Annotated in this window: 621 protein-coding genes, 4 tRNA genes, 7 pseudogenes, 1 riboswitch and 1 other annotated feature (2 of these 634 only partly in view); of the genes and pseudogenes, 331 read left to right on the top strand and 301 right to left on the bottom strand. The window is 62.5% G+C overall.

Annotation, left to right across the window (positions count from 1 at the left end; translation table 11 throughout):
* A protein-coding gene (locus AC0VX3_RS04090; protein WP_475523656.1) for a M23 family metallopeptidase crosses the window boundary here: on the top strand, positions 1-581 show its 3' end. It extends 1399 nt beyond the left edge of the window; the window shows 581 of its 1980 coding nt (coding positions 1400-1980); its start codon lies beyond the left edge, outside the window; the stop codon is at positions 579-581.
* A gap of 67 nt (positions 582-648) precedes the next feature.
* On the opposite strand, the gene clpB is transcribed toward AC0VX3_RS04090, so the two are convergent.
* The 6 genes from clpB to AC0VX3_RS04060 all read right to left on the bottom strand — a co-directional run bounded on the left by clpB (position 649) and on the right by AC0VX3_RS04060 (position 10401).
* A complete protein-coding gene (gene clpB, locus AC0VX3_RS04085) occupies positions 649-3246 on the bottom strand; it encodes an ATP-dependent chaperone ClpB (RefSeq protein ID WP_475523655.1) in 2598 nt (865 codons plus the stop codon).
* A gap of 503 nt (positions 3247-3749) precedes the next feature.
* Positions 3750-4466 carry a DUF4167 domain-containing protein gene (locus AC0VX3_RS04080; RefSeq protein ID WP_475523654.1) on the bottom strand — a complete coding sequence of 239 codons (717 nt, stop codon included), beginning with the start codon at positions 4464-4466 and terminating at the stop codon, positions 3750-3752.
* A 361-nt stretch (positions 4467-4827) separates the two neighbouring features.
* The gene (gene prmC / locus AC0VX3_RS04075) at positions 4828-5694 is read right to left on the bottom strand and encodes a peptide chain release factor N(5)-glutamine methyltransferase (RefSeq protein WP_475523653.1); all 867 of its coding nucleotides are present in this window, start codon (positions 5692-5694) and stop codon (positions 4828-4830) included.
* 2 nt (positions 5695-5696) lie between these two features.
* On the bottom strand, positions 5697-6770 hold the full coding sequence (prfA, locus tag AC0VX3_RS04070; protein WP_475523652.1) for a peptide chain release factor 1: 1074 nt from the start codon (positions 6768-6770) through the stop codon (positions 5697-5699).
* 40 nt (positions 6771-6810) lie between these two features.
* Positions 6811-9078, bottom strand: a complete 2268-nt coding sequence (ptsP, locus tag AC0VX3_RS04065) for a phosphoenolpyruvate--protein phosphotransferase (protein ID WP_342893801.1) — start codon at positions 9076-9078, stop codon at positions 6811-6813.
* Between the two features lie 72 nt (positions 9079-9150).
* Positions 9151-10401, bottom strand: coding sequence for an aspartate kinase (locus AC0VX3_RS04060; RefSeq protein ID WP_342893800.1), 1251 nt, complete (start codon positions 10399-10401; stop codon positions 9151-9153).
* 226 nt (positions 10402-10627) lie between these two features.
* Here AC0VX3_RS04060 and ubiG point away from each other — a divergent pair, with 226 nt between their 5' ends.
* The 3 genes from ubiG to AC0VX3_RS04045 all read left to right on the top strand — a co-directional run bounded on the left by ubiG (position 10628) and on the right by AC0VX3_RS04045 (position 12809).
* On the top strand, positions 10628-11389 hold the full coding sequence (gene ubiG, locus AC0VX3_RS04055) for a bifunctional 2-polyprenyl-6-hydroxyphenol methylase/3-demethylubiquinol 3-O-methyltransferase UbiG (protein ID WP_475523651.1): 762 nt from the start codon (positions 10628-10630) through the stop codon (positions 11387-11389).
* Positions 11389-12084 (top strand): alpha/beta fold hydrolase, encoded by a 696-nt coding sequence (locus AC0VX3_RS04050; RefSeq protein ID WP_475523650.1) that lies wholly within the window; start codon positions 11389-11391, stop codon positions 12082-12084. Before ubiG ends, AC0VX3_RS04050 begins: the two co-directional genes overlap by 1 nt.
* A gap of 227 nt (positions 12085-12311) precedes the next feature.
* Positions 12312-12809 carry a phasin family protein gene (locus AC0VX3_RS04045; RefSeq protein ID WP_475523649.1) on the top strand — a complete coding sequence of 166 codons (498 nt, stop codon included), beginning with the start codon at positions 12312-12314 and terminating at the stop codon, positions 12807-12809.
* Positions 12810-12887: 78 nt separating this feature from the next.
* Here AC0VX3_RS04045 and AC0VX3_RS04040 read toward each other — a convergent pair whose 3' ends face one another.
* The 6 genes from AC0VX3_RS04040 to AC0VX3_RS04015 all read right to left on the bottom strand — a co-directional run bounded on the left by AC0VX3_RS04040 (position 12888) and on the right by AC0VX3_RS04015 (position 18814).
* The gene (locus tag AC0VX3_RS04040) at positions 12888-15434 is read right to left on the bottom strand and encodes an HWE histidine kinase domain-containing protein (RefSeq protein ID WP_475523648.1); all 2547 of its coding nucleotides are present in this window, start codon (positions 15432-15434) and stop codon (positions 12888-12890) included.
* On the bottom strand, positions 15421-15882 hold the full coding sequence (locus tag AC0VX3_RS04035; RefSeq protein WP_475523647.1) for a biliverdin-producing heme oxygenase: 462 nt from the start codon (positions 15880-15882) through the stop codon (positions 15421-15423). The genes AC0VX3_RS04040 and AC0VX3_RS04035 overlap by 14 nt, the downstream gene beginning before the upstream one ends.
* A gap of 390 nt (positions 15883-16272) precedes the next feature.
* On the bottom strand, positions 16273-16794 hold the full coding sequence (locus AC0VX3_RS04030; RefSeq protein ID WP_475523646.1) for a DUF1178 family protein: 522 nt from the start codon (positions 16792-16794) through the stop codon (positions 16273-16275).
* Positions 16791-17645 carry a carbon-nitrogen hydrolase family protein gene (locus tag AC0VX3_RS04025; protein ID WP_475523645.1) on the bottom strand — a complete coding sequence of 285 codons (855 nt, stop codon included), beginning with the start codon at positions 17643-17645 and terminating at the stop codon, positions 16791-16793. Before AC0VX3_RS04025 ends, AC0VX3_RS04030 begins: the two co-directional genes overlap by 4 nt.
* A 42-nt stretch (positions 17646-17687) precedes the next feature.
* Positions 17688-17945 carry a glutaredoxin 3 gene (grxC, locus tag AC0VX3_RS04020; protein ID WP_475523644.1) on the bottom strand — a complete coding sequence of 86 codons (258 nt, stop codon included), beginning with the start codon at positions 17943-17945 and terminating at the stop codon, positions 17688-17690.
* A gap of 113 nt (positions 17946-18058) precedes the next feature.
* On the bottom strand, positions 18059-18814 hold the full coding sequence (locus tag AC0VX3_RS04015) for a ComF family protein (protein WP_475523643.1): 756 nt from the start codon (positions 18812-18814) through the stop codon (positions 18059-18061).
* A 192-nt stretch (positions 18815-19006) separates the two neighbouring features.
* On the opposite strand from AC0VX3_RS04015, the gene AC0VX3_RS04010 reads away from it, so the two are divergent.
* Positions 19007-19900 carry a class I SAM-dependent methyltransferase gene (locus tag AC0VX3_RS04010; protein ID WP_475523642.1) on the top strand — a complete coding sequence of 298 codons (894 nt, stop codon included), beginning with the start codon at positions 19007-19009 and terminating at the stop codon, positions 19898-19900.
* 112 nt (positions 19901-20012) lie between these two features.
* Here AC0VX3_RS04010 and AC0VX3_RS04005 read toward each other — a convergent pair whose 3' ends face one another.
* The 4 genes from AC0VX3_RS04005 to AC0VX3_RS03990 form a co-directional block, all read right to left on the bottom strand.
* Entirely contained in the window at positions 20013-20237 is a 225-nt protein-coding gene (locus AC0VX3_RS04005; protein ID WP_475523641.1) for a Flp family type IVb pilin, read from the bottom strand.
* Between the two features lie 24 nt (positions 20238-20261).
* Positions 20262-20663 carry an 8-oxo-dGTP diphosphatase MutT gene (gene mutT / locus AC0VX3_RS04000; protein WP_475523640.1) on the bottom strand — a complete coding sequence of 134 codons (402 nt, stop codon included), beginning with the start codon at positions 20661-20663 and terminating at the stop codon, positions 20262-20264.
* A gap of 83 nt (positions 20664-20746) precedes the next feature.
* Positions 20747-21988, bottom strand: coding sequence for a bifunctional glutamate N-acetyltransferase/amino-acid acetyltransferase ArgJ (gene argJ / locus AC0VX3_RS03995; protein ID WP_475523639.1), 1242 nt, complete (start codon positions 21986-21988; stop codon positions 20747-20749).
* Positions 21989-22142: 154 nt separating this feature from the next.
* Entirely contained in the window at positions 22143-23018 is an 876-nt protein-coding gene (locus AC0VX3_RS03990) for a peptidylprolyl isomerase (RefSeq protein ID WP_475523638.1), read from the bottom strand.
* A gap of 268 nt (positions 23019-23286) precedes the next feature.
* On the opposite strand from AC0VX3_RS03990, the gene secA reads away from it, so the two are divergent.
* From secA to AC0VX3_RS03960, 6 genes are all read left to right on the top strand, one after another.
* Positions 23287-26055: a preprotein translocase subunit SecA gene (gene secA, locus AC0VX3_RS03985; protein WP_475523637.1), complete on the top strand. Its 2769-nt coding sequence runs from the start codon at positions 23287-23289 to the stop codon at positions 26053-26055.
* Positions 26056-26158: 103 nt separating this feature from the next.
* On the top strand, positions 26159-27208 hold the full coding sequence (locus tag AC0VX3_RS03980) for a glycosyltransferase family 2 protein (protein WP_475523636.1): 1050 nt from the start codon (positions 26159-26161) through the stop codon (positions 27206-27208).
* Positions 27198-27629, top strand: a complete 432-nt coding sequence (locus tag AC0VX3_RS03975; RefSeq protein WP_475523635.1) for a GtrA family protein — start codon at positions 27198-27200, stop codon at positions 27627-27629. The genes AC0VX3_RS03980 and AC0VX3_RS03975 overlap by 11 nt, the downstream gene beginning before the upstream one ends.
* Positions 27630-27646: 17 nt before the next feature.
* Positions 27647-29152 (top strand): glycosyltransferase family 39 protein, encoded by a 1506-nt coding sequence (locus AC0VX3_RS03970; protein WP_475523634.1) that lies wholly within the window; start codon positions 27647-27649, stop codon positions 29150-29152.
* A 55-nt stretch (positions 29153-29207) separates the two neighbouring features.
* Positions 29208-30422, top strand: coding sequence for an adenylate/guanylate cyclase domain-containing protein (locus AC0VX3_RS03965; RefSeq protein WP_475523633.1), 1215 nt, complete (start codon positions 29208-29210; stop codon positions 30420-30422).
* A gap of 37 nt (positions 30423-30459) precedes the next feature.
* The gene (locus AC0VX3_RS03960; RefSeq protein WP_475523632.1) at positions 30460-31257 is read left to right on the top strand and encodes an alpha/beta fold hydrolase; all 798 of its coding nucleotides are present in this window, start codon (positions 30460-30462) and stop codon (positions 31255-31257) included.
* Positions 31258-31298: 41 nt separating this feature from the next.
* On the opposite strand, the gene AC0VX3_RS03955 is transcribed toward AC0VX3_RS03960, so the two are convergent.
* Both AC0VX3_RS03955 and AC0VX3_RS03950 read right to left on the bottom strand, forming a co-directional pair.
* Positions 31299-32483: an NAD(P)/FAD-dependent oxidoreductase gene (locus AC0VX3_RS03955; RefSeq protein ID WP_475523631.1), complete on the bottom strand. Its 1185-nt coding sequence runs from the start codon at positions 32481-32483 to the stop codon at positions 31299-31301.
* Between the two features lie 146 nt (positions 32484-32629).
* Positions 32630-34636 carry a methyl-accepting chemotaxis protein gene (locus AC0VX3_RS03950; protein ID WP_475523630.1) on the bottom strand — a complete coding sequence of 669 codons (2007 nt, stop codon included), beginning with the start codon at positions 34634-34636 and terminating at the stop codon, positions 32630-32632.
* Positions 34637-34772: 136 nt separating this feature from the next.
* Between AC0VX3_RS03950 and AC0VX3_RS03945 the strand changes: the two genes are divergently transcribed.
* Positions 34773-35639, top strand: a complete 867-nt coding sequence (locus AC0VX3_RS03945; RefSeq protein ID WP_475523629.1) for a DMT family transporter — start codon at positions 34773-34775, stop codon at positions 35637-35639.
* A gap of 35 nt (positions 35640-35674) precedes the next feature.
* On the opposite strand, the gene AC0VX3_RS03940 is transcribed toward AC0VX3_RS03945, so the two are convergent.
* Positions 35675-36565 carry a YihY/virulence factor BrkB family protein gene (locus AC0VX3_RS03940; RefSeq protein WP_475525131.1) on the bottom strand — a complete coding sequence of 297 codons (891 nt, stop codon included), beginning with the start codon at positions 36563-36565 and terminating at the stop codon, positions 35675-35677.
* Positions 36566-36727: 162 nt separating this feature from the next.
* Here AC0VX3_RS03940 and AC0VX3_RS03935 point away from each other — a divergent pair, with 162 nt between their 5' ends.
* Positions 36728-38428 carry an acyl-CoA dehydrogenase family protein gene (locus tag AC0VX3_RS03935; protein ID WP_475523628.1) on the top strand — a complete coding sequence of 567 codons (1701 nt, stop codon included), beginning with the start codon at positions 36728-36730 and terminating at the stop codon, positions 38426-38428.
* Between the two features lie 30 nt (positions 38429-38458).
* Here the strand turns inward: AC0VX3_RS03935 and AC0VX3_RS03930 are convergent, their stop codons facing one another.
* Positions 38459-38971 (bottom strand): MgtC/SapB family protein, encoded by a 513-nt coding sequence (locus tag AC0VX3_RS03930; RefSeq protein WP_342893774.1) that lies wholly within the window; start codon positions 38969-38971, stop codon positions 38459-38461.
* Positions 38972-39113: 142 nt separating this feature from the next.
* Here AC0VX3_RS03930 and AC0VX3_RS03925 point away from each other — a divergent pair, with 142 nt between their 5' ends.
* The 5 genes from AC0VX3_RS03925 (at position 39114) to AC0VX3_RS03905 (ending at position 41344) form a co-directional block, all read left to right on the top strand.
* Positions 39114-39569: a host attachment family protein gene (locus AC0VX3_RS03925; protein ID WP_342893773.1), complete on the top strand. Its 456-nt coding sequence runs from the start codon at positions 39114-39116 to the stop codon at positions 39567-39569.
* A 37-nt stretch (positions 39570-39606) separates the two neighbouring features.
* On the top strand, positions 39607-40203 hold the full coding sequence (locus tag AC0VX3_RS03920; RefSeq protein WP_475523627.1) for an exopolysaccharide biosynthesis protein: 597 nt from the start codon (positions 39607-39609) through the stop codon (positions 40201-40203).
* 134 nt (positions 40204-40337) lie between these two features.
* On the top strand, positions 40338-40505 hold the full coding sequence (locus tag AC0VX3_RS03915) for a hypothetical protein (protein WP_475523626.1): 168 nt from the start codon (positions 40338-40340) through the stop codon (positions 40503-40505).
* A gap of 71 nt (positions 40506-40576) precedes the next feature.
* Entirely contained in the window at positions 40577-40825 is a 249-nt protein-coding gene (locus AC0VX3_RS03910; RefSeq protein ID WP_475523625.1) for a hypothetical protein, read from the top strand.
* 144 nt (positions 40826-40969) lie between these two features.
* A complete protein-coding gene (locus AC0VX3_RS03905; RefSeq protein ID WP_342893769.1) occupies positions 40970-41344 on the top strand; it encodes a YkvA family protein in 375 nt (124 codons plus the stop codon).
* A 550-nt stretch (positions 41345-41894) separates the two neighbouring features.
* Here AC0VX3_RS03905 and AC0VX3_RS03900 read toward each other — a convergent pair.
* Positions 41895-42386, bottom strand: coding sequence for a translation initiation factor IF-3 (locus AC0VX3_RS03900; protein WP_475523624.1), 492 nt, complete (start codon positions 42384-42386; stop codon positions 41895-41897).
* 370 nt (positions 42387-42756) lie between these two features.
* Here AC0VX3_RS03900 and infC point away from each other — a divergent pair, with 370 nt between their 5' ends.
* On the top strand, positions 42757-43296 hold the full coding sequence (gene infC, locus AC0VX3_RS03895; RefSeq protein ID WP_342893823.1) for a translation initiation factor IF-3: 540 nt from the start codon (positions 42757-42759) through the stop codon (positions 43294-43296).
* 202 nt (positions 43297-43498) lie between these two features.
* Complete coding sequence (locus AC0VX3_RS03890) at positions 43499-43867, top strand: response regulator (RefSeq protein ID WP_475523623.1); 369 nt, start codon at positions 43499-43501, stop codon at positions 43865-43867.
* Here AC0VX3_RS03890 and AC0VX3_RS03885 read toward each other — a convergent pair.
* From AC0VX3_RS03885 to AC0VX3_RS03870, 4 genes are all read right to left on the bottom strand, one after another.
* Positions 43845-46604, bottom strand: a complete 2760-nt coding sequence (locus AC0VX3_RS03885; protein ID WP_475523622.1) for an ATP-binding protein — start codon at positions 46602-46604, stop codon at positions 43845-43847. The two genes, AC0VX3_RS03890 and AC0VX3_RS03885, sit on opposite strands and share 23 nt — an antisense overlap.
* A gap of 28 nt (positions 46605-46632) precedes the next feature.
* Complete coding sequence (locus AC0VX3_RS03880; protein WP_475523621.1) at positions 46633-47856, bottom strand: GGDEF domain-containing protein; 1224 nt, start codon at positions 47854-47856, stop codon at positions 46633-46635.
* A 92-nt stretch (positions 47857-47948) separates the two neighbouring features.
* Positions 47949-48293, bottom strand: a complete 345-nt coding sequence (locus tag AC0VX3_RS03875; protein ID WP_475523620.1) for an Hpt domain-containing protein — start codon at positions 48291-48293, stop codon at positions 47949-47951.
* Between the two features lie 361 nt (positions 48294-48654).
* Positions 48655-49560 carry an AraC family transcriptional regulator gene (locus AC0VX3_RS03870; protein ID WP_475523619.1) on the bottom strand — a complete coding sequence of 302 codons (906 nt, stop codon included), beginning with the start codon at positions 49558-49560 and terminating at the stop codon, positions 48655-48657.
* 95 nt (positions 49561-49655) lie between these two features.
* On the opposite strand from AC0VX3_RS03870, the gene AC0VX3_RS03865 reads away from it, so the two are divergent.
* Positions 49656-50405 (top strand): SDR family oxidoreductase, encoded by a 750-nt coding sequence (locus AC0VX3_RS03865; RefSeq protein WP_475523618.1) that lies wholly within the window; start codon positions 49656-49658, stop codon positions 50403-50405.
* A 33-nt stretch (positions 50406-50438) separates the two neighbouring features.
* Here AC0VX3_RS03865 and AC0VX3_RS03860 read toward each other — a convergent pair whose 3' ends face one another.
* Together AC0VX3_RS03860 and ppk2 are read right to left on the bottom strand one after the other, a co-directional pair.
* Positions 50439-51446 (bottom strand): Gfo/Idh/MocA family protein, encoded by a 1008-nt coding sequence (locus AC0VX3_RS03860; RefSeq protein ID WP_475523617.1) that lies wholly within the window; start codon positions 51444-51446, stop codon positions 50439-50441.
* A 398-nt stretch (positions 51447-51844) separates the two neighbouring features.
* On the bottom strand, positions 51845-52753 hold the full coding sequence (gene ppk2, locus AC0VX3_RS03855) for a polyphosphate kinase 2 (RefSeq protein WP_342893762.1): 909 nt from the start codon (positions 52751-52753) through the stop codon (positions 51845-51847).
* A gap of 334 nt (positions 52754-53087) precedes the next feature.
* On the opposite strand from ppk2, the gene AC0VX3_RS03850 reads away from it, so the two are divergent.
* From AC0VX3_RS03850 to AC0VX3_RS03820, 7 genes are all read left to right on the top strand, one after another.
* Complete coding sequence (locus AC0VX3_RS03850) at positions 53088-53759, top strand: TetR/AcrR family transcriptional regulator (protein WP_475523616.1); 672 nt, start codon at positions 53088-53090, stop codon at positions 53757-53759.
* A 1-nt stretch (position 53760) separates the two neighbouring features.
* The gene (locus tag AC0VX3_RS03845; RefSeq protein ID WP_475523615.1) at positions 53761-55368 is read left to right on the top strand and encodes a carboxyl transferase domain-containing protein; all 1608 of its coding nucleotides are present in this window, start codon (positions 53761-53763) and stop codon (positions 55366-55368) included.
* A gap of 6 nt (positions 55369-55374) precedes the next feature.
* Positions 55375-56211: an alpha/beta fold hydrolase gene (locus tag AC0VX3_RS03840; RefSeq protein ID WP_475523614.1), complete on the top strand. Its 837-nt coding sequence runs from the start codon at positions 55375-55377 to the stop codon at positions 56209-56211.
* Positions 56212-56269: 58 nt separating this feature from the next.
* The gene (locus AC0VX3_RS03835) at positions 56270-58264 is read left to right on the top strand and encodes an ATP-binding protein (RefSeq protein ID WP_475523613.1); all 1995 of its coding nucleotides are present in this window, start codon (positions 56270-56272) and stop codon (positions 58262-58264) included.
* On the top strand, positions 58251-59879 hold the full coding sequence (locus AC0VX3_RS03830; RefSeq protein ID WP_475523612.1) for an acyl-CoA synthetase: 1629 nt from the start codon (positions 58251-58253) through the stop codon (positions 59877-59879). Before AC0VX3_RS03835 ends, AC0VX3_RS03830 begins: the two co-directional genes overlap by 14 nt.
* 105 nt (positions 59880-59984) lie before the next feature.
* Positions 59985-60845 (top strand): hydroxymethylglutaryl-CoA lyase, encoded by an 861-nt coding sequence (locus tag AC0VX3_RS03825; RefSeq protein ID WP_475523611.1) that lies wholly within the window; start codon positions 59985-59987, stop codon positions 60843-60845.
* The gene (locus AC0VX3_RS03820; RefSeq protein WP_475523610.1) at positions 60842-61645 is read left to right on the top strand and encodes a crotonase/enoyl-CoA hydratase family protein; all 804 of its coding nucleotides are present in this window, start codon (positions 60842-60844) and stop codon (positions 61643-61645) included. The genes AC0VX3_RS03825 and AC0VX3_RS03820 overlap by 4 nt, the downstream gene beginning before the upstream one ends.
* A 297-nt stretch (positions 61646-61942) precedes the next feature.
* Here the strand turns inward: AC0VX3_RS03820 and AC0VX3_RS03815 are convergent, their stop codons facing one another.
* The 6 genes from AC0VX3_RS03815 to AC0VX3_RS03790 all read right to left on the bottom strand — a co-directional run bounded on the left by AC0VX3_RS03815 (position 61943) and on the right by AC0VX3_RS03790 (position 69641).
* Positions 61943-62767, bottom strand: a complete 825-nt coding sequence (locus AC0VX3_RS03815) for a hypothetical protein (RefSeq protein WP_475523609.1) — start codon at positions 62765-62767, stop codon at positions 61943-61945.
* Positions 62768-63134: 367 nt separating this feature from the next.
* A complete protein-coding gene (locus tag AC0VX3_RS03810; protein WP_348143848.1) occupies positions 63135-63953 on the bottom strand; it encodes a response regulator transcription factor in 819 nt (272 codons plus the stop codon).
* 36 nt (positions 63954-63989) lie between these two features.
* Positions 63990-65567: a sensor histidine kinase gene (locus tag AC0VX3_RS03805; RefSeq protein WP_475523608.1), complete on the bottom strand. Its 1578-nt coding sequence runs from the start codon at positions 65565-65567 to the stop codon at positions 63990-63992.
* A gap of 361 nt (positions 65568-65928) precedes the next feature.
* Positions 65929-66004 (bottom strand) — tRNA-Thr (locus AC0VX3_RS03800).
* A gap of 172 nt (positions 66005-66176) precedes the next feature.
* Positions 66177-68198 carry a heme biosynthesis HemY N-terminal domain-containing protein gene (locus AC0VX3_RS03795; RefSeq protein ID WP_475523607.1) on the bottom strand — a complete coding sequence of 674 codons (2022 nt, stop codon included), beginning with the start codon at positions 68196-68198 and terminating at the stop codon, positions 66177-66179.
* 78 nt (positions 68199-68276) lie between these two features.
* The gene (locus AC0VX3_RS03790) at positions 68277-69641 is read right to left on the bottom strand and encodes a COG4223 family protein (protein WP_475523606.1); all 1365 of its coding nucleotides are present in this window, start codon (positions 69639-69641) and stop codon (positions 68277-68279) included.
* Between the two features lie 67 nt (positions 69642-69708).
* Between AC0VX3_RS03790 and AC0VX3_RS03785 the strand changes: the two genes are divergently transcribed.
* Entirely contained in the window at positions 69709-69978 is a 270-nt protein-coding gene (locus tag AC0VX3_RS03785) for a hypothetical protein (protein ID WP_475523605.1), read from the top strand.
* 413 nt (positions 69979-70391) lie between these two features.
* Here AC0VX3_RS03785 and AC0VX3_RS03780 read toward each other — a convergent pair whose 3' ends face one another.
* Positions 70392-71108 carry a uroporphyrinogen-III synthase gene (locus AC0VX3_RS03780; protein ID WP_475523604.1) on the bottom strand — a complete coding sequence of 239 codons (717 nt, stop codon included), beginning with the start codon at positions 71106-71108 and terminating at the stop codon, positions 70392-70394.
* A 2-nt stretch (positions 71109-71110) separates the two neighbouring features.
* Entirely contained in the window at positions 71111-72037 is a 927-nt protein-coding gene (hemC, locus tag AC0VX3_RS03775) for a hydroxymethylbilane synthase (RefSeq protein WP_475523603.1), read from the bottom strand.
* Between the two features lie 95 nt (positions 72038-72132).
* Here hemC and tsaD point away from each other — a divergent pair, with 95 nt between their 5' ends.
* The 14 genes from tsaD to AC0VX3_RS03705 all read left to right on the top strand — a co-directional run bounded on the left by tsaD (position 72133) and on the right by AC0VX3_RS03705 (position 83402).
* Positions 72133-73239, top strand: coding sequence for a tRNA (adenosine(37)-N6)-threonylcarbamoyltransferase complex transferase subunit TsaD (gene tsaD, locus AC0VX3_RS03770; RefSeq protein WP_475523602.1), 1107 nt, complete (start codon positions 72133-72135; stop codon positions 73237-73239).
* A gap of 104 nt (positions 73240-73343) precedes the next feature.
* Complete coding sequence (locus AC0VX3_RS03765; protein WP_475523601.1) at positions 73344-73847, top strand: NUDIX hydrolase; 504 nt, start codon at positions 73344-73346, stop codon at positions 73845-73847.
* Between the two features lie 75 nt (positions 73848-73922).
* On the top strand, positions 73923-74351 hold the full coding sequence (locus AC0VX3_RS03760; protein WP_475523600.1) for an NUDIX domain-containing protein: 429 nt from the start codon (positions 73923-73925) through the stop codon (positions 74349-74351).
* On the top strand, positions 74338-75345 hold the full coding sequence (locus AC0VX3_RS03755) for an NAD(P)H-dependent glycerol-3-phosphate dehydrogenase (protein WP_475523599.1): 1008 nt from the start codon (positions 74338-74340) through the stop codon (positions 75343-75345). Before AC0VX3_RS03760 ends, AC0VX3_RS03755 begins: the two co-directional genes overlap by 14 nt.
* A 231-nt stretch (positions 75346-75576) precedes the next feature.
* Entirely contained in the window at positions 75577-75867 is a 291-nt protein-coding gene (locus tag AC0VX3_RS03750) for a YciI family protein (protein ID WP_342893742.1), read from the top strand.
* Positions 75868-76293, top strand: coding sequence for an EVE domain-containing protein (locus tag AC0VX3_RS03745; protein ID WP_475523598.1), 426 nt, complete (start codon positions 75868-75870; stop codon positions 76291-76293).
* Positions 76294-76353: 60 nt separating this feature from the next.
* Positions 76354-77019 (top strand): class I SAM-dependent methyltransferase, encoded by a 666-nt coding sequence (locus AC0VX3_RS03740; RefSeq protein WP_475523597.1) that lies wholly within the window; start codon positions 76354-76356, stop codon positions 77017-77019.
* Positions 77020-77165: 146 nt separating this feature from the next.
* Positions 77166-78338, top strand: coding sequence for a M20 aminoacylase family protein (locus tag AC0VX3_RS03735; RefSeq protein ID WP_475523596.1), 1173 nt, complete (start codon positions 77166-77168; stop codon positions 78336-78338).
* Positions 78339-78637: 299 nt separating this feature from the next.
* Complete coding sequence (locus AC0VX3_RS03730) at positions 78638-79432, top strand: AlbA family DNA-binding domain-containing protein (protein ID WP_475523595.1); 795 nt, start codon at positions 78638-78640, stop codon at positions 79430-79432.
* 1 nt (position 79433) lies between these two features.
* A complete protein-coding gene (locus AC0VX3_RS03725; RefSeq protein WP_475523594.1) occupies positions 79434-80207 on the top strand; it encodes a sulfite exporter TauE/SafE family protein in 774 nt (257 codons plus the stop codon).
* Between the two features lie 82 nt (positions 80208-80289).
* On the top strand, positions 80290-81222 hold the full coding sequence (locus tag AC0VX3_RS03720; protein ID WP_475523593.1) for an IS481 family transposase: 933 nt from the start codon (positions 80290-80292) through the stop codon (positions 81220-81222).
* Positions 81223-81392: 170 nt separating this feature from the next.
* Entirely contained in the window at positions 81393-82505 is a 1113-nt protein-coding gene (gene leuB, locus AC0VX3_RS03715; protein WP_475523592.1) for a 3-isopropylmalate dehydrogenase, read from the top strand.
* 80 nt (positions 82506-82585) lie between these two features.
* Positions 82586-83005, top strand: a complete 420-nt coding sequence (locus tag AC0VX3_RS03710; protein WP_475523591.1) for a hypothetical protein — start codon at positions 82586-82588, stop codon at positions 83003-83005.
* Between the two features lie 7 nt (positions 83006-83012).
* Complete coding sequence (locus AC0VX3_RS03705) at positions 83013-83402, top strand: VOC family protein (protein WP_475523590.1); 390 nt, start codon at positions 83013-83015, stop codon at positions 83400-83402.
* A 144-nt stretch (positions 83403-83546) separates the two neighbouring features.
* Here AC0VX3_RS03705 and ampH read toward each other — a convergent pair whose 3' ends face one another.
* From ampH to AC0VX3_RS03665, 8 genes are all read right to left on the bottom strand, one after another.
* Positions 83547-84653, bottom strand: a complete 1107-nt coding sequence (gene ampH / locus AC0VX3_RS03700; protein ID WP_475523589.1) for a D-alanyl-D-alanine-carboxypeptidase/endopeptidase AmpH — start codon at positions 84651-84653, stop codon at positions 83547-83549.
* Between the two features lie 250 nt (positions 84654-84903).
* Positions 84904-86232 carry a chromate efflux transporter gene (chrA, locus tag AC0VX3_RS03695; protein ID WP_475523588.1) on the bottom strand — a complete coding sequence of 443 codons (1329 nt, stop codon included), beginning with the start codon at positions 86230-86232 and terminating at the stop codon, positions 84904-84906.
* Positions 86232-87095: a chromate resistance protein ChrB domain-containing protein gene (locus tag AC0VX3_RS03690; protein ID WP_475523587.1), complete on the bottom strand. Its 864-nt coding sequence runs from the start codon at positions 87093-87095 to the stop codon at positions 86232-86234. Before AC0VX3_RS03690 ends, chrA begins: the two co-directional genes overlap by 1 nt.
* A 569-nt stretch (positions 87096-87664) precedes the next feature.
* Positions 87665-89470, bottom strand: coding sequence for a DUF4365 domain-containing protein (locus AC0VX3_RS03685; RefSeq protein ID WP_475523586.1), 1806 nt, complete (start codon positions 89468-89470; stop codon positions 87665-87667).
* 700 nt (positions 89471-90170) lie between these two features.
* The gene (locus AC0VX3_RS03680) at positions 90171-90974 is read right to left on the bottom strand and encodes an inositol monophosphatase family protein (RefSeq protein ID WP_475523585.1); all 804 of its coding nucleotides are present in this window, start codon (positions 90972-90974) and stop codon (positions 90171-90173) included.
* Positions 90974-92047 (bottom strand): ABC transporter ATP-binding protein, encoded by a 1074-nt coding sequence (locus AC0VX3_RS03675; protein ID WP_475523584.1) that lies wholly within the window; start codon positions 92045-92047, stop codon positions 90974-90976. The genes AC0VX3_RS03680 and AC0VX3_RS03675 overlap by 1 nt, the downstream gene beginning before the upstream one ends.
* Positions 92044-94254, bottom strand: a complete 2211-nt coding sequence (locus AC0VX3_RS03670; protein ID WP_475523583.1) for an ABC transporter permease — start codon at positions 94252-94254, stop codon at positions 92044-92046. Before AC0VX3_RS03670 ends, AC0VX3_RS03675 begins: the two co-directional genes overlap by 4 nt.
* Before the next feature lie 68 nt (positions 94255-94322).
* Complete coding sequence (locus AC0VX3_RS03665; RefSeq protein WP_475523582.1) at positions 94323-95345, bottom strand: ABC transporter substrate-binding protein; 1023 nt, start codon at positions 95343-95345, stop codon at positions 94323-94325.
* 153 nt (positions 95346-95498) lie between these two features.
* Between AC0VX3_RS03665 and AC0VX3_RS03660 the strand changes: the two genes are divergently transcribed.
* Positions 95499-96494, top strand: a complete 996-nt coding sequence (locus tag AC0VX3_RS03660; protein ID WP_475523581.1) for a LacI family DNA-binding transcriptional regulator — start codon at positions 95499-95501, stop codon at positions 96492-96494.
* Between the two features lie 27 nt (positions 96495-96521).
* On the opposite strand, the gene AC0VX3_RS03655 is transcribed toward AC0VX3_RS03660, so the two are convergent.
* The 3 genes from AC0VX3_RS03655 to AC0VX3_RS03645 all read right to left on the bottom strand — a co-directional run bounded on the left by AC0VX3_RS03655 (position 96522) and on the right by AC0VX3_RS03645 (position 99428).
* Positions 96522-97241, bottom strand: coding sequence for a spermine/spermidine synthase domain-containing protein (locus AC0VX3_RS03655; RefSeq protein ID WP_475523580.1), 720 nt, complete (start codon positions 97239-97241; stop codon positions 96522-96524).
* A 153-nt stretch (positions 97242-97394) separates the two neighbouring features.
* Positions 97395-97826: a YqaA family protein gene (locus AC0VX3_RS03650; protein ID WP_475523579.1), complete on the bottom strand. Its 432-nt coding sequence runs from the start codon at positions 97824-97826 to the stop codon at positions 97395-97397.
* Between the two features lie 564 nt (positions 97827-98390).
* On the bottom strand, positions 98391-99428 hold the full coding sequence (locus tag AC0VX3_RS03645; RefSeq protein WP_475523578.1) for an aldo/keto reductase: 1038 nt from the start codon (positions 99426-99428) through the stop codon (positions 98391-98393).
* A gap of 100 nt (positions 99429-99528) precedes the next feature.
* Between AC0VX3_RS03645 and AC0VX3_RS03640 the strand changes: the two genes are divergently transcribed.
* Positions 99529-100434: a LysR family transcriptional regulator gene (locus tag AC0VX3_RS03640; RefSeq protein WP_475523577.1), complete on the top strand. Its 906-nt coding sequence runs from the start codon at positions 99529-99531 to the stop codon at positions 100432-100434.
* Between the two features lie 129 nt (positions 100435-100563).
* Here AC0VX3_RS03640 and AC0VX3_RS03635 read toward each other — a convergent pair whose 3' ends face one another.
* A complete protein-coding gene (locus AC0VX3_RS03635; protein ID WP_475523576.1) occupies positions 100564-102777 on the bottom strand; it encodes an esterase-like activity of phytase family protein in 2214 nt (737 codons plus the stop codon).
* A 314-nt stretch (positions 102778-103091) separates the two neighbouring features.
* Here AC0VX3_RS03635 and AC0VX3_RS03630 point away from each other — a divergent pair, with 314 nt between their 5' ends.
* Positions 103092-104291 carry a multidrug effflux MFS transporter gene (locus AC0VX3_RS03630; RefSeq protein WP_475523575.1) on the top strand — a complete coding sequence of 400 codons (1200 nt, stop codon included), beginning with the start codon at positions 103092-103094 and terminating at the stop codon, positions 104289-104291.
* A 101-nt stretch (positions 104292-104392) separates the two neighbouring features.
* Here AC0VX3_RS03630 and AC0VX3_RS03625 read toward each other — a convergent pair whose 3' ends face one another.
* Positions 104393-104902: an arsenate reductase ArsC gene (locus AC0VX3_RS03625; protein ID WP_475523574.1), complete on the bottom strand. Its 510-nt coding sequence runs from the start codon at positions 104900-104902 to the stop codon at positions 104393-104395.
* 19 nt (positions 104903-104921) lie between these two features.
* Positions 104922-105257 carry an ArsR/SmtB family transcription factor gene (locus AC0VX3_RS03620; protein ID WP_342893707.1) on the bottom strand — a complete coding sequence of 112 codons (336 nt, stop codon included), beginning with the start codon at positions 105255-105257 and terminating at the stop codon, positions 104922-104924.
* A 156-nt stretch (positions 105258-105413) separates the two neighbouring features.
* On the opposite strand from AC0VX3_RS03620, the gene AC0VX3_RS03615 reads away from it, so the two are divergent.
* From AC0VX3_RS03615 to AC0VX3_RS03555, 13 genes are all read left to right on the top strand, one after another.
* Positions 105414-106496 (top strand): pyridoxal-phosphate dependent enzyme, encoded by a 1083-nt coding sequence (locus AC0VX3_RS03615; RefSeq protein WP_475523573.1) that lies wholly within the window; start codon positions 105414-105416, stop codon positions 106494-106496.
* A complete protein-coding gene (locus AC0VX3_RS03610; RefSeq protein WP_475523572.1) occupies positions 106489-107631 on the top strand; it encodes a M24 family metallopeptidase in 1143 nt (380 codons plus the stop codon). Before AC0VX3_RS03615 ends, AC0VX3_RS03610 begins: the two co-directional genes overlap by 8 nt.
* Positions 107632-107663: 32 nt before the next feature.
* Positions 107664-108407 (top strand): maleate cis-trans isomerase family protein, encoded by a 744-nt coding sequence (locus AC0VX3_RS03605; protein WP_475523571.1) that lies wholly within the window; start codon positions 107664-107666, stop codon positions 108405-108407.
* Positions 108408-108571: 164 nt separating this feature from the next.
* Complete coding sequence (locus AC0VX3_RS03600) at positions 108572-108709, top strand: hypothetical protein (protein ID WP_342893703.1); 138 nt, start codon at positions 108572-108574, stop codon at positions 108707-108709.
* 107 nt (positions 108710-108816) lie between these two features.
* A complete protein-coding gene (locus AC0VX3_RS03595; RefSeq protein WP_475523570.1) occupies positions 108817-109851 on the top strand; it encodes an aspartate-semialdehyde dehydrogenase in 1035 nt (344 codons plus the stop codon).
* A 327-nt stretch (positions 109852-110178) separates the two neighbouring features.
* On the top strand, positions 110179-110280 hold the full coding sequence (pqqA, locus tag AC0VX3_RS03590) for a pyrroloquinoline quinone precursor peptide PqqA (RefSeq protein ID WP_103223263.1): 102 nt from the start codon (positions 110179-110181) through the stop codon (positions 110278-110280).
* Positions 110281-110308: 28 nt separating this feature from the next.
* Positions 110309-111256, top strand: a complete 948-nt coding sequence (gene pqqB / locus AC0VX3_RS03585; protein ID WP_475523569.1) for a pyrroloquinoline quinone biosynthesis protein PqqB — start codon at positions 110309-110311, stop codon at positions 111254-111256.
* On the top strand, positions 111253-112104 hold the full coding sequence (gene pqqC, locus AC0VX3_RS03580) for a pyrroloquinoline-quinone synthase PqqC (protein WP_475523568.1): 852 nt from the start codon (positions 111253-111255) through the stop codon (positions 112102-112104). Before pqqB ends, pqqC begins: the two co-directional genes overlap by 4 nt.
* Positions 112105-112108: 4 nt before the next feature.
* The gene (gene pqqD / locus AC0VX3_RS03575; protein ID WP_475523567.1) at positions 112109-112447 is read left to right on the top strand and encodes a pyrroloquinoline quinone biosynthesis peptide chaperone PqqD; all 339 of its coding nucleotides are present in this window, start codon (positions 112109-112111) and stop codon (positions 112445-112447) included.
* Positions 112444-113559, top strand: coding sequence for a pyrroloquinoline quinone biosynthesis protein PqqE (pqqE, locus tag AC0VX3_RS03570; protein WP_475523566.1), 1116 nt, complete (start codon positions 112444-112446; stop codon positions 113557-113559). The genes pqqD and pqqE overlap by 4 nt, the downstream gene beginning before the upstream one ends.
* 286 nt (positions 113560-113845) lie before the next feature.
* Positions 113846-115561 (top strand): methyl-accepting chemotaxis protein, encoded by a 1716-nt coding sequence (locus AC0VX3_RS03565; RefSeq protein WP_475523565.1) that lies wholly within the window; start codon positions 113846-113848, stop codon positions 115559-115561.
* Positions 115562-115796: 235 nt separating this feature from the next.
* Positions 115797-116690 carry a DMT family transporter gene (locus tag AC0VX3_RS03560; RefSeq protein ID WP_475523564.1) on the top strand — a complete coding sequence of 298 codons (894 nt, stop codon included), beginning with the start codon at positions 115797-115799 and terminating at the stop codon, positions 116688-116690.
* 233 nt (positions 116691-116923) lie between these two features.
* The gene (locus tag AC0VX3_RS03555) at positions 116924-118006 is read left to right on the top strand and encodes an HD-GYP domain-containing protein (protein WP_475523563.1); all 1083 of its coding nucleotides are present in this window, start codon (positions 116924-116926) and stop codon (positions 118004-118006) included.
* A 27-nt stretch (positions 118007-118033) separates the two neighbouring features.
* On the opposite strand, the gene AC0VX3_RS03550 is transcribed toward AC0VX3_RS03555, so the two are convergent.
* The 6 genes from AC0VX3_RS03550 to AC0VX3_RS03525 all read right to left on the bottom strand — a co-directional run bounded on the left by AC0VX3_RS03550 (position 118034) and on the right by AC0VX3_RS03525 (position 123422).
* The gene (locus AC0VX3_RS03550) at positions 118034-118576 is read right to left on the bottom strand and encodes a DinB family protein (RefSeq protein WP_475523562.1); all 543 of its coding nucleotides are present in this window, start codon (positions 118574-118576) and stop codon (positions 118034-118036) included.
* A complete protein-coding gene (locus tag AC0VX3_RS03545) occupies positions 118573-119211 on the bottom strand; it encodes a carbonic anhydrase (RefSeq protein ID WP_475525130.1) in 639 nt (212 codons plus the stop codon). The genes AC0VX3_RS03550 and AC0VX3_RS03545 overlap by 4 nt, the downstream gene beginning before the upstream one ends.
* A gap of 185 nt (positions 119212-119396) precedes the next feature.
* On the bottom strand, positions 119397-119708 hold the full coding sequence (locus AC0VX3_RS03540) for a P-II family nitrogen regulator (RefSeq protein ID WP_475523561.1): 312 nt from the start codon (positions 119706-119708) through the stop codon (positions 119397-119399).
* Between the two features lie 4 nt (positions 119709-119712).
* Positions 119713-120702 carry a sodium-dependent bicarbonate transport family permease gene (locus tag AC0VX3_RS03535; RefSeq protein WP_475523560.1) on the bottom strand — a complete coding sequence of 330 codons (990 nt, stop codon included), beginning with the start codon at positions 120700-120702 and terminating at the stop codon, positions 119713-119715.
* Between the two features lie 156 nt (positions 120703-120858).
* Positions 120859-121236 carry a hypothetical protein gene (locus AC0VX3_RS03530; protein WP_342893691.1) on the bottom strand — a complete coding sequence of 126 codons (378 nt, stop codon included), beginning with the start codon at positions 121234-121236 and terminating at the stop codon, positions 120859-120861.
* Between the two features lie 179 nt (positions 121237-121415).
* Complete coding sequence (locus AC0VX3_RS03525; protein ID WP_475523559.1) at positions 121416-123422, bottom strand: methylmalonyl-CoA mutase family protein; 2007 nt, start codon at positions 123420-123422, stop codon at positions 121416-121418.
* 274 nt (positions 123423-123696) lie between these two features.
* Here AC0VX3_RS03525 and ccrA point away from each other — a divergent pair, with 274 nt between their 5' ends.
* Positions 123697-124992, top strand: coding sequence for a crotonyl-CoA carboxylase/reductase (gene ccrA / locus AC0VX3_RS03520; protein WP_342893689.1), 1296 nt, complete (start codon positions 123697-123699; stop codon positions 124990-124992).
* 187 nt (positions 124993-125179) lie between these two features.
* Here ccrA and AC0VX3_RS03515 read toward each other — a convergent pair whose 3' ends face one another.
* Positions 125180-125854, bottom strand: a complete 675-nt coding sequence (locus tag AC0VX3_RS03515; RefSeq protein WP_475523558.1) for a class I SAM-dependent methyltransferase — start codon at positions 125852-125854, stop codon at positions 125180-125182.
* Between the two features lie 257 nt (positions 125855-126111).
* Between AC0VX3_RS03515 and AC0VX3_RS03510 the strand changes: the two genes are divergently transcribed.
* Complete coding sequence (locus AC0VX3_RS03510; protein ID WP_475523557.1) at positions 126112-126678, top strand: CAP domain-containing protein; 567 nt, start codon at positions 126112-126114, stop codon at positions 126676-126678.
* Positions 126679-126697: 19 nt separating this feature from the next.
* On the opposite strand, the gene AC0VX3_RS03505 is transcribed toward AC0VX3_RS03510, so the two are convergent.
* Entirely contained in the window at positions 126698-127216 is a 519-nt protein-coding gene (locus tag AC0VX3_RS03505) for an SH3 domain-containing protein (protein ID WP_342893686.1), read from the bottom strand.
* Positions 127217-127423: 207 nt separating this feature from the next.
* Between AC0VX3_RS03505 and AC0VX3_RS03500 the strand changes: the two genes are divergently transcribed.
* Positions 127424-127915 (top strand): hypothetical protein, encoded by a 492-nt coding sequence (locus AC0VX3_RS03500; protein WP_342893685.1) that lies wholly within the window; start codon positions 127424-127426, stop codon positions 127913-127915.
* Between the two features lie 75 nt (positions 127916-127990).
* Here AC0VX3_RS03500 and AC0VX3_RS03495 read toward each other — a convergent pair whose 3' ends face one another.
* Positions 127991-128527 (bottom strand): winged helix-turn-helix transcriptional regulator, encoded by a 537-nt coding sequence (locus AC0VX3_RS03495; RefSeq protein WP_475523556.1) that lies wholly within the window; start codon positions 128525-128527, stop codon positions 127991-127993.
* Between the two features lie 40 nt (positions 128528-128567).
* Here AC0VX3_RS03495 and AC0VX3_RS03490 point away from each other — a divergent pair, with 40 nt between their 5' ends.
* On the top strand, positions 128568-128942 hold the full coding sequence (locus AC0VX3_RS03490; RefSeq protein WP_475523555.1) for a VOC family protein: 375 nt from the start codon (positions 128568-128570) through the stop codon (positions 128940-128942).
* 131 nt (positions 128943-129073) lie between these two features.
* On the opposite strand, the gene AC0VX3_RS03485 is transcribed toward AC0VX3_RS03490, so the two are convergent.
* The gene (locus tag AC0VX3_RS03485; RefSeq protein WP_475525129.1) at positions 129074-129796 is read right to left on the bottom strand and encodes a glycoside hydrolase family 25 protein; all 723 of its coding nucleotides are present in this window, start codon (positions 129794-129796) and stop codon (positions 129074-129076) included.
* Positions 129797-129981: 185 nt separating this feature from the next.
* Between AC0VX3_RS03485 and AC0VX3_RS03480 the strand changes: the two genes are divergently transcribed.
* From AC0VX3_RS03480 to xth, 3 genes are all read left to right on the top strand, one after another.
* A complete protein-coding gene (locus tag AC0VX3_RS03480; RefSeq protein WP_475523554.1) occupies positions 129982-131178 on the top strand; it encodes a cation:proton antiporter in 1197 nt (398 codons plus the stop codon).
* Positions 131179-131405: 227 nt separating this feature from the next.
* Complete coding sequence (locus AC0VX3_RS03475; RefSeq protein WP_475523553.1) at positions 131406-132302, top strand: papain-like cysteine protease family protein; 897 nt, start codon at positions 131406-131408, stop codon at positions 132300-132302.
* A 105-nt stretch (positions 132303-132407) separates the two neighbouring features.
* Positions 132408-133217 carry an exodeoxyribonuclease III gene (xth, locus tag AC0VX3_RS03470; RefSeq protein ID WP_475523552.1) on the top strand — a complete coding sequence of 270 codons (810 nt, stop codon included), beginning with the start codon at positions 132408-132410 and terminating at the stop codon, positions 133215-133217.
* A 194-nt stretch (positions 133218-133411) separates the two neighbouring features.
* Here xth and AC0VX3_RS03465 read toward each other — a convergent pair whose 3' ends face one another.
* Entirely contained in the window at positions 133412-134386 is a 975-nt protein-coding gene (locus tag AC0VX3_RS03465) for an NADPH:quinone oxidoreductase family protein (RefSeq protein WP_475523551.1), read from the bottom strand.
* A gap of 174 nt (positions 134387-134560) precedes the next feature.
* Here AC0VX3_RS03465 and AC0VX3_RS03460 point away from each other — a divergent pair, with 174 nt between their 5' ends.
* A complete protein-coding gene (locus AC0VX3_RS03460; protein WP_475523550.1) occupies positions 134561-135106 on the top strand; it encodes an RNA methyltransferase in 546 nt (181 codons plus the stop codon).
* 30 nt (positions 135107-135136) lie between these two features.
* Here AC0VX3_RS03460 and AC0VX3_RS03455 read toward each other — a convergent pair whose 3' ends face one another.
* Positions 135137-135703 carry a sigma-70 family RNA polymerase sigma factor gene (locus AC0VX3_RS03455; RefSeq protein ID WP_475523549.1) on the bottom strand — a complete coding sequence of 189 codons (567 nt, stop codon included), beginning with the start codon at positions 135701-135703 and terminating at the stop codon, positions 135137-135139.
* Positions 135704-136227: 524 nt separating this feature from the next.
* Here AC0VX3_RS03455 and AC0VX3_RS03450 point away from each other — a divergent pair.
* A complete protein-coding gene (locus AC0VX3_RS03450) occupies positions 136228-136737 on the top strand; it encodes an invasion associated locus B family protein (RefSeq protein WP_342893674.1) in 510 nt (169 codons plus the stop codon).
* Positions 136738-136994: 257 nt separating this feature from the next.
* Positions 136995-138218 carry a dual-specificity RNA methyltransferase RlmN gene (rlmN, locus tag AC0VX3_RS03445; RefSeq protein ID WP_475523548.1) on the top strand — a complete coding sequence of 408 codons (1224 nt, stop codon included), beginning with the start codon at positions 136995-136997 and terminating at the stop codon, positions 138216-138218.
* 33 nt (positions 138219-138251) lie between these two features.
* Here rlmN and AC0VX3_RS03440 read toward each other — a convergent pair whose 3' ends face one another.
* Together AC0VX3_RS03440 and AC0VX3_RS03435 are read right to left on the bottom strand one after the other, a co-directional pair.
* Positions 138252-139304 carry an aldo/keto reductase gene (locus AC0VX3_RS03440; RefSeq protein WP_475523547.1) on the bottom strand — a complete coding sequence of 351 codons (1053 nt, stop codon included), beginning with the start codon at positions 139302-139304 and terminating at the stop codon, positions 138252-138254.
* On the bottom strand, positions 139301-139549 hold the full coding sequence (locus AC0VX3_RS03435; protein WP_475523546.1) for a hypothetical protein: 249 nt from the start codon (positions 139547-139549) through the stop codon (positions 139301-139303). The genes AC0VX3_RS03440 and AC0VX3_RS03435 overlap by 4 nt, the downstream gene beginning before the upstream one ends.
* A gap of 152 nt (positions 139550-139701) precedes the next feature.
* Here AC0VX3_RS03435 and AC0VX3_RS03430 point away from each other — a divergent pair, with 152 nt between their 5' ends.
* Entirely contained in the window at positions 139702-140535 is an 834-nt protein-coding gene (locus AC0VX3_RS03430; RefSeq protein ID WP_475523545.1) for a LysR family transcriptional regulator, read from the top strand.
* Positions 140536-140589: 54 nt separating this feature from the next.
* Here the strand turns inward: AC0VX3_RS03430 and AC0VX3_RS03425 are convergent, their stop codons facing one another.
* From AC0VX3_RS03425 to AC0VX3_RS03390, 8 genes are all read right to left on the bottom strand, one after another.
* Positions 140590-141666: an endonuclease/exonuclease/phosphatase family protein gene (locus tag AC0VX3_RS03425; RefSeq protein ID WP_475523544.1), complete on the bottom strand. Its 1077-nt coding sequence runs from the start codon at positions 141664-141666 to the stop codon at positions 140590-140592.
* A gap of 102 nt (positions 141667-141768) precedes the next feature.
* Complete coding sequence (locus AC0VX3_RS03420; RefSeq protein WP_475523543.1) at positions 141769-142803, bottom strand: NAD-dependent epimerase/dehydratase family protein; 1035 nt, start codon at positions 142801-142803, stop codon at positions 141769-141771.
* 61 nt (positions 142804-142864) lie between these two features.
* Complete coding sequence (locus AC0VX3_RS03415) at positions 142865-144034, bottom strand: glycosyltransferase family 4 protein (RefSeq protein ID WP_475523542.1); 1170 nt, start codon at positions 144032-144034, stop codon at positions 142865-142867.
* Positions 144035-144050: 16 nt separating this feature from the next.
* Entirely contained in the window at positions 144051-144944 is an 894-nt protein-coding gene (locus AC0VX3_RS03410; protein WP_475523541.1) for a hypothetical protein, read from the bottom strand.
* A gap of 43 nt (positions 144945-144987) precedes the next feature.
* The gene (locus AC0VX3_RS03405) at positions 144988-145962 is read right to left on the bottom strand and encodes a UbiA prenyltransferase family protein (protein ID WP_475523540.1); all 975 of its coding nucleotides are present in this window, start codon (positions 145960-145962) and stop codon (positions 144988-144990) included.
* Between the two features lie 153 nt (positions 145963-146115).
* Positions 146116-146895: a MerR family transcriptional regulator gene (locus tag AC0VX3_RS03400; RefSeq protein WP_475523539.1), complete on the bottom strand. Its 780-nt coding sequence runs from the start codon at positions 146893-146895 to the stop codon at positions 146116-146118.
* 268 nt (positions 146896-147163) lie between these two features.
* Positions 147164-149350: a xanthine dehydrogenase family protein molybdopterin-binding subunit gene (locus tag AC0VX3_RS03395; protein WP_475523538.1), complete on the bottom strand. Its 2187-nt coding sequence runs from the start codon at positions 149348-149350 to the stop codon at positions 147164-147166.
* Positions 149351-149353: 3 nt separating this feature from the next.
* A complete protein-coding gene (locus AC0VX3_RS03390) occupies positions 149354-149815 on the bottom strand; it encodes a (2Fe-2S)-binding protein (protein WP_475523537.1) in 462 nt (153 codons plus the stop codon).
* Between the two features lie 180 nt (positions 149816-149995).
* Here AC0VX3_RS03390 and AC0VX3_RS03385 point away from each other — a divergent pair, with 180 nt between their 5' ends.
* Positions 149996-150607, top strand: coding sequence for a TetR/AcrR family transcriptional regulator (locus tag AC0VX3_RS03385; RefSeq protein ID WP_475523536.1), 612 nt, complete (start codon positions 149996-149998; stop codon positions 150605-150607).
* Positions 150608-150784: 177 nt separating this feature from the next.
* On the opposite strand, the gene AC0VX3_RS03380 is transcribed toward AC0VX3_RS03385, so the two are convergent.
* The 3 genes from AC0VX3_RS03380 to AC0VX3_RS03370 all read right to left on the bottom strand — a co-directional run bounded on the left by AC0VX3_RS03380 (position 150785) and on the right by AC0VX3_RS03370 (position 153919).
* Positions 150785-152293, bottom strand: coding sequence for an efflux transporter outer membrane subunit (locus AC0VX3_RS03380; RefSeq protein WP_475523535.1), 1509 nt, complete (start codon positions 152291-152293; stop codon positions 150785-150787).
* 76 nt (positions 152294-152369) lie between these two features.
* On the bottom strand, positions 152370-153521 hold the full coding sequence (locus AC0VX3_RS03375) for an HlyD family secretion protein (RefSeq protein ID WP_475523534.1): 1152 nt from the start codon (positions 153519-153521) through the stop codon (positions 152370-152372).
* The gene (locus tag AC0VX3_RS03370; protein ID WP_475523533.1) at positions 153518-153919 is read right to left on the bottom strand and encodes a DUF3302 domain-containing protein; all 402 of its coding nucleotides are present in this window, start codon (positions 153917-153919) and stop codon (positions 153518-153520) included. Before AC0VX3_RS03370 ends, AC0VX3_RS03375 begins: the two co-directional genes overlap by 4 nt.
* Positions 153920-154161: 242 nt before the next feature.
* On the opposite strand from AC0VX3_RS03370, the gene AC0VX3_RS03365 reads away from it, so the two are divergent.
* Positions 154162-155382 (top strand): argininosuccinate synthase, encoded by a 1221-nt coding sequence (locus AC0VX3_RS03365; RefSeq protein ID WP_342893658.1) that lies wholly within the window; start codon positions 154162-154164, stop codon positions 155380-155382.
* Positions 155383-155392: 10 nt separating this feature from the next.
* Positions 155393-156076 carry a hypothetical protein gene (locus tag AC0VX3_RS03360; RefSeq protein ID WP_475523532.1) on the top strand — a complete coding sequence of 228 codons (684 nt, stop codon included), beginning with the start codon at positions 155393-155395 and terminating at the stop codon, positions 156074-156076.
* A 51-nt stretch (positions 156077-156127) separates the two neighbouring features.
* Here the strand turns inward: AC0VX3_RS03360 and AC0VX3_RS03355 are convergent, their stop codons facing one another.
* The 5 genes from AC0VX3_RS03355 to AC0VX3_RS03335 form a co-directional block, all read right to left on the bottom strand.
* Positions 156128-157387: a glycosyltransferase family 87 protein gene (locus AC0VX3_RS03355; RefSeq protein WP_475523531.1), complete on the bottom strand. Its 1260-nt coding sequence runs from the start codon at positions 157385-157387 to the stop codon at positions 156128-156130.
* Positions 157388-157531: 144 nt separating this feature from the next.
* Entirely contained in the window at positions 157532-158047 is a 516-nt protein-coding gene (folK, locus tag AC0VX3_RS03350; protein WP_475523530.1) for a 2-amino-4-hydroxy-6-hydroxymethyldihydropteridine diphosphokinase, read from the bottom strand.
* Positions 158048-158866 carry a dihydropteroate synthase gene (gene folP / locus AC0VX3_RS03345; RefSeq protein ID WP_475523529.1) on the bottom strand — a complete coding sequence of 273 codons (819 nt, stop codon included), beginning with the start codon at positions 158864-158866 and terminating at the stop codon, positions 158048-158050.
* Between the two features lie 110 nt (positions 158867-158976).
* A complete protein-coding gene (locus AC0VX3_RS03340) occupies positions 158977-160188 on the bottom strand; it encodes a multidrug effflux MFS transporter (protein ID WP_475523528.1) in 1212 nt (403 codons plus the stop codon).
* Positions 160185-160646 carry a MarR family winged helix-turn-helix transcriptional regulator gene (locus AC0VX3_RS03335; protein ID WP_475523527.1) on the bottom strand — a complete coding sequence of 154 codons (462 nt, stop codon included), beginning with the start codon at positions 160644-160646 and terminating at the stop codon, positions 160185-160187. The genes AC0VX3_RS03340 and AC0VX3_RS03335 overlap by 4 nt, the downstream gene beginning before the upstream one ends.
* A gap of 204 nt (positions 160647-160850) precedes the next feature.
* Between AC0VX3_RS03335 and typA the strand changes: the two genes are divergently transcribed.
* Positions 160851-162674, top strand: a complete 1824-nt coding sequence (typA, locus tag AC0VX3_RS03330; protein WP_475523526.1) for a translational GTPase TypA — start codon at positions 160851-160853, stop codon at positions 162672-162674.
* A gap of 185 nt (positions 162675-162859) precedes the next feature.
* Here the strand turns inward: typA and AC0VX3_RS03325 are convergent, their stop codons facing one another.
* Entirely contained in the window at positions 162860-163585 is a 726-nt protein-coding gene (locus AC0VX3_RS03325; RefSeq protein WP_475523525.1) for a hypothetical protein, read from the bottom strand.
* 167 nt (positions 163586-163752) lie between these two features.
* Between AC0VX3_RS03325 and AC0VX3_RS03320 the strand changes: the two genes are divergently transcribed.
* From AC0VX3_RS03320 to AC0VX3_RS03295, 6 genes are all read left to right on the top strand, one after another.
* The gene (locus tag AC0VX3_RS03320; protein WP_475523524.1) at positions 163753-164628 is read left to right on the top strand and encodes a LysR family transcriptional regulator; all 876 of its coding nucleotides are present in this window, start codon (positions 163753-163755) and stop codon (positions 164626-164628) included.
* 253 nt (positions 164629-164881) lie between these two features.
* The gene (locus tag AC0VX3_RS03315) at positions 164882-165814 is read left to right on the top strand and encodes a sulfurtransferase (protein ID WP_475523523.1); all 933 of its coding nucleotides are present in this window, start codon (positions 164882-164884) and stop codon (positions 165812-165814) included.
* Between the two features lies 1 nt (position 165815).
* Complete coding sequence (locus tag AC0VX3_RS03310; RefSeq protein WP_475523522.1) at positions 165816-166958, top strand: YeeE/YedE family protein; 1143 nt, start codon at positions 165816-165818, stop codon at positions 166956-166958.
* The gene (locus AC0VX3_RS03305; protein ID WP_348144015.1) at positions 166955-167134 is read left to right on the top strand and encodes a hypothetical protein; all 180 of its coding nucleotides are present in this window, start codon (positions 166955-166957) and stop codon (positions 167132-167134) included. Before AC0VX3_RS03310 ends, AC0VX3_RS03305 begins: the two co-directional genes overlap by 4 nt.
* Positions 167135-167222: 88 nt before the next feature.
* Positions 167223-168275, top strand: a complete 1053-nt coding sequence (locus AC0VX3_RS03300) for a MaoC family dehydratase (RefSeq protein ID WP_475523521.1) — start codon at positions 167223-167225, stop codon at positions 168273-168275.
* Between the two features lie 164 nt (positions 168276-168439).
* Positions 168440-169054, top strand: coding sequence for an HD domain-containing protein (locus tag AC0VX3_RS03295; protein WP_475523520.1), 615 nt, complete (start codon positions 168440-168442; stop codon positions 169052-169054).
* Between the two features lie 12 nt (positions 169055-169066).
* Here the strand turns inward: AC0VX3_RS03295 and AC0VX3_RS03290 are convergent, their stop codons facing one another.
* From AC0VX3_RS03290 to AC0VX3_RS03280, 3 genes are all read right to left on the bottom strand, one after another.
* Complete coding sequence (locus AC0VX3_RS03290; protein WP_475523519.1) at positions 169067-170335, bottom strand: L,D-transpeptidase family protein; 1269 nt, start codon at positions 170333-170335, stop codon at positions 169067-169069.
* A 325-nt stretch (positions 170336-170660) separates the two neighbouring features.
* Positions 170661-171620 carry an acetyl-CoA carboxylase carboxyltransferase subunit alpha gene (locus AC0VX3_RS03285; protein WP_342893642.1) on the bottom strand — a complete coding sequence of 320 codons (960 nt, stop codon included), beginning with the start codon at positions 171618-171620 and terminating at the stop codon, positions 170661-170663.
* A gap of 211 nt (positions 171621-171831) precedes the next feature.
* Positions 171832-172665 (bottom strand): DUF3108 domain-containing protein, encoded by an 834-nt coding sequence (locus AC0VX3_RS03280; RefSeq protein WP_342893641.1) that lies wholly within the window; start codon positions 172663-172665, stop codon positions 171832-171834.
* Positions 172666-173007: 342 nt separating this feature from the next.
* Between AC0VX3_RS03280 and rpmB the strand changes: the two genes are divergently transcribed.
* From rpmB to AC0VX3_RS03265, 3 genes are all read left to right on the top strand, one after another.
* Complete coding sequence (gene rpmB, locus AC0VX3_RS03275; RefSeq protein WP_348144022.1) at positions 173008-173307, top strand: 50S ribosomal protein L28; 300 nt, start codon at positions 173008-173010, stop codon at positions 173305-173307.
* 17 nt (positions 173308-173324) lie between these two features.
* On the top strand, positions 173325-174011 hold the full coding sequence (locus AC0VX3_RS03270; RefSeq protein WP_342893639.1) for a queuosine precursor transporter: 687 nt from the start codon (positions 173325-173327) through the stop codon (positions 174009-174011).
* Between the two features lie 383 nt (positions 174012-174394).
* On the top strand, positions 174395-174817 hold the full coding sequence (locus tag AC0VX3_RS03265; RefSeq protein WP_475523518.1) for a CVNH domain-containing protein: 423 nt from the start codon (positions 174395-174397) through the stop codon (positions 174815-174817).
* A gap of 140 nt (positions 174818-174957) precedes the next feature.
* Here AC0VX3_RS03265 and AC0VX3_RS03260 read toward each other — a convergent pair whose 3' ends face one another.
* The 4 genes from AC0VX3_RS03260 to AC0VX3_RS03245 form a co-directional block, all read right to left on the bottom strand.
* On the bottom strand, positions 174958-176016 hold the full coding sequence (locus AC0VX3_RS03260; RefSeq protein ID WP_475523517.1) for an esterase-like activity of phytase family protein: 1059 nt from the start codon (positions 176014-176016) through the stop codon (positions 174958-174960).
* A 9-nt stretch (positions 176017-176025) separates the two neighbouring features.
* Entirely contained in the window at positions 176026-177933 is a 1908-nt protein-coding gene (gene cobT / locus AC0VX3_RS03255) for a cobaltochelatase subunit CobT (protein ID WP_348144028.1), read from the bottom strand.
* A 7-nt stretch (positions 177934-177940) separates the two neighbouring features.
* Complete coding sequence (cobS, locus tag AC0VX3_RS03250; RefSeq protein ID WP_475523516.1) at positions 177941-178927, bottom strand: cobaltochelatase subunit CobS; 987 nt, start codon at positions 178925-178927, stop codon at positions 177941-177943.
* Positions 178928-178993: 66 nt separating this feature from the next.
* Positions 178994-179584: a J domain-containing protein gene (locus AC0VX3_RS03245; protein WP_348144031.1), complete on the bottom strand. Its 591-nt coding sequence runs from the start codon at positions 179582-179584 to the stop codon at positions 178994-178996.
* A 234-nt stretch (positions 179585-179818) separates the two neighbouring features.
* On the opposite strand from AC0VX3_RS03245, the pseudogene AC0VX3_RS03240 reads away from it, so the two are divergent.
* A pseudogene (locus AC0VX3_RS03240) lies at positions 179819-179968 on the top strand (BolA family protein); the annotation flags it as partial.
* 143 nt (positions 179969-180111) lie between these two features.
* On the opposite strand, the gene AC0VX3_RS03235 reads toward AC0VX3_RS03240, so the two are convergent.
* The 3 genes from AC0VX3_RS03235 to AC0VX3_RS03225 are packed head-to-tail and all read right to left on the bottom strand — an operon-like array spanning position 180112 to position 183276.
* A complete protein-coding gene (locus AC0VX3_RS03235; RefSeq protein WP_475523515.1) occupies positions 180112-181464 on the bottom strand; it encodes an HlyC/CorC family transporter in 1353 nt (450 codons plus the stop codon).
* Positions 181461-182609 (bottom strand): 3-dehydroquinate synthase, encoded by a 1149-nt coding sequence (aroB, locus tag AC0VX3_RS03230; protein WP_475523514.1) that lies wholly within the window; start codon positions 182607-182609, stop codon positions 181461-181463. Before aroB ends, AC0VX3_RS03235 begins: the two co-directional genes overlap by 4 nt.
* A 19-nt stretch (positions 182610-182628) precedes the next feature.
* Positions 182629-183276, bottom strand: coding sequence for a shikimate kinase (locus AC0VX3_RS03225; RefSeq protein WP_475523513.1), 648 nt, complete (start codon positions 183274-183276; stop codon positions 182629-182631).
* A 145-nt stretch (positions 183277-183421) separates the two neighbouring features.
* Here AC0VX3_RS03225 and AC0VX3_RS03220 point away from each other — a divergent pair, with 145 nt between their 5' ends.
* The 3 genes from AC0VX3_RS03220 to AC0VX3_RS03210 all read left to right on the top strand — a co-directional run bounded on the left by AC0VX3_RS03220 (position 183422) and on the right by AC0VX3_RS03210 (position 186241).
* Entirely contained in the window at positions 183422-183565 is a 144-nt protein-coding gene (locus AC0VX3_RS03220) for a hypothetical protein (RefSeq protein ID WP_342893629.1), read from the top strand.
* A 46-nt stretch (positions 183566-183611) separates the two neighbouring features.
* Positions 183612-184535, top strand: coding sequence for a site-specific tyrosine recombinase XerD (gene xerD / locus AC0VX3_RS03215; protein WP_475523512.1), 924 nt, complete (start codon positions 183612-183614; stop codon positions 184533-184535).
* A gap of 77 nt (positions 184536-184612) precedes the next feature.
* Positions 184613-186241, top strand: a complete 1629-nt coding sequence (locus AC0VX3_RS03210) for an AMP-binding protein (protein ID WP_475523511.1) — start codon at positions 184613-184615, stop codon at positions 186239-186241.
* A gap of 6 nt (positions 186242-186247) precedes the next feature.
* Here the strand turns inward: AC0VX3_RS03210 and AC0VX3_RS03205 are convergent, their stop codons facing one another.
* From AC0VX3_RS03205 to AC0VX3_RS03195, 3 genes are all read right to left on the bottom strand, one after another.
* Positions 186248-187378 carry a GNAT family N-acetyltransferase gene (locus tag AC0VX3_RS03205; protein ID WP_475523510.1) on the bottom strand — a complete coding sequence of 377 codons (1131 nt, stop codon included), beginning with the start codon at positions 187376-187378 and terminating at the stop codon, positions 186248-186250.
* Positions 187368-188792 carry a lipopolysaccharide biosynthesis protein gene (locus AC0VX3_RS03200; protein ID WP_475523509.1) on the bottom strand — a complete coding sequence of 475 codons (1425 nt, stop codon included), beginning with the start codon at positions 188790-188792 and terminating at the stop codon, positions 187368-187370. The genes AC0VX3_RS03205 and AC0VX3_RS03200 overlap by 11 nt, the downstream gene beginning before the upstream one ends.
* Positions 188793-189275: 483 nt before the next feature.
* Positions 189276-189677, bottom strand: coding sequence for a YchJ family protein (locus tag AC0VX3_RS03195; RefSeq protein WP_475523508.1), 402 nt, complete (start codon positions 189675-189677; stop codon positions 189276-189278).
* 139 nt (positions 189678-189816) lie between these two features.
* Between AC0VX3_RS03195 and AC0VX3_RS03190 the strand changes: the two genes are divergently transcribed.
* The gene (locus tag AC0VX3_RS03190; RefSeq protein ID WP_475523507.1) at positions 189817-190788 is read left to right on the top strand and encodes an endonuclease/exonuclease/phosphatase family protein; all 972 of its coding nucleotides are present in this window, start codon (positions 189817-189819) and stop codon (positions 190786-190788) included.
* A 6-nt stretch (positions 190789-190794) separates the two neighbouring features.
* On the opposite strand, the gene AC0VX3_RS03185 is transcribed toward AC0VX3_RS03190, so the two are convergent.
* On the bottom strand, positions 190795-191154 hold the full coding sequence (locus AC0VX3_RS03185; protein ID WP_475523505.1) for a c-type cytochrome: 360 nt from the start codon (positions 191152-191154) through the stop codon (positions 190795-190797).
* A 213-nt stretch (positions 191155-191367) separates the two neighbouring features.
* On the opposite strand from AC0VX3_RS03185, the gene ggt (AC0VX3_RS03180) reads away from it, so the two are divergent.
* Complete coding sequence (gene ggt, locus AC0VX3_RS03180; protein WP_475523504.1) at positions 191368-193113, top strand: gamma-glutamyltransferase; 1746 nt, start codon at positions 191368-191370, stop codon at positions 193111-193113.
* Positions 193114-193171: 58 nt separating this feature from the next.
* On the opposite strand, the gene AC0VX3_RS03175 is transcribed toward ggt (AC0VX3_RS03180), so the two are convergent.
* The 4 genes from AC0VX3_RS03175 to gntA form a co-directional block, all read right to left on the bottom strand.
* Positions 193172-195280 (bottom strand): catalase, encoded by a 2109-nt coding sequence (locus AC0VX3_RS03175; protein ID WP_475523503.1) that lies wholly within the window; start codon positions 195278-195280, stop codon positions 193172-193174.
* Positions 195281-195504: 224 nt separating this feature from the next.
* On the bottom strand, positions 195505-197289 hold the full coding sequence (locus tag AC0VX3_RS03170) for a mechanosensitive ion channel family protein (protein WP_475523502.1): 1785 nt from the start codon (positions 197287-197289) through the stop codon (positions 195505-195507).
* 27 nt (positions 197290-197316) lie between these two features.
* Complete coding sequence (locus AC0VX3_RS03165; RefSeq protein WP_475523501.1) at positions 197317-197901, bottom strand: DUF1989 domain-containing protein; 585 nt, start codon at positions 197899-197901, stop codon at positions 197317-197319.
* A gap of 1 nt (position 197902) precedes the next feature.
* Positions 197903-198568 (bottom strand): guanitoxin biosynthesis heme-dependent pre-guanitoxin N-hydroxylase GntA, encoded by a 666-nt coding sequence (gene gntA, locus AC0VX3_RS03160; RefSeq protein WP_475523500.1) that lies wholly within the window; start codon positions 198566-198568, stop codon positions 197903-197905.
* Positions 198569-198826: 258 nt separating this feature from the next.
* Here gntA and AC0VX3_RS03155 point away from each other — a divergent pair, with 258 nt between their 5' ends.
* Positions 198827-199612 carry a ThuA domain-containing protein gene (locus AC0VX3_RS03155; protein ID WP_475523499.1) on the top strand — a complete coding sequence of 262 codons (786 nt, stop codon included), beginning with the start codon at positions 198827-198829 and terminating at the stop codon, positions 199610-199612.
* 80 nt (positions 199613-199692) lie between these two features.
* Entirely contained in the window at positions 199693-200709 is a 1017-nt protein-coding gene (locus AC0VX3_RS03150; protein WP_475525128.1) for a Gfo/Idh/MocA family protein, read from the top strand.
* 243 nt (positions 200710-200952) lie between these two features.
* On the opposite strand, the gene AC0VX3_RS03145 is transcribed toward AC0VX3_RS03150, so the two are convergent.
* Positions 200953-201690 (bottom strand): SDR family oxidoreductase, encoded by a 738-nt coding sequence (locus AC0VX3_RS03145; RefSeq protein ID WP_475523498.1) that lies wholly within the window; start codon positions 201688-201690, stop codon positions 200953-200955.
* A 98-nt stretch (positions 201691-201788) separates the two neighbouring features.
* Between AC0VX3_RS03145 and AC0VX3_RS03140 the strand changes: the two genes are divergently transcribed.
* Positions 201789-202682 carry a LysR family transcriptional regulator gene (locus AC0VX3_RS03140; protein WP_475525127.1) on the top strand — a complete coding sequence of 298 codons (894 nt, stop codon included), beginning with the start codon at positions 201789-201791 and terminating at the stop codon, positions 202680-202682.
* Between the two features lie 89 nt (positions 202683-202771).
* On the opposite strand, the gene AC0VX3_RS03135 is transcribed toward AC0VX3_RS03140, so the two are convergent.
* Positions 202772-202846 (bottom strand) — tRNA-Gly (locus AC0VX3_RS03135).
* 241 nt (positions 202847-203087) lie between these two features.
* On the opposite strand from AC0VX3_RS03135, the gene AC0VX3_RS03130 reads away from it, so the two are divergent.
* The 4 genes from AC0VX3_RS03130 to AC0VX3_RS03115 all read left to right on the top strand — a co-directional run bounded on the left by AC0VX3_RS03130 (position 203088) and on the right by AC0VX3_RS03115 (position 205952).
* On the top strand, positions 203088-203621 hold the full coding sequence (locus AC0VX3_RS03130; RefSeq protein ID WP_475523497.1) for a prolyl-tRNA synthetase associated domain-containing protein: 534 nt from the start codon (positions 203088-203090) through the stop codon (positions 203619-203621).
* A 126-nt stretch (positions 203622-203747) separates the two neighbouring features.
* The gene (gene trxA, locus AC0VX3_RS03125) at positions 203748-204794 is read left to right on the top strand and encodes a thioredoxin (protein ID WP_475523496.1); all 1047 of its coding nucleotides are present in this window, start codon (positions 203748-203750) and stop codon (positions 204792-204794) included.
* Positions 204795-204992: 198 nt separating this feature from the next.
* On the top strand, positions 204993-205667 hold the full coding sequence (locus AC0VX3_RS03120; protein WP_475523495.1) for an LON peptidase substrate-binding domain-containing protein: 675 nt from the start codon (positions 204993-204995) through the stop codon (positions 205665-205667).
* A gap of 45 nt (positions 205668-205712) precedes the next feature.
* Positions 205713-205952, top strand: a complete 240-nt coding sequence (locus tag AC0VX3_RS03115; protein WP_475523494.1) for a Trm112 family protein — start codon at positions 205713-205715, stop codon at positions 205950-205952.
* A gap of 73 nt (positions 205953-206025) precedes the next feature.
* Here the strand turns inward: AC0VX3_RS03115 and AC0VX3_RS03110 are convergent, their stop codons facing one another.
* Positions 206026-206322 (bottom strand): YggT family protein, encoded by a 297-nt coding sequence (locus AC0VX3_RS03110; RefSeq protein WP_342893611.1) that lies wholly within the window; start codon positions 206320-206322, stop codon positions 206026-206028.
* 247 nt (positions 206323-206569) lie between these two features.
* On the opposite strand from AC0VX3_RS03110, the gene AC0VX3_RS03105 reads away from it, so the two are divergent.
* Positions 206570-207391, top strand: coding sequence for a MipA/OmpV family protein (locus AC0VX3_RS03105; protein ID WP_348144068.1), 822 nt, complete (start codon positions 206570-206572; stop codon positions 207389-207391).
* A 132-nt stretch (positions 207392-207523) separates the two neighbouring features.
* Here AC0VX3_RS03105 and AC0VX3_RS03100 read toward each other — a convergent pair whose 3' ends face one another.
* The 5 genes from AC0VX3_RS03100 to AC0VX3_RS03080 all read right to left on the bottom strand — a co-directional run bounded on the left by AC0VX3_RS03100 (position 207524) and on the right by AC0VX3_RS03080 (position 212662).
* Positions 207524-208354 carry a pentapeptide repeat-containing protein gene (locus AC0VX3_RS03100; RefSeq protein WP_475523493.1) on the bottom strand — a complete coding sequence of 277 codons (831 nt, stop codon included), beginning with the start codon at positions 208352-208354 and terminating at the stop codon, positions 207524-207526.
* 430 nt (positions 208355-208784) lie between these two features.
* Complete coding sequence (locus AC0VX3_RS03095) at positions 208785-209798, bottom strand: patatin-like phospholipase family protein (RefSeq protein ID WP_475523492.1); 1014 nt, start codon at positions 209796-209798, stop codon at positions 208785-208787.
* 58 nt (positions 209799-209856) lie between these two features.
* Positions 209857-210639 (bottom strand): 3-hydroxybutyrate dehydrogenase, encoded by a 783-nt coding sequence (locus tag AC0VX3_RS03090; protein WP_475523491.1) that lies wholly within the window; start codon positions 210637-210639, stop codon positions 209857-209859.
* Positions 210640-210797: 158 nt separating this feature from the next.
* Entirely contained in the window at positions 210798-211685 is an 888-nt protein-coding gene (locus AC0VX3_RS03085) for a 4-hydroxy-3-methylbut-2-en-1-yl diphosphate synthase (RefSeq protein WP_475523490.1), read from the bottom strand.
* A 191-nt stretch (positions 211686-211876) separates the two neighbouring features.
* Positions 211877-212662: a hypothetical protein gene (locus AC0VX3_RS03080; protein ID WP_475523489.1), complete on the bottom strand. Its 786-nt coding sequence runs from the start codon at positions 212660-212662 to the stop codon at positions 211877-211879.
* 233 nt (positions 212663-212895) lie between these two features.
* Here AC0VX3_RS03080 and ispG point away from each other — a divergent pair, with 233 nt between their 5' ends.
* From ispG to queF, 7 genes are all read left to right on the top strand, one after another.
* Positions 212896-214155 carry a flavodoxin-dependent (E)-4-hydroxy-3-methylbut-2-enyl-diphosphate synthase gene (ispG, locus tag AC0VX3_RS03075; RefSeq protein ID WP_475523488.1) on the top strand — a complete coding sequence of 420 codons (1260 nt, stop codon included), beginning with the start codon at positions 212896-212898 and terminating at the stop codon, positions 214153-214155.
* Between the two features lie 20 nt (positions 214156-214175).
* A complete protein-coding gene (gene pdxY, locus AC0VX3_RS03070; protein ID WP_475523487.1) occupies positions 214176-215075 on the top strand; it encodes a pyridoxal kinase in 900 nt (299 codons plus the stop codon).
* Between the two features lie 2 nt (positions 215076-215077).
* Positions 215078-215815 carry a DUF429 domain-containing protein gene (locus tag AC0VX3_RS03065; RefSeq protein ID WP_475523486.1) on the top strand — a complete coding sequence of 246 codons (738 nt, stop codon included), beginning with the start codon at positions 215078-215080 and terminating at the stop codon, positions 215813-215815.
* 147 nt (positions 215816-215962) lie between these two features.
* Positions 215963-216652, top strand: coding sequence for a 7-cyano-7-deazaguanine synthase QueC (gene queC / locus AC0VX3_RS03060; RefSeq protein ID WP_475523485.1), 690 nt, complete (start codon positions 215963-215965; stop codon positions 216650-216652).
* A complete protein-coding gene (gene queD / locus AC0VX3_RS03055; protein WP_475523484.1) occupies positions 216645-217028 on the top strand; it encodes a 6-carboxytetrahydropterin synthase QueD in 384 nt (127 codons plus the stop codon). The genes queC and queD overlap by 8 nt, the downstream gene beginning before the upstream one ends.
* On the top strand, positions 217025-217753 hold the full coding sequence (gene queE / locus AC0VX3_RS03050) for a 7-carboxy-7-deazaguanine synthase QueE (RefSeq protein ID WP_475523483.1): 729 nt from the start codon (positions 217025-217027) through the stop codon (positions 217751-217753). Before queD ends, queE begins: the two co-directional genes overlap by 4 nt.
* A gap of 149 nt (positions 217754-217902) precedes the next feature.
* Entirely contained in the window at positions 217903-218370 is a 468-nt protein-coding gene (gene queF, locus AC0VX3_RS03045; protein ID WP_475523482.1) for a preQ(1) synthase, read from the top strand.
* 277 nt (positions 218371-218647) lie between these two features.
* Here queF and AC0VX3_RS03040 read toward each other — a convergent pair whose 3' ends face one another.
* From AC0VX3_RS03040 to acnA, 3 genes are all read right to left on the bottom strand, one after another.
* A complete protein-coding gene (locus AC0VX3_RS03040) occupies positions 218648-219229 on the bottom strand; it encodes a hypothetical protein (protein WP_475523481.1) in 582 nt (193 codons plus the stop codon).
* Between the two features lie 471 nt (positions 219230-219700).
* On the bottom strand, positions 219701-223009 hold the full coding sequence (locus tag AC0VX3_RS03035; RefSeq protein ID WP_475523480.1) for an HD domain-containing protein: 3309 nt from the start codon (positions 223007-223009) through the stop codon (positions 219701-219703).
* 139 nt (positions 223010-223148) lie between these two features.
* Complete coding sequence (acnA, locus tag AC0VX3_RS03030) at positions 223149-225824, bottom strand: aconitate hydratase AcnA (protein WP_475523479.1); 2676 nt, start codon at positions 225822-225824, stop codon at positions 223149-223151.
* Between the two features lie 619 nt (positions 225825-226443).
* On the opposite strand from acnA, the gene AC0VX3_RS03025 reads away from it, so the two are divergent.
* The 17 genes from AC0VX3_RS03025 (at position 226444) to AC0VX3_RS02945 (ending at position 243471) form a co-directional block, all read left to right on the top strand.
* Positions 226444-229236 carry a bifunctional aconitate hydratase 2/2-methylisocitrate dehydratase gene (locus AC0VX3_RS03025; protein WP_475523478.1) on the top strand — a complete coding sequence of 931 codons (2793 nt, stop codon included), beginning with the start codon at positions 226444-226446 and terminating at the stop codon, positions 229234-229236.
* A 157-nt stretch (positions 229237-229393) separates the two neighbouring features.
* Positions 229394-230128, top strand: a complete 735-nt coding sequence (locus AC0VX3_RS03020) for a DUF4129 domain-containing protein (protein ID WP_475523477.1) — start codon at positions 229394-229396, stop codon at positions 230126-230128.
* Positions 230125-231510, top strand: coding sequence for a hypothetical protein (locus tag AC0VX3_RS03015; protein WP_475523476.1), 1386 nt, complete (start codon positions 230125-230127; stop codon positions 231508-231510). The genes AC0VX3_RS03020 and AC0VX3_RS03015 overlap by 4 nt, the downstream gene beginning before the upstream one ends.
* Entirely contained in the window at positions 231500-232456 is a 957-nt protein-coding gene (locus tag AC0VX3_RS03010; protein WP_475523475.1) for an AAA family ATPase, read from the top strand. The genes AC0VX3_RS03015 and AC0VX3_RS03010 overlap by 11 nt, the downstream gene beginning before the upstream one ends.
* Positions 232457-232521: 65 nt before the next feature.
* Positions 232522-233799, top strand: a complete 1278-nt coding sequence (locus tag AC0VX3_RS03005; protein ID WP_475523474.1) for a DUF58 domain-containing protein — start codon at positions 232522-232524, stop codon at positions 233797-233799.
* Complete coding sequence (locus AC0VX3_RS03000; protein WP_475523473.1) at positions 233799-234797, top strand: stage II sporulation protein M; 999 nt, start codon at positions 233799-233801, stop codon at positions 234795-234797. The genes AC0VX3_RS03005 and AC0VX3_RS03000 overlap by 1 nt, the downstream gene beginning before the upstream one ends.
* On the top strand, positions 234797-235735 hold the full coding sequence (locus AC0VX3_RS02995; protein ID WP_475523472.1) for an RDD family protein: 939 nt from the start codon (positions 234797-234799) through the stop codon (positions 235733-235735). Before AC0VX3_RS03000 ends, AC0VX3_RS02995 begins: the two co-directional genes overlap by 1 nt.
* Before the next feature lie 158 nt (positions 235736-235893).
* A complete protein-coding gene (locus AC0VX3_RS02990) occupies positions 235894-236676 on the top strand; it encodes a hypothetical protein (protein WP_475523471.1) in 783 nt (260 codons plus the stop codon).
* A gap of 216 nt (positions 236677-236892) precedes the next feature.
* A complete protein-coding gene (ccmA, locus tag AC0VX3_RS02985) occupies positions 236893-237507 on the top strand; it encodes a heme ABC exporter ATP-binding protein CcmA (RefSeq protein ID WP_475523470.1) in 615 nt (204 codons plus the stop codon).
* Positions 237504-238175: a heme exporter protein CcmB gene (gene ccmB, locus AC0VX3_RS02980; RefSeq protein WP_475523469.1), complete on the top strand. Its 672-nt coding sequence runs from the start codon at positions 237504-237506 to the stop codon at positions 238173-238175. The genes ccmA and ccmB overlap by 4 nt, the downstream gene beginning before the upstream one ends.
* Before the next feature lie 78 nt (positions 238176-238253).
* Positions 238254-239021, top strand: coding sequence for a heme ABC transporter permease (locus AC0VX3_RS02975; protein WP_342893586.1), 768 nt, complete (start codon positions 238254-238256; stop codon positions 239019-239021).
* A gap of 4 nt (positions 239022-239025) precedes the next feature.
* The gene (gene ccmD / locus AC0VX3_RS02970) at positions 239026-239208 is read left to right on the top strand and encodes a heme exporter protein CcmD (RefSeq protein ID WP_475523468.1); all 183 of its coding nucleotides are present in this window, start codon (positions 239026-239028) and stop codon (positions 239206-239208) included.
* Positions 239205-239828 carry a DsbE family thiol:disulfide interchange protein gene (locus AC0VX3_RS02965; protein WP_475523467.1) on the top strand — a complete coding sequence of 208 codons (624 nt, stop codon included), beginning with the start codon at positions 239205-239207 and terminating at the stop codon, positions 239826-239828. The genes ccmD and AC0VX3_RS02965 overlap by 4 nt, the downstream gene beginning before the upstream one ends.
* A gap of 144 nt (positions 239829-239972) precedes the next feature.
* Positions 239973-240746: a DUF1223 domain-containing protein gene (locus AC0VX3_RS02960; protein WP_475523466.1), complete on the top strand. Its 774-nt coding sequence runs from the start codon at positions 239973-239975 to the stop codon at positions 240744-240746.
* A gap of 250 nt (positions 240747-240996) precedes the next feature.
* A complete protein-coding gene (locus AC0VX3_RS02955; RefSeq protein WP_342893582.1) occupies positions 240997-241890 on the top strand; it encodes a cation diffusion facilitator family transporter in 894 nt (297 codons plus the stop codon).
* Positions 241891-241937: 47 nt separating this feature from the next.
* On the top strand, positions 241938-242765 hold the full coding sequence (locus AC0VX3_RS02950) for a carbohydrate ABC transporter permease (RefSeq protein ID WP_475523465.1): 828 nt from the start codon (positions 241938-241940) through the stop codon (positions 242763-242765).
* Between the two features lie 22 nt (positions 242766-242787).
* Positions 242788-243471 (top strand): HAD family hydrolase, encoded by a 684-nt coding sequence (locus tag AC0VX3_RS02945; RefSeq protein ID WP_475523464.1) that lies wholly within the window; start codon positions 242788-242790, stop codon positions 243469-243471.
* Positions 243472-243574: 103 nt separating this feature from the next.
* On the opposite strand, the gene AC0VX3_RS02940 is transcribed toward AC0VX3_RS02945, so the two are convergent.
* The 5 genes from AC0VX3_RS02940 to AC0VX3_RS02920 form a co-directional block, all read right to left on the bottom strand.
* Entirely contained in the window at positions 243575-244795 is a 1221-nt protein-coding gene (locus AC0VX3_RS02940; protein ID WP_475523463.1) for an ammonium transporter, read from the bottom strand.
* Positions 244796-245105: 310 nt separating this feature from the next.
* Complete coding sequence (locus AC0VX3_RS02935; RefSeq protein WP_342893578.1) at positions 245106-246443, bottom strand: ammonium transporter; 1338 nt, start codon at positions 246441-246443, stop codon at positions 245106-245108.
* Positions 246444-246463: 20 nt separating this feature from the next.
* Positions 246464-246802, bottom strand: coding sequence for a P-II family nitrogen regulator (locus AC0VX3_RS02930; protein ID WP_342893577.1), 339 nt, complete (start codon positions 246800-246802; stop codon positions 246464-246466).
* A gap of 439 nt (positions 246803-247241) precedes the next feature.
* Positions 247242-247793, bottom strand: coding sequence for a DUF924 family protein (locus AC0VX3_RS02925; protein WP_475523462.1), 552 nt, complete (start codon positions 247791-247793; stop codon positions 247242-247244).
* 51 nt (positions 247794-247844) lie between these two features.
* Entirely contained in the window at positions 247845-248657 is an 813-nt protein-coding gene (locus AC0VX3_RS02920; RefSeq protein ID WP_475523461.1) for a substrate-binding periplasmic protein, read from the bottom strand.
* A 266-nt stretch (positions 248658-248923) separates the two neighbouring features.
* Here AC0VX3_RS02920 and AC0VX3_RS02915 point away from each other — a divergent pair, with 266 nt between their 5' ends.
* Positions 248924-249154, top strand: coding sequence for a sulfurtransferase TusA family protein (locus tag AC0VX3_RS02915; protein ID WP_342893574.1), 231 nt, complete (start codon positions 248924-248926; stop codon positions 249152-249154).
* A gap of 7 nt (positions 249155-249161) precedes the next feature.
* Here AC0VX3_RS02915 and AC0VX3_RS02910 read toward each other — a convergent pair whose 3' ends face one another.
* Complete coding sequence (locus tag AC0VX3_RS02910) at positions 249162-249461, bottom strand: 4a-hydroxytetrahydrobiopterin dehydratase (RefSeq protein WP_475523460.1); 300 nt, start codon at positions 249459-249461, stop codon at positions 249162-249164.
* 162 nt (positions 249462-249623) lie between these two features.
* Between AC0VX3_RS02910 and AC0VX3_RS02905 the strand changes: the two genes are divergently transcribed.
* Entirely contained in the window at positions 249624-249884 is a 261-nt protein-coding gene (locus tag AC0VX3_RS02905; protein ID WP_348144124.1) for a hypothetical protein, read from the top strand.
* A gap of 12 nt (positions 249885-249896) precedes the next feature.
* On the opposite strand, the gene AC0VX3_RS02900 is transcribed toward AC0VX3_RS02905, so the two are convergent.
* Together AC0VX3_RS02900 and AC0VX3_RS02895 are read right to left on the bottom strand one after the other, a co-directional pair.
* Positions 249897-250754 (bottom strand): phosphatase PAP2 family protein, encoded by an 858-nt coding sequence (locus tag AC0VX3_RS02900; protein WP_475523459.1) that lies wholly within the window; start codon positions 250752-250754, stop codon positions 249897-249899.
* A gap of 74 nt (positions 250755-250828) precedes the next feature.
* A complete protein-coding gene (locus AC0VX3_RS02895; protein WP_475523458.1) occupies positions 250829-252034 on the bottom strand; it encodes a hybrid sensor histidine kinase/response regulator in 1206 nt (401 codons plus the stop codon).
* A 196-nt stretch (positions 252035-252230) separates the two neighbouring features.
* Between AC0VX3_RS02895 and AC0VX3_RS02890 the strand changes: the two genes are divergently transcribed.
* The gene (locus AC0VX3_RS02890) at positions 252231-253205 is read left to right on the top strand and encodes an AEC family transporter (RefSeq protein WP_475523457.1); all 975 of its coding nucleotides are present in this window, start codon (positions 252231-252233) and stop codon (positions 253203-253205) included.
* A gap of 12 nt (positions 253206-253217) precedes the next feature.
* Here the strand turns inward: AC0VX3_RS02890 and gluQRS are convergent, their stop codons facing one another.
* On the bottom strand, positions 253218-254102 hold the full coding sequence (gluQRS, locus tag AC0VX3_RS02885; protein WP_475523456.1) for a tRNA glutamyl-Q(34) synthetase GluQRS: 885 nt from the start codon (positions 254100-254102) through the stop codon (positions 253218-253220).
* 117 nt (positions 254103-254219) lie between these two features.
* On the opposite strand from gluQRS, the gene AC0VX3_RS02880 reads away from it, so the two are divergent.
* Positions 254220-254861 carry a DNA-3-methyladenine glycosylase family protein gene (locus AC0VX3_RS02880; RefSeq protein ID WP_475523455.1) on the top strand — a complete coding sequence of 214 codons (642 nt, stop codon included), beginning with the start codon at positions 254220-254222 and terminating at the stop codon, positions 254859-254861.
* Between the two features lie 40 nt (positions 254862-254901).
* Here the strand turns inward: AC0VX3_RS02880 and AC0VX3_RS02875 are convergent, their stop codons facing one another.
* Positions 254902-255675, bottom strand: coding sequence for an alpha/beta hydrolase (locus AC0VX3_RS02875; RefSeq protein WP_475523454.1), 774 nt, complete (start codon positions 255673-255675; stop codon positions 254902-254904).
* A gap of 85 nt (positions 255676-255760) precedes the next feature.
* Between AC0VX3_RS02875 and AC0VX3_RS02870 the strand changes: the two genes are divergently transcribed.
* Entirely contained in the window at positions 255761-256945 is a 1185-nt protein-coding gene (locus AC0VX3_RS02870; protein ID WP_475523453.1) for a glycosyltransferase, read from the top strand.
* 32 nt (positions 256946-256977) lie between these two features.
* Here AC0VX3_RS02870 and thpR read toward each other — a convergent pair whose 3' ends face one another.
* The 3 genes from thpR to AC0VX3_RS02855 all read right to left on the bottom strand — a co-directional run bounded on the left by thpR (position 256978) and on the right by AC0VX3_RS02855 (position 259419).
* Complete coding sequence (thpR, locus tag AC0VX3_RS02865) at positions 256978-257514, bottom strand: RNA 2',3'-cyclic phosphodiesterase (RefSeq protein WP_348144140.1); 537 nt, start codon at positions 257512-257514, stop codon at positions 256978-256980.
* A 174-nt stretch (positions 257515-257688) separates the two neighbouring features.
* Positions 257689-258741: an NADP(H)-dependent aldo-keto reductase gene (locus AC0VX3_RS02860; protein WP_475523452.1), complete on the bottom strand. Its 1053-nt coding sequence runs from the start codon at positions 258739-258741 to the stop codon at positions 257689-257691.
* Between the two features lie 42 nt (positions 258742-258783).
* Positions 258784-259419 (bottom strand): arylesterase, encoded by a 636-nt coding sequence (locus AC0VX3_RS02855; protein ID WP_475523451.1) that lies wholly within the window; start codon positions 259417-259419, stop codon positions 258784-258786.
* Between the two features lie 123 nt (positions 259420-259542).
* Here AC0VX3_RS02855 and AC0VX3_RS02850 point away from each other — a divergent pair, with 123 nt between their 5' ends.
* From AC0VX3_RS02850 to AC0VX3_RS02825, 6 genes are all read left to right on the top strand, one after another.
* Positions 259543-260253, top strand: coding sequence for an ABC transporter ATP-binding protein (locus tag AC0VX3_RS02850; protein WP_475523450.1), 711 nt, complete (start codon positions 259543-259545; stop codon positions 260251-260253).
* The gene (locus AC0VX3_RS02845) at positions 260250-262844 is read left to right on the top strand and encodes an ABC transporter permease (RefSeq protein ID WP_475523449.1); all 2595 of its coding nucleotides are present in this window, start codon (positions 260250-260252) and stop codon (positions 262842-262844) included. Before AC0VX3_RS02850 ends, AC0VX3_RS02845 begins: the two co-directional genes overlap by 4 nt.
* A gap of 157 nt (positions 262845-263001) precedes the next feature.
* Positions 263002-263775, top strand: a complete 774-nt coding sequence (locus AC0VX3_RS02840) for a hypothetical protein (RefSeq protein WP_348144150.1) — start codon at positions 263002-263004, stop codon at positions 263773-263775.
* Between the two features lie 169 nt (positions 263776-263944).
* Positions 263945-264727: a Bax inhibitor-1/YccA family protein gene (locus AC0VX3_RS02835; RefSeq protein WP_475523448.1), complete on the top strand. Its 783-nt coding sequence runs from the start codon at positions 263945-263947 to the stop codon at positions 264725-264727.
* 139 nt (positions 264728-264866) lie between these two features.
* Positions 264867-266903 (top strand): S8 family peptidase, encoded by a 2037-nt coding sequence (locus AC0VX3_RS02830; RefSeq protein ID WP_475523447.1) that lies wholly within the window; start codon positions 264867-264869, stop codon positions 266901-266903.
* A 108-nt stretch (positions 266904-267011) separates the two neighbouring features.
* Positions 267012-267665, top strand: coding sequence for a uridine kinase family protein (locus tag AC0VX3_RS02825; protein ID WP_475523446.1), 654 nt, complete (start codon positions 267012-267014; stop codon positions 267663-267665).
* A gap of 9 nt (positions 267666-267674) precedes the next feature.
* Here the strand turns inward: AC0VX3_RS02825 and AC0VX3_RS02820 are convergent, their stop codons facing one another.
* Together AC0VX3_RS02820 and AC0VX3_RS02815 are read right to left on the bottom strand one after the other, a co-directional pair.
* A complete protein-coding gene (locus AC0VX3_RS02820) occupies positions 267675-268064 on the bottom strand; it encodes a DUF2794 domain-containing protein (protein WP_475523445.1) in 390 nt (129 codons plus the stop codon).
* Positions 268065-268523: 459 nt separating this feature from the next.
* Positions 268524-269924, bottom strand: coding sequence for an aminotransferase-like domain-containing protein (locus tag AC0VX3_RS02815; RefSeq protein WP_475523444.1), 1401 nt, complete (start codon positions 269922-269924; stop codon positions 268524-268526).
* A gap of 134 nt (positions 269925-270058) precedes the next feature.
* Between AC0VX3_RS02815 and dctP the strand changes: the two genes are divergently transcribed.
* From dctP to AC0VX3_RS02790, 5 genes are all read left to right on the top strand, one after another.
* Entirely contained in the window at positions 270059-271087 is a 1029-nt protein-coding gene (gene dctP / locus AC0VX3_RS02810) for a TRAP transporter substrate-binding protein DctP (RefSeq protein WP_475523443.1), read from the top strand.
* A 92-nt stretch (positions 271088-271179) separates the two neighbouring features.
* On the top strand, positions 271180-271686 hold the full coding sequence (locus tag AC0VX3_RS02805) for a TRAP transporter small permease subunit (protein ID WP_475523442.1): 507 nt from the start codon (positions 271180-271182) through the stop codon (positions 271684-271686).
* Complete coding sequence (locus AC0VX3_RS02800; protein WP_475523441.1) at positions 271683-272996, top strand: TRAP transporter large permease; 1314 nt, start codon at positions 271683-271685, stop codon at positions 272994-272996. Before AC0VX3_RS02805 ends, AC0VX3_RS02800 begins: the two co-directional genes overlap by 4 nt.
* Before the next feature lie 15 nt (positions 272997-273011).
* On the top strand, positions 273012-274289 hold the full coding sequence (locus AC0VX3_RS02795; protein ID WP_475523440.1) for a hydroxymethylglutaryl-CoA reductase, degradative: 1278 nt from the start codon (positions 273012-273014) through the stop codon (positions 274287-274289).
* 96 nt (positions 274290-274385) lie between these two features.
* Entirely contained in the window at positions 274386-274922 is a 537-nt protein-coding gene (locus AC0VX3_RS02790) for an N-acetyltransferase family protein (protein ID WP_475523439.1), read from the top strand.
* Between the two features lie 31 nt (positions 274923-274953).
* On the opposite strand, the gene AC0VX3_RS02785 is transcribed toward AC0VX3_RS02790, so the two are convergent.
* Complete coding sequence (locus AC0VX3_RS02785; RefSeq protein ID WP_475523438.1) at positions 274954-275562, bottom strand: hypothetical protein; 609 nt, start codon at positions 275560-275562, stop codon at positions 274954-274956.
* 134 nt (positions 275563-275696) lie between these two features.
* Here AC0VX3_RS02785 and ppa point away from each other — a divergent pair, with 134 nt between their 5' ends.
* Positions 275697-276236, top strand: a complete 540-nt coding sequence (gene ppa, locus AC0VX3_RS02780) for an inorganic diphosphatase (protein ID WP_475523437.1) — start codon at positions 275697-275699, stop codon at positions 276234-276236.
* 75 nt (positions 276237-276311) lie between these two features.
* Here the strand turns inward: ppa and AC0VX3_RS02775 are convergent, their stop codons facing one another.
* The 4 genes from AC0VX3_RS02775 to AC0VX3_RS02760 form a co-directional block, all read right to left on the bottom strand.
* Positions 276312-276746: a metallopeptidase family protein gene (locus AC0VX3_RS02775; RefSeq protein WP_475523436.1), complete on the bottom strand. Its 435-nt coding sequence runs from the start codon at positions 276744-276746 to the stop codon at positions 276312-276314.
* Between the two features lie 64 nt (positions 276747-276810).
* A complete protein-coding gene (locus AC0VX3_RS02770; protein WP_475523435.1) occupies positions 276811-277065 on the bottom strand; it encodes a hypothetical protein in 255 nt (84 codons plus the stop codon).
* Positions 277062-277586, bottom strand: a complete 525-nt coding sequence (locus tag AC0VX3_RS02765; RefSeq protein WP_475523434.1) for a disulfide bond formation protein B — start codon at positions 277584-277586, stop codon at positions 277062-277064. The genes AC0VX3_RS02770 and AC0VX3_RS02765 overlap by 4 nt, the downstream gene beginning before the upstream one ends.
* 14 nt (positions 277587-277600) lie before the next feature.
* The gene (locus tag AC0VX3_RS02760) at positions 277601-278179 is read right to left on the bottom strand and encodes a YqaA family protein (protein ID WP_475523433.1); all 579 of its coding nucleotides are present in this window, start codon (positions 278177-278179) and stop codon (positions 277601-277603) included.
* 419 nt (positions 278180-278598) lie between these two features.
* Between AC0VX3_RS02760 and AC0VX3_RS02755 the strand changes: the two genes are divergently transcribed.
* Complete coding sequence (locus AC0VX3_RS02755; RefSeq protein ID WP_475523432.1) at positions 278599-279042, top strand: hypothetical protein; 444 nt, start codon at positions 278599-278601, stop codon at positions 279040-279042.
* 124 nt (positions 279043-279166) lie between these two features.
* On the opposite strand, the gene AC0VX3_RS02750 is transcribed toward AC0VX3_RS02755, so the two are convergent.
* Positions 279167-279472 (bottom strand): delta-class carbonic anhydrase, encoded by a 306-nt coding sequence (locus tag AC0VX3_RS02750; protein WP_475523431.1) that lies wholly within the window; start codon positions 279470-279472, stop codon positions 279167-279169.
* 594 nt (positions 279473-280066) lie between these two features.
* A tRNA-Leu gene (locus AC0VX3_RS02745) sits at positions 280067-280151 on the bottom strand.
* Between the two features lie 309 nt (positions 280152-280460).
* Between AC0VX3_RS02745 and AC0VX3_RS02740 the strand changes: the two genes are divergently transcribed.
* Positions 280461-281003 carry a cupin domain-containing protein gene (locus AC0VX3_RS02740; protein ID WP_475523430.1) on the top strand — a complete coding sequence of 181 codons (543 nt, stop codon included), beginning with the start codon at positions 280461-280463 and terminating at the stop codon, positions 281001-281003.
* Positions 281004-281204: 201 nt separating this feature from the next.
* Positions 281205-282770, top strand: coding sequence for a CYTH and CHAD domain-containing protein (locus tag AC0VX3_RS02735; RefSeq protein ID WP_475523429.1), 1566 nt, complete (start codon positions 281205-281207; stop codon positions 282768-282770).
* Positions 282771-282791: 21 nt separating this feature from the next.
* Here AC0VX3_RS02735 and AC0VX3_RS02730 read toward each other — a convergent pair whose 3' ends face one another.
* The 3 genes from AC0VX3_RS02730 to AC0VX3_RS02720 all read right to left on the bottom strand — a co-directional run bounded on the left by AC0VX3_RS02730 (position 282792) and on the right by AC0VX3_RS02720 (position 286219).
* Positions 282792-283004 (bottom strand): helix-turn-helix transcriptional regulator, encoded by a 213-nt coding sequence (locus tag AC0VX3_RS02730; RefSeq protein WP_475523428.1) that lies wholly within the window; start codon positions 283002-283004, stop codon positions 282792-282794.
* Complete coding sequence (locus tag AC0VX3_RS02725) at positions 283004-283405, bottom strand: hypothetical protein (protein ID WP_475523427.1); 402 nt, start codon at positions 283403-283405, stop codon at positions 283004-283006. Before AC0VX3_RS02725 ends, AC0VX3_RS02730 begins: the two co-directional genes overlap by 1 nt.
* A gap of 195 nt (positions 283406-283600) precedes the next feature.
* Complete coding sequence (locus AC0VX3_RS02720) at positions 283601-286219, bottom strand: autotransporter outer membrane beta-barrel domain-containing protein (protein WP_475523426.1); 2619 nt, start codon at positions 286217-286219, stop codon at positions 283601-283603.
* Positions 286220-286618: 399 nt separating this feature from the next.
* Between AC0VX3_RS02720 and AC0VX3_RS02715 the strand changes: the two genes are divergently transcribed.
* A complete protein-coding gene (locus AC0VX3_RS02715) occupies positions 286619-287065 on the top strand; it encodes a YybH family protein (RefSeq protein ID WP_475523425.1) in 447 nt (148 codons plus the stop codon).
* 45 nt (positions 287066-287110) lie between these two features.
* Here AC0VX3_RS02715 and AC0VX3_RS02710 read toward each other — a convergent pair whose 3' ends face one another.
* Positions 287111-287674 (bottom strand): carboxymuconolactone decarboxylase family protein, encoded by a 564-nt coding sequence (locus AC0VX3_RS02710; RefSeq protein ID WP_475523424.1) that lies wholly within the window; start codon positions 287672-287674, stop codon positions 287111-287113.
* Between the two features lie 194 nt (positions 287675-287868).
* On the opposite strand from AC0VX3_RS02710, the gene AC0VX3_RS02705 reads away from it, so the two are divergent.
* Complete coding sequence (locus AC0VX3_RS02705) at positions 287869-288483, top strand: TetR/AcrR family transcriptional regulator (protein ID WP_475523423.1); 615 nt, start codon at positions 287869-287871, stop codon at positions 288481-288483.
* Positions 288484-288586: 103 nt separating this feature from the next.
* Here the strand turns inward: AC0VX3_RS02705 and AC0VX3_RS02700 are convergent, their stop codons facing one another.
* Both AC0VX3_RS02700 and AC0VX3_RS02695 read right to left on the bottom strand, forming a co-directional pair.
* Positions 288587-289957 carry a sensor histidine kinase gene (locus AC0VX3_RS02700; RefSeq protein ID WP_475523422.1) on the bottom strand — a complete coding sequence of 457 codons (1371 nt, stop codon included), beginning with the start codon at positions 289955-289957 and terminating at the stop codon, positions 288587-288589.
* Entirely contained in the window at positions 289954-290622 is a 669-nt protein-coding gene (locus AC0VX3_RS02695) for a response regulator transcription factor (protein ID WP_475523421.1), read from the bottom strand. Before AC0VX3_RS02695 ends, AC0VX3_RS02700 begins: the two co-directional genes overlap by 4 nt.
* Positions 290623-290823: 201 nt before the next feature.
* Between AC0VX3_RS02695 and AC0VX3_RS02690 the strand changes: the two genes are divergently transcribed.
* The 5 genes from AC0VX3_RS02690 to AC0VX3_RS02670 all read left to right on the top strand — a co-directional run bounded on the left by AC0VX3_RS02690 (position 290824) and on the right by AC0VX3_RS02670 (position 296930).
* Positions 290824-291855, top strand: coding sequence for a tricarboxylate transporter (locus AC0VX3_RS02690; RefSeq protein ID WP_475523420.1), 1032 nt, complete (start codon positions 290824-290826; stop codon positions 291853-291855).
* 87 nt (positions 291856-291942) lie between these two features.
* Positions 291943-293973, top strand: a complete 2031-nt coding sequence (locus tag AC0VX3_RS02685; protein ID WP_475523419.1) for a tripartite tricarboxylate transporter permease — start codon at positions 291943-291945, stop codon at positions 293971-293973.
* A complete protein-coding gene (locus tag AC0VX3_RS02680) occupies positions 293970-295070 on the top strand; it encodes a 4-oxalomesaconate tautomerase (RefSeq protein ID WP_475523418.1) in 1101 nt (366 codons plus the stop codon). Before AC0VX3_RS02685 ends, AC0VX3_RS02680 begins: the two co-directional genes overlap by 4 nt.
* Positions 295067-295885 carry a universal stress protein gene (locus AC0VX3_RS02675; RefSeq protein ID WP_475523417.1) on the top strand — a complete coding sequence of 273 codons (819 nt, stop codon included), beginning with the start codon at positions 295067-295069 and terminating at the stop codon, positions 295883-295885. The genes AC0VX3_RS02680 and AC0VX3_RS02675 overlap by 4 nt, the downstream gene beginning before the upstream one ends.
* A 67-nt stretch (positions 295886-295952) precedes the next feature.
* Positions 295953-296930 (top strand): D-2-hydroxyacid dehydrogenase family protein, encoded by a 978-nt coding sequence (locus AC0VX3_RS02670; protein ID WP_475523416.1) that lies wholly within the window; start codon positions 295953-295955, stop codon positions 296928-296930.
* Between the two features lie 25 nt (positions 296931-296955).
* Here AC0VX3_RS02670 and AC0VX3_RS02665 read toward each other — a convergent pair whose 3' ends face one another.
* The gene (locus tag AC0VX3_RS02665; protein ID WP_475523415.1) at positions 296956-297858 is read right to left on the bottom strand and encodes a LysR family transcriptional regulator; all 903 of its coding nucleotides are present in this window, start codon (positions 297856-297858) and stop codon (positions 296956-296958) included.
* Between the two features lie 77 nt (positions 297859-297935).
* Here AC0VX3_RS02665 and tcuA point away from each other — a divergent pair, with 77 nt between their 5' ends.
* Both tcuA and tcuB read left to right on the top strand, forming a co-directional pair.
* Positions 297936-299321: an FAD-dependent tricarballylate dehydrogenase TcuA gene (gene tcuA, locus AC0VX3_RS02660; RefSeq protein ID WP_475523414.1), complete on the top strand. Its 1386-nt coding sequence runs from the start codon at positions 297936-297938 to the stop codon at positions 299319-299321.
* Positions 299311-300381: a tricarballylate utilization 4Fe-4S protein TcuB gene (gene tcuB / locus AC0VX3_RS02655; RefSeq protein WP_475523413.1), complete on the top strand. Its 1071-nt coding sequence runs from the start codon at positions 299311-299313 to the stop codon at positions 300379-300381. The genes tcuA and tcuB overlap by 11 nt, the downstream gene beginning before the upstream one ends.
* A gap of 188 nt (positions 300382-300569) precedes the next feature.
* On the opposite strand, the gene AC0VX3_RS02650 is transcribed toward tcuB, so the two are convergent.
* Positions 300570-301037: a MarR family winged helix-turn-helix transcriptional regulator gene (locus AC0VX3_RS02650; protein WP_475523412.1), complete on the bottom strand. Its 468-nt coding sequence runs from the start codon at positions 301035-301037 to the stop codon at positions 300570-300572.
* 77 nt (positions 301038-301114) lie between these two features.
* Here AC0VX3_RS02650 and AC0VX3_RS02645 point away from each other — a divergent pair, with 77 nt between their 5' ends.
* The 4 genes from AC0VX3_RS02645 (at position 301115) to AC0VX3_RS02630 (ending at position 303955) form a co-directional block, all read left to right on the top strand.
* Complete coding sequence (locus tag AC0VX3_RS02645) at positions 301115-302137, top strand: YHYH protein (protein WP_475523411.1); 1023 nt, start codon at positions 301115-301117, stop codon at positions 302135-302137.
* Between the two features lie 58 nt (positions 302138-302195).
* Positions 302196-302732: a cytochrome b gene (locus tag AC0VX3_RS02640; protein WP_475523410.1), complete on the top strand. Its 537-nt coding sequence runs from the start codon at positions 302196-302198 to the stop codon at positions 302730-302732.
* Positions 302733-302900: 168 nt separating this feature from the next.
* Positions 302901-303116 (top strand): 4Fe-4S dicluster domain-containing protein, encoded by a 216-nt coding sequence (locus AC0VX3_RS02635; protein ID WP_475523409.1) that lies wholly within the window; start codon positions 302901-302903, stop codon positions 303114-303116.
* A gap of 2 nt (positions 303117-303118) precedes the next feature.
* A complete protein-coding gene (locus tag AC0VX3_RS02630) occupies positions 303119-303955 on the top strand; it encodes a hypothetical protein (protein WP_475523408.1) in 837 nt (278 codons plus the stop codon).
* Between the two features lie 36 nt (positions 303956-303991).
* Here AC0VX3_RS02630 and phnF read toward each other — a convergent pair whose 3' ends face one another.
* A complete protein-coding gene (phnF, locus tag AC0VX3_RS02625) occupies positions 303992-304732 on the bottom strand; it encodes a phosphonate metabolism transcriptional regulator PhnF (protein ID WP_475523407.1) in 741 nt (246 codons plus the stop codon).
* A 251-nt stretch (positions 304733-304983) separates the two neighbouring features.
* On the opposite strand from phnF, the gene phnG reads away from it, so the two are divergent.
* The 9 genes from phnG (at position 304984) to phnN (ending at position 312195) form a co-directional block, all read left to right on the top strand.
* Entirely contained in the window at positions 304984-305397 is a 414-nt protein-coding gene (gene phnG, locus AC0VX3_RS02620; protein ID WP_475525126.1) for a phosphonate C-P lyase system protein PhnG, read from the top strand.
* Positions 305397-306023 (top strand): phosphonate C-P lyase system protein PhnH, encoded by a 627-nt coding sequence (gene phnH / locus AC0VX3_RS02615; protein WP_475523406.1) that lies wholly within the window; start codon positions 305397-305399, stop codon positions 306021-306023. The genes phnG and phnH overlap by 1 nt, the downstream gene beginning before the upstream one ends.
* Positions 306024-306027: 4 nt before the next feature.
* Positions 306028-307149: a carbon-phosphorus lyase complex subunit gene (locus AC0VX3_RS02610; RefSeq protein WP_342893525.1), complete on the top strand. Its 1122-nt coding sequence runs from the start codon at positions 306028-306030 to the stop codon at positions 307147-307149.
* Positions 307146-308075, top strand: a complete 930-nt coding sequence (locus AC0VX3_RS02605) for an alpha-D-ribose 1-methylphosphonate 5-phosphate C-P-lyase PhnJ (RefSeq protein WP_475523405.1) — start codon at positions 307146-307148, stop codon at positions 308073-308075. Before AC0VX3_RS02610 ends, AC0VX3_RS02605 begins: the two co-directional genes overlap by 4 nt.
* Positions 308072-308860, top strand: a complete 789-nt coding sequence (gene phnK, locus AC0VX3_RS02600; RefSeq protein WP_475523404.1) for a phosphonate C-P lyase system protein PhnK — start codon at positions 308072-308074, stop codon at positions 308858-308860. Before AC0VX3_RS02605 ends, phnK begins: the two co-directional genes overlap by 4 nt.
* A gap of 12 nt (positions 308861-308872) precedes the next feature.
* Positions 308873-309577 (top strand): phosphonate C-P lyase system protein PhnL, encoded by a 705-nt coding sequence (gene phnL / locus AC0VX3_RS02595; protein ID WP_475523403.1) that lies wholly within the window; start codon positions 308873-308875, stop codon positions 309575-309577.
* A 110-nt stretch (positions 309578-309687) separates the two neighbouring features.
* Positions 309688-310452, top strand: a complete 765-nt coding sequence (locus AC0VX3_RS02590; RefSeq protein ID WP_475523402.1) for a DUF1045 domain-containing protein — start codon at positions 309688-309690, stop codon at positions 310450-310452.
* Positions 310449-311594: an alpha-D-ribose 1-methylphosphonate 5-triphosphate diphosphatase gene (locus AC0VX3_RS02585; RefSeq protein ID WP_475523401.1), complete on the top strand. Its 1146-nt coding sequence runs from the start codon at positions 310449-310451 to the stop codon at positions 311592-311594. Before AC0VX3_RS02590 ends, AC0VX3_RS02585 begins: the two co-directional genes overlap by 4 nt.
* 55 nt (positions 311595-311649) lie before the next feature.
* Entirely contained in the window at positions 311650-312195 is a 546-nt protein-coding gene (gene phnN / locus AC0VX3_RS02580; protein WP_475523400.1) for a phosphonate metabolism protein/1,5-bisphosphokinase (PRPP-forming) PhnN, read from the top strand.
* Positions 312196-312447: 252 nt separating this feature from the next.
* On the opposite strand, the gene AC0VX3_RS02575 is transcribed toward phnN, so the two are convergent.
* The 7 genes and pseudogenes from AC0VX3_RS02575 to AC0VX3_RS02545 form a co-directional block, all read right to left on the bottom strand.
* Positions 312448-312531 carry a hypothetical protein gene (locus AC0VX3_RS02575; RefSeq protein ID WP_475525125.1) on the bottom strand — a complete coding sequence of 28 codons (84 nt, stop codon included), beginning with the start codon at positions 312529-312531 and terminating at the stop codon, positions 312448-312450.
* Between the two features lie 97 nt (positions 312532-312628).
* Positions 312629-312790 (bottom strand): annotated as a pseudogene (locus AC0VX3_RS02570) (endonuclease domain-containing protein); the annotation flags it as partial.
* Positions 312791-312825: 35 nt separating this feature from the next.
* Positions 312826-315726 carry an AsmA family protein gene (locus AC0VX3_RS02565; protein WP_475523399.1) on the bottom strand — a complete coding sequence of 967 codons (2901 nt, stop codon included), beginning with the start codon at positions 315724-315726 and terminating at the stop codon, positions 312826-312828.
* A 125-nt stretch (positions 315727-315851) separates the two neighbouring features.
* Positions 315852-317009 carry a DUF1513 domain-containing protein gene (locus tag AC0VX3_RS02560; RefSeq protein WP_475523398.1) on the bottom strand — a complete coding sequence of 386 codons (1158 nt, stop codon included), beginning with the start codon at positions 317007-317009 and terminating at the stop codon, positions 315852-315854.
* Positions 316990-318063 carry an imelysin family protein gene (locus AC0VX3_RS02555; RefSeq protein ID WP_475523397.1) on the bottom strand — a complete coding sequence of 358 codons (1074 nt, stop codon included), beginning with the start codon at positions 318061-318063 and terminating at the stop codon, positions 316990-316992. Before AC0VX3_RS02555 ends, AC0VX3_RS02560 begins: the two co-directional genes overlap by 20 nt.
* Positions 318063-319592 (bottom strand): di-heme oxidoreductase family protein, encoded by a 1530-nt coding sequence (locus AC0VX3_RS02550; RefSeq protein ID WP_475523396.1) that lies wholly within the window; start codon positions 319590-319592, stop codon positions 318063-318065. Before AC0VX3_RS02550 ends, AC0VX3_RS02555 begins: the two co-directional genes overlap by 1 nt.
* An 83-nt stretch (positions 319593-319675) precedes the next feature.
* On the bottom strand, positions 319676-320938 hold the full coding sequence (locus tag AC0VX3_RS02545; protein WP_475523395.1) for an imelysin family protein: 1263 nt from the start codon (positions 320936-320938) through the stop codon (positions 319676-319678).
* A 541-nt stretch (positions 320939-321479) separates the two neighbouring features.
* Between AC0VX3_RS02545 and AC0VX3_RS02540 the strand changes: the two genes are divergently transcribed.
* Together AC0VX3_RS02540 and AC0VX3_RS02535 are read left to right on the top strand one after the other, a co-directional pair.
* Positions 321480-321956, top strand: coding sequence for a tellurite resistance TerB family protein (locus AC0VX3_RS02540; protein ID WP_475523394.1), 477 nt, complete (start codon positions 321480-321482; stop codon positions 321954-321956).
* Positions 321957-322088: 132 nt separating this feature from the next.
* On the top strand, positions 322089-322844 hold the full coding sequence (locus tag AC0VX3_RS02535) for a glutamine amidotransferase (RefSeq protein WP_475523393.1): 756 nt from the start codon (positions 322089-322091) through the stop codon (positions 322842-322844).
* A 256-nt stretch (positions 322845-323100) separates the two neighbouring features.
* Here AC0VX3_RS02535 and pyc read toward each other — a convergent pair whose 3' ends face one another.
* Positions 323101-326544 carry a pyruvate carboxylase gene (pyc, locus tag AC0VX3_RS02530; RefSeq protein WP_475523392.1) on the bottom strand — a complete coding sequence of 1148 codons (3444 nt, stop codon included), beginning with the start codon at positions 326542-326544 and terminating at the stop codon, positions 323101-323103.
* An 881-nt stretch (positions 326545-327425) separates the two neighbouring features.
* On the opposite strand from pyc, the gene AC0VX3_RS02525 reads away from it, so the two are divergent.
* The 6 genes and pseudogenes from AC0VX3_RS02525 to AC0VX3_RS02500 all read left to right on the top strand — a co-directional run bounded on the left by AC0VX3_RS02525 (position 327426) and on the right by AC0VX3_RS02500 (position 333883).
* Positions 327426-330677: a helicase-related protein gene (locus AC0VX3_RS02525; RefSeq protein WP_475523391.1), complete on the top strand. Its 3252-nt coding sequence runs from the start codon at positions 327426-327428 to the stop codon at positions 330675-330677.
* Positions 330677-330796 (top strand): annotated as a pseudogene (locus AC0VX3_RS02520) (RNA-binding S4 domain-containing protein); the annotation flags it as partial. The gene AC0VX3_RS02525 and the pseudogene AC0VX3_RS02520, both read left to right, overlap by 1 nt.
* Positions 330797-330862: 66 nt before the next feature.
* Positions 330863-331078 (top strand): RNA-binding protein, encoded by a 216-nt coding sequence (locus AC0VX3_RS02515; RefSeq protein WP_475523390.1) that lies wholly within the window; start codon positions 330863-330865, stop codon positions 331076-331078.
* A 222-nt stretch (positions 331079-331300) separates the two neighbouring features.
* Complete coding sequence (gene fdxA / locus AC0VX3_RS02510; RefSeq protein WP_342893508.1) at positions 331301-331633, top strand: ferredoxin FdxA; 333 nt, start codon at positions 331301-331303, stop codon at positions 331631-331633.
* 460 nt (positions 331634-332093) lie between these two features.
* Positions 332094-332681 (top strand): CarD family transcriptional regulator, encoded by a 588-nt coding sequence (locus AC0VX3_RS02505; RefSeq protein ID WP_348144248.1) that lies wholly within the window; start codon positions 332094-332096, stop codon positions 332679-332681.
* Positions 332682-333019: 338 nt separating this feature from the next.
* On the top strand, positions 333020-333883 hold the full coding sequence (locus AC0VX3_RS02500) for an RNA polymerase factor sigma-32 (RefSeq protein WP_475523389.1): 864 nt from the start codon (positions 333020-333022) through the stop codon (positions 333881-333883).
* A gap of 293 nt (positions 333884-334176) precedes the next feature.
* Here AC0VX3_RS02500 and AC0VX3_RS02495 read toward each other — a convergent pair whose 3' ends face one another.
* Positions 334177-335739: a M48 family metalloprotease gene (locus AC0VX3_RS02495; RefSeq protein WP_475523388.1), complete on the bottom strand. Its 1563-nt coding sequence runs from the start codon at positions 335737-335739 to the stop codon at positions 334177-334179.
* Positions 335732-336529, bottom strand: a complete 798-nt coding sequence (locus AC0VX3_RS02490) for a hypothetical protein (protein ID WP_475523387.1) — start codon at positions 336527-336529, stop codon at positions 335732-335734. The genes AC0VX3_RS02495 and AC0VX3_RS02490 overlap by 8 nt, the downstream gene beginning before the upstream one ends.
* 366 nt (positions 336530-336895) lie before the next feature.
* Here AC0VX3_RS02490 and AC0VX3_RS02485 point away from each other — a divergent pair.
* From AC0VX3_RS02485 to AC0VX3_RS02445, 9 genes are all read left to right on the top strand, one after another.
* A tRNA-Arg gene (locus AC0VX3_RS02485) sits at positions 336896-336972 on the top strand.
* 171 nt (positions 336973-337143) lie between these two features.
* Positions 337144-337680, top strand: coding sequence for a GNAT family N-acetyltransferase (locus AC0VX3_RS02480; protein ID WP_475523386.1), 537 nt, complete (start codon positions 337144-337146; stop codon positions 337678-337680).
* 468 nt (positions 337681-338148) lie between these two features.
* On the top strand, positions 338149-339360 hold the full coding sequence (locus AC0VX3_RS02475) for a transporter substrate-binding domain-containing protein (protein ID WP_348144254.1): 1212 nt from the start codon (positions 338149-338151) through the stop codon (positions 339358-339360).
* Positions 339357-339959: an ANTAR domain-containing response regulator gene (locus AC0VX3_RS02470; RefSeq protein WP_348144256.1), complete on the top strand. Its 603-nt coding sequence runs from the start codon at positions 339357-339359 to the stop codon at positions 339957-339959. The genes AC0VX3_RS02475 and AC0VX3_RS02470 overlap by 4 nt, the downstream gene beginning before the upstream one ends.
* Positions 339937-340839: an ABC transporter permease gene (locus tag AC0VX3_RS02465; RefSeq protein ID WP_475523385.1), complete on the top strand. Its 903-nt coding sequence runs from the start codon at positions 339937-339939 to the stop codon at positions 340837-340839. The genes AC0VX3_RS02470 and AC0VX3_RS02465 overlap by 23 nt, the downstream gene beginning before the upstream one ends.
* 2 nt (positions 340840-340841) lie before the next feature.
* The gene (locus AC0VX3_RS02460; protein ID WP_342893501.1) at positions 340842-341762 is read left to right on the top strand and encodes an ABC transporter permease; all 921 of its coding nucleotides are present in this window, start codon (positions 340842-340844) and stop codon (positions 341760-341762) included.
* 74 nt (positions 341763-341836) lie between these two features.
* Positions 341837-343459, top strand: a complete 1623-nt coding sequence (locus AC0VX3_RS02455) for an ABC transporter substrate-binding protein (protein ID WP_475523384.1) — start codon at positions 341837-341839, stop codon at positions 343457-343459.
* Positions 343449-344402, top strand: a complete 954-nt coding sequence (locus tag AC0VX3_RS02450) for an acetamidase/formamidase family protein (protein ID WP_475523383.1) — start codon at positions 343449-343451, stop codon at positions 344400-344402. Before AC0VX3_RS02455 ends, AC0VX3_RS02450 begins: the two co-directional genes overlap by 11 nt.
* Before the next feature lie 158 nt (positions 344403-344560).
* On the top strand, positions 344561-346306 hold the full coding sequence (locus AC0VX3_RS02445; RefSeq protein WP_475525124.1) for an ABC transporter ATP-binding protein: 1746 nt from the start codon (positions 344561-344563) through the stop codon (positions 346304-346306).
* Between the two features lie 27 nt (positions 346307-346333).
* Here AC0VX3_RS02445 and AC0VX3_RS02440 read toward each other — a convergent pair whose 3' ends face one another.
* The 6 genes from AC0VX3_RS02440 to AC0VX3_RS02415 all read right to left on the bottom strand — a co-directional run bounded on the left by AC0VX3_RS02440 (position 346334) and on the right by AC0VX3_RS02415 (position 354519).
* A complete protein-coding gene (locus AC0VX3_RS02440; RefSeq protein WP_475523382.1) occupies positions 346334-348223 on the bottom strand; it encodes a PHA/PHB synthase family protein in 1890 nt (629 codons plus the stop codon).
* Between the two features lie 13 nt (positions 348224-348236).
* Positions 348237-349361 carry an ABC transporter permease gene (locus AC0VX3_RS02435; RefSeq protein WP_475523381.1) on the bottom strand — a complete coding sequence of 375 codons (1125 nt, stop codon included), beginning with the start codon at positions 349359-349361 and terminating at the stop codon, positions 348237-348239.
* Positions 349362-349364: 3 nt separating this feature from the next.
* Entirely contained in the window at positions 349365-352115 is a 2751-nt protein-coding gene (rbbA, locus tag AC0VX3_RS02430) for a ribosome-associated ATPase/putative transporter RbbA (protein WP_475523380.1), read from the bottom strand.
* A 38-nt stretch (positions 352116-352153) separates the two neighbouring features.
* On the bottom strand, positions 352154-353173 hold the full coding sequence (locus tag AC0VX3_RS02425; RefSeq protein WP_475523379.1) for an HlyD family secretion protein: 1020 nt from the start codon (positions 353171-353173) through the stop codon (positions 352154-352156).
* Between the two features lie 201 nt (positions 353174-353374).
* Positions 353375-353521: a hypothetical protein gene (locus AC0VX3_RS02420; RefSeq protein WP_475523378.1), complete on the bottom strand. Its 147-nt coding sequence runs from the start codon at positions 353519-353521 to the stop codon at positions 353375-353377.
* A 266-nt stretch (positions 353522-353787) separates the two neighbouring features.
* The gene (locus AC0VX3_RS02415; RefSeq protein WP_475523377.1) at positions 353788-354519 is read right to left on the bottom strand and encodes a FadR/GntR family transcriptional regulator; all 732 of its coding nucleotides are present in this window, start codon (positions 354517-354519) and stop codon (positions 353788-353790) included.
* A 232-nt stretch (positions 354520-354751) separates the two neighbouring features.
* Here AC0VX3_RS02415 and acuI point away from each other — a divergent pair, with 232 nt between their 5' ends.
* Positions 354752-355747: an acryloyl-CoA reductase gene (gene acuI, locus AC0VX3_RS02410; protein ID WP_475523376.1), complete on the top strand. Its 996-nt coding sequence runs from the start codon at positions 354752-354754 to the stop codon at positions 355745-355747.
* Positions 355748-355789: 42 nt separating this feature from the next.
* Here the strand turns inward: acuI and AC0VX3_RS02405 are convergent, their stop codons facing one another.
* Both AC0VX3_RS02405 and AC0VX3_RS02400 read right to left on the bottom strand, forming a co-directional pair.
* The gene (locus tag AC0VX3_RS02405; protein WP_475523375.1) at positions 355790-356326 is read right to left on the bottom strand and encodes a sulfotransferase family protein; all 537 of its coding nucleotides are present in this window, start codon (positions 356324-356326) and stop codon (positions 355790-355792) included.
* 323 nt (positions 356327-356649) lie between these two features.
* Positions 356650-357546, bottom strand: a complete 897-nt coding sequence (locus AC0VX3_RS02400; protein ID WP_475523374.1) for a LysR family transcriptional regulator — start codon at positions 357544-357546, stop codon at positions 356650-356652.
* Between the two features lie 98 nt (positions 357547-357644).
* On the opposite strand from AC0VX3_RS02400, the gene AC0VX3_RS02395 reads away from it, so the two are divergent.
* The 6 genes from AC0VX3_RS02395 to AC0VX3_RS02370 all read left to right on the top strand — a co-directional run bounded on the left by AC0VX3_RS02395 (position 357645) and on the right by AC0VX3_RS02370 (position 361105).
* Positions 357645-358262, top strand: a complete 618-nt coding sequence (locus AC0VX3_RS02395) for an FMN-dependent NADH-azoreductase (RefSeq protein WP_475523373.1) — start codon at positions 357645-357647, stop codon at positions 358260-358262.
* A gap of 281 nt (positions 358263-358543) precedes the next feature.
* Entirely contained in the window at positions 358544-358741 is a 198-nt protein-coding gene (rpmI, locus tag AC0VX3_RS02390) for a 50S ribosomal protein L35 (RefSeq protein WP_342893488.1), read from the top strand.
* A gap of 26 nt (positions 358742-358767) precedes the next feature.
* Positions 358768-359127, top strand: coding sequence for a 50S ribosomal protein L20 (gene rplT / locus AC0VX3_RS02385; protein WP_342893487.1), 360 nt, complete (start codon positions 358768-358770; stop codon positions 359125-359127).
* A gap of 116 nt (positions 359128-359243) precedes the next feature.
* Entirely contained in the window at positions 359244-359771 is a 528-nt protein-coding gene (locus AC0VX3_RS02380; protein ID WP_475523372.1) for an MAPEG family protein, read from the top strand.
* A 5-nt stretch (positions 359772-359776) separates the two neighbouring features.
* The gene (locus tag AC0VX3_RS02375) at positions 359777-360415 is read left to right on the top strand and encodes a 3'-5' exonuclease (RefSeq protein ID WP_475523371.1); all 639 of its coding nucleotides are present in this window, start codon (positions 359777-359779) and stop codon (positions 360413-360415) included.
* A gap of 360 nt (positions 360416-360775) precedes the next feature.
* Entirely contained in the window at positions 360776-361105 is a 330-nt protein-coding gene (locus tag AC0VX3_RS02370) for a hypothetical protein (RefSeq protein WP_475523370.1), read from the top strand.
* Between the two features lie 52 nt (positions 361106-361157).
* On the opposite strand, the gene AC0VX3_RS02365 is transcribed toward AC0VX3_RS02370, so the two are convergent.
* Together AC0VX3_RS02365 and ggt (AC0VX3_RS02360) are read right to left on the bottom strand one after the other, a co-directional pair.
* Positions 361158-362543 (bottom strand): multicopper oxidase family protein, encoded by a 1386-nt coding sequence (locus AC0VX3_RS02365; RefSeq protein ID WP_475523369.1) that lies wholly within the window; start codon positions 362541-362543, stop codon positions 361158-361160.
* 136 nt (positions 362544-362679) lie between these two features.
* Positions 362680-364275 carry a gamma-glutamyltransferase gene (ggt, locus tag AC0VX3_RS02360; RefSeq protein WP_475523368.1) on the bottom strand — a complete coding sequence of 532 codons (1596 nt, stop codon included), beginning with the start codon at positions 364273-364275 and terminating at the stop codon, positions 362680-362682.
* A 248-nt stretch (positions 364276-364523) separates the two neighbouring features.
* Here ggt (AC0VX3_RS02360) and AC0VX3_RS02355 point away from each other — a divergent pair, with 248 nt between their 5' ends.
* A complete protein-coding gene (locus tag AC0VX3_RS02355) occupies positions 364524-364958 on the top strand; it encodes a GlcG/HbpS family heme-binding protein (protein WP_348144290.1) in 435 nt (144 codons plus the stop codon).
* A 274-nt stretch (positions 364959-365232) separates the two neighbouring features.
* On the opposite strand, the gene phaR is transcribed toward AC0VX3_RS02355, so the two are convergent.
* On the bottom strand, positions 365233-365808 hold the full coding sequence (phaR, locus tag AC0VX3_RS02350) for a polyhydroxyalkanoate synthesis repressor PhaR (protein ID WP_342893480.1): 576 nt from the start codon (positions 365806-365808) through the stop codon (positions 365233-365235).
* A 557-nt stretch (positions 365809-366365) separates the two neighbouring features.
* Between phaR and AC0VX3_RS02345 the strand changes: the two genes are divergently transcribed.
* Complete coding sequence (locus AC0VX3_RS02345; protein ID WP_475523367.1) at positions 366366-367547, top strand: acetyl-CoA C-acetyltransferase; 1182 nt, start codon at positions 366366-366368, stop codon at positions 367545-367547.
* A gap of 129 nt (positions 367548-367676) precedes the next feature.
* The gene (gene phbB, locus AC0VX3_RS02340; protein ID WP_475523366.1) at positions 367677-368405 is read left to right on the top strand and encodes an acetoacetyl-CoA reductase; all 729 of its coding nucleotides are present in this window, start codon (positions 367677-367679) and stop codon (positions 368403-368405) included.
* 46 nt (positions 368406-368451) lie between these two features.
* On the opposite strand, the gene AC0VX3_RS02335 is transcribed toward phbB, so the two are convergent.
* Positions 368452-369195, bottom strand: a complete 744-nt coding sequence (locus AC0VX3_RS02335; RefSeq protein ID WP_475523365.1) for a DUF3299 domain-containing protein — start codon at positions 369193-369195, stop codon at positions 368452-368454.
* A gap of 139 nt (positions 369196-369334) precedes the next feature.
* Between AC0VX3_RS02335 and AC0VX3_RS02330 the strand changes: the two genes are divergently transcribed.
* Positions 369335-369973, top strand: a complete 639-nt coding sequence (locus tag AC0VX3_RS02330; RefSeq protein WP_475523364.1) for a septation protein A — start codon at positions 369335-369337, stop codon at positions 369971-369973.
* 309 nt (positions 369974-370282) lie between these two features.
* On the opposite strand, the gene AC0VX3_RS02325 is transcribed toward AC0VX3_RS02330, so the two are convergent.
* From AC0VX3_RS02325 to AC0VX3_RS02310, 4 genes are all read right to left on the bottom strand, one after another.
* On the bottom strand, positions 370283-370705 hold the full coding sequence (locus AC0VX3_RS02325) for a hypothetical protein (RefSeq protein ID WP_475523363.1): 423 nt from the start codon (positions 370703-370705) through the stop codon (positions 370283-370285).
* Positions 370706-370915: 210 nt separating this feature from the next.
* Positions 370916-371101 (bottom strand): 50S ribosomal protein L32, encoded by a 186-nt coding sequence (rpmF, locus tag AC0VX3_RS02320; protein ID WP_306142215.1) that lies wholly within the window; start codon positions 371099-371101, stop codon positions 370916-370918.
* Between the two features lie 183 nt (positions 371102-371284).
* On the bottom strand, positions 371285-371935 hold the full coding sequence (gene mtgA / locus AC0VX3_RS02315) for a monofunctional biosynthetic peptidoglycan transglycosylase (RefSeq protein WP_475525123.1): 651 nt from the start codon (positions 371933-371935) through the stop codon (positions 371285-371287).
* A gap of 79 nt (positions 371936-372014) precedes the next feature.
* Positions 372015-373235, bottom strand: a complete 1221-nt coding sequence (locus AC0VX3_RS02310) for a class I SAM-dependent methyltransferase (protein ID WP_475523362.1) — start codon at positions 373233-373235, stop codon at positions 372015-372017.
* A 146-nt stretch (positions 373236-373381) separates the two neighbouring features.
* On the opposite strand from AC0VX3_RS02310, the gene AC0VX3_RS02305 reads away from it, so the two are divergent.
* Positions 373382-374290, top strand: a complete 909-nt coding sequence (locus AC0VX3_RS02305) for a polyprenyl synthetase family protein (RefSeq protein ID WP_475523361.1) — start codon at positions 373382-373384, stop codon at positions 374288-374290.
* A gap of 66 nt (positions 374291-374356) precedes the next feature.
* Here AC0VX3_RS02305 and AC0VX3_RS02300 read toward each other — a convergent pair whose 3' ends face one another.
* Genes AC0VX3_RS02300 through AC0VX3_RS02290 form a run of 3 tightly spaced genes read right to left on the bottom strand, consistent with a single transcriptional unit; the run spans position 374357 to position 377330 of the window.
* A complete protein-coding gene (locus tag AC0VX3_RS02300; RefSeq protein ID WP_475523360.1) occupies positions 374357-375301 on the bottom strand; it encodes a prephenate/arogenate dehydrogenase family protein in 945 nt (314 codons plus the stop codon).
* 8 nt (positions 375302-375309) lie between these two features.
* A complete protein-coding gene (hisC, locus tag AC0VX3_RS02295; protein ID WP_475523359.1) occupies positions 375310-376458 on the bottom strand; it encodes a histidinol-phosphate transaminase in 1149 nt (382 codons plus the stop codon).
* Positions 376455-377330: a chorismate mutase gene (locus tag AC0VX3_RS02290; RefSeq protein WP_342893469.1), complete on the bottom strand. Its 876-nt coding sequence runs from the start codon at positions 377328-377330 to the stop codon at positions 376455-376457. The genes hisC and AC0VX3_RS02290 overlap by 4 nt, the downstream gene beginning before the upstream one ends.
* A 227-nt stretch (positions 377331-377557) precedes the next feature.
* On the opposite strand from AC0VX3_RS02290, the gene metX reads away from it, so the two are divergent.
* On the top strand, positions 377558-378760 hold the full coding sequence (metX, locus tag AC0VX3_RS02285) for a homoserine O-acetyltransferase MetX (protein ID WP_475523358.1): 1203 nt from the start codon (positions 377558-377560) through the stop codon (positions 378758-378760).
* Between the two features lie 4 nt (positions 378761-378764).
* The gene (gene metW / locus AC0VX3_RS02280; protein ID WP_475523357.1) at positions 378765-379397 is read left to right on the top strand and encodes a methionine biosynthesis protein MetW; all 633 of its coding nucleotides are present in this window, start codon (positions 378765-378767) and stop codon (positions 379395-379397) included.
* 15 nt (positions 379398-379412) lie between these two features.
* On the opposite strand, the gene AC0VX3_RS02275 is transcribed toward metW, so the two are convergent.
* Complete coding sequence (locus AC0VX3_RS02275; protein ID WP_475523356.1) at positions 379413-380195, bottom strand: class I SAM-dependent methyltransferase; 783 nt, start codon at positions 380193-380195, stop codon at positions 379413-379415.
* Positions 380196-380331: 136 nt separating this feature from the next.
* Here AC0VX3_RS02275 and gloB point away from each other — a divergent pair, with 136 nt between their 5' ends.
* The 4 genes from gloB (at position 380332) to AC0VX3_RS02255 (ending at position 383105) form a co-directional block, all read left to right on the top strand.
* Positions 380332-381114: a hydroxyacylglutathione hydrolase gene (gloB, locus tag AC0VX3_RS02270; RefSeq protein WP_475523355.1), complete on the top strand. Its 783-nt coding sequence runs from the start codon at positions 380332-380334 to the stop codon at positions 381112-381114.
* A gap of 120 nt (positions 381115-381234) precedes the next feature.
* Complete coding sequence (locus AC0VX3_RS02265; RefSeq protein WP_342893464.1) at positions 381235-381450, top strand: hypothetical protein; 216 nt, start codon at positions 381235-381237, stop codon at positions 381448-381450.
* Between the two features lie 43 nt (positions 381451-381493).
* Positions 381494-381937, top strand: a complete 444-nt coding sequence (locus AC0VX3_RS02260; protein WP_475523354.1) for a cupin domain-containing protein — start codon at positions 381494-381496, stop codon at positions 381935-381937.
* A gap of 364 nt (positions 381938-382301) precedes the next feature.
* Positions 382302-383105, top strand: coding sequence for a DUF1206 domain-containing protein (locus tag AC0VX3_RS02255; RefSeq protein ID WP_475523353.1), 804 nt, complete (start codon positions 382302-382304; stop codon positions 383103-383105).
* A gap of 25 nt (positions 383106-383130) precedes the next feature.
* Here AC0VX3_RS02255 and AC0VX3_RS02250 read toward each other — a convergent pair whose 3' ends face one another.
* From AC0VX3_RS02250 to ypfJ, 5 genes are all read right to left on the bottom strand, one after another.
* Complete coding sequence (locus tag AC0VX3_RS02250) at positions 383131-384510, bottom strand: mechanosensitive ion channel domain-containing protein (RefSeq protein WP_475523352.1); 1380 nt, start codon at positions 384508-384510, stop codon at positions 383131-383133.
* A 145-nt stretch (positions 384511-384655) separates the two neighbouring features.
* Positions 384656-385951: a signal recognition particle-docking protein FtsY gene (ftsY, locus tag AC0VX3_RS02245; RefSeq protein WP_475523351.1), complete on the bottom strand. Its 1296-nt coding sequence runs from the start codon at positions 385949-385951 to the stop codon at positions 384656-384658.
* A gap of 131 nt (positions 385952-386082) precedes the next feature.
* On the bottom strand, positions 386083-387351 hold the full coding sequence (gene mtaB / locus AC0VX3_RS02240; protein WP_342893459.1) for a tRNA (N(6)-L-threonylcarbamoyladenosine(37)-C(2))-methylthiotransferase MtaB: 1269 nt from the start codon (positions 387349-387351) through the stop codon (positions 386083-386085).
* Positions 387348-388259, bottom strand: coding sequence for a diaminopimelate epimerase (gene dapF, locus AC0VX3_RS02235; protein WP_475523350.1), 912 nt, complete (start codon positions 388257-388259; stop codon positions 387348-387350). Before dapF ends, mtaB begins: the two co-directional genes overlap by 4 nt.
* Positions 388260-388444: 185 nt before the next feature.
* Entirely contained in the window at positions 388445-389335 is an 891-nt protein-coding gene (gene ypfJ, locus AC0VX3_RS02230) for a KPN_02809 family neutral zinc metallopeptidase (RefSeq protein WP_475523349.1), read from the bottom strand.
* 216 nt (positions 389336-389551) lie between these two features.
* On the opposite strand from ypfJ, the gene AC0VX3_RS02225 reads away from it, so the two are divergent.
* The gene (locus tag AC0VX3_RS02225; RefSeq protein ID WP_342893456.1) at positions 389552-390043 is read left to right on the top strand and encodes a hypothetical protein; all 492 of its coding nucleotides are present in this window, start codon (positions 389552-389554) and stop codon (positions 390041-390043) included.
* A gap of 17 nt (positions 390044-390060) precedes the next feature.
* Here the strand turns inward: AC0VX3_RS02225 and AC0VX3_RS02220 are convergent, their stop codons facing one another.
* Positions 390061-390600, bottom strand: coding sequence for a L,D-transpeptidase family protein (locus AC0VX3_RS02220; protein ID WP_475523348.1), 540 nt, complete (start codon positions 390598-390600; stop codon positions 390061-390063).
* A 194-nt stretch (positions 390601-390794) separates the two neighbouring features.
* On the opposite strand from AC0VX3_RS02220, the gene AC0VX3_RS02215 reads away from it, so the two are divergent.
* Both AC0VX3_RS02215 and AC0VX3_RS02210 read left to right on the top strand, forming a co-directional pair.
* Positions 390795-391478, top strand: coding sequence for a response regulator transcription factor (locus tag AC0VX3_RS02215; RefSeq protein ID WP_342893454.1), 684 nt, complete (start codon positions 390795-390797; stop codon positions 391476-391478).
* Positions 391479-391503: 25 nt separating this feature from the next.
* The gene (locus AC0VX3_RS02210; protein ID WP_342893453.1) at positions 391504-392007 is read left to right on the top strand and encodes a Crp/Fnr family transcriptional regulator; all 504 of its coding nucleotides are present in this window, start codon (positions 391504-391506) and stop codon (positions 392005-392007) included.
* A gap of 92 nt (positions 392008-392099) precedes the next feature.
* Here the strand turns inward: AC0VX3_RS02210 and leuD are convergent, their stop codons facing one another.
* The 3 genes from leuD to AC0VX3_RS02195 form a co-directional block, all read right to left on the bottom strand.
* A complete protein-coding gene (gene leuD, locus AC0VX3_RS02205) occupies positions 392100-392705 on the bottom strand; it encodes a 3-isopropylmalate dehydratase small subunit (RefSeq protein ID WP_342893452.1) in 606 nt (201 codons plus the stop codon).
* 23 nt (positions 392706-392728) lie between these two features.
* The gene (gene argC, locus AC0VX3_RS02200) at positions 392729-393679 is read right to left on the bottom strand and encodes an N-acetyl-gamma-glutamyl-phosphate reductase (protein ID WP_475523347.1); all 951 of its coding nucleotides are present in this window, start codon (positions 393677-393679) and stop codon (positions 392729-392731) included.
* A gap of 82 nt (positions 393680-393761) precedes the next feature.
* Positions 393762-394328: a peroxidase-related enzyme gene (locus AC0VX3_RS02195; protein WP_475525122.1), complete on the bottom strand. Its 567-nt coding sequence runs from the start codon at positions 394326-394328 to the stop codon at positions 393762-393764.
* 107 nt (positions 394329-394435) lie between these two features.
* Between AC0VX3_RS02195 and AC0VX3_RS02190 the strand changes: the two genes are divergently transcribed.
* Both AC0VX3_RS02190 and AC0VX3_RS02185 read left to right on the top strand, forming a co-directional pair.
* Positions 394436-399247 carry an NAD-glutamate dehydrogenase gene (locus AC0VX3_RS02190; RefSeq protein WP_475523346.1) on the top strand — a complete coding sequence of 1604 codons (4812 nt, stop codon included), beginning with the start codon at positions 394436-394438 and terminating at the stop codon, positions 399245-399247.
* A gap of 181 nt (positions 399248-399428) precedes the next feature.
* The gene (locus AC0VX3_RS02185) at positions 399429-400805 is read left to right on the top strand and encodes an MFS transporter (protein ID WP_475523345.1); all 1377 of its coding nucleotides are present in this window, start codon (positions 399429-399431) and stop codon (positions 400803-400805) included.
* 89 nt (positions 400806-400894) lie between these two features.
* Here the strand turns inward: AC0VX3_RS02185 and purH are convergent, their stop codons facing one another.
* The 4 genes from purH to htpX all read right to left on the bottom strand — a co-directional run bounded on the left by purH (position 400895) and on the right by htpX (position 406989).
* A complete protein-coding gene (purH, locus tag AC0VX3_RS02180) occupies positions 400895-402511 on the bottom strand; it encodes a bifunctional phosphoribosylaminoimidazolecarboxamide formyltransferase/IMP cyclohydrolase (RefSeq protein ID WP_475523344.1) in 1617 nt (538 codons plus the stop codon).
* Positions 402512-402606: 95 nt separating this feature from the next.
* Positions 402607-404283: a heparinase II/III family protein gene (locus AC0VX3_RS02175; protein ID WP_475525121.1), complete on the bottom strand. Its 1677-nt coding sequence runs from the start codon at positions 404281-404283 to the stop codon at positions 402607-402609.
* 210 nt (positions 404284-404493) lie between these two features.
* Positions 404494-405870, bottom strand: a complete 1377-nt coding sequence (locus AC0VX3_RS02170; protein WP_475523343.1) for an RsmB/NOP family class I SAM-dependent RNA methyltransferase — start codon at positions 405868-405870, stop codon at positions 404494-404496.
* A gap of 159 nt (positions 405871-406029) precedes the next feature.
* Complete coding sequence (gene htpX / locus AC0VX3_RS02165; protein ID WP_342893444.1) at positions 406030-406989, bottom strand: zinc metalloprotease HtpX; 960 nt, start codon at positions 406987-406989, stop codon at positions 406030-406032.
* A 151-nt stretch (positions 406990-407140) separates the two neighbouring features.
* On the opposite strand from htpX, the gene AC0VX3_RS02160 reads away from it, so the two are divergent.
* The gene (locus AC0VX3_RS02160; RefSeq protein ID WP_475523342.1) at positions 407141-407404 is read left to right on the top strand and encodes a DUF1674 domain-containing protein; all 264 of its coding nucleotides are present in this window, start codon (positions 407141-407143) and stop codon (positions 407402-407404) included.
* Positions 407405-407459: 55 nt separating this feature from the next.
* Here the strand turns inward: AC0VX3_RS02160 and AC0VX3_RS02155 are convergent, their stop codons facing one another.
* Entirely contained in the window at positions 407460-408113 is a 654-nt protein-coding gene (locus AC0VX3_RS02155; protein WP_475523341.1) for an SGNH/GDSL hydrolase family protein, read from the bottom strand.
* Positions 408114-408221: 108 nt separating this feature from the next.
* Between AC0VX3_RS02155 and AC0VX3_RS02150 the strand changes: the two genes are divergently transcribed.
* The 7 genes from AC0VX3_RS02150 to AC0VX3_RS02120 all read left to right on the top strand — a co-directional run bounded on the left by AC0VX3_RS02150 (position 408222) and on the right by AC0VX3_RS02120 (position 417728).
* Positions 408222-409280 carry a peptidoglycan-binding domain-containing protein gene (locus tag AC0VX3_RS02150; protein ID WP_475523340.1) on the top strand — a complete coding sequence of 353 codons (1059 nt, stop codon included), beginning with the start codon at positions 408222-408224 and terminating at the stop codon, positions 409278-409280.
* A gap of 96 nt (positions 409281-409376) precedes the next feature.
* Entirely contained in the window at positions 409377-410600 is a 1224-nt protein-coding gene (locus AC0VX3_RS02145) for an aminotransferase class I/II-fold pyridoxal phosphate-dependent enzyme (RefSeq protein ID WP_475523339.1), read from the top strand.
* Positions 410597-413392: a DNA translocase FtsK gene (locus tag AC0VX3_RS02140; RefSeq protein ID WP_475523338.1), complete on the top strand. Its 2796-nt coding sequence runs from the start codon at positions 410597-410599 to the stop codon at positions 413390-413392. Before AC0VX3_RS02145 ends, AC0VX3_RS02140 begins: the two co-directional genes overlap by 4 nt.
* A gap of 115 nt (positions 413393-413507) precedes the next feature.
* The gene (locus AC0VX3_RS02135) at positions 413508-414155 is read left to right on the top strand and encodes an outer-membrane lipoprotein carrier protein LolA (protein ID WP_475523337.1); all 648 of its coding nucleotides are present in this window, start codon (positions 413508-413510) and stop codon (positions 414153-414155) included.
* A gap of 22 nt (positions 414156-414177) precedes the next feature.
* Positions 414178-415152: an ATP-dependent carboxylate-amine ligase gene (locus tag AC0VX3_RS02130; protein WP_475523336.1), complete on the top strand. Its 975-nt coding sequence runs from the start codon at positions 414178-414180 to the stop codon at positions 415150-415152.
* Positions 415153-415243: 91 nt separating this feature from the next.
* Positions 415244-415301, top strand: a sequence feature (sul1 is cis-regulatory element that is thought to sense ions involved in sulfur or methionine metabolism; They are found in Alphaproteobacteria).
* Positions 415302-415365: 64 nt separating this feature from the next.
* On the top strand, positions 415366-416856 hold the full coding sequence (locus tag AC0VX3_RS02125) for a SulP family inorganic anion transporter (protein ID WP_475523335.1): 1491 nt from the start codon (positions 415366-415368) through the stop codon (positions 416854-416856).
* A 17-nt stretch (positions 416857-416873) separates the two neighbouring features.
* A complete protein-coding gene (locus AC0VX3_RS02120) occupies positions 416874-417728 on the top strand; it encodes a universal stress protein (protein ID WP_475523334.1) in 855 nt (284 codons plus the stop codon).
* Between the two features lie 104 nt (positions 417729-417832).
* Here AC0VX3_RS02120 and AC0VX3_RS02115 read toward each other — a convergent pair whose 3' ends face one another.
* The 3 genes from AC0VX3_RS02115 to yddG form a co-directional block, all read right to left on the bottom strand.
* The gene (locus AC0VX3_RS02115) at positions 417833-418036 is read right to left on the bottom strand and encodes a DUF1737 domain-containing protein (protein WP_475523333.1); all 204 of its coding nucleotides are present in this window, start codon (positions 418034-418036) and stop codon (positions 417833-417835) included.
* Positions 418037-418074: 38 nt separating this feature from the next.
* Positions 418075-418959 (bottom strand): HpcH/HpaI aldolase/citrate lyase family protein, encoded by an 885-nt coding sequence (locus tag AC0VX3_RS02110; protein ID WP_475523332.1) that lies wholly within the window; start codon positions 418957-418959, stop codon positions 418075-418077.
* Positions 418960-419069: 110 nt separating this feature from the next.
* Positions 419070-419984 carry an aromatic amino acid exporter YddG gene (yddG, locus tag AC0VX3_RS02105; RefSeq protein WP_475523331.1) on the bottom strand — a complete coding sequence of 305 codons (915 nt, stop codon included), beginning with the start codon at positions 419982-419984 and terminating at the stop codon, positions 419070-419072.
* Between the two features lie 183 nt (positions 419985-420167).
* Between yddG and AC0VX3_RS02100 the strand changes: the two genes are divergently transcribed.
* Entirely contained in the window at positions 420168-420629 is a 462-nt protein-coding gene (locus tag AC0VX3_RS02100) for an N-acetyltransferase family protein (RefSeq protein ID WP_475523330.1), read from the top strand.
* Positions 420630-420662: 33 nt separating this feature from the next.
* On the opposite strand, the gene AC0VX3_RS02095 is transcribed toward AC0VX3_RS02100, so the two are convergent.
* A complete protein-coding gene (locus AC0VX3_RS02095; RefSeq protein WP_475523329.1) occupies positions 420663-421730 on the bottom strand; it encodes a DUF2125 domain-containing protein in 1068 nt (355 codons plus the stop codon).
* A gap of 211 nt (positions 421731-421941) precedes the next feature.
* Here AC0VX3_RS02095 and AC0VX3_RS02090 point away from each other — a divergent pair, with 211 nt between their 5' ends.
* From AC0VX3_RS02090 to AC0VX3_RS02050, 9 genes are all read left to right on the top strand, one after another.
* A complete protein-coding gene (locus AC0VX3_RS02090; RefSeq protein ID WP_475523328.1) occupies positions 421942-422460 on the top strand; it encodes a gamma-glutamylcyclotransferase in 519 nt (172 codons plus the stop codon).
* 145 nt (positions 422461-422605) lie between these two features.
* Positions 422606-423424, top strand: a complete 819-nt coding sequence (locus AC0VX3_RS02085; protein WP_475523327.1) for a 2OG-Fe(II) oxygenase family protein — start codon at positions 422606-422608, stop codon at positions 423422-423424.
* A 57-nt stretch (positions 423425-423481) separates the two neighbouring features.
* On the top strand, positions 423482-424543 hold the full coding sequence (locus AC0VX3_RS02080) for a hypothetical protein (protein WP_475523326.1): 1062 nt from the start codon (positions 423482-423484) through the stop codon (positions 424541-424543).
* A complete protein-coding gene (locus AC0VX3_RS02075) occupies positions 424540-425496 on the top strand; it encodes a phosphotransferase family protein (protein WP_475523325.1) in 957 nt (318 codons plus the stop codon). Before AC0VX3_RS02080 ends, AC0VX3_RS02075 begins: the two co-directional genes overlap by 4 nt.
* A complete protein-coding gene (locus AC0VX3_RS02070; RefSeq protein WP_475523324.1) occupies positions 425486-426373 on the top strand; it encodes a TIGR01459 family HAD-type hydrolase in 888 nt (295 codons plus the stop codon). The genes AC0VX3_RS02075 and AC0VX3_RS02070 overlap by 11 nt, the downstream gene beginning before the upstream one ends.
* Entirely contained in the window at positions 426370-427578 is a 1209-nt protein-coding gene (locus AC0VX3_RS02065; protein WP_475523323.1) for a hypothetical protein, read from the top strand. The genes AC0VX3_RS02070 and AC0VX3_RS02065 overlap by 4 nt, the downstream gene beginning before the upstream one ends.
* A 1-nt stretch (position 427579) precedes the next feature.
* A complete protein-coding gene (locus AC0VX3_RS02060) occupies positions 427580-428335 on the top strand; it encodes a type 1 glutamine amidotransferase (RefSeq protein ID WP_475523322.1) in 756 nt (251 codons plus the stop codon).
* Positions 428316-429512 (top strand): type III PLP-dependent enzyme domain-containing protein, encoded by a 1197-nt coding sequence (locus AC0VX3_RS02055; protein WP_475523321.1) that lies wholly within the window; start codon positions 428316-428318, stop codon positions 429510-429512. The genes AC0VX3_RS02060 and AC0VX3_RS02055 overlap by 20 nt, the downstream gene beginning before the upstream one ends.
* The gene (locus tag AC0VX3_RS02050; RefSeq protein WP_475523320.1) at positions 429502-431058 is read left to right on the top strand and encodes a GMC oxidoreductase; all 1557 of its coding nucleotides are present in this window, start codon (positions 429502-429504) and stop codon (positions 431056-431058) included. Before AC0VX3_RS02055 ends, AC0VX3_RS02050 begins: the two co-directional genes overlap by 11 nt.
* Positions 431059-431113: 55 nt before the next feature.
* On the opposite strand, the gene AC0VX3_RS02045 is transcribed toward AC0VX3_RS02050, so the two are convergent.
* The 4 genes from AC0VX3_RS02045 to ftsE form a co-directional block, all read right to left on the bottom strand.
* Entirely contained in the window at positions 431114-431896 is a 783-nt protein-coding gene (locus AC0VX3_RS02045; protein ID WP_475523319.1) for a lysophospholipid acyltransferase family protein, read from the bottom strand.
* A 56-nt stretch (positions 431897-431952) separates the two neighbouring features.
* Positions 431953-432642, bottom strand: a complete 690-nt coding sequence (locus tag AC0VX3_RS02040) for a YdcF family protein (RefSeq protein WP_475523318.1) — start codon at positions 432640-432642, stop codon at positions 431953-431955.
* 53 nt (positions 432643-432695) lie between these two features.
* Complete coding sequence (locus AC0VX3_RS02035) at positions 432696-433763, bottom strand: cell division protein FtsX (protein ID WP_475523317.1); 1068 nt, start codon at positions 433761-433763, stop codon at positions 432696-432698.
* A 184-nt stretch (positions 433764-433947) separates the two neighbouring features.
* The gene (gene ftsE, locus AC0VX3_RS02030) at positions 433948-434607 is read right to left on the bottom strand and encodes a cell division ATP-binding protein FtsE (RefSeq protein WP_342893418.1); all 660 of its coding nucleotides are present in this window, start codon (positions 434605-434607) and stop codon (positions 433948-433950) included.
* 355 nt (positions 434608-434962) lie between these two features.
* Here ftsE and AC0VX3_RS02025 point away from each other — a divergent pair, with 355 nt between their 5' ends.
* Genes AC0VX3_RS02025 through AC0VX3_RS02015 form a run of 3 tightly spaced genes read left to right on the top strand, consistent with a single transcriptional unit; the run spans position 434963 to position 436958 of the window.
* Entirely contained in the window at positions 434963-435991 is a 1029-nt protein-coding gene (locus AC0VX3_RS02025; RefSeq protein WP_475523316.1) for a zinc-ribbon domain-containing protein, read from the top strand.
* A 2-nt stretch (positions 435992-435993) separates the two neighbouring features.
* On the top strand, positions 435994-436557 hold the full coding sequence (gene hpt, locus AC0VX3_RS02020; protein ID WP_342893416.1) for a hypoxanthine phosphoribosyltransferase: 564 nt from the start codon (positions 435994-435996) through the stop codon (positions 436555-436557).
* A 2-nt stretch (positions 436558-436559) separates the two neighbouring features.
* Positions 436560-436958, top strand: coding sequence for a response regulator (locus AC0VX3_RS02015; RefSeq protein ID WP_348144381.1), 399 nt, complete (start codon positions 436560-436562; stop codon positions 436956-436958).
* A gap of 151 nt (positions 436959-437109) precedes the next feature.
* Here the strand turns inward: AC0VX3_RS02015 and AC0VX3_RS02010 are convergent, their stop codons facing one another.
* From AC0VX3_RS02010 to argH, 4 genes are all read right to left on the bottom strand, one after another.
* Entirely contained in the window at positions 437110-439689 is a 2580-nt protein-coding gene (locus AC0VX3_RS02010) for a TIGR02302 family protein (RefSeq protein WP_475523315.1), read from the bottom strand.
* A 314-nt stretch (positions 439690-440003) separates the two neighbouring features.
* Positions 440004-441278 (bottom strand): diaminopimelate decarboxylase, encoded by a 1275-nt coding sequence (gene lysA, locus AC0VX3_RS02005; protein WP_475523314.1) that lies wholly within the window; start codon positions 441276-441278, stop codon positions 440004-440006.
* A 172-nt stretch (positions 441279-441450) separates the two neighbouring features.
* On the bottom strand, positions 441451-441663 hold the full coding sequence (locus tag AC0VX3_RS02000) for a lipoprotein (RefSeq protein ID WP_342893412.1): 213 nt from the start codon (positions 441661-441663) through the stop codon (positions 441451-441453).
* A gap of 107 nt (positions 441664-441770) precedes the next feature.
* Positions 441771-443156, bottom strand: coding sequence for an argininosuccinate lyase (gene argH, locus AC0VX3_RS01995; protein ID WP_342893411.1), 1386 nt, complete (start codon positions 443154-443156; stop codon positions 441771-441773).
* Between the two features lie 40 nt (positions 443157-443196).
* Between argH and tlpA the strand changes: the two genes are divergently transcribed.
* The gene (gene tlpA, locus AC0VX3_RS01990) at positions 443197-443859 is read left to right on the top strand and encodes a thiol:disulfide interchange protein TlpA (RefSeq protein ID WP_475523313.1); all 663 of its coding nucleotides are present in this window, start codon (positions 443197-443199) and stop codon (positions 443857-443859) included.
* A 208-nt stretch (positions 443860-444067) separates the two neighbouring features.
* Here the strand turns inward: tlpA and AC0VX3_RS01985 are convergent, their stop codons facing one another.
* From AC0VX3_RS01985 to AC0VX3_RS01930, 12 genes are all read right to left on the bottom strand, one after another.
* Entirely contained in the window at positions 444068-444280 is a 213-nt protein-coding gene (locus AC0VX3_RS01985) for a hypothetical protein (RefSeq protein WP_342893409.1), read from the bottom strand.
* Positions 444281-444317: 37 nt separating this feature from the next.
* Positions 444318-444575, bottom strand: a complete 258-nt coding sequence (locus AC0VX3_RS01980; RefSeq protein WP_342893408.1) for a hypothetical protein — start codon at positions 444573-444575, stop codon at positions 444318-444320.
* A 311-nt stretch (positions 444576-444886) separates the two neighbouring features.
* The gene (locus AC0VX3_RS01975; RefSeq protein WP_342893407.1) at positions 444887-445090 is read right to left on the bottom strand and encodes a hypothetical protein; all 204 of its coding nucleotides are present in this window, start codon (positions 445088-445090) and stop codon (positions 444887-444889) included.
* Positions 445091-445159: 69 nt separating this feature from the next.
* On the bottom strand, positions 445160-446656 hold the full coding sequence (locus tag AC0VX3_RS01970) for a class I adenylate-forming enzyme family protein (RefSeq protein WP_475523312.1): 1497 nt from the start codon (positions 446654-446656) through the stop codon (positions 445160-445162).
* Positions 446657-446668: 12 nt separating this feature from the next.
* Positions 446669-447550 (bottom strand): 3-hydroxybutyryl-CoA dehydrogenase, encoded by an 882-nt coding sequence (locus AC0VX3_RS01965; protein WP_342893406.1) that lies wholly within the window; start codon positions 447548-447550, stop codon positions 446669-446671.
* Between the two features lie 235 nt (positions 447551-447785).
* Positions 447786-448718 (bottom strand): electron transfer flavoprotein subunit alpha/FixB family protein, encoded by a 933-nt coding sequence (locus AC0VX3_RS01960; protein ID WP_475523311.1) that lies wholly within the window; start codon positions 448716-448718, stop codon positions 447786-447788.
* Between the two features lie 24 nt (positions 448719-448742).
* Positions 448743-449492 carry an electron transfer flavoprotein subunit beta/FixA family protein gene (locus AC0VX3_RS01955; RefSeq protein WP_475523310.1) on the bottom strand — a complete coding sequence of 250 codons (750 nt, stop codon included), beginning with the start codon at positions 449490-449492 and terminating at the stop codon, positions 448743-448745.
* Between the two features lie 298 nt (positions 449493-449790).
* Positions 449791-450483 (bottom strand): rhomboid family intramembrane serine protease, encoded by a 693-nt coding sequence (locus tag AC0VX3_RS01950; RefSeq protein ID WP_475523309.1) that lies wholly within the window; start codon positions 450481-450483, stop codon positions 449791-449793.
* A gap of 7 nt (positions 450484-450490) precedes the next feature.
* Complete coding sequence (locus tag AC0VX3_RS01945; RefSeq protein ID WP_475523308.1) at positions 450491-451066, bottom strand: cob(I)yrinic acid a,c-diamide adenosyltransferase; 576 nt, start codon at positions 451064-451066, stop codon at positions 450491-450493.
* A gap of 82 nt (positions 451067-451148) precedes the next feature.
* Positions 451149-451346 carry a twin transmembrane helix small protein gene (locus AC0VX3_RS01940; RefSeq protein WP_342893401.1) on the bottom strand — a complete coding sequence of 66 codons (198 nt, stop codon included), beginning with the start codon at positions 451344-451346 and terminating at the stop codon, positions 451149-451151.
* A 57-nt stretch (positions 451347-451403) separates the two neighbouring features.
* A complete protein-coding gene (locus AC0VX3_RS01935) occupies positions 451404-452276 on the bottom strand; it encodes an SDR family oxidoreductase (RefSeq protein WP_475523307.1) in 873 nt (290 codons plus the stop codon).
* A gap of 57 nt (positions 452277-452333) precedes the next feature.
* Positions 452334-453572 carry a ubiquinone biosynthesis hydroxylase gene (locus AC0VX3_RS01930; RefSeq protein ID WP_475523306.1) on the bottom strand — a complete coding sequence of 413 codons (1239 nt, stop codon included), beginning with the start codon at positions 453570-453572 and terminating at the stop codon, positions 452334-452336.
* Between the two features lie 188 nt (positions 453573-453760).
* Here AC0VX3_RS01930 and tesB point away from each other — a divergent pair, with 188 nt between their 5' ends.
* Positions 453761-454627 (top strand): acyl-CoA thioesterase II, encoded by an 867-nt coding sequence (tesB, locus tag AC0VX3_RS01925; RefSeq protein WP_475523305.1) that lies wholly within the window; start codon positions 453761-453763, stop codon positions 454625-454627.
* A 185-nt stretch (positions 454628-454812) separates the two neighbouring features.
* Here tesB and AC0VX3_RS01920 read toward each other — a convergent pair whose 3' ends face one another.
* Positions 454813-456612, bottom strand: coding sequence for an NAD(P)-binding domain-containing protein (locus AC0VX3_RS01920; protein ID WP_475523304.1), 1800 nt, complete (start codon positions 456610-456612; stop codon positions 454813-454815).
* A gap of 158 nt (positions 456613-456770) precedes the next feature.
* Positions 456771-458516: a sigma-54-dependent Fis family transcriptional regulator gene (locus AC0VX3_RS01915; RefSeq protein ID WP_342893396.1), complete on the bottom strand. Its 1746-nt coding sequence runs from the start codon at positions 458514-458516 to the stop codon at positions 456771-456773.
* Positions 458517-458846: 330 nt separating this feature from the next.
* Here AC0VX3_RS01915 and AC0VX3_RS01910 point away from each other — a divergent pair.
* The 5 genes and pseudogenes from AC0VX3_RS01910 to AC0VX3_RS01890 form a co-directional block, all read left to right on the top strand.
* Positions 458847-459365, top strand: a pseudogene (locus AC0VX3_RS01910) (acyl-CoA thioesterase); the annotation flags it as partial.
* A gap of 424 nt (positions 459366-459789) precedes the next feature.
* Positions 459790-460437 carry a hypothetical protein gene (locus AC0VX3_RS01905; RefSeq protein ID WP_475523303.1) on the top strand — a complete coding sequence of 216 codons (648 nt, stop codon included), beginning with the start codon at positions 459790-459792 and terminating at the stop codon, positions 460435-460437.
* Entirely contained in the window at positions 460434-460997 is a 564-nt protein-coding gene (locus AC0VX3_RS01900) for an ImmA/IrrE family metallo-endopeptidase (protein ID WP_475523302.1), read from the top strand. Before AC0VX3_RS01905 ends, AC0VX3_RS01900 begins: the two co-directional genes overlap by 4 nt.
* A gap of 1 nt (position 460998) precedes the next feature.
* Entirely contained in the window at positions 460999-461451 is a 453-nt protein-coding gene (locus AC0VX3_RS01895; RefSeq protein WP_475523301.1) for a hypothetical protein, read from the top strand.
* A 174-nt stretch (positions 461452-461625) separates the two neighbouring features.
* A complete protein-coding gene (locus tag AC0VX3_RS01890) occupies positions 461626-462219 on the top strand; it encodes a beta family protein (protein ID WP_475523300.1) in 594 nt (197 codons plus the stop codon).
* Here AC0VX3_RS01890 and AC0VX3_RS01885 read toward each other — a convergent pair.
* The 4 genes from AC0VX3_RS01885 to AC0VX3_RS01870 all read right to left on the bottom strand — a co-directional run bounded on the left by AC0VX3_RS01885 (position 462216) and on the right by AC0VX3_RS01870 (position 466679).
* Positions 462216-462866 carry a sce7726 family protein gene (locus AC0VX3_RS01885; protein WP_475523299.1) on the bottom strand — a complete coding sequence of 217 codons (651 nt, stop codon included), beginning with the start codon at positions 462864-462866 and terminating at the stop codon, positions 462216-462218. The genes AC0VX3_RS01890 and AC0VX3_RS01885 overlap by 4 nt on opposite strands.
* Positions 462867-462998: 132 nt before the next feature.
* Positions 462999-464249: a CobW family GTP-binding protein gene (locus AC0VX3_RS01880; RefSeq protein WP_475523298.1), complete on the bottom strand. Its 1251-nt coding sequence runs from the start codon at positions 464247-464249 to the stop codon at positions 462999-463001.
* A 464-nt stretch (positions 464250-464713) separates the two neighbouring features.
* The gene (locus AC0VX3_RS01875) at positions 464714-465058 is read right to left on the bottom strand and encodes a hypothetical protein (protein ID WP_342893393.1); all 345 of its coding nucleotides are present in this window, start codon (positions 465056-465058) and stop codon (positions 464714-464716) included.
* A 184-nt stretch (positions 465059-465242) separates the two neighbouring features.
* Positions 465243-466679 carry a D-alanyl-D-alanine carboxypeptidase family protein gene (locus tag AC0VX3_RS01870; protein WP_475523297.1) on the bottom strand — a complete coding sequence of 479 codons (1437 nt, stop codon included), beginning with the start codon at positions 466677-466679 and terminating at the stop codon, positions 465243-465245.
* Between the two features lie 469 nt (positions 466680-467148).
* Here AC0VX3_RS01870 and AC0VX3_RS01865 point away from each other — a divergent pair, with 469 nt between their 5' ends.
* The 12 genes and pseudogenes from AC0VX3_RS01865 (at position 467149) to acs (ending at position 476660) form a co-directional block, all read left to right on the top strand.
* On the top strand, positions 467149-468003 hold the full coding sequence (locus tag AC0VX3_RS01865) for an urease accessory protein UreD (RefSeq protein ID WP_475523296.1): 855 nt from the start codon (positions 467149-467151) through the stop codon (positions 468001-468003).
* An 18-nt stretch (positions 468004-468021) separates the two neighbouring features.
* Positions 468022-468324: an urease subunit gamma gene (locus AC0VX3_RS01860; protein WP_475523295.1), complete on the top strand. Its 303-nt coding sequence runs from the start codon at positions 468022-468024 to the stop codon at positions 468322-468324.
* 33 nt (positions 468325-468357) lie between these two features.
* Positions 468358-468663, top strand: a complete 306-nt coding sequence (locus AC0VX3_RS01855) for an urease subunit beta (protein ID WP_342893390.1) — start codon at positions 468358-468360, stop codon at positions 468661-468663.
* Between the two features lie 17 nt (positions 468664-468680).
* Positions 468681-469118, top strand: coding sequence for a lysozyme inhibitor LprI family protein (locus AC0VX3_RS01850; protein WP_475523294.1), 438 nt, complete (start codon positions 468681-468683; stop codon positions 469116-469118).
* A gap of 36 nt (positions 469119-469154) precedes the next feature.
* On the top strand, positions 469155-470867 hold the full coding sequence (gene ureC, locus AC0VX3_RS01845) for an urease subunit alpha (RefSeq protein WP_475523293.1): 1713 nt from the start codon (positions 469155-469157) through the stop codon (positions 470865-470867).
* 32 nt (positions 470868-470899) lie between these two features.
* Complete coding sequence (locus tag AC0VX3_RS01840) at positions 470900-471502, top strand: glutathione S-transferase family protein (RefSeq protein ID WP_475523292.1); 603 nt, start codon at positions 470900-470902, stop codon at positions 471500-471502.
* Complete coding sequence (locus AC0VX3_RS01835) at positions 471502-472026, top strand: urease accessory protein UreE (RefSeq protein ID WP_475523291.1); 525 nt, start codon at positions 471502-471504, stop codon at positions 472024-472026. Before AC0VX3_RS01840 ends, AC0VX3_RS01835 begins: the two co-directional genes overlap by 1 nt.
* The gene (locus AC0VX3_RS01830) at positions 472019-472732 is read left to right on the top strand and encodes an urease accessory protein UreF (protein ID WP_475525120.1); all 714 of its coding nucleotides are present in this window, start codon (positions 472019-472021) and stop codon (positions 472730-472732) included. The genes AC0VX3_RS01835 and AC0VX3_RS01830 overlap by 8 nt, the downstream gene beginning before the upstream one ends.
* A complete protein-coding gene (gene ureG / locus AC0VX3_RS01825; protein WP_475523290.1) occupies positions 472729-473346 on the top strand; it encodes an urease accessory protein UreG in 618 nt (205 codons plus the stop codon). Before AC0VX3_RS01830 ends, ureG begins: the two co-directional genes overlap by 4 nt.
* Positions 473347-473378: 32 nt before the next feature.
* Complete coding sequence (locus tag AC0VX3_RS01820) at positions 473379-474089, top strand: hypothetical protein (RefSeq protein ID WP_475523289.1); 711 nt, start codon at positions 473379-473381, stop codon at positions 474087-474089.
* 52 nt (positions 474090-474141) lie between these two features.
* The gene (locus AC0VX3_RS01815) at positions 474142-474540 is read left to right on the top strand and encodes a DUF1761 domain-containing protein (RefSeq protein ID WP_342893382.1); all 399 of its coding nucleotides are present in this window, start codon (positions 474142-474144) and stop codon (positions 474538-474540) included.
* 181 nt (positions 474541-474721) lie between these two features.
* Positions 474722-476660, top strand: a pseudogene (gene acs, locus AC0VX3_RS01810) (acetate--CoA ligase).
* Between the two features lie 59 nt (positions 476661-476719).
* Here acs and AC0VX3_RS01805 read toward each other — a convergent pair.
* The 6 genes from AC0VX3_RS01805 to trmD all read right to left on the bottom strand — a co-directional run bounded on the left by AC0VX3_RS01805 (position 476720) and on the right by trmD (position 483849).
* Complete coding sequence (locus tag AC0VX3_RS01805) at positions 476720-478159, bottom strand: pilus assembly protein TadG-related protein (protein WP_475523288.1); 1440 nt, start codon at positions 478157-478159, stop codon at positions 476720-476722.
* A gap of 148 nt (positions 478160-478307) precedes the next feature.
* Positions 478308-479681, bottom strand: a complete 1374-nt coding sequence (locus AC0VX3_RS01800; protein WP_475523287.1) for a pilus assembly protein TadG-related protein — start codon at positions 479679-479681, stop codon at positions 478308-478310.
* A 250-nt stretch (positions 479682-479931) separates the two neighbouring features.
* Complete coding sequence (locus AC0VX3_RS01795) at positions 479932-480489, bottom strand: HNH endonuclease (protein ID WP_342893378.1); 558 nt, start codon at positions 480487-480489, stop codon at positions 479932-479934.
* Positions 480490-480778: 289 nt separating this feature from the next.
* Positions 480779-482191, bottom strand: coding sequence for a 3-isopropylmalate dehydratase large subunit (leuC, locus tag AC0VX3_RS01790; protein ID WP_475523286.1), 1413 nt, complete (start codon positions 482189-482191; stop codon positions 480779-480781).
* Positions 482192-482446: 255 nt separating this feature from the next.
* Entirely contained in the window at positions 482447-482917 is a 471-nt protein-coding gene (gene rplS / locus AC0VX3_RS01785; protein ID WP_342893376.1) for a 50S ribosomal protein L19, read from the bottom strand.
* Positions 482918-483138: 221 nt separating this feature from the next.
* Positions 483139-483849, bottom strand: coding sequence for a tRNA (guanosine(37)-N1)-methyltransferase TrmD (trmD, locus tag AC0VX3_RS01780; protein WP_475523285.1), 711 nt, complete (start codon positions 483847-483849; stop codon positions 483139-483141).
* 181 nt (positions 483850-484030) lie between these two features.
* Here trmD and AC0VX3_RS01775 point away from each other — a divergent pair, with 181 nt between their 5' ends.
* Positions 484031-484549: a VanZ family protein gene (locus AC0VX3_RS01775; protein WP_342893374.1), complete on the top strand. Its 519-nt coding sequence runs from the start codon at positions 484031-484033 to the stop codon at positions 484547-484549.
* On the opposite strand, the gene rimM is transcribed toward AC0VX3_RS01775, so the two are convergent.
* The 8 genes from rimM to AC0VX3_RS01735 all read right to left on the bottom strand — a co-directional run bounded on the left by rimM (position 484498) and on the right by AC0VX3_RS01735 (position 491458).
* Complete coding sequence (gene rimM / locus AC0VX3_RS01770) at positions 484498-485052, bottom strand: ribosome maturation factor RimM (RefSeq protein WP_475523284.1); 555 nt, start codon at positions 485050-485052, stop codon at positions 484498-484500. The genes AC0VX3_RS01775 and rimM overlap by 52 nt on opposite strands.
* 48 nt (positions 485053-485100) lie before the next feature.
* A complete protein-coding gene (gene rpsP, locus AC0VX3_RS01765) occupies positions 485101-485502 on the bottom strand; it encodes a 30S ribosomal protein S16 (protein ID WP_342893372.1) in 402 nt (133 codons plus the stop codon).
* Between the two features lie 18 nt (positions 485503-485520).
* Complete coding sequence (locus AC0VX3_RS01760; RefSeq protein WP_342893371.1) at positions 485521-485844, bottom strand: chorismate mutase; 324 nt, start codon at positions 485842-485844, stop codon at positions 485521-485523.
* A complete protein-coding gene (gene ffh / locus AC0VX3_RS01755; RefSeq protein WP_475523283.1) occupies positions 485841-487376 on the bottom strand; it encodes a signal recognition particle protein in 1536 nt (511 codons plus the stop codon). The genes AC0VX3_RS01760 and ffh overlap by 4 nt, the downstream gene beginning before the upstream one ends.
* Before the next feature lie 306 nt (positions 487377-487682).
* Positions 487683-488567: an isocitrate lyase/PEP mutase family protein gene (locus AC0VX3_RS01750; protein WP_475523282.1), complete on the bottom strand. Its 885-nt coding sequence runs from the start codon at positions 488565-488567 to the stop codon at positions 487683-487685.
* 6 nt (positions 488568-488573) lie between these two features.
* Positions 488574-489845: a TRAP transporter large permease gene (locus AC0VX3_RS01745; protein ID WP_475523281.1), complete on the bottom strand. Its 1272-nt coding sequence runs from the start codon at positions 489843-489845 to the stop codon at positions 488574-488576.
* Positions 489842-490351, bottom strand: a complete 510-nt coding sequence (locus AC0VX3_RS01740) for a TRAP transporter small permease (protein ID WP_475523280.1) — start codon at positions 490349-490351, stop codon at positions 489842-489844. Before AC0VX3_RS01740 ends, AC0VX3_RS01745 begins: the two co-directional genes overlap by 4 nt.
* Positions 490352-490465: 114 nt before the next feature.
* Positions 490466-491458 carry a TRAP transporter substrate-binding protein gene (locus tag AC0VX3_RS01735; protein ID WP_475523279.1) on the bottom strand — a complete coding sequence of 331 codons (993 nt, stop codon included), beginning with the start codon at positions 491456-491458 and terminating at the stop codon, positions 490466-490468.
* A 288-nt stretch (positions 491459-491746) separates the two neighbouring features.
* Between AC0VX3_RS01735 and AC0VX3_RS01730 the strand changes: the two genes are divergently transcribed.
* Entirely contained in the window at positions 491747-493126 is a 1380-nt protein-coding gene (locus tag AC0VX3_RS01730) for a TrkH family potassium uptake protein (protein WP_475523278.1), read from the top strand.
* 207 nt (positions 493127-493333) lie between these two features.
* Here AC0VX3_RS01730 and AC0VX3_RS01725 read toward each other — a convergent pair whose 3' ends face one another.
* Positions 493334-493564, bottom strand: a complete 231-nt coding sequence (locus AC0VX3_RS01725; RefSeq protein ID WP_342893364.1) for a PLC family EF-hand domain-containing protein — start codon at positions 493562-493564, stop codon at positions 493334-493336.
* Between the two features lie 656 nt (positions 493565-494220).
* Entirely contained in the window at positions 494221-494892 is a 672-nt protein-coding gene (locus AC0VX3_RS01720) for a YggS family pyridoxal phosphate-dependent enzyme (RefSeq protein WP_475523277.1), read from the bottom strand.
* A 215-nt stretch (positions 494893-495107) separates the two neighbouring features.
* Between AC0VX3_RS01720 and AC0VX3_RS01715 the strand changes: the two genes are divergently transcribed.
* From AC0VX3_RS01715 to holA, 4 genes are all read left to right on the top strand, one after another.
* Positions 495108-495848, top strand: coding sequence for a substrate-binding periplasmic protein (locus AC0VX3_RS01715; RefSeq protein ID WP_475523276.1), 741 nt, complete (start codon positions 495108-495110; stop codon positions 495846-495848).
* Between the two features lie 153 nt (positions 495849-496001).
* The gene (gene leuS, locus AC0VX3_RS01710; RefSeq protein ID WP_475523275.1) at positions 496002-498623 is read left to right on the top strand and encodes a leucine--tRNA ligase; all 2622 of its coding nucleotides are present in this window, start codon (positions 496002-496004) and stop codon (positions 498621-498623) included.
* On the top strand, positions 498610-499185 hold the full coding sequence (locus AC0VX3_RS01705; RefSeq protein ID WP_475523274.1) for an LPS assembly lipoprotein LptE: 576 nt from the start codon (positions 498610-498612) through the stop codon (positions 499183-499185). The genes leuS and AC0VX3_RS01705 overlap by 14 nt, the downstream gene beginning before the upstream one ends.
* Positions 499186-499208: 23 nt before the next feature.
* Entirely contained in the window at positions 499209-500249 is a 1041-nt protein-coding gene (gene holA, locus AC0VX3_RS01700) for a DNA polymerase III subunit delta (protein ID WP_342893359.1), read from the top strand.
* A 125-nt stretch (positions 500250-500374) separates the two neighbouring features.
* Here the strand turns inward: holA and AC0VX3_RS01695 are convergent, their stop codons facing one another.
* From AC0VX3_RS01695 to hemE, 9 genes are all read right to left on the bottom strand, one after another.
* Positions 500375-501280 carry a ParB/RepB/Spo0J family partition protein gene (locus tag AC0VX3_RS01695; RefSeq protein ID WP_342893358.1) on the bottom strand — a complete coding sequence of 302 codons (906 nt, stop codon included), beginning with the start codon at positions 501278-501280 and terminating at the stop codon, positions 500375-500377.
* A 110-nt stretch (positions 501281-501390) separates the two neighbouring features.
* Entirely contained in the window at positions 501391-502215 is an 825-nt protein-coding gene (locus AC0VX3_RS01690) for a ParA family protein (protein ID WP_342893357.1), read from the bottom strand.
* A 20-nt stretch (positions 502216-502235) separates the two neighbouring features.
* Complete coding sequence (rsmG, locus tag AC0VX3_RS01685) at positions 502236-502895, bottom strand: 16S rRNA (guanine(527)-N(7))-methyltransferase RsmG (protein WP_475523273.1); 660 nt, start codon at positions 502893-502895, stop codon at positions 502236-502238.
* Positions 502895-504784, bottom strand: a complete 1890-nt coding sequence (gene mnmG, locus AC0VX3_RS01680) for a tRNA uridine-5-carboxymethylaminomethyl(34) synthesis enzyme MnmG (protein WP_475523272.1) — start codon at positions 504782-504784, stop codon at positions 502895-502897. Before mnmG ends, rsmG begins: the two co-directional genes overlap by 1 nt.
* Before the next feature lie 315 nt (positions 504785-505099).
* Positions 505100-506449, bottom strand: coding sequence for a tRNA uridine-5-carboxymethylaminomethyl(34) synthesis GTPase MnmE (gene mnmE / locus AC0VX3_RS01675; protein WP_475523271.1), 1350 nt, complete (start codon positions 506447-506449; stop codon positions 505100-505102).
* A 327-nt stretch (positions 506450-506776) separates the two neighbouring features.
* Positions 506777-507331, bottom strand: a complete 555-nt coding sequence (locus AC0VX3_RS01670; RefSeq protein WP_475523270.1) for a GNAT family N-acetyltransferase — start codon at positions 507329-507331, stop codon at positions 506777-506779.
* A 146-nt stretch (positions 507332-507477) separates the two neighbouring features.
* Positions 507478-508743 carry a transcription termination factor Rho gene (gene rho, locus AC0VX3_RS01665; protein WP_342893352.1) on the bottom strand — a complete coding sequence of 422 codons (1266 nt, stop codon included), beginning with the start codon at positions 508741-508743 and terminating at the stop codon, positions 507478-507480.
* 305 nt (positions 508744-509048) lie between these two features.
* Positions 509049-509477: a protoporphyrinogen oxidase HemJ gene (gene hemJ / locus AC0VX3_RS01660; RefSeq protein ID WP_475523269.1), complete on the bottom strand. Its 429-nt coding sequence runs from the start codon at positions 509475-509477 to the stop codon at positions 509049-509051.
* Positions 509478-509480: 3 nt separating this feature from the next.
* Positions 509481-510509, bottom strand: coding sequence for a uroporphyrinogen decarboxylase (gene hemE, locus AC0VX3_RS01655; protein WP_475523268.1), 1029 nt, complete (start codon positions 510507-510509; stop codon positions 509481-509483).
* Positions 510510-510996: 487 nt separating this feature from the next.
* Between hemE and AC0VX3_RS01650 the strand changes: the two are divergent.
* From AC0VX3_RS01650 to dnaQ, 5 genes and pseudogenes are all read left to right on the top strand, one after another.
* A pseudogene (locus AC0VX3_RS01650) lies at positions 510997-511780 on the top strand (pyruvate, water dikinase regulatory protein).
* A 30-nt stretch (positions 511781-511810) separates the two neighbouring features.
* Positions 511811-512410: a Maf-like protein gene (locus tag AC0VX3_RS01645; protein WP_475525119.1), complete on the top strand. Its 600-nt coding sequence runs from the start codon at positions 511811-511813 to the stop codon at positions 512408-512410.
* Positions 512407-513255: a shikimate dehydrogenase gene (locus tag AC0VX3_RS01640; RefSeq protein WP_475523267.1), complete on the top strand. Its 849-nt coding sequence runs from the start codon at positions 512407-512409 to the stop codon at positions 513253-513255. The genes AC0VX3_RS01645 and AC0VX3_RS01640 overlap by 4 nt, the downstream gene beginning before the upstream one ends.
* A complete protein-coding gene (gene coaE / locus AC0VX3_RS01635) occupies positions 513252-513839 on the top strand; it encodes a dephospho-CoA kinase (protein ID WP_475523266.1) in 588 nt (195 codons plus the stop codon). The genes AC0VX3_RS01640 and coaE overlap by 4 nt, the downstream gene beginning before the upstream one ends.
* Before the next feature lie 127 nt (positions 513840-513966).
* A complete protein-coding gene (gene dnaQ / locus AC0VX3_RS01630) occupies positions 513967-514680 on the top strand; it encodes a DNA polymerase III subunit epsilon (RefSeq protein WP_475523265.1) in 714 nt (237 codons plus the stop codon).
* A gap of 49 nt (positions 514681-514729) precedes the next feature.
* Here the strand turns inward: dnaQ and AC0VX3_RS01625 are convergent, their stop codons facing one another.
* Together AC0VX3_RS01625 and AC0VX3_RS01620 are read right to left on the bottom strand one after the other, a co-directional pair.
* Positions 514730-515614: an aminoglycoside phosphotransferase family protein gene (locus AC0VX3_RS01625; RefSeq protein ID WP_475523264.1), complete on the bottom strand. Its 885-nt coding sequence runs from the start codon at positions 515612-515614 to the stop codon at positions 514730-514732.
* Positions 515615-515635: 21 nt separating this feature from the next.
* Positions 515636-516622: a 2-hydroxyacid dehydrogenase gene (locus tag AC0VX3_RS01620; RefSeq protein WP_475523263.1), complete on the bottom strand. Its 987-nt coding sequence runs from the start codon at positions 516620-516622 to the stop codon at positions 515636-515638.
* A gap of 315 nt (positions 516623-516937) precedes the next feature.
* Here AC0VX3_RS01620 and AC0VX3_RS01615 point away from each other — a divergent pair, with 315 nt between their 5' ends.
* Positions 516938-517408, top strand: coding sequence for an SH3 domain-containing protein (locus tag AC0VX3_RS01615; protein WP_475525118.1), 471 nt, complete (start codon positions 516938-516940; stop codon positions 517406-517408).
* A 120-nt stretch (positions 517409-517528) separates the two neighbouring features.
* On the opposite strand, the gene fabI is transcribed toward AC0VX3_RS01615, so the two are convergent.
* The 3 genes from fabI to fabA form a co-directional block, all read right to left on the bottom strand.
* Positions 517529-518341 carry an enoyl-ACP reductase FabI gene (gene fabI / locus AC0VX3_RS01610; protein ID WP_348144518.1) on the bottom strand — a complete coding sequence of 271 codons (813 nt, stop codon included), beginning with the start codon at positions 518339-518341 and terminating at the stop codon, positions 517529-517531.
* A 10-nt stretch (positions 518342-518351) separates the two neighbouring features.
* Positions 518352-519575, bottom strand: coding sequence for a beta-ketoacyl-ACP synthase I (gene fabB, locus AC0VX3_RS01605; protein WP_475523262.1), 1224 nt, complete (start codon positions 519573-519575; stop codon positions 518352-518354).
* A gap of 139 nt (positions 519576-519714) precedes the next feature.
* A complete protein-coding gene (gene fabA / locus AC0VX3_RS01600; RefSeq protein ID WP_348144524.1) occupies positions 519715-520221 on the bottom strand; it encodes a 3-hydroxyacyl-[acyl-carrier-protein] dehydratase FabA in 507 nt (168 codons plus the stop codon).
* 336 nt (positions 520222-520557) lie between these two features.
* Here fabA and irrA point away from each other — a divergent pair, with 336 nt between their 5' ends.
* Entirely contained in the window at positions 520558-520989 is a 432-nt protein-coding gene (gene irrA / locus AC0VX3_RS01595) for an iron response transcriptional regulator IrrA (RefSeq protein WP_475523261.1), read from the top strand.
* 6 nt (positions 520990-520995) lie between these two features.
* On the opposite strand, the gene AC0VX3_RS01590 is transcribed toward irrA, so the two are convergent.
* Together AC0VX3_RS01590 and nth are read right to left on the bottom strand one after the other, a co-directional pair.
* Positions 520996-521484 carry a GNAT family N-acetyltransferase gene (locus AC0VX3_RS01590; RefSeq protein ID WP_475523260.1) on the bottom strand — a complete coding sequence of 163 codons (489 nt, stop codon included), beginning with the start codon at positions 521482-521484 and terminating at the stop codon, positions 520996-520998.
* 56 nt (positions 521485-521540) lie between these two features.
* Positions 521541-522365 carry an endonuclease III gene (nth, locus tag AC0VX3_RS01585; RefSeq protein ID WP_475523259.1) on the bottom strand — a complete coding sequence of 275 codons (825 nt, stop codon included), beginning with the start codon at positions 522363-522365 and terminating at the stop codon, positions 521541-521543.
* 22 nt (positions 522366-522387) lie between these two features.
* Between nth and AC0VX3_RS01580 the strand changes: the two genes are divergently transcribed.
* On the top strand, positions 522388-522909 hold the full coding sequence (locus AC0VX3_RS01580; RefSeq protein WP_475523258.1) for a DUF2244 domain-containing protein: 522 nt from the start codon (positions 522388-522390) through the stop codon (positions 522907-522909).
* A 19-nt stretch (positions 522910-522928) separates the two neighbouring features.
* On the opposite strand, the gene AC0VX3_RS01575 is transcribed toward AC0VX3_RS01580, so the two are convergent.
* Positions 522929-524119, bottom strand: a complete 1191-nt coding sequence (locus tag AC0VX3_RS01575; protein ID WP_475523257.1) for an MFS transporter — start codon at positions 524117-524119, stop codon at positions 522929-522931.
* Positions 524120-524259: 140 nt separating this feature from the next.
* Positions 524260-526980 carry a DNA mismatch repair protein MutS gene (mutS, locus tag AC0VX3_RS01570; protein WP_475525117.1) on the bottom strand — a complete coding sequence of 907 codons (2721 nt, stop codon included), beginning with the start codon at positions 526978-526980 and terminating at the stop codon, positions 524260-524262.
* 215 nt (positions 526981-527195) lie between these two features.
* Between mutS and AC0VX3_RS01565 the strand changes: the two genes are divergently transcribed.
* Entirely contained in the window at positions 527196-529478 is a 2283-nt protein-coding gene (locus tag AC0VX3_RS01565; protein ID WP_475523256.1) for an NADP-dependent malic enzyme, read from the top strand.
* Between the two features lie 45 nt (positions 529479-529523).
* Here the strand turns inward: AC0VX3_RS01565 and AC0VX3_RS01560 are convergent, their stop codons facing one another.
* Positions 529524-530297 (bottom strand): alpha/beta fold hydrolase, encoded by a 774-nt coding sequence (locus tag AC0VX3_RS01560; RefSeq protein WP_475523255.1) that lies wholly within the window; start codon positions 530295-530297, stop codon positions 529524-529526.
* Between the two features lie 158 nt (positions 530298-530455).
* On the opposite strand from AC0VX3_RS01560, the gene AC0VX3_RS01555 reads away from it, so the two are divergent.
* Entirely contained in the window at positions 530456-531100 is a 645-nt protein-coding gene (locus AC0VX3_RS01555) for a phosphoribosylanthranilate isomerase (protein ID WP_475523254.1), read from the top strand.
* A 48-nt stretch (positions 531101-531148) separates the two neighbouring features.
* Positions 531149-532354, top strand: coding sequence for a tryptophan synthase subunit beta (trpB, locus tag AC0VX3_RS01550; protein ID WP_342893812.1), 1206 nt, complete (start codon positions 531149-531151; stop codon positions 532352-532354).
* A gap of 60 nt (positions 532355-532414) precedes the next feature.
* On the opposite strand, the gene AC0VX3_RS01545 is transcribed toward trpB, so the two are convergent.
* On the bottom strand, positions 532415-532630 hold the full coding sequence (locus AC0VX3_RS01545) for a hypothetical protein (RefSeq protein ID WP_475523253.1): 216 nt from the start codon (positions 532628-532630) through the stop codon (positions 532415-532417).
* A gap of 215 nt (positions 532631-532845) precedes the next feature.
* On the opposite strand from AC0VX3_RS01545, the gene AC0VX3_RS01540 reads away from it, so the two are divergent.
* The 6 genes from AC0VX3_RS01540 to AC0VX3_RS01515 all read left to right on the top strand — a co-directional run bounded on the left by AC0VX3_RS01540 (position 532846) and on the right by AC0VX3_RS01515 (position 538243).
* Positions 532846-533028, top strand: coding sequence for a hypothetical protein (locus tag AC0VX3_RS01540; RefSeq protein WP_342893330.1), 183 nt, complete (start codon positions 532846-532848; stop codon positions 533026-533028).
* Between the two features lie 135 nt (positions 533029-533163).
* Entirely contained in the window at positions 533164-533997 is an 834-nt protein-coding gene (gene trpA, locus AC0VX3_RS01535; protein WP_475523252.1) for a tryptophan synthase subunit alpha, read from the top strand.
* A 118-nt stretch (positions 533998-534115) separates the two neighbouring features.
* Positions 534116-535081, top strand: a complete 966-nt coding sequence (gene accD, locus AC0VX3_RS01530; RefSeq protein ID WP_475523251.1) for an acetyl-CoA carboxylase, carboxyltransferase subunit beta — start codon at positions 534116-534118, stop codon at positions 535079-535081.
* 131 nt (positions 535082-535212) lie between these two features.
* Positions 535213-536529, top strand: coding sequence for a bifunctional folylpolyglutamate synthase/dihydrofolate synthase (locus AC0VX3_RS01525; RefSeq protein WP_475525116.1), 1317 nt, complete (start codon positions 535213-535215; stop codon positions 536527-536529).
* A gap of 50 nt (positions 536530-536579) precedes the next feature.
* Positions 536580-537845: a hypothetical protein gene (locus AC0VX3_RS01520; RefSeq protein WP_475523250.1), complete on the top strand. Its 1266-nt coding sequence runs from the start codon at positions 536580-536582 to the stop codon at positions 537843-537845.
* A gap of 95 nt (positions 537846-537940) precedes the next feature.
* Entirely contained in the window at positions 537941-538243 is a 303-nt protein-coding gene (locus tag AC0VX3_RS01515; RefSeq protein WP_475523249.1) for an endonuclease domain-containing protein, read from the top strand.
* A 191-nt stretch (positions 538244-538434) separates the two neighbouring features.
* Here the strand turns inward: AC0VX3_RS01515 and AC0VX3_RS01510 are convergent, their stop codons facing one another.
* Together AC0VX3_RS01510 and AC0VX3_RS01505 are read right to left on the bottom strand one after the other, a co-directional pair.
* Positions 538435-539352 carry a methylated-DNA--[protein]-cysteine S-methyltransferase gene (locus tag AC0VX3_RS01510; RefSeq protein WP_475523248.1) on the bottom strand — a complete coding sequence of 306 codons (918 nt, stop codon included), beginning with the start codon at positions 539350-539352 and terminating at the stop codon, positions 538435-538437.
* An 85-nt stretch (positions 539353-539437) separates the two neighbouring features.
* On the bottom strand, positions 539438-539899 hold the full coding sequence (locus AC0VX3_RS01505; RefSeq protein WP_348144565.1) for an Lrp/AsnC family transcriptional regulator: 462 nt from the start codon (positions 539897-539899) through the stop codon (positions 539438-539440).
* Between the two features lie 108 nt (positions 539900-540007).
* Between AC0VX3_RS01505 and rocF the strand changes: the two genes are divergently transcribed.
* The 3 genes from rocF (at position 540008) to AC0VX3_RS01490 (ending at position 542762) form a co-directional block, all read left to right on the top strand.
* The gene (gene rocF / locus AC0VX3_RS01500; protein ID WP_475523247.1) at positions 540008-540967 is read left to right on the top strand and encodes an arginase; all 960 of its coding nucleotides are present in this window, start codon (positions 540008-540010) and stop codon (positions 540965-540967) included.
* A gap of 11 nt (positions 540968-540978) precedes the next feature.
* Positions 540979-542064, top strand: a complete 1086-nt coding sequence (locus AC0VX3_RS01495) for an ornithine cyclodeaminase (protein ID WP_475523246.1) — start codon at positions 540979-540981, stop codon at positions 542062-542064.
* Between the two features lie 146 nt (positions 542065-542210).
* Positions 542211-542762 (top strand): hypothetical protein, encoded by a 552-nt coding sequence (locus AC0VX3_RS01490; RefSeq protein WP_475523245.1) that lies wholly within the window; start codon positions 542211-542213, stop codon positions 542760-542762.
* Between the two features lie 28 nt (positions 542763-542790).
* On the opposite strand, the gene pyrF is transcribed toward AC0VX3_RS01490, so the two are convergent.
* Complete coding sequence (gene pyrF / locus AC0VX3_RS01485; RefSeq protein ID WP_475523244.1) at positions 542791-543531, bottom strand: orotidine-5'-phosphate decarboxylase; 741 nt, start codon at positions 543529-543531, stop codon at positions 542791-542793.
* Between the two features lie 112 nt (positions 543532-543643).
* Entirely contained in the window at positions 543644-544492 is an 849-nt protein-coding gene (locus tag AC0VX3_RS01480; protein ID WP_475523243.1) for an SDR family NAD(P)-dependent oxidoreductase, read from the bottom strand.
* A 167-nt stretch (positions 544493-544659) separates the two neighbouring features.
* On the opposite strand from AC0VX3_RS01480, the gene hisB reads away from it, so the two are divergent.
* From hisB to coaA, 8 genes are read left to right on the top strand one after another with little or no spacing between them, the layout of a single operon-like run.
* Positions 544660-545253 carry an imidazoleglycerol-phosphate dehydratase HisB gene (gene hisB / locus AC0VX3_RS01475; protein WP_475523242.1) on the top strand — a complete coding sequence of 198 codons (594 nt, stop codon included), beginning with the start codon at positions 544660-544662 and terminating at the stop codon, positions 545251-545253.
* A gap of 13 nt (positions 545254-545266) precedes the next feature.
* Complete coding sequence (locus AC0VX3_RS01470) at positions 545267-545767, top strand: DUF2628 domain-containing protein (RefSeq protein WP_475523241.1); 501 nt, start codon at positions 545267-545269, stop codon at positions 545765-545767.
* Positions 545764-546417, top strand: a complete 654-nt coding sequence (hisH, locus tag AC0VX3_RS01465; RefSeq protein ID WP_475523240.1) for an imidazole glycerol phosphate synthase subunit HisH — start codon at positions 545764-545766, stop codon at positions 546415-546417. The genes AC0VX3_RS01470 and hisH overlap by 4 nt, the downstream gene beginning before the upstream one ends.
* Positions 546418-546441: 24 nt before the next feature.
* Positions 546442-546729, top strand: coding sequence for a DUF1330 domain-containing protein (locus AC0VX3_RS01460; protein WP_342893316.1), 288 nt, complete (start codon positions 546442-546444; stop codon positions 546727-546729).
* A 6-nt stretch (positions 546730-546735) separates the two neighbouring features.
* A complete protein-coding gene (gene hisA, locus AC0VX3_RS01455) occupies positions 546736-547479 on the top strand; it encodes a 1-(5-phosphoribosyl)-5-[(5-phosphoribosylamino)methylideneamino]imidazole-4-carboxamide isomerase (protein ID WP_348144585.1) in 744 nt (247 codons plus the stop codon).
* Positions 547476-548255 (top strand): imidazole glycerol phosphate synthase subunit HisF, encoded by a 780-nt coding sequence (gene hisF / locus AC0VX3_RS01450; RefSeq protein WP_475523239.1) that lies wholly within the window; start codon positions 547476-547478, stop codon positions 548253-548255. Before hisA ends, hisF begins: the two co-directional genes overlap by 4 nt.
* Before the next feature lie 23 nt (positions 548256-548278).
* Complete coding sequence (locus AC0VX3_RS01445; protein ID WP_342893313.1) at positions 548279-548602, top strand: phosphoribosyl-ATP diphosphatase; 324 nt, start codon at positions 548279-548281, stop codon at positions 548600-548602.
* 42 nt (positions 548603-548644) lie between these two features.
* Positions 548645-549610, top strand: coding sequence for a type I pantothenate kinase (gene coaA / locus AC0VX3_RS01440; RefSeq protein ID WP_342893312.1), 966 nt, complete (start codon positions 548645-548647; stop codon positions 549608-549610).
* Positions 549611-549680: 70 nt separating this feature from the next.
* On the opposite strand, the gene AC0VX3_RS01435 is transcribed toward coaA, so the two are convergent.
* The 4 genes from AC0VX3_RS01435 to AC0VX3_RS01420 form a co-directional block, all read right to left on the bottom strand.
* Positions 549681-551369, bottom strand: a complete 1689-nt coding sequence (locus tag AC0VX3_RS01435; RefSeq protein ID WP_475523238.1) for a methyl-accepting chemotaxis protein — start codon at positions 551367-551369, stop codon at positions 549681-549683.
* 177 nt (positions 551370-551546) lie between these two features.
* Positions 551547-553358 (bottom strand): VHL beta domain-containing protein, encoded by a 1812-nt coding sequence (locus AC0VX3_RS01430; RefSeq protein ID WP_475523237.1) that lies wholly within the window; start codon positions 553356-553358, stop codon positions 551547-551549.
* Positions 553359-553456: 98 nt separating this feature from the next.
* Entirely contained in the window at positions 553457-554014 is a 558-nt protein-coding gene (locus tag AC0VX3_RS01425) for an ActR/PrrA/RegA family redox response regulator transcription factor (protein WP_475523236.1), read from the bottom strand.
* Between the two features lie 22 nt (positions 554015-554036).
* Positions 554037-555437, bottom strand: a complete 1401-nt coding sequence (locus AC0VX3_RS01420; RefSeq protein ID WP_475523235.1) for an ActS/PrrB/RegB family redox-sensitive histidine kinase — start codon at positions 555435-555437, stop codon at positions 554037-554039.
* Between the two features lie 300 nt (positions 555438-555737).
* On the opposite strand from AC0VX3_RS01420, the gene secB reads away from it, so the two are divergent.
* Positions 555738-556232 (top strand): protein-export chaperone SecB, encoded by a 495-nt coding sequence (secB, locus tag AC0VX3_RS01415; protein WP_342893307.1) that lies wholly within the window; start codon positions 555738-555740, stop codon positions 556230-556232.
* A gap of 81 nt (positions 556233-556313) precedes the next feature.
* On the opposite strand, the gene AC0VX3_RS01410 is transcribed toward secB, so the two are convergent.
* A complete protein-coding gene (locus AC0VX3_RS01410) occupies positions 556314-556733 on the bottom strand; it encodes a YraN family protein (RefSeq protein WP_342893306.1) in 420 nt (139 codons plus the stop codon).
* Positions 556733-557644, bottom strand: coding sequence for a 16S rRNA (cytidine(1402)-2'-O)-methyltransferase (rsmI, locus tag AC0VX3_RS01405; RefSeq protein ID WP_475523234.1), 912 nt, complete (start codon positions 557642-557644; stop codon positions 556733-556735). Before rsmI ends, AC0VX3_RS01410 begins: the two co-directional genes overlap by 1 nt.
* A gap of 311 nt (positions 557645-557955) precedes the next feature.
* Here rsmI and AC0VX3_RS01400 point away from each other — a divergent pair, with 311 nt between their 5' ends.
* A complete protein-coding gene (locus tag AC0VX3_RS01400; RefSeq protein WP_475523233.1) occupies positions 557956-559128 on the top strand; it encodes a penicillin-binding protein activator in 1173 nt (390 codons plus the stop codon).
* Between the two features lie 49 nt (positions 559129-559177).
* Positions 559178-560401, top strand: coding sequence for a bifunctional phosphopantothenoylcysteine decarboxylase/phosphopantothenate--cysteine ligase CoaBC (gene coaBC, locus AC0VX3_RS01395; protein WP_475523232.1), 1224 nt, complete (start codon positions 559178-559180; stop codon positions 560399-560401).
* A gap of 10 nt (positions 560402-560411) precedes the next feature.
* Here coaBC and AC0VX3_RS01390 read toward each other — a convergent pair whose 3' ends face one another.
* From AC0VX3_RS01390 to AC0VX3_RS01380, 3 genes are all read right to left on the bottom strand, one after another.
* Positions 560412-561200 carry a DODA-type extradiol aromatic ring-opening family dioxygenase gene (locus tag AC0VX3_RS01390; RefSeq protein ID WP_475523231.1) on the bottom strand — a complete coding sequence of 263 codons (789 nt, stop codon included), beginning with the start codon at positions 561198-561200 and terminating at the stop codon, positions 560412-560414.
* A gap of 135 nt (positions 561201-561335) precedes the next feature.
* The gene (locus AC0VX3_RS01385; RefSeq protein WP_342893301.1) at positions 561336-561917 is read right to left on the bottom strand and encodes an OmpA family protein; all 582 of its coding nucleotides are present in this window, start codon (positions 561915-561917) and stop codon (positions 561336-561338) included.
* A gap of 22 nt (positions 561918-561939) precedes the next feature.
* Positions 561940-562359: a hypothetical protein gene (locus tag AC0VX3_RS01380; RefSeq protein WP_475523230.1), complete on the bottom strand. Its 420-nt coding sequence runs from the start codon at positions 562357-562359 to the stop codon at positions 561940-561942.
* Positions 562360-562531: 172 nt separating this feature from the next.
* On the opposite strand from AC0VX3_RS01380, the gene dut reads away from it, so the two are divergent.
* The 3 genes from dut (at position 562532) to cysK (ending at position 564770) form a co-directional block, all read left to right on the top strand.
* Positions 562532-562981 carry a dUTP diphosphatase gene (gene dut, locus AC0VX3_RS01375; RefSeq protein ID WP_475523229.1) on the top strand — a complete coding sequence of 150 codons (450 nt, stop codon included), beginning with the start codon at positions 562532-562534 and terminating at the stop codon, positions 562979-562981.
* A 15-nt stretch (positions 562982-562996) separates the two neighbouring features.
* Positions 562997-563665 (top strand): HAD family hydrolase, encoded by a 669-nt coding sequence (locus AC0VX3_RS01370; protein WP_475523228.1) that lies wholly within the window; start codon positions 562997-562999, stop codon positions 563663-563665.
* 145 nt (positions 563666-563810) lie between these two features.
* The gene (cysK, locus tag AC0VX3_RS01365; protein ID WP_475523227.1) at positions 563811-564770 is read left to right on the top strand and encodes a cysteine synthase A; all 960 of its coding nucleotides are present in this window, start codon (positions 563811-563813) and stop codon (positions 564768-564770) included.
* A gap of 36 nt (positions 564771-564806) precedes the next feature.
* On the opposite strand, the gene AC0VX3_RS01360 is transcribed toward cysK, so the two are convergent.
* The 6 genes from AC0VX3_RS01360 to AC0VX3_RS01335 form a co-directional block, all read right to left on the bottom strand.
* Complete coding sequence (locus AC0VX3_RS01360) at positions 564807-565769, bottom strand: agmatinase (protein WP_475523226.1); 963 nt, start codon at positions 565767-565769, stop codon at positions 564807-564809.
* 77 nt (positions 565770-565846) lie between these two features.
* A complete protein-coding gene (locus tag AC0VX3_RS01355; protein WP_475523225.1) occupies positions 565847-566455 on the bottom strand; it encodes a GNAT family N-acetyltransferase in 609 nt (202 codons plus the stop codon).
* Positions 566456-566464: 9 nt separating this feature from the next.
* On the bottom strand, positions 566465-566782 hold the full coding sequence (locus AC0VX3_RS01350) for a heavy metal-binding domain-containing protein (RefSeq protein WP_342893294.1): 318 nt from the start codon (positions 566780-566782) through the stop codon (positions 566465-566467).
* A 107-nt stretch (positions 566783-566889) separates the two neighbouring features.
* Positions 566890-567066, bottom strand: coding sequence for a hypothetical protein (locus AC0VX3_RS01345; RefSeq protein WP_475523224.1), 177 nt, complete (start codon positions 567064-567066; stop codon positions 566890-566892).
* Between the two features lie 291 nt (positions 567067-567357).
* Positions 567358-567597 carry a BrnA antitoxin family protein gene (locus tag AC0VX3_RS01340; RefSeq protein ID WP_475523223.1) on the bottom strand — a complete coding sequence of 80 codons (240 nt, stop codon included), beginning with the start codon at positions 567595-567597 and terminating at the stop codon, positions 567358-567360.
* A 125-nt stretch (positions 567598-567722) separates the two neighbouring features.
* Positions 567723-569249 (bottom strand): YifB family Mg chelatase-like AAA ATPase, encoded by a 1527-nt coding sequence (locus AC0VX3_RS01335; protein ID WP_342893291.1) that lies wholly within the window; start codon positions 569247-569249, stop codon positions 567723-567725.
* Between the two features lie 322 nt (positions 569250-569571).
* Between AC0VX3_RS01335 and AC0VX3_RS01330 the strand changes: the two genes are divergently transcribed.
* The gene (locus AC0VX3_RS01330) at positions 569572-570057 is read left to right on the top strand and encodes a DUF305 domain-containing protein (RefSeq protein ID WP_475523222.1); all 486 of its coding nucleotides are present in this window, start codon (positions 569572-569574) and stop codon (positions 570055-570057) included.
* A gap of 38 nt (positions 570058-570095) precedes the next feature.
* On the opposite strand, the gene AC0VX3_RS01325 is transcribed toward AC0VX3_RS01330, so the two are convergent.
* From AC0VX3_RS01325 to AC0VX3_RS01315, 3 genes are all read right to left on the bottom strand, one after another.
* Positions 570096-570320 carry a hypothetical protein gene (locus AC0VX3_RS01325; RefSeq protein WP_475523221.1) on the bottom strand — a complete coding sequence of 75 codons (225 nt, stop codon included), beginning with the start codon at positions 570318-570320 and terminating at the stop codon, positions 570096-570098.
* A 112-nt stretch (positions 570321-570432) separates the two neighbouring features.
* Positions 570433-571587, bottom strand: a complete 1155-nt coding sequence (locus AC0VX3_RS01320) for an MFS transporter (protein WP_475523220.1) — start codon at positions 571585-571587, stop codon at positions 570433-570435.
* Between the two features lies 1 nt (position 571588).
* Positions 571589-572632, bottom strand: coding sequence for a hypothetical protein (locus tag AC0VX3_RS01315; protein ID WP_475523219.1), 1044 nt, complete (start codon positions 572630-572632; stop codon positions 571589-571591).
* Between the two features lie 160 nt (positions 572633-572792).
* Between AC0VX3_RS01315 and AC0VX3_RS01310 the strand changes: the two genes are divergently transcribed.
* Both AC0VX3_RS01310 and AC0VX3_RS01305 read left to right on the top strand, forming a co-directional pair.
* On the top strand, positions 572793-573701 hold the full coding sequence (locus tag AC0VX3_RS01310) for a LysR family transcriptional regulator (protein WP_475523218.1): 909 nt from the start codon (positions 572793-572795) through the stop codon (positions 573699-573701).
* A 266-nt stretch (positions 573702-573967) separates the two neighbouring features.
* Complete coding sequence (locus tag AC0VX3_RS01305; RefSeq protein ID WP_475523217.1) at positions 573968-575905, top strand: methyl-accepting chemotaxis protein; 1938 nt, start codon at positions 573968-573970, stop codon at positions 575903-575905.
* A 415-nt stretch (positions 575906-576320) separates the two neighbouring features.
* Here AC0VX3_RS01305 and polA read toward each other — a convergent pair whose 3' ends face one another.
* Positions 576321-579296, bottom strand: a complete 2976-nt coding sequence (polA, locus tag AC0VX3_RS01300; protein ID WP_475523216.1) for a DNA polymerase I — start codon at positions 579294-579296, stop codon at positions 576321-576323.
* 151 nt (positions 579297-579447) lie between these two features.
* Positions 579448-579672, top strand: a riboswitch (cobalamin riboswitch).
* Positions 579673-579707: 35 nt separating this feature from the next.
* On the opposite strand from polA, the gene AC0VX3_RS01295 reads away from it, so the two are divergent.
* The 3 genes from AC0VX3_RS01295 to AC0VX3_RS01285 all read left to right on the top strand — a co-directional run bounded on the left by AC0VX3_RS01295 (position 579708) and on the right by AC0VX3_RS01285 (position 581186).
* On the top strand, positions 579708-579878 hold the full coding sequence (locus AC0VX3_RS01295) for a CbtB domain-containing protein (RefSeq protein ID WP_342893284.1): 171 nt from the start codon (positions 579708-579710) through the stop codon (positions 579876-579878).
* A 1-nt stretch (position 579879) separates the two neighbouring features.
* Positions 579880-580578, top strand: coding sequence for a CbtA family protein (locus AC0VX3_RS01290; protein WP_475523215.1), 699 nt, complete (start codon positions 579880-579882; stop codon positions 580576-580578).
* Between the two features lie 80 nt (positions 580579-580658).
* Entirely contained in the window at positions 580659-581186 is a 528-nt protein-coding gene (locus AC0VX3_RS01285) for a hypothetical protein (RefSeq protein WP_475523214.1), read from the top strand.
* Here the strand turns inward: AC0VX3_RS01285 and AC0VX3_RS01280 are convergent.
* From AC0VX3_RS01280 to AC0VX3_RS01270, 3 genes are all read right to left on the bottom strand, one after another.
* Complete coding sequence (locus tag AC0VX3_RS01280) at positions 581183-581536, bottom strand: DUF1636 family protein (RefSeq protein WP_475523213.1); 354 nt, start codon at positions 581534-581536, stop codon at positions 581183-581185. The two genes, AC0VX3_RS01285 and AC0VX3_RS01280, sit on opposite strands and share 4 nt — an antisense overlap.
* On the bottom strand, positions 581533-582564 hold the full coding sequence (locus AC0VX3_RS01275; protein WP_475523212.1) for an acyltransferase family protein: 1032 nt from the start codon (positions 582562-582564) through the stop codon (positions 581533-581535). Before AC0VX3_RS01275 ends, AC0VX3_RS01280 begins: the two co-directional genes overlap by 4 nt.
* 127 nt (positions 582565-582691) lie before the next feature.
* A complete protein-coding gene (locus AC0VX3_RS01270) occupies positions 582692-583207 on the bottom strand; it encodes an FxsA family protein (protein WP_475523211.1) in 516 nt (171 codons plus the stop codon).
* Positions 583208-583441: 234 nt separating this feature from the next.
* Here AC0VX3_RS01270 and AC0VX3_RS01265 point away from each other — a divergent pair, with 234 nt between their 5' ends.
* The 11 genes from AC0VX3_RS01265 (at position 583442) to AC0VX3_RS01215 (ending at position 598905) form a co-directional block, all read left to right on the top strand.
* Positions 583442-584170, top strand: a complete 729-nt coding sequence (locus tag AC0VX3_RS01265) for a Tim44/TimA family putative adaptor protein (RefSeq protein WP_475523210.1) — start codon at positions 583442-583444, stop codon at positions 584168-584170.
* Positions 584171-584274: 104 nt separating this feature from the next.
* Entirely contained in the window at positions 584275-585414 is a 1140-nt protein-coding gene (gene mltA, locus AC0VX3_RS01260; RefSeq protein WP_475523209.1) for a murein transglycosylase A, read from the top strand.
* Positions 585415-585417: 3 nt separating this feature from the next.
* Positions 585418-585996 (top strand): Smr/MutS family protein, encoded by a 579-nt coding sequence (locus AC0VX3_RS01255; RefSeq protein ID WP_475523208.1) that lies wholly within the window; start codon positions 585418-585420, stop codon positions 585994-585996.
* A complete protein-coding gene (locus AC0VX3_RS01250) occupies positions 585993-586364 on the top strand; it encodes a helix-turn-helix domain-containing protein (RefSeq protein ID WP_342893275.1) in 372 nt (123 codons plus the stop codon). Before AC0VX3_RS01255 ends, AC0VX3_RS01250 begins: the two co-directional genes overlap by 4 nt.
* Before the next feature lie 155 nt (positions 586365-586519).
* Complete coding sequence (locus AC0VX3_RS01245) at positions 586520-589354, top strand: [protein-PII] uridylyltransferase (protein ID WP_475523207.1); 2835 nt, start codon at positions 586520-586522, stop codon at positions 589352-589354.
* 34 nt (positions 589355-589388) lie between these two features.
* Positions 589389-590951, top strand: coding sequence for a murein biosynthesis integral membrane protein MurJ (gene murJ, locus AC0VX3_RS01240; protein WP_475523206.1), 1563 nt, complete (start codon positions 589389-589391; stop codon positions 590949-590951).
* A gap of 121 nt (positions 590952-591072) precedes the next feature.
* Positions 591073-592152 carry a tryptophan--tRNA ligase gene (gene trpS, locus AC0VX3_RS01235; RefSeq protein ID WP_475523205.1) on the top strand — a complete coding sequence of 360 codons (1080 nt, stop codon included), beginning with the start codon at positions 591073-591075 and terminating at the stop codon, positions 592150-592152.
* 51 nt (positions 592153-592203) lie between these two features.
* Positions 592204-592683 carry a hypothetical protein gene (locus tag AC0VX3_RS01230; RefSeq protein ID WP_475523204.1) on the top strand — a complete coding sequence of 160 codons (480 nt, stop codon included), beginning with the start codon at positions 592204-592206 and terminating at the stop codon, positions 592681-592683.
* 96 nt (positions 592684-592779) lie between these two features.
* A complete protein-coding gene (locus AC0VX3_RS01225; RefSeq protein ID WP_475523203.1) occupies positions 592780-595188 on the top strand; it encodes a hybrid sensor histidine kinase/response regulator in 2409 nt (802 codons plus the stop codon).
* 356 nt (positions 595189-595544) lie between these two features.
* Entirely contained in the window at positions 595545-596411 is an 867-nt protein-coding gene (gene olsB / locus AC0VX3_RS01220; RefSeq protein WP_475523202.1) for a l-ornithine N(alpha)-acyltransferase, read from the top strand.
* Positions 596412-596637: 226 nt separating this feature from the next.
* Complete coding sequence (locus tag AC0VX3_RS01215) at positions 596638-598905, top strand: transglycosylase domain-containing protein (protein ID WP_475523201.1); 2268 nt, start codon at positions 596638-596640, stop codon at positions 598903-598905.
* A gap of 120 nt (positions 598906-599025) precedes the next feature.
* On the opposite strand, the gene AC0VX3_RS01210 is transcribed toward AC0VX3_RS01215, so the two are convergent.
* From AC0VX3_RS01210 to rph, 7 genes are all read right to left on the bottom strand, one after another.
* On the bottom strand, positions 599026-599460 hold the full coding sequence (locus AC0VX3_RS01210; RefSeq protein ID WP_475523200.1) for a hypothetical protein: 435 nt from the start codon (positions 599458-599460) through the stop codon (positions 599026-599028).
* Between the two features lie 90 nt (positions 599461-599550).
* Positions 599551-600288, bottom strand: coding sequence for a M48 family metallopeptidase (locus tag AC0VX3_RS01205; protein WP_475523199.1), 738 nt, complete (start codon positions 600286-600288; stop codon positions 599551-599553).
* Positions 600289-600472: 184 nt separating this feature from the next.
* Positions 600473-600877, bottom strand: coding sequence for a DUF2852 domain-containing protein (locus AC0VX3_RS01200; RefSeq protein WP_348144711.1), 405 nt, complete (start codon positions 600875-600877; stop codon positions 600473-600475).
* A gap of 318 nt (positions 600878-601195) precedes the next feature.
* Positions 601196-602776, bottom strand: coding sequence for a polyhydroxyalkanoate depolymerase (phaZ, locus tag AC0VX3_RS01195; RefSeq protein WP_475523198.1), 1581 nt, complete (start codon positions 602774-602776; stop codon positions 601196-601198).
* A gap of 283 nt (positions 602777-603059) precedes the next feature.
* Complete coding sequence (hemW, locus tag AC0VX3_RS01190; protein WP_475523197.1) at positions 603060-604223, bottom strand: radical SAM family heme chaperone HemW; 1164 nt, start codon at positions 604221-604223, stop codon at positions 603060-603062.
* Between the two features lie 2 nt (positions 604224-604225).
* On the bottom strand, positions 604226-604867 hold the full coding sequence (gene rdgB / locus AC0VX3_RS01185) for an RdgB/HAM1 family non-canonical purine NTP pyrophosphatase (protein ID WP_475523196.1): 642 nt from the start codon (positions 604865-604867) through the stop codon (positions 604226-604228).
* An 11-nt stretch (positions 604868-604878) separates the two neighbouring features.
* Positions 604879-605592 carry a ribonuclease PH gene (rph, locus tag AC0VX3_RS01180; protein WP_475523195.1) on the bottom strand — a complete coding sequence of 238 codons (714 nt, stop codon included), beginning with the start codon at positions 605590-605592 and terminating at the stop codon, positions 604879-604881.
* 179 nt (positions 605593-605771) lie between these two features.
* Between rph and hrcA the strand changes: the two genes are divergently transcribed.
* The 3 genes from hrcA (at position 605772) to gshB (ending at position 608798) form a co-directional block, all read left to right on the top strand.
* The gene (gene hrcA, locus AC0VX3_RS01175; protein WP_475525115.1) at positions 605772-606854 is read left to right on the top strand and encodes a heat-inducible transcriptional repressor HrcA; all 1083 of its coding nucleotides are present in this window, start codon (positions 605772-605774) and stop codon (positions 606852-606854) included.
* 43 nt (positions 606855-606897) lie between these two features.
* Positions 606898-607701, top strand: coding sequence for a HesA/MoeB/ThiF family protein (locus AC0VX3_RS01170; RefSeq protein WP_475523194.1), 804 nt, complete (start codon positions 606898-606900; stop codon positions 607699-607701).
* 152 nt (positions 607702-607853) lie between these two features.
* Positions 607854-608798: a glutathione synthase gene (gene gshB / locus AC0VX3_RS01165; RefSeq protein WP_475523193.1), complete on the top strand. Its 945-nt coding sequence runs from the start codon at positions 607854-607856 to the stop codon at positions 608796-608798.
* 241 nt (positions 608799-609039) lie between these two features.
* Here gshB and hppD read toward each other — a convergent pair whose 3' ends face one another.
* Positions 609040-610152, bottom strand: a complete 1113-nt coding sequence (hppD, locus tag AC0VX3_RS01160) for a 4-hydroxyphenylpyruvate dioxygenase (protein ID WP_475523192.1) — start codon at positions 610150-610152, stop codon at positions 609040-609042.
* Between the two features lie 127 nt (positions 610153-610279).
* Here hppD and AC0VX3_RS01155 point away from each other — a divergent pair, with 127 nt between their 5' ends.
* Positions 610280-610747 (top strand): Lrp/AsnC family transcriptional regulator, encoded by a 468-nt coding sequence (locus AC0VX3_RS01155; RefSeq protein WP_348144733.1) that lies wholly within the window; start codon positions 610280-610282, stop codon positions 610745-610747.
* A 138-nt stretch (positions 610748-610885) separates the two neighbouring features.
* Positions 610886-611638, top strand: a complete 753-nt coding sequence (locus tag AC0VX3_RS01150) for a tellurite resistance TerB family protein (RefSeq protein WP_475523191.1) — start codon at positions 610886-610888, stop codon at positions 611636-611638.
* A 57-nt stretch (positions 611639-611695) separates the two neighbouring features.
* Here AC0VX3_RS01150 and AC0VX3_RS01145 read toward each other — a convergent pair.
* Together AC0VX3_RS01145 and AC0VX3_RS01140 are read right to left on the bottom strand one after the other, a co-directional pair.
* Positions 611696-612628 (bottom strand): annotated as a pseudogene (locus AC0VX3_RS01145) (TRAP transporter substrate-binding protein).
* A gap of 186 nt (positions 612629-612814) precedes the next feature.
* Positions 612815-613990 carry a cytochrome P450 gene (locus tag AC0VX3_RS01140; RefSeq protein ID WP_475523190.1) on the bottom strand — a complete coding sequence of 392 codons (1176 nt, stop codon included), beginning with the start codon at positions 613988-613990 and terminating at the stop codon, positions 612815-612817.
* A 145-nt stretch (positions 613991-614135) separates the two neighbouring features.
* Here AC0VX3_RS01140 and AC0VX3_RS01135 point away from each other — a divergent pair, with 145 nt between their 5' ends.
* A complete protein-coding gene (locus tag AC0VX3_RS01135; RefSeq protein WP_475523189.1) occupies positions 614136-615071 on the top strand; it encodes a LysR family transcriptional regulator in 936 nt (311 codons plus the stop codon).
* 24 nt (positions 615072-615095) lie between these two features.
* On the opposite strand, the gene AC0VX3_RS01130 is transcribed toward AC0VX3_RS01135, so the two are convergent.
* Positions 615096-616199: a citrate synthase/methylcitrate synthase gene (locus tag AC0VX3_RS01130; protein ID WP_475523188.1), complete on the bottom strand. Its 1104-nt coding sequence runs from the start codon at positions 616197-616199 to the stop codon at positions 615096-615098.
* A gap of 76 nt (positions 616200-616275) precedes the next feature.
* Here AC0VX3_RS01130 and AC0VX3_RS01125 point away from each other — a divergent pair, with 76 nt between their 5' ends.
* Complete coding sequence (locus AC0VX3_RS01125) at positions 616276-617445, top strand: citrate synthase (RefSeq protein ID WP_475523187.1); 1170 nt, start codon at positions 616276-616278, stop codon at positions 617443-617445.
* A gap of 231 nt (positions 617446-617676) precedes the next feature.
* Complete coding sequence (gene rsgA / locus AC0VX3_RS01120) at positions 617677-618771, top strand: ribosome small subunit-dependent GTPase A (RefSeq protein WP_475523186.1); 1095 nt, start codon at positions 617677-617679, stop codon at positions 618769-618771.
* A 169-nt stretch (positions 618772-618940) separates the two neighbouring features.
* Here rsgA and AC0VX3_RS01115 read toward each other — a convergent pair whose 3' ends face one another.
* Together AC0VX3_RS01115 and AC0VX3_RS01110 are read right to left on the bottom strand one after the other, a co-directional pair.
* Entirely contained in the window at positions 618941-619774 is an 834-nt protein-coding gene (locus tag AC0VX3_RS01115) for an isocitrate lyase/PEP mutase family protein (protein ID WP_475523185.1), read from the bottom strand.
* A 161-nt stretch (positions 619775-619935) separates the two neighbouring features.
* A complete protein-coding gene (locus tag AC0VX3_RS01110) occupies positions 619936-620391 on the bottom strand; it encodes a DUF1203 domain-containing protein (protein ID WP_348152338.1) in 456 nt (151 codons plus the stop codon).
* A 146-nt stretch (positions 620392-620537) separates the two neighbouring features.
* Between AC0VX3_RS01110 and AC0VX3_RS01105 the strand changes: the two genes are divergently transcribed.
* From AC0VX3_RS01105 to AC0VX3_RS01050, 12 genes are all read left to right on the top strand, one after another.
* On the top strand, positions 620538-622145 hold the full coding sequence (locus tag AC0VX3_RS01105) for a GMC family oxidoreductase (RefSeq protein ID WP_475523184.1): 1608 nt from the start codon (positions 620538-620540) through the stop codon (positions 622143-622145).
* 7 nt (positions 622146-622152) lie between these two features.
* Positions 622153-622971, top strand: a complete 819-nt coding sequence (locus AC0VX3_RS01100) for a carbon-nitrogen hydrolase family protein (protein WP_475523183.1) — start codon at positions 622153-622155, stop codon at positions 622969-622971.
* Between the two features lie 49 nt (positions 622972-623020).
* Positions 623021-623836 carry a molybdate ABC transporter substrate-binding protein gene (gene modA / locus AC0VX3_RS01095; protein ID WP_475523182.1) on the top strand — a complete coding sequence of 272 codons (816 nt, stop codon included), beginning with the start codon at positions 623021-623023 and terminating at the stop codon, positions 623834-623836.
* A gap of 6 nt (positions 623837-623842) precedes the next feature.
* Positions 623843-624550 (top strand): molybdate ABC transporter permease subunit, encoded by a 708-nt coding sequence (gene modB / locus AC0VX3_RS01090; protein WP_342893241.1) that lies wholly within the window; start codon positions 623843-623845, stop codon positions 624548-624550.
* A complete protein-coding gene (gene modC / locus AC0VX3_RS01085) occupies positions 624537-625649 on the top strand; it encodes a molybdenum ABC transporter ATP-binding protein (RefSeq protein WP_475523181.1) in 1113 nt (370 codons plus the stop codon). The genes modB and modC overlap by 14 nt, the downstream gene beginning before the upstream one ends.
* 199 nt (positions 625650-625848) lie before the next feature.
* A complete protein-coding gene (locus AC0VX3_RS01080) occupies positions 625849-627633 on the top strand; it encodes a sensor histidine kinase (protein WP_475523180.1) in 1785 nt (594 codons plus the stop codon).
* A 14-nt stretch (positions 627634-627647) separates the two neighbouring features.
* A complete protein-coding gene (locus AC0VX3_RS01075) occupies positions 627648-628982 on the top strand; it encodes a sigma-54-dependent transcriptional regulator (RefSeq protein WP_475523179.1) in 1335 nt (444 codons plus the stop codon).
* A 124-nt stretch (positions 628983-629106) separates the two neighbouring features.
* Positions 629107-629538 carry a carboxymuconolactone decarboxylase family protein gene (locus AC0VX3_RS01070; RefSeq protein WP_475523178.1) on the top strand — a complete coding sequence of 144 codons (432 nt, stop codon included), beginning with the start codon at positions 629107-629109 and terminating at the stop codon, positions 629536-629538.
* Positions 629539-629552: 14 nt separating this feature from the next.
* On the top strand, positions 629553-630464 hold the full coding sequence (sigJ, locus tag AC0VX3_RS01065; protein WP_475523177.1) for an RNA polymerase sigma factor SigJ: 912 nt from the start codon (positions 629553-629555) through the stop codon (positions 630462-630464).
* A gap of 243 nt (positions 630465-630707) precedes the next feature.
* Positions 630708-631712, top strand: coding sequence for a DctP family TRAP transporter solute-binding subunit (locus tag AC0VX3_RS01060; RefSeq protein WP_475523176.1), 1005 nt, complete (start codon positions 630708-630710; stop codon positions 631710-631712).
* Positions 631713-631822: 110 nt separating this feature from the next.
* Positions 631823-632530: a TRAP transporter small permease gene (locus AC0VX3_RS01055; RefSeq protein ID WP_348152317.1), complete on the top strand. Its 708-nt coding sequence runs from the start codon at positions 631823-631825 to the stop codon at positions 632528-632530.
* A 5-nt stretch (positions 632531-632535) separates the two neighbouring features.
* Entirely contained in the window at positions 632536-634137 is a 1602-nt protein-coding gene (locus AC0VX3_RS01050) for a TRAP transporter large permease (RefSeq protein ID WP_342893233.1), read from the top strand.
* A gap of 212 nt (positions 634138-634349) precedes the next feature.
* Here AC0VX3_RS01050 and AC0VX3_RS01045 read toward each other — a convergent pair whose 3' ends face one another.
* From AC0VX3_RS01045 to AC0VX3_RS01005, 9 genes are all read right to left on the bottom strand, one after another.
* On the bottom strand, positions 634350-634631 hold the full coding sequence (locus tag AC0VX3_RS01045) for an SCP2 sterol-binding domain-containing protein (protein WP_342893232.1): 282 nt from the start codon (positions 634629-634631) through the stop codon (positions 634350-634352).
* Positions 634632-634754: 123 nt separating this feature from the next.
* A complete protein-coding gene (locus AC0VX3_RS01040; RefSeq protein WP_475523175.1) occupies positions 634755-636554 on the bottom strand; it encodes an IlvD/Edd family dehydratase in 1800 nt (599 codons plus the stop codon).
* Positions 636555-636833: 279 nt separating this feature from the next.
* Positions 636834-638417 carry an HAD family hydrolase gene (locus AC0VX3_RS01035; RefSeq protein ID WP_475523174.1) on the bottom strand — a complete coding sequence of 528 codons (1584 nt, stop codon included), beginning with the start codon at positions 638415-638417 and terminating at the stop codon, positions 636834-636836.
* 638 nt (positions 638418-639055) lie between these two features.
* Positions 639056-640777, bottom strand: coding sequence for a dipeptide ABC transporter ATP-binding protein (locus tag AC0VX3_RS01030; RefSeq protein WP_475523173.1), 1722 nt, complete (start codon positions 640775-640777; stop codon positions 639056-639058).
* A gap of 7 nt (positions 640778-640784) precedes the next feature.
* Positions 640785-641762 (bottom strand): ABC transporter permease, encoded by a 978-nt coding sequence (locus tag AC0VX3_RS01025; RefSeq protein ID WP_475523172.1) that lies wholly within the window; start codon positions 641760-641762, stop codon positions 640785-640787.
* A 14-nt stretch (positions 641763-641776) separates the two neighbouring features.
* A complete protein-coding gene (locus tag AC0VX3_RS01020; RefSeq protein WP_342893227.1) occupies positions 641777-642751 on the bottom strand; it encodes an ABC transporter permease in 975 nt (324 codons plus the stop codon).
* A 77-nt stretch (positions 642752-642828) separates the two neighbouring features.
* Positions 642829-644412 carry an ABC transporter substrate-binding protein gene (locus tag AC0VX3_RS01015; RefSeq protein WP_475523171.1) on the bottom strand — a complete coding sequence of 528 codons (1584 nt, stop codon included), beginning with the start codon at positions 644410-644412 and terminating at the stop codon, positions 642829-642831.
* 119 nt (positions 644413-644531) lie between these two features.
* The gene (gene argE / locus AC0VX3_RS01010) at positions 644532-645701 is read right to left on the bottom strand and encodes an acetylornithine deacetylase (RefSeq protein ID WP_475523170.1); all 1170 of its coding nucleotides are present in this window, start codon (positions 645699-645701) and stop codon (positions 644532-644534) included.
* A 67-nt stretch (positions 645702-645768) separates the two neighbouring features.
* Complete coding sequence (locus AC0VX3_RS01005; RefSeq protein ID WP_475523169.1) at positions 645769-647532, bottom strand: adenylate/guanylate cyclase domain-containing protein; 1764 nt, start codon at positions 647530-647532, stop codon at positions 645769-645771.
* A gap of 227 nt (positions 647533-647759) precedes the next feature.
* On the opposite strand from AC0VX3_RS01005, the gene AC0VX3_RS01000 reads away from it, so the two are divergent.
* Positions 647760-648119, top strand: a complete 360-nt coding sequence (locus AC0VX3_RS01000; protein WP_475523168.1) for an ArsC family reductase — start codon at positions 647760-647762, stop codon at positions 648117-648119.
* Between the two features lie 4 nt (positions 648120-648123).
* On the opposite strand, the gene AC0VX3_RS00995 is transcribed toward AC0VX3_RS01000, so the two are convergent.
* On the bottom strand, positions 648124-648540 hold the full coding sequence (locus AC0VX3_RS00995) for a YcbK family protein (RefSeq protein WP_475523167.1): 417 nt from the start codon (positions 648538-648540) through the stop codon (positions 648124-648126).
* 194 nt (positions 648541-648734) lie between these two features.
* Here AC0VX3_RS00995 and AC0VX3_RS00990 point away from each other — a divergent pair, with 194 nt between their 5' ends.
* The 3 genes from AC0VX3_RS00990 (at position 648735) to purU (ending at position 651799) form a co-directional block, all read left to right on the top strand.
* On the top strand, positions 648735-650051 hold the full coding sequence (locus tag AC0VX3_RS00990) for an aspartate aminotransferase family protein (RefSeq protein WP_475525114.1): 1317 nt from the start codon (positions 648735-648737) through the stop codon (positions 650049-650051).
* Between the two features lie 3 nt (positions 650052-650054).
* Positions 650055-650864, top strand: coding sequence for a 3-keto-5-aminohexanoate cleavage protein (locus tag AC0VX3_RS00985; protein ID WP_475523165.1), 810 nt, complete (start codon positions 650055-650057; stop codon positions 650862-650864).
* Positions 650865-650941: 77 nt separating this feature from the next.
* Positions 650942-651799 carry a formyltetrahydrofolate deformylase gene (gene purU, locus AC0VX3_RS00980; RefSeq protein ID WP_342893220.1) on the top strand — a complete coding sequence of 286 codons (858 nt, stop codon included), beginning with the start codon at positions 650942-650944 and terminating at the stop codon, positions 651797-651799.
* Positions 651800-651802: 3 nt separating this feature from the next.
* Here purU and AC0VX3_RS00975 read toward each other — a convergent pair whose 3' ends face one another.
* Positions 651803-652738 (bottom strand): LysR family transcriptional regulator, encoded by a 936-nt coding sequence (locus AC0VX3_RS00975; RefSeq protein WP_475523164.1) that lies wholly within the window; start codon positions 652736-652738, stop codon positions 651803-651805.
* Between the two features lie 96 nt (positions 652739-652834).
* On the opposite strand from AC0VX3_RS00975, the gene AC0VX3_RS00970 reads away from it, so the two are divergent.
* Positions 652835-653080, top strand: a complete 246-nt coding sequence (locus tag AC0VX3_RS00970; protein WP_475523163.1) for a hypothetical protein — start codon at positions 652835-652837, stop codon at positions 653078-653080.
* Between the two features lie 3 nt (positions 653081-653083).
* Here the strand turns inward: AC0VX3_RS00970 and AC0VX3_RS00965 are convergent, their stop codons facing one another.
* On the bottom strand, positions 653084-653680 hold the full coding sequence (locus tag AC0VX3_RS00965) for a LysE family translocator (protein WP_342893217.1): 597 nt from the start codon (positions 653678-653680) through the stop codon (positions 653084-653086).
* A gap of 104 nt (positions 653681-653784) precedes the next feature.
* On the opposite strand from AC0VX3_RS00965, the gene AC0VX3_RS00960 reads away from it, so the two are divergent.
* The 6 genes from AC0VX3_RS00960 to AC0VX3_RS00935 form a co-directional block, all read left to right on the top strand.
* A complete protein-coding gene (locus AC0VX3_RS00960) occupies positions 653785-655194 on the top strand; it encodes an aminotransferase-like domain-containing protein (RefSeq protein ID WP_475523162.1) in 1410 nt (469 codons plus the stop codon).
* A gap of 74 nt (positions 655195-655268) precedes the next feature.
* Positions 655269-656069, top strand: coding sequence for an energy-coupling factor ABC transporter ATP-binding protein (locus tag AC0VX3_RS00955; RefSeq protein ID WP_475523161.1), 801 nt, complete (start codon positions 655269-655271; stop codon positions 656067-656069).
* Positions 656066-656689 carry an energy-coupling factor transporter transmembrane component T family protein gene (locus AC0VX3_RS00950; protein WP_475523160.1) on the top strand — a complete coding sequence of 208 codons (624 nt, stop codon included), beginning with the start codon at positions 656066-656068 and terminating at the stop codon, positions 656687-656689. The genes AC0VX3_RS00955 and AC0VX3_RS00950 overlap by 4 nt, the downstream gene beginning before the upstream one ends.
* Positions 656690-656832: 143 nt before the next feature.
* Positions 656833-657387: a biotin transporter BioY gene (locus AC0VX3_RS00945; protein ID WP_475523159.1), complete on the top strand. Its 555-nt coding sequence runs from the start codon at positions 656833-656835 to the stop codon at positions 657385-657387.
* Between the two features lie 27 nt (positions 657388-657414).
* Positions 657415-658854 carry an AMP-binding protein gene (locus tag AC0VX3_RS00940; protein WP_475523158.1) on the top strand — a complete coding sequence of 480 codons (1440 nt, stop codon included), beginning with the start codon at positions 657415-657417 and terminating at the stop codon, positions 658852-658854.
* On the top strand, positions 658851-660000 hold the 5' portion of the coding sequence (locus AC0VX3_RS00935; RefSeq protein ID WP_475523157.1) for a thiolase family protein. Its footprint extends 26 nt past the window's final position; only the first 1150 of its 1176 coding nucleotides appear in the window; its start codon is at positions 658851-658853; its stop codon lies off the right edge, out of view. The genes AC0VX3_RS00940 and AC0VX3_RS00935 overlap by 4 nt, the downstream gene beginning before the upstream one ends.

The raw sequence follows: 660000 nt of genomic DNA, 5'->3' as shown, positions 1-660000 counted from the left end.
AATTCTACCGGTTTCGCACACCCGACGACCACATCACCGATTTTTACGACGCGTCCGGCCAGAGCGCCAAGAAGTTCCTGATCCGCAAACCGCTCAACGGCGGCAAGTTCCGCTCCGGCTTCGGCATGCGCCGGCACCCGATCCACAAGTACACCAAGATGCACCGCGGCGTGGACTGGTCCGCCCCGCGCGGCACGCCGATCATGGCGGCCGGCAACGGCATGATCGAGAAGGCGGGCTGGAGCTCGGGCTACGGCCGGCGTATCGAATTGCGCCACACCAACGGGTACACCACCACCTACAATCACATGACCGGCTTCGCCCAGGGCCTGCGCGAAGGCGTCCGCGTGAGCCAGGGCCAGATCATCGGCTATGTCGGCTCCACCGGCCTGTCGACCGGCCCGCACCTGCATTACGAGGTCCTGGTGAACGGCCGCTACATGGATCCGATGCGGATCAAGCTGCCCAAGGGCCGGACCCTCGACGGTGCGGTGCGCACCGCCTTCGAGGCGGAACGCTACCGTGTCGACACGCTGCTGGACCGGGTGCGCAAGCCCTCGCGCATCGCCGCCATCAACTGAAGCCCCGCACGAAAAAACCCGCGGAACGATCCGTTCCGCGGGTTTTCATTGCGTGGGCGGCCGCAACTCAGGCGGCGGCGCTTTCGGTCCCTTCTACCTGGAAGATCAACCGGTCCGACCCGGCTGACACGTCAACCGTCTGACCGTCCAGGATGTCCCCCGCCAGCAGTCTTTCGGCCAGCGGATCCTGCAGGTCCTTCTGGATTACCCGCTTCAGCGGTCGCGCGCCATAAGCCGGATCATAGCCCTTCTGGGCCAGCCAGCCGATCGCACTGTCCTCCAGCTTCAGCGTGATCTTGCGATCGCTCAGCAGATCGCGCAGATGCGCCAGCTGGATCTGGACGATATCGGCCATCTGGTCCCGCTGCAGGCGGTGAAACAGCACGATCTCGTCAAGGCGGTTCAGGAATTCCGGCCGGAAATGGGCCCTGACCGACGCCATCACTTCCTCTCTAACCGCTTCGCTGTCCTGGCCTTCCGGCTGGTTGACCAGATGCTCGGCTCCCAGGTTCGAGGTCATGATGATCAGCGTGTTGCGGAAGTCCACGGTCCGGCCCTGGCCATCGGTCAGGCGGCCGTCGTCGAGAACCTGCAGCAGCACGTTGAAGACATCGCCGTGCGCCTTTTCGATCTCGTCGAACAGGATCACCTGATAGGGCCGGCGCCGTACGGCTTCCGTCAGCGCACCGCCTTCCTCGTAGCCGACATAACCGGGAGGAGCGCCGATCAGCCGGGCAACGGAGTGCTTTTCCATGTATTCCGACATGTCGATGCGCACCATCGCGCTGTCGTCGTCGAAGAGGTAGCTGGCAAGCGCCTTGGTGAGCTCGGTCTTGCCGACGCCCGTCGGGCCGAGGAACATGAACGAGCCGATCGGCCGGCTCGGATCCTGAAGACCGGCGCGCGACCGGCGCACCGCCGTCGACACCGCATGGATCGCCTCGGCCTGCCCGATCACCCGGTTGGCCAGCAGGTCTTCCATTTTCAGGAGCTTGTCCCGCTCGCCTTCCAGCATCTTGTCGACCGGAATACCCGTCCACTTCGACACCACCTGGGCAATGTCGGAGGGCGTCACCGCCTCGTCCACCATGGCCTCGCCTTCGTCCGGAGCTTCGGCTTCGGCCAGTTTGCGCTCCAGCTCGGGCAAGACGCCATAGGCAAGCTCTCCGGCCTTGGCCAGATCGCCGCGCCGCTGCGCGATCTCCAGATCGATGCGGGCCTGTTCCAGCTGCTCCTTGATCTTCTGCTCCAGGTTCAGCTTTTCCTTTTCGCCCTGCCAGCGTGCGGTCAGTGCCTGCGACTGCTCTTCCAGGTTGGTCAGTTCCTTCTCGAGCTTGACCAGCCGGTCCCGGGCAGCTTCGTCATTCTCCGCCTTCAGGGCTTCCCGCTCGATCTTCAGCTGAATGATCCGGCGGTCCAGTTCGTCCAGCTCCTCCGGCTTGGAATCGACCTGCATCCTCAGCCGGCTCGCGGCCTCGTCCATCAGGTCGATGGCCTTGTCCGGCAGAAACCGGTCGGTGATATAACGGTTGGAAAGCGTCGCGGCCGAGACGATCGCGCTGTCGGTGATACGCACCCCATGGTGAAGCTCGTATTTCTCCTTGATCCCGCGCAGGATGGAAATCGTGTCCTCCACCGTCGGTTCGGAGACGAAGACAGGCTGGAAACGACGGGCCAACGCCGCGTCCTTTTCAACGTGCTTGCGATACTCGTCGAGCGTGGTCGCGCCGACACAATGCAGCTCGCCGCGGGCCAGCGCGGGTTTCAGCAGGTTGGACGCATCCATGGCGCCGTCGGCCTTGCCGGCGCCCACAAGCGTGTGCATCTCGTCGATGAACAGGATGATGTTGCCGGCGGCGGCCTCGACTTCCGAAAGCACGCCCTTGAGACGCTCCTCGAATTCACCGCGGTATTTCGCCCCGGCGATCAGCGCGCCCATGTCGAGGGCAAGCAACTGCTTGTCCTTGAGCGATTCCGGCACGTCGCCATTGACGATCCGCAGCGCAAGGCCTTCGGCGATCGCGGTCTTGCCGACACCCGGTTCGCCGATCAGCACCGGATTGTTCTTGGTCCGGCGCGACAGCACCTGAATGGTCCTGCGGATTTCCTCGTCGCGGCCGATCACGGGATCCAGCTTGCCGTCGCGGGCAACCTGGGTGAGGTCACGCGCGAATTTCTTCAGCGCCTCATACTGGTTTTCAGCGGTCGCGCTGTCGGCGGTGCGTCCCTGACGCAGCTGGTTGATGGCCTCGTTCAGCGCATTGGGCGTGACGCCGTGCCGCTTCAGGAGCTTGCCGGCCTCGCTGTCGCCATCCATGGCAAGGGCCAGCAGCAGACGTTCCACGGTGACGAAACTGTCTCCGGCCTTCTCGGCGATCTTCTCCGCCTGCTCGAACAGGCGCGCCGTCGCCTGGCCCATGTAGATCTGGCCCGAGCCGCCGGAAACCTTCGGCATCTTGTCCAGTTGGGCTTCAAGGTCGCCCTTGAGGGCCCTGGACTGGCCGCCGGCCCTGTCGATCAGGCCGCTGGCCATGCCTTCCGGGTCATCCAGAAGCACTTTCAGAATATGTTCAGGCGTAAACTGCTGATGACCGCGCCCCAGCGCAAAGGTCTGGGCGGACTGGACAAAGCCGCGTGCACGTTCAGTGTATTTTTCAAAGTTCATTAGATACCTCCTAGCCGCCCGCACCACCCGAAGCGTGGGGAACGATCTGGCATACAGACCCCTGAGACGGGCATCTGTGCAGCCTCCGAAAGCGCTGCCACCCTAATATAGTGTGGCATTTTGATCACAAAAGCCCCCCTGTGGCTTCCCGATCATCAAATGACCCGTCAAGTACGGGCGGACATTCGAAACCCGATCGACCCGCAGAAGGCCAGGCCATGGAAACTCCCGGCTCTCACACGCGGCTTCTCAATGCTCTGGCCATCGACCCGATTTCAGACGTTCAAACGATTTCGGCCGAACGCGCGTTGATCTGGCGCAAAACACGGATCACAACGCAAGACGGCGTCCCGAAGGACGCCGTCTTGATCAATGCGACTTGTGCGAGGCTGAACACGGCAACCACGCTGAACACGGCGCTCTGTTGCAAGCGACCGGCCCCAACCCGTCTGAACCGGTCAGGATCCGGCTGTTCGATCGAAACCGGCCGAACAGCCGTTGCTCTAGTCGCCGACCGGAACCGCTTCGGACGGTGCTTCCTCGGCGGCCTTGGGCCGGCGGGGACGCGCTGTCCGGCGACGCGGTTTGACCGGTTCTTCGCCATCGGTGTCCTTGCCGGCATCGGCCGGCGCAGCGGACACTTCTGCGGAACCCTCCGCGGATGCCGTGTCCGCGGTGCGGCGCGGCGCGCGGGTCCGGGTGGCCCGGGTCCGCCGGCGCGGTTTTTCTTCCGCCGGATCGTCCGTGCCTTCGGCTTTCTGGCCGGCACCGTTCACCTTGCCCTCCTGGTCGATGACAGGCATGTCATCGATAAAGGGCTGCGGACTGTCGGCATCCACCATATCGCCATCGCTCTCGGCGGCGGCTTCCTGAGGAGCCCGGTCGGCACCGTTCGCATGGCCGTTTCCATTCGCCGGAGCGGCATCGGCCCCTTCTTCGGCTTCGGAACGCACGGGTACCTGCGCCGGCTGCTGCTGCGGTTGGGCAGCGGCAACGATGCGCAGATAATGTTCTGCATGCTGGTTGTAGTTCTCGGACATCACCCGGTCCCCGGATGCCTGGGCATCACGGGCAAGCTGCTGATATTTTTCCGCAATATGCATCGCTGTGCCGCGGATTTTCACATCAGGACCGTTCGATTCGTAAGTCCGGGTTAACGGGCTGGGGCCTTTGCGGCCCCGTCCGCGCATACGCTTATTGCTCTGATTTCCTGGTCTCATCCTGCCGTTTTCTCTTGCGGAACGGCGGTCAGCTGTCGGCCGACCAAACATCGGAATTGTATAAACCCGATACGAAATAGCTACCGAAACCAACATTGCTGGTTAGCGGCTGTCCTTGAAACACACGCAGCGCGCCAAGGGCCCGAGGCCAACGCGATTGTCTTTTCTTCGACAGTCCGAATATACCGGATAGTCCGATATGCAGTGGAATACAGAACGATGAAACTGCGTCCTTGCCCCCGCTTCCGGATGCGCATTCCACGCTGAACGCTGATCACATCTCCGGTTTCGGCAAAGGGAACGTAACCGTTTCCGTCACGATTTCCAAGCGCTTTTTCGCCATCGGTTCAAAACGGTGGAATTATGCCTTCCGGGCCACCGCGACCCGGTCGTTTCCGGAAAGATCCCCAATGATTTCAATCTCTCCAAAGCCATGATGCCGCAACTGTTTTTTCACCTCTTCCGCCTGATCATAGCCGATTTCCAGACCGATTCGCCCCCTTGCGCGAAGCAGGCTGGCCGCCTCCGGCACAATGCGCAGATAGGCTGTCAGACCGTCTTCTCCGCCGTCGAGCGCCAGAACCGGATCGTGCTCCGTCACTTCCCGGGACAATCCCGCAAGAACCGCCGAGCGGATATAGGGCGGATTGCTGACGACCCAGTCGAAGCCGGTCCCCGGAACGGCCGGTGACGACGGTCTGAGCGCGGATGCATAATCGGCACGGACCGGCAGCATCCGGTCCGCAACCCGGTGCAGGTCGGCATTCCGGAGCGCGCAGTCCAGCGCGTCGGCGGACAGATCGACCGCGATCGCCCGGCAGTTTGGGCGTTCGGCCAGCAGCGACACCGCGATCGCCCCCGTCCCGGTCCCGATGTCGCAGACGATCATCGCGTCGTCCGGCGCGCTGCGCTCCAGGACCGCGTCGACCAGCGTCTCGGTGTCCGGCCGTGGTTCCAGGGTCGCCGCATTCAGGAAAAACCGGCGGCCGTAGAAGTCCCGCTCACCGAGAATACGCCCGACCGGCATGCCCGCGAGCCGCTGCCGTGCATGTGCCTGCGCCAGCGCAACGGCCTCCTCGCCGGCAAGGTCCCGCTCCTTCAGGATCAGATCGGAGACCGGCAGGGCAAGTGCCGCGCCGACAAGGCATTTGGCATCCAGGTCCGGCGTCGCCAGACCGGCTTCCCGGAACCGGTCGCGCACGGACCTGTACAGCCGACCGATTTCCATTCTCAGGTGTCTTCGGATGCGAGCAGACCGGCCTGATGGTCCATGATCAACGCGTCGATGACGTTGCCGAGCGCCTCGCCGGCAATGATCTGTTCAAGCTTGTAGAGGGTCAGGCCGATCCGGTGGTCGGTCACCCGGCCTTGCGGAAAATTATAGGTACGGATGCGTTCCGAACGGTCTCCGGAGCCGACCTGCAGGCGCCGCGCTTCGGTGCGCTCGCTCGCGGCGCGCTCGCGCTCCGCGTCATAGATGCGCGCCCGGAGCAGCTGCATGGCCCGTGCCTTGTTCTTGTGCTGCGAGCGTTCGTCCTGAACGGCGACGACGATGCCGGTCGGCACGTGGGTGATGCGCACGGCCGAATCCGTCGTGTTGACATGCTGCCCGCCGGCGCCGGACGCCCTGTAGGTGTCGATCCTCAGATCGCTTTCGGCCACGTCGATATCAACATTTTCCGCCTGCGGCAGCACCGCCACCGTCGCGGCGGACGTGTGAATGCGCCCGCCGGATTCCGTGGCCGGAACCCGCTGCACCCGGTGCACGCCGGACTCGAATTTCAGCCTGGCAAACACGTTGTCGCCCGAGACCGAGGCAATCACTTCCTTGAAGCCGCCGACTTCACCCTCGCTGGCCGACAGGACCTCCACCTTCCAGCCCTGCAATTCGGCGTAACGCTGGTACATGCGGAACAGGTCGCCGGCAAAGAGCGCGGCCTCGTCGCCCCCGGTGCCGGCGCGCACTTCCAGGATGGCATCATTGGCGTCGGCCTCGTCCTTCGGCAGCAGGCCGACACGCACGTCCTGAAGCAGTTTCTCGACCTGTTCGGACAGGTCGTCGCGCTCCAGCTCGGCCAGTTCCCGCATTTCCGCGTCGATCTGGGGATCCGCGATCAGGGCCTCGGCCCCCGCCAGATCGCCCTCGGCCTTGATCAGGCCGCGAATCCTCACCACCAGCGGTTCCAGCCCGGCATATTCGCGCGACAGTTTGACATAGACCGCCGGGTCCGGGCTCGAGGACATCAGGTGCTCGAGTTCAGCGAACCGGTCCAGCAGGGTATCGAGTTTATGACGCGCCAACATGCGTGGCTGAAACCTTTCATGCTCATTTGGAAAGTCGTGACTAGAGGGCCACATCCGTTTCGGCGGCAAAGCGCTGCAGCAGATCCCGGATGGTGCCATTGTCATGTCCGGGTTCCAGCCGCGGCAGAAGCCTGGCCGACAGCCGGCCGGCATCGAGCGTGCGCAGCATGGCCTTGACGGGTCCGAGCGACGACGGCGACATCGACAGGTCCCGGTAGCCGAGGCCCACCAGCGCCATCGCTTCCAGGGGACGGCCCGCCAGTTCGCCGCACAGGGTCACCGGCACATGCCCCTTATTTGCGGCGTCGACGATGGATTTCAAGGCCCGCAGAAAGCCCACCCCCAATGTGTCGAACCGTTCGGCGACACGGGTGTTGCCCCGGTCGACGGCACAGAAGAACTGAAACAGGTCGTTCGAGCCCACCGAAACAAAATCGACATGGCCCATCAGCTCCTCGAGCTGAAACAGCAGAGAGGGCACTTCGACCATCACACCGAGGCGGACGTTATCCGGTGTCCCGTGGCCGTGACGGCGCAGGTGCTGGATCTCCTTGTCGACCAGCGCCTTCGCCTGGAGAAATTCGTCGACGACCGTCACCATGGGGAACATCAGTTTCAGCTCCCGGCCCGCGGCGGCTCGCAGCAGGGCCCGGATCTGGGTTCGCAACAGGCCCGGCCTGTCGAGACCCAGGCGCAGGGCCCGCCAGCCCATGGCCGGGTTTTCCTCCTGGATCGAGCGCAGATAGGGCAGCACCTTGTCACCGCCGATGTCGAGCGAGCGGAAGGTCACCGGCCGGTCTCCGGCCGCGTCGAGCACCTGGGTGTATTGCGCCTGCTGCTCGCGCATGCGCGGGAACGAAGACGCCACCATGAACTGCAGCTCGGTGCGGAACAGTCCGACCCCGGCCGCTCCGGCTTCTTCCAGATGCGGCAGATCCACAAGCAGGCCGGCGTTCATCTGCAGCGAGAATTCGACGCCGTCCCGCGTGACCGAGGGTTTGCTGCGCAATCTTCGGTACTGGGCCTGCCGCCTTGCCCGGAACCGTACTTTTTCCACATAGGCGTCTTCCAGGTCGGCTGCCGGGCGCAAATGCACCTCGCCCGTGTCGCCGTCCACGATGATCGCGTCGCCGCCGTCGGCAAGGCTGACGATGTCTTCGACCAGTCCGACAGTCGGAATGCCGAGAGCGCGGGCGACGATCGTCACATGACTGGTCGGCCCGCCTTCTTCCAGAACAAGGCCGCGGATCCTGTCGCGGCCGTAGTCGAGCAGTTCCGCCGCGCCCATATTGCGGCCGACGACGATGGCGTCCTGCGGCAGATCCCCGACGTCCGGCCCGTGCTCCCGTCCCATCAATTCGCGGATCAGCCGGTGCGCAAGGTCGTCCAGGTCGTGCAGGCGTTCGCGAAGATAGGGATCGGTCTGGCGGAGCATGCGCGCACGGGTGTCGCTCTGCACCTTTTCCACAGCCGCCTCGGCGGTCAGGCCGTTCCGGATCGCTTCCTCGATCTTGCGGATCCAGCCCCGGTCATAGGCGAACATGCGATAGGCTTCGAGCACCTCGCGGTGTTCTCCGGTGGCCGCGATCTCGCCGCTGGCCAGAAGATCGTCGATCGACAGGCGCAGCCGGTTGATCGCGCCGTCCAGGCGGGCCTTTTCCTTGTCGCTGTCTTCCGCGATCAGGTTGGTGACAACCACGCGCGGCTCGTGCAGCACGACGTGCCCCAGGCCCACGCCTTCCGCCAGACCCGCTCCCGTGGCGGTGATCGGACGGGACATGTCGAGACCGGTGTTTTTCTGGGAAATCGCCTCCAGGTCGCCCGCGGCGACCATTTCGGCAATCACCATCGCGGTCGTCTGCAGCGCCTCGACTTCATCCTCGAGATAGGTCCTGTGAGACTGATTCTGAACGACCAGGACGCCGAGCGTACGGCCGGCTCTCAGGATCGGCACGCCCAGGAAGGAATTATAGGCTTCCTCGCCTGTCTCCGGCAGATAGGCAAAGCCGGGATGGGCGCTGGCATTGGGCAGGTTCAGCGGCCGCGCCTCGGCGGCGATCAGACCGACAAGGCCCTGGCCGACGCGCAGAGAGGCATTGTGGACCGCCTCGCTGTTCAGACCTTCGGTGGCATAGAGTTCGAGAACCCCGTCCGCGCGCAGGATATAAACCGAACAGACCTCGGCAACCACGTTCGACGCGATCAGAACAACGATCTTGTCGAGTCGCTCTTGCGCCATGATCGGCTCTGCCATGACTTCGCGAAGCCTGCGGAGCAGAAGGCGCGGTCCGGCCAGGTTGCTGCGCATAGCGCCCCCGATTGATCCCGCTTCAGTAAGGCCAAGGCTCCGGTGCGTGCCGGAGCGAGCCTGCCGGATAGACTATCCGTCCAACCCGTATAGCGAATGCAGAGTCCGCACCGCAAGTTCCGCATAGGCAGAATCGATCAGGACCGAAATTTTGATTTCCGATGTCGTGATCGCGCGGATGTTGATGCCCTTGGTGGCAAGTCCCCGGAAACACTGGGCCGCGATGCCCGCGTGCGAGCGCATGCCAATGCCGATCACCGAGACCTTCACAACATCCCGGGCACCTTCCAGATTCTGGAAGCCGATCGCCGGGCGGTTGTCGTGCAGCACCTTCTGGGCGCGCTCGAAATCGCTTTCCGGAACCGTGAAGGTAATGTCCGTGGTCTTGCCGTCCGGCGAGATATTCTGGACGATCATATCCACGTTGATGTTGGAATCGGCCAGCGGACCGAACACGCTCTCGGCAACGCCCGGCTTGTCGGCCACGTCACGGAGAGAAATCTGGGCTTCGTCCTTCGCATAGGCGATGCCGGTGACAACCTGCTGTTCCACGAGTTCGTCCTCGTCGCAAATAAGAGTACCAATCGGAAGGCCGTTGTGGCCGGCCTGCGGTGCATCCGGATCATCGAAGCTTGAGCGCACGAAAGTCCGGACACCATGGATCATGGCCATTTCGACCGAACGCACCTGAAGCACCTTGGCCCCGAGCGAGGCCATTTCAAGCATTTCCTCGAAGGAGACGCGTTCCAGGCGCTGCGCCTTGGGCACGATGCGCGGGTCGGTCGTATAGACGCCGTCGACATCGGTATAGATATCACAGCGGTCGGCCTTGATCGCCGCGGCAATCGCCACCGCGCTGGTATCGGAGCCGCCGCGGCCCAGGGTGGCGATCCGGTTGTCGGGCGCGACGCCCTGAAAACCGGCGACGACGGCAACCTGTCCCTGCTCCAGCCTTTCGGCGAGAAAACTGCCGTCAATCTCGCTGATGCGGGCGGCGCCGTGATTCTCGTCCGTCCTGATCGGGATCTGCCAACCCTGCCAGGAGCGGGCGTTGACGCCCATGTCCTGCAGCACGAGCGCCAGCAGACCGGAAGTCACCTGCTCGCCGGACGCGACCACCGCATCATATTCGCGGGCATCATGCAGGGGAGACGCCTCGCGGCAGAACTCCACCAGCTTGTTGGTCTGTCCGGCCATCGCCGAAACCACCACCGCAACCTGGTGCCCCGCATCCACTTCCCGTTTGACATGGCGGGCGACATTTCGGATGCGATCGAGATCGCCGACGGAAGTTCCGCCAAATTTTAAAACCAGTCGGGCCATACCACTCGTAAACTTTATAAATCTGTCGTGAAGCGCAAGCATCGGGTCAGGGACTCGGAGCCTTCAGCGCCGGTTGGATCGGCGCATGCATACAGGCTGCGTCCCTTTGCTGCAACCTGGCTTGTGAGGCTGTCACTTGACAAAAAGTCAAAGACACTGAACGACAGCTGTACAAAAACCATCCGGCTGGAGACGATCGTGTCTTCACCAAGGAAAGGACCGTCCGATGACTGGCAGGGCTGAGGCACCCACGGGAACGATCGACAGCGCGGAAGTCGCGCGCTTTTCCGCCATGGCGGACGAGTGGTGGGACCCGACAGGCAAGTTCAAGCCTCTTCACAAGTTCAATCCGGTGCGTCTTGCCTATATCAAGCAGGAGGTGTGCCGGCAGTTCGGCCGCGACCCGAAATCGTCCGACGCCTTCAAGGGGCTGCGGTTTCTGGATATCGGCTGCGGCGGCGGCCTGTTGAGCGAGCCGATGGCGCGGCTCGGAGCGGACGTCGTCGGCGCCGATCCGTCCGAAACCAATATCGAAATTGCACGATTGCACATGCAGAAGTCCGGTCTGGAAATCGACTATCGGTCGGAATCAGCCGAAGCATTGGCCGCGAGCGGCGAGACGTTCGATGTCGTCCTCAACATGGAAGTCGTTGAGCATGTGGCGGACGTGCCGCTGTTCATGGAAGCGACCGGCAGCATGGTTCGTCCCGGCGGCCTGATGTTCGTTGCGACCATCAACCGGACACTGAAGGCCTATGCGCTGGCCATCGTCGGCGCCGAATACGTCCTGCGCTGGCTTCCGAAGGGCACCCACTCCTACGAAAAACTGGTGCGCCCCGCAGAGATCGAAGCACCACTGCGGTCGACAGGCCTGAAGGTGATCGATCGCTCCGGCGTCAGCTTCAACCCGCTGACAGACAGTTGGGCCCGCTCCCGCGACATGGATGTGAACTACATGCTGCTGGCGGAAAGGGCGAAGAACAGCTGATGGGCGACCCGATCCTGTTCATTCCCGGGCTGCTGTGCACCGAACAGTTGTTCGCCCCGCAGATCGTCGCATTCGCGGACCGTCCGATCATGGTGGCCGATCACCGGCAGCATGACAGCATCACCGCCATCGCCTCAAGTATCCTGGAACAGGCGCCGGCGAGGTTTTCGCTGATCGCCCTGTCGATGGGCGGATATATCGCCATGGAAATCATGCGCAAAGCTCCGGAGCGGGTGGCCAAACTTGCCCTTCTGGACACCAATGCGCGTGCCGACAGGCCGGAGCAGGCCGACCGGCGCCGGTTCCTGATCGACCTGACCCGGAAGAAAGGCTTCGGCAAGGTTCCGCATCTGCTTTATCCGGGTTTTGTCCACGAGCGCCGCGAAGAGGACGAGGACCTGAAGGCGATTGTCGTCGACATGGCCGTGGAGACCGGTCCGGAGGCCTTCATCCGGCAGCAGACCGCCCTGATCGACCGGATCGACGCGCGTCCGCACCTGGGCGAGATCGCCTGCCCGACACTGGTTCTTGTCGGCGATGGCGACCGGCTGACACCGGTCGACGTGTCCAGGGAAATCCACGAGCATATCCCGGGCAGTGATCTGGTGGTGGTCGCGGGCAGCGGGCACCTGTCCCCGCTGGAGGAACCGGACGCGGTCACGGGGGTCCTGCGGGAATTTCTGAACCGGCGGTGACGGGACCGCGGGCAGGATCGATCGCGGACGAAAAAACAGAGCGTTTTGATCCGGATCAAGGCCGAACCTCGCGTTCGCATTAACATCAAGCTGCCTCTGGGCAAGCCCGGGGCCTGACCCGAACATTTTCCTGAACCGAACAGTTTCGCGGTCTGAAGAGCAGCCCCGGCGCATCATCCGATACCGGGCACCTGCGCCTTGTCATGCAAATGAGCGGAGGATTTTTCATGTCCACGAAGCCAAACACCGGTGCCTTCGATTTCAGCGCAATGATGGCCGACTGGCCGAAGCCCGCCTTCTCGAATTGGGCCTTTGCCGAACGCGAAGACAAGATCGAGGCCCGGACCGTCGCCGGTTTCCAGAAAATGGGTGAAACCATGTGGGCGCATGCGGAAAAGACGCTCGACGACCATATGGATTTCTTCAGTCACCGCCTGCACGAGGATTTCGAATGCGCGAAGTCTCTGAGCCGGTGCACCGCGCCTGAAGAGGCCATGGCGACGCTGCAGGCCTTCTACTCGAAGATGGCCACCGAATATCAGGCGCATATCGAAAAGCAGTCCGCGCTCATTCGCGACAGCTTCTCCGACAACGCGGCTGTTGTCGAGGAACTCAGCGAAACCGCTCTGGAAAACGTCAGCGAACTGACCAGGGCCGCTGAAGAGAACATCGACGAAATCAGACCGGCGTCGCGGCGGAAACGGGCAGCTCCCGCAAAGTCCTGATCAGAACAGCCGCCCGTTTCTGCCAGCATGGAGACGTCTTCAGGCTGGCAGGCGTGGCGCGGCTTGCCACATGGGCGTTTACCCGGCCGCGGGGCCGGTGAAGGCCTCGATGAGCACATCCTTGTCATAGGGCTTGCTGACAGTCCGTGCATCTGCGATTTCCTTGGGAATATCGGCATTTTCGCCATACCCCGAAGCAAAAACAAACGGCACGTTCTGTGCGCGCAGGCGAAGGGCGACGGGATAACTGGTTTCCGAACCAAGGTTGATATCCAGCAGCGCAAAGTCGAAGACAGCCGTTCGCCCGTCGATTTCAGCCAACGCGGATTTAACGTCCGAGACAACGCAGACCTCCTGGCTGCCCAGGGCCTCGAAGATGCCCTCCGCGTCCATGGCGATGATCAGGTTGTCCTCGACGACCAGCACCGAACGCGGCGCATCGAATTTGCGGGTGACCGAAGTGCCCCGCGCGTTCGGCACGACATAGTCGGCATGCCCCTGCTCGACGAAATTTTCCGGAATTCGAAACGACGCCTTCACCCCGCTCAGGGCATAGGTGACCTCGGCCACGCCTTTCAACTCGAACGGAATGGTTCGCTCGATGATGGTGGACCCGAACCCGCGCCGTTCGGGGGCCTGGACCGGAGGGCCGCCCATCTCGGACCAGGAAATCAGGAGACCGCCCCGGTCGTCGAGTGTCAGATCGATCTCGATCCTGCCCTGCTCGACGGAAATCGCGCCGTATTTGGCGGAATTGGTGATCATCTCGTGCATGACGAGCGCCATGGACGAAAAGGCTTGCGGGTTCAGCAGAACCTCCGGCCCCTTCACGGAAATCCGGTCCGTCCTGTCGGACAGATAGCTTTCCACCTCGGTTTCGACAAGGCTTGAAAAAGAGGCCGCGGACCAGTTGTTGCGGGTGATCTGGTCATGCGCACGGGCAAGCGACTGCACTCGGCTGTCGAGTTTTCTGACAAATTCCTCGGTCGTGCGCGCGCCGGCTTCGGTCTGGGAAATGAGACCGCGGACAAGACCGAGAATATTGCGCACCCGGTGGTTGAGCTCTGCGATCAGAAGCTCCTGCTTCTCGTTCGCGGCCTTTCTTTCCCGGCCGGCCTCATCGGCCATGCGCAACACGACTTCCAGCAGCATGATGCGCAGTTGAGAGGCGGCTCTCAAATCGGATGACGTCCATTCCGCGCTCTGGTCCCGGACCGTTTCCTGCCAGACTTCAAAGCTTTTGCGCGGTGTCAGCCGGGCCCCGAGAGGTCCGGGGATCACGGGTTTTTCCGGATCTCCCGCCCAGTTGACGGACTGCACGAGTTCCTCGCGGAAAAACAGGATGTAATCCCGGGGAGACCGGGAAATCGGGATCGACAGGACACCGGCAACGGTCCTGTTGCCGGTGTCCCAGCCGCTGATAAAGGACGAAATGTGGTGTGATACGAAGACCTCGTTTCCCGACTGCTCGATCAGGTAGTCGCAAAGATCCCGGATCTTTTCGTCATCTGGCGCAGTTCCCGTCTTCAGGATGGCCGCCTCCTGGACGACGGCGAACCCGTCGGCGTTCAGGATGTCGCAAAATGCCTGGGCCGAGGATGTCAGAAGCGACGGCGACTGCGTCTCCGATGTCAGGCTGCGGGAAATGTCTGCGGTCAGGCTGGCGATACGCTCGTCGTTGCCCCTGTCTTCGGCGATCAGGCGCGCCTGGAGGATGAGTGACAGCATCTGTCCGAACAGCAGCGCGCAGTTGCGTTGCCGCATGCTTGGCACCAGAGGCCCGTTGTGATGACAGGCGATCAGTCCCCACAGGCTGCCGTTGACAATGACGGAAATGGACATGGACGCCCCGACGCCCATGTTGCGCAGGTACTCCAGATGGATCGGCGACACGGATCTGAGACGGCTGCCGGAAAGATCGATCGGCGGCTGGCTGTCCGGTTCTGCCTGATGAAGGATCCCGTTTCCGTCATCCGACACGTCGGCAATCAGCCGGATCGGATTTTCAATGTAGAGTGCGCGCGCCTGCTTGGGGATATCCGTCGCGGGATAACGAAGGTTCAGAAACGGCGTCATGTCCGATTGCTTCGCTTCGGCGACGACCTCCCCGCAGCCATCGGGGGCGAACTTGTAGAACATTGTCCGGTCGAACCCGGTAATCGACTTGATGAACCTTACCGTATGCGACTGGATGGCATCGATGTCCGGAAGATCGGCCATCCGGTCGACAGCGATACGGACATTGACGGTGTCGTTCGCGGCCCCTTCCAGAGAGGCCGCCGGTTCGAACTCCATGATGACGTTGGTTTCGATGAAATGGACCGAAACGTCGAACCGGCGGTCCGTGGCCGCAAGTTTCAGGCCGTAGGCCACCTCCACGCCCTTGTGGGGCTGGAGAAACTGAAGCCGATTCCGGATTTCGTGAATACTGTCGGCGGGCACGAATTCGAGGACCGGCCGGCCGAGCACGGTTGCTGGTTCAACGGGCAGAAAATCGCTTATATTCTCGGAAACATGCGACACGATCCAGTCCGGGGTCACCGCGAGAAGAAACCCGAAGGACTGCACTTTCCCCAGAAGGTGTATCGGCTCGCGATCACAATTGGTCAGGTCAACCTTGTCCAACTAAATCTACCTCGTCGCTATTTTCCCGTTCCAGCACCTGAAGGTAGGTCCCGAACAATTGCTGCGCAGCCAGGCACGCCCGCTCGCAATTCTCGGTAGAATTGTCATGAGCTGCGAGCCAGGTCAAAAAAGATTTCCACAAGCCGCACCCCCTGCCATGGGCCAGAAACTCGGCGGGCAGGTCTGGAGCCGCGCGGTCCAGAAGCGCATGCATTTGCGCCGCCCCGAGCCGCGCCCCCTCAAGGACATAGCAAATTCCGGCCACCGAGCATCCCGCGTTCAGATAAGGCAGGTCCTGTTCGCCGGGAACAACGTGCCCCAATCCCTGCAGATCGCGCAGCAGCGCTCCGGTCCTCAAACGATTGCTGAAATCGGGGAGGGATCTGAAGTCATTGGTCCCCGCAAGCCACCTCTCCGCTCCGGGCAGCACCGCGGCCTGAAGGTTCAAGAACCGCTCGTACCCGGCCCGGGTCGTGACAGGGTGTTGCGAGATCGTGCGGTCCAGGCGGGTGTGCAGTTGAGCGGTCCCTTCCCTCAAGACACTCAGCAAGTGCATCTCCACAGTTCTCCGGTTTTCCTTGTCATTCCGCGAGAACTCCACGCAGGTTCACGAACGACCTTTCGCCGCAATGTGCATTCCTGATCCCGGCGCGAACAGGCAATACCGTGTTCTGATGAGAGTTCAACAGGAAATCCTGACCTTCAAGCTCCATTTTATCTGCCCGGTCACTCCGCTGTTGATCAGGGCGTTTCCGGTGTGCTCACGCGGAAGGGGAGAGACAGCCTGAAAGGGAACACAAGGCGGGTCCGTCCGGCAAGCGGCGCCAGACGGGACCCGTCAATTCTTGTCCTCCGGCAATTCAGGCAACGGAAACACGGCTATCCCTTCCTCGGCGAGCGCTTCCGCGTCCCTGGGAGAGGTTTCGCCGTAGATGCTGCGCTCTTGCGCCTCGCCGGAATGGATCTTGCGGGCCTCGGAAGCAAATCTGTCGCCGACATTCTCCGAATTCTCGACGATGCGCGCCCGGGCTATCCGCAGCGCTTCGAGGATTTCCTTCTGCTGGAAGTCCTTCGGCAGGAGGGCGGAAGAGCGCTTCCCTGCCGATGGCGCGGCAACCGCAGGCTCCGGTGTCGCCGGCGTCTCCGGTGCCTGCATTTCCTCCCGGACAGCGCCGACCAGGGCTTCCTTTTTCCTGGCCGTGGACACCGCGGGAGCCATCAGGCTCTTGCGCACATCGGTCGTGCCGCACACCGGGCAGGCGACCAGGTCGCGGCTGCGCTGAGCATCAAAATCTCCGGAATTCCGGAACCAACCCTCGAATGCATGCGCATCGTCACAAACAAGCGTGTATTTGATCACGCATGTAACTCCTCAAGGCCTTCGGCAACGTGGCAGTCAAAATCCCGCTCGTTCGCAATTGCGGGGATCCGGCCACGCGCCTTCACCGCATTTTCCGTGTCGATTTCGGCCAGCACATGGCCAGGAGCATCTCCGTCCAGTTCCGCGATCACCTGCCCCCATGGATCAACGATCAGGCTGTGCCCGTAAGTTTCCCGCCCGTCCTCATGAAGGCCGCCCTGCGCCGCCGAAACCACATAGGCACCGTTCTCGATGGCACGGGCACGCTGGAGCACATGCCAGTGGGCTTCGCCGGTCTGGCGGGTGAAGGCCGCCGGCGCGGTCAGGACCTGGGCACCCTGACGGGCCTGGGTCCGGAAAATCGCCGGAAAGCGAACGTCGTAGCACACGGCCATGCCGATCCTGGCGAACGGCAGGTCTGCGATCACGCTGCGGGTTCCCGGCTCGTAGGTCGCCGATTCCCGCCAGCTTTCACCATTGGGCAGATCGACATCAAACATGTGGATCTTGTCGTAGGTGGCCATAACCGACCCGTCCGGTCCGATGAGGAAGGCGCGGTTGGCGACCTTGCCGCCGCCGGCAAGAACCGCGAGAGATCCCAGATGCAGATAGACCTTCAGGTCGGAGGCAAGCCTGATGGCCATTTTCAGGAACGGGTCCGAGCCGGCGACCGAGATCCTCTCGAGCAGTTCGTCCCGGGTCCGGACCAGCACGTTCGACATTTCCGGCGTCTGGATGTATCGCGCACCGTCCTGCGCGGCCGAGCGGATCAGGCTCTCCGCCGCCTCGGCATTGTCTGAAAGTGTCTTGCCGCTGCGCAGTTGAACACATGCTGCCGTGAATAAGGCCATTCGACCGCCTTCTCCGCTGGGTCACGATATTGTGACAGTAAATCAGGACGCGAGCAGGGCGTCCAGCTTGCCAGCGCGCTCCAGCGCGTGCAACTCGTCGCAGCCGCCAACATGTGTGGCACCAACGAAGATCTGCGGAAAAGTTGACTGTCCACCGGCCTTCTGCACCATTTCCTTGCGCAGGCCCGGGTCGAAAGTGGCGTCGTGTTCCTTGTAGACGGCGCCCTTTTTGTCCAGCAGCCGCTTGGCCGCCGTGCAAAATCCGCAAAGCTGGCGTGTGTAGATAACAACTTCAGCCATCAGGTCCGGTCCTTTCACCGTGGCAGGCGGCGCTGTTTTACAAGAACAGCCGCGCCTTTCAAACCGGCCTTATATGCGTGCGTCCGGAGCAAACTCAAGAGTTTGCAGACACCTTACTGAAAATCAGACCCCGCGCCCGTGCGGCTGGCCGGGTCCACAAGCGCAAAGGTAAGCACGTCGACCGACACGGCGCCGGCGCCAAGCAGCGCTCTGGTGCAGGCCGCCACCGTGGAACCGGTGGTCAGCACATCGTCGATCAGGACCACGGGCCGCCCGGCGACCCCATCGGCCCGGTTGCTGTCGAGGGTGAAGGCCGACCGGACATTGCGGTGACGATCCTTCGCGGTCAGTCCGACCTGCTGGCGGGTGCGCTTGTGCCGCCTGAGCAACCGCGGTTCGAATCGGCCGCCGCTCTCGCGGGCAATCTCCCTTGCAAGGTCCGCAGCCTGATTGAAACGTCGCGACAGCAGCCGCGACCAATGCAGGGGAACCGGGACAAGCAGGCTGTTCCTGTCCAGAAGTTCCCCGCCGGACCGCACCATCCAGCGGGCCATGGGCCGGGCAAGTTCGCGCCGCCGGGAGAACTTCAGCGACAGCACCAGTTGCCGGGCCGGCCCGTCATAGAAGGCGACCGCTCGCAGCCGGTCGAACAGGGGCGGCGCGGCAATGGCCTGCGGGCTCCACGCGCCTTCGCCCACGTCATAGGCAAAGGGCTTGCCGAGCCTGTGGCACCAGGGCCGTTCCAGAAACGGCATCTCCCGCCAGCAGTCCGCACACAGCCCCTGTTCACAGGCGACCCGCGTATCGCAGCAAGGGCACCGCCGCGGCAGAATGAAGTCCAGCGCGGCGCCCGGCACGATTGCGCGCATTTCCAGAAGTCTCCGGCCGACGGACTGCAACACCACCTCCCGCGTTCAGACCGATCCTCACCGGGACCCTACCACACGCCCGTGAAATTCCGGGATCGCCCCTGCCGGACCGCCCGCGCGGCGACACCTCCTTTGACGGCGGAGGCCGGATACCATATGTGACCGCCATGGTATCGAACCGCCGGGTGACCCGTGAGCGCACAGCCTGACCTATTTGACCGTGACCTTCTCGTGAGCCGCCGCCTGCGCGCCCTCAGGGGAGCAAAAGCGGGAGCCGACTTTCTCCTCCAGGCCGTCGCCGAGGATCTTCAGGACCGTCTGCTCCTGGTCAACCGGCGCTTTCAGACCGCAGTGGATCTGGGCGGCCATACCGGCCGCATTGCGAGGGCGATCCGCGACACCGGCAAGGCCGAAACCGTCTTCAGGGCAGATCTCTTCGCGGCCGACCCCGGCCTCTCGCCGCCCGACCTGGTCTGCGATGACGCCCTGCTGCCGTTCCGCGACAGGTCGCTCGATCTGATCGTTTCAGCGCTCAACCTGCAATTTGTCAACGACTTGCCGGGCAGTCTGGTTCAGATCCGGCGCGCGCTGGTTCCCGACGGCCTGTTTCTGGCGACATTACCGGGCGCCGGTACGCTTTCGGAACTGCGCGACAGTCTGACCCGCGCCGAGCTGGACATCCGGGGCGGGGCCGCGGCCCGGGTCCTTCCATTCGCCGACACGCGCGATCTCGGCAGCCTGTTGCAGAGGGCCGGCTTTGCCCTGCCCGTGACGGATGTCGATACCTTCACGGTGCGCTACGATACGATGTTCGCACTGATGACCGATCTCAGGTCGATGGGCGCGACCAGCATCCTGAAGGACCGCAGCCGCACGCCACTGCCGCGCGCTGTCCTGATGCGCGCCGCCGAGCTTTACGCCGCCAACCACGCCGATCCGGATGGCCGTATCCGCGCCACCTTCTCGTTTGTGACCCTGTCGGGATGGGCGCCGCACGACAGCCAGCAAAAGCCCTTGCGCCCCGGATCCGCCAAGACCCGGCTGGCCGACGCACTCGGGGTCCGGGAAACAAAAATTCCGGACTAGGTTCCGGTTTCCCGGGCGAACATGAAATGATGTGAGGAGGCCTGCGCCATCAAGGCGCGCAATTTCGGGAAATACGCTGATTTTTCAGAGCTTGCACCACTGGGAGGCGGTGTCAGTCGCTTCCTGCGCCGGCGCTCAGGGCAGAGACAACGGCACCGAAAATATCGTCTCTCATGGTTTCGCCAATGATCCCCAGGCCGCCGATCACGACGATACTGATAAACCCGACGATCATGCCGTATTCCAGAGCCGTGGCCCCGCGTTCGTCGCGAAGGAAGCGGACGGCAAGGCGTCTGGCTGGTTCGAAATCGATCGACCCGTTTTTCAATTCAATCACTCCCTGCCCGGCATGCGCGCGCCGTCAAACCGCTTCCATCAGATGGGGAATGAGCGGTTCGTCGGCAGCCGGCATCGCATAGTCCCTCAGCCGGGCTGCCCGCACCCATTTCAGGGCCTGGTTCTCGCGGCCCTGTGGCATTCCAGTCCATCTTCGGCAGATGAACAATGGCATAAGCAGGTGAAAATCCTCGTAAGAGTGGCTGGCGAAGGTCAGCGGCGCCAGACACGCCTCGTTAACCTCGATGCCCAGTTCCTCGTCGAGTTCGCGGATCAAAGTCTCTTCGGGGCGCTCGCCCGCTTCGATCTTGCCACCCGGAAACTCCCACAAACCCGCCATGGATTTGCCTTCCGGCCTCTGGGCAAGCAGGATACGGCCGTCGGCATCGACAAGGGCGCAGGCGGCGACAAGCACAATCTTGGTCATGGGAAGTAGTCCGAATTTGAGGCGCCGGTGCAACGCGGCCTTAACCACGCTTCACGATACATCGTGAAATTCGCGAAGGCCTGTCAGCTTCTGTAGTCGCCGTTGATGGCCACGTATTCCTTGGTGAGGTCACAGGTCCACACCGACGCCTGGCCCGTTCCAAGACCCAGATCGATGCGGATGACGATGTCCTCTTCCTTCATGACCGCGGACGCGGCGTCCTCGCTGTAGGCGGCATCCCGCTCGCCCTCGACCGCCACCCGCACGTCGCCGAACCAGATCGCCAGCCGGTCCCGGTCCGCCGGTTCGCCAGCCTTGCCGACCGCCATCACCACACGGCCCCAGTTGGCATCCTCACCCGCGATCGCTGTCTTGACCAGCGGCGAATTGGCGACCGACAGGGCAATCTTCTTCGCGGACGGATCACTTTCGGCGCCCTCCACGCGGATTTCGACGAATTTGCGGGCGCCTTCGCCGTCCCGGACAATCTGGTGGGCCAGATCGACCATCACGTCGCCCAGCGCGGCGCGCAGCACGGCCACGCGCGGATCGTCCAGGGCGGTCACCGGTTCAATGCCGTCTGCAGCGGCAGCTCCCGTGGCAAACAGGAGAACCGTGTCGGATGTGGATGTGTCGCTATCGACGGTGACGGCGTTGAAACTGCCATCCACCTCGCCGCTCAGCAGCGCCTGCAGCACGTCCGCGGCGACCGGTGCATCGGTGAATATGAAGGACAGCATTGTGGCCATGTCCGGCGCGATCATGCCGGCGCCCTTGGCAATGCCGTTGATGGTCACGCCGACACCGTCGATCTCGGCGCTGGCGGTGGCGACTTTCGGATAGGTGTCCGTGGTCATGATCGCCCTGGCGGCATCCAGCCAGCCGGCGCTGCCCTGACCGGCTTTCAGATCATCGACCACACTGCGGAATTTTTCCGCGGCAAGCGGTTCGCCGATCACGCCGGTCGAGGCGAGAAAGATTTCCGCTTCGGAACAGCCCAGCGCCGTCGACACGATCTGCGCGGACAGCTCGACGGCGGCCTTGCCCTTCTTGCCGGTGAACGCATTGGCATTGCCGGAATTGACCAGCAGCGCCCGCGCCTTGCCGGCGCCTGTGCGGTCCTTGCACCAGTCCACCGGTGCGGAAGAACATTTCGAACGCGTGAAGACACCGGCAACCGCCGTTCCTTCCGCGACCGTTGCCAGAAGGACGTCGGTCCGGCCCTTGTATTTTATGCCCGCGGCAGCGGTGGCAAACTGCACACCCCTGATCTCAGGCATCTCGGGATAGGATTTGGGGGCAAGAGGCGAAACGGTGGTCGACATCGAAGCAATCCAGGTCAATAGGTCAGGTTAAGTCCCTAGCCACAAGCGCGGGACAAGCGCAAGCCTTTTCAGGCAGGCACCGTTCCTGGTCACCGCATGAAAAAACCCGGCAGCCAGGGGCTGCCGGGTCGCGATCGCACGTGTTTGCGCGCGTTTATTCGCTCTTCGCGTCGTCCGCCGGGGCTTCCTGCTGCGGCTGGTTGAGGTTTTCATCCAGGATCTCGATGGTGAACCGGTCCTTGAGTTCAGCCAGCTGGACATCGTAGCGTTCCCGCATCAGTTGCTGGCGCAGTCCGTCGGCAACGGCTTCCAGAGCCGGTTTTTCCTGGCGGCGCTTGTCTTCGAGCTTGATGACATGCCAGCCGAACTGGGTCTCCACGGGCGTGCTGGTGTAGCTGCCCGTATCCAGGGCCAACGCGGCTTCCTCGAAGGCCGGCACCATCTGGCCCTTGGCGAAGTAGCCGAGGCTGCCGCCGTTGGGGCCCGTCGGTCCCGTTGACTTTTCCCGGGCCAGCTCGGCGAAGTCGGCGCCGCCGTCAAGCGCCTTGATGATCTCTTCGGCCTCGGCCTTTTCCTTGACCAGGATGTGCCGGGCATTCAGCTCTTCCGGACCTTCGTAATCCGCGAACTGCTTGTCGTAAGCCGCTTTCAGGTCGTCATCGGACACATCGCCGTTGATTTTCTGGGCCAGATAGGCATTGCGCAGGCTGCGCAGCTCCAGGAAGTCCACCTGCTTCTGGAAGTCAGGATCCTTGTCGAGGCCCTCCGCACGCGCGGCCTGGGCCATCAATTCCATGTCGACCATGACGTCGAGAAGAATCTTGCGCCACTGGGCCGGCGGAAACCGCTGCAATTCCTGACCAAGATCCTTGGCGGCAAAAGCAATGTCTGCTTCCGTGATCTCCGCGTCGCCGACCTTTGCGACCACGTCGCCGGGTTCGGCGGCGGACAGCGAGACGGATCCGAGCGACAGGGCCAGAAAGGAAACGGCAAGCGCCCGGGCCGGCCCGCGCATCGAAATTCGGAACATGAGAAGTCCTTTACCTTTAGGAACAGTAATCTTTCTTCCCTCGATCAGGGAGGGCGTGGCTACATTGCGCATTCCTGCGGCGTTGACAAGCATACAGCCCCCTCTTATCTCTCGGGCGTTCTGGCTTGCGGGCCGGGATGGCATCTTTTCGGCCGCGTTTGCCGGCCAGCGCATTGCGTTCGGTGGCAACGTGGACAGCAATTGAGACGATTTCATGGGCAGGCGCCGGATTGCCGTTCGGCGCCGCCCCTTAGGGAAGGACCGCCACATGGCTGGCCTTGGCGCATTAGCACGTAAGATTTTCGGTTCGGCTAACGACCGGAAGGTAAAGGCATTTCGAGCGACGGTCGATCAGATCAACGAATTGGAGCCGGACCTTCAGGCTCTGTCGGATGATGCCCTCAGGGCCCGCACGGTGGAATTCCGCGAGCAACTGAAAAATGGCGCGAAACCGGATGACCTCCTCGTGCCGGCCTTTGCCACGGTGCGCGAGGCCGCCAGGCGCGCGCTCGGACAGCGCCACTACGATGTTCAGCTGATCGGCGGCATGGTGCTGAATTCGGGCCAGATCGCCGAAATGCGCACCGGTGAGGGCAAGACGCTTGTCGCCACGGCGCCGGTCTATCTCAATGCACTGACCGGCAAGGGCGTCCACGTGGTCACCGTGAACGACTATCTGGCCCAGCGCGACAGCGAATGGATGGGCCAGGTCTACAAGTTCCTCGGCCTTTCGGTCGGCTGCATCACCCACGGCCTGTCCGACGAGGAACGGCGCGCGGCCTATGCCGCCGACGTGACCTACGGCACCAACAACGAATTCGGCTTCGACTACCTGCGTGACAACATGAAGCATGACCGCGAATCGATGGTTCAGCGGGATCATGCCTACGCCATCGTGGATGAGGTCGACTCGATCCTGGTCGACGAGGCCCGGACCCCGCTGATCATTTCCGGTCCCCTCGAGGACCGGTCGGAATTCTACAACACGGTCGATGCCTTCATTCCGCATCTGACCGACGAGGATTTCGAACTCGACGAAAAGCAGCGCTCCGCCGCCTTCACCGAAGCCGGCAACGAGAAGCTCGAGAAGCTGCTCGGCGAGGCTGAGCTGCTGAAGGGCGAGTCGCTCTATGACGTCGAGAACGTCTCCATCGTGCATCACCTGCAGCAGGCCCTGAAGGCGCACAAGCTGTTCCAGCGCGACAAGGACTATATCGTCCGCAATGACGAAGTCGTCATCATCGACGAGTTCACCGGCCGCATGATGCCGGGCCGGCGCTTCTCGGAAGGCCTGCACCAGGCCCTCGAAGCCCGCGAGAAGGTCCGGATCCAGCCGGAAAACCAGACGCTCGCTTCGATCACGTTCCAGAACTACTTCCGCATGTACGGCAAGCTGGCCGGCATGACCGGCACGGCCTCGACAGAAGCCGACGAATTCGCCGACATCTACAAGCTCGAGGTCGTCGAGATCCCGACCAATGTCACCGTCAGCCGGATCGACGACGACGACGAGGTCTACCGGACCGTTCAGGAAAAGTTCAACGCCATCGCCTTGCTGATCGACGACTGCAAGCAGCGCGGCCAGCCGATCCTGGTCGGCACGACATCGATCGAAAAGTCCGAGATGCTGGCCGAGCTTCTCAAGACCCACGGCTACAAGCAGATCGACCTGTCCGATCCGGCCGCCTTTGCCGCGGCTCAAAAGAAAGAGGACGGCAAGTCCAAGGTCTTCGCGGTGCTGAATGCCCGTTATCACGAGCAGGAAGCGTTCATCGTGGCCCAGGCGGGTCTGCCTGGCGCGGTCACCATCGCAACCAACATGGCCGGTCGCGGTACCGACATCCAGCTTGGCGGCAATGCCGACATGCAGATCGAAATGGAGCTCGGCGACATGCCGGCGGGCCCCGATCGGGATGCCAGGGAAGCCGCGATCCGGGCCGAGGTCCAGAACCTCAAGCAGAAGGCGCTTGAGGCAGGCGGTCTCTACGTCATCGGCACCGAGCGTCACGAAAGCCGGCGGATCGACAACCAGTTGCGCGGCCGCTCCGGTCGTCAGGGCGATCCGGGCCACTCCAAGTTCTTCCTGTCGCTCCAGGACGACCTGATGCGCATCTTCGGCTCCGAACGCATGGACTCCATGCTGCAGAAGCTCGGTCTGGAGGAAGGTGAAGCGATCATCCACCCCTGGATCAACAAGGCACTGGAAAAGGCGCAGCAGAAGGTCGAGGCGCGCAATTTCGACATCCGCAAGAACCTTCTGAAGTTCGACGATGTCATGAACGACCAGCGCAAGGTGGTCTTCGATCAGCGCATCGAACTGATGGACAGCGACGCCATCCAGGACGCGGTTTCCGACATGCGCCACGATGTGATCGAAGGCCTTGTCAGCAGTCACATCCCCGAACGGGCCTATCCGGAGCAGTGGGACACGGAGGGCCTGCAGGAAGAGGTTCGCAAATACCTGAATCTCGACCTGCCCATCAAGGACTGGGCCGCGGAAGAAGGCATCGCCGACGAAGAGGTCAAGGAGCGCCTGCTCAAGACCGCGGACGAGGCGATGGCGCAAAAGGTCGCCAAATACTCGCCGGACATCATGCGTCAGGTGGAAAAGGCGGTCCTGCTGCAGACCCTCGACAACCTGTGGCGCGAGCATCTGGCCAACCTCGATCACCTGCGCTCGGTGGTCGGCTTCCGCGGTTATGCGCAACGCGACCCTCTGCAGGAATACAAGACGGAAGCCTTCACCCTGTTCGAATCCATGCTGGCGCAGCTCCGCCAGATGACCACCGCCCAGTTGCTGCGCGTCGAACTGGTCACCGAACAGCCCCCGCAGATGCCGGAAGAGCCGGAAATGCACGCCCATCACATCAACCCGCTCACCGGGGAAGACGAGATGGCACTTGCCGACAGCCACGTCGGCCGTTCCGGCCAGCGTGATCCGGAAAATCCTGCTACGTGGGGCAAGGTCGGCCGGAACGAAGCCTGCCCCTGCGGCTCGGGCAAGAAATACAAGCACTGCCACGGCGCTCTCGTCTGACCGCCGGACAGCATTGCGACATGAAAGGCCAGTCCTGTGATCGGGCTGGCCTTTTTCATCTTTTTACGGCAGGTTGCGCCCACTGTAATGAGCTGAGCCACACATGAACGCAACCGCCGCCTCGAGCGTCTACATCTCCCGCCGGGAAGCCGCGCGTCCCGCCGCGCCCCTGCTGAGCATCATCGTGCCGGTCTTCAACGAGGAGGAAGTCATCGACCATTTCCTCGCCGCGACCCGGCCAGTGCTGGAGCAGACCGGACTGGCCTACGAATACGTGTTCATCGACGACGGCAGCCGGGACCGGACAGCGGATATCCTGACCCGGGAACTGGCCGCGGGACTTCCGGGCCGCCTTCTGGGACTGTCGCGCAACTTCGGCAAGGAGGCCGCTCTTTCCGCCGGGCTGGAAGCGGTCAGGGGCGATATTGCCGTCATCATCGACGTCGACCTGCAGGACCCGCCGGACCTGATCCCGCAGATGCTGGACGGGTGGCGCGCGGGCTACGATGTGGTCTACGGACTTCGGGTGGCCCGCACCTCCGATACACTCATGAAGCGCTCGACCGCTGGCATGTTCTACCGGCTGTTCAACCGGCTCGCCCATATCGACATGCCCGCCAATGCCGGCGATTTCCGTCTGATCGACCGGGACGTCATCGACGCGTTGCTGCGCCTGCCGGAACGCAACCGGTTCATGAAAGGCCTGTTCGCCTGGGTCGGCTTTCCGGCCATGGCGCTGCCCTATGAACGTCCGCCGCGCAAGGCCGGCACGGGCAAGTTCAACTACTGGAAGCTCTGGAACTTCGCACTGGATGGCCTGACCGGTTTCACCACGTTGCCCCTGCGGGTCTGGTTCTACGGCGGCGCGCTGATTTCGCTCGGTGCCTTTGCCTATGCGCTCTACCTGATCCTGAGCGTCTTCCTTTCGGGCGTCGATGTGCCCGGCTATGCGTCGCTGATGGTGGCGCTGCTGTTTTTCTCCGGCGTCCAGCTTCTGTCGATCGGCATGATCGGCGAATACATCGCGCGCCTCTTCAACGAAGCCAAGCAGAGGCCGGTCTATATCCTGCAGGACGTGATCGAAAGCAGTCCATCCGCTGCAGCGGAGCCTGAAACAGGCGCCGGAACGGACCGGGCCCGCAATGCCAGGTAACGCCCGGCGCCAGACCCTGAAGACGGAAACGGCGGCCGTCGGCAAATTCGCGATTGTCGGCGCCCTGGCCACCCTGACCCATGCCCTTGTCGCGGCGGGGTTGCTGCAATCCGGGATCCTGACCGTCTTTCCGGCGAACATCTGCGGGTTTCTGACCGCCTTTGCCGTCTCGTTCAGCGGTCACTATTTCTGGAGCTTCTCACACCTGCGCCAGGACGGCACGGCCCTGAAAAGCATGACCCGCTTTCTGGTCATCGCCGTGTCGGGCTTCGCGCTCAATTCCTTCGTGCTGACCCTCTGGCTCGAACTGACACCCTGGCCGGACCTTGTGGGCCTTATGGTATCGATCGCGATCGTCCCGGCCCTTTCCTTCCTCGGTGCGCGGTTGTGGGCCTTTTCCCACCGGCCGGCCGAAACCTGACCCTGGCGAGACCCGAAATGACTCCGGCACGCGCGGCAATCTGGTATTGCGGACTGGTCTGCCTCCTCTTCGCACTTGTGCCCAGCCTGACCTTTCCGACACCGCCACTCGACGTTGTCGAGGGCTTCGCATGGGGCCGGGAACTCCAGCTCGGATACACCAAACACCCACCGATGCAGGCCTGGCTGCTGGAACTCACCTACCGCCTGACCGGCGGCGGCACGTTCGGCGGCTACTGGCTGAGCGCTTTTTGCGCCGCCGCCGGCTACCTCCTGGTCTGGCGGCTCGCCAGGCGCCTCGGGCTGTCGGACCGGCAGGCCTTCTGGGCGGTCGTGCTGACCAGTGTCACGTTCTACTTCACCCTGCCGATGCCCGAATTCAATCCCAACATCCTGCAGGTTCCGGTCTGGGCCGGCATGATGCTGCTCTTTCACAGGGCTCTGGAAAAGGGCCGCCTGAGCGACTGGATCCTGCTCGGCGCGCTCGCAGCCTTCGGGCTCTACACGAAGTATTTCGTCCTGCTGCTGATCGGCACCATCGGCCTTTACACGCTGGTATTCGCCGATGCGCGGCGCATTGTGTTCACCGCCGGACCCTGGGTCTGCGCGCTGGTCTGTGCCGGTCTGACGGTGCCGCATGTCCTGTGGCTGATCGAGACGGATTTCCTGACGCTGCACTATGCGGCCAGCCGCAGCAAGGCCGCGCAGTCGCTGTTCGACCACGCGGTCAATCCGGTGAATTTCCTGGGCGCGCAGATCGGCAACCATGCCGGCCTGTTTCTGGTCGTGCTCGCGGGGCTGGGCTGGACGACCCTGAGCCGTTTCCGCTCGTCCAGAAAACAGTCCGTCACCCGGCTTGCGCCGCTTCAGACCCGTTTCTTGCTCTGGTTCGCCTTCGTGCCGCTGGCGGTGGTCCTGCTCGCCTCCACGCTCACCGGCGGCGAGTTCGAACACATGTGGGGCACGCCGATGTTCGTGCTGTCGGGCATTGTGGCTGTCAGATATCTTGCCGTGCCGGCGATATGGGCTTTTCCCCGCAGGGCGATGGCGGCGGCTATCGCGATCCAGGCGATCTTTCTGGGCGTGCTTCTCGGTCAGGCACTGCTGGAGCCCCACTGGAAGCAGAAACAGACACGGCTCCACTATCCGGGCAGAGCCATCGCCGCGGATCTGGCCCGCATCTGGAAAACGGAAACCGGGACGGACCTTGCCTATGTCGCAGGCGATATGTGGTCCGCGGCCAACGTGACCCTGTTCGCCCCCGGGCGGCCGTCCATGTTCTACCGGCACAATCTGATGCTGAGCCCCTGGATCGACCCGCAAGACGTCCAGGACAAGGGCCTGATGATTGTCTGGCGGGGAGACCGGGAGACGCCGGAGAACGACATGAACGCACTTTATCCGGGCGCCACGCGCGACGGCTCCAGGTCGTTCCGCTACAGCACTCCGGCGGATCTGCCCGAGGTCGTCGTCAACTGGATCGTCGTTCCACCGGGCCAGGTCACCCTGCCGCATGTGAAATGACACCAACCTGCCGCCACGGGTGGAAACCGGGGTCAAAGATCTCTACCTTTGCGCCATGATCAGTATGGCGGAAATTGACGGCATCGAAGACTGGCTTATCGGCCAGGCCCTCGGCGCACCGGACATGGCGGCGATGTTCGGTGAAATGTGCGAGCGGTTGCGCCAGTGCAACGTACCGGTCGACAGGGCGATGCTCGCCTGGTCGACGCTGCACCCCCTGATCGAGGCCGAACTTGCGTTCTGGGAGAGCGGCAACGCCGTCCAGTACGAAAGGATCGCACATTCCGACGAGGAAACCGAGGACTGGCTGCAAAGCCCCGTGCGCGCTGTCCTGATCAGCGGGGAACCGATGCTGCGCCGGCGGCTGGCCGGCGCCAATGCTCCGCAGGAATTTCCGCTGCTCGAAAATCTCTCCGCCTCGGGCTACACGGATTATCTGGTCATACCGACCGCTTTCGAAATCCCGGCCATCCCGAGCGAGTTCACTTCCACCGGCATTGTCGTCAGCTGGTCGACACGCGACGACAACGGGTTTTCCGACGAGGCCCTGACGGCGATCCGGTACATTCAAAAACGGCTTGCCCTCGCCGCCCGCGCGACCATTGAAGGACAGATCAGCAAGACCATCGCCGAGACCTATCTGGGCACGATCGCCGGCAACAAGGTTCTCAGCGGTCAGATCCGGCACGGGGACGGAGAGACCATCGACGCGGTGATCTATTACAGCGACATGCGCAATTCGACGGCCATCGCCGAGTTTCTCGGACCCGACGCCTATCTGACATTTCTGAACACCTATTTCGAGGCAACCGCCGGCGCCATCCTGGACAAAGGCGGCGAAGTGCTCGACTTCATCGGCGATGCCGTCCTGGGCGTGTTCCCGATCGGCCGGCAGGGCCTTGACCAGGCCGTCAGTCAGGCCCTTTCGGCCGCGGATGAAACCCGCAGCCGGCTGCGGGCCCTCAACAGCAATCCGTCGCTGGCCCATCCCCTGAAAGCCGGCATCGCCCTCTCGGTCGGTTCGGTGATGTTCGGCAATATCGGCGTTGCCAGCAGGCTGACCTTTTCCGTGATCGGTCAGACGGTCCATGCCGCCGCCCGCATCGAAAGCCTCACCAAGTCCGTCGGAACCGATGTCCTCATGACGGAGGATGTCGCCCGGCTGGCGGCCGCCAGATCCAGACCGGTCGGCTCCTTCGAACTCAGCGGCTTCACGGACCCGCAGCCGCTTTTTTCCCTGGACGGGGCACCCCGTCCCGATAGATCCTGAAGCCCCTCATTTCAAACGCCTCAAAACAGCAGGAATCATGACAGACCAAAGCTCCGACGCTCCAATGCATCTGCCGGTCCGGGACCAGGCGTCGACAGACCCGGACTCAGGTGCCCCGATCGTGCTTCTGCACGGCTTTGGCGGTGACAAGCAGACCTGGATCAACATCCAGACGGGTCTTGCGTCCGCAAAGCGGTCGCTTGCTTTCGATCTGCCGGGTCACGGCGATGCGCTCGGCTGGCCGCGGATCGGCAACGCGGGCGTGTCGGCCAAGGCTGTGGCACGATCCCTGGAAGCCCTCGGCCTGACACGGGTACACCTGGTCGGCCATTCCATGGGCGGCGCGATCGCCGCACTGATCGCCCTGCGCGATCCGGAGCTGGTCGCCAGCATGACCTTGCTTGCTCCGGGAGGGTTCGGACCGGAAATCAACCACCGCCTGTTGCGCCGCTACGCGGCGGCCACCGATCCGGACACCATGGAAACGCTTCTGGAGCAGTTTTTCGGCTGGGAGTTCAAGCTGCCGAAATTTCTTGCAAGAACGGCCGCAGAAAGCCGGGCGCGGCCGGGTGCGGCTGCGACGCTCGAGACGATCGCCGGCGAAATCATCGACGGCTCGGTGCAAAAGACCCTGCCGCGCAACGAACTGGCGGCCCTGCCGATGCCGATCAAGGTGGTATGGGGCACCCAGGACCGCGTGCTGCCCACCCGCCAGGCGCACAAGCTGCCCGGCACCGTCGCCACCCACATCTTCGAGCGCGTCGGCCACATGGTCCATCTGGAAATCCCCCAGGAAACCATCCGGCTGATCCTGCAGAATGCGGCGGCCGACTAGGTCGAGGGTCGCACAAGAACAAGCGCCGGGGAAGCCCGCCCCTAGGCCGCCGGCAGCAGGTCGTCGCGCCAGATCTCGCCGATCACCCGGCGGGCCATCATGTGCGAGCGCGGCGAATTGATGCTGTCGACCGCGATCAGGCGCCCGGCCTGCAGATAGGCGACATAGAACTTGTGGTCGTCTGGCGAGCCGACGACCCTGGTGTCGTCATAGCCCTCCGACAGGCCGGCGATCTGCAGCTTGATGTCGTACTGGTCGGACCAGAACCAGGGCATCGGGTCGTAATCGACCTCCTGGCCGACAAGGGACTGCGCCACCGCCTTGGCCTGGTCGATCGCGTTTTGAACGCTTTCCATGCGCACCGACCGCTGGTAGCGGCCCGAATAGAACCGGGTACAATCGCCGGCGGCGTGGATATCCGGGTCGCTGGTCTGGCCGCAGCCGTCGACCAGAATGCCGTTGTCGACTTCAAGACCTGCCTCCGCGGCCAAGCGGTCATTGGGTTCGGCGCCGACCGCGACAAGCACCAGTTCCGCAGGCACGACCTCTCCGCCCGGCAGCTTCACGCCTGTGACCGCGTCTCCACCCTCCAGGGACTCGATCCCGGTGTTCAGGCGCAGATCGACGCCGTGGCTCTCGTGCAGCCGGATGAAGAAGTCGGAGACCGTCTGGCTGACGACACGCTTCATCGGCCGGTCCTGCGCTTCGAGAACCGTGACGTCCTTGCCGAGTGCCCTGGCGACGGCGGCAACTTCCAGGCCGATGTATCCGGCGCCGACGATCACGATCCGCCCGGTCGCCTGGAGCCGGTCCCGGATCAGGTCCACATCCGCAATGGATCTCAGCGTGACGACGCCGTCCTTGTCGGCCCCGTCAAGTTTGACAAGCCGGGCATGGGTGCCCGTTGCCAGAACGAGTTTGCCATAGGAAAGCGTGTCGCCGCTCTCCAGCTTCAGGCGCTTCGCGTCCCGGTCGATCGCGGCGACGCGCGTGTCTGGAATGAGGTCGATATTCTGGGTGGTGTAGAAGGCGGGCGGGCGCAGCCAGAGACCCTCCGCGCCGATCTCGCCGGCAAGGAACTTCTTGGACAGCGGCGGCCGCTGGTAGGGCGGATGAGGTTCGTCGCCGATGAGACGCAGAGGACCTTCGAACCCGCCCTGCCGCAGGGAGTGGGCAACCTGTGCGCCTGCCTGGCCCGCACCGATGATGACGATGTCTTCCTGCATTCCGTCCGCCTTCTTAACACTCGGCCGTTCGGCCTTTTTTCCCTCCCGCATGGCTAACACGAAGGACAGCCGTCCGCCAGAAGGGCGAAACGCCGCGTCGAAACCGGCGCAGCGTTTTCCGGACCCCAAAACCCCCGTCGGTGACCTCAGGCGTTGCGCACCCCTTGCAGGAATCCGGCGACCTCCTCGCGGATCAGCGTGCCTTGCCGCCCGAGCGAGCCCGCGAGCTGTTCCACTTCCGAGCCGTTCGAGCGCGCCAGTTCGGCGGCCGCTCCGACAGCTTCCATGCGAGCGACCCCGATCCCGGACCGCTCCGATGCGTTGGAGACATTGCGGGAAATCGCCTGAACCGCCTCGTCCTGCTGCTCCACCGCCTGGGCCACAGTCGATGCCAGCCCTTCCATGTCGGCAATGATCCGGTTGACATCCTCGATGGCCCGGACCGCCTGTCCGGACGATCCCTGGATCGCCTCGATCTGGGTGGCAATGTCTCCCGTTGCCCGCGAGGTCTGTTCGGCGAGTTGTTTCACTTCGGCGGCGACCACCGCGAAACCCTTGCCGGCTTCGCCGGCCCGGGCCGCCTCGATGGTCGCATTGAGCGCCAACAGGTTGGTCTGGTTGGCAATATCCCGGATCAGGCCCATGACCTCTCCGATCCGGTCTGCTGCCCTGGACAGGTCTTCCATGGTGGTCACCGTCGATGCCGCGCTCCTGACCGCCTGCTGGGCCACTTCGGTCGACTTGTTCGCCTGGCCCGCGATTTCGGCAATGGACGCCGCGAGCTCTTCCGCCGAGTGAGCGGCTGACGTGACGTTGTCGGCGGCGGCACGCACCGCGCCGATCGCTTCCCCCGACTGGGTGGCGACGTCGTCGGCGGACTGCTCCATGGAATGCGAGGTCTGGCACAGCTCGTCATTGGCCCGGTCCAGACTGTCGAGCGCTCCGGAAACCGTGCCCTCGAACGCGCCAATCAGCGCATCGAGACGTGCGACCCGGTCTGCGCGGTCCTGATTTTCGCGATCCTGCGCCAGGGCAAGCTCCGCACGCTCGACCGCGTTGTCGCGGAACACCTGTACCGCCCGGGCCATGGAGGCCAGTTCCGCGCTGCCGCCGGTCTCCGGCAGGTCCAGATCCGTGTGCCCGCCCGCCAGCGCCTCCATGGCCACCTGCAGACGGGCCAGGGGACGGGCGACCGACCGCCCGATGAGCAGGGCGATCGCGGGCAGGAGGATCAGCAGGACCAGAATAGTACCGCCGATCGCGACGGCGGCGATCGAGCGCGCCGCGGCCAGTTGCGCGGTCGCCTCCTGTTTCAGGGTGTCCGCTGCCGCATTCAGGGAAGCGATGCGGGGCGGCACCAGATCGAATAGCGCTTCAAGCGATTGCGCGGTCTGCGCCTTTTCGCCATTGGCCGCCGTATAGCCGTCAAACGCGGCCTTGTAGCTGGCCATATCGCCGGCAAGCTTCTCCTTGATGGCGTCGGAGATATAGACCTTTTTCAGGAGCTTCTCGAATGCGGCGAACTCGGCCTCGAACACCTCCAGCGCCTGCGTGCCGGCATTGCGCGTGAATTCCTTTTCGGCCAGCTGGACACTCAGGATGGCACGGGCGAGCTTTTCAAAGTCGGGACCGCCGCCGAATTTCATTTCCTCCGCGAGACGGTCCTTGACCGCCCCGGCAAATCCGTCGAGACCGGCCAGGTATCCTTGCGAGCCGTCATAGCCGATCTTCTGCTGAATGACGTCCAGCGCGCGGAAGGCCTCCATGGCCTCGGCAAGCACGGCACCGACGTCGGCCACCTCGGCTTCATGGTCGGCAGCGGCCGGATTTTCGGCTATCTCCACCAGGATCGCATTCGCCCGCGCCATCGCCTCGGAAAAGACAGCAAGGCTTGTTGCGGAAGGCGCGCTGATATAGTGCTTTTCCTGCGTCCTCAGTCCGACCGCCGCTTCCGAGAGCTTGCCGACCTGTTCCGTCAGCAGAGAACTGCCTCCCATGCGCGCGAAAGCGGTGTCCACTTCTTTCTGGCTCCAGAAGAAGACCGCGCCTATTGCCAGAAGTCCCACAATGGTGAAAAGACTGAGCGAGAGAATTCGCGCCCTGACCGGCAATCCGGACAGGAAGCGAAAAGAAGATTGAGTTCTGAAGGTCACCAGCGTATGCCCCATATCAGCCGTGTGTTGACCCTAAGACTTGGTCGAAATCACCAATTTCCTGTTAATATCAGGTAGTTATTCCGCTCGTAAAACGCCTAAATTTTCGGCGATTCTCCTCCTTTTGAGGCAACTTTTGAAACTCCTTGCCAAATTCGCTCCGGTGATCTTCGTCCTGCTATGGTCCACCGGATTTGTCGGGTCGAAACTCGGCGCGCCCTACATCGATCCGATGGTCTTTCTGACCGTACGGTTTGCCGCTGTCCTGCCCGTGCTGATGCTGCTGGCCCTGGTGCTGGCGAAGTCCTGGCCGACCACAATTCCCGCCATCCTGCACTGTGTCGTCACCGGCATACTGGTGCACGGCATTTATCTCGGCGGCGTGTTCTGGGCCATCAAGCAGGGCATGCCGGCAGGCGCGTCGTCGATCATCGTCGGGCTGCAGCCGGTCCTGACAGCGCTGATGGCGGTTGCCCTCCTGAGCGAGACCATCTCCTGGAAGCACTGGCTTTCAATGGCGATCGGCGCTCTCGGGCTCGCCCTTGTGCTCGGTCCGGGGTTCGATCTGGGCGGCAGCGGCATCACCGTGACCACCGTCGGCATGGTGCTGGTCGCCGTCATCGCCATCAGTGCGGGCACGGTCTACCAGAAACGCTTCGTGCAGCGCACGGACCTGCTGACCGCCACGGTCTGGCAATATGTCGGCGCCCTGGTCGTCACCGCGCCGCTCAGCCTGACCGAGAGCTGGCAGATCACCTGGTCCGGTGAATTGATCTTCGCGATGACCTGGCTGGTTCTCGTGCTGTCCGTGGGCGCTGTTCTGCTGCTGATGCTGCTGATCCGCGAAGGCGCCGTGTCGAAGGTTGCCAGCCTGTTCTACCTGGTTCCGGTGGCCACGGCCGTGGAAAGCTATTTCCTGTTCGGCGAAACCCTGACCGCCGTCCAGATCGCGGGCATGGTGCTGGTGATCAGTGCCGTACTGACCATCCGCAAGACCGGCTGAATGCGGCGCCTTGCGGCCCGACCCTGCAAACCAGGTCAGACGTCCGGTTCCGGCTTCACGGGCAGGCGGCTGACGCGGCGCTGCCAGTAGAGCCGCTGACGGGAAATCGCGGCGTTGAGTTCACCGCCGAGGATGAACACCAGCGCGCAGATGTAAAGGAAGATCATCGCGGTCATGATCCCGGCCAGCCCGCCATAGGTGGAGACATAATTGGCGAAGCTGGCCAGATAGGCGCCAAAGGTGCTGCCGGCGAAAATCCACATGACCAGGGTTGCCAGCACGCCCGGCCACAGGTCTCGGAAGGAACGGTCGCCGGACGGCAACAGCCAGTGCGTGATGAACAGTCCGATGATCAGCAGCGACCCGGCCAGCGAGAAACGGGCAACATTGATGGACAGCAGGAACGTTTCGACCTGGGGCACATACACCTTGAGCGTTTCGAGTGCCAACGGCGCCAGGACGACAAGGAACGTGTAGGCCAGCAAGATGCCGGCGCCCAGGAGGACCAGCCCCAGGGATTGCAGGCGCAGGAGAATGAACGAACGGGTTTCCTGCTGCCGGTACGCCCGGTTCAGGGCCGTGCGCAGCGCCTCGACGCCATTGGAGGAAAACCAGAGAGCCGCGACCGCACCGAAGGTCAGCAGGTCTCCGCGCCTCACGGTCAGAACGTTGTGGATCTCGCGGACCACCGGCGAGGCAACGCTTTGCGGCCAGGCCTCGAACAACAGACCGGAAACAGTGTCGGCTGCGCCGGTCATTCCCAGAAACGCGGCCAGGGACGCGATGAAGATCAACAGGGGAAAAACCGCCAGGAGGCCGGACAGGGCGACGTGACTGGCCATGGCAAAGCCGTCGTCGCGGGTGAAATGGCCGATTGCGTCCTTCAGGACCGCGTAAATGACCAGAACTGTCTGTCGGGCGCTCATGATCCTGATCTGGCCCGGAGCCAGGGGCTCCGTCAAGACCGGCTTCCAAAAAGCCTCTCAGCCAAAAGGTCTATAAATTCATCCTCGACAAATGCGGGTGTGCAACGCAACATAGCTTCAACAAAAAGCGCTGCTGCGCAACAAATGAAAACGGAGATCATCATGTCCACCGCAGCCCTGCCCGCAGCAGAATCACCTGCCCGTCCGCCTGTCGATCTTCAGGAACGCACGGCAGCCGCCGTTGTGGCGCTTGACCGGCTGCTTGATCTGGCGGCGCGGCGGGTGCGCGATCTGGTGATCAGGGACGGCCGCATCTCCGCCGCGCGGATGGAGGAAGAACAGCGGGCAACCCATGGTCTGGCCTGGCTGGCGACGTATGTCGAGGCGCTGCGCCAGCTGGATGCCTATGCCCGCCGCCTTGCGTCCGAAGGCCGCTATGGCCCTCTGGAGGACGGGATCGTTCAACTGGGCTTCGCCGAATATCTGGCGCAGATCTTCGGCGGCATTCCGATGAACCAGGGCGAATTCGTTCGCCTGGCGGACCTGGGCATCACCCGGGAGGAGGCAAACGCGAGCCTCACACCCGAAATCGCGTCCCTGATCGAAACCGGCAACACCCCGGGCATCCGCGACGGCATCACCGGCCTGATCCGCGACCAGGCCGGCCATTCGACGTTCGGTGACCCGGGCCTCGACGATACCATGGAGCAGATCCGCAACGAGATGCGGCGTTTCGCGGAAGACACCGTCGTGCCACACGCCCACGAATGGCATCTGAAAAATGACTATATCCCGATGGACGTGGTCACCCAGATGTCGGAGCTCGGCGTCTTCGGCCTCACCATTCCGGAAGAATTCGGCGGCCTCGGTCTCGGCAAGGAAGCCATGTGCGTGGTCTCCGAGGAACTGTCTCGCGCCTATATCGGCGTCGGCTCGCTTGGCACCCGCTCCGAAATCGCCGCCGAACTGATCCTGTGCGGCGGCACCGAGGAGCAGAAACAGCATTGGCTGCCGAAAATCGCTTCCGGCGAAATCCTGCCGACTGCCGTTTTCACCGAACCCAACACAGGTTCCGATCTCGCTTCGCTGAAAACCCGCGCGGTGAAGGACGGCGATGTCTGGAAGGTCTCGGGCAACAAGACCTGGATCACCCACCCGGTGCGCGCGGATATCATGACCCTTCTGGTCCGCACCAATCCGGAAGAGCCGGGCTACAAGGGCCTGTCCATGTTCATCGCGGAAAAGCCCCGCGGCACGGACGCGGATCCGTTCCCGGCCGAGGGCATGAGCGGTGGCGAGATCGAGGTGCTCGGCTACCGCGGCATGAAGGAATACGAGATTGCCTTCGACGGCTTTGAGGTCAAGGGCGGCAACCTGCTCGGCCAGGTCGAGGGCGAAGGTTTCAAGCAGCTGATGCAGACCTTTGAAGGTGCGCGCATCCAGACCGCAGCCCGCGCTCTCGGTGTCGCCCAGTCCGCGCTCGATCTCGGCCTCAGATATGCCGGGGAACGGGTCCAGTTCGGCAGGGAACTGGTCAACTTTCCGCGCGTCTCCGACAAGCTGGCCCTGATGACCGCCGAACTGATGATCGCCCGGCAGCTCACCTATTTTTCCTCGTGGCAGAAAGACAGCGGCAAGCGCTGCGACCTGGAAGCCGGCATGGCCAAGCTGCTCGGTGCCCGGGTCGCCTGGACCGCGGCCGACAACGCCCTCCAGATCCATGGCGGCAACGGCTTTGCCCTTGAATACGAGATCTCCCGCGTGTTGTGCGATGCCCGCATTCTGAACATCTTTGAAGGCGCGGCCGAAATCCAGGCGCAGGTCATCGCACGGCGGCTGCTGGAAACGCGCGGCAATTCCTGACGTCCTGCCGCCAGGCGTGCAGGCGGCCTGTCAGGCGCGGCCGCCGTCCCCCCGGGCCGCGCGGCGCCTCGTAATCCGGCGTTCGAGTGCGCCCACCAGAGCGAGGACGGTCACCACCAGTGCCGTGGCCACGCAGGCGATGCCGATCTGGCCGACGCCGCAGGCGGTCCCGATAGCCCCGGCCAGCCACATGGACGCCCCGGTGGTCACATTTCGCACCCGGTCTCCCTGAGAAAAGATCAGGCCGGCGGAAAGGAACGCGACCCCGGCGGTGACGGCTTCCACAAGCCGCAGCGGATCGACATTGACGTTGGATGCCCCCTCGAAGGGCAGCTCGGCCAGTTCCTGGCTGACCAGGAGAAACAGGCAGGACGCGAACGCGATCAGCATGTGCGTGCGCAGCCCCGCATCCTTGCCGCGCCCTTCCCGTTCGAACCCGATGACACCGCCAAGCAGGATCGCGGCGATCATGCGCAGTGCCATGATCTCCGCTGGAAAAGCTGCAAAGTCGAAATTGAACTCTGCGGCGATCCGCTCGGACATGATTTTCGCGCCTTCCGCTGTAAACTGACCTGACCCGAAAACGCACGGTACTGAAAAACGGTTCCGTTTCCGTCATTGCATCTTTTCGGAACGGATCGGATTTCAGGCCGTTTACCGCTGACAATTCCGACAGGAGGACCAGATGAGTTCATCAATCCGCTTGAAGCATGATGGCTGGATCGTTGTGGCCGACGGCGCAAAGGCACTTTTTCTGCGCAATGAAGGCGACGAAAAATTCCCCAACCTGGAGATCTTCAAGAAGAAGGAACAGGACAACCCGGCCACGCACGATCAGGGCACGGATCGTCCGGGTCGCCTCAGCGACGGCCCCGGCGCCCATCGAAGCGCGGTCGCCGAAACCGACTGGCATTCCCTGGCCGAGGATCGGTTCGCGTCGGAACTGTCGGACATTCTCTACAAGCGCGCCCACAAGGGGGATTTCAGCCAGCTCGTGCTGGTCGCCGCGCCATCGGTACTGGGGGAGATCCGCAAAAACCTGCACAAGGAGGTCGCCTCGAAGGTGATCGCAGAGATCGATAAGGATCTCACCAATCACGAGATCGGCGATATCGAGACGATCGTCTTCGAAAAAAGTTGATGCCCGTTTCGACAGCAGCCGGCCGAAGGTGCCTTCCATGACCCGTACCAGTCAGGAGAGCGTTGCGCTCACCGACCTGATCGACAGGACCGTCGACGTGGCGCGGCAGGACACCTTGCGGCTCGGCCGCGTCGTCGACACGTTCGAACAGACCGGTTTCGCCGCGCTGATCATGATCCCCGCGGCCGCGGTGGTAACACCGCTCAGCGGCATTCCCCTGTTTTCCAGCCTGTGCGGCCTGACAATTGCCCTGTTCTCGGTCCAGTGGCTGATCGGCAGGGACCAGGTCTGGCTGCCGCAGTGGCTCGGCCGACGCAGCCTGGCCGGGTCGAAGGTGCGCGAGGCAATGGCAAGGTTGCGTCCGGCAGCCGCCTGGCTCGACGGTCATTCGCACACCCGCGTGCGCTTCCTGTTCCACCGGCCGTTCCAGTTCCTGCTGCCTCTGTCCTGCGCGCTGTTCGGCGCCTTCATGCCACTGCTCGAACTGGTCCCGTTCTCCTCGTCGCTGCTCGGCGGAGCCGTCTGCCTGATCGCCTTCTCGCGGATGACCCGCGACGGTCTCTACGCGCTCATCGCGATCTTGCCCGTGGGCGCGGCTGTCTGGGCTTTGTACGCTCTGGTTCTCAGTGGCTGAACCGGGTTCCCGCGCGGGCACACGCTTGAGGCAGCCTCCCTTTCCGCGTTGGAACAAAGCCGCGCGCCGGGCGTTTACGAAGGTGCTCTGCGAAAGCGGCAGGCACCGTCAACACGCGACACCGCGAGGTTCAGATGATGACCCAGCAAGGATTTCACGAAGACGCTCACCGGCAGGACATCCGCCTGGAAGAGCGGATCCGAAGGCAGGAAGACCGCAACTGGAAGGGCCTTGCCATCGGCTTCGGCCTGAGCGGCGCGATCCTGGCACTGCTCGTGCTTACATTCATGCTCACCTACTAGATCGGCGGGCGTCGCGCCGGAAACCACATGATGCGGACGACAGACCGTTTCGACCAACAGGGAGACATCCGATGACCAGCCCGGTCAATGACCAGATCGCCAAAATTCTGAGTGACAGGAGCCGCAGCCGGGAAGACCGGGTCGCCGAACTTCTGAAGATGCGCGAGGACGCCCGCGCCCTGGAACGCGCCGCCACGGAAAGCCCGATGGGCAACGACCGGGCGGGCACGTCGGGGTTGCTGGAAGTCGACCGGGCCCTGGAACGGCTCGGGCACACTGAGCTGGCCGAAGCCGACGAGAACAGCCCGGCAACGCTTTGAAAAAGCGCTGACCGCAAGGGCTTCCTTCAGGTATCGGACGGACGCCCCGGGGGCGGCCGGGTCCTGCCTGGTCGCAGCGGGTTATTGAACAGGCCGGTTGCAGGACCTATTTTCCGGAAGCAGGAAAACGACAGGCGCAGGACCATGACCACGACCTTTGAAGACTTGGGCTTCGACCCCGAAATCCTCGGCCCGGAAGACGAGCAGAAAAAGTCCATACGGGAAAAGCTGCTTGCCACCGCCCGCAAGGCGGCCCGGCAGGTGCCGTTCATGGAGGACGTCGTCGCGGGCTACTACTGCGCGCTCGACCCGGCGACCCCGGTCAAGGTACGCGCGACACTGCTGGCGTCCCTTGCCTATTTCGTGATGCCGCTCGACACCATCCCGGATTTTATCCTCGGAGTGGGTTTCGGGGACGACGCCGCGGTGCTGATGGCCGCATTCGCGTTGATCCGCCGGCACATGCGCGACGATCACTACCACGCTGCACGCGAGGCGTTGAAGGACGGCGACCTCTGATACCATCCGCATTTGATAGGAACCCATTTGACCGCATTTGGAGGGTGTTCGGCAAGGAGCGCGTTGCAGGGCGATGTGGATATCGGCCAAGACGCGCGACGCGGCAGAACACCCTCCAAATGCGGCCTTCGGTGGCTTGTTCCGGCTTGCCGAACAGCGTTGCGCTGCTTGAACGGTCAACCAGACCGTCCTGCGCAGCGCGCCTCGTCGGCCAATTGGGACAATGCCATCAAATGGGTTCCTATCAAATGCGGATGGTATGAGACCTCCCCGGGTCCCGGCTTGCTGACAGGTTCTCAGTTGGTCCTTCCGGACAAGTGCAGCGACGCTGCGCGCTGATCCGGAACCCGGCATGTCAGCGCGAGCGAAGGCGAGCACCAGAGCAAACCAAGCATCTGAAATCATTATTAAAGACGCGCCTGAGGCGCGAAGTAACCGCGGGATCCCGGCTCTGGCCATGCAGTTGCGCTGCAGACCGGCCGGAATGACCCGGTGAGTTTGTCAGCAGTCTGAGACCTCCCCAGGTCCGGTTTCCCGGCGGACACGCAGCTCAGTCCCGCCGCGACGCGCCACCATCTTTAGCGGATCGGTCGTTCGTGGTCGGCAAGGATGTCCTCCCGGATCTGCCGTGCCATAGGCCGGAGGTACGCCCGGCAACGCCCCAATAGACGGCACCGGCGATGAAACCGGCCGCCAGGGCAATCGCACTGCCGGGACGGACGCTTCCCGGTTCCGCTTCGGCACCAAGGCTCCATACGGCAAACGCAAGCGCCCCGGCCGCCCCCACATGGAAGATCAGCCCGCGCAGTCGCACCGCCTCGGCAACCGCAATCAACAGGCCGGCCGGCACCAGCGCCGTTGCACCGACAACACTCGCCCCGACCAGGCCGGTGCCGATCATGGTTGCGAAAGCCACCGGATCGTCTTCCGGATGACCGGCTCGAAAGAACCCCCAGGCCAGGAACAGGCCGCTGGCCAGAACGGCGAGAATGAAGCCGGTCACCACCTTGAGAAGCTGATAGATGAATTTTCCACCGTCCAAATCCCGGATCCTTCTTGATCGGAGTGTTTCGGCTTCTTACTTGATCCTCCACTGGCCGGATTGCAACCCGGATGGCCGGTGCGCACTGGTCGGCCGTCCCGAACCGGCCGCAGGAGACAGGGACCCGAGATAAGCGCCCGAGACTGGAGCCCGAGACTGTCCCCCCGAGAAAGCCGACCTCGCAAAAACATTGCCCGGCAGACTCTGATGCACCGAATTCGGTTGACTTTTGGCCAGTTTCGCAGGAGCTTAGGGGATGGCGTCAGGCCACGCATGCTTAATCCCCTTGGTACAGATGTTCCGAGGCTTTTCGCGCATGATTAAAGCCAGTTCCTGACATCACGTTGAAACGATAGAGGAGATTGCGACCATTCGCCGTCCGTTCCGCGCCCCGCCTCCTACAAAGGAAGGCCCGCGCACAAACCAAGAAATTCGCGTACGCGAAGTCCAGTTGATCGATCACGAAGGCGCCAACCGCGGCGTCATACTGACAGAAGAGGCGATGGGCATCGCCATGGATGCAGGGCTTGATCTCGTCGAGATTCAGCCGAATGCCAATCCGCCCGTCTGCAAGATCCTGGACTATGGCCGCTACAAGTATCAGGCCCAGAAGAAAGCCGCAGAGACCCGCAAGAAGCAGAAGACCGTCGAGATCAAGGAGATCAAGATGCGTCCGAACATCGACACCCATGACTATGAGGTGAAGATGAAGAACATGCTGCGTTTCTTCAATGACGGCGACAAGGTGAAGGTCACACTCCGTTTCCGGGGACGCGAAATGGCGCACCAGGACCTGGGCATGAAGCTGCTCAACAAGGTCCGTGAGGAAACCAACGAGATCGCCAAGGTCGAATCCAATCCCAAGCTGGAAGGCCGCCAGATGGTGATGGTACTGGCACCCATCAAATAGGCTGCCGCATCCCGCTGCTGAATTTCAAGACCCCGCTCCGGCGGGGTTTTTTTGTTGCCGCTTGCCCTCAGAACCATCGAGGCGACGCGGCAGGTCGCAGTTTCACCATATGGTTTCAGTGATTGTAAACGGCTCCAGGGTATCGTAACGGCAGTTTCCGCGCACCGCCGCGGAACATCCTGTTTCCGGAGGTCCGCAGCCGATGATCAAAGCACTCTATGTCGATGACGACGAGGATATCGCCTCGATCGTGGAACTGTGTCTCGACCTTGACGATGCCTTCGAGGCAAGATGCCTCAATTCGGGCAAGGACGCGCTCGTGGAAGCCGTGGAGTGGAAGCCGGACGTGATCCTGCTCGACTACATGATGCCCGACATGGATGGTCCCACCACCTTCACTCACCTGAAGAAAACCGGCGCGACGCGGGATATCCCGGTCGTCTTCGTCACGGCAAAATCGATGCAGGAAGATGTGGACCTGCTGTTGGAGCTCGGTGCGATCGGCGTGATCTCGAAACCCTTCGATCCGATCAGCCTTGCCTCCGACATCAGGAACTTGCTGCAGGGCTGACCGGCACGCTCGGGCCGGACCGGGTTTGATCGGCCTGCCGGGCGGCCTTGATCTCGTCAACGATCTTCGCGAATCTCGACGCGAATTCACTGGGCCGGGTCTTCGACTTGATCAGCGTCTCATCCACATGGAGGTGCTGAACATTTTCATCGGTCGCAGTGACGACGACAATCTTTGTCTGGTCCGGATCGGGAATACTGCGGATCAGGTCCAGTCCCTCGCCATCCCGGATGATCCGGTCGATGATAACGATGTCAAACCGGTATTTGTCCAGCAGATCCCTTGCCTCGGCGAGCGTTCGGGCTTGAAGAAGTTCGAGTTCACCATCCATGCCGCTCTGCAGGATGATATGAAAATCGCGATCGTCTTCCAGATGCAGACCGAGCAAGCCGCCAGGATCTCGCACCTCTTCCGGCTCGGTCACGGCAACCGGCTGCATCTCGTACAATGGGAATTCGATCCAGAAGATTGTTCCGGCGCCTTCCTGACTTTTGAAGCCGATCTTGCCCCGCATGCCTTCCACCAGGCTCCTGGTGATATTCAGCCCGAGGCCCGAGCCGCCCTTGCGCCGGGAGGCGCTTCCGTCGGCTTGCGAGAACGGCTCGAAGATGCGGGTCCGGAAGGATTCCGGTATGCCGCTGCCCCTGTCCTCGACTTCAATGCGCACATGATCACCCGCGACCAGCGTCCGCAATGTCACCATGCCCTGTTTTTCAGAGTATTTTACCGCGTTCGAGATCAGGTTGCCGAGCACCTGCTGAAACTTGCCCGTATCCAGGGAAATCGTGATCGCATCTGGGCTCAGATCCATGCTGAGCGAGACGTTCGCATCGACGGCATACCCCTGGGTCAACTCCACGGCTTTCTCGACTTCTCCGTTCAGATCGATGGCTTCGAAAAAGAACTGTGTCTTCCTTGCATGCAGTTTTTCGAAGTCCAGGATATCGTTGACCAGGAGGATCAGGCGCTCGGTGTTGTTCCGGGCCATCGCCAGCAGATTGTGAACCTTTGGCGGCAGTCCCTCTGATGCCAGCGTATCGATCAGCGTCAACGACCCTCTGATCGAGGTCAGGGGCGTGCGCAGTTCATGACTGACTGTCGAGACGAACTCCTTGCGCAGGCGGTCGATCTCCTTGCGCTGGCTGATATCGCGGATCACGCCGCTGAACTTGGTTTCCCCGTCAACGGTGACGGCATTGATGGCAAGCTCGATCGGAAACACCCGGCCCGACCGGTCGACGGCCTCGAGTTCCCGGGTGATATCGAGCACCTTGCCGCCTTTGCCATTCCTGTATCGCTGCAGATAGCTCGCATGGTTCACGGCGACCTCGCGCCGCATCAGGATCGTGACGTTCTTGCCTATGATTTCAGACGCGGGATAGCCGAACATCCTTTCACAGCTCGGGTTGAACTGCTCGATCCGGCCATGCGCGTCGATCAGGATGAGGCCGTCGACGACGTTGTTGACGATGGCGGAGGCCCGGGCCTGGCTCTCGATAAGCTTGGTGTTCCGGTTCCGGATGACTATGGCCAGTTCACCGATCTCGTCTTTCCGCGTCACCGGCAGATAATCCAGCCTGTCGTCGGGACTTGAATAGCGCACCGCGTTGGAAAGATCGGACAGCGGCTGCATCATCGAGCGCGTGACGATGACAACAAAACCCGTGCTCACCAGTATCACCAGGAAACCGGCCAGCAGGAACTCATTTCGGGTCTGTGTGGCGGTTCCGTACCATTCGTGTATCGGAATCTCGACAACAACACCGAGATTGGCGGACGCCTGGGCGTGTTCATCCGCGTCGCGAACGAAATAGCCGACCTTGTCCTCGGTGAAGAACAGCCCCTCTCCATCCTTGAACGACTGGACCCGCCGCACGATATCCGGCAGGGGCCGCGTCAGGGCGTCATGGATTTCCAGCCGGTGTGCGAACTGGTCATCATCCGCATCATGTTGCATGTAGTCGCCGGCACCATTGATCACGAAGGTGTTCCGCTGAGGCTTGATTTCCAGGAAGGCGGATTGAAGCATGTCCTCGTAATTGATGTTGATCGCCAGAAAGCCGTATCGCTCCCCGTCCGGACCGTCGATGGGGAACATGCCGCGCAACGCCGGTATCCCGGCGCCGTCTTCGCGTCCGTATTCACGATTGTAGCTCACGTCGGAGAAAACCACGGCTCCGGACGGCGCCTCTCTCACCTGCTTGAAATATGGCTCCTGATACTTCTCCTGCAGGGCCTTCCCGATGAGGGTCTCAAGACCCGCAGATGTGCGATCAACTCGCACAAGTTCGCGGCCACGCGCCCCGACGCCGATGTACCGGAACTGGAAGTATTCCGGACGGCCTCTGAGAACCGCCTGAAAAATCGTAGCCATCCGGCTGCGCCAGAGCGCTTCCGACGAGCCGTCCAGCGGATCAATGCCGCCGTTTTGCAAGCTTCGGATCAACCCCTGGACCGGCGGTGTCTCGGCGACTGTCATCAGGTCGTTGGCGATCTGATGGTAGTCAAGGCTGAAGCGCTGCGACAGCAGGCGCGCTTCGGCGGCCAGTTTGACTTCGGCGAGCTGGAGAGTCTCCGACCGTATCCGTGAATAGGACAGCGCGCCGATCGCCAGTGTGGACAGGGCGACGCAAAAGGCCGTCAGGATCATGATCCTCTTCTTGAGGCTCCCCGTCAGATTCAGGTCACCGAATTTCGCGATGTATCTTCTGAAAGAGGTCGTCCCGTCCTGTGACATGATGCGTCCCTGTCGCTTGATCCCCGGTTTAGAATTCGCTCCGACAACCGGGCAGATATGTGCGTATGCAATTGCGGCCACCGGCCTTGGCCTCGTAGAGCGCTGTATCCGCCAGCGCCAGCAGCGCTTCACCGCCACGTTCGTCTTTCGACCCGGCCAGGCCGCAGCTGAAGGTCACGTGAAAGACCTGATCGCTCGCAAGGAACTCGATCCGTTCGAATTCCTGCCGGATGCGGTCCATCGTGGCCTCCGCCTGTTCCGTATTCGCATCCAGCAGAATGACCGCGAACTCCTCACCGCCATAGCGGCCGATGACATCGACGTTTCGCAGGGAACTCTTGAGCAGGGTTGCGAAGGTCTGGATGACCGTGTCCCCCACCTGGTGGCCGTAGGTATCGTTGATCGACTTGAAGTGATCGAGGTCCAGAAGGGCGACGGTGAATTCCGACTGCGCACGTGCGCTGCGGTTGAGTTCCGTGGTCAGGGCTTCCTTGAAGCTGACGTGATTGCTCAGACCGGTCAGCCCGTCCCGCGCCATGATCTGGCGCAGTTCGACCGCCCTCGCGGCCCGCATGCGCACCATCTTCACCAGGTAGCCGATATCGACGGGTTTCCTGATGAAATCGTCGCCCCCTATTTCCCGGGCTTCTTCCTGAACCTCCTTCCGGCTGACCGAGGACAGGAACAGGATCGGCAGCGACGTGAACTGCGGGTCGAGCCGGATGGCCCGGGCAACATCGAGCCCGCTGGCCTGCGGCATGTCGATATCCATGATCACCAGATCCGGCCGGAATTCCGCGATCGCCTTTTCCGCCAGCAGCGGGTTGGTAATCACGGCAACTCTCACGGAGCATTCCTCGAGCGCCATCGCATAGACTGATGCCGTCAGTTCGTCATCGTCCACGATCAGGACGCGGGCCTCCGGCATATCCGACTTGCGGGTCTCCTCAAGACTGGCAAAGACCTCGACCGCGTTGAGCGGCCTGGACAAAAGACCCTGCGCCCCCTGATGGACCGCCTGGATCTTGAACGAGAAATCCCGTTTGTTGGTGGTCAGGAGAACCTTGCAGATCTTGCTGAGTGACGCGCAGATCTCCAGCTCCGGATCGCAGTCCGGATTGATCAGGGCCACCCTGCAACCCTTTGCGCTGCTGGTGTCCAGGAGCGGCACGACATTGAACCCCAACCCGCCGAGCAGCAGGCTGGTCTGGTCAAACCCCTCCGGCTTGTCGAGAACGACAACCGACCTCATCGGGGTGACAGCCTGCTCGGGTTGCGGCCTCCTGCCAGGCCTTTGACAGATTGTTTCCCGGGCGCGCATATCGGCTCCTGTTCGGGGGCTCATCAGGACGGAAATCCATTCCAGTCGGGAGACCCCAGACCCTTTGAAAGGGTCAGCTCGATCCGCTCGGCCAGTTCGTTCACTGCCCGAACGATTGCGCTCACGTCTGCACCGGCGTCGACGAGTCCTTCGACCTTCCCGGCCGGTTCAGCCAGGTCCTCGCATCCGAACATCCGGGCACTCCCGACAATGCGATGGGCGATGAAGCGGACAGCGTCGAAATCCGGACCGCCAGCCCGGCCAGCTGCCGTGTCTCCATTCGCGATCAGCTCGGCCCTGTCATGATCGAGACGCTTTTCGAATGCTGTGAAAAGTTGTGCAGCTCTCGCCTGGACCGCTTCAGTCATGACATTCCTCACTCACTATTACATGTGTGATGTCACGATTAAGTTGTTAATATACTTTTATTGCAATAATTCATTGTAAAAAGTGCTTAATACGAGAAATTTCTGAGTTTAAACTAAGAAATTATGCCGATACTGCGCTCATAAAGTGCAAAATTCCTCTAGGCAATTTTTTGCAGCATATGGAAAAGTACGTATTTTTTTCCGCGAAATTTCTGAGTCAAATGCCTAAAAATTGCAGAAAAAAGTATGTTTCTCTACGTAATTTCGTCGATTAATCTCTCTGTTTGCTGGTTCAACGCCGAATCGCACCTGCTTCGGACTGTCAAACCCGGACACGGAACGCGCCGGCACCACGAGCACGCTATTCCGCGCGCACCGCCTTCGCATACCGCGCGGGCGCCTGGCCGACATGACGGGTGAAGGCTGTGCTGAACGCACTGGATGACCCGTAACCGATCCTGTCTGACACGTCCGCGATGCTGTGCCTGCCCGCGCGCAACAGGTGCTTTGCAAGTGACATTCGCCAGTTCATCAGATAGCCCATTGGCGGAATTCCGACGATCCGGGTGAATCGCGTGAAGAAGGCGGAGCGGGAAAGTCCCCCCAGGACGGCCAGTTCGGGCACCGTCCAGGCACGGTCCGGAGTTGCATGCATGGTTCGCAAGACGGGACCGACACGCGCGTCGGCCAGGCCGCGCAACAGCCCGGAGGGCGCATCCGTGTGTTCGGAACAGCGAAACGCCTCGATCAGGAGAACCTGCAGGAGGTGTTCCACCACAACCTCCCGCGCCGGGCGATCCGCGCGCGCTTCGTCACGAACCAGGGCGGCCAGCGTGGCGAGACGGCCTTCGCCGCGCACAACGACCAGATCGGGCAGCAGCGAAACCAGAAGCTCCGCGTCCGGGCTCGCGAAACTGCAATGTCCGACAAGTTGCTGGACCTCCGCCGGACCGTCCTGCCCTCCGATGCGGAAAATTCCATCCTCGCACGCAACAGGGTGGCTGACCAGCCCGGGCGGCGGGGGCGGATCAAGGCTGGAGACCGTGAACGCGGCCACCGCCGGTATCAGCACGAAATCACCGGCGCTCAATTCCATCGCCGGCTTGCCGTCGATCTCCAGGCAGATCCGGCCGGCAAGCAGCATGCAATAGAACAGTTCGTCCACATCCTCCCGGCGCACCCGGAAGGGTCCGGATGCCTCGGCCAGCTTAGAATAGGGCGCCTGCGGACGCAGAAGCGAGATCATCTCGGAAAGCGGATCGGACATTCAGGACTTTCAAAAACAAATAAGAGACTTTCCATTATAGATAGTTTGATCGATTTCGCCAAAATCACAAGCATCCATTCCAAGGAGATTGTGTCATGAAATCGGTGATGATTACCGGATGTTCCTCGGGTTTCGGTCTGGAGACCGCAAGCCGTTTCCTCGATCGCGGCTGGTCCGTGGTTGCAACGATGCGCAATCCGGATGAGGCGCTTCTGCCGGCCTCGGACCGTCTGCGGATGCTCCCTCTGGACGTGACCGACCGCGACAGCATCGCCCGGGCCGTCGAGGCGGCAGGCCCGATTGACGCGCTGGTCAACAATGCCGGCATCGGCTTTCTGTCCTGCTTCGAAGGCACGCCCCCGGAGGTGATCCGCACTCTGTTCGAGACCAACACCTTCGGATCCTTTGACTTGATCCGGGCGGTGCTGCCGCAAATGCGTTCGAGAAAGGCCGGCGTCATCGTCAACGTGTCTTCCAGCGTGACGCTGAAACCGCTGCCGCTGCTGCCGGTCTACACGGCCAGCAAGGCCGCCGTGAACGCCTTTACCGAGTGCCTGGCCCTGGAGCTGGCGCCCCTGGGCATCCGGGTACGGCTGGTGCTGCCGGGACGGGCACCGACAACAAGCTTCGGCCAGAATGCCAGGACACTGGGGGCAGATGCGAAGGATCCGCCGGCGGACTACAAACCCTTCATCGACAACGTCATGAGCAGCTTCATGGCGATTGCGGACCAGGAGCAGACCCTGCCGGCGGATGTGGTCGAAGCCGTCTGGAGAGCGGTGACCGATCCGGCCTGTCCCCTGCGCCTTCCGGCCGGCAGCGACGCCGTGGCTCTGGCCGCCTAGCCGAGCCGTGGCCGGGACGCGGGGGCTACAGGATCAGGTGACATCCACCCAGCCGCCCTTGTCCGCCGAGGCGAACAGCGCGTCCAGGATCTTCATGTTCTGGACGGCGTCCTCCGCGCCATGGGGCAGCGGCGTTTCCCCGGTGATCGCCCTGCCGAAGACGTCGACCAGCTCGCCATACTGGTCACAAGGTGCAATGGTCTGCGTTTCCATGGCGCGATCCCCGAGCATCGAGCCGTCGTCGAGGCGGATCTGGACAGCCTCCCCCTGGGGCGCATTCACCGGGATGACGATCTCCAAACGCTTTTTCGTGCCCACCAGATTGAACCGCTGATAGGGCGTCAACTGGGTGGAGACGACAAAATTCAGGTGCCGGTTCCGGCCGAAATCCAGCAGGGCGCTGGTCATCCGGTCCGTGCCGAATTCCGGATCCCGATCGACCAGCGACACCACCCGCTGCGGCTCCGCGTCGAAGAAATAGCGGCCGGCCAGCATGGTGTAACAGCCGATATCGTAGAGCGCACCACCGCCGATATCGGCCATGTTGCGGATATTGCCCGGGTCGTCGTTGAAATAGCTGAAGAAGCACTGGATGGCCTTGAGCTCGCCCAGGTCTCCGGAGCGCACGATCTCCCGCGCCCTGATCCACTGGGGATGGGCCCGCACCATGAAGTTCTCCGCGATCAGCCTGTCCTTCGGCAGCTCGAGCAGCCTGGCGGCTTCCGCCGCATCGAGCGCGATCGGCTTTTCGCACAGGACATGCTTGCCCGCCTCCACCGCCTGCACCGTCACCGGAACATGCAGGTGATTGGGCAGCGGATTGTAGATGGCATCGATGTCCGGATCGGCGAGCAGCTCCTCGTAGGAGCCATAGGCCTTCTCGATGCCGAGATCGGTCGCCGCGGCCTGTGCCTTGTCGAGCGTCCTGGAGGCAATGGCACACGCGGCTCCGGTCTGCGACCGCCGGATACCCGGAATGACTTTTTCCAGGCCGATTTTTGCGGTGGAGACGATCCCCCAGCGAATTTTCTTCCCATTCATCCCGGGCATCCTTCCCTTGTCTTTTTTCCAGTTTTTGAGGCACGCCCCTCAGTTGGCATGAATGACAAGGGTCTTGCAAGGGCGGTCACCGCGCAGGAAGGCTTGCGATGTGACTGGCATTTGTCCGGGATCGCGGGCTTCAGGAGGATGTGGCTGATCCTTCGAGACACGCGCGAGCGCGCTCCTCAGGATGAGGCTGTGGGTTTTGAGAGGTCCGGGAATGCCAGAGCGCGCCAAAGCCCCCACCCTCATCCTGAGGAGCCGCGAAGCGGCGTCTCGAAGGATCGGCCAGACACACGACAGACAACCTGCCACCTGTCAGGCCGGCCCGTGTACCGAAACAGAAACAGGCGCGCCGGTGCGAACGCGCCCGCGGTTTCAACCAGGATTGGCGTGCCTCAGAATTTCTGCGGCACGTAGAGGTGCTCCGGCAGGACCTTGCGTTCGTAGTCGGAGTTGTAGACGCGCTCCGGCAGGGTGATCGGGTCGTGCGGCACGTCCTCGTAGGGGATCATCGACAGAAGGTGGCTGATGCAGTTGAGCCGTGCCTGTTTCTTGTCGTTGCCCTCGACGATGAACCACGGCGCCTCGGGAATGTTGGTCCGCTCGAAGGTCTCTTCCTTGGCCTTGGTGTAATCTTCCCAGCGCACGCGCGATTCCAGGTCCATCGGCGACAGCTTCCACTGCTTCAGCGGATCGTGGATGCGCATCAGGAAGCGCAACTGCTGCTCCTCGTCGGTGATGGAGAACCAGTATTTGATCAGGCGGACACCCGAGCGCACGATCATCCGCTCGAATTCGGGAACGTCGTTGAAGAACTGCTCGACCTGGTTGTCGTCGGCAAAGCCCATGACCCGCTCGACACCGGAGCGGTTGTACCAGGACCGGTCGAACAGCACCATTTCACCGGCCGCCGGCAGATGCGGCACGTAGCGCTGGAAATACCATTGGGTCTTTTCGCGGTCGGTCGGCGCCGGAAGCGCGACCACGCGGGCGACCCGGGGGTTGAGACGCTGGGCGATGCGCTTGATGACGCCGCCCTTGCCGGCGGCATCGCGGCCTTCGAACACGATGACGATCTTCTCGCCCGTGTGCTGGACCCAGTCCTGCAGTTTCACCAGTTCCGACTGCAGGCGCAGCAGTTCGTGGAAATAGGTGTTCCGCTCGACCGGGGACTTGTGTTTCTTGTCCGAGATGAACGCAAGATCCTTGGCGACAAGAAGATCGTCGATCTCCATTTCCAGCTCTTCGTCCAGACTGTCCGCCCATTCGGTCTCAACCCAGGTCTTTGCGCTGTCTTCGGTCATCCGTCGGTCCCTTTGTACAATTGAGGCGAAACACTCAAGATCGGCGCGCAGTCACTCCAGCCGATTGCGCGCACGGATCAGTTTTCATGTGCTTGGTCATCCGCCCTTCTGGTGAACGCCGGATACCGTAGGACTGTGAACAGGTTATCCATGTAAGTTTTTTGACAGTCTTGCCGGTTTATTCCAAGTGCGTGATTTATGACCCGCCTTAGGAACCTGTTTTAACGCTCTTTGGCACTGCAGGCCATCGTGTGCGTCAGGCTGTGCCTCGCCCTCAAAATCTTCTTGTAAATGAATGGTCGTTCATTTACTTTCAGAGGCAGGGAGGAGCCTGATGAGCGACGCAGCCGTTCAAACGCAGATACGCGGCCCGGCCCGGGCGAAGGGCCAGGAAACCGCCGCGCGCGTCCGCGAGGCGGCGCTGAAGCGCTTTGCCGCCGCCGGTTACGCCGCCGTGTCGATGCGCGAGATCGCCGCCGATGTCGGCGTCAGGCCCGGCGCGCTCTACAATCATTTCCCGACTAAACAGGACATCCTGAAGGACCTGATGCTGTCGCATATGGCCGCGTTGCTCGCCGCCTGGGACAGCAGTGATTTCCCGCCGGAAACCGATCCGCTGGAAAGGTTCGTGCGCTTCCACATTCGCTACCACCTGGAGCGGGCGGACGAGGTGTTCATTTCCTACATGGAACTGAGAAATCTCGAGCCGGCGAACTTCGACCTCGTAGAGGCCGAGCGCCGCCGCTACGAGGCGGTCCTTGCCGGCATTCTCGAAGACGGCACCGCCGCCGGACGCTACGCCGTTCAGGACGCCATGGTCACGACCCGCGCGATCATCGCCATGCTGACCGGCATTCCGGCCTGGTTCCGAGACGGCGGACGCCTGTCCAGGCCGGACATCGAAGAGCTTTATCTGGATCTGGTGCGCAAGGCCGTCGCACCGGAGACCGGATCACCGGGAACCGGCACACGGCCCCGTGAACAATCCCCAAGGGAGATCGGATGACATGAGCATCCTGAAGTCGAGCCTTTCGCCCAGAAGCGAGCAATTCGCCGCCAACAGGGCCGCCCATGAGGCGGCCATGGACACGGTCCGGGCAGCCGCGCAAACCGCGCTCGACGGCGGCGGCGAGACTGCCCGTCAGCGCCATGTCTCACGCGGCAAGATCCTGCCGCGCGAACGAGTCTCGCGCCTGCTCGATCCCGGATCGCCCTTTCTGGAAGTCGGCATGCTGGCGGCCAACGGCCTGTATGACGGTGCGGCCCCCGCCGCCGGGATGATCGCCGGCATCGGTCGGGTGGAGGGCCAGGAGGTGATGATCCTTGCCAATGACGCCACGGTCAAGGGCGGCACCTACTATCCGATGTCGGTCAAGAAACACCTGCGCGCGCAGGAGATCGCCACCGAGAACAACCTGCCCTGCATCTACCTCGTCGACAGCGGCGGCGCCAACCTGCCCAACCAGGACGAGGTCTTCGCGGACCGGGACCATTTCGGCCGGATATTCTACAACCAGGCCAACATGTCGGCGAAGGGCATTGCCCAGATCGCCGTCGTCATGGGCTCTTGCACGGCGGGCGGAGCCTATGTGCCGGCCATGTCCGACGAGACCATCATCGTCAGGAACCAGGGCACGATCTTTCTGGCCGGCCCGCCGCTCGTCAAGGCGGCTACGGGTGAGGAAGTCACGGCGGAAGATCTCGGCGGCGGCGACGTGCACACGCGCCTGTCCGGTGTTGCCGATCACCTGGCGCGCGACGACGCCCACGCCCTGGCCCTGGCCCGGCGCGCGATCGCCAGCCTCAACCGCTCGAAGTCGCCGTCCGTTACCCTGCAAAGCCCGGAAGACCCGCTCTACGACCCGGAGGAAATCCTCGGCGTCGTGCCGGCGGACCTGAAGACGCCCTATGACATCCGCGAGGTGATCGCCCGCACGGTCGACGGTTCCCGGTTCGACGAATTCAAGGCGCGCTACGGCACCACGCTGGTCTGCGGCTTTGCCCATATCCACGGCATGCCCGTGGGCATCGTCGCCAACAACGGCGTGCTGTTCTCCGAAAGCGCGGTCAAGGGCGCCCATTTCGTCGAACTCTGCTCCCAACGCAAGGTGCCGCTGGTGTTCCTGCAGAACATCACCGGCTTCATGGTCGGCCGGAAGTACGAAAGCGGCGGCATCGCCAAGGACGGCGCCAAGCTGGTCACGGCAGTCGCCACCACCTCTGTCCCGAAGATCACCATGCTGGTCGGCGGTTCCTTCGGCGCCGGCAACTACGGCATGTGCGGCCGCGCCTACGGCCCGCGCTTCCTGTGGACCTGGCCGAATTCCCGCATTTCCGTGATGGGCGGCGAACAGGCCGCCGGCGTGCTGGCCACCGTCCGCCGTGACGGCATCGAGCGCAAGGGCGGTTCCTGGTCCGAGGACGAGGAACAGACCTTCAAGCAACCGATCGTCGACCAGTTCGAGGAACAGGGCCACCCGCTCTACGCCACCGCGCGCCTGTGGGACGACGGCATCATCGACCCGCGCAAGACCCGCGACATTCTCGGCCTGTCGCTTTCGGCCGCGCTCAATGCGCCCATTGAAGCCACGCGCTTCGGCCTGTTCAGGATGTGAAACCCAATGACCAACTGGCAGACACCTGAAACCTTCGATTTTCATGGCCACACGATTCGCTGGGGCAGCCTTGGCGACGGAGAACCCGTGGTGCTGATGCATGGAACCCCCTTCTGGTCGTGCGAGTGGCAGCGCGTGGCGCCTTTGCTCGCCAGCGAACGCAAGGTCTACTTTTTCGACATGCTCGGCTACGGCAACTCGGACCGGCCGGATGGCGATGTCTCGCTTGGCATTCAAAACCGGGTGTTCGCCGCCCTGATCGGGCACTGGAACCTGAACGCACCGGACATCGTCGCCCATGATTTCGGAGGCGCGACAGCTCTGCGCGCCCACCTGATCGACGGCGTGGACTATAGAAGCCTGACCCTGATCGATCCGGTCGCGCTCCGGCCATGGGGATCCCCGCTGGTGCAGCACGTGAAGCAGCACGAAGCCGCCTTTGCCGGCATGCCGGAATACATGCACGAGGCCATTCTGCCCGCCTATCTTCAATCTGCAATGAAGCGCAAGGCGACCCCGGAGACGCTCACCCCTTACGCGGATCAATGGCTCGGCGCGAAAAAACAGGCCGCATTCTACCGGCAGATCGCCCAAATGGACCAGCGTTACACGGACGAAGTTCAAGACCGCTACGGTGAGATCCGTTGCCCGGTGCGGATACTTTGGGGCCAGGACGACGACTGGATCCCGATCGAACGCGGGCGCGAATTGAATGCCATGATCCCTGGTTCCGAATTCATACCGGTTGCCGGTGCGGGCCACCTCATGCAGGAAGATGCACCCGAGGCGATCGCCTTCCATGTCCAGGCGTTTCTGAAAACAACCGGCAGGACGGGGAAATGACCCGTGGCAACGACATGACCAACTTCGAAGCCGACACGCTCGGGAGGGCGGATCACTGATGTTCAACAAGATCCTCATCGCCAACCGTGGCGAAATCGCCTGCCGGGTCATGGAAACGGCCGCAAAACTCGGCATCAGGACCGTTGCCGTCTATTCTGACGCCGATGCAGGCGCGAAACATGTGGCCATGGCCGACGAGGCCTATTCCATCGGTCCGGCCCCGGTGGGCGAAAGCTATCTGAAAATCGACGCGATCATCGAAGTCTGCCGCCAGAGCGGCGCCGAAGCCGTTCACCCGGGCTATGGCTTCCTCTCCGAGAACCCGGACTTCGTCGACGCGCTCGACAGGGCCGGCATCGCCTTCATAGGGCCGAGCGCCGCGTCCATCCGCGCCATGGGCCTGAAGGACGCCGCCAAGGCATTGATGGTCAAGTCGGGCGTCCCGGTGGTGCCCGGCTATCACGGCGACAACCAGGAGGCGGATTTCCTCAAGCTCCAGGCAGGCCGGATCGGCTATCCCGTCCTGATCAAGGCCCGCGCCGGCGGCGGCGGCAAGGGCATGCGCCGCGTCGATGGCCCGCAGGATTTCGCCGAGGCCCTCAGGGGCGCGAAACGCGAGGGCGAGGCGAGCTTCGGCGACGGCCGCGTCCTGATCGAGAAATACCTCACCATGCCGCGTCACATCGAGATCCAGGTCTTCGGCGACAGCCACGGCAATGCGGTGCATCTGTTCGAGCGCGACTGCTCGCTGCAGCGCCGCCACCAGAAGGTGATCGAGGAAGCCCCGGCTCCCGGCATGTCGGAAGAGATGCGCAGCGCCATGGGCAATGCCGCCGTCACGGCGGCCAGGGCAATCGATTACTGCGGCGCGGGCACCATCGAATTCATCGCCGATGTCTCCGAAGGCCTGCGGGCGGACCGCTTCTACTTCATGGAAATGAACACCCGCCTGCAGGTGGAACATCCGGTCACCGAAATGATCACAGGCGAGGATCTGGTGGAATGGCAGCTCCGCGTCGCCTCCGGCGAGACCTTGCCGAAATCCCAGGAAGAGCTGTCCTTCGAAGGCTGGGCGTTTGAAGCCCGGCTTTATGCCGAAGACGCTCCGAAAGGGTTTCTGCCGGCCATCGGCACGCTGGAACATCTTGCCCTGCCCGAGGCAAGCGCCCGGATCGACAGCGGCGTGCGCGCGGGCGACGACATCACGCCCTACTACGACCCGATGATCGCCAAGATCATCGCGCACGGACCGACGCGCGAGGCCGCCCTCGGCAAGCTGCTGGCCAGCCTGGAGGCCACGGAAGTCGCCGGCTGCGTCACCAATGCCGGCTTTCTCGCCGCGCTCTGCCGCCATGCGGGCTTTGCCCGAGGCGAGGTCGACACCGGCCTGATCGACCGTGACCTGGAAGAGCTGATCGCGGAGCCGGCCATGCCGGAAGACGCCATCGCTCTGGCGGCGCTGACCGCGCTCGGCCTGACCCGGCCGGCCCGTGGCGCCGATCCGTTCGAGACCCTGGCAGGCTGGCGGATCTGGAGCGCCTCGCGCCAGTTCGCGCTTCTGGAAATAGCCGGTGACCGGCGCGATGTGGAGGTTCATGCGCTTGGAAACCGGCGCTTTGCGGTCCATCTGGAAGACGGCGCGCGCGACTACGCGCTGATCGAGGTCGACGCCGGTGCGATCACCTACGAATGCGGCGGCCGCCGCGCCCGGGCGGTCGTTGCCAGCGGCCGCAAGGGCCTGACGGTCTTCATGGGCGGCCATGCCTATCCGGTCGGATTGCCCGATACGCTGAGCGCGGACGAGGAGGCCGGCGCCGCGGGTGATCAGTTGATCGCGCCGATGCCCGGGCTGGTGAAGGTGTTGACCGCGAAGACCGGCGATGCCGTTACCAAGGGCGAGCCCCTGCTGGTTCTGGAGGCGATGAAGATGGAGCACACGCTGCGGGCTCCCCGGGACGGCGCCATCGGCGAAGTGCTCGTCAGCGAAGGCGACCAGGTGACCGACGGCACCCTTCTTCTGGCCCTTGCGGAGGAAGCCGATGCTGCCGCCTGATGCCACCAGCTACGAGACCCTGGCCGGAACCTTCGCCTGGGACATTCCGGACAGGTTCAATATCGGCGTCGCCGTGTGCGACGCCTGGGCCGACAGGGAACCGGAGCGTGAAGCGCTGGTCTTTGTCGACGAGGACGGCGATATCGCCCGCTACAGCTATGCCGATCTCAGGCGCCTGTCGAACCAGTTGGCCAATCTGCTCAGGAGCCGTGGTGTGCAGCCCGGCGACCGGATCGGTGTCCTGCTGCCCCAGCGCCCGGAAACCGCCTATGCCCATATCGCCGCGCTGAAACTGGGCGCGATCACCATCCCCCTGTTCACGCTGTTCGGCGAGGAAGCGCTGGAATACCGGCTGCGCGACTCCGGCGCGAAGGTTGTGGTGACGGACCTCGGCGGGGCCGCCAGGCTTGCCCCCCTGCGGGACCAGCTGCCCGACCTCACCACGGTGTTCTGCGTCGACGGCGAGGACGGCAGCGCCCTCGACCTGGCCAGCCACATGGCCGGGCATGAAGACACGTTCCACGCTTTCGAAACGGCTGCCGACGACCCGGCCATCATCATCTACACATCCGGCACGACCGGGCAGCCCAAGGGCGCCCTGCACGGCCACCGGGTGCTGCTCGGTCATCTGCCCGGGGTCGAGATGAGCCACGATTTTCTCGGCCAGCCCGGCGACCGCATCTGGACCCCCGCCGACTGGGCCTGGATCGGCGGTCTGCTCGACGTGTTGCTGCCCGCGCTCTATCTGGGCGTGCCGGTGGTGGCCTGCCGGTTCCGGAAATTCACCGCGGAAGCCGCATTCCAGCTTCTCCAGGACCAGAAGATCCGCAACACCTTCCTGCCGCCGACCGCGCTCAAGATGATGCGCCAGGTGGCCGATCCGGACCAACGCTGGACGCTGGAGCTGCGCTCGGTCGCCTCCGGCGGTGAAACACTCGGTGCGGAGCTGATCGCGTGGGGCCGCAAGGCCTTCGGCCTGACCATCAACGAATTCTACGGCCAGACCGAGTGCAACATGGTTGTCTCCAGCTGCGCTGCACTGATGGAGGCCCGGCCGGGCGTCATGGGCCGTGCGGTGCCCGGCCACCAGGTCGGCGTCGTCGGCGCGGAGGGCCAGGAACTTCCGGCGGACACCCAGGGCAACATCGCCGTCAGGCGCCCGGACCCGGTGATGTTCCTGGGCTACTGGAACAATCCGGACGCAACGGAAAAGAAATTCGCCGGCGAGTGGCTGCTGACCGGTGACACCGGCATGAAGGATACCGACGGCTGGATCCGCTTCGTCGGCCGGGACGACGATGTCATCACCTCATCCGGCTACCGCATCGGCCCGGGCGAGATCGAGGACTGCCTGATCAGGCATCCGGCCGTCGCCATGGCCGGTGTTGTCGGCAAGCCGGACGACCGGCGCACGGAGATCGTGAAGGCCTATGTCGTGCTCAAGACCGGCTTTGAAGCCTCCGACGAATTGGCTGAGGAGATTGCCGGTTTCGTCAAGACCCGCCTGGCCGCCCACGAATACCCGCGCGAGGTCGCATTCGTGGATACCCTGCCACTGACCACCACCGGCAAGGTGATCCGCCGCGAACTGCGTGCTAGAGCTGAGGAAGAATGACCAGCCCCCTTTCACGTTGATCCGGACAAGTGCCGCGCCGGCCGCGCACCGATCCGCAATGACACGACCTGGCGCACGCCGCCTCTCAACCAGATGAGCTCAGAAATGTCCGACTTCGTTACCATCTTTGAAATGGGACCGCGCGACGGCTTGCAGAACGAAAAGCTGTTCGTGCCGACCGCACGGAAAATCGACCTGGTGGATCGCCTGTCGGCCTGCGGCTTCCGCAAGATCGAGGTGACCAGTTTCGTCAGTCCGAAGTGGGTGCCGCAGATGGCCGATGCGCAGGACGTGATGGAAGGCATCTACCGGCATCCGGCCGTCGACTATGCCGTGCTGACCCCCAACGTCAAGGGATACACCGCCGCCCGCCATGCTTCTGCCGACGAAGTCGCGATTTTCGGCTCGGCGTCCGAGGGTTTTTCCAGAAAGAACATCAATTGCTCGGTTGCCGAGAGTATCGAGCGTTTCAAGCCGCTGCTGGAAAAAGCCCGCCACGACGACCTTCCGGTCCGGGGCTACGTGTCCTGCGTCACCGACTGTCCCTATGACGGCGAGACGCCGCCGGAGAAGGTCGCCGAGGTCGCCGGAACCCTGTTCGAACTCGGCTGCTACGAGATTTCCCTGGGCGACACCATCGGCGCCGCCACCCCGGAAACCACCGCCCGGATGCTTGACGCCGTTCTGGAAGCGGTCCCCGCCGAGAAGCTCGCCGGCCACTTTCACGACACCAAGGGGCGGGCGCTGGACAATATCGACGTCGGTCTGAACAAGGGGCTGCGCACGTTCGACAGCGCGGTCGGCGGCCTGGGCGGTTGCCCCTACGCACCCGGTGCAAAGGGCAACGTCGCCACCGAGGCCGTTGTCGCCCTGATGGCCGGGAGAGGCTTCGAAACCGGCATCAATGGCGAACTCCTCTCCGACGTTGCCGCCTTTGCGCGAACCCTCAGGAGTGTCAATCCATGACATTCGAGACAATTTCCATCTCCACGGACGCGCGCGGCGTGGCCACTCTGACACTCGACCGGCCGGACAAGCACAATTCCCTGTCCGCGCGCATGATCGACGAACTGACGCAGGCGGCGGCCGAACTGGGCTCTGACGACGCGGTCCGCGTGGTTGTGCTGACCGGGGCCGGGGCCAGCTTCTGCGCCGGCGGCGATCTTGGCTGGATGCGCGAACAGATGACGGCCAGCCGCGAAACGCGCATCACGGAAGCCCGCAAGCTCGCCATGATGCTTCGGGCGCTCAACGAGATGCCGAAACCCCTGATCGGGCGCGTTCAGGGGCAGGCCTTCGGGGGCGGCATCGGCATGATGAGTGTCTGCGACACGGTCATTGCCGTGGAAAGCGCGAAATTCGGCCTGACGGAAACCCGGCTCGGCCTGATCCCGGCCACCATCAGCCCCTATGTGCTGGCCCGCATGGGCGAGGGCAAGGCACGGCGGGTGTTCATGTCGGCGCGCATTTTCAGTGCCGCGGAAGCCCGGGATCTGGACCTCGCCGCGAAAGTGGTTTCGGAAGACGCGCTCAATGATGCGATCGAGAAAGAGATCAAGCCCTATCTCGGCGCGGCTCCGGCCGCCGTTGCCGCCGCCAAGGCGCTGGCGCGCAGTCTCGGCCCTGCAATCACCGACACGGTCATCGACGACAGCATCCGCCGCCTTGCCGATACCTGGGAAACCCCGGAGGCCAGCGAAGGCATTGCCGCCTTCTTCGACAAGCGCAAACCGGACTGGGTGGGGACTGATACCAAGCGCAGTTGAAAGGAACCCGTTTGATTGCATTGTCCCGGTTCGCCGACGAGGCGCGTTGCGAAGGGCGGTCTGGTTGACCGTTCAAGCAGCGCAACGCTGCTCGGTGAGCCGGAACAAGCCACCGCAGGCCGCGTTTGGAGACTGTTCTGCCGTGTCGCGCGTCTTGACCGATGATCCACATCGCTCTGCGACGTGCTCCTTGCCGAACAATCTCCAAACGCGGTCGAACGGGTTCCTTTCAATTGCGATTGGTATGATACCCGTTCCGACGGTCGACACCACAGCCGGCAGGGCGGGAAACCATGCTCAATGCCCCGCGCTGCGCCTTGCATGTTCGATCAGGGCGGCGATGCGGGCGACTTCCTTCTGCGCGGACACCGGCGCTGGCTTTTCGGGGCCGCCATACAGGCGCTCGCGGCGCTCGCGGATCTTCCGGCGCTGATATTCGCTGATGCCTTCGGGAAGCTCCAGCCCGGCTCGGTCGATGTCGATCAGGATACGCTGGAGATCCGGCACCAGCTCCGACGAGATCGTGAAGGTGGCGTTGTCCTTGCGCTTGAACACCAGTGTCTTCGTGCTTTCCGCGCCGTTCAGAAGCACGGCCGCCCGCGGGCCGATGGAGCCGATGGTCGCCTGGAACCAGGCCACCCAGCCGGAGGCCTGCCAGAGGCGGACGTCAATCCTTTTCAGCTCCTCGTACATCACCCGCACCCTGAGGCCGAACTGCGTGAACTCGAAACCGTTGCTGAAGAACCGGACCCAGGACGTTTCCTGCCGGACTGCGACCGAGAACAGCACCAGCGACACCGATGCCGGTCCCAGGCAGAACAGTGCGGCCAGGGCTGCGGCGCCGCCCCAGTCGCCCATTCCGATGAAGGCGATGGAAAAGAACACGATGCCGAATGTGAAGCCGATCATGTCGAGCACGGCGACAGGCGGCACGCTCACCGGCCTGACGGCACCCGAAGGCGCTTTCGGCTTTGGCGGAGCGGCGTAGATACCGGCCGCGGCGATCAGACAAAGCAGACCGCTCAGCACCGACATGAAAAAATATCCGCCGACGATGCCGAGCACGCTCAGGCAGAGCGGCAGGATCCGCCGAATATATTCAAGCTTAGCTGTTTTGCCCACACCGTTCTCCGAGCATCCAGGCAGTGAAACCGATACGAACTGGAGGAGACTTACTGATTCTGCCATTGAATCAACTGAGCCGGTGCAAATCAAGAAGCCGTTCAAACTATCCAGAAACAATGTCACCGTGCGGCCAGGTCCGGCCTGAAATCCCCGGGATACGCCCCCCGGGCAAGCGGCAGGAAATCTCCTGAACCGCGATCATGAACGGTGATCCTTTCGCCAGCCTTGCCGATCCCCGGCACGACCGCAGGAACGGCCTTCGCAGAGGCACGGGCCTCAATGGCTCCGAAAAATGCGTACCCCGGTCGGCGGCGCCCCGGCTTCAGGCGCAGCAGACGGACTTCGCGCCGAACACAGGCCCCTGTCAGGCCTTCATTTTCCGCATCAGAAGCTTGAAAACCTCGATCGGCGGATACGGATATTCAATCATGTTGCTGATGCCGGCATCCCTGATGCTCTCGCGTTGTTCCTGCGAAAGCTTGGGGGGCGCCAGCAGTACGGAGAGACCCTTCCAGTCTTTGCTGATGTCCTCCGTCACATATTTCAAATAGTAATGCACAACCTTGCTGTACACGATAAACAGTATGTCGGAATCCCCGACAGAAAAGCTTTTCTTGACCAGCTGATTTTCCGTGATGATGGAAACGGCGCATCCCAGATCCTTGAGCGCGTTCAGGATCGGCTGCACGGAGGCCGGATTCTGGGCGACAAAGGAGATCTTGAGATCCTCGGTCGTCGCTCTCTGCTTCTGAATTGCGTTGTAGATGCGCCGGAACTTCATCTGGTTCTGTTTTTTCACCCGGGTCACCTGCCCCAGACTCGCTTCCACCGTCGCGAGAAGCAGGTCGTAGTCGACCGGCTTGGTGAGATAGTCGTCCACGCCGAGCCTCTTGCCCGCGACAAGGTCGTCACGGGTTGCTTTCGCGGTCAGAAAGATAAACGGCACGTCGTTGAGGCTCGGCCGGTTCTGACGCAGATGCGTCAGCAGACCGGGACCGTCCAGCTTCGGCATCATCATGTCGCTGATGATCAGGTCGGGTTTTTCCTCCTTGAGAATCGCAAGGGCCGCCTGTCCGTCTTTCGCGGTCAACACTTCGTAATTCTCGTCCTCAAGCTCTTCCTTCAGATCCTGAAGGAGCATGTCTTCATCTTCGACACACAGGATTCTGGCTTTCTCGGACATGTTCTGTTCACCCATGCTGTGAATGTTGGCTTCTGTTCAACCGGCGCGCGCAGCTCTACGGCAACCCTGCTGATCGATGACGGGCAGAGACATCGTTATTGTCGTGCCCTGGCCAACCTGACTTTCGACATGAATTTTTCCACCGTGTTTTTGCAAAATCATCTGCGTCATGTTGAGACCTATTCCGGTTCCGGCGATGCCGCTCGAGGTGGAGGCACGGAAATAACGCTTGAAGATGTTCGGAAGTTCCTCCGCAGGGATGCCCACACCTTCATCCCTGACGGACAGCAGCACCTGGCCGCCGGCTTCGGAACCCGTCACGTAAACCGTCGAGTTCTCATGGGAGTATTTGACCGCATTGGAAAGCAGGTTGGAGACGCTCTGTTCGATCAGTTTCTTGTCGAGATCGATGGTGTCAGGCAAGAACGTCACGTCGACCGCAATGCTGTGCGTTCTGGTGATCGCCTGATACCGGTCGCAGACGGACTGGACGAGCTTGCCGAGGTCAACCTGCTCCCGCTCGATTTCCATTCCGATCGACTGGGTTTGCGAAAAATTGAGGAAACGGTCGATCAGATACTGCATCCGCTCGACGGACTCGCGGATATTGCCGAGCCGCTCCTTCAGCGTCTCCGGCACCACCTTGTCGATCCGTCTCAGCAACCGCTGCGCGTTGCTGTCGATGATTGCAAGGGGTGTCCTGAACTCGTGAGATGCCATGGACACGAACTCACGCTGCATCTCGTTCAGTTCTTTTTCCTTCCTGAGGTGCCGGACAAGCTCGTCCGTGTGGCTCTGGAGAACGGAATGCTGCTCCTTGTAGGTCGTGATGTCCGTATAGACGGAAAGCATTCCGCCTTCGTCGGTCCTGGTTCTGGTGATCTTGTACCAGCAGCCGTTCGGGTACTTCCGTTCTCCCCACATGGCCGCATGCGACAGGTCGTCGAGCGTCCTGTCCGGTTCGTCCGGAAAGACAGAACGGATCACGTCGCTCAGATGAACCTTGCGCACCAGAAAGGCCGGCAACTGCGGATAGATCTCGAACATCTTGTTGTTGGCCAGAACCACTTTCCCGTCCGCGTCGGAAATTATCAGCCCGTCCTTGATCGCGTTGATTGAACTCAGAAGCATGTCCTGATGAACCACCAGTTCGCGGGTTCGCTCTCCCAGGGATGTCTCAAGCTGGTCCCGCATCTCCTTCAACGCGTTTTCCTGCTGATGCTCGGCGGTTATGTCGGTATAGAGCGTTATGAACCCGCCGTTTTTCATGGGCGTGCCCTGGACGCGAATGACGGTTCCGTCCGGCCGCGTGCGGACGAAATCATGCGGCACGAACATTTTCGCCAGATCGATCCGGACACGCACCAGTTTTTCGATGTCACCCGGCCCGTAGTCGCCGCGCTCCGCGTTGTACCGGAAGACACCTCTCAGGCTTCTGTCCTTTTGCAGCAGATCGATCGGAAGCTGCAAGAGCGCCATTGCGGTGTGGTTCATCATCACCAGATCGAGATTCCGGTCCATGACTGAAAATCCCTGGTGGATCGACGAGGACAGGGCATCGAGCAACACACCCGGATCGAAATCGCTGTAAATGAAATGCTTCGGTTTGCTCATGGCGCCACGTTCGTTTCCTCTTCCCGTCAGGAAATCTGTCTCCACGAAAATAACAAAGGGTAAAAACCTGTAACATACGGCATAAACTTGCAATAATTTCTACAAATATTCGCACTTCTTACAATAACAAAAACTTAAAACTAAATTCACGTGATGAAAAAATATACGCAGTAATTACAATTATACTTAAATTGCCAATTTTATACTTTTGCAAAAAGGGGCCGACCACCCACACGTGCGTGCCCGGCGGCGCCCTCGCGCTGCCGCCCCGCAAACCGGTGCCAACGTCTTCAATCGGGCCGATGGCCGGAACTGGACAATGCCGGAACAGGAGAATTTGGGACCTGAAAAAATCGGGAAGTGGTGCCGCTTGCAGGACTCGAACCTGCGACCCCATCATTACGAATGATGTGCTCTACCACCTGAGCTAAAGCGGCGATGTCTGACCAACGTCAGGCGACGCGCGATGTGGCGCGAAGATCCGGCAAAGGCCGAATGCGCCGCTAATTACCGGAGCTTGCGGTCAGATGCAAGCGCGGAGTGATGCTTCCCGGCGGAAGATCACAGCTTCTCCGGCGCCCCCCCGGAAAAATCCGGCCGTGCGCCGGATCAGTTGAAGAACCGCGGCCGGGTCGTTTTGGCCGCGCTGTCCGTCTCGTCGTCATCCGGCCCCGGATCGTCCGGCATGCGCGACAGCGGAAACTCGATCGGCCGGTTCAGATTGTCCTTGTCGCCGCCGGCCGGAGAAGCCGACGCCTGTTCGCCCGCGCCTGCCTTGACGGATCCTTCCGCCGCCTGCGCGTCGTCTTTCACGGCGACAGGCTGTGGTGCGCTCGCCTGCTTGTCTTTTGCGGCTCCAGTGCCCGCAGGGCCGGGCCCGGACGGTTTCGCATCCGTCTTGCCTGCCCCGTCGTCCGTTTTGCTGGCTGCGGCAGGAGCCTCACCGGCGGTCTGCGCAGCAGCGCCGGTCGCGGATTGCGACCCAGATTCAGGCCCAGCTTCAGGCCCGGCTTCAGGTGCCGTTTTCAGCCTGGCTGCGGTGTCCGCTTCCGACGCGGCGTCCGGCAGATCCTTCAGCGGCGGACTGAGCCGGACATCGTCCGTCGTGCCCTCATAGCCCTGCTTTCCGGGCTGCACCGCTGACGCGGACGGCTTTGAAGTCCCCGTGTCAATCGGCTCCGCTTCGAGGACAACCGTTTCCGCGTCGCCCTTGCCCGTGTCAGGTCCCGGCTCTTCCGGTCGGGTTTGCGCGGCAGAAGACTGACCGATGACGGGCAGTGCCGGAGCCTCGAACAGACTGTCTTCCAGAATGACACCATCGTCTTCCGGCAGGCTTTCCGGTGTGAGCCAACGGAACGCATCCAGTTTGCCGGTCACGGGCGAGACCGCCTGCCAATCGGCGGAGATGACACCGTCCACCATCCAGACCTTGTCCATCTGGGCCGAAACCGCGCGGGCCAGCCAGTCGCGCATCCTGCCCCGGTCGCCGTGCTCGGCTTCCTCAAGCTCGGCCATCAGCAGAAACGCCTTCCGGGTGGGCTCGGACTGCAGCACCTTTTTGAGCTGCGCGCGCGCTTCCTCGAATTCACGTGCTTCCAGCGCGGCCCTGGCGACCGCCAGGGCCCCTTCCGGCGTGTTCGCCCGCTGGGCGGACAGCGACTTGACGCGCTTCAGGCGGTCGACGGCGGAGTCTCCCGTGCGCACATGCGCATAGGTCTCGGCCAGATCCGGATGTGGAAACAGGCGCCAGGTGGCCTCCAGAACCTTGGAGGCCTTGCGGATATCGCCCCGGCGGGTCGCAAGCCGCGACGTCAGCACTGCGGCCGGAACCAGATCGAGCGCCAGCCCGTGCGCTTCCTTGGCCAGCGAATAGGCCCGTTCCGGCTCGCCGTCCTCCAGTTTGGCCGCAAGAGCCGTCAGGATGACAGCGCGCTGGCGCCGGTAGGTTTTCTTGTCGATCAGCTTGGCCGCGTAATTGCGTTCCAGCGACTTGAGCGCCTCGTCCCAGTGATGGGCAACGGCCTGATAGCCGAGCACGGCCTTGCCGGCCCATTCCAGCCCCGGTGCGGTCTTGGCGGCCTCTTCGGCATAATGACGGGCGGCCACAGGCTCCTTGTGCCGCTCCGCCTCGACAAACAGGCCATGAAGCCCCAGCGCCTTGGTCGCGGGATCCTCCAGCATGGCTTCGAACCGTTGGCGGGCCTCGTCGTCCTTGCCCGCAAGCTGGGCGGTCTGCGCAAGCAGCAACTTTGCCGCCGGCTCCTCTTCAAGCAGACGGTCCGCGTCCACGGCATGACGGCGCGCCAGTTTGGCATTGCCGGTTCCCAATGCGATCAGGCCCTGGGACAAAGCCGCATAGCCCTTGTCCTGACGGCGGCGGCGGAAAAACCGGCTGGCGATATGCGGCGACTTCAGGATGACCCGGATCACCCAGACCACCGCGAGGAAAATCGCCAGCAGTATGCCCACGACCACCGCGGCAACGCCCGGCGTCTGCTCCCAGGAGATCGGCACCGTGTTCGGATCGGGACTGGCCCACTCGACGGAAATCGTGCCCGGCAGGTCCGTGAGCCAGGCAAAACCAAGCGCGACGGCAAACAAAAGCGCGATAAAGAGAAGGACGCGGATCATGTAGCTCGCTCCCGAGAGTTACCGGTCAAGACCGGCTGAATGTCGCAATGCCGGGTCAGCCGGATATCCGGCCGCCGGTCAATTATCTTTGCCCGCCAGTGCATTGAGCACTTCCTGCGAGGCCTTGTCGGTCAGATCGTTGACTTCCACACGGGCCTGCGCGCGCGCGGCCCAGTCCGCCGCCACCGCCTGGCTGTCGCCCGGCAGCTCCTGATAGGCAGCCAGCGCGGCCTTCAGGTCTCCGGACGAGACGGCGGTCTCCATGCGGCGCAGCACGGCGTCCGGTCCGGTTCCCCCATCGTCGCCGAGCCCGCGCACGCTGACGATCGATCTGGCGCTCGACAGCAGGCTGTCCAGAACGTCGCCCGTGCGGTCCGGTTCGGAAAAGGTCTGGTAGATCTTGCGTCCGACCGGCGGGAACCCCGCGATCAGCACGGAGACAGGTTCCACGCCGGTTTTCGCATGGGCTTCCAGCGCGGACAGGTCGATATCTGCAGGCAGACCGGCCTTCACCGCCGCCAGTTCGGTCTCATAGGCCCGGCCGGAATCGACGGCGGATTTCAGTGCGGACACGGACAGCGCTCTGGCGGCGACTTCCCGCGCCGTGGCGTCACCCATGGTTGCCTCGACCGCGGCCAGACGCTTGGAGATCGCGTCGAGGTCGGAGCGGACGCTTTCCAGCGCGGCCGTATTTGCGGCCCCGACCGACTTGATGTCCGCGGCCAGGCTGGACAGCGTTTCCGTCGCCCGCGCCTGGCTGTCGGCAAGTGTCTTCAGCGAGACGTCCGAGGTCGAGACGGCAGCCTGGGCCGCCTTCGCAGTCGCCTCCGCGCTCGCGGCGCGGCTTTCGACGCCGGCAAGTGCCGTCTTGAAATCGGACAGTTGAGCCTCGAGGCCGGAGACGGACCCGGACAGCTTTTCAGCCGCCGCGGCGGAAGATCCCGTGTCTTTCTCGAGTGCCGAAAGCCGTTGTTCCAGCGGCGCAAGGTCAACCGGCGGCTGGCCCTGGTCTGGTGATTTCGCGGTATCTTCGAGCGCGGTCAGCCGATCCTGCAGCGGTTTCAGGTCGACCGGTACGCCGGCAGCGCCGCCGCTTGTACCCGCGGACATGTCCGCGCGCAGGCTTTCAAGATCCGTCTTGAGGGCCTCCACCGCGGGCGCGAGATCCGCCGATGCCGAGGACGTGGCCTCCGACAAAGAGCTTTCCAGCTCTGAAACCTTGCTTTCCAGCGCCGAGACAGCGCCGCTCGTGGACTGGCTGGACACGGCCGACGTCACGTCGCCGAGCTTTTCCTCAAGGTCCGCAATCTTGCGTTCCGCCGCGCCGAGGGCGCTTGTGAGTTGCTGGTCCGGTTCCTGCGGCAGGTCGACGAGGCCGGCCTTGTAGAGACCGTAGCCGCCGCCCAGCACCAGGAATCCGCCGATCACAGCGGCAACAAGCACACCGAACGCGCCGATCCCGCCGCTCTCTTCGGCTGCGGGCGGACTGGAGAAGGCCGTTGAAGCGGACGTGCGCGACGCGCCGGACGCTCCGCTCTCTGGTGCCGACGGCCGGCTGGTCGAGGCGGATGCCGTGCTGGTGGTCGCGGTTTTTGCAGAGGCTCCGGAAGAAGCCGATTTCGAATCGCTCGCCTTGCCGGCGGCGGACGTTGAAGAAGTGGAAGACGTCGGTGAGGATCCGCTCGCGGATCCGGCTGCTCCTGCTGGAGAGGATCCCGGAGTACGGGCTGAACCCTGGCTGGAGGAGGTCGGTCCGGAACCAGAACTTGCGCCCGAATGAGCGCCCGAACCAGCACTGGAGCTTGTGCCGGTACCGGAAGACGCCCCGGCGCCGCCCGTGCTCGCGGCTCCGCTCACGCCGCCCGGTCTGGACGTGCTGCCGGTGGAAGAAGGCGTTCCGGGTCTGGCACCGACCTTGTCGGCGGTCAGGTCGATGGTGACCGGACGTTTGGAGGACGCGGTGGATGACGACGCGGTGCTGCTGCCCGGCTTGTCCGACCCGCCGGACCCGGTCCCGTCCCGGCCTCCGGCCGTTGAGGATGCGCCGCCAGAGGGTTTCTTGTCCGTCGTCATTTCATCTCCTCCTGAACCAGAACCGGTTCCAAGACCTTCACTATACACACCTCTTTGCGAAGCGGTACCGCGACATCAAAGACTTTTGCGCGCTGCAATAGAACGACTCCCCGGTTCTGGTTAAGACTGTGTTAAAACCAGCTCCAACAAGGCGTCTTCATTCGGCGCAGCGGCCGTTTTCAAGGGCAATATGCCCGACAGGGGCGCCGCTGCCTGCGACGACAGGGCGTAGCCCTGCAATCCGGAAAAAATGTGTCCCAGACCATGGAAACGCACAAGGTCGTTCAATGTTTCCGCCGTTCGTTTCGAATAGATCAGCACGCCGTCGCATGCCCCCCTCAAAAGCAGGTCCAGAACATCCGGCGGCAAGGCGCCGGCCGGATCCATCCGGTATACGGAAACCGTGCGGCAGGACACATTGCCGGCGGCCAGTCTCCCCTCCAGATCGCCGGCCCGGTCCGCCGCCGCCGGATAAAGCACGACGCCGGCATCGTTCGACGCCTGCGACCGCAGAACCAGATCGGCGAGCGCCCCGACATCGCCTTGCGCGGAGAGGACGTCTGCAAAGCCCGCGTTCCGGCAGACCGCCGCTGTCGCATCACCGACCGTATAGACCGGCAGCGCCCGCAGTGCGCCGATCTGCGGATGGGTTTCCAGGACGGCAACCGTGCGCCGGCTTGAGACGGCCAGGGCGGTGACGCCCGAAAGGTCGAAGTGGTCGGGCAGGGTCTCCCGCGTGACCAGAAGCGGCGCCTCGTCGGCGACATGGCCGGCGGCGCGCAGCCTGTCCGCCGTGCGCCGGCAGTCCGGCTGTGGCCTTGTCACCAGAAAACGCATGGTCAATGACCCGCGAGAAATCCGGGGCCCATCAACGCCTTCAGGGTCTCCCCGGCGGAAATGCCGATCTCGATCGCGTTGGCCGGCGCGCCGCTGCCCGAGGTCACATGCGCCTGCGAGCCGTCCGGCTTCAGCACGATGCCCCTGAATTGCAGCAGTCCGTCCCGGAGCGTGGCAAGACCGCCGATAGGCGTCCGGCAGGACCCGTCGAGAACGGCGAGGAACGCCCGTTCCGCATCGAGCCTGACCTGGGTCTCGAGATCGTGGATCGCCGCGAGCATCGCACGCGTGGCGTCGTCGTCCGTGCGGCTTTCGATGCAGATCGCTCCCTGACCGACCGCCGGCAGAAATTCGTCGACCTCCAGCAGGCTGGTGATTTCATCTTCCAGGCCAAGCCGTCTCAGGCCCGCGGCCGCCAGAAGGGTCGCGTCCACCTCCCCCTCGGCCAGCTTGCGCAGCCGGGTCTGCAGATTGCCGCGATACATCACGACTTCGATGTCCGGCCTCAGCCGCTTGATCATCGCCTGCCTGCGCAGGGAACTGGATCCGACGACGGCGCCCTGCGGCAGATCCGTCAGCGTTTTTGCCCTGGGCGACAGGAACGCGTCGCGCACGTCCTCGCGCGGCAGAAACGCCGTCAGTTCCAGACCGGTCGGCAGAACCGTCGGCATGTCCTTGGACGAATGAACGGCAAGATCTATTCGCCCGTCGATCAGCGCTTCCTCGATCTCCTTGGTGAACAGGCCCTTGCCGCCCACTTCCGACAGAGGCCTGTCCTGGATCCGGTCGCCGGAGGTCTTGATGACCACGATCTCAAAGGCATCTTCGGGAAGCCGGTGGGCCGCCATCAGCCGGTCACGGGTTTCATTGGCCTGCGCCAATGCCAGGGCACTGCCGCGCGTTCCGATGCGCAAAGGATTTGATTGCAAGGCTTACCGTCCAGATGCTACGCCCGGCGGAAATACCCCGGGAAACTGATTTGCTTCGTTGAAGTGTCCTAGCACAGGCCAACACTGCAAGACCAATGACCTCAGTCAATTCGAAAGACAATGCGACCGATTTGACGGTCCTCGGCATCGAGACCAGCTGCGACGAGACCGCGGCGGCTGTCGTGCGGGGGCCGGCCCGGAAGAAAATCCTTTCAAACACCATCCGCTCCCAGATCGACGAGCATTCCGAATTCGGCGGCGTGGTCCCGGAAATCGCCGCCCGTGCCCATATTGAAATTCTCGACCGGATCGTTGCCGAGGCCATGCGCGAGGCCGATTGCTCCTGGGACGACATCGACGCGGTCGCCGCCACGGCCGGCCCCGGTCTGATCGGCGGCGTCATCGTCGGTTTCATGACCGCCAAGGCCATCGCCATGGCGGCGGGCAAGCCGATCGTCGGTGTAAACCACCTGGAAGGCCATGCGCTGACCGCCCGGCTCACCGACGACCTGAATTTCCCGTTCCTGCTGCTGCTCGTCTCCGGCGGCCACAGCCAGTTTCTGCTGGTACGTGGCGTCGGCGACTACGAACGGCTCGGCACGACCATCGACGACGCCATCGGCGAAGCCTTCGACAAGACCGCGAAGCTGCTAGGCCTGCCCTATCCCGGCGGTCCCCACGTGGAGAAGATGGCCGCCCGGGGAGACGTTACCCGGTTCAGGCTGCCGCGCCCGCTGCTCGACCGGCCCGGCCTCGACATGTCCTTTGCCGGTCTGAAAACCGCCCTCAGGACCCAGGCCAAGAAACTGGAACCGGTCGACGAGCAGACCGTCGCCGACCTGTGCGCCGCCTTCCAGCGGGCCGTGTCCGATGTTCTGGCAAGGCGGACCGCCTCCGCCCTCGACCTTTTCCGGCAGCGGCATCCGGGCGCGGACCCTGCGATCGTCGTCGCAGGCGGCGTTGCCGCCAATCAGGAGATCCGGCGGAGCCTGCAGTCTGCAGCCGACGAGGCCGGAGCCCGGTTCATTGCGCCGCCCATGAACCTGTGCACGGACAATGCGGCCATGATCGCCTGGGCCGGCATCGAACGGTTGCAACTGGGCCCGGTCGACGACATGGCCCTGTCGCCACGCCCGCGCTGGCCCCTCGACGCCACCAATGCCGGCGTTCTAGGCGCCGGCAAGAAGGGGGCCAAGGTTTGAAGTCATTTGCCGGGTTCAAGCGGTCCGGTCGCGGCTTTGCCCTTTTGCCCGGCCCCCGGGGCTGTTAGGAAGCCCTTGCGTTTTTCAACAGGGACATTTTGAAGATGCGGCTCTACTACAAGGCCTATGTCTACCTGACCTGCGGCACGGATCTTCTGGTCTTTGACGAGCCTGACACGCCTTATCTCGGCCCTCAGGTTCCCGGCGGCACGATCGATCCGGGCGAGAGTTTCCTGCATGGAGCCATGCGCGAGTTCGCCGAGGAGACCGGCCTGGTCATCGACGCGGCCTTCGACCATTTTTCAAGCCAGGACATCCCGTTCGGGGCCATGCCCCCGGTCGGCCAGTACCGCGCGCCGCCGAACCGGCCGCTGAAGGGCCGTCACATCCGGCGCAATTATCACGTCCGGCTGACCGAGCGGCCGCGGGACACCTGGGAGCATTACGAGATGTTTCCGAGCGCCGGCGGCGATCCGATTCGCTGCCGGTTCTTCTGGATTGACCTGTTCGGCGAAAAGGCCCGCGACGAGGAGACTTTCTTTGCCGCCTTCGGCGCGCCGCTGACCGACCTGCGCGGCCGTGTGGCCGGCTTCTCCAGAGCCGCCTGAGGACCTCGTCAGCCCAAGGATTTCAGCGTGAAAATCTATCACAAGGCCTATGTTTACCTGACCTGCGGACCGGAATTGCTGGTATTTGTCGAACCGGACCATCCCGATCCGGACATTCAGGTTCCCGGAGGCACGCTGGACCCGGGCGAAAGCTATCTTCAGGCCGCCCGGCGTGAATTTTTCGAAGAAACAGGACTTTCCTTGGATATCGTGCTCGAATCGTTCGCGGACCAGGATCACATCATCAAGGATGTGCCCGGGAGTCTCTCCGGCTTGCATCGTCGACGGCATTTTCACGGCCATATTCGTGAAAAGCCCGCTGTGGAATGGGAACATTTCGAAATGACGCCGAGTTCAGGCGGGCCGCCAATCCGGTTCCGCCTGTTCTGGGTCGATCTTTTCGCCAACGATGCGCCGCCCAAGACCTTGTTCTTTGAAGAGTTTGGAGCGCAACTTGATACATTACGGTCGCGGATGGAAAGGCAGAACGATGGGCGCCATTAAGACAATCGGCGTCATTGGCGGCGGCGCCTGGGGAACGGCGCTGGCCCTCACGGCCGCCCGTGCCGGGCGGGACGTGCGCCAATGGGCCCGCGATCCCGGGATCGTGTCCGATATCCGTGCCCGCAGGCAGAACCCGCGGTATCTTCCCGGCATCACCTTCGACGAGGATCTGAACGCAACCGGGTCCCTTGCGGAGGCCGCTGACGCGGATGCCGTCCTGCTGGTCACTCCGGCGCAGACCACCCGCTCCATTCTGGCCGCCCTCAAGAAGACGGGCGCGGTCCGCGGGCCGGTCCTGTTGTGCGCCAAGGGCATCGAGCAGTCCTCCGGCAAGCTGTTGTCGAAGGTCATGAGCGAGGAACTGCCCGGCGTGGAGCCTTGCGTGCTTTCCGGGCCGAGCTTTGCCGACGATGTGGCGCGCGGCCTTCCCACTGCCGTCACCATTGCCGCCAATTCCACCAAGACCGCCCTGAGCCTGTGCGAGGCGCTGCAGTCTCCCAGTTTCCGTCCCTATGCCTCGATCGACATCCTCGGCACGCAGATCGGCGGCGCATTGAAAAACGTGCTGGCGATAGCCTGCGGGGCCGTCGCCGGCCGGAAACTCGGCGCCAGTGCGCAGGCCGCCCTCACCGCGCGGGGCTTCGCGGAACTCTCCCGCCTCGGCACGGCCATGGGTGCGCAAAGCGAAACGCTGACAGGACTGTCCGGCCTCGGTGACCTTGTGCTGACTTGCTCTTCCAGTCACTCACGCAATTTTTCCTTCGGCCTCCGCCTCGGGGAAGGCTTCATGGCCTCCGAACTGATTTCCGCCGGCGGGAAACTCGCCGAAGGTGCCTATTCGGCCCGTGTTGCCGTCAAGCTTGCGGAAAAACACGACGTCGAGGTGCCGATCTGCGAAACCGTCGCAAGGATGATCGACGAGCACCAGACCATCGACGACGCGCTCAACACCCTCATGGCCCGGCCGCTCAAGGCGGAATCGGAAGGAATGTGAATTGTTTCCGCCTGCCTCCGCGCCGGCCTCGGGAAACACGCTGTGCTGCCCCGGAGACGGGGCGGGCGCCTCGGAAATTGCAGCGTCTTTTTCGGAACAGGGCCTCCGTCTTCCCGGCAGGAAGCGCTTCTTTTTGGACGCCCGACCGATCCGGCAGGTCCACCCCCATTGAGTTTGTCTCTCCCCGGCCCTAGGTTCGACCCGGAATCGACAATCTGAAGGCCTCATTTCATGCTCTATGCCCTGATCTGCACCGACAAGCACGGCGCCCTGCAAACTCGTCTCGACAACCGCACGGCGCATCTGGAGTTTCTCAACGGCCTGGGCGGCAGCCTCAAGGCAGCCGGTCCGTTTCTGGATGACGACGGCAACATGACCGGCTCGCTGGTGGTGATCGAGGCCAGCAATCGCGACGAGATCCTGGCAATTTCGCAGGAAGACCCTTACGCGCGCGCCGGTCTGTTCGAGAGCGTTGAAATCCGACCGTGGAACTGGGCCATCAAGAATCCGGAGACGAAATAAGTGCAATACTGGCTGATCAAATCAGAACCGGACAAATGGTCCTGGGAGCAGCAGAAAGCCAGAGGCGACCTCGGTGAACAGTGGGATGGCATCCGCAACTACCAGGCCCGCAACAACATGCGCGCCATGGAAATCGGCGACAAGGCCTTCTTCTACCATTCCAACATCGGCAAGGAAGTGGTCGGCATCGTCGAGGTCTGCAGCGAGATCCACCCGGACACCACCATTGACGACCTGCGCTGGGAATGCGTGGACTTCAAGGCGGTCCGCGACCTGCCGAAGCCGGTGACGCTGGCCGATGTCAAGGCCGAGCCGCGGCTCGAGAAGATGGCCCTGGTCACCTCCATGCGCCTGTCCGTGCAGCCGGTGACGGCGGAAGAATGGAAGATCGTCTGCGAAATGGGCGGCCTGGAAAGCCCGGCCTGAAGAAACACGCCTGAAAACCTCTTCCGGCGGCCCGTCCGGCCCGCTCAACCGGTGAAGCGCATGCCGCCCGTCAAGGACCCCTTCGACTTCATCCGCCGGGAGACCCGGATAAAGCCCGTTCCGCATGCGGAGGAAATCCGGCTGCATGTGGCCGATGAAGCCATGGCGCTGTGGCAAAAGACCGAGGAGGACCTGGGCGCGCTGGGCCTCGCGCCGCCTTTCTGGGCTTTTGCCTGGGCGGGCGGACAGGGGCTTGCGCGCTACCTTCTCGACACGCCGGACCTGGTGCGGGGCAAACGCGTTGTCGATTTTGCCTGCGGCTCGGGCCTGGTCGGCATCGCCGCCATGATGGCCGGGGCCGCCTCCTGTCATGCGGTCGATATCGACCCCTTCGCGGCAGCCGCCACGCGCATGAACGCAGCGTTGAACAACGTTGCGCTCAGCATTGAAACCGGAGACATAACGCGAGGCACGGTGCCGCAGGCGGATCTCGTCATTTGCGGCGATGTCTTCTACGACAAGCACATGGCCGACGGGGTGCTGGCGTTTCTGGATCGGCTGCTCGAGGACGGCATCGACGTGCTGGTCGGCGATCCGGGCCGGTCCTATCTGCCGCGCTCCCGCCTGACCGAGCTGGCGGTCTACAGCGTCCCGGTGGTCGGCGCCCTGGAAGACAGTGAGATCAAACGAACGTTTGTCTATCGGCTGGCCCCGAAAACAGCCTGAAACCGACGATCTCCCGGTTCCATTGCGCGCTCGAATGCCGCACCGCAAAGTTTTTCAACAACACCACTTTCTCTTTTTGCAGCTTGCGATAGGGTTACGCCTTGAGCGAGCGCCGCTCTAGATATCAGTGCTTCCAGGAGTCCTTCATGCCCATCGTCAACCGCCTTGCCGATCTTGCCGACGAGATCACGGCATGGCGCCATGATTTTCACGAGAACCCTGAAATTCTCTACGAAACCGTCCGGACAGCCGGCAAGGTGGCCGAACTTCTGGAGAGCTTCGGCCTGGACGAAGTCACCACGGGCATCGGCAGGACCGGCGTGGTCGGCGTGATCAAGGGCCGGAACGGCGGCGCCGGCAGGACCGTCGGCCTGCGCGCGGACATGGATGCTCTGCCGATCGAGGAAATCACGGGCAAACCCTACGCCTCCAAGGTGCCCGGCAAGATGCATGCCTGCGGCCATGACGGCCATACCGCCATGCTGCTCGGCGCGGCGAAATATCTTGCCGAAACCCGCAATTTCGACGGCACGGTCATTGTCATCTTCCAGCCTGCGGAAGAAGGCGGCGCCGGCGCGAAAGCCATGATCGACGATGGCCTGATGACCCGCTGGCCGATGGAGGAAGTCTACGGCATGCACAATTACCCGGGCCTGCCGGTCGGCGAATTCGCCATCCGCAAGGGCCCGATCATGGCCGCGACCGACGAGTTTCGCATCACGGTGACCGGCAGGGGTGGTCATGCCGCCAAGCCGCACGAGACCATTGATCCCATCGTCGTCGGCTCACAGATCGTCTCCGCGCTGCAGACCATCGCCAGCCGCAATGCCAACCCGCTCGATTCCGTCGTGGTTTCCGTCACCGTCTTCAATGGCGGCAATGCCTTCAACGTCATTCCCCAGGAGGTCACCCTGCGCGGCACCGTGCGGACCCTCAGCCCGGGCATGCGCGATCTGGCCCAGGCCCGCATGGAAACCATCGTCCGCTCCGTCGGTGAGGCTTTCGGCGCGAAGGCCGAGCTGGATTTCCGGCGCGGTTATCCGGTCACGACCAACCACGATGCGCAGACGGATTTCGCCGCCGAAATCGCCGAGGGCATTGCCGGCGCAGGCAAGGTCGACCGCGAGATCGAGCCGATGATGGGCGGCGAGGATTTTTCCTACATGCTTGAGGAACGGCCCGGCGCCTTCATCTTCGCGGGCAATGGCGACAGTGCCGGCCTGCATCATCCGGCATACGATTTCAACGACGACCTCATTCCGGTCGGCTGTTCCTACTGGGTGAAACTGGTCGAAACCGCCCTCCCCCCGGCAGCCTGACGGAAAGAACCACCTTTTCCTGCGTCACCAACTCTGGTTGTCTGCAGGGTCCGACAAGGCCGCGAAGGTCCTCGATCTGCTCCGTCAATGGAGGACTTGCTCCACGCGCAACCGGGGCAGCGGACATTTCGTCGGAATTTCGGCATGACCGCTCGGTGTCCTTCTCCCCCTTTGCGGGGGAGAGAGACGCAAGCGGCATGGGCCCCTCTTCGCACTACGCTCAAGCGGGATGACGACGGCGGGATTTTGTCCTAGAAAGAACGCCCGTCCCGACCGGCGTTTTCACTGGACATTCCTGCATGACGCTTTCCCCGTTCAAACTCTCCTTTCTGGCGACCTATGTTCTTGTGGGCGCCGTGGTCGGCGTCCTGGTAATCCATCCCCTGAACCTGATGGTGATCTGGTGGGAACTGGCGCGCGCGCCCGAGGCAACGCCGGGATTCTATCAGTTCCTGTCCGCCCGGTTGTGGCTGCTGATCGTGCCCCGGCATCTCAACGTCGCGGTCGCCTACACGGGTCTCGGCGCCATCGTCGGCCTTGCCTTCGGCATTTTCACCCGCAACTACATGCGAACAACCGAAGCCTATCGCTCCCTGCGCGAGGAGCAGACCGCCTTCGTGCCGGACCTGATGCAGCAGGGGGAAACCCACCGGGTCGAATTCAAATCCTCCCTGCGCTGGGACCTGAAGGAAAACTGCGTCAACCGGAACCTGGAGAAGGTCGTCGCCAAGACCCTGGCCGGGTTCTACAATGCCGAAGGCGGCCATCTTCTCATCGGCGTTGACGACGATGGCCGGCCGCTCGGCCTTGATCCCGATCTGGCGACCCTGAAGAGCCCCGATCTCGATTCCTTCGAGCGCACCATCAACGACATCGTCTCCAGGACCCTCGGCGGCGACCTGTGCCCCTACCTTCATACCGTCTTTGCCAGGGTGGAGGACAAGGATGTCGCCATGATCATCATCAGCCCCGCACCGCGGGCGGTTTACATGGAGGAAAACAAGGCCTCGGTGTTTTACCTGCGCAGCGGCAATTCCACCCGCAGGCTCGATGTGCGCGAGGCGGTCAATTACGCCAACACGAGATGGTCGTGACGTGAGCAGCATCCTGAGCCTCGCCTTTCCCGATCAGCTCGGCACGGCAGCGACAGTTTTCCTGATCCTGACGAGTTTCTTCACCTCCGCCCTGACGGCCGCCGTCGGGCTTGGCGGCGGCGTGGCGCTGATCGCGGTCATGGCGGCGGTCATGCCCGCCGGCGCGCTGGTGCCCGTTCATGGTGTTGTCCAGCTCGGCTCGAACGCCGGACGGGCGGTCGTGCAACTGAAACACGTCGACTGGCTGATCGCGCTCTGGTTTGCCGTGGGCGCCGCTTTCGGCGCGGCGATCGGCGGCGCGATCGCGATCGAACTGCCCGCCGCGATCCTGAAAGCCGGCATCGGCCTGTTCGTGCTGTGGGTGGTCTGGGGCAAGGCACCCAAATTCGGCAAGGCGCGCAAACGTGCCATGGCAGGCGCAGGCTTTGCCTCCACGTTTCTGTCGATGTTCTTCGGCGCCGCCGGCCCGATCGGCGGTGCGGTTCTTGCCACGCTGGGTCTGCCGCGTCACGGCTTCGTTGCCAATCAGGCGGTCACGGCGCTGATCATGCATGTCTTCAAGATCGTCGTCTTCGGCCTGCTCGGCTTCGCCTTCGCGCCCTGGGCAGGCCTGATCGTGCTCATGATCGCGAGCGGTTTCCTCGGCACGCTCGCGGGCAGCCGCCTGCTGGGCCGGATGGAGGAAAAGACCTTTAGGACCGGCTTCAGATGGGTGATGACCGCCCTGGCGGCGAACCTGCTCTGGCAGGCTGTCCGAAGCTGGCCAGGGGCCTAGTTGTGAGTTCTGAGAAGGTTGTTCATCCTGATTGAAAGCCTGAAGGTGTTTGCGACCAAACATTCACCGGAAGGTTTCAAGGATGAACAACCCGCATAAGAATGCCCGAACGACGCCGCTGGGTCGAGCGGAGATGATCCGCCGTATCATCGATGAGGGACGGCCTGTGAAGACGGTCGCCGCCGAGTTCGGCCTGAGCGAGCGGCGAACGCGGGAGTGGCTGAGGCGCTACCGGCAATTGGGGCCCGCAGGCCTGGATAACCGCTCCTCCCGTCCATGCTCCATCGCCAACAAGACGATGCCGCATCAGGTGCTCGGCATTGAGCGCTTGCGCCGGGAGTACCGGCTGACAGCGGCGGAGATCGCGGAAAAACTGGGGCTGGCCCGATCGACGGTCGCCGGATGGCTTTCCCGTCTGGGGCTCTGCCGCCTTGCAAGGCTCGATCCCAAGCCTCCTGTGCGACGTTACCAGCGCGAGACGCCGGGCGAACTGTTGCATCTGGACATAAAGAAACTCGGCCGCTTCGAGCGGGTCGGACACCGGATCACCGGTTCGCGCCGGGGCCGAAGCCAGGGCGCGGGCTGGGACTATCTGCATGTGGCCATCGATGATGCGACACGGCTGGCCTATGTCGAGGTGCTGCCCGACGAGACCCGTCGCTCCACCACCAGCTTCCTGATCCGCGCCTTGCGCTGGTTCAAGGCGCGTGGCGTCAGGGTTCAGCGAGTCATGACCGACAATGGCTCCGGCTATATCGCGAAACTATTCCGAAGGACCCTGGAAAGGCTCTCCATCCGCCATATCCGAACCCGACCCTACACGCCTAAGACAAACGGCAAGGCCGAGCGCTTCATCCAGACAATGCTGCGGGAATGGGCCTACGCCATACCCTTCAGATCCTCGCTGACACGGGAGGCCGACCTGCCGAGGTGGCTTGACTGGTACAACACAAAACGCACACACATGGGCATCAACGGCAAAACGCCAGTTCAGGTCCTCAACGGAACAACCTGATCAGAAACCACACCTAGTCCGAAGCGCGCGCGACGGCCAGGTTTCCTGCCGGATTGACCTTTCACCTCTCCACGCTTGAGTTCTTCGCAACTGGCCTGGCCTTGAAACACAAGGGCCGACGCGGTAACCCAGCGGGAACGAATTTCAAAACAATGCGGGATGGAACGTCCATGGCTTCTCAAAATCTTCTGCTTCTGCCCGGCGACGGCATCGGCCCGGAAATCATGCCGGAAGTGAAAAAGGTCATTGCCTGGTTCAATGACAAGGGCGGCATGTCCTTTGAAACCGATGAAGGCCTTGTCGGCGGCTCGGCCTATGACGCCCACGGCCAGTCGATCTCCGAGGAAGACATGGCCAAGGCCATGGCGGCGGATGCCGTGATTTTCGGCGCCGTCGGCGGCCCGAAATGGGATGACGTTGCCTATGAAGTACGCCCGGAAGCCGGTCTCCTGCGCCTGCGCAAGGACATGCAGCTCTTTGCCAACCTGCGCCCCGCCATCTGCTATCCGGCGCTGGCCGACGCCTCGTCCCTGAAAAAGGATATCATCGAGGGTCTCGATATCCTGATCGTGCGCGAACTGACCGGCGGCGTCTATTTCGGCGAACCGAAGGAAATCCGCGATCTCGGCAACGGCCAGAAGCGCGGCATCGACACCCAGGTCTACGACACCTACGAGATCGAACGCATCTCCGGTGTCGCTTTCGAACTGGCCCGCACGCGGAACAACAAGGTCACGTCCATGGAAAAACGGAACGTGATGAAATCCGGTGTTCTGTGGAACGAGGTCGTCACCCAGACCCACAAGAACGCCTACCAGGACGTTCAGCTCGAACACATGCTGGCCGATGCCGGCGGCATGCAGCTCGTCCGCTGGCCCAAGCAGTTCGACGTCATCGTCACCGACAACCTGTTCGGCGACATGCTGTCGGACGTTGCCGCGATGCTGACCGGCTCGCTCGGCATGCTGCCGTCGGCCTCCCTCGGCGCTCCGGATGCCGTCACCGGCAAGCGCAAGGCGCTGTACGAGCCGGTCCACGGCTCCGCACCGGACATTGCCGGCACCGGCGCCGCCAACCCGATCGCCATGATCGCCAGCTTCGCCATGGCCCTGCGCTACTCCTTCGAACAGGTCGCTGCGGCCGACAAGCTGGACCAGGCGATCGCCAATGCCCTCGGCAAGGGTCTGCGCACCAAGGACATCGCCGCGGCAGGCGAAGCCACCATCTCCACCTCCGCAATGGGTGATGCCATCGTGGCCGAGCTGGACGCGCTCGGCGCCTGACGGCCTCATCAGCGTTTGCACCACGAGCCGCCAGCGGGTATCCCGGTGGCGGCTTTTTCTTTCAAACCGCGGTTGCTCAGATGAACGAAGACAAACTCGCGCCTTTTCTCGGCACCTGGATCCTCGATTCGGAGGAAAGCGACTTCGAGCAGGGGGACCCGCCGAAGAGCGCCACCTTGAAGATCGATGACAATTTCGGCATGGCCGTGTTCACGATGAACCAGGTCGATGCCGACGGCGAGATCACCAACGACACGTTCGAGGCCATGCCCGACGGACCGGAGGTCAAGCTGGGCAAAAGCGGTCTGGTGGACGCCATGCGCCTCGTCTTTCAGGGCGACGATAAGCTTGTTTCCGAGGCGCGCCGGGGCGGACTGACCCTGATGAAGGCCGAACGCGAACTGTCCGACGACGGCCGCACCCTGACCGTGACCCAGACCGTGCATCTGGTCAACGTCGCCAGCTTCACCAACATCTCCGTCTACCGGAAAGCGCAGTAGGCCATCCATGAAACAGGTCATCGGCGCCGTGACGCTGGTCGTGCCGGACTATGACCGGGCGATCGCCTTCTACACGCAAAGCCTCGGTTTCGACCTGATTGAGGATACGCCTCTTCCGAATGGCAAGCGCTGGGTGCTGGTTGGTCCGAAAGGCAGCACGCAAACGCGTCTGCTTCTGGCACGCGCGGCCGGCGACGACCAGCAGGCAGCCATCGGCAACCAGGCGGGTGGACGGGTCTTCCTGTTCCTGAACACGGATGATTTCGACCGGGATTACCGAGCAATGCAGGACGCAGGCGTCACTTTTCTGGAGTCTCCCCGCACGGAGCCTTACGGCAAGGTCGCCGTGTTCCGCGATCCGTTCGGCAACAAATGGGACCTCATCGAGCACCGCTGACTGTGGACGGCGGCAAGGTCTCCATCTGACGCGGCACCGACCGGAGCGCAGTGCCGACGGGGGAAACAAGACGGGTAAAACAACACGGCCGGGCTTTTTTGAAAAAAGCCCGGCCGTATTTTCAGGACGTCGGTGACAGGGCCGTCAGCGCGGAGCCAGGACGGCGATCAGTTCGTTGGCGACGTTGGCCATTTCCATGCCGGCGGAAAAATTGAACTGGCTGATGGAGATGAAGACGCCGACGCCGCGGTTCGGCGCGAACGCGACGTAGCTCAGCAGCCCTTCGCTGCCGCCCGCCTTTTGGATGATCAGCGGGCTGTCGCCCTCCGGCATCATGATGACCCAGCCGAGACCCATGGCGTTCATGTGGCCGGACTCGTCCAGACCGTAGACCGGGTTCATGCCGTCACGCATCGCCCAGGCCGCGTGGCTGATCCCCCGGGCTTCCGCGCCCTCGCTGCCGAACCGGTCGAGGTTCCATTCAAGATACCGCAGCATGTCGTTGGCAGTGGTGTAGAGTTGCGAGGCTCCCGATCTGTTGGCGAACTGCGCGCCCGGAACCATCTCGTTGCCTTCCCAGTCATAGCCCGTCATGACCGTGTCGCCGGTGGGTCTTTCATACCCTGTCGCGGTCAGCCCGATCGGATCGAGAACCTTTTCCTTCAGCAGCGCGTCATACGGCTTGTCGGCCGCCCCCGACAGGGCCATCGCCAGCAGGTCGAAACCGACATTGGAATACAGCATCCCGGTGCCGGGCGTGAACAGCAAGCCCGCGTCCTTCAGGTTGGCCTGGAAAGAGGCGTCGCTGTATCGCTCGACATCCGGAACTTCCTGCAACTCGCGCTTCAGGCCACCGGCATGGGTGGCAAGGTCGACGAGGCGGATCTTGTGGCCGTCGCGCTCGGGCAGCGTGTCGACCAGGTCGATCAGCGGGCCGGCCGGGTCGGTCAGCGCAACGGTGCCCTCGGCGGCAAGGGTCGCCAGCGTCAGCCCCGTGAACGACTTGGTGATGGAGCCGACGTTGATCGCCGTGTCCGCGTCCGGCGTCTTGCCATTGCCCTTTTTGGTCTCGCCCAGCCCGTAAAAGGCAGTTTCGCCATCGCGTACTGCGGCAATCACCAGTCCCGGCACGCCGGTGTCGAGGTAGAAGATCTGACCAGTGAATTCAATGGCTTCCTGAAGAAGCGCGTCTTCGGCCGCAGCCGGTGCTGCCGCGACAAGAAAGGCAAGGGTAAAGGCTTTGAACTTCATGAACATATCCCAAAAATACGAATGCATCGGCATCCAGTGGTTGCGATCCGGAGACGGTAGCCCCGCACGGTGCACCATGCCAGAAAAAACTGAAACCCGCGGCCCCAGGGTCCCCGGGCGCAGGGTCCCCGGGCGCCGGGAACCACTGCCCGCCGGCAACTTCCTGACACATCCGCCTTGCCCGGAGCTTGCGGGAGACGTGCCTGGCACCTGTTGGCCGATGACAGGCAAGTGCCTGACCGCCCGCCTGTCAGACCTGCGCCAGAAGTAGCCCGAGAAGCGCGCAGACCGCCAGGGTGAGCGGTATGCCCTTGTGCAGGCGCAGCATGAGCAGGCCCGCGACCAGCGTCAGCACCGGCACCCGCCAGTCCAGTGTGGTCACATCCGGCACCAGCGGCCGCAGCGGCCCGAATTCCTGCCGGGCGACATCCGAAAACGTGACCTGCAGGGCGAACCAGATCGACAGGTTCAAGATCACGCCGACAACCGCCGCCGTGATTGCATCCAGCGCGCTCTTCAGCCTCGGCATGGCATGAAGCCGCTCGATATAGGGGGCGCCGGCAAAGACCCACAGGAAACACGGCACGAAGGTTGCCCACAGGGTCACGGCGGCTCCCGCCGCGCCCATGACAAGATCCGGTCCGCCTGCCCCGTCGCGCGCTGCCGCCAGAAAACCGACAAACTCTGTGACCAGGATCAGCGGCCCCGGCGTGGTCTCGGCCAGACCCAGCGCATCCGCCATTTCAGCGGCGCTCAGCCAGCCGAACCCGTTGACCGCCTCCTGCGCCATATAGGCCAGCACGGCGTAGGCGCCGCCGAATGTGACCGTCGCCAGAACGGAAAAGAACCGGCCGATCTCACCGAGCACATGCCCTGGAAAAAGAAGTTCCAGCAGCAACAGCGGGCACCACCACAGCGCCAGCCAGACCAGGACCGTGCGTGCGGTGGCCAGGGGACCGACCGTCCCCTGCCCGGACGGATCGTCCGGCTGCGCCGGCCCGAGGTCGGACACCCGACTTGCCAGCTGCCCCTCGATCAGGCCGATTGCGGCGGCAGCCGCAATGACCAGCGGATAGGGCGCATCAAGAACAAACAACGCCACGAAGGCCGCTGCCGCGATCCAGGTATGCAGCGGACGCGTCAACGCGCGCCGCGAAATCCGCAACAGCGCCTCGATCACGATCACCAGAACCGCCGCCTTGACGCCCAGAAACAGCGCCTGAACCAGCGGCAGCGCCCCGAAGGTCACATAGAACGCGGCCAGCAGCAGCATCAGCGCCGCCCCCGGCAGCACGAACAGCAGCCCCGCCACAAGCCCGCCGACCGTGCCGTGCATGCGCCAGCCCGCGTAGGTCGCCAGCTGCATGGCTTCCGGTCCGGGCAGCAGCATGCAGAACGACAGTGCGTTCAAAAAGGTCTGCTCGGAGAGCCAGCGGCGGTCCTCCACCACCTCCCGGTGCATCAGGGCGATCTGGGCCGCCGGCCCGCCGAACGACAGCACCCCGATCCGCGCCCACACCCGCGTCGCGGCGGCAAGGGACGGCGCGCCGTCCCCGTTCGCGGTTTCATTCGCCGTCATCAGGACCACGGCTCCGCTTTGGTGGCAGATGAGGAGGTCGGGGTGGAGGCTGAACCGGAAGAAGGTATCCAGTCGTGGCCTTCCTCGAACCCGTCCCGCGCCCAGCGATAGAGCGCGTCATAGACGGTCATGCCGGCGTCAAGCTGTTTGACATCGTCCGAATACTGCCGCGACAGGCCAACCGACACCGCCAGCAGGCCCGCCGCCTGGGGCGACAGATCGTGCCGGTTGGTGTCGGCCGCGCGAATGACATCCGCCAGACGCTGCAGAGCTTCGCTCTTGAGCTCGAAGGTCTCCAGCATCGTATCGAAGGTGCAGCACTCGCCGTGGTGCGAGAAATGAACGTTCTCGACGTCGAACGGCGTCGCGCCATAGCGGCTCGCCACGCCTTCCACCTCGACAGGAGACACGAACAGAAACCGGGCCTCGGGGTCGACAAACCGTCGGATCAGCCACGGACAGGCGATGCGGTCGATTTTCGGACGGTGCCGCGTGACCCACAGCGTCGCGCCATCGACCGGCTCCGGGATCGACCCGGCGGGGATGCGCAGGGTTCCGGGCGTATCCCGCCACGCATACATGCCGCCGGACAGATATTCCGCCGGGACCCCTTCCGTACGCAGCCAGGCGACAAGCCCCTGACTGAGCTTGATCCCGCGCTGGCAGGTGATGACGCAAGCCCGGCCGTCCAGCCGCGCGACAAGCCCGCGCTTGTCCGTATGCGGGTGCCGGAACGAACCGGGGATGAAATACGGGTCTTCGTCGAAGTCCGGATCGATGGAAATATCGACGATCACCGGACAGTCCGGCGTGCCGATCAGGCGCTGCAGATTGGAAATTGTGATTTCATTGGGGGCTGGCATTTTCGGCTCCTTGATCCTCAATCGAACACACTTGCCGCCGCCACCGGCGCCGAAACAAATGTCGCTCGCGAATCTTGAGCCTGAGCCTCACGGGGCGTTCGCAGGAACCCCATGGGGAAGGAGTAGCGGTGCGGTGCGGGGGTGTCAACTGAGGGGGGGGCCGTACGCGCGGATGTCTCGGTTACGGAGGTTGAGAAACGGAATGGGCAGAATGGACGGCGTTCTGCCATGCACCGTAATGCGAGCGAATTACCAGTGTGGGGCCGGGAGGGGACTGTCGGGTTTCATACGGTCGATAAGCAAAGCGGACGTTCATGCACCGCTTGCGCGGAGTCGTTTTCGGCCCAGAGCAGTCATTCGCCAATAGACTTGCAAACGGCTGGTTTTGATCCGAAACAGTCCTTTGATAACGAACAGCAAAATCATAGTTCGCGTGTTCGGGGGGAGAGCCTCTCCTCCACTACCAAATTCTCTATAAATTTCAGATTCTCAAGTCTCGCAGGCTGCGAGTGCGTCTGCGCGCGGATAAGCTTGGGTGCCATTCTGGGTGTCAGGCGCAGGCGGTTGAATTATTGAGGCCTTTTTTTCGTGAAAACTGCTTCTGGCCCATTTTCACCAATCAACCGAAACGTAACTGGCGCGGGGTCTCGTGACCGATCAATTCTACGGGCCTCAGCGAAAGAACTGTCAAGCTCTGCTATCTCGGCTGTAGCCTCCGCGATTTCGCCGGTTTCTAAGAGTCTTTGTCGACAAATGCTGTAAGCTTCTGCCCCACATTCTGCATGGGCAGTAACCATCGCATCCAACATCATCTTATGTTCTGATAAAAGGAAGCTGGTCTGGAGAAATGCTGCCCACGGCTCGGGAGCCTGTGGCATCAAAAGTGCGAGAGCCAAAAGAGCGAAGAGGGTGTCAATCAGATCGCCACTTTCTGTCGACTGAACCATCAAGGCATAAAGTTTCTCAGCCTGATACGGTTTCGCTTCAATGTTGCGATAGATAAACCACTCAGCAAGTTGTGCTTTCAATCTGACTTCTGATGACAGGCTATCATCTTTTGTCTTTTTAAGCTCCTCAAATGCAGCAGAGGCCTCTTCAAACAAGCCAGCATAAAGTTGGGCATCTGCCAAGCAGAACTGTAATTTTTCCGTTCTTCCATGCGATAAAGCTGCCGCGTACGCCTCCACTGAACATCTATATTTTCCTGAGAAAAACAACGCCCCCGCAAGCTCGCTTAGAAAATAGGATCTGGAAAGGTAGTTTGGTTCCAATTTCCGTGCACGGTTAAATGAGCTGATGGCGTCACGGTACAGACCCAAGGACGCCTGACTGTTGCCTAGAGAATAAAATATAGCTGATGGATTTCGGCCCTGCGCAATTGCGGCCTTGGCGGACTCTTTGTTTAAGTTTTCTAGAGCCTGCGAGAAGCGCTTGTCGTTTCTGCCATTTTCTAACAACCAGATCACAAACCTGAAGTAGAAATAGTCTTGTTCTAAATGCAGGTTATTCAAGATTGCTAGCTTTGTGGCCTCCAAGGGCTCGCTCACAAGCGCCTGACAAACTTCTGTTGCCAACTCCTTCAATCGAGTACTTAGATTTTCTCCTAGGCAAAACATCGCAGCAAGTTTGGCGTGGGCGTGAAGGCCCATCCGCAGGAAAACAGCAGGTAGCCCATACAGGAGTGCAGCCGTTAATTCTTCATGAGTGCAATCATTTATGTAAATATCCAAATTGGCTACATGGGGTAGCTCTATTCTTATGAATTCATTCCTGAGCTGTATGCTCAGCTTCAAATTTTCGAGCCCCCCCTTTCTAAGTGTGATGAATGGTAGTGCATTTGAGGTTTTGCGAAGCGCCCTTTCGCAATCAGAAAAGTACTGAAATGATCCGGTATGATTTTCGACTTCTATGAATACGGTCTCATTTTGGCCCGCGTTGTGCACTCTTCGAAGCGCAACGATATAATTCTCAATCTTGGAAGTGGTTTTTTGTTTCCAATCGTGTGGCAGCGTCAGGCTAACGGTTTGTGTGTCGAGCCTCACCTGCGCCAGTGCTTCTTGGTTCCAAATCCATTTCCAACCACCGGTTGGGTCGCAATATCTGGCTATTATTGCAGGCACGTTCAGTGATGCCAAATAGCGTAGCCGATCAGTCTTGATTGTTACTTTATCGAACTTTTCAGCGTCGTCTGTAGCTTTGAGTTGGACATTGAAAAAACATCCGGTCGCCTGGCCGTTGCCGTCAAAAATCTCTACCTCCAGGTCGACACCGTAGTCACGACTTTTCTCCCTGCAAACCCATTGTTCTGGTAGCAGCCTTTTGAACTCATTGATCGATTTATCTTCAAGCTGATGTGTTCTGGAGCGTTGGGGCACCTGGTCTTCCAATATAGGCAAAACATAAGACCTGTATTAATACAATGACTTGAAGCTGCGCCCTATCGCTGTTCATTGTTTTTCTCCCATTTTAATGTTCGCGGTTTGAATAGCCCCTATATCCGTAGACACCTTCTTCCCTAATTTTGAGGCAAGGACGCTGCGATTGTCAAAGTCCGCAGAGCAGCCGTTCGTTCTGCTCGCAACAAAAGCCCGCTTCCCGTCCTCAATAGACCTGCGGTCGCCTCGCCACGAATGGCAGCTTTGCAGATCGGGCCGAAAACCTGAGAACGGCCGACTAGGGGACGCCTTGCCGGCTGTCGGCCAAGTCCACGATCCGCACATCTGGAACGGGGCTGCATCGGCGGCGACCAAGGCCGCGTTTCCGAAAGAGCGTTGCCAGGAGGAATTTGAAGGACGTGATCGCGAGACGGTCCCGCTTCCCGAACCATCAACGCTGGTGAACGACCTGCGAGGCTAAGCATCGCCCTCACGGTTGTCATTCCGGACAAGTGCAGCACGCTGCACGCAGATCCGGAACCTAGCGCATCAGCGCGAGCGAGCACGAATTTTCTTCAGTCTTCACTTTGAAAATGGCCGCGCCTGCGGCGCGAATGATGCTCTGGAATCCGGGTCGTCGCGCAGCTTGCGCTGCACTTGCCCGGAATGACAGTAGAGAGGCTGGCGTTCCGTGCCCCCCCTACCAATCCGGCGTAGACCCAAAAGCACAAATATCCCGGAGTTCCTCATACGCACCCGACGAGGCCCCCAGGACCGGGGCGGGGAGCGTCAGGCCCGGGCCGTCCGGGAACGGCAGAACACGGCCGCCGGCCTCAAGGATGAGGACATAGCCCGCCATGCAGTCCCAGGCGTTCATGCGGGGCTCGGCATAGCCGACCAGTCGCCCGGCGGCGACCCAGGCCAGCATCAGCGCGCCAGAGCCGTAGCGCATCCAGCCGACGCCGGCGTCCATCAGCTCGGTCAGCATCCGGCCGACGCGATCGCTCGCCACCCGGTCGTTGGCACCGATCCCCAGCAGGCCCGCGCGCAGGTCGCCGCCGAGCGCCTTGATCGGCGTTCCGTTCAGCGTGGCCCCCTGGCCCCGGAATGCCACGAAGAGCTCGTCCAGCACCGGCGCATAGATCACGCCCAGCGCCGGGCCCTCGCTGTCGCAAGCGCCGATGGAAACACACCAGCCCGGCAGGCCGTTGAGGAACGGCGCGGTTCCGTCGATCGGATCGAGCACCCAGGTGAAGCCGGAGCTGCCTTCGCACAGTCCGTGTTCCTCTCCCAGGATCGCGTCCTCGGGAAACGTCTTTTCGAGCGCGTCGCGGATCAGGGTTTCGACTTCCCGGTCCGCCTCGGACACCAGATCGGTCACGTGACGCTTCGTCTCGACGACAAGCGCATCGCGCCGGCGGAAATAGTCCAGTGCCAGATCTCCGCCACGCCGGGCCAGATCGACGGCCAGCTTGAGTCGCTCCGCATTCATGTCGTTCGTCATCATGCACCTCCAGGGATGAGCGCAACACCGCGCGGGCGTACTTCCAGGGCAACAGCCGTGCCCGATGGCAAAGGCGTGTCGCTTTCATCGTCAACCACGAAGATCCGTCCCAGCGGACCGTCGATTTCATATTCGACGTGATCGCCGAGATAGGCGGAAGAGGCGATGGTGCCCCGCACGCCTGTTCCATCCCCTTTTCCGGCTACCGTCACTTTCAGCGCGTTCGAGCGCAGCGATATCTGCGCGGGCCCCGGCAACTGTCCCCTGGAGGGCAAGGACAGCGTCACACCGCCCAGTTCAACCTGCGCGGCATCGCCATCGACCGAGATCACGCGGCCCTCGACCACATTCGCCTCGCCGATGAAGTCGGCGATGAAGTCCGAGGCAGGAGATTCGTAAAGTTCCCGGGGCGTGCCGATCTGCGCGATCTTGCCCTCCTTCATCACCACGATGGTGTCGGAGACGGCGAGCGCTTCTTCCTGATCGTGGGTGACGTAGACGGCGGTGAGGCCGATCCGCTGCTGCAATTCGCGAATGTCCGTGCGCACCTTGCGGCGCAGCCGCGCATCGAGGTTCGACAGCGGCTCGTCCAGCAGCAGCACCTGCGGCTCCAGCACCAGCGCCCTTGCCACCGCAACCCGCTGCTGCTGACCGCCGGAAAGTTCCGCCGGCAACCGGCCCGCGAGGCCGGACAGACCGACCAGTTCCAGCGCCTCTTCCGCGCGCTTGCGCGCCTCGGCCGATTTCATGCCGCCCGCTTCCAGCCCGTAGGCAACGTTCTGGCCGACGCGCATATGCGGGAACAGCGCATAGCTCTGGAACACCATCGACACGTCCCGACGGTCGGCTGGCAGGCGGGTGACATCGTCGCCGCCGATCAGGATCTGCCCGTCCGTCGGGCTTTCCAGCCCCGCCAGCATCCGCAGCGTCGTTGTCTTGCCGCAGCCGGACGGCCCCAGCAGCGTGACCAGCTTGCCGGGTTCAATGTCCAGCGTCAGATCGGGAATGGCGGTGAAACTGCCGAAGGCCTTCCGTACGTTGCGGAACGCCACAGCGCCTTTTGTCTGCGTCATGCTCGTGCTTCCTTTGAAGAGAAACCGGAATTGGCGTCCTGTTCCTCGCCCCGCCGGATACGGCGCTCCCCGACCAGCAGCTGGAAGCCGCCGATGACGGTGATCATCACCAGGATCAGGACCGAGGAATAGGCGATGGCGATACCGTATTCGCCGTTCTCGACCAGCCCGACGATATAGGCCGTGGCCATGTTGTATTTCGCACTGACCAGAAAGATCACCGCCGAGATCGAGGTGATTGCCCGCACGAAACTGTAGACCAGCGCGGCGAGGATCGCCGGGCGCATGAGGGGCAGGATCACCTTGCGCATGGTCCGGCCGGAACTCGCCCCCAGCGTCAGGGATGCCTCGTCAAGCGAGCCGTCCAGCTGCGCCATGGCCGCCACCCCGCCGCGCACGCCCACGGGCATGTTGCGGAAGACGAAGCAGGCAATCAGGATCGCCGCCGTGCCTGTCATCTGAAGCGGCGGCAGGTTGAACGCCATGATGTAGCTGATGCCGATCACCGTGCCGGGAATGGCAAAGCTCATCATCAGCGCGAACTCGAACACCGAGCGCCCCGGGAACCTCTGGCGCACGATCAGCCATGCGGTCAGCAGCCCCACCGCCGCGGTCAGTGGCGCGGCGATCAGCGCGATTTCCATCGTCGTCCAGAAACTGTCCCAGGCGACGCCGGTCCAAAGGACCCCGTTGTCCCAGCCGATGCCGAAGGCCTTGGCGTAGTGATCGAGCGTCAGGGAATGGTCGAGACCCCAGATCTTCACGAAACCGCCGAACAGGATCATCGCATAGACCGTGATGGTGAAGGCGGCCCAGGCGACAGCCACGGTGATCACCGGCCAGCCGACCCGGCGCGGCAGGCTGATGTGCCGCCCGCCGTCGCCCTTGCCCGTCACCGTCGCATAATTGCGCCCGGACAGCCAAAGCCGCTGGGCCAGGAAGGCCGACAGGGTGAAGAACAGCAGCACCATCGCCAGCACCGCAGCGCGGGACGGATCGTTCTGCGCGCCGACAACGGCGAAAAAGATCTCGGTCGACAGCACGCCGCCGGAACCGCCCAGCACCAACGGGTTGCCGAAGTCGGCCATCGATTCGATAAAGCCGATCAGAAACGCGTTCGCCAGCCCCGGAGCCATCAGCGGCAGCGAGACCTTGCGGAAGGTCCGCCAGCGGTCGGACCGCAGCGTCTGGCTGGCCTCTTCCATCGACGGGCTGATGCCGTCCACGACGCCGATCAGGACGAGGAAGGAAATCGGGGTGAAACTCAGCATCTGCGCAATCCAGATGCCGGTGAGGCCATAAAGCCAGCGCCCCAGTTCCCAGCCCGTGGCGGCCTCGATCACCTGGGTCAGGGATCCGGACCGCCCCAGCAGCATGGTCAGCGCCAGGCCGACGACGAAGGGCGGCGTGATGATCGGCAGCACCGTCAAGAGGCGCAACGACTTCTTGAACCTGAAACCGGTCCGTGTTGCCACCAGCGCGAACACCAGGCCGAGCAGGGTTGTCCCGGTCGCGGTGCAGATCGCAAGGAAGAAGGTGCGCCACGCAACGCCGCAATTGCCGCCCCAGAAACACGCCAGCGACCAGATTTTCGGATCGATGATGTTCCGGCGCACGCCTTCGCTGGTGAAGGACCCGTCGAATTCCTGGAACGCGCCGGTGAACATCGACACCAGCGGATAGAAGACAAACACGGCAACCAGCAGCACCAGCAGGGTGATCGCACCCAGCACGAAGGCATCGCCCTTGAGGGCGCCCCGTTCGGCAGCGCCAAAAGAGATCATCAGGGCGAAGAGCGTCCCCAGCACAACGGCGCCGGCACCGAAGGCCGGCTGCCCGGCGACATCGCCGAAGATTGCCTCAAGCAGCCCCCAGTTCCAGCCGCGCAGGCCGATAGCCAGCCCCTCGGCCAGCATCCAGGCGAGACCCGCCGCGCCGACGGCAATCAGCGCACCGCCCCGCTTTCCGGGCGCCTGTGTGATGCGCAGGAAAATAGCAACGGCGAGCAATGCCAGAATGGGCCAGAGCTGCCAGCGCCCCGTCAGACCCTGCACCAGGCCTGGCCAGAGTTTTTCTGAAGAAATGAAATCTTCCAGCCATTCGAAGCTGAAGAAGCCCGAGCGAATGCGGTACCAGGGCAACGCGATCAACGCGAAGACCCCCGCCGCAAGGATCAGATCGAGCCTGCGGTTGTCTCTGGATGTCATGATTCGGTCCGATGGGTCTGGAAGGCCGGGCAGCGGGTGACCGGAAGGCCACCCGCCCTGTCAGGGATTTATTGAAGCGGCAACGAGCCGACCTCTTTATCCCAGCGCGCCAGAAGCGCCTTGCGCCGGTCCGCACTGCCGTATTCGGCGAAGTCGTAGTCGATCAGCTTGATCGTCGACAGATCCGGAGCTTCCTTCGGCGGCGTTGCACTGGCGTTGGAAGGGATCTGGAACGACCCCGCCTCCGGCATCATGTTCTGGACTTCCGCCGTCAGCACCCAATCGTAAAATGTCTTCGCGGCATCGGGGTTCTGAGCACCCTCGACCAGGGACATGGAACCGATCTCGTAACCGGTTCCCTCACAAGGGGCGACAACGCCGATCGGGAACCCGGACACAGCCTGAGAAACGGCATCATGCTGGAAGACGATCCCCAGACCGGTTTCACCGCGTGCGGCAGCCTTCACAGGCGCACTGCCCGACTTGGTGTATTGCGAGACATTGGCGTGCATCTTCTTGAGGAAGTCGAACGCCTCGTCTTCGCCAAGCAATTGCACCAGCGTCGCCAGCGTCGTGTAGGCGGTGCCAGACGAGTTCGGATCGGCGATCTGGATCTCGCCCTTCAGCGCCGGATCCAGCAGGTCAGCCCAGCACTTCGGCTCAGAGATGCCCTTTCCTTCAAGGATTTCGGTGTTGTAGCCCCAACCGAGCGCACCGGAATAAACCCCCACGGTGTGATAGTCGGAGACCTTGGCCTGGCCTTGCGCCCAGTCCTGAAGCTCACCCAGCATGGGCGATTCATACTTCGCGCTCAGCCCGTCCTGGCCGGCCTGAAGATGCGGATCGCCGGTGCCGCCCCACCACAGATCGGTTTGCGGGTTGCGGGCCTCTGCCCGGATCTTGGCATAGGCCTCGCCCGAAGACAGACGCACCATGTTCACGTCGATGTCCGAATGACCGGCCTCGAATTCGCTGACCAGCTTCTCGCAGATGACAACGTCAGCCGAACAGATCAGGTTCAGTTCGTCCGCCATTGCGCTGGCAGGCAACACGGCAAGACCGCCCAGAAGGGCATATTTCAATGACTTCATAATTTCCTCCCATTTTCCCAAAAATCTGGGAATAGATGCTATGCACACCTGTGCATTAAATTGCAATCAACCGCGACCTTTGTCAAGAAAGTGTCAAAAATTTGCTATAATTAGATCGAAAGAGCCAGATGCACAGCATTGCGAGAATGTGACATGATCAAGAACAAGGTGAGCGCGAAGGATGTCGCGGAACTGGCGGGCGTATCGCGCACGGCTGTCTCGCGAGCGTTTACACCCGGAGCATCCGTCTCTTCCGAAACCCGGGCCAAGGTGCACGCGGCAGCCGAAACACTCGGCTATCACGTCAACAACCTTGCGCGCGGGCTTTTGACCTCGAAGACTGGCATCGTTGCACTGATTGCCGCCGAGATCCAGACACCCTATCGATCCTTTCTGCTCGCCACCCTGTCTGAGAAATTGCAGGCCGCCGGCAAGGTCGGGTTGCTCATCAATACGGACCGCTCGGACGAAAGCGTTGCACAAGCCCTGCGGCAGGCCATTTCCTATCGCACTGACGCCGCCATCGTTCTGTCCGGCATGCCCGATGCTTCGCTGGCCGAAACCTGTCTGCGCAACGGCATGCGCCTGGTGCTGATCAATCGAAACGAGCAACTGCCGGGCACCTTGCGGGTCAGGGTGGACGATCTTGCCGCCGGGCGTCAGGCCTTCGCCTCGCTTGCTGCCGCCGGGTGCTCCCGCCCGGCGCTTGCCTCGTCCCTGGCAGGCACGCCCAGTCTGGAGGATCGTTGCCGGGGGTTTCGCGCAGCCGCCGCCGAAACGGGAACCGAGGTCGTTGAAGAAGCAAGCGGAACGACATCCTACCAGACAGGTCTTGACGTTGGCACACGGCTTCTGACCCGCCCGGAAAGACCCGACGGCATCTTTTGCGCGACGGATCTGGTCGCCTGCGGTGTGGTCGACGCCGCCCGCCGCCGCTTCAAGCTGCGGGTGCCGGAAGATGTCTCCGTGATCGGGTTCGACGACATCGAGCAGGCGTCCTGGGAAAGCTACAACCTGACGACGTTTCGTCAGCCGGTGGAGGATATCGCCGATGCCACCGTCGCCTATCTGTCCGAAGCGGCGGACGACACCCCGCGTACGGTCACGCTGCAGTCACGCCTGGTCTGGCGTGGCAGCATTCTCGACTAGGGAATGTCGCGTTGACTTGAAGTCAGCTCAGCCCTTGCGGCCAAGGTAGACTGCCTGCGTGACCTCGCGCCCGTCCTGCAGCGGGTTCGCGAAGACAACCGGCTCGGCCCAGGCCTCTTCGAAGGCCTCGCCGAGCAACCCCGTGATCGCCCCGTCCGGGGCCTCGTCGGACCACAGGCCGACAACCCCGCCGGGCTTCAAGAACCGCTTCAAAGCGCGCAGGCCTTCGGCGGTGTAGAACCCTTCAGACCCGCCATGCAGCAGGCGCTCCGGCGTATGGTCGATGTCGATCAGGATGGCGTCGTATTGACGGGCGGGCCTGTCCGGATCGAAGCCGGTGTCCGACGCCGCCAGGGAAAAGAAATCCCCTTGCACCAGCTTGCAGCGCGTGTCGTCGGCCAGTTCGGTCTTCATCGGCACCAGCCCTTCCCGGTGCCAGCGGATCACCGGCTCCAGAAGGTCGACAACCGTGAGCCGGGCAACGGTGTCATGCGCCAGCGCGGCCTTTGCGGTGTAGCCAAGGCCCAGCCCGCCCACCAGCACATCCAGATCCCCACCGTTCAACGCCGCGATCCCCAGATCGGCCAGCGCCACTTCCGAGGCGGTGAACAGGCTCGACATCAGGTGCTCTTCGCCGAGCAGTATCTCGAAGACATCGGTCTTCAGGGCAAGGATATGCCGTCGCCGCAGGGAAATCGCGCCGATGGGCGTGGGTGAATAGTCGAGTTCTTCAAACAATGCGCTCATCAGGGCACCATGGCGATGGATTGGCGCTTTGGGAAGAGCGGACCTTCGGCAGAGACACAAATCGCCATGGACATCATGGCCAAGCCAAGCCAAACGAGCGGCGTCTCCACTTGCTCCCGCCCCCCTCGAGCCGGAACCCCGATGGCCTGCCTCTCAGAACACCTGCAAGGTCACCAGCGCGACCATCAGATACCGCGCCGTCTTGGCGATCGCCACCAGGATGGCGAAACTCCAGAAGGGTTCCCTCAGCACGCCGGCCGCCAGGGTCAGCGGGTCGCCGATCACCGGTGCCCAGCTCATCAGCAGGGACCAGCGGCCGTAGCGGCGGTACCAGCCGGTGGCGCGTGCCAGCTTCTCGGGCTTGAGCGGAAACCAGGACGCGTCAGAGAACGCCGCGGCGCCGCGACCCAGCCCCCAGTTGACCATGGACCCGAGCGTGTTGCCGAGGCTGGCCGCGGCAACCAGCAGGACGACAGGCTCGGTTCCGGTGGCAATCAGCCCGGAGAGCCCGAGTTCGGACTGGGCCGGCAGAAGGGTCGCCGCGAGAAACGAAATCCCGAAGAGGCCGACGAGGCTGGCGCTCATGGGGCGGGACGGGCCGACATGTTCAGGAGGAAGATCATGGCCCTCCTATACGACAAAACGCGGAGCTTGCCATAGACTCTCGAGAGAAGCCGTCCGGCATCCACGCTCTCTGACGTCATGAACGCATTTCGAAAGAGATTGCCTGACCACATCCAGGGCGGCCTTCCCCGACTTGATCGGGGATCCAATGCCGCTTGCCGCTTGCCGCGGTGGCGGATCGAAGCTGCACGGCCGGACATCCTGTCGAACCGCTCTGGAAATGAGTGGATCCCCGATCAAGTCGGGGAAGGCACCGGGGAGGAGGCGACCATTTCGCAAGAACGGTGGACGTAGTCGCTCCCGGCCGGGCAAATCTCTTGAAAGGGGGCGGAGCGCCGGAAACCCGGTCACACCTGCACATCGGCCCCCGGCAGACCTAGGACCCCTGATCCATCATTTTCGCTGCGCTGCCTCCGCGATGACGATGCCAAGAAAAAAGACCCGGCAGCCGAAGGTGCCGGGTCTTTCGCGGCGAAACCGGTACGCGCCATCGCCCGTGCCGGGTGCCCCGGGCACCTCATGTGGCTAGCCGGCGAGTGGCGGATTCAACCGGGCGAAGCCTTCCTGCCTCCGGTAGGGGAAATGCGGATAAGGCGCTGTGACCGCACTGGCGGCGTCCAGCCTGCCGATCTGCTCACCCGAGAGCGACCAGCCGACCGCGCCGATGTTCTGGCGAAGCTGGTCTTCATTGCGCGCGCCTATGATGACGGAGGAGACCGTCGGACGCTGCACAAGCCAGTTGAGTGCGACCTGCGGCACGGTTTTCCCGGTCTCGCGGCTCACCTCGTCCAACACATCCACCACGTTGAAAAGATGGTCGTCTTCCACGGGCGGACCGAAATCGGCGGTCTCGTGCAGACGGCTTCCTTCGGGCAGCGGCACGCCCCGTCTGATCTTGCCGGTCAGCCGCCCCCAGCCGAGTGGGCTCCAGACGAGCGCCCCGATCCCCTGATCGGCACCGAGCGGCATCAGATCCCACTCGTAGTCGCGCCCGATCAGCGAATAATAGACCTGATTGGCGACATACCGCGGCCAGGCGTTTTTTTCGGCGGCCGCCAGCGACTTCATGATCTGCCAGCCGGAAAAGTTGGAGACGCCGGCATAGCGGATCTTGCCGTCCCGCACGAGCGTGTCCAGCGTGGCAAGCACCTCCTCCACCGGTGTGAAAGCGTCGAAGGCATGGAGCTGGAAAATGTCGATACGATCCGTACCGAGCCGCTTCAGCGCGTCTTCCACCGACCGGATCAACCGCAGCCGCGACGACCCTGCCTCATTCGGCCCGTCCCCCATGGGCAGGCCTGCCTTTGTCGAGATCAGCACCTTGTCCCGCCGCCCCTTGAGCGCCGCGCCGAGGACTTCTTCCGACGCGCCGCCGGAATAGACATCAGCAGTGTCGAAGAGATTGATCCCCGCTTCGAGACAGATGTCGACAAGGCGGCCGGCTTCCTTGACGCCGGTATTCCCCCAGGCGCCGAACAAGGGCCCCGATCCGCCAAAGGTGCCGGCGCCGAAACTCAGGACAGGGACTTTCAGACCGGACCGGCCGAGCGTGCGATATTCCATTGGATGTTCCTTTCGGTTGTCGCGCTGAGCGAAAGATAGACGCCGACCCCTTGTTGAATTAGAATGCTGTCAAGAATATCATTTGTGAATTGAAGGAAAGATGGAGCGCTCCCAGGTCAATCGGTCCGGAGAAATGGAAGTCTTCGTGCAAGTGGTGGAGCAAGGCGGCTTTTCAGCCGCCGCCCGCACCTGCCTGATGACCCCGTCCGCCGTCAGCAAGCTTGTCTCGCGCCTGGAGGCCCGGCTGGGCGTGCGGCTGGTCAACCGCTCGACGCGCGCCCTTCAGCTCACTCCCGAAGGCTGTGCGTTCTATGAACGATCCTCGAGCATCCTTGCGGATATGGAGGACGCGGAGCGCAGTGCGCGCGCCGGAGAAGAGCCTGTCGGCCGTATCCGCCTCAACACCAGCGCGTCCTACGCGGCCCATGTCCTGGCACCGGTCCTGCCGGTCTTCCTGGAGCTTCATCCCGGCATCACGCTTGATCTCGTCCAGACCGACAGGGTCGTCGACCTGCTGGCTGAGCGGACGGATGTGGCGGTGCGCGCCGGCCCGATGAAGAGTTCAAGCCTCGTCGCCCGCAAGCTCGGCGAGACCGCCATGGTCATCGTCGGTTCTCCCGCCTACCTTGAGCGATTTGGAACACCTGCAGGCGTTGAGGATCTTCAGAAGCATTCCCGGCTGGGGTTCGGCTATGCCAGAACGGTCGATGGCTGGCCGCTGAAGGACAAGGGCGGGACGATCGTTCTGCCGGTCGCCGGCCGCGTACAGGCAAGCGACGGCGAGGCCCTTCGCCGGCTCACCCTGAGCGGAAACGGGCTCGCCCGGCTGGCCGCCTTCACGGTCCGCGACGATATTGCCGCCGGCCGTCTCATTCCCGTGCTCGATCATCTCAATCCCGGTGACAGGGAAGCCTTTCATGCCCTCCATATCGGCCAGGGCGGTCCGTTACCCTCCCGTGTCCGGGCTCTGCTCGACTACCTGGCGGATCATGGCAGGGTTTCCTGAGGTCTCTGGACCCGGGCACCAGGCGTTCATGCGACCGTTTCAAACGAATGAAGGCCCGGCAGCCGAAGCCGCCGGGCCTTCCGTCAGGTCCTGGCCTGAAAACTCGGGGAAGACCTTGAACGATGTGCCTCAGTTCAGGCGGGACACCGGGCCGAGGTCGATGAGCTGGGTTTCACCCGGCGCATCGTCAACGCCGTCATTGTCGGTCACCAGGATCAGGCGGCCGTCGGCGGTGATGGTCAGGCCTTCCGGCTTGTCCAGAACCCAGCCCTTGCCCTTGGCCATGGCCGGCAGGATGTCCATCGCGAAGTGCTTGTCCAGAACCGGAAGCGTCTCGCCATGGGCCGCGGGCGTGACACCTTTCAGCGAAATCGTGGTGATCTGCTTGATGGCGGCATCCTCACCACCCTTGTTGTCGCGCTCCAGAATGGCGAAGTCACCGTCGCCCATGGAGACGATTTCAGACAGGCCGACCCAGCCGCCGGCGGCGCTTTTCGGCGCGTCGAGCGGATAGTGGACGAAGCCCCAGGACTTGTCCGCCGGGTTGTAGATGGCGATCTTGCTGTGACCCTTCGGATCGTCCTTCCACTCGCGCTGAACGGCGACGGCCACCAGGGTCTCGCCATTCATCTCGAACTCGGCAACACCCTCGAAGGAGAAACGCTGCGCCTGGTCGATCAGAGACTGCGGCAGGGTGATTTCCTCGCTCACCGCACCATCGGTACCGACTTTCAGCAACAGATGCCTGCGGTCGTTTTCCGGATGGCCTTCTGACGCCAGCCAGAAGCCGCCGTCTTTCGCGACCGAAATGCCTTCCAGGTCCAGCTTGGACTGGTTGAAACCGGTGACCGTCACATAGGAAGTAATCTTCGCCGGCTTGGAGGCGATGTCCAGCGTGTAGATGCGGGCATCGTCATAGAAGCTGTCGCTGACTGCGTAGAGCGTGTTGGCGTCCTGCGGGTCCGCAGCGAGGGCCGACAACGCGCCCCAGCCGATCGGCGCATGCTTTTCCGGGTCAAGCATGGAGACAATCGACGGATAGGCCGGAGCCTCGGCGCCGTACTGGTAGAGCGAGACATGCGAGCGCACACCGTCTTCGTCCACCTCGTTGGCAACCGCGAACAGATCGCGGTTCGGGATCGCCAGCAGGCCTTCCGGACCGACATGCGTCGGCAGGAGCTGGACGAATTCCGGCTCGGCGCCGGTGTCCCTGTAGACCGCGACGAAGTTGCCGCGCTCGGAGTTGACGAAGATCAGCGTTTCGCCGCCGAACGCGCCGATGGCGACGCCTTCCGGCTCGGTGCCCTTCTTGGCGGCGCGCTTGGCCGGGTAATGACCGTGCGACATGCCCAGATGTTCCATCTGGTTGCCGCTGTCGAACAGGACGTTGCCGTTTGCGTTCCAGATCGTGAAGCCGCGCGAGCCGCCTTCATAGTCGCCTTCGTTGGCGGTGACGAAGCGCTCATCGTCGATCCAGGCAACCGCATCCGGCTCCCGCCGGACATTTTCCGTGGAGCCCGAGGCATCGCTCATGCGTGCCTTGGAGACCGGAATATTTTCAGCGGATGCCGTGCCGGCGGAAAAATGCACGGTCACGTCGCCACTTGCCAGGTCGACAATCGCGATGTGGTTGTTTTCCTGCAGGGTGACGACAGCCTGGTTCTTCGAGTTGATGGAAACGAATTCCGGCTCCGGATCGGTCGGCGCCACCTCGGCCAGACCGGTCATGTCGACGATGCGGACCGCGTCGCAGTTGGTCGGCATGCCGTTGTCGTCGAGGTCGAAGATCGCAAGATGGCCGGCTGGCATCTGCGGGATTACGCCGTCATTGAGGTCTTCGTCGCGCTCGTTCTCGATGGCGATGGCAACGAACTTTCCGTCCGGCGAGATCGCAACGCTGTCCGGCTGGCCCTTGGCGTCGCATATCGCGGTGATGCCCATGCCGTCCAGCGCGATCACGGCCATGTGGCCGGTGGCGTTGATAAAGTCTTCGCTGGTGTTGACACCGGCGTAGGCGGCCCTGGCGCCGACAGCAACGGATGTCGGCTCACCGCCGAGCGCGACGCGCGCCAGCGGCTGGACATTCAGCGGATTGGCGGCATTGACGAACACGATCGCCTCGCCCGGGCTGTCGGTGAAGGCCAGCGTGCGGCCGTCCTTGGAAGCGTAGATGATTTCGGCAACCGTCTCCGTCGCCTTGTCGGCGCCATCCGGCAGGGTCTTGTAGACCGGGTAGGAATTGATGCGCTCGAAATAACCGGCCTGGGCAGCCGGAACGGCCCCGAGGCCGAACAATACGGCAAGACTGACACCTTTTAAAAAACGTCCGCGAAGGTTCGCCACTGCACTTGCTCCCACAAATGTCGAGTTAAAGATGGCGGCAAGCTAGAAGGGCTCCTTGCAAGATCGGTGACACTTGAATGAAGCTTTGATGACACACGGCGGTGGATGGAATCTTCAGGCGGCTTTTCCGGCATCCGGGAAAACACATCCGCAAGTTCAATGAGCTTGCCACGCAACCCGGATATGCGATTTTCGCAAGGCTTCAGACCAGAAAGGACTCGACTTCGATAGCCGGGTCTTCCACTCTGGTGGTTCCCCATGTTTCGCGCCTGTTGTGCTTTTGTGCCCAGGCGCCGGTTTTATCGGAACATTTCATGCAGATCGGATTTGTGCGCGCCGCAGTCGTGCTCGGGCTCTTGGCTGTAGTCGGCCCGTTCGCAATCGACCTCTACCTGCCGGCGATGCCAGAAATCGTGCGCGACCTGAACACCGACGACGCGGCGGTCCACATGACCTTCACGGTCTATTTCATCGCCTTCGGTCTGGCGCAGATGATCTACGGACCTCTGGCCGACCGGTTCGGCCGCAAGATGCCGGTATTCATCGGCCTCGTCGTGTTTATCGCCGGCTCCGCGCTGTGCGCGGCGGCGCCGGATGTCTCGACGCTGACGATCGGCCGCTTCGTCCAGGCGCTTGGCGCGGCCGCCCCGATGGTGATCGTGCGCGCCGTCGTGCGCGACCTGCACACGGGCAGCCGGGCGACCCGGCTGATGGCGCTCGTCATGCTGGTCATCAGCATCTCGCCGATGCTGGCACCGCTGACCGGCAGCGTGATCATACAATTCGGCAGCTGGCGGCTGATTTTTGGCGTTCTTGCAGTCTTGGCATTCGCCGCAATGGTGCAAATGGCCTTCCTGTTGCCTGAAACACTGCCGCCGGAGCGCCGCGCACGGATCGATGCGGTCGCCATGATCCGCAGCGCGGTCTATCTGCTCAGGGATGCCCGGTTCATGGGCCTGACCCTGATCAGCGGTTTTTCGCTGGCCAGTTTCTTCGTATTCATCGCCGCCGCGCCGCTGGTCTACATGAGCCATTACGGACTGACACCGACGGGCTTCAGCCTGGTGTTCGCGCTCAACGCCGTCGGTTTCTTTGCGTCGTCGCAATTCGCGGCAACATTCGGCGAACGTTTCGGCATGGGCCGTGTCGCCCTGCTGGCAGTCTGCGGCTTCGCCGCGGCAACGTCGCTGCTGTTCGTGCTGGTCTGGAGCGGCATCGACGACCTGCCGGTGCTCATGGCCCTGCTGTTTCTCGGCAACACCTGCCTCGGACAGGTCATCGCCCCGACCATGGTGATGTCCCTGGAAGAGCACGGCGAGCATGCCGGCATGGCTTCGTCCCTGGGCGGCACGTTCCAGATGGTGTCCGGCGGCGTGATGATCCTGATCTGCAGTCCGTTCTTCGACCGCACGCCGCTGCCGCTGGTCGGCGCGGTCGCGGCCTGTGCGCTGACGGCTCTGATCATCGCCCTGCTGACCCTGCGCCCGGAACGGCACCACAACGCGCCGGCCTGAAAACAGATCACCCTGCGCCCGGATGAGCACAGGGTGGGTCGAATGCTGAGGGCGTCAGAGACCGGATGGCGTCACGTCGGGCGGGTGCCCGACGCGGCACTTCAGGCCGGCTCGTGGGCGGACGTGCCGATCTGGTCCAGTTTCTTCTGCAGGGACAATTTGTCCAGGGACGTTATCGGCAGGTTCATGAAGATCGAAATGCGGTTGTTCAGCATGCGGAAGGCGTCGCTATACGCCAGCCGCCGCTCGGCTTCCGTACCATCAACCGCCGCAGGATCCGGCAGGCCCCAATGGGCCGACATCGGCTGGCCGGGCCAGACCGGGCAGACTTCGCTTGCGGCGTTGTCACACACGGTGAAGACGAAATCCATCACCGGGGCACCCTGTTCCGCGAACTCGCTCCAGTCCTTGGAGCGAAGCTCTTCGGTCTTGAAATTGAGTTTATTCAGCAGTTCCAGAGCTTCGGGCCGAACACTGCCGTTCGGGTGAGAGCCGGCGGAATAGGCCTTGAAACGGCCCTGTCCGTCCCTGTTCAGGATGGATTCGGCCAGAATGGACCGGGCGGAATTGCCGGTGCATAGAAAAAGCACGTTATAGACTTCGTCCGACATTGGGGTCTCCCAGCGTGGTTTACGATTTATGGCAGGCAATCGTTTCCATGACCTGCGCGCATAATTCCGGATGACCGCCGCAGCAGTCAGCCATCAGGAACGTCAACAGTTGCCTGGTGCCGTCCAGATCCGCGAAATAGCGGATGATCCGCCCCTCGCGTTCGTTGCGGACAAGACCCGCCTGCAGCAGCACCGACAGGTTGGCCGACATCGTGTTTTGGCGAACGCCCAGCGCCTCGCCGATGTCACCTGCGCTCATGCCGGCGGGACCCGCTTTGATCAGAAGCCGGAACACATCCAGCCGTGTTTTCTGGCTGAGCGCCCCGAAGGCACCCAAGGCGTCATTTATATCCATAAATCATGATATCTCGATTTATAGAAGTTTTTCAAGCCCCGGATTGCTGTCGCGAAAACACCGCGAGTTGGACGGAAACCGTCATTTGGCACCGCAGCACTTGAAATTGGCGGTGACTGCTGATGACCTGTGCCATCGACACGATCAAGGTGGCCCATGGACATACTGAAAAATCCCTGGCTTGGCGAAGGCCTGCCCAACCCCGAAGGCCTTGCGGAAGGCACGATCTCCGAAACCCCGGTGGCGGCGGAGACCTTTCTGGCAAGAAGCCCGGACGGAGGCCCGACCGTGCTCCTGGACCGCAAGGATATTGCGCAGGCCTTCGGCATCGGCGCGCTTTACCTCAAGGACGAGCGCAACCGGATGGGTCTTGGCAGCTTCAAGGCGCTGGGCGCGGCCTATGCGATCGCCAAACGGGCCGGGCAGAAAGTCCGGGACGGCAACGCGAATGACCTTGGAACGGCTCTCGAGGGCGTGACCTTCGCCTGCGCCAGCGCGGGCAACCACGGGCTGTCGCTCGCCACCGGCGCGCCGCTCTGCGGGGCGAAGGCGGCCGTTTTTGTTTCCGAAACGGTGCCGGAAGCCTTTGCGGTGCGGCTTCGGCAAACGGGGGCGACGGTTGTCAGGGCCGGCGCCACCTACGAGGACAGCATGGCGGAAGCCGAACGGCAGGCCGAGGCCAACGGATGGGTCCTTCTTCCCGACAGCACGTGGCCGGGCATGACCGGCGCCGGACGGGACGTCATGGAAGGCTACCTGATCATGGGCACCGAAATTTCGCGGCAGATACCCGAGCCGCCAACCCATGTGTTCTTGCAGGCCGGTGTCGGCGGTCTAGCGGCCGCTTGCGCGTTCAGCGCCCGGGCCACCTGGGGTCCGGACGTTACCATCGTGGTGGTGGAACCGGACTTCGCGCCCGCGCTCAAGGCCAGCATCCAGGCCGGCAAGGCGGTCGCCGCGCCCGGCCCCGTCTCGATCATGGGACGGCTCGACTGCAAGGAACCGTCGCACCTGGCATTGAAGTATCTGGCGCGGGAAGCGGACATCTTCGCGACGATTTCGGATGAAGAGGCAGCCGAAACGGTCGCTCTGCTCGCGGAGCACGCTCTGGCAACGACGGCATCGGGCGCCGCCGGCATCGCCGCCCTGCATCATGCCGGCGCCCACGCCCGCGCGCTGAACCTCGGACCGGAGACACGCGCGCTCTGCTATCTTTCGGAAGGCCCGGAGGATGGCTGAACCGGACTTTCCCGAAGCCGAGTTCGCGGCGCGCACCGAACGGGCGCAGCGCGCCATGCGCGTGGCCGGTCTCGACGCGCTGTTCTTCACCACGGAAGCGGAGGTCCGGTATTTTTCCGGATTCAGGACACCCTTCTGGCAAAGTCCGACCCGGCCGTGGTTCCTCGTGGTGCCGGCCGGCGGCAAGCCGGTTGCGGTGATCCCGCAGATCGGCGCCCACCTGATGGCCACCACCTGGCTGGACGACATCCGCACCTTCTCCGCGCCGCATCCCGTCGATGACGGCATCGGCACCCTGGCGGACGCCTTGAGGGAGTACAGCCGGATCGGCATGCCCATGGGCCGCGAAAGTTCGCTGCGCATGCCCCTGGCCGATTTCATGGCGCTGCAGGACCGCCTGACCGGCGCGGAATTCGTCAATGCCACCGATCTGGTCCAGGCCCTCCGAATGGTGAAATCGGAAGCTGAAATAGGGCGATTGCGCGACATCTGCCGGATCGGGTCGGCGGCCTTTGCCAATGCGCCCGGCCTGTTCCATGAGGGTCAGCCCCTGAGCGGCGTGTTCCGGGCGTTCCGGATCGAACTGCTGAACCAGGGCGCCGATGACGTTCCCTATCTTGTCGGCGGCGCCGGCCAGGGCGGCTATGGCGACGTGATCTCGCCGCCGAACGAACGGGAACTGAAGGCCGGCGACGTTCTGATGCTCGACACCGGCGCTACCAGAACCGGTTACTTCTGCGACTTCGACCGCAACTTCGCGATCGGAACGGCCTCCGAGGCCGTCAGGCGAGCCCATGAGACGCTTGTTGCGGCGGTGAAAGCTGCCGCGGCCATTGCCCGGCCCGGACGAACCTGCGCCGACCTGTACCGGGCCATGGCGGACACGATCGGCCAGGGCGAAGGCGATGTCGGCAGGTTCGGTCACGGTCTTGGCATGCAGTTGACCGAAGCCCCGTCCCTGACCGGTTTCGACGAGACGGTGCTTCGCGAGCGCATGGTGCTGACGCTCGAGCCGGGCATTGATCTGGGCGCCGGCAAAATGATGGTCCACGAGGAAAACATCGTCATTCGCGACGGGGATCCGGACTTCCTGAGTGTTCCCTCCGGACCGGACATTCCGGTCATCGGTGGCTGATTTTCGGAGACAGGGGCTTGAAAGGCAGGGGCATGAAACTGAGCTTTGAAACAGACACTGGCCCGGGAGAAAAGGCGGCGCTTGGACTGATCGTTCTGCGCGCGGACGAAACCATCGAAAGCGAATTTCGCAGCCTGTTCGATCTGGACGGCGTCGCCCTGTATCACACCCGGATCGAAAGCGCGCCGCAGGTCACGCCGGAAACCCTGATGCAGATGAAATCGGGCCTCGCCGGTGCCGCCGCGCTCCTGCCCTCGAACCGTCCGCTCGATGCCGTCGCCTATGCCTGCACATCCGGGGCGACGATGATCGGGCCGGACGCCGTCACCGACGCCATCCGCCGGGTTCACCCACAAGCGCAGGCAACCAATCCGGCCAGCGCGGTTGCTGCCGCGCTGAAGCACCTGAAGGTTACGCGGGTCGCCGTGGTCTCGCCTTATGTGGCCAGCGTTTCCGGCGCGGTTTGCGCCTTCCTGAAAGAAAACGGCCTGGACCCTGTCACCGTCGGCTCTTTCGACCAGGGCGAAGAAGCCGTCGTCGCGCGCATTGCCCTGGCGTCCGTGGAGGAAGCCATCTGCAGGGTCGGCAGCGACCCGGAGGTGGAGGCCGTGTTCGCGTCCTGCACGAACCTGCGCACCTTCAAGGTGATCGAGGCTTGCGAGCAGCGGCTGGGCAAACCGGTCATCAGTTCCAATCTGGCGCTGGCCTGGCACATGATGGTCCTTGCCGGCCTTCCCTGGAAGTCGGCCGGACCAGGCCGCCTTTTCCACGCATAGACAGACTGCGATACACTTTTCGGGCATCGTGAGTCCGGGCCCAACGCGCTTTCGCACCGGCCGCTGGCAAGGCGGATCGGGCCGGTCATGGCTTTACCTGTTGACTTTGGCGGGATTCCGGGCAAGAACTCCGCCGTCTCAAGTTTTGACGATTGCGAGTTCCGATGACCCGGCTGAAAGCCGACATTCTGGATATGATGTCCCAGGCCCTTGCCAGCGCGACCTTTATGCGCGGCGAGACCCTGACGGCTGCCGCAACCGCTCCTAAACGCACCACCAAGACCACCAAAACCACCGCTTGACGGTGCCGCTCATCCCGTCTCCCCGGGGATGGGAGGCGCCAGGAGCCGGCAGCGCCCCTCAACGGGCAGGCCGGCGGAGCGGGGAGACGGACAAGGATTAGTCAGACATGGGTTTCAAGATCGCAATCGCAGGCGCCACCGGCAATGTCGGCCGCGAGATGCTGGACATTCTGGCCGAACGCGGCTTCCCGGCGGATGAAGTCATCGCCCTCGCCTCAAGGCGCTCCCAGGGGACCGACGTCTCCTTCGGCGACAAGACGCTGAAGGTCCAGGCGATGGAGAACTACGATTTCTCCGACACCGACATCTGTCTCATGTCCGCTGGCGGCACCGTTTCCAAGGAATGGTCGCCGAAGATTGCTGCCAAGGGCTGTGTCGTCATCGACAACTCCTCTGCGTGGCGCTACGACGCGGACGTGCCCCTGATCGTGCCGGAAGTGAATGCCGACGCCATCACCGGCTTTACCAGGAAGAACATCATCGCCAACCCGAACTGCTCCACGGCGCAGCTCGTCGTGGCGCTGAAGCCGCTGCATGACCACGCGAAGATCAAGCGCATCGTCGTGTCGACCTACCAGTCGGTTTCCGGCGGCGGCAAGGAGGCGATGGAGGAACTGTTCAACCAGACCCGCGCCATCTTCGTCAACGATCCGATCGAACCGCAAAAGTTCACCAAGCGCATCGCCTTCAACGTGATCCCGCACATCGACGACTTCATGGAAGACGGCTACACCAAGGAAGAATGGAAGGTGCTGGCCGAAACCAAGAAGATGCTCGACCCGGCCATCAAGGTGACCTGCACCGCCGTGCGCGTTCCCGTGTTCATCGGTCATTCGGAAAGCATCAACATCGAGTTCGAGAACGAGATCTCCGCAGACGAGGCGCGCGGCATCCTGCGTGAAGCGCCAGGCTGTCTCGTCATCGACAAGCAGGAAGACGGCGGCTACATCACCCCCTATGAGAGCGCCGGCGAAGACGCGACCTACATTTCCCGCATCCGCGAGGATGCGACGGTCGAGAACGGTCTCAACCTGTGGGTCGTCTCCGACAACCTGCGCAAGGGCGCCGCGCTCAACACCGTCCAGATTGCCGAGGTCCTGATCAACCGCGGCCTGATCTCACCGAAAAAAGCGGCGGCCTGAGTTTTTTTAAAGCCGATCCGGACCGGTGCACTTCGACGCACCGGTCCGGACGATCGACAGGCGCCCGGCATCCCTCTGCAAGGGGTCTCGACCGGAACGTGCAATCCTCCGATTGCCACCATCGACTTTTTTTGCATCGCAACAGGCGCCTTGCCGCCATTTCTTGCGACCTTCCTGAAAACCTGCACGCGATCAAATACTTGATCGCAACAAGTGCGGCCGCACCTCTGCGCACGCCCGAATAAAAACACCGACTAAGGTGGCGCCTGCGAGCAGGGATGCCCAATGTTAAGCTTTCCCCTCATGTTAACCAGAGGAGGAGACGACATGAAAACCTGGAAAAAGCCCGCAATGACCGCCGTTGAAGCCGGTTTCGAAGTCACGCGCTACATGCCTGCTGAAATCGGCACCTGCGGCCGCAAGAAATAATTCGGCACCACGCAGGGGGAGGCACCCGGTGAAAATAAGGGTCCTCGGTTCCGCGGCCGGCGGCGGCTTTCCGCAATGGAATTGCAACGCCCCGCTCAGCCGCGCCGTGCGTGAAAAAAGGCCCGGCTTTCTGGCCCGGACGCAATCGAGCATCGCTGCGAGCGCGGACGGCCGAAGCTGGGCTGTTTTCAATGCCTCTCCGGATATCCGGGAGCAGATTGCCGCGAGCCCGGACCTGCAGCCCCGGGCGGACGGCCCGCTCCGGCATACGCCGATCGGAGCCGTTGTCCTGACCAACGCCGATGTGGACCACATTGCCGGGCTCCTCTCCCTGCGTGAGCGCGAACCTTTCATTCTTTATGCAACGGCCCGGGTCCTGAAGACCCTTGCCGAAAACAGCATCTTCCAGGTCCTGAACCCCGAGGTGGTGGAACGGCGAGAACTTCCCCTTGAAGGCACGACCGTCCTGGAAGGACCCGAAGGCCCTCTCGGCCTAACCGCCGAGACCTTTGCCGTCCCCGGCAAGGTGGCCCTGTTTCTCGAAAACGAGAACGACCGGAATTTCGGCACGGCTGCGGGCGACACCATCGGCATCGCCCTGCGCGTTTCCGATGCGCCATCCGCGCAAGAGTCCGACAAAACCCTTTTCTACATTCCCGGCTGCGCCGCCGTAACCGATGCCCTGCGCGAGCGGATCGACGGCGGCGCATGCCTCATGTTCGACGGCACGGTTTTTCACGACACGGAGATGGCGGATACGGGTGTCGGCAGCAAGACCGGTGCCCGCATGGGACATATGGCCATCGGCGGAGCGACCGGCACTTTGAAGGCGCTGAAGGATGTCGATCTCGGCCGCAGGATCTTCGTGCACATCAACAACACCAACCCCATCCTCGACCCCGGCTCGCAAGCCGCGAAAACGGTGACAGCGGCAGGCTGGGAGATCGGCTATGACGGGATGGAGTTGACGCTATGACGAAAACGGCGACGGCAAGGGCCGTTCAAGGCGCCGAGAAGTCCGGCGCTCGATCGGGCACCCAATCGGGCGTGACCCCATCAGCGGCTGACGAAATCCGCAAGGCCGGACGCCTGCTTTCGGCCTCGGAACTGGAACAGACGCTGCGGACCGCCGGTTTCGATCGCTATCACATTCATCATCCCTTTCACAAACTCATGAACGCGGGAGACCTCAGCAAGGCGCAGATGCAGGCCTGGGCCCTCAACCGCTATTGTTATCAGGCGGCAATCCCGAAGAAGGACGCCCTCATCCTGTCCCGTTCCGAGGACCCGGACTTCCGGCGCGAGTGGCGCAAGCGCATCGTCGATCATGATGGCGGTGACGGCGCGGAAAAGGACGGCGGCATCAAGCGCTGGCTGAAACTGGCCGACGGGCTCGGGCTCGACACGGACATGGTGCAGTCCCGCAAATACGCCTTGCCCGCGACCCGCTTTGCCGTTCAGGCCTATATCGACCTGGTCTCCCGGTCCTCCCTGCTGGTTGCGGTTGCCTCGTCCCTGACCGAATTGTTTTCACCGGTCGCCATCGGCGAACGTGTTCCCGCGATGCTCGCGCGCTACGATTACATCACCGAGGACACGCTCGCCTATTTCAAGCCGCGCCTGCATCAGGCGCCACGCGATGCAGAGCACGCGCTCGATCTCGTCACATTGTGGGCCGATACGCCGGACAGGCAGGCCGACGCCGTCGAGGCGCTCTTTGCCAAATGCGATATCCTGTGGTCGATGCTCGATGCCCTGCATTTTGCCTATGTGGAACCGGGCCTGATCGCGCCTGGCGCCTTCCGTCCGGCCGGCACGGAGTAGACCCGTGACAGCCCTGCGCCAACGCACGGAAGTAACCTCGGCGAGCCGGCCCGCACTGCCCTCTCACGTCCACCTGCGCTACGACGGCCTGAGAGCAAGATGGGTGGTGCTCGCTCCCGAGAAGGTGCTCTGGCCGGACGAGATCAGCGCGGACATCCTCAGCCGCTGCACCGGCGATGCCACCGTCTCGGAAATCGCCGAAAGCCTCGCCCAGGTCTACAACGCACCCGCCGCTGACATCGCTCCGGATGTCATCGCCTTCCTGCAGGAATGGTCCGACCGGCTGCTGGTCCGCTGCCGCCCGGAAGCGCACGGACGACAAGATCACGGATCCCGGCCATGACCGGTCAGGCCGAAAGTCCCGTTCCCGGACCACCGCTGGGCATGCTGGCCGAACTGACCCATCGCTGCCCGCTGCAATGCGGCTATTGTTCCAATCCTGTCGAACTGCTCAAGGCCAACCGGGAACTGGACACGCAAACCTGGCTCGATACCTTCGGCCAGGCGGCCCATCTCGGCATCCTTCAGGTGCACCTGTCCGGCGGAGAACCGACCCTGCGCAAGGACCTGGACGAGCTGATCGGATGTCTGAGCGCCCGGGGTGTCTATACCAATCTCATCACCGCCGCGGTTACCCTCACCCTGGAACGCCTCGAAACCTACGTCGACGCCGGCCTCGACCACGCCCAGGTCAGTTTCCAGGGCGCCCACGCGGACACGACGGAACTGATCGGCCACTACAAGAACGCACATCACAAGAAACGTCAGGCGGCTGCCTGGATACGGGAACTCGGCCTGCCTCTCACCGTCAATGCGCCGATTCACAAACTCAACATTCACGAAGTTCCGGACTTCGTTGCCCTTGCCCTGGAACTCGGCGCCGAACGGCTGGAAATCGCCAATGTCCAATACTACGGCTGGGCCTACCTGAACCGGGCTGCGCTTCTGCCCGACTACGATGAGGTCATGCGCCAGGTCGCGTTCGTCGAAACGGCACGCGAGGACCTGAAGGGCATCCTCAACATCGATTTCGTGACGCCGGACTATTATGCCGACTACCCGAAGCCCTGCATGGGCGGCTGGGCCTCGGACGCCTTCATGATCACGCCGGACGGCACCGTGCTGCCGTGTCACGCGGCACAGACGATCACGTCCATGGCGTTCCACACGGTCAAAGAGAGGTCGCTGCGGGAGATCTGGGAAAGCTCGGAAGCCTTCAACCGCTTTCGTGGCCACGACTGGATGCCCGAGCCTTGCCGCTCCTGCGACAGGAAGGAGATCGATTTCGGCGGCTGCCGCTGTCAGGCCTTCGCCATGACCGGCGACGCCGCCGCGACCGACCCGACCTGTATCAAGTCGCCCCATCATGCCGCCCTGCGTGACCTTCCGCCCGCGGAACCGATCCGCAGACGGGTCATCGGTGCGGGGTCGACGCGCGCGCCTGCGCAGGCCTGACACCCGAAGGCGGCGTACCGTCCATCGCGGACCGGTTGATTCGCGACACCCGGAATCACGTCACACTGACCTGCGTGACGATGACGGCAGCAGAAGAAGAAAAGCGTCCAAAAACGCCGGTTTTGTCCCCTTCAGCAGCCTGTCACTCCATAAAATCAAGTAATATTGCAAATACTTACCCGTCAATTGAGAAAAAAATGGCGCATTTCCGGGATATGTAACGCCCGTTACCTTTGGCTTAAGTATTTTGCCTGACCATACCGCCGGGAGAGAAGAGAGGGCTTCGATGAATAATATCTTCGCTCGGCTGAGCGTGACATCCACTTTGGCGGTCGTGTCCGCCGGTGTCCTGACCGTTTCCATGTTTGTGGTCGGCGTCATTCTTTATCAGGTTGCGCATGAACAGGCGCAGGACACTGCTCTGAAGAAACAGGACGTCAACCTGCGTGTTGCAGCAACAATACTGCAAGAACGAGTTGAAGGCGCACGGATAAGCTGGAATTCGGACGGCAATGTCTCGAAGATCGAACTTGCCGAAATTCCGAGCTTCGAAAACCACGACATGATCGACGTGATTGGCCGCATGACGGGCGAGACGGCAACGGTGTTCGCCTGGGATCCCGAAACGAGGGATTTCTGGCGCAAGTCCACCAACATCATCAAGGGTGACGGCAAACGCGCCGTCGGCACGCCGCTCGGCAAGAACGGCGCCGTCTATCCCATCGTGACGAAGGGAACCACCTTCAACGGCCAGGCGACCATTCTCGGCAAGGACTATTACACGGTCTACCAGCCGATCTTCTCCGGCACGGGTGAAACCATCGGCATCCTCTATGCCGGGGTTGAAAAAGCGGCCGTGCAGGCCAATGTGACCCAGTTGATGAGCCGATATGGTCTCTGGGCCCTGCCGGTTGTCCTGATCTCCGTGCTGTTGCTGATTTATGCGATCGGCCGTCAGATGCGCCCGATCACCCGGCTCGCCGAGATTACCGAGGACATCGCCCGGGACAACCTGGAAACAGAGGTTCCGTTCAAGGACCGTACCGACCAGATCGGCATCCTTGCCAATGCGGTCAACACGCTGAGGACCCGAGCCAAAGAGCGGTTTGAGCTTGCGGACCAGCAGCGGGAATCCGAAGAGGCGGCAGCCGGTCGGCAGAACACGGTTCAGGACCTGATCGGTACGTTCCGGAACAGCATTTCCAATGTTCTCGGGTCCGTCGACGAAACCGTTCACGGCCTTGAAGACACCGCTGGCAGGCTTTCCGACCTGTCGGGTCAGAGTGCCGCCAGCGCAACGGAAACGCTCAATTCCTCCGACGAGGCGACCTCCAGCGTCCAGACCGTGGCAAGTGCCGCCGAAGAGCTGTCCGCATCCATCGGTGAAATCTCGCGTCAGGTTTCCCAGACCACGGAAGTGGTCGGCCGCGCCACGGAAGGCACACGGGTCACCAACGAAAAGGTCGAGGGCCTCGCTGCCTCCGCCTCGAAGATCGGTGAAGTCGTCACGCTCATCCAGGCAATCGCCGAACAGACCAACCTGCTGGCCCTCAACGCCACGATCGAGGCCGCACGGGCCGGAGAAGCAGGCAAGGGCTTTGCCGTCGTTGCGGCGGAAGTGAAGGAGCTGGCCACCCAGACGTCCAAGGCGACCGAGGAAATCAGCGCCCAGATCACCGCGATCCAGGAAGCCACCAAGGAGTCGGTCAACGCCATCGCCGAGATCACGACCATCATGGAAGAGGTGAACTCCTACACCGGCACCATCGCCGCCGCGGTCGACGAACAGGGGTCTGCAACGGGCGAAATCTCCCAAAACGCCCAGAAGGCAGCGGAAGGCACGACCTTCGTCTCCTCGCGCATGTCGGATCTCTCCGGCACGGTGAACGAGACGTTGGAATCGTCCCAGGCGGTTCTGGACGCGTCGGGCCAGCTCGCATCGCGGACGGAAGAACTGAAACAGGAAGTCGAGAACTTCCTGCGCAATGTCGCCGCAGCCTGAACAGGCCGGTTCCTGACAACCGGATCCAGCGAAATCCGGCAAGACAATTCCGGAGCGCGGTGGCCAGCCACCGCGCTCTTTCCATGTCCGGCCCGCCAGGATCGGCGTTTGACCGGCAATGCTCTCTTCCGTGTTGCCAAGAACGTGAAAAAGAACGACAAGACCCGCACTTCCGCTCCATGGAGCTGAGCAAACCGGCTGACGTGCCCTTCCTGTCCAGAAAACCGTAATCTCAATGTTTCTCTACGAAGCCGCCGCCCTCGGGGCCGCCTCGCTCTGGGCCCTCACGGGCTTGCTCTCCGCCGGGCCCGCCCTGCATCTGGGAGCTATCGCGTTCAATTGCACGCGAATGGTGCTGGTGGCTGTGATGCTGGGCCTCTGGGTGGCTGCGACCACCGGCTGGGCGTCCATCGGCAACGACCATCTCGCACCATTGGTCCTGTCCGGTTTCATCGGCATCTTTCTGGGCGACACCGCCCTGTTCCTGACCCTCAACCGCATGGGGCCGCGCCGGACGGCCATGCTGTTTTCCCTCAACGCGCCGATGTCGGCGATCCTCGGCTGGCTGGTTCTGGACGAATATCTGTCTCCGGTACAAGTCGGCGGGCTCCTGCTGACTTTTCTCGGCGTCCTGCTGGCCATCCGTTTCGGTAAACGCAAGTCGCAACTGCACAAATGGGAGAACATAAAGGGCCCGCTCTGGGTCGGCGTCCTGGTCGGCCTCGCCGCCGCCCTGTCCCAGTCCGTCGGCTCCCTGATCGCCCGTCCGATCATGGAGGCGGGCGCGGATCCTGTTGCCGCCTCGAGCATCCGTGTCGCCGTTGCGGCCCTCGGGCTTGTGGTTCTGACCCGGCTGCCCGTGTCCTGGGTGAAACCGTCCGGCAGCCTGACCCTGCCCATCGTCGGCATCATCGCCGTCTCCGGCCTGCTCGGCATGGGTCTCGGCATGACCCTGATCCTGTATGCGCTTTCCGGCGGCGAAGTCGGCATCGTGGCCACCCTGTCAGCCACGACACCTGTGGTGATGTTGCCGATGATGTGGTGGCGCACAGGTGAAATGCCCGCTCTCGGCGCCTGGGCGGGCGCGGCACTCGTGGTGGCCGGCAGCGCCTTGCTGTTCGCGAGTTAGCAGACCTCGCCCCCCAGGCCTCACCCGCCGGCCGCTGCCCCGGTCGCTGCCCCGGCCGGCAACCCGGCTCAACCGGCAGGATAGTCCAACAAAAGTATATCGTTAAAAATGACAATATTCACGGACCGAAGTTATCCGAAAGACCCGATTCTTGTGTTTTTTTTAAGTCTTTCTTATGAATACCGAATTAGATTTCATGTGTTAAATCATTTATTCTGAGTATTCACACCACCATGCAGGTAATACTTTCCGCATCGGACCTGACAAAGATCTCGAAGCAATTCCTGGGCATCGCTTCGACCTACCCGGCCAGGCTGGTGAGGTTTCCCGATCTGGATCCGGATGTGCCCTCTGATGCGGTGATGATTGCGGACTTTCTCGCCGCCCCGCTGGACCACCTGCACCATCTGAAAGCCCTGCGGGACAGGTCCGGATTCCGGATGATCGGCCTTGTCGATTTCCAGAACCGCCAGCAAGTCATGCAGGTGCGCGAACTTGGCTGCCACGAGCTTGTCGACAGGAACGACTCCTTCAACACTCTCCTGGGCAAATTGCGCGGCAAACTCGGAGACTACGCGCAGCCTCAGCTCGACGGCTCTGTCTGCGAACAGGTCAGGGCCGCCGTAACGGACACATGCGCATCGCTCAACGAGATGACGGCGGCAGCGCTCAATGGCACGCCCTTGCCAGTTCGAAAACTCGTCGAAAGCGCGCAGGATATCGCCGCCACGATCGAGTCGGAGGGCATAGACGCATGGCTTTCCGCCGTCCAGCAGCATCACAGTCACACCTTTTGCCATACGATGATGGTGACGGGTCACACAATCAGATTTTCCAAGGCACTCGGACTTCCCGAATCGGGCCAGATTCGTCTCGGTCTTGGCGCCATGGTGCACGATCTCGGGAAAATCAAGATCCCGCTGTCGATTCTGGACAAGCCCGGCAGGCTTACGGACGCGGAACGCAAGCTTGTCAACCGGCATCCGGACCATAGCAGGCAGATCCTGGAAACCTGCGGGGGCGTGCCGGAAGACGCCTGCGAAATCGCCGTGTCCCATCATGAATTCATCGACGGAACCGGCTACCCGAAAGGTTTGCAGGGAAGCCAGATTTCACGATCCGTGCGGATCGTGACGATCTGCGACATCTATTCGGCGCTGACGGAGAAACGGGCCTACAAGGACAGCTACAGTCCCAGGCAGGCTTTTTCGATCCTGAACGAAATGGACGGCAAGCTCGACGCCAAACTGCTGCGCTCGTTTCGGGACACGGTCTTCAGCAACGATCTGGGGCAGTTGCGGCGCGCGGCCGTCTGATTTCGGACGGTGACGGTTCCGCCGCCGTCAGGCTGTATCACCTTCAGCCAGATCCGGCATGAACGGCAGGTCGGTCACGCCGATATCAATCCCCGCCTGGTTCAGAAGCGTCGACAATTGCCCGCGATGGTGGGTCTGGTGATTGAACATGTGGGTCACGAGCAGCCAGCGCGGCCGGCTGCGCGCGATGCCGTCCATCCCGCTCGTCCACTGCAGGTCACCGGCGAGCCAGTCCGGCGTCAACTCTTCGCAGAACGCCGAAATGTCGGCGCACATCGCCAGGTGGGCCGCCTTCAGGGCCTCGAAATCCTCGTATAGATCGACGCCCATGCCCTTGATCTCATAGCTGCGCCCGGTGAACCGGCCCATCCAGGCCCTGTCCGCGAAGAGAATGTGATTGAGCGTGGAGTGGACCGAGCGAAAGAAGGCGCCTTTGTCCGCTTTCCTGTCCGTGTCGCTCATCTGCCCCGCCGCCACATAGGCCCTCTCCGTCATCAAGGCGTTATAGGCCGCCATGCGCCGGTAGAGCACGGGAAAACCCATGTCCGGTTCGTTGGTGTCCCGGGTCATGGAGCACCTTCAGCAATGTCCGGCTCGGCCTTGTCGAAGCGCTGTGTTTCCGGGTCCATCACACGCAATTCGCCGGACCCGATGTCGAACCAGGCCCCGTGGATCTGCAGAACGCCCTGCTGAACGGCACGTTCGATGAACGGGAAGGTCATCAGGTTTTTCAGCGACTGCCGGATGCCGGCATATTCCATGGCGAGCTGCGGGTCGTCCGCCTTGTCGATCGGCATGCAGGCCATCGCGATTGCCGCAGGCTCCAGCAGCTTGATCCAGCGGCCGATGAACTGGCCGGTGGCCAGCGGCGCATTGGCGTTTTCACGGAAAGCCTTCACACCGCCGCACTGGCCGTGGCCCATGATGACGATATGCTTCACCTTGAGGCTGTCGACCGCGAATTCTATCGCCGCGCTGGTGCCGTGCTGGCCCTCGGTATCCTCGTAGGGCGGCACCAGGTTGGCCACGTTGCGCACCACGAACAATTCGCCTGGTCCGACATTGAAAATGCCTTCCGGGGTCACCCGGCTGTCGCAGCAGGAAATCACCATCACCTCGGGCGTCTGACCGTAAACCGCCAGGCGCTCATGCGTTTCCTTGTAGCGGACGAAACCCTTGTTGAGAAAGCGGCCATATCCGGTCATGAGGTGCGTTGGAAAATTCAAGGATGCGTCTCCAGCACTTTCGAGCCGAACCGGCTCGTATTTCACTTGGGTCATACCACCAGACAAGGGGAATGCAAATCAATCAATCCCGGCGCCTGAACCGCGGCAGTTCAAGGGAAATTTGAGCCGGGCGCCGCCTCCCAGCGGGTCGCCGCCCGCCCGCCTCAGAACCTTTCGGCCCGCAGCACGGCGCAATCGCTTACTGAAATGACGCCGATATGCCGCTCGACGACGGCAAAAGCGGCTTCCAGAAGCAGGTCCAGCCGATCCGGACGGGTGATGCAGACGATGGCCACCATGCCGCCCGCCCGGGACACCTGGCCCTCGCGGCTCCAGCGCCCGGACAGACCGCTGCCGCCCATGACCGGCAGGATCGTGTAGCCGGTGACACCGGCCCCGTCGAGCGCGTCGGTAAGCCGGGTTTCCATCGGCGCTTCGATGATGATCTCGACCCGCTTGGCGTCTTTCGTGTCCACGGCTTTATCCTCCGGTTGCCTGGGCGATGCTGAGGTAGAGGGGAATTCCGATCGTAAGGTTGAAAGGAAAGGTAATCCCCAGCGACATTGTCAGATAAATGGACGGGTTGGCCTCGGGCAGGGCGACCCGCATCGCCGCCGGAACGGCGATATAGGAGGCCGACGCGCTGAGGGTCATCAGCAGCACCGTCCCTCCCGTGGACAGGCCGACAAGACCGGCCGCGGCAAGGCCGGCGACAGACCCCAGTACCGGCATCAGGATGCCGAACCCGATCAAGCCCGGCCGCAATTGCCCGGCGCTGGCCCGGAGCCCCCGCCCGGCAACCAGACCCATGTCCAGAAGAAACAGGCACAGCACGCCCTTGAACGGCGCGACGATGAAACTTTCGATGTCGGCGAGCCCCTTCGGTCCGGACAGAAGCCCGATCACGAACGATCCGATGAGCAGAACAATCGACCCGTTCAGGAGGATTTCGCGCCAGAGACCGGACATTCCCCCGGACCGGCCCGATCCGTTCGCCGGGGCCCTCGCCGCCAGCCACAGCGCCGACAGGATCGCCGGCGCTTCCATCACGGCCGCGACGGCAACCAGGTACCCTTCGCTTGCCAGACCCTGGCTCTGCAGAACCGACGTCGCCGACACGAAGGTCACGATGGAAATGGATCCGTAATGCCCGGCAACTGCGGCGGCGTCTGTTGTGTTGAGGGAGGTCATCACCCGCAGCAGAGCGAATGCCGCGAACGGAATGGCGAAGGACAGCACCAGACCGGCCAGGAGCGAGAGGAGCAAACCGGCGTCGACACCGTGCCCACTGACACTGACCCCGCCCTTGAATCCGATCGCGAACAGCAGATAGATCGACAGGGTCTTTGCGGCAGCTTCAGGAACCGAAAGATCCGAGCGCACGAGCGCCGCACCGAGCCCGAGAGCGAAAAAGAGAATAATCGGCGACAGCAGGTTCTGCGCCGCAAGGTTTACGATGGTTTCGGTCAACGCCGTTGAGCCTCCATGCCCTGAACCGCCCCTGGCCATGCAACAAGCGGCGCGATATACGCATCAATACGTATGTAGCTGCAATTTGGGAAGTCTGCGAAGCCGATCAAGTGTTGATCGGTTCAGGGCTTTTTGGAGGCGCGATATCCGGTGCGCTCAGGTCGCCACATTGACGGCATGCGCAGGCTCGTCGTCGCCGCGGTCCTCATAGGCATGACGGATATTGTCCGCGGGAAGCCGGTTGACCGGCCCGGGCAGGGGATGGACCGGACCGTGATCGATACCCGGTTCCAGCGCCTGCAGCGCGGCCGCACGATACGCCGCGACGCCGTCGAGCGTGTGATTTTCAATGTGGTGTGCATCGACAAGGACGGCCGGGTTATCCTCGGGCCTGCCGGTGTCTGTGTCCTGGCGCTCTGCGGTGTCACGCTTTTTTCTGCGGTCATGGCCGGCATCGTCACCGTCCCGGTCCGCGGGATACTCTGTCGCATGCGCCACGACCTGGGCCGATACCGGCCGCTCAATCGTCGCCATTCCGGCCTCCTGGCCATTCAGAGAACTGCCGCCTTTCTGGCGGCACCCTTTGAATCTCTCAACAAAGAGTTAACAAAGCTTTACGTAGTGTTAACCCACTGTTTCACAGGGAACAAACCACCTGGCGAATCAGCGAAGTGGCACGAGGCCGTTGCTGCAACGACGGCTCCGCCTGAACGTCAGGCCGCCTTCGGCGCTCCGCTGCCGACGATCCGGACCACGTCGGCCATGATGTCGGTGAGCTGGAAATCCTTGGGCGTGTAGACGGCAGCAACGCCCATGGCCTTGAGCTCGGCGGCGTCCTCGTCCGGAATGATCCCGCCGACAACGACCGGTATGTCGTCCGCACCGGCCGCCCGCAGCCTGTCCACCACGTCTCGCACCAGCGCAAGATGAGATCCGGACAGGATGGAGAGGCCGATGACATGAACGTCTTCCTCGACAGCTGCATTGACGATCTGGTCGGGCGTCAGGCGAATGCCCTCATAGACGACTTCCATGCCGCAGTCCCTTGCGCGCACCGCGATCTGCTCCGCCCCGTTGGAATGCCCGTCGAGGCCGGGTTTGCCGACGAGGAACTTGAGCCGCCGGCCAAGTTTCCCGGAGACCGCTTCGACCTCGCCGCGCACCGCTTCCAGGTCGGTTCCGTCCTCGCGCATGCTCTGTCCCACACCTGTCGGCGCCCGGTATTCTCCGAACACCTCGCGCAGGGTGCGGCCCCATTCCCCGGTGGTCGCACCGACCCTGGCCGCGGCGATGGACGGCTCCATGATGTTGCGACCTTCCTGCGCCGCCGCCTTCAGGGCGCCGAGCGCGGCTTCCACCGCGGCTGTGTCGCGCTCCGCGCGCCAGGCCCTGATTTTCTCGATCGCTTCTTCCTCGACATGCTCGGGCACGGTCAGAATGCCGCCATCCTCGCCTGCCGCAAGCGGCGAGGGTTCGCTGTCGGTCCATCTGTTGACACCGACAACCACCTGGTCGCCTGCCTCGATGGCCGCCAGCCGCGCGGAGTTGGATTCCACAAGCTGGCGCTTCATGTAGCTGGAATCCACCGCCGCCACCGCGCCGCCCATGGCATCGATCCGCGCGAGTTCCGCGCGTGCCTCTTCCTTCAGCGCGTCCACCTTCCGGGTAATCTCGGCGGAACCGTCGAAGATGTCCGCATATTCGAGAAGATCGGTCTCATAGGCGACAATCTGCTGCATCCGGAGCGACCATTGCTGGTCGAAGGGGCGCGGCAGGCCGAGCGCCTCGTTCCAGGCCGGCAATTGCACCGCGCGGGCGCGGGCGTTCTTGGACAGGACCACCGCCAGCATCTCGATCAGAATGCGGTAGACGTTGTTTTCCGGCTGCGGTTCGGTCAGGCCAAGCGAATTCACCTGGACCCCGTAGCGGAACCGGCGGTAGCGCTCGTCCTCGACGCCGTAGCGGTCCCGGCAGATCTCGTCCCACAACTCGGTGAACGCGCGCATCTTGCACATCTCGGTGATGAACCGCATGCCCGCGTTGACGAAAAAGGAAATCCGGCCCACCGCCTTGGGAAAATCCGCCTCCGGGATCGCGCCGCCGGCTTTCATGGAGTCCAGAATGGCAACCGCCGTGGCCAGCGCGAAGGACAATTCCTGCACCGGTGTCGCCCCGGCTTCCTGCAGATGATAGGAACACACATTCATCGGGTTCCACTTGGGCATGTTGGAATAGGTCCAGGCAATCACGTCCGTGGTCAGTTTCAGGGACGGCGCCGGCGGAAACACATACGTGCCCCGGGACAGGTATTCCTTGATGATGTCGTTCTGTGTGGTGCCGGCAAGAAGCGTGCGGTCCGCCTCCTGCTCGTCAGCCGCCGCGACATAAAGCGCCAGCAACCAGGGTGCGGTCGCATTGATCGTCATCGACGTGTTCATGCGCTCCAGCGGGATGTCCCGGAACAGGGTGCGCATGTCGCCCAGATGCGCCACCGGCACGCCGACCTTGCCGACCTCGCCGCGCGCGAGCAGGTCGTCCGGGTCGTAGCCTGTCTGGGTCGGCAGATCGAACGCCACCGACAGTCCGGTTTGTCCCTTGGCAAGATTGCCACGGTACAGCTTGTTTGAATCCGCCGCCGTCGAATGCCCCGCATAGGTGCGGAAAATCCAGGGACGGTCCTTGTGCTGCCCCGTTTCGCCCGTCGCACTCATGCCGCTCATCCTCCTGAGGCGCTCACGCGCCTGTTTTTCTTCGGGTCTACGGCAGCACGTCCGCCTGCGTCTCCCGGTCGGACAGAGGTGTGCCGGAGTTTGCGCACCCGCGAAACTCTCTCTTGCAATGCAAAATACGCTTGGCACCAAAACGCAAGTTAAGCAATAGTCGTATAGATATGAGCCGGGTTTTTGAACGATAGTTGCGCAAAATCAGGTTTTTGCCCGAGCAACCGTTGTGCAATTGCGAGATTCTAAGGCCAACAAGCCCTGGGAGGGGAGAATGACAGCAGCCGCCGAAGCCAATGACAACCGAACGCGCGAGGACGCTCCGGTGAAAGACCTCTACGAAATCGGTGAGATTCCGCCGCTCGGTCACGTGCCGAAAAACATGTACGCCTGGGCCATCCGGCGCGACCGGCACGGGCCGCCCGAAGACGCCATGCAACTCGAGGTCGTACCGACCTGGGAGCTGGACAGCCACGAGGTTCTGGTTCTGGTGATGGCCGCGGGCGTCAACTACAACGGTATCTGGGCGGGTCTCGGCGAACCGATCAGCCCCTTCGACGGTCATGGTGCGCCCTATCATATCGCCGGATCGGATGCTTCCGGCATCGTCTGGGCCGTCGGCGACAAGGTCAAGCGCTGGAAGGTCGGCGACGAGGTCGTGGTGCACTGCAATCAGGACGATGGCGACGACGAGGAATGCAACGGCGGCGATCCGATGTTCTCCACGTCCCAGCGCATCTGGGGCTACGAGACCCCGGACGGTTCGTTCTCGCAGTTCACGCGTGTCCAGGCGCAGCAGCTGATGCCGCGCCCGAAGCACCTGACCTGGGAGGAAAGCGCCTGCTACACGCTGACGCTGGCCACCGCCTACCGCATGCTGTTCGGCCATCACCCCCATGAACTCAAGCCCGGTCAGAACGTTCTGGTCTGGGGCGCTTCCGGCGGCCTCGGTTCCTATGCCATCCAGTTGATCACGGCGGCAGGCGCCAACGCGATCGGCGTGATCTCGGACGAGGACAAGCGTCAGTTCGTTCTGGATCTCGGCGCCAAGGGCGTCGTCAACCGCAAGGACTTCAAGTGCTGGGGCCAGTTGCCGAAGGTCAATTCACCCGAATACGGTGAGTGGTTTCAGGAAGTCCGCAAGTTCGGCAAGGCCATCTGGGAGTTCACCGGCAAGGGCAACAATGTCGATATCGTCTTCGAGCACCCCGGCGAGGCGACCTTCCCGGTCTCCACCTTCGTGTGCAAGAAGGGCGGCATGGTCGTGATCTGCGCGGGCACCTCGGGCTTCAACTGCACCTTCGATGTCCGCTACATGTGGATGCACCAGAAGCGCCTGCAGGGCTCGCACTTCGCGCATCTGCAACAGGCCTCGGCGGCCAACAAGCTGATGATCGAGCGGCGCATCGACCCGTATATGTCAGAAGTGTTTCCCTGGGACCAGATCCCAAAGGCCCATACCAAGATGTGGAAGAACCAGCATGCTCCCGGCAACATGTCGGTTCTCGTCTGTGCACCGACGACCGGTCTGAGAACCTACGAGGACGTTGTTGACGCGTGCAAGCGCTGATGGCCTGAGCTCCCCGCACGCCCAAAGAGTGTCAGGGCATCGCGGTGTATCGGACAAGGCGCGACGCGGCGCGCCTTGCCGGCACGGGCCATCAGACGGGCCGTGATCAACACTTTCTGGCAGAATGCCGGAACCGCATGAAAACCGGCCGGCCCGTGTTCCGCGGGCCGGTTTTTTTTGCTGGTCGCTATGGCGCCCGGCCAACCCATCCCCGGAACGTGAATCCAGCGTAAAACAATTCAACATCCGCAAAACCCGCTTCACACAGAAGCTCCCGATCGCGTTCGGGCGAGAGAACCGGCAGCCGTTGTTTCATCGCCGCGATGCCCGCCCCGGCATCAGGGTCTGACCCGCCGGATGCGGACGAGAAAGCTGCGAACCGTCCAAACCACCTGTCCTTGCCGCCGGCCTCCACCGGGAAGCTGTGGTGGGCGGCAATGAAAGCCGCTCCGGGCGTCAGACGCCGGCGTATTTCGCGCAGCGTCCGCAATCGCTCCGCTTCTTCCAGAAAATGCAGGGTGAGAAGACAGGTTGCCCCATCGAAGGGGCCCGCCGGCGCGTCCTCGATGTAGCCCTCGTGAAAGGTCACGCGTCCACGGGAGCAGCCGAGTTCCGCCCGGGCCTGGTTCAGCATTTCGGTTGAAGGGTCCACACCGCAGAACCGCCACGTCGGATACATCCCGGCGAAGGCCTTCAGCTCCAGCCCGCCACCGGCGCCCAGAACCAGAACATGCGCGTCCTGCCGGGCCCGTTCCGCCAGCAGGATGCCGGCCATGCGGTGAAGGTCCCGGAGACCCGGCACCAGCCGCGCCGTCCTGTCGGCATATCCCGACACGGCGGCAGGGTCCGAGAATGAGGACATTGCATACTCCCTCGCAGGCGGCGCGGACGGATCAAGGCATCAAGCAGGACTGGCCGGCCCGGCGCCATTTATGTAACTTTATATGTTACAAGAAATATCAGAAATCAAGTGGCCCCGGCTGCCGGACAAACCAGATGCTGCCGGAGGCGTCTGCCCTGTTCGCTCGAACCGCGCCGCAATTCTGCTCAACTGTGGTCCCATCACCGTTGCAGCCTGGGCGAATCACGCCCCTTGCAAGAAAACGGGACCTCAAGACCTTGATCCTTCCTTCGAAGAACCGTCGCATCCTGATGGGCGCCGTTGCCGGCGCGGCCGCACTCACCCTCGCCGCCTGCATGGGCGACCGGACGCAGACCCCGCCGTTCTACCAGGACATGGCGCGGGTGGACGGTCAGGTCGACGCGGCAACCGCCGCGCAGATGATCTCCCAGTACCGGATCAACAACGGCCTGCTGCCGGTCAAACCGGATCCCCGGCTCACCACAATCGCAAAATCCCAGGCGGATGCCATGGCGGCGGCCGGAACCGTCAAGGCCTCGCTTGCGCCGAGCCAGCAACTCGCCGCCCGCATGGCCTCGATCGGGGAGCCCAAGACGGCGGCGGCAGAAAATGTCAGCGCCGGCTACCGGACCTTCGCCGAGGCATTTTCGGGATGGCGGGAATCACCCAAGCACGATCAGGTTCTGCTGACCGGCGACGCCACCCGTCTGGGCATTGCCACCACCTATGCCTCCAATGCCAAGCACAAGGTGTTCTGGTCGTTGGTCATGGCCGGACCGGCCCCGACAGCCGCCTCCGCACAGGCACTGACACCGGCTCGATAGACCGGCCACGCCGCAGGCTTCAGCACACCTGATGCTCGAAATAGCGGTCAGGGTAGCGCGGGCACGGCTCGTTGCGGGGAAGGGGCTGACCGTAGGGATAGCCCTGTGCGGGCGGCAAGACCCTGGGCTGTGCAGGCACCGGCTGCACGGCAACCGGAGGCCCGCCCTTGTAGACGGGGCCGCCACTTGGATAAATCCGGTAGTTGCCCCGGTAGCGCGGCACACCAAGATGGATACCTGCACTCGGCAGCGGCCGGCCGTAATAGATACCGTCTCCGCCATAGCTCAGGTATTTCCCGGAGACCCAGCCCTTCATGTTGACGAAGGCGGCATCACACCATCTGAAATCGGCGGTGCAGCCGAACACGGTCACGCCGCCGCCCCGCGGAACGGTGGCGATCACCGGGTAGTTTGTCCCCGGACCGGCACGCATGTTCAGGTTCGCGGTCGTATAGGCGATTGCCGGACGGGACTGCGCGGCGGCCGGCAAGGCCGTCAGGGCCACCGCGATCAACGCCAGCGACAAGCGGATCAACATGTTCAAAACTCCGAAAATCTGCGCCCCGGCACCCACAACCAGTGCGGAGACAACATGGCAAAAATATAGCGTCGCATGCTTTCCTCGACGTGTTCGTCGCCGCATCTTCGCCCTGGTGGCTTGCGTCCGGCTTGCGTTCGCGGCTTGATGGGTCCGGTTGCGGTCATTCATTCGCAGCAAACGGGCAAAGATTCGGGGCACAGCACCATGCAACAGACTCACTTTATCGCGGCCGGACTCGCAGCGTCGCTGCTCTGGCTTGCCGCCGTAACCGGCCCGGCGGCGGCCTTCGACGCCCATGCGGGTTATTATTACCCGGAGCCTCAAACGCGGGAGGTCTATGTTTCCGAACTCACACCCTCGCCCGATGCCGGCAAGACTTCGCGGGCGGCGTTCGTCATCGGGCTGGCGGGCCGGCACGAAGAGCGCGGCCGCGTGATCGGATACCATCTGTTTGCGAAGGGTGCCGACCTTGAGAAGCTGATCATCGTGGCGACCGGCGACGGTCAGTACAACACGCTGTACCGGTTGCGCGCGCTGCTGGCCTCGCTGACCTCGATGGCCCGTTCAACGGAGCTCTTCGCGCGCTCCAGCCAGCCGCAGGATCTGAATTTTCTCGATTTCTGCAAAATGATCGGCTTCACCCAGGTCACCGTCAGCAACGGCAGGGACGTGGCTCACCAGATCGCCGTTCGCTAGGATAGAGCCGCAAAGCCGGGCCGGCTTCTCTTGAGGCTGTGGACACTGAAGTTTCGCAGCCTCCAGGGAACGGCTTCAAAGGCTCAGTCCTATGGCCCGATTGATTGTCTGCCCCGCATTTACCGCCTGATAGGTCGGAAACGGCGTGCGTTGTGACACATCGATCTCACGCCGAAGCCACTCCCGTTCTTCGAGCATCCCCAGTGACTTGGAAAGTGCGCGATCTGTAATCGCCCCCAGACCGGACCTGATGGCGGAAAACCGGCTGGGAGCCTCCGTCAACGCCAGGATAGGCACGGGCCAGCTTCGTTTCAAAATACCAAAACCGTCCTCGCCTGGTGCTGCTTCCAGGATGCTGTGGGCCATGGCGGCCACCACCTTGCCTTGCTCCGTCAAACGGAATTCCGGCCGGAGCGGGTGGCCATGGCCCGGGTTTTTCTCAAGCAGGTCCAGCTGGATCAGGAGCTCCAGGCTGGCGGCAAAGGCACTGCGCGACGCCGTGGTTGCTGCGATCAACGGTGCCTGCCGGCCCGGAACGCCGGAATGCAGCAGCGCCAGTGTCTTCAGGGACCAGGCTTTCGATGTGAGCTTGACAAGCAGAGGCATATCCATGAATTATAGCTACTATATTTTTGCTACAGAGGAAAGTTTCATGCCTGTCGTTTCTTTGGAAAACACCATCACCCTCGCCCTGTCGGTGCGTGACCGCCATGCCAGTGCGGACTGGTATGAGAAGAACCTGGGCTTCGAGCTGCTGATGCATATCGATGAGGCCGGCTGGAGCGAAATGCAGACCAAAACGGAAGGCGTCACCCTTGGACTGGGCGAGCAGATGGAACCGTCTCCGGGCAACCTGGTGCCCGTGTTTGGTATTGCGGATATTGCGTCGGCCCGGGCAGCCCTTGAAAGGGAGAACGTGAAATTCGACGGCGAGACCGAAACCATAGAAGGCATGGTCAGCACCGCCACATTCTACGATCCGGACGGCAATGCGCTCATGCTGGCGCAAGATCTGACACAACAATAATTTTCGGCTGAACCCGAGCCGTCGGAAGAACCCGCCCGCTTGTGGCCGGCCGCCAAGCCCTCGATCGACGACACGACAAGCAAGTCAGGACGTGTGAGGATTTTCTCGCACGTCTTTTCCATTGCTCCAGCCTAGCGCTTCAAGTCGCCATTCAACCAGTCGCGGAACTGGGACTTGGTACCGAAGAACGCGTTGCGGTCGACATCGCCGCGGATGCCCGGAACCCGGCCTTCCGCCGTATACTGCCAGAACACCCAGTCGTCGCGCTGGTCGTAGATGTTGTTCGGGAAATTGGCGACGGACCGCAGCCAGAACTGCTCGTTCTTGAGTGCTCCGACCATCCGGTCCCGGTGGAAGTCGACCGACGAGTAGATCACCGGACGTTTGCCGTAGTGCTTTTCCATTTCGTCGAGGAAGATCTTCATGTCGCGCAGGATCTGCGCACGCGCCGGACGCTTCTGGCAGGTCTTGGAATGAGCGTTCCACTCCATGTCCAGAACCAGCGGAATGGCCTGCGGGTCCACGGGAACGATCTCTTTCACCCAGGTGATCTGTTCCTCGACCGGCCGGCAGAAATAGTAGAAATGATAGGCGCCGCGCGGCACACCGGCCTGGCGCGCGCCGACCCAGTTGTCGACGAACCGCGGATCGACATGATCACCGCCCTCCGTCGCCTTGATCCAGGCGAAGGCGACCCCCGACCGCTTGGCCGCCACCCAGTCGATGTCACCCTGCCAGCGCGAGATGTCGATGCCGTGCACCGCATAGTCTTCCGGTGTCGGATCGGGAAAGTCATATGCCGCGCAGGAGCCCAGGAACAGGACCCCGAAGACCGAACAAAATTGTTTCACCAGTTCCAGCACAGCGTCCTCGAGAAGGTTAAAAAAAGCTTTCCGCCCTGGTCCAAAATGCGTGGGATTTCCTAACGGAGTATGGACGGATTGACGATTTTTCAGCAAAAATACGTATCGGCCTTTGCCCTGCCCCCGGGTTTGCGGCGGATCAAGGACCTTTCGGACCGCACGGGTCATGAAGAGAGATGGAAATCGCCCACACACTGATGGCTATCGGCACCTTGCTGCTCATTGGCATGCTGGCCGACGAGATCGGTCACCGCACGCAATTGCCGCGTGTAACCCTGCTGATCCTGTGCGGACTTGCGGCCGGCCCGGCGATGCTGAACCTTCTGCCGGACAACCTGACCGCGCTCTACGACACGCTTTCGGTGCTGGCACTGTCCATGGTCGCGTTTCTGCTCGGCGGCAAACTCTCCAGGGTGCACCTCAGGAACAGCGGCAGCGCTGTTGCAATCATCTCTGTCAGCGCGGTCCTCGCCACCGCCGCCATCGTCTTTTCCGGATTGTGGCTCCTTGGCGTGCCGGCGGCCCTGGCGCTGGTGCTGGCGGCGCTCGCCACCGCGACGGACCCGGCCGCGACCAACGACGTCATCCGCCAGGACAAGGCCAGTGGACCGTTCACTTCGATCTTATCCGGCATCGTCGCCGTCGACGACATCTGGGGCATCCTGATGTTCGCCCTGTGCCTGATGGGCGCGCAGGCCCTCACCGGCGGCGACGGGTCGGGCGCCTTGCTGCACGCGGCATGGGAAACGGCCGGATCGATCCTGCTGGGTGTCTTCATCGGCCTGCCCGCCGGCTACCTGTCCGGCCGCATCAAGCCCGGCGATCCGACACTGGCCGAAGCTCTCGGCATTGTCTTTCTGACCGCAGGACTGGCTCTGTGGCTGGACCTGTCGTTCCTGCTGGCCGGCATTGCCTGCGGTGCGACAGTGGTCAATTCCGGACGTCATCACAGCCGCCCCTTTCATGAAATCGAACATGTCGAATGGCCCTTCATGATCTTTTTCTTCGTGCTGGCCGGCGCGTCCCTGGAACCGGCCCGGCTTTGGGACCTCGGCCTGCTGGGCGGCGGCTACATCGTCCTCCGGCTGGTGGGACGTTTCGTCGGCGGCTGGCTCGGTGGCAGGGTTTCCCCCGGCGCCGGCAGGAAGGACAGCTATCTGTTCGGCCTGTCGCTGCTGCCCCAGGCCGGCGTTGCCCTGGGCATGGCACTTGTGGCCGCCGAAACCCTGCCGCAATACCGGAACGAGATCCTGACCGTGATCATCGGCTCGACCGTCGTATTCGAGCTTGTGGGCCCGGCACTCACGCACCAGGCGCTGCGTTTGGCCGGCGAGACCGGCAAGGCCCCGTCCGAAGACGATACGGACCCGTAACATCCGGACCGCGACCACGCCCTGCCTCGGCGTCCCCGCAATATCTCCGATGATTTTCTTCTTCCGCGACTGCCCGAAATGACTTTGGTGGCCGCTTTCCTCCCCTGCCTCCGGAAATCAATCGGCAGATTGCGCGCACCTGTGACCGCCGTCACGGCATCAGCGGGCGCGCGGCCTATTGTTCAAGGACAAGGTCCGTTCAGGTCTATGAGACGAAAGGCATGGTCATGGCATCCCCTCCGCATCTTCCGCCTCTGGCGGCGGATTATGAAAAAAAGCCCGCGTCGGTTCACTATTTCTACAACGAATACGCCCCCGTAGACATGTCCCGATATGCGTTCTACCGGGTCGTCAACGGTGACACACTGGAGAACATCGCGGTCCGTGTCGGCACCTCCGCGAAAAATCTCCTCAAGGAATGCTTCGGAACCACCGATCCGAGGGAAGTGAACTGGTACCTGCGCAACAAGATCGGCTGCAAGGATCTCGGTCCGCAAGGAAAGAACTTCGCATTTTCCATAGCCGCGGACCCGGGCAAGATCTGTCTGCCGCTCAGATGGGCCGCAAGGCTTGAAAAGAAGATCCGCTACCCCGACCCCAGAATTTACCGGATCTTTCCGGAGCTGCCCAACTACAAGCAGGACAACGACAATGGTTGCTGGGCGGCCGCGCTCGCGAATGTCTACGACTGGGGCAAGTCGTCTCCCGGCCGGAAGGTCGAGGACGCTCTGGAGGAAATTGATCCGGAATTCGCGCAACGATATCGCGACGAAAAATTCATCACCGGCCCGGATGCCAAGACGCTCTTTGAAAAAGCCAGACTGACAAATCTGAATATCAACAAATACACGATCAACGAAGACACGGCGTTCGCCGTTGACGACTCGACGATTCTGGAATTCCTCGATTTCGTGGAAAGAAACGCGCCTTTCATCATGCTCCAGAGCGCCAAGGGCCTGTGGACCCACTGGATTGTCATAAACGGTTTCGAGTGGACCAGTGCCAATGAATTGTGGTTGCGCTATTTCGATCCGGGCGACAAGACCGTCTATTTCGCCCGCGCGGAAAAGATCCTGCGCAAGTGCTACAACGCCCCGACCCTGTTTCCGAAGGCCTACGGTTAGGTCACGACCGGGGCAGGAGCGGCTGGCGATCGCCAAAACCGTTGCACTCGCCGGTCAAATCCTTATGACTCGGGATACCTTCGAACCTCCCCCGGCAAGGATCTCATGACCGATCGTCTCAAGCTCGTCACCTGGAATATCAACTCCGTGCGCCTGCGCATGCCGATCGTCGAACAGCTGATCGAGGAAACCGCGCCGGACGTGATCTGCCTCCAGGAGACCAAGTGCCCGGACGCCAACTTTCCGGAAAACGCCTTCCGCAAGGCCGGCTACGAGCACATGGCCATCAACGGCCAGAAGGGCTATCACGGGGTCGCGACCCTGTCCCGCCTGCCATTGAGCAACATCGAGAAACGCGGCTTCTGCGACATGGGCGACAGCCGCCACGTGGCCGTCGATGTGCCGTTCAACGGATCCAGCCTGCGGCTGCATAATTTCTATGTGCCGGCTGGCGGCGACGAGCCCAATCGCGAGATCAACCCGAAATTCGGTCACAAGCTCGATTTCATGGCCGAGATGCAGGCCTGGCTTCAGGGTGCGGAAACAGCGAAGCCGGCCGTGCTTGTGGGCGATCTGAACGTGGCCCCGTATGAGCAGGACGTCTGGTCGCACAAGAAACTGTTGAAAGTCGTCTCGCACACGCCCGTGGAGACCGAGCTTTTTGAAAACTTGCGCGAGACCGGCGGCTGGCTGGATGCCATGCGTCAGTTCACGCCGATGGAGGAAAAGCTCTACACCTGGTGGAGTTACCGGGCCAAGGACTGGGCAGCCGCCGACAAGGGCCGCCGCCTCGACCATGTCTGGGTCTCGGCACCGCTGGCGCCCTACATCAAGGGCACAAGCGTGCTGCGGGACGCGCGTGGATGGGAAAAACCCTCCGATCATGCCCCCGTGATCGCCGAGTTTTCCGTCTGAGGACATAGAACTGCCGGAGTGCGGCCCATCCTTCGAGACGGACCTGACGGCCCTCCTCAGGATGAGGTCGGTTTTTGGGGTCCAATCGGGCTCATGTCAAAATCACCCTCATCCTGAGGAAGGCCAAAGGCCTGTCTCAAAGGATCAGCCACCTGTTGTTCCGGCTCTGCCGCCCGATTGTCCCGTGCAGATTCTCAAGGCGTCACGATGACCTTGCCGCGCACGCGGCGCGCGGCGATTTCCGCAAGGGCGGTGGAAATGTCCTCCAACGGATAGACGCCGTGAACATGCGGCTTCAGCCGGCCGTCCTCTATCCAGGAAAGGACCTGGCCCATGTTGGCCCGGTGGCCGTCCGGGTCCCGGTCGAGCGCGGCGCCCCAGAACACGCCGCGCATGTCACAGCCTTTCAGCAGCAACAGGTTGAGCGGGATTTTGGGGATCTCCCCGGCGGCAAATCCGACCACCAGGAACCGGCCTTCCCAGGCTGTGGCCCGCAGGGCCTGTTCCGACAGGTCGCCGCCGACCGGGTCATAGACGACATCGACCCCCCTGCCGCCCGTGAGGTCCTTCAGGGTTTCCTTGAGCGGCTGTGTTGAATAGTCGACGGTCAGTTCGGCGCCGAGTGTCCGTGCAAACGCCAGCTTGTCCTCCGACGAGGCGCAGGCAATCACCTTTGCCCCCATGATCGCGGCAATTTCCACTGCCGCCTGGCCGACCCCGCCCGAAGCGCCAAGGACGGCGACGGTCTCCCCGGCCTTCAGCCCGGCCCGGTCCCGGTAGGCATGCAGCGTGGTGCCATAGGTGACCGACAGACCGGCGGCGGTTTCAAAGGACACGTCGTCCGGCAGGGCCACCAGGGCGTTCTCGCCGACCACGACCTTTTCCCGCGCCGCGCCCCAGCGCATGTACCCCATGACCCGGTCGCCCGGCGACACCGACGTGACGCCCTCTCCGACCAAATCGACAACACCGGCAAATTCGGCGCTGGGTGAAAACGGCAGGTCCGGCTTGTACTGGTATTTGCCCCGGATGATCAGCGTGTCGAAGAAATTGAGCGCGCAGGCCCGGACCCGGACCAGAACCTCACCGGGGCCGGCCACCGGTTCCGCGATGTCTTCGATGACCAGGCTTTCGGGTGGACCGAAGGATTTGCAAAGGCAGGCTTTCACGGCAACCTCTTGTATCTTGAGCGCGGGAACGCACCGGTTCAAGGCAAGGGTAGCAAGTCATGCGTCCGGCAGGAATTGGCATTCCGGATTAGGAAGCGGTTGAGATACGCCGGAAAACTTTCTGCCCCGGCCGAATTCGGGTATGAGGCTGCAAACCGAGAAATGGACGGATGAATGCGCGGGTATTTTGCGATCGGGGCCGAAGGCCTCTCGAAACGGATGAACCTCGGCACGCTGATGCGCTCGGCGCACGCGTTCGGGGCGAACTTCTTCTTCACGGTGGACGCCGACAGGAAAATCCGCAACGCACCGCCGTCCGACACTTCCAAGAGCCCCGGCCACCTGCCCGTGTTCACCTGGGACAGCGTCGATGCCATGGATCTGCCAAGAGGCTGTCAGCTTGTTGGCATCGAACTGACGGACGATAGCATCGACCTGCCGAGTTTCGGCCACCCGCTTCAGGCGGCCTACGTACTCGGTCCCGAGCGCGGCTCGCTGTCGCCGGACATGCTGGCCAGATGCGACCACGTTGTGAAGATCCCGACCAGTTTCTGCATCAACGTGGCGATGGCCGGCGCGATCGTCATGTACGACCGCCACCGGGCGCTCGGACGCTTTGCGGACCGCCCGGTCACCGCCGGCGCACCCAAGACCGAACGTCCGAAACACGTCAGCGGCGGCCCGGTCATGCGCGGCGGACGGAAGGTGCCGGGGAACTAGCCTGCTGCCTCACATTTGCAAGGCCGTGACCTAATCCACATCGACGGCCTCGTCCGCCTCGATGATCTGGCGCAACCTGCCGAAGGCAAGGCGTATCCGCGATTTGACGGTGCCAAGCGGCAGGCCGGATGCTTCGGCGATTTCGCTGTGCGACTGGCCGATGAAAAAGGCGAGCCTGACGACTTCCCTCTGCTCTTCCGGCAATTGGGCCAGAGCCGACCGCACGCGCTCCTCCCGGAGCCGGGCATCCATTTCATCGGCGATATCAGGCAGGGGTGTCGGCTGAAGCGCGGGCTCTTCCGGATTGAGATCGGCAGCCTTGCGCCGCCGCAACCGGTCGATCCGGCGGTTGCGTGCAACCCGGTAGAGCCAGGTGCTGGCGGATGATTTGCTTGGATCGAACAGTTCGGCCTTGCGCCACAGCGTGACCATGACGTCCTGGGCGACTTCCTCGGCCGTGGCCTCGTCAGCGCCCTGTTTCATCAGATAACCCTTCAGGCGTGGCGCGAAGTGGTCGAACAATTCGACGAAGGCGGCCTTGTCCCGTTCGGCCGCAACCTTGACGATAAGACCCGATAAGTACTGTGCATGCGCCAACGACCGTAACACTCCCTGCCAATCCTCGGGCCCTCGACAATCTTTAGAGCGTTTCTCGCTTGTAGGAAACCATTTGATGGCGATTTACGATCCACCCGGCAAGGCCTGCGGCTTGGCGCGCGATGCGCTGCATGGTCAAGGTGGCGCCACGGTGCGGGTGGCCCGTTTGTCATCAGCCTAGAAGGATCCGGCTTCGCGGAAGTCGTTCGACCCGAAAGTGTCCGGGCAACGCGGGTGCCCGGCACCGGAACCAGACTGTCCCGGTCGCACAAGACCATTTTTGCGGGACCGGCTCCGGCAGGTTCGCGACGATTCGAAAGAAGGCCGCGGCCTTCGCCACACTGTTGCCGCCTTTTGCCGCAACAGCCTGTGGGACAATCAGGGACGCCGGGAAACAGACAAAAATCGATTGTCGGGCTTCAACCCTTTCGTAACCCGCTTTAAGTTATCATTAAAGCAAGGTTTATATGTCAAACGGCAATTGAATAGAATTTGACGGAAACTCAAAGCCAAACGGTGTGGAGATGATGAAAGCAAAATCGCTGGTTCTAGCCCTCGCAGGTCTGGCCGTTTCGAGTGCAGTGGCTTTCGCGCAAACCCCGACGCTCCTGAAGCAGCACAAGGATTGGGCGGCCTATGCGCTGACCGGCGGAAGCGGAAAGGTCTGTTATGCGCTGACCAAGCCAACCACAATGCTCCCGGGCGACCGCAATCACGGAGATGTCTTCTTCTTCGTGACATCGCGGCCCGCCGAGGGTGTCAGCTCCGAACCGAGCCTGCTGGTCGGCTACCCCTTCAAGGACAAGTCGTCCGTGACCGTCAATATCGACGGCAAGGACTTCTCCCTGTTCACCAACAATGACGGGGCCTGGGTGGAAAACGCGGCGACCGAAGCGCAGCTGGTGGCTGCCATGAAGGCCGGGCGCGAAATGTCGGTCAACGGCGAATCCAGCCGTGGGACCCGCACCACCTACAAGTTCTCGTTGTCCGGCGTCACCGCCGCGATCGACACCGCGGCCCAGGCCTGCCGGTAACGGCGTCTGTTGCCGCAGCAACACGGATGGAACCCGGATCGGCACGCCAGTGCCGGTCCGGGTTTTCGCATTCATTTTCGCATTCAACGGCCCCGCTCCTGCGCGCATGGCTCCCCTGCGCAGCGGAAACCTTGATTTTTCCGCCCGATTGTGGTTTTGGAGGCCCTTAGGTTCCTACCTGCTGGCCAGGTAACCCGGCGGCCGCGTTCGAAACTGAAACGCCCTGACATGCGCCGGACGAAACAACGGATCATGACATGGCGATTACGCTCGACATCGCGCGGGACAATCCGAACGCGCAAACCGTCCCAGGTGCAGCGGGCCCGCTCCTGCAGGCCGAGGACAAGCCGACACTGATCGGTCTTTCCCGCGACGAGCTTGGCGAGGCTCTCGGCACGATCGGCGTGCCTCAGAAACAGTGGCGGATGCGATCCTCCCAGCTGTGGCACTGGCTCTATGTACGCGGCGTGTCCGATTTCGCGCATATGACCAATATCGCCAAGGACCTGCGCCAGAAACTGGCCGACGCCTTCACGATTGCCCGTCCGGAAATCGTCACCGAGCAGATCTCGGTCGACGGCACCCGCAAGTGGCTGTTCCGCTTTCCGCCGCGCGGTGCCGGCCGTCCCGTCGAGGTCGAGACCGTCTATATTCCAGAAGAAGGCCGGGGAACCCTTTGCGTCTCCTCCCAGGTCGGCTGCACGCTCACCTGCACCTTCTGCCACACCGGCACCCAGAAACTTGTCCGCAACCTGACCGCGGAGGAAGTTCTCTCGCAGATCCTGCTGGCGCGCGACCGTCTCGGCGATTTTCCCGACGCCCACACGCCCCAGGGCGCCGTCGTTCCCTCCGAGGGCCGCCTGGTCACCAACATCGTCATGATGGGCATGGGCGAGCCGCTCTACAATTTCGACAACGTCAAGAAGGCGCTTCTGATCGCTTCCGACGGCGATGGCCTGTCGCTGTCCAAGCGCCGGATCACCCTGTCGACATCCGGCGTGGTGCCGGAAATCTTCCGCACCGGCGACGAGATCGGCTGCATGCTGGCAATTTCACTGCATGCGGTCCGCGACGACCTGCGTGATGTTCTGGTTCCGATCAACAAGAAGTGGAACCTCGAGGCGCTGCTGGAGGCCTGCCGCAACTATCCGGGCCTGTCCAACGCCAAGCGCATCACCTTCGAATATGTGATGCTGAAGGACATCAACGACAGCAACAAGGACGCGCTCGATCTGGTCCGCCTGCTGAAGGGCATTCCGGCCAAGATCAACCTGATCCCCTTCAACCCCTGGCCGGGCTCCGAGTACGAGTGCTCCGACTGGGAACGGATCGAGGAATTCGCCGACATCGTCAACCGCGCCGGCTACGCCTCCCCCATCCGCACCCCGCGCGGCCGCGACATCTTCGCCGCCTGCGGCCAGCTCAAGTCCGCTTCGGAACGCATGCGCAAGAAGGATCGGGACGCGCTGGCGGCTGTCTGACAAGGCCCGCCTGCATTCCAATCCTGAACTGATTTACGTTCCGAGCGTCTTCCAGACACCGAGTTGCGACCAGTCTTCCAGAAACCCGTAAGGATATGCGGGCAGGCCGGGTGAGGACACTTTCGTCAAGGCTTCCAGTTCAGGCGTTGCCAGAACCAGATCCCTGGCCGCAAGATTGTCGGCCAGTTGCTCCGCGGTGCGCGCGCCCAGCAGGATCGAGGCAACGCCGGGGCGGCTGCCAAGCCAGGCGAGCGCCACATGGGCAGGAGGCCGGCCGTGGTCGGATGCGATGGACCTGAGCGTCTCGAGAACGGCATGCGTCCGGCTGGTGTTGCGCAGGTCATAGGCCTCCACGCCCCGGTCAGGATCCTCTCCCAGCCGGGTCGCTCCGGCTGGCCGTGCGTCAGCGGTATATTTGCCGGTCAGCCAGCCACCGCCCAAAGGCGACCACGGCGTCAGTGACATTCCCTCCTCCAGGCAGCACGGCAGGACTTCGAGTTCGATCCCCCGGTCCAGTAGATTGTATTGAGGCTGGACGGCCACGGGAACGGGATACCGCTGTGCCCGGGCCGTCGAGACAATTTTCTGAATCTGCCACCCGCAGACATTCGACCACGCGATATTATGGATTTTGCCCGCGCTGACGAGGTCGTCCAGCGTGGCCAGGCTCTCGGCGACATCGGTGTGGCGATCCCAGCCGTGAATGAAATAAACATCGATGGCCTCGACCTGCAGCCGCTTGAGGCTGGCATCCACGGATCGCACGATAGCGCGCCGAGAGGCGCCGTGGCTTCCGGGCGGCGGCGCGAACCGTCCCTTGGTCGCAAGAACAAGCTCTCCCATGCCGCCGCGCCGGCGCCCCCATTTGCCGATGATTTCTTCCGAGACCCCGCCGCCATATACATCGGCGGTATCAAGGAAGGTTCCGCCCTGGTCGACGAAAAGATCGAGCTGCCGGAAAGACTCTTGCTCGTCCGTCTCCGCGCCGAAGGTCATGGTACCGAGCCCCATTCGGGAAACCAGCGGGCCTGCCTGTCCCAAGCCGGTTTTCGCCATGGAGGGACTGCTGTTCTTGGCTTGCGTCATACATGCTCCTGTTTTGACACTGCGGAAGGTTCCGGGCTTGCCTTTGGAAAAGCCCGCAGAAATTTGAGAAACCGCCGCCACAAGGGCTCACCGCCAGACGCGATCGCTTCGACAATTCGAAACAGCACGACGCAACCGGCACCGCCATGCGCTTCCAGAAAGGCGTCTTCATCGCGTCGTGCCTGCGTTTGCCGGGCGTGGGGAAACGGCACTTCGCCCGTTCCCAGGTTCGGGGGAAACTTCATATCCGTCTCCGTCACTTCTCGGGCCGGCGTGCTTCACTCCGTCCTTTTCTCCCGCAGAGGGCTTGCCGGACCACGGCTACGGCACTTGACCTGCTCTTAAAATAAAGTCTTTGTCTGAATGACGAAATGAAACTGTTTGAACGGATCTTTTCATGGTTGAAAAGGATTTGGACTGGAGCGATCTGCATCTCTTCCTCGCGGTGGCTCGGGATGGCGGCCTTTCGGCGGCTGCGAAATCGACCCGGCGCAGCCCCGCGACCCTGGGTCGCCGAATGCACGCGCTGGAACGGACGTTGAAGCGCGAATTGTTTATCCGGCACGACCGCGGCTACGAGTTGACTGCCGAGGGGCGCGACTTGATGGTGGCGCTCACCGAAATCGAGACCCGCATCCTCAGGCTGGCGGCGACGCCGGAACAGACAGAGCGGCCGCTGATCAAGATTTCCGCCGGAACGTGGACAACCCTGGCCCTGCTGGAGTGCCTCGATGACATCACGGGCAGGCCGCCGGATATCCGGCTGCGGTTCATTTCGGCGGAAAAAACCCTGAACATTCCGCACCGCGAAGTTGTGATCGGTTTCCGCAATCAACGCCCCTCTGGAGAAAACCTCGCGGGCCGAAAACTCATGCAAGTCGAGTTCGCACCTTACGCCCTGCCCGGCGCGCCAGAACGGTGGATCAAGGTGCTGGCGGACACACCTTCTGCGCGATGGCTGGACAGGACCGTCGGGAATGATGCTCTCTGCGAGGTCAATGCGCCGCGCAACAGTCTGGATCTGGCGTTGGCGGGCATGGGCATCGCCCTCCTGCCGACGTTTATCGGCGACAGCCAACAGGCCCTGCAGCGGACCGGGAACACGATACCGGAACTGTCCCACGACCAGTGGCTCGTCACACATCAGGACGATCGCCACCTTCCCGAAGTGAGACGCACCATCGACCGGCTCTGCAACGTGCTGAAAAGACCCGGCCCACCGCGTCCGTGACATCTTTCTGAACCCGCATTTTCGGCCGGGAAGTGACCTTTCCCTGGCTCGATGTCATTTTCCGGAAGCACCCTCCGGCTGATCCATGAGCGTCAAACCGACAAATTGCGCAAGGTGATCCGAATTTCCCTCCGGATCCAGTTGTTCAAACCGGTCAACCCGGATGTCATTGCGGATCAGGAACCAGTCGTTTCGCCACAGTTTCGGCAGTTGTCCTCCGACCCGCCAGGTGGCCGGATACACGATCGAGCTGAAGGCGGCGGCGTCCTGGCTCACGGCGAGAAGCTCCCGATTGTCGCCCATTGCCGGGCTGGTATTGAAATCTCCGGCGACGACGAGCGGCAATTGGTTCCGGGAGACGTCCGCCGTCAGAGCCGCGAACTCGTCCTTTCGGATGAAATGACGCCGCCTGATTTCGTTGTAGAAATCCCATGAGAACCAGTTTTTCTCGATGATGATCTGGATCGGCATGTGGATATTGTAGGTGGACAGGACCCGTTCACCGACACGCACATCGACTTTCAACGCGTAAGGCGGCGGCGGCAGCTGCAGGATGGGTGGGTTGCTGGAGCGCACAACGGCGTGTTCCGACACCGGCAGACGGCTCAGTGTCAGCAGGGTTCCCGCCGCGATCGCCTGATATTCGGGAAAGACTTTCGCGACATCCGACAGATCCGTCACCGGGGGCGCGGTATTGCCCACCCGCTGCATGTGTTCCTGTAACAGGTAGACATCGGCGTCCAGGGACCGCAGGTACGCCAGCATGGCGTCCTTGTTTCTCGGATCCGTGAGCGTTCCGTCGCGGAGTTGGCCCCAGTAGTCCGTGTTCATCTGAACCACCGAGACCGCGAGGCCGGGCTGTACGGCTTCCGCCCGGGGTGTCAGCACCGAGAAGTTAAGTCCGGTTGATGGCACGGAAACAACAAACGCGGCCAGGGCGACCAGAAAAACGGCACCCCTGTAGGGTCGGATGAACACAGTCAGGATCGCGAGAACAAGGGGAACCGCCGCGAACAGGATCGGCGGCGCCACTCCGGGAACAACCCAGAGCCAGAACCTTCCGGTCAGGATCTCATGCGTTATGGCGAATGCGAGCCACAGGATGGACAGGGCAAGGACCGTTTTCGACAAGACCCCGCCGCGGATACGCGTGCCCGGCTTCCTGTGCCATAAGTGTCTCACCCAAGATCCAGCGTTGCGTTCAAACATCCCGATCGCCTCGAATTTCTAATTTTAAAACATGCACTTGGCCAGACCGAGCGCGCCTTGCTTCCAGGGTTCCCGACTCGTGCGACCGGTCTGCCGGCTGGCCGCCTTCGACATGTTCTGCTGCCGCCACCACTGGAACGTCCTCAGGATGGCATGCCTGCTTGAATGTCTCGGACGGAACCCGAGTGTGGTTTCCGCATGACTGGTGCTGACATAGGCATCGCGGCTCAGCTTGTAGATAAGCCGCTTGTAAACCGGCGAGACCCCCGACATTTCCAGAAGGCGCAGCAATCCGATTGCCGGGCCGACCGGCAGCGGGATGACTTTCTTGCCCTTGCCCGCAGCGTCGAGCACAGCCTGGAAATCGTCATGAAGTGTCGTGAAGTCGGTTGCGGCGACATTGAAATTGTCGTTCACCTGAACGTCCGGCAGGGTCATCGCCGCCACGACCACGTCGACCAGATCGTCGACGTCAAGCAGCTGACTCCGGTAATGGCCGCCTCCGATAAGCGGAAAATTGCGTCCCTCCTCGGCCCACTCGAACAGCATCGAGAAGATGCCAAGCCGATGGGGCCCCAGAAAGGTCTTCGGCCGCAGAATGGGAATGCACATGCCCTTGGCCCGATACGCTTCGCAAATCAGCTCCGCGTCGATCTTGGCGCAATTGTACGGATCGACTCGCTCCCGCGGATAGTCTTCCGTTGTCGGCACCACATCTGGCAGTCCATAGACCGCCGAAGAGGATATCTGAAGAACCCGTTCGGTCCCGGCCGCATGGCAGGCATCCATGACGGTCTGGGTGCCGCCGACGGAGATGGACCGGATGTCCTGCGGGCGGTAGCTTGGCAATGCCGCAGCCGCATGGATCACAATGTCCGCGCCCGAAACCGCCTGCGCCACAGTCCCTTCATCCCGGATGTCGCCAATGATCTGCCTGCAGTTCTCGATTTCCGGCATGGGGGACAGATCCAGGCTGGTGACACGATGCCCCATCGCGACAAGCCGCCTTGTCAGGTTTCGGCCCAGGACACCCGAGCCGCCGGTTAGCGTGACTTCCATCTTCATCTCCTGATCATCGGCATTGGGTCAGAACTGCGCCACAGGGCCTCGCGTTGCGCCGTCATTCCTTGACGGCCATTGCAACAGCGGAACGGGTATCGACCGCCTGGGTTCTTGAAAGGCGGGAAAACAGCGCGGCATACCGCTCGATACAGCTTTGCGCGCTGTAGAGCGCCCGTGCCTTTTCAGCCAGGGATCGCTTTTGCGCGGCAGGAAAATCGCGCAGGTCGCTCAGTGCGGCGGCGATGCCGGAAACATCGCGCGGCCGGGTAAGGATGCCGAAGCCGGTCTCCACGACCGGCACGCGCCCACCCGGCAGATCGGAGCCCACGACCGGCAGCCCGCACATCATCGCTTCGGCCTGGACGATCCCGAACGACTCCGCGACCGAAGTCAGCGCGAAAGTGTCGATCGAGGCATAGAAATCCCGTGTCTCGTCCCGTTTGAGCGCCCCCAGGAAACGGATGCGCGGATCGCCGTCCACCAGTTCATGGAGCCGTGCGATATTGCTGCCGCCAGCGACGGTGTCGTACTCGCCCCCCAGGAGCAACCGGTCTTCAGGCCGCGCCGTGCGCAGGAATGCCTGGATGAGAAACTCGATGCCCTTGTCGGGCACGATCCGGCCGAGGAAGCCGACGTGGTGCCCGTCCCCGTCGCGGTAGACCGGATGACCGCCGCGCGGGTCCAGACAGGGCGCGGCAATGGACGACCACGGGACCGAATCGATCGACGGCCAAAGCAGCGAATGATGCGCCTGGTCGTCGCTGTTGACCACCACATGATCACTGCGGCGGAGCGCGATCCGTGCCGACAGATTGACCGCAGCGATCTGTAGCCGGCTGGTTAGCGAGGGCGCCAGCCAAAGGTCGATATGGTAGGTCGAGACAACCGGAATGCGCGGAGCGATGGCCGCGATTGCTCCTGCTTCCAGCATCGGCAGATGCAGATGCAGAGCCTTCGAGCGCGCCGCGATCCGCCGGGCCAGTGTCAGAAAACCCGGGCTGACCGGTCCCCGCCCGACCTTGAAGAGAACCGGTGCCCGGAAGACGTGGACACCGCCAATGATTTCTTCCTCGGGGAGCCCCGGCTCGTGCCGGGTCGCCACCACGGCCACTTTCCAGCCCCGCTCCGCCAGGCCCTCGGCCACGACACGGGCAGTCTCCGTCAGGCCCGAAACATAGGGCGCGTAATAGTTCAACAGGACCGCGACGTCGAAGTCTTGCTGCGGCATGGGAGGGTCCTTTCGTTCAGGTGTGAACATTGATCCGGCGTCCCAGCGCCAGGGCAGCGGCCCCGGTTCCGATGACGTCTCCGGCGATGATCAGGGCCCGGCTCAGCAAAGCCAGCATCAGGGCATCCGCCGGCGCCAACTGCAGGGAAAGGATCGCCAGCAACGCGCCGTCACGGATACCGACCGCCCCGGGCAGCACCGCGAAAACGATGCCGGCGATGGCAGAGAAGGCGTAGGCCGACACAAGGAACACGGCGCCCGCCCCGGTATGCAGACCCAGTGCGGCCAGATGCAGCCCGGTCAGGGTCCAGGCGCCCGCCATGATCGCCACCGTTGCCGCGAAAGGGCCCGGAGCGGGAACGCCTATGCGCTCCAGGCTCCTTGGCACCACAGGCCAACGCCGCATCCGGCAGGCAAGCCCCAGCCCAGCCACCGTGGCAAGGACTGCCGGCACACCAAGGACCCAGACATTGATACCGAACAGGGCGGACACCGCGGGCAACCCGATCAGAGCGGCCGCGAGACAGGCAGCCAGCGCCGTGCCCACGAAGACCCGCAGCAGGAGGATGCTTCCGGCATTCTCCGCGCGCAGAAGCCGATGCTGAATCGCGAAAGCCAGCACGCCCCCCGGCGTGTACTTCCCGATCCCTGAACGGAGATAGACCAGAACACCGCGCGCGGCAGGCACGCCGGGCAGCTCCCGGGCCAGGAGCCGTTGCCAGGCCAGTGCGCCCGGCAACAGGCCAACCAGGACCCAAAGCATTGCGCTGCCCAGCGCGCCCGGATCGATTTCGGTGAGGGCCAGGACCAGTTTCTCGCGATGCTGGTTGAAGAACGCCGCGATCCAGACAAGCGCGACGAGGGTGAGCGCGGACCGGACGACGGTCAGGGCAAGACGGGCATTCAACATGGCATCCTCCTGGGTCGGCGCCGCTGCAACTCTGTCGGAGCCCTCAGTGCGCGGCATGTGCGGTTTGCAGCGCAGAGATCCCGTCGAAAGTCCCGAAACTGTTCAGAAGCGCGGAAGAGCCCAGCACCAGGGCCCAGACCACAAAGGCCACGTGGATGGTCCGGTCGGAAAGGAGCAGGCGTGTGGGATTGCCTGTCCCGGTCCCGGCAAAGGCAAGCAGAAGATAGCGTTTGAAGAGATAGACCGCGAATGGCAGACTGATGAAGAACAGCACGCGCTGGTCCAGCGCATCGAAGAACTGGATCATGGTGGCCAGGCCCGTACCGAGACAGGCCACTGCCGCGACCAGAAGATACGCATCCAGAAGTGGCTCGGAATAGTGCCTCAGCACCGGCCGGTGATCCGCGGAAGTCTTGACGCGGCGCAGCTCGTCCCGCCGCTTGCCCACAGTCAGAAGCAGGCTCCCCGACAGCACAGTCGCGATCACCCAGGGGTCGGGAACAACACCGAAGGCCACATAGCCTGATACTGTCCGCAAGGCGAAGCCGGCGGGAACAATCAGCATCTCGACGATCGGTACGTGCTTCAGCCAGAAACTGTAGCTCAGATTGCACAGCAGGTAGAGGACAACGATCGCCGTCAGGAGGGCCGGGAGAACAATCGCCAGCAGGGTCAGAGCCGCCAGCAGCCCGGCCAGCATCCACAGGGCCGCCTGCGGCGTCACCACGCCCGAAGCGAGCGGCCGGTTGCGCTTGCTTGGATGCGCCCGGTCCCGTTCTATGTCCGAGAGATCGTTGACGACATACACTGCGGCCGAGGCAAGGCTGAACATCGTGATCGTCCCTGCCAGGACAAGCAGGCCAGGACCTGTTGCATCACCGATCATCAGCACGGGACCGATCGGGATCGCGATCAGCGACTTGCTCCAGTGCGAAGGGCGCAGGAGTGAAACATGCTGCCAGAGGCGCCGCACCTGTTGATCGGAGGAAGGGCGGGCAAGGCCAATCTCGTGTGTCATTTCAACAGGCTCCGGTTATTGGTGACGAAAGATGCAAAAGTCCGTTCACCGCGGCGATGCCGGCGATGGTGTATGAAGTCATCCTGACTTGAGCTTTCCGACCGGATGTCGGGTCTCGGCGTATCGCGTGCCGATTGCGCTTTTGTCCGTACCCTAGTTCAGCAACAGGGCCTCGAAGGTCTGCCCGCGGGCCTGGTCATACGGGTAGTTCAGGTAGATTTCGATGGGGCCCAGGCGGGGCGGCTTGGCCGTCTCCTCAAAGCGCGCTTCCTCAAGGAGGCTGTAGCAACCCTCAAAACAGCCGTAGATCCCGGTAACGCCCTGTGCCTTGACTGCATAGTAAAGATCTTCGGGAATGAAATACTGCTTGTAGTCGTCCAGAGTGGACGGCACCGCCTCCGGCGCCTCCTTGAAACAGGTTACCTTGACTACGCTATCTTGCTCATTTTCGTAACGCGCCGCGAATTTGCCCGTATCCAAACCGCATTCACGGATCTGCATTGCAAATTCGGTTACAAAATCGGCAACGCTTTTCTTGTCGACGACAGCTTCAGTTCCCAGTGCCCAGTAACCGCCATGACGCAGTTTCCGAACCTGCTTTTCCTGACATGCAAAATACGTTTCCAGCTTCTGTAGCGCGTCGTGAGTGCTTGCGACGGAGGCATGCAGCAGATCTCTTATCGCGTCCACTTCCTTCAGGGGCGCCGCCGGGCCCGGACGCAGAATCTCCTCGATTTGCGCGATCGGGACGCCGGCCTGACGCAGCGATTTGATCAGGATGGCTGACTCCACATCTTCCTGGCGGTAGACCGCTTGCCGTTTCGCATTCAGTCCCTGGACCAGCAGTCCTTTTTCCTCGTAGATGCGCAGGGCTTTTCGCGTAAGGCCTGCTTGCAACTGCAATTCCGATCTGGTCAGCATGTTCTTGCCCATCGTGAATTCGAAGACCTACTTCTAGTAAATGCTGCATAGCACAATTACTATTTCAAGTTGAACCGGCCCCAAGGGCCAATGCAAGTGACTCAATACAATTTTTTTGGCCAAAAAAACGCCATTTTTCTGCGGCCAAGCTACGAAATATTTGATTTAAAAGAAAAAAATCCGTCAGAAAGCCCGTCTTGAACCCTTCTCCAATTGCCCTTACAACGAAAAAAAAGGCCGCCCGGGGGCGGCCTTTTTCTTTTCGCACAGCACAATAAGCCTACACGACACCTGCCCTGGAGAACGGCAAACTCGTGATCCAGTCGCCCTTCGCAGCGGCGATCGCGTTGGCGACGGCCGGGCCGATTGGCGGTGTACCGGGCTCGCCGATGCCGGTCGGTGCTTCGTTCGAGGCGACGATATGCACCTCGACCTCCGGCATGTCGGACATCCTGAGCGGCTCGTAGGTGTCGAAGTTGGTTTCCTCGACCACGCCATCGACCAGGCTCACCTGGTTGCGCAGGATCGCCCCGAGACCGTAACCAATGCCGCCCTCGACCTGGGCCCGGATGTTGTCCGGGTTGATCGGTGTGCCGCAATCGACCGCCGCCACGACTTTCTCCACCTTGACGGTGTCGTCATCGCGCAGGGAGATTTCGGCCACTTCGGCGACATAGGATCCGAAGGACTTGTGCACGGCAACGCCCCGGAACCGGCCGTCCGGCACAGGCGTGTCCCAGCCGGCCTTTTCTGCCGCCAGTTTCAGCACGGCCACCTTGCGCGGATCGTCCCGGATCATTTCCAGGCGATAGGCGACCGGGTCCTTGCCGGCTTCCTTCGCCAGCCGGTCGATCATGGTTTCCATGACATAGGCCGTGTGCGTGTGCCCGACGGAGCGCCACCACAGAACCGGAACCTTGGTTTCCTGGTAGGCCAGATCCATGTTCATCAGCGGGAAGGCGTAGGACGTATCATGCGCGCCCTCGGTCATGCTGTGATCGACACCATCCTTCATGAGCGCAGCCTCGAACGCCGTGCCCTTGACGATCGATTTTGCCGCGATGTTGTACTTGAACGCGGTGACACCGCCCGCCGCATCGAGGCCGACCCGGATCCGGTGCGCCGACATCGGCCGGTAATACCCGCCCGCCATGTCGTCTTCGCGGGTCCAGACGATCTTCACCGGCGCGGGCGCCATTCCGGCCGCCTGCATCGCCTTGGCCAGCGTCGCGATTTCGGCAACGGGATGGGCATCGGCCTGGGCCCGCCTGCCGAACGATCCGCCTGCCCAGAGCGTGTTGATCCGGACCTTCCCGAACGGGATGCCGAGCACGGTTGCCGCCACGTTGTGGTCGATGGTCTGGATCTGGGATCCGAACCAGAACTCCGCATTCTCGCCGTCGAACATCAGCGCGATGTCGAGCGGCTCCATGGCGCCATGGGCCAGGAAGGGAAATTCGTAATCCGCCTCGATCACCCTGGCAGAGGCCTCCAGGGCCGCGTCGACGTTGCCATCCTGGCGGACCTTAACACCAGGTTTCCCGGTCATGTCCTTCAGTTCGGCGAGCATGGCATCGCTGGACCGGGTTTCGGCCTCGCTGTCATCCCATTCGATTTCGAGCAGGGACCGGCCCTTGATCGCCGGCCAGGTGCTCTCGGCGAGCACCGCGACCCCGTTCGGGATTTCCAGAACGTCGACCACACCGGAGACTTTCTTCGCCTCCGCCGCGTCGAATGATTTGACCTTGCCGCCAAAGCGGGGGGACCGAGCGACGGTTGCCACCAGGAGACCATCCCGCTGGAAATCCATGGTGTAGGTGTTCGGCGCACCGACCGACTTGTTCTTCACGTCGAGGCGCGGGAACGACTTGCCGATGTAGACCCACTGATCCGGAGTTTTCAGAACCGGTTCTGCCGGGACCTCTTCACCGGCAGCAAGGCCTGCCAGGTCGCCCAGCGTCGCCGACGCGCTGGAGCCATGCGAGACGACACCGCCGGAAACAGTGATTTCGGACGCCGGGACACCCCAGTCCCTTGCGGCGGCGGCCACGATCATGGCCTTGGCCGCAGCGCCTGCCTGACGGTACTGCATGAAGGAGTTGGCCATGGCAGTGGAGCCGCCCGTGCCCTGAACGCCGAACAGTGTGTTGGCGTAGACTTGCGGATTGGATGGGGCGAACTCGACCCTGACCTGGTCGTGTGCGGCGTCGAGTTCGTCGGCGACAAGTGTCGCCAGACCCGAGGCCGTGCCCTGGCCCTTGTCGAGATGTTTGGAGAGCACCACGACCGTGTTGTCCGGACGGATATGCACGAACGGCTGGATGAATTCACCCTCGGCGGCGGCCTTGGCGGAGCGCGGCAGGTTCAGTGCCAGGACGAGACCGCCAATGGTGCCCGCGGACACCTTGAGAAAGGTCCGCCGGCTCAGCTGGGCAGCCTCGAGAGGTTTTTGCAGGAGATGCAACATGGATCAGCCCTCCATCTTGTCGGCAGCAAGGTGGATCGCCTTGCGGATACGGGCATAGGTGGCACAGCGGCAGACATTGCCGTCCATGGCCGCGTCGATGTCTTCGTCCGTCGGCTTCGGCGTCTCCGCCAGAAGCGCGGTCGCGGCCATGATCTGGCCGGACTGGCAATAGCCGCACTGCGGCACTTCCAGCTCGGTCCATGCGGTCTGGACCGCGTCGGCCGCCTTGCTGCTGATCCCCTCGATGGTGGTGATCTCGGCACCTTCCAGGTCTCCGACCATCGTCTGGCAGGATCGGATCGGGTCGCCGTCCCAATACACGGTGCATGCACCGCAAGCGGCGATGCCGCAGCCGAATTTGGTTCCGGTCAAACCCAGTTCGTCACGCAGCGCCCACAGGAGCGGGCTTTCGGGATCGGCGTCGAGCGTCCGCGGTTCCCGGTTGATTTTAAGTGATACAGACATCAGGAGACGTCCCTTTTGGCTGGTCTGGTCTGGCTAAAGGAAGTAAACTACACTGTGCAGTGTAATCATTGACTGCGCGTCTGTAAACGCCCTGGTTTACATAGGGCGCGATTTTTGGGATGAAAGGGGCGGGGGCTCTGCCAATGGGCAGAAATGCAACGGGGTGTCTATGAGCTGAGAATGTCAGTATCCGATCAGAAAAAGAAACAGATCGTCCAGGCTGCAATCGCCGAATTTCAGGACAAGGGATTTGCCGGTGCGAGCATGGACCGCATTTCCGAGCGTGCCCAGGTCTCGAAACGAACGGTCTATAACCATTTCGAAAGCAAGGACGTCCTGTTCAAGGCCATCAGCCAGTGTCTGGCCGATCAGGTCAATTCCGCGCTGGAGCTGCAATACGATCCGGCTCTGCCGATCCGGGACGCTTTGGTCCGCCTGGGGTGGGCCGAGGGCGAACTGCTGACCAATCCGTGTTTCATGAGCCTTGCCCGCATGGTCATGGGTGAAACCATCCGGGACCCGGAGCTGGCGGCGGACATGAACAGCCGCATGACCAAGCTTGCCGTGTTCACACAATTCGTGGAACGGGCAACCCGGGAAGGCAAGCTGACCGCCGAGGACCCCGGAGTCGCCGCCTCCCAGTTTCTCGGCCTGATCAAATCGCGCGCCTTCTTTCCCAACATCCATGCCGGCCGTGTGCCCGAGCGTCAGGAAATCGGCAAGATCATCGAGGAAAGTGTCGACATGTTCCTGGCCAGATATGGTGTGGTCGACGCAGCAGCGGCCATATGAGTCACGCCTCTTGCCTGTCAATCCCGTGCTAGCCTGGATCTGCGCCGCGTCCGGGATGAACAACCTTCTCAGAACTCACATTTAGGTCACGAAAAGTGCATGCGCGAGGGGCAGGGCGTTCGCGTAGTCTCTTTCTGATATCGTCGGCCGCTGACGGCCAGAGTCTCAGTCAGCCTGTCAGCCGGCCTCCTCGACCGGCTTTGCCAGAAGTTCGCCCCAGCGGGTGCGCTCTGCCATCTGCTGGCGGGTCTTTTCGGAAATCAGGCCCTTGACGTTGTCCGGCATCCAGCCGCCGCCGAGTCCCTTGTAGACCGCGATCAGACTGGTCAGCACACTGGCCTGCGCCGCGATCAGGCGTTCCTCGGCCACGAGCAGGCTTTTCTGGGCATCGACCACGCGATTGTAGGACGCCGTACCGTCCTCATATTGCGCATCGACCTCTGAAACTGCAGCGTGCGCAGCACGCAGGCTGCGGCGCAGATAGACCGCCTGCTGCTTGGCGCGAAGGAACCCGGTCAGCGCGTTCTCGACTTCCGAATAGGCGGAAAGCACGGTGTTTTCGTAACTCAGCAAGGCTTCCTGGAACTTGGCGTCCTGCACCCGTACATTGTTGCGGATCCGGCCGTAATTCAGGAAATTCCACGAAAACCCCGGATTGATGAAACCGGCCGTGGTGCCGTTGTCGAACAGATTGGCAAAATCGTCCGCACGGACGCCGATGGCTCCGGAAATGGAAAAGGCCGGAAACAGGTCCGCCTTGGCCACACCTATCTGCGCCGACTGGGCGGCAGCCAAATATTCGGCGTAGCGGATGTCGGGCCTCCGGCGCAACATGTCTGCTGGCACGCCCACGGCGACCTCGGCCGGCACACCGGGAAACCGGGCCCTCCCGCCGAGGCGTGTCTTCATGCCGCCGGGAGCTTCGCTTACGAGAACACTGAGCGCATTATAGGCCTGTGCCAGCTCCGCCTCGTAGCCGGGAATGCTGGCCAGCGTGTTGTTGTAGAGAACGGTTGCCTCGTTGACGTTGAGGCGGGTCGCCACGCCGTTGTCCAGACGCAGTTTCGTCAGATCGAGCGATGTCTTCTGCAGGCCCGCGTTGCGGCGCGCGGCGGCGATCAGCTGCTGCAGTTCACGCACTGTGACATAAGTCGCGGCGATATCCCCGGTCAGCGTCACCAGTGCGTCGTCGTAAGAGGCAAGACTGGCCTTCAGATTGGCGTCCGCCGACTGAACGTCCCGGCGGATCTTGCCCCAGACATCGATTTCCCAGCCGGCATCGAAACCCGCATCGACCCTGGTGATGTGATCGTTGACCAGACCGACCCGCTCCAGATCGCGGATGAACGGATCCTTGGCACTGAACCGGATGCTCTTCGCTCCGCCCTTGATCTCCTGCACCTGGGGAAACAGCTCTCCCCTGGCAATGCCGAGCTGCGCCCGCGCCTGATAGACGCGCACGCCCGCGGCCTGCAACCCGACATTCTGCCGGTAGGCTTCGGCAATCAGGCTGTTGAGCGTCTCGTCCCCGAAGACATGCCACCAGGGCACTGAATGGGCGCTGCGGCTGGTGAAACCGGTGCGGCTGTCGACAGGCAGGTTGGCACCCTTGCCCCAGTTGTCGAGGATCGGCGCGTCGGGCCGCTCGAAGTCCGGCCCTACCATGCAGCCACCGACCAACAGCATGCCTGCCAATGCCGGCAAACACCCCAAATGCCGCAAACGCCCCCAATGCCGCAAACGCCCCATGCCCGCTGCTTTCCTACACATCAAACGGCACGATGAAATTGACCCATGCGTAGAGCCGCATGTTGACCCGTCTCAGCACGGCGACCCAGTCCCCGCCGCCGCCGGTATAGATCGCGGCCGCACCGTGGGCACCCGCCGGGTAGCGTTTCAGCGCCGGATCCTCATCCAGATCGATCTCGACTGCGAACCGGCCCTGCGGGCTCATGAAAAGGAACTCCGGCACACGTCCATGGGGCACGATCTGGCCTTGGCCCGTGCCTTCCCAGATTGACTTGACCTTGCCGGCGAAAATCTGGCCCGGATAGATATCCAGTGCCACTTCCACCGGTTGGCCGGGTTCGACGAATTTCAGGTGTTCCTGATAGAACGTTGCCAGGAAATAGGGATCTGCATCGGCGACGAAGGCCGCGATCGCGCCGATGCGGAAGCCGCCGACCACCAGGCCCGGCCGCGCCTGCTGGCTGATGATCACACCGTCCTCGGGCGCAAGAATGGTGGTCTGGTCGACGTAGTATCGCGCCTGGTCAACCTGCGCCTGAGCCGACGCGACCTCAGCATTGACGCCATCATACTGCGCATCGGCAGCCAGTTGCGCCTTTTTCAGGTCGGCCTCGGCCTCGGCGACCTGCGCATTGGCCGATGTCTGCTGGGAGGTCCATTTGTCAAGCGTTTCCTGCTTCGCCCCGCCACGCGGTACCAGATCCGTATACCGATTGACCTGGTCGGTCGCGTATTGCGCGTTGGCCTGCGCCTCCTGAAGCGCCTCCTGAGCCAGAACGATGTCCTGCTGAAGGATGAGCGCGTTCTGGCGGGCGCTCGCCAGATTGGCCTCGGCTTCCTTGAGCTGGGCCTCATAAAGCGTCTTGTCGAACTGATAGAGCTTGTCGCCTTTTTTCACCTTCTGGTTCTGGGCAACGAAAACCTCTTCCAGCACGGTCGGATGCGGCAGACGCGGCGCGATCTGGATCGTCTGGCGGATGACATGGCCGTCGATCGTGTAGGGCGTATAGAAGCGCATGAACACGACCAGCAGGAACAGGACGTGAAAGCCCACCCAGAAGGAGACCAAACCCCAGGCGATGTTGAACTTGAGCCAGCGGAATCTATAGAACACCAGCCACATGAAGATGGCATAGGCGCCGAGGATCAGAAGCGCGACGGTCATGCCGAAGCTCCGTCCCTGGGATCCGAAGGAAGTACATTGCCTGCCTCGACCTCCGACGGCATCGCTGGCGCCGAGCCCGCTTCCAGCGTCTCGCCGGTTTTCAATCGTTCGCTCGAACCGGCCTTTCCGGCACCGCCATCAGGCAACTCGCGGATATCTACAGTCATGGAGTCGTGATAGGCCCAGATCAACGCGTGGATCCAGGGAAACACGGTGAACAGGCCGATCCACCCGCCGAGCTTGACCGAGTCCGCATGCGGATGGTTGCGCTTTTCCGCCATCTTGCCCGGCAAGCCGCCGAGCGTGACGATCACATAAAAAAACCCGATCACGACGGCCAGGAAAATCACGAATGTAAGATAGTCGTATGTATCGAGTTCAAAATCAATCAGCCCCATGCCGCCTCCCGTGTCGCAAAGTCCTTCATAGTCTGTTCGTCAACACCCTCAATCGCTCCGCCGATAATTGCAAGGTGTCAAGTTGCTGTCTGGCTCCAACCGGGTGTTGCGGTCAGGCGACAGTCTCCCTGACCATTTCTCCCTTCCGGGGGCTTGCGCCGTGCCTAGAACCGGCTAAATTGCGGCAAATTTTCAACATCGCGGCACGCCGCGTACAACCAACAAACTGGACCTTCCCGACAATGGCGTATGGTGACATCAAGAAAGTCGTGCTGGCTTATTCCGGCGGCCTCGACACTTCGATCATTTTGAAATGGCTGCAGACCGAACTGGGCTGCGAGGTTGTGACCTTCACCGCGGATCTCGGTCAGGGCGAAGAGCTGGAACCGGCGCGCAAGAAGGCCGAGATGCTCGGCATCAAGCAGATCTATGTCGACGACCTGCGCGAGGAATTCATCCGCGACTTCGTCTTTCCGATGTTCCGCGCCAATGCCGTCTATGAAGGTGTCTACCTGCTTGGCACCTCCATCGCCCGGCCGCTCATTTCCAAGCGCCTGATCGAGATCGCCAAGGAAACCGGCGCCGACGCCATCGCGCATGGCGCCACCGGCAAGGGCAACGATCAGGTCCGCTTCGAACTGGCCGCCTACGCGCTCAACCCGGACATCAAGGTGATCGCACCCTGGCGGGACTGGAGTTTCAAGTCACGCACCGATCTGGTCGATTTTGCCGAAAAACACCAGATCCCGGTTCCCAAGGACAAGCTCGGCGAAGCGCCCTTCTCCGTTGACGCCAACATGCTGCACTCGTCGTCGGAAGGCAAAGTGCTGGAAGATCCGGCCGAGGAAGCCCCGGCCTATGTCTACCAGCGCACGGTCGATCCGACCGAGGCGCCCGACGTTGTCACCGAAATCGAGATCGGCTTCGAAAAGGGCGACGCGGTCTCGCTCAACGGCGAGAAGATGTCTCCGGCGACCCTCTTCGCCAAGCTCAACGATTATGGCCGCGACAACGGCATCGGTCGTCTCGACCTGGTCGAGAACCGCTTCGTCGGCATGAAGAGCCGCGGCATATACGAGACCCCGGGCGGCACGATCCTGCTGACCGCGCACCGGGGCATGGAATCCATCACGCTTGACCGCGGCGCGTCCCACCTCAAGGACGAGCTGATGCCGCGTTACGCGGAGCTGATCTACAACGGCTTCTGGTTCTCGCCCGAACGCGAGATGCTGCAGGCCCTGATCGACAAGAGCCAGGAGCACGTCACCGGGACGGTCACCTTGAAGCTCTACAAGGGCAACGTCATCCTGACCGGCCGCGCTTCGCCGTATTCGCTCTATTCGGAAGAACTGGTGACTTTCGAGGACGACCAGGGCGCCTATGACCAGAAGGACGCGGCCGGGTTCATCAAGTTGAACGCCCTGCGCCTGCGCACGCTGGCCAAGCGCGACCGGCTCGGCTGACGGTGCCGGCATGAGGGGAGCGGCTGCAGCGGTGTTCGAAATGGACCTCGCCGCCGCCGGCTTCCTGTGCCTTGGCGGTTTTGCCCCCGGTGTCGGCGACAGCGTTCCCGCTCTTGCCGGCGGCGACCGGCCGAACACGCTGCTGCTGGTCGGCAGCACCGGACCCTCGATCTGGCCTGTCCTCACAAAAAGCCCGGAATGGGCGGATGGTGCCGCCGACCCGCTCGACCGCTACACGGCTCGGGTTCTCGGCGATCTCGCGCAGTCACACGGGTTCGAGGCTCTCTTTCCGTTCGAGGGGCCACCCTACCATCCCTTCCAGCAATGGGCGGCGGCCTGCGGCGGTTTTTCCCCAAGCCCCATGGGTGTTCTCGCCCATCATGACTTCGGTCCCTGGACCGGCTTCCGGGCCGCGTTTCTGACAGCGGGAACCCTGGATACGCCGCGTGGCGCCGACGGGCCCGGACCCTGCGAGACCTGCGCGGACAAACCCTGCCTGGCCGCCTGCCCTGCAAACGCACTGTCGCTGACCGAAGGTTACGACGTTCCACGATGCCGGGACCATCTGTCGCAGAGCCGCGCGTTCGACTGCTGGTCGGGATGCCTGGCCCGCCGCGCCTGCCCGTATGGCACGCCCCATCGCCAGGACCCGGCCACCGCACGGTTTCACATGGAAAGCTTCATCGGGCTGTAGAGACACCGCGAACCGGGCACCGGCCTGCGCCGGCCCCTGTTCGACAGTGTCTCACACAGGCAATTCTCCGGGCCTTTCATGTGGCGTGCGAAACCGGCCGCACGCGCTTTCCTGCCGCGAAAACGTGGCGGCCGCATGGGCCAGGACGGCAACGGCGATCGCTGGAATGAGGCTCGAGAAATAGAAGGCCGCGCCGGCGTCATAGACGTTCAGGACATCATGCACCACGGGAGCGATCCACAGCAGCCCGGCAAGTGCCTGCAACGACAGCGGCCATGCCGGAGCCAGCTTGAGCATAAGGAGCAGCGCCATCGCATACATCAGCCAGTCGTAGAACAGGAAAGACGGCGCTGCCACGCTCATCGCGAGCAGGGAAAGCGGGGCTGCCGCCTCCCTTCGCCAATGACGGGCGAAAATCCAGACGACCACGCCGGACACCACGATACAGACGATCTGCGCGATAATCTTGAGGTCGGCACCGGCACCGATCTTGCCCATCGACTGGCCGACGGTGACCATCATGTTGTGCGAGATCTGGAACTGGATCGAATGCACTCCGCCGGTCATCGACGCGAAAAAGGCCTGCCAGACCGAAACGCCGTAAACACCGATGGACAGGGCGACCAGCACAAGGGTTCCGCAGGCCGCCACGCCGAAGGCCCGCCAGTCCCGCATCGCCAGCAGATAGACCGGGACCAGAAGTCCGTATTGCGGCTTGATTGTCAGAACACAGAGCGCAAGACCGCTGAGCACGGGTTTCTGCCGGCTGAAAAGCAGCGCGAACAACAACAGAAACGTTGTGATCGGAGACAGTTGCAGCAATTGCAGCGAATAGAGTGTGCCGGCCGAAAACGCCACGAACACATACGGCCAGAAGCCGGCCTGCAACCGGATCATCCGGACGGAAAGAAACAGGCAGAGGACGCTCAAGCCGAGGACAAGGCCTCGCGCGGCCGGATAGGGCGTCTTTGCGAGCAACTCGTAGAACAGCAGGGCATGGGGAGGGTTGAGGAACAACAGCGACTGATTGTCCCCGGAAAGGCCTTCGACGAACCGGCGGTAGTCGTAGACCTCGGCCGCCCTGCCCTCTGCCGCCATCTGGCCGCCGCGATAGAACGCGGCAAAGTCTTCATGCTGGGCAACGGCCGGGCTGTCGCCGAATTCCAGCAAACCGATGTCGGATCTGATCCAGGTTGCGGCCAGGAACAAGGAAGTGGCCACCAGCATGGCGACAAAAAGAGGCCCGCCGAACCGGCTGTTCAGCTCGTCGGACTGCAGCATCTTGAGATAGAATTGCCTGATCCCGTTCATGAAAACTCCCGCGAATCCTGGCCGAAGACTGACCTGAATCCGTTTCAATAACGTGAAGGCCGGGGCAATCCGGAGCCCCCTTCCGCGTCTGGCAAGGGCTTTGGCGCATCCTTTGACGTCCTGTCCCGGGCTCTGCCAGAAAGCCTAGCCGTCCAGCCTCACCACACCCTCCTGGTCCGGACAGGTTTCCAGCGCTTCGGCGGCGGTGCGTCCGTCGGCCAGCGGGGCGTCCGGCCAGATTTCGGCCAGCGGGATCAACACGAAGGCCCGGTCGCCCATGCGCGGATGCGGGATCTCCAGATCAGCTTCCGCGATCCGTTCCATGCCATAGATCAGGACATCGATATCGATCGTCCGCGGGCCCCAGCGCTCGTCGCGCACACGGCCGAGTTCGAGCTCGATGGCGAGGCAGCGCTTCAGGAGGTCGCGCGGGCTCAGCACCGTGTCGACCACAACGCAGATATTGCGGAAATCATCCTGCTTCACCGGCCCCCAAGGCGGTGTCCTGTAGTCCGACGAGCGGGCCACAAGCGTCACGCCTTCGGTCTGCTCCAGCCGGCGGACAGCCTCGTCCAGGTTGGACTTCGGATCGCCGAGATTGGAGCCCAGCCCGAGGGCAGAGCGGGTCGGCGCATTGCGTTTCGTTTCTGGTACGGTCATTCAGGTCGGGTTCCGCTCAAGCAGGGTTGCTTCCAGCATACGCACACAATCGGCATGCGGACCCACGTCATGAGCGCGCACGATCGACGCCCCCTTGAGCATCGCGGTCATGTGGACCGCCATGGATCCGTAAAGCCGGTCCGCCGTCTCCGCCTGAAGCACCGCACCGATCATGCGTTTGCGCGACGCGCCGGCAAGCAGCGGCAGACCGTGTTTCTTCAGTGTCTCGAACCGGTTCAGAACAATGAAGTTCTGGTCGATGGTCTTGCCGAAGCCGAAGCCGGGATCGAGAATCTGCTTGCCCTTCGCAATGCCCGCCCTTTCGGCAAGCTGCATCGAGGTCTCGAAAAACCGGTCGATGTCCGCCAGGATGTCGAGCCCGGCGTCGACTTGCGGGCGGTTGTGCATCATCACCACGTGGACACCGGCCTCGGCCACCGTGTCGGCCATGGCGGGATCCTTCTGCAGTCCCCAGACATCATTGACGATGACGGCGCCAGCCGCACACGCGCGCCGGGCAATCTCCGCCTTGTAGGTATCGATGGACACCGGTGTTCCAAGGGCAATCACTTCGTCCAGGATCGGGTCGAGCCGCGACCATTCCACATCGAGAGACACCGGGTCGGACCCCGGCCGGGTGCTTTCCCCGCCGACATCCAGAATGTCGGCCCCTTGCGCGATCATCGCTTTGGCATGAGCAATTGCGGTCTCCGCAACCGCATGACGCCCACCGTCGGAAAAGGAGTCCGGGGTGACGTTCAGGATGCCCATCACGTGAGGGCGGTCTGTCGGCAGACGGTAGGCAGCGGCTTTCGCCATGGCGCGGTTCCTTGATCACGGCAGCCCCTGATGCCCGCTCCCTTGGAACGGGTCAAGCACCGTCGGACCGGCGGCCTCCATTATCCCGGCTCGTCACCTCCGGCTCATCCCTAATGCGCGGCAGCCGATTGCGGGACCTGGCTTTTGAAAAACAGACTGCAGGCTATTCCGATAATCGGCATCGCCGGAAGAATCACGGCAAGTCCGAGGACGGGATCATGCAGGGCCGCGACAACCAGGCTTGCAACGATACCGCCGCCGAACTGCAGAAATCCGACCAGGGACGACGCCGCGCCGGCGATATCGGGAAACGGCGCCATGGAGTCGGTGAAACTGGCCGGCAGCACCAGTGCCAGGCCGAAGGCAAACAGGGCGACCGGCGCCATCACGGTGATGATGGTCGGTTGCTGGGTCAGGTTCAACCAGCACATCAGCACCGAGGCGGCAACCCAGATCGCCATGCCGTAAGGCACCAGCCTGTGCGCTTCCACGACCCTGAGCAGGCGGCCGGTCACGATGGTGCCCGAGATGAAGGCCACGGACTGGATGATCATGCTCATGCCGAATTCGGAGGGCGACAGCCCGACCTCATAGATCAGCACGAACGGCAGAACTGTCGCCAGCGCATAGAGTGTTCCCAGTCCGAACCCGATCAGGAGGCTCGGCCCCAGAAAACGGGGATCCTTGAGAAGCGTCAGGTAGTTGGTGGCAAGACGGCCGGGCTTGAGGTGGTGTTTGCCGGGATTTGGATTGGTCTCCACCTGGAAGACGACAACCGCCACCATCAGCAGGGCGCCGTAGATCACCATGCACCAGAAGACTTCCTGCCAGCCGAACAGCTCCAGCACGACACCGCCGATGGTCGGCGAGATCGCCGGTCCCAGCGCCAGCATCATGGCAATGGCGTTCATGATCCTTGACGAGGCCTGGCCGGTGAACTGGTCCCGGACAATCGCGCGGGAAACGGCGATACCGATGGCCGCGCCGACACCTTGAAGCGCGCGCGCGCCGATCATGAATTCCACCGTCGGCGCAAAAGTCGCCAGCACGCTGGAGATCAGGTAAAGCGTCAGAAAGGCCAGCGTGACCGGCTTGCGCCCGAACGCATCGGTGATCGGGCCGCAGATCAGCTGGGCCAGGGCAAAGCCGGCGAAATAGGCGGTCAGGGTCAGCTTGACCGCTGAATCGCTGGTGCCGAAGGCCTCGACAAGCGCGGGCATGGCCGGCGTGTAGAGCGCCATTGAAATGGGGCCGATCGCGACAAGACCGGCGCCGAGAAGCGACGTGCGCCGTGCGCTCATGATCGTGCTGTCGGAGGTCATTTCTGCTTTCCCTTTGAAACCTCGGGCAGCAGGCTGTCCTTCATCGTCTGCAGCAGGGTTTCCAGGACCTTGCGGTTGTTCTCCGGGATGTCTTCCAACGCCTGCGACCGCACTTCGCCCAGGGCGGTCCCGATCCTTTCAAGCACCGGATCGGCCAGCGGCGTCAAGGCGATCAGCTTGGCCCGCTTGTCGTTCGGATCGGGGCAACGCCGGATCAGTCCGGCTTTTTCCAGCGTGTCGAGATACCCGACCAGGGTCATCGGCTCGACATACATCAATTCAGCCAGAATGGCCTGTCTGTGGCCCGGATTGCGCCAGACATAGAACAGCGTGCGCGCTTCTCCGGCCGTCAGTCCCGTGTCGACCCTGGACAACTCCGCTTCGAAGCGCCGCCGTAGCAACCGCGCCAGATCGACAACCAGCATGGTGACAGCAACATTGGGATAGGCAACGCTCATCAGAGCTCCAATTTAGTAAGGTTTCCTTACGGATAAAACGCGGCGGGATGCGAAGTCAATGCGCAGTTATCGCATTGCATTGCACAAATGCCGCGCTCCAAGTATAAAGGCGCCAAATTCGGCGATTTGCCGTTCCATCGATCAAAAACGTCCAGACAAGGTGCGGGCCCGCGAAGGGCCCCGCTGTCTTTTGGAGCTTCCCTTATGAACCTTCGTAATATTGCCATTATCGCGCATGTTGACCATGGCAAAACGACCCTCATTGACGTTCTTTTGAAACAGTCAGGCGCCTTCCGGGACAATCAGCGCACCGAAGAGCGCATGATGGATTCCAATGACATCGAGCGCGAGCGCGGGATCACCATCCTCGCCAAGGTGACATCGCTCGTCTGGAAGGACACCCGCATCAACATCGTCGACACGCCCGGCCACGCCGATTTCGGCGGCGAAGTCGAGCGTATCCTGCACATGGTCGATGGCGTCATCCTGCTTGTCGACGCTGCCGAAGGCCCGATGCCGCAGACCAAGTTCGTGCTCGGCAAGGCGCTGAAGCTCGGCCTGAAGCCGATCGTCGCGATCAACAAGATCGACAAGCCCGAGCAGCGCGCCGAGGAAGTCCTCGACGAGGTGTTCGACCTGTTCGCAGCCCTCGATGCCAACGAGGACCAGCTCGATTTCCCGGTTCTGTACGGCTCCGCCAAACAGGAGTGGATGGCGCTTGAGCCGGACGGACCGCAGGACAACATGGACCCGCTGTTCGACATGGTTCTGGACCGGATCGCCGAGCCGGAAGCCGAGCCGGGTGAATTCCGCGTGCTGGCGACCACCATTCAGTCCGATCCGTTCCTCGGCCGCATCCTGACCGGCCGCATCGTTTCAGGCACCGCCGTGCCCAACATGCCCGTCAAGGCCCTGGCCCGCGACGGCAGCGTCGTCGAGACCGGCCGCATTTCCAAGGTCCTCGCCTTCCGCGGCCTGGAGCGCCAGCCGATCGAGCAGGGCGAGGCAGGGGACATCGTCTCCATCGCCGGCCTGACCAAGGCCACCGTCGCCGACACGCTCTGCGCACCCTCCATCAACGAACCGCTGCAGGCCCAGCCGATCGATCCGCCGACCCTGTCCATGACCTTCCGCGTCAACGACAGCCCGCTGGCCGGCACGGAAGGCGCCAAGGTGCAGTCGCGTGTCATCCGCGAGCGTCTGATGAAGGAAGCCGAAGGCAACGTTGCCCTGAAGGTGGAAGAAACAGACGAGCCGGACGCCTTCGTCGTCGCCGGTCGCGGCGAATTGCTGCTGGCGATCCTGATCGAGAACATGCGCCGCGAAGGCTTTGAACTCGGTGTCGGCCGCCCGCGCGTCGTCTTTCAGTATGACGATGCCGGCAACCGGCTGGAGCCGGTCGAGGAAGTCATCATCAACGTCGACGAGGAACATTCCGGCGCGGTCGTGCAGAAGTTGCAGGAACGCAAGGCCGATCTTCTGGAGATGAAACCCTCCGGCGGCGACCGCACCCGCCTCGTTTTCCATGCACCGACCCGGGGCCTCATCGGCTACCAGGCCGAGCTCATGTCCGACACCCGCGGCACTGCGATCTTCAACCGCCTGTTCCATGGCTACGAGCCCTACAAGGGTCCGATCCAGGGCCGTCACACCGGCGTGCTTCTGTCCAATGGCACCGGCGAAGCCGTCGCATACGCCCTGTTCAACCTGGAAGACCGCGGCCCGATGATGATCGACCCGGGCACCAAGGTCTATCCGGGCATGATCGTCGGCGAGCACACGCGCGGCAACGACCTGGAAGTCAACGTGCTGAAGGGCAAGCAGCTCACCAACATCCGCTCCGCGGGCAAGGACGATGCGGTCAAGCTGACCACACCGAAGAAGCTGACCCTGGAAGCAGCGCTTTCCTACATCTCCGATGATGAGCTGGTGGAAGTGACCCCGGTGTCCATCCGCCTGCGCAAGGCCATGCTCGACCCGCATGAGCGCAAGCGCGCCGAACGCACGGCCAACAAGGCCACCGCCTGACGGGAACTTCAGAGCCCCGGCACCGCTGCGCCCGGAAGAACGGCCGCGTTGAATGGTCCGTTTGATCTGAACCAGTTGACCGGTTTCTGCATTCGGAAATCCGGCGAGTTGCGTGAAGTGACCACAAGAATAGAAAAAAACGCCCGGCGCTGCATGCGCCGGGCGTTTTTTTGTTCCTGCCGGCGTTACCTGATGGCAAGGATATCGTAGTTGTGGACGTTTGCGACGACGCCCTCGTCCCAGCCGCCTTCAACGAGATCGACGGCCTTTTCCTTCAGCAAGCCCGCGACCTGACCGGAAAAATGGGCTTCGCGACCGGAATTGTCTGCGAAAATGTCGAAGATCGCGAAACGCGTTTCGTCGATCCGCAGAGCCACCCAGAACAGGGTTTTCTGCTCGGTTTCAGCGACGACCGGCCCGGCTGAGCGCAGCAGTTCCGCCAGGTGTTCAGCCTTGCCCGGCGCCGCCTCAAGCGCGATATAGGTCGCGGTTGCCGCGCTGTAGAGATCGACCGGCGCCTTTGCCGACAGCACAGCCGAAGTCTTGATATTGGCAACCACGCCGTCGTCCCAGCCGCCTTGTACCAGGGCCTCGGCACTGGTGTTCAGAGCACCGGCCACCGCGCCGGAGAAATGGGCGTCCCGCGCCGCCTTGTCGACAAAGACGTCAAAAATGGCAAGCGTGTCATCGGCACGCAGCGCGAACCAGAGTTCGGTGCCGGGCTCGGTCTCTTTCACCACAGGCGCCGCTCCGGTCAGGAATTCGGCCAGGGCCTCCGACTGGCCATCAGCGGCCTGCATTTCGATATAGCTTGCCGTGTAGTCGTTCATGACGGTCTCCTGTGCGGCACCCGGTGCCGCGGTGGCGAGAAAGGCGAAAGCGGACAGCATCGGAACAAATTGCATTCTCATGGGTCATCTCCGGATTTGGGTTGCATCGATTTCAAGTCCTGATGTCACCTTGTCCCACGGGGCAGCCTTCAGCCTCCAATCCTCATGTTCTATTCTTCGATAGGCATTGACTATGCATCCGGTTCTGCCGAAGCTGCCGGAACGACATCCGGGAACAGCCTATGGAAATGAACCAGATCCGCTATTTTCTGGCCGTATGCGCGCATCGCAATTTCACGCATGCGGCCAGTGCCTCCAACGTATCACAACCCTCCCTGACCGCTGCCATCAAGAAACTGGAAGATGAACTTGGTGGGGCGCTGTTCATAAGGGACCGTGCCGGTTGCCGGCTCACACCTCTTGGAAAGCTCGTATATCCGAGGCTGAACAGAGTGCAGATAGAGGCCGGGGAAGCAAAGGCGGAGGCGGTCCGGCACACCCGGCTCGAGCGGGTCCCGGTCAGTATAGGCATCGGCGAAACAATTGGTCTCAACACTATTTCGGCAGCGGTGGAACGGTTCAGGGGGCGCCTCCCCCAAGCAGAAATAGAATTGATTGTCGCCGGGCCGGACGACCTTTTGAATGGACTGCGGGAGGGAGACTTTGATGTTGTCGTCACTGCCGACGAAGTCAGTCCGGAGCTATATCGGATAGATCCTCTCTATCGAGAGGTCTATCATGTGGTTGTTTCGAAAGGACACCCACTGAGCCGTCTGGATGCCGTCACACTGGACGCGCTTGCCGCAACGGCCATGCTCGACAGACCGAATTGCGAGATGCGCGACACCCTTCACGGCACCTGCGCCGACCGTGGCCACGTGCTTTATGCTGCCTATCGGTCCAACCGCGTCGACTGGCTGCTCGGATTGGCCCGGCAAGGTTCGGGGGCCGTCATCCTGCCCGAGACGGCGATCCCGATGGATGCAGGCCTTGTTTCACGCCCGATCGAGGACATCGATATTGCGCGCGACGTGATGGCACTGCGCCATCGCCATCAGGCGTCGAGGCCCGAAACAAACGCGTTGATACGCGAGTTCTCCCGTGGTCAGCGCCCCGGCAACTGACGACGCACCCGCAATTGGCAACGAGAATGTGAACTTCGGCATCCCGGCGCGCTCCCCGGATGTGACAACGCCCCCGGAATCCGCAAATTCGTGCCAGAAACGGAGCGCTTTCTGGGTCAGGAATCCGGACGCTCGCTGAAATTTGAAACGCCATCCCTGTCTCCGGCAGGTGGACAGGCCTAGAGTCTGCGGCAACAGACCGAAAGCGGCCCGGTCCAGGACCATCAGGCCGCCCAGCAGGAAAGCTGATCCCATGAAACACTTCGCGCTCGCATTGGCGATGGCCGCCGGCCTCGCGACCTCCGCCCAGGCCGCCACCTACGGACCTCTGGTCGAAGCCTCTGACCTGTCCGCATCTCTGGAGACCACGCAGCCGGTTCTTCTCGACATCCGCAACGCGGGCTACGAAGACGGCCATGCGGACGGCGCCCTGTTCGCGCCCTACCGCATGTTCCGCGGTCCGGCGGAAAACCCGGGCGGTCTCGTAGATGTCGAAAAGCTCGAAGCCGAACTGGAAGAACTCGGCCTGGAGCAGGACGCCCCGATCGTGATCCTGTCCGAAGGCAAGACCGACACCGACTTCGGCGCCGCGGCACGGGTCTACTGGACCCTGAAATCCACCGGCTTCACCGACCTGTCGATCCTCAACGGCGGTCTGACCTCGTGGCGGGCCGCCGGCCTGCCGGTCAACAAGACAGTCGAATCCGCCATGCCGAGCGACCTTGAGCTGACCTTCGACGACACCTGGCTGGCAACGACCGCCGACGTCGCGGCCGTCGCCGTCGGCGAAAAGGACGCGCTTCTGGTCGACGCCCGTCCGGCGGCATTCTTTAACGGCGAGAAGGCCCATGCGGCAGCCGCCCGCCCCGGCACCCTGCCGACCGCGACCAACCATTCCTATACGACCTTCTTCGAGAAGGACTCACCGGCCATGTCGACGGCTATCGACCCGGCCGCCCTCAAGGCGACCCTGGGCGTCCGGGACGGCAAGGATACGGTGTCCTTCTGCAACACCGGTCACTGGGCCGCGACCCACTGGTTTGCCGTGTCCGAGCTGGCCGGTGTGGAAAACGCCAAGCTTTACCCGGGCTCGATGGTGGAATATTCAAATGCTGGCTATGAAATGGCCAACACACCGGGCCTGTTCGAAAACCTTCTGATCCAGATAAAGCAGATCATCAACTGACGTGACCACGCTGACCGACACTTCCGTCAAGACCACGGCGCCTTTCCTGCGCCCCCTCCTGCGCCGTGGTGTCCTCGTTCTGGCCGCCCTCGGCGCCGTCTTCGCGGCAGCGCTTCTGGTCGGCGGCCGCTTCGGGCTGATGCTTGCCATCGGGCTCGGCTTCGGCATCGTGCTGGAGGGCCTGCGCTTCGGTTTCGCCGGCCCCTGGCGCGCCATGATCCTGCGCAGGGACCCCGCCGGCATCTGGGCGCAGCTTCTGTCGATCGGCCTGGTGGCGCTGGTGGCGCTGCCGATGATTTCCGCCGGTTCCGGTGAACTGGCGGGCGCGCAGGCTCCCGTCGGCTTTGCCATGATTGCCGGGGCATTCATCTTCGGCGCCGCCATGCAGGTCGTGCTCGGCTGCGGTTCGGGAACCCTGGTCAACGCGGGCTCCGGCAACGCGGTCGCCCTCGTGGCCCTGCCGTTCTTTGCCATCGGCAGCTTCGCGGGCGCTTATCACCTGATCTGGTGGACGGACCTCGGCGCGCTGCCGATCATCAAGTTTTCCGGCTGGCAGGGCGTCGCCCTCACGCTGGTCGGTCTCGCGGCAGTCGCCGCCGTCCTGTGGAAGCTCGCACCGCCCGAACACCGCCGCCTGCCGCGCCGGCTGATCATTGCAGCCGTTCTGCTCGCGGCTTTCGCCATCCTCAACCTGATCGTCGCCGGACAGCCCTGGGGCGTCGTCTACGGGCTCGGCCTGTGGGCGGCAAAGGCCGCTTCCGCCGCCGGCGCCGACCTGTCCGGCTCCGCGTTCTGGAGCGCGCCGGGGTCGCTCGAGCGCCTGAAGGCCAGTATCCTGACGGACTACACCTCGCTGACCAATATCGGCATCATCCTGGGGGCCTTTCTGGTTGCGAGCTGGCGGACCGGCGGTCTGTCGCAAAAAGTGCCCGGCCTGCCGGCCCAGGCCTGGATCGCGGCCATCGTCGCCGGCTTTCTGCTGGGCTACTCGTCGCGAATCGCCTTCGGCTGCAATGTCGGCGCGTTCTTCTCCGGCATTGCCACGGGCAGCCTGCACGGCTGGGTCTGGTTCGCCGCCGCCTTCGCCGGATCGATCTACGGCGTCCGTTTGCGCCCGCTGTTCAAGCTGGAGCAGAGACCATGACCCGGCTGGTGACCGCCACGATCGCGGTGCTTGGCATCGCCGCGCTGATCGCCCTCGACGCCTCTGCCACGCCGCCCAACCCCTACAAGGCCCCGCCGCTCCTCGCCCTCGGCTCCGGCACCGCACCCAGCGGCGGCTTCTGCGGGGCGCTGCCGGACGGGGCGGGGACAAACTAAGCCACTCCCTCCGCAAAAGGTCCAGCTTGCCCGCGTGCGCCGCAACAGGCTTAATGCGCACCAGCGAGATCACAGTGAGGAGGCAGTGTTGAGCAAGACCGATCAAGGCAATTTTTTCGAGGATTTCGAGGTCGGTCAGGTGATCCGGCACGCCACCCCGCGCACCGTCACCAGCGGCGACCAGGCGCTTTATACGGCGCTTTACGGGTCCCGTTTCGCGGTGCAGTCCTCCGACGCCTTTGCCAGGTCGCTCGGCTATGCCCATGCGCCGGTGGATGATCTGCTGACCTTCCACATCGTCTTCGGCAAGACCGTTCCGGACATTTCCCTGAACGCCGTCGCCAATCTCGGCTATGCCGGAGGCCGGTTCCTGGCACCGGTCTTTCCCGGCGACACGATCTCGACCGTCTCGGAGGTGATCGGCAAGAAGGAAAATTCCAACGGCAAGACCGGCGTGGTCTATGTGCGCTCGACCGGCTACACCGCCAACGGCACCGAAGTGCTGGACTATGTCCGCTGGGTGATGATCAACAAGCGGGTCGCCGCCAATCCGGCGCCCGAACCGGTGGTGCCGGAACTGCCCGCCGCGCTCGACCCGCAATCGCTGGGCACCGCCGTGCCGCTGCTCGACACCGCCAACTGGGACAACGACCTGGCCGGATCGCCGTATCGCTTCGGCGACTACGAGATCGGCGAGAAGATCGATCACGTCGACGGCATGACGGTGGAGGAAGCCGAGCACCAGATGGCGACGCGCCTCTACCAGAACACCGCCAAGGTGCATTTCAACCACCATACCGAAGCGCACAACCGCTTCGGCCACCGCCTGATCTATGGCGGCCACGTGATTTCCATCGCCAGGGCGCTGTCCTTCAACGGACTTGCCAACGCCTTTCACATCGCCGGCATCAATGGCGGCCGCCATGTCGGACCGCTGGCCGCAGGCGATACCGTCTACGCCTGGTCCGAAGTGCTGGACAAGGCCGAAATCGACGGGCGCATGGATGTCGGCGCGTTGCGCCTGCGTCTCGTCGCCACAAAGAACCGCGCCTGCAACGACTTCCCCGGCCGCGACCACGAGGACAATTATCTTCCCGAAGTCGTGCTCGATTTCGACTATTGGGCCTTGATGCCGAAATAGGCAGGAAAGCAGGGAAGCTCCGGCCACGTTCGTCCAGCCTGCAGAGGACCCGAACAGTGCCGGACAGGCGCAGCGCGGGTGACGCTTCCGGCCCTGCGGGGCGCACGGGACTGGACAGGAGCGCCTTTCCCTGTTCCCCTTGCCGAACAATCGGAGAGCGCGCCATGAAAACCGTATCCTTCACCCGGATGAAAGACGGCACCAGGGAAGATTACGAGCTTCTGGAACAGGCCGAGAAGCCGTATCACGCTCTGACTGCGGACAGAATCCTGGCCGAACTACGCCGGCAGGACGAAGACACGCTGTCCGGCTACCGGATCACCCGGATGCAGCATGGCCTGCAGGCAGCCACAAGGGCCCGGCGTGAAGGCGCGGACACCGACTGGATCGCCGGCGCCCTGCTGCATGACATCGGCGACGGGCTGGCGCCGCAGAACCACGACCGGTTTTCCGCCGAAGTGATCCGGCCGTTCGTCCGCGACGAAGTCGCCTGGGTGGTCGAGCATCACGGCATTTTCCAGATGCTCTATTACGGCAGGCATTATGGCTGGGATGAAAACGCCAGGGACCGTTTCAAGGATCACATTCACTTCCGGGCCTGCGCCGACTTCTGCGAACGCTGGGATCAGAGTTCGTTCGACCCGGATTATCCGACAGATCCGCTGGAAAGCTTCGAGACGCTGGTCAGGGAGGTGTTCGCGCGCAAGGCCTACGACCCCGCCATCCTGCGCGCGGGCGTCTCCATCGGTTTGCCGCCGCTGCAGGTCAGCGGGCGTTAGCGCCTGTCGTGATCAGTCCGGTTTTTGGCCCGGCACGATGTCGGTGGTGATCGGCCCGACCCCCGCCTCGTCGGAGGCTTTCGGTCCGAACGGCACCCAGCGCTTGAAGAATTTTCCGACGGTACTGTTGCCCTTGGGCGGCGCCAGAGGGGCGAACGCGGTCTCGACTGCGGCGCCGGGGCGTTTCTGTGCCTCGGCGGCAGTCCCGGTGGCTGCCGTAACCGTCTCCACCGGCTGGTCCGGTGTGCCGGCCGTTGCGGCGTCCGTATCCGCCGCGGCCGTAACGGTGTCTTCCTCGCCGCCGCCGAGCGCTTCCGCCAGCCGGTTGGAGCGCTCTTCCCAGCGCTTCTGCCGCTCTTCGCGGGCATCGAGACGGGCTGCGATCTGCTGGTATTTCTCGTTGTCCCGCTTCTGCTTGGACGCAACAACCGAGGCGATCCGGGGGCTGACCCGGTAATCGGGGCATTTGGCGCTGGCGCGGAAGGGAACGCCCTCGACCAGGGGAACCGCGTCGAACACGTATTTCCGCTCGCAGACCGAAATCTCCGGCGGCGTCTTGGCGACCTCGAAATGATCGTAGCCGGTTTTCAGCATCTGCCAGAATTCCAGATGCGGACTGGTGCGGTGGCGCGCCATGTTTTCCGGTGTCATGCGGAACGGATAGGCCTGCACCTGAAAAGACCGCTGACCGCCCTTGAAGCTGTCCCGGGCCAGCGCGTAGATGTCCTGGACCTGCTCGTCGGTCATTGCGTAGCAGCCGCGCGACGAACAGGCACCATGCACCATCAGATGCGAGCCGGTGCGCCCGTGGGCACGGTCGTAATTGTTCGGATAGCCGAGATTGAAGGCAAGGTGATAGCTTGAATTCGGGTTCATCAGCGCCGGGGTGATTTCGTAGAAGCCTTCCGGGGCCTGCCGGTCGCCTTCCTTGAATTTCGGCCCGAGCTTGCCCGACCATTTGCAGATTTCGAATTCTTCAAGCAGCTTGTACTTGCCGTCGCGGGCCTGCTTCCAGACTTCAAGCTCGGAATCCTCCTTGAAGATCCGGATCAGGATCGGCGACTTCGAACTCATGTTGAGATCGTTCATCTTGCGTTTGAGCGACGCGCTGATCGGAAGTTTTGCCTTGTTGGGCCCGGCGCTGAATTCGTCGCCCTGGCAGCCGGCCAGAACGCCGGCGGCCACGATCGCGGCGCCGAGCCTCACGGCCATGCGGCCGCGCGGATGCTGACTTCTTTGCTTGAGGCCGGATGGCGTCGTAAAATAGCGCCCGAAGACCATGGTCAAATCCCAAACTGAACGAAACCCGAAACGGCCCGGAGTGTTCGAACCCTCCCAGGGAAGGTTTTCCGAACGGCCCGGCCGCGTTTCCTAACGTCTGCGCCCCCGCGCAAAGGCTAGGGGGTGATGGTTGACGATAAGTTACTGAACCCGGATTGTTCCCGCGACCCACATTCTGGTGATAGGAACAAAAAATTCGCGGCACGGTCCGTCCGACCGTCCCGACCCAGCCTGAATGACGGCAAATTCTGGCCACACAATGGCGGGCAGGTGCCGCAGCGTCGGGCCCGGAATGTCAGGACCGGCCGGGCCGGCGATCGATCTGTCAGCCCAGCGTCCGGCCGATGGAGATGAATTTCTCCCGCCGCTGTTTGCGCAGCTCTTCCGGCGACAGGCCCGCGAGTTCGTCCAGGGCTGCTTCGATCGCCTTGCCGGCATTGTCGATAACGATCTCCCGCGCGCGATGCGCACCGCCGACCGGCTCGGTGATGATGCTGTCGATCACGCCAAGTTGTTTCAGGTCCTGCGCGGTGATCTTAAGGGCCGTCGCGGCGTCCTGCGCCTTGGCGCTGTCGCGCCACAGGATCGAGGCCGCACCTTCCGGCGAGATCACCGAATAGATGGCATGCTCCATCATCAGCACCCTGCTTGCGGTCGCCAGCGCGATCGCGCCCCCCGATCCGCCTTCGCCGATCACCAGGGCAACGGAGGGTGTCCCCAGCCCGAGACCTGCGTCCGTCGACCGCGCGATGGCCTCCGACTGGCCGCGTTCTTCCGCACCGCGTCCGGGATAGGCACCTGAGGTGTCGACAAAACTGATAAGAGGCAGGCCGAACCGTTCGGCCATTTCCATGATCCGGACCGCCTTGCGGTATCCTTCCGGCCGGACCATGCCGAAATTATGCTTCAGGCGGGATCCGGTGTCGTGGCCCTTTTCCTGGCCAAGCACAGCCACCGACTGGCCGCGAAAGCGGCCGATCCCGGCGATCAGCGCGTGGTCCTCGGCGAATTTCCGGTCACCGGCCAGCGGTGTGAAATCCTCGATCAGACCGGCGATGTAGGAAACCGCATGCGGCCGGTCCGGATGGCGGGCCACCAGCGTTTTCTGCCAGGGGGACAGTTTGCCATAGAGGTCTTGCAGAGTTTGCGAGGACTTCGATTTCAGCCGCTCGATCTCGCTGTCCACATTGACGGCTTCGCCATCTTCCGCGGCCAAGGCCCGCAGTTCCTGGATCTTGCCTTCAATATCCGCAACGGGCTTCTCGAAGTCCAAATAGCTGTGCATGTACTCGGTTACCTGAAACAATCGGGCTTCGCCGGGGAGGACGGCGGAAGCTCGGGAAAATTGCCGCACAGGCACCGGAACGTGCCTGAATGCGTAACGTGGAGGGCTGTATCAAGAGACGCAAGAGGGCGCAAGCCTCGGCATGCGCGCCCGGTGCCCGGTCCCGGCGCTTTTTCCCGCCACAAAACCGGCCCTGACGGTTGACGAAGTGTCAGTTGGCCGCTGCGCTGTCGCTTCCCGCGCCCTGGATATTCAGCTTCGAGGCCTCGACAACCAGACGCCCGTTCTTGGTGTCCATCGAGATGCGGTAGGGAACCAGCACGTTGTCGCGGCCCATAGGCGCCATCCAGACTTCCATTTTGGCCTTGGCCATGTATTTGACCGAATCCTTGGACGGACGGTGTCCGGCAATCGGAACCCAGCGGGCCTTGCAGACAACCACCTGTCCGTCATAGCCGCGTCCGGAGACGTCCCTGGTGCCCTCGTAGCTCAGCTTGATGTCGAAGCGGGTCCAGCCGTCGAACACCGGCAGCTTGCGCGCGCAGGCCTTCGGGCCCAGGCTGTCCTTGGCGCGGCCGACCGGCATCAGCACGGCGCTCAGCGGATCGATCGCGTTGCGCGTATGCCGGTTGGTGACCTTGATCCGTTCCGCGTTGGGCTTGAACCGGGGCGCGACATCCATGGACCGGATGCTGCCCGATCCCTGGCTCAGGTTGACGCGGAAATCGAGATTGGCTGCGTGGGAAGCCATGCGGTACTTGGAGGGAACGACCCGTGACCCGACAAGCCAGCCCGCCGCCTCGGCTCCGCCCTTTCCGGTCGTGAACAAGGTGCCGATGCCGGCGGGTTCCAGATTGACCTTGGCCGAATAGGCGTTGCCCTGCATCACCAGCGACAGGGTTCCCCGGCCGACCTTGAACCCGGCGATGGAGATACTGTAAAGACCGCCGATGCTGCTTTTCCCGGCCTGCGCCGGCGTCGCCAGCAAAGCCGCGGCAAGCATTGGCAGGGCGACAAACCGCCCGAAAGACGTCAAACCAAACACTTAAAACCTCCGGACTGCCCAAAAGGCAACGAGTTGCGCCCCCGCGCCAACAGTGTTCCGTGACGGAAAGCCTAACATGAGTCCCGTGCTATGAACGATCACAATCATTCTAAATTATGGTAACTCAGTGGTTAACGCGGACGCGTGAGGCAAATAAAAGCGGTGAATCATGGCAAAGCACCGGAGATGTCTTGACGAGGGCGCGCGCTGCGATTATAGCGGAGCAACTTTTTCCGAGAAATGCCGGAGATGATGTCGCCGGGCCTCAGGTCCGCGCCGTTTCCGGTTTGGACTTGCCGGGTTCCATGTAGCGGCCCGGCCACGAAAACAAAAGGTGATATCATGGCACGCCGCTGCGAACTCTCCGGCAAAGATGTGATGACGGGCAACAACGTTTCTCACGCGAACAACAGGTCCCGTCGCCGGTTCCTGCCGAACCTGTGCAACGTGTCTCTGATCAGCGACACGCTCGGCGAAACCTTCAAGCTGAAGGTCAGCGCCCACGCCCTGCGCTCGGTCGAGCACCGCGGTGGTCTGGACGCCTACCTCATGAAAGCGTCCGACGCGCAACTGTCCGACGCCGCACGCAAGATCAAGGTCAGCGTCAAGCGCAAGCAGGCTGCATCCGCCGCTGCTGCCTGACCCATCAGGGTGACATCATGACAGAGACCCGGAGTTTCTCCGTGGGCCATCACGCCATCGCGATCCTCGCGATGGCGGTTGTCGTTGCGGCCTCCAATTACCTGGTCCAGTTTCCGGTCGAGCATTTCGTCGGAAGCGTGAACCTCGCCGACACGCTGACCTGGGGTGCCTTCACCTATCCGGTCGCATTCCTGGTCACGGACCTGACCAACCGCCGGTTCGGACCGGCGGCTGCCCGCAAGGTCGTCGTTTCCGGTTTCCTGTTGGCGATTGTCGTGCCGCTGCTGTTCTGGACATTCGACGAAACCTTCACAACACCGCGCATCCTGATCGCATCGGGCACCGCCTTTCTTGTGGCCCAGCTGCTCGACGTGACGATCTTCGACCGCTTGCGCCGGCTGACCTGGTGGAAGGCTCCGGTCGCCTCCTCCCTGATCGGCTCGATGGTCGACACGATCCTGTTCTTCGGCATCGCCTTTTCCGCGAGCTTCGCTTTTGTCGACGGCCTGTTCGGCATGGAAGATGGATCGCTGGCGTTTCCGGTGCCGTTTCTCGGCATCGGCGGGGAAACACAGGTCCAGCTCTGGACGTCTCTGGCCGCCGGTGACTTCCTGGTGAAGATGTTGGTCGCTGTCGCCCTGCTGGCGCCCTACCGCGTCTTGCTGAGCCTGTTTCAGCCGGCAACCAACGGCAAGGCCGCCTGAACAGGCGTCAGCGCCTGTCTTCCTGACCCGGTCAATCAGCCTGTGGATTCCCATCGTGCTTCGATTGCCGGGGCCGACCTGCTGCAGCACCTGCCGAGACCAGCCGCCGGCCCTGCCGGGCCCAGGCCGGATGCATCTCTCTCTCTTCCCTTCGCCCCACAAGTTCTGTCGCCCGCCACGTCTGTTTCCGGGCCTGTTTCCTGGCCTGTTTCCGGGTCTTGGCAATTTTCGCTCATGCGCGGCCGGTAACAACACGCCTATGGATGGGCACGCATGACCGTAGAAATACAACCTGATCAAAAATCAAAATACATCTATAGGTTTGACATATCACAAAACACAACCTAATAATTAGTGCATGCACTAAATCTTGGGAGGATGTTATGCGTAAGTTCAAAATTGCCATCTGTTCCGCGGCCCTGCTTGCAATGAGCGCTTCCGGGCAGGCCCTCGCCGACAATCACATCCCCGGCGGAAGCTATTCCGATTCCTGTACCCAGATTGCAATGGAAAACGGCACCCTTTCCGCCGTCTGCAAAACGCTCAACGGCCAGGAAATCGGCACCTATCTGGCAAAGGCGGCCGACTGCAAGGGCGACATTCCGAACTGGAACGGCCATTTGTCGTGCCAGGAACCGGGAGGCTCATGGAGTCAGACCTGCAGCAACCTTGCCGTGGACAACAACAGCGGTGTGATCACCGCCGAATGCCGCCGTGTTGACCAATCCGTCAACAATGCAAGCTCGCAAGCAGCGGGTTCCCTGACCAATTGCAACGGCAATCTCGTTCTGGCAGGCAGCTGCTGAAACCGTCCTGAAATCAATCGTCATGGAAGTATGTCTGCGATCAAAAGCACGGCATACTTTCATTGATAGAATCACATAATGAAAAATTTTGTCCCGAAAAGAACACAGGCCGCATATCTCTGACGGGCTTTCCCTGAATTCTATTCGTCAATTCGAAAACGAAGCAACAAGGTTCTCTGCAACAACGACCGGTTGTCGTCCGAGACCAGGGTCAGGATAGTGTCTCCGGCGCCCGTCCGGTGCACACCGAGAGCTTCCATATTGTCGATCTGGTAGCCGAAATCCGCCTCCAGCAGCACCGCACCCTCCAGCACAGCGCCTTTCCGGATGTCGGAACCGGCAAAGCGGCGCAGACGCAGACCGATCAGATCGCGCAGGCTGAACCGGCGCTCCATCAGCAGAAGATCGCCACCGGGCAGAAAGACCGCGTCGGTGGCGTCGAAGCGGTCGCTGCGGCGGATGGCGAAGCGCTCGGTACCGGCCGGACCGATGATGAATCCCGACAGGTCGTGCAGATCACTCCTTGCGGATTCCGCGATGGCGACCAGCTTGCCCGCCAGGGCGCTGTCCTCTGGCCCGGCCGCCAGCGCTTCCAGACCCGCGTTGCGGGGCAAGTCGCGAATTGCCTTCGGCAGGGCAACCTCGCCGATCATCCTTTCCGTTCCCTTGGCCAGCGGCCAGGGGTAGCGGTAGATTGCATTGCGGGTTTCGGCGGTCACATAGAGCCCGGACCCGGTCAGGGCGAGCGCCTCGGTGTCGTGACCCCAGCGGGCGACGAGCGTCCGGCCATCGGCGCCGAGCAACGGCGCGACCCGCACATCCGACAGTCCGAGCGGCTTGCCTGCGGTCGTCTGGTTGACGCGCGCCGTGACCCAATGACCGTTGTCGGTCACCGCCAGGAACCGGTTGCCGCCGTCCAGGCTGACCAGACCGGACAAGCCTCCGGTCTTGCGCCCCGAGGCGATCAGTTCCAGTCCGCCGAGAAAGGTCAATTGACCGAACCGGGTCTCTTCACTGCCGATCCTGAAGGTCTCGATCGGCCTGGTGCGCGTTGTCACAGATTGCCCGTCCGCGAGCAAGTCCTGTGCGGATATCGATTGCGGAGCGGACAACAGGCAGAGCACGGCGGCAAGGATCGCCCCGGCAATCCCCGGACGGCGATGCGGCCGGTTGCGCATTGCCGCCACGGCCCATCTCATCGGACCAGCCTACCGGCGGCCCGCACGGCGGCGGCCACGCGTTTGACCGCCGGTGTCGACATTGTCGTCGAAAAGATCGGCCAATTGATCCGTCATCGCCCCGGCCAGTTCTTCCGCGTCGACGATGGTGACCGCCCGCCGGTAGTAGCGCGTCACGTCGTGGCCAATGCCGATCGCGATCAGTTCGACAGGCGACCGGGTCTCGATGTCCTCGATGACATAGCGCAGGTGCCGTTCCAGATAGTTGCCCGGATTGACCGACAGCGTGGTGTCGTCGACCGGAGCCCCGTCGGAAATCATCATCAGGATGCGCCGCTGTTCGGGCCGCGCCAGCAGGCGGTCATGGGCCCAGAGCAGCGCCTCGCCGTCGATGTTTTCCTTGAGCAGCCCCTCGCGCATCATCAGGCCGAGATTGCGCCGGGCCCGGCGCCACGGCGCATCCGCGGACTTGTAGATGATATGGCGCAGGTCGTTCAGCCGGCCCGGGGTCGGCGGCTTGCCCGCACCGATCCAGCTTTCGCGCGACTGCCCGCCTTTCCAGGCCTTGGTCGTGAAGCCCAGGATTTCCACCTTGACACCGCAGCGTTCCAGCGTGCGTGCCAGAATGTCCGCGCAAGTGGCCGCAACCGTAATCGGGCGGCCGCGCATGGAACCGGAATTGTCGAGCAGCAGCGTCACCACCGTGTCGCGGAAATTGGTGTCCCGCTCCTGTTTGAAGGCCAGCGGTGCCATCGGATCGGTCACGGCCCGGGTCAGGCGCGCCGAGTCCAGCAGGCCTTCCTCAAGATCGAAATCCCAGGCGCGGTTCTGCTGCGCCATCAATTTGCGCTGCAGCCTGTTGGCCAGCCGCGCCACGGCGCCCTGCAGATGGGTCAGCTGCTTGTCGAGAAAGCCGCGAAGCCGGTCCAGTTCGGCGGCATCGCAAAGATCTTCGGCAGTGACGGTTTCGTCGAACTGATGGGTAAACACCCGGTAGTCGGTCTCGGGCCGGTTGGAGAAGGGTGATTCGCGCCGCTCGCTCTCGCCGGGTTCTTCAGAGTCCTCGGACATGTCCTGATCGGCGAAGTCGTCCATGTCGCCATCGGCCGCCTCGGTGTCGCCGCTGTCCTGTTCCTCGCCGGAAAGTTCCATTTCCTGCGGCGCAGCTTCCTGTTCGCCGCTGTCCTGGTCGCCCTCGTCGCCGCTTTCCGCGTCGTCGCTGTTGCCGTCGTCCTCGTTCTGATCGGGATCCATGTCGTCGTCGTGATCGCCGAGCTCGTCGGCCATGTCGAGCGACTTCAAGACATCGCGCAGGCGGGAGGCAAACGAGGTCTGGTCCTCGACCTCGGTCTCCAGCCGGTCCAGATCGGCCCCGGCCTTGTCCTCGATCCAGCCACGCCACATATCGACGAGCTTAGCCGCGCTCTCGGGCGGCTTGGAGCCGGTCAGCCGCTCGCGCACCATCAGCGACAACGCGTCCTGCAACGGCGCTTCCTCGCGGCTGGTAATCTCCGGCGCGCCCGATTTCCGGAAACGGTCGTCGAGCATGACCGACAGGTTTTCCGCGACACCCTGCATGCGCCGTGCGCCGACAGCCTCGCAGCGCGCTTGCTCCACAGCCTCGAAAATGGCACGTGCGTCCGACCCCTGCGGCAGGTTCTTCGCATGCACCGCCTTGTCGTGGCAGGCGATGCGCAGCGCCATGCTGTCGGACAGGCCCCGCGTGACCGCGATGTCACGCGCGGTCACCTTGCGCGGCGGTTCGGGCAGGCGCGCCGACAGGCCCGACAGGCCCGGGCGGTCGCCGGAAAAGACGACTTCCAGTTCTCCCTCGCCGGAAATTGCCCGCATGGCACCGGTCACCGACTGCTTGAACGGCTCGGTGGTCGGTGTGGGCTTGTTGCCCGGTAGAGAATTGCTGCCTGGCCGTGGTGCCATCTTACCCTCAGCTCATCACGACGTTGACGGATGATTCCGGCAGCTCTTCCCCGAAGCAGCGTTGGTAGAATTCAGCGACAAGGGACTGTTCCATGTCATCACACTTGTTGAGGAACGTCAGCCGGAAGGCAAAGCCGACATCGCCGAAAATCTCCGCATTCTCCGCCCAGGTTATCACCGTCCGCGGGCTCATGACCGTGGACAGGTCGCCATTGACGAAGGCGTTGCGGGTCATGTCGGCGAGCCGGACCATCTTGGAAACCGTGGTACGGCCTTCGTCCGTCTGGAAATGCTTGGCTTTCGACAGGACGATATCGACTTCATTGTCGTGCGGCAGATAGTTGAGCGTGGTGACGATCGACCACCGGTCCATCTGCGCCTGGTTGATCTGCTGGGTGCCGTGATAAAGCCCGGACGTGTCGCCGAGACCAACGGTGTTGGCTGTCGCGAACAGACGGAAGGCCGGGTGCGGACGGATGACCCGGCTCTGGTCGAGCAATGTCAGACGCCCGGAGGATTCCAGGATCCGCTGGATCACGAACATCACGTCGGGCCGGCCGGCATCGTACTCATCGAATACCAGCGCAACGTTATGCTGGTAGGCCCAGGGCAGGATTCCGTCCTTGAACTCGGTGACCTGCAGGCCATCCTTGATCACGATCGCGTCCTTGCCGACAAGATCGATGCGGGAAATGTGACTGTCCAGATTGACGCGGATACACGGCCAGTTCAGACGCGAGGCGACCTGCTCGATATGGGTCGACTTGCCCGTTCCGTGATAGCCGGTCACCATGACGCGCCGGTTATGGGCGAAGCCGGCGAGGATCGCCAGGGTGGTGGCCCGGTCGAACAGGTAATCTTCATCGCGCTCGGGCACATGTTCCGAAGGCTCGGAAAATGCCGGCACCTTGAGGTTGGACTTGAAGCCAAAAACCTCTTCTACAGAAACTTCCGTGTCCGGCATCGCGGTGGCCGCAGTCGTCGTCTCAGTCATCAGTCCTCCGCAGTCCCGACGGGTCGGAATGGGTCGATAGGGGAAAGCCGGCAGGATTCTGCAGGCTTAAAGAAAACCGGCTTTCTTCAGGACATTGTAGGCCTGAATGATTTCCCGCAGGCGGTCTTCGGAAGACCTGTCGCCGCCATTGGCATCCGGATGGTTCAGTTTTACGAGTTCCTTATAGCGCGCTTTGATATCCGCGCCACGGGCCGTGTAGGAAAGATTGAGCACATCCAGCGAACGTTTTTCAAGCGCTAGCAGCTTTCTTTGCCGCGGACGGCGCACCTGCTCCGTGCGTCTCTGGGCGTTTTCGCGCATTCCGGCACGACCGTCGTGACCATCCGGACCTTCCGCCGCCTGTTTGTTCACGCCCATTTTCCAGGTCGGACGGTGCCCCGTCAGGCTGTCCTTCTGGTAGGAGCGCACATCGTCGTCGGGCATGCCGTTGAAATAATTGTAGGACTTGTTGTATTCGCGGACATGGTCGACGCAGAAATTGAAATACTGCCCCTCCCGGTCGCGCCCCTTCGGCGCCCGGTTCGTACCTGGCCGCTTGCAGCCCGGATGGTCGCAGACCGGATGACGGCCTTCTTCGACCCGTCCCTTGCCCGATTTAACCCGGATGCCGTCAAAAATTTTCGAGTCCAGTTTCATATCGCAGAATATTGGAGTCCGCCGGCCCGTGGGCAAGCTGCAAGTGGATGGAATGTCCCGGTATCCAAAGCTAATTGCCTCAGCCTGTCTCCGGGAAGTCGAACAGCCAGCGAGTCTATCAGCCGCCATCAGCCGCGCATAGACTTGAACTTCAAAAACGGTGCCTTTAACTAAATCACATGAGCATCCAGCAAACGATAACCGACAAGCTCACGGCCGCATTCCAGCCGTCGTTTGTCGAACGTCATCGACGAATCCGAGAATCACCGGGGCCACGGCGGCTGGCGGGAAGGTGGCGAGACCCATTTTCGGGTCCGGATCGCCGCCGCTGCGTTCGAGGGCATGAACCGGGTCGCCCGTCACCGGGCGATCAATGACCTGCTGGCAGACGAACTGGCAGGCAAGGTCCACGCGCTGGCGCTGGAAATCCGCGCCGACAGTGAGCCCGATCCCCGTGCCGCGCGGGTCGACGACGTTCTGAATCCGATAGGTCGGTTGCCGTCCGGAGAGCCTGACCCGCGCACGCTTCATGCGCCGGTCCGCACTGGCGCGCCGTCCGCGGTCTCGCCCGGCGGCACTGCGGCCGAGACCGGTGGTTTCACACCCGGGATCTGGCCGAGCGGCATGATACGCAGCCGCGTGATCCGGTTTTTCTCGCGCCGGAGCACCGTGAAGCGGAACCCGTGGAAGGTGAAGATCTGGCGCTCTTCCGGGATCATCCGGGCCTCGTGAATGACCAGACCGGCGATCGTGGTCGCCTCGTCGTCCGGCAGGCTCCAGTCGGCCGCCCGGTTGAGGTCGCGGATCGGCACCGAGCCGTCAACAATCACCGACCCATCCGCCTGTGGCCGCAATCCCTCCAGTTCGACATCGTGCTCGTCGGCGATTTCTCCGACGATTTCTTCCAGGATATCCTCCAGGGTCACGAGGCCCATGACTTCGCCGTATTCGTCGACCACCAGCGCGAAATGCGACTTGTGCCGCAGGAAGGCGTTGAGCTGATCCTGCAGGCTCGTCGTATCCGGCACGAACCAGGCCGGGGCGGCAAGGTCGGGAATATCGATCCTGGAAGCGTCTCCGCCGGCCGCATGCAGGGCACGAAGAAGATCCTTGGCGTGCAGCACGCCGATGAAATTGTCGCTTTCGCCGCGCCACAGCGGCAGACGGGTGTAGGGGGACGCCAGCGCCGCATTGACCAGTTTCCCCGGATCCTCGTCCGCGTTCAGCGCGACCATGTTGGTGCGGTGAACCATCACGTCGGACACTTCCAGATCGGCAAGATCGAGCAGGCCGCCCAGACGGTCCCGCTCGCCTTTTTCAAGACCGCCCTCGATATGCTGCAGGTCGACCGCGCCTCTCAGCTCCTCATGCGCGGACAGCACCGACATGTCGGTGCCGACGGTGACACCGACCATCCTCAGGAGAAAGCGCACGATCCACTCGACACCGATGACCACCGGCCCAAACACCGCCACAACCACGCGCACGATCGGCGCGACCGTGACCGCGAAGCGCTCCGGGTTGGAAATCGCCCAGGTTTTTGGCAGAACTTCCGCGAAAATCAGCACCAGCGCGGTCATGACCAGGGTGGCAAGCGCGACACCGGCCTCGCCGAACAACGTCATGAACACACTTGTCGCCAGGGCCGACGCCAGGATGTTGACCAGGTTGTTGCCGAGCAGAAGGGCGCCGAGCAGGCGTTCGCGATTGGAGATAAGTCCGCTGGCCACCCGGGCGCGCCAATCCCCCTTCTTTTCAATCTGGTGTATCCGCGCCCGCGAGGCCGCCGTCAGCGCCGTTTCCGAACCGGAGAAGAATCCGGACAGGATCAGCAACACGAATATGGCGGCGATCGCCAGCCAGAGAGCCGTTTCCATCATGCCTCGAGTTTCTCCTGGAGGAAGTCCGAAACCAGATCGGGATCCACATCGTTTTCGACAAACGCGTCGCCGATCCCCCGGGTCAGGATAAAGGTGAGCGCGCCCCGGCTGACCTTCTTGTCCTGCGCGATGATGTCCAGAAAGGTTCCCGCCGTCGGCAATTGTCCGGGAATGTCCTGGACCGTCACCGGCAACCCGACCTCGCTCAGATGCGCCCGCACACGGGCAACGGGTTCAGTCCCGATCAGCCCCAGCCGTTCGGAAAATTCATGGGCAAGCATCATGCCGATCGAAACGCCCTCGCCATGCACGAGCCGTCCCGTTTCATAACTGACGGCGGATTCCAGCGCGTGGCCGAAGGTATGGCCCAGATTGAGCAATGCCCGGCGGCCGGTTTCCAGTTCGTCTGCGGCCACCACTTCAGCCTTGGCCCGGCAGGAGCGGGCGACGGCCTCGTCGCGTTCCGGACCGCCTGCGAAGACAGCCTTCCAGTTGGCCTCCAGCCAGGCGAAGAATTCGGCATCCCCGAGAAGACCGTATTTGGCCACTTCCGCGTAGCCGGCCCGGAAGTCCCGAAGCGGCAGCGTGTCGAGCACGGCGGTATCGGCCAAGACCAGAACAGGCTGGTGGAATGCCCCGATCAGGTTCTTGCCGTGGCGCGAGTTGATCCCGGTCTTGCCGCCGACGGAACTGTCCACCTGCGCCAGAAGACTGGTCGGCACCTGAACGAACGCCATGCCGCGCCGGACAGCGGCGGCGACAAACCCGGTCAGATCGCCGACGACACCGCCGCCAAGGGCGACAATCGCGTCACCGCGCTCCAGCCGTGCCGCCAGCACTTCATCGCACAGGCGCTCGAATTCCCGCATGCATTTGGTGCTCTCCCCGGGCGGCACCGTGATCGCCGTATGGCGCAGACCTGCCCGGTCAAGACTGTCCGCGAAAGCCTCCAGATGCAGGCTTGCAACCGTCTCGTCGGCAACCACCGCGAGCCGCGTCCCCGGCAGAACCGCCGCGATTTGAGCGCCGGCGGTCTCAAGAACGCCGCGCCCGATCCGAATGTCGTAGCCGCGTTGCCCCAGTTCCACACGCACCGTCTGTTCGTCCCCGCCCGTCAATGCGCGCGCCGTTGCCGTGTCTGTCATGCTGTTTAGCCATTCACCGTCAAGATTGAGAGGTCTGCGCGGCGTGCTGGTCCGCACTGCCGAAAAGATGATCCGCCAGGGTGACGACGATCTGGTCGACCACCGCTTCATGGGGAACGTCCTTGGAGATCACCGTCAGCGCCGCCTTGGCGTAAACCGGTTCGCGGTCCGCCATCAACTTGCGCATCGTGCCCTCCGGGTCCTGGTTCTGCAGCAGCGGCCGGGTCGACCGACGGCGCACGCGCGCCATCACCGTATCGAAATCCACCTGGAGCCAGATCGACAGGCCCCGTTCGGCGATCTCGGCGCGGGTCGCATCGCTCAGGAACGCCCCGCCGCCCGTGGCCAGCACCTGCGGCCCCTCACCAAGCAACCTGGCGATGACCCGCTCTTCGCCGCTGCGAAAATAGGGTTCGCCATGCTCGGCGAAAATCTCCGCGACCGTCATGTTCGCTGCCCGCTCGATTTCGGTATCGGCATCGATGAAATCAAGACCGAGCCGTTGCGCAAGCCGTTTGCCGACAGTCGACTTGCCGCACCCCATGATGCCGACCAGAACGATGGATCGACGGCCCAAGGCGCGCACCAGCCGGTCAAGGTCGACAGATTTCGCGGGACTGCCGACGATGTCTCCTTCCGGAGCCCGGGTGTTATCGAATTGTCTCATGGGCGCGTTTTAACATATTCGCCAAAAAAGACACGGGGGAAGTCTTGCTGGCGAAGCCTGCATCCGTCTTGCGTCCCCCCCACCCTTGTTGAGACAATCGGGCAAACGATTCGCCCTGAGGTGAGCTGAACGGAAGAGATCCACCGTGCCGACCCTGACCCGCCTGTTGTTCGTGCTTTTGCTGCTGGGGGCCCTCGGCTATGGCGCGATCTATGCCCTGGCGACATTTGTCGATCCGCGCGAGCGGCAAATCGAGGTTCGTGTGAAGAAAGACGGTTTCGGTCGCTAGGGTCATTTGCTGGTCGGCATTCCGTGAAGGCGTCTGGAAGAGAAGCATGGCAACCGGATTCGATCTGGAAAATTTCCTCGAGATGCTGGCCGCCGAACGCGGCGCGGCGGAAAACACGCTCGATGGATACCGCCGTGATCTTGAGGATTTCTCGGATTTTCTGGGACGCAAGACACTTGCCGGGGCGACTTCGGAGGACCTCACCGCCTACCTGGGCACCCTCAACCGGCGCGGTTTCGCGGAAACCTCGCAGGCAAGACGGCTCTCTGCGCTGAAACAGTTCTTCAAGTTTCTCTATGCGGAAGGCCTGCGGGAGGACGACCCGACCCGGACCCTGTCGGCCCCGAAAAAACGGAGCAGTCTGCCGAAGGTTCTGTCCGAGGAGGATGTCGACAAGCTGATCGGCACCGCCGCTTCACATGCGCAAGCCGCGCACAAGAGCGCTGCCGCCCGGCTTCGGGCGCAGCGCATGTACACGCTGATCGAAGTGCTCTACGCAACCGGCCTGCGGGTCTCCGAACTGGTTGCCCTGTCGGTCTCGGCGGCTCTACGGGATGCCCGCCTGATCGAGATCCGGGGCAAGGGTGGCAAGGAACGCCTCGTGCCGCTGTCCAAGCCGGCACAGGCCGCCATGAAGGACTATGTCGCGCTGCGGGCGGCCGAGGGGGCCTTTGAGAAAAGCCCCTGGCTGTTTCCCTCCCATGGCGGCAGTGGCCACCTGACCCGCCAGCATTTCGGGCGCGAACTGAAGGACCTGGCGATTGCCGCCGGCCTTGATGCGGGCAAGGTGTCGCCGCATGTCCTGCGTCACGCCTTCGCGTCTCATCTGCTTCAGAACGGCGCCGACCTCAGGGTTGTCCAGCAGCTGCTGGGCCACGCGGATATCTCGACCACGCAGATCTACACCCATGTTCTGGACGAACGCCTGCGCGAGTTGGTTGAGACGGCTCATCCGCTGGCCGGCACGTGAGCACTGGCGTCTATTGCACTGCAGCAATCTCCGCACTAAACTCCGCTGCCTAATTTTACAGCACCGGACGCCTTTCTATGCTGCAGCCTGCCAGCGACTATGACACGCTGAAAGCCCGTTTCCGATGGGCCCTTCCTGATACATACAACATGGCCGGGGCCATCAGCGATGGCTGGGCGATGACCGACCCGGATCGTCTGGCGATCCGCCACGTATTGGCCGACGGGTCCCGTCAGGACTGGTCTCACGCCGCTCTCAACCGCGCCGCCAACAGGTTCGCCAACGCGTTGCAGGGCTGTGGAATTGCCCCCGGCGACCGGGTCGCGCTGCTTCTCCCGCAGCTCCCCCAGACGGCCATCACCCACCTTGCGGCCTACAAGACCGGCGCCATCGCCGTGCCGCTGGCGTCGTTGTTCGGCCTGGAAGCACTGCGGTACCGGCTGGCTGATTCCGGCGCCCGCGCTCTGGTCACGGATGCGGCCGGTCTTCAGAAATTGGCCATGATCCGCGACGAACTGCCCGGCCTGAAGGTGGTCGTCTCGGTCGACGGACCGCAGGCCGGCGTCGCCGATTTCGACGCGCTCCTGTCCGCGGCGTCGGACCGCTTTGAAACCCTGGCCACCACACCGGACGATCCGGCCCTGATGATCTACACCTCCGGCACCACCGGACAGCCCAAGGGGGTGCTTCACGGGCACCGGGTGCTGCTCGGCCACATGCCGGGGATCGAGCTTTCCCAGAATTTCCTGGGGCGCGACGGCGACATGTTCTGGACACCGGCCGACTGGGCCTGGGCGGGCGGGCTCCTGAACGCGCTGTTTCCCGCGCTTGCGCTCGGCGTCCCGGTCGTCTGCCACGCGGCGCGGAAATTCGATCCCGAATTCGCATTCCGGTTTCTGGAAAGCCAGCGTATCCGCAATGCCTTCATTCCGCCGACCGCCCTGAAGATGCTGCGCTCGGTCGAAACTCCGGGCAGCCGTTTCAAGCTGGATTTGCGCAGCGTCGGTTCCGCGGGCGAAGCGCTCGGCACCGAGACCTATGACTGGTTCCTGGAGGAATTCGGCTTTCCGGTCAACGAGTTCTACGGGCAGACCGAATGCAATGCCGTGCTCGGATCCGCATCCGAACTGGGCGTGAGCCGCTCGGGCGCCATCGGCAAGGCGACGCCCGGGCACGACGTTGCGATCATCGACGGAGACGGCCGGCCGCTTCCACCCGAAAGCCTCGGCCAGATCGCGATCCGGCGCCCCGACCCGGTCATGTTCCTGGAATACTGGAACAAGCCGGAAGCCACCGCCGAAAAGTTCGTCGGCGACTGGATGATCACCGGCGACCAGGGGCTGATGGACGAGGACGGTTATGTTCATTTTGTCGGCCGCGACGACGATATCATAACCTCCGCGAGCTACCGCATCGGCCCGGGTGAAATCGAGGACTGCCTGCTCCGCCACCCGGCCATCGCCCTGGCGGCCGCCATCGGCAAGCCGGACCCGCTGCGCACCGAAATCGTCAAGGCCTATGTCGTCCTGAACCCGGGGCAGTCGGCCGGCGCGGATCTTGAGAACGACATCCGCGCCTTTGTGCGCGAGCGCCTGTCGGCGCATGAATATCCAAGGGAAATAGAATTCGTGGACACGCTTCCCATGACCACAACGGGCAAGATCATCCGCAGGAAGCTCAGGGAACAGGCCGGCACGGGCGGCTGACGCCGGTCAGCCGGTCAATCGCCGTTTCAGGGACCGTGCGGCACGCCGCGCGGCCTGCTTGAGCTTGAGGTCGGCAACACAAAGCGTTCTGAGCAACCCGCCGAAGGTACCTCGCGCATACAGCAGCGTCCCGGTTTCCATCCGGCCGCGCCACAGCGGCCCGATCATGGTGTGTCCCGGAACCGCAAGCGAGTCGGCCCCGGTGAAACCCGGACTTGCCAGGTTTGTCCGGAACGCCTGAAGCGCGATCTGCGCGCCCGGAGAATAACGCGCATACGCCTCGTCGAACGCGATCTTCCAGGAAAAGACCTTGCCGCGGTCCTGGAACAGCACCAGCGCGGCGACCAGCTCCTCCCCGACCCGGAGCTGGTCGATGCGCACGCCGTCTCGCCGGGACATGTTCGCAACCACGGCGCGCGCGAAGGCTGCTGTCTGCGGTGCATTCAGCAGGGCCGTGCCCGTTCGGCCCTTCCAGCCGCCGGCCTCAAGATGCAGAAAGGCTTCGAAGGCCGCGATCGCATCTGCGCCCTGATGGCTTGAGAACCGGGTCTTGCCGTGATCGCCGAGACGCCGCAGGAGACGCCGCATTTCCTTTCGCCTCTTGCCGCTGTCGGCAGCCGCGAGCTGGGCGGCGCCATTGCCACCAGACCCATGGCTCGCGCGTGCCGACCTTGCGACCACGCGCGTCCGGCCCGGCACGGCGGCGATCAGCCGCTGCGCGGATTTCGAATGAAGGGGCAGGTAGGACATGGCAAACACGCCTCCGTGCCCCGCGCAGGCCTCGAAGAAACACCGGAGCGCATCCTCGCCGGCATCGGGATGGATCAGGGGTGTCCCGAGCGGGGAATAGTCCGTCGACCAGGCGGCGCTGGTTGCCAGCGCAAGACCCAGCCTGCGCCGGCCGACCGGGGCCGCGACCAGCCAGCGCCCCGTGACGCGATCGCGCACGACAACCAGGCGGACGGATCCCCGGCCCATGTTCTCCAGCAACGGACAGAGGAAACCGGGGCTGAAAAACGGGTTCCGATCGATGGCCGCATCGCAGAGCGCCTGCCACCCGGCACTCGGCGCATCCGGGTCCAACGGGTCGAGGAACACGAGCTCGTGCTGGACGGCACCGGGCGTATCAAGGGGCATCCGGCCGGTCCCTGATGGTGGAAATCAGCGGCAGAAGGACAAAGGTCGTGATGTCGAGTTTGCGTTTTGCCGTCAGAGCGAGGGCCGTGGCCTCGAATAAAATGGCGCAACTCGTCGCGATCGCCGCTCCGGCGAGGCCCAAGAGGGGGATCAAGATCAGGTTGAGCACAATGTTGAGCAGGAATGTTGCCGAATAGATCGCCGCGCAGGATTTCTGGTGCCCGGTCATGGTCAAAAGCGCATCCGCCGGACCGATGGAAGCCCGCGCAAGCACCCCTATCATCAGCAGCGCAATCAGCGGATATCCACTTGCAAATTCACTGCCGAACATGCGCAGCAGCAACGGCGCGACCAGAAGCAGCCCAGCGCCGGCGGCGACAGACGGCCAGAAGGTCCATTGGGTCGCCTGGCGCATGTAGGTCGCAAGCCCTTCCCGGTCGTCGTTCTGGAGATAGCCTGAGAACCGGTGAGCGGACGCCGCCCGCACCGCGAAATAAACGAAATGGACAAGGGCGAGGGTCTTGGACGCGGCAAAATAGACTGCCACTTCATCCGGGTCATGAAAGAAGCTGACCATGATGACGTCGGCACTGGTGATCAGCTGCAGGGTGCCTTCCACCAGAACCATCGGCATGGAAACCGCCAGCCAGTATTTCAATTCGGTCCTGCGCGGTCCGGACGGAATCTTCTCCGCCAGCCGCGTGTGCAGATGAAAATGCTGATAAAGGGCGACAAGAAGTGTCGCCAGCACGACCGCGAGCGTTGCGGTCAGGGCATCTGTTTGCCAGCCCGCGAGTGCGGCGAGGACAATCAGCGACAAAATCACGAGAGGCCGCCAGATATAGGTCGGCGCCATCGCCAGCGACGGCCAGTCGAAGCTGCGTGCGATTCCGTCCTGAACCTGGCCGAAGGAGAAAAACGGCAGGGCGATCAGAACGACGATCAGCGGCTGGACATAACCGGAATCGATTTCGGTTCGCAGCAGGAAAACAAGAGCGATGCCCACGACCGCGGCCAGCGTCGCGAGGACAACGGCGACTTGCCGGCTGGCCCGCAGAAATCCGCGCAAGCCGTCCAGGTCATTCTTTTGAAGGTATTGGGGAATGAACCGGCTGACGGAACTGGAAAACCCGCCACACATCATGGCACCCAGGATGATCAGGAAGGTCCAGGCAACCGAGTAGATGCCGTAGTCATGCGCTCCCAGGAGACGGGCCAGAACGATCTGGGACAGGTAGGCAAGGCCCGCCCCGCCAACACGGATCGCGAATGTCGTGACGGCCATGCGTCCCGCGGCGCCCTTGTCCATTGCGCTGCCCCGCAGCAACCCGGACGCCGGCTCGGCAAGCCTGCGCAGGGCCGTAGGCCAGCCGCCGCGAAAATGCTTCGTCCAGGAGATGGCGGTAAAACGCAAGAACCCATCCTTTTCGGTATTACCGTATTTATTACATGAGGCTCTTAATAATCCATGTTGATCAACCGCTTCGGCACACAGCAGAGTCACAGATGTGTGATGACCGGCCTCCCGGCAGGGGATGGCCATCGGGCAAGATTGTGGGGAATAGCTACTGCAACCAGACCACAATCCCATCACGGCCCCACCGTTACCGTTGACTCATGATCTGTCGTCTGATTAATTGGAACAAATAGAGAACATTATTCTGATTCGGTCGCCCCGGACCGGACCCGGCTTTTCAGACAGCCGGCAATCAGGATGTTCCATTGCGGATGTCGAGGGTTGCCTCCCCTTCTGTCCGCAGTTTGGTCCGGTCCCTGCTCCGCCGCCAGTTGCAGGGACCGGACATTTTTTCACCCCGGACACCCTTCTGCTTCATGGCTTCGTGGCATCGTCGCTTCGTGCCCATTCAGCTGCGGCGGGCCGAACGCCTCACCCGTGTCATTCCGCCAGCGCTTCGACGTAATACCAGCGCCCGGACTTCTTGCGGAACCGGCTCTTCTCCCGGTGGGTGCCCAGACTGCCGCCCGAAAGAAAGCCCGCCTCGAACAGAACCGTTCCCTCGCGATCCTCCGGGCCACCCTTGGCGGTTTCCAGAACACGCAAGCCCGTCCAGTGGTTCTCCGCCGCCCACCGGGCGGTGCCCGCCGCGTCGAAACGTGCCTGGTGCTTCGGCCACAGGGTTTCTTTCAGATAGGGGATATTCTCCCGGACATAGGCCACGTAGCGCGAGCGCATCAGCGTTTCGGCCGTCTTCGGGATATCGGCTCCCGCAAGGAAAGGCCCGCAACAGGCGTCGAAACCCGCGCCACTGCCGCAGGGACATGAATCTGAGCCCGTCAAGTCCGCCTCCGGTCCGTTTGCCGCTGTTTAGCACCTCGTCCACCGCTTCGATAGACTCGTCTCCGGATCTTGCCCTGTTCCGGTCGCGGGTCCCATGATCTATGGTTTTGCTGCACAGCCCTTCCACCGGACCCGACACGTGAAAATTGCGACCTTCAACATGGAATCCTTCGGGGCCGACCGGCATGATCCGGCCGCGCTGCTGCCGCGTCTGGAGGCGCTCCGGCCGAAGATACTCGAGCTGGAGGCGGACATACTTTGCCTGCAGGAAGTCAACGCGCAAAAACCCGGGGGCGCCGCCTCCCGGCGCTTCCTGGCGCTCGACCTGTTGCTGGAGACCACTCCCTATCTCGGGTACCACCGCGCAACCAGCGCCCGCCCTTCGGGAAAAGGTCCGGGCGACCGGCACAATCTCGTCATCCTGTCCCGGCACCCGATCAGGCACTCGGAAAGCCTGTATCAGACGCACGCCCGGCCGCCCCTTTGGCAGCCCATATCCGCCGTTCCTCCTTATGAGGGGCCGCAATCAATTGAGTTCGACCGGCCGGTTCTCAGGACGGAAATCGACATCGGCGCCGACAGACCGCTCCATCTCTTCGCAGTTCACCTGCGCGCGCCCATCGCCGCCATGATCCCTGGCGGCAAACAGCCGGATCGCAGCTGGAAGTCGATTTCCGCCTGGGCGGAGGGCTATCAGCTGGCCGTGCTCAAGCAGACGGCGCAGGCGTTGGAGATTCGTCTGGCGATCGAGGCGCTTTTCGACGCGGACGAACAGGCACAGATCGTGCTGACGGGAGATTTCAATGCCACCGGCGAGACCGGCACGCTGCGGCTGTTGCGGGCGGATCCGGAAGACACCGGTTCACCCGCTCTGGAGCCCCGCCGGCTGTTCCAGCTCGACGCGGCCCTGCCAGCCGAACGGCGCAAGACCGTGATCCACAAGGGCCGGGGACAGACGCTCGACCACATTTTCGCCAGCGCCGCCATGACCGCCAGAACGGTGAATGTCAGGGTGTTCAACTGCGATCTGCCGGACGAGGCACTCGATTCGGGCAACGGCGACTATGCCGGCTCCTATCATGCGGCAATGCTGGCCGAATTCGCGTTCTGAATGGGATCAGGGTGCGAGCGATCCGATATAGGCCGACAGATTGGCGATTTCCGTGTTGCCGAGACTCATTCCCGGCATGCTGGGGTGCGGATCGGCGAGGAATGTCGCCAGTTTCTCCTCCGACCAGTCCGGGTTCCGTGCCATGTCATAAAAACTCGGCAGCGACGCGCTGGACGCCTTCGGCTGGTCGTCGGCGACCAGATGGCATGCTGCACACCACCTCAGTGCCAGTGTCTTGCCGGTGGCCGGGTCCCCGGCCTGTGCGGATCCGCCCGCAAAGAGAAAACAGGACAGCATGATGCCAGCCAGGGCGAGTTGTTGCCTCTGGCGGAAATGCCGGTTCAGGTCTGGAAATGCGAGGGTCATGGTATCTCCTTGCGACGATGGCTCCTGTGGGCGGCTCCGCCTTGCGACGAACAGATTGCAGCCTATCGGGCCACGAGACCTTGCGGTGGATCAAACACCGCCGCGCGGAATCAAAACCCGGGCGTGCAACTTCATTGCACTGCGCGCCGGGGACCGGCACACTCCAGGAACAGGCCATGATCTGGCCAGCACGTCAGTCAGCCGGAGGGCAACATGAACCCCTTTTCGAAATCCACCCTTGTCGCCGTTTCATTCGGCATCGCCCTCCTTGGCGGATCGGCCGGGCCGCTCGCCGCGCAGGACGCGCCGATCTACTCCCTGAAGGACCGGTTCCAGCCTGTCACCGCGCAAAACGGCATGGTGTCCAGTCAGGAAGCCGTTGCCACCGGCATCGGGGTCGACATCCTCAGGAAGGGCGGCAATGCGGTCGACGCCGCGATCGCGACAGGCTTCGCCCTTGCGGTCACTCTGCCCCGCGCCGGCAATCTGGGCGGCGGCGGCTTCATGATGATCCACATGGCCGACGGCGGTGGAACCAGGGCTCTCGACTACCGCGAAAAGGCGCCGGCTGCCGCCTACAGGGACATGTTCCTGGGCGAGGACGGCGAACCGGACAACGACAAGTCCCGCTTTTCCGGCCTGGCAGTCGGCGTTCCGGGCACCGTCGCAGGTTTCGCGGCGGCCTTCGAAGAGCACGGCAGCGGCCAACTGACCTGGGCAGAGCTGGTCGCACCGGCCATAGCGCTGGCCGAGACCGGCATCCAGGTGACACCGGACCTGTCCGCCTCGCTGACGGCGGCGGCACGGCGCCTGCTCAAGGATCCTGCGTCCCGAACTATCTTCTACAAGACCCCGGGCCTGCCTTATCTGCCGGGAGAGACGCTCAGACAGGAAGACCTGGCGGGAACGCTTCGCAAGATTTCCGAACAGGGCGCCGCCGGCTTTTACACCGGCGAGACCGCTCGCAAGATCGCCGAAAAGGTTCAGCAGGCCGGCGGCGGCATGACCGTGGAGGATCTTGCGGCCTACCGGCCCGTCTGGCGCAATCCGGTAACCGGCAGCTACCGGGGCCATGACATCGCCTCCATGCCGCCGCCCTCCTCGGGCGGTGTGCATATCGTCGAGATCCTCAACATCCTGGAGACGTTTCCCTTGCGCGAATTCGGCCCGAATTCCGCCGACGGCATTCATGTCATGGCCGAGGCCATGCGCCGTGCCTATGCGGACCGCGCGAAGTTTCTTGGCGACCCGGACTATGTCGAGGTGCCCGTTGCGGGACTGACCGCGCGCGACTACGCCATCGCCCTGGCCGACACCATCCGGATGGACACGGCAACACCGTCCGAAGAGGTCGGTCCGGGTACGCCGTTGCCGTACGAAAGCAACGAGACCACCCATTTCTCCGTTGTCGACAAGGACGGCAACGCCGTTTCCAACACCTACACGCTCAACTTTTCCTACGGCGTCGGCCTGACGGCGGATGGCACCGGCGTTCTGCTCAACAACGAACTGGATGATTTTTCGGCCAAGCCGGGTGTCCCCAACGCCTACGGCCTGATCGGCGGCACCGCCAACGCGGTCGAGGGCGGCAAACGGCCCCTCTCCTCGATGAGCCCCACGCTCGTTTTCAGGGACGGCGACCTGCTGCTGGCGACCGGTTCGCCCGGCGGCAGCCGGATCATCACAACCACCTTGCAGATCATCCTGAACGTCATCGACCACGGCATGAACATCGCCGAGGCGACCGCGGCTCCGCGCATTCACAACCAGTGGCTGCCCGACGAGATCCGGATCGAGGAAGGACTGTCTCCCGACACCATCAGGATGCTGGAAGAGCGCGGGCACAAGGTGGCGGTCAAGAACGCCATGGGGTCGACCCAGTCGATCATGTCGGTGAACGGCATTCTCGCCGGCGCGTCCGACCCGCGCAGACCGGGCGCACTGACGGCCGGTTATTGACGCAAAGCGGCCGCATCCGGATGGACGCGGCCGCGGTGTTGGTGCATGCCTCGACGGCTCAGCCGAGTTTGGCTTCCCGGTCCCAGAACCGCAGCGCGCGGCAGGTTTTGACGAAACTGTCGTCGGCAGAAGTCTTCGACAGGTCGATGCAGCCCGCGTCGCGGTCCGACCAGACACCGGCCTTCTCCAGAAGCGGCTTTGCCTCCGCGGTGTAGCCGATGAACTTGCAATGCGCGAAGGCGTCGGCGGCAAAATCGCGGGCCGGCGGCATCGTCGCGAGTTTCTCCGCGCCGTCGCCTGAGGTGAGGATCACCACCGCATCGTAGAGCACGGACGGGCCGCCATCGACCTTCTCGTCGGCTTCGATGAAGGTGCCGTCGCTGGCATCGATCCCGCCGACCATCGGCGCGATGAACTCGATCTGCGCGCCCTCTTTCTCCAGGGCCGTTTTCAGCGCCTTGATGAGCGCCGCATCGGCACCGTCGGTTACCAGTGCACCGACCTTGCGGCCCGCAAAGCTCTCCGGACCGTTGCCCACGATCGAAAGTTTCGGCGAGACCTTCAGGTCGTCGCGCGGTTTCATCGCGGGTTCCGCCGCGCTCGGCCTTGACTGGAGCCGCAGTCCCTCGATCACCTTGCCGGCGAGCGTCTCGTCCACATTCAGGAGATGCGACACCATCCGTTCGCGAATGGCCTGGGTCTCCACCTTGGACAGTTCGAACACGAAGGCATCGGCAATGTGCCCCTGCTCCACCTCGGTCTGGGACCGGTAGAACTGACGCGCCTGGCTGTAGTGATCGGCGAATGTCTCCGAGCGGTAGCGCCCCTTCGCCCCTTCGAGCTCTTCCGGATAGGACTGAAAGCCCTTGTCCGGGTTCTCGCGCGGACCGCCTTCGGAGCCCCAGCTGTTGGGCTCGTAATTCGCGCGCCCCTTCGGATTGTGGAAGGCCATGTGGCCGTCCTGCTGGAAGTGGTGGAACGGGCAACGCGGGGCGTTGATCGGCAGATGGGTGAAATTGGTCGATCCCAGCCGCGACAGTTGCGTGTCCAGATAGGAGAAGTTGCGGCCTTGGAGCAGCGGGTCGTTGGTGAAGTCGATCCCCGGGACCACGCTGCCCGTCTGAAAGGCGACCTGCTCGGTCTCGGCGAAGAAATTGTCGACGCAGCGATTCAGCACCATGCGCCCGACGATGCGCACCGGCACCTGTTCTTCCGGAATGATCTTGGTGGCATCGAGCACATCGAACTCGAATTCTTCCGCGAATTTTTCGTCGAACACCTGCAGCCCCAGCTCCCATTCCGGATAGTCACCGCGCTGGATCGCATTCCACATGTCGCGCCGGTGAAAGTCCGGATCGGCGCCGTTCAGCTTGAGCGCCTCGTTCCAGACCACGGATTGCAACCCGCCCTTGGGTTTCCAGTGGAATTTGACGAAACTGGATTTGCCGTCCGCGTTGACCAGCCGGAACGTATGGACCCCGAAACCCTCCATGAACCGCAGGGACCTGGGGATCGTCCGGTCGGACATGATCCAAAGGGCCATGTTGACGGCCTCGGGCGTCAGGGAAATGAAATCCCAGAAATTGTCATGCGCGGTCTGCGCCTGGGGAAAGCCTCTGTCGGGCTCCTGCTTGGCGGAATGAATGAGATCGGGAAACTTGATTGCGTCCTGGATGAAGAACACCGGAATATTGTTGCCGACGAGATCCCAGTTGCCTTCGCTGGTGTAGAACTTCACTGCGAAACCGCGCACGTCGCGCGCCAGATCGGCGGAGCCCTTGTTGCCCGCGACCGTCGAGAACCGGGCGAACACATCCGTCATTTCGCCTTTTCTGAACACCGCCGCGCAGGTCAGGTCCGAAATGTCGTCGGTCGCCTCGAAAAATCCGTGGGCGCCGAAACCGCGCGCGTGGACGACACGTTCGGGAATGCGTTCGTGATCAAAGTGGAAGATCTTCTCCCGGAAGTGCTGGTCCTCAAGGAGCGTCGGCCCGCGCTGTCCGGCCCGCAGCGAGTTCTGGTCATCGGCCACCGGCGTTCCAAGCGCCGTCGTCAGGGTCGGGATGTCACCGCCGGCGACCTGGTGAACCTCGCCGCCCTGTCCGCGATAGGCCGGCCGGCCGCCGATTTCTTCCGTTTTTGTTTTCCGATCCGTGTTCCTGGCCATGGTGTCCTCGCTCTCGTCCTGGAAACAGCCGGCAACCGACCGGCATCTAGGACAAAAACTCTGCGGTTCGGATTTGGTTCCCGGTTCGCGAAGAGAACACGGCGGCAAAACCGGGAATTCGGGGCGAAAAAAGCATCCTGGCGGTCACGCGCGGCGAGACCCGGGAACGCCCCTGCGCCGGGCAGTTCCGGACGCGGCTCTGATGAACACCCGGCACCATCGCTTCAGACGCCCGCCACAGGAGTCTCGGCGCCGTCCGGATCAGAACTGCCGGTGCCCCCGGGCATGGCGAGACGCAATCTCGGCCACCATTGCGGCCGGTTCCGCCGGATCCAGTCCCCCATCTTCTCGCACAGGCGCACATTCATCATCCAGGCTTCGGTCGGGCTGTCGGCGGTGGCGTAGAACATGATATTCTGCGTCGACTGGCCGTATTCCTCGACCGTGACGAGACGGAACTCGTCCGCCATGAGGTGCTTCTCCTCCTTCACGATGTCCTCGAAGACCTCGCGCAGGGTTTGCGGGTCCGCCGAAAGGTCCAGTTCCATCGTGAAGCTGCGCGTGGTCTTCGCGTCCGTCATCGTCCAGTTTTCGAACGGCTGCGAAATGAAATACTTGACCGGCACGACCAGACGCCGGCTGTCCCAGGCCCGCAGCGTGATGAAGGTGTAGTAGATCGCCTCGACGTAGCACCATTTGCCCTCGTATAGGACCGCGTCGCCGATCCGGATCGGCTTGGCAATGGCGATCTGCAGGCTGGCGAGCAGATTGCCGAGCACCGTCTGTCCCGCAATCCCGAGGATCACCGTGGCGACACCCGCCGAGGCCAGCAGCGACATGCCGAGGCTGTCGAACAGGTTGAGCTGCATCAGGAAGACGATCAGGGTAATCCCCACCGCCACCAGCAGAACGTAACGCCGGGCCGCATAGATGTTGGTATAAAGGTGGCGCCGGTCGGAATCGCCTTCGGTGTCCAGGTCGCCGACATACCGGTCCGTCACCAGGTCCAGACTGGTATCAATGGTCCGCAGGATCGCCAGGGTCAGGCAGAAGATCAGCGCCACCAGCAAGACCGGCGTCAGCACGGCGTTGACCGGGCCGGAAAAGCTCAGGAAGGCATCCAGCAGTTCCTGCAGCACGAAGGCTGCCAGGGCAATGGCCAGCGGCGTCCGGATCCGGTGCGAGGCCCGCCTGATGAAGTTGACCGGCAGACGGCTCGTGCTCCAGCCGATAATCATGCGCAGCGCCCATGCCAGCAGGGCGAACAGCACCGTGAGGACCGGCAACCCGATGAGTTCCCAAAGACGGACAGGTCCGGCCACTTCCACCATCAGGGGCTCTGGAATATGTTCCACAAGCCAGCCGGGACCGTAGAGCGCATTCAGCCTTGGAATATTGGCGACGGTTTGCGGCGAAAACAGCCAGGCGGCGTCCGCGTCCTCACCCTGATCCTCGCCAACGGGTTTGTACCGTGAAATGCTGATGGTCAGTGGACGCCCCGCCGCGCTGAGTTCCGCGATTTTCAGGGTCCGGCGCGGCTTGCCCGCGAAGGGATGGTTGGACGCCAGGTCCACATTCATGCCGTCCGGCCGGTCCGGCAGGCCGGCCCAGTCGATCACCACCCGTCGGTGCAGAATGCCTGCCAGCATGCGCGCCAGCCGCGCGCCTTGCAGGCCATCGCCGACGTCCTCCAGCTCACTGAGATTGAGACAGGTTGCGGCCTTGTCGAACCGGCGGGCCTCGCTCAGTCGCAGAAAGGTCGACATCAGACCGCGTGGCGTCCTGCGGTCCGCCGGCATGTCAACGCTGCAATCGCCCGCCTCCGGAATATCGGCCTCGTACCAGATGTCCGCGGTGTCGGCCTGGGCCCTGGCCTCCGGCGGACCGGTCATCAGGAAGACAGCGACAACGCCCAGCCAGACCAGGCAAGCGCATCGCACGGCCTGCGCCACCCCGCCAAACCCGGTCTTGCCGATGGCCCTGAAAGCTGTGACATGCCTGTCGGTCATGGATGCGGTCACCTCTGACGGGATCGCTCAGCCGCTGACGGCATAATCGATCGGCTTGTATCTGAAATTGTTCGACTGGCCGGCGGAGCAGGCGGTCATCCCGATGATCAGATCCATTTCCGCCCGGAAAACGATTTTCTGGCCCGCCCTGCTCTTCGGCGCGAGCACCTTGATCTCGCCTGTCTGCGCGTCGACGGATACATGCATGAACACGTTGAACGCGATCGGGATCGAGTCGGCCGGAATGCCATGAGGCGCCAGCACCTTTTCCAGGTTGCCCTGGCAGCCGTGGTGCGGGCTCTTGTCGCCATAGATGATCCGGAAGGTGTCGCGCGAACAGGGCGTCAGGGTAAAATCGTGGCGCCCGACCTCATCCTCCACGATCGTGAGCATCGGCGTCGACCGGTTGGAATAGAGCACGTCGCCCGTGGTCAGGAACAGACGGCTGGCGTAGTCGATCGAGCGCCCCGAGGAAATATGCTCCACCGTCTCGGCGGCATTGTAGGCAACCAGATCCGAGACCTGCTCTCCTTCCGGGTCAACAACCGTCAGCAACTGTCCCTTTTTGAGCCTGAACGCGGTTCCCTCGCGCGGTGGAATGCGATGATACATGTCAGGCGATTTCCTTCATCTCGAACGGGCATTTCCAGTCCTTTCCGACCTGGCGGCCGCTGTACTGGCGCGCTTCAGAGCCATCGCCATAATCCGAAAGCATCGGATTGACGGCACCGGCAAGCTCCGCGTCGCGCTCGCGAATGATGGTCTTCATCTTGTCGAAACGGCCATCTTCCCGCATCTTCTCGAACTGCGCGTGCGAGTTGAACACAAGGGCCGGCTTGGAAAACCGGCGCGCAGGCCGCGACGCGTTCGGATGGAGACCGATGACGAAAAACGGTTCGCCGCCGACGCTGAGGGAAAAATGCGGCGAGGCGGGATCCGGGTCGACATCCGAGCTCCAGGCGGCCCCTGCGACCACATCCAGGTTGTGGAGACACTGCAGTCGGTTCCAGAGCACCTTTTCGAAGCCTTCCTCGTCGAGGTCGCCCGGCCCGTCGAAGATCACCACGAACGATCTGACCACGGGACTGTCCATGTCCAGGCTTTCGCTGAACGCCCGCAAGGCTTGATGGATATCGACGTCCTTGACGGGGGTATCGATCTTGCCCGCCTTGAACACCGTAAGAGCGTCCCGCGCCAGTGCCGACTTCGCGCCCACACAGGGGAATTCCGCGCTCTTGATAAACTCCTGAAACGATCGGCAATCATCATCGTCCGACATGCTGTTCTCTCCTGCGCTCCTGTTGGCAGCTCAAGTGTTAAACGCCGCGTCCCGCCTTCCGGTTCCTGCGATGGTGGCGGAGGGGCGCCATCTGCGCTCCGAAACACGCGATGAGAGCGTGTCTCTCCACAGTGCCGGAGGATTGTTGGTTTGACAGGGTGAAACGCTGGTGCTAGCGCTAGCCAAAGCGCTTTGAAAAATCATCAGGCGCGCATCAAATCATCTTTGGCCGATGCCATGAGAACGGGAGAAACCGCAATGCCGGTCAAAGCAGTCGTCTGGGGCGAGAATGTCCACGAACACCAAAGTAGCATTGTTGCGGCGACCTATCCGGACGGCATGCACACCTGCATCGCCGACGCGTTGAACTCCGATCCGCGGATCAGTGCCACCACCGCGACCCTTCAGGAGCCCGAGCATGGCCTGACGGAAGCAAGGCTCGCCGACACGGACGTGCTGTTGTGGTGGGGCCACGCCGCTCATGGCGAGGTGTCCGACACCGTGGTTGAGCGGGTCTGCGACGCGGTCTGGTCCGGCATGGGCATGATCTTTCTGCATTCGGCCCATTTTTCCAAGCCGTTCAAGCGTCTGATGGGAAGCCCGTGCAATCTCACGTGGCGCGAGGCGGGCGAGCGCGAACGGCTGTGGGTGACCAGCCGCAACCACCCGATCACACAGGGTCTGCCAGACAGTTTCGAACTGGACATGGAAGAAATGTACGGCGAACCCTTCGGTGTGCCGGAGCCGCTGGAAACCGTCTTCATCAGCTGGTTTCAGGGCGGAGAGGTTTTCCGGTCCGGCCTGACCTACAAACGCGGCGCCGGCAGCATCTTCTATTTCCGGCCGGGGCACGAGACCTATGCGACCTACCACGACAGCCATGTGCGCACGGTGCTGAAGAACAGTGTCAGATGGGCCTTCAACCCGATGGCCCGGATTGCGGACCCCAATGCCGCTCCGAACGTTCCGACCGCGGACGCACCGGAAAAAATCGAGGACCGCGGACTGAAACTGCACGCGGACGGCGACGACGGCTTCCGCTGACACGCGCCGGCATTCAAAGGAATTGACCCGTGACCAATGCCCGAAAGCCGCTTCGGATCCTGATCCTGGGAACCGGCAACATGGCCCGCAGCCACGCGGCCGCGTTTCGCAAGATCCCCGGGGTCGAGTTGGTCGCCGGCGTCGACCGGCGCGCCGATGTGCTGGAGCGGTTCTGTGCCGGGCACGACATCCCGCACCGCTTCGAATCACTGGAAGAGGCGCTCGCATGGGGCAGCTTCGATGCCGCCTCGAATGTCACGCCCGATGCCGCGCACCATGCGACCACGCTGGCGCTTCTGGAGGCGGGCAAACACGTCCTTTGTGAAAAACCTCTGGCGACCAACGCGGCGGATGCCGGGGAAATGGCCGATCTTGCCGCCCGCAAGAGCCTCGTCGGCATGGTCAACCTGAGCTACCGCGATGTCGCCGTGCTCCAGAAAGCGGCCGAACTGGTCGCCGCTGGCGCCCTTGGCGCCCTGCGCCATTTCGAGGCTTCTTATCTGCAGAGCTGGCTGACCCAGCCGGCCTGGGGCGACTGGCGATCCGAAAGCCAGTGGCTCTGGCGCCTGTCCACGGCCCACGGGTCCAAGGGTGTGCTCGGCGATGTCGGCATTCACATCCTGGATTTCGTCACCTTCGCCGCAGGCAGCCCCGTGAGCGAACTCTCCTGCCGGCTGAAGACGTTCGACAAGTCCGAGGACGGCCGGATCGGCGACTACACCCTCGACGTCAATGACAGCGCCACCCTGGCCGCCGAACTGGACAACGGTGCGCTAGGCACCATCAGCGCCACGCGCTTTGCCTCCGGCCACCTGAACGACCTGCGCCTCAGGCTCTATGGCGACAAGGGCGGGCTGGAGGTCCTTTTCGAAAAGCAGGTGGGAACCTTGCGCATCTGCCGCGGGGCCGATCTAGAAAGCGCCACCTGGACAGATGTCCCCGTCGACCGGGTGCCGACCGTCTATGAAAGGTTCGTGGCAGCCGTGCGCGACGGCGCGCCCGCGGATCCCGACTTCGAGCACGGAGCAAGGCTGCAGGTCGCCCTTGACCTTGCCGAACGTTCGGATGCCGAAGACGGCCGGTTCCTGAAGGTCTGATTTTGCGGCGGATTTCGCAAGGAGCTGCAGCGGGACCGGAAGATCCCGCCGCAGAAGTTTAGGTACTTGAAGCGCTGCAGGGCACGGCCGGCCGCCATTTCAAAGACGCCCCTTCGCCCGCTGCAGCGCCACCATAGGACACAGCACCCTGCCACTTTGTTCAGGTTGCCGGGCACGTTTTCATCAATCTTTAGTCGAACTGCGCACACTCGCCCCGCTGGCCGGCGTCATTCCGCGGCCCGGTCAGACAACGCCGCCATTGGCGCGCAGGATCTGTCCGTTGATCCAGCGGCCGTCGGGACCGGTCAGGAACGCCACCGCCGCGGCGATGTCATCCGGCGTACCCAGGCGGTTGAACGGGTTCATCTGCCGGATTCTGTCGACCACCGCCTCGGGTTTTCCGGCCATGAACAGCCCGGTTTCGACAGGGCCGGGCGCGACACAATTGACGGTAATCCCGCGCGATCCCAGTTCCTTCGCCAGGACGTGGGTCAAAGCTTCAACGGCAGCCTTGGTGGCGGCGTAGACGCCGTAACCCGGCTGATAGAGCCCGACGACACTCGAGGACAGGCTGACGATCGCGCCATTGTCCGCCAAACGGGCGGAGGCCGCGCGCAGACCCCGGAACACCCCGCCGATATTCACGGCACACTGGGCCTCGAAATCCGCATCGGACACGGAGCCGACCGGCCCGTTGTCCATGATGCCGGCATTGTTGACCAGAACATGCACCGGACCGAAGGACACCTCGCCCGCATCAAACAGGTCCGTCAGGCAATGCGGATCCGCGACATCCCCCTTCACGGCGAGCGCTTTGCCGCCGGCGCATTCGATCGACGCGACTACCTCACCGGCGCTGGTGTCGTCGCGGGCATAATTCACCACGACCGCATGGCCATCCCGTGCGAGGCGACGCGCGATCGCCGCGCCGATACCCTTGCTGCCGCCGGTTACAATCGCTGTTCTGAATGTCTGTGCCACTCCGGATCTCCTTGTTGGTGCGCGCCACGCTACCCGAGCACCTCTTCCGAATAATCAGCCTGTAACCGGAAACATAATTCGGCTATCACGAACAGATGATCGATCGTCTGGAAACAATGCGCCTGTTCGTGCGGGTCGTGGAACGCGGCAGCTTCACAAGAGCCGCCGCCGATCTGAACCTGCCGAGATCCACGGCGACCGAAGCCGTCCAGCGCCTGGAGAAAAGCCTGGACACAAGATTGCTGGACCGGACCACGCGGCACGTCGCGCCCACTCCCGACGGGGACGGCTACTACCGGCGCTGCGTGGCCATTCTGGCCGATCTGGAGGAAGCGGAAGGCGCTCTGCGCGGGCATGAACCAACGGGCCTGCTCCGCGTCGACGCGCCGGGGAAGCTGACGCGCACCTTCCTGCTGCCGCATCTGTCCGCGTTCCTGGACCGGCACCCGGGGATCACGCTGCAGCTTGGCCAGACCGAACGGCTGGTGGATCTGGTCCGGGAAGGGGTCGATTGTGTCATCCGCGCCGGGGAGCCTGACGACAGCGGCATGATCATGCGCAGGCTGGCGCGCATTCCGGAAATCACCTGCGCCAGCCCGGACTATCTTGCGCGTCACGGAACCCCTGCGACGGTCGCGGATCTCGGCGGTCATCACATGGTCGGCTTCCTGTCATCGCGCACCGGCACCGCCCTGCCGCTGGAATTTCAGGTCGGCGACCGCCTGCAAGACGTGCTGCTGCCCGCGAAGGTGACGGCCAATGACGCCGACACCGTGCACCATCTGGCCCGGGACGGCTTCGGACTGGTTCAGGCCCCAAGATACCGCTTTCGGCAGGACCTGGCGGCCGGGCGTCTTGTGGAAGTTCTTCCCGAGACCCCGCCGCCGCCGTTGGCGCTTGCCGCGTTCTATCCCCAGAACCGTCAGCTTTCGCCGCGTGTCAGGGTGTTTCTGGAGTGGGCCTCCGGAATCTTCAAGGCTGCGGAGATGTGAAAACTCCGGCACCGGCACTTGAAGGAAAGTGATCAGATCGCACCGCAAAAAACAAAAGCCGCGGAAAACCGCGGCTTTTGTTTGAAATTTGGAGCGGGCGATGGGATTCGAACCCACGACCCCAACCTTGGCAAGGTTGTGCTCTACCCCTGAGCTACGCCCGCATAGCGACCTTGTCCGCGGCGGCTCCGCCCCGGCTTTGGTGGCGCAGTATATGAACCATGCCGAGACGGATTGCAACACCGAACTTGAAGAAATTTTTTTAGCTGTCTCTCTGTGGACCTCGCCCGCCGGATGCGGCGAAAAACCGCTTGTTTCCGCCGCTTTATCTCCGTGATTTGCCCTTGTCGCACGCCTGCAATTCGCGCTATTGAGCCCGGCAGAGGAAATTTTTCGGGAAAAACCATGCCGGCGGCACGCGACGACCTTTTGGCCTTTCTGAGCGAACACCGGATCAAGGTCACGACCGTCGACCACGACCCTGTGTTCACGGTCGCCGAATCCGGCGATCTCCATGACCGGATTCCGGGCGGGCACACCAAGAACCTGTTCCTGAAGGACAAGAAGGGGCGCCTGTTCCTGGTCGTCGCCCTGCATGACGCCGAGATCGACCTGAAGAAGATCCATCAGATCATCGGCGCGCAGGGGCGGGTGTCCTTCGGCAATGCGGATCTGCTGCTGGAGGTGCTCGGGGTCGAGCCCGGTTCGGTAACGCCGTTTTCGCTGATCAACGACCGGGAGGCTCACCGGGTCACGCCGGTCTTCGACGCGGCGATGATGGCGCATGCCAGGCTGAATTATCACCCCCTGAAAAACGACGCCACGACCACGATTTCAGCCGATGATCTGCTCACCTTCACCAGAGCCTGCGGCCACGAGGTTCAGGTTCTGGCCGTGAGTGAACAGGCAAAGGCATCCGCACCGTCGCAGCCGGGCTGAAGGCGGGCCGGACATTTGTAATTCCGGTGCGTTGGCGCCATGTTAGAAAACAACACGACCCGTTGAGGGTTTCAACTTTACAAGCCGCCGAGAGCATCAGCCGGCGGCAAAAATCGAGGCGGGCACATGAGCAACGGCAACTACAGCATCGGCGGCCAGGTCGGTGGCGGCTTCGGCACAAGCATGGGCGGAGGCTATGGCGGCCAGGGGACGGGCGGCCAGGGTGCAGGTGGTCAGGGGGCAGGCGGTCAGGGCGGCGGCGGCCAGGGTGGCGGCGGCCTGGGTGGCGGCAGCTCTCCGGACGCGGCACTGGTTTTTGACGTCACCACGCCAACCTTCATGAGCGATGTCATCGAGGCGTCCCGGCAGCAGACGGTTCTCGTGGATTTCTGGGCGCCCTGGTGCGGACCGTGTAAGCAGTTGACACCGATCATCGAGGCGGTCGTCAAGGCCGCGGGCGGCGCCGTGAAACTTGCCAAGATGAATATCGAGGATCATCCCGAAGTCGCCGGCCAGATGGGCATTCAATCCATCCCCGCCGTGGTCGCCTTCAAGGATGGTCAGCCGGTCGACGCTTTCATGGGCGCCCAGTCCGAGAGCGAGGTCCGGGCCTTCATCGAGAAAGTCGCCGGTCCGGCACCGGTCAGCCAGACGGACGCCCTGCTGGGGCAGGCCGAAGAACAGCTTTCGGCCGGGGACTTCGGCCAGGCCGCCCAGCTCTATGGCGCCGTCATGCAGATGGAGCCGGACAACGTGACGGCGATCGCCGGCCTTGCCCAGTGTTACCTGGGGGCCGATGAGCCGGAGCGCGCGCGCCAGGCACTGGACCTCGTTCCGGAGGAAAAACGCTCCGAAGAGGCCTATACAGCGGCGAACGCGGCCGTCGACCTGGCCGAGCAGGCTGCCGCGCTCGGCGATCTGGCGGAATTCCAGGACCGGATCGCCAAGGACCCTCTTGACCTGCAGGCCCGGTTCGATCTCGCCCTCGGCCTCAACGGCAAGGGCGACAAGACCGGCGCCGTCGACCAGCTCATCGAGATCGTCCGCCGCGACCGCGACTGGAACGAGGACGGTGCCCGCAAGCAGCTGCTTCAGTTCTTCGAGGCCTGGGGCTTCAAGGACCCGGCCAGCGCCTATGGCCGCCGCAAGCTTTCCGCCGTCCTGTTTTCTTGACGATCGGAAGCCGTGACACACATTAAGGGCGAGATGAACGCGGACCGGGTCAAGGGCTCCCGAACGAGCCGGTGACGTGATGCGGTCGATGGCGCGAGAGGCCATCGGCCGCGCTCCGCAGCCTTGCCCCATGCATCGCATCGCGCAGCATGACGCCGGCAGGCATGCCGCGATAACGACAACAATGAAGGCGCTGAAATGCAGGCCGGAAATGCCATTTACGAGACCATCGCGGATCTGCCGCCAATCCTGTCCGTGTTCCCGTTGCCGGGGGCCCTTCTTCTTCCCAGAACCCAGTTGCCGCTGAACATTTTCGAGCAGCGCTACATCGACATGGTGGACGCGGCACTTGCCGGCAACCGGCTCATCGGCATGGTTCAACCCCTTTCCGGCCAGGCCGGCGACGACGACACGCCGCAACTGGCCAGTGTCGGCTGCGTCGGCCGGCTGACCAGTTTTCAGGAAACCGGAGACGGCCGCTACCTGATCACGTTGCAGGGCATCACAAGGTTCGGCGTCGGCGCCGAAGTCCGGCGCTTCTCGAATTTTCGACAGGTCGAATGCGACTTCGCCGCCTTCGCCCACGATCTGAAATGCGGCGAGGGTGAACACGACGTCGACCGCAACGGCCTGTTGAAGACCCTGCGGGATTATCTCGACGCCAACGATCTGGAAGCAGACTGGCAGAGTGTGTCGGAAGCCGAGACAGAGGTCCTTGTCAACGCCCTGTGCATGATGTGCCCTTACGGACCTGAGGAAAAGCAGGCCCTTCTGGAGGCGCGCGACCTGAAGACACGGGCCGAAACGCTGATCGCGATTACCGAGATGGATCTCGCCAGATCCCAGAATGACGGCGGCACGACCCTGCAGTGACACCGCAATTTGGCCCTTGCCGCTTCAACCCGAAAGACCGAGCCGATGCCAGAAACGACGCCTGATCCGACAGCCGAATCGACACCCGAATCGACAATCGAGCCGGCCGAACGCCCGGTTGACAGGAAGCTCCTGGAACTTCTCGTCTGTCCCGTGACCAAGACGACGCTGGAATATGACGCAGACGCCAGGGAGCTGATTTCCCGTACCGCGAAGCTCGCCTACCCGATCCGCAACGGCATTCCGATCATGCTGCCGGACGAGGCAAGAGCGCTGGAAGACTAGGTCTTTTTCAGCCCGGGACAGACCGGACCCCAGGGTCCGGTCTGTCCCAAGACTTTCGCTCACATGAAGCGGCTCAAACGCCTTGGCTCAGGCGCGCGATGAAACTCTGCAGGAACCAGATGATCAGCAACAGGATCACCGGAGAGATGTCGACACCGCCCAGATCAGGCAGGAACCGGCGAATCGGACGCAGGGCCGGTTCGGTCAGGTTGTAGAGAACCCGCCCGATCGTGTTGATCACCTGATTGCTCGAATTGACGATGTTGAAAGCAAAGAGCCACGAGAAGATCGCGCTTGCGATGATCACGAGGGAATAGAGGTAGAGGGCCATGCCCACCACATCCAGAAACGAACCGACTAAAGCGTTCATGTGCCGTCCTACTACGTAGCTGCGAATTTCCCACTCATGTAGCTTCCCGGCAGCAACCCTGCAAGTCGGCAGCCGTTATAAGCCGAATTTCTTCGCCCACCGCCGTACCTGGGCCCTTCCCGGGCCGGCCCCGGGCCGGTCCAGATGCTAAAATACAACAGTCCCGGAAAAGCTTGATTTCGTAGGGATTAAGTAAACTGGCTCGTGCTATCTTGCCGCCAATGGATCTCCTTCTGGATGGGTTTGCATGTTGAAGTTAATGACGCGCGCTGCGCTCGCACTTGCCCTGGGCAGCTTGTCCGGCACGGCTCTGGCCCCCGGCTCGGCTCTGGCCCAAAGCGGGGACCTGTCCAGCAAGGACGCCAACCGCCAGTTTGTTGTCGATCTGGGCATCGGCGCCATGGTCAAGCCCCGCTACGAGGCCTCCGACAGCTACCTGGTCTATCCGTTTCCGATCATTTCAATCGGCCGCTTTTACCTGCCCGGCCTGGGTCAGGTCATTGACGGTCGCCGCAAGAGCGGCGTGTTCTTCTATCCTGCCTTCAACTTTGTCGGTGAGCGCAAAGCCAGCGACAGCGCGGACCTGTCCGGCACCAGGACGGTCGACTGGGCGTTGGAACTCGGCCTCGGCGGCGGCTTCCGCACCGAACATTTCCGCGCCTTTGCCGAATTGCGTCAGGGCATCAATGGCCACACCGGCCAGGTCGGCCAGCTTGGCATCGACGGCATCGTCTATCCGGCGGAAAAATGGGAAGTCAGCTTCGGTCCGCGCGCGGACTTCGCGAGCGGCGACTACATGGACACCTATTTCGGCGTGACGGCCTCGGAAGCCGCCAATAGCGGCGGCCGGTTGACCCGCTACAATGCGAGCGGCGGGTTCAAGAGCGTCGGCCTGTCCACCCGTGCCAGCTACGACTACAATGACGACGTCCGGCTGCACATTCAGGGCGGATACGACCGGCTCATCGGCGATGCCGCCGACAGCCCGATTGCGGAAAACGGCAGCAAGGACCAGTTCAGTGTCGGTCTCGGCGTTTCCTACCGGTTCGCGTTCGACCTGTTCAACTGACCGGGCACGTCCGCGGGGTCTTCAGGCGGACCCAGGCCCGGCGCCGGAAACGGAAAAGCACCCGCCAGTTTCAAAAGGAGGCCCACGGCCTCCTTTTTTGATGCCGAGGCCAGCGAACCAACCCTCTGGCTTTCAGTAGGTACACTCGATCAACTCGATGCCGCGCGGCAGCTTGGTGGTCTCGTCGCCGCAGGCGCCCAGGATCCGGCTGGGATCAAGATTGTAGGCGCCGGTCAGATCCGCGCCGACCAGGCGGGTCCGACGCAGCAGCGCGCCGTTGAAATCGACCTTTGTCAGGTTGGCACCGGTCAGATCGGAGCTGACCAGACGAACGCCCGACATGTCCGCGCCGGAAAAATCCGCGTTATGCGCCTTGATCCGGTCGAGCTTGGCCTGGCGCAGCCGCGCTCCCTGAAAGTTCGCTCCGCTCAGATCGACCCGCTCCAGATTGGCACTGTCCATCTTGGCGTTCTTGAAGGAGGTCTCCGTGGCCACCGAGCGCATCAGGAAGACATTGCGTAAATCAGCCCTGTCGAAGATCGCGCCGGTGACGATGCTGGCGTTCAGGTCCGCGTCCCGAAGGTCGGCGCTCAGGAAATTGGCATTTGAAAGAGTGGCCTTTTCCAGGTCGACCGAACGCATGCTTGCATCGGTAAAATCGCTGCCAGAAAAATTCGCGCGCTCCGCTTCCGCCCGGCGGAAATCCGCCCCCTTGAAGTTGGCGTTCGTGAGGATCACTTCCTTCAGGTCGGTTTCACGCAGATTGGCGCGATGGAAATTGGCATCCTCCACCTTGAGAAACCGCAATTCCGCGAGACGCAGGTCACAGTCGGGACAGCCGCCCTGCTGCTTGATCTCCGCCATCCGCACCGCGTCGCTGCCGGCTTGCGCCGCGCCCGCGGCGACGAGCATCACCATCGCTCCGAAACAGCCCGCCAGCACCCGGATCACACTGTCGCTCATCACTTGTCCTTTTGCCTGTCTTGCCAAGACATAGGTCGCCAAAACGGCAGTTTAAGGACCTGAACCTGACAGAAAACTGAAAAAGCACAAATGAAATGGAAAAAGAAGCGCCCCGGCCCGGGAATGAGGAGGGGGGAGGAGGGAGGGAAGAAGCGGGCGGGGTCGCAAGTGCCCGCTTCTTCCATCCACTTCAGTCGCTGACGACGCACTACCTGACAATCAGCGTGCCGATAACACCGCAAAAGCCTTGCCAAACAGTTTTCAGGAGAACCACCGCCATATCTGGGCGCATGGCCGCATGCGCACACAAGATACTGATCGCGTTAAGACTTTCTTGCAGTGTCCTGCATTGCAATTTGCAAAGCCGCTTGCAAACACGGCTAACAAGACCTTAACGGAACCGGACCAACCAGGCCGTGCGCGCGTCTTGTCAGGTGATTTCGTCGCGGATCTGAAGAGTCGACCGGTTGCCGACGTTGTCATAGTGGCGGGCAAGCCAGTCCTTCGCGGTCTGGCGGCCGATATCCCGCAGGTTGGTGAGAAAGGCCCACTCCGCATTCAGTTTCGACGACGCCTGCAAGGGTTTCAGTTCGCCCGCGGAGATCCGGTGCATGTGCACCTTCATGTAGTCGTCGCCCGACAATTTGCCGTCCTCGATCAGGCGGGTCACGAATTCGATCGCGCGCAGCTCGCGCAGCAGCGTGGAATTGAAGGTGATTTCATTGACCCGGTTGAGGATTTCCCGCGCGGTTTTGGGCACCTCCCGGCGCTCGATCGGATTGATCTGGATCAGCACCACATCCGGAGTATCGGTTTCGTAAAACAGCGGGTAGAGCGGCGGATTGCCCATGTACCCGCCGTCCCAGTAGGGTTCTCCGTCGATTTCGACCGCCTGGAACAGCTGCGGCAGACAGGCCGACGCCATGACCGCGTCGAGCGAGACCTCTTTCTCCCTGAACACGCGAATCTTGCCCGTGTAGACATTGGTCGCCGCGATGAAAAGCTTCACGCCTGAACAGCGATGCACCAGGTCGAAATCGACGAGCCCATCGAGTATATCCCGCAACGGGTTCACATTGAGCGGATTGAACTCGTAGGGCGACGCGAACCGGGACACGACGTCGAAAAACAGATAGCTCGGCGAATGGTCGAGGCTCCACTGGCCCAGAATCATGTCGAGCGGCGTGCGCTGGATCGGACTGAGCTGCGCCTGCCGGCTGACCTCGCGCCAGAAGGCTTCAAGCTGCGCACGCGCGCCGTCTTCACCGCCCGCCTCCATGCCGCTGGCCAGCACCACCGCGTTCATGGCGCCCGCGGACGTGCCGGAAATGGCATCGATGGAAAACCGGCTGTCTTCCAGAAACCAATCCAGAACGCCCCAGGTGAAGGCGCCGTGTGCGCCTCCGCCCTGAAGAGCAAGATTTATTTTTTTCGGTGCGGTCATGACGGGCCTCCCTGCATTTGATCTTGCGGCGTGTGATCTTCAGGCGGACCCCAGCCGCTCAGTGTGCGGTCCAGCCACCGTCGATCGGCAGGATGGATCCGGTGATGGAGGCCGCCGTGTCGGAGCACAGGAACACCGCATAGCCGGCGACCTGCTCGATGGTGACGAACTGCTTGGTCGGCTGCGCCGCCAGCATGACATCGTTCTTGACCTGCTCCTCGGTCATGCCGCGCGCCTTCATCGTGTCGGGAATCTGCGCTTCCACCAGCGGCGTCCAGACATAACCCGGACAGATGGCATTGACGGTGATGCCTTGCTGGGCAACTTCCAGCGCAACGGTCTTGGTCAATCCGGCGATGCCGTGTTTCGCGGCGACATAAGCGGACTTGAAGGGAGACGCGATCAGGGCATGAGCGGAAGCGGTGTTGATGATCCGGCCCCAGCCCTTTTTCTTCATGCCCGGCAGGACCGCGCGGGTGCTGTGGAAAGCGGAGGTGAGATTGATCGCGATGATCGCGTCCCATTTTTCGACCGGAAATTCATCGACCGGAGAGACGAACTGGATGCCCGCGTTGTTCACCAGGATGTCGACCGCCCCGAATTCCTTTTCCGCATCCGCGATCATTCCCGCGATCTCATCCCCATGCAGCATGTTGGCGGGCGAATAGAGGCAGCGCACACCGAAGTCGCTTTCGATCGCGGCCCGGGTCGCCTCGATTTCCGAAGCATCACCCAGACCGTTGATCACGACATTGGCGCCCTTCTCGGCAAAGGCGCGGGCACACCCCAGTCCTATGCCGGATGTCGACCCGGTCACGACGGCGGTTTTGTTGGCAAGCATTCACGGTCTCCCAAAAACGGAATTCTTCTCGGCCGCAACAATCGGCCAGTTGTCGCCGCACTGCAACATCGGAATGGCGAAAAGTGATCGGGGCAAGGGCCGGAAGGATCGCCACCAGGTGCCGTTACACTCGGAAAATCGCGGGGTGCGACGGCCGGTCAGCGCCGTTTCATGCGGTGGACACCGTCCAGGGCCTTGCGCGCTTTCGCCCGCGCCTCCGTCCGCCTTGAATCGACCTTGGCAAGGTCTTCACGTCTCAGGCCCAGCCGGTCCGCGTAACGCTCGCGGACGAGCCCGTAAAAGGTCGCGTGCAGGCTGGCGAACACCCAGACCAGAATCAGCATCGTGCCCATCGGAAAAATCGCGGACCGGACCTGCGGCCAGGTTGCACTGGCCGGCAGCAGCCCGTCGCCGACGCCGAGCGCCAGCGCCCACATGCCGACAAGAAACGCGGCAAGCAGGCTCATCACCAGCGCGGCGAAGGCCATAGCCCAGCCGAGACCGGAGGTCGCGCGCCAGCTTTCCTTCAGCGTCAACGGATCGTCGACGGCCGCCGCCGGCAGCACGACAGAGAATTTCTGAACCACCATCAGGGCAATGAAGGGCGCCAGAACCAGCAGCAGCAGACCGACCCCTGCCGTGAGCGCCGCGATGATCCCGGCAATGATGAAAAGCGGGACCAGCGACACCATGCCGATCAGGCTGAGCACGATCTGGTTGACGATCACCCGAACCGTTCGCCCGCCGAAGGCAACCGGAAAGTCACGCGCCCCGATCAGGATCCGGCGCACATAGGCAATGGCGATGGAGAAACCGACCAGAAGGTTGGCAAGTCCGGCCAGCGCCCTGAGCGCGCCCTCATCGGCGGCGGCAACCGGCTCGGTCATGTAGGATACGGTCTTGAAGCCGCTTTCCGGCATCAGCGAGGTGCCGATGGCGAAATTCAGCGCGAGCAGCAGCAGGATATAAGCCCAGCCGGTCCGCAGCAGCGTACCGATATTGTGCTGCGCCAGTGAAAGCGACCGTTCCAGAACGGTGATGAACATGGCCTGCCCCGGTTTTCAACTGTCAGTTTTCAGCTGTCAGTTTTCAGGTGTCGGTTTCCAACTGCCGGCAGGATACCGATTTTGGGCGGGCATGCCAGCACGGCCTGCAATCGGACTGCGGCTGGCGGAGCGGGACTGTGGCTCGGCGTTTCCGGCGTGCGCAGCTACAGCCGAAGCCCCGTTCGGGACTGTCACGACGGCGTTTCGCCGGGACGCTCCATGGCGATCCGGTAACCGGCCGTGATCACCGACAGGCCCAGCACGGTCACCAGGATCTGCAGGAGGACATGCAGGATCATGACCTGGATCTGGACAACCATCAGCGGCAACCCCGCCACCGCCAGCGACAACACGTATTCAATCGCCAGACCCGCGAGCGAAAACGGCAATGACAGCAGGATCACCGCCCAGAGCATGCGCCAGCCGAGGCCGGCACCCAACCGGTGCGCTTCCCTGAAATCGATCGGCCGTTCGACGGCCGCCGCCGGCAGAACCAGGTTCAGGCGCATCAGGTGGGGCAGAACCAGAAACAGGACAACCGGGACGATCAGAAGCATGGACAGGGTGTCCGGCAGAAAGACCCCCAGCACCATCAGGAGGAGGAGCACCGGCACCAGCGCGGCCGCGCCGATCAGAATCAGCAGGATCATGGTCCACAGGAAGCGCATCTCCAGCGCGCCGACCCGCGCGAAAATGGCAGGAGCCTGTTCACCCAGCAGCGCGAACCGGTGCCACGCCACCGCGATCGAGGTGGCAGCAAGAATGGCGACCACGAAATTGACCATGACCAGCAGCACGGTGACCGCCGAAGGCTCTTCCGCGTTCCCGGCACTTGCCGTGCCCGTGTCGCCGACACTCCCGAAAATGACCAGGGAAAGAAGCAATTGGATGGCAAACCAGGTGCCGCAGACCTTGAACACCATTTCCATATTCCGGAAGACGAGCGAAACCGAATCCGCCAGCAAACGCTTGAACATATTGTGCCCCCTGAAATTCCCGCAAAGGCCGACCCGGCGGCTGCGCTGCAACTACCTAGCCGCTTGCGGCCATCAGCGCAAACTTCGCCGCGCACGGGGTGAAAAACAGCCCGGGCGCCGCAGCGCCATTGCTCTTTTTTGCCGCAGCGCATAATCATGCGCTGGAAATCCGGCCCCGGATCGCACATCTAGGGGGTGGTCTCCCAACGTCCCGAGTTCTTTTGGTGCCCGTCATGATCGATGATTTCGCAAAATCCCTGCCGCGCCGCGCATCCGTCGGTGTCATGGTCGGCAACGTGATGGTCGGCGGCGAAGCACCGGTCGTGGTTCAGTCCATGACCAACACGGACACGGCCGATGCGGACGCAACCGTCGCCCAGGTCGCTGCGCTGGCGCGCGCGGGTTCGGAAATCGTGCGCATCACCGTCGACCGGGCCGAAGCCGCCGCTCAGGTCGCCCGCATCAAGGAACGGCTGGAGCGCATTGGCGTGAACGTGCCGCTGGTCGGCGATTTCCACTATATCGGCCACAAGCTTCTGACCGACTATCCAGACTGCGCGGCAGCCCTCGACAAGTACCGCATCAATCCGGGGAATGTCGGCTTCAAGGCCAAGCGCGACACCCAGTTTTCGCAGATCATCGAAATTGCGATGAAACACGACAAACCGGTCAGGATCGGCGTCAACTGGGGTTCGCTCGACCAGGAACTGCTGACCAGGCTGATGGACGAAAACGCGGCAAGCACCACACCGGTTTCCGCGGCCGCCGTCATGCGGGAGGCCATCATCCAGTCCGGACTGCTGTCCGCGGAACGCGCGGAAAAGCTCGGCATGGGCCGGGACAAGATCATCCTGTCGGCCAAGGTCAGCCAGGTGCAGGACCTGATCGCCGTTTATGCCGATCTCGCCCGCCGCTGCGACTACGCGCTGCATCTGGGCCTGACGGAAGCCGGCATGGGCACCAAGGGCATCGTGTCCTCCGCCGCCTCCATGGGGATCCTGCTGCAGCAGGGCATCGGCGACACCATCCGCGTGTCGCTGACCCCGGAGCCGGGTGGCGACCGCACCCGCGAGGTCCAGGTCGCACAGGAACTCCTCCAGGTGATGGGCTTTCGCGCCTTCGTGCCGATTGTCGCGGCCTGCCCGGGCTGCGGCCGCACCACCTCCACCACCTTTCAGGAACTCGCCCAGGACATTCAGAACCACATCCGCGTGTCCATGCCCGCATGGCGCGAACAGTATCCGGGCGTGGAAAACCTGAATGTCGCGGTGATGGGCTGCATCGTCAACGGGCCGGGTGAATCCAAACAGGCCGACATCGGCATCTCGCTGCCGGGCACCGGGGAAACCCCCTCGGCACCGGTCTTCGTCGACGGCGAGAAGGTCACGACCCTGCGCGGACAGGATATCGCCGACGAGTTCAAGCAGATGGTTCTGAACTACATTGAAAATCGCTTCGGCGCGGCCAAACCCTCCACTTCCGACGCCGCCTGATCCTTCGGAAAGTTACCAAGATGATGCAGCCGCCGGGTGTTCCCGAGCCACAGAAAAAGCCGATCCTCGTGATCACCTCCCAAGTGGTGCGCGGCGGCATCAGCGGCCGCGGCCTGACTTTCGCGCTGGAACGGCTCGGCCACGATGTCTGGTTTCTGCCGACCATCCTGCTGCCCTGGCATCCGGGTCAGGGCAAGGGCACCCGGATCGTTCCCCCGGCCCCTGATTTCCAGGCCATCACCGAAGAACTCGCCGCCTCGCCGAAGCTGGCCGGCATCGGCGCGGTCATGACCGGCTATCTTGGCGCGGCAGGACAGTCGAAGGCCATCGCTGCGCTGGTGGAGGCGGTCAAGGCCGCGAACCCCGGCGCACCCTATCTCTGTGACCCGGTGATGGGCGACCACCTCGGTGACGACGGCTCCCTCTATGTGCCGGAAGCGACCGCACAGGCGATCCGCGACGATCTGGTTCCCCTGGCCGACATCGTCACCCCCAATGCCTTCGAACTCGGCTGGCTGACCGGCCGCAACGTCGGCAGCGAAACGCAGGCGCTGGCCGCCGCGCGAATCCTGGGCAACGAACGTGTTCTGGTGACCTCTTCCCCGGCGCTGCGCCGCAATGCCATTGCCAACGTTCTGGCCGGCCCGCGCGGTGCCGTCGCCGCCGAACATGCCGCGATTGCCAACCCGCCGCACGGAACGGGGGATCTGATAGCCGGCCTGTTCCTGACCAATCTGATGGCGGGCCTTGGCGACGAGGACGCGCTCAAGCGCGCTTCCGCGTCCGTCTTCGAACTGATCGCGCGCAGCGTCCGCAAGGGCGCGGACGAATTGCTCTTTGCCGAGGAACAGCAATCCGTGGTCAAGGCGATGGCGCTGGTCACGTCGCGCTGGGTGCTGGAATCCACGGCCCGGGCCTGACTGTGCCTGACGGAGGGGACATACTCGTTGCAGGTGTCGACGGCTGCAAGGCCGGCTGGATCGCGGTGCTGCGCAACCTGAACGACCCTGCCGACCTCACGCTTCATCTTTTCCCGGACGTCGCCGGCCTGCTGGCTTTCGAGCCGCAAATCGACATCATCGCCGTGGACATGCCGATCGGTCTGCCCGAGCGCATCGGCCCCACTGGCCGCGGTCCGGAGAAGGCCACCCGCAAACATCTTGGTATGCGGCAATCCTCCGTTTTCGCGGTGCCGTCGCGCGCCGCCGTCCACGAAGAAGACTATTTGCAGGCCTGCGCCACCGCGCTGAAGACCTCGGAACCGCCGAAAAAAGTCTCCAAACAGTGCTTTTATCTGTTCCCGAAGATCCGGGAGATCGACGCGCTGATGACACCGGAGCTTGAAGCCCGCGTGTTCGAGGTTCACCCGGAACTCGCCTTCTGGCGCCTCAATGGCGAACGGGAAATGAGCCTGCCCAAGAAGATCAAGAGCCGCGCCAACCCGGAAGGGCTGAACCAGCGCCGCGATCTGCTTGTGGCAAAAGGCCTCTCGAAAACATTCCTGGATCAGCCTCCGCCGCGCGGCTGCGGCCGCGACGATCTGCTCGATGCGGCGGTCAACAGCCTGATCGCGGAACGGATTTTCCGGGGCCAGGCCGAGGCGTTTCCGAACGGATATCAGCGCGACGAGCGCGGTCTCCGGATGGCCATCTGGGCTTGATTGAACAGGAATTCCTCCCCCTCCCTTCCCTTTTCGCCAGAAGCTGCTAAAAGGCGCGCCGTTCCCACGATGGGAACCACCGGTCGCAGCCCACCCGGTGAAAAGCGTCGCGACGGACGCTTGCAGCGAAAACAAGGGATCACATCGTTGAAAACACTTGTCATCTGTTCCGGCGGAATGGATTCCGTCACCCTTGCGCACAAGATTGCGCAAGAGCACGCGCTCATCGGCCTGATCTCCTTCGACTATGGCCAGCGGCATAAAAAGGAACTGGCCTACGCCAGGGTCTGCGCCGACGAGCTTGGCACCGAACATATCCTGATCGACATGTCCGATATCGGCCGCCGGCTTTCCGGCTCGGCGCTGACCGATGAGCTGGATGTGCCGGACGGGCATTATGCCGAAGACACCATGAAGATCACCGTTGTGCCGAACCGCAACGCGATCATGCTGAGTATTGCCTTCGGCATCGCCAGCGCACGCGGCGCGGACGCGGTGGCAACCGCCGTTCATGGCGGCGACCATTTCATCTATCCCGACTGCCGCCCCGCTTTCACGGAAAGTTTCGAGACCATGCAGCGCCATGCGCTGGAAGGACTTGGGCAAATCAGCCTGTTCACGCCCTATGTGCACAGCTCCAAGGCGGCGATTGCCGCCGAAGGCCTGCGGCTCGGCATCGACTACCGAAACACCTGGTCCTGCTACAAGGGCGGCGAGGTGCATTGCGGGCGCTGCGGCACCTGCGTGGAACGGCGTGAGGCCTTTCACCTGGCCGGCGGCATCGATCCGACGGCGTATGCCGACGCTGAATTCTGGAAGGCGGCCTGCCATGTTTAGGATCACCAAGGAATTCCACTTCTCCGCCAGTCACCAGTTGAAGGGGCTCGGCGAGGATCACCCCTGCGCGCGCCTGCACGGCCACAATTACGTGGTCGAGGTTGAACTGATGTCGGAACAGCTTGATGCCACCGGTTTCGTGCGCGATTACCGCGAGCTTTCCGAGTTCAAGCGCTTCATCGATGACACGCTCGACCACTGGCACCTCAACGACGTGCTCGGCGACGACTGCGTGACTGCCGAGACCATGGCGCGGTTCTTGTATAACTGGTGCCGCCAGCGCTGGCCGGAAACCTCCGCCGTCAGGGTGAAGGAAACCCCGAAGACCTGCGCCGAATACCGGCCCCTTGCAACTCCGGGAGTGCATGCGGCATGACAAGCGACCACATCCGCGTCAACGAGATATTCGGACCGACCATCCAGGGCGAGGGAGCCCTGATCGGTCAGCCGACGGTGTTCGTGCGCACCGGCGGCTGCGATTACCGCTGCACCTGGTGCGACACGCCCCATGCCGTCGACAGCATCTACCGGGATGAATGGTGTCCGATGACGCCGGCAGCGATCCTGATGCAGGTGGAACTCCTCTCCGGCGGCCATCCGCTGACGGTTTCCCTGTCCGGCGGCAACCCGGCCATTCAGCCGCTTGGGCCCCTGATCGAACTCGGCCGCAAGGAAGGCTATCGCTTCGCGCTGGAAACCCAGGGCAGCATCGCCAGGGACTGGTTCGCCGGGCTCAACGTCCTGACCCTCAGCCCCAAGCCGCCCTCAAGCGGCATGGTGACCGACTGGCAGAAGCTTGCCGAATGCGTCGAAGCAGCCGGGCCGGACACGCAAACGGTCCTGAAGGTCGTCATCTTCGATGAAGCCGATTATGCCTTCGCCCGCGACGTTGCCGGCCGGTATCCGGACCTGGGCCTCTACCTGCAGCCGGGCAACCACACGCCGCCCGCGGCCGAAGAACATGTCAGCGCCATCGACATGGCCGGCATCATGGACCGCATGCGCTGGCTGGTCGGCAAGGTTACTGCCGATCAGTGGTATACGGCCACCGTCCTGCCTCAGCTTCACACGCTGATCTGGGGCAACTTGCGGGGAGTCTGAGGGGATTTCACGACACAATCACCCTCATCCTGAGGAGCTGCACCAGCGGCGTTTCGAAGGATGGGCGGCAAACTCGGAACAAGCAGCCCATCCTTTGAGACGGACCCGACTGTCCTCCTCAGGATGAGGTCGTGACAAAAGAGAAATCCATGTCAGACAAAACCATCTACCATAACCTGACCCAGCTTGGCACCGCGACCGCACTGCCTGACGATCCGGACACGGCGGTGCTGGAAAAGGTGCCGAACCCGCAGGCCGGCACGCTTTACATGGTCCGCTTCGCCGCGCCCGAATTCACCTCGCTCTGCCCGATCACCGGCGCGCCGGATTTCGCCCATCTGGTGATCGACTACGTGCCGAAGGACTATCTGGTCGAAAGCAAGTCGCTGAAGCTGTTCCTGGGCTCCTTCCGCAACCACGGCGCCTTTCACGAGGACTGCACGGTCTCCATCGCAAGGCGCCTCACAGACCTGCTTGAGCCCGAATGGCTGAGGATCGGCGGCTACTGGTACCCGCGCGGCGGCATCCCGATAGACGTCTTCTATCAGACCGGCCCGGCCCCTGAAGGCGTCTGGATCCCCGAGCAGGGCGTCGCGCCGTATCGGGGCAGGGGGTGAGGGGCGGGACGGCAAAGCCGGCAAAAGACATCGGTTTCGCTCTTTGAAAGTCGACCGCCCGGAACCATGGCGAAGGGCCGCAAGGAGACACAATGCACCCCTCCTCCCTACGGCCGTCCCCGACTTGATCGGGGATCCGGGTCACGGTGCTGCGGGTACCGTCCGCCGCCAACGCGCAGAGCCGGGCCGCCGGGGACATTCCCAAAGCCCTCCTGCTCTGGAAACGAATGGATCCCCGATCAAGTCGGGGAAGATCACTTCTTGAGAGACTATCCCCTCACTCCGGTGCCGGCAGCGTCATTCCCGGGGCCTTTTCGATGACCTGCGTGGTCGTCATTTCGAAACTCGGCGCCGTGGTGTCGTAGACCGCCTTGACGATGAAGCCGTCCCCGCGCCGGACCCAGTAGGAGTAACGGTTCTCCGTGACCATGCCCTGGCTGACGGTGATATCGGCCGCCACCACATCCACGGTCTCGCCGCCCAGGTCCTCCTCGCCGCAAGCGGCGTTGCGGATGGTTTCGGCGTTGGTCAGCTTGTCGGCACGCGCCTTGTCCGCATTCTGGCCGGTTTCCATCTCGCGCACCTTCTGCCAGGTCTTGCCCTCGTCCCCGGATTGATAAAGCACGTTGTTATAGCCGAGCACCCAGGGACCGGCCGGGGAAGTCGGCACGGTCATGTAATGGTCCTGGCTGACATGATGGAATTCGTTGGTCGAGGGCGGCGCCCCCTTGAAGGCGGTCGTGGCGATCGTTTTGGTCGGCATGCCCTGGTCGAGCTGCAGGTAAAGTTCAGTGAAGCGGTCGACACACTGATCGGCAAGTGCCGCCTGAACTGTGACGGTGAGCAGGACGAGTGTCATCAATATCGCTCTCATCAAATCCACGCATGGCAGTAACAATCATCTGAGCGCAAAGATGGAACACCGTTTTTCGCTGCAATGCAATCCGCCATACAAGAGCTTCGCGCGTAACTGGACGTTTCTTCGGTCGTTCCGGACAAGTGCAGCAAGGCTGCGGGCCGGTCCGGCATCCAGCGTGTCAGCGCGAGCGCAGGATCTCCTATGCTCTTTGAAAAGGTCGCGCCAATGCGCGACCGCTGCGCCGCGTTCCGGATTACGTGATTGCGCTTGCCCGCCTCGCAGTCCGAAAAGACGATGAATTGGAGTTTAAGACTGTCCCACTCTTGTTACAGTGGTAGATTGTTTTTCAACTTAAAAGGCTCGCTAAACTGCGATTTTATCCAACCAAGCTCTATCGAGCCAACAAGTTAAAAAATGACCCCATCATGTCGTTATCCAGAAATTCTACATTAAACCGTTACGAATACACATCTAGGGCAATAACTTGTCGCGCACGTCTATCGCTATCGCTCTCAGCTCCGGCGTTTTTATTTTTTCGATATGATATTCAAGGAAACTGCTATCTTCTTTACGATCAATTTTTTCATGATAAAAGTAAAATTGTAAGACCGCATCCAATTTATCAAAATCAAATGCTAACACCGATGCTGTAGTTCTTCTATCACTAAATTTTTCAAAATTTTCTTCAATTCTCTTAAGACCTCCCATTTTTTCATAACAAGAGAAACAAGAAAGTCTTCCTATCGCTAGTTTTTCCTTTTCTTGAGCATCACCGTCAGTAGGAGAAAAATCTCCTGTGATGACTTCTCCAAGATCGTGCGATATCAACAAAGATATTACTTCAGATTGACTCACATCAATATCAAGGAAGTTCGAAGTTAAGAAAATGTCCGCGAGTAATATTGCGCCATAAACATGACTAGCCACAGATTCTACTAGGCAATTATTTTGCGTTCCAACTTTACACCGCAACCAGCCATGCCTTGGCATCAACTTTATTTTATATAGTTCTAGTATACAATCCAAATAGTCGAATTTTGATTTTTCTAAATTATCACGTACCATTTGGACATAAATTTTGAGCTTTCTCCCAATGTGAATATTGCTATCTAATATTTTATTAGCAAGTTCTATGTCTTTTAATCTAACATCTGAATCGCAATGCCGACCTTTTTCATGATCATATCTAACAAAACTAAAATATGTAACAATAACTATTCTATCGTACTGATTGACTGATGCGTTTCGCAAAACCTCGTTAATTCGATCGACTAGTACTCTTCTGGTTCGACGCCAGCTCCCCCCAGCATGCTCGAGAAATTTTCTGACGGTAACCCCTAATGCTAGATCATCACCATAGTATTCCATATGAAAATTTCGGTTCAACGCCTCTTCAAAACTATCAGATGTAACTAAATTAACGTATTCATCCGTCGCCTTTTCGTCACCAGCCTTTGACAGGCTAATATATAAGGATCTCCTAGCCAATAGGAGCAATTTTTCATCTTCTGTATATCTAAATTTATTGCCAATTTTTCCGTTATTTATTAGAAAATGCCTAGCTTCTTCGAGAATTTTATTGGCCTTTATCTTGGAGCCAGGTGTCCTCATGCGTCCAAGAAGATAGAGTGCAAACGGGTTCCCAAATTCGATTTCTTCGGTAAGTATCCACTCAGCAGCTTCAATAATTTTTTCTTCCAACCCATTTTCAAGGATCAAATCCTTCACCGAATTATTGACATCACTAGAGTAAACAAGCCGAATAAATGCCGACTTGTTTATCAAAAACTCATTAAAAATTTCTGGATTAGAAGTATATTTACACAATAAGTGAATTATTGCGTTCGAAATCAAGACATTTTGGACTATCTTAGGAAAATGCCCATAGTATTTTTCGTAGAAATTACGAATTTCACTACGTTCTCTACTCTCTTTAAGTAAATCAACAGAATGCAATTTCAACGCCTCAACGCACACGTCTTCAAAGGCGAACTCCAACTCCTTACTTTGAGCAAGAGCTGAAAACAGTATACTCATAGATTTAAATAAGTAAATAGAACTTGACCCCAAATTGGCAAAAGATTGCTTGGTAATATTATCAAGAAATATTGAAACAACGAAATGATTCAAATAGGGAAATTTCAGTTTTTTTATCTGTAAATATATTTCCTCTGCTGTGAGTTCATGATGAGTTTTGAAATTTAGAAAAATTCCCTCGATTATTTTAATCGCGTTCTCTTGATCGGTGATGTGTGTATTTTTTAACTCATAAATTGTCTTGTAAGGTCGGTTATGTAAGTAAGGTGTAATATTGGGGTCCGAAATTTTCTTTAAAGCAAAATGATCCTCACCAAACGAGAGCACAAAAACTTTTGTTTTAGACCCTATTATTTTTTCTATTAATTCTATTACAAATTCTTCTTTATTATCTCCCCGTAGCTCGTCCAGAAAAACATAGACAGGGCCGCTAGATTCAAAAATAAGTGGATTTTGATCAGAAATCATTTTCCTGAGATACTGATCCAAGTCTTTTCCAGCCATGTGCTCTATCAAAATGCTAACGTTTAAGAAAAGGCACTGCCCACCTTGTTGAGCGGTCTCAATGTTACGTTTGAGTAACTGTAATAAAGCACTTTTACCACATCCGCCGTGGCCACTAACAAGAAACATTTGCTGATCAGAAGATAATAAAACATCCTTTAATATATCTTCAAATGAACACTTGATTTTCGCACCTTCATTTAAAGGACCAGCTTGTCGATAAAGATTTGAAAACCTTTTATTGTTTAGTTCAGCATCCAAAGGGTGAGCGATTTGTTGTCCAGGATACTGGTCAACATAATGCACGCCAAGATCATGGATCTTCGCGGAACTATGCAGATCTCGCTCTGCGGAGATGCCTTCGAAACTGAAGTCAAATAACAACAAAAATGCTCTCAAGGAGAGAGACATATTATACAAAGCCCATCTCCTGAAATATCCGGGCCCTACAGAGTCATACGCAGATTTTTCTGCGTTTCCTGGATCACTAATTGCGCGAATCGCAAAAAATAGAGGTCGTATTGTACTCGGCATTCCCACAAGGGCGCTGCCGACATGGCCACTTTCCATGTCTATGCCAACGAAATTTCGATCAATATGCCTGAGAGTTTGGTTTTTAAAGACAGAGGATTTTATCACGGTGCTTGAACAAGCAAATGGCCCCTTCAGTACACGGGGGATGAATGCGATATCCTTATCGATGCTCTTCTTACTAACGAAGTCGAGCGCCTCCCTTTCAAGCTTTACTTCTTTATGCTTACAAAAATCTTCAAAATTTAAGAAATTAGTATTTTCTGAATATTTGATGCTCGAAATAATTGATAAAGATGCGGTATCAGAGACTACGGGACTACCACCGGGTACAAATTCATAACCTCCTTGATCATTATCACTCGTTGCCGACCGATGATCAAAAAGCTGGATATATTCGGGAACAATAACATCTCCAACTCTAGCATCATTTCCTATGCGCCCCGAAATGCCAAGACTAATCACCATCGAAGGAGAAAATTGAGCGGCAAAAGTAGTTGTGCACTCTCGGACTCTTGCACCCATATCATTGGCGCAGCATATTACCCCAAATATTTTTCTGTTACGCTCATCAAAGAATTCAAAAGAATAATTTTCGTAAGAATTGACTAAATTATTTTCTTCAAATTCGAAAATTTTGGAGGAAATTATCTCCTTAAATTCTTCTGAAAGCGCGACCACAAGCAGGACATCAATCTTCTTATCCATATCAAACCTATTTTGCATTTAAAAATTTAGAAAACTGCACGTTTTAATAGAAATATTAGCGTATTTTGATATTAACTCAACAAAAAAGCGGGCCCCGAAGGGCCCGCTGTAATCTTCAGCTGTCTGATCCTCTGACCGATCAGCTCGTCACCAGGTTCCTGAGCACGTAGTGCAGGATGCCGCCGGCCTTGATGTATTCCAGTTCGTCCAGCGTATCGACACGGCACAGGCACTCGATGGTCTTGGTTGTGCCGTCCTCGTAGGTGACTTCGACATCCATCATCTGGCGCGGCTTGATGTCGGCGATGCCCAGGATGGTCACCCGTTCCTTGCCGGTGATCCCGTGCGACTGCCAGCTCTCGCCGTCCTTGAATGTCAGCGGGATGACGCCCATGCCGACCAGGTTGGAACGGTGGATGCGCTCGAAGGATTGGGCGATGACAGCGCGCACACCGAGGAGATTGGTGCCCTTGGCGGCCCAGTCACGGGAAGACCCGGTGCCGTATTCCTTGCCGGCGAAGACCACCAGCGGAACACCGGCTTCCTTGTATTCCATGCAGGCGTCGTAGATCCACTTCCTTTCGCCGTCCTTCATGGTGACGCCGCCCTCGACACCCGGAACCATCTGGTTCTTGATGCGGATGTTGGCGAAGGTGCCACGCATCATCACCTGGTGGTTGCCGCGGCGCGCGCCATAGGAGTTGAAGTCCTTCTGGGCGACCTGGTGTTCCGCCAGGTAGGTGCCGGCAGGGCTGTCGGCCTTGATGTTGCCGGCCGGAGAAATGTGATCGGTGGTGATACTGTCCAGGAACAGGCCCATGACGGCGGCATTGTTGATGTCCTGAAGCGGCTTGGGCTCCATGGTCATGCCTTCGAAGTAAGGCGGGTTCTGGACATAGGTCGAGGCAGCCGGCCAGCCATAGGTCATGCCGCCTTCCACCTTGATCGCCTGCCAGTGCTCGTCGCCCTTGAAGACGTCACCGTAACGCTCGCGGAACATCTCCTCGTTGATGGACGACCGGATCAGGTCGGTGATCTCGGCCGTGGTCGGCCACAGGTCCTTCAGATAGACCGGATTGCCGTCCTGGTCGTTACCGAGGGAATCCTCGGTGATATTGACGTTCAGGTTGCCGGCAATGGCGTAGGCGACGACCAGCGGCGGCGAGGCCAGGTAGTTGGCGCGCACATCCGGGTTCACCCGGCCCTCGAAGTTGCGGTTGCCGGACAGCACCGAGCAGGCGATCAGGTCGTTGTCGTTGATCGCCGCGGAAATCGCCGGATCCAGCGGACCGGAATTGCCGATGCAGGTGGTGCAGCCGTAACCCGCCAGCGTGAAGCCCAGCGCGTCCAGATCGTCCTGAACGCCAGCCTTTTCCAGATAGTCGGTCACCACCTGGGACCCTGGCGCCAGCGAGGTTTTCACCCAGGGCTTGACCTTGAGACCCTTTTTCAGGGCGTTGCGGGCAACCAGGCCCGCGCCGATCAGCACAGACGGGTTGGACGTGTTGGTGCAGGAGGTGATCGCTGCGATGACCACGTCGCCATTGCCCAGATCATAGTCCTTGCCCTCAACGGCAACCCGCTTGGACAGCGCGTCCGCCTTCTTGAACTCCTCCGCCATGGTCGTGGCAAAGCCGGCCGCGGCGTCGGCGAGGTTGATGCGGTCCTGCGGGCGTTTCGGGCCGGAGATGGCCGGAACGACGGTGGAGATGTCGAGTTCCAGCGTGTCGGTGAACACCGGCTCCTCGCCACCTGCACGGAACATGCCCTGTGCCCTGGAATATTCTTCCACGAGCGCAACGCGGTCCGCGTCGCGGCCGGTGGCATGCAGGTATTTCAGCGTGTCGGCATCGACCGGGAAGAAGCCGCAGGTGGCGCCGTATTCCGGCGCCATGTTCGCAATGGTCGCAGTGTCTTCCAGGCTGAGGTTGTCAAGGCCGGGACCAAAGAATTCGACGAACTTGCCGACAACGCCCTTCTGGCGCAGCATCTCCACGACGCGCAGCACCAGGTCGGTCGCGGTGATGCCCTCGTTCAGCTTGCCGGTCAGCTTGAAGCCGATGACTTCCGGGATCAGCATGGAGATCGGCTGGCCGAGCATGGCGGCTTCCGCCTCGATCCCGCCGACGCCCCAGCCCAGCACCGCCAGGGCGTTGACCATGGTCGTGTGGCTGTCCGTGCCGACCAGCGTGTCCGGATAGGCGACGGTTTCGCCGTCCTCTTCCTTCGTCCAGACGGTCTGGGCGAGATATTCCAGGTTCACCTGATGGCAGATACCGGTTCCCGGTGGAACGGCGCGGAAATTGTTGAAGGCGGACTGGCCCCAGCGCAGGAACTCGTAGCGTTCCTTGTTGCGCACGTATTCCAGTTCCACGTTTTTGCGGAAGGCGTCCTGGGTACCGAAATAGTCGATCATCACCGAGTGATCGATGACGAGATCGACCGGCACCAGCGGATTGACCTTCTCCGGATCGCCGCCGAGCTTGACGGCGGCGTCACGCATGGCAGCCAGGTCGACAACCGCCGGGACACCGGTGAAATCCTGCATCAGCACACGGGCGGGGCGATAGGAGATCTCGTGAGAGGATTTGCGGGTCTTGAGCCATTCCGCGCAGGCGACGATGTCTTCCCGGGTGACCGTGCGTCCGTCTTCGAAGCGCAGCAGGTTCTCCAGAACGACCTTCAGCGAGAACGGCAGTCTGGACACGCCTTCCAGACCGTTCTTTTCGGCTTCCGGTATAGAGAAATAGGTATAGGTCTTGCCGCCGGCGGTCAGCGTTTTCTTGCACTTGAAGCTATCGAGGGACTGGGTCACAACGCGCGATCTCCTAATGTGTCCGCAGGTCCGGGCCGCGTCCGATCCGGTGCCTGGCGTAATCTCTCATAACTCCGGACGCTCTTTGGAAACGCAGTGTCATCCGAAGCAGTTCCGCGGGGATACGATAGAGAGCCTCTCCCTCAGTCGCCGCCGCAAGTTGATGCGCCGCCCCTATAGCAATCTTTGCCCCCCTTCACCAGACATCACCTTGCCGCACCTCGTCCTTGAACCGGTTGGCCTACGGTGGTTTGAAAGGGGCCGTCAGGCTGTCGAGGCGACTGCGACCGCTGATGCCGCAATCGGATCAGGTCCTGCATTCAAGGCTCAGAAAATTATTGCATACCATTGTATACTCAATTAAGACCACGCTCAACCAGCTTGATGACCGGCTCGTCGGACCGACAGTGGCCGGCAGCCGGGCTTCAGCCGTTTCTGGTGGTTCGAGTTTGGCAGGTGAGACCCGGTTTCGACCGGTCTCCGGTTCAAAAGTCAAATTCAGGAATGCCACCAGTCATAAATAAATAACGAGTGGTTTTGGAGATTCAAACATTTGCAATCGGTGTCGCGTACAAAGATGCAAATGCTTGACTCAAACCATCAGGACGCCGGGATCACCATGAGCTTGTACACAGACTACCTGAATGAGATCGACACGCGCAAAGGCCAGGGCCTGCATCCCAAGCCCATCGAAGACGGCGCACTCGTCAAGGAGATCGTCAACCAGATCAAGGATCCGGGGCACGAACACAGGCAAGAATCCCTCAAGTTCTTCATCTACAATACCTTGCCCGGCACGACGAGCGCTGCCGGTGAAAAGGCGAAGTTCCTGAAAGAGATCATTCTCGGCACGTCGGTCGTCGAGGAAATCTCGAAATCCTTCGCCTTCGAGCTCCTGTCACACATGAAAGGCGGCCCCTCGGTCGAGGTTCTGCTCGATTTGGCCCTCGGCGACGACCCCTCCGTCGCCAGGGACGCAGCCGAAGTCCTCAAGACCCAGGTCTTCCTCTATGAGGCGGACACCGACCGGCTGAAGCTTGCCTTGGAGGCAGGCAACGAGATCGCCAGGGACATTCTCGAAAGTTACGCACAGGCAGAGTTCTTCACCAAACTTCCCGAACTCGACGAGGAAATCAAGGTCGTCACCTATATCGCCGGCGAAGGTGATATCTCCACCGACCTGCTGTCTCCCGGAAACCAGGCCCATTCGCGCTCCGACAGGGAGTTGCATGGCAAGTGCATGATCACCGAGGCGGCGCAGAAGGAAATCGAGGCGCTGAAACTGCAGCATCCGGACAAGCGCGTCATGCTGATCGCCGAGAAAGGCACCATGGGCGTGGGCTCCTCCCGGATGTCCGGTGTCAACAACGTCGCGCTGTGGACAGGCAAGCAGGCCAGCCCCTATGTGCCCTTTGTCAACTTTGCCCCGGTAGTTGCCGGCACGAATGGCATTTCCCCCATTTTCCTGACGACCGTCGGCGTGACCGGCGGCATCGGCATCGACCTGAAGAACTGGGTCAAGAAACTGGGCGACGACGGCAAGCCGATCCTGAACAATGACGGCAACCCCGTTCTCGAGCAGAAATACTCTGTCGAGACAGGCACGGTCCTCACGATCAATACGAAGACCCGGAAGCTCTACAACGAAGCCGGCGATGAAGAGCTTGTCGATATCTCCTCGTCGCTGAACCCCCAAAAGGTCGAATTCATGAAGGCCGGGGGCTCCTACGCCATCGTCTTCGGCAAGAAGCTGCAGAGCTTCGCGGCCGAAACCCTCGGCATCGATTTGCCGCCGGTGTTCGCGCCGTCCAAGGAAGTGTCTCACGAAGGCCAGGGCCTGACCGCCGTCGAGAAGATCTTCAACGCGAATGCCGTCGGCGTGAGCAAGGGCACCGTCCTCCACGCGGGTTCGGATGTCCGGGTCAAGGTGAACATTGTCGGCTCCCAGGACACCACCGGTCTGATGACCTCGCAGGAACTGGAATCCATGGCCGCGACGGTGATTTCCCCCACCGTCGACGGCGCGTATCAGTCCGGCTGCCACACAGCCTCCGTCTGGGATCTGAAGGCGCAGGCCAACATCCCCAAGCTCATGAAATTCATGAACCGGTTCGGTCTGATCACGGCAAGAGATCCGAAGGATGTCTACCATCCGATGACGGATGTGATCCACAAGGTCCTGAACGACATCACGGTCGATGACTGGGCCATCATCATCGGCGGCGATTCTCACACCCGCATGTCCAAGGGTGTGGCCTTCGGAGCGGATTCCGGCACCGTTGCCCTGGCTCTGGCGACCGGGGAGGCAACGATGCCGATCCCGGAATCGGTGAAAGTGACCTTCAAGGGCTCCATGAAGGACTACATGGATTTCCGTGACGTGGTCCATGCGACCCAGTCCCAGATGCTCAAGCAGTTCGGCGACAACGTCTTCCAGGGGCGCATCATCGAGGTCCATATCGGCACCCTGCTCGCCGATCAGGCGTTCACCTTCACGGACTGGACGGCCGAAATGAAGGCCAAGGCATCCATCTGCATTTCCAACGACGACACCCTGATCGGCTCGCTCGAAATCGCCAAGAGCCGCATTCAGATCATGATCGACAAGGGAATGGACAACGACACCAAGGTTCTCCAGGGATTGATCGACATTGCCGACAAGCGGATCGGAGAGATCCGGTCCGGCGAAAAACCGGCGCTGGCCCCGGATGACAACGCCAGCTACTTCGCCGAGGTTGTCGTGGATCTCGATCAGATCGACGAACCCATGATCGCCGATCCGGATGTGAACAACGCGGATATCTCCAAGAGATACACCCACGACACCATTCGTCCCGTCTCCTTCTACCGGGGCGAGAAGAAGGTGGATCTCGGTTTCGTCGGGTCCTGCATGGTCCACAAGGGCGACATCAAGATCGTTGCCCAGATGCTCAAGAATCTCGAGAAGGCCAACAGCAAGGTCGAGTTCAAGGCGCCGCTGGTGGTTGCCGCGCCGACCTACAACATCATCGACGAGCTGAAAGAGGAAGGCGACTGGAGCATTTTGCAGAAATATTCCGGGTTCGAGTTCGACGACGCCGCACCCAAGAACGCGGCCCGTACCGACTACGAGAACATCCTCTACCTTGAACGGCCCGGCTGCAATCTGTGCATGGGCAACCAGGAAAAGGCCGCGAAGGGCGATACGGTTCTGGCGACATCCACGCGCCTGTTCAAGGGCCGCGTCGTTGAAGACTCCGGGGAGAAAAAGGGCGAGTCGCTGCTCGCCTCGACGCCCGTTGTGGTGCTTTCCGCCGTTCTTGGCAGAACACCGAGCATCGAAGAGTACAAGGCTGCCGTGGAAGGGATCGATCTGACAAAGTTCGCTCCGCCGCTGCAAAAACCGGCCGCCGCCAGATCGGTTCATTTCTAGGAGAACGCATCCCTGTCAGCCGCCGCTCCCGGCCAGCCGTCAAAATCAGGCGGACGGCCGGGGCGGCGGCTGTCTGTTGCGCCGGTTCGGACAAACACGCGGGAGCGTGTCGTATCAAATGGTTCCATATTGATGCGACACGCTCTAGAAAACTCTCATGCGCCGTTTTCTGGTAGGTCTCGCCCCGCTGATCCTGATTGCTTCCCTGGTTCCGGCCAGGGCGCAGGAAGCCGTGCGCGCGCCAATTGAGATCGGTGCCTCGGGAGACGCCTACCTGAAGGCACTGCGGTTCCGCCGCATCGACACCGATGTGACCTATTTCGATCCGGCCGGCCCCGCGCCGGATCTGAAAACCCGGCAGCAGCCCGACGCAGGCACCGGACAAACTTCGGACGATGGGTCCTTGAGTGTTCGCAAAGAAGCATCGGACACCGCCCGCTGGATCGTCGGCCTGGTCACTGCCGCGATCCTCGCTGCAATCGCCTATGGGGTGTATCGCTTCGGCGGCGGCATGACCGTTTCGCTCGGGCGGGAGGCGCGCAACGTGGTCAGGGGTCGGCCGGGCCACCGGACCGAGGCACCGGACTGGGCAGAGAAAACCGGCACGCTCGAGGACATCTTGCACATGAAGGACCGGCGGCAGGCGCTGGTGCTGCTGATGCGCAAGGTGCTGGCGGCGACCGTGGCCGCAAACGGCATCCTGATGCAACGCAGCTGGACCGCCCGCGACGCCCTGCGCCATCTGCCCCCGGGCCAGCGGTGTCTGAACCAACTGCGCGACCTGGTCCTGGCAAGCGAACGCGTGCACTTCGGCGGACGCGACGTAACGGAACAGGAGTTCCGGACCCATGTCGACCAGTGCCGGCCCCTTCTGGGGACGGGACCCGCATGAGCGAGACCGCAACCGGCCCCGACGCGCGCGGACCGCGCCTGGAAATGATCATCATCGGCCTGATCTGCCTGGTCGTGCTGTCAGCCGGCTGGTACGTGCTGTCTCAGCAGCAGCAATCCCTGCGCCGCTCCCCGGCCGGTTTTGACGGCCTGCAGGTGTGGCTGGCCGCCAATGGTGTCAGCGCCCAGAATTTCACCGGTGGCTGGCTGATGGACCAGACCGCGGTCGGCCTTCTGCTGATCCCGCTCCACGACACCAGGCTCGACGTGGCGCGGCCCCGGCCGGTGACGACGGAGGAACTGCTGCGGCAGCAGGACGAATACGACCTCCTCACCCCGGTCATTACGTCCAAGGCCCGAAGAGTGCCCGCCCTTGTGGTCCTGCCGAAATGGCGCAGCGGCATGCGCCTGACCGGCCTTGCCCATCCTGTCCTCAATGTCGAGACCGAACGGCTGGAAGACATTCTGGAAAAACTGACCGGCGGCACCGACATCGCGGCTGTTTCCGCCGACAGCCCGTTCACCGATTTCCGCTACCGGTCGCCCGAAGGCGAAGATCTCACGGCCCGGATTTACGCCGCGCAGATGTTCACCAATGCCGATTGCAGGCCGGTCATCGGGCAAGGGGCGGCCATGCTTCTGGCCGATTGTCCTCTGGCCACCGCCATTGATGCCGGCCCGGACAACCAAACAGCCAAGCAAACAGAGAGCCGGGCAGACACGCAAGCAGGCAACCGGCGGGAAAACCGCATTCTGGTGCTCGCCGATCCGGATCTCCTGAACAATCACGGTCTGCGCCTGGGCGACAATGCGCAGATTGCGCTTGATGTCCTGGGCTCGAGGGCGGGAGACCGCAACATCGTCATCGACTACAGCCGCGACATCTGGCTGCGGGATCCCGTCAGCGAGCCGGCGCGCGAACGGACCTGGGACGATCTCGCCCGCTTTTTCGGCCCGCCATTCGTGACACTATGGGCCGGCGCCGCTCTGGTTTTGGCACTGTTTCTGTGGCGCGCCGCCTTGCGCAACGGACCCGTCCGGCCCGAAGGGTCCGGCCCGGGCGCCGGCAAGATGCTCGCCGTCAACGCCCGCGCCCGGCTCATGCGGCTGTCCGGCCAGGACGGCGCCCTGATCCGTGAATATGCCACGGCGCGCCTGGCCGCCACGGCCGCAAGCCTGTTCGGACCGGCTTACGCGCGCCACTATTCCGGCGAGGAAGCCTTTCTCGCCTATGCCGCCCGGCGGCATCCGGAAGAGACCTTCCGGCTGCGGGCCGTTCTGGCTGCCATCCGCGCGCTTCCCGCCCGGCTTCCGGCAGCCGAGGCCATTCACCAGATCGACCAATTGGAACAGGTTTTGGAGCAAATAAGCCATGACGCTTGACGCCTTGCGCGCACGCACGGACGCACTGAGGGCCGAAATCGGTCGGACGGTGCTTGGCCAGGAGGAGGTCGTCGATCTCATGCTGGTCGCCCTCTTCGCCCGTGGCCACGTGTTGCTGGAAGGCCCGCCGGGCACCGCCAAGACGCTGTTGGCGCGCAGTTTCGCGGCCGCGCTGGCACTCGACTTCGGCCGCATCCAGTTCACACCGGACCTGATGCCGGGAGACGTGCTCGGCACCTCGATCTTCGATTTCCGGACCAATGCCTTCGTTCTGACCAAGGGGCCCGTCTTCTCGCAGGTCCTTCTTGCCGACGAGATCAACCGTGCGCCCCCCAAGACCCAGGCCGCCCTGCTGCAGGCCATGAGCGAGCGCAAGGTCAGTATCGATGGCGCCGATCATTCGCTTGGCAGCGATTTCCTCGTGATCGCAACCCAGAACCCGATCGAGCAACAGGGCACCTATCCCCTGCCCGAGGCCCAGCTTGACCGGTTCCTGTTCAAGCTGGTGATCGATTTTCCGCCCGAAGACATTGAATTGGCAATCCTCAGGCAGCATGCCGCGGAGCCGCTGGAAGCCGGGCTGGAAACGGAAAGCCTTTCCAAGGTGCTGGACGCCGCGGCCCTGGCGGACACCCGGGGCATCATCGACGACATCATCCTCAAGGACGACATTCTCGCCTATATCCTGCGGCTGATCCGGGCGACCCGGGAAAGCTCCGAAATCGCCTTTGGCGCCTCGACCCGCGCCGCCGACGCGCTGGCGGGCGCCGCGCGGGCAACCGCGGCGCTCAACGGCCGTGATTATGCCATCCCCGACGACGTCAAGCGGCTGTTCGTCCCCGCCCTGCGCCACCGCATCGTTCTCGGCCCGGCGGCGGAGATAGAGGGCCGCAGTCCGGAACAGGTTCTGGAAAACATTCTCAATCAGATCGAGGCGCCCCGCTGATCCGGCCATCCAAACGACTGCTCGTACTCGGGCTGGCCGCGCTGGCCCTGTCGCTGGTCGCGGTCGTGGCCGGCGATGCGCTGCGCCAGCTCGGCTGGCTGCCGTGGATTGTCCTCGCGCTCCTTCTGACCGTTGACCTTGTCCTGTCCTTCCGGCGCCCCAATGCTCTGGATTTCGACGCCCCGGCGGAAATTTTCGTGGGCGAAACCGGCACCCTGCGCCTTGAGATCGAAGCAGCACCCCCTGGCCTCGGCGCCAGACTGGAGTGGCCGGAAGGACTGGACAACGGACCAGACAACGCGCCAGAAAACGGGCCAGGCAACGGGTCGGCGGGAGATGCGCCCATCGCCTTCGTGCCGGGTCCCGCCGGCACCGCCATTGCCACGGTCTCCTGCCGGGCCGTGCGTCGAGGCCTCTGGCGTTTCGAACACCTCTGGCTGTGCTGGCCCTCCCGGCTCGGGCTGCTGGAATTCGTGCCGCGTCTCGCTCTGGGCGCGGAAATCCGGGTCGTTCCTAATATCCGCCTGGTCCAGTCCGGGCAGATCACCACCACCGTGACGTTAACGCTCTATGGTGTGAAGGAAAACCGTGCCATCGGCGAGGGTTCGGAGTTCCAGCAACTGCGCGACTTCGTTGCGGGCATGGACATCAAGACAATCGACTGGAAACGGTCCGCCCGCAGGCGCGCGCTGGTCGCCAAGGAACTGCGCGCGGAACGCAACCACCATGTGATCATCGCGCTTGACAACGGCTACCTGATGCGCGAGGAGATCGCCGGACTGCCCAAGATCGACCATGCGGTCACCGCGGCTCTTGCCACCGCATGGGCGGCATCGATTGGCGGCGATCTGGTCGGGCATTACTCCTATGACGTGCGCCCGCGCACCTTTTCCGCGCCCGCGCCCGGCCGCACCGCCTTTGCCCGCCTGCGCAGCTGGACCGCGGAACTCTCCTATGTCAGCCGCGAGACCAACCACACGCTCGCGCTGACCGAACTGAACGCGCGCACGCCCAAACGCAGCCTGATCATCATCTTCACGGATTTTGTCGACACCACCTCCGCCGAACTCCTGATCGAGAACATCGGAATTCTGTCAAAGCGCCATCTCGTGATCTTCGTCGCCATCCGCGATCCGGACCTCGAAACGCTTGTCGAGGCCGCACCGGACGATCTTGACGGCGCGGCCGCGCTGGTCGCCGCCAACCAGTCGATCAACGAGCGGCGGCTCGTGTTCGAGCGGCTCGGCCGGATGGGCGTCACGATCGTCGATGCCAGGCCGAACGCGATCACGGCGCGCCTCATCTCGACCTATCTCGAGATCAAGGCACGGGAGCTGATCTGATGAACGGTGACGACCTCATCCGCTCGGCACGGTTTCGCAAGGAGCGCGAGGCGGACTGGCGGCGGCTGGAACACCTCGTCATGGCCGCGGAAACCGGAGGCCTGCAACACATGACCTTCGCGGAGACGCGGGATCTGGCGTCCCTCTACCGGCAGGCCACCACCTCGCTCGCCATCGCACGGGAAATCTCTCTCGACAAGGCGCTACTGGGTTACCTGGAAGCGCTCACGGCCCGCGCCTACCTGTGTGTCTATGCCCCCCAGCAAAGGCTTGGCGGTGTCATCGCACGGTTCTTCACCAGGAGCGCGCCGCAGGCGATGCGCCGGAGCTGGCTCTACATCCTCCTGGGCTTCCTGTGCATGGGACTTGGAGCGTTGGCCGGATACCTGCTCTACTTCGAGAACAACGACTGGTTCTACGTGTTCATGCCCTCGGAAATGGCAGGAGGACGGGGCCCCGACGCGACCACCGAATCCCTGCGTTCGATCCTCTATGGTCACGAGACCGGAACGAGCGGTCTCGGGGCTTTCGCGACCTTTCTGTTTTCGCACAACACGAGGATCGCGATATTTGTGTTCGGTCTGGGTGTGTTCGCATGCGCGCCAGCTGCCCTTCTCACTTTCTACAACGGACTCAGCCTTGGCGCATTTGTCGCCCTTCACGTGGACCGGGGCCTTGGCCCGGATCTCGCCGGCTGGCTGTCCGTTCACGGCGTCACCGAGCTGTCCGCCATCTGCATCGCCTGTGGCGGCGGACTGCAACTCGGCACGGCATTGCTGTTTCCGGGCAACCGGACACGGGCGGATGCCTTGCGTCACGCGGGCCGGGATGCCGTCAAGCTGGCGCTGGTCGCCGCATTCATGCTTCTGGTCGCCGCGATCCTGGAGGGCTTCCCCCGCCAGCTCGTGGAGGAGACCGATGCGCGGCTCGCGATCGGCTGGGGGATCGGCGTGCTGTGGCTCTTGTGGTTTGTGCTGGCCGGACGGGAGCGCTCCTGATGCTGCGCCGCTGGAAGGAACGCCGCCGGGCCTTGCTGTCCCCGAACATCCTGATGCCGCCGGAAGGCGTTGCCCTGACCCTGCCGGTCGCGGGTCTGGGCGTGCGCTTCACCGCCCAGATCACCGACATCGTCATCACCACCGTCGCCGCGGTCTGCCTGCTGATCCTGCTCCTGGTTCTGGACATCTCGGATCCGCAGACGATGTTCGCCGTCGGCGCCCTGCTGTTCTTCCTGATCCGCGTGCCCTACTACATCTGCGCCGAGCTTGCCTGGAACGGCCAGACGCTCGGCAAGCGACTGATGAAGATCAAGGTTGTTTCCCACGATGGCGGCCCGCTCACCGCGCACGCCCTGGTGCTGCGCAACCTGATGAAGGAAGCGGAAATCTTCCTGCCCGCGACCCTTCTGCTGACACTGGATGCGGCCACGCCACTGGAATCGGTCGCTGCACTGGCCTGGGTGTCGATAGCGCTGTGTGTTCCGCTGTTCAATCGGCACCGCCGCCGGTTGGGCGACATGATGGCAGGCACCCATGTGATCCACCTGCCCGTGCCGGTGCTCTTGAAGGATCTTGCCAGCGATGCACCGCTGCCGGCGGCCGACAGGAAAAAGTTCGTCTTCCTGGCCCACCAGCTCGACCATTACGGCGCCTTCGAACTGCAGACACTTGAAACGCTGCTGCGCAACCAGAGTGCACGGCCGGCATCCGAAGCCGCCGATGGAAAATCGGCGACCGTCGCCGTCATCGTCGAGAAGATCCGCAGGAAAATCGGCTACGCCGACCCGGTACCACCGCAGGACCGGCTGCGTTTCCTCAACGCCTTCTACAACGCCCAGCGCCAGCATCTCGAACAACGGCAACTGTTCGGCGACCGGCGCGAAAACAAGCATTATGCCCAGGACAAGGAGGAGAGCCCCGATCCCGCGGACCCGTGACCGGAGCGGAGGCCGCACGCAGGAAAAATCCTGCGCTTGAGGCTGTAGCCGGTTGGACATATGGTGAGAACACACAAAATTCCGCCTTGGCGGACACTTGAAATTTGGAATTCAAATTCGCTTTTTGACTTTATTTTGAATGACATGGAGCATATTCAATGACAGACGCAACCACCCAACAACCCAAAGCCGCGCTCGGCGTCGGCTCGATCATCAGCGAAAGCTTTTCGATCCTTTTCGGAAATTTCCTCAAGGTCGTCATCATCGGTTTCGTACCGACCCTGATCGGTTTGCTGATCTCCGGCATGCTGTCGGGATTCGGTGTCGCCCTCGGGGTGGAAACACAGGCATTCGACAGCTCCGGCGAGGTGGTCGCCATGATCCTGTCATTCGTCATCAACATGGTGGTCTATTCAATCACCACCGCCCTTCTGGTTCAGCTCGCCTATGACGCGAAACTGGCGCGGCCTGTTCAGGTCGGCCGGTATGTCGGCCCCGCCCTGAGCGCCGTCGTCCCGCTCGCGATCATCTCGATCGTCGTGACCATCCTGGTCGGTATCGGCATGATGCTGCTGATCGTTCCGGGCCTGTGGATCTATGCGGTGTTTTCGGTCATCGCTCCGGTGATCGTCATCGAGCGGGCGGGATTCGGTGGCATGGGCCGCAGCCGGGCGCTCACCAAGGAATACCGCTGGCCGATCCTCGGCGCCCTCATCCTGGCGCTGATCTGCGCCATGCTCATCAACGTTGTCGCCATGTTCATCGTTGGCCTGATCGCGATCACCGGCACCGCCGGCATGGTCATTGCGGTGCTCCTGTTTGCCGCAATCTCGACCATCGGCGTCGGCTTCCTGAGCATCATCGTTGCCCTGATCTACGCCCGCTTGCGCGAGATCAAGGAAGGCGTCAGCGTCGATCAGATCGCCTCCGTCTTCGACTGACCGGCAACCGGAGCGCGGTGCCCTGCGGCCGCGCTCCGCTTCATCGTCCCCCTTTTCAATTGCCTCTCATTTGCCTCGGGCACGTTTGAGCTTCGGGATTTTTCCTTGCGTCCGAACGGCCCGGCCCTCTAACAAGACAGGAAATCCCACTCCGCCGGAGCAAATGCCCTGAAGCTGATAGCCGAAAACCTGACCATCGACCGCGGCGGACGCCGGGTGTTCCAGGATATCTCGTTTCACCTTGAGAGCGGCAGCGCCCTGGTCGTGACCGGCGCCAACGGCATCGGCAAGTCGTCGCTGCTGAGGACCCTGGCCGGTCTTGTACCCCTTGCAGGCGGGACTTTGCGGCTTGATGGCGGCGAAGAGGACAGGGCCACATTCGAGCACGCTCATTATTTCGGACACCAGAACGCGGTCAAGCCCGCCCTGTCGGTGCTCGAAAACCTCGAATTCTGGATGAGTTTCACCAACGCCGTCCAAACCCCGGATTACGAGGGCGCAGAGATCCTCCCCCGCCAGGCGCTCGACACCCTGGGCATCGCGCACACCTGCGATCTGCCCGCGGGCTTCCTGTCCGCCGGACAGACCCGCCGCCTTGCGATGGCGCGCCTGCTGGTCACCGCACGCCCGGTCTGGCTGATGGACGAACCGACCTCGGCGCTGGACACGGCCTCGGAGAAACAGCTTCTCGGCCTCATGAACGCGCATCTCGCCTCCGGAGGCATGATCATCACGGCAACCCATACAGATCTGGCCCTCACTTCGACGCAGACACTGAACCTGCAGGCCTCGGACGCGGCCACGCAGACGATCGGGGATGCGTTTTCATGAGCTCCTGGGCACTGACTCTCTTCAAGCGCGACCTGCGCCTGTCCGTCCGCGTCGGCGGCAGCGCAATGGTCGGCGTGCTGTTCTTCCTGGCCGTCGTCACCGTCATTCCCTTCGGTGTCGGTCCGGATCTCAACCTCCTGTCGCGCATCGGCCCCGCGATCCTGTGGATCGGCGCCTTGCTTGCCACGCTTCTGGGGCTCGACCGGCTGTTTCAGGCCGACCGGGACGATGGCACGCTGGATCTCATGCTGATGGCGGGCCGGCCGCTGGAGCTGGTCGTCCTGATCAAGTGCCTCGCCCATTGGGTGGCGACAGGGTTGCCGCTCGTCATCGCGGCACCGATGCTGGCGATCTTTCTCAATCTCGAACCGGCTGCGATGGGCGCCGTCACCGTGACGCTGCTGGCGGGCACACCGGCCCTCACGCTGATCGGCGCCATCGGCGCTTCGCTGACCGTTTCCCTGCGCCGGGGCGGGCTTCTGCTGGCCGTGCTGGTGGTGCCGCTGGCGATCCCGGTGCTGATCTTCGGCGTCAGCGCAGCCGATGCCGCGATCCACGATCCGGTGCCGTTCCTGACGCCCTTCCTGATCCTGTGCGCTCTCTCGCTGATCTCCGCCGTCATCGGACCGGTCGCTTCGGCGGCTGCGCTCCGGTTCGCGGCCGACTGACAAAATAGGCACCCGCCAAGCGGGCCTGCGGCAGTCTTGTCCATTGAAGCGGGCAACGCACTAGATTAGAACGGTTCCATGAGTATCTGGGACTATGCAAATCCGACGCGTTTCCTGAGACTGGTCCAGGTGGTCCTGCCATGGCTCACCGGCCTGTGCGTCATCGCGTTCGCCGCCGGTCTCTACATGAGCTTCTTCGTGGCCCCGGAAGACTATCAGCAGGGCGACACGGTGCGGATCATGTATATCCATGTGCCCGCCGCCTGGCTTGCCATGATGTGCTACTCCATCATGGCCCTGTCCTCGCTCGGCACGCTGGTCTGGAAACACCCGCTGGCGGACGTATCGGCCAAATGCGCCGCCCCGATCGGCGCCGCCTTCACCTTCATGGCCCTGGTCACCGGTTCGCTCTGGGGCAAACCCATGTGGGGCACCTACTGGGTCTGGGACGCCCGGCTGACCTCCGTGCTCGTGCTGCTGATCATGTATCTCGGTCTGATGACCCTCTGGCGCACCATGGAAGATCCGATCCGGGCCGGCAAGGCCGCTGCGATCCTGACCCTTGTGGGGGCCCTGAACCTGCCGATCATCAAGTTCTCCGTGGACTGGTGGAACACGCTGCATCAGCCGGCCAGCGTCATGCGCGCCGGCGGGCCGACCATTCATCCCGACATCCTGTGGCCGCTGCTCGTCATGGCCATCGCCTTCACGCTGCTGTTTTTCGTGCTGCATCTCATGGCCATGCGCAACGAAATTTTGCGGCGCCGGGTGCGTTCCCTGCGCCTGCGCGCGGCCGGTGCGGCGCAGCCCGGAACGGTGGCCAACGCCACCCAGCCAGCGGAGTAAAGTCATGGATCTCGGACCCCATTCCGGCTTCATCCTCGCCTCCTACGGCCTGTGCCTTGCGACCGTGCTCGGCCTGATCGCCTGGGTGCGCATCGACAAGGTCCTTCAGGAGCGGGCCCTGAAGGACCTCGCGGCCAGGGGCATATCCCGCGCCCGTCCCCAAACCAAGGAACACACCGCATCATGACAGCTCCGCAGACCGGTGCCGGCTCGGATGGAGGCGAGGAGCCTCGCGCCGGGAAACGCGGTTTTCCGGTCCTCGTCCTGTTGCCGCTTGTCGTTTTCGCGGCCCTTGCGGGACTGTTCCTGTTTCAGCTCATGCTCGGCGGCAATCCTCAGGATATTCCGTCCGCGCTGATCGACAAACCCGCGCCCGATGTCGCCCTGCCGCCCGTCGAGGGCCTGACCGCCGATGGCTCCCAGGTTCCCGGTTTCTCAGCGGCCGATCTCGTCGGCAAGGTCTCGGTCGTCAACGTGTTCGCCTCCTGGTGCGTTCCCTGCCGGCAGGAGCATCCCCTGCTTGAGGATCTTGCCCGGGTCGGCGGCGTCCAGTTGATCGGCATCAACTACAAGGACAAGCCGGAAAACGCCCGGCGGTTTCTCGGCAGCCTGGGAAATCCCTATGACCGGATCGGCGCGGATGCGGCCGGACGGACAGCGATCGACTGGGGGGTCTACGGGGTCCCGGAAACCTTCATCGTCGATGCGAAAGGCATGATCCGTTTCAAATATATCGGCCCGCTCAATCCTGGATCCTATCGGGACACCTTCCTGCCGGAACTGAAAAAGGTGCTGGCTGAGAACTGAACCGGTGGCGGCCGGGACCTCTCCCTCATCCGCAATTCTCACATTCCCGCGATTTACCCCCCGGCACGGACGGTCACCGGCTCGTGACTCGCGATTGACTGATTGATTGCCTATTTTGGAAGCAATCGGAATAGGAAAGAGCCAATGGTGCGAATGTTGTCCCGGAAAGCCGCGCGTGCTTGCCGAACAGGGCTGGTCGTCTTTGCCGCAATAGCCGCGATCGCGACCCCCTGGGAGGAAGCGCGCGCGCAACCGGAAAAGGTCATCGAGCTGTTCACCAGCCAGGGCTGTTCGTCCTGTCCACCGGCCGACCGGCTCGCGGAGCGGCTTGTTTCAGAGGACAAGTCGGTCCTGACGGTCCTCATGCCCGTCGACTACTGGGACTATCTCGGCTGGAAGGACACACTTGCAAGTCCGGTCCATTCGCAGCGCCAGCGTGCCTATGCGGCCCGGCGCGGCGATCGCTCGGTCTACACCCCGCAAATGGTGATCAACGGCGACGAGCACGTGGTCGGCAGCCGGGAAAGCAACGTCCTTGCGGCACTGGCGCGTGCACAGCCCTTTACCGCCACGGTCGACCTGAACATTTCCGACATGGTGGTGCAGGCGACCGTCGACGGCACCCTGCCCGAAGGCAGAAAGATGGCGACCATCTATTTCCTGCGCATCTCGGAGGAAGCCATGGTCGATATCGGCCGCGGCGAGAACGCGGGTCGCAAGATCCGCTATGTCAACGTGGTGCAGAACCTGCAGCCGATCGGAATGTGGTCCGGCGGCGAGGAAACATTCCGCATGCCGAAATCGAAGCTGATGCTGAAAGGCGACGCCCGCTGCGCGATCCTCGTGCAGGTGGAAGATCAGGACGGACCCGGCGCCATCGTCGGCGCGGCCGTGATGGACTGGCGCGGCGGTTTCTGACCGGCGCCGGGTGTGTGACCGAAAGTCAATTCAACCGGGAAAAGAGCGATCCATCCCGTTGAACAGGTTGTCAGCCGCGAAAAAACTGCTACCCCTTGCCCCGCCAGGCCCGATACACGGACTGTCTGCCCCCCGGGGTCAGGCGTGAACCGTCTTTCAGGGCCGGCGGTGTCCGCTGCTTTCCACACACCCGTCCGGAAGGCTGATCGGCAAGGCTGATCGACAATTCCTGTCGACCCGGGGGACTGGCATGAACCTACGTCGAAGGCTTCAGATTGCATTCCTGAGCATTGTTGTCGGCCTCGTGGTGCTCGCACTGAAAACCGCTGCCTACCTGCTGACGGACTCGATCGCCCTTTACTCGGATGCGCTCGAAACCACGGTCAACATCGCATCCGCGTTCGCCACGCTCGCCGCCGTCTGGTTCGCCGCGAAACCCGCGGACAGCAATCATCCCTACGGACATGACAAGGCCGAGTATTTCGCCGCGGTTCTGATCGGCGTCATGATCGTGCTCGCGGCCCTGACAATTTTCCGCGCGGCCTGGATCGGCTTCACCCAGGGCGACAGTCCCCACTTTTCTCCCATGGGCATCGGATTGAACATCGTTGCGGCCATGATCAACGGCGCCTGGGCGAATTATCTGATCCACTACGGCAGATCCGCGCGATCTCCCGCGCTTGTCGCTGACGGCAAGCATCTCGTGACGGATGTCATCAGTTCGGTCGGCGTGCTGGCCGGCGTTGTTCTGGTGATGCTGACCGGCTGGAAGGTGCTGGATTCGGTGCTGGCGGTTCTGGTCGGCCTGACCGTCCTGTGGTCCGGCTGGGGCCTTGTGAAGGAATCGGTCGGCGGTCTCATGGACGAGGCCGCTTCCGGTGAAGTGCTCGACAAGATCCGGCTGCTGATATCCGAACATGGCCAGGGGGCGCTCGAGGCCCATGATCTCAGAACCAGGACAGCCGGCAGATCCACCTTCATCGACTTTCATCTGGTGGTTCCCGGAGACATGGCCGTCGAAGCCGCCCACGACATCTGCGACCGCATCGAGGCGGCGATCGCAGAGGACGTGCCGGGTGCGCGCGTCACCATTCATGTCGAACCGGAACACAAGGCCAAGCATTCCGGCATTGTCGTGTTATGAAGACCGCCGTCCGTACGATCAGCCACCGAATTCAGGATACCCCGCAGATGGCCTTGAGAACACGATGGCAGGCCCGTCTGATCGACCATGGCATTCTTGCCTGCGGCACGGTTTTCATGGTGCTGCCGCTCTATTCGCTGTTCGCCGCAACCACCCACGGCGCCGGTGAACGGCTGCGCCCGCGCCTGGACCTCGGCAGCGCCGCCCTTGACAACTACCAGGCTCTGCTGACAACCAGCGCCGGGTTCTCCGGCGACATCACGGTGGTGTCGATGGTGTGGAATTCCTTCCTGCTCGGGGCCGGCTTTGCCGGGTTGAAGGTCGCGCTGTCGCTCCTGACCGCCTTCGCCCTGATCTACTTCAGGGTCCGCTTCGCATCCCTGATCTTTTCACTGCTGCTGCTGACGTTGATGCTGCCGCTGGAAGCCCGGTTTCTGGCGACCTATGCCGTTGTCGCGGATCTGGATCTCGTGAACACGCGCACGGGCCTCATCCTGCCGCTTGCCGCCTCCGGTCTCGGCACCCTGTTTTTCCGCCAGTTTCTGCTGACCGTGCCGGACGCTCTGCTGGAATCGGCCCGTCTGGACGGCGCGGGACCCTTGAAGTTCTTCAAGGACATCCTGCTGCCGCTCAGCCTGCCGACCGCGGCGGCGCTGTTCCTCGTCCTGTTCGTCAATGGCTGGAACCAGTACCTGTGGCCGGTGATGGTCACGTCGGATGAAAACACCTACACCCTGGTCAGGGGCATGCAGTATCTGGGCACCAGCAGCCTGCGGGGAGCGATGCTCGCGATCTTCGCGGTCCTGCCTCCGGCCCTGCTTGTCATCTTGTTTCAAAGACAGGTTGTTAAAGGACTGTATGACGGCTCGCACTAGAGTTCCATCAACGAGGGCACACATGACATTTGAGGCGATCCTGTTTGACTGCGACGGCGTTCTGGTCGATTCGGAAAAGATCTATGTCGATGTGGAGCGGGAATATCTGGCCGGCATCGGTCTCCACTACGAGCTGGACACCTACATGCAGCGGTTCCAGGGCCTCGGCAGCACGGACTACTGGGCCGCTCTCGACCGGGACCACCAGGCTCTCGGCAAGGGGCCCCTGCCGGCGACCTTCAGCACGGAGCTGGACGCGGCCACCATGGAACGCATCAACCGGGAACTGTCGGAAATCGACGGCATCAAGCAGCTTCTGGACGCCCACAAGGGTCCGCGTGCGGTCGCCTCGTCCTCCCGTCTGCACCGCCTGATCCACAAGCTCCGGCACACGGGTCTGTTTGCCTATTTCGATCCGCATATCTATTCCGGAGAACAGGTTGAAAACGGCAAGCCGGCACCGGACCTGTTCCTGTTCGCGGCAGCCAGGCTCGGCGTGCCCCCCGCACGAACACTGGTCATTGAAGACAGCGCCAATGGCGTCAAGGCGGGGCTGGCGGCAGGCATGTCGGTCTGGGGTTTCGTCGGCGGCGGTCACAGCCATGACGGTCATGCTGATCAACTGAGCGCAGCCGGCGCCCATCGTGTTGTCGACAGCCATGACAACCTGGCGGCCCTGCTGCGCGACGGCAGCCCCGTGGCCTGAAACGCGAAACGGCCTGAAACGCGCAACGCCTAGCCGGTTCCTGCTCCCGGCTTCATGAGCCGGGACCGCCGCAACAACGGCCGTCCCGGCTCCGCCTGAAATCCTACCGGCCCAGATCATGCTCCGGATTGGCGCTGATCTTGTGGATCGCCAGGTCCGCGCCCAGATGCTCCTCTTCCGGGGTCAACCGCAGGCCCATGGTCGTCTTCAGGAGCCCGTAGACCGCGAAGCCCGCGGCGCTTGCGTAGAGAATGCCCAGCGCGGTGCCGATCAGTTGCGACATCGGCGACACGCCGCCAAGACCGCCGAAGGCTTCAAGGCCGAAGAAACCGGCCGCGATCCCGCCCCAGGCCCCGCAGATGCCGTGCAATGGCCAGACACCGAGCACATCGTCGATTTTCAACCTGTTCTGACAGTAGCCGAAGCCGATAACGAACACCGCTCCGGCAACCCCGCCGACAACGAGACTGCCGACCGGATGCATGACGTCCGACCCGGCACACACGGCGACCAGACCCGCAAGCGCACCATTGTGAACGAAACCCGGATCGTTCCTGCCGACAAGAAGCGCAACCAGGATCCCGCCGGCCATGGCCATCAGCGAATTGATCGCGACAAGACCCGATGCGCCTTCCAGCGACCCGGCGGTCATCACGTTGAAGCCGAACCAGCCGACGCACAGCATCCACGACCCCATGGCAAGCCAGGGCAGCGAAGATGGCGGAATGCCGACCGGATTTCCGTTGCGGTCGTAGCGGCCGATGCGGGCGCCCAGAAGCAGGACGGCCGCAAGGGCGATCCAGCCGCCGACGGCATGGACCACCACCGAACCGGCGAAGTCGTGGAACGGTGCGCCAAAACTTGTTTCGAGCCAGCTCTGGAAACCGAAATTGCCGTTCCAGATAAGCCCTTCGAAAAGAGGATAGACAATGCCCACGAGCGCGACGGTCGCAAGGCACTGCGGCCAGAATTTCATCCGCTCGGCGATGCCGCCGGAGATAATCGCCGGAATGGCGGCGGCAAACGTGGTCAGAAAAAAGAACTTCACCAGCGTCAGGCCCTGAAGCTCGAACCCGTCCCCGCCGCCGGACAGGGCTGCCGCGTTGACGAGAAAGGTCGTGCCATAGGCAACGGCATAGCCGACAAAGAAATAGGTCACCGTCGACAGGGCGAAGTCGACAAGGATCTTCACCAGCGCGTTGACCTGATTTTTCTGCCGCACCGTGCCGACTTCGAGAAAAGCGAAGCCGCCATGCATGGCGAACACGAGTATAGCCCCGACGAGAACGAAAAAGACGTCCCCTCCAACTCCGGTATCATTCATTTCTGACCCCCCGATAGGCAAATTGCCATTTGCTTGTGCGTTTTGAACCGCTACCTATACAAACAGCATGCCAATCAGGCAGAAGATTAAAAAATACGCAGAAATCCGCCAATTATCTGGGCGGCGACGGAACCTCACTTGCACACAACTCTCGGAAACCTGCCCACTCCGTGCTCATAAGTTTATTATTTAGGCAGAACTGACTTGTCCGCCCGGACATAAAAAAGAGCCCGGGGCGAACCCCGGGCTTTCCAAGTTTGCGGTCTGAGCCAATAGACCGCCTGGGAGATTTTTATCGCAGTGTCTCGTTTCAGAGACGCTGGGAACCGGTTCCGAATTCCGGGTAGGCTTCCACGCCGACCTCGACCTTGTCGAGACCGAGAGCTTCTTCCTCTTCCGAGACCCGGATACCCATGGTGACCTTCAGGATCATCCAGACGATGGCCGAAGCAACCAGCGTGAACACGCCATAGGCCACGATACCGACGATCTGGGTGCCCCAGGATGCATCGCTGTTGGACAGCGGCACGATCAGGGTGCCCCAGATACCTGCGAGCAGGTGAACCGGGATGGCGCCGACCACGTCGTCGATTTTCAGCTTGTCCAGAAGCGGCACGGTGAAGACCACGATCACACCACCGATGGCACCGATGAACACGGCCTGCCAGACACTCGGAGCCAGCGGCTCGGCGGTGATGGACACCAGACCGGCCAGGGCACCGTTGAGGGCCATGGTCACGTCGACCTTCTTGTAGAGCACCTGGGTCAGGATCACCGCAGCAACAACACCGGCCGCAGCAGCCATGTTGGTGTTGGCGAAGATCCGGGAGATGTCGGAGACGTCACCGATGGTGCCCATGGCGAGCTGGGACGCACCGTTGAAGCCGAACCAGCCGAGCCACAGGATGAACGTACCGAGAGTTGCCAGCGGCATGGAGGAACCCGGGAACGGATGAACCGAACCGTCCGCGCCGTATTTGCCTTTACGCGCACCGAGGATGATGGCACCGGCAAGAGCGGCCCAGCCACCGACGGAGTGCACCAGCGTCGAACCGGCGAAGTCGGAGAAGCCCATTTCGGAGAGCCAGCCGGCACCCCACTGCCACGAACCGGCGATCGGATAGATGAAGCCGGTCAGAACGACCGTGAAGATCAGGAACGGCCACAGCTTGATGCGCTCGGCCAGCGTGCCGGAGACGATCGACGCCGTGGTTGCGCAGAACACCATCTGGAAGAACCAGTCGGAAGCCGTGGAATAGCCGGTGTCGAGGGCGTCGCCGCCGACCGCGTCGAAGGAATACGGACCGAAGGAGCCCATATAGCCGCCGTCAACGCCGGTATACATCAGGCTGTAACCGGTGATCCAGAACATCAGACCCGCGATGGAATACAGCGAGATGTTCTTCAGGCACTGCATCGACACGTTCTTGGAGCGGACAAGGCCGGCTTCCAGCATGGCAAAGCCGGCGGCCATCCACATGACCAGGAAGCCACCGATCAGGAACAGCAGCGTATTGAGAATATAGGCGACCTCGGGGGACACGGCCGGAACGACTACGGCGACCTCGGTGTCCTGGGCAAGCACCGGCAATGCCGAGAGACTCAGCAAGGCCAGCGACGTCGCGCCCTTAGCGACAAGTTTTTTCATGATACGTTTCCTTACCTAAATCAAAGAGCTTCGGCGTCGGTTTCGCCGGTACGGATGCGCACGACCTGATCGATCGAATAAACGAAGATCTTGCCGTCTCCGATCTGACCGGTCTTGGCGGCGCCCGAGATCACTTCGACGACCTTGTCGACGGAGGCGGCGTCCACGGCGACCTCAATCTTCAGCTTCGGCAGGAAGCTGACGGCGTATTCGGTGCCGCGATAGATTTCGGTATGCCCCTTCTGTCGGCCATAGCCCTTCACTTCTGTCACCGTCAGCCCCTGGATGCCGATGCCCGTCAGGGCATCACGCACTTCGTCGAGCTTGAACGGCTTGATGATGGCCATCACGATTTTCATTGCTCGTTCCATTCCCCTTGCTTGTGCCCCTTCCCGTCGAAGAAGCTCGGCCTACCACCCCGGACATCGCGCCTGATTGCGTCCCCCTCTGGAAGGATCCCTTCAGGTCTTCGGCTTCACCACGCGTCGTGGCTCCGGGCCGGTTTCGCCCCTTTCCTATCAAGGACCGTGCCAACTCGATATTTCTTCTGGAGAAGTCGCGGAAACATGCGGATTCAAGGCCTGGATCTGACCGCATCCTGATCCGGGGCACTCGGAAACTGATGGCTTTTCAGGCAAAAAATCAGCTCAAAAAATAGCCACCAATCGCGGCAGTGATTAAAATGTATGCAAAATTTCAACAGCCGAATGGGGCGCTTAAAAATACGGCAATTGCGCGAAGCCATGCGCCGGAAAGCCCGGGAACCAGACGGCCAGGGACATTCTCAGGAACCGGATGTCAGGCGGAGAAGCCGCCGCTTTCCAGAAAGGCGGCTTCCTCCGGCGTTGTCTGCCGACCGAGGACGGCGTTGCGGTGAGGAAAGCGGCCGAACCGGCGGATCACATCCATGTGGATCAGGGCATAATGATAAAGGTTGGTGTCACCGAGCACCCGGCACAGATCCACGGATCTTTCCTGATGCGCCATGTTTTCGGAATGTTCGAAGGGCAGGTAGAAAAATCCCCGGGCATCCTTCGGAAAGGCCCGGTCAAATCCTTGCGCCAGGGCGTCCTCGGCGGTCGCGACAGCCTTGCCGTCGGCCTTGAACGCCTCCGGCGTACCACGGTAGACGTTGCGCGGCATCTGATCCAGCAGCAGCAGAAGCGCCAGCGCGCCATCCGCCGTCTCTGCCCAATGGTCCAGATCGCCGGCCCGGGCCGCCTCGATCGCCGGCAAAAACCGATCCTTGCAGGCCGTGTCGAACGCACTGTCACTGGCGAACCACTTCTTCGCCCCCGCGTTCCACCAGAAATCGAGGACGTCCAGAGGGGAGCCTGTGTTCTTGTTCATCGGATCCTGGTCCTGTTCAGCAAAAGGCAGCCGTAAACAAGACGGCTGTCGCTAGTTTTCCACTGTCCAGGCACCGCACGCAAGCGCCTGCCAGCTGCTCCGATGCGAAAGAATCTGGGCATCCAGAAACCCCTCGTCCTTCAAGACGGCCATTTCCGCCCTGAATGCATCAACCAGATCCGGGTCCGTCCCCTTGCTGAACACCGCCCAGAGGGGCTTCGCGAGTTCTCCGACAAAAATCACCGGTTTGAGCCGGCTGCCGTCATACCCCTGTTTGCAAGCGCTCGCCTCGGCCAGGAACCCGGTCAGCGGCAGGAGATCGATCCGGCCGAGATACAGCATCTCAATGCCCTGATGGTAGTCGGTGATCGGCACGATTTTGCCCGTGCCCTCAAAGCCGAGCTTTTTGAGATAGGCAAACAGGTTGCCGCCATCCTGCACGCCCACCCTCACGTCCAGATCAAGCAGATCCTCGATCCGGTCGACCTTGATTTCAGGGCTGCTCTCAAGCTGGTACAAATACTGGCCATAGGGCGAGACTTCACCGAGCCAGAAAAACTTCTGCTCGCGCTCGGCCGTGCGCGACAGCGAGAACAACAGCACGTTCGGCACGGTTTCCGCCGTCAGCATCGCGCGCTTCCAGGGCAGAAACTCGAACGCCTCGATACGAACGGGAACGGACCGGCTGACCTTCTCGGCCACTGCAAGCATATAGGCCGTGACATATCCGTCCGGCTTGCCCTGGTTGCTCCATTGAAGGGGGGCGAAATTCTGGGTGACGATTGTCACTTCGACCGGCTCCGCCCTTGCCGGATGGCCAGGCCAAAGCAGGATGGAAAGCACCAGCAAAATGAGTCCCTGCAATCCCGCCTTCATCTGCCCCCCCGGATCATGCCCAGAAATGTTGACGACGCCCCGTCTGGTGGAACGACCGGTGGCTGACATCGCCGGCTTCGGCGAACAGGCCTTGCGGCGCGCCCGGAACCCGTGCCTGAACTTTCCGCCCTGCGGATTGTCAGATCTAGTTAAAACAACCTAGTCGCGAACCCCTAATCATCTATGAACGCCTGTCGGTCCACGCCGGAAAGCACTATGTTACCCCAACAACGTCATCCCATGGAGAAAGTTGATTGACCACGGCCACGACGCTGGACCTCAAAGGTCTGAAATGCCCGCTCCCTGTTCTCAAGACCCGCAAGGCCCTGACCCGGCTGAATCCGGGCGACCGGCTCGAGGTACTCACCACCGACCCGATGGCCGAAATCGACATTCCCCATTTCTGCAGTGAAAACGGCCATACCCTGCTGGAAGCCGTGCGGGTCGATGACGGCCATCGCTTTCTGCTCGCCAAGGCCGCCTGACCCGGGATCAGATAAATCGTCCGGCAAGCCGGTCGATTTCTGAGGCCATTTCCAGATCGAGCGGGCTCAGTCCGCCGGCATCATGGGTCGACAGCGTGATGTCGACACTGCGGTAGACGTTCGACCATTCCGGATGATGGTTCATCTTTTCGGCCACCAGCGCGACCTGCGTCATGAAGGCGAACGCGTCCCGGAAGTCCCGGAACCGGAACGACCTCGATATGGCGTCCCGCCCCTCGCATGTGTGCCAGTCAGGCAAGCCGCTCAGGCCCGCGGCCCGGTCTTCCGGTTTCAGTCGCTCCGCCATTTGATCCTCCCTGAGGCTGTCAGCCTACCTTATACCACCATATGTGACAGGAACCTGCCGACAACCGGACAACAGCACCCGGCTTGATCTCCGGCTTCATAAATCCGTCTCACAGCCTGCTGTATTGGTGGCTGTCCCGTGCAAACTCCCGTGGCATGAAACATGAAAGTTTTCTGGTGGTTCCTTGCCGCGGTCCTTATCGCGGCCGGACTGGCGACCGTGTGGTTGCCCATCCCAACCGGCGTTCCACTGCTGGCGCTGGGTCTGGTCGTCATCGTCGGCACAAGCCGCGGCGCGGCACGCATGCTCCGCAGCCGCCGCCGCAAGACCCGGCAACTGAACCATGCGATCACCTGGGTGGAAGACAGGTCCCCGCTTCGTTTCGCCCGGATCCTGAAACGCACCCGTCCGCGCAAGAAATAGCCGCGCGCCGGTTCAACTGGTCGAAAAAATACGGGCCACGACCCGAAGCGACTGCCTGATTCTGGCCAGAAGCCGCCGAACCAGCCGCTGCGCACCGCGTCCGCGCTTGGTGAACCATTCATCGAGCTGGCGGTCTGTCGTCAGCGGCGGGTCCTTCACGAAGAGCAGGTGGTGAATTGCCAGAACAAGCAGCAGGGTCAGCCCCCAGGACAGCAGCGTGTCGGACAGAAAATGTCCGCCGAAGGCGACCCGATTGACGGACAGGACAAGTCCGAGAGGGATCAGGAAGGCCAGAGCTGCCTTGCGCCAGGTCGCGGGCAGCAGCAAGGCCGTGGCAACCAGCCACATGGCCGCAGACCCCTCTCCGGAAACGAAAGAACAGTTGCTGTCGCAATGATCGGTCATTTTCCAGACCGGCTGAAACGGCAGGTCGCCGCCGAATTCTTCCACGGATCGCGGCCTGGGGCGCCCCCAGTTGTCCTTCAGGACCGCGTTTACCAGAACGCCCGGCCCGAGAATCAGCGTGGACAGCAGAAAGACCGGCTGGCGCAATGGCATCAGGGGCGGACGGCCCGGCACGAGCAGTTTAAGCAGCAGGATACCGACACAGGCAACGGCAATCACCCGCACGAGAAACGGCCCCAGATGCCGGACTTCGCGCAGGAACGGCACGTCCTGCGCCGCGAATCCGTCCGGACCGAAATAAAACAGGGCGCTCGCCTTCAGGTCGATGCCCGGAAAGATCAGAAAGATCAGCGAGACGACACAGACATACACGGCCACGACGATGATCGGGTGGTGGGTGCACCAGTCCAGGATCTTGCGGCTGGCGCTGTTCGCAGATGTCAGTCGGGCTCGGGTCGGCTTCATGGCGGCTGTTTAGCGCATCCGGCCGGTCCATCCAATCCTTTCCTGCGGAACGACAGCCGGCCGGCGCCGGTGCCTCAGGGCGTCGCGGGTGCGCGTGACGTCTGCTTCAGGCTGCGTGCCTGCTCCATTGCCTCATAGAGGGCCGCCGCGGACAAGGGTTTTGTCAACGTGTCCTGGAAACCGGCCTGTTTCAGGCTTTCGTCGCCGACGGATTCCAGCGCGGCGGTGACCGCGACAAGCGGCAACTCCTGCTCCGTCCGCAAGGCCCGGAGATTTTCAGCGGTCTCAACGCCGCTCATGCCGGGCATGTGCAGATCCAGCAGCGCCGCATCATAGGCTCCGTTGCGCACCATCTCGATTGCCTCCTCTCCGGACCGGGCAATGTCCGTGGTGATGCCGAAGGATTCAAGCAACGCAGACAGAAGCTTGCGGTTGGTCTCGTTGTCGTCGACCACTAGTGCGTGAAAGGGCAACAGGCCGCTACCCGCAGTCCGCCGCCCGCGAACCGCGCCGCCGCGTCCGCCCTCGGCCCCGTTGGCCGACATGTCCCCGCCCGGTGCCGAGCCGGCGCCATCCGGCGCGACGGGGATCTCCACGTTGAAACGGCAGCCGCCGGTTTCGGCGCGCTCCAGGAAAATCCGGCCGTTCATGTCCTGCACCAGTTGCTCGGCGCCCCACAGCCCCAGACCCGTCCCCGGACCCGTCTCTCGGCCATGGCGGCCACGCACGAACGGCCTGAACAGCCGCGCGCCCTCTTCCGGGTCGATACCCGGCCCGCTGTCGGAAACGGTCAGACTGACCCGGGCCGGGCTCCTGGTCTCGGCGTCCGCGCCCTGTTCAAGCGCGGTCAACGTCACGCGAACACCGCCCTCCGCCGTGTACTTGACCGCGTTGTCCACGAAGGTCGTCAGCACACGCCTCAAGGGTGCGGTCTTGTTGGTCCAGGTGTCCGCGGCACGTTCGTCGACCACGACTTCAAGCGACAGTCCCTTGGCCGCCGCAGCGACCTGAAACAGGCTTGCAACTTCGGTGACGACATCCGCCACCCTGGTTTCCTGGCCCGTGACGGCCGTTCCCGGTCCCGCTTCCGCAACCAGGTCCCCGGTCATCCGCGTCAGCGCGTCGATGGAGCGGATCAGGATCGAGAGTTGCTCGGCCTGCGTGCTGTTGAGCGGGCCCGTGCCGATCAGTTCGGCGGTCAGCCGCATGGCCGCGAGCGGTGTTCTCAGATCGTGGGCCAGCAACGCCAGTTTGACACTGTCTTCGTCCTGATCTGTCATTCGGCCCAGGCTCCTTCGCGCGGGTTGGACATCGACAGGGCTTGCCAGATGGATGTCAAAAAGCCAAGTTGACCAGTATCGTGCTTACCCTGATGACTGGCCGCTGTCCATCCGGTTGCTTTTCGGTTCCCCGGAACCGCCAGTCTCATGTCCCGAACCTGAAAAAATGTGAATCAGCCAGAGGCCGAAGCTCGCCATGCTTGGACAAACCCTTTCCATTGTCGCCCCGGTCTTCATTCTGATCGGCATCGGCTATGCCCTGGCGCAATTTCGGGTTCTCAAACAAGATGCCAGCGAGGCCCTCGGACAATTTGTCTTTGTCGTCGCCATTCCGGTCCTGCTATTCCGCACGTTGATCGGTGCCGATCTCAGCTCGGGCGTGCCGCTGGCCCTGTGGGCGAGTTATTTCCTCGGGGTCGGAATTGCCTGGGTGCTTGGCGCCCTGATCATCCGAAAGGGCTTCGGCCGCGATGCCCGCGCCGGCGCGATCGGCGGCATCTCGGCGGCTTTCGCAAATGGCATCATGGTCGGGCTGCCTCTCATCTCCGCCGTCTACGGTGAAGCCGGACTGGTCCCCCTGCTTCTGATCATTTCGATCCATCTGGCGGTCATGACCATCCTGATGGCCGTTGCCATGGAACGCGCCGCCGCGATCGACAGCGGCACCACCAAACCGCCGCTCGGACAATTGCTCCTGGGCATCGCCAGGAAACTGGCCACCAATCCGCTCATCCTGGCCATTGTCATTTCATTCCTCTGGCGTCTGACCGGCCTCGAAATACCAGAAATCGGCATGGACGTTCTGAACCGCATCGCCGCGACGGCCCTGCCCCTGGCGCTGCTGTCCCTCGGCATGAGTCTGGTGCAATACGGCATGCGCGGCAACGTGATACCGGGCTTCCTGCTCGCCACGGTGAAGATCCTAGTGATGCCTGTCGTCGTTTTTGTCGCCGGGGCCTTCGTGTTCCAGCTGCCGCCGCTGTGGACCGCCGTCGCAACCCTGACGGCAAGCTGCCCGACCGGCGCCAACGCCTATATCTTCGCCAACCGCTATGGCACCGGCCATGCCATGTCGGCCAATGCGATCACCGTGACGACCCTGAGCGCCATCATCACCACGAGCCTGTGGATCTGGTTCCTGGACATGTGGTTCGGGCCGGGTCTGCTCTGAACAGGCCCCGGCTCAAAGACCGATCTGCCTGCGCAGCACCGCATGGGTCATGCCCGCCGCGCGCAGCGCCTTCAGGCTGGTGTCCCCGTTCGACTTCGACAATTTGCGGCCGTCCGTTTCCAAGACGAGCCGGTGGTGCCGGTAGACCGGCTGCGGCAGCCCGAGCAGATCCTGAAGCACCAGGTGAACGCTGGTGGCGTGATAAAGATCCTGCCCGCGCAGCACATCGGTGACCCCCTGGCGGGCGTCATCGACCACCACCGACAGGTGATAGCTGGTCGGTGTGTCCTTGCGCGCCAGCACCACGTCCCCCCAGGCAGCCGGATCGGCTTCGACCGAGACCGGCGGTTCGAACAGACCGCCGCCCTCAGCGCCCGCTTCCTGCCAGCTCGGCCGCGCGCCGATCCGCTCAAGCGCGCCCTTCATGTCGAGCCGCAGGGCGAACGGTGCGTCGCTGGCGGCCCGTTGCCGCAGTTCCGCATCGCACAGGACCGCCGCATCCCCCGGATAGAGTGGCGCGCCGTCCGGATCGCGCGGCCAGGCTTCGCCGGCCGCCTCCCGCTTCGACACGAACCCTTTGATCTCCGCGCGTGTCAGATAGGCTGGATAGACCAGGCCCGTGTCCTGCAGGCGTTCCAGCGCCGCGCGATAGAACGCAAAACAGTCCGACTGGCGGACGACCGGCTGCTCCCACTGCAGCCCCAGCCAGGTCAGGTCCTCGAACATGTCCCGTTCCAGCCCGGGCGTGCACCGGGTCCGGTCGATGTCCTCCACCCGCAGGAGCAGCCGGCCGTTGAGCGCGACAGCGGCACGGGCGTTGAGCAGCGCCGACAGCGCATGGCCGAGATGCAGATGCCCGTTGGGAGAAGGCGCGAAGCGGAAAACGTTTTTTGACATGCTGCCGGGTTGACGCGGAAGGGTGGAACTTACAAGACCTTCCTACCACTCCGGTGCCTGCACGCAAGTGAACGCCGCCGCGCTTTTGCATTCGCCTCGAACCCCGGGTCCGGCCACATGAAACCGATCGTGACAGAAGACGACATCCGGGCTGGATTGGCGGCGCTGATCTCGGCGGATACGCGCCTGGCCAGGATTGCCGATCGGGCCGGCCCGCTGCCCTTGCGGCGCCGCGCCGCGAATTTCGAGGGTCTCGCCCAGATCGTCGCCGGTCAACAGGTCTCGGTCGCCAGCGCGTCCGCCATTTTCAGCCGGCTGCAGACACTGGTCACGCCCCTCACCGCCGAACAGTTGAACGGGTTTTCCGATGAAGACCTGGCCGGCGCCGGGCTGTCCCGGCCCAAGATCCGGACCCTGCGTGCGGTGTCCGCCGCCTGTCTCGACGGGCTGGATCTGGCCGGGCTGGCCGAAGCACCGGCGGAGGAGGCGCACGCGCGCTTGTGCGCGATCAAGGGCATCGGCCGCTGGAGCGCGGATATCTTCCTGCTGTTCTGCGCCGGCCACCCGGACATCTTCCCGAGCGGCGACCTGGCCTTGCAGATCGCCGTCGGCGATGCCCTCGGACTTGCAGACAAGCCACCGGTGAAAGACCTCGACACCATCGCCGCCGACTGGGCCCCGCACCGGGCAATTGCCGCACGCCTGTTCTGGGCCTGGTACCGGGTCCTCAAACAGGGCCGCGAGGCGATGCCGCTATAGCGCTTGACGAGAGCTCCGCTTCGGGCTGCGCGTCGGCTGGCTATGGTTCCACCATCTCGGCGACCGCCCTTAGCAGCAGGTCGATGTCCTGCGGCCGGGACAGGCGGTGGTCGCCGTCGGGCACCAAAGTGAAGCTGACATCGTCCTGCGGCAGCGCTTCGAGCAGCCGGCGCGCGTGGGCAGCCGGAACATCCGGGTCTCGCGCCCCCTGCAGGATCGTGACCGGGCAGCCCGGATGCAACACCTTGTCCAGCAGGAGATGCCTGCGGCCGTCCTCGATCAGCTTTCGGGTGATGACGTAAGGGTTTTCGTCATAGGCGGATGGCTGTGCCCAGCGCCCCTCCGTGAGGATGGTTCGGCGAATATCGTCATCGAACCGCTGCTTCCACATCAGCTCCTCGGTGAAATCGACCGCCGGTGCGATCAGCACCAGGCCCTTGATGCGTCCCGTCGCCTTGCGGCCAAGCACCAGCAGAAGCGCGATCCAGCCGCCCATGGAAGAACCGACCAGCACGGTCCCGCCGGAACAGCACCGGTCGAACACGGCCTCCGCCTCTTCCAGCCAGTCGGAAACGCAGGCGCTCTCGAAATCGCCTCCCGACAGGCCATGCCCGGAATAATCGAAGCGCACCAGCTCCCGGTCGCGCGCTGCCGCGAAACCCGCCAGGGCTTCGGCTTTTGTCCCGGCCATGTCCGATTTGAAGCCGGACAACCACATCAGGCCAGGCTCCTGGCCCGGTGCCTTTCGCACCGCGATCCGGCGTGCCCCGGCCTTTTTTCCGACATTGATGAATTGCGGTTCGCCCGTCTCCATATTATGGCTCTCGTTCCGGTCGTCTGATCTGAACATGCCGTTTGACACAGACGCCACGTCTTGAAAAGTTTTCCGGAGGTCCGAATTGCGACAATTGCCCCCTGCGGCCACGATCCTGCAAGTGATCCCGGATCTGAATTCCGGCGGCGCGGAGCGGACATGCCTCGATGTCGCGCGCGCGGTGGTCGAGGCAGGCGGCACGGCTCTTGTCGTCAGTCAGGGCGGCCAACTGGTTCCGGAACTGACTGCCTCCGGCGCCGAGCACATCCTGCTTCCGGTCAAGTCGAAAAATCCGCTCACGATCTGGAAAAACGTGTCGCGGCTTGCCGATCTGGTGAAGGAGAGGAACATCAGCCTCCTCCACGCCAGAAGTCGGGCGCCCGCCTGGTCGGCCCTCTGGGCCGCACGAAAGACCGGAATTCCTTTCGTCACCACCTATCACGGCACCTACAATCAATCGAACGCGCTGAAGGCCAGGTACAATTCGGTGATGGCGCGCGGTGATGCGGTGATCGCCAATTCGCACTTCATTGCCCGGCTTGTGTCGGCCAGACACCCCTTCGCCGAAGGCCGGATCACGGTGATCCAGCGCGGGTCCGACCTCAACGGTCTGGAGCCGGACAATGTCAGCGCGCTCCGACAGCAGGCCTTGAAGGACCAGTGGGGGATCCCGGCGGGACACCCGATTATCCTGAACATGGCGCGGCTCACCTCCTGGAAAGGGCAGAGGGTGGTCATCGAGGCGATGGCGCGGCTGCCGGACACCGGCGGCGACGAGCCTATCGCGATCCTCGCCGGTGACCCGCAGGGACGCGAGAGTTATGTCACCGAGCTCAAGAAACTGATTGCCGACAACGCGTTGCACGACCGGGTGCGGCTGGTCGGGCATTGCGCGGACGTTCCGGCAGCGCTTGCACTGGCGGATCTCGCGGTTGTCGCCTCGACAGAGCCGGAAGCGTTCGGGAGGGCCGCCGTCGAGGCCCAGGCCGCCTCGGTTCCCGTCATCGTCTCGGATCTCGGCGCGGTGCCCGAAACCGTGCTGGCCCCGCCCGAGGTCGCCGAAGAAGAACGGACGGGCTGGCGTGTTCCGCCCGGCGATCCGGCCGCGCTTGCCGAGGCCATCGCGATGGCGCTGCGCCTGCAGCCGGAGAACCGGACACATCTGACCGACCGGGCACTGGCCCATGTCCGGCAGAATTTTTCCGTTGAAACCATGTGCGCGAAGACGCTGGATGTCTATGCCCGGTTGCTCAAGCCAACGTCCGGCTGAGCCGGGCAGCGCCTTTTATCCTTCAGGCCCGCTCACGCCGCCAGCGGATAAGCCTCTTCGACGAGATAGGGGCCGCCGCCCACGCTGGCTTTCGCGGAAAACAGCACGAAGCGTCCGGCAATGAAGGGCGGTGCCTGGAAGTTGCCGCGCTCGCTCAGCCATTTGGCGACATCCTCGTTGGTCGAACTCTTGCAGCGCGCGACCGTGACATGGGGAATGTACTTGCGGCGCTCGGGCGGCAGATGCAGGCGCTGAAGGATCCGTTCCTGCTCGGCCTGCAACTCGGCAAGCTGCGCCGACGGCTCGACACGCGCCCAGACCGCATGCGGCTTGCCGTTGCCGAAGGAACCCAGCCCGTTCAGCCGGATCTCGATCGGGTCACGGCGGATCCGGTCCAGCGCCGCGACCACCTCGTCGGCGGTGCGGTCGTCGATGTCGCCGATGAAGCGCAGGGTGAGGTGATAGTTTTCCGGATCGATCCAGCGGGTGCCCCGGAGACCTCCCTTCAGCATCGAAAGCATAAGGGCCGTCTCTGACGGAATCTCAAGGCCTGTAAATAGGCGCGGCATGGGTATTCCCTCCGCTGTAGCTGATGAAACCCATGAGGAATCAACTTCATGAAATTCGCAAGACAAAAAATTAAGTTTTTGGGATTCCTTCAGAAATTGCTCTCGCAGCCCGGCCGATGCCGGCCCCGGACTCCCGGGTTCCGGCCTCGCTGGCAGGTGTGATTCTTCCCGGATCTAGGGAGCCGGGTTGCCGAACTCCTGATGCAGCGCATCAATCTTTTCCAGGACGTCGCTGCTCAGGGTCAGGTCGGCGGCGCCGATATCCGTCTCCAACTGGTCGATCCGGGTCGCGCCGAGGATCACCGAGGTCACGAACGAACGCGACAGGGCGAAGGCAATGGACATTTGTGACGGATCGAGTCCCGCGTCCTTCGCCAGATCCAGATAGGCATCGACCGCCTCGATCGTGCGCGGATGTTCATAGCGCTGCAGACGGTCGAACAGGGTCTTGCGCGCGCCCGCCGGCAAGGCGCCGTTGCGGTATTTCCCGGTCAGATAGCCTTGTGCCAGCACCGAATAGGCCAGCAGTCCCACGTCCTCGCGCCGCGCAACTTCCGCAAGGCCGGTCTCGAAGGTCCTGTTGACGAGCGAATAGGCATTCTGGATCGAAGCCACGCGCGGCACGTCATGACCTTCGGATCCGGTGACGAAGCGCATTGTCCCCCAGGCGCTTTCGTTGGACACTCCGATGTGGCGCACCTTTCCCGCCTTGACCAGATCGGACAGGACTTCGAGCGTCGACTGAATGCTGTTTTCTTCCTCGGCGGGCGCCACATCCACCCAGCGCGTCGGGTTCGACCCGAAACCTGAAACGGTCCGGTCCGGCCAATGGATCTGGTAGAGGTCGATATAGTCGGTCTGCAGGTTCTTCAGACTGCGGTCGACCGCGAATTCGATCTGGGCACGGGTCAGCCGGCCTTTCTCGCCATTTTCCCGGAACCAGTCCATGTCCGTCCGGCCGACCGTCTTGGTCGCCATGATCACCTTGTCCCGGTTGCCGGTCTTCTTGAGCCAGGATCCGATGATCCGCTCGGTGCGCCCTTGGGTCTCTTTTCTGGGCGGTATCGGATAGAGTTCGGCGGCATCGAAGAAATTGATGCCTTTTTCGAGCGCAAGATCCATCTGCGCATGACCCTCGGCTTCCGAATTCTGTTCGCCGTAGGTCATGGTTCCGAGACAAAGAGCACTCACCTGCACATCCGTGCGGCCAAGACGGCGCTGTTCCATCAGGCTATCCTTCATATTTTGAATTGAGACATCCCGGAGTTTTCACTCCCGGGATGAGCGGGACCTGTCCAAAAGCGCTTCCACTTTCGGCAGAATGTTTTCAACGATGACGGCCACCCCCTTGGCATTGGGATGCATGCCGTCGGCAAGATTGAGATCCGGATCGAGGGCGACCCCTTCCAGAAAGAACGGATAGAGCAGGGCGTTATGCGCCGCGGCCACGTCCGCATAGATCGGATCGAAGCTCTGCGCATACTCCGGACCGAGATTGCGCGGCGCAATCATGCCGGCCAGCAGAACCTCGACGCCGCGCGCGCGCAAAAGCCGGGTAATCTCGTCGATATTCGTCCGCGTGATCTCCGGCGAGATGCCTCTGAGCGCGTCATTGGCGCCCAGTTCCACAATGACCACGTCGGTATCCGTCCCGACCGACCAGTCCAGCCGCGACAGTCCGCCCGAAGAGGTGTCACCCGACACGCTTGCATTGACGACCTCCACCGCGTGCCCGCCTGCCTCCAGGGCTTTTTGAAGTTGTCCGGAGAACCCGTCTCCCGCGGGCAGCTGATACCCTGCGCCGAGACTGTCGCCAAGCACGACCAGCTTGAAATCTTCGGCGTGAGCCGCGCTTGCGAGCAAAACGACAATCGAAACGATGAGAGGGGCAAGAAACCGGTTCACGCGAACTCTCTTTCAGGACTGGAAGACACGGGACATCAGGCCCATATGGTCGCAGGGAGTCCACTTGTCGAGGGCATGCATCCGTCAGGAAGACGATCGCACGTCCGTTGTAAAGGCCTGACAATGAAAAAATCGATCGCGATCGCCCTCGAAGATGTCCATCTGACCCTCGGCGACGGCGCCGGCCGGGTGCATATCCTGAAGGGGATCGATCTCGAGATCGAGCAGGGCACATCCGTCGGTCTTGTCGGCCCCTCCGGATCCGGCAAATCGACCTTGCTGATGGTCATGGCCGGCCTGGAACGGGCCGACACAGGTTCCGTGACGGTCGCCGGAACCGGTCTTGGACCGCTTTCGGAGGACCAGCTGGCCCGGTTTCGCGGCCGCAATGTCGGCATCATCTTCCAGTCTTTTCACCTGGTCCCGAACATGACGGCCCTCGAGAATGTTGCCGTCCCTCTTGAGCTTGCAGGCGATGGCGACGCCTTCGCCAAGGCCAGGGCGGAACTGGAGGCGGTCGGGCTCGGCCACAGGCTCTCCCACTATCCCGCCCAGCTTTCGGGCGGCGAACAGCAGCGCGTCGCCGTGGCACGCGCGCTCGTCGTCGAACCGGAAATCCTGATCGCTGACGAGCCGACCGGCAACCTGGACGATTCGACCGGAGCGCAGATCGTGGACATGATGTTTGCCGCGCAGAAAGCGCGCGGCACCACGCTCGTTCTGGTGACCCACGATCCGAATCTCGCAGCCAAATGCGGACGCATGATCCGCGTCCGCTCCGGCGAAATCGAGGAAGCCGTCGCGACCGCCGCCCCCCATGAGGTCCAGGCATGAGCGGCTTTGTGCCGGGATCGGCCTCACGCGGCCACCAGACATTTCCTCTGGCGGCCAGATTTGCCTTGCGGGAGCTGCGCGGCGGCCTCAAGGGATTCTACATCTTCATTGCCTGTATCGCTCTCGGCGTGGCGGCCATTGCCGGCGTCACCTCCGTGTCGCGCGCCCTGACCGAGGGAATCTCGCGCGAAGGCCAAGCGATTCTCGGCGGCGACCTCGCGTTCCGCCTCATTCACAGGCAAGCCGCGCCCGATCAGCTCGCCTACCTGGAGGACCTCGGAGACATCTCCCGCGTGGCCACCATGCGGGCCATGGCGCGGCTGCCCGAGAATGCGGATCGCGAAGGCAATCAGGCGCTTGTCGAACTGAAAGCCGTTGACGCTGCCTATCCGCTTTATGGCGCCGTCGCGTTGGCGGGCGGCCGGTCGCTGGACGAAGCGCTCGCGCAGACCGACGGGGTCTGGGGAGCGGTCGCCGATCCTGCGCTGCTGGCGCGGCTGGATCTTGCCGTCGGCGACACGGTGTCTCTGGGTCGCGGCACGGTCCGGATCACCGATGTGATCGCCAGCGAACCGGACAAGCTCGCGGGCGGCATGGAATTCGGCCCGCGTCTCATGGTCTCCGACGCGGCGCTGCCCGGCACCGATCTTGTGCAACCCGGCAGCCTCGTCCGCTGGCATTACCGGGTCCGCCTCAACCCGTCGCCCGGTCTGGAAGCGCTGGAGGCCATTGTCGAGGACGCCAGATCAGCCCGTCCGGACGCCGGCTGGCGGGTCCGCTCGCGCGCCAATGCTTCCCCGGGCCTTCAGCGCAGCATCGACCGTTTCGCCCAGTTTCTGACCCTGGTCGGCCTGACCGCGCTGGTCGTCGGCGGCGTCGGTGTCGCCAATGCCATCCGGGCCTATCTGGAAACCAAGCGCGAGGTCATCGCCAGCTTCAAATGCATGGGTGCCACCGGCGGTTTCGTCTTCAGGATCTATCTGGTGCAGATGATTGTCCTCGCGCTGATCGGCATTGCCGCCGGCCTCGTCATCGGGGCGTTGATCCCGTTTGCGGCGGCAGCCGCGCTGGACGGCGTGCTGCCGGTCGCCATGGCCGCGAATATCTACCCGACCGAACTGGGCCTGGGTCTGGCCTACGGTCTTCTGACGGCCCTGGCCTTCGCCCTCTGGCCGCTTGGCCGGGCCCATGACGTGCCGCCAACAGCCCTGTTCCGGGACATCGTCACCGGAGGCACGAAACTGCCGCGCAAGCGCTATCTGCTGGCAACCGCCGTGACTGTCGCCCTGCTCGCCGTGATCGCCGTGACCCTGGCCCACGACAAGCGCATGGCCGGGATCTATCTGGCCGCTGCCGCGGGCGCATTCGTGCTGCTGGTGCTGGTGGCCCGGGCCATCATGCATGTTGCCAGGCGTCTGCCGTCGATGCGCTCGACCGAACTCAGGCTGGCCATCGCCAACATTCACCGGCCCGGCGCATTGACGCCTTCCGTGGTGCTGTCGCTCGGCCTCGGGTTGACGCTGCTGGTGGCGCTTGCGCTGATCGACGGCAACCTGCGCCGGGAGCTCACCGCCACCATTGCCGACAAGGCGCCGAGTTTCTTCTTCGTCGACATCCAGAGCCAGGAGCGCGACGCTTTCGAGGCCCTTCTTGCCGCCGAAGCACCGAAGGCGAACCTGCAGAGCGTGCCGATGCTGCGTGGCCGGATCGTCAGCCTGAACGGAATCGCCTCCGAGGACTTCGTGCCGGCCCGCGACGGCTCCGGATGGGTCCTGCGCGGCGACCGCGGCATCACCTACGACGCCACCTTGCCGGAGAATTCCAAGCTGGTGGAGGGGGCCTGGTGGCCGGAGGACTATTCCGGCGTGCCGCTGGTCTCCTTCGACGCGGAAGCGGCAACCGATCTCGGGTTGAAAATCGGCGACGAGGTCTCGGTCAATGTGCTCGGCCGCGACATCACCGCGGAAATCGCCAATCTGCGCGATGTGGAATGGCAATCGCTTGCGATCAATTTTGTCATGGTGTTCTCCCCGAACACTTTCGCGGGCGCCCCGCACGCCCATCTGATGACCCTTGGCTGGGAAGACGACGTGCCTGTCAAGCAGGAGTTGGCGCTCCTGAAGACCGTCTCAAACGCCTATCCGACAGTGACCGCCGTCAGGGTCAGGGACGCGATTTCCCAGGTCAACGACCTGGTCGCGCAGCTTGCCTGGGCAATCCGGGGGGCCAGCTCGATCACGCTGGTCGCCAGCGTGCTCGTGCTCGCCGGTGCATTGGCCGCCGGACACCGCAGCCGGATCTACGATGCAGTCATTCTGAAAACCCTGGGAGCGACCCGGGCGCGCCTGATTGTCGCCTATGCGCTGGAATACGCCATTCTGGGGCTGACCACGGCGGTCTTCGCCCTGTTCGCCGGCGGTCTCGCCGCCTGGTATGTGATCACCCGGATCATGGACGGCAGTTTCGTGCTGATGCCGCTGACGGCAGCGGGCGCGGCGCTGATCGCGCTGGTGCTGACCGTCGGCTTCGGCCTGATCGGAACCTGGCGCATTCTGGGTGAAAAACCGGCACCGGTGCTGCGAAACTTGTAAAAAAAGCGTCAGCCGGGGACGAGTCCGGCCCGGCTGACGGAACCTTGCGGGAAACTGCAATCCGCTCCCGGCGGACTTCAGCCTGGCGCAACTTGCATGCGGTTTCATTCTTGGTTATCCGGTTATTGTCAGGGTAGGAAGTTCAAGGGGCCGCGCAATGTTTGAAATTTTTTACGGAAGCCGATTGAAAGTCATCTTGAAAGCCGCCGTGCTCGCAGCAGTCGTGAGCGTGCCGGTTGCGACAACGGCAACTGCCGAAAGCCCGTTCCACACGGGTGTCTGGCAGCTTGACACTCCGGAAGGTTCGCGTGGCCTGGTGGTCAGCGACTGGCTGGTCTTCGAGGATGGCCTGCCCAAGCGCTGGCTTTATCGCCGCGCCGGCACCAATGATGCCAATCAGTTCGACTTCTTCACCCGCACCATCGGCGACAGCGGCTACACGCCGGTCGGCATAAGGGTCTATCGCACCGGCGAAAACTCGATGAAATACACACTTGCGCCAAAAGGCGGCGAGCCGGTCGAGGTCACCGCGGAACGCCTGTCCATCCCGAACTTCACCAATTCCTGCCTCTCCGTCGAAAAGAAGGGCAAGCGCTTCTTCGGCAATTGGGCCGGCACCTCCGGATCCAAGCTGAAGAAACTGAATGTCCGGAAAAACCGGATCACCATCGACGGCGAAGCCCGCAATACCACGATCGAGGAAGTGCGCGTCGGCCGCATGGGCATCATGGAGGACGGCAAGCCTGTCGCATTCCTGACCGATGCAGGCGGCGACTATGCGGTTCTGCAGTGGTTCAAGCCGGGTGTGACCGTCGAGCAGATGCGCGACAAGGACAAGGAAATCCTGGATTTCGCGTCCGAGGAGATCGTGCGCAATCCGGGCGGCACCTGCGACCGGCAGATCGCATCGCGCCTCAAGGCCATGAAATAATCGCCCATTTGCAATCATATTGGAATAAGATGCCGTCAAAAGCGGAAAGATAACGAATTTTTCAGAATTTCCGTCTTGAGCTTGCAACAGCAATTTCCCATATGTTGAGGGAGTTGTGCTGCCTGTGACAACACGGGCACACGTCGAATAAAAGGGGAATACCACGACCATGTCGACCTTTGACCGTCAATCCCAAGGCACTTATGCGGGTGCCGGCACACGCGCCGAGGCCGGCATCGATCAGGGCCTGCGCGCCTACATGCTGGGCGTCTACAACCATATGGCCATCGGCCTCGCGCTGACAGGCTTCCTTGCGCTGGCGACCTCGATGCTGGCCACCACAACCGATTCCAGCCTGGCCGTCGCCAGCCTGGGCAACGGCAAGATGCTGACCCAGCTTGGCGCGACGCTCTATGGCAGCCCGCTGAAATGGCTCGTCATGCTGGCACCGCTCGGCATGGTGATGTGGCTGTCCTTCCGGATCCAGTCCATGAGCGCAAGTTCGGCCCGGATCATGTTCCTGGTCTATTCGGCCGTCATGGGGATTTCCCTGTCGTCGATCTTCCTCGTCTACACGGGTGGATCGATCGCACGCGTCTTCTTTATCACGGCGGCGTCCTTCGGTGCCCTGAGCCTGTTCGGCTACACCACCAAGAAGGACCTGTCCGGCTGGGGCTCTTTCCTGTTCATGGGTCTGATCGGCATCGTCCTCGCCTCGATCGTGAACATCTTCATGGCATCATCCGCCCTGCAGTTCGCGATCTCCGTGATCGGCGTTCTGGTGTTTGCCGGCCTGACGGCCTACGACACCCAGCAGATCAAGGAAATGTACTATGAAGGCGACAGCGCCGAGGTAGCCACCAAGAAGTCCGTGATGGGCGCCCTGCGGCTCTACCTCGACTTCATCAACATGTTCCTGATGCTGCTGCAGCTGTTCGGCAACCGCGAGTAATCCGGCAGTTCCGGACCATGCGAGACATTGGAAAGGCCCGGCATTCGCCGGGCCTTTTTTTGCCTGCCGCAAATGGGTGCTTTGACTGAAAGCACAATTTCCGGTTAGCATCGCGAATTGTCAATTTTACGGTCCCCCCATGCGCCATACCAAGGTCCGCCCGGCATCCATCCTGCCAGCAATTGTCTGCCTTTTGCCCGGGTCCGGTCTCGCGGATGAATTTTCCAATCAGTATGGCCTCGGGCTGATCGGCGCCCAGGCGGCCTTCCAGGCCGGCTACACCGGCAAGAACGCAAGTGTCGGCATTGTCGATACCGGCATAACGCCGGACCATACCGATCTGTCTCCCAACCTGAGCGGTTATTCCCTGGACGGATACACCCAGGATCCCGTCACCGACGATCCGAACGGCCACGGCACCCACGTCTCCGGCATTATCGGTGCGGCCTCCAACGGCACCGGCATGATGGGTGTGGCTCCGGACGCGAAGCTGACCGCCCTCACCATCTTCGACGAGGACGGCAGCGCGGACGACGATGAACTGGAGGTCGTCGTTCCTCGGGTTTACAGCTACGGCCTCGACAACGGCATCGAGTTCTTCAACAACTCCTGGGGAGGCAACGTCGTCGATCCGGAAGACGACGAGGACATTGCCGAGGGCCGTGCCTACATCCGCGAAAACATGCCGAACCAGCTGGGCGCCTTCCGGGATGCGGCCAACCGCGGCGCGGTCCTTGTCTGGGCCACGGGAAACGACGGGGACACCAATCCGGGCCTGGAAGCGCAACTGCCGCTCTATTTCTCCGAACTGACGTCAAGCTGGCTCGCCGTGACCGCAGTCGGCCGCGACGGCAAGATCACCGACTATGCGAACTGGTGCGGCGTGGCCGCGAACTGGTGCATGGCCGCGCCTGGCGGCGGTGACGACGAAGACGAGGACGGCATCTATTCCACAGCCACCGACGGCGGCTACGTCCGGTATTCCGGAACTTCGATGGCCGCGCCCCATGTCACCGGTGCCCTCGCCCTGGCCCGGGAGATGTACCCGAACGCCTCGGCGGCCGAACTCGCCGAACTTGTGTTGCAGACCTCAACCGATATCGGCGCCAGCGGGATTGACGGGGTCTATGGCTGGGGCCTCTTGAATGTCGGCAATCTGGTCGCCACCAAGCAGGCCACGACGGCCGCCTTTCCGGCCCAGGCCGTCTGGGCCCGGATGGACATTCTCAACCAGCTCATCGCTGTGACCCGGCGCGGCCAGGATCTGGCGGGATCCGGTGCCGGCAACAGCGTCATGGTCTCCACACATGGCGGGAGCAAGGGGCAGGCGTCCGGCAGGAGGATCGTCATCCAGCCGATCATGGCCGCCAGCCGGCTTTCGGGAGACGGGTCCGGCAGCGACGCCGAGTCGTGGTCGGGAGGCGTCTTCGGCAGCATGGAACTGCTGCGAACCGACACCACGACGTTTGGGACCGGTCTCGGGTTCACCGGCTCCAGGATCAAGTCGGGCAGCGACCGCGCCGATGTCACGGGATATCACCTGACGGTTTTCGGCACTTACGACGACGACCGTTATTTCGCGGATGCGGCCGCCGGCTTCAGCGTGTTCCGCACCAATCAGACGCGCAAGGACATTTCAGGCACGGGCGGCACGGTCCTCGGTGGGTCCGGCCTTACCGCCAGCAGTGAAAGCACCGACCTCGGCGGCTGGCTTGCGATGCGCGCCGGGTCCAGCTTCGACACGCGCGCCGGTGCGCTCCGGCCCTATCTGCATGGCCGCGTCGTGCATCAATGGATGGGCGCCTACGACGAGAGTGGTGCCGGCGTGTTCGACCTCTCCGCCCCGGCCGGCAACTTCACCGAAACAACGATCGGCCCGGGGCTCAACATGCGCCCGCGTGCCGCCGACCTCGCCTTCGCCACGGTTCACGCCCAATTCGACATCGCCTATGCCCGCGCCATCGGTCCGGACCAGTACAGCCGTGAAGTCCGGCTGCTCGGCTCTGACCTGACGGGCACGACCGCCGAGATCGGCCGGAACATCGCCCTCGTCGGGGCCGGCATGGAGTTCGATTTCAAGGAGTCCGGGCTGAAGAGCTCGATCGGCTATTCCGGAGCCTTTCGCGAAAACGCCGACAGCCACCTGGTCAACCTCAAGCTGTCGTTGAAGTTCTGAGCGCGGCCGGCAACCCCTGGCGGTTCACAGATTTCCCCGCTCGGCTTCGATCACGTCTTCGGGGGCGACAGACTGTCAGCCCCTTGATTTGAAAGCGCTCCGGTGCCGATGAACGACACGCAGAAACCAGTCCGGGATATTGCCACGCTGACGGCGCGGGTCCTGGAAGGAGCCCGGCACCGGGACAGTGTCTTCGTTGCCGTCAGCGGCTTCGCGGGCGCAGGAAAAACCACCCTGTGCCGGTCGTTGATGCAGGCACTTGCAGGCAAGGCGTGCCATTTCGAATGCGACCGGTTTTCCAGCCTCGGCTTCAAGGACCGCGAAAGGCGCATCGCGGAGCAGACCGGCGACGGCGGTAGGGCCGGCACCGCGGAAAACCCTCTGCACTGGTACGACTGGAACGAGATTGAAAAAGCGCTGAGCGCGCTGCGCGGGGAAAGGCGTCTGGAATTCAACCGTGCCTGGAACCCCGATTCCGGAGAACTCGACGCCTGTTACACGCTGGATCTCGGGGACAGCCGGCCGGCCGTCGTTCTGTGCGACGGCATCTTCCTGTTGCATGAGGCCGTCAGAAGCTGGTTCGACGCAACGATCTTCATTGACTGCCCGGAACCGCTCAGGCGCGCCCGCGGCCTGCGCCGCACGCAGGACCCGGACCGGCGAGACTACATGAACCGACTGGAGCGGATCCATTGCGAGCCCTACTTCCGGGAATTCTCGCCATCCGCCGACATCGTCTACAAACCGTCCGGCACCGCATGAAACCCGGCCCTAGGCGGTGACGACACGAAGGTGTTTCTTTTTCTCGAGCACCTTGAGAACCTGGCCAAGATCGTGACCCCGCTTCAGGATCACGCCGCCGGTGGCGACGACCGAATAGGCCCCCTGGCGCCGGGCCAGTTTCGGGTCCTTCTCGATCCGGTAAAGCGGCATTTCGGAGGACCTGCGGAACACCGAGAAAACCGCCCGGTCCTTCAGAAGGTCGATGGCATAGTCGCGCCATTCGCCGTCGGCCACCATGAGGCCGTAGAGCCTCAGGATCGTATTGAGTTCACGCCGGTCGAAGGCGACCACAGGTTTGGAAGGGGGAGCCGGCTGGGCCTGCGGCATCGGGATGGATCCCGTGCCGCGCTTGAACGCGCTGTCATCGGCTTCGCTCATTCCGCCTCCATTCCGTTTGCGGTTTCGCAGCGGTGAGGGAATCGCGCCGGGCACGGCCTGTCACCTGACTGTCATCTTGCGTTGCCTTGGGGTCGGATGGCAAGTCCGCAAAGCCGCGAAGGCCTCTTCAGGCCGCAATACCGGTAATTTTACGAGGGAATTTCCGGAGGAAAACGTACAAAAAAGACGTAACGGCACTTTGCCCAGAAAGAAAGAAGAAATTTCCTTGTTTTTGCCTCATTCCAGCCCTTGGCGAGCCATTTTGACCACCCATATTCAGATCATACCCTGATGGGTAGGACAAGCGGAAGCTGCGGAATGCATTAGCCCCCCAGCCCCCCGGAGTTTTCGCCGGTCCACCAGATTTATCTGAGTCAAACATCAGGGCAACTGAAGGGCCGGCGACAAGCCGGCCCTTTTCATTTGACGGCCTCCGTCAGGGCGCCCACCCCGGCCCCGTCATCTCGCCCTTTTCAGGAAATCGTCGAGAAATCCGAGAAACCTCGGGTCCGTGCCATAGGCCGCGTTGACCCGCATGGCCGCCCGCCGGCGGGTTTTGCGGTTCGGATAGAAAACCGAGCCCGGCGAAATGAAGATGCTCGCCCGGCTGGCTTCCGCGCATAATTCCTGTTCGTCGATCTCGCCGGGAAATTCGGCCCACAGATAAAATCCCGGTACGGAACTCTCCATCAGGGAAAGCCCCAGGGCTTCCAGACTGCCGAAAGCCGCCTTGTAGGCCTCCTCGACCCGCCCCCTGAGACGCCTGAGGTGACGCAGGTAATGACCCGCCTGGATGAGATTGAAGACAAACCGTTCAACATGCTCGGACGAATTGACCTGCGTGATCATCTTGATGTCCGCCAGGCGGCGGATGATCTCCGGCGAGCCGGCCACATAACCGCATCTCAGGCTGGCCGACAACGTCTTTGAGAAGCTGCCCAGATAAAGAACCCGGCTCAACTCGTTGAGCGCGGCAAGCCGCGGCAGCGTCGACGGCAGGATGTCGGACAGGGCATCGTTTTCCACCAGCAGAATGCCCCAGCGTTCGGCCAGTTGCATCAGCCCGAACGACCGTGACGGCGACAACGAGCCCCCGGTCGGATTGTGGCCGTGCGACTGGGTGAAGAACATCTTCGGCCGATGGATCGCGAGTTTCGCCGCGAGATCGTCCAGGTCCGGGCCATCCCTGTCCCGCCGGATGCCGACGATATTGAGCTTCGCGAACGTGAGCTTGGAAAACAGCGGATAATAGCCCGGTTCGTCGACAAAGACCGTGTCCCCCGGCTCGGTCAGGTGACGGATGATCAGGTCCAGCCCGTGGTTGACGCCGTTGGTCAGAAGCAGGCCGTCCGGCTGCACCGGGATCGAGCGCTCGAGCAACTGTATCCTCAGACGGTCGCGCAACGGACCGAACCCCCAGAAACTGCCGTAGCCGAACTGGATTTCTTCCGGATAGGGAACCTTGGCGACCGCAAAATGCCGCCTGAGTTCGGAGCCTTCCATCCAGAAGGGCGGGGGGCGGCCGTCCCCCGGGCGCACCTCGTAATGCTTTTCCAGTTGTTCACGCAGCAGGGAAATACCGTCGACGGCGGCGGCAACATGAGGCGCAGAAGGAGCCGGTGTGTCCGGCCTGACCTGGGAGATGTAATAGCCCGATCCGGGCCGCGCTTCGAGCAGGCCTCGGGCCACCAGCCGGTCGTAAGCCTCCGCCATGGTGTTTTTCGAGACGCCGTGGGCGCGGGCGCCGTGACGAACGGAGGGCAGCCGCTCAAAGGCCTTGTAGGCGCCCGCCTCCAGCATCAGCGTCACCTTTTCCACAATCTCGTCGACACGCGTGAGACGCCGTTTGCCGTCGCTCATAGGGTTGTCCCCCCGTTTTCACTGGGACAGTGACTTGAATTTTCCACCCAACCGTCCCTTGATTGTCCCACTACTTTTCATGACAGTTTGCGCCATTAGTCAAGAAAGCAAATGTCTGAACGGGAGGAAAAACAATGGCAGTAAACAGACGCGGGCTCCTTGCGGGTCTTGTCATGGGTGGGGTTGCACTGGCCGCACCGATCGCGGCACAGGCTCAGGATGCCGTGGAATGGCGCATGCAGGCGCTTTGGGACGCGGGCACCACACCGTATGAATACGAAAAGAAATTCGTCGAGCGCGTCAGCGAACTGACGGATGGCAAATTCGACATCAAACTGTTTTCCGCCGGACAGCTTGTCCCGGCCAACCAGGCTTTCGACGCCGTTCGCGCCGGTGCCTTCGAGATGATGAAGACCTTCGACGGCTACGAAGCCGGCAAGATCCCGGCCTTCGCCTTCACGTCTACGGTCCCCTTCGGCTTCCCCGATTCCGACCAGTATGAAGCCTGGTTCTATGAACTCGGCGGACTGGACCTCGCCCGCGAAGCCTATGCCAAGGCCGGTCTCTTCTACATCGCGCCGTCGGTCTATGGCGAAGAACCCATCCACTCCACGGTCAGGATGGAAACCATCGCGGACATGGCCGGCAAGAAAGGCCGTTTCGTCGGACTGGCCTCGGCCGTCATGGGAGACATGGACGTCGCCGTCACGCCAATGGCAACCGGTGAGGTCTACACGGCGCTTGAAAAGGGCCTGATCGATTTTGCCGACCGGGGCGACCTGACGGCCAACTACGAGGCCGGTCTGGCCGAGGTTGCCAAGTTCATCATCCTGCCCGGCGTGCACCAGCCGACCACCGCGACCAGCTATGTCGCCAATCAGGCGGCCTATGCGGCGCTTCCGGACGCCTACAAGGCGGCCCTTGCGGTTGCCGCGCGGGAAGTGTCCGGCGCGCTGCGCCAGCACATCCTGGTCCAGAATGTCGAAGTTCTTGAGAAGTATCAGGACAAGGGCGTCGAAGTGATCTACCTCGACCCGGCGGACGTGGCCGCCAATCGCCAGAAGGCCGTGGAAGCCTGGAAAAAGGCGACCAAGGACGACGACTTGGCAACCCGCGTCCTCAACAGCCAGGTTGACTTCATGACGTCTCTGGGTCTGCTCTAGGATCTCGTTCGATCTTCCTCCCGCCGGCTGGCGGCCGGTGCTTCGGCACCGGCCGCCAGCTGTGTGCCCCAGCCTTCCGCGGTCACGATGTCATGAATTCGATCTGCTCCTTCGTCACCGGTTTCAACCGGGTTCTGTTCCTTGTGGCCGCTGCGCTGATCTTCGCCGTGGTGCCGATGCTGCTGTTCGAGGTTGTCGCCCGCTACGCCTTCGATGCCCCGACGGTCTGGGCCATGGAGGCAAGTACGCTTGTCTTCGGTCCACATTTCATGCTGGCTGGTCCGTACCTGCTGCATCTGAAGGGCCATGTGGCCGTCGACATATTCAGTGACAAATTGCACGGACGAGCGAAAGCTGTCTCGGACGTGTTCACCTATCTTGTCGTCGCCGTTTTCGCCGGTGTGTTCGCCGTTGTCAGCTGGCCGCTGGCGATGAATGCCTACGGCATGGGCGAAACCAGCTTTTCCGCCTGGAACCCTCCGATCTGGTGGCTGAAGTTCATTGTGCCATTCGCCTTCGCGATGCTGTTCGCCCAGGCCGTCGTGGAAATCCTTCGCACGGTTTTTCCCGCTGAAAACACCATCGGAGCGGACGCATGAGCTCCGAATTCGTTCTTTTCATCATGTTCTCCGGCCTGATCGGCCTGCTGCTGACGGGCGTGCCGCTTGCCTTCACGCTCGGCGCGCTGGCCCTCGTCTTCACATTGCTGCTGTGGGGCCCGGCCGCCCTGACCGTGACGATCCTCAATCTCTATTCCACCATGACGTCGGAATCGCTGCTCGCGATCCCGCTCTACGTCATGATGGCAAGCACCCTGCAGAGATCCGGCGTCATCGAAAGTCTTTACCGGGCGATGGAACTGTGGTCGCGGCGCCTGCCGGGCGGACTGGCTGTGGGCACCATCGTCATCTGCACCATCATCGCCGCCATGACCGGCATCGTCGGTGCCGCGGTGGCCGCCATGGGCATGCTTGCCCTGCCCTCGATGCTCAAGCGCAACTACAGTCCGGAACTCGCCATCGGCACGATCTGTGCCGGCGGAACCCTCGGCATCCTCATTCCCCCGTCCGTGATCACCATTGTCTATGCGGTCACGGCCCAGGCCTCCATCGGCCAGATGTTCATCGCGGGCGTCGTGCCCGGACTGCTGCTGGCGTCCCTTTATATCGGCTACATCGTCCTGCGCGCGGCCCTCAACCCCGCCGTCGCGCCCCGGCCGGACGACAGCGAAGCCGCCACCTGGGACGAACGCATCGCCGCGCTGAAATCGCTGGTGCTGCCCCTCATCATCATCGTCGGCGTTCTCGGCACCATCTACATGGGCATCGCCACACCGACCGAGGCCGCCGCGGTCGGCGTGTTCCTCGCGTTCCTGTCCGCTCTGGTCGAGCGCCGTCTCGGCTGGGAACTTGTGTCCGGAGTGGCTCTGGACGTGGTCAAGGTCACGGCGATGATCCTCTGGATCACGATCGGCGCCCGGGCGTTCGTGGCGATCTTCACCGGCACCGGCGGCGCCGACTTCCTGCTGAACTTCATCCAGACCCTCGACGCCAGCCCCTGGGTCGTGCTGATGGTGATGCTGGGCATGCTGTTTCTTCTGGGCATGTTCCTCGACGAGATCGGCATCATCCTGTTGTGCGTTCCGGTGTTTCTACCGGTGATCGACTTCCTGGACTTCGACCGGCTCTGGTTCGGCGTCCTGTTCCTGGTCTCCGCACAGATGGCCTACATCTCGCCCCCCTTCGGCTACACGCTTTTCTACATGAAGGGAGTGCTGCCCTCCGGAATCGGCATGGGCACCGTCTACCGGGCCATTGTTCCCTTCATCCTCCTCCAGGCCCTCGGCATCCTGATCTGCGCGCTGTTCCCGCAGATCGTGCTCTGGCTTCCCAATTCCATGATCAACTGAACCGCAGGACATCCGATGAGCAACGTCACCTCGTCCCGAATTGAAGGCTTTCACAAAATGTCTCCGGAGGCCCGGCTGCAGGCCGTGGCCCGGCAGGCCGGACTCGACAATGAAGCCGTCGCCGGCCTCGCCGATGCGGCCTCCGGCCAGATCGACCTGGCCGACCGTCTGATCGAGAACGCCATCACCAGCATGGCCATCCCGGTCGGCATCGCCACCAACATCACCGTGGACGGACGGGACGTTCTGGTGCCGATGGCGACCGAAGAATCCTCGGTCATCGCGGCGGTCTGCAATTCCGCCAAGCGCTGCCGCTCCACCGGCGGCTTCCGCACCTCGACCAGCGGCCCGGTGATGGCCGCGCAGATTCAGCTTCTGGGCGCCGACGATCCGGAAAACGTCCGCATGAAGGTGCTGGAGCGCATCGGTGAAATCCGGATGATCTGCGATGCCACCGATCCGCTTCTGGTGAAATTCGGCGGTGGCTTCCGCGATCTCGACATCCGCGTCATCGGCACACCGGAAGGGCCGATGACCGTGGTGCACATCATTGTCGACACCCGGGACGCCATGGGCGCCAATGCGGTCAACAGCATGGCCGAGGCACTGGCACCGAAACTGGAGGAATGGACCGGCGCGCGCAGCCTGCTGCGCATCCTGACAAATCTGGCCGACCGCCGCCTGGCCCGCGTGCGCGCGGTCTGGCCGGTTGACGAAATCGGCGGAGACCGGGTGCGCGACGACATGCTGTCGGCGTATCATTTCGCCGATAGCGATCCCTACCGCGCGGCCACCCACAACAAGGGCATCATGAACGGCATCAGCGCCGTCGTGCTGGCGACAGGCAACGACACCCGGGCCATCGAGGCCGGAGCCCATGCCTTCACCGCCCGGGACGGCCGCTACCGCTCCATGACCCGCTGGGAGAAGGATGGCGACGGCAACCTCGTCGGCATCCTGGAAATGCCGATGGCGGTCGGCCTCATCGGCGGCGCCACGAAAATCCATCCGACGGCACAGGCCAACCTGAAGATTCTCGGTGTGACCACCGCCGACGAACTGGCCCGCATCATCGTCTCGGTCGGCCTCGCCCAGAATTTCGGCGCCATGCGCGCTCTGGCGACCACCGGCATCCAGAAGGGCCACATGGCCCTGCACGCCCAGAACGTGGCCATGATGGTCGGCGCTGCCGGCCCGGAAATCGACAGGGTCGCGGAAGAACTCAAGGCGCTCGGCAAGGTTCGCCAGGACGTCGCCGAAGAGATCCTTGCGCGCCTGCGCGCGGACGGCTGACCCGCCCGTTCTCGTCAGATTTCCGGAGACACGTCCGGCCGCGCGCCGTTTTCCGGCGACAGCCTCAAGATTGCCCCTTTTTCATTCGGGCTCTTGATGTATCCTTTTTTGACGATGACCACGGACCTGATCGATCTCCGCGCGGCCCGGACCGCGGATTGCGATGCCCTTGCCGGCATTCACTGCGAAGCCTGGCTGGGTGCCTATCGGGGTGTCCTGCACGGCGTCGACCTGCAGAAAATGGTGTCGCGCCGGGGCACGGACTGGTGGCACGGCGCGCTCGCCCGCGGCGTCGACATCCGGATCCTCACCATCGCCGACGTGCCCGCCGGCTATGCCACCAGCGGCCCCTGCCGGCTCGCCGACACCGGCATGGAAGGCGAGATCTACGAGCTGTACCTGAAACCGGAATATCAGGGCCTGGGCTTCGGCCGCACCCTGTTCGACCATGTCCGGGCCTCCCTTGCCGCCAGAAACATGTCCGGCCTCGCCGTCCAGGTGCTCAGCGACAACCAGCCCGCCCGCGCCTTCTACAAGGCCGTCGGCGGCCGGCTGTCGGCGAAGTCCTGGTACCGGCCCGGCGGCCGCCGGCTGGAACTGTCGATCTACACCTGGCCGGCGAAGTCCGCCTGATCAGACAGGTTCCTATCAATTGCGGTTGGTGTCACCACTGGAGAATGCCGGGTTGTCCCAGGATCCGCGGCGGCTCGGCACAGTCGAACGTGCCTGCAAGCGTATCGGCGGCCTGACGTGCCATGACATTGGCATTGCTGTTGGCCTGGGCATCGACCCGCGCGATCTGGCAGGTGCCGCCACCGGGTTTCAACTGGGTCACGATCAGGACGCTGCCGGTGCTGGCGCCGTCATCCAGGCTCGGGAACCAGCGCAGGATCGTGGCAACCGGCGTTCCGCCATCAAGGCGCCACTCGAGGGTCTCGTTGACGGTGTTGAAATTCGGCAATGTCTGCCCGGCCGCCGGTTCGTCCGCGGCGAACGGGCCGAAGGAGACGAACATGCGCAGGTCGCCCTCGGCGACGTAAACCGCCTGCCCCTGGTACCCGGGGCACTCCCAGGCGCCGCCGAAGGTGCCTTCCTCGGAAGCGGTTTCGATCTGGGCGCAGGCCTCAAGCCGGATCTTGGTGTAGACGCTGTCCGCCCCTGCCGCGCGGGCTTGCGGCAGGGGTCCCGCCAGCACCAGAATGAACACCATCAGCATCAAGGGAACCATTGCTGGCGGAAAAACCCGTTTCAGACCACATGTCAGCCGTGTCATGATTGCACCTCCACACCAGGTTCAGCGACCGGATCAAGCCACGTTAATCAATTAGGTGCAATGCAAAATTAAAGGCTTGAACTTCCCCGGCGGGATTGCGATAGACGCAGCAGCGATCAACAGGAGTTTTCCCGATGCGTATCGACGCCGTGCCGATTGGCAAGAACCCGCCCGAAGACATCAACGTCATCATCGAGGTGTCTGTCGGCGGCGAACCCATCAAATACGAGATGGATAAGGAAGCCGGTGCGATGTATGTCGACCGTTTCCTCTACACCCCGATGCGCTATCCGGGCAACTACGGTTTCGTTCCGCACACCCTGTGCGGCGACGGCGACCCGATTGACGTTATCGTGGTCAACCAGCGCCCGATCGTCCCCGGCGCGATCATGAGCTGCCGCCCGATCGGCGTGCTCCTGATGGAAGACGAATCCGGCCAGGACGAGAAGATCATCGCCGTTCCGTCCCACAAGCTGTCCAAGCGCTACGACGACATCAACGACATCAGCGACCTCCCGGACATCACCATGGCCCAGGTGAAGCATTTCTTTGAGCATTACAAGGATCTGGAACCGGGCAAATGGGTCAAGATCACCGGGATCGAAGGCGTGGAAACCGCCAAGAAACTGATCATCGAATCGATCGATCGCGCACAAGCGGAAGCCGCGGAGTAAAGCTCCTCTGCGAGAGTCGCTCCTGAGATCGACACGCGCCCTGTTGCGGGAGGGACACGCCCTCCCTGCAGGCCGTCACCTGTCGGTGGCGGCCTCGATGCGTTCCATGTCCTGGTCCGACAGGCCGAAATGATGGCCGATTTCGTGAATCAGGACATGGGCGACCACATCGCCCAGCGTTTCGTCCATGGCTGCCCAGTAGTCCAGGATCGGCCGGCGGAACAGCCAGATCCGGTTGGGCATCTGGCCTGAAATCCGGGTCTCCTCGCCCTCGCTCAGGCCTTCGCCCTCGAACAGGCCGAGAAGGTCGTGCGGGTCGTCGATGGCAAGCGCATCCAGAACGTCGTCGGGCGCATAGTCGGCCAGGCTGATCTGCAAGTGACCGCAGCGCAGCAAAAGATCGTCCGGCAGCCCGGCCAGGACTTCACTGGCCATGGCCTCGAAATCTTCCAGTTCGGGTGCCTTGCGTTCGGTCCAACCACTTCGGCTGACCGGCCGGACGGATGCCATATGGGGTCCCCTGACGTGTCTTCAATTGCCTGTCTGACCGGCCGATCCCGCCAGGGATCGCCGCCTACAGGTAGGTGACGATAAGGTAGATCACCAGTCCGATTGCGAATATCACGCCGAGGCCCCGGCCGATGCGCGTTCCCAGGACTTCGATCCGGTCGTCCTCGTCCTTGTCCCCGGCGCTCAGATGGCTCCGGGCCCGGTCGGCCATGCGCACGAAGGTCGAGCCGGCGATGGTCTCGCTTTCGGCCTCGACCCTGTCGAGCGCGTGGAGCGCGTCCCGGCGCTGCTTGTCCTTTGGATGTTCAGGCGTGCTCATGCCTTCACACTGGCCTTGTTGCCGCTCCGTTTCAACAGCAAAGCCGCCAGGAGCGCGAGCACGGCAAGGCCCGCGGAGGCAACCGCGTTCCAGCCGGCAAACGACAGACCCATCAGCCGCCAGCTTGCCTCCGTGCAACTGACGATGCGGGTCGCCTGCAGGGTCTTGAGCATGTCGGCCGCCGAACTGGGCGCCGCGCTGCCGCCGCCACAGTCATTCGGCCCGTCCCAGAACGCCCATTCGGCGCCCGCCTGATAGATGCCCAGACCAGACCCATAGGCGAACACCGCCGCGACCAGCAGCAACGCGAGCACAGCCAGGCCGGTCCGGCCCCGAACCATCAGCAAAAGCGCCAAGGCGGCCAGCGGCAGGCCGGCGTAATAGGGGATGCGCTGTTCGAGGCAGAGCTTGCACGGCACGAAGCCGCCGATCAGCTGAAAGCCCCAGGCCGTCGCGATCGCCGCCAGTCCACCAAGCAGCAGCAGCCCGGTCGCATAACGTGCCATGGTTTCAGATTTCATGATGCCCTCGTCGATCACAGGAACTTCAGCGCGGCGAAGCCGCCGACCAGCAACACCACGAACAGCGTGAACATGAGACCGAGACGCTTTTCGATGAAATCGCGGATGGGCGGGCCGAACAGGTAAAGCAGGCCGGAAACCGCGAAAAACCGGATCCCGCGCGACACGATGCTGGCCGCGATGAACACCGGCAGGCTCAGTCCGAGCGCACCGGAGGCAATCGTGATCACCTTGTATGGAAACGGCGTCAGCCCCGCGATGAAGACGAACCACCAGCCGTACTGGTGATAGATCTCCTTGAACTCCTCAACGAAGCCCATCTTGCCGTAGAAGGTCAGGATCGGCACGGCCACCTGCTCGAACAGGAACATCCCGATCAGGTAGCCCAGGATACCGCCCAGGACCGAGGTCACCGTACACAGCAGCGCATACCACCAGGCCTTGTCGCGCCGGGCGATCACCATCGGGATCAGCAGGATGTCCGGCGGCAGCGGAAACACCGAACTCTCGACAAACGACACCGCCCCCAGCGCGGCAGGCGCGCGCGGTCCGGCAGCAAGGGACAGGGTCCAGTCATAAAGGCGTCTGATCATGGCAGTTCCCATAGCGGGAAAGCCGGGAAATGTCATCCGGGGAAATGGACACGTTTGCGGGAAATACATCGGCTGTGCGACCACCTGCCTCATGCTCCGCCAGAATGCCGATGATCTGCTCGTCCGTGAATCTCGTTCGTTTCATTGTCCGTCCTCAAGTTGGATCGGACTCTTATCAACGGTGGAGGAAAAATCCCGTGGCAGGTCAGAGCGATTTTACGCTTTAGCTTAACCTCACTCTCGTTTGAATCCAGCTTGAGCCAAGCTTCTATTGTTTGTCTTTTTGACCTGATAGGGATTAGATCCTACAGGCGAAAATTTAACGTTCTGGTATTCGCAGATAGATATAAGCTTCCTCGCACAGTCCCTAATCCATCGAAGCACCGTTCGTATCTCCAAAGACTTTTGAGGACATTTCCATGCTCAAGAAAATCCTGCTGGCGGGCTCCTGCGCCGCGCTCTTGGCGGCTTTCCCTATGACCCCAACCGCCGAGGCGGAGGATGGACGCAACGCGGCGCTCATCGCCGGTGTCGCACTGGGTGTGCTGGGCGCTGCGATCGCCAGCGATCAACATGAAAATGGCCATATTGAATATATGCCCCACCCCCATGTATCTCATGAGGAAAATGAGGTCGGTCGATGTGTCCACCGAGCGCGACGAGCCCTAGCCAATAGAGGCCACCACCATGCCAAATTTGATCATGTCGTAAATTACCGCGAAGAGCATCATAAAGACCGGGTCGTCGTTCAGATGGCCGTGCATCACCATGGTCATCATCACCATCACCACACGACCTACAAGAACGCAATTTGCTTCTTTAAAGAAGGCCATATCCACGCATTTCACCTGCGGCCAGCTTGAACGGACAGCGCAACGCGATAGTCGTTGATACAGTCCGTGTCGACGTAAGAAAGGCCCCGCTGCATCAAGCTGCGGGGCCTAATTTTATTTTACAGTTCCGCAGGATCGGCGGAAGCGCATTTGTTTAGAACGCAGACAGCAAATCCGGGTTCACAACGAGATTGCGAACGCCATGTGCGTGATCTTCATCAAAGCTGTTGCCCTGCAGCCAGGTGTCAAGCGAGCTGATGGACACCTTTGCGACTTCGGGACGAACGCTCCAGGTCACCTGAAAGGGTGAGCCCTTTTCATTGTAGCCAGGACCTGTTGTCGAACCTGCATACTCAACCGGTGTTCCGGTGTTGGACGGAATATTGGTCGCCTGATGCAGACCGTCTACGACTTCGTGGTGTGCTAAGTCGACAGAGCTGGCTCTGCTCCTGCTGGTCAAAGAGCGGAACTGGAAAACGACATGCCTACTACCTGTGCCATACCAAAGGCTGCGAGAGCTACGGCAAGTCTATCAAGCGTGACACTCTGGAAGGTGACTTTGTCGCTTTGCTCCGGAACATGCGCCCGCACGCATCCCTGACGCGCCTCATTCCAGAGATGGTCAAACATGCATGGAACCAGCGCATGGAGAAGTTGGGAACACTCCGCAAATCACTCAAACAACAAGCGTCGTCACTTGAAAAACAGATTGATGAGTTGATGGATCGCCTTGTCGATACATCCAGCGAATTGACGTCAAAAGCCTATGAGCGAAAAATTGAAAAGCTGGAAAAGGAACGGCTTCTTATCCAAGACCAAATCGCAAATGGCCTCAAACCAAACGCGACCCAGGGCCAGATGATAGAACTTTCGCTTAAGTTCCTCTCAAACCCTTGTAAATTATGGAATTCCAGAAACCTTGCCTTGCAAAAACTGGTGCTCAGAATGGCGTTTTCCGAGCATTTGGCCTATAGCCGATTCGAAGGGTATAGAACCCCGAAAACCACCTTGCTCTTCAGGGTCTTAGGTGATGTTTCCGGGTCCGTAGGTAAAATGGTGCCCCCCGCCGGAATCGAACCGGCACTTCCGAAGAAACGGGATTTTGAATCCCGCGCGTCTACCAATTCCGCCAGAGGGGCCCGGAGAGGGTGCCTATCATGGCGTCCGGCGGGATGCAAGCGGTTCGGGGCGCGACCCGGACGGGGCGCCCGGGGGCGTCCGCGCGGGTGCTGCGCGGGCCCTGCGCGGGCAACCAACCGGAGCGGATCGCGGACCACCGGCGGAAGGGTGAAAGCTCGAATTTTACGATCCGTTTTTACCGCCGGTTCACCGTAACTTTAACAATCGGCCGACTTCGGCCCTGGTTGGCCCCGCGCGTCCCCCGCGCTTAAGACTGTTTCAACCGCGTGCCCGCAAGGATGTTTCCCGACTGGAGGACGGGAGAAAACATGCCACAGGTCAAAAAGTCGAATTTTCCGGGATCGGACCTTGCCGGGCGCATCGCGCCGGAGGGGCTGGCCTCGAAACTGGGGTTCCAGTCGAATGCCGAGGCAACCGTGCGGACCGGAGCCGAGGTGTTCACCCTGGACCGGATGCCCGTGAGCGACCTGGCGCCGGCGCCGATCCGGCCGGAATGGATCCTGGAAGGCAATCCTCAGGCCATGTGCAGGCAGCTGTCCGGACTGAGCGACCGCCGCGGAGACGTCTGCCACTGGTCGTGCACCGCCGGCCGGTTCCGCTGGCATTACGCCATGGACGAGGCGGTGATGTTCCTGGAAGGCCGGGTCGAGATCACCGATCACAACGGCAACACCTATGTCGGCGAACCGGGCGTCAACCTGTTCTTTCCCGCCGGCACCGTGGCCGAGTGGCACGTACCGGCCTACATCCGGAAAATCGCCTTCAATCACAACCCGGTGCCGCGCTATTTTCGCCTCGCCGCCCGCATCGCCGACAAGACCCGCACCGTGATCTCCCGGCTGCGGAAGTAGCGGCTTTGGCGGGCGCCATCGCCTTCTGAAAAGCGCCGCTTCGTGATACCGGACAAGTCAGGCCTGCGCCGCACGGAAATCCGGAACAACCTTGAAGGTGCGAACAGGTCAGGCGCAGTCGCGATTGTTTAGACAGCGAACAAAAGCGCAAATTGTGCGCTTTTTCTGGACAAGCGGATCGGGGTTGGCTAACAATCCGGAATGAGCAAATCAGGACGTGAAATCGAGCTCAAGCTCGAACTGGAACCGACAGTCCAGGACGCGATCAGGCGCGGCGGCACTGTTGAAGGGTTCGCCGCCGGCAAGGCGGTGACCAAAACCCTTCAGTCCATCTATTTCGACACGCCTGACCAGGCACTGCGCAAGGCCAAGATCTCCCTGAGGGTGCGCAAGGCCGGCCGCAGCTGGGTGCAGACCGTCAAGCTGGGAACCGGCGTGATGGGTGGCCTGTCGACACCGGTGGAGGCGGAACACCCGGTGCCCGGCCGCGCGCTCGATTTCTCCGTGATCGAGGACCCGTCGGTGCGTGACAAGCTGACCGAGACCATCGGCGAGGCACCCCTGGCCGAGTGTTTCGAGACGGTGATGAAACGGACGACCCGGCAATTGTCCCGCGACAGCGACGGCGCGCACATCGAACTCGCCTTCGACACCGGCAACATCCTGGCGGGCGCGGGATCCCAGCCGCTCACCGAGCTGGAAATGGAACTGAAATCCGGCCCGAGCCTGGCTCTTTATGAGGCAGCCCGGGCGGTGCTTGGTGATGTCCCCTTCCGGTATTCGCCGTTCAGCAAGGCGGAGCGCGGTTACCGCTTCGCAGAAGGCAGCACCCCGGAAGAACGCACGCCCTGTTTCGCCGAGGCCGTCTCGTTCAAGCAGGGCGCCTCGACGGAGGTCGCCTTCCGCGATGTGCTGCGCTCCTGCCTGACCCAGATATCCGAAAACAGGCTGGTGGTTCTGGCCTCCGAAGACCCGGAAGGACCGCATCAGTTGCGCGTCGGCCTGCGCCGGTTGCGCAGTGCGTTCCGGCTGTTCCGGCCGGTCCTCAATCCGGCGACCACCCAGCCACTGGACGCGATGGCCCGCATCATCGCCACCGAGGCCGGTGCCTTGCGGGATATGGATGTGCTGATCGATGAAATCGTCGTTCCGCTGATCGAAAAGGCGCCGGACAGCCTGTCCTTCGACGCCTTGCTGACAGATCTGAACGCAGCCCGCGGGAAGGACACCCGTGGCACGCTGACCGATCATCTGAAATCGGCGGAGGTCAACGCCTTCCTGCTGGATCTGGCCGCGTTCACCGAGGGCCGGGGCTGGCTCGATCCGGAAAATCTCGGCCAGACCGCGCTTCTGGCGCAACCGATCGAGAAGTATGCCGGCCATGCCCTCGCCAGACAGTGGAAAAAGGTTCTGAAATACGGCAAGCGCATCAAGGACCTGCCCGTCCCCGAACGCCATGAAATGCGCAAGGCGATGAAGAAGATGCGTTACGGCATCGAATTCTTCGGCAGCCTCTATCCGGCTGACGGCGTAAAACCGTTCCTCAAGCGCATGAAGAAGCTGCAGGACATTTTCGGCTATCTCAACGACGTCGCAATGGCCGAGACCCTGCCGGAAAAATACACCGCCACCGGACCCCAGTCCGGACCGGCGCGGCTGGCGATCGGCTTCGTCATCGGCTGGCACGAGGCCCAGTGCCAGGCCAGGTGGCAACATGCCAAAGGCTACTGGGACGCCACCAGGAAAACGCCGAAGTTCTGGACCTAGGGCATTTCACCCGGCCCTTGATCAGGGCCCGGGCGGGAGGTCGTCATCACATTCGAAGATGTCCTCGATCGCCATTTCGAACAGATGGGCGATCCTGAAAGCCAGCGGCAGAGACGGATCGTACCGTCCGGCTTCAATGGCATTGATCGTCTGGCGCGACACGTTCAGCTTGTCGCCCAGCACCGATTGGGACCATTTGCGTTGCGCCCGCAGGACCTTGAGCCTGTTGCGCATCAAAAGGCGCCGCCATCCCGTTTGGTGATCACCAGGGCCGCGGCGCCGTAACACGCCCAGAAGGTCGGCACCAGCCAGAAGACATCAAGGGACGGCGCACCGGCCAGGTTCTCCAGCGTTCCCCAGACCGACGCCATCACCATCAGGCAGACCAGGCCGAACAGGATCGCCTTGATCTGGATTGCCCTCAGAAACTCGTCGATCTCGGTGATGAACCGCCAGTGCGCCCAGATCGTGCACAGGATCGCGATGATCGGCAGTGCGGCCAGCATGTAACGAACAGTCACCGGCAGGTCCAGATGATCCCGTGCCCAGACCACCCCGATCGTGGCGGCCATGTAACCGGTCATGGCGGGAACGAAAATCATGAAATAACGGCGCGTGGCCTGTTGGTGGGTCATTGCGGCCTCCGGCAAGTATGTAAAGCAAGCTTTACACTGCCGCCGGAAGGCAGATATGTCAAGGACCCTTTCCATCCGGTCAGGACACTGCCCAAAGTTCAGGCCCGGCCGGTCAGTTCCGGTCGTTCAGTCCAGATTCCCGAAACAGATCATCGAACCTGCGCAGCAGCGCCGGCTCCACCAGTGCATGCCGCGTCAGAACCGCGCGGAAAGCCTTGCGTTGAAGCCGTGGTCACTGGCGGTCGCTCCGAGTTCGCCGGTGTAGCCGGCACTGACGGTCACGCCTTCGCCAAGGCCGAAGTTCAGACCCGCCTCGATCAGGGCTGTGTCCCGGTCCAGAGGCGTGCCGGAAATATCGAATGCATTTCCGCCGGCAAAGCGCATCGTCGAGACTGCATCCAGATTGCCGAGGGCATGGCGCCAGCCGACGCTGCCGGACACCGTGGCGCTGAAGGCACCGTTGGTCGCGATCTGCCGCTCCAGCCGCGCGCCCAGGGTGGTGACACCGAGGGTCTGCGATGTGGAGCCGACGGTGAGGGCCGCCGCGCCGCCTGTTTCGGTGAAGCCGTCGCTGTGCTGATGGATGAGGGCCGCCCCCGCGAAGGGTTCGATCCGGGCGAACGGCGTGTCGAGCATATAGCCGACCTCGCCGAACACCTGCGCGGTGGACGCCGCGTAATCGGCATTCAGGGTGTTGCTCAGTCCGCCCACGGTGACATTACGCGTTGTCGAGACATCGTGCCAGGCATAGCCGGCCCCCAGATGCAGACCGAGCGCGCCGAACCGGCGTCCGCCATAGGCGCCCAGATGATAGCTGTCGGCATCCCCGGACGAGGCCCGGGAATCGACATCGAAGCTGGTCTTGCCGTAACCGGCCAGTATCCCCGCGCGCCAGCCGTCGAAGACGTCCGCGTCAAGACCGAGGAAGAACCCGCCACTGGTGTGGTCCATCTGCGCCTTGCCATCGCCGCCACGGGTCTCGCCCCAGCCGCCATAGGCCTGACCCCAGGCTGTGACGCCCACGGAATTGCCCGGCGCCTCGCCGGCCCCGTTGAACGCGATCATCGGCACATCGCCTGCCGCCAGCCCGCCGAAAGCACCGCGGATGCGGTTGTTGACGGCATCGCGGCCAAAGCGGCTCTGCTGAACCAGCAGCGTGTTGGTGGAGGCATGGACCTCGCCGGACAGGGTGTCGAAGGCTGCCCGCGCAGCCGCGCCGCTGAGCGCCACGACCTCGTCATAGACCGCGTTGCCGCTGCCGAGGTTTTCGACGGCCGAGGCGGTGGCGGTCTGGTTTCCCGTAACCGCCGCGGACGTAAAGTCCGACGTATTGCGTGTCAGCGTCAGGGTGACGTTGGTCGCGCCGTATCCGAGCGCGGCGTCGAGAAACGCGAAATCTTCGCTGACGGAGCCGAACGTACCGTTCACCGCCGTGCCGGCGGTGAGGATCGTGTAGGTGGTCGAGGTGTCGTAGGTCGACCCGTCGTCCGTGCCGTTTTCGGCGCTCACGGTGACTTTGGCGCCGCTGTTGATGGTCACCGTGCCTGTCGCGGCCAGCTTGTCGGAGTTGCCGTCCTTGTCGACTTCGACCGCGTAGGTGGACCCGGAGACGAAGTTCACATCTCCCGCCACATTGAGCGTCCCGATGGAATTTCCGGGCGCGACGGTGGCGCCGGAGGACAGCGTGAAACCGCTCACCGTGCCCGTGCCGCCGATGGTGCCGCCGCTGGCGACCGTGATCGCCGTGGTGAATGTGCTGTTGAAGGCAAGGGTGCCGCCGGAGATCGTCGTTGTCCCGGTGAAGCCTGACAGGTCTCCGCCGAGCTTTGTCGTGCCGGCTTCGCTGACAAGGGTGCCGCTGCCGGTGATGTCGGCATCGAAGGCATAGTCTGTGCCAGTGTGATTGAACACGATCTTGCCGGTGCCGCTGCCGAAGGCCACGGTGTCGGCGTTGACCGTTCCGGCCGCAGCCGCCGTGCTGCCCGAGGCCGCGCCGATGTTCAGCGTGCCGGTTGACCCGGTGTTTTTTGCGATATTCAGCGTGCCGCTGCCCGCGTTGACGGTTATTTTGCCGCCGTCGGCGAGCGTCAGGGTTCCGGTTCCATCACTGCCCACAATGGCCCCGTTGGCCGCCTGGATCAGGGAGCCCTGACCCGTGACGGTCACGGTGCCGGTCGAACCGGTCGACCAGCCGATATCCACGTCGTCACCGACAAACTTGCCGCCATCGGAAACCGTCAGCGTGCCTGTGCCGGCATTGCCGACATTGACACCCGTCGTGGAGACAAATTGCGACCCCGCTCCGGTCACGGTCAACGTACCATTGGCAGCGCTGGTGTTGCCAATCTGCAGGAGCGTGCCCGTGGCCTTTCCGCCATCGGAAATCGTCAGTGTGCCCGTGCCGGAACCGCCAATGGAAAGACCGACGTCGTTGGTCCAGTCCGATCCGGACCCGTCCACCGTGACCGTTCCCACGGAACCGGCCTGGCTGCCGATGGTCCCGCCTGAACTCGTGACCTTGCCGCCGGCAGAAACCGCAACCGACCCCGTGCCGGTATCGCCTATGGTGATCGTCCCGGAATTGTCCCACGGGCTGCCCAGCGTCCCCGGGGCGCCCGCTCCGCTGCCGATCACCGTCTCGCTCGAGCCGTCGATGGTATCGACAGTGGCCAGAGCAGGCGATATTGCGCCAGGCGCCAGAACGGGCACCAGAACAAGACTGCCTGTCAGGGCCGTTGCCAGCAGCAACCCGGAGCGGCAATGCCGCAATGTGGCGGGAGAATTCTGCGGAGAATGGGTCTGGGACGAGAGCATCGGGTCCTGTCTGCGTTCGAATATCGGCTTCTAAGCCCTTGCTTTTGCTATCGAGTGCAACGCGAGGCCACACCTAATACATGCGCATCGCAGACTAGGGTCCGAATACGGGTCCCGCTATCCGATTCCTGCAAAAGTATGGCGCCCCTGTAGTTTTCAACAACAAATTCGCGTTTCGGTATCGCCAGGTGTCCGCAGCAACAACCGGCCATCTTGTCCGCCATCGGTCCAGCCGTCGAAATTCGCGGTCCGGTCACTTCGGTGCGCAGGCCTGATCGCTGGCCTGATCGCTGGCATGTCACCGAAAAAACGGGCTAGTCTGCGAAAATCTTTTTCGAATTGCCGCCCTGACGAAATTGCCTGCCGGACAGGCCATGTGAATTGGAGAGCGTTGTGCCGATGTTCCGTTTCTTTCTGACTGCCCTGATTGTCCTGACTACCCTGATTGTCCTGGCGGTTTCCGGCCCGGTACAGGCCCAGGAAACCCCTCTCCAGAAAAGAATGAAGGCCTTCATTGAGGCCTATAACGCCAGGGATGCCGAGGCCGTATCAGGTTTCTACACCGAAAAAGGCGCGCTTCTGCCACCTCGGGGCAAGGCTCTCTTCGGGCGCCCGCCCATTGCGGCGCACTATGCCAATGCGTTTTCAAATGGTGTCACGGACCTCAAGTACCGCATTCTGGAAATCGACCAGACCAGCGCGGATACGGCGATCGAGATTGGAGAGACGCAGGTCGCCTTCAACGCGCAGACCATCATCGGCCGGTCCATGCATGTCTGGAAGAATGTCAACGGCGAATGGTTCCTGCACAGGGACATGTACCATGTCCTTGCCATGACCAAATGAAGCTGGCTTCGGGGCGGCTTCCCGCCGCCCCGGAACATCTGGCCGTCAGGCGGCCTTGTCGGCGCGTTCCCAGGCGAATTTCCGGAAAGGCGCATCCACAGGCGTGTCGGCGATGTGGTTGGTGTAGTTGGACATGACCTTCTGGCTGTAGCCGAGAACCACTTCCAGGATGTTGCGCCTGGTGTACCCGGCATCGAGGAACGCCTGCACGTCCGCGTCGGACAGGTTGCCATGTTGGCGCACCAGTTTCAGGGTGAAATCACGCAGCGCTTCCAGGCGCGGCGTCGGCAGCGCCGTTTCGTTGCGCAGCGCATCGGTGATGGCATCGTCCACGTTCATGCTCTTGGCGATGCCCGTATGCGCGGGAACGCAGTAATGGCATGCGTTCTCCACGTTCACGGTCTGCCAGACCACTGTCTGTTCGTCCTTGTCGAAGCTGGAATTCGCGAACAGCTCATGCACGCGCTGATAGGCTTCCAGCAGGCCCGGCGCCTCGGCCATCACGGCGTGAAGCCCTGGCACCATGCCGAAGGCGGCCTTGGATTTTGCCAGCAGCGGCTGCGAATCTTCCGGAGCGTTGGTCTCGTCGTAAAGCGTGAAGTCGGTCATCTCTGTTCATCCTTTGAGGGTGTTCGGGCGGGAGGAACCCGTGAATTTGTCCGGCGGCAGGCCGGGCTTGCGATCAGCAGATAAGTTCGTTTGAGTGATTGCTCAATAGATTGTTTGAGCAATCACTCAAATGTGAGTGCGCCCCACATTTGCGAGACGAGACATTCCGGCAGAAAGGCCCTATTTTTTGACCCATGAAACGAGCTCAACCCTATGACCGCGAAAAAGCGCTGGACGCGGCCCAGGACCTGTTCTGGCGCAAGGGCTATCACGCCACCTCCCTGAAGGATCTGGAGGCCGCGCTGGCCATGAAGCCAGGCAGCATCTATGCCGCATTCAAAAGCAAGGAAGCTCTCTTTCTGGCGGGTCTGGAGCGGTATTTTCTGACCAGCCGCCAGTCCGTCAGGGACCAGATGGCCGTAGCGGACACCGTTCTGGGCGGTCTGGCGGATCACCTGCGGAGCCATGGCGCGATGGCGGGCGGGCCACCTGACAACCGTGCCTGCATGATCGTCAAGACCCTTCTGGACACCACGGCCGAAGACGGCGCAGTCTTGAAGCGGGCCCAAGCCTATTTCGAGGGCATGCGGTCCGAATTCGCCGGCTTCTTCCGCAAGGCCCGGGAGAACGGCGAACTCCCTCCCGGCGCCGACCCCGACCGCCTCGCCCGCCGCTATCAGGCCAATATCACCGCCCTCAGGGTGGAAGCCCACCTGGGCGGCGATCCCGCCGCACTGACGGACCTTGCCGACAGCATGGCGCGGGATGTGGAACGGTTGGGGCGGGACGAGGAAGGAGTACCCGGGTGACGTGACACGCGAAAATCCGCGCGATACGAAACACGACCTTCAGACAACCGTCACGGCACCGGACAATTGCCGCAAGATCAACCAAACCGGAATGCAGGGCCGCTTAGACGTTGCATTCCAAGGTCAACGTCAGGCTCGCACCCTTGTCGACACGGTTGATCACAAGCGATCCTCCGTGATGTTCGCCGACGGACACAGCGATCGCCAGACCAAGGCCACTTCCGTCGGAGGGCTCGACTTGAGAAAACCGGCCGAACGCGGCTTCGCGCTGATCCGGCGAAAGCCCCCTGCCGTCATCGGCGACAGTGACATGCGCTGCCGAGCCTTCACGTGAGCATCGAACACTGATGGAGCTCAATGCCTCGCCGCCGTGCTTGAGAGCATTGTCGATGAGGTTCTTGATGGCCTCGGCTACAAAAACACGGTCACCGCAGACCGGAACCTTCTCATCGGGAGAATGAAGTTCGAACTCGATACCCTGTGCCAGTATGCTCGGCCCCATATCCGCACAAATGTCGCGAACCAGTTCACTCAGGTCGAACTCTTCGGGTGCCATGGGCGTGACCGACTGTTGCAACCGATCCAGTGACAAAAGCTTGTCGGCTATCCGCGCGGACGCCCGTGCGGCGCTCACCAGCTCGGTTGTCCTGAAATCGCGGTCCTCCTTTGTCGGGGCATCCCGCACCGCCTCCGCCATCGACTGAACAGCCGCCGCCGGATTTCTAAGCTGGTGGGCCGCATCCGAGATAAAAACCTGCTGCGCCTTGATGCTTGTTTCCAGTTGTTCAAACAGGCGGTTGAGGGTCAGAACGATCCCCTGAACTTCTGCGGGAACCGGCCGGCGTATTCGGCTGAGATCGCTTGTCGACCGGATGGCGATTGCATCTTGAAGGTCAAGCAGGGGACGCAGGCCCCGCCCCACACCGAACCAGACCACAAGTGCCAGCGTCGCCAGAAGAACACCTATGATCGTCGCCGCCTGAACGGCCAGCTGGTTCGTGAACGCCTGACGATCGGCCAGGCGTTGCCAGACAGTCACGGTCGCATCCGCGGTCAGGTTTTCGATTGTCACACGTTCCGTGACATTGAGAACACGAACCTCTTCACCACGGTAACTCGCCTTGAAAAACTTCGGCGCGTATTTGTCCGTTGCCGCTTTGCCGGCGACCGTCGGAGGATATGCGTAGCCAGTTATGTAGATCCCGCCAGGTCCAGTCGCGTGGTAGAAGACTTCGCCGCCGGAAACGTCCCTGATCAAGTCCCGGGTGGATGGCAACAAGGCGTCGCCATCCGATATCGCCACATCCCGGGAAATAGCCATGGCGGCCGACAACAGTGTCCTGTCGAACAGGTCTTCGGATGTATGCTGGGCGACTGTGAACCTCCAGTACCCCATGAAGATCGCCATCAGGACAAGGGGGAAGAGGATCAGCGTAAACAGTCTGATACGCAGTGATGCCGAACGGTGCCTCATGCTTTGGCCTCAAGCATGTATCCCAGGCCGCGGGCGGTCTTTATCGATACGGCATGCTTCTCCAGACGACGGCGCAATCGTGACACATGCGGCTCGACAGCGGTATCGTCAACGTCGGCGCCGACACCATAGACATGATTGGTGAGCTGCGACTTGGAGACAATGCGTCCGCGCCGCTCCAGAAGACATTCCAGAATGGCCAGTTCCCGTCGGGGGATTTCCAGCAGAACGCCGTCTGCCAGGACCTGCCTGGACGTGCGGTTGAACTCCAGACCACCGAAGATTTCACTGACACCGTAATCCAGGTTTTTGCGGCGGGAAAGCGCACGGACGCGGGCTTCCAGTTCGTCCATTTCAAAAGGTTTGACCAGATAATCGTCCGCACCCATGTCCAGTCCGAGGACCCGGTCACTGGTATTGCTCCGCGCGGTCAGCAAGATAACCGGAGTGCTGTCGGCACGAGCCCGCAGAGACCTTAGAACATCAAGCCCGGTCTGCCCGGGCAGATTGATATCCAGAATCACGAGGTCAGCCCCGTCCTGAGACAGAAAGACATCGGCCTGATCGCCGTCATGCAGGACGTCCGCCGAGTGCCCCCGGTCACGCAGACGGTACGCGATGGCACTGGCGAGAGCCTTGTTGTCCTCGATGATTGCGATTCTCATTTTTCCTGACTTCTGCAAGCTTGTTGCAAGGTTGGCTTTCAATGATCCGCCGATTGAAAGGGGAATCAATCCCCATTTTCATGTGACATTCAACAGTGGCGATGAGGACGTCCCTGTGTTTGTCTGGTCAACAGGGAGGATCCAATGACCATTTCAAACTTTACGCGCAATGCTGCCTTGGGGCTATTTGCAACAACGTTCATGACAGCTCCCGCATCTGCCGAAGTTGATTTTTCCGGCAAGACGATTGAATGGATCATTCCGTTTTCCGAAACCGGCGGATCCGCCAAATGGGCAAATTTCTTCGCGCCGTTGCTGGGTGACGCACTGCCCGGGAAGCCGACCATTGTCGTCAAGTTCATGCCCGGTGCAGGCTCGACCAAAGGCGCGAACTGGTTCCAGAAGCAAAAGCATGACGATGGCACCTTGTTGTTCGGCTCATCCGGGTCCACACAGTTTCCCTATCTGCTTGATGACCCGCGTGTTCGCTATGAATACAAGGACTGGAATCCGGTCATGGCATCGGGAACCGGCGGCGTCGCCTATCTGAACGCCGAAGCCGGCGCCAAATTCGACGGTTCGGCGAATTCCCTGAAAGACACCGACTTCATCTACGGTTCGCAAGGCGCGACCCGTCTCGACCTGGTTCCTCTTCTGGCCTGGCAAATGCTCGGCATGAACGTTGAACCGGTTTTCGGCATCAAGGGCCGCGGCGATGGCCGGCTGATGTTTGAACGCGGCGAAGCAACCATCGACTACCAGACCTCGTCCGGTTACCTGAAGGGCGGTGTTTATCTTGTCGACCAGGGCAAAGCCGTTCCGATGATGACATGGGGCGCGCTTGACGGGGACGGCAACATTGTCCGTGATCCGACATTCCCGGAAATCGCGACTTTCAAGGAAGTCTGTGAGGCGACCGACGGGTGTGAAACCTCCGGCCAGGCCTGGGACGCCTGGAAAGCCTTTTTCGTCGCCGGGTTCCCGGTGCAAAAACTGGCATTCCTGCCTGCCGGTACACCACAGGATGTGATCGACACCTACACCGCCGCGTTCGAGGCTGTTGTTGCGGATCAGAACTTCGCTGACATATCCGCCAAGCGCGTCGGCAAATATCCGGTCTTCACCGGGGAAAACGCGCTGACAGCGCTTGGGACCGCGACAAATGTGCCCGATGAGGCGAAGGCTTACGTCATCAACTGGCTCAAGGAAGCTTACGGCGTCGAGCTGAAATAGGTCCCGGTCCTGGTGCGCGACTGGCCTCATCGGCCACGGTCGCGCACCGGATTCTTCTGACATTGCAAAAATGAAAGGCGGCTTCCCATGGAGGTTTTCGCCACGGCTCTCCCTGCGCTCAACGACGCGTGGGCCCTGATCCTTCAACCTGTTGTCCTGGGCTACCTGTTTCTTGGGGTCGTCATGGGTCTGGCTGTCGGCGTCTTTCCCGGTCTGGGTGGAATTGCCGGTCTTTCTCTTTTGCTTCCCTTCATGTTCGGCATGGACCCAATTCTGGGCCTGGCGCTCATGATCGGCATGGTCGCGGTTGTACCGACATCCGATACCTTTGCGTCCGTATTGATGGGCATCCCCGGTTCGTCCGCCTCTCAGGCAACGGTGCTGGACGGCTTCCCGATGGCGAAAAAGGGAGAAGCTGCAAGGGCTCTGTCCGCGGCATTCGCCTCTTCGCTGTTTGGCGGACTGATTGGCGCAACGTTCTTGACGGTGTTCATTCTGGTTGCCCGCCCCATCGTCCTGGCATTCGGCCTGCCCGAAATGCTGATGATCACCATCCTGGGCCTGTCCATGGTCGCCATTTTGGCGGGCCGCATCGCCTTCAAGGGGCTGGCAGCCGCCGGACTGGGCCTGATGGTCGGAACCATTGGCGAGGCTGATGCCGGTGGCAGCCTGCGCATGGCGACCTACGACATTCCCTATCTGACGGATGGTCTGAAACTTGTGATCGTCGGCCTGGGCATTTTTGCCATTCCGGAGATCGTGTCCCTGCTCCGGCAGGACCGTTCGATCGCGAAGGGCGCCAGCCTCGGCGCCGGCTGGGCCGAGGGTGTCAGGGACTGGTTCGCCAATATCTGGCTTTCAGTCAGATGCTCGATCATTGGCGTGGTCGTCGGGATTATTCCGGGCCTGGGAGGATCTGTTGTCGACTGGATCGCCTATGGGCACACGGTTCAAACAACCAGGGACAAATCAGGCTTCGGCCAGGGTGAGGTCCGCGGCGTGATCGGTCCGGAAAGCTCGAACAATGCCAAGGAAGGCGGCGGTCTCGTCCCGACCTTGCTGTTCGGCATCCCGGGTTCGGGATCCATGGCGATCTTCATCGGCGCCGTCGCTCTGCTGGGCTCGGGTGACATCGAAGTCGGCCCTGGAATGCTGAAGAGCAATCTCGACATCACCTATTCGATCGTTTGGTTGCTGGCGCTGGCAAATGTTCTGGGAACAATCCTGTGCATTGCCGCGTCGGGCGGGATCGCCAGGCTGACCACCATCCGCTTTACCTACCTTGCGCCGTTTCTGTTCATGTTGATCAGCTTTGCGGCGTTCCAGTCCGGTCAGAATTTTGAAGACCTTCTGGCACTGTGCGTCATCGGCCTGATCGGCATATTCCTGCGCCGCTTCGACTGGTCCCGCCCTGCGTTTCTCATCGGATTTGTCTTGTCGAACCCGGTTGAGAAATTCACAAACCAGGCCTTCCAGATCGCGAATTTCAGGTTCCGGAAAAGCTTTGAGGACGGGTTCGACTACATCTTCAGTCCGATCGTGATCGTTCTCATCATCGTCACCGTGGTGTCGGTTGTCCTCGGCATCCGTCAGGCGAAAACGATCATGGCGGACGGAGAAGTCGAGTCCGGATCCAAGCGGGCTCCGCTGATCTTTCTTCTCGTTATCGCATCCTATCTGACATTCGCTTTGATCAACGCCGGCATGATCCCCGACTACAACATGACCGACAAGGTCATTCCGCTGGTCGTCGGAGGAGCAGCCTTGCTGTGCTGCCTGATCCTGTTGATCCAGATGATGCGCAGGCCGGAACGTGACGTGATTTTCGCCGACAAGGAAATCGCGGGCGAAGATGCCGATGCTCCGTACGGCTTGTGGTCGACGCTTGCATGGTTCGGCGCCCTGATCGCCGCCACCTGGTTTGTCGGATTTATTCTGGCGCTGGCCGGTTTTCTGGTCACGTTCCTGCGCGTACGTGCCGGTTCAAGTTGGGTCATGACGCTGGTCCTGACGATTTCCGGCATTGTTTTCATGTGCCTGATGGCCGGTGCGCTGAACCGGGACTTTCCTCCAGGGCTCTTGCAGGGAGCGGTTGACCTGCCGTGGCCGTTGAAATGACCCAGACAGCTATTCCGTACATCTTCATGCGTGGTGGAACCTCCCGTGGCCCCTACTTTCGCCGGGAGGACCTGCCGACGGACCTGGATGATCTGGCGCAGGTTCTCATTGCCGCACTAGGGTCGGGCCACCCTCTCAATATCGACGGGATTGGCGGCGGCGCCGCCGTCACCACAAAGGTGGCCATGCTGTCCGCGTCTGACGATGACTGGGCGGATATTGACTACTTTTTTGCGCAAGTTTCCGTCGAGGATCAGTTGGTCGACTTCAAACCGACATGCGGCAATATCCTGTCCGGCGTCGGACCTGCGGCAATCGAAATGGGATTGATCTCGCCCACAGGCGATGAAACGGATATCCGGATCCGTGCTGTCAATACGGGCGCGCGGGTTATCGCCAAGGTGCGGACCCCGGGCGGCAATCTCACTTATGACGGCGATACGGAGATCGCAGGGTCACCCGGATCATCAGCGCCCGTCCTGCTGTCTTTCATGGGCGTCGTGGGATCATCGACCGGCGCATTTTTGCCAACCGGCAACTTGCGAGACGTCATTGACGGTATCGAGGTCACCTGCATGGATGTGGCAATGCCGGTGGTGATTGCCCGTACAAAGGACTTCGGCCTGACCGGGCATGAGAGTTCGCAGGAACTGGATGACAATCGTGCCTTCTTCGATCGAATGGAACCGATCCGGATCAAGGCCGGAAAGCTCATGGGCATGGGAGACGTCGCCAGGTCTGTCACGCCCAAGTTTGGACTGCTGGCACCAGCTTCAGATGGGGGGACCATCGCAGCCCGCTACTTCATGCCATGGAACACACATCCGACCATGGCGGTAACGGGAGCGCAGTGCCTGGCTGCATGCGCGCTCACACCCGGGTCTGTCGCCGACGGCATGCTGACGCGACCTTCGGTCAGTCCGGTTGAAGTTGTTCTGGAACATCCGTCGGGTAAAATCGAGGTCCTTGTCGATTTTACTTCTGAAAACGGCTTCACGCTGATTTCCGCGGGTCTGGTTCGCACGGCACGAAAACTGGCCGACGGCCATGTATACATCCCAAGCCGGAGCCGGACCGGAGAGGAGGCGCACGCATGAGCATTCGCAATATTCTTGTTGCATTCAACGGATCTGACAGTGCGGTTTCTGCTTTAAAATACGCCGCCTCTCTCGCGCGCGACACAGCGCATGTCACGGTTCTTCTGGCCCATTCCAAACACGAGATCATCGACAGCCGCGCGACCTGGGTGCCCGCCAGGGCGCGTGAAATACTGGAACAGGCGAATGCGGATATCCTTGATGGGATTGAGGCACGGTTCGAGGTCTTGCGGGACGGACTTGGTCTTGGCGATCGTCTGCATTTCAGACGGCAAGCCGGACGGGTGGATGCCGTCCTTTCGGAATGTGCCCGCAGCTTTGATCTGTTGATCCTGGGGCAGGACCGCGCGGAAGATGTCGACGAACATGTCATTCTGCACCCGGATCGCATCGCGCTCATGAGTGGGCGCCCGCTCCTGATTGTACCGGAGGGGCATGACGCCGACGTCAGTCATGCACATGCGGCAATTGCCTGGGACGGCAGCCGGGCTTCCGCCCGGGCGCTGTCTGACAGCCTTGGTCTGCTTGAGGATCAGGGCCGGGTCACGGTTCTGACACTGGGCGACGAAACGACTCCGCGTCCGGTTTCCGAACTGATGGAGCATCTGGAGCGCCATGATGTCAAAGCCACTCACGAAGTGATTGGGTCAGCCCCAGGTCCCGCACGTGCGATCCTGGCCTATTGCCGCGAAAAAGATCCTTGCCTGCTCGTCATGGGCGCTTATGAACATTCCAAGTTTCGTGAGGATTTTTTGGGCGGCGTGACCGCGCGCGTTATCAAGAACACTCCGATTCCGGTCCTTTTGTCCCACTGAATGACGGGCTTTCGGACAAGTCCCCTCAGCAGGGAGTTCTTCGGCTGCCTCGCAAGGAAACAGCGCAATGCGTGTTCATATTCTCGACGACTGGTTCGACACACTTCGTGGATTGTCCTGTTTTGAAAGGCTGAGCCGGCACGACGTGACCGTCTGGAACGACCACGTCACGGATGAAGCGCAACTCGCCGGGCGTCTCAAGGACGCCGAGGCTCTGGTCCTGTTCCGCGAACGCACGAAAGTGACCCGAACCTTGCTGGAGAGGTTGCCCAATCTGCGTCTGATCAGCCAGCGCAGCGTCTATCCGCATGTTGATGTCGAGGCCTGCAATGATCACAAGGTTCTGCTGTGTTCCAACATGCACGCCGGCACACCTTCCTATGCGGCCGCTGAATTGACCTGGGCGCTGATCATGGCCGGGATGCGGCAACTGCCCGCCCAGATGGCCTCCGTCAAGGCCGGTCAATGGCAGATGGGTGTCGGAAAGACGCTGCGCGGGCGCCGTTTGGGGCTCTACGGATACGGACGGATCGCGAAAACCGTGGCTGGTTATGCCGAAGCTTTTGGAATGGATGTTGTCTGGTGGTCGTCGGCGGAGGGGCGAACCAGAGCAAAAGCCGATGGCATGATCATTGCCGATAGCCGTGACGCCTTTTTTGCCGGCAGTGATGTCGTGTCGGTCCATGTTCGTTTGAAGCCCGCGACCCGCGGGATCATCACCGCGAAGGATCTCTCGCGCATGCAATCCGGCGCGGTGTTCGTGAACACTTCCCGTGCGGGCCTGATTGAACCGGGCGCGTTGCTGGGCGCATTGGACAAGGGTCGCCCGGGCACCGCGGCCATCGATGTATTCGACGCGGAACCACAAACGGATCCGGCTGATCCTTTGCTGTCCCACCGCAATCTCATCGCGACACCGCATATCGGTTTCGTCACCGAAGATGAATTTGACCTGCAGTTTGCGGACATATTCGATCAGGTGAATGCCTATGAAGAGGGTGCCCCCATTCACATGATCAATCCGGATGTCCGGCACGACGGCTGAAACATGACGTCGGGGCGAAGAGTGGCTAGACAGAAGCCCTGATCGCGCTCTTGAGTGCGGTAATCGCAGGCGTGTCGCGTTGACCAATGCGAGTCAGCAACCCAATCGGACGGATGATTTCCGGGGCCTTCAAGGCACGTGCCACGATGCTTTCCGTGGTGACTGATTTGAGTACCGAGTGCGGCAAGAGCGCCACGCCAAGCCCCGCCTCGACCAGCTCAAGCGCGGTTGTCGAGCGATTGACTTCGTGGGTCCAGGTCATCAGGAGGCGCGCTTGGGCCATGGCATCGTCGATCAGAAGACGATTGCCGGTGCCCCGCGCGGGCAAGATGAGCGTCATGCCTTCCAGATCGGTCCACCCAACGGCTTCTCGCTCAGCCAGCATGTGGTCGGCAGGCATGACCAGAACAAGTCTGTCGTCAAAAAGCGGGTCGAATTCCGTCGACGGTTCCAGGATCGGAATGGAACAGAGCCCGAAGTCGGCATCTCCGCCGGCGACGGTCTCGGCCACTTCGTTCGCACTTCCATCAAGCAGGCGAATCCGGGTGACATGACCCGCGCTTCGAAAGAGACGGATTGCCGGGACAAGCAATCGCCCGATGATCGTCGGGACAATCGCGACGGTCATGACAGCGCCCCGCTGATGAGAGGAAGCGACGCTCGCATCGCGCATGGATCGCGTGGTTTCCCGGGCGTCTTCCAGAATAGCTTCCGCGCGCGCTTGCAGACGTTTGGCCGCGAGCGTCGGTTTGACCTCCCGTGTGGTTCGATCGAAGAGAACACTGTCCAGTGCCATTTCAAGCTTTTGAACCCGGCGGGTAACAGCCGATTGTGACAGGTTCAGCCGGTCGGCTGCCTGGTGAAATGATCCGGTCTCCTTGACGGCCAGAAAAGCTTCAAGGTCGCTGAAATCATATTTAATGCGCATAACGCATCAATTTCAGAAAATCCGTCATTGGTCAAATCAAAGCCGGATTGATACTTTTTCCCGGAGAGGAAAGAGTTATGACCACCCAATACGACATCGCGGTCATTGGCGGCGGGAATGCGGCATTGTGCGCGGCGATCACGGCCGCTGAGACCGGCGCGAAGGTGCTGATCCTCGAAACCGCTCCCAAGCCCTATCGCGGTGGCAACTCACGCCATACCCGCAATTTCCGCTGCATGCACAAGGGGCCACTGGGTCCGCTGGTCGATGACTACAGCGAAGACGAATACCTCGCTGACCTGATGAAGGTTACCGGAGGCAAGACCGACAGGGATCTGGCCCGCCTGGCCATAAGACGTTCCGAGGAATGTCTGCCATGGATGCAGGACCACGGGGTTCGCTTTCAGCCATCTCTTTCGGGAACCTTGTCTTTGGGACGCACCAACGCGTTTTTCATGGGCGGCGGCAAGTCCCTGGTGAATGCCTACTACCGCACCGCTGCGAAGCTGGGGGTGGATGTCGTCTATGAAGCCCAGGTCACACATCTGGAGATCCGGGACGACCGGATTGCCTGGATAGACTATACCCATGATGGTGAAACGAGGCAGGTCGCTCCAGGGTCGGTGGTTGTGGCTTCGGGCGGCTTTCAGGCGGATATCGATTGGCTGACACGGGCCTGGGGCCCTGCTGCGCAGAACTTTCTCATTCGCGGGACGCCCTATAACCGTGGCGTGGTTTTGGCGGATTTGCTTGACCAGGGCGTGCGGTCGGTCGGCGACGCCGATCAATGCCATGCCGTTGCCATCGATGGACGTGCGCCGAAATATGACGGCGGCATTGTTACCCGGCTCGACTGCGTGCCGTTTTCCATCGTCGTCAACAAGAACGCCGACCGCTTTTATGATGAAGGCGAGGATGTGTGGCCGAAACGCTATGCCATCTGGGGCCGTCTGGTCGCTGCGCAGCCGGATCAGGTTGGATTTGCCATCATTGATGCCAAGTCTCTGGATCTGTTCATGCCATCTGTTTTTCCGCCGCTGAAAGCCGATACGATTGACGACCTCGCGGCTCAAATGGGTCTGCCGGCCGGCAAGTTGCGCTCGACAATTGCCGACTTCAATTCCGCTTGCGGCGATACATCAGCTTTTCGTCCAACCGAACTTGACGGGGTTGCAACGTCCGGTATCACGCCTGCCAAAACCAACTGGGCCCGCCCGATCACCGAACCGCCGTTTTACGGCTATTCCCTGCGCACGGGCGTGACCTTCACCTATCTCGGTTTGAAGGTCGACGAAAATGCTCAGTGCAGCACAAGAAACGGCCCGGTCAAGAACCTCTGGGCCGCTGGTGAAACCATGGCCGGATCCATTCTGGGCCAGGGATATCTGGCTGGCTTCGGCATGACCATCGGCACAGTCTTCGGACGCATCGCGGGCCGGGAGGCCGCAGCCCATGCAAACTGATCTTGTTCAGGAAGCGCGCCGCCAGGCCGAAATTTGCAACGCTTGCCGGTATTGCGAAGGGTATTGTTCGGTTTTCCCCGCGCTCCACCGCCAACGGTCCTTTCTGGACGGGGACATCACGCAGTTGGCCAATCTCTGTCACAACTGCCGGGGATGCTATTATGCCTGCCAGTACACCGCGCCACATGAATTCGACCTGAACCTTCCCAAGGCACTCGCCGAAGTCCGGCGCGACAGTTGGGAAAGCCATGCCTGGCCCGCGCCGCTGGCACGCCGGTTTCACACGCATGGCGGCGCGATCGCAATCGCCTCGGTCCTCGGATTTGCGATCCTGTTTTTGGCAATCCGCATGATCGGGTCCACCGCCGGAGACGGATTTTATGCCGTTCTGTCCCACAATGCGATGGTAGCGATCTTCCTGCCCGCATTTGTATTTCCGCTCGCCAGCATCGCGGTCAGCCTGAGGAGATACTGGAAATCAGTCGGCGGTGGCCGGCTGCACGTCCGGGATATCGTCTCCGCCGTCAAGACCGCGGCCAGCATGAAGGACCTGGCGGCCGGTCATGGCGACGGCTGCAATTTCGAAGACGAGGACCGCTTTTCGCACGGTCGCCGCTATGCGCACCAGGCCATAATGTACGGTTTCCTTCTGTGTTTTGCGGCAACCGCATCCGGAACACTGATGCACTACCTCCTGGACCAGCCTGCACCTTATCCACTCTGGTCCGTCCCGAAGATGCTGGGAGTCCCGGGCGGTCTGTCATTGACCGTCGGATGTGTCTGGATGGCGGTCTTGAAATTGCGCTCTGAACGGGAACTCGGTGACAGAAATGCGTGGAGCGGTGATCTAGGATTTATCGCATTGCTTGGGTTTGTTGCTCTCAGTGGCCTTGCACTTTATGTCCTTGGCGCAACCCCGGCTATGCCGGTTCTCCTGGCCTTGCACCTGGGCGCTGTTCTCAGTTTCTTTCTGCTGACACCCTTTACCAAGATGGCACACGGCTTCTTTCGCCTGACTGCTTTGATCCGCAATGCACAGCAGAGCCGGGTGGCAGGATGACCGAACTGTGGAGGTCAGTGCTATCGATCCGAATAGCCACCCGGGCGGCCCTGTTCCCGGAATCAGCCCTCCGCTCTCCCGGGCCTGGCTGACTCAGTGTCGGTAGTCGCTCCAATTACCGACTCGTCCGCCGCATTGCTTCGGCTCAATCTTGATGCACGCGGCCCCAACCATGCGATGGACGCCGCTCAATCGGATTTGTCAGTATCGCTGCTGCTGTTCCGTGCGCCCGGAACATTACCGCCCAACCCGTCGCGCAACCGGCGGGCAAGATCGAACAGCGTGCCTGCATCCTTGCCGAGAACGTCCCCGATGGTGGAGTCGACCTCCGACCAGGCCTCTCCGATCCCGGCAAGGAGAGTTCGCCCAATTTCTGTCAATTCCAGCACGTTTTGCCGGCGCGATGCCGGGTCGATCGTACGCGTGATGTATCCGGCGGCCAGAAGCCGGTCCGTCATCGTGCTCATGCTCGCGGAAGTGACCCCGAACGCCGTCGCAAGTTCGGCCTGCGAAATGGCCCCGGTCCTGCCCATCGCCTCGAGGATGCGGGCCTGACGGGGCTGGATGCCGAGCGGTGCCAGTTTCCGGCGCAACTCCGTCTCGACGAGGTCTGCGCTGTGAAGGAGACCGTGGAACTGATATTGATTATCTTGCATGCTAACAGTTAATATACTATATGTTCGATGGCGACAAGATGCCTGCATTGCATTCTGGACAAATCGAGGGACCAACCATGTTTGCGAATCCGGTAACGTTTCTGGTACCGGCCTTGCTCGCCGGAACCCTCCTGGCGGCAAGCCCGGCGTCTGCGCAAACGGCCGACGCGCACCTTGCCCGCATCGCCGGTTTTTTCAAGACCGCGGATGTCGTGAAGGGTCCCGATCCGGTCGAATGCACCTTGTCAGGCGGCACGCAGACGACCTGCTTTTCCATCACGGTGCGTCCGAACCCGCTGGACCGCACGCCAGGACCATGGTGCCCCTCGAACATCTCGGACGGCGCCGATGCGGGCGGCATCTGGTTCCTCGACGGCGAGACCGTGGACGTGGATGGCGCCTTCATCGCCAGCCTCGCCGAGACCTATGGCGACACGCGCTGGCAGCTTTTCGACGCCGACACGGGCGCGGTGCGGTTCACCGGCACGCTGGAAGCCTGCCAGGCGGCCGCACGCCCCGATGTCGACCCGGCGTATCAGAATTATTGCGTTCAATGCCTGCCGGAATACATGCCCGAAGACGCGACGATCACCTATGTGATTCCGCTGGAGCCGGTTCCCGCCGAACGACCGGCCCCCACGAACCGGACCGGTTCGGGTGTTGCGTTCAACGGCGTCCGACTTGACGGGCCGGCCCCGCTGGATGCGATCCTGGGCGCGCACACGATCGCACCCTTCGACGATTGCGGCGGTCATGTGAACCCGCATGTCGGCTATCACTACCATGCCGTGACGGACTGCCTTTCCGGCGTGGAGACGACGCTCGGCCCGCTCGAAAGCGATGCCGTGAAGGCACATGGCGGCCAGATCGGCATCGCGATGGACGGCCACGCTGTTTTCCCGCATTTGCTGGCCGACGGCCATGCCGCCGAAGGGCTCGATGCGTGTCACGGGCATGAAGCCGAAGGCTTGCCATACCACTATCACGCCGGTTCAGCCGGTTCGAACCAGATTCTCGGCTGCCTGGCGGCGCAATCCGGTTGCGTTCTCATTGAAGGGGAGACGGTCTGCGACGCAAGCCATCGTCCTCCGCGCCCCTGACTGAACAGGCCTGCTGAACCGCATTCATCCTGGAAGAACTCATGAGGAGCCGTTTTTCATGAACGTCTTGTCCGACCGTCCCGACCGCTACGGTCTCGTAAGTCGAACGTTCCACTGGGGCATGGCCGCCCTGTTTGCGGTACAATTCCTGTCGGCCGCCGCACACTGGGCCTTGCCTCGTGAAAATGCGCTGCGGGAGACGCTCTGGAGCTCCCACTCGGCCCTGGGGACCACCCTTTTCCTGCTGGTCCTGCTGCGTGGATTGTGGGGATTGGCACATATTCCGCAGCGGCCAACCCATTCGGGCGCAATGGGACAGGCGGCGGTCCTTGGGCATGTGGCGATCTATCTTCTCATGGTGATCGTCCCGGCAGTCAGGCTCCTCGCCGCCGCGGGCGGCACCCGGGGGTTCAGCTATCTCGGCATTCCGGTTTTCCCGGCACGCGAAACCGCAATCGCCTGGATGCAGGCACCGGCGGAATGGCATGGGGAACTGGGCTGGATCCTCGCGCTTGTGGTGCTCGGTCACATAGCCATGGCAACCGTCTGGCATCGCCTGATCCAGCGCGACAATGTCCTGCAACGCATGACGTGAGGGAGACTGTCTGATGACACATGCCCGGACCGTGACGGTCCGCAGGCTCGCCGGGGCCTCCCCCGGACGCTGAAGTGGGAGAAATCCCGCTTCCACCCTGTCAGCGACCGGGTTCCGGGCGCTGCGTCCCGATCTCCATCTGCCCGCGACCCTGACTGGACCAGACAAATGACCATCAAAAGCATCACGGGCTGCATCGGCTGCGAAGAATGTGTGAAATCCTGCCCCTGCGACGTGATCCGGTTTGATCCCGACAGCGGCAAGGCGGTGATCACATATCCGGCCGACTGCCAGATCTGCCATCTGTGCCGCATGTATTGCCCGGTCGATGCCATCGAGATGGCGCCGGAGAAATCAATTCCCGTCATTGTGCCATGGGGATAGACATGAACCTCACGGCAAGAAGGACCGCGATCGTTGCCGGGCTGGCCATCTTCGTTGGCTTGCCGCTGGTGTTCTACGCCCTCGGAGAGCCGCCACGGCGATCCGTCCTGAAAGAAGCATTCTCGATCCTGACGCTGCTGGCGTTTTCAATGATGCTCGGTCAGTTTTTTCTGGCCCGCAGCAACGAGACTCTGCTCAGCCTGTTCAAGCCGCCGCAGATCCAGAAGGTTCACAAATACATCACCTATTCCGCGGTCACGGTGATCCTGCTGCACCCGGTACTGATCGTCCTGCCGCGCGCGTTCGAAGGCGGGGATGCGCTCGGCAGTCATATGGCAGGGGGGATCTATACCCAGGTCGGCTCGTCGCTTGCCGGCTCCGCCGTTCAGGGGGCCATCGCGGGGGAAGCGGCAGCGGACTATGCGCGGTCGGTGGACGCCCTCTCGATCCCGCATGCGCGCATTGCCGGCATCCGGAATGAAATCCTGGCTCCCTTTCGGCGCGAGGCGGGCTATGGCCCGGCCTGGGTCACCCAGACGCTGCAGGGGATCATGATCCCGAACTTCGTGCTCTACATCAAGAAAGGATCGATGATGCAGGCGGCACTGGCCTATGTCGAGGAATTGCGCGACCATCACGCACCGATGCTGCGGGCAGCCGACATGCACGAGTTGCGGCTGGCGCACGAGACCCGCAACATGATCCCGAGCCCGACGATGAAAACTGGCGTGCCTGGATCAACATCCACAAGGGTGCCGACGGTTCGATGCGCCTTGAAAAACAGCCCTTCGACAGCTGGCCCTCATAGACTGACGGAAACCGCGGCTCTCAGGCGCTGATGTTGCACGCGCGGGGTGAACGAGACCGGCGCGCCCTCACCCCGCCTCGTTCACCACAAGCTGCATCCGGTCCGCGGCGACGCGCGCCCGTGTGTACTGGATCGGCCTGCCGGACATGTCGAGATTGACACTTTCCATGATCATCACGGGCTGGCCGAGCGACAGGCCCAGCTGGCGGGCGTCATTGGCTTCGACCAGTTCGGCGGTGATGCGGGTTTCCTTGCGCCGGTAGTCGGTGATCCCGGCCCGTTCAAGAGCCTTCGTGATGGAGCCGCTGTCGGCGTAGTCCGCAACGAAATTCGGTACACGCGCGTCCTCGAACCAGTTTGTGCCGATGATCATCGGCACGCTGTCGGCAACGCGCAGGGTCTCCACCCGCAGGAGCGCGGTGCCGAGCGGCACATCGAGCCGGTTAGCCAGCAGCGCGTCGGCCTCCTCGGTCGCGGAGCCGATGAGGCGGCCGTCCGGCGCCCGGTCCTGGCCCGAAACGATTTCCGAAAACCGCGTCCTTGGTCCGATCGGATAGCTGAGCGGCGCCGAGGCGACGAACGTGCCGCGGCCCTGGTCGGCGCGCAAGATGCCTTCGCCGGTCAGGGCGGCGATGGCACGGCGGACCGTGTGGCGGTTGACGCCGAACCGGGCGGCCAGCTCGGATTCAGGCGGCAGCCGGCTGCCTTTCTCGAAGGCACCGCTGACGATCTCCGCCTTGAGCGATTCCATGATCTGGCGCCAGACGGCAATGCCGGCGCCGCGGTCGAGTGTGCTGTTGATCGTCATGCGCCCGTCATCAAATTTCGGTACCAAAGAGTCAATCGGAATATTTGTATAGACAAATAGACAAACCAATCCTAGACAAGGGGCACTTCCGAACGCCTCCGAAGAACCGCCCAAACCAAAAAGCGCGCTTCATGAACCATTCTCAAGATACCAACGCCGATGAACCGGCCACGGGACGTGCCCAGGCGCAGGACCCGGTCGGGACATCGAACGACGCGCGCGGCGATGCGTCCGCCGCGCGCCAGACAGCAATGGCGACCCTTGCGGCCGCGCCGCCCGAAACGATCGCCGAGAAATACGGCACACTGTCTCCCCCGGCTTTCGAACTGGTGCGCCAGCCCGAAACCGGTCTGGTGATGGTGCGTGGCCGCATGGGCGGCACCGGCAGTCCGTTCAATCTCGGCGAGGTCACCGTCACCCGCTGCGTCGTGCGCCTCGACACCGGCGAGACCGGCAGCGCCTACAGCCTCGGCCGCAACAAGCAGAAGGCTATGCACACGGCGGTGATCGACGCGCTCTGGCAGCGCCCCGAGACCCGGCAAACCATCGAAAACAAGATCATCGCCCCGCTCGCCGCCGCACAGGCCGCCGCGAAGACCACTGTCCGGGAAGAAACCGAGGCAACCAAGGTCAATTTCTTCACCATGGTCCGGGGAGACACCTGATGACGATCGCTTCCGAGACAAACCAGACATCGCTGGCCGCCGGGTTTCCGGATCCGGTCCACGATGCGCAGGGCTGCTTCCGTGCCCTGATGGACGCCATGGCCCGGCCCGGCACCCGCCGGAAGATCGAAACCGGCCCCCTGAACCCGCCGGCCCCTCTGACGCCGGTCGCCGCCGCCATCGCCCTGACCCTGTTCGACTACGACACGCCGGTCTGGCTCGACCGGCCGCTGATGACGTCGGACGCGGTCAAGACCTTCCTGCGCTTTCACACCGGCGCGCCGATCGTGTCGGAACCCGTCGACGCCGCCTTCGCGCTGGTCAGCGCGCCGGTTGCCATGATCCCGCTGGCTGCCTTCAACCAGGGTTCGGCGGAATATCCGGACCGGTCGACGACGGTGATCCTCACCGGACAGGATTTCGCAAACCCGGCACAGGTCACCCTCAGGGGTCCCGGCATCAAGGACACCGTCTCCTTCGCCACAGGGCCGGTGCCGCCGGTCTTCTGGGACCAGGTGACCGCCAATGCCCGTCAATTCCCGCGCGGGATCGACCTTGTCTTCGCCGGCCGGTTTGAAGCCGCCGCGCTGCCCCGGTCCACCCGGATCACGCTTCAGGAGATGTGACCCCATGTATGTTGCCGTCAAGGGTGGCGAAAAGGCCATCCGCAACGCCCACAAGCTCACCGCGAAGCGCCGCAGGGGCGACACGTCCGTCCCGGCGCTGACCCTGGAGCAGATCGCGCAGCAGCTCGCTCATTCCGTTGCCCGGGTGATGGGGGAAGGCTCGCTCTACGACGAGACGCTCGCCGCCCTGGCGATCAAGCAGGCACGCGGCGACCTGATCGAGGCCGCCTTCCTGATGCGCGCCTACCGCACCACCCTGCCGCGCTTCGGCTACAGCACGCCGGTCGACACGGGCGCCATGCTGGTCGAGCGGCGTGTCTCGGCCACCTACAAGGACCTTCCGGGCGGACAGGTTCTGGGCCCCACCTTCGACTACAGCCACCGGCTGCTGGACTTCGCGCTCGCCGCCGAGGACGACGGCATGGCACCGGAAGTGGAAGCCGCCGAGCCGCAGGAAACCGCCATGCCGCGCGTGACCGACCTGCTTGGCGACGAGGGCCTGATGGAACCGGACCCGGTCACCGACGAGGACACCCCCGTCGGCGACCTGACCCGCGAGCCGCTGGCCTTTCCCGCCGACCGGGACCTGCGTCTGCAGAACCTGGCCCGGGGCGACGAAGGCTTTCTTCTGGCGCTGGCCTATTCCACCCAGCGCGGCTACGGCCGCACGCATCCTTTCGCCGGCGAAATCCGCTATGGCGAGGTCGAGGTGGAATTCTTCGCAGAGGAGCTCGGCTTTGCCGTGAAGCTCGGCACCATCAAGGTGACCGAGTGCCAGATGGTCAACCAGTTCAAGGGCTCGGCCAGCACCGCGCCGACCTTCACGCGCGGCTACGGCCTCGTCTTCGGCCAGGTCGAACGCAAGGCCATGTCGATGGCCATGGTCGACCGGTCGATGCGCTGGCAGGAACTGGGCGAAGAGCCGGTCGCGCCGGCCCAGGACGTCGAGTTCGTGCTGTCCCATTCCGACAACATCCAGGCGACCGGCTTCGTCGAACACCTGAAACTGCCACACTATGTCGATTTCCAGGCCGAACTCGGACTGGTCCGCCAGATGCGGTCCGAATGGTTCGAAAAACGCCGGCAGGAAGAAAACGACGACGCTGACCGGGAGGCCGCGGAATGAACGACACGGCTCAGATATTCGAACAGGGCGAATACAATTTCGCCTATCTGGACGAACAGACCAAACGCATGATCCGCCGGGCGATCCTCAAGGGGATTGCCATCCCCGGATATCAGGTGCCGTTCGCCTCGCGCGAAATGCCGATGCCCTATGGCTGGGGCACCGGCGGCGTCCAGGTGACCGCGGCGATCCTGGGACAGGCCGATTGCCTGAAAATGATCGACCAGGGCTCCGACGACACCACCAACGCGGTCTCCCTGCGCGGTTTCTTCGAAAAGACGGCCGGGATCCGCACGACCTACGAGACATCGGAGGCGACGATCATCCAGACCCGGCACCGCATTCCGGAAAAGCCGCTCACCGAGGACCAGGTGCTGGTGTTCCAGGTGCCGATCCCCGAACCCTTGCGCTTTCTGGAGCCGCGCGAAACGGAAACCCGCAAGATGCACGCGCTGGAGGACTACGGCCTCATGCATGTGAAACTCTACGAGGACATCGCCAGGAACGGCCACATCGCCACCACCTACGCCTATCCGGTCAAGGTCAACGACCGCTACGTGATGGACCCCTCGCCGACACCGAAATTCGACAATCCGAAGATCGACCGGATGGCCGCGCTCCAGCTCTATGGCGCGGGCCGCGAGAAGCGCATCTATGCCGTTCCGCCCTATACCAAAGTCAAGAGCCTCGACTTCGAGGATTATCCCTTCGAAATCCAGACCTTCGACAAGCCCTGCGGCCTGTGCGGTGCGGAGAATGTCTATCTGGACGAGGTCATCCTCGATGACCGGGGCGGCCGCATGTTCGTCTGTTCAGACAGCGACTATTGCGAGGAACGGCGCGCCGACGGCCATCTCGGCCCGATGGCGGCGGATCCAACCATGGCCGGAATTGGCGGCCACAAGCCGGAGGAGACCGCGCAATGAGCGTCACCCATCCCGAAGACCCGCTGCTGCAGGTCCACAAGGTTACCCGCTATTACGGCGACCGCGTCGGCTGCCTCGATGTTTCGTTCGACCTGTGGCCCGGTGAAGTTCTGGCCATCGTCGGTGAAAGCGGTTCCGGCAAGACCACGCTGCTCAACTGCCTGTCCACGCGCCTTGCCCCGACGGCCGGCGCCATCGAATACCGCATGCGCGACGGTTCCATGCGCAACCTCTACCAGTTGACCGAGGCCGAACGCCGCCTTCTGATGCGCACCGACTGGGGCTTCGTCCACCAGAACGCCGCCGACGGCCTGCGCATGAATGTCTCCGCCGGCGCCAATGTCGGCGAGCGGCTGATGGCCGTCGGCCAGCGGCACTACGGCAACATCCGTTCAACGGCGGACGATTGGCTCGGCCGGGTGGAAATCGACAGCGACCGCATCGACGACGACCCGCGGTCGTTCTCGGGTGGCATGCGCCAGCGCCTGCAGATCGCCCGCAATCTGGTCACCGCGCCGAGACTCGTCTTCATGGACGAGCCAACCGGCGGCCTCAACGTCTCCGTACAGGCCCGGCTTCTGGACCTGCTGCGCCGCCTGGTCGCCGATCTGGGTCTGTCCGTGGTGATCGTCACCCACGACCTTGCCGTTGCCCGGTTGCTGTCCCACCGGATCATGGTGATGCGCCATGGCAATGTCATCGAGACCGGCCTGACCGACCAGGTTCTGGACGACCCGCGCGAGCCCTACACCCAGTTGCTCGTCTCTTCCATTCTCCAGGTGTAAAGGAGGCGTTCGATGCCTGTGCGCTTGTATCTCAACAATGTCGGCAAGTCCTTCACCATGCATCTGCAGGGCGGCACCGTCATTCCCGTGGTTCAGAATGTCGAATTCTCCGTTGATGCCGGCGAATGCGTGGTCCTGGGCGGCCCGTCCGGTGCCGGCAAGAGCTCGATCCTGAAGATGATCTACGGCAACTACCGCTGCGACGAGGGCCAGATCCTGGTCACCGTCGGTGACGGGATTGTCAATGTGGCCGGCGCCGAGCCGCGCCGCATCCTCACCCTGCGTGAAGATACCATCGGCTATGTGAGCCAGTTCCTGCGCACCATCCCGCGTGTTTCGGCGGAGGACGTTGTGGCCGAACCACTGATCGCTCTGGGAACGGATGAAGCCGAGGGCCGCGACACCGCCCGCGCCCTGCTGTCCCGGCTCAATGTGCCCGAGCGCCTGTGGACCCTGCCGCCGGCGACCTTCTCCGGCGGCGAGCAGCAGCGGGTCAACATCGCCCGTGGTTTCATCGCCCATTATCCGGTCCTCCTGCTGGACGAACCGACCGCGTCCCTGGATGCCGCCAACCGGGCGGTGGTCGTGCGGCTGGTGGAGGAAAAAAAGGCCAGGGGCGTCGCCATGGTCGGCATCCTGCACGATCAGGATGTCCGCGAGCAGATCGCCGACCGGATCATCGATGTCACCGGTTTCAGCGCCGAGGCCGCCGCTTGACCAAAATGACGAGGAAAGCCTTGCGGGCGGGTGGAAACTGTCACAGAACGGTCACCACCCGCCGTTAGGCCGTCTTTCCGGCCTCCCGTGAACCGAATGCGAATCCGACCATGCGCTACGCCCTCTATTTTGCCGCCGATGCACACGACCCGCTGATGCAGCTCGGCAATGCCTGGCTCGGCCGCGACCCGGCCACGGGCAAGGCTCTGCCGCAGCCGGCCGTCGCCGGGCTGACAGCGGACAGGGTCCGGGACCTGACGACGGACCCGCGCCGCTACGGGTTTCACGGCACGCTGAAGGCCCCGTTTTCCCTGCGCGGCGACCAGACCGAAGCAGCCCTGCTGCAGGCCTGCGAGCAGTTTGCCGACGAAATCGCGCCCTTCGACATAACGGGCCTGGGCGTCAACCGGCTCGGACGGTTTCTCGCCCTGACACCGGAGCGGGAAGAGCCCGGCCTCAGAGCTTTTGCTGGGCTCTGTGTCCGCCGCTTCGAACCGTTCCGGGCACCGCTTTCGGACGCCGATCTGGAGCGCCGCCGCAACAGCGGTCTGACGGAACGGCAGGACCGGCTCCTGACCCGGTGGGGCTATCCCTACATCTTCGAGGAGTTCCGCTTCCACATGACACTCTCCAGCAAGCTGGAGAACGAAGCAGACATGCGCTGTCTGGCCGAAACGGCCGAAGCCTACTTCGCCAACGTCACCGGCCGCCCGCGCACCTGCAGCCATTTTGCGCTGTATACAGAGGCGGAGCGCGGCGCCCCGTTCCAGGTGCACACGGTCTTTCCACTCAGTGGCTCCGTGTCTCCACTGGACGCCGCAATCGCCCCCCATTCCCCGGCCCCCGATCACCCCACAAACGAGGAACCTGCATGAGCGCGACGCCCCAAGTCTTCAAGAATGCCACCCTCATCCTCGCCGACGAGGTGATTGACGGGTCGCTGACGGTCGGCGAAACCGGCCAGATCTCCGGAACCGGCTCACCGACCGGGGTCGCGGGACATGACTGCGAGGGCGATTATCTGCTGCCGGGCCTTGTCGAACTGCACACCGATCATCTGGAAACCCATTACGCCCCGCGGCCGAAAGTCCGCTGGAACCCGGTGTCCGCGGTGCAGGCCCATGACGCACAGATCGCCTGTTCCGGCATCACCACCGTGTTCGACGCGCTCCGGGTCGGCATGGATGAGGACGCGGATCTGCGCTACCCGGACATGCGCAAGCTGGCCGATGCCATCGAGACAGGCCAGCGCGAAAACCGCCTTCGCGCCGACCATTTCATCCACCTGCGCTGCGAGGTCTCCGCGCCGGACGTTCTGGAGGCCTTCGAGGTGTTCAAGGACGACGACAGCATCCGGCTGATATCGCTGATGGATCACACGCCCGGCCAGCGCCAGTTTGTCTCGCTCGACGCCTACAAGGTCTATTATCAGGGCAAGAAGGGCTTTTCCGACGCCGAAATGGAGGTCTTCATCCGCAGGCGCCAGGAACGCGCAAGCGGTCTGGCCCCGGACAACCGGAAGAAACTGTCCGACATTGCCCAGGCACGCGGCATCGCCATTGCCAGCCACGACGACGCCACCCGCGAACATGTCGACGAGGCCATCGGCCTGCACACCAGGATCGCGGAATTTCCGACCACCGTGGAAGCGGCGAAAGCCTCCCATGACGCCGGCATGGCCGTCCTGATGGGCGCCCCGAACGTGGTGCGCGGCGGCTCCCATTCCGGCAATGTTTCCGCGAAGGAACTCGCCGAAGCCGGCGTGCTCGACGTGCTTTCCTCCGACTATGTGCCGATTTCCCTGCTGCAGGCCGCCTTCCAGCTCGCCGCGGACGTCGAAACGATTTCCCTGCCCGAGGCTGTCAGGACGGTGACCTCCACTCCGGCGGCCGCGATCGGACTCACCGACCGGGGCGCGCTGCAACCGGGTCTGCGCGCCGATCTCATCCAGGTGAAGATGGTCGGCGGCATCCCGATCATTCGCGGCGTCTGGCGCGAGGGTCGACGCGTTGCCTGACGCGGCGGCGGATGCGGCCGGAAAGCCGGGGCCCGAAAGACTGGGCCCCGGACGCATGATTCTCGTCGTCGGACCAAGCGGCGCGGGCAAGGACACGCTGATGGACGCCCTGAAGCAGCGGCTCGACACCCGGGACGACGTGGTCTTTGCACGGCGGGCGATCACCCGTGAGGCGGATGCCGACGCGGAGGATCACGACACCCTGAGCCGCTCCGATTTCGACCGGATGACCGCTGCCGGAGAAGTCGCGCTGGCCTGGGAAGCCCATGGCCTCGGCTACGTCATCCCGCCGGCCTATGACGACTTCATCCGCACCGGCGGCACCGTCATCGCCAACGGCTCCCGGCGTGTGCTGAAACGCGCGGAAGAAAAATACCAGACCGCCATCACCCTGCTGATCACAGCACCCGTTGAAATCCTCGCCGAACGCCTTGCGGCCCGCGGCCGGGAAACCCGAGACGACATAGAACGCCGCCTGAAACGGGCCGATCTGGAACCCGACCGCGTTGCCAACCTGGTCCGCATCGAGAACACCGGCACCGTGGAAAGCGCCGTCAACGAGATGATTTCGGCACTGGGGTTTCATACCAGGGAGCGATGATCTCGCTGCTGGGCAACCCGGAGTTCCGGTTCCAGGCTCCGCCCCTCACCCGGCGCCTGCGCGCCGACCTCTCCCCATGGGAGAGGTTACGCGTGCGGGTGACACATCCATGCCATTCTGACCAGCCTGCTCTTGTCTCAAGCAGAACAAACTGGAAGAAAATTCTCCCTGCAGGGTTCCCTCTCCCATTGGGAGAGGGTCAGGGTGAGGGGAGTAGACTCAACCGGAAACCAGGGAAGCTTGTCTTGCGCATCATTTTCGAAGCTCAAGATGGGCGATGATGTCATCCAGAACTTCAGACGTGTTCGATAGGACATCCGAATTCCAGTAGCGCACAACGCGAAAGCCGTTCCTCTCCAGGATTCCGGACCTTTAAAAGATCAGAGTCCACATTTTCTGCGTGCTGACTGCCATCCAGCTCGACAACCAACTTTGCATCCAAGCAAACAAAATCAACGATATACCTGTCGATCCAGACCTGCCACCGGGATTTCCAGCCTCCAAGCGGCCTGTTCCGAAGAAAGTGCCAAAGCCGTATTTCGGCGTCCGTCGACCGCCGCCGCAATGATCTTGGTATGCTGGACTTTTGTGGCACCGCCGGACCTCACCGTCGTACGGGGGGCCCGGCCCTCAGTTTTTCTTCTTCTTGTTCCCGAACACGTTTCCGAGCAGGCCCTGCGGCAGGCCGAAGCCCTCCTCGACGGCCTTGAGGACTTCCTTGTCGTCGACCTTGCCCTCGATGACCTTCTGGACGTCGATCTGGGTGCGGCCGCCGGTGGCTTTCTCGATGACCTTGTTGGCCTGATCGACCAGCTCCTTGGACGGCGCCTTCTTGCCGTTGAGGATCGAGATCAGCTCGCCGCCGGTCTGTTCCAGCATCTTGTAGGCCGCTTCCGGGTTTTCCAGGATGCCCTTGATGTCCGGATAGATGCGCGGGTCGTTCCAGTTGCCCTCGATCACGATCGGCACGCCCAGTCCGGCGAGTTTCTTGTCCGCGCCCTTGCGCCGCGGCTGCGGTGCCTGACCTTCCAGGGTCGGCACGATTTTCGGCTCCACCCGCCAGGAAAGGCTCTGTTCCGGCATGTTTGTCGTGCCCTTGCCGCTCATGCGCACCAGCGGTCCGACCATCGACAGATCGCTGGTGGTCGCGACGCCGTTCCGGATCTGGAAACTGGCACTGAGCGTGCTGAAGTCGGTCTTGGAGGACGTATTGGCCTGCCAGCCGAGCAAGGTCTCCACGGAGAGCCCGCGGACCATCTTGGGCACGTTGATGCCACGGATGGCGCCATCCGCGAAATTGTAGTCCGCCGTGCCGTTCAGCCCCTGGACCAGCGCCTGCTCGCTGCCGCCTTTCGATTTCACATCGAGATTGATGGCGGCCTTGCCCTCGATCCAGCTGAAATCCGCCGCGTCGCGCAGCAAGGGATAGGCGCTGAGCTTCGCCATCGAGAATGTCGCGGCCACTTCGGGAACCGCTGCAGCCCCGTTCAGCGTCACCGTGCCGGTCCCGGTACCGCCGTAAAGGGCCACCTTTTCCAGATTGGCCGTCAGCACACCGTTGCTGATCGTGGTGGAGAGCGCGCTCTCGTCGATCTTGATCTTGTCCCAGCGGATTTCGCGCGTGGTGAGCCTGAAATCCGCGTTGACCGCCTTCAGGCCTGAAAAATCGATCGGCACCGTGCTCCAGCCGGAACCGCCGCCACTCTTGCCGCCGCCGCTTCCGGCATTGTTCCCGCCGGATCCCGAGGATCCGGAGGCCCTGGTGGCGCCAGGCGCCGTTCCGGAGCCGCCCAGATAGGGATCGAGCACCAGTTCGCGCAGGTCGAGCCGGGCCGTGACCGAGGGAATGTCGCCGAGCACGATCCGGCCATTGGCTTCTCCCGAGGTATCGTCGAGCGTGAACCGGGTTTCCTCGAAGGAGACTGTTTCCCCGCTGATCCCGAAGATCCCGGACGCCTTGAACCGCTTGAGGCCACCGCCCGCGCCGAGTGGCTGGCCCATCCAGGCCATCAGACCGCGCAGATCCGCCGTTTCCAGACTGACGGCCCCATCGACCGCCCCGCTCCGGGACGCCTGACCGTTGAAGCCGGCACTCAGCCTGTTGCCCTTGACGGTCACGGAGACCGGGGCGGCTTGCCCCGCAAGCAGTTTCGCCGTCGCCGCTTCGCCCGTCAGGCTGAAGGCTTCCCCGCGCCACGCGAGCGATCCGCTCATGGCGATCGGGTTTTCCAGACCCTGCAAATTCAGGTCCAGCGCCAGATTGGTCAGCCGGTCCGCTTCCGGGTCGCCGCCGACGGCCGAGGCCAGTCCCAGCCCGCCGATTTCGCCATCGGCAATGCTGACGGAACCATTGATGTCGAGACCGGCAAAGAGTTCATCCCCCGTAAGGCCAACGGTTTCAAAGGCCACATCCGCGCTCAGCTTGCCGCTTGCGGGCTGTGCCTGGCCGGCCAGCAGCAGCAGGTCGGCGATCGAGCCATCCTTCAGCACGAGGCGGCCGGAGATTTCCGGCACCAGTCCGGAGAGATCCGCGTCGGCCGCGCCCCCCAGCGAAAGCTGCCCGAGATCCAGTGTCAAGTCCGCAACGGAAACCGCCGTTTCGGACCCCGTGATCCCCGCATTCAGCGCAAAGGCGCCGGGATCCGTCTCCAGCGTCTGCCCGGCGAGCCCGGCCAATGCCTTGAGCGACGGGCCGGCGGCTTCCAGCGCAAGATCGGCCCGGACCGGCGCAAGGCCTGCCTGTCCGGCGACCTTCACGACATTTTCCCCCGACGACACGGTCAGATCGAGCGGCACCTGTTCACCCGCCGTCAGCCCGAGCGGGTTCGACAGGGATCCGGCAATCCCCAGCGCGATGTCCTGGAGCGTGAAACTGCTGTCCAGTGTCACCTCGCCGGTCAGGTCCGGCGCGTTCAAAGTCATGTCGAGATTGCTGATCCTGACCGGGTCAACCGAGGTCTGGTCCTTGTAGGTCAGCGTCCCGCCGGTGATGCTCAGCCGATCGACCCCGATGCTCTTCAGATAGCCTTCGGAGGATGTCGCCGACGATCCGCCATCGGGCGAAGCCTCTTGCGCGGATCCCGTTTGCGCAGGTTGCGCGGGTGCCGCATCCGAGCGTCCGGCGCCGGTCTCCGAATTCAGGTCCCGGCGCGGCTCCCAGCTTGTGGTGCCATTGGGGCCGACTTCGAGATAGATATCCGGCTGGTCCAGGGAAATACCGGTCACCTGGATGTTTCCGGACATCAGGCCGGTCCAGGCCAGCCCGAACTCGACACGCTCGGCCCGGGCAAATTCGATCCCGTCAGCTCCGGCCTCGCCGGCAACGCCGACCTTCTCCGCCACCAGAGAGAAACCGGGGAACAGCGACAGCGACACCGGGCCGTCCAGACGCACGCGCCATCCCAGGCGCGAATCCACCTGGTCGACCACCTGGCGCTTGATTTCGTCCTTGGGCAGGAACAATGGCACCACCAGAACAATGGTCACCAACAGAAACAGCAGACTGCCCAGTCCGATCAAAAGCCGACGCATTTACAATCTCCCCGTCGCGATTCGGCCCCAATGTAGACCAATCGAGGCGAAACGTCCCGAGATACAATGCCGGGCGATCGTGACGAAAACAGGAACCATCCGGTTCTTTCCAGACGCGCTGCGTGTCAGGACAGGGAAAACAGGTGATTGTCCCAGGAAATCCCCGGCGGCCGGGCGAGAACTTCCGCGGCGCCGTCCGGTTCGCTCACCAGTGACAAGGCCCCGTTTCCGTCGGAAATCAGGAAGCTGCCCTGATCGATGGGCGCGACCCCGCAACCGTCCGGAATTGTCTGAGCGCCGATAAAATCACCGGTCGCCGCATTCCAGAAAAGGGTCTGCCCGCCGCGCGGAGCCGAAGTTGCGATGATCTCCCCGGAGGCATTTGCCGTCACCGAGCCGATATAGTTCCGCAACCCGGCGGCCACAGGTGAGGGGATTTCCCGCAGGTCCGGGGCCTTGTCGCGGGAAAACACGCCGACCAGCGGCGGCGTTTCGCTTTCGGCCCCCTCGAACTGACCGCCGACCCATGCCCGGCCCTGCGCATCCAGCGCCATGTGGCGCAGGGACAACTGATGCAACGCCGGATCCAGTGCGTGCTCGGCCAGAAGATCGCCGGTCCGGCTGTCCACAAAGACCACCGACGGCGCCATCGTATCGAGGTTGAGCTTTTCACGCGGCTTTTCCGGATGTGTACGGATGCCGCCATTCGCGACAACCAGCGTCCGGCCGTCCGGCGTGAGCATCAGGTCATGCGGGCCAATGCCGCCGGTGCCGAATTCGCCCAGCCGCCGGATATCGCGCCCGCTCGTGTCATAGACGCCAATGACACCGCGAGCGGCGTCGAAATCGTTTTCCACCGCGTAGAGCAGGTGGCCATCGCTGGAGAAACAGCCGTGTCCACAGAAATGCCGACCCGGTTCCGCACTCAGCAATCGGGGTTCGGCGGCCTCGAACGGACTAATGATGAGCGCGAAGGTTCCCGGCCGGCGCGCAAAGGCGACCAGGCGGCGCCTGTCCGGTGCGACCGCGATCCCGTGGCCCCTTCCCGGCAGCGAAACCCGAGCAAGGATCTGCCCGAACCCGTCGACAATGCCGATGCCGTAATCCCCGTTTTCCTGCCGGTAGGCACTGGCGAACAGCGGCATGCCTTCGTCTGCTTCACGGCCTGACAAGCTTTCCGCCAGCGGCGATGCGGCAAATGCGGGCGCGGCTGCCAAGCCGCCCAGGGCGGCGAGAAACCCGCGCCGCGACAGCGCGCGCAAATCAGTCACCGTCGAGCGCATTGAAGCCTCCGGCAAGATCCAGCGCGCCGGCCAGTTCGAGCGCGATGGTGTCCCGCAGCGACTGCAGCGTGATCGCCAGAACCTTGACCCGGGCATAGCTGTCCCCCTCCCCGAACGTCTGCCGCAGCGGCGGCGTCAGGTCTTCCAAAATCGACCGGGCATTGCCGAATTCGAACGAAATCGAATCGAAGATCCAGGCGAACTCTTCCGGGGTCAACGCCTCGAGGTGAAAGCTGCCCAGGGTCTCCTGAAGGCCCGTCAGCTCCCCGGACAGGAACACAATGCTGTTGGCGGAGCGGGAAAACGGAAACCGGTGCGGCTTGGCGCCCTCCTGCGAGGACCCCAGCGCAGGCAGAAGATCCTGATCTCGCGCAATGATAAGCCCGGTGACAACGGTATTGAACATGCTCTCCAGCGCTTCCCTGGAAGTACGAAACCGGTCGTTGTCCGGCCCGGCGGACAGCAGCACGGTGCTGTAGCCGTCGGGATCCGCCCAGTCCTCGGCCAGCTCTTCTGCGATCTTCGCGACATTGACGGCGATCGCCAGCGCATAGCCGCAGGTGAAGGCCTTGTCGGCCGCATCCCGGCCGAGCACCACCTCGGAGGATTTACTGAAGGCAATCAGCTCAAGCGCGGTCAGTCCCTGAACGGCCACGCTCTTGTCCGCAAGGCGCGCGGCGGACAGCACGTCGGTGTCCTTGCCGGCGCGGATCTTGCGCAGCTGGCGCTGGGTGATCCCGCGCGGATCGGGCATGAAGGCAAGCCGGCTGACACGGTCGTTGTCGATCAGCGGTCCGAAGCGCAGAAAATGAACGCCCGAAAAAGCCAGAACGGTATCGGAAAAAGCCGACCTGAACCCGTCGGCCGCCGCCTGACCGGTTTCCTGACACACCGTCTCGACCGCGCCGGGAAGCGCGGCAGCGGTTTCCGAAAAGCGCGTTGTGGCCGGACGGATATAGCCTGAGACCAGACCCTCCAGTTGCGGGTTGAACTCGGTGGCCTTCGCCGGAAGAACGCAGAACACCGCCATTGCGGCCAGTACCAGTCGACGCATCACAAGGACTCCAGAAAACGGATAAGGGAGCGGCGGTCCGCGGGCGTCAGCGCAACCACCGCATCGCGTGCGGGCTTCGCTTCACCATCATGCCACAAGATCGCCTCCAGCAGGTTCCGCGCCCGCCCGTCATGCAGGAAGCGGGTGTGTTTGTTGACCGCCTCTGTCAGGCCGATGCCCCAGAGCGGTGGTGTCCGCCATTCCAGGCCCGAGGCATCGCCCACAGGACGGTGGTCGGCAAGACCCTCGCCCATGTCATGCAGCAGGAAATCGGAATACGGCCAGATCAGCTGAAACCGGTGCGCCGGGTTGTCCGCCGCCCGGCTGGTGACGAACTTCGGCTGGTGGCAGGCCGGGCAGCCGGCCCGGTAGAAGACTTCCTTGCCTTCCAGCACCTGCGGATCGTCAACGTCCCGGCGCGCCGGCACAGCCAGGTTTTCCGAATAGAATGTCACCAGCTCCATCACGGGGTCGGGCGCTTCCGACACGCCCAGATGCGCCTGTTCGCCATGCGGCAATGCCCGGCAGGCCTGCTGCCCCTCGGTGCAGTCGCCGAAATTGTCCGGCATGTCCGGCGAACTGATGCCGATATCACCTGAAAAAGCGCCTGCAGTTTGTGCCCGGATGGTCGGGTTCGAGGCTTTCCAGCCGAACCGGCCGATCGTGATATCCCCGGTGCCCGGATCGCGCACCCGGCTGAGCTTTCCCGAGATCCCGTCCCCATCCAGATCGTCCGGATCCGTCAGGGCTTCTAGGTCACCCGGATGAATGGCCTGAACCAGGCCGAGACCGATCATCGGCGGGGCCACGCGCGGCGAGATCATCGTCTCGTCATGCATCTCGCCATAGCCGAGATCGCGGATGCGATAGTCCGGTTTCTGCAGGACGGCGGTTTCGCCACCGGCCAGCGGCACCACGATCTCTTCAAATTCAATGTCGAAACGCCCTTCTCCCGCCAGGCCCGGCACCGCGAAGTGCTGAAACTGCCCGCCGTAGACAGGTTCGGGAACGGAAAGGATCCTTCTGTCGGCAAGCGCCTGGCGCTGTTCGTCGGTCTGCGGCGGGATCGACAGGCGGAGAAACAGGGACACGGCCTCGTCGCCCGGGCGCGGCGGCCGGCCGCGGCCGTCCTTCAGGTGGCAGCCCTGGCAGGATCTGGCATTGTACAGCGGACCGAGCCCGTCCGAGGCCTGCGTCGAGGACGGCGAGGACGCCCAGAGTTTCTTGAACAGGCCGTTGCCGACCTTGAAACTGTGCTGTTCCTCGAATGTCAGATTGGCATTGGACCGCGAGAAGGCATCCCTGTCCGGTCGCTTGCGCGACGTGCCCGCGCCACCCTGCATCGGTTCGAACGGTTCGGATTGCCCGAAATCGGCCGGCGGGGAAATCACCTTCGAGACCTTGGCCTTGTCCTTTTCGGACAGGTCGTCCCGGTGCGTCAGCACGGTGTCGGCCGGAGCCGCGCCTGAGGCAAGGCATATGCACAAAAGGGCGCCGGTCAGTGCGCCCACGCTGGGGACCCGGTTCATTGCTCGCATCCTGGCTGGTTTCCGCGAGCCCCAATTCACGGAAGAACCGGCAGGCATCCGAAAATGCCTGCCGGGAGTTGATCTTATTCGAAGACGGCGCCCGGATTGTCCAGGCTGTCGGAGCCTTCGAAGGCAATCTCGTCCAGTTCGAGCACTTTCACAACGCGCTCGATCGACGCGGTCTGGTCAACCAGGGCATCGACGGCGGTCTGGACAACCGCGTTGCCTTCTTCATTGCCTTCGCCGAGCATCTGATCGTAGGCTTCGCCACCTTCGGCGCGGGTCTTCATCGCTTCAAAAGCGGCCAGGGTCGCGTCGAGCTTGACCTTCATTTCCTCGGCCAGCGCCGGGTCCTTCTCGGCGACCATTTCGGCCAGGGACGCCCCCGACACATCGTTGCCGAGCGGGCTCTTGTACTCGCCGAAATAGACATTCCGGATGCCGACCACGTCGTTGTAGTGAGACATGTGCGTGTTGTCGGAGAAGCAGTCATGCTCTTCTTCCGGGTCGTGCAGCATGAGGCCCAGCTTGATACGCTCGCCGGCCAGTTCGCCGTAGGAAAGCGAGCCCATGCCGGTCAGGATCGTGGCAAGACCGCCGGCATCGCCCTTGGCGGCCAGGTCTTCACGTGCCGCGCCGCCCGGCGTCCAGGCGGAAACCATTTCTTCCAGATCGGCGATCAGCAACTCGGTCGCGGCCTTCAGGTACTGGCTACGGCGTTCGCAGTTGCCACCCGTGCAATTGGCCGGATCGAAATCGGTCGCAGGGCGGGTGCCCGCACCGGCGTCCGTGCCGTTGAGATCCTGGCCCCACAGCAGAAATTCGATGGCGTGATACCCGGTCGCGACATTGGATTCCACTTCACCGGCTTCCTGCAGGGTGTCGGCCAGCAGGCTCGCGGTGATTTCGGTGGCGTCGATGGTCTCGCCGCCGACCTTCAGGGTCGGGTTGGCGATCACATTGGCGGTGTAAAAACCGTTTTCTTCCGACTCTTCGCCATAGGACACGTCGACATAGTCGATCAGGCCTTCATCCAGCGGCCAGGCATTCACCTTGCCTTCCCAGTCGTCGACGATGGCGTTGCCGAACCGGTAGGCCTCGGTCTGCTGATAGGGATTGCGGGCTTCGATCCAGGCCGCACGGGCAGCTTCCAGATTGGCTTCGGTCGGCTCCGCGATCAGCTTGTCGACCGCGGTTTCGAGCGATTTCGCGGTTCCAAGAGAGTCCGCGAATTTTGCCTGGGCAATATCGCCGTATGTGGACAGCACATCGGCGGGCGCAGCGGCTAGCACCGGGGTTGCGAAAAGGGCGGTTGCGGCCAGAAGGCCGAATTTGACTGACTTCATGGGTTGATCCCCTCACCTGGCGGATGCGGCGCCACAATTCGGCATTCCCGCATCTTTCCAATTTTCGAGCGGCACCTTGGTGCCTGCAGCGACCCGGTGAAACCATTTCATGAGACCGGAAGTCAAGTTATAAATGTAAAAACATCAATAGTTTAGAACTATTCCAAAAAGTTGACTGGAAAATACCGGAATTGAATCCCAAGTCTTGGTGACGACCGGGTTGTGGTCATGATCCGGCCAAGCCGTCCGGAGCCGGAGTGTCGCTGGACAGGTTTTCGCTGAACAGGTTTTCGTTGGCCAAGCCACAGGAAAGCTCCTGGAAGTTCGGAAAGACCAAGGGCATGGTTTCAAGCTGTGCATCACGGCATGTCCGACGTTTGGGGCATCGAACGTCTTGGCGGCAGAAACAGGCCCGCGCAACCAACGGATTCCAATTGTCCGAGGATCCTAAAGCGGGTGTCAACTCTTTGATGCTAAGGAACCGATGTTATAGCAATAACAAGCGGCCTGTTTGGGGGGCCCGACTACAGGAACGACCAAAATGCTCAATGCACTGAAAAGCTTTGTTCGCGAACTGACCTTCGGCGACAGCGGAGAAAAGGCCTTCGCCGAGGATGACAAGCGTCTGGCTGCTGCCGCCTTGCTGTTTCACCTGATCGACATCGATGGCGTGATCGAGGAAAGTGAAAGCGCGAAGCTCAGGGAAATTCTGCAGAAACACTACGATCTGACCGACAAGGAGACCAGCGAGCTGATCGCCGCCGCCAAACAGCGGGACGAGGAAGCAGTCGATCTCTATGGCTTCACGTCCGTTCTCAAGCGCACCACGGACGAGACGGAGCGCCTGGCGATCGTCGAGATGATGTGGGAAATCGTCTACGCGGACGGCCACGTTCACGAATTCGAGGACAACACCATCTGGCGGGTTGCAGAATTGCTCGGCATTTCGACCCGTGACCGCATGACCCTTCGCCACAAGGTGGCCCAGACCGCGCCGGAGGAAAGTGAGCTGGACTAGCTCACGAACTCATAAATGAGGATGTATTGAGCCGAGGCTGAAGGCACAAACAAGCCTTTAGGCCACACATTTATGCAGGCTCACGGGCCGACAGGACTCGATTTCTGCTCCATCCTGCCTCATATTAAATGCATGCTTTTCGATACCAAAGTCGCAAGTAACTGTCCCAAGGTCCTGATCGTACTCCACCAGGAACACTCGTCGCCCGGGCGGGTGGGCCAGGAGCTGGTCAAGCGCGGCTTTGCGCTGGATATCCGCAAACCGCGCTTCGGCGACGTGTTGCCGGACACCATGGACCACCATGCGGGTGCCGTCATTTTCGGCGGACCGATGAGCGCCAACGATCCCGATGCCTTCGTTCAGAAGGAAATCGACTGGATCGGCGTGCCGCTCAGGGAGCGCAAGCCCTTTCTCGGCATCTGCCTCGGCGCCCAGATGATGGTGAAGCAGCTCGGCGGCACCGTCGGTGGTCACAGGGAGGAACTCGTCGAAATCGGGTATTATCCGTTGCGCCCGACCGACGCCGGAAGTTCCATGATGACCTGGCCGAAAAAGGTCTACCAATGGCACCGGGAAGGCTTTGACCTGCCGTCACAGGCCGAGCTTCTGGCAAGCGGCCCCACCTATCCCAACCAGGCGATCCGCTATGGACCGGCCGCCTACGGCATCCAGTTCCATCCCGAACTCACCCACCAGATGATGGTGCGCTGGACCACCAGGGGCGCGCCGCGCATGGCCCTGCCCGGCGCGCAGCAGCGCCGCGATCATTTTGCCGGTCGGTTTGTCTACGACCCCGCCGTCAGGACCTGGCTCGACCGGTTTCTGGACTTGTGGATCGGCACCGCGGCGGCCCCGGTCCAGTTTGGCGCGCTCAAGGCGGCGGAATAAGTGGGCAGCCGGCAGTATCACAGCACTGCCGGAGTGTTTTTCGGGCAAGCGGACCATCCTTCGAGACAGGCTTTCAGCCTTCCTCAGAATGAGGATGAAAATGCAGCTCGGCTCAAACGGAACCACCCGATACCCTCATCGTGAGGAAGCGCAAGCGAGGTCCCCATGGACGGCTGCTTGCCTGGCATTGACACTCCCCGCCCGTGGGTAGAGGGGTCAGGAGCCGCCGGAAGCACTCCCGGCAGGCTCCCCTCGATCAGCTTTCGAACACCACCAGCAGGTCCTTGGCGTCGATCTGGGCCCCCGGGCTCACCAGGACTTCCTTGACCTTGCCGTCGCGCTCGGCATGGAGCGCGGTTTCCATCTTCATGGCCTCGATGGAGACCAGCACGTCGCCCGCCGTGACCTCCTGTCCGGCGGCGATCGCGACCGTCGAGATCACGCCCGGCATCGGCGCACCGACATGGGCCGCGTTGCCGTCTTCGGCCTTGCGCATGGACGCCGCACCGGAAGCTCCGTGTGCCCGGTCCGGCACCTTGACGATGCGCGGCTGGCCGTTGAGCTCGAAGAACACCTTCTTCTCGCCCTTCTCGTCCGTTTCGCCGATCGCCTGACACCGGACCACCAGCGTCTTGCCGGGTTCCAGCTCGACGAAAATCTCGTCACCTGCCTCGAGCCCGTAGAAATAGACCGGTGTCGGCAGCACGGACGTCGGTCCGTATTGCTGCTGGGCCTTGTCGAAATCGGTGAAGACCTTCGGATACATCAGATAGGAGGCCAACTCCGTGTCGCTGACTTCATGACCGGTCTTTTCGGCTGCCACCTTGCGCTCCGCCTCCAGATCGGCCTTTTCCAGCAGGGAGCCCGGACGGACCGTGATCGGCGTGCCACCCTTGAGCACCTTTTTCTGCAGCGCCGCGGGCCATCCGCCCGGCGACTGTCCCAGATCCCCATGCAGCATCTGGACGACGCTGTCCGGGAAGGCGACATCCTTGGCGGGATCCTCGACTTCCGCCACGCTCAGGCCCTGACTGACCATCATCAGCGCCATGTCGCCGACCACCTTGGAGGACGGTGTCACCTTGACGATGTCGCCGAACATCATGTTGACGTCGGCGTAGGCCTGCGCCACTTCGTGCCAGCGGGTTTCCAGCCCCAGCGAACGGGCCTGTTCCTTCAGGTTGGTGAACTGGCCGCCGGGCATCTCGTGCAGATAGACTTCCGAAGCACCGAAGCGCAGGTCGCTTTCGAACGCCCGGTACTGGGCCCGCACGGCTTCCCAGTAGAACGAGATCTGGCGGATCGTCTTCGCGTCCAGTCCGGTGTCGCGGTCACTGCCCCGCAGGGCTTCCACAATCGAGCCGAGACAGGGCTGTGAGGTCAGACCGGACAGCGCATCCATCGCGGCGTCCACCGCATCGGCGCCCGCTTCGACCGCAGCCAGAACCGTGGCCGCCGCGATCCCCGAGGTGTCGTGTGTGTGGAAGTGGATCGGCAGGCCGACCTCTTCCTTGAGGGTCCGGATCAGGACTTTCGCCGCCTCGGGCTTCAACAGACCGGCCATGTCCTTGAGGCCGAGGATATGCGCGCCGGCCGCCTCGAGTTCCTTTGCAAGACCGACATAGTATTTCAGGTCGTATTTCGGCCGGGCACTGTCGAGCATGTCGCCGGTATAGCAGAGCACGCCCTCGCAGAGCTTGTTCGCCTCCTGGACCGCGTCCATGGAAACGCGCATGTTCTCCACCCAGTTGAGACAGTCGAACACGCGGAAGAGATCGACACCGTTCTCGGCGGCCTGGGCGACGAAAAACTTCACCACATTGTCGGGATAATTGGTGTAGCCGACGCCGTTGGAACCGCGCAGCAGCATCTGCAGCAGAATATTGGGCGCTTTCTCGCGCACCTTGTGGAGGCGTTCCCAGGGGCTCTCCGTCAGGAAACGCATGGCCACGTCGAAGGTCGCTCCACCCCAGCATTCCAGCGAGAACAGGGTCGGCAGGCCGCTTGCATAGGCATCCGCGATGCCGACGATATCGTGGCTGCGCATGCGCGTCGCGAGCAGGGACTGGTGCGCGTCGCGCATGGTCGTGTCGGTGACCAGTGCCCGCTTTTGCGTCTTCATCCAGTCGGCAAAACCGCCAGGACCGAGCCGGTCGAGCAACTGCCGCGTGCCTTCCGGGGCGGCGGTAGTGCCGAATTCCGGTGCCACCGGGGCGGCCACGTCCTTCGGCGGCCGGGCCCGGGTCTTGGTTTCCGGATGGCCGTTCACCGACACATCCGCGATATAGGTCAGCAGCTTGGTCGCCCGGTCCTTGCGCCGGGTCTGCTGGAACAGCGCCGGCGTGTCGTCGATGAAACGGGTGGTGTAGTTGTTGGCCTTGAAATCCGCGTGGCCGATGATGTTTTCCAGAAACACCAGGTTCGTGGCCACACCCCGGATCCGGAATTCGCGCAGGGCCCGGTCCATGCGCTTGCGCGCGTCTTCCGCCGTCGGCGCCCAGGCGGTCACCTTTTCCAGAAGCGGATCGTAGAACCGTGTGATGACCGCGCCCGAATAGGCGGTGCCGCCATCCAGCCGGATGCCGAAACCGGTGGCGCCGCGATAGGCGGTGATGCGGCCGTAGTCGGGAATGAAATTCTGATCCGGATCTTCCGTCGTGATCCGGCATTGCAGGGCGTTGCCGTTGAGACGGATATCCGGCTGCGCGGGGACACCGCTCTCCGGCGTGCCGATCTTTGCGCCTTCGCTGATCTTGATCTGCGCCTGGACGATGTCGATCCCGGTGACTTCCTCGGTCACGGTATGTTCGACCTGTACGCGCGGATTGACCTCGATGAAATAGACGGCGCCGGTATCGGCATCCATCAGGAATTCGACCGTGCCCGCGCCCCGATAGTTCACTGCGCGGCCGATCTGCAGGCCGTAACCGCACAGTTCCGCGCGTTTGGCCTCATCGAGATAGGGTGCAGGCGCGCGCTCGACCACTTTCTGGTGCCTGCGCTGGATCGAACAGTCGCGCTCGAACAGGTGAACCACGTTCTCGCCGTCGCCCAGGATCTGCACTTCCACATGGCGGGCGCGCTCGACCAGCTTCTCCAGATAGATTTCATCCTTGCCGAAGGCGGCCTTGGCTTCCCTCTTGGCGGCAACCACTTCCTTTTCCAGGGTCGCCTCGTCCGGGATCACGCGCATGCCCCGGCCACCACCGCCCCAGGAGGCCTTCAGCATCACCGGGAAACCGATTTTCGCGGCCTGCACCTTGATATCGGCAATGTCGTCCGGCAGCGGATCGGTTGCCGGCATCACCGGAACACCCGCCTCGATCGCCAGATTGCGCGCGGCCACCTTGTTCCCGAGCCGGCGCATGGTTTCCGATTTCGGGCCGATGAAGGTGATGCCGGCCGATTCGCACGCATCCACGAATTCCGGACTTTCGGACAACAGCCCATAGCCGGGATGGATCGCATCGGCACCGGAGAGCCTGGCGACGCGGATGATCTCGTCGATGGACAGATAGGCCTCGATCGGCCCCATTCCCTTGCCGACCTGGTAGGCCTCATCCGCCTTGAAGCGATGCAGGGCCAGCTTGTCCTGCTCGGCATAGATCGCGACGGTCTTCAGGCCAAGCTCATTGGCCGCCCGGAATACCCGGATCGCGATTTCGGACCGGTTCGCAACGAGAATTTTGGTTATCGCCAAACGTCCACACCCCCTGATGTCGCGCAAACAGCAGCGCCACTTTCGGCATGATTTCTACTTTGGTCGGACGCTCTTGAAAAGAGGCCGCCGCCATGTCCGTTTTCTGGACTGGCGAATTTTTTTGCGCCTGCGCCGGTAACGTGTGGAAATAGATAGCAAAATCGGCTTAAGCCTCGACATCATAGACACTTTCAAAAAATTTGCGGCGCAGCAATTTCGGCCCAAACCCTGCCGCCGGAACACCGCCGGCACCGGCCCGGCAATTCAGCCGGCTCACTTGCCCGCCGGCAGAGCCCGGCCGCGCTTCCAGGTTACTCGCGCCCGGTGTCCGACGCGCTCGGGTTCGGGTTCGGAGCGGGTTCGGGGCCAGATTCAGGGCTGGGCTTGTCGTTGCCGGGCGGAGCATTTTTCCGATAGATGGCATCAGCCTGCACACCACTACATCTTGTAGGAACAAATCCGGAATCTCGTGGAAACACCGATTCGTCCCGCTTCCGTTCACCCTGTGTCCGGCAGGACGGGAGCCCGCGTTCCGGTCCGCGCCGTCAGTTGGCAAGATTCTGATTGACATGGATTCGGTGCAAATCACCCTGGGGGCGCAAGCAAGATTCAACTTGTTGACCCGATTCACGATTTCGTGGCGCCGACCGCCGCCGGATCCACATGTGGTATGGAACAAACCCTGAATCGCCAGGTGTCGCCGATTCGGTTTCGGTTTGTTCCAGAGTCGTTCTCCACACTTTGTTTTCTGCGCGAATAACCTGCCTCCGGGCCAAAAGAGTGGCGACACAGGACAACCGCCTGTGTTAGACACCCGGCACCAGATATAGGTGCCAGGTCCCTGGCACCGAGCCGAAGAAAGCCGATCGTCCAGCTCTTCCATGCCTCGTCTTCAATCCATGCCGCTGCCGCCGTCAGCCCGGTCCCGCACAGTGACAGCGGTGCTTGGACCGACCAACACGGGCAAGACCCATCTTGCCATCGAGCGCATGCTTGCCCAGTCCTCCGGACTGATCGGCCTGCCGCTGCGGCTGCTCGCGCGTGAAGTCTATGGACGGGTGGCCGAGCGCGCGGGCGTTGACTCCGTCGCGCTGATCACCGGCGAAGAGAAGATCATCCCGGACAGGCCCCGCTTCTGGGTGTCCACGGTGGAAGCCATGCCGCTCGACCTCGACACCGAATTTGTCGCGATCGACGAGGTCCAGCTGGCCGGCAACCTGGATCGCGGCCATGTCTTCACCGACCGGATCCTGAACCTGCGCGGCCGCTCCGAGACCCTGCTCCTGGGGGCGGCGACCGCACGGCCGCTTCTGGAAAAGCTGCTGCCCGGGCTGAACGTGATCACACGACCGCGCATGTCCGTTCTGGAATATGCCGGGTCGAAAAAAGTGTCCCGCCTGCCGGCGCGCTCCGCCGTGGTCGCCTTCTCCGCCGATGAGGTCTATTCCATAGCCGAGCTGATCCGCCGCCAGCGCGGCGGCGCGGCGGTGGTGCTGGGATCCCTGAGCCCGCGCACCCGCAATGCCCAGGTGGAACTGTTCCAGAACGGCGATGTCGACCATCTGGTGGCCACGGACGCCATCGGCATGGGTCTGAACCTGGATCTCCAGCACATCGCCTTCGCCGGCAACCGCAAATACGACGGCTACCAGTATCGTCAATTGACGCCTTCCGAGATGGGCCAGATCGCCGGACGCGCCGGGCGGCACACAAGCGACGGCACCTTCGGCGTGACCGGACGGGTCGATCCTCTGGACGACGATCTGGTCGAACAGATCGAAAGTCATCGCTTCGAAAGCCTGAAAGTGCTGCAATGGCGCAACAGTGCGCTGGATTTTTCATCCGCAGGCGCATTGCGCCAGAGCCTCGACATCGTTCCCAGGGAGGACGGTCTCGCACGGGCGCCGACCGGTGACGACATCACCGCTCTTGAACAATTATTGCGCGATCCGGCAATATCCGGCATGGCAAAAGGCCAAAACGCGGTAGAATTGATATGGGACGTGTGTCAGGTTCCCGATTATCGCAAGATCGCCCCGGCGAACCATGCGGAGCTGCTCAACACGATTTACACCCATATGATGCAGGACAATGCCATCGCCGATGACTGGTTCTCGCGTCAATTGGCCTTCGCAGACCGCACGGATGGTGATATCGACACACTCGCCAACCGGATTGCACACATCCGGACCTGGACATATGTCGCCAATCGCCCCGACTGGCTGGCCGATCCGGCCCACTGGCAGGGTGTGACCCGCGGCATTGAAGATCGACTATCCGACGCCCTTCACGAGCGGCTGACACAGCGCTTCGTGGATCGGCGGACAAGTGTATTGATGCGACGTTTGAGAGAGAACGCAATGCTGGAAGCGGAAATTACATCGAGCGGCGATGTGCTCGTAGAAGGACAGCACATCGGGAATCTGCTTGGCTTCCGGTTTGCCCCCGACGCGGCAGCGGAAGGACCCGACGGCAAGACGGTTCGGGCCGCGGCGCAGAAAGCCCTGACGACCGAGATCGAATCCCGGGCCGAAAAACTGGGCAAGTCCGAGAACACCGATTTTGTCCTGACCGCCGACGGCACCGTGCGCTGGCGCGGCGAACCGGTGGCCAAGATGGTGGCCGGCGAGGACGTTCTGACACCGACCGTGCTGCTGCTGGCCGACGAGCATCTGAACGGGCCTGCCCGTGACAACGTCCAGGGTCGTCTCGATCTCTGGGCAAGGTCACAGATCGAAACGCTGCTGAAGCCGCTGACGGACCTGAAAACGTCAGAGGGCCTGGAAGGCCTGGCGCGCGGCATCGCGTTCCGCCTCGTCGAAGGCCTGGGCATTCTCGAGCGCCAGGAAGCTGCCGACGAAATCCGTCAGCTCGACCAGGACATGCGCGCCTCCTTGCGCAAGCACGGCATTCGGTTCGGCGCCTATACCGTGTTCATTCCCGCGTTGCTGAAGCCGGCTCCAAGCCAGCTTCTGGCGCAGCTCTGGGCCCTGAAGCACGGCGCGCTCGACATGAACGGCATGACCGAGCTGCCGCAATTGTCCGCATCCGGCCGAACCTCCATTCCGGTCGACGAGACCATCGACAAGGCGCTCTACAAGGTGGTCGGCTTTCGTGTCTGCGGCCCACGCGCCGTGCGCGTCGACATACTTGAGCGCCTGGCTGACCTGATCCGGCCGCTCATCGCCTGGAAACCGCTGGACCCGGAAGTCAGTCCGCCGGAAGGCGCCACGGCGCAGGGCGGCGCCTTTACGGTCACCGTGGCGATGACCAGCCTTCTGGGCTGTGCCGGCGAGGATTTTTCCGCCGTTCTGAAATCGCTCGGCTACCGCAGTGAGACCAGGGAAGTTCAGCGCCCGGCGCTGCCAGGACCGGCAGGCGAACAAGCCGTCACGAGCGAAACGAACGCCGCGAACGAGACCCCTGCGGATGCAACCGCCGCGACCGATGCCGGCACTCCGGCAGACGTCTCCGCAACTGAGGCAACGGACCCCGTGGCCGGGTCCGGAGCGGAAACGGAAGCCGGACCAGACGCCGCGCCGCAGGAGCAGTCCCCGGAAGCAACCGGTGCCGAAGCGACGGCGCCGGCCGCGGACGAGGCTGCAACTGCGGCAGAGCCCACCGGCACCTCGGAAGAGCCCGCTCCGAACGAGGCTCCGGCGGAAACTGCCGCAACCGAACCGACAGCCGCAGTACCTGCACAGGACGACACGCCGGCTGCTGCCGACGATGCGGCACCGGACACCGATCCCGCCACCGAACCGGAAACCGGACTGGAAACGGTCACCATCGAGGTCTGGCGGCCCGGCCGTCCGGACCGGCGGCCGCGTGGCCGCAACGATCAGCGCCGGGGCGACAACCGCCGGGGTGCGCCCCAGAAGTCCGGCCAGGGCGAGAGCAACCAGGGCGACCGGCCCCAGGGAGAGAAACGTCACGGCAAGGGCGGCAAGGGCGGTCCGGGCCGCAATCGCGGAGCCCAGGACGGCACCAGAGGCGGCAAAGGCGGCGGCAAGGGCTCTGACGGCGGCAACCGCCGCGACAAGCCGCAAAGAGACAAGCCCATAGACCCGAATTCGCCCTTCGCGGCGCTGATGGCGCTCAAGGCGAACATGGAAAGCAAGGACAAGAAGTAATTCCGCAGCCGGAGGCACATTCCGAGGGCGCCAGCCTGCGTGTCGACAAGTGGCTCTGGTACGCCAGGGTCACCAAGTCCCGGTCGCTTGCCCAGAAGCTGGCGGCTTCCGGTCATGTCCGTCTGAACAAGGACAAGATTTCCTCCCCCAGCAAGACCTTGCGCACGGGCGACGTGCTGACAATCGTGCTTGAACGACGTGTTCTGGTTCTCAAGGTCGTGGCGCTCGGCTCCAAGCGCGGTCCTTACGAGGAGGCGCGCCGGCTCTATGAGGACCTGTCGCCCCCGCCCCCGCCAAAACAGGCAGCGCCACCGCCGCCTCCGGGCCTCAGGGATGCGGGCGCTGGCAGGCCGACGAAGCGCGACAGGCGCAAACTCGACGCCTTTCGCAGCGACGATTGAGGCAGAATCCGGCTTCGGCGGGAAAAACGGAAAAACTTTCTCTTTTCGCCCCTGACTGCGTCATCCGGAGCGCTTGCACGCAGTTGACAAAAGCGATACCCAACATCAACACGAGACACTGATCGTGCCTTCTCGCAGAAACGCGGCACGAACCTGACCGCCGGTCGCGTTTTTTCTGGCAACCGCCATGAAGAACGGTCCCGGTGCCGAATGAGGATAGAGATGACCTACGTCGTCACAGACAATTGCATCAAGTGCAAATACACCGACTGTGTTGAAGTCTGCCCCGTGGACTGTTTCTACGAGGGCGAGAACATGCTCGTGATCAATCCCGACGAGTGCATCGACTGCGGCGTATGTGAACCGGAATGTCCCGCCGAAGCCATCTTGCCCGACACCGAGCCGGGTCTGGAGAAATGGATCGGGCTCAACGCCGAATATTCCGAAAAGTGGCCGAACATCACCGAAAAGAAGGATGCTCTGCCCGAGGCCGAGGAATTTGACGGCAAAGAGAACAAGCTGGAACAATATTTTTCACCGAAAGCGCCTGCCTGATTCGTTCCCGCCTGTGCACATCGGAACGTCCGCAAGCAATTCCGAATCTGGCGGGACGATGATTCTCTCTGGAATTTCAGACACCTGACACAGGTAAAAGGTCAGGTCTGCTGTTGCGTTTGCGCATCTGAAAAGCACAACACTTTAATTTTCCACAAAAGTATGTTATATCTTTAGGACAGTCGCCAACCACGAGAACAACCCCTTAAGTCGGAGTCTTTAATTTCTGTCCCGGGCCTCAACCACCGGACGGACAAAGGCACCGGCAGCTCATGATGACTAATCAAGGTTCTAGTGTGGAATTCAACGACTGACCAGCCCTGACACGCCGCATATCAACAGGCGTTCCACTTCGGATCGCTCGGCGGGCTTCGTGTCACATAAAAATAGAGGGCCGCATCGCAGCGGTTCAGCACAGGTCCGACACGGACTGATCAACTGCGCAGGAGAGAATACCAGAATGGCAACAAACACCAAAAAGACCGCGCAGCGCCAGGGATTCAAAACCGGCGAGTTTATCGTTTATCCGGCACACGGCGTCGGCCAGATTACCGCCATTGAAGAACAGAACGTTGCAGGTCACACTTTGGAGTTGCTCGTTATCGTTTTCGAACAGGACAAGATGACCCTTCGTGTTCCCGTCGCCAAGATCGCGACAGTGGGCATGCGCAAGCTCGGTGACCCGGCTGCGGTCAAGAAGGCTCTGGAAACCGTTCGTGGCCGTCCGCGCGTCAAGCGGACCATGTGGAGCCGCCGCGCGCAGGAATATGAAGCCAAGATCAACTCCGGCGATCTGAACTCGATTTCCGAGGTGGTCCGTGACCTGTTCCGGTCCGAGAGCCAGCCCGAGCAGTCCTATTCCGAACGCCAGCTCTATGAAGCTGCGCTTGATCGCATGGCGCGCGAGATCGCGGCCGTGAACAAGTGTTCGGAAACCGAAGCGGTCAAGCAGATCGAACAGAATCTGGCGAAATCTCCGAGCCGTCTGAAAGCCGCTGCCGAAGCCGCAGCCGGTGATGATGACGATGACAAGGAAGAAGCCGCCTGAGTTCAGCGCGGATCAATTCCTGAATGAAGTTCAAGGGCCCGGATCGTTCCGGGCCCTTTTGCGTTGACCGGACAGCGCCCCGACCCGTTCACGGGAAAGTGCACAAATTCTGCCCCAGCGGCATCCTCAAGTGATCTAACCTGCCAGGAGGCACGTAATTTAAGCCGAAGTTGATTAGGCCCCATTTGACGGACCCTATCTTTTCGCCGGTCAGGCGCGCGATGCAGGGCATCGACCATTGAACCGCTCCTTGCCGAAGAAACCGATACCGCGGTCAGATGGCACGTCGTCAAGTTCGGTGGGTGTTAATCCGCCGACAACACATCGGAGCGTCGATCATGTCCATGAGCGAAAAACGTCAGCTGGTGCAGACCGCGATGAAAGCCCCCTACCTCACCCGTGAGCAGGAAATGGACCTGGCGCTTCGATGGCGGCACGCGCGGGACGAGAAGGCTCTGGAACAACTCTCGCTGTCGCACATGCGTCTGGTGATCGCGGTTGCCTCCAGGTTCCGGAACTTCGGCCTCAACCTCGGGGACCTGATCCAGGAAGGCCATGTCGGCCTTCTGGAAGCGGCGGCGCGCTTCGAGCCGGAACGCGAAGTCAGGTTCTCGACCTATGCCACCTGGTGGATCCGGGCCTCGATACAGGACTATATCCTGCGCAACTGGTCGATCGTGCGCGGCGGCACCTCGTCATCCCAGAAGGCGCTGTTCTTCAATCTGCGCCGCCTGCGCGCCAAGCTTTCCGGCAACCAGACACCCCTCACCGACAGCGAACTGCATCAGAAGATCGCCGACGCGATTGGTGTCAAACAGTCGGACGTCGCGCTCATGAACGCGCGCCTGTCCGGTCCGGACACGTCCCTGAATGCACCGATCACCGACAGCGAAGGTTCTTCCGCCGACCGCCAGGACTTCCTGGTATCCGACGCCCCGCTGCCCGACGAGATCGTCACGGGCAACATCGATTCCGAGCGCCGCAGCCGGTGGCTCAGTTCGGCGCTCAAGGTCCTGAGCGAGCGTGAACTGAAGATCGTGCGCGAACGGCGCCTCTCGGAAGATGGCGCCACGCTGGAGTCCCTCGGTACGAAACTCGGCATTTCCAAGGAACGCGTGCGCCAGATCGAAAGCCGTGCCATGGAAAAGCTGAAATCGGCCCTCCTTGCATCCCAGCCCGACCAGACCGCCTACAGCGTCTGAGACAGGGCCGGCAGAAAGCCTGACCCGGGCCGCTATCCGGAAGAACCGCCTCACCCCGGCTCCTTCCCCGGCCTGATCGGGGATCCAGCCGGTGTCAACGCGGCACGACGGAAAGCTCCTTGCCCGTTCGCGCGTCCCGATCCGCCACCGGGCAAGCGGCAAGCAGGAATGTATCCCCGATCAAGTCGGGGAAGGCTGCTGCGGGTGTGGGCACGTCGTCATTTTCGAAACTGATGTAAAGGCAATACCGGGGACAGCGCGGGGGCAGCGGCCCGCTGGCATCTGCGTGGAAATCAATCCACCACGAGCTTGATGGCTGTGCCGGCCGGGATGGGTTTGTCGGGGCTGAGATCGTTCAGGATCGAGAAGAACTCGAGCCGCCGCGACGGTTCGACCCCGCTCATGCCGATCGCGAGCTTGCGCGCCGTGTCGCTTGGCTTGGACTGGACCACCTTGACCCGCAGGGATCTGAGGCGCGCGCGCTCCGTTGGCGACAACTGCTTGAAACTGTCCACGGTTGCGCGGAAGTCCTGATCGAAGCGGTCGTTCGGCGACCGGCTTGCGAAAATGAACCGGTAGCCGGTGCGGCCGATGCGCACGACCGCGATCCGGAACGACCAGCCCTGGGTGATGGCCGCTCCGGTTACCGCCGCCAGGCCGTTGACGGTGGTCTCGCGCACGCTTTCGGGCAGCAATCCGTTGATCCAGCCGGAATTCATGTAGTCGCGCAGGCTGGAATAGCCGCTGACATCCGCGCCGTCGAACCGGATCGCCGTGCCGTCGCCATTGCTGGCAAGCACCGCTTCCGGCGTGTTCTCCAGGATGTATCCTGCCGGAACCGTATAGCCGATGCCCAGCGCCTTGTGCAGGAAGGACCGCCCGCGCACGAAGCCTTCCAGCGGATCGTCGCCGAACAGCATGCCGTCGATCTGACCGAGATAGCGTTCCCGGTCGCGCTCACCGATACCGGGTGCTCCGATCTGACGGGCGGACCGCACCGCGATCTGCAGCCGCTCGGGCGTCGAAGGATGCGAGGACAGGAAGTCCGGCGCGGAGGAGCCCGACTTGTCCGCCGACTGATAGCTGGCGAAGGCCGCCATGGATCGCAGGAACCGGGCGGCCGCATAGGGATCGAACCCGGCCTTGGCGAGTGTCTTGACGCCGATGGCGTCCGCCTCCAGCTCCTGCACCTGGCTGAAACGGGCGAAGGACAGCTGCGAGGAGATGATCGCCTTGCGGGCTTCCTCGGAATCCTGCACGACATCGGTCAGGATCCGGTTGGCCAGTTGCTTGGCCTCGGCCCGCTGCTGGCGCTTGATGGCGTGGCTGGCGGTCACATGGGCCATTTCATGGGACAGCACCGCGGCCACTTCAGACGTGTCGTTGGCCAGGGCCAGCAGGCCGCGCGTGACATAGAGATAGCCCCCAGGCAGGGCAAAGGCGTTGATCGCCGGCGAGTTCAGGATGGTGATCTTGTAGGTCTGGGACGGATCGTCCGACGCGGCAACCAGCCGGCCGACGACACTGGCGACCGCCCGTTCCGCACCGCTGTCCTTGTAGACACCGCCATAGGTGGCCACGACCCTCGGGTGCTCCCGCTCGCCGATATCGGCGGCAAGGTTCGGCCTGAGGGTGCCGGGCGTCACGGTTCCCACACCTGGCCCGTCACCAAGCAACTGGCAGGAGGCGGTCAGAAGCGCGGCGCTGCCGGCGGCAAGCGCTCTCAGCCGGCGGCGCAGGCCGGCACGGCGCACCGAGCGTGCATCAGCCGAAGCCGGAGCCTGAGCCGGAACCGAAGCCGAAAGACCGCCGAAATCCGGAATTGCCCTGGCCGTCATGCCCTGCCTGTCAGTCATCCAGTACCACCAGTTGCTCCGGATGCCGGAGCGCGATATGCGGCCCGTCCCGATCCTCGACCGTGCCGCGCAATTCCACGAAACGGCCGGCCAGATCGTCCAGCGACCGGCCGGAACGGCCGAGAACCGTGTCGAATTCCTCCTCGCCGGAGGTTTTCAAGGTGCCGGTCAGATCCGTTTTCCAATATCTGCCAAAGTTCAGATAGCGGGTGCTGTCGGTTTTTCCAAGGGAAACTATGCGCCCGCGAACAATGACATAGCGCCCGGCCGCGGTCTGAAAAGACTTTGGCCGCACCGCTGAAAACGCCAGTCCCGCGCCTTTGTTCCGCCAGACACCCACACCGGCCCGCCGCGCCCGGCCTTCCGCCCGGCGCAATGCGTCCGCGCAGGCGGCTTGAGCGCGCGCCGGCGCGAACACCGCCAGCCCCTGTTCAAAACGCTCCGCCTGCCACAGCCGGTCCTTGCCGTCCCGGTCAACGACAATCCAGGCCGGCACCCGGTTCCAGCGGTCCGGCGGCCCGAGCGGCACGGCCCTGCCTGCAAAACCGGCCCGATCCGATGTCTCCGCCTCCCGGACCCGCGGCGGCCCCAGGTCCACCTCATCCCGCAGATCCGTTGCCACGTAACGCGTGCCGTCGGCGGACCTGAAAAGATTGTCGTCCGGCCCATGGATGACCTCGACGGCGCTCTCCGCCTCGCCGACACAGGCCGGCAAGGCCGAAGGCACCGGAGCGGATCTTCCGCCCGCGCTCTCTTGTGCCGTGGCGGAGGCGCCAAGAAGAACGATCATCGCGAGCCCCGGCAGGACCGGACCTGACCCGCGCGAGCGCCGACCGGCCCGAACCGTCCCACCGAATTTCACCAGCCTCCGCGGCACGGGTCATCCTCTCAGCCGTTGTCCAGAGTGCCCCTTTCGCAAGGCACGCAGGGCCAATACGGCTCCGGCCAGGCTGTGAAAGCGGTCACGACAGGCCTTGTGCTACTCAGCGAATACGGCAAGTCCAAGACACGGCAGCCGATTCCGGGCCTGCCGCCCTGCGCCGGCAATCGCGCAGGGCCTGCGCCCCCGCCAGGTTTTCCGACGCGGCCCGTGTTCCGCCCCCCGCGCAAACGGGAGTCGCCATCCCCGGCAAATCATGCTAATCGACCGCAATAAGGCCCCGTAGCTCAGCAGGATAGAGCATCAGATTCCTAATCTGAGGGTCACTGGTTCGAATCCAGTCGGGGTCACCATTTTTTTATAACTTCTCATCATGTCCGGGTCGTCAAAAGCGGGCGATTGGACCGGGAAATGACATTGATGTCTGCGGATCGGGTTTACGGCTTGTCGGGCCCCTTCGCGGCGAATTGCCGTCTCTGGAAGACGTCTTGGCAGTTGGTTGCGTCGCTGCGGCGACCTGATCTATGAACAGTACAATGTTCGCTAAATCGATGGAAACCGACAGACTGTGCCTGCGTCCCGTTATCTGGCGGGATTTTTGGTTCTACTGCAGGCTGATGAGCCATCCGGATGTAAGGAGACACCTGGGAGGGCCCGTGACCTGGCGGCGGTGGTATTCGCGCTTCAGACAGCACCTGACCCGACAGGAAGGCTCCGGGGCGTGGGTAGTTACCCTCACCGGGAGCGGCGGAGCGCTCGGGCTTGTCGAACTCACGCCGCACAAGGACGGGAAAGACTGGGAAGTTTCATATCAGTTTCGGCCCTCGTCCTGGGGCCAGGGCATAGCACGTGAAGCTGTCAGCGCCGCGATAAAGCATGGACTTGAGGATGTCGGGTTGGCGCGGATAGTGGCCGAAACGCAAAGCGCCAACACAGCGTCATGCCGTCTCCTGGGGCGTCTGGGACTGGTTGAAAGCCATCGCGTCCACCGGTTCGGTGCGGAGCAGATCATCTTCACCACCCAGCCAAATGTTCGCAAAAAGCCTTTACCCGGAACTTGAACCGGCCCCAGAACCGGCACCTGCTTCAAATTTGGGCGCGCGTATGAACCCTGAGCAGGTTCAATCCTGAATTGACCCTGGCGCAAGGATTCGCGTGGCAGGAACCAGGCTGGCCCCGGTCCCATCGCCCGAAGGCCCTCGCCTTGTTTGACCGGTCATTTCAAAACCTTCATGCCGATACGCTGCCCCCCGGACGACCGGCACCGCAGCACCTGCAGGCCCGGTTCGGCGTTCCAGGCACGTCACCCGGATATGCCGCGAAATTAAGCTCGCTTATTTTTTCACCGGCATTGCGATTGACAAGCGCAAATGCTTCGGCAATCCTGAAAGTCATATAGCGGCATCTGGTCAGCCGCGCGGCAATCCAGCCCCGATCTTGCGCAAGTTTCGACATTGCGGGTCGGGGTTTTTTTGTGCCTTGACCGAGGTTTCGACCTGAAGGAGCGGCCCGCAAGGGGCCGGAAAGACATGAGCGTTCGCAACATTCCGGTTGGCGTGCTTTTTTCGCAATCCGGGTCGTATTCGGAGATCGGGCGGGAAGCCTATTGGGGCGCCCGTCTGGCCATCGACGAGGTCAACGCCTCGGGCCGGTTCGGCTTTACCCTGGAGCGGGTGGAAAGCGATCCGGCGGGTCTGGCGGAAAACTATGCCTGCGAGGCGGATCGCATGATGCGGCAGGAAGGCTGCCAGCACATCGTCGGCACGCAGACCTCGTCCAGCCGCAAGGAAGTCCTGCCGGTGCTGGAGCGCGGCCGCGGCCTGCTCTGGTATGCAACGCCCTATGAGGGGTTCGAAAGCCACGACCGGGTCGTCTATACCGGCGCCTGCCCCAACCAGGGGGTCGTGCCGCTGTTCCGGCATGTGGTGCCGAAGTTCGGCGGCAACGCCTTTCTGCTCGGCTCGAACTACATCTGGGGATGGGAAACCAACCGCATCGCCCGTGAACTGCTTGCCGACTGCGGCGGACATGTTCTGGGCGAACGCTACATCGCCATCGGCGATGAGAATATCGCACATCTGATATCCGAGATCCGGGAAAAGAAACCCGATTTCATCCTGAACAACCTGATCGGCGTCAGCAGCTATGCTTTCCTGCGCGCCATGAAGGACCTGGCCCGGGAAGACGCGGCGTTCGGCCCCGGGCGCTGCCCGATCCTGAGCTGCAACCTGACCGAAGCCGAGTTGCCGGTTCTCGGCGCGGCCGCCGAGGGCCTGATCTCGACCTCCACCTATTTCGAAACGCTCGAAACAGCGGAGAACCGGGCGTTCCTGATGCAGATGCGCGGATTGCGGGACCCGGACCGGGCCATCTCGTCGATGTTCGTCGGACCGTATGAGGCCGTATGGCTGCTCGCGCGGGCGATCGAGGCCTGCGGTTCCGCGGACCCCTCCGAGGTGCTTGAACAGATCTGCAGCCGGCCGCACCAGACCCCCATCCGGCAGATCAGGATCGACCGAAGCACCCACCATGCCCATTTGCAGCCGCTGATCGCACGTGTCGAGACTTCCCCTGACGCGACAACGCCCCGGTTCCGGATAACCGAGACCCTGCCGGGACCTCTGGCGCCGGATCCCTATCTTGTCGACTACGCTCCGCTGGGCACGGACACCCGTCCGAACGCGGGAAGAGAGGACAGCAATGACCGCCTGCCTCCCCTCCTGAGGCTGGTGTCGTCATGAGCACCCTGTTCCGCACCCCCAGTTTCCGTGGCTGGTCCGCGATCATCCTGCACAAACCCCATGCCGACCGGGATGCGGCCGCGCGCCAGCTCGAGCGTCTTGGTGTTGGCGTCGCCACCGCCTGGCCGGATCTGCCCGCAAACGCGGAAACGGCGGATCTCATCGTTTTCGACGCGGATGTCTGCCATGACGCCCAGTTTCCCTGGCCTGTCGAGGCCCAGCCCATGCCGATGATCGCCCTGATGGGCACCGAGGCGCCGGGCCGGGTCGAATGGGCCATCCGCCGGGGGGCCATCGCCCATCTCAACAAGCCGATCCGGCCCACCGGCGTCTATGGCGCGCTGGTGGTCGCCACGCAGACCTTCGCCATGCGCCGGTTGTCCAGCGAGCGCATCGCAAAACTTGAAGAGCGCCTGTCCCTGCGGCCCCAGGTCGCCGAGGCGATCCTTCTCTTGATGCAGCATCAGGACGGCGACGCGGACGGCGCCTATCGCGTCCTGCAGGACATGGCCATGACGAGCCGCCAGACCATCGAGGACGTTGCCCTCGATCTGCTGGCCCGCGCCGGAGGGACCGATGTCGGCAAACGCAAGGCCTGAACCGGTGCCGGTTGCGGCTCTGACCGCCCCCGACGGCGTCCTGTCGCGCCTGATGCGCCGCAAGCTGGCGGTGCTGGCGCTCGTCCTGATCGCGATCATTGTCGGCGCGGCGCTGTTCGCACCGGTGCTGGCGCCATTCGATCCCGCTGAACAGTTTTTCGACGGGCTGACCCTTGAAGGCGCGCCCCTGCCGCCCGGTCCGGTCTTCTGGCTCGGCACGGATCTTCTGGGACGGGACCTGTTGTCCCGGCTGATCTACGGCGCCCAGACCTCGCTGATCATCGGCGTGGTCGCCAACGGCATCGCGGCCTCCTTCGGCGCGCTGGTCGGCATTCTGGCCGGATATTTCCGCGGCTGGGTTGAAACCGTGCTGATGCGGTTCACCGATCTGATGATGGCGTTCCCGGCGCTGCTGCTGGCCATCACGCTGGCGGCACTGTTCCGTCCGTCCCTGTGGATCGTCGCCATGGTCATTGCCATGGTCAACTGGGTGCAGATGGCCCGTGTCGTCTATACCGAGACACGGTCCCTGTCCGAACGCGAGTTCATCCTGGCCGAACGGGCCATGGGCGCCGGGCGGAACCGCATCCTGTTCCTGCACGTGCTGCCGCATCTGCTGCCGACCATCGTCGTGTTCGGAACCCTGGGCATTTCCACCACGGTGCTGCTGGAGGCAACGCTCAGCTACCTGGGCATCGGCGTTCAGCCGCCGACCCCGTCCTGGGGCAACATCGTCTACGAGAACCAGACCTATTTCACTTCCGCGCCCTGGCTGGTGTTCTTTCCCGGCCTGGCCATCATCGGGCTGGCCCTGGGGTTCAACCTTCTGGGCGATGCTTTGCGTGAAGTGCTCGACCCGACCCAGAAGGGGAAGCACTGACCATGGGCGGATATATCCTCAGACGCACCTTCCAGTCCCTCTTGATCATGCTCGGGATTTCCTTCGTCACCTTCGTGCTGCTCTATCTGATCCCGGCCGACCCGGCACGGCAGATCGCCGGGCGCAGCGCGACGGCGCAAACGGTCGAGAACATCCGCGAACAGCTCGGCCTCAACCTGCCCTTCTATCAGCAATACGGCCGCTATCTCGCCGGGCTCGTCCAGGGTGACCTGGGCCGGTCCTACCTGCAGAAGACCGAGGTCGGTGCCCTGATCTGGTCCCGACTGCCGGCAACGCTTCTCCTGATGGCCGGTGCGATCGTGTGCGAGCTCGTCATCGGTCTCACAATGGGTCTGATAGCGGCCCTGCGCCGCAACACGGCGACGGACACCAGCCTGATGGTGCTGTCCTTCATCGGCGTGTCGTCGCCCCAGTTCGTGATCGGCATCCTGCTGCTCTATGTCTTCGCCGTCCAGCTCGGCTGGTTTCCCATCGGAGGCTACGGCACCTTCCGGCACATGGTGCTGCCCTCGCTGACCCTGGGTCTTCTGGGCGCCGGCTGGTACTCGCGCATGATGCGGTCCTCGATGATCGACGTGTTGCGCCAGGACTTCATCCGCACCGCGCGCGCCAAGGGTCTGCGCCGCTGGCAGGTCCTGTTCGGGCACGCCTTCCCCAATGCCATGCTGCCGATCATCGCGATGATCGGCATCGATATCGGCCTGTTCATGAGCGGCATCGTGGTCGTTGAAAGCGTGTTCGGCTGGCCCGGCATCGGCCAGCTCGCCTGGCAGGCCATCCAGCGCGTCGACATCCCCATCATCATGGGTGTCACGCTGGTATCCGCCATGGCGATCGTGATCGGCAATTTCGTCGCCGATCTCGTCGCCCCCCTGATTGATCCAAGGATCAAGCTGCGCTGACGCGCAACCCTCACGCCGGGGACAGCCGCCGTCAGAGCGGTCCGGCACCCAGGACCTGAACCGGAGGTTGGAATATGAAATATACTGTATTGGCAGGCGCCGCGGCGCTGCTCGCGGCGACATCCCTGTCGCCGGTCATGGCCGACGACATCAAGCAGGGCGGCAGCATGATCGTCACCTACAAGGACGACGTCTCCACGCTGGACCCGGCCATCGGCTACGACTGGCAGAACTGGTCCATGATCAAGAGCCTGTTCGACGGGCTGATGGACTATGAGCCCGGCACCACCACCCTGATGAAGGACCTTGCCGAGGACTACACGATTTCCGACGACGGCACGGTGTTCACGTTCAAACTGCGCGAGGGCGTCAAGTTCCACAACGGCCGGGAAATGACGGCCGAAGACGTTAAATATTCGCTCAACCGCGTATCCAATCCGAAAACCCAGAGCCCGGGCGCCGGTTTCTTCGGTTCGATCAAGGGCTTCGATGCGGTCTCGTCCGGCGAAGCGGAGACCCTGGAAGGCGTCACGGTCGTCGATCCCTATACCGTCAAGATCGAGCTGTCCCGTCCGGACGCCACCTTCCTGCATGTCATGGCCATCAACTTTTCCTCGATCGTTCCCAAGGAAGCCGTCGAGGAATGGGGCGCCGATTTCGGCAAGCATCCGGTCGGCACCGGCGCCTTCTCGCTGGAGGACTGGACCCTCGGCCAGAAGCTCGTCTTCAAGCGCAACGCGGATTACTGGCGCGCCGGTGTTCCCAAGCTCGACCAGATCACCTTCGAGGTCGGCCAGGAGCCGGTCGTGGCCCTGCTGCGCCTTCAGCGCGGCGAAGCCGACATTCCGGGTGACGGCATTCCGCCGGCGAAGTTCCTCGAGGTGACCGGCGATCCGCAATACAAGGACCTGATCATCGAAGGCGGCCAGCTTCACACCGGCTACGTCACGATGAACGTCAAGATGCCGCCTTTCGACAAGCTGGAAGTGCGTCAGGCCGTCAACATGGCCATCAACAAGGACCGCATCGTGCGGATCATCAACGGCCGCGCCGTGCCGGCCAACCAGCCGCTGCCGCCGACCATGCCCGGCTATGACACCGCCTATGAAGGCTATTCCTTCGATCCGGAAGGCGCGAAGGAACTTCTCGCAAAAGCCGGTCTCGCGGATGGGTTCGAAACCGAGATCTACGTCTACAACACCGATCCGAACCCGCGTATCGCCCAGGCCATCCAGGCAGACCTTGCCGCCATCGGCATCAAGGCCGAGATCAAGGCGCTGGCACAGGCCAACGTGATCGCGGCCGGCGGCGAGCCGGACCAGGCGCCGATGATCTGGTCGGGCGGCATGGCCTGGATCGCCGACTTCCCGGATCCGTCCAACTTCTACGGTCCGATCCTGGGTTGCGCCGGTGCCGTTCAGGGCGGCTGGAACTGGTCCTGGTACTGCAACGAGGAGCTCGACAAGCTGGCGACCGAGGCCGACAGCATGACCGATCCGGCCCAGAAAGCCGCTCGCGAGGAAGCCTGGCGCAAGATCTTCATCTCGGTCATGGACGACGCGGCCTGGGCACCGGTGTTCCACGAACAGCGCTTCACCATGCGGTCCGAACGCCTCGGCGGTCCGGACGCCATCTTTGTCGATCCGGTTCATATCCCGGTCAACTACGACTACGTGTGGGCGAAAGATGTGCAGTAAGTGCAAGGCCGCGAGCTATACGATCCACGCGGCACAACACCATTTCGGCTGGGACAACTCGTTTGTCCCGGTCGAGAGAGTTGCGCCTGGAACCGTGCTCGAATTCGAGTGTCTCGACAGTTCCGCCGGCCAGTTGACGCCCGGCAGCACCGTCGAGGACGTTGCCACCCTCGATTTCGGCAAGATCAACCCGGTGAACGGCCCCATCCATGTGGACGGGGCCGAGCCGGGCGATGCACTCGTGGTGAAGATCCACGAGTTCAAGCCGTCCGGCTTCGGCTGGACCGCCAACATTCCGGGTTTCGGACTGCTGGCGGACCAGTTCACCGATCCCGCGCTGCATGTCTGGTCCTATGACAAGGACAAGCTGGGCACATCCGCCTTCGCGCCCTTCGGCAAGGTTCCGCTGAAGCCCTTCGCCGGGACCATCGGCGTCGCCCCGGCCGAAACCGGGCTTCATTCGATCGTGCCGCCGCGCCGGGTCGGCGGAAATCTCGATATCCGGGATCTGGCCGCAGGCACCACGCTCTACCTGCCCGTGGAAGTCGCCGGGGCGCTGTTCTCCATCGGCGACACCCATGCGGCCCAGGGCGACGGCGAGGTCTGCGGCACGGCGATCGAAAGCCCGATGAACACCGTCATCGAGCTGGACCTGATCAAGGGTGCCAACCTCAAGATGCCGCGTTTCGAAACGCCGGGACCCGTGACCGGCCACCTGGACACGCTGGGCTACGAGGCGACCACCGGCATCGGCACGGACCTTTTCGAAGGCGCACGCGCAGCGCTGTCGAACATGATCGATCTGCTGTGTGCCCGTCATGGATACAGCCCGGTCGAGGCCTACATGTTGTGCTCGGTCTGTGGCGATCTGCGGATATCCGAAATCGTGGATGCCCCGAACTGGGTCGTCTCATTCTACTTCCCGAAAATCGTCCTTCAGTGACAGTGCGCGGATGGCGGTGACAGCACTGCCATCCGCCAATTCTCTGCGCAATGAAACCAGCTCGAGAGACCGACGTGCTCACAGTCCCGGAACACACTTCTGAACAGACCCCTGGTACGGGACTCCCAGCAGATCGCAATGCCGGCGACGAAACCGTTCTGGCCGTCAGGAGCCTGAGCACCGACGTGGCGACACCCGGCGGGCGCAAGACGGTCGTCAAAGGCCTGTCGTTCGATCTGAAACGCGGCGAGACCCTGTGCATCGCAGGAGAATCCGGCTCGGGAAAGTCCATGACGGCCCTGTCGGTGATGCGCCTGCTGGCCGAACCCATGGCCCGCCTTTCGGGTGGCGAAATCCTGTTCCAGGGCCAGGACCTGGCCAGTCTGGGCGAGGGCCGCCTCAGGCAGATCCGGGGCGGCGACATCGCCATGATCTTCCAGGAACCGATGACCTCTCTCAATCCGGTTCTCACCATCGGCCGCCAGCTGCGCGAGGCAATTCTCGCCCATCAGCAGGTGAACCGGACGGGCGCGGACAAACGGGCCCTGGAAATGCTCGAGGCGGTGCATCTGTCGGAACCCGCCAGACGGTTGAAGCAATATCCGCACGAACTGTCCGGCGGCATGCGCCAGCGGGTCATGATCGCCATGGCGCTGGCCTGCAACCCGAAAGTGCTCATCGCGGACGAACCGACGACGGCGCTCGATGTCACCATCCAGGCCCAGATCCTTCAGCTCATCCGCGACCTGCAGAAGGACTTCGACACTGCCGTGATCCTGATCACCCACGACATGGGCGTGGTCGCCGAGATGGCCGACCGGGTGATCGTCATGAACCAGGGCGAGATTGTCGAGCAGGGCCCGGTCGGCGACATCTTCGATCGTCCGGCCCACCCCTATACGCGGCAGCTTCTGGCCGCGGCTCCCAGGCTGGGGGCCATGCGCGGAACCGGCACCTCCCCTGCCGCCGGCACGAAACCCGAGGCGCCGGTGCTTGAAGTCGAGGACCTGACCGTCCGGTTCGATCTGCACGGCGGTGTGCTCAACCGCGTCGTCTCGCGGGTCCACGCCGTGGAAGGCGTGTCGCTGCATCTGAACGAGGGCGAGACCCTCGGCCTGGTCGGCGAAAGCGGCTGCGGCAAATCCACAATCGGCAAGGCCCTGATGAACCTGGTACCCTGGCAGGGCACCATCCGGGTCAACGGCAGACATTCGGGCATCGGTGGCCCGCAGCAGCAAAAGCAACTCCGCCGGGATCTTCAGATGATCTTTCAGGATCCCTACGCGTCCCTCGATCCGCGCATGACCGTCGGTGATCTCGTCGGAGAACCCCTGGCGATCCACGGTCTGGCCAGTGGCAGCGCCCGCGAACAGCAGGTGGCGTCCCTGTTCGACCGGGTCGGTCTGCCCACGGAGATGATGACACGCCATCCCCATGAATTTTCCGGCGGCCAGAGGCAACGGATCTGCATCGCCCGGGCGCTGGCCCTGTCGCCCAAGGCGATCATCGCCGACGAATGTGTCTCCGCCCTTGACGTCTCGGTTCAGGCCCGTGTCCTGGATCTGCTCCGGGAGCTTCAGGACGACCTCGGCCTGTCCTACCTGTTCATTTCCCACGACATGGCGGTGATCGAACAGGTCTGTCACAGGGTTGCGGTCATGTATCTGGGCCAGATCGTCGAAACCGGCACCCGCCGGCAGATTTTCGAGAACCCGCAGCATCCCTATACGCAGAGCCTGCTCGAGGCCGTTCCTATCCCCGACCCGAAACAGCGCAGGGTGCATTTCGATGTGCCGCCGGGCGAACCTCCCTCGCCGGTGATCCCTGCCGGCGCATCCGTCCGCCGGGTCAGTTACCGCGATGTCGGCGACAGGCACCTTGTTGCGGACGTGCAGCCAGGCTGATCCCGCAAGCCCGGGTCGGGCCGCCGCCTATTTCAGGAACACATATGTCCCCGGCGCGTCGATGATCGGGGCGTAGCCTGCTTCGGCGTTGCCCATCGGCGGCGGCGCCACGGCTTCACCCGAATGCGTATCGAGCCAGTCGGTCCAGGCGGTCCACCAGGAGCCCTCCCGCGACGGCGTGGTCGCCGCCCACGTATCCGGATCGGTGTAGAGGTCGTCATGCTGGCGCGTGGCGATCTGATAATGCCTGTTGTGATGGCCCGGCTCAGACACGACACCCGCGTTGTGACCGCCATTCGTCAGAACGAATGTCACTTCGGTATCCGTCATCCGGTTCCAGTTGTAGACCGAGCGCCACGGCGCTACGTGATCGCGGTCGGTGCCGACGCAGAACAGCGGTACGCGGATGTCGCTGATGGTGACCGGATGTCCGTCGACCTCGAAGCGGCCTTCGGCAAGGTCGTTGTTGAGGTAGAGACTGCGCAGGTATTCCGAATGCATCCGGTAGGGCATGCGGGTGGAATCCGCGTTCCAGGCAATCAGGTCGATCATCCCCGGCCGTTCGCCCAACAGATACTTGCGCATGTTGCTTGACCAGAAAAGGTCACTTGACCGCAGCAACTGGAAGGCACCCGACATCTGCTTGGAATCGAGGAAGCCCTGCTCCCACATCATGTCCTCCAGGAACTGCACCTGGCTCTCGTCGATGAACAGCTGCAATTCGCCCGGGTCCTCGAAATCGATCTGGGCCGCGAAAAAGCTGAGCGACCTGAACGGCTGGCGCGGTTTGCGCGCCATGGCGGACGCGGCGATGGCCAGCAACGTGCCTCCCAGGCAGTAGCCGACACCATGCACCTCCTCATCCGGGACAATCGCGGCGATCGCATTGAGCGCGGCGATGATGCCGAGATTTCCGTAATCGTCCATGCCGAGATCGCGGTCACCCGGATCGGGATTTTTCCAGGAAATCGCGAACACCGTATAGCCCTTGCCGACCAGGTACCTGATCATCGAATTGTGCGGCGACAGGTCGAGAATATAGTATTTGTTGATCCATGCTGGCACGATCAGGACCGGCTCGGGACGCACAGTCTCCGTTGTCGGCGTGTACTGGATCAGCTCGATCAGCCTGTTGCGATAGACGACCTTGCCCGGCGTCGCCGCCACTTCCTGCCCCGGCCGGAATTTCTCCGCTCCTGCCGGGGGTTTCCCTCCGGCCTCGTTTTGCCAGTCCTCAAGAAAATTCTGGAACCCACGGACGAAGTTCAGGCCGCCTTCGGCCAGGGTCCGGGCCAGGATCTCCGGATTGGTCGCCACATAGTTCGACGGCGCGAACACATCCAGGAACTGGCGCCCCGTGAATTCGAGCACCCGCTCGTGATGGGACGACACGCCCGGAACGCCCGTGGTGGCGACATGCCACCATTGCTGCGCCAGCAGGTGCGACTGATACAGGACGTTGAACGGCCATTGCTGCCAGGCTTCGGCCTGAAAGCGCCGGTCCTGCGGCAACGGCTCGATGCAGGCATCCGCATGGCCCTGACTGGCCGCGCATTCGAGCATGAAGTGCTGCAGGCGCACCAGCTTGCGAACTGCCTTTTCGCTCAGTTGCACCTGCTTGCCGGGAGCGCAGGCAAGGTGAATGAGCCAGTCGAAATAGGCGGCAATCAGCAACGTCGGCGACAATCCCTTGGTCACCTTGGCGAAGGACGCGTGGGTCGCCCGGTTGAGCACCTCGGCAAGGGCGTTGGAGGTGTAGGAATCGTTTTCCAGGAAAGCCGGCGACGGCAGCCTGGGGAACAGCTTTTCGTCCGGCCAGAAGCCGGCGGGGCCCGTCATCGTGACGGTGCGGCCGGATTTCGCTTTCGCCGATGACCCGGCAACGGCAACAGACTTCTTTTCGGCATGCGGGACCATGGCTTGAGTGTCCTTATCTGGCAACTGAGATCGAACGGCGGAACAAGGCGAGACTGGAGACGAAGAAGACGGCCCCAAGGCCGGCGACGGCAAGAAACTGCGGCCAGACGACATCCAGTCCGGCACCCCGGAAAACAACCGACTGCGCGAAGGCCATGTAATGGCGCGACGGCAGCAGCAAGGTGAAATACTGCACTTCCTGCGGCTGGCTCTCGATCGGCGTCATTCCGCCGGACAGCATCATCATCGGAATGATCGTCATCATCATCAGCAGCGAGAACTGCGCCATGGTTCGGGCCACGGTGCCGAGAAAGATGCCGATTGCGGACGCGGCGAACAGATAGACGACGGTGCCGGACAACAGCACCCACTTGGAACCGGCGATCGGAACATCGAGCACGCCCTCGACCATGAACAGCATCGACAGGGAGAAGGCGGCCAGGATGATCAGGCCGTTTGCCCAGACCTTGGCCATGACGATCTGGAACGAGGTCAGCGGCATCACCAGAAGATGCTCGATCGTGCCGTGTTCCCGCTCGCGCAGCAATGCCGCACCGGTCAGGATGATCGTCAGCATCGACAACTGGTCGAGCAGCGCCACGATGGCGCTGAACCACTTCTGGGTCCCGTTGGGGTTGAATGCACGGCGGTCGACAAGATCCACCTGATACGACGTCTCCTCGTCGGAACGGTTCTTGAAATGGGCCACTTCCGTGCTGATGATGCTCTGGATGTACCCATTGCCGAGACTTGCCTGGATGACGGCCGTCGCATCGATGTTGATCTGAACGCTCGGCTGGCGCCCCTTGCGCACATCCTTCTCGAAATCCGGTGGAATGACGACGACGAACATGAACCGGTCCTGGTTCATGTACCGGTCGATGTCCGTCGCCTCGATCAGTTCGGGTGTCTGGAAATAAGGCGGATAAAGCGCATTCCCGATCGCGCGCGACAGGGTCGACCGGTCCTCGTCGACAATGGCGATCGAGGCGTTGTTGACCGTTTCGCTCATCCCGGTCGATTGGGAATAGATCGCGAAAGTGAATGACCAGGCGATGAGTGCGAGCAGGAAGACGTCTCCGAGAACGCTGCGCAGTTCCTTGGTGCCAAGCCAGAAGATCCTGATCCAGGTCCGCATCCGTCAGGCCTCCTGTTTCTTCAGGAAGGCCGCGGCGATCACGATGAAAACCGGTCCGAACAGAAACAGCACCGCCAGATCCGGCATCAGGTCCGCGAAGCCGAGCCCCTTGGTATAGGCGCCGACGCTGAGATGATTGTAGTAGGTGGCCGGCCAGACCGATCCGATCAGGCGGCCTCCGCCCTCAAGTGTCGAAACCGGCTGGATCATGCCGGAGAACTGGATCGTCGGCAGCATGGACAGCACCGTTGTCGCGAACACGGCGGCGACCTGCGTGCGGGTTACGGACGACACCATCAGCCCGAAACCGGTGACCGCGAAAGCGTAGAGAACCGCCCCGACGAAAAGCGCTGCGAGGCTGCCTTTCAGGGGCACTTGCAGGAAAAACACGACAAGAAACGTCAGGATGACAAAATTGATCGTTCCGATCAGCACATAGGGCAATTGCTTGCCGATCAGGAACTCCAGACGGCGTGTCGGCGTCACGTAGAAATTGATGATCGTTCCGATCTCTTTTTCCCGCGCAATGCTGATTGCCATGAGAACCGCGGGAAACATCAGCAACAGCATGCCCGAGGCCTTCGGACCGATCGAATAGATGGATTCAAATGACGGATTGTAACGGTAGCGCGGTTCGAGCGTGACGAGCAGAGAAGCGTCCGCATCCACCCCGGCAGCCGTTGCCAGATCGGAAAGATAATGGGCGTGCGCGCCTTCGACGTAACCTTCAAGCGTGCCGGCGCGCATCGTGTTGGACCCGTCGATCCACGCGGATATGGACGGCGTCTGGCCGTTCTTCAATTCGCGGCCGAAGCCGGGAGGTACTTCAATGGCCAGCGTGATGTCGTTCGACTGCAGCCGCCGTTCGAGGTCGTCCCGGCTGACGAGTTCCTCCTGTTCGATGAAATAGCGGGAGCCCTCGAAACTGCGCAGGTACTGCCGGCTTTCGGGTGTCCTGTCGAGGTCGAGCGCCGCATAACTCAGATTCTCGACATCAAGCGAGATACCGTAGGCAATGACGATCAGCAGAATCGAGCTGCCCAGGAAGGCGAACGCAAGGCGCACCGGGTCGCGCATGACTTCCTTCGCTTCGCGAAAGCTGTAGGCGAGAAGACGCGCAAGACTGAAACCGTGGACAGCACCGGCAACGGCTCTGGATGGGCCGGACCGGGCTGTCGCCGGCGCCAGAATCTCCGCAGGCACCGGGTCCGTGCCACTGTCGCCAATCGCCTCTTCGATATAGGCGATGAAGGCTTCTTCGAGTGTGGTCTTGCCCTTTGCCTGAATGAGGTGCTCCGGCTCGTCGCAGACAAGGACCCGGCCGGCATGCATCAGCGAGATGCGGTCGCAACGCAACGCCTCGTTCATGAAGTGCGTGGAGATGAAGATTGTCACCTTGTCGCGCCGTGACAGCTCCACCAGCAACTCCCAGAACTCGTCACGTGCCACCGGATCGACGCCGGACGTTGGCTCGTCGAGGATCAGCATTTCCGGCTCGTGAATGACCGCCACGGCCAGCGACAGGCGCTGCCGCATGCCCAGCGGCAGCGCCGATGCCAGAGCGGACATGTGCGGCGCCAGACCGAATTGCGTGACCAGCGCATCGATCCTCTCCGCCGTCTTTTCCGTGCTCAGTCGAAACAGGCGCGCATGCAGTGTCAGGTTCTGTTCGACCGTCAGTTCTCCATAGAGCGAGAACGCCTGGGTCATGAAACCGACGCGCTTGCGGGCCTCCGGGTCACTGGCATCGACCGGCTTGCCGAACAGGAGTGCCTCACCCTCTGAAGCCGGCAACAGGCCCGTGAGCATTTTCATCGTCGTGGTCTTGCCGCAACCGTTGGATCCGAGAAATCCGAAAATCTCACCGCGCCCGATCTCGAAACTGACATTGTCGACTGCGGTGAAGTCCCCGAAGCGGCGGCTCAGGCCCCTGGCGGCAATCGCCGGCGCGCGGTCGGTCTTTTCAAGGGGCGGAATGGTCAGATCGACCGAGCCGCGGGCGCCTTCGGGCAACAGGCGCATGAAGGCCGTATCGAAATCGTCGGCACCGTTCTTTTCCTTGAGCTGCCGGGGGCTGCCGGCATCCAGGACAGAACCGTCGTTCATGGCCACGAGCCAGTCGAACAGCTCGGCCTCGTCCATATACGCGGTCGACACGATGACACTCATTCCGGACCGCTCGGCGCGGATCGCGGCGATCAGTTGCCAGAACTGACGCCGCGACAGCGGATCGACACCCGTTGTCGGCTCATCGAGAATCAACAGGTCAGGATCGTGGAGGAGGGCGCAGCACAGGCCGAGCTTCTGTTTCATGCCGCCCGACAGTTTGCCGGCGGGCCGCTCGAGAAACGGATCGAGACCTGTTGCTGCCGTCAGGTGCCGGATGCGCGCGTCTCGCTCGGCAGTGCCCTGACCGAAGAGCTTGCCGAAGAAATCCAGGTTTTCCCGCACGCTCAGATCGGCGTAGAGATTCTTGCCCAGACCCTGCGGCATGTAGGCGATACGCGGCCCGACATCGTTGCGATGACGAGACGAGGCCATGTCGCCGTCCAGAACCTCGAGACGGCCCTGCTGGAGCTTGCGCGCGCCCGCGATCAGCCCGAGCAACGTTGATTTGCCGACCCCGTCCGGCCCGAGCAGACCGACCATCTGTCCGGCGGGAATGTCGAGGCTCACGTCATCGAGCGCACGCCTGCTGCCGTAGAGATGCGTGACTTCAGCGATGCTCGCAACTGATTGGACCTGGTCAGCCATGCCGCTTCCTCGTTGCCGGCGATGCCGGGACCGGCACGCTAGTGCGTGCCCGTATCACCGGTTTCCGGCGCGAGCCCCGCAGGCATCGGCTTGAGGTTCGCCGGCCAGGCCGAGGGCTCCCCGTCCAGTCGGGTCAGCCGTACGTAAGCGACACCCCGGATGCCGGTCTTGACACTTTCAATGTGATTGAGAACCAGGTCCGAGGGCACCCGCACCTTGACCCTGAACATCAGTTTCTCGCGTTCGTTGGGTGTTTCCACTTCCTTTGGCGTGAACTGCGACTCAGGAGAGACAAAGCTGACCGTCGCCGGAATCGCGAAATCGAGAATATCGAGCTGGACACGCGCCTCTGCGCCGATGGCGACCCGGTGCGCCTGCGATGAGGGCAGGAAGATCTCCATGTAGATGTCCTGGAAGTTGACCAGCGTCATGACGGCACCGCCGCTGGCGAGGACCTCGCCCGGCTCGGCAAGGCGATACAGCACCCGGCCGATCACCGTCGACTTGAGCACGCCGTCGTTGATCTGGGTCCGGATTTCCGTGGCAACCGCACGGGCGGCATCGACGCTGCGCTGCTGTGCCACCAGCGTCGCCTCCGCCGAAGCAACATTGGCCCTGGCGACGTTGCGCTCGCTGACACGCACGTCCCGGTTTTCCTGGCTGTCATGGCCTTTTTCGACAAGCACCTCGGTGCGGGCAAGCTCCTGTTCGGCCAGAACAAGCCTTGCCTTTGCTTCTTCGATCGAAGCCCGGGCCGCCGCGACCGCGCTTTGGGCGCTGGCAACATCGGCCTCGGCGCGCAGCAACTGGGCTTGCAGTTCGGCAACATCGATCGTCGCGACGGTCTCGCCGGGTTCGACAAGGTCGCCTTCCCGGGCGAGCACCTCCTTCACGCGGCCGGCGATTTTCGTCGAAATATCGACTTGCGTGGCCTCAATGCGCCCGTTTCCGGACGCAATGTCATCTGGAAGCGAGCTGCCGTCGCGGCTGACAACGTAGTAGCCGACCCCCGCCAGGAGAATGGCGGCACCAAGCGCGAAGATATGGTTTTTCTGCATCTCTGACCTGAACCGCCTCGTCAGGAAATCAGCGCACCGGAACGATGCAGCCCTGATTGACCCGATGGCTCCCAGATCTTGTTACCCGTTTCCGCCCATTCGTGGTTTGATCTATCTCAGATGCGCTGCACAAACAGTGGGCGTCGACCCTCGGCGGGCTGATGCAATGCCAGCCGGCGGACACGCAGACCGGGTGCGGTTCTAAGGTGTGGCCGGCGTATGCAAGGTCGTGACCGGGACGCCGGTGCTGACCGGGTGGTGGGTCAGGTCGTGGTTTGGATTGGTGTGCCTTGTGGCGGCGGCGCCGGCGAGAACCAGCACGAAAAGTGCGATGCTCCAGAATTTCATGGGTCTGCTCCGTGTGGTTGAAGCCGCCTTGCGTGGAGGTGGTTGCGGCTTCGGTCCAGCCGACGAACCAGGTCGCGAACGATTCGGGCGCGACTCAGTCTTCGACTTTCGTCTTTATTATACTTTAGGATGATATTGTGCAATGCCGCTGCGTCATCTGCTCGCCCATCCGGCACCCTGCGCCCCTGGAAAGGCCGCACGCGCGGGTCACGGCAACGTCCGGAACGGGAAACCGGGACCGTTTCCGGATCGCGGCGGGTGCGGGATCAGGGCGTGCGGGGGCCGCGGCGCTCGGCGGCCAGATCCTTGGTATAGGCCGCCAGGGCTTCGAGCTGGCGGTGCGCCGCATCGGCATCCGCCGCGTGGAGCGCATCGGCCAGCGCCTCGTGAAGATCTGCGATCCGCTCGCGGTCGCGCAGGCGGTAGACCAGCATGTTCATCAACGGCTGCATGGCTTCAAAGGCCGCCGACAACTGAAAATTCAGCAAGGGATTGCCGGTAGCGCTGGCAATCGCCGTGTGGAAGGCAACATCGGAGGCGCAAAAGTCCTGGTCGGAGGTTTGCGGATCCCGCTGGCACTGAATTTCCCGGCGCATGTCCGCCAAATGGTCCCGGGTCCGCTTTTCCGCCGCAAGCGGCAGCGCCGCCGTCTCCAGCGCGAACCGGGCTTCGATCGCATCTTCCAGTGGAATGTCGTTCATGCCGATCAACAGGCGCGTCGCCGTCACCAGATTGCCCTGCGCCTCTGCCCAGGTCATGCGGTTGACGAACGCACCGCCGGATGAGCCACGCTCGCTGCGGATCAGGTTCTGCGCGGCCAGCCGCTTGAGCGCCTCGCGCACGGTCGATCGGGAAACACCGAACCGGGCGGCGAGTTCGGCTTCGCTCGGCAGACGTTCCTCACCGGCGAGGCGGCCTTCCAGAATCGCATCACGGATGGCATTGGCGATCTGGACCGACAGGCCCTCTTTCTGAATCGTGTTGAATTCGATCGCCAACGATCTCTCCGGCGCGTGTTGACCCGCCGACAAAACTAGAGAGGTGGCATACGGGGGTCAATTCGAAATGTTTAAATGTCGGACAATTAAATGTTTGACTTTTAAAAGCGGTGCGCGCAGCGTGTCGAAAACAGGGACCGCAAGGTCTCCGCAGGCGATCATGACGCCGCCCATCGGCAGCGATCCGGCCCGCGCAACCGTTAGAATTCAAAAAAGGGAATTTGGAGGCCACATGATGACGTTCAAGGCGCTGATTGTCGACAAGGACGAGGACGGCAAGACCCACGCGGCGATCCAGGAGATTGACGAGAACCGGCTGCCGGAAGCCGACGTGACCGTCGCGGTCGAATATTCGACCCTGAACTACAAGGACGGTCTTTGCCTTGGCCCCGGCGGCGGACTGGTGCGCACCTATCCGCATGTGCCGGGCATCGACTTTGCCGGCACCGTCGAGGAGTCCTCGGACGACTGGTACAAGCCCGGCGACAAGGTTGTGCTGACCGGGTGGCGGGTCGGGGAAGCCTGGTGGGGCGGCTATTCCCAGAAGGCCCGCGTCAAGGGCGAATGGCTGGTGCCGCTGCCTGAAGGCCTGACAACCCGCAACGCGATGGCGATCGGCACTGCGGGTTTCACCGCCATGCTCGCCGTGATGGCGCTGGAAGATCATGGCCTGAAGCCGGAAAACGGACCCGTCCTGGTGACCGGCGCCGCCGGCGGCGTCGGCTCGGTTGCGACCTCCATCCTGGCCAATCTCGGCTATGAAGTTGCCGCCGTAACGGGACGGGACAGCACCTGGGATTATCTGAAGTCGCTGGGCGCCAGCAGCGTTGTCCCGCGTCAGGATATCGCTGAAACAGTCAAGCGGCCGCTGGAAAGCGAAACCTGGGCAGGCTGCGTGGACGCGGTCGGCGGTTCAATGCTGGCGCGGGTCCTTGGCCAGATGAAATACGGCGCGTCCGTTGCCGCCGTGGGCCTGGCCGGCGGCGCGGCCCTGCCGGCCACCGTCATTCCGTTCCTGCTGCGCGGAGTCAATCTTCTGGGCATCGACAGCGTCATGAAACCCTATGGCGCCCGCCTGCAGGCCTGGGAGCGGCTGGCGAAGGACCTGCCGATGGACAAGCTCGAGGCGATCGTTCAGACGGCCACCCTGGAAGATCTGCCGAGGCTCGGTGCCGATATCCTCAAGGGCCAGGTCAAGGGCCGTGTGGTGGTCGATGTGAACGCCTGACCACCGTTCCCCGATCGGCGGCACAAACACTCGCGGCAAATCCTATGCCGCGAGCTTTTCCTGGCGCTCCATGAAAGCGCTGTAGGGTTTGGGCCGGTAATTGAACAGCAGGTAGTCGACCTTGAAATGCTCGACGAGGCTCAGATACAGGTCCTCGGAAAGCTGTACCGGTGACTTGTTCTTGCCGGTATTGGCTCTCGGCAACGGCTCGGCGATACCCAGACGCGCTCCGAGCTCGCTCGTGTCCATGTTTTCGAACTTGAACAGGAAATCCGGCTTCTTGTTCGATTGAAAATGCTCCGCGTATTTGTACTGGCCGGCCAGCACGAACAACTGCTCGTTTATGATCGTCCGGAAGAAGGTCAGGGGATCCCAGCCCTCCAGATCCGGATAGATCTTCTTGAATACCCCGGTGTAACTGTCGTGCGTCAGAAACCTGTAGCAGGACACGGCCCGGTCGAGCGGCTCGCGGACCGAGGTGATGACGGTATACGTGTTCCAAAGCTCGTAGGGCGTGTTCATCGTCGGCACACCGTGATTGACAGGGCCATCGAAGCCCAGCCACTTCCGGAAGCTCATTCCCGCCGCTTTCGGGTTGTGAACAAAAATGATTTTTCGATCATGACAAATATTTGGATTCATTGACAGCATCCGAAAATGAAGGATCAACAATCCAATTGTTCCGCGGCACAAGTCGACTTTCAACCGCAGGTCACACACGTATAAGTAAGTAAAGCAGGCTTACTGATTTAATCATGTGGAAAAAACCACGCACGGGAATCAGCACAAATTAAATACCCCAGATTGCAAAGCAAACGCTACGTGAGACGATGTCTGCTTTCTTTCCTGACTGACAACGTGCCTCATCCGAGGCAACAACGCAGCCAGTCGGGACCAAACCACTAGCTGATTTTCTCCTTAAGGAAATCGATCATGACCCGCACCTTCTGGGGCAGGTAGGACCGGCTCGGATAGAGGATCCAGGCCGCCGTCTCGAAAGTCGCCGCTGCGCAGGCATGATCCGGGAAGAGATCGACAAGCGTGCCGTTTTCAAGGTCCCGCTGCACCAGCATGATCGGCAAAAGCGCAACCCCCATGCCGTACCGCGCCGCAGAGCGGATCGACAAGGCATTTGAAATCACTGTCGCGCCACTGACCGGGACGCTGAAGGGCTCGGTCTTTCCTTCTTGCAGAAACTGCCAGTAGGTCCGGAAACCCGGAATGGCGAACCGGATGCAATCGCGCTCCGACAAGTCATCGGGATGCGAAAGCGGACCGTTCTTGTTCAGGTATCCCGGCGAGGCAACAACGCGATAGCTGGTGGTCATCAGCCTCGTGACGATCCAGTCTCCCTTGGGCATGGACCCGAAACGCACCGCCAGATCGATGCCCTCTGCCCGCAGGTCCAGATTGGCGTCGGATGCCAGCAGCTCGATATCGACCTCCGGGTATCTGTCCCGGAATTCGGGAAGCAGCGGCATCAGGCACTCCTGAACGAAGGAGATGCTGGCAGTCATGCGCAAGGTCCCACGTGGCGAGACTGCCGTTGTGCGGGCCTCTTCTCCGGCTGTCTCCAGTTCCTCGACCAGGGGTGCGATCCGGTTCAGATAAAGCTCCCCTTCTCCGGTCGGCGCAAGGCTCCGGGTGCTGCGCTGGAACAGCCGGAACCCGACCTCCTGTTCCAGTTGGGCAATGACCCGGGATACGCTTGAGGCGTCCAGGTCCTGAAGTCGGGCAACGGCGGCAAAACTGCCGAGGTCCCGGACCAGCAAGGCCGTCTTGAGTGATGTCAGATCCATTCATGCACAATACGCACGGATCCAATGCATTTCGATCTGTTTTTCGAAATCTCGCAGGAAACTAAACCCGGCTTGCCACGCAAAAAGGAGGCAAGTTCATGACACAGTTGCTCCGCATCAATTCAAGCTCCCGGCTGGACGGGTCCCATTCCGCTGCCATTGCCGACACGTTCGAAGCCGGATTTCGGGCGAAACACCCGGGATGCCGGGTCATTACCCGAAACGTCGCAGACGGCTCGATCCCGTTCATCGCCCAGAAAACCATCGAAGGGTTTTATGCGCCGCAAGACAACCTGCCCGATGATTTGAAAGCGGCGACAGCCCTGTCGGATGCGCTTGTCGCAGAAATTCAGGGGTCCGACACCTTGCTCTTCGCGGTTCCGATCTACAACTTCTCCATTCCTGCGGCTCTCAAGGCGTGGATCGACCAGATCATGCGGATCGGTCACACGTTTTCGATGGACGAGACCGGTTTCAGGGGACTTGTGAAAGCGCGGCGGGCCGTCATTGTTTGTGCCTATGGCTCCGAGGGCTATTTGCCGGAGGAACCTTTTGCAGCCGCCAATTTTCTCGAACCCTACCTGAAGTTTCTGCTCGCTTTCCTCGGCATCGAGACTGTTGACTTCATCCGTCTTCAAGGCACTGCAACAGCAACACCTGATGCATTTGCTGTCAGGCTTGAGGCAGCCAGGGCGGAAGCCAAACGGGCCGCATAGGGCTGCGCACTCCATGTCGTCGCGGTCTGTAACCGGAAGCAGGCGCAGGAGCGCAGATAAACGTCCCTTGCGCGCTCCCGATTCCGGTTGCATTTGGCCGAAAGCTCCCATATAAGCGCCCGGTCCAGAGTCGTCCGGCTCGTCGTGGACTGGTTTCCTGTATCCTGATCCAGCATCGTGATGCAGACCCCCGCGACAACCAAGGGCATGCCGTGTCGGCTCTGAATGCACCAAGAAAGAAGTGCCTGTTTCTGACAGGCACACCAAGGAAAGGATGCAAAATGCCCAAGCTGAAGACGAAATCCGGCGCCAAGAAGCGCTTCAAACTGACTGCGTCCGGCAAGGTGAAAACCGCGCAGGCCGGCAAGCGTCATGGCATGATCAAACGCTCGACGAAATTCATCCGCAACGCCCGTGGCACCACCACGCTGTGCGACCAGGATGCGAAGATCGTCAAGCAGTTCCTGCCCTACGCTTAAAGCCAGCCCCGAAGGAGATTACCTAGATGTCACGCGTCAAACGGGGCGTAACCGCCCACGCTCGCCATAAAAAAGTTCTGAAGGCTGCCAAAGGCTATTACGGCCGCCGCAAGAGCACGATCCGCGTTGCCAAGCAGGCCGTCGAGAAGGCCGCTCAATACGCCTACCGCGACCGCAAGGCCAAGAAGCGCAACTTCCGTTCGCTCTGGATCCAGCGCATCAACGCGGCAACCCGCCAGCACGGCATGACCTATGGCCGCTTCATCGACGGTCTGACCAAGGCCGGTGTCGAAGTCGACCGCAAGGTTCTGTCCGACCTGGCCATCAATCAGCCGGACGCCTTCAAGGTTCTGGTCGACAAGGCACAGGGTGCCCTGCCCGCTTAACGCCGGGTCCCGATGAAATTCGTCAAGCGCGGCCTTCAGGGCCGCGCTTTTCTTTTGCGCTGTCATGTGATCCTCTGCGGGCATCGAACAGGATGCAACCGACCGGTTCCGGACACATGCCGCTTTCCGACAAACAGAGCCCTGTCCTCAAGGGCATGATCGCCGCCATGGCGGTGTCCGTCCTGGCGCTGAGCGCCGGCGCCGCATTCATGCCGGCGGACTGGTTGCCGGCCGATACGGCCGCCGGGCGGCTGGCGTATGCGGCCCGGTCCGTTCTGGCCATTTCTGCCTGGCTGCTGCTTTCCATCGGCATTCTGGCCCGGCACCGCTTTTTCACCCCTGAAGACATCGACGGCAGCGGCCTGACCGCCGGAACAGCGGACGCAAGAAGGCTGCAGGCGGTGCTGCAGAACACGCTTGAGCAGACCGTTCTGGCCGTCCTTGTCTATGGCAGCTTTGCCGCCCTCGCACCGGCGCCGCTGCTCGGCGCCCTGCCGGTGGCCGCCCTGCTGTTCTTCTGCGGGCGCGCCCTGTTCTGGCGCGGCTATGCATCCGGCGCCGGCGCGCGCGCCTTCGGCTTCGCGCTGACATTCTATTCCACCGTGCTCTTGTTTCTCGCCACCATATTCCTCATCTGGATCTGACCGTCATGACCCATGCCATCATTTTCGATTGCGAATTTCTGACCGCCACCGGTGCCATGAGCCGGATCTGGGGCGGCCCGCTCGACCCGGATCCGTCCGTGGCCCAGATCGGGGCCGTAAAGCTCTCCCTCGACCCCGGCCATGAAATTCTGGATACGTTTCAGGTCCTCATTGCCTCCAGGGACAGGCATGGCCGAAAGGCCGTTCTCGACCCGTTTTTCACGGAACTGACCGGGATCGATCAGGCCTCGGTCGACCGGGACGGTATCGGCATGGCCGAGGCGCACGACCTTTTCGACAAATTCGCCGGGGACGGCACCTTGTGGTCGTGGGGCAAGGACGAGCTCAATCTGTTTGCCATCAGCTGTTATGTCGAGGGATTTGCGCCAAAAATGCCGATACAGCGGTTCGGCAATGCCTCCGGCCTTCTGCTCAACGCCGGCATGCCCCGGGAAGATGTTGCCAGCACGACCAGCGGCAGACTGGCGGATTATTTCAACATCGAAAGCGCGCCGAGGCGCCAGCACGACGCCCTCGACGATGCCATGTCCGTCGCCTTGACCCTCCAGCTTCTGCTGCGCACCGGCAGGCTCTGGCCGCTGGAGTTTCAACTGCCGCTCACGGTGAAAACGCCGTCTGGCTGACCATCGCCAGCCCACGGACCGACCACATGCTCTCGCGGCGGGGCCAAAATAACCGCCGATATTCATGACCGGATCCTGACCAGCCCCCGGCCGTGACAACCGGACAGGCTGCTGCCTCGCGGCGAGACAGTCCTCGTCATCGCGATGGCAAGGGCGTCCCGGCGGTTGCCACCGCTATCCCCGTTTCTCACTGCATTTGTCCGGTTTTGCACCAACCTGTTAACTTTTGTGACCGGGAATTGGCACAAAGCTGCGGACAAAAGGTTAACGCGTTCCTATATTGGCATGGTGATTGCGAAGTTTCAGACAGGGCAGGCCTTGGCGTGCCATTTTGAAACAGTGAGGCGTTGAGCTGTGCGAGTGAACCCGGTAACTTCGGCAGGCCGTTCCAATGTGAGGCGCAAGCGTCCCTCTCTGGGAGAGACGGAATCCGAACGTCAGGCCAGCGATTTCTCCGCGCATCTTCCTGCACCCCAGCAACCCGTTCTGGAGCGTGATCAGTCCGCGTTTTCATCACGCTACCTGCCGAACTCGGTCTTCCTGGCACATCTGATCGCCACCCGTGACGGCGACCTTCAGACAAGGGCATTCAGACAGACCGCTTCACTCAACGGTGCAAACACCTACCGGGACACGGCCTCCCTGCCGCGCCGCCGCGCCGCCGGGCACTTGTTCAAGACGGAACGCTAGCCCGCACCTGCTGCTGTCCGGCCCGAACCGGATGTACCGGACAGCGATAAACTCATTCCGCAATCCGCAGAAAACCGGCCAGTCCGGTCTTCTGGTGTTCGATGACATGGCAATGGAATGCCCAGTCGCCCGGATTGTCGGCCACCAGGGCCACTTCCATCGTCTCGTTCTCCAGCAGCAAGGCCGTATCGGTCACCAGCGGCGCCAGCTGTCGCTTGTTCGACCTGAGCAGCCGGAAGGAGACGCCGTGCAGATGGATCGGGTGCGCGTTCGGCGTCTCGTTCCTGAACCGCAGGATGTAGGACTTGCCAAGCCGCAGCATTGCCAGCGGATCGAACGGGCCCGGCAGGTCCCCGGCCCAGGCAGTGCGGTTGATCGACCAGAATGTATAGCCGAGCGATCCGCAGATACTGGCCTGCGGCGCATCGCCTTCCGGTGACCAGCCGAACACGAAGTCCAGCACCTCCGCATTGGCAAGATCGGGCTCCGGCACCGGGTTCGGCGCAAGCGGTTTCAATTCGCGGAGATCGCGGCGAGCTCCCTGTCCCTGCGGCAGGAACACCGCCAACTCCTTGTCGCCATTGGGGCGTTTCAAGAGGAGGCGCACCGTCCCGCTTTCATCGTCGGGGACGCGCAGGGCGATGTCGGCCCGCTGCCCGGGAGACAGCACCACGTCTTTTGCTGGAACTGGCCTGGGCAATGGATTTGAGTCCAGCGCGATCAGCTGGGCGTCACCGCCGGTGATGTCATACGTTCCGACCCGGGTGACGTTGGTCACCGCGAGACGCAGCCGCACCAGACTGCCGGCAGCAAGCTCATAGTGCGGCGCGACCTTCCAGTTGACCGTCGAGACCGTGCCGTAGGTCCCGCCGCGGGCCGCGTTGCGGGGCTTGAACAGATCGATGAACTGGCCGTCGCCACCCAGACGGAAATCCCGGATGTTCAGCGGCAGGTCCTGGTCGAACCCCGGGTCTTCGTCTTCCTCCACGACCAGGACCCCGGTCAGGCCGCGGGCCATCTGTTCCAGCGTGTTGCAATGGGGGTGGTACCAGAATGTCCCGGCATCCGGCGGCGTGAACTGATAGCGGAATTGCTGCCCCGCCTCGATCGGAAGCTGGGTCAGATAGGGCACCCCGTCCATGCCGTTGGCAATCCTCAGCCCATGCCAATGCACCACCGAGGCCTCGTCAAGCCCGTTCCGGACGTTGATGGAAGTCGCCTGACCTTTTTTGAAGCGCAGCACCGGCGGCGGGCCGTCTGGGGCAAAGCTCATCATGTTTTCGGTAATCGTGCCGGGCAGAACGGAATGGCGGATCCTGGCAAGCGTCAACGAATGGACGGCGGCCTGCGCCTGGCGGGACAGGAGACCGCCGGCGGCGAAGGCCGCCAGGGTTGCCGTGCCGCCAAGCAGCAGTTCGCGCCGCGATAAACCAGCCATGTCAGATCGTATCCTCAAACACCTGTTGGCGCGTCACCCGACGGCCACCGGCCCAACCGACACCCGAACGGCTGCAATCTCAACGGGCGGATTGTCGCGCAAGATCCGAACCAGCCCCCCGACCAGGCCAAAGGCATCAATAACCGGCGGCGTGCCCGTCCTTGCGCGGATCGGAGCCGGCAATCAGCATCTTGCGCGCCCTGTCGATCATGATCGCCTGGGCGCCGCCGATTGGCCCGTCCGCCGGCACGACCTTGTGACCCAGTGCTCTCAGGCCGTCCAGAGTCGACGCAGGCACGAGCCTTTCGGCCTGCAAATCGTGGCTGTCCATGTCGAAGAACATGCGCGGGAAGTCGATGGCCGCCTGTACGTCCATGCCGTAGTCGACGATATTGGTGAGCAGATGCGCATGGCCGCAGGCCTGGTACTGACCTCCCATCACGCCGAAGGACAGATACGGCGCGCCATCCCTCAGCATCATCGCGGGAATGATGGTGTGCATCGGGCGTTTGCCGCCATCGATCGAATTGGGATGTCCGGGAGCCGCCCGGAAAGACTTGCCGCGGCTGTGCAGCAGAACGCCGCTTTCCGGCGCGACGATGCCACTGCCGAAATCGGTGAACAGGGAATTGATGAAGGACACCGCCAGGCCGTCCTTGTCGACCACGGACAGGTAGACCGTGTCGGTCTGGGGCGCCAGTCCGCTTTGGGGAATCGCGGCAAGGCGCTTTTCCGGCGAGACTTGCGCGGCAAGCCGGTCCAGATAGGCCGAGCCGATCAGGTGGGAATGACACACATCCATATGGCCCGGATCGGTCACGAACCGGTCGCGAACCGCATAGGCAAGCCGCGCCGCCTCCATTTCCAGATGAAAGCGTTCCGCGCCCAGCGGATCGAGATTTTCAAGATCGAACCGCTCGAGAATCCCGAGCATGACCAGGGCGATGATGCCCTGGCCGTTCGGTGGCAGCTCCGCCACCGTGTGCCCCTTGTAGTCCCGCATCACCGGTGAGACCGCCGTGGTGTGGCAGGCGGCAAGATCGTCCAGGGTCATCAGCCCGCCCCGGGAGCGCAGCGCTGCGACGATGTCTTCGGCAATGTCGCCGGAATAAAAGGCATCGGCCCCGCCTTCGGCGATCTTTTCCAGCGTTTCGGCCAGATGCGGGTATTTCAGGATCGTCCCGGCCTTCGGGGCCTCGCCCTTGACCAGATAGTGGGCCGCGGTAACCGGATCGGCCCGCAATTTGTCCACGTCACCCGCCCAGTCGTGCGCGACACGCGGTGCCACCGGAAATCCCTCGTGGGCGTATCGTATGGCGCGCGTGAAGAGAGACTGGAACCCACGCGTGCCGTGAGCCTTGAGCAGCGTCTCCCAGGCGCGCACGGCACCGGGAACGGTAACCGAATGCGGCGAGGTGTCCGTGATCTCGTCGACCCCGAGCTCCGCCAGCTTCTGCGGTGTTGCCGCGCGCGGTGCAGCGCCCGAGCCGTTGAACCCGGTCAGGCGGCCGTCAGGCTCCATCACGATCGCGAAACAGTCGCCGCCGATTCCCGTCATGTGGGGCTCGACAACACATTGCACGGCGACCGCAGCGATGGCCGCATCGACCGCGTTGCCGCCAGCCTGAAGTGTTTCAAGCGCCGCACTGGTCGCAAGGGGATGCGAGGTTGCCACGGCGGCTTCCCTTGCGAAAACCGGGGACCGGCCAGGTGCCTGAAAATCACGCTTCACTGAAATCCTCCTGCGGGAAACCGCATTCTTTCCGATATGTTCCAGAAGCTTCTCGGGAATACCGACTATTCCGCAAGCTTCTGTTCTGATAGCAAATTCAATTCGCGGGCAGCACCTTAAGGAGAACCGGCGAAATGCGCAAACCTCTGCTCATTGCCGTTTCAAGGCAGTCTCCCGACAGGATCGCCCGGCGCTGAGACGTTCCCGTTTCAGGTCGAAGATATGAACCACCAGAAGGGTGCCAATCAATGACAATCGGTATCGGACTTTCAATCGCAGAGACCATCACTTCCGCCGCATTCGAAAAGGCAGCCGAGCTGAAGCTCAAGCCGCTGACGGTCGCGGTCCTGGATGCGGGCGGTCACACGGTCCTGCTCAAGCGCCAGGACGGGTCCTCGATCATGCGGCCCCAGATCGCCACGGGCAAGGCGGTCGGCGCCCTCGCGGTGGGCACCGGCACAAGGTGGCTCAACGCCAATGCCGAATCGCGTCCGCATTTCGTCAACGCCCTCAACGGCGTTTCCGGCGGCGCCATTGTTCCGGTGCCCGGCGGTGTGCTGATCAAGGGTGCGGATGGGCAGACGCTCGGCGCTGTCGGCATCACCGGCGACACATCGGACAATGACGAGGCCTGTGCCGTTGCCGGCATCGAAGCCGCCAGCCTCACGGCCGACTGCGGCTGAGCATCACGGTCGAAGCGGAGCAGGCAGGCGATCCTGCGGGACGCCGCCTGCGCCGCTTGCAGCGTTGAGGACAGGCCTTCCCGAGCGGTGTGGTCCCCACACCGCCCTCATCCTGCAATGCCGCGGAGACTGTCCCTCAGGCGGGAAGTCGTGCTCCTGCAATTCACTGTCCGACGATCCACTGTTCAGCGATCCGCAACCCGGCGCTTGCGAAATTCCAGGATCCGGAAATGCGCAAGCCTTCGGGCTGATCGACAGGATATGAAATCCTGATTCAGGATTTCTCGCCAAGCTGGTTGATCTTTTTCTGCATTTCCTCAAGCTGGCGCTTCATGTCGTCCAGATCCGACCCGCCCGCCTTGTCGTCAGTCGCCTCGGTCTGGGCCGACCCGCCTTCGCCGGCCGGGAACGGCATGAACATCTTCATGGCGCGCTCGAACATTTCCGTGTTGCGCTTGACCTGGTCCTCGATGGCATCGAAGGCCGTCGCGCCGAAGGCACCGCCCATTTGCGAGCGCAGCTTTTCCTGCTCCTTGGTGAGGGATGTCATCGAGTATTCCAGAAAACTCGGAACAATCCCCTGCATGCTGTCGCCGTAGAAGCGGATCAACTGCCGCAGGAACGTGACGGGAAGCAGGTTCTGCCCCTTGCCTTCCTGCTCGAAAATGATCTGGGTCAGGACGGACCGGGTAATCTCGTCACCGCTCTTTGCATCAAAAACGACGAAGTCCTCTTCCCCCTTCACCATCACCGCCAGGTCCTCAAGGGTGACATAGGTGCTGGTGCCCGTGTTGTAGAGCCGCCGATTGGCGTATTTCTTGATAATTGTCGGCTCGTTTGTCTTGGCCATTCGTCACTTCCGCCTATCTGCCTCACGGCTAGATCGGCCTGCATTCACGTAAATTCCAATGAATGCAGAAATCCGATCCATCCTCAGGGATCCGAGCCTCTCGTCCGCGTTCTGGAGAACACGGGGTGCGCTCGAGGGGGAGTACTCCCCACTCCCGTTTTCCATTTGACGACAAGGCCTTCGCGAGCCTGCCATCACCTCCGACAATGAGACTAAGCCAATCGTATCGGATCGTGCCACCCTTTTTATGTGCGCCGACGAAAGGATGATGCCGCAATTGCGAAAACAGGGCTTCAATTAGGAGTGTTACGGTTGACACGACTGCGGGTGAGGTTTCTAGTTCCGGCATAAACAAGGATCAGAGTGCCCCTGGGGTACGAACCCTTGGACAGGGATGGAACGGCACGAGAAATCGCGGACGCACGCACTGACGGGGCCCCCCGCCCGGTCGAGCGCGCTGCCTCCGCCGTGAACACCGTTACAACCTCATTCATGGGTCCGTGCCCTGGTGGCGCCAAACTGCTACGGCCGTCCGGCCACGAGTCCTGGAGAGTAGAATGAGCGCTTTCAACGATATCGTTATTGTCAGTGCGACCCGCACGCCTGTCGGGTCTTTCAATGGGTCTTTCGCCAACACACCGGCGCATGACCTTGGTACGATCGTGATGAAGGCCGCGATGGAAAAGGCCGGCGTCGACGGCGGTGACATCGACGAGGTCGTGTTCGGCCAGGTGTTGACCGCCGGACAGGGCCAGAACACCGCGCGCCAGGCCGCCATCAATGCCGGCATTCCGGACAAGGCCACCGCCTGGACCCTCAATCAGGTCTGCGGTTCGGGCCTGCGCACCGTTGCCATCGCAGCGCAGCAGATCCTCACCGGAGATGCCACCATCATGATGGCCGGCGGCCAGGAGAGCATGTCTCTTGCACCGCATTGCGCGCACATGCGCGCCGGCTACAAGATGGGCGACTTCAAGATGATCGACACCATGATCAAGGACGGCCTCTGGGATGCCTTCAACGGATATCACATGGGCCAGACCGCCGAGAACGTCGCCGAGAAATGGCAGATCAACCGCGACCAGCAGGACGAATTCGCCGTCGCCTCCCAGAACAAGGCGGAAGCCGCCCAGAAGGCCGGCAGGTTCAAGAACGAGATCACCCCGGTGACGGTCAAGGAGCGCCGGGCCGAGCGTGTTGTCGAGGACGACGAGTACATCCGTCACGGCGCGACCCTGGAAAGCCTCGCCAAACTGCGCCCGGCCTTCACCAAGGAAGGCTCGGTCACCGCGGGCAACGCATCGGGCCTGAATGACGGCGCCGCCGCCATCCTGGTCATGAGCGCCGCGGAAGCCGAAAAGCGCGGTCTTACGCCGCTCGCCCGCATCGCGTCCTGGGCGACCGCAGGTGTCGACCCGGCCGTCATGGGCTCCGGTCCTATCCCGGCGTCGCGCAAGGCGCTGGAAAAAGCCGGCTGGAACGCCGCTGATCTCGATCTTGTCGAGGCCAACGAAGCCTTCGCCGCCCAGGCCTGTGCGGTCAACAAGGACATGGGCTGGAACCCCGACATCGTCAACGTCAACGGCGGCGCGATCGCCATCGGCCACCCGATCGGCGCGTCCGGCGCGCGCGTCCTGACGACGCTGCTCCATGAAATGGGCCGCCGCGACGGCAAGAAGGGTCTGGCCACATTGTGCATCGGCGGCGGCATGGGCGTTGCCATGTGCCTGGAACGCTGATCTCGAAGATCATTTGACGGAGATCATGGCCAGCCACCGCTGGCCATGATTGGAAAAAGACGGTTCCTGAACCATTCAGGAACCCATGAGGTCCGAAGGACCCGGAGCGGGAAGGCAGGAGGAAGCGGAATGAGCAAGGTCGCATTGGTCACAGGTGGCACACGCGGAATCGGAGAGGCGATTTCTCGGGGATTGAAAGACGCAGGCTACACTGTGGCGGCCACGTATCACGGCAATGTGGAGAAAGCGGAAGCCTTCAAGGCCGAAACCGGCATTCACGTCTACAAATGGGACGTTGCCAATCCCGATGAATGCGCCGCGGGCATCGCCCAGGTGGAAAGCGACCTCGGTCCGGTCGAGGTGCTGGTCAACAATGCCGGCATTACGCGCGACGGCATGTTCCACAAGATGGACTTCGACCATTGGCGCGCGGTGATGTCCACCAATCTCGACTCGATGTTCACGATGACCAAGCCGGTCATCAACGGCATGCGCGGACGCAGCTCGGGCCGGATCATCAACATTTCCTCCATCAACGGCCAGAAGGGTCAGATGGGGCAGACCAATTACTCCGCCGCCAAGGCTGGCGTGATCGGTTTCACCAAGGCGCTGGCGCAGGAAAATGCCTTCAAGGGCATCACCGTCAACTGCATCTGCCCGGGCTACATCAACACCGACATGGTCGCCGCCATGCCTGAAAAGGTGCTGGAATCGATCGTCTCCAACATCCCGGTCGGCCGTCTCGGCCATCCTGAGGAGATCGCCCAGACAGTGGTCTACCTGGCTTCCGGCGCTGCTGCCTTCATGACCGGTGCCGTCATGACCATCAATGGCGGCCAGTACATCGCCAACGGTTGAGACAACAGGTTTCATTCGGTGAAAAAGCGTCCCCGGGGGCGCTTTTTTATTGGCCGCTTTCCGCCGCGGGCTTTCCGAAGTTCAGGAAGTTCTTCCAGAGCCGGTTTTCCGGATTGGGGCGCGTCTTTTCATCGAGGCTGCGCACCTCCGTGACATCCATGTGGAAGGCGGCAATCATGTCGACCTGACCATCCAGCAGCGTGATCTGCTGGCGCACGGTTTCAATGGACAGCTTGCCGGTCAGCAGGACAGGTTCATAGATGTATTGCGCCTCCCATCCGCTCGACACACGGTAGCGGATCATCTGGTTGGGATCGGGTGCAGGCATGTGGCTGCACATGCCTTGTTCCGGCACCAGGTAGCCGCCGGTCACCCCTCCACCGCCAGGGTCCTGGACAGGGATCACGTAGCCGGTGATTGCAATTTCCTTGCCCGCCAGTGCGGGATTGCCTGCCAGCACCGCGGCGGCCCGTTTCCTGCCGATTTCCACCCGCTGCGACAACAGCCAGTCCGTGCGCACGCCTGCCGCCGCCAGTCCGGCTTCCTCGCTCCGCAGCCTGCCCTCGATCCGGCGTCTTGCCTCATCCGCCAGGCTGGCGTCTTCAAGACGCTGGCGCAGCCGCAGCACTGTCCCGAGCGACCTGAGGTCCTGGATGCCAAGGGCGGCAAACGGATCGATGAATTCCGCTGCTTTCGGATCCTTCAGGTTTTCCCAGATGACAGGCGTCGCCGCCTGGCAGATCTGCATCGCCAGAAAATTCGTCAGAAGAAAGACAATGACACGTCTCACGGGGCAGCCTCCACACGCATTGTTCCCCCAGCTCCGTCCAGAGCATTTAGCATCTTTGGACGCATAAGACAGCCCTCCCACTTGACCCGTCCGGTTCTGTGCCCCTATCTCCCGGTAACCAACCGCGGAGCAGCACAACATGGAATTCGAACACGCCCCCAACGATCCGACCCGCAAGGAACTGTCGCCGCTTCTGAAGCTGGCGCTGGAACTCGGGCCCCTTGGCGTGTTTTTCCTGTTCAACGCCAGGGGCGAACAGATCGCCGCGTCGTTTCCCGTGCTGGAAGCCGTCGGCAAGCCGATCTTTCTCGCCACCGCGGCCTTCATGGTGGCCATCACGATCTCGCTGGTGGTGTCCCTGTGGCTGACACGACGGCTGCCGATCATGCCGCTGGTGTCCGGCGTTGTCGTTATTGTGTTCGGCGCCCTGACGCTGTGGCTGCATGACGAGCTTTTCATCAAGCTGAAACCGACCATCGTCAATTGCCTGTTCGGCTCGATCCTGCTCGGCGGCCTCCTGTTCGGCAAGGCCCTGCTCGGCTATGTGTTCGACAGCGCCTTTCGGCTGACCGACGAAGGCTGGCGCAAGCTGACGTTCCGCTGGGGGGTGTTCTTCTTCGTCCTGGCGATCATCAACGAGGTCGTCTGGCGCAGCTTCTCGACCGATTTCTGGGTCAGTTTCAAGGTCTTCGGCATCATGCCGATCACGATCCTGTTCACGCTGTCCCAGCTCCCGCTGATCCAGAAACACGCGCTCGTGGAAGACGGCGACACCTGAGCGCGGCGCGCGGGACGGCAATCCGCTCCGCCATCTAATTTGGCGAGAGCTGAGACAGAAGCACGACATTGTCGAGGATGGTGAGGCGTGAGGCGCGCGCACGCCCGCTGACGGGCCACATTTTTGACCGGGCCGCCCCTCCAGGGTGTCATTCCCGCGAAAGCGGGAACCCCGGCCTCCTCATAGTCGGCCGTACTGACACCGCAAGGCCCGGGACTCCTGGGTCCCGGGTCCCGGGTCTCCGCTTCGCGGCGCCCGGGATGACAGCAGTGCTATTCTGCGAAGGCCGCACCAGCCCCGGCAATGCCCTCAGTGCACCTGTCCGTGTCCGAAGGACACGTCACGGCGGGCACCTGTGATGGAGATCGAAAAGCCCGCGATCACATCGATCAGCGAGATCGCCATCAGAATGAAGAACAGCGACGTGGCCGCCTGTTGCACCACCAGAAACTCCACCAGATAGACGACGAAGACCAGCACCGAGAACATGTGGTCGAGCAGCGCCGTCGTGCCGATGCGCGTCGCCTTCAGGATCTCGATGAACAGGAAGAACAGGCCGACCGTGATCAGGACGTTGCTGGTCAGGAGCTGGAACGTCGCGCCCGAGACCATGGCGATCGTGATCAGGGGCTGCGCCCAGAAGCCGGCATCGGAGGCACCGGCCGTAAACGCAAGCGCGTTGTAGATCAGGAGAGAAAACAACGTGAAGGGAATGGCGGAAAATAGGCGCATGAAGCAGCTCCCGTATGACTCTTGCCCGAAGCGGGCCGAATGCGGCGAGCTGACACGATCTTGAGAGCCAATTCAAGGCGGGCCAAAAGAAAAAGGCCGGCCTGTCGAAACAGGGCCGGCCTCAATCCTGATTTGCCATTCGGCGATCCGCCCGAAGGGAATCAGAGCCAGGTCACGGGTCCGCTTTCAGAAGGTGAAAGCAGGCCGGTCTCAGGCGTCTTCCTTCGGGGACAGGATCTGACGGCCCCGGTACATGCCGGTCTTCAGGTCAACGTGATGCGGGCGGCGAAGTTCGCCCGAATCCTTGTCCTCGACGTAGGTCGGCTGCTTCAGGGCGTCCGTGGAACGGCGAAAACCGCGCTTCATGCGCGAAGTTTTTCTCTTTGGAACGGCCATTTTATCTTTTTCTCCGTGGTCCATAACCGCGCGGCCCGGACCGGGTTCGCCCGGGGCGTGGCGTCACGCAACGTGTTTGAATGCGCGGCGTTATACAGGCAACACCGGCGTTTTGCCACCCCATAGCGAAAATTTTCTTGGCGCGGCCGGCGAAAGCGCTCCCGCACGGATCTCCCGCCAGGTTCAATTCTCCAGAACGCACCCGAAAATGGCGCCCGCACCCTTGACCCGGGCCAGGTTGGTCGCCGCCAGCCGGCGGTGGCCCGGCGACGGTTTCGCCGGGTTGCGGCCGCGCGGATTGGGCAGCGCCGTCGCCAGCCGGGCGGCCTCGGTCCGTGTCAGGTCGCTCGCCGGTTTGCCGAACCAGGCCTGCGCGGCGGCCTCCGCCCCAAAGATGCCCTCACCCCATTCGGCAATGTTCAGATAGATTTCCATGATGCGCTTTTTCGACAGGATCGCGTCCAGCATCAGCGCCAGGGGAAGTTCCATTCCCTTTCGCAGATAGGACCGGTCTCCCCAAAGGAACAGGTTCTTGGCGGTCTGCATGGTCAGGGTACTGGCCCCGCGCGGCCGTTCCCCTTCGCTGAGGGCCTCGACCTGCTCCTGCAGGGCCCCCCATTCCACGCCGTCGTTCTCGCAGAACCCGCTGTCTTCCGAGGCGATCACCGATCTGACCAGGTGCGGTGTGATCCGCTCGAGCGGCTCCCATTGCCGGTCGACCCACAGGAACTGGACATAGCGGCCGATCATGAGCGTGCTGACCGGCGGCACCACCGAATAGATCACCGTCAGAACCGGCGGCAGCAGGAGCAGGACGAGCAGCAGTTGAAGCATCCGCTTGCGGACGGTAGGCCACAATCCCGTCTTCCGGGCGGGTGTCCGTCCCGATCCTGATCCGCCGCCCTTCGCCGGCTTAACTCTTGCCATTCAATTCCCGTTCGTTGTCGATAATGAAGTCCCGGACGATCGGCACGGCATCCCGTTCCTTCGACAGGATAAGCTGGAAGACCATGTTGGACCCGTGCAGGAACCCCAGTTCGACGGCACACAGGTAGAATTCCCACATCCGGCAGAAAGCCTCGTCATAGAGACCGGCAGCCGCCGCACGGTTCTCCTCGAACCGCCGGCGCCAGTCCCGGATGGTGTAATAATAGTGCAGCCGCAGGATTTCCGCATCGCAGACCCATAATCCAAGCCGTTCGGTCGAGGCAAAGACTTCCGACAACGCCGGCACGTAGCCCCCGGGGAAAATGTGTTTGCGGATGAACGGTCCGGTCGTTCCCGGCGGCGTCATGCGCCCGATGGAATGAACAACCGCGTACCCGTTCGGCGTCAGGCAGTCGCGGATCTGGCTGAAATAGGCATCCAGATGACCGATGCCGACATGTTCCATCATGCCGACCGAGACGATGCGGTCGAACCGGCCCTCGAACTCCCTGTAGTCTTTCAGGACGAAGGTCACCCAGTCCTCAAGCCCGGCGGCACGGACGCGCTCCTCCGCGATTTTGACCTGCTCGGGGGACACGTTCAGCGAGGTCACGCGCGCGCCGGCCTGGGCCATGCGGATCGCCAGGGACCCCCAGCCGCCGCCGATCTCGAGCACCTCCATGTCCGGCTGCAGATCGAGCTTGGCGACCAGATGGGTCAGTTTCGCCGCCTGGGCCGTTTCCAGCGAATCGTCCGGATCCGTGTAATAGGCGCAGCTGTAGTTGAACCCTTCGTCCAGGAACAGCCTGTAGAGATCCGTCGACAGGTCATAGTGGTGCCGGGCCTGGGTCTTGGCGCGCTCCACGCTGTTCTTCTGCTGGTGGCGTCTGAAGAGCTTCCAGCCCTTGCGCAGCAGGCCCTGGACCGGGTTCGCCCCGAGCGGTGCCCGGTTGATGGAGAAAAGGAACATGAAATCGTAACAGGTCGACCCTTCTTCCATGGTCAGCGTGCCGTCCATGTAGGCTTCGCCTGCCGCGAGCTCGGGATTGAGGAACAGCGACCGGTATAGAGCCTTGTCGTGCAGACGGATGGTCACCGTCGGCCCGTCCTCGCCGGACCCGAATTCATGCACCGTCCCAGCAAGGTCGATCACGCGCATGCGCCCGCGCTTGATGAAGGATCGCAGCAGGCTCGACAGCAGTTTCATGAGGAAAGTCTCCAAATTGTTTGGTTTGAAAGTGTCAATCGGCCGGTTGAAGGGCCTTTTTCAAATTCGAGCCTTGACGATACAGCCAATTGGTTTCAGGGAAACCCGGTCCTTGCAAGAGTTATTGATCGATCGTCCTGGAGCACATGGTGACCTTTGACCTGAAACAGCATCTGGCAGCGCGGACCGAGAGTGTCGAAGCGGTTCTGGATCGCGCACTGAGCGGCACCGCCTCTCACGGAGAGACCGCGCGCCCGCCGCGGCTGGTTGCGGCAATGCGCCACGGCGCTCTCAACGGCGGCAAGCGCCTGCGCCCGATCCTGGTCTGGGAGACGGCAAGCCTGTTCGGGCGCTCCGATGACGGCGTCGTCAGGGCCGCCTGCGCGCTGGAACTGATCCATTGTTATTCGCTGGTCCATGACGACCTGCCGGCCATGGACGACGATGACCTGCGCCGGGGCCAGCCGACGGTGCACAAGGCCTTCGACGAGGCAACCGCCATCCTGGCCGGTGACGCCCTGCTGACGCTGGCTTTCAACGTCATCGCGGAGGACGCCGTCCACCATGATGCCGCCATCCGCCTGCGCCTGTCCCGGGACCTCGCGCGCGCCGCCGGCGTCGGCGGCATGGCCGGCGGACAGATGCTCGATCTGGAATCGGAACACCGGCCGCGAACCGAGGCGGACATTCGCCTGCTGCAATCGATGAAAACCGGTGCCCTGCTGCGCTATGCCTGTCGCGCTGGCGCCCTGCTCGCCGACGCGCCGACCGCCGATGTCGACCGCCTGACGCGCTTCGGCGAGGTCATCGGGCTCGCATTCCAGCTGGCTGACGATCTGCTCGATGTCGAGGCAAGTCCGGAAGCCGCGGGCAAGGCCACGGGCAAGGATGCTGACGCCGGCAAGGCAACGCTTGTCGGCCTTTGGGGCGTTGAAAAAACCCGTGGGGAACTGGCCCGTCTGCGGGAAGAGGCCGCCGCCTTGCTGGCGCCCTACGGCGACAGGGCGGACATCCTGGGCGCGCTCGCAGGGTTCATCGTCAGCCGGACCAGCTGACAGCCCGCGCCGCGCTGTGGGCCCTGCCCGGAGACGGCGGCCTCGCGCGTCCCCAGGGGGAGGGGATTATTCCGCCGGCCCCTCGGGCTGTCCCTTGCCGTGCCGCCCGAAATCCGGCGCGTCGGTTTCCTGGCCCGCCTCGATGATCGACCGGCGGATGCCCCGGGTCCTGGTGAACAGGTCGAACAGCATCTGGTCGTCGCCCCAGCGGATCGCCCTCTGGAGAGCGGACAGGTCCTCGGAGAACCGCGACAGCATTTCCAGGATCGCGTCCTTGTTGTTGAGGCAGACGTCGCGCCACATCACCGGATCGGACGCCGCCAGACGCGTGAAGTCGCGAAAACCCGAGGCCGAATACTTGATGACTTCGGATTTGGTCACGGTCTCGAGGTCGTCGGCGGTGCCGACGATGTTGTAGGCGATCAGATGCGGCAGATGGGACACCATCGCCAGCACCAGATCGTGATGCTTCGGATCCATCCGGTCAACGTCCGATCCGCAGCCCCGCCAGAAGGCGCTCAGCTTTTCAAGCGCGTCCGGATCGACATCCTCCGGCGGCGTCAGGATGCACCAGCGGTCATCGAACAGCGTCGGAAAGCCCGCGTCCGGACCGGACTGTTCGGTGCCGGCGATCGGGTGCCCGGGTATGAAGTGCACACCGTCGGGCACATGCGGGCTCACCTGATCGACGACCGATCCCTTGGTCGAGCCGACATCGGTCAGGATCGCGCCTTTTTTCAAGGCAGGCGCGATCCACTTGGCAATCGCCTCGTTGGCACCCACCGGCGCGCACATGATGACCAGATCGGCGCCTTCCACGGCAACGGCGGCATCGGCCTCGTAGCGGTCGCCCAGACCGAGTTCCTCGGCCCGTTTCAGGGTTTCCTCCGAGCGGGTCGAAATCGATATGCTGTTCACCAGGCCGCGTTGGCGGGCGGCCTGGGCCAGGGAGGACCCGATCAGGCCGATGCCGATCAGGGCCATGCGCTCGAAAAGGGGGGCAGCGGTCATGGTGATCTTTACTTCTGTCCCAGAAAATCTTTCAGATGCGCAATCACGGTCCGGTTGGCCTCTTCGGAACCGATGCTCATGCGAAGGGCATTCGGCAGCCCGTAATTGCCGACCAGCCGCAGCACGCAGCCGCGTTCCAGCAGATAGGCATCGGCATCCGGGGCGCGCTTGCCGGCCGCGTCCGGAAAATGCACCAGAATGAAGTTGCCGACGCTCGGCGTCACCTTCAGACCGAGCTTTTCCAGTTCACCCGTCACCACCGGCAGCCATTTTTCATTGTGCTCCACGGATCTTGCGACGAACGCCCGGTCGCGGACGGCGGCCACGCCCGCGGCAATGGCCATGGCGGAAACGTTGAAAGGCCCGCGGATCCGGTTGAGGGCGTCAATCACATGTGCGGGTCCGAACCCCCAGCCCAGGCGCAGACTGGCAAGACCGTAGATCTTCGAGAAGGTCCGCGTCATGATCACGTTCTCGGACGTGGCCGCGAGTTCAAGCCCGCTCTCATAGTCATTGCGGCGAACATATTCCGCATAGGCGGCATCCAGCACCAGCAGCACATGATCCGGCAGGCCTTCATGCAGGCGCCGGACCTCCTCGAAGGGCAGGTAGGTTCCTGTCGGGTTGTTCGGGTTGGCGATGAAGACCACCTTGGTCCGGTCGGTGACCCTGGCCAGGATCGCATCCACATCCGTCGTCAGGTCTATTTCGGGCGCGATCACGGGCGTTGCCCCGGCGGCGCGGATGGCAATGTCGTAGACCAGGAACCCGTGCTCGGAGTAGATCGCCTCGTCACCGGGACCGAGATAGCCATAGGCGATCAGGCTCAGGACCTCGTCGGAGCCGGCCCCGCAGATGATCCTGTCAGGATTGAGACCGTAAACCTCGCCGATCGCTGCCCTGAGGTCCGTTGCCGCTCCGTCGGGATAAAGCTCCAGCGCCCCGGCCACGGCTTCGATGGCCGCTCTGGCGTCAGCGCTTGTGCCAAGCGGCGTTTCGTTCGAGGAGAGTTTGTGAATGGTCTTGCCATGCGACCCCTTCGACTTGCCGGGGACATAAGGGGCGATATCCAGAACGCCCGGCTTCGGTTGCGGACGCGCCGACGGCATCTCGCCAGCTGTTTTACCGGTCTCACTCACTGTGCTCATCTCGTTCATTCCTGAGGCTCCCCGGCCTGAGGCTCCTCGCCCTCGGCGGCAAAAATATCTTCCGGATCGCCGTCTATCGGAGCGGCGTATCCGCCGACACGTCTCAAGACGTCCGGCTCGGCACCTGCGCAGGCCGTCATGACCTCTTCCTCGCTCAGGTCTCCCGAAATCGCCAGCAGCGCGTCGACGCCGCTCGCGGACCGGAAGAAACTGAGCACCTCGATGCCCTGATCCATCAGCCTGACCGGCAGGAGATCAGACCAGCGGGCGTCATAGACCGCAATGTCCGCATTGTCGATCATGCTGTCCGCCCTGGCCAGAACCAGCGCCGGCAGATCCGCGGGCCGTTCGTCGAGAACCACGAACGGCAACCGCGCCCGGACAAGAGCCCCCGTCTCGCTCAGCCCGCGCCACCAGGGCAGTTCCGCCCGGTCGGTCAGGGCGACGAGGCCGAGATCGCCCGCGGAGGCGGTCACCGCCCCGACAATGTCGGCCGCATCCGCACCCGGCACCAGTTCCACGGAAAATCCGAAATAGAAGCGCGCGAGATCGAGCATTTCGATAACGTCCGCGCTGCCGTCAAGATGAACCGCAATGTCCGTTTGCGGACTGGTGCAGGCGCAGATCAGATCGCGCCAGAGATGTTCAACGGTTGACAGCGGCAGGTCACCCTGATGGCGTTCCACCATGCGGCGCATCATGTCCGCGTCCCGCTCGGGATGAAACAGCGTGGGGCTTTCGCCCGCCGCGCGCCGGGCCGCCTGGATGCCGGCTTCCGCCTGCGCGCGCTCCATCAAAGCCTCGTGAATGCGCGCATCGATCTCATCGACCCGCGCCCTCAGATCATGCAGCGACATTCCGCTGTCCGGCAATTGAGACATGACTTTTTCCGGTTTTCGTCAAAGGGTCAGCGGCGCATAGTCATAGGCACCCGAATGCGCAAACGCAAAAGAAAACATTGACTCGGCGCGCGCGGCGCGGCTAGGTCGCCAGTCTGGCCATCGCGTGGCCGCGCGCCCGTCCCGTCCGACACGGGCCGACGCAGCAGGCGGTCGGCCGGAGCTTCCCGCCCGGGCCCGATCGGGAACAAACACCAAACCCGAGAGCCATGTCCGCAGACACACCAAATTCCGCCACATCACCGGATGCGAAACCGAATGAAGCCGTTGCGCCCTCCAGCAAGCTCGCCCGGTTTCCGGCCGAAGAGCCGCTTGAACTGGATTCGGATGTCCGGCTCGGTCCCTGGCAGATCGCCTATGAAACCTATGGCGAGCTCAATGCGGACAGGACCAATGCGGTCGTGGTCTGCCACGCCCTGACAGGCGACCAGTATGTTGCCTCGACCAACCCGGTGACCGGCAAACCCGGCTGGTGGAGCCTGATGGTCGGTCCGGGCAAGCCGATCGACACCAACCACTACTTCGTGATCTGCGCCAATGTCCTTGGCGGCTGTCTGGGCACCACCGGACCGGCGACGATCAATCCCGAGACCGGCAACGCCTACGGGCTCGACCTTCCCGTGGTCACCATTCGCGACATGGTCCGTGCCCAGGCACGGCTGCTCGATCACCTGGGCATCGACACGCTGTTCGCCGTGATCGGCGGCTCGATGGGCGGCATGCAGGTGCTGCAATGGGCGGTCAGCTATCCGGAGCGGGTCTTCGCGGCCATTCCGATCGCGGCTGCGGCGCGGCACACCTCCCAGAACATCGCCTTCCACGAAGTCGGCCGGCAGGCGATCATGGCCGACCCGAACTGGCGCGGCGGCAGTTACATCGCCGAAGGCGTCCGGCCGACCAAGGGTCTGGCGGTAGCGCGCATGGCCGCCCATGTCACCTACATGTCCGATGAATCGCTGCACCGGAAATTCGGCCGAAACCTGCAGGACCGGGACAGTCTGACCTTCGGATTCGACGCCGATTTCCAGATCGAAAGCTACCTGCGTCACCAGGGCATGACCTTCGTCGACAGGTTTGACGCCAATTCCTATCTGTATGTCACCCGCGCCATGGACTATTTCGATCTGGCCGAGGAATTCGGTGGCGCCCTGCCCAATGCCTTCAGGGACACGAAAACCCGGTTCTGCGTCATGTCCTTCACGTCGGACTGGCTTTTCCCGACAACGGAAAGCCGCCGCGTGGTCAAGGCCCTGAATGCCGCTGCCGCGAATGTTTCCTTCGTCGAGATCGAAGCGGACTGGGGACATGACTCTTTCCTTCTGAACGTCCCGGAAATGTTCGCCACCATCCGTGGATTCGTCACCGGATCGGCCCGCGCCCGCGGCATTCCGGTTCCAGGCGAGGAGATCTGACGCCATGAACCTCGCACCGACACAGACCGGTCCCGGTCATGTCCGCGGCGACCACAAGGTCGTCGCCTCTCTGGTACCGGAAGGCGCCCGTGTCCTCGACATCGGCTCGGAAGACGGCGCCCTGCTCGATCTCCTGATGCATGAACGCAATGTGGATGGACGCGGCATCGAATTGTCCCAGGCCGGCGTGAACCGCTGCGTCGCCCGGGGCCTGTCGGTCATTCAGGGGGATGCGGACACGGACCTGTCCGATTACCCGGACCGGGCCTTCGACATCGCCATTCTCAGCCAGACGCTGCAGGCCACCCGGGAACCGAAGAAGGTCATGAGCGAGCTGTTGCGCATCGGCAGGCATGTTGTGGTTTCCCTGCCGAATTTCGCCCATTGGCGCAACCGGGCACAGCTGCTTTTCCGCGGCCGCATGCCGGTAACCAAATACCTTCCCTACGAGTGGTACGACACGCCGAACATCCATTTCTGCTCGCTGCGCGATTTCGTCGAGCTGTGCCACGAACTTGACGCCAACGTCGAGAAGGCGATCGCCCTGAGTGGACGGGGCAACAAGATCCCGATCAATGCGCCCTGGTGGGTCTGGAACATCGTCGCCGAACAGGCCGTGTTTCTTCTGAAACGCTGAAGCGGGCCGGACAGGTCAAACCTGTCTCACCCCGGACCTTCGATGCACCGCCCGCACCGGTTTCAGACCGGAGGCAACGCCTTCGGGGATGAACACCGGGCGCAGAACCCGGAACCGGCTCTTTTGCCCTCCGGCAGGCAGGCTCTGGAAGACGACTTTCTCGGCTTCCGTGACCAGAACACCGCCGAAGGCCGGCCAGATTCTCCGGCCGATGCCCTCCCAGGTCCGGGCCGCGCTCTGGATCGTGCGCGTCCTCGAAGGCGGCATGAACACCGCCTCCCTGTCGTCCACCACCTTGAACTGGCAGCTTTTCAGGAGATCCTTCAACTGGCCACCCGAATAGGGCCGGCCATAGCCGAACGGCGAAAGTTCGGAACGGGCCCACAATCCGCGCCGGTTCGGCACGACGGCAATCAGCCGCCCGCCGGGTGCAAGCACGCGCCAGGCTTCCCTCAGCACCGCCGCAGGGTCGGAACAATGGTCCAGCGCATGAACCAGCAGGACCCGGTCGAAAAAGGCATCGGGAAACGGCAGGTCGGTGTCCTCGACCAGCGTGCAGGTACTGGCGCGTTCACGCGGCCAGGAAACCGCCCCCTGTGGTGCGGGCATGGCTGCGATCGCCCGTTCGGCGGTCTCCAGATAGGGCCGCATGAACGGACCGGCATAGCCGACGCCCAGCAGGCTTTTCCCGGTCATGTCCGGCCACATCTTGCGGACCGGCGCACCGACAAGGCTCCGCAACAGCCGCCCGAGCGGTAAATCGTAGAAGGCGCGCAGATGGACGACGTTGAGATACATTCAGGCTGGCTCAATGAACAGGGTCGGCGCGATTGAACATGGAACCGGGGCCAAGTGCAAGATCTCATGCCTTGCCCTTGTCGCCGCTCTTTGACACTGTGCGCATCAAACAGACCCTTCCTGCAAGGAGCCCGGCATGGCCTTGAGTGACACCACCGAAATCCACCAGTTCACCTGTCTCGACAACAATTTCGGCGTGCTCGTGCACGATCGTGACAGCGGCACCACCGTTGCGATCGACGTGCCGCACGCGGCCGCCTACGAGCAGGCGCTGGAGCAGACCGGCTGGACACTCAGCCACATCCTGATCACCCATCATCACTGGGACCACGTCCAGGGCCTGGGCGACCTGAAACGGGCCACCGGCGCCACCGTGATCGGACCCGAGCGCTCACGCCAGAAGATCGCCGAACTGGACCGGACCGTCGAAGACGGCGACGACGTGCTCTGCGGACCTTACGAAATCGCGGCAATCTCCACACCCGGGCACACGCTGGACCAGATCTCCTGGTATTTCCCGGCGATCGGCATGGCCCATACCGGCGACACCCTGTTCTCGCTCGGCTGCGGCCGGGTATTCGAGGGCGACATGGAAATGATGTGGTCGTCCCTTTCCAAGCTGATGCGCCGGCTTCCCGACGACACGGTGATCTATTGCGGTCATGAATACACCGAGGCCAATGCCAACTTCGCGCTGACCATCGAGCCGGACAACACGGACCTGCAGGCACGCGCGGCGGAAGTCACCGCGCTCAGGGCAGGAGGCGAGGCGACCCTGCCAACCACAATGAAACGGGAAAAGGCCACCAATCCGTTTCTGCGCGCCGGCGAGGCTTCGGTCGCCGCCGCCCTCGGCATGGACGGCAAGTCCGCGGAAGAGATCTTCGCCGAGATCCGCACCCGCAAGGACAACGCCTGATACCGCCTGGGTGACGGGAGCGCATCCGGCGCTTTTTTGAGCTTTCTGCGCCGGATGACTTAAAACGATTGAGTTTTGCCCCCATATGCACGTGATCGTGATCATGAAGGGGCACTTGCCATGACACCTGACAGTTCCGAAGCTCATCTGGCACGCAGCGCCGAGCAGCGCGCCAGGGACGTGGTCCACCGGATCGTCCACCAGGCGGAAGCGATCCCGCTGCAGCAGGGCGGCGGTCACAAGCTGGACATGCAGGTCCTGTACGAGGAAGTGGTTGCGGCCCTGCGCGAAACCATCGATGATCTGGCCTTCTGCTCCGGACCGAATGCGTCCTGACCGGTTTCTTTCCGGCTTTCCCCGACCGCTTCCGGAACCCTCGATGACTATGTACTCAAAAATGACCGCTGACAACGTCGTCGCGCTGCTCAACATGCAGCCCCATCCCGAGGGCGGCTTCTATGCCGAGACCTTTCGCGACGAGGTGACGGGCGAGGACGGCCGGGCCGCCTCGACGCTGATCTATTTCCTGCTGCCCGAAGGCGTGCTGTCGCACTGGCACAAGGTCGACGCGGTCGAGACCTGGCACTGGTACGCGGGCGCGCCGCTGGAGCTGTCGATCAGCTCGGATGGAAGAACCAGGGAAGTCCTCACTGTGGGAAACGATCTTCTTGCCGGCCAGCGCCCGCAAGGCATCGTGCCGCGCGACGGCTGGCAGCAGGCAAGGTCCCTGGGCGCCTGGTCCCTTGTCGGCTGCACCGTGGCCCCGGGTTTCCGCTTCGAGGGCTTCGAAATGGCGCCGGACGGGTGGCATCCGGGGGCTTGAACCGGAAATGACCTGCGGCTGGCATCCCGTGTTGCAAGGGTGATGCCGGAGCATGCGCTTGAAGTCCGCAGGGAACCATCCGCCCGTTCAGAAGTTCTCTTTGCGAAAGGAGAACGTCATGCACAACATTATCTATCTGGTCGGTCTTGTGGTCGTGGTCGGAGTCATCCTGTCTTTTCTCGGCCTGGCTTGACCCTGCCCCTGTCAAACAGTCCCGAGCGGGCCGGACACACCCGAATACCTCAGCTGCGACGCCCCAATACGCGGCACGGTGTGTCCGGCTCTTCCGCCCGCCAGTCAGGCGGTGAAGCCGGCACGGCCCGGGAGCAGCACGGCTTGTCCAGCGGCAAAAAAGCCCGGCATCATGATTGACTCTTTCACCTGGGTGCAGGCGGTTGCGCGCGCCGGATATTTCTCCCGCGGCGTCGTCTACGCCATCATTTCCTTTTTCGCTATCCTCGCGTCGCTTGGCGCGGCAAGCAGCAAAGGCTCCGAAGGTGCTCTGACCGCGCTTCTGGCACAGCCTTTCGGGATCGTTCTGATCGGGATCATGGCGTGCGGACTGGCGGGCTTTTCAGCCTGGCGTCTGATCCAGGCTGTGATGGATGCGGACAACCACGGCCATGCTCCCAGAGCCCTGGTGGTTCGCCTGGCCCTTCTTACCAGCGCGGCAACTTATGCCACCCTCGCAGTCACCGCCCTGACGCTGGCGGTCAGCCTGCCCGGATCGGGCGGAAGCGGTCAGACGTCGTTGGGCGTCCTTGATGCCATCGTGCACTTCGCGGGCGCCCGTGCCTTCGCCACGCTCTTGTCCCTGTTGTTCCTCGGCATCGCCCTTGCGCACTGGTGGAAAGTGCTCACCGGAAAATACAGCAGGCATTTCGATGAAGACGAGGCACCAATGAAACTGGTGCACGCGGCCTCGGCCCTGGGTCTCGGCGCGAGAGGCGTTGTCTTTGCTCTTCTGGCCGCCATGGTGTGGCTCGGTATCGAAGGGGCGCCGTCGTCGCCCTCGGAGATACCCGGCACCCAGGAAGCGCTTCGCTACATCCAGCAGCTCCCCTACGGACAGCCATTGCTGTTCACATTGGCGGTCGGCCTGATGATCTTCGCCGGCTATTCGTTTGTCGAAGCCAGATGGCGCAAGGTGGACGTCTCCTTTACCTGATCGCTGCCCGTCGTCGCGCCCGCATTCACCGGGGTTCGCCGGCGGCACCGAACTCCTTCGGGGCCTCGTCGTCGAGCAAGTCTCCGACATGGGCAGCCTTGCGCTCCGCGTCGACCCGTTTTTCCAGATCCCTGTCCGCTTCCGTATCGTTTGCCTTGACGGCGGGTTTCTTGCCTGCGGCCCTGACCGGCTTTTTCCGGGGTTCGCTGCCCCGGCTCAGGGCATCCAGAGCACCGCCGTCGAAACGCAGGCGATAGATCGGTTCCGGCAGGGAAAATCCCCTGTCCTCAAGCGCGCCCTTGACCAGCCGCATGGCCTCCGAGCGGGCCCGCAGGAAGTCGGTCCTGTTCTGGTCGATCCAGCCGGCGAAAGTCAGCACCACGTTGGAATCGCCCAGCTTGTTGATCCAGGCATCCGGAGACGGTTCACGCAGGACAAAGTCCTGACCACGAACGGTTTCCAGGCCGACCTCCAGTGCCTCGTCCAGATCACTGTCGGAATCCACACCGAGCTCGAAGACGAATCGCCGCTGGGGGTTTGTGGAATAATTGATGATCGTGCTCTTGAAGACGATCGCATTCGGAATCCGGATATGATTGCCGTCCGCCTCCATCAGGATCGTCGCACGCGAGGTCAGGCTGATGACAAAGCCCTCGTGGCCTTCGATCCTGACGAAGTCCTTCGGGCTGAACGGCTGCCGGATGCTCAGCATGATACTGGCGATGTAGTTTTCCACCGTATCGCGGACCGCGAACCCCACCGCGAGACCGACGATGCCCGCCGCCCCCAGCAGGGTACCGATCACGGCGGTCGCACCAAGAACGTCAAGGGCCAGAACCACACCGCTGATCAGGAAGAAAATCCGGATGAGTTGCCGCAGGAGATCCGCGACAAAGGCGTTGGGCGCCAGACGGTTCCAGGGCCATTCCAGCCGTGCAATCAGGAAACCGGTGAAGCCGGCGAACATCAGCACGAGAACGGCGACGACCAGAAGAGGCAGGTAGCTGATTCCCTGAAAGACACGCGACTGAAGCCGTTCGTAAACCGGAACAAGGCGTTCCTCCAGCGCGGTTTCTTCCACAATGCTGTTTTGAACGGCGACCACGCCGGCGACCCGGCCGGCAAGGGCTTCAGCTCTCTTGGCCAGAACGGATTCGGTGACGGTACCGGCCAGGTCCACCACTCCGGACTTCACCGAGACGGAAATACTTTCAAGGCCTTCCAGTTCGCTGAAGATGCCTTCGATGCGCACCTCGATTGCGTGGTCGTCTCCGGACCTGGGTGCCGCCGTGATCTGGCCCGAAGGCGGGTCGGACTGGGCCACAACATGCGAGGAAAAAACCATGGCCAGCACAAGAGCCGGCACAAGGGCCAACAGCCATCGGAGTGCCATTGAAAAACGCATGACGGCCTTTCGCGACTTCAATCCCGGCTGAACCGGCCGGTCTGGGAAACTGTTTTTCGACGGCGCGGAACAAGACTGCCCTTGATACAACGCGAGACGGGCCGAATGGTTCCACGGCCTGTTTGCAAAAACAGCACCGGACTTGTCAGGCCAGTCCCGCGATTGCGTTGGCGAAGTCGCTGGCCGAGAACGGTTCCAGGTCGGCAACCCCTTCGCCGACACCGATGAAATGCACAGGCAGACCGTGTTTGGCGGCAATCGCGACCAGAATGCCGCCCCGTGCGGTGCCGTCCAGCTTGGTCATGACCAGACCGGTGACCCCGGCGACCTTGCCGAAAATTTCCACCTGGTTGAGCGCGTTCTGGCCGGTGGTGGCGTCCAGGGTCAGGAGAACCGTGTGCGGCGCGTCCGGATCGTGTTTCCTGATCACGCGGATGACCTTTTCCAGCTCGTCCATCAACTCGGCCTTGTTCTGAAGCCTGCCGGCCGTGTCGATCAGGAGGACGTCAACCGCCCTGTCCTTCGCGGCCTTCATGGCATCGAAGGTCAGACCGGCGGCGTCCGCGCCCGTGTCCCCTGCGATGACTTCGGCACCGGTGCGCTCACCCCAGATCTTCAACTGCTCGACGGCGGCGGCCCTGAAGGTATCTCCGGCGGCGAGCATGACGGTCTTGCCTTCCGAATGCAGCTTCTGGGACAGCTTGCCGATGGTGGTGGTCTTTCCGGTGCCGTTGACACCGATCATCAGCACCACATGCGGTTTGTTGCCGGTATCGAGGTCGAGCGGCCGGGCAACCGGTTCCAGCACCTTTTCGACCTCTTCGGACAGGATCGCCCGGACTTCCTCCGGCGAGATTTCCTTGTTGTAGCGGCCGTCGGACAGGCGCTCGGTGATCGCCATCGCCGTGTCGACGCCGAGATCCGCCTGAATCAGGATATCCTCCAGCTCCTCCAGCATGGAGGCGTCCAGCTTGCGCTTGGTGAAGATCGAGGAAATGCCCTCGGTCAGCGAGGCCGAGGATCGCGACAAGCCGTGTTTGAGCCGCTGAAACCAGCTCGCCTTCGGTTCATCGGCAGCGGGGACCGGCTGGGGCAAAGGGTCCGGCGAAACCACAGATTCCGGCCGGGGTTGCTCCGCGATCTCCGGTTCCGGAGCAAGATCCGTCGACATCTCGTCAAAGGGCACGTCCGGCATCCGCGGCGGTGCGAACCCGTCAACGAGATCGGGGCCGCTGGCAGCTTCCAGCGGCTGCACCGTGGCGCTCATGGCCGCAACCGGCTCGACCTCCATCTCGATGCCCGGAGCCTCGTCGCCCGACAAGGCTTCGGCATCGGGCGCAGCGGATTGCGTGTCAGCCTGCTCCGCAGGATCCGGCTGGTTCTCCGGCGCGTCCTTGCCCCCGAACAGCCGCCCGAGAAACCCGCGTTTTTTTTCGCTCATGAACCCGCCCTAGAATTTCTGTCTGACATCATCTGTCCGATCCGCCGAAACGAAGAGGCACCAGACCCGGCCACAGCCTGTGATAGCACCCGGATCTGTCCGGCGCCATTCACCGACCGATCCGGATCCCCTCAAGCCACCCGTGAAAGCGCTTCGCCCAGAAGGTGCCGGCCGGTATGGCCGATAATTCTGGTTTCGACAATCTCTCCGGCAACGCCGCCGTCCAGTTCGACCTGGGTGAACTGCTCCGTCCGGCCGAGACCTTCCTTTTCGATCAGCACGGGCCGGGTCTTGCCAGCCTCCGCCGCCAGGTGCCGGACCAGGGCGTCCTGTCCCTTGGCGCGGAGCCGGGCCCCGCGTTCCTTGATCAGGGCACGCGGCAATTGCGGCATGCGTGCCGCCGGGGTGCCCGGGCGCGGCGAAAACGGAAAGACATGCAGATGCGTGAGGCCGCATTCGTCGATGATCTTCAGAGAATTTTCGAACATCTCTTCGGTCTCGGTCGGGAAACCGGCGATTATGTCCGCGCCGAAAACCACCTCCGGCCGCATCCGCCGGACCTCCTCGCAGAATTGGATCGTGTCGGCCCTCAGGTGCCGCCGCTTCATCCGCTTCAGGATCATGTCGTCACCGGCCTGCAGAGACAGATGGAAATGCGGCATCAGCCGTTCGTCTTCGGCGATGACCCGCATCAGGTCGTCGTCGGCCTCGATGGAATCGATCGAGGACAGGCGCAGCCGTTTCAGGTCCGGCACCATTTTCAGGATCTTGGCGCTCAGGGTGCCGAGCTTCGGCGCCCCCGGCAGATCCGCGCCGTAGGAGGTGATGTCAACGCCGGTCAGGACGATCTCGTTGTAGCCGTTGGCGGTGAGGCGCTTGATCTGGTCGATCACAACCCCCATCGGCACGGACCGGGAATTTCCGCGGCCATAGGGGATGATGCAGAAGGTGCAGCGGTGGTCGCAGCCGTTCTGGACCTGGACGAAGGCCCGCGCCCGCCCGGTCAGGCCGTCGATCAGATGGCCGGCCGTCTCCTCGACACTCATGATGTCGTTGACCCGCACCTTCTCGGTATCGGAAAGGCCGAAGGCAGCGACGTCGGAGTAGGATTTGCGCTCCAGTTTCTCCGTGTTGCCGAGCACCAGGTCGACCTCGTCCATCGCCGAAAACGTTTCGGCCTCGGTCTGGGCGGCGCAGCCGGTGACGATCACGCGGGCATCCGGATTGTCGCGCTTGGCTTTCCGCACCGCCTGGCGTGCCTGGCGCACGGCCTCATTGGTCACCGCGCAGGTGTTGATCAGGATCGCGTCCTGAAGACCCGCGGCCTCCGCCTCGCGTTTCATCACCTCCGACTCGTAGGAATTGAGCCGGCAACCGAAGGTCACCACATCGACGCTCATGACGCGGCCTCTGCCTCCGGCGCCATGTCGCCGGTATTGGTCCTGCGCCAGTCCAGCGTGTCCAGATCGACTTCGCCCTCGAATTCGATTTCGGTGGGGCCGGTCATCAGCACATGCCCGTCGCTTTCGCGCCACTCGATGGCGAGCGGCCCGCCGGGCAGATGAATGGTCGTCTTGCGGCCGGTCTTGCCATCCCGTGCCGCGGCCACGCCGACCGCACAGGCCGCTGTACCACAGGCCAGCGTCAGACCGACCCCGCGTTCCCAGACCTTCAACCGGATCTGGTTCTCGTCGAACACATGCGCGAGCGAGATATTGGCGCCTTCCGGAAACACCGGATGGTGTTCCAGCAGCGGGCCGACGCGTTCCAGGTCATAGGCCTCGATGTCGTCGACCCAGAAAATCGCATGCGGATTGCCCATGCTGACCGCGGCAGGCGTGTGCAGGATCGGATCGTCGATCGGCCCGATCTGCAACTCGATCGCCCGAGTGTCGGCGAATTCCTCGGCAAGCGGAATGTCCTGCCAGTCCAGCTTCGGTGCACCCATGTCGACCGTGACGGTGCGTGCGCCGTCCGCCGCGAAAGCATGAAGAAGCCCCGCGCCGGTCTCGATGGTCACCAGATCCTTGCCGACTTCTTCCATCAGCAGTCGGCCGACGCAGCGCGTGGCGTTGCCGCAGGCATCGACCTCGCCGCCATTCTGATTGTGAATGCGCATGAAGGCGTCGACGCCGAGAGAAGACCGTTCCACGGTGATCATCTGATCGAAGCCGATGCCGGTCGTCCGGTCGCCGAGGGTCGCGATGACCTCGCCTGTCAGACGCAGCGGTTTCTCCCGCGCGTCCCAGACCACGAAGTCGTTGCCAAGGCCGTTCATCTTCAAAAAGGGTCTGGTTTCAGACGCCATGCCGAATGCACTTTTTTCAAGCTTGAGAAAACAGGTCCGCCATCTTGCGAACATTGGCACTATATGGCGGAAAATGCCGTTAATTACCAGTGGGACAGGCGTTTTCGTCAGATCTGCGTAAACGAGCCGGCGCGCCCAGACTCATTCATGATCCCGCGAACCCAGCCTGAAAGCAGGCATCCGGCTCACAGGTCCCGGGCATTGAACGTGTCACACGCATCCATGCTGCCGGACCGGAAGCCCTCCCGGAACCATCTTGCCCGCTGCGCGGAGGTGCCGTGGTTGAAGCTTTCCGGCACAACATAGCCCTGCGCCTGCCGCTGCAACGTGTCATCGCCGATCTTGCTGGCGGCGTTGAGCGCTTCCTCGATGTCACCGTCTTCGACGAAGCCGCGCTGGCGGGCCGCGTAATGCGCCCAGATGCCCGCAAAACAGTCCGCCTGCAGTTCGACGCGCACGGACAGGGCATTGCCCTCCGCCTTGCTCATGGATCGCCTGGCCTTGTGAAATTCCGGCAGGATGCCCAGCACGTTCTGAATATGGTGACCGACCTCATGGGCCAGCACATAAGCCTGGGCGAAGTCGCCGGGCGCGTTCAACTGCGAGGCCAGCTGCTGATAGAAACTGAGATCAATGTAAAGCTTGCTGCCGGCACCGCAGTAGAACGGTCCGGTGGCGGCACTTGCGTGGCCACAGGCCGAGGAGACGGACCCGGAAAACAGCACCAGCGTCGGCTCGGGATAGCTGCCGCCGCCCTGCCGGAAGATCTCGCCCCAGGTGTTTTCGGTGTCGGCCAGGACCACGGACACGAACCGGGAGGTCTCGTCATCGGCCGCCGTTTGCGGCGCCTGGCTCCGGGAAGGCACCGTCTGGTAGCTTCCACCGCCATCAAGCTGGCTCAGCAGGGTCAGAGGATTGACACCTGTCAGCCAGGCGATGCCGAGCACCACCACAATTCCGGCCAGACCGAGACCGCCGCCGGCGCGGGCGCGGCGTCCTGAAGGGATCCGCATGCGCCCGCCCCTCGAACGTCTGTCATCGATATTGCTGCTGCCGCGGCGGCCTTTCCAGCGCATGGTCTTCTCCGCTTCATTGGTCCCGCCCTGCCGGGCTTCGATTGCATCTCTTAGCAGACGGCGGCCGCAAGGCCCAATCCTGCGATGATCATTGGAGTGAACGCGCGCGGCGCTACCGCGAAGCGGAATATCACAAGAATGTGATGCCGGTTACATCGCCCGGTCGAAACCGCGCCTATCTTCAGCCGCGTGGTTCAGCACAGAAGGATCTTGAATGTGCCCGATATCAGTGAACAACAGGCGCAACGCCTGATTTCCTATGCCACTGCGCGACTCGGCCGGGTCGAGGGCAATGGCGAATGCTGGACCCTCGTCAACAACGGTTTCCAGCATCTCGGCTTCCACAAGCCGGCGGCAATCTACGCCTGGGGCCGCGTGATCGACCAGCTCGGCAGTGCCAGGCCCGGCGATGTTTTCCAGTTCAGCCGGTTCACCTACCGCGTCGAGCATTCCGACGGCAGCTGGTTCGAAGGCAGCCGGGGCGCTCCGCGCCACACGGCCATTCTGGAAAGCATCGATGCCAACGGGCACGCGACCTTTCTGGAATGCAATGTCAACGACGCCCTCAACCCCCAGGACGACGCGCACAATGTCCAGCGCAACAGGTTCCATGTCAGGACAGCGGACATCAACGAGGACGGCGGTACGCGCACAACCGTGCGGACAAGCGGCTCCTTCATCATCTACCGGCCGCAGGCCGCCGAATAGACCGAGCGCAAGACCTGTCAGGCGCTGATCACCATGTCGGCGGCGGCACCGATCCGGGACAGGATCAGCCGCATGTGCGCCGGCGCAACGGCAACGCAGCCTTCGGTCGGGCGGTAGTCCTCGCGGGCGATGTGAAAGAAGATTGCGCTGCCTCTGCCCTTCACCGCCGGAGCCATGTTGCAGTCGAGAATGACAACAACATCGTACAGCCGGTCGTCCCGCCACATTGTTTCATGGCTGGCACCGAAAGGACGTTCGACGGGCCGGTTGTAGCGGGGACTTGCCGGATCGTCGCACCAGCCGGAGCGTTCCGTGAGCGGTTCGACGGGCAGCAATGTGGCCGGCGGCAACCCCCGGTCCGGGCGATAGCAGACATTCAGCAGCCGGAAACGGCCCGCCGGTGTGCCGCCGTCGCCCTCGCGCTTGCGGACGACGATGCCCGACCTCCCCAGCGCACACGGAACCGTGATCGGTCCAAGCCGCACAATACCCCGTGTCCGGTCTCGGACCAATGCGCGAACGTCGAGCGTCTCCGCCGTTTTTCTGACATGTCCCATGACGGCCCCGATCCTTGCCCTGCACTGCGCTGAAGGTCCTGATAAACCGGCCCTGACCCGCGCGTGAAGAAGAATTGACGCGTCGCAGCTTGTATGGCGGCAATTTCACGCGCACATAGGGGAAAGGAACACTCTTGTGTCATTTGCACAAGTTGACGTGATTGTTTTTGAAGATTCTGGCAAGGACCGCGACGATGACCGCCCGCACGATCTTGATTGTCGACGACGATAGCGAACTGCGCGAAGCACTGGTGGAACAACTCTCGTTGTACGACGAGTTCGAAACCATCCAGGCCGACAGCGCAACCACAGGCATCGCAATGGCCAAGGACGAGCATGTCGACCTTCTGCTCATGGATGTGGGACTGCCGGACATCGACGGCCGCGAAGCGGTGAAGCTGCTGCGCAAGGCCGGGTTCAAGGCACCGATCATCATGCTGACCGGTCATGACGGCGACAGCGACACGATCCTGGGGCTGGAAGCCGGCGCCAATGATTATGTCACCAAGCCGTTCAAGTTCGCCGTGCTGCTTGCCCGCGTGCGTGCGCATCTGCGCCAGCATGAACAGAGCGAGGACGCCACCTTCGCGATCGGCCGCTATTCCTTCCGTCCGGCCGCCAAGGTGATGCAGGACGATGCCGGAGCCAAGGTGCGCCTGACGGAGAAGGAAACCTCAATCCTGAAGTTTCTTTATCGCGCCGGCGAAAAACCGGTCACCCGCGACGTGCTGCTGCACGAGGTCTGGGGCTACAATTCCGGTGTCACCACGCACACGCTGGAAACCCACATCTACCGCCTGCGGCAGAAAATCGAGCGGGACCCGTCCAACGCGGAGCTTCTTGTCACGGAAGCCGGTGGATATAAGCTTGTGCCGTAACGGGTAATCGGCGTAAATCTTCGGCATGAGCCTTGCCCAAGACATTGCGATTCTCAATCAAATCCCGATGCTTTCGGACTTCCAGGACGATCAGCTCCGGCTGCTCGCCTTCAGCGCCGAAAGCATGGATTACAGCCGCGGACAACGCCTGTTCGATCAGGACGACCGTGCCGACGGCGGTCTCGTCATCACCAGTGGCATGGTCAGCCTTCAGACCAGAAGCGCCGACGGATTTGTCGAAGTCGACCGGGTCGGCCCGGGCACGCTGCTGGGCGAGACCGCCCTTCTGGCCGAAAACAGGCGGCCCTGCCGGGCCGAGGCGACGGAAGCCGTGCGCATCATCCGCATCCGCCGCGCGCTCTTCAAGCGCATGATCCAGGAATATCCGGAGCTCGCCCAGCGCCTCCTCGACCAGCGCGCCAGCAATTTCCGCAACACTGTCGCGGCGCTCAAGCCCATCGGCGACAAAATGGCGGAACTGGAACAGATCAACGCCGAACGACGGGTCCGGAACGACGACAAGTCCTGAAATGATGACGTCAATCCGGATCGGCAACGCCGGGCGCAAGCGCCCGGTTCAGATACCGGGCAGCCCAGTCTGTTCAAGCGATAGATCCCGCCTCAGACCCAGGGACGGCTTTCACCCATCTTGCCCTCGAAGGTATCGATCTGGCCTTCCTTGGCCATGGTCAGGCCGATGTCGTCGAGACCGTTCATCAGGCAGTGCTTGCGGAACGCATCGATCTTGAAGGCGATGTCGCCGCTTTCCAGGCCCTGGATTTCCTGCTTTTCCAGATCGATGGTCAGCGTGAAGTTGGCGCCGCGCTCGGACGCATGCATCAGCGTGTCCAGCTCGTCCTCGGACACCTGGATCGGCAGGATGCCGTTCTTGAAACAGTTGTTGTAGAAGATGTCGGCGAATGAGGTCGAGATCACGCAACGGATGCCGAAGTCGAGCAACGCCCAGGGGGCATGCTCGCGGGAGGATCCACAGCCGAAATTGTCGCCCGCGATCACAATCTTCGCATTCCGGTAAGCCGGCTTGTTCAGAATGAAATCCGTGTTTTCCGAGCCATCGTCATTGGTGCGCATCTCGTGGAACAGGGCCGATCCCAGACCGGTCCGCTTGATCGTCTTCAGGAACTGCTTGGGAATGATCATGTCCGTGTCGATGTTCACGATCGGCAGCGGCGCCGCAACGCCGGTCAGGGTTTCGAATTTTTCCATTTTTTTCTCCTGAAAGCGTTTTCTCAAGCCGCAAGGCTGGTCGTCTGGTCGACACCGAGCATCAGATTGAGGTTCTGGACCGCAGCGCCCGATGCGCCCTTGCCCAGGTTGTCGTAGACCGCAAGGATCGCGGCTTGCGCACGCGCATCGTTGGCAAAGACATGCAGGCGCAGCTTGTTGGTGTCGTTGAGCGCCTGCGGATCGAGCTCGTCCGCGCGTTCCAGATCCTGCAGCGGTGCGACCTCGACGAAACTGTCGCTGCCGGCCGCGAAATGATCGGCGATCGCCGCATGCAACTGCGCGCCGGTCGGCACGCTTGCAAGACCGGCCAGATTCAGCGGCACCACCGTCAGCATGCCCTTGTAGTAATTCCCGACGGTCGGCGCGAACAGCGGCGCTGCGTCAAGCAGCGTGTATTCGGTCATTTCCGGCAGATGCTTGTGATTGAAGCCGAGCGCGTAGGGCGCGAACACGTTGGCGGCGTTTCCCGCTGCCTCGTAGTCGGAGATCATGCCCTTGCCGCCTCCGGAATACCCGGAAATGCCGTGATAGCTCACGTTGACATCCGCCGGCAGCAGACCCGCCGCGATCAGCGGACGCACGGAGGCGATCAGCCCCTGGGGCCAGCACCCCGGATTGGCCACCCGCATGGCGGCGGCGATGATGTCGCCCTGGTCAACGTCCATCTCGGCGAATCCGTAGGCCCAGCCGTCGGCGATCCGGTGCGCGCTGGACGCATCGATCACCCGGGTGGTGTCATTCTCGATCAGGGCGACACTTTCCCTGGCCGCCGCGTCGGGCAGGCACAGGATGGCGACGTCGGCCCTGTTGAGATAGTCGGCGCGGGCGGCCGGGTCCTTGCGGCTTTCCTCCGGGATGGAGATCAGCTCCAGGTCGCGGCGCATGGCGAGGCGTTCGCGGATCTGCAGACCCGTCGTTCCGGCTTCACCATCTATGAATACGCGCGCGGCCATGGCCCGCTCCTCTCCTTGTCAAAACGCAAGCGTCATACACCCAAACAACGGGCTTGTCACCGCATTGTCCGCCACCAAGACCTCAACGGGCCCTTGAGTGATACTCATCATTCGGACGCATGTCGGATGCGGCGGCGACCCTGTTGGTCATGTTGAAGAAGGCTGCCACCGAGGCGATGTCCCAGATGTCGCGGTCGGTGAAACCCGCGTCCCGCAGCGCCTGCCGGTCGCTTTCCACGATTTCCGCCGGTCTCTCCGTCAGCTTGACGGCGAAATCGAGCATGGCCCGCTGTCGGCCGGACAAATACGCCACGCGGTAGTTCATCACCATCAATTCGCCGAGCACCGGATCGCCGGAAAGTTCGCGCACCGCGGCGCCATGGGCGGTCAGACAATAAAAACAGCGGTTGACCGCAGATACCGCAACGGCAATCATCTCCCTCTCGAGTTTGTCAAGCCCGCTATCGGCCAGCATGAGGTCGTTATACATGTCCGTGAAGGCACGCAGTTTCGTTTCATCGAAGGAGTAGGCTTTGAGAACGTTGGGCACCAGACCCAGCTTCTCCTCGCACACATCGAAATACGCCTGTGTTTTTTCACTTAATGTTTCAATTGAATCGATTTGCAAGGCCGTGACTTTACTTGACAATTTGTTCCTCCCGTCATGAAACCTTTTATGTCGGCGACATATGACCATAAGTCTAAAAACCAGATCGCGACAGAGCCAAACCATACGACCGCCCAGGGGGATGGAAAATGCCGGACAAACACAACGTCGAGAAAAAGAAACTCATCGACGCGGTCCAAGCGCTCTTGGAACAGGAAGATCCGGCCCTCGCCGAATTCTCCCGCGCCTTTTATGACCGGGGCGCCGCGGAAGACCTGGTGACCTATTCGGCCGAGGAACTGATCGGCTTCGCGCGGCATGCCTGGCAGGATTTCCAGGACCACGATCTCGGCACGCACCGCGTCAGCATCGGAGAACCGTCCTTTCAGGCCGAGGGCAAGAAGGTCAACGGGCTGACAGTCATCGAGGTCGTCAATGACAACATGCCCTTCCTGGTCGACTCCGTCATGGATGAACTGCAGGGCAGCAAGTACGAGGTGCATCTGGTCCTCCACCCGATCTTCATCGTCGAGCGCCAGAAAGACGGCAAGCTGATCGCCGCCTCTGCGCACAAGAAACCGCCGAAACGCACAGACCGCCAGGAAAGCCTGATCCACATCCACGTGACCAGGATCGATTCGGAAGAAGAGCGCGCGGCGCTGAGGGCCAAACTGGACAAGGTCCTCGATAACGTCCGCGCCGTGGTGACCGATTTCAAGCCGATGCAGGAACGGCTCGCCGAAGCCATCGACACCTACAAGACGACGCAGATCCCCGACAGCAGCGACGAATTGTGGGAAGCGATCCATTTTCTGGAGTGGATGGAGAACGACAACTTCATTTTCCTCGGCATGCGCGAATACACGTTCGACGGCGGCATCGAGGAAGGCGAGCTCTCCCCGCACGAGGGCACCGGCCTCGGTCTGCTCACGGACCCGGATGTACGGGTGCTCCGGCGCGGTTCGGAATTCGTGCAGATCACGCCCGAGATCCGCGAGTTCCTGAAAAAACCCGAACCGCTGATCATCGCCAAGGCCAATGTGAAGAGCACCGTGCACCGCCGGGTGCATATGGATTACGTCGGCGCCAAGCTTTACGACGACAACGGCAACCTGATCGGCGAGTTGCGCATTGTCGGCCTGTTCGCCTCGACCGCCTATACCGAACCGACGAGCACGATCCCGTTTCTGCGCCGCAAGGTCGCCAGCGTCCTCGCCCGCGCGGGCTACGGCTCCGAAAGCCATTCCGGACGGGCCCTGCGCAACGTGCTGGAAGCCTTCCCGCGCGATGAGCTGATCCAGATCGACCGGGACCGGCTCTACGATTTTGCCATTGCCATCCTGCAACTCGACGAACGCCCGCGCATCCGCGTGCTGTCACGGCCGGACAAGTTCGACCGTTACGTCTCGATCCTCGTGTTCGTGCCGCGCGACCGCTATTCCACCGAAGTCCGCCTGAATGTCGGAACCTATCTGGCAGCCATCTACGAGGGCCGCGTGTCCGCCTGGTACGTGACCTATCCCGAAGGACCGCTGGCGCGGGTGCATTACATCATCGGCCGCGACAAGGGCGAGACGCCCCAGCCGGGGCAGGAGGAACTGGAAGCCGCCGTCGCCGAGATGGTGCGCACCTGGTCCGACAGCGTGCGCGATGCCTTGAGGAAAAAGCTGTCGCCACCGCAGGCCCGCAAGCTGGCGGACCGCTATGCCCTATCCTTCCACGGCGGTTACAAGGAAGTCTACAACGCCCAGTCGGCGGTTTCCGACATTTCCAAGCTGGAAACCCTGACAGGCCCGAGCGACACCACCATCACCTTCCACCGGCTGGACGGCGCGAAGGAAAACCGGCTGTCCCTCAAGGTCTATCACCGCGGCGCACCGATCCCGTTGTCCGCCCGCGTGCCGATGCTGGAAAACATGGGTTTCCGGGTGATCAACGAGCGGACCTACCGGATAACGCCGGCGGACGCGCCGCTGTCCTATCTTCACGAGATGACCCTGGAAGCACGCGGTGGTGAGGACATCGTCGTCAACGATCAGCTCAAGACCCGCCTTGAAAGCATGTTCATGGCGGTCTGGACCGGACAGGCCGAGGATGACGGCTACAACCGCCTTGTCCTGACCGCGGACCTCGCCTGGCGCAACGTCGCGGTCATCCGGGCGCTGTCGAAATATCTGCGCCAGGCAGGCATCCGCTTCTCCGAAGACTACATGTGGTCGACACTGAACAACTACCCGGCCATCGCCGCCAAGCTTGTTGAACTGTTTCACCTGCGCTTCAATCCCGACCTGACCGAAAAGGACCGGGACCTGGGCACCGAACGGCTCGAAGGCGAACTCACCGCCAACCTGGAAGATGTCGCCAGTCTCGACGACGACCGCATCCTGCGCCGGTTCCAGAACACGATCGAAAGCGTGCTCCGCACCAATTTCTATCAGCTGGATAGCAATGGCCAGCCGAAGCCGGTGTTCGCCTTCAAGATCAACAGCCGTGAGATCGACGACCTGCCCCGGCCGCGCCCCTTCAGGGAGATCTTCGTCTACAGCCCGCGCGTGGAAGGCGTGCATCTGCGCTTCGGCATGGTCGCCCGCGGCGGCTTGCGCTGGTCCGACCGGCCGCAGGACTTCCGCACCGAGGTGCTCGGCCTCGTCAAGGCCCAGCAGGTCAAGAACGCCGTGATCGTGCCGGTGGGTGCCAAGGGCGGCTTTGTTCCCAAGAACCTACCGCCCATGAGCGACCGCGACGCCTGGTTCAAGGAAGGCACGGAAAGCTACAAGATCTTCATCAACGCACTGCTCGACGTGACCGACAACCTGGACGAGGACAAGGTTCTGCCACCGGAAAGGGTCCAGCGGTTCGACGTGGACGACCCCTATCTGGTCGTTGCCGCGGACAAGGGCACAGCGACGTTCTCCGATACCGCCAACGGCATATCGGAAAGCCGGAATTTCTGGCTGGGCGACGCCTTTGCCTCCGGTGGATCGGCCGGATACGACCACAAGAAAATGGGCATCACCGCGCGCGGTGCCTGGGAAGCCGTCAAACGTCATTTCCGCGAGATGAACCGCGACATCCAGAGCGAGCCGTTCACCGCGGCCGGCGTCGGCGACATGTCCGGCGACGTTTTCGGCAACGGCATGCTGCTGTCGAAGGCGACCAGGCTGGTTGCCGCCTTCGACCACCGCGACATCTTCATCGATCCGGATCCGGACGCCGCCACCACCTTCGAGGAGCGCAAACGCCTGTTCGACTTGGGCCGCTCGTCCTGGAAGGATTACAACACCGAGCTGATCTCCAAGGGCGGCGGCGTGTTTTCCCGGCAGCTGAAGTCCATCCCCCTGTCCCCGGAGATCCAGAACCTCCTCAATCTGCGCAAGTCCAGCGCGCCGCCGCAGGAAGTCATGACGGCGATCCTCAAAATGGAGGTCGACCTGCTGTGGTTCGGCGGCATCGGCACGTATATCCGCGCCACGACGGAAACCGACGCCGATGCGGGCGACCGGGCCAATGACCCGATCCGCATCACCGCGCCCGATGTCGGCGCAAGGGTGATCGGCGAGGGGGCCAATCTCGGCCTGACCCAGCTGGCCCGGATCGAGTTCTGCAAGAAGGGCGGGCGCTGCAACTCCGATGCGATCGACAATTCCGCCGGGGTGAATTCCTCGGACATGGAAGTCAACATCAAGATCGCCCTCGGCGCGGCGGTGAAGTCCGGCAAGCTGACCCTGGAACAGCGCAACGAACTGCTCGCGGAAATGACCGACGAGGTCGCCGAACTGGTTCTGAGAAACAACTACCTGCAGACCCTGGCGATTTCCATGACCCAACTGCGCGGCATGGAGGATTTCGGCTACCAGGTGCGCATGATGCGCCAACTGGAAACGGCCGGCTTGCTGGACAGGGTTGTCGAGGAACTGCCGGACGAGGCCACGCTGGACGAAATGCGCAAGGCCGGCCAGACCCTGACACGCGCCGAACTGGGCGTGCTTCTGGCCTACGCCAAACTCACGCTCTACGATTCGCTCCTGGAGAGCTCCGTACCGGACGACGATTATCTCGCCCGGGAGCTGTTCCGGTATTTCCCTGACCAGATGGCAACGTCCCATCAGGACGAGATCAGCAGCCACCGGCTGCGCCGCGAGATCATTGCGACCATGCTCGCGAACTCCATGATCAATCGGGGCGGACCGACTTTCCTGACCCGGCTGATCGACCAGACCGGCGCGACACCGACGGAAATTGCCCAGGGATTTGTCGCGGTCCGCAACAGCTACGACCTGACCGAGCTCAACGCCGAGATCGACGCCCTCGACACCGTGATCGACGGCAACCTCCAGCTTGAACTCTATTCCGAAATCCAGAGCCTGCTGCTCGAACGGGTGGTCTGGTTCAAGCGCAACGTGTCCTTCGACAAGGGCCTGTTCGCGGTTGTCGAACGGTTCCGTTCAGGCGTTGCCGCGCTGCGCAGACGGCTGGAAACGGTTCTTCCCGAAGAACCGGCTGCCACCTTGAACGCGCGGGCGGCGGACTACGTCTCCAAGGGGGTCCCGGAAGCGCTGGCCCGCCGGATCGCCTGGCTTCCCGCGGAACACGCCATTCCCGATATCGTGATCGTCTCCGAAGAGACGGCTTCGGATCTGGATACGGCCGCGACCGCCTATTACGAAGTCGCCCACCACTTCCATATCGGCGCCATGCACGAGCGCGCCAACGATCTGGACGTGCGGGATTATTACGACGGCCTGGCGCTCGACCGGGCCCGGGCGACCCTGTTCGGCGCACACCGGGCACTCGCGATCGAGGCCGTCGGCGACGGTGGCTTTGCCGGCTGGCTGGAAAAACACGAATCCGAGGTCAGCCGTACCAATCAGTCCGTCACCGAAATTCTCGACGGCAGCCTGAGCGTGTCGAAATTCTCGGTCGCGGCAAGCCTGCTCGCGGAGATCTGCGGCACCGCCTGACGCCTTGCGCGGACAGACCGGACCGGCGGAAGCCCCGCCGGTCCGTGATCGTGACTTTCCGGTTTCCGGCCGCCTGCCACGCACCGGCGCCTCATCCTGACAAGGTCCGGCCGAACGGAGGCGCCATCTTCTCCTCAGAACCCTGCACCCGGCCATGGGCACCGGCAAGGACCGCTCGACAATGACCGTCACTACCGACTTTTCCGCCGGCCACGCCGGCAGGCGCGCTGTTCTTTCCTGGGCGTTGTTCGACTGGGCGGCACAGCCGTTCTTCACGCTCGTGACGACCTTCGTGTTTGCCCCCTATTTTGCCTCCGCCTTGACGGAAACGCCGGAACAGGGCCAGTCGCTCTGGGGGTACGCCACCGCCGCCGCCGGTCTGGCCATCGCGCTCACCGCACCTGTGCTGGGATCCGTCGCGGACGCCACCGGCCGGCGCAAACGCTGGATCCTGGTGTTTTCGATACCCTTTGTGCTGTGCTGCTGGGCGTTCTGGTATGCCGTCCCGGGCAGCCCGTACGCGATTGCGATCGCGCTCGCCGCATTCGCGATCGGCACCTTTTCGATCGAGGTCGCGACGGTGTTCAACAATGCCATGATGCCCGGGCTGGTGCCGCCGTCCCGCATCGGGCGACTGTCGAGTTTCGGCTGGGCCATGGGGTATGCGAGCGGGCTGGTCTCGCTGGTGATCGCCCTCGGGTTCCTTGCCGCGAGCCCGGACACCGGCAGGACGCTTTTCGGACTTGAGCCGGCGTTCGGTCTGAATGCGGCGACCGGCGGCGGCGACAGGGCGGTCGGGCCTCTGTCCGCGCTCTGGTACCTCGTGTTCGTGTTGCCGATGTTTCTGTTTGTTCCGGACATGCCTCATCAGGCGAAAATCGGTCCGGCCATCCGTGCGGGTCTGAAAAATCTTGCGGCGAGCGTGTCCGAGGCACGCGAGAACCGGAACATATTCCTGTTTCTTCTGGCCAACATGATCTTCAAGGACGGCCTGGTGGCCCTGTTCGCCTTCGGTGGCATTTACGCGGCCGGTCAGCTCGGCTGGGGCGCCCTGGAAATCGGCACCTTCGGCATCATCCTGACCGTCACAGGCACGCTCGGCCTGCTGCTCGGCGGACCGATGGACGACAGGTTCGGAGCAAAGTCCGTCATCGTGTTTTCGCTGATCGTCCTGATGATCTGCGGGCTTGGCATGATATCCGTCGACCGGACCACCATCTTCTTTGTCATCAAGACCCAGGCCGCCCCGGACGGGGCGCTGCTGGCGTCCCTGCCCGAACGGACATTCATCGTGCTCGGCGCCGTGATCGGTGCGGTCTCCGGTCCCCTTCAGGCGGCTTGCCGCAGCCTGCTCATCCGCCTCGCTCCTGCCGGGAACATGACCCAGTATTTCGGTCTGCTGGCATTGTCCGGCAAGGTCACCAGCTTCCTGGCGCCGCTCACCGTCGGCGTCGTCACGGCCATCACAAACAGCCAGCCGGCCGGCATGTCCGTCATTCTGGTCTTTTTCGCCGTGGGTCTGGCCTTGTTGCTGAGGGTCAGCGAACCGCGCCCCTGACCGCATCCCTGACCGCCACCCTGAGAACGGCGGAACCCGGTCACGAGCCGGATGCGGCGCAGCCCGGCCCGTGACGTTCTCGTGTCGACTCAGTGCCGAAAGTGGCGCATCCCGGTCATGACCATGGCCAGACCCGCATCGTCGGCCGCCGCGATCACGTCGTCGTCGCGCATCGAGCCCCCCGGCTGAATGACGGCCGTCGCCCCTGCTTCCGCCGCGGACAGCAGTCCGTCCGCGAAGGGGAAGAAGGCGTCCGATGCGACCACACAGCCCTTCGTCAGCGGCGTGCTCAATCCCGCGGCTTCGGTTGCGTCAAGCGCCTTGCGGGCAGCGATCCGGGCGGAATCGACACGGCTCATCTGACCCGCGCCGACCCCGACTGTGGCGCCGTCCTTCGCATAGACAATGGCATTCGACTTGACGTGCTTGGCGATGCGGAAGGCGAATTTCAGATCGGCCAGCTCCTGATCGCTCGGCGCGCGCTTCGTCACCACCTTCAGGTCGAGATCGTCGACGACACCGTTGTCGCGGGACTGGACCAGCAGGCCGCCGGCAACGGACTTGACGAACAGCCCTTTCGTGCGGGCGTCGGCGAGACCGCCGGTGACCAGCAGGCGCAGGTTCTTTTTCGCCGCGATGATTTCGCGCGCGGCCTCATCCGCATCGGGCGCGATGATCACTTCGGTGAAGACCTTGACGATTTCCTCGGCGGCGGCCGCGTCCAGCGGCCGGTTCAGCGCGACGATGCCGCCGAATGCCGACACCGGATCGCAGCGCAGGGCCATTTCATAGGCCTCTTTCAGGGTCGCCCCTTCCGCCACGCCGCAAGGATTGGCGTGTTTGATGATGGCCACCGCACTGGTGCGCGCCGGATCGAATTCGCTGACCAGCTCGAAGGCCGCGTCCGTGTCGTTGATGTTGTTGTAGGACAACGTCTTGCCCTGGACCTGCTTCGCGGTGGCAACCCCGGGCCGGTTTTCGCCGGTCTTGTAGAAACCCGCGGTCTGATGCGGGTTTTCGCCGTAGCGCATGACTTCGGCGAGTTCGCCGCCGACGGCCCGGTGGGCAGGCGTCGCCTCGCCGAGCTGATCGGCCATCCAGTTGGAAACGGCCGCGTCATAGGCCGCCGTGCGGGCAAACGCCTTCAGCGCCAGTGTCTTGCGCAGCCCGATCGGGGACTGGCCGCCGTTGGCGTCGAGTTCGGCAACCACCGTGCCGTAATCGGCCGGGTCGGTGACCACGGTCACGTAAGCGTGGTTCTTGGCCGCCGCGCGGGTCATCGCCGGTCCGCCGATGTCGATGTTCTCGATCCCGGTGGCGTAATCCGCACCGGAGGCAACCACCTGTTCGAACGGATAGAGATTGCCGCAGAAGAGATCGATGCCGGCAATGCCGTGATCGCGCATGGCGGCCGCATGATCGGCGTCGTCCCGGATCGACAGCAGGCCACCATGAACCATCGGATGCAGCGTCTTGACCCGCCCGTCCATGATTTCCGGAAAGCCGGTGACTTCGGAAATGTCCAGAACGGTCAGCCCGGCCTCTTTCAGGGCCTTGTAGGACCCCCCGGTCGACACCAGTTCGACGCCGCGCTCGCTCAGTGCCCTGGCGAAATCGACCAGACCGGCCTTGTCGAAGACGGACAGCAGCGCGCGTTTGACGGGCACAAGTTCGGGAACGGGAACGGCTTTGGACACAATGGCCATGAATTTGCCTCGCGGTAAGGGACGCCTTGGGAGAGTTGCGGCTGCCCCTAGCACGTCTTCAGGCAAATCGGAAGGTCACTTCAGGTTCGCGGCGCCTATTCCTCGAGCGGCAATTCTTCCACGTCGTCGAAATCGCTGGTGCCGCGCCGGCTGAGTTTGGCCGCCACCGTCTTGCGGAATTGCCAGCCCACGGACGGCGATTCCAGCAGCGATCCGCTCACCACGATCTGGTCGGTCTTGCGGTGTCCGTAGACATCCGAAAGATAGATGCTTTCTTCAAGCCCCACCTCAGTGCCCGGCGCCTCGAACTCCCAGGCTTCTCCGTCCCTGCACACCAACAGCACCGCCGAGCCGCCGCGAACAAGCGACGAGCGCAGGCCCGGGTGGAGATGAAAGCGGATCGCATAGTGTTGGTCCGGATCGACCGGCCCCACGGCGCCGAATGTGTCGACACCGTCCAGAACCGTCCCGTCGGCCGCAATCCTCAGATCCCGCTCGTGGACGACATTGAACTCGGCCACATATCCGTCATGCGAGGCCGTGACCCTGCTGCCGGTGGCGTCGTCCTCCCGCTCGACCGGAACGGTGGCCGGGCCAGACAGAATGGGAGCCCCGAGAATTTGACCGAAGGGCTTGTCGGACAGGAACCGGCAGGAGGACGTGTCCTCGATGACGGCGGTCGAATGGGCCGCCGTCGACCGGCTGACCCGGCGCCACAACGGGTTCGACTTCGGCGACACGCCGCAATTCACCACGATGCGGTTGCTTCCCGAGGAAAACTCGAAGGACAGGCAGCCGGCATGGGCATCGCCCGAGACATTGACTGCCGGGGAGGGGCCCGTGTCGATTATCGCGACGGATTGTCCACCGCTCAGGCGCTGATACCCGGAATGGGGCGCGTTCAGGGGCGGCGCCCCGCGCGCATCGTCATAGGCCAGGATGGTCGCCACCAGATCGCCCGGCGTCGAGCCCATGCCGTTGAAATGGGCCAGCGCGCCGTCGCCATGACGGAAGAAACGCAACAGGGGCATCATCCGGTCCACCGACTGCAGCATCGCCGGAGGCACTTCCAGGCCCTGGGCGACGAATGCCTGCCGAATCGGCAGGAGATCGGCCAGGATGTCGATCAGTGCCTTCGGATTGCGCGAAATATGCCCGCCGTCGGACAGGATCTGGCGGGTGAGCTCCTGGTCCAGCCGACGGATGCTCTGGCGCGCGAACCGGCCCTGGCCGGCCATGGAGATGCAGGCCGACGCGATGGCCAGCGTTCCGTGAAGCCGCTCGACGCCGTCTTCGGTCTCGTTGATGGTCTGGCGCAGAAAGCGCACCTGCCGCGCCAGCGACTTGACGAAACTCCGGTAGAAGTCGTGATCGCCGTCCTGGAGAATGAACGGCGAGTGCGCCAGCCACGAGAGGATCCGCCGCGTGACGACGGACGCTTCCCAGCCGATGTCGTGCCAGCGGCCGCTATAGCGGATCCAGTCCTCGACGAGCGCCCGGGCATTCTGCCGGGAAATCTGGCTGTCGGACGCGCGCAGGTCGCGGAGCCAGCCGAAACTGTGCAACTCGCGCTGCCAGTCCTCGTGCACGGCCTTGAGTTCGAACGGGGAGCGGCCTTGCGTCTCGACGAGGTGGCCGGAAAACAGAAAACGGCCGCCATAGATGTCGGCGGCGTTGGTCGCATCCGCCGTGCGCAGGTCCTGCGGTGCGATCAGAAGGCGCGCCGGCACAGCCGAAAACGGCTGCATGCGGAACAGCGGTCCACCATGCATCCACTTCAGGGAGCGTTGCCAAACATGCAGGGCCACAAGACGCCAGACCAGGCCTCTTTCATTCAGGCTTGCGATATTCACCAAACCATCCCCGATACTGATGGTTCAAACCCGTCTATGGGAACTCTCCGGCTGCGAAAACGGAAAAAGACACCGTTAAGGTTAGCATTTCATTTAGAGAATCATTGCAAATGAACAGTTTATGCCGCGTTAAAGACGCTTGAATCTGGCTGCGAAAAACCCGTCCATGCCCTTGGACTCACCGGTTGCCGCCGCATTGTGGCAGGGCAGGCAGCGCAAATATCCGTCATTTGTGACCAGATGGGCAAGCCCGCCGACCTCGTCGGGCGCCACGTCCACCCGTGTCACACGGCCTTTCTGGCGCTCCAGAAAGGCTGCCGCCTGGGCCTCGCCCTCGGACGTTTCGAGCGAGCACGTGCAATAGACGATCAGTCCGCCGGGCTTGACCCAACCGACGACACGGTCCAGCAGGTCCCGCTGGATTTCGGTCAGTTTCTCAACGTCGTAGGGCTGCTTTATCCAGGGAACGTCCGGGTGCCTGCGGATCGTTCCGGTGGCACTGCAGGGGGCATCCAGCAGGACCGCATCGAACGGTGCATCCGGTTCGAATTTTCGCAGGTCGGCGGCAACCGTCCGCACGTTCAAGCCCAGCCGGGTCATGTTGCTCTCGAGGCGTTTCAGCCGCGCGCTGGAAATATCGATGGCAGTCACGTTCGCCCCGGCCGCAGCCAGTTGCGCCGTCTTGCCACCAGGCGCCGCGCACAGATCCGCGACCTCCAGACCGGTGACCTCTCCCAGAAGCCGGGCCGGCAGCGCCGCCGCGGCGTCCTGAACCCACCACTGACCGTCTTCGAAGCCTTCCAGTGCCTCGACGGCGCTTTTTTTCGTCAGCCGGACGCTGCCCGTGCCGACGGTTTCTCCGCCCAGCCTGCGCGCCCAGTCTTCCGGATCCGCCTTCACCGAAAGATCCAGCGCCGCTTCGCTCTGGTGCGCTTTCGCGATCATCCGGGCCGTGTCTTTTCCGAAAGTCTCGCGCCAGCTCTCCAGAAGCCAGTCCGGTGTGTTCAGGAGATCGGGTTCGAGGCCGCCGGTGACCACTTCCTTCTCACGGCCGAGGCGCCGGAGCACTCCGTTGACCAGCCCCTTGTAGGGCCGCGCCCGCCGGTCCAGGCCGGCATGGTCTACCGCCAGCGAGACGGCGGCGCGGTCCGGAACCTCCATGAACAGCATCTGCGCGATGGCCACATGCAGAATGTCCAGAATTCTGCCGGTTTTTTCCGGAATCGGCCTGTCGAGCAGACGCTCCAGAACCGCGGCGATTTCGCCGCGGTGCCTCAGGGCGGTGCCGACGATCGCCCGCACCAGCGCGCGGTCGTTGGCGGCCAGCACACGAAATCCGGAATGGCCCGAGACCGTGTCCAGCTCCCCGTCAAGCGGCCGCTTCTTGAAAACCACGTTGCCGAGCAGATCCGCCGCGACCTTGCGGGCGGCAAAACCTGGTTTGTCGAACCTTTCCGCCGCCGTGCCGGCTTCGGGTTTCGGATTGCTGTTCGGCCGTTTGGTCAAGGATTTTCCAATCGCGTGTCGGCCGGTGACATACGGCCTGCATCAAAATCAAGCGCCGCAGACCGGGTGACCGGTCGCGGCGCAGGAGCCCATTCTAGGTCCGGTCGCTGTTCCGGCAAAGCATTTTTCCGGGTACGCCCGTTTTGTCCCGGCTTGCGACTAGCCCCAGGGGCCCTTGCTGGGACGCGATCCGCCGGAGGGAGCCCGCCGCCCTGTCCCGCCCCAGGGCCCGGAGGCCCGCGGCGCGGCACGGCCGAACGCGGCACGATCTCCGCCAAGCGGGCCGCTATCGGCCAGCTTGCGCAACGCGTCGATGCGGTTCTGGGTGTTCGGATGCGTCGAGAACAGGTTGTCCATGCGCTCGCCGGACAGCGGGTTCATGATGAACATATGCGCTGTTGCCGGATTTGCCTCCGCGTCCGGATTGTGGATCCGCTCCACGCCGCCGGCGATCTTGCCGAGCGCGGAGGCGAGCCACATCGGTTCACCGCAGATTTCGGCGCCCATGCGGTCGGCCGCGTATTCCCGTGTTCTCGAAATCGCCATCTGCACGACCATGGCCGCCATGGGCGCGACAATCATCATCAGGAGCATGCCGACGAACCCGAGCGGATTGTTGCGGTTCCCGCCGAAGAAGAACGCGAAATTGGCCAGCATCGAAATGGCACCGGCAATCGTCGCGGTGATGGTCATGATCAGGGTGTCGTGGTTCTTCACGTGGGCAAGTTCATGCGCCATCACGCCGGCGACTTCCTCTGGCGACAGCATGTTGAGCAGTCCGGTCGTCGCCGCAACGGCCGCATTCTGCGGGTTGCGTCCGGTGGCGAAGGCATTCGGCTGAGGATTGTCGATCAGGTAGACCTTGGGCATCGGCAAGCCGGCGTTTTGTGCCAGCCCCCGCACCATGTGGTAGAAGTCGGGCGCGCTGCGCTCGTCGACCTCCCGGGCATGGTGCATGCGCAGCACCATCTTGTCCGCGTTCCAGTAGCTGAACAGGTTCATGGCCGCCGCAACGGCAAGAGCGATCATCATGCCCGACTGACCGCCGATCATGAATCCGATCCCCATGAACAGGGCGGTCATCGCCGCCAGAAGCATTGCTGTGCGGATATAGTTCATCGCCGCTGGTTTCCGTTTCGCTTTCTGATCCTGAAGTGTCTGATGGCCCCGTCAGGGACCGGTTCTTCCGGAAAGATGGGGAGTGCTGCCAATCTTGGCAAGAATGCCCTATATGTTCATGACAGGATCGTAATCTGGACGAACAGGGCCCATGACGGACAAACCGGACACCCCGACCGCCGCCTACAGCCACAGCGCGGCGCCCTCACTGAGGACCGAACCGCAGGCGGCTCCCGCAAAACGGTTCGAGGACCTGCCGCCCGCGGCCCAGCGCGCCCTGCGGGAGGCCGAAGCCCGCCGAAGTGAAATCGACGCGCGCGAAAAGGCTTTGCCGGAAGAGAAAAACGGCCGCGGCGGGCTGGAGCCAACCCGTTACGAAGATTGGGAAATCAAGGGCCTGACCGTGGATTTCTGATCGCGGTCCACATCCGTGTTGAAGTCGGTTCTGAGGCCAGACAGACAGCCGAACGTCAGGTGAGTTTTCTCACTTCTGCGGCAACGGCCTCGGCGAGGCCGGCCTGCGGCTCCGCATCCAGATGGATCGCATCGACGGCACTGGCCGATATCACCGAGCCGGTATCGAAGAAGGCCGCACCGTAGTCCGCCGCCTTGTCAGAATAGCATTTGGCAAGCCGGTGAGATTCCACGACGCTCTGCTCGCTGAATTGCGCCGCGAACGGTGTGCCTGCCATCGGTCCCAGAGGCGGCGGCGCCATCAGCAGCACCCTGGGCGCCCGACCCTCAACGTCGTCCGTCGGCCGCCGCGCAAAATCCAGCAACCGCCCCATCGCCACCGCGATCGTGTCCGCGTTCATCGCGAAACGCGCCTGCAGGTCATTTGTCCCGAGCATCATGATCAGGATGTCGATCGGCATGTGGGTCTTGCGCACGATCTCCAGATGCCGAAGCCCGTTCTTGTCGCCCTTGACCGGATCCTCGAATACGGTCGTGCGTCCGTTGACGCCCTCCTCAATCACATGGAAGCCGCCGCCGAGTTCCTTCTGCAGCAGCCGCGTCCAGCGGATGTCGTGTCCGTATCGGGATTTGTCGACCGGATTGAACCCCCATGTGAGCAAATCTCCGAAGCAAACAACGGAAATCGGATCTTTGACCGTCACAGCCATTGTAAAACCTGTTAAAAAGAGTTCGAATTTCAGCTTAGCCTATTCAGAATTTCAGATTTCAACGATTACCGCCTCTCAATCGCGAGAACAAGAATGCCTTATACTATCATGTCGATTAAATTTTCTGTCGGCGACTCAGACGCGTATAATTTTTTCAGTGACATCGTCGTCGTACAAGGTCTTTTAAACGATCACTACCTTGCGAACGCGGCATTCGCGGCCGCCACCGGCCAGCTTTTGACCGTCGACGGCGATTGCGGGTCCCTGACAAAAACCGCGATCCGCGCCTTTCAGACCGCCGTGATGGGCAAAAGCGCCCAGTGGGCGGATGGCCGCGTCGATCCCGGCGGGCAAACCTGGCGGGCCCTGAACGGCAATCTGCCAGCGGTCTCCAGTATCAGCCCGGCCCCCCTGGACACCAGCACCACGGGTGCCGTGGGAGCCGCGCTCGGCAACACAGGCGACTATGCCGCCTTCCGGCAGGGCAATTATGCGTCCCATCTGGGCACCAGCACCCAGTATGACTCCAACAAGAGCGGCGGCATCGATGCCGGCGACAAGTTCTCGACAATCGCCAGTCATGGCTGTTGCCTGTGCACGCTCACCATGGCGGCAACCGCGATCGGCAGCCGCGTCCCGTCCTATTGGCCGGCGGGCATCACACCGAAGTCCCTGACGCCGCTTGTCGCCAACACGATCTGCAAGAATGCCGGTGCGTTCACCGGCTACAGCCTCAACATGAAGACGGCAGTCAATGCCCTCGGCATGACGGGCACCCACTACGGGTTCGGCACGAGCCTGCCGACCAACGCCGCCGATATCCTTCTGGGACACCTCGCCGCGGGAAATCCGGTCGCTCTTCATGTGGACTACAAGAAGGGCGGCAGCGGCGATCACTGGGTTCTCGCAACCCGCAAGATCAACGATTTCGAGGCGGATCTGGAGGCCATCGACCCGGCATCGGGCGGCAAGATGAAATTCACCCGCATGGATGCATTCAACAGCCGGTACGCCGCGCAGAATACGGCTGAACGAAAGGGCATCCTGTTCGGGTTGCCCACCACCGGGGGCGCCGCGAGCCCGTCGCGCCGCGAAAAACAGTACGACTATATCGTCGTCCGGTTCATGACGCTGAAATCGGTCGCCGGCACATCGGAGGTCTACTGACGAAAGTCTGTTCCGGTGCCGGTTGGTTAATAAGGGATTTACCAGACAGGCGATAGAGTCGGTCCAGAGTTATGCGTAACGACTTTCGGATCCCTGATGATTGCCAGCCCAAAGCCCTATCAGCGCGGCAAGTGCCTGCCGAGCTCCAATCCGTTCCAACGGCTCGCCGACCTTCTGGACGGCGTGACGCCCGGCCGTGATCCGATCATCATGACCATTGGCGAGCCGCAGCACGCGATACCGGACTTCGCGGCGGAAGTTCTGGCGGAGAACGTGGGCGATTTCCGGCGCTATCCGCCCATCAACGGCACACCGGAATTCCGGCAGGCCGTCGCCTCGTGGCTGGACCGGCGCTACGCGCTGGACGGCACCGTTGATGCGGACCACGGCGTGCTGCCGCTCAACGGCTCTCGCGAGGGTCTGTCCTTCGGCGCCATTGCCGCCCGCGACCAGCTCGACAAGGGTCTGGATCATCCGGTGGTGATCCTGCCCAACCCCTTCTACCAGACCTATGCCGCCGCGGCCCATGTGGCGGATGCCGAAGCTGTCCTGCTGGATGCGGTCGCCGCCAACGGCTTCCTGCCCGATCTTGACAGTCTCGATCCGGATCTTCTGCAAGGAACCGTCGCCTTCTACATCGCCTCACCCACCAATCCGGAAGGCCATGTCGTTGATATCGCCTATTGGCAGCGCCTGATCGAACTTGCGCGCAAGCACCGTTTCTTCATTTTCGCCGATGAATGTTATTCGGAAATCTATCGCGAGACGCCGCCTCCCGGCATCCTTGAAGCCGCCAAGGCGATGGGCGGCGGCTTTTCGAACATCATCGTCCTGAATTCGCTGTCGAAACGATCCAATCTGGCCGGTCTGCGCTGCGGTTTCGCAGCAGGCGACCCGGATTTCCTGCGAAGATGGGCAAAGTTTCGCGGTCTCGCCGCACCCCAGGTGCCGCTGCCCGCCCAGGCCCTGGCCGTGCGCGCCTACCAGGACGAAAACCATGTCGCGGAGAACCGCCGGCTCTACAACGAAAAGTTCGAGGCCGCGGAACGGATCCTCGGTCCGATCCTCGGGCCGGTGACACCTGAGGCCGGGTTCTTTCTGTGGCTCGACGTGAGCCGCTGGGGCGACGGCGTCTCCGTGGCCCGGGCGCTGTGGAGCGACATCGGGATCAAGGTCCTGCCGGGCGGTTATCTGGCCTCGGATCAGGCGGACGGCGGCAATCCGGGCAGGAACTATATCCGCATCAGCCTGACCGCACCGCTGAAGCAGGTGGAAACCGCCCTTGATCGATTGGCAAACTGGATGGGAGAAACAGCATGAGGCGGGCCAGCGCAGTTCGCGGCAACGGCCGCAGGGGTTCGGTTGACCTTCTGGACACCGAAAGCCCGCTCAAACGGTTTGCCCGGCGCAATCTGGCCGGCGCCGCCGGACTCGGCATCATCGCCGTGGCGGCAATGCTGGCGGCCAGTCTGGCCACATGGTCGGTCAGCGACCCGAGCTTCAACCACGCGACCGGCGGCCAGGTTCGCAACGCTCTTGGGGCACCGGGCGCAATCCTCGCCGATATCCTGATGCAGACCATCGGCCTCGCGACCGCCGTATTCCTGATCCCTCTGGTTCTGTGGGGCTGGCGCCTCCTGACCGGACACACGCTCGGCATCGGCCGCCGCCGGCTTGCCTACTGGCTTATCGGCTCCAGCCTCGCGGCCGGTGCCCTGGCCGCACTGCCCGTTCCCGACAGCTGGCCTTTGCCAACCGGCCTCGGCGGGTTCCTTGGCGACACCGTTCATTGGGCTCCGGCCCTGATCACCGGCAACATGACAAGCGGCGCGGCAACCATTGTCGGCGGCCTGGGGCTGGGTGTGCCCTCCGTTCTGTTCCTGCTGGCCGCCGCCGGATGGCTTGGCTCCGCCGGCGAGCCCGTCACCCGGGTCGAACCGGCCGCTGCCCCGAAAGGCCACGGGAAGTCTCTCGAGGACGATCTCGGCCTGGACGATGACGAGGCCGAATCCCGTATTGGAATGATCGCCAGCGCATTTGTCGGCCAGATGGAACACTGGGGCCTGCAGGCCGCGACCCAGTTGCGCCGGGTTACCGGCCTGCAACGCAGCCGCCCGCGCGACGAGGACGACTGGGACGAGGACGACACCGAATCCGATTATGAACCCGAAGACAGCCGTCAGGACAGCCGGTTGAAGGCGTTCCGCAGAGCGCTCACCGGCCGTCTGGTCCCGGAGGACGATGACGGTCTCGACGAATTCTACGACCGCGACGACAACGACGAGGATACCGAAACCGGCGGCTTCGGTCATCCGTTCCACGATGCCGGCCACGAAGCTGGCCACGTCGGTGGCGACTACGACGACCATGGCGATGGCGACACCTTTGCGCCCGATGAGCTGCTGATCGACAAGGGACCGGTCACGGGAAGGCCGGTCGTTCCCGTCGGCATTGCCGCGCCGGCATCCGTCGGCGAGGCGGCCACCCAGCAGTCCGCGACGGCCGGCCGGGTGATCCCGGCGGCACCGCGTCCGAAACAGAGCAAACGTGCCATCGCGGAGGCGCAGCCGTCGTTTCTCGGCGCGCCCGAGGCATATGAACTGCCGCCGCTGCATCTGCTCGCCGAGCCCAAGACGGCCGGCAAGGTGCCGGGCCTGTCAGCCGACGCGCTGGAACAGAATGCCCGCATTCTGGAAGGGGTGCTGGAGGATTTCGGCGTCCGCGGTGAAATCATCGAGGTCCGTCCGGGCCCCGTCGTGACCCTTTACGAGCTGGAACCGGCACCGGGCATCAAGTCCTCCCGCGTCATCGGGCTTGCCGACGACATCGCCCGATCCATGAGCGCGATCTCCGCCCGTGTCGCGGTGATCCCGGGCAAGAACGCCATCGGCATCGAACTGCCGAACGCCCGCAGGGAAACCGTCTACCTGCGTGAATTGCTGGCCGCCCAGGACTTCGAGAAATCGAAGTCCAAGCTGGCGCTGGCTCTCGGCAAGACCATCAATGGCGAGAGTGTCGTCGCCGACCTGGCCCGCATGCCCCACCTTCTGGTGGCCGGGACCACCGGTTCGGGCAAGTCCGTGTCGATCAACACCATGATCCTGTCCCTGCTCTACCGGCTGACACCCGAGCAGTGCAAGATGATCATGATCGACCCGAAGATGCTGGAACTGTCCATCTATGACGGCATTCCGCACCTGCTGACGCCCGTCGTGACCGATCCGAAGAAGGCCGTCGTGGCGCTGAAGTGGACGGTCCGCGAGATGGAGGACCGCTACAAGAAGATGTCCAAGATGGGCGTCCGCAACATCGACGGCTACAACACCCGCATCAAGCAGGCCCTGGAAAAAGGCGAGAGCTTCACCCGCACCGTCCAGACCGGCTTCGAGCGCGACACCGGCCAGCCGATCTACGAGGAAGAGGACCTGCCGCTCGAGGCAATGCCTTATATCGTTGTTGTCGTCGACGAGATGGCCGACCTCATGATGGTCGCCGGCAAGGACATTGAAGGCGCGATCCAGCGGCTTGCCCAGATGGCCCGGGCCGCCGGCATCCACCTGATCATGGCAACCCAGCGCCCGTCGGTGGATGTCATCACCGGCACCATCAAGGCGAACTTCCCGACCCGGATCTCGTTCCAGGTGACGTCGAAGATCGACAGCCGCACTATCCTGGGTGAAATGGGCGCCGAACAGCTCCTCGGCATGGGCGACATGCTGTTCATGGCCGGCGGCGGCCGCATCCAGCGTGTCCACGGCCCGTTCGTTGCCGATGAGGAGGTGGAAGACATCGTCAAGCATCTCAAGGTCCAGGGCACGCCCCAGTATCTGGAAGCCGTCACCGAAGAGGAAGACGGCGGCGACAGCCCCTATGATGGCGGCGACGGCGCCTCAGGCGGCGGCGACGGCAACGATCTTTACGACAGGGCGGTCGCCATCGTGCTCAAGGACAAGAAGGCTTCGACCTCCTACGTCCAGCGGCGCCTGTCGATCGGCTACAACCGCGCCGCCTCGCTGATCGAGCGCATGGAACAGGAAGGCCTGATCAGCGCGGCCAATCACGCCGGCAAGCGGGAGATTCTGGTGCAGAACGGCCTCGAGGAAGAATTCTGACCCCTTGTTTTCCCCCTTTTTGTGATTTTATGTCGGGTGGTGCCAAAGCTTTGCCACACACGGCCGTTAGCTCTAGGAAACGTGTTCCGAAGACAAAGACCCAGGATCCTGCATCATGCTGAAACGCCTCGCTCACCGTCTGTTCAAGTCTTTCGCGGCGACAGGTCTGGCCGCGGGCCTTGCCCTGTCGGCGCTTGTGCCGGCCATGGCCCTGACCGAGCACGAGCAGAAGACCCTTCAGGACCTCAATGTCTATTTCAACTCGGTGAAGACCATGCACGGAGACTTCATCCAGTTCGGTCCAGACGGCAGCCAGTCGGACGGCAAGTTCTACATGGCGCGTCCCGGCAAGGTCCGGTTCTACTATGCCAAGCCGTCCGTTCTCGACATTGTCGCTGACGGCACCTCGGTCTCGGTCAAGGACCGCAAACTCAACACCCAGGACATCTGGCCGCTGGGACAGACCCCGTTGCGCTTTCTCCTGTCCGACGACATCGACCTGCAGAAGGACACCAACGTGACCAATGTGCTGGTGGAAGAGGACCTTGTCACGGTGACCATCTTCGACAAGACCAAGTTCAACTCCGGCACACTGACCCTGATCTTCGATGCCAAGGACTACGCCCTGAAGCAGTGGACCGTGACCGACCAGCAGGGCTACGACACCTCCGTGGCGGTCTATAACGTCGTCTCCAACGGCCCGACCAATCCGGACCTCTTCAAGATCGACTACCTGGCCAATGCTCGCCAGGGCAAGAATTGACGGCCGGTCCGGCGGACCGGCCGTGAGCGCGGCAGAGACGTCCGGATCCCGCGCCGCCGTCTTCGAACTGCTGGAAGCGTTCTGCGCCCGCAACGATCTGCGGCTGACCGCCGGAGACGCGCACGGCCATGCGGGCCTGGTCGAGAGCCCGGCCGGCAAACGCTGGTTCTTCAAGGGCACCCGCTTCGATCTCAATTCGCTCGGCGCGTCTGAAATCGCCGGTGACAAGGCCTATGCCGCCTCGTTTCTGAAAGCAGCCGGGATCGCCGTCCCCGCCGGCCATTTTGTTCCAGCCGATGACATCCGGGACGGCAAGCGCCCGCCCGAAGAGGTCCTGGATTTCGCGGAAGACCGGGGCTTTCCCCTGTTCATCAAGCCCAATTGCGGCCGCGAAGGCCTGGACGTGATGCGGGTGGACACCTACCACACCCTCCAGAACGGCCTGCAAATCCTCGCCAAACGCCACCAGCACCTCCTTGTTCAGGAGGAGATCCTGGGCCAGGAAGTGCGCATTCTGGTGCTTGACGGCGGCATCCTGTGCGCCATCGAACGCCACCCGCCAAAGGTGACCGGAGACGGCGCGCGCAGCCTCGCCGAACTCATCGACGCCGACCCGCTTGTCGACGCCACCGACGGTCGGATCGATTTCAACCTGTCCCAGCAAGGCCTGATGCTGGAAACCGTCCCGGCGGACGGCCAGACGGTGACCGTGCTGCCCGTCGCCAACCTGTCGGCAGGCGGCACAGCCCGCATCGTCACCGGCCCCCTGTCCGCAGGCATTGCAGCTCTCGCCCGTCATGCCGCCCGGACTCTGGCTCTGCGCTACGCCGCAGTGGATCTGATCCTGCCGGAACGGCCGGTCCCCGGCACGGCCGCGATCGTCCTGGAGGTCAACGCCGCACCGGGGCTGGGCAGACTGTCCCGGCAGGGCGAAGCGGAATCCACGCTGGTGAAAGAAGTCTACGAAAAGGTGTTCAGCGCCCTGTTCACGGCATGACACGGTCCGGCGCGTGCCACATGATAAAACGGCAACCACCACCTGCCGGGACTTGGCTTCCCGGTTGCAGCGCGGTATGAATGCCGGACCACAAGGACCCGGGTGCGATTCCCGGGTGGCTCTTCCGGCCGCCGATCCGCCGGACAACCCGATACGAATGATCTGGCACACCGCAGCGCCAACCGCTTCGGCAGACAGAACTTTGGGCTGTATATGATTTCCTTCACTCAATACAAGAACCAGTGGACGGGCAACATCCGGGCCGACCTGCTGTCGGGTCTCGTGGTTGCGCTCGCCCTGATCCCGGAAGCAATCGCGTTTTCCATCATTGCCGGTGTCGACCCGAAGATCGGTCTCTACGCGTCCTTTTCCATAGCTGTGCTGGTCGCGATCACCGGGGGTCGTCCGGGCATGATCTCGGCCGCAACCGCCGCAACGGCGGTGCTCATGGTCACGCTGGTCAAGGATTACGGGCTGCAATATCTGCTCGCGACCACCGTGCTCGCCGGCCTGTTGCAGATCGGCGCGGGCCTGTTGAAGCTCGGCTACGTGATGCGCTTCGTCTCCCGCTCCGTCATGACCGGTTTCGTCAACGCGCTCGCCATCCTGATCTTCATGGCGCAATTGCCGGAACTCGATCCCTCGCGCGTTCCGCTGCTGACCTTCGCGCTTGTCGCCGCGGGCCTCGCGATCATCTATCTGTTCCCGCGTGTGACCAGGGTCATTCCCTCACCGCTGGTCACGATCCTCGTGCTGACTGTCCTCACGATCACCTTCGGCTGGGACGTGCGCACCGTCGGTGACATGGGTGAGCTGCCGAACACGCTGCCCATCTTCCTGATCCCGGACATCCCGCTGACCTTCGAGACGCTGCAGATCATCTTCCCCTATTCGCTTGCCGTAGCCGTCGTCGGCCTGCTGGAAAGCCTGATGACCCAGCAGATCGTCGACGATCTCACCGACACATCCTCCGACCGCAACCAGGAATGCATCGGCCAGGGCATCGCCAACACCGCGACCGGCTTCATCGGCGGCATGGCCGGCTGCGCCATGATCGGCCAGTCGATGATCAACGTGAAATCCGGCGGACGCGGGCGCCTGTCCTGCTTTGCCGCCGGTGTGTTTCTCCTGTTCATGGTGGTGGTTCTGGGCGATCTCGTCGGCCAGATTCCAATGGCGGCCCTGGTGTCGATCATGATCATGGTGTCGATCGGAACATTTTCCTGGAGTTCGATCAGGAACATCAGGGAACATCCCCGTTCGTCCTCCATCGTCATGCTGGCGACGGTCTTCTTCGTGGTCTACACCCACAACCTTGCCATCGGCGTGCTTGTCGGCGTGCTGCTGTCCGGCCTGTTCTTCGCCTGGAAGATCTCGCAGATCTTCCGCGTGACAACGACCATCAGCCCGGACGGGCGGCACCGGACCTACAAGGTCGAGGGCCAGCTGTTCTTCGCTTCCTCCGAGGACTTCATGAAGGCCCTCGACTTCAAGGAAGCGGCCGAAAAGGTGACGCTCGACGTCAGCCGCGCCCATATCTGGGACATTTCCTCCGTTGCCGCCCTCGACATGGCGGTGGTCAAGTTCCGAAGGGAAGGCGCCGAGGTCGACATCGTCGGCATGAACGAGGCAACGGAAACCATCGTCGACAGGCTTGCAATTCACGACAAGCCGGGCGCCATGGAAAAACTGCTGGGGCATTAGGGTTTAGGGAGGCACACATGACCAAGGGAACGCTGATCGCCCTGGTGGACGGTTCGAAATACTCCGAAAGCGTCTGCCACTACGCAGCCTGGATCGCGAAGCGGACGAAGAGCACGATCAAGATCTATCACGTGCTCGGACGCCGGGAAGGTGCCGACAGGCAGGATCTCAGCGGAGCAATCGAGCTCGGCGCCCGGACGCACATTCTGGACGAGCTGAGCGAACTCGACGCACGGCGCGCCAAGCTCACCCAGGCCAGGGGCCGCGCGATCCTGGAAGATGCCCAGGCGATTATCGAAGCCGATGGTGTCACCGTCGAAACACGGCTGCGGCAGGGCGATCTGGTCGAGACGGTCCTTGCCAAGGAAGACACCGGCGACATGATCGTGATCGGCAAGCGCGGGGAGGCGGCGGATTTCGCCAAGCTTCATCTGGGCTCCAACCTGGAACGGGTCATCCGCTCAAGCAGCAAGCCGGTCTTTGTCGCCAACCGCGAATTCAAGCCGGTCACCAGTGTCCTGATCGCCTTCGACGGCGGCCAGTCCTCCATGAAGGCGGTCGACTACCTCGCCCGGAACCCGCTTCTGGCAGGCCTGCCCGTCACGCTCGCCTTCGCGGGCAGCGATACCACCGACATCCGCAAATCCCTCGAAGACGCCCGGGCGACCCTGGCCGCCGGCGGCTTCGATGCGCAGATCCTCGTTCAGACCGGCAAGGCCGATGCCGCCCTCGGCAAGCTTGTGGAAGACGGGAATTACGACCTGGTCGTCATGGGCGCCTACGGCCATTCCCGCATCCGTCATCTCATCATCGGGTCGACCACCTCCGAGATGATCCGCACCTGCAAGGTCCCGATCCTGCTGATGCGGTAAGGCCATTCGGGTGCCGTCGAGGCTGAAACCCGGCAGTCGCCGGCAAGAGCGTGCCTTGGGCGTGCCCGGAGCCCTCGACTGTCACGGCCGGGGGCGCCTGACCCTCAATAGTCGCCGATCTTCATGTCCGGTGAGTAGTCTCCCGGGGCGTCCTTGGTGACGGCCTGGCCGCAGATGGTCGCGCCGCGGGCGGCATCGAAGGTCAGCGACGGAGAGCCGGACAGCGACCAGCCCTTGTTGAGCGCCTGGGTGACCCGGTGGCAGAATTCGCTGTCGTCGACGCCGGTGATGAAGCGGTACAGTTTCATGAAGAGTCTCTCGTTGCTGTCAGGATACGTGCTTGCGGTCAGGCACGGGCGGCGATGGCATCGGCGATGGCGATCACCCGCCGGCCCATCTCCGCATGTAGCCGCTCGACCATCTTGCCGTCCACCTGGATCGCGCCTTTGGAGGCATTTTCCGGCTGCGCGAACACCTCGTTGATCCTGCGGGCCCAGGCGATCTCGTCCTCCGACGGGCTGAAGGCGTCATGGCAGGGCCCGATCTGTTTCGGGTGGATCAGCGTCTTGCCGTCCATGCCCATGTCCACGCCTTGCGCGCATTCCGCGGCAAAACCCTCCGCGTCCTGAAAGGCGTTGTAGACCCCGTCGAGAATGTCGATGCCGCCGGCCCGCGCCGCGGCGACGCAGGTCATCAGCCATGGCGTCATCGCCGCCCGTCCGGGCGACAGGCGCGCGCGGGTTTCCTTGGCCAGATCATTGGTGCCCATGACGAAGCAGGACAGCCGCACCTGCCCGTCCCGGCCGCAGGCGCCGATCGCGCCGGCATTGAGCATCGCCTGCGGCGTTTCCATCATCGCCCAGAGTTTCAGATCGCTGGACGCACCCAGGACCGAAAGCTTGTGGGCGATCATCTGCAGGTCGGCGGGCGCGTTGACTTTCGGCACCAGGATCGCGTCCGGGTTGGCCTTAACCGCGGCCGCGAGATCATCGTCGCCCCAGGGGGTCTCCTGAGCATTGACCCGAATGACAACCTCGCGCTCACCATAGCCGCCTTCGGAAACAGCCGCGACGATCTGGCTGCGGGCGAGGTCCTTGGCGTCCGGTGTGACCGCATCCTCCAGGTCGAGCAACAGACAGTCCACATCCAGGGTTTTGGCCTTTTCCAGCGCCCGCGCATTCGAGCCGGGCATGTAGAGGGCGGAGCGGCGGGGTTTGAACGAAGTGGTCATCGGTTGGTCTCTGATCAAAGGGAACGCGGAATTCGGAATAACCTAGTGGATCGGGCCAGTAATACCATTCGCCGAAGGGGGGAACAGCCTGTCATGCCAGAGAGTGGTGATCATGACCCATCTGACGGCGTCGCCGGTCCCCCTTTCGAGGCTGACCTGAAAATCATGTCCTTGGCCGCGATGACGGCGCCAAGCGTGATCGCCACACAGGCGATGCCGACGGCCATCGTCAGCGGACCGAACCCGAAGGCGATCAGGAGCAGGGTCGACAGCAGCGGCGCGGAATAGGCGGCGGCACCCAGCACCTGGATGTCGCCGCGTTTCACGCCGATGTCCCAGGTGAAGAAGGCAAGTCCGACGGGGAAGGCGGCCAGGGCCAGAACGGACGCCCATTCCAGCGGCACCGCCGGCCAGACGGTTTCCTCAAGCGCCAGATGACACAGGCCGGAGAGAAGCGCCGTCATCAGGCAAAAGCCGGCAACGGCCTCCGTCGGCACGGAGCCGAGCCGGCGCGACAGCACCGAATAGCTCGACCAGAACAGGCAGGACGCCACCGCCGCGCCGTAGCCGAGCATCGATCCCCCGGAAAACTGCACGCCCTCACCGCCGGTGATCAGCAAGATCGCGCCGGCAAGACCCAGGACCGCGCCGATGACATGGTGCAGCCGCAGGTGTTCGCCCGGCAGAAGCGCGGAAAACAAGACAATCAGCAGTGGCCAGGTGTAGTTGATGAGGTTCGCCTCGACCGGCGGCGCGTTGCGGATCGCGGTGAAATAGAAGAAATGGAAGCCGAACAGGCCGAAGGTGCCGAAGGCCCAGACGCCGATGGGCTGGCGCAGCAAGCGTGTCCTGCCCGTCACCACCAGCCACACCAGGGCGATCACACCGGAAAAGCCGAAACAGAGCGTGTTCAGCAGGAACGGCGGCACCTGGCCGGACCCCGCGCCGAACAGACCAAGTGTTGCCCACATCAGCACCGCGCTCATTCCGATGAGTGTCGCCTTGAGCCTGTCCGCGTTCGCCATGCCGTCTTTCCGTCGTTTCGGTTGTCACGCTCATGGCATGAATCGGAGGCCCGCGAAAGAGCGTTGCCGGATCTGCCCCGGCAAACCCGCCGCAAAGCATATTTGATCGAGGTCCTTGATCCCGGATCGGTTTTCGGGACATTGTGTGCCTCACCTAAGTCGATTTTCTTTTCCGGGGACTACATGACGACACCGCAGATCAGGGCTCTCGGGCCGGACGATGCCCATCAGCTTGCGCCACTCATTGCCGAAAACGCTCAGGCGCTGAAACGCGGCGCGCCCCGGCGCCCCGACGAATACTACGCAGAACGGATTCTGGGCGACAAGAGCGCCGAAGTGATCGGTACGCTGGACAGCGGCGAACTGGTCGGTTTCGCGGTGTTCTTCGACCTGCCGGAACTCATCACCGGCCTCCGGATCGGCCAGCTCGACGATATCTACGTGCATCCCGATCACCGCAACAAGGGCATCGGCCGCCGGATGATCGAAACCCTGGTTTCAGAGGGGCAGACGCGCGGCTGGCTGCACCTGCGCTGGCTCGTTCCGGGCAAGAATGCCCCGGCCGTCGCTCTATACGAAAAGATCGCCGAACCCGACCACCGCAAGAGCTACGTCATCCCGATCGACCGGATCGCCGGCGACTGAGCGAAACAGGCACTTCTGCTGGCGTTCTCTATCCTAGGTGCCCGCCTGAAACAGCGGCGGGATCCGGCCGACGGGCAGTAGGCCAAGCTGGATCAGCCCGTTGGTGATTGTGACCGGAATCGTGATGGACCGGACACCGTCAATCTCCGTTGCCGCCGGTTCCAGACTGTTCACCACGCCCTCAAGCAGCGGGTAAGTCCGGTCTTGCGCGGGAAACAACGGCTTCAGGGCCCGCACCAGCGCGCCCGCATTGCCGAGTGTCAGGTCGAGTGCGCCGGATATCGTGCCGTCGCCCGCAAGAACCAGATCGCCGCGCGCGGTTGCCCGGCCCGTGCCGAGCACGGCTTCCCCCAGAACCAGGTCTATCGGCAGGCCGTCGCCACTGGCCCGCACCAGCGAGATGAGGTCCGCCCCCCCGAGGAGACCCATGCCGCCGTCGATTCGGGCATGACCGCGCAGCATGATCGCCTGACTCAACTCCGGCAGGGCAGCCAGACTGAGACTGTCGACGGTCACGAATCCTTCCAGTATGCCTGCCGTTCCCGGCGCTTCGCGCACATGCACTTCCGCTTTGTCCGCCGAAACCAGCCCGTCCGGCACGTCGCCCGCAAGGGTGATCTCAGGCTTGTCGATCACCGCATCGAGGGCTCCGAGAGAATTCTGTCCAAATTTCATGCTGGCGCGGGCAGTGTCCCATGTGATCTCTCCGGCCAGGCCTGAGAGCGGCACCGCCAGGGACGCCGGGGAGTGTGCCTCGAAAATCGCATGCCGGGGATTGTAGATCAGCGCCACGGCGTCCAGCCCGCCGAGCGACCCGGTCGCTCCGGACCGGTCCTCCGTGCGCATCTCCCGGCAGGCGACCTCGTAGCGGAACGGATAGCCGGCGATGGACAGATCGGCACAGGCAAGCTCCAGGCCCTGACCGGCCATGCGGTCAAGCTGCAGGTCCAGTTGTCCGGCCAGCACGGACCGGCCGTAGGCCCAGGCCGCCGACCATCCCGCGACCACCACGACAACCGCGACGAGCAGCAGAATATAGCCGCGCCTGGAACGCTTCGGCGATTTCGGGAGCGTCGGCGCCTTGATTTCGGTATCCGTCACGAGATTGAACTTCCTCTCCGGGGGCCACAGGGACCCTGTCTACCGTGTCCGGCGCGAAACCGCAGCACCGAAGCGGCATTGAATTGGCGGGCGCGGCTTGGTATCTCCGCACTTGCCAAAGCACTTTCAAGAAACACGGAACCATTTGATCCAAGCGGGGCACCTGTTCCCGTGTTTCTTAAAAAGGCTCTGCAACAGAATACAGGTCGATATGAGCGATTTTTGGGTCTTTGGCTACGGCTCCCTGATGTGGAACCCGGGATTTGCCTTCCTGCGGTCCGAACGAGCGCTGCTCACCGGCGCCCACCGGTCTCTCTGCGTCTATTCCTGGGTACACCGCGGCACCCGGGAACGGCCCGGACTTGTCTTCGGTCTGGACAATGGCGGCGCCTGCCGCGGCATCGCCTATCAGGTCGCCGAGGAGACATGGCCGCAGACGCTGGATTACCTGCGCGCCCGGGAACAGACCACGATGGTCTACCGCGAACACCATCATCACATCGAACTGGATGACGGCGGCAAGATCGAGGCGCTGGTCTATATGGTCGACCACGGCCATGCGCAATATGCCGGGGCGCTGCCCCTGGAAAAACAGCTCGAAATCGTTCAGGGCGCGGTCGGCCAGTCGGGCGAAAACCCGGAATATGTCATCAACACCGCAGCCCATCTCGAAGACATGGACATCCGCGACACCGGTCTGTCCTGGCTCTCGGACCGGCTGAAAACCTAGGATTTCGGACACTCCGGACTGATCCCGGGCAGAGGCGGCCGGCCCATCCGACCGTCACACCCGGCGACACCCTCAAAAGATGCGTCATAAAACTGTTACGTACTATAGGTAGCAAATCCCTCCAAAATTTGTGAGGAGGCTAACTATGCAACGAATCGCCCGGGAGCTCATCAGCAAGGGTCACGCCAAGATCAGACTGAACGCCGAAGACGTTGATACCCTCCTTTCGGCCTTCGGCTCGGCCGACCGGTTCTTCAACCAGGACAAGGCCGAGAAAGCCGCCTTCAGGTTCAAGAGCGATGTTGAAGGCTATCGCGAAATCGGCGCGGAATTCTCAATCTCCGAAGACAGGCCGGATCTGAACGAGGCCTATGGGGTCGTCTTGGGCAATATCCCTTCGACACAGGCCCGTGGCTGGGCAACCGGAAATGTGCTTTTCAAATCTCTGCTGGACGTTTCGAAAGTCTACCAGCCGACGATAAACGCACTGTTCGAGGCCCTTCGCCAGGAGATCAATCCGGACGGGGCGGTGCTGGAAGTTGGAGACGCCTCGTATCTGCAGGTCAATTATTACCGCCCCTCGGCGGAAACCCGCGATTTTCTGCAGGACCATCACGAGGACGGGCACCTTTTGACCGTGGTCAAGGCACTCGAGCCGGGCCTGGAAATCAGGCCGGACGACCGGTTTGAACCGGTTGTTCTGGAAAGGGACGAGATCCTGCTCATGCCGGGAAGCCTGCTTTCCATCATGACGGGAGGAGAGATTCCGGCCTTGTGGCACCGGGTGCGCAACACCAACGCGCAACAGAACCGTGCGTCCATGATGTTCTTCGTCAATCCTTGTCTCAAGGAAGCACCGGCCCCCTGGAAATCGGGCCCGTCGGGCCAGGATACGGATCTGGCGGCCGCCTGTGTCGAGCGTTCGGTCGCCTTCGGCCTGGAGCCGATCGATACGGCAGTTTGAACCCGTGGTGACCGGGTCCGATCCTGTCGGGCTCCCGAATATGGACGGTGCAAAATCATGAAAAGAAAAATATTGGTCCTGAGCGCAGGCGATCCTGCCGGCATCAATTTCTGCAAGTCTCTGGCCCTGCAACCGGACCGTTTCCAGATCCATGGAGCGGACACCGACATCTATCGCCTGCATCTGGCCTGTGCCGACAGCCGGCATCTGCTGCCCCCGCCCGGCGACGAAAATTATCTTGCGGCCCTGAACCGGCTGATCGAGGAAGTCGAGCCCGATCTGCTCTATGCCGCCGATACCAACGCCGAACTGATCTTCGTCTCTGAAAACCGGGATCGGATCAATGCGCGTGTTTTCATGCCTCCGCCCGCGGCGGTCACGTCCTACGAAAACAAGTTCGAGACCTATCTTGCCTGCCGTGAGGCCGGCATCACCGTTCCCGAGACCATCATGCTCCGTGAGCCTGCCGATGTGGACAGGGCGATCGCGGACTTCGGCGAAATCTGGATCAGGGCAACCCACGGCAGCGGCGGTTCTGGCTCTCTGCCAACGTCCGATCCCGTGCTGGCCTGCGCCTGGGTCGAACGGAATTCCGGCTGGAACCGGTTCAGCGCCTCGCAACGGCTCGGCCGGAAGATGGCCACCTGGATCGGACTGTGGGACGCGGGCAGGCTGGTCACATGCCAGGCGCGCAAGCGTCTGCACTGGGAATATGCCCATCTCAGCCCGTCGGGCGTAAGCGGCATCACTGCCGCGCAGGCCACCACGGACGACCCGAAGATCCACGAGGTCGCGCTCGCCACCATCGAGGCGGCCGCCCATGTGCCCAACGGGGTCGTCGCGGTCGACCTGACCTATGACAACGACGACGTGCCCAACCCAACGGAGATCCAGGCGTCCCGCTTCTACACGTCGATCTACTTTCTCGCCCGCGCAGGCCTCAATTTCCCGGCCCAGTTCGTCAAACTCGCCCTTGGCGATCCACTCGACACGGACCTCACCGGGACCCATCCGCTCGAAAACGACCTTGTCTGGCTGAAGACCGTCGATGCGGAGCCGATCCTGACGACGGCCGAAGAAGTGTCGGGCAACCTCACCAGGTGGAAAGTGGCGCAATGATCAGCGCCCGCCAGGTCCAGGGTGCGATGGAACCGCAGTACCGCTCGGCAAGCGTTTCGGCTATCCGGCCCCTCGCCAGTGGCATGTTGAACCATGTGTATCGGGCGCAATTGAGTGACCCGCCCTGCGACATCGTTGTCCGGGAGCGCCACTTTACCGATCCTGAATACGGACAGTATTTCGCCGCGGAACGGCTGGCCTATCCGCTGCTTTCCCGAGACCGGCCAAGGGTGCCCGCGTTTCTGGGCGCCGACGAAAGCGGCACGCTTTCAATAAACCCTCTTGCCGTATTCGGCTTCATTGACGGCACCCGTCTGGACGACCTGCTGGACGACCGTCCGTCTTCAAAGCTGCTGCGCGCGCTTGCCATCGCGATCGGCCATGTTCACGAGATCGCCGCGCCCGGCTACGGGACCTTGTCCGCGACAACCCATGGACCGGAGGAAACCGGAGCGTTCTGGCAATCCCTGTTCGAAGCCGAAGCAGCCACCCTTGCCGGGCTTTACCCGGCATCCGCGGAAAACCTGAGATCTCGTATTCCGGAATGGCTCGCCCGCCTCCGCGAAGCGCCACCCGACCTGGTCGCGCCGGCACTGGTTCACGGGGATTTCCATGCTCGCAACATCATCATCGACAGCACCGGCGAACCGAACCTGATCGATTGGGAGGCGGCCCGCTTCCGGTCGCCCGGCTATGACCTTGTGCAGATCCTGGACCTCAATCTGATCCGGCATAAAGGCGCGGGGACCGAATTTCTCTCGCACTATCTCGCGACCCGCAGGATTTCCGCCTCACCGGATGAGGCCATGAAGATCATCAACGTCTTCAAACGGTTCTGGCGCATCCGCATGGGGGGCTTCATGTGCCTCAACGATGTGCCCGGCTGCTCTTATTTCGGTTTCCAAGCCGACTACCGCAGATACCTCCAGGAGGGTGGATTTCTTGAATTCTGACTCTGTAACGGCACTGACATCCATTCTGGATGTGCTTCCGGACTACGATGTGTTTCTCATCGATCAATGGGGCGTTCTCCATGAAGGCCGCACGGTTTATCCGGGTGCGCACGAGGCCTTGCGCGAAATCAAGCAAGCTGGCAAGACCACGCTGATCCTGACCAATTCCAGCAAATCCAACCTGGTGAACGCCGACCGGCTCGAACGGCAATTCGGCATCGGGTCCGACTGCTACGACCACATTGTCAGTTCGGCGCATTATCTCATCGAAGCGCTCGTCCGCAATCCGGCCTCGGTCTGGCACGGCTTCGCGGGCTCTTCTCCCAGCGCCTTTGTCCTGGCCGACGGCAGGGACATCGCCATCGTTGAGGAAAGCGGTCTTGCCTGCGCCCCGGACATCGCCGAAGCGGACTATGTCCTGCTGCTCAGCGTCCCGCCCGGAGAAGGAAGCGCGGATCACGAACACTGGATACCGGACGCGATCAGGCGCGGATTGCCACTCATCTGCCCGAGTGCGGATCTGCACTCGGTCTCCGTCAAGGGCCTGGTCAACGGACTGGAGTCCATTGTCTCCGCCTATGCCCGGGGTGGTGGCAGCTTCGTGAATTTCGGCAAGCCGTCTTCCTCCATCTACCAGGTGGTGCGGTCCCTGACCGACTGTCCGGCACCGGCGAGGGTGCTGGCGATCGGCGACCAGACCGGATCGGACATAGCGGGAGCGAAGCTGGAAGGGTATCACAGCCTCCTGGTGCTGACCGGTGCCGGAACGGCGCGGCTGGGGACAGGCGACCTTGAGAAGGCGGCCGGCATCGTGGATGCGCCCGCCTTTCCCGAAGCCGAGCGGCCTCACTACATCATGACCTCCCTGAAACCATGAGCGCGGAGCACCCCCTCACGGGACGGGTCCGGCCGCGGACGCTCGCGACCGGCCTCGTGCTGCTGCTGTCCGTATTTGGAGCGGGAACCTTCGGACAAACCTTTGTCTGGGGTATCCTGGCACCGGACATTCTCGCCGCAACAAGGCTCGGCAATGCGGAATTCGCGGCGGCAATCAGCATTGGCGGCCTGGCCGCCTCCACGCTTTATCTGTTCGCGGGCCTGTATGCCGCCAGGATCCGGCCGGAACGCCTGCTGACGGCCTCCCTGATCCTGACCGGCATCGTTCTGCTGGGTTTCGTGCCCGCATCGGTGTCCTGGACGGGACTTGTGATCGCCTTCGTGCTGCTGAGACTGTCGTCCCGGCACATGCTGTATCACGCCGCCGAGATGACGATTTCGGCAAACCGCACCGATCTGGGCCGGTTTGGCGCAATGCTGATGTCGGCCGCCTATCCCCTGTCGCTGTTTGTGGTGCCACCCGTTGTCGTGCTTGTGCTGGCCGTTTCGGACCTGGCGAATTTCTTCACGATCGCGGCGGCTTGCGCGTTCGTGGTCGGGGGCGCGGCCTTCCTGATGGCGATGCGCTTCGGCACACCTGCCGTCAGCAAGGACAGATCCGCAGGATCCAACACTTTCCAGCTGCTGCTTGACCCCCGCTTTCTGCTGCTGACGGCCATCTATTGCGTGACATTCGGTCTCGATACGGCGGCCCTGCTGTTTCACAAGACCCTGTTCGAGGGCATCAACTCGGTCAACATCCTGACGCTTTATGCCCTCGCGCAAATAGCGGGCACCGGCCTTGCCACGTTTCTCGCCCCGCGCATTTCTGGCCCGATGTTCCTTTGGTGCCATCTTCTGGTTCTGTCTGCCGGCATTGCCAGCCTGGCCCTGCTGCCCGGCATCGGCCACATCGGCTTCTTTCTCGGTCTCGGCGGCAGCATCGCCATGTCGAACTATGCGGCCGTCTACTTGTGGTCCGGCGAGTTCAAACCTCTGGAATTCGCCAGGGCGGTTGTCCTGCGGGGCTTCACGGCGGCCTCTGCGGGCGCGGTCGTCGCCATCGGTATCGGCAGCCTGATCGACCATGGCGCCGGACCCGGCACCCTGATCCGGTTCAGTGCCGCGGCCGCCGTGTTTGCGTCCATGTGTATCGCCGCCTACCACATGATGAGCACACCCGCGCGAACGGGAGCCGAACTCTGACATGCGCGAGGCTCTGGTTCTCATCCACGATTTCGGCGACACGCTCGGCAATCTGACCGGCGGCCTGCTGGACCAGCGCTTTGTCTGCAGCTACTGGAACCCGGTGCTTCAGATCACGCCGCCCCGACCGGCGGAGACCTGGGATCTCCTGATCGTGCTTGGCGGAACCGCCCATCCCGGGTCTTCCGGCGCCCGTCACTGGCAGCAGCGCGAGATCGGCTTTCTGGAAAAGGCAGTCGCGCAGGGCGTTCCCGTCCTCGCAATCTGCCTTGGAGCGCAACTGATCGCCATGATGCTCGGCGCTTCGCCCAGGCCACTGACACAACCGGAAATCGGGCCGTTTCCGGTTCGTCCGGCCGGACCGGACGGTGCTCTTGAAGCATTGGAGGCCAGCCGCTTTCATGTTTTTCAATGGCACCAATACGGCTTCGAGTGCCCGCCCGGCGCAACCCCGCTGGCTTTCGGCCCGGGCGGAATGTGCGCGGCCTTCGGGTTCCGGAACCGGGTTCTGGCGACCCAGTTTCATATCGAGGCAACCCGCGAGATCTTTGAAGGCTGGATGCTGGAAAACCTGCCCCATATCGAAGGCCGGCTGCAAACGCTTCACGACGAGGCCCGCGATCTGGGCCCGGCAATCGAACGGGCCTGCCGCACAGTATTCGCGGACTGGCTGGCTCGGGTGGTGTGCGGGCTGGCCACATACAAATCATCCAAATCATCCTGCGGGGAGGCTGGACATGAAATTGCATCACCTTGAGGTCGCCCGATCCGGCAGCTTTTCCTCGATCGGCGCCTGTCTGGCGCGGGCCCGCCCGGACGAACCGGTGATGTTCTACGCCGCCGACGTGTTGCGCGCGAGGGTGTCCCTATTTCAGGAAACATTTGCGGAAGGCCTGTCCTACGCCATCAAGGCCAACAATCATCCCGATGTCCTCGGCCATGCTCTCGATTGCGGCGTCTGCAGTTTTGATGTCGCAAGTCCTGCTGAAATCAGGCAGGTCAGGAGGAAGGCACCGGGAGCCGTGCTGCACTACAACAACCCGGTTCGAAGCCCGGCCGAGATCGAGACCGCCTTGCGCGCCGGCGTGTCTTCCTTTTCGGTGGACCGCCCTTCGGAACTGGAAAAGCTGTTCGCGCTGGTGCCACCTGGAGCGGCAACGATTTCAGTCAGGTTCAAGCATGAAAACCCGTCTTCCGCCTACGGGTTCGGCGCGAAGTTCGGGGCCACAATTGCCGACGCAGGGCGGCTCCTTCAGTCAGCGTCCAGGCGCGGATATCGAACCGGCCTGAATTTTCACGTGGGCACACAATGCAATGACCCGAAAGCCTGGGCGGACCACCTTGGCATCGCCGCGGCAATCGCTCGAAACACCGGTACGGTTCCCGCCGAAATCAATGTCGGGGGCGGCTTTCCGAGCTGGAGAACAACCGAAGAGCCGCGACTGGGTGACATCCTGCGGATCATCGGCGCCGAATTCCGCGCGCATTTCGATCCGGGCACGGTCCGGCTGCTGTGCGAACCCGGCCGCGCCCTCATCGCCGATGCCGTGACGCTCGCAACCCGGATCAAGGCCCGCTCGCCGGCGGACACGCTCTATCTCAACGACGGCATCTATGGCCGGCTGAACGAGTTTCCTCTGGTCGGTCTTGCCGGGCGCACCGAGATCCTCACGCCGGCGGGAGAGCGCCGTCAGGGGACGGCCGGGCTCTTCAGGGTCTTCGGACCGACCTGCGATTCCGTCGACAAGCTGCCCGAACCGGTCGCGTTGCCGGAAGACTGCCGCGAAGGCGATTATCTGCTGTTCCATGGCATGGGCGCTTATTCGAACGCATCCGCAACGGATTTCAACGGCTACGGCGGCCATGACTGGGTCGCCGTGGACCGCCTGCTTCCACCCGCCGGGTCAGGCCCGAGCGAAATCGATGCAGTTTGATATCCTGATCGTCGGCGCGGGAATGTCCGCAGGGCCTGTGATCGAGCACTTCGCAACAGTGGCTCCGGAGACCCGGATTGCGATCCTCGACCGGGGGGTCCGGGGAAACTTGCGCGAAAAGCGCAGCATCAGGTTCGCCCGCGAGGGAAAACACCGCGAGGAGGACCAGTGGTGGACCTGCGGACTTCCCGGAGGCGCGGCAAATCTGTGGTACGGGCAACTGTCGCGGTTCCAGGGGCCGGACTTCCTTGAACTGCCGGAAGACCGGAACGGGCCGATCGAATTCTGGCCAATCGGTCAGCCGGAACTGACGCCCTATTACGATAGCATCGAGCGGCGGCTGCGGCCTTATTGTGCCGATCATCTGCTGAGAGGCCGCAACGCGCCGGCTGACGCGGGCCTTGTAACGCCGCGCAACAGGGTGTCCACGTTCGAAAAGATGACGTTCGACCTTCTGCGGACCCAGGGTTGGGACCCTTATTGCGGCGCCACCTGTCTCGGTGGACACGGCTGGTCTTCCGCCCCCGTGGACCCGGTGACCTTGCATGGCCGTGATCCGGCCTCTGCGAACAGTCACATGAAAAACTGGGTTTTCCGCACGGCAGCGACGGTACGTGCGATGGACAATGTCTCGTATTTCGAAGACCGGAGTGTTGAGAAAATCATTCCGGCGTCCGGTGGTTATCGCCTTGAATGCATCAACAGGTCCGGCTGCAGGTCGGACTTTTTTTCTAACCGGATTGTCCTGGCCAGCGGGGTCACCTCGACGGTTCCGCTGCTCGCCACAATCCCGGATATCGACAGGACACTGCTGGGCCGCAAGTTCACGCTGACAAACGAGCTCACCGCCTACATCGACACGGACATTCCCAGAGACAGCGTTCCCGACCAGCAGATCGGGCGCTTTGCCAATGTATCCTCAAGGCGGCTTTATGCACCCAGCGACTTTCACCCGCATTTGGGCGGCAAGATATCCCTCTACGATGCACGCAGCTTCGAAGGCGATGCGCGCCATGCGGAAAAACTCCGCCGGTTGCGCCGGCTGGACAGCTCGATTGGAACGCTCTCACCAGACAGGGTCACCTTGAAAGTGAGCTTCAAGGGAACGTCGGAGCCGAGCGAGAACAAGGTCATCGAGACGGACCCGGCAGGCAGGCCGGTCCTGCACTACAAACCGACCGGTCAGGACGAGGCGCTGATTGAATACGTCGAGCGGCAGGTGCGCGGGCTGGCGGAAAATCTTCCGGGGGCAAGGTTGCTGGGACTGTCCGACAATGTCCGCGGCGCGGACGTCAGCTCCGCGCATCTCCATGGTGGCGCGGTCCTTGGAACCGATCCCCGAACCAGTCTCCTGACGCGGGACTGCGAAGTCCGGGCCGCTCCGGGGGTGTTCGTCGTCGACGCGAGCTTCATGCCCGGATCGGGAGGAACAAATTCCTCCCACACCATTCTGGCCAATTCCCTCCGTGTGGCGACTGTCGTTGCCAGCCGGATGGCAAATGAAAAGACATCTGCCGACGCGCAAGGCGGCACACCGCGCCGGTGAACTATATCCACCTGATGGCGTCGGCATGAGTTTCCGCGTGAACAGACAGGGATCCTTATTGCGCGGAACTGCCCGAGGCGCGCCGCGCATCCACCTGCTTGAGCACAGGCGACGGGTTTGGCGCCTGACGGGCCTCCTCGATCAGCCGGTCACTGGTGGTTTCGATCGCCGTGACCATGCGCGCGTGAAAGATGTCCGTGGCCAGTCCCGGCGGAATCGGCGGCAGAATCTCGACAATCACGGTTCCCGGATAAACGTTCCAGGAAGCCCGCGGCCAGTAAAGGCCGGAATTGTGGGCGATGGGGGCCACGGGACAATTCAGGTCCCGGTAAAGATGGGCTACGCCGAATTTATACTTCGGCTCGGCCCCGGCGGGCCTGCGCGTGCCTTCCGGAAAGATCAGGATCTGGCGCTTTTCGGAGATGGCTTGCTTGGCCGACGCAACCATCGCGGCCAGCGCTTTCGTCCGCTTGCCCCGGTTGACCGGGATCTGCCTGAATTTGGCCGTGTACCATCCGAAGATCGGAATCCAGCGCAATTCGCGCTTCAGGATGAAGGTCGGGCTCGAAAAAAGCGGGATCAGCGCCACCGTCTCCCAGGCGGACTGGTGCTTCATCGCGGCCATGAAACCGCCATCGGGCAGGTTTTCCCGACCGCGAACCTCCATCCGGATACCGGCAACGACCCGCATCAGCAACAGCAGCACCTTCGCCCAGGCAGGCATCACCCACCAGCTCCAGCTCCGCGGCAGCAGCAGCATCGGGGAAAACAGGATCATCACGACCAGATTGAGCAAATAGAACAGGACCTGAAACAGGGTAGATCGCAATAAGGTCATGGCACCGTGAACGCTGATCAGGAAAATTGCCACCGCGCGGTCGTGGTCTGAACGCGTCAGCGCACACCCTTCACGGTAATTCGAAGTCGGGCGAGGATATACTTCACATATTCACGCATGAGAAGCCGGATTGTGGCCGGCTCCATGTACCAGGTGTCCAGTTTGAGTTCCTTGGAGAAAACCGGGTAGGCAATAAGGTCGACGGACGGCAGCGCTCCGGACAGTTCCGCGCGCGCCCTGGGCAGGTGATAGGCGCTGGTGACCAGCAGCAGCGAGGAGAAGCCGTTCTTTCTGGCCCAGCTCGCCGTTTCAGTGGCATTCTCGGCCGTGTTCAGGGCAACCCGGTCCAGATCGACGCTGTTTTTTTTGAGCGGCATCGACGATGCGGTGACCTTGGCCAGTTGCTCGCGTGTCGTGCCCGGATGAACACCGGAAATCAGCAGCCTGTTCGCGCGGCCTTCTTCCAGAAGCCGGACCGCCTCGCTGACACGCGCGTGACCACCGGTCAGCACGACGATGGCGTCCGCGTTCGAGGCTGTTGGCACCGTTGCGGTCGCAATCTTGTGCGCAAACAGGGCGAACTGGCCGAACGTGCCCGCAATCAGGGCCGTGACGACGGCGACAAGGACGACTCGCAGGCCGAATCGCTTCCTGCGAACCGGCACGGGGCGGCCCGCGACCCGTTCCGTGGTGTCCGAAGCGTCGTCCTTCAAAGCCTGATCTATGACAGTGTCCGCGTGCGTCATGGTGAAACTATGATAAGTGATTCGGCCATTTTCGCGGCAATCTGTCAGAAAAATCAATCCACTTTCGCCAGATGGGCCTTGACCGCCAGGCCGGAAGTGAGAGCCGTGAGGATGGCAACCAGGAAGACGACGCCGAAAACACCGAGATATCCCGGCAGACTGACCGACACGCTGCCGAACAGGGCGGACAGCTGATCGGACCCGGCCTGACCCGACCCCTGGCGGGTCAGCATGTCGAGAACCACGAAAGACAGGATCGCCGCCACGCCGCCCGAGACCCCTCCCTTCAGGCCGAGCACCAGAAAATGCCTCTGGAATTCCCGTGCGATGAAACTGTCTTCAGCGCCGACGAAATGCAGCACCGAGACAACGTCCTTGTTGCCGGCCATCGCCGATTGCGTGGCAAACACGACGCTCAGGACCATGGACGCCATCACCAGAATCATGATGGCGAAACCTCCGACCACCACCGCCCCCGCCATGGCCGACAGCCGCGATGTCCAGACGGAATGGTCGTCGACACTGGCGCCGGTCACGGTGTCCGACACCACCGCGCTGAGCTGATCGAGGTTCAAAAGCGCCGGGTCGCCGACGGTGATCTGGATAAGCCGGGGCACCGGCAGGCCTTCCAGCTGCAACCCTTCGCCCAGCCAGGGCTCCAGCAGGGCCTTGGTCTCCGCATCCGACAGCGCCCGGACCGAGTCGATCCCCGGGAATTCCTGGGCCAGCGCAACCGCCTTGTCGATCTCGCGCAGCATGTTCACGCCCTCGGTCGGGCGGATCTGGATCGTGATCTCGCGGACCAGATCGTTCTGCCAGGCATCGGCAGCATCCCAGACCACCGACACCGCCCCGACAGTCAGACAGGCCAGAAAGCTCATGATGGCGACGACCAGGGTCAGTGCCCGGCCGGCCACCGACTGCGGCGGCACGATCGCCGCGACCGGCCGCAGCTTGGCGTCGTCGCCCTGGTCTTCGCTGTTCGGCTTCGGCGCCGCCTTTTTGGCGGGGCGCCCCGGGCCCTTGGCCTGCCTCGGGCCCTTGGACCGTCCAGACCGCCGCGGCGGACTGACCTTGGCGGTCGAACCCTTGTTCTTTTCGGTGTCGTCGGACTGGGCCATTGTGCCGCCTAGTTGCGCTGAAGAGGGTGGGGTCGCCCGTCACGGCTTTTCGCACAGGCCTGACGATCGCCGAACGGAGCGGTGCGCAGGAGGCCCGGACGGGACGCCCCCGTCGGCCGGTTGCCGCGGTAAACTGGCACGCTGTTCGTCCGTACCCCGGTCAAATCCGGTCTCCCCCTGGATCCTACTCGAATATTGAAATGCGCCCGTCGGCAAGAACCATGCGACGTGCGTCCACCTGTTCCAGCAGCGCGATGTCATGGGTCGCGATGACGACGGAGGTGCCGAGTTTGTTCAATTCGATGAACAAGCGCAACAGCCGCCGGGCGAGGGGCGGATCGACATTGCCCGTCGGCTCGTCCGCCAGCAGCACTTCCGGACGGGTGATCAGCGCCCGCGCGATCGCCGCGCGTTGTTTCTCGCCACCTGAAAGCACGGGTGGCAGCACATGCATGCGTTCACCGAGCCCGACCCATTTCAGAAGATCGATCACGTCGGACCTGTATTCCGCTTCCTCCTTGCCGACCACCCGCAGCGGCAGGGCGACGTTTTCATAGGTGGTCAGGTGATCCAGCAGTCTGAAATCCTGAAACACCACGCCGATCTTGCGTCTGAGCCTCGGCAGCTCCTGCTTGTCGATCACGCTCAGATCGCGATTGAACACCTTGATGAGACCGCGCGTCGGCCGGAGCGACATGAACAGGAGCCTGATCAGGCTTGTCTTGCCCGCGCCCGATGGTCCGGTCAGGAACTGGAACGATTGCGGCTCGATGGCGAAGGACAGGTCCCGAAGGATTTCAGGGCCCATACCGTATCTCAATCCGACATTTTCAAAGCGGATCACGAACATACTCCTGTAGCGGCGCCTGGGTACAACGGCCCGCAATTGGCCAAGAATTGGCAATAGCCCCGCGTTTCAGCGACAGGCCGCGATCCGGGGGCCAGCCGTCTTGCCCGCCTGTCCGTGTACCTTGTCATCCCTGGTTGCGCCATTACAAACAACTTACTGAGGAAGGCCCTGTTCGGCTATCGCTCTATAGCCAGCCTGTTAACGTTGCATTAATCATATAAAGGTCCATTAGAGACCTGAAAGCCCGACATCGTATTTGGTGGCCTTTGTCCAATATTTCATGCCGGATTTCGCCCCGTCGGTTCCAGAACGAGCCGTTTGAGCATGCCATGACGAAAGGTCTTCGCGCATGAAGATCAAATGTCCGGACTGCAGTACGTCCTATGAAATCAAGGCAGAGGCACTTGGCCCGGAAGGCCGCAGTGTCAAATGCGCCAAATGCGGCAACCGCTGGTTCGTCTCGCCGAATGACGAAGAAGAGGCTGACGTCGCCTTCGGTTCTGTGGACGAGAGCGCCGGAAATGCCGGCAGCGCCGCCGCTGCCACCCCCGCCGCCGGACCCACCGAGGCGGAAGCGGAGGACGAGGACGAGGCCGGCTGGGCTGCGGATGCCGAAGACGACAGCACCGAAACCGCCCCAGTTGACGGCGAAGACGACGACGCGGGCGATGAAGACGGATTGACGCCCGACACGGCCGCTGCCGCGACCCCGGACCCGGCTCCAGCCCCAGCCCCAGCCCCAGCCCCAGCGCCAGCGCCGGCCAGCACCGACGAGTCGAAGTTTGCCGAGGATCTCCGGGACGAAGAGGAAGAGGACGGCAATTCGACCGATATCGAGTCCCTTGCGAAACGTCCGAAGATCATCGTCAATCCGAACAAGTTTCGCAGAAACCATATCGGTGCCCTGCTGCGCTGGCTGTTCCGGCGCAATTTCCGGCGGCTTGGAGGCGTGATGCTCTTCGGCGGCGTTCTGGCCGTCTGTGCCGTGCTCGTCCTGATGCGCGACAATATCGTGAAACAGTCTCCGGACCTGGCCAGCCTGTTTCAGCTGATCGGCCTGGAGGTCAACCTTCGCGGGCTCGAATTCCGCAATTTGCGGGTCTTCAATGAAGTTGAGGACGGCAAGCGGGTTCTCGTTGTCGAAGGATCGATCCGCAATCTGCTCGAAGAAAGCAACACCGTCCCCGCGGTCCGCCTGTCCATCCGCAGCGCCGATCAGCAGGAAGTTTACGCCTGGACGGTGGAACCGAGAACAAAATCGCTGAATGCACTGGACGAGACCCGGTTCAGGACGATATTAGCCGACCCTCCCAGCAGCGCCACCGATATCCAGGTTCGGTTTGTCGAGCGCGGCAAACGCCAGATAGTTCTCGAGTGATCATGACCGCACATATTCGTACATTGTTCGATGAAGACGCTATTTCCCTGCGCGTCGGCGCGCTTGCGGAGGAAATCGCGGAAGGAAAACCGCATGACCTTCTGGTGGTCGCGGTGCTGAAGGGAAGTTTCATCTTCGCCGCCGACCTGGTGCGCGCCATGCACCGCGCGGGCCTGCAGCCGGAAATGGAGTTCATGCACCTGTCTTCATACGGTGCAGGGACCGAAGGCTCCGACACCATCCGGATATTGCGCGATGTCGAAAGTGACGTTAACGACCGCGATATCATTTTGGTGGATGATATCCTTGAATCGGGCCGCACGCTGACCTTTGCGAGAGAGAGGCTGAAAAACCGGGGCGCCCGTTCGGTCAAGGTCGCAACCTTGCTGGACAAACCGGAGCGCCGCAAAGCTGCCATATCTGCCGACTATGTCGGGTTTGCCTGTCCTGATAAGTTTGTCGTCGGATATGGGATGGATATGGGCCACGCTTGGCGGCAGTTGCCCTATATTGGATACGTTGTTGCACCGGAGGAGGGTGCAACGGACGGCACAACAGGAGAGTGAGCATGGCTCGCATTCTTCTTACCGAAGACGATGAAGCTGTCCGCAGTTTCGTTAAGCGCGCACTTGAACTGGACGGACATTCCGTTGATGCGTCGGAAGACGGCGGTGAAGCTGTGGAAAAGCTGGGCCGGGAAAAAGGCGCTTACGATCTGCTTCTCTCCGACATCAAGATGCCGGTCATGGACGGAATAGCCCTGGCCCTGCACGCCGCGCGCGACTATCCGAAGCTCCCGATCCTGCTGATGACCGGTTTCGCCGACCAGCGCGAACGTGCCAATGGCCTTGACGCCCTGGTGCATGACGTGATCACCAAACCGTTTTCCCTTGCCGACATCCGCAAGGCGGTGCGTGACGCCATCAATGGCGAACTGCCGCAGGCCACCACCCGTCGCTACGCCTGAAGACGGCGCCGATCCCGCGAAATTCTCCGGTTGGACAACGGCGCGGCAGTTCCCTTGCTCGCCCGATTCCAATCCGATAATGCCAACCCGGTTTCTGGCCCGGTTCTGACCCAAGACCGGTCAGACTCCGGACCAGGCCCGTGCCTCGCCGTCAATACCGCTTCAGCAACCTTTCCAGGTAATCCAGTTCCAGCTTCGGCCGGGACGGATCGGAGAAGCGACGGCGCAATTCCTCAAGGATCCGGCGCGCCCGTTGCACGTCGATTTCATCGGGAATGCGCACACGGTTGTTGAAATCGGGACCTTCCGCCCGGCGCGGCCGCCCCAGCGGGTCCTCGTCCTGCGGAGACAGACCGCCCGGTGACCCCGGACCTTCTCCCTGGCCCATCATCTGTTCGGTCATGCCTTGCGCGCCGCGCCGAAGGGCATCGAGAGCGTCGCCCTGCTGACCGAGCGCCTGCTGACCCTGGGCGCCATCCAGGGACTGCTCCGCCTGGCCCATGGACTCACCGGCTTCGCCAAGCGCTTCGTTCTGGCCCATGCCGTTCTGATTGAGCTGCTCCATGAGCTGCTGCAGCTGCTGAGCCAGATCGCCCTGTCCCTGCTGAAGCTGCTCAAGCATCTGCTGCAACTGTTCCTGGGTAAGCTGCTGGCCCTGTCCCTGTTGTTGCTGTCCCTGCTGTTGCTGCCCCTGGCGCTGCTGCTGCTGGTCCTGATTGAACTTGTGCGTCTCGTCCATCAGTTGCTGCTGCTGCTGGATCATTTCCCCGAGCTGGTTGAGCATTTCCATCATTTCGCTGCTCATGCTGTTGGGCATCATTTGCGGCCGCCCCGCCTGCAGGTTCTCCAGCATCTGCTGCATCTGCGCGAGCAGTTCGCGCGCGGCGTCCCGCGATCCCGTGCGGGCCAGCTCCTCGATCCGGTCGAGCATCTCGCTCAGGTCCTGCTGATCGAGGGTCTGCTGGTTGCCGTCAAACGGCTGCATCGCCTGCGGGTTCTGCCGCATCTGCTCGGCCAGCGCCTGCATGTACTCGTTCAAGGCCTCCCGAAGCTGCTGCGTCAGCTTGGCGATCTCTTCCTCGCTGACGCCTTCCTCCAGCGCCTTGCGCAGCGCCTCCTGAGCCTCGCGCAACTTGCGCTCGGCGGCCGACAGGTCGCCATCCTCGATCGACAGGGCAAGATCCCACAACAGCGGCAGCAGCTCCCTGAGCTCCTCGTCCGTTGTCGCGGCAACAAGCTGTCCATAGGCAAACCGCATGCCCAGGTAATTGCGTGCCTTGAAGTCGAAGGCCTGCGGCGCCAGCATGAGGGCATCGAAAGCGGTGATGATTTCCACCTGGTTCTGGGCATCGAGGGCCAGGTTCCGGCGCTGCTCGACGACCGCCCGCGCCAGCGGCTTGCCGAACCGGCGCTGCGGCAGGGCGATCCGGTAGGCGGGCGACACGCCTTCCTGACCGGCCTGATCGCGCGCGCTCAAAATGAGGTCGACCTCCGATCCCGCCCAGGGATGAGACGTCAGGTCGCGGATCGTTTCAGCCGTTTTGGCCGTTCCCGCCCGGGGCGGGAGCGACAACGGAAACTGCGGTGCGTCCACCAGTGGCCTGGGAACCCGGTCGCCGTCATCGGGATCGGGCAACGGAGCGACGCGGGCTTCGGCCGCGACCACGCCGTAATCGTCCTTGACCAGGTAGGAGAATTTCAGGGCACCGCTAAGCTGTGGCTCCGGATCGTCGGTCAGACGGATCTCCGGTGAATCGTCCGGTCGGACCGCGAAGACGTAACTGTGCAGCCGCTCACCGCCCATCAGAAGCTCGACCACTCCGGCGGTCTCCAGCTCGAGGCGCCGCTCGACCGGCAGCAGGTGCGCCAGCTCCTCGTCGGGGTTTTCGGTCAGAACATCCGGTTCGATCACCTGCGGCTCGTCATCGTCCACCGTGGCGAAGGTCATGGCAAGTTCGCGGGCACCCTGGCTTCTGACGACCAGAACAGACCCCTCCGGAACGGAGACCGGCGCACCGGGCTCGCGCAACCGGGCGCTTTCCCCGCTCAGATAGATCGGCGGTTCGTTGGTATAAAGCGGCGGCGTCACCCAGGCGTCCAGCCGGCTGGGGGGGTCCACAGTCTTGAACGGGTTCTGGAAGGCGGAGGCCAGACGTCCGGCATGATCGCCGCTGGCGGTCGAAAATCCGATGACAAGCAGACAGGCGGCGAGAACACGCAGCGCCCAGGGGTCCTTCCGGTAGGCCTGTGGGTCGGGTGCTCCGGAGCGGACCGCCGCAATGGCCGCCGCTGTCCGGCGCTGATGCAGCGCCCAGATGGCCTGGCTTTCCGAATTGTCGGTTCCGATCGACAGCTCGTCCTCGAGCGCGGTCAGCGGACGGTGCGAAAGGTCCGAGGCCTGCTCGACCCGGCCAAGAGCCTCTTCGCGCGTGGGCCAGGACAGGTGCCGCAGATCCTTCCCGGCATAGAACGCGGCGCCGGCAAAGGCGACAACGCCCAGCGGGCCGGCCCAGACCGGCAGAACCAGCCACAGGCCGAGCCAGGACAGGCCGACAAAAGCGCCAATGACAACGAGAACGGGGAGCGCGGCACGCCAGAGGCGTTCCACAAACAAGGCCCAGCGGCTGTGCCGGACGATACGGTCGAGGCGGGATCTGACAAAGGCCCGCCATCCGGCAGCCTCGGGCAGCGTCGGCCGGGCGGGATCTCGATTGCTGTCAGTCGGGCTCAATGGCGCCTCCGGTTCCTGTCACCCGGATCTGAAGTTTGTCCCGATTCCCGGCATGCCTTGAACGGACTTCAGGCCCGAAGGGTGACTGGCAAGTTGGTATTGTCGGCGTGGATCACGATCCCGGAATGCATTCCGGCGGCCGCAGCCGAACGAACTCCATATCAAGATCTCCACACCAGCCCCGCAAACCGGCAGTCAATCCGGATATGTCGACCCGGATAAATCAGCCTGCGGAACCTGCCCACCCCCAATAAAGTGAGGCAAAGGAAGCCGTCCGGCAACCTGTCGGAACAACTAATTGCCGGAAGATTGTGTCACGAACCGTTGAACCAGTCCGGAATACGGTCCAGGGCGATCAGGTCCTCGTAGCTCGGCCGTGGCCGAACCACCGCGAATTGATCAGCGTTTACCAGCACTTCCGGGACCAGAAGACGCGAATTATAGGTACTGGACTGAACCGCGCCGTATGCGCCCGCGGAATAGACCGCCAGCAACTCGCCCGCAACGACCCTGGGCATATCCCTGTTCTGGGCCAGATAATCGCCGGTTTCGCAGACCGGCCCGACAATGTCCGCTTTGATTCGCTCCGTGCCATCCACCGTTTCACGGACCGGACGGACCTCGTGATAGGCCTCATAGAGTGTTGGCCGGATCAGGTCGTTCATGCCACCATCGACGATCACGAAAGTCTTGTCCGCGCCTTCCTTCATGTAGATGACTTCAGTCACGAGGATCCCCGCGTTGCCGGCGATCATGCGGCCCGGCTCGAACATCACCTTGCAGTCGAGTTCGCGCACGTGCTTCTTGACGACTTGGGCATAGGCATACGGATGCGGTGGCGGATTGTTGTCCGTGACATAGGGAATGCCGAGCCCGCCGCCGAGATCGACGTGATCGATCCTGTGGCCCTGAGAACGCAGGTCCGAGATCAGGTCGCCCAGGCGGGCAAAGGCATTGTCGAAGGGTTCCAGCTCGGTGATCTGCGAGCCGATATGCATGTCGATTCCGGAAACCTCGATACCGGGCAGCGCGGCGGCTTCGGCATAGACTTCCCGGGCCCTCTGCCACGGAATGCCGAACTTGTTCTCCGCCTTTCCGGTGGCAATCTTGGCATGGGTCCTGGCATCCACATCCGGATTGATGCGCATGGACACCCGCGCGGTTCGGCCCATCGCGGAGGCGACCCGCGACAATTGCCGGAGTTCGGGCTCGGACTCCACGTTGAAGCACAGGATGTCCTCTTCCAGCGCAAGTGTCTGTTCGGCTTCGGTCTTGCCGACGCCGGAAAAGACGATCCTGTCGGCCGGAACGCCGGCGGCCCGCGCCCGGCGCAGCTCGCCCTCGGATACCACATCCATGCCCGCGCCCAGCTGAGCCAGTGTCTTCAGCACCGCCTGATTCGAATTCGCCTTCATGGCGTAGCAGACCAGGGACGGGATATCGTCGAACGCGGACGAAAACACCTGGTAGTGGCGGGACAGCGTGGCGGTCGAATAGCAGTAGAACGGCGTACCGACCTCCTGCGCGATCCGCGCGATTGCGACATCCTCGGCGTATAGTTCGCCGTTCTTGTAATCAAAATGGTGCAAGGAATGCCTCGTGCGGCTGGACCGCCAGATGCCACGCTGCGGGCACGGCATCAGGAAGGTCGATCGTGTTCAAACTGTCGGGCACCGTGTCCGTTTTCCGCCGAACGCGGGAGCTCCAGGGTCAATCATCACTTGCCTGACGGGCGACCCGGTCGCCCGCTGCGCCGGTCTCTTACCGGATCAGGAAATCGAGCGGAAAGGACCGGTCGTTTTCCGGCGGGACCGCGGGCGCAGGCGCTGCCACGGCCGGATCCAGGGCTTCGCCTGCCTCGGGCACCGGCGCCCCCGGGTCGTCCAGGCTGCCCTTTCGGCCGCACCCGGTCAGGATCAGGCCCAGGCAAAGGCCGAGCAAAGCCAGGAGTTTGAGCCGGGTTGTCATCGCCATTGTGCCCCTTTGTACCGGTTGATCCGCTCCCGCGCGGACCCGGACCGTGTCTTGACGCCATGCGCCGGTTCCTGTCCTCGCATGACACGGCGCATTCGGCAAGACCCTCAGCCCCGCGCCAGATCCTTGAGCCAGCGCCGCGCCTGCTTGCGCACGTTGACCGGCGAGGTGCCGCCGTAGCTGACGCGGCTGCGCACCGACTTGTCGACGGACAGGACCGAATAGATCTCCGCCGTGATTTTCGGTTCCACCGCCTGCATGTCCTCCAGCGGCACCTTGTGCAGCTCGACATTGGTTTCAACCGCAAGCGCAACGATCCTGCCGGTGACATGATGGGCGTCCCGGAACGGTAGGCCGAGCACGCGAACCAGCCAGTCGGCCAGGTCCGTTGCGGTCGAATACCCCGACCCGGCAGCCTTTTTCATGGTTTTCACCGCAGGCTCCAGATCCCGCATCATGCCGGTCATCGCCGCAAGCGCCAGGGAAATGCTGGCCAGGCCGTCAAAGGCCTGTTCCTTGTCTTCCTGCATGTCCTTGGAATAGGCCAGCGGCAATCCCTTCATCATCACCAGCAGCGCCTGAAGCGATCCGTAGATGCGGCCCGACTTGGCCCGCACCAGTTCGGCCGCGTCCGGGTTTTTCTTCTGCGGCATGATCGACGACCCGGTCGAGAACTTGTCGGACAGTTTGACGAAGCCGAATTGCGCCGAACACCAGATCACGATTTCCTCGGCCAGACGGGACAGGTGCATCGCCGTCAGCGACGCCGCGGCCAGCGCCTCGATCACGAAATCCCGGTCCGACACGGCGTCCAGGGAGTTCGCGCAGGGGCGGTCGAAGCCAAGCGCCTCGGCCGTCATCGCACGGTCGATCGGAAAGGACGTGCCGGCCAGCGCCGCCGCGCCGAGCGGGCATTCGTTCATGCGCGCGCGGGCATCGCGCATCCGGCTGCGGTCGCGGCCGAACATTTCCACATAAGCCAGCAGATGATGGCCGAAGGTGACCGGCTGCGCCGACTGCAGATGCGTGAAACCGGGCATGACGACGGCGGCGTGCGTTTCCGCCTTTTCGGCCAGAACCTGCATCAACTCGCTCAGCTGAGCTTCGAGCGTGTCGAGCGTGTCCCGAACCCAGAGGCGGAAATCGGTTGCCACCTGGTCGTTGCGGGAGCGCCCCGTGTGAAGCCGGCCCGCGGCCGGGCCGATCAACTCGGCCAGGCGGGCCTCCACATTCATGTGAATGTCTTCCAGAGCCCGGGAGAAGGTGAATGTCCCGTTTTCAATTTCTGACAGGATTGTGTCTAGACCTTGAACGATCTTGTCGGCATCGTCCCGCGTCACGATGTCTTTTTCAGCGAGCATGCGCACATGGGCTTTCGAGCCGTCGATGTCTTGCCTATAAAGCTTCCGGTCGTAGTCGATGGAGGCGTTGATCTCCTCCATGATGGCGTCCGGTCCCTCGGCGAACCGGCCTCCCCACATGCGATTGCTCATGTCCTGTCCTTTAGAAGGCGCCCCGTCGGGGTGTGAACGAATGACCAAGCCTACCGAACCCGCAAAAGCCTCGAGACGCGGCATCATCGCCGCCGGGCTCGCTGGTGCAGTGGCCGCCGTAGCGGCTCTATACGTGATCGTTGGTCCGAATGGCAATATCGCCGGCACGCAAAGCTGTACGGCCGCACTGGCGGCTGCCGGTGCCGTCAAGCCCCATGCCACCGGCGAGGTGGCCGCATTCCTGCCCGCGAGCCAGCCGCTGGATCTGCGCAGCCTTGCGTTTCTGGGAGACGACGGCGCACCGGTAACGCTGGCCGATTTCGCCGACAGAACGGTGCTTCTCAATCTCTGGGCAACCTGGTGCGCGCCCTGCCGGAAGGAAATGCCGGCACTGGATCAGCTCCAGGCCGATCTCGGAAACGATGAATTCGAGGTGGTTGCGGTCAACCTCGACCGGGGAGGGCCGGACAAGCCCAAAGCTTTCCTGGACGAAATCGGCGTCGGAAATCTCGCCTTCTACCAGGACAGTTCGAACCGGCTTTTGAAGGATCTCAGGAAGGTCGCCCGCGCCACCGGGCTGCCGACAACGATCCTGGTCGGACCGGAGGGCTGCGAAGTCGGCACCATGTACGGCCCCGCCGAATGGGCCTCCGGCGAGGCAAAGGCGCTTATCGAGAGCGCCATGAAGGCTGCTGGAACGTGAGACACCCTGCGTTCCGGTGACCGCGCCGGCAGCCCCAACTGTTTAGCCCGAACTTTTTGGGAGCGGACGGCTTGCGGGGCGACAGGATTTGTGGCGCAGAACGACTTACGGACCTTCAATCGATGCCGATTGAAAGTCCGCTCTCGTGACCACCCCTGAAGCTCCCTGAAACCGGACCCACAAACCCGTGTGTCCGGCGGTCGGTTAATCAGACCGTGATGTCGACCGCGTTTCCAAGACCCGGGATCTGGCGCTGCTCGCGGCGGTCCTGTTCCTGGGTCGCCTGGGCCTCGTCAAGCCTTTCGGCCACCTGGCGTTCCTGATCGTTCTGGTCCTTGACCGCATTCGCAGACAGCTCGTTTCGAACGCTGGCCGCGCTGTAGGCGGCCGAGGAAGAAGTGCTGTCGGATACACTCGCCATAATCAGATACTCCTTGGCGTACTGTTGAAACCGGTTTCTAGACCAGAATGTCGACCTGACTTCCGAGACCGTTTTCCGGGTTGCGCGTCTCCGCGCGGTTTTCCAGTTGTTCAGCCTGACGGCTCAGGAACTCCGCGCGGCTGCTGCTGAAATCCGCCTGGCGCTGCACGGTTTGCGCAACCACCTCGGACTGACCGGCATTGATCGCCTTTGCCTTTTGCGCGACCTGGTCCGGTTGCGCGGAGGCGAAAGACGGTTGAAATGCTGCATATGATCCCTGTATTGCGTCAGGCATCGGGGTTCCAATCTCTGGATACGATCTTGCTGACACATATTGACAGATACAGGCAGGTTCAAAGGTAAACACCAGGAATTACCCGGCAGGTTCCTTACCGGTGTGTCCATGCACTTCCGAAGATTTACTTAAAATTTTATGAGAAACCCGGCAAGATACTGAAATCAGTGACAGTCGCCGGCATCCACACCTTGGAGCGACGCAGGGGAAAGCCCGTGAAGCATCCCGCGAATCCGGTCGAATTCACGCGCGGCGCGAGGCGATTCAGACCATCGTGTTAAGAATTCGGGACGGAAAGTCGGGAAAGGCGTTCAGGCAGTCACGTCGACCTGGGCACCGAGACCGGCCCCGGGAGCGGCCTGGGCCGACTGCAGGTTTTCAGCACCCTGCTGCAGCAGCGCCACCAGGTTGGCATCCTGCTGCGCGGACATTTTCAGCATTTTTGACTGCAGCGCCTGGGCCGTCTCGGCCTGGCTCTGCGCAACGAACGTGTTGGCGATGCCGACGCTGTCCATCAGAAACTCCCTAGTTGCGAATCATCCTAGTGCCCGGCTGTTAAAAGTGCGTAAACGCCTTCAGCCGGGTCACGGGCCCGGGCGCCGGCGCAGAGCCGTCCGGCGAAGCTTTCCGGACGGGGTGCGCGGCAGCTCCTTGAGGACCTTGTAGTCTTTCGGACGCTTGTATTCCGCCAGATTGGCGGCGGCATGCGCGGCCAGCCGGTCGGCATCGAACGCAGTTGGATCCACCGGCACGACAAAAGCCGTGATCAGGCTGACACCGTCGCGGGCGGAAACCGCGGTCACCGCGACCTCCTGAACCTGCGGATCGCCCGCCAGCACCCGTTCCACCTCTTCCGGCGCAACCCGGTAGCCGAAGGCGTTCATCAGATCGTCCGCACGGCCCTCGTACCAGTAGTAGCCGTCATCGTCCCGCCGGGCGCGGTCGCCTGTCAGGAACCAGTCGCCGCGAAAGGCGGCGTTGGTCTCCTGCGGTCTGTTCCAGTAGCCCAGCATCAGCCCGGGCTCGTCCCGATGAACGGCAAGAAGTCCGGCCTCATCCGTGGCAGCGAACCCGGCCTCGTCACCGGTCTCGCGCAGGATCGCAACCTTGCGGCCCGCTTGCGGCCTGCCTGGTGATCCGGGCCTCACCGGCGTGTCCGGGCCGCTGGACAGATAGGTCGAGATTTCGCTCATGCCGAGAGCCTCGTAAAGCTCCCGGCCGCTGCGGTTTTTCCAATCCTCATGAAGACCTGCGGACAGGGCCTCGCCGGCGGTCAGGCCATGGCGCAGATCGGGAAACGACTGCGCGCTCACCATACCGTATTTCAGGATCCGGCGGTAAAGGCTCGGCACGGCGGCAAAAAGCGTCGCCCGGCTGACCGTGATCACGTCCGGCCACAGCTCCGGATCGCGCGGGCCGTCATAGACGATGCTGGTCGCCCCGTTCGCCCACGGGTCCATCAGGCCGACGCCCAGCGTGTAGGTCCAGTTGAAGGCACCCGCATGCAGCAGCCTGTCCCGCGCCCGCATCCCGTACCAGCCCTGGTACATGGGCCTGCGTGCCGCAGCCGCCCGGTGCGCGTGAAGAACACCCTTGGGTGTTCCGCTGGTGCCTGATGTGTAGATCAGAAAGGCGGGGTCTTCAGCGTCCGTGTCTGCAAAGGAAGCGGGTGTGGCCTGTTTCAGGCCGCTGATATCCGCCGGACCCAGAAGCCGGGCCCCGGCCGTCTCCGGAACGCCCGTCTTGCCGTCATGCAGCACCAGCCGGGCACCGCTGTCGGCAAGAATCGAGGATGTTTCCGTGGATGTCAGCTGCGGCGACGTTGGCACCGGCACATAGCCGCCGGCGATGGCGCCGAAGAACAGCAGCGGAAAATCGCTGGAATGGCCGATCCGCAACAGAACACGGTCGCCCCGGCTGAGCCCGGTGGCGGACAGTCCTGCGGTAACCGAAAGCACCGCGTCGGTGAGCGCACCGTAGTGCCATTGTTCCAGAACGGTGCCGCCCGCGCCGATCACTTCCAGAGCTGTCTTCTCGGGATCCGGCGCGGCAGCGGTCAGGCAGTAACGGGCAAGGTTCATCAAATTCGGATCTTAGCGGGTCGGAACCGGTTCCTCGCCGCGGTAATCGTAGAAGCCGCGCTGGGTCTTGCGGCCGAGCCAGCCGGCCTCGACATATTTCACCAGCAGCGGACACGGACGGTATTTTGTATCCGCCAGGCCTTCATAGAGCACCTGCATGATCGACAGGCAGGTGTCCAGGCCGATGAAATCGGCCAGCTGCAGCGGGCCCATCGGGTGGTTCGCGCCGAGCCGCATGGCCTTGTCGATCGATTCCACGGACCCGACACCTTCGTAAAGCACGTAGATCGCCTCGTTGATCATCGGCAGCAGGATCCGGTTGACCATGAAGGCCGGGAAATCCTCGGCCACCGCGACCTGCTTGCCCAGCCTGACGCAGAAGGCCTTGGACGCCTCGAAGGTCTCGTCTTCCGTGGCAATGCCGCGCACCAGCTCGATCAGCTCCATCAGCGGCACCGGATTCATGAAGTGAATGCCGATGAAACGCTCCGGACGGTCCGTCGTCGCCGCCAGACGCGTGATGGAAATGGAGGACGTGTTTGTTGCCAGGATGGCTTCCGGCTTCAGGATCGGACACACCTGGGCAAAGATCTTGCGCTTGACCTGCTCGTTTTCGACGGCCGATTCAATCACCAGATCTGCGTCACGCAGAAGGTCGAGATCCCCGGCCGGCGTGATCCGGTCACGGGCGGCGGCGCGCTCTTCTTCGGTAATCAGGGATTTCTGGACCTGACGGGCCATGTTGCCGTTGATCGAGGCAAGGCCGGATTCGATCCGCTCCGTGGAAATGTCGCTCAGGCCCACGTCGAAGCCCGCGAGTGCACACACATGCGCGATACCGCTGCCCATCTGACCGGCGCCGATCACGCCGACTTTCTTGATTTCGACTGCCATCCTGAAAATCCGATCGCTGGATCAACGGATATCCTGCCCGAACCGGGGGACATCCCAAAGTTGATCGATTCTACCCCATTGGAGCGACCCGCGCTCATTGGAACGCAGATTGCTAGAGAAACATCCCGTCTGGTCGGGTTGCGGCTATTTTTGGCAAGTCTTGCGCCGAACAGCAAGAACCCCGAAGCGAAAACTGTCATTCACCCCGGGGTCCGTGATCATTTTGTCGCAGGTTCTACTCGACGGCGGCCTTCAGTTCCGGCAGCACGTCGAACAGATCCGCGACCAGGCCGTAGTCCGCGACCTGGAAGATCGGCGCTTCCTCGTCCTTGTTGATCGCCACGATCACCTTGGAATCCTTCATGCCCGCCAGATGCTGGATCGCGCCGGAGATGCCGCAGGCAATGTAGAGATCCGGGGCAACGACCTTGCCGGTCTGGCCGACCTGCCAGTCGTTCGGCGCGTAACCGGCATCCACCGCGGCCCGCGAGGCGCCAACGGCAGCGCCGAGTGCATCGGCCACCGGCATGATGACTTCCTGGAACTTCTCTTCCGAGCCGAGCGCGCGGCCGCCGGAAATGATGATCTTGGCGGAGGTCAGTTCCGGACGGTCGGACTTGGAGAGTTCCTCGCCGACGAATTCGGACAGACCCGCGCCGTCTGTGCCCGCAACGGTCTCGATCGCGGCCGAACCGCCGTCTTCCGCCACGGCGAAAGTCGAGGTGCGCACCGTGATGACCTTCTTCGGATCGCCCGACTTGACGGTCTGGATCGCATTGCCCGCATAGATCGGGCGTTCGAAGGTATCCGCGTCGATAACGGCCGTGATGTCGGAAATCTGCATCACGTCGAGCAGGGCGGCGACACGCGGCAGCGTGTTCTTGCCGTTGGCGGTCGCCGGGGCCAGGATGGCGTCGTAATCGCCGGCCAGGCCCACGATCAGGTCGGCGGTCGGTTCGGCAAGCTGATGTTCCAGCGCATCGCTTTCGGCAACCAGGACCTTGGCGGCGCCGGTCAGCTTCGCGGCTTCCTCGGCAACGCCCTGGACGCCCTTGCCGGAAACCAGAATGTGCACGTCGCCGCCCAGGGCGACAGCAGCGGTGAGGGCCTTGGCCGTGGCATCGTTCAGCGAACCACCGGCATGTTCAGCCACAAGAAGTGTCGTCATCGTGTTTTCCTCCTGCGACGGGCCTTAAAGGACACCGGCTTCGTTCTTGAGTTTGTCGACCAGCTCGCTGATGGAGCCGACCTTGACACCGGCCTGACGGGTTGCCGGTTCCGCGGTCGACACGACGGTCAGACGCGGAGCGGCATCAACGCCGAAATCGGCCGGTGTCTTCTCGTCGATCGGCTTTTTCTTGGCCTTCATGATGTTCGGCAGCGACGCATAGCGCGGCTCGTTGAGGCGCAGGTCGGTGGTCACGATCGCCGGCAGCTTCAGCTTGACGGTCTGCAGGCCGCCGTCGACTTCACGCGTGACGTTGACGGTGCCGTCGCCGAGATCCACCTTGGAGGCGAATGTGCCCTGGCTCCAGCCGAGCAGCGCGGCCAGCATCTGGCCGGTCTGGTTGCAGTCGTCGTCGATCGCCTGTTTTCCGAGGATCACCAGACCCGGCTCCTCGGCCTCGACGATGGCTTTCAGGATCTTGGCAACGGCCAGCGGCTCGGTGGTTTCGTCCGTCTTGACCAGAATGCCGCGGTCGGCGCCCATGGCCAGGCCGGTGCGGAGCGTTTCGGTCGCCTGTTGCGGACCGACGGAGACGACAACGACTTCCGTTGCCTTGCCGGCTTCCTTTAGCCGCAGGGCCTCTTCGACGGAAATTTCGTCAAACGGGTTCATCGACATCTTGACGTTGGCAAGATCGACGCCGGAACCGTCGGATTTGACACGGACTTTAACGTTGTAGTCGATGACCCGCTTCACGGGTACGAGGATCTTCATTTGGTCTCAACCTCTTGCTGGGCCGGCTTTCACCGCACCGCTTACTCAGGCCCGTCCACCAGAATGACGTAAGGTTACAAATGGCGGAAAAGAGCCAATCGTGGCGCATGGCGGGGGACGGTACTGACCCGCACGGCGGCTGTCAATCGCGGTAAAAGGTCTAAGGCGGCAATTTGCCGGGCCTGGAAAAACACGCGTCGCAACGGCGACAGTTCGGCAATGCAGCATTTGCGGGAAAACCGGGCCTGAAAACACGACAGGCCTGCGCCGGATTGTCCCGCCGCCGTCCCCGGAACGTTCAGGTGAGGTTTCTGTCGAACAGCGGCACGCCCCGGCGCCGGAGGACCAGCACCAGCACGGCGCCTGCAGCCAGACCGCCGACATGGGCGATCCAGGCAACGTTGCTGTCGGCGGCCGTGACCGCATTGAAGATCTGGTAGAGAACCCAGGTACCCAGCAGCCAGAATGCGGTCAGCCGCAGTGGAATGCGGCCCAGGAACAGCACCCAGACCTTCACTCTCGGATGAAGCATCAGATAGGCTGCCACCACCCCCGAGACCGCGCCGGAGGCTCCGATCAAGGGGACTTCGGACCGCGTGTCCATCATCGCATAGGCAAGGCCGGCCGCGGCGGCACAGGCCAGATAGAACACCAGGTAGCGCACATGGCCCATGGCATCCTCGACATTGTCGCCGAACACCCACAGGAACAGCATGTTTCCCAGAAGATGCATGAAGCTGCCATGCAGGAAGGAATAGGTCACCAGCGACATCCAGTCCGGCTGCATGCGCAGCGCTTCCGCCAGTTCGCGCATTTCGAAGAACACGACCGGGATCAGGCCGAAGGAGTAGGACGACGCGCCGATGGCCTGATCGTCTCCCGCACCCTGGAACACCAGGAAGATGAGGATATTGAGCGCGATGATCGTCAGGTTCACGTAGGGGCGCCGGACATGCGCCAGCCCGTTTTGATCGTGGAGGGGAAGGAACACCGGGCGCCTAGCGATTCTTGCCGGGAACCCAGAGAACGTCTTCCTCGCCCTTGCCGTTCATGTGGCGCGAAGCGACGAAGAAATAATCGGACAGCCGGTTCATGTAGCGTACGGCGGCGGGATTGATCCGCTCGCGCGCGGCCAGGTCGACCATCAGACGCTCCGCGCGGCGGGACACGGTCCGGGCCAGGTGCAGATGGGCCGATGCTGCGCTGCCGCCCGGCAGAACGAACGATCTCAGGGGACTGATATCGGCATTCAGCATGTCGATGGCCGCCTCGATCGCCTCCACCTGGGCGTCCGTGATGCGCAGCGGCTCGTAGCCCAGGTCCTCATCGGTCTCCGGCGTTGCCAGATCCGCCCCCAGATCGAACAGGTCGTTCTGGATCCGGTTGAGCACAGCATCCACTTCCGGGGCGGCTGCGCCGGTATGCAGCCGGGTCAGCCCGACCACCGCGTTGGTCTCGTCGACGGTGCCATAGGCCTCGATCCTGAGATCGTTTTTCGGCCGGCGCTCCCCGGAGCCGAGCGCTGTGGTGCCGTCGTCGCCGGTTTTTGTGTAGATCTTGTTCAGGACAACCATCGATCCCGTCCCCCCCGTTGTGCCATCCGGCAGAATTAGAACCTGTTTTGGCAGGTCTGCACCAGAGCGTGCCTGTTTTTCGTCAGCGCCCTGCGCCGAAAAAGTAGAGCCCGCCCATCACCAGCACAAGGACCAGGAACTGCAGCCCGACCCGCCAGCGCATCAGCATCTGCGACCGGTTGGCCGGCCCGTTGCGGAACATGTTCCAGATCCCCAGCAGAAGCACGATGGCAACCGCCGCCATTCCGATGGGGACAAGGATGTTGAAAAGCTCTGCCATGGTGTTACCTCATATGGCCGGTGGAAGCCTGTTATCTGGCACGGCACGACCGGAAGTCTATTTCTCGCCGTCGGCCGCCCGGATGCAGAAACGGTCGAGAAGTCCGGTCGGCAGCACCCTTTTTGCCACGGCCATGATCGTCGTCGGAACCGTGACATGATAACGCGCCTTCGGCCGCTTCGCCTCAAGCGCATGCACCAGCTTCTTGACCACCGCTTCCGGCGGCAGCTTGAACGGGCCCTGTTCACCCGCTTCCATGCGCTGCCGGCGCCTCTCATAGGTCTTGTGAAATCGGGAGGCTTTCATGCCGTCCGCGCCGATCCAGCGGTCGAAATTGGCAAGCGCGTTTTCGGTGAATCGGGTCTCGATCGGACCGGGCTCGATCAGGCTGACATGAATGCCGGACCCTCTGAGTTCCTGGCGCAGCGTGTCCGAATAGCCCTCAAGAGCGAATTTCGATGCCGTATAGGCGCCCCGGTATTTCAGCGCGACAAACCCGAGCACCGATGAGCATTGCACGATCCGGCCCGACTTGTTGGCGCGCATCGCGGGGATCAATTGCCGGGTGAGGTCGTGCCAGCCGATGAAATTGGCCTCGAACAGCGCACGCAGCGCCTCTGTGGGCATGTCTTCCAGAGCGCCCGGAATGGCATAGGCCCCATTGTTGAAAACCGCGTCGAGCCGACCGTCGGTCCGCTCCAGCACGGCTTCGGCGGCCGCCTGGATGCTGGCCGCGTCCTCATAGTCGAGGCGGACCGCCTCAAAGCCCATGTCGGTCAGCCGGTCGACATCCTCCTGCCGCCGCGCCGCCGGGAAAACCCGCCAGTCCCGGCCGCGCAGGATGTGAGCCGCCGAGGCGCCGATGCCGGAGGAACTGCCTGTGATCAGGATCGAGCGCGGCCTGGGAAAACTCTCGGGATAATCATTCATTCAGGGGATTTCCGGCAAATGGCACCCGGCGAAAAGGATTGTCGGTCCGAAGTCCTATCAGATTGGCTCACCGGAAAGCAATTTCGGAACAGGTCCGGCAAAGCCCGCCGCTTCCTTGATGAAGCGGGATTTCAGGCCGGGCATGCGGTCGACCACGCCCAGACCGAAATCCCGCACCGCGCGCAGAACGTCGCTGTCGTTGGAAAACAGCCTGTTGAGCACATCGGTCACGACCCCCATCTGGAAGGTGTCGAACCGGCGCCAGCGCTGGTAGCGCTCCAGCACATCGAAGCCGCCCGGATCCTGTCCGAGCCGGCGCGCGTCGATCACGACTTCGGCAAGCGCGGCGACATCCTTGAAGCCCAGATTGAGCCCCTGGCCCGCGATCGGGTGAATGCCGTGGGCGGCATCGCCGATCAGCGCGAAGCGCGGCTTGACGAAGTCCCGCGCCAGCTTCAGCCCGAGCGGATAGGCCCGGCGCGGTCCGTCCAGCTCCAGGGTGCCCAGGTGATGGCCGAAGCGGCGTTCCAGCTCCAGCTCGAAGGTAAAGTCGTCGGACTTCACCAGCCGGTCCGCATCCGCGGTCTTTTCCGTCCACACCAGCGACGACCTGTTGCCCGGCAGGGGCAGGATTGCGAACGGGCCCGCCGGCAGGAAATGTTCCTCTGCCCGGCCCTCATGCGGCCGTTCGTGCTTCACCGTCGTCACGATGCCGGACTGGCCGTAGTCCCAGTCGACCGTTCGGATGCCGGCGAGATCCCGAAGCCTGGAGCGCACGCCGTCGGCCGCCACCAGCAGCCGGCTCTTCAGCAGCGTGCCGTCCTCAAGCGCCAGGTCGACATGATCAGCGTGGGTGCGGAATGTCTCCGCCATGCCCGGCGCAAAAAACGACACGCCCAGCGCCTTGGCCTCCTTGTAGAGCGCGGGCATCATCACGCCGTTCGGCATCATGTGCGCGAAGGGTTCGCCGTCCGCGGTCTCGCCGCCGAAGGTCAGAAAGACCGGCCGGACCGCGTCCCGCAGCTTGCTGTCGGTGACGATCATGTCGTTGATCGGCTGAGCCTTGGACGCGATCTTGTCCCAGATGCCGAGCTGGCCCAGCATGCGCGAGGCCGCCGCCGCGATGGCCGAGGCGCGCGGATCCTTGTGCAGATCCGCCATCGGCTTGGGATCGACCACGGCGCAGGCCAGGCCCGGATCGCCCTGTTTCAGCGCCACCGCCAGCGAGAGGCCGACATAGCCGCCTCCGGCGATCACCACATCGAACATGTCCACGGCGTTCTTTTTCCTGGCCATCGTCTTCCGCTCCTCGTCTTCGGCTTCCCCAAAGACATCTTGACTTTAACGTCACCTGCCGTCCAAGAGTGGTCTCGGCAGGCCGCCGCCCCCGGCCACTGCTCCGGCATCTTCCGGACCTTATCTAGAGCGCTTCGCGCTCGAATTGAACCATTTGACCGTATAACGCTTTAACAGGGATCACGCCGATGAACACGGCCATTGACAACCTTCTCGGGATTCTTGACCTGGAACCGCTGGAACGCAACCTGTTCCGTGGTCGCAGCCCCCAGGTCGGCTGGCAGCGCGTGTTCGGCGGCCAGGTGATCGGCCAGGCCCTGGTGGCCGCCTCCCGCACCGTTGTCGAGGACCGGCATGTGCACTCGCTGCACGGCTATTTCCTCCGTCCCGGCGATCCGGAAGTGCCGATCATCTACGAGGTCGACCGCATCCGCGACGGCGGCAGCTTCACCACGCGCCGGGTGGTCGCGATCCAGCACGGCGAGGCGATCTTTTCCATGTCCGCGTCGTTCCAGCTGCGCGAGGATGGCCTTGAGCACCAGAGCGCCATGCCGGACGTGCCGTCGCCGGACGACCTGCCCAGCGAACAGGAGCTGAAGGACCGGTTCCTGTCCATGGCACCGGAGAACATCCGCAAGTACTGGGAGCGGGAACGGCCGATCGAAATGCGCCCGGTCGACATGACCCACTATTTCTCGAACAAGCCGCTGCCGCCGCAGCAATATGTCTGGGTCCGCGCCACCGGCCCGTTGCCCGACGACGAACGCATCCACCACTGCGTGCTCGCCTATGCCTCCGACATGACCTTGCTGGACACGTCCCTGTTTCCCCACGGCACGTCGGTGTTCAACCCGAAGATCCAGGCCGCCAGCCTCGACCACGCCATGTGGTTCCACCGCCCCTTCCGCGCCGACGACTGGCTCCTCTACGCCACCGACAGCACCTCCAGCTCCGGCTCCCGCGGCATGAACCGGGGATCGCTGTTTACCCGCGAGGGCGTGTTGATTGCCTCCACGGCGCAGGAGGGGTTGATTAGGTTGCGGAAGGACGGGTGAGGGTTAGGACGCACGGGAGATCCGACGCGACTCGGCGCACCGGTTGGGAGATCGGTCGCTTGGCAACAAATGTCGGCTTCATTCCGCAAGACGACATTGCGGTATCGAATGATCGGGCACGCTGGTTCACCGAAGGCAGTGAAGGAGCGTGCCCGGCCTCAAAAACCTGGACTCGATCCGATTGGTCAGCTCAGGTGGTGGACCTCCTGCAGCCTGTACACGGGTGTCGGGATACCCTCCATCCGCGCCTTGATCTGCAGCGACAGGAACTGCGAGTAATGGCGCGACTGGTGCAGGTTGCCACCATGCATCCAGAGGTTCGGCACCTGCGTCGGCTTCCACATGTTGCGCTGTTCGCCTTCCCAGGGCCCTGGATCCTTGGTGGTATCTGAACCGAGGCCCCAGCATTTGCCAAGGGTATCCGCCGTCTCCTGACCCATCAGGTCCGCCACCCAGCCGTTCATCGAATTATAGCCGGTGGCGTAGACAATGAGATCGGCGTCGAGATGACTGCCGTCGTCAAGACTGACCCCGGTCTCGTCGAGCGAGACGACCTGGCCACGCTTGAGCTTGATCTCGCCGTCGATGATGAGCTGGCTCGCGCCCACGTCAATGTAATAGCCCGAACCGCGGCGCAGGTATTTCATGAACAGGCCGGACTCGTCATCCCCCCAGTCGAGCCAGAAACCAGCCTTTTCCAACCCATCGTAGAATGCAGCATCGCGTTCTTTCATCTGCGCATAGGCCGGGATCTGGAACTCGTGCAGAATCCGATAAGGCAGTGAGGCGAAGATCAGATCGGCCTTTTCTGTCGTCACACCGTTGCGGACCGCTTCCTCGGAGTAGAGCGCACCCAGTCCGATCTCCATCAGCGTGTCCGATCGCACGATGTGTGTAGAAGACCGCTGCACCATGGTCACGTCCGCGTCGTGTTCCCAAAGCGCGGCGCAGATGTCATGGGCCGAATTGTTGGAGCCGATGACGACCACCTTTTTGCCGGCCCATTTGTCCGGCCCGTCGTGTTCCGACGAATGCTGTTGCACGCCCTTGAACCTGTCCATGCCGGGGAAGTCGGGCATCCGCTTCTTGCCGGACATGCCGGTCGCCATGACAAGTTGCTTGGGACGCAGCACCACCTCTTCGCCGTCGCGATCCACCACGACAGTCCATTCCCCCGTCTTCTCGTCGAAGCTGGCGGACTTGGCAGTTGTGCGGCTCCAGTAGTTCAGCTCCATTACCTTGGTGTACATTTCCAACCAGTCACCAATCTTGTCCTTTGGGGCAAATACCGGCCAGTTCTCGGGGAACTTGATGTAAGGCAAATGGTCGTACCAGACCGGGTCGTGCAGGCAGAGTGACTTGTATCGCTTGCGCCAACTGTCACCGGGCCGGTCGTTGCGCTCGACGATGATTGTCGGCACGCCGAGTTGGCGCAAGCGGGCGCCGAGCGCGATGCCGCCCTGACCGCCGCCAATGATCAGACAGTAAGGCTGGGTTTTGTAGCCAAGCTCCGCAGCCTCGCGTTCACGTTCTTCCTTCCAGGTTTCGCGGTTCTTCCCGGCTCCGTGCCTGGCGCCGAGCGGGCGCATGAAGCCTGCCGGCTCCTCATGCCCCTTTAACTCGACCATCGTGGTCAGCAGGGTCCAGATCTTGCCGTGCTTCAGTCGCACAAGACCATAGCCCTGCGCCATTTCAGTCTCGAACTGGATCCTTGCGGTAGTGACGCCATCATCTTCGGTGGGAATCTCGCCCTCGGCCAGTTGCCAGTTGCTGGGCCTGGTCGTGGCCAGTTGGTGCTTCAGCATGTCCTCGACCTGGTCCTTGCCCTCAATCGTCTTGAAGTTCCATGTGAACGTCACAAGGTCGCGCCAATAACAATCGTCCAGAAACATATCCCGCGCTTTGGCAATGTCATTTTGAGTCAGCGCGGCGCCGAAACCGTCCAAAAAAGCCTGAGTCCGGCCGGCAACAGTCATATCGAGCATGTGCTCCTCCCTTTTCGTTTTTGGTGTTGGTCCTCCGGCACCACGACTATCAAGTGGACGCGCTGGCAAGCAACGGCAACTGGTCCTGACGCAGGGCAATTGTGGATACACATCGCGCGGCCGTTGCGCCTGCAACGGCGCGCAACGGCCGTGTTGCGTCAAGCCGGTGGCGTAAGGCCTGCCTTCCGGATGCGCCGAAGCATGGTCGAACGGTTTACGCCCAACCGCCGCGCCGCCTGCGCCATATTCCAGCCGCAGGCCGCCAGCAACGCTTCCAGTTCGTCGATACCGTCCGGTTCTGGCTCGGCCCGCTTCGGCGCAACGGGCAGGTCCGGCAGGTCAATGACCAATCCTTCGGACATCGCAACGGCGACGTCCAGAACCTGCTCCAGTTCCCGAATATTCCCGGGCCAAACGCGCGATTTCAGATCGGCCCTGGCTGCGGAGGACAAGCGTATATTTGCAGTGCAGCGCCAGCGAAGCAGACGGTCGATGAGCCAGTCCAGGTCGGCACGGAGGCGCAGCGGCGGCAATGCCAGGGTGTTGCCCGCGACGCGATAGAACAGGTCGTCACGGAGAATGCGCGACAGTTCAAAGGCCGTACAGCGGCAGGACGCCACGATGCGAAGATCGGTCCGCCCGTCGAGCATCGTCAGCAGGGCGGATTGCCCGTCCGGCGGCATGTCTTCGATTCCACGCAGAAACAATGTTCCGGGCGTCGCATCGGCAAGCAACTCGACTGCGCCTGGTCCGGTGCAGCGAATGGCGTGAAAGCTGCGGTCCTTGGGACCGGTCACATGGATGGCACGGGCCAGTCTCTCCTTTCCGGTGCCGGTCTCGCCGGTGATCAGCAGCGGCACCTGCGTTGGCGCCAGACGCGCGGCCTGTTCCAGAAGACCCCTCAGCGCCGGATCCCCCCCGGCAAAGCTGCCAAGTGCTCCAGGCAGGGCCGGTTCACGCTGCCTGAGCGCGGAGATCGTCAGCGGGGTCTGAGGCGCTATGGCATGGCCGAACAGGCAGCGCCCGTCCTTCAGCCGCAACACCCGCTCTTCGGTCGGCCGTCCACGCATGAGGTCCGGCAGGTTGTCCATCGACAATTCCAGCCAATCGTCGATCCGCGAGCCGATCAGGCCGCCGCCCACTTCGGGATCCAGCGCCGTTCGCGCCCCCGATGTCATGCCGACGATTCGGCCCGAGCCGTCGAGCGCCACAGCGGCTTCGGGATCAACCTCCAGAAACTCGGGGTTGGTCGAGAAACGAAGTACCCATTCTCGCCGGGTCGTCGCCATCAAGTTGGCCATCTCGACCCGCCGTGCCGAGGCGGTCACCAACCCCATGGCAAGATACTGCGAGGGTTTCGGCGAAGGCGAGCGCAAGAGCGAAATATCGAGCACCGCAGACAACTCACCCTTGGTGTCGAAGATCGGCGCCGCTGTGCAGGACAGCGGTATATGCGCGAGCCCGAAGTGATCACCCTGGTGGATGGTGACGGCTTTCCCGGTGACAATGCAGGACCCGACACCGCAAGTGCCGGCCAAGTCCTCGGTCCAGTTCGAACCGAGATAAAGTCCGGCCTGACGCAAGTGGTCCTCGAAACGCGGATCGCCGAAGAAATCGACGCAAACACCCTTTGCATCGGCGAGGAGCAACACATAGTTCTGTCCCGCGACCTGTTGAAAAAGCGTTTGGAGGCCCGAGCGGGCCGTGGCTATGAGTCTTTCCGACTGCTCGCGGTGTGCGCGCAGCTCGGACTCGGTAACGACATGGGCGGGGTCCGGCCGCGAGGGATCCATGCCATAGCTCTGAACACAACGCCTCCAGCTCTCCGCGACAAGACTGTCGCGCCCGGTTTCCACCCCGCGCAGCACACGGTCGATTTCGTCGACATGTTCGAGATCAAGCATCGCGTCCTCCCAAACGTTGCCCAGCAGTCAGGATAGCGCGTTGACCGGATCAGCGCCATCCGACCTTGATTGGCATGGTCACTGCGAGAAAATGAAGTCGTTCGCACGCTTACCAAAGGTCGTCGGAATGGGGTCGAAACCTGCAGCAGTCCACTTTCCGGCGGCAGTCCACTTTCCAGCGAATGTCCGCTTAGGTACTCAGCTTGACGTAAATTGCCAGTCCGCCCCGACCCACGCACGCCCGTCCCCACCCCCCTACCGCACCGGACTGGTGACCCCCGACACCGCCAGCGGGTTGTCGCTCAAGGCCTGGTGGTCCGGCGTGTCGGGCACCAGAGCGCCATGCCGGACGTGCCGTCGCCGGACGACCTGCCCAGCGAACAGGAGCTGAAGGACCGGTTCCTGTCGATGGCACCGGAAAACATCCGCCGCTACTGGGAACGGGAGCGGCCGATCGAGATGCGTCCGGTCGACATGACCCATTATTTCTCGAACAAGCCGCTGCCACCGCAGCAATATGTCTGGGTCCGCGCCACCGGTCCATTGCCCGACGACGAGCGCATCCACCACTGCGTGCTCGCCTATGCCTCCGACATGACCTTGCTGGACACGTCCCTGTTCCCGCACGGCACCTCGGTGTTCAACCCGAAGATCCAGGCCGCCAGCCTCGACCACGCCATGTGGTTCCACCGCCCGTTCCGCGCCGACGACTGGCTGCTCTACGCCACCGACAGCACCTCGAGCTCCGGCTCCCGCGGCATGAACCGGGGATCGTTGTTTACCCGCGACGGGGTGTTGATTGCGTCGACCGCCCAGGAGGGGCTGATTAGGTTGCGGAAGGGAGAGTGAGGTGGGGAGTAAGAGGCATCTGGTTGGATTTGTCAGGATGGTACTCACATGAATCGCACATAGCTGAATGCAAAATGCGCCGACGATTGCTAGGCGCACGATTCGGGCTTTATATTGTTCACGGTCGTTCGACGCATGTCTCCAACCAAGCGCGTAACAAAAATACCCATGAATCCCCGAACCGTTGACGGTCTGGACGAGTAACAGATCCTAAAATGGCAGATTTTTCGCGTGACGGGCCATGAAATCCGCTTGTTAAGCGCATACATTGAAAAACACACCTTAGAGCTGCTGGCCCAATTTACTGCAATTGAACGCGTTTGGCTCGCAGCCTATAGTTGGTGCAAATTGACAAGCCAGCGAAGGCCGCCTTGCAGACTATCCTAGGGTCGCATGAATGGGTAACTACCGAAAGTCACATTGCATGACACAACTTTCAAATGGTGCCAACAGAACTCAGAAGCCAGTTGGCATTTTTTGGGGGTACCTACTGGTGGCTGTCACAACGGCTGTTGCGGTTATTGCAATTCTGTTTGTATTTGTGACCCACATAGTAGATTTCTCGTTCGTATCTGACGCAACATGCCGAAAAGTTTCCGAAACCCGTTTCTATGATCGGTTTACGTATTGCTTTTACGGTAGTGAATGGGATGAAGAGACATATTTGGCCGCCGTAAGTGGATTCTATTCCACCTTGATCGCTGTACTGGTTGCCGTTCAAGCACTGGTTTCATGGCTCGCATTTACCGTTATTCGAAGCTCTAATAAGCAGACCATTGGTGAAGAAGTGGAAAAAGAGGTTCCATATTTTTTCAAGACCAAAGACGCTGATCGACTATTGCAGGACACGCTGAAGCAAATTTCACTTCAGGCGGCGAAAGACGCGCTAAGTGAACTTCGCAAAGAAGACGATAAGTCAACTGAAGAGCTTCAGCAAACCGTTTACGATGAACTCCAACCAGCTTTGGAAGGCGTTCGCGGAGAAATAGAAGAACTACGTGTCCGGCTGGACGAATACACTAACACCGACGAAGAGTACGTCGAAGGGCAGGAGGGAAAGATTTCTGAATGAGAAAAGCTCCGAAAAGGCCGATCAATAGGTCAGTTCCTGCTCTGCCTGATCTTGAAGTTGGTGCTCTCGACACAACTGAGCGTGTTATACAGTATTGCATTCGCCACAACCTGATTGAAGGGGTGGAGCTTGATATTGAGAGGCTCATCGAGAAAAATCCCTATTTATCTCTCAAAAAAATGCCACTACCGGATGGTATTGATGCTTACATCAAGGAAACGACCCAAGACCACTTTGAGATTGGTGTAAACTCAAAGCATAGCCGCACTCGTCAGCGTTTTTCGATGGCGCATGAATTCGCACACTATCAATTGCATCGGGAAAATTTGGAAGGGCTGGAACAGGGCGAGCGTATTCTTCACAGATCGGACGAACGAAATCACTTGGAGTATCAAGCAAACTCATTCGCGGCCGCCTTGCTTATGCCAGAGGACCATTTCCGGGAGGAGGTTCGCAGATCCCAAGGCGATGTGTCGGAGCTTGCCAAGCGTTTCGGAGTATCTCCTTTGGCGCTACGGTATCGAGCAAAGAACCTTGGGCTGAAAGGGCACGGTGTCTAATTTGGACGAGAACTATTTTCTCCTTTTCAAAACTGCCGATGCAGAAAAAAGAGCGTGGCGGAAACTGGCTAGCCAACGCCGATCAGCTGTTATTCCGATTGTGGAACTTTCCCGAGGAAAGAAGAAGAGAAACGCCGGAAAAGATAAAGACGGAAAACTGCTCACAGCTGAGCAGCTATTGTCGACGTTTGGCGTGTACGGTTTCGAACGCAATTGGCAGACATCTCTTGAGCTGATGACAGAATGCGAATGGTTCTTCCTTGATCTCACCCGTGAACCTAGCCTGAGTTGTGCAGAGATAGAGGCGTTGGGGAACTCGGCCAACGGATACGAAAAATGGACAACTTTCGTCTTTGATCGTCAGAATGACGGGTTACAGTTAAGGCCAACGCTCCTCGTGAACCCCGCCGAAGATGACGACGAGGCAAAATTTGTGTCTGATCTCAAGACTTAATTTACGGAGTTCACCAAAGGCTTCAAAGAGATTGCGTATCGCGTCGCAATTACAGAGGATGATGAGTTTCTGTTCGATCTGGTATCGCTCAAGCCGGAGATTGACGCCTATCGAAATAATGGTGGGCGCTTTTTCATTCTTCTGGACCATGAGTACGTTCGCCCTGGCAACGGTTTGGTTCATGCGAAGCGCACTACGCAAGTCGTTAGCTCGATCTATGCAGAGCTGGGAGATGTTGAGGTCGTTGTGTTAGCAACATCATTCCCAAAATCGGTGACGGATGTCGGAGATGAGGAACACGACATTTTTCGCGTCGAAGAAATTTACCTTTATGAGGAAGTTAAGAAAGCTCACTCTGACGTTAAGTATGGGGACTATGGTTCTATCAATCCTATCCGAAACGACGAAATTATTATCACGCAAGGCTGGCGTCCAAGGATCGATTTTGTTACCCGAAACAATGGGATGCATACATTTTACTTTCGTGAAAAACGAAAAGTTGTCGGTACAAAAGAAGTTGTGATGCAGGGGCAAATTAAGACGAAGAACGTCTTGGCTCCCTACTCAGTGCACTATCAATCAGTCGCCCAAAAAGTGATGGGATTTGCGCCGAACTATCAGACAGTGAACGGAAGCTGGGGCAACGATGAGATCGTTGCAGCGGCAGCAGGCAAGGTGGGAAGCAATTCGCCTTCCCATTGGATTTCAGTTCGGATGGAAATTCATATCTCTCAGGTGCTCAAATATTTTGCGTGTGACCCGATCTAAGCAAATAGACGGGAACTGCGTCGAAGAAGAAGTAGGTCTTCGGCAGAAATTTGGGCGTCGGTCTCTGAAAAAAAAGTGGCTGAACTTTCAGAGAATCTTTCTGCCAATTCCGAGAGGAATAAAATTCTTAGGGCCTTAGTGGTCAACAGCTTAACAGCTTTCGCACGCACTTCTATCGCACCGTTCCGCCTCAACGACGGAGGCAAAGCACTCAGTAGCCGTCCCTTTGTCGTTCCACTCGCCAAATGAAACTTTGAAAGCTGTTTGTTGATAGTTGGCTTTCTTACGTGGTCAATTGCTTGTCCATCAAATACCATCAATCCAACCTTTTTGGGAGCTATCTCCCGCACACTTTGCAACAGCCTTTGCGTCGTGACTACGGTCACAAAATCGAAGGTTTTCGAGTACTCGGCTAGCTGTCCTGGCAATCTCGAAGTGTTGTCGTAATCAGATTTTATTTCGAAAGCATGACTGTATTCGTCCAGTTCAAGCAAGTCGGCTCTGCGATTTTCGAATCCATAAACAGCCTCTGCTGCGAGGATACAGTTTTCCGACCTTGCAACCTGCACTAAACGGCTCACTAAAGCGGTCCGGATTTGAACCTCAGTGGCGTAGGCGCGTTGCTCAGAATTAATACGATCTTTCATATTGTCTCTATGGCATAGGTAGGTATTAGATGCGCTAGAACAAATAGAGTACAAACGAGTTAGGATCAATGCTGGATAAGCTGATCGTTCGCACCTCCCCACCTGCGCCCCCCCCACTCTCACATCCCCTGCTCACACCGGGCTCGTAAACCCAGACACCGCCAGCGGGTTGTCGGTGAGCGCCTGGTGGTCCGGCGTATCGGGCAGGAGGGCGCCGGAGAAGGCTTCAAACATGCGGCGCACGAAGCCTTCCGGCAGGTCCTTGGTGATGAACACCATGCGGGTGCGATGATCGTCGTCCGGCCAGGCTTCCAGGGTCGCGGGCGGATGGAAGACGTGCTGGACACCGTGGATGACCACCGGGCGGTCAGGGTCTTCGGCGATCTGCACGATGCCCTTGACCCGAAGCAGCTTGGGACCGTGCGCCGAGCGTAACAGGTCGAGGAACATTTCCAGCGCGGACGCCGGGACCGGCCGGTCCGTCGACAGGGTGAAGGCCCGGATCGCATCGCTGTGCCGGTTCACGTCATGCGCATGATCGTGGCCATGGGAATGCCCGTGCTCATGGCTATGATCATGACTGTGCTTGTGGGAATGCCCGTGCCCGTGTCCATGGGCGTCCGAGTGGCCATGATCATGGTGATGCCCGTGCGGGTCCTCATAGGCTTCGGCATTCAGCCAGGCGGCCACGTCCGGGATCTTGCTGGCGGGATCGTAGAGACCCGCATTGAACAGCTGGGCCACGGTGGCCTCGCCGGACTGCGCATCCAGCCGCCGTGCACCGGGATTGAGCTCCCGCAGCCGGTTCTTGAGGTCTTTGAACCCGGCCTGTGCGTCTTCCGAGGTCAAAAGGTCCGTCTTGGTGAACACCAGCCGGTCGGCCACGGCCGCCTGCTTGCGGGCCTCCTCGTGGTTGTCGAGCGTCGACAGGCCGTTCACCGCGTCGACCAGCGTGATCACGCTGTCCAGCCGGTAGCGCATCACCAGATAGGGGTGCAGCATGACCGTGTGCAGGATGGGGGCGGGGTCGGCCAGACCCGTGGTTTCGATGACCACCCGGTTGAGCTTGTCCATGCGGCCGTTGTCGAGCCGGCGCAGCAGGTTTTCCAGGGTGGTCACCAGATCGCCCCGGATGGTGCAGCACAGACAGCCCGAAGCCAGTTCCACGATGCCGTCGCCGGCCTGATCGACAAACAGGTGATCGAGACCGATCTCGCCGAATTCGTTGATGATCACCGCCGTGTCCGCCATGGCGGGATCCTTCAGGATCCGGTTGAGCAGGGTGGTCTTGCCCGCCCCCAGGAAGCCGGTCAGGACCGACAGAGGGATCGGGGGCTTGGGTCCCTTTTGCTGCTGCTGCGAAGACGGCGACGGCGAAGCCATGAGGTGTTCTCCAGGTGGTCCGCGCCCGCCCGGACGGCGGCACGCAGGTTGCCTGCAAAGACATAGGCAGAAAGCACCGGCAGCGCAATCTGGCCAGGCCTGCCGTGATGGTCTGAACCAGTCCGTGCATCCCCTGCGCCGTCCCGGGCGTAGCGAGGCAGAGGCCATGGCCGCCCGGACCTTGCCGAACCGGGGCGGGACAGGTGGGGAGACCGCCCGGTTTGGTGAAACCCTCTCGATCTGTCATCCCGGGCAAGTGCAGCGAACCTGCATGCTGACCCGAAATCCAGCGCACATGCCGCGCCTCTGGTGCGTCAAAAATTTATGAAATCAATCACTTGAAGGGGTTAGGTGCGCGCGTCGCTCGCGCTGATCCGCTGGGTCCCGGGTCAGCGCGCAGCTTTGCTGCGCTTGCCCGGGATGACGGCCCGGTGGTCGTCAACGGTCCGAGGCGATGACCCCGCCTATCCGGCGTTCAGCACCGCTTCGTCGTCCTTGTCGCTGTCTTTTTCGGCAGCCACGTCGGGTCCGGCCAGCGCGACGATCTTGCCGTCGACATCGTTTCCGCTCAGGTCCATCGGCGTCAGGTCCTGGACCACCTCGGCCTCGTCGCCGAACGCTTCTTCGTCGGCGTCGGCCTCGTCCGGATCCTGTTCATCCGCATCGACCACCAGTTTGACGGCCTCGGCGGCCTTGCGAAGGGTTGCGATCACCTCTTCGACGGACGCCCCGTCCTCCAGCTGGTTGGCGGACAGCTCGGCCAGGCTGGCAAGGGCCCGGATAGTGGCTGTGGATCTCGGTTCCATCATGGGGCGATCTCACGCGTTGTGTGTTTCGGCACGTTCTGTACCCGAAATGACCCTGCGGGTGTCATGGCATTTTCTGGTCGGGCCACGGCTTTTTCAGAGAAATGCTTACGACACTGTTAAGGAGCAGCGTAAATAAATGGTTAATATAACCGATAAGCTTCGACTGGAACCCGCGGGATCGGGATCACTGCCTGCGCGGGCTCGGGGCGGGAACCGGCACGGTAAAATCCAGCCCCTTGCGGAAAATCGAGCCCGGCGCAACGGCCTGCGCCGTGTCCGTGGCCGCTCCCGGCCGGGCCACCTCCGCCTGCGGTATGCCCCCTGCGACACTGCCCCCTGCGACATTGGCTCCGGCAACGGCGGCCCCGGCGACATTGGCCGCCGCTGTTGTCTGAAGCTTCTGGCGGATCTGGATTTGCGCGCGCCGGACGGGATTGGCCGCCGGCAGGGGAATGTCCTCGGCCGGAACCTCCACCGCGACCGCAACGCTGCCGCCTGCGGCCGGCGCGGCGTCCGGCTTGCCCAGACCGACCTGCAGCGGACGATAGGCGAGACGGCGCGGTCCCAGGGTCCGGTCGAGGATCTTCGCCCAGTCCGGCTTGCCGTTGGCAAGCGTGAAGCCCGCTTCGTCGACCTTGACGTCTTCCCGGTTGGCCTTGAAGAACAGGAACCCGCCCTGCTTTTCGTTTTCCATGTCGAACCGGGCCATGTAACCCTTCGCGCCCGGGCTCCTGTTGCGCCGGCAATAGCCGTCGGCGGGCGGCCCGGCCGAAACGCCGGTCAGGCTCTTGATGTTCCTGCCGCCCCGCTTCCGGAAGCCTTCATCGAACAGTTGCCGCGCGAAGGCCGTGCGTTCAAGGCCGGACCCGGCCCCCAGAATGATCGCGATCAGCGTGCGCCCGCCCCGGGTCACCGAGGCCGAGACATTGTAGCCGGAATTGCAGATGTAGCCGGTTTTCATGCCATTGGCGCCGGGCACGCGCAGCAGGAACTCGCGGTTGGCCGAGCGCAGGGCCTTCTTGCCGAAACGGATGCCGGGATGCTTGTAGAATTCGCGGGCTTCGGGAAAATCGCGCCGCAAGGCCATGGCCAGGATGGCCATGTCGCGGGCGGTCGTCACCTGGCGGTTGTCCGGCAGACCGTGCGGATTGGTGAACCGGCTGCCGCTCATGCCCAGCCGGGCGGCTTCGGCGTTCATCATGGCGATGAACCCGGCTTCGGACCCGGCGACGGCTTCGCCCAGCGCAACGGCAACATCGTTCGCGGACTTGATCAGAATGATCTTCAGCGCCGTGTCGACGGTAAAGCGGGTACCGACCTTGAAGCCCATCTTGCTGGGCGGCTCGGACAGGGAATTCTTCGACTGGACCACGGCGGAATTGAGCGAGATCCGGCCTGCGCGGATGGCCTTGAAGGTGACATAGGCGGTCATCATCTTGGTCAGCGAGGCGGGGTACCATTGGCGGGTCGCGTTGTTTTCCTCGATCACCGCGCCCGACTTGGCGTCGACGAGCACATAGGCGCCGATGTCCGCCTGCGCCCGCGCCACCGGCAGCAGCAGGACGAGAGCGAGCACCGTCACGAGGACAGAGGTCAGGCGGCCGATCTGGCTTCCAGTCACAGAAATTCCTCGCTTGTCATCCCGTCAGGACCCGAAATCGCAGCACAGCGGCTGCTGTTCCCTAAAAAACCGGAACATGCGGCCCAGATCAACGGGTTTTCAATCGAAATCGATTGATAATCCGAAAAGTTGATCGATCCATCAAGGTGTTCGGGCATCTTGGCTGCCTCCAGATGACCCCGCGAGAGCCTCAATGGCAACCCTTTCGTGCCTTCTGTCCAGAGCCGCTTTTTTCATCAGTTGCTGAAATTTTATGCAAACTGCAATCGCGACGTTCCTTGGCCGTTGATAAAATGAGAGTTTCGCTCCCGGACAAGGAGGGTCTGCTGCGGCCCCCGTTTCTGGCCCGGGTCTTGCTAGAATTGCCGTCGGCGCTCTGCCGGCCGCAGTCCGGACGGCACCGGGAGAACCTGGCGGCAACGCCCATTGATAAAAACACGAGGCCGACGGCCCGGGAGGCGGATCGATCATGCTGGATGCTGCCAAGGCATCGGACTTCGAGGTGAGCCCGCACGCGATGCAACGTGTGAGGGCCGAGGCACGCATCGGCTTCAAGGCCGCCGGAGGCCGGACGCGGCTCGCCGACCTCTATCAGAGCGGATCCGCCAAAATCAGGCTTCCAAAGGTCTATGGCACCCCGGTGACCGCCGTCCTGATCAATACGGCCGGCGGCCTGACCGGCGGCGACAGAGTGTCCTTCGCCGTCAATGCAGCCGCCGGGACACGCGCAATCATGACCAGCCAGACAGCGGAACGGGCCTATCGCAGCAACGCCGGCTCGGCGCGGGTGACCGGCCGATTTTGCCTGGAAGCCGGTGCGGACGTCGAGTGGCTGCCCCAGGAAACCATCCTCTTCGACGCCTCCCGTCTGAAGCGCCAGTTGCACGCGGACCTGACGGGCGACGCCCGGCTGCTGATGCTGGAATCCGTGGTGGTCGGCCGCGCCGCCATGGGTGAACGGGTCGGATCGGTGCTGTTCACCGACAGTTGGCGCCTTCGCCGCGACGACAGGCTTGTCTTTGCCGACGACATTCGCCTTCAGGGCGACCCCGCCCGCTGCCTGCGCGGCCGGGCGACGGCAAAGGGCGGTGTCGCCGTCGCCACGCTGGTCGACTGCGCCCTGGACGCCGAAGACCGCCTTGAGCGGGCCAGGAACCTGCTTGCCGATCGGACCGGCGCAGGCGTGCAGGCCGCGGCCAGTGCATGGAGCGGGTTGCTGATCGCACGGTTTGTGTCCGAAGATGGGCGCGGCCTGCGCAGCGCCCTGACAACCTTTCTGACCGGATACCGCGGCATGGAACTGCCGCGTGTCTGGCATTGCTGATTTGAAGGAGCATACTTCATGAACCTGACCCCCCGCGAGAAGGACAAGCTGCTGATTTCCATGGCGGCGATGGTTGCGCGCCGCCGCCTGGAGCGCGGCGTGAAGCTGAACCATCCCGAATCGATCGCCCTGATCACGGATTTTGTCGTCGAGGGCGCGCGCGACGGCCGCAGTGTCGCCGACCTGATGGCCGCCGGCGCCAATGTGCTCACCCGCGACCAGGTCATGGAAGGCATTGCCGAGATGATCCACGACGTCCAGGTGGAGGCCACCTTTCCGGACGGCACCAAGCTCGTCACCGTGCACGAACCGATCCGCTGACACCCGCCGCTGATTTACCCGAAGGAGACGACCATGATCCCCGGAGAACTGTTCCCGGCCGAAGGCGACATCGAACTGAACGCCGGTCTTGAGACGGTCACTGTCGATGTGGCCAACACCGGTGACCGGCCCATCCAGGTCGGCAGCCACTATCATTTTTACGAGACCAACGAGGGCCTGTCCTTCGACCGCGAGAAGACACGCGGCATGCGTCTGGACATCCCGGCCGGGACCGCGGTGCGGTTCGAACCCGGTCAGACCCGCTCGGTAACCCTTGTCCCCTATCAGGGCGACCGCACGGTCTACGGGTTCAATCAGAAGATCATGGGCGCGCTCTGAGCGCACCGGAGAAGATGATGATCCGAGCACTTCCCCTTCTGGCCGTTCTGGCCGTTCTGGCCGCAAGTCTGGTTCTGGCCGCGGTCACCTTCACCGGCGCCCGGGCGCAGGAGAACATCGACTGCGGATATCCACTCGATGACAGCCAGCGTAGCTATTGCGCCGACAAAGCCCTGGAAGACGCCGGCACGAAAATGCGGGAAGCCTATGAGCTTCTGGCCGCACGGGTGAGCGAACTGGATGCCGCCTTGCCCACTGCCCTCAAGGGGGCGCCCGCTGCGCTGAAGGAAGCCCAGGCCGCCTGGGAGACCTATGCCGGCAAGGACTGCAAGGCCTACGCCTTTCCCTTCATGGGCGGCCCCGGCGGCAGCGACGCCTACCGCAATTGCCTGATCGTGCTGACGGTCAAACGCACCGACGACCTCACCGCCACGGTTGAGGACTATTCAAATTGATCGACCGGATTTCTGATCGCCGATTGGAGACTAAAAATGTCCTTTAAGATGCCTCGCGCCGCCTATGCGGACATGTTCGGACCAACCACCGGCGACAGGCTGCGCCTCGCCGACACCGATCTCGTGATCGAGGTGGAGAAGGATTTCACCACCCATGGCGATGAGGTGAAATTCGGCGGCGGCAAGGTCATACGCGACGGCATGGGCCAGTCGCAGGCCCCCCGCTCCGCCGGGGCAGTCGACACCGTGATCACCAACGTGCTGATCGTCGACCACTGGGGCATCGTCAAGGCCGATGTCGGCCTGAAGGAAGGCCGCATCACCGGAATCGGCAAGGCCGGCAATCCGGATATCCAGCCCGGCGTCGAAATCGTTGTCGGACCCGGCACCGAAGTGATCGCCGGCGAGGGCCGCATCCTGACCGCCGGCGCGCTGGATGTGCACATCCATTTCATCTGCCCGCAGCAGATCGACGAAGCGTTGATGTCCGGCGTCACCACCATGCTCGGCGGCGGCACCGGCCCGGCCACCGGCACGAACGCCACCACCTGCACGCCCGGGCCCTGGCACATCACCCGGATGCTGCAGGCCGCCGACAGTTTCCCGATGAACCTGGCCTTTGCCGGCAAGGGCAACGCCTCCCTGCCGGCAGCCCTGGAGGAACAGATCATGGCCGGTGCCTCGGCCCTGAAGCTGCACGAGGACTGGGGCACCACGCCGGCCGCGATCGACACCTGCCTCTCCGTTGCCGATGAATACGACGTCCAGGTGATGATCCACTCGGACACGCTCAACGAGAGCGGCTTTGTGGAAAACACGACGGCCGCCTTCAGGAACCGCACCATCCACGCCTTCCATACGGAAGGCGCCGGCGGCGGCCATGCGCCGGACATCATCAAGGTCTGCGGCGAGCTCAACGTGCTGCCGTCCTCGACCAATCCGACACGGCCCTACACCGTCAACACGCTGGAAGAGCATCTCGACATGCTCATGGTCTGCCATCACCTGGACAAGTCCATTCCCGAGGACGTTGCCTTCGCGGAAAGCCGCATCCGCAAGGAGACCATCGCCGCGGAAGACATCCTGCACGACATGGGAGCCTTCTCGATCATCGCCTCGGACAGCCAGGCCATGGGCCGGGTCGGCGAGGTCATCATCCGCACGCTGCAGACGGCGCACAAGATGAAGGTCCAGCGCGGCCGCCTTTCGGAAGAGGCCGGCGAGAACGACAATTTCCGCGTCAAGCGCTACATGTCCAAGATCACCATCAATCCGGCGATCGCCCACGGTCTCGACGAGCACATCGGCTCGGTCGAGGTCGGCAAGCTCGCCGACCTGGTGTTGTGGGACCCGAAATTCTTCGGCGTCAAGCCGGACATGGTCATCAAGCTCGGCACCATCGCCGCCGCGCCCATGGGCGATCCCAATGCCTCCATCCCGACACCTCAGCCGGTCCACTACCGGCCGATGTTCGGCGCCTTCGGCAAGGCCATGACCCAGAGCCGCGTGACCTTCGTCTCCCAGGCGGCCTACACCGACGGGGTCAAGGACAAGGCCGGCCTCGACAGCCTGGTTCTGCCGGTCAGGAACACCCGTGGCGGCATCTCCAAGAAATCCATGGTGCTCAACGATGCCACCCCGGACATCGAGGTCCATCCGGAGACCTACGAGGTCCGCGCCAATGGCGAATTGCTGACCTGCGAACCGGCCGAGGTCCTGCCCATGGCGCAGCGCTATTTCCTGTTCTAAGCTCCGCGCAAAACTGAAACACGGAGCAGGACATGTACAAGATCGTCGGATTTCCGCGCACCCGCGCGATGCGGGTGATGTGGCTCCTGGAAGAACTGGGCGAGGCCTACGAGGTCGACCCGGCGCCGCCGCAATCCGAAACGGTTCGCGACCTGACGCCGGACGGCAAGGTTCCGATCCTGATCGAGGATGGCACCGCCATCACCGAATCGGTCGCGATCTGCACCTATATCGCCGACAAGCACGGCAGGTTCACCTTTCCGGCGGGCACGCTGGAGCGCGCCCGGCAGGACAGTTTCACCCAGTTCGGCGTCGATGTGCTGGAAGGCGCCCTGTGGACCTCCGCCAAGCACAGTTTCGTTCTGCCGGAGGGCCTGCGCGCACCGGCGGTCAAGGAGGCGTGCCGGTTCGAATTCGCCCGGGGACTGAAGAGCCTGGAAACACGGCTCGGTGACGGGCCTTACGTCATGGGCGACACCTTCACCATTGCCGACATCATCATCGGCCACTGTTCCGGCTGGGCCTTTGTCGCCAAATTCGACCTGCCCAAGGAAGGTCCGGTCCATGACTATTTCAAGCGCCTGCGCGAACGGCCGGGGTTCAAGGCCATGAAACAGAAGGCGGAAGCCGCCTGATGATCCGCGTCCGGAAAATCCATTCCGCGGGCGGCTGGTCCGGCGCACCGGCCGATCGGATCACGCTCGACCTGGACGACCGGTATCGCCGCCGGGCGGTGCTGACCGGCGCTTCCGGGCTCACCTTCCTGCTGGATGAGCCCCGGGCCGTTCATCTCCATCACGGCGACGGTGTCGAACTGGAAGACGGCCGGATTGTCGAAATCCTCGCCGAGCCGGAAGACCTGGTCGAGATCGAGGCCGACAACACGGCGCATCTGGTCAGGATCGCCTGGCATCTCGGCAACCGGCACCTGCCGACGCAACTGATGGGCGACAAGCTCCGGATACGCCGCGACCATGTCATCGAGGGCATGGTGGCAAAGCTCGGCGGAAAACCGACGCCCGTATCAGCCCCCTTCGATCCGGAAGGCGGCGCCTATGGCCACGGGCGCACCCATGGCCACGACCATGGGCATTCCCACGATCACAAACATGAACACGGGCACGATCATGCGCATCCTCACGAACACAGCCATGACTGAAAGCCTGTCGCTGTCCGCGCTCTACCGGCTGCAGACGTTCCTGTCGCCCGCCTTTCCGGTCGGCGCCTTCACCTACAGCCACGGGCTGGAACAGGCGGTCGACCGGGGTGACGTCACCAGCGCCGCCGAGCTGATTCCGTGGCTGGAAGACGTGCTGCGCTTCGGTGCCGGCCGCAGCGATGCCATCCTGCTGAAGGAATCCCTGAGGGCCGCTTCCGACGGCGATGCAAAGGCCCTGGCGGAGCTGCGCGCGCTGGGTCTGGCGTTGCAGCCGTCGAAAGAACGTCATCTGGAAACAAGTGCCCAGGGAACCGCCTTTGCCGGGGCTATCGCGAGAAGCTGGCTGCCCGGCCGGTCGACCCGCGCCGCGGACCTGTGCCGCGAAACCCTCGCGGCGGACGACGATCCCTGGCCCTATCCCGTTGCCGTGGGCCTTGCCTGCGCGGCCCATGACATTCCCGACGATGCGGCCCTGATCGCCTGGCTCCACGCCTTTTCCGCCAACATCGTCTCCGCGGCGATGCGTACCGTGCCGCTCGGACAGACCGAAAGCCAGACCGTCCTGGCACACATCGAACCGGTCATCTTCGACGTTGCCGAAGAGGCAGCTGCCTCCGGTCTCGACGATCTCGGCACCTCCACATTCCTTGCGGACATCGCGTCAATGGCGCATGAAACCCAGTATTCGAGGCTGTTTCGCTCATGAATTCCAAAAACGGCCCCTTGCGTGTCGGCATCGGCGGTCCGGTCGGATCCGGCAAGACCACCCTGACCGACCGTCTGTGCAAGGCCATGCGCGACACCTGGTCGATCGCGGTCATCACCAACGACATCTACACCAGCGAGGACGCCGAGGCGCTGATGCGTTCCCAGGCCCTGACCAGCGACCGCATTCGCGGCGTGGAGACCGGAGGTTGTCCGCACACGGCGATCCGCGAGGATGCCTCCATCAATCTGGCCGCCATCGCGGACCTCACCCGCGCGATCCCGGATCTGGACCTGATCCTGATCGAGTCGGGCGGCGACAATCTGGCAGCAACCTTTTCGCCGGAACTTGCCGACCTGACGCTCTATGTCATCGATGTCGCCGCCGGCGAGGAAATCCCGCGCAAGGGCGGCCCCGGCATCACCCGGTCCGATCTTCTCATCATCAACAAGACCGACCTGGCCCCGCATGTCGGCGCCGATCTGAGCGTGATGGACCGGGACGCGAAGAAAATGCGCAAGGACCGGCCATTTGTCTTCGCCAACACCAGGGCGGGCGAAGGGCTTCAGTCTGTGGTAGACTTCATTGTTCACAAGGGCGGGTTGAACGCATAGGGGTGACCCCTTCCATTGAAAAGTTGTTTTGAATGAGTGCTGGCAATCAGGGCATCTGCGCGCACAACAATGCGATCTGGTGCGATGCGGTTCTCAAGGCAGCCGGGGCGAAGACCGGATTCCATCCGGGTTTCTGGCAAGCGGAAGACCGTCTGCTGCCGCTCCATCCCAACATCGTCACCTTGTCCGAGGCCCCGGGCGCGGGTTTCAAGCAGGCCCTGGCAGCCTTGCCGAAAGAGGCGACGGTAAAGGACAGCTTTGACACGCTCGGCCTTGGACCGCTCGGCTTTCGGAAGCTCTTTTCCGGCACCTGGCTGTTCCGGTCGGCCCAGACAGCGAGAAAAGCACCGATACAGCCGGACTGGCACAAGATCACCCATCCCGATGCCTTGAAGAAATGGGCCGCGGGCTGGAACGGCAACGAACAGCTTCAGGCGGTCTTTTCCCCCAGGCTGCTGGCATCGGCAACAATAGATTTCGCCGCCATCATGAAGGAAGATGCCATCAGGGCAGGGGCCGTGTTCTCGTCGGGTCCCCGGCTGGACGGCAAGGACGTGGTCGGCCTGTCCAACCTGTTCTGCCGCAGGAACTGGCGCTACAGCGCCCTGCACGGACTGCTCGCCCCCTATGCGCACAGACCTGTCTGCGCGTATGAAACCGATGACGGCCTGTTGCCCGTCTACGGCCAGCTCGGCTTCCAGACATGCGGCCGCCTGAGCGTCTGGATCAAGACCGCCGCTTGATCTTTGCGCTCTGCCCGGCCACGCTGTTCCCGGAAAATACGGAGGGTGGATCATGATGTTCGACGGTGTGAATCTGATCGCGGTAGCGGCCGCTGCAATCGGATCTTTTGTCTTCGGGTCGCTTTGGTACGGCGTCCTCGGCAAACCATGGATGAAGGCGGCCGCATTGACGGCGGCACAGACCAGACCGGATCCGATCACCCTGGGGATCGCCTTTTTCTGCCAGCTGGTGATGGCCTTCGTCTTTGCCGGCATCATCTACCACAGCGGCAGCAGTGGACTGCGCGCCGGGATCATCTCGGCCCTGATGATCTGGATCGGCATCGTCATGACCACGCAGATCGTCAATCACCGCTTCCAGGGCAAGCCCTGGAGCCTGACCCTGATCGATGGCGGGCACTGGCTCGGCGTTCTTCTGGTCCAGGGCGTTCTGATCGGTTTGCTGAGTTGACCGAAGTGCAAATATCTACGTATTTGAACGCATTAGACCAAGGACTCGGCGACTAAAGGACTAATGTTAGGATCTGGACGCTGCAGGGGGGCATACGCATAATGGCCCCCGGCAAAACAGGCTGCGGGGATTGCGCGGAGCGCCACTCGCGGGCCTTATTGTTGTTTCTGGGAGGTTTTCAATGTCCGATTCCGTTTTTCCCGTTCCCGCGGAGGTTGCCGCACGGGCGCATGTCGACAACGCCAAATATCAGGAAATGTATCAGAGATCCGTGGAAGACCCGGAGGGCTTCTGGGGGGAGCACGGCAAGCGCCTCGACTGGATCAAGCCTTACTCCAAGGTCAAGAACACGTCTTACGACTACCACAATGTCGCGATCAAATGGTTCGAGGACGGCACACTCAATGTCTCCGCCAATTGCGTCGACCGGCATCTGGAAAAACGCGGAGACCAGCCGGCCATCATCTGGGAAGGTGACGATCCGGGCGAACACAAGGTCATCACCTACAAGGAACTTCACCACGAGGTGAACAAGTTCGCGAACGTGCTGCACGCGCAGGGCGTCAAGAAGGGTGACCGCGTAACGCTCTATCTGCCGATGATCCCCGAGGCTGCCTACGCGATGCTGGCCTGCGCCCGCGTCGGCGCGGTTCACTCCATCGTTTTCGGCGGCTTTTCACCGGACAGCCTTGCCCAGCGCATCGGCGACTGCAAGTCGGAGTGCGTGATCACCGCCGACGAAGGTCTGCGCGGTGGCCGCAAGGTTCCGCTGAAGGTCAATGTCGACAAGGCCATCGAAAAGGCCCCGGTCAAGAGCGTGATCGTCGTCAAACGCACCGGCGGCGACGTTCCCATGCAGGAGGGACGGGACGTTCTGGTACCACGACGAGGCCGACCGGGTGTCCGATCATTGCGCCCCGGTGGAAATGAACGCGGAAGATCCGCTGTTCATTCTTTACACCTCAGGTTCGACCGGCAGCCCGAAGGGCGTCATGCACACGACCGGCGGCTATCTGGTCTATGCGTCCATGACCCACGAATATGTTTTCGACTACCACGAGGGCGACATCTACTGGTGCACGGCCGATGTCGGCTGGGTGACCGGCCACAGCTACATTGTCTACGGCCCGCTGGCCAATGGTGCCACCACCTTGATGTTCGAGGGCGTTCCGACATATCCCGGGCCCGGCCGGTTCTGGGAAGTCTGCGACAAGCACAACGTCAACATCTTCTACACCGCGCCGACCGCGATCCGCGCCCTGATGGGTGCTGGTGACGATCCCGTCACCAGCACCTCGCGCAAGTCGCTCCGTCTGCTTGGTTCCGTGGGCGAACCGATCAACCCGGAAGCCTGGACCTGGTACTACAACGTGGTCGGCGAAGGCCGCTGCCCGATCGTGGACACCTGGTGGCAGACCGAAACCGGGGGCATCCTGATCACGCCTCTTCCGGGAGCGACCGACCTCAAGCCGGGCTCGGCCACGCGGCCGTTCTTCGGCGTCCAGCCGGCCATTGTCGACGCGGAAGGCAATTTCCTGGAGGGTGCGAACGAAGGCAATCTGGTGATCAAGGACAGCTGGCCCGGCCAGATGCGCACGGTCTATGGCGACCATGAACGCTTCGTGCAGACCTATTTCGCCACCTACAAGGGCCTTTACTTCACCGGGGACGGCTGCCGCCGCGACGAGGACGGCTACTACTGGATCACCGGCCGTGTCGACGACGTCATCAACGTTTCGGGCCACCGCATGGGCACGGCCGAGGTCGAGAGCGCCCTGGTGGCTCATCCCAAGGTCTCGGAAGCCGCGGTCGTCGGCTATCCGCACGACATCAAGGGGCAGGGCATCTATGCCTATGTCACGCTGATGGAGGGCGAGGAACCCACGGACGAGCTGAAAAAGGAACTGGTCAAGCACGTCAGGTCCGAAATCGGTCCGATCGCGTCTCCCGACCTGATCCAGTTCTCTCCGGGGCTGCCCAAGACCCGGTCCGGCAAGATCATGCGCCGGATCCTGCGCAAGATCGCGGAAGACAGTTTCGACAGTCTCGGCGACACGTCGACTCTCGCCGATCCGGCCGTGGTCGACGACCTGATCGACAACCGTCAGAACCGCGCCTGAGCGGCTCAACAGCACACCTGAAGGCCCGTCGACGCGACGGGCCTTTTTTCTTACCCGGACTATTTCGACAGGTAGATCGACTGGATTTTCTTGGCGATGTTGCCGAAGGCGCCGATCAGCTCCGAGGAGGATGTCGCCTGGTAGTAATTTCCGTCGCTGGCGCAGGACGCCATGTTCTTTGCGCCGGCCGAGCTGTTGTTGTTGCCGAAATAGACGCCGAAAATCTCGATGTTCGAATCCTTCATGGCCTCGCAGAGGGCGCGAGAGGAGGTCGAAGATTCGTTGCTATAATATGCGCCCTCAGGTTCTTCATCCCACACATAGGCCACAACCTCTTCCCAGGTGCAGACTTCCTTTTTCTTACCGTTTTTCTTGATTTTTGTCGTGCAGGTTTCTTCCCATTGGGTCGTTTCGTCAATCTCGTAGTACCGGTTGTTGTCACCGTCGGTCATGATGACCGCGAATTTCAGAACGTCTTCATTGTCATAGGCTTCCGGAGCGCTGTCCGCAGGCCAGACGTCCTTGTAGTTGGGTGACAGGCTGTTCCACCCCCAGGTGATACCGGTCTGCCCGGCGGTGCCGCCATTGTCGTCCAGCGCCTCGATGGCGTCGATCAGCTCTTCCCGATCGGATGTCAGCGGGATCATTTCGGAATCCGACGAGCAGCTCCAGCTGGCACCGCCGTAAAAGACATTCATGGGCGGCGGATCGGTTTCATCGTAATAATCGTAGGGCTGGTCGGTGTATTTGACCTCGTAAAGATCGGTACCATCGTCATAATCAACGCGTTCGGTGACACATTCGCTGCCATCGGCATAACCGTAGGCGTCACCCTTGACCTTGTCGGCATAGGTCCCCAGGTTCACGCCTTGACTATACGGCACCAGGGAAATGCGGACCTTGACGTCCTCCTCCTGCGTTTCTTCCGGGATCAGGATGTCCACGAGGCTTTCCGAGGCCTCCCGCAGCGTGTCCATGTCACTCCTCATGGACCCGGTAACATCGACCACAAGGGCCAGCTCCACGTCGAACCGCGAATAGGCAACCTGGGCGCTCGTTCCGAAGGCGAAGAACGCCGGACCGAGGCTCTCCTTCATGTAGCCACCCATGTCGATGAAATAGTTCTGGAGCGTCGCCGAAGCGGAGACCGTCACGGTGCCGTTGTCGCTGTCGACGATGAAATCCAAGTTCTCGATGGCTTCTTCAAGGAACTCCGTGTCGGCCAGGTTCGCCCTGAATGACTTCGTGAGGGCCTCCTTGATCTGAGCGTCCGTCATCACCGACGTTGACAGGTCCGTGGCCAGGGAAAGGGCCGCGGCGTCGAGCGCATAAGATAGTTTCTCGCGCGCGTTGATGCTCCGGGAAACATCGAATGCCGCCCCGGAGATGAGCAGCATCAGGATCACCATCAGGCCGAACAGGGGCAGGATCGACGCCTTGCGGTCGCCAATGAATCTGGTTGCCAGGGTCTGGAAAATCTTACGCTGAAAATACCGCATAGCTGCCTCTTGAGATGCGGCTGATCCTACCCGACAAAAGTACCTAAAAGTTTAAGGTTGCTGTCGAAATTGTTTTTACACCCACCGTCCCATCGACCTTCCTTCTGGCCTTCCGGCCAGGGTTCCGGCAGAGGATTGCGCCGCCGGATCATTTGGACAGATAGATCGACTGGATCTTGCGTGCGATGTTCGCGAAGGCACTGATGAGCTGTTCTGCGGACGATGCCTGATAATAATTGCCGTCGCTGGCACAGGACTGCATGTTGCGTGCGCCGGCCGAAGTGCTGCTGGTGCCGAAATAAACGCCGAAAATTTCGATATCGGACGCTTTCATTGCCGCGCACATGTCCCGGGATCGTGTGGAAGACACATTGCTGTAGGATTCGCTTTCACCGGACTCGCGCCATGCGTTAACGGGCACGGTGCTGCACTCCCAGCGCCATCGGCCGCGATTGCGGACCCAGCCGCATTGTTCCTCTTCTTCGATAAATTCGTAAAACCGGTTGTTGTCGCCATCGGTCATGATGATCGCGAACTTGAGAACCTCGTCGTCCGAATAGGCCGCAGGCGTGCTTTCCGAGGGCCACAGGGAGGAATAATTCGGCGACAGGCTGTACCAACCCCAGGCAATTCCGGTCTGACCGGCCGTGCCGCCGGTATCGGTAAGCGCATCGATCGCGGGCAGCAGCGTGTCCCTGTCGCTTGTCAGCGGCACCATTTCGGAAGAAGACGAGCAACTGGTGCTGCCGCCGCCGAAGAAGGTTCCCTCCGGCGGCGGGCTGGCATCGGTGTAATAGTCGTAGGCGGCATCCGTGAACATCACTTCATTGCTGTCGTAGTCCTGACGCTCGGTAACGCAGTCGCCGCTGACACTGTAGAAATCGGATCCCTTCACCTTGTCCGCATAGGGGCCCAGATTGACGCCCTGGCTGTAGGGAATGAGCGAAATGCGGACCATCGCGTCGCTTTCATCCACCGCTTCGGGCACCAGGATGTCCACCACGCCGGCGGAGGCCTCGCGCAGCGTGCGCATGTCGCTCGAGGACATGGACCCCGTGACGTCCACCACAAGGGCCAGTTCCACGTCGAACCTCGAATAGGAGACCTGCGAGCGCGTGCCGAATTCGAAGGTTTCGGGACCCAGCGCGCTCTGCATGTAACCGCCCAGGTCGATGAAATAATTGTTGAGAGAGGCCCTGGACGACACGGAGATGACCCCGTTTTCGCTGTCCACAGTGAACTCCAGATTGCCGATGGCCTGTTCGAGGAATTCAGCGTCCTCAAGATTGGCCCGGAAGGACGCGGTCATCGCCTCGGTGATCTCCGCGTCGGTCATCACAGAGGTGGACAGGTCCGCCGCCACGGACAGCGCCGCCGCATCCAGGGCAAAGGACAGCTTTTCCCTTGCACTGACCGCACGGGTAACATCGGCCGCGGCGCCCGCAAGCACGATCATGAGAATAACCATCAGTCCGAAAATAGGCAGAATTGCCCCGTCACGCTGGGTTATCAAACGTCTCAATAGGTACTTCACGGAGTGAATGCGTCGACTGTGCATGGTTGCCTCATGTTTCACCGAGACAAATAATGCAAAAAGGTACCCATTTCCTTAAATGAACCTTAGGAAAGCTATTAACAAGATATCAATTTATTGATTAAAATTCTTCAATACCAGCCGGAACCCAAGACGGCACGATCCGGCGTGCTCCGGTCGGCAACAGTCCCTGATAGCCCCGGCAGCCCATGAAGGGTCGAAACAGGTGGCAGTGTTTTCAGGGTTCCAGTTCGGTGTCCCAATAGAGGAAATCCAGCCAGCTCTCGTGCAGGTAGTTCGGCGGGAAACCCCGGCCATTGTTGTGCAGGTCCTGGATGGTCGGCTGAAAGGGCATGTGCATAGGCCACATGTTCAACTGCTGGCAGGACTTGTTGGACTTGCGCAGGTTGCAGGGAGAGCAGGCCGTGATGACATTGTCCCAGGTCGTCAGACCACCTTTGGAGCGCGGAATGAGGTGATCGAACGTCAGCTCATGCCTGGAGCCGCAATATTGACACTGGAATTTGTCGCGGAGGAAGACGTTGAAGCGAGTAAAGGCGGGATATCGGCTGGGTTTGACAAAGGTCTTGAGGGAAACGACGCTCGGCAATCGGAACTCGAAGCTCGGACTTCGGACCGCCGCGTCATATTCCGAAACGATGTTCACCCGATCCAGAAACACAGCCTTGATGGTGTCCTGCCAACTCCACAGGGACAAAGGATAGTAGCTCAAGGGCCGATAGTCCGCATTGAGCACCAACGCCGGATGCGTCCCCGGCGAAACCGCTATCGTCACGCTCCGCTCCTCACGACTAGTCGGATCGTCCGATGCCCGGTCAAACGGACAGCGGATCACGTCCTTTTGTGACGGGAGTATTGTAGTGCCGAGGTGACAGTCTTGTGAAGCCCGGTAAATTCATTTCTCGCAACAGAAAGCCAGACCCGTTTCCGGCAAGGCATTTTTCTTAAAGCTATGAATTATTTGCGTGAAAGCAGAAATCTCTACGGCACTGTGACAAACCGGCGGCTCCAACGCAAAAGGGCGCCCGAAGGCGCCCCCTGAAATCATGAATTCCTCAATCGAATCAATTTGAGGTCCACTGCCGGATGTCGACAAAATGTCCTGCGATCGCGGCCGCCGCAGCCATGGCCGGCGACACCAGATGCGTCCGGCCCTTGTGACCCTGGCGGCCCTCGAAATTCCGGTTCAACGTCGAGGCGCAGCGCTCTCCCGGGCTCAGCTTGTCCGCATTCATGGCAAGGCACATGGAACAGCCGGGCTCACGCCACTCGAAACCGGCTTCCTTGAAGATCAGGTCCAGGCCTTCCTCTTCGGCCTGCTCCTTCACCAGTCCGGAGCCCGGCACCACCATGGCGCTGACGTGGGACGACACCTTGTGATTTCCGATCACCGCCGCCGCTGCGCGCAGGTCCTCGATCCGGCCGTTGGTGCACGAGCCGATGAAGGCCCTGTCGATCCTGATATCCGTGATCTTCGTGCCCGGCTCGAGCCCCATGTATTCCAGCGCACGGATTTTCGAGGCGCGGCGGTTCTCGTCCTCGATCTCCAACGGATCCGGGACGATGCCTTCCACGGAGACCACATCTTCCGGCGACGACCCCCAGGAGACGATCGGCGGCAGATTGGCGGCGTCCAGCTCGACAACCTTGTCGAAATAGGCGTCCGGATCCGTATGCAGCGTCTGCCAGTAGGCCAGCGCCTTGTCCAGCGCTTCACCCTTGGGTGCCTTCGGGCGGCCCTTGATATAGTCGAACGTGACCGCGTCCGGCGCGATCAGGCCCGCGCGCGCGCCGGCTTCAATCGACATGTTGCAGACGGTCATGCGGCCTTCCATGGACAGCGAGCGCATGGCCTCGCCGGCGTATTCGATCACGTAGCCGGTTCCGCCGGCCGTGCCGATCTTGCCGATGATCGCCAGCACGATGTCCTTGGCGGTAACGCCGTCCGGGATCTTGCCGTCGACCTTCACCAGCATGTTCTTCGCTTTTTTCTGGATCAGCGTCTGCGTGGCCAGAACATGTTCGACTTCCGACGTGCCGATACCGTGCGCCAGGGAGCCGAAGGCCCCGTGGGTCGACGTGTGGCTGTCGCCGCAAACGATGGTCATGCCGGGCAGGGTGAAGCCCTGTTCGGGGCCGATGATGTGAACCACGCCCTGACGCATGTCCAGTTCGGAGTAATACTCGACCCCGAATTCGGCCGCGTTCCTGGCCAGCGTATCCACCTGCAGTGCGGATTCAGGATCGTCGATGCCATGGCGGCGGTCCGTGGTCGGCACGTTGTGGTCGACGACGGCAAGGGTTTTCTGTGGCTGACGCACTTTCCGGCCGGTCATGCGCAGACCTTCGAAGGCCTGCGGACTGGTGACTTCATGCACCAGGTGACGATCGATATAGAGCAGGCCGGTACCGTCCGGCTGCATGTCGACCACGTGGTCGTCCCAGATTTTGTCGTAAAGCGTCCGTGCCTTGGCCATGGGTCTCTCCTCAGTCCCGCCGGACCGTCGTTCAAACCTCTTCAGTTTGCAGGAGCCCGGCGAGTCCCTCCTTCGGCCAGTCCGGCCGCGGGGGTCTGTCCTCAATTGTCAAGGCTAGTGAATGACGCAGCTCTGCTCAAACGTCAAGCGTTCCGAGTTGAGCTGAATTCAACTGGGATTGACCGCCAGCGGCAAAAACGAAAAAACGGCGGCCCATCCGGACCGCCGTCTTCAAATTCTTCAAGCCGGGCCGGCTTATTCTGCAGCGTTTTCCGCAGCTTCCTTTTCGGCCTGCTTGGCCTCCGCCTTGGCGACCTTCGCGGCAACAGCCTCGGAGCGGGCCACTTCGTTCAGACGCTTGGCGCGGACATTGGTGTTCTCGGTGATACGGGCCGACTTGCCGCGGCGATCGCGCAGGTAGTAGAGCTTCGCGCGGCGAACCTTACCGCGGCGGACAACCTCCACGCCTTCCAGCATCGGTGAGAAGATCGGGAACACCCGCTCGACACCTTCACCGTAGGAAATCTTGCGCACCGTGAAGCTCTCGTTGATGCCGCCGCCGGAACGGGCGATGCAGACACCTTCGTAAGCCTGTGTACGGGTGCGGGTGCCTTCGGTGACCTTCACGTTGACGCGAACGGTGTCACCTGGAGAAAATTCCGGCAGCTTCCGCTGGCCTTCGATTTTCTCCATTTCCTCGGCATTGATCTGTTCGATGATATTCATGGCATTTTTCCCTTTTCATTTACAAAGCGGTCAGAGCGTTCTCCGAATGGACCGGGAACGAATTCACCAGCTCTGGGCCATGTTTCTTTGTCCGCCGGATGGCCGCAGATTTCAGGTCTTTCCAGACCCGTCCACAAGGCATGCCTTCAAAATCAAGACACACGATCACCCGGCTTCGGCGGGCGTATACAGGAAAACACCCCCCATGTCATGCGGATTCGTCAATCCACGTCGTCTTCATCCGCCATATAGGCATCCCAGAGATCCGGGCGGCGTTCACGGGTCAGGCGTTCGGCTTCCGCCATGCGCCACTCGTGGATCTTGCGGTGGTTGCCGGAGGTCAGCACCTGGGGAATGACCGCCCCCTCGAACGCGGCTGGGCGGGTATAATGCGGGTGCTCCAGAAGACCCGTCTCGAAACTTTCCGTATCCGCGCTTTCCATGTTGCCCATGACCCCGGGAATGAGCCGTATGACCGCATCCAGCAGCGTCATCGCGCCGATTTCCCCGCCGGACAGGATGTAGTCGCCGATGGAGACTTCCTCCAGGCCGCGGGCCTCGATCACTCGCTGGTCAACCCCCTCGAAGCGGCCGCAGACGATGACGGCTCCGGGTCCCTCGGCCAGCTCATGGGCGCGGTCCTGGGTAAACGGCAGACCGCGCGGGCTCATCAGCAGCTTCGGACGCGTATCGTCCTGCTGCGCGGCCGCATCGACGGCCCTGGCCAGAATATCGGCCCTGAGCACCATGCCGGCGCCGCCGCCCGCAGGCGTGTCGTCGACGGAGCGGTGCTTGTCCGTGGCAAAATCGCGGATCTGGCTGGTCTCGAGCTGCCACAGGCCCTTGTCCAGCGCCCGTCCGGACAGGCTGTGACCCAGAGGCCCCGGAAACATGTCCGGATAGAGCGTCAGGATTGTTGCCTTGAAAGCCATGACCGCTGCCCGTTTTCCCGATTGGCCGTTGATCCGTGTCCGAAAACCCGCCCCCGGTTAAGGAGCCGTTTACTGCATTCTCCGAAATCCGGCGATATCAACACCCGGATCATCGGAAAGAAAGTTCTGATTAAGGCCCGGTGCCTACCCTGACAAGAGCGATTCAATCGGGTCTTTCACCGTGCCAAGGTTTCCAGTCTACCGTTTCAAACTTCCCGCGTTCATCCAGGCACGTGTCGACCGGCACTATCTCGATGTTTCGATCAGCCGCGTTCTGCCGCTGATCTGTCTGATGACCTTTGGCGTTCTCGTCGGCCTGGTCTTCAACACCGGTGTCGGCCACCCCTATGACAAGGTCATCCATATCGGCTTTTTCGCCCTTCTGACCCTGTCCATCCACGCCCTCTTCTGCTGCCGTCTGCGGATTTCCGCGGTCGTCGCTTTCGGCATGGGGCTGGGTGGCGAGGTGCTGCAGGGCTTCCTGCCCCACCACGAAATGTCTCTTTCCGACGCGGTTGCCAACGGCATCGGCGTCTCGATGATCGTGGCCCTGATCGCCCTGATCCGCTCCGAAACCCGCCAGGCGGTCAAGGACGAACAGGAAGATTTCAATCTGGGCCGGATGGGTCTGGAACCGGTCCGTACCCGTTACCGCTCGGGCGCACCCTCGGACGGTTCCGGCGCTCCTTCGGAAAAATAGTCCTCGGGCAGGTCCACCCGCACCTGTCCTTCAGCCAGGCTGATCTCCGGCACAAAGTCCTTCGTGAACGGGATATAGAAGGTGTTGCCGCGCTGCGGCCGGACCTCAAGCAGGTCGCCGGCGCCGAAATCCTGCACCGCCGCGATCTTGCCGAGCGTTTCGCCGCCCTGATCGATGACGGCAAGGCCGGTCAGATCCGAATAGTAGAATTCGTCTTCTTCAGGCTCGGGCAGCTGGTCGCGGCTGATATAGAGTTCAACCCCGTTCAGTTCCTCGGCCTGGTTCCGGTCCGTGAGACCCTTGAACCGGGTGATCACAACCGTCTTCTGCACCCGTGCCTTTTCCACTTCGAACGACCGGGAGCCGTCCTTGGTGACAAGGGTGCCATAGTCGGCAAAGGAAAGCGGGTCGCTGCCGAAAGCCTTGACCCGCACTTCCCCGCGAATGCCGTGCGCCGCACCGATCCTGGCCATCAGCACCTTCCGATCGTCTGAAGACGTCATCTCAAAAGGCTCCCTGGCTCAATTCCGGCGCGGCGGCTGTCATCGGACTTATTCGGCGGCAGCTTCTTCGGAAGCAGCCTCTTCAGCCGGAGCGGCGGCGGCGGCAGCCGCTTCTTCTTCAGCGATCCGCTTTGCTTCCAGGCGTTCCTTGGCCTTCGCGCCCGGCTCGGCCTTTTTCGGGTTGTTGCGCGCGTCGCGCTTCTTCAGGCCGGCGGCATCCAGGAAACGGTGAACGCGGTCGGTCGGCTGGGCACCGGTGTCGAGCCAGTACTGAATGCGCTCGACATTCAACTGCACGCGGTCTTCGGAATCCTTCGGCAGCATCGGGTCGTAGGAACCGACCTTTTCAATGAAGCGGCCATCGCGCGGGGAGCGGATGTCGGCAATGACGATGCGGTAATACGGGCGTTTCTTGGAACCGCCGCGTGCCAGGCGAATTTTCGTAGCCATGATATTTCTCCAGTTTTTTCAGTTGCCGGCTTCTGCGGCAATGGCTTCATGGTGCCGGATCACTTCGTGAACAATGAAGTTCAGAAACTTCTCGGCAAAGTCAGGATCGAGATTGGCGTCGCCGGCAAGTTGCCTCAGCCGCTCGATCTGAATTTTCTCGCGCGCCGGGTCGGCCGGCGGCAGGTCGTTGTTGGCTTTCAGGACACCCACTTTCTGAGTGCACCTGAACCGTTCGGCGAGCATGTGGATCAGCGCCGCATCGATGTTGTCGATGGACGACCGCAGGGCTTTCAATTCGGCAAGCGCCGCACTCTGGCCCAGACGGGTTTCCGCTTCGCTCATCGTTTCTTGCCTTTTCCCATGCCCGGCAGACCCGGAAGTTTCGGCCCCCCGAGGCCGGGCAGACCCGGCATTCCAGGTGGCAGCCCGGCGCCGCCCAGCCCGCCTGGCAGACCCTTGGGCAGCTCCATGCCACCGGGCAGTTGGCCGGATTTGGCCATTTCTTCAAGCTGCTTGGGATCGACATCGGGCATGCCGCCGCCCATGCCGCCCATCAGCTTGCCGAGCATGCCCTTGCCCTTGCCCATTTTCTTCATCATGTCCGCCATCTGGCGGTGCATTTTCAGAAGCTTGTTCACTTCGGCCACCTGCACGCCGGATCCGGCGGCGATGCGCTTCTTGCGGCTGGCCTTGAGAAGGTCGGGCTTGCGGCGTTCGGTCGGCGTCATCGACTGGATGATGGCGACCTGACGCTTGAACATCTTGTCGTCGATGTTGGACGCCTCGATCTGCTTCTTCATCTTGCCAACGCCCGGCAGCATGCCCATCATGCCGGACATGCCGCCCAGTTTTTCCATCTGTTTCAGCTGTTCGGCCAGATCGTCCAGGTCGAAGTGACCCTTCTGCATCCTTTTCGCCATCTGGGCGGCTTTTTCCGCGTCGATGGCCTCGGCGGCCTTTTCCACCAGCGAGACGATGTCGCCCATGCCCAGAATGCGGTCGGCGATCCGCTTGGGATGGAAATCCTCCAGCGCATCGGCTTTTTCGCCCGTCCCGATCAGCTTGACCGGCTTGCCGGTGACCGCCTGCATGGACAGCGCCGCACCGCCGCGGCCGTCACCGTCCATGCGGGTCAGCGCGATGCCGGTGATGCCGACACGCTCGTCGAAGTTCCGCGCCAGATTCACGGCGTCCTGACCGGTCAGGGAATCGGCCACCAGCAGAATTTCATGGGGCTGCGCGGCGGATTTGATATCCGCCATTTCCACCATCAGCGGCTCGTCGATATGGATCCGGCCGGCGGTGTCCAGCATGACCACGTCATAGCCGCCCAGCTTGGCGGCGGACATGGCACGCTTTGCGATCTCGACAGGGCCCTGACCCTCGACGATCGGCAGGGTGTCGACTTCGTTCTGTTCGCCCAGAACCCTGAGCTGTTCCTGGGCCGCCGGACGGCGGGTGTCCAGTGACGCCATCAGCACCTTGCGCTTGTCGCGCCGGGTCAGGCGCCGCGCGACCTTGGCGGTCGTCGTCGTCTTGCCCGAGCCCTGCAGGCCGACCATCATGATCGCCACGGGCGCCGGTGCGTTCAGGTCGATCGGCTGGGCCTCTTCGCCGAGCATCTCGACAAGCTGATCGTGAACGATCTTCACGACCATCTGGCCCGGCGTCACCGATTTGACGACTTCCGCGCCGACAGCCCGGTTGCGGACCTTGTCGGTGAAGGACCGTACGATCGGCAGCGCGACATCAGCCTCGATCAGCGCGCGGCGAATTTCGCGCATCGCCTCGTTGACGTTGTTTTCCGACAGCGCACCGCGGCCGGTGAGCTTGTCGAAAATGCCGCTTAGTCGATCGGACAGGCTTTCAAACATCAAAGGGTCCTTGAACATCGTCGGTTTCGGGAAATCTCCCGAACCATATGGGCAGCCCTGCCTCGATTCCAACCGGATCGAACTGCGCAAAGCAGTTTGACACCCGAGGGCGCATCGCGCTGTCGGGTGGTGACCTCCGGGAACTCTTTAGACCTTGACGGGTCCCGGTCGGCGGGTCGAATTGTTGCTCACTCATATGGAGTTCGCGGTCTATGCCTGAAAGCGGTCAGAGAGTCAAGGAAGACGCCCCGTTGTCACGGAACGGCATTCGCCGTGCCCTCCACCGTTCGAAACAAACCAACCGGACTATTCGGCATCCCGCCGCGACGTTTCGTAGGTCGCCGAGATCCGGTAGTAGTCGTTGAAACCGATCCTGTCGCGCAATTCCCTGAAGTCCATCAGGTCGGGCGTGCGGTCCTGGTCCGTCTTCAGTTGCGCGAGTGTGGCCATCATCGCCTTCATGGCGCTGGCCATCAGGGTCAGCGGATAGGCGGCAATCGCATAGCCGATGTCCTGAAGCTCCCGGTGCGACAGGTCCGGTGTCTCGCCGCCTTCGACGATATTGGCCATCTTCGGACCCGGCAGTTCCCGGCAGACTTCCGCCATCTCGGCAACGGTCTTGGGCGCCTCGACAAACAGGATATCGGCCCCCAGTTCCTTGAACTTCGCCGCCCGCACGATCGCCTCGCCGAGTCCGTGGTCATGGCGGGCATCGGTGCGCGCCAGGATCAGGATGTCGGCACCCGCCTCCCTGGCATCCTGCGCCGCTCGGATCCGGTCGAAGGCCTCTTCGCGCGTCACCACCGCCTTGCCCGGCGTATGACCGCAGCGTTTAGGCGCGACCTGATCCTCGATCATCACCGCCGCCGCACCGGCCTTGGCCATTCCGGTGACCGTCCTGCGCACATTCATGGCATTGCCGTACCCCGTATCGCCGTCGGCCAGCAACGGAATCCGGACCGCATCCGTGATATTCCGGGCCTGATCGAGCACCTCGCCATAGGACATCAGCCCGAGGTCCGGCTGACCGATCCGCGACGCGGAGGCGGCGAACCCGGACATGAAGGTCAGATCGAACCCCGCCTGTTCGATCAGCTTTGCCGACAGCGCGTCATAGCAGCAGGGCATGACATGGAGCGTGTCCTGCGCCAGCAGGGCACGAAGCGTTTCGGCCGGAGACGGCATGGTCATGAAACCTCAGAGTTTGAAGGGAATGTAGAGCGCCAGATCGGTCCATACATAAAGGATCGCAGCGGAGAACAGCAACAGCAGAAGGAACGGCAGAACGCCGCGCGACACATCCGTGAGACTGGCCTTGGCAACCGACTGGATGACATAGAGATTGAGCCCAACCGGCGGTGTGATCAGGGCACATTCCACCATCACCACCATGAAGACGCCGAACCAGATCGGGTCGAAGCCGAGCAGCAGCGCGGCGGGCAACAGCACCGGCGTCATGATCAGGACCATGGACAGCGCCTCGAACACCAGCCCCATGATCAGGAGCACGACCGCAACCACCAGGATGAAGCCAAGCTGCGTATCGATGTTCTGGCCGATGAAGACCGATATCTCCTGCGGAATCCGATAGAGCGTGATCGCCTTGCCGAAGACCTTGGCACCGGCAACGATCAGGAGAATGGCCACCGTCGTCGCCATGCTCTCGAAGATCGCCTCACGGAATCCTGTCCAGCTCAACCGGCGCATCGCCAGCGTGATCGCAAGCGCGCCGGCAAGACCAAGCGCGGCTGCCTCGGTCGGTGTCGCCGCGCCGGTATAGATCACCCCGATGACATAGGCGGCCAGCAGGACCGCCGGCAACGCCCGGAGCGTTGCCCGGACCCGTTCGGGCCATTCCGTCGGCGGCTCCGGCGTGAACCCGCCGAACCAGCGCGCATAAATCATCGAAAAGGCGATGAACAGCACCACCAGCAGAAGTCCCGGCCCGATGCCGGCGAGAAACAGGTCCAGCACCGACTGTTCGGTGACGAAGGCATAGACGATCATCGGGATGGACGGCGGGATCAGGATGCCGAGCGTTCCGCCGGCGGCCAGCAGCCCGTAGACGAACCGACGTTGATATCCGCGCCCGATCATTTCCGGTATTGCGACGGTGCCGATGGTCGCGGCGGTGGCGACGGAAGACCCGGAAATCGCGGCAAAGATGCCACAGGAAATGATGGTGGCAACCGCGAGGCCGCCCGGCCAGTGGCCAACCCAGGCGTGGACGGCCGCGAACAGATCCCTGCCGACGCCCCCTTTCAGCAGGATGTTCGACATCAGCAGGAACAGCGGCACGGCCAGCAGGATGAAGCCGTCGAGGGTCGACAGGATCGCCTGGGGCGCCATCAACGGCGAAAATCCGCCCAGCATCAGCAGCGCCAGGCCAAGCCCGCCCAGCGCGAAAGCCACCGGCACCCGGATCAGCAGCAGCGAGAACAAAGCTATCAGGATGAGCACGACCGTCATGCGGATACCTCGCCGTCCCGGCTGTCTTCCGGGCCGCCACCACCACCCTGCGTTCGCGCGAGTTCGATCAGCGCCTGCAGGAACACCAGTGAAAAGCCGACCGGGATCGCCAGTTCGGAAACCCAGATCGGCATGTCCAGCATCGAGCCGGTGGTCCGGCCGCGCTCGAAGGACTCAAGGAAGATGCCGCCGCCCTTCCAGGCTACGACGGCGCTGAAAAGCGCAACCGCGGTCATTGCCAGCAACCGGCAGACAGTCCGCCCCGCGGGGCCCAGCCTGTCGGTCACCACATCGACGGCGATATGGCGGTTGGCCTGAAGCAGCCAGGGCATGGCGATCATGGTGCCCCAGATGAGGCAGAGCTGGGACAGTTCCGCCGCCCAGATTGTCGGCGCCACGAACAGGTAGCGCGCCGCGACCTCGTAGGTCAGCATGCCCCCGGCGACAAAAAACAGCAGCGCCGCGATCCAGGCCAGCGCCTTCAGGAGATGTGAAAAGGTTTTCATGGAATTCCCCGGCACCGGGACCTGTAGCCACCGGAGGGTTCAAAAGAGAAAGAACATAGGATTTCGGCGGCGGCCGGATGTTTTCCGGCCGCCGCCCAACGGGTCAAGTCCGCGTCAGAGAGCTTTCGCTGCATCCATGACGGTCTTGCCAAGGTCCCCGGATTTTTCGACATAAGCATCGTAGACCGGCTGGCTCACCGCCTTCCAGGCTTCGAGTTCCGACGCCGTGGGGGTATAGATGGTCATGCCGTTTTCCTCGGCCTGCGCATAGGCTGCGGCCTCGATCTCGGACATCCGGTCCCGCACATCCGCTTCCGCCTTCAGCGCCGCGGCCTGGATGAGCGCCCTGTGGTCTTCCGGCAGCCCGTTCCAGAAATCCGTGTTCACCACGACGATGAACTCGATGTCGGCATGATTGGTCACGGTGATCGTGTCCATCACCTCCCACAGCTTGCGGGATTTGACACCGGACACGCCCGTCATGCCGATATCCACCGTACCGCGCTGATAGGCCAGATACTGTTCGGAGCCGGAGATCAGCGTCGGTGCGCCTTCGGCGGCCGTGACAAAATCGCCGAGCGTCTTGCCGAAAACCCGGACTTTCTTGCCCTTCATCTCGGCCGGTGTTTTCACCGGACCGTCCTTGGAGAGCATGATCGCCCCGCCGTAGGCCTGCCACCACAACACCGTGGATCCGGTTTCCGAGATGGCGTCGTCAAGCGGGCCACGCACCGGCGACCCGGGCGCGACGGCCGCGCGGACCTTTGCTTCCGTGTCGAAAAGGAACGGCTGATAGAAGATATCGACCGCGGACACGTCACCGACGTAGCGCGTCAGTGATGCGACGCCCATCTCGATGGCGCCTGAGCCGACCGCTGCCGGGACTTCCTTGTCCTTGTAAAGCTGCGCGGAATCGTAGATTTCGACAGCGATGTCACCGTTCGAGGTCTTCTCCACCTCTTCCTTGAAGAGCTGAAGGTTCTGACCCAGATGGCTCGTCAGCGGCAGTTGCAGCGATATACGCAAGGTCGTGTCGGCAGCCTGCGCCGAACCGGCAGACAGGCCAAGCGCCACTGCGGCGCCCAGCGCCCAGGAAAATGCATTCATTTTATTCCTCCCAAAAAGAGCCTTTCGCTTCAAAACGAAAGGGTCCGGAAGGCACTCTTGCAAAAGCGCATTTCAGGGTCAATACGCCTGAAAGCCCTTGCAACCGGTGATGCCTGTTCCCGTTTCAGGAACCCGTTCCTTGCATTTTGCACGGCGCGGGCGGATAAGAACTTCTTCAAACAAAGCCGACTGCCGTCCTGACAGCCGTCCTTCCCGGATGCACGGTCAATGAATTTTCGAGCCATAGCCTTACCAATCGGTCGTTTGCTCATCCTGATTTCCCTGTTGATGACCCTCCCCGCGATGGCCGATGCCGTTGCCGGGCACGCGGACTGGCAGGTCTTTCTGGTATCGGGGCTGGTGCTGGGAACTACGGGCGGCCTGATTGCACTGGCATTCAGGGGCGAAAAACCGCCCTCCGGATTCCGCGAGGCGATCGTGTTCGTGACCGCAGCCTGGTTCGCGTTTTCCATCGCCGGTGCGATACCGTTTTATTCCGGCAATCTCGGGCTCGGTTTTACCGATGCCTTTTTCGAAGCCGCCTCGGGCCTGACCACCACCGGATCCACCGTACTGACCGGACTGGACAGCTTTCCTCCCGGCATTCTGCTCTGGCGCGCGCTGTTGCAGTGGATCGGCGGCATCGGTGTCATCGTTCTCGGCATATGGCTTCTGCCAGCTCTGAGGGTGGGCGGCAGCCAGCTTTTCGCGCTGGAATCGTCGGAAAAGACCACGCGGCCCTATGGCCGCATAACGCCCTTCGTCTACCGGCTGCTGTTCCTTTACGGAGGGCTGACACTGAGCTGCATGATCCTTTACCTGATCTGCGGCATGAGCTTTTTTAACGCCGTCGTCCATACCATGACCACGGTATCCACCGGCGGCTTCTCAACCTCGGACCAGTCTTTCGGCCAGTTTCAGGGAACTGCGGTCTATTGGGTCGCCACCGTGTTCATGCTGCTCTCCAGCCTGCCGTTTTTATACCTCATCAGAAGCCTTGAGCGCCGGCGGTTCACACCGGATATCCAGGTCGTGCTTCTGCTGGCATTCGTGACTTCGGCTTCTTTCGGGGTCTTTTTCTTCGAACGGTACATTGTTCACGACACACCGTTTCACATGTTCACGCTGGCGGTCTTCAACGTGGTCTCCATCATCACGACCACCGGTTACGCGGCGAACGACTATCTGCAGTTTGGACCGGCGGTCATTGTTATTTTCTTCGTGCTGACGTTTTTCGGCGGCTGCAGTGGCTCGACGGCCGGCGGTTTCAAGATGTTCCGCATCGCGATCCTGACCGCCTATATCCACGCGCTCCTGCGCCGCATGATCCGCCCGCACCGCATCGCGGTTCCCCGGTATCAGGGCCAGGCGGTGTCGGACAACGTGCTGGAAGGCGTTCTGGTGTTCGCGGTGCTCTATACGGGATCGTTCGCGGGGTTTTCCCTCATCTACATGATGCTGGGATTCGATCTGGAAACCGCGCTGAGCGCGTCCGGCACGGCGCTGGCCAATGTCGGGCCCGGTGTCGGCAACATCATCGGGCCTTCAGGAACGTTTCAATCTCTTCCTGACGCAGCCAAGTGGTCCCTGGCCGTTGAAATGATACTCGGCCGTCTCGAGATCCTCGGAGGAATCCTGCTTCTGACCCCGGATTTCTGGTGCGACTGAACCCAACCTCACAAGATGGCAATGCATCTGGCTGCACTTGAAGGTTTGCGAAAGTGAGACGGACACGGAAAACCACCGCCGGCGTGACCGTCCGGCGGTGGTCTTTCTCAGGCGATCGAACTGCGCAGCCAACGATGGACCGATCGGATGAAACCGGTCATTCGTCGAAGTTGCAGCCTACGGGGGGATGATCGCCCGGAGCTCGCCTTACGGCAGGACGGTTGCGAATTCTTCCGGGTCGAGCAGACTGTCCTGGTTGGAATCCGCTGCCTGGAACAGGTCTTCCGACATGGTCGGAACAGCGGCCGAGATTTCCTCAAAGCTCACGTAACCGTCCTGGTCGCTGTCGACCGCCTGAAACGACATGCCCTGAGCAAGGGCTGCGGACGACGCGGTGAACGCACCGATGAGAAGAGCAACGGTAAGACGTTTGGACATGATGTGACCTCCAGTGGTTTGGTCATGGCCGGGCCGTCCCCACCCGGCCGCTTTTCTGCAGCCGTGGACGGTCCCGCTGTTCCGTCCGTCCGAAAGGTCCCTGCGACCCGCCGAACCGGAACAGGACGGACAGTGCGGGCCGATCGCGACAGCCAAAAGGCGTCTCCTTGAAACCTTCGCGGCATTGTTGTGTCCGGGTATGACGATCCGTCACAGGCAGAACAAATTCCCGTCAACATCAATGGTTTCAGGCGGGACTGCGGCGGGAAGGAAGAACACTGTAAATCCATCAAGCTATTGTTATGAATGATTTTTCTGGAGATTTGCAGTCTGCGGCGCACCTGTTGCACCCGCTTTCGCGGTTCCGGGCGGGCGGATCTGGCAGATCACTCGCGGCAACATTCAGCGCCGTCCCGGCCTTGTGTCTGCAGGCGCTGACGTGAGCGTCGCTGAAAGAGCGGTTGGTCCTGGAGTTCAGGCGTATTGGGTTCCCTTTGATGTCACCCCGGATCTGCGCTTGCGCTCCGTCCGGGGTGACGGCGGGGGAGTGGCCTGCCCTAACAGCCTTCAAGTTGGCACCTGCGGGCACGATCCGGGATCTTCTTCGAGGCCCCGGCACAAGCCCACGACGGTTTGGAAACGGTACAAACCGCTTCTCAGCCGTAGTCCCGCGCGCCAAAGATCGCCGAGCCGACCCGCACGTGCGTCGCCCCGAAGCCGACCGCGATCGCATAGTCGGCGGACATGCCCATCGACAGCTGGGTGAGGCCGTTGCGTCCGGCGATCTTTTCCAGAAGCGCAAAATGCTCGCCCGGAGCTTCCTCGACCGGAGGAATGCACATCAGGCCGACGATATTCAGCCCGACGTCTTCCCGGCAGTCCTTGACGAAGGCATCGACGTCCCTGGGGGCAATGCCGGCCTTTTGAGCCTCTTCGCCTGTGTTGACCTGAATGAAACAGGGCAGATCCCTTCCCTGCCGGTCCATTTCCGCCTTGAGCGCGCCGGCGATTTTCGGCCGGTCAACGGTGTGAATGACATCGAAGGTCGCCACGGCTTCTTTCGCCTTGTTCGATTGCAGCGGCCCGATCAGATGCAGTTCGATCCCGTCAAATTCCTCGCGCAAAGCCGGCCATTTGCCCATTGCTTCCTGGACCCGGTTTTCACCGAACATGCGCTGTCCTGCCGCCAGAACCGGACGGATGACATCCGCGTCATAGGTCTTCGATACCGCAATCAGGGTAACAGAGCCCTCTTTACGGCCATGCACGGTCTCGGAGCTGCGGATATCGGCCTTAACCTCTTCCAGACGTTCGGTTGCAGACACCATGAAATGCTCCAGTTGGACGGCGGGATTGAACCGGGGACGGTACCGGCTCATTGACGTGACGCGGGTATCCATCCCGTCACCTATTAGCAGATTCATGAAAATCCGTTCAAACCCTTCTTGATTATAAGCCCCTTCGCGGAAGGGTCTTACGCATTTGTTCATTTCTTTTGCCCACGATCCGCAACCATGGACCAGTTTCTTTCCCGGAATTGCGAATGACCTCGGGTGGATTTCGTGCATTTGCAGTGTTCCTCGCACTCGTTCTCCAGAGCACGGTCGCGAAGCCGGAAACCTTCACCTTCGCGATTGGCGACTGGCCGCCCTTCACGTCACACGACGCACCCGGCTTTGGACTGCACGCCCAAAAAGTCGCCGAGACATTCCGTGCTGCCGGACATGACGTCGAATTCGAGTTTTTCCCATGGCTCCGGTCTTTTGAAATGACCCGGTACGGCAGCCTGCCGGCCACGTTTTCCTGGATCCACGAGAAGGAAAGAACAGAAGATTTCATCTATCCGGAAACGCCCATAGATCTGGCCAGATACGTCTATTTTTACCGCAAGGACCGGTTTCCGGACGGCCTTCAAGACCTGTCCTTTAAGGAAATCGAGGCGCGCGGACTGACGGTCGTCGGTATTCCCGGCTACTGGTACCAGGCGCCTATGGAAAAGGCCGGTGTTATCTTTCAGGCTGTGCCACAGGAAGAACAGGCATGGAACATGCTCGCGCTCGGACGGGCGGATCTTTATGTTGAAATCGACCGCGTCGGCCTGACACACAGCCGCGCCGTGCTGCAAGACAAGGCGGACCGCATCGCGATGTCGGAGCCGATCCGCATCTTTCCGCTGTATATCCTTTTCAGCAAGGCCCACCCGGCGGGAGCCCGGATGAAGGACATCTGGGACGCTTTTGCTGAACCGGAACCTGTTTCTTCCGCCGGATCCACGATCCGATAGCTTTACGAGTACGGCATTGCGACATAAACAGGCAGCAGCACCAACATTCGCCTCTCGCATGTTGACCGCGGACACGATTTCTGGTGACAGTCCGGCAGTCAGACATTCAAGGAAATCCGCCGGATCCGGCGGCAAGAACAAACGGCACATTTGATGGCAACGGAACGGTACAACGCGCGCGAAGTGGAAGCGCGCTGGCAGAAAATCTGGAACGACAAGGATGTCTTCGTAACGCACAACGACGACCCCCGCGACAAATACTATGTCCTTGAAATGTTTCCCTACCCGTCCGGCCGCATTCACATGGGCCACGTGCGCAACTACGCCATGGGGGATGTGGTTGCCCGGTTCAAGCGCGCCAAGGGGTTCAACGTGCTCCATCCGATGGGATGGGACGCCTTCGGCATGCCGGCCGAGAACGCCGCGATGCAGAACAAGGTTCACCCCAAGGACTGGACCTACGACAACATCGCCACCATGCGCGAGCAGCTCAAGATCATGGGACTGTCGCTGGACTGGAGCCGGGAGTTCGCAACCTGTGATGTCGGATATTACACCCAGCAGCAACGCCTGTTCCTGAAATTCCTCGAGGCCGGCCTCGTCTACCGCAAGAACGCCAAGGTCAACTGGGATCCGGTCGACATGACGGTTCTCGCCAATGAGCAGGTCATCGACGGCCGCGGCTGGCGCTCCGGCGCCCTGGTCGAGCAGCGCGAACTGACACAGTGGTTCTTCAGGATCTCGGATTATTCGGAAGATCTCCTGGAAGCGATCGACACCCTGGACCGCTGGCCGGACAAGGTGCGGCTGATGCAGAAGAACTGGATCGGCAAGTCCGAGGGTCTGCGTGTGCGCTTCGAGTTCACGGAGCCCGCGCCGACCGGCGACCGGACACTGGAGATCTTCACCACGCGGCCCGACACGTTGTTCGGAGCATCCTTCATGGGCCTGTCGCCGGATCATCCGATTTCGGCCAAGCTCGCCGAAAGCAATCCGGAACTGAAAGGCTTCATAGAGGAGTGCCAGCGCGTCGGGACGTCCGAGGAAGCCATTGAAAAGGCAGAGAAAAAGGGCATCGACACCGGCTTGCGCGTCCAGCATCCCCTGGACGCCAGCCTGGAACTGCCGGTCTATGTCGCCAACTTCATCCTGATGGATTACGGCACCGGCGCGATCTTCGCCTGCCCGGCGCACGACCAGCGCGACCTGGACTTCGCCCGCAAATACGGTCTGCCGGTGAAGCCGGTCGTCCTGCCGAAGGACGTCGACCCGCAGTCCTTCGATGTCGGCAGCGAAGCCTTCACGGACGACGGTACCATCTTCAATTCAGGTTTCCTGGACGGCCTCTCCATTTCCGATGCCAAGCAAGCGGTGTCGAAGAAACTGGAATCCGTCAAGCTCGACGGTGCCCCCCAGGCGGAACGCCAGGTGAATTACCGCCTGCGCGACTGGGGCATTTCGCGCCAGCGCTACTGGGGCTGCCCGATCCCGGTCGTTCACTGCGCCGCGTGCGGCGTCGTTCCGGAAAAGGACGGCAACCTGCCGGTGCAATTGCCGGACGACATCGATTTCGACAAGCCGGGCAATCCGCTCGACCGGCATCCGACCTGGCGCGAGACGTCCTGCCCGTCCTGCGGCAAGCCGGCCCGGCGCGAAACCGACACCATGGACACCTTCGTGGACAGCTCCTGGTATTTCGCCCGCTTCACCGCGCCGGACTGCGACCAGCCGACGGACCGGGATGCCGCCAACGGATGGCTGCCGGTGGATCAGTATATCGGTGGCGTCGAGCACGCGATACTGCACCTGTTGTATTCCCGCTTCTTCACCCGGGCCATGCAGAAGGTCGGGGCCCTGGATCTGAAGGAACCCTTCAAGGGACTGTTCACGCAGGGAATGGTCACGCACGAGACCTATCGGGACGGCGACGGCGCGAACGGCCGCTGGGTGGCCCCTTCCGAAATCCGGATCGAGGACGGCGACAACACCCGTCGGGCGGTGCTTCTGGAAACCGGCGATGAAGTAAGCATCGGCGCCATCGAGAAGATGTCGAAATCGAAGAAGAACACTGTCGACCCGACCGATATCATCGACACTTACGGCGCCGACACCGCCCGCTGGTTCATGCTGTCCGACAGCCCGCCCGAGCGCGATGTCATCTGGACCGAGGACGGTGTTCAGGGCGCCTGGCGTTTTGTGCAGCGCGTGTGGCGGCTTGTCGGCGACATAGCGGAAAAGACAGAACCCCGTGGCGGCCGGCCACCGGAAGTTTCCGGCAAGGCGCTCGATCTGCGCCGGACCAACCACAAGACGCTGGACGCTGTCTCGAGTGATCTGGAAAACCTCGGCTTCAACCGTGCGGTTGCCCGTCTCTATGAGTTGGTCAACGCAACCAGCAAGGTCTTCAACGACGGAATGGCCGATGCCGGCGCGGACTACGCGGTGCGGGAAGCCGCCGACTTTCTGGTTCAGATGATGGCACCGATGATGCCCCATCTGGCCGAGGAATGCTGGTCGGTGCTTGGCCACGACAACCTGATTTCCGAGGCGAGCTGGCCGCAGGCCGACCCGGATCTCCTGGCCGACGATTCAATCGTCTATCCGGTTCAGGTCAACGGCAAACGGCGCGGCGAGCTGACCATTGCGAAAGAGGCTTCCAAAGAGGAGGTCGAAGCGGCTACCTTGGAACTCGACTTCGTCAGGAAGGCGCTTGACGGAAGTGCGCCGAAAAAGCTCATCGTGGTACCGCAAAGGATCGTGAATGTCGTTGTTTGACAAACTCTTCCAGACCGGCAGCGCGTTGCGGCGCCTTGCCGTTTGCAGCGGTTTCGCCGCCGCCCTTGTGGTCAGCGGCTGCCAGGTCCGCCCGCTCTACGGCACCAGCACCGGTGAACTCGGCGCAACCCCGTCTCCCGTGGCAACGGAACTTGCCGCGATCGATCTCGATTCGATCAACAGCCTGTATGCCAACGATGACGCTGCCCGGGTGCTCTACAACGAGCTGACCTTCCGGTTCGAGCGCGGCGCCGGCTCCGCCCCCAAGAAATACCGCCTCAAGGTTCTGATGGACGTGGGCAGCTCCGAAGTCGGCGTCGAGCAGTTTTCCGACGTCCCCTCGGCCTACACCACCACCATGAACTCCACCTTCGTCCTCAGCGACCTGACAACCAGCGAAACGCTCATGACCGGGCGTGCCTTCAAGTCCGCGTCCTATGACTTCTCCAACCAGCGCTTCGCCAACACGCGCGCTTACCGCGACGCCCAGGAACGCGTAGCCAAGGCTGTTGCCGACGACATCGCCGCGCGCATTGCCGGCTATTTTGCCAGCCAGTCGTAACCGTTTCCGGGAGCCGCAGGGCCGTGACCGTTCTCAAAGCAGCGGAGATTGACCGCTTCGTTGCCAATCCGCCGGAAGACGGTGGCGTGGTCCTGGTGTTCGGCCCCGACACCGGCCTTGTCTCGGAGCGGGCCACGCGGCTTGTCTCCAAGGCCTCGGAAGGCGAAAGCGATCCGTTCAACCTGATCAAGATCGACGCTTCGGAGCTCTCTTCGGATCCGGACCGGCTGATCGACGAAGTGCTGACCATCCCCCTGTTCGGCGGCCGCCGGATCGTCTGGGTCAAGGACGCCTCGGGCAAGAATCTCGCCCCGGCCCTCGATCCGGTCCTGAAACTACAGGACTGGCAGACCCTCGTTGTCCTGGAAGCCGGTGATATCAAGAAGGGCGTGGGTCTCAGAAAACTGGTCGAGCCACACAAGCGGGCGATTGCGCTGCCCTGTTACGCGGACAACGATCGCGGTATCGACCAGCTGATCGATGCGGAAACGCGGGACGCCGGCCTGACAATCACCCACGAAGCGCGCGCGGCCCTGCACAGTCTGCTCGGCGGCGACCGCATGGCCAGCCGGGGTGAACTCAAGAAGCTGTGTCTATACGCGCTCAACAAGGGAAAGATCGAAAGCGAGGACATCACCGCCGTGATCGGCGACGCCTCCGCTTTCGAGATGTCCGAACTGATCGATGCCGCGGCCACCGGCGACCTTGCCACGCTGGACCACGGCCTGGAGCGGCTCGCCGATGCCGGTTCGAAGGCATCGGTGATCGCCAATCAGACGCTGAAACATTTCCAGCAGCTTCACCGGATGCGCAATGACGTCGACAAGGGCAAGAGCGCCCAGGCTGTCATCGACAGCCAGCGCCCGCCGGTTTTCTTCAGCCGCAAGCCGAAATTCGCGCAGCAGTTGCGGATCTGGGCGTTGAAGGATCTGGAAAAGGCAATGTCCATCCTGAGCGAAGCCACCCGCGTCTCGCGCCTGAACGACGCGCTCGGAGTACCGGTCTTGTCGGAAGCTCTGCTGACCCTAGGCCGGGCCGCCCGCGCCCGCAACCAGCGCCGCTGAACCCGTCCTGACATCCAATCCTTGCAGGGCCGCGGCAAAGCCATTCGGACCAAGCCCAAAACGACGATCAGTTTTCAAGAAATTACATTTATAACAGCAACTTGTGCCGAGGCGGTCGACTAATACTACCGCGTCTCGACACCCAGTTTCTTGCACAATTCGTCGAGCTGCTCGAGCGAGGTGTACTTGATCTTGAGATCGCCGGTTTCCTTGCCCGGCTTGTGACCGACCGTCACCTTGAGGCCGAGCGTGTCGGTCAGGCGTTTTTCCAGCGATTTGGTATCGGCGTCCTTTTGCGGCTTCGCGCCCGGGGTCTTTTCTCCCTTGAGCTTGGCCAGTGCATCCGGATCCTGGGAGATCTTTTCAGCATCCCGCACCGTCAGGCCTTTTTCGACGATCAGCTCGGCCAGCGCCGCGGGATCCTCGACCGTGATCAGGGCACGGGCATGCCCTGCCGTCAGCAGGCCCTCCGCGAGGTAATCCTTGACCGAGTTCGGCAGCTTGAGCAACCGCATGGTGTTGGCGACATGGCTGCGGCTCTTGCCGATCACCTTTGCCAGCTCGCCCTGGCTGTAGCTGAACTCTGCGGTGAGCTGTTCGTAGCCCATCGCCTCCTCGATCGGATTGAGATCCGCCCGCTGCACGTTCTCGATGATGGCAAGTTCAAGCGCTTCCTGGTCGGTCACGTCCCGGATGATGATCGGGGCTTCGTGAAGACCGGCCCGCTGGGCCGCACGCCAGCGCCGTTCGCCTGCGATGATTTCAAACCGCTCGCTCTTGCCGGCGGCCGGCCGGACCAGAATGGGCTGGACGATGCCCTTCGACTTGAGGGATTCCGCCAGATCGCCAAGGTCCTTCTCGGTGAAGGTCTTGCGCGGGTTGCGCGGATTGGGTTCAAGATGCTCGATCGGAACCCTGCGCGTATCCCGGACGATCTTTTCCGGCGGTGCGGTGGTTTCCTGAGCCGAATCTCCGATCAGTGCCGCAAGTCCACGGCCCAATCTTTTGTTTTTGACCTCTTTTTCCGCCATACCGCACCTGATTTCTTCTGACTTTTCAATAAATTAGTCCGCGACAGTCGGCTTTGACAGCCATCGCGGACAACAGTTTTCAGTTCGGATCCGAATCCGTCTCCGGCAGGTCAGGCCGCCACGTGGCGTAACGCGCGCTCACGCTGAATGATTTCCGAGGCCAGCCGCAGATAGGCCTGGCTGCCGGAACATTTCAGATCGTAGAGCAAGGCCGGTTTGCCGTAGGACGGCGCTTCCGAAATACGCACGTTGCGCGGAATGACGGTTTCATACACCGCGTCGCCCATGGTCTCACGCACATCGGCGACCACCTGGCTGGACAGGTTGTTTCGGCTGTCATACATGGTCAGCACGATGCCATGAATGCTGAGTTCGGAATTGAGCGCGTTCTTGACCTGCTCCACCGTGCTGAGCAACTGGCTCAGCCCTTCCAGGGCAAAGAACTCGCACTGCAACGGCACCAGGATGGAATGCGACGCGGACAGCGCGTTGATGGTCAGCAGGTTCAGCGACGGCGGGCAATCGACCAGCACATACGTGAAGCCGATCTCCTTGAACAGCCGCGACTGTGTCAGCCCCTCGATCGCCTTGCGCAGCCGGAAGGCCCGGTCGCTCGTCGAGGCGATTTCAAGCTCAAGGCCAAGCAGGTCCATGGTTGACGGGGCAACCCAGAGCCGCTGCACTGATGTTTCCCGGACGGCCTCCGCCAGCGAACAGTCACCGCTGAGAACCTCGTAGGTCGACAGATCGCGGTCACGATGCTCGATACCGAGGCCGGTCGACGCGTTCCCCTGGGGATCGAGATCGATCACCAGAACCTTTTCGCCGATCGCTGCCAGGGCTGTGCCCAGATTGATGGCGGTCGTGGTTTTGCCCACCCCGCCTTTCTGATTTGCCAGCGAGAGCACGCGCGGCATATCGGGAAGCATGTTCATTGCCACCACACCTTCCTGGGTTACTCCGGCCGGGCAGAAATATTTGAGAAAAGAAGCATCCGGCTCATTGGATCAACAAGACTGGTCTTTTCTATCATGTCGAAGTCCCAACGGGCAGTAGCTTCGTTAACTTCTCTCTGAAAATCCTGGCCTTTGTGGAAAACGGCCCGGGCACCCTGGCGTGTGAAGGGCTCCGACAAGGCCATCAACAGATCGAGCGAGGCAAGGGCGCGGGCGGAAACCGCATCCACTGGCCCCAGCGTCCACTCTTTCGCAACCGATTCGATCCGGCCAGCGTGCACCGTGCCTTTGGAGCCGGTCTCCCGCAGCGCCGTTCTGAGAAACGCCGCCTTGCGCTGATTGCTCTCGATCATGTGGACATGACCGTCGGCATCATCGTCCGCCATCAGGATCGCCGTGACCACACCGGGAAACCCGGCGCCGCTGCCGATATCCACCCAGACCCGTGCCTCTGGATAACTCCACCGGGTCTGCAGACTGTCGGCCACATGGCGGGTCCAGATATCCGGAATGGTGGACGGTGCAATGAGGTTTTGTGCGGGTTGCCACTTCAAAACCAGGTCGACGTAGATCTGCAGCCGCTCCAACGTTTCACGTGAAACATCCCCAAACTTATGCACAACCTGTCCAGAACTGTTCAACACCACCGGCCGCGCCATCAGGCAGCGCCTCGCTGGGTGTCCTGCCGCTTCAGACGCGACAGGATCAGGGTCAGGGCGGCCGGTGTCATGCCGTCCATGCGTGCTGCCTGACCGAGGGTCGCCGGTCTGAGATCGATCAGCTTCTGCCGGACTTCATTGGACAGACCCGTAATCGCTTCGTAATCGAAACCATCGGGGATTCCCAAGGCCTCGTCGCGCTGCAGCGCCTCGATGTCGGCCTGCTGACGATCCAGATAAACGGAATAAAGAGCATCCGTCGCCACTTGCTCCGTGACAGCCGAGTCGATCTCGGCGAGCTCGGGCCAGACCCCGATCAAACCTTCCAGCGTGACATTCGGGTAGGACAGCAGATCGAACGCGGACCGGCGGATACCGTCCTGGTTGACCGGCAGGCCCTTCTTCTGTGCCTCCGACGGCGTCACGATCAGACGTTTGAACAGATCCCGTGCCGCGGCAATCCCGGACATCTTTTGCTCAAATGCAGCCCGCCGGGTCTCTGAAACACAGCCGATGGCAATGCCCAGCGGGGTCAGACGCTGGTCCGCATTGTCCGCCCTGAGCGACAGCCGGTACTCGGCCCGGGAGGTGAACATGCGATAGGGCTCGGAAATCCCCCGTGTCACCAGGTCATCGATCATCACGCCGATATAGCCCTGGGACCTGTCCACAACGAAGGGCTCACGGCCAGCCGCCTTCAGAGCCGCGTTGAGACCGGCGACAAGACCCTGCGCACCCGCTTCCTCATATCCCGTCGTGCCGTTGATCTGGCCCGCGAGATAAAGTCCGCCGCAGCGCTTGGCCTCCAGCGTGGGCCGCAGCTCGCGCGGATCGACATGGTCGTATTCGATTGCATATCCCGGCTGCAGGACCTTCACGTCCTCCAGACCCGGAATGGTCCTGAGGAAAGCAAGCTGCGCGTCTTCCGGCAAGGATGTGGAAATGCCGTTCGGATAGACCGTGTCGTCATCCAGGCCTTCCGGCTCAAGAAAGATCTGGTGCCCGTCCCGGTCACCGAAACGAACGATCTTGTCCTCAATGGACGGGCAATAGCGCGGTCCCCGTCCCTTGATCTCACCGGAGTACATCGCCGAGCGGGACAGGTTCTGCCGGATGATCTCATGGGTCTCCGGAGTCGTGCGGGTGATATGGCAGGGTATCTGCGGCGTCGTGATCTTCTCTGTCAGCGTCGAGAACGGGATCGGGTCCACATCGCCGGGCTGTTCTTCCAGCCGGTCCCAGTGGATGGTCCGCCCGTCAAGCCGCGCCGGTGTGCCTGTTTTCAGGCGTCCGAGATCAAAGCCGATTTCCTCCAGCGACTCCGACAGACCCATCGCAGGCGCTTCGCCCGAGCGCCCTGCGGGGATCTTCCTGTCGCCGATATGGATGAGCCCGCGCAGGAATGTACCGCTGGTCAGAACGATGGCCTTGCACAGAACCATGCGGCCGTCGGCGAGCCCGATCCCGGCGACCGTCCGATCGGCACCCTCGCCGTTGAACCTGATCTTGTGCGCCTCCCCTTCCACGACTGTCAGACCGTCGATGGCGGAGATTTCTTGCTGCATGGCTTGCCGGTAGAGTTTCCGGTCGGCCTGTGCCCTGGGCCCTCGCACGGCCGGCCCCTTGCGGCGGTTCAGCATGCGGAACTGGATGCCGCCCCGATCCGCGACCCGTCCCATCAGACCGTCGAGCGCATCGATCTCCCGAACCAGGTGACCCTTCCCCAATCCGCCGATCGCGGGATTGCAGGACATCACTCCGATGGTATCGAAACGGTGCGTGACCAAGGCGGTGGCCGCGCCCGCACGGGCAGCGGCGGCCGCAGCCTCACAGCCCGCATGGCCGCCACCGATCACCACAACGTCAAATGTCAGTTCCAGTTCGCTCATGTTCTTTACCGTGCGCACGACCTGTCAGCAACGATCAGGCCCGGGCAGTGTCCGTTCAGGAATTGGGATCAGGGTCCGGCTTCACGCCAGAGTATCACAGGCTGGACAGGCCGGCACCGTGTTGCGGTCTTATAAGCCTTGCGTGCGTATGGGTCAAAGCGGAATTCGCGAGGCGGGCCGACCTCCTCAGAGACCATCGTTTCGTTCCCGCACCCGGCTGAAATGATTCACGTGAAACACGTTCCGGACATGAACCGATCCTTTCGGAACAAGGAATGATTCACGTGAAACAGGGTCATTGAGCCCCACGCATTCCTATTTTCCGATACAGAAATCCCGGAAGATGACATCCAGCAGATCTTCTACATCGATCCGTCCGGTGATCCTGCCCAGGGCATCTGCCGCCCGGCGCAGATCTTCAGCCCGCAGTTCGGTGGGCAGATGGGCCGCGTCGACCGCCGTTCTGAGACCGGAAAGGCAGTCCTGCAGGTAGTGTCGATGCCGGGCACGGGTGGCCAGAGGTGCCTCCCCCACAGAAATGGTTTCTTCTGCAAAACGGCTCAAGTGCCCGAACAACCCCGTGACACCCTGTGGGATTTTGCTGGAGCAAGGAATTTCCTTGATCGTTCCGGAAGAGTCTTGTTTCGGAGGAGTCTCAAGGTCGTTCTTGGTCCGTACGGTCCAGACCGGAACATGGGCGCGCAAATCGGTCGGAAGGCCACCCTCCGGATCGTCCCAGTCCACACCTCCAGGCTCCACCAGCCAGAGAATCAGATCCGACTGGCGCCCGCGCTCTTCCGCCCGCCGGATCCCTTCACGCTCGACAACCGCCTCTGTCCGGCGCAGGCCCGCCGTGTCGACAAGCGTCACCGGATATCCGCCGAGGTCGAGATGGACCTCGATCACGTCCCGCGTGGTGCCGGCCTCTTCCGTCACGATGGCAACATCACGGCCGGCAATGGCATTCAACAGGCTCGACTTGCCGGCATTCGGCGCGCCCATCAGCACCACCTGAAGTCCGGACCGGAGACGCTCGCCACTCGTCGACCGATCCAGGTGGTCCGCGATCTCCTCGTGAAGGGTACCGGCTTCGATCCACACTTCCTGCGCCACGCTGCCGGGAACATCTTCTTCATCGGCGAAATCGAAGTCGGCCTCGATCATCGCGCGCATGTGGATGAGCCGCTTGCGCCAGCCATCATAGAGGTCACCGAGCGCGCCCCCCATCTGACGGAGTGCCTGCTTGCGCTGGCTCTCCGTTTCCGAGGCGATCAGATCCGCCAACCCCTCGACCTCTGTCAGGTCCATCCGCCCGTGCTCGAACGCACGCCGGGTAAACTCTCCCGCCTCCGCCGGGCGGCACTGGTCGAAGTCTGCGAGCACGGCCAGAAGCCCGCTGACAACCGCCCGTCCGCCATGACAATGAAACTCCGCCACATCTTCTCCGGTGAAACTCTTCGGCGCCCTGAAGCACAGCACCAGCGCCTCATCGAGCAGATCGCCGGTCCGGGGATGTCGGAGTTTGGCAAGTATCGCCTTGCGTGGCTCGGGGACACGCCCGGCAAGGGTTTCCACGATGTCGAAGGTCCGTTGTCCGGAGACGCGTATGATCGCGACGCCGGAGGGCACCGCCCCGCTTGAAAGCGCATAGATCGTGTCAGTCAACGATATTCCTTCCGGCCGGTCCTTCAGTGTGAACCGCTTCCTTATCAAGTCTCGGCACGTCCGGGAAGATCGCATCGGAAGGTCACAATCGTTCCGAATCCGATTCAATGGGTCCGGCGATCATTCCGAAGACCAGGCAGTGACCCGCAATCTGTTTCACGTGAATCATTGGCCACCTCGATGGCAGATGAACCGGGCTCCCGGCGCATCAGTGAACCGGAAGCAGGCGGACCGGATCCGAATCAAACGGATTCACGTGAAACATCAAAACCGACATGTGCACGCCCGGTCCGTTTCACGTGAATCAATGTGTTTTCCGGGGTGTTGTCACAGGGCAGCGGCGCGGTCCGGCAACTGTTCCCAGCCGGTCCGCGTCAACCGATACAGAACATGCGGGGCGACGGGATGATCTTCCGGCAACAGCGGATGCAGGAAATCTCCGTTCTCGTCACGTGTCATGCCGATCCGGGTCATGACTTTTTGCGAGGGAAGATTGTCCGGAATGGTGAAGGCAACGATTTCTTCCAGGCCGACTGTTTCAAAGCCGAATCGAAGCCAGGCGCTTGCTGCTTCGCTCGCATAGCCCTTTCCCCACCCCCACTGCTTTAACCGCCAGCCGATTTCAACGCATGGATCGAAAGGCAGGGGTACGCCATAGTCCGGACGGTTCAAACCGACAAAACCCAGGAATTCGCCCGAGGCTTTCACTTCCACAGGTGCCATGCAGAACCCGTACTTCTTCTGCTTTTCGATACACCTTGAAACCAGCGATTCGGTCTTTTCTCGGGTCAACGGCTCCGGGAAATACCGCATCACGTGAGGGTCCGCGCATAGGTCACAGAACGGATCAACATCTTCAGCGCACCAGGCGCGCAGCAGCAATCGCTCTGTTTCCAGAAAGACGGTCTTGGTCATCGCAACGGATCCGAATCAAAGAAGCTGATTCACGTGAAACAGGTGTTAACAAAAAGTAAAGGCGCGAACCCCTTCGGGTCCGCGCCTTTGAATAGAGAACGATCCGTTTGGGATCAAGTGTTCATGCTGTCGAAGAAATCGTCGTTCGACTTGGTCTGCTTCAGCTTGTCGAGCAGGAACTCGATCGCATCGACAGTGCCCATTGGATTGAGGATCCGGCGCAGCACGAATGTCTTCTTGAGCCGCTCGTGCGGAACCAGAAGTTCTTCCTTGCGCGTTCCCGAACGCTGGATGTCGATCGCCGGGTAAACACGTTTGTCGGAGATCTTCCGGTCGAGGATGATTTCGGAGTTACCCGTACCCTTGAACTCTTCGAAGATGACTTCGTCCATGCGGCTGCCCGTATCGATCAGGGCCGTCGCGATGATCGTCAGCGATCCGCCCTCTTCGATGTTACGGGCAGCACCGAAGAAGCGCTTCGGACGCTGCAACGCATTGGCATCGACACCACCGGTCAGAACCTTGCCCGAAGACGGCACGACCGTATTGTAGGCCCGGCCGAGACGCGTGATCGAATCCAGCAGGATAACGACATCACGGCCATGCTCGGTCAGGCGCTTGGCCTTTTCAATCACCATTTCGGCAACCTGCACGTGACGGGTCGCCGGTTCGTCGAAGGTGGAGGAGACAACTTCGCCGTCCACCGTCCGCTGCATGTCGGTCACTTCTTCCGGACGCTCGTCAATCAGAAGAACGATCAGGTAGCATTCCGGGTGATTGTGGGTGATCGATTTCGCGATGTTCTGCAGGAACACCGTCTTGCCGGTCCGCGGCGGCGCCGTGATCAGCGCGCGCTGGCCCTTGCCGAGCGGTGCGACCAGATCGATGATCCGGGACGACAGGTCCTTGATCGTCGGATCTTCGATTTCCATCCGGAATCGCTCATCTGGATACAGCGGTGTGAGGTTATCGAAGTGAACCTTGTGACGCGCCTTGTCCGGATCCTCGAAGTTGATCGTGTTGACCTTGAGAAGAGCGAAGTAACGTTCGCCTTCCTTGGGGCTCCGGATCTGGCCTTCGACGGTGTCTCCGGTCCTCAGGGAAAATCGGCGGATCTGCGAGGGAGAGACATAAATGTCGTCCGGTCCCGGCAGGTAGTTGGCGTCGGGGGACCGCAGGAAGCCGAAGCCGTCCTGGAGCACCTCCACAACGCCTTCGCCGATAATATCCACATCCTGCGCAGCAACGTTCTTGAGGATGGCGAACATCAGCTCCTGCTTGCGCATGGTGCTGGCGTTTTCGACTTCGTGCTCTTCGGCAACTTGAAGGAGCTCTGTCGGTGTTTTTGCTTTTAGGTCTTTGAGTTTCATTTCCCGCATCGAATTGGGGTTCTTAATGTTGTTATGGGATATTGGTTTGGAAGGTCACTCCGGGCCGGAAGTGATGGGTCGGCCGAAGGATATCTGAGAGACTTTAAAGACGTATCCAGATTGCACGGCAACTGCGGAACGACTGAAAACGTTCGCTATGCCGTTTGAAGATTGGCGGAAGATACGTTGTTTTATGGTAAAGCGCAAGACTGCAAATCTGCCGGGTTTTTGAGCTTTCAAAGGCATCATCCGGGCATGAAAACGGCGGCCGGGAGGATCCGGCCGCCGCAGCAATTTTCACACCGCGTCTTGCCTCAGAAAGGCTTGACGATCACGAAGATCACGATGCCGATCATGAGCACCGTCGGGACTTCGTTCAGGATCCGGTAGTAGCGCGCCGACCTGGTGTTTTCATCCTTGGCGAACCTCTTCACGCAGCCGGTCAGATGACCGTGCATAGCGGACATGGCCAGCACCAGGGCAAACTTGGCGTGAAACCAGCCGTCCCGCCAGGCCTCCAGCTCCCAGGCCATCCACAGGCCCAGCACCCAGGCCACGATCATCGCAGGATTGATGATCGCCTTGAGCAGGCGCCGTTCCATGACCTTGAAGGTTTCCGATTGCACCGATCCGGGTTCCGCATCGGTGTGATAGACGAAGAGGCGCGGCAGATAGAGCATTCCCGCCATCCAGGCGATGATCGCAATGACGTGCAATGCCTTGATCCAGAGAAAAAGATCCATCTGCTAACCCTTTCTGACCTGCTCGACCATCCGCGCGACATTGTCCGGATCCGCATCCGGCGTGACCCCGTGGCCGAGATTGAACACGAGCGGTCCCTTGTCGAAGGTTCGCAGGATATGCGCGACGCCCTCTTCCAGTGCCTTGCCACCGGCCACCAGCCGCATCGGATCCAGATTGCCCTGGATCGGAACACGTTTCTGGATCTCCAGCGCGAGGTGATCGGGCGCCGTCCAGTCAAACCCGACCGCATCGACGCCGGTGCCTTCGACAAAGGACTGCATCCGGGCCGAGGACGCTTTTGGAAAACCGATGATCTTCGCTCCCGGCCGCACCGCCCGGACGCCGGCGACAATCTTCCGTGTCGGTTCGATCGACCAGCGCCTGAAGCCCGCATCGTCCAGGACACCGGCCCAGGTGTCGAAGATCTGAACCGCGTCGGCGCCCGCATCGAGCTGGCGGACGAGATACCTGATGGATGCTTCCACAAGCTGATCGACGAAGCGTTGCATCAGGTCCGGGTCCCGATACGCGCCCACGCGCGCCGCCACCTGGTCCTGGGTGGTATGGCCGGCGACGGAATAGCATGCCACGGTCCAGGGAGCGCCACAGAAGCCCAGCAGCGTCGTCTCCTCTGGCAGCTCCGCTCTCAGGCGGGCAACCGTTTCTATGACCGGTTTCAGATGATCCTCGGCCCTGTCCTGTTCCAGACGGTCGATGAGATCGGAAGACAGCGGTTCCAGCACGGGACCCCGTCCTTCTTCAAAACGAACCGGATAGCCGATGGCGTCCGGCACGACGAAGATGTCCGAGAACAGGATGCTCGCATCAAAACCATACCGGCGGATCGGCTGAAGCGTGACTTCCGTGGCCAGGTCCGGCGTGTAACACAAATCCAGGAAATTCGAAGCCTTCGCACGGGTGGCCCGGTACTCAGGCAGATAACGTCCGGCCTGGCGCATCATCCAGACGGGAGGCGGCCAGATCTTCTCGCCGCTGAGCACCCGCATCACGGCCCTGTCTTCGGATTTCATGAGGTCGCCTTTCCCACATTTCAAAACAATAAAGATTCTTATTTTGAATCTGTTTTTTATTATTGAGCGTGGATTACCGGGATCATTTTCCGTCCACAATCCATACGCCCGAATTTCTCGCCGGGAAAAATCCGCACCGCTGTTAAGCAGGAATCCTCCCCAGGAGTCGATAACAAAAATCTTACCGTCATTACAGCTACTTGTCCGGCTGTTTACGTTTCGTTAAGAAATTGGGGGTTGGTGGACAATCTGTCGATATGTCACAGCGCTGTTGTGAATTCACATCTCCGCGAAACCGTTTCGGCGTCGGATTGCGCGCGTTCAGACTTTGTTAACAATTCCTGCTGAGCGGGCATAAACTTCGTGCTAGGCACGAGGACATCAACGAACTGCCCAAATCGTCAACAGGCCTGGGGATGACATCGTGAACAAGTCGAGACACTACTTCCATCTCCATCTGGTGTCCGACTCCACCGGCGAAACTCTGATGACAGTGGCCCGCGCGGCCACGGTTCAATACGAGAATGTTCAGGAAATCGAGCATGTCTATCCCCTGGTGCGCTCGCAAAAGCAGCTCGACCGGGTGATCAGCGAAGTCGAGAAGGCGCCGGGAATCGTGCTTTACACCCTCGTGGACCTGGAAATATCCAGGCGACTGGAGAACAAATGCCGGGAACTCGGCGTGCCTTTCGTCAACATTCTCGACCCGGTCTTTGCGGTGTTCCAGTCCTATCTGAATGTCACCCAGACCCACCGGATCGGCGGTCAGCATGAACTGGACGCTGAATATTTCCGCCGGATGGAGGCCCTCAACTACACGATGTTGCATGACGACGGACAGGTCTGGAACGACCTGGAATCCGCTGACATTGTGCTGATCGGCATTTCCCGGAACGTCAAAGACCCCGACCTGCATCTATCTGGCGAACCGCGGCATCAAGGCGGCGAACGTGCCGCTGGTTCCCGGAATTCCCCTGCCGGATCATGTGAAGAACCTGAAGGCCCCGATGATCGTGGGCCTGATCGCTTCCGCCGAGCGCATCCAGCAGATCCGCCGGAACCGGGTATTGTCCTTGAATTCGGACGGCTACAACGACACCTATGTCGACCGGAAGGAAATTTCTCAGGAAATCAACATGACCCGGCGGCTGTGTTCCGATAACAGCTGGCCGCTGATAGATGTGACGCGCCGGTCCGTCGAGGAAACGGCTGCCGAAATCCTGACCCTTTTCAAGGACTACAAATCAGGGCAGGAAGACGCGGGACGCTGACACCTGATCCGCGAATACGAAAAACGAGGACTGAAAATGGCACTTGTCTTGGCGAGCGGCAGCCGGATCCGGGCAGAGCTTATGAACAACGCCGGTCTGGCAATCGAGATCGATCCGTCCGATGTCGATGAGCGGGCAATGGAAGCCCCGCTTCTGGAGGCCGGTTTCACGCCCGAGGACCTGGCAAGTGTGCTGGCCGAGGCCAAGGCCAACAACGTCAGCACCCGCCGTTCCGCGGATCTGGTGGTCGGCGCCGACCAGATCCTGGCCTTCGAGGGAGAACGCCGGACAAAACCGGAGGACATGGAAGCCGCCCGCCGGCAACTGCTGGCCTTTTCCGGCAAGACCCATGAACTTCACTCCGCCGTCGTGATTTCCCGAAACGGCGAAGCGATCTGGCGCCATGTTTCCACGGCGCGCCTCACGATGCGCGCGCTGTCTCCGGAATTCATCGGTCATTATCTGGCGGCGGCCGGCGACGCGGTTCTGTCCAGCGTCGGGGCCTATCAGCTGGAAAGCCTTGGATTGCAGCTGTTCGACAGGATTGAAGGCGACTATTTCACCATTCTCGGACTGCCGATGCTGCCGCTTCTGGACGAGCTGCGCAGGTTGAAGGTGATCGAGACATGAGCGGTGCGACGAAAAAGGCCGCTGTTACCGGCCATCCGGTGGCCCAGTCCCGGTCTCCGCTGGTGCATGGCTACTGGCTGAACAAGCACGGCATTGACGGAGACTACAGCCGCCTGGACGTGCCGCCTGAAACCGCGCCGGAATTCTACCGGAATTTCGCGAATTCCGGACTTGCCGGCGCCAATGTCACCGTGCCGCACAAGGAAGTCGCCGCCGCGGCATGCGCGCATCTGGACGCGGCGGCACAAGCCATGGGCGCGGCCAACACGTTGTGGCTGAATGAGACGGGGCAGCTTTGCGGTGCCAATACCGATGCGCTCGGATTTCTCGGAAATCTTGATCAGCAGGCGTCTGGCTGGGACGTTTCACGTGAATCCGCGGTGGTGCTGGGCGCGGGCGGCGCGGCCCGGGCGGTGGTGTGGGCACTTTTATCCAGAAAATTCACAAGGGTGCATATCGTCAACCGAACCTTTGAAAAAGCCAGCGCAATCGAGAACGAATTTGGCGCCGGAACGGTTGCTCACGGCTGGGACAAGCTGAGGACAGTTCTGGAACAAGCCGACCTTCTGGTCAACACGACCTCCCTCGGCATGACGGGCAAGGCACCGCTTGACATCGATCTTGCCCCATTGCCACGTTCGGCGCTCGTTACGGACGCGGTCTATGTCCCGCTCGAAACGGATCTGCTGCGTCAGGCGGCGCACCGGGGCAACCGGACAGTGGACGGTCTCGGCATGCTGCTGCACCAGGCCGTGCCGGGGTTCGAACGCTGGTTCGGGGTGCGTCCGGAGGTCGATGAAACGCTTCGAAAGCTGGTCCTGGACGATCTGGGAGCCGCAGTGTGATCAGGATCGGCCTCACCGGCTCCATCGGCATGGGCAAGTCGACCACGGCAAGAATGTTCGCGGCAAGGGGCGTTCCAGTGCACGATGCGGACGCCAGCGTTCATGCACTTTACGCCGGTCGTGCCGCACCGCTCATCGAGGCCGCTTTTCAGGGCACGGTGAGCAAAGGCAAGGTCGACCGGACCTTGCTGTCGCCGCATGTGCTCGGCAATCCGGAGGCCATGAAACGGCTCGAGGCGATCGTGCATCCGCTTGTGCGTGAGGAAGAGCAGTTGTTTCTAGAGCGGGCGCGGTCCGACGGCCGCCGCATCGTCATGATGGACATTCCGCTTCTGTTTGAAACCGGCGGCGACCGGCGTGTCGATATTGCCGTGGTCGTGACTGCGGCTGCCGGAATCCAGCGGCAGCGGGTGCTTTCCCGGCCCGGCATGGACGAAGACCGATTTCAGGCGCTTCTTTCCAAGCAACTGCCTGACCTGGAAAAACGCCGCCGCGCGCATTTTCTGATCGACACCGGCCTCGGCATGGATCCGGCACGCCGCAGCGTAGAAGCCATCCTGAAGGCAATCGCGGGGTGTGGATGACCTAGGGAAAGCCTGACACCTTTTCGAAATCTCCCGGGCGTCGCACAACGCCGGGGAAAACCGGCCGATCCTCTTGTCTCGCCGGAGCCAAGCTGCACAGTGGATGCAGAAGAAAAAGGGCAAAGACATGCGGGAAATCTCGTTCGATACCGAAACCACCGGTCTGAACCCGAGAGACGGCGATCGGCTTGTGGAAATCGGCGGCGTGGAACTGATCAACCACATCCCGACCGGAAATTCCTATCACGTCTATATCAACCCGCAGCGCGACATGCCGGAAGGGGCATTCCGGGTCCACGGCCTGTCGCAGGAATTCCTGTCGGACAAGCCGCTGTTCGCGCATGTGGCCGACGAGTTTCTGGAATTTGTCGGCGATGCCACCCTGGTCATCCACAACGCGGCCTTCGACATGGGCTTCATCAACATGGAGCTGGAACGGGCCGGACGCAGATTGATTGCCCAGACCCAGGTTCTCGATACGCTCGAAATCGCCCGCCGCAAGCATCCCTCCGGACCGAATTCGCTCGACGCGCTTTGTTCACGCTACGGCATCGACAATTCCAGGCGCGTCAAACACGGCGCGCTTCTCGACGCGGAGATCCTGGCCGAAGTCTATCTGGAACTGATCGGCGGCCGGCAAAAGGGCCTTGGCCTGATGCCGGAGGAAGAAGAAACTTCGTCACAGTCCGTCTCCAGCAAACCCGGCGAACTTGGTTCCTTCAACGCCCGCCCGCGGCCGGCGCCAATCGAACGTCCGGTCGGCGCCGGTGAAGTCGAAGCCCACAAGGCCTTCATCGAAGGCATGGGTGAAGATGCGATCTGGGCCAAATACGGCAGCTAGTACCGAGGGTCACCGGAGGTCTGTGCCGATGGATGGCAGGTTCCGGGTATCAGCCGAGCAACCAGCGAGCTGTCTCGAAGTGGCGCGCACCGAACGGGCTGTCGAAGGACCAGGACATGGTCTGGCCGATCGTCCACAGGCGCGCCCTCTCCCGGTCAAGGCCGAGTTCGGCTGACAGCCTGTCCAGGCGGTACAGGGCCGCCTGTCTTGAATGTCCGAATTCAAAACTTCTGACGACAGGGCTCAGGCAGAAGGCAGGGTCACCGACCAGCGGTTTCGGATCGATCATCAGCCAGGGCAGGCGGTCGGCTGACAGGACATTGTGGCCGTGAAGGTCCTGGTTGAGCAGTATCTGCTCCGTCTCGTCCGCGCCCAGGTCTGTCAGGGAGGCAGCCGCCGCGTCCACCAGACGCTGCTCACAGGGTTTTCCGGCCGCGCGCCAGTCGCTGTACAGCGTGTCCAGCCAGAGCGCCGCCTCTGCCTTCAGGGAGCCGAAGGGCGCGCCGGCCGGCACCAGGAGTTTGCGGAGCAGATCACCCAGAACACCCAGATGGTCGGCGTCCGGATCGTCTGCGAGAAAGCGGCCCGGCCGGCAGCGCTCCAGCAGCAGCGCGCCGAGGTCCGGGGCATGGTCGAGCAGATGGATGGCGCCGTTGCCGTTCCAGAAGGCCAGGGCTTCGGGCTCATGGCGTGATGTCCGGTCGATGAATCTGAGTTTCAGGACAACGTCCCGGCCCTGGCGCACCGCCGGCACGACATATGACACGTTGCCGCCGGAAAACGGCGTGCCAAGGGTGTCGAGATCGAACCGGGATCGGGCCGCGTCAAGAAGACCGGGAAGCGCCTCAAGCCAGGCCCTGCCGGCTTCCAATGTATTCAGCCAGGTGAGCGCCTCCGGGGCGCGAAACGAAGGCCCGCAAGACGGCTCAGCCACGAAAGCGATCCTGGAACCGGGTCACAACATCGACGGCAGCACACGGTCCGGCGGACGATGGCCGTCCATGAAGGTCTTGATGTTGATGATGACCTTTTCGCCCATCTCGATTCGGCCTTCGATGGTTGCCGAGCCCATATGCGGCAGCAGCACGACATTCGAAAGTTTGGCCAGTTTCGGATTGACGGCCGGTTCGTGCTCGAAGACGTTGAGGCCGGCGCCGGCCAGGTCTCCGGCTTCGAGCATCCGGATGAGGGCGTTCTCGTCGATCACCTCGCCCCGCGCGGTGTTGACCACATAGGCGTCCTTCTTCAGGAGCTTCAGCCTTCGCGCGGACAGAAGGTGGAAGGTGCCGGGGGTGTGCGGGCAATGGATCGACACCACGTCCATCCGTGCCAGCATCTGGTCGAGGCTTTCCCAATATGTCGCTTCGAGGTCTTCCTCGACGCTTTCGGGCAATCGGCGGCGATTGTGATAGTGGATCGACATGCCGAAGGCCTTGGCGCGGCGGGCGACGGCCTGGCCGATTCGGCCCATGCCGACGATGCCGAGCCGTTTTCCCCAGATCCGGTGGCCGAGCATCCAGGTCGGCGACCAGCCTGCCCAGTCGCCGCTTTCCAGGGCCTTGATGCCTGTGGCAAGACGCCGCGGCACGGCCAGCATCAGCGCCATGGTCATGTCGGCGGTGTCCTCGGTCAGAACGCCGGGCGTGTTGGTGACGTTGATGCCGCGGTTGTTGGCGCTGACAACATCGATATTGTCGACACCATTTCCGAAATTCGCGATCAGCTTCAGGTTCTCGCCCGCCTGCGACAGCACCGAGGAATCGATCCGGTCGGTCACGGTCGGCACCAGAACATCGGCTGTTCTGACAGCTTCGACCAGCTCTGCCTGGCTGTAGGGCCTGTCATTTTCGTTGAGTCGCGTTTCGAAAAGTTCGCGCATTCGCGTTTCGACCACTTCCGGAAGCTTCCGGGTGACAACAACGACAGGCTTCTTTTTCGTCATACCAACTGCCTTCCGCGCTTCATTGAGGACTTGTTAACCCCAACGGTACCACCTTGACCCTGCGCGTTGCGCAAGCGGAAAAGACCACTCTCATTCCTTACCAGATGGTCCAGCAGAAACAAGGGATCGGTTGAATTCGCCGCTGATAACCAGGGCGCCGTGCTCGGGACTCTGGTTTTCGCGCGCATTTTTCGGTACAGCTTTTCCTCGGAAAAGCGATCAATAACAATTGGACATCCGGACAATATGGCACGTTCGTTTCCTAACTCCCGGCTCTTTTTATGCGTGACCGCAATTGTGGTCGGGCTGATTGCCATGACCGGAGCAGCGCGCGCGCAAGGAACGGCAACAAGACCGACCGACCTGCCGCTGCCGCGATTCGTGAGCCTGAAATCGGACAGGGTCAATGTCCGTGTCGGTCCCTCCCGGGAGCACAAGATCGCCTGGACATTCGTTCAGTCCGGACTTCCTGTCGAGATCATCCAGGAATTCGAGAACTGGCGCCAGATCCGCGACTGGGAAGGCAAACAGGGCTGGGTTTTCCATTCGCTCCTGTCCGGCCGCCGCACCGCCCTGATCACCCCCTGGGAAAAGAACGACCGCACACCGCTGCGGGCACGCTCGCGCTCGGACGCGGATATTGTCGCCGAGCTGGAACCTTTCGTGCTGACATCGGTTTCGGAGTGCTCCGGCGGCTGGTGCCGGGTCAATGGCGACAGCTACGACGGCTGGCTGGACCAGACACGGCTGTTCGGGGTCTATCCGGACGAAGTGGTCAGCGACTGAGCTGCCGGACCCTGGGCGCGCCGAACGTTTCGTTTCAGCCGGGCAGGCGACAGGTGTTGAATCAAACGAAAAAGGCGGCCAAACGGCCGCCTTCTGATTTTGGAAAATTGTCTGAAAGCTTCAGTCGACCTTGACTTCCTGTTCCTTCAATTCGTTCAGGCGCGGCATCGACATGATGTTGTAGCCGCTGTCGACAAAATGCACTTCCCCGGTCACGCCGCCGGAGAGGTCCGACAGCAGGTAGAGCCCGGTTCCGCCGATTTCCTCGAGCGACACGGTCCGGCGGAGCGGCGAGTTGCGCTTCTGGAAATTGAACATCAGGCGCGCATCAGACACACCGGAGCCGGCAAGCGTGCGCACCGGACCGGCGGAAATCGCATTCACGCGGATGTTCTGTTCGCCATAGTCGACGGCCAGATAGCGCACGGACGATTCCAGAGCGGCCTTGGCGACACCCATCACGTTGTAGTTCGGCATCACCTTGGTGGAGCCGCCATAAGTGAGCGTGACCATGGAGCCGCCGTTGGTCATCAGGGCGGCAGCGCGCTTGGCGATCTCGGTGAAGGAAAAGCAGGAAATCATCATGGTTCGGGAGAAATTCTCCCGGGTGGTGTCCGCATATTTGCCGCGCAGTTCCGTCTTGTCGGAAAAGGCGATCGCATGCACAAGAAAGTCGATGCTGCCCCATTCTTCACGCAGAGCGTCGAACACGGCGTCGACCGAGGCAATGTCCTCGACATCGCACGGCAACAGGATCTTCGAGCCGATGGAATCCGCCAGCGGCCTGGTGCGCCGGCCGAAGGCTTCGCCCTGGTAGGTGAAGGCAATCTCCGCACCCTGGTCGGAAAGGGCTTTGGCAATGCCCCACGCGATCGAATGGTCATTGGCAACGCCCATGATCAGGCCACGCTTGCCCTTCATCAGTTCAGACATTCAGAACTCCTCAGCCGTGGAAACGCGACAGCGCAAGGGAGGCATTGGTGCCGCCGAAGCCGAAGCTGTTGGAAAGAACCGTATCAAGGCCGGCATTGTCGACACGCTCCATGGCGATTTCTTCCGGCTTCAGGGCCGGGTCGAGCTCGGTGATGTTCGCCGAGGCCGTGATGAAATCGTGCTGCAGCATGAGCAGACAGTAGATGGCTTCCTGCACGCCGGTCGCGCCGAGGCTGTGGCCGGTCAGGGACTTGGTCGAGGACACGGGGGGCTGGTTCTCACCGAAGACCTTGCGGACCGCCTCGATCTCGCCGATGTCGCCCACCGGGGTCGAGGTGCCGTGCGCGTTGATGTAGTCCACCTTGCGCTCGCCGAGGGTTTCGATGGCAAGGCGCATGCAGCGCTCCCCGCCCTCGCCGGACGGTGCGACCATGTCGTAGCCGTCGGAGTTTGCGGCATAACCGGTCACTTCGGCGTAGATCTTTGCGCCGCGCGCCTTGGCGTGCTCCAGTTCTTCAAGAACGACAACCCCGCCGCCGCCGGCGATGACGAACCCGTCGCGGGTGGCGTCATAGGCACGGGCCGCGGTCTGCGGCGTGTCGTTGTACTTGGAGGACATGGCTCCCATGGCGTCGAACAGGCAGGACAGGGTCCAGTCGAGTTCCTCACCGCCACCGGCGAACATCACGTCCTGCTTGCCGAACTGGATCTGTTCGGTCGCGGCGCCGATGCAATGCGCCGATGTGGAGCAGGCCGAGGTGATCGAATAGTTGATGCCCTTGATCTTGAACGGTGTCGCCAGGCAGGCCGAGTTGGTCGAACTCATGCCCCGGGTCACCATGAACGGGCCCATGCGTTTCGGGGCGCCTTTTTCCAGAACGATCTGATGCGCCTGGAACAGGTTCTTGGTGGACGGACCGCCCGAGCCCATGATCAGGCCCGTACGCACGTTGGAGACATCGGTCTCTTCCAGTCCGCTGTCGGCAATCGCCTGTTGCATGGCAATGAAGTTGTAGGCCGCGCCGTCGCCCATGAAGCGAAGCTGGCGCTTGTCGATCAGCGAGGGGATATCGACATCCGGTTTGCCGTGAATCTGGCTGCGGAAGCCGTGTTCGGCGTAATCCGGTGCGAAACTGATCCCGGACTTGCCTTCGCGCAGGCTGGTCAGCACTTCCTGTACGTTTGATCCGATGGAGGATACGATTCCCATACCGGTGACGACAACGCGTCTCATTGCGGTCTCCTAAGTTCCTGCTCTGGTCGGCGAGGCTTCGAGGGTCCCCGGCAGCCCGCCGGCTCATAGATAATATGCAAACCGGCGCCCCCGAGAACAAAGAAGCGCCGGCCCGATGGTCAATCCTGCTTGAAAGGGGTCAGCTCTTTGCCAGGCCCACGCGCAGGTCGGTTGCCCTGTAGATCACTTCGCCGTCGGCCTTCAGCCAGCCGTCGGCGGTGCCGAGCACAAGGCGGCCCTTCATGATGCGTTTGAAATCGATACCGTACTCAACCAGTTTCACGTCCGGCGTTACCATGCCCTTGAACTTGATTTCGCCGGTCGACAGGGCCATGCCCTTGCCTTCGAGCCCAAGCCAGCCGAGGAAGAAACCGGTCAACTGCCACATCGCATCGAGACCGAGACAGCCCGGCATGATCGGGTTGCCCTGGAAATGGCACGGAAAGAACCAGAGATCCGGCTTGATATCGAATTCGGCGCGGGCATATCCCTTGTCGAATTCACCACCGGTTTCGGAAATCTCCGTGATCCGGTCGAACATCAGCATCGGCGGAAGCGGCAATTGCGCATTGCCCGGTCCAAACAGCTCGCCGCGGCCGCAGGCGAGAAGGTCTTCGTAATCGTAGCTGGAGCGGCGCTCGGTCATTCAGGATCCGTATAAATGCCCTGCCCGGGGTGAGCGGGCCGGTTGGTTCGTTTTCGGTGCGTTTGAGGCGCCTTCCTAACACAGGGGAACCATGACTGAAAGATGTCAGTTGAGCGAAGTTGCCGCGATTTTTCGGGACTTTACCCCGCGGATGCGCTTTCCCGGTGAAGGGTTTGCGTCTTTTTGGCCCACGGGCCACGGCGTTTAAAACTTGCATCCTGGGTACAAGAAATGGCAGATATAGGCCTGAACCCACGCAATGCGCCTCCCCAGACACGGTCGTTCGGACCGGGAAGCCTTCGTGAGACAGCGACTGAAGACCTGGATCGGACCGGAATGACGATGCATATGGCGACAGAATCCGCCGGCAAGGATGTGACCGATATGCTGAGGACGGCAGGTCTGCGGCCGACACGCCAGCGTGTTTGTCTGGCAGAACTGCTTTATTCCAGGGGCGACCGTCACATTTCCGCAGAGCTGCTCCATGAGGAAGCGGTCGACGCCGACGTGCCGGTCTCCCTTGCGACGGTCTACAACACTCTGCACCAGTTCACGGAAGCGGGCCTGCTGCGGGAAGTCGCGATCGACGGCAACAAGACCTACTTCGATACCAACGTGTCCGACCACCACCACTTCTTCATCGAAGGCGAAAACCGCGTCATCGACATTCCGGGTGAAGGCGTCGGCATCGGCCGCCTGCCGGAGGCACCGGCGGGCATGGAAGTCGTTCGGGTGGATGTGGTCGTGAGAGTGCGCGAGAAACGCTGACGCGCATCAGCCCAGGCCGGCGTCCACATATCGCAGTTTCCAGAGATAATAGTCGGCGGTCGATCCGATTTCCGTTAGGTGACGCTGTCCTTGCGCCTCGAAGCCGATCTTCTTCAACAGGTTGGCGGAGCGCGCGTTGTCCGGATGGGTGATTGCGCACAAAGTACGCAGTTTCAGCGCTCTTTCGGCGAATTCAAGCACCGCCTGTCCCGCTTCGCACCCATAGCCGCGGCCGCGATGGGCCGCCAGAAACGCGAAACCGAGATCGGGATACTTGAGTTCCGGGCGGACCACCAGGCCGCAGACGCCGATAGGCTCGCGGGTATCCTTCAATTCGACCAGCCAGAGCCCGACGCCCTGGGATGCAAACCGGACAAGTGATTTCGACTTGATGTAGTCGGCGGCAGCTTCCGGGCTGTTGATGCCGTAGTCGGCGATGAACCTGAGATAGTCCGGCTCGCTCATCAGCTCCTGATAGAAAACGGCGTCGTTCACTGTCGGCACCCGGAACCGGAGCCGCCGGCAGACAGGGAAAGGACCGAGCGGAAAGGTCAATCGGCGGTCTCCCGTTCATCGCGTTCAACCTGTGCCCGCGCGCGCAGGGCAACCTCGGGAATGGCGTCGAATGGCTCTTTTTCCGGGCTCTTGCAAAGGTCGTAGATCACGCAGCGCCGGCACTCGGGCTTGCGTGCCTTGCAGATATAGCGGCCATGCAGGATCAGCCAGTGATGGGCATGAAGGGCGAATTCTGGCGGGATCACCTTTTCCATGGCTTTCTCGACGTCCAGGGGCGTCTTGCCGGGTGCGAGGCCGATCCGGTTGCCCAGCCGGAACAGGTGTGTGTCGACGGCGATGGTCGGATGGCCGAAATAGATGTTCAGCACCACATTGGCCGTTTTGCGGCCGACACCGGCAAGGCTTTCAAGGGCGTCCCGGTCTTCCGGCACCTCACCGCCATGGTCGCGCACCAGTTGTTCCGACAGGCGAATGACGTTTTTGGCCTTGGTCTTGTAAAGTCCGATCGTCCTGATTTCCTCACGCACCCTGTCTTCACCCAGAGCGATCATTTTTTCCGGCGTGTCCGCGATCTGGAAAAGATGCCCTGTGGCCCGGTTGACGCCAACGTCCGTCGCTTGGGCGGACAGGACGACGGCGACCAGGAGCGTGAAGGCATTCACATAATTCAGTTCGCCCTCGGGTTCCGGATTGTCGGCGTGAAAGCGCTGAAAGATCCTGTAGACTTCCGCCTTGCTGTAGCGGGACCGCTTGAGGACCTTGCCGGGATTGTCGACAGAGGGCGCTTTCCGCCGGGTCTTCGCCTTTGCAGGGGACAGGCCGCGTGCCTTTGAGGAAGTTGGGCTCTTTGCTTGTGTCATGTTCCCTCTATAATCAATCCTCATGAGCAAGAACAATCCGAAACCCGACGCCGGCGACGAACGCGACGAACGTGACCGGCCGTTCTTCACAGCCGTGCTGACACCCTACAGGTCTCTCGGACCGAACGGGTTCCTGATCCTGATGGGCTGCTTCGGCCTTGTCTGTTTTGTCTCGGGACTGGTGTTCCTGCGCCTCGGCGCCTGGCCGGTCTTCGGGTTTTTCGGCCTGGACATTGTCTTGCTCTGGTTTGCCTTTCGCATGAACTACCGGTCCGCGCGGGCTTTCGAGGAAATCGTCGTTTCCCGCAGCGAGATTGCCATTCGCAAGGTCGGGCCCGGCGGGCACCACCAGGAATACCGCTTCAATCCGGTGTGGGTCCGGCTGAAGATCGAGCGGATCGAAGATGAGGGCGTCGTGCGCGTTTCCCTGACCGGACGGGGAGAAACCGTCGATCTCGGCAATTTTCTCAATCCGGACGACCGGGCCAGTTTCGCCGGCGCGATCACAAACGCATTGTCCGTGGCCAAGGCCGGGGGAATCTAGGTCCCGGCTTCCGGAGTTTCTAGGTTTCTGAGGTTTGTGAGGTTTCCGGCTGAACCCGGAAGGTGACGACCAGCGTGGCGAGGGCGGCCATCGAACTCACTGCCGCCACGAACAGCACCGTTCTGAAATCCGCGGCGCTGGCGATGAAACCCATGGAGACGCTGCCGATCATGCTGCCCAGGAACAGGCTGTTCATGTAGACGGCGGTGGCCCGCCCCGGCCTGTCCGGTGCGAAGCTCTGCACGAAGCTGATCGCCACGCCGGCGAAGAGGCCGTAATAAGTGCCTTCCAGAACCGAGATCGTCAGGACCTGCCAGAGCGCGGACACTTGCGTGAACAAAAGCATGCTGACAGCGGCCAGGCAGGCCGCGAGCATCAGCACCTGCCGCGTGCCGATGCGTTCGGCAAGCCGGACGGACGCGAAGATCACGAAGATCTCCACCAGGCACTTGACCGACAGCGACAATCCGGGGGTCGATCCGGGCAGGCCGGTCTCGTTGACGAAATAAAGCGGCATCGCGGAAACGAACAGGGAATTGGTGATCACGAAGCCGATGCAGGACATTCCTCCGATCAGAAGACCCAGGTTGACGGGCTCCCGTCCCTTCTCCGGCCGGATGCGCGGTTTGGCCCTGAAGTCAGCGGGAACCACGACATGCCACAGCGCCAGATACACGAGCCCGATGGCGAAGGCGCAGGTGAAGGCCACCGGAAAACCGAAGGACGCCACCAATGTGAATGACAGGGCCGGACCGATCATCCATGCGAGCGACACGGTCATGCGCAGCCAGGAATTGACGCGGCCGATATCGAGCGCCTGCCGCTCCGCGTAGAGCCTGCCGAAGGTGAAGATGGTGCCCGATCCCATGTTCGACAGGCTCATCAGGGGCGCGATCAGCACGATCAGCATCAACAAGCTCGAAACCTGCGTCAGCAAGGCGGACAGCAGCACGAAGGCGGACACGGGTATCAGCAGCAATTTCCTGACCGCAAACCCGTGATCGAGCCGCTCGCCGGCCCATCTGTTGGCAAGCAGGGTCAGCGGCATCAACAGCGCCGTGTAAAGTCCCACCTGCCACGGTTCGGCCTTGAGGCCGTCGACGATGAAAAAACTCATCAGCGGCACCAGCGAGGACACGCCCAGGCTGTTGGTGAACTGAAGCAGCAGGATCAGCACCGCCTGACGGGGGAGCTGGAGGAAAAACGTCATGGAGCGAATGGCCGGACTGGAATATCGGGTGGGAACACCAGCCTAGTCCTGCAACACGCCGCCGTCACGGTCTTTTTCACCGAGGCAACAGACCCGACACGCGCGTGCCGAAGGATCGGTGTCAGTTCCGGACCACTGTTTCAGCCGGTGCGTTCCGCCCGCAGCGACTTCAGCCGGTAGAGTGCCTCGAGTGCCTCGCGCGGGGTCATGTCGTCCGGGTCGATGTCCTCAAGAGCGCCTGTCACCGGGTCTGGCTCCGCGCTTGTGGCGCTGGGCACGGGCGGTGCGATGCTGGCAAACAGCGGCAGTTCGTCGATCAGGCTCTCGGACGGGGACCTGCGGTCCTGCTCTTCCAGCTGGCTGAGCACCTGTTTGGAGCGTTCGACCACTGTTGCCGGCAGGCCGGCGAGCTTGGCGACCTGAATGCCGTAGGACCGGTCGGCGGCGCCCGGCACGATCTCGTGCAGGAAAATCACCTCGCCATTCCATTCCTTGACCGACACCGTGGCGTTCGACAGGCGGTCGAGCTTGGCCGAAAGCGCCGTCAGCTCGTGGTAGTGGGTGGCGAACAGCGCGCGGGACCTGTTGACCTCGTGCAGGTGCTCGATGGTCGCCCAGGCAATCGACAAGCCGTCGAACGTGGCTGTGCCCCGGCCGATTTCATCGAGAATGACCAGGGACCGGTCGCCCGCCTGGTTGAGGATGGCGGCCGTCTCGACCATTTCCACCATGAAGGTCGAGCGTCCGCGTGCCAGGTCATCCGCCGCGCCGACGCGCGAGAACAGACGGTCGACCACACCGATATGCGCGGACATGGCGGGCACGAACGCCCCCATCTGGGCCAGCACCGCGATCAGGGCATTCTGGCGCAGGAACGTCGATTTACCGGCCATGTTGGGACCGGTGATCAGCCAGATATGTCCGATGTCCTCGTCCGAGTCCGGGCCAAGATTGGCATCATTGGCAACAAAACTGTCGCCGCCGCCTTTTTTCAGGGCGCTTTCGACAACCGGATGCCGCCCGCCCCTGATGTCGAAGGCCCGGCTGTCGTCCACGGTCGGCCGCACATGGGCCTCTTCCTGGGCGAGCTTGGCCAGCCCCGCCGACACGTCCAGGGCGCTGAGGCCCTGTGCCGCTGCCTTGATGGTCTCGCCCGCATCGATGACCGCATTTGCCAGGCGGTCGAAAATCTCCATCTCGATGGCCAGCGCGCGTTCGCCGGCGCTGGCAATCTTCGATTCCAGTTCGGCCAGTTCGGTCGTGGTGAACCGCATGGCTCCGGCCATTGTCTGGCGGTGGATGAACCGGGCGGGATCGCCGGTGAGTCTGTTCGCCTGGGCGGTGGGGGTCTCGATGAACCAGCCGAGCACGTTGTTGTGCTTGATCTTCAGCGACCGGAGACCGAGCTCTTCGGCATATTGCGCCTGCAGTTTCGCGATCACCTTTCGGCTCTCGTCGCGCAGCGAGCGCAATTCGTCGAGGTCGCCGTTGTAGCCGGTTGCGATGAAACCGCCGTCCCGTTTCAGCAGGGGCGGATCCTGCCGGATGGCGCGCGTCAGTTCCTCCCCGAGGTCGTGGGGCGCCCGCTCGAGGCTGGCGCGGGCGGCGGAAATTTCCGCCGGGATTGCCACCGGGCTCGATCCTGTCTGGTCAAGCACGGCCCGTGCCGCCGATAGTCCCAGGGCAAGGGCGAGAATGTCCCGCGGGCCGCCCCGGTTCAGGGCGATGCGTGACAGCGCGCGGGCCATGTCCGGTGCGCCCTTCAGGGTCTGGCGCAGACCTTCGCGCATCAGTTCGTGTTCGAGAAAAAAGCCGACGGCGTCATGGCGCTGCTGAATTTCATCGACATCGAACAGCGGGCCGGCCAGCCTGCTGGCGAGCAGCCGGGACCCGCCGCCCGTGACCGTACGGTCGATGGTGGCCAGCAGCGAGCCCTGTCTTTCACCCGAGAGTGTCCGGGACAATTCCAGATTGGCGCGGGTCGCCGGATCGATCAGCATTCTGCCGGCACCGGCCTCGCGAACCGGCGGGTCGAGGGGCGGGCGTTCGCCGAGCTGGGTTTTCTCGACATAGGCAAGGATGCCGGCGGCGGCCGACAGTTCGGCCCGGCTGAAGGTGCCGAAGCCGTCCAGGGTCTTGACGCCGAAATAATGCGCCAGCCGGTCGGTGGCCGTCGAGCTGTCGAAAAAGGCACGCGGCACCGGCGACAACGAGCCGCCGGACTGTTCGGCCAGCAGACGCAAGTCGCTCTCCTGCAGCAGGTGATCGGCGAGGATCAGTTCGCGCGGCGCGACCTGGGCCAGGTCCGCGGCGACGCGCTGGTGGTCGGTTTCGGACACCTGGAAGGATCCGGTGGACATGTCGATCCAGGCCAGTCCGTAGACGGCTTCGCCCTGAAGAGACCCGCCCTTCAGGCGTGTCAGCGCCATCAGGTAATTGTTGGACGTTGCGTCCAGAAGCCGTTCCTCGGTCAGGGTGCCCGGGGTGACGAGACGGACCACATCACGGCGGACCACCGACTTGGAGCCGCGTTTCTTGGCCGCCGCCGGGTCTTCGGTCTGTTCGCAGACCGAAACGCGAATGCCCTTGGCGATCAGCTTTTGCAGGTAATCGTCCGCTGCATGCACAGGCACCCCGCACATGGGAATGTCGTCGCCCTGGTGCTTGCCCCGCTTGGTCAGCGTGATGCCCAGCGCCGCCGAGGCCACTTCCGCATCCTCGAAGAACATTTCGTAGAAATCGCCCATCCGGTAGAACAGCAGGCTGTCGGGATTGGCAGCCTTGATCTCCAGGAACTGGGCCATCATCGGCGTGACCTTGGTGTCCGCCGGAACCGGGTTTTGCGCGTTCTGTCCACTCATGTCTGATACGTAGATCAACCGGCTTTCAAGGGAAAGCGCTTGATTGCGGTTGAGCGGATCGATCCAAAGGAGAAAGGCCACGCGTTTGTCCACCGGCGGTTTTTCCGTCCATGCGCGTTTGGACCGGGACGTCGCGGGTTGAGGCTTCAATATCCAGCGGATAAGGTCGGGCGCCCGCCGCCAAGAGCAGGTTCTCTAGAGGAAACGTCCGCGCCATGTCTGATGAAAACAAATCGTCCAAGACCAATGTCAGCTTTACCGATCAGGAGGCGCTGCAGTTCCACCAGGAAGGCCGCCCCGGAAAGCTGGAAATCAACCCGACCAAACCGATGGCGACCCAGCGCGATCTGTCACTGGCCTATTCGCCCGGCGTAGCCGTTCCGGTGCAGGCGATCGCGGACGATCCGAGCAGGGCATACGACTATACGACCAAGGGCAACATGGTCGCCGTGATCTCCAATGGCTCCGCGATCCTGGGGATGGGAAATCTCGGTGCACTGGCCTCCAAGCCGGTGATGGAGGGCAAGTCGGTCCTGTTCAAGCGCTTCGCCGATGTCGATTCCATCGATCTGGAAATCGACACCCAAGAGGTCGAGGAATTCATCAATTCGGTGCGCTACCTCGGGCCGTCCTTCGGCGGCATCAACCTTGAGGACATCAAGGCGCCGGACTGCTTCATCATCGAGCAGCGCCTGCGCGAACTGATGGATATTCCCGTCTTTCACGACGACCAGCACGGTACGGCCATCATCGCCGCGGCGGGTCTGATCAATGCATTGCACATGACCGGCCGGGACATGAAGGATGCAAAGATTGTCTGCAACGGCGCGGGCGCGGCGGGCATCGCCTGTATCGAGCTCGTCAAGGCGATGGGTGTTCCCCACCAGAATGTCACGCTCTGCGACACCAAGGGGGTGATCTACAAGGGCCGCGAGGAGGGCATGAACCAGTGGAAATCGGCGCATGCCATCGAAACCGGCGCGCGCTCGCTCTATGACGCGTTGAAAGGCGCGGATGTCTTTCTGGGCGTGTCGGTCAAGGGGGCCTTGACGGCAGACATGCTGAGGGTAATGGCGCCGAATCCGATCATCTTCGCGATGGCCAACCCGGATCCGGAAATCACCCCGGAAGAGGCCGCCGCCGTGCGGGACGACGCCATTGTCGCCACCGGCCGCTCGGACTATCCGAACCAGGTCAACAACGTGCTCGGGTTTCCCTATATTTTCCGGGGCGCACTGGATGTCCAGGCGACCACCATCAACGACGACATGAAGGTGGCCTGCGCCCACGCGCTGGCGGAACTGGCGCGCGAGGAAGTGCCCGACGAGGTCGCCGCGGCCTATCGTGGCAACCGGCCGAAGTTCGGGCCGGAATACATCATTCCGGTGCCATTCGACCCCCGCCTGATCCATGCAATCCCGCCGGCGGTTGCCCAGGCAGCGATGGATTCGGGCGTTGCCCGGCGTCCGATCGTCGACATGGAGGCCTACAGGCATCAGTTGTCCGCGCGCCGCGATCCGGTCGCCGGCACCTTGCAGCGGATCTTCTCCAAGGTGCGGCAGCAGCCGAAACGGGTCGTCTTTGCCGAGGGCGAGGAGGAGCCGGTGATCCGCGCGGCGGCAAGCTTCGCCTCGCAAGGGCTGGGCGAGGCCATCCTGATCGGCCGCGAGGACGAAATTCGAAAGATGGCCGAACACGCCGGGGTCGATCTCGGCAAGACCGGCATTTCCATCCAGAACGCGCGGCTTTCGGATCGCAACAGCGACTACGCCCAATATCTCTATGGCCGCCTGCAGCGCCGGGGCTACCTGCTGCGCGACTGCCAGCGCATGGTCAACAACGACCGCAATTACTGGGGCGCGATCATGGTTGCGCGCGGCGATGCCGACGCCATGGTCACCGGCCTGACCCGGAACTACTCCGTGGCCCTCGACACCGTCAAGGCGACCATCGATCCGAAGCCGGGTCACCGGATCATCGGTGTTTCCCTGGCGCTTGCCCGGGGCCGGACCGTGCTGATTGCCGACACGGCGGTGATCGACATGCCGACATCGGAGGAACTGGCCGACATTGCCGAGGAGGCTGCCCATGTCGCCCGCAAGCTCGGTTATGAGCCGCGTGTTGCCATGCTGGCCTATTCCACCTTCGGCCACCCGAAGGGCGAACGCTCAGAAAAGGTCATCGAGGCCGTCAAGATCCTCGACCGGCGCCGCGCCGACTTCGAGTATGACGGGGAAATGGCAGCGGACGTTGCCCTCAACATGGACCGCATGGCCTCCTACCCCTTCTGCCGCCTGTCCGGACCGGCGAACGTTCTGGTGATGCCGGCTTTCCACTCCGCTTCCATCGCCACCAAGATGCTGCAGGAACTGGGCGGGGCCACCGTCATCGGCCCCCTGCTCGTCGGTTTCGACAAGCCGATCCAGATCCTGCCCATCGGCGCCAAGGACAGCGACATCGTCAACATGGCCGCCATCGCGGCGTTCAACGTGACGTGAGAGGGGGCATTGCGCATTTGCCCGTCCCGGAGGACACCTGAAGGGTCAGTCAGCTTTTGACACTGGCTCCAGTTCTTCAGGCAAGGTGAGGTCAAGGATCCAGGCACGCACTGATTCCGCAAAGAGTTCCGGTGACTGGGCAATCCAGCCATGACCGAGATTTGGAATTGTGCGCGCCTTGCACCTGGACATCCGTGTTTGAAAAACGGGCAGGGATGCCTTGATAGCTGGATGTTCCTTCTCCCCGGCCAAGACAAGCGTGGGCACCGAAATGTGTCTCAAGGCATCGAGGACATCGAACTCCAGTGCAAGCCGCCCGACTTTTCGCATTGTCGAGGCCGATGCGTTGGGGCGGCCCTTCCTGCTGATCAGGTCGACATTTGCGACCCCCATGGAACGCGCCATTTTTTCGCGTGTGCGCCGGGAATTGATCATCCAGGATGAAACGTGCATCATGGCGCGCATCAATGCGGGAGCGGGGATAGGTTCGCATTGAAAACCGCTCAGGATGGCGCTTTGCACGAGGGGAGAGTGCCTCAGCATCAGGTAAAACCCGATGTAGGACCCCATTGAAATGCCGGCAATGTGGACCGGGGACGTGCCCAGTTTCTCCACGACCCTGGCGACAGCGTCACTGGCCTCCTCGAAATCTGTAACCGCATGTCCTTTGGACAGGCCATGACCAGGCAGATCAATACACACACAATTGAAATCGGGCAGCAATTCTGTGGCCTTCTGCCATATGCGGCCGTCGAATCCGGCTGGATGAAGTAGAACAAGCGTCGGCTGCCCGATGTTTGTTTGAGTGGAATGCAGCATCGCTTGCTTCTCGCCCTGCCGTTTGAAAAATGTGTGGCTTGTATCTCAAGGTGCGTAAGAGGGACTGTCACATTGAAGTGAGTCTTTTCGATGCGCTATAGGATCGTTTGATGTTTCCTCTTTGACAAACCCTTCGTCACCGGTGATACCTCGAACCCATGTCGGATATAAAAGTCAAAATCTGCGGTCTGTCGACCGAGGACACCATGGAAGCCGCGCTGGAGGCCGGTGCGGACATGGTCGGGCTGATGTTCTATCCCAAGAGCCCCCGCCATGTGTCCCTCAGCCAGGCGTGCCGGCTGGCTGACATGGCCAGGGGCAAGGCCGAGATCGTCGCGGTGACGGTCAACATGGATCTGGACGGCCTGTCGCGGATCAAGGAGCTGGTCGCTCCCGACACCATCCAGTTTCACGGCTCCGAAGCGCCGGAATCCCTCGCCGCGGTGAAGGTCATGCACGGCACCGGGATCATGAAGGCCGTGGCGGTTTCCGAAGCCGCCGATCTGGAACAGGCGCAATATTACGCGATCGTCGCGGACCGGATCCTGTTCGATGCCAAACCGCCGGCCGGGGCCGACCTTCCCGGCGGCAATGGTGTCGCGTATGATTGGGCTCTCCTGAAGGGCCTTGACCTCGGCAAGCCCTATATGCTTTCCGGAGGCCTGGACCCGTCGAACGTGGCCGAGGCCATTCGCGTCAGCGGCGTGTCCGAGGTCGATGTTTCCTCGGGTGTCGAGCGGGACAAGGGCGTCAAGGACAACGACCTCATACGCGCTTTTCTGGCGGCGGCCAAAGGTGCCTGATATCGGGAAGAAAACCGCTCTGCGGCAAGGAGTTTACGCGTGAACGATATGGCGAACAGCATCCGGACCGGTCCGGACGATCGTGGGCATTTCGGCATTTTCGGCGGCCGCTACGTCGCCGAGACCCTGATGCCGCTGATCCTTGAACTGGAACAGCACTACAAGGACGCCAAGAACGACCCGGCCTTCCACGCGGAGATCGAGTCGCTCAACACCCATTACACGGGCCGTCCCTCGCCGCTCTATTTTGCCGAGCGGCTGACGGAGGAGCTGGGTGGCGCGAAGATCTATTTCAAGCGCGACGAGCTCAACCACACCGGATCCCACAAGATCAACAACTGCCTGGGTCAGATCCTGCTGGCCAAACGCATGGGCAAGACCCGCATCATCGCGGAGACCGGCGCCGGCCAGCATGGGGTGGCGACCGCCACGGTCTGCGCGCGCTTCGGCCTGCCCTGCGTGGTCTACATGGGCAAGACCGACGTGGAACGGCAGAAACCGAATGTCTTCCGCATGAAGCTTCTGGGCGCCGAGATCGTGCCGGTCACCGCCGGCGCGGGGACCCTGAAAGACGCCATGAACGAGGCGCTGCGGGACTGGGTGACCAATGTCGACGACACCTACTACCTGATCGGCACGGCGGCGGGCCCGCATCCCTATCCGGAAATGGTGCGTGACTTCCAGTCGGTGATCGGCCGGGAACTGCGCGAGCAGATCATGGCAGCCGAAGGCCGGCTGCCGGACGCGTTGGTGGCCGCCGTCGGCGGCGGCTCCAATGCCATCGGCATGTTCCATCCATTCCTCGATGACAAGGGCGTCGAGATCTACGGCGTCGAAGCCGGTGGCCATGGGCTCGAGGGCGAGGAGCATTGCGCGTCGCTGACGGCCGGTAAGCCCGGCGTTCTTCACGGCAACCGCACCTATCTGCTTCAGGACGACGACGGCCAGATCCTTGAGGGCCATTCAATTTCCGCCGGCCTCGACTATCCCGGCATCGGGCCGGAGCACTCCTGGCTGAAGGAGATCGGCCGCGTGAACTATGTGCCGATCATGGACACCGAAGCCCTGGAAGCCTTCCAGATGCTGACCCGGGTCGAAGGCATTATCCCGGCGCTGGAGCCGTCCCATGCACTGGCGCATGTGGCGAAGCTGGCGCCGCAGATGGGCAAGGACAAGATCATCGTCATGAACCTGTGCGGTCGCGGCGACAAGGACGTTTTTGCCGTCGGCGAGATGCTGGGGTTCGATCTCTGAAAACCCTTGAACACCGGGGCATTCGCAATTTCGAGGGCTGCGCGGCACAACCGCGCGGCCCTATTTCTTGATCGGGCGGGCGGTCAGCATGGCCTGGAGAAGCTGTTGCCGTCCGCGTGCGTCCAGATGCTGGGCCTGCGCCAGCAGAGCCGGGTCGGTTCGCGCGGCTCCGGGGGACAGTGAACCGTGACCTGCGGTCAGGCCGATATCCTTCATGCGGCGCCATACACGTTCGCCGAAGGGCTCGGGGGCAGGTTCAAACAGGGAATGGGCCATTTTCAGCTCCTTGGAATGCAGGGGTTTGCAATGGGACCAACATAGGCGCACAGAGTGCATTTTTCCAGAGGCTAATTCTGCGTATCGAACAATCCAGCCATGCAATTCGCGTGGGGCTGACCTGCGCAGCGCCCGGTTGCTGCACTGCAAAAAACTCATAAGCTGCAGCCATCGTGATTCCTGGCGGCAGAAGCCCCCTATCCATGGTTCCTGAGATGAGCACCTTGCAGGCCCTTTTTCTGAGCGCGCCTTCGGCGGCACCGCTGACCACCGTATTTCGCGGCACGGGAACCCCGTTTCAGCGTTCCGGACGCACTCGGCCAATCGGCGGCGAACACATCTACCGGTCCGACGCCGACCTGAGAGCGATCGGCCTGATCGACTATCCGAGCCGGTAACGGCCGGCGGATATCCCGGCCGTGCATTCTCGGCAAACGCCATCAGAACATTGACACGGGCCCGGCTGCACCCGTACATCGCAATGGCGGAAAACGCCCCCGGTTTTCCGGCAAGCGCGAAAAGGGTAGCAAAGAATGACGGAAACGCGTATCGACCGCCGTTTTAAGGCCTGTGCGGAGGCCGGACGGCCGGCCCTGGTCACCTTTGTCACGGCGGGTGATCCCGATCTTCAAACCTCCCGCGCCATTCTGAACGCCCTTCCGGCAGCCGGTGCCGATGTCATCGAGCTCGGCATGCCGTTTTCCGATCCGATGGCGGAAGGCATTCCGATCCAGCTTGCCAACCAGCGCGCTCTGGCTGCGGGCCACACCATGAACGACACGCTGGACATGGTGCGCGAATTCCGGAAAACGGACCAGGACACGCCGATTATTCTGATGGGCTACTACAACCCGATCTATGTGCGGGATCCGGTCAAGTTCGTCGATGTCGCCAAGGAGGCCGGGGTCGACGGCTTCATTATCGTCGATATTCCCGCAGAGGCGGATGACGAATTGTGCATTCCCGCGCTTCAGGCAGGTCTCAACTTCATCCGCCTGGCGACACCGACGACGGACGACAAGCGGCTGCCCGCCGTTCTGGCCAACACCTCCGGTTTCGTCTATTACGTCTCCGTGACGGGGATCACCGGGGCCGACATTGCCGATACGGGCAGGGTCGCGACCGCGGTGAACCGCATCAAGGGACACACGCAATTGCCCGTGGCTGTCGGATTTGGCGTCAAGACCGCCGAGCAGGCGGCCGTGATCGGTCAGGATGCGGACGGTGTCGTCGTCGGTTCCGTGCTGGTCAATGCCATTCGCGACAGTCTGGACGATGCCGGCAAGGCAACCGGTGGGACCGTTCAGGCGGTCGCAAACGTGGTTTCCGACCTGGCTGCCGGGTGTGCCCGGGCCAGATCTGCCTGAAACGCCGGCCCCGATTTGTTCGGCAACCGGAATTGATGGAAAGCGGGCGGACCCCATATCTCTGCCCATGAACAACCCGAGCACGTCTTGTGCTCTCAAGGAACGGGACGCGTCTGACGTGAACTGGATCAACTCTATCGTACGCCCCAAGATTCGCGATCTCTGGAAAAAGCGCGAGGTTCCGGAAAATCTCTGGATCAAGTGCCCGGAAACCGGCGAAATGGTGTTCCATCGGGATCTGGAGGCCAACCTCTGGGTGATCCCGAATTCCGGCCATCACATGCGCATGCCGGCCCGCAAACGCCTGGAAGCGCTGTTTGACGGGGGCAACTACACCAACGTCAAGACGCCGGACGTTCAGGCCGATCCGCACAAGTTTCGGGATTCCAAGCGGTATTCGGACCGCCTCAAGGAAGCCCGGGCCAAATCGGGTGAAGACGAGGCCGTTCTGGTCGCGCAGGGCCGTGTCAGTGGCATGGATTTCACGGTCGCGGTACAGAATTTCGATTTCATCGCCGGATCGCTCGGCATGGCGGCCGGTGAGGCCATTCTTGCCGGCATGCTGAAAGCGGTGAAGGACAACACTCCGTTTGTCATGTTTGCCGCGTCCGGGGGCGCGCGCATGCAGGAAGGCATCCTGTCGCTGATGCAGATGCCGCGGACCACCGTCGGCGTGCAGATGCTGCGCGAGGCCGGTCTTCCCTATGTGGTGGTCCTGACCAACCCGACCACGGGCGGCGTGTCCGCCTCCTATGCCATGCTGGGAGATGTCCATATCGCCGAACCGGGCGCACAGATCGGCTTCGCCGGGCGCCGCGTGATCGAACAGACCGTGCGTGAGAAGCTCCCCGACGATTTCCAGACTGCCGAGTATCTGCTCGACCACGGCATGATCGACATGGTGGTGCCGCGCCAGAAGATGCGTGAAACGCTGTCGCGTATCTGCGGCATTCTCATGAAGCGGGAGGTCGAACTGCCGCGGCTCGAAGCGCCGAAGGAACCGGCCCCCGAGGCCGAGCCCGTCGCGGCGGTGGAGACCGCCGCAGCCCCTGCAACGGAACCCGAGGCGGCCGGCAAGACCTGACCGGTCTCCTGATTCCGTCGCGAAAGCAACCTGAGGCGACATTTCCGGTCAGCCTGCTTGTCACACCGGCAGCCTTATTCTAAGCCGGAGCTTGCGCGAAAACGGGACAAAGGAACCCTGTGGAGGGCGCCCTGGATCAAATAACGAGAATTCTGGACCGGCTGCTGGCCCTGCACCCGAAGGAGATCGACCTCTCCCTCGGGCGGATGCAGCGTCTTCTGGCGGCACTCGGGAATCCGGAACGGCGGCTGCCGCCGGTCATTCACGTTGCCGGCACCAACGGCAAGGGCTCCGTGACGGCCACCATGCGCGCGGTCCTGAAGGCCTCGGGCAAGAGCTGTCACGTCTATACGTCCCCGCATCTGGTCTCGTTCAATGAGCGGATCCGGCTCGGCGACGACGGCCGCTACGTGTCCGACCCTGTGCTCTGCGAGGCCTTGCAGCGCTGCGAGGAAGCCAACGGTGGTGCGGAAATCACTTTCTTCGAGATCACCACGGCTGCGGCGCTTCTGCTGTTCGCGGAGCATCCCGCCGATATTCTGTTGCTGGAAGTGGGTCTCGGCGGACGGCTGGATGCGACCAACGTCATCGACACGCCCCTGGCAACAGTGATCACGCCGGTGTCCATGGATCATGAAAAGTTTCTCGGCAACGACCTGGCGGTGATCGCTTCGGAAAAGGCGGGCATCGTGAAACCCGGCGTCCCGGTGATCTGTGCCGCTCAGGAGGACAGCGCCCTGGCCGCAATCAGCCGGCAGGCCGCCCGGATGCGGGCGCCCCTGACAATCAGCGGCCAGGATTTCCTTGCGGAGACCGATCAGGGCCGGATGATCTTTCAGGATGACGACGAGCTGGTCGACCTGCCGCTGCCGGTGCTCTGCGGCCACCACCAGATTGCCAATGCGGGGCTGGCGATCGCCACCCTCAAGGCCGCGGGTCTGATGCCGGATGCGGCGGTTCTTGCACGGGGTCTGAAATCCGTCAGTTGGCCCGGCCGGTTGCAGCCGGTTGTTCACGGTCCGCTTCACGACATGTGCCCGCATGGAACGGAGATCTGGCTGGACGGGGGTCACAACCCGGGCGCGGGATTGTCCATCGCCCGCTTCATGGGCGAGCAGGAAGAGCGCGCGCCGCGTCCGCTCTACCTTGTCGCCGGCATGTTGACGACCAAGGACCCGGCCGGTTTCTTCCGGCCCTTCCACGGGCTTGTCCGCCATGTCGGCACGGTGCCGATCGTCTCCAGCGGCACGGGCAGGACCCCGGAAGATCTCGCCGATCTTGCGCGTTGCGCCGGGCTCGAGGCCACCCCGTTCCAATCGCTGGACGCGGCCCTGGCCGATGTGGCAGCCTGTGCCGGCAAGGATGGCGAACCTCCGCGCATACTGATCTGCGGCTCTCTTTATCTCGCAGGAGAGGTCCTGGCGCGCAGCGGAATGGCGCCGGACTGAACGCCGGACCGACCGAACACGAGACCGCTTGCCACCTCAAGGAGGCTCTTTTGACACTCGGATTTCAGAAATTGTCCAGACATCTGGCCGGATTGTTGCTTGGTGGCGCTCTTGCGTGCGGGAGTGCGGCCGCGCTGAGCGAGCACTACGAAACGCCCCCGGAACAGGATCCGGCAAAGGTGCTCGCCGGCAAGCAGCTCGGACCCGGCTACGCGGTGCTGCCGCCCGTGCGCGGCGACGGCTTCTTGCGCATCTATCAGCTGCAAACCGATCTTGGCGTGGAACGTGTCGAGGGCGACGGCCTGCTGAAGCTGCGTCTGGCCGAACTGAAGGTGCTGGTGGCGCTGGAAGGCCTCAAGCAGGATGCCGGATTTGTCGACGGCCTGAAACAGGCGGCCATGAAACCCGTCGAGTTTGTCGAAAGCACCGTCACGGACCCGGTCGGCACGGCCAGAAATACCGTAACCGGGGTCGGCCGGATGTTCGGCCGTCTGTCGAAAGGCGTCGAAGCGGCGGTCCACGGCAAGGCGGGATCGCCGGCGGAGCTGGCAAAATCGATCACTGGTCAGGCGCAGGCCCGCCGGCAGCTGGCGGTGGAACTCGGCGTCGACCCCTACACCTTCTATCAGCCCCTGTCGGACAAGCTGGACGAAACAGCCAGCGTGACCACCGCGGGAAGCTGGACGGTCACTGCGATCACCAGCCTGCTGCCGGGCGGCCTGATCGTGAACGCCGCACGCCAGGCCGACAATTTCCGCAATGTGATCGTCGACAGCACACCTTCGGAACTCCGCGACCGGACAACGTCGGTGCTGCGCGAGGCGGATGTGTCCGAGGCAATCATTCAAAGCCTGGCCACCAATCCGTTCTTCACGGAGTCGGAAAAGGCGATGATCGCCTATCAGCTGCAGGCCATGCCGGGTGTCGGCGATCTCGACCTGGTCGTCGCCAAGGCGGCCGAGGCCGACAGCCGTGACCTTGCCTATTTCCAGCTGCGCCGGATCGTTCTTCTGGAGACCTACAACCGGACGGTTTCCGGGCTCGGTGATATCAAGCTGGTGTCGGGCATTCCCGTGGCGATCCGCCGGGACGGCGTCGCCGCTGTCGTCCTGCCGCTCGACATGGTTGCCTGGACACAGACCGTGGCGCAGACCTTTTCCGCCCTTCACGAAGGCCTGGCCGGCCTGCCCTTTCCACCGTCCGGTGTCGATTTCCTGATCACCGGCGAGCTGACCCAGATGGCCGCCGAACGCATCGCCTCCTTCGGTTGGGACATCACCGGCGACTACCCGATGCCCGAGGGACCGGTGCGATAAGGGGGTGTGCCGGCATGTGCCCGACACGGATCAGCGCGCGAACACGGCGCCTGGCGCAAAACCTTCGAAATGATCAGACAAGGGGCGAAAAAGCGTTGTGGCGTGCATTGCGAGAATTGAAAGCCGACGGTGTTCGTGTGCGCCGGCAGGCGCCGATCGGGCCCTATGTGGCAGACTTCGCCGTCTTTTCTCGTAAAATTGTCATCGAGATCGACGGTGAAGTCCATTCGCGAGCGGAAAGACGCAAGCATGACGAGATTCGTGAAGCCTGGCTGAACAAGGAAGGTTTCGATGTTCTCAGGTTTTCGCCGCATGAGGTTGACGAAAACCTGGATGGCGTCGTGACGCAAATTCGACTGCGCCTTGGACTGGAGACGACCGGGTACCCCCACCCCTAACCCCTCCCCACAAGGGGGAGGGGAATTCTGCCTCGCCCGGATCCAACTTTTTTGATTTCTGGCAAATCGGTTGGACAAGAAGACTTGAAAACGCTGTAAAGCGCGGTCCCCCTCCCCCTTGTGGGGAGGGGTTAGGGGTGGGGGTTTTTGGCCGAATGCAGCGTGACGGCGATTCCTCGCCGCATGAGACCTCAAACACACTCCAGAACCGGTCCCGCCAATCCGCTTTCCCAACCGAGAATTGCCCGTTTCCGGGTGAGGCCCCAGTGATAGCCGCCGAGTTTGCCGCCTTTGGCAAGGACCCGGTGGCAGGGCACGACGAAGGAGATCGGATTGCGGCCGACGGCGCTGCCGACCGCGCGGGACGCCTTCGGATTGCCGAGGCAGGCGGCGATGTCGGAATAGGTGGACGCCGTGCCCATGGGGATCTTCAGGAGTGTCTGCCAGACCCGAATCTCGAAATCCGTGCCGATCATGACGATGTTGAGCGGCTGGTCCTGCTGCCATCTTTGCGGGTCGAACACGCGTCCGGCATAGGAGGCAGTCGCTTCCTGATCCGCGATGAAGTTCGCCACCGGCCAGCGGGCACACATGTCTTCCAGCGTGGCGTGTTCCTCGCCCGGATCTGCGAAGCCGAGTCCGGCCAGGCCCTTGTCGGTGGCCATCACCAGCACCTGGCCGAAGGGAGAGGGATGAAAGCCATAGACGATTTTCAGACCGGCGCCCCGGCTGCGGTAGTCGCCCGGTGTCATGGCCTCGTGCGTGACGAACAGATCGTGCAATCGCGACGATCCTGACAGGCCCACCTCAAAGGACGCGTCCAGCACACTGGCGGATCCGCGCAGAAGCGCCTTGGCATGGTCCAGCGTGATTGCCTGCAGGAACTGCTTCGGGGTCAGGCCTGCCCAGCGCGAGAACACCCGCTGCAACTGGATGGGCTGCAATCCGGCTTCCCCGGCCAGTTGTTCCAGGGACGGCTGTTCGCGCCAGTCCTCGGTGATCCGTTTCAGGGTGCGGCGAACAACGTCGTAATTCTCGGCAGCTTCCGCCCCGATGGAAATCGGCTGCGGGTCCGGGGCGAGGCGGGCAAGGTCCAGTGCTTTGGTCATGTCGAATGTACCAGGTTTTTAATTCTGCCCGGATCCTAGCCCGTGCCGGCGCCAGCCGCGACCCGGTTTGCGAGCCGGAAATGGCCTATCGGAGCACGTCCTCGTATTCGCTTGCCGAAACCGCCGGGCCCTTGCGGGTTGTCAGCAGGAGATTGGTTTCCGTTCCGGTGATGCCTTCGATCAGCCGGATGCGGTTCAGGGCATCGTCGAAGGCGGCAAGATCCCGCGTTGCGATGTCCAGCACCAGGTCCCACTTGCCGTTGGTCGAATGGATCGCCCGGACCTCCGTCATCGCACTGAGCCAGCGGATCACCGGTTCGGTGTTGTGGCCGTCGACCACCACCAGCGTGACCGCGCGGATCGGCAGGTCGCGCCAGTCGTCGCGCAGGACCGCTGTGAAACCGAGGATTTCGCCGGTTTCGATCAGCTTTTCCATCCGGGACCGGACCGTGGCCCGGGAGACCTTCAAGTCACTTGCCAGATCGGAGACGGATTTGCGGCCGTCATGGCGCAGAAGCGAGATTAACCGAAGATCAAGATCGTCCATTTTCCAAATTGCCTTATTGGGCTTTCCAAAATGATAGATTTGTCTGCACATTTGATCAAGTATCTGGATTTACTCCGCCGCCGCCCTTGCGCAAGATCCTGAAACCGAATGCAGGCGGAGGCTGACGTGAACGTTGCCGGAAAACAGATTGTCCTGGTCGGCGCACCGGTGGACAAGGGCGCGGGGCAGCGCGGCTGCCTGATGGGGCCGGACGCCTACCGCACCGCGGGCCTTGCCGATACGCTGGAAGCGCTGGGCCATGTGGTTGCCGACCACGGCAATCTCGAACCGGCCGAAACCGGTTCGTTGACGCACCCCAACCCGGTTGTGAAGCACTACCGGGAGCATGTCGCCTGGACGCGGTCCCTGCACGACAAGGCGGCCGCGCTCGGCAAGACGCCGGTTGTGCCGGTCTATCTGGGCGGCGATCATGCCATGGCAGCCGGAACGGTCTCCGGTCAGGCGAAAGCTGCGGCGGCGCTGGGCCGCCCACTGTTCGTGCTCTGGCTCGACGCGCATTCGGATTTTCACACCTTCGACAGCACCGCGAGCGGCAATCTGCACGGCACGCCGCTGGCCTTTCTGTGCGGCCTGCCGGGTTTCGACGACCTTCTCGGCGCCCCGCTGCGCCACGCCCTCAGTCCGGACAATGTCGAGATCCTCGGGGTCCGGTCCATCGATGCAGCGGAACGGGACATGCTGCGCGGCCTTGGTGTCGGTGTGAGCGACATGCGCCGGATCGACGAGGAAGGCATTCCCGCACTGCTGGGGCCGTTCCTCGAGCGCGTACGGCGGGCCAACGGCCTTCTGCATGTCAGCCTGGATGTCGATTTTCTCGATCCGGACATCGCGCCGGCGGTCGGCACCATCGTGCCCGGCGGCGCCTCCTTCCGCGAGGCCCACCTCGTGATGGAAATGCTCCATGACAGCGGTCTCGTCTCGTCGCTCGATCTCGTTGAACTCAACCCCTTTCTGGACGAACGCGGAAAAACCGCGCGTCTGATGGTCGAACTGACCGGCAGCCTGTTCGGCCGCCGCGTGTTCGACCGGCCGACCACCAGCTTCTAGAGGTACTGATCATGCACCGCCGCCCCATCGACCTGAAACCGTCCGAGCTGGCCTATGTTCCCTTTGTCAGCGTCGACAACATGATGCGCAACGTGCGTGCCGTGGGCGTTGAAACCGTCCTGCGCGGCATCGCCGATTATATCGAGGCGGATTTCCTGCGTTGGGAAAGCTTCGACAAGAAACCGCGCATTCCCGCCCATGCGCCCCAGGGCGTGATCGAGCTGATGCCGACCAGCGACGGCAAGATCTTCGGTTTCAAGTATGTCAACGGCCATCCGGGCAACACCAACGAGGGCCTGCAGACGGTGACCGGCTTCGGCGTCCTGTCGAACCTGGCCACCGGCTACCCGCTGCTGTTTTCCGAAATGACCATCCTGACTGCCCTGCGCACTGCGGCCAATTCGGCCCTGGCGGCGAAATATCTGGCGCCGAAAGGCGCGACCACCATGGCCGTCATCGGTAATGGCGCCCAGTCGGATTTCCAGTGTCTGGCCTTCAAGGAACTGCTCGGCATCACCGATATCCGGGCCTTCGACATCGAGCACGAGGCCAGTCTGCGCCTGGCGCGCAACCTGGCCCATTCCGGCCTCAACGTGACCATCTGCAAGACGCCGGAAGATGCCATCGAGGGCGCGCAGATCATCACCACGGTGACGGCCGACAAGAAGAACGCGACCATCCTGAGCGACAACATGGTCGGTTCCGGCGTTCACATCAACGCGGTCGGCGGCGACTGCCCGGGCAAGACCGAATTGCACAGGGATATTCTGCTGCGCTCCGACATCTTCGTGGAGTTTCCGGACCAGACCCATATCGAGGGCGAATTCCAGCAGCTCGACCGGGATCACCCGGTGACCGAACTCTGGCAGGTCTATGCCGGCAAGGCGCCGGGCCGCATCTCGGACGACCAGATCACCCTGTTCGACAGCGTCGGGTTTGCCATCGAGGACTTTGCCGCCCTGCGCTATGTGCGCGACCTCCTGCCGGAAACCGGCCATTTCGAAAAGCTGGACCTTCTCGCCGACCCGGACGACCCGCGCGATCTCTACGGCATGGTGCTGCGGTCCGGCACCTGCGAGGACGATCAGGCGGCGTGAACCGGTTTTGATGCAGGGGTCACTTGCGCCATCCCGGCAGCCGTCAGGATGAATTCATTTGCGCTGACGGCTTCAAATCTTAAGAAAATCCGTGTTGAAAGAAGATCCATTCAATTTCTTGACTCAGGTTTTCAGAGGAATTTTGCATGAATTTCAGATCTCTGGCTTTGTTGAGCCTTGTCTGTTGCGCGGGCACGTCCGCCCAGGCCGCCGAACAGTATTTCGACTACAAGGACTGGACCGTCCTGATCGAGACCGTCGACACGGGCGAGGATCTGCGCATCACCTGCTCGATGTGGACCGGGGGGGACGGCGATCCGACCGTCGGATTTTCGATTTCGAACGGTGATGCACTTCCGCCCGGCACCTTCCCGGGTGTCCAGCTCACGGAAAGAGCCATTCGCGGCTATGCGACCGTTCTTCAGAACGACGAGAAGGTGAATTTCGTCTTTGATGACGGCGACAGTGCGCAGGCGACGGTTTTTGGCGGTTTCGATGAAGACGGTTTTGCCTTCGCGAACACAAGCTTTCCCTTCGAGAACAACCAGATTGTTCTGCAGGCGATGCAGCGCAACGGCCAGATCGACATCGTCGGGCCGGGTGGACTTGTCTACACGGCGTCCCTGAACGGCTTCACCGCGTCCTATCGCAAGGTTGCCGAGCAATGCGGTTTCCCGGTCGACGGCGTGATCGGCTGACAGGGCGGTCCGCCGACAAGGGCGGGGCTCAAGCCGGAACCGGTTCCAGCGCCCCGTCGATCTCGGCAATGACGGCCTCGGCCGCCGCGCCGGGATCGGCCGCCTGGCTGATCGGGCGGCCGACGACCAGATAGTCGCTGCCGGTCCGCATCGCCTCCGCCGGGGTCATGACGCGGCGCTGATCGCCTGCCGCACTGCCCGCCGGCCGGATGCCGGGGGTCACGATGACCAGGTCGTCGCCGAGGATCGGCCGCAACCTTTCGGTTTCGGTCGCAGCGCAGACGATCCCGCCCATGCCGGCGGCTCTTGCGTCCCGGGCGCGTGTTTCCACCACATCCGCAAGCGGTCCCCTGTACCCGGCGGCGTGGAGGTCCGCCTCGTCCATGGATGTCAGCACGGTCACACCAAGCAGGCACAGATCCGGATTGCCTTCTTCCGCCAGTCCGGCCACTGCCGCCCGCATGGTTTTCGGGTAGCCATGCACCGTGACGAAGGTCATGCCCATCTTGGCGACGTTGCGCACTGCTTTCATGATGGTGTTGTCGATGTCGTGCAGTTTGACGTCCAGGAAGATCTTTCTGCCGTCCGCCGCCAGATCTCGCGCGAGGTCCAGTCCGCCCGCGAATTGCAGTTCCATGCCGATCTTGTAGACGCCGACGTTGCCGTCGGTCCGTTTGACCAGCTCTTCCGCCTGGCCGACCGTGGGCACGTCCAGCGCAAACACCAGACGGTCGCGCGAGCTTGTGGGTGCGAAGCGGCTTTTCGGCATGATCGGATCTCCTGGGTGCGGCGGGGAATGAGTCGAACATAGCATTTCAGGCCATCAGGCGCCAGAAGCGGCAACACCGGGGGCTGCCGGTTTTCCGGTTCAGGGCGCCTGCTCAGCTTGCGCCCGTCTTCTCGAATTCCGCGAAAGCGTCCCTGTAGTCGCCATGCCAGCGGGACAGCGGCGGACGGTTTTCGATGAGATCGCCGATCGCCCAGGCGGCCCGGCGTCTGTCCCGCGTGCCGTCAACGTCGTTGTCCGGGCAAAGGATATAGAAATCGCCGGCGGCCATGCGATCCAGGAAATAGTCGACGGTCTGCTCGGGTGTCCACGCAGATGCCGGCTTTTCCGGAAAATGCTGGGCATTTATGCCCGTATAGGTGAACCCTGGCACGAACAGATGCACGGAGATCGGCGCTCCGGCCTGGCGCAGTTCATGGGCCAGTTGCTCACTGAGCACCTTCACCGCAGCCTTGCTGACGTTGTAGCCCGGATTTCCGGGCGGCGTGGTGATGCCCTGCTTGGATCCGGTGTTGATGATCACGGCCGGCCGTCCAGCGTCGATCATGCGCTGGGTGAAGACCTGGACGCCGCGCAGGACGCCGAAGAAATTCACGTCGATGACCTTCGTCCAGTTGTCCATCCGGTCCCAGGCCGAGGTCGGAATTTCGATGCCCGCATTGTTCATCAGGACCGCGACGGACCCCAATTCGAACGCCTTGTCCGCCAGTGCCGCGACCTGCGACAGGTCGCTGACGTTGGTCGGAACGGCGCATACGGTCGTCTCTGCCCGTGCGGCGGCGCGGACCTGATCCGTGGCGGCTTGAAGCTGTGCGCCCGGCAGATCGGCCAGAATGACACCGAGGCCCGCCTCGGCGAACCGGATTGCGGCCGCCAGACCGACGCCGCTTGCGGCACCGGTCACGATGGCCAGGCCGCCTTCCGAGATTGCTTTTTTGAACATGACTGATCCCTCTGCTTGTGGTGCGCGGCAAAACATATCGGCGATTGCCGCTTCTGTCCTGACCGGGTGGAAAACCTGCCGTGCCTTTCCCGTCGAAGTCGCTATTTCATTAGCCGTGTCAGGCTGCTACAACACCGCCGGTTCTGCTTCATCTTGAGGACATCAGCATGCGCACTGCGACTGTATCGCGCGACACCAAGGAAACCCGCATCGCGGTCGAGATCAACCTGGACGGTACCGGTTCTTACGATGTGAAGACCGGCGTCGGGTTTTTCGACCATATGCTGGAGCAACTGGCGCGCCATTCGCTGATCGACATCAAGGTGCGGGCCGACGGTGACACTCATATCGATTTCCACCACACGGTCGAGGACACCGGCATCGCGCTGGGCCAGGCGATTTCCAGGGCGCTGGGCGACATGGCGGGCATCTCCCGCTACGCCGACACCCATCTGGCCATGGACGAGGCGCTGACCCGTTGCGCGCTGGACGTGTCCGGCCGTCCGTTCCTCGTCTGGGACGTCGATTTCGACAGGGACAAGATCGGCGCGTTCGATACGGAGCTGTTCGAGGAGTTCTTCCGGGCCTTCGCCATGAATGCGGGGATCACCCTTCATATCGCCAATCTTTACGGTTCCAACTGCCATCATATCGCCGAAACCTGTTTCAAGGCGGTCGCGCGCTCCCTGCGCAAGGCGGTGGAAATAGATCCGCGGCAGGCGGACCGGGTACCGACGACCAAGGGTCAGCTCGGCGGCTAGGCAGGACACGCGCATGAACACCTTCGTTGTTATGGCTCCGCCTGAATTCGACGATGTCGGGGGAGATCCGCACCAGACGGAGCGTCTGGCATTCGTTCCCGACAGGTTCTCGGTATTGGCGGTTCTGTTCTCGGTTTTCTGGCTGGTCGTGCACCGCATGTGGCTGGTGCTGCTCGGCTATCTCGCCCTCACCCTGCTGGTCGAGGTGGTGGCGCTGTCCGTCAGCCAGGAGGCCATGGCGGTGGTTGCCGTGTTTATGGCCATAGTGTTCGGTCACGAAGCCCAGGCGCTGCGCCGCTGGTCGCTGGAACGCAAGGGCTGGCGCGTCGTCGGCATCATCGACGCCTCCAACAGGGACGACGCGGAGCTGCGCTTTCTGCACAAGGCCGCCGACCGGATCTCCCCGGCACCGGTCCTGAAGGACGCCGAGCGCCCTGCCCGGCAGGCCATCGTACCAAGGATCGGCAGCGAACAGGTGGTCGGCCTGACCCTCGGTCCGGAGACCCGTCAATGACAATTGCGATTATCGACTACGGATCGGGCAACCTGCGCTCGGCGGAGAAGGCGTTCGAGCGCGCAGCCCGTGCCCACGCCCATGTGCCCGATGTCATCGTCACGTCCGATCCGGATCGTGTCCTGAAAGCCGATCGCATCGTGCTGCCCGGCGTCGGGGCGTTCGCGGACTGCAAGCGCGGGCTGTGGGCGGTCGAGGGCATGCCGGAGGCGCTGGAAGAAACGGTCAGGCAGCAGGGCAAGCCGTTTTTCGGCATCTGCGTCGGCATGCAGCTTATGGCAAGCCGGGGTCTGGAATTCGAGACCGTTGACGGGCTCGGCTGGATCAACGGCGATGTCACCGAAATGAAACCGGCCGATCCGGACCTCAAGATCCCGCATATGGGCTGGAACACCATCGACGTCCGGCCGGAAAGCCACCCTGTCTTCGCCGGTATCGACACCGGACCGGACGGATTGCATGCCTATTTCGTGCATTCCTTCCATTTTGCCTGTGCCGACGCGGCTGACAGGCTGGCGACCTTCGACTATGCCGGGACCTTCACGGCCATGGTGGCGAAGGACAACATGATCGGAACCCAGTTCCACCCGGAAAAAAGCCAGCGGCTCGGACTTGAGCTGATCGCCAATTTCCTGGACTGGACCCCGTAACACGCAGGACTTCGGGAGATGACAATGAGCAAGGGATACTGGATCGCGCGCGTGGATGTGCATGACACAGGCGGCTATCCGAAATATGTCGAGACCGCGAAACCGGCCTTCGAACGCTTCGGCGCCAGGTTTCTGGCCCGCGGCGGCAAGACCGATGCCGTCGAGGGCCCCGGCCGGGCGCGCAACGTCATCATCGAGTTTCCAAGCTTTCAAAACGCGCTGGATTGCTATAATTCGCCGGAATATCAGGACGCGGTCAAGGTCCGCCAGCAGGTCGCCGATGGCGAGATCGTCATCGTTGAAGGAATTTAAGACAACATGATCCTCTTCCCCGCCATCGATCTGAAGGATGGCCAGTGCGTCCGCCTCAAGCTCGGCGACATGGACCAGGCCACCGTGTTCAACGACGATCCGGGCGCCCAGGCGAAAGCCTTCGAGGACCAGGGCTTCGAGTGGTTGCACGTGGTCGACCTGAACGGTGCCTTCGCTGGCGAAAGCGTCAATGGCGCGGCGGTCGATGCGATCCTGGGCGCGACGAAGAATCCGGTTCAGCTCGGCGGCGGGATCAGGACGCTGGACCACATCGAGGCCTGGCTTGCCAAGGGCATCACGCGCGTGATCCTGGGGACGGTCGCCGTGCGCGATCCGGATCTGGTGAAAGAGGCGTGCCGCAGGTTTCCCGGCAAGATCGCCGTCGGCATCGACGCAAGGGGTGGCCATGTCGCGGTCGAAGGCTGGGCGGAAACCTCCGAGCTGACAGCCGTCGATCTGGCGCGCCGGTTCGAGGACGCCGGCGTCGCGGCGATCATCTACACCGACATCGATCGCGACGGTGTCCTCAAGGGTCTCAATATTCCCTCGACGCTTGAACTCGCCGGGGCCGTGTCCATTCCGGTGATCGCCTCGGGCGGCCTGGCCTCGATCGACGACATTCACCGGCTTCTGGAGCCGGACTGCGCCATCCTTGAGGGCGCGATCTCCGGCAGGGCGCTCTATGACGGGCGTCTTGATCCGACAGAGGCGATGGACCTGATCGGGTCTGCGCGAAGGAAAGCCTCATGACCTTGAAAGCCCGTGTCATTCCCTGCCTTGATGTGAAGGAGGGCCGTGTCGTCAAGGGCGTCAATTTCGTCGATCTTCGCGATGCCGGCGACCCGGTGGAGGCGGCCAAGGCCTATGATGCGGCCGGCGCGGACGAGCTCTGCTTTCTGGACATCACCGCCAGCCACGAGGGCCGGGACACGATCTACGACGTTGTCCGGCGCACGGCGGAGGCCTGTTTCATGCCGGTGACCGTCGGCGGCGGCGTGCGCACGGTGGAAGACATCCGCAAGCTGCTGATCGCGGGTGCCGACAAGGTCTCGATCAACACCGCGGCAGTCAAGAACCCGGAGTTCGTGCGGGAGGCGGCGAAAAAATTCGGCGCCCAGTGCATCGTCGTTTCGATCGACGCCAAACAGGTCAACGCGCCCGGCGAACCCGAAAGGTTCGAGATCTTTACCCATGGCGGCCGCGAAGCGACCGGCATCGACGCGGTCGCTTTCGCCAGGAAAGTGGTCGGCCTTGGCGCGGGAGAGCTGCTGGTGACCTCCATGGACCGGGACGGCACCAAGTCCGGCTACAACATTGCGCTGACCCGCGCGATTGCCGACGCCGTGCCCGTCCCCGTGATCGCGTCCGGCGGTGTCGGCACCCTGGACCACCTGGTTGAAGGCGTGCGCGACGGTCATGCGACCGCGGTTCTGGCGGCTTCCATCTTCCACTTCGGTGAATATACCGTTCACGAGGCCAAACAGCACATGAGTGACGCCGGTGTGCCGATGCGCCTCGACGCGTGAAGCACCACAAGGGACCTAGCCGAATGACCGACTTCACATTGGAAGACCTGGACGGCATAATTGCTGCGCGCGCGAACAGCGCGGACGAAAAATCCTATACGCGCAAGCTCGTCAGCAGGGGCGTTGCCAAATGCGCCCAGAAACTGGGAGAAGAGGCGGTTGAGGCGGCGATTGCCGCCGTCCGGAACGACCGGGACGAATTGACGGCGGAGGCCGCCGATGTGCTTTATCATTTGCTGGTGGTTCTCAACGTATCCGATGTCCCTCTCAAGGATGTCATGAAAGAGCTTGCGAACCGCACGGGCCAGACCGGACTGGAAGAAAAGGCGTCCCGGCCCAGGGACTAGGACCCACGCCTTTTGTCAGCCGCGCAGCAGGGACTGCGAACAATGGATCAGAAAGTCGCCACGGCCCTGGACATGGATTTGTCCCCCTATCAGGTGTTCACCGATCGCCAGTGGTCCCGCTTGCGCGCCGACACGCCGATGACGCTCGACGAGCATGAGGTTGCGCAGCTTCAGGGCCTGAATGCGCCCGTGTCGATGGAACAGGTCGAGACGATCTACCTGCCGCTTTCCCGCCTGCTCGCCTTTTACGCCGAAGCCACCATCAGCATCTATCAGGCCACCCAGAACTTTCTGGGCACCCGTGACGGCAAGACGCCCTTCATCATCGGTGTGGCCGGCTCGGTCTCCGTCGGCAAGTCCACGACCTCGCGTGTCCTGCGCGAGCTGCTGGCCCGCTGGCCGGCCAGTCCCAAGGTGGACCTGATCACCACGGACGGGTTCCTCTATCCGAACGCCGTTCTGGAAGCCGAGGGCCTGATGTCCAAGAAAGGCTTTCCGGAAAGCTTCGACCGGCCGCGGCTGCTGAAATTCCTGTCGGACATCAAGGCGGGCAAACGCTTCGTGCGCGCCCCGGTCTATTCGCACTTCTATTACGACGTCATGCCCGGTCACACGGTGACCGTCGACCGGCCGGACATCCTGATCGTCGAGGGGCTCACTGTGCTGCAGACACGCGAACTCCCCAAGGACGGCCGCGCGGTGCCGTTTGTCTCCGACTTTTTCGACTTCTCGGTCTACATGGATGCGAATGAGGACCTGTTGCGCAAGTGGTACGTGGACCGGTTCATGCGCCTGCGCGAAACCGCCTTCCGGGACCCGGGATCCTATTTCCACAAGTACTCGCGCATTACGGACGAGGACGCCGTGGAGACCGCCAACCGGATCTGGGCCGAGATCAATCTGGTCAACCTGCGTGAAAACATCCTGCCGACCCGGCCGAGGGCGGATCTGATCCTGACGAAGAACGCCAGCCACCGCATTTCCAAGGTCGCGTTGCGCAAGATCTGAAGACATAAGAAAACCCCCGCGGTCCGGCCCGGACCGCGGGGGCTGTTCAACACGTCATTTCCGAATGGCTTCAGGCGACCGAACGGCTGCGCACTTCCTGAAGGAAGGACCCGACCTGCTCACGCAGCATGCCGGCGTTTTGCTGAAGCTGCTGGGCGGAACTGTCGACCTTCTCCGCCGTGTCGCGCGTGTTTTCTGCTGCCGAGGCGACCGTTTCGATATTCGTGGTCACTTCGACGGTGCTGCGCGATGCCTCGGTGGCGTTGCTGGCGATTTCCTGCGTCGCCGCACCCTGCTCCTCGACCGAGGAGGCAATGGAAGACGCGATCTCGTTCATGTTGTTGATGATGTCGGTCACCGACGAAATCGCCGTGGCTGCATGCCCGGTCTCGTCCTGGATGGCCGTGATCTGGCTGGAAATCTCCTCGGTTGCCTTGGAGGTCTGGTTGGCCAGTTCCTTGACTTCCGCCGCCACGACCGCGAAGCCCTTGCCGAGCTCCCCCGCGCGGGCGGCTTCGATGGTGGCGTTCAGGGCGAGCAGGTTGGTCTGCTCGGCGATCGCCTGGATGAGTGTGACCACCTCGCCGATCCGGCTGGCGCTTTCCGACAGACCGTGCATGCGCTGATTGGTCGACTGGGCTTCCTCGGCGGCGCGGGCGGCGATCTCGCTGGACGACTGCACCTGCCGGCGGATTTCGTTGACGGAAGCCGACAGTTCCTCTGCGGCCGCGGCAACGGTTTCCACGTTGTGAGCGGCCTGCGACGAGGCGTTGGAGACCAGCCCGCTCTGCTCGGTGGTCTGCGCCGCACCGCTGATCATGTCGGCGGAGGCCGATTGCAGATTCTGGACCGAGCTGTCGATGATGTTGAGCATGTCCATGATCTGGCGGTCGAAGTCGCCGCTGAGCTGCTGGATCTCGGCCCCTTTGCGGGCCGTCTCTTCCTGCGAGCTGTTCTGCTGCACTTCCAGATCGCGCCGCGCGGTCTCGTTGCGCACGAAGACTTCCATGGCACTTGCCATCTGTCCGATTTCGTCGCCGCGGTCGGCGCCCTCGATCACGATGTCTGTATTGCCATCGGCAAGCGTGCCCATGTTCGATGTCAGCGCGCGCAGCGGGCGCACGGTGTTGCGGACGGTGACAACAGCGATGGCAATCGCGATCAGCGCACCGATCACCACCAGCGCCAGGATGGTTGTCGCGGAACTCCAGTAGGCCGCGTCCAGGTCATCCATGTAGACGCCGGTTCCGATCATCCAGGTCCAGGGCTCGAAGGATGCGCCCCAGCCGTATTTCGCCAGTGCCACTTCGCTGTTGGCACGCGGCCAGTAGTAAAGCAGCGACCCTCCGCCCGCTTTCGCCATCGTGATCAGTTCGGCAACGATCTTCACGCCGGTCTTGTCGGCAAAGCCGATCATGTCGGTACCGACAAGGGACGCTTTCGGGTGCACAAGTGCGATGCCCTTGTAATCGTAGGCGAAGACGTAGTTGTTGTCCTCGAACCGGATGGCACCAATCGAAGCCTTCGCGGCGGCCTGGGCCTCTTCGCGGGACATTTCTCCCGACGTCTCAAGACCTTGGTAATAAGCCGCGATCGAGACTGCGCTGTCGGTGATCTCCTCGATCTTGTTCAGCCGTTCGGCAAACATCGCACCATAGAGGCTGTTGAGGCTGACAACGCAAATAGCGATGGTGAAGATGAGGATCGTGGCGATCGGCAGGCTGATTTTCCACGTGATGGGCCAACGTGCAAAGGACATGGTCTTGAGATTCCTATCGGGTTATGTCCGATGAGGGTGAGGCGAATTTGCTGACCAATTGCTTAAAATTCTTGCGAATTCAGATGACGCCAACAATTATTTTGCAAAAAAAGAAAGTTTATGAATCCGGACCGCGATTTTATTGCGGGAATTTACAATGGCTGTGGCCACCCGGCATCAGCGTCTTGCGCAGAAGACGTCCCTCAGGCCCGGACGCGTCCAGGTCGCGTTCTGGACCTGACCTTTCAGCACATGCCCCTGAGATTCGAAATAGAAACTGTTGGCGCTGCCCTGACGCTGCAGGGTGACGGCCCCGTAGCCCATTTCCGCGACCGTGGCCGATTGCATGTCGGCGGAGAAAACCACATTCAGATCGATCCCGGATGTGCAGAGATAATCGGCGACGTTTGCCCGCGCCGTCTGTTGCCCGAGAGACGGCTGAAGCGTGCCGTTGATCGAACCGGGCGGAACCGGTCCTGCGGGGAACCCGTTGTCGGGCTGGGCATCGAACCCGCGACCCGGTGCGCCCCAGGGATCACCGCCGCTTCCGGGGCTACCGAGACCGGGGGCCCCCTGGATCACGATTTCGCGGTAGGGCGTGCGGGTGACGTAGATACCGCGGCATTCACCGCCGGCGCCGCGCACGGTCCAGGCATGGGATATATAGGTCTGCTGCTCGAGGATCTGGCCCGGTTCGAGCCGGGCATAGGGCCGCTCGCCGCCGCGATAGTCGACCCAGTGAACCTCGACAGGTTGGCGACTGGCATTGCGGAAGACGATCTGGCCGGGCCGGACGGCCTCCACGGACCGCACCCGGCCGAGTTCGCTGCAGGACAGGTCCGACCCGGGTTCTTCGGCCCCGGCCCCAAAGGCGTCGTCCGAAACCACCTGCTGCGGCTGCGCGCAGGTCGCCACGAAGAGGCGAACCGGATTGGCGCTGCCCCGGAGGGAAACGGAATGCGCCGGCAGGCCTTCAACGGCAATCGACAGGGCGCTGTAGCGGATCATGGCGTCCCAGAGCGGGTCGCTCATTTCGATGTTGATTTCGGGAAGCGACACGCCGGCTGCATTGGCCGCCGCCGAGCCGAAGGCATTGTAGGTGCCCTCGAAGTCGTCGGCTGAAATGCGCACAGCCTGTGGCATGCCCTCCAGAAGACCTGCCGGAGCCTGTTGGAAGGTGATCCTGGCGAAGCCGGACTGGGTGCTGCAATCCGCGCGGAAATCCCGGTCGTCAGTCTGGGGAACGGCATGCTGCAGCATCGTTGGCGACCCCGGCTGCGTTCCGGGTTCCGCCAGCCACTGCCGGGCCTCGTTTGCTGTGACGAGGACGGGACCGGAATTGGCGCCGCCGCCGGAAAGGCCGTCTCCCGGGCCGATATTCGCATCGTCCGGCAGGGACGAGGTCTGGGTTCCTGAGGTTCCGGGGGCCGATATGGGCGTGTCGACCTGATCCAGGGGCTTGAGGCCGCCGGTATCGGCCGGCGGATCAAGGTCGGTGATGGCGGCAGTATCATCCACCGGTGTCTGTTGCCGGGTGCCCGCAGGCGTGTCTGCCGGCGCGGTGCTGACGGGTCCGGCAGACACGCCGGAATTGGTGCCGACCACGCGCGCCGCCGCGCCGGGCTTGCCGTCGCTGGAGACATCCACGACCAGCGTGCTGCCGGAACAGATATTGGCGTTCCTGTGCAACACGCGGCTGTTTTCGAGCGTCACTTCCAGCTTCACTTCACACGGCGGCGCAGCGTTGTCGCTGCCCTGGGTGTCGACCACGACACCCTTGTCGTCGCGGCTGATGATGGCGCGGTATTTGCTGTTGAGAGTGATCGACCGGATACCGGGATCCGGCGGGTCGACATTGATGCGCAGAGTTTCGGGCACAGCCTGGGCGAGCGCCGCGGAGCCGGCGCACATCAGGGCCATGCCGCAGGCCGCGAGCAGTCCGGGCTTCAGCAGGGGAGTAAAACGTCCATGAGCAGCGAAAGGCCGCATAAGCGATCTCCATGGGAGCGCAACAATATCACCAGTTCGGACTACTTAGGCAAAGTGGCGGTGAAAGGGCAACCCTGCAATGCAGCGCAAGCGCGTCTTCAGCGCGGCGCGCGCTTGGCCAGAATCCGTTGCAGCGTGCGGCGGTGCATGTTCAGCCGCCGTGCCGTCTCCGAGACATTCCGGTCGCAGAGTTCGTAGACCCGCTGGATATGTTCCCACCGGACCCTGTCCGCGGACATCGGATTTTCCGGCGGCCGGGCCTTGTCTTCGGGCTTGCGGGCCAGGGCGGCGGCAATGTCGTCGGGATCAGCGGGCTTGGCGAGATAGTCGATGGCGCCGAGCTTCACGGCGGTTACGGCCGTTGCGATATTGCCGTATCCGGTCAGCACGATTGCGCGTGCGTCCGGGCGTTTCTGCCGGATATTCTCGATCACGTCGAGGCCGTTGCCATCTTCCAGACGCATGTCGACAATCGCGAAGGCCGGCGCGTTTTGCGCGACCTTGGCGGCCGCGTCCCGAACGCTGTCCGCGGTTTCCGTGGCAAACCCGCGCTTTTCCATGGCACGCGCAAGACGCTGCTGGAACGGTTTGTCATCGTCGACGATCAGGAGGCTCATGTCCTCCGAAGTGCTCAGGGATGGTGTCTGGTCCGTCATCTCGTCTTACCGTTTTTTATTCTTACGCGTCGACCTGCGGCCCGGATGAGTCGTCCGTTGCTGCCTGCGTCAACCGGGCATTCTTGCCGTTATGGGCCGAAAAGGGCGCCTCGTCCACTGTGCTGTCGTGCTCGAAGGCCTTTCGCGGCCAGCTGACACGGATATGGGCACCGGTGCGCGGCGGCGCCAGATTGTCGAGACTGAGTTTGGCGCCGGTGCGTTCGAGCAGCGTTTTCGCGATGAATATTCCAAGCCCCAGTCCGCCGCCGGTGCCTCTTTGCGGCGACTTGCCACCGCGGATCGAAAGATAGGGGTCGCCGATCTTGCCGAGGATGTTGTCGGAAAACCCCGGGCCGTCGTCCATGATTGAAATCGACAGCGCGGCATCGTCCCAGCTCGCCGACACGTCGACCCTGGTCTTCGCGAAATCGACGGCATTTTCCAGAAGGTTTCCCAGCCCGTAGCGAATGGCGGCGTTGCGGGTGCCGACCGGTTCGGAGCCCGAGCCGGACCGGGTGGCGTGAATGGCGACGCCGGTGCCCCTGTGCGGGTCGATGACATCTTCCAGGAGCTGCGACACCGGCATGCGCTGGTAGGTTCGGTCCGCTTCACTGGAAAGGCTGGTCAACTGGCGCAGGATGCCGCGGCAGCGTTCGGCCTGCGAGTGGATCAGCGCGAGATCCTCCGTGTGGGGATCGCCGTCCTCCAGTTCGCCGGAAAGTTCCTTGGCCACAAGGTATATGGTTGCGAGCGGTGTGCCGAGCTCATGCGCGGCCGCGGTCGCCAGGCCGTCCAGTGCGTTGAGATGCTGCTCGCGTGCAAGCACCAGTTCTGTCGCGGCCAGGGCGTCGGCAAGCTGGCGGGCTTCCTCCGCGACCCGGAAAGCATAGGTCGCCATGAAACCGAGCGTCGACACCAGGGCGATCCAGATGCCGACCGAATAGACCACGGGCAGCGAGAAATCATCACCGACGGGCCAGGGCAACGGCAGGTGCAGGACCGCCAGAACGCTGGCGCAGACCGTGGCCAGAATGCCCAGAACAACGGTGTAACGCGCCGAAAGACCCGTCGCCGACACCATCACGGGCGCCATGAGCAGAAACGCGAAGGGATTTCCCAGTCCGCCGGTCAGAAACAGGAGACCGCTCATTTGCAGGATGTCATAGGCCAGCTGCAGAGCGGCGGCCCTTTCGGACAGGCGCATTGCCGACGGCGAGCGGATCTTCAGAAAAATGTTGAACCACGCCGACAGCGCCACCATGGCAAAGGCGGGGCCCGCGGGTGTGGGATATCCGAGACCGACATGGACCACCAGCAGCGCCGCGGTCTGTCCGCCGACCGCCAGCCAGCGCAAGCGCACCAGGGTATCGAGTTTCAACCGCCTGTGGGGCAGCGTGATATTGGATGTCGGATGATCGGCCATGGGGTCTCTTGAGACGAGGGACTCGAGCGTTCATCTGAACCCTCGAAAGATGCCCTGACATTTTTTGGATCGATCAACTTTTGGATGTCTGGTCGCATTCGATTGAACCTCCGTTGATCTGAAGCAGCCTCTCCTTTTGAAGCGGATTCCGGGCGCTGGCAAGGCCGTTGCCCTTGTGTCTGAGGGTTCGAGATGCTAGCCAGCCGCTAACACGGCTGTCCGGATCACGCGGGCCGGCGGCCGACGGGCGGCACTTTTCGCTTCTCGTGTCAGATCAGCACCGCGCAACGGAATGAGACGATGACCGACACCAATGACGGCGGCGCACAGCCGCAGGCGGAAGGCACCGCAGCGCCGGGCATGCATATCCTCGGCCAGTACATCAAGGACCTGTCTTTCGAAAATCCGAATGCGCCGCGGTCCCTGGGACAGGGCGACCAGCCCAAGCTCGACATCAATGTGAACGTCGGCGCTCAGCAGATGGGTGAGGATCAGTTCGAAGTCATCCTGACGCTCAGCGCCAAGGCGGAACGCCCGGACATGGTGATGTTCAATGTCGAACTCGTCTATGCCGGCCTGTTCAAGATCACCGGTGTTCCGAAGGACCACATGCATCCCTTCGTCATGATCGAATGCCCGCGCATGATCTTTCCGTTCGCGCGCAACATTCTGTCCGAAGCCACCCGCAACGGCGGTTTCCCGCCGCTGATGCTCGACCCGATCGATTTCGCCCAGCTGTACCGCCAGAACATGGCGCAGCAGGCACCGGCCGAAGGCGCGCCGAAGCCGAACTGACGTTTCAGACCCGGGTCTGTTGATTGCAACCCGCGCCGGCCCTGCCGGTGCGGGTTTTTGTTATCGAACGCAACAGGAGCGTCAGTCCCGTGCTTCGAAGGCGTTTTCGATCCGCTCCGGCAAAGCCCAGGGGCGGACGACGATGACATCGAAACGCAGGGTGTAGAAACCGGCCCTGGCGTGCTCGGCAACAAAAATCCTCGCCGCGCGCGTGATCCGGTTCCGGCTCGCCGGCGTCACCGCATCCAGGGCCGCGCGGCGGGTCTTGCGGGCCTTGACCTCGATGAAGGCGACTGTCTTGCGCCGTTTCGCGATCAGGTCGATCTCGCCGGCCTTCGTCTTGTAGCGCTGCTTCAGGATGCGCCAGCCTGTGAGGCGCAGGTACCAGGCCGCGAGATTTTCCGCCGAAAGGCCGAGCGCGTGGGCGCGCCGGCGCCGGTCTGTTGCTGCCCGGCCAGTTGCTGCCCGATCTGTTGCCGAATTCTTCCGACGGCGTGCCATCAGCCGTCATCCGCCTTCAGTTCGAGCGCGCGTTTGTAGACCGCGTTGCGGTCCAGCCCGGTCGCCCTGGCAACGGTCTTGGCGGCGCCGCTGACCGGCATTCCGGCAAGCGCCGCGCGCAGCAGGGCGTCGAGATCGCCGGCGTCAGCTTCGGGCCGGGCCTCCGGCGGGCCGACGAGAACAACGATCTCACCCTTGACCTGCCGGTCTTCGAATCTTTCCGCCAGCTCTGCAAGCGTGCCGCGTTCGAAGGTCTCGAAGCGTTTTGTCAGCTCGCGGGCGACCACAGCTTCGCGTTCCGGCCCGAGCGCCTCGCGCATCAGCTTCAGTGTCGCGGCGGTCCGGTGCGGCGATTCAAAGAAGATCAGCGTTGCCGGTACCTGTCCGAGGTCCTCCAGACGGCGTGTCTTGGGACCGTTCTTCGGCGGCAGGAAACCGGCGAACAGGATCGTGTCGCTCGGCAGACCGGACGCGACCAGTCCGGCAAGCGGGGCGGACGCCCCTGGGATCGGAATGACCTTGTAGCCTTCCGCGACCACATCGCGGACCAGGCGGAAGCCGGGATCTGACACGAGTGGCGTTCCGGCATCGGACACCAGGGCGACCGCCTTGCCGCCGGCAAGCGTTTCCAGAATTTTGGGCCGCTGCTTGTCCGCATTGTGCTCGTGATAGGCGATCAGCGGTGTCTTGAGGGAAAACCGGTGTGTCAGCGTTGCCGTCACCCTTGTGTCCTCGCAGGCGATCACGCTGGCCGCCGCCAGTGTCTCCAGGGCGCGCACGGTGATGTCGCCGAGATTGCCGATCGGCGTGGCCACGATATAGAGCGCCGGTTCCAGGTTCGGAGCGGAAAAGGTGTGTTCCGCGAGGCTGTAGCGGTTCTTGTCCCCCGGTACCGGTGGTTCGGTGCCCATCTCGCCTCCATTGTGCATCCTGGATCGATCGACTTTTGATTTCCTGATCGATTCCGGTTGAAGATCCGCCGCTCCTGTACGCTTTCCTTGCGGGCGGCGGGCCGTTCGGGAAGCTTTTCTGTTCCCTGCGCTACCTTCGCGGGGCAACCGATGCAAGGCAAATCCACTATTGATCCGGGCGATATTCCATTGAAACGCCGCTAAAACTGGACAGGAAGGCGGCGAATACGTAAGTCTTCTCAACGGGTGGATTGACAGAAATGGCGGGCGGAATGCGGGGCGACAGCGTGCAACAGCGCAGACGGATATTCTTGAAAACGGCACTTGCCGGGACAGGCACACTGCTGCTTGGCGGTTGCATGGGCTCCACGCTCGGGTCGCTTCCCGGCGATCAGGTCCAGCCCGGCGCCCAGCCACAGACGACAGGTGAGGTCATCGGCACCGGCGGCGTGCGGGTCGGTCTGTTGCTTCCGCTTGCGAGCGCCGGCGGGAATGCCTCGATCGGTACCGTGTTCAAGAACGCCGCGGCACTGGCCTTGCAGAATTTCCCGAGCGCGGACGTCCAGTTGCTGGTGAAGGACACCGGCGGCACCGCTGAAGGCGGCCGTGCAGCGGCACAGGCCGCCATTTCGGAAGGCGCCGAGCTGATCCTCGGTCCGGTGTTTTCACCGGCGGTTTCCGGTGCCGCCCGCGCCGCCCGCGCGGCAGGCGTGCCGGTCATCGCGTTTTCGACCGACACCTCCGTTGCCGCTCGCGGTGTCTACCTATTGAGTTTCCTGCCGGAAACGGACACCAAGCGCATCATCGGATATGCCGCCGGCCAGAAGAAATCCTCCTATGCGGCCCTCGTCCCCGAAGGGTCCTACGGCGCGGTTGTCGAGGCGGCCTTCCGCCAGGAAGTCGGCCGCACGGCGGGCCGCATCGCGACCATCCAGCGCTACAAGCTGACCGGAACCGACACGGCGGACCTTGTCGCAAAGACGTCCGCGCTGAAATCCGTCATGTCCAGCATCGATGCCCTGTTCGTGCCCGCCGGTGGCGGCGTTCCGGCGCTTGTCGTGCAAACGCTGGTCAGCCAGGGCGCCAATCTCGGCAATGTGAAGCTGCTCGGTTCCGGGCAGTGGGACTCGCCCCAGATCAAGAACAACCCGGTGCTGGCCGGCGCCTGGTTCGCGGGACCGGAAGACCAGGGTTTCAAGGCGTTCGCGCAGCGCTATCAGAGCACCTACGGATCGCCGCCACCGCGAAACGCCAGCCTTGTCTATGACGGCGTCACGCTGGCCGCTGGCCTGATCCGGTCCGCGGGCCAGCAAAGGTTCGAGCACCGAATCCTGACCAACCGCGACGGCTTTATCGGCATTGACGGGCTGTTCCGTTTCCAGTCGTCCGGGCTCAACCAGCGGGGCCTTGCCGTCTATCAGGTCACCGGCAAGGGGACCCAGGTCATTTCTCCGGCGCCGCGGGACTTCCGGTCCGGGTTCTAGGGTCTGTGGCCGGAAGACCTTATCCGCTACCATCGGGAGTGCTTTGAAGATGCTGAGCGGCAAGCAGATTGTGCTGATCATCAGCGGCGGGATCGCGGCCTACAAGGCACTCGAGCTGATCCGGCGCCTGTCGGAACGTGGCGCTCGTGTGGTTCCGGTGATGACAAGGGGCGCGCAGGAATTCATCACGCCGCTGTCGGTGGGCGCGCTGTCCGGCGGCAAGGTCTTTACCAGCCTGTTCGACCGCGAGGCGGAACACGATGTCGGTCATATCCGTCTGGCCCGGGACCACGACCTGATCCTGATCGCCCCGGCCACCGCCGACCTGATGGCCAAAGTGTCCCATGGCATCGCCGATGATCTCGCCACCGCCGTGCTGCTGGCAACGGACAAGCCTGTGCTGGCCGTCCCGGCCATGAACCCGAAAATGTGGCAGAGCGAGGCAACCCGTCGCAATGTGGCGGTGCTCAGGGACCGCGGCATAGCCTTTTGCGGGCCGGCGGCGGGTGAAATGGCGGAAAAGGGCGAAGCGGGCGTCGGTCGCATGAGCGAGCCGCTGGAGATTGCCGCCGCCGCCGAGGCGGTCTTGCGGGAACAGGCCATGGCGGCCGGGCAGCTTCCGCTCGCCGGCAGGCATGTGCTGATCACGTCCGGGCCGACCCACGAACCGATCGATCCCGTGCGCTATATCGCCAACCGGTCGTCCGGCAAGCAGGGTCACGCGCTCGCGCGGGCCGCCTGGCAGGCCGGTGCCCGGGTGACGCTTGTTTCAGGTCCGGTGACCCTGCCCGATCCGGCCAATATCGACGTGGTCCACGTGGAAACGGCGGCGTCCATGCTGCAAGCCGTGAAGGACCGTCTGCCTGCCGACATTGCCATCATGGCGGCCGCGGTTGCCGACTGGCGGGTGACCGCGGAAGGCGGCGAAAAGATCAAGAAAGACGCCGGCGGCAAGCCCCCCGTGCTGGATCTGGCCGAAAATCCCGACATCCTGGCAACGGTCGGTCATGATGCCGGCCTCAGGCCGAAACTCCTGATCGGCTTCGCCGCCGAAACCCAGAACCTGATCGACAATGCCCGCGGCAAGCTGGAGCGCAAGAACGCCGACTGGATCATCGCCAACGATGTCAGCCCGGAAACGGGCATCATGGGCGGCGACGCGAACACGATCCGCCTGGTCAGCAGGAGCGGCGTCGAGGACTGGCCGGAAATGGACAAGACGGATGTCGCCCGCAGGATCATCGCCCGCGCCGCGCAGGCGCTGGCGGACTGATCGCCGCAAGTCACGCCGCGAAGCGGAAATAACTCATGCTGAGCGTGCCGTATTCGTAGCTTCGGTGCAGCAACTGCGTCTTGGCATCCGGACCGCCGGCGCCGAAGGCGAAGAACAGTGGCAGCAGGTGCTCTTCCGTCGGATGGTTGCGGCGGAAGTCCGGAGCGTTCTCAAGGTCGTCGAAATAGGAGATCGAGCCGGCCTCCAGACCGTCATCCAGCCACCGGTCGAACTCCAGTGCCCAGTCCGGAGCAGGTGTCCCCTGGGGGCGGATGTCGCGCAGGTTATGGGTGGTGCTGCCGGAACCGGCGATCAGAACGCCCCTGTTCTTCAATGGTGCCAGGGTCCGTCCCATTGCGTGAAGGGACGATGGCGTGCTGCCGGCCGGCAGGGACAGTGCGATCACGGGGATGTCCGCGTCCGGATAGGCCAGCGACAGCGGCACCCAGGCCCCGTGATCCAGACCCCGGTCGCTGTCCAGGTCCACTTCGTACCCGGCTGCTTCCAGAAGGCGGGCCGCCGCGTCGACATGATCTTCATCCGCGAAGGCCGGATAGTCGATCTCGTAGAGTGCGTCCGGGAACCCCCGGAAATCGTGATAGGTGCGCAAGGGCCCCGGCGCGGACAGTTTCTGCCTGTCCGTTTCCCAATGCGCGGACAGGATCAGGATGGCCTCCGGCGTCGGCTGGGACGCGGCGAACGCCTTCAGGAATCGGCTGGCCGCCGTATCCTCGACAGCAAGCATCGGCGCGCCATGCGCGAAAAAAACAGGCGAAATTGTCTCAGTTTCCGCAGCCATGTGCCGCTCCCGGGTCTGTTTTCCACGCTTGAAAGAATAAGCCTTTCCTGCGCGGAAATTAGACCCGGAAACAAGGAAGGCTCGTTCAATCACCCTGAACAATGAGCCTTCGAAAGTCCGGCTGGTCTCTAAACCCTATTTGAAGCCCATGTTGATCAACTGGACGCGCCGGTTGACAGCCGCGTCGGGCTTGGACGGGTCGCGCAACTGCTCCTCGCCGAGACCGACGGCAAACAGGTATTCGCCGGGCACCAGGAACGTGGTCACAAGCGCCTCGCGGACCGCCCGGGCCCGTTCCAGGGACAGGTTCAGATTGTATTCGCGCGGACCCTTGGCGTCGGTGTGGCCGACAATGAAGAAAGTCTGGCCCTGCAGGTAGGGCGTGTGCAGGGCGTCGGCGATCAGACCGACCGTCTCGAAGGATTCAGGCCGGATGCGGGCCGAGTCGAATTCGAAGGTGATCTCGATATTGAACTGGCGCAGCGTCGCCAGCTTGTCCGCCAGCGGCAGGCTTTGGGGCGTGTTTGCGCCCGGATACTTCTGAATGTTCTCCAGCGCCGCCTTCTGCAACTGGTCGGCGGTGATGTCGACCTTCTGCTGGGCGCCCTGCAGGGAATTGATGATCTCGTTGCGGCTGAGCTTTGTCTGGGCCGTCGCACCGGAGATGGAAAGAGTGAGACATGCGGCCGCGATACCGGCCTGAAGGAACCTGTTCATTTCAATACTCCCCTGCCCGGTTCTAGCGGTATCCGGCCAGATCGATAGCCGTGTTGCATTTTTGACTGACGGATGGCTGCGCCTTCAACAGGCAGCGAAGAATGTGTCCGCCTCCCGCCTTGACACCCTTGCAATACTGCGCCGCGTCGCGCTGGCAAAGATCCGGGGCTGCGGCTTGCGCGGCAAGGCGCGCCTGAATCAGCGAAATGACCACCGTGCGGTCGGCGTTGCACTTCTGCGAGACCTTGGCCTGGTTCTTCTCCAGGCAGGAGGTGATGCCGTTGTTCGCCAGCGTCGCGGACGCACAGTATTTGCCGATATCGCTGCCGCAGCTTCCTGCGAGAATCTTGATTGCGTCCGCGAAGCCCACGGTCTGGGCCTGGGAAGCTGGCGCGGTGGCCAGAAAAAGCCCGGTGGCGAGCGCGAAAATCAAACGTCCCATTGTCCTTGTCTCCCTTGGGAAGGCGTTGAGTTGCGGCCGAGTGTTTCAGGAGATGCCCGCAACTTCAAGTCTTTCCATCGAAACGATGCCTGAGTCGTTGCTCCGGGCCAATCTTGACAGGACGCCGCGAATATCGTCACTCGCCGGCAACATTCACTGCCGGGATCCCTTCATGTCTGTCACCCTTGAGTTGAAACGTCTCGATCATGGCCGGGACCTGCCATTGCCCGCCTATCAGTCGGCGCTGGCCGCCGGCCTCGATCTGCTTGCCGCCGTCGAGGCGCCGGTGTCGCTTGCGCCCGGTGACCGGGCCCTGATCCCGACCGGTCTTGCCATGGCCTTGCCGGCAGGGTTCGAGGCGCAGGTCAGGCCCCGGTCTGGCCTGGCGGCCAAACACGGGGTCACGGTCCTGAACACGCCCGGCACGATCGACGCTGACTATCGCGGCGAGGTGAAGGTTATCCTGATCAACCTCGGCAAGGAGCCGTTCGAGGTCGGCCGCGGCGAACGCATCGCCCAGATGGTGATCGCGCCGGTGCTTCAGGCACGGATCCTGGAAGTCGAAACCCTTTCCGATACTGCGCGTGGAGCGGGTGGCTTCGGCTCCACCGGCCGCGTCTGACAGGATACTTAGGTGATGGGAAAACCGACCCCGGGCCTTGTCATTTTCGACTGTGACGGTGTTCTCGTCGATACGGAAAGGCAGGCCAACGCCATCATGGCCGCGATGGTAAGCGAACTCGGCCATCCGATGACCGGACCGGACTGCCAGAAGCAGTTCATGGGCCGGACGCTGGAGGATGTGCAGCGCCTGGTCGAGGAATTGACCGGCAAGACCCTCCCGGCGGACTGGCCCGAACAGGTTCGGGCCCGCGATCTGGAAAGCTTCCGGGCCGGCGTCTCGGCGATCCCGGGTGTCGCCGCTGTGCTCGACCATCTGGATGCCGCGGGCGTGCCCTTTTGCGTCGGCTCATCGGGCAAATATGAAAAGATGCGCACGACCCTTGGCAGCGCCGGCTTGCTGCCGCGTCTGGAGGGCCGGCTGTTTTCCGCGCAGGACTGTGATCGGGGCAAACCGGCACCCGATGTCTTTCTGCTGGCGGCACGCGGAATGAACCATGCGCCGGAGACATGCGTCGTCATCGAGGACAGTCTGCCCGGCGTCCGGGCCGCCGTGGCCGCCGGGATGCGCGTTTTCGCCTTTGTGGAGGATCCCGCCTGCGACCGTGCGGCGATGACCGAAGCCGGTGCGGTTCTGTTCGAGGCCATGGCGGATCTGCCGGACCTGCTGTTTTCCAAGACCTGAGGGTTTTCTGGAAAATGGTTTTACGGCAACCGCCGCAAAGGCATTTTCCGCCTCTTATAACCCGTCCGGTGCCGTACTATCTTAGCGCCACGGAAAATGAACGATGCCGGTCCGCCAGACGTCCGGCCAATTTGGGAGAAAAGCCATGACCAGGAAGACCGAAGGCCGCGGAAAGATCTATGGCTCGATAACGGACACCATCGGCGATACTCCGATTGTCCGGCTGGACCGGCTGGCGAAGGCCCATGGTGTCAAGGGCAACCTGCTGGCGAAGCTGGAATTCTTCAACCCGATTGCCAGCGTCAAGGACCGGATCGGCGTGGCCATGATCGAGGCCATGGAAGCCGACGGTCGGATCGTGCCGGGCAAGACCACCCTGGTCGAGCCGACATCCGGCAACACCGGCATCGCGCTGGCTTTCGTGGCCGCCGCGAAAGGCTACCGGCTGATCCTGGTGATGCCTGAGACCATGTCTGTTGAACGGCGCAAGATGTTCAAGATCATGGGCGCGGAACTGGAACTGACCGAAGGGCCGAAGGGCATGAAGGGCGCAATCGCCCGCGCCGAGGAGTTGCTGGGTGAGATCGAAGGCTCGGTGATGCCGCAGCAATTCGAGAACGCCGCCAACCCGGAGATCCACCGCAACACCACCGCCGAGGAAATCTGGAACGACACCGACGGCGCCGTCGACGTGTTTGTTTCCGGCATCGGTACCGGCGGCACCATCACCGGCGTCTCCCAGGTGCTGAAACAGCGCAAGCCGGCCGTTCATGTGGTCGCGGTGGAACCCGCCGACAGCCCGATCCTTTCCGGCGGCACGCCCGGACCGCACAAGATCCAGGGCATCGGTGCAGGCTTCGTGCCGGGAATTCTCGACACCTCGGTCTATGACGAGGTTCTCACCGTCGCCAACGAGGACGCCTTCGCCATGGCCCGAGAAGTGGCAAAAACCGAAGGCGTACCGGTCGGGATTTCCTCCGGCGCGGCGCTGACCGCCGCCATCCAGGTCGGACAGCGCGAAGGCATGGAAGGCAAGAACATCGTCGTGATCATTCCTTCCTTCGCCGAACGCTATCTGTCGACAGCGCTGTTCGAAGGACTGTGATCCGAACGGCCCCACGGATGTCTGATCCCGCGGGGCCTATTCATCTTTGCGCCGGTGAAGCACCCGGCCGATGGTGTTCATGAGAAGTTGCGCCGCGAGGGTGCTGGTGGAGCCGGTCGGATCGTAGTCCGGCGCGACTTCCACCAGGTCGATGCCGGCGATGGTGCCGCGCCTGGCCAGCCCGTCGATCAGTTCCAGCACTTCGTAATAGAGAAAGCCGCCGTGGCTGGGTGTGCCTGTGCCCGGCGCGATGGAGGGATCGAAGGCGTCGATGTCGATCGTCAGGTAGTAGCGGCGTCCTTCCGGAATCCGCGCCAGCATGCCGTCGATGCCAAGCCGGCGCACATGGCGCACGGACTGGATGTCGGACCCCATGCGGCGGGCATCCTCATAGCCGTCCCGCGCCGTCGATGAAACATTGCGGATGCCGATCTGGGACAGGCCTGTCACATAGGGTTTTTCCGCCGCGCGCCGCATCGGATTGCCATGGCCATAGCGCACGCCGTGGCGTTCGTCGACAAAATCCAGATGGGCGTCGATCTGCACGACGTGGACCGGTTCCTCGCCGTCAAACGCGTTGATGCAGGGGATGTTGACCGAATGGTCGCCGCCCAGCACCACCGGCAGGGCGCCGGCTGCCAGGATCTTGCGCACGCCGAACTCGATGCGGCGGTGGCTTTCGACCGTATCGGTGTGCACGATGTCGGCATCGCCCAGATCGACAATCCGGGTCGTTTCCGCCGGCAGATAGGTGATGTCGTCCTCGAAATCATAGGCCCCTGCGTGGCCGAAGGAAAACAGCGTCGAGGCTTCCCGGATTGCCCGGGGTCCCATCCGGGCACCGGAGCGCCACTGGGTGCCGAGATCGAACGGCGCGCCGAGCACGGCGACATCCGCGTCGATCGCGTCCCAGTCCGGCTGATACGGGGACTTGCCGAAAGTGCAGATGCCGACAAACGGCAGATCGAGCCGCCCGCCTTCATATCCGTGTGAGGCCATTCAAGATGCTCCTGCCGATGCTGTTCACACGAATAGAGCATCTCGCGGCACGGCTGAAAAGAGGCCGTCCGCCGGGATCATTGTGAGGAACGGCTCGGAACCTGTCTTTCCATCCGCGTGGCCGATGCGAAACCGAACAGGGGTTTCAGGAGGCCGGTCTTTTGCGTGTCGACCGCTTTGAAACCGGAACGTTCGTACAGAGTTCTTGCGCGCGGGTTGGTATCGATGACATCCAGCCGGACACGGGACATGTCACGGGTCCGGGCTTCTTCGCAGATGGCCTCCAGAAGGGCACTGCCGATACCTTTGCCGCGCGCGGACCCGGCAACGAAAATGCCGTCCATGAGCAGGCAGTCAGGCTCGACGGCGCGGTCGAGCAGGTCCAGCAGCACGCCGCGCCAGAGCCCGCCGAAAGGACCATAGATCGATGCCATGTCCGGGAGGCCGCCGCCGATCAGGGCGCCGTCCCGGGTCTTGTAGCCGGCAAGGCCCAGGAGGGTGCCGTCGGCGTCGGTGGCGCTGACCGCAAAACGCGGGTCGAGCAGACGCTCGATCAGGCGCAACGCCTTGTCTTCCGGTGCCAGGATCCTGCCGAGCTTGCCGGAAAAGGCGGCCCAGAAAAGACGCGCGGCCACGGGCCGTTGGGCCTCGGGGAACCCGGCCGCAACGCGGATGTCGGCTTGCATGGGCAGCCTCTAGCGAACAATCACCGCGGTGCCGGTGGCGCTGACCATCAGCATGGACCCGTTCTGGCCGACGGTCTCGTAGTCGAGATCGACGCCGATCACGGCGTTGGCGCCCATGGCCCGGGCCTGCTGGCACATTTCGTCGACGGCGATCTTGCGTGCCTTTGCCAGTTCTTCCTCATAAGCGCCGGAGCGGCCGCCGACAATGTCGCGAATGCCGGCGAACAGATCCTTGAAGAGGTTCGCCCCGAGGATCGCCTCGCCGGTCACCAGACCCTTGTAGTCCAGATCCTTGCCCTGAATGGTGTTTGTGGTGGTGACAAGCATGCCGTTCTCCCTGATTGCAGCGCAGATCAGGGACATGGGAAGCGGGCGGATCCAATGCAAGCAACCCCGGGCGTTGGCGTGCATGCGGGGCCCGCGGTGGAGCCGGGTCAGAGCACCTGCATCAGGATTGTTGTCAGGGTCAAAAGGGTCGCCGTCGCGACCGCCAGCGTGAACAGCGTCAGCTCAACCGGGCCGGCCTCACCGCCGCGTTGCAGGCGCCGGGGAAACCCGTCCGGGTTCGAGAACGACTTTTCCGGCTCGTCCGGCCTGTCTGTCAGTTTCATCTCGTTGGCCAACCACAGGGTTCCGCTGTGTCGTTTCAGCAGCCCGTCTGCCCCGGGTTCGGGAGGACAGGCGTCACGGGCGCGGCAGTTCCGCGGCTCCGATGGGCGCACCGGAGCTTCACGTTGCGGCATTCTTGCACGCATATCCTAACAAGACGCTTATCGATGCCCGGTTGGTGGCGCCGACAATGCGGGGTGTGGTCATTTCCATGTGGTGCGGAGTCGATCGGGTTGACCTCGGGAGGCGCAAACCGTTTCAAACCAGTGCGACCTCTTTTGCAGGTTCGGACCCTAACTCAGACCTACGGCCTTCCTGAGTGCGGCGTTGATACGGTCCTGCCAGCCGGGGCCGTCGTCCTGGAAATGTTCCAGAACATCCCGGTCGAGGCGCACGGACACTGTCTCCTTGCCCACGGGCATCGCCGTTCTGACCGGCCTGGGCGTTTCTTCGGCCGGCTTTTTCGTCGCCGATTTGAACAGGGCTTCGGCCTGTTCGATGGCGGTGGTATGTCGGCGGGGCGGACGAGCCATGATCTGTTTCCAATGCGTGAGAATGTATCGCCCAGCATAGCTGGAAACCTCGGGCGTACGGAGATTAAAATGATGGTGTCAGGCCGGGCTTGCCGTGCGGGCCGTAAAGCCGAAGGCCTGATCCGTCAGGCCGCCCGGCGGGACCGGTCCTCGCCGCGGTAGCTCAGGGCTTCGGCAAGGTGGATCCGGCCGACCTGGTCGACAGTGTCGAGATCGGCCAGGGTGCGGGCCAGCTTCAGGACACGGTGATAGCCGCGGGCGCTGAGCGCCATGCGTTCGGCCACATCGCGCAGGAACGCCAGGCCCTTGGCGTCGGGCCGGGCCAGGGTCTCGACGGCGGATGCGGGTGCCTGGGCATTTGTCCGGCAGGCGATGCCGAGTTCGAGGAAGCGCTCCAGCTGGATTTTCCTTGCGTCCGCCACACGGGCGGCAACTGTGGCGGAGCTTTCGCTTGCGGCCGTGCCGATCAGGTCGGCGGCGGTCACCGCCGGGACTTCGATCCTGACGTCGATCCTGTCGAGCAGCGGGCCGGAAATCCGGGCCTGATAGTCGGTCACGCAGCGTTCGCCGCGGCGGCACTGGTGGCCCGGCTCGCCCGCATGGCCGCAACGGCACGGGTTCATGGCGGCCACCATCTGGATGCGCGCCGGATAGGTGACCCGGTGATTGGCGCGGGCAATCACCGCCTCGCCGGATTCCAGCGGCTGGCGCAGACTGTCGAGCACCTGGGGTGTGAATTCGGGCAGTTCGTCCAGAAACAGGACGCCGTTGTGGGCGAGCGAGACTTCCCCGGGCCGGGCCTTCAGGCCGCCACCGACCAGCGCTGCCATGGAGGCGGAATGATGCGGTGCCCGGAACGGCCGCCGGTCGGTCAGCTTGCCTTCGGCCAGTTCTCCCGCCAGCGAGGCGATCATCGAGACTTCCAGAAGCTCGCGCGGGGTCAGTGGCGGCAGGATCGACGGCAGCCGGCTGGCCAGCATGGACTTGCCCGATCCGGGCGGGCCGGTCATCAGAAGATTGTGGCCCCCGGCAGCGGCAATTTCGAGCGCCCTGCGGGCTGTTTCCTGGCCCTTGACCTCGGCGAGATCCGGCAGCGGTCCTGCATTGCCGTGCAATTTCGCGACGGGACGGCTGAGCACCTGCGTGCCCTTGAAGTGATTTGCAAGCTGAATGAGAGAACGGGGTGCCAGAATGTCCATGTCCCGGTCGGCCCAGGCGGCTTCGCTGCCGCTGGCCGCGGGGCAGATCAGGCCCTTGCCGAGGGCGGACGCCCCCATGGCCGCCGGCAGCACACCTGCGACAGGAGCCAGGGTGCCGTCCAGGCCGAGTTCTCCCAGAACGGCGTAGCCGTGGAGAAATTCGGCAGGGATCGCGCCGATGGCGGCCATGACCCCGAGCGCGATCGGCAGATCGTAATGCGAGCCTTCCTTGGGCAGGTCCGCGGGCGCGAGGTTGACGGTAACGCGCTTGGCCGGCAGGGCCAGACCCGACGCGGACAGGGCGGCACGGACCCGCTCCCGGCTTTCGCCGACCGCCTTGTCCGGCAGGCCGACCACATTGAAGGCGACCATGCCCGGGCCGACATGCACCTGCACGTCCACCGGCACGGCCTCAATGCCCTGAAAGGCGACTGTAGTGACCTTGCTGACCATGTCCGCGCTCTTCGATTTCTCTACCTGAAAGGGTGTCGAAGACAAGCACACAACGGCAGGATGTTCAAGAACAAATATGGAACAAGCGGTGCGCGCGCCGTCTGGATGAAGCGCCCCGTCGCCGTCTTGAACGCCCCGGCGCCAAGTCAACGGGAACCTTTCCGGCCCGTTTTTCGTTGAATTCGCAGGGTGGCGAAGCCGGCAAGGCGGCCTGTGCCGGACAGCCGCCTGAGCATTTCCCCATCCGCTGTCACCTCGTGCGAGGACTTCGCGACGACATCGCGGTGGCTCTCGTTCTGCTTGTTACATGAGGACCTGCTCCATGAAAAACCACTACCTGCGCTTCCTTGCGATGATCGGCACATCGACCGCGGTCATGCTCGGCCTGATGTATCTGAACACCTACGCGGCCGATCACATCTATTTCAGCGAGACGCGCCTTTTCATGGCCCTTTACATGGGCGCTGCCATGACGGTGGTCATGCTCGCCTTCATGCTGAACATGTACCGAAATCGCCTTGCCAATGTCGCGATCCTTATCGCTGCGGCAATTCTCTTTTCCGGATCGCTCTACCTTGTCCGCAGTCAGAAGACCATCGGCGACATCGCCTGGATGAAGGCGATGATTCCGCACCATTCCATCGCCATCCTGACAAGCCGCAGAGCAGAGATCACCGATCCCCGTGTGCGCGACCTCGCGGACGGCATCATCGAGGCTCAGGTCCGGGAAATCGCGGAAATGAAGCAGCTGATTCGGGATCTGGAGCGATCTTCAACCCGGGTCGGCGTTCTGGACAAGCGTCCGTAACCCCTGGGGCCGCGCGTCAGCCGGAGTGGCGGACGGCGTCAGGAGGCCAGGGTGCGGCCCCAGTTGCCGGTGGGCCCGCCTGTGCGGGACAGGACGTTGCTCAGATATTCGGGAATACAGAACCTGTCGCTCGTTTCCAACCGGTTGACCTCGAGCCATTTCGAGACCAGCTCGATCATCTTGTCCGGGTCTTTTTCATACATGGCCCGGCACAATTCCATGTCGAGGCTGGCACCGGTCTTGGTTGACGTGGCGATAATCATGGATCCAATCACACGTATACTGACAATCATAGCGTGTCATGACCTTGCATGCACTTAATGAGAAATGCCAGCAATTAGCGGTTATGCGAAATCGGATGACCATAACCGGCTGTTATGGCAAACGCGCTGCCGCCGCGTCTGAAATTCTGACTGCCGCCAACCCGCAGCACATGAGCCCGGCGGCGAAAAACAGCATGGAATGTCCGGTCACCGGGATCAGGAAACCGCTCAGGACCGGCCCGACCCCCTGGCCCAGGGAGAGCAGAAAGAAGGTGAAGCCGAAGCCGACGGAGGGCGCGGCGCGGAAAATCCGCATGCTCCACATGCCGAGCAGGGCGGTCATCACGATGAAACCCGCACCGAAACAGGCGGCGGACAGGTAGATGCCAATCCTGGTTTCGACCAGCAGCGGGAGTGTGCCGACAGATGCACCGACCAGGATCGCGAGCAGGCGATAGGTGCCGCCGAGGCCCCAGCGGTTGACCAGACCACCCGCGAAGCAGCCGGTGACGCCCGCGATGCCCAGGACGATCCAGAAAAGGACCGCGTCGCGGGGATTGCCCGTCAGCATGGTCAGCAGTTCCACCGCATAGGTCCAGTAGACCGCGGTGACCACACCGAACAGAAACGCCGACACGAACAGTGTCCGGGCGGTCCTGTCCATCAGGACCCGGAGCGGCACCGCCCGCGGGCCGGTCTCGGAATGCACGTTGCGGCGCGGCAGCGCGAGCGCGTTCCAGAAGGTGATCGCAAGCGACAGGGCGGCAAAGACCAGCCAGGCCAGGCGCCAGTCTCCACCGGCATAAAGGGCCAGCGGACCGGCAAAGGCGACCCCGAATCCGGTGCCTGAATTGATCCAGGCATAGACCACATTCTGCCGGCTCGCCTCCGTGTGCCGGACGATGACATCGGAAAACGGAGGATAGGCGAGGCCCGGACTGGTGCCGGCCACAAACACGCCGGCGGCGAGGACGGCCGGTGTCGGCGACCAGGCGATCAGGCCCATGCCGACGGTCGCCGCAATTCCACCGAGCAGGATCGGCAGCCGTGGTTCGAACACGGTCGACAGCCAGGAACCGGTGAAGGTCGCCGCGAGATAACCCATGTAGGACAGGCCGGCAATCAAGCCGATCAGTTCGGACGACAGCCCGAATTCCTGGCGGATATCGGGCAGAAACAGGCCGAAACAGTAGCGTGCCAGACCATAGGTGACCGCGACGATGGCCAGTCCCGCGGCGGTCAGGCCACGGGTCTGATTCCGGTTCATCTCATACCCGGCGGGAGAGCTGGAAGTGAAGTGTTTGGTCATCCGTACAGCTCTCGCCGACTATGCTGAAATGGCCGCCTTCCAGCCTGTAGTGGCGGTACTGGTCGAGGCTGAGTTTCAGGCAGAAGTTGGAAACATGCAAGTTTCTTCCATTGATTGCGTTTGCGTATTCCTCGGCGAGAATGGCGACATGCGCGCACTGACCGTCCCGGATCGCGACCGGCAGCAGAAAGAACCTGTTCAGGGTCGGCAGGGTCCGGTCGACTGTCCGCTCGAAGGCAATGCGCGAAAACCGTTGCATGGCCGGGTGAGCGTAGAACCCGGAGATCTTGTCGATCTGGTTGGCGACATGGAGTTGGCTTTCCGACAGCAGAAGGTCGCCGGGGCGGGCGATGTTGCGAAGCCAGTCGTTGACGATGAAGGGGTCGTCGTTGCCCTCCTGGAAACCGAGCATCGTGACCATGGCCGGCGCGTCACTGTCCTGGACTTCCTCGGCCAGTCGGAACGAGTCGAAGGAGGCGGTGACGAACGAAAGTGGTGTGTCCGGCAATATGTCTTTCAGCGCGGCTTCCATGGGGCCGGACGACTTCGGGTTGATGTCGACGGCGATATAGCGCTCGATAGTGACACCGAGTCCGAGCAGGGTCTTGAGAATGAAGCGTGTCTTGACCGGTTCCGGGCCGAGTTCGACATAGATCAGCGGTTCGCCTCTGACCGCATCCGCGATCGCCCTGCAACTCTGTTCGAGCGCGTCCCGGAACGCGCGCCCGCTCGCGCCCGATTGTCCCAGCGTGTCCGATGAAAGTCCGGCTTCGTTCAACTGGCGCATCAGCTGAAAGACTTCGTCCAGATGACCGGTTGCCGTCTCCGCGGTGCCGGCATTGGTGTATTTCAGCCTGTTGTCCTGGGTCAGGATGCAATCGAGGCTGAATTCTGTGTGAGCGGCAATCGCCCGGTGAACCTTCTGCTGCAGTGAGGCTTCCAAAAGGGAGGCACGGTGATCTGTCCGATGCTCCGGCTGGCCGAAGGAAAGCGCTAAAGTCATGGCTGATACCTGTTTTTGACAATCGAGACTCCCGAGTTACGGTATTTTTGACCATGTCTAAAATTTATAATTGAAGCGCGTCATAATAGAACGTTATGATTGTTCGCGTTTGACTGGTGGTGTTTGCAGGCGTGTGACCTGTTGAAACGGAGACGGGAACATGACGATCGGCCGGTTTAACATCGAACTGTTGGAAGCCTTTGTCGCCGTCGCGGAGGCCGGCAACGTGACCCATGCGGGCACACGCCTCAACCGGACCCAGCCCTGCGTCAGCACCCAGTTGCGGCGGCTGGAGGAACGCGTCGGCAAACCGCTGATCGAGCGCAACGCGCGCACCATGGACCTCACGCCCGCGGGGCGGATCCTCTATCAGCACGCGACGGAAATCCTCAGATCCCACGAGGAGGCGCGGTTGCGCCTGTCCGCGCCCGAGCTGACCGGCACGGTCCATGTCGGATTGCCGGAGTGGTATGCCACCGGCCAGCTTCAGTCGATATTCTGCAACTTCGTGCGCATTCATCCGAATGTGAAACTGGAGATGACGGTCGCGGACAGCGCCACCTTGCACGACATGCTGAATGCCAACGAGATCAATCTGGCGATCGCACTTGTTTCCCAGGGCAAGCCCAGGCCCGTCGAGATGGTCGAGGAGCCATTGCACTGGGCGGTCAGCGACACCTGCCAGTTGAGCGATCCGTTGCCGCTGATCCTGTTTCCCGAACCCTGTCCGTTTCGCGAGATTGCCTTCAGCGCCCTCGCCCGGTCCGGAAGGCAATGGTACGAGCGCATCACCACGACCAGCGTGGCCGCGGCCCAGGTTGCCGTCCTGTCCGGCGCGGGCATCTCCTGTCTGCCCTCCGGCGCCATCCTTGAAGGCTTCAAGCTGCTGAAGGAGCAGGACGGGTTTCCGGCACTGCCGGCAACTCAGCTTGCCATTTACACGCAGTCGTCGTCCCAATCGCCGATCGTCGACTATCTGGAAGATCACCTGAGCGAGCTGATGCAGAACACCATCGCGCCGCGCTCCGCGCTCGCCGGCAAGATGACACCGGATCTCAGGGTGGTGTGACCAGACAGGCCACCGCCTTGGGGGGCCGGACAGGCCACCGGCACCGGTCGCCGCAGGTCCCGAAAACGAATCACTGGTGGCGTTTCGCGCCGTCATGACCGGCGGTGGAGAGACGATTTTCGGAGCTTCCGGGCCGTCGTATTGTTTCATTCGCATATTTGAATGCAATTTCCAGGCAGTGGTGCCTGATTTTGGGATCGAAAATTGCATTTTTAACGGTTCATTCAACTTCGGTTGCCAGTTTTCCTTGAGAAACTGGAGCGACCATGAAGACGATCAGAGCAAAATTGACCGTATTGTTTGTTGTCCTGGCACTCGTCGGCGCCGGGTCGGCGCTCTCCATCAGCGAGTTTCTGACCTCCGGACTCACTGATATGGCACTCGACCGGGAAGTGACCGCCGCCGAGCGGGCTCTTCACTCACGCATCCAGGCGGACAGCCGGCAGGCCCTGCTGATGGCCGCCGTCGTCGCCGGCCAGAGCGGTGTCCGGGAAAAGCTTGCCGCCGGCGACCGGGATGGGCTGGCGGCGGAGTTCGTTCCGGCGTTCGCAGGTCTGAAGACTGCCTATGACATCCGCCAGTTCCAGTTTCATCTGCCGCCGGCGGAAAGCTTCCTGCGGGTTCACAAACCTGAAAAGTTCGGCGACGACCTGTCCGGCTTCCGCCATACCGTGGTGGCGACCAACACCAGGGGACAGACAATTTCCGGACTGGAAAAAGGCGTTGCGGGCCTCGGAAACCGGGGCATCGCTCCGATCGTTCACGACGGCGCCCACGTCGGCTCGGTGGAATTCGGCCTGAGCTTTCATGAAAAATTCGTCGAGCAATTCACCAGGGAAACCGGGGTTCCGCTCGCGGTCGTGATCGACACGCCGGACGGAGCCAAGGTGATCGGCTCGCGTCTTCCGGACGGGATCGACCCGCTGACCGCCCTGGTGGATCTCGCCAGCGGCCCGGCAACGGATGCGAGTGGCCAGTATCACCTCGATGCGCTCTCGCTGAAGGATTTTTCCGGTAAGAAGGCCGCGTCCGCCATCCTCGCGATCGATCAGACGCCTTACACAGCCATCCGCAATTTCGGACGGGTGCTTGGCGCCGGTGTGGCCGTCGCCCTTCTGGCGATCGCGGCAGCAGGTGTCTATTACGCATATCGCAGCGTGTTCGCGCCCCTTCAGGTGGTCACGCAGCAGATCTCGGAGCTCGCCGAGGGCAATGCGGATCAGGACATCCGCGGCATGCAGCGGATCGACGAGGTCGGCGACATCGCCCGCGCCGTGGACGTGTGCTGCGCCAACCGGCGGTCGCAAGTGGAACTCGAGGGTGAGAAATCCCGAGAGGACGAAAACCGGAAGCAGCGCCAGAACACGGTCGAGATCCTTATCGCCGATTTCAGGACCAGGTCCGCGGAAATGCTGTCGTCTGTGACCCAGGTGAACGGTGAACTGCAGGACACCGCCGCGCTGCTGGAAGGCGTCGCCTCGTCGAGTGCGAGCCAGGCGGAAGGCGCGACGCACGCCTCCGAGGAAGCCGCGTCCAATGTGGAATCCGTCGCCGCCGCCACCGAGGAACTGGAATCGTCGACCAGGGAAATCGCTCAGCAGGTCGAGCGCACCACCGATGTCATCGATCAGGCCACCGCCGATGTCCAGGACACCAACGAAAAGATCTCCGGACTGGCAACCGCCGCCGGCAAGATCGGCGAAGTGGTCACCCTCATTCAGGCAATCGCCGAACAGACCAATCTCCTGGCCCTGAACGCCACCATTGAGGCCGCCCGCGCGGGCGAGCTCGGCAAGGGCTTCGCCGTTGTTGCCGCCGAGGTCAAGGAACTGGCGACCCAGACATCCAAGGCGACGGAAGAGATCTCAAGCCAGATCGGCGGCATCCAGGCCTCCACGGATGCGGCTGTTGGCGCGATGAAGGGGATTTCGGCGACGATGAACGACGTCAACGAATACACTTCTGCCATCGCCAGCGCGGTGACCGAACAGACTGCGGTGACCTCCGAAATCAGCCGCAACATTCAAGGGGCCGCGCAGCAGACCAAGACCGTCGTCGGGAACATGAACGAACTCGACAATGCCGTCACCGAAACCAACACGTCCTCGGGCACTGTCAAGGCGAAGGCGGGCGAAGCCGTTCAGATCACCGACGACATGCAGGCGGAGATCCAGCGGTTCCTCACTGCAGTCGAGGCGGCCTAGATAAGAAACGCCCTAGCTTGTTGACAACCTCACAGCGTCATTCCGGCCGGTCTGCAGCGCAGCTGCATGGCCAGAGCCGGAACCCAGCGCGTATTTCGCGCCGCAGGCGCGTCTTTACTTATGATTTCAGAGGCTTGACTTGATCTGGTGCTCGCTTTCGCTCGCGCTGACACGCTGGGTCCCGGATCAGCGCGCAGCGTCGCTGCACTTGTCCGGGAGGACCAGCGGAGAGCCTGTCAACGGTCTGGGGCGTTTGAGAAACGCCCCAAAAATGCTCTGACACTCGGAGATCGATCAGCGGTCCCGGGGGACCAGACCTCGGCGAGGGACCCCATGCAGGAAGACGGCGCACGACAGTGTGATCAAGCCGGCCACGGCCCGTAGATCAAGGCGAAGTCCTGATGTCCCATGATCGTTAGTGCGCCTCGTCCCAGTTGTCGGCGGCGCGGGCGTCGACCTGGAGCGGGACGGACAGTTTCAGCGTCGGGTCGCAGGCGTTTTCCATGACATCGCGAATCACCGGAAGGGTGGCGTCGACCTGATTGTCCGGCACTTCGAAGATCAGTTCGTCGTGCACCTGAAGCAGCATCTGCGCGTCCAGCTTCGAATGGGTCAGCCGGTCCTCCATGCGCACCATGGCGCGGCGCAGGATATCCGCCGCCGAACCCTGGATCGGTGCATTGATCGCGGCGCGCTCGTAGAAGGCACGCATGTTCGGGTTCTTGGTGTTCACGTCCGGGTAATGGGCCTTGCGGCCGAAGAGGGTGGTGACGAAACCATCCGCGTGAACCTGCTTCTTGACCGCTTCCATATAGTCCTTGATGCCGGGGAAGCGCTCGAAATAGGTCTTGATGTAGTCCCCTGCCTCGCCGCGCGAAATGCCGAGCTGATTGGCGAGGCCGAAGGCGGAAATGCCGTAGATGATGCCGAAGTTGATCGCCTTGGCCCGCCGGCGCACCATCGGATCCATCCCCTCGATCGGCGTGCCGAACATTTCGCTGGCCGTCATGGCGTGAATGTCGAGCCCGTCGTCGAAGGCCTGCTTCAGTTGCGGAATGTCGGCCATATGGGCGAGCACGCGCAGCTCTATCTGGCTGTAGTCGGCCGAGATCAGCTTGTGGCCCTTTTCCGCGACGAAGGCCTTGCGGATCTTGCGGCCCTCTTCCGTCCTGACCGGAATGTTCTGCAGGTTCGGCTCGGAGGAGGACAGGCGCCCGGTGGTGGTCGCCGCGAGTGAATAGGACGTGTGCACCCGGCCCGTTTCCGGGTTGATGCGGCCGGGCAGCGCATCGGAATAGGTCGATTTCAGTTTCGAAAGCTGCCGCCAGGAAACGATTTTGGACGGCAACTCGTGGCCTTCTGCGGCGAGGTCCTCCAGCACCTGGGCCGATGTCGACCAGGCGCCGGTCTTGGTCTTCTTGCCGCCGGGCAGGCCCATCTTGCCAAAGAGAATATCGCCAAGCTGCTTGGGCGAGCCGATGTTGAAGCTTTGCTCCGCGAGGTCGTAGATCTCGGCTTCCCGCGCCGCCATGCCTTGCGCGAAATCGCCCGACAGCCGCGACAGCATCTGCCGGTCGACGGAAATGCCGCGCTTTTCCATGCGCGCCAGCACCGGCACCATCGGCCGTTCCAGGGTCTCGTAAACCGTCGCCATATGCTCGCTGGCCAGCCGCGGCTTCAGGATCAGCCACAGGCGCAGGGTGACGTTGGCGTCTTCGGCGGCATAGGCGGTCGCCTTGTCGACCGGCACCTTGTCGAAGGTGATCATCGACTTGCCGGAGCCGCAGATCTCCTTGAACGGGATCGGCTTGTGGTCGAGCCAGCGCTCCGAAAGCTCGTCCATGCCGTTGCCGCCCTTGCCGGCGTCAAGCGTATAGGACAGCAGCATGGTGTCGTCGTAGGGCGTGATGTCGACGCCGTAGCGGGTCATCACCAGCCAGTCGTATTTGAGGTTCTGGGCGATCTTGAGGACCGACCGGTCCTCCAGCATCGGTTTCAGGATCTCCAGCGCGTCGCTCAAGGGGATCTGGCCCGCAACGAGGCCACCACCGCCCAGAAGGTCGCCCTCGCCGTCGACATGGCCCAGCGGCACGTAACAGGCCTTGCCCGGCTCCGTCGACAGCGACAGGCCGACCAGGTCCGCCTGCATGGCGTCCAGCGAGGTGGTTTCCGTGTCGAAGGCGACATAGCCCGTCTCGAAAGCCGCCGCGCACCATTCCTTCAGCCGCTCGGCGCTGGTGACGGTTTCATAGGCGCTGGAATCGACCGGGATCGCCCGGATGGTCTCGGCACGGGCGTCGGCCACGCTCCGCGGCACCATCAGGCCGTCCTTGCCGGGGGCTGTGTCCGCTGCCGCATCCGGACCCGCGCCGCTGTCCGCGTGCTCCAGGATCCGGCCCTTGTGGTCCGGCACGTCCCAGCCGGGCACCTGGAAGACAGCCGGCTCGACGCTTCCGGCGTCGGCGCCGGTGGCTTCGGCCACCCGCTTGGTCAGGGTGCTGAACCCCATGGTCTTGAGGAAACCGACCGCCTTGGGACCGTCCAGGTCCCGCACCGAGAGCGCCGCGGCGGGCAGTTCCACCGGCACGTCCTGCTTCAGGGTGACAAGCTGCCGCGAAATCCGGGCCTGGTCGGCGAATTCGATCAGGTTCTCGCGCCGCTTGGTCTGCTTGATGGTGCCGGCCTGCTCAAGCAGGGTTTCCAGATCGCCGAACTCGTTGATCAGGAGTGCCGCGGTCTTCAGACCGATCCCGGGCACGCCCGGCACGTTGTCGACGCTGTCGCCGGCCAGCGACTGCACCTCGATGACCTTGTCCGGGCCGACGCCGAATTTCTCGAACACCTCCGCCTCGCCGAAGATCTTGTTCTTCATGGTGTCGATCATGCCGACCTTCGGGCCGATCAGCTGCATCAGGTCCTTGTCGCCGGAGACGATGGTGACGCGTGCGCCCTGCGCCGCGGCGTCGCGCGCATAGGTCGCGATCAGGTCGTCGGCCTCGAAGCCCGCCTGCTCGATGCAATGGACGGAAAAGGCCCGGGTCGCCTCCCGGATCAGTCCGAACTGCGGCACCAGGTCCTCCGGCGGATCGGGCCTGTGGGCCTTGTATTCCGGATAGATCTCGTTTCGGAACGTCTGCGCCGAATGGTCGAAGATCACGGCGAAATGGGTCGGCTCGTCGCCCTTTTCCGGGGTCAGACCCTCCTGCAGCAGCTTCCACAGCATGTTGCAGAAGCCGGAAACCGCGCCGACCGGCAGGCCGTCCGGCTTGCGCGTCAGCGGCGGCAACGCGTGGTAGGCGCGGAAAATGAAGGTGGAACCGTCGACCAGAATGAGGTGGTCGTCGGCGGTGAGGGCGGGGGCGGTTACTTGCGTCGACATGGCGCGGATCATGCCCGCAGCCCGCTCCGGAGAAAAGTCCTAAAGTTGAGAAATCCCGAATGGCGCACGCCTATCGCGGCAGCCAATCGTTTCCGGACCTGCCGGGCCGCCAGAGCAAAACACCGAAATGTCGGATTTGTGCTTTCGCGGAAAAAATAAATAGGCCATTATGCAAGGGCTTGGTTTTCCGTTCGGCACAAAGTGCCGGGAAACGAACAGGGAATTCGGACACGGTGGACCCAATCAGGGCTCCGGATGCCGAAGCCGCCCCCGCGACTGTATGCGGAGAGCGCCGGCCGGACATGCCACTTGCAGGCACCTGCAGGGAAGGCCCGGTCAAGCGCAACGACCCGCGAGCCAGGAGACCTGCCAGGCATCGACTCCAACCCGGCCGTCGGGTGTGACGGCAACGAGGATATTAAAATGACGACACAGACATACAAATCAAACCTGTCTATCGCCAGGATCGTACCGCTTGCCTTCGCCGTGGTGCTTGGCGTGGCGATCATCTCGATCACGGGCCATGTACAGGCCGGTGCCCTGCATGATGCGGCACATGATGTCCGCCATGCCACCGGATTTCCGTGCCACTAAAATGCTCATACGAATTCTCGTCAGCGGCCTGTTCGCTGGCGCTGCGGCAGGTCTGATTGCGGCCCTGCTTCAGCTTTATTTCGTACAGCCGGTCCTGCTTCACGCGGAACTTTACGAAACCGGGGAACTGGTGCATTTCGGCGCCGCGGCGGTCAGCGCCCATCAGGACGTTGGCGGCTTCGATGCGGTCCGAGATGGCTTGAGCATCGTCTTCACCATGCTGACCTACACCGGCTATGCCTTCATCCTCATCGCCGGCATGGCAATCGCGGAAATGCGCGGTGCAAGCATCACGGCGCGGACGGGACTGATCTGGGGTCTTGCCGGCTTCGTGACGTTCCATTTCGCGCCGGGTTTCACGCTTGCTCCGGAAGTGCCGGGGGTGGCGGCTGCCGATGTCGGCGCGCGCCAGATCTGGTGGTGGACCACGGTCGCAACGGCCGGAGCCGGTCTGTGGCTGATCGCCTTCGGCCGCAACTGGCTGGCCTGGGGCACGGCGGCGGTCCTGCTGCTGGTTCCCCATGTGATCGGCGCACCCGAGCCGGAGGCGTTCACAGGACCGGTGCCGACCGAGATCGGTGCCCTGTTCGCCAGCCGTGCCCTTGGCGTCGGCATGGCGGCCTGGCTGCTGCTCGGCTGTTTCACCGGCTATTTCTGGCAGCGCGAAGGCGTACGGGCAGAAGCGGCGCAGCCGGCCTGACCGCAAATGCGACTGAATACCGGTCGGGCGGGACGTCACGTTCCGCCCGTTGTCTTTTCGGCTGAACAACTGGAATTCGAATGGAACGGTCTCTTTCACTCTTCGTCATCGGTCTGATCTTCGGGGGCGGCATCGGCTTTGTCACCGCCGCCGGCTACGGCGTCACGTTCGACGGACACGATCATGGCGACCCGGCCGCGCACCAGGCCCATGCGCCTGCCGCACACCGGCCTGATGGCCATTCCGGGCACGACATGTCCGGCCACAGCCACGACGAGCTTGTGTCCGTGCCGGCGGGGCCCGGTACTCCGTCATTGAAAATAGCCGTCACGCCGGATCCGGCGAGCGGCTTCAATCTCCACATCATGACGGAAAACTTCACCTTCGCGCCCGAACACGCCAGCCAGGAGCATGTTCCCGGAGAGGGCCACGCCCATGTCTATGTCAACGGCGAAAAGGTCGCCCGGCACTATGGTCCCTGGCTGCATCTGCCGACACTGCCTGAAGGCGAAGCGGTGGTTGAGGTGACACTGAACACCAACGATCACAAGATGCTCGCCGTCGGCGACAAGCCGCTCAAGGCGTCCTTGAAGGTGCGTGTGCCCTAACCGGCTTCAAGTGCCGGTATCCTTGCCCTGAGACACAGGCGCAGGCGTCCGCAGGGCCGGGCATCCTCGATCCAGCCGTTTTCGGCGACAAGCCAGGCGCGACCGGTCGCGACGATGTCGTCGATGTCTTGGGGAAAGGACAGGCCCGCGAACACCAGGGTCGCACGGCCCTCGCCCTGAAACGCCAGCGAGACCGGCTGCTCGCACCCACCCATGCAGTCCACCGTCCCGACATCGAAGGCACCAATGAGCGCGGCCTCCAGCAGGGCGTTCCTCAACGCCGCAAGTGCGCCTTCGGCGACCGCTTCGGTCTCCTGTTTGCAGGTCCGGCAGACAAGAATGCGGTTCATTCCGCCGCCTGCGCCTGACGTTTTTCAGTGTAAGTGCCGGTCAGGTAGGCCCATTGGGGACGCCGGAACAGAAACCAGCCCAACCCGGTCCTCTGGACGAGCCAGAGCAGGATCATCGGGCTGACGGAGGCGACGATCGTCACGATCAGGGAAACCGTTCCGATATCCAGAATGCCGAGCTTCAGCAGGATCACGCGGGCGACACCCATCGGGAAGAAGAAGGCCAGATAGATGACGATGGAATTCCGGCCGAAATACCGCAGGAACTCGAGCCGGCCCGAAGTGACGATGAGCGCGCTCGTCAGGATGATCGCGCCGGCGCCGGCCGCACCCAGGGCAAGGGCGATGCCGGGCAGCGCCTCCCAGCCGAGAGCGACCAGGCCGCCGTTCACGAGGCTCCAGACCAGCAGGCAGGCGAGGCTGACACCGATGCGCGCCCGTGCCCACGCCGCCAGCGCGAAGATCCGCGGCGCAAAGATGAAACCGGCGTAAAAGAACACGTAGCGGGACGCGAATTCGTCGACCAGCAGCCAGTCGGTGTGAATCGGGGCCAATTGCAGCAGGGCGCTGCCCGCAAGCATGAGCTGCCAGGGCACGCCCCGGTCATGGGCCAGCTTGGTGACCACGAAGAAGACCGGCAGCATGTAGATGAACCACAGCGTGCCGAAAGGCTGGATGAAGCTGAGAAGATAGAATTCCAGCGCGCCCGCGGCGCCCATCTCGGCGGCGAACACCGGAGCCTTCACTGCGAACTGGATGGTCATCCAGAGCACGTAAAAATAGGCGAAATGCGCGACCTTGCGATCGAGATAGAGCTTCCAGTCGCGGGCGATGACATTGGACAGGAACAGCCCGGAGATCAGGAAGAAGTCCGGCATGCGGAACGGTGCGGCATAGGCGACGACGGCGTTCATCCAGCCGGTTTCTCCGGCTGCGGCCTCGACACCGAGCACCGAGTGCATCATCACCACGAACAGGATGCAGATGCCCTTGGCCGTATCCACCCAGTCGACGCGCTCAGCGGTCATTGTCTGCTGCCTTTTCTGCCGGTCGGAACGGTCGCGGCGCCCCTTCTGGAAGCAGTGCTACCCTCAACTGGTAAAAATTACGCATACGTCCGATGTCACGATTTGGTGACCGGAATCGGCTGGCCAGTCAGGGTTTTGTGGTGTCCGATCCTTCGGTCCAGGGACTGATCCTTGCCTGCGTTGTGTCGCCGGACGATGGCCCGCCGTTTTTTTCCGACCAGTCTTCCTGATCCAGGTCGACGACGTGGTCGTCGGGCCGGTACGCGCCGGAACCGCCATTGACGATGACCACATTCGAGCGGGAAATGATGAACCGCGCCAGCGCCTCGCGAACCGGAGGGACGAACAGCAGCAGTCCCACGGCATCGGTCACAAACCCCGGAATAAGCAGCAGAATGCTGGCGAGCACGATCATGGCCCCCTGCATGGCCTCGTTGCCGGGGGCGCGGCCGGCGTCGAGCTCCTTCTGCATGCGCGTGAGCAGGGACAGGCCCTGCTGGCGCAGCATCAGCGACCCGGCCAGCGCCGTGATCACGGTCAGCAGGATCGTCGGAAAGACCCCGATCAGGCCTCCGATCCAGATGAATACGGCGATCTCGATCAGGGGCAGAAGAAGAATGGCGGCAATGATATAAAGTCCCACGGGACCTCCATCGTCTGATAGGCTATTTTCCATAAGGTAGACATTCAGTCACAAAAATGCGAGCTGCAGTGCTCGTGAAAGACGAACTTGGCACATATTCTGTCTTGCTCTTGGGTCTGGATGCTGGTTCAAGGACCCCTAAATAAGAACCTGACAGTCAAAGCGTGATGGGCAGAGCTCACCGAACCAGCAGGGGGCGGCTCGCGTACCTCAGAAGGGTAACCGGAAGTTAAAATGAACGAGATTTTTGACCCGTTGAACCTCCTCCTCATGGGACTTGCGGTTTTCATCCTGTTCAGACTGAAGTCTGTGCTGGGCAAGCGTACCGGAAACGAGCGGCCGCCTTTCGACCCTTATTCCAAGACGGAACAACAGGATGACCACAAGTCCGCCAACGGCCAGGACAATGTGATCCCGTTGCCGAACCAGGCGGGCCAGGAAACCGAACCCGTCGAAAACGGCGGACCGGGCGGCGAAGTGGTGATCGACAATGTCGCACCGGCCGGGTCCGCGCTCAACAGCGCGCTGAAGCAGATCCTGTCCGTCGATCGCAGTTTCGAGCCGGAGCCGTTCCTGGAAGGCGCGCGCTCGGCCTACGAAATGATCGTGATGGCCTTCGCCGACGGCGACAAGAAGGCGTTGAAGAACCTGTTATCCCCCGATGTCTACGAGGGCTTCGTTTCGGCGATCGACGAGCGCGAGAAGCGCGGTGAAACGATCGAATCAACTTTTGTGGGCATCGACAAGGCGGAAATCGTCGAAGCGGCCCTCAAGGGCTCGACAGCCCAGGTCACGGTCAAGATCCACAGCCAGCTGATTTCCGCGACACGTGACAAGGCCGGCGAGATCGTCGATGGCGACCCGGCGAAAGTGACCGAAGTCATCGACATCTGGACCTTTGCCCGGGACGCTACCTCGCGTGATCCGAACTGGAAGCTGGTCGCGACCGAATCCGCCGACTGACGAGGATGCGCGGGATGTGGCCGGGTTCCGTTTCCCGCCATGCCGCCGTTTTAAGGTGCGCGGCCGTGGCCGCGCCGCTTTGCTTTTCAGGAGCTGCTTCCGCCATGGCGCCAGGCCCGCAGATTCCGGATCACCTTGAAGAGACAGCTTTCGCCGATCTCCCGGGTTGGATCCGGGATGATCATGCACAGTCTCTGCGCAGCTTCCTGCGTTTCTGCGAAACGCCCGGCGCCCTGGGGGGCGGCGGGGCGTTTCCGTTCCTGGCAGCCGCAGATCTCGGCAGTCTTTGCGAACAGGCCCGGGAGACCGGCCGCGACAGGCCCGAAGCGGCCCGCGAATTCTTCGAAAGCCGCTTTACACCGTACCGGATCGTCCGGAAGGGGTTTGTCACCGGCTATTTCGAGCCGGAACTGAAGGCATCCCGTGAAAGGACGGCGGATTTTCCGGTCCCGCTTCACAGGAAGCCCGACGGGCTGGAGACCGTAACCGACGCAAACCGGCCGGCGGACTGGCCCGATCATCTCAGCCATGGTCGCCAACGGGACCGCCAACAGGGCCACCAAACGGGTGAGGGTCTCGCCGAGATGCCGGATCGCGGCGCCATCATGGACGGGGCGCTGGACAACGAGCACCTCGAACTCGTCTGGCTCGCGGATCCGGTCGACGCCTTTCTGGTACATGTCCAGGGATCCGCGCGCCTGCGCCTCACCGACGGGTCGGTCATGCGGGTCGGCTATGCCGGCAAGAGCGGCCATCCGTATACCGGGATAGCGCGCCTGCTGGTCCAGCGCGGCGAAGGCACGCCCGAGGACTTCACCATGTCGGGCCTCAGGTCCTGGCTCGCACGGCATCGGGACAGGCGCGATGCGCTTTTCAGGGAAAACCGGTCCTACATTTTCTTTCGCGAAGTGACCGAGGTCGGGCCGGAGCAGGGCCCGGTCGGAGGCGCGGGCCTGCCGCTGACCGCCGGCCGCAGCCTGGCGGTCGACCCCGGGCATATCCCCTATGGCACCCTGGTGTTTGTCGATGCCGAACTCGACGATTTCGACAGCGGCGGGGCCTTCGCGCGCCTGATGGTGGCAGACGACACCGGTTCGGCGATCCGCGGTGCCGCGCGCGGCGACATCTTTGTCGGCTCCGGGACCTTGGCCGGCGAGATTGCCGGCGAGATCCGTCATGCGGCCGGGTTCACGGTACTTGTGCCGAACCCGGTGGACGCACGCGGCACGGCGGCGATGGACTGACCGATGGCACGGCGTGGAAAAAAGGGGTCCCTGTCACCGGAAGACCGGGAATTGTGGGGCAAGGTTGCCCGGACGCTGACACCGCTCGATGCCGATCGTGCGCGCGAGCTTGAAAACGCGCTGGCCAAGACGAGCGATGCGGTCCCCGAGAAAACCGTCGAATCGCCTGGAACGGCAACGGCGATCAAGGCTCCCTCCGCCACCAGGCCGCCGAAGGCGCCGCTGCCGCTGCATCAACTGGAACACCGGTACCGGCGCAAGGTCGTGCGCGGCGTGAAGGCCATAGACGCCCGCATCGACCTGCACGGCCTGACCCAGCACCAGGCCCACGACCGGTTGCGTGGATTTGTCTACCAGGCCCAGGCGCGCCGGCACCAGATCGTGCTGGTGATCACCGGAAAGGGCGGGGGAAGTGACCACGCCTATATGGACGAGCGCGGCGTTTTGCGCAGAATGGTCCCCCAGTGGCTGTCGATGCCGGACCTGCGCTCCGTCGTACTCGGATATGAAGAAGCGCATGCCAGTCATGGCGGCGCCGGCGCGCTCTACGTCCGCATTCGCAGAAAAAGGCTGGGACCGTGACACCGCTTGGAGCAAAGATCCGCGAGCTGAGGGCAAAACGGGATGTCTCGCTGAAGGAAATGGCGGCCGCCCTTTCGGTCTCCAGCGCTTATCTGTCCGCGCTCGAGCATGGCAAGCGCGGCAAGCCGACCTGGTTCCTGGTGCAGAGGATCATCACCTATTTCAACGTGATCTGGGACGAGGCGGAAGAAATCCAGCGGCTGGCGGAATTATCCGACCCACGTGTCACCATCGACACCGCCGGCATGGATCCCAAGGCCACGGAGCTGGCCAATCAGCTCGCGCTCAAGATCGGCGGCCTGTCGGAAGGCTCGCTCGCCGCCCTTCTGCACCAGCTCCGCGTCGCCGCCGTCAAGGATGACGTCTAGAGCATGTTCCTGTCGAATGGTTCAATGTGACCGGAAAACACTCCAGGCCGCGTCGACCGGCGCGGGTTTGCAAGGATTTACCTGTCCTTCAAGCATGATCTCTATATAACCTCCCACAAACCCCTGCCCGATGACGATGAAGCCACTGGATCAGCATGAAACTCTCCCAGGAAGACATTGCCGGACTGATCGATGCAAACGACCTGAGGAAACGTCTGACCGCGCTCACGAAACCCGGTGACGGCGATGGCTCGGACATGAAAATCCGGGCGGCGGTTCTTGGCGAACTGAAGGATGTGGTCAGGACCTCGCGGGAAACAGCGGAGAAAAGACTGAACGAGGACGGCAGCGGCCTGCTGTGCGCGGCCCGGCTGTCCTTCGTCCAGGACGAACTGATCCGGGTGATCTACGATTTCGCCCAGCATCACGTCTACCGGATCAAGAATCCGTCCGCCGCAGAACGCATGTCGGTGGCCGCCGTGGGCGGTTATGGACGCGGCACGCTTGCGCCCGGATCCGATATCGACCTGTTGTTCGTGCTGCCCTACAAGCAGACCCCCTGGGGCGAGCAGGTCGTTGAATACATCCTCTACATGCTCTGGGATCTCGGCTTCAAGGTCGGTCATGCCACGCGCAATATCGAAGAGTGCATCCGCCTCTCCCGAACCGACATGACCATCCGGACGGCGGTGCTGGAAGCCCGGTACATCTGGGGGGACAAGGCGCTGTTCGAGGACCTGATGCAGCGTTTCGACGCGGAAGTGGTCGAGGGCACCAGTTCGGAATTCATTGCGGCCAAACTCCAGGAGCGGGACGACCGCCACGGCCGGCAAGGCACCTCGCGCTATCTTGTCGAGCCGAATATCAAGGAAGGCAAGGGTGGCCTGCGGGACCTCAACACCCTGTTCTGGATCGCCAAGTACCACTACCGGGTCAACTCCCAGTCGGACCTTGTCAGGAAGGGTGTGCTGAGCCGGTCCGAAAACACTCGGTTCAGAAAGACCGAGGACTTTCTGTGGGCGGTGCGCTGCCACCTGCATTTCCTCACCGGCCGGCCGGAGGAGCGCCTGTCCTTCGACGTCCAGCGGGAGATCGCGCTCCGTCTCGGCTACACCCAGCATCCGGGCATGAAGGATGTCGAACGCTTCATGAAGCACTACTTCCTCGTGGCCAAGGATGTCGGCGACCTGACCCGGATCATCTGCGCGGCGCTGGAAGAGGAGCACGTCAAGGAACCGCGCGGCAAGGGCCTGACGGGCATGATGCGGCGCCTGCGCGGCGGACGCCTGTCCGGCACCGCGAAACCCGTTGAAGGGGCGGCCGCGTTCGTTGTCGAGAACAACCGGCTCAATGCCGTCTCCGAAAAGGTGTTCGAGACCGATCCGACCGATCTTCTGCGCGTGTTCCAGATCGCGGACAAGCATGACTACAACATGCATCCCCGCCTGACCCGACTGATGCGGCATTCCCTGAAACTGGTCGATTCGGATCTGCGTGCCGACCCGGAAGCCAACCGGCTGTTCCTGTCGATCCTGACGTCCCGGCACGCGCCGGAAAAGACCCTGCGCAAGATGAACGAAACCGGGCTCTTGGGCCGCTTTGTCCCGGAATTCGGCAAGGTCGTCGCGATGATGCAGTTCAACATGTATCACCACTATACGGTCGACGAGCACCTGATCCGCTCCATCGGCGTTCTTGCCGAAATCGAGCGGGGCAATTCGGGCGACAATCATCCGCTGGCGACGGACCTCATCCTGACCCTGCAGAACCGCAAGCTGCTTTACGTGGCCATGTTCCTGCATGACATCGCCAAGGGCCGCCCGGAAGACCACTCGGTCGCCGGCGCCAGGGTCGCGCGCAAGATCTGCCCCCGCTTCGGCCTGAACGATGCGGAGACGGAAACCGTCGCCTGGCTGATCGCCCATCATCTGGACATGAGCACCATCGCCCAGTCGCGCGACCTGTCGGACCGCAAGACCATCACGGATTTCGCCCAGACGGTGCAGTCCCTGGAACGGCTGAAACTTCTGCTGATCCTGACTGTTGCCGACATCCGCGCTGTCGGGCCGGGGGTCTTCAACGGCTGGAAGGGCCAGTTGCTGCGCACGCTCTATTATGCGACCGAACCGCATCTGTCCGGCGGTCACACCAAGATGTCCCACAGCCAGACCATCGCACTGGCCAAGGAAGAGCTCGACGGCCGCATCGGCCACTGGCCGGAAAAAGACCGCAAGGCCTACCAAAGCCGTCATTATGCCGCCTACTGGCTGCGCACGGAACCGGACCGGCTGCTGAGCCACGCCGAGCTTCTGCACGCATCCGACAAGGACGGCAAACGTCTGGCGTTTCAGGTGATCCCGCGCGCATTCGAAGGCGTGACCGAACTCACCATAATGGCGCCGGACCATCCCAGACTGCTGTCGATCATTGCCGGGGCCTGCTATTCCACCGGAGCCAATATCGTGGACGCGCAAATCGACACGACCACCGACGGTTTTGCCCTCGACACGATCTTCATCCGGCGGGAGTTGCCGGGGGACGAGGACGAGCAGCGGCGCGGCGAACGGATCGCCCGGCTGATCGAAACCACATTGCGCGGCGAGGAGCAGCCACCCGAGCCCGTGTCGCGCAAAAGCGCCATGAAGGGCCGGATGAGAGCCTTCAGGGTCGCAACGGAAGTTCTGGTCAACAATGCGCTTTCGGACGACTACACGGTTCTGGAGATCTCCGGCCTGGACAGGCCCGGTCTGCTGTATGATCTCACGCGCTCCATCGCCACACTCAATCTCAACATCGGCTCGGCTCATATCTCGACATTCGGCGAGAAAGTGGTCGACGTTTTTTACGTCACCGATCTGACCGGTCAGAAAATCGCCAATATCGGGCGTCAGGAAATCATCCGCGAGCGGCTGTCAGCCGCCGTCGAAGGACACGTGGAACTGGATCCGGCCGCACCTGTTTCCCGGAAGATCTCGCGGTCCGTGTCCTGACAACAGAATTTTCTCTCTCTGGAGCCCTGCCGGAATGAGTCTAGTCCGCAATTTCGCAACGGTCGGCGGCGCGACCCTGCTCAGCCGTCTGCTTGGTTTCGTGCGCGACGTTCTGCTGGCCGCCGCTGTCGGTGCCGGCCCCGTGGCCGATGCCTTCGTGGTCGCATTCCGGCTGCCCAACCTGTTCCGGCGCCTGTTCGCCGAGGGCGCTTTCAACTCGGCATTCATTCCCTTGTTCGGACGTGCGGTGGAGGAACAGGGCGAGGACGGCGCGCGGCGTTTCGCCGGCGAGATCGGTGCCGCCCTGCTGTTCTGCCTCCTGGCCCTCACGGCCCTGGCCCAGATCTTCATGCCCGGCGTCGTCTGGGCGCTGGCCCCGGGCTTCGTGGAGGATCCGGCCAAATACGACCTGACCGTGCTGATGTCGCGGATCGCCTTCCCCTATCTCATCTTCATGTCGCTGCTGGCCTTTGTCGGCGGCATCCTGAACACCTACAACCGGTTCGCGGCGGCGGCGTTCGCCCCGGTGATGCTGAATGTCGTGATGAGCCTTGTTCTGGGCGGTGTGCTCCTGGGGGGTGTCGAGGCGGACATGACGCTGGGGGTCATTCTGGCCGTCGGTGTAACCATCGGCGGCATCGTGCAGCTCACTGTGGTTATCATCGACCTGAAACGGCTGGGTTTCCGCATCCCGGTCTACCGTCCCCGCTATACCAAATCGGCCAGGCGCCTGCTTGTTCTCGGATTTCCCGGTGTGATTGCCGGCGGGGTCACCCAGATCAACATCGCGGTCGGTCAGATCATCGCCTCGCTCCAGGAAGGCGCCAACGCGCTGCTTTACTATGCCGACAGGCTGTATCAGTTGCCGCTCGGGGTCATCGGCATCGCCATCGGTGTGGTGCTGCTGCCCAGCCTGACGCGGCAATTGCGTGCGGGCCAGACGGCGGCCTACCAGCACAGCCTCAACCGGGCGCTGGAATTTTCCCTGGTCCTGACATTGCCGGCCGCGGTCGCCCTGGCCGTGATACCCGATGAAATCGTCTCGGTCCTGTTTCAGCGTGTGCGCTTCGATGCCGCCGCCGTGGAGGGCACGGCGGCGGCTCTGACCGCCTTCGCATTCGGCTTGCCGGCCTTTGTGCTCAACAAGGTCTTTTCACCGGGCTATTTCGCCCGCGAAGACACCAGGACGCCGATGATCTTTGCCATCGTCGCCATGATTGTGAATGTCGGCCTGTCGATTGCGCTGTTTCCGGAGCTGAAACACGTCGGCATCGCGCTGGCGACCACGATTGCCGGCTGGATGAACACCGGCCTCCTGATTGTCTTCTTGTGGCGACGTGGCCATTTCGTGCCCGATTTCAAGCTTCTGCGCAGGCTCCTGCTGGTGCTTCTGGCCAGTCTGCTGATGGGACTGATCGTGCATTTCGCGGCGCAGTATTTGGCGCCCTCCCTGTCGGACGCCTGGCTTCTTGTCCGGGTTGCCAGCCTGTGCGCGCTGGTTCTGACCGGCATGGCCGTGTTCGCCCTGTTCACCCAGCTCAGCGGCGGCTCGGACCTTCTGGGCATGGTCAAAGCGTTGACACGGCGCAACACCTGAGCGTGAAACGCAGGTTCGAGGTGTTTCCGGCTTGCATGGCGGACGGCGCAGGCTTACACCCGGCGCGCCCGAATGTTCATAAGCGCCCTTCCAACCGGCCGCACCAATAAAGGGATTTCAGATGACGGCGTTCCAGCCCCGTGTCTTTTCCGGCGTTCAGCCGACCGGCAATCTCCACCTTGGCAACTACCTGGGCGCGGTGTCGCGCTGGGTTCCGCTGCAGGACCAGATGCCGACCATTTTCTGCGTCGTCGATGCCCATGCCATCACGGCCGGGTTTCCGGACCCGCAGGAACTGACCAACGCCACAAGGGAAGTGACCGCCGCCTATATGGCTGCCGGAATCGATCCGAAGAAATCCATCATCTTCAACCAGTCCCAGGTGCGCGAGCACATGGAGCTGGCCTGGATCTTCAATTGCGTCGCGCGCATGGGCTGGCTCAGCCGGATGACCCAGTTCAAGGAAAAGGCCGGCAAGAACCGGGAAAACGCTTCCGTCGGACTGTTCGCCTATCCGAACCTGATGGCCGCGGACATCCTGGCCTATCGCGGAACCCACGTGCCGGTCGGCGACGACCAGAAACAGCACCTGGAACTGACCCGTGACATCGCCGCCAAGTTCAACAACGACTTCGCCGGGCGGATCAAGGAACTGGGTATCGGTGTGCCCAACCCGTCCCCGTCACCGGAGCTTCCGGAATTTCTGTATTTCCCGATGACCGAGCCGATGATCGCCGGACCGGCCACCCGGATCATGTCCCTGCGTGACGGCACCAAGAAGATGTCCAAGTCGGATCCGTCCGACCTGTCGCGCATCAATCTGACCGACGACGCCGATACCATCTCCAAGAAGATCAAGAAGGCCAAGACCGATCCGGATGCCCTGCCGGGCGAGACGGACGGTCTGGAAGGCCGGCCGGAAGCGGACAATCTCGTCGGCATCTATGCGGCGCTCAGCGGCACCACCAAGGAAGAGGTGCTCCGCGAGTTCGGCGGCCAGCAGTTCTCCGCCTTCAAGCCGGCGCTGTCCGACCTGGCCGTGGCCAAATTGTCTCCGATGACAGACGAAATGCGCCGTCTCAAGGAGGACCGGGCAGAGATCGATACCGTCCTGAAGGACGGTGCGGAAAAGGCCTCCGAGATCGCCGAGCCGGTGCTCAAGGACGTTCGCAGGATCATCGGCTTCCTCGACGTGCGCTGACGTTCTGACAGGGTCCGGTCCGGCACACGGACCACAGCCAGGACAGGACTCATGGACAGGTCTGAAAACGAGAGCAACGCCATCCGGTATCTGCCGCGGTCCGTGGCCGTGCTCGGCCATTGGTCCTGTCCGCCATACACGTTCAAGGTTTACGGGTTGAGTGACCTCGGCATGGCCATGGAGGCCGGCGATCTGGCGCAAGCGTGCAGCCTGGCGGCAGCGCGTCTTGAGGACATAAACGTCGAGCGGTCGCAGGATTATCCCGGTTTCCTAATCTATCACAAGGGAAGCGCAGGCATCACGCTGCAGGTTTACTGGTGGGTCGAGGGGTGCATCCTGTGTCAGGATCACGTCCGTCTTCCCTACGATGGCGAAGACCCGATTGCCGCGCTCAGGCCTCATGTGGTCGGCTGTGTCTGGGAGTTGGCTGTGGTCAACCACGAAAAGACCGCCTGGCAGGGGACGATGATGTCCGGGAGGCCAAATGTGGCCGCCTATCTGCAAAGCTGGCTACCGGATACCACCGTCTGACCGTTAAAAAGGTATCCGTGTAATTGTCAATGAAACGGTTTTTCAAAGTTTTCACTGCACTCTGATCCCAACTGGGTCTTGTAGAGAGTAGTGAACTTGGTCAGTCAAAACAGTGATCGTGCCGCCAAAGCCGTGCCGGATGCCGACAAGGTGGAAGAAGAGCGGGTCGCCGATGGATCGTTTCACTCTGCGCGTCAGGACAGGGTTTCACCGAAATCTTCCCGGGTGGCCGACCCGGATCGCGACAGCGGTCCGGACGTCGGACCGGGCCGCCGGGCGACCGATCTGCCCGTCTCGGCACCGGCGAAATCGCTGCAGCACCTGGCCGTTGCCGGCCTGGTTGTCGGACTGGCCGCGGGGTTTCTGCTGGTTTCCACGGACGGTATCAACCGCTACCTGGGCGTTGGCCTGACGTTTTTCGCCGGCGGCCTCGCGGTCTGGCGGCTCTTTGCCGACAACGTCCACCGGGCCATTCAGGCCGTGCAGGTGAAAGACGACAAGATCCGCCGCCTGACGGCCCGCTGCGAGGAACTCGAGGACAGGGCCTGGGAGCTGGGCGAATCCGATGAACGCCATGCCAGTATCCTGGCAACCCTCGGCGATGTGGTGATCCGGCGCGACCAGGACGGCACCATTACCTATGTGAACACCGCCGCCGACGACGTGTTCGGGCCGTATCACGCCCTGCAGCCGGGCAGCGAGATGCGGCTACCGCTCGTTGAGATGTCCCGCGCCAACGGGTCCGGCCCCTCCGGGCCGGATGCCAGTGCCACGGGCATGGGGTTCGAGGACCTTCCCCTGGAAACGGCCCAGGGCCGCCGCTGGTTTTCCCGGATCGACATTCCCGTGCGTGACACCGCCACGGACCGTCAGCTCGTGCAGACCGTTCTGCGCGACGTGACCGAACGCCGGCTGATCGAGGAAGAGCTTCTTGCCGCGCGCCATTCAGCGGAAACGTCCAACGAGGCGAAATCCCGCTTTCTGGCGACCGTCAGCCACGAGATCCGCACGCCGCTCAACGGCGTTCTCGGCATGGCCGCGCTCTTGCGCGACACGCGCCTGACCAAGGAACAGGGTGCCTATATCGAGGCCTTGGAAACATCGGGAGAAACCCTCCTCCTGCTGATCGACGAAGTGCTCGATTTTTCCAAGGTGGAAGCCGGCAAGCTGGACATTTACGCCGCGCCTGTCCGTGTCGGCGCCCTGGTCGAAAGCGTCGTCGAGCTGCTTGCGCCCAAGGCCCATGCGAAACAGCTGGAAATCGGCGCCATGGTCGATCCTTATCTGCCTGAAGAGGTCTCGCTGGACGCGACACGTGTGCGCCAGATCCTGTTCAACCTGATCGGCAACGGCGTCAAGTTCACCGACGAGGGCGGCGTTGCGATCGAACTGAGCGGACGGCCCAACCCGGAAGGCGGCAGTTTTCTGGACATAGATGTGCGCGACACCGGGATCGGCTTCGATGCGGAAGAAGCCGGACGCCTGTTCCAGGAATTCGAACAGGTCGACCACGGCCCTGCCCGCAAGTTTGGCGGTACCGGGCTTGGCCTGGCGATCGCGCAGCGGCTCGCGGGCCTCATGGGCGGTGAAATTTCGGCCCGGCCTGCCGGCGGAGGCGGCGCCCATTTCCGTGTCTCCTTGCCGGTTCCCGAAAGTCTGTTGGCGGACAGGGACCAGCGTCTGGAGCAGGTCGTGGGCCGCAGGATCGTTTTTGTCAGCAACAGCCGGATCGAATGCCCGCTGCTGGCCGGGCGCCTGCAACAGCATCAGGCCGAAGTGAAGGTGCTGGCCCCCGGCAATCCCGAACTCGACACCTGCCTTGCGAGCGCGGACCTTCTGATCGTCGACAACGGGGCGCTCTCCGACAGCGGCGGCTGGCTCGCCTCCGCGCGGCTGACGGGATGCAGGGCACCCGCCATCGTCATGATCGCGCCGCCGGAGCGTGAGCGCCTGGAGAACCTGCGCGCAGCCGGCTACGCGGCCTATCTGATCAGGCCGGTGCGCATCGAGACTCTGGTCCAGATCTTCTCGGGCCTGCTGGGCGACGAAGGCATGGACCACGCCTGGGATGTCAGCGCCGAACCGCTGAGCAACAGCTTCCTGTCCAGCCGCTACAAGATGCCCGCGCGGCCCTTGCGCCTGCTTGTTGCCGAAGACAACGATATCAACCGGCTCCTCAGCGAGGCGATGCTGCGCAAGCTCGGCCATGTGCCTGTCATGGTTGTTGACGGCGAGAGGGCGGTCGAGGCGGCAGCGGACGGGTCCTACGACGCCATCCTGATGGATCTCCACATGCCCGGCCTCGACGGATTTCAGGCGATCCGCCAGATCCGCGCGGATGAACAGGCCGAAGGCCGCCCGGCTGTGCCGGTGCTGATCGTCACGGCCGATGTCATGAAGGATGCCCGCGACAAGGCGGCGGAAGTCGGGGCGGCGGGCTATCTGACCAAACCGCTGTCCGTCGAAGCCATTTCGGATGCCCTGTCCGAAGTTGGCCGCGCCTGAGGAATGTGCCGCGGTCTCGCGTGTCCGTGAACATCCACCGACGGACCCTGCCGTGTAATACCAACCCCCGCGAACAGGCGTATCCTGCGTGCCGGCAAGGCACGGGAAAAAAATCTGGTGTCATCCGGTTGTCGGAATAGTATGTTCTACGGCGTGGTCCAAGCACAGCCACCGGGCCGGGGATTGTTGTTCCCGCGTAGGTAAATTGGCGGGTGAATCAGTCAATAGCCTCAGAGACCGATCGATGTGCGCCAATGGGAAGACATGAGGGTGGAATGTCCATAATGCGGCAAGGACTGTTTTCTCCGAGGAATCTGGTCCGCAAATTCACGCCTGCAATGCGCCCCGACGCAAACATGGCGAACGTTCAGCGTCCCGGCACCGCGCTCCGCACCCCTGTCAAGACCGGCGAAACACTTGGCCGAATCGGGTCGCTTGAAGTCCGCATGGCCCGGAACTTCAAGGAAGTCAAAAAGGCGCAGCGTCTCCGCTACGAGGTTTTCTACGAGGAAATGTCGGCCATTCCCGACGCACACACCCTTGCGACCCGCCGGGATGCCGATCCGTTCGATGCTTATTGCGATCATCTGCTCGTCGTCGATCACGCTTCGCTGAAGCGCAACAAGCTTGGCCGGCTGAAACCGGAAATCGTCGGCACCTACCGGATCCTGCGTCAGGAAATGGCGGACCGGAACGGTGGTTTCTACACCGCCGCCGAATACGACATTCAGGCCCTGATCGATGCCAATCCGGACAAGCGGTTCATGGAACTCGGTCGCTCCTGCGTGCTGAAACCCTACCGCAACAAGAAAACCGTCGAGCTGCTCTGGCACGGGATCTGGGCCTATGTTCTGCGCCACAAGATCGACGTGATGCTTGGCTGCGCGTCGATCGAGGGCATCTGTCCCGACACGCTCGCCGGCCAGTTGTCCTTCCTGCACCACAATGCCCGCGCCCCGGAAGAATGGCGCGTGCGCGCGGTGGCAGACCGCTATGTGGACATGAACCGCCTGCCGGCCGAACAGGTCAACTCCAGGGAAGCGCTGCGTGCCCTGCCGCCGCTGGTCAAGGGGTATCTGCGCCTTGGCGCCTTCATCGGCGATGGCGCCGTCATCGATCACCAGTTCGGCACCACGGACGTGCTGATCATCATGCCGGTGTCCGAACTCAACACGCGCTACGTCAACTACTACGGCGCTGACGCAAGCCGCTACTCCAGCTAGAGCCGTCCGGCTGGTCACAGGCTTCCCGCATGTCCTTGCGGCCAGGCGAAACGCGCACCGGAACCGGTGTGCCGGCGGGTCAATCGGCTGCTCCGGCCCGGGTCTGCGAATTTCGGTAGCCTTAACGCCCCCTTAAATCACCTCACTCTAGAATCATCCCCGGGGAACCCGGTCCTTGGCCGGCGAACGCCGACCCGGTTTGGTATGGAGTAGGGAAAAGGGATCAATGGCGCCTCGGGCGAAACGCCAGCCGCGTGTTGAACCGACATTCGGACAGTCGGGCAGCAGCCTGCTTGACCTGCGGCTGAAACCGCAGGACCGCCCGGCTGCGCCCGCTTCAAAATCTTCCGGCAAGGCGAAGTCCCGCAAACCTGCCGCCAAGAAGAAAACCGCTCCGAAAAAACCCGCGTCTCCCGCGCGCAAGCCAGCCAAATCCGGGGCCAAAACCGGAGCTGGCACCGGCAAGAGCCGTGCCCGGGGCGGACGCTCCGGTGCCAAGCGGCGCAGCCGCAAACGGACCCGTCGTTTTCAGCTTCCCGCCGCGCTGGGACGGCTGCTCAAGCGCGGCGTCTACTGGAGCATGGTGCTCGGCATCTGGGGCACGATCGCGGTGGTCTGCGTGGTCGGCTACTACGCCGCCTTCCTGCCGCCGACCTCCGAATGGCAGGTGCCGGCCCGGCCGCCCAACGTCAAGATCGTTGCCTCCAATGGCGCGCTGATCGCCAACCGCGGCGACACCGGCGGCGAAGCCGTGCGTCTGGAACAGTTGCCGCCCTATCTGGCCAACGCAGTGATCGCCATCGAGGACCGCCGCTACCGGTCCCATTTCGGTCTCGATCCGATCGGTCTCGCCCGCGCCATGATCATCAACCTCACCTCGGGACGCCTGCAGCAGGGCGGATCGACCCTGACCCAGCAGCTCGCCAAGAACCTTTTCCTGGAGCAGGATCGGACCATCAAGCGCAAGATCCAGGAGCTGGTTCTGGCCTTCTGGCTGGAGGCGGAATATTCCAAGGACGAGATCCTCGAAATGTACCTGAACCGGGTCTATCTCGGTTCGGGAGCCTACGGGGTCGACGCGGCGGCCCGCCGCTATTTCGGCAAATCCGCCCGGCTGATGACGATCGCCGAGGCTGCGACCATCGCCGGCCTGCTCAAGGCACCGTCGCGCTATTCGCCGGCCCGCAACCCGGACCTTGCCGAGGACCGGGCCCAGCTCGTGCTCGCGGCGATGAACGAGGAAGGCTACATCACCGACAATGAGGCCAAGAACGCCCTCGCCGCCCCGGCCAAGGTCGTGCGCCGCTACACCACGGCCAGCGAAAATTACGCCGCCGACTGGGTGATGGACGTGCTGCCGCATTTCGTCGGCTCGATCGAAAAGGACATCATTGTCGACACGACCATCGATCCGGCGATGCAGGAGGCGGCGGAACAGGCGCTGCGCACCGCCCTGAAGGAAAACCGCCAGAGCTACGGCGTGACCCAGGGCGCGGTGGTGACGCTCGACACGGCCGGTGCGGTCAAGGCTCTGGTCGGTGGTGCGGACTATTCGAAAAGCCAGTTCAACCGGGCGGTCTACGCCAAGAGGCAGCCGGGCTCCGCCTTCAAGCCCTTCGTCTATCTCGCCGCGCTGGAAAACGGCATGAGCCCCCAGACCATCCGCCAGGACCAGCCGGTCACATACGGCGGCTGGTCGCCGAAGAACTACACCAAGGAACACTACGGTCCGGTGACCCTGACACGGGCGCTCAGCCTGTCGCTCAACACGGTGGCGGTGCAACTGGCGCATCAGGTCGGCGCGGGCACGGTGGCAGACACGGCCACGCGGCTTGGCGTCACGTCGGACATGAAAAGAAACCTGTCCCTGTCGCTGGGCACGTCCGAGGTCACGCCGCTGGAAATCGCTGGCGCCTATGTGCCGTTTTCCAACGGCGGTTACGGCGTGTTGCCCCATATCATCCGCCGGATCAAGACCGTCGACGGCAAGACGCTGTATTCACGCTCCGGCGATGGCCGGGGCCGCGTCGTGGAGCGGCGCATGGTCGGGGAAATGAACCTGATGATGTCGGAGACGCTGATGACCGGCACGGGGCGCAAGGCCCGGCTCGACAGCGGCCGGCCCGCCGGCGGCAAGACCGGCACCAGCCAGGATTTCAGAGACGCCTGGTTCATCGGCTACACGGGCAACCTGACCACGGCGGTCTGGCTCGGCAACGACGACAATTCCCCGACCAAAAAGGCAACCGGCGGCGGCCTGCCTGCGACGGTCTGGAAGCAGGTGATGGACGCGGCCCATGTGGGCCTGCCGGTGGCGGAGCTGCCCGGCGTGCCCGATCTGCCGGTGGCCGTTGCGGCGCCGCGCAGGCCTGTGCCGGTGGCCAGTTCCGGCAGCGGCAGCGATCCGCTTCCACCCGCCCCGATCGGCGGCGGCGAGGACGGCCAGCGCCGGGGCCCGCTCAACCTGCTTCGCAACCTGTTCGGCGGTGGCTAGGGCGGTCTCCGGATCGGATGACACCGTGACGGAAGGGCAGATCCGAAGACCCGTTCTCCTCCGTCATCGCGAACGTCTGGCTAGCGATCGTCTGCCTGAAGGAACCTGACCGTCTTCATCTCAGCACTGGTGGCTGTAGGTGAAGACGAGCGTGTCGGTGGTGAACTTGCCGGAAGGGCGGCAGCGGTTGTGCACCTCGCGGGTTCCGGTGACGGTGACCTGCAGCTGGTCGCCGCGCACGGGCCCCTCGACGAAATATTCCAGCGGCGATCCGGGACAATATTTGGAAAAGACCCGGGCCGTGCCGGAATACCGGTTGCCGCTCTTGACCCCGTTGAACAGCAGGGTTCCGCGCTGGACGCCGGAGCCGCGCAGCACGTCCCGGGGCCGTTCATAGGACAGCCAGCGCTGGTTGCCCTGCGCCTGCAGGCGCATCAGGGACCCGTTGTGGTTCCAGCAGCTGTCGGCGGCGGCTTCGCCGGCCAGAACACCTCCAAAACCCGTCGCAAGCACCACGCCGACAAGCCCGGCTCTGCTCAGTTCAAATAGGGTCATGCATCGCCTCCCGAATTCAATCGGCCAAGCGAACCACGAATTTGAAGATTTGAAAACGGAAATCCGGACCGGAAGCCCTTGCATCCGGTCTCAGCCGAAGCCGTGCAGGTGCCTGCCGTTGTCCTTCAGCCACTGCCGCGCGGACGGGGTCTGCGGCGCCAGATCCTGGCACAGGCGCCAGAACCGTGCCGAATGGTTCATTTCCTTGAGGTGCGCCACTTCGTGTGCGGCGACATAGTCGAGAATGTCCGGCGGCGCCAGAACAAGCCGCCAGGAAAACGACAGGCGGCCGTTGGACGCACATGAGCCCCAGCGGCTTCTGGTGTCGCGGACGCTGATCGCGGCGATCTTCGCGCCGATGGTGCGTGCGTGCTCTTCGGCGCATCGGGTCAGGTCGGCGCGGGCCTGCTCTTTCAACCAGGCGGTCACCTTGCGGGGCATGTGGTCGTCGGCGCCCGGAACAAGAAGGGCTGGCAAACGGTCCGCAGTCTGGCCTGTGGAGACAAGGCCGCGGAGCTTGCCGGTCGGCACGATGATGTGCTCCTCGCCGCGCAGGGGCACCTTGTCGCCGGCCCGGAAGGCAATGTGATCGGGCCGGTCCTGGAGGCGCTCGACCAGCCAGTCGATGTGCTGACGGGCAAAATGTTCGGCCCGGGCCAGGTTGCCGCCCTTCGGCACCGTCAGGACGGGCCCGGACTGGTCTGCCGGCAGGCGCAGCAGATACCGCTGCGCCCGCGGGTTCGCTTTCAGGCGGATGCGCACCGGCGCGGCTCCGGTGTCGATCTCCAAATGGTCCGGCAGGGCTTTCTTGCGGGAGCGTAAAAACATGATCAGGCGATGGTCCGGGCGAATCAGTTGAACCGAGTTTAGAAAATTTGGCAGGGTTTTTCGCGGCAATTCTTGGAGCCAGGCTGTCACGGTGTGTGTTTTTCCGACCCCAAACGACGAGAGCGGCGCCATGTCTGGCGCCGCTCTCGGTCTGGCCGTCCGGAGACGGGCGCGGGCAGAAGACTTATAGCGGCGCGGGGTCGCTACCGCCGCTCCGGCCGCCCTTCGCCATGAACCGGTCGAACTCTTCCTGATCGCGCGCGCGGCGCAATTCCCGAAGAAAGTCGTCGAACTCGGCGCGCATCGTATCGAGCTTGGCCCGTTCTTCTTCCAGGCGCTTGAGTTCCCGTTCGCGGTAATCGTCAAACGCGACATTGCCCGTACGCGGGTGGCCGGCAGTGCTGGACATGTTTTCGAAAGCTCCCTTCAGCGGGCTGCCCCGCCATTGATCCCGGGCGTCGCGGGCAAGGCCCTCGAAACGGTCGCCCCACAAGATATAGGCAAGCATGGCAAGGCCAAGCGGCCAGAACACCACGAACCCCAGAACCATCAGGCCGATGGTTGCCGGCGTCCAGGCAGGTTTAATCATGCAACTTTTGGCTGTTGTCATCGTCCTATCCATTTAAGACATCCACGATGTTCAGGTAGGGATTGGCTGGCAGCGCTTCAAGGATTTGTGATGTCGAACACAGGTTTCAGCCGACGGAAATTCCGGCAGGTCCCGCACCGGAAAATCTCTAAAATATTGGTTTCATGAACAAAAAAGGTCAGCCCAGAGCCGGGTGATCCGCCGATCACATCTTGGCTGAAACAAGCCAGGGAGCACTGTCCGATGGGCCTTTGACCGGCAGGCCGGGACGTTGTCGTCAGGTCAAGGCGCCCCGAAGGGCGCCTCTACGCATGTTTGTCAGATGACGGCTTCCGACAGCAGGCGGGCCTGTTCGATCCAGTTGTCCCGGGCGATGCGGCCGCGGAAATCAAGCTTGCTGTCGAGCGCCTCGATCTGGGCGGCGGTCAGGCCGGCAATCTGCCAGAAGTGGAAAATACCGGCTTCGTTGAGCGCCGATTCCAGTTTCGGGCCGACGCCGCTGATCGCCTTCAGGTCATCGGCGGCTCCGTCAGGCTTCGCCAGAAGGATGCTTTCGAGCGAACTCGGGGCTTTTTTGGCCGCCGCTGCCGGCTTTTTCGCTGCGGCGGTAGAGGGTGCCGGGGACGGTTTTTTCCGCGCCGGGCCGGCTTCCTGCGGTTTCTTGGGCAGGTTGGTGCGGTTCGAACGGATAAAGTCCATGACACGCGGCGCGATCTCGGCGCGCCAGCGCGAGCCGTTGAAGACCCCGTAGTGGCCGACATTCGGCTGCTCGTAATGCGCTTTCTTGTCGTCCGCGAGGCCGGTGCAGAGGGCATGGGCGGCTTTGGTCTGGCCGCGTCCGGTGATGTCGTCCTTCTCGCCTTCCACGGTCAGAAGCGCCGTGCGCGAAATTTTGGTGCAGTCGACCAGCCGGCCGTTGTGGGTCATCGTCCCGTTCGGCAGTGCGTGATCGATGAAGACCGCCTCCACCGTCTGCAGATAGAATTCGGCGGTCAGGTCCATCACGGCGAGATATTCGTCGTAGAAATCGCGGTGTTTTTCGGCGCCGTCGCCGTCGCCTTCGATGAGATGCTGGAAGAAGTCCCGGTGAGCGGTGACGTGCCGGTCGAGGTTCATGCCCATGAAACCCGACAGCTGCAGAAAGCCCGGATAGACATCGCGCATGAAGCCGGGATGCGGAAACGGCACCTTCATGATGACATTGTTGCGGAACCAGTCGATGCCCTTGTCGACGGCAAGGTCGTTCACGGCGGTGGGAGCGACGCGCGTGTCGATCGGTCCGCCCATCAGGGTCATGGTGGCCGGAACGTAAGGATCCTCGCGATCTTCCATCACGGCGACCGCGGCAAGGACCGGAACGGAAGGCTGGCAGACGCCCAGGATATGGGTATCCGGGCCGAGCAGATGCAGCATCGAGATGATGTAGTCGATATAGTCGTCAAGGTCGAACTTGCCGTCCTGGATGGGCACCATGCGGGCATCGATCCAGTCGGTGATATAGACATCCGCGTTCGGCAGCAGCGCTTCGACGGTGCCGCGCAGCAGTGTCGCGTAATGGCCGGACATCGGCGCGACGATCAGGATCTTCGGGTCGTTGCGGTGGGAGGTCACCCCGCGCTCGAACCGGATCATGTCGCAGAACGGGCGGCTCCAGACGGTGGTTTCCCGAACCGGAACGCGGACGCCGCTGACCGTCGTTTCTTCAAGGCCGAATTCCGGCTTGCCGTAGCGGCGGGTGGTGCGCTCCAGAACCTCACAGCCGGCTGCGACCGTCCGGCCGTAGCTGGTATGGGCGAGCGGATTGAGCGGGTTCTGGAAGTAAAGCCGCGTCATGTCCGCCATGGCCCGGAAAGGTGCCATGGTGGCGTGGTTCATTTCATAAAGGTGATAGAACGGCAATGACGCATCTCCATTGTTGAACAAACCGTTGCCAGCCCCTTCGGCAAAATTTGTGAACATGTTCCGGCTCGTCGTTATTATTTGCACCATCTATTGCATCGCAACAGGATAGCCAGCCCTGAAGCTGCCTGCAATACTGCTATTTGTTATATGTAAACGCAGCTAATTGCTCAGCATTGCAGCCAAAGTCACTTTGGCACCAAAACACTGTGCAATGCACAATACCGGATAAAACATTTAAATCAGCTTGGTAGCATTATTTTCACGATGAAGCCCGCGGGCCTCATGCGGCCAGATCGGCGACCACCGCGTCGAGCACGAAAAATCCGTCCCGGGTCGCCCGGACCCTGTTTTCCCCGATTTCTTCCACCATGCCGTGCTCCTTGAGCGCGTTCAGGCGGTTCGGGTCAAGGGATTTGTGAGCGTAGCGTTCATACCGTTTCATGTCGATGCCCTCGGTGAGCCGCAAGCCCATCAGCAGGAATTCGTCGCCCTGCTCCTCTTCGGAAAGACCGGTATTTTCAACCAGCGCATGCCCGTGCCGCTCGACTGTTTCCAGCCACGTCTCCGGATGGCGCTCCGTCGATGTCGCCAGACGGCTGGCGCCGACGGTCAGGCGGCCATGGGCGCCCGGACCGACGCCGACATAGTCGCCGTAGCGCCAGTAGACCTGGTTGTGCCGGCATTCCGCGCCGGGCCTTGCGTGGTTGGAAACCTCGTAGGCCGGCAGGCCGGCTGCGGCCGTCACATCCTGGGTCAGTTCGTAGAATTCGGCGCCGAGATCCTGATCCGGCATTTTCAGCTTGCCGGCGTGATACAGCGTATGGAACGGCGTGCCTTCCTCGATGGTCAGCTGATAAAGGGACAGATGATCGGCGGCCAGATCGATCGCCTGCCCCAGTTCCGTCTCCCAGCCGGCCGGTGTCTGGCCGGGCCGGGCGTAGATGAGGTCGAAGGACAGCCTGGGAAAGGTTGCCCTGGCGGTGTCGATGGCGGTCCGCGCCGTTTTTGCATCATGCAGGCGTCCCAGCAGTTTCAGATCGGTGTCGATCAGCGACTGGACGCCGAGCGAGACCCGGTTGACGCCGGCGGCGCGATATCCCCGGAACCGCTCCGCCTCGACGGACGAAGGATTGGCTTCCATGGAAATTTCCACGGTATCGTCCATGGTCCATCTGTCCGAGATCGCGGTCAGGATGCGCTCCACCGTGGCCGGCGCCATCAGCGAGGGCGTGCCGCCACCCAGGAACACGGACTGGACCGTCCGCTTGCCTGTCAGCTCGGCGAAATGGGCCAGTTCCCGCTCGAACGCGGCCGCAAAGCGGTCCTGGTCGACCGGCTGGTGCCGGACATGGGAATTGAAGTCGCAATAAGGACATTTGGCCGCGCAGAAGGGCCAGTGCACATAGATGCCGAAGCCGCCTTCCACTGTCTCCCGCGTGATCACGCCTATCGTCCCTTCAGGCAGCCGGCCGCGAACAATTCGAACGCGCGGGCGCGATGGGACAGGGCCGGCGTGTCCTTCGACCAGCCATGCTTGTCGGCAGAATCCATTTCGCCGAAGGTGCGCTCATGGCCGTCCGGCCGGAACATCGGATCGTAGCCGAACCCTTGCGTGCCGCGCGGCGGCCAGACAACGGTGCCTTCGATCTCGCCGCGGAAATACTCTTCGTGCCCGTCCGGCCAGGCCAGGCACAGAACGGCGACGAACGAACCGCGCCGGCGGTCCTCGGCCGTTGCGCCGGCGGATTGCAGCTTTTCCTCGATGGTGCGCATCGCCATGGCGAAATCCTTGTCCGGACCCGCCCAGCGTGCGGAATAGATGCCGGGATCGCCGTTCAGCGCTTCGACACAGAAGCCGCTGTCGTCTGCCAGGGCCGGAAATCCGGACGCCTGCGCGGACGCCCGCGCCTTCAGCGCGGCGTTGGCCTCGAAGGTCAGCCCGGTTTCTTCCGGCTCGGGCAGACCCAGATCGCCCGCCGAGACCACATCGAACCCGAAAGGTTGCAGCAGTTCGTTGATCTCGCGGATCTTGCCCTTGTTGTGACTGGCAACAACGAGTTTGCCGGGTTCCAGGATGCGATGGCTCATGGATGCACTCCTCAGAGAATGGCCATCTTCTGCAGATCGACCAGCCGGCCGATGCCGGACTTGGCGAGGCCCAGAAGCTGGCCGAATTCCTCTTCGGAGAACGGCGCGCCTTCGGCCGTGCCCTGGATTTCGACAATGCCGCCGGTGCCGGTCAGGACGAAATTGGCGTCTGTTTCGGCATTGCTGTCCTCAGCGTAGTCGAGGTCCAGAACCGGCGTGCCTTCGTAGATGCCGCAGGAGATTGCCGCGATATGGTCCTTCAGGACAGGCTTGGACACCATCTCGCGAGCCTTCATCCACTCGACGCAATCGCGCAGAGCGACCCAGGCGCCGGTGATCGCGGCCGTGCGGGTGCCGCCGTCGGCCTGGATGACATCGCAGTCGACGGAGATCTGGGCTTCGCCCAAAGCTTCGAGATCGACCACGGCGCGCAGGGACCGGCCGATCAGCCGCTGGATTTCCTGGGTCCGGCCCGATTGCTTGCCGGCGCTGGCCTCCCGGCGCATGCGGTCGCCGGTGGCCCGCGGCAGCATGCCGTATTCCGCCGTCACCCAGCCCCGGTTCTGGCCGCGCAACCAGGGCGGAACCCGCTCTTCGAGGCTGGCGGTGCACAGAACGTGCGTGTCGCCGAACTTGACCAGGCAGGAGCCTTCCGCATGCTTGGAGACGCTGCGCTCCAGCGTGATGGCACGCAGTTCGTCGGCGGCGCGTTTGGACGGACGCATGAATTTCCCTTTCAACCTTGGAGCCGGTGGAAACCGCTGGTTCCCGGCGTATTCGTTGAGGCCTTGTAGACCCCAATTTTGTCCGCCGTAAAGGGCCTGCTTCACGCGAAGACCATTTTGCGCCTATATCTTTGACAGGAAGGCTTCCGGCGGCCGCGAAAAGCACGCCCGGAACAGCGATCCCGAACCCTGGTGCTACCGGAGAACACGCCTTGAGCCTGAGCGACCTCGACAAGAGATCCCGAGAAATCTTCCGCGCGATCGTCGAGACCTATCTGGAAACCGGTGAGCCGGTCGGGTCCCGCAACGTGTCCAGGAACCTGACCGTGTCCCTGTCCCCGGCTTCCGTCCGCAACGTGATGTCGGACCTGGAACATCTGGGTCTGCTGCATGCCCCGCACACCAGCGCCGGGCGCCTGCCGACCGAAATCGGTCTGCGCTTTTTCGTCGATGCGCTTCTGGAGGTCGGCGACCTGACCCAGGAGGAACGGCGCCAGATCGACGTTCAGGTCCGGGCCTCCCAGCAGGCCAATTCGGCGGAGCAGGTTCTGACCGAGGCCAGCCAGATGCTCTCGGGCCTGTCCATGGGGGCCGGTGTCGTGCTGACCCACAAGACCGACATGCGCCTGAAGCATATCGAATTCGTGCGCATCGAGCCCGGCAAGGCCCTGGCGGTGCTGGTCAGTGACGACGGCTCGGTGGAAAACCGGGTGGTCGACCTGCCGCCCAACCTGCCCTCCTCGGCGCTTGTGGAAGCGACCAACTATCTGAATGCCCAGATCCAGGGCAGGACCCTGTCGGAGATCCGCGCCGGACTTGAAAAGGTCCGCGATGCGGATCAGGCGGAACTCGACCAGCTCAGCCAGAAGGTGATCGACGCCGGGCTGGCCGTGTGGGGAGGGGAAAGCGCCACCGATCCCGGCACGCTGATCGTCAGGGGCCGGTCCAATCTGCTCACCGATCTGGACGCGGTCGAGGATCTGGAACGCATTCGCCTGCTGTTCGACGACCTGGAAAGCAAGAAAGACCTGATCCATTTGCTCGGCCTTGCGGAAAAGGGCGATGGCGTGCGCATCTTCATCGGTTCGGAGAACAATCTGTTCTCGCTGTCGGGCTCGTCCCTGGTGCTCTCGCCGTACCGGGACGCCAGCCAGCGCATTGTCGGCGTCCTGGGCATCATCGGACCGACCCGGCTGAACTACGCCAGGGTGATCCCGATGGTGGACTACACCGCCCGGCTGGTCAGCCGGATCCTGAAATGACCGGGCCGAACCCGGCCCGCGACTGATGACACGGAAAATCTGAATGCTCTCTCCCGCCGAACTGGAACGCTATGCCCGCCACATCGTCATGCAGGAGATTGGCGGCGCCGGGCAGCAAAAGCTGAAAAGTGCCCGCGTGCTGGTGATCGGGGCGGGCGGTCTGGGCGCGCCCGTGCTGCAGTATCTTGCGGCTGCCGGCGTCGGCACGCTGGGTGTGGTCGATGACGACACCGTCACGCTGTCCAATCTGCAGCGGCAGGTGATCCACGACACCGATCAGCTCGGCGAACCCAAGGTCGCCAGCGCGGCGGAGGCGATCGCGCGGCTCAATCCGAACGTGAAAGTGAATCCGTATCCGGTCCGCATCACCGGCCAGAATGCCATGGCGCTGGTCTCGGATTATGATCTTGTGGTCGATGGAACGGACAATTTCGACACGCGGTACTTGATGTCGGATGTCTGCTTTTTTGCCGGAAAACCACTGGTGACCGCCGCTGTCGGCCAGTTCGACGGCTCTATCACCACCCTGAAGCCGTACGAGAGCGATGCGGACGGCAATCCGAAACCCACCTACCGCTGCCTGTTCCCGCAAAAGCCGCGCGACGGCCTGTTGCCGACCTGCGCCCAGGCCGGCGTTCTGGGGGCGCTCACGGGCATCATCGGTGCCATGCAGGCCATGGAGGTGATCAAGGAACTGACCGGAACGGGTGAGGGACTGGTCGGCCGCATGATCCTGTTCGACGCGCGCGCCTTCCGGATGGAAACCATTCGTTACAGGCATTCGCCGAAGAACCCGCTGAATGGCGATCATCCGAAGACCTGGGCGGAGATGCTGGAAGAGGGCTAGAGGTCGGGACCTCACCCGCCCTGGGCCTGCCTGCACGGGCCGGGGCGCGGTCGCCGCCTCTGGACAATCGGCCACGCGCACCGCATATCTGCACCAATCGTTCCGAAAATCCCAATGGCGCCTGACAGGCGCCGCCCGCCGGGAGTTGCCTCATGGCCTTGAAAGTTGCGGTCCAGATGGACCATATCGCGTCCATCAACATTGCCGGAGACAGTGCCTTCGCGCTGATGCTGGAAGCGCAGGCGCGCGGCCACGAGCTCCATCACTACACGCCCGACCGGCTGGCCATGCGCGGCGACGACATCTTCTGTGCGCTCGAGCCGGTGGAGGTGCGCGACGAAAAGGGCACTCACTTCACTCTTGGCGATCCGCAGCGGACGAACATGCGCGAGATGGACGTTGTGCTGATGCGCCAGGATCCGCCCTTCGATCTGGCCTATATCGCCGCGACCCATCTGCTTCAGAAAATTCACCCGGACACGCTGGTGGTCAACAACCCGGTGGAAGTCCGCAACGCGCCGGAAAAACTGTTCGTCACCGAATTCGCCGACCTGATGCCGCCGACCCTGATCACCCGGGACAAGGCGGAGATCGACCTGTTCCGCAAGGAATTCGGGGACATCGTCATGAAGCCGCTGTTCGGCCATGGCGGCGCGGCCGTCTTCCGGATCACGCAGGACGATCTCAACTACGGCTCCCTGTATGATTTCTTCGCCGCCACCTTCCGAGAACCCTGGGTGATCCAGCAGTTCCTGCCCAACGTCAAACACGGCGACAAGCGCATCCTGCTGGTCGACGGCGCATTCGCCGGTGCCGTCAATCGCGTGCCGGCGGCAGGCGATCTCAGATCCAACATGGTGCGCGGCGGCGCCCCGACGGACAGCGACCTGACCGAACGCGAACGCGAGATCTGTGCCCGTCTTGGCCCGTCCTTGCGCGAAAAAGGCCTCATCCTGGTGGGCATCGACGTGATCGACGGCTACCTGACCGAAATCAACGTCACCGCCCCCACCGGCATCCGCGCCGTCCGCAACCTCGGCGGCCCGGATGTGGCGGCGCAGGTCTGGGATGTGCTGGAGGCAAAGGTGAAGGGTTGAGCGATTTCCATGGTTCGACCGGTTTGCCGCTGATTTTCGGCCCGGTCCGGTTTGGTTTGGTTCGCAGTCGCCCCGCACAAGCGCAGCGCAGATCCGGGGCCTGCTCGCACCTGAGCTTGTAGAAGCGAAACCCTTTCGCTCGCCCGGAGTCCGGTTGTGAGATGAAGGAACCATGCCGCTTGCGCCTCACTCCCCCTTGCGGGGGAGAGGGCCAACAAGCGGCCTTGCCGCTACTCCGCCTTTATTCGGCGGCCTCAGGCTTGATCACTCCGCGGCGGACCTGGTCTTCCTCGATGGATTCGAACAGGGCGCGGAAATTGCCCTCGCCGAAACCCTCGTCGCCCTTCCTCTGGATGAATTCGAAGAAGATCGGTCCGATCACGGTTCTGGAGAAGATCTGCAGCAGGATTTTCGTCATGCCGCCATCGATCACGCCTTCGCCGTCGATCAGGATGCCGTGGCGCTTCATGCGTTCGATCGGCTCACTGTGGCCTTTGACGCGTTCACCGGACATCTCGTAATAGGTGTCCGGCGGGCCCGGCATGAATTTCAGCTCGTTCGCGGCCAGCCGGTCGGTGCCGGCGTAGATGTCGTCCGTGCCGACGGCGATGTGCTGGATACCTTCGCCCTTGTATTTCCGCAAGTATTCCTCGATCTGGCTGGTGTCGTCCTTGGACTCGTTCAGCGGAATGCGGATCTTGCCGCAGGGGCTGGTGATGGCCCGGCTGACGAGGCCCGTGATGCGGCCGTCAATGTCGAAGAAATGAATCTGCTTGAAGCCGAACAGGTCGCGGTAGAAATCCCACCACTTGTCCATGTTGCCGCGAAAGACGTTGTGGGTCAGGTGGTCGAGATAATAGAAACCGACGCCTTCCGGCTTCGGATCGGCTTCGCCCAGCCAGTCGAAATCCGTCGAATAGGCCGAGCCCTTGCCGCCGTAGGTATCGACGAAATAGAGCAGCGAGCCGCCGATGCCGACGATCGCGGGAACGTCCAGGGTCTTGTCGGTGCCTTCATAGGGCGTGGCGCCCTTCGAGACCGCATGGTCGAAGGCCTGTTGCGCATCGACCACCCGCCAGGCCATGGCCGGTGCGCAGGGGCCATGCATGTCGACGAAGGTCATGCCGAAACTGCCGGGTTCGGCGTTCAGCACATAGGTGATGTCACCCTGCCGGTAGAGCGTGATGTTTTTGCTCTTGTGCTTCGCGACCGGCTGATAGCCCATCTTGCGGAACAGGATGTCCAGCTTTTCCGGTTCCGGATGGGAGAATTCGACAAATTCGAAGCCGTCGGTCCCGGCCGGGTTTTCAGGCGTAATCCGGGCAGGCGGTGCATCGTGTGGAAACGGTCCCATGGTCGGTCCTTCTCTGGAAGCTCGAGTGTTGCCCCAGAATGAAAGAAAAGCCGCGCAGAGTGTGTGCAAACCACGTGTTTGCCCGTAAGGTGACGCACAATATGTGCGTAAGAACGGGAGAAGGTGCATGAATATAGCATTGGATGGCTTTGATGTGAAACTGCTGGCGGCTTTGCAAAGCAATGCGGCCCTGACCAACGCCGAGCTCGGCGACGTGATCGGCCTGTCTGCCAGCCAGGTGTCGCGGCGGCGGGCAAAGCTGGAGGAAACCGGCGTCATCCGCGGCTACCGGGCCGCGCTCGATCCCGAAGCGCTGGGCCTGACGGTCACCGCCTTCGTCGGCGTCTCGCTGGGGGCGCATTCCAGGGAGAATGCGCGCAGGTTCCGAACCATGGTGAAGGCCATGCCGGAAGTGCAGGAAGCGCACACGCTGACCGGAGACCTCGACTACATGCTGAAGATCGTGGTGCCGGATCTGAAGGCGCTGAGCCGGATCGTCAATGACGAGCTGCTGCCCCAGGAGGCGGTCCAGCACGTGCGCTCCTCGATCGCCATGGACACGCTCAAGGACGACAATCTGCTGCCGCTCGGGTAAGCGTGCTTGTTGCCGGGTGCGGAAACCTGTCCTTCCGGCCCGCGCAAATGTATGGAAGTGTCGCACGGTCTTGTCAGTCTTGCGGCAAACGCCCATGTGAAGGGACAACCGCGACTTGACCTTATGACGGAGCCTATGATGTTTGACGCAAAATCCCTGCTGGATCAGTTTCTCGGTGGCCAGGGCGGCAGTCAGGGCGATGGCCAGCGCGACAGCCGCTCCGATGGGCGCGGACGTTCCGGGGACCTGTTGTCCCAGGGCAAGGATTTCCTGTCGTCACAGGGTGGCGGCCTGGCGCTGGGCGGCCTGGCCGGCCTGATGCTCGGCTCGAAGTCGGGCCGCAAGATCGGCAAGAAGGCGGTCACCTATGGCGGGCTCGCCCTTGTGGCCGGTCTTGCCTACAAGGCCTATCAGGGGCACAAGGCCAATCAGAGCAATGCGCCGCGCCCGCAATACCCGGCCGACGAGCCGGTCCCGCTGGACGCCCCGCGCGGCACTGCCTTCGACCCGCATGAACATCCCGGTGGCGAAAACCAGATGGCCGTCGCCCTGCTGACCGCGATGATCTCCGCCGCCAAGGCGGACGGGCATGTCGATCGCGACGAACAGGACCGGATCTTCGCCAAGATCGACGAAGCCGGTCTCGACAGCGAGGCCAAGGCCTTCCTGATGGACGAATTGCGGTCGCCGCTCGATCTCGACAAGGTCGTCGCCAGTGCCACCTGTCCGGAAACGGCCGCGGAAATCTACGCCGCCTCCCGCCTTGCCATCGACCCGGACCATCCGGCGGAAAAGGCCTATCTGCAGATGCTGGCAGCGCGCCTTGGCCTGGAGGACGGACTGGTCGACGAGATCGAGCTTGCCGTGCGCGAAGCGGAAATGGCGCAGTAAGCCTGTTCCCCCGGGAACCGGATGCCGGTCCCCGGGGGAAGGCGCGCGCAGGAGCCGTTACCTTTCGGTGTTGGCCTCGATCAGCTCCATCGCGCGCTGGTAGAGGCCGCTGCCGTCGAGGCCGTTTTCATCCATTTCGGCAATCCATTTGTCTTTTGTAGGGCTTGTCGCCTCCTTCCAGCGGGCGACTTCTTCAGGTGACAGATCGATGATCACCGCCCCTTTCGCGATGGCCGCGTCCCGCGGTCCCGCGTCATCCAGCTGCATCTGCCTGCCGGCAAAACCAGAGAGTTCCAGCCCGGAGTTGGTGTCGATCACCGCCTTCAGATCGTCGGGGAGCGCGTCATACGTTGCCCGGTTCATCGCCAGCACGAAGGTCGCGGTATAAAGGGCGTCTTCTCCGAAGTCCGTGTGGTAGTCGACGAGTTCATTGATCTTCAGGGCGCCGGTGACTTCCCACGGCACCACCGTGGCATCGATCACGCCCTTGGAAAGGGCTTCCGGAACCGCCGGGATCGGCATGCCGACCGGGGTCGCTCCAAGTTCGCTGAACATGCCGTTGGTCACCCGGGTCGGCGCGCGCAGCTTGACGCCGTTCAGATCGCCCAACTATTCGATCGGCTGCTTTGAGTGGATCAGGCCGGGTCCATGGACCCAAAGACCCAGAACCTTCATGTCCTTGAAGTCCTGATCCAGCATGGTCTCCTCGGCCAGCTGCCAGAAAGCACGCGACACGGCTTCGGCATCGGTCATGACAAAGGGCAGTTCGAAGACTTCGGTCCGGGGGAACCGTCCGGGCGTGTAGCCTGGCAGGGTCCAGACGATGTCGGCAACGCCGTCGATGGCCTGGTCGATCAGTTCCGGCGGCTTGCCGCCAAGCTGCATGGCCGGGTAGTGCTGAACCTCGATCCGCCCGCCGGATTCCTCCTTGAGGCGGGCCATCCACGGTTCGAGAACGTTCTTCGGCACGCTCGCCTGGGGCGGCAGCATCTGGTGGAGCCGCAATGTGACGTCAGCGGCCAGGGCAGGGGCTGATGTGCCCGCCAGGATAAGGCCGGTTGCCACGACCGCTCCGGCGGTGGCCGATATCAGGTTCCGGTAGTTCGACATGATGTCCTCCCTTGTCGTGTATGCGGTTCTGCTGTTTTCTCCGGCGCAGGTGGTGACCCCGTTCGCTCACGCCAGTCTGACGGGCAGGTTCAAAGGCCCCCGAAATCCGAAGCCGCTCCAGACCACGTCTTCCGGCCTGTCCAGTGTCATGCCGGGAAAGCGCTCGAACAGCATCGGCAGCATGATGTCTCCGACGGTGCGCCGTGAAACATGGGCGCCCGCGCAATGATGCGGGCCGCTGCCGAAGGCCTGATGCGGCGCTTTCGCGCGAAAAACATTGAACGCCTCACCGTCTTCAAAGAGATCTTCGTCGCGGTTGGCCGACGCCTGGATGGTCATCAGCGTCACGCCTTCGGGAATGTCGATGCCGTCGATAGCGAGATCCCGGGTGGCGCGCCGGGAAGACGCCTGGATCGGCGCGACCCATCGGACTCCCTCCTCGAAAGCATCCGCCCAGGCCTCCTGTCTTTTGACTTCCTCAAGCTGGTCGGGGTTGGTCAGCAGCCCGTAGATGATGGTTGCCAGGGCATCGCGCGGCTCGTTGATGCCGCCGCCGATGGCGATCTTGATATTCGCAAACATCTGGCCCTTCGAGATCGGATCCCGCGCGTTCAGCATCACCGACAGGGCGGAATTGTTGGGTTCGGTCAGATGCCGCGGAATGCACTGCTCGAACACGGCATCCATCTCTGCATTGGCCGCGTCGGAAAGACGGAACGGTTCCTCGGCGAAGCCGAAATTTCCGGCGCCGTCGATCAGCACCTGGGACCAGCGCTGCATGTCCGCATCGCTGACGTTGTCGAGGCCGAGGACATGCGCCAGGATCCGGGCCGCGACAGGCCCGCAAAGATCCGTGAAGAGGTCGACCGTTTCGCCGCGCGGCAGACGGTCGAGATACTCGGCGGTGATTTTCCGGTAGAGATCGGCCCAGTCCGTGTCGATGACCTTCGGGGAATAGGCCCGCTGCATTGCCATGCGTTCACGGCGGTGCTCGTCACCGTCCTTTCGCATCAGGGTGTGGGCGAGGAACGCCCTGCGCATGGGCGTCACCGGGTCGTCCGAGCTGAACAGCTCCGGATCGTCCTTCACCATGCGGGTGTGTTTCGCCCTGGTCAGAAAGATCCGGTTTGCCGCCGGCACCCGCACGATCGGCGTCTCAGCCCGCATCCTTCGATAGATCGGATAAGGGTCCCGTGTCAGTTGCTCGAGGGTCAGGCTCTCGTCGACCGGTGCTGTCGCCATTTGCCATCTCCTCCCAAATCCGGCACTGGCGGACAGTAGAACGACCCTCATTAAATCAGGCAATACGATTGACTTTATGAATAGCATCGAATTTTTTGATTTAACGCGTCCTGCGCGGCTCGGAACCATCGGGAAGGAAAGTCTGATGACAAGACCGGTTGATCCAATGGCGGTCGATTTTCGCGCCCTTCAGGTTTTGATCAGCGTTCACCGGCTGCGCTCGTTCACGCGGGCGGCCGAAGAAATGGGTGTCAACCAGTCGGCCGTCAGCTACACGATCAACAAGCTGCGGGACGTGTTTCAGGACCCGTTGTTTGTCCGTCAGGCCCGCCGCCTCGACGCCACGGCCCGCTGTGAGGACATCGTTCGTCAGGCCCGGCGCCTGACCTCGGAATTCCGGCAACTGGCCGCACCGCCCGGCTTCGATCCGAGGACGGCCAGGCAGAAATTCACCATCGCCTGCAATTTTTACGAACGCGTTCTGATCATTCCGGAAATCGTGCACACCCTGACCAGGGAGGCACCGAACCTCGAGCTGGAAATCATCGATGCGTCCGGCATCGGCCATGAACGCCTGATGCGCAACGAGGCGGACCTCCTGATCGGGCCCTTCGAACGGTCCGATCCGCATTTTTACAGGCGTGACCTTTACCGGGACCGCTATGTCTGCCTGCTGGATCCGGCGCATCCCAATGCCGGCGCGCCGCTCAGTCTCGAGGACTATCTCGGCCTTGACCACGTGCTCGTCACCTATGGCGGACAATGGCGTTCGCGCTATCTGATCGAGCTCGAGCGTATGGGCAAGGACCTGAGGGTGGCCCTTCGGGTGCCGAGCCCGGCCGGACTGGAGCGTCTGGTGGCGGGATCGACCCTGGTCGCCACCGTTCCTGAACGCTTGTCGAACGCCGTCAGCGAAGGGCTTCGGGTGATGGCCTGTCCGGTCAGGACGTTGGTTACGATCGGTCTTGTCTGGACCAGCCTCAATCACCGGTCTCCCATTCATGTGTGGGTGCGCGACATGGTCTACCGGCTGAACAGCCGAAACCGGAAGGAAGGCCAGATCCAGGTATGGGAACCTTGACGCCAGCCTCCCCGGAAAAAGGCCTCAGGCGGCCGGCGGCCCCACATAGCGTGACGACGGCCGGATCAATTTGCCGGTCCGCTGCTGTTCCAGCGCGTGGGCGCACCAGCCGGCTGTCCGCCCTGCGGCGAACAGCGGTGTGAACAGGCTCCGGTCGATGCCGATGGCATCCAGCAGCACCGCTGTATAGAACTCCACATTCGTCTCCAGCGGCCGGTCAGGCTTGGCTGTCCGCAGCGCGGCAAGGGCCGCCGATTCGATCCGCTCGGCCAGCTGTACCTTCGGGTTGTCCGCGCCAAGGGCCTTCAGACCGGCTTTGAGCACATCCGCGCGCGGATCCCGGGTGCGGTAGATCCGGTGGCCGAACCCCATCAGGCGCTCCTTCCGGGCCAGGGCGCCACCGATCCAGCCGGTTGCGTTGTCCGGGTGCCCGATGGCATCGATCATGTCCAGCACCGGACCCGGGGCCCCGCCATGGAGCGGCCCGCTCAAGGCGCCCATGGCCCCCAGAACCGCCTGTTTCAGGTCCGCCTGTGTGGAGGCGATCACCCGCGCCGTGAAGGTGGAGGCGTTCAGCCCGTGATCGAGAATGGTTACCAGATAGCGGTTTAGCGCCTCCACATGGCTTTGCGGCGGCCGCACTCCAGTCAGCATCCGCAGGAGATCGGTTGCCGTGTCCAGCGTGCTGTCCGGGGCGAGCGGAGGCAATCCGGCCGCACACCTGTGAGCGGCCGCCAGCAACACCGGCAGGGCGCCCGTGATGGTGGCCGCATCGTCGGGCCGGTTCGTCTCCGGCAGCGCGGCAAGTCCGAGCTGCATGCGCTCGAACACCGACAGTCCGGGCGGGGCCTGTTCCAGCAGCGGCACCACCTGAAAAGCGGCAATGCGGGCCTGGCCGAACCCTGCGGACAGACTGTCGCTGCCGGCGATTTCCAGATCCTGCCAGAGATGCCGGACCGCCCCTTCGAACGATATTGTCCCGGCAAGATCCTCCAGGCGCTTTCCCCGCAGGATCAGGACACCGTTCTGGCCGTCGACATGGCTGAGCCGTGTGGTTGCGGCGACGATGCCTTCCAGTCCGGCGGTCGGGTCCGGTGTCATGCGGGCGGGGTTCGGCGCTTCGGTCATGATCATCTCCTTGTTTGTTCGCGCCAGATAGGAAGAACTCATTGCATTGATCAATGTTGATAAATACAATCAATGAATGAGCAAGCCGATTTATCTTTCCGCCCGCGAGGCGGCCGCCGAACTCGGCGTTCAGCCGGCAACCCTTTACGCCTATGTCAGCCGGGGGCAGATCTCGTCGGTTGCGGGACACGGCAAGCAGCGCCGTTACGACGCGTCGGATGTGCGCCGTCTGAAGGGCCGCAAGGCGGCGGAGGATCAGACCGGCAAGCGGCCCCTGACGGGCGATCCGGTTCTGGAAACCGAACTGACGCTCATCTCCGAAGACGGGCCGGTCTACCGGGGCCGGCGCGCGCGCGATCTTGCCCAGAACTCCACGCTGGAATCCGTCGCGACCCTGCTTTGGGCGTCGGAACACGACCCCTTCTCGGAGGCAGCGCCCCTGCCGCCGCCGGCCCTGCCCGCGGGCCTGGCGGCCCTTGACCGGCTGATGATGGCGCTTGCCGCATGGCCGTTGCAGGACCGGGCCGCCTACACCCAGGCGCCGCAACTGCTGCAGTTGAAGGGCGCCGCGCTGCTGCGGTATTCGGTTGCGGCGCTGCTGGACGCGAAGCCGGTGGCCGTTCCGGTCCACACACAGATTGCCACTGCGTTCGGCGCGGGCACTGCGGCGAAAAACGTGATCCGGGCTGCCCTCGTCCTGTGCGCGGATCATGAGCTCAACACCAGCGCTTTCGCGGCCCGCTGCGCTGCCTCGACGCGGGCCCCTCTTCACGCGGCTCTGATTTCCGGACTTGGCGCCTTTGCCGGTCCGCGCCACGGCGCCGCGTCCGATCGGGCGACGGCCTGGCTCTCAGACATAACTCCGGAAACCGATATCGAGTCCGTTCTTGCAGACCGCCTCAGCCGCGGTGAAACCCTGCCCGGTTTCGGTCATGTCATTTATGGTGAAAAGGATCCGCGCGCCGAGTGCCTTCTGGACGTGCTTTACCGTGGTGAACCGGACCATCCGTTCGTGCGGCGCCTGCCCGGACTGATCGGTGTTGCCCGGGATCTTTTCGGCGTGGCGCCGAACATCGATCTGGTGCTGGCTGCGCTTCAGAAGACCTACGACCTGCCGAAGGACGCCGGCAAGATCATTTTCTGTGCCGCGCGCATGACCGGCTGGATCGCCCATGCGCTCGAGCAATATGCCGCCCCGGAGCAGATCCGCCCGAGGGCGGCCTATGTGGGCGAACGGCCGGAATAGTGCCGGCAAAGACTTGCCGGCACTGGCGCGTGACGGCGGAAAACGGCGCGCAACGCTTGAAAACCCGGCGATCAGGAGCTATTTCAAGTCAGCGCATGTGATGCGCGAACATGGAGATTGGATGTCAGAGCTTGTGTGATCCGGCTCTCTGAAGACCGGAGAGCCGTAAATACATGAACCGGTGCCCCGACAGGGCGCTCGAAGACGTGTGTTTAAATCAAGAGACATCCAATGCCACGTAAATACTCCGGTTTCTTTCCTTCGGCGGACAAGCCCAAGGGACCCGGCCAGCGGTCATCTCCACTGCAGATGCTCGGCTGGCAATCGTTTTTTGCTCAACAGATCAGCTCTGACGAACTCGCGGCCACGCCCCCGGTCCGGGTTGTTGAAGTGCACCGCAACGCGCTGCATGTGATCGGCGCCGACATCGACGAAGCCATTCCGCCGCGCCTGGATGCGACGGTGGGTGACTGGATTCTGCTGGATCGCGAGCACCCCGCCGCGAGCCGCGTTCTGGATCGCAAGTCCCTGCTCAAGCGGCGCGCGCCGGGAACGGACCGGAAAGTCCAGCTCATTGCCGCCAACATCGAAACGGCCTTTGTCGTCTCGTCCTGCAACCAGGACTTCAATATTGCCCGTCTGGAACGCTACATCGCGGCCGCCATGGAAGCGGAAATCAGTCCCGTGATCGTGCTGACGAAATCCGACCTGGTCGACGATGCCCGGAGCTATACCGATCAGGCGCGCGCGATCTCGGACCTGGTTCCGGTCGTCACGCTTGACGCCCGCGGCGAAGAGCCGGGAAAGGTCCTGGCCGAGTGGTGCAAAACCGGACAGACGGTCGCCTTTCTCGGCTCGTCCGGGGTCGGCAAGTCGACATTGACCAACGCTCTTGCAGGAACGCAGTCGATCGAAACACAAGGCATCCGGGAAGACGACGCCAAGGGACGCCACACGACCACGCGCCGCCAGCTGCATCGGGTTCCCGGCGGCTGTCTTGTTCTGGACACGCCCGGCATGCGCGAATTGCAGCTCACCGACGCGGCCTCCGGTATCGGGGATCTGTTTGCGGATTTGACCGAGCTGGCGGCCGCGTGCCGGTTCAGGGACTGTCAGCACGAAACGGAACCGGGCTGTGCCGTCCAGGAAGCGATCCGGGCCGGACATCTTGAGCCGTCCAGGCACCGGCGGTGGCGCAAGCTCAAGGCGGAGGAAGCGTTCAACTCCGCCAGCCTCTCCGAGCGGCGGTCCAGGGACAAGGCCTTCGGTAAAATGGTCCGCGGCATCATGAAACAGAAGAAGCAGACCAAAGGGATACCCGACTAGCGGATCGGACTGACACCCGTCTGCGGCCTGTCCCCCGCTCAAGTGTCAAGGTCATCAGATCCGCTTGACCCGAATCTCCGGCATGCACGCATCGTCCCGTGACCTGGCATGTCACGGGACGGTTGCGCCTTTGCCGGGCTGCCGGCGATCGCGCCGGCATTCGTGTCACTCAGGGCTTCGCCTTCATGAAGGATTCGAAATCGACGGTGTCGTTCATCCTGTCGAAACTGCCGAAGGCACCGCCATCCTTGATGTCCACCGCCGCTTCGGTAAAGGCCTTGTAGGCGACCCGGGCAAGGCCGGACCCGATGGAAACGCGGGTCACGCCCATGTCCCCCAGTTCCTTGCGGGTCAGATGGAAGTTCCTGCGGCCCGCAAGGATGTTCAGGGGCGCATTCACCGCATTCAGTATGGCGGCAATCTGGTCCTTGTCCTTCAGTTGCGGTGCGTAGACACAGTCGGCACCGGCCTCGACGAAGGCATTCAGACGCCGGATTGTTTCTTCCAGCTCATAAGGTGTCTGGACCGGCCCCTCGCTGCGCGCGGTCAGGACGAAATCCGGTGCCAGGGCGTTCTTCGCCTCGGCGGCCGCTCTGATCCGGTCCACTGCCAGGTCGTGGGCATAATAGGGATGCGCGGGGTCGGTGGTGTAATCCTCGATCGAACAGCCCGCGAGACCTGTCTCGATGGCCGCCCTGATCGTGTCGGCGACGTCCTCGGGAGCGTTGCCGAAACCGTTTTCCAGGTCGCCGTTCACCGGCAGGTTCGTGGCGCCGAGGATCTCGGCGGCGTGCGCAAGCGCCAGATCCCTGCTGATCAGACCTTCCGCGTCCCTGACACCGCGCGTCCAGGCATAACCCGCACTGGACGTTGCCAGGGCATCGAACCGCAACCCGTCCAGGATACGTGCGGTCCCGGTGTCGAACGGATTCGGCATCAGGAAGGCCCGTCCTGTTTCGTGAAGCGCTTTGAAGGCGGCACGGCGTTCGGCAACGGTCTGCATGGCCATCTCTCCTTATGGTGGCGAAATTGTATAATGCACCCTTAAAGATTAAAGACACAATGCGGTTCCATTATGTGCGACCTGCGGTCACCGCGCCAAGGTCCGGTCAGACCGGTTTTCAGGAACCGGTTGACCGGGAAAAAGCCCGCGCTTCACACCGTTTACCGGGTGACTTTCGCTGCAAAGCAGCCGCGCCGGGCAAAATGCAGATGGATATAGGCCACTTGCGGGTTGTCGAAGAAGGTCGAGATCTGGCGACCGGCATCGGTGCCTTCGACCACTTCGGCGTCGATCATGTCATCGCTCTTGTCGAAGGCCCGCACCGAAAGCAGGCGGCAGGTGATGGCCTCGGGCACGGCACCGGGTGCCGGACGGGTTTCAACGGCTCCTTCCTTCACGAAGATCGCGTGCCGGGAACGGTACGGCGTGTCGCCCGGCTGATGCTCGAAATTGAGCAGGAACACCCGCTCGCCCGCGGCGGCATCGGCCAGGGAAACACGGCAGGGGAAAGCGCCGTCGGAAATGTGAACCTGCACGTTGCGCGCCGCGAGATCCGGGTCCGAAAGACCGTTGAGGTGCGCGAATTCGGCGGCGGGCAGGGGATGGATCTGAAACATCGGTAGGTCTCCTGGAAGGGTGAGAGGCGACCTTAGGCGGCGGCAAACGCAGCAGCGACCCGATTTGCGAGGCCCGTCTGAACGGGTGACTTGACCGCGTCCGCTGCGCCGTGTCTGTTTTCACGAAACAGAACCTCGGAGGAAACATGCGCGATCTGGGTGCGTGGGATTATGTGATTGTCGGCGCGGGAACGGCGGGCTGCGTATTGGCCAACCGGCTGTCCGAGGATCCGGATGTCAGGGTTCTGCTGCTGGAGGCCGGCAAGAGCGACAACTATATCTGGATCCACATTCCCGTCGGATACCTGCATTGCATGGGCAATCCGCGCGTGGACTGGGGGTTCAAAACGGCGGCGGACCCGGGACTGAACGGGCGTTCGCTGGTCTACCCGCGCGGCAAGGTCCTGGGCGGATCCTCGTCGATCAATGGCATGATCTACATGCGCGGCCAGGCCCGCGACTACAATCACTGGCGCCAGCTTGGCCTGAGCGGCTGGAGCTGGGACGATGTCCTGCCCTATTTCCGCAAGTCCGAGGATCATTACGCCTGGGACAACGACGTGCACGCCCAGGGCGGCAACCTGAGGGTCGAGGAGCAGCGCATCTCCTGGGAGCTTCTCGACGCATTCCGCGATGCCTGTGAACAGAACGGCATCCCCAAGACCGCGGATTTCAACGGTGGCGACAATTTCGGCTCCGCCTATTTCCAGGTGACCCAGAAGTCCGGCTTGCGCTGGAACGGCACCAAGGCGTTTCTGCGGCCCGCGAGAAACAGGCCCAATCTTCAGGTTCTGACGGAAGCGCATGTCGACCGGATCCAGTTTGAAAACGGCGTGGCGAGTGGACTGGACATGAGCGTCGGCGGAGAACCCGCAAGCCTTGCGATCACGGGAGAACTGATCCTTGCCGCAGGCGCGATCGGCTCGCCCCAGCTTCTGGAATTGTCCGGCATCGGCAATCCGGACGTCCTGGGCAAGGCCGGGGTCGAGACGCGCCACGCCCTGCCCTCCGTCGGAGAGAACCTTCAGGACCATCTTCAGCTCAGACCGGTCTTCAAGGTCCGCAACGCGCTGACCATGAACGAGATGGCCAGATCCTGGGTCGGCAAGGCGAAAATCGGCCTGGAATATCTGCTCAAGAGGTCCGGGCCGATGGCCATGGCCCCGAGCCAGCTCGGCGTTTTCGCCAGAACCGACCCGTCCTTCGAGACCGCCAACGTGCAATATCACGTGCAGCCGTTGTCGTTGTCGAAGTTCGGTGAGCCGCTGCACCCGTTTCCCGCCATGACCGCGAGCGTCTGCAACCTGCGTCCGGAAAGCCGCGGCCATGTCCATATCACCTCGCCGGATCGTGGCGACCAGCCGGAAATCCTGCCGAAATACCTGTCCGCCGAGGCCGACCGGCGTGTTGCGGCCGACGCCATTCGCCTGACCCGCAGGATCATGGCGGCGCCCGCCATGCAACCGTATCAGCCGGAGGAATATCTGCCCGGTCCGGACTACACCGACGAAGACGACCTGGTGCGGGCGGCGGGCGATATCGGCACGACGATCTTTCATCCCGTCAGCACCTGCCGCATGGGCACGGACGAAGGCTCCGTCGTCGACGGCCGGTTGCGTCTGCGCGGTTTCGACAACATCCGCGTCGTCGATGCCTCCGTCATGCCGACGATCACCTCCGGCAACACCAATGCCCCGACCGTGATGATCGCCGAGAAGGGGGCCGACATGATCCGGCAGGACCGGCGGGCTTGAACAGGAAATGAAGGTCGCCGCAGCCCAAACCTTCGTCTCCGCAGACGTTGCCGAAAACGGCAGAACCATCCGCGAGAGCATCCGGCAGGCGGCGGAGCGGCAGGTTCGTCTCGTCCTGTTTTGCGAAGGCGCCCTGTCCGGCTACTCCAAGGTCCAGGTGGCCGCGCCGTCCGACTGGCTGAGATACGACTGGGCGCAGCTGGATCGCGAATTGGCCGAGATTGCCGCCACCTGCAAGACTTGCGGTATCCATGCCGTTGTCGGTTCCGCACATCCGGTTTCGGAACGAAAACACCCGACCAACAGCCTCGTTGTCATTTCGGATCAGGGCCTGATTACCGGCCGCTACGACAAGCGATTTCTGTCCAATTCCGAGGTCAACGACTGGTACATGCCGGGAACCGATCCACTCGTGGTGACGATCGACAGCTTCCGCTTCGGCTGTGCCATCTGCATTGAAGCCGCCTTTCCGGAACTGTTTGCCGAGTATGAACGGCTCGGTGCGGACGCAGTCCTCTTCGCGAGTTATGGGATTACGCAGCAATTCAAGACGGCACTTCAGGCACATGCATATTCGAACTGTTACTGGATCATTGCATCGCCGCCAGCGCAAAAGGCCCACAAATATCCGGCCTTCATATGCGGACCCGAGGGAGACCCGATCACCCAGGCGGTTCAGAAAAACGATGACGCTTTCGCCGTCGCGGAACTGGACAGGGAGGATCCGGCCTATGAAGTGGCGCTTGCCAGGGCCCGGCCCTGGCGCGCCAAAGCGCGAGAGGGAGGTATCTATCGTGACAAGCGAAAAAGGTCTTCCGACTATTGAGTCCTTTCGGAATGCGGAGATCGCGCCGAAGGATGCCAGGATTAGCGGCATGGGCAGATACCTGCTGGGCTTTTTGACGGCCTTGATCCTTTCGACGCTTGCGGGCTTGCCTGCGCATGCGGACCGGCCTCTTACCGTTTTTGCGGCCGCCAGCACGCGCGAGGTTCTGGAAAAGATTGGCACGGCGTTCATGGCGGAAACCGGAACACCGCTGGTGTTCTCCTTCGCCGGCACGGGCACGCTCGCCCGGCAGGTGGAAGCCGGTGCCCCGGCGGATGTCTTCGTGTCCGCGGACGCCGCCTGGATGGACTACGTCCGGCAGGCCGGGTCGGTCAGGGCCGAAACGGTCGTGGAGTTCGCCTCCAATGCCCTCGTCCTGATCGGACCGAAAGGCAGCGTGCCGCTGACGCCGGTGGCCGGGGATCTTGCAGAACGGCTTGACAGTCACCGCCTGGCGATGGCCGATCCGGATACCGTGCCGGCCGGCCGCTACGGCAAGGCCGCTCTTGAGGCTTCGGGCCTGTGGCAATCGGTGTCAGGCGCGCTCGCGCCGATGGAAAACGTCCGGGTCGCCCTGGCGTCGGTCGCCCGTGGCGACACGCCGCTCGGGCTGGTCTACCGGACGGATGCCCTGGTCGAACCGGATGTCGCCATCGTCCATGAGTTTCCACGGGACAGTCATCCGCCGATCCGCTATCTGGCGGCATTGACCGCCACCGGCCGGCATCCGGCCGCGCAGGCCTATCTGGAGTTTCTCTCAGGACCCGCCGCAAAGGAAATCTTGCGTTCCTTCGGCTTTGTGGCCGATAACGAAGCGACACCCGGGCAATCCATCACCGGCCCGGGACCGGAAACAGCAGACTGACCGCACGTGGATTTCTTCAATCTTCAGCCCGCTGAATGGCAGGCACTTGTCCTGACGCTCAAGGTTGCCGCCGCCGCCCTTCTGGTCGCGCTGCCGCTTGCCGTTCTGGTCGCCTTTCTGCTGGCCAGGACCCGTTTCGCGGGTCATGGCATCGTCAATGCGCTGGTGCATCTGCCGCTGGTTCTGCCGCCCGTTGTCACGGGATATGTCCTGTTGCTCGCCTTCGGCCGCAAGGGCTTTGCGGGCGCGTTCCTGGAAAACACCCTCGGCATCAGCTTCGCCTTCAACTGGACCGGTGCGGCGCTGGCCGCCGGTGTCATGGCCTTCCCGTTGATGGTCAGGCCGATCCGCATTTCCTTCGAGGCGGTGGATCCGAAACTGGAAGAGGCGGCCAGGTCGCTCGGGGCGCACCGCCTGATCGCGTTTGTGACGGTCACCCTGCCGCTTGCCCTGCCCGGCATTCTCGGCGGCGCCATCCTGGGTTTCGCCAAGGCGATGGGTGAATTCGGCGCCACCATCACCTTCGTGTCGAACATTCCCGGCGAGACCCGCACCCTGGCGCTGGCGCTCTATACGGCGACCCAGACCCCCAGTGGCGATCTGGCCGCCTTCCGGCTCACCCTGATCGCTGTGGTCGTGGCGTTTGCCGCCCTGATCGCGTCCGAGGTGCTGGCCCGCCGCTTGCGGGCGCGCGTTGGAGGTGGGCATGCTTGATGTCGACATCACGGGCCGGATCGGTCAACTGGACCTTGAAGCCTGTTTCCGCAGCAGCGGCGGTGTCACCTCGCTGTTCGGCCAGTCCGGCGCCGGCAAGACCACCTTGACCAACATGATCGCGGGGCTGATCAGGCCCCGCAGTGGACGGATTTCCGTCAACGGCACCACGCTGTTCGATGCGGACAGGGGCATCGACCTGCCGGTCCGGGCGCGCCATGTCGGTCATGTCTTTCAGGATGCCCGGCTGTTTCCGCATCTGAGCGTGAAGGCCAACCTGACCTACGCGCGCTGGGCCGGCCGGCGCCGGGGGACAAGAGACATGGGCGAGGTCACGGACCTGCTTGGCCTCGGCGGCCTGCTTGACCGGATGCCTCGGACCCTGTCGGGCGGCGAGAAACAACGCGTGGCCATCGGCCGCGCACTCCTGTCCGACCCAAGGCTGTTGATCATGGACGAGCCGCTGGCCAATCTCGACCAGGGCCGGCGCAACGACATTCTGCCCTACCTGGATCGCCTCTGCGGGGAAGCCGGCATTCCGATCCTCTATGTCAGCCACTCCATCGAGGAGGTCGCGCGCCTGTCCAACACGCTGGTGATCCTGTCGGAAGGCCGCACACCGGCCTTCGGTCCGGCGGCCGACATGCTGGCGCGCACCGATCTCGGCCGCGCGACCGGGCGCCACGAGGCCGGCGCGCTGCTTGAAGGGACCGTGGCCGGGTTCGATCCCGAATGGGGCCTGACCGACGTCGACATCGGCGGCGCGGTCCTGCAGATTCCGGACCGGGTGGCCGGCGTCGGCGAGGCCGTACGCCTGCGCATTCGGGCAAGGGACGTCGCCCTGGCCGTCAAGCCGCCCGAGGGCCTGTCGATCCGCAATGCGTTTGCCGCGACGATCAGCAGCATCTCCAGCGAGACCGGGCCCTATGCCGAAATCCTGTGTACGGTCAGCGGCCAGACCCTCCGCGCCCGGATCACGCGGGCTTCCGTAGCGGACCTGGGCCTTCACACGGGCAAGACCGTCACGGTGCTGATCAAGAGCGTTGCCATCGACCGGCGCCAACGGGTGCCGGCGCCGGTCTTTTCTCCGGCCGACTAGAACTCTTCCCGATCATGCTGAAACATCTGTCCGGCCCATCCGCGGCGGTTCACCGCCTGCAAGATGCCCCGGATCGCGCGTTGCCGGGCGAGCCGAACCGGGCAATCGCAACGTCACCATGACCGGAAAGTGTTCTTTTGATGCAGGCCATGCCTTTGACTTTGTTCCACCAGGGGATCAGCCGGGGTATACTGGGGCCATGTTGAGCAGACCCCAGCGCAGAACCTGGCGCAAGCTGAAGATCGGAATCGGTTCGGTGCTGGTCGCGGCGACACTTCTGATCCTGTGGCTGACGGGGCACGCGAGCCTGCGGATCACGCTCGCGGAGCTGGAGACCGGCGCCAAAGCCAATCTTGCGGTGCAGACGGCGGTGCTCGAACAGCTTCTCGACAAGTTTCGCCTGCTGTCACCGCTGCTTGCGCGGGAAAGCAACACCGTCAAATTGCTGTCCCGACAGGGCGCGGCACCGGATCCGGGCATCACCGCGATTGCCGCCGGCATGTCGGGTGCGGAGGAAGTCTGGCTGATGGATGCCGGCGGCAATGTTGTGGTCTCCAGCCGGGACGGCGTTTCCGCCGGGTCGATCGGCGGCGCGGAGAAAATCCGGCAGGCCTTCAATCAGGCCATGCAGGGGCAGCTCGGCCGTCAATTGATAATCGGAACCCCGGAGACCTCCTCGAACTACGTGTTCGCCTCGCCATTGCGCCGGGGTCACACGATTGTCGGGGTGCTGGCGGTCAGGGTCAGCCTGGACGATGTCGAGCAGGCCTGGGCGCTCAGCAAGGACACGATCTTCGCGCTGGATACCAGCGGCCGGGTGGTGGTCACCAACGTGCCCGAGTGGCGCGGCAAGCAGGTTGATGCGCTCGATACGGGGCGCAACATCGCCGGGATGTCCGCGACCGGGCGACTGAAGCTGCTGCTGCCGCCGGCGATCGCGCCGGATTACCACCTGCGTCTCGGCAAGAATGTCGCGGCGCTGGGCTGGCAGGTCCGCTCGCAGGTCGCCATCGAGGATGCGCGTCACAGATCCGGCTGGGCGCTTCTGGTGGCGCTGCTGGTCTGTGTGATCGCCGCGGGCGGGATTGCGACCCTGATCGCCCGTCGCGCCGAATTCGTCCGCCAGGAACGGCGGGCCAGGGCGGAGGCCCTGCGGCTGGAGCGCCGTGTGCAGAGCCGGACCGCGGATCTGCGCAAGGCGAATGTCCGCCTGGAGCAGGAAGTGCGCGAACGCGAGCAGGCCGAGGCCAGTCTGCGCCTGACCCAGGCCGAACTGGTACAGGCTGCCAAACTGGCAACGCTGGGAAGGATGTCGGCGGCGTTGAGCCACGAATACAGCCAGCCTCTCGCCGCCATCCGGTCGGATGCGGAAATCGCCGGCATGCTGATCGAACGGGGCCGCGCGCCCGAGGCCAAGGCGAATCTCGCCCGGATCGAGGGCATGGTGACCCGCATGGCCGAGATCGCGAAGACCCTGAAGGGGTTCACCCGCAAGTCGGGCACGGACATCAGGCCGGTGTCCCTGCGCCAGGTCATCGACGAAACGGCACTGCTGCTTCAACCGCAAATCAAGCGCAGCAATGTGCGGCTGGAGATCGACGTGCCCGGAGAGGACATCATCGTCAAGGGCGGGCGCATCCGTCTGGAGCAGGTGGTCATCAATCTCCTGTCCAACGCCCTCGACGCGGTCGGCGGTGTGCCGTCTCCGCAGGTCCGGCTGGCATTGCACCGGGAAGGGGACGTGGCCGTGCTGACGGTAAGCGACAACGGCCCGGGCATCCACGCCGAGGACATGCCGCAGATTTTCGATCCCTTTTTCACGACCAAGGATGTCGGCGCGGGGCTCGGCCTCGGTCTGTCCATTGCCTACAAGATCGTCCATGACTTTTCCGGGTCGCTGAAAGCGGCGAATCGGGATAGTGGCGGTGCGGAATTCGCCATGCGCCTGCCGGTCGCGGACCAGGGCGTTCTGGCGGCGGAATAACAAGAAAGAGGCTCATGGATCAGGCCACAGTCCTGCTGATCGACGATGAAGAGGACCTGCGCGGCTCCCTGAGCCAGGGGCTGGAGTTGTCCGGTCACGAAGTGTTCGCGACCGGGTCTCCGGCGGACGCGCTGGAGCGGATCAACCGGGGCTTCTACGGTGTCCTGGTGACCGACATCCGCATGCCCGGAACAGACGGTTTCCAGGTGATGCGAAAGGCTTTCGAGATCGATCCGGCCTTGCCCGTCGTGCTGATAACGGGCCACGGCGACGTGCCGCTGGCCGTTGAGGCTATGCGCGCCGGTGCCTATGATTTCATGGAAAAGCCGTTTTCGGTGGCGCGTCTTGCCTCCGTGGCCGAGCGCGCGCTGGACAAGCGGCGGCTTGTCCTGGAAAACCGCAAGCTGCGCGAGGAACTGGCGGACCGCACCGGTCTGGAAAGCCGGCTGGTCGGGCGGACCTCCGCCATGGACCTGCTCCGGCGCAATGTCACCGCGCTGGCATCGACCGACGCGGATGTTCTCATCCTGGGCGAGACCGGGTCGGGCAAGGAGGTGGTCGCGCGGGCTCTGCATGACGAGGGGCCGCGCCGCAGCAAGCCGTTTGTTGCGCTCAATTGCGGCGCGCTGCCCGCCGAGATCATCGAATCGGAACTGTTCGGCCACGAGAAAGGCGCCTTCACGGGCGCCAGCGGCCGGCGTATCGGCAAGCTGGAACATGCCCATGGCGGAACGGTTTTTCTCGACGAGATCGAATCCATGCCGCAGGAACTTCAGGTCAAGCTCCTCAGGGTGATCGAGTCCCGTACCATCGAGCGGCTCGGCTCCAACACGGCGATCGAACTCGATGTGCGCTTCATCGCGGCCACCAAGGAAGACCTTGAAACGGCGGGCAACGAGGGCCGCTTCCGTCTCGACCTGTTCTACCGGCTCAATGTGGTCAATGTCGTCATCCCGCCGCTGCGCGACCGGCTGCAGGACATTCCGCTTCTGTTCCAGCATCTCGCGGTGGAGGCCCGGGCGCGCTACCGGCGGGAAATCCCGGATATCAGCGAGGAATACCTGGCCGGTCTGATGACCCGGGACTGGCCCGGCAACGTGCGCGAATTGCGCAATGTCGCCGACCGGTTCGTGCTCGGGGTGGAGCAGGTCACCGAACCTGCCGGAGGCGCCGGCGCGACCCTGTTCGGGCAGGTCGCCGCCTATGAGCGGGCCCTGATCACCGCCGAACTCAAACGCAACGACGGCGCCATCAAGCCGACCTACGAAAATCTTGGCCTGTCCCGCAAGACGCTCTACGAGAAGATGCGGAAATACGGGCTCGGCAAGGACGACGCTCCGCCGGTTTGAGCGCGGGGCCGTAAGTTTCCTGCTGCCGGTTCCAGACTATTTTTTTGGCCCCATGTCACAAACCCGTCCGTCCATTCGTCAATCAGGTGTGACCCTGTCAATGACCCACAATGGAAAGACACCCATGACACACCCTGCCGCCATCAATCATCATGAAAACGTGCCGGAGATCGTGAAGCGCCTTGCCGCTGCGAGCATGGAGATCGGCAAGTCCGGTCTGGAACCGAAATTGCGTCACCTGATCGATCTGCGGGCGTCCCAGATCAACCAGTGCGCCTATTGCGTCAAGATGCACATCGGCGAGGCCCTGGCTGACGGCGAGAGCCAGGAGCGGCTGCAGCGCGTGATCGTCTGGCGCCACGTGGACGATTTCACGCCTGCGGAAAAGGCCGCGTTCGCCTGGACCGAGGCCTTGACGGAGCTGGACCCGCGCACCGACTACGAAAGCCTGCGCAGCGAGTTGCGGACGCATTATCAGGATGCTCAGATCAGCGCGATCACCTCGGCCGTTGCCATGATCAATCTCTGGAACCGCATTCAGGTCTCCAATCACTGACAGGCGTCCCGCACATGGATCGTTCGGACACGGATATTTTCGCCGCGCAGCGTCCGCGCCTGCTCGGTCTTGCCTACCGCATGCTCGGGTCCATGGCGGACGCGGAAGACGCCGTTCAGGACACTTTCGTGAAATGGCGCCAGGCGGACAGGGCACCGGTCGCCAATGCGGAAGGTTTCCTGACCGCCGTTTGCACCAACTGCTGCCTGGACCATCTGAAGGCCGCGCACCGGCAACGGGTCGATTATGTCGGCCCCTGGATCCCCGAGCCGCTGCAGATCGAGGCCGGGTCCGATCCGGAACGCGATCTGGCCCGGGCCCAGTCGCTGACCACGGCCTTTCTGCTGCTGCTCGAGCGGCTCAGTCCCAGGGAACGCGCGGCCTATCTGTTGCGCGAGGTCTTCGGCAAATCCTACCCGGAGGTGGCGGCCGTGCTGGGCGTGAGCGAGCAGGCATGCCGCCAGCTCGTGTCGCGGGCAGGCAGACACCTTCAGGATCCGGCCTCGAGATACGTTCCCGCACCCGATCACCAGGACCGTATGCTGGGCGCCTTCCTGGCGGCGCTCGAAAGCGGTTCGACGGACCGGCTGGCGGGGCTGCTGTCCGAAACGGTGCAATTCAGCTCCGATGGCGGCGGCAAGACGGCAGCTCTCAGACGCGTTCTGGAAGGACGCGCGGCCGTTGCCAAATATGTCGCCCGTATCATCGGCCGCCTGTGGTCAAGCGGCCGCCCGGAGCTGCTCGACATCAACGGGCTGCGCGGCGTTGCCGTCTTTGACGGATCGCGGGTCGTGACGGCGATGACACTGGGCTATGACACGGAGGCCCGGATCGACCGGATCTACAGCATCCGCAACCCGGACAAGCTGGTCAGGCTGACCCGCCCCTTGCGGCACGACCCGGAAAGCGGCGCCCTCTGGCAGTGAAAGCTGCCCGTACAGTATGTGTCGGAATCGACACATACTGTACGGGCCATGTGTCGGATTCCACCCATTTTTGGGATATGCTCCGGATTGATGAGGGCGCAAGCCCTCTGTCAAGCTGCGGCATCGGGCGGTTTTGAACGCCTCGGAGGCACTTGGCACGGGGATTGCGTCTGAGGAGCCGATCAGCCACCGCGCTGTCCGGCCGCAATGGCCGTCATTCTTCAATGTCTGGGAGGACATCCGATGAAAAAACTAGTAATTGCCGCTGCAGCCGCAGCGTCCTTCGCCTTTGCGCCGTCTGCGTTCGCAGATGATTGCGGTGACGGCGAAATCGTCATCAAGTTCAGCCATGTTGTTGCCGCGCAGGGCCACCCCAAAGGGGAAATGGCGTCCGCGCTTGCCGAACGCATCAACTCCGAAATGGACGGCAAGGCCTGCATGCAGGTGTTCCCGTCGTCGCAGCTCTTCGACGACAACAAGGTGATGGAAGCCCTGCTGCTCGGCGACGTCCAGCTTGCGGCCCCGTCCCTGTCCAAATTCGAATCCTACACGCTGAAATACCGTGTTTTCGATCTGCCGTTCCTGTTTTCCAGCATGGATGCCGTCACCACCTTCACCAAGGGTGACAAGGGTCAGGAACTTCTGGGCGCAATGTCCGACTACGGCTTTGTCGGTCTGGGCTATGTCTTCAACGGCCTGAAGCAGTTCTCCGCCAACAAGCCGCTGCTTGTGCCGAGCGACGCCAAGGGCCTCAAGTTCCGCGTACAGACTTCCGACGTTGCCGTGGCGATGATCGAAGCCATGGGCGCCAACGCGCAGAAGCTGGCCTTCAAGGAAGTCTACGGCGCGCTGCAGACCGGTGTTGTTGATGGTCAGGAAAACACCTGGTCGAACATCTACACCCAGAAGTTCTTCGAGGTTCAGGACGGCACCACCGAAACCAACCACCAGCTGCTGACCTACCTGGCAGTGACCTCCGACGAGTGGCTCAACAGCCTGGAGCCGGACGTCCGCGACCAGTTCCTGACGATCTTCAACGAAGTCACGGACGAGTACAACGCGCGCTCGACCTCGATCAACGAAGACAACAAGAAAAAGATCATGGAAAACGGCGGTGAAGTCCGCGTTCTGACGCCGGAACAGCGCAACGAATGGGTCGAGACCATGAAGCCGGTCTGGGATCAGTTCCGTGAAGACATCGGCCAGGATGTGATCGACGCCGCGGTTGCGTCCAACAAGGCCAGCTGATCTCCTGCCTGAAACAGGACTGTAACAAGACTGGAAGAAGGCCGCCCGGCCTTCTTCCTCATAACCACAAACAAGCTCGCCAATGAGCGCCCGAATTGGGGGATGGGAAAATGGGTTCGGAGTTTCTGGCCTTTTACTGGCCGCTCTTGTTAACCGCCGTGTTCTTTTGCCTGTATGTCATTCTCGATCAGATCGCGCCGAAATTCATTGCATCCCTCGATGAAAACATCGTTGCCGCGATCCTGGCGCTGATGACCCTTGTCACGTTTTCCCAGGTTGTGGCCCGCTACGGCTTCAATTCCGGCTGGGGTGCCGCGCTGGAATTCACCCGCGTGCTGTTTGCCTGGCTGATCCTGTTCGGCATGAGCTACGGCATCAAGATCGGCGCCCATCTGGGGGTCGACGCGGTGATCAACCTGCTGCCCAGACCCCTGTTCCGCCTCGCTGCCCTGCTCGGCGCGGCCCTCACCATGCTCTATGCCCTGCTCCTGATCGATGCCGCCTGGTTCGGCAGCCTCTTGTCGCTGGAAAACAAGGGGGCTACGGGCGGCGCCTATGAATACGTGCACAAGTTCTACCGGTTGCCGATCGGCATGGAAGATCTGAAATGGCCCGGTTTCGTCCAGGAATGGTTCGGGGTCCGGGAACGGGTGCCGCGCTGGATGCCCTATATCATCCTGCCCATCGGTCTGGCCCTTCTGGCCTATCGTGCCGCCCAGGCCTTCGTCCTGATCCTCACAGGCAAGAAAGACGCCATCATCGCCGCCCACGAGGCGGAGGAACTGGTGGCTGAAAACAAAGACATCTTGAAGGATTAAGGTCGATGGAAACCGCATTCCTGTTCATGTTCCTGTTCGGCTTTCTGTTCCTCGGTGTTCCGATTGCCGTGTCGCTTGGCCTGTCGGCCGTGCTCTACATCGTGCTGTTCAGTCACGATTCGATGAGTTCGGTGGCGGTGCAGCTCTTCAACGCGTCGCAGAACTTCACCCTGCTGGCGATCCCGTTCTTCATTCTCGCCTCCAGCTTCATGTCGACCGGTGGCGTCGCCCGGCGCATCATCCGCTTTTCCATCGACGCGGTCGGCTGGATCCGGGGCGGCCTGGCGATTGCCGGTGTCTTTGCCTGCATGCTGTTCGCGGCACTGTCCGGATCCTCGCCGGCAACCGTGGTTGCCATCGGCACCATCGCCATCGCCGGCATGCGTCAGGCGGGCTACACCAAGGAATTCGCCGCCGGCGTCATCGCCAATGCGGGCACGCTCGGCATCTTGATTCCGCCTTCCATCGTGATGGTGGTCTATGCGGCCGCGACCAACGTCTCCGTCGGGCGCATGTTCCTGGCCGGGGTCATTCCGGGGATCATCGCCGGTCTCATGCTGATGACTGCGATCTATGTCATGGCGCGCGTCAAGAACCTGCCGGCGCAACCCTGGGCCGGGTTCAAGGAGCTCTGGGCGGGACTGTCGGAAGCGGCTGTCGGCCTGTTCCTGATGGTGATCATTCTGGGCGGCATCTATGGCGGCATCTTCACACCGACCGAAGCCGCGGCGGTGGCTGCCGTCTATGCCGGGCTGATCGCCCTGTTCGTCTATCGCGACATGGGCCCGCTTGTGGGCATCGGCTGGATCAAGGAGGATGACGGCGAACTGGGTCTCACCGGTTTCAAGACGATCACCTATGCTGTCATCGCCATGTTCGTCTGGTCGGCCCTCGCCCACGTCTTCACGGACCGAGCCGGGTTTTTCGGCATTGACAGCGCGGCGGTGCTGCTGGCCGCCCTGATCGGCTATCCGATGCTGCGCCACGGTCTTTCGCCGGCGGCGCTGCCGGCCACCTATGCGGTCGGCGGCAGGATCTGGGGCCGCAATCTGGGCTACATCGGCTGGAAGTTTTTCCCGGCCCTGGTCCACAAGGACACCAAGAAGGTCCTGACGGATTCGTCGAAGACGACCATCATGCTGATGTTCATCATCGTCAACGCCCTGTTGTTCGCCCATACGCTGACCGCCGAACAGATCCCGCAGGTGATCACCGACTGGATGGTCGAGGCCGGGTTCAACTGGTTCACGTTCCTGATCGCGGTCAACATCCTGCTCCTGATCGGCGGCCAGTTCATGGAGCCCTCCGGCCTTCTGCTGATCGTGGCGCCCGTGGTGTTCCCGATCGGCATGGAGCTCGGTGTCGACCCGATCCATCTCGGCATCCTGATGGTGGTCAACATGGAGATCGGCATGATCACGCCGCCGATCGGGCTCAACCTGTTCGTGACGTCGGGGATCACCGGCATGAGCCTGGTTCAGGTGGTCAAGGCGGCAGCGCCGTTCGTGCTGGTCCTGCTTCTGTTCCTGGTGATGATCACCTATCTCCCGGCCCTGTCCACCTGGCTGCCCTACAGTCTGATGGGACCGGAAATCATCACGCGGTAGAAAAGCTCCCGACAGATGTCTTCGCGGCGGCCTTCGGGCCGCCGCTTTTGTTTGTCTGTCCGGACTTCATCAAATCAGCGGCCCGGATTCGAGACCGGCTTTCGAGACCGGCTTTCGCGCGTCCTCGGGCCGAGGTCGCGGACGTGGTTGCCGCAACAAAAAAGGCCGGCTCCCGAAGGCGCCGGCCGGCAGAATCTCTCGACAGAGAGCGGTCAGACGATGTTCCCAAGCTTCATGGCAACGCTCATGTCGCCCTCCACCTGCATCTTGCCGCCCATGAAGGCTGCCGTCGGATTCAGATCCCCGGACAGCAGGTCAGCCAGATCCTCGGCGGACATCTTGATCGTGCAGTCGGCGTCCTGGTCCTCGTTGGACACCTCGGAGCCTTGCAGATAGATGATGCCGGTCTCGCCGAGATCGAATTTCACGGAGTCTTCTATGCCTCCGTCGGCGACTTTCTTGCGCACAGCCTCAGTCAGTTGTTCCAAGGACATCGTCTTTCTCCCGTTTGAAGTGGGCGTCCGCCCGTCATGGCCCCGTTGAAGCATGCCGTTTACGTAATCGTCAAGTCTGAAATGCGGACACACGGGGTCAGGATCGATGCCTGGCGCACGGGCCTAGTGATTGTCTCTGGGCAAGCCTTTGGTATGCGCCACATCCTGGTACTTCACGGCCGGTTCCAGAACCATGCCCTTGTCGAACTGGCCGATCATGGCACGCTGGATTTCCTGCCAGGGTGTCTGGCTCTCGGCCATCGGGAAACCGCCGGCGGCTTCCAGGTCCGAACGGCGCTTCACAAGCTCCTCATCGGAAACAAGAATATTGGCTGTGCCCTTCCTGAGGTCGATACGGACCTGGTCCCCGGTCTTCAGCAGAGCCAGTCCCCCCATCGCGGCGGCTTCGGGAGAGGCATTCAGGATCGACGGCGACCCGGATGTGCCCGACTGCCGGCCGTCGCCAATGCAGGGCAGAGCCGTGATGCCGCGTTTGATGAGCGCCGCCGGCGGCTGCATGTTGACCACTTCCGCGCCGCCCGGATAGCCGATGGGGCCGGTGCCGCGGATGAACAGCATGCAATGCTCGTCGATATTGAGATCCGGATCGTCGATCCGGTGGTGGTAGTCCTCCGGCCCTTCGAACACGATCGCCCGGCCCTCGAAGGCCTCCGGATCGTTCGGATCGGACAGGTAACGGTTGCGGAACTCTTCCGAGATCACGCTGGTCTTCATGATGGCGCTGTCGAAGAGGTTGCCTCTCAGGTTCAGGAACCCGGCCTTCTCCTTCATCGGCTTGTCGTAGGGCTTGATCACGTCGGGCAGGTCCGTGGTGATGCCGGCGCAGTTGTCGCCCATCGACCTGCCATTGGCCGTGATCGCGTCCGGATGCGGCAGCCGTTTGTGGCGCATCAGTTCGGCGACGACGGCCGGCACGCCGCCGGCATGGAAATAGTCCTCGCCGAGATACTCGCCGGCGGGCTGCAGGTTGACCAGCAGCGGCACGTCCTGGCCGATCGCCTGCCAGTCGTCATTGTCGAGTTCGACGCCGAGATGGCGGGCGATGCCGTTCAGATGGATCGGTGCGTTGGTCGATCCGCCGATGGCCGAGTTGACGACGATGGCATTCTCGAAGGCTTCGCGGGTCATGATGTCGGAGGGCTTGATGTCCTCGCGGACCATGTCGACGATGCGCTTGCCGGTCTTGTAGGAGATGGCGCCGCGCTCCCGGTAAGGTGCCGGGATCGCCGCTGCGCCGGGAAGCTGCATGCCGAGCGCCTCGGCGAGGGAATTCATCGTGGTGGCCGTGCCCATGGTGTTGCAATAGCCGACGGACGGCGCCGAGGAGGCAACGAGATCCATGAAACCCTGGTAGTCGATCTCGCCGGCGGCGAGCATTTCGCGGGCTTTCCAGACAATGGTCCCCGATCCGGTGCGTTCACCCTTGTGCCATCCGTTCAGCATGGGACCGACGGAAAGTGCGATCGCCGGAATGTTGACCGTTGCCGCCGCCATCAGGCAGGCCGGCGTGGTCTTGTCGCAGCCGATTGTCAGGACGACGCCGTCGATCGGGTAGCCGTAGAGCAGCTCGACAAGGCCGAGATAGGCAAGGTTCCGGTCGAGGGTCGCGGTCGGCCGTTTGCCGGTTTCCTGGATCGGGTGCACCGGGAATTCGAACGCGATGCCTCCGGCCTCGCGGATCCCTTCACGCACGCGTTTGGCCAGTTCGAGATGGTGCCGGTTGCACGGCGACAGGTCCGAGCCGGTCTGGGCGATGCCGATGATCGGCTTGCCGGATTGCAGTTCCTCGCGGGTGATGCCGAAATTCAGATAGCGCTCGATGTAAAGCGCCGTCATTCCCGGGTTGTCCGGGTTGTTGAACCAGGCGGCGGACCGCAGTTCCGGTTTTTTGATATCGTTCATGGCGCCTCATCCCTCAACGCGTTCGATGGTGGCCTGATTTCATGAATCGCATTCCCGCGCCGAGACCACGACTGCAAATGTTGAAAATTCCAAAGCCACAGGACTGGTTTTTGTTTCTGATCAATTTCCGGAATTTGACAAAGAACAGGGGTCCAGCCGTGACCGGGTATCAGATGTCAAATTCGATCGACTGGTATTGCGAACCGATAAACACCAGCTCTCCTGCGCTGTAAAGGCAATGGCTTGTGAAATCGGTTCCGGGAGGGAAGGCAGCGCGGGTCAGGCCGTCCCTTTCAGGGTGTCGGCGACGGAGAACCGCGCGAACACCCACAGGATGGCCAGGCAGGCGAGGAACAGCACCGGGGCTGCCGCAAGCGGCAGCAGCGCGCAGGCACCGCCGATCCCCGCCGCTGCCCAAAGGCAGCGCAGCAACCGCCGGGCATGCACGGCCAGCAGGTTGCGGCGCATGGCAAGTGCCTTGAGGGCGGGAAAGGCGCCGATGTCGTCCGTATCGCTTACGGCCAGGGGAGGCGGCGTGTCGATGCCGGGGCTGTCGTCGCCGGACAAGCCGCCCCGCAGCTCCAGGCGCGTCCGGTCCCCGGAGAGGGTCAGGACCAACGGCGCGGAGGCAGCGGGAAACCTGGCGGCCGCTTCGTGCACGGTGTCGCCCGGCTGCGGGTCCTCCGGAAGCTCAAGTCCCAGCATCCCGGCAAGGGCTTCCCGGGTTTTCGGGCTGTCACCGCAGGCCAGCCACGGCACCAGTCCCTCCTGGCGAAGGGCTTGCCCGGTCACACCCGCGTCCTGCCGAAGGGTTCCTTCCAGACCGAGCACGCCGACGACCCGGCCGCCGACGGCCACGCGCAGCACGGTCTTGCCGTCCGCTTCCAGCGAGCGGGCGATTGCATCGGCGGTGAAACTGTCGATCCTGAGGGTCTTCAGCAGGTCCGGGGTGCCGATCACCACGGTCTGTCCGCCCAGGAGGGCGACGACCCCGAGACCGGGCGCGGGTTCGAACCGGTCCGGCAGCCTGAGGTCGACGTGCCACTGCGCGGCCAGCTGGCGCAGGGCATGGGCGACCGGGTGGGTGGATTGCGCCTCTGCGGAAGCGGCCACGGCAAGCAGTGTTTTCGGCTCGTTGTTGAATGCCATCACGTTGGTGACCATCAGGTCGGGGCCGGACATGACAGCGGCCTTGTCGATCAGGATGTCCCGGGCCCGTGCAATTCTGGTAAAGGCGCCGGGTGCCAGCTCCCGGGCACCGGACCCGAGCGCCGCCGTGTGAAAGACCTTGTCGGCGAAGGCGTTGATGCCGTCGATCAGGTTCGGCCAGGCCAGCAGCAGTGTCGCTGCCAGCGTGGCCGGTACGGCGGCGGGACTGGCGAATAACCACGACGCAGCCGCCGCCGAAAACGCCAGTGCAAGTGACCAGCCGGCCTCCGCGACGCCGCTGCGGTCGCCGCGGGGCGGCAGAATGGCGACGCCGAAGGCACGCAGCAGCATCAGGAACGCGGCTGCGACGGCCGGCGCGTTGGCGGCGCCCGCGCCGACGCCGTCCAGGCTGGCGAAGGGACCCGCGGCGTGATGCAGGACGAGCGTGGTGCCCAGCAGGGACGCGCCGGCGAGTGCGGTGACGATCGTCAGCGGCCGGCCTGTCACGGAATTGAGCGAGAACGACAGGGCGAGAAGAGAGAAGATCGAAGAAAACATGCCGTAGATCAGTGCGCTGTGCGCACCGAACAGGAACACCGCGCCGGCCGGCGGCCAGGACCCCGGCACCGCAACCAGATTCGCCAGCACCAGACATGCGGTGGCCAGGATCATGGAAAAATACCAGATTGCGGAATTCAGGGCTGTTTTCGGCATGGCCGGAGGGGCTCTCGTGACTATGTGGCTGTGGTTGCTGGTCAGGACGCCAGACCCTGTCGGCAGGGCGCCCGGAAACGACAGGCAAAAAATGCGGGACGGACCTTGCGCAGGCAATGCCACAGGGTCGGCGTGGCGGTCGGTCTTGCCTTGAAGCGCGCGGTGCCCTGCGAGAATTACCAGGCACTGGCCACAGATGGTTTCGACGGCAGATTGGCGCCGTCTCATGTATTGTTCAGAAAAAAACTGGAGGATGTCCGCTCGTTCCGGAGCCCGGCGCCGAAGTGCGAACTACCGGGACCGGATAAGCCGGATTTTATATTTGAGAGTCGGCTGGAAATGCGTTCCAATTTTCAAAAAATATTGCAGACAAGATCCGGAGGCCTGATTTTCAATCTGAAAATGCTTGGTCGACAGCGTAGGTGTGACGTGATCTGTTTGCGTCTGATTTCAGCGCAACCGCGGGCTCCCCGCCGGACGGCAAAAACTGCCGGGTCCGGAGAGGATTGTGGTTATCGGAAGGCGCATGCCGGGGAATCGGCGGGGGGAAAGAGTCAAGGGCGCGACTCGCCCCGATCTGAAAAAAGACTCCCTGTCAGAGACTTGCCGGCCCACGTGAAACGTTTCGGCGCGGGTTTTCAGACAGTCTCCAGGTTTGCGCGTGACAGCAGGTCCAGCGACGGCATGAGCGAGAGCAGTTCGCGCGTGTAGGCATGCTGCGGGGCCTCGAAGAGCCTGTCGCAATCTGCGACCTCGCACAGGTCTCCGTTGCGCATCACGCCGACGCGGTTGCACATCTGCCGGATGACGGCGAGGTCGTGACTGATGAACAGCATGGTCAGTCCGAGTTCTTCCTGAAGATCCTTCAGCAGGTTGAGGATCTGCGCCTGGATCGACACATCGAGCGCGGACGTTGGCTCGTCGCAGATGAGAAACCGGGGGCGGGTGGCCAGCGCGCGGGCAATCGAGATGCGCTGCCGCTGGCCGCCGGAGAATTCATGCGGAAACTTCTTGCCCGCCTGGGCACCGAGGCCGACGTGATCCAGAAGATCGTCGACGATTTGCCGGACTTCCGCGTTGCCGGAGGCCAGACGATGGAACCGGATCGGCTCTGCAATGATCTGCCGGACGCGCATGCGCGCGTTGAGGGAGGAAAAGGGATCCTGAAAGATCATCTGCATCTGGCGGCGCATCGCCAGGACTTCCTTGCGGTTCTTGAGCGAGGTCAGTTCGGTCGTGCCGAACTGGACCGAGCCTCCGCTGGGCTGGTAGAGGCCGGTAATCAGGCGGGCGATGGTCGATTTGCCGGACCCGCTTTCCCCGACGAGCCCGAAGGTCTCGCCTTCCTGAATGTCGAAGCTGACTTTCCTGACGGCCTGAAAGTATTTCCGCCGCGAAGGGAACACCGAGCCGCGGGTCTCGAAGCGCATGTCGAGATCGCGGACCTGGACAAGCGGACCGGTGACCTTTTCATAGTCGCGCACCTTCCCCAGCCAGTGTGTGGAGATGTCGATCTGTTTCTGCGGTGTGCCGGCTTTCTCGATGTAGTTCACCACCGGAAAGCGTTCGACCCGGACATCGTGACGCGGCACCGCGGAAATCAGGCTCTGCGTATAGGCATGGTTCGGGGTTCCCAGCACCTGTCTGGTCTCGCCGTATTCGACCAGTCTGCCCTGATACATCACGGCGACATGGTCGGTGATGTCCGCGATCACGCCCATGTCGTGGGTGATCACCATCATGGCGACGTTGCGCTCCTCGCAGAGCTTTTTCATCAGGTCCAGGATCTGTGCCTGGATGGAGACGTCCAGCGCGGTGGTCGGTTCGTCGGCAATCACCAGTTCCGGCTCCGCGCACAGGGCCAGGGCGATAACGACCCGTTGGCGCATGCCACCGGAAAACTGATGCGGATACTGCTTGACGCGTTCGCCCGGGTCGGGAATGCCGACGGCGTCGATCAGCTCCACGGCGCGCTTGCGGGCTGCGCGGGAGGACAGCGGCAGGTGGGTCCGGATGGTCTCCACAAGCTGACTCTCGACGGTCTGCAGCGGATCGAGCGACGTCAGCGGATCCTGGAAGATCATGCCGATCTTGCGGCCCCGCAAGCGGCGCTTCTCACTGTAGGGCAACTGGTCGATGCGGGCCCCGTGCAGGTAGATCTCGCCCCGGGCGATGTGTCCGGGTTCCTGAAGAAGACCGATCACGGCATTGCCGACCGTTGATTTGCCGGCGCCCGATTCACCGACGACACCCAGCACCTTGCCGGCCTCCACACTCAGCGTCACGTCGTCGACCGCGACAAAGACGGATTTCCGGCTCGGGAACTCGACCGTCAGATCCTTGATGTCAAGAACACTCATGAACGTCTCACCGCAGTTTCGGATTGAGGGCGTCGCGCAGCCAGTCGCCCAGAAGATTGACGTTCAGAACCAGCAAGGCCAGCGCCAGCCCCGGGAAAATCGCGATCCACCATTCGCCCGAATAAAGAAAGTCGTTGCCGATCGCGATCAGGGTGCCGAGAGACGGCTGCGTCGGCGGCATGCCCACGCCGAGAAAAGACAGCGTGGCTTCGGTCACGATGGCGAGCGCCAGGTTGATGGTGGCGATCACCAGCACCGGACCCATCACGTTCGGCAGGATGTGGCGGGCCATGATGATGGCCGGCGGAATGCCGATCACACGGGCGGCCTGCACATATTCCTTGTTTTTCTCCACCATGGTCGAACCGCGCACGGTGCGGGCATATTGCACCCAGAAGGACAGCGCCAGCGACACGATCAGGATGTAGAAGGCGAACACCTCCCGGTCGAGATTGCCGACGATGCCGTTCGCGATGCCGTCGATCAGAAGCGCGATCAGGATTGCCGGAAAGGTCAGCTGGACATCGGCGATCCGCATGATGATCGCATCGACGCGGCCGCCCGCATATCCCGCGATCAGTCCCAGCGTAATGCCGATCACCGCCGCTGCGATGACGGAACAGAAGCCGACGATCAGGGAGATTCGCATGCCGTAAAAAATGCCGGACAGGAGATCGCGGCCCTGATCATCCGTGCCGAGCGGAAAGCGCGGGTCGGAATAGTCCATCCAGACCGGCGGCACACGGGCATCCATGATGGAGATCGACGCCAGATCGAAGGGATCATGCGGCGCGATCCAGGGCGCCAGGGCTGCGAGCGCGAACAGGATCAGCGTGCCGATGGCTGCCACGACCGTGATCCGGGATTTCAGGAAGGCGTGAAACAGGTCACTGTCGAGGGCACGCGCCATGCGGCCCTGGGGAGCGACGGTTTCCGAACGGTCCTGGACGGCTGCCTTGGCTTCTTCGTTGGAGACGGTGGGCATGGGGGCTGTCTCCCTTATGGCCGGCCGACCCGCAGACGCGGATCGATGAAGAAATAGAGAATGTCGACGATGAAGTTGATCATCACGAACAGGAAGGCGGTCAGCAGCAGATAGGCCGACATGATCGGAATATCCACGTTCTGGACCGCCTGCAGGAACATCAGGCCCATGCCCGGCCACTGGAACACCGTTTCGGTGATGGTGGCGAAGGCGATGATCGCGCCGAGTTGAAGGCCGGTTATGGTGATCACGGGCACCATTGTATTCTTGAGCGCATGGCGGAAATTGACCAGCCGGTCCGGCAGGCCTCGGGCGCGGGCGAACTTGATGTAGTCGGTGCGGATCACTTCCAGCATCTCGGCGCGGATCAGGCGCATGATCAGGGTCATCTGGTACAGACCGAGTGTGATTGACGGCAGGATCAGCGCTTTCAGGCCGGACACGGTCAGGAAACCGGTGGTCCACCAGGATCCTATCTGCACGGTCTCGCCCCGCCCGAAGCTCGGCAGCCATTGCAGCGTGACCGAAAACAGGAAAATCAGCAGGATGCCGATAAAGAAGGTCGGCAGCGATATGCCGATCAGCGACACGGAAAGAAACAGTTTCGAAAGGGCCGACTCGCGGTTGAGGCCGGCGAAGATTCCCATCGGCACACCAACGGCCAGCGCGAATATCGCCGACGCGAAACTCAGCTCGAGTGTCGCTGGAATGCGTTTGGCGAAGAGGTCGGAAACAGGCTGGTGAAACTGGTAGGACGTGCCGAAGTCGAAGCGCACGGCCTTGCTGAGGAAGTGATAGAACTGCACGGCGATCGGATCGTTCAGCCCCAGCCGCTCACGCAGGGCCTCGCGTTCCTCGATGGAGGTCTCGACACCAACCATCTGATTGATCGGATCTCCGACGAAGCGGAACATTGTGAAGGCGAGCAGGCTGACCACCAGCATGACAATCATCGCCTGCAGCAAGCGGCGCGTTGCAAATCCAATCATTTAAGCTCTTCAATGTTCGAATGTGTGTCTGACATCCACATGGTCCCCCGGCGAGGCCGGGGGACCATGCAGCAGGATCAGTTCTTGGTCACGAAACGGAACTTGAACTGGTTGTCAGCACGCTGGACCAGGTCGATGTTGTCAGCGACGCCCCATGCCAGCCCCTGCTGGTGCAGCGGGATGTAATAGACGTTGTCGTGACTGATCTTGTAGGTCTCGGCAATCAGCGTGTTCCGCTTTTCCGGATCGATTTCCACGAGGATCTCGTCCGAGAGCCGGTCGATTGTCTCGTCGCAGAAGCCGCCGATATTGAAAGGCGAGCCCTTGCCGGCTTCGTCGCGGCAGTTCATCAGGTTGTCGAGAATGCTCCAGCTGTCGAGCGAACCGGGAGTCCAGCCGAGCAGATAGAAGGATGTGTCGAACCCGCCGGAAGCCAGGATCTTGGCGAAGTATTTTGCCTTTGGCTGGGCGTTGAGATCCACCGTCACGCCAATCTTTGCCAGCATGGAGGCAACGGCCTGGCAGATGGCCTCATCGTTGACATAGCGGTCGTTGGGGCAATCCATGCCGGTGGAAAAGCCGTCCGGATACCCGGCCTCCGCCAGAAGCGCCTTGGCTGCCTCCGGATCGTAGGGGTAGCGCTCGAAGTCGCCGGCCTTGTCGAACAGGAACGGCGAGATCATGATGGCGGACGGCGTTGCCAGGTCACGCATCACTTTCCGTTTGATGCCTTCGATGTCGATCGCCTGGTAGAAGGCCTTGCGGACCCTGGCGTCCTTGAACGGGTTCTTGCCCTTCACATCCGAATAGAGCAGTTCGTCACGGGTCTGGTCCATGCCAAGGAAGATCGTGCGCAGCTCGGGTCCGGTCAGGGCCACGGTGCCGGCATTGTCGTTGACGCGTTTGATGTCCTGAACCGGGATCGGATAGACCATATCCAGTTCGCCTGACAAGAGCGCGGCGACGCGGGTGGCGTCCGACCCGATCGGCGTGAACTCGACCGTGTCGAGATTGTGGGTCGCCGTGTCCCACCAGGTGTCGTTCTTCTCGTAGACGGTCTTCACACCGGCTTCATGACTTGCGACTTTGAACGGACCGGTGCCGTTGGCATGCAGCGCGGCATGGTTCGGCGTGGTGTCCGAGGCGGAGGTGACTTGTACCGCGTCGTTTTCGGTCGTCCACTCCTTGTCCATGATGTAGAACGTGTCCCACTCGTAGTGCAGGATCGGGTTCGGGCCCTCGAGAACGAAATCGACGGTGTAGTCATCGACGATCTCCACCTTGGCGCCCGCCGGCACGCGGGTGCTCAGATCGGACCCTTCGGAGCGCACGCGCTCGGCCGAGAACGCCACGTCCTCGGCGGTAAAGTCGCTGCCATTGTGGAATTTCACGCCCTTGCGCAAATGGAAACGCCAGCGATTCGGATCGACGACCTCCCAGCGCTCCGCCAGGCCCGGTTCGATGGCGAGATCGGCGCCGCGCCGGACCAGACCTTCATAGGTATTGCCGAGCGAGGACAGGGTGAAAGTCTCGTTGAGACTGTAGGGATCCAGCGCGTTCAGCGTGCCCTGGAAGGCGAATTTGAGTGTCTCTGCCTGCACAGCCGACACTGTTCCCGTCGCCACAAGTGCGGCGGCTACCAAAATTCTTGTGTTTTTCATCGTCCCCTCGTATTCCGGTTTCCGGAAGCAACCCATGGTTCTGCAGACCCTGTCCGGGGCCATGACGCCATGATGTCGAATTGAACTATGACACCGTAACCGTTTGGGTTCAAACCCGTTCAACCGGCAATTCGCGACATTCCCTTGAGCAGCCTGTCCAGAAATGCGGCACACCGGTCCAACTGGTCGAGGGCGATGAATTCGTCCGGCTGGTGGGCCTGGTCGATGGATCCCGGACCGCAGACGACGGTCGACAGGCCGTGCGACTGAAAAAGGCCGCCTTCCGTGGCATAGACAACGACATGGCGCCCGTTGTCGCCGGTCAGGCGCCGCGCGATCGGTTCGGCCAGGCCCTCGGCTTCCTCCTCCAGCCCCGGGACGTTCGCCAGTTCGCTGATGTCTATCCTGCAATTCTCGGAGACGGCCTTGAGGCCAGGCAGGACATTGTCCTCGATGAACGCCCGATATGCGGCGACCCAGTCCGAGGCGCTGTCTCCGGGCAACTGGCGAATGTCGGTGACGAATTCGCAGTGCTGCGCGGTGATGTTGTGGGCCTGTCCTCCGGAAATGGTTCCGCAATGCAGCGTGGTGTAAGGCGGCTCGAAGGGACAGTCCGGATCGGCCTTTGCCCTGTTCTCGGCGGTCCTGGCATCCAGCCAGCCGATCAGCTTCGCCGCGACTGAGATCGCCGAGACACCCCGGTGCAGCTGGCTGGAATGAACCGGATGGCCGGTGATGCTGGTCCTGAGAACGACGATGCCCTTGTGTCCGGTGACCACTTTCATGAGCGTCGGCTCGCCCACGATCACGGTCGCGGGCCGCGGCCCCTGCTTCAGCATTTCAGGGATGAGGCGCCGGGCGCCGTCACAACCGGTTTCCTCGTCATAGGAGAGCGCGATATGGACCGGCACCTGGAGGTCGGCGCCGAGAAAATCCGGCACCTTGGCCAGAACCGTTGCGGCAAATCCTTTCATGTCTGCGGCCCCCCGGCCGTAGAGCCGGCCGTTGTCCGCCCACGCGGTGAACGGATCGTGCGACCAGTTCTGGCCGGCCACCGGCACGACATCGGTATGCGCCGACAGGACGGTGCCGCCGTCCGCATCGGGACCGATCCGCGCATGCAGGGCGGCTTTCTGGCCCGTCGGATCCGGCACCCGCCGCGACGGCACACCCCAACCGGCGAGATAGTCTTCGACAAAGGCGATCAGAGCGAGGTTGCTTTGGTCGGACACGGTGTTGAAGGAGATCAGTTTCTCCAGCATTTCACGGGGGGTATAGGTGCGGCTCACAGGTCCTCCGGCGGTTTCACGTTGGATTTGCCCCCGGGCGGCGCGGCGCCTCCCGGAGGGGATCGGTTCAAGGTGTCAGGGAAGTGGCGGATCCGGCAGCGTTCGATGCTGCGGGAAGAACGAGCCCGTCCAGGCTGTGGACCGCGAGTATCCGCAAGGGCCTTTCCTTGCCGCGAACCTTGATCTCGGCGGCCTTTGCGTCGTCGATCACCGCCTGTGCGGCGTCAACCACATCGCTGGAAACCACCAGAAAACTGTCATGGGACTTGTTCTCCGTTTCAAGCCGGCTGGCGGTATTGACCACATCGCCGAGCGCGGTCAGGCCGCCGCGGCTGCCTTCCGTGCCCGCGGCGCCGATCCGCCCGAGAATGGCCGGGCCGAGATGCAGTCCGATACCCAGCCGGATCGGATCCTTGAACTGCGGTCCTTTTTCCGCGTCGAGTGCCTTCATGACGGCCTCGATACGGCGGCAGGCAGCCAGGGCCTGCCGCGCGCCGGTCGTCACGTTGCTGTCCATGCCGAAGATGGCCATGATGCCGTCGCCGATAAACTTGTCGACATAGCCACCTTCGGCGCGGATGGCGTTCGAAGCCTGGTCCAGATAGCTGTTCAGAAGATGGACAACGTCATAGGCAAGCTGGGACTCGGTGATGCCGGTGAAATTGCGCAGGTCCACGAACATCACCACCACATCCTGCTCGACACCCCAGTAATAGGCGTCTTTCAGGTGCTCGCCGGCGGCGCTGCTGGCCTTGACCGGCACCAGCGGCTGTACGGTGAGGCTGTGTTCCGGCCGAAGCTGGCAGGCCAGGCGCACATCGTTGCCGGCACCGATGCGGGCCAGCACAGCGGCCTCGGCCGCGCCGGGGGCAGCAAGCGATCCGCCATCTTTGAGCACCTTGACCCTGCAGGTGGAACAACGGGCCCGCCCGCCGCACACGGAAGCGACGGGCACCTCGTTCATGCGGCTGATTTCCAGAAGCGTGGGGCCCGGCTGGGCCTTGACGGCAAGTCCGCCCGGGTAGGTAATGGTCAGGCTCCGGGCGCGCAGGCCGAGCAGATACCGGATCAGGATCGCCAGCAGAGTGACCGCGATCAGGCCAAATACGACAGCGCGGGCCTGAAGCACCACGTCACCGGACCAGAGCATCTGTTCCGGCGTGATCCTGACGGCGATGTCCCGGGTCAGGGCGAGCCGCCGGGCGGCTTCGATCCAGCCCCAGAGCGCGAGCACGGGAACCGCCAGAGCGAAGGCCGCCGCCGCCGTTTTCAGGCGGTGATAGAGCGGATAGAGCCGCAGCCAGAAATGCAGGCCGATCATGGCGTGGATCCAGACCACCAGCAAAAGCACGGACTGGTTGACGCCCAGGTTCGGCCAGAGAATCGTCAGCATCTGCTCGTAGGTGGGCGAGAAGCCGAACTCCTTCGCCAGACCCATTGTGGCGGTCACATGCGGGATCAGCAGCCACGGAATATAAAGCCCGAGCGCCAGCTGGCCGAATTCCCAGCGGGACATCCTGAGGGTCCGCCGCCGGCCCGTGCGCCACAGGGCCAGCCCCGCATGTGTGAGCGCCGCGGTGATGAGAATGACTTCTCCCGGCAGGCTGCGCCATATGGCGTAGTGCCAGATCGAGGCGCGATCCATCGCTTCGAAGGAAATTACGCCAAGCGCATGGTTGGAAAAATGGCTGAGACAGAAGACAAACAGCGTCAGACCGCTCACCAGGCGCAGGCGCTGGCGCCAGTTGCCCTGTCCGATCGTGCCTTTGCGCACCTTGTTTCTTCCGGCTTCGCCTGACGTTGGTCCGCCAGACCCGGTCTTGTCAGACACGGTTTTCCCCGGCACGTTTTCAGCCATGTGTTCACCAACCTCCGGTGCGGCCGCCGGCCAGTTGGCCGTCCGGGACATCCTGCACCACTTCAAACGCGGCATGTCGCGGAGGTCAAGCCGCTTCAGCGCCCGGTTTTCCCCAAATCCGTTTTTTGCCGCAAACGGCCTTGAAACCGGAGCGCGGATCGGCACAGTCCCGCTTGGCACCAAACAGATGGAGGACCCCCATGAAAGTCTACGGGATACGAAATTGCGACACGGTCAAAAAAGCCCGGAAATTCCTCGAGGAAGCCGGCATTCCCTATGAGTTTCACGATTACAAGAAAGATGGCGTCGACGGCGACAGGCTTGCCGCGATTGTCGATGAGTTTGGCTGGGATGCGGTCCTGAACAAGCGCGGCACCACCTGGCGGCGCCTCGACGAAGCCACGCAGGACGGCGTCACGGATGCCAGCAGCGCGCTCGACGTGATGATCGACAATCCCTCCGTCATCAGGCGCCCCATCGTCGAGGGCGCCGTCAAGAACTTCATCGGCTTCGACCCGGTCGCCTGGGAAATGGCGCTGGAACTGGGCGAACTGAAATAGCCGGTTACCAGGTTCGCCGCGGACCGGTGTCGATGTGGTAATGGCCGGAGGAATAGTGCTTGTAGCCGCCGACGGCCTTTTGGGACTTCAGGTAGGCGAGAACGGAGGACGGGTTGCCGCGCACGGAAAAATCCACTGCCTGGCAGTTGAGGTGGTAGGAATCCTTGGCACCGCCCTTCCACCAGTTCTCCAGCCACCATCGCTTGGTCGAGTGCACGGTCACCTTGCCGTATCGCTTGGCAACCCGGTTGAGCACCTTCTTCAGTTTGCGCGGCACACACCAGGCCGTGTCGTCGTAATCGATCGAATTATGCGATGCGGTCACCCAGCCCATGCCGGTGACGCCGGCCACCGTGCCGCAGCCGGCAAGTGCGGCGGTCAGTCCGAGAAACAGGATCCAGGCGATGAGACGCTGACGCATGACGGGCAAGCCTTGGTGGTAACGGAGTGCGGTGGTGTCCCCCCGGTCCAAGGCTCCGGCAATTTGATTAAAATTGTAATGAAAAACGTGGTTAACGTGGCTTAGAAACAAATGTTTCAGAAGTGAGTTATTTCTGTTACAAATGATGCAGGCCAGTGCGGATCGCAAGCGCCACCAATCGGGTTGTCATCGTCATGTCTCACGTTTTTCCGCGCCACACCAAAGCATCGCTTCCTGCCGCCGTTTCGGGTGATGGATGTTATATTATTGATAAGTCGGGGAAAAAATACTTCGATGGATCTGGCGGGGCAGCGGTCTCCTGCCTGGGCCACTCCGACCCGGACGTGATCCGGGCCATCAAGGACCAGGTCGACAGGATCGCCTTCGCCCATACCGGCTTTTTCACGTCCGATCCGGCGGAGGAACTGGCTGATCTGTTGATCGGGCAGGCGCCCGGAGCGCTCGACCGGGTTTATTTCGTGTCCGGCGGTTCGGAAGCGATGGAAGCCGCCCTGAAACTGGCGCGTCAGTATTTCCTTGAAAAGGGGGAGGCTTCCCGGCATCGGGTCATCGCCCGGCGGCAGAGCTATCACGGCAACACGCTTGGCGCGCTTGCGGCCGGCGGCAACCAGTGGCGGCGCGAGCCGTTCTCGCCGCTGATGATCGAAACCTCCCATATAGCGCCCTGCTACGAATATCGCGGCCGCCGTGCGGACGAGTCGGCCTTTGACTACGGCCAGCGGGTCGCGAACGAACTGGAAACGGAAATCGAGCGTCTCGGCCCGGAAAACGTCATGGCGTTCATCGCGGAGCCCGTCGTCGGAGCGACATCGGGTGCGGTTCCTCCCGTCGAAGGGTATTTCAAGCGGATCAGGCAGATCTGCGACCAGTACGGTGTGCTGTTGATTCTGGACGAGGTGATGTGCGGCATGGGGCGCACGGGCACCCTGTTTGCCTGCGATCAGGACGGTGTCGCTCCGGATATCCTGTGCATCGCCAAGGGCCTGGGTGCCGGTTATCAGCCGATCGGGGCCATGTTGTGCACCTCCGGCATCTATCAGGCCATCGAGTCCGGCTCCGGCTTTTTCCAGCATGGCCACACCTATATCGGTCACCCGACCGCCTGCGCGGCGGCGCTCGCCGTGTTCAAGAAACTGACAGGTGGGGTCGTGGATCGGGTTGCCCCCATGGGCGCCGCGCTGCAGGCCGCGCTCACCGATGCCTTCGGCCAGCATCCCCATGTCGGAGATATCCGCGGTCGCGGGCTGTTCCGGGGCATCGAGATCGTCGAGGACCGGGAAAGCCGGGCGCCTTTCGACCCGGCCCGGGGCATCGGCAAGGCGCTCAAGAAGGCCGCTTTCGAGGCCGGCCTGATCTGCTATCCGATGTCCGGGACCATCGATGGCGTGAGCGGCGACCACGTTCTGCTGGCACCGCCCTTCATTCTGGAGGACGCCCATATCGGCGAAATCACGGACAAGCTGGACGTGGCCTTCCGGAAGGTGCTCTGAAACATGGCGGATCGCGACGATCTTCCGCTACTGCCCCTGATCATGACCGCGCCCAACGGCGCCCGCCGGACCAAGGCGGATCATCCTGCCTTGCCGATGACCATTCGCGAAACCGTCGAGGACGCGCGCGCCTGTTTCGCCGCAGGAGCGGGCGCGCTGCATGCCCATGTGCGCGACACCGCCGGTGCCCATGTCCTGGATGCCGGCCTCTACCGTGAGCTCTTGTCGCAAATGCGGGCCGCGGTGCCGCAAATGCAGGTTCAGGTCACCACGGAAGCTGTTGGAAGATACAGCCCGGAACAACAGCGTGCTCTGGTTCGTGCGCTTGATCCCGAGGCGGTCTCGGTTGCGGTCCGCGAAATGGTCCCGGACGGGGAAACGCAAGCCGCCCGGGGTTTCTACGAGGAGTGTTTGAACCGGAAATGCGCGGTCCAGCACATCGTCTACAGCGATGCGGATCTGGAGCGGTTTTTCGATCTCGCCGAAACGGGGGTCATTCCGGGACAGCGGCACCAGTTGTTGTTCGTCCTTGGAAGGCACGCGGCGGACCAGCAGAGCGCGCCAAATGATCTGGAGCCGTTTCTGGAGACGCTGGCCGGGCGCCGCGGTGCTCTGGCGGTCGACTGGGCCGTCTGCGCCTTTGGAAACCGGGAAACGGACTGCCTGGTCGAAGCGGTCCGTCGGGGCGGCAAGGCCCGGATCGGATTTGAAAACGGCCTTCGCAACAGGGACGGCCGGATTGCAGAAGACAATGCCGGCCGGGTCCGTGATCTGGTATTGGCATTGAAAGCGGAAAACCTGATACCTGCCTGAGCTGCCCGGGCCGGTCTCGGCATGACAACAGGGCCAGCACGGGGTGGATGCCCCACAGGTTTGGAGACGGGAAGATCATGCCGGAAAGCCAATTTGTTCTGACGCTGTCCTGTGCGGACAGACCGGGGATCGTCGCGGCTGTGACGACGGAACTGGCCGATTTCGGCGCCAATATTGCTGAGAGCGACCAGTTCTGGGACCGGGTCACCAACCAGTTTTTCCTGCGGATCGCGATCCTCGCCCCGGAGGGCGTCACCCTGGAGAGCGTTCAAAAGGCGCTCGACCCGGTGATCACGCGCTTCGACATGAAGGCGAAGCTGGTCGACACCGCCCGGCGGCCGAAGGTGGTCGTCATGGTGTCGAAGTTCGACCACGCGATGCTGCACCTGCTCTATCAGATCCGCGTCGGCTGGATGGATGCCGAGGTCGTGGCCATCGTCTCCAACCATCCCGAATGCCGGCGTACAGCCGAGCATGAAGGCATCGCCTACTACCATTGGCCGGTCACGCGTGAGACAAAGGCCGAGCAGGAGGACAAGCTCCTCAAGCTGGTCAAGGAAACCGGCGCCGATCTCGTCGTGCTCGCCCGCTACATGCAGGTCCTGTCCGACAATCTTTCAAAGCGCCTGTTCGGCAAGGTGATCAACATTCACCACTCCTTCCTGCCCAGCTTCAAGGGCGCCAAGCCCTATCACCAGGCCCATGCGCGCGGCGTCAAGATGATCGGTGCGACGGCGCATTACGTGACCCCGGATCTCGATGAAGGGCCGATCATCGAACAGGACGCCGAACGAGTCAGCCATGCGCTCTCCGCCGACGATTTCGTCGCCCGTGGCCGCGACATTGAATCGCGCGTTCTGGCGCGGGCGGTGAAATATCATCTGGAGAACCGGGTGATGATCGTCGGCAACAAGACCATCGTGTTCACGCCCTGACCGTCAGGCCTCTCGGACTGCGGCTGTTTTCGGCGCGTGGACAGGCATTCCGTCCCGCTTCAGTTCGCTGTGGACCCAGTCGCGGAACAGCCTGACCTTGCGGCTGGTCCGGTTCGCGGGCGGATAGCTCAGGTACCAGCTTTCGTCCGCGACCGTGCACGTCAGCTCGAAAGGCTGGACGAGCTGTCCCGTTTCCAGGGCAGTCTTGCAGAAATACGGCGTCAGGATTGCGACCCCCTGACCGGCGATCGCTCTGTTGGCTTCCAGCGCCTGGGCGCCCAGGCGTGAATTCGGATAACAGCTCAGATCCACATCCGGCATGCCGGCGGCCCGGAACCAAAGGTCCCACCACGGGTCCAGCGGATCGACGAGCGGCAGCTTCAGGAGGTCTTCCGGCGTGCGGATTCCGCCGGCGGTCTCCAGCAGGGACGGGCTGAGCATCGGCGAGAAATCCGCCCGGACGATTTCATAGGAGATCCAGGTCTTCGGGGGCGCCTTGCAGGCGGAAACCGCGATATCGCAGGCGTCGAATTCCGGAGTCGCGTTCTGACCGTAGGGCAGAATGCGAACCGCGAGGTCCGGGTTCTGCATCTGGAAATGCACCAGACGGTTCGCCAGCCAGTTGACCGCGAAGGTGGTGTTGCTGGAAACGACCAGCTGGCCCGCGTTCTTCTCGGCAACATCCTCGAAGACACTGCGCAGATCGGAAAACGCCTCGATGACCCGGGCGGCAAGATGCGCGCCGTGATCCGTCAACTCGATCCTGCGTGCCTTGCGGATGAACAGCGGAAAACCGAGCCGCTCTTCCAGCAGCTTGATCTGGTAGCTGACGGCCGCCTGGGTCAGGCCGAGTTCCTCACCCGCCTGGGTAAAACTCAGATGACGGCTTGCGGCCTCGAAGGCGCGCACGGCGGAAAGTGGCGGCAGATTGGATGACATGCATAAGCCTCGCTTATGCATTGCTAGCCAGCTTTTGTTGGTAAGGCAAGCGGTCCCGATCGATATGTATCTCCTGAAACCTGAGGAGACAGACCAATGTCCGATTCCGAACTGAGCGCGTCAGGAAAGCGCATTGAAACCGCAAGATCTCGCTCTTTCCTGAAAGAGTTTATCCGGATCCTCTCCGCGGTCTGGAACGCGCGCGGACGCAGGCGCCTGGCTGTGGCCGAGCTGCCCCCGGAACTGCTGCGCGACATCGGCCTGGAGCAGGGCTCCCGCCATATTCCGTCACTGGAACAGAAATGGCACCTGGAACTGCAACGGCAATCGGACCGGCGCTGAGCATCAGATCAACAGCGACCAGGCCGTCGCGCCGAGCATGGCGGCGGCCATCGCCACCGTGATGGCCCGCATCAGGGGGCCGTCGCCGACCAGCGCGAGGATCGAGACGCCGGCCAGGGCCCACAGCGAGTGGAACACCAGTCCTCCGAGGGTAAATCCGGCAATCAGGATCAGGGCATTTTCGTGGATGCCGAGGCCGTTGCCCGCCAGAAAGGTCGAAAAGGCCACCAGGTTCATGGCCCATGTCTTGGGACTGAGCGGGTGGATCAGCAGACCTTCCCGGAAACTCGGCAGGGCGACCGTCCCCTTCGGCTTCACGCTCAGCGACACGATCCGCCAGGCGAGATAGGTCATGTAGGCCATGCTCAGTATCTTGAATCCGGTAACGACCGGTCCGCCCGCGGACAGGACATGTCCAAGGCCATAGGCGACGCAGAGCTTGAGCGGCAAGGATCCGAGCTGCGAGGCCAGGATCACCGGCAAGGCGGTGCGGTACCCGGCCGATGCGCCTATGGCCAGAAAGGTCAGGTTACCGGGGCCGGGCGTGCCGGTCATGATGACCACGAACACCGCGAAGGCGAATAGGGTGGCGGCGTCCATGGGCGGTCTCCGGGCGGTCGGGAAGATAGATACAATAGGTACAAAATGCGTGTCTTCAGGCAATGTCTTGAAATATTGTATCAGTCAATGATAACATTGTTCTCATGACAATGTGGATCCCGACCATCGCGGCCGATGCCGGACCGATCTATCTGGCGATTGCGGACGCGCTGGAGGCGGATATCGGGTCCGGGACGCTGGCCCAGGGCGACAGGCTGCCGCCGCAGCGGGAACTCGCCTACCAGCTTGGCGTCACGCTGGGCACCGTCACGCGTGCCTATGGCGAGGCGGAACGGCGCCGGCTGGTCAGGGGAGAGACAGGCCGGGGCACATATGTGGCCTCTCGCACGCGCGTGGTCTCGCCGCTGATCCCGCAGGAAGACGCGCCCGAGGGCTGCGACCTTGCGCGCAATTTTGCCTATCCGCATCTCAATCCGAGCCTGGGCGAAGGGCTCACGCGCATGGCGGGGACCGCCGGCATCGACCGGCTCAACGGCTTCGTGCCGTCCGAGGGCCTGAGGGCTCACCGCGAGACCGGCGTCCTGGTCTTCAAGGACTACGGACTGGACGCGGATCCGGCCCGTGTGGCCGTCACCTGCGGCGCGCAGCACGGCATACAGGTCACCTGCCAGGCCCTGTTCCGCAGCGGTGACGCGATCGCGGTCGACCGGTTCACCTATCCGTCCATTTTCACGTCGCTGGCGGGCCTCGGGTTGAAAGCCGTGCCCGTGCCCGCCCTCACCCGCGAGGACGGCGGATTCGGCGCTATGGATCCTGAGGCCCTTGCCCGTGCTGCCGGCAGCCATGGGATCAAGGGCGTGTTCCTGATGCCGAACATGCAGAACCCGACGACGCACACCATGTCGGTCGGCGAGCGTCTCGATCTGGTCGAGGTCGCGCGCCGGTTCGATCTCAGGATCGTCGAGGATGACCCTTACACCCCGTTTCTGCCCGAAACACTGCCGGCATTCGGGGCGCTGGCGCCGGAACGCACCGCATCCATCGCCAGCATTTCCAAGGTCTGTTCACCGGGCAGCCGGATCGGGTTTGTCCATGTGCCGGCGCCCCTCGAGGACAGTATTCGCGACAAGATCGGCGAAAGCACGTGGATGGCCTCGCCGATCACCGCTGAGCTGATCGCCGGCTGGGTGCGCGAGGGGCATCTGTTCAGGACCCTGCGTCTCAAGCGCAAGGCCAACCGCCAGCGCTTCCTGAGCGCGCGCGAGCTGCTCGCGCCGCATGGGCTTCAGGGCGACGTCAACAAGGTGTTCGGCTGGCTGCGCCTGCCCGGCACCGTCGATCCCGATGCGCTTCAGACCGCCCTCGGGCATCAGGGCGTGTCCGTCCTGTCGTCGCGCTATTTCCAGGCCATGAACCAGGCCCCGGCGCCCTATCTGCGCCTGACCTTCGGCTCTGAACCGTCCGACGAGCGTTTCCGGTGGGCGCTTCAGCGCATCAGGGCGACCATTGGCCAATTGGCCGAGTTTCCCCAGCTCACGCGGCCGGTAGGCTAAGGCGCTTTGACAAGATCCGCGTTCCGGCCGATAAGCGGCGCGCGGCTCAAAGACCGGAGCACGGCGTTCGGGTCATGATCGACACTCTTTGGTACAAGATGGCATTCTGGCCCAAAAAGAACACTCAGGACAGGCCGCGTGTTTGCGATCCGGACGCCCGGCCCTATGCGGTCTTCGAGGCGACAGGCCTTGAAATCGGTGGCAAGCGGATCCTGCAGGACCTCACCGTGTCGCTGTCTGAGGACAGGATCGGCGTGATCGGCCTCAACGGGTCGGGAAAAAGCTCCTTCGTCCGGCTTCTGAACGGGTTGCGCTGCCCGAGCGAAGGCGCGCTCACCCTGTTCGGGGCTCCGGCCGCGGAGGCCGAGATGGAGCTGCCCCGTCATGTCGGCTTCGTGTTCCAGAACCCCGACCATCAGGTCATCTTTCCCACGGTCGAGGAGGAAATCGCCTTCGGCCTGACGCAGCTCGGTGCCGGCAAGGCTGAAAGCCGCGACCGGGCGCGTGCCTTTCTGGCCCGGCACGGCTGCGAGGCACTGGCCGGCAGACCGGTGACGGAACTCTCCGAGGGCCAGAAGCAGCTGATCTGCATCCTTGCGGTACTGGTGATGGAGCCGCGCCTTCTGGTTCTGGACGAGCCGATGACCAGCCTCGATGCGCTGGCGGCGCGCCGCATCCGCGACAAGATCCTGTCCCTGCCGCAGAAGATCGTCATGGTCAGCCATGACCTCGATCATTTCGAAGGTTTCGACCGGCTGCTCTGGCTGGAACAGGGCAGGCTGCGCATGGCGGGCGATCCGCAGGAGGTCCTGGCGGCCTACCGGCGCGACATCGCCCTCAGGCTGGCCGGGGACACGGAGGTCGCCGCATTATGATGTCCGTCTACCTGCAGGGTGACAGCTGGGCCCACCGTCTTCCGGCCGGCGTGAAGCTGCTGGCCGTTGCCCTGGCCAGCCTGGCGTTGTTCCAGGTCACCTCCCCCTGGGTGTTCCTGGCCTGTCTTTCCGCCGTTCTCCTGTGTTACGCCTCTCTCGGCCGCGCGGGGCTCGCGCAATTCGGACTGGTGCGCGCCCTGAGTTTTTTCATCGTGCTGCTGCTGCTGATGCACTGGTACTCCGGCACGCTGCAGGAGGGGATGCTGGCCGTGTTGAGGTTGCTCACCATGGTCCTGGCAGCGAATTTCATATCGGTCACCACGCGCATGGATGACATGATGGCGGCTGTCGAACCCCTGTTCCGCCCGCTCGCGCTCCTTGGTGTTTCACCGCGCAAACCCGCACTCGGTGTCACTCTGGTGCTGCGGTTCGCGCCTTACATGCTTGTGGTCTACGGCAAGCTGCGGGAAGCGTGGCAGGCACGCACGGGCTCCAGGAATTCCTGGCGTCTGCTGGCACCTTTCGCGATCCAGTCGCTGTGCATGTCCGATCACGTGGCGGAAGCGCTGAAGGCGCGGGGCGGGTCCGAGGGTCTCTCTGGCGGCCGTTCTGGCGAGTAGCGCGAAGGCATGCCGGGTCTGGAAATTGCCAGGAAAGTGGTCTAGGTCACGGAAACAGAAGATGCAGCTCCCTGGCACGGGACTGTGGTACACTCACGCAAAGCGGCAGCGCTCTTGCGAATGAAAACAAGGTAAAACAGAACATGGCTGACCGGTCACTTGTGCACATTGCATTCTATGCGGCGATTATCGCGGTTCTCGGACTTGTTCCGGCAATTTACCTGCCCTGGACAGGATCGGTGCCGATCACGGCGCAAACCCTGGGCATCATGCTGGCGGGCATCATGCTCGGTCCGGTGCGCGGCGCATTGGCCGTTCTTCTGTTCCTGTTCGTCGTTGCCCTCGGGGCGCCCTTCCTGGCCGGTGGGCGCGGCGGCATCGGCTGGTTCTATTCCACGACCGGCGGCTTCCTGGTCGGCTTTCCGGTGGGAGCGTTTGTCGCCGGACTGGTGATGCAGGCCACACGAGGACTGAGTGTGCTGATCTCGGCGGCGATGGCCGCGGCGATCGGCGGCATTCTCGTCATCTATGCCTTTGGCGTACCGGGCATGGCCTATTGGGGCAACATGTCTCTTGCGAAGGCCGCGACGATTGCCAGCGGCTTCATTCCAGGCGACCTGATCAAGGTCGTTCTGGCGGCACTGATCGCGCAGACCATCGCGCGGGGCCTGCCAAGCGCGATGGTCTCGCGGAACTGATCCCGAGGCCGGGAAGGCCGCCGTCCGATGGCGTTCGTTGGCGACAGCCTTGATGTGTTCGCCGAAAGGCGTCCGGATCGGCAGGCCCTGAGCTGCGGCCCGGACACGCTGTCCTGGCGGGACCTCGTCGACAGGATCGAAGCGCTTGAATGCTGGCTCCGGCCCCTGGCGCCACGCGGCGGGCGCTTCGCCCTGTGCCTGCGAAATCCCGCGTCGCTGCTCCTGTGTTTCCTCGCCTGTGCCCGGTCCGGCCGCATTGCAGTGGTCCTGGATCCGCAGTGGCCCGCCGATCAGGCCGCCGCCGTCCTGAAGGCGGTTGCCCCGGATGTCGTCATCGACGAGACGGTGTTTGCCAATATTCCGGACAACGCCCTGCGGCCGGAACCGGTCCCGAACCCTGACCGGGACACGCCGCCGCGGGAAGACGAGAGCTTCTATGCCGGCTTCACCTCCGGCTCAAGCGGTCTGCCCAAGGGCTATCTGCGCAGCCACGGCTCCTGGCTTGAAAGTTTTCGCCTGTCGGAATCCGCCTTTGCCATTCCAGGCGACAGCCGGATCGTCCTGCCGGGCCAGCTGACCCATTCCCTGCATCTCTACGGCGCCGTCTGCGGACTGGCGGCCGGGCAGGAAGTCGTCTTGATGCCGCGCTTTGATCCGCGTGCGGTGCTCGGGGAGCTTGGCCGGTCCGGATCCGTGCTCTATGCCACGCCCACCCAGCTGCATTATCTCGCCGTGGCCGCCCGGCGCGGGGGTCCCGTCACCACCGTTGCGCGGGTTTTCAGCAGCGGCGCCAAATGGGGCGATGCAGACCGGCGGGCGCTGGACGCGGTTTTCCCCGAGGCGCAGCTGTATGAATTTTACGGCGCCTCCGAAACCAGCTTTGTCACCATTGCCGGGCCCGGCGACAGCGTGCCCGACGGGTCGGTCGGCCGGGCGGCGGAAGGCGTGGACATCGCCATCGGCGATCCGCGCCGACCGGCACCGCCAGGGCGGAGCGGGCCGGTCTGGGTGCGCAGTGGCCTGCTGTTTTCGGGCTATATCTGCGGCACGGCGCCGGACACCCGCCGCCAGGACGGCTGGCTCACCGTCGGCGATCACGGGTTTCTCGATCAGGACGGATTTCTGTTTCTGACCGGGCGTGGAAGCCGGATGCTGGTCAGTTCAGGGGTCAATGTCTTTCCCGAAGAGATCGAGAACGTGCTGTGCGGCCATCCCGCCGTCGCGGCCGCCGTCGTGGCAGGCCTGCCCGATCCGGTGCGCGGCGAACGGCTTGAGGCGGTTGTCGTTCTCAGCGCCCCCCTGGAGCGGGCGGACGAGGTGCTGATGCGGGCCTGCAAGGACGCTCTGGCTCCGGGCAAACACCCCAGGCGGGTCCATCTGCGCGCCTCCCTGCCGATGACGGCGGGGGGCAAGCCGGATGTCCGCAGGATTGTCGAGGACCTCCTGGCAGGGGAAAAGACATCGTGACCGGAGACCAAAGGGCTGTGATCGTGGCCGCACGGCGGACGGCCGTTGCGCCGCGCGGTGGCGCGCTCGCCCGATTTCAGGCGGACGAACTGGCCGCGCCGGTGCTGCGCCGGCTCCTGGACGATGCCGGCATCGCGGCGGACCGCATCGACAATGTCATCCTGGGCAATGCGCTCTACGGCGGTGGCAATCCTGCGCGGCTCGCAGCTTTGCGCGCCGGCCTTTCCCCCACCATCCCGGCTCTGACCCTGGACACGCAATGTTGCTCGGGTCTGGATGCGATCGTCATGGCGGCCCGGCTGATCGGGGCAGGGGCCGCCGACTGCGTGCTTGCCGGGGGCATGGAGAGCTTCAGCCGCGCGCCGGTGCGCATGCATCGGTCGCAGGTGCCTGGCGAACCGCCGGTGGCCTATGACCGGCCCGCGTTTGCCCCGCCGCCCTTTGCAGATCCGGACCTGGCACAGGCGGCCGCGCTTCTGGCGGCCGACCGTGGTCTGTCGCGCCAGGCGCAGGTGGACTTCGCCGTCGCCTCCCACAGGAAGGCGGTCGCGGCCCGGGCCATTCTGAAGACACGGCTGATCACCGATGGCGGCCGTTTGCAGGACGCCGACAGTTTCACCCGCGATCTGTCTCGGGCAACGGCGCTGCGGGCGCCGATACTGGCGGGCCCGGAAGAGACAGGTCTCAGCGCGGCCACAATCGCATGCGAAGCGGACGGAGCCGCGGCGGTGCTTGTCCTGTCGCAAAGGGCATTTGCGGGCTTCGGCGGTCCGGGTCTGGAGATACTGGCGGCCGGCAGTGCCGGCGGAGATCCGGAAGCGCCGGCCCTCGCGCCGGTCGCGGCCGGGCGCAGGCTGATGAAGGCCGCGAACGTCGCACCGTCTGATCTGGCCGCGACCGAAATCATGGAAGCCTATGCCGTGCAGGCGATGGTGAACGCCGGGGATCTGGCAATCGAACCGTCCGGTCTCAACGGGATGGGCGGCGGCCTGGCACGGGGACATCCAATCGGGGCGTCGGGCGCCATTCTGGCGGTAAACCTGTTCGACCGGATGCTAAGCCGGGAAAACGTTGCGGCAGCTGCCCGATCCCGAGGCATGGCGTTGATTGCGGCAGCCGGCGGACTGGCCTCCGGACTGGTGGTCG

This window comes from Roseibium sp. QJM3NY_11 (assembly GCF_056173175.1).
This window is presented reverse-complemented; position numbering and strand designations above follow the sequence as displayed.

Coding starts and splice junctions, on each gene's coding strand:
- clpB (WP_475523655.1), bottom strand. CDS start 3,246: ATGAACTTTGAAAAATACACTGAACGTGCACGCGGCTTTGTCCAGTCC.
- AC0VX3_RS04080 (WP_475523654.1), bottom strand. CDS start 4,466: ATGAGACCAGGAAATCAGAGCAATAAGCGTATGCGCGGACGGGGCCGC.
- prmC (WP_475523653.1), bottom strand. CDS start 5,694: ATGGAAATCGGTCGGCTGTACAGGTCCGTGCGCGACCGGTTCCGGGAA.
- prfA (WP_475523652.1), bottom strand. CDS start 6,770: ATGTTGGCGCGTCATAAACTCGATACCCTGCTGGACCGGTTCGCTGAA.
- ptsP (WP_342893801.1), bottom strand. CDS start 9,078: ATGCGCAGCAACCTGGCCGGACCGCGCCTTCTGCTCCGCAGGCTTCGC.
- AC0VX3_RS04060 (WP_342893800.1), bottom strand. CDS start 10,401: ATGGCCCGACTGGTTTTAAAATTTGGCGGAACTTCCGTCGGCGATCTC.
- ubiG (WP_475523651.1), top strand. CDS start 10,628: ATGACTGGCAGGGCTGAGGCACCCACGGGAACGATCGACAGCGCGGAA.
- AC0VX3_RS04050 (WP_475523650.1), top strand. CDS start 11,389: ATGGGCGACCCGATCCTGTTCATTCCCGGGCTGCTGTGCACCGAACAG.
- AC0VX3_RS04045 (WP_475523649.1), top strand. CDS start 12,312: ATGTCCACGAAGCCAAACACCGGTGCCTTCGATTTCAGCGCAATGATG.
- AC0VX3_RS04025 (WP_475523645.1), bottom strand. CDS start 17,645: ATGGCCTTATTCACGGCAGCATGTGTTCAACTGCGCAGCGGCAAGACA.
- grxC (WP_475523644.1), bottom strand. CDS start 17,945: ATGGCTGAAGTTGTTATCTACACACGCCAGCTTTGCGGATTTTGCACG.
- AC0VX3_RS04015 (WP_475523643.1), bottom strand. CDS start 18,814: ATGCGCGCAATCGTGCCGGGCGCCGCGCTGGACTTCATTCTGCCGCGG.
- mutT (WP_475523640.1), bottom strand. CDS start 20,663: ATGACCAAGATTGTGCTTGTCGCCGCCTGCGCCCTTGTCGATGCCGAC.
- argJ (WP_475523639.1), bottom strand. CDS start 21,988: ATGTCGACCACCGTTTCGCCTCTTGCCCCCAAATCCTATCCCGAGATG.
- AC0VX3_RS03990 (WP_475523638.1), bottom strand. CDS start 23,018: ATGTTCCGAATTTCGATGCGCGGGCCGGCCCGGGCGCTTGCCGTTTCC.
- secA (WP_475523637.1), top strand. CDS start 23,287: ATGGCTGGCCTTGGCGCATTAGCACGTAAGATTTTCGGTTCGGCTAAC.
- AC0VX3_RS03980 (WP_475523636.1), top strand. CDS start 26,159: ATGAACGCAACCGCCGCCTCGAGCGTCTACATCTCCCGCCGGGAAGCC.
- AC0VX3_RS03975 (WP_475523635.1), top strand. CDS start 27,198: ATGCCAGGTAACGCCCGGCGCCAGACCCTGAAGACGGAAACGGCGGCC.
- AC0VX3_RS03970 (WP_475523634.1), top strand. CDS start 27,647: ATGACTCCGGCACGCGCGGCAATCTGGTATTGCGGACTGGTCTGCCTC.
- AC0VX3_RS03965 (WP_475523633.1), top strand. CDS start 29,208: ATGATCAGTATGGCGGAAATTGACGGCATCGAAGACTGGCTTATCGGC.
- AC0VX3_RS03960 (WP_475523632.1), top strand. CDS start 30,460: ATGACAGACCAAAGCTCCGACGCTCCAATGCATCTGCCGGTCCGGGAC.
- AC0VX3_RS03955 (WP_475523631.1), bottom strand. CDS start 32,483: ATGCAGGAAGACATCGTCATCATCGGTGCGGGCCAGGCAGGCGCACAG.
- AC0VX3_RS03940 (WP_475525131.1), bottom strand. CDS start 36,565: ATGAGCGCCCGACAGACAGTTCTGGTCATTTACGCGGTCCTGAAGGAC.
- AC0VX3_RS03935 (WP_475523628.1), top strand. CDS start 36,728: ATGTCCACCGCAGCCCTGCCCGCAGCAGAATCACCTGCCCGTCCGCCT.
- AC0VX3_RS03930 (WP_342893774.1), bottom strand. CDS start 38,971: ATGTCCGAGCGGATCGCCGCAGAGTTCAATTTCGACTTTGCAGCTTTT.
- AC0VX3_RS03925 (WP_342893773.1), top strand. CDS start 39,114: ATGAGTTCATCAATCCGCTTGAAGCATGATGGCTGGATCGTTGTGGCC.
- AC0VX3_RS03920 (WP_475523627.1), top strand. CDS start 39,607: ATGACCCGTACCAGTCAGGAGAGCGTTGCGCTCACCGACCTGATCGAC.
- AC0VX3_RS03915 (WP_475523626.1), top strand. CDS start 40,338: ATGATGACCCAGCAAGGATTTCACGAAGACGCTCACCGGCAGGACATC.
- AC0VX3_RS03910 (WP_475523625.1), top strand. CDS start 40,577: ATGACCAGCCCGGTCAATGACCAGATCGCCAAAATTCTGAGTGACAGG.
- AC0VX3_RS03905 (WP_342893769.1), top strand. CDS start 40,970: ATGACCACGACCTTTGAAGACTTGGGCTTCGACCCCGAAATCCTCGGC.
- AC0VX3_RS03890 (WP_475523623.1), top strand. CDS start 43,499: ATGATCAAAGCACTCTATGTCGATGACGACGAGGATATCGCCTCGATC.
- AC0VX3_RS03885 (WP_475523622.1), bottom strand. CDS start 46,604: ATGTCACAGGACGGGACGACCTCTTTCAGAAGATACATCGCGAAATTC.
- AC0VX3_RS03880 (WP_475523621.1), bottom strand. CDS start 47,856: ATGAGGTCGGTTGTCGTTCTCGACAAGCCGGAGGGGTTTGACCAGACC.
- AC0VX3_RS03875 (WP_475523620.1), bottom strand. CDS start 48,293: ATGACTGAAGCGGTCCAGGCGAGAGCTGCACAACTTTTCACAGCATTC.
- AC0VX3_RS03870 (WP_475523619.1), bottom strand. CDS start 49,560: ATGTCCGATCCGCTTTCCGAGATGATCTCGCTTCTGCGTCCGCAGGCG.
- AC0VX3_RS03865 (WP_475523618.1), top strand. CDS start 49,656: ATGAAATCGGTGATGATTACCGGATGTTCCTCGGGTTTCGGTCTGGAG.
- AC0VX3_RS03860 (WP_475523617.1), bottom strand. CDS start 51,446: ATGAATGGGAAGAAAATTCGCTGGGGGATCGTCTCCACCGCAAAAATC.
- ppk2 (WP_342893762.1), bottom strand. CDS start 52,753: ATGACCGAAGACAGCGCAAAGACCTGGGTTGAGACCGAATGGGCGGAC.
- AC0VX3_RS03850 (WP_475523616.1), top strand. CDS start 53,088: ATGAGCGACGCAGCCGTTCAAACGCAGATACGCGGCCCGGCCCGGGCG.
- AC0VX3_RS03845 (WP_475523615.1), top strand. CDS start 53,761: ATGAGCATCCTGAAGTCGAGCCTTTCGCCCAGAAGCGAGCAATTCGCC.
- AC0VX3_RS03840 (WP_475523614.1), top strand. CDS start 55,375: ATGACCAACTGGCAGACACCTGAAACCTTCGATTTTCATGGCCACACG.
- AC0VX3_RS03835 (WP_475523613.1), top strand. CDS start 56,270: ATGTTCAACAAGATCCTCATCGCCAACCGTGGCGAAATCGCCTGCCGG.
- AC0VX3_RS03830 (WP_475523612.1), top strand. CDS start 58,251: ATGCTGCCGCCTGATGCCACCAGCTACGAGACCCTGGCCGGAACCTTC.
- AC0VX3_RS03825 (WP_475523611.1), top strand. CDS start 59,985: ATGTCCGACTTCGTTACCATCTTTGAAATGGGACCGCGCGACGGCTTG.
- AC0VX3_RS03820 (WP_475523610.1), top strand. CDS start 60,842: ATGACATTCGAGACAATTTCCATCTCCACGGACGCGCGCGGCGTGGCC.
- AC0VX3_RS03810 (WP_348143848.1), bottom strand. CDS start 63,953: ATGTCCGAGAAAGCCAGAATCCTGTGTGTCGAAGATGAAGACATGCTC.
- AC0VX3_RS03805 (WP_475523608.1), bottom strand. CDS start 65,567: ATGAGCAAACCGAAGCATTTCATTTACAGCGATTTCGATCCGGGTGTG.
- AC0VX3_RS03795 (WP_475523607.1), bottom strand. CDS start 68,198: ATGATCCGCGTCCTTCTCTTTATCGCGCTTTTGTTTGCCGTCGCGCTT.
- AC0VX3_RS03780 (WP_475523604.1), bottom strand. CDS start 71,108: ATGCGTTTTCTGGTGACAAGGCCACAGCCGGACTGCCGGCGCACGGCG.
- tsaD (WP_475523602.1), top strand. CDS start 72,133: ATGACCTCAGTCAATTCGAAAGACAATGCGACCGATTTGACGGTCCTC.
- AC0VX3_RS03765 (WP_475523601.1), top strand. CDS start 73,344: ATGCGGCTCTACTACAAGGCCTATGTCTACCTGACCTGCGGCACGGAT.
- AC0VX3_RS03755 (WP_475523599.1), top strand. CDS start 74,338: ATGGGCGCCATTAAGACAATCGGCGTCATTGGCGGCGGCGCCTGGGGA.
- AC0VX3_RS03750 (WP_342893742.1), top strand. CDS start 75,577: ATGCTCTATGCCCTGATCTGCACCGACAAGCACGGCGCCCTGCAAACT.
- AC0VX3_RS03740 (WP_475523597.1), top strand. CDS start 76,354: ATGCCGCCCGTCAAGGACCCCTTCGACTTCATCCGCCGGGAGACCCGG.
- AC0VX3_RS03735 (WP_475523596.1), top strand. CDS start 77,166: ATGCCCATCGTCAACCGCCTTGCCGATCTTGCCGACGAGATCACGGCA.
- AC0VX3_RS03730 (WP_475523595.1), top strand. CDS start 78,638: ATGACGCTTTCCCCGTTCAAACTCTCCTTTCTGGCGACCTATGTTCTT.
- AC0VX3_RS03720 (WP_475523593.1), top strand. CDS start 80,290: ATGAACAACCCGCATAAGAATGCCCGAACGACGCCGCTGGGTCGAGCG.
- leuB (WP_475523592.1), top strand. CDS start 81,393: ATGGCTTCTCAAAATCTTCTGCTTCTGCCCGGCGACGGCATCGGCCCG.
- AC0VX3_RS03710 (WP_475523591.1), top strand. CDS start 82,586: ATGAACGAAGACAAACTCGCGCCTTTTCTCGGCACCTGGATCCTCGAT.
- AC0VX3_RS03705 (WP_475523590.1), top strand. CDS start 83,013: ATGAAACAGGTCATCGGCGCCGTGACGCTGGTCGTGCCGGACTATGAC.
- ampH (WP_475523589.1), bottom strand. CDS start 84,653: ATGAAGTTCAAAGCCTTTACCCTTGCCTTTCTTGTCGCGGCAGCACCG.
- chrA (WP_475523588.1), bottom strand. CDS start 86,232: ATGACGGCGAATGAAACCGCGAACGGGGACGGCGCGCCGTCCCTTGCC.
- AC0VX3_RS03690 (WP_475523587.1), bottom strand. CDS start 87,095: ATGCCAGCCCCCAATGAAATCACAATTTCCAATCTGCAGCGCCTGATC.
- AC0VX3_RS03680 (WP_475523585.1), bottom strand. CDS start 90,974: ATGACGAACGACATGAATGCGGAGCGACTCAAGCTGGCCGTCGATCTG.
- AC0VX3_RS03675 (WP_475523584.1), bottom strand. CDS start 92,047: ATGACGCAGACAAAAGGCGCTGTGGCGTTCCGCAACGTACGGAAGGCC.
- AC0VX3_RS03670 (WP_475523583.1), bottom strand. CDS start 94,254: ATGACATCCAGAGACAACCGCAGGCTCGATCTGATCCTTGCGGCGGGG.
- AC0VX3_RS03665 (WP_475523582.1), bottom strand. CDS start 95,345: ATGAAGTCATTGAAATATGCCCTTCTGGGCGGTCTTGCCGTGTTGCCT.
- AC0VX3_RS03660 (WP_475523581.1), top strand. CDS start 95,499: ATGATCAAGAACAAGGTGAGCGCGAAGGATGTCGCGGAACTGGCGGGC.
- AC0VX3_RS03655 (WP_475523580.1), bottom strand. CDS start 97,241: ATGAGCGCATTGTTTGAAGAACTCGACTATTCACCCACGCCCATCGGC.
- AC0VX3_RS03650 (WP_475523579.1), bottom strand. CDS start 97,826: ATGAGCGCCAGCCTCGTCGGCCTCTTCGGGATTTCGTTTCTCGCGGCG.
- AC0VX3_RS03645 (WP_475523578.1), bottom strand. CDS start 99,428: ATGGAATATCGCACGCTCGGCCGGTCCGGTCTGAAAGTCCCTGTCCTG.
- AC0VX3_RS03640 (WP_475523577.1), top strand. CDS start 99,529: ATGGAGCGCTCCCAGGTCAATCGGTCCGGAGAAATGGAAGTCTTCGTG.
- AC0VX3_RS03630 (WP_475523575.1), top strand. CDS start 103,092: ATGCAGATCGGATTTGTGCGCGCCGCAGTCGTGCTCGGGCTCTTGGCT.
- AC0VX3_RS03625 (WP_475523574.1), bottom strand. CDS start 104,902: ATGTCGGACGAAGTCTATAACGTGCTTTTTCTATGCACCGGCAATTCC.
- AC0VX3_RS03620 (WP_342893707.1), bottom strand. CDS start 105,257: ATGGATATAAATGACGCCTTGGGTGCCTTCGGGGCGCTCAGCCAGAAA.
- AC0VX3_RS03615 (WP_475523573.1), top strand. CDS start 105,414: ATGGACATACTGAAAAATCCCTGGCTTGGCGAAGGCCTGCCCAACCCC.
- AC0VX3_RS03610 (WP_475523572.1), top strand. CDS start 106,489: ATGGCTGAACCGGACTTTCCCGAAGCCGAGTTCGCGGCGCGCACCGAA.
- AC0VX3_RS03605 (WP_475523571.1), top strand. CDS start 107,664: ATGAAACTGAGCTTTGAAACAGACACTGGCCCGGGAGAAAAGGCGGCG.
- AC0VX3_RS03600 (WP_342893703.1), top strand. CDS start 108,572: ATGACCCGGCTGAAAGCCGACATTCTGGATATGATGTCCCAGGCCCTT.
- AC0VX3_RS03595 (WP_475523570.1), top strand. CDS start 108,817: ATGGGTTTCAAGATCGCAATCGCAGGCGCCACCGGCAATGTCGGCCGC.
- pqqA (WP_103223263.1), top strand. CDS start 110,179: ATGAAAACCTGGAAAAAGCCCGCAATGACCGCCGTTGAAGCCGGTTTC.
- pqqC (WP_475523568.1), top strand. CDS start 111,253: ATGACGAAAACGGCGACGGCAAGGGCCGTTCAAGGCGCCGAGAAGTCC.
- pqqE (WP_475523566.1), top strand. CDS start 112,444: ATGACCGGTCAGGCCGAAAGTCCCGTTCCCGGACCACCGCTGGGCATG.
- AC0VX3_RS03565 (WP_475523565.1), top strand. CDS start 113,846: ATGAATAATATCTTCGCTCGGCTGAGCGTGACATCCACTTTGGCGGTC.
- AC0VX3_RS03560 (WP_475523564.1), top strand. CDS start 115,797: ATGTTTCTCTACGAAGCCGCCGCCCTCGGGGCCGCCTCGCTCTGGGCC.
- AC0VX3_RS03555 (WP_475523563.1), top strand. CDS start 116,924: ATGCAGGTAATACTTTCCGCATCGGACCTGACAAAGATCTCGAAGCAA.
- AC0VX3_RS03550 (WP_475523562.1), bottom strand. CDS start 118,576: ATGACCCGGGACACCAACGAACCGGACATGGGTTTTCCCGTGCTCTAC.
- AC0VX3_RS03545 (WP_475525130.1), bottom strand. CDS start 119,211: ATGACCGGATATGGCCGCTTTCTCAACAAGGGTTTCGTCCGCTACAAG.
- AC0VX3_RS03530 (WP_342893691.1), bottom strand. CDS start 121,236: ATGGCGACGATTGAGCGGCCGGTATCGGCCCAGGTCGTGGCGCATGCG.
- AC0VX3_RS03525 (WP_475523559.1), bottom strand. CDS start 123,422: ATGAGCGGCATGAGTGCGACGGGCGAAACGGGGCAGCACAAGGACCGT.
- ccrA (WP_342893689.1), top strand. CDS start 123,697: ATGACAGCAGCCGCCGAAGCCAATGACAACCGAACGCGCGAGGACGCT.
- AC0VX3_RS03515 (WP_475523558.1), bottom strand. CDS start 125,854: ATGTCCTCATTCTCGGACCCTGCCGCCGTGTCGGGATATGCCGACAGG.
- AC0VX3_RS03505 (WP_342893686.1), bottom strand. CDS start 127,216: ATGTTGATCCGCTTGTCGCTGGCGTTGATCGCGGTGGCCCTGACGGCC.
- AC0VX3_RS03500 (WP_342893685.1), top strand. CDS start 127,424: ATGCAACAGACTCACTTTATCGCGGCCGGACTCGCAGCGTCGCTGCTC.
- AC0VX3_RS03495 (WP_475523556.1), bottom strand. CDS start 128,527: ATGGATATGCCTCTGCTTGTCAAGCTCACATCGAAAGCCTGGTCCCTG.
- AC0VX3_RS03490 (WP_475523555.1), top strand. CDS start 128,568: ATGCCTGTCGTTTCTTTGGAAAACACCATCACCCTCGCCCTGTCGGTG.
- AC0VX3_RS03480 (WP_475523554.1), top strand. CDS start 129,982: ATGGAAATCGCCCACACACTGATGGCTATCGGCACCTTGCTGCTCATT.
- AC0VX3_RS03475 (WP_475523553.1), top strand. CDS start 131,406: ATGGCATCCCCTCCGCATCTTCCGCCTCTGGCGGCGGATTATGAAAAA.
- xth (WP_475523552.1), top strand. CDS start 132,408: ATGACCGATCGTCTCAAGCTCGTCACCTGGAATATCAACTCCGTGCGC.
- AC0VX3_RS03460 (WP_475523550.1), top strand. CDS start 134,561: ATGCGCGGGTATTTTGCGATCGGGGCCGAAGGCCTCTCGAAACGGATG.
- AC0VX3_RS03450 (WP_342893674.1), top strand. CDS start 136,228: ATGATGAAAGCAAAATCGCTGGTTCTAGCCCTCGCAGGTCTGGCCGTT.
- rlmN (WP_475523548.1), top strand. CDS start 136,995: ATGGCGATTACGCTCGACATCGCGCGGGACAATCCGAACGCGCAAACC.
- AC0VX3_RS03440 (WP_475523547.1), bottom strand. CDS start 139,304: ATGACGCAAGCCAAGAACAGCAGTCCCTCCATGGCGAAAACCGGCTTG.
- AC0VX3_RS03435 (WP_475523546.1), bottom strand. CDS start 139,549: ATGAAGTTTCCCCCGAACCTGGGAACGGGCGAAGTGCCGTTTCCCCAC.
- AC0VX3_RS03430 (WP_475523545.1), top strand. CDS start 139,702: ATGGTTGAAAAGGATTTGGACTGGAGCGATCTGCATCTCTTCCTCGCG.
- AC0VX3_RS03420 (WP_475523543.1), bottom strand. CDS start 142,803: ATGGAAGTCACGCTAACCGGCGGCTCGGGTGTCCTGGGCCGAAACCTG.
- AC0VX3_RS03415 (WP_475523542.1), bottom strand. CDS start 144,034: ATGCCGCAGCAAGACTTCGACGTCGCGGTCCTGTTGAACTATTACGCG.
- AC0VX3_RS03410 (WP_475523541.1), bottom strand. CDS start 144,944: ATGTTGAATGCCCGTCTTGCCCTGACCGTCGTCCGGTCCGCGCTCACC.
- AC0VX3_RS03405 (WP_475523540.1), bottom strand. CDS start 145,962: ATGACACACGAGATTGGCCTTGCCCGCCCTTCCTCCGATCAACAGGTG.
- AC0VX3_RS03400 (WP_475523539.1), bottom strand. CDS start 146,895: ATGGGCAAGAACATGCTGACCAGATCGGAATTGCAGTTGCAAGCAGGC.
- AC0VX3_RS03395 (WP_475523538.1), bottom strand. CDS start 149,350: ATGTTGCATCTCCTGCAAAAACCTCTCGAGGCTGCCCAGCTGAGCCGG.
- AC0VX3_RS03390 (WP_475523537.1), bottom strand. CDS start 149,815: ATGTCTGTATCACTTAAAATCAACCGGGAACCGCGGACGCTCGACGCC.
- AC0VX3_RS03385 (WP_475523536.1), top strand. CDS start 149,996: ATGTCAGTATCCGATCAGAAAAAGAAACAGATCGTCCAGGCTGCAATC.
- AC0VX3_RS03380 (WP_475523535.1), bottom strand. CDS start 152,293: ATGCTGTTGGTCGGTGGCTGCATGGTAGGGCCGGACTTCGAGCGGCCC.
- AC0VX3_RS03375 (WP_475523534.1), bottom strand. CDS start 153,521: ATGACCGTCGCGCTTCTGATCCTCGGCGCCTATGCCATCTTCATGTGG.
- AC0VX3_RS03370 (WP_475523533.1), bottom strand. CDS start 153,919: ATGGGGCTGATTGATTTTGAACTCGATACATACGACTATCTTACATTC.
- AC0VX3_RS03365 (WP_342893658.1), top strand. CDS start 154,162: ATGGCGTATGGTGACATCAAGAAAGTCGTGCTGGCTTATTCCGGCGGC.
- AC0VX3_RS03360 (WP_475523532.1), top strand. CDS start 155,393: ATGAGGGGAGCGGCTGCAGCGGTGTTCGAAATGGACCTCGCCGCCGCC.
- AC0VX3_RS03355 (WP_475523531.1), bottom strand. CDS start 157,387: ATGAACGGGATCAGGCAATTCTATCTCAAGATGCTGCAGTCCGACGAG.
- folK (WP_475523530.1), bottom strand. CDS start 158,047: ATGACCGTACCAGAAACGAAACGCAATGCGCCGACCCGCTCTGCCCTC.
- folP (WP_475523529.1), bottom strand. CDS start 158,866: ATGGCGAAAGCCGCTGCCTACCGTCTGCCGACAGACCGCCCTCACGTG.
- AC0VX3_RS03340 (WP_475523528.1), bottom strand. CDS start 160,188: ATGACCTCCGACAGCACGATCATGAGCGCACGGCGCACGTCGCTTCTC.
- AC0VX3_RS03335 (WP_475523527.1), bottom strand. CDS start 160,646: ATGAGCGTTGCCTATCCCAATGTTGCTGTCACCATGCTGGTTGTCGAT.
- typA (WP_475523526.1), top strand. CDS start 160,851: ATGAACCTTCGTAATATTGCCATTATCGCGCATGTTGACCATGGCAAA.
- AC0VX3_RS03325 (WP_475523525.1), bottom strand. CDS start 163,585: ATGAGAATGCAATTTGTTCCGATGCTGTCCGCTTTCGCCTTTCTCGCC.
- AC0VX3_RS03320 (WP_475523524.1), top strand. CDS start 163,753: ATGAACCAGATCCGCTATTTTCTGGCCGTATGCGCGCATCGCAATTTC.
- AC0VX3_RS03315 (WP_475523523.1), top strand. CDS start 164,882: ATGAAACACTTCGCGCTCGCATTGGCGATGGCCGCCGGCCTCGCGACC.
- AC0VX3_RS03305 (WP_348144015.1), top strand. CDS start 166,955: ATGACCCGGCTGGTGACCGCCACGATCGCGGTGCTTGGCATCGCCGCG.
- AC0VX3_RS03295 (WP_475523520.1), top strand. CDS start 168,440: ATGAAAACCGTATCCTTCACCCGGATGAAAGACGGCACCAGGGAAGAT.
- AC0VX3_RS03290 (WP_475523519.1), bottom strand. CDS start 170,335: ATGGTCTTCGGGCGCTATTTTACGACGCCATCCGGCCTCAAGCAAAGA.
- AC0VX3_RS03285 (WP_342893642.1), bottom strand. CDS start 171,620: ATGCACAGCTATTTGGACTTCGAGAAGCCCGTTGCGGATATTGAAGGC.
- rpmB (WP_348144022.1), top strand. CDS start 173,008: ATGGCACGCCGCTGCGAACTCTCCGGCAAAGATGTGATGACGGGCAAC.
- AC0VX3_RS03270 (WP_342893639.1), top strand. CDS start 173,325: ATGACAGAGACCCGGAGTTTCTCCGTGGGCCATCACGCCATCGCGATC.
- AC0VX3_RS03265 (WP_475523518.1), top strand. CDS start 174,395: ATGCGTAAGTTCAAAATTGCCATCTGTTCCGCGGCCCTGCTTGCAATG.
- AC0VX3_RS03260 (WP_475523517.1), bottom strand. CDS start 176,016: ATGAGATGGGCCGTGGCGGCAATGCGCAACCGGCCGCATCGCCGTCCG.
- cobT (WP_348144028.1), bottom strand. CDS start 177,933: ATGGCACCACGGCCAGGCAGCAATTCTCTACCGGGCAACAAGCCCACA.
- cobS (WP_475523516.1), bottom strand. CDS start 178,927: ATGACTGAGACGACGACTGCGGCCACCGCGATGCCGGACACGGAAGTT.
- AC0VX3_RS03245 (WP_348144031.1), bottom strand. CDS start 179,584: ATGAAACTGGACTCGAAAATTTTTGACGGCATCCGGGTTAAATCGGGC.
- AC0VX3_RS03235 (WP_475523515.1), bottom strand. CDS start 181,464: ATGATGGAAACGGCTCTCTGGCTGGCGATCGCCGCCATATTCGTGTTG.
- aroB (WP_475523514.1), bottom strand. CDS start 182,609: ATGACAGACACGGCAACGGCGCGCGCATTGACGGGCGGGGACGAACAG.
- AC0VX3_RS03225 (WP_475523513.1), bottom strand. CDS start 183,276: ATGAGACAATTCGATAACACCCGGGCTCCGGAAGGAGACATCGTCGGC.
- xerD (WP_475523512.1), top strand. CDS start 183,612: ATGGCAACCGGATTCGATCTGGAAAATTTCCTCGAGATGCTGGCCGCC.
- AC0VX3_RS03210 (WP_475523511.1), top strand. CDS start 184,613: ATGCTGCAGCCTGCCAGCGACTATGACACGCTGAAAGCCCGTTTCCGA.
- AC0VX3_RS03205 (WP_475523510.1), bottom strand. CDS start 187,378: ATGCCCCTTGATACGCCCGGTGCCGTCCAGCACGAGCTCGTGTTCCTC.
- AC0VX3_RS03185 (WP_475523505.1), bottom strand. CDS start 191,154: ATGACCCTCGCATTTCCAGACCTGAACCGGCATTTCCGCCAGAGGCAA.
- ggt (WP_475523504.1), top strand. CDS start 191,368: ATGAACCCCTTTTCGAAATCCACCCTTGTCGCCGTTTCATTCGGCATC.
- AC0VX3_RS03175 (WP_475523503.1), bottom strand. CDS start 195,280: ATGGCCAGGAACACGGATCGGAAAACAAAAACGGAAGAAATCGGCGGC.
- AC0VX3_RS03170 (WP_475523502.1), bottom strand. CDS start 197,289: ATGACCGACAGGCATGTCACAGCTTTCAGGGCCATCGGCAAGACCGGG.
- AC0VX3_RS03165 (WP_475523501.1), bottom strand. CDS start 197,901: ATGTATCATCGCATTCCACCGCGCGAGGGAACCGCGTTCAGGCTCAAA.
- gntA (WP_475523500.1), bottom strand. CDS start 198,568: ATGTCGGACGATGATGATTGCCGATCGTTTCAGGAGTTTATCAAGAGC.
- AC0VX3_RS03155 (WP_475523499.1), top strand. CDS start 198,827: ATGCCGGTCAAAGCAGTCGTCTGGGGCGAGAATGTCCACGAACACCAA.
- AC0VX3_RS03150 (WP_475525128.1), top strand. CDS start 199,693: ATGGCCCGCAGCCACGCGGCCGCGTTTCGCAAGATCCCCGGGGTCGAG.
- AC0VX3_RS03130 (WP_475523497.1), top strand. CDS start 203,088: ATGCCGGCGGCACGCGACGACCTTTTGGCCTTTCTGAGCGAACACCGG.
- trxA (WP_475523496.1), top strand. CDS start 203,748: ATGAGCAACGGCAACTACAGCATCGGCGGCCAGGTCGGTGGCGGCTTC.
- AC0VX3_RS03120 (WP_475523495.1), top strand. CDS start 204,993: ATGCAGGCCGGAAATGCCATTTACGAGACCATCGCGGATCTGCCGCCA.
- AC0VX3_RS03115 (WP_475523494.1), top strand. CDS start 205,713: ATGCCAGAAACGACGCCTGATCCGACAGCCGAATCGACACCCGAATCG.
- AC0VX3_RS03110 (WP_342893611.1), bottom strand. CDS start 206,322: ATGAACGCTTTAGTCGGTTCGTTTCTGGATGTGGTGGGCATGGCCCTC.
- AC0VX3_RS03105 (WP_348144068.1), top strand. CDS start 206,570: ATGTTGAAGTTAATGACGCGCGCTGCGCTCGCACTTGCCCTGGGCAGC.
- AC0VX3_RS03100 (WP_475523493.1), bottom strand. CDS start 208,354: ATGAGCGACAGTGTGATCCGGGTGCTGGCGGGCTGTTTCGGAGCGATG.
- AC0VX3_RS03095 (WP_475523492.1), bottom strand. CDS start 209,798: ATGACCGCACCGAAAAAAATAAATCTTGCTCTTCAGGGCGGAGGCGCA.
- AC0VX3_RS03090 (WP_475523491.1), bottom strand. CDS start 210,639: ATGCTTGCCAACAAAACCGCCGTCGTGACCGGGTCGACATCCGGCATA.
- AC0VX3_RS03085 (WP_475523490.1), bottom strand. CDS start 211,685: ATGTTCATCACCGTTCTGGAACGGTCGCTTTCACTGGCGCAGCACAAT.
- AC0VX3_RS03080 (WP_475523489.1), bottom strand. CDS start 212,662: ATGTTCAAGCGTTTGCTGGCGGATTCGGTTTCGCTCGTCTTCCGGAAT.
- ispG (WP_475523488.1), top strand. CDS start 212,896: ATGATCGATGATTTCGCAAAATCCCTGCCGCGCCGCGCATCCGTCGGT.
- pdxY (WP_475523487.1), top strand. CDS start 214,176: ATGATGCAGCCGCCGGGTGTTCCCGAGCCACAGAAAAAGCCGATCCTC.
- queD (WP_475523484.1), top strand. CDS start 216,645: ATGTTTAGGATCACCAAGGAATTCCACTTCTCCGCCAGTCACCAGTTG.
- queE (WP_475523483.1), top strand. CDS start 217,025: ATGACAAGCGACCACATCCGCGTCAACGAGATATTCGGACCGACCATC.
- queF (WP_475523482.1), top strand. CDS start 217,903: ATGTCAGACAAAACCATCTACCATAACCTGACCCAGCTTGGCACCGCG.
- AC0VX3_RS03040 (WP_475523481.1), bottom strand. CDS start 219,229: ATGACACTCGTCCTGCTCACCGTCACAGTTCAGGCGGCACTTGCCGAT.
- AC0VX3_RS03035 (WP_475523480.1), bottom strand. CDS start 223,009: ATGGATAAGAAGATTGATGTCCTGCTTGTGGTCGCGCTTTCAGAAGAA.
- AC0VX3_RS03025 (WP_475523478.1), top strand. CDS start 226,444: ATGAGCTTGTACACAGACTACCTGAATGAGATCGACACGCGCAAAGGC.
- AC0VX3_RS03020 (WP_475523477.1), top strand. CDS start 229,394: ATGCGCCGTTTTCTGGTAGGTCTCGCCCCGCTGATCCTGATTGCTTCC.
- AC0VX3_RS03015 (WP_475523476.1), top strand. CDS start 230,125: ATGAGCGAGACCGCAACCGGCCCCGACGCGCGCGGACCGCGCCTGGAA.
- AC0VX3_RS03010 (WP_475523475.1), top strand. CDS start 231,500: ATGACGCTTGACGCCTTGCGCGCACGCACGGACGCACTGAGGGCCGAA.
- AC0VX3_RS03000 (WP_475523473.1), top strand. CDS start 233,799: ATGAACGGTGACGACCTCATCCGCTCGGCACGGTTTCGCAAGGAGCGC.
- AC0VX3_RS02995 (WP_475523472.1), top strand. CDS start 234,797: ATGCTGCGCCGCTGGAAGGAACGCCGCCGGGCCTTGCTGTCCCCGAAC.
- AC0VX3_RS02990 (WP_475523471.1), top strand. CDS start 235,894: ATGACAGACGCAACCACCCAACAACCCAAAGCCGCGCTCGGCGTCGGC.
- ccmB (WP_475523469.1), top strand. CDS start 237,504: ATGAGCTCCTGGGCACTGACTCTCTTCAAGCGCGACCTGCGCCTGTCC.
- AC0VX3_RS02975 (WP_342893586.1), top strand. CDS start 238,254: ATGAGTATCTGGGACTATGCAAATCCGACGCGTTTCCTGAGACTGGTC.
- ccmD (WP_475523468.1), top strand. CDS start 239,026: ATGGATCTCGGACCCCATTCCGGCTTCATCCTCGCCTCCTACGGCCTG.
- AC0VX3_RS02965 (WP_475523467.1), top strand. CDS start 239,205: ATGACAGCTCCGCAGACCGGTGCCGGCTCGGATGGAGGCGAGGAGCCT.
- AC0VX3_RS02960 (WP_475523466.1), top strand. CDS start 239,973: ATGGTGCGAATGTTGTCCCGGAAAGCCGCGCGTGCTTGCCGAACAGGG.
- AC0VX3_RS02955 (WP_342893582.1), top strand. CDS start 240,997: ATGAACCTACGTCGAAGGCTTCAGATTGCATTCCTGAGCATTGTTGTC.
- AC0VX3_RS02950 (WP_475523465.1), top strand. CDS start 241,938: ATGGCCTTGAGAACACGATGGCAGGCCCGTCTGATCGACCATGGCATT.
- AC0VX3_RS02945 (WP_475523464.1), top strand. CDS start 242,788: ATGACATTTGAGGCGATCCTGTTTGACTGCGACGGCGTTCTGGTCGAT.
- AC0VX3_RS02940 (WP_475523463.1), bottom strand. CDS start 244,795: ATGAATGATACCGGAGTTGGAGGGGACGTCTTTTTCGTTCTCGTCGGG.
- AC0VX3_RS02935 (WP_342893578.1), bottom strand. CDS start 246,443: ATGAAAAAACTTGTCGCTAAGGGCGCGACGTCGCTGGCCTTGCTGAGT.
- AC0VX3_RS02930 (WP_342893577.1), bottom strand. CDS start 246,802: ATGAAAATCGTGATGGCCATCATCAAGCCGTTCAAGCTCGACGAAGTG.
- AC0VX3_RS02925 (WP_475523462.1), bottom strand. CDS start 247,793: ATGAACAAGAACACAGGCTCCCCTCTGGACGTCCTCGATTTCTGGTGG.
- AC0VX3_RS02910 (WP_475523460.1), bottom strand. CDS start 249,461: ATGGCGGAGCGACTGAAACCGGAAGACCGGGCCGCGGGCCTGAGCGGC.
- AC0VX3_RS02905 (WP_348144124.1), top strand. CDS start 249,624: ATGAAAGTTTTCTGGTGGTTCCTTGCCGCGGTCCTTATCGCGGCCGGA.
- AC0VX3_RS02900 (WP_475523459.1), bottom strand. CDS start 250,754: ATGAAGCCGACCCGAGCCCGACTGACATCTGCGAACAGCGCCAGCCGC.
- AC0VX3_RS02895 (WP_475523458.1), bottom strand. CDS start 252,034: ATGACAGATCAGGACGAAGACAGTGTCAAACTGGCGTTGCTGGCCCAC.
- AC0VX3_RS02890 (WP_475523457.1), top strand. CDS start 252,231: ATGCTTGGACAAACCCTTTCCATTGTCGCCCCGGTCTTCATTCTGATC.
- gluQRS (WP_475523456.1), bottom strand. CDS start 254,102: ATGTCAAAAAACGTTTTCCGCTTCGCGCCTTCTCCCAACGGGCATCTG.
- AC0VX3_RS02880 (WP_475523455.1), top strand. CDS start 254,220: ATGAAACCGATCGTGACAGAAGACGACATCCGGGCTGGATTGGCGGCG.
- AC0VX3_RS02875 (WP_475523454.1), bottom strand. CDS start 255,675: ATGGAGACGGGCGAACCGCAATTCATCAATGTCGGAAAAAAGGCCGGG.
- thpR (WP_348144140.1), bottom strand. CDS start 257,514: ATGCCGCGCCTATTTACAGGCCTTGAGATTCCGTCAGAGACGGCCCTT.
- AC0VX3_RS02860 (WP_475523452.1), bottom strand. CDS start 258,741: ATGGAACAGCGCCGTCTTGGCCGCACGGATGTGCAGGTGAGTGCTCTT.
- AC0VX3_RS02850 (WP_475523450.1), top strand. CDS start 259,543: ATGAAAAAATCGATCGCGATCGCCCTCGAAGATGTCCATCTGACCCTC.
- AC0VX3_RS02845 (WP_475523449.1), top strand. CDS start 260,250: ATGAGCGGCTTTGTGCCGGGATCGGCCTCACGCGGCCACCAGACATTT.
- AC0VX3_RS02840 (WP_348144150.1), top strand. CDS start 263,002: ATGTTTGAAATTTTTTACGGAAGCCGATTGAAAGTCATCTTGAAAGCC.
- AC0VX3_RS02835 (WP_475523448.1), top strand. CDS start 263,945: ATGTCGACCTTTGACCGTCAATCCCAAGGCACTTATGCGGGTGCCGGC.
- AC0VX3_RS02830 (WP_475523447.1), top strand. CDS start 264,867: ATGCGCCATACCAAGGTCCGCCCGGCATCCATCCTGCCAGCAATTGTC.
- AC0VX3_RS02825 (WP_475523446.1), top strand. CDS start 267,012: ATGAACGACACGCAGAAACCAGTCCGGGATATTGCCACGCTGACGGCG.
- AC0VX3_RS02820 (WP_475523445.1), bottom strand. CDS start 268,064: ATGAGCGAAGCCGATGACAGCGCGTTCAAGCGCGGCACGGGATCCATC.
- AC0VX3_RS02815 (WP_475523444.1), bottom strand. CDS start 269,924: ATGAGCGACGGCAAACGGCGTCTCACGCGTGTCGACGAGATTGTGGAA.
- dctP (WP_475523443.1), top strand. CDS start 270,059: ATGGCAGTAAACAGACGCGGGCTCCTTGCGGGTCTTGTCATGGGTGGG.
- AC0VX3_RS02805 (WP_475523442.1), top strand. CDS start 271,180: ATGAATTCGATCTGCTCCTTCGTCACCGGTTTCAACCGGGTTCTGTTC.
- AC0VX3_RS02800 (WP_475523441.1), top strand. CDS start 271,683: ATGAGCTCCGAATTCGTTCTTTTCATCATGTTCTCCGGCCTGATCGGC.
- AC0VX3_RS02795 (WP_475523440.1), top strand. CDS start 273,012: ATGAGCAACGTCACCTCGTCCCGAATTGAAGGCTTTCACAAAATGTCT.
- AC0VX3_RS02790 (WP_475523439.1), top strand. CDS start 274,386: ATGTATCCTTTTTTGACGATGACCACGGACCTGATCGATCTCCGCGCG.
- AC0VX3_RS02785 (WP_475523438.1), bottom strand. CDS start 275,562: ATGACACGGCTGACATGTGGTCTGAAACGGGTTTTTCCGCCAGCAATG.
- ppa (WP_475523437.1), top strand. CDS start 275,697: ATGCGTATCGACGCCGTGCCGATTGGCAAGAACCCGCCCGAAGACATC.
- AC0VX3_RS02775 (WP_475523436.1), bottom strand. CDS start 276,746: ATGGCATCCGTCCGGCCGGTCAGCCGAAGTGGTTGGACCGAACGCAAG.
- AC0VX3_RS02770 (WP_475523435.1), bottom strand. CDS start 277,065: ATGAGCACGCCTGAACATCCAAAGGACAAGCAGCGCCGGGACGCGCTC.
- AC0VX3_RS02765 (WP_475523434.1), bottom strand. CDS start 277,586: ATGAAATCTGAAACCATGGCACGTTATGCGACCGGGCTGCTGCTGCTT.
- AC0VX3_RS02760 (WP_475523433.1), bottom strand. CDS start 278,179: ATGATCAGACGCCTTTATGACTGGACCCTGTCCCTTGCTGCCGGACCG.
- AC0VX3_RS02755 (WP_475523432.1), top strand. CDS start 278,599: ATGCTCAAGAAAATCCTGCTGGCGGGCTCCTGCGCCGCGCTCTTGGCG.
- AC0VX3_RS02740 (WP_475523430.1), top strand. CDS start 280,461: ATGCCACAGGTCAAAAAGTCGAATTTTCCGGGATCGGACCTTGCCGGG.
- AC0VX3_RS02735 (WP_475523429.1), top strand. CDS start 281,205: ATGAGCAAATCAGGACGTGAAATCGAGCTCAAGCTCGAACTGGAACCG.
- AC0VX3_RS02730 (WP_475523428.1), bottom strand. CDS start 283,004: ATGCGCAACAGGCTCAAGGTCCTGCGGGCGCAACGCAAATGGTCCCAA.
- AC0VX3_RS02725 (WP_475523427.1), bottom strand. CDS start 283,405: ATGACCCACCAACAGGCCACGCGCCGTTATTTCATGATTTTCGTTCCC.
- AC0VX3_RS02720 (WP_475523426.1), bottom strand. CDS start 286,219: ATGCTCTCGTCCCAGACCCATTCTCCGCAGAATTCTCCCGCCACATTG.
- AC0VX3_RS02715 (WP_475523425.1), top strand. CDS start 286,619: ATGTTCCGTTTCTTTCTGACTGCCCTGATTGTCCTGACTACCCTGATT.
- AC0VX3_RS02710 (WP_475523424.1), bottom strand. CDS start 287,674: ATGACCGACTTCACGCTTTACGACGAGACCAACGCTCCGGAAGATTCG.
- AC0VX3_RS02705 (WP_475523423.1), top strand. CDS start 287,869: ATGAAACGAGCTCAACCCTATGACCGCGAAAAAGCGCTGGACGCGGCC.
- AC0VX3_RS02700 (WP_475523422.1), bottom strand. CDS start 289,957: ATGAGGCACCGTTCGGCATCACTGCGTATCAGACTGTTTACGCTGATC.
- AC0VX3_RS02695 (WP_475523421.1), bottom strand. CDS start 290,622: ATGAGAATCGCAATCATCGAGGACAACAAGGCTCTCGCCAGTGCCATC.
- AC0VX3_RS02690 (WP_475523420.1), top strand. CDS start 290,824: ATGACAGCTCCCGCATCTGCCGAAGTTGATTTTTCCGGCAAGACGATT.
- AC0VX3_RS02685 (WP_475523419.1), top strand. CDS start 291,943: ATGGAGGTTTTCGCCACGGCTCTCCCTGCGCTCAACGACGCGTGGGCC.
- AC0VX3_RS02680 (WP_475523418.1), top strand. CDS start 293,970: ATGACCCAGACAGCTATTCCGTACATCTTCATGCGTGGTGGAACCTCC.
- AC0VX3_RS02675 (WP_475523417.1), top strand. CDS start 295,067: ATGAGCATTCGCAATATTCTTGTTGCATTCAACGGATCTGACAGTGCG.
- AC0VX3_RS02670 (WP_475523416.1), top strand. CDS start 295,953: ATGCGTGTTCATATTCTCGACGACTGGTTCGACACACTTCGTGGATTG.
- AC0VX3_RS02665 (WP_475523415.1), bottom strand. CDS start 297,858: ATGCGCATTAAATATGATTTCAGCGACCTTGAAGCTTTTCTGGCCGTC.
- tcuA (WP_475523414.1), top strand. CDS start 297,936: ATGACCACCCAATACGACATCGCGGTCATTGGCGGCGGGAATGCGGCA.
- tcuB (WP_475523413.1), top strand. CDS start 299,311: ATGCAAACTGATCTTGTTCAGGAAGCGCGCCGCCAGGCCGAAATTTGC.
- AC0VX3_RS02650 (WP_475523412.1), bottom strand. CDS start 301,037: ATGCAAGATAATCAATATCAGTTCCACGGTCTCCTTCACAGCGCAGAC.
- AC0VX3_RS02645 (WP_475523411.1), top strand. CDS start 301,115: ATGTTTGCGAATCCGGTAACGTTTCTGGTACCGGCCTTGCTCGCCGGA.
- AC0VX3_RS02640 (WP_475523410.1), top strand. CDS start 302,196: ATGAACGTCTTGTCCGACCGTCCCGACCGCTACGGTCTCGTAAGTCGA.
- AC0VX3_RS02635 (WP_475523409.1), top strand. CDS start 302,901: ATGACCATCAAAAGCATCACGGGCTGCATCGGCTGCGAAGAATGTGTG.
- AC0VX3_RS02630 (WP_475523408.1), top strand. CDS start 303,119: ATGAACCTCACGGCAAGAAGGACCGCGATCGTTGCCGGGCTGGCCATC.
- phnF (WP_475523407.1), bottom strand. CDS start 304,732: ATGACGATCAACAGCACACTCGACCGCGGCGCCGGCATTGCCGTCTGG.
- phnG (WP_475525126.1), top strand. CDS start 304,984: ATGGCGACCCTTGCGGCCGCGCCGCCCGAAACGATCGCCGAGAAATAC.
- phnH (WP_475523406.1), top strand. CDS start 305,397: ATGACGATCGCTTCCGAGACAAACCAGACATCGCTGGCCGCCGGGTTT.
- AC0VX3_RS02610 (WP_342893525.1), top strand. CDS start 306,028: ATGTATGTTGCCGTCAAGGGTGGCGAAAAGGCCATCCGCAACGCCCAC.
- AC0VX3_RS02605 (WP_475523405.1), top strand. CDS start 307,146: ATGAACGACACGGCTCAGATATTCGAACAGGGCGAATACAATTTCGCC.
- phnK (WP_475523404.1), top strand. CDS start 308,072: ATGAGCGTCACCCATCCCGAAGACCCGCTGCTGCAGGTCCACAAGGTT.
- phnL (WP_475523403.1), top strand. CDS start 308,873: ATGCCTGTGCGCTTGTATCTCAACAATGTCGGCAAGTCCTTCACCATG.
- AC0VX3_RS02590 (WP_475523402.1), top strand. CDS start 309,688: ATGCGCTACGCCCTCTATTTTGCCGCCGATGCACACGACCCGCTGATG.
- AC0VX3_RS02585 (WP_475523401.1), top strand. CDS start 310,449: ATGAGCGCGACGCCCCAAGTCTTCAAGAATGCCACCCTCATCCTCGCC.
- phnN (WP_475523400.1), top strand. CDS start 311,650: ATGATTCTCGTCGTCGGACCAAGCGGCGCGGGCAAGGACACGCTGATG.
- AC0VX3_RS02565 (WP_475523399.1), bottom strand. CDS start 315,726: ATGCGTCGGCTTTTGATCGGACTGGGCAGTCTGCTGTTTCTGTTGGTG.
- AC0VX3_RS02560 (WP_475523398.1), bottom strand. CDS start 317,009: ATGCGCTCGACGGTGACTGATTTGCGCGCGCTGTCGCGGCGCGGGTTT.
- AC0VX3_RS02555 (WP_475523397.1), bottom strand. CDS start 318,063: ATGCGTCGACTGGTACTGGCCGCAATGGCGGTGTTCTGCGTTCTTCCG.
- AC0VX3_RS02550 (WP_475523396.1), bottom strand. CDS start 319,592: ATGAACCGGGTCCCCAGCGTGGGCGCACTGACCGGCGCCCTTTTGTGC.
- AC0VX3_RS02545 (WP_475523395.1), bottom strand. CDS start 320,938: ATGAAGTCAGTCAAATTCGGCCTTCTGGCCGCAACCGCCCTTTTCGCA.
- AC0VX3_RS02540 (WP_475523394.1), top strand. CDS start 321,480: ATGCTCAATGCACTGAAAAGCTTTGTTCGCGAACTGACCTTCGGCGAC.
- AC0VX3_RS02535 (WP_475523393.1), top strand. CDS start 322,089: ATGCTTTTCGATACCAAAGTCGCAAGTAACTGTCCCAAGGTCCTGATC.
- AC0VX3_RS02525 (WP_475523391.1), top strand. CDS start 327,426: ATGCCTCGTCTTCAATCCATGCCGCTGCCGCCGTCAGCCCGGTCCCGC.
- fdxA (WP_342893508.1), top strand. CDS start 331,301: ATGACCTACGTCGTCACAGACAATTGCATCAAGTGCAAATACACCGAC.
- AC0VX3_RS02505 (WP_348144248.1), top strand. CDS start 332,094: ATGGCAACAAACACCAAAAAGACCGCGCAGCGCCAGGGATTCAAAACC.
- AC0VX3_RS02500 (WP_475523389.1), top strand. CDS start 333,020: ATGTCCATGAGCGAAAAACGTCAGCTGGTGCAGACCGCGATGAAAGCC.
- AC0VX3_RS02495 (WP_475523388.1), bottom strand. CDS start 335,739: ATGACTGACAGGCAGGGCATGACGGCCAGGGCAATTCCGGATTTCGGC.
- AC0VX3_RS02490 (WP_475523387.1), bottom strand. CDS start 336,529: ATGATCGTTCTTCTTGGCGCCTCCGCCACGGCACAAGAGAGCGCGGGC.
- AC0VX3_RS02480 (WP_475523386.1), top strand. CDS start 337,144: ATGAACAGTACAATGTTCGCTAAATCGATGGAAACCGACAGACTGTGC.
- AC0VX3_RS02475 (WP_348144254.1), top strand. CDS start 338,149: ATGAGCGTTCGCAACATTCCGGTTGGCGTGCTTTTTTCGCAATCCGGG.
- AC0VX3_RS02470 (WP_348144256.1), top strand. CDS start 339,357: ATGAGCACCCTGTTCCGCACCCCCAGTTTCCGTGGCTGGTCCGCGATC.
- AC0VX3_RS02465 (WP_475523385.1), top strand. CDS start 339,937: ATGTCGGCAAACGCAAGGCCTGAACCGGTGCCGGTTGCGGCTCTGACC.
- AC0VX3_RS02460 (WP_342893501.1), top strand. CDS start 340,842: ATGGGCGGATATATCCTCAGACGCACCTTCCAGTCCCTCTTGATCATG.
- AC0VX3_RS02455 (WP_475523384.1), top strand. CDS start 341,837: ATGAAATATACTGTATTGGCAGGCGCCGCGGCGCTGCTCGCGGCGACA.
- AC0VX3_RS02450 (WP_475523383.1), top strand. CDS start 343,449: ATGTGCAGTAAGTGCAAGGCCGCGAGCTATACGATCCACGCGGCACAA.
- AC0VX3_RS02440 (WP_475523382.1), bottom strand. CDS start 348,223: ATGGTCCCGCATGCCGAAAAGAAGTCTGTTGCCGTTGCCGGGTCATCG.
- AC0VX3_RS02435 (WP_475523381.1), bottom strand. CDS start 349,361: ATGCGGACCTGGATCAGGATCTTCTGGCTTGGCACCAAGGAACTGCGC.
- rbbA (WP_475523380.1), bottom strand. CDS start 352,115: ATGGCTGACCAGGTCCAATCAGTTGCGAGCATCGCTGAAGTCACGCAT.
- AC0VX3_RS02425 (WP_475523379.1), bottom strand. CDS start 353,173: ATGCAGAAAAACCATATCTTCGCGCTTGGTGCCGCCATTCTCCTGGCG.
- AC0VX3_RS02420 (WP_475523378.1), bottom strand. CDS start 353,521: ATGAAATTCTGGAGCATCGCACTTTTCGTGCTGGTTCTCGCCGGCGCC.
- acuI (WP_475523376.1), top strand. CDS start 354,752: ATGATGACGTTCAAGGCGCTGATTGTCGACAAGGACGAGGACGGCAAG.
- AC0VX3_RS02405 (WP_475523375.1), bottom strand. CDS start 356,326: ATGAGCTTCCGGAAGTGGCTGGGCTTCGATGGCCCTGTCAATCACGGT.
- AC0VX3_RS02400 (WP_475523374.1), bottom strand. CDS start 357,546: ATGGATCTGACATCACTCAAGACGGCCTTGCTGGTCCGGGACCTCGGC.
- AC0VX3_RS02395 (WP_475523373.1), top strand. CDS start 357,645: ATGACACAGTTGCTCCGCATCAATTCAAGCTCCCGGCTGGACGGGTCC.
- rpmI (WP_342893488.1), top strand. CDS start 358,544: ATGCCCAAGCTGAAGACGAAATCCGGCGCCAAGAAGCGCTTCAAACTG.
- rplT (WP_342893487.1), top strand. CDS start 358,768: ATGTCACGCGTCAAACGGGGCGTAACCGCCCACGCTCGCCATAAAAAA.
- AC0VX3_RS02380 (WP_475523372.1), top strand. CDS start 359,244: ATGCCGCTTTCCGACAAACAGAGCCCTGTCCTCAAGGGCATGATCGCC.
- AC0VX3_RS02375 (WP_475523371.1), top strand. CDS start 359,777: ATGACCCATGCCATCATTTTCGATTGCGAATTTCTGACCGCCACCGGT.
- AC0VX3_RS02365 (WP_475523369.1), bottom strand. CDS start 362,543: ATGGCTGGTTTATCGCGGCGCGAACTGCTGCTTGGCGGCACGGCAACC.
- AC0VX3_RS02355 (WP_348144290.1), top strand. CDS start 364,524: ATGACAATCGGTATCGGACTTTCAATCGCAGAGACCATCACTTCCGCC.
- phaR (WP_342893480.1), bottom strand. CDS start 365,808: ATGGCCAAGACAAACGAGCCGACAATTATCAAGAAATACGCCAATCGG.
- AC0VX3_RS02345 (WP_475523367.1), top strand. CDS start 366,366: ATGAGCGCTTTCAACGATATCGTTATTGTCAGTGCGACCCGCACGCCT.
- phbB (WP_475523366.1), top strand. CDS start 367,677: ATGAGCAAGGTCGCATTGGTCACAGGTGGCACACGCGGAATCGGAGAG.
- AC0VX3_RS02330 (WP_475523364.1), top strand. CDS start 369,335: ATGGAATTCGAACACGCCCCCAACGATCCGACCCGCAAGGAACTGTCG.
- AC0VX3_RS02325 (WP_475523363.1), bottom strand. CDS start 370,705: ATGCGCCTATTTTCCGCCATTCCCTTCACGTTGTTTTCTCTCCTGATC.
- rpmF (WP_306142215.1), bottom strand. CDS start 371,101: ATGGCCGTTCCAAAGAGAAAAACTTCGCGCATGAAGCGCGGTTTTCGC.
- mtgA (WP_475525123.1), bottom strand. CDS start 371,935: ATGCTTCAACTGCTGCTCGTCCTGCTCCTGCTGCCGCCGGTTCTGACG.
- AC0VX3_RS02310 (WP_475523362.1), bottom strand. CDS start 373,235: ATGAAACTGCTGTCGAGCCTGCTGCGATCCTTCATCAAGCGCGGGCGC.
- AC0VX3_RS02305 (WP_475523361.1), top strand. CDS start 373,382: ATGGTGACCTTTGACCTGAAACAGCATCTGGCAGCGCGGACCGAGAGT.
- AC0VX3_RS02300 (WP_475523360.1), bottom strand. CDS start 375,301: ATGACCGCTGCCCCCCTTTTCGAGCGCATGGCCCTGATCGGCATCGGC.
- hisC (WP_475523359.1), bottom strand. CDS start 376,458: ATGAACGAGATGAGCACAGTGAGTGAGACCGGTAAAACAGCTGGCGAG.
- AC0VX3_RS02290 (WP_342893469.1), bottom strand. CDS start 377,330: ATGTCTCAATTGCCGGACAGCGGAATGTCGCTGCATGATCTGAGGGCG.
- metX (WP_475523358.1), top strand. CDS start 377,558: ATGTCCGCAGACACACCAAATTCCGCCACATCACCGGATGCGAAACCG.
- metW (WP_475523357.1), top strand. CDS start 378,765: ATGAACCTCGCACCGACACAGACCGGTCCCGGTCATGTCCGCGGCGAC.
- AC0VX3_RS02275 (WP_475523356.1), bottom strand. CDS start 380,195: ATGTATCTCAACGTCGTCCATCTGCGCGCCTTCTACGATTTACCGCTC.
- gloB (WP_475523355.1), top strand. CDS start 380,332: ATGGCCTTGAGTGACACCACCGAAATCCACCAGTTCACCTGTCTCGAC.
- AC0VX3_RS02265 (WP_342893464.1), top strand. CDS start 381,235: ATGACACCTGACAGTTCCGAAGCTCATCTGGCACGCAGCGCCGAGCAG.
- AC0VX3_RS02260 (WP_475523354.1), top strand. CDS start 381,494: ATGACTATGTACTCAAAAATGACCGCTGACAACGTCGTCGCGCTGCTC.
- AC0VX3_RS02255 (WP_475523353.1), top strand. CDS start 382,302: ATGATTGACTCTTTCACCTGGGTGCAGGCGGTTGCGCGCGCCGGATAT.
- AC0VX3_RS02250 (WP_475523352.1), bottom strand. CDS start 384,510: ATGCGTTTTTCAATGGCACTCCGATGGCTGTTGGCCCTTGTGCCGGCT.
- ftsY (WP_475523351.1), bottom strand. CDS start 385,951: ATGAGCGAAAAAAAACGCGGGTTTCTCGGGCGGCTGTTCGGGGGCAAG.
- mtaB (WP_342893459.1), bottom strand. CDS start 387,351: ATGAGCGTCGATGTGGTGACCTTCGGTTGCCGGCTCAATTCCTACGAG.
- dapF (WP_475523350.1), bottom strand. CDS start 388,259: ATGGCGTCTGAAACCAGACCCTTTTTGAAGATGAACGGCCTTGGCAAC.
- ypfJ (WP_475523349.1), bottom strand. CDS start 389,335: ATGCGCTGGAAAGGCCGCCGCGGCAGCAGCAATATCGATGACAGACGT.
- AC0VX3_RS02220 (WP_475523348.1), bottom strand. CDS start 390,600: ATGGGACATGTCAGAAAAACGGCGGAGACGCTCGACGTTCGCGCATTG.
- AC0VX3_RS02215 (WP_342893454.1), top strand. CDS start 390,795: ATGACCGCCCGCACGATCTTGATTGTCGACGACGATAGCGAACTGCGC.
- AC0VX3_RS02210 (WP_342893453.1), top strand. CDS start 391,504: ATGAGCCTTGCCCAAGACATTGCGATTCTCAATCAAATCCCGATGCTT.
- leuD (WP_342893452.1), bottom strand. CDS start 392,705: ATGGAAAAATTCGAAACCCTGACCGGCGTTGCGGCGCCGCTGCCGATC.
- argC (WP_475523347.1), bottom strand. CDS start 393,679: ATGGCCGCGCGCGTATTCATAGATGGTGAAGCCGGAACGACGGGTCTG.
- AC0VX3_RS02190 (WP_475523346.1), top strand. CDS start 394,436: ATGCCGGACAAACACAACGTCGAGAAAAAGAAACTCATCGACGCGGTC.
- AC0VX3_RS02185 (WP_475523345.1), top strand. CDS start 399,429: ATGACCGTCACTACCGACTTTTCCGCCGGCCACGCCGGCAGGCGCGCT.
- purH (WP_475523344.1), bottom strand. CDS start 402,511: ATGGCCATTGTGTCCAAAGCCGTTCCCGTTCCCGAACTTGTGCCCGTC.
- AC0VX3_RS02175 (WP_475525121.1), bottom strand. CDS start 404,283: ATGCATGGTGGACCGCTGTTCCGCATGCAGCCGTTTTCGGCTGTGCCG.
- htpX (WP_342893444.1), bottom strand. CDS start 406,989: ATGAACTATATCCGCACAGCAATGCTTCTGGCGGCGATGACCGCCCTG.
- AC0VX3_RS02160 (WP_475523342.1), top strand. CDS start 407,141: ATGACGGACAAACCGGACACCCCGACCGCCGCCTACAGCCACAGCGCG.
- AC0VX3_RS02155 (WP_475523341.1), bottom strand. CDS start 408,113: ATGGCTGTGACGGTCAAAGATCCGATTTCCGTTGTTTGCTTCGGAGAT.
- AC0VX3_RS02150 (WP_475523340.1), top strand. CDS start 408,222: ATGTCGATTAAATTTTCTGTCGGCGACTCAGACGCGTATAATTTTTTC.
- AC0VX3_RS02145 (WP_475523339.1), top strand. CDS start 409,377: ATGATTGCCAGCCCAAAGCCCTATCAGCGCGGCAAGTGCCTGCCGAGC.
- AC0VX3_RS02140 (WP_475523338.1), top strand. CDS start 410,597: ATGAGGCGGGCCAGCGCAGTTCGCGGCAACGGCCGCAGGGGTTCGGTT.
- AC0VX3_RS02135 (WP_475523337.1), top strand. CDS start 413,508: ATGCTGAAACGCCTCGCTCACCGTCTGTTCAAGTCTTTCGCGGCGACA.
- AC0VX3_RS02125 (WP_475523335.1), top strand. CDS start 415,366: ATGATTTCCTTCACTCAATACAAGAACCAGTGGACGGGCAACATCCGG.
- AC0VX3_RS02120 (WP_475523334.1), top strand. CDS start 416,874: ATGACCAAGGGAACGCTGATCGCCCTGGTGGACGGTTCGAAATACTCC.
- AC0VX3_RS02115 (WP_475523333.1), bottom strand. CDS start 418,036: ATGAAACTGTACCGCTTCATCACCGGCGTCGACGACAGCGAATTCTGC.
- AC0VX3_RS02110 (WP_475523332.1), bottom strand. CDS start 418,959: ATGACCACTTCGTTCAAACCCCGCCGCTCCGCCCTCTACATGCCCGGC.
- yddG (WP_475523331.1), bottom strand. CDS start 419,984: ATGGCGAACGCGGACAGGCTCAAGGCGACACTCATCGGAATGAGCGCG.
- AC0VX3_RS02100 (WP_475523330.1), top strand. CDS start 420,168: ATGACGACACCGCAGATCAGGGCTCTCGGGCCGGACGATGCCCATCAG.
- AC0VX3_RS02090 (WP_475523328.1), top strand. CDS start 421,942: ATGAGCGATTTTTGGGTCTTTGGCTACGGCTCCCTGATGTGGAACCCG.
- AC0VX3_RS02085 (WP_475523327.1), top strand. CDS start 422,606: ATGCAACGAATCGCCCGGGAGCTCATCAGCAAGGGTCACGCCAAGATC.
- AC0VX3_RS02080 (WP_475523326.1), top strand. CDS start 423,482: ATGAAAAGAAAAATATTGGTCCTGAGCGCAGGCGATCCTGCCGGCATC.
- AC0VX3_RS02075 (WP_475523325.1), top strand. CDS start 424,540: ATGATCAGCGCCCGCCAGGTCCAGGGTGCGATGGAACCGCAGTACCGC.
- AC0VX3_RS02065 (WP_475523323.1), top strand. CDS start 426,370: ATGAGCGCGGAGCACCCCCTCACGGGACGGGTCCGGCCGCGGACGCTC.
- AC0VX3_RS02060 (WP_475523322.1), top strand. CDS start 427,580: ATGCGCGAGGCTCTGGTTCTCATCCACGATTTCGGCGACACGCTCGGC.
- AC0VX3_RS02055 (WP_475523321.1), top strand. CDS start 428,316: ATGAAATTGCATCACCTTGAGGTCGCCCGATCCGGCAGCTTTTCCTCG.
- AC0VX3_RS02050 (WP_475523320.1), top strand. CDS start 429,502: ATGCAGTTTGATATCCTGATCGTCGGCGCGGGAATGTCCGCAGGGCCT.
- AC0VX3_RS02045 (WP_475523319.1), bottom strand. CDS start 431,896: ATGACCTTATTGCGATCTACCCTGTTTCAGGTCCTGTTCTATTTGCTC.
- AC0VX3_RS02040 (WP_475523318.1), bottom strand. CDS start 432,642: ATGACGCACGCGGACACTGTCATAGATCAGGCTTTGAAGGACGACGCT.
- AC0VX3_RS02035 (WP_475523317.1), bottom strand. CDS start 433,763: ATGGCCCAGTCCGACGACACCGAAAAGAACAAGGGTTCGACCGCCAAG.
- AC0VX3_RS02025 (WP_475523316.1), top strand. CDS start 434,963: ATGAAGATCAAATGTCCGGACTGCAGTACGTCCTATGAAATCAAGGCA.
- hpt (WP_342893416.1), top strand. CDS start 435,994: ATGACCGCACATATTCGTACATTGTTCGATGAAGACGCTATTTCCCTG.
- AC0VX3_RS02015 (WP_348144381.1), top strand. CDS start 436,560: ATGGCTCGCATTCTTCTTACCGAAGACGATGAAGCTGTCCGCAGTTTC.
- AC0VX3_RS02000 (WP_342893412.1), bottom strand. CDS start 441,663: ATGGCGATGACAACCCGGCTCAAACTCCTGGCTTTGCTCGGCCTTTGC.
- argH (WP_342893411.1), bottom strand. CDS start 443,156: ATGAGCAATCGCATGTGGGGAGGCCGGTTCGCCGAGGGACCGGACGCC.
- tlpA (WP_475523313.1), top strand. CDS start 443,197: ATGACCAAGCCTACCGAACCCGCAAAAGCCTCGAGACGCGGCATCATC.
- AC0VX3_RS01985 (WP_342893409.1), bottom strand. CDS start 444,280: ATGGCGAGTGTATCCGACAGCACTTCTTCCTCGGCCGCCTACAGCGCG.
- AC0VX3_RS01980 (WP_342893408.1), bottom strand. CDS start 444,575: ATGCCTGACGCAATACAGGGATCATATGCAGCATTTCAACCGTCTTTC.
- AC0VX3_RS01975 (WP_342893407.1), bottom strand. CDS start 445,090: ATGGACAGCGTCGGCATCGCCAACACGTTCGTTGCGCAGAGCCAGGCC.
- AC0VX3_RS01970 (WP_475523312.1), bottom strand. CDS start 446,656: ATGAACCTTGCCCGTTACTGCCTGACCGCTGCCGCGCCGGATCCCGAG.
- AC0VX3_RS01965 (WP_342893406.1), bottom strand. CDS start 447,550: ATGGCAGTCGAAATCAAGAAAGTCGGCGTGATCGGCGCCGGTCAGATG.
- AC0VX3_RS01960 (WP_475523311.1), bottom strand. CDS start 448,718: ATGACGACACTTCTTGTGGCTGAACATGCCGGTGGTTCGCTGAACGAT.
- AC0VX3_RS01955 (WP_475523310.1), bottom strand. CDS start 449,492: ATGAAGATCCTCGTACCCGTGAAGCGGGTCATCGACTACAACGTTAAA.
- AC0VX3_RS01945 (WP_475523308.1), bottom strand. CDS start 451,066: ATGGTTGTCCTGAACAAGATCTACACAAAAACCGGCGACGACGGCACC.
- AC0VX3_RS01940 (WP_342893401.1), bottom strand. CDS start 451,346: ATGGCAGAGCTTTTCAACATCCTTGTCCCCATCGGAATGGCGGCGGTT.
- AC0VX3_RS01935 (WP_475523307.1), bottom strand. CDS start 452,276: ATGAATGATTATCCCGAGAGTTTTCCCAGGCCGCGCTCGATCCTGATC.
- AC0VX3_RS01930 (WP_475523306.1), bottom strand. CDS start 453,572: ATGGCCAGGAAAAAGAACGCCGTGGACATGTTCGATGTGGTGATCGCC.
- tesB (WP_475523305.1), top strand. CDS start 453,761: ATGAACACGGCCATTGACAACCTTCTCGGGATTCTTGACCTGGAACCG.
- AC0VX3_RS01920 (WP_475523304.1), bottom strand. CDS start 456,612: ATGCTCGATATGACTGTTGCCGGCCGGACTCAGGCTTTTTTGGACGGT.
- AC0VX3_RS01915 (WP_342893396.1), bottom strand. CDS start 458,516: ATGCTTGATCTCGAACATGTCGACGAAATCGACCGTGTGCTGCGCGGG.
- AC0VX3_RS01905 (WP_475523303.1), top strand. CDS start 459,790: ATGACACAACTTTCAAATGGTGCCAACAGAACTCAGAAGCCAGTTGGC.
- AC0VX3_RS01900 (WP_475523302.1), top strand. CDS start 460,434: ATGAGAAAAGCTCCGAAAAGGCCGATCAATAGGTCAGTTCCTGCTCTG.
- AC0VX3_RS01885 (WP_475523299.1), bottom strand. CDS start 462,866: ATGAAAGATCGTATTAATTCTGAGCAACGCGCCTACGCCACTGAGGTT.
- AC0VX3_RS01880 (WP_475523298.1), bottom strand. CDS start 464,249: ATGGCTTCGCCGTCGCCGTCTTCGCAGCAGCAGCAAAAGGGACCCAAG.
- AC0VX3_RS01875 (WP_342893393.1), bottom strand. CDS start 465,058: ATGATGGAACCGAGATCCACAGCCACTATCCGGGCCCTTGCCAGCCTG.
- AC0VX3_RS01865 (WP_475523296.1), top strand. CDS start 467,149: ATGCTGGATGCTGCCAAGGCATCGGACTTCGAGGTGAGCCCGCACGCG.
- AC0VX3_RS01860 (WP_475523295.1), top strand. CDS start 468,022: ATGAACCTGACCCCCCGCGAGAAGGACAAGCTGCTGATTTCCATGGCG.
- AC0VX3_RS01855 (WP_342893390.1), top strand. CDS start 468,358: ATGATCCCCGGAGAACTGTTCCCGGCCGAAGGCGACATCGAACTGAAC.
- AC0VX3_RS01850 (WP_475523294.1), top strand. CDS start 468,681: ATGATCCGAGCACTTCCCCTTCTGGCCGTTCTGGCCGTTCTGGCCGCA.
- ureC (WP_475523293.1), top strand. CDS start 469,155: ATGTCCTTTAAGATGCCTCGCGCCGCCTATGCGGACATGTTCGGACCA.
- AC0VX3_RS01840 (WP_475523292.1), top strand. CDS start 470,900: ATGTACAAGATCGTCGGATTTCCGCGCACCCGCGCGATGCGGGTGATG.
- AC0VX3_RS01835 (WP_475523291.1), top strand. CDS start 471,502: ATGATCCGCGTCCGGAAAATCCATTCCGCGGGCGGCTGGTCCGGCGCA.
- AC0VX3_RS01830 (WP_475525120.1), top strand. CDS start 472,019: ATGACTGAAAGCCTGTCGCTGTCCGCGCTCTACCGGCTGCAGACGTTC.
- ureG (WP_475523290.1), top strand. CDS start 472,729: ATGAATTCCAAAAACGGCCCCTTGCGTGTCGGCATCGGCGGTCCGGTC.
- AC0VX3_RS01820 (WP_475523289.1), top strand. CDS start 473,379: ATGAGTGCTGGCAATCAGGGCATCTGCGCGCACAACAATGCGATCTGG.
- AC0VX3_RS01815 (WP_342893382.1), top strand. CDS start 474,142: ATGATGTTCGACGGTGTGAATCTGATCGCGGTAGCGGCCGCTGCAATC.
- AC0VX3_RS01805 (WP_475523288.1), bottom strand. CDS start 478,159: ATGCGGTATTTTCAGCGTAAGATTTTCCAGACCCTGGCAACCAGATTC.
- leuC (WP_475523286.1), bottom strand. CDS start 482,191: ATGGCCAAGGCACGGACGCTTTACGACAAAATCTGGGACGACCACGTG.
- rplS (WP_342893376.1), bottom strand. CDS start 482,917: ATGAATATCATCGAACAGATCAATGCCGAGGAAATGGAGAAAATCGAA.
- trmD (WP_475523285.1), bottom strand. CDS start 483,849: ATGGCTTTCAAGGCAACAATCCTGACGCTCTATCCGGACATGTTTCCG.
- rimM (WP_475523284.1), bottom strand. CDS start 485,052: ATGACGTCTTCAGACGATCGGAAGGTGCTGATGGCCAGGATCGGTGCG.
- rpsP (WP_342893372.1), bottom strand. CDS start 485,502: ATGGCTACGAAAATTCGCCTGGCACGCGGCGGTTCCAAGAAACGCCCG.
- AC0VX3_RS01760 (WP_342893371.1), bottom strand. CDS start 485,844: ATGAGCGAAGCGGAAACCCGTCTGGGCCAGAGTGCGGCGCTTGCCGAA.
- ffh (WP_475523283.1), bottom strand. CDS start 487,376: ATGTTTGAAAGCCTGTCCGATCGACTAAGCGGCATTTTCGACAAGCTC.
- AC0VX3_RS01750 (WP_475523282.1), bottom strand. CDS start 488,567: ATGACCATGCCGTCTCCGGCCGAAACGCTTCGTGCCCTGCTGGCGCAG.
- AC0VX3_RS01745 (WP_475523281.1), bottom strand. CDS start 489,845: ATGACGGTCGTGCTCATCCTGATAGCTTTGTTCTCGCTGCTGCTGATC.
- AC0VX3_RS01740 (WP_475523280.1), bottom strand. CDS start 490,351: ATGAAAACCTTTTCACATCTCCTGAAGGCGCTGGCCTGGATCGCGGCG.
- AC0VX3_RS01735 (WP_475523279.1), bottom strand. CDS start 491,458: ATGAATGCATTTTCCTGGGCGCTGGGCGCCGCAGTGGCGCTTGGCCTG.
- AC0VX3_RS01730 (WP_475523278.1), top strand. CDS start 491,747: ATGACCCTCCCCGCGATGGCCGATGCCGTTGCCGGGCACGCGGACTGG.
- AC0VX3_RS01725 (WP_342893364.1), bottom strand. CDS start 493,564: ATGTCCAAACGTCTTACCGTTGCTCTTCTCATCGGTGCGTTCACCGCG.
- AC0VX3_RS01720 (WP_475523277.1), bottom strand. CDS start 494,892: ATGGTGTCTGCAACCGAACGTCTGGAAGAGGTTAAGGCCGATATCCGC.
- AC0VX3_RS01715 (WP_475523276.1), top strand. CDS start 495,108: ATGACCTCGGGTGGATTTCGTGCATTTGCAGTGTTCCTCGCACTCGTT.
- leuS (WP_475523275.1), top strand. CDS start 496,002: ATGGCAACGGAACGGTACAACGCGCGCGAAGTGGAAGCGCGCTGGCAG.
- AC0VX3_RS01705 (WP_475523274.1), top strand. CDS start 498,610: ATGTCGTTGTTTGACAAACTCTTCCAGACCGGCAGCGCGTTGCGGCGC.
- AC0VX3_RS01695 (WP_342893358.1), bottom strand. CDS start 501,280: ATGGCGGAAAAAGAGGTCAAAAACAAAAGATTGGGCCGTGGACTTGCG.
- AC0VX3_RS01690 (WP_342893357.1), bottom strand. CDS start 502,215: ATGAACATGCTTCCCGATATGCCGCGCGTGCTCTCGCTGGCAAATCAG.
- rsmG (WP_475523273.1), bottom strand. CDS start 502,895: ATGGCGCGGCCGGTGGTGTTGAACAGTTCTGGACAGGTTGTGCATAAG.
- mnmG (WP_475523272.1), bottom strand. CDS start 504,784: ATGAGCGAACTGGAACTGACATTTGACGTTGTGGTGATCGGTGGCGGC.
- rho (WP_342893352.1), bottom strand. CDS start 508,743: ATGCGGGAAATGAAACTCAAAGACCTAAAAGCAAAAACACCGACAGAG.
- hemJ (WP_475523269.1), bottom strand. CDS start 509,477: ATGGATCTTTTTCTCTGGATCAAGGCATTGCACGTCATTGCGATCATC.
- hemE (WP_475523268.1), bottom strand. CDS start 510,509: ATGAAATCCGAAGACAGGGCCGTGATGCGGGTGCTCAGCGGCGAGAAG.
- AC0VX3_RS01640 (WP_475523267.1), top strand. CDS start 512,407: ATGAGCGGTGCGACGAAAAAGGCCGCTGTTACCGGCCATCCGGTGGCC.
- dnaQ (WP_475523265.1), top strand. CDS start 513,967: ATGCGGGAAATCTCGTTCGATACCGAAACCACCGGTCTGAACCCGAGA.
- AC0VX3_RS01620 (WP_475523263.1), bottom strand. CDS start 516,622: ATGACGAAAAAGAAGCCTGTCGTTGTTGTCACCCGGAAGCTTCCGGAA.
- AC0VX3_RS01615 (WP_475525118.1), top strand. CDS start 516,938: ATGACCGGAGCAGCGCGCGCGCAAGGAACGGCAACAAGACCGACCGAC.
- fabI (WP_348144518.1), bottom strand. CDS start 518,341: ATGTCTGAACTGATGAAGGGCAAGCGTGGCCTGATCATGGGCGTTGCC.
- fabB (WP_475523262.1), bottom strand. CDS start 519,575: ATGAGACGCGTTGTCGTCACCGGTATGGGAATCGTATCCTCCATCGGA.
- fabA (WP_348144524.1), bottom strand. CDS start 520,221: ATGACCGAGCGCCGCTCCAGCTACGATTACGAAGACCTTCTCGCCTGC.
- irrA (WP_475523261.1), top strand. CDS start 520,558: ATGACGATGCATATGGCGACAGAATCCGCCGGCAAGGATGTGACCGAT.
- nth (WP_475523259.1), bottom strand. CDS start 522,365: ATGACACAAGCAAAGAGCCCAACTTCCTCAAAGGCACGCGGCCTGTCC.
- AC0VX3_RS01580 (WP_475523258.1), top strand. CDS start 522,388: ATGAGCAAGAACAATCCGAAACCCGACGCCGGCGACGAACGCGACGAA.
- AC0VX3_RS01575 (WP_475523257.1), bottom strand. CDS start 524,119: ATGACGTTTTTCCTCCAGCTCCCCCGTCAGGCGGTGCTGATCCTGCTG.
- mutS (WP_475525117.1), bottom strand. CDS start 526,980: ATGAGTGGACAGAACGCGCAAAACCCGGTTCCGGCGGACACCAAGGTC.
- AC0VX3_RS01565 (WP_475523256.1), top strand. CDS start 527,196: ATGTCTGATGAAAACAAATCGTCCAAGACCAATGTCAGCTTTACCGAT.
- AC0VX3_RS01560 (WP_475523255.1), bottom strand. CDS start 530,297: ATGCTGCATTCCACTCAAACAAACATCGGGCAGCCGACGCTTGTTCTA.
- AC0VX3_RS01555 (WP_475523254.1), top strand. CDS start 530,456: ATGTCGGATATAAAAGTCAAAATCTGCGGTCTGTCGACCGAGGACACC.
- trpB (WP_342893812.1), top strand. CDS start 531,149: ATGGCGAACAGCATCCGGACCGGTCCGGACGATCGTGGGCATTTCGGC.
- AC0VX3_RS01545 (WP_475523253.1), bottom strand. CDS start 532,630: ATGGCCCATTCCCTGTTTGAACCTGCCCCCGAGCCCTTCGGCGAACGT.
- AC0VX3_RS01540 (WP_342893330.1), top strand. CDS start 532,846: ATGAGCACCTTGCAGGCCCTTTTTCTGAGCGCGCCTTCGGCGGCACCG.
- trpA (WP_475523252.1), top strand. CDS start 533,164: ATGACGGAAACGCGTATCGACCGCCGTTTTAAGGCCTGTGCGGAGGCC.
- AC0VX3_RS01510 (WP_475523248.1), bottom strand. CDS start 539,352: ATGACCAAAGCACTGGACCTTGCCCGCCTCGCCCCGGACCCGCAGCCG.
- AC0VX3_RS01505 (WP_348144565.1), bottom strand. CDS start 539,899: ATGGACGATCTTGATCTTCGGTTAATCTCGCTTCTGCGCCATGACGGC.
- rocF (WP_475523247.1), top strand. CDS start 540,008: ATGCAGGCGGAGGCTGACGTGAACGTTGCCGGAAAACAGATTGTCCTG.
- AC0VX3_RS01495 (WP_475523246.1), top strand. CDS start 540,979: ATGCACCGCCGCCCCATCGACCTGAAACCGTCCGAGCTGGCCTATGTT.
- AC0VX3_RS01490 (WP_475523245.1), top strand. CDS start 542,211: ATGAATTTCAGATCTCTGGCTTTGTTGAGCCTTGTCTGTTGCGCGGGC.
- pyrF (WP_475523244.1), bottom strand. CDS start 543,531: ATGCCGAAAAGCCGCTTCGCACCCACAAGCTCGCGCGACCGTCTGGTG.
- AC0VX3_RS01480 (WP_475523243.1), bottom strand. CDS start 544,492: ATGTTCAAAAAAGCAATCTCGGAAGGCGGCCTGGCCATCGTGACCGGT.
- hisB (WP_475523242.1), top strand. CDS start 544,660: ATGCGCACTGCGACTGTATCGCGCGACACCAAGGAAACCCGCATCGCG.
- AC0VX3_RS01470 (WP_475523241.1), top strand. CDS start 545,267: ATGAACACCTTCGTTGTTATGGCTCCGCCTGAATTCGACGATGTCGGG.
- hisH (WP_475523240.1), top strand. CDS start 545,764: ATGACAATTGCGATTATCGACTACGGATCGGGCAACCTGCGCTCGGCG.
- AC0VX3_RS01460 (WP_342893316.1), top strand. CDS start 546,442: ATGAGCAAGGGATACTGGATCGCGCGCGTGGATGTGCATGACACAGGC.
- hisA (WP_348144585.1), top strand. CDS start 546,736: ATGATCCTCTTCCCCGCCATCGATCTGAAGGATGGCCAGTGCGTCCGC.
- hisF (WP_475523239.1), top strand. CDS start 547,476: ATGACCTTGAAAGCCCGTGTCATTCCCTGCCTTGATGTGAAGGAGGGC.
- AC0VX3_RS01445 (WP_342893313.1), top strand. CDS start 548,279: ATGACCGACTTCACATTGGAAGACCTGGACGGCATAATTGCTGCGCGC.
- coaA (WP_342893312.1), top strand. CDS start 548,645: ATGGATCAGAAAGTCGCCACGGCCCTGGACATGGATTTGTCCCCCTAT.
- AC0VX3_RS01435 (WP_475523238.1), bottom strand. CDS start 551,369: ATGTCCTTTGCACGTTGGCCCATCACGTGGAAAATCAGCCTGCCGATC.
- AC0VX3_RS01430 (WP_475523237.1), bottom strand. CDS start 553,358: ATGCGGCCTTTCGCTGCTCATGGACGTTTTACTCCCCTGCTGAAGCCC.
- AC0VX3_RS01425 (WP_475523236.1), bottom strand. CDS start 554,014: ATGACGGACCAGACACCATCCCTGAGCACTTCGGAGGACATGAGCCTC.
- AC0VX3_RS01420 (WP_475523235.1), bottom strand. CDS start 555,437: ATGGCCGATCATCCGACATCCAATATCACGCTGCCCCACAGGCGGTTG.
- secB (WP_342893307.1), top strand. CDS start 555,738: ATGACCGACACCAATGACGGCGGCGCACAGCCGCAGGCGGAAGGCACC.
- AC0VX3_RS01410 (WP_342893306.1), bottom strand. CDS start 556,733: ATGGCACGCCGTCGGAAGAATTCGGCAACAGATCGGGCAGCAACTGGC.
- rsmI (WP_475523234.1), bottom strand. CDS start 557,644: ATGGGCACCGAACCACCGGTACCGGGGGACAAGAACCGCTACAGCCTC.
- coaBC (WP_475523232.1), top strand. CDS start 559,178: ATGCTGAGCGGCAAGCAGATTGTGCTGATCATCAGCGGCGGGATCGCG.
- AC0VX3_RS01390 (WP_475523231.1), bottom strand. CDS start 561,200: ATGGCTGCGGAAACTGAGACAATTTCGCCTGTTTTTTTCGCGCATGGC.
- AC0VX3_RS01385 (WP_342893301.1), bottom strand. CDS start 561,917: ATGAACAGGTTCCTTCAGGCCGGTATCGCGGCCGCATGTCTCACTCTT.
- AC0VX3_RS01380 (WP_475523230.1), bottom strand. CDS start 562,359: ATGGGACGTTTGATTTTCGCGCTCGCCACCGGGCTTTTTCTGGCCACC.
- dut (WP_475523229.1), top strand. CDS start 562,532: ATGTCTGTCACCCTTGAGTTGAAACGTCTCGATCATGGCCGGGACCTG.
- AC0VX3_RS01370 (WP_475523228.1), top strand. CDS start 562,997: ATGGGAAAACCGACCCCGGGCCTTGTCATTTTCGACTGTGACGGTGTT.
- cysK (WP_475523227.1), top strand. CDS start 563,811: ATGACCAGGAAGACCGAAGGCCGCGGAAAGATCTATGGCTCGATAACG.
- AC0VX3_RS01360 (WP_475523226.1), bottom strand. CDS start 565,769: ATGGCCTCACACGGATATGAAGGCGGGCGGCTCGATCTGCCGTTTGTC.
- AC0VX3_RS01355 (WP_475523225.1), bottom strand. CDS start 566,455: ATGCAAGCCGACATCCGCGTTGCGGCCGGGTTCCCCGAGGCCCAACGG.
- AC0VX3_RS01350 (WP_342893294.1), bottom strand. CDS start 566,782: ATGCTTGTCACCACCACAAACACCATTCAGGGCAAGGATCTGGACTAC.
- AC0VX3_RS01345 (WP_475523224.1), bottom strand. CDS start 567,066: ATGAAACTGACAGACAGGCCGGACGAGCCGGAAAAGTCGTTCTCGAAC.
- AC0VX3_RS01340 (WP_475523223.1), bottom strand. CDS start 567,597: ATGGCTCGTCCGCCCCGCCGACATACCACCGCCATCGAACAGGCCGAA.
- AC0VX3_RS01335 (WP_342893291.1), bottom strand. CDS start 569,249: ATGGTCAGCAAGGTCACTACAGTCGCCTTTCAGGGCATTGAGGCCGTG.
- AC0VX3_RS01330 (WP_475523222.1), top strand. CDS start 569,572: ATGAAAAACCACTACCTGCGCTTCCTTGCGATGATCGGCACATCGACC.
- AC0VX3_RS01325 (WP_475523221.1), bottom strand. CDS start 570,320: ATGATTATCGCCACGTCAACCAAGACCGGTGCCAGCCTCGACATGGAA.
- AC0VX3_RS01320 (WP_475523220.1), bottom strand. CDS start 571,587: ATGAACCGGAATCAGACCCGTGGCCTGACCGCCGCGGGACTGGCCATC.
- AC0VX3_RS01315 (WP_475523219.1), bottom strand. CDS start 572,632: ATGACTTTAGCGCTTTCCTTCGGCCAGCCGGAGCATCGGACAGATCAC.
- AC0VX3_RS01310 (WP_475523218.1), top strand. CDS start 572,793: ATGACGATCGGCCGGTTTAACATCGAACTGTTGGAAGCCTTTGTCGCC.
- AC0VX3_RS01305 (WP_475523217.1), top strand. CDS start 573,968: ATGAAGACGATCAGAGCAAAATTGACCGTATTGTTTGTTGTCCTGGCA.
- polA (WP_475523216.1), bottom strand. CDS start 579,296: ATGATCCGCGCCATGTCGACGCAAGTAACCGCCCCCGCCCTCACCGCC.
- AC0VX3_RS01295 (WP_342893284.1), top strand. CDS start 579,708: ATGACGACACAGACATACAAATCAAACCTGTCTATCGCCAGGATCGTA.
- AC0VX3_RS01290 (WP_475523215.1), top strand. CDS start 579,880: ATGCTCATACGAATTCTCGTCAGCGGCCTGTTCGCTGGCGCTGCGGCA.
- AC0VX3_RS01285 (WP_475523214.1), top strand. CDS start 580,659: ATGGAACGGTCTCTTTCACTCTTCGTCATCGGTCTGATCTTCGGGGGC.
- AC0VX3_RS01280 (WP_475523213.1), bottom strand. CDS start 581,536: ATGAACCGCATTCTTGTCTGCCGGACCTGCAAACAGGAGACCGAAGCG.
- AC0VX3_RS01275 (WP_475523212.1), bottom strand. CDS start 582,564: ATGACCGCTGAGCGCGTCGACTGGGTGGATACGGCCAAGGGCATCTGC.
- AC0VX3_RS01265 (WP_475523210.1), top strand. CDS start 583,442: ATGAACGAGATTTTTGACCCGTTGAACCTCCTCCTCATGGGACTTGCG.
- mltA (WP_475523209.1), top strand. CDS start 584,275: ATGGCGCCAGGCCCGCAGATTCCGGATCACCTTGAAGAGACAGCTTTC.
- AC0VX3_RS01255 (WP_475523208.1), top strand. CDS start 585,418: ATGGCACGGCGTGGAAAAAAGGGGTCCCTGTCACCGGAAGACCGGGAA.
- AC0VX3_RS01245 (WP_475523207.1), top strand. CDS start 586,520: ATGAAACTCTCCCAGGAAGACATTGCCGGACTGATCGATGCAAACGAC.
- murJ (WP_475523206.1), top strand. CDS start 589,389: ATGAGTCTAGTCCGCAATTTCGCAACGGTCGGCGGCGCGACCCTGCTC.
- trpS (WP_475523205.1), top strand. CDS start 591,073: ATGACGGCGTTCCAGCCCCGTGTCTTTTCCGGCGTTCAGCCGACCGGC.
- AC0VX3_RS01230 (WP_475523204.1), top strand. CDS start 592,204: ATGGACAGGTCTGAAAACGAGAGCAACGCCATCCGGTATCTGCCGCGG.
- olsB (WP_475523202.1), top strand. CDS start 595,545: ATGGCGAACGTTCAGCGTCCCGGCACCGCGCTCCGCACCCCTGTCAAG.
- AC0VX3_RS01215 (WP_475523201.1), top strand. CDS start 596,638: ATGGCGCCTCGGGCGAAACGCCAGCCGCGTGTTGAACCGACATTCGGA.
- AC0VX3_RS01210 (WP_475523200.1), bottom strand. CDS start 599,460: ATGACCCTATTTGAACTGAGCAGAGCCGGGCTTGTCGGCGTGGTGCTT.
- AC0VX3_RS01205 (WP_475523199.1), bottom strand. CDS start 600,288: ATGTTTTTACGCTCCCGCAAGAAAGCCCTGCCGGACCATTTGGAGATC.
- AC0VX3_RS01200 (WP_348144711.1), bottom strand. CDS start 600,877: ATGATTAAACCTGCCTGGACGCCGGCAACCATCGGCCTGATGGTTCTG.
- rdgB (WP_475523196.1), bottom strand. CDS start 604,867: ATGAGCCATCGCATCCTGGAACCCGGCAAACTCGTTGTTGCCAGTCAC.
- rph (WP_475523195.1), bottom strand. CDS start 605,592: ATGCGTCCGTCCAAACGCGCCGCCGACGAACTGCGTGCCATCACGCTG.
- AC0VX3_RS01170 (WP_475523194.1), top strand. CDS start 606,898: ATGCTCTCTCCCGCCGAACTGGAACGCTATGCCCGCCACATCGTCATG.
- gshB (WP_475523193.1), top strand. CDS start 607,854: ATGGCCTTGAAAGTTGCGGTCCAGATGGACCATATCGCGTCCATCAAC.
- hppD (WP_475523192.1), bottom strand. CDS start 610,152: ATGGGACCGTTTCCACACGATGCACCGCCTGCCCGGATTACGCCTGAA.
- AC0VX3_RS01155 (WP_348144733.1), top strand. CDS start 610,280: ATGAATATAGCATTGGATGGCTTTGATGTGAAACTGCTGGCGGCTTTG.
- AC0VX3_RS01150 (WP_475523191.1), top strand. CDS start 610,886: ATGTTTGACGCAAAATCCCTGCTGGATCAGTTTCTCGGTGGCCAGGGC.
- AC0VX3_RS01140 (WP_475523190.1), bottom strand. CDS start 613,990: ATGGCGACAGCACCGGTCGACGAGAGCCTGACCCTCGAGCAACTGACA.
- AC0VX3_RS01135 (WP_475523189.1), top strand. CDS start 614,136: ATGACAAGACCGGTTGATCCAATGGCGGTCGATTTTCGCGCCCTTCAG.
- AC0VX3_RS01130 (WP_475523188.1), bottom strand. CDS start 616,199: ATGACCGAAGCGCCGAACCCCGCCCGCATGACACCGGACCCGACCGCC.
- AC0VX3_RS01125 (WP_475523187.1), top strand. CDS start 616,276: ATGAGCAAGCCGATTTATCTTTCCGCCCGCGAGGCGGCCGCCGAACTC.
- rsgA (WP_475523186.1), top strand. CDS start 617,677: ATGCCACGTAAATACTCCGGTTTCTTTCCTTCGGCGGACAAGCCCAAG.
- AC0VX3_RS01115 (WP_475523185.1), bottom strand. CDS start 619,774: ATGCAGACCGTTGCCGAACGCCGTGCCGCCTTCAAAGCGCTTCACGAA.
- AC0VX3_RS01110 (WP_348152338.1), bottom strand. CDS start 620,391: ATGTTTCAGATCCATCCCCTGCCCGCCGCCGAATTCGCGCACCTCAAC.
- AC0VX3_RS01105 (WP_475523184.1), top strand. CDS start 620,538: ATGCGCGATCTGGGTGCGTGGGATTATGTGATTGTCGGCGCGGGAACG.
- AC0VX3_RS01100 (WP_475523183.1), top strand. CDS start 622,153: ATGAAGGTCGCCGCAGCCCAAACCTTCGTCTCCGCAGACGTTGCCGAA.
- modA (WP_475523182.1), top strand. CDS start 623,021: ATGGGCAGATACCTGCTGGGCTTTTTGACGGCCTTGATCCTTTCGACG.
- AC0VX3_RS01080 (WP_475523180.1), top strand. CDS start 625,849: ATGTTGAGCAGACCCCAGCGCAGAACCTGGCGCAAGCTGAAGATCGGA.
- AC0VX3_RS01075 (WP_475523179.1), top strand. CDS start 627,648: ATGGATCAGGCCACAGTCCTGCTGATCGACGATGAAGAGGACCTGCGC.
- AC0VX3_RS01070 (WP_475523178.1), top strand. CDS start 629,107: ATGACACACCCTGCCGCCATCAATCATCATGAAAACGTGCCGGAGATC.
- sigJ (WP_475523177.1), top strand. CDS start 629,553: ATGGATCGTTCGGACACGGATATTTTCGCCGCGCAGCGTCCGCGCCTG.
- AC0VX3_RS01060 (WP_475523176.1), top strand. CDS start 630,708: ATGAAAAAACTAGTAATTGCCGCTGCAGCCGCAGCGTCCTTCGCCTTT.
- AC0VX3_RS01055 (WP_348152317.1), top strand. CDS start 631,823: ATGGGTTCGGAGTTTCTGGCCTTTTACTGGCCGCTCTTGTTAACCGCC.
- AC0VX3_RS01050 (WP_342893233.1), top strand. CDS start 632,536: ATGGAAACCGCATTCCTGTTCATGTTCCTGTTCGGCTTTCTGTTCCTC.
- AC0VX3_RS01045 (WP_342893232.1), bottom strand. CDS start 634,631: ATGTCCTTGGAACAACTGACTGAGGCTGTGCGCAAGAAAGTCGCCGAC.
- AC0VX3_RS01040 (WP_475523175.1), bottom strand. CDS start 636,554: ATGAACGATATCAAAAAACCGGAACTGCGGTCCGCCGCCTGGTTCAAC.
- AC0VX3_RS01035 (WP_475523174.1), bottom strand. CDS start 638,417: ATGCCGAAAACAGCCCTGAATTCCGCAATCTGGTATTTTTCCATGATC.
- AC0VX3_RS01030 (WP_475523173.1), bottom strand. CDS start 640,777: ATGAGTGTTCTTGACATCAAGGATCTGACGGTCGAGTTCCCGAGCCGG.
- AC0VX3_RS01025 (WP_475523172.1), bottom strand. CDS start 641,762: ATGCCCACCGTCTCCAACGAAGAAGCCAAGGCAGCCGTCCAGGACCGT.
- AC0VX3_RS01020 (WP_342893227.1), bottom strand. CDS start 642,751: ATGATTGGATTTGCAACGCGCCGCTTGCTGCAGGCGATGATTGTCATG.
- AC0VX3_RS01015 (WP_475523171.1), bottom strand. CDS start 644,412: ATGAAAAACACAAGAATTTTGGTAGCCGCCGCACTTGTGGCGACGGGA.
- AC0VX3_RS01000 (WP_475523168.1), top strand. CDS start 647,760: ATGAAAGTCTACGGGATACGAAATTGCGACACGGTCAAAAAAGCCCGG.
- AC0VX3_RS00995 (WP_475523167.1), bottom strand. CDS start 648,540: ATGCGTCAGCGTCTCATCGCCTGGATCCTGTTTCTCGGACTGACCGCC.
- AC0VX3_RS00990 (WP_475525114.1), top strand. CDS start 648,735: ATGTCTCACGTTTTTCCGCGCCACACCAAAGCATCGCTTCCTGCCGCC.
- AC0VX3_RS00985 (WP_475523165.1), top strand. CDS start 650,055: ATGGCGGATCGCGACGATCTTCCGCTACTGCCCCTGATCATGACCGCG.
- purU (WP_342893220.1), top strand. CDS start 650,942: ATGCCGGAAAGCCAATTTGTTCTGACGCTGTCCTGTGCGGACAGACCG.
- AC0VX3_RS00975 (WP_475523164.1), bottom strand. CDS start 652,738: ATGTCATCCAATCTGCCGCCACTTTCCGCCGTGCGCGCCTTCGAGGCC.
- AC0VX3_RS00970 (WP_475523163.1), top strand. CDS start 652,835: ATGTCCGATTCCGAACTGAGCGCGTCAGGAAAGCGCATTGAAACCGCA.
- AC0VX3_RS00965 (WP_342893217.1), bottom strand. CDS start 653,680: ATGGACGCCGCCACCCTATTCGCCTTCGCGGTGTTCGTGGTCATCATG.
- AC0VX3_RS00960 (WP_475523162.1), top strand. CDS start 653,785: ATGACAATGTGGATCCCGACCATCGCGGCCGATGCCGGACCGATCTAT.
- AC0VX3_RS00955 (WP_475523161.1), top strand. CDS start 655,269: ATGATCGACACTCTTTGGTACAAGATGGCATTCTGGCCCAAAAAGAAC.
- AC0VX3_RS00950 (WP_475523160.1), top strand. CDS start 656,066: ATGATGTCCGTCTACCTGCAGGGTGACAGCTGGGCCCACCGTCTTCCG.
- AC0VX3_RS00945 (WP_475523159.1), top strand. CDS start 656,833: ATGGCTGACCGGTCACTTGTGCACATTGCATTCTATGCGGCGATTATC.
- AC0VX3_RS00940 (WP_475523158.1), top strand. CDS start 657,415: ATGGCGTTCGTTGGCGACAGCCTTGATGTGTTCGCCGAAAGGCGTCCG.